Origin of the sequence: Fictibacillus nanhaiensis, from assembly GCF_042686385.1 — a bacterium.
Classification (GTDB): domain Bacteria; phylum Bacillota; class Bacilli; order Bacillales; family Fictibacillaceae; genus Fictibacillus; species Fictibacillus nanhaiensis.
Genome location: NZ_JBHUPF010000006.1, coordinates 978994 through 1901739, shown reverse-complemented (window position 1 = coordinate 1901739; position 922746 = coordinate 978994). Strand labels below are relative to the sequence as shown.

General features: G+C 38.9%; 971 protein-coding genes, 10 tRNA genes, 1 other RNA gene, 6 pseudogenes, 8 riboswitches and 11 other annotated features (1 of these 1007 only partly in view). Of the genes and pseudogenes, 206 read left to right on the top strand and 782 right to left on the bottom strand.

The window, feature by feature from the left end:
• The 3 genes from ACFS5O_RS13445 to ACFS5O_RS13435 form a co-directional block, all read right to left on the bottom strand.
• A protein-coding gene (locus ACFS5O_RS13445) for a malate:quinone oxidoreductase (protein WP_205726421.1) crosses the window boundary here: on the bottom strand, nucleotides 1-574 show its beginning. Its footprint begins 971 nt before the window's first position; only the first 574 of its 1545 coding nucleotides appear in the window; it begins with the start codon at nucleotides 572-574; its stop codon lies off the left edge, out of view.
• A gap of 346 nt (nucleotides 575-920) precedes the next feature.
• Complete coding sequence (locus ACFS5O_RS13440; RefSeq protein WP_205726422.1) at nucleotides 921-1463, bottom strand: competence protein ComK; 543 nt, start codon at nucleotides 1461-1463, stop codon at nucleotides 921-923.
• 202 nt (nucleotides 1464-1665) lie between these two features.
• Nucleotides 1666-4080, bottom strand: coding sequence for an efflux RND transporter permease subunit (locus ACFS5O_RS13435; protein WP_205726423.1), 2415 nt, complete (start codon nucleotides 4078-4080; stop codon nucleotides 1666-1668).
• A gap of 249 nt (nucleotides 4081-4329) precedes the next feature.
• On the opposite strand from ACFS5O_RS13435, the gene ACFS5O_RS13430 reads away from it, so the two are divergent.
• The gene (locus tag ACFS5O_RS13430) at nucleotides 4330-4935 is read left to right on the top strand and encodes a TetR/AcrR family transcriptional regulator (RefSeq protein ID WP_205726424.1); all 606 of its coding nucleotides are present in this window, start codon (nucleotides 4330-4332) and stop codon (nucleotides 4933-4935) included.
• Between the two features lie 281 nt (nucleotides 4936-5216).
• On the opposite strand, the gene ACFS5O_RS13425 is transcribed toward ACFS5O_RS13430, so the two are convergent.
• Complete coding sequence (locus tag ACFS5O_RS13425; RefSeq protein ID WP_205726425.1) at nucleotides 5217-5588, bottom strand: YunG family protein; 372 nt, start codon at nucleotides 5586-5588, stop codon at nucleotides 5217-5219.
• Nucleotides 5589-5687: 99 nt separating this feature from the next.
• Nucleotides 5688-5969 (bottom strand): hypothetical protein, encoded by a 282-nt coding sequence (locus ACFS5O_RS13420; protein WP_205726426.1) that lies wholly within the window; start codon nucleotides 5967-5969, stop codon nucleotides 5688-5690.
• Nucleotides 5970-6246: 277 nt separating this feature from the next.
• Here ACFS5O_RS13420 and ACFS5O_RS13415 point away from each other — a divergent pair, with 277 nt between their 5' ends.
• Entirely contained in the window at nucleotides 6247-6444 is a 198-nt protein-coding gene (locus ACFS5O_RS13415; RefSeq protein ID WP_205726427.1) for a hypothetical protein, read from the top strand.
• Between the two features lie 92 nt (nucleotides 6445-6536).
• Nucleotides 6537-7106, top strand: a complete 570-nt coding sequence (locus ACFS5O_RS13410) for a TVP38/TMEM64 family protein (RefSeq protein WP_318300221.1) — start codon at nucleotides 6537-6539, stop codon at nucleotides 7104-7106.
• A 216-nt stretch (nucleotides 7107-7322) separates the two neighbouring features.
• Here the strand turns inward: ACFS5O_RS13410 and ACFS5O_RS13405 are convergent, their stop codons facing one another.
• Both ACFS5O_RS13405 and ACFS5O_RS13400 read right to left on the bottom strand, forming a co-directional pair.
• A complete protein-coding gene (locus ACFS5O_RS13405) occupies nucleotides 7323-7853 on the bottom strand; it encodes a GNAT family N-acetyltransferase (RefSeq protein WP_205726429.1) in 531 nt (176 codons plus the stop codon).
• 25 nt (nucleotides 7854-7878) lie between these two features.
• Complete coding sequence (locus ACFS5O_RS13400; RefSeq protein WP_205726430.1) at nucleotides 7879-8703, bottom strand: MBL fold metallo-hydrolase; 825 nt, start codon at nucleotides 8701-8703, stop codon at nucleotides 7879-7881.
• Between the two features lie 253 nt (nucleotides 8704-8956).
• Between ACFS5O_RS13400 and ACFS5O_RS13395 the strand changes: the two genes are divergently transcribed.
• Nucleotides 8957-10036 carry a response regulator aspartate phosphatase gene (locus ACFS5O_RS13395; RefSeq protein ID WP_205726431.1) on the top strand — a complete coding sequence of 360 codons (1080 nt, stop codon included), beginning with the start codon at nucleotides 8957-8959 and terminating at the stop codon, nucleotides 10034-10036.
• Nucleotides 10033-10161: a hypothetical protein gene (locus tag ACFS5O_RS13390; protein WP_318300222.1), complete on the top strand. Its 129-nt coding sequence runs from the start codon at nucleotides 10033-10035 to the stop codon at nucleotides 10159-10161. Before ACFS5O_RS13395 ends, ACFS5O_RS13390 begins: the two co-directional genes overlap by 4 nt.
• 256 nt (nucleotides 10162-10417) lie before the next feature.
• Here ACFS5O_RS13390 and ACFS5O_RS13385 read toward each other — a convergent pair whose 3' ends face one another.
• Genes ACFS5O_RS13385 through ACFS5O_RS13375 form a run of 3 tightly spaced genes read right to left on the bottom strand, consistent with a single transcriptional unit; the run spans nucleotide 10418 to nucleotide 11660 of the window.
• A complete protein-coding gene (locus ACFS5O_RS13385; RefSeq protein WP_318300223.1) occupies nucleotides 10418-10732 on the bottom strand; it encodes a DMT family transporter in 315 nt (104 codons plus the stop codon).
• Entirely contained in the window at nucleotides 10732-11073 is a 342-nt protein-coding gene (locus ACFS5O_RS13380) for a DMT family transporter (protein WP_205726432.1), read from the bottom strand. Before ACFS5O_RS13380 ends, ACFS5O_RS13385 begins: the two co-directional genes overlap by 1 nt.
• Entirely contained in the window at nucleotides 11073-11660 is a 588-nt protein-coding gene (locus tag ACFS5O_RS13375; RefSeq protein WP_205726433.1) for a TetR/AcrR family transcriptional regulator, read from the bottom strand. Before ACFS5O_RS13375 ends, ACFS5O_RS13380 begins: the two co-directional genes overlap by 1 nt.
• 154 nt (nucleotides 11661-11814) lie before the next feature.
• Between ACFS5O_RS13375 and ACFS5O_RS13370 the strand changes: the two genes are divergently transcribed.
• Nucleotides 11815-12996 carry an FtsW/RodA/SpoVE family cell cycle protein gene (locus ACFS5O_RS13370; protein ID WP_205726434.1) on the top strand — a complete coding sequence of 394 codons (1182 nt, stop codon included), beginning with the start codon at nucleotides 11815-11817 and terminating at the stop codon, nucleotides 12994-12996.
• A 197-nt stretch (nucleotides 12997-13193) separates the two neighbouring features.
• On the opposite strand, the gene ACFS5O_RS13365 is transcribed toward ACFS5O_RS13370, so the two are convergent.
• The 10 genes from ACFS5O_RS13365 to ACFS5O_RS13320 all read right to left on the bottom strand — a co-directional run bounded on the left by ACFS5O_RS13365 (nucleotide 13194) and on the right by ACFS5O_RS13320 (nucleotide 22420).
• Nucleotides 13194-13343: a hypothetical protein gene (locus ACFS5O_RS13365; protein WP_205726435.1), complete on the bottom strand. Its 150-nt coding sequence runs from the start codon at nucleotides 13341-13343 to the stop codon at nucleotides 13194-13196.
• A 68-nt stretch (nucleotides 13344-13411) separates the two neighbouring features.
• Nucleotides 13412-13549 carry a hypothetical protein gene (locus ACFS5O_RS13360; RefSeq protein WP_205726436.1) on the bottom strand — a complete coding sequence of 46 codons (138 nt, stop codon included), beginning with the start codon at nucleotides 13547-13549 and terminating at the stop codon, nucleotides 13412-13414.
• Entirely contained in the window at nucleotides 13546-15747 is a 2202-nt protein-coding gene (locus ACFS5O_RS13355; protein ID WP_205726437.1) for a sensor histidine kinase, read from the bottom strand. Before ACFS5O_RS13355 ends, ACFS5O_RS13360 begins: the two co-directional genes overlap by 4 nt.
• Nucleotides 15725-16417, bottom strand: coding sequence for a response regulator transcription factor (locus tag ACFS5O_RS13350; RefSeq protein ID WP_205726438.1), 693 nt, complete (start codon nucleotides 16415-16417; stop codon nucleotides 15725-15727). The genes ACFS5O_RS13355 and ACFS5O_RS13350 overlap by 23 nt, the downstream gene beginning before the upstream one ends.
• A 187-nt stretch (nucleotides 16418-16604) precedes the next feature.
• Entirely contained in the window at nucleotides 16605-17033 is a 429-nt protein-coding gene (locus ACFS5O_RS13345) for an SRPBCC family protein (RefSeq protein ID WP_205726439.1), read from the bottom strand.
• A gap of 155 nt (nucleotides 17034-17188) precedes the next feature.
• On the bottom strand, nucleotides 17189-17560 hold the full coding sequence (locus ACFS5O_RS13340) for an iron chaperone (RefSeq protein ID WP_205726440.1): 372 nt from the start codon (nucleotides 17558-17560) through the stop codon (nucleotides 17189-17191).
• 95 nt (nucleotides 17561-17655) lie between these two features.
• Nucleotides 17656-18510 (bottom strand): zinc-ribbon domain-containing protein, encoded by an 855-nt coding sequence (locus tag ACFS5O_RS13335; protein ID WP_318300281.1) that lies wholly within the window; start codon nucleotides 18508-18510, stop codon nucleotides 17656-17658.
• A 267-nt stretch (nucleotides 18511-18777) separates the two neighbouring features.
• Complete coding sequence (locus tag ACFS5O_RS13330) at nucleotides 18778-20814, bottom strand: molybdopterin oxidoreductase family protein (protein ID WP_205726442.1); 2037 nt, start codon at nucleotides 20812-20814, stop codon at nucleotides 18778-18780.
• Between the two features lie 74 nt (nucleotides 20815-20888).
• Nucleotides 20889-21647 (bottom strand): kanamycin nucleotidyltransferase C-terminal domain-containing protein, encoded by a 759-nt coding sequence (locus ACFS5O_RS13325; RefSeq protein WP_205726443.1) that lies wholly within the window; start codon nucleotides 21645-21647, stop codon nucleotides 20889-20891.
• Between the two features lie 26 nt (nucleotides 21648-21673).
• On the bottom strand, nucleotides 21674-22420 hold the full coding sequence (locus ACFS5O_RS13320) for a class I SAM-dependent methyltransferase (protein ID WP_205726444.1): 747 nt from the start codon (nucleotides 22418-22420) through the stop codon (nucleotides 21674-21676).
• Between the two features lie 205 nt (nucleotides 22421-22625).
• On the opposite strand from ACFS5O_RS13320, the gene ACFS5O_RS13315 reads away from it, so the two are divergent.
• On the top strand, nucleotides 22626-23006 hold the full coding sequence (locus ACFS5O_RS13315) for a hypothetical protein (protein ID WP_205726445.1): 381 nt from the start codon (nucleotides 22626-22628) through the stop codon (nucleotides 23004-23006).
• 84 nt (nucleotides 23007-23090) lie between these two features.
• Here the strand turns inward: ACFS5O_RS13315 and ACFS5O_RS13310 are convergent, their stop codons facing one another.
• From ACFS5O_RS13310 to ACFS5O_RS13300, 3 genes are all read right to left on the bottom strand, one after another.
• Nucleotides 23091-23864 (bottom strand): TerC family protein, encoded by a 774-nt coding sequence (locus tag ACFS5O_RS13310; RefSeq protein WP_205726446.1) that lies wholly within the window; start codon nucleotides 23862-23864, stop codon nucleotides 23091-23093.
• Between the two features lie 178 nt (nucleotides 23865-24042).
• Nucleotides 24043-24366 (bottom strand): hypothetical protein, encoded by a 324-nt coding sequence (locus ACFS5O_RS13305; protein ID WP_205726447.1) that lies wholly within the window; start codon nucleotides 24364-24366, stop codon nucleotides 24043-24045.
• A gap of 70 nt (nucleotides 24367-24436) precedes the next feature.
• Nucleotides 24437-24913, bottom strand: coding sequence for a DUF4188 domain-containing protein (locus tag ACFS5O_RS13300; RefSeq protein ID WP_205726448.1), 477 nt, complete (start codon nucleotides 24911-24913; stop codon nucleotides 24437-24439).
• 127 nt (nucleotides 24914-25040) lie between these two features.
• Here ACFS5O_RS13300 and ACFS5O_RS13295 point away from each other — a divergent pair, with 127 nt between their 5' ends.
• The gene (locus tag ACFS5O_RS13295; protein ID WP_318300224.1) at nucleotides 25041-25169 is read left to right on the top strand and encodes a hypothetical protein; all 129 of its coding nucleotides are present in this window, start codon (nucleotides 25041-25043) and stop codon (nucleotides 25167-25169) included.
• 11 nt (nucleotides 25170-25180) lie between these two features.
• Here ACFS5O_RS13295 and ACFS5O_RS13290 read toward each other — a convergent pair whose 3' ends face one another.
• Both ACFS5O_RS13290 and ACFS5O_RS13285 read right to left on the bottom strand, forming a co-directional pair.
• Nucleotides 25181-25519 carry a hypothetical protein gene (locus tag ACFS5O_RS13290; protein WP_205726449.1) on the bottom strand — a complete coding sequence of 113 codons (339 nt, stop codon included), beginning with the start codon at nucleotides 25517-25519 and terminating at the stop codon, nucleotides 25181-25183.
• Between the two features lie 363 nt (nucleotides 25520-25882).
• Nucleotides 25883-25948: pseudogene (locus ACFS5O_RS13285) on the bottom strand (Spo0E family sporulation regulatory protein-aspartic acid phosphatase); the annotation flags it as partial.
• A 326-nt stretch (nucleotides 25949-26274) separates the two neighbouring features.
• Between ACFS5O_RS13285 and ACFS5O_RS13280 the strand changes: the two are divergent.
• The 6 genes from ACFS5O_RS13280 (at nucleotide 26275) to ACFS5O_RS13255 (ending at nucleotide 29757) form a co-directional block, all read left to right on the top strand.
• The gene (locus ACFS5O_RS13280) at nucleotides 26275-26559 is read left to right on the top strand and encodes a hypothetical protein (protein ID WP_205726450.1); all 285 of its coding nucleotides are present in this window, start codon (nucleotides 26275-26277) and stop codon (nucleotides 26557-26559) included.
• Between the two features lie 223 nt (nucleotides 26560-26782).
• A complete protein-coding gene (locus ACFS5O_RS13275) occupies nucleotides 26783-27631 on the top strand; it encodes a mechanosensitive ion channel family protein (protein ID WP_205726451.1) in 849 nt (282 codons plus the stop codon).
• 709 nt (nucleotides 27632-28340) lie between these two features.
• The gene (locus ACFS5O_RS13270; protein WP_205726452.1) at nucleotides 28341-28547 is read left to right on the top strand and encodes a hypothetical protein; all 207 of its coding nucleotides are present in this window, start codon (nucleotides 28341-28343) and stop codon (nucleotides 28545-28547) included.
• Between the two features lie 101 nt (nucleotides 28548-28648).
• Nucleotides 28649-28912 carry a hypothetical protein gene (locus ACFS5O_RS13265; protein WP_205726453.1) on the top strand — a complete coding sequence of 88 codons (264 nt, stop codon included), beginning with the start codon at nucleotides 28649-28651 and terminating at the stop codon, nucleotides 28910-28912.
• 407 nt (nucleotides 28913-29319) lie between these two features.
• Nucleotides 29320-29517 carry a hypothetical protein gene (locus tag ACFS5O_RS13260; protein WP_205726454.1) on the top strand — a complete coding sequence of 66 codons (198 nt, stop codon included), beginning with the start codon at nucleotides 29320-29322 and terminating at the stop codon, nucleotides 29515-29517.
• A 6-nt stretch (nucleotides 29518-29523) separates the two neighbouring features.
• Complete coding sequence (locus ACFS5O_RS13255) at nucleotides 29524-29757, top strand: GNAT family N-acetyltransferase (protein ID WP_205726455.1); 234 nt, start codon at nucleotides 29524-29526, stop codon at nucleotides 29755-29757.
• Between the two features lie 52 nt (nucleotides 29758-29809).
• Here the strand turns inward: ACFS5O_RS13255 and ACFS5O_RS13250 are convergent, their stop codons facing one another.
• The 6 genes from ACFS5O_RS13250 to ACFS5O_RS13225 form a co-directional block, all read right to left on the bottom strand.
• On the bottom strand, nucleotides 29810-30628 hold the full coding sequence (locus tag ACFS5O_RS13250) for an STAS domain-containing protein (RefSeq protein WP_205726456.1): 819 nt from the start codon (nucleotides 30626-30628) through the stop codon (nucleotides 29810-29812).
• Nucleotides 30629-30828: 200 nt separating this feature from the next.
• The gene (locus tag ACFS5O_RS13245) at nucleotides 30829-31575 is read right to left on the bottom strand and encodes a sulfotransferase domain-containing protein (protein ID WP_205726457.1); all 747 of its coding nucleotides are present in this window, start codon (nucleotides 31573-31575) and stop codon (nucleotides 30829-30831) included.
• A 254-nt stretch (nucleotides 31576-31829) separates the two neighbouring features.
• Nucleotides 31830-32798 carry an arsenic resistance protein gene (locus ACFS5O_RS13240; protein ID WP_205726458.1) on the bottom strand — a complete coding sequence of 323 codons (969 nt, stop codon included), beginning with the start codon at nucleotides 32796-32798 and terminating at the stop codon, nucleotides 31830-31832.
• Nucleotides 32799-32924: 126 nt separating this feature from the next.
• Nucleotides 32925-33167: a hypothetical protein gene (locus tag ACFS5O_RS13235; RefSeq protein ID WP_205726459.1), complete on the bottom strand. Its 243-nt coding sequence runs from the start codon at nucleotides 33165-33167 to the stop codon at nucleotides 32925-32927.
• Between the two features lie 55 nt (nucleotides 33168-33222).
• Entirely contained in the window at nucleotides 33223-33864 is a 642-nt protein-coding gene (locus tag ACFS5O_RS13230; RefSeq protein WP_205726460.1) for an HNH endonuclease family protein, read from the bottom strand.
• A 194-nt stretch (nucleotides 33865-34058) separates the two neighbouring features.
• Nucleotides 34059-35255, bottom strand: coding sequence for a metallophosphoesterase (locus ACFS5O_RS13225; RefSeq protein WP_205726461.1), 1197 nt, complete (start codon nucleotides 35253-35255; stop codon nucleotides 34059-34061).
• A 201-nt stretch (nucleotides 35256-35456) separates the two neighbouring features.
• Here ACFS5O_RS13225 and ACFS5O_RS13220 point away from each other — a divergent pair, with 201 nt between their 5' ends.
• From ACFS5O_RS13220 to ACFS5O_RS13195, 6 genes are all read left to right on the top strand, one after another.
• Nucleotides 35457-35615, top strand: a complete 159-nt coding sequence (locus tag ACFS5O_RS13220) for a hypothetical protein (RefSeq protein ID WP_205726462.1) — start codon at nucleotides 35457-35459, stop codon at nucleotides 35613-35615.
• 20 nt (nucleotides 35616-35635) lie between these two features.
• A complete protein-coding gene (locus ACFS5O_RS13215) occupies nucleotides 35636-36226 on the top strand; it encodes a DUF4240 domain-containing protein (protein WP_205726463.1) in 591 nt (196 codons plus the stop codon).
• 495 nt (nucleotides 36227-36721) lie between these two features.
• Entirely contained in the window at nucleotides 36722-37033 is a 312-nt protein-coding gene (locus ACFS5O_RS13210) for a hypothetical protein (protein WP_205726464.1), read from the top strand.
• 330 nt (nucleotides 37034-37363) lie between these two features.
• Complete coding sequence (locus ACFS5O_RS13205; protein ID WP_205726465.1) at nucleotides 37364-39238, top strand: bacteriocin maturation protein; 1875 nt, start codon at nucleotides 37364-37366, stop codon at nucleotides 39236-39238.
• Nucleotides 39235-41175, top strand: a complete 1941-nt coding sequence (locus tag ACFS5O_RS13200; protein WP_205726466.1) for a TOMM precursor leader peptide-binding protein — start codon at nucleotides 39235-39237, stop codon at nucleotides 41173-41175. Before ACFS5O_RS13205 ends, ACFS5O_RS13200 begins: the two co-directional genes overlap by 4 nt.
• Nucleotides 41176-41201: 26 nt before the next feature.
• Complete coding sequence (locus ACFS5O_RS13195; RefSeq protein WP_205726467.1) at nucleotides 41202-42746, top strand: SagB family peptide dehydrogenase; 1545 nt, start codon at nucleotides 41202-41204, stop codon at nucleotides 42744-42746.
• 45 nt (nucleotides 42747-42791) lie between these two features.
• Here the strand turns inward: ACFS5O_RS13195 and ACFS5O_RS13190 are convergent, their stop codons facing one another.
• From ACFS5O_RS13190 to ACFS5O_RS13165, 6 genes are all read right to left on the bottom strand, one after another.
• The gene (locus ACFS5O_RS13190; RefSeq protein WP_205726468.1) at nucleotides 42792-43439 is read right to left on the bottom strand and encodes an SdpI family protein; all 648 of its coding nucleotides are present in this window, start codon (nucleotides 43437-43439) and stop codon (nucleotides 42792-42794) included.
• The gene (locus ACFS5O_RS13185; protein ID WP_205726469.1) at nucleotides 43439-43711 is read right to left on the bottom strand and encodes an autorepressor SdpR family transcription factor; all 273 of its coding nucleotides are present in this window, start codon (nucleotides 43709-43711) and stop codon (nucleotides 43439-43441) included. Before ACFS5O_RS13185 ends, ACFS5O_RS13190 begins: the two co-directional genes overlap by 1 nt.
• 175 nt (nucleotides 43712-43886) lie before the next feature.
• Nucleotides 43887-44354, bottom strand: a complete 468-nt coding sequence (locus ACFS5O_RS13180) for a DinB family protein (protein ID WP_205726470.1) — start codon at nucleotides 44352-44354, stop codon at nucleotides 43887-43889.
• Between the two features lie 73 nt (nucleotides 44355-44427).
• A complete protein-coding gene (locus ACFS5O_RS13175; RefSeq protein WP_205726471.1) occupies nucleotides 44428-44865 on the bottom strand; it encodes a DinB family protein in 438 nt (145 codons plus the stop codon).
• Nucleotides 44866-45042: 177 nt separating this feature from the next.
• Complete coding sequence (locus ACFS5O_RS13170; RefSeq protein ID WP_205726472.1) at nucleotides 45043-46215, bottom strand: aminotransferase; 1173 nt, start codon at nucleotides 46213-46215, stop codon at nucleotides 45043-45045.
• Complete coding sequence (locus tag ACFS5O_RS13165; protein WP_205726473.1) at nucleotides 46212-46706, bottom strand: Lrp/AsnC family transcriptional regulator; 495 nt, start codon at nucleotides 46704-46706, stop codon at nucleotides 46212-46214. Before ACFS5O_RS13165 ends, ACFS5O_RS13170 begins: the two co-directional genes overlap by 4 nt.
• 704 nt (nucleotides 46707-47410) lie before the next feature.
• Between ACFS5O_RS13165 and ACFS5O_RS13160 the strand changes: the two genes are divergently transcribed.
• Entirely contained in the window at nucleotides 47411-48415 is a 1005-nt protein-coding gene (locus ACFS5O_RS13160) for a S66 family peptidase (protein ID WP_205726474.1), read from the top strand.
• Between the two features lie 170 nt (nucleotides 48416-48585).
• Here ACFS5O_RS13160 and ACFS5O_RS13155 read toward each other — a convergent pair whose 3' ends face one another.
• Complete coding sequence (locus ACFS5O_RS13155) at nucleotides 48586-48921, bottom strand: hypothetical protein (protein WP_205726475.1); 336 nt, start codon at nucleotides 48919-48921, stop codon at nucleotides 48586-48588.
• Between the two features lie 291 nt (nucleotides 48922-49212).
• On the opposite strand from ACFS5O_RS13155, the gene ACFS5O_RS13150 reads away from it, so the two are divergent.
• Complete coding sequence (locus ACFS5O_RS13150; RefSeq protein ID WP_205726476.1) at nucleotides 49213-49770, top strand: hypothetical protein; 558 nt, start codon at nucleotides 49213-49215, stop codon at nucleotides 49768-49770.
• A gap of 65 nt (nucleotides 49771-49835) precedes the next feature.
• Here the strand turns inward: ACFS5O_RS13150 and ACFS5O_RS13145 are convergent, their stop codons facing one another.
• Entirely contained in the window at nucleotides 49836-51287 is a 1452-nt protein-coding gene (locus tag ACFS5O_RS13145; protein WP_205726477.1) for a PQQ-dependent sugar dehydrogenase, read from the bottom strand.
• Between the two features lie 317 nt (nucleotides 51288-51604).
• On the bottom strand, nucleotides 51605-52429 hold the full coding sequence (locus tag ACFS5O_RS13140; RefSeq protein ID WP_205726478.1) for an MBL fold metallo-hydrolase: 825 nt from the start codon (nucleotides 52427-52429) through the stop codon (nucleotides 51605-51607).
• 411 nt (nucleotides 52430-52840) lie between these two features.
• On the opposite strand from ACFS5O_RS13140, the gene ACFS5O_RS13135 reads away from it, so the two are divergent.
• Nucleotides 52841-53539 carry a hypothetical protein gene (locus tag ACFS5O_RS13135; protein WP_205726479.1) on the top strand — a complete coding sequence of 233 codons (699 nt, stop codon included), beginning with the start codon at nucleotides 52841-52843 and terminating at the stop codon, nucleotides 53537-53539.
• A 153-nt stretch (nucleotides 53540-53692) separates the two neighbouring features.
• Here ACFS5O_RS13135 and ACFS5O_RS13130 read toward each other — a convergent pair whose 3' ends face one another.
• Together ACFS5O_RS13130 and ACFS5O_RS13125 are read right to left on the bottom strand one after the other, a co-directional pair.
• The gene (locus ACFS5O_RS13130) at nucleotides 53693-54043 is read right to left on the bottom strand and encodes a DUF2178 domain-containing protein (RefSeq protein WP_205726480.1); all 351 of its coding nucleotides are present in this window, start codon (nucleotides 54041-54043) and stop codon (nucleotides 53693-53695) included.
• Nucleotides 54033-54272, bottom strand: coding sequence for a helix-turn-helix transcriptional regulator (locus ACFS5O_RS13125; protein ID WP_205726481.1), 240 nt, complete (start codon nucleotides 54270-54272; stop codon nucleotides 54033-54035). Before ACFS5O_RS13125 ends, ACFS5O_RS13130 begins: the two co-directional genes overlap by 11 nt.
• 399 nt (nucleotides 54273-54671) lie before the next feature.
• Between ACFS5O_RS13125 and ACFS5O_RS13120 the strand changes: the two genes are divergently transcribed.
• Genes ACFS5O_RS13120 through ACFS5O_RS13110 form a run of 3 tightly spaced genes read left to right on the top strand, consistent with a single transcriptional unit; the run spans nucleotide 54672 to nucleotide 57090 of the window.
• Nucleotides 54672-55220, top strand: a complete 549-nt coding sequence (locus tag ACFS5O_RS13120; RefSeq protein ID WP_153237057.1) for a DICT sensory domain-containing protein — start codon at nucleotides 54672-54674, stop codon at nucleotides 55218-55220.
• Between the two features lie 53 nt (nucleotides 55221-55273).
• Nucleotides 55274-55873 carry an ECF transporter S component gene (locus ACFS5O_RS13115; protein ID WP_379839231.1) on the top strand — a complete coding sequence of 200 codons (600 nt, stop codon included), beginning with the start codon at nucleotides 55274-55276 and terminating at the stop codon, nucleotides 55871-55873.
• Nucleotides 55870-57090 (top strand): methyl-accepting chemotaxis protein, encoded by a 1221-nt coding sequence (locus ACFS5O_RS13110; RefSeq protein WP_205726482.1) that lies wholly within the window; start codon nucleotides 55870-55872, stop codon nucleotides 57088-57090. The genes ACFS5O_RS13115 and ACFS5O_RS13110 overlap by 4 nt, the downstream gene beginning before the upstream one ends.
• An 88-nt stretch (nucleotides 57091-57178) precedes the next feature.
• On the opposite strand, the gene ACFS5O_RS13105 is transcribed toward ACFS5O_RS13110, so the two are convergent.
• Together ACFS5O_RS13105 and ACFS5O_RS13100 are read right to left on the bottom strand one after the other, a co-directional pair.
• Complete coding sequence (locus ACFS5O_RS13105) at nucleotides 57179-58144, bottom strand: quinone oxidoreductase family protein (protein WP_205726483.1); 966 nt, start codon at nucleotides 58142-58144, stop codon at nucleotides 57179-57181.
• Between the two features lie 102 nt (nucleotides 58145-58246).
• Nucleotides 58247-58708: a GyrI-like domain-containing protein gene (locus tag ACFS5O_RS13100; protein WP_205726484.1), complete on the bottom strand. Its 462-nt coding sequence runs from the start codon at nucleotides 58706-58708 to the stop codon at nucleotides 58247-58249.
• 129 nt (nucleotides 58709-58837) lie between these two features.
• On the opposite strand from ACFS5O_RS13100, the gene ACFS5O_RS13095 reads away from it, so the two are divergent.
• Nucleotides 58838-59401, top strand: coding sequence for a DUF6434 domain-containing protein (locus tag ACFS5O_RS13095; RefSeq protein ID WP_205726485.1), 564 nt, complete (start codon nucleotides 58838-58840; stop codon nucleotides 59399-59401).
• Between the two features lie 36 nt (nucleotides 59402-59437).
• Nucleotides 59438-59992, top strand: a complete 555-nt coding sequence (locus ACFS5O_RS13090; protein ID WP_205726486.1) for a putative glycolipid-binding domain-containing protein — start codon at nucleotides 59438-59440, stop codon at nucleotides 59990-59992.
• Nucleotides 59993-60101: 109 nt separating this feature from the next.
• On the opposite strand, the gene ACFS5O_RS13085 is transcribed toward ACFS5O_RS13090, so the two are convergent.
• Nucleotides 60102-60971 (bottom strand): GNAT family N-acetyltransferase, encoded by an 870-nt coding sequence (locus ACFS5O_RS13085; RefSeq protein ID WP_205726487.1) that lies wholly within the window; start codon nucleotides 60969-60971, stop codon nucleotides 60102-60104.
• 134 nt (nucleotides 60972-61105) lie between these two features.
• Nucleotides 61106-61471 carry a hypothetical protein gene (locus ACFS5O_RS13080; RefSeq protein ID WP_205726488.1) on the bottom strand — a complete coding sequence of 122 codons (366 nt, stop codon included), beginning with the start codon at nucleotides 61469-61471 and terminating at the stop codon, nucleotides 61106-61108.
• Nucleotides 61472-61586: 115 nt separating this feature from the next.
• Between ACFS5O_RS13080 and ACFS5O_RS13075 the strand changes: the two genes are divergently transcribed.
• Nucleotides 61587-62390 (top strand): helix-turn-helix domain-containing protein, encoded by an 804-nt coding sequence (locus ACFS5O_RS13075; protein WP_205726489.1) that lies wholly within the window; start codon nucleotides 61587-61589, stop codon nucleotides 62388-62390.
• Between the two features lie 121 nt (nucleotides 62391-62511).
• Here ACFS5O_RS13075 and ACFS5O_RS13070 read toward each other — a convergent pair whose 3' ends face one another.
• The 10 genes from ACFS5O_RS13070 to ACFS5O_RS13025 all read right to left on the bottom strand — a co-directional run bounded on the left by ACFS5O_RS13070 (nucleotide 62512) and on the right by ACFS5O_RS13025 (nucleotide 71378).
• Nucleotides 62512-62661, bottom strand: a complete 150-nt coding sequence (locus tag ACFS5O_RS13070) for a hypothetical protein (protein WP_205726490.1) — start codon at nucleotides 62659-62661, stop codon at nucleotides 62512-62514.
• Between the two features lie 163 nt (nucleotides 62662-62824).
• The gene (locus ACFS5O_RS13065; RefSeq protein WP_205726491.1) at nucleotides 62825-63202 is read right to left on the bottom strand and encodes a YciI family protein; all 378 of its coding nucleotides are present in this window, start codon (nucleotides 63200-63202) and stop codon (nucleotides 62825-62827) included.
• Nucleotides 63203-63385: 183 nt separating this feature from the next.
• Entirely contained in the window at nucleotides 63386-64102 is a 717-nt protein-coding gene (locus ACFS5O_RS13060; protein ID WP_205726492.1) for an HAD family hydrolase, read from the bottom strand.
• A 91-nt stretch (nucleotides 64103-64193) separates the two neighbouring features.
• On the bottom strand, nucleotides 64194-65540 hold the full coding sequence (locus ACFS5O_RS13055; protein WP_205726493.1) for a S8 family serine peptidase: 1347 nt from the start codon (nucleotides 65538-65540) through the stop codon (nucleotides 64194-64196).
• A 310-nt stretch (nucleotides 65541-65850) separates the two neighbouring features.
• Nucleotides 65851-66672: a GNAT family N-acetyltransferase gene (locus tag ACFS5O_RS13050; RefSeq protein WP_205726494.1), complete on the bottom strand. Its 822-nt coding sequence runs from the start codon at nucleotides 66670-66672 to the stop codon at nucleotides 65851-65853.
• On the bottom strand, nucleotides 66620-66910 hold the full coding sequence (locus ACFS5O_RS13045) for a GrpB family protein (RefSeq protein ID WP_205726495.1): 291 nt from the start codon (nucleotides 66908-66910) through the stop codon (nucleotides 66620-66622). Before ACFS5O_RS13045 ends, ACFS5O_RS13050 begins: the two co-directional genes overlap by 53 nt.
• A gap of 69 nt (nucleotides 66911-66979) precedes the next feature.
• Complete coding sequence (locus ACFS5O_RS13040; RefSeq protein WP_205726496.1) at nucleotides 66980-67195, bottom strand: hypothetical protein; 216 nt, start codon at nucleotides 67193-67195, stop codon at nucleotides 66980-66982.
• A 121-nt stretch (nucleotides 67196-67316) separates the two neighbouring features.
• On the bottom strand, nucleotides 67317-68855 hold the full coding sequence (locus ACFS5O_RS13035) for a serine hydrolase (RefSeq protein ID WP_205726497.1): 1539 nt from the start codon (nucleotides 68853-68855) through the stop codon (nucleotides 67317-67319).
• A 565-nt stretch (nucleotides 68856-69420) separates the two neighbouring features.
• A complete protein-coding gene (locus tag ACFS5O_RS13030) occupies nucleotides 69421-70065 on the bottom strand; it encodes an NUDIX hydrolase (RefSeq protein ID WP_205726498.1) in 645 nt (214 codons plus the stop codon).
• A 734-nt stretch (nucleotides 70066-70799) separates the two neighbouring features.
• Nucleotides 70800-71378 (bottom strand): LysE family translocator, encoded by a 579-nt coding sequence (locus tag ACFS5O_RS13025; protein WP_205726499.1) that lies wholly within the window; start codon nucleotides 71376-71378, stop codon nucleotides 70800-70802.
• 133 nt (nucleotides 71379-71511) lie between these two features.
• Between ACFS5O_RS13025 and ACFS5O_RS13020 the strand changes: the two genes are divergently transcribed.
• Nucleotides 71512-72420 (top strand): LysR family transcriptional regulator, encoded by a 909-nt coding sequence (locus ACFS5O_RS13020; RefSeq protein WP_205726500.1) that lies wholly within the window; start codon nucleotides 71512-71514, stop codon nucleotides 72418-72420.
• Between the two features lie 294 nt (nucleotides 72421-72714).
• On the opposite strand, the gene ACFS5O_RS13015 is transcribed toward ACFS5O_RS13020, so the two are convergent.
• Nucleotides 72715-73503: a polysaccharide deacetylase family protein gene (locus ACFS5O_RS13015; protein ID WP_205726501.1), complete on the bottom strand. Its 789-nt coding sequence runs from the start codon at nucleotides 73501-73503 to the stop codon at nucleotides 72715-72717.
• Between the two features lie 166 nt (nucleotides 73504-73669).
• On the opposite strand from ACFS5O_RS13015, the gene ACFS5O_RS13010 reads away from it, so the two are divergent.
• Together ACFS5O_RS13010 and ACFS5O_RS13005 are read left to right on the top strand one after the other, a co-directional pair.
• Nucleotides 73670-74173 (top strand): YhcN/YlaJ family sporulation lipoprotein, encoded by a 504-nt coding sequence (locus tag ACFS5O_RS13010; RefSeq protein ID WP_205726502.1) that lies wholly within the window; start codon nucleotides 73670-73672, stop codon nucleotides 74171-74173.
• A gap of 45 nt (nucleotides 74174-74218) precedes the next feature.
• Nucleotides 74219-74926, top strand: a complete 708-nt coding sequence (locus ACFS5O_RS13005) for a DUF421 domain-containing protein (protein ID WP_205726503.1) — start codon at nucleotides 74219-74221, stop codon at nucleotides 74924-74926.
• Between the two features lie 428 nt (nucleotides 74927-75354).
• On the opposite strand, the gene ACFS5O_RS13000 is transcribed toward ACFS5O_RS13005, so the two are convergent.
• From ACFS5O_RS13000 to ACFS5O_RS12980, 5 genes are all read right to left on the bottom strand, one after another.
• On the bottom strand, nucleotides 75355-76089 hold the full coding sequence (locus ACFS5O_RS13000; RefSeq protein ID WP_205726504.1) for a DUF4261 domain-containing protein: 735 nt from the start codon (nucleotides 76087-76089) through the stop codon (nucleotides 75355-75357).
• Between the two features lie 232 nt (nucleotides 76090-76321).
• The gene (locus tag ACFS5O_RS12995) at nucleotides 76322-76837 is read right to left on the bottom strand and encodes a hypothetical protein (RefSeq protein ID WP_205726505.1); all 516 of its coding nucleotides are present in this window, start codon (nucleotides 76835-76837) and stop codon (nucleotides 76322-76324) included.
• Nucleotides 76838-77639: 802 nt separating this feature from the next.
• Nucleotides 77640-78179: a GNAT family N-acetyltransferase gene (locus ACFS5O_RS12990; RefSeq protein ID WP_205726506.1), complete on the bottom strand. Its 540-nt coding sequence runs from the start codon at nucleotides 78177-78179 to the stop codon at nucleotides 77640-77642.
• Nucleotides 78180-78278: 99 nt separating this feature from the next.
• Complete coding sequence (locus tag ACFS5O_RS12985) at nucleotides 78279-79304, bottom strand: HNH endonuclease (protein WP_205726507.1); 1026 nt, start codon at nucleotides 79302-79304, stop codon at nucleotides 78279-78281.
• 152 nt (nucleotides 79305-79456) lie between these two features.
• Nucleotides 79457-79927, bottom strand: a complete 471-nt coding sequence (locus tag ACFS5O_RS12980; RefSeq protein WP_205726508.1) for an SMI1/KNR4 family protein — start codon at nucleotides 79925-79927, stop codon at nucleotides 79457-79459.
• Between the two features lie 424 nt (nucleotides 79928-80351).
• Here ACFS5O_RS12980 and ACFS5O_RS12975 point away from each other — a divergent pair, with 424 nt between their 5' ends.
• Complete coding sequence (locus ACFS5O_RS12975; protein ID WP_205726509.1) at nucleotides 80352-80855, top strand: staygreen family protein; 504 nt, start codon at nucleotides 80352-80354, stop codon at nucleotides 80853-80855.
• A gap of 206 nt (nucleotides 80856-81061) precedes the next feature.
• On the opposite strand, the gene ACFS5O_RS12970 is transcribed toward ACFS5O_RS12975, so the two are convergent.
• Together ACFS5O_RS12970 and ACFS5O_RS12965 are read right to left on the bottom strand one after the other, a co-directional pair.
• Complete coding sequence (locus ACFS5O_RS12970; RefSeq protein ID WP_205726510.1) at nucleotides 81062-81772, bottom strand: ABC transporter permease; 711 nt, start codon at nucleotides 81770-81772, stop codon at nucleotides 81062-81064.
• A 19-nt stretch (nucleotides 81773-81791) separates the two neighbouring features.
• The gene (locus ACFS5O_RS12965) at nucleotides 81792-82676 is read right to left on the bottom strand and encodes an ABC transporter ATP-binding protein (protein WP_205726511.1); all 885 of its coding nucleotides are present in this window, start codon (nucleotides 82674-82676) and stop codon (nucleotides 81792-81794) included.
• A 159-nt stretch (nucleotides 82677-82835) separates the two neighbouring features.
• Between ACFS5O_RS12965 and ACFS5O_RS12960 the strand changes: the two genes are divergently transcribed.
• Nucleotides 82836-83141: a hypothetical protein gene (locus ACFS5O_RS12960; protein ID WP_205726512.1), complete on the top strand. Its 306-nt coding sequence runs from the start codon at nucleotides 82836-82838 to the stop codon at nucleotides 83139-83141.
• 41 nt (nucleotides 83142-83182) lie between these two features.
• On the opposite strand, the gene ACFS5O_RS12955 is transcribed toward ACFS5O_RS12960, so the two are convergent.
• The 24 genes and pseudogenes from ACFS5O_RS12955 to ACFS5O_RS12840 form a co-directional block, all read right to left on the bottom strand.
• Nucleotides 83183-83560, bottom strand: a complete 378-nt coding sequence (locus ACFS5O_RS12955; protein ID WP_205726513.1) for a nuclear transport factor 2 family protein — start codon at nucleotides 83558-83560, stop codon at nucleotides 83183-83185.
• A gap of 626 nt (nucleotides 83561-84186) precedes the next feature.
• Complete coding sequence (locus ACFS5O_RS12950; RefSeq protein WP_205726514.1) at nucleotides 84187-84807, bottom strand: YesL family protein; 621 nt, start codon at nucleotides 84805-84807, stop codon at nucleotides 84187-84189.
• 27 nt (nucleotides 84808-84834) lie between these two features.
• The gene (locus tag ACFS5O_RS12945) at nucleotides 84835-87063 is read right to left on the bottom strand and encodes a GH32 C-terminal domain-containing protein (RefSeq protein ID WP_205726515.1); all 2229 of its coding nucleotides are present in this window, start codon (nucleotides 87061-87063) and stop codon (nucleotides 84835-84837) included.
• Between the two features lies 1 nt (nucleotide 87064).
• A complete protein-coding gene (locus ACFS5O_RS12940; RefSeq protein WP_318300226.1) occupies nucleotides 87065-88561 on the bottom strand; it encodes a glycoside hydrolase family 32 protein in 1497 nt (498 codons plus the stop codon).
• Nucleotides 88558-89544 carry a carbohydrate kinase family protein gene (locus tag ACFS5O_RS12935; RefSeq protein ID WP_205726516.1) on the bottom strand — a complete coding sequence of 329 codons (987 nt, stop codon included), beginning with the start codon at nucleotides 89542-89544 and terminating at the stop codon, nucleotides 88558-88560. Before ACFS5O_RS12935 ends, ACFS5O_RS12940 begins: the two co-directional genes overlap by 4 nt.
• Before the next feature lie 62 nt (nucleotides 89545-89606).
• Nucleotides 89607-91193: an ABC transporter substrate-binding protein gene (locus ACFS5O_RS12930; RefSeq protein WP_205726517.1), complete on the bottom strand. Its 1587-nt coding sequence runs from the start codon at nucleotides 91191-91193 to the stop codon at nucleotides 89607-89609.
• Nucleotides 91194-91264: 71 nt separating this feature from the next.
• Nucleotides 91265-92131, bottom strand: coding sequence for a carbohydrate ABC transporter permease (locus tag ACFS5O_RS12925; protein WP_066400078.1), 867 nt, complete (start codon nucleotides 92129-92131; stop codon nucleotides 91265-91267).
• A gap of 43 nt (nucleotides 92132-92174) precedes the next feature.
• Nucleotides 92175-93128, bottom strand: coding sequence for an ABC transporter permease (locus tag ACFS5O_RS12920; protein WP_205726518.1), 954 nt, complete (start codon nucleotides 93126-93128; stop codon nucleotides 92175-92177).
• 63 nt (nucleotides 93129-93191) lie between these two features.
• Complete coding sequence (locus ACFS5O_RS12915) at nucleotides 93192-94196, bottom strand: LacI family DNA-binding transcriptional regulator (protein ID WP_205726519.1); 1005 nt, start codon at nucleotides 94194-94196, stop codon at nucleotides 93192-93194.
• 530 nt (nucleotides 94197-94726) lie between these two features.
• Nucleotides 94727-95017 (bottom strand): annotated as a pseudogene (locus ACFS5O_RS12910) (proline dehydrogenase family protein); the annotation flags it as partial.
• A gap of 2 nt (nucleotides 95018-95019) precedes the next feature.
• Complete coding sequence (locus tag ACFS5O_RS12905) at nucleotides 95020-95649, bottom strand: type 1 glutamine amidotransferase family protein (protein ID WP_205726520.1); 630 nt, start codon at nucleotides 95647-95649, stop codon at nucleotides 95020-95022.
• Between the two features lie 77 nt (nucleotides 95650-95726).
• Nucleotides 95727-96689: a helix-turn-helix transcriptional regulator gene (locus tag ACFS5O_RS12900; RefSeq protein WP_205726521.1), complete on the bottom strand. Its 963-nt coding sequence runs from the start codon at nucleotides 96687-96689 to the stop codon at nucleotides 95727-95729.
• Nucleotides 96690-96814: 125 nt separating this feature from the next.
• Nucleotides 96815-97381, bottom strand: a complete 567-nt coding sequence (locus tag ACFS5O_RS12895; protein ID WP_205726522.1) for a GNAT family N-acetyltransferase — start codon at nucleotides 97379-97381, stop codon at nucleotides 96815-96817.
• Between the two features lie 69 nt (nucleotides 97382-97450).
• Entirely contained in the window at nucleotides 97451-97612 is a 162-nt protein-coding gene (locus ACFS5O_RS12890) for a hypothetical protein (protein ID WP_205726523.1), read from the bottom strand.
• 18 nt (nucleotides 97613-97630) lie between these two features.
• Nucleotides 97631-98824 (bottom strand): M14 family zinc carboxypeptidase, encoded by a 1194-nt coding sequence (locus ACFS5O_RS12885; RefSeq protein ID WP_205726524.1) that lies wholly within the window; start codon nucleotides 98822-98824, stop codon nucleotides 97631-97633.
• A 316-nt stretch (nucleotides 98825-99140) separates the two neighbouring features.
• Nucleotides 99141-100046, bottom strand: coding sequence for a class A beta-lactamase (gene bla / locus ACFS5O_RS12880; RefSeq protein WP_379839650.1), 906 nt, complete (start codon nucleotides 100044-100046; stop codon nucleotides 99141-99143).
• 340 nt (nucleotides 100047-100386) lie between these two features.
• Nucleotides 100387-100842: a DUF3278 domain-containing protein gene (locus ACFS5O_RS12875; protein ID WP_205726526.1), complete on the bottom strand. Its 456-nt coding sequence runs from the start codon at nucleotides 100840-100842 to the stop codon at nucleotides 100387-100389.
• Nucleotide 100843: 1 nt separating this feature from the next.
• Entirely contained in the window at nucleotides 100844-101038 is a 195-nt protein-coding gene (locus ACFS5O_RS12870) for a helix-turn-helix transcriptional regulator (RefSeq protein WP_205726527.1), read from the bottom strand.
• A 585-nt stretch (nucleotides 101039-101623) separates the two neighbouring features.
• On the bottom strand, nucleotides 101624-102064 hold the full coding sequence (locus ACFS5O_RS12865) for a YybH family protein (RefSeq protein ID WP_205726528.1): 441 nt from the start codon (nucleotides 102062-102064) through the stop codon (nucleotides 101624-101626).
• A gap of 93 nt (nucleotides 102065-102157) precedes the next feature.
• Entirely contained in the window at nucleotides 102158-102532 is a 375-nt protein-coding gene (locus ACFS5O_RS12860) for a YciI family protein (protein WP_205726529.1), read from the bottom strand.
• 458 nt (nucleotides 102533-102990) lie between these two features.
• Entirely contained in the window at nucleotides 102991-103980 is a 990-nt protein-coding gene (locus tag ACFS5O_RS12855; protein ID WP_205726530.1) for a Gfo/Idh/MocA family protein, read from the bottom strand.
• 150 nt (nucleotides 103981-104130) lie between these two features.
• Nucleotides 104131-104574 (bottom strand): GNAT family N-acetyltransferase, encoded by a 444-nt coding sequence (locus ACFS5O_RS12850; RefSeq protein ID WP_205726531.1) that lies wholly within the window; start codon nucleotides 104572-104574, stop codon nucleotides 104131-104133.
• A gap of 82 nt (nucleotides 104575-104656) precedes the next feature.
• Nucleotides 104657-106288 (bottom strand): annotated as a pseudogene (gene metG / locus ACFS5O_RS12845) (methionine--tRNA ligase).
• A gap of 48 nt (nucleotides 106289-106336) precedes the next feature.
• Nucleotides 106337-106602: a binding site (T-box leader), on the bottom strand.
• A gap of 68 nt (nucleotides 106603-106670) precedes the next feature.
• The gene (locus tag ACFS5O_RS12840) at nucleotides 106671-107534 is read right to left on the bottom strand and encodes a phosphotransferase family protein (RefSeq protein ID WP_205726532.1); all 864 of its coding nucleotides are present in this window, start codon (nucleotides 107532-107534) and stop codon (nucleotides 106671-106673) included.
• Between the two features lie 263 nt (nucleotides 107535-107797).
• Between ACFS5O_RS12840 and ACFS5O_RS12835 the strand changes: the two genes are divergently transcribed.
• Nucleotides 107798-108061 (top strand): DUF2651 family protein, encoded by a 264-nt coding sequence (locus tag ACFS5O_RS12835; RefSeq protein ID WP_205726533.1) that lies wholly within the window; start codon nucleotides 107798-107800, stop codon nucleotides 108059-108061.
• 183 nt (nucleotides 108062-108244) lie between these two features.
• Here the strand turns inward: ACFS5O_RS12835 and ACFS5O_RS12830 are convergent, their stop codons facing one another.
• Both ACFS5O_RS12830 and map read right to left on the bottom strand, forming a co-directional pair.
• Nucleotides 108245-108820, bottom strand: a complete 576-nt coding sequence (locus tag ACFS5O_RS12830) for a GNAT family N-acetyltransferase (RefSeq protein WP_205726534.1) — start codon at nucleotides 108818-108820, stop codon at nucleotides 108245-108247.
• A gap of 256 nt (nucleotides 108821-109076) precedes the next feature.
• On the bottom strand, nucleotides 109077-109817 hold the full coding sequence (gene map / locus ACFS5O_RS12825; RefSeq protein ID WP_205726535.1) for a type I methionyl aminopeptidase: 741 nt from the start codon (nucleotides 109815-109817) through the stop codon (nucleotides 109077-109079).
• Nucleotides 109818-110083: 266 nt separating this feature from the next.
• Between map and ACFS5O_RS12820 the strand changes: the two genes are divergently transcribed.
• Both ACFS5O_RS12820 and ACFS5O_RS12815 read left to right on the top strand, forming a co-directional pair.
• Nucleotides 110084-110926: a sialate O-acetylesterase gene (locus tag ACFS5O_RS12820; protein WP_205726536.1), complete on the top strand. Its 843-nt coding sequence runs from the start codon at nucleotides 110084-110086 to the stop codon at nucleotides 110924-110926.
• Nucleotides 110923-111462, top strand: a complete 540-nt coding sequence (locus ACFS5O_RS12815) for a PadR family transcriptional regulator (protein ID WP_205726537.1) — start codon at nucleotides 110923-110925, stop codon at nucleotides 111460-111462. Before ACFS5O_RS12820 ends, ACFS5O_RS12815 begins: the two co-directional genes overlap by 4 nt.
• A gap of 62 nt (nucleotides 111463-111524) precedes the next feature.
• Here the strand turns inward: ACFS5O_RS12815 and ACFS5O_RS12810 are convergent, their stop codons facing one another.
• The 11 genes from ACFS5O_RS12810 to ACFS5O_RS12760 all read right to left on the bottom strand — a co-directional run bounded on the left by ACFS5O_RS12810 (nucleotide 111525) and on the right by ACFS5O_RS12760 (nucleotide 117694).
• Entirely contained in the window at nucleotides 111525-112004 is a 480-nt protein-coding gene (locus ACFS5O_RS12810) for an NUDIX domain-containing protein (RefSeq protein WP_205726538.1), read from the bottom strand.
• Nucleotides 112005-112006: 2 nt separating this feature from the next.
• Nucleotides 112007-112630 (bottom strand): nucleotidyltransferase domain-containing protein, encoded by a 624-nt coding sequence (locus ACFS5O_RS12805; RefSeq protein ID WP_205726539.1) that lies wholly within the window; start codon nucleotides 112628-112630, stop codon nucleotides 112007-112009.
• Nucleotides 112631-112642: 12 nt separating this feature from the next.
• Nucleotides 112643-113140 carry an HIT family protein gene (locus tag ACFS5O_RS12800; protein WP_318300227.1) on the bottom strand — a complete coding sequence of 166 codons (498 nt, stop codon included), beginning with the start codon at nucleotides 113138-113140 and terminating at the stop codon, nucleotides 112643-112645.
• Nucleotides 113141-113150: 10 nt separating this feature from the next.
• A complete protein-coding gene (locus ACFS5O_RS12795) occupies nucleotides 113151-113996 on the bottom strand; it encodes an alpha/beta fold hydrolase (protein WP_205726540.1) in 846 nt (281 codons plus the stop codon).
• A 36-nt stretch (nucleotides 113997-114032) separates the two neighbouring features.
• Nucleotides 114033-114686 (bottom strand): DUF1801 domain-containing protein, encoded by a 654-nt coding sequence (locus ACFS5O_RS12790; RefSeq protein WP_205726541.1) that lies wholly within the window; start codon nucleotides 114684-114686, stop codon nucleotides 114033-114035.
• A 206-nt stretch (nucleotides 114687-114892) separates the two neighbouring features.
• On the bottom strand, nucleotides 114893-115105 hold the full coding sequence (locus ACFS5O_RS12785) for a cyclase (RefSeq protein ID WP_205726542.1): 213 nt from the start codon (nucleotides 115103-115105) through the stop codon (nucleotides 114893-114895).
• Between the two features lie 35 nt (nucleotides 115106-115140).
• Nucleotides 115141-115395 (bottom strand): hypothetical protein, encoded by a 255-nt coding sequence (locus tag ACFS5O_RS12780; RefSeq protein WP_318300228.1) that lies wholly within the window; start codon nucleotides 115393-115395, stop codon nucleotides 115141-115143.
• Nucleotides 115396-115954: 559 nt separating this feature from the next.
• On the bottom strand, nucleotides 115955-116215 hold the full coding sequence (locus ACFS5O_RS12775; protein ID WP_205726543.1) for a hypothetical protein: 261 nt from the start codon (nucleotides 116213-116215) through the stop codon (nucleotides 115955-115957).
• A 14-nt stretch (nucleotides 116216-116229) separates the two neighbouring features.
• Nucleotides 116230-116367: a hypothetical protein gene (locus ACFS5O_RS12770; protein WP_205726544.1), complete on the bottom strand. Its 138-nt coding sequence runs from the start codon at nucleotides 116365-116367 to the stop codon at nucleotides 116230-116232.
• 1 nt (nucleotide 116368) lies between these two features.
• Nucleotides 116369-116845, bottom strand: coding sequence for a hypothetical protein (locus ACFS5O_RS12765; RefSeq protein ID WP_205726545.1), 477 nt, complete (start codon nucleotides 116843-116845; stop codon nucleotides 116369-116371).
• Between the two features lie 81 nt (nucleotides 116846-116926).
• Nucleotides 116927-117694 (bottom strand): slipin family protein, encoded by a 768-nt coding sequence (locus ACFS5O_RS12760; protein ID WP_205726546.1) that lies wholly within the window; start codon nucleotides 117692-117694, stop codon nucleotides 116927-116929.
• Between the two features lie 346 nt (nucleotides 117695-118040).
• On the opposite strand from ACFS5O_RS12760, the gene ACFS5O_RS12755 reads away from it, so the two are divergent.
• A complete protein-coding gene (locus ACFS5O_RS12755; protein WP_066395267.1) occupies nucleotides 118041-118274 on the top strand; it encodes a hypothetical protein in 234 nt (77 codons plus the stop codon).
• Nucleotides 118275-118329: 55 nt separating this feature from the next.
• Here ACFS5O_RS12755 and ACFS5O_RS12750 read toward each other — a convergent pair whose 3' ends face one another.
• From ACFS5O_RS12750 to ACFS5O_RS12720, 7 genes are all read right to left on the bottom strand, one after another.
• On the bottom strand, nucleotides 118330-118947 hold the full coding sequence (locus tag ACFS5O_RS12750) for a hypothetical protein (protein WP_205726547.1): 618 nt from the start codon (nucleotides 118945-118947) through the stop codon (nucleotides 118330-118332).
• 46 nt (nucleotides 118948-118993) lie between these two features.
• Nucleotides 118994-119401: a hypothetical protein gene (locus ACFS5O_RS12745; protein ID WP_205726548.1), complete on the bottom strand. Its 408-nt coding sequence runs from the start codon at nucleotides 119399-119401 to the stop codon at nucleotides 118994-118996.
• 13 nt (nucleotides 119402-119414) lie between these two features.
• A complete protein-coding gene (locus ACFS5O_RS12740; RefSeq protein ID WP_205726549.1) occupies nucleotides 119415-119975 on the bottom strand; it encodes a GNAT family N-acetyltransferase in 561 nt (186 codons plus the stop codon).
• A gap of 259 nt (nucleotides 119976-120234) precedes the next feature.
• Complete coding sequence (locus ACFS5O_RS12735; protein WP_205726550.1) at nucleotides 120235-121503, bottom strand: hypothetical protein; 1269 nt, start codon at nucleotides 121501-121503, stop codon at nucleotides 120235-120237.
• 20 nt (nucleotides 121504-121523) lie between these two features.
• Nucleotides 121524-121727, bottom strand: coding sequence for a hypothetical protein (locus tag ACFS5O_RS12730; protein ID WP_205726551.1), 204 nt, complete (start codon nucleotides 121725-121727; stop codon nucleotides 121524-121526).
• Between the two features lie 21 nt (nucleotides 121728-121748).
• Complete coding sequence (locus ACFS5O_RS12725; protein ID WP_205726552.1) at nucleotides 121749-122057, bottom strand: hypothetical protein; 309 nt, start codon at nucleotides 122055-122057, stop codon at nucleotides 121749-121751.
• Nucleotides 122058-122083: 26 nt separating this feature from the next.
• Complete coding sequence (locus ACFS5O_RS12720) at nucleotides 122084-122914, bottom strand: aminoglycoside adenylyltransferase domain-containing protein (RefSeq protein ID WP_205726553.1); 831 nt, start codon at nucleotides 122912-122914, stop codon at nucleotides 122084-122086.
• 152 nt (nucleotides 122915-123066) lie between these two features.
• On the opposite strand from ACFS5O_RS12720, the gene ACFS5O_RS12715 reads away from it, so the two are divergent.
• A complete protein-coding gene (locus ACFS5O_RS12715; protein ID WP_379839207.1) occupies nucleotides 123067-123486 on the top strand; it encodes an SRPBCC family protein in 420 nt (139 codons plus the stop codon).
• A complete protein-coding gene (locus tag ACFS5O_RS12710) occupies nucleotides 123487-123810 on the top strand; it encodes an ArsR/SmtB family transcription factor (RefSeq protein WP_205726555.1) in 324 nt (107 codons plus the stop codon). It abuts the gene before it with no gap.
• A 44-nt stretch (nucleotides 123811-123854) separates the two neighbouring features.
• Here the strand turns inward: ACFS5O_RS12710 and ACFS5O_RS12705 are convergent, their stop codons facing one another.
• Nucleotides 123855-124622, bottom strand: coding sequence for a DUF695 domain-containing protein (locus tag ACFS5O_RS12705; RefSeq protein WP_205726556.1), 768 nt, complete (start codon nucleotides 124620-124622; stop codon nucleotides 123855-123857).
• A gap of 175 nt (nucleotides 124623-124797) precedes the next feature.
• Here ACFS5O_RS12705 and ACFS5O_RS12700 point away from each other — a divergent pair, with 175 nt between their 5' ends.
• A complete protein-coding gene (locus ACFS5O_RS12700) occupies nucleotides 124798-125262 on the top strand; it encodes a DinB family protein (RefSeq protein WP_205726557.1) in 465 nt (154 codons plus the stop codon).
• A gap of 166 nt (nucleotides 125263-125428) precedes the next feature.
• On the opposite strand, the gene ACFS5O_RS12695 is transcribed toward ACFS5O_RS12700, so the two are convergent.
• From ACFS5O_RS12695 to ACFS5O_RS12680, 4 genes are all read right to left on the bottom strand, one after another.
• Nucleotides 125429-127921 carry a DUF2357 domain-containing protein gene (locus tag ACFS5O_RS12695; RefSeq protein WP_205726558.1) on the bottom strand — a complete coding sequence of 831 codons (2493 nt, stop codon included), beginning with the start codon at nucleotides 127919-127921 and terminating at the stop codon, nucleotides 125429-125431.
• On the bottom strand, nucleotides 127890-130397 hold the full coding sequence (locus ACFS5O_RS12690) for an MrcB family domain-containing protein (protein ID WP_205726559.1): 2508 nt from the start codon (nucleotides 130395-130397) through the stop codon (nucleotides 127890-127892). Before ACFS5O_RS12690 ends, ACFS5O_RS12695 begins: the two co-directional genes overlap by 32 nt.
• Before the next feature lie 155 nt (nucleotides 130398-130552).
• On the bottom strand, nucleotides 130553-130789 hold the full coding sequence (locus tag ACFS5O_RS12685; RefSeq protein WP_205726560.1) for a hypothetical protein: 237 nt from the start codon (nucleotides 130787-130789) through the stop codon (nucleotides 130553-130555).
• A 21-nt stretch (nucleotides 130790-130810) separates the two neighbouring features.
• Nucleotides 130811-132715, bottom strand: a complete 1905-nt coding sequence (locus tag ACFS5O_RS12680) for a 3'-5' exonuclease (protein ID WP_205726561.1) — start codon at nucleotides 132713-132715, stop codon at nucleotides 130811-130813.
• A gap of 163 nt (nucleotides 132716-132878) precedes the next feature.
• Here ACFS5O_RS12680 and ACFS5O_RS12675 point away from each other — a divergent pair, with 163 nt between their 5' ends.
• Nucleotides 132879-133532, top strand: coding sequence for a GIY-YIG nuclease family protein (locus ACFS5O_RS12675; protein WP_205726562.1), 654 nt, complete (start codon nucleotides 132879-132881; stop codon nucleotides 133530-133532).
• A 30-nt stretch (nucleotides 133533-133562) separates the two neighbouring features.
• Here the strand turns inward: ACFS5O_RS12675 and ACFS5O_RS12670 are convergent, their stop codons facing one another.
• Nucleotides 133563-134396, bottom strand: a complete 834-nt coding sequence (locus tag ACFS5O_RS12670; protein ID WP_205726563.1) for an alpha/beta fold hydrolase — start codon at nucleotides 134394-134396, stop codon at nucleotides 133563-133565.
• A gap of 326 nt (nucleotides 134397-134722) precedes the next feature.
• Here ACFS5O_RS12670 and ACFS5O_RS12665 point away from each other — a divergent pair, with 326 nt between their 5' ends.
• On the top strand, nucleotides 134723-134917 hold the full coding sequence (locus ACFS5O_RS12665) for a hypothetical protein (RefSeq protein ID WP_144699609.1): 195 nt from the start codon (nucleotides 134723-134725) through the stop codon (nucleotides 134915-134917).
• A 51-nt stretch (nucleotides 134918-134968) separates the two neighbouring features.
• Here ACFS5O_RS12665 and ACFS5O_RS12660 read toward each other — a convergent pair whose 3' ends face one another.
• From ACFS5O_RS12660 to ACFS5O_RS12625, 8 genes are all read right to left on the bottom strand, one after another.
• Nucleotides 134969-135115 carry a FeoB-associated Cys-rich membrane protein gene (locus ACFS5O_RS12660; RefSeq protein ID WP_205726564.1) on the bottom strand — a complete coding sequence of 49 codons (147 nt, stop codon included), beginning with the start codon at nucleotides 135113-135115 and terminating at the stop codon, nucleotides 134969-134971.
• A 21-nt stretch (nucleotides 135116-135136) separates the two neighbouring features.
• Complete coding sequence (gene feoB, locus ACFS5O_RS12655) at nucleotides 135137-137140, bottom strand: ferrous iron transport protein B (protein WP_205726565.1); 2004 nt, start codon at nucleotides 137138-137140, stop codon at nucleotides 135137-135139.
• Nucleotides 137134-137364 carry a FeoA family protein gene (locus tag ACFS5O_RS12650; protein WP_066395311.1) on the bottom strand — a complete coding sequence of 77 codons (231 nt, stop codon included), beginning with the start codon at nucleotides 137362-137364 and terminating at the stop codon, nucleotides 137134-137136. Before ACFS5O_RS12650 ends, feoB begins: the two co-directional genes overlap by 7 nt.
• Nucleotides 137365-137570: 206 nt before the next feature.
• Entirely contained in the window at nucleotides 137571-137795 is a 225-nt protein-coding gene (locus ACFS5O_RS12645; protein ID WP_205726566.1) for a hypothetical protein, read from the bottom strand.
• A 78-nt stretch (nucleotides 137796-137873) separates the two neighbouring features.
• Complete coding sequence (mutM, locus tag ACFS5O_RS12640; RefSeq protein ID WP_205726567.1) at nucleotides 137874-138677, bottom strand: DNA-formamidopyrimidine glycosylase; 804 nt, start codon at nucleotides 138675-138677, stop codon at nucleotides 137874-137876.
• 304 nt (nucleotides 138678-138981) lie between these two features.
• Nucleotides 138982-140775 carry a Xaa-Pro dipeptidyl-peptidase gene (locus tag ACFS5O_RS12635; RefSeq protein ID WP_318300229.1) on the bottom strand — a complete coding sequence of 598 codons (1794 nt, stop codon included), beginning with the start codon at nucleotides 140773-140775 and terminating at the stop codon, nucleotides 138982-138984.
• Between the two features lie 666 nt (nucleotides 140776-141441).
• Nucleotides 141442-141807 carry a VOC family protein gene (locus ACFS5O_RS12630; protein WP_205726569.1) on the bottom strand — a complete coding sequence of 122 codons (366 nt, stop codon included), beginning with the start codon at nucleotides 141805-141807 and terminating at the stop codon, nucleotides 141442-141444.
• A 201-nt stretch (nucleotides 141808-142008) separates the two neighbouring features.
• Complete coding sequence (locus ACFS5O_RS12625; RefSeq protein ID WP_205726570.1) at nucleotides 142009-142800, bottom strand: phosphotransferase; 792 nt, start codon at nucleotides 142798-142800, stop codon at nucleotides 142009-142011.
• A 401-nt stretch (nucleotides 142801-143201) separates the two neighbouring features.
• Between ACFS5O_RS12625 and ACFS5O_RS12620 the strand changes: the two genes are divergently transcribed.
• Genes ACFS5O_RS12620 through ACFS5O_RS12610 form a run of 3 tightly spaced genes read left to right on the top strand, consistent with a single transcriptional unit; the run spans nucleotide 143202 to nucleotide 146664 of the window.
• On the top strand, nucleotides 143202-144515 hold the full coding sequence (locus tag ACFS5O_RS12620; RefSeq protein ID WP_205726571.1) for a spore germination protein: 1314 nt from the start codon (nucleotides 143202-143204) through the stop codon (nucleotides 144513-144515).
• Nucleotides 144516-145598, top strand: coding sequence for a GerAB/ArcD/ProY family transporter (locus ACFS5O_RS12615; protein ID WP_205726572.1), 1083 nt, complete (start codon nucleotides 144516-144518; stop codon nucleotides 145596-145598).
• A complete protein-coding gene (locus ACFS5O_RS12610) occupies nucleotides 145579-146664 on the top strand; it encodes a Ger(x)C family spore germination protein (protein WP_205726573.1) in 1086 nt (361 codons plus the stop codon). The genes ACFS5O_RS12615 and ACFS5O_RS12610 overlap by 20 nt, the downstream gene beginning before the upstream one ends.
• A gap of 240 nt (nucleotides 146665-146904) precedes the next feature.
• On the opposite strand, the gene ACFS5O_RS12605 is transcribed toward ACFS5O_RS12610, so the two are convergent.
• The 4 genes from ACFS5O_RS12605 to ACFS5O_RS12590 all read right to left on the bottom strand — a co-directional run bounded on the left by ACFS5O_RS12605 (nucleotide 146905) and on the right by ACFS5O_RS12590 (nucleotide 149178).
• Nucleotides 146905-147372, bottom strand: a complete 468-nt coding sequence (locus ACFS5O_RS12605) for a hypothetical protein (RefSeq protein ID WP_318300230.1) — start codon at nucleotides 147370-147372, stop codon at nucleotides 146905-146907.
• Between the two features lie 41 nt (nucleotides 147373-147413).
• Nucleotides 147414-147653, bottom strand: a complete 240-nt coding sequence (locus tag ACFS5O_RS12600; protein ID WP_205726574.1) for a hypothetical protein — start codon at nucleotides 147651-147653, stop codon at nucleotides 147414-147416.
• Between the two features lie 206 nt (nucleotides 147654-147859).
• Nucleotides 147860-148546 carry an HAD family hydrolase gene (locus ACFS5O_RS12595; protein WP_205726575.1) on the bottom strand — a complete coding sequence of 229 codons (687 nt, stop codon included), beginning with the start codon at nucleotides 148544-148546 and terminating at the stop codon, nucleotides 147860-147862.
• Nucleotides 148547-148656: 110 nt separating this feature from the next.
• Nucleotides 148657-149178, bottom strand: a complete 522-nt coding sequence (locus tag ACFS5O_RS12590; RefSeq protein WP_205726576.1) for a DinB family protein — start codon at nucleotides 149176-149178, stop codon at nucleotides 148657-148659.
• A gap of 166 nt (nucleotides 149179-149344) precedes the next feature.
• Between ACFS5O_RS12590 and ACFS5O_RS12585 the strand changes: the two genes are divergently transcribed.
• Nucleotides 149345-149734, top strand: a complete 390-nt coding sequence (locus ACFS5O_RS12585; RefSeq protein ID WP_205726577.1) for a YkvA family protein — start codon at nucleotides 149345-149347, stop codon at nucleotides 149732-149734.
• 56 nt (nucleotides 149735-149790) lie between these two features.
• Here ACFS5O_RS12585 and ACFS5O_RS12580 read toward each other — a convergent pair whose 3' ends face one another.
• Nucleotides 149791-150315: a DUF3189 family protein gene (locus ACFS5O_RS12580; RefSeq protein WP_205726578.1), complete on the bottom strand. Its 525-nt coding sequence runs from the start codon at nucleotides 150313-150315 to the stop codon at nucleotides 149791-149793.
• Nucleotides 150316-150410: 95 nt separating this feature from the next.
• Here ACFS5O_RS12580 and ACFS5O_RS12575 point away from each other — a divergent pair, with 95 nt between their 5' ends.
• A complete protein-coding gene (locus tag ACFS5O_RS12575; protein WP_205726579.1) occupies nucleotides 150411-150623 on the top strand; it encodes a hypothetical protein in 213 nt (70 codons plus the stop codon).
• A gap of 236 nt (nucleotides 150624-150859) precedes the next feature.
• On the opposite strand, the gene ACFS5O_RS12570 is transcribed toward ACFS5O_RS12575, so the two are convergent.
• From ACFS5O_RS12570 to ACFS5O_RS12560, 3 genes are all read right to left on the bottom strand, one after another.
• On the bottom strand, nucleotides 150860-151030 hold the full coding sequence (locus ACFS5O_RS12570; protein WP_205726580.1) for a hypothetical protein: 171 nt from the start codon (nucleotides 151028-151030) through the stop codon (nucleotides 150860-150862).
• Between the two features lie 368 nt (nucleotides 151031-151398).
• Nucleotides 151399-151902 (bottom strand): GNAT family N-acetyltransferase, encoded by a 504-nt coding sequence (locus ACFS5O_RS12565; protein WP_205726581.1) that lies wholly within the window; start codon nucleotides 151900-151902, stop codon nucleotides 151399-151401.
• A 234-nt stretch (nucleotides 151903-152136) separates the two neighbouring features.
• Nucleotides 152137-153048: an SDR family oxidoreductase gene (locus ACFS5O_RS12560; RefSeq protein WP_205726582.1), complete on the bottom strand. Its 912-nt coding sequence runs from the start codon at nucleotides 153046-153048 to the stop codon at nucleotides 152137-152139.
• A gap of 85 nt (nucleotides 153049-153133) precedes the next feature.
• On the opposite strand from ACFS5O_RS12560, the gene ACFS5O_RS12555 reads away from it, so the two are divergent.
• Nucleotides 153134-154090 carry a helix-turn-helix transcriptional regulator gene (locus tag ACFS5O_RS12555; RefSeq protein WP_205726583.1) on the top strand — a complete coding sequence of 319 codons (957 nt, stop codon included), beginning with the start codon at nucleotides 153134-153136 and terminating at the stop codon, nucleotides 154088-154090.
• Nucleotides 154091-154184: 94 nt separating this feature from the next.
• Nucleotides 154185-155012: a CPBP family intramembrane glutamic endopeptidase gene (locus ACFS5O_RS12550; protein ID WP_379839195.1), complete on the top strand. Its 828-nt coding sequence runs from the start codon at nucleotides 154185-154187 to the stop codon at nucleotides 155010-155012.
• 911 nt (nucleotides 155013-155923) lie between these two features.
• Here the strand turns inward: ACFS5O_RS12550 and ACFS5O_RS12545 are convergent.
• From ACFS5O_RS12545 to ACFS5O_RS12495, 11 genes are all read right to left on the bottom strand, one after another.
• Complete coding sequence (locus tag ACFS5O_RS12545) at nucleotides 155924-156319, bottom strand: GNAT family N-acetyltransferase (RefSeq protein ID WP_205726585.1); 396 nt, start codon at nucleotides 156317-156319, stop codon at nucleotides 155924-155926.
• Nucleotides 156320-156631: 312 nt separating this feature from the next.
• Nucleotides 156632-157102 carry a DinB family protein gene (locus ACFS5O_RS12540; RefSeq protein ID WP_205726586.1) on the bottom strand — a complete coding sequence of 157 codons (471 nt, stop codon included), beginning with the start codon at nucleotides 157100-157102 and terminating at the stop codon, nucleotides 156632-156634.
• A 153-nt stretch (nucleotides 157103-157255) separates the two neighbouring features.
• Entirely contained in the window at nucleotides 157256-157693 is a 438-nt protein-coding gene (locus ACFS5O_RS12535; protein WP_379839192.1) for a CPBP family intramembrane glutamic endopeptidase, read from the bottom strand.
• Nucleotides 157585-157896, bottom strand: a complete 312-nt coding sequence (locus tag ACFS5O_RS12530) for a hypothetical protein (protein ID WP_205726588.1) — start codon at nucleotides 157894-157896, stop codon at nucleotides 157585-157587. The genes ACFS5O_RS12535 and ACFS5O_RS12530 overlap by 109 nt, the downstream gene beginning before the upstream one ends.
• Before the next feature lie 311 nt (nucleotides 157897-158207).
• Nucleotides 158208-159098: an alpha/beta fold hydrolase gene (locus ACFS5O_RS12525; protein ID WP_205726589.1), complete on the bottom strand. Its 891-nt coding sequence runs from the start codon at nucleotides 159096-159098 to the stop codon at nucleotides 158208-158210.
• A gap of 389 nt (nucleotides 159099-159487) precedes the next feature.
• Nucleotides 159488-160336: a tryptophan 2,3-dioxygenase gene (kynA, locus tag ACFS5O_RS12520; protein ID WP_066395379.1), complete on the bottom strand. Its 849-nt coding sequence runs from the start codon at nucleotides 160334-160336 to the stop codon at nucleotides 159488-159490.
• Between the two features lie 141 nt (nucleotides 160337-160477).
• Nucleotides 160478-160666 (bottom strand): alpha/beta-type small acid-soluble spore protein, encoded by a 189-nt coding sequence (locus ACFS5O_RS12515; protein WP_066395381.1) that lies wholly within the window; start codon nucleotides 160664-160666, stop codon nucleotides 160478-160480.
• A 128-nt stretch (nucleotides 160667-160794) separates the two neighbouring features.
• Nucleotides 160795-160983: a hypothetical protein gene (locus ACFS5O_RS12510; RefSeq protein ID WP_066395384.1), complete on the bottom strand. Its 189-nt coding sequence runs from the start codon at nucleotides 160981-160983 to the stop codon at nucleotides 160795-160797.
• Between the two features lie 65 nt (nucleotides 160984-161048).
• Nucleotides 161049-161675 carry a phosphatase PAP2 family protein gene (locus ACFS5O_RS12505; protein ID WP_205726590.1) on the bottom strand — a complete coding sequence of 209 codons (627 nt, stop codon included), beginning with the start codon at nucleotides 161673-161675 and terminating at the stop codon, nucleotides 161049-161051.
• Between the two features lie 237 nt (nucleotides 161676-161912).
• Nucleotides 161913-162836 (bottom strand): oxygen-dependent tRNA uridine(34) hydroxylase TrhO, encoded by a 924-nt coding sequence (gene trhO / locus ACFS5O_RS12500; protein ID WP_205726591.1) that lies wholly within the window; start codon nucleotides 162834-162836, stop codon nucleotides 161913-161915.
• A gap of 91 nt (nucleotides 162837-162927) precedes the next feature.
• Nucleotides 162928-163416 carry an ankyrin repeat domain-containing protein gene (locus ACFS5O_RS12495; RefSeq protein WP_205726592.1) on the bottom strand — a complete coding sequence of 163 codons (489 nt, stop codon included), beginning with the start codon at nucleotides 163414-163416 and terminating at the stop codon, nucleotides 162928-162930.
• Nucleotides 163417-163593: 177 nt separating this feature from the next.
• Between ACFS5O_RS12495 and ACFS5O_RS12490 the strand changes: the two genes are divergently transcribed.
• Nucleotides 163594-164373, top strand: coding sequence for a LysM peptidoglycan-binding domain-containing protein (locus ACFS5O_RS12490; protein WP_318300231.1), 780 nt, complete (start codon nucleotides 163594-163596; stop codon nucleotides 164371-164373).
• Nucleotides 164374-164429: 56 nt separating this feature from the next.
• Here the strand turns inward: ACFS5O_RS12490 and ACFS5O_RS12485 are convergent, their stop codons facing one another.
• From ACFS5O_RS12485 to ACFS5O_RS12470, 4 genes are all read right to left on the bottom strand, one after another.
• Nucleotides 164430-164963 (bottom strand): P-loop nucleotide/nucleoside kinase family protein, encoded by a 534-nt coding sequence (locus tag ACFS5O_RS12485; RefSeq protein ID WP_318300283.1) that lies wholly within the window; start codon nucleotides 164961-164963, stop codon nucleotides 164430-164432.
• A 22-nt stretch (nucleotides 164964-164985) separates the two neighbouring features.
• Entirely contained in the window at nucleotides 164986-165258 is a 273-nt protein-coding gene (locus ACFS5O_RS12480) for an AbrB/MazE/SpoVT family DNA-binding domain-containing protein (RefSeq protein WP_205726594.1), read from the bottom strand.
• A 270-nt stretch (nucleotides 165259-165528) separates the two neighbouring features.
• Nucleotides 165529-166239 (bottom strand): class I SAM-dependent methyltransferase, encoded by a 711-nt coding sequence (locus tag ACFS5O_RS12475; protein WP_205727294.1) that lies wholly within the window; start codon nucleotides 166237-166239, stop codon nucleotides 165529-165531.
• Nucleotides 166240-166295: 56 nt separating this feature from the next.
• Complete coding sequence (locus ACFS5O_RS12470; protein WP_205726595.1) at nucleotides 166296-166838, bottom strand: TetR/AcrR family transcriptional regulator; 543 nt, start codon at nucleotides 166836-166838, stop codon at nucleotides 166296-166298.
• 95 nt (nucleotides 166839-166933) lie between these two features.
• Here ACFS5O_RS12470 and ACFS5O_RS12465 point away from each other — a divergent pair, with 95 nt between their 5' ends.
• Complete coding sequence (locus ACFS5O_RS12465) at nucleotides 166934-167377, top strand: hypothetical protein (protein WP_205726596.1); 444 nt, start codon at nucleotides 166934-166936, stop codon at nucleotides 167375-167377.
• A gap of 48 nt (nucleotides 167378-167425) precedes the next feature.
• Here ACFS5O_RS12465 and ACFS5O_RS12460 read toward each other — a convergent pair whose 3' ends face one another.
• Entirely contained in the window at nucleotides 167426-168109 is a 684-nt protein-coding gene (locus tag ACFS5O_RS12460; protein WP_205726597.1) for an N-acetylmuramoyl-L-alanine amidase family protein, read from the bottom strand.
• 488 nt (nucleotides 168110-168597) lie between these two features.
• A complete protein-coding gene (locus tag ACFS5O_RS12455; RefSeq protein WP_205726598.1) occupies nucleotides 168598-169443 on the bottom strand; it encodes an AraC family transcriptional regulator in 846 nt (281 codons plus the stop codon).
• 186 nt (nucleotides 169444-169629) lie between these two features.
• Between ACFS5O_RS12455 and ACFS5O_RS12450 the strand changes: the two genes are divergently transcribed.
• Both ACFS5O_RS12450 and ACFS5O_RS12445 read left to right on the top strand, forming a co-directional pair.
• Nucleotides 169630-170343, top strand: coding sequence for an SGNH/GDSL hydrolase family protein (locus tag ACFS5O_RS12450; protein WP_205726599.1), 714 nt, complete (start codon nucleotides 169630-169632; stop codon nucleotides 170341-170343).
• A gap of 547 nt (nucleotides 170344-170890) precedes the next feature.
• Complete coding sequence (locus ACFS5O_RS12445; RefSeq protein WP_205726600.1) at nucleotides 170891-171544, top strand: M23 family metallopeptidase; 654 nt, start codon at nucleotides 170891-170893, stop codon at nucleotides 171542-171544.
• A gap of 55 nt (nucleotides 171545-171599) precedes the next feature.
• Here ACFS5O_RS12445 and ACFS5O_RS12440 read toward each other — a convergent pair whose 3' ends face one another.
• From ACFS5O_RS12440 to ACFS5O_RS12405, 8 genes are all read right to left on the bottom strand, one after another.
• Nucleotides 171600-172349: an ABC transporter permease gene (locus tag ACFS5O_RS12440; protein ID WP_205726601.1), complete on the bottom strand. Its 750-nt coding sequence runs from the start codon at nucleotides 172347-172349 to the stop codon at nucleotides 171600-171602.
• Entirely contained in the window at nucleotides 172350-173111 is a 762-nt protein-coding gene (locus ACFS5O_RS12435) for an ABC transporter ATP-binding protein (RefSeq protein ID WP_205726602.1), read from the bottom strand.
• Between the two features lie 119 nt (nucleotides 173112-173230).
• Complete coding sequence (locus tag ACFS5O_RS12430; RefSeq protein WP_205726603.1) at nucleotides 173231-173572, bottom strand: DUF1048 domain-containing protein; 342 nt, start codon at nucleotides 173570-173572, stop codon at nucleotides 173231-173233.
• A gap of 58 nt (nucleotides 173573-173630) precedes the next feature.
• Nucleotides 173631-173951, bottom strand: a complete 321-nt coding sequence (locus tag ACFS5O_RS12425; protein ID WP_205727295.1) for a PadR family transcriptional regulator — start codon at nucleotides 173949-173951, stop codon at nucleotides 173631-173633.
• A 243-nt stretch (nucleotides 173952-174194) separates the two neighbouring features.
• Complete coding sequence (locus tag ACFS5O_RS12420; RefSeq protein WP_205726604.1) at nucleotides 174195-174476, bottom strand: hypothetical protein; 282 nt, start codon at nucleotides 174474-174476, stop codon at nucleotides 174195-174197.
• Nucleotides 174477-174542: 66 nt separating this feature from the next.
• Nucleotides 174543-176726, bottom strand: coding sequence for a type IA DNA topoisomerase (locus ACFS5O_RS12415; protein ID WP_205726605.1), 2184 nt, complete (start codon nucleotides 176724-176726; stop codon nucleotides 174543-174545).
• Nucleotides 176727-176795: 69 nt separating this feature from the next.
• Nucleotides 176796-177440, bottom strand: coding sequence for a nucleotidyltransferase domain-containing protein (locus tag ACFS5O_RS12410; RefSeq protein WP_205726606.1), 645 nt, complete (start codon nucleotides 177438-177440; stop codon nucleotides 176796-176798).
• A 7-nt stretch (nucleotides 177441-177447) separates the two neighbouring features.
• Nucleotides 177448-177702, bottom strand: coding sequence for a hypothetical protein (locus tag ACFS5O_RS12405; protein ID WP_205726607.1), 255 nt, complete (start codon nucleotides 177700-177702; stop codon nucleotides 177448-177450).
• Between the two features lie 287 nt (nucleotides 177703-177989).
• Between ACFS5O_RS12405 and ACFS5O_RS12400 the strand changes: the two genes are divergently transcribed.
• Genes ACFS5O_RS12400 through ACFS5O_RS12370 form a run of 7 tightly spaced genes read left to right on the top strand, consistent with a single transcriptional unit; the run spans nucleotide 177990 to nucleotide 184355 of the window.
• A complete protein-coding gene (locus ACFS5O_RS12400; RefSeq protein WP_205726608.1) occupies nucleotides 177990-179084 on the top strand; it encodes an ABC transporter substrate-binding protein in 1095 nt (364 codons plus the stop codon).
• Nucleotides 179074-179898, top strand: coding sequence for an alkaline phosphatase family protein (locus ACFS5O_RS12395; RefSeq protein ID WP_205726609.1), 825 nt, complete (start codon nucleotides 179074-179076; stop codon nucleotides 179896-179898). The genes ACFS5O_RS12400 and ACFS5O_RS12395 overlap by 11 nt, the downstream gene beginning before the upstream one ends.
• A gap of 19 nt (nucleotides 179899-179917) precedes the next feature.
• The gene (locus ACFS5O_RS12390; RefSeq protein WP_205726610.1) at nucleotides 179918-180766 is read left to right on the top strand and encodes an ABC transporter permease; all 849 of its coding nucleotides are present in this window, start codon (nucleotides 179918-179920) and stop codon (nucleotides 180764-180766) included.
• Between the two features lie 8 nt (nucleotides 180767-180774).
• Nucleotides 180775-181566 carry an ABC transporter permease gene (locus ACFS5O_RS12385; protein WP_205727296.1) on the top strand — a complete coding sequence of 264 codons (792 nt, stop codon included), beginning with the start codon at nucleotides 180775-180777 and terminating at the stop codon, nucleotides 181564-181566.
• The gene (locus ACFS5O_RS12380) at nucleotides 181563-182570 is read left to right on the top strand and encodes an ABC transporter ATP-binding protein (RefSeq protein WP_205726611.1); all 1008 of its coding nucleotides are present in this window, start codon (nucleotides 181563-181565) and stop codon (nucleotides 182568-182570) included. Before ACFS5O_RS12385 ends, ACFS5O_RS12380 begins: the two co-directional genes overlap by 4 nt.
• Complete coding sequence (locus ACFS5O_RS12375) at nucleotides 182567-183370, top strand: DeoR/GlpR family DNA-binding transcription regulator (RefSeq protein WP_205726612.1); 804 nt, start codon at nucleotides 182567-182569, stop codon at nucleotides 183368-183370. Before ACFS5O_RS12380 ends, ACFS5O_RS12375 begins: the two co-directional genes overlap by 4 nt.
• Complete coding sequence (locus ACFS5O_RS12370; RefSeq protein WP_205726613.1) at nucleotides 183360-184355, top strand: histidinol phosphate phosphatase domain-containing protein; 996 nt, start codon at nucleotides 183360-183362, stop codon at nucleotides 184353-184355. Before ACFS5O_RS12375 ends, ACFS5O_RS12370 begins: the two co-directional genes overlap by 11 nt.
• Before the next feature lie 117 nt (nucleotides 184356-184472).
• Here ACFS5O_RS12370 and ACFS5O_RS12365 read toward each other — a convergent pair whose 3' ends face one another.
• From ACFS5O_RS12365 to ACFS5O_RS12355, 3 genes are all read right to left on the bottom strand, one after another.
• Nucleotides 184473-185024, bottom strand: coding sequence for a GNAT family N-acetyltransferase (locus ACFS5O_RS12365; RefSeq protein ID WP_205726614.1), 552 nt, complete (start codon nucleotides 185022-185024; stop codon nucleotides 184473-184475).
• A 27-nt stretch (nucleotides 185025-185051) separates the two neighbouring features.
• Nucleotides 185052-185579: a P-loop nucleotide/nucleoside kinase family protein gene (locus ACFS5O_RS12360; protein WP_205726615.1), complete on the bottom strand. Its 528-nt coding sequence runs from the start codon at nucleotides 185577-185579 to the stop codon at nucleotides 185052-185054.
• 189 nt (nucleotides 185580-185768) lie between these two features.
• Nucleotides 185769-186221: a GNAT family N-acetyltransferase gene (locus tag ACFS5O_RS12355; RefSeq protein ID WP_318300233.1), complete on the bottom strand. Its 453-nt coding sequence runs from the start codon at nucleotides 186219-186221 to the stop codon at nucleotides 185769-185771.
• A gap of 401 nt (nucleotides 186222-186622) precedes the next feature.
• Between ACFS5O_RS12355 and ACFS5O_RS12350 the strand changes: the two genes are divergently transcribed.
• On the top strand, nucleotides 186623-187249 hold the full coding sequence (locus tag ACFS5O_RS12350; RefSeq protein ID WP_205726617.1) for a class I SAM-dependent methyltransferase: 627 nt from the start codon (nucleotides 186623-186625) through the stop codon (nucleotides 187247-187249).
• Nucleotides 187250-187334: 85 nt separating this feature from the next.
• Here the strand turns inward: ACFS5O_RS12350 and ACFS5O_RS12345 are convergent, their stop codons facing one another.
• Both ACFS5O_RS12345 and ACFS5O_RS12340 read right to left on the bottom strand, forming a co-directional pair.
• A complete protein-coding gene (locus ACFS5O_RS12345; RefSeq protein WP_205726618.1) occupies nucleotides 187335-187889 on the bottom strand; it encodes an undecaprenyl-diphosphatase in 555 nt (184 codons plus the stop codon).
• Nucleotides 187890-188242: 353 nt separating this feature from the next.
• Nucleotides 188243-188434, bottom strand: coding sequence for a DUF1272 domain-containing protein (locus tag ACFS5O_RS12340; protein WP_205727297.1), 192 nt, complete (start codon nucleotides 188432-188434; stop codon nucleotides 188243-188245).
• Between the two features lie 172 nt (nucleotides 188435-188606).
• Between ACFS5O_RS12340 and ACFS5O_RS12335 the strand changes: the two genes are divergently transcribed.
• Nucleotides 188607-189029, top strand: a complete 423-nt coding sequence (locus ACFS5O_RS12335; RefSeq protein WP_205726619.1) for an Lrp/AsnC family transcriptional regulator — start codon at nucleotides 188607-188609, stop codon at nucleotides 189027-189029.
• A 77-nt stretch (nucleotides 189030-189106) separates the two neighbouring features.
• Here the strand turns inward: ACFS5O_RS12335 and ACFS5O_RS12330 are convergent, their stop codons facing one another.
• The 3 genes from ACFS5O_RS12330 to ACFS5O_RS12320 form a co-directional block, all read right to left on the bottom strand.
• Nucleotides 189107-190363 (bottom strand): DUF445 domain-containing protein, encoded by a 1257-nt coding sequence (locus ACFS5O_RS12330; RefSeq protein ID WP_318300235.1) that lies wholly within the window; start codon nucleotides 190361-190363, stop codon nucleotides 189107-189109.
• Between the two features lie 101 nt (nucleotides 190364-190464).
• Nucleotides 190465-191085, bottom strand: coding sequence for a chloramphenicol phosphotransferase CPT family protein (locus tag ACFS5O_RS12325; RefSeq protein ID WP_205726620.1), 621 nt, complete (start codon nucleotides 191083-191085; stop codon nucleotides 190465-190467).
• 35 nt (nucleotides 191086-191120) lie between these two features.
• Entirely contained in the window at nucleotides 191121-191795 is a 675-nt protein-coding gene (locus ACFS5O_RS12320) for a GntR family transcriptional regulator (RefSeq protein WP_205726621.1), read from the bottom strand.
• 141 nt (nucleotides 191796-191936) lie between these two features.
• Between ACFS5O_RS12320 and ACFS5O_RS12315 the strand changes: the two genes are divergently transcribed.
• Together ACFS5O_RS12315 and ACFS5O_RS12310 are read left to right on the top strand one after the other, a co-directional pair.
• Nucleotides 191937-192770: a YitT family protein gene (locus ACFS5O_RS12315; protein WP_205726622.1), complete on the top strand. Its 834-nt coding sequence runs from the start codon at nucleotides 191937-191939 to the stop codon at nucleotides 192768-192770.
• 226 nt (nucleotides 192771-192996) lie between these two features.
• Entirely contained in the window at nucleotides 192997-193653 is a 657-nt protein-coding gene (locus ACFS5O_RS12310; RefSeq protein ID WP_205726623.1) for a YdcF family protein, read from the top strand.
• 128 nt (nucleotides 193654-193781) lie between these two features.
• Here ACFS5O_RS12310 and ACFS5O_RS12305 read toward each other — a convergent pair whose 3' ends face one another.
• From ACFS5O_RS12305 to ACFS5O_RS12290, 4 genes are all read right to left on the bottom strand, one after another.
• Nucleotides 193782-194261 carry a TVP38/TMEM64 family protein gene (locus ACFS5O_RS12305; protein WP_205726624.1) on the bottom strand — a complete coding sequence of 160 codons (480 nt, stop codon included), beginning with the start codon at nucleotides 194259-194261 and terminating at the stop codon, nucleotides 193782-193784.
• A 435-nt stretch (nucleotides 194262-194696) separates the two neighbouring features.
• The gene (locus ACFS5O_RS12300; protein ID WP_205726625.1) at nucleotides 194697-195779 is read right to left on the bottom strand and encodes a HAMP domain-containing sensor histidine kinase; all 1083 of its coding nucleotides are present in this window, start codon (nucleotides 195777-195779) and stop codon (nucleotides 194697-194699) included.
• On the bottom strand, nucleotides 195776-196462 hold the full coding sequence (locus ACFS5O_RS12295) for a response regulator transcription factor (RefSeq protein WP_066395510.1): 687 nt from the start codon (nucleotides 196460-196462) through the stop codon (nucleotides 195776-195778). Before ACFS5O_RS12295 ends, ACFS5O_RS12300 begins: the two co-directional genes overlap by 4 nt.
• Nucleotides 196452-197042: a class I SAM-dependent methyltransferase gene (locus tag ACFS5O_RS12290; RefSeq protein ID WP_205726626.1), complete on the bottom strand. Its 591-nt coding sequence runs from the start codon at nucleotides 197040-197042 to the stop codon at nucleotides 196452-196454. Before ACFS5O_RS12290 ends, ACFS5O_RS12295 begins: the two co-directional genes overlap by 11 nt.
• Before the next feature lie 478 nt (nucleotides 197043-197520).
• Between ACFS5O_RS12290 and ACFS5O_RS12285 the strand changes: the two genes are divergently transcribed.
• Genes ACFS5O_RS12285 through ACFS5O_RS12270 form a run of 4 tightly spaced genes read left to right on the top strand, consistent with a single transcriptional unit; the run spans nucleotide 197521 to nucleotide 199848 of the window.
• Nucleotides 197521-197838 (top strand): thiamine pyrophosphate-binding protein, encoded by a 318-nt coding sequence (locus tag ACFS5O_RS12285; RefSeq protein WP_379839178.1) that lies wholly within the window; start codon nucleotides 197521-197523, stop codon nucleotides 197836-197838.
• Nucleotides 197839-197886: 48 nt separating this feature from the next.
• On the top strand, nucleotides 197887-199050 hold the full coding sequence (locus ACFS5O_RS12280) for a thiamine pyrophosphate-binding protein (protein ID WP_379839176.1): 1164 nt from the start codon (nucleotides 197887-197889) through the stop codon (nucleotides 199048-199050).
• 17 nt (nucleotides 199051-199067) lie between these two features.
• Nucleotides 199068-199442 (top strand): carboxymuconolactone decarboxylase family protein, encoded by a 375-nt coding sequence (locus ACFS5O_RS12275; protein WP_205726627.1) that lies wholly within the window; start codon nucleotides 199068-199070, stop codon nucleotides 199440-199442.
• Nucleotides 199443-199464: 22 nt separating this feature from the next.
• On the top strand, nucleotides 199465-199848 hold the full coding sequence (locus tag ACFS5O_RS12270; RefSeq protein WP_205726628.1) for a hypothetical protein: 384 nt from the start codon (nucleotides 199465-199467) through the stop codon (nucleotides 199846-199848).
• A 47-nt stretch (nucleotides 199849-199895) separates the two neighbouring features.
• Here the strand turns inward: ACFS5O_RS12270 and ACFS5O_RS12265 are convergent, their stop codons facing one another.
• The gene (locus ACFS5O_RS12265) at nucleotides 199896-200387 is read right to left on the bottom strand and encodes a DinB family protein (RefSeq protein ID WP_205726629.1); all 492 of its coding nucleotides are present in this window, start codon (nucleotides 200385-200387) and stop codon (nucleotides 199896-199898) included.
• Between the two features lie 262 nt (nucleotides 200388-200649).
• Here ACFS5O_RS12265 and ACFS5O_RS12260 point away from each other — a divergent pair, with 262 nt between their 5' ends.
• Nucleotides 200650-200889, top strand: coding sequence for a hypothetical protein (locus ACFS5O_RS12260; protein WP_379839174.1), 240 nt, complete (start codon nucleotides 200650-200652; stop codon nucleotides 200887-200889).
• Between the two features lie 49 nt (nucleotides 200890-200938).
• Here the strand turns inward: ACFS5O_RS12260 and ACFS5O_RS12255 are convergent, their stop codons facing one another.
• On the bottom strand, nucleotides 200939-201694 hold the full coding sequence (locus ACFS5O_RS12255; RefSeq protein WP_205726631.1) for an alpha/beta hydrolase: 756 nt from the start codon (nucleotides 201692-201694) through the stop codon (nucleotides 200939-200941).
• 383 nt (nucleotides 201695-202077) lie between these two features.
• Between ACFS5O_RS12255 and ACFS5O_RS12250 the strand changes: the two genes are divergently transcribed.
• Nucleotides 202078-202884 (top strand): YwqG family protein, encoded by an 807-nt coding sequence (locus tag ACFS5O_RS12250; protein ID WP_205726632.1) that lies wholly within the window; start codon nucleotides 202078-202080, stop codon nucleotides 202882-202884.
• A gap of 57 nt (nucleotides 202885-202941) precedes the next feature.
• Here the strand turns inward: ACFS5O_RS12250 and ACFS5O_RS12245 are convergent, their stop codons facing one another.
• From ACFS5O_RS12245 to ACFS5O_RS12235, 3 genes are read right to left on the bottom strand one after another with little or no spacing between them, the layout of a single operon-like run.
• Nucleotides 202942-203412: a hypothetical protein gene (locus tag ACFS5O_RS12245; RefSeq protein ID WP_205726633.1), complete on the bottom strand. Its 471-nt coding sequence runs from the start codon at nucleotides 203410-203412 to the stop codon at nucleotides 202942-202944.
• A 29-nt stretch (nucleotides 203413-203441) separates the two neighbouring features.
• Complete coding sequence (locus ACFS5O_RS12240) at nucleotides 203442-204065, bottom strand: permease prefix domain 1-containing protein (protein ID WP_205726634.1); 624 nt, start codon at nucleotides 204063-204065, stop codon at nucleotides 203442-203444.
• On the bottom strand, nucleotides 204062-204388 hold the full coding sequence (locus ACFS5O_RS12235; RefSeq protein ID WP_205726635.1) for a PadR family transcriptional regulator: 327 nt from the start codon (nucleotides 204386-204388) through the stop codon (nucleotides 204062-204064). The genes ACFS5O_RS12240 and ACFS5O_RS12235 overlap by 4 nt, the downstream gene beginning before the upstream one ends.
• A 241-nt stretch (nucleotides 204389-204629) precedes the next feature.
• Here ACFS5O_RS12235 and ACFS5O_RS12230 point away from each other — a divergent pair, with 241 nt between their 5' ends.
• Nucleotides 204630-205019, top strand: coding sequence for a hypothetical protein (locus ACFS5O_RS12230; protein WP_205726636.1), 390 nt, complete (start codon nucleotides 204630-204632; stop codon nucleotides 205017-205019).
• Nucleotides 205020-205132: 113 nt separating this feature from the next.
• Here the strand turns inward: ACFS5O_RS12230 and ACFS5O_RS12225 are convergent, their stop codons facing one another.
• The 8 genes from ACFS5O_RS12225 to ACFS5O_RS12190 form a co-directional block, all read right to left on the bottom strand.
• A complete protein-coding gene (locus tag ACFS5O_RS12225; protein WP_205726637.1) occupies nucleotides 205133-206479 on the bottom strand; it encodes an MATE family efflux transporter in 1347 nt (448 codons plus the stop codon).
• Nucleotides 206480-206515: 36 nt separating this feature from the next.
• Entirely contained in the window at nucleotides 206516-207316 is an 801-nt protein-coding gene (locus ACFS5O_RS12220) for an ABC transporter ATP-binding protein (RefSeq protein ID WP_205726638.1), read from the bottom strand.
• Complete coding sequence (locus ACFS5O_RS12215; protein ID WP_205726639.1) at nucleotides 207303-208310, bottom strand: ABC transporter ATP-binding protein; 1008 nt, start codon at nucleotides 208308-208310, stop codon at nucleotides 207303-207305. The genes ACFS5O_RS12220 and ACFS5O_RS12215 overlap by 14 nt, the downstream gene beginning before the upstream one ends.
• 14 nt (nucleotides 208311-208324) lie before the next feature.
• Nucleotides 208325-209182 (bottom strand): nickel transporter permease, encoded by an 858-nt coding sequence (nikC, locus tag ACFS5O_RS12210; RefSeq protein ID WP_205726640.1) that lies wholly within the window; start codon nucleotides 209180-209182, stop codon nucleotides 208325-208327.
• Nucleotides 209179-210120, bottom strand: a complete 942-nt coding sequence (gene nikB / locus ACFS5O_RS12205) for a nickel ABC transporter permease (protein WP_318300236.1) — start codon at nucleotides 210118-210120, stop codon at nucleotides 209179-209181. The genes nikC and nikB overlap by 4 nt, the downstream gene beginning before the upstream one ends.
• Nucleotide 210121: 1 nt before the next feature.
• Nucleotides 210122-211669 (bottom strand): nickel ABC transporter substrate-binding protein, encoded by a 1548-nt coding sequence (gene nikA, locus ACFS5O_RS12200; RefSeq protein WP_205726641.1) that lies wholly within the window; start codon nucleotides 211667-211669, stop codon nucleotides 210122-210124.
• 391 nt (nucleotides 211670-212060) lie between these two features.
• Nucleotides 212061-212603, bottom strand: coding sequence for a hypothetical protein (locus ACFS5O_RS12195; RefSeq protein ID WP_205726642.1), 543 nt, complete (start codon nucleotides 212601-212603; stop codon nucleotides 212061-212063).
• Nucleotides 212604-212684: 81 nt separating this feature from the next.
• Entirely contained in the window at nucleotides 212685-213107 is a 423-nt protein-coding gene (locus ACFS5O_RS12190) for a hypothetical protein (protein ID WP_205726643.1), read from the bottom strand.
• 672 nt (nucleotides 213108-213779) lie between these two features.
• Between ACFS5O_RS12190 and ACFS5O_RS12185 the strand changes: the two genes are divergently transcribed.
• Nucleotides 213780-214433, top strand: a complete 654-nt coding sequence (locus ACFS5O_RS12185) for a cupin domain-containing protein (RefSeq protein ID WP_205726644.1) — start codon at nucleotides 213780-213782, stop codon at nucleotides 214431-214433.
• Nucleotides 214434-214500: 67 nt separating this feature from the next.
• On the opposite strand, the gene ACFS5O_RS12180 is transcribed toward ACFS5O_RS12185, so the two are convergent.
• From ACFS5O_RS12180 to ACFS5O_RS12155, 6 genes are all read right to left on the bottom strand, one after another.
• Nucleotides 214501-214665: a hypothetical protein gene (locus ACFS5O_RS12180; RefSeq protein WP_205726645.1), complete on the bottom strand. Its 165-nt coding sequence runs from the start codon at nucleotides 214663-214665 to the stop codon at nucleotides 214501-214503.
• A 613-nt stretch (nucleotides 214666-215278) separates the two neighbouring features.
• Nucleotides 215279-215575, bottom strand: coding sequence for a YciI family protein (locus tag ACFS5O_RS12175; RefSeq protein ID WP_205726646.1), 297 nt, complete (start codon nucleotides 215573-215575; stop codon nucleotides 215279-215281).
• A 60-nt stretch (nucleotides 215576-215635) separates the two neighbouring features.
• Complete coding sequence (locus tag ACFS5O_RS12170) at nucleotides 215636-216853, bottom strand: DEAD/DEAH box helicase (protein WP_205726647.1); 1218 nt, start codon at nucleotides 216851-216853, stop codon at nucleotides 215636-215638.
• Complete coding sequence (locus ACFS5O_RS12165) at nucleotides 216850-217389, bottom strand: hypothetical protein (protein ID WP_205726648.1); 540 nt, start codon at nucleotides 217387-217389, stop codon at nucleotides 216850-216852. Before ACFS5O_RS12165 ends, ACFS5O_RS12170 begins: the two co-directional genes overlap by 4 nt.
• A gap of 50 nt (nucleotides 217390-217439) precedes the next feature.
• Nucleotides 217440-217808: a YppE family protein gene (locus tag ACFS5O_RS12160; protein WP_205726649.1), complete on the bottom strand. Its 369-nt coding sequence runs from the start codon at nucleotides 217806-217808 to the stop codon at nucleotides 217440-217442.
• 306 nt (nucleotides 217809-218114) lie between these two features.
• Nucleotides 218115-218630, bottom strand: a complete 516-nt coding sequence (locus tag ACFS5O_RS12155; protein WP_205726650.1) for a MerR family transcriptional regulator — start codon at nucleotides 218628-218630, stop codon at nucleotides 218115-218117.
• Nucleotides 218631-218843: 213 nt separating this feature from the next.
• Between ACFS5O_RS12155 and ACFS5O_RS12150 the strand changes: the two genes are divergently transcribed.
• Nucleotides 218844-218984 (top strand): hypothetical protein, encoded by a 141-nt coding sequence (locus ACFS5O_RS12150; RefSeq protein ID WP_186320490.1) that lies wholly within the window; start codon nucleotides 218844-218846, stop codon nucleotides 218982-218984.
• A 34-nt stretch (nucleotides 218985-219018) separates the two neighbouring features.
• On the opposite strand, the gene ACFS5O_RS12145 is transcribed toward ACFS5O_RS12150, so the two are convergent.
• Nucleotides 219019-219975 (bottom strand): DUF2515 family protein, encoded by a 957-nt coding sequence (locus tag ACFS5O_RS12145; RefSeq protein WP_318300237.1) that lies wholly within the window; start codon nucleotides 219973-219975, stop codon nucleotides 219019-219021.
• A 131-nt stretch (nucleotides 219976-220106) separates the two neighbouring features.
• Here ACFS5O_RS12145 and ACFS5O_RS12140 point away from each other — a divergent pair, with 131 nt between their 5' ends.
• The 3 genes from ACFS5O_RS12140 to ACFS5O_RS12130 all read left to right on the top strand — a co-directional run bounded on the left by ACFS5O_RS12140 (nucleotide 220107) and on the right by ACFS5O_RS12130 (nucleotide 223746).
• On the top strand, nucleotides 220107-220352 hold the full coding sequence (locus tag ACFS5O_RS12140) for a glutaredoxin family protein (protein WP_205726651.1): 246 nt from the start codon (nucleotides 220107-220109) through the stop codon (nucleotides 220350-220352).
• A gap of 68 nt (nucleotides 220353-220420) precedes the next feature.
• On the top strand, nucleotides 220421-221026 hold the full coding sequence (gene recU / locus ACFS5O_RS12135) for a Holliday junction resolvase RecU (protein WP_205726652.1): 606 nt from the start codon (nucleotides 220421-220423) through the stop codon (nucleotides 221024-221026).
• A gap of 77 nt (nucleotides 221027-221103) precedes the next feature.
• A complete protein-coding gene (locus ACFS5O_RS12130) occupies nucleotides 221104-223746 on the top strand; it encodes a transglycosylase domain-containing protein (RefSeq protein WP_205726653.1) in 2643 nt (880 codons plus the stop codon).
• A gap of 85 nt (nucleotides 223747-223831) precedes the next feature.
• Here ACFS5O_RS12130 and ACFS5O_RS12125 read toward each other — a convergent pair whose 3' ends face one another.
• From ACFS5O_RS12125 to ACFS5O_RS12015, 23 genes and pseudogenes are all read right to left on the bottom strand, one after another.
• Complete coding sequence (locus ACFS5O_RS12125; RefSeq protein ID WP_205726654.1) at nucleotides 223832-225094, bottom strand: glycosyl hydrolase family 18 protein; 1263 nt, start codon at nucleotides 225092-225094, stop codon at nucleotides 223832-223834.
• Between the two features lie 56 nt (nucleotides 225095-225150).
• Nucleotides 225151-225495, bottom strand: coding sequence for a YpoC family protein (locus tag ACFS5O_RS12120; protein WP_205726655.1), 345 nt, complete (start codon nucleotides 225493-225495; stop codon nucleotides 225151-225153).
• Nucleotides 225496-225574: 79 nt separating this feature from the next.
• The gene (locus ACFS5O_RS12115) at nucleotides 225575-226006 is read right to left on the bottom strand and encodes a peptidoglycan-binding domain-containing protein (protein ID WP_379839646.1); all 432 of its coding nucleotides are present in this window, start codon (nucleotides 226004-226006) and stop codon (nucleotides 225575-225577) included.
• A 111-nt stretch (nucleotides 226007-226117) separates the two neighbouring features.
• Nucleotides 226118-226675, bottom strand: a pseudogene (locus ACFS5O_RS12110) (peptidoglycan recognition protein family protein); the annotation flags it as partial.
• A gap of 336 nt (nucleotides 226676-227011) precedes the next feature.
• Entirely contained in the window at nucleotides 227012-227683 is a 672-nt protein-coding gene (gene nth, locus ACFS5O_RS12105) for an endonuclease III (RefSeq protein WP_205726657.1), read from the bottom strand.
• A gap of 59 nt (nucleotides 227684-227742) precedes the next feature.
• The gene (locus ACFS5O_RS12100) at nucleotides 227743-228456 is read right to left on the bottom strand and encodes a DnaD domain-containing protein (RefSeq protein ID WP_205726658.1); all 714 of its coding nucleotides are present in this window, start codon (nucleotides 228454-228456) and stop codon (nucleotides 227743-227745) included.
• Nucleotides 228457-228786: 330 nt separating this feature from the next.
• Nucleotides 228787-230079 (bottom strand): asparagine--tRNA ligase, encoded by a 1293-nt coding sequence (asnS, locus tag ACFS5O_RS12095; RefSeq protein WP_205726659.1) that lies wholly within the window; start codon nucleotides 230077-230079, stop codon nucleotides 228787-228789.
• A gap of 74 nt (nucleotides 230080-230153) precedes the next feature.
• Nucleotides 230154-231338, bottom strand: coding sequence for a pyridoxal phosphate-dependent aminotransferase (locus tag ACFS5O_RS12090; protein WP_205726660.1), 1185 nt, complete (start codon nucleotides 231336-231338; stop codon nucleotides 230154-230156).
• A gap of 37 nt (nucleotides 231339-231375) precedes the next feature.
• Nucleotides 231376-231861: a cell wall elongation regulator TseB-like domain-containing protein gene (locus ACFS5O_RS12085; protein ID WP_205726661.1), complete on the bottom strand. Its 486-nt coding sequence runs from the start codon at nucleotides 231859-231861 to the stop codon at nucleotides 231376-231378.
• Nucleotides 231862-231873: 12 nt separating this feature from the next.
• Complete coding sequence (locus ACFS5O_RS12080) at nucleotides 231874-232044, bottom strand: YpmA family protein (RefSeq protein ID WP_082861427.1); 171 nt, start codon at nucleotides 232042-232044, stop codon at nucleotides 231874-231876.
• Between the two features lie 153 nt (nucleotides 232045-232197).
• Complete coding sequence (locus ACFS5O_RS12075) at nucleotides 232198-234726, bottom strand: cyanophycinase (RefSeq protein ID WP_205726662.1); 2529 nt, start codon at nucleotides 234724-234726, stop codon at nucleotides 232198-232200.
• A 281-nt stretch (nucleotides 234727-235007) separates the two neighbouring features.
• Complete coding sequence (locus ACFS5O_RS12070) at nucleotides 235008-235436, bottom strand: GNAT family N-acetyltransferase (protein ID WP_205726663.1); 429 nt, start codon at nucleotides 235434-235436, stop codon at nucleotides 235008-235010.
• A 442-nt stretch (nucleotides 235437-235878) separates the two neighbouring features.
• On the bottom strand, nucleotides 235879-238686 hold the full coding sequence (gene dinG / locus ACFS5O_RS12065) for an ATP-dependent DNA helicase DinG (RefSeq protein WP_205726664.1): 2808 nt from the start codon (nucleotides 238684-238686) through the stop codon (nucleotides 235879-235881).
• Between the two features lie 39 nt (nucleotides 238687-238725).
• Nucleotides 238726-239109, bottom strand: a complete 384-nt coding sequence (gene panD, locus ACFS5O_RS12060) for an aspartate 1-decarboxylase (RefSeq protein WP_205726665.1) — start codon at nucleotides 239107-239109, stop codon at nucleotides 238726-238728.
• Nucleotides 239094-239978 (bottom strand): pantoate--beta-alanine ligase, encoded by an 885-nt coding sequence (gene panC, locus ACFS5O_RS12055; protein WP_205726666.1) that lies wholly within the window; start codon nucleotides 239976-239978, stop codon nucleotides 239094-239096. The genes panD and panC overlap by 16 nt, the downstream gene beginning before the upstream one ends.
• Entirely contained in the window at nucleotides 239975-240814 is an 840-nt protein-coding gene (panB, locus tag ACFS5O_RS12050; RefSeq protein ID WP_205726667.1) for a 3-methyl-2-oxobutanoate hydroxymethyltransferase, read from the bottom strand. Before panB ends, panC begins: the two co-directional genes overlap by 4 nt.
• Before the next feature lie 495 nt (nucleotides 240815-241309).
• Nucleotides 241310-242296, bottom strand: a complete 987-nt coding sequence (locus ACFS5O_RS12045) for a biotin--[acetyl-CoA-carboxylase] ligase (protein WP_205726668.1) — start codon at nucleotides 242294-242296, stop codon at nucleotides 241310-241312.
• On the bottom strand, nucleotides 242284-243465 hold the full coding sequence (locus ACFS5O_RS12040) for a CCA tRNA nucleotidyltransferase (RefSeq protein WP_205726669.1): 1182 nt from the start codon (nucleotides 243463-243465) through the stop codon (nucleotides 242284-242286). The genes ACFS5O_RS12045 and ACFS5O_RS12040 overlap by 13 nt, the downstream gene beginning before the upstream one ends.
• Complete coding sequence (gene bshA / locus ACFS5O_RS12035) at nucleotides 243462-244601, bottom strand: N-acetyl-alpha-D-glucosaminyl L-malate synthase BshA (protein WP_205726670.1); 1140 nt, start codon at nucleotides 244599-244601, stop codon at nucleotides 243462-243464. The genes ACFS5O_RS12040 and bshA overlap by 4 nt, the downstream gene beginning before the upstream one ends.
• An 11-nt stretch (nucleotides 244602-244612) precedes the next feature.
• On the bottom strand, nucleotides 244613-245305 hold the full coding sequence (bshB1, locus tag ACFS5O_RS12030; RefSeq protein ID WP_205726671.1) for a bacillithiol biosynthesis deacetylase BshB1: 693 nt from the start codon (nucleotides 245303-245305) through the stop codon (nucleotides 244613-244615).
• Nucleotides 245302-245718 (bottom strand): methylglyoxal synthase, encoded by a 417-nt coding sequence (gene mgsA, locus ACFS5O_RS12025; RefSeq protein WP_205726672.1) that lies wholly within the window; start codon nucleotides 245716-245718, stop codon nucleotides 245302-245304. The genes bshB1 and mgsA overlap by 4 nt, the downstream gene beginning before the upstream one ends.
• An 11-nt stretch (nucleotides 245719-245729) precedes the next feature.
• Nucleotides 245730-246533: a 4-hydroxy-tetrahydrodipicolinate reductase gene (gene dapB / locus ACFS5O_RS12020; RefSeq protein ID WP_205726673.1), complete on the bottom strand. Its 804-nt coding sequence runs from the start codon at nucleotides 246531-246533 to the stop codon at nucleotides 245730-245732.
• Complete coding sequence (locus ACFS5O_RS12015) at nucleotides 246526-246870, bottom strand: nucleotide pyrophosphohydrolase (RefSeq protein WP_066395623.1); 345 nt, start codon at nucleotides 246868-246870, stop codon at nucleotides 246526-246528. Before ACFS5O_RS12015 ends, dapB begins: the two co-directional genes overlap by 8 nt.
• A gap of 143 nt (nucleotides 246871-247013) precedes the next feature.
• On the opposite strand from ACFS5O_RS12015, the gene ACFS5O_RS12010 reads away from it, so the two are divergent.
• Nucleotides 247014-247886 carry a YitT family protein gene (locus tag ACFS5O_RS12010; RefSeq protein ID WP_066395624.1) on the top strand — a complete coding sequence of 291 codons (873 nt, stop codon included), beginning with the start codon at nucleotides 247014-247016 and terminating at the stop codon, nucleotides 247884-247886.
• A 48-nt stretch (nucleotides 247887-247934) separates the two neighbouring features.
• On the opposite strand, the gene ACFS5O_RS12005 is transcribed toward ACFS5O_RS12010, so the two are convergent.
• From ACFS5O_RS12005 to prsW, 43 genes are all read right to left on the bottom strand, one after another.
• Complete coding sequence (locus ACFS5O_RS12005; RefSeq protein WP_205726674.1) at nucleotides 247935-248615, bottom strand: zinc metallopeptidase; 681 nt, start codon at nucleotides 248613-248615, stop codon at nucleotides 247935-247937.
• A 93-nt stretch (nucleotides 248616-248708) separates the two neighbouring features.
• Nucleotides 248709-249503, bottom strand: coding sequence for a sporulation protein YpjB (locus ACFS5O_RS12000; protein ID WP_205726675.1), 795 nt, complete (start codon nucleotides 249501-249503; stop codon nucleotides 248709-248711).
• 84 nt (nucleotides 249504-249587) lie between these two features.
• On the bottom strand, nucleotides 249588-250154 hold the full coding sequence (gene lhaT, locus ACFS5O_RS11995) for a lipoprotein heptaprenylglyceryl N-acetyltransferase LhaT (protein WP_205726676.1): 567 nt from the start codon (nucleotides 250152-250154) through the stop codon (nucleotides 249588-249590).
• 68 nt (nucleotides 250155-250222) lie between these two features.
• The gene (locus ACFS5O_RS11990; RefSeq protein ID WP_066395632.1) at nucleotides 250223-250990 is read right to left on the bottom strand and encodes a menaquinol-cytochrome c reductase cytochrome b/c subunit; all 768 of its coding nucleotides are present in this window, start codon (nucleotides 250988-250990) and stop codon (nucleotides 250223-250225) included.
• 48 nt (nucleotides 250991-251038) lie between these two features.
• Nucleotides 251039-251710 (bottom strand): menaquinol-cytochrome c reductase cytochrome b subunit, encoded by a 672-nt coding sequence (gene qcrB, locus ACFS5O_RS11985; RefSeq protein WP_066395634.1) that lies wholly within the window; start codon nucleotides 251708-251710, stop codon nucleotides 251039-251041.
• Nucleotides 251711-251713: 3 nt separating this feature from the next.
• Complete coding sequence (locus ACFS5O_RS11980; protein ID WP_205726677.1) at nucleotides 251714-252217, bottom strand: Rieske (2Fe-2S) protein; 504 nt, start codon at nucleotides 252215-252217, stop codon at nucleotides 251714-251716.
• A gap of 119 nt (nucleotides 252218-252336) precedes the next feature.
• Nucleotides 252337-252801 (bottom strand): YpiF family protein, encoded by a 465-nt coding sequence (locus tag ACFS5O_RS11975; protein WP_205726678.1) that lies wholly within the window; start codon nucleotides 252799-252801, stop codon nucleotides 252337-252339.
• 329 nt (nucleotides 252802-253130) lie between these two features.
• The gene (locus ACFS5O_RS11970) at nucleotides 253131-253682 is read right to left on the bottom strand and encodes a ReoY family proteolytic degradation factor (protein ID WP_205726679.1); all 552 of its coding nucleotides are present in this window, start codon (nucleotides 253680-253682) and stop codon (nucleotides 253131-253133) included.
• A gap of 90 nt (nucleotides 253683-253772) precedes the next feature.
• Entirely contained in the window at nucleotides 253773-255026 is a 1254-nt protein-coding gene (locus tag ACFS5O_RS11965) for a tetratricopeptide repeat protein (RefSeq protein ID WP_205726680.1), read from the bottom strand.
• Between the two features lie 37 nt (nucleotides 255027-255063).
• Nucleotides 255064-255936, bottom strand: a complete 873-nt coding sequence (locus tag ACFS5O_RS11960; protein ID WP_205726681.1) for a hypothetical protein — start codon at nucleotides 255934-255936, stop codon at nucleotides 255064-255066.
• Nucleotides 255937-256198: 262 nt separating this feature from the next.
• Nucleotides 256199-257305, bottom strand: a complete 1107-nt coding sequence (gene hisC, locus ACFS5O_RS11955) for a histidinol-phosphate transaminase (protein ID WP_205726682.1) — start codon at nucleotides 257303-257305, stop codon at nucleotides 256199-256201.
• A gap of 14 nt (nucleotides 257306-257319) precedes the next feature.
• Nucleotides 257320-258126, bottom strand: a complete 807-nt coding sequence (gene trpA, locus ACFS5O_RS11950) for a tryptophan synthase subunit alpha (RefSeq protein ID WP_205726683.1) — start codon at nucleotides 258124-258126, stop codon at nucleotides 257320-257322.
• 2 nt (nucleotides 258127-258128) lie between these two features.
• Entirely contained in the window at nucleotides 258129-259328 is a 1200-nt protein-coding gene (gene trpB, locus ACFS5O_RS11945) for a tryptophan synthase subunit beta (RefSeq protein ID WP_205726684.1), read from the bottom strand.
• The gene (locus tag ACFS5O_RS11940; RefSeq protein WP_205726685.1) at nucleotides 259325-259957 is read right to left on the bottom strand and encodes a phosphoribosylanthranilate isomerase; all 633 of its coding nucleotides are present in this window, start codon (nucleotides 259955-259957) and stop codon (nucleotides 259325-259327) included. Before ACFS5O_RS11940 ends, trpB begins: the two co-directional genes overlap by 4 nt.
• Nucleotides 259941-260717 carry an indole-3-glycerol phosphate synthase TrpC gene (trpC, locus tag ACFS5O_RS11935; RefSeq protein ID WP_205726686.1) on the bottom strand — a complete coding sequence of 259 codons (777 nt, stop codon included), beginning with the start codon at nucleotides 260715-260717 and terminating at the stop codon, nucleotides 259941-259943. Before trpC ends, ACFS5O_RS11940 begins: the two co-directional genes overlap by 17 nt.
• Nucleotides 260707-261735 (bottom strand): anthranilate phosphoribosyltransferase, encoded by a 1029-nt coding sequence (gene trpD / locus ACFS5O_RS11930; RefSeq protein WP_205726687.1) that lies wholly within the window; start codon nucleotides 261733-261735, stop codon nucleotides 260707-260709. Before trpD ends, trpC begins: the two co-directional genes overlap by 11 nt.
• A 369-nt stretch (nucleotides 261736-262104) precedes the next feature.
• Nucleotides 262105-262884: a CheR family methyltransferase gene (locus ACFS5O_RS11925; RefSeq protein ID WP_205726688.1), complete on the bottom strand. Its 780-nt coding sequence runs from the start codon at nucleotides 262882-262884 to the stop codon at nucleotides 262105-262107.
• Between the two features lie 384 nt (nucleotides 262885-263268).
• On the bottom strand, nucleotides 263269-263712 hold the full coding sequence (gene ndk, locus ACFS5O_RS11920; RefSeq protein WP_205726689.1) for a nucleoside-diphosphate kinase: 444 nt from the start codon (nucleotides 263710-263712) through the stop codon (nucleotides 263269-263271).
• Nucleotides 263713-263796: 84 nt separating this feature from the next.
• Nucleotides 263797-264762 (bottom strand): heptaprenyl diphosphate synthase component II, encoded by a 966-nt coding sequence (hepT, locus tag ACFS5O_RS11915; RefSeq protein WP_205726690.1) that lies wholly within the window; start codon nucleotides 264760-264762, stop codon nucleotides 263797-263799.
• A 22-nt stretch (nucleotides 264763-264784) separates the two neighbouring features.
• Nucleotides 264785-265612, bottom strand: a complete 828-nt coding sequence (locus ACFS5O_RS11910; RefSeq protein ID WP_205726691.1) for a menaquinone biosynthetic enzyme MqnA/MqnD family protein — start codon at nucleotides 265610-265612, stop codon at nucleotides 264785-264787.
• Between the two features lie 6 nt (nucleotides 265613-265618).
• Complete coding sequence (locus ACFS5O_RS11905; protein WP_205726692.1) at nucleotides 265619-266209, bottom strand: UbiX family flavin prenyltransferase; 591 nt, start codon at nucleotides 266207-266209, stop codon at nucleotides 265619-265621.
• Nucleotides 266206-267069 carry a UbiA-like polyprenyltransferase gene (locus ACFS5O_RS11900; protein ID WP_205726693.1) on the bottom strand — a complete coding sequence of 288 codons (864 nt, stop codon included), beginning with the start codon at nucleotides 267067-267069 and terminating at the stop codon, nucleotides 266206-266208. The genes ACFS5O_RS11905 and ACFS5O_RS11900 overlap by 4 nt, the downstream gene beginning before the upstream one ends.
• Before the next feature lie 16 nt (nucleotides 267070-267085).
• The gene (locus tag ACFS5O_RS11895; protein ID WP_205726694.1) at nucleotides 267086-267790 is read right to left on the bottom strand and encodes a demethylmenaquinone methyltransferase; all 705 of its coding nucleotides are present in this window, start codon (nucleotides 267788-267790) and stop codon (nucleotides 267086-267088) included.
• 4 nt (nucleotides 267791-267794) lie between these two features.
• Nucleotides 267795-268508 (bottom strand): heptaprenyl diphosphate synthase component 1, encoded by a 714-nt coding sequence (locus ACFS5O_RS11890; protein ID WP_205726695.1) that lies wholly within the window; start codon nucleotides 268506-268508, stop codon nucleotides 267795-267797.
• A 150-nt stretch (nucleotides 268509-268658) separates the two neighbouring features.
• Nucleotides 268659-268877, bottom strand: coding sequence for a trp RNA-binding attenuation protein MtrB (mtrB, locus tag ACFS5O_RS11885; protein WP_198767636.1), 219 nt, complete (start codon nucleotides 268875-268877; stop codon nucleotides 268659-268661).
• 12 nt (nucleotides 268878-268889) lie between these two features.
• Entirely contained in the window at nucleotides 268890-269456 is a 567-nt protein-coding gene (gene folE, locus ACFS5O_RS11880; RefSeq protein ID WP_066395691.1) for a GTP cyclohydrolase I FolE, read from the bottom strand.
• Between the two features lie 332 nt (nucleotides 269457-269788).
• Nucleotides 269789-270061 carry an HU family DNA-binding protein gene (locus ACFS5O_RS11875; RefSeq protein ID WP_066241877.1) on the bottom strand — a complete coding sequence of 91 codons (273 nt, stop codon included), beginning with the start codon at nucleotides 270059-270061 and terminating at the stop codon, nucleotides 269789-269791.
• A 306-nt stretch (nucleotides 270062-270367) separates the two neighbouring features.
• On the bottom strand, nucleotides 270368-271846 hold the full coding sequence (gene spoIVA / locus ACFS5O_RS11870) for a stage IV sporulation protein A (protein ID WP_137789039.1): 1479 nt from the start codon (nucleotides 271844-271846) through the stop codon (nucleotides 270368-270370).
• A gap of 261 nt (nucleotides 271847-272107) precedes the next feature.
• Nucleotides 272108-272818 (bottom strand): hypothetical protein, encoded by a 711-nt coding sequence (locus tag ACFS5O_RS11865; RefSeq protein WP_205726696.1) that lies wholly within the window; start codon nucleotides 272816-272818, stop codon nucleotides 272108-272110.
• Between the two features lie 14 nt (nucleotides 272819-272832).
• Nucleotides 272833-273033 (bottom strand): DUF2768 domain-containing protein, encoded by a 201-nt coding sequence (locus ACFS5O_RS11860; RefSeq protein WP_066395702.1) that lies wholly within the window; start codon nucleotides 273031-273033, stop codon nucleotides 272833-272835.
• A 258-nt stretch (nucleotides 273034-273291) separates the two neighbouring features.
• On the bottom strand, nucleotides 273292-273552 hold the full coding sequence (locus ACFS5O_RS11855) for a stage VI sporulation protein F (RefSeq protein ID WP_066395705.1): 261 nt from the start codon (nucleotides 273550-273552) through the stop codon (nucleotides 273292-273294).
• A 114-nt stretch (nucleotides 273553-273666) separates the two neighbouring features.
• Nucleotides 273667-274692: an NAD(P)H-dependent glycerol-3-phosphate dehydrogenase gene (locus ACFS5O_RS11850; protein WP_205726697.1), complete on the bottom strand. Its 1026-nt coding sequence runs from the start codon at nucleotides 274690-274692 to the stop codon at nucleotides 273667-273669.
• Nucleotides 274693-274710: 18 nt separating this feature from the next.
• Complete coding sequence (plsY, locus tag ACFS5O_RS11845) at nucleotides 274711-275292, bottom strand: glycerol-3-phosphate 1-O-acyltransferase PlsY (RefSeq protein WP_205726698.1); 582 nt, start codon at nucleotides 275290-275292, stop codon at nucleotides 274711-274713.
• 6 nt (nucleotides 275293-275298) lie between these two features.
• Nucleotides 275299-276612: a ribosome biogenesis GTPase Der gene (der, locus tag ACFS5O_RS11840; protein WP_205726699.1), complete on the bottom strand. Its 1314-nt coding sequence runs from the start codon at nucleotides 276610-276612 to the stop codon at nucleotides 275299-275301.
• Between the two features lie 134 nt (nucleotides 276613-276746).
• Complete coding sequence (locus ACFS5O_RS11835; RefSeq protein ID WP_205726700.1) at nucleotides 276747-277349, bottom strand: YphA family membrane protein; 603 nt, start codon at nucleotides 277347-277349, stop codon at nucleotides 276747-276749.
• Between the two features lie 101 nt (nucleotides 277350-277450).
• Nucleotides 277451-278590, bottom strand: coding sequence for a 30S ribosomal protein S1 (rpsA, locus tag ACFS5O_RS11830; protein ID WP_205726701.1), 1140 nt, complete (start codon nucleotides 278588-278590; stop codon nucleotides 277451-277453).
• A gap of 305 nt (nucleotides 278591-278895) precedes the next feature.
• Nucleotides 278896-279477, bottom strand: a complete 582-nt coding sequence (locus ACFS5O_RS11825) for a lysophospholipid acyltransferase family protein (protein WP_205726702.1) — start codon at nucleotides 279475-279477, stop codon at nucleotides 278896-278898.
• A gap of 1 nt (nucleotide 279478) precedes the next feature.
• Nucleotides 279479-280153 (bottom strand): (d)CMP kinase, encoded by a 675-nt coding sequence (gene cmk / locus ACFS5O_RS11820; RefSeq protein ID WP_153237929.1) that lies wholly within the window; start codon nucleotides 280151-280153, stop codon nucleotides 279479-279481.
• 140 nt (nucleotides 280154-280293) lie between these two features.
• Complete coding sequence (locus tag ACFS5O_RS11815) at nucleotides 280294-280461, bottom strand: DUF5359 family protein (RefSeq protein WP_205726703.1); 168 nt, start codon at nucleotides 280459-280461, stop codon at nucleotides 280294-280296.
• Between the two features lie 58 nt (nucleotides 280462-280519).
• Nucleotides 280520-281185 (bottom strand): flagellar brake protein, encoded by a 666-nt coding sequence (locus ACFS5O_RS11810; RefSeq protein ID WP_205726704.1) that lies wholly within the window; start codon nucleotides 281183-281185, stop codon nucleotides 280520-280522.
• A gap of 319 nt (nucleotides 281186-281504) precedes the next feature.
• A complete protein-coding gene (ypeB, locus tag ACFS5O_RS11805; protein ID WP_205726705.1) occupies nucleotides 281505-282854 on the bottom strand; it encodes a germination protein YpeB in 1350 nt (449 codons plus the stop codon).
• Nucleotides 282855-282871: 17 nt separating this feature from the next.
• Nucleotides 282872-283744, bottom strand: coding sequence for a spore cortex-lytic enzyme (gene sleB, locus ACFS5O_RS11800; protein ID WP_205726706.1), 873 nt, complete (start codon nucleotides 283742-283744; stop codon nucleotides 282872-282874).
• A gap of 243 nt (nucleotides 283745-283987) precedes the next feature.
• Nucleotides 283988-284668 carry a glutamic-type intramembrane protease PrsW gene (prsW, locus tag ACFS5O_RS11795; RefSeq protein WP_205726707.1) on the bottom strand — a complete coding sequence of 227 codons (681 nt, stop codon included), beginning with the start codon at nucleotides 284666-284668 and terminating at the stop codon, nucleotides 283988-283990.
• A 91-nt stretch (nucleotides 284669-284759) separates the two neighbouring features.
• Here prsW and ACFS5O_RS11790 point away from each other — a divergent pair, with 91 nt between their 5' ends.
• Complete coding sequence (locus ACFS5O_RS11790) at nucleotides 284760-285728, top strand: asparaginase (RefSeq protein WP_205726708.1); 969 nt, start codon at nucleotides 284760-284762, stop codon at nucleotides 285726-285728.
• A gap of 235 nt (nucleotides 285729-285963) precedes the next feature.
• Here ACFS5O_RS11790 and ACFS5O_RS11785 read toward each other — a convergent pair whose 3' ends face one another.
• The 7 genes from ACFS5O_RS11785 to ACFS5O_RS11755 form a co-directional block, all read right to left on the bottom strand.
• The gene (locus tag ACFS5O_RS11785) at nucleotides 285964-286998 is read right to left on the bottom strand and encodes a YpdA family putative bacillithiol disulfide reductase (protein ID WP_205726709.1); all 1035 of its coding nucleotides are present in this window, start codon (nucleotides 286996-286998) and stop codon (nucleotides 285964-285966) included.
• A 58-nt stretch (nucleotides 286999-287056) separates the two neighbouring features.
• A complete protein-coding gene (locus tag ACFS5O_RS11780; RefSeq protein WP_066395738.1) occupies nucleotides 287057-288340 on the bottom strand; it encodes a Glu/Leu/Phe/Val family dehydrogenase in 1284 nt (427 codons plus the stop codon).
• Nucleotides 288341-288586: 246 nt separating this feature from the next.
• Entirely contained in the window at nucleotides 288587-289504 is a 918-nt protein-coding gene (locus tag ACFS5O_RS11775) for a D-alanine--D-alanine ligase family protein (RefSeq protein WP_205726710.1), read from the bottom strand.
• A gap of 1 nt (nucleotide 289505) precedes the next feature.
• Nucleotides 289506-289754: a hypothetical protein gene (locus tag ACFS5O_RS11770; RefSeq protein ID WP_205726711.1), complete on the bottom strand. Its 249-nt coding sequence runs from the start codon at nucleotides 289752-289754 to the stop codon at nucleotides 289506-289508.
• Between the two features lie 295 nt (nucleotides 289755-290049).
• A complete protein-coding gene (locus ACFS5O_RS11765) occupies nucleotides 290050-290640 on the bottom strand; it encodes a genetic competence negative regulator (protein ID WP_144699332.1) in 591 nt (196 codons plus the stop codon).
• A 99-nt stretch (nucleotides 290641-290739) separates the two neighbouring features.
• Nucleotides 290740-291651, bottom strand: coding sequence for a MerR family transcriptional regulator (locus ACFS5O_RS11760; RefSeq protein ID WP_205726712.1), 912 nt, complete (start codon nucleotides 291649-291651; stop codon nucleotides 290740-290742).
• 65 nt (nucleotides 291652-291716) lie between these two features.
• Entirely contained in the window at nucleotides 291717-292469 is a 753-nt protein-coding gene (locus ACFS5O_RS11755) for a metallophosphoesterase (RefSeq protein WP_205726713.1), read from the bottom strand.
• A gap of 175 nt (nucleotides 292470-292644) precedes the next feature.
• On the opposite strand from ACFS5O_RS11755, the gene ACFS5O_RS11750 reads away from it, so the two are divergent.
• Nucleotides 292645-292860 carry a hypothetical protein gene (locus ACFS5O_RS11750; RefSeq protein WP_205726714.1) on the top strand — a complete coding sequence of 72 codons (216 nt, stop codon included), beginning with the start codon at nucleotides 292645-292647 and terminating at the stop codon, nucleotides 292858-292860.
• Between the two features lie 4 nt (nucleotides 292861-292864).
• Here ACFS5O_RS11750 and ACFS5O_RS11745 read toward each other — a convergent pair whose 3' ends face one another.
• The 5 genes from ACFS5O_RS11745 to ACFS5O_RS11725 form a co-directional block, all read right to left on the bottom strand.
• A complete protein-coding gene (locus ACFS5O_RS11745) occupies nucleotides 292865-293317 on the bottom strand; it encodes a DUF2663 family protein (protein ID WP_205726715.1) in 453 nt (150 codons plus the stop codon).
• Between the two features lie 195 nt (nucleotides 293318-293512).
• A complete protein-coding gene (locus ACFS5O_RS11740; RefSeq protein WP_205726716.1) occupies nucleotides 293513-293818 on the bottom strand; it encodes a hypothetical protein in 306 nt (101 codons plus the stop codon).
• A complete protein-coding gene (locus ACFS5O_RS11735) occupies nucleotides 293784-294437 on the bottom strand; it encodes a CPBP family intramembrane glutamic endopeptidase (protein ID WP_205726717.1) in 654 nt (217 codons plus the stop codon). The genes ACFS5O_RS11740 and ACFS5O_RS11735 overlap by 35 nt, the downstream gene beginning before the upstream one ends.
• A 3-nt stretch (nucleotides 294438-294440) precedes the next feature.
• Complete coding sequence (locus ACFS5O_RS11730) at nucleotides 294441-295946, bottom strand: RecQ family ATP-dependent DNA helicase (protein ID WP_205726718.1); 1506 nt, start codon at nucleotides 295944-295946, stop codon at nucleotides 294441-294443.
• Nucleotides 295924-296916, bottom strand: a complete 993-nt coding sequence (locus ACFS5O_RS11725) for a YpbB family protein (protein WP_205726719.1) — start codon at nucleotides 296914-296916, stop codon at nucleotides 295924-295926. Before ACFS5O_RS11725 ends, ACFS5O_RS11730 begins: the two co-directional genes overlap by 23 nt.
• Before the next feature lie 305 nt (nucleotides 296917-297221).
• Between ACFS5O_RS11725 and ACFS5O_RS11720 the strand changes: the two genes are divergently transcribed.
• Both ACFS5O_RS11720 and serA read left to right on the top strand, forming a co-directional pair.
• Nucleotides 297222-297470: a ferredoxin gene (locus ACFS5O_RS11720; protein WP_066395765.1), complete on the top strand. Its 249-nt coding sequence runs from the start codon at nucleotides 297222-297224 to the stop codon at nucleotides 297468-297470.
• A gap of 192 nt (nucleotides 297471-297662) precedes the next feature.
• Nucleotides 297663-299237: a phosphoglycerate dehydrogenase gene (gene serA, locus ACFS5O_RS11715; protein ID WP_205726720.1), complete on the top strand. Its 1575-nt coding sequence runs from the start codon at nucleotides 297663-297665 to the stop codon at nucleotides 299235-299237.
• 53 nt (nucleotides 299238-299290) lie between these two features.
• On the opposite strand, the gene ACFS5O_RS11710 is transcribed toward serA, so the two are convergent.
• The 17 genes from ACFS5O_RS11710 to ACFS5O_RS11630 all read right to left on the bottom strand — a co-directional run bounded on the left by ACFS5O_RS11710 (nucleotide 299291) and on the right by ACFS5O_RS11630 (nucleotide 314918).
• Nucleotides 299291-300103, bottom strand: coding sequence for a histidinol-phosphatase (locus ACFS5O_RS11710; protein ID WP_205726721.1), 813 nt, complete (start codon nucleotides 300101-300103; stop codon nucleotides 299291-299293).
• 241 nt (nucleotides 300104-300344) lie between these two features.
• The gene (locus tag ACFS5O_RS11705; protein ID WP_205726722.1) at nucleotides 300345-300875 is read right to left on the bottom strand and encodes an ECF transporter S component; all 531 of its coding nucleotides are present in this window, start codon (nucleotides 300873-300875) and stop codon (nucleotides 300345-300347) included.
• Nucleotides 300868-301269, bottom strand: coding sequence for a DUF4430 domain-containing protein (locus tag ACFS5O_RS11700; protein ID WP_205726723.1), 402 nt, complete (start codon nucleotides 301267-301269; stop codon nucleotides 300868-300870). The genes ACFS5O_RS11705 and ACFS5O_RS11700 overlap by 8 nt, the downstream gene beginning before the upstream one ends.
• Nucleotides 301270-301431: 162 nt before the next feature.
• Nucleotides 301432-301615, bottom strand: a riboswitch (cobalamin riboswitch).
• A gap of 114 nt (nucleotides 301616-301729) precedes the next feature.
• Nucleotides 301730-303529, bottom strand: a complete 1800-nt coding sequence (locus ACFS5O_RS11695) for an ATP-binding protein (protein WP_205726724.1) — start codon at nucleotides 303527-303529, stop codon at nucleotides 301730-301732.
• Entirely contained in the window at nucleotides 303526-304242 is a 717-nt protein-coding gene (locus ACFS5O_RS11690; protein ID WP_066395787.1) for a response regulator transcription factor, read from the bottom strand. Before ACFS5O_RS11690 ends, ACFS5O_RS11695 begins: the two co-directional genes overlap by 4 nt.
• 498 nt (nucleotides 304243-304740) lie before the next feature.
• Nucleotides 304741-305925: a c-type cytochrome biogenesis protein CcsB gene (gene ccsB / locus ACFS5O_RS11685; RefSeq protein WP_205726725.1), complete on the bottom strand. Its 1185-nt coding sequence runs from the start codon at nucleotides 305923-305925 to the stop codon at nucleotides 304741-304743.
• A 25-nt stretch (nucleotides 305926-305950) separates the two neighbouring features.
• Complete coding sequence (gene resB / locus ACFS5O_RS11680; RefSeq protein ID WP_205726726.1) at nucleotides 305951-307555, bottom strand: cytochrome c biogenesis protein ResB; 1605 nt, start codon at nucleotides 307553-307555, stop codon at nucleotides 305951-305953.
• Between the two features lie 12 nt (nucleotides 307556-307567).
• Complete coding sequence (resA, locus tag ACFS5O_RS11675) at nucleotides 307568-308092, bottom strand: thiol-disulfide oxidoreductase ResA (protein ID WP_318300286.1); 525 nt, start codon at nucleotides 308090-308092, stop codon at nucleotides 307568-307570.
• Nucleotides 308093-308146: 54 nt separating this feature from the next.
• Nucleotides 308147-308893 (bottom strand): pseudouridine synthase, encoded by a 747-nt coding sequence (locus tag ACFS5O_RS11670; protein WP_144699303.1) that lies wholly within the window; start codon nucleotides 308891-308893, stop codon nucleotides 308147-308149.
• Between the two features lie 93 nt (nucleotides 308894-308986).
• A complete protein-coding gene (locus ACFS5O_RS11665; RefSeq protein WP_205726728.1) occupies nucleotides 308987-309520 on the bottom strand; it encodes a spore maturation protein in 534 nt (177 codons plus the stop codon).
• A complete protein-coding gene (locus ACFS5O_RS11660; protein ID WP_205726729.1) occupies nucleotides 309521-310114 on the bottom strand; it encodes a nucleoside recognition domain-containing protein in 594 nt (197 codons plus the stop codon). It lies immediately after the preceding gene.
• The gene (locus tag ACFS5O_RS11655) at nucleotides 310108-311283 is read right to left on the bottom strand and encodes a D-alanyl-D-alanine carboxypeptidase family protein (protein ID WP_205726730.1); all 1176 of its coding nucleotides are present in this window, start codon (nucleotides 311281-311283) and stop codon (nucleotides 310108-310110) included. The genes ACFS5O_RS11660 and ACFS5O_RS11655 overlap by 7 nt, the downstream gene beginning before the upstream one ends.
• 79 nt (nucleotides 311284-311362) lie before the next feature.
• Nucleotides 311363-311917: an isoprenylcysteine carboxyl methyltransferase family protein gene (locus ACFS5O_RS11650; protein WP_205726731.1), complete on the bottom strand. Its 555-nt coding sequence runs from the start codon at nucleotides 311915-311917 to the stop codon at nucleotides 311363-311365.
• Nucleotides 311918-312994: a type III polyketide synthase gene (locus ACFS5O_RS11645; protein WP_205726732.1), complete on the bottom strand. Its 1077-nt coding sequence runs from the start codon at nucleotides 312992-312994 to the stop codon at nucleotides 311918-311920.
• 194 nt (nucleotides 312995-313188) lie between these two features.
• Nucleotides 313189-313536 (bottom strand): hypothetical protein, encoded by a 348-nt coding sequence (locus tag ACFS5O_RS11640; RefSeq protein ID WP_205727301.1) that lies wholly within the window; start codon nucleotides 313534-313536, stop codon nucleotides 313189-313191.
• Nucleotides 313537-313577: 41 nt separating this feature from the next.
• Entirely contained in the window at nucleotides 313578-314168 is a 591-nt protein-coding gene (scpB, locus tag ACFS5O_RS11635; protein WP_205726733.1) for an SMC-Scp complex subunit ScpB, read from the bottom strand.
• A gap of 6 nt (nucleotides 314169-314174) precedes the next feature.
• Nucleotides 314175-314918, bottom strand: coding sequence for a segregation/condensation protein A (locus ACFS5O_RS11630; protein ID WP_205726734.1), 744 nt, complete (start codon nucleotides 314916-314918; stop codon nucleotides 314175-314177).
• A 133-nt stretch (nucleotides 314919-315051) separates the two neighbouring features.
• Between ACFS5O_RS11630 and ACFS5O_RS11625 the strand changes: the two genes are divergently transcribed.
• Nucleotides 315052-315564 carry a DUF309 domain-containing protein gene (locus tag ACFS5O_RS11625; protein ID WP_205726735.1) on the top strand — a complete coding sequence of 171 codons (513 nt, stop codon included), beginning with the start codon at nucleotides 315052-315054 and terminating at the stop codon, nucleotides 315562-315564.
• Nucleotides 315565-315619: 55 nt separating this feature from the next.
• Here the strand turns inward: ACFS5O_RS11625 and ACFS5O_RS11620 are convergent, their stop codons facing one another.
• The 13 genes from ACFS5O_RS11620 to ACFS5O_RS11560 form a co-directional block, all read right to left on the bottom strand.
• Nucleotides 315620-316054 carry a peptidylprolyl isomerase gene (locus ACFS5O_RS11620; RefSeq protein WP_198767680.1) on the bottom strand — a complete coding sequence of 145 codons (435 nt, stop codon included), beginning with the start codon at nucleotides 316052-316054 and terminating at the stop codon, nucleotides 315620-315622.
• A 69-nt stretch (nucleotides 316055-316123) separates the two neighbouring features.
• Nucleotides 316124-317446, bottom strand: coding sequence for a diaminopimelate decarboxylase (gene lysA / locus ACFS5O_RS11615; protein ID WP_205726736.1), 1323 nt, complete (start codon nucleotides 317444-317446; stop codon nucleotides 316124-316126).
• Nucleotides 317447-317539: 93 nt separating this feature from the next.
• Nucleotides 317540-317716, bottom strand: a riboswitch (Lysine riboswitch).
• 59 nt (nucleotides 317717-317775) lie between these two features.
• Nucleotides 317776-319251 carry a spore germination protein gene (locus ACFS5O_RS11610; RefSeq protein ID WP_205726737.1) on the bottom strand — a complete coding sequence of 492 codons (1476 nt, stop codon included), beginning with the start codon at nucleotides 319249-319251 and terminating at the stop codon, nucleotides 317776-317778.
• On the bottom strand, nucleotides 319232-319810 hold the full coding sequence (gene spoVAEA, locus ACFS5O_RS11605) for a stage V sporulation protein SpoVABEA (protein WP_205726738.1): 579 nt from the start codon (nucleotides 319808-319810) through the stop codon (nucleotides 319232-319234). The genes ACFS5O_RS11610 and spoVAEA overlap by 20 nt, the downstream gene beginning before the upstream one ends.
• A 4-nt stretch (nucleotides 319811-319814) precedes the next feature.
• The gene (spoVAE, locus tag ACFS5O_RS11600; RefSeq protein ID WP_144699279.1) at nucleotides 319815-320165 is read right to left on the bottom strand and encodes a stage V sporulation protein AE; all 351 of its coding nucleotides are present in this window, start codon (nucleotides 320163-320165) and stop codon (nucleotides 319815-319817) included.
• Between the two features lies 1 nt (nucleotide 320166).
• Nucleotides 320167-321183 carry a stage V sporulation protein AD gene (gene spoVAD / locus ACFS5O_RS11595; protein ID WP_205726739.1) on the bottom strand — a complete coding sequence of 339 codons (1017 nt, stop codon included), beginning with the start codon at nucleotides 321181-321183 and terminating at the stop codon, nucleotides 320167-320169.
• 11 nt (nucleotides 321184-321194) lie between these two features.
• Complete coding sequence (spoVAC, locus tag ACFS5O_RS11590; RefSeq protein ID WP_205726740.1) at nucleotides 321195-321650, bottom strand: stage V sporulation protein AC; 456 nt, start codon at nucleotides 321648-321650, stop codon at nucleotides 321195-321197.
• Nucleotides 321651-321665: 15 nt separating this feature from the next.
• Nucleotides 321666-322088 carry a stage V sporulation protein AB gene (locus tag ACFS5O_RS11585; RefSeq protein WP_205726741.1) on the bottom strand — a complete coding sequence of 141 codons (423 nt, stop codon included), beginning with the start codon at nucleotides 322086-322088 and terminating at the stop codon, nucleotides 321666-321668.
• Complete coding sequence (locus tag ACFS5O_RS11580; RefSeq protein ID WP_205726742.1) at nucleotides 322078-322698, bottom strand: stage V sporulation protein AA; 621 nt, start codon at nucleotides 322696-322698, stop codon at nucleotides 322078-322080. Before ACFS5O_RS11580 ends, ACFS5O_RS11585 begins: the two co-directional genes overlap by 11 nt.
• Nucleotides 322699-323617: 919 nt before the next feature.
• Nucleotides 323618-324376, bottom strand: coding sequence for an RNA polymerase sporulation sigma factor SigF (sigF, locus tag ACFS5O_RS11575; protein WP_205726743.1), 759 nt, complete (start codon nucleotides 324374-324376; stop codon nucleotides 323618-323620).
• A gap of 12 nt (nucleotides 324377-324388) precedes the next feature.
• The gene (gene spoIIAB / locus ACFS5O_RS11570) at nucleotides 324389-324829 is read right to left on the bottom strand and encodes an anti-sigma F factor (RefSeq protein WP_066395840.1); all 441 of its coding nucleotides are present in this window, start codon (nucleotides 324827-324829) and stop codon (nucleotides 324389-324391) included.
• Nucleotide 324830: 1 nt separating this feature from the next.
• On the bottom strand, nucleotides 324831-325181 hold the full coding sequence (gene spoIIAA / locus ACFS5O_RS11565) for an anti-sigma F factor antagonist (RefSeq protein WP_066395843.1): 351 nt from the start codon (nucleotides 325179-325181) through the stop codon (nucleotides 324831-324833).
• 115 nt (nucleotides 325182-325296) lie between these two features.
• Entirely contained in the window at nucleotides 325297-326469 is a 1173-nt protein-coding gene (locus tag ACFS5O_RS11560; RefSeq protein ID WP_205726744.1) for a D-alanyl-D-alanine carboxypeptidase family protein, read from the bottom strand.
• A 240-nt stretch (nucleotides 326470-326709) separates the two neighbouring features.
• On the opposite strand from ACFS5O_RS11560, the gene ACFS5O_RS11555 reads away from it, so the two are divergent.
• Complete coding sequence (locus tag ACFS5O_RS11555; protein WP_205726745.1) at nucleotides 326710-327525, top strand: alpha/beta fold hydrolase; 816 nt, start codon at nucleotides 326710-326712, stop codon at nucleotides 327523-327525.
• A gap of 63 nt (nucleotides 327526-327588) precedes the next feature.
• On the opposite strand, the gene ACFS5O_RS11550 is transcribed toward ACFS5O_RS11555, so the two are convergent.
• The 9 genes from ACFS5O_RS11550 to ACFS5O_RS11510 all read right to left on the bottom strand — a co-directional run bounded on the left by ACFS5O_RS11550 (nucleotide 327589) and on the right by ACFS5O_RS11510 (nucleotide 335480).
• Entirely contained in the window at nucleotides 327589-328893 is a 1305-nt protein-coding gene (locus ACFS5O_RS11550; protein ID WP_205726746.1) for a pyrimidine-nucleoside phosphorylase, read from the bottom strand.
• A gap of 91 nt (nucleotides 328894-328984) precedes the next feature.
• Nucleotides 328985-329794 (bottom strand): purine-nucleoside phosphorylase, encoded by an 810-nt coding sequence (locus ACFS5O_RS11545; protein WP_205726747.1) that lies wholly within the window; start codon nucleotides 329792-329794, stop codon nucleotides 328985-328987.
• A 25-nt stretch (nucleotides 329795-329819) separates the two neighbouring features.
• A complete protein-coding gene (gene deoB, locus ACFS5O_RS11540; protein ID WP_205726748.1) occupies nucleotides 329820-331004 on the bottom strand; it encodes a phosphopentomutase in 1185 nt (394 codons plus the stop codon).
• 113 nt (nucleotides 331005-331117) lie between these two features.
• The gene (gene xerD, locus ACFS5O_RS11535; RefSeq protein ID WP_205726749.1) at nucleotides 331118-332008 is read right to left on the bottom strand and encodes a site-specific tyrosine recombinase XerD; all 891 of its coding nucleotides are present in this window, start codon (nucleotides 332006-332008) and stop codon (nucleotides 331118-331120) included.
• An 11-nt stretch (nucleotides 332009-332019) separates the two neighbouring features.
• The gene (locus tag ACFS5O_RS11530; protein ID WP_318300239.1) at nucleotides 332020-332250 is read right to left on the bottom strand and encodes a YqzK family protein; all 231 of its coding nucleotides are present in this window, start codon (nucleotides 332248-332250) and stop codon (nucleotides 332020-332022) included.
• Between the two features lie 202 nt (nucleotides 332251-332452).
• The gene (gene fur / locus ACFS5O_RS11525; protein ID WP_205726750.1) at nucleotides 332453-332923 is read right to left on the bottom strand and encodes a ferric iron uptake transcriptional regulator; all 471 of its coding nucleotides are present in this window, start codon (nucleotides 332921-332923) and stop codon (nucleotides 332453-332455) included.
• A gap of 121 nt (nucleotides 332924-333044) precedes the next feature.
• Nucleotides 333045-333680, bottom strand: coding sequence for a stage II sporulation protein M (gene spoIIM / locus ACFS5O_RS11520; RefSeq protein WP_066395870.1), 636 nt, complete (start codon nucleotides 333678-333680; stop codon nucleotides 333045-333047).
• Between the two features lie 62 nt (nucleotides 333681-333742).
• A complete protein-coding gene (locus ACFS5O_RS11515) occupies nucleotides 333743-334909 on the bottom strand; it encodes an endonuclease Q family protein (protein WP_205727302.1) in 1167 nt (388 codons plus the stop codon).
• A gap of 22 nt (nucleotides 334910-334931) precedes the next feature.
• Entirely contained in the window at nucleotides 334932-335480 is a 549-nt protein-coding gene (locus tag ACFS5O_RS11510; protein WP_205726751.1) for an NUDIX hydrolase, read from the bottom strand.
• Nucleotides 335481-335578: 98 nt separating this feature from the next.
• Between ACFS5O_RS11510 and mciZ the strand changes: the two genes are divergently transcribed.
• Both mciZ and ACFS5O_RS11500 read left to right on the top strand, forming a co-directional pair.
• Nucleotides 335579-335713: a Z-ring formation inhibitor MciZ gene (mciZ, locus tag ACFS5O_RS11505; RefSeq protein ID WP_066395881.1), complete on the top strand. Its 135-nt coding sequence runs from the start codon at nucleotides 335579-335581 to the stop codon at nucleotides 335711-335713.
• A 127-nt stretch (nucleotides 335714-335840) separates the two neighbouring features.
• Nucleotides 335841-336752, top strand: coding sequence for an aldo/keto reductase (locus ACFS5O_RS11500; RefSeq protein ID WP_205726752.1), 912 nt, complete (start codon nucleotides 335841-335843; stop codon nucleotides 336750-336752).
• A gap of 49 nt (nucleotides 336753-336801) precedes the next feature.
• On the opposite strand, the gene ACFS5O_RS11495 is transcribed toward ACFS5O_RS11500, so the two are convergent.
• The 4 genes from ACFS5O_RS11495 to ACFS5O_RS11480 all read right to left on the bottom strand — a co-directional run bounded on the left by ACFS5O_RS11495 (nucleotide 336802) and on the right by ACFS5O_RS11480 (nucleotide 340667).
• Nucleotides 336802-337971, bottom strand: coding sequence for a thiolase family protein (locus ACFS5O_RS11495; RefSeq protein WP_205726753.1), 1170 nt, complete (start codon nucleotides 337969-337971; stop codon nucleotides 336802-336804).
• A gap of 89 nt (nucleotides 337972-338060) precedes the next feature.
• Nucleotides 338061-338714: a CoA transferase subunit B gene (locus tag ACFS5O_RS11490; protein ID WP_205726754.1), complete on the bottom strand. Its 654-nt coding sequence runs from the start codon at nucleotides 338712-338714 to the stop codon at nucleotides 338061-338063.
• Nucleotides 338715-338730: 16 nt separating this feature from the next.
• The gene (locus ACFS5O_RS11485; protein WP_205726755.1) at nucleotides 338731-339423 is read right to left on the bottom strand and encodes a CoA transferase subunit A; all 693 of its coding nucleotides are present in this window, start codon (nucleotides 339421-339423) and stop codon (nucleotides 338731-338733) included.
• Nucleotides 339424-339470: 47 nt separating this feature from the next.
• A complete protein-coding gene (locus ACFS5O_RS11480; protein ID WP_205726756.1) occupies nucleotides 339471-340667 on the bottom strand; it encodes an acetyl-CoA C-acetyltransferase in 1197 nt (398 codons plus the stop codon).
• 145 nt (nucleotides 340668-340812) lie between these two features.
• Here ACFS5O_RS11480 and ACFS5O_RS11475 point away from each other — a divergent pair, with 145 nt between their 5' ends.
• Entirely contained in the window at nucleotides 340813-341718 is a 906-nt protein-coding gene (locus ACFS5O_RS11475; protein WP_205726757.1) for a hydroxymethylglutaryl-CoA lyase, read from the top strand.
• Between the two features lie 19 nt (nucleotides 341719-341737).
• Here the strand turns inward: ACFS5O_RS11475 and ACFS5O_RS11470 are convergent, their stop codons facing one another.
• Nucleotides 341738-342076, bottom strand: a complete 339-nt coding sequence (locus tag ACFS5O_RS11470) for an iron-sulfur cluster biosynthesis family protein (protein ID WP_205726758.1) — start codon at nucleotides 342074-342076, stop codon at nucleotides 341738-341740.
• Between the two features lie 5 nt (nucleotides 342077-342081).
• On the bottom strand, nucleotides 342082-342627 hold the full coding sequence (locus ACFS5O_RS11465; RefSeq protein ID WP_205726759.1) for a PadR family transcriptional regulator: 546 nt from the start codon (nucleotides 342625-342627) through the stop codon (nucleotides 342082-342084).
• Between the two features lie 163 nt (nucleotides 342628-342790).
• On the opposite strand from ACFS5O_RS11465, the gene ACFS5O_RS11460 reads away from it, so the two are divergent.
• Entirely contained in the window at nucleotides 342791-345958 is a 3168-nt protein-coding gene (locus ACFS5O_RS11460; protein ID WP_205726760.1) for an efflux RND transporter permease subunit, read from the top strand.
• Between the two features lie 46 nt (nucleotides 345959-346004).
• Here ACFS5O_RS11460 and ACFS5O_RS11455 read toward each other — a convergent pair whose 3' ends face one another.
• The gene (locus tag ACFS5O_RS11455; protein WP_205726761.1) at nucleotides 346005-346466 is read right to left on the bottom strand and encodes a hypothetical protein; all 462 of its coding nucleotides are present in this window, start codon (nucleotides 346464-346466) and stop codon (nucleotides 346005-346007) included.
• Nucleotides 346467-346691: 225 nt separating this feature from the next.
• Between ACFS5O_RS11455 and ACFS5O_RS11450 the strand changes: the two genes are divergently transcribed.
• The gene (locus ACFS5O_RS11450; protein ID WP_197130862.1) at nucleotides 346692-346955 is read left to right on the top strand and encodes a hypothetical protein; all 264 of its coding nucleotides are present in this window, start codon (nucleotides 346692-346694) and stop codon (nucleotides 346953-346955) included.
• Nucleotides 346956-346958: 3 nt separating this feature from the next.
• On the opposite strand, the gene ACFS5O_RS11445 is transcribed toward ACFS5O_RS11450, so the two are convergent.
• Nucleotides 346959-347612: a TVP38/TMEM64 family protein gene (locus ACFS5O_RS11445; protein ID WP_205726762.1), complete on the bottom strand. Its 654-nt coding sequence runs from the start codon at nucleotides 347610-347612 to the stop codon at nucleotides 346959-346961.
• 93 nt (nucleotides 347613-347705) lie between these two features.
• Here ACFS5O_RS11445 and ACFS5O_RS11440 point away from each other — a divergent pair, with 93 nt between their 5' ends.
• Complete coding sequence (locus ACFS5O_RS11440) at nucleotides 347706-347954, top strand: HPr family phosphocarrier protein (protein ID WP_205726763.1); 249 nt, start codon at nucleotides 347706-347708, stop codon at nucleotides 347952-347954.
• A 227-nt stretch (nucleotides 347955-348181) separates the two neighbouring features.
• Here ACFS5O_RS11440 and ACFS5O_RS11435 read toward each other — a convergent pair whose 3' ends face one another.
• A complete protein-coding gene (locus ACFS5O_RS11435; protein ID WP_205726764.1) occupies nucleotides 348182-349606 on the bottom strand; it encodes an N-acetylmuramoyl-L-alanine amidase in 1425 nt (474 codons plus the stop codon).
• A gap of 144 nt (nucleotides 349607-349750) precedes the next feature.
• On the opposite strand from ACFS5O_RS11435, the gene ACFS5O_RS11430 reads away from it, so the two are divergent.
• Nucleotides 349751-350482, top strand: a complete 732-nt coding sequence (locus ACFS5O_RS11430) for a ZIP family metal transporter (protein ID WP_205726765.1) — start codon at nucleotides 349751-349753, stop codon at nucleotides 350480-350482.
• Nucleotides 350483-350553: 71 nt separating this feature from the next.
• Here ACFS5O_RS11430 and ACFS5O_RS11425 read toward each other — a convergent pair whose 3' ends face one another.
• Nucleotides 350554-350883, bottom strand: coding sequence for a YolD-like family protein (locus tag ACFS5O_RS11425; RefSeq protein ID WP_205726766.1), 330 nt, complete (start codon nucleotides 350881-350883; stop codon nucleotides 350554-350556).
• Between the two features lie 15 nt (nucleotides 350884-350898).
• Complete coding sequence (locus ACFS5O_RS11420; protein WP_198767707.1) at nucleotides 350899-352155, bottom strand: Y-family DNA polymerase; 1257 nt, start codon at nucleotides 352153-352155, stop codon at nucleotides 350899-350901.
• Between the two features lie 164 nt (nucleotides 352156-352319).
• Here ACFS5O_RS11420 and ACFS5O_RS11415 point away from each other — a divergent pair, with 164 nt between their 5' ends.
• Nucleotides 352320-352520 (top strand): YqzH family protein, encoded by a 201-nt coding sequence (locus tag ACFS5O_RS11415; protein ID WP_205726767.1) that lies wholly within the window; start codon nucleotides 352320-352322, stop codon nucleotides 352518-352520.
• Between the two features lie 326 nt (nucleotides 352521-352846).
• Here the strand turns inward: ACFS5O_RS11415 and ACFS5O_RS11410 are convergent, their stop codons facing one another.
• Together ACFS5O_RS11410 and ACFS5O_RS11405 are read right to left on the bottom strand one after the other, a co-directional pair.
• Nucleotides 352847-353638 (bottom strand): SDR family NAD(P)-dependent oxidoreductase, encoded by a 792-nt coding sequence (locus tag ACFS5O_RS11410; RefSeq protein WP_205726768.1) that lies wholly within the window; start codon nucleotides 353636-353638, stop codon nucleotides 352847-352849.
• 1 nt (nucleotide 353639) lies between these two features.
• The gene (locus ACFS5O_RS11405; protein WP_205726769.1) at nucleotides 353640-354614 is read right to left on the bottom strand and encodes an MBL fold metallo-hydrolase; all 975 of its coding nucleotides are present in this window, start codon (nucleotides 354612-354614) and stop codon (nucleotides 353640-353642) included.
• A gap of 96 nt (nucleotides 354615-354710) precedes the next feature.
• Nucleotides 354711-354920, top strand: a binding site (T-box leader).
• Between the two features lie 47 nt (nucleotides 354921-354967).
• Here ACFS5O_RS11405 and proC point away from each other — a divergent pair.
• Nucleotides 354968-355786: a pyrroline-5-carboxylate reductase gene (proC, locus tag ACFS5O_RS11400; RefSeq protein WP_205726770.1), complete on the top strand. Its 819-nt coding sequence runs from the start codon at nucleotides 354968-354970 to the stop codon at nucleotides 355784-355786.
• 4 nt (nucleotides 355787-355790) lie between these two features.
• Here the strand turns inward: proC and ACFS5O_RS11395 are convergent, their stop codons facing one another.
• The gene (locus ACFS5O_RS11395) at nucleotides 355791-356129 is read right to left on the bottom strand and encodes a DUF3889 domain-containing protein (protein ID WP_205726771.1); all 339 of its coding nucleotides are present in this window, start codon (nucleotides 356127-356129) and stop codon (nucleotides 355791-355793) included.
• A 141-nt stretch (nucleotides 356130-356270) separates the two neighbouring features.
• Between ACFS5O_RS11395 and ACFS5O_RS11390 the strand changes: the two genes are divergently transcribed.
• The 3 genes from ACFS5O_RS11390 to namA all read left to right on the top strand — a co-directional run bounded on the left by ACFS5O_RS11390 (nucleotide 356271) and on the right by namA (nucleotide 358634).
• A complete protein-coding gene (locus ACFS5O_RS11390) occupies nucleotides 356271-356450 on the top strand; it encodes a hypothetical protein (protein WP_144699210.1) in 180 nt (59 codons plus the stop codon).
• A 327-nt stretch (nucleotides 356451-356777) separates the two neighbouring features.
• Nucleotides 356778-357512 (top strand): glycerophosphodiester phosphodiesterase, encoded by a 735-nt coding sequence (locus ACFS5O_RS11385; protein WP_205726772.1) that lies wholly within the window; start codon nucleotides 356778-356780, stop codon nucleotides 357510-357512.
• A 60-nt stretch (nucleotides 357513-357572) separates the two neighbouring features.
• Nucleotides 357573-358634 carry an NADPH dehydrogenase NamA gene (namA, locus tag ACFS5O_RS11380; protein WP_379839642.1) on the top strand — a complete coding sequence of 354 codons (1062 nt, stop codon included), beginning with the start codon at nucleotides 357573-357575 and terminating at the stop codon, nucleotides 358632-358634.
• 44 nt (nucleotides 358635-358678) lie between these two features.
• Here namA and ACFS5O_RS11375 read toward each other — a convergent pair whose 3' ends face one another.
• From ACFS5O_RS11375 to ACFS5O_RS11345, 7 genes are all read right to left on the bottom strand, one after another.
• Nucleotides 358679-359338 (bottom strand): phosphatase PAP2 family protein, encoded by a 660-nt coding sequence (locus ACFS5O_RS11375; RefSeq protein WP_205726773.1) that lies wholly within the window; start codon nucleotides 359336-359338, stop codon nucleotides 358679-358681.
• A gap of 17 nt (nucleotides 359339-359355) precedes the next feature.
• On the bottom strand, nucleotides 359356-360531 hold the full coding sequence (locus ACFS5O_RS11370; protein WP_318300240.1) for a DNA polymerase IV: 1176 nt from the start codon (nucleotides 360529-360531) through the stop codon (nucleotides 359356-359358).
• A gap of 100 nt (nucleotides 360532-360631) precedes the next feature.
• On the bottom strand, nucleotides 360632-361129 hold the full coding sequence (locus ACFS5O_RS11365; protein WP_205726774.1) for a MarR family transcriptional regulator: 498 nt from the start codon (nucleotides 361127-361129) through the stop codon (nucleotides 360632-360634).
• Between the two features lie 195 nt (nucleotides 361130-361324).
• Nucleotides 361325-362455 (bottom strand): M20/M25/M40 family metallo-hydrolase, encoded by a 1131-nt coding sequence (locus ACFS5O_RS11360; RefSeq protein WP_205726775.1) that lies wholly within the window; start codon nucleotides 362453-362455, stop codon nucleotides 361325-361327.
• Nucleotides 362456-362473: 18 nt separating this feature from the next.
• Nucleotides 362474-364021, bottom strand: coding sequence for an acyl-CoA carboxylase subunit beta (locus tag ACFS5O_RS11355; protein ID WP_205726776.1), 1548 nt, complete (start codon nucleotides 364019-364021; stop codon nucleotides 362474-362476).
• Nucleotides 364021-364872 (bottom strand): methylmalonyl-CoA epimerase, encoded by an 852-nt coding sequence (gene mce, locus ACFS5O_RS11350; protein WP_205726777.1) that lies wholly within the window; start codon nucleotides 364870-364872, stop codon nucleotides 364021-364023. Before mce ends, ACFS5O_RS11355 begins: the two co-directional genes overlap by 1 nt.
• Before the next feature lie 23 nt (nucleotides 364873-364895).
• Entirely contained in the window at nucleotides 364896-366536 is a 1641-nt protein-coding gene (locus ACFS5O_RS11345) for an acyl-CoA mutase large subunit family protein (RefSeq protein WP_205726778.1), read from the bottom strand.
• A gap of 185 nt (nucleotides 366537-366721) precedes the next feature.
• On the opposite strand from ACFS5O_RS11345, the gene prli42 reads away from it, so the two are divergent.
• The gene (gene prli42 / locus ACFS5O_RS11340) at nucleotides 366722-366814 is read left to right on the top strand and encodes a stressosome-associated protein Prli42 (protein WP_197130929.1); all 93 of its coding nucleotides are present in this window, start codon (nucleotides 366722-366724) and stop codon (nucleotides 366812-366814) included.
• A 42-nt stretch (nucleotides 366815-366856) separates the two neighbouring features.
• Here prli42 and ACFS5O_RS11335 read toward each other — a convergent pair whose 3' ends face one another.
• From ACFS5O_RS11335 to ACFS5O_RS11315, 5 genes are all read right to left on the bottom strand, one after another.
• A complete protein-coding gene (locus ACFS5O_RS11335; RefSeq protein WP_205726779.1) occupies nucleotides 366857-367348 on the bottom strand; it encodes a L,D-transpeptidase in 492 nt (163 codons plus the stop codon).
• Nucleotides 367349-367659: 311 nt separating this feature from the next.
• Nucleotides 367660-368607, bottom strand: coding sequence for an aromatic acid exporter family protein (locus tag ACFS5O_RS11330; protein ID WP_205726780.1), 948 nt, complete (start codon nucleotides 368605-368607; stop codon nucleotides 367660-367662).
• A gap of 111 nt (nucleotides 368608-368718) precedes the next feature.
• On the bottom strand, nucleotides 368719-369432 hold the full coding sequence (locus ACFS5O_RS11325; RefSeq protein WP_205726781.1) for an amino acid ABC transporter ATP-binding protein: 714 nt from the start codon (nucleotides 369430-369432) through the stop codon (nucleotides 368719-368721).
• Nucleotides 369425-370084 carry an amino acid ABC transporter permease gene (locus ACFS5O_RS11320; RefSeq protein ID WP_198767724.1) on the bottom strand — a complete coding sequence of 220 codons (660 nt, stop codon included), beginning with the start codon at nucleotides 370082-370084 and terminating at the stop codon, nucleotides 369425-369427. The genes ACFS5O_RS11325 and ACFS5O_RS11320 overlap by 8 nt, the downstream gene beginning before the upstream one ends.
• Before the next feature lie 18 nt (nucleotides 370085-370102).
• Nucleotides 370103-370888, bottom strand: a complete 786-nt coding sequence (locus ACFS5O_RS11315) for a transporter substrate-binding domain-containing protein (protein ID WP_205726782.1) — start codon at nucleotides 370886-370888, stop codon at nucleotides 370103-370105.
• A gap of 131 nt (nucleotides 370889-371019) precedes the next feature.
• On the opposite strand from ACFS5O_RS11315, the gene ACFS5O_RS11310 reads away from it, so the two are divergent.
• A complete protein-coding gene (locus tag ACFS5O_RS11310) occupies nucleotides 371020-371445 on the top strand; it encodes an NUDIX domain-containing protein (RefSeq protein WP_205726783.1) in 426 nt (141 codons plus the stop codon).
• 334 nt (nucleotides 371446-371779) lie between these two features.
• On the opposite strand, the gene ACFS5O_RS11305 is transcribed toward ACFS5O_RS11310, so the two are convergent.
• The 9 genes from ACFS5O_RS11305 to ACFS5O_RS11265 all read right to left on the bottom strand — a co-directional run bounded on the left by ACFS5O_RS11305 (nucleotide 371780) and on the right by ACFS5O_RS11265 (nucleotide 382538).
• Complete coding sequence (locus tag ACFS5O_RS11305) at nucleotides 371780-372208, bottom strand: BrxA/BrxB family bacilliredoxin (RefSeq protein WP_205726784.1); 429 nt, start codon at nucleotides 372206-372208, stop codon at nucleotides 371780-371782.
• 166 nt (nucleotides 372209-372374) lie between these two features.
• On the bottom strand, nucleotides 372375-373715 hold the full coding sequence (locus tag ACFS5O_RS11300; protein ID WP_205726785.1) for a dihydrolipoamide acetyltransferase family protein: 1341 nt from the start codon (nucleotides 373713-373715) through the stop codon (nucleotides 372375-372377).
• A gap of 18 nt (nucleotides 373716-373733) precedes the next feature.
• Nucleotides 373734-374717, bottom strand: coding sequence for an alpha-ketoacid dehydrogenase subunit beta (locus tag ACFS5O_RS11295; protein ID WP_066395978.1), 984 nt, complete (start codon nucleotides 374715-374717; stop codon nucleotides 373734-373736).
• Between the two features lie 14 nt (nucleotides 374718-374731).
• Nucleotides 374732-375724 carry a thiamine pyrophosphate-dependent dehydrogenase E1 component subunit alpha gene (locus ACFS5O_RS11290; RefSeq protein ID WP_205726786.1) on the bottom strand — a complete coding sequence of 331 codons (993 nt, stop codon included), beginning with the start codon at nucleotides 375722-375724 and terminating at the stop codon, nucleotides 374732-374734.
• 13 nt (nucleotides 375725-375737) lie between these two features.
• Nucleotides 375738-377159: a dihydrolipoyl dehydrogenase gene (lpdA, locus tag ACFS5O_RS11285; protein WP_205726787.1), complete on the bottom strand. Its 1422-nt coding sequence runs from the start codon at nucleotides 377157-377159 to the stop codon at nucleotides 375738-375740.
• Nucleotides 377160-377184: 25 nt separating this feature from the next.
• Nucleotides 377185-378297: a butyrate kinase gene (gene buk, locus ACFS5O_RS11280; RefSeq protein ID WP_205726788.1), complete on the bottom strand. Its 1113-nt coding sequence runs from the start codon at nucleotides 378295-378297 to the stop codon at nucleotides 377185-377187.
• A 27-nt stretch (nucleotides 378298-378324) separates the two neighbouring features.
• A complete protein-coding gene (bcd, locus tag ACFS5O_RS11275) occupies nucleotides 378325-379425 on the bottom strand; it encodes a Leu/Phe/Val dehydrogenase (protein WP_205726789.1) in 1101 nt (366 codons plus the stop codon).
• A 19-nt stretch (nucleotides 379426-379444) separates the two neighbouring features.
• Nucleotides 379445-380350: a phosphate butyryltransferase gene (gene yqiS, locus ACFS5O_RS11270; protein ID WP_205726790.1), complete on the bottom strand. Its 906-nt coding sequence runs from the start codon at nucleotides 380348-380350 to the stop codon at nucleotides 379445-379447.
• A gap of 130 nt (nucleotides 380351-380480) precedes the next feature.
• Complete coding sequence (locus ACFS5O_RS11265) at nucleotides 380481-382538, bottom strand: sigma 54-interacting transcriptional regulator (RefSeq protein ID WP_318300241.1); 2058 nt, start codon at nucleotides 382536-382538, stop codon at nucleotides 380481-380483.
• A 145-nt stretch (nucleotides 382539-382683) separates the two neighbouring features.
• On the opposite strand from ACFS5O_RS11265, the gene ACFS5O_RS11260 reads away from it, so the two are divergent.
• Complete coding sequence (locus ACFS5O_RS11260) at nucleotides 382684-382920, top strand: DUF2627 domain-containing protein (protein WP_205726791.1); 237 nt, start codon at nucleotides 382684-382686, stop codon at nucleotides 382918-382920.
• Between the two features lie 44 nt (nucleotides 382921-382964).
• Here the strand turns inward: ACFS5O_RS11260 and ACFS5O_RS11255 are convergent.
• From ACFS5O_RS11255 to ACFS5O_RS11240, 4 genes and pseudogenes are all read right to left on the bottom strand, one after another.
• A pseudogene (locus ACFS5O_RS11255) lies at nucleotides 382965-383063 on the bottom strand (sporulation transcription factor Spo0A); the annotation flags it as partial.
• A gap of 194 nt (nucleotides 383064-383257) precedes the next feature.
• Entirely contained in the window at nucleotides 383258-384148 is an 891-nt protein-coding gene (locus ACFS5O_RS11250) for a hypothetical protein (protein WP_205726792.1), read from the bottom strand.
• A 29-nt stretch (nucleotides 384149-384177) separates the two neighbouring features.
• Nucleotides 384178-385026: an FRG domain-containing protein gene (locus ACFS5O_RS11245; RefSeq protein WP_205726793.1), complete on the bottom strand. Its 849-nt coding sequence runs from the start codon at nucleotides 385024-385026 to the stop codon at nucleotides 384178-384180.
• Between the two features lie 29 nt (nucleotides 385027-385055).
• On the bottom strand, nucleotides 385056-386132 hold the full coding sequence (locus ACFS5O_RS11240; protein WP_205726794.1) for an MrcB family domain-containing protein: 1077 nt from the start codon (nucleotides 386130-386132) through the stop codon (nucleotides 385056-385058).
• Nucleotides 386133-386947: 815 nt separating this feature from the next.
• Here ACFS5O_RS11240 and ACFS5O_RS11235 point away from each other — a divergent pair.
• Nucleotides 386948-387694 carry a DUF4145 domain-containing protein gene (locus ACFS5O_RS11235; RefSeq protein ID WP_205726795.1) on the top strand — a complete coding sequence of 249 codons (747 nt, stop codon included), beginning with the start codon at nucleotides 386948-386950 and terminating at the stop codon, nucleotides 387692-387694.
• An 84-nt stretch (nucleotides 387695-387778) separates the two neighbouring features.
• Here ACFS5O_RS11235 and ACFS5O_RS11230 read toward each other — a convergent pair whose 3' ends face one another.
• Together ACFS5O_RS11230 and ACFS5O_RS11225 are read right to left on the bottom strand one after the other, a co-directional pair.
• The gene (locus tag ACFS5O_RS11230; RefSeq protein WP_205726796.1) at nucleotides 387779-388333 is read right to left on the bottom strand and encodes a recombinase family protein; all 555 of its coding nucleotides are present in this window, start codon (nucleotides 388331-388333) and stop codon (nucleotides 387779-387781) included.
• A gap of 343 nt (nucleotides 388334-388676) precedes the next feature.
• Entirely contained in the window at nucleotides 388677-389423 is a 747-nt protein-coding gene (locus ACFS5O_RS11225) for a hypothetical protein (RefSeq protein WP_205726797.1), read from the bottom strand.
• An 893-nt stretch (nucleotides 389424-390316) separates the two neighbouring features.
• Here ACFS5O_RS11225 and ACFS5O_RS11220 point away from each other — a divergent pair.
• From ACFS5O_RS11220 to ACFS5O_RS11200, 5 genes are all read left to right on the top strand, one after another.
• Nucleotides 390317-390592 (top strand): hypothetical protein, encoded by a 276-nt coding sequence (locus ACFS5O_RS11220; protein ID WP_205726798.1) that lies wholly within the window; start codon nucleotides 390317-390319, stop codon nucleotides 390590-390592.
• Nucleotides 390579-390992, top strand: coding sequence for a hypothetical protein (locus ACFS5O_RS11215; RefSeq protein ID WP_205726799.1), 414 nt, complete (start codon nucleotides 390579-390581; stop codon nucleotides 390990-390992). Before ACFS5O_RS11220 ends, ACFS5O_RS11215 begins: the two co-directional genes overlap by 14 nt.
• Entirely contained in the window at nucleotides 390985-391212 is a 228-nt protein-coding gene (locus ACFS5O_RS11210) for a hypothetical protein (protein WP_205726800.1), read from the top strand. The genes ACFS5O_RS11215 and ACFS5O_RS11210 overlap by 8 nt, the downstream gene beginning before the upstream one ends.
• Nucleotides 391213-391216: 4 nt before the next feature.
• Nucleotides 391217-391801: a hypothetical protein gene (locus ACFS5O_RS11205; protein ID WP_205726801.1), complete on the top strand. Its 585-nt coding sequence runs from the start codon at nucleotides 391217-391219 to the stop codon at nucleotides 391799-391801.
• Nucleotides 391802-392448: 647 nt separating this feature from the next.
• The gene (locus ACFS5O_RS11200) at nucleotides 392449-392679 is read left to right on the top strand and encodes a hypothetical protein (protein WP_205726802.1); all 231 of its coding nucleotides are present in this window, start codon (nucleotides 392449-392451) and stop codon (nucleotides 392677-392679) included.
• Nucleotides 392680-392790: 111 nt separating this feature from the next.
• Here ACFS5O_RS11200 and ACFS5O_RS11195 read toward each other — a convergent pair whose 3' ends face one another.
• The 30 genes from ACFS5O_RS11195 to ACFS5O_RS11050 form a co-directional block, all read right to left on the bottom strand.
• Entirely contained in the window at nucleotides 392791-394248 is a 1458-nt protein-coding gene (locus ACFS5O_RS11195; protein ID WP_205726803.1) for an ApeA N-terminal domain 1-containing protein, read from the bottom strand.
• Nucleotides 394249-394978: 730 nt separating this feature from the next.
• Nucleotides 394979-395236, bottom strand: coding sequence for a hypothetical protein (locus ACFS5O_RS11190; RefSeq protein ID WP_205726804.1), 258 nt, complete (start codon nucleotides 395234-395236; stop codon nucleotides 394979-394981).
• 14 nt (nucleotides 395237-395250) lie between these two features.
• Complete coding sequence (locus ACFS5O_RS11185; protein ID WP_205727306.1) at nucleotides 395251-396204, bottom strand: tyrosine-type recombinase/integrase; 954 nt, start codon at nucleotides 396202-396204, stop codon at nucleotides 395251-395253.
• Nucleotides 396205-396400: 196 nt separating this feature from the next.
• Complete coding sequence (gene spo0A, locus ACFS5O_RS11180) at nucleotides 396401-397204, bottom strand: sporulation transcription factor Spo0A (protein ID WP_205726805.1); 804 nt, start codon at nucleotides 397202-397204, stop codon at nucleotides 396401-396403.
• 300 nt (nucleotides 397205-397504) lie between these two features.
• Nucleotides 397505-398791, bottom strand: a complete 1287-nt coding sequence (gene spoIVB / locus ACFS5O_RS11175; RefSeq protein ID WP_205726806.1) for a SpoIVB peptidase — start codon at nucleotides 398789-398791, stop codon at nucleotides 397505-397507.
• Between the two features lie 134 nt (nucleotides 398792-398925).
• The gene (recN, locus tag ACFS5O_RS11170) at nucleotides 398926-400623 is read right to left on the bottom strand and encodes a DNA repair protein RecN (protein WP_205726807.1); all 1698 of its coding nucleotides are present in this window, start codon (nucleotides 400621-400623) and stop codon (nucleotides 398926-398928) included.
• 24 nt (nucleotides 400624-400647) lie between these two features.
• Nucleotides 400648-401097 carry a transcriptional regulator AhrC/ArgR gene (ahrC, locus tag ACFS5O_RS11165; RefSeq protein WP_144699169.1) on the bottom strand — a complete coding sequence of 150 codons (450 nt, stop codon included), beginning with the start codon at nucleotides 401095-401097 and terminating at the stop codon, nucleotides 400648-400650.
• 106 nt (nucleotides 401098-401203) lie between these two features.
• Nucleotides 401204-402022, bottom strand: a complete 819-nt coding sequence (locus tag ACFS5O_RS11160; RefSeq protein WP_205726808.1) for a TlyA family RNA methyltransferase — start codon at nucleotides 402020-402022, stop codon at nucleotides 401204-401206.
• On the bottom strand, nucleotides 402019-403917 hold the full coding sequence (dxs, locus tag ACFS5O_RS11155) for a 1-deoxy-D-xylulose-5-phosphate synthase (RefSeq protein ID WP_205726809.1): 1899 nt from the start codon (nucleotides 403915-403917) through the stop codon (nucleotides 402019-402021). The genes ACFS5O_RS11160 and dxs overlap by 4 nt, the downstream gene beginning before the upstream one ends.
• A gap of 20 nt (nucleotides 403918-403937) precedes the next feature.
• A complete protein-coding gene (locus ACFS5O_RS11150) occupies nucleotides 403938-404534 on the bottom strand; it encodes a hypothetical protein (protein ID WP_066396012.1) in 597 nt (198 codons plus the stop codon).
• Between the two features lie 695 nt (nucleotides 404535-405229).
• The gene (locus ACFS5O_RS11145; RefSeq protein WP_379839639.1) at nucleotides 405230-406108 is read right to left on the bottom strand and encodes a polyprenyl synthetase family protein; all 879 of its coding nucleotides are present in this window, start codon (nucleotides 406106-406108) and stop codon (nucleotides 405230-405232) included.
• Nucleotides 406108-406347, bottom strand: a complete 240-nt coding sequence (locus ACFS5O_RS11140) for an exodeoxyribonuclease VII small subunit (RefSeq protein ID WP_066396014.1) — start codon at nucleotides 406345-406347, stop codon at nucleotides 406108-406110. The genes ACFS5O_RS11145 and ACFS5O_RS11140 overlap by 1 nt, the downstream gene beginning before the upstream one ends.
• Nucleotides 406340-407701, bottom strand: coding sequence for an exodeoxyribonuclease VII large subunit (gene xseA / locus ACFS5O_RS11135; RefSeq protein WP_205726810.1), 1362 nt, complete (start codon nucleotides 407699-407701; stop codon nucleotides 406340-406342). Before xseA ends, ACFS5O_RS11140 begins: the two co-directional genes overlap by 8 nt.
• Entirely contained in the window at nucleotides 407701-408564 is an 864-nt protein-coding gene (gene folD / locus ACFS5O_RS11130) for a bifunctional methylenetetrahydrofolate dehydrogenase/methenyltetrahydrofolate cyclohydrolase FolD (RefSeq protein WP_205726811.1), read from the bottom strand. The genes xseA and folD overlap by 1 nt, the downstream gene beginning before the upstream one ends.
• A 40-nt stretch (nucleotides 408565-408604) precedes the next feature.
• A complete protein-coding gene (nusB, locus tag ACFS5O_RS11125; protein ID WP_205726812.1) occupies nucleotides 408605-409000 on the bottom strand; it encodes a transcription antitermination factor NusB in 396 nt (131 codons plus the stop codon).
• Nucleotides 409001-409616: 616 nt separating this feature from the next.
• Nucleotides 409617-410024, bottom strand: coding sequence for an Asp23/Gls24 family envelope stress response protein (locus tag ACFS5O_RS11120; protein WP_137788933.1), 408 nt, complete (start codon nucleotides 410022-410024; stop codon nucleotides 409617-409619).
• 18 nt (nucleotides 410025-410042) lie between these two features.
• The gene (gene accC / locus ACFS5O_RS11115; RefSeq protein WP_153237866.1) at nucleotides 410043-411401 is read right to left on the bottom strand and encodes an acetyl-CoA carboxylase biotin carboxylase subunit; all 1359 of its coding nucleotides are present in this window, start codon (nucleotides 411399-411401) and stop codon (nucleotides 410043-410045) included.
• 12 nt (nucleotides 411402-411413) lie between these two features.
• The gene (accB, locus tag ACFS5O_RS11110) at nucleotides 411414-411917 is read right to left on the bottom strand and encodes an acetyl-CoA carboxylase biotin carboxyl carrier protein (RefSeq protein ID WP_205726813.1); all 504 of its coding nucleotides are present in this window, start codon (nucleotides 411915-411917) and stop codon (nucleotides 411414-411416) included.
• Between the two features lie 308 nt (nucleotides 411918-412225).
• Nucleotides 412226-412738 carry a SpoIIIAH-like family protein gene (locus ACFS5O_RS11105; protein WP_066396025.1) on the bottom strand — a complete coding sequence of 171 codons (513 nt, stop codon included), beginning with the start codon at nucleotides 412736-412738 and terminating at the stop codon, nucleotides 412226-412228.
• A gap of 4 nt (nucleotides 412739-412742) precedes the next feature.
• The gene (gene spoIIIAG, locus ACFS5O_RS11100; RefSeq protein ID WP_066396026.1) at nucleotides 412743-413384 is read right to left on the bottom strand and encodes a stage III sporulation protein AG; all 642 of its coding nucleotides are present in this window, start codon (nucleotides 413382-413384) and stop codon (nucleotides 412743-412745) included.
• Nucleotides 413381-414007 (bottom strand): stage III sporulation protein AF, encoded by a 627-nt coding sequence (spoIIIAF, locus tag ACFS5O_RS11095; protein ID WP_205726814.1) that lies wholly within the window; start codon nucleotides 414005-414007, stop codon nucleotides 413381-413383. The genes spoIIIAG and spoIIIAF overlap by 4 nt, the downstream gene beginning before the upstream one ends.
• 10 nt (nucleotides 414008-414017) lie before the next feature.
• The gene (spoIIIAE, locus tag ACFS5O_RS11090) at nucleotides 414018-415202 is read right to left on the bottom strand and encodes a stage III sporulation protein AE (protein ID WP_205726815.1); all 1185 of its coding nucleotides are present in this window, start codon (nucleotides 415200-415202) and stop codon (nucleotides 414018-414020) included.
• A gap of 17 nt (nucleotides 415203-415219) precedes the next feature.
• A complete protein-coding gene (spoIIIAD, locus tag ACFS5O_RS11085; RefSeq protein ID WP_066396033.1) occupies nucleotides 415220-415609 on the bottom strand; it encodes a stage III sporulation protein AD in 390 nt (129 codons plus the stop codon).
• 13 nt (nucleotides 415610-415622) lie between these two features.
• The gene (spoIIIAC, locus tag ACFS5O_RS11080) at nucleotides 415623-415829 is read right to left on the bottom strand and encodes a stage III sporulation protein AC (RefSeq protein WP_066290831.1); all 207 of its coding nucleotides are present in this window, start codon (nucleotides 415827-415829) and stop codon (nucleotides 415623-415625) included.
• 16 nt (nucleotides 415830-415845) lie between these two features.
• Complete coding sequence (gene spoIIIAB, locus ACFS5O_RS11075; protein WP_205727308.1) at nucleotides 415846-416358, bottom strand: stage III sporulation protein SpoIIIAB; 513 nt, start codon at nucleotides 416356-416358, stop codon at nucleotides 415846-415848.
• Complete coding sequence (gene spoIIIAA, locus ACFS5O_RS11070) at nucleotides 416358-417287, bottom strand: stage III sporulation protein AA (RefSeq protein WP_205726816.1); 930 nt, start codon at nucleotides 417285-417287, stop codon at nucleotides 416358-416360. Before spoIIIAA ends, spoIIIAB begins: the two co-directional genes overlap by 1 nt.
• 609 nt (nucleotides 417288-417896) lie before the next feature.
• Nucleotides 417897-418454: an elongation factor P gene (gene efp / locus ACFS5O_RS11065; protein ID WP_066396040.1), complete on the bottom strand. Its 558-nt coding sequence runs from the start codon at nucleotides 418452-418454 to the stop codon at nucleotides 417897-417899.
• A 21-nt stretch (nucleotides 418455-418475) separates the two neighbouring features.
• Nucleotides 418476-419549: a M24 family metallopeptidase gene (locus tag ACFS5O_RS11060; RefSeq protein ID WP_205726817.1), complete on the bottom strand. Its 1074-nt coding sequence runs from the start codon at nucleotides 419547-419549 to the stop codon at nucleotides 418476-418478.
• Nucleotides 419546-419998 carry a type II 3-dehydroquinate dehydratase gene (gene aroQ / locus ACFS5O_RS11055; RefSeq protein WP_205726818.1) on the bottom strand — a complete coding sequence of 151 codons (453 nt, stop codon included), beginning with the start codon at nucleotides 419996-419998 and terminating at the stop codon, nucleotides 419546-419548. Before aroQ ends, ACFS5O_RS11060 begins: the two co-directional genes overlap by 4 nt.
• Nucleotides 419999-420075: 77 nt before the next feature.
• Nucleotides 420076-420591, bottom strand: coding sequence for a YqhR family membrane protein (locus tag ACFS5O_RS11050; protein WP_205726819.1), 516 nt, complete (start codon nucleotides 420589-420591; stop codon nucleotides 420076-420078).
• 187 nt (nucleotides 420592-420778) lie between these two features.
• Here ACFS5O_RS11050 and ACFS5O_RS11045 point away from each other — a divergent pair, with 187 nt between their 5' ends.
• Complete coding sequence (locus tag ACFS5O_RS11045) at nucleotides 420779-421723, top strand: DUF1385 domain-containing protein (RefSeq protein WP_144699141.1); 945 nt, start codon at nucleotides 420779-420781, stop codon at nucleotides 421721-421723.
• Nucleotides 421724-421742: 19 nt separating this feature from the next.
• Nucleotides 421743-422117 (top strand): SA1362 family protein, encoded by a 375-nt coding sequence (locus ACFS5O_RS11040; protein ID WP_205726820.1) that lies wholly within the window; start codon nucleotides 421743-421745, stop codon nucleotides 422115-422117.
• Nucleotides 422118-422120: 3 nt separating this feature from the next.
• Here the strand turns inward: ACFS5O_RS11040 and ACFS5O_RS11035 are convergent, their stop codons facing one another.
• The 5 genes from ACFS5O_RS11035 to ACFS5O_RS11015 form a co-directional block, all read right to left on the bottom strand.
• On the bottom strand, nucleotides 422121-423050 hold the full coding sequence (locus tag ACFS5O_RS11035; protein ID WP_205726821.1) for a patatin-like phospholipase family protein: 930 nt from the start codon (nucleotides 423048-423050) through the stop codon (nucleotides 422121-422123).
• Nucleotides 423051-423362: 312 nt separating this feature from the next.
• Nucleotides 423363-423779, bottom strand: a complete 417-nt coding sequence (mntR, locus tag ACFS5O_RS11030) for a transcriptional regulator MntR (RefSeq protein ID WP_066400195.1) — start codon at nucleotides 423777-423779, stop codon at nucleotides 423363-423365.
• 111 nt (nucleotides 423780-423890) lie between these two features.
• Nucleotides 423891-424928 carry a spore photoproduct lyase gene (gene splB / locus ACFS5O_RS11025; protein WP_205726822.1) on the bottom strand — a complete coding sequence of 346 codons (1038 nt, stop codon included), beginning with the start codon at nucleotides 424926-424928 and terminating at the stop codon, nucleotides 423891-423893.
• A 103-nt stretch (nucleotides 424929-425031) separates the two neighbouring features.
• Nucleotides 425032-427593 (bottom strand): vitamin B12-dependent ribonucleotide reductase, encoded by a 2562-nt coding sequence (locus tag ACFS5O_RS11020; protein WP_205726823.1) that lies wholly within the window; start codon nucleotides 427591-427593, stop codon nucleotides 425032-425034.
• Nucleotides 427594-427954: 361 nt separating this feature from the next.
• Nucleotides 427955-428734, bottom strand: coding sequence for a lipoate--protein ligase family protein (locus tag ACFS5O_RS11015; RefSeq protein ID WP_318300287.1), 780 nt, complete (start codon nucleotides 428732-428734; stop codon nucleotides 427955-427957).
• Nucleotides 428735-428943: 209 nt separating this feature from the next.
• Between ACFS5O_RS11015 and ACFS5O_RS11010 the strand changes: the two genes are divergently transcribed.
• Nucleotides 428944-429321 carry a rhodanese-like domain-containing protein gene (locus ACFS5O_RS11010; protein WP_066396077.1) on the top strand — a complete coding sequence of 126 codons (378 nt, stop codon included), beginning with the start codon at nucleotides 428944-428946 and terminating at the stop codon, nucleotides 429319-429321.
• A 45-nt stretch (nucleotides 429322-429366) separates the two neighbouring features.
• Here the strand turns inward: ACFS5O_RS11010 and gcvPB are convergent, their stop codons facing one another.
• From gcvPB to gcvT, 3 genes are read right to left on the bottom strand one after another with little or no spacing between them, the layout of a single operon-like run.
• Nucleotides 429367-430830 (bottom strand): aminomethyl-transferring glycine dehydrogenase subunit GcvPB, encoded by a 1464-nt coding sequence (gcvPB, locus tag ACFS5O_RS11005; protein WP_205726825.1) that lies wholly within the window; start codon nucleotides 430828-430830, stop codon nucleotides 429367-429369.
• Complete coding sequence (gene gcvPA / locus ACFS5O_RS11000) at nucleotides 430806-432170, bottom strand: aminomethyl-transferring glycine dehydrogenase subunit GcvPA (protein ID WP_205726826.1); 1365 nt, start codon at nucleotides 432168-432170, stop codon at nucleotides 430806-430808. Before gcvPA ends, gcvPB begins: the two co-directional genes overlap by 25 nt.
• A gap of 21 nt (nucleotides 432171-432191) precedes the next feature.
• Nucleotides 432192-433292, bottom strand: a complete 1101-nt coding sequence (gene gcvT / locus ACFS5O_RS10995; protein ID WP_205726827.1) for a glycine cleavage system aminomethyltransferase GcvT — start codon at nucleotides 433290-433292, stop codon at nucleotides 432192-432194.
• A 176-nt stretch (nucleotides 433293-433468) separates the two neighbouring features.
• A riboswitch (glycine riboswitch) is annotated at nucleotides 433469-433554 on the bottom strand.
• Between the two features lie 117 nt (nucleotides 433555-433671).
• Here gcvT and ACFS5O_RS10990 point away from each other — a divergent pair.
• The gene (locus ACFS5O_RS10990; RefSeq protein WP_205726828.1) at nucleotides 433672-435369 is read left to right on the top strand and encodes a DEAD/DEAH box helicase; all 1698 of its coding nucleotides are present in this window, start codon (nucleotides 433672-433674) and stop codon (nucleotides 435367-435369) included.
• Nucleotides 435338-436114, top strand: a complete 777-nt coding sequence (locus ACFS5O_RS10985; RefSeq protein ID WP_205726829.1) for a YqhG family protein — start codon at nucleotides 435338-435340, stop codon at nucleotides 436112-436114. The genes ACFS5O_RS10990 and ACFS5O_RS10985 overlap by 32 nt, the downstream gene beginning before the upstream one ends.
• A 46-nt stretch (nucleotides 436115-436160) precedes the next feature.
• Here the strand turns inward: ACFS5O_RS10985 and ACFS5O_RS10980 are convergent, their stop codons facing one another.
• Genes ACFS5O_RS10980 through comGA form a run of 9 tightly spaced genes read right to left on the bottom strand, consistent with a single transcriptional unit; the run spans nucleotide 436161 to nucleotide 440877 of the window.
• The gene (locus ACFS5O_RS10980; RefSeq protein WP_205726830.1) at nucleotides 436161-436349 is read right to left on the bottom strand and encodes a YqzE family protein; all 189 of its coding nucleotides are present in this window, start codon (nucleotides 436347-436349) and stop codon (nucleotides 436161-436163) included.
• A gap of 45 nt (nucleotides 436350-436394) precedes the next feature.
• On the bottom strand, nucleotides 436395-436913 hold the full coding sequence (locus ACFS5O_RS10975; RefSeq protein WP_205726831.1) for a shikimate kinase: 519 nt from the start codon (nucleotides 436911-436913) through the stop codon (nucleotides 436395-436397).
• 2 nt (nucleotides 436914-436915) lie between these two features.
• Nucleotides 436916-437290: a competence type IV pilus minor pilin ComGG gene (locus ACFS5O_RS10970; RefSeq protein WP_205726832.1), complete on the bottom strand. Its 375-nt coding sequence runs from the start codon at nucleotides 437288-437290 to the stop codon at nucleotides 436916-436918.
• Nucleotides 437283-437780 (bottom strand): competence type IV pilus minor pilin ComGF, encoded by a 498-nt coding sequence (gene comGF, locus ACFS5O_RS10965; protein ID WP_205726833.1) that lies wholly within the window; start codon nucleotides 437778-437780, stop codon nucleotides 437283-437285. Before comGF ends, ACFS5O_RS10970 begins: the two co-directional genes overlap by 8 nt.
• A complete protein-coding gene (locus ACFS5O_RS10960) occupies nucleotides 437707-438039 on the bottom strand; it encodes a type II secretion system protein (RefSeq protein WP_205726834.1) in 333 nt (110 codons plus the stop codon). Before ACFS5O_RS10960 ends, comGF begins: the two co-directional genes overlap by 74 nt.
• Nucleotides 438023-438481, bottom strand: coding sequence for a competence type IV pilus minor pilin ComGD (comGD, locus tag ACFS5O_RS10955; RefSeq protein WP_205726835.1), 459 nt, complete (start codon nucleotides 438479-438481; stop codon nucleotides 438023-438025). Before comGD ends, ACFS5O_RS10960 begins: the two co-directional genes overlap by 17 nt.
• Nucleotides 438478-438780 (bottom strand): competence type IV pilus major pilin ComGC, encoded by a 303-nt coding sequence (gene comGC / locus ACFS5O_RS10950; RefSeq protein WP_066396114.1) that lies wholly within the window; start codon nucleotides 438778-438780, stop codon nucleotides 438478-438480. The genes comGD and comGC overlap by 4 nt, the downstream gene beginning before the upstream one ends.
• A gap of 11 nt (nucleotides 438781-438791) precedes the next feature.
• On the bottom strand, nucleotides 438792-439823 hold the full coding sequence (gene comGB, locus ACFS5O_RS10945; protein WP_205726836.1) for a competence type IV pilus assembly protein ComGB: 1032 nt from the start codon (nucleotides 439821-439823) through the stop codon (nucleotides 438792-438794).
• On the bottom strand, nucleotides 439774-440877 hold the full coding sequence (gene comGA, locus ACFS5O_RS10940; protein WP_205726837.1) for a competence type IV pilus ATPase ComGA: 1104 nt from the start codon (nucleotides 440875-440877) through the stop codon (nucleotides 439774-439776). Before comGA ends, comGB begins: the two co-directional genes overlap by 50 nt.
• Nucleotides 440878-441000: 123 nt before the next feature.
• Here comGA and ACFS5O_RS10935 point away from each other — a divergent pair.
• A tRNA-Gln gene (locus ACFS5O_RS10935) sits at nucleotides 441001-441075 on the top strand.
• Nucleotides 441076-441113: 38 nt separating this feature from the next.
• Here the strand turns inward: ACFS5O_RS10935 and ACFS5O_RS10930 are convergent.
• Nucleotides 441114-441503 carry a Spx/MgsR family RNA polymerase-binding regulatory protein gene (locus ACFS5O_RS10930; protein ID WP_205726838.1) on the bottom strand — a complete coding sequence of 130 codons (390 nt, stop codon included), beginning with the start codon at nucleotides 441501-441503 and terminating at the stop codon, nucleotides 441114-441116.
• 185 nt (nucleotides 441504-441688) lie between these two features.
• Here ACFS5O_RS10930 and ACFS5O_RS10925 point away from each other — a divergent pair, with 185 nt between their 5' ends.
• On the top strand, nucleotides 441689-441937 hold the full coding sequence (locus ACFS5O_RS10925; protein ID WP_066242314.1) for a DUF2626 domain-containing protein: 249 nt from the start codon (nucleotides 441689-441691) through the stop codon (nucleotides 441935-441937).
• A gap of 34 nt (nucleotides 441938-441971) precedes the next feature.
• Here the strand turns inward: ACFS5O_RS10925 and ACFS5O_RS10920 are convergent, their stop codons facing one another.
• Together ACFS5O_RS10920 and ACFS5O_RS10915 are read right to left on the bottom strand one after the other, a co-directional pair.
• On the bottom strand, nucleotides 441972-443057 hold the full coding sequence (locus ACFS5O_RS10920; protein ID WP_205726839.1) for an SAM-dependent methyltransferase: 1086 nt from the start codon (nucleotides 443055-443057) through the stop codon (nucleotides 441972-441974).
• A 2-nt stretch (nucleotides 443058-443059) separates the two neighbouring features.
• The gene (locus tag ACFS5O_RS10915; protein WP_205726840.1) at nucleotides 443060-443692 is read right to left on the bottom strand and encodes an MBL fold metallo-hydrolase; all 633 of its coding nucleotides are present in this window, start codon (nucleotides 443690-443692) and stop codon (nucleotides 443060-443062) included.
• A 72-nt stretch (nucleotides 443693-443764) separates the two neighbouring features.
• Here ACFS5O_RS10915 and ACFS5O_RS10910 point away from each other — a divergent pair, with 72 nt between their 5' ends.
• Together ACFS5O_RS10910 and ACFS5O_RS10905 are read left to right on the top strand one after the other, a co-directional pair.
• Entirely contained in the window at nucleotides 443765-444190 is a 426-nt protein-coding gene (locus ACFS5O_RS10910; protein WP_205726841.1) for a hypothetical protein, read from the top strand.
• Between the two features lie 86 nt (nucleotides 444191-444276).
• The gene (locus ACFS5O_RS10905; protein WP_066242324.1) at nucleotides 444277-444462 is read left to right on the top strand and encodes a DUF2759 domain-containing protein; all 186 of its coding nucleotides are present in this window, start codon (nucleotides 444277-444279) and stop codon (nucleotides 444460-444462) included.
• Between the two features lie 84 nt (nucleotides 444463-444546).
• Here the strand turns inward: ACFS5O_RS10905 and ACFS5O_RS10900 are convergent, their stop codons facing one another.
• The 6 genes from ACFS5O_RS10900 to ACFS5O_RS10875 all read right to left on the bottom strand — a co-directional run bounded on the left by ACFS5O_RS10900 (nucleotide 444547) and on the right by ACFS5O_RS10875 (nucleotide 452170).
• Nucleotides 444547-445740, bottom strand: a complete 1194-nt coding sequence (locus tag ACFS5O_RS10900; RefSeq protein WP_205726842.1) for a M14 family metallopeptidase — start codon at nucleotides 445738-445740, stop codon at nucleotides 444547-444549.
• 100 nt (nucleotides 445741-445840) lie between these two features.
• Entirely contained in the window at nucleotides 445841-447754 is a 1914-nt protein-coding gene (locus ACFS5O_RS10895; protein WP_318300242.1) for an LTA synthase family protein, read from the bottom strand.
• 484 nt (nucleotides 447755-448238) lie between these two features.
• Nucleotides 448239-449198 (bottom strand): ROK family glucokinase, encoded by a 960-nt coding sequence (locus tag ACFS5O_RS10890; protein WP_205726843.1) that lies wholly within the window; start codon nucleotides 449196-449198, stop codon nucleotides 448239-448241.
• A 13-nt stretch (nucleotides 449199-449211) separates the two neighbouring features.
• Nucleotides 449212-449403 (bottom strand): YqgQ family protein, encoded by a 192-nt coding sequence (locus tag ACFS5O_RS10885; protein WP_205726844.1) that lies wholly within the window; start codon nucleotides 449401-449403, stop codon nucleotides 449212-449214.
• 106 nt (nucleotides 449404-449509) lie between these two features.
• Nucleotides 449510-450973, bottom strand: coding sequence for a spore germination protein (locus tag ACFS5O_RS10880; protein ID WP_205726845.1), 1464 nt, complete (start codon nucleotides 450971-450973; stop codon nucleotides 449510-449512).
• A 153-nt stretch (nucleotides 450974-451126) separates the two neighbouring features.
• Nucleotides 451127-452170 (bottom strand): M42 family metallopeptidase, encoded by a 1044-nt coding sequence (locus tag ACFS5O_RS10875; protein ID WP_205726846.1) that lies wholly within the window; start codon nucleotides 452168-452170, stop codon nucleotides 451127-451129.
• A 118-nt stretch (nucleotides 452171-452288) separates the two neighbouring features.
• On the opposite strand from ACFS5O_RS10875, the gene ACFS5O_RS10870 reads away from it, so the two are divergent.
• Nucleotides 452289-453152, top strand: a complete 864-nt coding sequence (locus ACFS5O_RS10870) for a hypothetical protein (protein ID WP_205726847.1) — start codon at nucleotides 452289-452291, stop codon at nucleotides 453150-453152.
• Here the strand turns inward: ACFS5O_RS10870 and ACFS5O_RS10865 are convergent.
• From ACFS5O_RS10865 to ACFS5O_RS10820, 10 genes are all read right to left on the bottom strand, one after another.
• A complete protein-coding gene (locus tag ACFS5O_RS10865; RefSeq protein ID WP_318300288.1) occupies nucleotides 453133-453858 on the bottom strand; it encodes an HAD family hydrolase in 726 nt (241 codons plus the stop codon). The genes ACFS5O_RS10870 and ACFS5O_RS10865 overlap by 20 nt on opposite strands.
• A 2-nt stretch (nucleotides 453859-453860) precedes the next feature.
• Complete coding sequence (locus ACFS5O_RS10860; protein WP_205727343.1) at nucleotides 453861-454037, bottom strand: hypothetical protein; 177 nt, start codon at nucleotides 454035-454037, stop codon at nucleotides 453861-453863.
• 43 nt (nucleotides 454038-454080) lie between these two features.
• Nucleotides 454081-454683: a molybdenum cofactor guanylyltransferase gene (locus tag ACFS5O_RS10855; protein ID WP_205726849.1), complete on the bottom strand. Its 603-nt coding sequence runs from the start codon at nucleotides 454681-454683 to the stop codon at nucleotides 454081-454083.
• On the bottom strand, nucleotides 454665-455453 hold the full coding sequence (locus ACFS5O_RS10850; protein WP_205726850.1) for a DUF92 domain-containing protein: 789 nt from the start codon (nucleotides 455451-455453) through the stop codon (nucleotides 454665-454667). The genes ACFS5O_RS10855 and ACFS5O_RS10850 overlap by 19 nt, the downstream gene beginning before the upstream one ends.
• Nucleotides 455454-456011 carry a 5-formyltetrahydrofolate cyclo-ligase gene (locus tag ACFS5O_RS10845; RefSeq protein ID WP_205726851.1) on the bottom strand — a complete coding sequence of 186 codons (558 nt, stop codon included), beginning with the start codon at nucleotides 456009-456011 and terminating at the stop codon, nucleotides 455454-455456.
• Between the two features lie 108 nt (nucleotides 456012-456119).
• Nucleotides 456120-456269 carry a 50S ribosomal protein L33 gene (gene rpmG / locus ACFS5O_RS10840; RefSeq protein ID WP_066242361.1) on the bottom strand — a complete coding sequence of 50 codons (150 nt, stop codon included), beginning with the start codon at nucleotides 456267-456269 and terminating at the stop codon, nucleotides 456120-456122.
• A gap of 99 nt (nucleotides 456270-456368) precedes the next feature.
• Nucleotides 456369-458351, bottom strand: a complete 1983-nt coding sequence (locus tag ACFS5O_RS10835) for a glycoside hydrolase family 15 protein (protein ID WP_205726852.1) — start codon at nucleotides 458349-458351, stop codon at nucleotides 456369-456371.
• A gap of 3 nt (nucleotides 458352-458354) precedes the next feature.
• Complete coding sequence (locus ACFS5O_RS10830) at nucleotides 458355-460766, bottom strand: sugar phosphate nucleotidyltransferase (RefSeq protein WP_205726853.1); 2412 nt, start codon at nucleotides 460764-460766, stop codon at nucleotides 458355-458357.
• Nucleotides 460766-463567 carry a 1,4-alpha-glucan branching protein domain-containing protein gene (locus ACFS5O_RS10825; RefSeq protein WP_205726854.1) on the bottom strand — a complete coding sequence of 934 codons (2802 nt, stop codon included), beginning with the start codon at nucleotides 463565-463567 and terminating at the stop codon, nucleotides 460766-460768. Before ACFS5O_RS10825 ends, ACFS5O_RS10830 begins: the two co-directional genes overlap by 1 nt.
• Nucleotides 463568-463578: 11 nt before the next feature.
• A complete protein-coding gene (locus ACFS5O_RS10820) occupies nucleotides 463579-464226 on the bottom strand; it encodes a DUF4912 domain-containing protein (protein ID WP_205726855.1) in 648 nt (215 codons plus the stop codon).
• A 367-nt stretch (nucleotides 464227-464593) separates the two neighbouring features.
• Between ACFS5O_RS10820 and ACFS5O_RS10815 the strand changes: the two genes are divergently transcribed.
• Together ACFS5O_RS10815 and ACFS5O_RS10810 are read left to right on the top strand one after the other, a co-directional pair.
• Entirely contained in the window at nucleotides 464594-464785 is a 192-nt protein-coding gene (locus ACFS5O_RS10815; RefSeq protein ID WP_066396184.1) for a hypothetical protein, read from the top strand.
• Nucleotides 464786-464804: 19 nt separating this feature from the next.
• Complete coding sequence (locus tag ACFS5O_RS10810; protein ID WP_205726856.1) at nucleotides 464805-465272, top strand: hypothetical protein; 468 nt, start codon at nucleotides 464805-464807, stop codon at nucleotides 465270-465272.
• A gap of 286 nt (nucleotides 465273-465558) precedes the next feature.
• On the opposite strand, the gene phoU is transcribed toward ACFS5O_RS10810, so the two are convergent.
• The 7 genes from phoU to ACFS5O_RS10775 all read right to left on the bottom strand — a co-directional run bounded on the left by phoU (nucleotide 465559) and on the right by ACFS5O_RS10775 (nucleotide 473658).
• Nucleotides 465559-466218: a phosphate signaling complex protein PhoU gene (gene phoU / locus ACFS5O_RS10805; protein WP_205726857.1), complete on the bottom strand. Its 660-nt coding sequence runs from the start codon at nucleotides 466216-466218 to the stop codon at nucleotides 465559-465561.
• 24 nt (nucleotides 466219-466242) lie between these two features.
• A complete protein-coding gene (gene pstB / locus ACFS5O_RS10800; protein ID WP_379839636.1) occupies nucleotides 466243-467028 on the bottom strand; it encodes a phosphate ABC transporter ATP-binding protein PstB in 786 nt (261 codons plus the stop codon).
• A gap of 46 nt (nucleotides 467029-467074) precedes the next feature.
• A complete protein-coding gene (pstA, locus tag ACFS5O_RS10795) occupies nucleotides 467075-467953 on the bottom strand; it encodes a phosphate ABC transporter permease PstA (RefSeq protein WP_205726859.1) in 879 nt (292 codons plus the stop codon).
• Nucleotides 467953-468867: a phosphate ABC transporter permease subunit PstC gene (gene pstC, locus ACFS5O_RS10790; RefSeq protein ID WP_205727310.1), complete on the bottom strand. Its 915-nt coding sequence runs from the start codon at nucleotides 468865-468867 to the stop codon at nucleotides 467953-467955. The genes pstA and pstC overlap by 1 nt, the downstream gene beginning before the upstream one ends.
• 149 nt (nucleotides 468868-469016) lie before the next feature.
• Nucleotides 469017-469976: a PstS family phosphate ABC transporter substrate-binding protein gene (locus ACFS5O_RS10785; RefSeq protein ID WP_205726860.1), complete on the bottom strand. Its 960-nt coding sequence runs from the start codon at nucleotides 469974-469976 to the stop codon at nucleotides 469017-469019.
• Nucleotides 469977-470209: 233 nt separating this feature from the next.
• On the bottom strand, nucleotides 470210-472258 hold the full coding sequence (locus ACFS5O_RS10780; RefSeq protein WP_205726861.1) for a penicillin-binding transpeptidase domain-containing protein: 2049 nt from the start codon (nucleotides 472256-472258) through the stop codon (nucleotides 470210-470212).
• 119 nt (nucleotides 472259-472377) lie between these two features.
• On the bottom strand, nucleotides 472378-473658 hold the full coding sequence (locus ACFS5O_RS10775; protein ID WP_205727311.1) for an MFS transporter: 1281 nt from the start codon (nucleotides 473656-473658) through the stop codon (nucleotides 472378-472380).
• Nucleotides 473659-473881: 223 nt separating this feature from the next.
• On the opposite strand from ACFS5O_RS10775, the gene ACFS5O_RS10770 reads away from it, so the two are divergent.
• Complete coding sequence (locus ACFS5O_RS10770; RefSeq protein ID WP_205726862.1) at nucleotides 473882-474142, top strand: hypothetical protein; 261 nt, start codon at nucleotides 473882-473884, stop codon at nucleotides 474140-474142.
• Between the two features lies 1 nt (nucleotide 474143).
• On the opposite strand, the gene ACFS5O_RS10765 is transcribed toward ACFS5O_RS10770, so the two are convergent.
• The 9 genes from ACFS5O_RS10765 to ACFS5O_RS10725 all read right to left on the bottom strand — a co-directional run bounded on the left by ACFS5O_RS10765 (nucleotide 474144) and on the right by ACFS5O_RS10725 (nucleotide 477959).
• Nucleotides 474144-474755 (bottom strand): superoxide dismutase, encoded by a 612-nt coding sequence (locus tag ACFS5O_RS10765; protein ID WP_205726863.1) that lies wholly within the window; start codon nucleotides 474753-474755, stop codon nucleotides 474144-474146.
• Nucleotides 474756-474970: 215 nt separating this feature from the next.
• Nucleotides 474971-475046: transfer RNA gene (locus tag ACFS5O_RS10760), tRNA-Phe, on the bottom strand.
• A 149-nt stretch (nucleotides 475047-475195) separates the two neighbouring features.
• Nucleotides 475196-475288: transfer RNA gene (locus ACFS5O_RS10755), tRNA-Ser, on the bottom strand.
• A 7-nt stretch (nucleotides 475289-475295) separates the two neighbouring features.
• Nucleotides 475296-475372: transfer RNA gene (locus ACFS5O_RS10750), tRNA-Ile, on the bottom strand.
• A gap of 24 nt (nucleotides 475373-475396) precedes the next feature.
• Nucleotides 475397-475472 (bottom strand) — tRNA-His (locus ACFS5O_RS10745).
• Nucleotides 475473-475494: 22 nt separating this feature from the next.
• Nucleotides 475495-475571 (bottom strand) — tRNA-Met (locus ACFS5O_RS10740).
• 4 nt (nucleotides 475572-475575) lie between these two features.
• A tRNA-Asn gene (locus tag ACFS5O_RS10735) sits at nucleotides 475576-475650 on the bottom strand.
• Between the two features lie 153 nt (nucleotides 475651-475803).
• Nucleotides 475804-476286 carry a DUF456 domain-containing protein gene (locus tag ACFS5O_RS10730; protein ID WP_205726864.1) on the bottom strand — a complete coding sequence of 161 codons (483 nt, stop codon included), beginning with the start codon at nucleotides 476284-476286 and terminating at the stop codon, nucleotides 475804-475806.
• A gap of 68 nt (nucleotides 476287-476354) precedes the next feature.
• A complete protein-coding gene (locus ACFS5O_RS10725; RefSeq protein ID WP_205727312.1) occupies nucleotides 476355-477959 on the bottom strand; it encodes a Na/Pi cotransporter family protein in 1605 nt (534 codons plus the stop codon).
• A 189-nt stretch (nucleotides 477960-478148) separates the two neighbouring features.
• On the opposite strand from ACFS5O_RS10725, the gene ACFS5O_RS10720 reads away from it, so the two are divergent.
• Complete coding sequence (locus ACFS5O_RS10720) at nucleotides 478149-478688, top strand: DUF1189 family protein (RefSeq protein WP_205726865.1); 540 nt, start codon at nucleotides 478149-478151, stop codon at nucleotides 478686-478688.
• Nucleotides 478689-478718: 30 nt separating this feature from the next.
• Here ACFS5O_RS10720 and ACFS5O_RS10715 read toward each other — a convergent pair whose 3' ends face one another.
• Nucleotides 478719-479594, bottom strand: a complete 876-nt coding sequence (locus ACFS5O_RS10715; protein WP_205726866.1) for a DUF1002 domain-containing protein — start codon at nucleotides 479592-479594, stop codon at nucleotides 478719-478721.
• A gap of 169 nt (nucleotides 479595-479763) precedes the next feature.
• On the opposite strand from ACFS5O_RS10715, the gene ACFS5O_RS10710 reads away from it, so the two are divergent.
• Both ACFS5O_RS10710 and ispG read left to right on the top strand, forming a co-directional pair.
• Nucleotides 479764-480084: a LysM peptidoglycan-binding domain-containing protein gene (locus ACFS5O_RS10710; RefSeq protein WP_205726867.1), complete on the top strand. Its 321-nt coding sequence runs from the start codon at nucleotides 479764-479766 to the stop codon at nucleotides 480082-480084.
• Between the two features lie 104 nt (nucleotides 480085-480188).
• Nucleotides 480189-481301, top strand: a complete 1113-nt coding sequence (gene ispG, locus ACFS5O_RS10705) for a flavodoxin-dependent (E)-4-hydroxy-3-methylbut-2-enyl-diphosphate synthase (RefSeq protein ID WP_205726868.1) — start codon at nucleotides 480189-480191, stop codon at nucleotides 481299-481301.
• 484 nt (nucleotides 481302-481785) lie between these two features.
• Here ispG and ACFS5O_RS10700 read toward each other — a convergent pair whose 3' ends face one another.
• The 9 genes from ACFS5O_RS10700 to ACFS5O_RS10660 form a co-directional block, all read right to left on the bottom strand.
• Nucleotides 481786-482169: a DUF4190 domain-containing protein gene (locus ACFS5O_RS10700; protein ID WP_205726869.1), complete on the bottom strand. Its 384-nt coding sequence runs from the start codon at nucleotides 482167-482169 to the stop codon at nucleotides 481786-481788.
• A gap of 115 nt (nucleotides 482170-482284) precedes the next feature.
• On the bottom strand, nucleotides 482285-482497 hold the full coding sequence (locus tag ACFS5O_RS10695; protein ID WP_066396215.1) for a DUF1540 domain-containing protein: 213 nt from the start codon (nucleotides 482495-482497) through the stop codon (nucleotides 482285-482287).
• Between the two features lie 69 nt (nucleotides 482498-482566).
• Entirely contained in the window at nucleotides 482567-482980 is a 414-nt protein-coding gene (locus tag ACFS5O_RS10690) for a Fur family transcriptional regulator (protein ID WP_205727313.1), read from the bottom strand.
• 8 nt (nucleotides 482981-482988) lie between these two features.
• Entirely contained in the window at nucleotides 482989-483837 is an 849-nt protein-coding gene (locus ACFS5O_RS10685; protein WP_153237819.1) for a metal ABC transporter permease, read from the bottom strand.
• A 12-nt stretch (nucleotides 483838-483849) separates the two neighbouring features.
• Nucleotides 483850-484626: a metal ABC transporter ATP-binding protein gene (locus ACFS5O_RS10680; RefSeq protein ID WP_205726870.1), complete on the bottom strand. Its 777-nt coding sequence runs from the start codon at nucleotides 484624-484626 to the stop codon at nucleotides 483850-483852.
• Between the two features lie 120 nt (nucleotides 484627-484746).
• Entirely contained in the window at nucleotides 484747-485400 is a 654-nt protein-coding gene (locus ACFS5O_RS10675; protein WP_205726871.1) for an HAD family hydrolase, read from the bottom strand.
• A gap of 102 nt (nucleotides 485401-485502) precedes the next feature.
• Nucleotides 485503-486423, bottom strand: coding sequence for a metal ABC transporter substrate-binding protein (locus ACFS5O_RS10670; protein WP_066396225.1), 921 nt, complete (start codon nucleotides 486421-486423; stop codon nucleotides 485503-485505).
• 13 nt (nucleotides 486424-486436) lie between these two features.
• Entirely contained in the window at nucleotides 486437-487309 is an 873-nt protein-coding gene (locus ACFS5O_RS10665; protein WP_066396227.1) for a metal ABC transporter permease, read from the bottom strand.
• Nucleotides 487306-488055 carry a metal ABC transporter ATP-binding protein gene (locus ACFS5O_RS10660; RefSeq protein WP_153237814.1) on the bottom strand — a complete coding sequence of 250 codons (750 nt, stop codon included), beginning with the start codon at nucleotides 488053-488055 and terminating at the stop codon, nucleotides 487306-487308. The genes ACFS5O_RS10665 and ACFS5O_RS10660 overlap by 4 nt, the downstream gene beginning before the upstream one ends.
• 290 nt (nucleotides 488056-488345) lie before the next feature.
• Here ACFS5O_RS10660 and ACFS5O_RS10655 point away from each other — a divergent pair, with 290 nt between their 5' ends.
• A complete protein-coding gene (locus ACFS5O_RS10655; protein WP_205726872.1) occupies nucleotides 488346-489605 on the top strand; it encodes an NCS2 family permease in 1260 nt (419 codons plus the stop codon).
• 100 nt (nucleotides 489606-489705) lie between these two features.
• Nucleotides 489706-489966 carry a DUF2624 domain-containing protein gene (locus ACFS5O_RS10650; RefSeq protein ID WP_066396234.1) on the top strand — a complete coding sequence of 87 codons (261 nt, stop codon included), beginning with the start codon at nucleotides 489706-489708 and terminating at the stop codon, nucleotides 489964-489966.
• Between the two features lie 57 nt (nucleotides 489967-490023).
• On the opposite strand, the gene ACFS5O_RS10645 is transcribed toward ACFS5O_RS10650, so the two are convergent.
• Both ACFS5O_RS10645 and ACFS5O_RS10640 read right to left on the bottom strand, forming a co-directional pair.
• Nucleotides 490024-490917 carry a deoxyribonuclease IV gene (locus tag ACFS5O_RS10645; protein ID WP_205726873.1) on the bottom strand — a complete coding sequence of 298 codons (894 nt, stop codon included), beginning with the start codon at nucleotides 490915-490917 and terminating at the stop codon, nucleotides 490024-490026.
• Nucleotides 490918-490940: 23 nt separating this feature from the next.
• Nucleotides 490941-492224, bottom strand: a complete 1284-nt coding sequence (locus ACFS5O_RS10640) for a DEAD/DEAH box helicase (RefSeq protein ID WP_205726874.1) — start codon at nucleotides 492222-492224, stop codon at nucleotides 490941-490943.
• Nucleotides 492225-492399: 175 nt separating this feature from the next.
• On the opposite strand from ACFS5O_RS10640, the gene vrrA reads away from it, so the two are divergent.
• Both vrrA and ACFS5O_RS10630 read left to right on the top strand, forming a co-directional pair.
• Nucleotides 492400-493026: a VrrA/YqfQ family protein gene (gene vrrA, locus ACFS5O_RS10635; RefSeq protein ID WP_205726875.1), complete on the top strand. Its 627-nt coding sequence runs from the start codon at nucleotides 492400-492402 to the stop codon at nucleotides 493024-493026.
• 118 nt (nucleotides 493027-493144) lie between these two features.
• The gene (locus ACFS5O_RS10630; protein ID WP_205726876.1) at nucleotides 493145-494089 is read left to right on the top strand and encodes a 4-hydroxy-3-methylbut-2-enyl diphosphate reductase; all 945 of its coding nucleotides are present in this window, start codon (nucleotides 493145-493147) and stop codon (nucleotides 494087-494089) included.
• Nucleotides 494090-494155: 66 nt separating this feature from the next.
• Here ACFS5O_RS10630 and ACFS5O_RS10625 read toward each other — a convergent pair whose 3' ends face one another.
• From ACFS5O_RS10625 to gpr, 39 genes are all read right to left on the bottom strand, one after another.
• Complete coding sequence (locus ACFS5O_RS10625) at nucleotides 494156-496582, bottom strand: ABC transporter permease subunit (protein ID WP_205726877.1); 2427 nt, start codon at nucleotides 496580-496582, stop codon at nucleotides 494156-494158.
• A 464-nt stretch (nucleotides 496583-497046) separates the two neighbouring features.
• The gene (locus ACFS5O_RS10620) at nucleotides 497047-498168 is read right to left on the bottom strand and encodes a Nif3-like dinuclear metal center hexameric protein (protein WP_205726878.1); all 1122 of its coding nucleotides are present in this window, start codon (nucleotides 498166-498168) and stop codon (nucleotides 497047-497049) included.
• A complete protein-coding gene (locus ACFS5O_RS10615) occupies nucleotides 498165-498866 on the bottom strand; it encodes a tRNA (adenine(22)-N(1))-methyltransferase (RefSeq protein ID WP_205726879.1) in 702 nt (233 codons plus the stop codon). The genes ACFS5O_RS10620 and ACFS5O_RS10615 overlap by 4 nt, the downstream gene beginning before the upstream one ends.
• 107 nt (nucleotides 498867-498973) lie before the next feature.
• Nucleotides 498974-499318 (bottom strand): cytochrome c550, encoded by a 345-nt coding sequence (gene cccA, locus ACFS5O_RS10610; protein WP_205726880.1) that lies wholly within the window; start codon nucleotides 499316-499318, stop codon nucleotides 498974-498976.
• A 239-nt stretch (nucleotides 499319-499557) separates the two neighbouring features.
• The gene (locus ACFS5O_RS10605; protein WP_205726881.1) at nucleotides 499558-501171 is read right to left on the bottom strand and encodes an AMP-binding protein; all 1614 of its coding nucleotides are present in this window, start codon (nucleotides 501169-501171) and stop codon (nucleotides 499558-499560) included.
• Between the two features lie 33 nt (nucleotides 501172-501204).
• Nucleotides 501205-502344 carry an acyl-CoA dehydrogenase family protein gene (locus ACFS5O_RS10600; RefSeq protein WP_205726882.1) on the bottom strand — a complete coding sequence of 380 codons (1140 nt, stop codon included), beginning with the start codon at nucleotides 502342-502344 and terminating at the stop codon, nucleotides 501205-501207.
• A 252-nt stretch (nucleotides 502345-502596) separates the two neighbouring features.
• Nucleotides 502597-503727: an RNA polymerase sigma factor RpoD gene (rpoD, locus tag ACFS5O_RS10595; RefSeq protein ID WP_066396256.1), complete on the bottom strand. Its 1131-nt coding sequence runs from the start codon at nucleotides 503725-503727 to the stop codon at nucleotides 502597-502599.
• Between the two features lie 42 nt (nucleotides 503728-503769).
• The gene (dnaG, locus tag ACFS5O_RS10590) at nucleotides 503770-505578 is read right to left on the bottom strand and encodes a DNA primase (RefSeq protein ID WP_205726883.1); all 1809 of its coding nucleotides are present in this window, start codon (nucleotides 505576-505578) and stop codon (nucleotides 503770-503772) included.
• 59 nt (nucleotides 505579-505637) lie between these two features.
• Nucleotides 505638-506105, bottom strand: a complete 468-nt coding sequence (locus ACFS5O_RS10585; RefSeq protein ID WP_205726884.1) for a YaiI/YqxD family protein — start codon at nucleotides 506103-506105, stop codon at nucleotides 505638-505640.
• A gap of 185 nt (nucleotides 506106-506290) precedes the next feature.
• Entirely contained in the window at nucleotides 506291-507106 is an 816-nt protein-coding gene (locus tag ACFS5O_RS10580) for a pyruvate, water dikinase regulatory protein (protein ID WP_205726885.1), read from the bottom strand.
• Nucleotides 507107-507124: 18 nt separating this feature from the next.
• Nucleotides 507125-507808, bottom strand: coding sequence for a transcriptional regulator CcpN (gene ccpN, locus ACFS5O_RS10575; RefSeq protein WP_231607259.1), 684 nt, complete (start codon nucleotides 507806-507808; stop codon nucleotides 507125-507127).
• 67 nt (nucleotides 507809-507875) lie between these two features.
• Nucleotides 507876-508619 carry a DNA repair protein RecO gene (gene recO, locus ACFS5O_RS10570; RefSeq protein WP_205726886.1) on the bottom strand — a complete coding sequence of 248 codons (744 nt, stop codon included), beginning with the start codon at nucleotides 508617-508619 and terminating at the stop codon, nucleotides 507876-507878.
• Nucleotides 508620-508667: 48 nt separating this feature from the next.
• A complete protein-coding gene (locus ACFS5O_RS10565; protein WP_197133180.1) occupies nucleotides 508668-508811 on the bottom strand; it encodes a YqzL family protein in 144 nt (47 codons plus the stop codon).
• 103 nt (nucleotides 508812-508914) lie between these two features.
• On the bottom strand, nucleotides 508915-509052 hold the full coding sequence (locus ACFS5O_RS10560; RefSeq protein WP_205726887.1) for a hypothetical protein: 138 nt from the start codon (nucleotides 509050-509052) through the stop codon (nucleotides 508915-508917).
• A 63-nt stretch (nucleotides 509053-509115) separates the two neighbouring features.
• The gene (era, locus tag ACFS5O_RS10555; protein WP_205726888.1) at nucleotides 509116-510024 is read right to left on the bottom strand and encodes a GTPase Era; all 909 of its coding nucleotides are present in this window, start codon (nucleotides 510022-510024) and stop codon (nucleotides 509116-509118) included.
• A complete protein-coding gene (locus tag ACFS5O_RS10550) occupies nucleotides 510017-510415 on the bottom strand; it encodes a cytidine deaminase (protein WP_205726889.1) in 399 nt (132 codons plus the stop codon). The genes era and ACFS5O_RS10550 overlap by 8 nt, the downstream gene beginning before the upstream one ends.
• Before the next feature lie 28 nt (nucleotides 510416-510443).
• Entirely contained in the window at nucleotides 510444-510809 is a 366-nt protein-coding gene (locus ACFS5O_RS10545; RefSeq protein WP_205726890.1) for a diacylglycerol kinase family protein, read from the bottom strand.
• Entirely contained in the window at nucleotides 510806-511270 is a 465-nt protein-coding gene (gene ybeY / locus ACFS5O_RS10540) for an rRNA maturation RNase YbeY (protein WP_379839632.1), read from the bottom strand. Before ybeY ends, ACFS5O_RS10545 begins: the two co-directional genes overlap by 4 nt.
• Nucleotides 511271-511272: 2 nt before the next feature.
• Entirely contained in the window at nucleotides 511273-513390 is a 2118-nt protein-coding gene (locus ACFS5O_RS10535) for an HD family phosphohydrolase (protein WP_205726892.1), read from the bottom strand.
• A gap of 190 nt (nucleotides 513391-513580) precedes the next feature.
• Nucleotides 513581-514543: a PhoH family protein gene (locus ACFS5O_RS10530; RefSeq protein ID WP_144698989.1), complete on the bottom strand. Its 963-nt coding sequence runs from the start codon at nucleotides 514541-514543 to the stop codon at nucleotides 513581-513583.
• 5 nt (nucleotides 514544-514548) lie between these two features.
• On the bottom strand, nucleotides 514549-515739 hold the full coding sequence (gene yqfD / locus ACFS5O_RS10525) for a sporulation protein YqfD (RefSeq protein ID WP_205726893.1): 1191 nt from the start codon (nucleotides 515737-515739) through the stop codon (nucleotides 514549-514551).
• A 26-nt stretch (nucleotides 515740-515765) separates the two neighbouring features.
• Nucleotides 515766-516047: a sporulation protein YqfC gene (yqfC, locus tag ACFS5O_RS10520; protein WP_205726894.1), complete on the bottom strand. Its 282-nt coding sequence runs from the start codon at nucleotides 516045-516047 to the stop codon at nucleotides 515766-515768.
• 72 nt (nucleotides 516048-516119) lie between these two features.
• On the bottom strand, nucleotides 516120-516554 hold the full coding sequence (locus ACFS5O_RS10515) for a hypothetical protein (RefSeq protein WP_205726895.1): 435 nt from the start codon (nucleotides 516552-516554) through the stop codon (nucleotides 516120-516122).
• Between the two features lie 2 nt (nucleotides 516555-516556).
• Nucleotides 516557-517564: a flotillin-like protein FloA gene (gene floA, locus ACFS5O_RS10510; RefSeq protein WP_066396287.1), complete on the bottom strand. Its 1008-nt coding sequence runs from the start codon at nucleotides 517562-517564 to the stop codon at nucleotides 516557-516559.
• A 21-nt stretch (nucleotides 517565-517585) separates the two neighbouring features.
• Nucleotides 517586-518914: an NfeD family protein gene (locus ACFS5O_RS10505; RefSeq protein WP_205726896.1), complete on the bottom strand. Its 1329-nt coding sequence runs from the start codon at nucleotides 518912-518914 to the stop codon at nucleotides 517586-517588.
• 101 nt (nucleotides 518915-519015) lie between these two features.
• Nucleotides 519016-519459 (bottom strand): GatB/YqeY domain-containing protein, encoded by a 444-nt coding sequence (locus ACFS5O_RS10500; RefSeq protein WP_205726897.1) that lies wholly within the window; start codon nucleotides 519457-519459, stop codon nucleotides 519016-519018.
• A 20-nt stretch (nucleotides 519460-519479) separates the two neighbouring features.
• Nucleotides 519480-519653: a 30S ribosomal protein S21 gene (gene rpsU, locus ACFS5O_RS10495; RefSeq protein ID WP_066237650.1), complete on the bottom strand. Its 174-nt coding sequence runs from the start codon at nucleotides 519651-519653 to the stop codon at nucleotides 519480-519482.
• Between the two features lie 147 nt (nucleotides 519654-519800).
• Nucleotides 519801-520475, bottom strand: a complete 675-nt coding sequence (deoC, locus tag ACFS5O_RS10490; RefSeq protein ID WP_205726898.1) for a deoxyribose-phosphate aldolase — start codon at nucleotides 520473-520475, stop codon at nucleotides 519801-519803.
• Nucleotides 520476-520638: 163 nt separating this feature from the next.
• The gene (gene mtaB / locus ACFS5O_RS10485) at nucleotides 520639-521991 is read right to left on the bottom strand and encodes a tRNA (N(6)-L-threonylcarbamoyladenosine(37)-C(2))-methylthiotransferase MtaB (RefSeq protein ID WP_205726899.1); all 1353 of its coding nucleotides are present in this window, start codon (nucleotides 521989-521991) and stop codon (nucleotides 520639-520641) included.
• 5 nt (nucleotides 521992-521996) lie between these two features.
• On the bottom strand, nucleotides 521997-522749 hold the full coding sequence (locus ACFS5O_RS10480) for a 16S rRNA (uracil(1498)-N(3))-methyltransferase (RefSeq protein WP_205726900.1): 753 nt from the start codon (nucleotides 522747-522749) through the stop codon (nucleotides 521997-521999).
• A gap of 17 nt (nucleotides 522750-522766) precedes the next feature.
• Nucleotides 522767-523708: a 50S ribosomal protein L11 methyltransferase gene (gene prmA, locus ACFS5O_RS10475; RefSeq protein WP_205726901.1), complete on the bottom strand. Its 942-nt coding sequence runs from the start codon at nucleotides 523706-523708 to the stop codon at nucleotides 522767-522769.
• Between the two features lie 300 nt (nucleotides 523709-524008).
• Complete coding sequence (gene dnaJ, locus ACFS5O_RS10470) at nucleotides 524009-525121, bottom strand: molecular chaperone DnaJ (RefSeq protein WP_205726902.1); 1113 nt, start codon at nucleotides 525119-525121, stop codon at nucleotides 524009-524011.
• Between the two features lie 174 nt (nucleotides 525122-525295).
• Nucleotides 525296-527128: a molecular chaperone DnaK gene (gene dnaK / locus ACFS5O_RS10465; RefSeq protein WP_205726903.1), complete on the bottom strand. Its 1833-nt coding sequence runs from the start codon at nucleotides 527126-527128 to the stop codon at nucleotides 525296-525298.
• Between the two features lie 34 nt (nucleotides 527129-527162).
• Nucleotides 527163-527735, bottom strand: coding sequence for a nucleotide exchange factor GrpE (gene grpE, locus ACFS5O_RS10460; protein WP_205726904.1), 573 nt, complete (start codon nucleotides 527733-527735; stop codon nucleotides 527163-527165).
• 25 nt (nucleotides 527736-527760) lie between these two features.
• Nucleotides 527761-528786, bottom strand: a complete 1026-nt coding sequence (hrcA, locus tag ACFS5O_RS10455; RefSeq protein ID WP_137788831.1) for a heat-inducible transcriptional repressor HrcA — start codon at nucleotides 528784-528786, stop codon at nucleotides 527761-527763.
• 80 nt (nucleotides 528787-528866) lie between these two features.
• A complete protein-coding gene (hemW, locus tag ACFS5O_RS10450) occupies nucleotides 528867-530012 on the bottom strand; it encodes a radical SAM family heme chaperone HemW (protein ID WP_205726905.1) in 1146 nt (381 codons plus the stop codon).
• A gap of 73 nt (nucleotides 530013-530085) precedes the next feature.
• Nucleotides 530086-531924 carry a translation elongation factor 4 gene (gene lepA / locus ACFS5O_RS10445; RefSeq protein WP_066396318.1) on the bottom strand — a complete coding sequence of 613 codons (1839 nt, stop codon included), beginning with the start codon at nucleotides 531922-531924 and terminating at the stop codon, nucleotides 530086-530088.
• 231 nt (nucleotides 531925-532155) lie between these two features.
• Nucleotides 532156-532509, bottom strand: a complete 354-nt coding sequence (locus ACFS5O_RS10440) for a DUF3679 domain-containing protein (protein WP_205726906.1) — start codon at nucleotides 532507-532509, stop codon at nucleotides 532156-532158.
• A gap of 68 nt (nucleotides 532510-532577) precedes the next feature.
• Nucleotides 532578-533687, bottom strand: a complete 1110-nt coding sequence (gene gpr, locus ACFS5O_RS10435; RefSeq protein WP_191753771.1) for a GPR endopeptidase — start codon at nucleotides 533685-533687, stop codon at nucleotides 532578-532580.
• 156 nt (nucleotides 533688-533843) lie between these two features.
• Here gpr and rpsT point away from each other — a divergent pair, with 156 nt between their 5' ends.
• Complete coding sequence (gene rpsT, locus ACFS5O_RS10430) at nucleotides 533844-534110, top strand: 30S ribosomal protein S20 (RefSeq protein WP_066291124.1); 267 nt, start codon at nucleotides 533844-533846, stop codon at nucleotides 534108-534110.
• A 176-nt stretch (nucleotides 534111-534286) separates the two neighbouring features.
• Here the strand turns inward: rpsT and holA are convergent, their stop codons facing one another.
• A complete protein-coding gene (holA, locus tag ACFS5O_RS10425; RefSeq protein ID WP_318300243.1) occupies nucleotides 534287-535321 on the bottom strand; it encodes a DNA polymerase III subunit delta in 1035 nt (344 codons plus the stop codon).
• Nucleotides 535322-535598: 277 nt separating this feature from the next.
• Here holA and ACFS5O_RS10420 point away from each other — a divergent pair, with 277 nt between their 5' ends.
• Nucleotides 535599-535730, top strand: coding sequence for a YqzM family protein (locus ACFS5O_RS10420; protein WP_082820577.1), 132 nt, complete (start codon nucleotides 535599-535601; stop codon nucleotides 535728-535730).
• A 34-nt stretch (nucleotides 535731-535764) separates the two neighbouring features.
• On the opposite strand, the gene ACFS5O_RS10415 is transcribed toward ACFS5O_RS10420, so the two are convergent.
• The 3 genes from ACFS5O_RS10415 to ACFS5O_RS10405 all read right to left on the bottom strand — a co-directional run bounded on the left by ACFS5O_RS10415 (nucleotide 535765) and on the right by ACFS5O_RS10405 (nucleotide 539219).
• On the bottom strand, nucleotides 535765-538053 hold the full coding sequence (locus ACFS5O_RS10415; RefSeq protein WP_318300244.1) for a DNA internalization-related competence protein ComEC/Rec2: 2289 nt from the start codon (nucleotides 538051-538053) through the stop codon (nucleotides 535765-535767).
• On the bottom strand, nucleotides 538050-538511 hold the full coding sequence (locus ACFS5O_RS10410; RefSeq protein WP_066396327.1) for a ComE operon protein 2: 462 nt from the start codon (nucleotides 538509-538511) through the stop codon (nucleotides 538050-538052). The genes ACFS5O_RS10415 and ACFS5O_RS10410 overlap by 4 nt, the downstream gene beginning before the upstream one ends.
• Nucleotides 538512-538580: 69 nt before the next feature.
• Nucleotides 538581-539219 carry a helix-hairpin-helix domain-containing protein gene (locus ACFS5O_RS10405; RefSeq protein WP_379839074.1) on the bottom strand — a complete coding sequence of 213 codons (639 nt, stop codon included), beginning with the start codon at nucleotides 539217-539219 and terminating at the stop codon, nucleotides 538581-538583.
• A gap of 89 nt (nucleotides 539220-539308) precedes the next feature.
• Here ACFS5O_RS10405 and comER point away from each other — a divergent pair, with 89 nt between their 5' ends.
• The gene (gene comER, locus ACFS5O_RS10400) at nucleotides 539309-540145 is read left to right on the top strand and encodes a late competence protein ComER (protein WP_205726909.1); all 837 of its coding nucleotides are present in this window, start codon (nucleotides 539309-539311) and stop codon (nucleotides 540143-540145) included.
• A 59-nt stretch (nucleotides 540146-540204) separates the two neighbouring features.
• On the opposite strand, the gene ACFS5O_RS10395 is transcribed toward comER, so the two are convergent.
• From ACFS5O_RS10395 to ACFS5O_RS10335, 13 genes are all read right to left on the bottom strand, one after another.
• On the bottom strand, nucleotides 540205-541257 hold the full coding sequence (locus ACFS5O_RS10395; protein ID WP_205726910.1) for a ribonucleotide-diphosphate reductase subunit beta: 1053 nt from the start codon (nucleotides 541255-541257) through the stop codon (nucleotides 540205-540207).
• The gene (locus tag ACFS5O_RS10390; protein WP_318300245.1) at nucleotides 541247-543472 is read right to left on the bottom strand and encodes a ribonucleoside-diphosphate reductase subunit alpha; all 2226 of its coding nucleotides are present in this window, start codon (nucleotides 543470-543472) and stop codon (nucleotides 541247-541249) included. The genes ACFS5O_RS10395 and ACFS5O_RS10390 overlap by 11 nt, the downstream gene beginning before the upstream one ends.
• A gap of 133 nt (nucleotides 543473-543605) precedes the next feature.
• Nucleotides 543606-543808: riboswitch (cobalamin riboswitch) on the bottom strand.
• A gap of 57 nt (nucleotides 543809-543865) precedes the next feature.
• Complete coding sequence (locus ACFS5O_RS10385; RefSeq protein ID WP_205726912.1) at nucleotides 543866-544651, bottom strand: 3-hydroxybutyrate dehydrogenase; 786 nt, start codon at nucleotides 544649-544651, stop codon at nucleotides 543866-543868.
• Nucleotides 544652-544681: 30 nt separating this feature from the next.
• Nucleotides 544682-546076 carry a GntP family permease gene (locus ACFS5O_RS10380; protein WP_205726913.1) on the bottom strand — a complete coding sequence of 465 codons (1395 nt, stop codon included), beginning with the start codon at nucleotides 546074-546076 and terminating at the stop codon, nucleotides 544682-544684.
• 314 nt (nucleotides 546077-546390) lie between these two features.
• Nucleotides 546391-547758 (bottom strand): sigma-54 interaction domain-containing protein, encoded by a 1368-nt coding sequence (locus ACFS5O_RS10375; protein ID WP_205726914.1) that lies wholly within the window; start codon nucleotides 547756-547758, stop codon nucleotides 546391-546393.
• A gap of 96 nt (nucleotides 547759-547854) precedes the next feature.
• Entirely contained in the window at nucleotides 547855-548595 is a 741-nt protein-coding gene (locus ACFS5O_RS10370; RefSeq protein WP_205726915.1) for a class I SAM-dependent DNA methyltransferase, read from the bottom strand.
• Entirely contained in the window at nucleotides 548596-548964 is a 369-nt protein-coding gene (gene rsfS / locus ACFS5O_RS10365) for a ribosome silencing factor (RefSeq protein WP_205727315.1), read from the bottom strand.
• Nucleotides 548961-549551 carry a bis(5'-nucleosyl)-tetraphosphatase (symmetrical) YqeK gene (gene yqeK, locus ACFS5O_RS10360; protein ID WP_205726916.1) on the bottom strand — a complete coding sequence of 197 codons (591 nt, stop codon included), beginning with the start codon at nucleotides 549549-549551 and terminating at the stop codon, nucleotides 548961-548963. The genes rsfS and yqeK overlap by 4 nt, the downstream gene beginning before the upstream one ends.
• Complete coding sequence (locus ACFS5O_RS10355; RefSeq protein ID WP_205726917.1) at nucleotides 549538-550122, bottom strand: nicotinate-nucleotide adenylyltransferase; 585 nt, start codon at nucleotides 550120-550122, stop codon at nucleotides 549538-549540. Before ACFS5O_RS10355 ends, yqeK begins: the two co-directional genes overlap by 14 nt.
• A 14-nt stretch (nucleotides 550123-550136) precedes the next feature.
• Nucleotides 550137-550427 (bottom strand): ribosome assembly RNA-binding protein YhbY, encoded by a 291-nt coding sequence (yhbY, locus tag ACFS5O_RS10350; protein ID WP_205726918.1) that lies wholly within the window; start codon nucleotides 550425-550427, stop codon nucleotides 550137-550139.
• Between the two features lie 2 nt (nucleotides 550428-550429).
• Entirely contained in the window at nucleotides 550430-551257 is an 828-nt protein-coding gene (aroE, locus tag ACFS5O_RS10345) for a shikimate dehydrogenase (protein WP_205726919.1), read from the bottom strand.
• Between the two features lie 15 nt (nucleotides 551258-551272).
• Nucleotides 551273-552376 (bottom strand): ribosome biogenesis GTPase YqeH, encoded by a 1104-nt coding sequence (yqeH, locus tag ACFS5O_RS10340; protein ID WP_205727316.1) that lies wholly within the window; start codon nucleotides 552374-552376, stop codon nucleotides 551273-551275.
• Entirely contained in the window at nucleotides 552373-552888 is a 516-nt protein-coding gene (locus ACFS5O_RS10335; protein ID WP_066396361.1) for a YqeG family HAD IIIA-type phosphatase, read from the bottom strand. Before ACFS5O_RS10335 ends, yqeH begins: the two co-directional genes overlap by 4 nt.
• A 495-nt stretch (nucleotides 552889-553383) precedes the next feature.
• Here ACFS5O_RS10335 and sda point away from each other — a divergent pair, with 495 nt between their 5' ends.
• Nucleotides 553384-553527 (top strand): sporulation histidine kinase inhibitor Sda, encoded by a 144-nt coding sequence (sda, locus tag ACFS5O_RS10330; RefSeq protein WP_144703357.1) that lies wholly within the window; start codon nucleotides 553384-553386, stop codon nucleotides 553525-553527.
• A 16-nt stretch (nucleotides 553528-553543) separates the two neighbouring features.
• Here sda and ACFS5O_RS10325 read toward each other — a convergent pair whose 3' ends face one another.
• Nucleotides 553544-553954 carry a hypothetical protein gene (locus ACFS5O_RS10325; RefSeq protein WP_205726920.1) on the bottom strand — a complete coding sequence of 137 codons (411 nt, stop codon included), beginning with the start codon at nucleotides 553952-553954 and terminating at the stop codon, nucleotides 553544-553546.
• A gap of 178 nt (nucleotides 553955-554132) precedes the next feature.
• Here ACFS5O_RS10325 and ACFS5O_RS10320 point away from each other — a divergent pair, with 178 nt between their 5' ends.
• The 7 genes from ACFS5O_RS10320 (at nucleotide 554133) to pssA (ending at nucleotide 560093) form a co-directional block, all read left to right on the top strand.
• Nucleotides 554133-556475 carry a Na+/H+ antiporter subunit A gene (locus ACFS5O_RS10320; protein ID WP_205726921.1) on the top strand — a complete coding sequence of 781 codons (2343 nt, stop codon included), beginning with the start codon at nucleotides 554133-554135 and terminating at the stop codon, nucleotides 556473-556475.
• Nucleotides 556475-556813 carry a Na(+)/H(+) antiporter subunit C gene (locus ACFS5O_RS10315; protein ID WP_066396371.1) on the top strand — a complete coding sequence of 113 codons (339 nt, stop codon included), beginning with the start codon at nucleotides 556475-556477 and terminating at the stop codon, nucleotides 556811-556813. Before ACFS5O_RS10320 ends, ACFS5O_RS10315 begins: the two co-directional genes overlap by 1 nt.
• Nucleotides 556806-558281 carry a Na+/H+ antiporter subunit D gene (locus ACFS5O_RS10310; RefSeq protein ID WP_205726922.1) on the top strand — a complete coding sequence of 492 codons (1476 nt, stop codon included), beginning with the start codon at nucleotides 556806-556808 and terminating at the stop codon, nucleotides 558279-558281. Before ACFS5O_RS10315 ends, ACFS5O_RS10310 begins: the two co-directional genes overlap by 8 nt.
• A 4-nt stretch (nucleotides 558282-558285) precedes the next feature.
• Nucleotides 558286-558762: a Na+/H+ antiporter subunit E gene (locus tag ACFS5O_RS10305; protein WP_066396376.1), complete on the top strand. Its 477-nt coding sequence runs from the start codon at nucleotides 558286-558288 to the stop codon at nucleotides 558760-558762.
• Nucleotides 558759-559049 carry a Na(+)/H(+) antiporter subunit F1 gene (locus ACFS5O_RS10300; protein ID WP_205726923.1) on the top strand — a complete coding sequence of 97 codons (291 nt, stop codon included), beginning with the start codon at nucleotides 558759-558761 and terminating at the stop codon, nucleotides 559047-559049. The genes ACFS5O_RS10305 and ACFS5O_RS10300 overlap by 4 nt, the downstream gene beginning before the upstream one ends.
• The gene (gene mnhG / locus ACFS5O_RS10295; protein ID WP_318300246.1) at nucleotides 559021-559374 is read left to right on the top strand and encodes a monovalent cation/H(+) antiporter subunit G; all 354 of its coding nucleotides are present in this window, start codon (nucleotides 559021-559023) and stop codon (nucleotides 559372-559374) included. The genes ACFS5O_RS10300 and mnhG overlap by 29 nt, the downstream gene beginning before the upstream one ends.
• Nucleotides 559375-559547: 173 nt before the next feature.
• Nucleotides 559548-560093 carry a CDP-diacylglycerol--serine O-phosphatidyltransferase gene (gene pssA / locus ACFS5O_RS10290; protein WP_205726925.1) on the top strand — a complete coding sequence of 182 codons (546 nt, stop codon included), beginning with the start codon at nucleotides 559548-559550 and terminating at the stop codon, nucleotides 560091-560093.
• Between the two features lie 154 nt (nucleotides 560094-560247).
• On the opposite strand, the gene ACFS5O_RS10285 is transcribed toward pssA, so the two are convergent.
• The 4 genes from ACFS5O_RS10285 to sigK form a co-directional block, all read right to left on the bottom strand.
• Nucleotides 560248-562029 (bottom strand): M3 family oligoendopeptidase, encoded by a 1782-nt coding sequence (locus ACFS5O_RS10285; protein ID WP_205726926.1) that lies wholly within the window; start codon nucleotides 562027-562029, stop codon nucleotides 560248-560250.
• A 157-nt stretch (nucleotides 562030-562186) separates the two neighbouring features.
• Nucleotides 562187-562324, bottom strand: a complete 138-nt coding sequence (locus ACFS5O_RS10280; protein ID WP_205726927.1) for a hypothetical protein — start codon at nucleotides 562322-562324, stop codon at nucleotides 562187-562189.
• A 394-nt stretch (nucleotides 562325-562718) separates the two neighbouring features.
• Nucleotides 562719-563000, bottom strand: coding sequence for an alpha/beta-type small acid-soluble spore protein (locus ACFS5O_RS10275; protein ID WP_066396387.1), 282 nt, complete (start codon nucleotides 562998-563000; stop codon nucleotides 562719-562721).
• Nucleotides 563001-563085: 85 nt separating this feature from the next.
• Nucleotides 563086-563793 carry an RNA polymerase sporulation sigma factor SigK gene (gene sigK, locus ACFS5O_RS10270; RefSeq protein WP_066237772.1) on the bottom strand — a complete coding sequence of 236 codons (708 nt, stop codon included), beginning with the start codon at nucleotides 563791-563793 and terminating at the stop codon, nucleotides 563086-563088.
• A 176-nt stretch (nucleotides 563794-563969) separates the two neighbouring features.
• Between sigK and ACFS5O_RS10265 the strand changes: the two genes are divergently transcribed.
• Both ACFS5O_RS10265 and ACFS5O_RS10260 read left to right on the top strand, forming a co-directional pair.
• Complete coding sequence (locus ACFS5O_RS10265; RefSeq protein WP_144698917.1) at nucleotides 563970-564293, top strand: aminotransferase yhxA; 324 nt, start codon at nucleotides 563970-563972, stop codon at nucleotides 564291-564293.
• A gap of 19 nt (nucleotides 564294-564312) precedes the next feature.
• Nucleotides 564313-564711, top strand: a complete 399-nt coding sequence (locus ACFS5O_RS10260) for a DUF350 domain-containing protein (RefSeq protein ID WP_153237773.1) — start codon at nucleotides 564313-564315, stop codon at nucleotides 564709-564711.
• A gap of 241 nt (nucleotides 564712-564952) precedes the next feature.
• On the opposite strand, the gene ACFS5O_RS10255 is transcribed toward ACFS5O_RS10260, so the two are convergent.
• The gene (locus ACFS5O_RS10255) at nucleotides 564953-565399 is read right to left on the bottom strand and encodes an RNA helicase (protein WP_318300247.1); all 447 of its coding nucleotides are present in this window, start codon (nucleotides 565397-565399) and stop codon (nucleotides 564953-564955) included.
• Between the two features lie 82 nt (nucleotides 565400-565481).
• Here ACFS5O_RS10255 and ACFS5O_RS10250 point away from each other — a divergent pair, with 82 nt between their 5' ends.
• Nucleotides 565482-566723, top strand: coding sequence for a glutathionylspermidine synthase family protein (locus tag ACFS5O_RS10250; RefSeq protein WP_205726929.1), 1242 nt, complete (start codon nucleotides 565482-565484; stop codon nucleotides 566721-566723).
• Between the two features lie 35 nt (nucleotides 566724-566758).
• Here ACFS5O_RS10250 and ACFS5O_RS10245 read toward each other — a convergent pair whose 3' ends face one another.
• On the bottom strand, nucleotides 566759-566911 hold the full coding sequence (locus ACFS5O_RS10245) for a YrzI family small protein (RefSeq protein ID WP_198767869.1): 153 nt from the start codon (nucleotides 566909-566911) through the stop codon (nucleotides 566759-566761).
• A gap of 518 nt (nucleotides 566912-567429) precedes the next feature.
• Here ACFS5O_RS10245 and menA point away from each other — a divergent pair.
• Nucleotides 567430-568320 (top strand): 1,4-dihydroxy-2-naphthoate octaprenyltransferase, encoded by an 891-nt coding sequence (gene menA / locus ACFS5O_RS10240; RefSeq protein WP_205726930.1) that lies wholly within the window; start codon nucleotides 567430-567432, stop codon nucleotides 568318-568320.
• A 41-nt stretch (nucleotides 568321-568361) separates the two neighbouring features.
• Here the strand turns inward: menA and ACFS5O_RS10235 are convergent, their stop codons facing one another.
• The 27 genes from ACFS5O_RS10235 to ACFS5O_RS10105 all read right to left on the bottom strand — a co-directional run bounded on the left by ACFS5O_RS10235 (nucleotide 568362) and on the right by ACFS5O_RS10105 (nucleotide 593913).
• Nucleotides 568362-569153 (bottom strand): glucose-1-dehydrogenase, encoded by a 792-nt coding sequence (locus ACFS5O_RS10235; protein WP_066396406.1) that lies wholly within the window; start codon nucleotides 569151-569153, stop codon nucleotides 568362-568364.
• A gap of 14 nt (nucleotides 569154-569167) precedes the next feature.
• Nucleotides 569168-570022 carry a GRP family sugar transporter gene (locus ACFS5O_RS10230; RefSeq protein ID WP_205726931.1) on the bottom strand — a complete coding sequence of 285 codons (855 nt, stop codon included), beginning with the start codon at nucleotides 570020-570022 and terminating at the stop codon, nucleotides 569168-569170.
• 252 nt (nucleotides 570023-570274) lie between these two features.
• Entirely contained in the window at nucleotides 570275-570511 is a 237-nt protein-coding gene (locus ACFS5O_RS10225) for a YrhC family protein (RefSeq protein WP_205726932.1), read from the bottom strand.
• 469 nt (nucleotides 570512-570980) lie between these two features.
• A complete protein-coding gene (locus tag ACFS5O_RS10220) occupies nucleotides 570981-572114 on the bottom strand; it encodes a bifunctional cystathionine gamma-lyase/homocysteine desulfhydrase (protein ID WP_205726933.1) in 1134 nt (377 codons plus the stop codon).
• A 2-nt stretch (nucleotides 572115-572116) separates the two neighbouring features.
• Nucleotides 572117-573040, bottom strand: a complete 924-nt coding sequence (locus ACFS5O_RS10215) for a PLP-dependent cysteine synthase family protein (RefSeq protein WP_205726934.1) — start codon at nucleotides 573038-573040, stop codon at nucleotides 572117-572119.
• A 12-nt stretch (nucleotides 573041-573052) separates the two neighbouring features.
• On the bottom strand, nucleotides 573053-573520 hold the full coding sequence (locus ACFS5O_RS10210; RefSeq protein ID WP_066396416.1) for an S-ribosylhomocysteine lyase: 468 nt from the start codon (nucleotides 573518-573520) through the stop codon (nucleotides 573053-573055).
• Nucleotides 573517-574221, bottom strand: coding sequence for a 5'-methylthioadenosine/S-adenosylhomocysteine nucleosidase (gene mtnN / locus ACFS5O_RS10205; RefSeq protein WP_153237765.1), 705 nt, complete (start codon nucleotides 574219-574221; stop codon nucleotides 573517-573519). The genes ACFS5O_RS10210 and mtnN overlap by 4 nt, the downstream gene beginning before the upstream one ends.
• Nucleotides 574222-574236: 15 nt before the next feature.
• On the bottom strand, nucleotides 574237-574875 hold the full coding sequence (locus ACFS5O_RS10200; protein WP_205726935.1) for a class I SAM-dependent methyltransferase: 639 nt from the start codon (nucleotides 574873-574875) through the stop codon (nucleotides 574237-574239).
• 285 nt (nucleotides 574876-575160) lie between these two features.
• Nucleotides 575161-575787 (bottom strand): YrrS family protein, encoded by a 627-nt coding sequence (locus tag ACFS5O_RS10195; RefSeq protein WP_205726936.1) that lies wholly within the window; start codon nucleotides 575785-575787, stop codon nucleotides 575161-575163.
• Between the two features lie 93 nt (nucleotides 575788-575880).
• Nucleotides 575881-577629, bottom strand: coding sequence for a peptidoglycan D,D-transpeptidase FtsI family protein (locus tag ACFS5O_RS10190; RefSeq protein WP_205726937.1), 1749 nt, complete (start codon nucleotides 577627-577629; stop codon nucleotides 575881-575883).
• A gap of 105 nt (nucleotides 577630-577734) precedes the next feature.
• Complete coding sequence (greA, locus tag ACFS5O_RS10185; RefSeq protein WP_066396425.1) at nucleotides 577735-578211, bottom strand: transcription elongation factor GreA; 477 nt, start codon at nucleotides 578209-578211, stop codon at nucleotides 577735-577737.
• A gap of 148 nt (nucleotides 578212-578359) precedes the next feature.
• On the bottom strand, nucleotides 578360-579001 hold the full coding sequence (gene udk / locus ACFS5O_RS10180) for a uridine kinase (protein ID WP_066396435.1): 642 nt from the start codon (nucleotides 578999-579001) through the stop codon (nucleotides 578360-578362).
• 30 nt (nucleotides 579002-579031) lie between these two features.
• Complete coding sequence (locus ACFS5O_RS10175) at nucleotides 579032-579676, bottom strand: O-methyltransferase (protein ID WP_318300248.1); 645 nt, start codon at nucleotides 579674-579676, stop codon at nucleotides 579032-579034.
• Between the two features lie 187 nt (nucleotides 579677-579863).
• Nucleotides 579864-581003: an endolytic transglycosylase MltG gene (mltG, locus tag ACFS5O_RS10170; RefSeq protein ID WP_205726938.1), complete on the bottom strand. Its 1140-nt coding sequence runs from the start codon at nucleotides 581001-581003 to the stop codon at nucleotides 579864-579866.
• Nucleotides 581004-581126: 123 nt separating this feature from the next.
• Complete coding sequence (locus ACFS5O_RS10165; protein WP_066396438.1) at nucleotides 581127-581426, bottom strand: DUF1292 domain-containing protein; 300 nt, start codon at nucleotides 581424-581426, stop codon at nucleotides 581127-581129.
• Nucleotides 581427-581448: 22 nt separating this feature from the next.
• On the bottom strand, nucleotides 581449-581868 hold the full coding sequence (gene ruvX / locus ACFS5O_RS10160; protein ID WP_205726939.1) for a Holliday junction resolvase RuvX: 420 nt from the start codon (nucleotides 581866-581868) through the stop codon (nucleotides 581449-581451).
• Between the two features lies 1 nt (nucleotide 581869).
• Nucleotides 581870-582145 (bottom strand): IreB family regulatory phosphoprotein, encoded by a 276-nt coding sequence (locus tag ACFS5O_RS10155; RefSeq protein WP_066240205.1) that lies wholly within the window; start codon nucleotides 582143-582145, stop codon nucleotides 581870-581872.
• 78 nt (nucleotides 582146-582223) lie between these two features.
• Nucleotides 582224-584860: an alanine--tRNA ligase gene (alaS, locus tag ACFS5O_RS10150; RefSeq protein ID WP_205726940.1), complete on the bottom strand. Its 2637-nt coding sequence runs from the start codon at nucleotides 584858-584860 to the stop codon at nucleotides 582224-582226.
• A 473-nt stretch (nucleotides 584861-585333) separates the two neighbouring features.
• Nucleotides 585334-585555, bottom strand: a binding site (T-box leader).
• 32 nt (nucleotides 585556-585587) lie between these two features.
• On the bottom strand, nucleotides 585588-586664 hold the full coding sequence (locus ACFS5O_RS10145) for an AI-2E family transporter (protein ID WP_205726941.1): 1077 nt from the start codon (nucleotides 586662-586664) through the stop codon (nucleotides 585588-585590).
• A 55-nt stretch (nucleotides 586665-586719) separates the two neighbouring features.
• Nucleotides 586720-586899, bottom strand: a complete 180-nt coding sequence (locus ACFS5O_RS10140; RefSeq protein WP_066396448.1) for a hypothetical protein — start codon at nucleotides 586897-586899, stop codon at nucleotides 586720-586722.
• 34 nt (nucleotides 586900-586933) lie between these two features.
• Complete coding sequence (locus tag ACFS5O_RS10135) at nucleotides 586934-587131, bottom strand: hypothetical protein (RefSeq protein ID WP_066240196.1); 198 nt, start codon at nucleotides 587129-587131, stop codon at nucleotides 586934-586936.
• Nucleotides 587132-587278: 147 nt separating this feature from the next.
• Complete coding sequence (recD2, locus tag ACFS5O_RS10130) at nucleotides 587279-589609, bottom strand: SF1B family DNA helicase RecD2 (RefSeq protein ID WP_205726942.1); 2331 nt, start codon at nucleotides 589607-589609, stop codon at nucleotides 587279-587281.
• 12 nt (nucleotides 589610-589621) lie between these two features.
• Complete coding sequence (locus tag ACFS5O_RS10125) at nucleotides 589622-590281, bottom strand: tetratricopeptide repeat protein (protein WP_205726943.1); 660 nt, start codon at nucleotides 590279-590281, stop codon at nucleotides 589622-589624.
• A 247-nt stretch (nucleotides 590282-590528) separates the two neighbouring features.
• Nucleotides 590529-591656, bottom strand: coding sequence for a tRNA 2-thiouridine(34) synthase MnmA (gene mnmA / locus ACFS5O_RS10120; protein WP_205726944.1), 1128 nt, complete (start codon nucleotides 591654-591656; stop codon nucleotides 590529-590531).
• A gap of 40 nt (nucleotides 591657-591696) precedes the next feature.
• A complete protein-coding gene (locus ACFS5O_RS10115; RefSeq protein ID WP_205726945.1) occupies nucleotides 591697-592836 on the bottom strand; it encodes a cysteine desulfurase family protein in 1140 nt (379 codons plus the stop codon).
• Between the two features lie 14 nt (nucleotides 592837-592850).
• The gene (gene cymR / locus ACFS5O_RS10110) at nucleotides 592851-593270 is read right to left on the bottom strand and encodes a cysteine metabolism transcriptional regulator CymR (RefSeq protein WP_066396457.1); all 420 of its coding nucleotides are present in this window, start codon (nucleotides 593268-593270) and stop codon (nucleotides 592851-592853) included.
• On the bottom strand, nucleotides 593203-593913 hold the full coding sequence (locus tag ACFS5O_RS10105; protein ID WP_318300249.1) for a YczE/YyaS/YitT family protein: 711 nt from the start codon (nucleotides 593911-593913) through the stop codon (nucleotides 593203-593205). The genes cymR and ACFS5O_RS10105 overlap by 68 nt, the downstream gene beginning before the upstream one ends.
• Nucleotides 593914-594067: 154 nt before the next feature.
• On the opposite strand from ACFS5O_RS10105, the gene ACFS5O_RS10100 reads away from it, so the two are divergent.
• Entirely contained in the window at nucleotides 594068-595402 is a 1335-nt protein-coding gene (locus ACFS5O_RS10100) for an AAA family ATPase (RefSeq protein ID WP_205726947.1), read from the top strand.
• A 124-nt stretch (nucleotides 595403-595526) separates the two neighbouring features.
• Nucleotides 595527-596378, top strand: coding sequence for an RsfA family transcriptional regulator (locus ACFS5O_RS10095; RefSeq protein WP_205726948.1), 852 nt, complete (start codon nucleotides 595527-595529; stop codon nucleotides 596376-596378).
• 102 nt (nucleotides 596379-596480) lie between these two features.
• Here the strand turns inward: ACFS5O_RS10095 and ACFS5O_RS10090 are convergent, their stop codons facing one another.
• The 11 genes and pseudogenes from ACFS5O_RS10090 to ACFS5O_RS10040 all read right to left on the bottom strand — a co-directional run bounded on the left by ACFS5O_RS10090 (nucleotide 596481) and on the right by ACFS5O_RS10040 (nucleotide 610228).
• Nucleotides 596481-597248, bottom strand: a complete 768-nt coding sequence (locus ACFS5O_RS10090) for a tRNA threonylcarbamoyladenosine dehydratase (RefSeq protein WP_205726949.1) — start codon at nucleotides 597246-597248, stop codon at nucleotides 596481-596483.
• 114 nt (nucleotides 597249-597362) lie between these two features.
• A non-coding RNA gene (ssrS, locus tag ACFS5O_RS10085) (6S RNA) lies at nucleotides 597363-597543 on the bottom strand.
• Nucleotides 597544-597634: 91 nt separating this feature from the next.
• The gene (aspS, locus tag ACFS5O_RS10080; protein ID WP_205726950.1) at nucleotides 597635-599413 is read right to left on the bottom strand and encodes an aspartate--tRNA ligase; all 1779 of its coding nucleotides are present in this window, start codon (nucleotides 599411-599413) and stop codon (nucleotides 597635-597637) included.
• A gap of 14 nt (nucleotides 599414-599427) precedes the next feature.
• Nucleotides 599428-600696: a histidine--tRNA ligase gene (hisS, locus tag ACFS5O_RS10075; RefSeq protein WP_205726951.1), complete on the bottom strand. Its 1269-nt coding sequence runs from the start codon at nucleotides 600694-600696 to the stop codon at nucleotides 599428-599430.
• 304 nt (nucleotides 600697-601000) lie between these two features.
• Nucleotides 601001-601230: a binding site (T-box leader), on the bottom strand.
• 44 nt (nucleotides 601231-601274) lie between these two features.
• Nucleotides 601275-601448 (bottom strand): hypothetical protein, encoded by a 174-nt coding sequence (locus tag ACFS5O_RS10070; protein WP_205726952.1) that lies wholly within the window; start codon nucleotides 601446-601448, stop codon nucleotides 601275-601277.
• 62 nt (nucleotides 601449-601510) lie between these two features.
• On the bottom strand, nucleotides 601511-601954 hold the full coding sequence (dtd, locus tag ACFS5O_RS10065; protein WP_205726953.1) for a D-aminoacyl-tRNA deacylase: 444 nt from the start codon (nucleotides 601952-601954) through the stop codon (nucleotides 601511-601513).
• Between the two features lie 22 nt (nucleotides 601955-601976).
• A complete protein-coding gene (locus tag ACFS5O_RS10060; protein ID WP_197131245.1) occupies nucleotides 601977-604160 on the bottom strand; it encodes a RelA/SpoT family protein in 2184 nt (727 codons plus the stop codon).
• 389 nt (nucleotides 604161-604549) lie between these two features.
• Nucleotides 604550-605062: an adenine phosphoribosyltransferase gene (locus ACFS5O_RS10055; RefSeq protein WP_066239566.1), complete on the bottom strand. Its 513-nt coding sequence runs from the start codon at nucleotides 605060-605062 to the stop codon at nucleotides 604550-604552.
• 20 nt (nucleotides 605063-605082) lie between these two features.
• Nucleotides 605083-607434, bottom strand: coding sequence for a single-stranded-DNA-specific exonuclease RecJ (gene recJ / locus ACFS5O_RS10050; protein WP_205726954.1), 2352 nt, complete (start codon nucleotides 607432-607434; stop codon nucleotides 605083-605085).
• A 71-nt stretch (nucleotides 607435-607505) separates the two neighbouring features.
• Nucleotides 607506-609675 (bottom strand): annotated as a pseudogene (gene secDF, locus ACFS5O_RS10045) (protein translocase subunit SecDF).
• A gap of 292 nt (nucleotides 609676-609967) precedes the next feature.
• The gene (locus ACFS5O_RS10040) at nucleotides 609968-610228 is read right to left on the bottom strand and encodes a post-transcriptional regulator (protein ID WP_205726955.1); all 261 of its coding nucleotides are present in this window, start codon (nucleotides 610226-610228) and stop codon (nucleotides 609968-609970) included.
• 99 nt (nucleotides 610229-610327) lie between these two features.
• Here ACFS5O_RS10040 and spoVB point away from each other — a divergent pair, with 99 nt between their 5' ends.
• Nucleotides 610328-611878 carry a stage V sporulation protein B gene (gene spoVB, locus ACFS5O_RS10035; RefSeq protein ID WP_205726956.1) on the top strand — a complete coding sequence of 517 codons (1551 nt, stop codon included), beginning with the start codon at nucleotides 610328-610330 and terminating at the stop codon, nucleotides 611876-611878.
• A 19-nt stretch (nucleotides 611879-611897) separates the two neighbouring features.
• On the opposite strand, the gene ACFS5O_RS10030 is transcribed toward spoVB, so the two are convergent.
• A complete protein-coding gene (locus ACFS5O_RS10030) occupies nucleotides 611898-612557 on the bottom strand; it encodes a DUF421 domain-containing protein (RefSeq protein ID WP_205726957.1) in 660 nt (219 codons plus the stop codon).
• A 194-nt stretch (nucleotides 612558-612751) separates the two neighbouring features.
• On the opposite strand from ACFS5O_RS10030, the gene ACFS5O_RS10025 reads away from it, so the two are divergent.
• A complete protein-coding gene (locus tag ACFS5O_RS10025; RefSeq protein WP_205726958.1) occupies nucleotides 612752-613141 on the top strand; it encodes a TIGR04086 family membrane protein in 390 nt (129 codons plus the stop codon).
• Nucleotides 613142-613165: 24 nt separating this feature from the next.
• On the opposite strand, the gene yajC is transcribed toward ACFS5O_RS10025, so the two are convergent.
• The 12 genes from yajC to nadB all read right to left on the bottom strand — a co-directional run bounded on the left by yajC (nucleotide 613166) and on the right by nadB (nucleotide 624629).
• Nucleotides 613166-613438, bottom strand: coding sequence for a preprotein translocase subunit YajC (gene yajC, locus ACFS5O_RS10020; protein WP_066396495.1), 273 nt, complete (start codon nucleotides 613436-613438; stop codon nucleotides 613166-613168).
• Between the two features lie 49 nt (nucleotides 613439-613487).
• Entirely contained in the window at nucleotides 613488-614630 is a 1143-nt protein-coding gene (tgt, locus tag ACFS5O_RS10015; RefSeq protein ID WP_205726959.1) for a tRNA guanosine(34) transglycosylase Tgt, read from the bottom strand.
• Between the two features lie 17 nt (nucleotides 614631-614647).
• Complete coding sequence (queA, locus tag ACFS5O_RS10010; protein WP_205726960.1) at nucleotides 614648-615676, bottom strand: tRNA preQ1(34) S-adenosylmethionine ribosyltransferase-isomerase QueA; 1029 nt, start codon at nucleotides 615674-615676, stop codon at nucleotides 614648-614650.
• Nucleotides 615677-615694: 18 nt separating this feature from the next.
• Entirely contained in the window at nucleotides 615695-615886 is a 192-nt protein-coding gene (locus ACFS5O_RS10005; RefSeq protein ID WP_205726961.1) for a DUF2905 domain-containing protein, read from the bottom strand.
• Nucleotides 615883-616884, bottom strand: a complete 1002-nt coding sequence (gene ruvB, locus ACFS5O_RS10000) for a Holliday junction branch migration DNA helicase RuvB (RefSeq protein ID WP_153237745.1) — start codon at nucleotides 616882-616884, stop codon at nucleotides 615883-615885. The genes ACFS5O_RS10005 and ruvB overlap by 4 nt, the downstream gene beginning before the upstream one ends.
• Before the next feature lie 14 nt (nucleotides 616885-616898).
• Nucleotides 616899-617492 (bottom strand): Holliday junction branch migration protein RuvA, encoded by a 594-nt coding sequence (gene ruvA / locus ACFS5O_RS09995; protein ID WP_066396504.1) that lies wholly within the window; start codon nucleotides 617490-617492, stop codon nucleotides 616899-616901.
• A gap of 269 nt (nucleotides 617493-617761) precedes the next feature.
• Nucleotides 617762-618349 carry a YhcN/YlaJ family sporulation lipoprotein gene (locus ACFS5O_RS09990; RefSeq protein WP_205726962.1) on the bottom strand — a complete coding sequence of 196 codons (588 nt, stop codon included), beginning with the start codon at nucleotides 618347-618349 and terminating at the stop codon, nucleotides 617762-617764.
• A gap of 72 nt (nucleotides 618350-618421) precedes the next feature.
• Nucleotides 618422-619402, bottom strand: coding sequence for a hypothetical protein (locus ACFS5O_RS09985; protein ID WP_205726963.1), 981 nt, complete (start codon nucleotides 619400-619402; stop codon nucleotides 618422-618424).
• Entirely contained in the window at nucleotides 619395-621026 is a 1632-nt protein-coding gene (locus tag ACFS5O_RS09980) for a LysM peptidoglycan-binding domain-containing protein (protein WP_205726964.1), read from the bottom strand. Before ACFS5O_RS09980 ends, ACFS5O_RS09985 begins: the two co-directional genes overlap by 8 nt.
• Nucleotides 621027-621162: 136 nt before the next feature.
• A complete protein-coding gene (gene nadA, locus ACFS5O_RS09975; protein ID WP_205726965.1) occupies nucleotides 621163-622260 on the bottom strand; it encodes a quinolinate synthase NadA in 1098 nt (365 codons plus the stop codon).
• Nucleotides 622235-623095: a carboxylating nicotinate-nucleotide diphosphorylase gene (gene nadC / locus ACFS5O_RS09970; protein ID WP_205727318.1), complete on the bottom strand. Its 861-nt coding sequence runs from the start codon at nucleotides 623093-623095 to the stop codon at nucleotides 622235-622237. The genes nadA and nadC overlap by 26 nt, the downstream gene beginning before the upstream one ends.
• Nucleotides 623049-624629, bottom strand: a complete 1581-nt coding sequence (gene nadB / locus ACFS5O_RS09965; protein ID WP_205726966.1) for an L-aspartate oxidase — start codon at nucleotides 624627-624629, stop codon at nucleotides 623049-623051. Before nadB ends, nadC begins: the two co-directional genes overlap by 47 nt.
• Before the next feature lie 97 nt (nucleotides 624630-624726).
• On the opposite strand from nadB, the gene ACFS5O_RS09960 reads away from it, so the two are divergent.
• Entirely contained in the window at nucleotides 624727-625878 is a 1152-nt protein-coding gene (locus ACFS5O_RS09960; RefSeq protein WP_205726967.1) for an IscS subfamily cysteine desulfurase, read from the top strand.
• Nucleotides 625875-626402: a transcription repressor NadR gene (locus ACFS5O_RS09955; RefSeq protein ID WP_205726968.1), complete on the top strand. Its 528-nt coding sequence runs from the start codon at nucleotides 625875-625877 to the stop codon at nucleotides 626400-626402. The genes ACFS5O_RS09960 and ACFS5O_RS09955 overlap by 4 nt, the downstream gene beginning before the upstream one ends.
• A 38-nt stretch (nucleotides 626403-626440) precedes the next feature.
• Here the strand turns inward: ACFS5O_RS09955 and ACFS5O_RS09950 are convergent, their stop codons facing one another.
• From ACFS5O_RS09950 to ACFS5O_RS09855, 20 genes are all read right to left on the bottom strand, one after another.
• Nucleotides 626441-626887, bottom strand: a complete 447-nt coding sequence (locus tag ACFS5O_RS09950) for an ACT domain-containing protein (RefSeq protein WP_066396518.1) — start codon at nucleotides 626885-626887, stop codon at nucleotides 626441-626443.
• Between the two features lie 116 nt (nucleotides 626888-627003).
• Nucleotides 627004-628290: a GTPase ObgE gene (obgE, locus tag ACFS5O_RS09945; RefSeq protein ID WP_144698812.1), complete on the bottom strand. Its 1287-nt coding sequence runs from the start codon at nucleotides 628288-628290 to the stop codon at nucleotides 627004-627006.
• 18 nt (nucleotides 628291-628308) lie between these two features.
• Nucleotides 628309-628845: a Spo0B domain-containing protein gene (locus ACFS5O_RS09940; protein WP_066396522.1), complete on the bottom strand. Its 537-nt coding sequence runs from the start codon at nucleotides 628843-628845 to the stop codon at nucleotides 628309-628311.
• Nucleotides 628846-628973: 128 nt separating this feature from the next.
• Nucleotides 628974-629264, bottom strand: a complete 291-nt coding sequence (gene rpmA / locus ACFS5O_RS09935; protein WP_066239506.1) for a 50S ribosomal protein L27 — start codon at nucleotides 629262-629264, stop codon at nucleotides 628974-628976.
• Complete coding sequence (locus tag ACFS5O_RS09930; protein WP_205726969.1) at nucleotides 629257-629610, bottom strand: ribosomal-processing cysteine protease Prp; 354 nt, start codon at nucleotides 629608-629610, stop codon at nucleotides 629257-629259. Before ACFS5O_RS09930 ends, rpmA begins: the two co-directional genes overlap by 8 nt.
• A 5-nt stretch (nucleotides 629611-629615) precedes the next feature.
• Nucleotides 629616-629924, bottom strand: coding sequence for a 50S ribosomal protein L21 (gene rplU, locus ACFS5O_RS09925; RefSeq protein ID WP_066396525.1), 309 nt, complete (start codon nucleotides 629922-629924; stop codon nucleotides 629616-629618).
• Between the two features lie 14 nt (nucleotides 629925-629938).
• Nucleotides 629939-630011: a sequence feature (ribosomal protein L21 leader region), on the bottom strand.
• A 46-nt stretch (nucleotides 630012-630057) separates the two neighbouring features.
• Complete coding sequence (locus ACFS5O_RS09920) at nucleotides 630058-631533, bottom strand: Rne/Rng family ribonuclease (protein WP_205726970.1); 1476 nt, start codon at nucleotides 631531-631533, stop codon at nucleotides 630058-630060.
• A 42-nt stretch (nucleotides 631534-631575) separates the two neighbouring features.
• Nucleotides 631576-632427: a site-2 protease family protein gene (locus ACFS5O_RS09915; protein ID WP_205726971.1), complete on the bottom strand. Its 852-nt coding sequence runs from the start codon at nucleotides 632425-632427 to the stop codon at nucleotides 631576-631578.
• Nucleotides 632420-633151 carry a peptidoglycan DD-metalloendopeptidase family protein gene (locus ACFS5O_RS09910; protein ID WP_205726972.1) on the bottom strand — a complete coding sequence of 244 codons (732 nt, stop codon included), beginning with the start codon at nucleotides 633149-633151 and terminating at the stop codon, nucleotides 632420-632422. Before ACFS5O_RS09910 ends, ACFS5O_RS09915 begins: the two co-directional genes overlap by 8 nt.
• 822 nt (nucleotides 633152-633973) lie before the next feature.
• Nucleotides 633974-634768, bottom strand: coding sequence for a septum site-determining protein MinD (minD, locus tag ACFS5O_RS09905; protein WP_198767918.1), 795 nt, complete (start codon nucleotides 634766-634768; stop codon nucleotides 633974-633976).
• A gap of 15 nt (nucleotides 634769-634783) precedes the next feature.
• Entirely contained in the window at nucleotides 634784-635461 is a 678-nt protein-coding gene (gene minC / locus ACFS5O_RS09900; RefSeq protein ID WP_205726973.1) for a septum site-determining protein MinC, read from the bottom strand.
• A 63-nt stretch (nucleotides 635462-635524) separates the two neighbouring features.
• Nucleotides 635525-636043, bottom strand: coding sequence for a rod shape-determining protein MreD (gene mreD, locus ACFS5O_RS09895; protein WP_205726974.1), 519 nt, complete (start codon nucleotides 636041-636043; stop codon nucleotides 635525-635527).
• Complete coding sequence (gene mreC, locus ACFS5O_RS09890; RefSeq protein WP_066396538.1) at nucleotides 636043-636915, bottom strand: rod shape-determining protein MreC; 873 nt, start codon at nucleotides 636913-636915, stop codon at nucleotides 636043-636045. The genes mreD and mreC overlap by 1 nt, the downstream gene beginning before the upstream one ends.
• Before the next feature lie 14 nt (nucleotides 636916-636929).
• A complete protein-coding gene (locus tag ACFS5O_RS09885; RefSeq protein ID WP_066396540.1) occupies nucleotides 636930-637967 on the bottom strand; it encodes a rod shape-determining protein in 1038 nt (345 codons plus the stop codon).
• Between the two features lie 72 nt (nucleotides 637968-638039).
• Nucleotides 638040-638711 carry a RadC family protein gene (gene radC, locus ACFS5O_RS09880; RefSeq protein WP_153238010.1) on the bottom strand — a complete coding sequence of 224 codons (672 nt, stop codon included), beginning with the start codon at nucleotides 638709-638711 and terminating at the stop codon, nucleotides 638040-638042.
• A 32-nt stretch (nucleotides 638712-638743) separates the two neighbouring features.
• Nucleotides 638744-639334, bottom strand: a complete 591-nt coding sequence (locus ACFS5O_RS09875; RefSeq protein WP_205726975.1) for a Maf family protein — start codon at nucleotides 639332-639334, stop codon at nucleotides 638744-638746.
• Between the two features lie 549 nt (nucleotides 639335-639883).
• The gene (locus ACFS5O_RS09870; protein WP_205726976.1) at nucleotides 639884-640879 is read right to left on the bottom strand and encodes an SPOR domain-containing protein; all 996 of its coding nucleotides are present in this window, start codon (nucleotides 640877-640879) and stop codon (nucleotides 639884-639886) included.
• Between the two features lie 112 nt (nucleotides 640880-640991).
• Nucleotides 640992-642713, bottom strand: coding sequence for a GGDEF domain-containing protein (locus tag ACFS5O_RS09865; protein WP_205726977.1), 1722 nt, complete (start codon nucleotides 642711-642713; stop codon nucleotides 640992-640994).
• Nucleotides 642714-642821: 108 nt separating this feature from the next.
• A complete protein-coding gene (locus tag ACFS5O_RS09860; protein ID WP_205727319.1) occupies nucleotides 642822-644126 on the bottom strand; it encodes a bifunctional folylpolyglutamate synthase/dihydrofolate synthase in 1305 nt (434 codons plus the stop codon).
• Nucleotides 644127-644196: 70 nt separating this feature from the next.
• A complete protein-coding gene (locus tag ACFS5O_RS09855) occupies nucleotides 644197-646845 on the bottom strand; it encodes a valine--tRNA ligase (protein ID WP_205726978.1) in 2649 nt (882 codons plus the stop codon).
• Nucleotides 646846-646891: 46 nt separating this feature from the next.
• Nucleotides 646892-647114 (bottom strand) — a binding site (T-box leader).
• A 168-nt stretch (nucleotides 647115-647282) separates the two neighbouring features.
• On the opposite strand from ACFS5O_RS09855, the gene ACFS5O_RS09850 reads away from it, so the two are divergent.
• Entirely contained in the window at nucleotides 647283-647477 is a 195-nt protein-coding gene (locus ACFS5O_RS09850) for a hypothetical protein (protein WP_197222642.1), read from the top strand.
• Nucleotides 647478-647739: 262 nt separating this feature from the next.
• On the opposite strand, the gene ysxE is transcribed toward ACFS5O_RS09850, so the two are convergent.
• The 9 genes from ysxE to hemA form a co-directional block, all read right to left on the bottom strand.
• Entirely contained in the window at nucleotides 647740-648813 is a 1074-nt protein-coding gene (gene ysxE / locus ACFS5O_RS09845) for a spore coat protein YsxE (RefSeq protein WP_205726979.1), read from the bottom strand.
• A complete protein-coding gene (locus tag ACFS5O_RS09840) occupies nucleotides 648810-649727 on the bottom strand; it encodes a hypothetical protein (RefSeq protein WP_205726980.1) in 918 nt (305 codons plus the stop codon). Before ACFS5O_RS09840 ends, ysxE begins: the two co-directional genes overlap by 4 nt.
• Nucleotides 649728-649741: 14 nt before the next feature.
• Nucleotides 649742-651337, bottom strand: coding sequence for a LysM peptidoglycan-binding domain-containing protein (locus tag ACFS5O_RS09835; RefSeq protein WP_205726981.1), 1596 nt, complete (start codon nucleotides 651335-651337; stop codon nucleotides 649742-649744).
• Between the two features lie 145 nt (nucleotides 651338-651482).
• The gene (gene hemL / locus ACFS5O_RS09830; RefSeq protein ID WP_205726982.1) at nucleotides 651483-652769 is read right to left on the bottom strand and encodes a glutamate-1-semialdehyde 2,1-aminomutase; all 1287 of its coding nucleotides are present in this window, start codon (nucleotides 652767-652769) and stop codon (nucleotides 651483-651485) included.
• Between the two features lie 16 nt (nucleotides 652770-652785).
• Nucleotides 652786-653757, bottom strand: coding sequence for a porphobilinogen synthase (hemB, locus tag ACFS5O_RS09825; protein ID WP_066396564.1), 972 nt, complete (start codon nucleotides 653755-653757; stop codon nucleotides 652786-652788).
• A 1-nt stretch (nucleotide 653758) separates the two neighbouring features.
• Nucleotides 653759-654511: a uroporphyrinogen-III synthase gene (locus ACFS5O_RS09820; RefSeq protein WP_205726983.1), complete on the bottom strand. Its 753-nt coding sequence runs from the start codon at nucleotides 654509-654511 to the stop codon at nucleotides 653759-653761.
• Complete coding sequence (hemC, locus tag ACFS5O_RS09815; protein ID WP_205726984.1) at nucleotides 654511-655443, bottom strand: hydroxymethylbilane synthase; 933 nt, start codon at nucleotides 655441-655443, stop codon at nucleotides 654511-654513. The genes ACFS5O_RS09820 and hemC overlap by 1 nt, the downstream gene beginning before the upstream one ends.
• 19 nt (nucleotides 655444-655462) lie before the next feature.
• Entirely contained in the window at nucleotides 655463-656281 is an 819-nt protein-coding gene (locus ACFS5O_RS09810; protein WP_137788734.1) for a cytochrome C assembly family protein, read from the bottom strand.
• A gap of 39 nt (nucleotides 656282-656320) precedes the next feature.
• Nucleotides 656321-657688, bottom strand: a complete 1368-nt coding sequence (hemA, locus tag ACFS5O_RS09805) for a glutamyl-tRNA reductase (protein WP_205726985.1) — start codon at nucleotides 657686-657688, stop codon at nucleotides 656321-656323.
• 234 nt (nucleotides 657689-657922) lie between these two features.
• Here hemA and ACFS5O_RS09800 point away from each other — a divergent pair, with 234 nt between their 5' ends.
• Nucleotides 657923-658399 carry a LiaI-LiaF-like domain-containing protein gene (locus tag ACFS5O_RS09800; protein ID WP_205726986.1) on the top strand — a complete coding sequence of 159 codons (477 nt, stop codon included), beginning with the start codon at nucleotides 657923-657925 and terminating at the stop codon, nucleotides 658397-658399.
• Between the two features lie 304 nt (nucleotides 658400-658703).
• Here ACFS5O_RS09800 and yihA read toward each other — a convergent pair whose 3' ends face one another.
• The 31 genes from yihA to ACFS5O_RS09645 form a co-directional block, all read right to left on the bottom strand.
• On the bottom strand, nucleotides 658704-659291 hold the full coding sequence (gene yihA / locus ACFS5O_RS09795; protein ID WP_066396586.1) for a ribosome biogenesis GTP-binding protein YihA/YsxC: 588 nt from the start codon (nucleotides 659289-659291) through the stop codon (nucleotides 658704-658706).
• Nucleotides 659288-661606, bottom strand: a complete 2319-nt coding sequence (lon, locus tag ACFS5O_RS09790) for an endopeptidase La (RefSeq protein ID WP_205726987.1) — start codon at nucleotides 661604-661606, stop codon at nucleotides 659288-659290. Before lon ends, yihA begins: the two co-directional genes overlap by 4 nt.
• Before the next feature lie 193 nt (nucleotides 661607-661799).
• Nucleotides 661800-663467 carry an ATP-dependent protease LonB gene (gene lonB, locus ACFS5O_RS09785; protein WP_205726988.1) on the bottom strand — a complete coding sequence of 556 codons (1668 nt, stop codon included), beginning with the start codon at nucleotides 663465-663467 and terminating at the stop codon, nucleotides 661800-661802.
• A gap of 452 nt (nucleotides 663468-663919) precedes the next feature.
• The gene (gene clpX / locus ACFS5O_RS09780) at nucleotides 663920-665194 is read right to left on the bottom strand and encodes an ATP-dependent protease ATP-binding subunit ClpX (protein WP_066396593.1); all 1275 of its coding nucleotides are present in this window, start codon (nucleotides 665192-665194) and stop codon (nucleotides 663920-663922) included.
• Nucleotides 665195-665526: 332 nt separating this feature from the next.
• Nucleotides 665527-666819, bottom strand: coding sequence for a trigger factor (gene tig / locus ACFS5O_RS09775; RefSeq protein ID WP_205726989.1), 1293 nt, complete (start codon nucleotides 666817-666819; stop codon nucleotides 665527-665529).
• Between the two features lie 106 nt (nucleotides 666820-666925).
• Nucleotides 666926-667945, bottom strand: coding sequence for a tetratricopeptide repeat protein (locus tag ACFS5O_RS09770; RefSeq protein WP_205726990.1), 1020 nt, complete (start codon nucleotides 667943-667945; stop codon nucleotides 666926-666928).
• A 160-nt stretch (nucleotides 667946-668105) separates the two neighbouring features.
• Entirely contained in the window at nucleotides 668106-669059 is a 954-nt protein-coding gene (gene ilvA, locus ACFS5O_RS09765; RefSeq protein WP_318300251.1) for a threonine ammonia-lyase, read from the bottom strand.
• A 40-nt stretch (nucleotides 669060-669099) separates the two neighbouring features.
• The gene (leuD, locus tag ACFS5O_RS09760; RefSeq protein WP_205726991.1) at nucleotides 669100-669696 is read right to left on the bottom strand and encodes a 3-isopropylmalate dehydratase small subunit; all 597 of its coding nucleotides are present in this window, start codon (nucleotides 669694-669696) and stop codon (nucleotides 669100-669102) included.
• Nucleotides 669683-671119, bottom strand: a complete 1437-nt coding sequence (gene leuC / locus ACFS5O_RS09755; RefSeq protein WP_205726992.1) for a 3-isopropylmalate dehydratase large subunit — start codon at nucleotides 671117-671119, stop codon at nucleotides 669683-669685. The genes leuD and leuC overlap by 14 nt, the downstream gene beginning before the upstream one ends.
• A gap of 14 nt (nucleotides 671120-671133) precedes the next feature.
• Nucleotides 671134-672228, bottom strand: a complete 1095-nt coding sequence (leuB, locus tag ACFS5O_RS09750) for a 3-isopropylmalate dehydrogenase (protein ID WP_205726993.1) — start codon at nucleotides 672226-672228, stop codon at nucleotides 671134-671136.
• Nucleotides 672229-672246: 18 nt separating this feature from the next.
• Complete coding sequence (locus ACFS5O_RS09745; protein WP_205726994.1) at nucleotides 672247-673788, bottom strand: 2-isopropylmalate synthase; 1542 nt, start codon at nucleotides 673786-673788, stop codon at nucleotides 672247-672249.
• On the bottom strand, nucleotides 673775-674800 hold the full coding sequence (gene ilvC / locus ACFS5O_RS09740; RefSeq protein ID WP_144698753.1) for a ketol-acid reductoisomerase: 1026 nt from the start codon (nucleotides 674798-674800) through the stop codon (nucleotides 673775-673777). The genes ACFS5O_RS09745 and ilvC overlap by 14 nt, the downstream gene beginning before the upstream one ends.
• A gap of 15 nt (nucleotides 674801-674815) precedes the next feature.
• On the bottom strand, nucleotides 674816-675334 hold the full coding sequence (gene ilvN / locus ACFS5O_RS09735; RefSeq protein WP_205726995.1) for an acetolactate synthase small subunit: 519 nt from the start codon (nucleotides 675332-675334) through the stop codon (nucleotides 674816-674818).
• Nucleotides 675331-677049 (bottom strand): acetolactate synthase large subunit, encoded by a 1719-nt coding sequence (gene ilvB / locus ACFS5O_RS09730; protein WP_318300252.1) that lies wholly within the window; start codon nucleotides 677047-677049, stop codon nucleotides 675331-675333. The genes ilvN and ilvB overlap by 4 nt, the downstream gene beginning before the upstream one ends.
• Before the next feature lie 120 nt (nucleotides 677050-677169).
• Nucleotides 677170-677435 (bottom strand) — a binding site (T-box leader).
• A 3-nt stretch (nucleotides 677436-677438) separates the two neighbouring features.
• Complete coding sequence (gene ilvD, locus ACFS5O_RS09725; RefSeq protein WP_205726997.1) at nucleotides 677439-679106, bottom strand: dihydroxy-acid dehydratase; 1668 nt, start codon at nucleotides 679104-679106, stop codon at nucleotides 677439-677441.
• A gap of 24 nt (nucleotides 679107-679130) precedes the next feature.
• Nucleotides 679131-680033, bottom strand: coding sequence for a branched-chain-amino-acid transaminase (ilvE, locus tag ACFS5O_RS09720; protein WP_205726998.1), 903 nt, complete (start codon nucleotides 680031-680033; stop codon nucleotides 679131-679133).
• Nucleotides 680034-680337: 304 nt separating this feature from the next.
• Nucleotides 680338-680414, bottom strand: a tRNA-Arg gene (locus ACFS5O_RS09715).
• 189 nt (nucleotides 680415-680603) lie between these two features.
• Nucleotides 680604-680677 (bottom strand) — tRNA-Gly (locus ACFS5O_RS09710).
• Nucleotides 680678-680758: 81 nt separating this feature from the next.
• Nucleotides 680759-681289 (bottom strand): metallophosphoesterase family protein, encoded by a 531-nt coding sequence (locus tag ACFS5O_RS09705; protein WP_205726999.1) that lies wholly within the window; start codon nucleotides 681287-681289, stop codon nucleotides 680759-680761.
• Nucleotides 681274-681882 (bottom strand): XTP/dITP diphosphatase, encoded by a 609-nt coding sequence (locus tag ACFS5O_RS09700; protein WP_318300253.1) that lies wholly within the window; start codon nucleotides 681880-681882, stop codon nucleotides 681274-681276. The genes ACFS5O_RS09705 and ACFS5O_RS09700 overlap by 16 nt, the downstream gene beginning before the upstream one ends.
• Before the next feature lie 204 nt (nucleotides 681883-682086).
• On the bottom strand, nucleotides 682087-683133 hold the full coding sequence (locus tag ACFS5O_RS09695; RefSeq protein WP_318300254.1) for a GerMN domain-containing protein: 1047 nt from the start codon (nucleotides 683131-683133) through the stop codon (nucleotides 682087-682089).
• Nucleotides 683134-683294: 161 nt separating this feature from the next.
• Nucleotides 683295-684089 (bottom strand): glutamate racemase, encoded by a 795-nt coding sequence (racE, locus tag ACFS5O_RS09690; protein ID WP_318300255.1) that lies wholly within the window; start codon nucleotides 684087-684089, stop codon nucleotides 683295-683297.
• Between the two features lie 238 nt (nucleotides 684090-684327).
• Nucleotides 684328-686040 carry a phosphoenolpyruvate--protein phosphotransferase gene (gene ptsP / locus ACFS5O_RS09685; RefSeq protein ID WP_205727001.1) on the bottom strand — a complete coding sequence of 571 codons (1713 nt, stop codon included), beginning with the start codon at nucleotides 686038-686040 and terminating at the stop codon, nucleotides 684328-684330.
• Nucleotides 686040-686306: a phosphocarrier protein HPr gene (locus tag ACFS5O_RS09680; RefSeq protein WP_066396644.1), complete on the bottom strand. Its 267-nt coding sequence runs from the start codon at nucleotides 686304-686306 to the stop codon at nucleotides 686040-686042. Before ACFS5O_RS09680 ends, ptsP begins: the two co-directional genes overlap by 1 nt.
• 13 nt (nucleotides 686307-686319) lie before the next feature.
• The gene (gene ptsG / locus ACFS5O_RS09675; RefSeq protein WP_205727002.1) at nucleotides 686320-688392 is read right to left on the bottom strand and encodes a glucose-specific PTS transporter subunit IIBC; all 2073 of its coding nucleotides are present in this window, start codon (nucleotides 688390-688392) and stop codon (nucleotides 686320-686322) included.
• Nucleotides 688393-688593: 201 nt separating this feature from the next.
• Entirely contained in the window at nucleotides 688594-689469 is an 876-nt protein-coding gene (glcT, locus tag ACFS5O_RS09670) for a glucose PTS transporter transcription antiterminator GlcT (RefSeq protein WP_379839035.1), read from the bottom strand.
• Between the two features lie 128 nt (nucleotides 689470-689597).
• A complete protein-coding gene (locus tag ACFS5O_RS09665; RefSeq protein WP_066243534.1) occupies nucleotides 689598-689822 on the bottom strand; it encodes a helix-turn-helix domain-containing protein in 225 nt (74 codons plus the stop codon).
• Between the two features lie 155 nt (nucleotides 689823-689977).
• A complete protein-coding gene (locus tag ACFS5O_RS09660) occupies nucleotides 689978-690445 on the bottom strand; it encodes an acyl-CoA thioesterase (RefSeq protein ID WP_318300256.1) in 468 nt (155 codons plus the stop codon).
• A gap of 100 nt (nucleotides 690446-690545) precedes the next feature.
• Complete coding sequence (gene sdhB, locus ACFS5O_RS09655) at nucleotides 690546-691301, bottom strand: succinate dehydrogenase iron-sulfur subunit (RefSeq protein WP_066396653.1); 756 nt, start codon at nucleotides 691299-691301, stop codon at nucleotides 690546-690548.
• Nucleotides 691302-691303: 2 nt separating this feature from the next.
• Entirely contained in the window at nucleotides 691304-693064 is a 1761-nt protein-coding gene (gene sdhA / locus ACFS5O_RS09650) for a succinate dehydrogenase flavoprotein subunit (RefSeq protein ID WP_205727004.1), read from the bottom strand.
• A 15-nt stretch (nucleotides 693065-693079) separates the two neighbouring features.
• Entirely contained in the window at nucleotides 693080-693688 is a 609-nt protein-coding gene (locus tag ACFS5O_RS09645) for a succinate dehydrogenase cytochrome b558 subunit (RefSeq protein WP_066396658.1), read from the bottom strand.
• Nucleotides 693689-693991: 303 nt separating this feature from the next.
• Between ACFS5O_RS09645 and ACFS5O_RS09640 the strand changes: the two genes are divergently transcribed.
• On the top strand, nucleotides 693992-694438 hold the full coding sequence (locus ACFS5O_RS09640; protein WP_137788708.1) for a YslB family protein: 447 nt from the start codon (nucleotides 693992-693994) through the stop codon (nucleotides 694436-694438).
• Between the two features lie 33 nt (nucleotides 694439-694471).
• Here ACFS5O_RS09640 and ACFS5O_RS09635 read toward each other — a convergent pair whose 3' ends face one another.
• The 14 genes from ACFS5O_RS09635 to zapA all read right to left on the bottom strand — a co-directional run bounded on the left by ACFS5O_RS09635 (nucleotide 694472) and on the right by zapA (nucleotide 710616).
• Nucleotides 694472-695710 carry an aspartate kinase gene (locus tag ACFS5O_RS09635; protein ID WP_205727005.1) on the bottom strand — a complete coding sequence of 413 codons (1239 nt, stop codon included), beginning with the start codon at nucleotides 695708-695710 and terminating at the stop codon, nucleotides 694472-694474.
• A 194-nt stretch (nucleotides 695711-695904) separates the two neighbouring features.
• Nucleotides 695905-696093: riboswitch (Lysine riboswitch) on the bottom strand.
• Nucleotides 696094-696158: 65 nt separating this feature from the next.
• Nucleotides 696159-697910, bottom strand: a complete 1752-nt coding sequence (gene uvrC / locus ACFS5O_RS09630) for an excinuclease ABC subunit UvrC (protein ID WP_318300289.1) — start codon at nucleotides 697908-697910, stop codon at nucleotides 696159-696161.
• Between the two features lie 217 nt (nucleotides 697911-698127).
• Nucleotides 698128-698439, bottom strand: coding sequence for a thioredoxin (trxA, locus tag ACFS5O_RS09625; RefSeq protein WP_066396676.1), 312 nt, complete (start codon nucleotides 698437-698439; stop codon nucleotides 698128-698130).
• 114 nt (nucleotides 698440-698553) lie between these two features.
• The gene (locus ACFS5O_RS09620; protein WP_205727007.1) at nucleotides 698554-699147 is read right to left on the bottom strand and encodes a histidine phosphatase family protein; all 594 of its coding nucleotides are present in this window, start codon (nucleotides 699145-699147) and stop codon (nucleotides 698554-698556) included.
• A gap of 72 nt (nucleotides 699148-699219) precedes the next feature.
• Nucleotides 699220-700191, bottom strand: a complete 972-nt coding sequence (locus ACFS5O_RS09615) for an electron transfer flavoprotein subunit alpha/FixB family protein (RefSeq protein WP_066396682.1) — start codon at nucleotides 700189-700191, stop codon at nucleotides 699220-699222.
• A 12-nt stretch (nucleotides 700192-700203) separates the two neighbouring features.
• Complete coding sequence (locus ACFS5O_RS09610; RefSeq protein WP_205727008.1) at nucleotides 700204-700974, bottom strand: electron transfer flavoprotein subunit beta/FixA family protein; 771 nt, start codon at nucleotides 700972-700974, stop codon at nucleotides 700204-700206.
• A 14-nt stretch (nucleotides 700975-700988) separates the two neighbouring features.
• Complete coding sequence (locus tag ACFS5O_RS09605) at nucleotides 700989-701762, bottom strand: enoyl-CoA hydratase (RefSeq protein ID WP_205727009.1); 774 nt, start codon at nucleotides 701760-701762, stop codon at nucleotides 700989-700991.
• 26 nt (nucleotides 701763-701788) lie between these two features.
• Nucleotides 701789-702391 carry a fatty acid metabolism transcriptional regulator FadR gene (fadR, locus tag ACFS5O_RS09600; protein WP_205727010.1) on the bottom strand — a complete coding sequence of 201 codons (603 nt, stop codon included), beginning with the start codon at nucleotides 702389-702391 and terminating at the stop codon, nucleotides 701789-701791.
• A 205-nt stretch (nucleotides 702392-702596) separates the two neighbouring features.
• Nucleotides 702597-704288, bottom strand: a complete 1692-nt coding sequence (locus ACFS5O_RS09595; protein ID WP_205727011.1) for a long-chain-fatty-acid--CoA ligase — start codon at nucleotides 704286-704288, stop codon at nucleotides 702597-702599.
• Nucleotides 704289-704843: 555 nt separating this feature from the next.
• A complete protein-coding gene (locus ACFS5O_RS09590) occupies nucleotides 704844-705248 on the bottom strand; it encodes a DUF350 domain-containing protein (protein WP_066396690.1) in 405 nt (134 codons plus the stop codon).
• A 43-nt stretch (nucleotides 705249-705291) separates the two neighbouring features.
• On the bottom strand, nucleotides 705292-707649 hold the full coding sequence (locus ACFS5O_RS09585) for an endonuclease MutS2 (protein WP_205727012.1): 2358 nt from the start codon (nucleotides 707647-707649) through the stop codon (nucleotides 705292-705294).
• Between the two features lie 37 nt (nucleotides 707650-707686).
• Nucleotides 707687-709399: a DNA polymerase/3'-5' exonuclease PolX gene (polX, locus tag ACFS5O_RS09580; protein ID WP_205727324.1), complete on the bottom strand. Its 1713-nt coding sequence runs from the start codon at nucleotides 709397-709399 to the stop codon at nucleotides 707687-707689.
• A 415-nt stretch (nucleotides 709400-709814) separates the two neighbouring features.
• Entirely contained in the window at nucleotides 709815-710351 is a 537-nt protein-coding gene (locus tag ACFS5O_RS09575) for a CvpA family protein (RefSeq protein WP_205727013.1), read from the bottom strand.
• A gap of 1 nt (nucleotide 710352) precedes the next feature.
• Entirely contained in the window at nucleotides 710353-710616 is a 264-nt protein-coding gene (zapA, locus tag ACFS5O_RS09570) for a cell division protein ZapA (protein WP_144698705.1), read from the bottom strand.
• Nucleotides 710617-710772: 156 nt separating this feature from the next.
• On the opposite strand from zapA, the gene rnhC reads away from it, so the two are divergent.
• Complete coding sequence (gene rnhC / locus ACFS5O_RS09565) at nucleotides 710773-711717, top strand: ribonuclease HIII (protein ID WP_205727014.1); 945 nt, start codon at nucleotides 710773-710775, stop codon at nucleotides 711715-711717.
• 356 nt (nucleotides 711718-712073) lie between these two features.
• On the opposite strand, the gene pheT is transcribed toward rnhC, so the two are convergent.
• The 3 genes from pheT to ACFS5O_RS09550 form a co-directional block, all read right to left on the bottom strand.
• On the bottom strand, nucleotides 712074-714497 hold the full coding sequence (gene pheT, locus ACFS5O_RS09560) for a phenylalanine--tRNA ligase subunit beta (RefSeq protein WP_205727015.1): 2424 nt from the start codon (nucleotides 714495-714497) through the stop codon (nucleotides 712074-712076).
• Nucleotides 714498-714515: 18 nt separating this feature from the next.
• Nucleotides 714516-715550, bottom strand: a complete 1035-nt coding sequence (gene pheS / locus ACFS5O_RS09555) for a phenylalanine--tRNA ligase subunit alpha (protein WP_205727016.1) — start codon at nucleotides 715548-715550, stop codon at nucleotides 714516-714518.
• 43 nt (nucleotides 715551-715593) lie between these two features.
• Nucleotides 715594-715815, bottom strand: a binding site (T-box leader).
• 67 nt (nucleotides 715816-715882) lie between these two features.
• Nucleotides 715883-716650 carry a TrmH family RNA methyltransferase gene (locus ACFS5O_RS09550; protein ID WP_205727017.1) on the bottom strand — a complete coding sequence of 256 codons (768 nt, stop codon included), beginning with the start codon at nucleotides 716648-716650 and terminating at the stop codon, nucleotides 715883-715885.
• Nucleotides 716651-716755: 105 nt separating this feature from the next.
• Here ACFS5O_RS09550 and sspI point away from each other — a divergent pair, with 105 nt between their 5' ends.
• Nucleotides 716756-716962 (top strand): small acid-soluble spore protein SspI, encoded by a 207-nt coding sequence (gene sspI / locus ACFS5O_RS09545; protein ID WP_066396708.1) that lies wholly within the window; start codon nucleotides 716756-716758, stop codon nucleotides 716960-716962.
• A gap of 47 nt (nucleotides 716963-717009) precedes the next feature.
• On the opposite strand, the gene ACFS5O_RS09540 is transcribed toward sspI, so the two are convergent.
• Together ACFS5O_RS09540 and ACFS5O_RS09535 are read right to left on the bottom strand one after the other, a co-directional pair.
• Nucleotides 717010-717510 carry a dUTP diphosphatase gene (locus tag ACFS5O_RS09540; protein WP_318300257.1) on the bottom strand — a complete coding sequence of 167 codons (501 nt, stop codon included), beginning with the start codon at nucleotides 717508-717510 and terminating at the stop codon, nucleotides 717010-717012.
• Nucleotides 717511-717620: 110 nt separating this feature from the next.
• A complete protein-coding gene (locus ACFS5O_RS09535; RefSeq protein WP_205727019.1) occupies nucleotides 717621-718223 on the bottom strand; it encodes a TVP38/TMEM64 family protein in 603 nt (200 codons plus the stop codon).
• 147 nt (nucleotides 718224-718370) lie between these two features.
• Between ACFS5O_RS09535 and ACFS5O_RS09530 the strand changes: the two genes are divergently transcribed.
• Nucleotides 718371-719711: a cytochrome ubiquinol oxidase subunit I gene (locus tag ACFS5O_RS09530; protein ID WP_066396714.1), complete on the top strand. Its 1341-nt coding sequence runs from the start codon at nucleotides 718371-718373 to the stop codon at nucleotides 719709-719711.
• 16 nt (nucleotides 719712-719727) lie between these two features.
• Nucleotides 719728-720753, top strand: a complete 1026-nt coding sequence (locus ACFS5O_RS09525; RefSeq protein WP_205727020.1) for a cytochrome d ubiquinol oxidase subunit II — start codon at nucleotides 719728-719730, stop codon at nucleotides 720751-720753.
• 2 nt (nucleotides 720754-720755) lie between these two features.
• On the opposite strand, the gene ACFS5O_RS09520 is transcribed toward ACFS5O_RS09525, so the two are convergent.
• The 26 genes from ACFS5O_RS09520 to ACFS5O_RS09395 all read right to left on the bottom strand — a co-directional run bounded on the left by ACFS5O_RS09520 (nucleotide 720756) and on the right by ACFS5O_RS09395 (nucleotide 746974).
• A complete protein-coding gene (locus ACFS5O_RS09520; protein ID WP_269148762.1) occupies nucleotides 720756-721007 on the bottom strand; it encodes a DUF1294 domain-containing protein in 252 nt (83 codons plus the stop codon).
• Nucleotides 721008-721078: 71 nt separating this feature from the next.
• Nucleotides 721079-721438, bottom strand: coding sequence for a 50S ribosomal protein L20 (gene rplT / locus ACFS5O_RS09515; RefSeq protein WP_066291543.1), 360 nt, complete (start codon nucleotides 721436-721438; stop codon nucleotides 721079-721081).
• A 38-nt stretch (nucleotides 721439-721476) separates the two neighbouring features.
• On the bottom strand, nucleotides 721477-721680 hold the full coding sequence (rpmI, locus tag ACFS5O_RS09510) for a 50S ribosomal protein L35 (protein ID WP_066243622.1): 204 nt from the start codon (nucleotides 721678-721680) through the stop codon (nucleotides 721477-721479).
• Between the two features lie 24 nt (nucleotides 721681-721704).
• Entirely contained in the window at nucleotides 721705-722208 is a 504-nt protein-coding gene (gene infC, locus ACFS5O_RS09505) for a translation initiation factor IF-3 (protein WP_066396718.1), read from the bottom strand.
• A 523-nt stretch (nucleotides 722209-722731) separates the two neighbouring features.
• Entirely contained in the window at nucleotides 722732-724642 is a 1911-nt protein-coding gene (thrS, locus tag ACFS5O_RS09500; protein ID WP_205727021.1) for a threonine--tRNA ligase, read from the bottom strand.
• Between the two features lie 64 nt (nucleotides 724643-724706).
• Nucleotides 724707-724936 (bottom strand) — a binding site (T-box leader).
• A 64-nt stretch (nucleotides 724937-725000) separates the two neighbouring features.
• Nucleotides 725001-725870, bottom strand: coding sequence for a sporulation protein YtxC (gene ytxC / locus ACFS5O_RS09495; protein ID WP_205727022.1), 870 nt, complete (start codon nucleotides 725868-725870; stop codon nucleotides 725001-725003).
• A gap of 105 nt (nucleotides 725871-725975) precedes the next feature.
• Nucleotides 725976-726629 carry an amino acid ABC transporter permease gene (locus tag ACFS5O_RS09490; protein ID WP_205727023.1) on the bottom strand — a complete coding sequence of 218 codons (654 nt, stop codon included), beginning with the start codon at nucleotides 726627-726629 and terminating at the stop codon, nucleotides 725976-725978.
• A gap of 18 nt (nucleotides 726630-726647) precedes the next feature.
• Complete coding sequence (locus ACFS5O_RS09485) at nucleotides 726648-727418, bottom strand: basic amino acid ABC transporter substrate-binding protein (protein WP_205727325.1); 771 nt, start codon at nucleotides 727416-727418, stop codon at nucleotides 726648-726650.
• A 253-nt stretch (nucleotides 727419-727671) separates the two neighbouring features.
• The gene (gene mqnC / locus ACFS5O_RS09480) at nucleotides 727672-728778 is read right to left on the bottom strand and encodes a cyclic dehypoxanthinyl futalosine synthase (RefSeq protein WP_205727024.1); all 1107 of its coding nucleotides are present in this window, start codon (nucleotides 728776-728778) and stop codon (nucleotides 727672-727674) included.
• Between the two features lie 124 nt (nucleotides 728779-728902).
• Complete coding sequence (dnaI, locus tag ACFS5O_RS09475; protein WP_205727025.1) at nucleotides 728903-729847, bottom strand: primosomal protein DnaI; 945 nt, start codon at nucleotides 729845-729847, stop codon at nucleotides 728903-728905.
• A 14-nt stretch (nucleotides 729848-729861) separates the two neighbouring features.
• Nucleotides 729862-731250, bottom strand: a complete 1389-nt coding sequence (locus ACFS5O_RS09470) for a replication initiation and membrane attachment family protein (protein WP_205727026.1) — start codon at nucleotides 731248-731250, stop codon at nucleotides 729862-729864.
• A 161-nt stretch (nucleotides 731251-731411) separates the two neighbouring features.
• Nucleotides 731412-731873 (bottom strand): transcriptional regulator NrdR, encoded by a 462-nt coding sequence (gene nrdR, locus ACFS5O_RS09465; RefSeq protein WP_066396742.1) that lies wholly within the window; start codon nucleotides 731871-731873, stop codon nucleotides 731412-731414.
• A 72-nt stretch (nucleotides 731874-731945) separates the two neighbouring features.
• Nucleotides 731946-732341 (bottom strand): cytosolic protein, encoded by a 396-nt coding sequence (locus ACFS5O_RS09460; RefSeq protein WP_205727027.1) that lies wholly within the window; start codon nucleotides 732339-732341, stop codon nucleotides 731946-731948.
• Between the two features lie 239 nt (nucleotides 732342-732580).
• The gene (gene speD, locus ACFS5O_RS09455; protein WP_066396744.1) at nucleotides 732581-732964 is read right to left on the bottom strand and encodes an adenosylmethionine decarboxylase; all 384 of its coding nucleotides are present in this window, start codon (nucleotides 732962-732964) and stop codon (nucleotides 732581-732583) included.
• Between the two features lie 320 nt (nucleotides 732965-733284).
• A complete protein-coding gene (locus tag ACFS5O_RS09450; protein ID WP_205727028.1) occupies nucleotides 733285-734325 on the bottom strand; it encodes a glyceraldehyde-3-phosphate dehydrogenase in 1041 nt (346 codons plus the stop codon).
• Between the two features lie 145 nt (nucleotides 734326-734470).
• Nucleotides 734471-735067 carry a dephospho-CoA kinase gene (gene coaE / locus ACFS5O_RS09445; RefSeq protein ID WP_205727029.1) on the bottom strand — a complete coding sequence of 199 codons (597 nt, stop codon included), beginning with the start codon at nucleotides 735065-735067 and terminating at the stop codon, nucleotides 734471-734473.
• A gap of 16 nt (nucleotides 735068-735083) precedes the next feature.
• Nucleotides 735084-735725 (bottom strand): sporulation membrane protein YtaF, encoded by a 642-nt coding sequence (ytaF, locus tag ACFS5O_RS09440; protein WP_066396747.1) that lies wholly within the window; start codon nucleotides 735723-735725, stop codon nucleotides 735084-735086.
• 61 nt (nucleotides 735726-735786) lie between these two features.
• Nucleotides 735787-736608: a DNA-formamidopyrimidine glycosylase gene (gene mutM, locus ACFS5O_RS09435; RefSeq protein WP_205727030.1), complete on the bottom strand. Its 822-nt coding sequence runs from the start codon at nucleotides 736606-736608 to the stop codon at nucleotides 735787-735789.
• Between the two features lie 61 nt (nucleotides 736609-736669).
• On the bottom strand, nucleotides 736670-739312 hold the full coding sequence (gene polA, locus ACFS5O_RS09430; protein WP_205727031.1) for a DNA polymerase I: 2643 nt from the start codon (nucleotides 739310-739312) through the stop codon (nucleotides 736670-736672).
• Between the two features lie 210 nt (nucleotides 739313-739522).
• Nucleotides 739523-741250, bottom strand: coding sequence for a two-component system histidine kinase PnpS (gene pnpS, locus ACFS5O_RS09425; RefSeq protein ID WP_205727032.1), 1728 nt, complete (start codon nucleotides 741248-741250; stop codon nucleotides 739523-739525).
• On the bottom strand, nucleotides 741250-741960 hold the full coding sequence (locus ACFS5O_RS09420; RefSeq protein WP_066396754.1) for a response regulator transcription factor: 711 nt from the start codon (nucleotides 741958-741960) through the stop codon (nucleotides 741250-741252). The genes pnpS and ACFS5O_RS09420 overlap by 1 nt, the downstream gene beginning before the upstream one ends.
• A 230-nt stretch (nucleotides 741961-742190) precedes the next feature.
• Entirely contained in the window at nucleotides 742191-742667 is a 477-nt protein-coding gene (locus ACFS5O_RS09415; protein WP_205727033.1) for a MaoC family dehydratase, read from the bottom strand.
• Between the two features lie 81 nt (nucleotides 742668-742748).
• Complete coding sequence (mdh, locus tag ACFS5O_RS09410; protein WP_205727034.1) at nucleotides 742749-743687, bottom strand: malate dehydrogenase; 939 nt, start codon at nucleotides 743685-743687, stop codon at nucleotides 742749-742751.
• A gap of 75 nt (nucleotides 743688-743762) precedes the next feature.
• The gene (icd, locus tag ACFS5O_RS09405; protein ID WP_066396762.1) at nucleotides 743763-745031 is read right to left on the bottom strand and encodes an NADP-dependent isocitrate dehydrogenase; all 1269 of its coding nucleotides are present in this window, start codon (nucleotides 745029-745031) and stop codon (nucleotides 743763-743765) included.
• Between the two features lie 116 nt (nucleotides 745032-745147).
• Nucleotides 745148-746263: a citrate synthase gene (gene citZ / locus ACFS5O_RS09400; RefSeq protein WP_198767990.1), complete on the bottom strand. Its 1116-nt coding sequence runs from the start codon at nucleotides 746261-746263 to the stop codon at nucleotides 745148-745150.
• A 249-nt stretch (nucleotides 746264-746512) separates the two neighbouring features.
• Nucleotides 746513-746974 carry a DUF441 domain-containing protein gene (locus ACFS5O_RS09395; protein ID WP_205727035.1) on the bottom strand — a complete coding sequence of 154 codons (462 nt, stop codon included), beginning with the start codon at nucleotides 746972-746974 and terminating at the stop codon, nucleotides 746513-746515.
• Nucleotides 746975-747023: 49 nt separating this feature from the next.
• On the opposite strand from ACFS5O_RS09395, the gene ytvI reads away from it, so the two are divergent.
• Nucleotides 747024-748142 carry a sporulation integral membrane protein YtvI gene (gene ytvI / locus ACFS5O_RS09390; protein ID WP_205727036.1) on the top strand — a complete coding sequence of 373 codons (1119 nt, stop codon included), beginning with the start codon at nucleotides 747024-747026 and terminating at the stop codon, nucleotides 748140-748142.
• Nucleotides 748143-748429: 287 nt separating this feature from the next.
• On the opposite strand, the gene ACFS5O_RS09385 is transcribed toward ytvI, so the two are convergent.
• The 8 genes from ACFS5O_RS09385 to dnaE all read right to left on the bottom strand — a co-directional run bounded on the left by ACFS5O_RS09385 (nucleotide 748430) and on the right by dnaE (nucleotide 759131).
• Complete coding sequence (locus ACFS5O_RS09385; protein WP_205727037.1) at nucleotides 748430-748825, bottom strand: FxsA family protein; 396 nt, start codon at nucleotides 748823-748825, stop codon at nucleotides 748430-748432.
• A 99-nt stretch (nucleotides 748826-748924) separates the two neighbouring features.
• Nucleotides 748925-750679 carry a pyruvate kinase gene (gene pyk / locus ACFS5O_RS09380; protein WP_205727326.1) on the bottom strand — a complete coding sequence of 585 codons (1755 nt, stop codon included), beginning with the start codon at nucleotides 750677-750679 and terminating at the stop codon, nucleotides 748925-748927.
• A 91-nt stretch (nucleotides 750680-750770) separates the two neighbouring features.
• A complete protein-coding gene (pfkA, locus tag ACFS5O_RS09375; protein ID WP_144698653.1) occupies nucleotides 750771-751730 on the bottom strand; it encodes a 6-phosphofructokinase in 960 nt (319 codons plus the stop codon).
• 118 nt (nucleotides 751731-751848) lie between these two features.
• On the bottom strand, nucleotides 751849-752826 hold the full coding sequence (accA, locus tag ACFS5O_RS09370) for an acetyl-CoA carboxylase carboxyl transferase subunit alpha (protein WP_205727038.1): 978 nt from the start codon (nucleotides 752824-752826) through the stop codon (nucleotides 751849-751851).
• A 3-nt stretch (nucleotides 752827-752829) separates the two neighbouring features.
• The gene (accD, locus tag ACFS5O_RS09365; protein ID WP_205727039.1) at nucleotides 752830-753684 is read right to left on the bottom strand and encodes an acetyl-CoA carboxylase, carboxyltransferase subunit beta; all 855 of its coding nucleotides are present in this window, start codon (nucleotides 753682-753684) and stop codon (nucleotides 752830-752832) included.
• A 16-nt stretch (nucleotides 753685-753700) separates the two neighbouring features.
• Nucleotides 753701-754351: a FadR/GntR family transcriptional regulator gene (locus tag ACFS5O_RS09360; protein ID WP_205727040.1), complete on the bottom strand. Its 651-nt coding sequence runs from the start codon at nucleotides 754349-754351 to the stop codon at nucleotides 753701-753703.
• 20 nt (nucleotides 754352-754371) lie between these two features.
• Nucleotides 754372-755613 (bottom strand): NADP-dependent malic enzyme, encoded by a 1242-nt coding sequence (gene ystJ, locus ACFS5O_RS09355; protein WP_205727041.1) that lies wholly within the window; start codon nucleotides 755611-755613, stop codon nucleotides 754372-754374.
• 113 nt (nucleotides 755614-755726) lie between these two features.
• Nucleotides 755727-759131, bottom strand: a complete 3405-nt coding sequence (gene dnaE, locus ACFS5O_RS09350) for a DNA polymerase III subunit alpha (RefSeq protein WP_318300258.1) — start codon at nucleotides 759129-759131, stop codon at nucleotides 755727-755729.
• A gap of 140 nt (nucleotides 759132-759271) precedes the next feature.
• On the opposite strand from dnaE, the gene ACFS5O_RS09345 reads away from it, so the two are divergent.
• The 3 genes from ACFS5O_RS09345 to ACFS5O_RS09335 all read left to right on the top strand — a co-directional run bounded on the left by ACFS5O_RS09345 (nucleotide 759272) and on the right by ACFS5O_RS09335 (nucleotide 760431).
• Complete coding sequence (locus tag ACFS5O_RS09345) at nucleotides 759272-759604, top strand: YtrH family sporulation protein (RefSeq protein ID WP_066396792.1); 333 nt, start codon at nucleotides 759272-759274, stop codon at nucleotides 759602-759604.
• A complete protein-coding gene (gene ytrI / locus ACFS5O_RS09340) occupies nucleotides 759604-760116 on the top strand; it encodes a sporulation membrane protein YtrI (protein WP_205727042.1) in 513 nt (170 codons plus the stop codon). Before ACFS5O_RS09345 ends, ytrI begins: the two co-directional genes overlap by 1 nt.
• A gap of 129 nt (nucleotides 760117-760245) precedes the next feature.
• A complete protein-coding gene (locus tag ACFS5O_RS09335) occupies nucleotides 760246-760431 on the top strand; it encodes a YtzJ family protein (RefSeq protein WP_066396796.1) in 186 nt (61 codons plus the stop codon).
• Between the two features lie 47 nt (nucleotides 760432-760478).
• On the opposite strand, the gene ACFS5O_RS09330 is transcribed toward ACFS5O_RS09335, so the two are convergent.
• Nucleotides 760479-761426: a DHH family phosphoesterase gene (locus ACFS5O_RS09330; protein WP_205727043.1), complete on the bottom strand. Its 948-nt coding sequence runs from the start codon at nucleotides 761424-761426 to the stop codon at nucleotides 760479-760481.
• Nucleotides 761427-761511: 85 nt separating this feature from the next.
• Here ACFS5O_RS09330 and ACFS5O_RS09325 point away from each other — a divergent pair, with 85 nt between their 5' ends.
• A complete protein-coding gene (locus ACFS5O_RS09325; protein WP_066396800.1) occupies nucleotides 761512-761808 on the top strand; it encodes a YtpI family protein in 297 nt (98 codons plus the stop codon).
• A gap of 40 nt (nucleotides 761809-761848) precedes the next feature.
• Here the strand turns inward: ACFS5O_RS09325 and ACFS5O_RS09320 are convergent, their stop codons facing one another.
• The 7 genes from ACFS5O_RS09320 to ACFS5O_RS09290 form a co-directional block, all read right to left on the bottom strand.
• The gene (locus ACFS5O_RS09320; RefSeq protein WP_205727328.1) at nucleotides 761849-763165 is read right to left on the bottom strand and encodes a DRTGG domain-containing protein; all 1317 of its coding nucleotides are present in this window, start codon (nucleotides 763163-763165) and stop codon (nucleotides 761849-761851) included.
• 82 nt (nucleotides 763166-763247) lie between these two features.
• On the bottom strand, nucleotides 763248-763490 hold the full coding sequence (locus tag ACFS5O_RS09315) for a hypothetical protein (RefSeq protein WP_205727044.1): 243 nt from the start codon (nucleotides 763488-763490) through the stop codon (nucleotides 763248-763250).
• 54 nt (nucleotides 763491-763544) lie between these two features.
• Nucleotides 763545-764225: a metal-dependent hydrolase gene (locus ACFS5O_RS09310; protein WP_205727045.1), complete on the bottom strand. Its 681-nt coding sequence runs from the start codon at nucleotides 764223-764225 to the stop codon at nucleotides 763545-763547.
• Nucleotides 764226-764348: 123 nt separating this feature from the next.
• The gene (gene ald, locus ACFS5O_RS09305) at nucleotides 764349-765473 is read right to left on the bottom strand and encodes an alanine dehydrogenase (RefSeq protein ID WP_205727046.1); all 1125 of its coding nucleotides are present in this window, start codon (nucleotides 765471-765473) and stop codon (nucleotides 764349-764351) included.
• Between the two features lie 252 nt (nucleotides 765474-765725).
• Nucleotides 765726-765887, bottom strand: a complete 162-nt coding sequence (locus tag ACFS5O_RS09300; protein ID WP_205727047.1) for a hypothetical protein — start codon at nucleotides 765885-765887, stop codon at nucleotides 765726-765728.
• A gap of 69 nt (nucleotides 765888-765956) precedes the next feature.
• Complete coding sequence (argH, locus tag ACFS5O_RS09295) at nucleotides 765957-767342, bottom strand: argininosuccinate lyase (RefSeq protein WP_205727048.1); 1386 nt, start codon at nucleotides 767340-767342, stop codon at nucleotides 765957-765959.
• A complete protein-coding gene (locus ACFS5O_RS09290) occupies nucleotides 767339-768541 on the bottom strand; it encodes an argininosuccinate synthase (protein ID WP_066396811.1) in 1203 nt (400 codons plus the stop codon). Before ACFS5O_RS09290 ends, argH begins: the two co-directional genes overlap by 4 nt.
• A 213-nt stretch (nucleotides 768542-768754) precedes the next feature.
• On the opposite strand from ACFS5O_RS09290, the gene ACFS5O_RS09285 reads away from it, so the two are divergent.
• Entirely contained in the window at nucleotides 768755-769069 is a 315-nt protein-coding gene (locus tag ACFS5O_RS09285) for a hypothetical protein (RefSeq protein ID WP_205727049.1), read from the top strand.
• Between the two features lie 45 nt (nucleotides 769070-769114).
• On the opposite strand, the gene ACFS5O_RS09280 is transcribed toward ACFS5O_RS09285, so the two are convergent.
• The 8 genes from ACFS5O_RS09280 to ACFS5O_RS09245 all read right to left on the bottom strand — a co-directional run bounded on the left by ACFS5O_RS09280 (nucleotide 769115) and on the right by ACFS5O_RS09245 (nucleotide 775619).
• Entirely contained in the window at nucleotides 769115-769621 is a 507-nt protein-coding gene (locus tag ACFS5O_RS09280; protein WP_205727050.1) for a MogA/MoaB family molybdenum cofactor biosynthesis protein, read from the bottom strand.
• A gap of 18 nt (nucleotides 769622-769639) precedes the next feature.
• Nucleotides 769640-770470 (bottom strand): EcsC family protein, encoded by an 831-nt coding sequence (locus tag ACFS5O_RS09275; protein ID WP_205727051.1) that lies wholly within the window; start codon nucleotides 770468-770470, stop codon nucleotides 769640-769642.
• A gap of 75 nt (nucleotides 770471-770545) precedes the next feature.
• A complete protein-coding gene (locus ACFS5O_RS09270; protein WP_205727052.1) occupies nucleotides 770546-771208 on the bottom strand; it encodes a GNAT family N-acetyltransferase in 663 nt (220 codons plus the stop codon).
• A 147-nt stretch (nucleotides 771209-771355) separates the two neighbouring features.
• Nucleotides 771356-772543: an acetate kinase gene (locus ACFS5O_RS09265; RefSeq protein WP_066396819.1), complete on the bottom strand. Its 1188-nt coding sequence runs from the start codon at nucleotides 772541-772543 to the stop codon at nucleotides 771356-771358.
• A gap of 204 nt (nucleotides 772544-772747) precedes the next feature.
• Complete coding sequence (locus tag ACFS5O_RS09260) at nucleotides 772748-773746, bottom strand: class I SAM-dependent methyltransferase (RefSeq protein ID WP_205727053.1); 999 nt, start codon at nucleotides 773744-773746, stop codon at nucleotides 772748-772750.
• 159 nt (nucleotides 773747-773905) lie between these two features.
• Nucleotides 773906-774406, bottom strand: coding sequence for a thiol peroxidase (tpx, locus tag ACFS5O_RS09255; RefSeq protein ID WP_205727329.1), 501 nt, complete (start codon nucleotides 774404-774406; stop codon nucleotides 773906-773908).
• An 88-nt stretch (nucleotides 774407-774494) separates the two neighbouring features.
• Nucleotides 774495-774947, bottom strand: a complete 453-nt coding sequence (gene ytfJ / locus ACFS5O_RS09250) for a GerW family sporulation protein (RefSeq protein WP_153237664.1) — start codon at nucleotides 774945-774947, stop codon at nucleotides 774495-774497.
• A 3-nt stretch (nucleotides 774948-774950) separates the two neighbouring features.
• A complete protein-coding gene (locus ACFS5O_RS09245) occupies nucleotides 774951-775619 on the bottom strand; it encodes a DUF2953 domain-containing protein (RefSeq protein ID WP_205727054.1) in 669 nt (222 codons plus the stop codon).
• 148 nt (nucleotides 775620-775767) lie between these two features.
• On the opposite strand from ACFS5O_RS09245, the gene ACFS5O_RS09240 reads away from it, so the two are divergent.
• The gene (locus tag ACFS5O_RS09240; protein ID WP_205727055.1) at nucleotides 775768-776565 is read left to right on the top strand and encodes an NAD kinase; all 798 of its coding nucleotides are present in this window, start codon (nucleotides 775768-775770) and stop codon (nucleotides 776563-776565) included.
• Nucleotides 776566-776623: 58 nt separating this feature from the next.
• On the opposite strand, the gene ACFS5O_RS09235 is transcribed toward ACFS5O_RS09240, so the two are convergent.
• The 6 genes from ACFS5O_RS09235 to ezrA all read right to left on the bottom strand — a co-directional run bounded on the left by ACFS5O_RS09235 (nucleotide 776624) and on the right by ezrA (nucleotide 785057).
• Complete coding sequence (locus ACFS5O_RS09235; RefSeq protein WP_205727056.1) at nucleotides 776624-778228, bottom strand: amidohydrolase; 1605 nt, start codon at nucleotides 778226-778228, stop codon at nucleotides 776624-776626.
• Nucleotides 778229-778323: 95 nt separating this feature from the next.
• Nucleotides 778324-779898 carry an acyl-CoA synthetase MbcS gene (mbcS, locus tag ACFS5O_RS09230; RefSeq protein WP_205727057.1) on the bottom strand — a complete coding sequence of 525 codons (1575 nt, stop codon included), beginning with the start codon at nucleotides 779896-779898 and terminating at the stop codon, nucleotides 778324-778326.
• A gap of 128 nt (nucleotides 779899-780026) precedes the next feature.
• The gene (locus ACFS5O_RS09225) at nucleotides 780027-780212 is read right to left on the bottom strand and encodes an alpha/beta-type small acid-soluble spore protein (RefSeq protein ID WP_066396835.1); all 186 of its coding nucleotides are present in this window, start codon (nucleotides 780210-780212) and stop codon (nucleotides 780027-780029) included.
• Nucleotides 780213-780847: 635 nt separating this feature from the next.
• Complete coding sequence (gene thiI / locus ACFS5O_RS09220) at nucleotides 780848-782059, bottom strand: tRNA uracil 4-sulfurtransferase ThiI (protein WP_205727058.1); 1212 nt, start codon at nucleotides 782057-782059, stop codon at nucleotides 780848-780850.
• A 5-nt stretch (nucleotides 782060-782064) separates the two neighbouring features.
• Nucleotides 782065-783207, bottom strand: a complete 1143-nt coding sequence (locus ACFS5O_RS09215; protein WP_205727059.1) for a cysteine desulfurase family protein — start codon at nucleotides 783205-783207, stop codon at nucleotides 782065-782067.
• 158 nt (nucleotides 783208-783365) lie between these two features.
• Nucleotides 783366-785057: a septation ring formation regulator EzrA gene (gene ezrA, locus ACFS5O_RS09210; RefSeq protein ID WP_205727060.1), complete on the bottom strand. Its 1692-nt coding sequence runs from the start codon at nucleotides 785055-785057 to the stop codon at nucleotides 783366-783368.
• Between the two features lie 221 nt (nucleotides 785058-785278).
• Here ezrA and hisJ point away from each other — a divergent pair, with 221 nt between their 5' ends.
• A complete protein-coding gene (gene hisJ / locus ACFS5O_RS09205) occupies nucleotides 785279-786112 on the top strand; it encodes a histidinol-phosphatase HisJ (RefSeq protein WP_205727061.1) in 834 nt (277 codons plus the stop codon).
• Here the strand turns inward: hisJ and refZ are convergent.
• Nucleotides 786077-786763 (bottom strand): forespore capture DNA-binding protein RefZ, encoded by a 687-nt coding sequence (refZ, locus tag ACFS5O_RS09200; RefSeq protein ID WP_318300259.1) that lies wholly within the window; start codon nucleotides 786761-786763, stop codon nucleotides 786077-786079. The genes hisJ and refZ overlap by 36 nt on opposite strands.
• Nucleotides 786764-786915: 152 nt before the next feature.
• Between refZ and ACFS5O_RS09195 the strand changes: the two genes are divergently transcribed.
• Entirely contained in the window at nucleotides 786916-787401 is a 486-nt protein-coding gene (locus ACFS5O_RS09195; RefSeq protein WP_205727062.1) for a GAF domain-containing protein, read from the top strand.
• 373 nt (nucleotides 787402-787774) lie between these two features.
• Here ACFS5O_RS09195 and megL read toward each other — a convergent pair whose 3' ends face one another.
• Complete coding sequence (gene megL / locus ACFS5O_RS09190) at nucleotides 787775-788953, bottom strand: methionine gamma-lyase (RefSeq protein ID WP_205727063.1); 1179 nt, start codon at nucleotides 788951-788953, stop codon at nucleotides 787775-787777.
• A gap of 346 nt (nucleotides 788954-789299) precedes the next feature.
• Here megL and rpsD point away from each other — a divergent pair, with 346 nt between their 5' ends.
• Nucleotides 789300-789902 (top strand): 30S ribosomal protein S4, encoded by a 603-nt coding sequence (gene rpsD, locus ACFS5O_RS09185; RefSeq protein ID WP_137788639.1) that lies wholly within the window; start codon nucleotides 789300-789302, stop codon nucleotides 789900-789902.
• Nucleotides 789903-789958: 56 nt separating this feature from the next.
• On the opposite strand, the gene ACFS5O_RS09180 is transcribed toward rpsD, so the two are convergent.
• The 3 genes from ACFS5O_RS09180 to tyrS all read right to left on the bottom strand — a co-directional run bounded on the left by ACFS5O_RS09180 (nucleotide 789959) and on the right by tyrS (nucleotide 793258).
• Nucleotides 789959-790888 (bottom strand): methyl-accepting chemotaxis protein, encoded by a 930-nt coding sequence (locus ACFS5O_RS09180; protein WP_205727064.1) that lies wholly within the window; start codon nucleotides 790886-790888, stop codon nucleotides 789959-789961.
• 147 nt (nucleotides 790889-791035) lie between these two features.
• Nucleotides 791036-791938 carry an aldo/keto reductase gene (locus tag ACFS5O_RS09175; RefSeq protein WP_205727065.1) on the bottom strand — a complete coding sequence of 301 codons (903 nt, stop codon included), beginning with the start codon at nucleotides 791936-791938 and terminating at the stop codon, nucleotides 791036-791038.
• Between the two features lie 60 nt (nucleotides 791939-791998).
• Nucleotides 791999-793258 carry a tyrosine--tRNA ligase gene (tyrS, locus tag ACFS5O_RS09170; RefSeq protein ID WP_205727066.1) on the bottom strand — a complete coding sequence of 420 codons (1260 nt, stop codon included), beginning with the start codon at nucleotides 793256-793258 and terminating at the stop codon, nucleotides 791999-792001.
• Nucleotides 793259-793322: 64 nt separating this feature from the next.
• Nucleotides 793323-793544 (bottom strand) — a binding site (T-box leader).
• Between the two features lie 124 nt (nucleotides 793545-793668).
• Between tyrS and ACFS5O_RS09165 the strand changes: the two genes are divergently transcribed.
• Nucleotides 793669-796545 carry a transglycosylase domain-containing protein gene (locus tag ACFS5O_RS09165; protein WP_205727067.1) on the top strand — a complete coding sequence of 959 codons (2877 nt, stop codon included), beginning with the start codon at nucleotides 793669-793671 and terminating at the stop codon, nucleotides 796543-796545.
• A gap of 26 nt (nucleotides 796546-796571) precedes the next feature.
• Here ACFS5O_RS09165 and acsA read toward each other — a convergent pair whose 3' ends face one another.
• Nucleotides 796572-798287 carry an acetate--CoA ligase gene (acsA, locus tag ACFS5O_RS09160; protein ID WP_205727068.1) on the bottom strand — a complete coding sequence of 572 codons (1716 nt, stop codon included), beginning with the start codon at nucleotides 798285-798287 and terminating at the stop codon, nucleotides 796572-796574.
• Nucleotides 798288-798447: 160 nt separating this feature from the next.
• Between acsA and ACFS5O_RS09155 the strand changes: the two genes are divergently transcribed.
• Genes ACFS5O_RS09155 through ACFS5O_RS09145 form a run of 3 tightly spaced genes read left to right on the top strand, consistent with a single transcriptional unit; the run spans nucleotide 798448 to nucleotide 800919 of the window.
• On the top strand, nucleotides 798448-799080 hold the full coding sequence (locus ACFS5O_RS09155) for a GNAT family N-acetyltransferase (protein WP_205727069.1): 633 nt from the start codon (nucleotides 798448-798450) through the stop codon (nucleotides 799078-799080).
• Nucleotides 799081-799124: 44 nt separating this feature from the next.
• Nucleotides 799125-799775 carry an acetoin utilization AcuB family protein gene (locus ACFS5O_RS09150; RefSeq protein ID WP_205727070.1) on the top strand — a complete coding sequence of 217 codons (651 nt, stop codon included), beginning with the start codon at nucleotides 799125-799127 and terminating at the stop codon, nucleotides 799773-799775.
• Entirely contained in the window at nucleotides 799765-800919 is a 1155-nt protein-coding gene (locus ACFS5O_RS09145) for an acetoin utilization protein AcuC (protein ID WP_205727071.1), read from the top strand. The genes ACFS5O_RS09150 and ACFS5O_RS09145 overlap by 11 nt, the downstream gene beginning before the upstream one ends.
• Nucleotides 800920-801178: 259 nt before the next feature.
• On the opposite strand, the gene ACFS5O_RS09140 is transcribed toward ACFS5O_RS09145, so the two are convergent.
• From ACFS5O_RS09140 to ACFS5O_RS09130, 3 genes are all read right to left on the bottom strand, one after another.
• Nucleotides 801179-801880: a 5'-methylthioadenosine/adenosylhomocysteine nucleosidase gene (locus ACFS5O_RS09140; RefSeq protein WP_205727072.1), complete on the bottom strand. Its 702-nt coding sequence runs from the start codon at nucleotides 801878-801880 to the stop codon at nucleotides 801179-801181.
• A 21-nt stretch (nucleotides 801881-801901) separates the two neighbouring features.
• Nucleotides 801902-802903 (bottom strand): catabolite control protein A, encoded by a 1002-nt coding sequence (gene ccpA / locus ACFS5O_RS09135; RefSeq protein WP_205727073.1) that lies wholly within the window; start codon nucleotides 802901-802903, stop codon nucleotides 801902-801904.
• Nucleotides 802904-803155: 252 nt separating this feature from the next.
• Nucleotides 803156-804244, bottom strand: coding sequence for a bifunctional 3-deoxy-7-phosphoheptulonate synthase/chorismate mutase (locus ACFS5O_RS09130; protein ID WP_205727074.1), 1089 nt, complete (start codon nucleotides 804242-804244; stop codon nucleotides 803156-803158).
• A gap of 109 nt (nucleotides 804245-804353) precedes the next feature.
• Here ACFS5O_RS09130 and ACFS5O_RS09125 point away from each other — a divergent pair, with 109 nt between their 5' ends.
• Nucleotides 804354-806507: a cell division protein FtsA gene (locus tag ACFS5O_RS09125; protein ID WP_318300260.1), complete on the top strand. Its 2154-nt coding sequence runs from the start codon at nucleotides 804354-804356 to the stop codon at nucleotides 806505-806507.
• Nucleotides 806508-806535: 28 nt separating this feature from the next.
• On the opposite strand, the gene ytxJ is transcribed toward ACFS5O_RS09125, so the two are convergent.
• From ytxJ to ACFS5O_RS09110, 3 genes are all read right to left on the bottom strand, one after another.
• Nucleotides 806536-806874 carry a bacillithiol system redox-active protein YtxJ gene (ytxJ, locus tag ACFS5O_RS09120; RefSeq protein WP_066396868.1) on the bottom strand — a complete coding sequence of 113 codons (339 nt, stop codon included), beginning with the start codon at nucleotides 806872-806874 and terminating at the stop codon, nucleotides 806536-806538.
• An 82-nt stretch (nucleotides 806875-806956) separates the two neighbouring features.
• On the bottom strand, nucleotides 806957-807373 hold the full coding sequence (locus tag ACFS5O_RS09115; RefSeq protein WP_205727075.1) for a YtxH domain-containing protein: 417 nt from the start codon (nucleotides 807371-807373) through the stop codon (nucleotides 806957-806959).
• Nucleotides 807374-807829, bottom strand: coding sequence for a DUF948 domain-containing protein (locus tag ACFS5O_RS09110; protein WP_066396872.1), 456 nt, complete (start codon nucleotides 807827-807829; stop codon nucleotides 807374-807376).
• Between the two features lie 177 nt (nucleotides 807830-808006).
• On the opposite strand from ACFS5O_RS09110, the gene ACFS5O_RS09105 reads away from it, so the two are divergent.
• On the top strand, nucleotides 808007-809119 hold the full coding sequence (locus tag ACFS5O_RS09105) for an aminopeptidase (protein ID WP_137788625.1): 1113 nt from the start codon (nucleotides 808007-808009) through the stop codon (nucleotides 809117-809119).
• A gap of 250 nt (nucleotides 809120-809369) precedes the next feature.
• On the opposite strand, the gene murC is transcribed toward ACFS5O_RS09105, so the two are convergent.
• The 7 genes from murC to ACFS5O_RS09070 all read right to left on the bottom strand — a co-directional run bounded on the left by murC (nucleotide 809370) and on the right by ACFS5O_RS09070 (nucleotide 817843).
• Complete coding sequence (murC, locus tag ACFS5O_RS09100; protein WP_205727076.1) at nucleotides 809370-810677, bottom strand: UDP-N-acetylmuramate--L-alanine ligase; 1308 nt, start codon at nucleotides 810675-810677, stop codon at nucleotides 809370-809372.
• Nucleotides 810678-810895: 218 nt separating this feature from the next.
• Nucleotides 810896-811993, bottom strand: a complete 1098-nt coding sequence (locus ACFS5O_RS09095) for a nicotinate phosphoribosyltransferase (RefSeq protein WP_205727077.1) — start codon at nucleotides 811991-811993, stop codon at nucleotides 810896-810898.
• A gap of 299 nt (nucleotides 811994-812292) precedes the next feature.
• A complete protein-coding gene (locus ACFS5O_RS09090) occupies nucleotides 812293-814983 on the bottom strand; it encodes a DNA translocase FtsK (RefSeq protein ID WP_205727078.1) in 2691 nt (896 codons plus the stop codon).
• A gap of 138 nt (nucleotides 814984-815121) precedes the next feature.
• Entirely contained in the window at nucleotides 815122-815937 is an 816-nt protein-coding gene (locus ACFS5O_RS09085) for a DUF1444 family protein (RefSeq protein ID WP_205727079.1), read from the bottom strand.
• 72 nt (nucleotides 815938-816009) lie between these two features.
• Complete coding sequence (gene queF, locus ACFS5O_RS09080; RefSeq protein ID WP_066396893.1) at nucleotides 816010-816435, bottom strand: preQ(1) synthase; 426 nt, start codon at nucleotides 816433-816435, stop codon at nucleotides 816010-816012.
• A 15-nt stretch (nucleotides 816436-816450) separates the two neighbouring features.
• Nucleotides 816451-816822, bottom strand: a complete 372-nt coding sequence (locus ACFS5O_RS09075; RefSeq protein WP_205727080.1) for a thioredoxin family protein — start codon at nucleotides 816820-816822, stop codon at nucleotides 816451-816453.
• Nucleotides 816823-816835: 13 nt separating this feature from the next.
• Nucleotides 816836-817843 carry a PTS sugar transporter subunit IIC gene (locus ACFS5O_RS09070; protein WP_205727081.1) on the bottom strand — a complete coding sequence of 336 codons (1008 nt, stop codon included), beginning with the start codon at nucleotides 817841-817843 and terminating at the stop codon, nucleotides 816836-816838.
• 171 nt (nucleotides 817844-818014) lie between these two features.
• Here ACFS5O_RS09070 and ACFS5O_RS09065 point away from each other — a divergent pair, with 171 nt between their 5' ends.
• Entirely contained in the window at nucleotides 818015-820204 is a 2190-nt protein-coding gene (locus tag ACFS5O_RS09065) for a methyl-accepting chemotaxis protein (protein ID WP_205727082.1), read from the top strand.
• Nucleotides 820205-820234: 30 nt separating this feature from the next.
• On the opposite strand, the gene mltG (ACFS5O_RS09060) is transcribed toward ACFS5O_RS09065, so the two are convergent.
• The 6 genes from mltG (ACFS5O_RS09060) to queD form a co-directional block, all read right to left on the bottom strand.
• Nucleotides 820235-821260 (bottom strand): endolytic transglycosylase MltG, encoded by a 1026-nt coding sequence (gene mltG / locus ACFS5O_RS09060; protein ID WP_205727083.1) that lies wholly within the window; start codon nucleotides 821258-821260, stop codon nucleotides 820235-820237.
• Between the two features lie 144 nt (nucleotides 821261-821404).
• Entirely contained in the window at nucleotides 821405-821917 is a 513-nt protein-coding gene (locus tag ACFS5O_RS09055) for a DUF84 family protein (RefSeq protein ID WP_205727084.1), read from the bottom strand.
• 13 nt (nucleotides 821918-821930) lie between these two features.
• On the bottom strand, nucleotides 821931-823001 hold the full coding sequence (locus ACFS5O_RS09050) for a M42 family metallopeptidase (RefSeq protein WP_205727085.1): 1071 nt from the start codon (nucleotides 822999-823001) through the stop codon (nucleotides 821931-821933).
• Between the two features lie 84 nt (nucleotides 823002-823085).
• Nucleotides 823086-823757: a 7-cyano-7-deazaguanine synthase QueC gene (gene queC, locus ACFS5O_RS09045; protein ID WP_205727086.1), complete on the bottom strand. Its 672-nt coding sequence runs from the start codon at nucleotides 823755-823757 to the stop codon at nucleotides 823086-823088.
• A 2-nt stretch (nucleotides 823758-823759) separates the two neighbouring features.
• Entirely contained in the window at nucleotides 823760-824482 is a 723-nt protein-coding gene (locus ACFS5O_RS09040) for a 7-carboxy-7-deazaguanine synthase QueE (protein ID WP_205727087.1), read from the bottom strand.
• Nucleotides 824475-824954 (bottom strand): 6-carboxytetrahydropterin synthase QueD, encoded by a 480-nt coding sequence (gene queD, locus ACFS5O_RS09035; protein ID WP_205727088.1) that lies wholly within the window; start codon nucleotides 824952-824954, stop codon nucleotides 824475-824477. Before queD ends, ACFS5O_RS09040 begins: the two co-directional genes overlap by 8 nt.
• Before the next feature lie 244 nt (nucleotides 824955-825198).
• Between queD and ACFS5O_RS09030 the strand changes: the two genes are divergently transcribed.
• A complete protein-coding gene (locus ACFS5O_RS09030; protein ID WP_205727089.1) occupies nucleotides 825199-825507 on the top strand; it encodes a PepSY domain-containing protein in 309 nt (102 codons plus the stop codon).
• Nucleotides 825508-825711: 204 nt separating this feature from the next.
• Here ACFS5O_RS09030 and ACFS5O_RS09025 read toward each other — a convergent pair whose 3' ends face one another.
• The 3 genes from ACFS5O_RS09025 to trmB form a co-directional block, all read right to left on the bottom strand.
• Complete coding sequence (locus tag ACFS5O_RS09025; RefSeq protein ID WP_066396923.1) at nucleotides 825712-826248, bottom strand: hypothetical protein; 537 nt, start codon at nucleotides 826246-826248, stop codon at nucleotides 825712-825714.
• A 135-nt stretch (nucleotides 826249-826383) separates the two neighbouring features.
• Nucleotides 826384-827226 carry a YtnP family quorum-quenching lactonase gene (locus ACFS5O_RS09020; RefSeq protein WP_205727090.1) on the bottom strand — a complete coding sequence of 281 codons (843 nt, stop codon included), beginning with the start codon at nucleotides 827224-827226 and terminating at the stop codon, nucleotides 826384-826386.
• A 94-nt stretch (nucleotides 827227-827320) separates the two neighbouring features.
• Complete coding sequence (gene trmB / locus ACFS5O_RS09015; protein WP_205727091.1) at nucleotides 827321-827962, bottom strand: tRNA (guanosine(46)-N7)-methyltransferase TrmB; 642 nt, start codon at nucleotides 827960-827962, stop codon at nucleotides 827321-827323.
• A 121-nt stretch (nucleotides 827963-828083) separates the two neighbouring features.
• Between trmB and ACFS5O_RS09010 the strand changes: the two genes are divergently transcribed.
• Nucleotides 828084-828368, top strand: coding sequence for a YtzH-like family protein (locus ACFS5O_RS09010; RefSeq protein ID WP_186320458.1), 285 nt, complete (start codon nucleotides 828084-828086; stop codon nucleotides 828366-828368).
• 50 nt (nucleotides 828369-828418) lie between these two features.
• On the opposite strand, the gene ACFS5O_RS09005 is transcribed toward ACFS5O_RS09010, so the two are convergent.
• The 6 genes from ACFS5O_RS09005 to thpR all read right to left on the bottom strand — a co-directional run bounded on the left by ACFS5O_RS09005 (nucleotide 828419) and on the right by thpR (nucleotide 834209).
• Nucleotides 828419-829201, bottom strand: coding sequence for a phosphotransferase family protein (locus ACFS5O_RS09005; RefSeq protein WP_066396930.1), 783 nt, complete (start codon nucleotides 829199-829201; stop codon nucleotides 828419-828421).
• Between the two features lie 154 nt (nucleotides 829202-829355).
• Nucleotides 829356-831494: a type I pullulanase gene (pulA, locus tag ACFS5O_RS09000; protein WP_205727092.1), complete on the bottom strand. Its 2139-nt coding sequence runs from the start codon at nucleotides 831492-831494 to the stop codon at nucleotides 829356-829358.
• 150 nt (nucleotides 831495-831644) lie between these two features.
• A complete protein-coding gene (locus ACFS5O_RS08995) occupies nucleotides 831645-831848 on the bottom strand; it encodes a hypothetical protein (protein ID WP_144698528.1) in 204 nt (67 codons plus the stop codon).
• 27 nt (nucleotides 831849-831875) lie between these two features.
• Nucleotides 831876-832799 (bottom strand): diacylglycerol/lipid kinase family protein, encoded by a 924-nt coding sequence (locus tag ACFS5O_RS08990; protein WP_205727093.1) that lies wholly within the window; start codon nucleotides 832797-832799, stop codon nucleotides 831876-831878.
• 48 nt (nucleotides 832800-832847) lie between these two features.
• Nucleotides 832848-833630, bottom strand: coding sequence for a hypothetical protein (locus tag ACFS5O_RS08985; RefSeq protein WP_205727094.1), 783 nt, complete (start codon nucleotides 833628-833630; stop codon nucleotides 832848-832850).
• Nucleotides 833631-833648: 18 nt separating this feature from the next.
• Nucleotides 833649-834209, bottom strand: coding sequence for an RNA 2',3'-cyclic phosphodiesterase (gene thpR / locus ACFS5O_RS08980; RefSeq protein ID WP_205727095.1), 561 nt, complete (start codon nucleotides 834207-834209; stop codon nucleotides 833649-833651).
• A gap of 111 nt (nucleotides 834210-834320) precedes the next feature.
• Between thpR and cysK the strand changes: the two genes are divergently transcribed.
• Nucleotides 834321-835253, top strand: a complete 933-nt coding sequence (gene cysK, locus ACFS5O_RS08975; RefSeq protein ID WP_205727096.1) for a cysteine synthase A — start codon at nucleotides 834321-834323, stop codon at nucleotides 835251-835253.
• 47 nt (nucleotides 835254-835300) lie between these two features.
• Here cysK and ACFS5O_RS08970 read toward each other — a convergent pair whose 3' ends face one another.
• The 3 genes from ACFS5O_RS08970 to ACFS5O_RS08960 are packed head-to-tail and all read right to left on the bottom strand — an operon-like array spanning nucleotide 835301 to nucleotide 838962.
• Nucleotides 835301-836482 carry an MFS transporter gene (locus ACFS5O_RS08970; RefSeq protein WP_205727097.1) on the bottom strand — a complete coding sequence of 394 codons (1182 nt, stop codon included), beginning with the start codon at nucleotides 836480-836482 and terminating at the stop codon, nucleotides 835301-835303.
• Nucleotides 836483-836500: 18 nt separating this feature from the next.
• Nucleotides 836501-837907 carry a dipeptidase PepV gene (gene pepV, locus ACFS5O_RS08965; RefSeq protein WP_205727098.1) on the bottom strand — a complete coding sequence of 469 codons (1407 nt, stop codon included), beginning with the start codon at nucleotides 837905-837907 and terminating at the stop codon, nucleotides 836501-836503.
• A 47-nt stretch (nucleotides 837908-837954) separates the two neighbouring features.
• Entirely contained in the window at nucleotides 837955-838962 is a 1008-nt protein-coding gene (locus ACFS5O_RS08960; RefSeq protein ID WP_205727099.1) for an ion channel, read from the bottom strand.
• Between the two features lie 427 nt (nucleotides 838963-839389).
• On the opposite strand from ACFS5O_RS08960, the gene ACFS5O_RS08955 reads away from it, so the two are divergent.
• Nucleotides 839390-839608 carry a DeoR family transcriptional regulator gene (locus ACFS5O_RS08955; RefSeq protein WP_066243921.1) on the top strand — a complete coding sequence of 73 codons (219 nt, stop codon included), beginning with the start codon at nucleotides 839390-839392 and terminating at the stop codon, nucleotides 839606-839608.
• A gap of 88 nt (nucleotides 839609-839696) precedes the next feature.
• On the opposite strand, the gene ACFS5O_RS08950 is transcribed toward ACFS5O_RS08955, so the two are convergent.
• Entirely contained in the window at nucleotides 839697-840332 is a 636-nt protein-coding gene (locus tag ACFS5O_RS08950) for a PRC-barrel domain-containing protein (RefSeq protein WP_205727100.1), read from the bottom strand.
• 41 nt (nucleotides 840333-840373) lie between these two features.
• Nucleotides 840374-841102 carry a pseudouridine synthase gene (locus ACFS5O_RS08945; protein WP_205727101.1) on the bottom strand — a complete coding sequence of 243 codons (729 nt, stop codon included), beginning with the start codon at nucleotides 841100-841102 and terminating at the stop codon, nucleotides 840374-840376.
• Between the two features lie 102 nt (nucleotides 841103-841204).
• Here ACFS5O_RS08945 and ACFS5O_RS08940 point away from each other — a divergent pair, with 102 nt between their 5' ends.
• A complete protein-coding gene (locus ACFS5O_RS08940; protein WP_205727102.1) occupies nucleotides 841205-841639 on the top strand; it encodes a DUF6884 domain-containing protein in 435 nt (144 codons plus the stop codon).
• A gap of 52 nt (nucleotides 841640-841691) precedes the next feature.
• Here ACFS5O_RS08940 and ACFS5O_RS08935 read toward each other — a convergent pair whose 3' ends face one another.
• Entirely contained in the window at nucleotides 841692-843296 is a 1605-nt protein-coding gene (locus ACFS5O_RS08935) for a putative polysaccharide biosynthesis protein (protein ID WP_205727103.1), read from the bottom strand.
• 184 nt (nucleotides 843297-843480) lie between these two features.
• On the opposite strand from ACFS5O_RS08935, the gene ACFS5O_RS08930 reads away from it, so the two are divergent.
• Entirely contained in the window at nucleotides 843481-844743 is a 1263-nt protein-coding gene (locus ACFS5O_RS08930; RefSeq protein WP_205727104.1) for a BaiN/RdsA family NAD(P)/FAD-dependent oxidoreductase, read from the top strand.
• Nucleotides 844744-844792: 49 nt separating this feature from the next.
• On the opposite strand, the gene ACFS5O_RS08925 is transcribed toward ACFS5O_RS08930, so the two are convergent.
• The 5 genes from ACFS5O_RS08925 to leuS all read right to left on the bottom strand — a co-directional run bounded on the left by ACFS5O_RS08925 (nucleotide 844793) and on the right by leuS (nucleotide 850671).
• A complete protein-coding gene (locus tag ACFS5O_RS08925; RefSeq protein ID WP_205727105.1) occupies nucleotides 844793-844996 on the bottom strand; it encodes a sporulation protein Cse60 in 204 nt (67 codons plus the stop codon).
• A 90-nt stretch (nucleotides 844997-845086) separates the two neighbouring features.
• Complete coding sequence (locus tag ACFS5O_RS08920; protein ID WP_205727106.1) at nucleotides 845087-845722, bottom strand: SDR family oxidoreductase; 636 nt, start codon at nucleotides 845720-845722, stop codon at nucleotides 845087-845089.
• Nucleotides 845723-845885: 163 nt separating this feature from the next.
• Nucleotides 845886-847805 carry a putative bifunctional diguanylate cyclase/phosphodiesterase gene (locus ACFS5O_RS08915; RefSeq protein ID WP_205727107.1) on the bottom strand — a complete coding sequence of 640 codons (1920 nt, stop codon included), beginning with the start codon at nucleotides 847803-847805 and terminating at the stop codon, nucleotides 845886-845888.
• A 130-nt stretch (nucleotides 847806-847935) separates the two neighbouring features.
• Nucleotides 847936-848235 carry a rhodanese-like domain-containing protein gene (locus tag ACFS5O_RS08910; RefSeq protein WP_205727108.1) on the bottom strand — a complete coding sequence of 100 codons (300 nt, stop codon included), beginning with the start codon at nucleotides 848233-848235 and terminating at the stop codon, nucleotides 847936-847938.
• Between the two features lie 15 nt (nucleotides 848236-848250).
• Nucleotides 848251-850671 carry a leucine--tRNA ligase gene (leuS, locus tag ACFS5O_RS08905; RefSeq protein WP_205727109.1) on the bottom strand — a complete coding sequence of 807 codons (2421 nt, stop codon included), beginning with the start codon at nucleotides 850669-850671 and terminating at the stop codon, nucleotides 848251-848253.
• A 61-nt stretch (nucleotides 850672-850732) separates the two neighbouring features.
• Nucleotides 850733-850962 (bottom strand) — a binding site (T-box leader).
• A gap of 201 nt (nucleotides 850963-851163) precedes the next feature.
• Here leuS and ACFS5O_RS08900 point away from each other — a divergent pair.
• Nucleotides 851164-851733, top strand: coding sequence for a biotin transporter BioY (locus tag ACFS5O_RS08900; RefSeq protein WP_205727110.1), 570 nt, complete (start codon nucleotides 851164-851166; stop codon nucleotides 851731-851733).
• 67 nt (nucleotides 851734-851800) lie between these two features.
• Here the strand turns inward: ACFS5O_RS08900 and ACFS5O_RS08895 are convergent, their stop codons facing one another.
• A complete protein-coding gene (locus ACFS5O_RS08895) occupies nucleotides 851801-852997 on the bottom strand; it encodes an MDR family MFS transporter (protein ID WP_205727111.1) in 1197 nt (398 codons plus the stop codon).
• 165 nt (nucleotides 852998-853162) lie between these two features.
• On the opposite strand from ACFS5O_RS08895, the gene mnmL reads away from it, so the two are divergent.
• Nucleotides 853163-854128 carry a tRNA modification radical SAM protein MnmL/YtqA gene (gene mnmL / locus ACFS5O_RS08890; RefSeq protein WP_205727112.1) on the top strand — a complete coding sequence of 322 codons (966 nt, stop codon included), beginning with the start codon at nucleotides 853163-853165 and terminating at the stop codon, nucleotides 854126-854128.
• Nucleotides 854125-854700 carry a tRNA 5-(aminomethyl)-2-thiouridylate-methyltransferase MnmM gene (mnmM, locus tag ACFS5O_RS08885; RefSeq protein ID WP_205727113.1) on the top strand — a complete coding sequence of 192 codons (576 nt, stop codon included), beginning with the start codon at nucleotides 854125-854127 and terminating at the stop codon, nucleotides 854698-854700. The genes mnmL and mnmM overlap by 4 nt, the downstream gene beginning before the upstream one ends.
• A 282-nt stretch (nucleotides 854701-854982) precedes the next feature.
• Here the strand turns inward: mnmM and ACFS5O_RS08880 are convergent, their stop codons facing one another.
• Entirely contained in the window at nucleotides 854983-856053 is a 1071-nt protein-coding gene (locus ACFS5O_RS08880) for a tetraprenyl-beta-curcumene synthase family protein (RefSeq protein ID WP_205727114.1), read from the bottom strand.
• Nucleotides 856054-856093: 40 nt separating this feature from the next.
• Nucleotides 856094-856882, bottom strand: a complete 789-nt coding sequence (locus tag ACFS5O_RS08875) for an alpha/beta hydrolase (protein ID WP_205727115.1) — start codon at nucleotides 856880-856882, stop codon at nucleotides 856094-856096.
• A gap of 82 nt (nucleotides 856883-856964) precedes the next feature.
• Here ACFS5O_RS08875 and ACFS5O_RS08870 point away from each other — a divergent pair, with 82 nt between their 5' ends.
• Nucleotides 856965-857483: a gamma carbonic anhydrase gene (locus ACFS5O_RS08870; protein ID WP_153237613.1), complete on the top strand. Its 519-nt coding sequence runs from the start codon at nucleotides 856965-856967 to the stop codon at nucleotides 857481-857483.
• Here the strand turns inward: ACFS5O_RS08870 and ACFS5O_RS08865 are convergent.
• Nucleotides 857473-857844, bottom strand: coding sequence for a VOC family protein (locus tag ACFS5O_RS08865; protein WP_205727116.1), 372 nt, complete (start codon nucleotides 857842-857844; stop codon nucleotides 857473-857475). The genes ACFS5O_RS08870 and ACFS5O_RS08865 overlap by 11 nt on opposite strands.
• 136 nt (nucleotides 857845-857980) lie before the next feature.
• On the opposite strand from ACFS5O_RS08865, the gene ACFS5O_RS08860 reads away from it, so the two are divergent.
• The 5 genes from ACFS5O_RS08860 (at nucleotide 857981) to ACFS5O_RS08840 (ending at nucleotide 860903) form a co-directional block, all read left to right on the top strand.
• Nucleotides 857981-858199 (top strand): spore coat associated protein CotJA, encoded by a 219-nt coding sequence (locus tag ACFS5O_RS08860; protein ID WP_066397007.1) that lies wholly within the window; start codon nucleotides 857981-857983, stop codon nucleotides 858197-858199.
• 41 nt (nucleotides 858200-858240) lie between these two features.
• A complete protein-coding gene (locus ACFS5O_RS08855) occupies nucleotides 858241-858468 on the top strand; it encodes a spore coat protein CotJB (RefSeq protein WP_205727332.1) in 228 nt (75 codons plus the stop codon).
• Between the two features lie 22 nt (nucleotides 858469-858490).
• The gene (gene cotJC, locus ACFS5O_RS08850; protein WP_066243979.1) at nucleotides 858491-859060 is read left to right on the top strand and encodes a spore coat protein CotJC; all 570 of its coding nucleotides are present in this window, start codon (nucleotides 858491-858493) and stop codon (nucleotides 859058-859060) included.
• Nucleotides 859061-859178: 118 nt separating this feature from the next.
• On the top strand, nucleotides 859179-859730 hold the full coding sequence (locus tag ACFS5O_RS08845; RefSeq protein WP_205727117.1) for a phosphatase PAP2 family protein: 552 nt from the start codon (nucleotides 859179-859181) through the stop codon (nucleotides 859728-859730).
• 15 nt (nucleotides 859731-859745) lie between these two features.
• A complete protein-coding gene (locus ACFS5O_RS08840; RefSeq protein WP_205727118.1) occupies nucleotides 859746-860903 on the top strand; it encodes a glycosyltransferase family 4 protein in 1158 nt (385 codons plus the stop codon).
• Nucleotides 860904-861137: 234 nt separating this feature from the next.
• On the opposite strand, the gene metK is transcribed toward ACFS5O_RS08840, so the two are convergent.
• Nucleotides 861138-862343 (bottom strand): methionine adenosyltransferase, encoded by a 1206-nt coding sequence (gene metK, locus ACFS5O_RS08835; protein ID WP_205727119.1) that lies wholly within the window; start codon nucleotides 862341-862343, stop codon nucleotides 861138-861140.
• 163 nt (nucleotides 862344-862506) lie between these two features.
• A riboswitch (SAM riboswitch) is annotated at nucleotides 862507-862637 on the bottom strand.
• A gap of 261 nt (nucleotides 862638-862898) precedes the next feature.
• Here metK and pckA point away from each other — a divergent pair.
• Nucleotides 862899-864482, top strand: a complete 1584-nt coding sequence (gene pckA / locus ACFS5O_RS08830; RefSeq protein ID WP_205727120.1) for a phosphoenolpyruvate carboxykinase (ATP) — start codon at nucleotides 862899-862901, stop codon at nucleotides 864480-864482.
• Nucleotides 864483-864603: 121 nt separating this feature from the next.
• Here the strand turns inward: pckA and ACFS5O_RS08825 are convergent, their stop codons facing one another.
• Nucleotides 864604-865401 (bottom strand): alpha/beta hydrolase family protein, encoded by a 798-nt coding sequence (locus ACFS5O_RS08825; RefSeq protein ID WP_205727121.1) that lies wholly within the window; start codon nucleotides 865399-865401, stop codon nucleotides 864604-864606.
• A 160-nt stretch (nucleotides 865402-865561) separates the two neighbouring features.
• Between ACFS5O_RS08825 and ACFS5O_RS08820 the strand changes: the two genes are divergently transcribed.
• The 3 genes from ACFS5O_RS08820 (at nucleotide 865562) to ACFS5O_RS08810 (ending at nucleotide 868192) form a co-directional block, all read left to right on the top strand.
• Nucleotides 865562-866509 (top strand): ABC transporter substrate-binding protein, encoded by a 948-nt coding sequence (locus tag ACFS5O_RS08820; protein ID WP_318300291.1) that lies wholly within the window; start codon nucleotides 865562-865564, stop codon nucleotides 866507-866509.
• Nucleotides 866510-866628: 119 nt separating this feature from the next.
• A complete protein-coding gene (locus ACFS5O_RS08815; protein ID WP_205727123.1) occupies nucleotides 866629-867408 on the top strand; it encodes an ABC transporter ATP-binding protein in 780 nt (259 codons plus the stop codon).
• Nucleotides 867386-868192, top strand: coding sequence for an ABC transporter permease (locus ACFS5O_RS08810; protein ID WP_205727124.1), 807 nt, complete (start codon nucleotides 867386-867388; stop codon nucleotides 868190-868192). Before ACFS5O_RS08815 ends, ACFS5O_RS08810 begins: the two co-directional genes overlap by 23 nt.
• 6 nt (nucleotides 868193-868198) lie before the next feature.
• Here ACFS5O_RS08810 and ytkD read toward each other — a convergent pair whose 3' ends face one another.
• From ytkD to ACFS5O_RS08795, 3 genes are all read right to left on the bottom strand, one after another.
• The gene (gene ytkD, locus ACFS5O_RS08805; RefSeq protein ID WP_379838987.1) at nucleotides 868199-868678 is read right to left on the bottom strand and encodes an RNA deprotection pyrophosphohydrolase; all 480 of its coding nucleotides are present in this window, start codon (nucleotides 868676-868678) and stop codon (nucleotides 868199-868201) included.
• 184 nt (nucleotides 868679-868862) lie between these two features.
• Entirely contained in the window at nucleotides 868863-869402 is a 540-nt protein-coding gene (locus ACFS5O_RS08800; RefSeq protein ID WP_205727125.1) for a hypothetical protein, read from the bottom strand.
• Between the two features lie 115 nt (nucleotides 869403-869517).
• A complete protein-coding gene (locus ACFS5O_RS08795; protein WP_205727126.1) occupies nucleotides 869518-869781 on the bottom strand; it encodes a holin in 264 nt (87 codons plus the stop codon).
• A 216-nt stretch (nucleotides 869782-869997) separates the two neighbouring features.
• Between ACFS5O_RS08795 and ACFS5O_RS08790 the strand changes: the two genes are divergently transcribed.
• Nucleotides 869998-870210 (top strand): hypothetical protein, encoded by a 213-nt coding sequence (locus tag ACFS5O_RS08790; protein ID WP_137788569.1) that lies wholly within the window; start codon nucleotides 869998-870000, stop codon nucleotides 870208-870210.
• A gap of 51 nt (nucleotides 870211-870261) precedes the next feature.
• Here ACFS5O_RS08790 and abbA read toward each other — a convergent pair whose 3' ends face one another.
• From abbA to ACFS5O_RS08770, 4 genes are all read right to left on the bottom strand, one after another.
• Nucleotides 870262-870450, bottom strand: a complete 189-nt coding sequence (abbA, locus tag ACFS5O_RS08785; protein ID WP_205727127.1) for an antirepressor AbbA — start codon at nucleotides 870448-870450, stop codon at nucleotides 870262-870264.
• Nucleotides 870451-870542: 92 nt separating this feature from the next.
• Nucleotides 870543-870728 carry a hypothetical protein gene (locus tag ACFS5O_RS08780; protein ID WP_205727128.1) on the bottom strand — a complete coding sequence of 62 codons (186 nt, stop codon included), beginning with the start codon at nucleotides 870726-870728 and terminating at the stop codon, nucleotides 870543-870545.
• A 44-nt stretch (nucleotides 870729-870772) separates the two neighbouring features.
• Nucleotides 870773-870853: riboswitch (cyclic di-GMP riboswitch) on the bottom strand.
• Nucleotides 870854-870976: 123 nt separating this feature from the next.
• Nucleotides 870977-871165, bottom strand: a complete 189-nt coding sequence (locus ACFS5O_RS08775) for a Fur-regulated basic protein FbpA (RefSeq protein WP_205727129.1) — start codon at nucleotides 871163-871165, stop codon at nucleotides 870977-870979.
• A gap of 118 nt (nucleotides 871166-871283) precedes the next feature.
• Nucleotides 871284-871448 (bottom strand): hypothetical protein, encoded by a 165-nt coding sequence (locus tag ACFS5O_RS08770; protein WP_153237601.1) that lies wholly within the window; start codon nucleotides 871446-871448, stop codon nucleotides 871284-871286.
• A 165-nt stretch (nucleotides 871449-871613) separates the two neighbouring features.
• Here ACFS5O_RS08770 and ACFS5O_RS08765 point away from each other — a divergent pair, with 165 nt between their 5' ends.
• Nucleotides 871614-872189 carry a DNA-3-methyladenine glycosylase gene (locus ACFS5O_RS08765; protein ID WP_205727130.1) on the top strand — a complete coding sequence of 192 codons (576 nt, stop codon included), beginning with the start codon at nucleotides 871614-871616 and terminating at the stop codon, nucleotides 872187-872189.
• Here the strand turns inward: ACFS5O_RS08765 and ACFS5O_RS08760 are convergent.
• Nucleotides 872186-872875: a hypothetical protein gene (locus tag ACFS5O_RS08760; protein WP_205727131.1), complete on the bottom strand. Its 690-nt coding sequence runs from the start codon at nucleotides 872873-872875 to the stop codon at nucleotides 872186-872188. The genes ACFS5O_RS08765 and ACFS5O_RS08760 overlap by 4 nt on opposite strands.
• A 155-nt stretch (nucleotides 872876-873030) precedes the next feature.
• Nucleotides 873031-874266: a dicarboxylate/amino acid:cation symporter gene (locus tag ACFS5O_RS08755; protein WP_205727132.1), complete on the bottom strand. Its 1236-nt coding sequence runs from the start codon at nucleotides 874264-874266 to the stop codon at nucleotides 873031-873033.
• Between the two features lie 169 nt (nucleotides 874267-874435).
• Nucleotides 874436-874601: riboswitch (cyclic di-AMP (ydaO/yuaA leader) on the bottom strand.
• 179 nt (nucleotides 874602-874780) lie between these two features.
• On the opposite strand from ACFS5O_RS08755, the gene ACFS5O_RS08750 reads away from it, so the two are divergent.
• Nucleotides 874781-874975: a hypothetical protein gene (locus ACFS5O_RS08750; protein ID WP_066291922.1), complete on the top strand. Its 195-nt coding sequence runs from the start codon at nucleotides 874781-874783 to the stop codon at nucleotides 874973-874975.
• Between the two features lie 24 nt (nucleotides 874976-874999).
• Here the strand turns inward: ACFS5O_RS08750 and ACFS5O_RS08745 are convergent, their stop codons facing one another.
• The 5 genes from ACFS5O_RS08745 to ACFS5O_RS08725 form a co-directional block, all read right to left on the bottom strand.
• Complete coding sequence (locus tag ACFS5O_RS08745; RefSeq protein WP_205727133.1) at nucleotides 875000-875713, bottom strand: ABC transporter ATP-binding protein; 714 nt, start codon at nucleotides 875711-875713, stop codon at nucleotides 875000-875002.
• Nucleotides 875713-877335 carry an ABC transporter permease gene (locus ACFS5O_RS08740; RefSeq protein WP_156499259.1) on the bottom strand — a complete coding sequence of 541 codons (1623 nt, stop codon included), beginning with the start codon at nucleotides 877333-877335 and terminating at the stop codon, nucleotides 875713-875715. Before ACFS5O_RS08740 ends, ACFS5O_RS08745 begins: the two co-directional genes overlap by 1 nt.
• A 115-nt stretch (nucleotides 877336-877450) precedes the next feature.
• Nucleotides 877451-878518 (bottom strand): Fe(3+) ABC transporter substrate-binding protein, encoded by a 1068-nt coding sequence (locus ACFS5O_RS08735; RefSeq protein WP_205727134.1) that lies wholly within the window; start codon nucleotides 878516-878518, stop codon nucleotides 877451-877453.
• A gap of 521 nt (nucleotides 878519-879039) precedes the next feature.
• Complete coding sequence (locus ACFS5O_RS08730; protein WP_153237596.1) at nucleotides 879040-879780, bottom strand: GDSL-type esterase/lipase family protein; 741 nt, start codon at nucleotides 879778-879780, stop codon at nucleotides 879040-879042.
• A gap of 74 nt (nucleotides 879781-879854) precedes the next feature.
• Entirely contained in the window at nucleotides 879855-880013 is a 159-nt protein-coding gene (locus ACFS5O_RS08725; RefSeq protein WP_205727135.1) for a hypothetical protein, read from the bottom strand.
• A gap of 132 nt (nucleotides 880014-880145) precedes the next feature.
• On the opposite strand from ACFS5O_RS08725, the gene ACFS5O_RS08720 reads away from it, so the two are divergent.
• Nucleotides 880146-880853 carry a TrkA C-terminal domain-containing protein gene (locus tag ACFS5O_RS08720; RefSeq protein ID WP_205727136.1) on the top strand — a complete coding sequence of 236 codons (708 nt, stop codon included), beginning with the start codon at nucleotides 880146-880148 and terminating at the stop codon, nucleotides 880851-880853.
• Nucleotides 880854-880955: 102 nt separating this feature from the next.
• Here the strand turns inward: ACFS5O_RS08720 and ACFS5O_RS08715 are convergent, their stop codons facing one another.
• Together ACFS5O_RS08715 and ACFS5O_RS08710 are read right to left on the bottom strand one after the other, a co-directional pair.
• Entirely contained in the window at nucleotides 880956-881183 is a 228-nt protein-coding gene (locus ACFS5O_RS08715; protein WP_153237594.1) for a hypothetical protein, read from the bottom strand.
• 220 nt (nucleotides 881184-881403) lie between these two features.
• On the bottom strand, nucleotides 881404-882054 hold the full coding sequence (locus ACFS5O_RS08710) for a 3'-5' exonuclease (protein WP_379838981.1): 651 nt from the start codon (nucleotides 882052-882054) through the stop codon (nucleotides 881404-881406).
• Nucleotides 882055-882434: 380 nt separating this feature from the next.
• Here ACFS5O_RS08710 and ACFS5O_RS08705 point away from each other — a divergent pair, with 380 nt between their 5' ends.
• A complete protein-coding gene (locus ACFS5O_RS08705; protein ID WP_205727138.1) occupies nucleotides 882435-883100 on the top strand; it encodes a hypothetical protein in 666 nt (221 codons plus the stop codon).
• Nucleotides 883101-883220: 120 nt separating this feature from the next.
• Nucleotides 883221-883391 (top strand): YjcZ family sporulation protein, encoded by a 171-nt coding sequence (locus ACFS5O_RS08700; RefSeq protein WP_205727139.1) that lies wholly within the window; start codon nucleotides 883221-883223, stop codon nucleotides 883389-883391.
• A gap of 52 nt (nucleotides 883392-883443) precedes the next feature.
• On the opposite strand, the gene nagE is transcribed toward ACFS5O_RS08700, so the two are convergent.
• From nagE to nagZ, 9 genes are all read right to left on the bottom strand, one after another.
• Entirely contained in the window at nucleotides 883444-884850 is a 1407-nt protein-coding gene (gene nagE, locus ACFS5O_RS08695) for an N-acetylglucosamine-specific PTS transporter subunit IIBC (protein ID WP_205727140.1), read from the bottom strand.
• 14 nt (nucleotides 884851-884864) lie between these two features.
• Nucleotides 884865-885770 carry an N-acetylmuramic acid 6-phosphate etherase gene (gene murQ / locus ACFS5O_RS08690; RefSeq protein ID WP_205727141.1) on the bottom strand — a complete coding sequence of 302 codons (906 nt, stop codon included), beginning with the start codon at nucleotides 885768-885770 and terminating at the stop codon, nucleotides 884865-884867.
• A gap of 26 nt (nucleotides 885771-885796) precedes the next feature.
• Nucleotides 885797-886855 carry a DUF871 domain-containing protein gene (locus ACFS5O_RS08685; RefSeq protein ID WP_205727142.1) on the bottom strand — a complete coding sequence of 353 codons (1059 nt, stop codon included), beginning with the start codon at nucleotides 886853-886855 and terminating at the stop codon, nucleotides 885797-885799.
• Nucleotides 886856-886875: 20 nt separating this feature from the next.
• Entirely contained in the window at nucleotides 886876-888249 is a 1374-nt protein-coding gene (locus ACFS5O_RS08680) for a PTS transporter subunit EIIC (RefSeq protein WP_205727143.1), read from the bottom strand.
• A 54-nt stretch (nucleotides 888250-888303) separates the two neighbouring features.
• Nucleotides 888304-889023, bottom strand: coding sequence for a GntR family transcriptional regulator (locus ACFS5O_RS08675; protein ID WP_205727144.1), 720 nt, complete (start codon nucleotides 889021-889023; stop codon nucleotides 888304-888306).
• Between the two features lie 8 nt (nucleotides 889024-889031).
• Nucleotides 889032-889751 carry a glucosamine-6-phosphate deaminase gene (gene nagB / locus ACFS5O_RS08670; protein WP_318300261.1) on the bottom strand — a complete coding sequence of 240 codons (720 nt, stop codon included), beginning with the start codon at nucleotides 889749-889751 and terminating at the stop codon, nucleotides 889032-889034.
• The gene (nagA, locus tag ACFS5O_RS08665; RefSeq protein WP_205727145.1) at nucleotides 889748-890935 is read right to left on the bottom strand and encodes an N-acetylglucosamine-6-phosphate deacetylase; all 1188 of its coding nucleotides are present in this window, start codon (nucleotides 890933-890935) and stop codon (nucleotides 889748-889750) included. Before nagA ends, nagB begins: the two co-directional genes overlap by 4 nt.
• A 121-nt stretch (nucleotides 890936-891056) precedes the next feature.
• Nucleotides 891057-892307, bottom strand: coding sequence for an exo-beta-N-acetylmuramidase NamZ family protein (locus tag ACFS5O_RS08660; protein ID WP_205727146.1), 1251 nt, complete (start codon nucleotides 892305-892307; stop codon nucleotides 891057-891059).
• 14 nt (nucleotides 892308-892321) lie between these two features.
• Nucleotides 892322-894343 carry a beta-N-acetylhexosaminidase gene (nagZ, locus tag ACFS5O_RS08655; protein WP_205727335.1) on the bottom strand — a complete coding sequence of 674 codons (2022 nt, stop codon included), beginning with the start codon at nucleotides 894341-894343 and terminating at the stop codon, nucleotides 892322-892324.
• A 363-nt stretch (nucleotides 894344-894706) separates the two neighbouring features.
• Here nagZ and ACFS5O_RS08650 point away from each other — a divergent pair.
• Nucleotides 894707-894782 (top strand) — tRNA-Ala (locus ACFS5O_RS08650).
• Between the two features lie 93 nt (nucleotides 894783-894875).
• Here ACFS5O_RS08650 and ACFS5O_RS08645 read toward each other — a convergent pair.
• The 3 genes from ACFS5O_RS08645 to ACFS5O_RS08635 all read right to left on the bottom strand — a co-directional run bounded on the left by ACFS5O_RS08645 (nucleotide 894876) and on the right by ACFS5O_RS08635 (nucleotide 897134).
• Nucleotides 894876-895331 carry a YndM family protein gene (locus ACFS5O_RS08645; protein WP_205727147.1) on the bottom strand — a complete coding sequence of 152 codons (456 nt, stop codon included), beginning with the start codon at nucleotides 895329-895331 and terminating at the stop codon, nucleotides 894876-894878.
• Nucleotides 895332-895419: 88 nt separating this feature from the next.
• Entirely contained in the window at nucleotides 895420-897018 is a 1599-nt protein-coding gene (locus ACFS5O_RS08640; RefSeq protein ID WP_205727148.1) for a sodium:solute symporter family protein, read from the bottom strand.
• The gene (locus tag ACFS5O_RS08635; RefSeq protein WP_379838975.1) at nucleotides 897015-897134 is read right to left on the bottom strand and encodes a symporter small accessory protein; all 120 of its coding nucleotides are present in this window, start codon (nucleotides 897132-897134) and stop codon (nucleotides 897015-897017) included. Before ACFS5O_RS08635 ends, ACFS5O_RS08640 begins: the two co-directional genes overlap by 4 nt.
• A gap of 257 nt (nucleotides 897135-897391) precedes the next feature.
• On the opposite strand from ACFS5O_RS08635, the gene ACFS5O_RS08630 reads away from it, so the two are divergent.
• Nucleotides 897392-898156: a hypothetical protein gene (locus ACFS5O_RS08630; RefSeq protein ID WP_205727149.1), complete on the top strand. Its 765-nt coding sequence runs from the start codon at nucleotides 897392-897394 to the stop codon at nucleotides 898154-898156.
• Nucleotides 898157-898187: 31 nt separating this feature from the next.
• Here the strand turns inward: ACFS5O_RS08630 and ACFS5O_RS08625 are convergent, their stop codons facing one another.
• Entirely contained in the window at nucleotides 898188-898601 is a 414-nt protein-coding gene (locus ACFS5O_RS08625; RefSeq protein WP_205727150.1) for a hypothetical protein, read from the bottom strand.
• Between the two features lie 173 nt (nucleotides 898602-898774).
• On the opposite strand from ACFS5O_RS08625, the gene ACFS5O_RS08620 reads away from it, so the two are divergent.
• Complete coding sequence (locus ACFS5O_RS08620; RefSeq protein WP_205727151.1) at nucleotides 898775-900082, top strand: alkaline phosphatase family protein; 1308 nt, start codon at nucleotides 898775-898777, stop codon at nucleotides 900080-900082.
• A gap of 36 nt (nucleotides 900083-900118) precedes the next feature.
• Entirely contained in the window at nucleotides 900119-901390 is a 1272-nt protein-coding gene (locus tag ACFS5O_RS08615; protein WP_205727152.1) for an MFS transporter, read from the top strand.
• 47 nt (nucleotides 901391-901437) lie between these two features.
• Here ACFS5O_RS08615 and ACFS5O_RS08610 read toward each other — a convergent pair whose 3' ends face one another.
• A complete protein-coding gene (locus ACFS5O_RS08610; RefSeq protein WP_205727153.1) occupies nucleotides 901438-902628 on the bottom strand; it encodes a M14 family metallopeptidase in 1191 nt (396 codons plus the stop codon).
• A gap of 262 nt (nucleotides 902629-902890) precedes the next feature.
• Here ACFS5O_RS08610 and ACFS5O_RS08605 point away from each other — a divergent pair, with 262 nt between their 5' ends.
• Together ACFS5O_RS08605 and ACFS5O_RS08600 are read left to right on the top strand one after the other, a co-directional pair.
• On the top strand, nucleotides 902891-903787 hold the full coding sequence (locus ACFS5O_RS08605; RefSeq protein WP_318300262.1) for a formate/nitrite transporter family protein: 897 nt from the start codon (nucleotides 902891-902893) through the stop codon (nucleotides 903785-903787).
• Nucleotides 903788-903886: 99 nt separating this feature from the next.
• Nucleotides 903887-904795, top strand: coding sequence for a DMT family transporter (locus ACFS5O_RS08600; RefSeq protein WP_205727155.1), 909 nt, complete (start codon nucleotides 903887-903889; stop codon nucleotides 904793-904795).
• 45 nt (nucleotides 904796-904840) lie between these two features.
• Here the strand turns inward: ACFS5O_RS08600 and ACFS5O_RS08595 are convergent, their stop codons facing one another.
• The 5 genes from ACFS5O_RS08595 to ACFS5O_RS08575 all read right to left on the bottom strand — a co-directional run bounded on the left by ACFS5O_RS08595 (nucleotide 904841) and on the right by ACFS5O_RS08575 (nucleotide 909904).
• Complete coding sequence (locus tag ACFS5O_RS08595; RefSeq protein WP_318300263.1) at nucleotides 904841-905575, bottom strand: amino acid ABC transporter ATP-binding protein; 735 nt, start codon at nucleotides 905573-905575, stop codon at nucleotides 904841-904843.
• Between the two features lie 13 nt (nucleotides 905576-905588).
• A complete protein-coding gene (locus tag ACFS5O_RS08590) occupies nucleotides 905589-906248 on the bottom strand; it encodes an amino acid ABC transporter permease (RefSeq protein ID WP_205727156.1) in 660 nt (219 codons plus the stop codon).
• A gap of 102 nt (nucleotides 906249-906350) precedes the next feature.
• A complete protein-coding gene (locus ACFS5O_RS08585) occupies nucleotides 906351-907136 on the bottom strand; it encodes a transporter substrate-binding domain-containing protein (RefSeq protein ID WP_205727157.1) in 786 nt (261 codons plus the stop codon).
• A gap of 179 nt (nucleotides 907137-907315) precedes the next feature.
• Nucleotides 907316-909139, bottom strand: coding sequence for a PAS domain S-box protein (locus ACFS5O_RS08580; RefSeq protein ID WP_205727158.1), 1824 nt, complete (start codon nucleotides 909137-909139; stop codon nucleotides 907316-907318).
• Nucleotides 909140-909358: 219 nt separating this feature from the next.
• Nucleotides 909359-909904 (bottom strand): flavodoxin family protein, encoded by a 546-nt coding sequence (locus ACFS5O_RS08575; protein WP_205727337.1) that lies wholly within the window; start codon nucleotides 909902-909904, stop codon nucleotides 909359-909361.
• 125 nt (nucleotides 909905-910029) lie between these two features.
• On the opposite strand from ACFS5O_RS08575, the gene ACFS5O_RS08570 reads away from it, so the two are divergent.
• Nucleotides 910030-910380: a hypothetical protein gene (locus ACFS5O_RS08570; protein WP_205727159.1), complete on the top strand. Its 351-nt coding sequence runs from the start codon at nucleotides 910030-910032 to the stop codon at nucleotides 910378-910380.
• Between the two features lie 110 nt (nucleotides 910381-910490).
• On the opposite strand, the gene ACFS5O_RS08565 is transcribed toward ACFS5O_RS08570, so the two are convergent.
• Nucleotides 910491-910751 (bottom strand): hypothetical protein, encoded by a 261-nt coding sequence (locus ACFS5O_RS08565; protein ID WP_318300264.1) that lies wholly within the window; start codon nucleotides 910749-910751, stop codon nucleotides 910491-910493.
• A 171-nt stretch (nucleotides 910752-910922) separates the two neighbouring features.
• Between ACFS5O_RS08565 and ACFS5O_RS08560 the strand changes: the two genes are divergently transcribed.
• The 3 genes from ACFS5O_RS08560 (at nucleotide 910923) to ACFS5O_RS08550 (ending at nucleotide 913823) form a co-directional block, all read left to right on the top strand.
• Complete coding sequence (locus ACFS5O_RS08560; protein WP_205727161.1) at nucleotides 910923-911354, top strand: hypothetical protein; 432 nt, start codon at nucleotides 910923-910925, stop codon at nucleotides 911352-911354.
• Nucleotides 911355-912950 carry an anti-sigma factor domain-containing protein gene (locus ACFS5O_RS08555; protein ID WP_205727162.1) on the top strand — a complete coding sequence of 532 codons (1596 nt, stop codon included), beginning with the start codon at nucleotides 911355-911357 and terminating at the stop codon, nucleotides 912948-912950.
• A 105-nt stretch (nucleotides 912951-913055) separates the two neighbouring features.
• Complete coding sequence (locus ACFS5O_RS08550; RefSeq protein WP_205727163.1) at nucleotides 913056-913823, top strand: potassium channel family protein; 768 nt, start codon at nucleotides 913056-913058, stop codon at nucleotides 913821-913823.
• Between the two features lie 33 nt (nucleotides 913824-913856).
• Here ACFS5O_RS08550 and ACFS5O_RS08545 read toward each other — a convergent pair whose 3' ends face one another.
• The 3 genes from ACFS5O_RS08545 to ACFS5O_RS08535 form a co-directional block, all read right to left on the bottom strand.
• On the bottom strand, nucleotides 913857-914261 hold the full coding sequence (locus tag ACFS5O_RS08545) for a YugN-like family protein (protein ID WP_205727164.1): 405 nt from the start codon (nucleotides 914259-914261) through the stop codon (nucleotides 913857-913859).
• A 120-nt stretch (nucleotides 914262-914381) separates the two neighbouring features.
• Nucleotides 914382-915731: a glucose-6-phosphate isomerase gene (locus ACFS5O_RS08540; RefSeq protein WP_205727165.1), complete on the bottom strand. Its 1350-nt coding sequence runs from the start codon at nucleotides 915729-915731 to the stop codon at nucleotides 914382-914384.
• A 401-nt stretch (nucleotides 915732-916132) separates the two neighbouring features.
• Nucleotides 916133-917296 (bottom strand): iron-containing alcohol dehydrogenase, encoded by a 1164-nt coding sequence (locus ACFS5O_RS08535; RefSeq protein WP_205727166.1) that lies wholly within the window; start codon nucleotides 917294-917296, stop codon nucleotides 916133-916135.
• Nucleotides 917297-917492: 196 nt separating this feature from the next.
• On the opposite strand from ACFS5O_RS08535, the gene ACFS5O_RS08530 reads away from it, so the two are divergent.
• On the top strand, nucleotides 917493-917729 hold the full coding sequence (locus tag ACFS5O_RS08530) for a DUF378 domain-containing protein (protein WP_205727167.1): 237 nt from the start codon (nucleotides 917493-917495) through the stop codon (nucleotides 917727-917729).
• Between the two features lie 40 nt (nucleotides 917730-917769).
• On the opposite strand, the gene yugI is transcribed toward ACFS5O_RS08530, so the two are convergent.
• The 4 genes from yugI to ACFS5O_RS08510 form a co-directional block, all read right to left on the bottom strand.
• Entirely contained in the window at nucleotides 917770-918189 is a 420-nt protein-coding gene (gene yugI, locus ACFS5O_RS08525; RefSeq protein WP_066397183.1) for a S1 domain-containing post-transcriptional regulator GSP13, read from the bottom strand.
• 80 nt (nucleotides 918190-918269) lie between these two features.
• Nucleotides 918270-920186, bottom strand: a complete 1917-nt coding sequence (asnB, locus tag ACFS5O_RS08520; RefSeq protein WP_205727168.1) for an asparagine synthase (glutamine-hydrolyzing) — start codon at nucleotides 920184-920186, stop codon at nucleotides 918270-918272.
• A 232-nt stretch (nucleotides 920187-920418) separates the two neighbouring features.
• Entirely contained in the window at nucleotides 920419-921801 is a 1383-nt protein-coding gene (locus ACFS5O_RS08515) for a class II fumarate hydratase (RefSeq protein WP_318300265.1), read from the bottom strand.
• Between the two features lie 479 nt (nucleotides 921802-922280).
• Nucleotides 922281-922436 (bottom strand): sporulation protein YjcZ, encoded by a 156-nt coding sequence (locus ACFS5O_RS08510; protein WP_205727169.1) that lies wholly within the window; start codon nucleotides 922434-922436, stop codon nucleotides 922281-922283.
• Between the last annotated feature and the right edge of the window lie 310 nt (nucleotides 922437-922746).

Below are 922746 nucleotides of genomic sequence, written 5' to 3'. Positions count from 1 at the left end.
ATAACATACGAGTGAGTGAACCAAAATTAACATCTGTTCCTGAATCAATCTTGGTAGCAGCGATGCTCTCATCTAAAGAACGGCCTTCCATAATTAACGGAATCCATTCCATCAATTTCTCTGGAGAATCTGAGAATTCCATCCCTTTAAAAAGAGGATTCTCTGTTAGCGCTTCCATACGTTTCTTTAAAAACTGAACATTGCTTTCTCCTTGAACCATACTCATATGTGGCAATGGCATGATGAAATCTTCTGGATTACGAATCAACTTTTGTTCAACAAGGTAAGACCAGAACTGCATCGATACTTGAAACTGTTCATTGATTTCTATGGCTTTCGAGATATCGATCGATCCATCTGGTTTTTCCGATGTGTAATTTAGTTCACAAAGTGCAGCATGCCCAGTTCCCGCATTGTTCCACTCATTAGAACTTTCCTCTCCTGCTTTATCAAGTTTTTCAAATACCTTAATTTTCATTTCTGGAGCTATTTCTTTTAAGATCGTTCCTAATGTAGCACTCATGATTCCAGCGCCAATTAAAAGGACGTCTGTGTTCGTTTCTCTGTTGCTCATCATTATCAACCTTTTCACCTAAAATTTACAGAAAAAAGCCATCGTCTCACATATAAGAAGAGACAATTGGTTACAGCTTTTCCTGTCCATGAAAACCATATCAACTAGTATTGCTAACATTTAAGTCTTTAATATCTTTATTATATGATAATTATAAATTATTTGAAAGCCGATAAATAGTGATAATTATATGAATTGTGTGCCGAAACTCTTTCGACATCAGTATTTATAAAGGTTTTCAGGAAGGTTTTTAACAGAAGACCACATACTAATATATGTAACTTTTACTTTTTCGCATATCAAAAACGCCTGAGATTCATCATCAGGCGCTCACGTTCACAATTATTTACGTTAAGATCAAATCACTGTTCTTCAAATCTTTTTCTCTATCCTTTTCTAGACTTCGATTTGTTCGATTAATTAGTACATTTCTATAATGAGCTGCTCGATGGAGTTTTGCTTTAAGGGCACGAGAGGTACTTTCAATAGGTAGATCCATTCCGTTTAAGAAAAGCACTCTAACTTTTTTACGGTCAATGGATTCAATATCATCGATGTGTGGCTGTGAGAGCCAGATACAGGAGTCTTTTCGTGGTGATTTCGTGGGAAAGAAGAATATATCAAGTTTCGTGTCAATCATGATAGGAGGAAAACACATCCTCCCTAATATAATCTGTGCTGCATCTTTCTTTCCATCATATGTACTTCCATAATAAGGACAAGAATCTTTGATAATTCGAAAAGGTTTCTTCTCAACAAGGAAGACGGCATCTTCTTCATAAATTTCTGCGCAAACCCTTCCCCATTGATTAATAAATGGATGAATAGCAATGGTCCTATTCGTAATTAAATACTTTTCCACTTTCTCGTGCACAATTCTTCGCTTCATTCATAACCTCCTAAAATAATTTTTAATTCCCCAATAACCTAAACCCTCCATAGTACAAATTTCCCCAAAATTCATACTATATAGTAATATTTTACCATTTAATAAATCACACATCTACATATTTCGCTAATAATTTTCAAAATATTTCGTTTATTAATAAGTTAAGCGGGTGAAGATTCGTTTCTTCACCCACACCCTTTACTTATTTTGTCATTTCAGACCCGCTCTTACGTTTATCAATCAAAATTATTATCGCAGGAAGAATGAACAATGAGCTGATTAGACATAAGAAAGTATCAAACACGGTCGTGATTCCGAAGGATCGCAGCATCACAAATTCAGAAAAGATAAGTGTACTAAACCCTGCCATAACCGTTAAGCCCGATGCCGTAATCGCCCTTCCTATTTTAGAAATCGATTTGATTAGCGCTTCGTCACGTGATAGACCGTTCTCAAGCTCTTCCTGATAGCGTTCCATGATAAGAATGGTAAATTCACTTCCAATTCCAAGGACAAGTGACCCAAGTACAGCTGTTAATGGATTAATTTCAATATCTAACAAGAACATCATAAGAGAAGACCAACCTACAACAAGCACAATCGGCAAAACCGGATACATCGCCATTTTCCATCTTCGGTAAGCCATTAAGAGTCCAGCGATAATTGCCATTACTCCAATACCTGCAGATAAGTGACGGTTTTCAGTCATCGATCCCACTGATTTGATGTTAATGACATTTGAGCCTGCTGGCTTCATTTCCACTCCAGATGGAGGATTGATCTCTTTCTCGATCTGATTCAGCAGATCCGCTTGCTCCTTCATGCCGATATTTCCAATCGTAAAAGAAACAGCTGCAGATTCTTTATCTTTTGATAAAATATTGCTTTTTAATTCATCTGGGACTTGTGCCAAAATGCTTTCAATCTTAGCTTTTGTTTCTGGGACTTCCCCCTTGTTTGCTTGTTTCATAATGGATGCGATACTTGTTGTTGTCTCAATTTCCGGATGAGTTTTCCGCTGTTGTTCCTCATAATCTGCGATCCATTTAACCACTCTTGGATCGGTTACATCATCGGATTTAAGAATAAAAGATATTTCGTTAGTCGAACCAATAATCTTACGTAGTTCATTCAACTCTTTTAACTCTGGGGCTTCTTGTGGCATCAATTTTTCAATATTCGTTTCAATCTTAAGTGAGTGGTCTATATAAAATCCACCAGCTGAGAGCAGCACACCCATTGCTAAAAGAAGTAGAGGTTTCTTCACTGTTAATGTAGCTATTCTTTCCATGAAACCTTCCATTTTACTTGGAGTTGAAACGGTTTGTTGTGTAACTACCCGATCACGCAACATGAATACGGCATACATCAACAACAAGCTAACGATGTAGGAAACGATAACACCTACAGAAAGCATAATTCCGAAATGCTGAATCATTGGGACTTTTGAAATGAGTAATGTTATGAATCCAAGCGTCATCGCAAACACAGCAATTCCGACAGCGGGACCCATTTTTTTAATGGATTGCAGAATAGATTCTTTTACAGGCTTACCAGCTTTTAATTCCTCGTCATAACGGTTGTGAAATTGGATGGCAAAATCCGTCCCAAGGCCAATCAAAATCGGCATAATCGCCATAGTTACCATACTCATCGGAACACCAATGTAGCCCATGATTCCAATCGTCCAGAATAAAGACAAAAGCACGACCGGAAGCGCTAATAGTCTCCATTTAACAGGAAAAACGATAAAGAGAATGGCTGCCATCAACACGAGTGAAAGGCCAAGCATGATTGACATATCTTTCATCATGCTATTGTAGATTGCTCCATAAATCTTTGGTGTTCCGGATATCTTCGTATCGAGATTCGAGAATCCTGCTTCTTTCGTCATGTTACTTACTTCTTCTGTTAAATCAGAGAGTTCGTTATAAGGAATTCCCCCTTTTACTTTCATGACAATTAAGGCGTGCTTTCCGTTTTGGGGCATAAACGTTTTGAACATTTCGTTTACATTTCCGTCTTTGTCTAATACAAGCCCTTTTACAAACTTCTCATTTTGAAGAGATGGTGCTCCTGCTGCTTGTAAGGAGGTGAGATCTGCTCCTGACTGTTCGGTTACCTTCTTCATAAATGCAATTTGCGCTTTCTGAGCTGCATCTTGTAGCTGTGCAGGAGTTGCACCACTTGCTGCAGCTTCCTGAACGGCTTTTTCAACCGCCTCTTGCAGCTGATTTTTCATGTTCATCTGTATTTTTGTTGCTTGATCTGTCCCGTTTTCAATTAAGTTGTAATAGCTGAATGCAGATTGAATTTCCTTCTTCTTCACTAATTCATTCTGAAGCTTGTTAATGGCTGAGAGATTATCTGGTGATAACAAATCACCTTGCTTACCTGAAAGCAGGATGAACAGGGTATCGCTACCAAATTCATCATGATATTCTTCTGTAGCTTTATAGATGGGATCCTTATGAGAAATCATCGTCCCCTGTCCAAGATCAACTTGAACTTTCGTCACACCAAACCCAATTACCAATGTGAAAAGTAATAAAAGGACAATAATCTTTTTGGGGCTTTGCGTAATTTTTTTCGCTAAAAAGCTGAATCCTTTACTCATCTTTTATTCCTCCATTTATTAAAACTGAACAAACTGTCCATTATCAAACAGTTTGTTTAAGGAAATAATAGGAGATAATATAGTTTTACTCAATGTTCAATTAATGTTGGAGTGTATGATACAGTACAAATGAAGTTCATTTGTAACACTTTTATATAATTTTGGACAATATGAAGCTATTTGTTCATTGGATTTTATTAAACATTCTGTCTAACAATGTGATACATTTTAGATGAGGAGGGATCGAGCATGTCCGAAAAACATGATCTTCGTGTTATAAGAACAAAGAAGTTAATTAAGGATGCTTTCCTAGAACTAATCAGTCAAAAGGGATTTACTTCGATAACGGTTCAAGATATCGCAGGTACAGCAACGATTGGCAGAGGTACCTTTTATCTTCATTACAAAGATAAATACGATTTACTCGATCAATTGACAGATCAAGCTCTTGCTAAGCTCTCAGAACTTATCCAGCCATCTTTTCATCTTCGTGATAACAAACTGAATCTTGAAGAACTGAAACAGATGCTTATTCATGTGTTTGATGCGATACGTTCAGAAAAAACATTTTTTAAAACCATGCTTTCGAGTCATGACACACCGAACTTCACTCAACAATTGACGCAATTTTTCTTTAACAAATTTACAGCAGAGTATGAAAATCTGAACCTTTCTCAAAAAAAGGAAGTACCTAAAGGAATTCTTATCAGTTACTTATCTTCAGCTATACTTGGTGTAATCATTTGGTGGCTGCAAAACGATATGATGTATGCTTCAGAGTACATGGCAGAGCAAATTACAAATCTTCTAATTAACGGTCCAGCCTCCATATTTGATGTTGAATACGAAATTTAAAAAAGCCAGTGATTGATTTTCATTCACTGACTTCCAACATTTCTGCATTACGATCTGAATAATAAGGTTCATCGATCTTGATAAGTTGATGCGCAAAGCATAAACCAATTGCAATAAATGCAACATAACAATTAGAGTGGTTATGCCCGGATCCTCATTAACCGTTTGCCATAAAGTGCATGTTTCCAGTTCGTTATAGAATCAAGTTCACGTCTTTCTTTTCATCCCTACACTTACAATACTTTCCTTTAATATAAAATCTTTCCATAAAAAAAGAGGCACTACCCTTGAGTTGGGCTGCCATCCTTTTTTATCAAAGCACTGAGACTTTGTTTTAAATGATTGTATTGTAAGGTATTCGTATCACTGAAGGCTTCTTCCCTGGTGGATGGGAGATTTTCATAGTGAATGGGCGATTCAAACTGTGAATCTGTAAAATCATATCTACTTCCCTCAATAACATTGTAGAAATGCCACCCTTCTGTTAGTGGTGTTTTTACAATATCTCCATTTAGCAGATCTTGAACCACAAGCGCTGTTACCCCGCATTGTCCTCTAGCTGGATTCTCTTTCGTCCATTTGGAGCTTGTCTTGATGGACCATGCTTTATGCATTTGATCTTTTAACGTTTGAATCCTTTCGTCTAGCAACATTTATTCCTCCAAACGAAATACACTTTTTTGACATTATCAAAAGACTCTTCTACCACTTCCAAGAGCACCTAAGGTTACAGAAAAAGCCTATTTTTATTATTAAACCGCCAAAATCACTTTCTCTTCAGCATGTACGATGTATATGCTATAAATTTTATGTTTCAACTTTTGTCTCAGTTCCAAAGGAATCGTTAATGCACCTCTTTTACTGATTTTCTGAGTAAATTCCCTCGTCATATTTTTATCTATGATAATGACATCATCTTCACAATCAATGCCTACGATTGATCCATTGCTAATCGCAAACTCTTCTCTCCAGCGAATTGGTATGTAAATATAACCTCTATCGTTGTCATAATACTTATCTTCCAGCTTATACATAATTCACCTGCTCTTCAAGAATCGGGAAACTTTATTTTACTATAATGTGATGAAGTGGTGAAGTCTCAACAATAAACGATATGTAAAATTTACAATCCTTTTCATTCTTTGCCAAAAGAAAAAGCCAATGAATGACGCTCTTTCACTCGCTTTCATAATGCTGTTTTACACTTTAATACATCTCAAGTCTTATTCAAATTACAACTGGAGAAACTGTCTGCGTCTTCATTTTATGTCTAAACTAATACTATAAAGACATTACGAACGGAGATAAGTTATGACAGACACTTTTACCAGAAAACAACTTACACTTGAACTTTTGCTGCATATCACACTAACGTTATTAATCCTTGTAACCCTGATCATGCTGCTACCGACCATTCAGCCAATCTTTAAGTTGATCGGCATCGGGCTTGCGATCGGTATCGTAACTTTTGACTTACTCTTTTTATGTAAAGTAATCTGCAATCCTTAAAAATCACTCGCCTGATCGCGCTCTATTTCTTTGCCGTCAGCATGTTCGTGTTTGCTATCTTTTACGTGACAAAACTGTTAGTGCTAACAGACATGTACGGATTTGAAAACTTATTAAAGTTACATGAGTCCGCTGCCAAATTCATCTACTTAGCCATTTGTTTCGCACAGCCAATCATCTTGCCTCTGCCTGAAGTCGTAACGGTTGCTGCGGCTAGTGCTGTATTTGGACCGTTCACAGCGATTTCCGTAGGATTTCTCGGAACACTAGCTGGAATCATCGTGATGTATTTCATCGCAAGATTTGGTGGACAGCGCATTGTTTCAAGGTTTGTAAAAGAAGAACACCTCACAAAGTACCAAACATATGTACAGAGAAATGAAGTCCTCTTTTTAGCTATTATGTTTATCATTCCAATTTTACCGGACGAAATCATTTGTATTGGAGCAGGACTTGGCGGGGTTACGTTTCGACGGTTCTTTATTATTGCAGCACTATCGAAGCTGTTCACCTCTACAATCTTTGCTTACTCCGTGGAACTAGCGAAAATCTTCTCTTTAACAACGACTGAATTGATGGTGTATGCTTCAATCATTGCGGGAGTTGCATTTATCGTGACAACGTTGATTAAGAAGAATGTGAGGCAGAAGGAAAAGACTTAATACGAAAAGCTGCTCCCAAAGAACATATCGTTCTAAAGGAAGCAGCATTTTTATTCAAATTCGTTAAGAGTTAATGCGTACCAAGTTAATATCGGTTGGATCGAAGGTGGTGAATCTTCTTATGGTTTCACCATGCTCTACTCCAGTCATGTTCAGCAAAACACCACAAGTAAAGTTTGCGAAAGCTGTTTTTGCGCTATTTCTTGGATCGTCCGATCACTTAACTAACTTATACATCAACACATCATCCACATATTCGCGGTTGCCAAACTTGAACTCTCTTACTTTTCGCCCTTCCTCTATGAATCCTAGTTTTTTATACAATTCAATTGCTCTAGTATTAGTTGAAAACGTTCCTAACGTAACCTTTTCAATGACCGGATGCTTTTCAGCCCAAGATAATAGTTCTTGAATCATTAACTTCCCGATTCCTCTATTTCTCCATTCTTTTTGTAACATAATAGCAAACGAACCGATATGGTGCATTCTCATTCTTTCTTGTGACAAAAAAACAATCCATCCCACTACATTGTTTTCGTATTCTGCTACAAGCATGGTCTCTCGTTCATTGTTCAGAATGTTTGATACCCATTCTTGATGATCTTCTATCGTCTTTTTAAATTCAGTGGGTAGTGCAATAAAATAATCGTGTTCAGAAATCACTTCACGATGAATATGAAGAACAGCTTCAGCATCCTCAACACGAACGGTACGAATCGTTATTTTTTTCTCTAGTTTCGTCGGCATTGCCTTACCTCTTTTTCTAAATGAATTATGTGTGTATACCATGATTTTCGTTTATGATTGAATGAACAATATGAATAGAATCCCATTCACCTCTTGAAAATTTGATAATCGGAAATTTTCTCGGAAAGAGCTTCTGACAAATGACTTCTGGTGGATCACCGTGGTTTTGTAAAGTTAATACTTCATGCTGAATTCCTAGAAGGTATTGAAGTTTTCGTTCAAGTGCCTTCCTTCCATCTCGAACAAACCCAGCATGATTGCAAAACACATCCTGAAAATCATACGTTAGAACCCGCTTTAATGATTGAATGATAGTAGGAATACTCTCTTCCTCGAGAACCACTTTCGTCCTTTCCATTACATACAGATCACCAGTGAACAACTGACCCGTTTCTCGATTTAGAAATGCATGGTGATCTAGTGCATGACCTGGTGTAGGTATAGCATCCCACATTGCGTTTCTAGATTGAAGTTCAGTTTTCATTTTTTCTGCATGAAATGGTTTTCTTCTTCCCCAGAAGAACTGTCTATACAATGGATAGCTGGCCCGTTTCCTGCAATAATCCATTGTTTTTTCATCTAAATAAATGGGAACTTTTTTTGTTTTTTCGATATAACTCGCACACCCTGTATGGTCTTCATGAAAATGAGTAATAAATACTTGATCAAAATCAGCTGAATCAATAAAGGGTTTGAAATGCTTATGTAAAGACTGCGCACCGGTATCAATCAATACACCATCTACGAGATAACTATAAACATTTAAGGAAACACCTTGAAAAGTGACTTTCCCATTCAAGTAACAAACATGATGTTTTTCTCCATATTGAGATGTTTTTTTAAAAAACACAGCTTTCTCACCCCTGCTATTCTATTTGTCCTTATAAACTTTAATTCAATAAAAGGTGTTATAGTCCTTCCACCCTCATAATCTCGTATTCAAGTATCGAAACAATAAGATATCCTCCACAGTGTCAGATTATTGGGAAAATTGATAAGAATCATGTCACATTATGCTACCCTCTAGCATTTAATTTTCCCAAGTTTTATTTTTCCATTTTATGTTAGATTTAAATTACAAGTCTTATAGAAAGGAGTTTTCCATGAACGTCGGAACTAGAGAGCCCCTTACACAGTCACTCGAGCGGTGGCATATAGCCATCCGGACAAATCACATACAACAATCCGAAAGCATACATAACGAGATTAAAAGTGAGATCACACAGATCAAAGACCCCACTACACAGTTGTATTATCAACTGTTAAACAGCCGTTACTTAATATTGAAGAAAGAACTCGCTTCTGCTCATGCCATACTCGATACCTTAAACGATGTTCATTTGAATCGAACAGACATTTTTGGATACTATATGAACTTAATTACCGGCATGCTATTAACCGCTGAAGGGAATTACGAAGTAGCAGAATTACGTTTCATCCGAGCGTTTAACTTATTAAACGTATTGAACAGCATGACGGATGAAATCGTGCGAGCAGATTTCTATCATAAAGCTGCCGTTTTGTACTATCACATCCGCCAACCACTCACGGCTTTGGATTATGCAAACGAAGCTTTGAAAACATTATCTGAAGCAGAAGATTTTGAACTGCTTCAATCCGGTTGTGAAAATATATTAGGACTTGCTTCTCTATCATTGAAACAATATGGAAAAGCAGAAGAACATTTCCTCTGTGCTCTTGATCTCGCAAAGCGTATTGATCAGTCATATACTTCTCTGATCAAATACAACATAGGTTATCTGTATGCTGAACAAAACATGTCCGAACTGGCAGTACGCTATTTGTTAGAGGTATTTGAAGAAGAAGAAGCCTTTTATAAGACCCACTTCTTATTGTCTCGAGAATATTATCGATTGAATAACGAAGAAAAAGCAATACCTTTCTATGAAAAAGGAATCGAGCTCGCGAATGAAGAATATCTTCATCACTTCAAAATCCTGAACGCCTTAAATCAGGCAACAGATATTAATGAGCTTGAACGTATTGTTAAAGAAGGAAACGACTATTTTAAACAACACGAACTCTTTGGTTTCGTAGAAGATTATGCTGGAGAACTTGCACAGGTCTTCTTCACCAAAGAGAACCACAATAAAGCTAGTTATTATTTTAAAGAGTCTTACGAAGCAAAACGCGCTTTACAAAAAAAGGAGGCACTAAAATGAAAAAATTCGCTGCAGGCATCATCATCGCTTCACTTGCAATAACGGCTGTATTTGTTGGAGTTTCCACAAAATCAGTTGAACAAGCCGAGCATGGCAGAACGTTCTCTGTTTCTCAAAAATTATAAAACTATTATTTGCACAAAAAACGATCAGAAGTTTTCTGATCGTTTTTTGTGCTTTAATTTATAGATGACTTTATGCTTCTCCAATATTCATCGCAAGCAGCAAAAAGAAAAAGAATACAAATGTTTGCTATTTATCGTAATACCTAAAACTATATTGGTCCACTTTTTTGACAATATGGCGAAAATGACACCTGATAAGGTTAAAAACTTAAAGTGTATAACCAGGGTATTCTACTAACTTCTATAGAATTCCCTCTTAGCTGATCAGTTTAAGTCCAACTGCGGCACTGAGCACCATTGCCATAAAAAGTATTCGTAGCCTACTTTTTGATTCACCATAAAACAAGATTCCGACGATTCCGGAACCCACTGTACCAATTCCCGTCCAAATCGCATAAGCCGTTCCCATAGGTAAAGATCGCATAGCGAGACTCAACAAAAGAAAACTGCTGCTAAATCCTACAACAAGAACAAGAAAAGATATAACGCTCCTCTTCTTAGCAACAAGGTTCATACCTGTTACACCTACTACTTCAAAAAGACCTGCAAACACCAGAAAGATCCAGCCCATTATTGAACCCCTCCTTCTGATTTTGGTTTTCCTGTTACTAATTTTAGTCCCATAACTCCAACAAGAAGGACGAGAATCAGTAAAATTTTTAGCATTCTAAAGGGTTCTCCAAAAACAAGCATCTCCATCAACACGGTCCCACTTGCACCTAAGCCAGTAAATACAGCATATACGGTACCTACAGGTAGGTGTTTCGTGGCCAAGATAAGCAGTGTAAAAGAGAAGATGATCGCGATTGTTGTACCCGTCCAAGTTAACATAGTGTTAGAGTGCTTTAGACCGATCACCCAACACACTTCAAATACTGATCCTAAAAGAACATAACCCCATGAACGATTCATTACAATTCACCACTTTCACAACTAATTCCCCGCCAGAAAACGGACCATGACTGTTTAGACCTTTTTTGCAGACGTTCTGGAATTCCATAGATTAGCTCTACAAGAAGTCCATCTAACATGGTCAAAAATGCAAGAGCTGCTGTTTCTGGTGTAATATTCGTTTTTAGTTCATCCGAATTTTGTTCGAAAAGCTCAATAAACAAAGTCTCCAAACAATCAACAAACTTATTACTTTCAACTTTAATCACTTCTTCATGCTTAACAGGCGGGTAAAAAATTGTACGCATAAAAAATTTCATATTATTGTTCTGCTCGAATCGTTCTAAATACTCTGTTAAAAATGTAAATAAAGCATCTTTTAGCTCATTAGAGTGTTGATCTTTAATAAATTGTTGTACAAAATCGATTTCACAATCTGTTGCATCATGAAATGTTTGTATGTAGAGATCATCTTTACTCTTAAAATGAGTATAGATCGATTGTTTTTTTATGCCTACCTCATTTGCGATTACCGACAAAGAAGCACCTTCATAACCAAGTTGTGCAAATTGAATGAGTGCATTTTGTTTTAATTGATCGTAAGTCATTTCACAGTCCACCTTCCGAACGGTCGTAAGTTAATCTTATCACACTATTTTATCAAGTCAACATATTGAAATCGCTTAAATTTACATCATTCTAGTCAAATTGTGGTATCATTATTTTTGGTAAAATAATGAAAAAAAGGAAGACGTGCGTTACATGAATACTCCAGATAATAAAACATTTATAGATAAGTTAGATTACGGAATTCTATTTATACTCTTCTTATTGTCAATTATTAGCTTGATGTTTATATATAGCGGCCAACAGTCTGGTCAATATAATGATAATTTTGTTCCGAAGCAGATTTTTTGGTACACACTTAGTACGATTTTGATGCTCGCTATTGCACGCTTAGATTTTGAGCAGCTTAAAAGAATGTCTTGGTATTTTTATGGGATTGTTTTATTTTTTATTGTGATGTTAATTTTTGCACCAGAAAGTATTGCAAAGCCGATCAACGGTTCAAAAGCGTGGTATCAATTACCTTTCCTTGGCTCTTTTCAGCCTTCTGAATTTATGAAGATCGCTTTGATCTTAGTTCTCAGTAATATCGTTGAATCTCACAATTACCAATATATTCAGCGAACGATAAAATCGGATCTATATCTAATTTACAAAATGGGACTAGCAAGTTTAGCTCCTATTATCTTTGTCGCCATCCAGCCAGATTCAGGAATGATCATGCTCTACCTTTCCATCATTCTATCCATCATATTCATATCAGGTGTAAGCTGGAAGATCATTTTGGCGGTTATCTCATTGCCATCTATCGTCTTGACAGCATTAATCGTCATCTATTTTAAATTCAATGACTTTTTTCAGACGAAACTGCTCGTCTTACTTCTTCCTCACCAACGAAGTAGGATAAACGGCTGGTTAAATCCGTTTGAATACACCGACCAAGGATACCAAACGAAACAAGCGATTACAGCGATCGGTTCAGGTTGGTATTCCGGTAAGGGATGGATGGAAGGAATCATGTATGTACCTGAAGCCCACACAGACTTTATCTTTTCCATCATTGGGGAAGACACTGGTTTTCTTGGGACATCCATAGTGGTCAGTTTGTTCTTTTTGTTGATCTATAAAATTGTGATTTTAGGTGTGAAGTCGAACTACTCTTTCGGCGGATATATGTGTTCCGGGATTATAGGACTTCTCTCGTTCCAAATCTTTCAGAATATCGGTATGAATATTGGGCTGTTGCCGGTAACTGGGGTTACTCTTCCGTTCCTAAGTTATGGAGGCAGTTCACTTTTGTCCAACATGATGTTAATGGGGATTGTACTCGGAGTGAGTGTGCAGACGAATCGTTATATGTTTGAGATTCAACAATAAATTGAGTGTAGTTTCACCTGAAAATGGGACAACGACCAGATAACTTCTGGTCGTTGTTTGTTTTCGTGGGATTTTTGCAAGTCGTTGATCTCCGTTCCAGGTGCTTCGCTTTCCGCAGGGCAGGCGGTGAGCCACATTCTTAACGTTTCACTTTTAAGTGTCTCACCTGCCCACCTGTCCCGCAGGAGTCTCGCACCTTACACTCCAATCAACTTATATGGGAGCTTTCTGCTAATCTGTCCGATTGAAAGGATAATCTGTCCATTCTTGAATGAAATCTGTCCGATTAGGTATTTTATCTGTCCAATTCCGTTCTTAATCTGTCCATTTCCAATTACAAGTAACAATTCCCCCTCACTTCAACATGCCAACAAATGAAAAGCACTCCTTCGACTAGAAGAAGTGCTTTCAAAACTTATTCACTTGTTGGAAGGATCTCAGTAACATGAACCGATTCCTTCATATTAGGACTACCTGCATTATCTGCAAAACCGAAAATACTTAACACCACAATGGTCACACCAAGTAAGAATTTTTTGTTCACTTTCATCATTTCACCGCGTCCAATTCAATCGTCGCCTTAAACAGATCACCGTCAACGTCGATATCCAGGCTACCTTCGTGAAGATCTACGATAGATTTTGCAATAGCTAACCCTAAACCTGAACCGTCCGTATGACGTGATGTGTCTCCGCGTTTGAATCGCTCAAATAATTCTTCAAAGTTTCCGCCTAGTTCATATTTCGAGACATTTTTAAATGAAACGACAATCTTTTGATTTTCCTCTGAAACGGACACGTATACTCTAGTATTCTCCATAGAGTACTTTAGTGCGTTGCCTATTAGGTTATCGAAGACACGCCACATTTTTTGTCCATCCACATGAGCAAATATTGGAACACTAGGTGTTGCTAGTCTAAAAGTTAATGATGATTCCTTAATGGTTTCGTTGTATTCGGCCATGGACTGCTGAAGCAACTGGACGATATCCACCTTATGTTTAACCAATTCCAGATTCCCGCTTGCCATCTTAGAAACTTCGAACAGATCGTCAATTAAGATTTTCAGACGTTTTGACTTACGATCTATGATTTCTAGATATGCATTCTGATCTTCTGTTGTTACTTCTTGTGATTTTAAGAGTTCCGTATATGTGATGATGGATGTTAACGGAGTCCTTAAATCATGACTAACATTCGTAATCAGCTCCGTTTTAAGCCTTTCACTTTTAGCTTCAGCCCGTTTAGATGTTTTCACACCATACTTGAGTAGGTTAAGGTTACCTGCAAGCATTGCTAATGCCGATTTTCCCTTATGAGGCAGATCTTGTTCCATCTGTCCTGCCGCAAGTTCTTTCGAATGCTGAATGATTCGATTAAAATACCCTATCCTTTTAAAAAGGTAGATGAGTACGGGTAAGGTGAAGAGCAAAAAAAGAATGCAATAAACGACAAATGCCATAGGTTGATAGAATACAACGGCTGCACCGAAACCTGACAAAAAGATGACAAGGAGAAGCAACATAATTTGAATTCCAACGCTTCGGTTGTAAAAGGCATCAGAAACTAATCGATAAACCCATCTTGGTGACTTAATAATGAACGCATCTCGATACAACGGTTTGTTATTAACATCACGGTAGATCCATACCCCTTGAACTAATGTGATACCTACCACAAACGCTGTAATCAGAAATTCAAATAGACCATCACTATACATGATTGAAAATGCAAGATGATCGTAGTTTTGGGCATTCATGACGATTGTCATATATGCAAAAAACATACTGATCAGTAAGCTTCCTAAACGAATATCAATCGGCACTTTTCGATAAATGTTCTTTTTATCCGAAGATATAATCATCTTTAGTGGATGAAGTCTTCTTCCCCATATGATTACCGTGATAAGTAGTAGAATACTTGCAACTGAAATCCCATAAAAGAAAGATTGTCTCTTCTCAAAATCATCTACTTGCTTTTGTAACCAGCTGCCTTCTTTAGGAAGAGTGATGATACCCTGAAGGTTCTTTGTATTTTGTGTCAAATATTCGTTATAGTCGTAATCAGAAAAGAAATCTTGTTCGTTTATGACCAGATTGCCATCTTCAGATGAAGAGGAATATTCTTTCGTGAATAGATTGGATTTTCCTTTAAGTTCCGCTGGACGATCTATTGTCCGTACATTTGTATACACATCTTTTGTATTTAAATCTACTAAATAGTAGTTGAAACCTAGTCGGTTAGGATCATAGTCTGAGATAAAACGTTGCCTTTCTTTTACAAAGTCATTTATTTCTTTTTCCTTTTCCTTCACAATCTTTGCTTCGATGTGTTCGTCACTTTTAAAGTTTTCCATGATATCTTTTATTTTTGCATCTCTTTGTTGTTCATAAAGCTTCACAATATCTTCGTCTTTTGCAGCCTTAGCTTCATCAATCTGATATTCATATTGGTTTTTGATATCCGCTACTTGCTCTGACAAACTTCCATAGCGAGTACGATGCTCTTCAATTTCTTCTTTTGAAACTTTAATATTGTTCTTTAGCTCGTCTTTAGATAGATAATTGACTTCAGATATACTCAAAAAATTAATAAACTCTTCAAACTCTGCGTTAAATTCTTCTGTATGAAAGTAATCCTTCTTAAAATACCAGTGTCCGTTCTCAAGTATTGAAACGATCCCACTTAACCCAAAGGTCAACAATACTACCCAAACAAAGAATTTGGTTCTATTTTTCCATTTTATATCCAATTCCCCATACCACCTTTAAATATCTAGGATTTTTCGGATCAATCTCGATTTTTTCTCTGATCTTGCGAATATGTACCGCAACCGTGTTCTCGGCATTATAACTAGGTTCCTTCCAAACCCGTTCATAAATATCATTAATGGAAAAAACTCTTCCAGGGTATGACATAAGCAACTCCACAATCTTGTATTCGATAGGAGTTAGTTTTACAGAGTCACCGTTTATAGCAACTTCCTTTGCTTCTTTATCGAGAGTTAGGCCGTTCAGATCGATGAAATTCCTTTTGCCTTCATATGTACCCAAAGTTATGTAACGCCTTAGCTGAGATTTAACACGAGCGATCAGCTCCAGAGGATTGAATGGTTTTGTCACATAATCATCGGCACCAATCTGCAGTCCTAGTACTTTGTCGGTGTCTTCACTCTTTGCACTTAAGATAATGATGGGTATGTTTTTTTGTTCTCGTATTTTAAAGGTGGTTGAGATCCCATCTAACTTTGGCATCATAATGTCCATCACAATAAGATGGATAGGCTGTTCATCTAATTTCTCTAAAGCCTCAATTCCATCTCTAGCCTGAACAACGGTTATTCCTTCATTTTTTAAATAGATCTCGATTGCATCACGAATTTCCTTTTCATCATCTACAACTAACACATTAAAATCATTCATTTCCTCACACTCCCTTCTGCATTATAGCATGGCATATATTTGAAATTATCTTTATTCTACACAGCAATCCTTTATATTTAGTTAGCAAAAATCTTAAGACTTTCTTAAGTTCCGCGAGCTCAAAATATAGGCAAACAAAAAAGCACATTTCTATTTAAAGAAATGCACTCTCTCTTATAAAACAGTATTAGTTTTGAGCTTCACTATATCTTTTAAAATTGTCCATAAATGCTTGCCAACCGGCTTCTTGCATTTCAACCGGATTCGACGCTTCTGCTTCAAACGTTTCAACAATTCTCGTGTCATTTTCCAAACCGACAAAAGTAATGGTTACTTTTCTTCCATCATCTAACGTATAAGCAATGAATTCATTTGTTTTCACTTCATCGTATGCTCCGCTAAAATCAAACCCAAAGCTGCCATCTTTTGCTTCCATTCTCGTAAGGAACCTTCCGCCTTCTCTTAGGTCATTCTCTGCTTTAGGTGCGTGCCATTCATCAGACGCAAAACTCCAACCTGTAATATGCTGAGGCTCTGTCCAGTATTTCCAAACTTCTGCAATCGGTTTATGTACGGTCGTTTCCACTGTAATCATAACTTTGTTAGATGTCTCCATTATTCCAACCACCTTTTAAATAGGATATTAGATCGTTGACCTACCATTTTAACAAAGTAACTCTTCGATTTCATTTAGGTAAGACACCGTTAATTATTCAATAAAAAATACATTTCTCCTGCTTTGAAAAATAATTTTTAAAATTTAACTTTATATTATTCACGCCAAAATTTTGTGTAATGAGCTTTATCCTCTATATTAAATGAAATTATTTTTTCAAGCAGTTCATAATTCACTTCATCTTTCCAGCGAATGCGGAACAACCCTTTTGTAAACGTATAACCAGCCTTCTTAATATCGTCTGCAAACTTCACCATCGTTACTTCTTCAGGTGCTAAACTAATGTGCTGTTTAGCCATAGAGATTCCAATAATAAATGTTCCATGATCGGTATACATCGGAGTATTCCACTTGAATTGTGGTTCTAAAGAAGGGAACTTTTTTGCAACCCACTTCAAAACTTCTTCCATTCGATTTCGTTGATCAGGGTCATTAATACTTGCTAAATAATCTATAAAAACTTCCATAATTTCCTCCTTTAACGATCTAAACTTCGGACTATCTTCTGCTTTTTAGTGTAAGTATTTTTCAAGTTTATAGCAAATGGATAACTGATTGTTTTTTACTTGTTTGAACAAGTTTGACACCCGACTCCTTTTACACGGTCTTTCACTCTAGCTGTGTATTCATCACCACAATTTTTGCAGAGCCACCAAACGTTATTGTATGAAGTAACGGAAACATCTTTAGCTGTTTTATGTACACCAAACAATGTACCATTGCGATCAGGATGCCATTCAGCTGCAATCTCTGGATACATCATAAAAAGAGAATTCTCTATTTTTATACATTCTGGACAACGGGACTTATTCTTAATTCTTTTTCGAATTTTTTCCCGCCAAACATGTCCTTTTTCACATACCCACGCTACTTCCTCATTTGAATTGTACACTACCTCCTGTGGAGTTATCCCATTGTTAATGGTAGACCATTCTTTTATTAGCTCGGGATGAACGGTTGCCAAACAGTTCTTTTCGTAAGCCTTTTTATCTGAGCAATAGACACACACACTTTTTGGGTTGTGAACACGATCTTTCACCGTTTCTTCCCACTCATGTCCTCTTTTACACACCCACCATCTCTGCGGCCAAACCTCCTTGCTATCTACATCTCCAGAAGTAAGATTTAGGTTACGTGTTGGATGCCATTGTTGACAGAGTTCAGGATCGGCCTCCGCTAATGTCTCACGTTTAACCTCTCCAAACTGATACGATCGCTTTAACGCCCTTTCTTCTCTGACACAATCGGAACATTCCAAGTTCTTTTTATATCGCTCACGAATGGTCGCTCCCCATTCATGTCCTTTTGAACAAACCCACCATATGTATTCATAACTGCCAAAACTCGTTTGGCACGGTTCTATACCTTTATTTTTTGTAGGATGCCATTGTAATAATAATTTACTCGGTAATAACATCTGCTTCAAATTCTCAACCCTTTCTCATTCAAACAGCACGCATAATAAAAAAGAACTACACAAAAGACCTCTGTGTAGTTAATTATACCTATAAACCTATGAAAAGAACTTGGGAAAATTATAGTTAAATAGACCTTATAAACATAGGTATGTATTTGGTTTTTTCCCAACTTTGTACGTTTAGAAATTTTGCATTAGTCTCTAACATGTTAATAAAGAAGCTCTCCTTCATAAAAGAAGGAGAGCTTCTTTAGATTATATTGATTTCTAATACTTACTGATACTCACTTTTCCAGAAAAGAACGTTGCTCCACCACCCATATCTGCTATACGATCAGGCGTTAGTGAATTGACTAGATGCTTCGTGTCTTGATCTGCTCCCCATAACCCCTGGGTAACCGCTACACCACGGAGAACATTCTCACCAACACTGGCTATTAGTATACATTCTCCTTGTTCATTCCACACGCGTACCCTATCTCCGTCTTTAACTCCTGCTTGATCTGCATCAAACTGATTCAAGACAATCTCAGGTTCTTTTTCTAACCGTGTATGTTTGTCCTGGTTGGCAAACGTAGAGTTAAGGAAGTTATGATTCGGCCCTGCAATAAATTGTAGTGGATGATCAGAATCGTTAACTAAAGGAATATAAGTAGGTAGTGCAGGATAGCCGTCCTGCTTCATTTTCTCAGAATATAATTCTATTTTTCCGCTCGGGGTTGGGAGCTCTGTTGGAAATTCCACCTTTGCCTTGACGTATTGTTTTTTACTCAGTACCTCAAAGTCTATTTGCTCAATACTCGGATTTGAACGTAAATCTAAGGCTTGATCTATCAGTTCTGCTTCTGTTTCTTCAAATGCTTTTTCTGTAAAATCCATGCCTTTAGCAAGGAGACGGAACACCTCTACATTAGACTTTGATTCCCCGTAAGATTCGATCACAGGCTGTTGAAGCTGAATGTAATGATGCCAGTATGACGTGTAAAAATCTGTGTTCTCAAACGAAGACGTAGCAGGTAAAACGATGTCAGCATATTTTGCGGTCTCCGTTAAAAATAAATCATGAACCACTGTAAACAGGTCTTCTCGTTCCAAGCCTTTTCGAACCTTATTCCCCGCAGGTGCTACAACAGCCGGATTCGTCCCATATACAAAAAGTGATTTTATAGGAGGATCTAAAGTGAGCAAGGCTTCTCCAAGCAGATTCATGTTGATCACACGTGTGTTTTTATTTGCCTGCAGATCTGGCCGTTGTAGATTAGCAGTGTTAAACGCAAGATAAGCTGAATTCCCTTTTATCGCTCCTCCACCTTTTACAAGCCATTGACCTGTTAAAGCCGGCAAACAAGAGACTGTTCTCACAAACATTCCACCATTATCATGATGTTGTGGTCCGTTTCCAATGCGTAGAAACGCAGGAGATGTTTGACCGTACATCCGAGCAAGTTTCAAAATATCCTCTACAGGTACACCCGTGATGCTTGAAACCGTAATCGGATCATACTGCTCAACATGTTTTCGTAACTCTTCATGTCCAACAGTGTATTGGTCCATAAACGGTTCATCCACCATATCTTCAGCAAAGAGAATATGCATCAATCCCAATGCGAGAGCCGTATCTGTTCCTGGTAAGATGGGGATGAACCAGTCTGCAAATCTAGCAGTCTGATTTTTATGAACATCAATGACGACAATCTTTGCTCCATTTTGTTTACGTGCTTGTTGGGCAAGTGAAACTTGATGCATATTCGTACTAACAGCGTTAATCCCCCAGAAAATGAACAGTTTGGAGTGAATGGTATCCTCAGGGTCAATACCGAAACTCGCACCCATCGTATATTTGTAGCCCGCTGCACCTGCTGAATTACAGATGCTTCGATCTAGTTTTGAAGCTCCTAGTCTATGAAAAAAACGGCGGTCCATTCCTTCAGCTGCAAGATTACCCATATTTCCATAAAAGCTGTATGGCAGAATGCTCTCAGCACCCTCGGTTTGAAGCAAATCCTTCCATTTCGCAGTGATGGTGTTAATCGCTTCATCCCAGCTTATTGGTTCAAAATGTCCTTCACCTTTCGCTCCAATACGCTTCATCGGATATTTTAACCGCTTTTCATCATATAGGCGTTCAGTCATGTTTCGAACTTTATTACAAATAAAGCCCTTCGTGACCGGATGATCCGGATCACCTTCAACTTTTACAATTTTTCCGTTTTCTTTATGGAGGAGCAACCCACATTGATCGGGACAGTCTAAAGAACAAACCGATGGAAAAACACCGTTTGGGCTATCTACAAAACTGGTCATATGCATTCTCCTTTCCAAGATGTAAGGTTCATACCTTTTTGTTGTTTTTCAATTTTAAGTAGTACTTGCAGTACTTACAAAAAGGATAAATAATCCTCTTCAAGGCGAATACCGTGTATTCTTGCCCAATCTGAAGTGGTACTCCATAGATCGCCTACAAAGCGTTTTAATTTTTCTACATCTGTATGTAACGATAGTACTTCTTTGATGTTTGTTTCAAAATGGTCTGGCAAAGATTGAAAGCTAAAAGCTTCTTCATACATGGATCTACTTGATAAGAATTTGTGCCGATTTTTTAACCCAACTAACATAGTAGTCCAATATGCTACTTGCCGTGACTCATGTGCAGCTACAATCGAGTCTGAATCTTTCAATGTGAATATTTTATAAACATGTTCATACATGTCTGCAAGAGCATCTTTCATTAAGATGTTGAAATTTGTTTGTGACTCCGTTTCCAATGCTATTTCTTTTAGAGTCTCATATAAGTTTGTTGGATCATAAAGTATCTTACTCGTAAAAAACACATCTCCCTTAACACACCATTCATAATCCATGCTTCTTGCTTTCGAATGAATCTTCTCAACTGTATTAAAACTAATCCCTACGAACATTTCTTTATAAAAGAAAGCATACCATTCACTCTCTCTTCCATCCACTACTACACGCAACTCCAAATCTGACTCGGGACGATCCATTCCTTTAGCAGTTGACCCTTCAATGGCTACGGAAATTAAACGTTCTTCATACTTCCTTAAAAGGGTCTCAAATATCTCATGTGCAACATATAATCTGTCATCTGTAGTAAATTCTTGAGGTTTCCATCTATTCATCGGTGAGCTCCTTTTAAAGCAGCAATCTACTTTTTAGACGCTTTTATTATAAATGTAGCGGGAACAAGGTTTGCTTTTTGAGTAGAATACCATCTGGAAGGATCCTTAGAATGCTCAACTGGTAAGCAAACATCATCTATTACTTTTTCTAACACAAAGCCAGCATCAATCATAGCATTTATATATGTGCTTAACTTTCTATGATGAATGACAGCTAGATTATGCCAACCTTCATTATATTCCGGTCCTTCAATCACATAAGATTTGTTAAAGGTGAACGAAGATTCCTCGTACTTCAATCGATCGTGAAGCGGATGTTCCCAACTGAAGACAAACGTACCACCAGGTTTTAAATAGTCGTATATATGAGAAAAAGTTCGACTTAAATCTGTTGTCCAGCCTAAAGCGTAGATCGAATAAACCATATCAAAATATCCGATCGGTAACCCTGGGTTTTCTTCCATAGGAGATTCTATTAATTTCACCTCTGCTTGTTGGTTTTTTAGCACCGATTTCGCAGTCTCGATCTGTTTTGTGCACAGATCTAATCCCCATAATTCTTTAGCCCCTTCTTTCCCCATATATTGCAAAGAATGACCACTACCACAACCAATGTCCAAAACCTTTTTACCGCATATCGAACCAAATAACTGAAGTTCTAGTTCACTTAATGTAAATGGGCCGTATTCTGGAAGTGCTGTTCGACCGAAAAAGCGTTCGGCTGATACCTCCCACCTTTGCTTATTCATTTTTAATATTTCCGTTGCTTCCACAAATGCCACGTCCTTTATATCGTATTAATGCAGATTAGTATCCTGATTCATGAGAATAAAAACTTCCATATAAAATCATGGTAATCCTTCTTGGCTTAAAGAAATTTAAACGAGTAAGTATACAACGTACACATAAATAATTTACTTTCATAACGAAATTTAACATATAATGGAATAAAGTGGTTATATGAAAGGAGAGTTATTGATGAACTTAGCAAATAGAGGAGCCATATGGGGATTAACCATTTTAGCTTTCTTTACAATCGTTTTTACTTTCGTTGAATTAAATCAACCTTATGAATCACCTGAAGACGCTCAATCTCGATTTGAACTCCATATCCCGCCCTTATATACAATTTTAATGGTTAGTGCTACATATATCGTTTTTAAATGGAACAAAAAGTTGCATCTTTTTGCTGGACCCTTATTTATATTATTAGGGGGGTTTTGGTATCTTTGGATTTTCAGAACCTTTACAACAGGATGGGTTATGATGCAAGGTTTAGTTGGACTCTTAATTAGCATAATCATTTGCTTTATCCTAATGATATTTCATCTGTTTACAATTCGGAAAAGAACAAGATAAGCCCTCCATTTTATTTTCATATAAGAAAATCATGGGAAATGAAAAAAGTCAGCAGATTATTCCGCTGACTTTCTTGTTGTTTTTTTATAAAGATGTTTCGGTTTTCTTCGATTTAGCCGGTGCAAACCATCCTATTAGTGCGATACCCACTAATACACCGTAGAAGATGACAGTCCAAACTGTACTGTGTGGAAAATCGTGATTTAATACCCCGATATCTTTGTGAGCAAGTGTAATTACAGCTAGCTTTACTCCAACCCAAGCAACAATTGCATAGGCTGTTGTTTCAAGTGCAGGACGTTTATCAAGTAATTGAACAAACCATGTTGCTGCAAACTTGATAAGAATCAGACCCGCAACTCCTCCAAGAACAACTACGATGAATTGTCCTGCATCCATTCCACCAAAGTCACCAAGTGGGGAATCTGGGAGTCCTAGCGCTAAAGCTACTGCAGCAAGAATCGAATCGATCGCAAATGCTAAGTCAGCGATCGCGATCTTACCAACTGTCGGCCAGAATCCTTTTCCTTTTGCTTCTTCCTCTACTTCTTCTTGAATCTTTTCGTTCTGTTTACCGAATTTAGCTTGAATCACATGTTTTAATCCAAGGTATAACAGATAAGCTGCTCCAATCGCTTGGATCTGCCAAACGTTCGCGATGAACGAAATTGCAAAAAGTGCACCAAATCGGAAAACGAATGCCATAATAATCCCATAACTAATCGCTCGTTTTTTCTGATCCTCAGGTAAATGTTTTGCGATAACCGCTAGTACAAGGGCATTGTCAGCAGATAACAGACCTTCAAGACCAATTAGAATCAATAATGCCCATCCGTACTCTAACCAAATTGAATCCATCCATGAATCTCCTTTCAAATCGTAAAAATAATATGTAATATCCATAGAATGACCATTTTAGTCGCAAGATACTCTTCTAAAAGTTACCTGCACTATGATGAACAACTCTATACTAAAAAGATTATATATTATTTTTTAAGTTTTTACCTTATTTAATCAAATTTAAAACTTAACAAAGTTAGATGTTTAAAGGGTTTAGAGAGTTTTTTTCTGATTCACCATCAAATGTTTCTGCTCTTTTTTCATCCAGCCTTCTACTGATATTTTGAACATTTAAACAACCGGGATCCTCATTAATAAACCGATTTAATTGTCCAATAAGAGCTATCCATTCCAAAGTTTCTGGATGGTCACTAGTCATGTTTGGGACCTTCTTCCAAAGCTTTAATTCTCTTTCTTCAAATAATGATTTTCTATATCTTTCTTGAAGTTCTTTATCATTATTAGCTAATTGCATGACTTTTTGGATGGCGATTTCATTACTCTCATCTTCCATCGCCATTCCGTGAATCAATTCTTCGGTTTCAAGTGTTTATTAGAAAAATAACAAAGATCTATCATAGGAGGATAGATCAACTGCTATCACTTTTCATTCTTTCTCTAGCACTTTGAGTGTGTTTCGTTACGGAGGCTAACGAAAAAGCTTTTCCAAGTCCAATTCTTGGCATATTGTTATAAATGGCTTCTGCACTCCGTTTTTCAATTTTGTAGCTTTCATGAAAGATACCTACACTACCATCGTCACCTATTTTTTTGTTGAATGCTTTCCAAGCTACTGAGTGAGTTTTACCGTGTGCATAAGTTTCGAGTTGATCAAAGCTTTTCCAATATTGAATCAGTGTTACTCTTCTCCAACTAAAATGAAATTCTGCATGTAAAAAACCGATGTCAGGGTTGTGATAAAGTTCTCTTATCATAGGACCCATGGCTTTAAATACAGGTATCCACTTAGAAAATGAAAGCAGCTTATTCACTCGCATACCAATTACAAAAACAACAAAGTCTCCCTCCACCGCTGCTACATGTCTTCCCTTATGAATATTCTTCATATTCCCCTCTCCTTTATCGGTTGGAAGTTTTTATAGATCCTACTCTAAATTAACATTAATTGGTATTAGTTAGGAAAATAAATGTAAAAAAACTAACAAACCGATGCATTTACGAGAGGATGGTTCAGTGAACAACTTACAACGTTGTATAACAGGTGAAACGTTTGGTGCAGCATTTATAAGAGGAGATTTTCCATTTATCTATGATCAAACATCAAGTAATTTCAAAAAAGTTGTTTCGGTTCCAACTATGTAAGAGAAAAAGAATTAGCTCAGCTTACTTCTAATCAATTTCTCTAAGCTTGCCACTTTGTTTTGAAGATCATCGATTTCTTTCTGCATTTTATCTTTTTCTTGGTCTGATTGAAAATCATCTACTTGTGACTCAAAATCACTCGCCACATCAGAATTAAGCTGTATAATTGCTCCTATTGTCGTCACTGCATCGCCTACAGTAGTAATAACTCCTCCTATAATACCTAGTATATTTCCTGCATTATTCGGTGGGTTATATTGAAACGTATTCGAGCTATTGTTATTGCCATTATCATTGTTATCTGGAGGTGGATCTGCAGGATATACAAACGGATAACGCTTCTTGCTCATAAGACTCACTCCAAGGGCAGAAATAGTATTGACCTCTTATTTTTATGCGTTTTGTTTATAAAATGTACATTGTACAAAGATAAGTATGAATTCTTTTTCCTCATTAATACTAAGAACATTGAAGAAGTCTTTGAAAGTGCGATTCTTATGTTCGGCAATGATGGTTTAGAACTTGGTTTTCCTGTTAAATCAAAATATCCTGAAGTTTGGAACAAAATGGACTGAAACAAGGATTGCCCTACGATACCAATTGATGTTGATATTAAATCAACAATCATAGACAACAGAATCATTAACTAATAATAAAAGTCAGGAAATAAGTGTTACAGCTTATCTTCCTGACTTGTTTTTTAAGTTATTCTCTTAAATGGTAGATAAAACTTGATCAAGTTCTTGACTCTTTTTTACAACATCCGGATTTGTAAGACTTCCTTTTCATTAGCTACCTGACTGAATTCTTGGTTTTAATTGTAATTCCTTTTCTTCAAGTGACTTATCTTTATACAACTCATACTCCCATTCTTTCTTTCTGAAATTGTTCTTACCTATACTCATCGTTCACAAGAATATGATCAAATCTTCTTATCTCGATTTACGTTATAGAGATTGGAAAGTTCCTGAATTCCAAAGGGTATTACTGTTAAGATAAAACCAAAAATCATTGAACAATTCAGAAATCTTATGGTAACATTTATAAAAATAAACAAATTAGTATAAGTATACATATTTTGGAATTCATTTGATGGGGTGACACTATGTCAGTTGTATTAAATAAATTTTACGACAACAAGAAAGGATATTTTCACATCCCTGTTGTATGGCGAGAAGAATTTCAGTTTCAAATTGGAGAAAAAGTAGGCGTTGATGTTAAAGATGGAATCATCATCATTGATAAGATGAACGAAAGACGATTTACCCCGATAATAGGTGTAAAAGGAAGACTCACTATCCCCATAGAAATCAGACAACAATTAAAAAGCCATACCTATCAATTAATTGCGGTCCAAGAAACCGAACAGTTTATTTTAACGCCTGCTTAAGTAAGAGTTTAAAAGGCTTCTTTATTTGAAGACATTTTTATACACAAATTTAAATTTTCCTTATCACACAAGTCACAATACCAACATTTTATAATAAAATGAGAAATTTCATGTTTCCTTGATTGACCTTTCTCCCAATATCTTTTAAAATCCATTGGAATTAGAAAATAATTTTGCTTATTTTCCGCATTCTATTGGTATAGTGAGAGTGGGAGTTGAAAGAATGTTTAACTTAGAATGGTTTAATAAATTGCCTGTAAAAATTTTAATTGTGGCTTTTGTTATCGTAATCACCGCATACTTTATAAGAAAATCAGTTCGAATATTCTTTGATAAAACAAGTTTTCTAGATGAAAACCGTGAAGAAACGTTGATGCACTTTACAGATCAAGTGATCAAGGTGCTTGGATTGGTGTTCTTCTTCATTTATGTTTTTAGTCATTTCTTCGATCTAGCGAGACTTGTAACAGGTTCTGTCGTTGTCGCCGGTGCTCTCGCATTGATTTTTCAACATATTATACGAGATTACATTATGGGGCTAGCCTACTTGTTTGAAAGACAGATCAACCTTGGTGATTATGTGATCATCAACGGTAACAAACAAGGCAAAATCGAGGAAATTAGCATGCGCCACTTGAAGATTCGTCAATACGACGGATATTTATACACCGTTTCCTATGGAAGTATCAACGAGCTTCAAAACGGAAACCGCGGGATGCGGCGAGTAAACGAAAGCCTTATCCTCAACTACAGACAAAATCCAGACGAGGCGTTTAAGGTCATGGAAGAAGTGGCGAGAATCTGCAACGAGAAATATAGCGATTACCTCTTAACAGATCTGGACGGTAAACCTGTAGAGAAATTTAAATTCAACCAAATTACCGAATTGAACGTCGATTATAAAGGACACCGTTATTCTCTCTCTGGCATTGTAAAAGAAGCTTATTTTGTAGATGCAAGCAAACGTGTAAGGTATGAATTAGCGCTCGCGGCATATGTAAACAACTTAATGATGGCTGAAAACGGAGAACTAGAATTGAATAAACGTCCCGGTTCTCAATCTTCTGTCTAAGAAACATTAGGATCAAGCAGGCTGTAAATCGCAGCCTGCTTTTCTACAAGCTAGATGTCAAAAATCATCTTCATTAAGAAATGGCAAGAACTTGATCATCCTCCCTCTTGCCATTGATTTTCACATTTTTCTTTGAAATTCCTTTTTTGTGAAATCCAGCTTTCAACAATATCTTAAGAGAACCTATATGATGATGCATAACTTCTGCTTCTATTCGATGAAGTTAAGATCATTGAACGCAAAATCCATAAGGATCGGAAGTGCTTGGGTCATATACCCTTTACTGTTATGTACTTTATCAGGAGAATACCCTATCATCCCTTTCTATCTTGAAGGAAGATGCCAAACGAGTACCCTAACCCTTTCTCTTTTCGCTCTTCCATCTCTTTTAATCTCCTAGCTTGACCATCTAAAGAATAAAAATCTGACTCTCTCTCTGGTGCATATGGCTGAAAAAACTCTCTGTTTCTTGTTGCATTATAAATAACGCTTGCAGATCATTGATTGTTAAAAGTTTAATAGAAATGTTCTTCTTCATCTATGTCCTCCATACTCATTAACTACCTTAATAATCATTCAACTGAGTAAGGTGAAATCCTCTACTCTCATCATTGATCAAATCGTTGTTTAACATATGTACAAAATATGTAGAAGTTTGTTTAAAGTAATGATATATTATAAACAGATAGACTTTATGGGAGAGAAAAAAATGAATACAAAATTAAATACGTGGATTAAAAAACACAATTTAGACCTACAATGGCTGCAAGAAGCCGGAAAGTTCCCTTCCAATCAAGTACAGAAACTGTTAAACGATCCTACCTACAGACCTGACGGAACTACAATGAGAATTGTACTAAGTATTGTTAAAAAGAAAGAAGACACATCAAAATTAAGTGATTTTTGGGATGTTTAAAAATAGGACTTTCCCTTATAATTGATAAAAATAGTGACTTGTCTAGATCAATTTACCCTCCAACTGCATCTACTAAAGTATGAAATGTAGGAGGTGCTATCTTGGGTAAAGACAAGCATTGTAAAAAAGAAAAGAAAAAGGTAATCTGTTGTGATCCTATTTATATCATTGAGGATTCATATACAGAGAAAGAAGTCACTTTCGTTCATCCGATCATTCGTGTAAAACGTGAACACATTAAATATGTTCGCCGTGACGTTTATAAGGAGAAAGTCATTAAAGAAGTGATTGATCCTGGTTCTCCAACAAAATGCGATTGTAATAAAAAGCACAAAAAATGTAAGAAAAAAAGCAAAAAGAAGTAATTTTAAAGGATAATTACTCTTTCTGAATGGAACCCCCGACCGTCGTGATCGGGGGTTTTGCTATGCTTTGAATTAAAATTGTGTATGTACGGAACGTGTTTTTATATTTCTTACACGTTCACCGCTAAATGGATGATTTTCACCTGTAAAGTTATGTTTACCACCAACGTTTTACGAATCTTCACCTGTAAATGAGGTTGAACACCTAGGATTTGAAACTGACCACCTATAAACGTTCATTTTACTCAAAATGATCATGAATATGTCTAACTTTACTATATACTGTCCTAGCTGATCTCCACTCCCATTTCAAATATCAACTCAACCAAGTGATTTAACCATTTGATATACTGTTTACATACAAAACGTTCATTTTTAATCTAACTATTGAGGAGTTGAGTAAACAAATGAAAGATCATTACAAGGTGTTAGTTGGTGAAGGAAATGCTGATTTAGATCAGCGACTTTCTGATGAATTAGACAAAGTGAACGCCGCTTCAACGATCGGAACTCCTGCTGCTCGAGAACTGACGATACAAATTATAGATAATCATGGTGAACTTGCAGCAGGCATAAGTGGCTGGACTTGGGGAGTTGCCGCTTGAATATCTATGACATGGGTGCTGGAAGATGTTCGTAAGGATGGGCTTGGTACAAAATTACTTCACGATTTTGAACAAGAAGCTATAGCACGTGGTAGCACACACGTCTTCACGACTTCCTTCACCTTTCAAGCACCGGGATTCTATGAGCGTCATGGCTATCAAGAACTGTTTCGTTGGGAAGGATTACCTACTCCAGGAGCGGCGGACATACATTTTAGAAAAGAATTAGTAGATCTATAAAATAAAAATGGTGTATACCCATTATTGAGGTGTACACCATTTACAACTATAACTATCTAAAGAAATCCTCTAAAGCTTGCTGAAGTGTAGCTTTTGTCTGAGCTTTGCTTTCAAAAGACAATCCGATAGTTGTTATTTTGCGTACAATTTCGGGACGTAAACCAGTAATTACACACTCACACCCCATCAAGTTCGCACCTTCCATTACTTTCATGATGCGCGCAATCGCTTCTGTCTCCATTTGAGCGATACCCGATAAATCAATAACTAAAGTACCCATGCGAAGTCTGCTGATTTCTAAAAGAACCTTTTCTTCAATTGAGTCTGTTCGATATGTATCAATATTTCCAACTAGCGGAAGCACACAAACCTTAGATGTGATCGGTATAATTGGAACAGAAAGGTTTTCAACAAGTGTATTTTTAGACTCGATTAGCTTATCTTTGTATTCTGAATAACTTAAAAAAAATTCATTCAAAAATTTATCAATGCAATCATTAATTTGTCTCTCTGTGATAAAAAAACTCTCTGCTTCTACTTCAATATCGTTCAATTTATTATATTCCTGCAAGTATTTCCAAACAGTTCTTCGAATGGCATGAACCCATTCAAGTTTGAATGCTAGCGTAAGGCTATGAGATGCCCACGAAACACCTTCAATTTTTGCAAATTCTTCTAATTCACGGTCTTTCCCTTGGATGGTGTACATTACAAGTTTATGAGCATTAGACAATAAATCGATATTACCAACCAACATTATTTCTTCAATTTTTCCACGAACATTTCGGGCTTCACTTAATAAAGATTCTTGGAACTCTTCTCTGTTATTAGTAAAGTATTCGATATAATCCTTTTCCAAGACTAAACCCATTGTGCGCACTCCTTTTTGAAAATTTCACCTACTTTTGTACTATTGTACCACTTTCAAAAAAGATGAAAGTAAAAATTTTGTATTTAAAACTGTTTTATCCGTTATGTCATTATTCTCACATATTTTAATAAAAAAACCGCAACAAATTTCGTTACGATTCTTCAAGGTAGATAAGTATTCTTCATTCAGGATTTAGTTGTTTACCAAAGTAAATCCTTTTCATATCCTAACTCAATGAGCAAATGACCAGCTGTCTTCTTGAAGGCATCAGAAATCTCTTCATCAAACTCTTCTTTCCAGTTACCGATTGTTCCTTTTCTGAACGTAGCAGAGTCTTGAGTTGAAATGTTTTCTTTCGCACGCTGGATAACGGTGTGATCGAGGTTTTCAAGTTCTTCTTCCATAATAAATTTTACGATTTTCTGAACGGATTGGTCTAGCGAATCTTCACTTCTCAATAGTTCTTCAAACTTTATAGAAAGCACGTTAGGTGCCGTTAACCATCCTTTAAATTCCGAAAACCAATCATGAATATCTTGATGACCTACTTCAGGAATTCCTCTTATGATTAATAACATTCGTTCGCTTTTAGAGAGTTCTTTTTGCTGAAAGTATTGATGAAGAGGAGCATCTATCTTCTCAATATAATAATTATAAGAGACAACAACATCACGCAAGTCTCGATAGAGAAAGATTTGCTTCATATCGAGATCTTGAAGAATCTTCTCCCAAGGTGTGGAATAATAAATGTGCCCAGACAAAAATTCGTTCTCTTTTAGTTTCTCTAACTCGCGCTGATGTTCAGCTAATTGAGCTGAGATCCCTTCATAGAGATGTAGATTTTGATCAAATGTTAGGGAACGAATTCCTGTTAGTATTTGAAACATAAGATGTGTCCCGCTCTTTGGAAACGAATTAAAGAAAAAAGGACTTATTGCTTTACTCATTTTTAACGATCACCTTTTCTATTTACATGACTTGCCTTTCATATTTTATTCACTTTATTTTAATTCGCTTGTACAACCGCCTGTTCATATAATTTTCCACTAACACAAAAAGAATTTTGAGATACATCCACTTTTATCATTCAACGTGCGAAACCTATAAAGTAAGACCTTAACCCCTAATTGTTAGCAAGATGAAACCGAAAAAAGGCAGGGATGCACTGATGCACTCCTTGCCTTTTGTCGTAGAATTCGTTTTAATTAGGATCAGGTAAAACCCATTTCGGTACTGCTTTTATATAGAATAACTCACCGATTAGCTCAACAATTGTTTGCGTTACGATTACCGCTGCAGCTATTGTACGCCAAGAATCTGGTAATGCAAGGGCTAATGGGAGAACGACCAGGGAATTTCTTGTTCCCATGCTAAAGATCAATGCTCTTCCTGCACCTACATCTAAAGAAAATATCCGTGCAATCAAGCGAGACACGAACGGCATGATGATTAAAAATAAAATGTAGATCGGTACAACGTTTATGATGATATTAAAATCACTGTAGACTTTTCCAATTTGTGAAGCTACGACTACGATCAAGACGAAAGCCATGAACGGAACAGGTAACCAAGCAGTAAATTCCAAGGCATTTTTACCTAGTGTTTGTTTTTTTGCCCACAACTGTGTAAGGACTGCTAGTAATAATGGGATTACAATGAGTAAGAAAAATGCTTCTAAAAAAGGCTGAATCTGCACCACAGTTATCATCTCTTCCCCTATGTATAACCACAAATAAAGAGGAAGTAAGACCATTTGAACAACAAACAAAAGTGGTGTTGCCGCAAGCATCAATTTTTCGTTTCCTTTTCCCAACTGAGTAAAGACAATTACATAATCAATACACGGCGTAAGAAGAACTAAGCAAATCCCTAATAGTATTGGTGGGGACTGCGGAAAAATAGAAGTAAGAATCCATACAACGATGGGTACACATACAAAATTCCCGATTAATAAAGCGAGCATGAATCTGATGTTTGAAGCAGCTTCTCTGAGTTTTAAAAAAGGAATTTGTGCAAACATCCCATACAGAAGGATAGCGATTAGCGGAGAAGTCATCCATTGAAGTATAGCTCCTAAACTCCCAAACACGAGGCCGATAAAGCCACCTACTAGTAAAGAGATACCGTAAATCCATATTTGTTGATTTTCAAGCCCTTCCCTCGTGACCATCTCTAACCTCCCTCTATTTAATCTTTACTTACCTAATATTACTTTACAAAATATTAATATACCATTCTCGCTAACAATAAAAAAGAACCGCCTGTTTTCAGACGGTCCACTCTTGTATTAAATGTGTTAAGCGCGTTCCAATACTTTGGCCAGCATATGGTGAATAACCTCGTGATCGCGTGGATCGTGCAATCGATATTCTTCACCCGGAAGTGTATACCACTCTGCCGCTCCCGCATATGTGATGGCAAGCTTCAAAATACCTTCTTCATTACAACTTGTCTTAAGCTCGAGCTCCCCGCTGATCACGCCGACCTCTTTAGTCATTACACCATGAGTTGCCGTAAAAACCGTTGATTTCTCTTCCATTGGAACAGCTCCCCTCTTTTAAACAAGTTCATACCATGTTTATACTCTAATTCTATTAATACGTGCAAGTGTTAAGCATGCTTTGAAGTTGTGTTTTTTCCGCTGATTGAAGATTTAAACCCCAGTTGTACTTTGTTTGAATCCACCATTTTGCATAGCCACAATTAGCTGCAGTACGAGTAGGCTTCCAAGTTGATGGATCTTGGTCCCCCTTTGATCGATTTGAACTTGCCGTTACGGCAATAAGTTGTGGTCCTGTAAGGTCGTTTGCAAAAGCCTCACGCTTTGTAGTCGTCCAACTGCTTGCTCCAGAACGCCAAGCTTCAGCTAATGGTACAATATGATCAATATCGAGATCAGATGGATTCTTAACCGTTACACCGTCATAATAGCTGTACCAGCTTCCCGATGTAACAGGACAGTCTCCGCTAAATGAGTCAGCATCACGCTTAAGAACAACTTGACGTGTATCACATCCTCCACCTTGACTCGACCAGTGTGGAAAAAGATCGCGAGAATAGCCTGTCATTGAACCTTCTGTCTTAACCACTAATGCATTCAACTGAGATTGTGCAGCAGATTTAGTAGGTGTTCCTGGCGGTAGCGCCCATGCCCTCTGTTGATCATCAGATGAAACAAACACAAAAGCCATTACCAGTGTAAAAACAAATGAACACAACATCGATTTCTTCAACATGCTTAAATCCTCCATTATGTAGTTTTTTTGAATCGTTATCATTTTATAACATGTCTTTACGGATTGGCATTACGAATTTAGCAATTAAACATAATCTAGACCATCGATATAGTTGAATAGTCTAGTTTTTTAAGGCTAAAATCCTTCTCGAAAACCATTATAGTACAATATGATTATTTGTTTTTGTGACTACACTATTGCATCGCAGGCTGTTTTTCTCCTGGGAGAGGAGCAGGATTTATGCTTTGATCGTTTGGAGATAGGTCAATGCCATAATCTTTCGCAAACACCATGTGAGTTTCTTTTAAAACATTCTCGTGGTTTAGGTCCAAGTTAAAAACACGAGCTCCGCGAAGTCGATTCTTCTCGTCACCAGGAAGTCCGTACGCTCCAAATCCAGTACTTCCCCCATATCCGAGCATAATGCCATAATAGTTTCCAGCGTATGTGTTGATATGATCATGTCCACAGAAGACTCCCTTTACATCGCCTCGATGCTGCATCGCTGAGAATAAGCCAGAATTGATCGGACCCGGACATTCATCTTCGTTTCTCTCACCTGTTATCTGATGCTTGTTTTTAGCACGTGCATGATCAGTTTCTGTTCGGCCATCTACACTCGAATACCACATATAACGGTGCTCCCATAACGGGATGTGTATAAACATGAGAGAAGGCACCTTAAATCCAAAATGGTTTTCGATCTTTTGAGACGTTTCATTGTACCAGCTGACTTGATCAAAACGAACCCAGTCCCATGTTGGATAACCCTCAAAATCTTGACCCGCAATCTCTTTTGGTGCGTAACGTCCACTATCCATCAACCAGAAATTAAAAGCAGGCTTCTTGCCTTTTGCGTCCCACACGAGTAGACTCATGTTCCCGGTTCCTGTGATGTGTTTTGCACCATTATCGTTCACATTGTGTTTGTAAGATTGGTAGAATGCTAGCATCTTACTCTCATCCACACCGCTTTTTGGGGTAGAATCTTCATCATGATTTCCAAATGTAACCGCCCACTTGATTCCTCTCTTTTCCATCGGCCCGGCAACATTGTTCATCGCCTGTTTCATTTCGAGGTCAGTATCACATCCGCCGGTGATATTATCCCCGTTCAGTACAACAAAATCAGGTTTCTCGGCATCTAACACTTTTTCCATCAATTCAATCGTTCGGCGATCAATGCGTTCATCGTCTTGTGTATCATTAAACTGAACGACCTTGAACTTTCCATTCGAATGAAACTTCAGTACTTTTTCTTCTTTTCGATCAGCATGGACTTTCTCGGTGAATAAGTTAGAAGTATCACCTAGCGAACCAAGTGTTAACGCTAATGTGCTCGCTCCTCCGATCTTAATAAAATCGCGACGATTCACTTGTTTAGAAGTCATTTTGCTACCCCTCCGTGATTATGTATGTTGATTTGTTACAAGATTAAGAGTAGCAATGCTATTTTTAGGAAGTGTTTGATTGGTGTAAATGTTGTGTGAGAGTAGTGATTGTGAGATTTTACAAATTGGTGCCCCCACAAAGTTGAAGAAATGGATATATAATAGGCTTAACCATAAAATGTGTTTCATTTGGAGGTTTGTATGTTTAAATCTAATAATGTTCCGATCTCTGTGGGCAATGTGTATGCCGTCAAGTTACCTGATGGCCGCTATGGAGCAATCAGAATTGTTGATAAACATAATCGATCTACAACTCTCGTAACCACTCCCTTGTTGATGGTAAAGCACCTAAAGAATTAATTTTCATTGGTAATATTCAGATGAAAGAAGAACGCCGCTTTCCCGGTTATAGTGGCGATTGGGATAAAGACACGGGAATAGAAGCTTATTATGAATGGCGTTGGGAACATGATCGAGAGAACTTTGAAATAGAAATGCGACAAGATGAGGAAAGAATGGCTAGAGAATCACTTGCTGAAGTTCAAGCACCTAAGAAAATGATGAGTGAAGAAATGTTTTGGTCTTTCATCTCTTTAGTAGATGATGAAGATACGGAAGCTGCTATTCAGAAGTTAGCAGGACTAGGTGTACGGGATATTAAGCAGTTTGAAGAAACCTTGTCTTATAAACTCTTTCAATTAGATACAGAAGAACACGCACGCAATATTGGAGTTTATTCCTACAAGGACGAAAATGAGCATTTTTTATATTTTCGATGCGCTGTCATTACCAAAGGTAGAGATTTTTATGAATTGGTATTACAAAACCCCATACATATGCCTGAAAACGATACGTGTGAGCCCCTACTCGATCTAGCTTCTGAAGCGTATGAGCTTCGCACCGGTAAAATTTTCGAATATGATACTGGTTGTGATTATGAAACTTTCTCCAATCACAAAGGTTGGGAATAGCGTGACTAAGTGCTTTAGCTAAGGGTATAACCCATGCAAAATTTGTCGATATTTAGCAACTCGTCGATAAATGATTGAAACTTGTGGAATTATTATTCAAACTCGTGGAATTATTGAGAAAATTTATGGATTTACGCTATAAACTTTTTGAATAACGTGGTTGAATACCCTATATGGTATATATTGTGGATAAGAACAAGCCGCTAAAATGGAGCATAATTACAGATTTTCTCCTAGTTACAACTCACTGTTCTCTTAAAAAGCAAGAAAGTGATTTCAAGCAACTTTTTTTCCTCAGAAATAACCATTCACCATCACTTTATGATCATTTTGATTTACTCCTAGCCTATGTTTAACCTCAAACACAGGCTGGTTCTTTTTCAACCACCCAATCCTGTAACGGTGGACAGACTGTATCCATATTTTATTAGGAGGAATTTGAGCAGAGACTCTCTACTCGTTCTAGATCTGACAAAAAACAAGGAGGTGTTTGTATTGGATAATAAACACCAATGGAATTTGGATGGATTAAGTACTGGAGACTTTCAAGTTAGTGGCGGTCAGCCACATCATCCCCAAGAACAGCAAGCACAAGACCCTCGTCTTATCATTCCTGGCTGTGTAATCGGAATCTGTTTTAATTTTTGTGGAGGTTGCGCAGTTTGTGGCGGATGCGGCGGTTGTGCTGGTCGTTGTGGAGGCTGTGGCGGTTGTGGGGGATGCGCTGGTCGTTGTGGTGGTTGCGGTGGTTGCGGTGGACGCTGTGGAGGCTGTGGCGGATGCGGCGGACGTTGCGGAGGACATTAATCAGATAAATGCTGAAGAAGAAGTAACAGGGGGCTTTGCTCAAGTTTTTGAGCATCAGTCCTCTATTTTATTTTTCATTCGCTACAGGCATGGTTTCGTCTCCCTGTAGCGGACAATTTCTACAAATGTATTTTTAGAATTACAAACATAAATATATTCGCGGTAATCCATATAATTTCACGATAATCCGCGATATATTCACGTTATAAATTTTTTATTCACGATAATCGCTTTATATTCACGTTACTCAATTGCCTCATAACAAACTGACATAACGGACAAGCAGAATCCATACAAATAGATGATGAGCATTAGGTTAGGAGGGGTATCATGCCAGGCGTCACTCTCTCAATGTGTTTAAAAATAAACCGAGACACGTTCATCTATCCACAGCATAACGGCGGCGTTTATCTCCGAAATAACGTGACTTCTATACAAATGGAAGGAAATACAATTGAGCAATGGGTGCAAAAATTAGTTCCCATGCTAGATGGCAGCCGTTCTATAGAAGAAATTACAGACGGTCTGCCTGATCCTTATAAAGAGCAAGTCTTTAAGATCGCTGAAGTGTTATACAAAAATGGTTTTGTTCGCGATACGAGTCAGGACCTTCCACATCAGCTTTCCCCTGCACTTTTGGAAAAATATGCATCACAGATTGAGTTTATTGATCATCTCAGCCACTCTGGCGCGCATCGTTTTCAAAAGTATCGCGAGTCCAAAATCGCAGTAATAGGCTGTGGTCCACTTCTCTCATCTCTCACAGCTTCCCTTTTGCAATCAGGACTTCCGGCATTCACCATTTTCCACACGAACACGAAACAAAATGAAACAAATAATCTAAAAGAATTAATGAAATCTGCTACAAAAACAGAGCCTGAATCTTCCTTTACACTTCTTCCTTTTAATGAAAACAGTTGTACAGAAGATCTAGCAAACATTGAATATGTACTCTATGCAAATGAGGTTGAAAATACAGATCAACTCTCCATAATTCAAAAAGTATGCAGAGATCAATCAAAATTATTTTTACCCGTTACGTTACAAAACCATCAAGCTTTTGTCGGTCCTCTTCAATTAACGGATTCTGCTGCATGCTGGAAAACAGCTTCTTTACGTTTGGGTAAAAAAGATAACAAAAAGACTAAATTCAAATCTTCACGCACTGCTTCTAACTTGCTTGCGAACGTCACTGTATTTATGCTGTTCAAAGTAATTACAGGAGTACAGGAAAATCCCGAAAATGTCATCTACCAACTGAACGTGGAAACATTAGAAGGAAAATGGCATCCGGTTTTCCCTCACCCGCTCGTGACTAACAATATTAAAATTGAAGCGATTGAGGATCCTCTTTTGTTTATAAAGAAAGCGCCTACCCGAGAAGTTGATCTTCACTCATTGTTTTATCAAATTACATCAAGTGACACTGGAATATTCCAAAAGTTTGAGGAAGAGGATTTAAGCCAGCTACCCTTGTCACAGTGCAACGTACAAGTAGCTGATCCTTTTGGTGAAAGTGAGCCAGAAGTGATCACAGCAGCAGACAGAACACATGAGGATGCCCGGTTAGAAGCAGGTTTATCTGGAATTGAAACATACGTTAAGAAGTTATTTAAGAATTCACCGGAAGTTATGAGTGTTGGAATCGGGCGGTCTGCAGCAGAAGGAATGTGTAGAGCACTGCAAAACAGCCTGCAAGAAATCTTCACGAAGTCTCATAACAGAATTCAAGTTTCTGCAGAAGTTGATCCAATTTCCATTCAAGACGCATATTCCACCTTTTTAATTCAAGCATTATCAACGCTTGATGAAGAAATCAAACTTTTTTTAGGAACTAAAATCCATGGTTTTCCTGTAGTATGGGTTCAGCAGGATCGTAATTATTTCGGCTCTATCGGTCTAGATGAGAACCGTGCTTTACAAAATGCACTACAAGGAGCACTTATGTACCGGCAAAATAAAGAAACAATCCATATCAAGAATTGCATAAAGTCATCAGCTACCATTTCAACCACCGGACTTCAAACGATTACCCTTTCAGAATCAAAAGAAGAAACACTAACATACACATTGACATCAGCTCTACAAACGTTAAAAAATACCAACTGTAAAGCAACGTTATACACGCTGCATGCAGAAACCATTCTAAATGAAAATACCTCTGGCATTTTTGGAATCACACTCTCTTCGGAGGTACAATCATGACTCAAAAAATTATAATGATCGGAAATGGTAGTATTGCAAACGACGTCTACCAACAACTACATGCAACCTACCACATCTCTCGTTTTAAAAAGGTTGAAGATGCGGAAATCAATCATGAAAAGTTAGCGTTAGTTCTTCATGATAGTTGGAATCCAGCTCAGCATTTAAAGGCAGAGAAATTGTTTAGAAACAACAACATGCCATGGCTGCGCGGCTTTGTTTTCTTTGGTGAAGCACACGTTGGTCCACTTGTTCATCCAAACCAACCAGGCTGCTCACAATGTGCAGATCTTCGCTTTTTCATGACTGGCCAAGACCGTAGAGAACATTTTCAAATGAAAGAATACCTATTTTCAAACGAAGATTTACCACGTGATGTTTGGGCTACTAATCTAGCACTCAATCAGACAGCTGCCCTTATTTGTAATGAAGTTGATCGTTTTATGCATGATGATACTCCGCACACTCATGAAAACATATATCTGATGACCCTACAAACGTTCAAACTTACCAAACATTTCTTTTTACCAGATCCGTATTGTGAGACATGCGGTAACATACCACTTGATACCGATGATATTGCCAAGATTGCACTTCAATCTAGTCCTAAAATTTCAACAGACGTCTATCGTTCCCGTTCAATAGATGAGCTACAAAACGTTTTAAGCCGAGATTATTTAGATAATCGTACTGGTCTTCTTAATTTTAAACGATATGACTTGATCTCTCCTTTTGCGGACACTGTAGTTAATCTACCTTTGCTCACTGGTAACGAACTGAACGCTGGTCGGACACATTCGTATCTTCATAGTGAGCAAGCGGGCATTTTGGAGGGACTTGAGCGGTATTGTGGTTATGCGCCACGTGGAAAACGAACAATCGTTTATGAACCTTACAACAAAGTGAAAAATGTAGCTATGAATCCTCTATCAATCGGAACTCATTCACAGAAACAGTACAGTCAGCCGCATTATCCATTTAAACCGTTCGATTCAGACCGTCCGATCCACTGGGTGTGGGGATATTCGTTATCCGAGGACCGGCCTACATTGGTACCAGAAACGTTCGCCTATTACAGCATGGGTGGTGGAGAAGGATTCGTTTATGAAACATCAAACGGCTGTGCAGTCGGTGGTAGTTTAGAAGAAGCTATTCTGTATGGAATCTTCGAGATCGTAGAACGTGACGCGTTTCTTATGACTTGGTACGGCGAACTGCCTATTCCACGTCTGGACATGAAATCAATCAACGATTCAGAGCTTCAGCTCATGGTTCAGCGTATCCTCCATGTGACAGGATTTGAGATTCAACTATTTAATGCCACGACAGAAAACGGAATTCCAAGTATTTGGGCGATGGCAAAAAATACGAAGAACGATGGCTTGAATCTGCTTTGCGCAGCAGGCGCTCATCTTGATCCATTGAGAGCAGCCAAAGGTGCCGTTCAAGAACTTTCAGGCATGCTGCTTAATATGGAAGAAAGCTTTGTAAAGGACCGCAAGAAATATGAGAAGATGTTTCGAGATTCTAGTCTTGTTCGTCATATGGAAGATCACTCGATGGTTTACGGCTTAAAAGATGCAGAGAAACGCTTTTATTTTTTGCTGGATAAGCGGAAAGTGCGTGATTTTGAAGAAGAGTTTAAACCGGCTCGTCAAACTGACGATCTTTTAGAGGACCTAAATAGTGTGCTGAAAATCTTCAAAAAACTAAATCTTGACGTAATCGTTGTGGATCAAACCGGACCAGAATTAAAACGGAACGGTCTACATTGTGTAAAAGTGATCATACCTGGCATGCTGCCGATGACGTTCGGTCATCATCTCACTCGATTACAAGGATTGGATCGTGTCCTCACGGTACCAATGAAGCTCGGATATGTGAAACAACCATTATCACTGGATGAGTTAAACCCACATCCTCACCCATTTCCGTAAAATTGTATAAGAAAGGGGCATTGTACATGAACCTCGATGAGTTTATTTACAAACTTCATTACGAGACCGCTAAGATTACGCCGTCTGATTGGGAGGTGAACTGGGAAGATGCCCCGCTTCCCTATAAATTGTACACAACAGATCTACCTAAATTTGAATTATCCATAAATCACTCTGACACCTTATCACCTAGTACTCACGCAACTCTAGACGACCTCAGTCAATTTCTTATGTACTCCTATGGGATTACACAGTTGAGTGAGTCGTTTCTTTCCCTAGATTCAGAGGATACGTGGATGACGTATCGCCGCTATGTTCCCTCAGGCGGTGCACTCTATCCGAGTGAGGTTTATCTGTATCTGAAGCTCGTTGAACTACCCAATGGCATCTATCATTATGATGCAGCACATCATTCGTTGATTTGTCTGCGTGAAGGCAATTTTGATAATTATTTGAATCAAGCATTAGGAAATCGCTGCAATGTCTCAAAATGTTTTGCAACTGTTTTTGTATCCACTTTTTTCTGGAAGAACTTCTTTAAGTATCACAACTTCTCTTACCGTCTCCAAGGACTGGATGCTGGCTTTTTGATCGGCCAGATGCTAGAGGTTGGAAAACGCAAGAAGTTTGAGACTGGTGTTTATTATCAATTTTTAGATGAGGCAATCAACCACCTACTTGGGGTTCATGAAGATGAAGAAAGTGTGTATGCCGTTCTCTTTCTTTCTATAGATAACGAAATGGAATGGTTTAAAGATACAAAAGAAGTTGAGATTACCGCAAAAAAGCTAAGTGAAGAGTTTGATCCTATACATCATCAACATTACATGAAGTCAAGTGTTATTCGCCCTTATCCTATGTTGCGTAAAATGAATCATGCATGTAAGTTGCATTCTTTTTCTTATAAAAAGCGTTCTAAAGATATTGAACCTCATACTATAAAACTACCAACACAACCTAAAGATACTGCGGTTTCTTTTTCAAAAGCATGCCGAGATCGATATTCTCCTGGACAAGATTTTGTAATAAAACCACTATCAATAGAAACTCTTTCCAGTCTGTTAAAAGATTTAAGTTCCATGTGTCACTATCGAAACGATATCGATCAAGATTTATCACTCTTAACTTCCCGTGTTTCCCTTCGATTTACCGCTTATGGTGTAGAAGGGCTTTCTAATGGCTTGTATGAAGTCAATGATTCTACTCAGGAGTTCAAGCTGATTTCGCATGGAGATTATCGAACGGCTCAACAAGATGGTCTGCTTTCCGATTTTGTGAACATGGCACAGATTCCCCTTTCTTTTAATTTTAGCGGTAGCAACAACCACTATCACGAACTTCATGGTTATCGAGGGCATCGGATTCAGCATATGGAAGTGGGCATACTAGCTCATAAATTACTTATCGCTGCCTCTGCACGAAATATGAATGGTCATCCTGTCCTAGGATATGATGTACCATGGTACGATGGGCTGTTTAAAATAGTAAAGTTTAAAAGAACGAGTTTGCTTCAGATTCCAGTTGGTTACCACCGGCCACCGGCAAGATTACGAAGTCAATTGAATATGTAAAAACCTGTGGCTAAGATGCCACAGGCTTTTTTGTGTGTAGAGCATTTAGTTGCTGTTTGCATTCTTGTAACGATTGAAATAAACATAAGATGCAATCGTTGTGATGAGAACAGTTGCAAGAACTACAACAAGCATGCCCGCAAATTGATACACGGCTGGTAAAAAAGAGATAACGACAAGCAGAAGTCCTGCAACAACAAAAAGCTTCCCGCTTAATTGATGCGTCTTTCTCCATGTCTTTTCGTTAGCAAGTGTCCACGGTGTACGGACTCCGATAAAATAGTTGTGTTTGATTCGCGGCATGTAGTTTCCGAGTACGATAAAAAGTAAGCCGATCCCTAAATTTATGACTAGAGAGATATCTATATTAACTCCTAAACCATAGCTAATGATTATGGATTGAAGAAGTAAGAAGAACATATTCATAATCGTAATAAAAATCGTATAACTTCCAGAAAATTTCTTGTAGTTCTCTTTCTTCGGATCGATTCTTGGCATGAAGATAAACAACGCCATCAAAACAATCATTAACACTGGTGGAAAGAAAGCTGCATATTGTTTATCCCAATACCCATCCACTTTACCGTGTATGTTCCAATGCATCGGCATTTGATCAGGCAGGTAAGGATAAGCGATAGCACCGATCAGTACACTAAGTGCAATTAAAAGGTAACTCCATCCATACTTTTTCATCATTTTTCCTCCTTCGTTGTAAACGTGAAATACCAGCTCATTAATTCATGAAACACCGTTGTGTTTAAAGAATAATAAATATGCTGTCCTCTTCTCTCATCATCAATTAGTGAAGCATTCTTTAAGATTTTCAGATGATGAGACACGCTCGGCTTTTGCATGTCAAAATGTGAAGCGATCTCTCCCGCTGTTAGTTCATCTTCTTTTAACAACGTTAAGATCTGTCTTCGAGTCGGATCAGATAATGCTTTAAACGCTTCATTAAGAGACATTTTGTCACCTCAGGATGATTTCCATTATTAGATATTTAGATAAATGTCTAACTATCTAATTACATAGTATGTTTATTTTCCATTTGTGTCAATCATTTTAGAAAAATTGGTTATATAAAAATAAGCACATTTATTAGTAAATAAATGTGCCTACTTCAAAGAATATTCTTCTGAATTAGCGATGAGATGGCCACGATCCCTGCATTTTTCTTAGCAGCATGATCTGACCAGTATGATAAGCATCATGAAGCAAGATATCTATGAGATCACTTTCTAATCCACTTTCTTTTATATTTTCAGAACTCATCTGACTGAGTAACTCTTTTAATTTGTTGTGTACGTTTTCTGCCCGATTGATGGTAAGATTCCAGTCATTATTGTCTTCTGTTTGTTTAATGATAAAAAAGGTGTCGTTCCCATCCATCCGCGTCCACTCTCGTCCTTCCAACGTAGCAACAAGTCTTTCTTTGTAATAAATGAGATGATTGACGTTCTCCCAAATGGATTTCGTTGCTTCCCCAGGTGGTCTCCAGCTCGCTTGCTTCGCCGTTAAACCTTCCATAGCTGATTTCAGCGGCGCGTACCAGTTCTCCTTATCAAACGTGGAGTCTAACACATCTACTAAAAATTCTGCTCGGCTCATGTTACTAATCCTCCTAACGGTTTGACGGATTTTTTATCATCGGCTCAACGAGGTCTGTATCTGGCGGTGCGTATCATAGTTGTCTTCCGATCTTTACAATTTGTCCCTTGTGATGGAATTCATGTGTCAATGTGTGCGTAAATAACCACAATGCCGTAAAATCTGCTTGACTTCCATTTCTAAACGTCACTTCCACGGTTTGATCCCAATTGTCATCAAATTTGTCGAGAAATTCATAAACCATTTCATCTGTTTTTCTAAAAAGCTCACGCATCTCTTGTACGTTATGTATGGACTCAGGCGAAATATCTGGAAGAGACTTTCCAAGTGCACGAGCACCTAGCCATACTTGGTAACAACCCGCTACATGAGCATGTAAGCTCAGGATAGATTCATTGCTGAATCCTTCCAGTTTCTTTTCATAATCAGATGCAGGTAATGTCTCGCAATATTGAAAAAGAGTTTCTCTCGTTAAACGTACCCAGTCATATTGAGTTTTGAACAAATTCATACTCTCACTCTCCTTTTTCAGCTCACGAATACTTCCCTGTCTGTAAGTATATTTCCTTCTTGTATGGTCAAAGAATATAACATTCATAATGATTCACATTAGAAAAAGATGCATTCTTTTGATAGGAATGCATCTTTTGTGAATTCTTTTAAATGGTTATATCGATAAAAGAGATCTTTATAACGTTTGTAAAAACCGATCAATTCTGCGCATCGCTTCTTCGAGTTTTTGAACGGATGTCGCATAAGAGCAACGAACATGCCCCTCTCCACTTTTGCCAAAAACACTACCAGGCACAACCGCAACCTGTTCTTTCATCAAGAGTTGCTCTGCAAACTCTTCCGAAGACAGTCCTGTCTTTTCAATCGAGGGAAATACATAAAAAGCGCCACCTGGAACATGGCACGATAAACCCATCTCTTCTAGAGCATGAATGACTAAACTACGGCGCTGCCGATAGCTTTCCTTCATTTTCACTACATCCTTCTGCCCGTTAACAAGTGCTTCAAGGGCAGCATGCTGAGCCATCGTAGGAGCGCACATCATCGTATATTGATGTATTTTTAGCATGGCTTGCAAAATGGCTTTTGGTCCACAAGCAAAGCCTAAGCGCCAGCCAGTCATGGCAAATGCTTTTGAAAATCCAGAAATCAAGATCGTGCGGTCACGCATATTCTTCACTGCAGGAAAACTCGTATACGGTTCATCATATGTTAGTTCAGCATAGATTTCATCTGAAATCACGAGCAAGTCATGCTTCTCTACTACCTCCGCTATACGTTCCAAATCGCCTTTTGACAGTACTGTACCTGTTGGATTATTTGGACTGCATAACATAAGCACTTTCGTTTTGTCAGTGATAGCCGCTTCTATTTGTTCAGGCTGAAGCTTGAAATCATCCTCGCTATACGTATTTACGGGCACAGGAATACCACCTGCGAGTGTAACTGTTGGTGCGTAGGAGACAAAGCTTGGTTCAACAACAATAACTTCCTCTCCAGGGTTAAGGACCGCCCGCAAAGCGATATCAATCGCCTGTGAAGCACCGACTGTAACCACCATTTCATCTTCAGCACTATACGTAACACCAAACCGTCTTTTCATATAACGAGAGATCTCTTTCCGGAGCTCAAATAAACCGGCATTGGCGGTATAAGCCGTATAGCCTTGTTCCAATGAATGATAACTTGCTTCAATTACGTTCCAAGGTGTAACGAAATCTGGCTCACCAACGCCCAGTGAAATCACGTTTTCCATAGAAGAAGCAAGGTCAAAAAAACGACGGATACCAGATGGCTGAATGGATTGCACCGTATTTGATAAATATTTTGAAGTGGGTTCTGTAATCATGGCGACACCACAATTCGTTTATCCTCATCATTATCACTAAATACGAGGCCGTCATGTTTGTATTTTTTTAAGATGAAATGAGTAGTTGTTGATATAACTGAATCGATGGTTGAGAGTTTCTCTGATACAAAACGCCCGACTTCTGCCATCGTTTTACCTTCGATCGACACCGATAGATCGTAAACGCCAGACATGAGATATACTGCTTTCACTTCTGGGAACCGGTAAATTCGCTCTGCCACTTTATCAAAGCCAACACCTCGTTTTGGTGTAACTTTTACATCGATCATGGCTGTTACAGCCCCTTCTTCAGTCCCTTTCGTCCAGTCAATAATGGCAGAATAGCCAAGTATGACTTTTTCTTTTTCTAGCTTCTCTAATATTTGTTTTGTTTCATCCTCTGTAATTCCCATTAACTTGGCAATCGTACCTGTTGCAAGACGTCCGTTTTTTTCAATGAGTTGTAATAATTCGCGTTCTGTAGAATCCAAATCAATCACTCGCTTTTAGTAGATTATGCTGACCATTATAACAAACCCTTTACGTTAAGCCACTTATATTTAAAATCACGCCATTTTTAACCCATAAGAAATGCTAATTTAATAGAAAATATCTTTTCATAAAAAAGTTACGCTAGCTAAATAAGAGATCCATTCTTTCTCTATTTAATAAGAAGCCCGCTGAAAATGTAACTATGATTATGAATAGGAAGTGAATTTTTTTGATTTTCGTTTTTTTCCATACACATACGTTTGTAAGAACAATGATTGAAAAGTAAATGATGCTTATCACTATTGTTAAAAAGAGGACTGGTATTAATAAACCTTCTTCTAATGTTGGATCTAGGCTCCATCCGAGAGCTTCTGCAATGTATAGGTAAAGTAACACAAATAAAATGAACAAATAATGAAATAGGTAGCCAAAGATAAGATTGAAAACGATTGTAAAAAATAATCTAAAGATTTGATTCACCTTCCAGGAGAGTAGCTATCATAAATAAAACTACTCAATGGTTTATTAAATTCTATACGATCATGATGAGCATAACGCACAACTTAAATAATCCATATCCATTTACGTTCAAAAAACAAATGGATTCATCACTAATTTATGGTATTATTTGGGCAGTTTACAAAATATAAACCTACTAATATCTCATTTCAAAATATGAAACAATGAAAGGTAGTTGTTTTATTTGTTAATACCAAAAGCACTAAAAAAAGGGGATACCATCGGAATTATTACCCCCTCCTCACCCGCACCAGTATTGTTTAAAGCGAGATACGAAAGAGGATTATCTCAGTTAGCAACAATGGGATTTAAAATCAAAGAAGGAAAATGCTCCAAACAAACACAATCCTATCGGTCAGCATCCATCCAAGAAAGATCCGAAGAGATTAACGACTTCATTCATGATAAAGAGGTGCGTGGAATAATAAGTACCATCGGTGGATTGAATTCAAATTCGCTTTTGCCTTATTTGGATTATGCTCACTTAAAAAAGCATCCCAAGGTGATCATGGGCTACAGTGATGTTACCGCACTTTTGCTTGGTATCTATGCGAAGACAGGGTTAACAACGTTTTATGGTCCAGCTGTTGTTCCCTCCTTTGGTGAGTATCCTGAAATGTTACCAAAAGGAAGAGATTATTTTGAGGATGTTGTTCAATTAAGAAAGAAAGCTCCATATGTACTCGATGTCCCACAAGAATGGACAGAAGAAATGCTTGATTGGAGAACACAAGATCGACAAAAACAAATGGTTAAGAATACGGGTTGGAAAACATTACGTGAAGGTTCTGCCACAGGGAAATTGATTGGCGGTAATTTAAACACAATGTCCGGATTTATGAGTTCAGCGTTTTTCCCTGATTTAGAAGGTGCCATTCTATTTCTTGAAGACTCTTTTAAAGATATAGCTACACAAGAACGCTCGCTTAGTATGTTAAAAATTTCAGGTGTTTTCGATAAGATTGCTGGACTCATCATCGGTAAACACGAACATTTTAATCATTTAAATGCTCCATTTTCAATAGAAGACCTGTTATTCGAAATCATGGGAGACACTAACATACCTGTTCTCACGAATGTAGATATCGGCCACACGTTCCCTTCGCACGTTTTTCCGATTGGAATAAAGGTTAAATTAGATGCAAATCAAGGTACCATTGAATTTCTTGAAGATGGCGTGTCTGAATAATCACTGCATTTTCTAATAAAAACCAACTTGAATCAATAGGGACATGTGTATGACTTTACCCTGTTACCTAGTAAAAAGATAGAACTAAACCATAGAAATATAGAAAGCGTATTTGGTTTAGTCCTATCTTCTTTCTTTAAAAAATCCAGTTTTACATTTTTTAATATCGGTTACCTTTTAACTTTTATAACGATAAAAACGATTACAAATACTCCTAATGTAAAAATGAATAAAACATTTACCGCTTTATCCGCAAACTTCCCCTCATTTATATTTCCATTTGAATGGTCTGCAAATATATATTCACTCTCTCGTACCGCTTTTTTATATTTCCCACTTCCAACTTCAACTGCAATGTAATCATTTTTATTTATGCCTTTAATGGAATAGTATTTCGTTCCTTTTTTATAGACATTCGAGAAGTTTCCAGCATACTGTTCCATATCTGAATACTTCGTAACCTGCCCAATTTCTTCATCGATCTCCTTCACATACTCATCTTTCACTACGTAAACATATCCATCCCAAACTACAAACTGATGTACCCATTTTGTTGCGAATGATGGAGTTGGGGATATGAAAGAACATAAAAAAATAAATAATAGCAAGAAAAAAAGAATATGCTTTATTTTTATATAAACTCCCCCTTTATAAATAAGACGAAATAAACCATGTAATGTTTCAAGAAAAATGCGGCAATATCAGTGAATGCCTCAAGAGTTTTCTTAAAAGAGTTCCATTTCGAATACTTGGTTAATATATTGCATTAATAAAATCATTTTGATGGAGGTGTGCCAATGTCTGCTAATTGGTTTTCAGAGGATATTCGCTCTATGCAATTACAATTTCAAAAACAACCAAAAGTAAAATGGCTGGTTTTAGGTTCTTATCTCTCTTGTATCGCTGCTTTACTTCAAGCAACAGGAGGTCTTTTACCTGTTGTCGGTTTTTTCATCAGCCCCTTCGCTACCTTACCGATTTTTATTGGCACTATGTTCTTTCTACAAATAGGCGTGATTTCTTATTTTCTTAGCATTTCTTTGTTATTCATTCTGTTTCCTAGCGAACTTATCGTTTTTCCATTTACAACTGGAATCTTAGGTCTTGGTATTGGCGTTGGTTTTTATTTCTTCAAAGAAAAATGGAATATCATTAGTCTAGGTGCTATTCTTTTAGCACTAGGGATTATCTGTCTGTTATATATTCTCCAATTTCCCGTTCTTGGTCCAATCGTCTCCCACTCTTTTTCTTTCCTAACAGTAGGTTGTATATTTCTATTTTCATTTTTTTATAGCTGGTTATGGGTTGAGATGGCACCTTTCTTTTTTAAAAAATTCAAGCCATTTCTTGACTAAAAAACAGGCGAGATAAACATTGCTGCTCACTCGCCACTTCTTATTCGTTCATTTCTTTACTGAAATTAAGGGACAATTTCAAAAATAGTTCCTTGATTATAATCATTCACCTTATTAGAAGCATACACTCCTAAATAGAGTCTAGTTTGATTTAGGTTTGCTCCTAAACTAACGTAAAACGATGATTCAGAACCGAAATCATAATCGGTCTCAATGATATCGTAATCATTTAGTTTACCGTCTGTTCTTATTTTAGTATAAGCTAAAGTTCCTCTATTCGGAGGTGGTGAATCTTCTACCGCAAAATCGGTAAAAACAACGCTTCCTTTTAAATGTGGAATCCCACTCCCCATATAAGATTGAACAGCTGTTAGAGCACTTCCTCCAAACTTACCAGGGCGGGGGTCTTGATGATAATAACAAGTGAGTGGCTGAATGCGCTGAACGGAAGTTTTTAACGCATCTTTGTAATAAGCGAATGTTTGCTTTTCTAAAGAAGAATCTGGAGAACATTCTTTTATAATAGTAGTAGGAAATGTACCTTCCCAACCTCGCCAACCGAAATTAATAAATCCATCTTCTTGTAATCTAGTATTCATGAGATAAGCTTTAACAAGCTGCATCACTGGCAACGGCTTATAATGTACAAATGAAAAAACGGACTCTACCAAATCCTGTCCGACGTTCCCTACATATTTAATATAATGATTATCGTGTCTTTGAAATGAAATACCTGGAAGGTTGCGTCCCCCTTTTGCAATCACAGTAAGTATTCCTTGAATACTTACAGGAAGTTCATGAAAACGTGACACTACGGGTGGATTTATACCAAATGTGTTTTTCTCTACATCGATTTCAATGATTTTACCAGCGATCTCCATATCATCTTGACTTAAATTGAACGGATCATAGCCTGACCCACCATCTCCAGTTGTTAAAATAAGTCTTCCTGTTTCAGGTGAAAAAGTTAAGCTATTAACACCATTATGATTAAAAAAGGGCCTTCTTATGTTAAGTAACGTTCTACGCTTTTCAGGTTGGCCATTTGCTTGTAAAGTCCATTCCTCAACGGTATCAATATGATCATATCTTGCTTCTCTGTTTGTCCACCTTAAATTTAAAGTTTTAGGTTTACAAGGATCTGGTTTGAAAAATTTTGGAAGAGCATCTCGATTCTGTGTAGGATCTTCTGAATTAGAGAAAGCACCAGGGCCTTGTGATCCAGCTAATGAATAATGAAGATAAAACAGACCGTTATAATAAAATTGAGGATGAAACGCTAGACCGAGCAATCCCCTTTCATCATAACCACCGCCAGAAACACCTAACTTTATGATACGTGAGCGAATATCTAAAAAAGTCCGAATCCCTTCATTTCCTATACAAAAAATCTCTCCTACCTGGGTTGCGATAAATAATCTTTCCATTGAGTCACCTGGTAGAATGGTTGTTTTAATTACAATGGGTAAATTTATGTTACGAATAATGGGGCGTAAACGCACTTTCACTTTTTCCACTTCACGTTCCCCTCCTTCTTATCATTTTCTTTAATAAGAATATTGTTTGGGTCGTTATATTAGTACAAAAAGGTCATGCCTGAGTACTCCGTCTGTTCTAATATAAATCTTGTCTTCTTCAACCGCCTCAAGAACATCTAAACTTGAGTTATATTTTTAACAATCGTTCTGTTGATCATCATAAGAAACAGCCTCGTGGACTTAAAATAGACTACTTTTTTACGAGAGAACGACCGGTCAGTTCTAACGAAAAAAGAGAAACGGAACTACCAAGATAGCTCCGTTTCTCTTTTTATTGCTTATACCAAAATAATATATTATGTATGAAACAACACTCCGTTCAGCGCATCAACATATCTCTTTGCTGATCGTTGAACCGCTTCTCCAGCATCTTCTTTAATCACTCGGTTAAATGCATCATAGATACGAGTGAAGGTTAATTCTTTCATCTGATGAGCAATCCTCTCTACCGTAGCACTCGGTAAAGGAATAAAGTTAGGATAACTGTACATGAAACTGACCCATTCCCGGTCTGCTACGATACGTACAATATCGCCACAAAGAAGAACACCTTGATGGTGGTTCCCTTGTTTCCATTCAAGGATGGTACCTCCTTTAAAATGGCCACCGATTCTGTGAAGGATAATTCCTTCACTAAGTTCTAGCTTGTCTCCCGACCAGAAAACGATCTTGTCACTTGTTCTCGTTACCCACATCTTATCATCTTCATGTATGTAGAGTGGAGCATCAAATGTCTCAGCCCATTCCACTTGAGTCGAATAATAATGAGGATGTGATAGCGCAATTGCATCGATGCCACCCAGTTGCCGAATTTCTTTAATGGTATCTTCATCTATGTAACTCACACAATCCCATAACATATTATATCCATTTCCTTTTACGAGATATGCCGTTTGGCCGATCCCAAAACTCGGGCTCGTCTGAACACGATAAAGATTCTCCTCTTCGACACTAACTTCCGTTTTATAATTACCACTCTCAACCATCGCTTCAAGTGTAGTCCACGATTGTCCTTTTGAACTCACATACTGTCTTTCTTCTTCACAGATCATACAGGAATGTGGTTCATGTACAGAACCCTCATATTGAACCCCACATGTCTCACAAATATAGTTTTGCATATTACTTCCCCCTTCTATTTCTCTAACTCAGATTATAATGCCAGAAGGGAATTTATAGAAATTTTATGCTTGTATGTTTTAGAAACCCTATAAATTACTTAAACCGCAATATTGATCTCCCAAAAGGACGCCTTTCTATTATAGTACCGCCAATTAATGCTGAAAACATGGGCTGCTTCCTCAGAACAGAGGTGGTCTTGTGTACCTTGAACGATTAAAAGGTACTTGAATTTTATCAAAATCAAATATTGGAGAATTTCTAATGTACTGCTCTTTATTTTCCCATAAAGTGGTTCCCATGTTTGCTTGTCTAACTTCAACCAATCAGATTACGGAAAATTTGAAAGAAAATAAAAAATGTAACAATTTATGTTATATGTTCGACATATCAGTATAAGAATTGAGGAGGAATTGAAACTGAGAAGATTATATCGTTTAGTATTGATTCTATTTTTATTAACAGGCTGTAATTATGGAGGACAAATTGAAATTGATTGGGTTGATTTTATTAAATGGAATAATAAAGAATACCACGGGGTGTACACAGGATTTATTTCAGATCCTTCTTTAATTGGAGAAAAGATTGGGAAAACTACATTTAAGGTATCAGATAGCATAAATGATCCAGAGTATAAAACAAAGAACGGAGATGCTGCTTTCTTACCAAAAGGTACAACTCTGTTTGAAGTAAAAGGGAGACCTGGATTTATTGCAGTTAAAGATAAATATGAAATCAATGGGTATAAACTATATGTTGAATACAATAGTAAGCATGACCGTTTCTGGTTTAAACATATCCCAATTGACCAAGTAACAAAAATTGAAACGTATGCTATAGACCCACACAATGATGTAGACCGTACTTTAAAACAAACCTTATCTGGAAAAGAAGAAATTGATCATATTCTATTCTTATTAACAACTAGCAAAGAAAAACCAAGTTACCAACCTGATATGAAAGACGGAGATCCTCTCATGTATGAAATGACGTTCTACACAGGAGAGCCAATAGCTTATAAACTCTCCGTTCACTATGATAAGATAAACTATTATTTTCATCCTGATGATACAAATCTCATTGATGATAAAATAGCCTTGTTTTTCAGATAAGTCTTCGCCCTTCAAGAGAAAATTACAAAGATAAAAAGGTTTTAAACCCCATTTGATCAGTATTATGGGTCTAAAACCTTTTTGTTTGTTATCTGAAGAAACGCACCGTATAGTTAGGCGTTGTTATTTTTAGGAAGTTTTAACTTTCAAATATTACGTAAAATCTCTTTTATATTGAATGGCTAAATAAATACCACATGCTAAAATGGCTAGCGCGTATTTAAATAGAAAGAAAATGTTCGCCATATACTCATTAGGAAAAACGATATCACATAGAATGATCGTCATCAGCATAAAGTAGCTACTCTTTAAATAAATATTTGTTGTCCGTTCATCTTCATTCCCCATCTTCTTATAGAATACATATGCCAATACGATACTTACCATCAACAATAAAAATCCAATTCCAATCAACATGTTCCAATTATCAGTAGACTGTTCCGCCCATGATTTCAAAGGATAAAAAGCTGCACCTGGGATATCTGAGATCGACTTAATTTCCATTTTCATCATTTCCTTTCATATAAGTAAATACATCGTTTACATTCACATTAAAAAATTCAGCAATTCGAAATGCCAACAATAGAGTGGGTACATAGTTACCCTTTTCCATGACAAATATGGTTTGTTTGGAGACCCCGACTTTTTCTGCTAATTCTTGCTGTGACAATCTGGCAAGTACACGATATTCATAAACCTTATTAGAAATGGAATCACCAAAATCTTTCTTCACGACATCACCTCTTGAAACTAATTGTAAATTATATTTTACAAAAAGTAAAGTAAACTTATACTTTTAATTATTTTACTTATAATATAACTTGGCTCCCTTTAAAAAATTTGAATAATTACAATAACTGTATAAAGAAGATTCCGCCATATTATTTTATCAATTTGAAATTTATCCAATTAACTTTTTTATTTAATTTTGGAAAAAGATGTTTCAAATTGTTTTAACAGTGGTATATAAACTTTGGTACTTTACTAAGGTAACGAATAAAAACATGTAGACATCGTATGATTAGCGTAAATACACTTTAAAACAGCCTCAACATACAGGGCTGTATATTTTTACCTTACTACTAGTACTTTTATACTATATCAAGATAATGAAAAACAGGGGGCAATTGCTATGGAATTAAAAAAATTATCACTGTTCAACGAATGTTTTGGTCAGGTAGAAGGAAATGTTCAAAAGTTGGATAATTCGCCATTGAGTCAGCTAAATGCACAATCTTTAAAATATGAGACGAAGGTTCCTCAACTAGAGTACATGTGTCTCATGATGGAAAATATCGTGTTAACAAAGAAGCTTAAAGGTAATGTCTATGCAGGTTTTCAAAAGTTTTCTCGTGCGAAGAACGTACTCGACCGATTCCAAGCTATGACGGAGTATTCAAACGTTCATATCTTTGGTGAAAATGATGCTGTGATGGATTCGACAGATGGAATCAATTACATCGAACTGCCACCTAACAGCGAGTTGATGCGTGAATGGTTTCTGATCATTGATAGTCCTACGTTTAAATCCATGATGGTTGCTTATGATATGGAGGGGTTCGGTGTACACGAAGTTGAAGAAGGTCGTAAGTTTAAAGGCGTCAAAACTTCAAGCCCACGGGTGATCGAGCATGCTACTAATCTATTAGCACCATACATAAAAGTCACGGTAAAGGGTTAGTTCCTAGGGTAGCCATAGGCTACCCTTTCATTTTGAATGTAAAGGAGAAATACATGATGTCACGAGTTCAAAAAATGACTTCGATCGCTATCTTAACTGCGTTTAGCCTAGTCTTATATCTGTTCAAGGTACCACTTCCCTTTTTTCCGGTCTTCCTCACGCTTGATGTCAGTGATATCCCTGCACTAGTCGGAGCAATTATGATAGGACCTGTTGCGGGTGTTCTTATTCAATTCTTCAAAAATGGTCTTGAATATTTGTCACACGGAAGCTATGTTGGCCTACCCATCAACCAGATAGCCAACTTCTTTTCTGGTGCACTTATCGTTGGACTAATCGGCATTTTCTATCAATACCAAAAGAAATTAAACTGGATCAGCTTTGTTGTTTCAATCAGTGTATTTTTAATTGCCATGTTTGCACTTAACTACTACTTCATTCTGCCTACCATCATGAAACTTTTAGGACTAAATATGGATCAATATCTGAGTGCCTTCAAAAGTTCAAATCAACTTGTAAAAGACTTTGAATCTGCGGTCTTACTCATTATTGTACCGTTTAATCTCATAAAGATTATGATGGTGTATGCGATTGGGCTACCGTTTGCTTTTAAACTGCAACGCATCCTGCAAAAAAGGAGCATGGCAATATGAAAGAGATGATGAATAATAAGAAGAATCTGATGTTAATCATTTCAGCTTTAGGAGTATCTGTACTTCTTGCTTTCTATCATTATTACGTAAATTCTTTTATTCTTTCTTTTATAGGAACCCTTGTTGTGGTTTCAGTTGCTGTAGGGTTTTTAGTCATTAAGAACAATAAGAGCACTGTTCTTTATGCGGAGAGACAAAAAGAAGACACTACTCCTTCTTCAACAATTATTGAATCACTAGAAGAACTTCGTCACTTGGAAGCGCACAGTGAACATTTGAATGCGATAAATGGTCAAGTAAATGGATCTTCAGAGATGGTAAGCAGCCAGTTAATAGAAATGGTAGGAGATATACAAAAACAACATGAACTTATCACATATTTTGGCGACCAACTCGGAAGGATCAATGGGATGATTCAAAATCTTGATGCAATCATTGAGGTTACCAATGTCACAACCAAAGATGTAACTGAGCTTTCCAACGAAGGTAAACAAAAGGTAGATGATTTTAGCGTCGTTTTCTCCAAGATCATCACCATCACGAAAGAATTTGGAGACTATAACCAAGAACTGCTTCAAAAGATGAAAAAAGTCACAGAGGCTCTAAGCGCGATTGAGTACATCTCCACTCAAACAAACCTCCTTGCACTAAATGCTTCCATTGAAGCAGCACGAGCGGGGGTTCATGGCGCGGGCTTCGGAGTGGTTGCAGATGAAATTCGGAAACTATCTGTACAAGTTAAAGAGAGTGCAGAAACGATTAACACCATCATTAGAGCTGTAAACGGTAGTATTAAGGTGCAAGAACAATCGCATGAAAACAATGTTTCTGTCATAGAAGATGGACAAACGAAAAGTCTGCATATGATTGATATTTTCGATGGGGTGATCTCCAGTATCAACACCCTCTCTCGACAGTCAGAAGAGCTTAAACAAAATTCAACCGAAGTGGAAGTTGAAAACCAACGTCTGATCGAAAGTATGCAGCACGTATTGAACCTTACTGAACAATTAAGCATAAAAACAGAAGGATCGTCAGAGATGACGATGGAACAACAAAACCATCTGATGGAACTTGAAATGACAGTGATGACAATGGTCGAACATATAAAATCGATTCAAGACAACTTGAAGAGTGATATTGAACTCGATGGAAATGTGACATGGATTCGACCTGGCGAATTAAAACAGAGACAAGAGATGAAGCTTGCTGAATAAGAAGCTAATCTCTAAATAAAAAGAAGTAACCACCCTGGTCCAAGCTGGGGTGGTTACTTACTCGTTTTGCAGAGGTAAGCCAATCTAATCAAATCTTAATCAAAACTTTCCCTTCGTAATTACGGCTTTCTATTAATCTATGAGCTTGGACTACATCACTTAAATCGAAAACATTTACTACAGGAAGAGTGATCTTGTTAGAATCAAACAAGTCTAACACGATTTCAGCGATAGGTGCTAATCGCGCCGGATCATGTTTTCTTGTTGTACCTAAACTAAAGCCTTTTACATTCCTGCAGCTACTATGAACGTCACTTGTTTTGAAACTCCCCGTTTTCCCACTGCTATTTCCAAATTGAACGAGCGTGCCATATAGAGCTAAACAATCTAAACTCCTACTCGTTACTTCTCCAGCTACTGAATCAAAGATAACATTAGCGCCTAGATTTGCTGTTTGTGATAAAACTTCCTCTGCAAATGTTTCGTACGTACAGACCACATCAGCACCCAGTCTTTTTACATAGTTCTCTTTATTTAGATTCCCGACGGTACCAATAATTTTCTGAACTCCTGCTAATTTTGCTAACTGGAGAAGCATCGAGCCCACACCACCAGCAGCACTATGGATAACAATCGTATCCGTTTTCTTAACTTGTCCAATCTCATGAAGAAGGATATAGCTTAGAATAGACACAGTTGGCATAGTTGCTGCCTTATCCAAAGGTAAAGTATCTGGAATCTTATAAACGAGTTGTTCGTTAGCTACTACAAATTCCGCATAGGAACCACCTTTTGGAAAAGCGATCACACGGTCTCCTTTTGAAAAGATGGAATTCTTAGGAGCCTCTTCAATCGTACCTGCAGCATCTAATCCAAGCGTTAAAGGAAATGCACCTTTCCCTTTGTTTCCTATTCGTTTTTTTATATCTGCATAATTGACGCTCGTGTAAGCAACCTTTATTAAGACTTCATGTTTACCAATCTTCGGTACTTCAACATCTTCATATTTAAGTACACATGGATCACCAAATTCTGTTTGTATGACTGCTTTCATTTGTATCCTCCACAATTTCATTCGTTGTAATCGTAAGTTACCTATATATAAATAGGACAAGAAGAGTGAAAATTCCTCCTTGTCCCTTTGGTCGATGTCACTTTATTCAACAGGTATCCAGATTTCCATCTCATATTCATTACTCTCTTCTTTACCAAATAAATCTGTTCTAACACTTTCGATCTCAGGCATGCCCGCTTTTATTCTATACCCTTTCCTATCAAATTCTCTCCATATCTTACCATAGGTAGCAGGTATTTGGTCGGTATTTCCTCTATGCGTAAACACCACATACTTCTGTTCCGGAAACGTATGGAGAACCATATCTTCTTCTATCTTATTAAAGTCGACTGAATCCAACTCGATACCACAAATATAGAAATAATGATCACTTCTTGGCGGTAGACAAACGCCTACGATTTTGTCTACCCCCTCTTCACCAATAAACGAAGCAGCCCGGTCCCACAAACTAGGGATTGGATAGACCCAATCCCCTTCCCATTTTCCTGCTGCACCATATCCAATTAATACGAATGATTTCTTTACCACTTCTTGATATTCCATATTTGATCCCACCTTTTTTATGTATTTTTATCTTAGCGAGATGTGGTTTTAAAAACTTAACATTTCTTGCTAACTTCTGGAAATTAAAGAACGAACGTTCTATAATTATGATAAAAGGAGGCTAACCGTTTGAGACCGGACCTAACAAAACAGATTAGTATTAAGAGTTTTAAAGAATATTATTGGTTGAAAGAAGAACTTCAGACGTTCTGTAGGACTGAAGGATTAAGTACTGCAGGACCAAAGGTTGAGATCAGTAATAGAGTAGAGACGTACCTGGAAACAGGAGAAATCTTACAACCAACAAGGAAAACAAAAGTTAAAAACGAGTCGTGTATAGAACTCAGCTTGGATACCGTTATAACTGCTAATCATCGGTGCAGTCAAGAAGTTAGAAGTTTTTTTAAAACCATCATCCCAAACTTCCATTTTTCTACGTATATTCAAAACTTTTTTAAAGCGAATGTTGGCAGGACATATCGTGATGTAGAGAAGGCTTGGCATGATGAAGAAGTACGAAGAAAAGACCCTACATATAAAAAAGAAATCGGATCTCAATTTGAATACAACCGGTTCACACGTGATTTTTTCGCTGATCCATGCAATAAAGGAAAAACGCGAGAAGATGCGATTCACGCTTGGAATACCATTAAAAGTCTTCCAGGGAGTAACACGTATACACCTACTACGTAAAAACTCTTATTCTAGCCACTAACGGAGGCAATCCATATGTCTAAACAAGTTATGTTCTGGGAAAAGCAAGAAACTTCAGGAACCGAATATCTCGAATTAACGTATGTCGATCATACTCTCCGAGCAGAAAGCACGGTTCTTTTTATAGAGGAAGGTGTTCCACAAAAAGTTACTTACCGTGTCAAGTTTGATCCAAATTGGGTGGTTAAGGATCTATACATCAAGAACCACACTCTCGATAAAACTTTATCCCTTTCTTCCAAAGAAGGTGGATGTTGGTTTGATAACAATGGTGTGGAGATTCATAGTTTAAGAGGTGCGATTGATATTGATATCTCTTGTACCCCTTTTACAAATTCCTTGCCCATTAATCGTTTGACATGGAGATCAGGTAAACCTGAAGTATTACAGATGGTATATGTATCCGCAAATGATCTATCTTTCAAAAAGGTCAAACAAGTGTATACCCTAATCCATGACGAGGAGACTCGGACGTTTCACTATAGTAGTCGTAGCTTTGAGTCTCCCATTATCGTCGATAAGAATGGTTTTGTTATAGAATACCCTGAACTCTTTAAGCGAAAATCATAGCATTTATCGTCTTTTTCGTTTTACACATTTTTATGCTTTTTATCTTTTTTTCTATTATTAAATAAATAGCATTGCGAATTTTTATACGAATTATCAAGGATATACTGGTTCATCCAAAAACTTGAGCAGCAATCCCATACAATTCTTGATTTCTACTAGGCATTTTGGCTGAATTCTTCAACATGATAGGAGGCTCATTCACTTTTTCAAACCCACATTGATTTAAGAGTGTCATAAAATTAGGATGACTTGACGGTACATCAATTCTAAGATTCCCTTTGTGATTAAAAGCTAACGCCTTTACTAAAGTAGCGGCTATTTTATGATCGGGTGCAACAATCGGCCCTATTATGAGATTCATTAAACCTTGTATTGACAGGCCAAAACCCACAATATCGTTATACTGATTTTTTATAACCATACATTGTTTTGATTGTTTAATCCGGTTGCGCAGAAATGTACTTCTTTGATCACCAAAAGAAGCTGCGTCTAGTTCCCTCACCTTTTGAAAATCATCAGTTTGAAAATGTTCTAACGCAAATTCAGCAGTACGATCAAATGGGTTATGTTTAAAATTCTCACATAAAAACTTATGTACTACATCTACCGTTCTAAAGCCTAACTTCTCATACAAGGGTTTTCCTTCTTTTGTTGAAATCAGCATAATAGATGTGTTTTTTGAAACACGATCCATACAAGTTTTAGTAACTTGTTTACCTAACCCGAGACCTCTATATTCTGGATGTACGATCACCATTCCTATTGATGCTAGGTTCGTATCATAGGGTATGATGGCTGCACTTGAAACGATTTTTCCTTTAGGGTTTTTATGGCCATAGATATTGCCTGATAACAGGATCGTATTGATTTCTCCTTCATCGTAGTCCCATCCAACTGATGAAGAGAGCTCAATTAATCCTGAGACGTCATTATGATCAAACCGCTCTACTTTTAATGCGGCAGCGTCTTTAGTAATCATGGAATATCCCCCTTAGGTATATGTACTTTTATTATAAATCATCATTGTTAATAGAACTAATAAACTGAATAATACTATTGTGAAGTACATAACGAACAAACAGAGCAAGTTGTAACATGCTCTGTTTGTTCAACCTATTCTTCGCTCTCTAACTGATAATCCATCTTCACATCCCGGTAGGATAATAAAGTGTATTGAGTTTGATAGATAAACTTATCTGTATTCGTACTGTGTGTGAGAGGATGATAACGTACCGTCCATCCCTTCAGATGTGAATCTTCAGATAACGGTTCACTACGAAGTGCGTCCAGTTCACGCTGTTCATTCACCTCAAATACCGCGAAGCCACCTAATGGCTTGGTTGCAAAATGTTCGTGGTAGATGATCTTACCTAACTTCTTATTACTAATCCAATTGTTTAAGGATGTATTGGCTTCGATCGCTCTTGTTCCTCTTGGCGCAAATCCATATACTAAGTAACACCTTGATTTAAAACTCATAAAAATCCCTCCTCTATCCTTTATTATGAATAGAAGTAGAACCACATTCATTGCATTTTGTGCTCTTTCTTACCGCAACTTTTGATAGTATAGAGAAAGGAAGGAAGTGGAGTCGTTGGGGTTTCATCTTAAGCTCGATCATATCAAGATTCTATACATAGAGGGCACACATTGGGGAGATAAGCCCCATTCTCATGATGATGTGTACCAGATCTCCGTGCCGCTTACAGGACAGATGATTACAGACCTTAATCAACAAACGTTAACTTTACATGAAGGCGAAGCACTGATAACGAATCCTTTGTCTCGTCATGCTCATCAGTTCGATCGTCCTTCTTCGATGTTCTTGATTGGATTAGAACGTGAGTCTTTAAACGCATGGCATAACGAAAATTTAAACGAAGAGATCTCATTTTCTGAGCAACAGACAATCTCTTCAGTAGCAATAAAAAAGCAGGTGAAACACTGGTTCGACCGTTACCTCTTTCATAGCCATGAAGATTCCGTAGTGAAGGACATTGAAAACGAGGCTTTTCAGTTTTTTACATCGATATTTAGAGGAAGTCATTCGGCTGAATATAAACATCATTTACCCACTATTTCTCATCATTCAATCTTACATGTACTGGAGTATATACATACGAACTATCATGAATCCATTTCTGTAGATACACTTGCAGCGATCGTGAAGCAAAGTAAGTATCACTTTATAAGGAGTTTCAAAAGCTATACCAATTTTTCTCCTCACCAATATGTGATACGCACAAGGATCGAGAGAGCTAAAGAACTACTTACCAACACCAATCGCTCTCTTTGGGACATCACTTATGAAGTGGGGTTTAACAATCCTAGTCAGTTTCATCGGAATTTTGTGGCTGTGGTAGGTTGTACACCGCTTCAGTATAAAATGAATCTGTAAACAGTCGTATATTACTTGGCTGTTTGCATCTTATTTTATTTTTCACACTGTATATCAAACATGGGTTTTCAGTCGAAAAAAAAAACATAGGAAGCATTTCATCTTCCTATGTTTTTATCCATTATTTATCTGTTTGTTTTTGCTTCTTTTTCAAAAACTCCGCGCGTAGTTTTTCAAGATGCTCCTTTTTATCAAATCGGGCAGGCGTCTGTTTTTCGTGAAACTTTGATACAGCTACCTTGCTTTTGTTATCTAATTGATATTTTCCCACTATGTTCACCTACTTTTGTTATCTAACGAAATTCTTTTCAACCTATATACTATACCTTAGTTAGCTAAAATAAACTTTATTAATATTTGTTGCACGCTTCCTATCTCAACTACCAAAATTCCTTCCTCATCTAAAATAGCTTAACTTCATGTAGAATACAACCTCATTTGAATTCGTTCTTCAAGTAATGCACAGGACGAACTTCTATGCGCCAACCAAACTCTTCGCCTCTGTTAACTTGTGTAGTTGGATGTAAAGAAGCAAGTTTGATCGCCTCATCCATGTTTTCTGCTTCAAACATAAAAATGCTTCCTATCAGTTCTTTTGTTTCTGTAAATGGCCCATCTGTTACCATTACCCTACCGTCAGCACGGTGTAAGCTTTTGCTTTCTGTCTCAAGACCTGCATCAAGCAAAACCTCACCGCTATTATAAAAATTCTCAATGTGCGGCTGACATTCACTCATAATGGCTTCAATCTCCACTTTTGGGCGAGCATCCATTTTTTCTGGGTTATAATAACCCATACATAAAAATATCATCGTCATCTCTCCTCGATTACTCAAATTTTTTGAATACACTCATACGACGATTCAGAATCTGTATAATCGACGAAATGTAAATATTTTTTTCTGTAAATCTTTAATCTTTTTTCATAGGACCTAAGATCTCAAATTCTTTGCTTAATAATTCAATAAATATTTAATTGTTGCCCTTATCTCCGTTTAAACTGATTTACCTAACAAAACATTTCGAATTTCCGTGAAGTCCGATACGATCGCAAATGGCTTATGTGCGGTTGGAGGCAATACATTATTACCATTTACCCATATGGCTTCCATACCGACTTCCATCGGAGCGATTACGTCATGTGTCCATGAATCCCCAATAAATAAAGTCTCACTCGGTTCTCTATCAAAATATTCCAGCGCTTTGTAATAGATTCGAGGGTTTGGCTTTCTATAACCTAATTGCTCTGCGTGAAAAACGTTGTTGTCACTAAATATTTTTCCTAATCCCATATTGTTCAACTTTTGTTTTGGATCATATAGACCATTTGTTACAATACCTAGCTCAAAATTTCTACTCAAATCAATTACTAAACTCGTTATTGCATCGTCAACAGTTATAAAATCCATGCTCGTTCTGTAAAAAAGATTGTCCAAACTATCTAATGCTTCCATATCCATTGATAAGTTAACATGCTTCAGTACATATTCCCATCTTGCTCGCTTAAATGCTGACGGACTGTACTCATTAGAGATCAACTTTTCTATTAAATATCTTGGTGGTTGTTTAAATAATTCTAAGAGCGCCGACCCATTTAAATGTTTTGTAAGTGGATGATTCGCTATGAAATGAGTGAATCCATCATCAAACCATGAAGCATTTTTTAACAAAGTGTCATCTAAATCAAGTAACAACAAACTGAACGTTTTCATCTTTACCTCAATTCACAGACTCGTTATTTTTTCCTCAACAAAAAGAAAAACGGAACTATCGGGATAGCTCCATTTTTCATAAATCTATTTTTTATTTCAACGCATTAACCGCATTAATCAAACCAAATCCTGCTTCACCATCATAACCACGTTTAAAAATATCGTCAGAAGAAGATTGGATAATGTGTTTGACTTGTGATGGCGAAAGGTTATCTTTACCGTGTTGTGCAATAATAACTCCTGCAAGAGCTGCAGTTTTTGGAGCTGCCATTGATGTACCCGCTTTATAACCATATCCACCAGGAACAGTAGCTAAGCAGAGATACGTATTGTCTCGACCCGTCCCAGTTGTTGGGTCATAGTTTGGACCAAGGTCACCACCTGGCGCTATTACATCAATCTTCCCTACTCCATAGTTAGAGTAGAATGCTAGATTCTTCAGTTGTCCACCAGCAGAAACTCTTATCATTGATTGGCTGCTAGGACTACGGTGAGTTGCACCATTATCATCTCCTGATAATTTTCCTGGAGAGCTAATATCTAGTGCATTGTTTCCAGCAGATCCTACTACTGTTACACCTTTGTTGATTGCATATTGAATGGCCCGGTTAAACAAACGAACATCCGCTACCGTATCTTTTGTTGCATAATCAGGATTTTGGAACCAATCATAGCCGCCAAGAGACATGTTTACAACATCCACATTGTCGTCTGCTGCTGTCATTAATGCTTCCGCGATATGAGACGTTTCCGCTCCGCCTGTAGGACCGAATACGCGGTAAGCTGCTACCTTCAAATCTGGACCTACACCCATCGTACGACCTTTAGCTGCAATTGATCCTGCAACGTGTGTACCGTGAGAGTTCTGGTCCATCGCATCAGGATATCCTGGTACAAATGATTTGCCGTAAGCGTAGTTATCTTTTAAATCAGGATGTGTATAATCGATACCTGTATCAATAACTCCCACTACGATGTCATTTCCGTCGACTGACTTTCCAGTGCCTCCAGTGAGGTTCCAAGACGCTCCGTTATTTGTTACTTGCTTAATGTCCCATTGTAAACTATTGTACAAATCAGCAGAAGGACCTGCATTGGTTACGAGTGCCTCAGCTTCGATTGCAGCTGTATCAGGCTGCACAATGTTTTGGATTCCTGCATCTAGAACGGTGCTCGATTTTTTAATTTGAGATAGGAAGTTTGGATTAGTAGAAACGACCTCAACCGCACCTAACTTGTCCAGTTTTGCTTCAATTTGACCACCAGCTTTTGAAATTTCAATACCGAAATCTGTTGGCAACTTTGCTTGGTCCTTGAAAATAACGATGTATTTATTTTCTTTACCAACTTCCGCCTTAGCAGAAAGCGGGCTACCACTTAATACGACAGATGCTCCAAGTGTTAGGGCAAGAGCACTCGCCATAATTTTACTTTTCATGAAGATCATTCCTCTCATCTATTCTATATTTGATTATAGTTACTTTAAATAGAATTTCAATTAATTTTCAGAATATTTTTTATATTATGTTAATAATGATTCTTAATACCTGCTACGAAAGTCTTGATTTAGTAAATAAAGTAAATTATTCTTTAACCTTATCAATTTTATCTATTATTGATTTTTTAGCATAATAAAAACAACCTTCTCTCGGGCGAAGGTTGTTTGTTAGTAAAAGTACATGAGGATATGTTATTCGCAATTTTTCAGGGAAAAAGTCACGGTACGCTTACCTATTTTAACTATGTATTTAAAGTAGATATGTGTAATAATCCTGTGAATGTACTACTTTAAATCCTACTGCTTTATACAATCCAAGCGCTTGGTCATTTTTGGTTTCAACCTCAAGATGTACCGAAAATCCAGCTGAACTTTGCTCTTTAATAACTTGACGCAACACTTTCCTACCAATGCCTTTACCTTGATGCTCTGGCAAGATGGAAAAGCCATAAATCCACGCTTCCCCTTCCTTTCGTGAAACACGAATTTCCCCTACTGTTTCTTCGTTCACATCAATCATTAACATATCCGTTGGTCTTTCTTTATGAAACGAACGTTCCATAGAAGTAGCATCTTCTCGTGTCATTCCGAATGCCTCAATAGATATACGAATAGACATGTCTAAATCATCTACTTTTGCTTGTCGAAGTGTTATACCTTCTACTGGTTCGACTAAACTTTTTTTCCAAACCATTTGCTGCTCTGAAAATGAATAATTAGCTCCTATCTTAAACAAAAACTCTTTTGCTCCACTTGATGCAGCTGGAGTATTTAACAAGATTTTTTTGTATTGGCATTGCTTTGCTACTACCATTCCTTCTTGAAACAAACGTTGAAAATGCCCCTTACGTCGTTCAGTTGGTTTCACCATGCCACAAACTTCCACTGTAGAACCAAAAGGATACAAGCCTAAAAACGCTATGAGTTTATTATTTTCATAGTAAAGTAGGTCTAGTTGATCAGATTCACGATTCTCTAGCATACTCCAGTTCAGTTTAAGTTGAATATCGTCATGAACCTCACACTCTATTTGTAATTTTTTTATATCTTGAAGTTGTTGTTTTGTTAACATAGTGTTCTCCTTTATTACAGGTTAATTCCATGTCTAATATCGGTTTTGCTGCTAATCCCTTAACCGCTGTACTTCCTATGTGTTCAATCCCTAATACTATGTCATTTAAAGAATGCAGAATTACTTGTTTTATTGCCATAAATTCATTTTGCCATCTATCATCATATTGTTGAAGCTCAATACCCAACTTCAAAAGAAAAAGCACTTTGAAAAAGTACTTTAAAAACTTCACAATCATACTTAGCACTCATAAAAATCTTCCTAAAAAATAGCCCCCAATAACGGAAGACTTGAATTCGTCATACCCTCAATTTGTATATTTTGAACTTTTCTTATTAAAGAAATTTGATGTAATTACCATTAATAATCCTATTACTATCATAGGGATTGATGCAGACTCTAATAAATTTGGCATATCATCAATATCAATAATAATCTCACTAAATGCAAATCCAACAGCAAAAATCCATAAACCTAAGTAAGCAAGCAATTTTCCTGCTGTGGTTTTCCCCTTTGAAAGCATCCACTTTCTCCTCTCTCAGCCACTGCTATTTTAAAATTAAAAAAGGGACCTTCTTCAACCATCCTGCTACGTTTGTTCAATAATTAATGAGGAAGAGGGTAATGTAGGCTACATTGAAGTACTAACCATTAGAATTGAGATTATATTTACCAGAGCTTTCCCAAATTAATGCGGTATGTTTTTTGGTGAGAATAAGCAATACCCCATATACATAGAAAATAATGCTTGTGGCTATAAAACCATAAAATAATACTGTTATAGAAACTGGTCCCCATATCTGTATGAATGTCCACGTAAATCCTAATAAGATTTTTGGAATTAAAATTACTAAAATCAAAATTGCAGAGACTATCAACGTATGTATGGTTAACATCAAGATCCTCTTACCTTTTAATGCTCTTCTCTCTCGTTGTTTTCTAACCAACTGTCTTATTGTTCGTAGTAATAATAGGATAAAAATAACATCAAGAACAGTGATTAAACTAAGGAGAACGGTCGCTATTTTGTCCAGCTTTTGATAACTGTCAGTTTGGTTGGTTGAAACACTTTTACCTTCCCATATATCCATAACGCTTTTTCCTATCGATGTCGTAAAACTTGAATTCATGTTAGAAAGGATTGCTACACCTAATTCTTTATCTGGCTGCATAATGATAAACGATGAATATGTTGGGTTCTGCCCCTCATGCTGAATATATTGTTTTGCTTCCTTTTTTACTACTTCCCATCCGCTAGCATAGTAAGAATTCTTATCAAAAGCAGCCACCGATCGATCAGGATGGTGCGATTCTTTAATCAGTTGCTGATTAAACTCGTTAATCGAATTATATCCTAACTGTAAATTCATCCATTTCGCAATGTCAGTAGTGTTGCTGATGATATATCCAGCAGGTATGTTCCCACGATAAATAGGTGGTGTGTATTTCTGCTCTTTCAAAAATCCTATCTTGTAGCCTTGTGCGACCATAGATGACTGAAGTTGGTGGTGACCAACGAAAGAATCTTTCATCCCAATAGGTTTTAGTACCTGATTTTGTATGTAAAGATCATAGGGTTGTTTCGTTACATTTTCAATAACGAGTCCTAGAACATCGTAATTAATTGTTGCATATTCAAAAGTGCTTCCTGGCTTTCGATTCAATTCTTGATTCAATAATGTCTTTACGTTCAACTCTAGTGCGTTTGAATCAGTACTTTCAGGAATTTGCGCTATAGAGTTCGAGGCGATTCCGCTTGAATGATAGAGTAACTGATTCAGCGTAATGGTTTGAAGTTCTCCCTGATATTTAAGCTTCAACCATGGAATATACTTTTGAACACTATCAGAACGTTTTAACTTTCCTTCCTTCTCCAAACGAAGAATGGCCAAACCGGTAAATGCCTTAGTAGTTGATCCAATCTCAAATAATGTACTGGACGTAACAGGTGTTTTCTCTTTAACGTTTTTGTAGCCGAAATTCCTTTGATAAACTGTTTCACCCTTTTCCACGATAACTAGTGATATACCAGGGATTTTACTAATATGTCTTTGTTGTTCAACCAGCTTTTCGATTTTCTCCGTTTTTTCACTTGATTTAGCACTAACTAAAGGAGCCGCGAGCCCCGTCAATCCTAGAATCAATGTAACTAAAAAGCTGATTATTCTTACTAATTGTTTCATAACTTTTCTCCTTGATGGTATTTCCTTATGAATAATAGAAGCATAAACCACCCTATATTTTACAGTTAAACCCAATTATTTAATACTAAATTCGATCTATTTTTTCCATAAATTAGTTTATAGTGTTATACCTCATAATTTTCCATAAAAAAGCACTGTTAATATCATTTCGAATAACAGTGCTACTAAATTAAAGCTTATCAAGTTTTTTGTTATTTACATGTGAAAGGAAGCTATTTTGCAGTCGTATTCCGGAAGATATGCACCCATTTGTGGAGTCATTGTTCACTCTCTGAAAAAGAATATATTATGGCATAGAACTTGTTATATAGAATGTTGCGGCTGTTAATGCGCCTAATAATAACATTATGTAATTTGATAACCTTACAAAATTCTTAAGGTTATCAAAATTACTTAACTTTTTATAAATAACAAAACCTAAAAGTATACTTAATATCCAAAACGTTATACCCAAGAATGAAAACAAATATTGTGAATTCATAATCCAAAGAATTAATATTAAAAAATATAATAATAAAATTAGCATACCAAGCATTCTAATTTTTTACTCCTGCAATGTTGTATTTTCATTATTTAGTATTGATTGTATGGACTTTATTACACTCTCATAATAGGGTGCTGGATGTTTAACAAATTTGTCTTTACTAGCTGTTTGATTGATTATGTTTTTCGATCCTTCATCAATTTCAAAGCCACTAATTCTAATTTCTTTTTTGTCTCCCAGCCATAGATCATGAAAGTCATCGAACTTTATTCTGACTATACCTGACACCTCTTCTTGTTGAAGGATATAGTCGTCCAACGTGTAATTACTCTTGTATAAAAACACATGTGCAAACTCATTATCTATATATTCTTCTTTGACTGTACAATAGTTTATAACACCTAGAGGCAACAACTCGTCAAAAGTAACATCAACCCCTATTTCTTCTTTAATTTCTCTTATTCCATCACTTATTGTTTCGTGTGATAATAGATGACCAGCAGCTGTAATATCCAAAAGGTACGGGTTTTCTTTTTTGGTTTTGCTTCTTAATTGAAGATCTATGTAATTTATATCATTCATTTTACTTATAAACCAGCAATGGAATGCCTCATGCCAATAACCATTCTTATGAACTTCAACACGTGAAGCAACTCCTAATCTTTTTCCATCCTTACTAAATATTTTTAGATTTTCGCTGTCCATGACAACTCTCCCAATGTTATTTTTTTCTAATTATAACAAATGATTGATTATTCTTGATGAAGTATTTTTAAACACTTAAGCAACAATCTGACCAATTCACAAAGAAAAGGAACATTTCAAATTACAAAAACGCAGCCGATTGTGGAGCAAAGTATAGTTGTATCTAAGCTGTGGAATAACACACCAAGTCTCTTCCAGTGATGAGCCACTTTGCGTTACATTGTTGTTTGCATCTAATACAGGGGACTTTATAAACATCGTCCATATCAAAATAATACCTATTTCCAGTGGAAGTAGTGAATATATTAGTTCATGAAAATTTGCTTCTCCATGGTATCCTTTTTAAAAGTTGTCGTTATAAAGATTTTTCATCCCCAACCTATTTCTGTTTTCGTCAAAGGAAGCCACCATAATTAAGTTAAATACAAAAAGGGAGACTCGTCCTAAAATAAGGACGAGTCTCCCCTGGTTTGCCACCTTTATTCATTTACAAAGTATACCCACTTATTCGTACGGAAACATAAAACTGTTTCGATACCTAGTCTCTTTTAACGGTAAGACTTTCTGACAAACTAGCGTTTGTTTTAGTTCTAGTGGCTCATTCCATACTGGTTTTCACCACCCACCAGCTTTCTGAAGTGTTCATATATCCTACTCTTTTTTCTTCAGCGTTCTATAATAAACCTAAGTCAGAATAAACAGCCACCATAACCGGTTATATATTCCCTCTTTCTTTAAATGAATATAGATATTGCAGAATAAACCAGTAATAAACTCATAATTGCTCTAAATGACTTGTCATGATTAGCAAAAAATATCTTAAAGACTGAGCCAAAACCTGACCACAAAAGTAATGCCAACCATCCCAAAAAAATTGCCAAAGCTAAATAAAGAATGATCGAGTTAATACCTTGATTATACGGTAAAATAAATGCACTCATTACTGTAATAAAGAACAAAATGCTTTTGACATTTATGATTTGAAAAATAAATCCAGATAAAAAAGAAGATCGCATTTTACTAGATTTTACATCTGAACCCTTGTGCAAAGCAACTTGCCAAGCTAAATAGAGAAGATATACTGCTCCAGCTATTTTAAAATATGGCTCAACAATAGGAATAAAATTATACAAACCTGTTGTAAATACTCCACTCATAATGCCAAGCATTGCAAACCCAGCCAAGATACCACTACTAAATTGCCAAGAACCCACAAAACCAAATCTCCGAGCTTCATTCATCATCAAGATGTTACTAGGACCTGGTGTAATGGAGGTAACAATAACATACGAAAGAAACGCTACTATACTCACATAAATCACCTGCATTTACTATTTTACTATTCGATATCCTTATTGTAAGATAATCATAACTATAAATAAAATTGAAATTTAAAAAATCATTATCATTTTTTTCGATACATCAGGCGAATTAAGGAGAATTTTTATGGAAATTAGACATCTTATAACGTTTCAAACCATTGTAGAAGCAGGAAGTTATACAAGAGCTGCTTTGAAGTTAGGTTATACTCAATCGACTATTACTTCACACATACAGGCGCTTGAACATGAAATCGGTGGGGAGCTTTTTAGTTATGTAAAAAGAAAATTAAAGCTCACTCATTTGGGAAGAGAATTAATTCCTTTAGCGGAAGATTTGCTTTCTACCCATGATCAGATTAAGAATATGCGAAGCTCCCAAGAAGTTAAGGGAGTATTAAGAGTGGCTGCACCAGAATCGTTAACTATTTCAAGATTAAGTCCAATAATAAGAGAATATTCTTTAAAATATCCTGATGTGAAATTGATATTAACTAACGGTACTTGTGGTCAAAACCAAGTTGATTTAATTAGTGGACGAGTAGATGTTGCTTTAATGGTTTACCCAGAATTAAAGCTTGAAAAATGCACTCATTATGTTTTATCTGAGGAGAAGATCGTCTTAGTAAGTAGTAATGATGGTCCCGATCATTTTGATGAGAATAAAATTGATACCACCAATCAATTTTTCATAACAAATGAAGAGGGCTGTAGTTATAGGACAATGTTTGAAAAGCATCTCATAAAACATGGTATTCATCACTTTCAAACGATGGAGTTGTGGAGTATAGAAGCCATTAAACAGACTGTCATGAGCGGAATTGGATTTTCAGTTTTACCATATATTACAGTAAAAGAAGAAGTAGAAAATGGAAAGCTAAAAATATTAGGTCATTCTGAAACGTTAGATCCAATCTATTCTCATTTGCTAGTAAAGAAGAAAAAATGGATGACACCATCAGTAGCAGTTTTTGTTGAACTTGTTTTAAATTCGTTTAGTGAAAATGCATATTTAAATACTAAATCCCTTAAGTAAGGAGTTTGGCTTTCTATTTGTTTTAACAAAGGTTTCTTCACAATGGATACACTAGTTTCATTAAATAACCTCCTACAGTATTACGTCATTTTTTTAACTTGATGACTTGTATATACCTAATTAAATGATTAAGTTATAGAGATAACCGTGAGTCAAATGCTCATCCTTAAACTTTACCATATTCTGTATTATGATAGTCACAAAAAACAACATTAACATATATGTCAATGTTGTTTTTTCATTTCTTACTTAAATTATGGATGGAAGCTAAAATTCAACCATATCTTATTAAAATCAATTTTTATTAATATTAAACATTGGATGTATTTTAATTTCATCTAGGAATTGATCGTATTTAGGATGGGATTTTAGTATTTCATCTACTTTGACTATTTCATATCCATTCTCTTTTAACTTTGGAAGGATGGTCTTAAGTGCTTCGACTGTTTGTTGGCGATTTCCACCAGAATCATGTAACAAGATTATATCTCCACACTTAATATGATTTAACACGTGATTTACAATATAACCAACTCCTGGATTTGTCCAATCGCGGGAATCTTGATGCCACGACCACAAGATGATTTTGTAGCCTTCTTTTTTAAGAACATTTATTGTATTGATCGTAACGGTTCCACCTGGTGGTCGGAATAGTTTAATGTAGTTCTTATGCATGTGAGGGTCTATCAGTGTTTCAGTTTTAGTTACCTCATTTAGTACTCGTTCACTGGAGATATTGTGAAAACTTGGATGATTATATGTGTGATTTGCTATCTCATGCCCTTCGGTTAGTTCTCTTTCTACAATTTCGGGATATTGTTTCATACGTTTTCCTGTTAAGAAGAAGGTAGCATGAACACCATTCTCTTTTAAAACATCTAAAATCTGAGGAGTATACAGAGGATCCGGTCCGTCATCAAAAGTAATAGCTACTTGCTTATTTTGATTAGGAACCTCCCATATAACATCGCCTCTATCTTCAATTTGAAATCGATTAATGATTTCTGCATGCGTTACATTTGAAAAAAATAAACATCCTATTAACAAAAATAAAAAAGATAAACGTATTTCTTTAGATATCATCCTATACCTCAATTTCTAATTAGTCATTCTTTTAGTATATTGAAAATCATTTATAATAAGTCAATGTTTTTAAATGTCTGCCTAGCAATGTATACCAGGATAATTTTAATTTATTCATGCATACTATATAAGCCAGTAATCATTACAAATTAAGAGGAAGTTAAGAATGAAAACGATATTAAAACTACTTGCTTATATTTTGATAATAAATTTAGTAGCATGTAGCACATCGCAAAGTAGCAGAAGCTCTAAAGAAGGTACCTTTCAAAATCTCAACTACTCAGAAAACGGCATAAGAGAGTTAGGTTATGACAAAAGCTATGATAGTGGACTTTCTTCAATAATAAAAACAAGAGTTAATCATATAAAACATATCCATGAATCAACAGTTGTTTTAGCTAATAATTTAATTCTAATAGGAATCAAACCAGACAAAAAAGCCCAAAAAAAAGTGCTTTATAAAAGAATAAATAGTGAGGTTAGAAAAATATCATCTGAGAAAAATATTCAAGTGATAACAGATAAAAAAATTTTTAATCGTATTCAATCTATTGATAGCTATCTTAAAGCTGGTAGACCTTACTCCAAAGTCAAGACTGATGTAGATGATTTATTAATTGATATCGAGATAAAAGCTCATGATTTAAGCGGCATTTTTCATTACTCATAATTTAAACATTAAAATAGAAAAAAATATTATTTTGCGAGGAACAAGATGGACTTTCTAACCCATAATATACTGATTTTTGTATCTGGATTTTTGTTTTTAAAATTTACCGGAAAAAAAGCAATCTCGCAGATGCATACTTTTGACCTGCTATTTATCATCGTTATTGGTAACTCGATCAGCCAACCATTGCAGAAAAGTAATGTGTGGGTGGCCATTCTTTATACGCTGATTTTTGTTCTTCTCTACAAATTCTTTATGTATATTTCTTTAAATAACAAATTGAGATGGATTCTATATGAAAGCCCTACTGTATTGATTCGAAATGGGGATATAGATAGGAAGGGACTAAAAAAAGTCAGGCTGCCCGTCGATGAACTTCTCGCACAGCTTCGTGAGAAAGGTTATAGTGATACAAAAAATATTGCCATCGCACTCCTGGAGGATTCTGGAAAAATAAGTGTAATACCAAAAGAGAAATATCGTCCTGTACAACCAAATGACTTAAAGCTAAAGGTTCAAAAAGAATATATCCCAATTCCTGTTGTCATGGATGGTCAAATTTTAGATCATAATCTCAAATATTTAAACTTGAATCGAGACTGGCTGAACAAAAAAATCCATAATAAAAATGCAGACTTAAAAGACATCATTTTAGCAACAGTTTCCCCGTCAGGAACACTCTTTATAGACACAAACAATCCTCATAATGAAGATAAAGGATTTTATTCATATAAACCAGGAGAAGATAATTAAATTATTTCCGATTATAATTATAGAAAAAATTGCAATTTACACACAAAAAAAGAACACCAGGAATCGGAGAGAAAACTAGTGTTCTAACAGCTCTAAGTAGATAGAGCTATGTTTTCTCTTTCACCCTTTTAAAAATCCACTCAGCTTTATTTGTTATTGTATCTCATTTTAGTTTATTTTTACGAACGCCAAAAAATCAAAAGCTAATTGCTGATTGTATAGGTGGATTATGAATTGTGCTTTTGTTAATATTGTTGCTTTTTACGGGTCGTGTTAGCGGAGATCTCGTTTCTGGATGTTTAGGAGAAAACAAGACGAACCACATCACACTATGATAAGTCTTTCATGCTCGTGTATGTACTTATCACTTGCCCAATCGGTTGGTAAGATCTTTTAAAATCTTATCATTCGGCAAAAGTGTAATTTTACTAAATGGTCTTTTCTAGTGGGGACAGGTTGAACATGCCATAAGGATTAAAGAACATGTCATCTTCTTCATATCTATTATCTTCAATGTAGCGAATCATATATCGTGGAGAGTCCTCTTCCAAACTGAAAGTTTCCCCATCTTTAAAAGTTGATCGATCTACTAATTGATAAAGATTAAAATCATTTAATAAATCTGCAGCATCATCTGCCGGTATTACAGAAGGTACTGCAACGTCAGGTAATCCGAACGACTTCATTCCACACGAATAGAAAATTTCTTCATCGCCAATGAGAGTAACAAAATGAGAATATATCGGAAATACATCTTGATCGTTGAACAGTTGAAACCAAGCTTCTTTCGTATGTGCTATACCTGATGTCTCAATTTTCACAGCTAATCCCCCTGCTTTTAACAAAGCCGTTCCGACATCTATGAGTTCGTTTAAGCCATCAAGGCTGTTCTTATTTGCAAAAACATATACGATGAAGGTATGCTTATCAATTTCTTCTAAAAGAGTCTCTGCAAAGGTATTTCCACCCGCATAGATAAAAGCTTCTTTTAGATTTGAATCTTGTTCATAAACTTCTACCTCAAAACCTATGTTTTTATCACCATTATGAATAATGGAACCCGCTAATAAATATCCTTCACCCTTAGATGCTACAGCCTGTATTAATTCGGTTCTACTTTTCCATTGGCCTGGTATACCAATAACAACTTCTGCTTCATTCATTTGAACACTTCCTTTAAATTTATTTCTAATGTCTAATAACAACTATGTTTTCCAATGATACATTAAAAAGAGCACTACTCCTTACTGGAGAAATGCACCCGTTCGTAATATAAGGTTAGCCAGAATTTCTGGTTGACCTTTTTGTGGAATAACACAAAAACTGCCATATAAACTAGTTAAAAAGGTTTGATAAACAAATCAGAAAAACAAAATACCAAAAGTATCAATTCAATTATTCTTCCGTTATTAATCCATCATCAAAAGGAATATTTTGAAACACGGATTGACCAAATTTATTATAGGTAATCCTTATTGAACTGATATCACTATTCCATTCATAATCGTTTAGTTCTACTCTTAATACTAATGAAAATTCTTCGTCTGGTTTGAAACCCTTCACAGGAAGTAATGTTTTAACTATCCCTTCTTTAATTGCATCTTCCTCATGATATGTTCCACAATCAATCTTACTGATATATGGTTTAATTAAAATTTGATTATCCACTTTTGCAATCATTGTTCCATCTTTTTTTATAAATTCTACTTTTTCAAGTGAAGGATTACCAATGCCTTCCCACCTAAAACGATAACATAAATAAACAACTTTTCTTTCGTTAAGAAGTTCTTTTCCAACTGTTACGTGAGTTAACTTCTCAAATTCACCATTATTACTTACGTAATGATATGTCCAAATAATACTAATAATAAATAAAAATATGATGACCCACATTATAAGATTTTTCTTCATTTAACCTTCCCTCTGATGGTTTCAATTAGATAATTGATCAGCCTTTTTACAACTTTATTACCTAGTTCAACAATCCTGCCATTTAGTAGCAAAGAGCGATCACCCTTAACTTTCGATATAACAAGATACACAATAATTGGCATTACATTGCTCAGGGCTTAAAAGGTTTAAGTGTATATAATGCATTGGCTTAATGAACAAACGTCACGTTAATCACTTATATATTGTCAGGATGGATAGAAAAATACTTATAACGGCTGAAGTAAATAAGACGACAGAAGTTAAAAGATTTCTCCTAAATTTAATAGCATATGCACAAAAAAAGATTGCCGCAGCTAATTTGGAGCAGCTTTGGAAATAAGCATACTTAGAAAAAAATGAACTGCTAAAAATAATTGAAATAAGTAATGTTACAGAAATTAGTATTTTAAACCACAAAGGCTCTTTTAGGAATTGTTTAACCATAAATTTTATCCTCTGCATAACGGTATAACTCCCTTCAAAGCACTTTCGTTTCTAATTAAAAATATGATGTATTTTTGAAAAGTAATACATACTTCCTAATCTTAGAGTGAATTTATTTATTCCCTCATAAACATCACCCACACTTAAGAGGTGTATGTCCACCAATTAGAAATTATTTATCCTTCTTCATCAATCCTGCTCGTTTGTTCAATAAGTTCCATAATAAAGGCGTTAATCCTTCTTGGATTAACGCACCCGATTGTGGAAGATCATTATTGAAAGAAAACATCCTTTAGTTCAAAGGATACTAAAATCAAAGAGTAAGATCCGTAGCCTGTCAATGTCTTAAGGCATCATAAATCGAATAATCCACTTCACCTGAGATATTTGCCATACCATATTCACACAACTCCATAGCCATCAAATTCTCCTCAGAAGGCGGAAGATTTTTCTTGGAGGCATATATTCCGAATTCAGTTGATGTTTTAAATCCAAAGCGTTGATAGTAACGATAATCTCCTTCAACAATTATTCCCTTAAATCCCATTTTAGCAGCCAATTTAATCCCTTCCTCCAACATATACTTACCAACACCCTGACGTTGATGATTAATTGCTACTGAAACTGGTGATAACATCAATATCTCATTTTCATACTTATTACTAATTGGAAGTTTTGAAAGGATGAAGTGTCCTATAATCACACCTTCTTCCTCAACAACTAAATCAAGCTGGGGAATGTAATAGTGTTTTTCTCGGATCTCTCTTACTAAAGCTTTTTCAACTACTCCGTCCGTAAAATTGGTATTTTTGAATATCTCATATACAAAGTCTTCAATTAAACTATATTCTTCTTTATTAACTAATCTCATTTTCATTAATACACCTCCAATGTTACTAATAAAAAGCACAACTTTTGCTGCAGAATCGCACCCGTTTGTTGAACAAGAAAATGAATTATTCTTCTTTGAATACTTTTAACAAAGGCTAGTATTTAAAATACGTTCTTTTAATTGTTCAATTGTTAAATACTCTCCATTTTCTTTACGGTGAAGCATCGCATGGCAGTTTGGACAAATAGGGATTAGATCTTTTACGGGATCAACAATGTAGCCCTGCTGTATTTCGTGAAGTGGCTTAATGTGATGGACATGAATGAAATCTTTTCCTACATCACCATATGTCGTTTCAAAGTTTAAATCACATACCTGACATTGAACTCCATAATGCTCCATACATTTCTTGCGGGCAATAGGGTTACGTTCATATCCATTGACTGTTATAGTTTTACATTGTCCTTCTTCTAACGTTTCAGCATCTTCTTCCGGATAATAACCTTTAGTTAAATCTTTTTCAAAGAAGGACATGATATAATCCCGTAGTTCACCTGTAAGTTTCATTGAACCTTGAATATTGCCCTTTAAACCATGATTACGTAATTTCTCAAGAGATAACCCAGTAGTATCTGCCTCATCTATAAAGCGAATTCGAGTCCAATTCCATTTTTTAGAATCCTCAAATTTCTCTTTATCTAACCAAAACATTTTATTGTAGTAAACATCGCTACGTCGAACTGTACCCTCTATTACTTCAACTTTATAACGTACTTTACGAACATTACCCGATACATACAAAAATAATAAATCTCCATTTTCATAATTAAAAGAGCGTTTCCAATCCAATATTTCATATTGACTAAATGCACCTTCTAGGTCATATTCGCTTGGATTAGCAGGCACCAACCAAATACGACGAGCATTGTGATGATCTCTTTCTTCAAGTTCTACACGACGCTTGGATGCCATTGCAATAGGTGCAACAAATCGATATTCGTCTTCCTCTTTAGTGTATGGAATGTTATATACATAGCCACGTTCAATGGGGTCATAGCACTTAGATATTGTTGTGTTCATTTGCTCTGCTAGGAATCTAGCTGCTTCTTGAATATTTGTTGCTTCAAACAAAACCTTATCATTTTTAAAAATAGTAATAGGAGTTGCCATATATTTACCTCTTTCTTATGTACTTTTAATTGAAATTTTTTAGTTGTTTATTCGAATCTTCTTCAACAATTGCTACTTTATTTCAATAAAAAAGAGCATTTCTCCTTCTTGAAGAAATGCACCCGATTGCTGAATAATGATCCAGCTATTAATTATGATTTCTCCATTGACTCTTGCAATGTATTTAATAAAAATTCTCCAAAGCTTCCTGCTTCAACTTCAAAATTTTGTTCTTTAATCGGTAATCCACTAACAAAAGAAACAACCTCAGCATTATCATCATATTGATTCTGTACTTTGGAACAATCTAAACATAAATACACCCCATCATACCCTGTGAAGTAAAAGCAAATTAAATGATTTGGTAAGCCTTCCTCTCGTCTAAAGTGTTTTGTAATCCATGTCATACTTGGAACTCCATTTTCTTCAATTCCCAAACCGTAAATTTCTTCTCCAAAAATATCTCCAAGACCATACTTCTTCAAAAAAAGTCTATAACTCATCGGGAATTTTACATTTAATGCTGCTTCAGCAGAATCAATTATTTGTTCTTTAATTTCTCCAATAAAATCTGCATCATCTGAGTGATCCTCGATTATTTCAAACGCTTTATTTATTATCATTAATTTCTCTCCCTCTAAAGTTATGTGCTTTGTATTTCAGTTTTTATAACTAGACATTTTTTACACAAATAATAGTAAATGTTCATCTCACCGATTTGAAAATCGACAACTGAAATAAGCAATAAAGACCAAATGATAAATTGGGTCTTTTTTCGTTTTCAAATTGTTTAAGTTTCTTATTCAACAATCCTGCTCGTTTGTTCAATAAGTTCGATAATAAAGGCGTTAATCCTTCTTGGATCAACGCACCCGTTTGTTGATGATCTTATTCAACTCAAGCCCCGTTCCTACAATAAGACACAAGATTTTTACATACTTAACGGGCACCATCAGTCATTTAGTTATACACACACACATAATGTAATACATATAAATATTTGTTTTATACCGACTCAAGCAGATTCATCTTAAAAAGGGGGATTATATGTCCGCTTTTAATCCACAGAAATTATCCATAAAACTTATTCCACCTACTACTTTCATTCAACCTGTTGAAGGAAGGAAATATACTCTCACGCATTCAGATATTACAGCAGAATTATTTTTGGCTATAGGATATGTGTACAACTATAAATCAATTAACCCCGTAATGCGTGACGAAGTATTAGCAGAATGGAAAAAAGATTTACATGGACGTTTTAATTTAGTCGGAAAAGCGTATGTAGATGGTGGGGAGTTCAGTCAAAAAGTTGCAGAAATTCGTTTTAAGACTTTCAAAAAACAAATGACTCTTGCACTTAGTGGAATTGTCTATGGTGACCGTCCATTCTACACAAACTATCCCGCTCTCGTTGATGCACCCATTTTTATTCATTACTTATCCACTTACCCAGAATATAGGCAGGTCGCATTTTATGGTACACCTCGTCAATATCTGAACCCATCTATCCATTCTCCTGACCTTCCCAATCATCTAAATTCACCTTAGCCATGCTTTCTCATTTCCATTTAAAATTTCTGTGATCTGGCCTTTTGTTGAATATAAGATATAAAAAAATGTACTGCTAATTAACAGTATGTTTTTTTATACCCCTAGTTTTATTCCAAAGTTTGTTCAGTTAATTTTTAAAGTCTATCAAATGCCGTTCTGCACATCTATAAATGACTATTTATTTCCACAAAAAAGTTATCGATTTAAAGCGCCTTTCTTTTTTCCATAACAGCTATAAAAATTGTAATTACGATTAAACTGTAGATGAATATCCAGGCAAACTGTCCGTATACCTTAACGGGGAAGGAAATACTTTGATCGTCTACACTCATGATTTCCATGCTGTAACGAAGAGGTGGTAAAACCCAGTTTATAAGTTTTATTTTTAGAACCTCTACTTTCTCCACTGATATAACCAAGGAACCAATAAGAATACTAATTACACCCCACCACGAATTGACATTGTTCTTCACAAGCCCTCTCGTGAAAAAGGATGACAAGGCAATGGATAGTACGGCAAGACTAAAATGCGCTAAGAACCCCATTACAAGATGGATTGAATGTAATCCAGGTGTAAACGCATTAAAAACAACTGGATACGCTACAGCCACAATACACAGAACGAGAGCCGTTAAGGTGCAATTTAATATAAGGGAGATATAATACACTTTCTTATTTTTCGCATGCATAATGGTAATTTGTTTTTGTCCTTCGTCTTCTGCATGGAAAATTGTAATGGTGAACCACCCCATTATAAAAAAGAGCATAATCGACGTGTACGAATAACTGTCTAAGATAGGGTTCGGTACGTATGTATAATTGATCACCAGCATCATGATAAACACAGAAAACGGGGGAACGTACTTATATGTCCTAAAATATGTGGTAAAGTGATAGTGAACTAACCCTTTCATGGTTCTGTTCTCCTCCTCCTTAGAACTGATTGAGAAATTCTGTTTCTTTCTTATGTAGAGGTTCTAATAGCTTAATGGAGGCACCTCGGTCCAAAAACTCACTAACAATTTTGTTTGTATGTTCTTCACTAACATTCAATTCTATCATTTTCTTATGAAAACCCATCTCTTTCTCTTGCTTAATGATTACATTTTGTTGTTTTATAGAATCGATTGAAACAGTCTTTGTCAGTTCAAAGATCAATCTGTTCATAGACTTTTCTTGGGCTTGGTGATTTTCCGTTTGGATGATGTTGCATTGGTCGATTACAATAATTTGATCTACTACTCTTTGTAGTAGTTTGGTCTCATGACAGGTTAAAACAACACTAATGTTTCTTTCTTTTAAAGAGATTAGTAGTTCTTCCATTTCCGTTTGTGCTTCTAAGTCAAGGCCAGAAAGCGGTTCGTCCATAATTAACAAATCTGTTTCTTCCAGCATCGCCTGCATAATCGTAACCTTTTGTTTCATCCCTTTTGAAAAATGAACGATTCGATTGTTCCCATTATCTTTCATATGAAATATCTCCAACAACGTATGAATACGCTGTTGAAGCCATTTGTTTTGTAATCCCCGGATTGTCCCCATATGAGTAAGATACTCAATTGGTGTAAAAGGAATATACGTAGGAGTTACCTCAGGCACATAACCAAAACGAACAGGTTCCCCGTTTCTATACAGGATTTCACCACGATCTGCTTTAATTAGGCCTCCAATCAGTTTCAGTAAGGTGCTTTTTCCCGAACCATTTTTTCCAACGATAGCTGTAACTTGGTTGGTTGGAATAGAGAGAGAGACAGCATCCAAGACTAATTTGTCTCTGTAAGATTTAGTTACATTCTGTAAATCGACGATTGGGTTCAACTTTACACATCCTTAACCGTGTTAATTCATGATAAAGACTGATATTATAGAGCAAAAAAAATCTGATTCAACTGCATTTACATACCAGTTCAATACAGACAGAAATCAAACGATATTGGTATTATATAGGGTATATACTATATTTTAGGAGTAAGGCTTATGTATACAGTACTTTTTCTTATTTCAATCTTAATTTTAGGGTTTCTCATTTTCAAGCGAACAACGAGATACAAATGGGTAGTACTAAGCATCTTCCCGTTTTTTCCTTCTCTTACCTTTGTAGTAACAGAGATCAAGCAGAACGCTTTCTGGTTACGCTTCTTAGAGACGGGATTTTTTGTACTTTCCATCATTTCTCTTCCCGTTATTCTGTATATAATGTTAGGCTTCTTCTTTATCTACACCGTATGTTTTTTATGTCTGTACGGGCAATATATGGCTTTAAACAAAACAAAGGATCGTTGATTTACGCGACTGTACCAATAGTTAGATGGATCTAAGAGATACTACCTCTCTAGCTCGATGTACTCTCTTAACAATTTCCACTTGTCCTCTTCATTCCTCCAAACAAACATACACTGAGCGGTAAATGGTTTCCCGTTCATAGTGTTCGTCTCTTTACCGACAACGATTACTTCTCTTCCTTCGTTCCGCTCGGATAAAGTACAAACGTCAAACGTCTTTTCAGCATGGTCCATTTGTTTTAATACTAAGTTAAGATCATAGTCATAGAAGTAAGGATCCGGTTCAGTAACTCCTGAATGAGCCCAGTATCCTACAAAATCTTTAGACATGAAACGTCTGATGTGATCTCCTTCTTTACTTATGAACCCTTCGTTCCACGCTTGAAAATAATCACTAAGGACGTCACGTATGGCTTTCATTGCTCCTAACTCCTTTTATTTAAATTATCCTACACATTAGCGTTGGATGGATTCAGTACTTCCCACTCACTAAGATATATGTGGTTAGATATTTTCTTGGGGTTTTCTAGTTTACAGATAAATTCTAAAGAGTAATCTTCTGTCGGTTCAAATCCATATGCCGCCCTCGGCGTGTACCCTCTGTCAGTCAACCACGTCAGCGAACTCTTAAAGCTTTCAAGCGACACGTGAAATGCGATATGTCAGATAGAAGGATCGTAGTCAAGAATTACCTTATCCGTCTGCTATAATCCTAACCAACTCTCCTCTTGAACGATCCACAAAAACGCATTCTTATCTCAAAAATATGATCTAGTTGAATGCCAAGACCTCTGTAGAACTCGATCGACTTACATCACTCATCGGTAGATGTGCTTCATATAATGCTTTTATCATGTTAATACTCTCCAGTTGATTTCAAGATTCCTTTTGTGCTTCTCTAACAATTTTACCAAACCTTGGTATTTATAGTGTATCATTTATTTATGTGGCCTTTTAAACTATAAGACTGATCGATTTCCACGTATTAATCTATAGACTACATTTGATTTTATCCTTACAACACCAAACAACAAGAGGCAGCCTTCTTAGGCTGCCTCTAACTTATTTTCATTTCGATTAAAAACGGATATTGCACTCTTACTGAGGACATAAGCATATACGCTTACTCCAAAAAATGGGATAAGGATCGGTAGCGTTGAAAACACGTAATACAAAACCCCTCCCGCAAAAAGCATCATGAGCGTAGAGAAAGGGTATAAGATCCCTAACAGTACAGACGTTTTTATTCCACGAGCGAGAGGTATCTCGTAATGAGCCAATAGGCTGAAGAGATAAATAATCACCATACTACTGACCAGTAGCAAACCTAGCAAGAGCACGTATCCTATTAAAGAATAAGGAGAATTTAGTGACTGCACGAGTTTCCAATCGATATAAAAGAAATAAGCAAAGAATATAAAAATACATCCAAAAATGTTCGACCGTATAAAATCTTTTTTATAAAAGAACCAATAATCTTTTAACAACCCTGATTCTGACCTAGAGCGGAGAGTCTTTCTAATTACCGCAAACAGAGCCGCGGTCGAAGGAAACAAACCAAAAGCGATCAACCCTAAAGTGGTGAAGAGCAACCAAAGTCCGTTTAGAATCACTAGATTTCCTATAAGTTGTAACATAGAGGTTATGGATATTAATAATCTTTTCATCTTGACTCCCTTTATAGAGAATTCTATCTATTCATATGCTCCGTTCATGGACCATACCTTAAGAGACACTACGCTTGTTCTTCCCAAGACTCGAACTTCTAATCCGAGTGCATCTTCTTTAGTTGGATATGAGCGGGTGGTTAAACTTTTTCGTTCGTTCACATAAACCTCGATCATGGATTTATCTAAGAAGAGGTGCAGACTCAGAAGATCCTCTTGGATCTCAAGCTTTCCTTCTTGTATCCCTTTGGTTCTTGCCAAAGGGTTTAAGGTCGTCTTCTCCCGGTTCACTCCCAAGATGCTTCTAGATGTATTGTAGTACAAATAGGTCTCTTCTTCTCTGTCAGGTGACATTTTAACGGCTATGCCAGCTTCCTCGATCTCTTCTAATTTTAACACTAACTCTATCTCCAGTGAATCCGACTGAATCTTTGCAAGCCCTCTGTTAGCTTCAGTCAAATTTACATGTTCTAAATCTAAGAGTAGTTCGGAACGAAGGGATGATAACTCATCGATCGGTCTTACTCCAAGACCACCATCATGTCTTAAGAACAACTCTACGGGAAGCCCACCGTTATGTGCCCATCCGGCATTGTACTCTTCTTGAAGTGTACGTTGCCCTTGCGTGATCGTAAACACGATAGCTCTTCCTTTAGGATCAATAAAGCCACTCGGTCCTGTAAAGTGGAAGTCACCCACATCGATTAGTTGAGGATCTTCTTGATCAGGAACAAAGCGATGATGCTTCTTATCCCAGCTTCCGATCCAATAGAACACTTCCACATCCGCTCCCTCTCCAACAGGAGAGATCAAAAAAACATATTTTCTGTTGCCATCCACATCCTCACCGATCGGTAAGAACACAGGTAGTTCCCAGATGGGGCCGAGAAACGGAAATTTGTCATGGTCAGCTTTATAAAAAAGATTCTGATACTCCCAGTCTAGTAGATTAGAGGATGTGTATAGGGCAGCTGTTCCACCTCCGTCTTCATGAGAGGTTCCAACAAGCTGGTACCATAATTCATCTTCTTTCCATACAAATGGATCTCGAAAATCACCCATCTTCATGCCGAGACCTTCTGTTTGAACGGTTACAGGCTTTTTAACCTTTTTCCACTTTGTAAGAAGTATGTCGCCATCCTCTCTATACGTACTTCTCGCGAGCCCCGTCATCTGGTTAGGAAATACTGCATCGTTTCCAGCTGTAAAGAAGAGGGCTGGAATACCTTGCTCATCTAAACATGCACTTCCCGACCAGACACCGTCTGGATCAACTTCTCCCGCTTCTGGAGTAAGGGCAATCGGTAAGTCCCTCCAATGAACGAGATCATCACTCACAAGATGCCCCCAATGAATATAGTGCCAGTAAGGGCCTTTTGGATTATGTTGATAGAATATATGGTACTTACCTTGAAAGTATATTGGTGCATGTGGTTCGTTCATCCAGTGTCCGGGTGGGATCAGATGATACCTCGGCCTGTGACGGTCTCCTTCATACACTTCTCTTTGAAGCGCAAGATCACCGTAAGGAATCTCTGGAATCTCGTTTTTTATTACCTTGACTCTAGCATAATGGTTTAAGAGTTTGATAGAGGATAAAGCGGTATCATAGATCTTTATCTCATCTAACAACCCGTTGTACATATTTAAAGAGAAGACATCCTCGATCATAAATGGCTCGTTATGCATTCCGATCACTAATTGTTTTTGACTTACGATCACATTAGACCCTTTTACGCTTCTTGTTGCAATCTGTTGTCCGTTTAAATACAAACTCATACAGTGATGTTGTGCACTATAAACGGCTGCAATGTGTGACCATTTATGTAGGGGAAGAGGATGGCCTTCGTCCCAGACCTCAAGCCACTCCTCCCCCGTACCTACTTGAAACGACCACGAACCATGTCGGTACAGACCTAAGAGAAACCCTGTCTTCTCTTCTCTATCGTGTTGATTGATGATTGCTGAAAGCTTGTTGTCTGCGCCATATTCAAACGAACGAGGAGCGATCCATGCTTCGATCGTCATCTCTGATAACGTATTTTGAGCAAGACCTTCACAAGTAACCGATGTCGAATAACCATCAAAGAGTAGACAGTTCCCTTTGATGCCTTGTCTCCAAAGAGGATCACTGGGTGGTTTATCCGTGGCATCGTTGAACACATAGTTGATATCATGCCATTGTTCGTTAATCTGTTCTTTCGTCGCCTTTCCCATACCTTCATCAAATGCCCAATGAGCGATTAACTGAGACATTTCAACTTTCTCCTTTCGTCCATATGGAATGATAGTTGAATACATCCAGTGAATGAAGGTCTACGACACCCTGATCTAAAAAGAGTTCTATTCCATCACTTTCCTCTTTCGGAAAGATCAAAGAAGTTAACACTTGTTTTCCTTCGTTCACAAACACTTCCACAGAAGACTTATCCACGAAGATGTGTAGAGATACATGCTCTTTCTCCAAAACAGCCATTTCTTGAACACATGAAAAAGCGTCATGAAATCCCAAGTCTCCAGATTTTCTTCTGTCTACGTATAAAACAGAACGTTGAGAATTAAAACCAATGATCGTTTCTTCTTCATTTGATTGATGCACTTTAAGTCCAAAGACAGCTGCTTCTTTGATCGTAAACGAAGCTTTAAGTTCAAAGGTTTTACTCTTGATATCTTTTAAAAGGTTCTCATCCGGTACAAGCGTTATCGTTCGCTTGATAGAAGTTACCGGCTCCCTAAGAACAGATACTTCATGCACTGGTTTCTGGACAAGTCGGGTTCCCTCACTTGTCGATGTTAATGATAAAGACCTTGGTAAAGTCATCGCACTTCTCCATGTACTTGTTGGTACATGGTTTGCGTACTTCCAATTGCTCATCCAACCGATAAACAAACGACGACCATCTTCTTTCGGTACGTCACTCCATGTCACACCCGCATAGTTGTCTCTTCCGAAATCTAACCATAGCACCACATCCGGATCGTTATCGTTCATGAATGTCTTACCATTAAAATCACCTACAAAATATTGGGTTCGTGAGCCCTCATGGTATGCTGGATCATCTCCGATACTGACGATCAGTACCCATCTGTGAACACCATCAATGGGTAAGGAAAACAAATCTGGGCATTCCCACACGCCTTGATGCGAACCTTCCGTTTTTCCGAACGCGCTCTCAAAGTCCCATGATTTCATATCATTTGATGAATAGAAGCGAACGTGGTTCCCAGCAGCTAGCACCATGATCCATTTCCTTTCTTCCTCGTACCAAATGACTTTAGGGTCTCGAAAATCAGCGATGGCTGGCTCTTCAAGAACGGGATTTCCTTCATATTTCGTCCACGTTCTTCCTTTGTCTTTACTATAAGCTAGGCTTTGGACCTGTCGTGGTTTTCGAGTAACAGGATGTTCGCCAGCATGCGTGAATATGGCAACCAATCCCTCTCCCCCATTAAAGAATCCTGTCGAATCGCAAGGATCTACGACAACGCTACCTGAAAAGATAAATCCGATCTCATCAGGAAAAAGAGCGATGGGGAGATGTTCCCAGTGAATCATATCGGAACTTACCGCGTGACCCCAGTGCATCGGACCCCAAACGGTACTCTCTGGGTGATATTGATAGAACAAGTGATATTCACCTTGAAAATACACCATTCCGTTCGGATCATTCATCCAATTCTTCATCGGTGTAAAGTGATATTGCGGACGATACTTTTCGTTAAAAAAGTTCGTCGGACTCATCTTCATACTCATGTTTTATCCTCCATGTGTGTTCGGTGTTGGCGTAAAAAAAGATCGATCTCATCTATAGTCGGAATCGAGGGGATCGCTCCTTTTTTTAAAGTAGTTAAAGCCCCTACAGCATTCGCTGTTTGAAGTATTTGTACAATGTCAGTTTCTTGTAACTCAAGAAGTTTTGCGCGTCCCAAAAGTTGGTGTAGGACACTTCCCCAAAAAACATCACCAGCTCCTGTCGAATCAAGAGCTATTACTTTGTATCCTGGAATGAACCCCACTTTCCCGTTACATATATAGGAAGAACCCTCAGCACCTAACGTAACGATAAGTAAGGAAATTGAATACGTTTCTGAAAGTAATGTCATTGCTTTTTCTAGCATATCCTCCCCTGTAAGAAAATGAAGTTCCTCTTCTGACACCTTCACGAGGTCGGCTACCGAGAGTCCTCTTATAATCTGTTCCTTCATCTCATCATGATCTTCCCATAGTAGTTCACGAACGTTAGGATCGAACGATATGATTTTCGAGTTTTCTATCGCCCGTTCTACCGCATGCCATGTCGCTTCTCGAGATGGTTCACCGGTTAAAGACACAGAACCGAAGTGAAATATCTTACAACGCTGAATACCCGTTTTCTCTATATTGTCTTTATGCAACATAAGGTCTGCCCCAGGTTTACGATAGAAACGAAACGACCGGTTGCCATTATCATCTAGATTTACAAATGCTAGAGTGGTAGGGATTTTTGTGTCTTTTGTGATTAAGCTGCAATCGACATGATGCTCTTTTAGTGTAGAGATTAAGTCCTCTCCAAAGAAATCTTCCCCAACCCTTGCAATCATGGAAGTAGCTCTTCCCCATTTTCCCAGTGCCGCCACAACGTTTGCAGGCGCCCCACCTGGGTTTTGTTCAAAGGTTGGTCTATTGTTGAGTGAAGGCCCAGCTGGAGTAAAGTCGATCAAGAGCTCTCCAATTGCCACTACATCTATCTCTTTCATGTTCATCACCACGATTTTAAAAAGCCGGAAAACAAATATGTGTTCCGGCCTTCCTAGATTTTTTATTTATTAAATCGATCTAGTCCGTCTTGATAGATTTTCATCATATCTTCGACTCCCATTTCTTCTAAAGCTTTAACGTAGGCTTTCCAATCTTTATCACTAAACCCTTCAACGATAAACTTCGCACGAGTCTGATTCACAAGTTCTTTGACATCCGTTTCTATCGTGTTGACCTTATCTAACTCTTCAGGTTTGAAGAAGATTGTTGGATACTTTTCTTTTTCCATGAAAGGACGATAGATGTTATCTAGATCCTTAATTCGTTGCTTAGCACGTGGTTCCATCTCAACAATCGTACCAAAATCTTCTTTTAAAATAACACCTGCGCCATTTGGTGCTACTTTTTGACGATATTCTCCCATCGCTACACCCTCAGGCAGTTCTTTGTTCACAAGTTTTCCGTTCTCGTCTTCTTCATAGACGATTCCGATCGGACCCCAATGAATCTGTGCAGCCATCTTTGGTTCATACTGCTCATCAATCCAGCGCATCGTAATCTCAGGGTTCTTGTTAGCATTCGTAATAACAAACGCGTTTCTAGCAAACTCTGAACCATTCGATCGACCGACTAACTTCTCTCCCGTTGGTCCTTCTAGAGGAGGCATTAGAACGTAATCACCTGCTCGCTCAGGTCCCACTACTTCTTCGGTTTCCCACCAGATGTAAGATCCGAGTGTTTCATCCTTTGTTTTACCTTTTGCTAAATACTGAGCAGCATCTTGGGTAAAAGATTCAGGATCGATCAATCCTTCTTTATACCATTGATGGAAGTATTGAAGAGCTTCTTTGTATTCTTGTTTGTCTGCTGTAAAGATCACTTTTCCATCTCGTACGATACGATGATCGAGGTTATCCGGTTGACCAAAAGCAGCGAAGAAATCACCAATATCCGCACACCACCAGAGATGCATAAAACTCAATGGAATCTCATCTTTTTTTCCGTTTCCGTTTGGATCTTGTGTTTTAAACGCACGAAGTACTTCTGTATATTCATCAAGTGTTGTAGGCATTTGAAGTCCTAAGTTATCTAACCATTTTTTATTGATTGACGGAAAGAACGGTGTATCGCCGATTCCCATCTCTTCTGCAGTAGGTAGTGAATAGATGTGACCATCAGGAGCTGTAATCCCTCTTTCTATCTCAGGTCGTTTCTTAAAGACTTCTTTTAAGTTTGGTGCATATTCATCAATTAGGTCTTCAAGCGGAATGAGTGTACCGTTCTGTCCGTAAGTCACAAGGTCATAGTCGGTAAATTGAGCGCCGTAAAAAGCATCTGGTAGATCACCACTCGCTAATAATAGATTCTTCTTTTCCTGATAATCGGTATCAGGTATGTTCTTCCACTTGATTGCTACGTTCGTCGATTTTTCCAGCCTTTTAAAGATTTCCATCTCAGAATAATCTGGTGCGAGTGGTGCTTTTGGTGCTACAATATTAAGTGAAACTTTTTCTTTCACGATTGGCAGGCCTGTTTTCTCAAAAGTCGCTTTATCCTTTGGCTCGGATTCTTCTTTTGAGTTACAGCCTGCTAATACAAGACTAGCACTTAAGAAAACCGTTGTTCCTACTGAAAATACCTTCTTCATGTTATCCCCCCTAATGTTTTTGCTGGCACTAATGAACCCGTTTAAGTCCTGATCACCTCCTAAAGAATGATTTAACCTTTTATAGATCCAATCATGACACCTTTCACAAAATAACGTTGCAAGAAAGGATAGAGAATCAATAATGGGAATGTTGAAACGATGATCATGCCATACTTGATGAGTTCAGCTACTCGCTGCTTGGCTGCATATGATTCTACATCCATCATCATCGCCGCAGAGTTTGATACTTGGTTCTCTACTAAAATATTTCTTAAGATTAGTTGTAGCGGATACTTCGATTCATCATTTAAATAGATCAGGGCATCAAAGAATCCATTCCAATGTCCAACTACATGAAACAGCACCATGACAGCGATGATCGGTTTGGATAGAGGTAAGACAATCTTAAAGAAAAATCGTGTGTTGGAACATCCATCTATAAACGCTGCTTCCCTAAGCTCCCCTGGAATGGAAGTTTCAAAGAATGTCTTTGCGATGATAATATTCCACACACCAACGGCGTTTGGAATCACCATTGCCCAGATGGTATCGACCATCCCAAGGTCTTTAACTAGCAGATAGGTTGGAATGAGCCCTCCGCTAAAGAACATCGTAAAAACGAACACGAGCATGATGAGATTCCTTCCGTAAAAATCAGGTCTTGATAGTGGATAAGCTGCGGTTAGCGTTAACATGATTGATATCGCTGTCCCGACCGCTGCATATAGTATCGTGTTACCATACCCGACCCAGATCAACGTATCGCTGAAGATCCGTTCATATCCTTCAAGCGTAATATCCTTCGGCCAAAGCCAAACTTCCCCTGCAAAAACAGCGTTCGGATCACTGATGGAACTGATCGAAATAAAGTACAGCGGATATAATACCATCAAGGCATATAAAGTCATCAACCCGTAGTTCACCACGTCAAACGTCATATCCCCTTTGGTTCTTCTGAATGCTCTCAATGATCTCCTCTCCTTACCATAAGCTGTTACCCCCAAGCTTTCTCACGATTCTGTTTACCAGTAAGAGCATAATTAAATTGATAACAGAGTTAAAAAGTCCGATGGCGGCTGCAAAACTATATTGAGCACGTTGAAGACCAATCTCATACACATAAGTTGGAATGATGGCTGAGGCAGATTTATTCAAATCTGTCTGCATCAAATATGCTTTTTCAAATCCAATGTTCATGATGTTTCCAATCGCAAGAATTAACAGGATCACAATTGTCGGTCGTATGCCTGGGATATCAACATGCCAAATTCGCTGCCACTTATTCGCCCCATCCATAATTGCGGCTTCATGGAGTGCTGGTGAAACACCCGCTAGAGCTGCTAGATAGATAATGGTCGCCCATCCTGTCTCTTGCCAAAGTCCGGATATCACATAAAGTGGTTTGAACCATTCTGGTCTCGCCATGAATAATATAGGTTCTCCACCGAACAAGACGATCAGATGGTTCACGATTCCACTTGTGGGAGATAAGAACACGAACAGAATTCCGACTAAAACAACAGTTGAGATAAAGTGCGGTGCATAGATGACCGTTTGAACAAACTTCTTGTAGCGTTCACTCGTCAGTTGATTTAACAAAAGAGCGACGATGATCGGAACCGGAAACGTAAAGATGAAAGCCCAAAGACTTAAGCTGAGCGTATTCTTAATGAGCGTCCAGAACTGATAAGATTCGAAGAACCTCGTAAAATGCTGGAAGCCAATCCAAGGGCTTCCCCAAATTCCTTCTGTAGGTATGTACTGTTTGAATGCCAGCTGGATACCATACATCGGAACATACTTAAACACGATGAACCATAACAAGCACGGAAGAACAAACAGATACAACTCCCAATTGCGCATGATTTTTTTCCGTCTTGTTGTCTTTCTTGGAACAACAACGACTTGTTTTTCTTTGTTTAATAACAATTCCATTTCATCACCTCCACGTAATCGATTACGTAATAATGAAGCGCTTACAAATGCGCTTTTAAAATATCAACAGCTATCCCGTTGTATGATTTCAGTTTGTAGCCTCATCTCAATAAAATCAGCTTCCGGGTTTTCAATCCTTCTGAGTATGGCCTCTGCGGCTTTGACTCCTAGTTCAAATGAGGGTTGTTTGATCATTGTGAGCGAGGGTGTGGTGATTTTTGCCCACTCGTAATCGTCAAATCCGATAACCGCTACATCGTTCGGGATCACTTTTTTGTGGTCTTGAAGACACTTTACTACTCCCATCGTCATCACGTTATTGGCAGTAAGTACAGCAGAAATCTCTGATGAAGATAATAACTCTTTTGTCAGGTTGTATCCGTTCTCAAGTGTAGGGACAGCCTCTTTGATCAATGTGTCGTCTAACTTCATTCCCTCTTCTAATAGAGCCTGCTTATACCCTTCTAACCGCTCATCACTCGTTGAGATCCCGAGTGGTCCTGTAATGAATGCGATTTTTTTATGACCTTTTGATAACAAGAGTTTGATGGCTTCATATGTGCCCTTTTTCCCATCACTTAAAATAAAGTCTCCCTTATCGTAGCCTTCTGGTTTACGATCGATAAAGACGACAGGATAATCTCCGTTCAACTCTTGATGTAGAAACTCATGACTCTGAGAAGTAGGTGCCATGATAAGACCGTCAATAAACTGATCGTTGAACATCGTGATCTGTTCTCTCTCCATGTTCAGTTCTTCATTCGTGTTACTCACGATCAGTTGGTACCCGTACCTCTTTAGTACGCTTCCAATTCCATGAGCAATGGACATGAAGAAAAAGTTGGATGTATCGTCGGATTGAACCGGAATGATAAGTCCGATGATGTTCGATTTACGACTTCTTAAGTTTCTCGCGACTGGGTTCGGACGGTAATTGAGTTCCTTCATAGCTTGAAATACTTTTTGTTTCGTCTCTTCAGCAACATACCGCGTTTCATTGATCACGTGGGACACGGTGGCTGTGGAAACATTCGCTTTTAAAGCAACTTCTTTCATGTTCACTGCCATTCCTATTACTCCTCAAAAAAACTGACGTAATCGATTACGTAATCGATTACTTATAGAATAGTTCACCTTCCATTATTTAGTCAACACATTTATTTTTAAATTTTCAGTTTTTTAATAGGATAAAACAATAAATAAAACTTGAATCAATCACTCAAGTTTTAACACTTATTTATTCTCTAAGGTTTAAAATCTTCTTCATCCTCAATTAAAGATAGAGGTTTGAGTTCCGGTCGTATACATCTTTTAGGTCCAGTAGTGCTTTGAATGGCTTCTATTCCTTGGGCTCCAATAAGACCTACTATCGAATGATGATTCATTGTGAATTCCATCTCTATAAGGAAGTAAAACGCAAACTTGTTGTTCTATTCTTTACTTTTATCGAATGTGGGGATAAATCCCATTATCTCAAACCGTTTAAGGCAAAATAAAAGGAATGATCTCAGTCTAATACCAAGATCATTCCTCTAGCGCGATCTGAATTTTTATGATCTAACTTTTTGTATGATTATCTCGTAATACTGTGTTTTTTTCTAATAAGATGAATGATTGTTTCCTGGAAATTCGATAACGTCAGTAATTGCTGTATAAATATTTGGTGGATACTCTGCGATACGGTGTGCTAAATATAGATACCACTCTGTACCATAAGTTATATAAACTCTTGCTCTGTGTCCTTCGTTTTTAACTCTTTTAATCAGATCAGGTCTAACTCCATCTAGCATTTCAACTTCGACTGTTGAGTGGTTAAGATAATCTCGTTCAACGATTCTTTGTAACAATTCTTCATCATGAGTCGCAATAGAGACAGGATGTTCAAACTCATCTATTCCAAAGAGCTCATTAACTGAAAGAAGTATTCAGGCTCTTGAGTCTTATTGAGCTTATACCATGAATGTAAGGTATCCGGTGCAAATACATCTAATCTTTTAATCACTTCTCTCGCAAATTCGAGAGGAGCAAAGCCTGATGCCGTAACCAAATTCTCATCAGTTACCGCAGGTCCCACCTCATATAATTGTTCTCCTTCATAATTTGAACAGACCATTTTCAAGTAGTCTAAGTTATTACTCGTATGTTTTCTCGTATCGAGGTACCCCATATTCGCAAGTGCTATTGTTGCACCACAAATCGCCGCAACAATCGTACCCTGCTGTATAGCGTCGCCTGTTTTTTTCAAGATGGGTTGATGAACAACTTCTCCCCATGTATTTCCTCCAGGTAAAATTAAAAGATCCGTACTCGTTAAGCTGAACTCCTCTATTGATATATCTGGCTGAATACTTAGTCCACCCATTGTAGTAACCATTGCTTTATCAGCTCCCACAGTTACTACTTTTAAAGGTGCTATATCTTTTTTAAAGTACCTCCCTGTATGTAGCTCAGCAATCAAATAACCATACTCCCAGTCTGACATTGTATTAAATACATATAGATACACTCTTCTTGTTTCCATCCCAATAACACTCCTCATCACATGTAATATAGACAATTATAAAATAACTTCCCTGACAGTTAACGTCAGGGAAGTTATCATATTTGATGAAAGTTTATTAGATCTGACAGAACCTCAATAATCCTTTTCTTAAGACTTATAGGCTCAATCACTTGAATAGATGTACCGTATGGTAAAAGTATGTGAGGAACATATGTATGTAAGATATCTTTTTCCAGAAGAAATGTTGCTTGATTTGATGATTGACTCTGTAAATAATGTCCTAGAAACCAATGTTGGCAGATATCTCCCAAAGCTGTTGTACTCCCATTAATAACTAAAGTGGTGCTCTTATCTTTATCTTCAAGAGTTGGCAGTAGGTTTTTCATAAAAAAGTCAGAAGCTGAAAAATCATCTGGCCGAATAAACGTGTCTTCGGTTTGAATTATCCTTTCGATTCGATCTATTCTAAAACTACGGACTTGCTTCCTAAGGTGACAAAAGCCAATCACATACCATTTCCTATTCCAATAGATGATTCTGTACGGATCGATCAATCTATAACTTGATTGGTTCTCTTTACTATTTTGGTAGGTAATCTTTACGGAGTACTCATCAGCTACGGCCGTCTCCATCTCCTTTAAAGTAGATTCTGCAGAGAACGAACTTAAATGACTGATTACTTCTAGACTTGATAAATGTTGGTTTCTTTTTGTTTCCTGCTCTGGATTTGAGTATCTACCTAGTTTGGATAACGCCCTATTTAGTGTTTCACCTCCATAATAGCCTGCTTCACTTGCAAAAACAGCTGCGTGAAACAGTGACGTTTGCTCTTCAATATCAAAGAAAAGAGGAGCCTCTATAAAATGGTTCAATAGAGAGTATCCACCGTTATGTCCAGCATCTGATATGATAGGTACACCACTTGTTGAAAGGGTATCAATGTATCGATACACCGTTCTTATATTTAGCTCTAACTTCTCTGAGATTTGTTTGGCAGTAACTTTTTCACCTGACCGAAGCATCCATAAAACGGCTAGCATGTTGTCGATTTTAGGCATAAAAAAACTCCACTTCTATTTAGCTGATTTTCAATATATCCAATTCCTAGTATAGCTCATCACAAAAGGAAATAAAAAAGTGCAGATCTCCTTTATGAAGAAATGCACCTGCTTGCTAAGCAATGTTAACTTATTCTAGAATATATACAAGTATCAGTCAGCTTGCTGCCGTCTGCGGATAGATCATCATTCCTTAAAGTACCCTCAAATGTAAATCCAAGTTTTTCAGGTATAAAGCGACTTTTTAGGTTTTTTGATTCACATCTTATTTCCATTCGCTTCAATGCAAGGTGATTTAATCCAAAGTCGACTAACTCCTTTACGGCTTCCATCATATATCCATTACCGCTAAACTTTGTATTCACCCAGTATCCTATTTCACATTTTGGAATGTTCCAGTCAATCCCGTGAAGGCTCGCTGTTCCAATAAAGTCCTTGCTTCCATCTTTTTTAAAGATAAGGAAACGGAAACTTTCTCTTTTTAAAAAATTGATGTGAGCATTTTTTAATAAAATATGTGTTTCTTCAAGAGTAGGAATTTCTTGAAAAAGTGATAGCCACGCTTTTAACTCATTAAACGAATCTTTGATGGCTTTAAACACAATTTCTTCATCCCCAGATTGAAGAGGTGCTCGAAGAATTAACCTTTCCGTATTCATTTGCAAAGGAATATCTAATAACAATGGATTCATAGGATTCTCTCTCCTTGATCAAGCTAGATTAATAAATGAACAGCAGGTAGAGTAGCCACAATAGCTCCATTAATGTTTAATATTTTGTTCAGCAACTCTTCTACATTTATTCAATAGCTTCGTTAAAAAGCGCGTTAATCCTTCTTGGATCAACGCACCCATTTGTGGAATATATACTTTAAACGTCGTGGATTGACGATACAGCTCAATGAATAAAGGGAACTTCTTCAAGGAAGTTCCCCTTATTTCTTACTGTCTTCCTTTTGTTAATGGAATAGATTCATATTTTTCAGGATCGATGGTATAAACAGAACCATCAGTAACGCCATCAATGACTCCGTATAGTCCGCGTTCGACGGCTTTAACAAGCTGGCCTTTTTTCTTTTGACCAAACGATTGTGTTTGACCTCGAACTTCAAAGAGCACCGTTCCACTGCCGTTCAGTGCGAAGGATCCAAGTGCTGTCCCAGGCAAGTTCTGATTCTGTGGATACAATGAGATGTTTCCGAATGGGGAATTACCTTGCTGCTGCATCGCATTATACACTGCAACGTTCAGCTGTCTGGAGTAATCATAGTCATATTTATCAGCATATTGCGCATAGGCTGCACCATCAGTCGTTTTTGGATTAGGTACGAACTGCGCGGAGATGGAGAACGTTACAAGATCATCCGTACCATCCACCTCGTAGTAAGGTGCTTGGTGATGGAGGTCAATGAACGCTTCGACCTTTCCAAATTCCTTTACAAGTTGTTTATACACATCACGTACCGTTTGTGATTCTGGCGTGATGTACCATCCTGCAGTAGAGGATTTACCAGGGAAATCAGATGCTTTGGGTACATAGCTAAGATCTGGGTTAAAGTCACGGTTCACATCAAATCCTGGTTTAGACGCATAATCGTATGTTTCATTTTTGTATGTATAATAGTTCCACGATGGTTTTGCGGTTGTTAATTGCGGGAATTTGCTCACAACTTCGTTCCAGTTCATGTCGTTTCCGCGGCGATCCAATTCAGATGCATCTGGGTTTATCATCGGAAGGGCAACGAGGGTAATCTCACTGCGGATTTTCTCTGCATCAGGAGAATTAGATCCTAAGAACTGAAGGATATTTATAATGGCATTGGTACCTGTTTTCTCATTCCCATGGATTTCACTTTGAATCATTACCACTTTTTTACCTGTACCAACTGTCGCTTTGTAGATTTCGCGGTTACGGTTAGAGTGTCCGACTGTTTCAACCTTTACTTTTCCTTGAGAGCTTGTTGAGATTTGCTGCAGCTTGTGGGTAAGTTCTGCATGATTGATGAATCCTTCTACAGAGAACGTTTGTTGATCAGGTGTTCCGGGAGAAGTGTTTGCCGAGGCAAAAGTAGGTGCTGTAAGGCTTGCAGATAGGACCAATGCGCCGAGTGTGTATACCATTCTTCGTTTGAACATGTGGATTCTGTCACTCCCTTAATTTGTTGTACAAGCCCTATACTAATACACTAAAATAAGGAATACAATTAATAATCAGATAATTCATACAATTTACCTATCATAAGATAAATCTAAGTCATTGGCTCTATGCTCTTTGGATACTGTGAAAGTAACCAGGTTTGAGTGAAGCGTTGCTCGTTTGTTTAAGAATCAATATACTTCCAACCAAAAAACCCCCACCCTATAATAGTGGAGGTTGCTTAACTAAGTATACATCAAAGTTGTATTTTTCAGATCTAAGTTGTACGATTAACGTCGAATTTTTTAAAGAAAATTACTTGATAGCATTGAGTGCAACCTTTGCAGCTTTTGCTATAAGTTCATTCTCATAGGTGGCATTCTGAGTATCACGGCTGGATAGGATGGCAATGATAATGGGATCTCTATTCGGCGGCCAAACGATAGCGATATCGTTTCGCGTCCCATAGTCTCCTGCTCCGGTTTTATCGCCTACCTCCCACCCCTTAGGTACAGCCGCACGGATCAGTTCGTCTCCCGTAGTATTTCCCTCCAGCCAATCTGTTAAGATTGTACGTTTATCATTCGGTAGAACGTCATCTACTGTGAAAGCCTTCAGGTTAATGGCCAGTGCTCTCGCTGTACTTGTATCACGGATATCTCCTGGGATGGCACTGTTCAAATCCGTCTCGTAACGATCAGCCTCGGTAACATTATCACCCATCTCCCTCAGTGCTTTTTCGAAGCCATTGGGTCCGCCTAGTTCCTTCAATAGAAGGTTTCCAGCTGTATTATCGCTGTATCGTATAGCCGCATCACAGATCTCTCTAAGGGTCATTCCGGTATCAACATGTTGCTCGGTGATTGGTGAATAAGTAACTAAGTCATCTTTTGTGTAGGTGATAACCTTATTAAGTTCGTCAATCGAGTTTTGCTGTAGAATTAGCCCTGAGGCCAGAGCCTTAAAGGTAGATGTGTAAGCGAACCGTTCATCAGGTCTATAGGTCACTGTTCGGTTTGTATGGGTGTCGATGGCATATATGCCGAGTCGAGCATCGAACTTTTTCTCAAGCTGCATGAACTTTTTTTCAGTCTTAAGACTTGAACTTTTTGTTTGCTCTACTTTTTCTTTTGCTTCAGCCGGTTTTAATCGGTCTCCAAAGACGCTTAAACTAATAAGACACAAACTTAATAGTCCTACACTCATCCATATTTTGAGCATGCCTACACTTTTCAAGATCATCAATCCTCTCATCTCAAATTTTTGATGTTAATTAATTCACGAACTTTATCGATTTACATTCTGATTCTATCAACCTTCTTGCATAATAAACACGGTAGAATGATGTAATTCACATTATATATTTATGTTAAAATTCATAATATTCAGAAATAGTTAAATTCCTCTTATAAACTAAAACATTCTAATTTTCGATATTCAAAAAGCACGCCAGGAGCGTGCTTTTTATTTATTACATTTAAACACTTGTTATACAACAATAGAAAAAAACAATCTCATTTATGTATTTAGATTCACTCCTAATGTGAGTACATGATGAAATTTACAAAAGTTCCTTATTTTTTTGATAGGATCGCTTTAAGGAAACATAAGTGGATAAAAACTTCACTATGCTTACACTTATCAGTAGCCCCCCTATTTCAAACCATTGGTTTAAACTTGTTGGTGCACCCATAAGTAATAGATAGACTGTTAAAAAGATAACAACAAATCCAATCACCTTAATAATTGTCGCTTTTAACTCTTTTCTGTAAGCTCTCTCGGTTGAAATGTCTGTATATTCAATACCAGATATGATATATCTGCCTGACACATACAAAAGGAAGATTCCTATAGCTACCAATAAGATCGTTTCTGTACCAAATTGAAAAGACTTGTTTCCGATAAGCATGACAACTAGGGACAGGAAAAGAAGGATTGCACCCTCTGAGAAAAAATATAACATCTTAATATTTTTATATTCATCATCCGGTAACAAAAAAGATATCCAAGATTTCATTTCAATCGACCTCCCAAAATAATTCATCCAACGTTCGATTAAGTTCCTTAGCTATTGCTACACACAACTGAAGACTGGGGTTATATTCGCCCTTTTCAATAAGACCGATCGTTTGTCTTGTCACACCAACTTTCCTCGCCAACTGTTCTTGAGTAATGGAGGCTTTAATTCTAGTTATTTTTACGTTATTTTTCATTTAGTCCCCCACCTAATGTAAGATATAGTTTACATATGCAATTTATATATTACATCGCTTGGAAAAGATAGTCAAATATTACATTCATTCACATTAGACTACACGTGTCCGAGTTTTAGGAGATGTTTTATGTAGGAACTTGGTGTCAGTACCTTAAAAATTCCAGAAGCCTATTGGCATACGGCGAATGACACAATAAATAGATCGTTTACTTTTAACCTTTCAATGTAGAATATCGAATTAAAAAGGATACCGAAAGACTTTAAAAAATAAAATGAAAAAGCGCTTTTGATTAGGGCTTTTTTTCATCCAATTTTATTATGTACGGAACAACACTCCGTTTAGTGCATCTACCTATCTCATCACTGTGATGGGATAAATTTAGGATAACTATACATGAACTGACCCAATCCCGTTCTGCTACGATTCGTACGATATCACCAGAAAGAAGGACACCTAGTTGGTGGTTTCGTCTTTCCATTGTAAGAGATTCATAGCTGAAACGCTAAAAGTACGAGTACCTTTTTCTTGATGGATTTTCCTATTATGCATCCAATATTGGGATTAGATAAAAGAATTGTTATCTTATTTCAGGTCGAACACACCTTTTCCCGTATGCATATCTATTGGCAAAGATGAATGTTCGTGTGTAATGACCCAAGACTCATTTACTTTCTTTAGGCCAAATGTAAAACGATTTGTCATTTGACGAAGTTTCTCACCAGATTCTTCACTATGTGCAACGAATGAAACAGCACAATGCACAAATGCAACATTCGTATTTTCCTCAATGGTTACATCATCAAAAATTACTTTTAATATATTCCTATCTTCACTCAAGCTATTAAACCACATTACCACATTCTCTCTCCATGAAGAAATACCTTTACACTCCCAGTTTCCCCAGCAATCAAAGATATGTACATCCGCAGCACAAGTCGATAGAAATTGATCAACATCTTTTTCATAAACCGAAGATTTGTAATTTTCGAGAACGTCCTGAACACTACTTACTCCAATCATCATAAAAAAGCATCTCCTTCGTAAAAGTTCGGTCTTCGTCGTTCCAAGTTCTTTTGTATTATTAAGCCTAGTTGATCTCTAAACCTACTAAATAATTCATTGATCATTCTTAAAAAAATGAACAGGACGAACCTCAATACGCCATCCAAACTCTTCCGCTCTGCTTATTTGGGTTGTGGGATGAAGGGAAGCTAACTGAATCGCCTCATCCATGTTTTCTGCTTCAAATATGAATACGCTGCCAACGAGCTCCTTCGTCTCTGTAAACGGACCATCTGTTACGACTATCTCATCGTTTACTCGACGCAAGCTTTTGACCTCTGATTCTAAACCAGCATCGAGCAGCACCTTTCCACTCTTATAAAAAGTCTCAACAACAGGTTGGCATTCATTCATAACTGCTTCAATCTCTGCCCTCGGGCGTGCATCCATTTTTTCAGGACTAAAATATCCCATACATAAAAATATCATTTTCATTTCTCCTTCATCTTTGAGATTTTTATCTATAAATACAAATATCAATAAATCCATAACGCTCATTCTTCTAAACTTTTTTTATCATTTCAATAAACAGTTACCATACTCCTTTAGGGAAATATGCTATCTTAAGTTTTAATTCTTTTTACCTAGAGTATGAATTGAAATATAGTTTCAATTAAACATGTTTTATTTCCTTAGATCATTTAACCCATTGTTAAAAGTGAAATCTATCTTTAATTAATACCGTCCCTCCTTCTCTAGACATATAGACGATATCATTACTGTTTGTTTTATATTCCTTAAAAATATTATAAAAAAGAAAAGTACTGGCAGATGCCGATACTTTTCTTAGAAATGTAATATTGAACTTTCTCTTCTTTATAAACAACGTCTTGTTGGACCTTTAGAGTCTCCTACCCTTGCTTCTACCTCATTGACTTTCTTTCAGCCTAATCCAGTTCAGCTAGTATATGATCACAGAGTCGCATCGTACGAACATTATCACGTCCACTCGAAGATGCTTCTCTATCATTTTTACAACACTCTATAAAATGAGCCATTTCTCCAACAAAACCACGCAAATAAAGATCCCTGTAACCTCCAGACATGGGAGATGCAGAAGGTGTAAATACGGTATCGTTCTCTGCAAGTGATTTCCAAGGTAGTTGGTCAAAGTTCTGAGATTTATGCACAGTAAGTGTATGAACTTCATCTGCAATCGCAAATCCATTATCGAATGTTACTGCCACATTTTCACTTTCCCTTGACCAAGCTGTCATTCCAGTAAAATAAAGGCTACCCACGACTCCATTTTCAAATTTTAATGAAATACTCTGAGAGATAAATTCCCTGTTACTGTTTTTAAAACCGGATATTTGAACAACTTCACCAAACAAAAAGCGAACTAGATCAACAATATGTATAGCAGCGAGCTTCATAAACTGCTCATCGTCTTTACAAAAAGGGGTGCTGTCTACAGCAAATCTTGCTTGAAAAGAGCGAGCTTGTCCAAGGTTACCACTATTGATTAATTCTTTTAACTTCTGATAACAGGGCGCATAGCGTTTCATAAATCCTACCATTAACATGACCCCTGCTTCCTTAGCAGCATTCGCGATTTCCTCAGCATCAGCATTCATTCCAAGAGGTTTATCTACATAAACATTTTTCCCCGCTCTAATACAGTCCATGACTAAAGAGATATGATCTTCAGGTTGAGCGACTACTACAACGCCATCACACTCTTCAGAATTAAGCATGGCTTTATAATCATCATACGGTGTTCCATTGCTTCCGAAGCGCCGAAGTGCATCTTTCGACCGATTAAGATCTCTTGTAGAAATGGCTTGGATTTCCGCTCCAGCTTCAAGAGCAGAAGGGTAAATATTTGTGGATGCATGGAACCCAGCACCTATAAAACAAAGGTTAGCTTTCTTCACTTTTCTTACTCCTCTTTATTCAAATTTATATGAAGTGTGATCTTACCATATAGAATTATTCAGCATAAAGCAGGCTGTGCTCATGGGAATTATATGAAATAAAAAACAATAAACTAACTATTTGTGAAGTATACAGATATCGTAAACAAATTATAAATTCTTCTTTATAACGACCCTATTCTCATTTATGGTGTAGTTATTTTTGAGATAGAACGCTTCTGCAATCCCTCCGTTAGCTGTTAATAAATATAGACTTGAAATGTCTCTTTTCTTTAATTCACCTTCTAAATACAGAAGCAATTTCGAACCGTAACCTTTTCCTTGAATTTGAGTACCAATACAAAATTCCGCCAAATAAAAAGTGAATCCTGCATACGATTGTTTACTATTTCCGGCAATGAATCCAATTAAAGCATCGTTTTCATATAGTAAATAACCATGAAATTTAGGTGTATGCATTAAATCCGTTAGTCTTTCTTTAGCATCTCGATCTGTCCAGGTCTCATTCCATGGTTCTTTGTTAAAAACATTAATATATAATTCAACACATTGTCCTATTTTATCAAATGTCATTGGTACAATTGTTTCAGCCATCATATTCTCCCCTATTTGTCTAAATGTTCATTTCATAACCAATCTGTGTGTAAAGAATACTTTGTCCTTTTTAACTAACATTTTAAATTCCTTCATTTAATCTATTTATTTCTTCTTGAATGTTTTTTACATCGATTCTACTAAAGAGTGGTTGAATGTCTTTAAGTGAAATGGAAGATATGTTAATCTCCTTCCATGTAAATTCATTTAATCCCAACATTCCTTTAACCTTTTCACTTGAAAAAGGAAGAAAAGGATGAAGCAATTGTGCAAGATTCGAAATGATATAGATACAATTTGCCATTGTATCATCGCATAAAGATCGCTCTTCGTTTATTTGAATCCAAGGTTTCTGCTCATCAAAATATTTATTCGCAAATCTTACAAAGTCAAAAATATTCTCTATAGTTTTTTTAAATTGTCCGTCGGTAATCAACAAAGCCGCTTCATTATAGAGTCTATTTACTCTTCCTTGTAGTTCTATATTTATCTTACCACTCGGTGTTTTTCCATCATATGACTTTTGGATAAATTTTAATGTACGATTAACAAAGTTCCCATAGGCACCAAGTAATTCGCTGTTATGACTATATACAAATTCACGCCACGAAAAATTTGTATCTCGGTTTTCAGGTGCATTGATTGTTAGAAAATAGCGTATAGAATCAGTGTCATATCTCTCTAACATGTAAGGAGCCCATACTGCCCAATTTTGACTAGTGGAAAGTTTACGGTTTTCAAGCGTTAAATACTCATTTGAAATGATACGTGTGGGTAAAGAAGAATTACCAATACCCATTAGAATTGACGGCCAAACGATCGTATGAAAGGGGATATTATCCTTTCCGTGAACATAATAAGAGATAGTGTCACCGTTCCACCAATCTTCAAGATCCTCATTTGTTTAATTAGCCCATTCCTTACTTGCCGTTAGATAACCAGCAACGGCTTCAATCCATACATAAATTTTTTTACCTTCATATCCCGCTAGAGGAACATCTACGCCATTTGGCAGATCCCGTGTGACGGCTCGGTCAGGAACACCCTCTTTTAAATATCTAGTGGTTAAAGAGATCGCGTTTTTACGCCATCGATTTTCCTTCTGCGCTTTTATTACCCATGATTCTAATTTCACCTGAAACTGACTAAACGAGAAATAAAAATGCTCTGTTTCTTTAATGGTAGGCTTATTCCCACAGATCTTACAACGCTTATCGATTAAGTCAAGTGGATCTAAAATAGCGGAACAATGATCACATTGATCTCCCCTTGCTTTACCGCCACAATTCGGACATGTTCCCTCTACAAAACGATCAGGTAGAAATTGATAATCTGTTTCACAAAAAGCTTGCTCACTCGTCTTTTTATACAGATAGCCATTTTCAAGTAGTTTTAAAAATATGGCCTGTACAGACTTGTGATGATGTTCAGCATCTGTACGTGTATACGAATCGTATGAGAAACCCAGCTTTTCAAAACATGCAACAAATTCTTCGTGATAACGATTTGCTATTGCTTCAATGGTTGACTTTTCTTGATTTGCACGAATCGATATGGGTGTCCCATTACAATCACTTCCTGAAACATAAAGTACTTTTTCCCCTTTTTGTCTGTAAAACCTTGCTAAAATATCTCCTGGTAATAAAGCTGCAATATGGCCTAAGTGAAGTGATCCATTAGCATATGGCCATGCGCCTCCAATAAAAACGGTCATAATTATTCCTCCTTATATTAAAAAAAACCTCGTCCATAGACATATTTGTCTAAGGACGAGGTTTATCTCGTGTTACCACCTTATTTTACCAATAACTCACATTATTAGCCTCAAAAAGTACGGAGTAAATGAAACACTCTTATACTTTGACATTTATAACGAGTGCCAAATCTCGTCAAAGTCTAAATCATTATTGAAGTCGACTTTGCTGCTCAAAGACCATTTTCAATCAACTATTTTCTGCTTCTTTTCAGCTAACGAAGCTCTCTGTAAGAAAATGAGGGTTGACTTACTTTCCTTATCATCGCGTTTAGTAATTCTTTTTACTAATTATTACATATGTTAAATGAATTGAAAAGCGATTTAATTTCAACAGTGTTTTTTATCGATACTCTTTTATCCCGTTTTCAAATGCAACATTATCGTTGTTTATTAAACCATGCAATGCTTCTTGTAAAGCAAATGTACGCTTATAAAATGTAACACGCTTAGCTATTTCTGAACCGTTTGGATAAAGATTGATACACTTGTTATAGAAATCCATACCATAACTTGATAGTATTCCTGCAAAATCATAGGCGGGATCACCTATACCCGAACCACCAAAGTCTATTATTCCTGAAATTTCACAGCTTTTAGGGTCCCATAAGATATTCGATGCTCCAAAATCTCCGTGTATAAGGGTTGTTTTTAAGGGTTCTTTATGAGTAAGAAAAGCCTCAAATGAAAAAGTAATCTCACTTTGAGATTTCTTATTGATAAAATGAAAAAGCTTGTCCTGTATAGAATAAAATAGTTCTTTCATGTCTTCATATGGGTTACTATCTATTAAGTTTAGAGACGTAACCAACGTTTTTTTCGATACGGAATGAATCTCAATTAGAAAGGTTACAAGTTGTTTTGCAAGTTTCATTGAATCCACATGATTCACTTTTATTAAATGTTCATTCCAGAAAGGGACACCTTCAATTAAATGATATCCAGTAAATACTTTACCAGGTTCATTTAGCTCGAATGACTCATATTCTGGATATGGAATTTGGATTGATATTATATCCCTGATATGATCTAAGATTTGAGCTTCTTCTTTTAATCTTACAATTCCTTTTTCGTACTTTGGAAATCTGAATACAAGAGAATGGTTTATGATTAATACATCGTTATTCTGGCCAATATCATTAGCAAGAACATTCTCAATGATAAGTTCTGGATAGACTTCTTTAATCCGTTCAATATAATGATTCATTCTTTTTCTCCTAGATCATAATTATATTTAGGAACTTATTTATTATTGGAGTTAGTTATTTTCCCTTTAATAAATTTCCTATTATTCTATATAACTACTTAGGTTGGTTATGAATTCTTAAGCTACTACTACTTTCCAAACAACTCCCTTATACAGCAATCGCACCCGATCGGAAGAAAGAATAAAATTGTAAATATTAGTAAAGGTAATCATACTTTTATTAGCGAATATAATATCAAGAAAATAATTAATGAGGTGGTTATATGATTGGGATTGTATTCTTATTGATTTTTATTTTTATACCATTAACTACAATCGTTGTGTCTATCGTCGGTACACTAATTACTAAAAATATGTTTGTAACACCAATCTTATTTGGATTAACGTTAATTTTACTAAACTTCCTCAATATATTTGAGGTTGGCTTATTTCCTATTTTAATTTATACTGCATTATCATTTAGCACTTCGTATATTACTTCAATTATAAAAAATAGAAGAAGCAGCATCCAAACGAAAACACTATAAATCATAAAGACCAAGTAATAAATTTGGTGTTATTTAGTTATAAGATTGCTTATATTTCTTCTTCAACAATCCTGCTTCGTTTGTTCAATAAGTTCAATAAAAAAGTGCAGATCTCCTTCTCAGAGAAAAGCACCCGTTAATTGCATAAATAAATTCATAATAAAACAATTCTATTAATTAAAACTACTTATCTGTCAACATTTCAAGATAATCTTCTTGAAGAAGACCAAAGACAGCACAATCCTTATAATGATTCTTGGCATTGCGAATCATATGTTTAATCGTTCCTTCTTGCTTCATTCCAACTTTCTCCATAATTTTTCCTGAGGCTGGGTTGTCAGTATTATGAGCTGCAGAAATTTTGTGGATATTCATATCCCTAAAACCAAATTCAATAACAGCTTTCAATGCTTCAGTTCCATACCCTTTGTTCCACCATTGATAGCCCATTAAATAACCCACTTCACAATTTTCAGTTAACGGATCAAAATTGAATAGATCAATGGCTCCGATCAACTTACCGTTTTCTTTCAGTTCCATACCCCAATAACAAAATTCTTGAGAATCATAGTTACTTACGACTTCTTTTACTCTCTCGACTGTTTCAGATAGAGACTTGTGTGCTCCTTTTATTAAATTATCCATTACTCGATCGTCTGAAAGCCAATGGTTAAAAATACTTTCCGCATCTTCAAGTACGATTCTTCTTAGAAATAATCGATCCGTTTCTATTGTTGGTGTTCCCAAAAAATGTATCACTTTCTCACCTTACCTAATCCTATCTATTTTCTCATACAATTGCTGAATAACTTAATTCAAGATGGGCATATTCAAATCCTTTCTTATTCCACGAACTGGCTCAAAAATGAGAAAGTTTACCCTTCTCCATAAAAAAACACACTGTTTATTTGAGAATAACAGTGTGTTGATTCATACATTTTTAGTTGTAAGCTAATATTTTTCCTGCAAACGAAAGTCTAAATAATCAATTACATTAAGAACTTCATTGCTTGAATTAAAGAGTGATAATAATCGGGCCTTCTTTAGTAAGGATAATTGTATGTTCTACTTGAGCTACATAACTTTCTTCGGTAGCATAGGTCCAACCGTCTTCTTTTTGGAAAACTTCTTCTTCCAAAGTAGATATGAATGGTTCGAATGCAATAACCATCCCATCCTTCAATAATTCATGATCCCATGGATCATTGTAGTTTAAAATATGGTCTGGTTCTTCGTGTATTTTACGTCCCACACCGTGTCCTGTAAGGTTTTTTATAACCGTGAATCCATGCTGTTTTGCTGTTTCATAAACTGCTTTTCCGATTCTGCTTTTTTTGGAACCGGGTTTAGCTTTCTTCAGACCTGCTTCAAATGCCATTTTCGCAACGTCGCATAATCTAGTTAATACTTCTTCTCCTTGTCCTACTACAAATGAGATTCCAGTATCAGCAAAATAACCGTTCTTTGAAGCAGATACATCGATATTTACAAGATCCCCTTCTTCAATAACCCGAGGACCGGGAATACCATGAGCCACTTCATCATTAATACTGATACACGTAAACCCTGGAAAATCATATTCACCTTTAGGAGCTGAAACTGCACCAGCTTTTTCTAAAAGTTCTCCGGCTAGATCATCAAGTTCTTTGGTCGTTATGCCCGGAATTGTTCTTTGTACTAATTCATCTCTAATTGATGCTATAATTTTGCCAATTTCCTTCAAACCACTAAAATCTTCTTCTGTTTTTGCAATCATTTTTATCCTACCTCTTTATTTTTTATCATCATTCACTACATATTATTTATAGTACCTCTACTTTCTCAAAAAATTATACGCATGTAAATTAATTGCTACTAGCTGATACGGTTAATAACCAAAAATACCTACTCATACACATGGATATACTTGCTGAAAGTTTCTATATTAAAAATAATGGCAGTAGCAAGTTGACGATAGTCTAATTAGACTTTATTATAATATTCAAGTCTAATTAGACTATTATGCAAAGGAATGAAAATGAAATGATTAAATCTTTTTTAATGTTGGGCCAATCAAACATGGCAGGTCGCGGGTTCTTGCATGAGGTAGAACCGATCTATAATGAAAAAATAAAAATGCTGCGCAACGGACAGTGGCAAATGATGACAGAACCCATTAATTATGACCGTCCTGTTGCTGGTGTAAGTCTAGCTGCATCCTTTGCAGAGGCGTTTGCAAAAGCCAACCAGGATGATGAGATTGGTTTGATACCTTGTGCGGAAGGTGGCAGTTCCTTGGACGATTGGCATCCACAAGGCACTCTTTTTCAACATGCTTTGTCAGAAGCTCGATTTGCTCTTGAAAGCAGTCAAATTTGTGGCATACTTTGGCATCAAGGAGAAAGTGATAGCCATCATTCTCTACATGAAACGTACTACGAAAAGCTATCTCTGATCATTGAAACTTTACGTAAAGAATTAAATCTTCAACAAGTTCCATTAATGATTGGTGAGCTTGGCGATTTCTTAGGAAAAACAGGTTTTGGAAAGTACTCATCAGAGTTTCAGGAGATCAACAAACAATTACGACGATTTGCTCATGAGCAGCAAAATTGTTATTTTGTATCGGCAGAAGGTTTAACTTCCAATCCGGATGGTATTCATTTAAATGCTGTTTCCCAACGGAAATTTGGTTTTCGTTATTTTGAAGCATTTTCGAAAAAGTGTCATATCTTGGAGCCCCTAAAGGATGAGGATCAATCCCTAAAAATAAACAATAACTATTCGAAAACCGAACAAATTTATATTCACAGTATGAATTTAGCTCTGGGGAAAATCTCATACGCTGAATTTGAAGCCCAAATGGCGAAGGTGATGCAATCTTGATTCCCTTACTAATTCTTGGCTTACTTATACAAAACCCTGGCGCTCATGGATACGAACTATTAAGTTTAATGGAAAAACGACATTATCAATATATCGTTAACTTTACAAAAGGATCATTTTATTACAATTTGCAGCAACTTGAAGAAAAAGGTTGGATTGAACAAACACATCAAACACAATCGAACAACGGTCGTGAAGTTCACACCTTTAAAATCACGTCTTTAGGCTTAGAAGAATTTGATCATTTAATGACCAAATATGGAACGAAATCTGAATATGTAAAATTACCAATCTATGGGACGTTACTATTTGCAGATGTATTTGATACAAATAAATTATTGGAATGTATCCAATCCCAGATAGATCAAACTGAAACCAGAATTGCTCTTCTTGATGAATACTTAGCGAATCATAAGGAATCACCTGGCAAGATTGATTATTTTCGACGTATGAACGAAAATTCTCGTTCTCACCATTTAGTAAACTTAAAATGGTTTCAAGAAATAAAGTCAGACATAGAAAAAGCTACTGTCTAAAGTAAAACGAAAATCACCTATCCATTCTTCTTAACAAAGATGGATAGGTGATTTTTAGTAGTCTAGCTATGAGTTGAGGTCCCAGTCATACACTCTAATATTTTAAGGTCTAGTGCATCCACTCTACCAATCTGTTCTTCCAAATCCCAAAGCATGATCATTGTGTTTTCAGCATTCTCTACAAACCGCTGCAGCTGTGCGACTTCAGAAAAATAAACAGGGTTTCGTTTAATAGATCCATTCCCTATATGTTTTGAAACGACTAAACCTACTAAACTCAGTTCTGTAACCCTTTGTCCTGTTTCCTCCAATAGCTCTCTAACTGCACATTCCTTTGGTGTTTCACCCGCTTCTCTCTTTCCTGCAGGCAACTCCCACTGTCGTCGTAAAGAGTTAAAGCCCATAAGGAATTTACCCTCACATTTGATGACAGCAAAGGAGCCAGCAAGTGGACCGAAATTCTCAAGCTTTTCTTCGGTCACGTAAATAAAATCAACAAAATTATACCCGTTAGTATTTCTAAACTCGTAATCTTCTCTCACTTTTACAACTCACAAAGATAATTAATTAATTCTTTAGAACTTTTATCCTTTGCATTCGTTGATAGTGCACGGTTAAAAAGATCAAAAGCTTTAGGATCATTCTCTTTCAACCATTGAAATGACACTTTGGGACCTAAAAACCACTCACCTTTCAATTCAAAATAGATCTCTAAACTGTCTTTTAACATCCAATGAAAGCGATAGTTTCCTTCTAAATCGTTTTTAGCAGATCTCACATGCATCTTTTTAAGCCAACTTTTCAAGAAGTCTTTTTCCTCATGAGTTAATTTTTTCGGACCTTGCTCAACAGTTTTTTGAATGCCAACTAAAAAGGCTTCTGCTAGCCCTTTCTTGTTGATCCAAATTTCTCCCCCATGTACACGCAGAAACGGTTCAGAGAGCTTCATTTTTTCAGTAGGATAAATCCACGCATCTAACTGCTTTCCTTCAATAAATTCCACCTCATTCGTATCCTCGATAACGGAATCTGAAAAGCAGATAAGATCTACATCGCTTTCTTCTGTATAATCTCCACGACTATAAGATCCGTACAAAATGATGGTGTGGCAATCGTATTTCTTTAATAGATAAGCTTCAATTTCTTTTAAGTTGTTATGTGTATTCATGAATGACATCCTTTATATACTTTGTTTGATGTATGTGTTGTGTGCTTGAAACCAAGCTCTAAGTTTTGCAGCATAACCTGCACGTTCCTCTGGATCGCTAAGACTACCATGGGTGAGATATAGATTGTCGTTAAAATACCGCGGGTACACATGAAGGTGATAATGCCATACATCCTGGCTCCCACCTGGTTCGTTATGCTGCCTTGTAGAGATGCCATCGCACGTGTAGCAATCTTTCAGAGCAAAAGACACTTGCTGAGCCACTCTATGAATGTGAGCGGCGATGTCGAGTGGCAGATCAAAGATATTTTCATAATGACGATTAGGGATGATGATCACATGACCTTTGTTATTCGGCCACCATAACGTTGCGATGAGCGCCGTTACATACTCATCCTGATAAACAATATCCTGTTGCTTGCTCTGAACCAGTTTATTGTTGTGGTCCTCAACCCCTTGTACGACTAAACAAAAGGGACATGTGTAGTTCGGTGGCATATGTATGTACATATCTACTCTCCTAAACTTTATACATAAATTTCTGAACTTCTTTTTTAAACGAATGTGCTTGTTCTAGAAATGGATAGTGATTACTTTCATTAAAACGAACAAAAGTAGAATGTGAGATCTCTTCATTCATTTCTTCTGAAAAAGATATCGGACACTGAACGTCATGCACTCCGCCCATTATCAAGGTAGGCATCGTTATGTTTTGTAGTTGCCTCGTCACATCGAATATCATTTCTTCTCTAATAAAAAAATTCATGCGAGTTGCCGACATTTTCTTCGTAATCGGTAAGGAGAAATACTCTTCATATTTCTCTGGTTTATATAGAGAAAGTTTTGTTCTTTCTTTTGAAACGCTTGCCCTCTCGACTGGCGACAAATCAGGATTCTTAAGTGTTTCAATCAGTTCCTGCATGAAACCGAATTTCGGGTGCTCCTCATGATAAATACAAGCTGGAGAAGAATTCGCATATTTTCTAGCTGCTGATGCGACAATAATCAGAGAAGATAGGGACGAAGAAAAGTGGATGCCGTATAACAATCCGATCATGCCTCCTGTAGAGTGTCCCGCATACGTCCATACAGAAAAACCCAATTTCTCTCTAATTGCTTCTAAATCATACACCGCGTCAAACATGCTCAACTCGTGAGGTTCATTTGCCTTAGACGTATTCCCTGCTTCTTTCAGATTAACAAGATACACCTGAAAATGATCAGTAAACGAGTCCGCAAAGTAATCACCAGAATCATTAAACTCTGAGTAGTGATGAGTCACGCAGATCGGTTGCCCTTTACCTTTTATGAATACTTCAAATGTTCCTCTTGTTGTGGATATTAATCTTGTCTTCCACTTACACATTTTAGTCTCCTTCACATCTTATACTCCATTGCCTTGTTATCGGATACTTTTATGTGAACCATCGCAGTTCGGCATTCGTTTGGATAACCCGCACGTGCAATCATTCAACCCTTTACCATCAAGGATTTGGTCCATATACTTTTCAATACGTGATTCTCGCGTTTTAGATTGTTTTGCTTCTGCAAAATAGCGGATATACGCTTTTTGCCGACCAGGTGTTAAGGCTTCAAACGCCTCTTTTAATTCTATAATATCTTCCATCTTGTTCTGGAATTCAACGGGTATAGAGTAATCAGCCGTTTTCTTTAATTGCACCGTGATTCCTGATTTTTCAACTTCGATCGCTTCATGAATATACGCTTTAAGCGTGCTTTCCCTATCTAAAATGTCTTGAACATTCGTAAAACGAATTTGGCGGGCTGATTGTACGTTCTCTGTTTGTTGAATCAGAATCTTCTTTTCGTCCTTCAACAACACACCTTTATGAAACAATAGAGCGCAATATTCTTTGAACCCATGAATTAAAACCACATTCTTACCATTTAACGTATAACACGGATGCATCCATTTGAAATCTTCCGTGAGGCCACAGTCTAAGGCGATCCGTCGTAACTGCTCAAACTCTTCTTTCCACGATTTCGCTCCTTTTAGAAACTCATCTACTTTTGGATTCAATATACTCTTTGACATGACGCAGCCCCCTCATCCTTCTTTTCATGAATCAACTTATATCATTTCTATGAAAACAGATTAATTCCTTTTAAAAAAGCTAACTTCATGAAATAGTTTTCGGGTCGTCTCTAGTTGCAATCATGCTGTTTATGATTCAGAGGGATAAGGCTACAATAGAAAAGGTGTCCAATCTGTTGTACAGTAATGGACACCCTTTTTCTCAATCACAATTTCCGTTTATGCTTCTCCTCAATGATTTTCTTGTTAAGAATTCTGACTTCCCCAACCATCAGCAGCCTCATGTCCTCAACAATATACTTCGCTAGCTCTTCATCAGAAATATCATCACCGTGAAGATCCAGACGGAATTCTTGACCCTGCAATCCTCCACCATTCGAAAAATCGATCTCAAAGTCAAATTGAACACGTTTATCCAAAATGAGAACACCTCACCATAGTTTTTAAATATGATTTATTTAAACAGGGTTAAAAGTAGAACCATAATCATCCCCACACCCATCGTTCCAAGGAAAAAGTACCCTAGAATACGGATAGGCAACGGAAAGCCTTGTATGTTCACTTTGGACAGGTTCTGAGTAGGATAACCTTCGATCTTTCCATAATGATCCATGGCGTCGTTAAAAGGAGGGTTCGTTTGATTCTGTTCATCGTATTCTTCTAACCGTTTATCAATACGCTGTTTCACTTTACGAAGATTTTCATCCATAGAGAGCACCTCCACTTATTAACAAAAGCATATAGCACTACTTTCTATAGACATTGAAATAATCCTTCTACAGTCATATTTACAAGTATCATTATAAATGTCCATACCAATCAGACAAGCTTTCATAAGATATAGAGAATAGGGATTGTTGAGATCCTTATTCTTTTCTCAACATGAGATAGATGGGGGTGTCTTCTTTGAGTAGTTTCATTAAAGTATTAGATGGATTATTGGCTTGCAAGAAAGCACGTAAGAGCAAGAAAAACAAAAAGAGAATCGGTTAAGAAAAAAGCTGCCTTTCTGGGCAGCTTTTCATATTTAAGATACCTACATACACGTTTAACAGGTCGATCTACAGGGGAAATATAGGATTATCATTCTTCTAGGGGGTTTGCTAAATGAAAGAACAAATCAAAAAAGTGCTCAGCAATCCGAAAGTACAACAAGGAATTAAAGACAAAGTTGTTCCTTTGGTTAAAAAGGAAATGGAAAAACGGAAGAAAAAATAATGATAAGAAACATACAGGTAACCCATCTGACGAAACGTTGATGGGTTACTTTATTGTTGTACTCTAGCCGTTCTAGAATCTGATTGACCTTTTTTCCACACTCTAACTTCTTCTAATACTTTTATAGGTTTGCGATTATACGATATGGCAATGTTTTCACCCGGTGAAACGGTAATCGCTTTTATCTCATTCATCATAAAAGGTTCAGCGTAATCTACACATTCACCACTTAAAAATCCATCCCAACAATAACTGCTTTGCTTAACAGGAATGCCTAAACGATAGATTTCAGCTTGAACTTTAATCTCCATAATAAACTTCAAAATCACTTCATATTTTCATTGATTTCTTTCAACAACTCTATGATTTCTTCATTTTGTTTATTGTTCTTTCTAAGTTGCACATCAATGCCTAGCAAAGTAAAAATCACGATAACTATGATTACGATTACGGTGATATACATTTTATTTCACCTGATCTTTCATCGTTTTTAACATCTGTTGAATCGCGCCAAGGTGATATGCAGAATGTGCCAACGAACCTACTAATTCATTTGCCAAGTCGTCAGTCCATTGTATATGATCAATCTTTTTTAAAAGACGGTGGTATTCATTCTTCAATCCTTCTTGAATGGAAAGCCACTCATCCTCGCTAACTCTTTGAATTCCCCAGCTTTTGTTCCAATCCATTGTAGGAAATGTTCCTTCATACAACCATTCATTGGTTCCCCACATATGATATCGGACATGATCGGTATGAGCTGCGAGTGATGTACCATAGATTTGTTTGGATGCATCAGCAGCAGTTAGATGCGACAAACCTCCAAAAATGCCTGAGTCTGATTTTGTATTCGTAAAATAGCTTACAGTCACTGGCTTTGGTGGTCCTTCAAATGCTTCTTGTAAGATTCTTTTCAATCCCGCTTCTAACGGATGATTCATATTAACCACTCCTCACATCATCTACTAACTCTTTCCATAAAAAAGTGCACTTCTCCTTCTAGAAGAAATGCACGTTCTTTGTTACTCGTTGGATTGCTCTTTAATGCTATGTGTACTATTTGCCATATCCACTACAAACGTATTGCCTTTCGAGTTTTCAATCGTGTTCAATAGGCGAAGCTTTGCTAGCTCTGGGTTGTTCTCCAGCATTTTAGCTGTATTCGCTAAACTTCTTAGTGTTGCTGCTTCTCCTCTTGCTCTTTCTAATGAAGACTGAGCTTCTTTTTTCGCTTTAATTACTTCAAGGAATGCCTTTTTTAATTCCGCAGATAACATAATATCTTTTATGTCTACTGAGAGGATGGATAATCCAGCAAACGTATTTTCAACAAGAAGTTGTTGAAGCGAATCATTTACTTCATTCCGCTTCCATAACAGATCATCTAATTGTAACGAAGAAACAACATCACGCAGTTTGAGCTGCACGTTCATGTACACATGCTCTTCATAATCTTCATATTCAGAGATCAGAATTTGTGGATCTGTAATCTGATATTTTACCGCGACACTAATCTTTACACTAAGTTGATCAGCCGTTAGTAATTCTTGCCCGTTCAACTGCAGAATTGTCGGCCGCATGTCAAAAACCATGATCTCTGTAGAAGCTGGAGAATATTTATGTTTGCCTGAGCCTATAATCTCTTGAAAGGCCCCATGTTTAAACTTCACACCACGTTCATACTCGTACACCGTAACCGAAGCAAAGAATTTCTTTCCAACCGCTAGAACAGCAAAAACAACAATAAACACAAATCCCATTACGACAAGAGATTCTAAAAATGAGATCATACAGTTCTCTCCTTCTTATAAAACTATGAAACCACCCAACAGACATGGAAAGAACAATGGAGGTCTTCCCTACAGAATTGTTCTTTCCTCAAGCCTTTGAGTGGCTTCATTTAGGGGTTGAACCCAGAACTGGCCCCTTACAGGTAAACCAGTTTCCACAAGATGAGAAAGCCGATCAGCAACACCGTTTAAAGATTTTAAACGAAGGCTTTGCATTTCTCTAAGAACTAAATTATATCAAGATAGTTAGGAAAAAAATACATCATTTAGAAAAGATTGTTCTTTAAAATCAACATATAAAAGCTTAAAGTTAAAATATGGAATTTTGGTTAGAGGAGAAATAGAAATGGACAACTGGGTGTTTGTGTTCATGGCAAATATTTTCGGAGGAATTATCGTATTTTTTGCTCTCATGTTTTTGTTAAGTTTAGGAGGAGGATCAATGGATACCGCCTTCTTCATCGGAATTTTTCTATTTGTTCAACTCAGTTTTATTACGACGATTCTATTTCAAGTGCTCCACAGAGTTAAGAAGTTGGAGAAGCAACAGACGATACAGAGTGAACAACAAAAAAGCTGATTATAATTCATAATCAGCTTCAGCCTCTTCCTATTCTCATAAAAGTCTGTCTTTTTTATTTTTGAACATCATAGGTTGAATGATACTTTTTCCTTTTTGAGACAAATAGCCATAATGATAAAATAATCATCATACAAAAGGTAAGGTTTTGAGCAATGCCTACAACATTACTCCAACTTCTTAAACCGTGTAAGTATAGTTGTAGCGTCAATCCCAAAGGTAAAACTAGTAAAACATACGGTGTCTTCTTGACTAAGAATCCTGCAGCTCCACCGATACAGCCCCCTATGATTGACGCTCCATACCACGTGATAAATACAGTAATTATCTCTTTAGAAGACAAGGCCATCGTTGTTTCTTCATAAATGCTACCCAAAATAAAATAAAAGGTTATCGCTATTGTCGTGTAGATAGCGCCGAATAAAATGCCTTCTATAAGGTTACTTCCATACAAATAACCTACAATCATTGCAATGATAAACCACATCGGTAAAGAATTGATCATGCTTGCTAGATAAGACATGATCGTTTCAGTTGCAGAAACGTTGGAACCCTCTCCAAAGTACGGAGAGTGATCAGACACAACTGAAAAGAAACCAACAATTAACCCAACCACAACCGAAAATAGGATAAAACTCTTCCAGCGTTTGGCGTTATTCTGTTTGTCACTCAAGTATTTCCCTCCAAACACGTTTGAAGATTAACTACAAATGTGGTCATTATATGATGGATAGCCCTAAGATTTGGTCAGTAAACAAGATCATTTCGTCTAACTCTCTCTTTTGATCTGGATTGATAATTGGACTAATAGTTACATCTTTCAGATGAAGTGGTGCCGTTAGATTCAGAGCGGTCATCGTTTCTGGCAAGCTTTCAAGTCTGCTCCCCAGTTCTGTTAATCCCTCTGAAAAGAAGTACTTATTGTTTTCTTCCTCTTCATGAGTAAAGTGATTAATCTTACCTTGGATATAAGCATTTTGCGTGATTATTAATAGTTGGCTATGGGGACCAATCGTCTTTATCGAACCACTATTATCTCGAGTGAATTTATGTAATACATCATCTATTGTCGTAGTGATAGCTTTTTTGTAATCAAAAACATGATTTAATTCTTTTACATTAACCATATTTATCCTCCTCTTATATGAGATAATCTTCTCGAAGAATTCCATACACCGAACAGTCCTTATACTGATTCTTCGCATTGCGAATCATGTGACGGATTACGCCTTCTTGTTTCATTCCAACTTTGGCCATTATCCTTCCAGAAGCAGGATTGTCGGTGTTATGTGCAGCAGAGACCTTATGGATGTTCATCTGTCGAAAGCCAAACTCTACTACAGCTTGTAGCGCCTCGGTTCCATATCCATGATTCCACCACTTGAATCCAAGCGAATAGCTTACCTCACAGTTATCTGTCGAGCAATCAAAATCGTACAGATCGATTTCTCCAATCAGTTCACCTGTTTCTTTCAACTCAATGCCCCAATAACAAAATTCCTGATCTTCATACTGACTGACGATCTTTTTTAGCCGCTCTTCTGTTTGAGCAACACTCGTGTGAGCAGCGTTCACTCGATTGTCTGCTACCCGTTCGTCTGAAAGCCAATTGTCAAATATGCTTTGAGTTTCGGATTGTTTCAAAGGACGAAGAAGTAATCGGTCTGTTTCTAAAACGGGAGTTCCGGAAAACTTGATCATTTACACACCTCATCCACAGCGATAGACTGCTATTTTGTCCCGTACCAATATACGAACAACCCTATGGCGATTAATGCCAAGCCAATAGAGACCAAATATCTTTTCATGTTAGAAACTCCTTCATAATTTAACTGTGATTGTTCTCGCAGATATTATTTTATCAGCCACTTCTCATTCGAATATTCAATATCATTTCTGAATTATTCCAGTTTATATAACGTCCACTTCAATCTCATCTCCAATGATTGACGCGAATATCTTATCTTAGATCATCCAACAAAACCACTTCACCAGTCTCAGCGTTCACTCCATGATGACAGTCCAATTTCCCGCATAGAATATACTGCTTCTCTTCATCGTCATACACATAAAATGGCTGGAGCTCAAACAAACCTTTCAATTTTTCATACGCTTCGTCTTGTGTGACCGTTACACCATCAGATGCTTCAAAGGAATCATACATCTCTAACATGAACTGGTTATCGATGTAGTTCACAACGTCCATGGTATCGGGATTAAGGAATACCGAAAGTTTTCTTTCAAAGACTCGTGTTTCATGTTGATTCGTTCTGAGTGTCGCAACTAGAAACTTTTTGTCTCGATGTAGAGTTGTCACACGCCATATCCCAGAGTCTTCCGGGTATTCCTGCCGCAAAAATCGTTCTACTGCTTCCACACACTTCTTCTCATCTTCCTCCGTAATAGGTCGCGTGGTTGGAGAAGGTGTGCAGGAAAAGGCTTCATCTAAGGTAATCTCTTCTTGCAAATCGATTTCTTTACGCTCAAAAGCTCCAGAAATTGGCTCGTTCCACTGCAATATGTGATTCACTTTTTTAGAAGTCCCACCATCTTGAAGCATTTCAAACGGTTTGGTCATCTGATCTTTGTTTCTTATGTAGATCTCTTCCACCGCATACACGGCAAATAATTTCTTATATTCAAAGGACGGAAATTCTAGTCTTTTCACTTGTTCCTTAGCAATGTGTTCCGCTTCCTCTAATGAAAGAATATAGGTTTCACGTATTACCTGATCACCTGTCGGAAACTCTCCATGAACCGAAAAGAAAGTCAGCTGTTGCTTTGCATTCCATTTCACTTCAATGTTGGCAGATGGCGAAACTGGAATTCCGTCTATAATAGCGCTACATTCTATTTCATCTTCTGTTTCTTTATGTAGTTGGAACTGCTCGTTATATGTTAATCCGGTTTCTTGTTCGATCCACTTAATGACTTCCTCCGTTCCACCATTAAACGTGATCCCATCTTGTGCATAAGTCTCACCCATAACAAAGATCGCATTCTTTAATTTTCCGGTGTTTACGTTGTATTCAATGACCGCTGTACCTTCTGGGTTCGAACCATCTTCATCGGACTCCGTTCCATTCGGAAACCACTCCAAACAAAGTGTGTAACTCGTTTCGTTGAAGTAGTTCACGTCCCGCCATAGACTATGATGATGTAAATAGTAGTTTTCTAGTCCGAACGTTGTTTTGGCTTGATCGACGAATGCTTGTATCCTGCTATCCACTACACTTGCTCCTTTGGTAATTATTTCTGAAGTTCTTCCATGACTTTGAGCAAGATCCAGATTCCGAGCACGACTACAACACCGTAACCTATATAAAACAATATGGTATTGATAAAATATATCAGATCACGAAACGGACCAAATCGCTCAACATCTACTAATCCCAGTGCTAGAAACACAATACCTACAATAAATCCATAAAGCAGATGCTGCAGTCTTTTCATTGAAACCCCTCCTCTTTCACCTTACTTCTTTTCTAAATAGATGTACTCATCTACTGTGTTTAAAGCGGAAGAGGCTTTCAAGATCTTCATGCCCTTCAATCGGCTTCCACACTGAAAATGAACGGTGTCATCTGCACCAATCTGAATCTTATGAGTAGCACTCTCTACCCAGTCGATCTGCATCTTCACGATATACTCGCCAGGTGCTACGTCCAGTTGTTTCGTTTCTCCGTCCTTGATCTGTTCTGTCTTGCTCTCGTTCAAGTAGATATCAAACTTTCTCATCTTGTTCATAAACTGACTGTCTCTCTTAAACACTAATTTCGCCATTCTCGTCCCATCCTTTTCTATGAATCTTACAAGTTATTACATTCTTTAATTATATACTTCATATAGCTTAGTGCATCATTTCTTCTCTTTCTCATCGAGCCGTAACGCGAGAACTTATTGCCGTTTCGGATGCGCAGTGCTTCTTGGATAATTTGATGATAATTTTCAGGAACCGTTCGGAGTGCGTATTCACCTGCTCCCGCTTTTGATGTAATGTCGTCTTCTCTTATCGAATAATAAAGACGTGTCACACCAAGTACTCCCCACTCAATCATGTTCGCACTCATGTATAATCCTATATATTGAAGAGACGGAAAACGCTCACAATTTCTCACCCAGTTCAGCCAATAACCGTTAATGTTCTCGACCAAGTTTGATTTCAATTCTGTCCAATCAACAGATAGATTGTATGTTTCAATCGGCAGTCCTTTAACGACGATGCCATATGTCTGAAGTTGATACGCGTCGATCCAATTACGGTGAAAAGGTCGATAACTTTGAAGCTTTCCTTCATTAAAATACGGACAAGAAGAATTACCGTTATTCTCACTCTCTAAATCTTCTCGCGTCAGATACATGCCATCTAAGCTCGACTTCGGATACTCTTTTCTCATCTCATGGTGAATCTCTTTTAATTTCTCAACATCTGATTGTGTTAGCTTCTCTTTTGATACAGCGTAAAAGTCGATGTCACTTAATCCTTCTTGGTAAGCTCCAATGGAAACAGAGCCGAATAGGTAAAATGACTCTAACTTATTTGGCAGCTTCTTCTCTATTTTTTCAAAGTAAGAATTCAATACTTCCTTTACTTCTTCAGATATACGGTTTGGTTCATTTCTTGTTTGCGTTTGGGTCATACCTTTAGCCTCTTTTCATGAACACGTTGTATTCCTATATTTTAGCATATTTATCCAATCGACTCAGAATGAATTGACATACAACCAAAAGGTGTTATATTCTAAACGTACAACCAAATGGTTACATATTCAGACTTAGGAGATGAATGCTTGTGTCAACACTACCAGATATTAAACAAACCGCAACCTTTAACGCACCGATTCAAAAAGTGTGGGATTCTGTATCAACAGCGGAAGGCATGTCATCTTGGTTCATGCCGAATGACTTTAAAGCAGAAGAAGGACATAAGTTTCATATCCAGTCCCCTTTTGGTCCTTCACCGTGTAAGGTGCTTGTGATCGATGAACCGCATAAGCTATCCTTTGCATGGGACACGGACGGCTGGGTCGTGACGTTTTTGTTAGAGGAAAAAGGAGATCAGACAGAATTCACACTGATTCATAGCGGCTGGAAAGAAGAAGACGCGATCGTTGGAAAAGTGAATCAAAAAGCGCAAGATGTGCGTGACCGCATGAACGGCGGATGGGTTGGTATTGTGAATGAAAGATTGAAAAAGGTCGTTGAGGGTTAAGTGGTAGCATCTGCAGAAAAACACGATGTTTTTAAAGCCATTGCTGATTCGACAAGACGTGAAGTACTAAGGTTGCTTTCTGAAAATGAGCGACCAATCTCAGAGATTGCTGATCACTTTGACATGAGCCGAACAGCTGTGACAAAGCATCTGCAGATATTAACGGAGGCTGAACTCATTTCAGGTCGAAAAGAAGGCAGGGAAAAGATTTATCAGATCCATCCAGAGCCTTTAACTGAAGTGAAGCAGTGGTTAGCTTATTATGAGAAGTTTTGGGGTAACAAACTCTCCATGTTGAAACACCTTGTTGAAAAGGAAGAATAGAAGAAGGAAAAAGCCAACTCATCATATAAATGGGTTGGCTTCTTTTATAGGATGTTTTTTTTTAGAACCACAGGTGACTCCCACCCATCATAGATTCCGTTATGCTCTTGTGCGACAGACATGATCGTATCGGTCACCCCATCAATGATGTGATAATCCACACCATCTACACGAGAGATGGTGATGCTGTATGTATCTTCCTCGTTTCTTTCCTTTTCGTAGCTTTCAATGATAAAGCCTTCTTTTTGTATCTCTTGTTTGAACGCTTTTAAATTATCCAACGTTTCAAATTCAATCCAATGTTCAACCTTACGAGGTTCTTCCAGATCATCGTTCTCGTTTTCAAGCAGTTCTATTAATTCGCGGTTAGACATCTGCTGGAATTGATACTCGTCGGGATATAGAAATTCAGCGTAGAACGACCAAGGTTCCTCTTCTTCAATCACGGTAATCTCGGTTTCATACCCATTCTTATCAAAGATAGCTAAAGCATGTTTATCAATGATACTACCGTGCTTTTCTTTTTTTGCATAATAAAAGAATTCTCGTGTGCCGTTGGTCGTAAGCCTGCCTACTTGAATAATATCTTCATCATTCAACTTTTCCATCAAATCGTATTCCCACTCACCAATTTTCTCATCTTCTTGTTCGCCGGGATTTCCGATCTCTGTTGGATGTTGAATCGTAATCTTCACTGAGAATAACCATTTGTATTTTTTTATGTTCACTTCTTCAGTTACGTCCAAATCTATAACGATGGATGCTAAGTAATCATCCAATACGTCCATATAAAAGTTCCAGTTATCTGACATGTCTTCTCCTCCTTCCCTCTTAGTATAGTGACGTCTGATTGATCAGGCTATATTCTTTTCTTCCTATCTTTTTAAACATGGTCTTAAAGCTAAAACATTTCTCACAAATTTGAGAGGAATGTTATCCATTGTAGTTGAATGATATAGCGATGAAAATGAAAAGGAGTGTTGAACGATGTTCTTAACAAAGCAAGGTTTCTTCGAGATCCTTGAAGGCAACAGAAGATTGACGATCAGAGTGATCGAGGCGTTTTCGGAAGAACAATTATTTAACTTCACACCAGATGAAAAGCTTCGGCCATTTGCAGAAATGGTAAAAGAAATAGTAAATATTGAATACGGCTACATGCAAGGGATTGCGCGTGACAAATGGGAATACAAAGATGTGTTCGAAGGCACCTCTACAAAAGAGGAATTGATTAGAATCAGTAACAACATTCGTGAAGAAACGAGAAACATGTGGGCAGAGATGAACGAAGAGAAGTTAAGTATTGTGATGAAAGACGAATTCTTCGGACCGGAACAAAGTCATTTCGATCGCCTGCAATACGCACTTGAAAATGAGATCCACCATCGAGGACAAGGGTATACGTATCTACGTTTACTTGGAATAGAACCACCTGAGTTTTATGTGAGATGATAGATAAAGGAAAAGAAGCTTATGGGAATAATCTCCCTTAAGCTTCATTTTTTCACACTACTAATGAGGTTTTCAGAAGTTTTCCGCACCAAAATTACTACATAATTAATTACAAATTTTTGAATGAATCGATATACTTACGATTAAATTTTTCATTAGGTTAAAACTAAATGTTTTGTTCCATATTAAGCATATTAACTACTTTTTTAAATAACCGGTTCGGATTTTTAAAAAATTCTTCTCTATCTATTGATTCAAACTGTAAACTACCTACACGCTTAACCTGCATCTCATATTTACCAACAGAAACAGATATTTCCCCCGATTGTATTTGAACAATCTCTGATGCTTGATCAATGTTCATATGATTTAAGTTAATCTTAGGATTGTTTGATAACCTCCGCATTGTTTTCCATACAGCTAACTCATCGTTACTATTCATATATAATTCAGGTAATTCTCTTGCTTCCTTCAAAGCAATTAGTGTAGTTAACATATATGAAGATATACCATAACCAACGGGTTTAATTACTTTCATCAATGCTTCCCAAACATTCACGGTAAATGTAACGAGTTGCTCATTATTTTCCAGCGAACTGAACTTAATATCATCAATCTTCCCGTAATACTTTACTCCATTATTATTCGAAACTTTACTAGATAGGTAAAGGGCAACATGCTTTGCCTCTTGCCACCCTTTTTTCAAGTCCTTCACAGCTATTTTAAACGTTTTTTGTAGGATACAATCCTTAAAAACTTCCTCATCACTTACTAAGCCAACCAGAACGGTTTCGTCTAATGAAGACTGCCAGCGAGCTAAAGTACCTCTTGGTAATATACCTTCTTCCTGAATCTCTTCAGGACTTTTTTCAATGAGGTGTTCCACAAACTGCTCTACTAATCTCGTTGCATTTGGCAAGAAAGGTAATCCACCAATATTAACGGTCTCAATGCTTTTATAAAATGCATGCTGCTCATACAGTTCTTCTTCGAACCACGGAAATAATACATATGCCCCAAATGCCGTTCGTTCATATGGCCCTTCATGTTGAACAACTAAGGCATCTCGGTATCGATGCATTGTGTTTATGTCATCCTCCATCGGACCAGGGCTCTTATAACGTTTTCCGTAATAACTATCTTCTACTGCAAAATCAATACGATATTTGGCATCGAAGATATAGTTGTAGCTGTAGTCCTTACCTTTCTTCTGTATGCTCAGCATCGTATCTGGTTTCTGTGTGATCGTAGGGAGATGCCTTTCTTCCTTTTGATATTGAAGAATAATCTTCTCTCCTGTATGTGGGTGTTGATATACACGTTTGGCAGAATTACTACCATCAAGGTTTACAAACAAACCTTCTCGATTCACCTTCACCACATCTTGAGATAAGAGTACATATTTCTTATCCAGAAGAGCACCCAGCTTAAGGTATGTCCAATACTCATAAAGCTGAGCTACATCTTTAACTGACATTTTATAGATTTGACCATGTAGTTCCAATCCACGGGAAAGTAAAACATAGATTTGAAAAGCTTCTCTATACCCTGGTGCCATCTGAATGACTAAACTCATTACTGAACGATCTAACTTACTAATGGTCTTCCAAAATGGATTTTTAATTCTTTGTTGCAGAAGCTTCTGCATATCATTGATAGCTTTAACCACTTCTTGATCTGGTTCTGTTTTGTATCTTCCACTTGGAGCTTCTACCTTTTTATGCAGATCCTTAAGCTTATCTTTAATTCGAATCATCAACCACTTGATTAGACGGTTTTCCATCGTATCAAATGAGTGCTCTTTTTTAACCTGACAACCCTCAATAGGCATAAGTTGTTTGTTTTCAAACTGAATACCATTTGGAACCTCTTGAAACAATGAAGCTTTTTTTCTAAGCTGATTTCGTCCATAAGAGTCCATTTTCTTTAGTTGATCACCTCTCACCTTTTGATGAGTGGTAATCAGTTGATGATGTGGTTGGTGTTCAATTCTTTTGATCGCCTGTAGAAAGGACCTAAGATGATGTTGAATTAATCGATAAAATTCAGCAGCACTGGCTTCTCCCTCTACCCTAGTCCTCGCACCAAGATACGTTTTCCGTAAAAAGTGAAACGCTAAATTATAGATTTCTTCATTCACTTCATCTAGGAGCTTTCGATAATCTTCTTTATAATCAAGCTTTGAAGGAAAGATTTCAAAAGTCACAGACAATATGGTTTTTCCTTGCGTACGAATTTCAAAAGACGACAAACCGACTTCATTTTGAAATTGTAGACTTCCCATTAGAACCTGCTTAGGACCTACTGGAACACTGCTAACTGCATTTCGTAAAAGATGATGTTCATGATAAAATTCTAACTTTGCATCTATTTTAGATGTAACGATAATTTGATAGATTCCATTTTCAAAAAAGATAGGTCTAAAAGTTGATCCGTCTGTTAGCTTTTGATTATCTACATCGAAAACTTTAACTGACTGAATCGACCTTCCCTCAGCCTTAAACTCCATCGTTTCATTCTGAAGTTTCTTCTTATATTGAGACAACCCTTCAAAACGGTGATGATAAGGTTTTCCTTTCATAAACAGAGTAAATTCATCCGTTTCAATTAATACAAGTTCAACATCCTCACGAACCAATCCAGAAGGAAGTGAAGCCATCTAGCTGATACCTCCTAATCATATCTACAATCTTTTGTGCAGACTTAGGATATATCACTTTATCGAATTCAGGTAGCACATCGAAATCATAGACCTGATTCGTGCAAATTTCATAAAGCCCTTTAAGTGTATCCCATACACGCTCATCACTCCCTGAAATACGCGGAAGTATCTTCTGAAGAATTGATTGATCCATAGCTGCTTCAAATGTCAGTAAGTTTTCTTTCTCGCTATAAATCACATAAAAACAAATTTCATCTCGTACTCGATAACCGACCTGTGCACCAATACCTTCAAGTTGCAGGTTAATATCGACTAACACTTCTGTTACCTTTTTGATTAACGCCATGTTATCCCGGTAAGCATCTTTTAAATGCAAGAAGTCCCCCGCTAAAGACTGATTTTCGATAGACAAAGGTTCTTGTTCTTCAAGATCTTCTAAAAAAGCAAAGTGATCCAATTGAACTCTATTAAACTCAATGGTATTCGAACGGTCCAACACCTTTTTGCTAAAAGGATGTGTCGTTTCGTCCATGTTTACCGTTCCAACAATATAAACATTTGAAGGAAGAATAATGTCTCTGCCATCCACCTCAAAAGGTAATACCGGTGTCGTTATCATCTCTCCATTTTCCCGTCGCCGACTTTCCATTACACTTAATAGATCACTGAAGTAATATTCAACTCGAGCTAAGTTCATTTCATCAAGTAATACAAAAAAAGGTTTGCTAGGATTATCCATTGCTCTTTCCAGAACAGAAGTTAATGGACCTTGATTAAAGTCACCTTTAATATCTAAATAGCCTAATAGATCAGAACCATCACTCCAATCAGGACGTACTGGGATTAAAGTGAATTGACCATTTTTTTCAGTAGCTCCTAAGCTTTCAGCAACCCACTGAACCATTTTTGTTTTACCTGTACCAGATATTCCGGAGAGTATGACAAAAGGTTTTGTTTTTAAAGATAAGTAGAGATTGATGACTTCTTCTTTTTTATAGTAGAAACCTTTGCTTTGTATGTAGGAGTGAATATGATCGGTTATCTCTTTCTCATTTACATGTGGTATAACAATCATTTCTTCTTCCCGTCTTTCTTTTTTATAATCTATGAACCTCTCATAATAAGAGATCATTTTTTCTAAATCATTTACAAGTTGATTTTCAGAAGGCATGTTATCTAAAGAGTATTTTATGTAAGCTGCTGTACTTTCAACATATCCTATTGCTTTTGCACTTTCACCAAGATAGTAATTATTGCTTTTTATAACTCCATCCATTCCAATGTTTGTTCTGATTTCCTCGTTTAGTTGTAACATTTCATCCCTGGAAGTCTCTGTAATACCTTGTGCAAATGTTAAATAAAGCTCTTTCATATTCTCGCTAAATAAATACACAATATAATATCCACGTTGAGTAGAAGGAGTAACATTCTTATTTAAGATAGCCAACCAAGGAACTGTTGCCCAATTCCCTTGTCCGATAGACCCTTTAACTAAATATGTATTTGAATCAATGAAAGGTAAACGACAAATTGCATCAGGCAGCTCATTCCGTACTAATTTTCCCATGGGATGATTAGTCAGCCGCTCCGTTCTAGCAGTTAAATAATTTTGCATTGTTTTAATTAGTAAGGGACGAATGCTTTCTTCCATGATTGGGTTCAACTCCTCATCAAGTAAATCTACTTCTTGCATCCAAGAAAGCATATATCTTGTCCGAGCATCTGCAACAGAATCTCGCATTAAATTATCACCAGCAGAATTCTTTACAATTAACATTCCGAGTTCTTTTATAGCTTGAAACTTATAAACCTTTTCTAAATCGGAGAATTTTGAAAGAAGTTCATAGACAATAGAGAAATACGTATGTTTTATCATTTGTTTTTTAAGAATAACTGATCGAACTTTACTTGATCTATATTCTTCAATTAAACCCACATTTATTACATATTGACTATCAATGAAACCCAATAATTTTAATCCTTGTCGGGCACGAGATTTTAATCTATAAACATTGTCTTCTGGATAGCGTTGTTTGAGAGATTTAAGATCTAGTCCCTTTGCAATAACTTCTTCTAATAATTCTAATACTTGATTTAAGTTTATTTCTGGTAATTGATCTGTAAAGAATTGATTTAGTATTATAGCTTTCTTTCCATTTTTTTGTGTTACTGATACAAATGGAAGTTGAGAAAACAATGCCATAATAAAAGATGAGCGACCTTTAGCTTTAACAAAATCTGAAGAATTAGCTAGTCTAATACTTGAAAATTCGTTCCATGCATCATATAAAAATTGAAATGAAATTAACTCCCAAGAACTGTCTTTTCCACCTACTACAAACTTTCTTTTGGACGTATCCGTTTCAACATATAACCCTTTATCATTTAACTTAATAGAATTGTTTTCCATAGAACTCAAAGTCTGGATATCTTTTAAATGCCCTAAATAGTTAATAATTAATTTTTCAAGCATGTTATCAACTGCCCTCTAGTATTATTAAATAGACTTGTTTCTTAAATCATATCAATTATGGTGTATCACTTAAATAGATAAAAAACACTTGAAATAAATCAAGTGTTCTCCATTTATTCACATCGGATATAGCATGGCTAGTTGTTTCTTTTTTTCTACAAATACTCTTTTGATAGAATATCAATCAATTTTCTAGCTGCTTTTTCATCAAGTTGAATAGACTGACTTGTTACTCCCTTAACTTTTCTTTCCTCAGATCCATATGTATTTAATTGAAAATATTTATTGTTGTAATTATCTTTAAAAATCGAATATGTAGCTTGAACCTCTTGGTGCACACTGTTTCTATTTTTATCGAGTTTCTTTAATGATTCTTCTTTTACTAATGCCATTCCCATCATCCTTAGTCTAGTTTATTTAACTTCTTTTAATGTGCTTTTTAATTCATCTTTAGATTTCGCAAAATATTTAGTAAACTCCGATTCCCCAGAATAAGAAATACAAAGGTAGTTTTGTGCTCTTGTCATAGCGATATAAAGCAACGACACTTCTTTTTCTTTACTATCTTCTAAAGGGAAAGGCATGCTGTCGGTATTCACTACGAATACGGATTGAAAGTCTAACCCTTTACTGCTTTCAATTGTACTAATCTTTACTGATTCTTCTTCTTTTACAAAGTTCCGCTTGGAACCTTCATGTTCGGTTATCCAATAGTAAGGGATATTATGCTTTTTAAACGTGCGAATGATTGTATCGGTTACAGCGATCTTTTTTGTCTTTCTAACTCGATAAAGAATCAGCATTTCTGAATAAGGCACTTTACGAATTTCATGAAGTTTCTTTATGGTTCGTGCTACTTTTTCCATTTCATCCGTAAAGTTAGTAGCTTCCAATACAAATGGTTCTGGCCCCTTACGTTTCGTTCCTTGAGGGTGAATAATTTCAATTCCTTCAGTCTGACCCTGTATCACTTTTGTATTTAACTGAGAATGCTCGCGGTAAAAATCCCAGGCAAACTTTACAATTTGAGCTGAATTTCTATAGTTAATATTCAGGATTTTAGATCGACCTTGGAAACTCAATCCTGTGTCTTGGACATAGCTTGTTTTTCTTTTATAAATGTTTTGTGCTCGATCTTCTACTATTAACAAAGACTGTGTATCCGGATTTAACAAACGACTTACCAGCCCTAGCCATGCTGGTTCAAAGTCTTGTCCTTCATCTATTAACACCGCATCATATTTGGGTAAAATGGCTTCGTTTTGATCAATCTTTTCTAGTATGGTTGGGATTTGGTATTCATTAATCTTCAAATCTTGCTTCAACCATTGATGGAAATTACGAATCATAATGTTGTCATTGACTTTCTTTTTTTCTGGCTTCTGTACAAAATCAAAAAGATCCTCAGGCTCTGATAGTTTAGCATGAACCATTTGACGAATGCTTTGAGCGAGTGAAATGTTATAGCACAGAATCAATACTTTCCAGTCAGGGTGTTCTTTTATAATCATCTTCGCTCTTGAAGCTAGGATTAAGGTCTTCCCGCTACCCGCCACCCCTCGAATGAGCCGGTTCTTATCTCCTAATTGTTTAGCAAGATTCTCTTGATGCAGATCCATGACTTTAATATCTTTTAAAGACAACAATAGCTGATCTTGATAAGGAACGGCTTGTTTAAATTCCGCGCTAATTCTAACCTCAGGAAACAAATGATAACGTATGGCTGCGATCTCTTCATTTGTTAACGGTTCTTTTAGCCGGTAAGGCACGATAAACATATCAAGGATTTTCTCCATTAATAACTCTTCTGAGAAGTGTTCATTTTCTGGATCAATTTCGTCTCTTGCCAACGTCAAGTTCGGTTCAAGTATGGAATATAAGTTATCTCTCACCATATCTTTTTGATAGAGACGGGTGAAAACAACGCCATAACCAAAAGGAAACTTGAGCTGAAATTGATACTTTCCTTCTGTTTGAATGAGGCTTTTATCTTTTTTCAATACATTACTTATATGAAATGCGTATTCTCTAGCTTGCTTTAATGGGTTCTTCACAGTTGCGTGTGTTCCATTCGCAGCTGAAATAACCCAGTCATCAGAATTAAGTTGATATAAAGTGTTCCTTGTATAATCTTTCACTTCTAACACTATTAACCCTAAATCAGGTCCTAAGATAACAAAGTCTGGACGTCTGCCTTGGATTTCTGGCTCATAGTACACGATATATTCATCAGGAAAGTAGTTTTTAAGTGTATGGAATAATAGTCTTTCGCCAGCAGTGGCAGAAGATCGTATTGTAAGTGGAACCATGTATGCCATGACATTCACCTATCTCATTTTTATTCAAAAATATTTTTACAATATTAGACATCTTTCTATCATTCTCTTAAAAAAACTAGTAAAAATCAACTATTGTTTGTAAACTTTACCAAATTTTATTATGCTATACCTATACATATCTCGTAAAAACGGAGTGACGACTGTGATTAAATACCTGGTTTCCCTATTTAAGAGTGGCACTAAAACACCTAGTACTGGATCTCTTCATCTCTATCAACAAAATCAATCTGAGTTGCAAAAAATAATAAATACCCCTTATCCAAGAGGTCAGGCGATAGGTTATGTATTCTTCGTACAGGATCACCAAACTGGTAATTTCCAGATTGGAAAGACCACACAATTAGATAAACGAAACAATAGGTTCACTGTTAACTTACCTTTCAAAAATGAGCTGATTTATCTTGTAAAGTCAGGCAACCATCATCAAACAGAAGCTGCTTTTCATGATTACTTCACTAACAAACGGGTACATGGAGAATGGTATACCCTTAGTTCAGAGGATCTTACATGGTTAAGAACCGGAAATTATTCAAGATTCATTGAGGATACAATTAACCATAAAGGAATAATTAAAGAAGCAATTGACTCACGTAGAGTTCCCCTTACGCCGAAGCAAGAAGAATACGCGAAATCTCTTATACATAAGTTAGAGCATTATGAAATGGTATCTGATGAAATAGAATTATCTAAAAAAGACCTGGATCGACTCATTATGTACTTTAAGTTCAAAAATAAAGGAACGATTGTAAATATGGTTAAGGAAGGGATATTGAAGGAGAAAAGCTATATGAAGTAAACAAGCTGCCTTTTGGGCAGCTTTATTTTTTTATAACACTACTTTATTATGAATAGACACTTCAACTCGATTTAACCATTCTATTATGTGTTGGTTTAATAATTCTGGTTGCTCAATCTGCAAATTATGCCCCGCAACATCCAACACCGAAAACGTAGCCCTCGGATACATATCAAGTATGTCAAATACATCTTTATAACCCGTAACATGGTCCTGCCTACCTGTTATAAACACACAAGGTTTCTCAAACAATTCCTGGTCGATCGAAAACGTATACCCATATGCTCCTGAGATCTTCTCTAGAAACGCTAAATCAGCGATTTCCAATCCAACGACCACTTCCTCCCTGTACCTTTTCCACGTGTATTCATTTAACTTCACATGAATGCCTTTGAAATCTTCTCTTTCTTCTTCTGTTAGTGTAGCTAGGAATTCATAATCAACCTCGATATTCGTTTGTTCTGGCAATGTTCGTTCACTGTGGTTGGGTAGGATCATCGGACAGATGAATGCTGCACCTAGTACTCGCTCTGGAATTTTTGCGATAATGCCTCTTATGATATACCCACCGTATGATTGACCAGCTAGTAAGAAGGATTGGTCTGGTAATAACGTATCGATGAACTGAATAACCGACTCTAGCATTTCATCCGAGTTTTGAATGGATCCATAGTCTTTCGTCTGCCCCATTCCTGGCAGGTCGATATATATGCGTCTGTAACCTTCCCTCTCTTGAAAGATCGGTTCCATGCAGCCTTTCATCAGGCGGTGATCAGGTGAGAACCCGTGAATCATCACGATCGGTGTTCCACTTCCGTATTCTTCATAATAGATGCTTGCTTTCTGTACTTGGCAATACGACATATTTCAACACTCCTTCTCTATAAAGGGGGTTCTCTGTCATTGAAGAAATTCCTTCTATTTCGGATATAAACGAATATCATAACGGTGTTGTGTTAAAATGGAAAAAGAAAATGACGGGAAGGGCTATCTCTGAAGAACTATTTGATTCGATTGTTATTTGGAGTATTGACTGGCTTTGTTACGTATGGAATTCTAGAATTGTTTGATTTAAATAACGGTGAAAGTTCAACCTAATCATCATTCTCTTAGGAATAGCTGGTGGATGGTTTGGATTGGACCTCTAAGAAACATAAAATGTAAGTAAGAATCGAAGGAGCGTTTTTCTATTGAAAGCCTATTTTATCCGGTTAGCGTTTAGCATCATGTCGATGGTCATCATTTATGGGATATTCTTTTTATTAGGATGGCACACGAAGAACTTTGCACCTTTCATCATCCTGCCACTCGGTTTAGCAGGTGGTTACGGTGCACTATATGTGTATAAAATGATTCAAGAAGCAAAAGCGAAGGAACAACTGTAAAGAAATAGGACAGGTGTGAAGTCATCGTCACTTCTAACCTGTCCTTTTCTATTAAGAAACGGAATCGCATTTCGTTTCACAGTTTTTTGCGAGTGAGCAAGCAGCACATTTGCCTTGCTTGCTTTTTTTGATGTGACGAAAAACGGCCCAGCCTGCATATCCAAATATAAGAGCCCCGGAGACAATATTGAAGATCATAAGTTCGTCCTCCCTCTCTTGTTAGTATCCTAAAAGTTTCCCGCCTTGATAGATGACGAGTGATAATACGTACGCGATCACGAGTGCATACACGACAGAGAACCATGTCCATTTTACAGATCCCGCTTCTTTTCGAATCGTCGCAACCGTCGCTAGACACGGCACATACAACAACACGAATACCATGAAGCTGAACGCGGATAGCGCAGAGAACTCATTAGACAGTAATCCTTGTAACGAGTCAGCGTTCGGCACGTGGTAGATAATATTCATCGCAGAAACGACGACTTCTTTAGCAAGGAATCCTGTGATAAGAGATGCCCCTGCTTGCCATGTACCGAATCCGAGTGGTGCTAAGATCGGCGCTAACACGTTTCCGATCATAGCAAGGAAACTGTCATCCATCGGTACATCGAATCCTGCTGGTCCTGAATAAGACAATAACCAAATCAAGACTGATCCACCAAAGATAAACGTTCCTGCTTTTTTGATGAAACCTTTTCCTTTGTCCCACGTACTACGTAGTAACGCCTTTCCTTGAGGCATGCGGTACGGCGGCAATTCCACAATGAACATCGAGAACTCTCCTTTTAAGATCGTAGAAGAGAAGATTTTCGCGAGTGTGAGTGCCACGACAATTCCGAGTACATAGAGTGAGAACACGACAAGTGCTTGATATTTCGCAAAGAACGCGCCAACGAAGAGCGCGTATACCGGAAGTCTTGCGGAACAAGACATGAGCGGTGTTAAGAGAATGGTTAACATGCGTTCTCTTGGCGTTTCGATCGTTCTCGCTGCCATGACGCCTGGTACGTTACAGCCGAATCCGATGATCATCGGAATAAACGCTTTTCCGTTCAGACCGACCATCTCCATCGTACGGTCCATCACGAGTGCCGCGCGAGCCATGTAGCCAGAGTCTTCTAAGAACGAGATTAATAGAAACAGAATAAAGATCTGCGGTACGAACACAAGAACGCCGCCGACTCCAGCAACAATTCCGTCAAGCACAACCGCTTTAATAAAATCAGATGCGCCGGCTGTGTTCAGACCGTTCGTGAGCCATGTCGTAAGTGACCCTGAAATGAATCCATCCAAAATGTCCGATAAAGGAATGCCTAGCCAATCGAACGTGAGCTTGAACATCAAGAACATCGTGGCTAGAAAGATCGGAATCCCTAGAAACGGATGCGTCGCAATCTTATCAATTTTGTCTGTAAGTGACTTGTTCTCTGACTCTTCTGTCACAACAGATGATTGTATCAACTCTTCTATGAACGCTTTACGCACCGAGTAAATCCACTTCGATGTGTTCGATGCTGCTGTTTCGTCTGCAATTTGCTCGTTTGTCGCTTGAATGATGGAATCGATTCCTGCACCATCTCCAAGAGATCTGATATATTTTCTTACTTCCGCATTTCCCTCTAACAGCTGAATCGCTGTCCATCGCTTCGGAATAGAAAGGTTTGCTGGAAGTAGATGTATGATTTGATTGATGCTCTCTTCAATGATTGGTCCGTACTTCAACGTGAATGATGCATCCACTTTTAAATCATCGGTTAGTAAATCATTAATGGTCGCTGTTCCTTTACCAGAACGTGCGATGACCGGAACGACCGGTACCCCCAATTTTTCTGATAGCAGCTGTTCATTGATTGTAATACCACGGCGCTTTGCAACGTCTGTCATGTTCAGTCCGATAATAACCGGCTTCTCGAACTCTAACAGTTGAAGTGTGAGCAACAGGTTACGCTCAATCTGTGACGCGTCCACGATATTAATCATGCCATCAAACGTTTCAGTCACAAAGAAATTAGAAACGACCGCTTCATCTTTTGATAACGGGCTCAGTGAATACACACCCGGCAGATCGATCAGATTCCCTTTTTTGTTCTTGATGATTCCTACCTTCTTCTCAACGGTTACACCGCTCCAGTTCCCCACATACTGATAAGTCCCTGTCAGGTTGTTGAAAAGTGAAGTCTTTCCTGTATTCGGATTACCGATTAAAGCAATGTTTAGCATTTTTTCTCAACCTTTATGTAAGATGCGTCTTGTAGTCTGATTCCTAGTGATTGGCCGCAGTTCTCAACCATGCATGGCCCTTTGAATGGAAGTTTGCATTGCAAGCATACTTGCGAACCTTCCGAGATGCCTAAGTCCAATAAGCGTCTTCTTACGCTTTCGTTTACTAATGATAAATCAATGATCGTCGCTCTTTCGCCTTTATTTAACTGAGTTAATAACATTGTTGTATCCCCCTATGGATCATAAGCATCTTTCTCACTATCATCCTAACATATCTAAAAGAGAATGATAACCACTATCAATTAAGTTTATTTTACAAGATTAACTATAAAGTTGCTATAGTTTTTTTCATACATAATTCAACACAGAAAAAGCGCTGCAAGATGCAGCGCTAAACAAGTAAATTGAATAATTAAAGAAACTTAATTTATAGAACAAATAATACAATACAAACGATTATTCCTAAAAATGCAGAAATGATCTTAATCCACCATTTCTCTTTAACGATTAAGAAAATTATAGAAACTGTTATAATAAAAATCCATTTTGAAATTCGTTCGTTGAAGTCAAAATAATCGGGTAGAACGATCGTTGATACAAAGAGCATGAATGATACGACGAAAGAATACAAAATAATTCGTATAGATAACAAGTGATTACAACCTCTATTCCTATTGTTTCAGTAGTTGTATTCTCGAATCATCCTAAACAATCCTGCTCTTCGACATATTTACTTCTGGCAGTTCGGACAATAAAACGACTTATGTGAAGAATGATCCACTCTCTCAATCGTCCCTCCACATCTCGGACAGTTCTCACCTTCTCGCTCATAAACATATGTATTCTCGTTATACTTCCCTGTCTGCTTATCACCTTCATACATCGGAAAATCCATATACCCACCAAATTGTACGGCTCTTGAAAGAACAGGTTTGAAGCTATCATACAAATGGTTTTTCTCCTCATCAGAAAGGTCGCTCGCTTTTCGTAACGGATGTAACCTCGCTTGAAAGCATATTTCATCAGAATAACAGTTTCCGATTCCAGCAATAAAGGATTGATCGACTAATAATGGTTTGAGTGCCCCTTTTTTCCGTTTTAATCTATTTATGAACTCATCCCGCTGCAATTCAAATGGTTCTGGACCAAGATCGCTGAGCTTTTCATCTAGTTCTGATTGACTCAGTAGATGTAGATATCCGAGTCGAAGACCAATAAAATTCAGTTGCAGCTCTCCAAACGACAAAATAATTTGTTTGGTTCGATCTGGACTGTTTTTTGAAGTTCCAAGAAACATCAGTCCTCCAAGCATCAAATGAAGCAATAGATACTGTCCTGAACTTAGCTCAAAGATCAGATGTTTTGCTCTTCTTTTAACGAAGGTGATATTTGATCCTTTTATCGCATCAATAAAGGTTTGAACCCCTGTGTTGAGAGACTTCTCTTTGTTGATCTCTACATGCGTAATCGGCTTATTTAAGATATTATGATTTAAAAACTCACGATACGTTTCCATCTCCGGTAACTCAGGCAATGGTTCCAACTCCTTCAATTCTGGTCTCTCTTGTTAGTATTGAATGGGTTGGATAAATTATGTAAATAAAAATAGCTTATCAATATGACTAACGTGTTTTCTTTTGGAGTACTTAGAGAATCGCATATAAATTAACAAACGAAAAAGCACTGCAAATCGCAGTTATTGATTGCAATTGCACAAAGCTTTATTCCGTAATCGCACCCGATTTTTGAATAGACCGTCTTAGAGCCAAAAATACGCAAAAAAAGCTGGCTCAAATTTGATGTCTATCAAATCAATTGAGCCCGCTAGTTATTTTCTTTTAAAACGCACCTTCTCCACCCACGATTGGCAGAATCACATTGCTTTTTTTAGGATCCATCGTGATGATGGTTCCTGCTTTTGGTCTTATGGAATAATCGTAATCGCTGGAGATAAGCACGATGCCGAGCTTGTGTCCACTCTCAAATACGTAATCGTCTGGCTGCATCGTCCAAGTGAAGGTGTACTCTTTTCCTGGAGTGAGCGATTTGGATCGTAAATCGGACTTCAGATTTTGTGGGTCAGTCCAGCCTCTCGTTACGATTTTCGCCTGATTATCTGGGCCGTAATCAACGAGAAGTGCTGTCAGGTTGGCCACTGGCTTACTTAAGGACGCCCGGATGCTGACTTCTGGTGTTCCGCTCATGCGCAGCGGTTTTTTCAGTTCACCCGTTACATAGGCAAGTCTGTTTTCGTTTTGTTCAGATGGATTCACCACAAGGCTTTCCGCCTTTTTCATTGCATCATCGACAATGGTCTGCGTTTCTTTTTTTCCTTCATAACGGTCGAGACTGATTGTTCCCCCCCTTTGCCCCGAGTTCAGATGCAGCTTCGTGTCCAATGCATCAGTTGCCGGCCAGTTTGATTCGGTGTGCCATGTTCGGTCTTCCCGCTGGATATCTACCACCGGCTGTTCCATGACATCATTTTCAATATTGTACAGCCAATGATCAAACCATTTATTGAGGGTCTCGAGCCAAACGTCTCTTCTGAAACCATACGGACTGGAATGACCGCCCTGGTGTAGCCAGAGTTTTCTTGGCACATCCTTTTTACCGAGAACCTCCCACCACTGAGCAAATTGCTGTGTTTTTACATTCCAGTCGTTGAGTCCATGCACCATCAGGACACTTGCTTCGACTTTATCGGCATTTTTCGTATAGTCACGCGCTTCCCAGAAGGCATTATAATCTCCGTTTTCACGGTCCTGCCCGTCTGTTAGCTCTTCAATGACAGGGGCGCACACTTCCGGATTTTCTCTTGTTAAAATGGCCTCGGCCATGTTGTCTGTGTCTTCCCCCTGATAACCGCCGGGAGCCGTAACTGCCCCGTTGCTGCGGTAATAATCATACCAACTGGAGATCGCGGAAATTGGCACAATCGTCTTCAGTCCTTCCACGCCAGTACCGGCAACCGCATTCGGTAATGTTCCGTTGTAAGAAACCCCTACCATACCAACGTTCCCCGTTGTCCAATCTGCTTTGATCTCGTTTCCTTGTGCATCATACGCCTTTGTTCTTCCGTTCAGCCAGTCAATAACCGCCTTCGTCCCAAGGATTTCCCGGTAATCTCCCGTTGTCGGGCAGCCGGTAGAATCGCCTGTCCCAATACTTTCAGCTAAAACTACAGCGTAGCCCCGTGGAACAAAATAATTATCATAATATCCCGGCAGGTCTGCTGCTTTCGGTGACTGTACTTGAGTGCTTTTCCCTTTTCCTTTGACCGTATTCAACTCATGATCCACATCATAAACGGGAACGTTTTTTATTCCCGAGCGATAAGGACTCATTTCATAGATGACAGGTACTTTCAAGCCTTCTTCCGTTTCCTTTGGCCGGATGATATCGGCATGCACTCGGTCCAGCTTGCCGTCAGCATCACTATCAAGCGGCACCTCAACATAGACAGTCTCAGTAATCGCTTCTCCTAATGAATAGACAGGCTGGGTCATGCCATTTTTGACCAAGATGTTCTGAAAGTTGTTTTCCTCCGCCGTTATGGGTAATGGACCTGCACCCAGCAGCAAAGAAACGGTAAGAACTGAGCTTACGAGCAAACTGCGCTTTGTCTTCAATTGCCATTCGCCTCCATGATTATAAAAGTTCACTGCTTCACTACCTGTCTATTATTCTATGAAAAATTTGTATGACCCTTCCGAATGTAATAAGACACAACCAAAGTAATGGTTTATATTTCCACAAAAAGCGATGGATAGGTACATAGCCCTTCTTAAAAAACTTAAGATGTCTTTATAGATGTCTTTACATCTGGTTATTCTCCTGTGAAATTAGATTGGGTTTTGATTATTGGGGTGATTTTTTTTAATTCTGCAGAATGGAAGTGGGGGCTTTTAACCTTTGGGGCTGGCATCAGGTATCTGGGGTATAGTTGTATCCTCCTTTCTTTTCATCGTTGTTAGTTTCATGACTTCGGTACCTGAGAAAAAAGCCAATGAATTCCTGACCTATTTAATACAGAATTAAGGAAATTCAGAACATCAAAAGAGATGTAAATAGAGGCTGGGACAAAACCCGACCTCTGTAATAAAGTAATATCTTCGCTTATTCCACAATCCTGCTCGTTTGTGGAATAACCCATTATAGGAATGTTCAATAAGTTCCATAAAAAAGTGCACTTCTCCTTCTTGAAGAAATGCACCCTATTCTTGAACAAACATTGATTAACTAAAGCACGAGAAGTTTCATTCTGTTCACGCTCGTTTTATTCTTTTGTCTGGTCCTTATATCTCCAACAATTCTATGGAATTACCATCTGGGTCTAATATTCCTACTGAGGATCGACTCTCCTCTCTATTAATTCCCTGAATTTGTTTACCACCACACTGAGAAGCTTTAGAAAGTATTTCTTCCAAGTTTGATACTTGTACAGTAAATTGGATATTATTTTTTTCAGCTTTTATACCCAGCATTTCATTCGGACAAAATAATAAACCAATTTCCCCAATCTTTCCTTTATAAAAACGAAAGTCCCCCACCTTGAAAGGACTCAATTCGGCGTTTAAAAGTTGATTATAAAAATCAACCATCTCGTCCTCTTGGTTATAAGCAATTGTAATTTGTGAGATTGCAAAAGATATTCCATTCATAACTAACACCTCCATCTCTTATTCAGCAATACTGCTCGGATTGTTGAATAAGAACAACATATTTTTAATTTAATTATATATTCAATTTAACCATATGCTAATCCTTTTCAGCTAATATTTGTAAGCCTTTTTCAAGTGATTCGCTTATGTACTCCAAAAGAAAACCCGTTACAAAATGACCATCTTTGTTATGTGCATCTACTATGTCCAATCATTTCTGTGACTACGAATAAAATCAATGTCCTCTAGATAATGGTCCAGATGCCCTTCGTCTATCATTTTTTGAAAAGCTAAGTCACCTTCACTCGCTTTTCTTTCAATAGTTCTGCACAACCCTTTTAACCTGAGCAGCACCATCTCCAAGAAATCAGGATCCACTTCCTCACCATACCCCTCAAAAAACAATCGAACTCTTTCTTTCATTCTTTCTGCATGCTGGCTACGATTGTAATTTATGGTTGCACCTGTTGCATCTAAATACAATCTGCTTAAAGGCACGCACGTGTAGAGAGTATAGGCAATGTCCCAAAGTCTCGGCCCAGGAGCCGCTACATCAAAATCAATGATTCCAACAGGTCGTTTTTGATCAAAGATAATGTTATAAATGGCAAAATCATTATGGCAAAGCACCTCAAAAGGCTCTGGAGTGTGATCGATCGGTTGCCAACCTTTTTCTATAGGGAAGTCTGTTACAGCATCGTGATAGCATCGAAGCATTTTGGCTGTCTCCATTAGTACATCATCTGACCACATGTACTTTTTTAACGGGTAATGACCAGCTTCACCTTCAATAAAGGACAGGATCTCTCTACCTTTTCCATCAATGCCTAGAAATTTAGGAGCATAACTAAAACCTTTGTATTCTAGATGCTTTAATAGCTTGTGAATCTTGGCGCTATCGAGTTTCAGTTCTCGTCGGACCGAATTCCCTACACGATATACGGTTGAGACATTTCCTCCAGTTAGTAACTCTTCGTTTTCGTGGTTTGACATTAAACTTAAACCTTCTTTCAAAACTTTTACTATAATCCCCTATGGTTGGATGATTTTTTTCACAATGATATATACATACGTACAATACATACTATTCCTTTATAGAATTAGGTCCTGTTTATATACTATTCCATGCTCTAAATAGACTTTCAATATTGTTAAAGCTTGTCCCCACCCAACTGCACATCCGATACAGATACTTAAGTCTTTTTCTGAAGCCGTATAGCCAGATTCAGTAAATACTTTTCTATTGGTCCTCTAATATAGGTTCTATGATTTATTTCTGGCATGATTACTAACCTCCGTATCATTAGTGATTTTGAATGTTTCTCCTTACATAATTATTAATATTTAATACCAAACTAAACTATTGAAATTTCTTTTTTGGAGAAGGGAAAAAAATGGACGATGTTTTGCTTAATCAGTTAGAAAAACTAAAACAGTATGAAGATTTTTACTCTGAAGAGCTATTGTTATTAAAAAATCCCTGTATTTTAGCCGGTTTTCGAACGCTGTTTGATGTGAACAGAACTAAACTTGCTGTTTATCAACTTATAACTGGATTGCCGTTAAAAACAAAGCTCAACGATGTATTTATGTACTTTGGAAAAGTGATTGATTTTAGTAAATTAAATGAGAGCGTGTTTGCAGGAAAAGCTATTCTTTTCCTTACAAAGGAACGCTTACTTATAGAAATAGATCCTGTATCCTTAAATTTAAATCGTCCTATTCACGAACCTATAAATGAAAGTTCTATTCAAACACCACTTGATTCATTTGTTGAGGATCTTTCTATTAATATTGGGCTCATTCGAAAACGCACGAAATCTAGAGAGTTAAAACATGAATCTTTTAATATGGGTGAGTCTAAAGATAAGAAAGTAGCATTGCTTTATTACGAAAACAAAGCTGATAATCATTTTGTCAAACAAGTAACAAAACATTTGGAAACCAACTCCTCGGAAAGAATTTCTAATCTTCAAGAGTTATCACAAGTACTAGGATTTAATAAGGGCTTGATTTTCCCTATGATGTATCAAACAGAACTGTCCTTCCAGGCTATTGATTATTTAGAAAAAGGAAGGTTGCTTGTGTTTATCGATGGTCAGCCTGCAGCGTATGTGATTCCTGTTTACTTTTGGGATACGATTCTTGCTGCTAGCGATAAAAGTTATCCTTTTGTTCTAGGAGTAATTATTCGAGCAGTCCGTGTGATTGGAATTCTTTTAACCCTTATCTTACCAGCGTTATATGTAGCTCTTGTAGCGGTTAACCCAGAGGTGTTACGGATTGAACTAGCACTTTCTGTCGCTCAAAGCAGAGAAGGCGTACCTTACCCTGCCTTTGTAGAAATGATTATCATGTCAATTCTAATAGAACTTATATTAGAAGCCAGTGTTCGATTGCCTAAAAGTATTGGACCAGCCATAACCATGGTTGGCGGTATCATATTGAGTACAGCGATCGTAGAAGCTAAGCTTGTAAGTAATCTACTTATCATCATAATTGCTGCCACAACTATCTCAAATTCAGCGATTCTTGGTTTTCAAAATATGTTATCGATCAGAGTGTTTAAGTACATATTAATCATTCTAGCAGGAATTTTTGGCGTTTTTGGGATAATGACTGGCCTTGTGTTTACATTTGCATATCTAGCCGGATTGCAGACCTATGGTGTTTCCTATTTAGATGTTAGTTCGAAGAAGGCGAGATAAATGAAAAAATCTAATTTAGTAGTCATTTTATTTTTAATCGCACATATCGGGGTTATCTTCTATATCTATCCGTTGAAAATTATGTCAAGCATTGGTTACGGTCACTGGCTTCCTGTTTTAATTACAGTTAGTTTTCAACTTGTTTTTTTGTTTGTTTATTTAAAAGGGCTTTCGTACTTTCCGAATCAAGATTTAATTTCGATTTTTTCGTTAGAACGAAAGCTTTTAGCCCGTGTCTTAATGTTCCCATTCATGATTTATCTGTTCAATAGCCTTCTTGTCGTTACACGAGCGTATGCAGAGATCATTACCATCATCTTTTTACAAAACACACCTATTTGGGCAATTGATCTACTGATCATTTTTATTGCTGGGTACATCGCCATAAAAGGATTTAATACTATCCTTTATACAGCGCTAGCGGTCTTTTTTTTATTTATTCCTATTATATTTTTCGCTGTCGTTACTTCCTTTCAAAATGCACAACTATTAAATATCTTTCCGATTACACCGGAGAATCTTACTTTCATATATAATGATCAGTTTTTAATTAGTTTTTTTGCAGTCTCACCCTTCTTATTCTTAGGGTTTATTCCATCTCGTATTGATTATGAACCGAAGAAAATTATGACTGCAGCTATCTGCTTATCTCCCGTTTACTTACTTTCTGTTTATGTACCCATTTTAACATTCGGTCCCCACACGGCTTCAACATTCTTGTTGCCGTTTAGTACAACTATGGACACTATCTCTATTCGATGGTTAGTATTTGATCGAATTACCATCTTTTATATGCTTTCCATTGTTACCTTTTCTTTAATATTTGGGGCACTTTTAATTTGGATGCTTTCACTGATTATCCATCGTCTATATCTCCCTTCTTTAAGAAAGGATTGGACGGGGATATTAATAGGGGCCCTGGCTTTCGCCTGTGGTCTTATATTGCAAGGATTCGATGAGATAGATGCAGTCTATAAATTTGATTTACCTTTAAGAGTTTATAGTTTAGCTTGTATACCTGTTATCTTATTGATATTTGGACTTAAGAAAGGGAGAAAAAGACATGAACAGGACTCCATTTAAAAGTAGATGGTACTTGCCTATTTTTTGTTTATTTCTTTTGACCGGTTGCTGGGATAACAAGGATATTAATCATCGAGTACTCCCACTCGTTGTTGGTGTAAAAAAAATAGAGGACGATCGTTATAAGATTATTCTAGAAATTCCTACTACCAATCCTAATGGAATACAAACTGAGATTGTAACTGGTACAGGAGACACCATTAATGAAGCGATTGAACAGATTAAAACAAATCTAGAGAGCCAGGTCGATTTGCTTCATCTTCGTTTAATTGTTCTCGATAAAGAATACGCTAATAGTGGAACCGAGGAATTAATTGAAGCCATTATGAGAACACGTGAAATTTCCCCAAAAGCCATGGTTGCTGTTTGTTCCAATGATTCTCTTGAGGACTTTTTTTCAGGTGTGAATGAAAAAGTGCAGACGTCAAACATATCCATGCTGGATTTCTTTGATAAGACTGCAGGTTGGACACCACAAATCGTTACCGCGAACACATGGGAGATGTATAGAGGGATCCACTCTCCTACACAAGATGTAACACTACCAGTCATTGATAAGGGAAAAGACACAACCTTAGTTTATAAAGGGTCAGCCATTTTCCATAAAGGCGCTATGAAAGGAAAAATCACTGGAGATGATTCGTTTTTAATAAACGCGTATAAAGGTAACGAAACTTATGGAAAAATCGAAGTATTAAATAAAGCGAGTGTGATGGTAGTTTCTAATCGTATTCAGAATTATGCTGAAATAAAGGGGGATCTTCCCTTTCTGACCATAAAGATGAATCTAAACGTCGTTGTGTTAGAAACAGTTGGTAACCCTAGTGTAAATGATGTAAAAAAACAATTAGATGACTTAATCACTACTCGCTTTCAAAACGTGATTCAAAAGAGCCAAAGTGAACAATCGGATACGTTTGGGTTTGGACAACATTTCCGCTCTCTCCTACCTCCAAATCAATTAACTACCTGGAAAACCGATTATTACCCTCGACTTAAAGTCAAAGTTGATGTAAAGGTAGACATAAGAAATAAAGGAAATTTAAAATCGATGAAAGGAAATTAATTTTTAGAATGATACTTCCTTTCTTCAAGAAATGCACTGTACTTATATTAATCCTGTGCCCAACTGAACGTTGACCTTCTATGAATTTTACGCAACCATTTACTGCCGATTATACTGTTTCCAAGTACTAGTACGAGGGAGGTAAACCATTTTTAATCTTTTGAATGAACACACTTTATTGATACTTTAACTTTTGATTTATCTTTGCAACACGTTTCATTGTTGAACAACTGCACCCGACTACTGATTATAATCATTCAGTAAATGGTCGGCAATATAGTCTTTTAATTCTTCCTTAACTTCGTCTAGCGTTTCATCTAATAATTCCCCAACAATTTTACTGCCTGGAATCCTTTTTGAAATGGGCATTCCTAAGAAAGATCGATAGCATTCCCATATTTTTATTGTGTGCAGATCTATTAATTCTTCCTTTTCTTCTGAGATACCAATCGAAATGGAGGAAACGTATTGGGGAGTAAATGGATGGTCACCTTGTATGTGAAACTCTCCATCAAAAACCAAGTTCTTCGTATTAAAAATAGGTTTATACTTTAAAAGTAAGGAATTAATATTGTCTTTTAACGTTGTTTCAATATTCCTAATTTCTTTTAACAGCTCGTCTGAAAACTCTTTTTGATCATATTTCATCTCTTTATCACTTCTCTTCTCAATTCTGTAACCTTGATTTACTTCGATAAAAAAGAGCATTCATCCTTCTTGGATAAATGCTCCCATTTCATAACTACGCTTCACTTAAAATAAGAAATGGCAAAAACCATCGAAAACGTTAAGAAGAAAGCAATCATAAATCCCAGTCTTAGGTTTCTTTTCGTCTTAGGTATTATGAGTCCAAGTGTAAAAAAGAAGCCGATACCTGAAACTATAAATGCAAATTGCGATTGAGAGCTTGGAAAGTAAAAGAATCCAATTACTAACGTGATCAAGATGATGAATAGATTATAAATCAGTCGTAATCTTAATCGCTTCAAATACTCACCTCCTGATTGTTATCTACATTCTTTCTCCTTAGTCTCATAGAAAAGAACTCGTCATTTGAATAAGAGTTGATCATTTGATCACTCTAATTCATGGTATTCTCCATCAGTTAGATATTACCTAAGCTTCCAATTAGAATTTCCTTTAGAAGCGATGTAAGTAGAAAGGGTTTCCCATAAATAGAACAGAGCTCTCCCCTTTATTTTAAAATTCCCACAGCCTTTTCATGGGTTTCTAGGATTAGCTTAAGCTCTGACAGATCTCTTATTGTATAATCGGCGGCCTCCGCTTTTTTCCAGTGAGGGCTCATTTTCCATACGGCAACCATTCCGACGTTTCTAGCAGCTTCCACGTCATTTTTTGGGTGGTCGCCCACAAACATGCATTCTTCCGTCTTAACATTTAATCTTTCTGCCGCTCTCTGGAAAACTAGGGGATCAGGCTTTCTCAGTCCTTCCATCTCAGATATAAGGATCGTGTCGAAATACTCTTTTATTTCTAGTGCTTGAATCGTATCATATTGAAACACACCGAAACCGTTCGTGACTAAACCGAGGCGATATCCTTTTTTCTTCAGCTCCTCCAGCATGCTAATAAGATTAGGAAACGGGGTGCAATGGTACTTGAACTGTGTTAAATAATCATCGAGTAATTCTCCTGGCGGCATTCTTCTAACTGCCAGCTCCTCGGCTAGCTTTTGGTACACTTTGTCCTTCCACACATATCCGTTTTCTTCTAACTCAATAAATCGTTTCGCAAACAATTGTTTGGGTATATGGGACAGTACGGATGAAAGCCGAGTATGTTGGTCCTCTACGAACTTTTTAACCGATGTGTCGCGATTCAATAGGGTTCCGTCCAAATCAAACAGTACAGCTTTTATCAAAGTAACTCTCTCCTATCCTTGCATTCTGTATATGAAGGTATTTACCCGTAATCATGATTTTGCACGCATTACCTTATATACTACAAAGCATAGCTTATGAAATAAACGAACTAATCCCTAGACAAAACTCCTATCTTTTCAAGTCTCTGATCTAGCTCATACTTCTGCCGAAGATGATGACGAAAATGCATAGCTACTAGAGCTAACCACTCTTGAGCATTCAGCCATCCAAAGCCACCATGCTTCATTTTATATTGGGGATTTATCTTTTCTACTCGTGTTTCTAATTCTCTCATTCTATTCATTAGCTGATCGATCTCTTCTATTATCTTTTCTTTCGATTTTGAATTGTCCGGTGGGGCATCTAGTTCTTCCGGCAATTTAATTTTAATAGGAGGAAAGCAACCAATGTTAAATAAATATTCTCCGAACTCGCTCTTTCCTTGATGTTCCTCATCATCAGCTTTCTCACAATCTTCTACACAATCGAGATATTCATGGGCTACAACAATCAAATGGTCATACATTTGTCCAACCGACCAAACCCCTTGTTCAGGTATATACCTTAATTGTTCTTGTGAATAGTTTTGCAGAAAGCTTTTGTAGGTTTCTATTAACTTCAAGTCACTCATGTTAAGAACCTCCGTTTCATCTTTAGATGGTACAACTTTGAATTCAATACAAAGCACACATCTCCTTCTTAAAGAAGATAGCTTTAAGATCACGGCTAATTTGTAATCGAACAACTTGTACCGTAGTAGTAGTGAATCTATAATAAGAAGAAAATGGTGGTTTCTAATGAGCACATTGAATCAATTAAGAAACTATGCACAGAAACTAAAAAAAGATATTTTTGTTCTTTACCTTTCTTACAAAGATTCTCGAACTCCTTTAGTAGCTAAAATCGTAGCCATTTGTGTGGTTGCTTATGCTTTTAGTCCGATCGACTTAATCCCAGATTTCATTCCGATTTTAGGATATCTCGATGATCTAATCCTTGTTCCGCTTGGAATCTCTCTTGCTTTAAAACTCATACCCGATTACATCATTGACGAGAATCGAACAATGGCTGAACATATCCAGAAAAACGGTAAACCTAAGAATTGGTTTGTTGGTATTCTTTTTATTATAATCTGGATACTTTTTGCTGTTTGGATTGGTAAGCTATTGTTTCCCTTATTTTCTTAATTCACATCACTAAAAAGACACCTAACTTATCAGGTGTCTTTAGAGAGATACAAAAATTAAGATGAACTGGCGTTTAGCAACTTCTTCTCGTTATCTATGATCAGGACTTGTTCTGTCGTGTTTTTTGCCATCTCTTTCGTATGCTCAACCAGATATTCAATTTGAGCAGAAGCTTGTTTTGCACCTTTTACAAGTAAAGGAACTCCTATAAAATCAATGCCTAACCTTCTTGAGAACAATCCTCCAAAGGTCATGGATAGTGGAACAGTAGGTGATGTATTTGAGAAGATGAGTTTCTCCTCTGTTCCATTTTTCTTTTGTAAGATATCGAACAGTTCTTTTAAACCAGGTACGAAGATTTTAGAGTTTCCACGTCCTACTGTGTAAACAGAATGGCCATCCTCATCCTCACCATGAAAAATCATCTTCCCCATATCTGATGTTTTCAGTTTGTTGAAATAGGGTACATGTAAGATCTGTTTCTTTGTAAGCTTCGTATGTGAAGGTAACTTTTTCAAATGGTAAGCGGCTGCTAATGATGTAGTATGTGTTCCGCCATAATCATTATAAATATATATCAAGATATACAACTCCTATTTGCTCATTCTTCCACATTATCGCCTTACAAAAGTTTGGTATACTTACTTATTCAAGAAATTTGAAGGGGTGAATACCTATGGAGATTACACGAACGAACTTAGTTGAAGCTAAACGACAACTTGACTCAACCATTCATAAACTAAAAGAAACCGTTAAAACACTGAAGGGTAAAGAAAATCCAAACCGGTATAAATCTCAGATCACCTTAGCGCAAAGACGTATAGAAGCATTTGAACTATCCGTGTTTCTGATTGAAAGAGAAATTTGTGACCTAAGCGAGAATAGCTAAGCATCTTCCGCAACAAAAAAGGACCTTAGTGATAAGGTCCACTTCTTGTTACATCAGTGTTTGTTCGTTTTCTTTTTTAATTTTTGCTATTATTGACCATTTCCATTGCCTAATCGATTGCGCAAAGCACAGTATGGAGCATCTGAAACCACTCGAACACTTTCTACTCTGTTTCTACAAAGTCTTCTCCAAGCATCATCATTTCTATATTGAGCCCAATTGCATCTGCTACACATTTATCTTCTTAACTGACCTTCAGTCTGACGAAGTTTTACTTTTTTGTGACAGCCACATTCATGATGTTCACGTTCAACATGCTTGTTACATGCACATTCATGTCGCTCACGTTCAACGCGCTGGTTACACCCACAAGAATGATGACCTGAATTATTTCCAATCCAACCCATAACTAATCCCCCCTTAGTTCCCGAAGGTAATACCTTCGATTCATATATTCTATGAAATCAAGTAGAAAGTGCTTGTACACCTATCACACTGCCCATTCAATCCTGCTAGATATTAATGCAAAAAAGGCGTTAATCCCCTTTGGATTAACGCCGCTCTATCTAATGGTCAGGATATCTGCTCATCAGGTCCTTCAAAAATCTATATGTTCTTTAGGAATTTAAATAGAGCTGGGTATTGATGCTCTGGAATGTACTGATTAAAAAAATGTGTGGCAACCAAAACTAATATTATTGTAAGAACGCTAAACAAAGTAACTTCTTTCATCCCATTATATAACCAATAATTTTACCCCTCAAAGAACTATGAATTAAGCATACCTCCAAAGAAACAATTCTCCTGTTTCTTGATAAAGTTCTGCACCTGTTTTTTCTAATACTCTATGCGACGCAATATTGTCTTTTTCTGTATCAGCAATCACATAACGAACATTTGTCTGATTCAACAACCAGTCTTTCATACCATGAATGGCTTCAGTCATGTAACCATATCCTTGATGTTCAGGGTGCGTATAATACCCTATCACTACTTCACCCTCATCATTTGGAGTCCCTTTAAGCATAATGCCTCCGATGATTTCATTCATGTTTTTAGATACCATAATCCAGTTTGTATACCAAATATAATTCTGTTCATCTAATAAAGCCTTTGAAAATCTAACTTCCATTGCTTTCTTCAATTCTTGACTTAGATTACTTTTCGATTTCTGAAGTGATAAGTTTATTTCCAATTGGTTTTGATCATTAGTTAGTAATCTCAAGTGATCTGTGGACAAAGGAATCATCCGTAATCTTTCTGTACGTATTTCAATCATACCAACACTCCTATCTGAATTTGAGAGCCGATGAATCGACTATAACAAAATAAAAATAGGATTTCTTAATGGCAACTACTCCTGCATCATGTACTCTTCTAAAAAACAGCATGAATCGTGTTTTTGGGAAGGTTCTTCAAGTGTATCATTCCATATTTATCCTGTATATGGTTTCATTGGTGCTGAATTGCGAAATAGAAAAGCTATTCTCCTTTTGGAAGAATAGCTCGGTTCTTACTTATATCCCTCTACATCCGCTGGCTTACCTGCCTCGACGACTTCCACCAAATATCGGAAACAATCAGGCTGTGAGCCATCTAAATCATAAAAGTCATATTTCTTAGCCAGGTCTCCGCTAGAGAAAGATTGTCCATTTAGTTCATGTCGGTTATCATCCATCGCTAATGCTGCTACGGCTCTTCCAACATAACGAGGCGTTTCAGATATGGCAAAGTTCGGATCTTTCTTAATGCCATCTTGCCAATTTTCTTCTGTCACCCCGAATACTTCAAGCATGATTTCTGAACGCATCCAGCCGGGTGACACGGAAACCGCTGTACTCTTATACGGTGATAGTTCATGTGACAAAGCTTTGGCCATACGAATAACAGACGTTTTGGCTAAATCATAAAACATGGACACTCTATAATTGTTCTCATTGTATTCTTTTGTCCCATCTGTCATTTCGATCACGAGTCCGCCTTCGTTCTTTATCAACAAGGGAAGCGCGTAATGACTTGTAATGAGATGAGTATCAACAGCTAGACGTAGCATGCGCAATCCTTTTTCAAGGGAATGTTCCCACACAGGTGTACTCCATTCAATGATATTCTCTCCGCCCCAAATATCGTTCACTAGAATATCTAGTCTACCTTGTTCCTTTTCAATACGTTTTACTAAAGCTTCAACTTGTTCTGCTACAAGATGATCGACTTGAACTGGGATTCCAATGCCACCTAGTTCGTTTACTAATTCTGCTGTTTCCTCAATGGTTTCTGGGCGGTTGTATTCAGATACCGAGTTACGTGTCGTTCTGCCCGTGATATAGACAGTCGCTCCTGCTGCTCCCAACTCCATCGCAATCCCGCGTCCTGCTCCACGAGTTCCTCCGGCTACTAGTGCAATTTTTCCTTCTAAAGGTTTCATTTGCATTCACTCCTTTTTTGATCTATCTTTAGTTTAACCTTAAAAGGTGACATCCAATGTCATATTAAAAATTAGGAGTAAATAGATGAGAGCAGACCGATTAATCAGCATCTTATTGTTGTTACAGAATCATGGAAAAATGACAACAAAGGCATTAGCCAACGAATTAGAAGTAACAGAGCGAACGATCCACCGTGACATGGAAGCGTTAAGTGTTGCAGGAATTCCTGTACTAGCTGATCGAGGCAAACACGGTGGATGGCGGCTTGTGGATCAGTACAGAACACGCTTAACTGGATTGAAAGACAGCGAATTAAAAACGTTGTTTCTTTCCCCTTCTTTTCAGCTTCTAAGTGATCTTGGCTATACAAAAGACTGGAAAGAAGCACGGCAAAAGCTGTTAGCCGCTCTTCCAAACACACTACAATCACAAGCGGATAACTTATGGAACAGAATCCATATTGATATAGATCCTTGGAAACAATCCAAGCACGAATCGATTGCACTTAATCAGCTACAGCAAGCACTATGGGAAGATCGTAAAATACGTATTGCTTACGAAAAAGCAAACAAGGATTCATCAGAGAGAATCGTAGAACCATTAGGGCTCGTCGCAAAAGGACGTACATGGTACCTGATTGCGGTATCGAATCAAGAGATCAAAAATTTTAGAGTATCTCGAATAAAGTCAGCTGTGTTGTTGAATGAAACATTCATCAGACCAGCTGATTTTCAACTTGCTGATTTCTGGGCTGAATCGAAACAGAATTTTGTTCGAAATTTACCTGTTTTCGAAGTTGAAGTGGAAGCATCTCCATCAATTATAGAACGCTTATCCTTTAGCGGTCGCTTTGCACAAGTTGTGAGTATGGATTCACCGAATGAAAACGGATGGTTTCCCGTAAAACTGACCTTTGATACAAAGCAAGAAGCTGCATCTTATATCATTGGGTTTGGAAATCAGATGAAAATTATTTCTCCTTCCTCATTGATAGAATCGGTAAAAGTAATTGGAGAGTCTGTACTATCGCTTTATAAATAGACCTTTAAGATCCATCGACACGCTAAGAAAAAAGTTGATAAGTAACTGAAGTGTTAAATTTAGGAAGGTTTTTTGTAAAAAAATGTAGAAATATATGTACTTGAAGATTTTGTTTGTATTGATAAAGGAGAGATCCGTTATACAACTCGTGAAAAATAATTATGCACTCATTTCTTTAACATGCTTATTTTTTCTAGGCATACTCTTTTTTTCGTACAGGATGTTCAGTTTAGGTATGCTCTCAGTATTATCTTTGTTTGTACTCTATAGAATTAACTTTAAACATCGACCTACCGTATCCCTCTTCGTCTTCTTTTTGTCTGGGTTTGTATTATTCATTTTAGGAAATGACGTAATCGCTCAGTTTAGGATTTCTAAAGAAGCAAAGATTGTGCTAAATCGGAGCCTCTTATTCGTTCTAATACTAGGAACAGTTATCTCTATTAGAAGGACTAAAGAAGTAGTAAAACTTTATACGGTGATGCCAAACTGGAATAGTCGAATCGATTTTCCTAATCATACCATTAAGACTTTAACCTTTTTAGGGTTTGGTTTATTAGGATCAATGACCATATTCTTCCCCCTCCTTTTTATGGAGAGTAAAAGTTTTTCGCAATCTCTTCTTATCTTTGCACTGGTCTTTTCTCTGATTAATGCTGTACTGGAGGAATTACTTTGGAGAGGGCTATTGTTATCATCTTTAAAAAACTACGTTTCAACCTTTTATGCCGTTACCGTTACTAGCATCGGGTTTGGGCTGTTACACCTATCCATCGGCATTCCTTTTTTAATGAGTTTATCCTTTTCATTTGGAGGGCTATTTTATGCTTTGGTGGTGTTAAAGACAAAGAGTATATATCCCGCGATCCTGTTTCATTTTGTCATAAACATAGGGATGGTTCTTAACGGGTGGATTTTGTAATTCTCAAAAATTTTATAAAGAGTACCCAGCTTGCGGTACTCTTCTCATTAGTTATTTACCTGTTTCCTTGAATGCGTATTTATAGAGGGTTCTGAAATAGACGAAGAGAAAGATCAAAACCACTAATGAAGCAAATATGAATTCATCATTGGAATGAATTCGCATGTATATTCGCATGTATTTCTCTTTCGAAACCATTAACATGAAGCCCATCGTATAGAGAAGGTCAAATACAAAGAAAATTCTCCAAAAGCTCTTTCGAAAGATTTCTTTTTTGTAAACATATCCGTAGATACCTAAAAGACCTATCACAGTTATGATAAGATTCATTAACTCACGGAAATTGCTCATATCAATCCACAGAAAATTATAGGTGGAAATCAACAAGAAAAACCAAAAGTATATCTTCAAACATGCACCTCTTTCTTCAGGTTCTAGAGAGATTATCCATCATATACTTTTTGCGGCGTTTTGGTTCATGTGTTTAAATAATTGGATGTTTTATTGATACATCAATAAAACGAAATAAAAAAATACATCCTCTTTACTTGTAAGGTTCTCTTTTTGAGGTGAAAATCGTACTTAGTAAGCCCATTTGCAGATGAAATAAATAGTTTGTCTGGTCATTTAGATTTTTTCAATATTCATTTAAAGAAAAATAGCCCAATAAATTTTCATCATTAAAAACTAAGAATCTAAAATGAGGCAATTGCTTAGAATAAATACTTTCCTTTGTCCCAAATCTCTTAGGTTTATATTCAGTTTTTGATGAGTGGCTAAAAACGCACCGTTGAATCTTTAACTTTATTACCTCTATGTATTATTATTTTCAAGTCTACGCTTTATCGTTCATTAGAAAGGTACATCTCTTCCTAAAGAGATGCACCCGATTTGTTGATGACCATACATTTTTATTTCTTGTGCATCACAAATTGAGATTTACTATATTTGAAGTTATTCTTTTCATAAAACGGAATTAAATTTTCTTCACAAAACAAGCTAATAACGTCAATGTGTGAAAGTTCATTTAACAACTTTGATACAAGTTTTGTTCCGATCCCTGATTTTTGAAAATCCTTATGTATCACAAAATCTTCTATGTAAGCTCTAAATTTATCATCTGATACAGCTCTTGCAAAACCTATAAGAATGTTATTTCTCCAAGCACCAACTGAGATTACTTGTTTTAACATTATTTCTATATCTTCTTCATTTCTTTCTTCCCACCAACCAGCATTACTATAAAGAGTAATAAGCTCAGTAGCTTTTATTGGTTTTTCCGAAAAACTGACTACTTCAACTTTCATTTAAATAACCTCTATTCTACTTTCTTAGTATTATACCTACTTTATCCTGCACGTTTGTGGAATAAAGACAGTACGTTTTAACTTTATTATGTATTCAATTTAACCGCCGTTTAATCTTTTTGCTAAAAGTGTGCGAAATGAGGTGCTGATCGAGGTGATAAAGTGATGTTTTTTTATCAAAACCCTTAAAGACCAAGAAAAAACCACAACGCATTCAGTTGCGATTTATAGTGCTAATTGATAGGCGATTTAGCTTGTTTTTTCTTGTTTTCTCACTCAAATGAGAACCCGTTACCCTTTATCCCTCTATCTTCAATCCCATACTCTTATTCGAGGGACATTTGCTGACCTTAAGTAATCCAATAATTGCCCAGTATGAACAGACTCATGATAAGCAATCCTTAGCAGCATATCTCCTAGATCTCGTATGTAGCCTGATTCTGAACGATCGATTTTTATCTCTGATAAATCTTCTTCAGAAAATGACTGTATAGTATGTATAAAATCATTTCGGTATGGTTCGGCAAATATCAATTCGTTTTTCACAGTGGTATATGGTTTGTTTTCAAAGGGAGATTCAAAGCTTTCTAAACTACCTCTATTCTTAATGGCCAAGTGATAATAATGCTCACTTTCTAAGACATGACGTATCATTTCTAAACAACTCATTGCATCAGAGTCGGGTCTCCAATGAAGCTTTTCTTGAGGAATAGATGTCCAAACTTTAATACTCCTTCTTCTTACTTCATTCAAATTTAAGATAAGTAGATTGATAGAATTCATTAAAGTTCCTCCTATGTAAAGTGGTATAACAATTATAAACGTTTAGTTCGTTTTGCCATGTAGTTGAAACGTCAATTTTAACCGTAATGAACCATTATGTCTGTTTATGTTCAGTTAGTAAATTGAACGATTATTCCATTAATTATTATCTTTCTAAAATATAAAAAAAGATATGAGTATTATACTAAACACATTTGCTATAAAATGTGAAATTGCACTAATCCAAGCATTGTTCGTTTTATAAAAAATAACGCCATAAATGACACTGTTGATGAAAATGAAGAAAATATCATAACTGACCACAACAGCATTACCAACTGCGAAATGGCCGAGCGAGAATATAATTGAAGTCAAAATGATCGTGGGAATGATAGGTATATACTTACTTAATTGATTTTGGAAAAACGCACGCCATGCAATTTCTTCCCCTAATGCTAAAACTGCAAGTTGTAAGACGAGCAACAATAATTTATCAAAAGAGATTACAAACTGTGTTCTATTATGAATATGGTCAATGAATTCTGGTAAGAAAGAGCTGCTAAAGCAAAGCAAATGATGTTCATCACTAAAGGTAAAGCAATCCAAAACCATATTGCTTTCTGTTTTAAATATGTACGTATCGCTTTAATGTCTAACCCATCTGTATCTCTCTTACCAAATCTTCTATGGATAAAGAAAAACGTAATACCCAAAATTACTGATAACCCTGCAATATTAACCCCAACAAGATTAGAAAATGAAACAATCGTCATTAGGATTAATCCCACAACAACCATACTTCTGTTTGAATTCAAATTTTTGCTCTCCTATCCCTTACATCCTTTATGTACAAACTATCTTTTGAAATGGACTACATAAATGGAAAAATTTTGATGATATGAGCGTAACATAGTTAGCATTCATCGTGAACGAATAACCTTCAATATCACTTACATGGCCGGTTCTTAAAGATAACTTCAATATTGGTATTTACGTTAACCTAGCCAGTTATTGTTATAAGCAATAACCCCTAGAATGGCACCTATACATCCTCCAAAAATGGCCGCTACTATCTGCTTTTTCAAGTAGTTTCCCCCAATCTACTCATGTCTATCGTTAAAGCCTGTTAGGACTTAAAAACGGATTCTTTAAAGCTAGTTAAAATGGACTTCCAAACTTCGTCACTTTCAGTTAAAAAATGTCCAGCCTCTTCTAGATAATGGGTTTCTACTTGAGGAATCATGTTAGCCATGTTTCTAACCTCAATGAAAGATGAAAATGTATCTTTCTCACCGTGCCAAACGATCACAGGTCTTGTTAACTCCTCTACTTTAAATCCCCAGTCTTTCGTTAATAATTTGCTCTCATCGATTACTCCATCTACTCCTTGTAGGTAAGCTTCCTTAGAATGGAGCACTCCATTTTCAAGAACTTCATCCCTTTGAAGCATATTGTTGTCCCAATCTGAGAGATAAGAACCACCTTTTTTCAAATTTTTTATGTACAACTCTGGCTTCTGATCGATCAATTTTTTCTTTGATTTTTCTAATTGCTTAAGTAACCACGGACAGTACTTCGTCATATAAAAACCGATTCGATTCTCTTTTGACATCGTTGTTGGAGGTTTTCCATTTTCAAATGGTGTTGCCGTACCAACCAACATACACACCTCAACTTGGTTGGGAAGTTTATACGTAACAGCTGCAGCAAATGCTCCACCTCCTGAAACACCTAATACGGAGAAATTTTCTAACTCTAGATGCTTTGCTAGTTCTTCCATATCTTGAGCATAATCAAGTAGTTTAAAATGATGTTTCTTATCTGAAAGACCGTACCCAGGACGATCAGTAGCAATTAAAAAAATTCCTAATTCTTTAGCGATTGAATCATCTTCTGTAAACCACACTCTTGACCCTGGCGTTCCATGAAATAAGAATAATGGAATACCTTTTAGGTCTCCATATAGGGAATATCCTAATTGTCTTCCGTCAGATAAAACCATGATGTTTTCATTCATAGAGAATCTCCCTTATCATGAGGTATTTTAGAAGTTTGAAAATAAGAGAACATAGTCTTCTATGTCTTAAGTTTAACATTGCATTTTGTAAGTTTAATCCATTTTTGTGTCTTTTTATATAATTTTGTATTACATTTTATGTTAAAGGTTTATACAAAAAGGAACGGAGGGGAATTGTTATAAAATTGGTGATGCACTCATTACTAACTTTCGTAATCGTATTTCTAATAAATTGGTTCTGGGCTGAGCAAAGTTTTATCTTAAAACCACTTGTTATAGGCGTGGTTTGTGGTGGAATTTTTTATAGCATTGAAAAGATATTTAAAAAGGATAAATACAATAAAGAAAAGAAGCGTACTGTATGAACAGCACGCTTTTTTCGAAAATGGTTAAATACTCGTACGAAGATCCCAAAGCTCAGGGAAGAAGCGTTGATCTAATACTTTCTTAAGATAGTTCACGCCTGAAGATCCGCCTGTTCCAACTTTGAAACCTATGATGCGTTCTACGGTCTTCATATGTCGGAAACGCCACTGCTGCAACCAATCTTCAATATCTACAAGCTTTTCAGCTAATTCATACAGATCCCAATACTTCTCTACATTTCGGTACACTTCTAGCCAAGCTGCTTCTACCGATGCGTTATATTCATAACGCTTCGTCACATCACGGTTCAGTACTTCGTCGTCGATGTGTAGTCCGGCTTTCGCGAGTGCCTGAATGGAAACGTCGTACAAACTTGGTGTGTGAAGTGCAGCTGTTAGCTGTTCGTGAAGGTCAGCGTCTTTTTTGTAAATTTCTAAAATGTGCGGTGTCTTATAACCGAGTGCAAATTCAATCATGCGATATTGATACGATTGAAAGCCTGATGCTTGTCCAAGCTTATCGCGAAACTCCATATATTCTGCTGGCGTCAAAGTAGAAAGTACATCCCATGATTCGATGATCTGGGACTGAATCTTAGAAACTCGCGCAAGCATTTTAAACGCTGAATGAAGGTTTCCATCTTCAATGGAAGAAATTGCTGAACGCGTTTCGTGAAGAATGAGCTTCATCCAAAGCTCTGACACTTGGTGGATAATAATAAACAACATTTCATCATGATGACCGGATAGCCGTTTCTGACCCGACAAGATCTTATCTAGGTTCAGGTACTCACCATACGTCATTGAATTGATAAAGTCCGTGTGAAGTCCCTTTTCTGTTTCTTTGCTGTCCAATTTTTTCTGCTCTGTCATTGAAATCCACTCCCCCGACAAAATACTAGTATGTCACCGCTTTCATTATACATGATTCATGAGGAAGTATCGGGTTATATTTGGACAAAAAAATAAAACCCGGAACGAATTCCGGGTTTCTTCTTACAAGGAGGTTACTGATTAACGAAGTCCGCCTAGCGCTTGAGCTACAAGACGCTTAGTGATTTCGCCACCTACAGATCCGTTTGCACGAGAAGTTGTGTCTGGTCCAAGATGTACTCCGAACTCAGCAGCGATCTCTTGTTTCATTGCGTCAAGAGCTCCTTGTGCTCCAGGAACCACGATTTGGTTGCTGTTATTACGTGCCATGCGATTTCCCTCCTTTGGGATAATATGTACGAAAAACTGATTTGTTTTCCGTTAAATGTAGTATGGGTTAATTCTGAAAACCTATTCATAGAAATATAATTTTTTTTTCAAAAAAAAACAAGAACTCGTTATAAGTCCTTGTTCTTCAGCTCTTGGCTTAACAAATCTTCTTCTATTAATTGTGCTCTCTTTAACTCTTTTGCAGAATGTTTTTTAAAAAAGACTACCGTTCTCCAAGCAAAAATCGTAAAGAGGGCAAGCGTAATCAAAGCCGGTATGTACTCAAGTTTGTTCTCTGGAAATACGATTGGTAACATATCTTTGCACCCTTTCGGTAAACAATTCCGTCTTATTATACCAAATACGAACAATAATTGATATGTTATACAGTGGTATTTGTGTTGTTTCTGTTAACGCTTTCTACTTGTTTCGCACGTTTGTCTGTGAGTTTGCTAAGTGCGATAACCATTACAATACCGAGCGCAAAGCCTGCTAAGATATCTGATGGATAATGAACACCGACATAAACACGGCTTAAACCGAGTAAGAAAGGAAGGATAACACCTACAACTAAGATCCAGGGCTTTTGAAACCTTTGGTAGAGAAGAACCGCTGCAAACAAATAAAACGTTGTTCCTACCATGGCATTTCCGCTTGGAAAACTATATCCGTCTTCTTCTAGCAAGCGGAAGTCTTGTGGCCTTTCCCGTTGAAACATGGACTTCACTAGCAAGTTCAGACCATAAGAAACCAGAATACTTCCGATCAGTAACAAGCTGTTTCTCCATTTTTTCATTATGAAAAGAACAATTGCACCTAGTAAACAGAGTCCAGCGAGCACTTTTACATCCCCTACGTGAGTGAAGGCTAGAACGATTTCATTTAACCAATCTCTTCGGAAATTTAAAACAAGCTCTCTTAAACTCGAATCGAACGTTGTTATGAAACTTGAGCTGTAAAACGAAAGACTGACAAAGATTAAAATACATAAACTCAAAGTTTTTTTCATTATTATTCCCCCTACATCTCATATTACTTCACGTCATCCAATATTAGGAATAACAATTCGGGGGATTACGGATAAAAATTAATTTACTACGTAATTAATTCATATTACCTCGTATAAAAATCCGATTACTACGTAATTCTTTATCTCTGTTTCCCTGAAAAGTACATATCAACCATTATCCTCCTGGAGAGTACACTCATAATTTATCAACTCACTCTTCAAAAAGAAAAAGTCCTCCTACAAAGGAGAACTTTCGCTTTCTGCTTCACATTCTTTGATATAACGGTTCCACGGATGTTCTCTGCATTCTGTGCTGCACGAGCGTTTATGTTCATGCTCACACTCTTCACACATCAACAGATGCGCGTTGCATTCTGGATTTCCGCATTTCACATAACGTTCTTCAGGGTTTCCGCAGTGATAACACTTACCTACTACAACCTCTTCCCCTGTTCGGTTAACCGGTACGGAAATCCGCTCATCAAACACATAACACTTTCCGTCCCATAGCTTACCTTTGGCTTCTTCATCATAGCCGTAGGATATGATTCCGCCTTCAAGCTGAGATACGTCCTTGAATCCTTCTTTGACCAAGAAACCTGAGAACTTTTCACAACGAATACCGCCTGTACAGTAAGTAAGAACTTTTTTATCTTTAAACTGACTAAAGTTCTCTCTCACCCATTGTGGCAGCTCGCGGAATGTTTCTACGTCCGGTCTGATCGCATTTTTAAAATGGCCGAGGTCGTATTCGTATGTGTTACGGGCATCCAAAATCACGACATCTTCTGATTCCATTGCTTCGAGCCATTCTTTTGGAGATAGATGTTTACCCGTAAGTTCGTTTGGATTCACATCATCTTCCAAACTTAAATGAACGAGCTCTGGACGTACGCGAACCTTCATCTTTTTGAAGGCATGTTCGTTCGATTTCTCTATTTTAAAAACCGTATCCGCAAACAGAGGATCATTTTTCATGACCTGCATGTATGATTCGGTTTGCTCTACCGTTCCTGACACGGTTCCGTTGATCCCTTCATTCGCCACAAGGATTCTGCCCTTTAACCCGATCTCCTTACAAAGAGCGAGATGTTCTTCTTTAAATGATTCAGGGTCTTCGATTGTTACGTATTTATAATACAATAATACTTGAAAGTCCATGATTACCACCTACTTATACTTCTTAAAAAAACTACCTTACCTATAATAACAAATTATGAGAAAAAGAAAAATACAGGACGCGTCCTGTATTTTAGATTTTATTTAGTGTACTGTTTCTCAAAATTTCAGCTGCCTCATGCGCTTCTTCATCTTCAGCCAATTCAAGGGCTGTTTTTCCATCTTCTTTGGCGAGGTAAGGGTCTGCTCCTTTTTCGATAAAGTAAGCGATCATCTCAGGATCGTTATGCTGAGCGGCTTGATGGAGAATGGTCCATCCTCCGCTCTGCTTTTCGTTAATATCCGCTCCGTGCGAAAGAAGAAGACTCATCATCTCTTGTCGATTCTTCATATTTGCTGCCGCTGCATGAAGCGGAGTGTTAGCCATATTATTACCGGATTTCACTTGAACATCCGCTCCGTGATCAAGCAACAGTCTCACAATCTCCAAATGACCAAAATGCGCTGCTAGATGAAGAGGCGACCACCCTTCACTGAGTCCGTTTATGTTTGTTTCTTCGTTTTTCAAAAGTTCTTCAACTACTGTTATATTTCCATCCATTGCTGCTTGGTGCAGATTCATAATATCCACCCTTTCTGAATGTTGTTAGACGACTACTTCGACTTCCTGACACAAAAACCCTTTCCTATACAATTATTTACAAAATTTTTCTCTCATTACCAGTTGTTTCGTGGTCAAAATTATGTGAACATTTAAATAGGGAAAGTCGTTGGAGGAATTGGATATACGGGGGATATTATGCGTTTAAAAATATTATCTATTTCATTGGCTGCTTTTCTCGCTATGACAACAGCAGCACATGCTTCAACACCATATACGGTTCAACAAAATGACACACTGTGGAAGATCGCACAGCACCAAAATGTAAGCGTATCAAATGTAATCGGAATGAATCAGTTGAGTAGCCATAACATCTATCCTGGTCAAACACTATACATTCCATCCTCTTCAAATCTCCACAAAGTAGTACTTGGAGAGACACTTAACAAAATCGCTTCGGCGTCAAATGTTAGTTTATGGGCAATTCAACAGGCAAACCCACAGATCAAAGAGATCAACTGGGTTTACCCTGGTCAAGTGATCGAGCTGCCAGCTTCTGTTGCTAAACAACAGTCAGCACCTAAATCCGCAGCACCTGCACAACCTTCTGTCGGTTCTACTGCTAGACAAGTTTCACTGCTTGTAAATGCAGAGCGTCAAAAAGCCGGCCTTGCCCCATTAACACTTGATGCTGAACTCAGCAATGTAGCTTTAGCAAAAGCTAAAGACATGATTCAGAATAACTATTTTGATCACAACTCACCGACTTACGGATCACCGTTTGACATGATGCGCAGCTTTGGAATCAATTACACAGCTGCAGGTGAGAACATTGCAAAAGGACAAACTTCACCACAAGCTGTTATGACAGACTGGATGAACAGTCCTGGTCACCGCCAAAACATTTTAAGCTCTAACTACGACTCTATCGGAGTTGGTTATTTTGAGGGAGCTTGGGTACAATTATTTAAAAAATAAGGATCTTCCGCACGACTTTCCACAACTAACATGCAGCTTTTCTGGCCGCATGTTTTTTATATGTAAATAAACCGGTTATCTGACTGTATTTCAAGAACGACATCCTGTATATCTTGAGGAGTAAGAAGACTTGTATGTAGAAGATGCTTGTGATTAAGTTCAGACTGTAAGAACTCATCAAAAAGAATCAAACATCTTTCGCCCATTCGTTCTTCTTCATTTCGCAGGGCGTCCCTTTTAACCAACGTTTCTTTATCTGCCCAAAGAACTACGTATCTAATCGTAACTCCTGGATCTCTTAGCTGGTTTCTTAACCATTCAGCATCCTTTGGAAAGATGATGTAATCGATAACGACGTCACTTCCATATCGTACAAAGTTTCTTGTAAGGTGAAGAATGTTATTCCATATTAAATCATGCTCCTGTTCACTTTCCCAAGGTTTCTCTCTACCGTTTCTGTGCATATGACTGATATCATCGCCTGATAGATAGGCACTATGAGTTAAACGATTTACCAGTTCCGTTGATGTTGTTGATTTGCCGACTCCTGCCGGCCCTGATAGGAGATAAACGGTTCTTCCATTTTCCATTGTCACTGGTGTTCCTCCACACTTAAAACTTCAATTCTAATTCTTCTAAAAGTGCTTTTGCTCCTTTTGGACTGAGCACAAACTTCCCTCCAGCATAAGCTGTATTGTCATCAGTAACTTCTCCTGTAATCACACAAGAATTATTCGGTATGTATTTCTTTAAAATAATGCGGTCGTCTTCTACAAAGATTTCAATGCCATCTCTAATATCTAAATCCATCATACGACGCAATTCAATTGGAATCACAATTCTTCCTAACTCATCCACTTTTCTCACAATCCCCGTGCTTTTCATTTGTTTTACCTTCCCTTTCATTCCAAGCGGAGTATTACATTCTGTTTTGAGGTTGCACCACTTGGTAAATAATGTTTTTTATGACTGAATTAATCATCTCAAAAACTTCTAAAAATAGGAAGGGGATTTGGGTTGGGTTAATTTATTGAGTAAATAGAACTAATTTAAAAGAACAAAATGCAAAAATACGATTTTTTGTATTTGTCATGAGGCAAGAATCTTATAACTTTTTTCCAAAATAAAAGCTTGCAGGAAAATTTCCTGCAAGCTTTAAACAGATTTTTTCATTACGACATAGGTTATGGCATTAGTCGTAAGAAGGACAGGTCTTAGATTACGTACGATTTTAAAACTTAACGGATTTATGACTGCTTTTAAAATTTCCCAGTTAGGATAGGAATCCTTAAGCAATTTGCTCATATCATTCGTATTCATGTTAATTTCAATAAGAGCTTCTAGTGGTGTTTGAGTTTCTAGATCAGTCTCTGTGACTTCGGAGTTTACAATCAAGCAATTTACACCACCGTTACGAGTTCCTCTTTCCATTCGTTGAAGAACCGATCTTAAAGATTCAACAGAATCAGCATGTTCTAGACTTGAAACAGCTACGATAAAATCATATGCATCTTCTTTGATTTCATATGTGCTTATGTCTGCATTTATAGGCTTGATATGATCCAATACTTCAAACTCTTTGCTATATTGTTCTAGTTTTTCAAGTGCGGAGTCTAGGAAGTCGACGCAATCAATGGCAACACCTTGGCTTTTATATGCTTGAGCTAATGGGATACTATTTCTCCCCACACCAGAGCCTAAATCTAATATTCGAACATCTTTTAATTTACTTAATAAAGGTACTATCTCCATCACTGTTCTGACAGGTTTGTTAAGCCATGAACCTTTTTCAAACAGCTTATAATTATCATAACAATAATCATGGTATTCTTTTTCTTCTTGACGAATTCTCTCTAATTTATTCAAGCTCAAGAATCCTCCATTCACTAAACAGGAATCAATTACACTCACTTCACGGACAACTATTTTTGAAAATCAGAAAATCCTTCTAATGCTTTATTAATATTAGGCTCAAAATCAATCGCATCAAGCATAGCAATTCCTTCTACTATAATGAACGTTAAAGGTGCTAGTTTCTCTTTTTCTTCATCGTCAGCTTGAATGAGTTCAGAACAGTATTGGATAAAACTATTCCCGATCTGTTTTGCAATTGAATAATAAGGCTCTTCTTTTTTGGAAGCTCGTGCAATTAACTCGAGCCAGAGCTGAATGTAGGGTTTCACGACAGGGTTTTTGATCAATTGGTAAAGATGCGGTACTAATTGATTAAATGGAATCGGAACTGTTCGCGCCTGTTCAAGAATAGTAATCAGGTTATCAGATATCTGGGTTAACACTTCTGTCATTAGCTCTTCTTTGTCTTGATAATAATGAAGCAGCATTCTGTCACTGGTCCCTGCAGCCTGTGCTAAACTTCTTAAGCTTCCTGACTGAAGACCGTTTGTGAGAATATGTTTCGCCATTTTTTCTTGAATCTCTTGTTTTCGTAATTCGCCTTTTTTCATCACATTTTCCTCGTTGCATTTTTTATGTAGTATATGCTACATTTTAATTATGTAGCAAGTGCTACATTTTTGTGAAAATGGGAGGGATATAATAAATGAAGAACAGTGAAGTTGCAGAAGTTAGCGGTTTAGAATCACCACGTTTTTTCAGTAAGAAACAAACAGGAATTTTAATCGCATTTGGAATTGTTTTTTGGTTTTGTGGAGCGATGGCTGTTAAATTCGGGTATGCCATTGGTTTATTTGGCCATACGGGCAGTCTGATTTCTTTCGCTCTTGCTTTACCAGTATCTTGGCTTTCTGTTTTACTTATCGTGAAAGGTGCAGATCTTAAGCCCCTACAAATTGTTCCTGGAATCGGTTTAGGTCTTGCAACAGCTACATTCTTTGATGGAATTGTTCTAACTTGGGGAACTTGGGTTTATGGTACGAATTCAGATCAGATCAGTTTTGGTGCAGCATGGATCTTATGGGGTGCCTTTACGTTTTTGGCATTCGCATTTTTGGAAGCTTACCGAAAAGGAATAAAATTGGCATAAAGCGTTCAAAAAAATACCAAGTACACTTCAAAAGCGGTGTACTTGGTATTACTTTACTCTTAAGATTTGACCTGGAAATATGCTGTAGTTACTATCTAGATTGTTCCAGCTTTTGATCTGTTGAACCGTGCTTCCGTATTGTTGGCTAAGAGAATAAACCGTATCTCCACTCACCACTGTATGATAAGTTGCTTTTTTAGGAAGATTGAAGCTCTTCACAATCCCATTTACATGTCCTCGCGCAATACTCTCAATAAATGATGTTGTTTTCAACTTATTTGCATCATTTACATTATCTATGAAACCATTCTCTGTTAATAGAGCAGGCATATTCGATTCACGCAATACATGAAAATCTGCTGTCTTTTGTCCACGATCACTGAAATTTACAACTTTCAAAATTTCCGCATGTAAATGATCTTGATACGTTGTTGTAGGTGCTATAGAACCTGGATAGATGTAATCTTCATATCCTGTTCCACCGCCTGCATTCGTGTGAACCGATATGAAAAAATCAGCTCCCCAAGCGTTTGCAGCATAGGTTCGTTCTGTTAATGACTTTGTTACATCTGACGTCCTGCTCATCAAAACGGAAACATTGCTATATTCAGCAAGTAAAATATCTCTTATACGAAGTCCAATTTTTAAAGTAATTGCCTTTTCTGTGAGGTTATTTGCAACCCCTCCAGGATCAGTTCCTCCATGGCCTGGATCGATAAAGATTTTCACCATTTTCATCACCCCTATTATTCATCATATGTGGAATCTATGAAATGGTTTGTATATTTACTAGAGTCTTCTAAAAAATTTTATAGAAAGGTAACACGCAAACGCCTTATGTTCCATAGTGTCCAATCAAATAGAGTACTTCACTCATAATCTACTATATAGAGAGCAAAACTTCTCTATATCATGCATTACAAGGATATGGGGTGTCTTTTATGCGTAATTTCTTAAGTCTATTAGACGGATTATTTGCTGACAAAAAAATCCGCAAGACTCCACAAGACAAAAAAAGAATTGGCTAAAAATGAATAGCCTAACTTCAGTTGAAGTTAGGCTTTACGTACATAACTTTTCATTTTTTTGCCTACTAGTCGGATTTTCATTTTGAACAAAGTGTCCTGACACGATTATATAGAAAGATAAAGATTATCATATGAAAGAATCTATAATAAGGTGAATGATTTTACTCAAAGAACTAAACCATGAACTCGTTCTTACTTTTTCTCGACTGGGATCCATATTTCCGTTCTGTTCCCCCTCGGTTTTGAGAGATCTTGAGCATACATTTCGATTTCTGGCAAACCGGCATGCTGATAATCTGTTGCCGGAAACCATTCATGATACACTTGATGAAACCCTTTTTGTACTGCCTCCGGAATTGTTCCGTAACATGAAAATACTGCCCAAGTAGCAGAAGGAATTTCTATCCTAGTCCAATGCTCAGTTGTTTGTACTGCTTCACTTTTTTTCCCAATCATATAGGTGAATTCCTCATCAAAATTACATGTTATACCCAGTAAGGTGTGACTATTAGAATCTTGAGTGATTTCATCAATGGTTCCGTCTCGCATACATTCTCCCCAAAAATCTTGCCGTGTTCTCCCTTCATTTCCACAAGTTAACGTCGTTGTTTTACCACAAATCATAAACGAGTCTTTTTCATCAATTATGTATTCTAGTTCACGATCGCCAGAGATCGTCAGTTGGAATGATATCCGTGGGAATGCTTTTAATGAAACGCCAGATCGACGAGCTTCTGATGGTGGGATTCCATGAATCTTACGAAATGCCTTGGAAAAGGATTCTGGTGTTTTGTATCCATATTTCATTGCAACATTTATTACTTTTGAAGAAGAGATGGCTAGTTCTTGAGCAGCTAAAGTCAGCTTGCGTTTACGAACATACTCAGCTACTGTCATTCCCGTAATCATATAAAACATTCTTTGAAAATGGAACGGTGAAGAATATGCTATCTTTGCGATTTCTACGATGTTTAAGGGTTCTTCCATCTTGCTCTCCATGTAGTCCAAAGCTTCTTCCATTCGATTTAGCCACTCCATACTGAACCACCTCTGTCACTCTACTAGAATAGATCGATAAACTAATACTTCGCTCTTGTTATCAGTAAACCTCCTATCATCTCAATTCATACCCGTTCATTAAAAGCACAGAATGACAGGAAAACCTCATTAACTACTCCTAAAATGAAAGGGTAACCATTAAATCATTGAAAAGAGGGATCGGGTTTGAAGATAAGAGTAGCAAGTTTGATCACAATCGGAATGTTATTCTCAAACAGTCCAGCTGCATGGGCTCAACCTTCTCAACAGAAATACGTAGAATATGTTGCGTTGGGTGATTCCATAGCGGCAGGAATGACGCCTTATGGTGACTATGATGTTAGCTATCCAGATATGCTGAAAGATATGTTTAAGCGCAAAAATACCACAATGAAAGACTATGATAATTTCGCTATCTCGGGTTATACCTCTGAACAACTGAAGCAGGATGTTCAAAACAACTCTGTTGTGCGTAAAGAGCTCCGTGAAGCTACTCATATTACAATCACAATAGGAGCAAACGACCTCTTTCAAAGACTTCTAGCCGATCCATCAACTGTACAACAAGGCATTAATACAGCGAGTACGAATTTAGATGTAATTCTTGAAACGATCGACGAACTAAATTCCCATGCCAAAGTGTATATTATGGGCTATTACAATCCTTTTTCTTATTACCCAGATGAAGTTCAAAATTTCCTTGTTCCTCTTTCAGATTCTTTAAATCATGAGATCGAATCTAGAGCTATTGAAAACGGTAATCGATACGTGGCCACAGCTCAAGCAATTGATTCTAAATTTGAGAAGTATATGCCTAATCCTGAGGATAACCATTTGAATGTAAAAGGATATGAGGCGATTGCTAAAGAGTTTTGGAAGATAATAAAGAAAGATGATTAAAAAAAGACTCGTCGATGACGAGTCTTTTCAAAGTTATTTAAGTTTTCAGTACCCATCCTATCCCCTGTCGCATATAGCAAGCAGTATTTAGTCCCCTATGGAATACTTTATCATCCGTTTCCATGCGATAATCACCAGGATGGGAACCACTTAACAACCAATTATTTCCTTTCGTTATTTGGCTTCGTTCTTATGATAGACCCTTATTTTACCATATCTTATCTATTTATGGTTTATATCTATTTGACTAGTCATCTTACCTATTCTTTCTGCCAATTCTAAAATAATCCCCTCTGGCCAACGAACATAGCAGAGACTTCTCTCTTTCCTTGTCTGTTTAAATAAATCCCCTTTTATATCATAGTTGCCTAACTATTTTAATATACTTAGGTAGTTACATAGATTCATACTAAAACTACTAAAGATGAATCATTCGAAACTACCTCTATAGTAAGACATTATCATTTTTCTTCATTGTCTATTGATTTTATATACACCTTTCCTTTTCTGTATTATATTGGAACACATTAAGAGGAGGAGAGTTATTATGAAAAAGTTTCTAAGTCTAGCAACATTGTTTGTTTTCTCACTCATGCTCGTTGCTCCATCGTTTGCGTCTGCAGCTCAAAAGTTGATTCAACCAATCAATAACGCGTATATTACGGCCGGCTATTTGAACGCTAACTATCAGCAGAAATTTGGCTTCAAACATTATGGATGGGATTTAACTTCTTCTAACAGCAGCAGAGCGGTTTGGGCAAGTGGATCTGGGAAAGTATTAGCTACAGGTTACGATAACGTTTTAGGAAACACCGTCATTGTGAAATATCCTGCAGCATACATCCATTCAACAGGAGCAACAAAAGATCTTGTGTTCCGTTATAATCATTTAGCTTCAATTGCTGTGTCTAAAGGACAAAGTGTTACAAAAGATACACGATTAGGTAACTATGGAAATACAGGTTTGTATTCAACGGGGCCGCACCTTCACTTTGAAATCGATACAGACACGACTTATTATCAATACTCTCCAACATTAGGATCGAGTTCTAATGTTATAAAAGCGGGTACAGCCAGCACAGTATTATCTCCGAAGAATGTTTTATATACCAAAGTTTCTGCTCCAGATAACCAAAGCATCTATATCATTGGAGATGGCTATCAATCTTACTCTGAAGATGACCTTCCTTTTAAAAACTAATAACAAAAGAGACAGAGCAACTCTCGCTTTGTCTCTTTTTAATCCTTCACTTTTTTTACCCCAATTGCCTTTTAAACTTTTTACTAGCAAAGAAGTAAGCAATCCCCATGATTCCGATACACCAAGCAAGCGCAATCCAGATATCATTTCCAACTGCTCCCTCATACAAAAGAGCACGAATCGCGTTCACAATAGATGTTACTGGTTGATTTTCCGCAAAGATACGCACGATCTTTGGCATTGTTTCAGTAGGAACGAATGCTGAACTGATAAAGGGTAGGAATACGAGCGGGTACGAATAAGCGGTAGCTCCTTCCATTGAACTTGCTGTTAAACCAGGTATGACAGCGAGCCATGTAAGCGCTAGTGTAAATAGACCAAGTATCCCCGCTACAGAAAGCCAATCTAGAAGTCCTGCGTTAGAACGAAAACCCATCAGCAAGGCGACTAAAATAACAATCAAGATCGTAAGTGCATTTGAAACAAGTGAAGTTAAAACATGTGCCCACAATACGGATGATCGTTTGATTGGCATGGTTATAAAACGAGCCATTAATCCACTCTTCACATCTGTAAACAGTCGAACAGACGTATAAGCCACGCCTGATGCGATCGCCATCAGCAAAATTCCCGGTAATAAGTAATTCACATAGTTGTCTGTCCCAGTCTCAATGGCACCGCCGAATACATAAACAAACAATAACATCATCATAATCGGCGTAATAGCCACCGTGATAATCGTATCCGGACTTCGCATGATATTACGCATTAAACGCCCTATTAAAGTTCCTGTTATCCTTTTCATCTACACACTCTCCTTTTTACCGATGATGTTGAGGAAAATATCCTCGAGCGATGGCTGCTTTTCAACGTACTCCACTATAGCTTTAGGAAACATCTCTTTCAGTTCTTGCAGCGTGCCGGTCTTAATGATTACTCCACCATGTAATATCGCGATACGGTCCGCGAGCTGCTCGGCTTCTTCCAAGTATTGTGTGGTCAATAATATGGTCGTACCACCATTCGCAAGTTCTTTTACAGTGTTCCAAACTTCAATACGTGCTTCAGGATCAAGTCCAGTTGTTGGTTCGTCGAGAAAAATCACTTCTGGTGTTCCAATAAGACTCATGGCAATATCCAGCCTTCGTTTCATACCACCCGAATATTGATCTGCTCGTTTGTTCGCAGCTTCCGTCAAACTGAATCTAGCGAGTAATCTGTCTGCGACTTGAGCTGGGTTGTGAACACCTCTCAATTTAGCGATCATCATGAGGTTTTCACGCCCTGTAAGCATTCCATCTAAAGCTGCGAACTGCCCTGTTAAGCTGATACTCTGACGAACTCCATCGGGTTGACGATCGACATCGATTCCGCAGATCAGAGCTTCCCCATCATCCGCTTTCATCAATGTGGAGAGAATGTTGACAACCGTCGTCTTTCCCGCCCCATTTGATCCTAACAATGCGAAGATTTCTCCCCGCTGCACCTCAAAATCTACTCCTTTTAAAACTTCCTTTTCATTGAAAGACTTTTTCAAGCGTTTTATAGAAATCGCTGTTTGATTCATGTTTTTCCTCCTAATAAAATATGATATCCACTATTCAGTATCACTGATAATAAGTATTACTTAGTACTGTGTAAAAAATAACTGAATAGTTACCTCTACATTCTATTCAGCCCTAAATGTTACTCTTTTCCTAATTCATTTTTAATACTTTGGTTCAGGTCTTCACGATATTTAGCAAAATAAGTTTTGGCGTTTGCTACGAGTTCATCTGCGAAAGATGCCACGTCTTCCCCTGTAATGTCTAGCACCGGTCTCCCTTCAGCTGCTCCTGCTTCAAACAAATCAATCAACTCATACTGGATGTGTAGCATATCCATCCCGTTTCCAGATGAAAAGTTCCACATATACGTTTGAATCTTTTTAAATACAAACTGATAATCCTCAGGAAGAGCTTCAACACGCGCCATCATCATTTTGTATTCTTTCTTATCACCGATCATCTTTTTAATCCATTCCAACATATTTCTTTCCTCCTTTTTATCCCTTCCATTCATAATGCCACCGAAACACTTTATGAGCTTATTGTGATTTCAATCCATTAATCTTTGAAGATACGAAATCCCATTTTCGCCAAAATGATTCAAGTTCATGTCTGCCAGCTTCATTAAGCGTGTAAAACTTTCGAGGTGGTCCCATATCTGATGGCTTCTTGACGATGTCTACTAATTTCTTTTTTTCTAACCGTACGAGGATCGTGTATACCGTACCCTCCACCACTTCTGTAAATCCTAGATCGTTTAAGCGTCGTGTAATTTCATAGCCATAGGTTTCATGACGGCTGATAATTTCCAACACACAGCCCTCAAGTGAACCTTTAAGCATTTCTGTTAAATTTTCGATGACAGGAGCCTCCTTTATTTCATATGACCTATAATAAGTATGACTTAGTACCGTTTTAAAAAAATAGAGTCAAAGTCACGATTACTATTTAGTATTACTTATTACCTCTACATTGTATGACTGAGTACCAGAAATGTCAACTGTTTTCCAAAAAAATATTTAATTTACGAAAAATCGGCTTTAAATAGTAAAAGACTCTCCAAGATAGGACGAGTCTTTTCGTATTTGCTCATTAAACTACATTCAAGAACGACGGGCACGAATTAGCTTTATCATGGCTACCAAGAGGATAATACCTGTAATACCCCATGTAAGAAGAAAGGCAAGACCAAGTCCGATATTCGCTCCTATATATTCGTTCTTGTAATCATCATAAAGCGCATAAGCCAGTGGAAACGCAGCAACAAACATACCGATTAGCAATAGTAGATTATTCTTTTTACTTTTGTGTTTAACAGAAAGATACATAACGATAAAAGAAAGAAGGAGTATAACAAACGTTAAAATCGTCACCCATGTTCCCATTATTTACTCATACCCCCTTTAATTCACTAATACTAAATTATAATATTCTCATACAAATCATACCTTTTATTTTTTCACGAATGAGTGATTAGCAAACTCAAAACCTATCGTGAAATCTTCCTTTAGAATGAGCATCGCACTAAACTTTTTCTTTTCTTTCGCTTTTGGTTTAAAACCTTTAATAAGACTAGTTTTACCCTTCGTACACAGATCTTTCACTTGTTTTTCGGTAATCGTCTTACCCAGTAATTTCCCTGGAAAAGTTTGTTTGCAGCCATTTTCCTGTTCTGAGCAGCGATAGTAGGAACGACTTACGCTAATTTTCCCCTTTTTACAACGAGGACAAATAGCAATCGGTTTCTTGCTCACATTCTTCACTCCATCAATGCTCTGCTGGATAGGTGCAGCATTCAATTGTCCAGGTACTTCTTCAATCAATTTATTGAGAAACTTTGCGATACTTCCCAAAAAAGCTTGAGGTGTCCCATCTCCGTTTCCGATTTTCTTCAAATAGGTTTCCCATTTGGCCGTCATGGAAGGACTCGATAGCAGATTGCCTTCTATCGACTGACACAGAATCTTTCCTTTCTCGGTTATGTGTACAATGTTTCTCTTCACTTCAATGTATTGGTGCTTTTTAATGGTTTCAATGATTCCACTTCGCGTTGCCTCAGTACCTAAACCTTCTACTTCTTTCAAAATTTCCATTTCTTCTTCATTCTCGACCGACTTACCACACGTTTTCATCATCGAGATGAGTTGACCTTCTGTATAAGGTTTCGGTGGTGTAGTCATTCCTTCTTTCATTTTGACGATACTCTCCACTTGCTCACCTTTTTCAAGTATAGGAAGAGCTTGTGCTGCGTTTTCATCTTTCTTAGCATTTGGGTTTTCTTTGTCCTTTGAACCATAGTTAAAAAGTTCTTTCCATCCTTTGTTGATCTCTGTTTTTCCTACTGATTCAAAGTCTAGTCCATTCACGCTCGTTATTACTTTTGTTTCTTCATACACGTAATCGTGATGAAACATCGCAAGCGTCGTATTCAATACTTCAAAGTAAATGTTCTTTTCTTCTATCAATAATCCTTGAATCTTCGCAGAAGTTGGTACCTGTTTTGTTGGAATGATCGCATAGTGTTCCTGAACCTTTGATCCGTCTACATATCTCTTACTAGGTCGTTTAGAAGCTGCTGCAAAACGGTTCTCTAGAAGATTCTGATAAGATTCAAGGTTCGCTGATAGGTACGCAAATTCATTCTCTGTAATGTATTGTGTGTCTGTTCTTGGATACGATAGAATTTTCTTATCATACAATTTTTGAACCGTATCGAGAACCTTCTTCGGACTATACTTCCATCTTCTGTTCGCTGTTGCCTGCAACGTAGAGAGCGCGTGCAACTTTGGAGATTTGATTCGCATCTCCTTTTTGAGCACGGATTTTATGACTCCCGTATCTTTACCCGTAATGTTGTGTTTATCTAACAGCTGTTGGACCTCTTCTTGTTTTTCACTTTTTATTTTTGCTTTACCCCGATATTTTCCATTTGCTGCAGCAAAGTTTCCTTCAATCTCATAAAAAGGTTTCGCAACGAAATTCTCGATCTCAAGGTGTCTCTGGTAGATCAAGTACGTTGTTGGCGACTGCACCCTACCGATGCTCAAACTATCTGCAAATCCTTTTTGCTGTAAAAGCAGCGTATAAAGCCGACTTCCGTTCATGCCAACGAGCCAATCCGAGATCTGACGAGTTTTGGCTTCAGCATAAAGCAATAGATCTTTCTCGTTATTATGAAGGTTAGAAAATCCTTTACGAACCTCATCCACTTCTAGAGAGTTAATCCACAGTCGTTTGATGGTTTTCCCTCTCACACCTGTCATATGGTAGATGGAATAAAAAATGTTCGAACCTTCACGATCCACATCACATCCGTTAATGATGATGTCCGCTTCTTTAAATAAGCGTTTTACTGCATTAAACTGTTCATACTTTCCCGTTGCGACCTTGAATTCATAGCGTTCAGGTAAGATCGGTAAAGAAGACAAGCGCCACGTTCCCCACTCTGATTTATATTCTTTAGGTTGTTTCAGTTCAACTAAATGCCCGATACCCCATGTAATCGTTGCGCCATTTGGAAAGATGCTGCATGGGTTTAATTCGATGAACGTTTTATCTTTCTTTTTTATTGTAAAGGCATCTGAATAAGCCTTAGCTTGGGATGGCTTTTCTGCTAAAATGACGATTTTACTCATAAGACTTCACCTTTTTACTGATAAATTTTATTACTAGAAAAAGAAAATAAGGGAAGCGATACACCACCCTTACTCTCGTTTCCTATTTTGCGAGCTATCTCTGAACGCATTTATTCGTTCGATCCATTGATGTCCGTTTGGGTATTGAATCATTAATGATTTTGTTAACCAATCTCGACTTGTATCATCTAAGAGAGGCAAGACATTTTCTAAGTCTACCATGTCTTTTTCTCGGATCACCGAACTTCCACCCTTATATAAAAGCTGAATTTCTGGTTTTATGTATGGAACTCCCTCAGAAGTTTTCAAGTCGATATCCGTTAGCTTCCTTCTTATTGTACCATTTCGTTTGTAAATCCAATAATCATTCTCTGAATCTAGGATCATCACTTGAAAAGCCCAGCTAGACTCTCCGTTTTTCTTAAACCAGAGATTATCAAAATGAGCTTCTAGCTTTTCGTTCTTCTTCCAGGGCAATAATTTTCCTTTAAATGCTTTGTACCCTACCCAGTCACTTTCCAAATATCTTTGTAAAAGTAGGTGTTGCGATCTTAAAATAACAACATCGATATCATCATGTTCTCGTGTAATTCTATCGAGATACAAATCCAATGCCCAGCCACCAGCAATCCACCATTGGATAGGAATCGGGCTGAATATTTCTTGGATTTTGTCGACCGAAAGTGGTTTCCAGTGTTCTTTGTTTTCGCTCATTTTAACCTCAATGTCTCTTTTTATTTTTATACATTGATTTCAACTTCATATATATCCCTATTAACAAAATGGTAATTAGAGCACTTTCGAACGCTTTTACTAATAATACAAAAAGTAGTCGCCCGATGTCTTCCATTTCAGATAATCCATAGTATTGAAGTTCTTGTCCATATAAAACTTCATTACTAACCATCAAGATCATGACACTCGGGTATAGATACCAATAGTATTTCTTAAGACGCTCTGTTAGTGAAAGCTCCATACTATTCCTCCAGTCAATATAAATTAACTGATCATTTCTTATATCAACTATAAACCATCATTGGATTCCAATCATTTCAAATTTATTAGTATTCCTTAATCATTATTCATTGTTCACAACATATTTCTTCAAATTTTATTACATACTATCCATTACATTTACAATTCTGATATACAAATTTACAAAATCGTTACTTCTCATTAATTTTGTTTTTACGTTTGTTTTGTAGAATCAAATTGTCAAATGCAACATCATTCAAACACAAAAACAACACGGAGGGTTTCAAAATGAAACTGAACAACTTTGCAAAAACATCGATTGCAAGTTTGCTTTCCATTTCACTCTTAGCAGGCTGCGGTCAGAGTAATGATAATCAAGACAAGACGCAAGAAAATCAAAATTTAAGTCTAGATCAGATCACAAAAAAGGCGAAAGAAGAAGGTCAAGTGGACAGTGTAGGTATGCCTGATTCATGGGCAAACTGGATTGAAACGTGGAAAGACATCAAAACAAAATACGGAATTAATCATAAGGACACCGACATGTCTAGTGCTGAGGAGTTAGCAAAATTTGAATCAGCTGGCCCAGGTGGTCCGGATATAGGAGACGTTGGTTTATCGTTCGGACCTCTTGCAAAAGAAAAAGGATTGACACAACCCTATAAGACCGAAAATTGGGATGACATCCCGAAATGGGCAAAAGATAAAGAAGGTCATTGGGCTGCAAGTTACCAGGGTACCATCTCATTTATTACTGATAAAGACCGTGTTAAGAATCCCCCTAAGTCATGGGCTGACTTAGAAAAAGGAAACTATAAAGTCGCGGTTGGAGACGTCATGAAGGCAAATCAAGCACAATTTGCTGTTCTAGCGGCTGCTATGGCAAATGGCGGAGATGAAACAGATATTAAACCTGGAATTAAGTATTTCGCTAAACTTGCGAAAGATAACAGACTCTCCGTTTCTGATGTTACGGTTGCAAACTTAGAAAAAGGTGAAGTAGACGTCGCGATCTTATGGGATTTCAATTCTCTAGGTTATCGCGATCAAATTGATAAAAACCGTTTTGAAGTAACAATTCCGAACGATGTTTCTGTTGTAAGTGGTTATACAACCATTATCAATAAGGACGCAAAACATCCTAATGCTGCTAAGTTAACAAGAGAATTTATTCTCTCTGACGAAGGACAAGCCAACCTGGCACGAGGATATGCACGTCCGATACGTGAAAACGTAGAAATTCCAGCAGATGCTAAAAGCAAGTTACTTCCAGAAGATATGTACAAAAATGCAAAGCCCGTTAAAGATATGAAAAAGTGGGATGAAACGATGAAATCACTACCACAAATGTGGCAAGAGAAGGTTCTCATCAATGTCAAATAAACTAGCGTTTATCATGTTAGATGGCCTTCAATATCAAACAGCCGTTGAACAGATGGGCTATCTAGGTCACTTAGTCGAACAGAAAATAGCTGCTCGTTATCTTGTTAAATCTGAAGTGCCAAGTATGTCGAGACCTCTATATGAGGTCTTGCTTACTGGTACTTTACCTCATAAAAATGGCATATTAACGAATCAGACGGTTCGTTTATCAAAAGAAGAAAGTTTGTTTCATCTAACAAAAAAGAACGGATTAACAAACGCAACAGCTTCCTACTATTGGGTAAGCGAACTATACAACAAAGCACCATTTGTACAGTTAACCGACCGTTTTCAAAATGACGAAGATAGAGCCATTCAACATGGTATTTTTTATTCAGAAGATCACTATCCTGACTCTCATTTATTTGCAGATGCACACCATCTAATGGAAACGTATCAACCTGATTTTTTATATGTGCACTCTATGAACATTGATGATACGGGACATAAATATACAGCAGATTCTAAAGAGTACAGAGGATCGGCCATTCGTGCGGACATTATATTGGCTAATATCTTGCCTCAGTGGATAGACAATGGTTATCAGATTATCATTACAGCCGATCATGGCATGAACGATGACGGTGACCATGGTGGAACACTGAATGATGTGAGAGATGTTCCTCTTCTCGTGATATCCGATAAAGTACGACCTGATGATTATGATCAGGTGGTCAGACAGTTGAATTTGGCACCACTAGCTTGTCACTTGTTAGGGATATCTCCTTCTAAAGAGATGATAAAAGTTGAACTTCCTGGTTTATTGAATCAGTAACGTAAGGTGGTTATAACAGATGAAGAAAAAAACAAATGGATTTCTATGGCTAACCGCAACACCCTTTTTTGTTTTAATTATTGGTTTCTTATTTCTTCCGTTCATTGCGATGATCATCTCAAGCTTTAAAAAAAATGGTGAAGCCGGTTTTTCTCTATTCAACTACACTGAAGTTTTTACAAATAAGTTTTATCTTCAAGCAATAGGAAATTCGGTATTGATTTCTTTCACAGCCAGTCTTATTGGCATACTTGTAGCCGTCTTCGTTGCTTATTCGTTTACAAAGTTTTCACCAAAAGTGCAAGAACGTTTGTTGTTACTCGCAAATATGACTTCAAACTTCGCTGGTGTCCCTCTCGCATTTGCTTATATTGTCTTACTTGGGACAAGCGGATTGTTTACGATATTGTTTAACGAGCTGAGCATCGGTTTTCTTCAAGGATTTAATCTATACTCTTGGTTTGGACTAGTCATTATTTATATCTATTTTCAAATTCCGCTTGCTATCATGCTCTTGTACCCGATCTACCTTGGGATCGAAAAAAGGTGGAAAGAAGCAGCTACTTTATTAGGTGCTTCTCCCCTGCAGTTTTGGTTGAAGATTGGGATTCCTTTCATCTTACCAGGGATCGCAGGAACCTTTAGTATCCTTTTTGCAAACGCGATGGGAGCTTATGCAACGGCCTATGCGCTTGTTGGGAGTAATTTCAACCTCCTTCCGATAAGGATCGGAGCTTTGATATCAGGTGATATTTTCGCACAACCTGAATTAGGTAGTGCGCTTGCGGTATTCTTAGGAGTTTCCATGATCATCGCTCTTCTGATCAATGAATGGCTGATGCGCCTTGTTAGGAGGGACCTAGCGTGAAGGAAAACATGCGTACCCATAAAATCATTGTAACGATAACATTTTTGTATCTATTTATTCCATTATTAGCGACTTTTCTTTATTCCTTATCTACAACGTGGAACAAGACGATTCTTCCAGAAGGATTAACACTAAAATGGTTTGTAGACCTATATAACGATCCACGTTTTATTGACGCACTATGGCGAACGATCCAGCTTACAGGAGGAACGATGATCGTTTCTATTTTAATCATGGTACCTGCTATATTCGCCATTACGGTTTATGCTCCTAAATATGAAAAGTGGCTACAGACCATCGTTCTTTTTCCATATGCAATGCCAGGAGTAGTAGCCGCAGTCGGGTTATTAAGTATTTATTCAAAGAGTGGTATACCAATGGTCATTGTTCTTGCAGGTTCTTATTTTGTTCTTATCCTTCCCTTTATGTATCAAGGTGTACGAAATAGTTTAAGAACGGTAAACGCAAAAACACTTGTAGAGGCAGCTGAACTGTTAGGTGCTTCTCGAAGTACAGCTTTTTGGAAAGTGATTGTACCGAACATAACACCTGGAATTATGGTAAGTTCACTCTTATCATTTTCTGTATTGTTCGGTGAGTTTGTTCTTGCAAATATTCTAGTAGGCGGAAGTTTTGAAACGATTCAGATCTATTTGTACCGTCGCTTGAGAGAATCTGGCCACCTATCCAGTGCTATCGTCGTCTCATATTTCTTATTGTTACTCGTACTAAGTTGGATTATGGTTAGGTTTAGTCGTAGAGGAACCTTGAAATTAAAGAAAAAGGAGCCGATCGTATGAGTTTTTTAACAATCAACAACCTTTCTTTAGCCTTTGGTGAAGTAAACGTATTAAAAGAACTCTCTTTATCCATTGAAGAAGGTGAACTCGTCACCCTCCTCGGCCCGAGTGGTTGCGGAAAGTCAACCCTCCTCCGCTCCATTGCAGGGTTAGTGGATCCCGACAACGGATCAATTGTGATTGATGATAAAGAGGTCATATCGATGAATCCAAAGGACCGAGAAGTAGGAATGGTCTTTCAATCATACGCTCTTTTTCCGAACTTAACCGTAGAAGATAATATTGCTTTTGGTTTGAGAATGAAAAAGTTGAATAAAACTGAGATTGAAAAGAAAGTGAAAAGTATGATAGACCTTGTCGGCTTAAATGGGAAGGAACGTTCCTATCCACGTGAGTTATCTGGAGGACAGCAACAACGGGCAGCATTGGCTAGAGCACTAGTTGTAGAACCAAAAGTTCTTCTTTTAGATGAACCCTTGAGTGCTTTAGATGCTCAGATCCGTGCTAGACTTCAAAATCAGATCAGAGACATCCAACAAAAACTAGGGATTACAATGGTTTTCGTTACCCATGATCAGGAAGAAGCAATGGCGATTTCTGATCGTATATTCTTGATGAACAATGGTGAAATCGCACAGAGTGGCTCTCCTGTCGAGATATATACACGTCCAAATAGTGAATTTGTCGCAAGATTCATGGGTCATTATAACGTGTTACATGCGGATGAACTTCAACAAATTGTAGGTTTCGATGCTGGGTTCCAGGGAAGTTTATTTGGTATCCGCCCTGAAGCTTTTACTGAAACGAACATTCACGGTGATGGAATCGAGGTTACAGGTGAAGTACAAAAAGTTTCGTTACTCGGTAATGTTGTTCGATATCAGTTAAAAACGGGAACTCAACACTTTTCGGCAGAACATCTGCATAGAAGTCAAGAATATACGAAGAGCGGTGATGTTAAAACCCTTTATCTATCAAAAGAGGATGTGATTCCACTAACATGAACATCGTTTCCGAAAAAAGACGGATTGAGATCATGAATCAACTTGAGACGAATAGTAAGGTTTTTGTTACTCAATTAGCGGATCAGTTTGGAGTAACACCAGAGACCATCAGAAGAGATTTAGATGAATTAGAGCAACAAGGTATCTTAAAACGCGTGCATGGAGGAGCGGTTAAATCATCTAGCATGCACTATGAACCACCTTTTACAAAAAGACAGAACACCAGCGCTTATGAAAAAAAACAGATCGGGCAAAAAGCAGCTACAACTATTAAAGATGGCGAAACCATCGTCCTTGATGGTGGAACTACTACGCTTGAACTCGCAAAAGCCATTGAGGGTGTGAAACAACTTACCGTATTAACCAACTCGATTGCAGCTGCTAACGTCTTGAATACCTCCCTCTTCACTAGAAGATTTGAAGGTAGCGTAATTTTAATTGGTGGAACATTAAATGCAGCTCAACAATCGGTTTCAGGTTCTATGGCTATTGATTTTCTAGGACAATATAGGGTCGATAAGGCTTACATTTCATGTGGTGGAGTTTCTATGGATGTTGTGACTGATTACGATAACGAAGAAGCTCTGATTTCAAAGAAGATGATTGAAATTGCTCAAAACAATTATTTGTTAGCTGATCACTCAAAGTTTGATAGCCATTCCTTTTCTGTGATTGCACCACTTGAGCGGTTTCATCATATAATCACGGATATTCCTTCCATTGAAGGCTGGCATCAGTGCATAGAAGATACAGGGATAGATTGGATTGTAGCAAAGGAGGCGGTATCCATTGAAAGTTGATTATCATTTACACCTAGAAGAAGGGCCGTATTCCTTTCGATGGTTAGACCGTACTAACCTAGCATTAGATCATTTTCATCCCATACAAGAAAAACCACATACGATTGAATGGATAAAAAAAGCGGAAACCAGAATAAATAATAGATTAAACAAAGGATGTTATTCAGAAGAATGGCTCGATCTCTATTTAGAAGAAGCACTAAATAAGGGGATTAATGAGGTCGGGATCGTCGACCATCTTTACCGATTCCGTGAAACACGGTCTTATTACGAAAAATATATGGATGTTACATCTCCTGAAATTGGACCGCTTCAACAAAAGTGGCTTGACCAGGTCATGACAGAATCCATCTACGAGTTTGTTACAGCTATTAATCAGGCAAAGAAACGTTGGGAACAAAAAGGCGTTATCCTACGATTGGGTATAGAAAGTGATTTTTTCCCGGGATGTGAGGATGAGCTCAGAGAACTTTTATCTCTGGTAGAGTGGGATTATGTGATCGGTTCGGTCCATTTCTTGAATGGTTGGGGTTTTGATAACCCAGAGACACAAGACCGATTTAAGAGTATAGATCTACTCAAAACGTATGAAGAGTTCTTTGGAGTAGTTGAAATGGCGATAAGGAGTAACCTTTTTGACTTTGTAGCGCATCTTGATAATCTTAAGGTCTTTAATCATCGGCCTGAAGAAGAAAAGCTTCTCCCTTTCTATAATAGAATCGCAGATGCCTTAGTTGAAACAGACACGGCAACTGAGATCAATGCAGGTCTCTTCTATCGCTATCCTGTAAAAGAGATGTGTCCAAGTCCATCTTTTCTTTCAGTACTTTTTAATAAAGGGGTTGTTTTCACTTTATCCTCTGATGCCCATTTTCCAGACGATCTAGGGAAACACGTTTCTGACAATTTGCAGACCTTAAAGGATTCAGGTTATTCTGAGATTGTGACTTTTGATAAAAGAAAAAGAATAATGAAACCTTTATAAGATTTTATTTTAAGATTTTTGGACAAGGTGAGAGAAATTTCTTCCTTGTCCTTTAAAACTTTTCACAATATTATTAATTTTCACTAGGTAGCTCAAGACGATAAATTGTAATATGTATTAGACAAATAGAGCCATCATGATTAAATCTTGATATCGACCGTCCATTTTAACAGCTTTTGCTTTCCTTCCTTCTTCCACAAAGTTCAGTGATTTATATAATTGTATGGCCCCATGGTTGTCTTCCATAACTTCCAAACAAATCTTTTCGATCGTTTTGCTGTTCTTTCCCCAAGAGATCAATGATTCCAGGAGTGCTCTTCCAACTCCTAGATTTCGAAAGTGAGGTAACACGGTCATCGCTAAAGAACCTTGATGTGCAATTTTTTCTTTGTTTCCGTTTCTAAAATCAATCACACCCACAATCTCGTTTTCATATTCAGCCACGAGTTTAAGATAATTTGCATTTGCCGCGTAATATTCTAACTCCCTTTTGATATCTTCGAGGCTTAATTTTTCAAGATCCTCAACAGTAGTTAACATGTAAGGAGCGTCCACTAATGCTTTTGGAGCTGCCTTTAACATCCTTTCAGCATCCTGTAGGCAAGCCTCCCTTATTGTTACTTTTCTTTCAGTTTTGGTTTTATAGGTATAACTGTGAGTTGATAACATACGAACTTTCCCTTCCAAATGTATCAATTAATTTTCTACTACGATTTCTCCTTCACCCATAGGAACTTCAAAGCCAGTTAGATAAGATACTAATAGTTCCTCTGAGATTGGGAAAGAATTCGCATCAAAACGTTCGTTTCGTAACTTTAGTCGCTTTCGTAACTCATCTGGGTGGACTTTTAAATAGATAAGCTTCCATTTACCGCCAGCTTCTTCAATAAGCTTTTTATATTCAATCCTCCTTGAACGATTCCAGAAACTAAAGTCAATGACTACTTGTTGTTTTTCGTGAATGTAATGAATTAGCCGCTGTCGTAATTTACTTTCAGCTTCTTTTCTGTATTCCTCAAATTTCTCCATAGGAAAGTCGATTCCCCAACGACCCTGTGTAGACCATATTTCTTCATCAATGGAAAGCCGAACAAATCCCTTCTTCTCTAACTGTTGTGAGAATGTCGTTTTCCCAGAACCCGCTACTCCACACATCATCACGACTAAGGGTGTTAAACCATTCTGTTCATCGTAAATGAGATCATAACAATTTTTTTCGAACATATCCTTATCTCCTTAAACGCTAAACATGAGTATATTGTTTAATTCTGAACCTCAAACACTTATCCCTTCTTTTCCATTTAAACAAAAAAACGTGCAACTTTTTTAAAAGCGCACGTTTTCCTATACTAGCTTTGTAGGGTTATTTTAAACATAATCAGAACCACTTCTTAATACATTTTCCTTACACATTTATTTTTTTGCTTTCCACTCGTACTGAAGATCGGGTAAATTCTCTTCGTTCTCATGTCCGTTCCCAATTACCTTAAATCCGTTCTTCTCGTAAAATCGTTGTGCTTTTTTGTTCACTTCAAATGTGAACAACGTTAGACTCCCATTAGAACGTTCCTTTGCTCGTTGAAGCAATGTATAACCTATTCCCGCGTTTTGAAAATCATTATGTACATATAGCTGGCTTATTTCTGAATCATGATAAGCAATTATCCCAACAACCCTTTCATTAACAATCGCTAGCTCAACAATAAACTCTTTTGTTAAGATGTTGTTCAAAAAATAGATATGACTTTCAAAACTATGAGTCTCTTTTACTCCAATTACTTCGAACTTACTATCGCGCCACATTCTAACGGTTTGTTCTGCGAATTCAGGTAAATAAGGTATGATTGTAACTTGTTTTTTATCCAATACTCTCAATCCTTTCAAGTACATCTAAAGTCAAGGGACAAAGCATCACAATTTTTCATCGTACAACATATTATATCTTAACCATAGTTTGTTGAAGGTAAAAAAATTAACTCAAATTGTGTATGCAATACATATCGTTGTTTACGTACTGATACATTTCTTCAGGTTTTATACTAAAAGATGCTTCAGAGCTCTTTCATATATTCTTGTTTGATTTTGATCGGCTTACTATATAAATGTAATTAGCACACCAGGTACCCGTCCTTACTATGTTTGAATTGTCTCCTGGTAATTCACTTTTTTATCGTTAATCCTTGCTATTTTTATATCTTCTTTTACAGGGGTATTTTAGAATAAGACGAATAAGTTAAGTACAAGCTTTTATATCAAAGGAGAAAACAATGAAATTACTTCATTCTATAAAAGAGTATGTAGATCAGAACTACCAAACGCCAAAAGGATTAATTGGTACATATATTGTTGAAAAGATGGTCAGACAACATAAACCAGAAACAGAGTGGACAATAAAACTATTAGGGCTACAAAATCAAGATTGTGTCTTAGAACTTGGTTGTGGTGCTGGCTATGCCATACAAATGATTTCAGAAAAATATCAGGTTCAGGAAATTGTAGGTATCGATCTTTCTGCGACAGCCATTCGGTCGGCTACTGCTCGCAATAAAAAGTCGATTAACAATCAAAAAGCTAAACTGCTAGAAGCAAATTTTAACAATCTTCCGTTTCAAGACAATATGTTCACCAAGTTGTACAGTATTCAAACCATTTATTTTTGGAATGAGATAGATTCAATCGTTTCAGAAATCTATCGAGTTCTAAAGCCTGGCGGAATTGTGGTTATTACTTTTTCCAATGGTAAAGATAATGAAACGTGGAAAAGTGTAAAGGAAGTTTCAGAAAATCAAGTGATGCCATTTATGATGAATAATGGATTTAAGGATGTTTCGTTAGTAAGAGGTCCTGATTCTAGGGGTTTTCATACAGTTTCTATTAAAGGAACAAAGGAATGATTTATTCATAGAACAAAAGTTTATAACAAAGGCTAACTTATTATCTTAGCCTCTGTTATTCTTTTTTTGTAGAAGATATAAATCATTAAGAATGAAAGATAGGTCTTCTAAGAAAATCAGCTATTGTTTTCTGTTTAATAAGAAGAAAATGGGTAACAAGTGCAATAAGGATCCCGTTCAACGCACCAGCTATCACATCCAATGGGTAATGAACCCCAACCCATATTCGTGAAAATGTGATCAAGATAGCGATCATACACCATAAATACCTAAATCTTATTGTTACTAATATGAGTGTGACAGCAATGGAGATTGCAGATGATGCGTGATCACTAGGGAAAGACGAGTTCGCAGTATGCTCTACCAATTGTACGATGTCATGAGTGATAAAAGGCCGCTCTCGATAAATGAACAACTCAATCAGTCGATTCACTGAGTATGATAATGAGAATGCAAACAAGGCTTGAAATACAATTACCCTATCATTCTTTTTATTTCTCCACCACAGCATGATCAATAATAAAACAAATGCATATTGAACGTATTCGGCAAAGAAAATCATTAAATGATCTATTAGCGGATAAGTTGAAACACGTTCATTAATAAACATAAACCACTTAACATCTGTATCTAGAATCATATTACCTCCTCATATCTTAACTTTATTTTTCATGTTACTTAAAGAGGTAAGGCTTTCCAATGATTCTTCTCTAACAGTTTTATGGAAATTTTTTTTGTAAAACAAAAAAACAGCCTTAAAGGCTGCCATTCGTTATTTCTTCTCTGAAGGTGTAGATATTAATTGAGATATGTAACCATTCAAATCAAAATCCTTGTTTCCTGCATATTCACTCAAGTTTACAGTTGTCGTTAGCATTTTAGTTCCTCCTAAAATGAGTTTATTGTTATTAATAGTATTACCAAACTCGTAACCTATTAAACCCATTCTATTAATATTCGGAATAAAAAAGCTAAAATGCGACTTCCCCTATCTTATTTACTTATTGAACAACTTAGGATTTGAGCACCTGCTTTTGGGCGCCTAACCAGTTCTCCGTTACAATTCATGCAGACATGATTCATTTCTGATGTGCAAGTTGAACAGTACGTACATTCATGAACACATATGTAAGCATCCGACTTTTCATGAAGCTCTACAGAACATTTTTCACATTGCATTCTCATCTCTAACATATTGTTTTAAACCCCTTTTTGTTGTAATTACTTCCTACATATATTATATTTTTTCCAGATATGCTTTTACATGGAATAATTACGCTATTTCCAATGAATTTCATTAAAACTCTCGGAAAAAGATGAATTATACCTGAATATTTAAAGTCGAGGAGAAATAAGTATGGACGAAATAGATAAAGAGATCCTTTTACATTTGCAGCAAGATGCTCGCATTTCCATAACGGCATTAGGTAAGAAAATTGGTCTTTCGAATCCTGCCGTTCACGAACGCGTAAAAAAGCTTGAGGATAAACAAATTATTGAAGGTTATAAGGCGATTATTAATCCTGAAAAAATGAATAAACCGATTATGGCGTTTATTCTGTACGACAATACAAAATGTAAGCCTTTTGTTGAATTCTGCAAAGACCATCCTGATGTAATCGAATGCCACCGCCTAGCTGGACAATATAACTACCTTATTAAAATCGTGACCCAGTCCGTAGAATCTTTAGAACGTTTTATAGATGATTCCATGACATTTGGACAACCTTCCACGTTAATCAGGCTTTCTTCACCCGTATCGGATAAATCTTTAAGTTAAATGCACGTAAGCATAAAAAGACCGAACCAATAGTTACAAAAATAACCTTGGTTCGGTCTTCTTCATATGTTGAAAAGTTAAACGACCATCTTAAAAGTAGTTAAAACTATTCCGATTAAGAATCCACAGATTGCCCCGTTTACCCTGATCCATTGCAGATCTTTTCCAACATTATTTTCAATAATGTTTATCAGAGTCTCATTATCTAATTTTTCAAGATTCTCTTTTACAAGTTGGCCAATCTTCGCATGATACTTCTCAACCATGAGCGATAGTTGGTTTTGAATCCAGCCTTCAATTTTCATCATTTTGATAGAATCTTCTTTAAGCGCTTGAATTTGGTTTTTGATCATTGTGATTATATGACGCTTAATCCATTCTTCATCTTCTGCCAGTTGAATAAATTTTACTTTCGTTTTTACTAGTAAAGAACTTAACTGATCTGTCGGATTCCACTCTGCTACAATAGTGTTCTTCCACTCTCCAAGTTCTGCTAGAAGTTCACTTCGCTCATTTACATTCTTAATTTCATTGTGTATTTTATCAAGAACCGCTTTTCGATACGGATTATTTGGCTCTTGAAGAAGTACAATTCTTTTAAGGAAGAAAGGTTGCAACATGTTCCCTAACTTCTCTGCATTGATCATTTGACTAAAAGATTGAATAGCCATCTTCATGAAGCCGTCTGCCTTCGTGTTATCAAGCAATTGTTTGGCTAGTGTTCCTATCTTGTTTTTGGTATCTTCTTTCTTCAACCATTTTTCAGTTTCAACCAACACATAATCCAATGCTTTTGCATCCAGCTCTCTTTTAAGTACTTCGTTCACCATCTTGTCTAGTACAGGCTTAATGTCTACACCATGCAAATGGTCTTTTAACTCTTTTTCTAAAACGGGTGTAAGTTTTTCAGGATCAATTTCATTTATGAGATGAATAACCAAAGACTGTACCCCTTTATGAAAGGAAGGTGATTCTAACCTTTGCTCTAATTCGTGTACTGCCTTATCCGCTATATTCATATCTTTTATTTTATTTTGGATACTCTCTTTTGTTAGCCAGTCGTTCTCAAGCATATTAATGATCGCTTTAAGCATGCGATCACGATTTTTAGGAAGTAACGCAGTATGAGGTATTGGAAGACCTAGAGGATGACGAAAAAGTGCCGTAACGGCAAACCAATCTGCCAAGCCACCTACTAATCCTGCTTCAAATCCTCCCTGAAGGACTTGACCTGCTATAGAATCCTGAAATGGAAACGTGGCAAGAAAACCTCCACCCATGACTCCTAATGAAATTTTCGCGTAATATTTGGACTTGTTATCTTTTATTTTCAATTGTACATCCCTCAGATTTTACAAGATATTATGAAGACTATTATAAATCATGTGTTTGAAAATCAAAAATGATTAACTATTTTTAAGCTTGTTTCGTATTCTTAAGTGAGATTCTGTACGATTTCGAGCGCTTTAGGTTTAGATCCTCCATACACTATTTCATGAATTTGCTCTGCACATTCTTCTGAAGTAAGTATAGAGGTGTCCACTTCTAAATCATATATACCCGGTTCATGAACAAGTTGCTGCCATAGTGCAACAGGTGTTGGAACCTCGCCTTCTGGAGTATAGCCTAATTTCCAACTCTCTATCCTCCGATTCATGACGGTTTCAATCGGACACCGCACACCAATCAACCATGCTGGCGTACAGTTAAGAATATGAGAAGCTTGTTGAAGAATTTTACGCTTTACCGAATACCCTTCATGGTGACCCACATCAACTACAACATTCAAACCCTCACGACAGAAAGCAACAATTGATTTGTACATGGCAAGATACACCTTTTGTATGAAGGGCTCTAAATCTGGCCGCTCGCCTCCTGGTCGTAAACCTATACTTGGTTGAAACCTCTCTGGTGTCATATCCATAATCCGGTCTACTCCAATGTTCATCCATACTCCTTCAAAATTGTTTTGAATGACAGAGGCGATGCTTGATTTGCCCGATCGAGGTGTACCATTAAGGATAATAATTTTTCCCTGTGATTCTGTTTGATCCATACAAAATCTCCTTTATTCTTTGGAAGCAGACTGAACTAAAACAAAGTTGTTAGAGACTGATAATTTAATTTATCCTGTTGAAGCTTCGTTAAACTATGATCTAGGTGTTGGAGAAGTAAGTTTTTTACTTTTTCCTTTTCTCCGTTCTCAATGTAAAGAATCATCTGCTCGTGTTCAAGAATGTCTAGCTCTTCATTGTTGGAATCTCCATTAAAAACATCATAAAGAACCATATATGTTGTAATCTGACTCAAAATCTTCTTCATAAATTCGATTAAATAGCTGTTTCCACTAGCTTTAGCTATTATGAGATGAAATTCATTATTCTTTTCTTGGTAAGGTACGATACTGCGATTCTTATAAGCGCTCTTCATTTCATTCAAAAGTTGCTTGAGTTGTTTGACTTCATCCGCTGCAAGATTGGAGAAACCTTTTCTGATGGCCATTTCCTCTAACGTCTTTCTCATCTCAAAGGCTTGTACCATCTCTTCAATCGTAGGCTGAACGATGAATGCTCCTTTATTCGGAATTACATTCACTAGGCCTTCTGATTCTAGCTTCATGATTGCACTTCGAATGGGTGTTCTGCTCGCATTCACCTTCTGTGCAATGGCACTTTCAAACAGCTGGTTACCTGGTGCAATTTGTCTATTTAAAATGGCGTTTTTTATTAGATGATATACTTTTTGTTCAACTGTCTCTTTACGCATGTTCAACTACCTGCCTAATTGTTCTTTTCCCTTATTCTAACATAGTTCATATTGGTTTGAACAAAATTGTAGAACAATCTTGTTCAAACTAATTGTCTGTGATATATTATCCTAGGTATTTAGCTTGAACGGAGTGATAAGATGAACCACACAAGAAAAGAAATTACTTTGATTATCATTGGATCCCTGTTCTTCGCCCTTGGAGTAAATTGGTTCGCCATTCCAAACGAACTTGGTGAAGGCGGCGTTACCGGGATTTCAATGACTCTTTATTATGTACTAGGTTGGTCACCGGGACTAACAAACTTTATTATGAACGGTTTACTTCTAGCCATTGGTTATAAAGTATTAAATAAACGAGTGACGTGGTATACGATGATTGCTATCTTCTTTACCTCTCTCTTTATACATTTAACAGAAGGTCTCGGAAAACCAGTTGATATTATGCTTGGTACTGTTTTCGCAGGGGTTTTCATCGGTATCGGATTAGGCCTTGTCTTACGATCAGGTGGTACAACTGGAGGCTCAACCATTATTGCTCGGATGCTAAATCAGCATTTTGGCTGGGGCGTGAGTACGACGATGTTTGTTTTCGATATTCTTGTCGTTGGAGGATCCGCCTTTGTTATTGGGATTGAAAACACGATGTACACGGGAATATCCATTTATATTAGCACTAAGATCTTGGATTACCTGATTGACGGGTTCGATACAAGAAAAGCTGTTACGATCATATCGAATAATACTGACGAAATCGCAAAAAAAGTAAGCGATGAGATGGACCGCGGCGTTACCCTTATTAATGCAAGAGGACATTATTCGAAGGAAGCAAAAGATATCTTATACGTCGTGATCAACAAACAAGAGCTATTCTTATTAAAGAAGATGATTCAACGCGTTGATGAAAAAGCATTTGTTGTGGTTCATGATGTAAGAGATGTGTTTGGTGAAGGGTTTACATTTCCTAAAACGTAAGATGCACTCATATAAGTTTACAAAACGACCCATTCAATTTACTTGAATCGGTCGTTTTATTTTTAAATAGTTCTCTTTCGATTTCCCTACATTCTCTATCTTAAATCAAAAAACAAGCACAAAAGAGCAAAAACAAGATAAAAACAGAAAAAAATCTTGCAAAAAGCATTATATGTAATATATTGTTAATTATAGAATTAAAACCTAATTCGAAGGAGTTTCTATTATGATACCAAAAGAACCAGTTATTCCAGATTTAACTGAAAGTGACGTAGAGTTATTAATTGTTATTACCTTTGAAAGAGAGATACGACCTCAAAAATGTGATGCACTATTTGTATTTAGTGGCACTCATAGTGGCCATTGGGAAAAAGTCATTGAAGCTTATAATCTTAACTACATAGAAACAATTATTGTTACTGGAGGAAGAAGCTTAACAGGTCTCCCTCATCCCGATTGGGACGGCAATACAGATCGTGAGGTATCTGAAGCACGAGTAATTGTGTCCTATTTAGAAAGTGCAGGAATTCCTTTAAAGAACATTTTCATTGAAGAAAAATCTACTAATTCACTTGAAAACGTAACCTGTGCTAAAGAAATTTTTGACTTTACGAAGATACATACTTTAATGGTTGTTTGTAAGAGTCATGCTACAGGAAGACAAATAAGAACCCTCAAAAAGCATTTGCCAAGTCTAATTAAGTACATTCCTTTTACATTTAATACTGTTTACAACGGAACCGAAGTGAACAGAAACAATTGGGCGGAAACAGAAGTAGGAAGAAAACGCGTGTGGGGGGAATATTTGAGAATTAAGCATTATGGAAGTAAAGGAGATATTCTTCCATTGGATGTAATGTCTGATAGATTAAAGCTATTTTGATACGTAATAGGAATAAAGCTCGGTTTATACGAGCTTTATTACTAATTAAATGATGGCTGACTCCATTTGAAAGGTTACTATTATACCTAGCTCACTTTTATACGAGCAGGTAATGACCACATACCTTTTTAAAATATATCCGTCAATCGTAAAGAATAAGCCAATGAGAATGTAGTAAGAAGTTTTGCGAGAACTGCTATGAGCACAAAGCGTTTCACTTTAACACCACTCACTCCTGCTCCAACACAAATGATTTCATCTGGCAACACAGGAACAATGAACAACAAAATCAAGATCCATGTTTCATTCTTCTTAACAAAACGATGATATTGATCTAATTGTTTTTCATTAACTAATCGATGCACCATCTTCATTCCAAAAATTCGAGATAAATAAAACATCGTGAAAATTCCTAATACAGCTCCCATGAAGCCTAATATAAAAGCGGTGAACGGACCTAAAGCAGCACTTCCAGCAACGACAGTTACGATTTCTGGAACGGGCAAGATAATGGGTTGAGCATAACACACAGAAAAATAAATAAGCTTGGCAAGCTCCATTTTCTCGTTTAAGATCGTCTCTAACCCTTTGTTATCAATGGTAACCATTATTCGACTCATACTATATGTGAGAAAAATAGCAGCCATTATTATGCTATACACGATAGAAATCGTCTTCATTTTTTCGAAAAATGTTTCCCGCTTCAATATATAAGATGTAATTAAAAGGATAATAACACTATACCCAGTGATTAATAAAATTGTCCTATACACGGGTTCAAATGTAGCTAGCGATTGAGAGAGAAGATATATGGAAACGAACAGTATTCCTAAATGTGTTATAAAGTAATACCTATCTGGATTAAAGATTTTATATACAAACGTACTTCGTTGCATTTTTAAATTCAATGAACATCCAACCCCTTTTCTTTCTGTTACATTTATTATGTAAAACAAATCTTAAGAAAAGCTTAGGAATATTCTTAACGATTCTTAACTTTTCCCAACTAAAAAAACTTATGAAGCATGCTTCATAAGCTTTGATCAAATTGGAAGTTTGATAATAATCGTGAGCCAGCCATCCATATACTCCGCTCGTATATGACCTCCATGTAGTTCTACAATCCTTTTTGAAATAGCAAGTCCAAGTCCCGTTCCTTCACGCTCGCTTCGAGCTTTGTCTCCTACTAGAAAACGTTCAAATAATTGATTAATATCTTGTACTTCTGGTCTTTCTGTTTGATTGGACAGCCTAAATTCAGCATAATTGGATTGTATGTCAAAGGTAGCTTTGACAATAGAAGGTTTCGTGCTGTACTTAATAGCATTCATAAAAAGATTGTCAAAAACACGGACCATTTTTTCAATATCCATAGAAGTTAGAACTTCATCTTCTGGTATTTTCTTTACAACAGTTAGGTCTTCCTTTTCAAAGATCGGAACGTATTCCCCGATCAATTGTTCTAATAAACCCGTCATGTCTACATCTTTAATGTCTAATTTTACATCTGGACTTGTCAAACGAGTATATTCAAAAAGCTCATTGATTAGAGCTTCAAGCTGCTTTGATTTTGAGTAAGTCGTATCATGATATTCTCTTAGTTGATCTTGGCCCAAATAATTCCCCTTTCTCAGCAAGTCCAAATACCCTATGATGGATGTTAAAGGGGAACGCAAATCATGGGATATATTTGTAATCAATTCATTTTTCGCTATCTCAAGTTGTCTTTCATATTCAAACTTACTTGATAATTCCTTTGACATACTATTAACATCTTCGGCAAGCTTGCTTAATTCATCGTTTCCTTCCATTTCAATCGTCAATCCCAATTTTCCGTTGGCGATTTCATTAATACTTTCTGTAATACGCTTTATATAAAGTATTTTGTTTCGTATCAATGCTAAGAAGGTAACAATAAAAGAAAAAATAACAAAAGTAAAAATCAGAAAAACGATAACATTATAGGTAGTTGCACCAATATCTTCAATCGTAAGATATTGAAGATTAAAGAAATGCAAAATAATTTGAGAGATAATAATCATAACCACAGTCGATACAAAAAAGCTAACAGCAACTGCTGCAAGAAGTTTTACAAGTAATGATATTTTAATCCGCTTTATTCTCATATTTTATAGCCGACTCCCCAAACCGTTTTAATATAGATGGGTCTCTTCGGATCTTCTTCGAGTTTTTCTCTTATCTTTGTTATATGAACCATGACAGTACTGTCTGACTTATAGAATTCTTCTTGCCACACCGCTTCATATATCTTCTCAATGCTCATAACGATGCCTTTATTGAGGGCAAGCAGCTCTAAAATAGAGAACTCTTTCGGTGTGAGTCTGACATCTTTCCCTCTCACCCATACTTGACGGGTTTCTGTATTGATCTTCAGATCTCCAATCTCAATGAACTCCCTACTTGAATCAGTATCCTGGTTGTATTTTCGATATCTTCTGAGCTGGGATTTCACACGTGCCATTAACTCCAAAGGATTAAACGGTTTTGATAAGTAATCATCTGCACCTGCAGCAAGACCTTGAATCTTGTCCATATCTTCAGACTTGGCAGAGAGCATAATAATCGGCATATTTCTCTCCTGCCTTATTCTCATACACGCTTGGATCCCATCCATCTTTGGCATCATGATATCTAATATGATAAGATCAAAATCCTTCTTCTCCAATTGTGCTAACGCATCTATTGCATTTTCGGACTGAACCGTATACATTCCTTCATTTTCTAAATAAACGGAAATCAAATTCCGAATATCACTATCATCATCAACGATTAAGACTCTAGATTGCATAAGTCCCCTCCATCTTTTCTTCTTCTAATGAACAACATAATACCATAGCAGGTGGAACATTTCTGATCTCGATACTTACGTCCACTTTTGAAAAGAACTGTTCAATATATGCTTTCATTACGTTTGAATATTGAAACGTAACAAACTTTCCATTCTTTCTTAATACTTTTGAAGTTTTAAACAAGATTCTATGTGAAACAGCCTTTGGTAAGCTGGCAAAGGGAAGTCCTGATATCACGTAATCTACATAGGGAATGCCACATTTTTCAAGGTACCAGTCAACCTTTTCAGCTGATCCATTATGTATGAAGAGATTATCCACCTCTTTGTATTTCTGTACAAGTATTTTGTAGAATTCCTCATTGCTTTCAATTAAGATAATAGCCGTGTTAGGATTTCGATTCTGAAGCAGCTTTTCTGTGAAAACACCAGTTCCCGGTCCGTATTCTAGAATGTATCTTGCCTGCTCAAAATTGATACTCTTTACCATTTTATCAGCTAGATAACTTGAACTTGGAAGAATGGCCCCTACTGAACGGGGATTACTTATATACTGTGCTAAAAAAGACAAAAATTTCACGATTATTCACTCCGATTGTTTGAATGTATAGTCATTCTATAATTCAAACCTAAAGAATTAAGAGGAATAATCCTTAAGAATTCTTAAGAATGTTTATCATAACTAACTCCATTGTAGATTTTTATTTTTACCACTTTATCGTTGGCATATATTGTAGATTTACGAGACATGTTTTTCAAAAATATCTTTTCTCCTTTCTTTCAGAGGATTTTTCTAAAGATAGAAATGACCACTTAAACTTCTTAATATTTTCTTCAATTAATAACTTAACAAATGTTTATTTCTTACCGATAAATTACTTGTGATACTAGTATATCTACTGTTAATAAAAATTGAATGGCTTACCCGTTAAAAAACGGGGACCGAAAGCCAACAAATATGTTGTAGATCCTATAACAGCTGGGTTGCAAAACGTATAGAAAATGATCTATTTGGACGATTCAATAGATCGTTTTTTTAATGACGAAGGAGATAATGAATGAAAAGAATTGTAGACGTCCTTGCCATGAATTTAAAACAATTGGGCGTGAAACACACCTTTGGTATACCAGGTAAAGCTGTCGTACCGATTCTACTTGAACTTGATCGACAAGGTATTCCATTTAACCTAGCAAGACATGAAGGTGGAGCTGGATATATAGCATCTGGTTACTCACTTATGAATCAAACAATCGGTGTTACGATTGGAACTTCAGGACCTGGAGGGACGAATCTATTAACAGCTGCTGCTCAAGCCAAAGCTTGGCATCTACCCGTATTGTTTATAACCGGACAACCTTCTGCAAAAGACATCTGAAAACCATTCGGGCAAGACTCCACCTCTTTTGGTACGGACCTTGTTGGGATGTTTGATCCTGTCACAAAATTTAGCGCTAGGGTTGATCGTGCAGAATCGTTTCAGAACTACTTTACTCATGCCATTGAAAAAGCGCTTCACGGGGTAAAAGGACCGGTTCATCTCTCTATTCCGATGGATGTATTACTAGAAGAGATAGAACCATTTGTTTTGCAACCGAAAATAGCGCCACACATGGTAGCGACGAAAGAGGTTCTCCATCATGCGTTATCTAGTATTCAAGACGCTAAACGTCCAGTGATGATCTTAGGAAAAGGTGTCCACGCTTCGCAAGCATACGAAGAAGTCATACAGTTTGCAGAGGCTTTCAACATTCCTGTTATGACGACACCTGGTGGAAAAGGCACGTTTCCTACTACTCACGAGCTTTCACTTGATGGCTTTGGCCTTGGGGGTTCTGATCGAGCAGCAGACTATCTGACTCAAAAAAGTGACCTTGTAATCGTCATAGGTTCTAAGTTATCGGACATGTCAATCGTAGGTTTAGATCCATCCCGTTATCCTGAGACTATCATTCATTTCGACTATGATCATACCTTCATTGGTAAGTCGATTCCAGCAGAAACACATCACATCCTTGGAGATGCAGCAAGTAACATTAAAAACTTGTTAGATCTATGGGATGGAGAAACATTACCGATTGAAACGGTTTTCTTTGGTGACGACGGTAGCCATTCGTTTTATGCCATCAAACACCTCTCTCTTCCTGTGCCTGGAACATTTTACTTTGATGATGTATTTGGAGCGATGGGACATGCGATCGGTTATAGTATCGGAGCGAAAGTGAGTAAACCTGAAAAATCCATTGTTTGTTTAGCAGGTGATGGCTGCTTCTTTATGCATGGTAATGAGATATCCACTGCTGTTGATCTTGGAGCAGCTACTTTGTTTGTGATCTTTAATAACGGACGACTGGACATGGTTGATAAAGGGATGTCTAAAAACGTTGGGAAAGCCGAAGGAACGCGTTTCAAACAAGAACTTGATGTCCAGAAGTTCAGTGAAGCTATGGGAGCTAATGCATACAAATGTTGGACACTAGAAGAATTAAAGACTGCTATAAAAGATGGATTGAACCATCATGATGGTCCCACTGTCATTGAAGTGATGGTAGATCAAGAAGAAATTCCCCCTACTTTACAAAGAGGTTAACCGAGGAGGTGAATGAAGTGTTCATAAAAATAGATGAAATGAAAAGCCTTGAAAACCTTTCAGGTCAAAGTGGTGTAACGATCATGAAGGATCTACAACAAGTCTTCCCTGATCTAGGAAATCTCGCAACAAAGCTTCATAAAGAGATATACGAAAGAGACGTACTTGACCTTAAACAACAAGAAATCATCACGCTTTCCATACTGATCGCTCAAGGAAATACAGAATCTGCACTTAAATTTCACATCAATGCAGCTTTACATGCTGGCCTGACAAAAGAAGAAATCTTTGAAATCATTCTACACGCGGCACCGTATACAGGTTTCCCGCGAGCAATTAATGCGGTTTATGCTGCACATGATATCTTTATTGAAAACGGGTTAGTAAAATAAAAATATATTGGAGGAATGTAGTATGAACGCAACTAAAGCCGTAACAAAGGTACAGAATGGAGTTTTTTATTGGAGAGCTACTACAACAATGATCTCGATCGAAGAAGCTACAGAGATCGCAGAGAAAGTTAAAAAAGAAGTAAGCAGCCCAAGCATTAAGTACTTTATCGTTGATAATCGAGAACTGATTGGTCCATACAAACCAGACGTCCAACAGGTTTGGTCTGATTTGATGAACGTTGTCGCTCAAAACGTTGAGAAAAACGTAGTAATCTGTAAAGATATCATCCAACAGATGCAGATCAACCGCATCTCCAAGAACACAGGAACACAAGATAAGGTAAAAGCATTTATGGATGAAAAAGAAGCACTAGCATTCATTAACCTTACAAGTTTCCCATTTTAATCACCCAAAAGCCCTCCTGTGTTTAGGAGGGCTTTTATGCTCTTTATTTATGCTTTCACTGCTTCCCTTTTCCAACTTTTCTGCAGCTTTCGAATCATAATGATCTGTCCAATGTGGTACGCATTATGTGTTGCAGCATTCCCAATGAGTTCCCACCATTTTGCCGGTACAGGAAAACCATTCACTTCACTTTCTACTCTCTCTTCAGATAGTAACGTCTGCCATCGCAAAAGAACATCTAAGAGCTGTTCTTTTAACTGTGAGAAACTTTGATGTTCTGGTATCACAAAACTTTTTTCATTATTACCAATAGAAGGTACCGCTTGTACATGAGACTCCATGTAACGGGTTTGCCACGTCTTATTCCAATACAGAAGATGCTGAACAATTGCAGCGATACTGTGACAATGATCGTTTGGTCTCCAAAAGGCTTCTTCCTCTGTTAAATTTTCGACTGATTCATTAAAAGGCAGATACCAGCTTGCGTCGTTGGCATTGGCTAACAGTTGATCGGCTAAAAGATGTTTCACATGCACCATACATTTCACTCTCCTGCTTTTTTATTTACTTCCTGTTTTGAACTTTATACATTTAGACTCCTATTATCCATTCTCGTTTCTTTGTTTCTTTCCTTTCTTATTCCTAGAGATTATTATGTAAAAGGAACTTTATAACAAGATCGTTAAATGGAGTGTGGTGCATATGTTGTGTTGTTCTAAAAATGAAATGAAATTAGAAGCTGATGTTGATACCGACCCAATCTGGTGTAATCAGTGTAACTGTAATTTAGAGTTAGATAACATGCCACTTTCATTAGAACTTAAAGAGGAAGTGCAGAATTGGGCGATGCAATATGGTAAATGGATAGATTGGCACAATGATAGATTATGTGAAAATGGTTTAGAGCTTGAGGCTGAGCATAATCAATTCGGTCAAACTCTTTCCGATAAATTACAAAGAGAGCTTGGAGATGCGTACAAAGTACACTTCTCTCCTTCCCTTTCTGCTAGTCATTATATGAATGAAAATTCTCGGTTCTAAGCACGAAAAAAACCCGAATCTCTGATTAGATTCGGGTTTTCACATGGCATTATGCGTTTACTTTATTAAGTATTTTGTCTATGAACTTCAGTGTTTCATCAATGATTAGTTGTTGGTCGTTGTCGAGTGTGGCCACATGGTAGCTGTTCTTTAACTGTATGATCTGTTTGTCTCGTGATGAAATGGAATCATAAATAATTTGAGAGTTGTCGGGTGGAACGACATGATCTTCTGTTGAAACAAAGATGAGTGCTGGACATGTGACAGTATGAAGATTTTCTTTTACTTTTTTCATCAGTAACACAATTTCTTTTAAGGATTGAACCGGAGTTTTGTCATAGGCAAGTTCTTTCACATCCGAATTCTTTAAGTCTGAACCTATGGCGTCTAGAAATCGTTCGTTGGAATGTTGCATGTTTTCCATGTCTTGGATGTCGATTGCTGCATTGATTGGAATGATCGCTTTAATATCTGGATATGTTTCTGCAACGTATAACGTAAGTGTTCCTCCCATAGAAAGACCAGTTACAAAAATGGTGTCACAACGTTCATTGAGCCATTGGTATCCTTCTTCAATGGATGCAATCCAATCATGATATGTAGTCTTTTCCATATCCTCATAGTGTGTACCATGCCCTTTCAGTCTCGGACCACAAACTGTATATCCCGCTTCCGCGTAAGCTTCTCCTAAAGGCCGCATACTTTGTGTAGAACCTGTGAAGCCATGAGAAATTAATATGCCCACACTGCTTCCTTCAAAGTAAAAAGGTTGAGCTTCCGTCATTACAGAATGCTTCTCTGTCATTGAAATCCCTCCAATATGAATAACTTACTTCATACATTCAAGAAATTCGTAACATTACCTGCAATAAAATATCTTACTTGATACTTTAGCTCTTATTTTCCTTATTTTTAGGGTTTGACCACTCTAGTATCAAAATGACCAACACATAAAGAGAAGGTATAATTAAATTTTCTAATAACTGTAGACTTTTATACTTGAAAAAGTCGAACGCAATAAGGGTTAAATAAATAGATATAAAATAATAGAAACATTTTCTGGTCATCCCCATTTTCACACCTCAATTATACATATGAAAGCTCTATATTAAGTTAATTCAGTGTATTTTGATATTGTAATACCATTACAGGAAACTTACACTTAAAAGAAAAGGAGATTCATATACTATGACTTTATCATTACCAAAAGCATTGGAACCATATAGGAACGAGATTGAGAAAACCGTTGTTCCTTTTGTTTCTATTCAAGCAACCCGTCAGCCCACAGCCATTAAGGATAGCAAAATTGGAGGATTTCCTTACTTGCCTGAAGGATTTTCTTATCCGTTAGATTCTTCTGGAAAACCAATGGCTCTTCTTTGCCAACTTAATTTTGAAGAAATTCCTCACCTCGAACACTTCCCAACGTCAGGTATATTACAATTTTATCTCTCTAGAAATGATGATGTGATGGGAATGGATTTTGATACCCCTACAAATCAAAGTAACTTCCGTGTGGTTTATCATGAGAACATTGAGCAGCTCCACACAACTGAATCTTTTGTTCCTGAAGATAATGAAGAAGAACACTTACCTTTTCATGGTGAATACCGTTTATCTTTTGAGTTATCAAAAGAAGCTCTTGGTGTCAGTGATTTTCAGTTTGGAGAACGTTATAAATCTATTGATATGGATCAGGCTACAGGTGAAGAGAACATGTGGGGTGAAGAAACGCTATATGACCTTTTCTGTGAACATGTTGAGAACATGGGGCATAAAATAGGGGGTTACGCATATTTTACACAAACAGATCCACGTGATTATGAAACGCAATTTGATGATTACCGCATTACTTTGCTTCAGATCGATACAGATGATGAAGGTGAAAACGACATCATGTGGGGAGATGCTGGAATAGGTAACTTTTTTATTACGAAAGAAGATTTAAGAAACAAAGATTTTTCTAGCGTTTTATTTAACTGGGATTGTCATTAATAGACGTGAAGGGGCAGCTTTGCGGCTGCCCCTTTTGATTGAAAAGCTCATATCAAGTTATTTCAGTATGATATTCCCTACATATTGTGAATAACCTTTACTGGTTGCAAAATCAATCTCTAAAATATATTGACCCGGTTCGCTTGGAAAAGAAAAGGAGTAATCACTTGATGATTTCGTCGTTAACTTTAACTCTTCATTCCCCTTCCATAGAGATACCCTCATCGTCTCGTTTGTGTATTCTCCGCCATCTTCTTTATTTTCAAGTAAGATTAATTCTGCTGATTGATTAGGTGAAAGCTTGATTTCCTCTTGTTCACTTGCTAGCGTTAAAAAGTTGTCTACTTTATTCTTAAATTCCTTTTCTTCTGTTTTCCAGTCAACATTTGCTTCTTTTAAAGCAAATAGATCTTCTTTGACACTAAGTCTTAATTCTGGCGGTCCAGCGTCATAGTCTTCGGCTATACAAGCGGTTAATAAAAGCATAAATAAGAATCCTGCTATCACATGTAGACATTGTTTTATCATGTTGCACCTACTCCTCTCCCATTCACCGTTTAGATTGAACGTTTAAAACATTGATTGAATATTTGTCTCGCTATCACGTAGAAAAAGGCACCAATTGGAACAACCAACAGATCAATCCATAATCCATTTTGATAGTTTTCTGGTTGGTGAAAGTATGTAATAAACATTAAACTTCCTATTACAAATGAAGGAACGATAAAGAATATCCAAGGATTTGTTATGTATTTCATTTTCACCGAACTTAATTGAATGGCTTCATATACTAGTTCAGCCATCCCGCAAATAAAAGCAACGATAAAAAATAATCCTATTACACTGGAAAGAGGCGCTATGTTATCCGCTCCGGGATTGTAATGCTCCATGATATAGAAAGAGAGCACACAAAAAACGAGGGTAACGAATACGGTATTCCATAGAAAACGCGTAATCTTATAAAAGGGATAGACTACTTTTTTCATTTCCCAATTCATCTTTTTCTCGTTTCCGAATGCCTTTAAAGCGATCTGTAACGCTTCTTTCTCAGAGTAACCTTTAATCAACAGCTCATTCAAATGATCATTGATGTGCTGAGTCAACTCTTCTCGTATGTCCTCTTTTTCTTTAAGCGGTAGACCCGCTACGATTACATCAATGTATTGATCAACATCCTTCATAACAACCCCTCCAACGTTTTATCCATCAGGTCATTAATTTGTTTCCAATCTCTTCGCTTTTCTGATAATATTTTTCGGCCAGTTGTTGTTAAAGAATAATATTTACGACGGCTTCCGTCAGGTCCATGTTCCCAATACGAAGTCACACACTCTTTTTTCTCTAGGCGTTTCAAAGCTGGATAAAGGGTTCCTTCATTCATAGAGAATTCTTCGTTACTTAAAATTCGTAGCTTCCTTGTCATTTCGTAGCCATAACTATCCCCATCCACTAAAAGTGAAAGAAGCAAGATTTCAATGCTTCCCTTCAATAGTTCTTTATCCATGTTCACCCTCCAATATTTTCTAATTGTATTGTAATACGATGTACATCGTATTACAAGGGTGTGTTGTATTTTTTTCCAGCTAATGATAAAAAACAATGTTATTAATTGCTCTATTCTGTGCCGAAGTGGTTTCTAAAATATTCGATCTCTTTGGTATGCTGCTATCGAGTGCAATTCGGTGTTGATAATTTTATTAAAGATTGAATATAAGTTTAAGAAGAAATAAGTGAGGAGGGAAAGAATGGCCACAGAGTTTGTTTATTTCTCTTCAATTATTGTTGCCATTATGTTTGTGTCCATCTCGGTCTTCCAGATATTACTTTCGCTCGGTTATCCATTAGGTGAATTTGCGATGGGAGGTTTTTATAAGGTTCTACCGAAAAAATTACGTATTATGAGTATGATTAATGCTATCATTCTATTATTTATGGGCATTGTATTTCTTAAACATACGGATGTCTTATATGGTTTTAATTTTTTACCTACGAACACTTTAGTTTGGATTATTACGATATTTCTCGGTACAAATACAATAACAAACCTTCTATCTCAGAGTAAGAAAGAAAGGCGTATGATGACACCATTTTCAAGTATCGCTTTTCTTTTATGTTTATTTATAACTTTATCTTAAGAAAAGATATCACTTTAACAGGTTAACTGCCCCCAATTGTTAGAAACAACTAACAATTGGAGGTGAAGTTTTTTTATGACTTCAATACCTGTTAACATCACTTCTGCTTTTTACTAATTATTGAATACCTTATTGTCTCCATCATAACGAACTTCATGAAATCCTAGTGTTCGTGATAATTTAGGCACATGCAGGATTAGGAACAACGATCGGGCGGTACTGAAAAGAATAAATGCTAACCATAACCCATGGTTACCTAGACCTGGTGTTGCTAAATAAAGAGAAACCAAGAAAACAATTAAAGCTAGAATCATAGAGTTACGTAGTGAAGACGCTTCAGTTGCTCCTACAAAAATACCGTGAAGGACGACACCAAAGCTGGATACGATCGGGAAGATGATAATCCACGCTTCATACGTTCCTACTACATTCAACACTTCAGGTAAAGAGGTGAACAATAGGTGTATCCGGTCTTTAAATACAAAATAAACACTCGAGATGCTTAGTGAGGAGATAATTGCCCATTGAAAACTACGTTTAATCGTTGATCGATAGAGTGCCTTATCGTTAGAACCTATTGCTCTTCCAGTTAATATACTCGAAGCATTGGCGAATCCATCATACATATAAGCCATGATGTAGTGGATCTGAATCAAGATGGCGTTTGCCGCAAGAATCTCTGTACCGAAAGTGCCTCCTTTTGCCGTAAAAACATTAAACACAATTAATAAGCATAATGTTCGAATGAATAGATCTCTGTTCATCCTCATCATTTTTTTATAAGAAGACAGGTCGATTGATTTTATCTGGAAAATTTTCTTACGTTGGTTAGCGGGAATCGCTTTCCACACGATAAAAAGACCGATTACAAAAGTGGAAACCTCCGAAATCAATGTAGCCGCTGCAACCCCTGCTACACCCCATGAAAAGACTTTAACAAATAGAATATCAAGTACAATGTTCGTTACGTTCATATACATTTGAAGAAACAAAGTCTTCTTAATCATTGCAAGTCCCATCATCCAACCTATGATTACATAGTTGAGCAGTCCAAATGGTACACCCCATATACGAATTGCAAAGTATTCTATGGCTAGAGACTTAACGGCTGGATCTGAAGTAAGAAGTGGCAAAAACTGTTCTTTGATCGGATATTGAAGCGCTACTAAACAAGCACTTATGCCGAGTGCTAAGAGCAATGGTCTACTTAGTGAACGTAAGAGATCGTCCTCATTTTTTGTTCCATGTGCTTGTGCAGCAAATCCAGATGTACTCACCCTCAAGAATCCAAACAGCCAATACATCGTATTAAAAATAATCGTGCCCACCGCTACACCAGCTATGTAAGAGGAATCATCTAACTGTCCCACAACAGCCGTATCTACTGCACCAAGAAGAGGAGTCGTTATGGTTGTAAGAATCAGCGGTAGTGCCAATCCAAGATATCTTGAATGATTCAAATACGTTCATCCTCCCAAAATAAATAAACCAGCACTTCACGTGTAAAAGTGTTGGTTCTCTTCTATTTTATTCTCTTGTTCCATACTCATCTCTACCAATAGTTTAGTATAGGGATGACGAGACTGTGAAAAAAGATCCTCCGTTAAAAATGAGTCAACTGCGAGTCCTTCTTTTAATACTACAATTCGTTCACACATGAATTGGACAGCGGCGATATCATGCGAGATGAAAAGAAAAGAAAGGTTCAAGTCCTTCTGCAACTTCTTTAACAGGTTGAGGACTTGTGCTTGTACAGAAACATCCAGACTTGAAGTAGGTTCATCGCAAACGAGCAGATCTGGTTCTAAGGTAATTCCCCTCGCTACGGCTATTCTTTGTTTTTGTCCACCACTTAGTTGGTGTGGATATCTCTCCAGAAGTTCAGGTGACAAGCCCACTTTTTGAAACAAGACTTCGGCCATCTTCTTACGATTATGTCTTACTTCTTTTAAAAATGAAGGGATAACATCTGGATAATTTTCTAACGGTTCAACCACAGACTTCCACACAGGAAGTTTGGGGTTTAATGACCCGGCAGAATCTTGAAACACGATTTGAAGTTGACGCCTGAGTTTTTTCAAAGCTTTTCCGTTTAACGTGTGAAGGTTATTACCTCTAAAATGGACTTCTCCTTGATCAGGCTTATCTAGCCCTAATATGATCTTGCCAAGAGTACTTTTACCGCTACCACTCTCTCCAATAATTCCTATACTTTCACCATGTTGAACGGTAAGTGAAATATCATTTAAAGCTGGTTTTGAGTGATACGTCTTCGAGATTGAATTAACGTGTAACATATCGTTCTTCCCTTTCTGCTTTCACCAGATGACAAGCGGCGGAATGGTGTGTTCCTAAGCTACTCATTGGGACTTTGTTGCTGCAGGATTCCCTAACACTCGGACACCTTTTAGAAAAAGGACACCCCTCCTCAGCTATTAATCCAGGTTCACCTAGCATAGTCGGCAACTCATGTTGGATATGCTTGTTCAATCTTAGCCTCGACTGTAGTAATAGATCCGTATAAGGGTGGATAGGATTCGCCAATACAGCACTGGTTTTTCCTATTTCTACAATTCGACCGCCGTACATAACGCCTACTGTTCGTGTTCGATTAATAATATGTTTTAAGTCGTGCGAGATTAGAAGAATAGAGCAATTCAACTCTTCTTTAAGCTCAGACAGGAGATCTAGAATTCTTTCTCCGGTTAACACGTCTAGAGCAGTCGTTGGTTCATCTGCAATGATCAGTTTCGGCCGAAACATAATGGCTGATGCGATTGCTGCTCTCTGCAATTGTCCGCCACTAAGTTCGTCGGAAAAACTGTTAAATACACGTTCCGCAGGTAAGTGAACTTTGTTCAGCCAATGAATAGCCACTTTCCTTGCTTCTTTTCTACTCATGTCAGTGTGACATCTTATAATCTCAATAAACTGCTTTCCAACTTTTATAAATGGAGTGAAGAAGCTTTGATAGTTTTGTGAGAGGTAAGCAATCTCTTTACCTCGAATATTTCTTAACTCTCTTTCACTTAACGATGTGATCTCTGATTGACCGAGTTTAACAGATCCGCTTGTAACTTCTAGAGACTTAGAAAGCATTCCCAAAATCACGGTGGCCGTCAAACTTTTTCCGCTGCCGCTCTCTCCGACTAAGCCAAAAATTTCACCTTGAGGAATAGAAAAATGCAGATTACGAATTAACTTTTCCCGGCTGTTACGGACAGTCACTGAAAGGTTTTCCACTACAAGTAGATTATTTTCAGAAGTTGCTGTCGTTTTGTTCTCAATCATTGCAAACCTCCTCTCTATCGACTTTTAACATCCCATTTGTCACGCAATCCTTCACCCATTAAGTTAAATGCTAATACCACAAAAAAAATAGCTAAACCCGGGTATATCATTAATTCTGGCGCACTCTGAAAATAAGGTCTTCCATCATTCAACATCGCTCCCCATTCTGGAGCAGGTGGCTGTGCACCTAATCCAAGGTAAGATAAGGAAGAGATTGTAAGAATCACTTTTCCGATATCCAAGGTAGCTAGAACAAGGACAGGCGAAACAATTTGCGGAAACATATGTCTTCTTATAATCTTCCAGTTGGAGCTTCCCCCAACTTTTGCAGCTTGGACATAATCTTTGTTTCGTTCAGTGATTACAATACTTCTTACGACCCTTGTATAAGCAATCCACTTAACAAAAACAATCGATATCATGAGATTCGTCAAACTTGGTCCTAAGAATCCAGCAATCGCAATCGCTAGAATAAATTCGGGAAGAGCAAGAATACCATCTGCTACACGCATAAACACTGTATCCAATCGACCACCAATGTAACCGATCACGAGACCAATCGGAATCCCGATAAGTGCAACAGTCGCAACAACGAGTGCCGTTATTCCAAGTGTGGACTGAGCACCGACTATGAGTCTTGAAAATATACATCTTCCCATATGGTCAGTTCCTAGAGGATATGCTGAACTAGGTGGGGCAAGTCGTTCAGACATATTCGCTGTAAGGGGATCATTCGGAACGATAAACGGCCCAATTAATGTTGTCAAAGTGATGATAATAAAAAATATGATCCCGCACTGAATCAGTAAGTTTTGATTTTTAAAGAAAAATGGAACTCGGTTTATTCTAGGCATCTGAATATTCATCTTCATAATGCCTCCTCTTTTCGTTTCATTCTTGGATCGATCACATAATAAGATAAATCAACTAAGAGATTTGTTAGTACAACAAATACTCCCGTTAATAAAACATATCCTTGGATAACCGGATAGTCTCGGTTAAATATAGCGTCAACGGCAAGACTTCCTAATCCTGGCCAAGAAAATAATATTTCCACTACTACTGCTCCACCTAAGAAACTACCTAAACTTAAACCGAAAATGGTCAGAACAGGGAGAACAGCGGTTCTAAACGCATGCAACCATAGAATCCTCCACTCTTTGACACCTCTTGCTCTTGCTGCATAAATATAGTCCTCAGACAAACTTTGCAAAAGACCAGCTCGAAGCAGCCTTGCGTAAACTACTGCAAATGTAAAACCTAATGTAAAGGCAGGTAAGATGATTTGAGAATAGGACCCTATTCCTGACGAAGGTAGAACACCTAATTTAAACGCAAAGAGATAGATTAAGATGAGCCCGAGCCAAAAGTTAGGTATCGATGCTCCGATTAATGCTAAAAAACGACTGAATTGGTCGGGCCATTTGTTAACATATTTTGCAGACCACACCCCAAGTGGAACGGTAATGCATAGCATGATAGTCATCGCAAAAAATGTAAGTTCCGCCGTAATGGGGATGCGTGTTAACAGTTCTTCAATAACTGGTTTCCCAGACATGTATGATTTTCCTAGATCAAGCTGCATGAGGTTGAACATCCATTTTCCATACTGTACATACAGAGGCTGATCAAAGCCAAGCTTATTTCTAAGCTCAGCTTGATCTTCTTCTGTTACGACCATCTCATCGGCATTTAGAATGGTAAGAACCGGATCACCTGGTGCCATCTTCATTAATGTGAACGTAAATAGGGATAGAATGAATAAAACAACAACAAGCTGAGTAACCCTATTCTTTATAATCGTAAGCACATTATTTCACATCCATATTGTGTGTTAGAATATAATACTCCTCTGCTGTAGGCTCCCAGTTCACAATGCTTTTGTTCTTTCCAATAATGATATTTGGATAAACGGCATAGCTATGGGCAACTTCTTTGTTGATTACCCTAGACGCATCTTGTGTCAAATTTGTACGCTCGTCTAAATTTGTCGTTCTGTTTAACTTTTCAATTAAAGTGTTAAGTTCAGGAATGTTGATCTTCCCAACATTTAAAGCTCCTGTTTCTGTGAAAGCCGTGTTAAAGAAGTAGCTTCCGTCTCCTCTTGGAGAGGTATTGTTACTATAAGTCGCTAGATCCCAATCCTTGTTCTCAACTAGATGCGTATCTGCATTTTCAACTGTTTTTATATCAATTTGAATCCCTGCTTTACCTGCATCAGATTGAAGTAACTGTGCGATAAGAGGTAGTTCTGGACGAGCTTTATATGTAACTAGTTCAAGAGTTAGCGGTTTACCGTTTTTCACCATTAAACCCTCTGCATTCTCTTTGTAGCCCGCTTGAGTTAAAAGCCTTTTAGCTTTTTTCACGTTCAATTCTGAAACTTCTTCATCTAGTCCAAACGGCAATGTACTGTTAAATGGACCGTTAGCTTCAAGACCGTGTCCTAGCATGATGTCATTTACAACACTCTTGCGATCGATCAAGAGGTCTAGAGCTTGTCTAACCTTTAAATCTTTAACATTTTTACTTTGACTGTTATATAGAACAAAATGAGCTCGAAGTCCAGGAATGGATTCAACTCTCAATTTATTATCCTTTTCTATCGTATCTAGACTTTCGGCAGGGAGATTGTACACAACATCAGCTTCTTTTGACTGCAGGGCAAGTGCTCTTACGTTAGCGTCTTCATTAAACTTTATTTTTGCTGAGTCCAGTTTCGGTTCTCCAGCCCAATAGGCTTCGTTTTTTTCAACTTCAACAAATTGATTAGATTTAAATTCTTTTACTTTAAATGGACCTGTACCGATTGGGTTATTTCTAAACGCTTCTTCTCCATCCTTCTTGGCTGCTTCCATGTTTACAATGGATGTATAAGGATTTACAAGTTCCGATGGAAGTGCAGGATAGGGCTCTGTCGTATGGATCGTAAGTGCTTGTCCATCTGCTTCCATTGATTTAATCTTGAGAGAATCACCTAACGATTCGTTCGCTTCGATACTTCTTTCTAAGGATTGTTTGACAGATTCAGCATCAAGTTTTTTACCATCTTGAAATTTTACGTCATCTCGAATTTCAAATACCCACTTCTCGTTATCTGTTGTTTCCCATTTTTCAGCTAGCCAGCCTTTTATATTCGATTTATCATCCAGTTTTAATAACGTTTCAGTAAGTCCAGCACGAATAGGAATAAAGCCAGTATGCGGATCTAAGTTTGCTGCTTTAAAACTGAAAATCATATTAACGTTCTTTTCTTTTGCTTCTTGTTTCTCTGAGCTATTTTGTATAGTTGAACAGCCAGCGATGAATACAAGAACCAAACATAACATTCCTACTAAAATATTCTTATAATTTCTCATTCATTTACCTTCCTTGCCTATTGGTTTATAATCGTAATCATTACGTTTTGAATATCAAAAAAAATTTAATGCTTGAAGTTTATTGAAAGATGGAGAAATAATACCTATGTATCAAGTAATCATGAACACTAAAAAGCAAAGTGATCTTATGATCTACGACACCTTTGTACAAGGTGTTCTTTATGCTCGCCCTTCTGGTTCTTGTTAAAGTGCTGCCCTCCTCACTTTCGCTTTAAGCGTAATCATTACGATTTACATTTCGAATTCTATCATCTAATAAAATTACCGTCAATCACTGAACGAAGTAAAACTATAAAAAACCCATCAATGATGGGTTTAAGAGATTTGTATAAGTATGAGATTACAAAGTGAGTAAAGTGAGTATGACATTTTAAGATCCAGACGACTTACTTCCTGATCCAAAGCCTGAACCTGTTGATGAAGGAGTTGTTGTCACGTTCGTACTCGGCTTTGTTGCTGGTTTAACTGTGGAAGGAGCAGTTGTAGCTGGTTTCGTAAAGTTAACTTTACCTGTAGGTTTCGTTTTGGTTGTATTTGCTAACAAGAATATCCACCACGGAAACGAGCTTTCATTGGCATAATAGTTGGAATCCAGAGTAGATTCCCCGTTTTCATAGACATCATCTAAGAACGTGATAAGCTCATCCTCTTGAAATTCCAGTCCGTTTTCTTCTATATAATTCTCCATTGCTTCTAAATCCATATCTGGATATTGAGATTGCAAATGATCTAGGTCAATCTCCTCTTCAACAGCTACATCGTAGGTTGGCTCTTCTGAATAAGACGTTGAGTAGGTTTCATCTTCAGTGTAAGTTGATTCATCTTGAACAGCTATATCTTCTCTAGAACTGCAGGCACTTAAAGCAACAGCTGCCGATAATATGCCTCCAATTAGCTTTTTTGTCTTTGTCATTGTGACTATCCCCTTTTTCACATGGTCCTTTAGGAGTGTATCCTTGTTTGAAGTAAAAGCGCACGATTTGGATCCCTTCATTTATAACCTCAACTCACCAATTCTAGTCAACTTCTCTTTAAACCATATCACTATGGCTTTTCTCTTTAACACTTCGTCAATCATCCAAAAGAATAGAGAGCAAAGTATTGTTTGCATGAAAATTATATTCCATACTATGTTTTCCAGATCATAATACCCTTGTTCACGTATCAAAATAGAAATTAAAAATATTAAACCAAAGAGAATATGAATAACACCTGATAATAAAAGCTTAAAAGATGAATGTACCCACTTGATCATGTAATCAGACAACATGGACGAAAAAGATCCATATAAGATGACGAATGGAACTAAATAAAACGCTATAAAAATACTGAACTCTAAACCGAGAAGCGCAATATTTATCAAGGTCATAATGAAGCTAGTAACAATAGCAGCTATCCCTTTTCTTATAAGTATCATTACTCCTCCTTAATTAAAAATATTGGTTATCTAATTCTTATTTGTTTTTATGACAAATGACCCTTCTTAAACTATTATTATTTAAATACTAAAATTTTACAATTATTATTTCCAATATATGCTATAATGCTGGATGGAAAAAGCTTGAAAAACTTTCTGAATCGAGGGGATTTTTTTGGATTTAATTTTTATCCTACTTATGCTTTTAGGTTTATAAATAGGTATTTTTGCGTGGTATAGGGATAGAAGTGAGAAGAATAAACGTTTATCTTGGTTGAGTTATGCTTCTTTATTGGTTCCACTATTATTAATTCTGACCATGTATAGTACAAGAGGCAACTTTCTGATCTATACAGTTGCTATTGGTTCTCCTCTGTCATTAATGCTTTGTGGCTACACATTATTTAAAAGAAGAGAGAAAAAGATTCTGGCTATTATTGGTCTAATCCTTTCACTGATCTCCAATGGCATTGTGTTTATTATTGGGACCTTCGTAATCACAAACACTTAATGTTATTTTCGTTAGATAAAGGGAGCTTCAAAGAGATCTCTTGTTTCCGCTGTTTAGTCATCATATGTATTACAATTCCTCATTAAAAAACACCCAATTATTTGTGTTTGCATACCATACATACAAAGTTGGCAAACGCCTAAGAAGAGGTGAAGCACCTTATGGTTGCATATATGGATTATACATCTCCCTCTACTCAATTTACGTTTGATATAAATACGAGTCCACTGTTCAAGAAAGACAGCCAAAATTATATCAATGTATTGGGTATCAACCAGTTGAATACTTTAGAGGACGTATCATTATTAGACATCTTTATGAGTACGAGCAATGTAGTGGAGCCTCATTATCATCAGAATGCAGCTGAACTTGTCTACTGTATCTCAGGTTCTGTTCTTGTATCGATCCTGAATCCATTTACCAAACAGTTATTGAACTTCAAGATCACACCAGGCCAAGTCGCAAACGTTCCTCAAGGCTGGTGGCATTATGAAATCGCTTTAGAAGATAACACTCATATTCTAGCAATTTTCAATGCACCCACTCCACAAGTTATTCTTGGTTCAGATATACTTAGATTCACCCCTGCCAATGTTATGGCGCATACCTATTGTCTTGACGAGAATCAATGGAAAGAAACCGTTGCACCTGTCCAACCTTCTACTTATATAGGACCATACACGAACTGTCAGAGAAGCGCTGATTATACCTATCCTCCGAGTTATCACCAAGCGTATCAGCAGTTGCAGTATGTTCAACAATATCCAGATACTCCGTACGTTCAGCCATATCGGACTGTTTGGTGGAGGGGATAAAAGGACTGCAAACCGACCCGTATGGAACTGGTCGGTTTGCAGTGTTTTCATAGGTATTCGTTAAAATCTATTTTGTTGAGCGACTGCTTTCTGGAGGCTCTTGCATGCATAAATATTTAATATCGCTATGCTTTACTTTTGTTTTCAAATCCTTCTTTTTATTTTGTTTATCAACGAAAACAGCTAAAACAATGATAATCGTCAACGGAATTAAAAAGTATAACCAAAACATGAGTCCACTTCCTTTCTCTATTTCCTCTCAGATTACAAAGACTAATAAAATGATGTAAGATTAATTATCTTTCGCACGTATAACAATATTGCCGTACCTCACAAATCGTTTTAAAGAATTTTCTTTGGAAGGTTTTGCTTGGTCTAAATAAAATTCACGTCGTCCATTAAGAACTAAACACAATATGAATAAAAGTATGATAACCATCCCCGAGAAAAACCAAAGCATAACATTCCACCTTTCTTACATATAAAAATAGTCATTGTCAGAAGATGATAGTATAATTATATTCAAATTTACTGAATTTTACAATTATTAATGGTAAAATAAGGTTGTTTTTCTTAGCGAATATATGTAGGAGTACCTAATCTTATCTTAATATCTCCCATTAAAGTTATTGATCGGCAAGTAGTGCAGATTTATCAACGTAGATTAAGGTATGTATATTATGAGAAGAAAAGTAAACAAGAAATAGGAAATCTAGATTGATTTCCCATTCCTAGCTTTAGACTAATTTAGAATCGTTTAACGAACTGTATGCTCTCGTTAAAAACGAAAACCTCTTGAAATAAAAAACACTGTAACCAATCGAGGGTTACAGTGCTAAGATGTGCTATTTCTTTATTAATGAAACGCGAAAAGGATATAGTTTGCCAGTCATGATCTTCCCCTCAACTGCTGGATCATTTTTCATGATTTCTTGTGCTTCTTCTTCATTTGTATTTTGAAGAATCACAACACCGAACGATGCATCCAGACATGGTCCTGCCAATACCAATTTCCCCTTCTCTAACAGATTTTGAAGGTACTGAAAATGAGATTGTAGCATTTCCTGTTCCTCTAGTGTTTGATTCTCCATGAAATCTGATCTTACAGGTTTAATCTGATATAAATATTCAGTGACTTCCATATGTCTCTCTCCTTTAGAGAAAGAATTCTATCGTTTTATGAAAAATCCTTTAACCTCTCATTATCTTCTCTTTTTAAATCCTTCAGACTTTCTCTGCGTTTTCTTTTCGTTTGTTGGAGCAGTGCGTTTAGTAGATGGTCCTCTACTAACACCCTCTTCTACGATAACTTGCCCTCTTTCAAGCAGCTGCTTTTGAAGAGGTACATTCATCTTCGCTGTCCATTTTTTCACAGAAGTTAATTCTGCTTTTGTTACTAATGAAACGACAGTACCTTCTTTCCCCATACGTCCGGTTCTTCCAGATCGGTGGACGTATTGTTTCACGTCTTCCGGCATTTCAAAATGGACTACGTGTGTAACGTCAGGAATATCTAATCCACGTGTCGCGACATCTGTTGTTAAAAGAACAGGTATCTTTCCATTCTTAAAGTCGTTGATCACTCTTTGACGATCTTGTTTAGTGGAATTACCCGCTAATACGCCAAGCTTAATTTTCTTGTACTCAAGTTTCGTTGCGAACTCATCCATCTTCATCGAGCTATTAATGAAGACCATCGCTTTGATGCCAGGTGTGTGACGAATCAATTTACGCAAGTTTTCTACTTTGTCACGGTAATCAGACACCATGTACGTATGCGTGACTTCATTTTTCACCAAGTCTTTTTCTACTTTCACGATGACTGGTGCTACAGCTAATTTCTTTGACCAATCTTCTGTCTTGTTATTGATCGTAGCAGATACGAAAACAAGCTGACGGTCTTTTAACGTAGCTGCGATCACTTGTTCAACATCTCCGTTAAATCCCGCTTCAATAATATGATCAGCTTCATCGATTACAATGGTTTTCACTTCATGCACTTTTAATTTTTTGTTCTGAATTAATTCTTTTACTCGCCCAGGTGTACCTACGATAAATTGTGGCTTTTTTTTCAATTTATCCAATTGACGCTGCATGTTAGCACCACCGATAAGGGATGCCCCGCTTAGTCCGCTATTTTCAGTGAACTTTTGACAAACATCGTATATCTGCATCGCTAGTTCTCGCGTTGGTGCTAAAAAGAGAACTTGAGCATTCTTCACTTCTGGGTTTAACTTCGAAATTGCTGGTAATGCATAGGCAAGAGTCTTTCCTGTACCTGTTGGAGATTCGATGATCAAATCTTTGTTTTCTAACTGTTCAGGTATTGCTCTTTCTTGAATGTCTGTAAAAGCGGAAAAGCCGCTTTTGTTCCACGCGTTTTGGATGAATTCTGGAAAACTTTGTAGCGATTGTGTCATTTTTTATACCCCTTAAAATATTCATTCATTTCTTTCATTGACCCTACTAATTCTTCAAGCACCAATGAGATTTGCTCTGGTTCTTCTTCAGAAACGGGTTTTTGCAGCTGTATAGAGATGGTGTTAGTAAATACGTGTCGTGGTTGGCCATATATATAAGTAAGTTTTTGCTGAATGTCAGCTTTTAAATCTCCACTTCCCCATTTTTTGAGAATGGATTGAAGCTGTTTGCAATCTGTTTCTATCTCGTAAACCGGAGTCTCAATCACAACAGATAGTTTACTGCCTGCTCCTTCAGGATTATCGTTCAACTTTTCCATAGCCAAATCTTCTAGATTTGAAGTTAAGGCAATGGCCCCTCTCATCGCTTCCCCGATTGAGGAAATCACAAAATCAATATGATAATTTCTTTCAATAATAGCCTGATCCATTATGTCTTTACGATTAATGATTTCGATTTCTCCTGAAAAATCAAGATCATACACAGCTCCTTCGAGCACAACCTTTAGATTATCATAAACAGATGGATGATACATCTTGTTCTCTCCCTATTTTTAAAAACAATATTTAAGTACGGTACGTGAAATTATTTGTTTTCGTCTTCCGCCATTTGATTCTTTAACTGATTCAATACATAGAGAACAGATTTCACCATTTCTGTGATACGTTTGTCCTTCATTTTCTTTTGAAAGACATAAACGCCAAGATAGCCGATGTTTTCAGCAGCGGTCTTGATCTGAATCGGGTAAAGATATTTGGGCTTGTTGGCAATCACCCAATCCCTCGCGAGCGGCTCCCAATCGTTTACACGAAAATGGATGCGATCGGCGAATGGTTTCACCTCTGTGAAAAAGTCCGCTTCGGTTTCTCTCGTTTTGGTCTCTGTCTTATAAATATGAAACGCTTCATCTATATCAGCGATTAGTTTTGTCGTTAATGTATATAAATGGTCCATTAAAAAAGTCCCCCCATTCTTTATATCCTACCAAAGAATGAAGAGACTTACACTTTTTGATTTTAATTAGCTGTATTCTGATATTCTCTGGAGTGTTTGAAAGTAGCTGATTTCCGTTTCAGATACTCGCTTTCCGCGGGGCGACCGGTGAGCCACTTGCCGCTTTGCGCCTCTAAGTGTCTCACCAGACCGCTCGTCCCGCAGGAGTCTAAGTATCTTCCACTTCAATCAACTAGTCAATGTAGAAAGAATAAAATCAATAAAGAAGCAACCGCTTAGCTATGAAAGATGGTTTTATAAAAGCATTTATAGAGTAAACAAACTGACGAACCAGTTCTTTCTTGGTTTCTCTTTTACATATAGTCGCTCTTCTGGATAATCCTGCTTCAAAAGTGCCACTTCAAGATCTTGCAGTCGAGCTTCCATGTTCTCCATCTTTTTGATCAGTTCTTCAAGCTCTGTCGCGTGCTGTAGCATTTGATAGGATACGACACCATCTGCTTTTTCCTCCACTTTCTTTTCTAGTGCTTCTATCGCTCTATTCAAACGATCGAACTTATCTTCAAATTGGGTTGGTAGTTCCACTGATTGCTCTGTGGACTGCATCGACTGAACTTGTATATCACTCATCAAAAGTCCGTTGTCTAGCTGTGCCTTAATCTCTCTTAACTGATCGATATCATCTTGTTTGAACAGATAATGACCGTGCTCATTCTTGTCACATTGAATGTTAAAATGTCTGACCCAACGCTGAACTGTTGTTGGATTCACCCCAAGTTCCTCAGAGACCGTTTTGGTTTTCATCAACACCATTTCCATCATGAATCCCTCCCCGTTTTCTTGTGAGTACTATTTTCGAGCATCATCTTCCCTTCCCCTTCATACCTGACAAAACTAGTTTTCATTCGGCAAAGAAAGTGGAATACAACGGAATCACTACAAATTCGACACTCCATTTGTTGATTGTTTGTATATTCAGTCGCAACAACTCCAAAACTAAGAGCAGTTCAGGTGATACAAAAAGGAGGTGCCAACATGAACCAAGACAGCAAACAGCAAAAACAACAGGATCAGTATACATCCCAAGAAGAAACAGGTACTCAAAAAAGAGAACAAAAGAATAGCACAGGCTATGGTGACAAAAAGCTTAACGGCCCAGATATCCCTAGCACATAAGGAAGTAAAGACGGCTCAAAAAAAGCCGTCTTTTTTATGCATGCATCATCCATTCCTTTAAGAGGATTCCTATTTTTAGCTGCCTTTGCTTTTGTTTATACCAATCGGTTAACACGATCCCTTGCAATGGTTCAATCGGTTCATAAAACGTTTCAGTGTTTACTTTTTTTTGATACCAGTCTTTTGTGTTAGACCTATGGTGTTCGATGATCGGAAACGCGATTCGTAAAAAAGGAGTCTCTCTTTTTTTACCGGGATAGATATAGGTTTCAAAATCATGTCTTGATCCTGTATGAGTCACTTTATCTGCAAAAGAAAGAATCTCTTCACTCCATTCTGACTCAAACAAGATGATATACAGCTTCTTACCTGTTTCGATTCTATTTTTCGTTTTTTTAAAGCCATGGACGGATATTCCGATCACTTCCCCTCTCTCGATCGGAAAGAGTACAGTGCTAAAATGCATATAATCTTGTAAGAGAAACGGTACCTTTGAAAAGATTCTCTTTTTGTAAAACCCATCCTTTATAACCGGCTTTTCGATCACGTGTTGTTCATTAATGATTAAAGAGGTACATATTCTCTTCAGATCTTTCTCTATCCAAAACCGTTCCCACTCCGTCACCATAAATGTAGAAACACCAAAGTTTTTAAGAAGATAAAAATGGGGCTTACCTTGTTTTTTGGAATACTCATAGATCAAAAGCTGTGGATACGCATCCTGAAAGATCAGCCAGTTTGCTCGTTCATACGTTAAGAATAGATGCTTTCTAGTATCTTTAGACAGCAGCCTAGGCAACCAGTCCCCTTTTAAGTCACACATGCTGTACCCTGCATTTCTTGAAACGAGACTTGCGAGCATCGCCCACCTGATCTCAGGGTTATTTTTATAAAAAGTAGCATAGCTTACGGTACGTGAAATATTATCACGATTTTGTGAATTCGTGAGTTTCCGAATGTATTGAATGATTTCCTCCATGTGCTGTGCCACGCTCTTCCTCCATGCTTTTTGTCCTATTTTCTATCGTTCGCTTTCATGTTATAAAATATTTGTGTCATATAAGAAAAAAGAGTAAACTAATGGTTATGAAAGATGTATTTGGAAAAAGGAGGCATAGACCTTTGGCGAAGACAGTGATCATATACACACAAGAAACGTGCCCTCCATGCTTTGCAGAAAAAGAGTGGCTAAAAGCAAACGAGATTCCTTTTGAAGAACGAGATATCCGTAAATCGCAAGCCTATATGAAAGAAGTGATCGACCTCGGCGCTTCTGCAACTCCTGTAACCGTTATTGAAACGGAGGAAACAAAAGAAGTTGTCATGGGTTTTGTAGAAGAAGAACTTTCTCGACTACTAAAAAAGTAAACATCCAACGGCTATGTGTATCGTTTTTCCATGCGCATAGCCATCTTTCGTTGTAAAGGAGATGAATCATGGGTACCTTTCATTATCCGAACGGTAAGAAAGTGACTTCTATCGTGAAAAAACAATCTTCATCTTCTACCAAAAAAGAGATTTCGTACAGCAACAGGGGAATGTCGTTAGAAGATGATATCAATCAGAGCAACGAATATTATCTTTTAACCAATCAAGCGATCATCCATAAGAAACCTACTCCGGTTCAGATCGTAAATGTAGAATATCCAAAGCGATCTGCCGCTGTCATTCGTGAAGCTTACTTCAAACTCGCTTCTACAACTGACTACAATGGGGTGTATAAAGGAAGATACATTGACTTTGAGGCAAAAGAAACAAAGAATAAGACGAGCTTCCCATTAAAGAACTTTCATGAACATCAGTTACTTCACATGCAGCACATCTTAGATCATGGTGGGATCTCGTTCGTCATCCTTCGTTTCTCTCAAACAGATGAGAGCTATTTATTCGATAGTTCTCACTTGATCTCGTTTTGGAACGAACAGAGAGAAGGCAGAAAATCGATTCCTAAGGGTGAAATCGAGGAAAAAGGACATTCTATTACTATCGGGTATCAACCTCGGCTTAATTACTTACAGGTGGTAGATTCTGTCTATTTTTAGTCGTTCATAAATTGTCAAATGCCGTCGAATAATTGAACGAGTTCATTTTTTTATGAAGTTGAAAGGTTGGTAAAACAATGTCAAAAGATTACCGAAGCCGTATGGAGCGCAGACAAACGAGTGATAGTTCCAAGCCGGCAAATCAATCAAAAACAAAAAAACCGAGACGAGGACGCAATTGGAAGAAGACGCTGTTGATCCTTGCTCTTATATTAGGTGTTTTAGGACTATTAACAGTCGGTGTGATTGCCGCGACTTCTCCTAAATTAGATCCTAAGAAACTTGAAACACCGGTATCCTCTAAGATTATGGATATGAACGACGAAGAAGCAGCACTCGTCGCAGGTGATGAAAAACGGATTCGTGTTAAAATCAACGAAATTCCAGAGCATGTACAAAATGCTTTTATCGCAACAGAAGATGTTCGTTTCCGTGAACATAGCGGTATAGATGTACGACGAATTGCTGGTGCAGCCTTTGCTAACGTAAGAGAAGGATTTGGAGCTGAAGGTGCGAGTACGATCTCTCAACAGGTTATCAAGAATACGGTATTAACGAATGAAAAATCTCTTACGCGTAAGATTCGTGAAGCATACCTTTCTGTTCAACTAGAACAGAAGTATTCTAAAGATCAGATTCTAGAGATGTATCTGAACAAAATCTTTTTTGGAAATCGAGCATTCGGTATTGCTACAGCAGCAAAGGTTTATTTCAATAAAGATGTTTCTGAATTAGAAGTTCAAGAAGCTGCTCTTTTAGCTGGACTACCAAAAGCGCCTAGTTACTACAACCCGCTTGTAAATCCGAAAGAAGCTGAACATCGCCGTAACGTTGTTTTGAATTTGATGGCTCAGCATAAATTCATTACAAAAGAAGAAGCGGAAAAAGCAAAGAGTATTCCAGTAAAAGACATGATCGATGAAGGAAGCTTAAAAACCGAAACACGTCCTTATGATGCTTATATCAAACAAGTAATCGATGATTTAAAAGATATTGAAGGACTTGAAGAAGCAGATATCTACTCATCTGGACTTAAGATCTATACGAACTTAGATCCAAAAGCACAGCAAACGACTGAGGACGTATTAAGAGCTAAATTAGAAAACGAAAACAAGGTTCTTCAATCAGGTGTTGCATTACTTGATACGAAGACTGGCGCCATTCGTGCAGTAGGAAGTGGGCGCGGAGATGAATTGAGTAACTATTTCTCTTCTAAGATCAAGCGTCAGCCTGGTTCTACGATTAAGCCGATCTTAGACTATGGTCCTGCCATTGAGAACAAAAAGTGGAACACAGGTTACATCTTGAAAGATGAACCAGTTGAACTGAAAGACATTACGATCAACAACTTTAACGACCGTAACGTTGGCGATATCTCGATGCGTCAAGCGCTCGTTGAATCCAAGAACACGACTGCTGTTCGTGCGTTCCAAGAAGTTGGTGCTGAAGAAGCAACTGATTTTGCTAACAAGTTAGGTTTTGATCTAGATCCTGACACTACGTATCCATCTTATGCGATTGGTGGTTTCGAGAAAGGAATCTCCCCTCTTACACTGGCTGGTGCTTATACATCGTTCGGTAACGGAGGAATCTATTCAAAACCGACAACGATCCGTAAAGTCGAATTCCCTGATGGTCGCGTGATCGAAGTGGATTCAGAACCAAAAGCGGCTATGAAGGATTATACCGCTTATATGATTACAGATATGCTGAAAGATGTTATGGATAGAGGTACTGGTCGTGAAGCGAACGTTAGCGGACTTAACTTAGCTGGTAAGACCGGTACGACAAACTACTCTAAAGACGACCGAGATAAATACGGCATCCCTGATGGTGCAACGAAAGATGCTTGGATGGCTGGCTATACACCTAGCTATACAGCTGCTGTATGGACAGGCTATGCTGATATGAAAAAAGGTCTCTACCTAAGCGACAATGAAGCAGATTATTCGAAGCAGATCTTCCGTGATATCATGAGTGAGTTGGATCATAAGAACACCGACTTTAAGAAGCCGAAATCCGTAACAGAAGTTGCGATGGAAAAAGGAACAGGTAAACGTGCAAGTGAGTTCACACCTGATTCTGAGAAGATCATCGAGCTTTTCATTAAAGGAACGGACCTTCCTGGTATCAGTGATAGCTATGAAAAGCCTTCTTCGATCGAAGGGCTTGAAGCGAAGTACAAGGAAGATAAGAATGAGATCGAAGTAAAATGGAAATATGGTAAGAAAAAGGGTGTAACCTTTAGAGTTCTCGCAAGCTATAACGACGGACCGATGCAGGAACGCGCAACGATCAACGATACGAAATTCGTTGTTCCATCACCTGCTCCTGGTAAATATTCGTTCCAAGTCATAGCGATCGACAGTGAGAACAACACAGAAAGTGAACCTGCAGGAACATCGATTACGATCGAAGGCCCTCAAGGTGAAGAACCGCCACCTACAGAAGGTGAAGGCGAACAACCAGGTACTCCTCCAGGTCAAGAACCTGGAACTGAGCCACCTGCAGAAGGTGAACCGGGTACTCCTCCAGATCAAGGAGGCGGTGAAGGCCAACCAGGTACTCCTCCGGGTCAAGAGCCTGGTACTGGCACAGAACCACCTACACAAGGTGAGCCGGGTACAACTACACCTACACCTCCTGGACAAAACGGAGGCAGACAACAAAATGGTGGAAACGGTGGAGGTGGCGGCCTCGTCCCTCCTCTCAATCCATAAAGATAAAAAGCTCCGTCAGCAAATATTTGCTGACGGAGCTTTTTTGTTCTTTCATAATTAAATGAACGGCAATTCAAAAGTTCACCTATTTTATGTTGTACCGATCAAGCAGATAGTTCCAAAATACAGGATATCCAAATGATAGATTCCAAAAGCTTACACCGGCAAAGCCGTATTGATCGACCACATCAAATTTTGCTCTCATACTTCGCAGATCTTCAAACCATACGACGTGCTCTCTCTTCTGTTTATCCCAATAACGGTAATACGGAGCTTCATCTTTTCTTGAGTACTTAATGGCTGCTTGCCGCTTTCCTGCTAGCTGAGTCGCCTGAACCGGATTCAATGCTTTCGCAAACTCACCACCCGGTTTATAAGGCAACGTCCAATCATAGCCATATAGATTGATGCCCATCAAGATTTTCTTCGGATCGATCACACTCACCGCATAGTCGAGCACTTTTTTTACAGAAGGTAGTGGACTAACAGCCATCGGAGGTCCTCCGCTATATCCCCACTCATATGTCATCAGGATCACATAATCGACGATCTCACCGTGTGCTTTATAGTCATGCGATTCGTACCATTCGCCTTGTTGTGTGCCCGAGATCTTGGGTGCTACAGCAGTCATGACAACATAATTTTCTTGATGCATCTTCTTTGTGAGCGTTCTTAAGAACTGATTGTAAGCTTCTTTGTTTTGTTTACCTAAGTACTCAAAGTCCACCGAGATCCCTTCATATCCCTTTTGTTTCATGATACGTAAGGACTCGTTTATCACTTTATCGGTGATCTCTTTATTCGTAAGGATCGCTGTTCCCACTTCTTCACTGAACTCCCCGTCTTTTATATTCGTGATGGCCATGATGGGACGAACGTTTCTATTCTTTGCATCTTTTAAGAACTCAGAGTCATTCAGTGGTTTGAAGATGCCTTTCTCATTCACTTCATAGCTAAAAAGTGTGATGTACGTAAGGGCTCTTGCTGCCGCATCAAAATTGGCTTGAGCTTTTGGGTTAGGCTCTGCAAACGCGTTCGTTACGATCGTTCTCTTCGCACGCTCTGGAACGTTCAGTTGTGTTCCTGGCCGTAGGTTGCTGTCTGTTAAACCGGGATTCGCTTGTTGCAACTGTGCGACAGATACACCGATTCGGTTTCCGATCTCTTCTAATGAATCACCAGGCTGAACGGTATACGTAAAAGGTGTTGGAATAAAAAGTGTCTGTCCTACTGTTAACACGTCTTTTTCTGACAGTCGATTAACCGTTGCGAGCTCCTGCCACGGCAATTTATAGTACTGCGATAACCTCCAAAGAGAATCGCCTCGTTTCACCACATGAATCTGCATGATACCCCTCCTAAAAAACGTCTCATGTCATCATCATATGTCCAAGTGTCTTGTCCTTATGTACCGCGCTTTTTTAGTATGACACTTTTCTTTTCCCATTCCGAAAATAACTCACTGAGCTGTATATACGATTGATAGTGATCGGGCTGATCTTCAATGAACGAAAGCCGCTCGATCGCGTTTACAGGTAGATGCTTGAATGCCTTAAGATCACTTTTGTAATCTGTAGCATCACTGGGTTGCATGCCATTTACCAGATAGATCGTTTTCAAAAACTGTTGAAAGAAATATACCATCGGTTCTTTCGCACTTTTTCTATCCCGATTTTTAAAATGATGTGCGATTTCCTCCGATTTTCTTTTCCACTCTATAAAAATGTTCTCTGCTGTATTCTCACTCATGTATTTTAGCCTCCATTCGTAGACAACAAAAAAAGAGCTTATCCAAAGATAATCTCTTATCTACCGTTATTGTACCTCTTTAAAAGAGAGTATTCCAAGTGGCTTGTCCAACGATTCCGTCCACAGCGAGTCCTTTTCTTTTCTGATAAGCTTTTACCGCTGATTCTGTTTGAGGACCAAAGTTGCCATCTGCTGGAACATTTAATGCGCGCTGTATTCTGCTAACGTTTGCCCTGTCCGTTGAACCTCTCTTAATCACATAGCCTGGGTAAGGAACGACAGCACTTCCGTTGGAGTTACTTGATTTTGGCGGTGCAGGTTGAGTGGGTTTTGTTGGCTGCTTCAACACAGCATCTAATTTATTTTGTGTGGTTGGTCCTGCAATTCCATCAACCGTCAGATTATATTTTCTTTGAAATGATCTAACGGCGTTCTCTGTATTCGCACCGAAAACACCATCTGCTACTAGAGAGTAACCTGCTCGTTTTAGTTTGTTCTGCAGATCTCTCACTCTTTGACCTGTGTCTCCATTTTTCAAGATACTATTATTAGTCCCTTGTGTTGGTTTAGGTGAAGGTTTCGGTGCTGGTGTTGGAATTGTTTGATTGGATATAGAATTCTCCACATCTTTTAGGAACTGATTAAAGGTGATTCCATAACGATTCAATGCGTTATCTGGATCTGTTCTTCGCCCTGGATCTAATTGTTTGTGGCTCGCGATCTTTTCTTGCGGTCTCCAGTTGTATCTTTTACAAAGAAAACCCCAGAACCAGACGTAACGCTTATACGCTTCTTGAAAATTGATTCCGCCTCCCCAGCAGAGTTCCACGCCGATCGCTGCATCATTCGATTCTCTGCCAAAACGCACGTTGTCCAACTGTGTTCCATACTGAACATGATACGCTTTTTCATCGAGCGGAATGATCACAAGGATCTCTTTATCATCTATAAAAACATGAGCACTCGCACTCGGTTGTTGGTTGTTAAAATAGTTTCGGTTGCTTCGGGCGGAAGTCCCTGGATTCCCTGTATCGTGAGCGACTCCGAAGAATGGCCCGTCCAGCTTCGTACCAGGTCTTGCATTACCTAACTTAATATAGTCATATGTGATTGAATATGACACTAAAACATCACTCTCCTTTGTATATGGTATGTAGAAGGAGAGTGATTGCTTGTACATATGGGGTTTTTGTGCAGATTTTGAAAGGTTTTATTGCTATTTGAGGGTGAATTTCGGCTGTTTAGTCCTTGTAATGTAGTTTTGAAGGTTTCTTTTGTCTACCCCTACCGGTTTTTGTGAGGGGCATTGAAGAAATTACTTCAATAATCCCTGAAATTTCGTACATATTCCCGGGAGTTTGGACGATAATTCCGCGAGTTTTAATCATTTATCAGCGAGTTGACAAATTACGACAACCTCACCTCACTAAAATACCCCCTACGCTAGCCGTCCTTCAACCTCTTCCAATCTTTAAGACAAAGAAAAAACCGTAACTCCATCAGTTACGGTTCTTAGCTATCTTTTTTGAGTCAGCTTCTTCTCTTTTTGGTTCATCCGCTTCTTCCCTTCTCGGCAGATCGATAGAAGTGGACACTCTGGGCAGTTTGGATTTTGTGCTTTGCAGTGATATCTTCCAAAAAAGATCAAACGGTGATGAGTTGCCCCCCAAAGTGATTTTGGAATCTTCTTCATCAATGTTTCTTCTACCTGCAGAACAGAGTCTTTCCATTTACAGATGCCTAGCCTTTTTGAAACTCGTTCAACGTGCGTGTCGACCGCAATCGCAGGAACATCATAAGCAACAGATACGACAACGTTTGCTGTTTTTCGTCCTACACCTGGCAGTTTCGTCAGTTCATCTCGATCTTTCGGGATCTCGCCTCCGTATTCGTTGATAACGAGCTCACTCAGCTTTTGAATGTTCTTTGCCTTGTTTCGGTATAAGCCGATCGACCGGATATCGTCCTGCAGTTCTTCGATCGTTACATCTAGATAATCTTGTGGTGTTTTATATTTTTCAAAAAGCCTTGGTGTGACTTTGTTAACGAGCGCATCTGTACATTGTGCAGACAGAAGCACCGCGATCGTCAGCTCGAACGGGTTCGAGTGGTGAAGTTCGCAATGAGCATCTGGAAACATATCCTCGATCTGTTCTAAACAAAATTGAATCTGTGCTTTGTTTAACACGTTTAGGTTACCTCCTGTTATAAAAAAGAAAGACCTTAGTTTTTAAGGTCATTTTTGTTTTAGGATTCAAGCCAGTTATACTGCGGACGCTTAATACCTGAGTCGTTCCTTGGTTGCTCTTGCTTCCCCGTTCTTTGCAGCTGTCTCACTCTGAATTTCTCGCCATACGTTTTAGCCGCTTCTGGACTTGTAATGCCGTTTTTCTTCCACTCGAATAAAATACGATCAATATAACGGAAGTTCAGCTTTCCAGATAAAACAGACTCTTTTAACGCAGAGAGTATCAACTCTGGAGACTGGTGATCCTCGTCCATCCAAATCTTAAGCGTTTCAAGCTCCATCGGTGACAACGGGCGACCAAACTCTTTTTCGAATCGAACAAACACGTTCTGTTCTTGGTGCTCCTTATGTACCACTTTTTTGGTTTGTTCTTCTTCTTTTAAACTTTGAAGAAGTCTGTTCCAAAGAGGCTGAAGCGTATATGCCTCAAAGTAGACACCTTTTTCCTTGTCTTCGAACTGATCCATACCGAGTACACCTCTGCCGATTAACGTCCTGAGCATAGCGGACACTTCATCACTCGACGCAGACATTCGTTCGGATAGCTCGACAGGTGTCGGAAAGTAGTTTCCTGATTCTATAAAAACATGAAGCTGTATAAACAACATGCATTCATTGTCTGTTAGACCGATCTGTTTGTACGTTTTGATTAACATATTAGGGATGCTGACTGATCCTTCAGCCATCCATCGTTCAAATAAATTACCGTTCATCACTAAAACACCTCTTGAAACATTATAGCATATAAAACTAGCTTTTTTATTCTCACTGCACTGGTGAATGTTGAGAAAAAAAGTAGGTTTGAACGTTATGAGCGGTTGGTGCAACTTGTCGAAATTTGCTGAACGGCCTATATTTTCATTTTTCGACTTAATTGGGTACGATTTTAACTTAATTTTTTCATTTTGGACTTAATTGCCTTCTAAACCGACTTAATTCTTCCTTAAAACGACTTAATAGCACTTTCTCCCAGGAAAAAACACTGAAACAAAGGCTTATAACACAAAAAATCTCCCCTGCAAAAGGGAGATTTTTAAAATTAATTAAGGATATAGACGGTTCAATAGACGTGGGAATGGAATCGTTTCACGAACGTGCTCTGCTCCAGAGATCCATGCTACTGTACGCTCTAATCCAAGACCGAATCCTGAATGAGGAACGCTTCCGTATTTTCTAAGTTCTAGGTACCATTTGTAAGCATCGTCTGTTAATCCGTGCTCTTCATAACGCTGTTCCATAAGGGCAAGGTCATCGATACGCTGACTTCCACCGATGATCTCTCCGTATCCTTCTGGAGCGATAAGGTCTGCACACAGTACAACATCTTCACGGTTCGGGTCTGGCTTCATGTAGAAAGCTTTGATGTCTTTCGGATAGTTCGTGATGAAGACGGGCTTGTCGAAGCTTTCCGCGATCGCTGTTTCGTGCGGCGCACCGAAGTCGTCTCCCCACTCAATATCGTCAAACCCTTTTTCTTTTAGCATCTTGATCGCATCGTCATAAGAAACACGAGGGAAAGGCGCTTTTACGTTCTCTAACTTAGAGATATCGCGTCCAAGTGTCTTCAGCTCATTTTCACAGCGTGTGATCACAGATTGAACGATGTGTGAGATGAACTGTTCTTGAATTTCAAGAGATTCTTCGTGTTCCACGAATGCCATCTCAGGTTCGATCATCCAGAACTCGATCAAGTGACGACGAGTCTTTGATTTTTCTGCACGGAACGTCGGACCGAACGAGTATACTTTTCCAAGTGCCATCGCTGCCGCTTCCATGTAGAGTTGTCCACTTTGAGAAAGATACGCATCTTCTTCAAAATACTTCGTGTGGAACAATGAAGTTGTCCCTTCAGCAGAGCTTCCAGTAAGGATTGGAGGATCCACTTTTGCAAAGTCGTTGTTGTAGAAGAACTCGTTCACAGCGTGAATGATCTCGTTACGGATCTTTAGGATCGCGTGCTGACGCTTAGAACGTATCCAAAGGTGACGGTGGTCCATCAAGAACTCTGTTCCGTGTTCTTTCGGTGTGATCGGGTAGTCAACTGCTTGATGAAGTACTTCAACATCTGTTACTTCAAGTTCTACGCCTAGAGCTGAACGCTCGTCCTCTTTAACCGTACCCGTTACGTAAAGACTAGATTCTTGCGTAAGACCTTTTGCTTTAGCAAAGATCTCATCTCCAACTTCACTCTTTACGACAACACCTTGTACGAATCCAGATCCATCACGAAGCTGTAAGAAAGCGATCTTACCTGAAGAACGCTTATTAGAGAGCCAAGCACCGATCTTTACGGTCTTGCCTACGTGTTCACTAAGCTTATTAATCGTTGTTTTCACTACATGTACCTCCACTGTACGTTATCAATATCTACCAAAAAAATTATGAAGGAGAACTTTCTAAAAATCAATCATTACTTGCGTTTTGAGTTGATAAAACGTTCGATGCGATCTAAAGCTTCCATGATCGTATCAAGGCTCGTTGCATAAGAAAGTCTCACGTTATCAGGCGCACCAAATCCTGAACCTGGTACTAAAGCTACTTTTTCTTCTTCTAAAAGAGCTTCTACCCACTCATCAACAGAGTTAAATCCTGTCATACTTACCGCTTCTGTTGCGTTCGGGAAGAGATAGAACGCTCCGTTCGGTTTAACACATGTGATACCAGGAATCGTGATCAGACGGTCGTACACTTTGTTCATACGTTCTTCAAACGCTTGACGCATCTCTTCAACAGGTTCTTGAGTCCCGTTGTATGCTGCAAGTGCACCATATTGAGAGGTTGTTGTCGGGTTCGATGTACTATGGCTGTCTAAGTTCGTCATCGCTTTAATAATCTTAGCATCACCTGCTGCAAAACCGATTCTCCAACCTGTCATCGCATGAGATTTGGATAGACCGTTGATGATGATCGTCTGTTTCTTCAGTTCAGGTGATAGTTCAGCAATCGACGTGTGTTTTACTCCGCCATAAACTAGCTTTTCATAGATTTCATCAGACACGATCAACACATCATGTTCTAAGCATACTTCTCCGATCGCACGCAGTTCCTCAGCTGAATAAAGTGACCCAGTCGGATTGCTTGGAGAGTTCAATACAAGTGCTTTCGTTTGTTTGGTGATCGCTTTTTTCAGATCTTCTGCCGTGATCTTGAATTGATTCTCTTCTTTTCCTTCCAAGTAAACTGGCGTACCGTCAGCTAGTTTCACTTGTTCAGGATAGCTCACCCAATATGGTATCGGGATGATCACTTCGTCTCCTTCATCAAGGATTGCTTGAAACAGAGAGTACAACGAATGTTTCGCTCCTGTACTTACAATGATCTCAGACGGTTCGTACGTTAACCCTTGATCTTGCTTCAGCTTGTTCACGATCGCTTTTTTTAGTGACAAAAGACCGCCAGAAGCTGTATATTTCGTGTGTCCTTCTTTCATAGACTCATAAGCCGCTTCAATAATATGTATCGGTGTATTAAAGTCAGGTTCACCTGCACCAAGTGCGATTACATCGTGCCCGTCTGCCTTTAATTGGTTTGCCTTTGCTGTGATTGCGAGAGTTGTTGAAGGAGTTAATGCCTCCACACGTTTTGCAAGCTTCATACTACTAAATCCCTCCACTTTTTTATTCATCTGATTTCTATTGATCTGATTCTTTCAGACGATAGATCTCGTATCGCTCACCACTTTCAAAATACCCATAAAAGTAGGTGTAACGGTCCTTCGTGTCATAATAGACCACTTCCCATAATGGAATGCCATCTTCCATACCGAGACGGCTGTCGACGATCGTCTTCGCATCGTGGTTCTGTTTCACATAATTCAAGATCTGTTTTTCTGTAAGTCCTTCTTTCGCGTTCAAAGAGGTGACCTTTTTGTCTTTATCGACCCAAACGATCTTGTTTGTGCCTTTTTTGTTCTTACCTTCTACTACATAATACGTCTCATTCTTATAAAAGTGATCCACATTCGTAATAGAAACGAGGTCCTCTTCTTTCTTAGCGATCTCAACCGCTTCTGCTTCTTTCTTAGCGGGCTTTGCTTGAACACCATTAAACAGATAATAAGCTTGCCAGCTTGCTAAGATTAGAATGCCAATAACAACAAGTATCCACTTTTTCCCCATATTTAAGCCTTCCTATGTGCGATAGATCGTAAAAATCATCTTATTTTTATTATCGTCATCTAACGCGAGCCCAAACATTAAATCTTGATGCTTTAATGTTTTGTTCAGTTCAGATACTACTTTATACAAGTCACTCGACTTGTCCACCTTTAGCGTCGAAAGAACTTCAATTTTGCTTTCCACGGTTCTTCCTCCTCTTACATCAATCTTTTCCTTGTTTACTATAGCAGAAAATCGGTGAAAAAGGTACTTTAGAATCCGTGAAAAAGGCCGAAACAAGATCAAACCGACCAGATTTTTGCCTGATCGGTTTTAAAAGGTAATGACAGGATTCAATTAATCGATCTTTACATGTACAGGCGTTATGTCAAGAGATACATCTACAAAAGAGTAATCATCCTTTTGACCGTCCGTATATCCCCAATATCCTTCTGTTTCAGCTGTTTTTCTAAAGTTCAACTCAAAACCTTTGTTATCGCTGAAGCTGTAACTTTTCACACTCGCCGCTTCAGCATTATCAACTAGATTGTAAGAAATGAATCTGTTTAGAACGCCATGAGCACTTAAGACGCCTGAATGTGGCGGCACTTTGTGCTCATAATACTCATAACCTGTTGTACTGTCTTTTTTCTCGTTAATTGAAATCTCTTTTGTTGTAAGATCGAGCACATCTCCTTGATTGATCCAGGATAGCTTAATATTCTTGAACTGACTTTGACCGAGTTCCGGACTCTTTACCTGTTTTGATAGATCAACTAAGGTTACCCCTCCTCTACCTACAACTTCTGCCTTTTTCTGATTATTGTAGACGACGAGAGCTGTATCTTCATCAATACCATAAGAAAGATTATTGTGATTTCCTTTTTCATTAGAGACAGCAATCAATCTTCCAAGACGTGCTTTATTATCAAAGTGCTGATCCACGATTCCATACTCAAAGAAACCAAGCCCACGTTCTAAATACCCTGGACCCCCTTCTTGCTGAAGCATTCCGTCATACGTTTCTGTAAAACCAGAAGCAAGTGTATCGTAGCTTCCACCTCCCGCGATCATGACATCACTCATAATCGCTGCACCTGCACTTGTTCCACCAAGTACTGCTCCATTTCTATACGTTTCCCAGATGGCATCTAAGACTTTAGAATTTGATCCGTCTTCGTTCAGCAGTGAATCTGTAATCTTGGTTTGATCACCACCTACAAACCAAACGGCATCCAATTGCTCTACTTTTTGGGCAAGATCTTCGTTATTCTTATTTACTTCCGCCCATTTGGACTCATCCTCAGGTGTTTTTTTGTCATTCGTTACAGAGAGAGGTAGAATTTCGATGTGCGCTGCTGACATTCCGTAGCGAACGAGATCTTCTTTAAACGTTACGGATGAAGTCAAGCTAGAGCTTGCAGCCGGTATGATTCCCACTTTAGAATTCTCTTTATGTTTGGTTAGATCAATGAACTTTTTATAAACGTCTGCATTCGTGCTTCCTAATGAACCTCCTGCGATCAACAGGCTCCCTTTGACCGGTCTTGAACGGTCGATGACGGGAGCTTTAAACGTAGAATGCTTGTACTCAGAGAATGCATCCTTATTTTCTGTAAAACTCACTTTCTTGGGCTCTACATCAAATGCGACATTTGTAAACGAATAATCGTCTTTTTGTCCATCTTTATAACCCCAATAGCCTTTCGTGTTCTCTGTTTTTCTAAACTGAAGCTGAAAGCCGTTGCCTAGAGAATCGTATAAGTAACTCTTTACAGCATCAGTTGTCGAATTATCGATCAAAGAATACGAGAGATATTCTTTCATCCTTCCGTAAGAAGTAAATAAGCCTGTTGCATCGAGCGGCTTAAATTCATAGTATTCATATCCATTCGTTTCATCTTTATGATCGCTTATGAAAAACTCTTTCGTAGAAACATTTAAGGAGTCACCTGAAACGAGGTGACTGATATAAACATCTTTAAAATGAGCTTTATCAAGGTCTGTGACCTTTGCTTTACTAACATCAACAACAGAAACGCCACTTCTTCCGACTATCTTAACTGTTTGCTGTTTGTTGTTCACGATAAGCGCCGTATCTTCATCTATACCGTAAGCAAATTGATTCTTCGTTTTTTCATTTAGAGCGGTCATCACCAATCTCCCCAGACGTGCCCGTTCATCGAAATGCTGATCGACAATGCCATACTTGAAAAATCCGAGCCCTTCTTCAAGATGCAATGGTTCGTATTCTTTATTTGAATTAGGATTACTCTTCATAGCAACCTTATTGTTTAGCGCACCTAAGCTGTCACCACCTGTAATCATCACATCACTCATGATGGCCGCACCAGCGCTAGTTCCTCCTATGACACCGCCTTCCCTATACATCTTCCAAATAGCATCTAACGCTTTTGTCCGATGCCCGTTCGGTTTTACTAATGTATCTGTAATCCGAAGTTGATCTCCACCAACAAACCAGATCGCACTAAAATTCTCAATCTTATTTGCTATTCGTTTGCTGTGTGCGTTTTTTCTCCATTTTGATTCATCTTCAGGTGTGCCGCTGAAATCTTGATTCGCTAGAGGAACGATCTCGATCTGATGTTCACTTAGACCATATGTAATGAGATCTTTTTTAAAGCTTTGTGACGATTTTAAAGAACTGCTTGCTGCGGGTATGATACCGATCTTTGCCTTTTTCCTACCTCCTGCTAAACTGATAAATTCGTTATAAACATCCTTATTGCTACTACCTAAAGCTCCTCCAGCAATCACGAGGTTTCCTTTCAAATCTTCCTTTTTCTTTGCGAAACTAATCGATGAGGTAGTTAGAGATAAACCAAGTGTCAAAGCCAACGTTACAGACATCCATTTTTTGTTCAAGGATTATTTCTCCTCCATTCATAGAGATCTCTCTTCAAAAAAGCTACTTCTACAAGAGAATCTATAATAATTTTTGAAAATTCATTATATTTATTGCAAGATACATGCCAAATGGGGATAGCTTGTTTTTCAACAAAAAAGCAATGCACCAAGTTTGTTTGGTTATTATTAGGAACATATAAAGAGCCAAAAAACGCCTCAAAAAACCAAAAACGTATCTATTTGGTTTCAAAAAGAAAATCATCTCTGGTAGAAAGAGATGATTGTTCTAAAGTTCATGCCTACAAATATTTTTTAAAGCCTCTACTAACCGATCCATCAAAGCCTTCTCGTTCAAAGAACTGATGAGCTCTGTCTCGCTTTGAACTACTCAAAAGCATGATTCTGTGACAGTCGATTGAAAGGCAGTACTTTTCTGCATGTTGTAATAGTTTTTTGCCTATATTTCGACCACGAAAACCTTCACGTACGATAATATTTTCAATGACTCCGTAAGGTTGATAACCATGCAATGCTTGCAGGCATATGTTTAGTGTCAATGTCCCTATCAGTTCTCCATCTTCCTCATAAACAAATAAAAAATTGTTACGATCACGCCTGATTGTCTCGATCTGTTCTTCTCTAACATTCATCTTCTTACTATTCGGCACTAACATCCGGTAAAGTTCAATCAATTTATCTTTATCCCTTTTTTCAGCTTCACGAATCATACAGAAAACTCCTTCTAAATATTTTATGATGTATTTGATTCGTTAAAGGGAGAAAGAGTCCTCCTTCCCCACTTTTCTGCATGAAACATGAGATAAGGGCAAAAAAAGGCTGTTTTCTAAAAGATTGTTGCTTTTGAGTTATTTTTCTTCCTTCTTTGACTTTTTGATTGTAGTGGAAGGTGCGTGCCTACCACATGAGACACTTCTTGCAAGGCATGCGACGAGGAAGCTTACTACGTAGTATTAACTTGTAGACGCAGGAGCAAGAAACCTCTAAAGGTGGGCAGGTGAGACACTTATACGGAAACGTACGAATGTGGCTCACCGCCTGCCCCGCGGAAAGCGAGCATCTGCAACGGAAATCAACTACTTTCAAAAACAACAATGAATACGAAATCAGCCAAAAAAAAGAAGAAGCAAAAAATCTGCTTCTTCTTTCCTCCTATTCCATCCAATCATCCAGTTCTGCCACGAGTTCATCGATCGGTTTGATCGATACTGGCAGCTTTGGCAGTGATTGAATGAAGGATTTTCCGTATCTCGTCTCGATCATTCTTCGGTCGAACACGAACACGGCTCCTTTATCTCGGCTGCTTCTCACTAATCTGCCGAAGCCTTGCTTAAAGCGTATGATCGCTTGCGGAAGGGAAAGATCGTAGAACGGATTTCCCCCTTCTGCTTTTAACTTCTCACTTTTCGCGGCCATCACTGGTTGATCAGGTGGTGTGAACGGCAATCGGATGATCACGAGACAAGAAAGATCGTCACCCGGGATATCGATTCCCTCCCAAAAACTGTTCGTCCCAAACAGGATGCTGTTATCAAATCGTTGGAAGTTCTTTGTAAGACGCGCCCGGCTTCCAGAATCAACGCCTTGTGCGATCAATACGAACTCTTCGGCATCCATCAAGCTTTTAAACGCTCCGTGTGTCTCTCTCAACATCTCGTAGGAGGTGAACAGAACGAGCATGCGTCCTTTCGTTACTTTTGCGATCTCGTACAGAGAGGACGAGATTTTTTTAACGAACGTTTTCTGATCCACTTCATTAATGAGCGGAATGTCTGTAGGCACCATCAGCTTCGCTTGTTGTTCATATTGAAACGGTGAAGGCAGCTGTGCGCTGATCGGACCGAAGTCTAAAAGTCCAAGTCTCTCACTCAAATACCGGAAACTGTTCTTTACACTCATCGTCGCAGAAGTGAGCACGACCGAGCTCTTCTTACCAAAGAACTTATCCGCTAGAATCTGATCGATCTCAACCGGCTTCGCGTAGAGTGTAACCGCGTGTCTCGGGCCTTTTGACTCTGCTTCCATCCAGTACACTTCTTCCGATAACGGGCAAGACAACAAGTGATGAAGATCTGTCATCTCATCCTGAAGATCGTTTAAGATGCCTTCTAGATCGACTAAGAAACCTTTTTGCTGGACTGTTAAATGTTCTTCATATTGATCAAAGCTCTTTAACACACGTTTTACAGGCTTCACAAGATCACCCATAAACTGACGTGCTCGTGCTTCCATCTCAAGGACTGGTTCCCAAGCGGCTGCTTCGATATCTTCTTTCGTATAACGAAGCGTTAATTTCGTTAACTCTGTAGATCGAGATGATTTAGCTTTTTTTAGACAGATTGTCTTGATCTGCTTGAAGATCTCATCAAGCTCATTCTTCACATCAGAAAATAACGAATCCCAATTAGCGAGATGATGTTCGTATTTTGGGACCTCAAGAAGATCACAGATCTCCCTAAACGTATTCATCATTCCGTCGCCATCCGTCTGAGATAGACGGTCTAGGAGCTTAACGAATGAAAAATAATCGGTTTCTTTTCCAAAATGATCGCTCACGACTTCTTCTACATGATGCGCCTCATCTAAGACGACTTCTTTATATGCTGGCAACAGTTGATTATCAGACTTTAAGTCGGTAAACAACAATGCATGGTTCGTGATCACAAGATCTGATTCATGCGCGGCTCTCCGCTGCTTGTGATAATAACATCTAGAGAACCAAGGACATCTATGGTTCAAGCAAGAATTGGCATCACTTTTAACCGTGTTCCAAAACAGCTTTCCGCCTGATGCCATCGACAGTTCTTCTACGTCGCCTGTCTCCGTTTCTGTAAGCCATACGATAAGTTGCGCTTTTGTGAAGTTCATATCGTAGTTGTCATCGTGATGATCCATTAGCGTATGTTCAAATTTTCTTAAACATAGATAATGATTTCTTCCTTTAAGAAGAGTCGCTGTAAAATCAAACGGCATGATCCTCTTTAAGAGAGGAACATCGCGTTCTAACAGCTGTTGCTGCAGTTGGACTGTGTGTGTGGAAACGACAAGTGGGCGGTCTTTTTCCTTCGCATGTCGTATACCCGGTATGAGATAACCGAGTGATTTTCCTACACCGGTTCCCGCCTCAATCACAAGGTGCTGATTCGTATGAAGCGCCTCGTCCACGAGTTCTACCATTCTCTGCTGACTTTTTCGCACTTCATAATGCTGCATATGCTGCTGAAGCTGATCATGAACTTCTTCATCTTTAATCTCTGTAAAATCATCATCTGAAGATTGTTCAAAATCCGGTCTCTTTTTAAGAGCGAGCTTACGATAAAAATCATATGTCTCTTCATCTGCTAAAAAAGCTGATTTCTCCGCAATCATATCCCCTACGATGCTTTCTAAAGAACTTTGAAGTTTCTTTAGAAAAGGGGTAAGCCTTTCAAGTGTTGCGAGCGGAAGATTTTCTAGCTTTTCTAATAGATGAATCAAGAGTTTCGCTGTTACTTCTGCATCACTGTCAGCTTGATGCGGATTAAGGTGCTCTAACCCTAAATAATCAGCAAGCATCCCTAGCTGGTAGCCGTCTGCTCCTAACAAAAGCAGTCTTGACATCTCAACCGTATCGATCAGCGGCATGGATAGCCGCGAATAGCCAGCATGGTCGAGTTCACCTTGCAGAAACGAATAATCAAACATCACATTATGGGCAACAAAATAAGCTCCCTCTAACATCTGAAGGAGCTTTGGTGCCACTTCTTCAAACAACGGGGCATCTTTCACCATTTCATCGTTGATGCCCGTCAATTGCTCAATAAATGGGGGGATGGGAACGCCTGGCTGGATGAACGTTGAGAATCTGTCCGTTATCTGTCCTGCCTCAACGGCGACCGCACCAATCTGGATAATTCGGTCTCCTTTTGCTGCTGAATTTCCTGTTGTTTCAAAATCGATAACGACAAATCGCCGTGTCATAGCCTTCACCTCATTCCCCTGTGGCTCGTTTATATCGAATTAATAAATAGTAGCCTCAGGTTCAACTCCGAGCATCTCTTGTACACGATTGTTCTTATCCATAATCGCAACTTTCGGTACATGATGTCTTGCTTCGGTCTCATCATACATTCCGTAGGAAATAACAATAACAACATCCCCTTCTTGCACGAGACGTGCTGCAGCGCCATTTAGACACATCACACCAGATCCTCGTTTTCCAGGGATAATATACGTTTGAAAACGCGCACCATTATTGTTATTTACAATCTGAACTTTTTCGTTCGGAATCATATCAACAGCATCTAAAATATCTTCATCGATCGTGATGCTGCCTACATAGTTTAAATTGGATTCAGTCACCGTAGCACGGTGGATCTTGCCTTTCATTAACGTACGGAACATGTTTCTTCCTCGCTTTCTTCTCTACTTAAAATGTTGTCTAAGAGGACATTATCAATCAAACGCGCTTTGCTGAATTTTACAGCTACAGCTATGATCAACTTTTTCGATTGGGGTGTAGGAGGAAGAAGTTCAGGATACGAAAGAATCTTGCAATAATCAACAACACCACTCGTATGTTCCTCCAAGTATTTTATCATCTTTTGTTCGGTCTCACCACTATCACCCTCTAAAAGCCATTTTTTCGCTTTTATAAGAGATTTACTAAGATGTACCGCTTCTTGTCTTTCCTTATCAGACAAATAAACGTTTCTAGAACTCATCGCAAGACCGTCAGCCTCACGCTTCGTCTCACACCCGATCACGTTTATCGGGAAGTTAAAGTCTTCAACAAGCCCTTCGATCACAGCCACTTGCTGTGCATCTTTCAATCCAAAATAAGCGTAGTCGGGGGAAACGATATGAAACAGTTTCGTTAGTACTGTCGCCACACCGTCGAAGTGACCTTCTCGACTTTCCCCGCATAACACATCTACTCGTTTGTTAACAGAAACCGTAACCACTGATTCTTGAGGGTACATCTCTTTCGTATCTGGGAAAAATAGCACATCTGCTCCCGCTTTTAATGCCAACTTCTGATCACGCTCAAGGTCACGAGGGTATCTGTCAAAATCTTCGTTCGGTCCGAATTGCAACGGATTAACAAAGATGCTGACAACGATCACATCAGATTCTTTCTTCGCACGTTCGATCAAGGATAGGTGGCCGTCATGCAGATACCCCATCGTAGGTACGAATCCGATTACTTTTCCCGCTCTTTTTTCTTCAGCGATCAGTTTTTGCATGTCTTTGATAGAATTGATCTGTTTCACGATTGTACTCCTCCGTATAGCGAATCAAGCGTTTCAGTTTTCATGTTAAAGCTGTGACGTTCTTCTGGAAACTGCTCTGTTCTTACGTCTTCTTTATATTTTAAAAGCCCTTCGACCATGACATCCTTCACATTTCCGTAGGTTTTCACAAATTTCGGTACGTGGTGGAAACCGTAACCGATCATATCATGGTAGACAAGGACCTGCCCGTCGGTTTGTTTACCTGCACCGATTCCGATAACAGGAATTCTTAGTTTTTTTGTTACGATCTCTGCCAGTTGCTGCGGAACGCATTCTAAAACGATCGCGAAAGCACCAGCTTTTTCAAGTAACAGACTCTCTTCGATCAGTCGCTCTGCATCTCTTTCTTCTTTTCCTTGAACACCATAACCACCCATCACACCTACCATCTGAGGTGTGAGACCAAGGTGTCCCATGACTGGAACGCCGGCATCCGTCAATCGTTCAACGGTCTGAACAATCTGCTTTCCACCTTCTACTTTGACTGCAGAAGCACCGCTTTCTTGTAGGATTCTTCGTGCGTTGTTGAGCGTCTCATCGATCGAACCGTGATACGTCATGAACGGCATATCCGTCACGATAAATGTATTTGGCGCGCCGCGCTTTACCGCTTTCGTATGATGGATCATATCTTCCATCGTCACGGGAATCGTTGAATCATACCCTAGCACGACCATGCCAAGAGAATCTCCGACTAACAAAAGATCCATCTCCGCTTTTTCACAGATCACCGCAGTCGGATAATCATAAGCCGTTACCATCGTGATCTTTTCGCCATCTCTCTTCATCTTAAGAAAACTTTTCGTCGTTTTCATCATAAAGCCTCCCTGTTTTTGGTTTGACTTTTTCCATAGCATACAATGTTGTTTTCGATGTCTTTTGATAGGTTCTTTCTCAATGGTTATTGCTTTATGAACCTAACCTAAGTCATCACAGCAAGTTGATTGAAGCGCAAGGTGCGAGACTCCTGCGGGACGAGCGGTCAGGTGAGACCCTTAATGGCGCGAAGCGGCAAGGGGCTCACCGGTCGCCCCGCGGAAAGCGAGCAACCTGGAGCGAAAATCAACATCTCTCAAAAGCAACATTGCATAACAGAAAAATGCCTCTAACAGGGCCAGAAGTGCAAAAAACCTTCTTTCCAATAGAGGAAGAAGGCATAGGAAAAAATCCTAGACTTTTAGTGTTTGCTCCCTCTGTCCCGGTCCGAAATTTGGATCTAGGCAGATATAAGGTTTGTGGTCAAAACTAGACAAGATTAGTGCAGTTCCACACGGATACCGCCTACAACTTTATTTTATCACGGACTTTCCTTAAGTAGAAGGAAATTCGATATCAGCTGAATAGATGGAATGTACGACGCCATGATCGTCTTCTAAAAGCAGCACACCTTCTTCAGTGATTCCTTTTGCATAACCTGTGATGGCTCCTGTTATCGACCTTGCTGTAATTCGTTTTCCTAAACTGAACGCACGAGATTCCCATAACAGCTTGATCACACCAAACCCGTTCTCCAAATATTGATTGTATAGGGTTTCGATCTCTTGAAGAAGCACACCCACCACTTCAGCTCGCTTGTATGTTTGTCCGCCTTCAATGGCTAGACTTGTAGCGATCTCTCTGATCTCATCCGAAAAGTGGTTTCGTTCTTGATTCACGTTGATCCCGATGCCGACGATGACCGAATGAATGGAATCCGCTTCCGCTTGAAGTTCTGTTAAAATTCCAGCTGCCTTTTTTCCGCTGATCAAGATGTCGTTCGGCCATTTGATCGCTGCTTCGATGCCTGACACTTTTTCAATGGCCTTTGAAACGGCTACCGCGATAAGCAATGTCAGCTGAGGTGCTTTTTGAAGAGGTATATTAGGCTTTAAAATCAAGCTCATCCAAACTCCTGTCCCCCTAGGAGACTGCCACGCTCTTCCTAATCTTCCTCTGCCACCCGTCTGTTCGTCTGCGAGTACGATGCTTCCTTCGACCGCACCATCTCGAGCAAGAGCATGAGCGATCTCTTGGGTGCTATTTAAAGATTCTCTGTATGTGATCTTCTTTCCGAACGTTCCGTTACCTGTATATAACGAAACCTCTTCTGCGGTTACCGCATCTGGTGACGTGACCAATCGGTATCCTCTCTTTTGAACCGCTTCAATCGTATAGCCACTCTTACGAAGTTCCGAAATGTGTTTCCAGATCGCTGTTCTTGAACAATCCAGTCTGTTTGAGATCTCTTGACCCGAAACAAACTTTCCTTCTTGCTCTGTAAGCATGTGCAACAATGCTTCTTTCATCATGGCTCCCACCTTTTTACCCAATCCTTTAGTGCGGCTGTGTCGAGTGATAGTTCACCCTCAACGATTTCTTTCTCCATCTCTTCTAGGAGCTTACCTAACCAGACACCTGGCTCACGTTGAGTGATCTTTAACAAATCCTCGCCATCTAGCGGAATATCTTTTCTTGAGATGATCGGAATCTCGCTATTTAGCTGATGAAGTCGTTCCTTCAGATGAGCATAATCTTTCTTTTCCATCGCACTTTTTAACGTTATGCTTGATAATGCGACCTCTAAGCCATAGCGGTATAAATCCAACTTGCTCCAAGAATCGATTTCAAAAGCTGCCTTCAACTCGGCAACTTTTTTAATCATGTGATTAGGAAGTTTCCAACTTTTCAAGAATGATCTAACATCACTCACATCAGATAATAACAAGATCGCTGTCCATCGTTGGTCATCGGATTTTAACCTGTTCCACTCGAATTCTTGATAGCTATCGTTCTGTTTTTCCTGCAGCTCAGTAGGCAAGTGATTTAAAACAGAGGTTTTCTTCATATATTCGAGAACATTACCCGCTTGTTCCCCTTGAAGCAGTTTGATGAATTCGATCGCAATTCGTTCTGTAGAGATACGCTTCAGCAGATGAGCTTTATCTTTGATCGCATCGATGGTCTTTCTTTCGATCGTCATGTCAAATACACTCATAAACCGCCACGCTCTCATGATCCGAAGTGGATCTTCAGAAAAACGGAGATTCGGATCGCCAACCGTTCGGATCTGCTTGTGCTCAAGATCATCTCGTCCTCCAAAGTGATCGATCACCTGAAAAGAAGTATCCATCGCCATCGCATTAAAGGTGAAATCTCTTCTAGAAAGATCTTCTTTCAGGTCATCTACAAACCACACTTTTGAAGGTCTTCTGTAATCTTTGTATTCATCTTCTTTTCTAAACGTTGTAACTTCATAAGACACAGAGTCGTGTCTCACGATAACTGTTCCATGTTCAATACCGACCGGAATCGTCTTTGGAAAAATCCTCTGGACGTCTTCTGGTCTAGCGGAACTCGCAATATCGATATCTTTGATGTGACGCTGAAGTAAGAGGTCACGTATACAACCGCCAACAAAATAAGCGCTGTAGCCTTCTTCTTCTAACCTCTTTAATACCGGCAGAGCGTTTTCGAACATCTGGTTCATACCGAACGATCCTCTAACAATGAATAATAGATATCTTCATAGATGGAGACGATTTTGTCAGATAAGAAGTTTTCTTTTACATGTCTTACTGAATTTTCTCTAAACGTCATTAATTTTTCTTCATCCTTTAACAGAGCGATCGCTTTTTCTGCTACCGACTCTGGACGCCCTAACTCGACCATAAACCCTGTCTCACCATCAACGATGACTTCTGGAATTCCACCGATCTTCGTCCCGATTACAGGTACACCGCATGCCATCGCTTCTAACAGAACGAGTCCAAAGCTTTCTTTTTCAGACAAAAGGAGCTTCAAATCACAGATCGAGAACAATTCGCCGACATTCTCTTGTTTACCTAAGAACAGTACATCATCTTCAATATCCAGCTCACGCACGAGTTCACATGCCGTCGTTAGTTCTGGACCGTTTCCGATCAACAACAGCTTTGAAGTAAGCTCTTTTCGGATTAAGGCGAACGACTTAATCACATCTTCTAACCTTTTAACTTTTCTAAAATTGGAGATATGAACGATGACTTTTTCGTTTTCATCGATTCCATATGTTTCTCTTAGTTCAGCATTATTACTTCTTCTGTAATACACTCTTTCGTCTACAAAGTTATGTACAGGGATAATCTCTTTGTCGATATTCAACAACTCTAACGTATCTGCTTTTAATTGATGAGAAACCGAAGTGACTACATCTGATTTCTCGATGCCGAACTTAATCATTTCACTTAGTGAAGGATCGTAGCCGAGGACCGTAATATCTGTTCCATGCAAGGTAGTGACGATCTTCATCTCATCGTTTAGCATCTGTTTCGCTAATACCGCACATACCGCATGAGGTACTGCATAATGAACATGAAGAAGATCAAGTTTTTCACGTTTTGCTACTTCCGCCATCTTGCTCGCTAAAGCCAGGTCATAAGGCGGGTATTTGAACACAGAATAATGGTTCACTTCCACTTCATGAAAGAAGATGTTCGGATAGAATTTTCCTAGACGAAAAGGAACACTAGATGTAATAAAATGGATCTCATGTCCTTTTTCAGCTAATAGTTTTCCTAGTTCTGTCGCAACCACCCCTGATCCGCCTACGGTCGGATAACAGGTGATGCCGATTTTTAACGTCATAGACTTTCTCCTTATAGATGGTTAGTGATATACGTTTGTTCTGGTATGAACCCTTCTGCATAACTGACACCTGCTTCAAGACCAAACAGTTTGTCACGGGATTCGACTCGTTCGATATAACCGTTCGTGAGTGGTGTATCGATACTTTCTAACGTTTTTACAAATTGTGATGGATAAGCTTTCAGTGCTTCGATCTTCGCGCTATAAGAATCGGTAACGTCTACAAACAACTGCGGTCTTTCTGCACTATTGATGAAGTAATAAAATATGTTATTTACCTTGTGCGCTAAAAGGCGTTTCGGGTCTTGAATATTTTTAATACCGGCAGAAAAGACCGCTTCTTTTACGAGACGTGCACAGTTTCCGTGATCTGGATGACGATCCACCCAATAGGGAGCGAACACATATTGTGGTTTATGCTCACGAATGACGGAAACCAGCTTTAAAATATTTTCTTCTTTCATATATAATCCACGGTCAGGCAACTGAAGATTACTTCTTGTTGTAACTCCTAAAATCCCAGCTGCTCTTTCTGCTTCTTTTTTTCGTATGTCTACGGTGCCGTTTGATGATAGTTCTGCTTCTGTTAAGTCGCAGATGATCACGTCACGGCCTCTATCTGTTTCTGCTTTAATCGTAGCTCCCATACCGATCTCAACATCATCGGAATGAGCGCCAAAAGCAAGCCAGCTTTCAACGTTCATTTTTTCTCTGACTCTCTTTCATCTATTATTTTTCTCCAATCCAGATCTCCTCGTTCAAGTGAACGAATAAAAAGTTCTGCTGAAGCCACGTTGGTTGCGAGCGGAATCTGATACACATCACATAAACGCATCAATGCTGAAACATCTGGCTCATGAGGCTGTGCGGTCAACGGATCTCTGAAAAACAAGACAAGATCAAGATCGTTTTCTGCGATCATAGCCCCTATCTGTTGATCGCCACCTAAAGGGCCGGATTTGAAACGTTTAATATCAAGCCCCGTCGCTTCATTTATTTTAAATCCTGTCGTTCCTGTCGCAAACAAGGTATGATCTTTAAGGATCGGTGCATATGCGACGGTAAAATTAATCATATCGTTCTTTTTCTTATCGTGCGCAATAAGAGCTATCTTCATAGTATCCCCTCTTATTCCATAATATTTTCAAGGCCGTATACAAGACCTTCAATGTTCATTACACTTTCTACCGCAAGTCGAACACCAGGCATGAAGGACGTTCTGTTCATAGAATCGTGACGGATCGTTAATACTTGACCTTCACCTCCGAAAATAACTTCTTGGTGAGCGACCAGTCCTGGTAATCTTACACTATGAATACGGATCCCTTCTAGTTCAGCGCCTCGAGCTCCTTTCAGATCTTCTTGTTCATCGGGATGACCTTGTTTCTTTTCTTCTCTCACTTCTGTGATCAGTTGTGCGGTTTTTAATGCCGTTCCTGACGGTGCATCCAGCTTTTGATCATGATGCTTTTCAATGATCTCGATATCAGGAAGATATTTCGCTGCCATTTGGGAAAATTTCATCATTAAAATTGCACCGATCGCAAAGTTTGGCGCGATGATAGCTCCTGTTTGTTTATCTTCAGCGAGAGCTTTTAGACGCTCTAGGTCTTCGTTTGAAAAACCAGTTGTTCCGATCACCGTGCGCAGACCTTTGTTAAGGGCTAACTCAAGGTGTTTTTTGCCGATATCTGGACGAGTAAGATCGACAACGACATCTGCTTCAATAGAAGCAAGACAGTTTTCCATATCATCGTATACAGGTGCTTCTAAAGACTGAGGTGCACCTAAAAGATCTTTTACTTGAAGTCCGTCATTTTTTGAATCTACCGCTGCCACAAGTTCAAAATGAGGAGTTTCTGCGATCATCTTCAACGCTTCTTGCCCCATCTTTCCTCGTGGTCCCGCAAGTATGATACGAATATTATTCATGTGTCGTCTCTCCTTCTTTTTTTGTCCATCTGTCTTTGTCGCGAGTTTCAAACTTATTCATAACGGTTTTTAACGCATCATCCAGATCTATATTCAATGAATTCGCCAGACAGATCAAAACGAAGAACATATCTCCAAGTTCTTCTTCTACTGTCTTCTTATCCTCTGTTGATTTCTTCGGTTTCTCACCATAGTGGTGGTTCACTTCACGAGCAAGTTCACCTAGTTCTTCAGTTAATCGTGCAAGCATAGCTAAAGGACTGAAATAGCCTTCTTTGAACTGTGATATGTATTGATCTACAACGTCCTGACTCTCTTTTAATGTACGATTGGCCATGATGTTGACACTCCTCATTCAATATTAGTCTTCTATATGTTATCGGTATTTTTTCTGTTTGACAAATTTCATGAAATTTCGCTTATAATAGGAAGGCATGACTAAAAACAACTGGAGTATTTTTTTAGAAAGTAGGCCTCCTTATGACTTATCCAATCAAACTAAAAAATATTTTGTTCATCTTACTTGGCGCAGCCATCTTTTCATTCGGAATCGTTCATTTTAACATGACGAACAATTTGGCAGAAGGTGGTTTTACAGGGATTACGCTTATTCTCTATTTTCTTTTCTCGATCGATCCTTCTTATTCTAACCTTGCGCTCAACATTCCATTGTTCTTTGTCGGATGGAAATTGCTAGGAAGAAACGCCTTTATCTATACAATTATCGGAACCGTAGCCGTGTCTGTGTTTTTGTTTATCTTTCAGCGCTTCTCATTCGTTACGATCAATCTGAGGGAAGATATGACACTTGCCGCTTTGTTTGCTGGTGTATTTATCGGAGTCGGACTTGGCATCATCTTCCGTTTTGGTGGGACGACTGGCGGAGTGGATATCATCGCAAGACTCGGACATAAATTTTTAGGCTGGAGCATGGGTAAGACGATGTTCATCTTTGATTTCGTTGTTATCGCGATCTCTCTCGTATACTTAGACTATAAAGAAGCGATGTACACACTTGTTGCTGTATTCATCGGTGCACGTGTGATCGATTTTATGCAAGAAGGCGCATATGCTGGTAAAGCGGTCATGATTTTTTCAGATAAAAATACCGAGATCGCAGCAGATATTATTAAAGAACTAGACCGTGGAGCGACGATCTTAAACGGTAAAGGTTCATTTACAGGGAATATTCGTGAAGTGCTGTACTGCGTAATCGCTAAGAACGAGATCGTCCGCATCAAGCAAGTGATCGAACGTATCGATCCGCATGCTTTCGTTACCGTAAATGATGTTCATGAAGTCATCGGCGAAGGTTTTACACTAGATGCCGATAAGAATCCGATAGGTAGATAGAAAAAAAGCTCCCGATTACGTATCGGGAGCTTTACTGTTAGTTTAGAATTAGTCGTCTTGGTTCATCCCTAAGAACATGAAGATGAATCGTGCTAGTTCTAGCAACGCCACAAGAGCACCAGCTACATAAGTTAATGCAGCAGCATTTAGTACTTTACGTGCTCCTCGCTCTTCATTGTTGCGGATCAGACCTGTTGAAACGATCTGGTCCATCGCACGAGAGCTTGCATTAAACTCAACCGGAAGTGTAACGAACTGAAACAATACAGCTACTGACATGAAGATGATCCCAAGAAGGAACAGGTTCATTGAGCTTAAAAGCATACCACCAAGAATCAATAGAAACGAAAAGTTAGATCCGATGTTAGCTACAGGAACCAACGCATGTCTGAAGCGTAAGAACGCATACCCTTCAGCATCTTGAATCGCATGCCCTACTTCGTGGGCTGCAACGGCTGCACCTGCAATCGAACTTCCGTAATAGTTATCTTCAGATAAACGAACCACTTTACTACGAGGGTCATAATGATCGGATAACATCCCTCTCACTGGCTCAACTTGAACGTTGTAGAGTCCGTTTTGGTCTAAAATCTCTCTTGCTACTTCAGCACCCGTCTTACCTGTGCTGTTACTCACTTTTGAATACTTTTTGTACGTGCTTTTCACTCGCATCTGTGCCCAGATTGGAACGATAAGCAAAATTGCGAAGTAGATTAAAAATCCACCCATCGTTGGCATTCCTCCATATAAAAAGCTTTTGATAGTCACATTTTACGTTTTCAGCTCACAGTTTGTCAAAGAATACGCATGACTCATGACCCATTATCTTTTATCCGGTACTCTTAAGCCATCTTGCTGATCACCTTTGTATTTTCTCCATCCAACGTAAGCTAGTGTTGATGATATGATGCCACCGATTGAAAATATTAGCCAAAAAAGCGATGGCTCCGAGTTGTCTTTTTTTGCAAAGAACAGTGCTTCAAAGTCTGCAGCAGCAGTTTCAAGCTGTTTTTGATGATCGGCATTCGATAGAATCTGACTGCGGTTCGTATCAACGTAAGAAACGTGTTCATCGAGCTTTTCTAGATCTTCATCTTTCAGGTCGACCATGAGTGCAGGTCTGACCGTTTCGTACCGTTCTAGTAAGAGGTTTGCCGCCTGATGAAACGCCACAGAATCGTCCTCGCTGATTCCTTTTTCCATCGTGATAAACGGCTCGAGCATCATCAGACCTGTTTTCTTCCATAACGGTTCATAGTCGGTCTGAAGGGCATCTACTAATAAACGAACCTCTGTAAGCTTGTTTAGCTTTTTTTCCTTCGACCATTCGGGATTCTGAAGAGAAGACACGGCATCTCTAAACGTATACTCAACGAGACGCTTCTGTTCTGGCCTCAAGGACAAGACATCTTCTATATGAATGATGTTGGCTGAAGTAAACTGTAACACTCCCGCAGCTTCTTCATACCGTTCTATCTTACCAAGCTCCCAGATCTCACTCGTTAGCTCATTGATTTCAGACCATTCTTTTGTTTTTGTATGATTTGATGCAAATGCTGGCATAGCAAGTCCGAAAACCATACAAAGAACCATCAATGCCCATCCAAACCTTCTCATCCGTTGTCCCTCCTGTACCCTTATACTTAAAACGTATGAGAGCTAGGACAAGGATAGACCTAGAATTACGGATTTAGAGCGTACTCACGCTTTTCTCATCTTCCAAACAATGAAGATCGACAGCGCAGATAACCAGAAGGTCAAGTATCCGATCAGATCTTGATAAGGATCTAGAATGTCATACCTCGGCATCATATCAAACACATAGTCGATGATCTCGTTATGAAATAGGATGAGTGCTGCGATGGTTACGTGCCAACCCTTGATCTTATAAAACGGCGCATATAATATTCCTTGAACTGCCATACCGAGGTGTGAAAAGATAAGCATATAATTGATAAGATCAAGAGGCGTCCCAACAAGAGCACCGCCAAGATTCATCCCTACTGCCCATATACCATACTTAAAAAGTGATGCCACCGCTAATGCCTCGATTAACCCGTGTTGCTTATCTCTCAAAAAGCCGATGATGACAAAAACAAAAAACAAAGATGCTGTCGGACTGTCTGGCACGAAAGGTAAAAAGTACCAAGGTGTATCTTGAAGCTGATAAAGGTACCAATAATAACCGTAGATCGTGCCAAGTATGTTGATCAGAAGTAATATTAATAAAAACATTCGATCCATGATGATCGTTCGAATCCAGGACATAATCACATGCTCCTTTTATTACGATGTTCAGAAAAGAAGCCGACCCATACTGAGCCGGCTTCTATCTATTATTTCTTTTCAAGTTTTGAGATAAACTCAGCTAATTGTTTTAGCTCTTTATCTGAACCTTTAAACGCATTCGGAGGCATAGCTGGTGGCTTACCTTCTTTTGCGATCTTCATGATCTCTTCAGGCTTTAATCCTGTACCGACCAACGATGGTCCTGAAGCTCCACCTGACAACGTGTTACCATGACAGCCTACACAGCTCTGTTTTTGGTAGATCTTGTATCCAGGATCGTTTTCATCAAAACTAACATCGACGATCTTACCTTGAGTCTTCGCTTTTTCCCAATCGTGTGTCACAACAGATTCCCATGTTAGATATGTAACAGAGATCAAACCTAATAACATTAATCCAGTTGCGATCGGACGTTTAGAAGGACGTCGCTCCAACCCTTTGTCTAAGAATGGTGCAAGCATTAAAGCACCAAACGCTAGACCCGGTATAATAACAGTACCGATAAGAACATAATCCCCTGCCGCATACTTGTACTTCAGAAGCTGGTATAGAAATAGGAAGTACCAGTCTGGTAGAGGAATATATCCAGCATCGGTAGGATCTGCTTTTTTCTCCAAAGGAGATTCATGGACGATTGTTAGGATGAGGTATCCGATTAAGAATACGGCTCCTACCATCCATTCTTTTAAAAGAAAGTTTGGCCAGAACGCTTCCGTTTTTCCTGGAAACTCCGAATAGTCTTTAGGAATATTCGGCTTGCGTTCAGCAGGGACACGAGAGTCACCGACAAACTTCATTCCTTTACCGCGATGCATATATTTCCCTCCTTTGCTCTTATGAAACTTTTAATCTTATGTTTGTTCTTACAACGGTCCGGAAATACCTTGTTTACGGATCATTAAGAAATGGGCACCCATCAAGCCTAACAATGCTGCAGGAAGGAAGAATACGTGAATCGCAAAGAAACGCGTGAGCGTCTGTGCTCCAATAATCTCTCCGCCGGCAAGGAATGTTTTTGCAATCGGACCAATAACAGGAATCGTCATAGCGATCTCAATTCCTACCTTAGTCGCAAATAGCGCTTTCATATCCCAAGGCAATAGATAACCTGTAAAACCTAAACCTAACATAACAAAGAAAATAAGTACTCCAACAACCCAGTTTAATTCTCTAGGCTTCTTATAAGCTCCCTGGAAAAATACGCGCAATGTATGTAGAAACATCATTACGATAACAAGGCTCGCGCCCCAGTGGTGCATTCCGCGTACGATTACTCCAAATGCCACTTCATTTTGCAGGTAATATACGGATTCCCAAGCATTCACGATATCAGGCACATAGTACATCGTTAAGAACATACCTGAAAGAATTTGGATAACCGTGATGAAGAAAGTTAATCCACCGAAACAGTAAACGAACGCAGAAAAATGATGTGCGGGGTTTACGTGTTCAGGTACTTCATGGTCTGCAACATCTCTCCAAAGCGGCGTAATATCCAGGCGCTCATCTACCCAGTCATAAATCTTTTGTAGCATTCATTACGCCCCCTTTCTTGGTTTTGCCTTTCCTAAATAAAGCTTTCCATCTTTCACCTGGCTGTCATATACATCAAGCGGTGCAAGAGGTGCAGTTCCCTTAACATTCGTTCCATCCTTCGTATAACGGCCTAAGTGGCAAGGACAGAAGAACTGGTTAGGGTGCGATGGATCTGTATTCCAGTCTACCGTACAACCTAGATGTTTACAGATTGGAGAAAGTGCGATAATATCACCATTCTTCGCTTTATAAACCCAGGCAGATTGAGTGACATCAGACTCGTACCAGCCATCTTTTTGTTTGATTTTAAAATCGAAACGCTTTGGTTCATTCCCGATCTCATCCATGCTCGTAACCGCTACCAATTCTTGATCTGTTCCCTCTTTCAAAATCGGATCAAGGGCGAAACGGACCATTGGCATAAGCATGCCGGCAGCCATAAATCCGCCAACGCCAGTTAATGTGTAGTTTAAGAACTGACGTCTTGAAATATCTTCCTTTGACATTGTTTTCCCCCCCTTATGCTGTAAATGACGGTCCATCCGGACTTTTACACACATATTACTAGGACATAAACATGATAGCTTATGTTGTCTTTTAATGTCAATATGACATGTGGTAAATATTACGAATTTATACTCCTCTGCCAATCGTTGAAAATTAGCTGAAACAACGGTTTTACCTGCTCTTTTATCACTTCAAGTTTATACTTCTCGTCCATTGTCTCAAGCGGCAGAGCGGGTACCCAAAACAATTGACCTGAGAGTTGCTGTTCGAACTCCTTCCAATACACATCACTTGTCATCAGAAAAATATGTTTAAAATGTCCCGAGTTTTTTACGTGCTCTAAGAAACTAGTTAATCGTTCAAGAGCTCCTTCATTCTTAACATATGTAAAATTAGGTGATAAAAACAACCTGCCATGAAGCTGACGCTCGATCTCTGACGTTAACAGCTCCGTATACTCAGACATCGTCACACTCGATTTGAACTCATGAGAGAAACTAACTGGTGTTAACGGAATTAGTATCGAGTCCACATACTCACCAGATTTTAAGAATACGTCTGCATCTTGTGTTTTCCATTTCATAAAAAAATCTCCTTACTTGGTATGTACTGCTTCCTATCGTACCACATTTGTTTAGCTGGCAAGGTGTTTCGTCTAGAAAATAGGTAGATTTATAGATGTCGAAATAAGTCTAGGAATGTCGACTCGCGGATTAAAGCGAAAAACTCGTGGATAAAGTGACCAAACTTTAGGATTGCAGGCTAAAACTCGTGGATTCAAAGCCTAAATTTTTGGATTGGGTGCAATATTTCTATGGTCAAGATCGACAATATCGTAGGTGCAAGCGTTAGCACAGAAGCCGCATAACCCACAAAAAAGACGACCCTATCAAAAGAGTCGCCTTCACACAACTAGGATGGCTGTTTTTCTAAATTTTTTAGTTCATTGGTCCATTTTGTAAAGCTGTCATAATCCTTTTGGTCTAGTGCAGCATCGATCTTCGCCATAATATCGTTCTTGCGATAGGTTTCAATCGATTTTTCTAATACCATTTCCGCCCATATGCCGTATTTTTTGTCCATCGACATATTTTGGGGCAAATGCGGGTTTTCTTCTAATACAGAAGCGTATTCGGGCGTCAGACGTGATGCGTTAAAATTAAGTTCAAGGTAGATCTCTTCTTCTTGGTTCAAGCGGATGTCATGAAATGATTTTTCGGCATCAGTCGTTAGAACATTTTGTTTGTAAAAACGGAACGGAACGCCGTCTGTGCACTGAGCTGACATGATTATGGCCTTTGGACAATATTCAGCTTTCTCGACAAAATGTACCTTCTCCATCAGTTGGTCATCACTAACTAAATAGTTTAATAACCAAACACATTCGCGCTTCTTTAACTGATAATGATTAAGGAACCATTTGATAAAATCCTTTTTTTCAAGGACCGAAACGGTGCTGCTCATTGCAATCCCCCCATCATTCAAAAACACGTCATCTTGATACTAAATATATTCTCTCACTGCTCGTAAAATCCTTCTTCACTTGTGAAAGTTTTAAAATTCTTCCAGTCTGTTTAAAACATCCTCGATATCATCTCGTTCAGGGCTTTGATTTAAAAGGTTCTGCAGAATGGTCTTCGCTTTCTTCTGCTCTCCTTCCTCGATGAGGAAATACGCATACTCTTCTAAGAACACCGGGTCCTCAGTAAACAACTGAGATGCTTTATCAAACCATTTTGCAGCCTCGCTATACTCTTCCGTTTCTTTATTAGCTGTAGCTAGATGCCAGTACATGAGAGGAATCTCTTCTTTCGTTTCTGCAAGTGACTTGTAGAGACTAAGTATATCTTCATATCTTTCTTCACGAATGTACTGATCTCCTAACCGTAGTAGTGGCTCGATCAGAGTCGGATTGAGTTCTAGTGCTTGTTTTACCCACTGTTCACCTTGATCAGGATTGTGCAGTTTATAAGCTAGCCTTGCAGCCTGCAGATAGATGTTTTCGTTATGTTCATCTCTTTTTAATCCTTCAGTGATTACGTCATATGCCTCTGTTAAAGCCCCTTCTTCTTCATAGGATTCAGATAGTACACTATAGAGGGTCGTATAATCAGGATCCATGTCTTTTAGTTCTTCAAGGCTTGCGATCGCTTCTTTAAACTCACCTGCTTTGAAAGCAGTTACCCCGTGACCAAATAAACTGTATAGATCTTTATGGTGATCCAGACCTTTTCTGTAGTATGGAAGTGATTCTTCAAACTTACCAGCTCTGCTTAGTGCTTCGGCATATCTTAATGTTACATCTTCAATTTCAGCTTTTTCGTCGATCGCTACTTTTAATAGTGGCAAACTTGAATCAAATTTACCTTGTCTTAAATAAAAGTCACCTAAAGCATAAGCGAGTACAGGATGCTTCTGGTCCTTTTGATGCGCTTCTAGAAGCTTACGTTCTGCCACTTCTGTTAGTCCAAGACTTTCATACAGATCTGCTTGAAGAATAAGTGCTCTTAAATATTCATCATCTTCTTCACTTACTTGATCTAAATACTCAATCGCTTTTTCATCCATTCCTTCATCTAAACAGCACTCTGCCATGGATACGAGCAGTTCTCCGTCTTCAGGGTACTTTTCAAGCAACTCATTAAAAAGGTTCATTGCTTCTGATGTGTGGCCCCAGTTCAAATAGACTTCTGCGATCTCAAACTTTTCTGGGTCTTGAGCCGTTTGTTTTATTTTATCTAATAGCGACATTCCTTTTTCTACGTCACCATGTTCAACAAGCCTGATTGCATCTTGAATTTCGTTCACTGATAAAACTCCCTTATCCCTTGTATTCTTGTGCCTATTATACACGAGATACGAGAGATTCTCCAAAACGACGGGGCTTTACTACGATAATTTCTTTTCCGTACCCTTGATGTTTTTCTCTATCATGATGAGTAAAGACGATTCTGCCTCTAACGATTACCGCTTGTAAAACATCACGCAGTCCATCTGTACGGTAGATGCAATAATCCGCATCGCTTCCTGGAAAAAGACCGCCTTTTACAGGATATAGACCGAGCATTTTTAAACTAGGTAACGAGATGGGTGCGAATTCACAAAAATCATGAAAAAGTGTTGGAATCTGACGTTTGATCGATAGCTCGTTCCATTTTTTGTGCCACGTATTTTTCAACTTTTGATCTACGCTCGATGGGAAGGTTGGAAAGATTATGGTACCATAACTGAAATTGGCTTCACTTATTCTCTCCCAGATCACATGTTTTAACTGAGCAAAATCTTTACAGATCAACTGGATGAACGGAATTTTCTGTTTTCGGCAAAAACTCATCATCTGTGGTGTGATCTTTTCTGGAGACATGCTTAGACCGATGCAATAGTCTATTGAACTTGATATTAAGAGATGCCTCGTTCGCTTTAATTCTGTTTCGGCTTCATGTAAATAGTTGATCTCAGCAGATGTTAACAGCGTAGTAGTGCCATTTCTAACTCTCTCACTTAGATTCTGTCGTACCTTTTCGATAGGCAATCTATTTAATGACATTAGAGGACTGATATGCCCAGGAATCATCTTTACACCTTGCATACACATCTTCATCACATTCATTCTAAGAGGGCCCTGTGAGACATAGGAGATTTTTTGAGAGTCTACTAGATAAGATAGAACAGTGTCTGTACCGAGCGATTGCAGCGGGCGCTCAATGATATATCGCATAGCTCGCCTCCTTTTTTCTCTATAAGACAAGTTATGATAGAGATGAGGCTTTTATGATAGAAAAATTTCAGAGAAAATAAAAATGAGGACAAAAAAAGTCCTGACATGTAAGCGCTGTCAGGAAAGTATAATATGGATAGGAGTGGAGAGAAACCATATTACATTCATTATAAATAGAGCTTATTTAAAATGCAACACTTTTTTGAAAATTATGAAAATAGCCCGATATCATAAAAATAATCGGGCTATTGTTGATGGTATTTTATTTATTCACTTTCTCTACTACAGAATCAATGTACGCCCCTAGGTGTTCGATGATCTCTTTGTTCTGTTCTTCTTCACCGATCGTAACACGAATCATAGTAGGAAAGCCTAATGCACTTCCCGACCGGACAATATATCCCTTACGAAGAAGATAATCAAACGCTTGGTCAGCATCTGATTTAACGTCTAGCAAGATAAAGTTTGCTTCAGAAGGATAGTACAACAGTTCTTTTTCATCACAGAATGCATAAAACATTTCAAGACCTTTTCTGTTCTTCTCTTTGCATTCTGTAATAAACGTATCATCTTCCAATGCTCCGATCGCTGCAGCTTGAGCGATTCGGGAAGTGTTGAAAGGCTCTCTAGCAGGTTCGATAGATTGGATGATAGAAGACTGAGCTACTCCATAACCAATCCGAAGCGCAGCTAGTCCATGAGCTTTTGAGAACGTTCTTAAGATCACTAGATTCGGATACTTATCCAAGTAATCTAATGTGTTTGGATAATCAGCAGCTGATACATATTCATAATAAGCTTCGTCACTCACTACGACTACATCAGACGGAACTTTTTCCATAAAGTTTACAAACTCCGACTCTGGAATATAGTTTCCAGTCGGGTTGTTCGGGTTGCAGAGCCAGACGATTCTCGTATCTTGGTCGATCACCTCGAGCATAGCATCTAGATCGTGATTGCCGTCGACCAGCTGAACCTCTCTGACTTCAGCTCCTTCAATGACAGCGTTATGCCTGTATTGTGGAAAAGTAGGAGCTGCCATCACGGTATTGGTTTCAGGTGAAAGATAAGCTCGACAAAGAATTTGTACGACTTCATCGGATCCGTTTCCGAAAATAATCTGTTCTTGATTCACTTGAAGTTGGTTGGAGAGTTTCTCTCTAAGTTCAGCTGAATAGCCGTCTGGATATACGTGAAGCTGTGATAACTCCTCATTTATTTTCTCTTTTGCAAGCTCAGAACATCCGTAAGGGTTCTCGTTTGAAGCGAGTTTTACGATTTTCTCTAGACCTAGTTCACGCTTCACTTCTTCTACTGGTTTACCTGGTTTGTAAGGTTTTAAAGATAACAACTGCTGTTTCGGCTGCATTTTCCCACTCCTTTTTAACGACTATAGACAGGCAGTAATGACTCAATATACGATTTAAACGTTTTGATCGCTTCCTCTCTGTTCGTTAGCAGGTCACTCTCTAGTTCCTCAATCTTTTTAACGATCGCACTGCCTACGATAAACCCATCGCTGCTGCCATCAAACTGCTGGATCTGTTCACGTGTAGACAGTCCGAACCCTACTAAGACAGGAACGCGACAGTTTTGTTTCGCGGCTTTTAGAAAATCGTCCAAACCTGCTCGAAACTCACTTCTGATGCCTGTTACACCTAACGATGAGATGCAATATAAAAAGCCTTCTGCCTCACTACTGAGTCTTACAAGCTTTTCTTCACGTGTTGTAGGTGAAACGAGCGAGATAAGAGCTAGGTTGTGCTCTGAACACATCTTTTGTAGATATCCGCTTTCTTCATACGGTAGATCAGGGACTAAAACCCCGTCAACCCCGCTATCCTCTGCTAACTTCAGGAAACGATTTTCTCCTAATTGTAACAAAAGATTATAATAAGTAAAGATAATTACCGGAATCTTCAATCCTCTTTCTCGAAGCTTTGAAACGAGCTTTACGGTTTTCTCAAGATTCATGTTTTGTGCCAAACCTCTCATACCTGCCCGTTGAATAACAGGTCCATCAGCTAAAGGGTCTGAGTATGGAACACCCAGCTCGAGGGCGTGTGCTCCACACTGTTCAAGAGCGAGTGACAGTTCGATCGTTGCTTCTTCACATGGATCACCAGCCATGATATACGGAGTGAAACGATAATCTGAAGAATGTTGAAAGACTTCCCATCTCTTATTCATCTTTACTCGCCCCCCTCTTCAAATTCCATCAGTGTATGAACATCTTTGTCGCCTCTTCCAGATAAACAGACGACGATATGTTGATCTTTTTGCATTTCTTTAGCAAGCTTCAGACTATAAGCTACGGCATGTGCACTCTCTAACGCACATAGAATACCTTCGTTCTCACATAAAAGCTTCAATGCATGTAATGCTTCTTCATCTGTTACGGCTTCATATGTTACTCTTTTTGTTTCATGAAGGTAGGCATGTTCCGGTCCTATTCCTGGATAATCGAGTCCTGCTGAGATCGAGTATGGTTCTGTAATCTGTCCTTCGCTCGTTTGAAGAAGCTTTGTCAACGAACCGTGAATCACACCATTCGAACCTTTAGATAACGTTGCCGCATGATGAGCTGTCTCTACACCCATACCTGCTGCCTCTACCCCGTACAGTGGTACATCTTTTTCAATAAACGGTGCGAACATGCCAATGGCATTACTGCCACCACCAACACAAGCCACAACAGCATCTGGAAGCTTTCCTTTTTGAATCTCTTTAAACTGACTCTCTGTTTCATAACCGATCACCTGCTGAAATTGTTTGACCATCTTCGGGTATGGATAAGGTCCTACAGCTGATCCGATGAGATAGAACGTGTCTTCGACCGCAGCAACCCATTCCCGGATCGCTTCATTCGTAGCATCTTTTAACGTTTGGCTGCCACTAGTTACCTCTATCACTTCTGCTCCTAACAGTTTCATGCGAAAAACATTTAAAGCTTGTCTTCTTATATCTTCTTTTCCCATATATACCTTACAAGACAGTCCATACTTCGCTGCTACAGTCGCTGCTGCTACACCATGCTGCCCTGCTCCGGTCTCTGCGATGATCTTCTTCTTGCCCATCCTCACAGCTAAAAGTGCTTGACCGATGGCATTGTTGATCTTATGTGCCCCTGTGTGGTTCAAATCTTCCCTTTTTAAATAGATGGATGCTCCACCATTCGACTCACTCAATCGATCTGCTTTCGTTAATGGAGTAGGACGACCAGAATAAATGGCTAGTTCACGTTGAAACAGCTCATTGAATTCTCGATCTTGGATCGCTTCATCAAAAGCCGTCTCAAGCTCTTCGAGTGCGAACATGATCGTTTCTGGAACGTATTTTCCGCCGAACACTCCATATCTTCCTCTATTATCAGGTACTGTAGCTGTAGTCATCTCATGATCATCCTTTCAAGCGTTTCTATTTTTTGTACACTTTTTTTGCCGTTTTCTTCGATACCACCACTTAAGTCGATTCCATGTGGATGCAGTCTCATTAGTTCTGAAACATTATCTGGTTTGATTCCGCCAGCTATGAAACACGTAATCCCTATCTGTTCTGCCTTTCTCATCATATTCGGAACTTCTTTCCACGAAAACGGAATCCCCGTTCCACCAAATTGCCCTTGAGATACAGAGTCAATGATAAGGGCATCTGATACTTTGCCGTATGTCGCTATTTCTTTAATAATGTTTTCACTAAATGGAAGTGCTTTATAGATTTTTTTGTTGCAGTGATCTCTTATTTCCTTAAGCTGATGAATTGATTCAGTTCCGTGACACTGGATGATATCAATGGGTACTGTGTTAACAACTTCCTTGATTTTTTCTAGAGTTGCATTTTGAAATACACCTACTAACTTTTTTGGTTTTCCGTATTTCTCGATCCAGCGGTTGACATTCTTAGGATCAACTTCTCTTCTACTTTCCGCAAAGATAAAACCGATCAGGTCTGCTTTTGTTTCGATGAGCAGTTTGTAGTCTTCTTCGGACTGACAACCACAATATTTAATTTGAACAGTCATGATAAAGCTCTCTGATTTTCTTTTCGATAGAGTCCGCTCGCATCAATGTTTCTCCGATCAACATGCCGTTCACATGATGATCGAACAGACTCTTAACATCTGATGCTGTTTTGATACCACTCTCACTGATAACAAGTGTTTCGTTTTTAATAGATGGAAGAAGAGAAAACGTATGCTCGATATCTGTTGTGAACGATTTAAGGTCACGGTTGTTTATCCCGATCATAGATGGATTGCAAACGTCGTAAACTTGCTTAATCTCTTGTTCTGAATGAACTTCGACCAAGCACTCTAAACCACAGTCCGTTGCTAGTGTATGAAGCTTCTCTAATCGTTCACTTGTTAAGCAAGCTGCAATGAGTAGAATCGCATCCGCTCCGTTCTCAACGCTCTCAATGATCTGCTTTTCATCTATGATGAAATCCTTCCTTAAAAGAGGCAGCGAGACATGATTGCGAATATCTTTTAAATATTGAAGGTCTCCTTGAAAGAACTCGGTGTCCGTTAAGACGGATAAGCAAGATGCGCCAGCTTTTTCATACTCAACAGCGATCTCTACAGGATTGAAATTTTCTTTGATGATTCCTTTTGATGGTGAAGCTTTTTTCACTTCAGCGATCAACGCTGGTCTTTTAATAGAGTTTGCAAGTTTATAAGCAAAAGGTCGATGATCTTTATCGGTAAAGTCCAGCTCACCTTTATTGAATGAAGGGAGAACGGCTATTTCTTTTTCTTTTTGTTTTAATATTTTAGTTAACATGTGCACTCGCCTCTTCTTTCGTCATTTCTTCAAGATGATAATATGCGGATTTCGATTGTAGACACTGTTTGATGATCTCCACGCCGTCTCGAATACTTGAGACCCTTTTTGACGCAAACAGAGCTGCAGCTGCATTTAGGATGACGATGTTGCGAGCTGATTCATTTCCTGCACCTTGTAGGATGGAACATATGAGTTCAGCACTTTCTTGTTTGTTCTTTACAGTTAACTCACTTAGATTTCCTCGGTTTAATCCTGCTTCCTCAGGTGTGTAGGTAAACGATACAACCGTGTTGTTCTCAACTAAAAACATCCGTGTATCACTTGTGATCGAACATTCATCCAGGCCATCTTTACCCGTAACAATCAATGCTCGTTTGATCCCGAGCTTCTTAATCACTTCAGCGAGCTTTTCAGCAACTTCCTCATTGCTTGCTCCGATCAACTGATACGTCGGAGCCATGGGATTTAACAAAGGCCCGATACAATTGAAGATCGTTCGAAAAGGGAGTTGCCTCCTCAACGAAGCAACCTTTTTTAGTGCCGGATGAAAAAATGGTGCGTGCAAGAATGCTATGTCATGTTTATTCAGTTGCGAATTGGCTTCAAAGTGGTTACTTGACGCTTGAATACCTAGAGCTTCTAGCACATCAGAGCTTCCACTTTTTGAAGTGACTGCTTTGTTGCCGTGTTTGGCTACCTTAACTCCTAAAGAAGCGAGTATGATACTAACCGCTGTAGAGATGTTAAAAGTCGATGCTCCATCACCACCGGTACCGCAAGTATCCATCAGATCATGGTGTTGTGAAGATTCAGCATTTCTTGATAGCTTTCTGATCGCTTTAACAAAACCAACAATCTCATCTACCGTCTCACCCCGAAAGCTCATGATACTTAAAACAGAACTTGCTTGAGCATCTGTGACATCACCACTGGCTAATTTCTCCATAAAATAAAAAGCTTCATTTTCTGTTAATGTTTCGTGTTTCATTATTTTTTGAATAATATTTGAAATCATATGAACACCCCTTAATCGTTTTGGTTGTTTTGTCTACAATCAAAAACGTTCAAGGCGGTATCGGATGGGATAGGATCATATCTGCACCTCCGCTTTATACGGAGAATGAGGGGGATATAAGAGGTCGATCTATAAGGGAACATGTACATACTTCTTTACGAAGCATACAAAAAAGCCATGCAGAAATAACCCGCATGGCATATGTACATATCCATTCTCGGCTCTGCTCCACTCAAACTCTCTCAACTTGTCTCAACTATGCTCTAAACTCTAAACTAATTTGCACCATTTCATGTGCTCTAAACTTATCAGTTACATTAAACTATTGTTGTGAATCTGTCAACATCTTTAATGGTCAGATCTACCTTTTTACCGAATTTTACGATAAAAGAATGGTTCTACCGATTCTAAGTTGTATAACCCAGGATTAAAGATCTGTTCAGTGCTTCCCACGAACAGAACACCACCTATTCGAAGCGCTTTGCTAAACTTTTGATAGAGGACTGTCTTTGCTTCCTCCGTAAAATAGATCATCACATTTCGGCAGACGATCAGATCAAAATCGGATTCAAAACGATCAGAAAGCAAGTTTTGCTTTTTAAAGGTCACGTGCTTTTTAACAGAATCTGAAACTCTTATACCAAGTTCCTCTTTTGTTGTATGTCGTGCTTTCTTATCATTGGGAACATCTTTGATTGCTTTTTCGAAATAAAACCCTTTTTTAGCTTGCTCTAACACTTGTTGATCTAAGTCTGTTGCGAGTATCGAAAATTTTGATAGCCCTTTTTTGTAATCTGATAACAACATCGATAGGCTGTAAGGCTCTTCTCCTGTGGAGCAGGCCGCACTCCATACTTTTAATGATGACCTGTCTTCAACTAACAGAGGAATGATCTTTCTCTCAAGCACATCCCATCGTGCAGGATTTCGGTAAAATTCAGAAACGTTAATTGTCATGCGGTCTAAAAACTCAAGAAGCATTTCTGGATTCTTTGTGAGTGCACGAAAATAGTCTGCAAACGTGCCGTACGCTCGTTTGTCCCTAAGTGCAACGAGTCTGCGCTTCATTTGTGCTTCTTTATATAATGAAAGATCTATTCCTGTTTGATCATAAATGCTCTGTTTAAAGCTTTCGTAGTCCCGGTCCAAATGTCTCTCTCCAATTCCTCTGTTTAAGCAAATTTAGTCTATGTATGTATAATATCGGATCGGAATTAAAATTGTTGCGTTATCGGAGCAACATTATTAAGATGTCGACTCGCTGATATAAGGCGAAAACTCGCCGGATTATCCTTAAAACTCGTGGGATTACTTTAGAAATCTCCGTGAGAGTGGTTGGTAAATGTATTATAGACCCCTAATTTTGATACTTAAATTAAGATTTTTAACGTACTGCCCCAATATCCGATGCTCCCCTTCTGAACGATTAGATCCATTATCATCAACTCTTTCTTCGCAATCTCATTCACTTGCTTCTTAAAAACAAAAAACCGGCGCGGCGGCCGGTTAAAACGCTTTCATTTCCATGTAAAATTAAATCCAAACCGCTACTGCTTTATCATAAGAAACAAGTTCTTCTTCTTTGAAGAAAAGACCGATCTCACGGACAGCGCTTTCAGCAGAGTCAGAACCGTGGATGATATTGTTGCTTACTTGTACAGCATAGTCTCCACGGATTGAACCAGGAGCAGCTTCAGCTGGGTTTGTTTTGCCCATCATGTTACGAGCTGTAAGAATAACGTCCTTACCTTCCCAAACCATAGCAAATACTGGTCCAGATGTAATGAAATCAACAAGTTCGCCGAAGAACGGGCGCTCTTTGTGCTCACCATAATGTTCTTTAGCCAGATCCTCAGAAATGTTCATCAGTTTAGCACCAACAAGTTGAAAACCTTTCTTTTCAAAACGGGATACGATTTCTCCGATTAACGCACGTTGGACACCATCAGGTTTTACCATTAAAAACGTTCTTTCCATGCATTCCCTCTCCTATCATCTATGTATATGTGGGACAAGTTCCCCAGAGAAATCGTACCAAAAATTTTAAAAATTAGCAATCACTCAAAATTTTCGACCAGCGATATAGTCTGCTACTTTTAACAAACTATCTCTGGCATCCGTTTCTGGCAAAGACTCGGCAGCTCGTTTAGCGCGCTTCAAATATTTATCAGATATCTTCGTAGCGTATTCAATTCCGCCTAACTCTTTGATATCTTTTAACAGTTCTGCAAGTTGTGCAGGCTCTTTTGACTCATAATAAGCATCCAGTTTCTCTTTCATCTCTGGATACTGATAGATCGTGTAAAGCACAGGCAATGTTAAGTTTCCTTGCTTCAGGTCACTTCCAGCTGGTTTTCCGAGCTGTTTTTCAGAAGCGGTAAAGTCTAAGATATCATCAGTAATCTGAAAAGCCATTCCAACTGAGAAACCAAAATCATATAACTTCTTTTGAAGAGAAACATCTGCTTTTGACGTGATTGCTCCAAGCTGACAGCTCAACGCGATTAAAAGTGCGGTTTTTCGTTTGATTCGTTTAAAGTATTTTCGAATGTTTTGATCTGTGTCGTACTGTTCGTTGATCTGTTCAATCTCCCCAAGACACATCTCTTTCATGCCCTGTGCCAAAATCTGATGCGCACGCGGAATTTCGATCTCAGACATTAGTTTTAAGGCGGATGCGAAAATAAAATCGCCTGTATACATGGCAATCTTGTTATCGTATTTAGCTTTTACGGTTTTTCTGCCGCGTCTCATATCCGCATCATCCACTACATCATCATGAACGAGTGAGGCCATATGGATCAGTTCAAGAGCTGCAGCCGGCTTTTTGACTTGTTGAATGTTATATGTACCGAACTGAGCGGAAAGCAGAACAAACACAGGGCGGATTCTCTTTCCCCCTGCTTTTAAAAGTTCAGCTCCTGCCGTATGAATCTGTTTCTGATCGGAACGAACGGATTCTACGAGCTGATCTTCAATCTGCTGCAAATCTTTTTTTAGAAATGAGTATAAGTCCTTTAACTTCACTTTTGTTTCACCCTATCGCCCGTTACTTATACGAATATTTAATGATAGAGGGCATTGTTTTTAACAATCCACACTCTACAGCTAGCTGAAAATATAGGTTGAGTCCCTTTTCATGTTCGCCACTAAATTGATAATTTAATCCATTAAAATAAGAATTCCAGAACTGAAAAGTGCCCCCATGTTCTGTTATTACTCGCTCGATGACTGGAACAAAATTTTCTCTTTGACATCTCTCTTTGCTCTCTATCATACTTCTTCCTACATAAGACAACAACGCACCCTGCTCGGTCTCCAGTTCATTTCGATACGCCATCACAGCAAAAATCATCGGTAGCCCTGTCTGTTGATACCAGATCTCGCCCAGGTCATATACATGATAAGAGCCTCGTTTTCGGTATGCGTTTATCGCATCGTCTCCGATCAGGAGGCATGCATCATATGCGTTTAACATAGCTTCAAAATCGGGTGTTTCTGTCTTGTACGTAACCTCTACACCATAAAAACGATCTAAGATGATCTTCAATAGAGCGACCGATGTTTCTGAGCTAGAAGTTAATGCGATTTTTTTACCGTCCAATTCTTCGATCTTAAACTTTGAAAACAAAAAGATAGAGTTTACTTTTCCGAACGAAGAAACGGACAGGTCTGGAACTAAGCTGTAATTCTCAGCGTTCTTTCCGTATGAAAACGAAGAGATCCCTCCAATATCGACTAGCTGTTTCTCCATTAATGCGTTTACCCGTGATGGAACCGCTTGTGTGATCGTCGCACCTTGATCCATCAGTCTTTCTCTATCTAAATAAAAATAAAGGGGTATGATGTTCGTGTAGCTGATTTCCCCGATGTTCATAATCTATCAGTCTCCCCAGCGTGTAAACAATTCGTGATGTACACCTAAGTTATCTAACACTTTACCTACCAAGAAGTTCACAAGATCGTCCATTGATTTTGGCAGGTGATAAAAACCAGGCATCGCAGGGACAATCTTTCCTCCTGCTTCAGTTACTTTTAACATGTTCTCAAGATGAATCTTATGAAGTGGTGTTTCTCTTGGTACTAAGATTAGTTTTCTGCTTTCTTTCAGCATAACATCTGCTGTACGTTCTAACAGGTTTCCTGAAGCACCATGCGCAATCCCAGAAAGGGTTCCCATTGAACAAGGAATAATGACCATTCCGTCGTTCTGATACGACCCGCTTGCGATCGGTGCATTGAAATCACGAAGCGTGTGATAATGAAAACGATCTTTACCGAATGAAGCAAAGTTCTCTTCTATACAGCGTTCACGGTCCTCTGTATTCCACAATAATTCTTCTCTGAACACTTGCCAACCTGCTTCTGTTACAACAAGATGTAGTTTGTGTCCACTTTTTAAGATCTCTTGAGCAAGTCTTACGCCGTAAACAGCTCCACTCGCTCCTGTTATTCCGATTGTAAAAGTTTTCATATCAACAAATCTCCTACTGAAAAGATAAACATGACCACACTCAAAACACCGTTCATCGTAAAGAAGGCCACATCCAGTTTAGACAGATCATGAGGCTTAACAAGTGAATGCTCATAGACCATGATCGCACCAGATATGAACACACCTAAATAATAGATCCAGCCCATTCCTGATACAACGCCAAGCGAGACAAAAGCTATGAAACTAGCAACATGCAGCCATCTAGCAGTCATCAATCCGTTTGCGATACCAAATGAAGATGGAATAGAGTACAGACCATGTGACTTATCATATTCAGCATCTTGTGTTGCATAGATCACATCAAAACCTGCTGTCCAAAACAAAACACCAATAAATAGCAAAAAGGCTTCAGAACTTAATGTTCCGGTCGCTCCAACCCAACCGCCGAGTGGTGCGATGGCAATCGTCACCCCTAAGACGATATGACACAAATACGTAAAACGCTTCGTATAAGAATAGATAACAAGAAAAAAGACCGCAAGCGGCAAAAGCTTTACGGAAAGTGCATTTAGTTGGTAAGCACTAACGAACAATAAAGCTAGTGAGACGAGAATAAAAAGGTATACTTCGCCCATTTTTAAAAGCTTAGCTGGTATCGCTCTTGTTTTCGTTCTAGGATTTCTTCCATCAATCTCTGAATCTATCGCACGGTTTAAGGCCATAGCAGAACTTCGTGCGCCTACCATAGCGAGTGTGATCCAAATCCATTCCATTAAGGATGGAACTGTCCCCTCTTCCACGAGGTTTCCCATGATCGCTCCAAGAAATGCAAAGGGTAGAGCAAAGATGGTATGTTCAAACTTTATCATTTCTAAAATTATTTTAATTTTATTCCACACACTGCAACGCTCTCTTCTATTGCTGTTTTTTCCCTGTATGCATGGCCGCAGCACCTAAAGCATACGATTTAACTTCAACGTTAGACAAACCTGCTTGTTTGAAAAGTTCTTTCAGTTCTTCTTTTGTTAAAAAAGCTTCTGTTGATTCTTGAAGCCATGCGTATTCTTGGTAACTTTTTGCGAATAATTTACCGAATACTGGCATGATATACGTAAAATAAAACTTAAAGAGCTGCTTGAACACCGGAACCGTAGGATGCGAAGTCTCTAGACACACGACTCTACCACCTGGCTTCACAACGCGTGCCATCTCTTTCAGCGTCTGAAGATAATCGGGAACGTTTCTAAGCCCAAAACCGATCGTAACGAAATCAAAACTGTTATCTTCGAACGGAAGTTCCATCGCGTTGCCATGGATGAAGGTGACTCCAGGAGTTCGGCGTTTTTTTAGCTTTTCGATCCCAACATTAAGCATGTTCTGGCTAAAATCTAGGCCGACTACTTTTCCTTCAGTACCAACTTCTTCAGCAAGAGCGAACGTCCATTCACCTGTTCCACAACAAACATCTAAACATTGATTTCCAGGTTGTACTTTCATTCTTTTCATCGTATCTTTACGCCATTTACTATGCTGTTTAAATGAGATCAGATCGTTCATGTAATCATACTGATCTGAAATCTTTTCAAATACAGAGTGAACCCGTTCTTCTTTACTCAACATCGGATTAACCCTCTCCTAACATTAAGTCATTTTTGTTAGCATCTACCATATTGTATCCTTCTCTATGAAACAACAATGGCATTTCAACTTCTTTGTTCTTAAGTTCCGTCTCGCAAGTCTTGAGGTAGTTCAACTGTTCTTCACTTAATCGTCTTCTCGTATCAAGACTATGATACCTTGACACAAGTAGGTATCTCTCAATAAACGGAATATATGTATAGAGACCAAACGATTCAGCAGCTTTTGTTAATAATAAACTATCTATCTTTTGCACGGCTTTTAAATATTCCACGTTCGTGGTTGAAAACTTGTCCTTATTCTGACTATGTAGATCTGCCTTCAATTCGTTAATTTCCTGAACCGCACTCGATAACTTTGAGACCAGATCTAGATTTTCACAGTGAGATAAAAGTAAGTAGTACAGACTGCTAAAATAATCGCCTGACAATACGACAAGCTGACGGTTCTTTTTGTTCTCGTTAATTCGCTCTTCTAGAATGTCATCATGACGGTCCAATGCAGACTGAATGAGCGTAATCGAACTAAAATACTCGGCTTCTACAGCTTCATCTAATTCAAGTTCACGCAGCAGACAATACGTGATGAATACTTTGGATTCATTAAAGATTGGAGGTTGAAGAAATCGATCCACATAACCGTGCTGCATCAATAAAAGTGTATGCTGTTTTAAACGTTGAATTTGTTCCATGGTGTTCATCAAATCCCTCCAATGACACAGCAAAATTGTGCTTTCTTATTATAACATAGTCGCCAAAATTATTAGGATTCAACCTCTTTTAAAGACATAAAGAAAACTAGGCTTATCTTTAGCCCAGCTTTTTGGCACGTGTACCGCCGAAAGTTATCTTTATGATTCTGTATCTACTTCTCCGTGTTTCGTGTAGATCACTGCTTTTCCTCTAACTTTTACAGCTGAAGTATGCTCAGTGAACTGAGCGATCATCACTTCACCTTTATCAAGCTTTTCAGAATGGTGAAATCTTGTTTCAGTTCCACGCGTTAAGCCGATCACGTTTACACCGTTCTCTTTCGCTTTGATCACGAAAAAATCTAATTCTGATTTCATGAAGTTACCTCCTTAGTTTTTGATTAAACTTAGTACTTCTGCACGAGCCGCAGGATCTTTTTCAAAAACGCCACGAACTGCTGAAGTAACCGTCATAGAGCCCGGTTTTTTCACACCACGCATCGTCATGCACATATGCTCTGCTTCGATCACAACGATTACACCATGAGGTTCGAGAGTCTCTAGCAAGCTGTTCGCAATCGTTGAAGTGATTCTTTCTTGAAGTTGAGGTCGTTTTGTAACAGCTTCCACAGCTCTCGCAAGCTTGCTTAATCCTGTTACTTTCCCACCTTTAGGTATGTATCCGATATGCGCTTTTCCGAAGAAAGGTACGAGATGATGCTCACACATTGAATAGAAAGGAATGTCTTTTACAAGCACTAACTCTTCATGATCTTCTCCAAAAATAGTAGCAAAGTGCTCTTTCGGATCTTGGTTTAATCCTTGGAATACTTCTTCATACATTTTTGCAACTCGTTTTGGTGTATCTATTAAACCCTCTCGTTCAGGGTCTTCACCTATCGCTTCTAATATCATTTTTACAGCTAACTCAATTTTTTCTTTTTGAACTTCTGCCACGCCGGTTGTCCTCCAATTCCATTCACACAATAGAAAAATTTTAGCATAATGAAGAGAGAATAGCAAAAAGAGAAAACCCTTACGCCGTGTGAGGAGTGGATGTAGCGAGTATTTACATGAGTTGAGTTGCCGATAAAATCGGATTTTTGCCGATATATTTTGATTGTTGCCGATATATTCAAATTCTTGCCGATAAAATTAAAATCTTGCCGATATAATCTCATTCTTGCCGATATAATCTCATTCTTGCCGATATATCGTTTCCATCTTCAATTTCATATAAAAAAGACCGTGAAAAATTCACGGTCTTTTTAAGTTGCCCTATGTATCATTTATTTAACAGCGTCCTTAAGGGCTTTCCCTGGTTTGAAAGCAGGAACTTTGCTAGCAGAGATTTCGATCTCTTGACCAGTTTGCGGGTTGCGGCCTTTACGAGCTGCACGCTCACGAACCTCAAAGTTACCAAATCCGATAAGTTGAACCTTATCACCGCTTTGTAGTGTACCAGTGATTGCTTCGAAAACAGCGTCAACTGCTTTAGATGCATCTTTCTTAGAAAGCTCAGCTTGCTCAGATACTGCATTGATTAGATCAGTCTTGTTCATTCCATTCACCTCCTCTCAAGGTACTATTCTATTCACCTTACATCAGCTTTTGAATCATGTTTTGTTCATTTATGTAATATACAAGATTTTACTAATTATATCTGTGACAAGCCTTATATTATACGATTACATTGAGAAATTCAATCTTTTTTAGGCGTTTTTCGCTATTCAACCCTTAAAATTCCTTATTTTTTGACCTTTTTTTACAAAAAATCTTCCTCCTCGAGGTAATAAAGTCACTCCCTTAACACAGGTCATTTGTTCTAGTAAAAAAAAAAAAGACTCCTGTTTATAGGAGTCCCTAAGTTATAAAATAATGGCAATCAAACCGCCTGAACCTTCATTTATAATACGTTCTAATGTCTCTTTTAATTTATATCTTGCATTCTCTGGCATCAATGAAATCTTTCCTTGGATACCTTCTCTTACGATAGAGTTTAGCGATCTTCCAAAGATATCAGAATTCCAGATTGATAGCGGATCTTCTTCAAAGTCTTGCATCAAGTACCTTAACATCTCTTCACTTTGTTTCTCCGTACCGATAATCGGAGCAAACTCTGATTCTACATCGACTTTAATCATATGAATGGAAGGTGCGATCGCCTTCAGTCTTACACCGAATCGAGATCCTTGACGGATGATCTCTGGCTCATCCAGGCTCATATCGGTAATGGCTGGTGCAGCGATTCCATAACCCGTTTGCTTCACCATTCGAAGAGCGTCTGCCACTTGATCATATTCCGTCTTAGCGTAAGCAAATTCTTGCATCAGCTGAAGCAAGTGGTCCTTTCCTCGAATCTCTACGCCCACCACTTCTTTTAGGATCTGATCATACAAGTAATCTGGTGCGAACAAATCGATCTCAGCGATCCCTTGCCCCATTTCAATTCCTGCGAGTCTTGCGTCATCGATAAAATCATAATCCGCGAAGAACCCTACAACTTTATCCACATCACGTAAACGTTTGATGTCTTGAACCGTTTCTCTTACTGCTTCTTCATAGCTTTCACGCAGCCAATGGTTCTCACGAAGGACCATCACCCAGCTAGGAAGGTTTACATTAACCTCAAGCACCGGAAACTCGTATAACGCTTCTCTTAACACGTTGTTAATGTCATGCTCCGTCATCGCTTCAACACTCATCGCGAGTACAGGGATATCGTATTTTTCACAAAGCTCATTGCGAAGTCTTTGCGTATCTGGGTGGTGCGGCTGCGTAGAGTTGATCAGCATGATAAACGGCTTTCCAACTTCTTTCAGCTCTTCAACCACTCGTTCTTCAGATTCCACATAATCGTATCTAGGAATCTCACCGATCGTTCCATCCGTCGTTACGACTACACCAAGTGTGGAGTGTTCTTGAATCACTTTACGAGTACCGATCTCAGCCGCCTCATGAAACGGAATCGGCTCATCATACCATGGCGTGTGAATCATTCTCGGGCCGTTTTCATCTTCGTACCCTTTTGCACTCGGCACCGCATAACCGACTGAATCAACGAGACGTATGTTAACATCTAGCCCATCACCTACATTGATCTTCACCGCATTGTTTGGAACAAATTTGGGCTCAGTGGTCATAATGGTGCGTCCAGCTGCACTCTGCGGTAATTCATCTTGAGCACGTTGGCGTTCTGCTTCATTATCAATGTTCGGCAGCACCACAAGCTCCATAAATTTCTTAATAAATGTGGACTTCCCTGTTCTTACTGCTCCTACTACACCCAAGTAGATATCTCCGCCTGTCCGTTCGGCGATATCTTTGAAAATATCGATTTTCTCCATTCGTTTCCCTCCCGATCCAAATAAAGTTCCGGATGCTAGTCTTGGACAATACATCGTATGATTTTGTCCAATCGATTATGACAAAGGAACGGAAATTTTTATTGGATCCTCGCTTTTCTCGGTTGTATAGTTCCATAAAAACGGGAGGGCGCACTAGAGTGCCTACCGATGAAACTATAAAGCTTGTTTCGTTAAAAGGATTTCCAAAAAAAATCTCTCCGCCTTTTCTATGAATGTATTAGAAAAAGGGAGAGTTCATGCCTATTTTATTAAAAAAATAGGTTTATTATTTTCAACTGTATAAGGAACGGAATAGACAGGCACAAAAAACGAATGAAGCGCTAACAAGTGGCGTATGTCTTCGTGTTTATCTAATTCGTCCTGGTAGCTTGTGATCGCTGCATTTAGATCCTTTCTGTAATCTATAAAAATCTTTGCATCACCATTGACCATCAACGGCAGTTTCTTGCCTGTAAAAGGACTTGTGACGTACGGATCTTCTTTAAAACCTAACTTCTTAAAATCAAGGCTATGCCTGCCTTGTGCTTCTATCTTTTTAAATGGCGGGTAGTCGTTCTCTGCCATATAGATATTTAAAGCAACCTGTATATCCTGAACCTTGTCCGTTAAAACCAGGTCTGCAAGCTTTACAGTCGGCTTTGTCTCTACATCGATCAATACGTATTGAAAGGTTCCACCCTTTTCAAAAGCATTACCTGGAGGTTCTTGCATATATTTTGGAACTAGTTTACTAAAATCGATCAAGTATTTTTGATAGATATCTGTATCTGCCTCTTTTGTTTTGATGGGCAGAACACCCGTATCTTTTTGAAAGCTCTCAACGGCTTGCTGAACCGCAGTAATCTGGTCTTGATACGGAACTCGATTCTGTGTTTTTCTTTCTTCCGGATACAAACATCCTGAAAGTGTAAATAAAAGTAAACATAAAGGAATCCACCATTTTTTAGACATATAGAGTTCCTCCTTTACCCTTGCACAGGTCCGCTGAACACAACGATAACGATTAGAATACCTGCAACGATCATGCAGATCCAGGCGAACAGTGAAACGATCGTCTGAAAAATACCAGATAATTTCGCTCGACTAAACATGATAGAGAAAACAGCAACAAACATTAAACCGATGGCTGATAATGCCACCCACATTTTTAACAAACCTTCACTCATATGTATCCTCCTTGTCCACAGCGTACATTATAGCATAATTCTTGGTATTTCCTTTATTTTTTCGGAATTAGGAATGTTGTATGATTATAAACTTTTTTAAGAAGAAGGAAACATGAATGACATCTTCACGACTTATTAAAAACCAAACAAAAAAACACCCGGGCATGACCGGGTGTTCGACTAAATACTTCCTGTACTCAAGGAACACTTCCATGATTTAGGTGCTTTATCCACTTTAATCAATTTTATAAAATGAGCCTACTTACCTTCAAACATTTTAGATAATGTTGCTAAGTCAAGAGGGATGTTATTGTTAAGAACAGCTTGAACGATCTGATCTTCTTTTTGCTTTGAAACTGCTACTCCCGCCATTGAAGATACTTGGGAAATCAGCATACGAATCGTGCGCTCGTCACGAAGATTTGACCCGCTTACGGATTGAGCAAGTTTAAAAATATCATCTTTTTTTACACTTGTTTTCTTCTCGATCTTATCAAAAAAGTGTTGTTCACGTTCCACCTGAAGTCCTCCTCCCACTTCCTTTTCACCTTATCGTATGCAGGGAGATTGGAAGCGTGAAAGAAAAAAAGGCGATTGCCTAATTTTTTTTAGACATTCGCCTATGTGTGTTTACTAACTTTTTAAAGAAGATACATCTTCCACTTCATGTGTACGAGAACGCTGCATCAGATCGTCAACAGCTTGTTTTGCACCCTTGCCATTGAACAATACATCATATAACACTTGTGTGATCGGCATTTCCACTTCTTCTCGTTTACTCAATTCGTACGCTGCTTGAGTCGTTCTGACCCCTTCAACGACCATGCCCATATTCTCAAGAACATCTTCAAGTTTCATGCCTTTACCAAGCATGTTACCAGCGCGCCAGTTACGGCTATGAACACTCGTACATGTTACGATTAAATCCCCAATTCCAGTCAGACCAGAGAAAGTTAATGGGTTCGCGCCCATATGTGTACCAAGTCGAGCGATCTCAGCGAGACCTCTTGTTATTAAGGCTGCCTTCGCGTTATCTCCATAGCCTAGTCCATCAGAAAGTCCAGCGCCTAGTGCGATGATGTTTTTTAATGCACCACCAAGCTCAACTCCGACAACATCAGGATTCGTGTAGACACGGAAATTTTGGTTTATAAAAAGATCTTGTACGTTTTCAGCAGCCTTCATATTTACAGAAGAAACCGTAACGGTTGTGGGCTGTCTTAAAGACACCTCTTCCGCATGACTTGGTCCTGAGAGCACAACCACAGAATCCAGAACAGTCTCAGGAAGTTCTTCTTCAATGATTTCAGAAATGCGTTTATATGTACCAGGTTCGATGCCTTTAGAAGCATGAACGATTGTAACAGGAGCGTTCAATTCGTTCTTTACTTGTCCGAGTACTTCTCTCATCGCTTTTGTAGGGGTGACGAGCACGATCGTTTCCGCTTCTTTCACACATTCGCTCAACTGAGTTGTTGCTTGTATGTTTGCAGGGAGTTCAACGCCAGGCAAATATTTTTCATTCTTATGATGGTTGTTGATCTCATTGACCTGATCCTCTCTACGACCCCACAAGGAAACGTGATGACCGTTATCAGCCAAAACGATGGCAAGAGCAGTACCCCAGCTTCCAGCACCTAAAACAGCAACTTTATCCATACATGTCACACTCCACTATTAAATTTTACGTTCATTCCCACTCCAGATCCTTGCTATATTTCCACGATGCTTCCAAATTGAAACCATTGAAAGAAGAAAGCTTGCTGATACTGCTTCTAGTGACAGATTAAATTGGTACAACATGAAAAACGGAGTAAGAATTAAAAAAACAATAGAACCTAATGAAACAAATCTGGATACCCATATGGTTATGATTGCGATAACACCTGCTATGAGTGAGGGTAAAAAAGCACTCGCAGCAAAAACACCGATCGCTGTAGCAACACCTTTCCCGCCTTTGAATCCATAAAAGACTGGATAGTTGTGCCCGATTACGGCAATCAGACCACACAGTACTGCGATAAAGGGAGAATTCGTGATCCATAAAGCTATCCAAACAACGAAGATCCCCTTAAAACAGTCTAAGAGCAGTACGGCGATTGCCGGTTTTTTTCCTAACACTCTTAGCGTATTCGTAGCACCGGCGTTACCACTTCCATGATTTCTTATGTCTTCATTTCTCAATACTTTAGTCAGCAGATAACTGAAACTAATACTTCCGATCAAGTAAGAAATAACGAAGAGTACAATCGTCTTCATGGAAGATTAGTCGTTTTTCTTTCTAGCAAAGATCTTAATAGGCGTCCCAACAAATCCAAACGTTTCACGAATACGGTTCTCCAGAAAACGTTTATAAGAGAAGTGGAAAAGCTCAGGATCATTCACAAAGATTACGAACGTTGGTGGCTTTGAAGCCACTTGCGTCGCATAGTTGATCTTCAGTCTCTTTCCGTTATCCATTGGTGCTGGGTTCATCGCAACAGCATCCATGATCACTTCATTCAAGATGTTTGTTTGAACGCGAAGTGAATGGTTCTCAGCCACTTGATTGATAACTGGATACAACTGATGAAGACGCTGTTTCGTTTTTGCTGATACGAAAACGATCGGTGCATAAGAAAGATACAAGAAATGATCACGAATCTTCTGTTCAAACTTTTGCATCGTCTTATCATCTTTTTCAACAGCATCCCATTTGTTTACGACGATGACTACCGCTTTACCAGCTTCGTGTGCAAAACCAGCGACTTTCTTATCTTGTTCGATGATTCCTTCTTCAGCGTCGATGACCATAAGGACAACGTCGGAGCGTTCGATCGCTTTCATCGCACGCATTACGCTATATTTCTCAGTCGTCTCATATACTTTTCCGCGCTTTCTCATACCAGCCGTATCAATGATCACATACTTCTGATCTTCACGCTCAAAACTGGAATCGATCGCATCTCTCGTTGTTCCAGCAATATTGCTTACAATAACTCGTTTTTTACCTAAGATGGCATTTACAAGAGAAGATTTTCCTACGTTCGGTCGTCCGATCAAAGAGAAGTAGATCGTATCGTCTTCTTTCTCCTCAACGACTGTTTCAGGGAAATGGCTTACTACTTGATCTAAAAGATCTCCAAGACCGATTCCATGTGTACCTGATACACCGATCGGCTCTCCCATTCCTAAGCTGTAGAACTCATATAACAACTCTTTACGTTCCGGATTATCGATCTTGTTTACACCTAAAACGACGGGTTTTTTAGATCGGAACAGCATCTTTGCTACTTCTTCATCAGCGGCTGTAATCCCATTCATTCCGTCTACGAGGAATAGGATAACATCCGCTTCTTCAATCGCAAGTTCTGCTTGTTCTTTCATCTGACTCATAAATGGTGCATCACTGATCTCGATACCACCCGTGTCGATCAAGTTGAATTCTGTGTTCAACCACTCAGCAGAGCTATAGATACGGTCACGCGTTACACCTGGCATATCTTCTACGATCGAGATACGATCTCCGGCAATTCTGTTAAAAATAGTAGATTTTCCTACGTTCGGTCTTCCTACTATGGCTAAAACTGGTTTCGTCATGCAGACACTTCCCTTTTTTCCTGATCAAGTCAATCATCAAATTTTCTTTTTTTATATGTTCTATCATTTTCTTGTAATTAGACAAGTCCACTTATTTTAGCAAATTACTTATGGTTTAGACAACTGATTCTCTACTAAATCTGTTTTGCTGAAGTAACCCTTTTTAAAGTCGTTCGTCTTATTTTTTTGAACATATCTACCAATACTACCATAAATAAGAGCATCATAGAAGTTGCCGCAAACAAATCCATCACATATAGAGACCCTATCTCAATTCGGCCAACGAGTCTAAGAATGATGAACTGATAAGCCACATCGCCAATAAAAAGACCGATGGCGATCAAACTGAAGAGATCTTTTTTACTTCTTGCTAACGTAATGGCCAAAATAGTCAGGATTACGAGAATCATGATCTTCTTGTTCACAAACAATTTTACGGGATCGTATAGAGCAAATAGTTCGATCGATACATAAGAGGTTGCCACTATAAAACTGCTAGTAACGAAAAAAAAGAGCTGATGACTATTTTTGATCACATGAATGAAACCCATCAATAAGAAGAACACACATGCAGCATTCATGATTCCTATTGAAAGTTTGATGTTGACACCAGACAATATAATTCCTATAAGCATCATAAAAACACATTGATTTCTGAATTGTCCCTTTTTCATAAGAAAGGTTGAAACAATCCAGCCCATCCACATGAACCAATAAAAAAGTATGCCATCGTTCATCTTTAGTCACCTCGATAGCATTATTGCCACATGATGACCTCTTCTAACCGCAAGAAAAAAAGCTCTCGATGAAATCATCAAGAGCTGCAATAAGTCGAATATTATTTATAACCTTTTAGTTGATCACCAATCATATCAGCTAATGAGAAGCCTTTTTCTTCCTTAGGAAGGTTCTCTTTCAGGTTCGCTTTTTCCTTTTCATCTTGAACTGCTTTCATGCTCAAGCTCATACGCTTATCTTGACTGTTCACTTCAAGAACTTTAACAGAAACTTGCTGACCTTCTTTTACAACCTCACTCGGGTTTCCGATATGGCGGTTCGCTAACTCAGAAATGTGAACTAAGCCTTCGATCCCTGGTGCAACTTCTACAAATGCACCGAACGTTACGATACGCTTCACCGTACCTTCAATGACACTTCCAGCTTGAATGGAAGAACTCGCTTCTTCCCAAGGTCCTGGTTGTGTTTCTTTGATCGACAAGGAAATTCTGTCATTATCGCGATCAACCGATAAAACTTTTACTTTTACTGTCTGACCTTCACTAAGGACCTCTGAAGGATTATCCACACGATTATGTGAAAGCTGAGAAACATGGACTAATCCATCCACACCACCGATATCTACAAAAGCACCAAAGTCTGTTAAACGCTGTACTTTCCCTTCAATGATCTCGCCTGGTGCTAGACGATCTAAGATCTCTTGTTTCTTTGCTACCGCAGCTTCTTCTGTCACTGCACGGTGGGATAAGATAACGCGACCTTTCTCTGCATCTAGCTCTACGATTTTAACAGAAAGTGATTTTCCTTTATAATCAGAAAAATCTTCAACAAAGTGAGACTCGACCATAGAAGCTGGAATGAACGCTCGAACGCCTAGGTCTACCACTAGTCCACCTTTTACAACATCGTGAACCACGACTTCAAACGTTTCTTTAGAATCGAATTTTTCTTCTAGTTCGCTCCATGATTTTTCAGTGTCTACGGCTTTTTTAGAAACAAGAAGCTTGTCCTCTGTATGAGAAAGTACTTTTACCGTGATCTGATCGCCTTCATTCAACACGTCACTTACCTTTTCAATGAAAAGACTTGAAACTTCATTAATCGGTAAAAACGCGTCTTGCTTAGCGCTGATATCCACTAACGCGTGCTTGTCTTCCACTTTTAGTACAGTACCTTTAACGATTTCACCTTTTTCAGCCATAGAAGCATTTGTTAAACTTGTGCTCATTTCGTCTGTCATGTTCGTGACCTCCTCAAAAATTAGAAAAGTAATTTATTGAACTTTCGGTATGAAAGAACATTAACATCGATCATGGAGTTGTTTTTGCAAAGATGCAAACCTTTGAATGTAATTGATTTGCGCTACAGGATGCTCGCTTTCCGCGGGGTGTGCGGTGAGCCTCTTAGCGCTATGCGCTGTTAAGAGTCTCACCTGTCCCACTGATCCCGCAGGAGTCTCGCACCTTACGCTCCAATCAATTTATCAATGATGCCTTTGAAAAAAACAACTCAAAAGTAAATCTTTAAAGATGAAAAATAGTAAGTTTATTCATGCTCTTTTTTTAACTGAGCTATATGTTTCATTATAAGCTCTGTCGCTTCTTTTGCGGAAGCTTTTTGCTCCCGAAAATGTGTAAAGTCGATTGGTTTGCCGAATACAACTTTTAGTTTTTTTCCTTTTTGGTACTCTCCAACGATTGCACAAGGAACGATATGTGCATCAGATTTAAGGGCAAAGAAGCCTGCTCCTGCTAGGCCTTCTCCGATCTCTCCCGTTTTTGAGCGGGTCCCTTCCGGAAACAATCCTACAACTTTTCCCGCTTTCAAAAGATTCATTCCCGTTTTTAGTGCCGTTTTGTCACTCATCCCACGTTTTACAGGGAATGCGTTAATCTTTGGGAGGATATGTTTTAAAACAGGTACGGAAAAGAGCTCGGCTTTCGCCATAAAATGTACGTCTCGTGGAGATGCGACCCCAACAAGAGGTGGATCGTAGTTGTGGATATGATTGGAACATAGAAGTACGCCACCTGTTTTAGGCATATTTTCTGCTCCAACGATTTCTGGCTTATACGTTCCTTTGAAATATGTTCCACAAAGCCATTTTCCGAAAGAATAAAGCATCATTTTACAAAGCCCTTTCTTTTGCATAATGAAGAATGCTTGAAACTACCTCTTCGATCGTCATACTTGTTGTGTCCAGTTCGATAGCATCTTCTGCTTTTCTTAGTGGAGCTACTTCTCTTTCACTGTCGCGTTTATCTCTAAGTGCAATCTCACTTTTTAAAAGTTCGAAATCCGCTTCGAACCCTTTTGTTATGTTTTCTTCATAACGTCTGCGAGCTCTTTCTTCTACAGAAGCAATCAAGAAAATTTTCAACTCTGCGTTCGGCATGACATGTGTTCCGATATCACGGCCATCCATGACCACTCCGCCAGACTCAGCTAAGAGCTGCTGCCTTTTTACCATTTCGGTACGCACTTCTTGCTGTCTTGCAACAAAAGATACATTATTCGTTACTTCACTTGTTCTGATCTCTTCGGATACGTCTTTTCCGTCAAGAAGAACAGCTTGTCCACCATCGGTGATCACTAATTTGATATCTGTATCGTTCAAAACGATTTCTAGTTCTCGTCCATCATTAAGATCTGCTCCCTTAAGAAGAGCTTTATACGTTAATGCTCTATACATGGCACCCGTGTCAATGTAAATGAAAGAAAGACGTTCAGCTACTTGCTTGGCTACCGTGCTTTTTCCAGCTCCAGCCGGGCCATCAATGGCAATTGATAATAATTTTTTCATGTTTCCTCCTACCCCATACCTATGACTATGCATACATAGCAATAAAAAGCAGGTGAGTATCCCCTGCTTTTTTCAGTGTGTAAATCTGAATTTATCAGACTTAATCTATATGTATATTACCATACATGATGTTTAACGGTCTATGGTTTCCAAAGTGGGCTGTTGGTCGTTCTGATGACTCCTTCGTAATAGATGCTCTTGTTTGTATATAATTTAAAGGAAGGAATCTCAAGCAAAAATTGTGCGGCAACTAGTAAAATAAAGTGAACTAAGGCAAGCTGGATCAATATTCGTTCAAATCGTTTCATCAGTACGTCACCTTCTTTTCGGAAGTATTTTTCCCAAAAAGAAATACTCTATACACTTCTATAGACTCACGCTCTCTTTTTTCTTCTTAAGAAGCTGCTGTTCGAAGCAGAATCGGATAATATGTTGACGATCTTTTTGTGTAATCTTCTCAAATTGCAGGGATGCTTTCTCTCGTCCACCTGCTCCCCCATCAAATACTCTTAACACTGTACAATCTAGATCGAGATATAATTTTTCGCCAGATTGCATAGGAAAAACGACTAGACAGTTCAATCGATCCTCGCTCTTGACGCTATGTACAACCGGAAGAGATAGAAGCATCCCTCCTGCACTCAGATCGAGAATAACAGAGTTAAATGGTGGATAAGCATCATCTTGGTTAACAACAGATGTGTCGATCATCGTCTCTACCCTTACGTATTCTCTTCGCTGAATCTTATGTATCTCTTCTTCTTTTGGAGAAGTGATCATCAATACTGGTATATTTTCGATCTTTCTACCTAGAAGTTCTGTTCGAAACGTATAGACGTTCCTCTCTTTATCTACAAAAGAAGCTTTAAACTGTGTTCCATCAAAAAAGTATTCTGTGCGATTTGTTTTCTCGTTACTGGGATAATCAATATAAAGATGATCGTCTTTCACGTCGAACACTTTGCAGCGATATTTATCTTTTTTGTCGGAAAACAACGGTTCCAAATATAACGGTTCACCCACTTTTATCATCAAACTTCCCCCATACATTGCTTACTTATCTTTCTACCTTATTATGACAGTTTCAAAATAAAAGAAAAAGCAAAATTTCAAGTTACGAAATTTTGCTTTTAAAAAAATTTGATCAATCTGTAATAGTAGTAAGTAGTTGATTTCCACTCCAGGCTGCTCGCTTTCCGGGGGGCGTGCGGTGAGCCTCCTCGGCGCTCTGCACCCTTAGGGGACTCACCTGTCCCGCTGATCCCCCAGGAGTCTCGCACCTTCCGTTCCAATCAACTTGTCAATGAAGCAATTAATCCAAACCTTTTTTCACGATAACCATAATTCCCTTTTAAATATCGTTGTAAGATGGCTCTGCTTCTTTAAGCTTTCTTACTTCTTCTTCATTTCCGTTCTCTGCGTTAATGAAGACGCGGAATGTATCATTCCCTAGGATTCCTAGGAATTCGTAACAATACACTTCTTCGTTAATATCGTTTCGAATCAACGCTTTGCTTGTTTCTTTTACCTGGAACTTCGGATTAAGATTTTTTCTTGCTTCTTGTTCAGAAATCTTAAACGTAGGCGTTCTCTTGTCGACGTGAGCAAGAAGGAAGTCTGTGCCTTCATACCCCATGATGTCGCCGTTATCTAACGCTACTTTAACAGATACCGTTTCAGGATAAATTCTTACCCCATTATCGAGTCGAGCATAAGTGAACACTCCGATATTATCGTATTGATCACTCGTTACCATCTCCATTTTACTTTCCATGTGCTTTTTCAAGAAGTCCTCAGCTTGAAGCATCGCTTCATTCAGTGAGATTTTCGCTTTTCCAACATTACGATCATATAAGACATACAGTGGATATCCACCTTTTTTCGTAAGATCCATGTAAGTAGTACCCTTTGTATCTGGGTTATATAACGTTAGTGAATAAGCGTCATATTTAGCATCTTTACCTGTACTTTCTACTGTGATCTTGACGTTTTTCTTTAATTGGAAAAAGTCGATCGCAATCTTCTTTGCTTCTTCTTTTGTAATCTTTTTACCTTTTAATTGGCTAAGATCACGGTCTTTCATTTTCTCCATGTTGGATACTTCAGTTCCAAAGTCAACGTCTGAATACCCTTCCACAGACTTATCAACCGTCTTAAATCCATCAATGATCGTGTTGTCTTCTGGCTGTTTATTTGTTGCTAATGCCATCTCGACATCCATCCAACGCAAATTGTTCTTCTGAGCGAGCGATTCTGTTTTTCTTAACTCGTTTTGAATCTCAGTTGAGTTTGCATACAATTCTTTTAACGTATTATATTCTTTATCACTGAGTGGATTCTTATCTAGATCACGTACTGCTGCTCGATAACTGAATTCACCCATCTTTGTTAAAAATTCCTCCGTCTTATTAAATGGTAATAGCGCTAAAGGCAGTTGACCTACATCATTATGAGCTTCTGATGTTAGTCTCCACACTTGTGCTAAAGCTGGAGATAGCTGATTTCGTGTATTCATAGCGATTGTTTCGCCAATCTTGTCATGAAGTGAATCCATATGGAAGTTCAGATCATGAAAAGCACGTTGATAATTGTTTTCTGCTTGAAGAAGTACAGCATTCTTTTCTTGATGTTCACTGTAGCCCCAATAGCCTGTTCCTGCTACAGCAACGAACAACAGTACAATTAGGATTGTGCGTATCATATCAGTTCACCCCTTTATTAGTTACAGAAAATGTGCTTTCCGATTTTTTTGATTTGAGGACGAGTCCATATCCAGCCTGATGTAGCTGTATCAGGGTTAAAATAGTATTCTGCTTCACCTGTTGGATCCCAACCGTTTAATGCATCCAATACCGCTTTTTTCGCTTGCGCATTTGGCGTCAGATAGATCTGACCATCAGCAACTGCTGTAAATGCTCCTGGTTCGAAGATTACACCAGAAACGGTGTTAGGAAACGAAGCACTATTCACTCGGTTGATGATTACTGCTGCTACTGCCACTTGACCGATATAAGGCTCACCACGAGCTTCACCATATACAGCATTAGCCATCAGATTCACATCGTTCTGCGAATAACCATTAGGAATGTTCTTTGCTGGTTTAACTTGAGCAGGCTTCGCTTTAGGTTTCCCTGCTCCTTTTGCAGTTCCAGCTTTTGGAGTGCCGCTTTTTGCAGTGCCGCCTTTAGCTGCTCCACTTTTTGCGCTTCTTTTCTCACCGCCGTAATATGAGAACTTCTTACCTGTATCAATCTGTCTATTTACCCAAGCTTTATCGTACTTAGAAGCTTTTGCTAACTTGTTCTTTGTTGTTCCACCTGCTAATCCATCGATCGGTAGACCGAACTCATATTGGAAGTTTCGTAATGCCCAATAGGTTCTCCATCCAAAAACGCCATCGATGTTCCCCGTGTAGAATCCTAGATATTGAAGCCTCGACTGAAGTTCAACCACATCTTCACCCGTAGCACCCACTTGAACGACTTGGTTTGAAAATGCTTGTGCATTGTTCTGACCAAATCCAGCTAAAAGCCCAAAACAAAGGGCGATTGCAAAAAATGCTCCCTTTATGTAAGCTGAATTTCTTTTCATGAGAAAGTAAGCCTCCTGTAATTTAATCTCCATTTTTCGTGTTATACAGATATCATTTGTAATCTGTTTTTTTTTATTCAGCTTTCAAAGACTCATGGTTCACAATAAAGAAAACTTGGCTGACGCCAAGCTCTTCAGGTCTGCCTTAGTTGCGCTTATACTATCTACCTTAACTTGTTGCCACGTCGAATGACATTGTGCTAACAAGTTATACTTTCTGATAGTGAAATAAAAAAAGACCGGTTAAATTCCGGTCTTCGCATCTGGATTTGAATATGGAGTTATAGCAGTATTAGCAATTCTTACCTTCCGAAGAGCAAACCACCATAAGAAGATCATAAACGGGAACATATAGAAGAAAATATACTTCGTGCTGGATAGTAACAAGAAGTTAAACATACCGTGTAGCAAAATCGGTAACAAGAGTGAGAGTGTAAGGTAGATCTTCTTCTTTCTGCCTGTTGAGAATTTCCCTTTGCCTAAATAGAAGCCCATGATCACTCCAAACAAAGCATGACCACTTACAGGGAGAAGTGCTCGGACTAATGCTTCTTCAATTCCAAACGTATAGAGGTAAAAGATGTTTTCTAAAGACGCAAATCCTAAAGACAGCGCAGTTGCATAAACGATTCCATCATATGGTTCGTTGAACTCTTCATGAAGATATGCCCCATAGAACACTAAAAACCATTTGAAGAACTCTTCAAGTGTGCCACTAACAAAAAAGGCCTCAACAAAGGAAGGTACGTTCATCTCTTCGGTAATTCCAAACTGAATAACCATGATTGGAAAGACGAGTAGAACGCCAAATATATATACTTTGACCACCAATGATAATGGTTCGGTCTCATATTTATCTTTTAGATAAAAAAAGGATAATAGAGCAATAGCCGGAGCCACCGCTGCAGAAATTACAGCTAGCATGTCCTGCCTCTTTTCTACTGTTTTTTTATATCGTAACATGATATTTTAAGAAGTGGAATAGCGAACACCAAGAATAAGGAGGGCGGTCATCTTGAAAAAGATATTATTAATCCATACTGGCGGCACGATCGCTATGGAAGAAAACAAATCCACAGGCGGCGTTAATACGAAAGAGACTCATCCACTCGAGGCAACCCTCAGAGAACTGTCTGACATAGCAGAAATATCGGTGAAAAATTATGTGAATCTGCCATCTCCTCACATTACTCCTTCCCATATGCTGGAGTTAGCGCAATTTATTACTTCACAAACGAATTCCGAAAAGTTCGATGGAATTGTCATCACTCACGGAACAGACACGCTTGAAGAAACAGCTTATGTATTAGATCTTGTACTGCAAACATCAATCCCCGTGATTGTTACAGGAGCAATGCGATCAAGTAACGAGCACGGTTCAGATGGACCATACAATCTGATCTCATCTGTAAGAGTCGCGTGCGAAGAACAATCATTAGGCAAAGGCATTCTTGTTGTATTTAACGATGAGATTCACGCTGCTAAAAATGTAACGAAAACGCACACGAGTAACATCGCAACATTCCAAAGTCCTCAATATGGACCAATTGGTATCGTAACTAAACGAGGAGTTCTTTTCCATCACACACCTATTCGTTCCAGCTTCTTTCATGTGAAGAACTTTTCTAAGAACGTCGTTTTACTTAAAGCATATGCAGGCATGGACGGTAATTTGATTCAAGCTGCAACGAACAAAGCAGATGGGGTTGTAATCGAAGCATTAGGTCAGGGCAACTTGCCTCCAGCAACAGTACCTGCCTTAAAAGAACTCATTTCTAATGGCATCCCTGTCGTACTCGTATCAAGATGCTTTAACGGAATCGCTCAAGACATTTACTCTTATGAAGGTGGAGGAAAGCACTTAAAAGAAATTGGCGCCATTTTCTCAAACGGACTAAACGGTCAAAAAGCACGATTAAAACTTATGATCGCCTTAGAAAATACGAGTGAACCCGATCAGTTGCAACGACTATTTCTTCAATAACAGATTAATTTTGGATATCAGAAGATACCAAGCAGGGTATAAAACTGAATAATTGCTGACTTATTCAAATTTATTTCAAGAAATTTTGAGCGTAATCCCGCGAGATTTTGCATTAATCCCGCGAGTTTCATCCTTATATCAGCGAGTCGACAATAAATGACAGGTTTAACCTGAACAATACTTTCCATCGTGGCACACAACAGCTAACAAACAAAAAACCGATAACATACAATTGTTATCGGTTTTTATCTCTTTTCTCTATCGTTTCAGCGATTACTTTCCCGTGAAACCTTCCATTCTCAATAAATATCTCATTTGCATTGTTACCAGCAGCAATGACTCCTGCGATAAATAGTCCTTCAACGTTCGTTTCCATCGTATCTTCAGAAAAAGATGGTCGTCCCGTTTCTTTATCGATGTCTACACCCATCTTGGATAGAAATGAATGATCAGGGTGATAACCGATCATGGCAAACACAGCATGAAACGGATGATACGTTTCAGATCCATTATCTCCTTGTGTCACATACATGCCGTCTTCGGTTATCTTATTTACGCATGCATCGAAAGTCATCTGAATACTACCTGCTTTTACGCATGCTTCAAATTCCGGAAGTACCCATGGTTTTATACTCGGTGAGTAATGACTTCCTCTGTAGAAGACGTGAGGACGTGCACCTGCTTTTTGTAGTTCTAACGCTGCATCGATGGCAGAATTTTTTCCACCGATCACAGCTACATCAAGATCATAATAAGGATGGCCTTCTTTAAAATAATGATGAACATGTGGAAGGTTTTCTCCTTCGATGTTCAGTTGATTTGGGTTATCATAATACCCTGTTGCGATGATGACAAATTTGGCATCGTAACTCATCGTTTCATCTTTACGATTGGTTGTTTCAATTTTGAACGTTCCATCAGATTGTTTGGTCACAGATTTTGCTTTTTCAAATGTTCGAACTTGAAGGTTATTCCTTTTAACTACTTCACGATAGTACGTTAGCGCATGAATTCTTTTGGGCTTTCGTTGTTCGTGAACGAAAGGAAAGTTGCCGATCTCAAGTTTTTCACTCGAGCTAAAAAATGTTTGATGGGTTGGATATTGATAGATGGTGTTGACTACGTTTCCTTTTTCAATCACACAATACGAGATTCCTTTGTTCTGTAGTGCAAGAGCTGCAGCCAATCCGCACGGCCCTCCACCAATAATACAAACGTCTATATTCACTTTTTCATCACTCCAAAAAACACTGTTATTCTTACTTAGCATGCCAAAAAAAATCTCCTATCATCATATGATAGGAGATTTAGTATGAGTTTGCAAAAATTTAAATCCAGCCTCTGAAACGTGATGCTTCAGCCATCTTACGAACACCAACCATATAAGCGGCTAGTCTCATGTTCACTTTTCTGTTCATAGCTGTTGTATAAACGGTCTCGAACGATTTTACCATCACTCGTTCAAGCTTCTCTTCTACTTCTTCTTCTGTCCAGTAATAACCTTGATTGTTCTGTACCCATTCAAAGTAAGAAACGGTTACCCCACCTGCACTTGCTAAAACGTCTGGCACTAAAAGAATTCCTCTTTCAGATAAGATTCTTGTCGCTTCAAGTGTCGTTGGCCCGTTCGCTGCTTCAACTACGATCGAAGCTTTGATCTGGTTTGCATTCTTTTCGGTGATTTGGTTCTCAATCGCTGCAGGTACTAAAATATCACAATCAAGCTCTAACAGTTCCTGATTTGTTATCGTATCTTTGAACAGCTTTGTAACAGTTCCAAAGCTATCACGGCGTTCAAGCAGATAATCGATATCTAACCCCTCTGGGTCATATAGACCACCGTACGCATCCGAGATCGCGATAACTTTTGCACCAGCATCATGCATGAATTTAGCAAGGAAGCTTCCCGCGTTACCGAATCCTTGTACGACTACACGAGCACCTTCAAGCTGGATACCTTTTTTCACTGCTGCTTCACGGATACAGATTGTAACACCTTTAGCTGTAGCTGTTTCACGGCCATGGGATCCACCAAGTACAAGTGGTTTCCCTGTAATAAATCCAGGAGAATCAAACTCTCTGATTCTGCTGTATTCATCCATCATCCAAGCCATGATCTGTGAGTTTGTAAATACGTCTGGAGCCGGAATATCTTTCGTCGGTCCTACTAACTGACTGATCGCTCTTACATAGCCGCGGCTTAATCTTTCAAGTTCTCTAAATGACATTGTACGCGGATCACAAATGATTCCGCCTTTACCTCCACCGTATGGCAAATCAACAATACCAGCTTTTAAGCTCATCCAGATTGATAGCGCTTTTACTTCTGTTTCTGATACATTCGGATGAAAACGAACGCCGCCCTTGGTTGGACCAACAGCATCATTATGCTGGGCACGATATCCTGTAAAAATCTTTGTACTTCCATCATCCATCTTGACCGGAATTCGAACGGTCAACATACGAATCGGTTCTTTTAATAACTCATAAACTTCGGAAGAGTATCCTAATTTATCGAGCGCATCCGCGATTACGGATTGCGTGGATTGGAGTACATTGTCATTTTCATGATGATTGTCGGATTTTTGGTCTGTGTTATTTTGGGCTGTCATTTGTTTACCTCCCATATTCGTCACCTCTAGAGTTTAGTCAAGCTTCATCGTCAGTATACACCTTTGTATAAGCAAAGAGAAGAGAAAATTAGTGATTTTCGCCTAAAAAGTAAACGCTTTCTTAAGTCACGGACTGTTGAGAAAATAGCTAATTTTCTGCCAATATACCTATGTGGCATGTCCACTGCTTTCTATTATGTAATCTCCACCCCGAACGGAAGGTGGAGATTATATTATTGTTCCATGTTACTTTTTTAAAGATAGCTCGATTAATTTTTCAATCATTGAAGGATAATCCATTCCGACCTCTTTCGCTGCATCTGGAAAAAGGCTAGTCGGCGTCATGCCTGGTAACGTATTGACTTCTAAGATAACAGGTTCTGAACCGTCATGAGGTACGATAAAATCAACACGTGAATACACTTCACACCCTAAGACTTCATGTGCACGTACTGCTTGTTCTTGTAGTTTAGCTGTTGTATTCTCGTCTAGTCGTGCAGGAACATAATGGATACTACCACCTTCTGCATACTTAGACTCATAGTCATAAAAAGCATTCTTTGGTTCGATCTCGACAACAGGAAGTGCCTTATAGTTGTCATGTTCCCCCATAACAGCTACGGTAACCTCTTTCCCGCTTACGAATTGTTCAACGAGAATCGTATCATCATGCAAAAAGGCTTCAGCGATTCCTTTTAAAAGTTCATCATGATTTTGTGCGATAGTTAGACCAATTGTTGATCCTTCTCTGTTCGGTTTTACTACTGCAGGAAAATCGAAAGAAAGTTCTAACTGCTTTTCATCATATGATTTTCGATAGAGCACTTTTTCTTTTGCGATATTAATGCCAGCATCTTTAAAGAACTGTTTAGATTTCGCCTTATCCATAGCGATTCCTGATGCTAGAGCACCTGAACCTACGTAAGGAATTTCCATCATATCTAAAAGACCTTGTAACCTTCCATCTTCTCCATACTTTCCATGAAGTCCTAAAAATACAACGTCAGCTTCAAGTTCTAACAATTCTTTAAGTCGTGAAGGGTGAAAGTCAATTCCTGTTACTTCATGACCTTTGCTTTCAAGCGCAGAGATGATCTGTTTTCCTGTTGATAAGGATACTTCTCTTTCTGCAGAAACACCGCCATATAATACTGCTATTTTCATCTTAATGGTCACTCCTAGCCCAAAAGTTTATGTATATATTATATTCCCTGCCGTCATATCGGTTCAGGTTGTAAAAAATATTAATAATCATAACATGTTTTGTCTCTAAATTCACAATGATATCTACATGACATTTTCTTTTATGTTCAATCTTTTTCTTATAAAGTGTTGCACCGCCAGAGTAGTTGATTGCCGTTCCAGGCGCACGCTTTCCGTGGGGCAGGCGGTGAGCCACGTTGGTAAGCTTCACTTTTTAGTGTCTCACCTTTCTAGTTACAGTGGCTAGCCCCTCGAGGTCAAAAGCTAAATGATCCAGAAGGCAAAGTGCGCCTTCCTTGCTCATTCACCTTTTGCTTGTCGGGGCTGAACGACCCACTTCCATTTCTCAAACTGCCCGCCTGTCCCACAGGAGTCTCCCACCTTGCACTACTATCAACTTTCAAGGGAGACAAGCATTTAAAAGAAACAATCTCTAAATAATCGCTTAGAAAAGAGTCTTTTCCAAATAAATAAGGACGCAAAAATTTGCGCCCCTCTCTTAACACTTACTTAAAATAACGATACAGCTCACTTATTGCATCAGATTTCATTAGCTCTTTTCCATACTCAATGACTCGATAACTTGTAATCGTTGAGGAGCTTCCGAACTCAGCAAGAAGAGCTATGAATAGATCAAGGTCAACTGGCTGGACCTCGTCTTCTTCAAACTTTAAGTAGAAATGGTTATTAAAGGAATATAGAGTGCCACCTTTGATCTCTAGAGAATGTAGGCGTTTGGCAAGTAAAATAACGTCTTCGAAAGATGAAAACTCATAGAATATCTCATCGTTCTCATCTAACGTGACTTGCATCTCTATATAATCTTCATCATATTCTTCTTCAAGTTCATACTCGTTGATTCCTTTTGTTACAATTACGACCATACCTTGAGCTGGAAGTGAAAAAACTTCAACCGCAATAGGACCATCAGCTTTAAACCCTACTTCATCATCAGCTTCAGTCATCATGTCTCGAAAAAGCTGATGTACTTTAGGAATATCCTGCCATATTTCTTCCTTCGAAATACCACGTTCGTTTAAATCATCAAAAGTTAGGAAGATTTTTATTTTGTTATAGGTTAACCGTTCTACCCGCATCTCTGGTCCCCCTTACGATCGGCGCTATTATGTCTTAATATCAATATATGAGTTTTCAAAAAGTTGGTGATAAACATCCAACAAAATTTAAAACCTAACCTATTGATTCTTCAGCTTCTGTGCAATCCAGTCGTCCCACTCTAGCTTCGTATTTCCGATTAAGAATGATTTGTACTTCTCTTGCGTTTCTGAAGAGATATGATTGATCGCTGCACCTCCGACACCAATAGCGGTATTCGGAAACTCCTTTTTCAGGCTGTTCGCCCATTCCAAGGTTTTCTTGGAATTTTCAGCGATCGTACATGAGAAAAATACCATCTTTGGTTCTACTTCTTTCATTACAACCTCAAAGTCTCTTTTTGGTATTCCATGTCCTAAGTATATAACTTCAAAACCTTTTCTTCTTAAGAACAATGTAAACATTAGAAGCCCTAGTTCATGCTCTTCATCCACACCACACGCAGCAATAACCTTTGGTAAATATGGATCAGATGGAAGCCATTGAATAAGTTGTCCAATCTTACTACGTAAAAAGGATGAAGTAAAATGTTCGTGCGCAACAGTAATTTTTTGTTCTTCCCAAAGGTGTCCTACGCGTACTAATAATGTACCCAAAATATCAATAATGACTTTTTCCAAATTATACATACTGAAAGCTTGGCTCAAAAGGTCGTTAGCTTTCTTCTCCTGAAAGGATAAAAGTGCCTCTAATATCAGATTACCCATTTCAGCAGCCCGATCCGTATTTTCGATCGAAAAAGGAGCTACTTCTTTATAAAGTTCCCCATTTTGGGCAACGTCAACCGCTTGACTGATCGTAAAACCTTGATTTACTTTACTCACTAGCCACTTTAATATGTAAACTTGCTCGTCGGTGTATAGTCGATGGCCAGCCTCATTTCGGTTCGGCTTTACGATTGAATAGCGTCTTTCCCAAGCTCTTAATGTTCCTGCTTGAATGCCGAGCATCTTCGAAACCGCTTTAATGTTATATTTCCCTTCACTAGGCATCCGTTCTTCCTCCAATAAATAGGTTAAGAAGAGTATATCGAAAAAAACGCTGTAATGTAAACTTTTTACCGTGTTAAGGTTATCAAATGTGTTTGACTAGGGGCTCCTAACCTTAAAGGTAGATGTGTTGCTCCATAGCCGTTACTCACTAATAGTGTATGTGTCATCTCATCGTACCAGCCGCCTCTTTTCGCAATTCCGAGCGGTCCAAAACGTATTTGTCCCCCATGCGTGTGCCCCGTTAATACAAGCTGGATGTTATCTTCACTGCTGAGCCCTTTTGATATATCAGGATTATGACTGATCAATATTCTGCAAGTAGATTGACATTCTTTAAGGGCATCCTCTAGAGAGGCAAATCCTAACGAGGTATCATTTACTCCAACTAAATCAATGACTTCATCATTTCTTTTTATAGAGAATGCCGTATTGTCTAAGATTGTTGCACCTTCATTTTCAATCGTGGAAGTCAACTGTTTCGTATCCACATCGTAATCATTGTTTCCCCATACAAAGAATACAGGTCCAATGGTTGCAAGGCGCTTGATGTTATCTTCTACCTTCTCCATGGAAACTCCTTTTTCCACAAGGTCTCCGCCGATTACAACAAGATCCGCTTTTCCTGAATCTTTAATAATCTTTTCTGACACTACCCGCTTATGAACATCTGAAATAAAAAAGATCTTAAAGTTTTGAAAAGGCTTTGGCAGTTCTGTAATCTTGATTGAATCATATATGACACGATTTCGATGCGCTTCAATATACATATAGAGTAAAAGAGATATACCTGCTAAGAGGAATAAATATAAAAAGATCATTGTGCCCTCCTGATATGAATTTAAATGATCATATCATATTTTTATTTACGCGTACTATGCAGACCTATACGCTGCTAATTTTTTGAATATTTAAAAAGATCTGTTGAAAAAAATGTAAATTTCACGTATGATTAATTTACATGATTAACCAAAATAAGAGGAGAGGAAAAACATCATGACATTAACGAAATTGAAGAATAAATCTCTCGTGACCGACCCGGAGCTGTCTTATAGCATGCGACTCGGCCTTCCGATTGAAGTGTATTGTACGGAAAAGCACGAAACGCTAGCATTCGGTAGAATCGATCATTTTTGTGAGTTAACAGTCGTTATTCAAGGTCAGCGCCACGATCGAAATTCTTGTTTATTTTTTGGTTGCCCTTGCCAGTAAATCTTTATTTGTGAAGAATATTAATGTTGTATTCATGTTTCATAAATTCAAAAACAACATGCCTCTGGTTCCATTGTTCCTCATCACTCCACCATTCTTCGTTACGATCGATAAAATCTTTTCGAATCGCTTCAAAATCATCATCAGCTTTTTTGTATTTCTTTTTCATCCAAATCATATAAAAGCTTGCAAAAATAATAAATCCTGTACAGATCCATACCATCTCATCACTGAATAACAACGTGAGTGGATTTGAAAATCTCGAGGCTGTTGGCACCTTATAGTAGTAAAGGTAGACGAAGGTTGCTAGTACAACAAAAATCATGGATAATCCCCATTGGTTGATGGCTTTTTTCCATCTGTCTTTTTCAGCTTTTTTATCAACAAGCTGGGCTAAAACAATACTTGTCAATTCATTAACAAAGGGCTTTATCTTCCAGTGATTCAGTGCATTCATACGCATAACCTCCTGTACACATAACTATGCCTATACAAGCAGATTCATGCTTTTTAAAAATAGCTATTCGACTTAACCTCACTTTAAGATCCATTCCTGTAGAAACCGATCAAAAAATACCAACGATCGTTTCGAAAAATCGTAAATAAACTTAACAAAATAAAGACCGTTTGGAATATCTTCTCCAGACGGTCTTTATTCTTCGATTTCTACTTGTTCAACACCTTTTCGATCTTCGCTTTGTACAGGTATATAAAGATCTTTAGCCCACAATTTATAGGTAACCGTAATTCCAATCAAAAGAATAAAAGCAGCTAAGAGTATGCGTGTCACTAAAAAAGTGGTATTCCTCTTTACTTTTTTAGCGTTTTTTTGCTTTCTTTCATTTTCTCTCTTTTTCCCGTGAACTTCTGTTCTCGAAGGCAAAGAATGAACATGTTGTACAGCCGCCGGATGGTCTACTGTTTTATTTCTCAAACTCTCCGCTTGATCGTTCTTCATCCTGATCCACACTCCCACTCTCGCTGTTCGTAATATTGTTGTTGCTATTGTTTTGTTTCGCTATCCAGCATCCTGAAATAAAATCAATCAGGAAATGAGCGATGAAAGGCACCCAAATGTTATCCGTCATCTCATAGATCAGACCCAGCCAAAAACTTAAACCACATACAATACTAAAAAGAACAGGTTTTTTTATATAACGAACATGCAGGACAGCGAAGATCATACTCGTTATAAACAGACCCAATAAAGATTGTAAGACTCCTCGGAATAACCACTCTTCAGCAAAAGCAATTACTCCCGTGAGGAAAAAGATATGCCTGTAAGAGAGAGATCCAAATATCTTTTCATTGATTCCACCATCATCTAACCATTCTTCAGGCAACCATTTTTTTAACTGAATGGATAAAAAAGGTAGGAACAACCCTGTACTTATTCCAACCAACCATTCGTACCCAGTCAGATCTAGGTCATTCAGCTTCCATGGAAAAGAAACGTTAAAGAAGAAGGCTAGAGCAAACGCGGCTACGATAAACAAACTTTGTGAAAAATAGACGTTTAACAAAAGTTCTCTTGGTGTAATCTGGTCGATCCAGTTGTTTTTTTCAGAATTCCTCATCCTCTAGTAGTACACTTCCTGTCTTAAAAGTCGTCTTAGTTCCTCTTCCCATAATCCATAAGATGTGTTAAATGACGCTTGTTTTCCATAAAAGTGCGAAAGGTCTGTACCACAGTAACCACAGCAAAGTGTATCAGGTTTAGGTTTAGGTTCAGGTTCTCCAAAATATTTCAGCAGCCCACTTCTTTTACACGCATGACTCGTTGCCCACTTTTCTATCGCCTTTAATGATTCTATTTTATCAGCTTTTCTAGTCTCAATCGTAGATTTTATTTTTGAGATCAACGCATTTTTTTCATGAACCTCTAGATTTCTTTTATCAAGAACACCCGCTTTTTTTAAGTGATATTCCATGAACCGTTGACCTGTTTCGGATAATCCAACAAGTTTCAGTTTTTCTCTGTACGTATGTTCTTTTACTTGTTCGTGGTCAGAAAACAAATAATCGATTTGTATGAGATCAGGCAGTTCTTGATCAATAAAATGATAAGGTATCTCAAGATCTGCCCGATGATACAGCAGGACGGCGACAGAAGATTTCGAGTCTCTACCCGCTCTCCCGATCTCCTGAAGATACCCTTCGATCGTAGAAGGTGTTTGAAAATGGATTACAAATCTGATGTCCGATTTATTAATTCCCATTCCAAACGCATTTGTACAAACAATAATGTTCAGTTGTGATTCAAGAAACTGTTTTTGAACAAGAAGTCGTTCATTCGCGTTCATACCACCATGATAAAAAGCGACGCCTTCTATTTCATGATCTTGAAATTGTTTAACGAGAGCTTCTGCCCCCATCCTCGTATTCGTATAAATGATGCCTGGGCCTTCGAGCTGCTGAACAAGCTTGATCGCTCGTTCCACTTTTTCATCATGCTCATCAAAGTGTTCAACAAAGATAGATATGTTCGGACGGTTCACACTATGAATATGTACTTCTGCGTTTTTCATGTCGAGATGATGAAGGATGTCATCTTGTACTTTCTTTGTTGCAGTCGCTGTTAATGCGAGACAAAGCGGATTTCCCATCGCTTTTTTCATATCTGATAGCTCTAGATAAAAGGGACGAAACTCATGACCCCATTGTGAGATGCAATGGGCTTCATCCACAACAAATAAAGACCATCTAACTGACAGTAGGATAGAACGGATGTAAGAATTTTGAAGAATTTCAGGACTCACGAACACAAACTGATAATCTTGTATCCTCTTTAAGATGTTTTGTTTCTCACCCTGGTCTAAAAAGCTGTTTAGAGCGATGGTTCTCTTAAACCCAGCTTGTTTGAACTGATCTACTTGATCTTCCATCAATGAAACCAACGGAGAAATGATAAGAGCTCTTCCTTTTAGAAGATGTGCTGTCATCTGGTAGATGAGTGTTTTCCCCGTTCCAGTCGGCAGCATTCCTAACACATCATTCCCTTTAAGCAGGTCTTCCACAATCTCTTTTTGTCCAGATCTAAACGTTGAAAATCCGTATAATTCTTTAAGCGCCGCTTCCAGTTGCATGTTTACCACCTTCTTTTGCGAGTACTAACCTGATTTGAAAATAAGACAGATGTGGAAAGGCGTCTTTAAATGGACGAAGTTTCGTTTCATTTGTTTTGCTGTAGAAGTGTTTCAATTTCAAAACTTCTTGTTCATCGATGTAAGGTATTATTGAAAAGTCAGGCACTTCTCTTGCGATTTCGACAAGATGATCTTCCAGTGTACTCATCTTAAGATTTCGAACACTCATGATTTCTTCTATAGATTTATTACTTCTTAACATTTTAAAAGTTAGCGATGCTGAATTCGTTAACGCGGGAGCCTGTGTATAGGTACCTATTAAAGAGTGAAGCATGGGGAAATTCTCCTTTTCATAAACAATTTTGTGTATGAGAGAATGCAAGACCGCCCGGAAACGTAGGACTGTCTCTTCCTGACTCAAGTCTTCAACACGTGATAACTGCTCAAAAGTACTGCCGATTCTATGATAGCCAGATAGTTTCTTTACAAATAGATCAGCTGATTTAGGTCCATGTTCTAACAGTATTCGAGATACCTCCCGATAAACTTTTTCCGCATGAATCTTTCTCTCTGACTCAGACTTAGGAAATATAGATTTTACTTTATGGATCACAGCGTAATCTCTGACTACCGGTGAATAATTAAAATGACCGTAAAGTGAATTAGAAAGAGCTTGTACATATAACGTGATTACTTGCCAACATGAAGTCTCAATTGAAGCATATTTCAGTCCGTTTAAATGTTTTAAGTAGGATAATCTATCATTCTCATACTTAAGTAACTCTTCACCTTTTTCAGTAAGAACGTAAACATGATTCTCTAAAGTTTTTATATATTTTTCTTTTATCAAGCTATGGATGGACTCAGTAAAAGTATCATGTGCCATGCCCTTAAAAGCAGCATAATATCGTTCAATGCCAAACCATTGACTGTCAGACAAGGATTGCGCTGTTTTCTTTCCTGTAACCATATAATAGACGCCCGAGCTTTTTCTACTTCCGTTTACTTTTTGAAAAATATCTAATAAAACAACATGACAAATATCTATAATAAATCACCACACTTTATCATATAATCTATCTTATCAGATTTAAGGAAATTTAAGAGTAAAAGTGTTATATTAAGAGGAAGATTGGGAATAAAAGATATGACGAGGTCCTAATTTTCTATTGAAATGTAGAGGGATACTTATTACAATATGATTAGTAGACCCTTAATTTAAAATGGTTAAATATGTAAGCGGGTATTTTTTCAATTCCTTAGGAGGTATTCATTATGCCAAAGTATACGATTGTTGACAAAGAAACTTGTATCGCATGTGGAGCATGCGGAGCTGCAGCACCAGACATTTACGATTATGACGACGAAGGAATTGCGTTTGTAACTCTTGACGATAACCAAGGAATCGTTGAAATTCCAGATGTATTGTTAGAAGATATGCAAGATGCATTCGAAGGCTGTCCTACAGACTCCATCAAAGTATCTGATGAGTCATTCGATGGTGATGCATTAAAATTTGAATAGTTTTATTCATACCAGAACCCTCTTTTATTAGAGGGTTTTTTATTTATTTTATTAAGGATGATTCTCATTGTCAATTCGTTTTCTTATATTTTGAAACCGCTATCTTAAAAATCATAGTTGTACCTATCGTCAGAATGTGATAAATTATCAAAATATTGATGCTATTCATAAAGATAGACAAGGGGTGGAACTGTGACAGCAACCGTATTAGTCTGTGATGGAATAACGAGTGAAGGTGTTGAACCGTTAGTAAAACTTGAAGGCGTTGAGCTGATTTTCGGAAAACTAGATGAACTTACTCAACCCGAAAACATTCAAGGTATTATGGTAAGAAGTGCAACAAAGATTACTGAAGATGTACTGAATCAACTGCCAGCGCTTCAGATCATCGCACGAGCTGGTGTTGGTGTAGATAATATCGATCTGAACGCAGCAACAAAAAGAGGTGTGCTCGTCGTAAATGCACCTGAAGGAAACACCATTTCAACAGCAGAACATACTTGGGCCATGATGATGGCATTAGTCCGTAACATTCCACAAGCAAATCAATCTGTCAAACAAGGTGAGTGGAACCGCAAAAAGTATACGGGCCAAGAACTCTACCAGAAAACACTCGGTATAGTCGGCATGGGAAGAATTGGCTCAGAGCTTGCAAAGCGCGCGAAGAGTTTCTCCATGAACGTACTTGTATTCGACCCTTATTTTCCGAAAGAAAAACAAAAAGAACTATCTGTTACTTCTGTTGATCTTGATACGTTAATCCAACAGAGTGACGTTATCACCGTTCATACCCCGCTTACAAAAGATACCCATAAACTATTAAATCTTGATAACTTAAAATACGCTAAAAAAGGTGCGTTCATCTTAAACTGTGCTCGTGGAGGCATCATCGATGAGGAAGCCCTTCTTCACTACTTAGATATTGAACATCTAGCTGGATGTGCTCTTGATGTCTTTGAACAAGAACCACCCGTCAGCCGCTCTTTAGTCGATCATCCTAAAGTAATCGTAACACCTCATATTGCTGCATCAACGGTACAAGCGCAAAAGAATGTTGCTTACATGGCAAGCGATGAGATTCGATCTCATTTCTTACACCAACCATTAAAACACGCGGTGAACTTCCCTTCACTTTCAAAAGATACGTATGAGAAACTGATTGCTTATTATGATTTCTCACATCTTCTTGGTTCTTTTACGACGCAGTTCTTTAAAGAACCCGTTTCAGAGATTTCGATCGGATATGGTGGATCCTTATCTGAAACTGATACTTCTTCCCTTACACGCAGTTTTTTGTGTGGCTTTTTAAAAACGAGACTAGACCGCCCTGTTAACGATGTAAACAGTATGGTGGCCGCCAAGGAACAAGGAATTGTTGTCGGTGAAAAGCATGGGACAGATGATCACGGTTATCCGAATATCATCCATGTAAAAGTCACAGGTCTGAATACAACATTTACACTTTCGGCAACACTTGTTAAAGGCTTTGGAGGCCGAATTATCAAGTTGAACGGGTATACGGTTGACTTTGTACCACAAGGATCTCTTCTTTACATCGAGCATCGTGACACTCCAGGAATCATCGGAAAAGTAGGAGCATTTTTAGGAGAACGAAACATCAATATCGCAACGATGCACGTCGGGCGTAAATCAGCAGGTGGTGAGGCGATGATGGTCCTTACCTTTGACACGCAGCTTCCGGAATCTACTCAGAAGGATCTCGTGAGCATTGAAGATCTTCTTGTTTGCAAACCTTTAGATCTATAGGATAGAAATAACAAAAAGCTCTGCATGAATTTTGCAGAGCTTTTTCTTCGTGATTAACCTAATTCAACTTCTTTTCTTTCTCCATTCTGAAAAGTCATCAACTTTGTATAACCGATCTCTTTTGCGAGCTTAATCGTCGACTCATAGTTCTCTCCCACCTGGTGAGGTTCATGAGCATCTGAAGAGAGGACGATCGGTATTCCTTTTTTATAGCAAAGGGATAAAAGTTCTGGCTCTGGATAGATTCGTCCGACCGGTTTTCTTAGACCAGCAGATGAGATCTCTACACATGTTTTTGAATTTTTTAACGCATCCGTGATGCGCTCATACTGTTCAAAAAGAAATTCTTGATCAGTTGGGACATATTTAAAGATCTTGACTAGATCAATATGTCCAACGATATCAAATAGGTTTGATTCTGCGAGTGTTACGATTTGATCATAGTAGGAACGATATGTTTCATAAAGATCACGACGATCCCATTCTTTGCGATATTCTGCAAGGTCTATTCCGAAATCATCGACCCAATGCACAGATCCAATCACATAATCGAATGGATACGTTTTTATAAAAGTCTCCATCTCATCATGTCTTCCTGGCGTATAATCCATTTCAATCGACATGCGGACGTCCAATTCCAACTGATCTGCTCTTTTAAAGAGATTCACATAATCATCCATCTTGTAATAGCGTCTTTCTTCCATCCATGGTTTAGATACGATGTTTTTTGTTTCATAAAAGTGATAAGCGTGTTCAGAGATCCCAAACTCTTGTATTCCCTTCTCTTTTGCCGTGTCTACAAACTGTTTTAGATAATCGATCGTCAATGTCCCTTTTTCGAGATGAGAATGGTAATCTGTTAGCATATTAATCTCCTTTTTAAAACGTTTTACCATATGTACCATGAAATCATTGAACGTTCAAGTGTTTATGCTCCCAATTTACCTCCGATAAATAAGACGCTTAAGCACATCATTAAAAAAATCACAGCAAAAAAACGGTTCAGATAATCTCGCATTTTGCCCTCCTAGGTAAAAGTAAAATCAACTTTATCATCCTATTCAGCTTTTCAACTTTTTGAACCGGTTTTTAAAGAAAAAAAGCTCCCTATTCAAAGGCAGCTTTTTGGCTAACATCCTTATTTATATAATTTTCCATTACATAAAGAAGTGGTTTGTAAAGAACGATAAAGAACACTACGTTGCCGATCGCATGATTTAGATCAAAAGGAAGACTCGCTAAGTAATATGGCCAGAATTTCTGCATGATGATTCCGCCAAAGAGAACGGACATGATAAAACCAAACAAAAAGCCACAAAACCCAGCATAGATAGGCAGCAACAACCAAGGAATCTTATGTCTATATCTGCCTAAGTATGCGCTCATAACGGCAATCAGCCCCCATGCAAACATCTGACCGAACGTCCACAAGCCATGTCCTAAAAATAGATTGGTTGTGATCGTACTTAGTATCGCAAGTAAGAGCCCTTGAGCTGGACCGAGTACGAATGAAGCAAGAATCAGTATCGTCGTATTCGGCTGAACATTCGGTATCATAGCAAAGGCGATTCTACCCACTGTTAATATCGCAGCTAGTAATGCGATGATCGTTATTCTTTTTACCGTAAGCTTATTCATACTTGTGAAGATCAAATTCTACGACATCGCCAGGTTTTAACGTGATTTCTTTAGCACCCTTCATCGCTTCTTCACCGTTTACAGAGAAGAACCATGATGTTTTGTCCTGTTCGCTCCCCGCCACTCCTTCGATACTGCTTATAAATGCTCCATCGTACTGTGTTTCAATCTTAAAATTATCTTGCATCACGTCCATGATCGTCGCATCTTTTGCAATCTCAATTTTCTTTTCTGTAACCTTTTCTTTTCCGTTATCTTTTGTGATTTGAACCGTTACTTGCTCTTTTTTCGTTTCTTCTTGTTTAGGCTGATCAGCCGTTTCCTTCGTTTCAGTCGTTCCACAGCCCACCAACATCATCATCATTGTTGCTAATACTAAAAGTAATTTTTTCATGATTTACCTCTTTCTGTTATAAAAACGCTTTGTTTGGTACTACACAATTTACTTTACGCAACTAAAAAAATCCCCTTCGGCTACGAAGGAGATTAATAGTATACAGGCAGAAAACAGCAACCGGCCCCGGTACTGTTAAACACCCCCCTATCCTCGTAGGTCATGTCATGTAACAAACAGGCAGGTCTCCTGGCTCTTGATCATCGTCTCCTAACGCCTTCCCGTTTTCACAGTGGCGATACTCTAGGATTCTCACAATTACAGTGGCGGGACCGCAACGGCATCTAACCGTTTTCCCTATTAAGCTCGTCCAATAAAGGACTGCACCTGTTTAACACGTATGAAATTTTTATGAAATCACAATTCCTATTATAAACATATTGGAGAAATTTGTGAAATCCTTTTTTAAAAACGGCTTTTGTTCCTTATGAAACAAGATTAATCGGGACGTATTGCTAATTTATTTCAACGTTCGCGGAACAACGAAAGAAAATGTCGTACCTTCATTATTCTTACTATGAACGCTGATCTGACCACCATGTGCTTCCACAATGTTTCTTGCAATGGCAAGACCAAGACCCGTTCCACCAGATTTTCCTCTTGTTCTTGCTTTGTCCCCTTTATAAAAGCGTTCGAAAACAAATGGCAGGTCTTCTTCTTTTATGCCCGTTCCATTGTCTTTAACGAAAAACTTCACGTTCTGATCGCTAACTTCGACAGTTAGGTTTACAAACCCGCCTTGAGAAGTATGACGAATGGCATTATCAATCAAATTGGTTAAGACTTGCTCAATTCGATCTGGGTCGATATCCATCTCCTCTTGCAAGGTTTTGAGATTCTTTTTAAATTCTAGATTTAATTGAATCTCTCGGTCTTTAGCAGGACCTTGAAATTTCCGAACGATTCTTTCTGCAAAAGGAATGATCGGAAGAGAGCTGTAGTGAAGCTTCATATGTCCCGCTTCTAATCTTGCAAGGTCGAGGAGTTCGTTAACAAGTCTTCCCATCCGTTTCGATTCGTCTAAGATGATTCCAGCTAATTCTTTCTTCTCTTCTTCAGATTCTGCGATATCATCGACGATCGCTTCACTATATCCTTGAAGCATCGCGATCGGTGTCTTCAATTCGTGTGAAACATTCGCTACAAAATCTTCTCTAAGCTTGTCCATACGACGTTCTTCTGTCATATCTCGAAGGACAGCGACTGCTCCTCGTATCATAGATTGGTCATACAATGGCGTCATGACAACTACCCATGAGCGGCCTTGTATCGCGATCTCTGTCATCTGTTCACTCTCTAGAGCAACAACCTGTCCAAAGAGCTGTTTGACCGTCTCAGGAACGTTTCCGTTGACCTCTGTCTTCATGCCTGATTCATAATAGAATGCCTGTAGGAAACGATCAGCAGGAGGATTCGTAACAAGGATGTTCATTTTTCTATCAAAAGTGATCACACCATCTGCCATCGAACTCAAAACACTCGTTAGCTGCTCTTTTTCTTGATTCAACGCAGTAATGTTGTTTTTTAATTGTCTGCCCATCCGGTTAAACGTCATGCCAAGTTCACCGATCTCATCATGTGTTAAAATCGGTACTTTCATATCAAACTCACCTTTAGCAACAGATGTCGCCGCTTCTCTCATCCTTCTTAGTGGTGCGGTAATACGCGTAGATAAGAAGAACGCAAAAATCGTAGTTAAGATGATTGCGATCCCTGCTGCTAAAAAGATGAGATACTTTGTATGATTCGTTGTCTTTTCTACATTCTCGATGGATTGATAGACGTAAACGGCTCCTGCATCTTCCCCTGATCCATATGGTTCACCGTAGATAATCATTGTTTGCATCGTCTCATCATTTTTATTCAGAACGGGAAAATCTCCGTTTACATAGATCTTTTTTCCATTCTCTGCGACAGTTGATAACTGATCGTTCTCTTTGAAAACAGAGACAGGGATATATGGTGCATCATCGTAAGTATTCTCAGACATAAAGGATTCCTGATTTTCATCTATGATCATGATAGACATGGAATATGCTTCGGCCATTTCACTAGTGACTCTGATAGCTTCTTCCTTGTTTTCATCGCTTTCCATAATTAAGACGAGTCGATCAGCCATCTTTGTCAATTGATCTTCTGCCTGATTATCATAAAAGTTCTCAAAAAACTGCGTAAGAAGAATGGTCAGAAGAGTTAAAACAACTGAAACTAATAAAAGTATCGTGATCCAAAGTTTACCAACTACACTTCTCCAGATCATTCATTCCCAACCTCAAATTTGTACCCTACTCCCCAAACGGTTGCAATCATGGATGCTGCATCAGGTGAGACTTTGTTAAGCTTCTCTCTAAGTCTTTTCACATGTGTATCTACCGTTCTTAGATCACCAAAAAATTCATAGTTCCATACATCTTTTAGGAGTTGTTCGCGCGCATAGACTTTATCTGGTGTCTTCGCTAGATAGTACAACAACTCATATTCTTTTGGTGTTAAGTTAACTTCTTTTCCGCCAGCTGTTACACGGTGAGCATCGTGATCGATCGTAAGGTGTTTAAATACAACTACGTTTTTTGCAACCGTCTCCGTTTGAAGGAACTTTGTAGGAGAAGACCTTCTTAACAGTGCTTTTACACGCAGAATAACTTCTCTTGGGCTGAAAGGCTTTGCAATATAATCGTCCGTACCTGCTTCAAATCCTTCTATACGATTGAGCTCTTCTCCTTTAGCGGTTAACATGATCACAGGAGTTGCTTTCTTCTCTCTTAATTTTTCACAAACCTCAATGCCATCCATTCCTGGAAGCATAAGGTCGAGCAAGATCAGATCAAAATTGATAGATACTGCCATCTGTAATGCATCCTCACCGTTTTCTGCTTCATGAACTTCGTAATTCTCTCGCTCAAGATACATCGTTAATAGTTTTCGAATTCTTTCTTCATCATCAACAACTAGAATTTTAGCTTCTGTATCCATATTCAATCCTCCACTTAAAATCTGTTAAACAAGATTTTTTCCTGTCTCTATCATACATGAAACCAACTACACTAAACAAACCGGACATGCTGTAAGTCTGTTTTCTTTTGATTTAGGGATGGTTTTGAATAAAACTTATTCAGTAGTTGATTTCCGTTACAGATGCTCGCTTTCCACGGGGCGAACGGTGAGCCTTCTGTCTAGTTGCAGTGACTATCCCCTCGAGGTCAAAAGGTAAACGGTCAAGAAGTCAAAGTGCGCTGTCCTCGCCCATTTCCCTTTTGCTTGTCGGGGCTGAACGAGTCACTTCCACTTTTCGGACTGCCGCTACGCGCTGGCCGCTCGTCCCGTAGGAGTCTCGCATCTTCCACTACAATAAACTTATCAATGTAGTAAAAAAAATGATTAAAACAACAATTCTTAAAGGTCATTATGTAGTTGATCATGTTCGTCTACTTTAAAAAAGTCTCTCTAATGAAAGAGAGACTTTTTAAATCTTTAAGCGTATGAATGCAATCCTACAAGAACAAGGTTTACAGCGATTAAGTTAAATGTGATGATCCAGAACCCTAACACACAAAGCCAAGCAGACCTTTCTCCGTGCCAGCCTCTTGATAATCGGAGATGAAGAAAAGCGGCATAAAACAAGAACGTGATAAGAGCCCATACTTCTTTTGGATCCCATCCCCAGAATCTTGACCAAGCTTGCTGAGCCCAAATCATAGCAAAGATAAGTGCTCCTAGCGTAAAGATAGGAAAACCGATCGCAACTGCTCGATAGCTGATCTCATCGAGAAGATCTGGTTTCATTCTAACTTTTGTCTGTAGAGCTGCCGCTATTCGTTTTCTTAATATCAAACGAAGCAAGCCGTAAAGTACAGCTCCTGCGAGTAATGACCAGATGAACGTGTTTAATTTTATAGAAGCATCAACACCGTTCATCCAAGATGGAGTGGAGAATAAAGGACCAAATGAATCATCCAGTTGCTCTCCATTACTTGGACCAGCAATAGCAGGCATATCATATACCACTTTTACCGCCTGGTTATTATCGTTCATCACTTCAAACGTTGTTTCATATCCAGCAGCTTTAAATCCGATGGAAACAAAGATGAATCCAACAACTGCAATCAGGCTATAAAGAATGACCTCTAACCATAAAGTCTTTTTCGACGATACTGTCTGATCAACGGTACGGATCAAGTAAATCAGTCCTGATACGAAAGAGATCGCAAGGATTCCCTCTCCTAAGGCTGCTGTCGTCACATGAATTTTCAGCCAATCACTTTGTAGTGCAGGGATCAGTGGAGAGATATCTCTCGGAAACATGCTCGCGTACGCGATGACCAAAACGGCGATCGGCATCGCAAACACGCCTAGACCGTTCGTTCGATAGATGATGTACAAAATAATAAATGCGAGTACCATCATCATCCCAAAAAACGTAGTGAACTCAAACAAGTTACTTACAGGAGCATGTCCACTTGCCATCCACCTCGTAATAAAATAGCCTAATTGAGCGGCAAAACCGACACACGAACTAATGAACCCTATTTTCCCCCATTTTTTTGTATGAGCCGCATCTTTTCCCTTTTTATCAGATATAGACATTGCAAAAAATAGAGTAGAGAACAAGTAAATAATAAATGCACTGTATAAAAGTGTACTGCTGATTTCAGCCATCATTAACCCTCCCGCTTGAACAGCTTTACTTTGAAGCTGTTTCTTTTTCTTCTAAAGGTGTGAGATTGGTCTTATCAGACAGAAATTCCACATCTTTTTTCAAGCCATACCAGTTCTTATTCGTATGAGCAGCGGCCCATACTTCACCTGCGTTTTGTTTGATCCATATTCTTCTATAGTTCCAATACAACCCTTGCGTAACACCAATCATAAAGATGATTCCGCCAAGAGCGATGATCCAAAGCGTATGGTCTTTTCGTACTGTAAGCGCCGTTAAGTCTTTCGTTTCAATACCAGCGAAAGACATTTTAAACAGATTCTCACCAGAATCTATGTTTTTCTGAATGCCTACAAATGCTTTTTCTCCTTCTGGTGTTTTAGGAGAATACATAGAGAATACAAACGCTGGATTATCTGGCAAATTATTTACGGTTGATGGCTGATTCTGTTCGTTTAGGACGAAGTTCGGAAAATATTCTTCGATCTTAACTTTATAGCCGTTCCCAAGATCATACTCTTTTTTAGGATCATGAAGATCAACGGTTAACTTACCAAACTTATTACCTGTTGCTTTTTCTTCGAGTTCAAAACTCATCTTGTAAAACTCATTAAGTTTAAAGTCCGTTTGATATAGAGCAAACGAGTCGAACTTAAACGGTTCGTTCACTCGAATCTCACCGCTTTTCACTTTTTCGAGCTCTGGCTCTGCTCCAATCGTATGGTTCTCTTTTGTTTTGTAGAGTGTCACGTTACTTTGATAGTTCTTTGCCACTTCTCCATCTACAGAGCTTAGTGCACTATTAAACTTCTTTTCTTCCTTATCATACATCTCAAGTATGAAATCGTTGTTTTCTAGATAATATTGTCCTTGTTCGCTTGAAGTGCCCGGAATCGAAGCTTTCTCTCCTTCACGAACCCACAAGATATCGTCAACATACATTCCCGGAAAGAATCGAAGCATCGCTCCTGTTAAAAAGATAATGAGTCCAACATGGTTGACATAAGCACCCCATCTTGAAAAGCGTCCCTTCTCTGCAAAAAGGTTTCCATTTTCTTCTCGAACTTTATAACGAAGAGATTCTAGTGTGTACTTGATCTCATCAAGTTCCACATCACTGCTTTTTGAGAACAAGCGCTGATTCTTCATGAATTGATCATGTCTTGTTACTCTTTGGGTCTTTAAAGCTTTATAAAGCGGTATACCCCGATCTAGGCTGGCAATAATGATAGAGAGTCCTAACATACCTAGCAAAAGGATAAACCACCATGAACCATATAGGTTATGAAAGCCTAACAAATAATAGATGAGTCCGAGCGTACCGTATTCGCTTTCATAATGAGTCGCAGGATCAACATTTGGAGGTATGAACGTCTCTTGTGGAAAAATGGTACCGATCGCTGCTGCTACTAAAATAATAACAATAAGCCAAACTCCAACTTTAACAGAAGAAAAGAAATTCCAAATCTTATCCACAAACGTCTGTTTATAGGTCTGAGATCGTCTTGCGCTTCCTTCATATCTCATGCTTGATAGTATCTCAACATCTTGCGTCAACGGTTTACCGCAAGCTTGACAAAGGCTTGTTCCGTATGGGTTAGAGTGGCCGCATTCACATGTTATCGTTTGCATCATTTCACCCCGTTACGGCTTTATTTTTTCCATAAAGGAAATAATTTTTTTCTCTGATAATGATTCACTCGTCCGTTCTACTACTTTTCCGTTCTTATCGATCAAGATCGTAGTAGGAATCGGCCCAATACCGTAAGCTTTTGTTACTTCTCTTTGCTTGTCCATAGGGATAGGAAAGCTCATGCGATAGCGATCAGCAAAATTTTTAACGGATACATTCGTTTCGCTGACATTCACAGCAAGTATTTCTATACCTTGATCTTTGTACTTCTCATATTGTCTTTGCATATAGGGCATCTCTCGTTCACACGGTTTACACCACGTACCCCAGAAATTCAAGAAAACACCTTTACCACGGTAATCTTCAAACTCTACTTGTTTGCCATTCAAATCGGTTAGTACAAAATTGGGAGCCGTATCGCCTTTACTTATGTATGTACCTGACTCTTCATTCATACTGTTGTAGATCGTATAACCGACCGCAACAACTAAAATGGCAAGCAGAGCAGAGCGAAACCACAACCTATTTTTTTTCAACATCCATCCGCTCCTTTAAGCCGCTTCCATTTTACTATAACTTGAAAAAAAAGCCTATCTACGGCTTTTTTTTGACGTTTGTGTGACAGCCAGATTTCTTAGCTGTTTGATTTCATGTGGAGTAAGTTCTCTAAACTCACCTGGGTTAAGACCTTTAAGATCTAAATAGCCGTATCTTTCACGCTTTAATTTCATAACTGGAGTTCCAATCGCTTCTAGCATACGCTTAACTTGACGGTTCTTTCCTTCATGAATCGTAAGTTCGATGATCGCCGTTCCCTTTTTCTTATCGATCGAGGTTACCTTTACTTTAGCAGGCGCAGTCATTCCGTCCTCTAAGCGAATTCCTCTTTCAAGCTGCTTGATTCTTTCTCTTGAAGGAATTCCTTTTACTTTAGCAATGTACACTTTATCAAGTTGATAACGTGGATGCATAAGTACGTTCGCAAACTCACCATCGTTCGTCATAATGATGGCTCCGGTCGTATCATAATCCAATCTTCCAACAGGGAACACACGCTGTTCAATAATGTCCTTAAAGTAGTCAGCTACTACTTTTCTTCCCTTATCATCCGACACCGCCGTTATCACACCAGAAGGTTTATACATCAAAAAATAAACGGGTTGTTCCCGTTGAATTTGAATCTCATTCACTTCAATCTTATCTTTTGTACCTACTTTTGTGCCGAGTTCGGTCACTACATTTCCGTTCACTTTCACTTTGCCTTCACGAATTAACTCCTCTGCTTTTCTTCTGGAAGTTACGCCGCTCTGTGCAATTACTTTTTGCAATCGTTCCATGATTTCACCTCATGTCTCATCATACCTTCATTATTCGTAATTCTCAACCTCAGTAAACGTAAAAAAGAGCCATATCGGCTCTTTTTTGTCGAATTATGAGTAAAACAATAGAGAGATCACTGCTATAGATGCTAAAAAGCCGATCAGATCAGCTAATAACCCTACTTTTAACGCGTATTTCATCTTTTTAATACCCACCGCTCCAAAATAGACGGTCAATACATAAAACGTTGTATCCGTACTTCCTTGTATCGTAGAAGCGAGTCTTCCAATAAACGAATCAGGACCGTATGTTGCGATTAAATCTGAAGTCATCCCGAGAGCGCCGGTCCCTGAGATCGTCCTCATCAGACCAAGCGGTACAACTTCTGCTGGAATATGAAACAATGAAAATAGCGGACGCATCGCCATCATGATATAATCCAAAGCTCCTGATGCTCGAAAAACCGAAATGGCAACAAGCATACCGACTAAAAAAGGGATGATATTAATCGCGATCGAAAAACCTTCTTTTCCCCCTTCTACAAAAGTCTCATAGGTCGGCACTTTTTTGTAGGTACCATATAAAAGGATAAAACCGATCAAAAAAGGAATAAACCATATGGAAAAGGATTGGACGATCGACATCTATTTCCCTCCCTTTGGCAAAGAACGGTAATAATAATATCGATCTATCAATATAGCTCCTACTGTTGAAATGGCTGTCGCAATCAATGTTGGTGCGACAATATCAGTCGGTGATTGAGAGTTATAGCTCATCCTGATGGCGATGATCGTCGTTGGAATAAGTGTAATACTCGATGTGTTGATCGCAAGAAGTGTGATCATCGAACGACTGGCTTCATTTTTGCCGCCATTTAGTATCTTAAGCTGTTCCATCGCTTTAATCCCCATAGGTGTTGCAGCGTTTCCGAGCCCTAGTAAGTTAGCTGCCATATTTGAAAGAATATACCCTTGAGCAGGGTGATCCTTCGGAATATCTGGGAAGAGTCGTTTAACGATCGGACGAAACATGACGGCTAATACTTCTAATAAGCCACCTTTTTCTGCGATTTTCATGATTCCTAACCAGAATACTAATATGCTAATCATGCCAAAACTTAACGTTACCGCTTCTTTTGCACTTGTAAAAATCGCTTCGTTCACTTTATCCATCGTGCCGTTTATTCCTGCCACAATAAAGCCGATTATCATCATTCCGACCCAGATGTAATTTACCATAGGCGATTATCTTCCTTAGCTACAAAAAACAATCTGTTGAATATCTTCTTAAATGACGACCAAAGACCTCCCTGATCAGGTTTGATCAATGCTTTGCCATCATAATAAAGTGGAAGATCAGCGATTCTCGTTTCCTTTAAATCTATGAAATACCTACCGACAGGTTTAGGCACTTTATCTTTTTCCCACTTGCCCGACTTCGGAAGTTCATACAACTGGATGGAAGAAGAGATCTGATCGATCTCTTCTTTTTGCAAAGGGTAAGTAAATGTTCGAGCAGCCTCTACCTTCCCTTTATATCCTTTATCTTTGATACCGGAGATTTCGCCTTCTTTGATCAGTTCTGTCATTTTAAACGAGTGAAATCCCCATTCAAACAAATTGCAATGATCGTCCCAGTCATTAGGATCGTTTAGTGTGACAGCAATCAATTCCATTCCGTCTTTTTCAGCTGTGGATACTAATGTTCGTTTTGCACGTTTAGTATATCCTGTTTTGCCACCAGTGGAATATTCATACAGCTTCAACATCTTATTCTTGTTCCGCCACACTCTATCCCATTTCTCTCCAGTTTGTTCTGATCGATAGACCTTTGTGGATGACACATCTTTAAACGTATCATTATTCATCGCATACCTTGTTAGTACAGCCATATCATAAGCAGTTGAATAATGATCTTCATGCGTGTCGAGTCCATGCGGATTTCTAAAACGTGTATGTTTCATCCCGATCTCTTCCGCTTTTTGATTCATTAAATAAGAAAAGCCATCTAAGCTTCCTCCAACATGCTCAGCGATCGCAACGGCTGAATCATTTCCAGATCGAAGCATCAAGCCATACACTAAATCTTTTAAGGGTATCTTTTCACCTGGCTTTAAGTATAGAGATGACCCTTCTGTTCTCGATGCAGCTTCCGTTATGGTAACCGTATCGTTCATCTTTCCTGACTCTATTGCAAGGATCGCGGTCATGATCTTTGTGATACTTGCTATTCTCATCGGACGATGTTCATTTCGCCCAAATAATACTCTTCCTGATGATTGCTCCATCAACACAGCAGCACTTGCTGATACACCGGGTTCAGCTTTTGCTTCTTGCGGGAATGCAGCAAGGATAAGCATACCGATCAAAACGAGCAGCAATGGTTTTCGTTTTAAGGTTCGTTTCATTCATAATCCCGCCCTTTAGGTGTTTTGTAAAAGTTTATGCAAACAAGGACGAGTTATGAATGGGATTTACTTCCGCAAATTATTGAGAAGGAAAAAAACGTTGCTTTTCACCATGGCTTTTTTCGTAATCTGTCAGTTCCATGAGCGCTTTTTCTTCAGCAGGAATCCGCACACTTAACATGAATATATTTAAAATGGTGAAAAGAATTGCTGTAAAATAGGCACCAAAAATGAGGGGCATCACTAAAAGTTCTAACGAGACGATCGTGTAGTTAGGATGTCTCATAAAACGATACGGACCTTTTGCTACGACATTCGCACCAGGTAATAGAATGATCTTCGTATTCCAAAACTCACCTAATGACGAAATTGCCCATACTCGAATCACTTGAGCCATTAGGAACAATACAAACGGAACGATCCACCAACTAGGTGGCTGTGCATTAAAAACAAAGACTTCTAAAAAGAAAACAACAAAGAACGCTACGTGCATCGAGACCATCCACTTATAGTGATCTTTTCCCGCTTCAACGGCACCTTTGCTCAACAGCTTCTTTTCGTTAGATTTAGCAATCCTTACTTCTGCTAATCTTTGTACGATAAGAAAACACCAAAACAGAAGAAACCAATTCATCTACTTCCTCCATTCCACTAAAAGAAGTTCAGAAGAAAAACCTGGTCCTAAAGCAGCCATCACACCAAGATCTCCCTCATCTTTTTTTGTTTGCATGAAATTTTTTAAGACATAGAAAACAGTCGCAGAGGACATATTTCCGTTTTCCCTCAAAACGTCTCTTGAGATATCAGTCTTTGTTAGCGGAATTCCCAGCGCATCAACATAAGCTTGTAAAACTTTCTTACCTCCAGGGTGTGCGATAAAGTGTTTGATCTGTTCTCCAACTAGCTGATTACGGTTTAAGAACTCATCGACGTTCGGTTTGAGCCACGTTCGGATGACGTTTGGGATATCTCTTGAGAAGACAACATACAAACCAGTGTCCTTTACTTCCCATCCCATCACGTCTTCAGAATGTGGTTTCAATGTGGACATCGTATCTTTTATGTATGGCGATATTTCTCCTGTTTTGGCCGTGACGGATTCATCTCCGCAGATTAACGCACAAGCCACTCCATCAGCAAACAATGAGGTACCTACTAAATTGCTCTTTGAAAGATCTTCGTGCTGAAATGTGAGTGAACAAAGTTCTACACTTAATACGAGCACATTTGATCTTGGATAGGCTTTACAATAGTCGTAAGCCCTTGAAAAGCCCGAAGCACCACCCGCACACCCTAAACCCCAGATCGGAATCCGCTTCGTATGTGATGAGAATGGAAGAATATTCATAATTCTAGCTTCAATACTCGGAGTGGACAGACCAGAACTCGAGATGTAGAAAATAGCATCTATATCTTCATATGATACTTTTAGGCTTTGATCAGACATCACTTTTTCGATACATTCTGCTCCTAAATTTGTCGCAAAGTCTATGTATAAATCATTTTTCTCTTGAAAACTTCTTTTTTCCTTAAACCAATCTATAGGCATCGCAAAATAGCGTGATTCGATCTCACCATTCTGAAATACTTTGAGCAAACGCTCAATATCGGAGAACGCGTCTTGAAATAGGTTTCTTGCAAAATCCATTGTTTGATTTTGAGAAAGTTTATGAGGCGGATGTATCGTTTCTACTGCTGCTATTCTTGGCAATTGATCTCTCTCCTTCTGCTGCATATCCTTTTTTAATAATTTACCCTTAAACTGCCTTTTAAAACGAAGAGTAAAAAGATTTGTATGCTTTTAAGTAAAACCTCGCAATAGTTGGAAGTCATTGATCTCCGCTACAAATAACTTGTGTAGTAAGACAAAAACAAAAAAAACAGCCCTCATACATATAAGGCTGTTTACTTTGTTATTTGTTTTAAGGTATTAAGTTGTGAACGTAGCAACTCTTCGTTCGGTTGATTGAATAGCTCTTTAAATTCATCGTAACTGTTGATATAGACTCGTTTGCGCTTTAGATAGGCTGGTTCTTTAAGCAGTGCTGTAAGCGCTGCAATTTCTGTTATCTTATAGAAGCTCAAGTATTCTCTCCAAAAGGCATGCTGCGTTAATTCTTCTTGAAGTTTCTCTTCAAAATAACGTACATAAAGTAGATGAAAAGTTTGTGTTTTTCCGTTCCACTCATAAGTCACTTCTGAACGGTTAAAAAAGTCCTCCGATGTATTCGGCTTTTCTTTTTCTAACTCCATTCCATCAATATGCTGAATCAACAATGCATGACTCCCCCTTGCTATTCATCGGTAGATAGTGATTCTTGAAACTTAGAAAAAAACAGATCTGCTTCTTGTTCTACATTTTCTTCCTGAATGTTCTCTGGAAGTGGAGGCAACTCTTTTACGCTTTGCAGACCAAAATGTTCTAAGAACGCTTTTGTTGTACCATAAAGAATAGCCCGTCCCGTTCCCTCTGCTCGTCCCACTTCTTTTACCAAACCTTTTGCAGATAGTGTCTGCAACGGTTTCTCCGTTTTCACACCTCTAACTTCTTCGATCTCTGACCTTGTAATGGGCTGTTTATAGGCGATGATCGCAAGTGTTTCAAGGGCCGCTTGAGAAAGTGTAGCATGACCAGGTGTTTCTACAAGGCGTTCATAAAAGGCAGCGTGTTCAGGTTTCGTTACAAATTGAAGAGATCCCGCGTATTCGACAATAGACATCCCTCTATCTGATGACGCATAACTTTGTTTTAACTCTTCTATGACGGGATCCAGTTCTTTGCTATCGATCTCTAGTACTTGAGAGATCTGTTTCCTGTCGATTCCTTCATCTCCGCTGACAAAAAGTAAACCCTCGATAACCGCTTTATATTCATTTCGTTCCAAATCGTATTACTCCTCTAACATCGTTATATAAATTTCGCTAAAATGATCTTGTTGTTCGCAATTAATTGATTTTACTTTCATAAGCTCTAATATAGCAAGAAACGTCACAACGACATGTTCTTTCGTACTCTTATCAAAAAGATCTGTAAACTTTTTTCTTCCGCCTACCGAAAGAAGAGAGGATTTTATTTGTTCCATCCTTTTTTCAATCGGAATCTCTTGCCGTTCAATGGTCGTTTGCTTAGGTGCCCGCGTTACCTTTTCTTGAAAGACTTTCTGCATCGCCTGCAACATATCATAAAGGGTTACGTTGGTCACTTGTTTTGCTGACTCTTCTTTTTCAAACTGAGAGAGATCAGCTGGCTGACGGGTGTATATTAAACTTCTTGCTGATTCTCTTTCTTTCAGTTCATCAGCAGCGTGCTTGTACTTTCTATATTCAACGAGTCTTCTTACTAAATCATCTCTTGGATCTTCTTCCATCTCAAGTTCCATTTGATTCTCAAACAGCTCTTCTTCATGCTTTGGTAGCAGCATCTTGCTCTTAATGGCAAGAAGTGTAGCTGCCATGACTAAAAATTCACTTGCTACATCAAGTTTAAGTTCTTTCATCGTATGTATATATTGAAGGTATTGCTCAGTTATGATGGCTACCGGAATATCATAGATATCCACTTCGTAGGTTTGTATCAAATGAAGCAGTAAGTCTAGCGGACCTTCAAATCCATCAAGCTTCACACTATATTGCATAACATTTCCCCAGTTTTTAGCGATTTTGTATTATAAAATTATATCATATTTTGTACGTCTCGCGGCTTGTTTTTATTCATGCTGTGTATATGGTAAACTTAGAGTCGAGCTTATTAAGGGGCGTGAACGATCAGTGACTTATCCAAAACCATGGATACAATACTTGGTGCATTTTCATAGAGATCAAGATTACTTTGAATGTCATGAAGTGCTTGAGGAGCATTGGAAGGACGAGGGAATGAAAGGAGATCTGTGGCCTGGATTGATCCAGCTTGCAGTAGCCCAATATCATCATCGGCGCGGAAACTACAATGGAGCTAGACGAATGATCTTGAGTTGTAAAGTGAAGCTGCAAAAAGAGGAATCGGCACTGAAAGAACTCGGGATAGAAGCTGAACCATTTTTTGAACTACTCGATAGAATTACACAAAAAGTTGAGCAACAGCAACCTTTTGAGTCGATAGCACTTTCACTTTCAACTGACCTTATGCGCGTATGTTTAGTAAAAGCTGGTGTGACGGAAGAAGAGTGGTCTTTATCAACCGTAGTGGATGAAAACATCGTAAATAAACACTTTTTAAGAGACCGTTCCACTGTTATTGATGAACGAAATAGACAAAAACTTATGAAAAACAGAAATTTATAATTGCCTAAAGCATAAAAAAGCTCCGGAAAAATCCGGAGCTTTTCTTATTTGGAAATTATTCTTCCCAAACTTTAACTTCTTTCATTACATCGCCTTGTTTAATACGAAGGACCGTTTCCATACCTTCTGTAACTTGTCCAAAAACAGTATGAACACCGTTCAAGTGCGGCTGTGGCTCGTGTACGATAAAGAATTGGCTTCCACCTGTATCGCGACCAGCATGCGCCATTGAAAGAGAACCTGCTACGTGCTTGTGTGGGTTTCCTTCTGTTTCACAAGGAATAGAATAACCAGGGCCGCCAGCTCCAGTTCCTGTTGGATCTCCACCTTGAGCTACAAATCCAGGGATAACACGGTGGAATGTAACACCGTTGTAAAAGCCTTCGTTTGCAAGTTTTTCAAAGTTTTCTACTGTTCCAGGTGCTTCTTCCTGATACAGATCAAATACAATTTTTTCGCCGTTTTCAAATTCAATTGAACCTTTTTTCATAAAAAACAGGCCTCCTTCTACTTCATTCAACTACCATTGTACGGCTAAAAAGCTGCTCCGTAAACTAATTTACACAAAAACATTCGATTTTAGCGGAACATCGTTCTTGATGAGGTCTTCATATGTTTCCCTCTTAACTACTAGCTGTTCTTCTCCGTTTTCTACAAATACAACTGCTGGCCGCTGAATTCGATTATAGTTGCTTGCCATACTATAACCGTAAGCACCCGTACAGGAAACAGCCAAGAAGTCGCGATCACATACTTCAGGAAGGTCAATATCCCAAATTAACATATCGCCGCTCTCACAGCACTTCCCTGCGATCGATACCGTTTTTGTGGCTTGTTCGTTCATCTTATTCGCTACAAAAGCTTCATATTTCGCTTGGTAGAGTGCAGGACGAATGTTATCTGTCATCCCGCCATCAATGGAAACATAGTGTCTAACTCCCTCGATTTCTTTTTGAGAGCCAATCGAGTAGATCGTCGTACCCGCATCCCCTACAAGGGAACGGCCTGGTTCAATCCAAAGTTCAGGAAGATCTTGACCTTCAAATTGAATCATCTGTTTCTTCACTTCTACGATCATGGCTGAAACGTACTGTTCGGGAGATAGAGGTGTATCCTCTGTTGTATATTGGATACCGAATCCGCCTCCAAGATTTACGACACTTGGAAAATAACTAAAATTTTCTTCCCACTTCTTAAAATGATTAAACAGTTTTTCAATCGCCAGGGTGAACCCTTCTGTTTCAAAAATTTGAGAGCCAATATGACAATGAATCCCTAGAACACGAAAGCCTTCAAATGCAATTACTTCTTGAAGTGCTTTGTCTCCTTGACCATTTCCTAGGTCAAATCCAAACTTAGAATCTTCCTGTCCAGTAATGATGTAATCATGGGTATGTGCTTCAATCCCTGGAGTTAAACGAAGAAGAATGTTTACTTTTTTGTTTAGCTTACTGCTCAACATCTTTAATAATGAGATCTCATGAAAATTATCTACTACAATACAGCCAACTCCAGCTGTAAGTGCAAATTCTAATTCTGCTAAGCTCTTGTTGTTTCCATGAAAGTGAATTCTCTCAGGTGGAAATTCAGCTTGAAGTGCTGTATAAAGTTCTCCGCCTGAAACCACATCGAGACTTAATCCTTCTTGCTCGATAAGCTGAAACATGGCGATCGAGGAAAAGGCTTTTGAGGCATAAGCGACTTGATACCCTACCCCGCTTTCCTCGAACGCATTTTTGAAACCTCTTGCTCTATTTTTAATTAAGGATAGATCATACAGATAAAGCGGTGTTCCATATTTTTTCGCAAGCTCTATCGTATCTATACCACCGATCCAAAGATGCTGATTATCTCCAATTCTTGATGTTCCGTGTAAATTCACAAAAAATCCCCTCTCGTTGTTGATAGAGAATTCAATCCCGACAAATACAAAAAACAGCCGCAACTAAGGCAGGCTGTCAAAACCGTACCCTCATGTCGGAATAGCTCTCCACTACAGATGTAGTGACAGTCCGTTGCTTATTCAGCAGCGGCCCAGCATAAAAAGCGATGGAACCCTTCTTACACTTCGGCAAATTGACCTTTCAACATATTTCATCGTCATCCATGAACTCCATATGCTACTCATTCGTTTTGCGCCTCTACCTCATATGAGGCATATTTATTTAGTTATGAATTTAACATAATTTTCAACAATCAGCAAGGGACAGATTAATTAGTTGGCTGTTTTTTGGTGTTCTGCGGATGTACGATACTCGGCCGAACTTTAGAAACCGGAACGGCTATCCGAACAACGATCTGCAGGAATGCTTTAGGATTAAAAGGAATGAACGGCCATAGGTATGGTGTGTTCAGATTCTTAATCGTTGCCATATACAAGATCATGATGGTAAAACCAACGATAAACCCAGGGACTTTAAAGAGCATGACCATAATAATCAGAAAAAGACGCAAAACCCTGTTGGCGATACTCAGCTCATAACTAGGTGTAGAGAACGCCCCAATGGCAGCAATTGCAACATAAAGAATAACTTCTGGAACGAATAACCCCACATCAATCGCTATCTGACCGATCAATACAGCCGCGATCAGACCCATGGCGGTTGATAGAGCACTCGGTGTATGGATGGCCGCAAGTCTTAAAATATCGATCCCCATCTCTGCAAAAATAATTTGAAGAAACAAAGGGATGTTCGTGTGTTTATTCGGACCTATAAAATCAATGAAAGGCGGCAGCAATTGCTCTTCCATCGAGAACAATAGCCACATCGGTACTAAGAATACCGATGCCAGCATACCTGTAAAACGGGTCCATCTTAAAAATGCACCTATGAATGGTGTCTGCCTAAACTCTTCTGCATGTTGTACGTGATGAAAAAGTGTTGTAGGTGTAATGATGACACTTGGTGATGTATCTGTGATGATTAATACATGACCTTCCATCAAGTGTTGAGCTGCAACATCAGGTCTTTCTGTGTAACGTACTAAAGGAAACGGGTTCCAGCCTTGTTTTACTACAAATTCTTCTATCGTCTTATCGGCCATGGGTATTCCGTCGATCTCAATCGAGTTAAGCTCTTTTCTAATGAGGTCAACGAGTCCAGGATCTGCTACATCTTGGATATAAGACAAACACACGTCCGTCTTGGAACGTTCACCGACTTGAAGAATTTCGTGTCGTAATCGTTCATCTCTAATGCGCCTTCTTGTAAGAGCAGTATTAATGATAATGTTTTCTGTGTATCCATCACGCGCTCCCCTTACCACTTTCTCAATGTCAGGTTCTTCTGGAGATCTTCCTGGATAACTTCTTACATCCACAACGAATGCTTCTTCTTCACCGTCAATGAATATAACGATCAAACCTGAGAGCATACGGTCTACAGCTTCATCCAAAGACTTTGTAAGTTCTACTTGCTGATGGGCGAGGTGGTTATGTACAAGATCTTTTACTTTACTTGGTGCCCGATGACCATGATCCATATCCATTAGTTCGCGATAGATCATGATGATGAACTCACTGTCGCAAAGTCCTGTACAATAATACAGCTGAAGTTCCTTTTTTAAAACAAAGATCTTTCTGACACCAACATCAAAACTGACACCAATACCGAGTCGTTCTTTTAAGAACCTTTCTGTATCTTGAATGTTTTTACTGATTGGTGTTTTATTTTTTTCGGTTGCCAATTGATTCGCTCCTTTCTAAAATGAGTTGAATCGCTTTTACAGTGATTGGAGCTCCTTTTTCTATTGCATCAAAGCCTGCCATTTTTCCGATGTCCCCAACACCTACTACGAAAGGAAGGTTTAATTCATCGAGGATATAGACGGTATCCCCGTTTATTCTTCCTGTTTCCAGGTCCGGAATCCCACTCTTATCAATACCGAACTCTGTTAGTTCTCCGTATCGATCCATCGAACAGTGAACTTTTGTCCATTCTGTAAAATGCGTTTTTGAAGCTACAGCTACTGCACCAATAACCTCTATATCTTTCTGTTGATGAATGTATCTCATCGCATGTTCTCCCGGACCTTCTCCTTTAAATCCACAGTCATCAAACATCACAAGTACAGGGTCATGAGGTGTTTTTCGGATCATCTCTACCAGTTCGTTACCGCTTTTTCTAGTTGGATTTCCCCAAGATTGTGAAATACAGCGTCCTCCAACTTGTTTAGCGGCATGCTCAACCACTCGCAAAGCATACAAATCTCCATCCGTTATGAAAATGACCCGTTTTTTCACCATGTGATCACCCCTTTGGTTCAAAGATGACTGCCACTAAAAACCCAAACAGAACAGCAGATGATATTCCTGCAGATGTTAACTCAAAGATTCCCATAGCGATTCCGATAAAGCCATGTTCTTCAGCTGAAGCCATCGCTCCATGCAGAAGGGAGTGACCAAAGCTTGTAATGGGAACGGTAGCACCTGCACCTGCAAATTTAATCAGGTTATCATAGATCCCAAAAGCATCAAGAAGTGCACCAATCACTACGAAGGAAGTCGTAACATGAGCCGGAGTCAGCTTCATGACATCCATCATCAGCTGGCCGACAACACAAATGGCTCCCCCTACTACAAAAGCCCAAAAAAATTCCATCTTATTGCCCCCCTTCCGCTCGCTCTAGAACCACGCCGTGAGCAACCGTTGGAATACTCTCTTTTTGTTGAACCATTACCGGATTCAATAATGCGCCCGTTGCGACCATTAAGACTTTCTTCAGGTTGCCTTTTCGAATCTCGTCTAAGATATATCCGTACGTAACGACTGCCGAACACGCACAGCCACTTCCTCCTGCAAAAACCTGTTGTCCGCTTCGATAGATCATCAATCCACAATCTCTATGATTGTCTGACACATCATAACCTTGCTCTTTTAATAACATCTTAACGATCGGTGCACCGACTCCAGATAGATCCCCTGTAGCGATTAAATCGTACTCATCAGGCTGAACATCCATCTCTTTAAAATGTGCCGCGATCGTGTCTGCAGCTGCAGGAGCCATCGCTGATCCCATATCAAAAGGATCTTTGATTCCTAAGTCCACTACTTTTCCAACAGTTGCCGATGTGATTTTTATATCTGATACCTCTTTGCTCACAAGGGCAGCACCTGCACCTGTTACGGTAAACGTAGCTGTATCTGGCTTTTGTCCGCCGTATTCAGTAGGATATCTAAACTGCCTTTCAGCTGTAGCATTGTGGGAGCTTACTGCGGCAACAATTCGATTTGCATACCCCCCATCCACTAAAGCTGCCCCTAACGCTAAAGACTCCATCGATGTAGAACATGCTCCGAATACACCTAAAAAAGGGATTCCGTTTCCTCTAGCCGTGTAGTTTGACGAAACAATTTGGTTTAACAAGTCACCTGCCAACAAAAAGTTGATATCTTCTGGCTTCATCTTTACTTTGTGCAAACAAGCATTGATTGCATCTTCCATCAACTGGCGTTCAGCAAGTTCCCAATTCTTTTGTCCGCAGTGAAGGTTGTTATATGTTTTATCAAAATATTTGCCTAAAGGTCCTTCGCTTTCCATCGGACCTACTGCTGTTCCGGCCGCGTTTAAGTAAATGTTATTTGCAAATTTCCATGTTTGTCTTCCTAATAAATTCATGCCTTCACTCCTTATGTCAAATGCTGAAAGATGTAGCGGATCATACCGAAAATGTAGGCTGAAACCGCTCCGAATACGATAACAGCTCCAGCTAATTTGAAGAGATTTGTAGCGACTCCTAGTACTAGACCTTCACTTTTATGTTCTAATGCCGCACTGGTAACGGCGTTAGCGAATCCTGTTACTGGAACGACAGAACCTGCACCGGCAAACTGACCGATCTTATCGTATACCCCGAGCCCAGTTAAGAGTGCTGCGATTAGAATGAGTGTAGCAACCGTAGGATTTCCCGCAGTTTCTTGCGTAAAATTAAAGTAAGTCATATAAAACATTTGTATCGCTTGACCGATCGTGCAGATGATTCCACCTACTAAAAAAGCTTTTATACAATTTAAAACATACGGAGGTTTCGGCTGTATCGACTTAATTTTTTCGGCATATGCCTGTTGTTCTTCTTTTGTTGCCATCGTACAATCACATCCTTAATGATTAATGTAGTACATCCAATGAAACAAAGATCCTGAGATTTTACCTAGTACAATCGCCATTAATATAATGATAATTTTCTCTCCAAATCCTACTCTTTTCGCAAGAATCGGGAGTACGTTTAATACTTCTGTTAAAGCTGCAGCTAACATTCCGACAAATATTCCTGTAAACAGACCAATCGGAACAAGAAAGAAGGCTGGAAACCCAATCGAAGCGTTTCTAAGATTCATCCAACCACCGATCACAGCTCCTAATATGATGCTCATTTCATATCCTCTAATGTATCGATACGTCTTAGAGAGCTGCATCAGTCTAGGTACAATTCCAAGAACCGTTATGAGAGCAACAAGTCCAGAGCCTACTGTGATTCCACCGCCAAAACCGATAAAAGCAACGAGCAACACTTTAATTCCCATTGATCTTCTTCTCTGTTTCTTTGTTTTCATGAACGATCACATACTGATCGAGGTCTTGCTGATAATTAAACATCTCAACCTCCAACGGGCTCGGTTCTTCGTTAAGTCTTTTTCGGAAAAGATGGTTAAAGAATAGGATCATGCCAAGACCAAGACCGAACGAATAGGGAATCTGGAGTAATAGAGGCTGCTCTTTATAATGCCCCGTTATCATAAAATAGATTTTCTGGTGAACAAGCTGCATGCTAACATCTTCATGAAAATTCATGATCGCAAGAGCCGAGCCTGTAAAAAGCAGAAGCCACACCAAAACAAAATACACGGGTGCCAGCTTTTTTTGGTGCATCTGAATCTCCAGAATCGATTGTGCCGGTCCGATGGTTTGGACATCTAAGCCTGGCTTTTTCTTTTGAATCGTAGCGATCACACGCATGACATCGATCACAATCAAATGCTTATCTTCAGGGGTTACTTCGTGGATGATATATCCTTTGATGGTTTCTTCTAATTCATCAGATGCTACGATCTGTGCAACTTCACCAATCGTGACTTTCTGATGCTGAATGACCTGTACACGTTGACGCATACGCAGGTATACCGTTTTATCCAATTTTCACTTCACCTCTTTCTAAGCGCATTTGTGTTTAGTATGCGATTATGGAATTCTTATCATGCTTCACATATAACAGCATCCAAAAACTACCACTAAAACGTTTTGGGGTTCATTGATGTATTTGAAAGTGGTTTATTTCCGTTTCAGGTGCTCCCTTTCCGCGGGGCGACCGGTGAGCCACTTGCCGCTTTGCGCCTCTAAGTGTCTCACCTGACCGCTCGTCCCGCAGGAGTCTCGCACCCTACACTACAATCAACCGAATCAACGAAGTTTAGGTAACACTAAGGATGTTGGAACTTTAGTTTGAAAGTCATAACTTAAGTACAAAAGACTCTTGGTGAAATTTGCGTAAACAAAAGGCTTTTAAAACAATTTGCTTTTAGAATTTTTCTTTTTCACTTCCTTTACAAGTTGATTGGATGTTTTCTGCAAGGCAAGTGTGACGAGGATGCTCCTCACTTCGGAAGGATTACCTTTTTAGAGTGAGGAACAAGAATAATTGAAGCGGACAAGACAGTCAAAAAAGTAAAAGTGGCTCCATAAGAACCGACATGCAAAATTGGCCGGGAATATGAATGCGCAGTTTGCCTTCTTAACTGTTCACCTTTAATCACGAAAGAGCTAAGACTGGTGGAGACTGTTAGGACGGATAGCGGTTTGAACGAAGCCTCTTGATGTAACGCCGGAATAAAATGCTTATTCTAAGCGTTTTGTTTTTAGATGCTTTTTTCTACTTCATTGAAAGCTGATTGGAGCGGAAGGTTGCCGACTCCTATGGGACGAGCGGTCAGGTGAGACTCCTAAGGGCGCAAAGCGGCAGGAGGCTCACCGTTCGCCCCATGGAAAGCGTGCAACCTGGAGCGGAGATCAACTCTCTTACAAGTTCTTGAAAAAAGCAAAAAACCAGATAGGACGTTTAAGTCTCCATCTGGTTTTTCATAAACAATAATATTTTCTTTTCGAGTCGGGATACCTGTACTTGAGAAATAGCCAGCCGGTCGGCAACTTCGGATTGCGTTTGATCTTTAAAATACCTTAAATACACGATCAACCGCTCTCTCTCGTCAAGCTTATCCATAATATCTTTTAATGCGATCTTATCAAACCACTTGTTTTCTGAGTGATCGGAGATTTGGTCGAGCAGCGTAATGGGATCACCATCGTTCTCATAAACAGTTTCATGAATCGACTGTGGTGCTCGTACGGCATCCTGCGCCATAATCACATCTTCCACCGCAATTTCTAGAAATTCTGCTACTTCCGAAATAGTTGGTGTTCTTCCAAGCTTTTTAGATAGTTCATCCTTTGCTTTACGCACTTTGTTACCAGTCTCTTTTAATGATCTGCTGACTTTCACTGTTCCATCATCTCTGATGAAGCGCTGTATCTCACCGATGATCATGGGCACTGCATAGGTGGAGAACCTCACATCATAAGAAAGATCAAATTTATCAACAGATTTTAATAGCCCGATAGAGCCGATTTGAAAGAGGTCGTCTGCCTCATAACCTCTGTTTAAAAAGCGCTGAACCACAGACCAGACAAGCCGCATGTTCTTTTCAACAATCGTATCACGTGCTGACTGATCTCCATCCTGACTCTGTTTGATCAATAACTTAATCTCTTCATCCTTAAGAAACGGTTCACTTTTGCTGCCTTTCACCTCGACATCCATAGACATACTCCCTTAATTACACATAGCTTTATTTTTGGTTAAGTATTTTGTCAAATGAATCGTTGTTCCGTAAGACGGTTCTGAGATGACTTCTACACTGTCCATAAAATTCTCCATGATCGTAAAACCCATACCTGAGCGCTCTAACTCGGGCTTAGACGTATAAAGGGGCTGTCTTGCTTGATCAAGATCACGAATCCCTAATCCTTCGTCTCGAATCGTAAGGTGGATCGTATCTTCTTCAATGGCGGCTTCAATATAAACCATGCCTGTAGCTTTGTTCTCGTATCCGTGAATGATCGCATTTGTCACCGCTTCAGATACAACTGTTTTGATCTCTGTTAGTTCATCGACAGTAGGATCGATCTGTGCGATAAATGCTGCAACCGTTACACGAGCGAAGGACTCATTCTGACTTAACGCTGAAAACTGAATCTTCATCTCATTTCTCATTTTAAGCCACCCCCAAAGCCTGAAGGGCAAGCTCTTCATCTTCTTCAAGCTTGATAATCTTAAATAGTCCTGACATCTCAAAAAGACGTTTAACTGCTGGAGATATGGCGCATACCACCATCTCACCATTCTGGCTCTTGATCTGTTTATAGCGCCCTAAAATAACGCCTAACCCTGAACTATCCATGAAACTCAAACCTTCTAAATTTAAAACAATATGGTTTACCGTATGCTTCCTCAAATATTCTTCAACTTGTGAACGAAGCATGTCTGCAGTATGGTGATCAAGTTCTCCGTCTAAGCGGATGCATAATACGGTGTGTTTAAGTTCCAAATTGACAGCTAATCCCACGCTATCCTCTCCTTCTTTTTTGGATAACGTGAATTTTCTATACAAAGAGACGAATTCCTTCACTCTTGACAAAACTAGTGGGAATTCGCCTATAACTGTCAAGAAATCTTGTAAGTTATGAGGATTTTGACATTTGTCCTGCTGTTCGTTTAAAAAGTTTCCACCAAGATGCTTTTTTCACAGTCTCTGATGCCAAAACTGGACTCTCTGTAATCAGCTTGTTCCCGTTATAAATTTTTAAAGAACCAATCTGCTGTCCTTTTTTGACGGGTAGTTTCAAATCTTTCTCCACGTTTACTTCTGTTTTTACTTTTTTTGCTGTCTCCCCTTTTTTCAGTAAAAGAGAAATATGCTCAGAAGTAACGACAGGAAGCTTAGATTTTTCTGCTTTTTGCACTTTAACTTCTTTTACTATCTCGTGTCTGGCATAGAGTTTTTTCGTTGAAAACTGCGTAAAGGCATAGTCAAGCATGGAAGTGACTTGTGCGTTTCGGTCTTTAGGAGAAGGTGCTCCCATCACGACTGCGATTACTCTCATCCCGTTCTTGTTCGCTGTAGCTGTCAAACAATATTTTGCTTCATTTGTAAAACCTGTTTTCAATCCATCAACACCAGGATAAAATTTAACAAGTCTGTTTGTATTAACAAGCCAAAATTTCTTTTCTGTTTCTTCTCTTAAATAATCTTCATAAAGTCCTGTAAATTTTGTAACTTCTTCATGCTTAAGAAGCTCTTTTCCCATGATCGCCATATCATGAGCAGACGAATAATGACCTGCTGCAGGAAGCCCTGTAGGATTTTTAAAGAACGTATCGTTTAAACCGAGTTCTTTCGCTTTATCGTTCATACGATTTACGAAAGAATCAACAGAACCAGCAATATGTTCAGCCATAGCGACAGAAGCATCATTTGCGCTTCCAATAGCTATACCTTTTACCATGTCTTCTACGCGCATCTCTTCACCAGGTTCAAGGAAGATTTGAGATCCGCCCATACTTGCCGCATATTCACTTACACGAATCTTATCGTTCCAGCTGATCTTACCTTTATCGATAGCTTCCATGATCAATATCATCGTCATAATTTTTGTCATGCTCGCTGGTGGTAGTTTCTCATGGCTATTCTTATCGAACAGCACGCTTCCACTATCTTGTTCCATTAAAATGGCTGAGTGACTCTGTTCTGCAAGCTTTATCTTTTCTTTTGGTTTTTCTGCTGCATCTGCCTTTGGAATTGCAAAAGAAGCCAGCAAACAAATACTTAGTAGACCTGAAATAACGCCTTTCATACAGTTCCCTCCATTCATATAGTCTTATTTTTTCCATAATTTTTCACTTTATACCGGATCTTCCACCTAAATCATTTAGAAAAATTCTTACTATATCCCATTTTCCGTTTGGAATTTTATAGTTGCAAATTGCACAGAAATCTTAACATGTAGACTTCATTCAATAAATTTGATAATTTTATTATAAATATGGATATATATGTTAACTGACTTTTAAAAGCAACAGGGGGATGTACGGTAATGCCTACTTTAGAAATGGATAATGTCGTGCTAAATTATGAGGTAAGAGGTAGTGGTAAACCCATCGTGTTCTTACATGGGTTAGGAGCAAGCTGGAAGATGTGGGAGCCTCAAATCGAAGCTTTTTCTAAAAAGTATCAGATGATTATGGTTGATTTAAGAGGTCATGGAGGATCGACTAAATCGTTTCCTAATCATCAATTTTCTGCAAAAGTTATGGCAGAAGATATTAAACAATTCTTAGATAAGATGAATATAGAAAAAACGTATATGGTCGGATTATCTTACGGTTCTGTTGTCGCGCAATTATTTGCTTGCAAGTATTCAATATACCTTGAAAAATTAATCTTATCTAATGGGTATAGTGAAATTCCTACCAAAGTCTCTGGTTGGGTTTTGAGCCTATCCAATTTTATATTTAAAAGGCTGTCTTATAAAACAATTATCAACCTTCTTTTAAAGACATATAAAAAGGATGAGTATACCAAGAAGGTCTTACGGGATTCTTTTACATTCGACAAGGACATGTTTATTTTTGCGAAAAGTTCTGATTTCCCAACCCATACCGATAAGCTACATGGTATAAGCGTACCTACATTAGTGATGGGAGGCGATAAAAAAGTCATGGGAGTAGACGAACGTAAAGCTTCAGAAATTCTTTTCAATCATATTCCTTTCTCAACTCTAGCTCTATTTAAAAATGCATTTGATCCTCTTAGCACAATGAAAGTACACGAATTTAATGAAATGATCCAATATTTTTTAGAAGATAAAAATTTCAGAGATTATGATGATATTTTGATCTACACAAAGTAATATTACACACAGCATCAAACGAAAAAAGATGCCTCAAAAAAATTTGAGGCATCTTTCGTTATATTATTTTTTAATTTCTTTGTATACAAGCGGTGGAGCTTCTACAGCTTCTTTTGAGATTGTATAAGCATCACGGATCTTCTTCTTTACATCTTCTACATTCTCTGTGTTGCTGTAGATCGTAACGAGTGAATCACCTTTTGAAACTTGATCTCCAACTTTTTTGTTTAGCATCAAACCAACAGCTAGATCGATTTCAGATTCTTTTGTTGCGCGTCCTGCACCTAAGATCATTGCTGCAGTACCAATCTCATCTGCAACAATTTCAGAAACAAATCCATCTTCGTTTGCAGTTAATTCAAAAGTATGTGCAGCTTGTGGCATTCTTTCAGGATGATCTACTACTGATTCATCTCCACCTTGTGCTTTTAAGAATACTTTTAACGTTTCAAGCGCTTTTCCAGAAACGATTACTTCTTTTAACATCTCACGTGCTTGTTCTAAAGAATCTGCTTTTTTCGCCAGATATACCATGTGAGAACCTAATGTTAAGCAAAGTTCTTCAAGATCTTTCGGTCCCTTGCCACTCAGTGTATCGATCGCTTCTTTGATCTCTAAAGCATTTCCGATCGCTAGTCCTAGAGGTTGGCTCATATCAGAGATAACAGCCATCGTGTTACGCCCTACTGCATTTCCAATCTTAACCATCGCGTTAGCTAGTTCTTCTGCTTCTTCTGGTGTTTTCATGAATGCTCCTGCACCTGTTTTAACATCAAGTACGATTGCATCTGCGCCAGCTGCGATCTTTTTACTCATGATCGAGCTCGCGATCAACGGGATAGAGTTAACCGTTGCCGTTACGTCACGAAGACCATATAACTTTTTATCAGCAGGTGTAAGGTTTCCGCTTTGTCCGATAACAGCTAGTTTATTTTTATTAACAAGGTCAATGAATTCTTGGTTATCGATCTCAACATGGAATCCAGGAACAGCTTCCAATTTATCGATCGTTCCACCTGTGTGGCCAAGTCCTCTACCGGACATCTTTGCTACAGGCACACCAAGAGCAGCAACTAGAGGAGCTAGTACAAGTGTCGTAGTATCACCAACACCGCCTGTTGAGTGCTTGTCTACTTTAATTCCTTCGATCGCAGAAAGATCAATCTGATCACCTGACTCAACCATCGCCATTGTTAAATGAGCACGTTCTTCAGTAGTCATATCTTTAAAGTATACAGCCATGGCAAATGCAGACATCTGATAGTCAGGAATATCACCGTTTGTATAGTTTTGAATAATAAAATCGATCTCAGCTTTTGTTAGTTCTTTTCCATCACGCTTTTTTTGAATCAAATCAACCATTCTCATGTTAATAGCACCACTTTCTTATTACTTTACATATGAAGATATTTTTTAAAAAGTTAATTAAAATACTTTGGAATCTATACTACGCAAATTGTTAGATTTCTTTAACGATTCCTTTAACTAGGGAAAGGAAATTGGATTTAACCATCTCTGTTGTTTCCATTACTTCATCATGTGTTAACGGTTGATCTAAGATCCCTGCAGCCATATTTGAAATACAAGAGATACCCAGAACTTTCATTCCAGCATGACGAGCGATGATGACTTCTGGAACCGTAGACATGCCAACTGCATCTGCTCCCCATACACGAAGCATTCTTACTTCCGCTGGTGTTTCGTATGAAGGGCCAGTGTTTCCAGCGTAAACACCTTCTTTTAATGAGATGTTTAATTCTTTTGCTACACTGCGTGCCACATCTTGTAGAGACAACGTATAAGCTTCACTCATATCTGGAAAACGAACACCAAACGAATCATCATTCGCACCGATTAACGGATTGTTACCAAAGTTATTGATGTGATCAGTGATCAACATTAGATCTCCAGCTTCAAATTCTTTGTTCACCCCGCCTGCAGCGTTCGTTACAACGATTGTTTCTACCCCGATCAATTTCATTACTCGAACAGGGAACGTTACCTTTTCCATTGAGTACCCTTCGTAATAATGAAAACGCCCTTGCATCGCCACTACTTGTTTACCTGCTAGTTCACCAATAACAAGTTGTCCAGCGTGACCTTCTACAGTTGACACAGGAAACTCAGGAATATCTGAGTAGGGAATAATAACCGAATTTTGAATCTCTTCAGCAAGAATTCCTAGACCTGAACCTAAGATCAAACCTATTTTTGGAGCAGAAGTAAGTTTTGATTGAATAAAATCAGCAGACGTTTGTATTTTTGACATGTTTCGTTTCCCCCTTAACTTAACCTTAAAGTTGATTTAAAAAGCTTTGTCCGATACTAGGTTTTTTCACATCATAGATCTCTGCGATCGTTGCACCAATATCAGCAAACGTATTACCTACGGAAAGTTCTTTACCTTCATTAATACCTTTGTAATACACCATCAATGGAACAAATTCACGTGTATGATCTGTTCCGTGATGAACAGGATCGTTTCCATGGTCGGCTGTGATGATAAGCAGATCATCTTCTTTTAGCTTTTCTAGAACTTCTGGCAATCGAGCATCAAATTCTTCTAATGCTTGACCGTATCCTTTAGGGTCTCTTCTATGTCCGAACAAGGCATCAAAGTCGACCAAGTTCAAAAAGTTAAGACCTGTAAAGTCTTCATCCATGGATTCCACAAGCTTGTCCATCCCATCCATGTTTGATTTCGTGCGAATAGCTTTTGTCACACCTTCACCGTCAAAGATATCAGAGATCTTACCTAGTGCGATGCTGTCGTAACCTGCGTCTTCTAACTCGTTCATAACCGTTCTTCCGAAAGGTTTTAATGCATAGTCGTGACGGTTAGACGTTCTTTCAAATGCTCCTGGTTCCCCTTTAAACGGACGAGCTATGATTCTTCCCAACATATACTTGCCGTCACGTGTCATCTCTCTTGCTGTTTCACAGATCTCATATAGTTCTTCTAATGGAACAACATCTTCATGAGCGGCAATCTGAAGCACAGAATCAGCAGACGTGTATACGATCAGCTTACCAGTCTTCACATGTTCTTCTCCTAGTTCAGTAATGATTTCTGTACCTGAAGCTGCCTTGTTACCAAGGATTCCTCTTCCCCATTTTTCTGTAAGCATATCGATCAATTCATCAGGAAATCCTTCCGGGAACGTTTGGAAAGGTTCCTTGATATGAAGTCCCATGATCTCCCAATGCCCCGTCATCGTATCTTTACCATTTGATAGTTCAGGTAGTTTCGCGTAATGACCGATTGGATTCGCTGCTTTCTCAATACCCTCCATGTTCGAATCAATATTTCCAAGACCTAGCTTCTCCATGTTTGGAACGTTGAGGCCGTTCATCTCACGTGCAATATGCCCTAGTGTGTGAGCTCCTTTATCACCAAATTTTTCTGCGTCTGGTGCTTCACCGATTCCTACAGAATCCATTACGACTAAAAAAGTTCTTTTAAAACGTGATTGTTTCATCTTGTCCTCCTGAAATTCGTGCATTCACTTTATTTACTATTTCCTTATAGCAGAAACAACAAACAAATCCTCGATGATGTCAGAAGTCTGACATCTTATTGAAAAAAGAAAGCTCACGCCCTCGGATGGAAGGCGGAGTATACATCCTTTAATCTTGTTTTCGTGACATGGGTATATATTTGAGTTGTAGAAATATCAGCATGTCCTAGCATCTCTTGCACGGCACGAAGATCCGCACCGTTTTCCAATAGGTGAGTAGCAAACGAATGGCGAAGTGTATGCGGTGTGAGTTCCTTCTCAATATGAGCTTTTCTTGCTAGTTGCTTTAAAATCTTCCAAAATCCCTGTCGAGATAAACGATTCCCGTGATGGTTCAAAAAGAGTGCATCTGTTTTCTTACTTTTTAACAGGATTAAACGTCCATCCTGTAAATAGCGTTCGATCGCTGCTTGGGCCAACTTTCCAAGAGGAATGATTCTTTCTTTGTTCCCCTTACCTATACAACGGATGAAACCCATATCAAGATGAACATCCCCTATATTAAGCTGAACAAGCTCTGAAACTCGAATTCCGGTTGCATATAATAACTCGAGCATGCCCTTGTCTCTTTGAGAAAAAGGATCGTTTGCTGAAGGTGTGTCTAATAGAGCTTCGACCTCTTCTGTGGATAATACTTTTGGAAGCTTCCGCTCTGTCTTGGGTGTTTCAATATGTACAGAAGGGTCTTGACTCGACACCTTTTCTCTTAGAAGAAACTGGTGAAAAGACCGAATAGACGCAATGTTTCGCGCTAGCGTCGTGGAAGCCTTACCATTCTCTTTTAAAAATAAAAGATATCCCATGATATGATTACGGTCAATCTCATGAATGGTTTCAAGAGATTCGACTTTTTCGAGATATCGTACATATTGAGTTAAATCTCTCTTATAGGAGTCGATTGTGTTCTTTGAGAGGGCTCGTTCTACAATGATGTATTGAAGAAAATCCTGAACATGTTCGTTCACTCTACCCCTCCTTACTCACCCGTCTGATAAAAGTAAAAAAGCCTTTTTACTGCGTTTGAATCTTTGTCAGAACTCAGGTTAAAAACTTTAACAGCTTTCCCTTTAGGCTCGTCATATCTATGATAATTTTCATATTCTTGATTGATCCAAAGCAGACCGAAATAAAACACGAGCGTGCAAATTGAAAAAGCAAAGAACACTTTAGTTGTATTCCAAACAATTTTCATCCAGGAAATCATCATGTCCACCCCTGTCCTTATATAGTACAGGTTATGCCCACATGATCCCCGAATATACATAAAACTTAAATCTACACCTCATACGTTACCCGATTCTTGGGACTTTGTAAATATTCTTTGCCTAATATCTTCTAACTGTGTATGAAATCTCTATAGAAATACCTAGCCATCTTGATAAGATTGAGCAAAAAACAAAAAGGAAGCGTTACTCTCCGCTTCCTTCGCCTGCATTATTATCCTTAGGATGACATCTGTGACAGATTCCATGAAATGTCAGTCTGTGATCTTTAATTTTAAAATTCCAGCCTTCTTCAACCACTTTTTCCACATCGCCAAGAAGGTCTTCTTGTATTTCATCCACCGCTCCACATTCGATACAAACGAGATGATGATGAAAATGATCAGCACCCTCTGTTCTAAGATCGTAACGGGAAACCCCATCACCAAAGTTAATCTTATCTACTACTTTAAGCTCGGTTAAGAGTTCCAGAGTACGGTAAACGGTCGCCAAACCAATTTCTGGCGCCTTTTCTTTAACGAGCAGATAAACATCTTCCGCACTTAAGTGATCTTCTTCGTTTTCGAGGAGGACTCTAACTGTCGCCTCACGCTGTGGAGTCAGCTTATAGCTTTGTGAATGCAGCTGTTTTTTGATACGGTCGATTCTGCTTTCCATACCCTTTTCCTCCTTATGTACGCACAAGATAATTATAAGCATGGAGAAAAAAGTTGTCAATTTAAACTCATTTTAATTAACGATTTAAACTTATTATAAACAAAGAATGATTATCTTTATGCTAAATGGACCATTTGATAACTTGCTCCATCAGGGCTGGAGTAAAGAACGCTTCCATCGTTGAGGCAAGCAGTACCATCACTCCTACACCGGCAACCAAGAGTGTATATCTTAATAGCTGTGGTAAAAATGGCATATGGTGCCTCTTAAAAGCCAGTTGACGAATCATCTTAAAAGAAAAAGCTACTGCTGCTACTGTTACGATGATGAAAGCTGGAATTAATAATACGTTCTGAGGCAGAACTGATACAAAAGATAATAAAAATCCGTACCATCCCATTTGATTCACCAAGAAACCTACAGTAAAGCCGATCACAACTCCTTTTAAGAACAGCATGACTAAGATAACAGGCAGACCGATCACGGATAATCCTAGAATCCACATCAGACCCATATATTTGAGATAATGGCCAAAACTTTGAAAGAACATATCCGTTTTGCTTGTAAAACCACCTTCTGCCGCTTGAACAAAAAAACGTGATAAGTAAGTGTATAGATCTTGTTTTTGATTCAGACTCAACGAATTTACGATAATTGCTCCAAAAATAACACCCATTAAAAAGAGAACACCAACAAACGCATACAAGGTCTTATTCTCTTCTAGATGCCGCTGCATGTAATAGCGCGCACTCTCCATATGTAAGCCTCCTCCACCGAATCTCTTAATCCTATTCTATGAATCAGGGGAGAAGGTATGTCTTATTTTTTTGTTTTACTAGGATGGTTTGAAATTACTTTCCCATAAGATCCACCACCACCTATTTGAACAGAGAGCTCTCCGTTTCTAGCAGATAGAACCTGTTTGGCTATTGTGGGCTTAACAATTTCTTTTAATTGTTCTTCTGTAGAAGAATGTATGATATCCATGTCTGTCCCAATCGCTTCACGCAGTTTCGATAGCGATTTCGGACCTAATCCTGGTATGAACTCCAGCGGTATCTGATGAATGTAAGGGGGTCTGTTTACGTTACTTGTCTTTGTACCTTGTAGTTCTTTGATCCGGTCGTTGACTCCCTTTACAAACTTCTTACTTCCACATTTATTGCAGCTCTCACTGTTCGGAAGAAAAACTTCTAAACATGTTTCACAGACCGAATTATAATATTTTCCGAGATAAGGATTCAGGCCATAATTTGCAATAATCTCTCTACCATTCTCTCCTTGAAGAGCCATTTTGAATTCTTTAAAAGTCGGTTCTTTTAACGAAAGCATCTGATATTCACGTGCGATCTTCTCTAATGAATGTGCATCTGAATTCGTTAGAAAGGTGTATGAAGAAAGCTCTTCTAGTCGGGATGCCATGTCTGTATTCGAACTTAAGCCTAATTCAACACCATCTATCATAGACGGATCTAACACTTCCGTTAGAGAAGAATTTACTCCTTTTCCGTATAAACTTTTAAATGGAGTAAAAATATGAGCAGGGATAAATAATCCACCTGAATTCTTCACGAACTGTTGAAGTTCATAGGCACTGCCATACATCCGCTGTGAGCTTAAATGAATATTCTTCATTCGAGACGATAGCCAATGACTTAAGTTCTCCATCGCGGCAAGGCTAGGCATATATACAAGAACGTGGATCGGCCCCTTACATTGTTCATCGTTAATCTCTATCTCGGCTCCAGGTATCAGTGTTAATCCATCAACAGATAAGCCGCCTTCTTCTAGCTCTCTCAAGTAACCATCCTGTTCAAGTTCTTTTAATTCCTGAAGTACTTCAGGAGAATGACAATCGATGATTCCTATAACATCCATCCCTTTTACATGTTTAGCTACGTGTAAAATATTGCGAAGTGTCAGAGATCTTGAACCTGTAATCTTGATCGCTTTTCCTGTTTGAGATGCTCCGATGTGTATATGCATATCAGCAAAGAACGGTAGAAGTTTATTTTTTGAGTGCACGTGTTAACTCCATATACATGACACTGTATGCTGTTTTTGCATCATGAATTTGTTCTTCTCTCATTAAAGCCTTGGCTTCATCTACGCTTAATTCTAGTACATTCAAGAATTCATCTTCATCTGTCATTTGATCCCCTTGTTTTATAAGAGTGTTCGTATAGTAAAGGTGAATCAGTTCGTCTGCAAATCCTGGTGAGGTGTAGAAAGAACCGATGGATTCCATAGATTCGCAAGCAAAACCCGTTTCTTCTAACAACTCACGCTTGGCACATTCCAAGGGATCTTCTCCTTTTTCAAGCTTACCTGCCGGAATTTCAATGATCGTCTTTTCAAGTGGTTTACGGAACTGCTCTACCATTAACATCTTACCTTCATTTGTTACTGCTAGTACGGCAACTGCTCCAGGATGTTTAACAACCTCACGTTTCGCTATCTTCTGATTCGGCAGTTCAACTTCTTCTATATAAAGGTCAATAACTTTACCGCTGTATATCTGTTCTTTGCTGATCGTTTTTTCGTATAAGTTTTCCATTTTCCACACTCCAATGGTCTATTTATCTTCTTTTCTACATAAAGTCTATCATACTTTGGAATACTGCATTTAATAGGACATTGAAGGAGGATTAGCAGATGAAGATCTATCTTCAGCCAAAAGGAATCACGCTTGTGGGTAAGGCATGGCAGATCAAATATATGCTACAAAATTATAGTAAGCAGCATGAACTTGTTCAAGACTGGATCAACGCGACTTCTCCAAAAAAATAAACGCACCTTAACGGCTGACGATGTGAATTTTTATTCGCATCTTTTTTTGTGCGGACTTTTTTCTTTTTTTTAATCATTATGATAGGTTTAAAGCAGAAACAAATCGAATGAAGTTGAGGTGATTAGAATGGAGAAAAGAAGACTTGGTTCTTCTGATCTGTATGTGAGTGAATTGAGTTTAGGATGTATGTCCCTTGCTCCTGAACTCGGAAAAGAGAACGAGAAAATCGTCAAAACAGCACTCGATCATGGTATAAATTATTTTGACACTGCCGATTTATATGGCTTCGGGTGGAATGAGGAGTTTATTGGAAAAGCACTAAAAGACGTTAGACAAGACATCATTCTTGCTACAAAAGGTGGAAACGATTGGAGTCAACCTGGAGACGGTTGGAAGTGGAATCCTTCGAAAACTTATATTAAATCTGCGTTAAAGGATAGCCTGAAACGTCTACAAACCGACTACATCGATCTCTACCAGCTTCACGGAGGGACGATTGATGATCCGCTAGATGAAACGATCGAAGCTTTTGATGAGCTCGTGTCTGAAGGTTATATCCGTTATTATGGAATTTCATCAATACGGCCCAACACGATTAAATATTTTGCAGAGCACTCTAATATTCAAAGTATCATGATGCAATACAGTTTATTGGATAGACGTCCTGAAGAACTGTTTCCTTTTCTCGCGTCAAAGGATATAAGCGTTATTGCAAGAGGTCCTGTTGCAAAAGGATGGTTGAGTGAAAAAGCATTTCAAAAGAGTGCTGATGGCAAGTTTCTTCATTACACCGGCGCTGACATACAAAAAAAGATCAATAAGTCTAAAGATGTTTTAGGTGATAAAAACATCACACATGCAGCTTTGCAATATGTGTTGCAACAAAAGCCGGTGGCAACTGCAGCTGCTGGTGCAAGCTCTGTTGAACAACTTTTAGAAAATATTAAAACCTTTGAATCTCGACCTTTAAGTGAAATGGAGTCAGAGTCATTACGTTCTCTTTTCCCTGCTGAAATCTACGAAACGCACCGAGCATAATTCAATAGAAAAAGTCCCGCTAAAGCGATATCGCTTCACGGGACTTTTTTTATACTCGTTTGAGTAACATCGCAATTCCTTGCCCACCACCGATACAGAGGCTCGCTATTCCGTACTTTTCTTGGCGCTGTTCCATTTCATAACTTAGAGTGAGCAGCAACCTAGCACCACTCGCACCTACAGGATGGCCTAGCGCAATCGCTCCTCCGTTTACATTCGTTCTTTCGCGGTCTAATTTTAGTTCCTTTTCTACAGCTAAATATTGAGAACTAAACGCTTCGTTAATTTCAAACAACCCAATGTCATCGATGGAAAGACCTGTTTTTTGCAGGAGTTTTTGAATCGCAGGTACAGGACCAATTCCCATCACCGATGGATCGACGCCGGTTACTGCCCAAGAAACAATCTCTACGAGCGGTTTTAACCTTTTCTCTTTAACCGATTTTTCGTGAGCAAGAATAAGTGACACGGCCCCATCGTTAATAGAAGAAGAATTTCCTGCTGTAACTGTTCCGTCTTTTTGAAAAGATGGCCTCAACTCTCCAAGCAAAGAAACAGATGTTTCAGGCTTGATCCCTTCATCCTCTGTAAAGAGAGCTCCGTTTTTTAAAGGTACTGTAACGATCTCTTTTGTAAATCTTCCACTCTCTCTTGCTTCAGCCGCTTTTCTATGACTAAGACTTGCATACTCATCTTGCTCTCCTCTTGTAATGGAATATTGATCAGCTAAATTTTCAGCTGTAATACCCATACCACACCCGATGTATTCATCACTTAACGTCTGAAGAAGCATATCATCAAACGTGATCGGGCCAAACTTTTGATTATGAAACCGGTGGTGAAAAGAAACGTGTGGCGACTGTGACATATTTTCTATGCCTCCACAAAGCGCGATTCCTTCTTCCTGATCACGTAGGTTCTGCATGGCTGAAACCACTGCTTGCATGCCAGAACCACATAAGCGGTTGACGAGCATGGCAGGAACGTCTGATGGCACTCCTGCTTTTAATGCAGTATGTCGCGCTACATATGCGGCATTCTTACTCGAATGAATAACATTACCATAAACGACATCCGTTATATCTGCTGGAGAAATATGGGCACGTTTCATCGCCTCTACCGCAGATATCTCACCCAGGTCTGTCGGACTCACACCTGTCAAGGATTTTCCATATGATCCAAACGGCGTTCTAGCCCCATCTATGATATAGATAGCCATGTGATTGCACCTCTTTAATTAAAAGATAAGAACCTAGTATCGATCATGAATCTTCTTCGCGAATTAAATATTTTTCAAAAGGACTTACCTTAATAAGCGTTCAACTTCACATTCTCTGCAACAGATAGTTTTGCTTCGGTGGAATTCACTACATCTTCAACGGAATATCCTTCTGCTACTTCTCTTAACACGAGACCTTGATCAGAAACGTCCATAACAGCACGATCGGTAATGATGCGTTCTACGACTCCTTTACCAGTTAGGGGAAGCTGACATTGCTTTAAGATTTTACTCTCTCCTGCTTTGTTCACATGTTCCATGATGACGATGATCTTCTTCGCTCCGTGCACAAGATCCATCGCCCCGCCCATTCCTTTGATCATCTTTCCTGGAATCATCCAGTTGGCCAGATCTCCGTTCTCTGAAACTTCCATTCCACCTAGGATCGCGATATCGATGTGACCGCCGCGGATCATCGCAAACGATTCAGAACTGTCAAAGTAAGAAGCCCCTTTAATCGCCGTTACCGTTTCTTTTCCTGCATTGATCAGATCTGGATCAACTTCACTTTCAAGCGGATAAGGTCCGATGCCTAAAAGTCCGTTCTCTGATTGTAAGACAACCTCTTTATTATCGGAAATAAAATTGGCAACCATCGTTGGCATTCCGATTCCTAAATTTACGTAGAATCCCGATTCGATCTCTTTTTCCGCTCTTTTTGCAATTCTTTCTCTAATGTTCATAATGGTCTCCCTCCTCTTACCCTTTTTTTACAGTTAATCGTTCTATACGTTTTTCTTGAGTTCCGACAATCATTTTTTGAACATAAACACCTGGTGTATGTATGTAATCCGGATACAGATCACCAATCTCAACAATCTCTTCCACTTCAGCAATCGTCACTTTCCCTGCTGCTGCGATCATCGGATTAAAATTACGAGCCGTTTTGTTATAGATGAGATTTCCTGCTTTATCTCCTTTTGCAGCACGAATCAAACTAAAGTCAGCTACGATTCCTTCTTCAAGCAGATATTCTTTATCGTTAAACGTACGAGTTTCTTTTCCTTCAGCAATCGGTGTTCCTACCCCCGCTGGTGTGTAGAACGCTGGAATACCTGCACCGCCTGCCCTAATTCTTTCAGCAAGTGTACCTTGTGGGATCAAATCTACTTCAATCTCACCTGATAACACTTGTCTTTCAAACTCTTTATTCTCCCCCACGTAAGAACCTACCATCTTTTTGATCTGTTTGTTCTTCAATAGAAGTCCAAGACCCCAGTCGTCCACTCCACAGTTGTTTGAGATAACGGTAAGGTCTTTCGTTCCTTTTTCTACTAGAGCTAGAATTAAGTTTTCAGGTATTCCGACAAGCCCGAAACCTCCAACTAAAAGAGTAGATCCATCTTTTATTTCCGCTACAGCTTCAAGTGCTGAGTTGAATATAGGTTTCATTTTTCTCTCTCCTTTTCATCCGATCATTGTCCTTTGACAGTCATTTATTATGCTTCGTTCTCAAAAACTGACGCAACCCCTTGACCACCACCGATGCAGAGCGTTGCCAAACCTCGTTTTACATTTCTGCGTTTCATCTCATGAAGTAATGTCACGACGATTCTTGCACCACTTGCTCCGATCGGATGACCTAGTGCAATCGCTCCACCGTTTACGTTCAATTTTTCTTTGTCAAATTCAAGATCTTTGCCAACCGCTAGAGATTGACTTGCAAATGCTTCATTTGCTTCAACTAAGTCAAAGTCATTCATGCTCAACTCTGTCTTCTTCAATACTTTTTTAACGGCTTCTACTGGTCCGATTCCCATCACTTCTGGCGCAACACCAGCGCTCGCATTCGCTTTTACAACGGCGATTGGTTTTATTCCTAGTTCTTCTGCTTTCTTTCTGCTCATGACAACAAGCGCTGCAGCACCGTCGTTGATGCCTGACGCGTTACCCGCTGTTACCATGCCATCTTTCTTAAATGCCGGGCGAAGTTTTCCTAGCTTTTCAGCCGTTGAACCAGGTTTTGGGTATTCATCTGTATCCACAATAATCGGATCACCTTTGCGTTGAGGAATCTCTACGGGTGTGATCTCGTCATTAAATTTTCCTTGTTCCTGCGCTTGTGCACATTTTCTTTGGCTTTCTGCTGCAAACTCATCCAGTTCCTCGCGGGACAATGAATGTGTTTCACATAAGTTTTCCGCAGTGATTCCCATGTGATAATCACCAAATACACACCATAATCCATCTTGAATCATGGAATCTACCATAGGAGCGTTACCCATTCGAAGGCCATCTCTCGCACCGTTCAAAAGATAAGGAGCTTGGCTCATGTTTTCCATTCCACCGCAAACGATAATATCTGCTTCTTCCAGCCAGATTGATTGGCACGCGAGATGGATTGCCTTGAGACCTGAGCCGCAAACTTTATTAATCGTCATACTGGATACTTCATTCGGCAATCCAGCTTTAATAGCGGCTTGTCGGGCTGGGTTCTGTCCTAGTCCTGCTTGCAGAACATTTCCCATGATTACTTCATCTACTGAATCATGCGGGACACCGGCTTTTTTTAATGCATCTTTGATCGCGATTGCTCCTAAATCTGTTGCCGCAACCGTTTTAAAGCTTCCCATAAAGCTTCCGATCGGCGTTCTGACAGCGCTTACAATTACAGCATCTCTCTCCCTTGAAACCATTACTAGTCTCCTCCTTGTAGATCTCTTTTAAATTTCTGAAAATTCCTTTTTATCATACCATAACAATTTAAATGTGTTGCAACAGACGATTTTTTTTAGTTAAAATAACAATAGGAAAACGTTTTCGAGAAAGGGGTTTACAATCGTGGACTTGCCTGAAAGGGTTACGCTTATAGAAGTTGGACCGAGAGATGGTCTTCAAAATGAGAAGAATTTAATACCTGCAAAGAATAAGATAGAATTTATTTCTCTATTAAAAAATGCCGGATTTCAAGAGATGGAGCTCACCTCCTTCGTTTCACCGAAATGGGTTCCTCAAATGCAAGATGCCTCTGTTATTATTGATAATTGCCTAGACGATCAACGAAACTTTGTCCTTGCTCCAAACCAAAAAGGAATTGATCTAGCTGTTGAATCTGGAGTGAAGCATATTGCTGTATTCGTAGGTGTCAGCAATACGTTCAATAAGAAGAATATAAACAAATCAACAGAAGATAGCATGAATGAACTCAGACCTCTGATCGAAGATTTAAAGCGCAGAGGATTTTTCGTGAGGGCTTGTATCTCTACTAGCTTTTATTGTCCATTCGAAGGAAAGATCGATGAACAGGACGTGTTAAAAATTTGCCTGGATTTTGAAGAGATGGGTGTGGATGAACTGAGTGTGGCAGACACGATCGGTATGGCAAATCCAGCAGAGTGTTTTGAACTGTTTACACTATTAAAACATCATCTGCGTGGAACAACACTTTTAACCGCTCATTTTCATGATACGAGAGGAATGGCTCTTGCTAACATTTTTGCGAGTCTTCAAGCGGGCATCGATCGTTTTGATACATCTGCTGGAGGGCTTGGCGGATGTCCGTTCGCACCTGGAGCTTCAGGCAACGTTGCTTCTGAAGATGTCGTACACATGCTTTCTCAAATGGGAATTTCAACAGGTATTCATCTCGATAAACTGCTTGAAGCAGCAGCCTACATATCCCCTCTTCTCTCTAAACCTGTCTCAAGCAAGCAGTTTCAACTTCTAAAAAATGTTCCTCAGCCTTAACAAACAAAACACGGGCATTTTATAAGCCCGTGTTTTGTTCCGTTCTATCATAGTATTTCATTGAAGGATTCAGCATTTCACCAGGGCTTTTTAATGAAAAGTGGTTGCCTGCCGGTGCATCGATCGTCATATTCTCAGCAAAGAAAACAGCCGTATTGTATTCCATGTATAGATCTGGTCCATTCGTTTCAATTTTTGTATCATTGTCCTCTATCTGATCCACGAGGACAAGAGCAGCTACACCACTTACTACGCAGCCGCAGCCTTCTGTATCATGTTTGAGTTTTAAGTAACCCGCTTTTCCCTGTACCTTCTTTTCCAATCGGGTTAATGCTGCATCAGTAAAAATAATTTCCATACTGCTTATGACTCACCTTTCTTCTTTAGAACTTTAATCGCCCAGTTACACCATGATAACCAGCTTTCCATATATCGAATGCCGTATTCACTTGTTAAGAACTCTCCAAGTTCGTTTTTTCCGTAAGTTCCTTTTGGAAAGTGCTCTTCTTGCCATTTTTTCGTCATCATCAGCCCCATCTTATGGTGCTCTTTACTCTTTTCTAAAAAAGCAATCGCTTTGTCTATCGGGATAAAATGAAACATGGATACCCTTAATAACAAATCGTCTTTCAGCTTTGGTTCATTTACAGGTTTATTCAGCATCCATTCAAGCAGCTGTTCGAAACCTTTGTCCGTGATTGCATATATCTTCTTATCAGGATAATCAGTCTGCTGAACGGTCTTAGATTGTGTGAGTCCTTCTTCTTCCATCTTTAAGAGTTCTCTATAGATCTGCGTGTGATGGGCTGTCCAAAAATGAATAACTGTTTCTTTAAATTGCTGTGTTAGCTCGTAACCGGTTGCTTCATTTTTCGCCAATAAACCTAACAGCGCATACCTTAACGCCATTTGATACCCTTCTTTCTTTCTGTTCTGTTTTGCATTGTAACACATTTTTCACAAAAATTTTATTCTTAATACTTGATATAAATCTTATACAGCTATTATATTATAGATAAACATATGTGAAAATACACATATAAAACAAAAAACAAAAATAGGAGAGAAAACAATGAACTGGTTAACACGATTTAGTTTAAAAAATCCAGTAGCAATATTCATCTTTTCATTTTTACTCATTGTTGGTGGAGTCTTCTCATTCACGAACTTAAAAGTGGATTTGCTCCCAAACGTTGAGTTTCCACAGCTTACCGTTCAAACTGTCTATCCAGGAGCATCTCCTGAAGATGTGAACGAGCAAGTCACGGACAAACTTGAAACGCAATTGAAGCAAGTTGAGGATGTAAAAACCATTAAGAGTTCTTCAAACGAAAGCATCTCTATCATTAGTATGGATTTTCCTTTCACCGCAAATATGGATGAGGTAGAAGATCAAGTCAAATCCATCATTTCAGAAACGGATCTTCCTGAAGATGTAGAACCAGAAGTTAGCCGTTTCTCCTTTGGAACGATTCCTATCTACAATATCTCTTTATTCCCTGAAAAAGAAGGAGAAAACATTCAAGCATTCGTTAATGACGAATTGGTTCCAGAACTTAAAAAGATTCAAGGTGTGAACAACGTATCTGTTGGTGGTACTAAAGAAACGTTTGTCTCCATCACATTGGATAAAGAAAAAGCAAAAGAAGCCGGCATCACCTTAAACGCTGTTAAAGAAGCAATCAACAGCCGTGACCTCTCTTTCCCTGCTGGTACCGTAACGGATGACTCGATTACAGTTCCAGTTCGTGTGGAAGAAGTGGTCGATACAGTAGCCGAGCTTAAAGAGATCACCATCTCATCAAGTCAAGGCGCACCAGCACAGTCTCCGGGTGGACCTGGCGGAGGAGCACCTGGTGAAGCAGCTCAACCAGGAGCTGGAGGCGGAGCGCCTGGCGGACAAAGCGCACCTGGTGGCGCAGGAGCAGGACCTCAAGCACCAGAAAGCTTAAAGCTTGGTGATCTAGCGGAAGTTAAAGAAACAGATGATGTTAGTGAGATTACAAGATATAATCAAAAAGACTCACTCTCTATGGCCGTAACTAAGAAACAAGATGCCAATACGGTCGAAGTGGCTGACAAAGTTCTAGAAGTGCTGAACAAAAATAAATACGATGATAAGTTAGACTATGCGGTTGGTTTCGGCCAAGCAGAAGGCATTAAAGACTCTGTAAACACGCTAGTTAAAGAAGGATTATTCGGAGCGTTATTCGCCTCCTTAGCCGTACTGATATTCCTTCGCAACTTCAGAGCAACTATCATTGCCATCATCTCAATCCCGCTTTCACTGCTCGTGTCAGCCATATTCCTAGACCGTCTTGATATTACTTTAAACATCATGACACTTGGCGGAATGGCAGTAGCAGTCGGACGTGTGGTAGATGATAGTATCGTAGTTATCGAGAATATTTTTAGAAGAATCCGTAAAACAGAAGGTGACTACGATCGTGATGAGTTGATCATCGATTCTACACGCGAAATTTTAAAAGCGATTGTATCTTCAACGATCACAACTGTTGTAGTATTCTTGCCACTTGGTCTTGTCGGCGGTATCACAGGTGAATTCTTCTTACCGTTTGCATTAACGGTTGTGTTCGCCTTATTAGCTTCACTGATCGTTGCTGTTACGATCGTACCGATCTTAGCAAAATATGCATTTAAAACCGTAAAACCAGAAAAGAACGATGGTCCTTTGCAGCGTGGTTATGAAAAACTGATCAAAGCATCATTGAACCATAAAATTCTAGTTCTAGTCACTTCATTCATTCTCTTAGGTGGATCTTTCTTCCTTGCAACAAAACTTGGAATGGTGTTCCTACCGAATGAAGAGCAGAAAACATTAACGATCAACGTTGAATTACCTGCAAGTACAAATGTAACAAAGACGAACGAAGTGTCTTTAGAAGTGGAAGACTATCTCTCTAAACGCGGTACGATTGAAGATGTAACAGCTGGTATCGGATCTCGTGATTTCCAAACCGGTCTTAAGCGTCAAAATGTGGCTAACTATTTTGTTAACCTCAAAAAAGATGCAAACATTGACACAGAATTAAAAGAATTAGAAAAAGATATTAAGAAAATCACAGACGAAAAAGCAGAAGGAACCGTAATCAGCTTGCAGGAAGTTTCGAGCGGCGGACCACCAGCTAACAACGAAGTGAATATTGATCTATATTCAAACAACTTAGAAGATCTGCAAAAAGCAGCAAGTGAAGTTGAAACGTACATGAAGACGATCGATTCGATCAAGTATGTATCCAACAACTTCAAAGATACACAAAAACAATGGGCTGTTGAAATTGATACCGAAAAAGCAGCTGAAAAAGGCGTATCAGGCTTCGCTATCCTAGGAGCAGTCTCAGATGTAACGAAACCTGTTGAAGTAGGAGAACTTACATTAGACGGCGATCAAAAGAATGTGAAAGTTGAATATGACGAAGCAGTTAAATCCCTAGAAGAGATCAAGGACCTGACTGTATTCGGTTCATCTGGTCCGGTTAAGATCTCAGACGTTGCAGATGTAACAGAAAAAGACACCGTTACTGGAATCCAAAAGCTTGATGGTAAGATTTATGCACAAGTCTCTGCACAAGTAAAAGGAGACAACGTTCAAAAAGTAACACAAGACGTTATTAAAGGCGTTGAAGATAATGTAGAGCTTCCTTCTTCTGTATCAACAGAAGGCGGCGGCGGAAGCGAAGAAACGATGGATACGTTTAAAGACCTAGGTCTTGCGATGCTAGTTGCGATCGGTCTCGTTTACTTAACGATGTTGATCACATTTGGTCGAGCACGTATTCCGTTCATCATCCTTTCTTCCCTCATATTCGTTCCGGTTGGAGCAATCGGAGGATTATATTTAATCAACGAACCATTGTCTGTTAGTGCGATGATCGGAATACTCATGCTGATCGGTATCGTTACAACGAATGCGATCGTATTGGTTGACCGCATCGGACAAAACCGTGAACTTAAGGGTATGCCGGTTCGTGAAGCGTTATTAGAAGCTGGTAAAACCCGTTTACGCCCGATATTAATGACAGCATTTGCGACGATTGCAGCATTAATTCCACTTGCATTAACAACATCGTCAGGAACGCTGATCTCTAAAGGATTGGCGATCGTTGTAATCGGTGGTCTAACGACTTCTACCCTATTAACGTTGATCATCGTACCTGTCCTATATGAATTATTCTTCAGAAGACAGGCGAAACGTGAAAAAGCAAAATTAAATTCATAAAAAAAGAGTACAGCCCGGTTTTACATGCCGGCTGTACTCTTTTTTGCTATGTAAGAACTGCAAAATAATATTTGGCATCCCATTGAGCTGCTACAAAAAATTCGTAAGCCCTATAACACTTGTATATGGCATATATAGCGAACAGCGCAACGATCGCCATGAGTTCTTCCCTTTTTTTCGCACACTTTTTATACAGGATATACCCTATAATTCCAATAAGGATCAGATACAAAATATAGATAATTAAGGAGAATTTTTGTACGCTCATCTCATTAACTGCTTCCCTAAATCGATCGAGCTCCCTCTGATTCTTTTTACCTTCTTGGATCTCACTCTGTTTTTTACCGTCTCCAATACTCCAAGTTAAGAATTCTCCATCTGCTATTATGCTATAGTGAAAGCTCCCTGCCTTTTTCTCAGCAACAGTCTGTGAAGAGGCAAACACATAAGTTTGTAACAGATTAAAAAGTAAAACAGTCATGATGAAAAGTTGAAATGAAATTCGCAATCAAACTCCCCCTATTTATTGGTTCGTTTCCCTTTTCTTCTCCTTCTCTCTATGGCAACTCTTTACATTAAGCCGAATCTATCGTTTTTATATGTACCCTTCTTTATTCTAAAGCACTACATACTTTTTCCATCATTTTGCACATCGGGACTATAGACCTTGTTTCGGCCTCTCTACTTATGGGAAATATATCAGCAATCATCTCATAAAGGAGGCTTTTAGATTATGAAACAAATCTGCTCTCAAAAAGTGATCGTTACTGCTAAATATACAGTGAGTAAAGCCATTGAGATTATGCATTCTGCTAAGAGACTTAACAGCCAGCTATTTTTAAGTAAAGATGGTATTACCATTCATGCCACAGGGTTATCACAGCTCGTAGCATTCTTTTTAACGTTAAAAGAAGGAGATTCTTTTCTTTATATCGTTGAAGGAGCTGATGCTGAGTCAGCGATGAGTCTAATCTTACCTCCAGAGCAACCTTCTTAATACCTACAACCCTACCTTTGCCTTCATCTTCTTCTTAAATATCATCGGTAGACCGACAAGGACAAATAAAAGAGTAGTGCCGATCCAAACGACTTTTTTACTTCCAGACGTCATGGATGTACCTAAATACGTATAAGCGATTGTTCCCGGAATGATACCTATTGCAGTAGCGATCGCATAGTCTTTAAACCTTACCTTTGTTAAAGACGTTAAATAACTCACGAGATCGAAATTCAATACCGGAAGCAACCTTAATAATAGAACGAAACGAACTCCTTCTCTTTCGATCTTGTTACGTACTTTTTCGTATTTTTCGTTTTTCCATTGTTTATTTTTCTTAAAGCGGCCAAGGCGGTTGATCGCGAAATACGTAAGGAGTCCTCCTCCTAGCGATCCGAGATATGTATACAGACATCCCCAATAAAAACCAAACGACAAACCGCTTGTAATGGCAAATATGGAAGATGGAAATAACACAAAAGGCCTCAATGTATAGAGAACAACAAAGATAAAAGGTGCGATCCATCCCCACTGTACGATCCAATTTCTAAATTCTTCAGGACTAAATCCCTTATAATTTTTTTGCAGCCAGAGAAATAAAATAATCAAACCCGCAACTAATAACATTAGATATAGCCACTTTTTTGTAAGTTTCATGTTTCCTCCATGTGAAAGTTTCATTTAGTAAGCATTTTTCCTTCTTATGCACATATCCATACATAGTGTGATTGGCAAAGGAGGTTATTGATTATGATCGTAAAAGCAACTCGACCTATTTATGCAGAACGTGCTGCCAAACTTGTTGAACTTACAGGCAGCTTTACAGAATCCATCTATCTGCAAAAAGGAGATCGAACAGCTGACGGAAAGAGCTTTCTCGGTATCATCGCATTGTCTATCTATCCTGATGACTGCATCGAAATTATATGCGATCCGCCTAATACAGAATTAAAAGAAAAAATACTTTCGTCCGGACTTTTCGCAAGCTGTAAATCTTAATCTATTGTTCTTATTTTATCTTATTACAGATCACTCGTTTTTGGCTAAGTTCTTCTTAACTTTAGCCAATTCAGTTTGATGCTATGTAAAATTTTCGCTCTTTTTAGCTAAAAATCTTCCATACGAAAAAATGATCAAAAATAAGGACTTCGCATGAAAACGAACCATATGCGAAGCCTTATTTTTTCCTGTTTTTATGAAGAAACACGTGAAAGATCCAACGTTTTTTATAGTTCGTTCAACATTGCATTTAATGAATTTATTCGTGTTTGCAACGGGATTTTCGCTTCATGTAGCATTTTTTTGTAAATATCCAATATCATAGTACTGTATGTCGTTCCTGGAATGGCCCATTTTCCGTTCAGCTGCCCCCATGTCACAGCACTGCCTCTTTGGACATATTGGAACCTAGGATCAACGAGAGGATATTGGGAAGGTAGAGGCTGTGTTGAAGCATAAGCAAACAAGTGCTGGATGTGTGCTAAAACGCCTTCTTGAGGAGTTTTAAACACGGCTGATTCGTTCTTTCCTGTTGCACCGATTCCTGCATAATTATTTTGTGATGCCTTAACATTTCCTTCAAAGCGGAAGTACCCGGTTTCTTGAACAGCCTGAGCAAATGCCACATCTCCTCTGATTCCGTACACTTGTCCGAACTGAAGGTAAAGAGCAGCTACAGATGGCGCATTCGGATTTACTTTCCTAACAAATCGATCCATCTCATCCGCAGTTAGTAACGTTGAACCTCCAATCGTCAGTCCCTTGGGAGACTCTGGGTTTGGCGGTTCTGGGTTCGTTTTAGGTGGTTGTGGATTGGGTTTTGCTGGTTCTCGGACTGGAGGTGGTTCATTTGTATTTTTCTCTATCACATAAGCATCCGCTACACCTTCTGAACGGAGCTTCTTAGCGAAATTCTCTGCGTATTCTCGATTCTGAAAAGCTCCAGCTTGAACTCTGTAATACGTTTTGTTTCCGCTTTTTATTTCGTCAATAAAGGCTGTAATGTTTTGTTTAGCTAGAAGTGAAACACGAGTTATCGCGTTCTCTTTTTGTTCAAATGCACCTGCGATCACATTGAAAATTTGTGTTTGTGTAATCTGTACTTGTTTTTTTGGAAGAGAAAGACTTTGTGCGATTCCTTTTGCAATGGCTGTAGACACGTCATTTTGAAAATCTTCTCTTTTTAAAAGAGCCAAGTTTTTCTCGTTATCCATGAATAGTACTTCTAGTAAGATTGCAGACACTTTTGTTTCACGAAGTACGTGAAAATCAGCCTGTTTTTGTCCTCTGTCTCGCGCACCGTACTTACTCATAACAGCTGCGACCGAAGCATGTAAAACACCTTGTATTCTTTTCGTTTCAGCACCCGCTCGCTGGTGCACATAGCTTTCAAATCCTTCTCCTCCACCGATGTTCTGGTGGATAGACACAAACAGCTCAGCATTCTTGCTGTTTGCTACATTTGATCTTTCGTCTAATGATACGGTTGTATCACCCGTTCGAGTCATGATGACCGTTACTTCATAGTTGTTTTGAAGATTAGTTTGTATCTTTTTGGCGATTGCCAGATTATATACTTTTTCAAATTGCTCTTTGTTTACCGCTCCTGGATCATTCCCTCCATGGCCCGGGTCAATGATTATGACTTTCAAATTGTCACCTTCTTATTTTCCGATAAAAGCGCTTTATAAAATGAAAATGGCGCTTACTTCTATTAAAAAGGATTTGGCGGTATACTAAAAGAGCCATATGACTATTTTTATAAAATTGGATATTTGACTAAGGTGGGTAACAGAATGGAAGCTGCTTTATTTGGAAGTGTTTTATCTGCATTAGCAACCGGTTTTGGCGCACTGCCTGTTCTCTTCTGGTCTCAGGTAACACACCGGTTCCGCGACATATTGCTTGCTCTTACCGCAGGTATCATGGTCGCTGCTTCAACGTTCAGCTTGATTCCTCAAGCTCTTGAACTATCAAACTTAACGGTCCTTACGATCGGTATGACACTTGGTACCCTAACTCTTTTACTTTTAGAAAGGTTCGTTCCGCACGTTGATCTTGATCATTCTAAGATTTTTAAGGGCATCGATGCTAAAGCTTTCCTTGTCATTGCTGCGATCACCTTGCACAATTTGCCTGAAGGTCTTTCTGTTGGGGTCAGTTATGCTAGTGAAAATACAGGACTTGGCGGATTGATCGCATTTGCGATCGGACTTCAGAACGCACCAGAAGGTCTGTTAGTAGCCCTTTTTCTCATTCACCAAAATATGAATCGATTTAAGGCATTCCTTATTGCCACATTAACGGGTGCTGTTGAAATCGTTACAGCTTTGCTTGGATATGTGCTCACTTCCTATGTAGAGAATCTTGTACCGTATGGACTTTCTTTTGCAGCTGGTGCTATGCTCTTTATTGTTTATAAAGAACTCATTCCTGAAAGCCATGGTGATGGTCACGCTCGATCTGCTACATTATCATTCATTGCTGGGCTCTTAATCATGATCTACTTAACTCAAATCTTTGGATAATAAGAAACAGCAAAAACTATCTTTTAGCGTTAGTTTTTGCTGTTTTTTTTTACGCCTATATTTTTTATTGTCTATGCGTATTCAACGTCCATAATGTCAGTCACTTTTAAGATATGCATCCTTTTTTCTTCATCGAGCACCCTTAACTCTTTTTTGTATTCGTCTATATAGTGCACATGGGCTATAAGCACGAGCGCCCTGCCTTTTTCGAAATACGTAAACTTCAGCGCTTGGTTCTCTCCCATCGCAACACAGATTGTCTCATTGAATTCTTCGTACTTTTGTTCATCTAATTCTGGCTTTCTTCCATAGTCCAGACCGTCCTGATGCTCTCTTAGCATTTTCACGTGCTCCGGCAGCATCATCGCCGTCCACTTAATCGTTCCTCTGTCACGAATCACCGTTCTTCCGCCCCCTTATGCCTTATGTCCACCTAAAAGTCGGCTTCTGTATAATGCTGTTCCTCCTTTTGTATAAGAAACAGCTCGCAGAAGAGAGTTGGATCCGTATTTTTGCCGAATATCATCCATAACGTAGCCGATCTTTCTTTTCTTTGGGTGGTCTAAAGAAAACAAAGTAAGCTGTGTTTCTGTATCTTCGCAAACATTAGAAAGGGCGATTGAAATCTTACGCACCGTCTCTCCCCGATAAAAGGTTTGAAGAAGCTCTAGACACACTTCATACAGCTCCATCGTAATATTAGATGGCTGATCGATTGATTTAGAACGATGAAAGCCACCACCACCTTCATCTTTGCTGTACCCTAGCCCAAAACTGATCGTCCTGCCTGCTTTTCTTGCCCTTCTCGCACGCCTTGCTACCTCTTCACACATCTCCAAAATGACATGTTTGATCTCCGTTATATCCGTATAGTCACGAAGTAAAATCTGGCTTTTTCCGTAGCTGACCTGACCTTGCATGATGGGCGCACCGATTTCAGACAGATCGATGCCCCATGCATGGTGATAGAGCTGATTTCCCATGATCCCGAATTTTTTCTCTAAAAGTTCAAGAGGATAATGCGCGAGGTCACCCACTGTTACAATACCCATCCTGTTTAAAGTCCGCTCTACTCTCGATCCGATTCCCCACATCTGGCTTAGTGGAGATAGATGCCATAGTTTCTTCTCTACATCTTCATACCCCCACTGCGCCACGCCTTTTTTCTTCGCTTCAAGATCGAGACAAAGCTTTGACATGAGCATGTTCGGGCCGATTCCGATCGCACACGGCAATCCAAACTCTCGCCAGATGTCACGGCGGATCCTCTCAGCAAGTTCTTGTGCACTTCCCCATAACCTTTCTGTTCCGTCAGCTTGAAGAAAACTTTCATCCACGCTATATGTGTGGATCGACTCTGGTGGAACATACCGGTGCAGCATCTTCGTAATCTCCATCGATCTTTCTAGGAAATAAGCCATCTGCGCGTTTACAACGATAATGTTTTTATTCTTTGGAATCTCAAACAGCCGGTTGCCTGTGCGAATACCAAAATCAGCCTTCAGTCTCGGTGACGCTGCAAGCACCACGCTTCCTTGTCTCTCCGTATCCCCTACTACTGCCAAATGACATGTCAGCGGATTTAACCCTAAGCGAACAGCAGCACAGCTTGCATAAAAACTTTTCATATCCATACATAAGATCGTACGCTTAGGCATTTCATCATAGTTCATTCGACACACCCCTTTCGTTGATTTACGAACATCTGTTCTTTATATGTATACCCATTTTAACCGAATGTATGTTCTTATAACAATGGTAATTTTTTCAGCAAATTTTGCAGATTGACGTTTTTGAGCCAAAAGTCTAGGATTTATAAGGAAAGATAGGTGAAGAAATGAATCGTTTATTAATAAGAAAAATGATCCAACATTCGTTGAAGGATTATTTTTGGGAAGAAGAAAATTGTATATTAACGGAGAAAGAATGGGCCAATCTCGAAGAGAAAGTTTTGCGCGAGATACATGAGGAAGACCAAAATGAGGCTGTTTACAGCATCATTCAGGACGTTGTATATGCCTATCTTACAAATAAATAAGCAGGTTCCGTTTTTGAAGAGGGGGAACCTGCTTATTTTTGTGCTGTTGTGAGAGGTTTGGACTGTGATCGATGAGATTTTAAGCGGCAATCCACGAGTTTTTGGCTGTGATCCACAAGTTTTGGGCGGCAATCCACGAGTTTCGGACTCCAATCCACAAGTTTCGAGCTCCAATCCACGAGTTTCGAGCTCCAATCCACGAGTTTCGAGCTCCAATCCACGAGTTTCGAGCTCCAATCCACAAGTTTCGAGCTCCAATCCACGAGTTTTATCACCAACTCCAAAGTCTTCCAAACCTTTAGTTTACATAATATAATTATTGCAATCTACTTCTGTCTAAACGATTTTCCACCTAGTGTTTCGATCAATTTTGGCATGACTTGATACATCGTACTTCCAACGTTCATCCACCATGGAAGGTTGATCTCACGAACGGGACGCTCCATCGCTCTGACGATTTTTTCTGAAACATGCGAAGGCTGAAGCATCAGTTTTTGAACGTTTTTAACGTAATTGCCAGACTGATCAGCAAGTGTAAAGAAGTTTGTCGCGATCGGTCCAGGGTTGATGGTTGTCACATCTACCCCTTTATGTGCGACTTCTAAGCGTAACCCGTTTGAGAATCCTAACACAGCATGTTTTGTTGCTGCGTATACGCTCGATTTTGGTGTTGAGATCTTACCTGCTTGAGACGCAATATTCACGATATGACCGCTTCCTCTTTGAAGCATGTGCGGCAGTACTGCTCTCGTACACGCCATAAGCCCAAGAACGTTCGTTGAAAACATTCCTTCGATATTTTTCCATGGCGAATCCACAAACTCTTCAAAAATGCCATAACCCGCGTTGTTCACTAAAATATGTATGTTTTGATGTTCACTTAGGATCGTTGAAAGAACTTCCTCAACGCTGTCTGTGTTCGAAACATCTAAAAGATAGTAAGGGGCCGTTACATTCGTAGCTTTTAAGATCGCTTCCTGTACCACTTTTAGTTGATCTTCTCTTCTTGCAGCAAGGATGGGGGTTGCTCCCTTTTTAGCAACATCCATAGCGAGGTGAGCCCCGAGTCCCCCAGATGCTCCTGTTATCAAGACCACTTTGTTTTTTAATGTACTCATCTTATAACTCCTGTTCTCTCCGATAATATGATATCTTGTTCTCTTCCTCTACACGTACTCGTCCTTCTGACTGAAGCAGATCGAGATGACCTACAACTTCGGAAACTACTAAACCGAGTTGCTTTTCATATAGTTTTGGAAACAGGCGTCTGCACAGCTCAAAAACGGTTAATGGCCCATCGCTCAACAGATGTTCAAGCGTCTTTGCACGCTCAGTGTGATCGTGAAGTCGTTTTGTGATCAGCTGTTCTGCATTTGTAAAAGGCTCTCCGTGTCCAGGGTATATCGTTTTTAAGTTCAGCGTCATTAGATATTGCAACGTCTCACGGTATTGAAGCATTGTTCTTGGTCGCTCTGTTTCGTTTACAGCCGGTGGTTCTAATAGTGCATTGGACGAGATATGAGGCAGCAGCACATCCCCACCGATCAAGATACCGTCTTCTTCATGATAAAGAGAAAGATGATCAGGGGCATGGCCGGGCGTCTTTAAAAAGATAAAACCTTCGTGACCTTGAACTTGATCACCCGGTAAAGGCAAAGTGTCTGGAACAAACGAGCTTGAGAACGTACGATATTTCCGCAGCTTTAATAGTTCTAATCTTCCAAGAGCATCGGGCACTCCAAAAGAATGATAGAGATTGGTATAAAACGCTTCTCCCTGTTCCATAAAATGAGGGTCGTTACTCACATAAGGAACAGCTTCTTTAAGCATAAAAGTCTGAACACCATTGTCTTGTATCTCTTTTGATAGACCCGCATGATCAGGATGGTAGTGTGTGCAGATGTAATGGTCTAAATCTTTAAATGTGAGTCCGTGATCCTTGAGAGCAGAGATAAGCATTTGTTTGCTTTCTTCGGTTTTTGCTCCGGAATCAACGAGCGTAACCGCATCACTTTTTAGGAGGACACAGTTTACAGGACCCACATCAAACGGTGTAGGAAGAGTAATCGGGATAATAGCTGTTTTTTGAGTCATCTTTTCCTCCAAATAAAATAACTAGTTGACATACATATAGAAATCATAGCATAATGTTTTTTAAAATATAAAAGAAATGCCAAATATGGCCAATAAATAAATGCGTTGAAAGGGATTAGTACGTAATCTCCTCCGTTTAGAGAGTGGAATCCATAGGCTGCAAGATTTCACCGTAAAGGAATTACCGAACCTGCCCTGGAGCAGTCTGGAGAAATCTGGCGCAGTTCTGCGATAAAGACATCTTGAGCGGGCAAGCAATCATGCCAACAAAGGTGGTACCACGGATCACTCCCATCCGTCCTTTATATAGGACTGGGAGTTTTTTTATACTCAAAATTCTGGAGGGATTACCCGTGGGAACAGAAAAAATTACATTTATAGGTGCCGGATCGATGGCTGAGGCTATTATGGAGGGACTCATCAAAAAAGAAAAATGGCAAGCTGATCTGATCACAATAAAGAATCGAAGCAATACACAACGAGTGGATGAACTACGTGTTAAGTATGGTGTCGTGCCTGCGTCCACGATAGAAGAAGCTGTCGTTGGTGCTGATATCATCATTCTTGCGGTAAAGCCAAAAGATGCGCACGATGCCGTAAATAATATCAAACCATTTGTTAAGAGTCATCAGCTGATCCTTTCCGTTATGGCCGGCATCTCGACTGAAACGTTAACAGATTGGCTTCACCTTCAAAATCCCATCATGAGAGCGATGCCGAATACATCTGCATCGATCGGACATTCTGCTACTGCACTCTCCTCAGGAAAGTCTGCCATGCGATCGCATATTGAAAAATCTCTTGAGCTGTTTGAGACGATCGGAACGGTTACACTTGTACCGGAAGAAAAACTTCATATTGTTACAGGCCTCTCTGGAAGCGGCCCTGCCTATGTTTACTATATCGCAGAAGCCATGCAAAAAGCGGCTGAAGAACTAAATCTTTCCGAAGAAGAAGCAAAGTCTTTAATCTCTCAAACGCTTTTAGGTGCCTCTCTTATGCTCAAACAAACAACAGATTCCCCGATTGAGCTTAGAAGAAAAGTAACCAGTCCAGGCGGCACGACAGAGGCAGGGATTGGCAAGCTTGATCAATTCGGAGTTCAAGATGCGTTTTTAGCTTGCATCAAAAGAGCGGTGAAACGGTCGGAAGAGTTAGGAAGAATGAACTGAGCTTTTAACGAACTGTTTCTTGAAAGGAAATATTCTTAAATGCACCACTTGGAGTTAACATGATTGTAATAACAACTCCTTTTTCTGTAGCACCTTTCCTGATCCAAAGTTTAAATCTTTCGACATTATCTCCATTTTGAAGTGTCGTTCGTCCAACATATAAATAATCTATTATATCATAGTCGGGGTAGCGCTTGCCTGTCTCGAAAACAGCGAGCCTTCCCCATTTTGCATAAGCAGGTTCTTGTACTCTTGGATTTTCTGCAGAAATCTTAACCGGAAGTGAGCTACACACTAGAAAAACGGCCACCATGAAGCAAAATAACTTGTTCAAAATCTTCATACTACCAACTCCTTTTCCTTATTTTGCACCAATTCTCTCGTTTTCTCTGCAGAAATTGACGATTAGAAAAAATTGACAAGCCCTTCACTTACTCTTTATCATCTAAGTAGAAGCTAGAGCTAGATTTAGGGAGGGATTTATGTGACCGAAGTAGAAATTTCCCAAAGATACCTTGAATTGCGCGTTCAGTTTGAAAAGTTCACGAAACGATCTCTTACTGACAAAGAGCTTGTTTTTATCCACTGGCTGACAGAAAAAGGAGCCACTGTTGAAGAACACAACAGAGAAGAAAAAAAGAAGCGTTCTAGACGCAGAAAATAACTCACCCTTCCTCTACAACCAGGAAGGGTTTCTTTCATTCTGGCTGTGTTTTAGTATGTTGGTCTAAATTAGAAATGCTTTTAGATTTTTGTCTCCTTTGAATGTTGATTGGAGTGGAAGGTGCGAGACTCCTGCGGGACGAGCGGTCAGGTGAGACACTTAGAGCCGCAAAGCGGCAAGTGGCTCACCGGTCGCCACGCGGAAAGGGAGCACCTGAAACGGAAATCAACCACTTTCATAAGTTTACTATGAAGCCTTTCATTTCATCTCCGTTTTCATTTATCTTATACTATCAATAATCTTTTTTTATGAAGGGAGCTTACATTCTTGACCTATATATTTGCTCACAGAGGATCTAGTAAGGATTGTCCAGAAAACACGATGGCTGCATTCCAAAAAGCATTTAAAGATGGCGCTGATGGGATCGAGCTTGATGTACAGCTTTCTAAAGATGGTGTACCGGTCATTATTCATGATGAGAAGGTAGATCGAACGACTAACGGAAAAGGTTATGTCGTGGATTTTACCCAAGAAGAATTAACACAGCTAGATGCAGGCAGCTGGTTTTCGAAAAAGTTCGGCAAGGAATCTATCCCTTCTCTTCAACAATTTTTAGAATGGATAGCACCGATACCGATGTTGCTTAATATTGAATTAAAAAACAATATCGTCGAATATAACGGACTCGAAGAAAAGGTTCTTCAATTGTTGCATCACTATGGGATGATGGATCGAACCGTGATCTCATCGTTCAATCATTATAGTTTAGTTAAGGTCAGAAGATTGAATAGTTATGTTCAAACGGCACCTCTTTACTCTTCGGGATTGTTTGAGCCGTGGGAGTATGTGAAAGCCTTTTATTCACAAAGTGCGCATCCGAACTATAAATCTCTCCACCCTTACATCATGAAAGGCTTTAAAAGAAATAATATTTCTGTTCGTCCCTATACGGTTAACAGTCAGAAGTGGATGAAGTATTTTTTTGAGTGGAATACGGAAGCAATCATAACTGACTATCCGATTCTAGCAAGGGAAGTGTTGAACAGCCTTCCACCACATTAAAAGAGCAGATTTCTTCAAAAATAGTAATCAAACGTACTACAATGAGAAAGAAAAGTTATGATGCTAAAAAAAAGCTTGTTCTCAAAGAAAAAGGAGTTGTTTCATATTCAACCGTTATTGTTTCAACCATTGACCATCCGTGACGTAACGTTAAAGAATCGGATCGTCATGTCACCTATGTGTATGTATTCTTGTTATGAACAAGATGGAATTGTGACCCCTTGGCATATGACTCATTACACGTCTCGAGCAATGGGTCAGACGGGACTGATCATGACAGAAGCAGCAGCTGTAAGCCCACAAGGAAGAATAAGTGCTGAAGACTTAGGAATCTGGGATGACAGCCATGTAGAAGGGTTATCTAAACTGGTTTCATCCATTCAAGAAAACGGCTCCAAAGCAGCGATACAAATCGCCCATGCAGGACGTAAGGCTATGATAGATGGACCGATCATCGCTCCATCTGCTATCGCTTTTTCTGAAAAGATGAAGACGCCAGAAGAAATGTCACTTCAGCAGATCGAAGAGACAGTGAGTCAATTTCGAAGTGCAGCAAAAAGAGCAAAAATAGCTGGATTTGACGTTATTGAGATTCATGGAGCGCATGGATATTTGATCAATGAATTCCTCTCTCCTCTGTCTAACAGAAGAACTGATTCTTATGGAGGCAGCCAAGAAAATCGCTACCGATTCTTACAAGAGATCATTGCTGCTGTCAGACTAGAATGGGAAGGTCCTCTGTTTGTTCGTGTCTCAGCGAACGATTATCACCCAGAAGGAAATACACCAGAAGATTTTGTAACCTATTCGAAATGGATGAAAGAAGATGGGGTCGATCTTATCGACTGCAGTTCGGGTGCTGTTGTACCTGCGAAGATCCCGACGTTCCCTGGTTATCAAGTTTCTTTTGCAGACAAGATTAAAAACGAAGCTGAAATTGCAACGGCAGCTGTTGGCTTGATCACAACAGGCAAGCAAGCGGAAGAAATTTTACAAAACAAACGAGCTGACCTTATTTTTATCGGTCGAGAGTTTTTGAAAGATCCGTATTGGCCGCGATCAGCAGCACAAGATCTCGGAACAGAGATCGAAAGTCCCAAACAATATGAACGTGGTTGGTAAGAATGAAAAAAGCTGGCTCTTTTAAAAGAGTCAGCTTTTTCTATTCATAATGACACATTCCTCTTGAGAAAATGGTTCAGTCCTTTATACAATAAAACGCAGATTAAAAGCCAGGTTCCTCCAGCCGCAAACCCACCTAAAACATCTGTAGGATAATGAACACCTAAATATACTCGACTAAAACCGACTGATCCAATAAAAAGTGCCGTAACGCCATACATGAACTTTCGATATCTGTACAACAACGAATAGTTATGTACGAGAAGATAGGTAAGCAAACCAAAAAAAGCGATGGAGATCATAGCATGCCCACTCGGAAAACTATACCCAGTAATCTCAATGACTCGATCATACATCGGTCTATCTCTTTCAAACCATTCTTTAAACCATTGATTTTCAAAACGAATGCCGATGAGACAAACGCCTAACACGAACGGTTCTATCCACTTTCTTTCGCCGATCAGCCAGATTACAGCAAAAAAGATAAAGATGGCATATTGATACGGCCGAGAAGCCATATTTGTCAGGAATGTAAAGCTATCATTTAGAGCAGGCTGGTGGATGACAGACACATTTTTCATCGCCCACACATCAAGAACTTCTACTCTTGATTGTTCGTAGATAGAAGCAAACAGAATAAAGAGCCCGAGGCAAAGAGCAGTTAACACTACTGTTCTAATTACGCTGTTCTTAAAGATCATCATGAAACGATCAGCTCCTGTTACTTTTTCCCCTTTTTTATGATACCTTCTCCATGCTTTCTCTCGATCGATGACAATACATCGTGAAGCAGAGCATCTTTTTCGTTCTTTTCGACAGAGAACAGATCAAGCTGATAAGTCGCTAGTTCTTTTTCCACTACTTCTGTAGCGGTAATTCCTAATAATAGAACAGGTTCTTGATTCCAATGTCGGCGAAAGAGTTGAACGGCAGTTTTTTGAATATCTATTGCCTGCTGTGTTCCGTTTGGAAGCATCTTACTCCTCGTAATCGTTTTACGATCGCTATAACGAATGGTGATCGCAAGAGTTAGTGCTACATACCCTTTTGCTTTCAGCCGAGACGACACTTTATCCGCTAGCTTTTTAAAAACAGTTTCAGATTCCGTAACAGAGATAAGATCTTCACTTAATGTCGTAGAATTGCCGATCGACCGATAATCACTTGCAGCACTTGGATCGACTGGGCGCGTATCAATGCCGTTAGCTCTTTCTTTCATCTTTATACCATTGATGCCAAAACGATGTTTCAGTTCATAATCTACAGCATCAGCCAGATCTTTAATTGTTATGATGCCATACTTGTTTAACTTTTCTTCGGTTTTTTTACCGATTCCGTGCATCTCCCCGACTTTAAGTGGCCAAAGCTTTTCTCTGAGATCTCTCTTTCGAAGAACCGTGATTCCGAGCGGTTTCTTCATATCTGAGGCTGTTTTAGCTAAAAATTTATTAGGTCCGATCCCGATAGATGATGGCAGATTCAGCTCATTCAACAGTCTTGCTTGAATCTCTTTTGCCATTTCGAGTGGCTCTTGACAGTCTGTCACATCCATGTAGCCTTCATCAATGGAAACAGGCTCTACCTTTTCTGTATATTCCTGCAGAAGCTGAAACATGCGTGATGAATACATTTTGTATGTTTCAAAGTCTGGGGGTACAACAACAAGATTGGGACAAACTTTTCTAGCTTGCCAAAGTGGCATTGTGGTTCTTACGCCTTTTTCCCTCGCTTCATAACTACAAGTTACGATGATTCCTTTTCGCTCTTCTACATTTCCTGCTACCGCAACCGGCTTTCCTCGAAGATCAGGGTTTTCAGCCATCTCTACTGAAGCATAGAAGCTGTTCATGTCCACATGAAATATGATTCTTCTTTTAGACCCAGGAGACTGATACACATGAACACTCCCTTTATTAAAACTTATCTATTAGTATATGTTAGAACAGTGTTTAAAAACATAAGGAAAGACTGCTACACAAAAGAAAAAGACAAGGTATCTACCTTGTCTTGTGAAGCCGCTTTCCAGTATCTTCTACCCATTCAACAAATTCTTCACCATGAAAATGCTTGTTTAAATCCTTATGTAATGTAATAAGATCTCGATAGAAGTCCTTTTTACTTTCATCTTCCATCCATTTTTGAAGAAAGCCATAGATCTGGCAGTTGAAGCTCGTAGACTCCTTATGTTTCACCAATCCTTCATCTGTTAAATAAACATAAGATATTCGGCGGTCATCGTTCTTTTTCTCTAATCTTACGTAGCCTTTATCTTTTAGACGTTTGATCACTTGCATAACTGTAGATACATCCCACAATCCGTAATAAGCGATCTTAGAGATCGTAATGTCTTCTTCTAGTGAAACGATCCATAAAATATGTTGCTCCGCCTGAGTTAATCCAATGGCTTTCGCAGCTTTCTGCCAATCTTCTTCTAAGACTTTATACACGCCACGCATATAATTCACCATCATGTGCATGTCAGATAGTTGACTCATCCCATTTCCTCCCCCGAAATAAGATTTTTTAAAATTACCAATATTTTCATTTACATGATAAAAATATCTTACATAAATCTTAAAGTGACTGTCAACTTTTTGCGACATTTTGTTTTAAAGTGCAACAAAAACAGGCAACAAGGCCTATTAAACACTAAAAACTTGGCGAAAATCCGCCAAGTTTCGTCATTTTTCTTATTCGCCTGCTGTTATTCCGATGACCGCAAGTACCATTTCTGCCGTTTTCGTCAATTCCTCAATCGGCATTCTTTCATTCGTTGTGTGGATCTCTTCGTAACCTACAGCTAGATTTACAGTTGGAATACCGTGACCTGCGATAATGTTCGCATCACTTCCACCACCACTATGAAGAAGCCTATGTGGGCGTCCGATCTTCTCAGCTGCTTTTTTGGCCACTTCTACAACATGATCGCCTTCACCAAACTTGAATCCAGGGTACATCACTTCGATCTCAACTTCTGCACGCCCACCTAATTCTGCAGCAGCTGATTCGTAAGCTTCTTTCATTTTTGCTGTTTGAACTTCCATTTTCTCGTTGATCAATGAACGTGCCTCAGCAAGAACAAAAACTGTGTCACAAACGATATTTGTTTGCTCCCCAGTGCCTCCACCGTGGAAATGACCGATGTTAGCTGTCGTTTCTTCATCAATTCTGCCAAGTGGCATGCGAGCGATCGCTTTAGCTGCAATCGTGATAGCTGAAACTCCTTTTTCTGGAGCTACACCAGCATGTGCAGATTTCCCATAGATTTTTGCTCGTACTTTTGCCTGGGTAGGAGCAGCAACGATAATATCCCCAACAGGACCATCACTGTCTAAGGCAAAACCATATTTTGCTGTGATTTTTGACGCATCCATTGCCTTTGCGCCCACTAATCCAGATTCCTCTCCTACTGTAATAATAAATTGAATATCACCGTGAGAGATGTTTTTTTCTTTTAAGACTTTAATCGCTTCAAACATCGCAGCAAGACCTGCTTTGTCATCCGCTCCAAGAATCGTAGTACCATCTGTTACTACATAGCCATTTTTTATAGAGGGTTTGATCCCGTTACCAGGAGTAACTGTATCCATATGAGAAGTGAAATAGATCGTGTCCACGCCTTCTTTATTTCCCTTTAACGTACAGATTAAATTTCCTGCTGCGTGCTCTGTCGTGGATTCAGCATCATCTTCATAAACTTCAACACCAAGCTCTTCAAACTTCTTTTTAAGCACGATCGAGATCTCTTTTTCATGTCTAGTCTCTGAGTCAATCTGCACAAGCTCTAAAAATTCGTTTAACAAACGGTCTGCATTTACCATTTATGTATCCCTCGCTTTTTATAGTGGTATGTTTCCATGCTTTTTGTAAGGTCTGTTTTCACTCTTGTTGCGCAGCATGTCAAGCGCTTGAATACACTTGATTCTTGTGTCTCTCGGATCAATAACATCATCCACCATCCCGTTTGCAGCAGCGATGTAAGGATTAGCAAATTTCGTACGATACTCTTCAATCTTCAGGGCCCTCGTCGCTTCAGGATCTTCGCTTCGTTCGATTTCTTTGGCAAAGATGATATTCGCAGCTCCCTGTGGCCCCATAACAGCAATCTCTGCATTCGGCCATGCGAATACTAAATCTGCTCCGATAGATTTACTGTTTAAAGCTACGTATGCACCGCCATATGCTTTTCGAAGGATAATCGTTATCTTTGGAACTGTTGCCTCTGAGTAAGCATAAAGAATCTTCGCTCCATGACGGATAATGCCGCCATGCTCTTGTTTTACTCCTGGAAAGAATCCTGTTACATCCTCAAACGTGATGATTGGAATGTTGAAAGAGTCACATAAACGGATAAATCGCGATGCTTTATCTGAAGAATCAATGTCTAGTCCTCCAGCCATGACTTTTGGCTGATTACATACTAATCCTATCACTTCACCCTTTATCCTTGCAAAACCTACAACTATATTTCTTGCAAATTGAGCATGAACTTCCATGAATGAATCTTTATCTACCACTTCTTGAATAACGTTTCTTACATCGTATGGCCTTGTTGAATCAAAAGGGATGATATCCGTAAGATCTGGACGATAGTCTTCCTCGTCTCCCCATGGCAATACCGGCGTTCTCTCTTTATTATTCTGCGGAAGGTATGAGATTAAACGTCTAACATCTTCTAACACTTCCGATTCAGTTGGTGCTGTAAAATGTGCGTTCCCACTCTTAGAGCCGTGTACTTCCGCTCCACCCAAATCTTCGGATGAGATCTTCTCCCCAGTTACCGTCTCAATTACTTTCGGTCCTGTGATAAACATCTGGCTTGTTTTTTCCACCATAAACACAAAGTCAGTGATCGCCGGAGAATAGACCGCTCCTCCCGCACAAGGACCCATGATCACAGATATTTGAGGAATCACGCCCGAATAGATGCTGTTTCGATAAAAGATATGACCATAGCCATCAAGTGACATAACGCCTTCTTGGATGCGAGCTCCTCCTGAATCGTTCAACCCGATAAAAGGAGTTCCGTTCTTAGCCGCAAGATCCATCACTGCTGCGATTTTTTTCGCGTGCATCTCTCCAAGAGCTCCGCCAAATACCGTGAAATCTTGAGCGAACAAATAAATGGGACGACCATGAATCTTTCCGTAGCCAGTTACCACACCTTCTCCCGGCGCTTTCATTCCAGAAAGGCCAAAGTCATGTGAACGGTGCTCCATGAAAGGGTTTAGTTCAACAAACGTACCTTCATCAAGTAAAAGATCGATGCGTTCTCGTGCCGTTAACTTTCCCCGTTCATGCTGCTTATCAATGCGGTCATCACCGCCGCCTAATTCAATCTCTGTCTTCTTTTCATAAAGTTCATTGATCTTGTCATAGATGTCCATTATTTTGCTTCCTCCTTACTTTTCGTCTTCTCACAAAGCTCAAACAACACCTTATGTGTGGAAGAAGGGTGCATGAAAGCAACGGATGCACCACCTGCGCCAGGAACAGCAGCATCATGGATCATCTTGATGCCGTTTGATTTCATCTCATCTATGCGATCTTGTATGTTTGTAACACCAAGAGCGACGTGATGGACGCCTTGACCGCGCTTTTCAATAAACTGTGCGACAGGACTTTCTGCAGTTAGGGCTTCAAGCAGTTCTAGCCTCGTCTCACCGATTTTTATAAAAGCCACTTTCACTTTTTGTGAAGGAACTTCCTCGATCGCTTCGAGTGTTAACCCCAGAACATTCACATAGAACGGGAGCGCTTCATCTAAAGATTTTACAGCGATTCCAATATGATCGATTCTTTCAGGCGCCACTCCTGAAAACACATTTTCTGTAATCCCATCACGCTTATATACCGCTTGTTCGATAAATTTAGCTGTTTCGATCGTTGGTGTTCCTGGGGTGAATACTTTTTGGATCCCTTTAGACTCTAAGAAGGGAATGTCTTCCCATGGAATTACCCCTCCACCGACAACTATGATATCGTCTGCTCCTTTTTCATGAAGAAGTCTCATCACTTCTGGAAAAAGTTCGTTGTGCGCGCCTGACAGACATGATAAACCGATCGCATCCACGTCCTCTTGAACAGCAGCTGCTGCGATCTGTTCTGGTGCTTGTCTTAATCCCGTATAAATGACTTCCATTCCATAATCTCTTAACGCTTGAGAAACAACAAGAGCTCCTCGGTCATGACCGTCGAGTCCTGGTTTTGCAATTAAAACACGAATTGTTTTCTTCATCGTTTCTCCACTCCTCTCTATTTTTAGACCCCTGTGTACTCTCCAAATTCTTCTCGAAGCACGCCGCATATTTCTCCGATCGTACAATATGATTTTACACATTCAACGATGATTGGCATTAAGTTATCCTTACCTTTAGCAGCAGCACGTAACGATTCCAACTGAGCGCTCACTCGGTTTTGATCTCTCTTTGCTTTCAATGCTTGCAGCTTTTCTTTCTGTTTCTCTCCTAGAGTCGGATCAACTCTTAACAATTCAGGCTGTGGTTCGTTCTCAATCGTAAATTTGTTCATCCCTACGATGATCTCTTGGCCACTCTCGATCTTTTTCTGTGTTTCATATGACGTATGGTGGATCTCACGCTGCATATATCCTTGTTCGACGGCGGCAACTGCACCACCCATCACATTGATCTTCTCGATGTATTCGTTTGCTTTTCGTTCCAGTTCATCTGTTAAATGTTCTACGTAATACGAACCTGCAAGTGGATCTACAGTATCAGCCACACCTGTTTCATGCGCTAAGATCTGCTGAGTACGAAGCGCGATTCGAGCCGAATCTTCTGTCGGAAGAGCAAGGGCTTCGTCTCTTGAGTTCGTATGAAGACTCTGCGTTCCACCTAGGACGGCTGAAAGTGCTTGGGTCGTAACACGTACGATATTGTTATCAGGCTGCTGTGCTGTTAGGGTTGATCCTCCTGTTTGCGTATGAAAACGAAGCTGCCAAGACTTTGGATTCTTAGCTCCATAGTGTTCTTTCATAAGTTTCGCCCACATTCTACGTGCTGCTCTGAACTTCGCAACTTCCTCAAAGAACTGATTATGAGCATTGAAGAAAAAAGCTAACCGCGGAGCAAAGTCATCAATATTTAGTCCGGCTTCTATGGCAGCATCCACATAGGCAAGTCCATTCGCGATCGTAAAAGCAAGTTCTTGTGCAGCATTCGCCCCAGCTTCTCGGATGTGATAGCCAGAGATGCTGATGGTATTCCACTTTGGCACATTTTCCTGACAATAGCCGAAGATATCTGTGATCAGTCGCATGGAAGGCTTAGGCGGAAAAATATATGTACCACGCGCGATATATTCTTTTAGAATATCATTCTGTATCGTTCCTGAAAGCTTTTCAGTAGCCACTCCCTGTTTCTCAGCAACAGCGATATACATAGCGAGCAGGACAGAGGCAGGTGCGTTAATCGTCATGGAAGTACTCACCTTATCGAGTGGAATGTCCTTTAAAAGTGCTTCCATGTCTTCGATCGAGTCAATCGCTACTCCTACTTTCCCTACTTCACCGCGTGACATCGAGTGATCTGAGTCATACCCGATCTGGGTAGGAAGGTCGAATGCTACAGAAAGCCCGGTCTGCCCTTGATCAAGCAAATAGCGAAAACGTTTATTCGTTTCTTCTGCAGAGCCAAAACCTGCATATTGCCTCATCGTCCAAAATCTTGCGCGATACATCGTGGATTGAGAGCCACGTGTGTATGGATATTCTCCCGGAAGCCCGAGGAATTCCATCGGATAATGCTCTTCCTCTGTACCATACAGCCTTTCAACCTCTATATCTGATGAAGTATGAAACCTCTCTTTTCGTTCTGGAAATCTATTCATTGATCGTGCGGTTTTTTCTTGCCATTCTTTTATACGCTGTTGTTTATCCATTAGAAGCCTCCTGTTTAACAAAGAAAATAGTCTCAACATAACATCTTTCGTTTTGTAAGCGCTTTTTCCTGCTTGAAACCGCAAATTTTCGACTGAATTTGCAATTTGGTCTTTTAGGATTTCTTGTTTCTGCTTTCCAAACACGGTACAATTAAGTTGGAAATGTTTATAGGAGGGTTATGGCTTTGAATCAAAAACTAATAAAAACGATTGTGTACGTTATGATCATCTGTCTTGTTCTAAGCAGTCTTTTAACAGGAGTCGCTTTTTTCTTATAAAAATAATTAACCCCCAGTCCTCGTTGGACTGGGGGTTTTACGTTACTGTTTTATGATATCATCAAAGCTTTTTTGGGAGTGGACAACTTTTATCTTTGTGCCTATCTTTAGTTTGCTATAAAGTTTCTGAACATCTTTTTCATACATTCTTATGCAACCGGCCGTGACATGTCTTCCGATGGCTGATGGATTATTATTTCCGTGTATGCCGAAGGTGCGACCGTCCGTTCCGTTTGCGTCAAAACCGATCCAACGTGTGCCGAGCGGATTCGTTTTATCGCCACCTGGTATATCCTTCTTTCGATAATAAGGATCTACAGCTTTTACCGTTATGGTAAATTCGCCTTCTGGTGTTAGTTCTTTCGACTTTCCGGTTGCGACCTTATAGATTTCTTTAATCGTCCCCTCTTCAACGTATGCAAGTCTGTTGGATGTCTTATTAACGATCACATAAGGGTCTCCTAAAGCATGTGCGTCGCCGAACGGCCAAATTGGTGAAAATAACAAGATAAAAGCTAACTTGAGTTTTCCCATTTTTATCACCCTGTCATTTTTTACTTAGTATTTGTAAATGAAGGGGAAGTCATGAGTGGCTTTTTTTAGTTTTTTCTTAGCTGCATTTGAAAGGAGTTGATTTCCGTTCCAGGTGCCCGCTTTCCGCGGGGCAGGCGGTGAGCCCCTTGCCGCTTTGCGCCATTAAGGGTCTCACCTGACCGCTTGTCCCGCAGGAGTCTCGCACCTTCCTCTCCAATCAACTTATTCAATGAAGACAAGTAATAAAATGAAACAACCTTTTTTAAAAGTCATGCCAATCTGTAAAAAATATGAAAATGAAAATATAATTTCTACTTCTTAAATTTACTTTTGATGATCAAGTAATCCTCGATGTCTTGGAGTAACTGGTAGAGCTTTGAGCGTGTTTCGAATTCGTCTCTGTCTTTTGGCAAATGCATCTCCCGGAATTCTTGTCTCATGTTTTCTAGATCATCTAAGAACAAAACCGCTGTATTTCCTGGGTGAACGGCTGCGCTTAGGCGTTCGAAGAAGCTTCCCAATTTTTCACACTGAATATATGTCTTATCGATGGATGAAATGATCGGAAGCATTCGTTGAATGATCTCAAACTGTTTTTCTCTCATCTTAAAATAGTGGTAATACTGGTTTTCGTAACGAAGAAAATGATTTTCAATGTCTCGAAAGGCAATACTTTTCGCGTTCGAGATAAGATCTGCGCATTCTGTAATCTCTTTTCCGTCCCATTCGTGTTTATCATGAGCCAAATACAGATGAAATTCGTGAAAGATCACTTTGTATCTTTTTTCGAGTTCCCTTTGCATGTTTAACAGTATTTTTTCTACCGAAGGCATGTAGAGATTCATGATTAATCCCATCCCTATACCGATTACGATAATGCTAAATTCATTTAACACGATTTCCCAAGTAATCTTTTGAAGGGTATATAGATGAAGGATGATGACAGACGATGTGATGATGCCTTCTTTCAGGTTAAGGGATACGAGTGTTGGGATGAACAGAATTAAAAGAATGGTCAGCGCATAAGGATGATAGCCGACCAGCGAGAAGATCGCACTCGCAAATCCTATTCCGAGTATACAAGCTGCAAACCTCTCCCACGAAGAGATGATTGATTTCTTTTTCGTTATCTTTATACAGAGGATGGTTAGAATACCTGCTGACGTGTAAAAATCTAACCCTAGCCATTCTGCTAGGGCGATAGCAAGGCCAGCTCCGATTGCAGTCTTTAATGTTCGATAGCCAATTGTAAATTTCATCAAATGCATGCCTTCTTTCCGATCTCGTTCTGCACCTTGTACCATTATTCCATAATTCAAGGATAATTAGAAACGAAAAAGGACTTCAGCTAAGAAGTCCTTTTTTAAGCATTATAGCACTTTTTCCAAGAAAGCTTTAGCTCGATCTGTACTCGGATTTTCAAAGAAAATAGCGGGTTCTTGATCTTCGACTAATTTTCCATCATCCATAAAAAGAACACGATCAGCAACTTCTTTTGCAAAGCCCATCTCATGTGTCACGATAACCATCGTCATGCCGAGCTTGACGAGGTTCTTCATCACTTGCAGCACCTCTTTTACCATCTCTGGATCTAGAGCGGAAGTCGGTTCATCAAAGAGCATAACTTCAGGCTTCATAGCGAGTGCTCTCGCTATCGCCACACGCTGCTTTTGACCACCTGAAAGGTTAGAAGGATAGCTGTTCGCTTTATCACTCAGCCCTACGGTTTTAAGCAGGTCCAAAGCAACAGTTTCCGCTTCATTTCTCGACGTTTTTAATACTTGCTGCGGCGCAAAAGTAACATTTTCTAAAACAGTCAGATGAGGAAAAAGATTGAAGTGCTGAAATACCATCCCTATCTTTTTACGAAGATGAAGTTCCATCTCGTTTATATCCTTACCTTCTAGTAAAATCGATCCTTCATCGTGAGTTTCTAACAGGTTTAAACAACGGAGAAATGTAGACTTACCTGATCCTGAAGGCCCGATCACAGCGATAACTTCACCTTTCTTTATCGAAGTTGATATCCCTTTTAACACTTCATTATTTCCGAATCTTTTTTTCAAACCTTGAACATCAATCACTCTTAGCGAGCCTCCTCTCCATAACTCGACCAGCCAACGTTAGCATCATGACTAATAAATAATAAACAAGACCCGCTAATAACAACGGTTCAAAAAAGCGATAGTTACTTGCGCCAACGATTTGAGCTCGTCTCATAATATCAAGTGCTCCGATAACAGAGACGATTGCTGATTCTTTTGTTAGTGTAATAAATTCGTTCATCAATGCCGGTAGTATATTCTTAAAGGCTTGAGGTAGAATGATCTTCAGCATCATCGTGCGATATGGAACACCTAAAGCCATAGCAGCTTCTTTCTGCCCTTTGTCGACTGCATTAATACCAGCACGGATAATTTCTGATATATAAGCAGCCGAATTCAGAGCAAAAGTTAAAACACCTGCTGAAAATGCACCAATATCGACTCCGGTCAGCTGAGGTACAGCGTAATAGATCAATAACATCTGTAGAATTAACGGCGTTCCTCTGAAGACCGAAGTATATGCATCTGCAAACCATCTTAAGATTGTAATCTTACCTATTTTGAAAAGGGAAAGTACGGTTCCCCATAAAAATCCTAGTACTAACGATACCGCCACGAACTGCAACGTAACCCATATTCCGTATAGAATATACGGAATAGAAGGCACGAGCTGGGCAAAATCCAAGTTCATGCCTACCACTCTCTTTCTCTATTTTTTAACACCGAACCACTTTTCAACTAGCTCGTCCAATGTACCGTCTTCTTTCATCTTATTAAGTTCCTCATTAAACTCTTTTGTTAGTTTACTATCCTTAGGAAAAGCGATAGCCGATCCTGCTGCGTCAGTGTTTGGAAGTGCGAAAGAGGAAAGGTCTTTATTTTTCTTCAAAAACTCGTATGCTACTGCATCTTCAATAATCGCTGCATCTACACGGTTTGATTTCATCTCTTGAACCAATTCTGTTACTTTGTTACGCTGTACAACTTCAAACTTATGATCCTTTAATAATTTTTCTGCTTCTTTTTCTTGAATGGAAGCCAACTGAACGCCTATTGTTTTGCCTTCAAGATTCTCCACACTTTTAATCGTTTTGTCTTTTGTAACGATCAATTGTTGAGCTGCATAATATTCATCTGAAAAATCTACAGTTTTTCTTCGTTCTTCATTCGGTGTCATACCAGCTATTACAAAGTCAGCTTTTCCGCTGTCTAGTGCAGGAATCAACCCGTTAAAGTCCATGTCCTTTATCTCAACCTTATATCCTAGTTTTTTAGCGATATGATTCGCTACATCAATATCAAAACCTACGATCTCTCCACCTTTTGCTGTTTCCACATATTCATAAGGAGGATAATCAGCTGAAGTTGCCATCACTAACGTCTTCTCTGACGAGTCGCTCCCTGTATTAGAAGCACTCTTTTCTTCTACTGCGCCACAACCCGCTAAGAATGCAAGTACTATGATAAAATAGATGCTAAAAAGATTTTTTTTCATATGTTGTTCCCCCTGTATAAAATATTTATATTTATTCGTTAAAATGAATATTAACACACAATTACGCAAAACTAAGTATTTTAATAATTCTGAATGTATTTATATGCATTTTGACAAGGTGGTTGGTTACTTTGCAATTTGGTGAAAAGATGAAGGATGTTAGTTATCGTAGACGAGAAGCTGTGTATGCCATAGTCTTGGATGATAATAGGAATATTGCCGTTATGGTTCAGAATGGCAAAGGATTCTTACCGGGAGGCGGTATAGAAACTGGAGAAAATCATATAGCCTGTTTGAAAAGAGAATGTATCGAGGAGACAGGCTATACATTTAAGATGGAGCACTTTTTGGGAAATGCAAAGCAATATTTTAGAACGAGACAAGGCGAACACCTAATGAATGATGGGTATTTTTATACAGGTTCCTTTGGAGAGTATGCAAATGAGCCATTAGATCAGGATCATGAGTTAGTATGGATGAATGTTGATCAAGCTGAGGAGCTATTATTTCATTCGTCTCATGTGTGGGCTGTGAAAAAGGGGCTTGGGCTCGACTAAGTGAAAGTCATTGTGAGAGGTGAGTGTTCATTCAATGATCGATCATAAATCTCTGGAATCGATCATAAAAGTCTAGAATCGATCATAAATCTCTGGGATCGATCATAAATCTCTGGAATCGATCATAAAAGTCTAGAATCGATCATAAATCTCTGGGATCGATCATAAAAGTCTGGGATCGATCATAAATCTCTGGGATCGATCATAAATCTCTGGGATCGATCATAAATCCCAAGAATCGCATTTAACCTCTTACTGCTCCTTCATTTTATGAGGAACTAAAAAAAGCTAGCTCGAAATCGAGCTAGCTTTCGTCCATTCATACTTCTTATCCCTACTTACAATAGGTTTCAAAAGCACTTCTCAGCTTGTTTACAACTTCCATCGGTTCGTGGCCTTCAATCTCATGACGTTCGACCATCATTTGAATCTCTCCATCTTTTAATAGAGCAAATGAAGGGGATGACGGTGGATAGCCTGTAAAATAAGAACGCGCTGTCTCTGTTGCTTCTTTATCTTGGCCGGCAAATACCGTAACAAGATGGTCCGGGCGAACGTCTTGCTTTACCGAATATGAAGCCGAAGGGCGTGCGATTCCTCCAGCACAGCCACAAACGGAATTAATCATAACAAGTGTTGTACCTTCTTTTTTAAAAGCTTCTTCAACATCTTCTGGTTTGAATAGCTGTATATAGCCAGCCTCTACCATTTCTTTACGAGCCGTTTCTACTACATCATTAAAAAGATTAAATTGAAAGTTCATTCGTATTCAGCTCCTTTCTTTCTTATTGTACTCAATTATCGCGATATAAAAAAGAAAAATGCCGTAACATATACGGCATTTTTCTTAGGGGGTTATGGGGTTTGGAGGTGTTGATAGTTATCTCTACCCGCAATAAAACCTCCATAAACCTGAAAAACACATTTTTTTAATAAATGGATGTATTTTCTTTTGTCATGCTCTCTAATCGTGCTTTTACTGCAGCTAAGAAGCGTCCGCATACGAGGCCATCAAGAACTCGATGGTCAAGAGAAAGACAAAGGTTAACCATATCTCGTACAGCGATCATGCCATTGTTCATCACGACTGGACGCTTAACGATCGATTCTACAGAAAGGATAGCCGCTTGCGGATAGTTGATGATCGGCGTAGACATCACAGATCCGAAAGAACCCGTGTTATTTACGGTGAACGTTCCGCCTTTCATGTCATCACCAGCCAGTTTATTCGTTCTTACTTTGTCAGCTAGTTCTTTTACATCGCGTGCGATTCCTTTAATAGACTTTTCATCCGCGTGTTTGATGACTGGAACATACAGTGCATCATCAGTTGCGACAGCGATTGAGATGTTGATGTCCTTTTTCTGAATGATCTTATCTCCTGCCCACATGGAGTTGATCTGTGGGTATTCTTTTAGTGATTCTACAACAGCTTTGATAAAGAAAGGCAAGAACGTAAGGTTATATCCTTCTTTTGTTTTAAAATCACCTTTTACCGAGTTACGATATTCTACTAAGTTCGTTACATCCACTTCTACCATTGTCCACGCATGAGGTGCTTCGTGCTTTGAACGGACCATGTTTTGAGCGATCGCCTTACGAATACCCGATACTGGAATTTCAATATCCCCAGGCATAGTGTCAATCGCAACAGGCTTTAATGCTGGTGCAGATTGTTGTTGCGGTGGAGCCGTTTCTTGAGAACGAGATGAAACAGGTGCTGCAGAAGAAACCTCTTCTGTAGCTGGCTTGTTATCTTTCGTAGGAATCTGGCCGGAATCGATGATTTTCTGTAGATCCTTCCGAGTGATTCTTCCGCTTTGTCCGGATCCCTCTACTTGGTCTAGATCGATTCCATGCTCAGATGCCATTCTCACTACTGCAGGTGAAAAACGTCCTCTCGCAGCTCGATCGACATTTGTTGCCGACTTGGCAACACTCGCACTAGGAGATGCTGAAGGTGTAGTTACCGTTTCAGCAGGCTTTTCTTCAGTTGAAGTTGAAGATGCTGCACTTCCTCCACCTTCTCCTTCTGTTTCGATGTAGCAGATCAGTTCACCTACAGAAAGAGTATCTCCTTCACCTGCAACGAGTTCTTTAATTGTTCCAGAAAAAGATGATGGAACTTCTGCGTTTACTTTATCTGTCATCACTTCCGCTAGTGGATCGTATTTCTTAACCGTATCACCCGGCTGAACGAGCCATTTACTGATCGTACCCTCTGTTACACTTTCCCCTAATTGGGGCATTGTAATTTTTTCAGTAGCCATTAAAGTCCCCTCCTATTGTTAAAATGCCGCAAGATCTCTCATGGCTTTTTCTACTTTATCAGGATTCACCATAAAGTGCTTTTCCATCGTTGGTGCATAAGGCATTGCAGGCACATCTGGACCAGCTAGACGTTGGACAGGTGCATCCAGTTCGAACAAGCAATTTTCAGCGATGATTGCTGAAACTTCGCTCATGATACTTCCTTCTTTATTGTCCTCAGTAACGAGTAGCACTTTACCTGTTTTAGAAGCTGCTTCGATAATTGCTTCTTTATCCAATGGGTAAACGGTACGAAGATCGAGAATATGAGCTGAGATTCCGTCTTTTTCTAACTTCTCAGCCGCTTGAAGAGCAAAGTGTACACAAAGTCCGTATGTAATAACGGTAATATCTTCACCTTCACGCTTCACGTCCGCTTTTCCGATCGGCAATGTATATTCTTCACTCGGTACTTCACCTTTAATCAGTCGGTAAGCACGTTTATGTTCAAAGAAAAGAACAGGATCTTCGTCACGGATTGCAGATTTCAAAAGACCTTTCACATCATAAGGCGTAGAAGGCATTACAATCTTTAAGCCTGGTACGTTAGCGAATAGCGCCTCAACAGATTGAGAGTGATAAAGTGCACCATGAACACCACCGCCATATGGAGCACGAATCGTAATCGGGCACGTCCAATCATTGTTTGAACGATAGCGGATCTTAGCCGCTTCAGAAACGATCTGGTTAACGGCTGGCATGATAAAGTCAGCGAACTGCATCTCTGCGATCGGGCGCATTCCATACATGGCAGCACCGATCCCTACTCCTGCAATAGCAGATTCTGCAAGTGGAGCATCGATCACTCTTTCTTCACCAAACTCTTCAATCAACCCAGTTGTTGCACGGAAAACTCCTCCGCGTACACCAACATCTTCCCCTACTACAAATACTCGCTTATCGCGTTGCATCTCTTCGCGAATCGCTTGTGTTACAGCATCAATATATGAAATTACCGGCATCTCGTTTTCCCCCTTTACTCTGCGTAAACATGAAGAAGTGCGCTTTCAGGATCTGCATATTTTGCGTTCTCTGCATATTCTGTAGCTTCATCCACTTCTTTTTGGATTTCGTCAGTGATCTGTTTTTCTAATTCTTCTGTTAAGATACCATTCTCTTTTAAGTAAGCAGCAAATGTATGAATCGGGTCTTTTGCTTTTGCTTCTTCAACCTCTTCACGCGTTCTGTACGCACGATCATCATCATCAGAAGAGTGAGGCGTTAAACGATAAGCAACTGTTTCCACTAAAGTCGGGCCTTCGCCACGTCGTCCACGATCAGCAGCTTCTTTTACAGCTTCATAAACAGCGAGTGGATCATTCCCATCTACCGTTACACCAGGCATGCCATAACCGATCGCACGATCAGAAACGTTCACACAAGCTAGTTGTTTTGAAATAGGAACAGAGATCGCGTATTTATTGTTCTCACACATAAAGATAACAGGCAGTTTATGAACAGAAGCAAAGTTTGCTCCTTCATGGAAATCTCCTTGGTTTGATGATCCCTCACCAAACGTCGTGAACGTGACAAGGTCTTTCCCTTCCATTCTGCCGCCAAGCGCGATTCCTACAGCATGAGGAACTTGAGTTGTAACAGGTGAAGAACCTGTTACAATACGAAGCTTTTTAGAACCAAAGTGCCCTGGCATCTGGCGACCGCCGCTGTTAGGATCTTCTGCTTTTGCAAAGCCAGAAAGCATAAGGTCTTTCGCAGTCATACCAAACTGTAAAACTACACCCATATCGCGATAATATGGCAACACATAATCTTTCTCATTATCTAAAGCCATTGCTGCACCAACTTGAGCCGCTTCTTGTCCTTGACAAGAGATAACGAAAGGAATCTTTCCTGCGCGGTTCAATAGCCACATACGCTCGTCAATTTTTCTTGCTAATAACATCGTTCTATACATATGGATGACATCTTCATTTGTTAAGCCTAATTGTTCATGACGTAATTTTGCCATTTGTTTTACCTCCTTAGAAATGGATCGCTTTTCCTTCAACAGCTAACGCTGCTTCCCCAAATACTTCTGATAGAGATGGATGTGGGTGAATCGAATGAGCCATCTCCCACGGTGTTGCGTCTAAAACTTTTGCTAGACCTGCTTCAGAGATCATATCCGTTACGTGAGGTCCGATCATATGAACGCCTAATAGGTCATCAGTGTCTTTATTTGCAACGATCTTAACAAACCCATCACTTTCACCATAAACAAGTGCTTTTCCGATCGCTTTAAAAGGAAACTTACCGACTTTTACGTTAAAGCCTTGATCTTTTGCTTGTTTCTCCGTAAGACCGACACTAGCCATCTCTGGACTTGAGTAGATACATTTCGAAATGTTATCGTAGTTGATCGGTTCAGGTTTCAGGTTGGAAAGGTGTTCTACTGCCGTGATTCCCTCATGCGATGCAACATGCGCAAGCTGAAGTCCTCCGATTACATCTCCAATCGCATAGATGTGGCTTTCTCCGGTTTGGAAGTATTCATTCGTCTCAATGTATCCGTTTTCAACTTTTATGATGGTGTTCTCTAGACCGATTCCTTCTGTGTTTGCCATGCGTCCTACAGAAACGAGCATCTTTTCCGCACTAAATTGTTTTGTCTCACCTTTAAGTTCAGCAGATATCATAACGCCTTCGTCTTTTTCTAACGTATCAGGAAGGACTTTTGCACTCGTTACGAGTTTGATGCCTTTTTTCTTTAGAACACGTGCTGCTTCTTTCGAAATCTCTTCGTCTTCTGTTGGTACGATTCTGTCAGCGTATTCAAGAACCGTTACTTCAACTCCAAGATCATTAAGCATAGATGCCCATTCAATCCCGATCACTCCACCACCGACAATGATGATTGATGCTGGCAACGACTCCATCTCTAGCGCTTCATCACTAGACATAACTAACTTACCGTCGATCTCTAATCCTGGTAACGACCGAGGTCTAGACCCTGTTGCAATGATGACGTTCTGTGGGATTAGAATCTCATTTTCTGTACCATCATTAAACTCAACAGATATCGTACCTGGCATCGGTGAAAAGATAGAAGGTCCAAGAATACGTCCTATTCCTTCATAGACTTCAATCTTTCCTTTTTTCATCAAACTTTGTACACCCATGTGTAGTTGATTGACGATGGATTGCTTACGCTCTTGCATCTTGGAAAAGTTCAAGCCAAGCCCTTCGATCTCAACACCAAAGTCTGCAGCTTTTTTTGCTGTTTTGTATACCTCAGCACTTCTTAATAAAGCTTTACTTGGTATACATCCTCTATGTAAGCAAGTACCGCCAAGCTTTCCTTTTTCAACGACTGCAACGGTTTTTCCTAATTGAGCAGCGCGGATGGCAGCTACATAGCCGCCAGTCCCTCCGCCCAATATGACCAAATCAAAGTCTTTTGACATCGCTCATATCTCCTTTTGCTGCTAGTTAATCCAGTGACACTCTAGCAATCGTTTTTCCTCCAGGATAAACCTTTGCTGTTTCTTCTTCTCTTAGTACGCGAAGGCCACCTTCTGCTAACGCTTGAAGCTCATTCTCTCCCGGTTGAATGATACAATCAGAAATCCATTCAACTCGGTCAGTTATCTTCTTGACAAATTCTTTTCCGAAAGCGAGACCACCTGTTAGGATGATCGCATCGACTTGTCCATAAAGAACCGTACTTGCAGAACCGATCTCTTTAGCCACTTGATAAGCCATAGCATCATAGATAAGCTCTGCTTTTTTGTCACCATTTTCGATTCTTTCTTCAACGGTTCTTGCATCGTTTGTTCCAAGATACGCAACAAGACCACCTTGTCCTACAAGCTTCTTCATCACTTCTTCTGCGTAAAATTCACCAGAGAAGCAGAGTGAAACCAAGTCACCAATCGGAACAGTCCCCGCACGTTCTGGAGAGAAAGGTCCCTCTCCATGCAGTCCGTTGTTTACATCGATCACTCTTCCGTCCTTGTGGACACCTACTGTGATTCCTCCGCCCATATGAACGACAATGAGGCGAAGAGCTTCATAGGATTTATTCAACTGTTTCGCTACCCGTCGGGCAACAGCCTTTTGATTCAACGCGTGAAAAATACTCTTTCTTTCCATTTCGGGTACACCCGAAATTCTCGCGATCTCATCCATCTCATCAACAACTACTGGATCCACGATAAAAGAGGGGATATTCAAACCTTCTGCTATTTCGAATGCCAGAATTCCACCTAGATTCGAAGCATGTTCACCAGCGTATCCATTTTTCAAATCTCGAAGCATGGGTTCATTCACACTGTATGTTCCACCTTCAATCGGTCTTAACAAACCGCCTCGACCGACCACACAACTAAGCTTTGAAATATTGATACCTTCGTGGTCTAAAGCTTCTAAGATCGTCTCTTTTCTAAAAGCGTACTGATCGATGACAGAATCAAACGAATGGATGGTTTCTGTATCATGGCGGATCGTTTTTTCAAATACTGGCCGTTCGTTATCGAAAATACCAATCTTAGTAGAGGTTGACCCCGGATTGATCACTAGTATGCGAAATTCTTTTTGATGCACGTTTCAAACCTCCATTGATACGAACTCTTAACGAGATCGGTTAGACAGGATATGTCTTTCGTTTAATAAGAACTGACTTCTAGACTTTCTCATACGTTCGATACGCTCTTCTGCAAGACGATCTGCTGCAAGATACGTTGGAATGTTATCACGTTTTGAAATTTCAATTACACTTGCGATGTTGTCATAGATCGTTTCAACTTTTTTCATAGCACGATCACGGTTATAGCCGTTAAGCTCGTCAGCTACATTGATAACTCCACCAGCATTAATCACATAATCCGGTGCATAAACGATGCCCATCTCATGAATCGCATCCCCGTGACGCGTTTCTTTTAATTGGTTATTAGCAGCTCCTGCAATAACTTTGGCTTTGATCTGCGGAATCGTATCGTCGTTAATAATCGCTCCTAATGCACATGGTGCGAAGATATCACAATCCACACTGTAAATTTCATCAATTTCAACTGCCTTAGCTCCAAAATCTGTAACTGCTCGTTGCACAGCTTCTTTATTTATATCTGTAACGATCAATGATGCGCCTTCTTCGTGAAGGTGTTTACATAGTGTGTAAGCAACATGTCCAACACCCTGGACAGCAATCACTTTTCCTTCTAAAGAATCTGTACCAAACGCTTCCATTGCTGCTGCTTTCATACCACGGTATACGCCGTAAGCTGTCACTGGAGATGGATTACCGCTTGAACCGAAAGCAGGTGATACACCTGTTACAAATTGTGTTTCTTGGTAGATCAGGTCCATGTCTTCAACTGTCGTACCTACATCTTCTGCTGTAATATAACGTCCGTTAAGTCCTTGGATATAACGACCGAACGCACGGAACATTTCTTCGTTCTTATCTTTCTTAGGGTCACCGATAATTACGGTTTTTCCGCCACCAAGATTCAATCCTGCTGCAGCGTTCTTATAAGTCATCCCTTTAGCAAGTCTGAGTGCATCTTCAATCGCTGCATCTTCTGTTTCATACGTCCACATTCTTGTTCCACCTAGAGCAGGTCCAAGTGTTGTATCGTGAATACAGATAATTGCTTTTAATCCAGATTGTTTATCTTGGCAGATCACCATTTGTTCATAATCGTAAGTTTCCATATATTTAAAGATTTCCATTGTGTTTTCCTCCTAAGTTTTAATAGTCAGTGATAACTGAGTTTACCGCTAAAGCGATCGAATAATATTTACTTTCCGCTGAATCTGCTCTTGATGTTAGTACAATCGGTGCTTTAGCACCACATATTACTGCTCCAACTTTTGCTCGAGCAAAATAGATCAGCGATTTATACAATACATTTCCTGTTTCAATATTAGGAACAAGAAGAATATCAGCATTTCCTGCCACATTGCCTGTAATTCCTTTGTGAGCTGCAGCTTCCCTCGATATGGCATTATCTAAAGCCAAAGGACCTTCTACAATACCATCTTGAATCTGATTTCTTAGGTTCATAACCGTTAGACTTGCTGCATCCAATGTTGCTTGCATAGCAGGATTGACATTCTCTACAGCAGCAAGCACAGCAACTTTTGGAACATCTACACCGGTACGTATCGCAAAATCAATAGCATTCTGAGCAATCTGCACTTTTTGATTAAGGTCCGGCTCTATGTTCATGGCAGCATCCGTAATAAAGATCAATTTTTCAAATCCTTCGACTTCGAATGCAGCAACATGAGACAGCACTTTGCCTGTACGGAGACCGAATTCTTTATTTAGGACTGCTTTTAAAAGAGCAGAAGTTGAGATAAGCCCTTTCATCAAAATATCAGCGTCTCCATCATGAACAGCTTTTACCGCCTTTAACGCAGCCGAAGCTGTGTCGGTAGGTACAACTTTTATTCCATCCAACGGCACATCTGCATTTCTGTCTAACCAATCAGAAATTTTGTCATCGTTTCCAAATAGAATAAAATGAGCGAGCCCCTCTTTATATGATTTCAGTATGCTTTCCAAAACCTCTTGATCCCCAGCTTCTGCCACTGCGATGACTGGTTTCTCTTGTTGATTTTTGGCTTGGCTCACCAAGTTTTGCAAACGCATGCTATCCCCCCTTGTTAACCGCTATAGTAACAATGCAATTTTCGTGCCAACTTTAAAATGAAGGATAAAGTGAATTCATAGATACGAATGTGCAATTATTTGCAAATGTATTGCAAGTTATTGCATGAAATTATTTGCGCACTTTTTCATCAAGGTTGTATTTTTCTAATTTATAATAAAAATTCCGGAGTGAGATACCTAGTGATTTAGCTGTTTTTGTCTTGTTGCCACGAAATCTCTCTATAGCTTCTGTTAAAATACGTTTTTCAAACGCATCAATTTGTTCAGCTAAAGTCTTCTCATCCTCATTCGTTTCGGTCATATCTTGCAGATGGACGTCTGCTTTTTTTGATGGTTCTATAGATAACAGAGAAATATGACTTCGGTCGATCTGTGAATCCGTATGACTCATGTGTATGATCGCTCTGCCTAATACGTTTTCAAGCTCTCTAACATTTCCCGGCCAATGATAGGCTAATAAAAACTCTTCTGCATCCTTACTAATAAAATCAATGTTTCTTCCATAGTCTTGATTTAACTTTTGCAGCAGGTGGTACGCTAAGAGCAAAATATCGTTGTTTCTTGCTCTTAGTGGTGGAATATAGATCGGCATCCTGTTGAGCCGGTAGTACAAATCCTGCCTGAACGTACCATCTGCGATCATTTTTTCAAGATTTACATTCGTTGCGGCGATAACACGAACGTTTATCGGTATGGATTTTGTCCCACCAACACGTCTGATTTCATTCTCTTGTAGAACACGCAATAGTTTGGCTTGTGTGTTCTGGGACAACTCTCCCACCTCATCTAAAAAGATGCTTCCGCCGTTCGACTCTTCAAAAAGGCCTCTTTTTCCTCCTCTTAACGCACCAGAAAAAGCTCCTTCTTCATAACCAAACAGCTCGCTCTCTAATAACGATTCAGACAGCGCTGCACAGTTAACACGTATAAACTTGTTAAACTTCCGGCTGCTTGCATTATGTATCGCATGTGCAAAAAGTTCTTTTCCCGTTCCAGATTCTCCGCGAAGCAGAACGGTAGCTGGTGTAGAAGCAGCTAACTTTGCCTGATCAAGCGCAAAACTCATCTCTTCTGAAGAACCGATAATATCTTCAAACGAATATTTCGCTTCAAGCGTCCGAATGATCTGTCTTGCCCGGTTCAGTTCTTCAGTAAGTCCTTTTATCTCAGATACATCGTGAATTACACCTACACTGCCTTTTAATAAGCCATCCACGATAACAGGTGCAACGTTAACGATCACATCTTTCCGATTTGGTCCGACTCGTAGCCGAGCACCTCTTACAGGTTTTCTTGTTTTAAGTACCTGCATGTGAATACTTTCACCTTCAGAGATATCAGTTGTAGCCGGCTTTCCAATCACTTGCTCGGCTGTGTATCCTGTGAGCTTCGTATAAGCAGGATTGATCATTATCCCTTTTCCTTCTTCATCAACTACAGATATTGCTTCCTCAGAGGATTGGATGATTGATCTTAACATCGTTTGGATGCTTTTTAGGTTCGTTACTTCTTCTGCCAGATCCACGATTTCCGTAATGTCTTTAAAGACTGCAAAAGCACCAAGCTTTCGACCTTCTTGGTTCAGAATAGGCGTTCGAGTTGTATAAATTTTTGTACCATTCGCTAAGATTTGTTCTTGATTTACTTCTTCTATGCCTGAGTCCATAACTCTTGGTAGCTGACTATTAGGCATTACTTCTAATATGGATTTTCCTAAAACTTGCTCTTTTGATAAACCTGTCATCTTCTCGGCACTCTTATTAAATATCGTGATCGTTAAATCCTGATCGATCACAATCATGCCGTCGTGTGTATTGTCTAAAATGGTTTTGAGTTGCTGCAGATGGCTGATGTCTTTTTTGTTTTCCGTTTGATTTGATAAGGTTAACAAAAATCTAAACTGAGTGGTATTCAGTCTTCCTGACGATGCATACTTTTTTTTGCAAATCCAATCTGCTGTTTCTTTAAGAGAATCTGAATAAACAATAATATCTACTCCTTCAACCGGTGCCGACGAATATGTAAAAACCGGGGTGTTATCCAATCTGATCGGCAACGATTGGAGAGGTTCTTGTAAGATAGCTGCAAGTTCAAAAAGTTTCGATTGATTGATCTCATGAACCAAATCCATCTCTTCTTGCGCTGCCAACAATACGATCCTTTGCAATAATTAGCCCACCCTTTTATTATAGCATGCAATATTTTTCACAACTTTATCATAGCTCACCATGAAAGGGTTTGCAAACTTATTTTACATCGACATTAATTTTAACTTTATGTACAATAAGACGAGTAGAGGAGTGGGATTCTTCATGAGCAGATATGTAGCATTGCTGATTGTGTTAATACCTGGGATCATGGCGGTGATGGGCATAAAATGGATGAGGGACACATTATTTGGCGTTTTACAGTTCCCGTTTCCATACTTATGGTTGCAGTTCATCGCAGGACTATTAAGTTTTTTAGCAGGTTTAGCTTTTGTTGGCGGATTCATCTTTTATAGAGACCGTAAAAGAAATAAAGTTCAGTTAAAATACAGAAAAAAATAACCATCTCAGTAAAAGAGAGATGGTTATTTTTTGTGGGTAAGTAATTATGCCATAACTTTATGTTCGATTCGAAGTTTATCCGCGACCATCGCGATAAATTCAGAATTCGTAGGTTTTGCTTTTGACATGGATACTGTATAGCCGTTAATATATCAAGGTTTAGAAGTGTTCGTTTGTTTGTTAACATCATTAATTTATTGGTATGTATTTATGTTTGTTAGTTGGTAAATAGTCACTAACTATATCAAGTATAATACTGCTGTTTTTACACGTCAATCTATCTTATAAATAATTGAAAAGTTGAAAACTATTTTAGATAATGTACTAGGTCTGGAACCTAGTCTTGTATCCCTCTATATTGTTTATAAGAACTTTCATGAATGAAATGTTTCTTAGACAATCTAAAGTCCTTTTTAATTAAACCATTTAGTACCTGTTGCACAAATAAATATGTATTAGTTACTGATCTAACTATATCTTTATAATTGTACTCAATTGGAAATGATTCTATATAATCTACTTGTTCAAATACTTTTTTTTCTATATGAAAAGGGATCATCCTTCCGTCTGCTGTATAATGAGGTCGAAATCCTAAGTCATTGTAATGTATTATTATATCTCGCGGTACAACAATGTCTCTGATCCAAAGGTGATACTCATCATTAATGTACTTCAATACAGGACATTGTTCTTTCATCTTAAAAACTGTCCCCATTAGACCACTTGTTTTTCCTGTAACAGGATCAATACGACCGAAAGTAGTTTCTAAAGAGAAGCCAGAGTAAAAAAAAGACATTATAGCAACTAATCTATCCAACAATCCTTTAATGGAAGAAAAAATAGATTGAATCTCGATGTTAAATTTAACAATGAGTGTATCAACATCCTCTAAATTTTCTTTATTTAGGCTTCTAACATTATATTCATTCAAATGTTCTAAGTAATTATTCAAATGATATGCTGGTGCTAAAAATGAATTAGTTGAACTCTCTAAAAAATATGAGAGTGGCGAGTGCAATTCGGACCAAAGTACATCAAGTCCTTCAGCTTTTTCCTTTGTATAAAATTCATTTGAAATTGTCTCAAGATTACTTAACATCTTTTCAAGATCTATTCTTAAATCCAAAAATAGATTTATCTTTTCTACTTTTAATTCTCCTGATCTTATTGCTTGACCAATTTGATCTAATTCATTATAAATTTGTAAAAAACTTTTACTTTCTTCCATTTTAACTTTCTCCTTTTAATAATTTTTTATTACCATCTCCACATATCTGATGTATTTACCTTATAACTATTTGAGATAGCAAAACCATCTAGATCAGGTAGAATGGTTTCTGTTCTTATATCAAATGATTCTATTAATATTTGCCTCATTATCTTTTTCAATTTTGGCGAAATTGCGATGAATAAACTCTTGTCTTTCCCTGTAGGGATTTTCAAACTTCCAGTAGATTCTGAAGTAATTTCACTATACAGAAATACGGCGTGTTGTGCTGCAATTCTCGGAGATACTACAGGTGGTTCAATAACAAAAGGATGATTATAGTTTGTTATATTTCCAATAAAACTCGAATAATCCTTTTTTATTTCTCCCCAAATTTTCCCTTCATTTCCACCTACAAATGATGAATGAATGCCAATCAAAAGTCCGGTTTTATCTGGATTAGAAGTAATACAAAACCACAAGGCAATTAAACAATTTTTCGAAAAATCTACAAGTCTAGTCGCTGCACCATGATGTTGCAATCTTGCAAGCAACTCAAAATCACTTAGCTTTTTACCTTCTAAAAAGTCTAATCCTCTGTGAGAAGCCCTTAAAAGCAGTGACTTTTCATAGTTTTTAATATCACTTTCTCTTATTTCGCTGTTTCCTGAATTCTCTAATCTTCTATAGGCACCGCTATGGATTGGCCATCTTATATCTCCTTGTCCTCTCCAAAATTTCACATTGCATCCAACTTGGTTCATTTCAATTGTTATAAGTTCCATTAATTCATAAAAGTTTTCAGGTTCTCTAATCTTTCCAAATATTTCACTTTCAAAATACTTCATTTCATCCCCCATCCATTTCCTTTCGTCTAACCATGATTTAGATTGTGTCATAATTATACCCCCTTCTTAACTCTTCTCATTTAATACATATTTTTCAATTCAAATAATGAGATGTTAAGTCCATAATCATTTAAAATTTCACTTTTTAAGTAATAAAGTCTTTCAAGTAAATCATTAATATCTGCTTTTCTTGCATGATGAATTTGTCTATGACAATTTGGACAAAGTGAAACAATATTCCCAGGTACATCAAGACTCCATTTAAAATGCTTTTGTAAGTTTATTGGAATTAAATGATGTCCCTCTACAAAGTTTTCACCTGAGATATTAGAAACGAATGTTTGATGAGTCGGATTAATTTCACAAACATACTTTGCATTTACTATAGCTTCTTTTGCGATTGCTGCATTCCTTTTCCACTTATTACTACCATTTGAGGTTTGCATACTAGGTATCGAAATTGGTCTTCTTGGAGTACTTGATGGTGGACTCAGTAAAATATCCGTTTGAAATTGGGTATCTTCAAGTACTTCTTTATTTAAAAGGTAATCAATTATTTCATCCGTTGTTCTATTTCCCATCTGTATCTTTAGTTGTTTATAGATTTGAAGTAAGGAATGCAAATCTGAAATTAACTCACTTTCGTTTGGAATATCATTTGCCGGATAGTATTTTCCGCAAATATGGGCTGTTTCATAGTTTTTGCTATTGGGAGTATTAGAAGCTAAATGAATATCTTCAGTTGGAAAATCCGCACTAGAATAATTAAGAGTTTCCCTAACCTTGTTTGCAATTTCCGTCATTTTCCCCCGTGGTTTGCGATTCTTATATTTGGTACTAATATAGGTAGTACCTTGATTAAGAGAAAGATACACTCCTTTAAGGTCTCTTCGAAATAGATAAACAATATAAAATCCTTTCATTGCTGATTCAGTAATTTCCCTATCAAAAATACTCACCCAAGGTGTTCCGGTCCATTTTCCTGCACCAACAGATGCCTCAACTTTATATTCATTTATGTTTAATTGTAAGTCACTGGCTATTATCTCTGGTATTGATCTTGTAATATAGTTTGATAGATCATAACTTGTTGGCTTAAAAGAAAGTTTTGTTAGATCAGAATAACCTTCTAATATATTTAAAATCCAATCTCTCATTAAATTAATCCCCTTACTTAAAGGTATTTTTTTACAACCCATTTTGATTTTAGCACTACTTTCTTAAAATGGTTGAATAATACAAAAAATGATACGAATTTTTTAGAAACTTCTTTTGTAGGGACCAGGTAGAATCACACAGCGATTATTCAATAGTTTAATTCAAATTCATGTTTTTTCTTTAAGGCAACTCTGTTTTTAATCACCACAGATTATATACGGAATAGATCTACAAAACAGACCAATCCGGACCGAGATTTAAAAAATTATTAAAAATTTTTGGCAGACCTCTTTTGCCGGGTCCTGTCCCCCCGGGTCCCCCGGGTCCCCCGTGTGCCGGGTATGGGTAGGCTGCTGATCTTTGCCTGTTTTGGGTGTGTTGGTGGGTGTGTTGGTGGTGCTGCTGCCTGGCGGCTGCTTGCTGCTTGGCCTTGCCTGGCTGCCTTGCCTGTGCCTGCTGCTTCGCCTGGCTGCTGCTTGGCCTTGTGCTTGGCCTTCGCCTGTGCTGCATGGCTGCGTGTGCTGCTGTGCCTGGCTGTGTGGCCTGGCCTGTGGCTGCTGCTGTGCTTGGTGCTGTGGGTGCTGTGCTATGGGGTGCTATATAAGTTTTATTGGTATTCAGGGATGAGGTTTAAGATAAAAGAAGTCTAAACTTTATAAGGCTAGACAAATCCTTGGTTAATTTATAATCAAGCACGAGAAAAAAGGGATTTAACATAGAATTTAATCCATAACCACCGTTTTTTGGGGAATAAGAGGAAAATAATTCTTTTTGTCGAAATTTATCATTAGATTATTGTGAGGTGAATGAAGTTATGGAAAAACAACAATATAGAACTAGGGTTTATTGTAGAAAATGTAAAAATGAAAATAAACATTATATCTTGGCAAAACATACAATCGGAGAGGAAGATTCTGAATGGAATTATTATTGGACAGAAGATTATATGATAGTTGAATGTATGGGGTGTGAAACGGTTACCTTCATAAAAGAATATGACGATCCATCTTTACACTTCTTTCACCCTGAGGAAGACGTACATATTGATATAGATGACATTACAATTTATCCACCTAAACCATTAACTAATAAAGATAACCACTATGATATTATAGATTTCCAACATTTGCCTGAATTATTAAAGGAATTATATAGACAAGTAATAGCTAATTATCAAATGAAATATTATTTAATGGCTGCAGCTGGTCTAAGAATGATAATTGAAGGTATTTGCAATGATTTGTCTATAAAGGATGGTTATGTAACAGATGAAGAAACTGGAAAGGTATTATTAACAAAAGATAATAAACAAGTTAGAAGTGGAAACTTAAATGGTAGAATAAATGGTCTTGCTGAAAATGGAATACTTGCTGAAAGACAAACAGTTATTTTACATATCATTAGAAAGTTGGGTAACCAAACAGTACATAAGTTAAATAATCCTAGCGGTAAGATAATAGTTGAAGGATTAGAGATTGTTGAACATACTTTTAGAAACATTTATGAATTAAAGAAGTATGATACATTAAAGGATAAATATTTAAAAAACACAAAAAAATGATCATTAGAATGAAATTAAAAATCATTTGAGAATGATTTGTTAGAAATATGCTTAGCTGCCCTAAATAAAAGGCTTACACTATAACTACTGTGTAGCCTTTTTATTTGCACGTATTAAAGTGCTTTTACTAATGCCAGTCATGTTTTCAACTTCTTTATAACTATTTGTTTCTAAAAGCTTTAAAGCATGATTTATTTGTTTTATACTGAACTTTTTTGGCCGGCCCTCTTTAAAATCCTTTCGTAGTTTAGCTATAGCTTTACCTTCCTGAGTACGTTCTACAATCAAGTTTCTTTCCATTTCAGCCACAGCTAACAAAGTTGTTAAAAAGAACCTCCCCATAGTTGTGTCTTCTAAAAGTCCCACATTTAAAACGTGAACCCTAACACCTTTGGAAAATAGGTTTCTTACTATCTCAATTCCTTCTACAGTATTCCTAGCTAGTCTATCCAATTTAGTAACAACCAGCGTGTCACCTTCTTCTAATAGTGTTAAAACTACTTTAAGTTGTGGTCTATCAGATTTAGTACCTGTAAACTTTTCAGAGTAAATCTGGTCACAGTTTTCTTTTTGTAACGCTGATAATTGTACTTTTAATTCTTGTGAAACAGTGCTTACTCGTGCGTACCCGAATTTCATATGTATTAGCCTCAATTCCACTCATTATTTATGACTATAAGTTATGACACCTTCTCAAGTCTTGATTTTACAGTGTATTAAATTCGGTGTCAATACTATTGAGTTATGACACTATTTTTGAATTTTTAAAAAGCAGATCCAGACTGCTGCTTGTCATTACATGACATTTACAAGATGCAAAACCATGATTGAAGTAGGGAACAGATCCCCTAACAATTTATTAGGATGACAATTCTTCCGTAATTTTTGTATGTAACCTTATAGATTGTCTTTACTTTTTCAAGGAGTATAAACAAACACCGGCCCTATTACTGTATACTTTAGTACCCAACTAGAGAGTGGTTTATATGAATGGATTGTATTTTGTCAACCTTTTCTGAATGGATAAAAACAATCGCCTGACTTTTTCCGGGTGATTTATCCCCAACTCTTTACCCCATTCCCTATAGCTTCTGCTTGGATAGTCATATATAAGATACAATAGCTTTCTTTCCTGTTCATTCAATTCAACAGCTGCAAGCATCTCGGCTACTGTTTGCTTATATAGAAGTTGTTTTTCAATTTCAAGATTATTATCCGGCCAAACACTCTCGAAATCCTCAGAGAGTGAAGCAGATTTATACCAATCACCATGTTTAATTGTATATAAGCAACTTTTAATAAAGTCAATCATGCGAGTTTTCCAATAAAGTTCTAAAGTTTCAACCAGGGTAAACTCCGTGTCATCTACCCATATTTCATAATAATCAATAGCGTCATAGGTTATCTTCCAAAGTTCAGCTTCAAAATCATGAAATGATAGTCTTACATATTTATATTTTTTTTCTAGCCAGTTTGCCTTTTTTTCAATAGTAAATTCTAAAGCACTATATAACTTACTATGGTCATATTCATAGTACCCGTTTGGTAACTTTACAAGTTCTGAATTTCTGAATAAATCCTGTATTTTCCATATCCATTTTACTTTTGAAGACGAATATTTTCCATTTATTCTTTTCCTTATTTTAATCTGCAGTTCTTGATATGAATCTGCCTTTAAAATATTTGATCTGATAATTTCGCCGCCAATTTTATACAGTCTTTTTTCCATTGTATTCTCCTTCGTATTTATATGAAGGACAAATAGAATGTATATAGTGTTATACCTATAGGTGTTCCACCTACCCTATACATGTTTATATTCGATATATATTTCAATTTGTCACTTCATTTGAGTAACGTTATAAAACTTTTTTTCAGACAAAAAATTGATGGCACTATGAATGTTGTAAGAATAAAAGGATATTGTCTGTTTTTCAAACCCCTTACGTTATTGACAGTGAGATGGTAACAGAAAAGCATTTGGAACTACTGCAACCTTCAAAAAAATTATGAGGTGATTAATTTGGTAACAACAAAGCTAAAAGGAATATCAGCATTGGAAAGGTCCTTCAATAAGCAAATGGCTAAGGAAATGGAGGAATTGTGAATTAAATATATTATTGAATTCAACGAAGAGGGTAATGAAAATTTTGTTATGTTTAGGCTTGTTTAAAGTGTTGGGTTTACTAAGGTATTTAGAGAAATTGTAGCTGGGAATGCAAAAGATGATTTCACTGTAATAAATGAAGCTAAGTCTATAGCATTATTCGATAACTTCTTGGAAATTATCAGAAACTACTCTTGGCCCAGTAGAGTTTGCCTTTTTGATTTGTTAAGTATTTTATATGGACCGAAACATGAAAGTCGCAAAACTAAAAGTGATAACCAATTTTTATGGAATAGATTTATCGATAAATATCCAAGAGATTTCCCTCTAATATTACAGTTTAATAACAAAAAAGAGTTCTAATAGAACTTTCACCTATCTAAGCGTAATAGGGATTGTAAAGGCGAGTTTAAACAAGTCTTTCAACAAGTTAAAGCCATACCTTAATTGTCTAATATAAAGCCTGAAAAAATCAGACTTATATTAAGCTTTTTAGGTACCAAAGGAGATCATGGATGAACAATTATAGTAAACACACCATTTTGGAACTTTTAGACCCAGTCACTATTAAGGCTGTTACAGCACTTTATCAGCTTCGTTTAAAACATATTGGCTACAGACTAAATTGCACACCCCAAGCCGTTAAATATAATCTCGACAATGATAGTTTTAAACAGTGGCAAAAAGAGAAAATTCTTGATCTATTTATGGATCACGGCATAGAAGTGGCTGAATTAATACTAATAAACTCAATGGCCATTAAGAAAGGGAAAAATTATGAAATACATTGAAGCAATCCTGAAAGAATTGAAGGAATATGCTGCCGAATTTACGGGAGAGGTAATTAGTAAAGAGGAATTCAACTTAAAAATGGATCTGCTGATCAGAAAGATTGATCGTATTGAAATCAACTTTATTGATACTAAATTAGGTTTGCAGCCAAATATCTTTAATCAACTTCTATTCCAACGAAAATTCAAAGCGACTGAAGCTTTAAGAGATCTGCAGCAGCAGGATCGAAAACGAGTTTTCAATGCTAAAACAAGAAAGATTCTGGCAAATAAGCTATATTTTCTTTCCCTGTACCACACGCTAAAACACAATATCAGCAAATATCAATTCAGGGAAGGTAAATCGGATATAGATCTTAACATTCAAATACTTATAGAAGGAGATCAGGACCATGAATGAACGACTACAATACATTCGAGACTATTTTAAAAATCAAAGAATTAAGGTTGAAATAAAGGCTTTCTATTCAAAAAATCTTAAAGGACATACACGCATTTATCGTTTTACGGGAACACGTGCAGGCATTAAATTTAAAGATGGTTTAGCGGAGATTGATCGCAACGATCTGCCGAAACTGGTAGAACTATACCCGGAACTAATCATACATGAAAAGGAGTAAGATTATGACTGTTAAAAAGAAAGTGGCTGCATTTATCGCCAAGTATAACGAAAAAACAAAATCTATAAATGACCAGATCCAGGAAACATCCAAACGCCTTGAGGATCTATCATTAGAAATTCAATTCATTAAAGAAAAAGAGATCCCTGAAGCTGTTCAAAGACGAGTTTTCACAGGTGATCGTTCCCAGGAAGCAAAGATCAGGAAAACACTTGAAAAGCTGCAAGTTGAATATCAGGAGAAAAGTGAAGATTTAATCGTTATTCAAAACTTGCTTTTACTATATAAGCAGCAAGCAGCTGACGAGATCAGGCCTCTACAAAAGTTATTTTTTGAAGAAAACAACATGGTCTGCGATGAAGCTTATGAACGAATGGTGAAAGCTAGAAAAGTTTATACTTTAGCTGTTCTTAAAGAAACTGAGATCCTACACGATTATAGGGATATTAATCGACAAATCCAAGAGATAGAAGTCATTGCTGGCCGCCGTCAATATGCAGAAACAGTATTCCCAATTGATTCGTTAAAGTTAAAGGATTTATCTATAGATCTTGATGAAATAACAAGGATTGCTAAAAGGTTTAGGTAATGTAAGGTGCTACACTAAAAAAGGCCCACCTAATTTGGCAAAACTTACGCCTCTTAGGATGGGACCTTTTTTAAAGTAACGTGTCTTTAAATAGCCAAATAATTAAACCGACTACTACCTTTGAAACTACATCAGCCCAAAATCTTTTGCTGATAAAGTTTCGTTTAAAACGAGTGAAGAATGGTTTCATACTTAATTACCCTCCGAGTCTTATTCGGCGTAGTTGGGTAAGGGAAAAACAGCCTATCTTGTTTTGATTTAAAGTTAGCCTATTTGTTTTTACCACTCTTCACTATTTTTTACCTATCAATTTTTATTGTCCGCCCCTACTTTTTTCTTCTCATTTGGGCTTTTTTGGTTATAGGATTTGTTTTATTTTTATCAGTGGATTTTTGTTTGAGTTAACGGCTTGTAAATGGTTTATTTTTATTTTTAGACTTGATATAAACCCCGTGTCTTCCACACCGTACTTTTATTATATTTTAAATCTAAAGAACTTGTCTACTAAAAAGTTCCATTTTTTTTAATTCCATGTGATCTAATACACATTCTTTAAAAATCTAAACTTTCTAATGTCTGAAATAGTGCCTTGTTTCGTTACTAATTTGGAAAGATGTTTTCCACTAAAAAACAAGGAGGATTTTTTAATGTTAAGTAGATACGAAAAGGAAACAATAATTATCTTTAATGAGGCTGAAGAAGAAGCGATAATATCCACCTTATCAAATGGTGTGGTAGATCGATTTATAAAAGCTGGTTACGAACCTGAAAAACTTGATAAAGATAGCTATAGGTTTAGGGTTTCTAAGGAAAGTATCAAAGTATTAATTCTAGGTGATAAAAGGAAAGGATTCTATCCCTCTGGCAAGAACATTTAAAGTTTATTTTAAGCTGTTCTACCCTTCTTTCCCAATAGGGTAAAATGGCTTTTCTTTTTTTCAGATACTTGTACCCTTCCATGGTTGATCACTTCATTAAATTCTACTATCTCAGTTCAACAGTTTTTTTGCTTCTTTCAAACCATAAGAGTACTGTTTACTTTTACAAATCTTATCCACCATAAACGATTCATCAAGTCCTACTTCTTTAAATAGAATTAGCGTTGCAATTGCCCGTAATCTTTGAATCGCAAAATACTTATCATAAGGTTCTGTTAGTAGATGTTTTTTCTTATCGGAATCATAATGTGTTAAGTAGTTCCTGGTTTCAACCATTTGCCTTACAAATTTATCAACATCTTCTTCAGTTCCAACTAGCATGGTTCTAGTGCTTTCTTCAAAGTTGTTAATTAACTCTTTAATTCTCTGTGCAAGGGAATATTCATTACCATAGTTAACTTTATCACTGATAATCTTTGTGAAATCTTCAGGAAAGTTTTCTTTTAAATGTTGTTTTAATTCTTTGATTAGTGCACGGTATTCTTTCTTATCGTATACTTTACCATCGTACATATTTCTGTGATATATTTCTAAAACCTGTATTGTATTTAAAAATGTAGTATTGATGTAAATATCCTTGTAAAATTCATCAAAGTGCAAGTCATATACTACTTCTAATTTGTCGTGCTTTTCAAACCAATGGTTTAAAATATTTGATAAATGGTGTTCAACATCATTAAAGTTCACTATAACATCTGACCAATTAAATTTCTTTTTAAGCTTTGATTTGTCTTGACCAAAAAAATAAAAATATTGTTTTCTTACATAATCATCAGAATTTCTAAGTTTTTCTTTTTCACCATAAAAAACAAGACTGTCAAAGTATAATGGATGTCCAATAAACAGGTGGAATAAATTCTTTAATAAATACATGTTTGTTCGATACCATTGCAAATTTTGGTTTTCATCGGGGATAATTTTAATCCCACTTTTATTAGTCCATAATATTCTTTCAGATAAATCAGGGATAAAGTTTAAATAATGTGTTTCTTCAATGGTAGCACTAATACTATCTACATAATGTTTGAATGTATCTACACCACTGTATTTAACTTCTTGTTCAGCCAATATTGAAGTTTCTTGTTCGTAGGTTGATTTATATTTAAATATAGGTCTGCTTAGCCATTGGGTAAAATAAGAAGTGTTAACTTTCAATCCATAAAAATGCATTTCCTCTTCTGAATTAAAATAACCACCGACTAAAAACGACTGAATTGAAAATGTCTGTGTTTTAAATCCTGGAATGCTTGATTGTGAGTTCTTTACAGTAACATTTAAAAGGGTAAACTCTTCTCCTTTATCTGAAAAGCCATGAATCACATCGTACTTTTCATCAAGTAATGAAAATGCATCCGAACTAAAAGAACCAATTAACTCTAAATGTATACCTCGTTCTTTATAAAACAATATACCTGCAGTGTCATACTTTTTTCCCCCTGGTATCCACCAATACCCTTTAATTTCAAATTCATCAAACATAGTTTGCTTCTTTGCTTTTGTGCCAGCCATTTTATCCCCCATTCCTTCTTAATTCCTTAACATGCATAGTGTATTCAATTATATCTCATAAACCGAGTTAATTGGTATAATTTAACTGTTGTTCAGATTAGCAAAATCATCATTTTCTGTACCTGAAAACAATAAAAGGTATTGCTTTTTCTTTTGCTTTTTACCTGAATTTTTTGGATGGGTGGAAAACGGCTGGACTCAAAAACGTCTACCTTTTAGCTAACAGATAATAAAAATTCTGAAAGCTTAAAGCAGACGTCCATGAACTACTGAATTTCCCTTCAGGGATTGTATCCGTTTGTTCACCCCTATTTAAACGCTAGTTTTCACCACAATGAACTTTTTACATACAAAGCTTGTCCTGCATGCTGATCTTCTTTGTTCATCACTACCTGCACCTTAATGCACCAAGCAACCACCCGAACCGATTATGTGCGTTCTCCACAAAGACTTTCCAAGCAGAAACAGGGAACTGCTTTTAATGGAAACGCTGAACATTCTGCATTTGCTTCAGCTAACATATCAAGGTTAGTTTTACTTGCTATTATTAGGCATTCCAGCAAGTGAACTACCATCAAACCTTTTTTCAAAAAAGGCAATACTTAAGACGCCTTGCATCATCAAAATTTTTTCGATAAAATGAAGGTAATTAAAGCTGATAGTGTTCAGCTATTCAGTTTTATAAGCTTGTTTTACTTGGTCACGTGCGGGAACACGTGGCTTTTTTACATTAATCTTTAATCGAGTGACATAGGTGTAATAATGCCAAAGCTATTGCTTCTGCATCCCTCACACCAATTGAAATTACCACAATCTTCTTCTTTAATTTTTCATTTGTAACTTCCAATAGAATTGAATCGTCTTTACACTTATTGTCTAGTGAGTTTCGGTAAACTTCTTTTGCATCTGAAATCTTAAAATAATTACTATCCACTGATACATATACGCCTTTTTCTTTTGTGTTGTATGCCTTATAATTTGGAACCATGGTTCTTCCCCCTTCTAGATCTTTAAATTATTTAAAGGTGAATGTTTTTGATACTTCTGACCAATTTCTTTATCTGTAAAATCTAAATATGCTTTTTGTGTAACTTCCACACTGGAATGTCCTAAAATACGTGATAAAGATACCCAATCACCTCCGTTTAGCAAATAGTACTTTGCAAAATTGTTTCTTAACTGGTGCGGATGAATTGGTACTGCTACCCTCTTACCCGCATCCCTTAGTGACTTCTCGAAATTCCTAACTTCTAATTCAGTCCCACGTATTGTAGGAAACATAAAATCACTATTTGAATAGCGGTCATGGTACAATAACCATCTTTTTAGATCACTGGACATCTTAAACGAGAAATACACATAACGCTGCTGCCGATTTTTAGGATTATCAATCAAAATCGCTTTGTTTTTAAAATCAAGATTATCTGCTTTAAGTGATAAACATTCTGATATTCTCATGCCGGTATCTAGCAGTAATCGTGTTACAATCCAGTTCCTATAGCCGTGAAAGGTTGTTGTATCAAACTGCCTTAACACCTTTACTATTTCTTCACTGGTCAATAATGCTTTTTGTTTTCGTAAAGGTTTTATATTCTGTATGTTTTCGACCGGATTTACCTTTATTTCTCTTTCTACGCTATACAAATAGTTAAAAAACACTTTTATATTACGAAGGTAATTAGCAACTGTTGTGTCGCTAATCGGTTTGTTAAAATCGTTCCTATGATCAGGATGATTTACCTTTGTAGAAGCATTATTTGAAACCACGGTATACTTCCCACGTTCTCTTAAGTATTTAATGTAATGTCTAATATGTGCAGATTTCACTTTACCTACTTCATTGATTTGAAATTGTTCTTCCATGTACAGAACAAATAAACGTAAGGTCTGTTCATAACTACTTAATGTTTTTTTAGACAAATTCTTACTTGAACAGTACAACATGAAATTGTCCATTTGCAGTTCAATATCAGATAACAACAAAAAAAGACACCATCCTTTACTGGTAAATTTACATACCAATAAAAAATGATGTCTTTCGGTAAACAAACGTTTTATTTATAGGTTCAAAAAGAAGTTTATCGGTCAAATTGCATTGAATAACAATTATTGGATAAGTCCTTTAAAACCAGTATTATCAACGGGTAAGTATTTATGCCATAACTTTATGTTCGATTCGAAGTTTATCCGCGACCATCGCGATGAACTCTGAATTCGTAGGTTTTGCTTTTGACATGGATACTGTATAGCCAAACAATGATGAAATGCTATCGATGTTTCCACGACTCCATGCTACTTCAATCGCATGACGTATAGCACGTTCAACACGGCTAGAGGTTGTATTGAATTTTTTCGCGATATCTGGATAAAGGACCTTCGTGATTGATCCTAATAGTTCAATATCATTGTATACCATAGAGATCGCTTCTCTTAAGTACATGTATCCTTTAATATGAGCGGGAACCCCGATTTCATGAATGATACTTGTGATGCTCGCATCCAGATTGCGCGGTTTATTGTTAATTGTAGATTGAAAGTTATTTCGACTGTTTCCGGACGCACGCTGAACAGTTGATTTCTCTGCTCCACAGATCTGACGGATCTGACTTGCCAGATTGTCCATATCGAATGGCTTTAGAATAAAGTATGATGCACCTAAGTCTACGGCTTTTTTCGTTACATCTTCCTGACCAAACGCCGTTAACATGATAACATTCGGCTGTGGTAGATCATCGCTAGATCTGATCTTCTCAAGCACAGCTAATCCATCTAAATGAGGCATGATAATATCAAGAACTAATACATCAGGATCTTTATTCTCTAAAACGGACAAACATTCTTGACCGTTGTAAGCTACCCCGATTACCTCCATATCATCTTGACTTGAAAGATACTCCCTCAAAAGACTAATCAGTTCACGATTATCATCAGCTAGACAAACTTTAATTTTTTGCACCATTATTTCCTCCCCATCCAACAATTTCTTGTTTTTCCCAATGTAACATTTCAACAATAAATCTTAAATCCCTTTATTTTGTTTTAAATTTTTTAAAATTATTTTGTTTTTGCAGCAGATAGAGCTATTTTCTTCAATTTACTTTGAATTTCGACAGTTATTATATTTACGGAAGTTCTTTTGTCGAATTTTCTTTATATCCCTCATTATACAAAATTTTCATAGGATTGTCTAAATTATCTAAAAAGTAAAAGAAAATCATCAAAAAAAAACCGGTAAAGTTCAACCGGTTTCGTTCATTTAACTCGCTTGTTTTGCATCTTTATAGATGTCTACTCCTGCTTCATCAAGCATCCACTCGATATGAACCCCGTAACCTGATGTTGGGTCATTTACAAATACGTGCGTAACTGCTCCAATAATCCTACCGTTCTGAATGATCGGGCTTCCACTCATTCCTTGAACGATCCCACCGGTAATTTTTAAAAGCTCGGGATCTGTAATTTTAATGACCATTCCTTTTGTAGCGGGAAACTTTTGCGGCACAGAGCTTACGACATCAACATCGAATTCTCTAACCTTCGACCCGTTAACTACAGTCAGAATCTTTGCCGGACCTTCTTTTACCTGATGAGATAGGGCGATTGGCAATGGTTTATTCCAGTCCCCATTCGATAAACTGTCGTTTAACTTTCCAAAAATTCCAAAAGGGCTGTTTTTTGAAATATCCCCTAAAACTCTTTGGTCATTGGAAAAACGCGCAAGCTTTTCTCCTGGATGGCCGTTCGAACCTTTTTCTATGGAAGTCACGGTAGACCCTAGGATTTCTCCGTTGTTTACCTTAATTGGCTTTTTCGTATCCATATCTGAAATAACATGACCAAGTGCTCCATATTTAAATGATGCTGGATCAAAAAACGTAAGTGTTCCCACCCCAGCTGCTGAATCGCGAATATATAGTCCTATGCGATATGACTGATCATTCTTGTCTTGCAGAGGAGTAAGTGTTTTATGAAACGTTTTACCATCTCGAATGATGGTTACATCTAAAGGACTTCGAGTTTCCCCAGATTGTTTAACAAATGGACTTACATCTCCCATTTTTTTAATATTTTTTCCGTTGATTTTGGTAATAATATCTCCTACTTGAATATCGGCAATTTCACCCGGAGATTGTTTTCCAGCTGTTGTATTTACAAGGTGATGTCCCACAATCAGAACCCCTAGAGTATTTAGCTTCACTCCTATTGATTGTCCACCTGGTACTACCTTTAGATCGGATAAAACTTTTACATTCATCTTTTTTATGGGAAAACTTGCTGCTTCGAGAGTTGCCATGCTATCACCGTTTGTTTTGGCTTGTATCGAAACTTTATGTTCGCTTTCCATTGCGGTCGTATAAATATTTGCTTCTTCCTGTTTCATGTTTGTGCCAACAGGAAGGGCTTGTAAGACATGCTGTCCTTCAAAAAAGGTAATCGATTCAGGCAATGCTACATATTCACGCACAGGAGTCAAAAAACCGATTCCCACTAAACTTCCAAGGAGAATAACGCCGATCATTCGCCGAAGTAAATCCTTATACATCATACACTCTCCTCGCTCCTAGCTCACACCCTCACCATGGCTGTACCTTTAATTTAGCCTATGGACCATGAGTTTATAACCAAGAAAAAAGAAAAAGCTATTCCTTAAATGGATAGCTTTTTCATGAATAAAGTTTATGATGTCTTTTTGATGGAAGCTGCAAGCTCTAATAATTCTTGAGCATGTTGCCTTGTAAGATCAGTAATCTCAACACCTGAGATCATTCTGCCTATTTCATTCACTTTTTCATCCGTTTTTAGTGTGAGAACTTTTGTAACCGTTCTTCCTTGAAGCGTATCCTTTGAGATGTGAAGATGTGTGTCTGACATCGCTGCAACTTGTGGTAGATGAGAAATACAAAGAACTTGTGAACCTATAGAAACTTTGTAGATCTTTTCCGCGATCGCTTGAGCAACTCGTCCAGAAACCCCAGTATCCACTTCATCAAAGATAATCGCGGTAATCCCTTGATTCTCAGAGAAAATAGTTTTCAATGCTAAGATGATCCTTGAGAGCTCGCCACCTGATGCTACTTTTGATAGTGGTTTGAGCGGCTCGCCAGGATTCGGAGAGATGTAAAATTCTACAGAATCCAATCCAGTCCTCAAAAATTGATCATCTTCAATCCGCTTCATCACAACTTCGAACTTTGTTTTTTCCATATAAAGTTCTTTTAGCTGTTGCTGGATGCTGTTTTTTAAGACTTTAGCTGTCTCTGCTCTTCTCTTAGTCAGTTTTTTCCCTGATACCTCAAGTTTAGCTATAAGCTTTTCCTGCTTCTTCTTGAGTTCTTCAATATGATTATCCTTGTTTTGAATGAGTTCTAACTCTTTTTTGATCTTTTCACTATAATCGATCATTTCTTTAACTGAAGAACCATATTTACGTTTAAGCTTACTCAGTTCATCAAGACGTGATTCGATGCTGTTAAGCCTTTCCGGGTTGTATTCTAAGGAATCAAACATGTCCCGAATCTTATATGTAAGCTCTTCAAGGACATAAAAGCTGTTTCCAAATTGTTCTTCGTCAGCTTTTAAAGACTCATCTAGTGCTGCAACTTGCGAAAAATCAGCAAGTGCACTAGAAACGAGTTCAAGCGCCTTTCCTTCTCCATAAAGATTATGGTATGCATCCTGAAGAGAGCCGTGTATTCTTTCAAAATTTGAAAGCATTCGTTTTTCTTCCTCAAGCTTAACATCTTCATCAGGAATAAGATTGCTACCTGCTATTTCTTGATATTGATATTCGAGCAAATCAATTCTCTGAGCGATCTCTTGTTCATTTCTAGAGAGCTCAGATAGCTGTTTGTTGATTTCTTTATAGTCCTTGAATGTTGATTCGTACGATACCAACTCTTGTTTAAAATCCTTATCACCAAAGCTATCGAGTAAAAAAAGATGCTTATCAGGCTGCATTAAATATTGCGTTTCATGCTGCCCATGTATGTCTACTAATGCCTGTCCGATCTCTTTAAGAACAGACAATGTAACAAGCTTTCCATTTACTCTGCAAATGCTTTTACCGTTCTCTGTAATATCTCTTTTAAGTACAACCATCTCATCTTCATCCGAAATCGTAATTCCAAATTCCTCACATTTATCATACACACGATGACCTGGATGAATATGAAACAAACCTTCTATCTCAGCTTTTTGAGTACCATAGCGTACAAATTCTGTAGAGCCTCTGCCACCGATCAAAAGACCGATCGCATCGATGATGATGGACTTCCCTGCTCCTGTTTCACCTGTTAATACGGTTAATCCTTTACTAAAAGAAACACTCAAAGAATCAATAATAGCAAAATTACGAATACTTAATTCTGCCAGCAATTACATCACACCTTATTTAAAAAATTACAGCATATCTAAAAAGCGCTGCGAAACATCTGAACTAACTTCTTTAGAACGACAAATAATCAAGATTGTATCATCGCCACAGATCGTTCCCATTAAATCTTCCCAATCTAGCTTATCAATTAACGCCCCAATGGCATTTGCATTACCCGGAAGTGTCTTCATAATGATTAGATGATCTGCATAATCAATACTGATAAAGCTGTCAGTCAGCGTTCTTTTTAATTTTTGCAGTGGGTTAAACCTTTGGTCAGCCGGAAGACTGTATTTGTAGCGACCATCGTTCATCGGCACTTTCACAAGATGCAGTTCTTTGATATCTCGGGAAACCGTTGCTTGCGTTACATTAAAGTTTGCTTTCTTGAGCAGTTCCACTAAGTCGTCTTGTGTCTCAATATCATGGTTGCTGATCATTTCACGTATTTTAATATGTCGTTGTCCTTTATTCACTTGTGATTCCACCTCAATTTACACTGTCACATTCTGCCTTTATCTTATACTATTGTGCATAGGATGTAAATTTTTCATTAACAGAATAAAAAAAAGAGCGAGAAATTTATTCCCGCTCTTTCTTTAATGTTTCATGAGCTGACTTAACAACTTCTTCAATATCTTCTAAAGTTATTGTTCGAGAGTCCTCATTATTTACTTTCCCATGCATTAAAAACTCAATGTTGCCATCCCCACCAGTTATAGGTGAAAAAGACAATGCAACAGGATTAATCCCTGTTTTGTGGGCAAAGTCTGTTATCTCTTCGATCACACGTTTATGAACTTTTAGATCTCTAACGATTCCTTTCTTGCCAACTTCTTCACGTCCTGCTTCAAACTGAGGCTTGATCAAAGCGATCACATCACCAGTTGGCATGAGCTGAGTTAGTACAGGAAGAATGATTCGTAGAGAAATGAATGAAACATCTATCGTTGCAAAATGGGGTATCCCCTTTTGAAGCTGATCAGGTGTTACATATCTAAAGTTCGTTCTTTCCATAACAGCTACTCTTGAATCGTTTCTGAGTTTCCAAGCAAGTTGATTGTAGCCAACATCGATCGCATAGATATAGGAAGCACCGTTTTGAAGCGCACAATCCGTAAATCCACCAGTTGAAGCTCCAATATCCATTCCAATCTTTTCTTTGACATCAAAATCAAAGATCTTAAGAGCCTTTTCAAGTTTCAGTCCACCTCTTCCTACATAAGGAATAACATCTCCTTTAACATGAAGAGGCGCATCTTGTTCTATTTTTTCACCTGGCTTATCCATTCGGTTCGTTCCTGAATACACGAGTCCAGCCATAACCGATCGTTTAGCTTTTTCTCGCGTTTCACAAAGTCCGCGATTGACAAGCAGTACATCTACCCGTTCTTTTTTCATGTAAGAAGACCCTTTTCTGCCTTTCGTTTTACAAGTGCTTTCACACGCTCAACAAGATCAGGGGTTGTAATTCCGATCTCTTCTAATAATTTTGTTACACTTCCATGCTCGATAAAGCAATCAGGAATTCCCATACGATCAATAATTACATTTGCTTGATGATCAGCCGCATGCTCTAAAACCGCACTTCCGAAACCACCCTGAAGAACAGCCTCTTCTAACGTTAGAATTGGCATGTTTTCAAAATAGAGCTCTTTTAACATCTTTGAGTCAAGCGGTTTGATGAAACGAGCATTGATCACGCGTGCTGAGACACCTGATTTCGCAAGGATCTCCCACGCTTCAAGCGCCATTGGAATCGTAGTTCCAAATGTTAGAATCGCAACGTCATCTCCATCTTTCAGCACTTCCCAAGTACCAATTGGAATGTTCTCAAACTCTTCATCCATTGGAACTCCGGAACCGTTTCCTCTAGGGAATCTGATCGCAATCGGACCATCTTCATATTTTAGAGCAGAGTATACCATGTGCTGAAGTTCGTTCTCGTCTTTCCCCATCATCAACACCATATTTGGAATATGACGCAAGAAGGCAATATCAAATACACCTTGGTGCGTTTCTCCATCAGCACCAACGAGACCAGATCTGTCAATTGTAAAAACAACATTCAAGTTCTGTCTAGCTACATCATGAACCACTTGATCGTAACCTCGCTGCAAGAACGTAGAATAGATCGATAGGACAGGTTTCATATTCTGCGTTGCAAGTCCAGCTGCCATCGTTGTAGCATGTTGTTCTGCGATACCAACGTCAAACAAACGATCAGGAAACGCTTTTCCGTAATCAGTTAACTTTGAGCCGATCGTCATGGCTGGTGTTATCACGGCAATACGATCATCTTTATGTGAAAGTGTCTCAAGAGTCTTACTGACAACACCGCTATAAGATGGTCCAATTTGCTGTGGTTTGATCTGCTGACCTGATTCAATCTTATATGGACCTACACCATGCCAGCTATCTTTCTTATCACTCTCAGCCGGTTCATATCCTTTTCCTTTTTTTGTAAGAACGTGGATGATTACCGGACCTTTCGTCTTTTTGGCATATGTTAGATTCTCGATCAAGTCATCTACATCATGACCATCGACTGGCCCTAAGTAGGTGTAACCTAGCTCCTCAAAAAACATCCCTGATACTAATAGGTACTTTAAGCTATCTTTTACACGTTCTGCTGTAGCAGCTAATTTACCGCCAAACGCAGGAATTTTACGGATTAAAGACTCTAGTTCATCTTTGGCTTTATTATATTTTCTAGCTGTTCTCATGCGTCCTAAAACGTTATGAAGAGCTCCCACATTCGGAGCGATCGACATCTCATTGTCGTTAAGCACAACGATCAAGTCTTTCTTTTCATGTCCGATATGGTTGAGCGCTTCTAAAGCCATCCCGCCTGTTAGAGCACCATCACCAATGACAGCAACAACTTTGTCATCTGTTTTTTTCAGGTCTCTTGCGATCGCCATACCCATCGCAGCAGAAAGTGACGTAGAACTGTGTCCCGTTTCCCATACATCATGTTCGCTTTCAATACGTTTTGGAAATCCACATAGTCCCTTGTACTGACGAAGTGTATCGAACTGAGATGCTCTTCCGGTAAGAATCTTGTGGACATAGGCTTGATGACCTACATCCCAAATAAACTTGTCTTTCGGACTGTCAAAGACTTTGTGCATGGCAAGCGTTAATTCTACAACGCCGAGGTTAGGACCTAGGTGCCCTCCTCTAACTGAAAGTTTTTCAATTAGAAAAGAACGGATTTCGGCCGCTAATTTATTTAATTGTTCAGTTTCGTACGTTTTCAAAAACTGAGGATCTTGGATTTCTTCCAGGTTCATGGAATATGCCTCTCTTTCCATTAACGCCTTTTCTTCTCTCTTTTAGCAGGCGATAGCAGTTTAATTCTTAATTTTTCCTCTAAAAAATATAATAAACGCCCAACCTGAAAAATTATAAAGGTTGAGTGGTTGATCGCATATGACTTTCCTAACGCTTTGCCTCCTACAGTAAGTGCAGCAACTACACTAGTGAAGACGATCGAGATCAAATATTCAGAGTTTGATCCAGACCTATTCCCCATAGAGAGTGTAAGTTCTACAACAACTGCAGCAGATGCTGTTCCGCTAACGATTCCAGAGATATCACCAATAACATCGTTACAAAAATTCGCCACACGATCTGCGTTTCTTGTAATGATTATAGCATGTCTTGCTCCAGGAACCTTCTCAGAAGCCATCGCGTGAAATGGAACTTCTTTCGCAGCGGTTGATGCTACTCCCACTATGTCAAACAGAACCCCGGTTAAGACGATTAGAAAGACGATTCCCATCCCTATCGCCCACGAAACTCCATTTAACAAAAAAGAGGATACAACTGTAAAAATAGCCGCTAACACAAGAGTGATAACGGCAATGCTTGTACTCCATTTGAGTGTTTTAGTAAAGGAATGCTTCATGCATAACTCCTCACTTTTTGGTCACTTTATGTAATAGGGAGTGGTCACCTTATTAAGTAAAGACTGCGGCTTAGGTCCAGTAGGTTTTCCCAGAAGAGTACGAAATGTCGCCATATTCGCGGTTTCCCTTTACTCTCTTCTTAACGCTGTCGCCAAACGTTAGACTAGATTACCACTTAGTCCGCACTATAATCCCTAAAAGGTGTCAGGGCAGAACAGTCTAGGAGTTTTCCTCAACAGCCTCGCGCACATTCCCTAGCCTCTTTTGCAGAGAAGATTTCATATGGTATAAAGCTCATAATCAGCGGCCAACCGATACAGGCTTTTCACACCATAATCCCCTCAAGCTCCACTCAAGGCAGGCTACGCTGCTCGCCTTCTTTTCCTGTTAACAAGAAAAAAAGCTAAGCAGGTTCAAACCCCATTTCGCAGTAAGGTCTTTTGAACACAAACCGCAAATATGGGGGCCTCCGCGGAAGAAGGGTCCTCGCCCACATGCCATTGTGGATCGCCCTTCAACCTTAACTCCCAGCGATGACCCAAGGCTGGGCGCCTCAAGCCAATACAAGGAACTTCATCGATGTGCCCTTTGGCGGATTTTTAGGCCCGCCTTCAGGAATGGGGGGCTGACTAGAATACTGCACCACTCCAAAGCAAATAATATCATATCATACTTCCAATTATGCAACAATCTCTTAGTGGTTTCTTTTAATAATGTAGTCAGCAATGGACGCTAATATGCCTGTATTCCCTTTGATCTTGTTTAAGTGTTCTAAAGAAATATGTATATGGTTTTCCATTTCTTTCTTTGCTCCATCAAGACCAAGAATCTTCGGATAAGTGGTTTTCAGATTCGCTTCATCACTTCCAACAGGTTTACCTATTTCTTCCTGTTTGCCAATTACATCAAGTATGTCATCTTGAATCTGAAAGGCAATCCCGATATGTCGTGCATAGTTCGTCAAATGCAAAAGATCTTCATCAGAAGCTCCCGCTGCTATACCCCCAACGATCACCGAACATTCGAGCATCTTGCCCGTCTTTTTTTCATGAATGCTTTCTAATTCCGTTAACGAGAGCTCTCTGTTCTCTCCCTCTATGTCTTCGACTTGACCACCAACCATTCCTGTTGAACCTGCAGCTTTAGATAAAACAGAAATTATTTGAACCTTTTGGTCCGATGTTAAATAGGAGTTGTTCGTGATCAAGCTGAAGCTCTCTGTCAATAATGCATCTCCAGCTAAGATCGCTTGTGCTTCTCCAAAAACTTTATGGTTCGTGAGTTTCCCTCTTCTATAATCATCATTATCCATAGAAGGAAGATCATCATGAATTAAAGAATACGTATGAACAAATTCGATTGAACAAACCACGTCTACTACTTCTTCTGTGTTCTTTTCAAAGGCTTCCAAGACTGCGAGTGCTAAGATCGGGCGTATCCGCTTCCCACCTGCGGAAATGGAATATAGCATCGACTTTTTCAATGTCTCTGGAGCATCCAAGTTTTCTAAATAAGCAACCATCTTTTCTTCAACCAATGTTTTTTTATCTCGAAGATATTGTTCAAACGCTATCAATGATCTTCCTCCTGAATCGCGAATGGTTCTTCTTTTCCGTCTTCATGCAGAATCGTATCCATCTTCTTCTCAACGTTCTGTAGTTTCGTATGACATAACTTGGATAGTTTCATTCCTTGTTGATACAGATCGATACTCTCTTCCAAAGGAACATCTCCCTGTTCAAGCTTTTCAACGATTTCTTCAAGTTGTATCATCGCTTCTTCAAATGTAAGTTTGCTTGTTTTTTCAGTCATTTGTAAAAGACGCCTCCGTTCCAGTGATGTGACAATCTACCTGTCCATCTTTTAACTTTATCGTTAATGCATCTCCAACCTTTACCTGTGATACGGATTTGACCAATTCGTCTTTACCTTGTTTATAGGTCAAGCTGTACCCGCGATCCATTACAGCTAGAGGATTAAGGGAAGAGAGCCTAGAAATCTTGTTCGAAAAATCCCTCTGGTGTTGCCTTACGTGACGATTTGTTTCTTTTAACAATGTTTTATGCAGAGAAACGACTCTTTCGTTTGCCTTCTGAAGCTGACCTCTTGGCGAAAAAAGCAATAATTGACGCTTGACTTGAGAGAGTTGATTCTGATGCTGATCAACAAAACTGCCTACCGTACGTTTTAATTGATCCATACACCTATCCAGTTCTTGTTCTTTTTGTTTGATCAATTGAGTTGGGTATTTAAAGGCATACGATTTTTGTAGTCGTGATAAATGCTGTTGATGACCTGCTACAAACTCATTCATCACTCGTTTCAGACGAACATTTCTTTGGAATAAACGATCTTTTAGTTCATCTAGATGGGGCACTGCCATCTCAGCAGCAGCTGTTGGTGTTGGAGCTCGTAGATCTGCCACAAAATCTGAAATCGTAAAATCCGTTTCATGTCCTACAGCAGAAATGATGGGCAGTTGTGATTGAAAGATCGCTCTGGCAACACTTTCCTCGTTAAACGCCCACAGTTCTTCTATCGATCCTCCACCTCGTCCCACGATGAGAACATCTGATTCATTCAAAGCATTCGCTTGTTCAATCGCCCGAACGATGGACGGGGCAGCTCCAGGTCCTTGAACGAGGACTGGATATACAGTGACAGCAGCTAGCGGAAACCTCCGCTTTATGGTAGTCACGATATCCCTTACAGCAGCTCCTGTAGGTGAAGTGATCACACCAATCGTTGAAGGGAATTTAGGCAGCGGCTTTTTATGTATCGGATCAAAAAGACCTTGTTGATCTAACATACTCTTTAAATTTTCGTATGCTAGAAACAAGTTACCAACACCGTCTTGCTGCATCGTTCTGACATAGAGCTGGTATTGCCCTTGAGGTTCGTAAACAGAGAATGAACCTTGAATCAAAACATTCATTCCTTCTTCAGGTTTGAAGTTTAGATGTCTGTTGTTTCCTGCAAACATAACAGCAGAAACTCTGCTGTTGGCATCTTTTAACGTAAAATACAGATGGCCCCTACTATGGAGCTTAACATTGGATAGTTCACCTTTTACCCAAACGTCTTGTAAGTTACCGTCATTTTCAAATAGCCTCTTAATATACCGGGTTACAGCCGATATTGGAACATACCGATTGTTGTTTTGCATTAATGTACTTCCTTTAACTGCTTTCTCCATTTTGAAGCAAGAACCGTATTATTCATTAACATCGTGATGGTCATAGGGCCAACGCCACCTGGAACAGGAGTGATATGTTTTGCTTTCGGTTTAATAGCCTCATAGTCTACATCCCCACAAAGCTTTCCATCCTCCTTACGGTTAACCCCAACATCAATAACAACGGCACCTGCTTTTACCATATCTTCTGTAATAAGGTTCGGTTTTCCTACCGCTGCAATTAAAATATCCGCTTGTAAGGTTTGTTCACAAAGGTTCTTTGTTCTTGAGTGACAGAACGTGACCGTCGCATTTTCTTGCAAGAAAAGTTGGCCTACTGGCTTTCCTACAAGGTTGCTTCTGCCTACAACGACAACATGTTTTCCAGAAATATCTTCACCGGTTTGTTTAACCATCTCTAAAATACCCAGTGGTGTACATGGTATAAAAGCTTGCTCATCTCCTGCATGCATGCGTCCGATATTAATCGGATGAAAACCGTCTACATCTTTTTCAGGCAGAATGGTTTCAATTACTTTTGATTCACTAATATGTGAAGGAAGGGGAAGTTGTACGAGTATCCCATCGATTTGTTCGTCATTGTTGAATGCTTGAATGTATTGTAACAATTCATTCTCAGAAATAGATTCAGGAAGCTCAGTCAATACGGAATGCATTCCGAGCTCTTTACATGTTCTTTCTTTTGCTAATACATATGAACGAGACGCTGGGTGATCGCCTACTAGAATAACAGCTAAACCTGGAACAATTCCTTCTTGTTTAAGGTCTTGGATCTCTGTTGCAAGTTTTTCTCTAATCTCTCTCGCAATTTGTTTTCCGTCTAAAACAGCCATTCTAAAGTCCCCCTCAAAAGTAGTTGGTTTTTTTATTCAATTAATTATTGTTAATATCTTTGATTATTTTTCCTAGGACTCCATTTACGAAACGTCCTGCTTCTTCACCGCCAAAGATTTTTGCTGTTTCAATCGCTTCGTTCAAGGTTACGTTCTTTGGAACCTCTTTCATGAACAGCCATTCGTAGGCAGCCATCTGAAGAACGACACGTTCAACGTTTGCTAGTCTTGAAAAGCTCCATTTCTCTAAATAAGGCGTTAAAAAACGCTCGATTTCTTCTTTCTTTTCAACCGTACCATGAACCATACTTGTTAAAAATTCGTCTGATGGCTCTCCTTCCAATACATGCTCCATCGCTTCACTAGCGGAGATGTCACTTACTTCAATTTGAAAAAGCGATTGAAATGCCTTTTCTCTGGCAAGTCTGCGTTTCATAATCCGACTTCCTTTCTATTTGCGAACAATTTCTATCTAGCATAATACCATATTGTGAGGACTCGTTACAATCCGAACAATGGACTTACTAACCCTTCCGAACATTCAGTTTTTTTCAATCTGTTAAGGGTCAAATAGTTAAAAAAGTAAATACTGATGTATTATAATTCATTGTTGCTTTGAAGGGAGTTGATTTCCTTTCCAGATGCTCGCTTTCCGCGGGGCAGACGGTGAGTCACATTTGTACGTTTCCGTATAAGTGTCTCACCTGCCCGCCTGTCCTAGCCTAGAGTCTCGCATCTTCCACTCCAATCAACAGTCAAAGAAGAAAAAGATAAAAAGATTCCCACTCAATACCAAGTGGGGTATCTAAGCTGTTTATTCAGTAATTTGAAGAGATAATTCTAGCAATTCCGGGCTTAATCCGACAGTTTGAACAATAATTCGCGAGATTTCCCCATATAGCAGCGAGTCGACATCACTCGACTAAAATTGCGCTACATATACCCCACCCCATAACATCAACGAGTTAACTCAACTTCATCAAACTATTCACTCGTAATATAAAACAAGAAAAAAGACCAAAGGGCAAGTAGAACCTCACCCTTTGATCTTTTTAATAATCTACTTCTGGTGCTTCATTCTGTTTTTCTTTTGAATCAAATTGAACACCAACTACGAATACGTTAATATCCGTTGCTTCTAGTGCTGTCATGTCTAAAAGCGCTTGTCTGATGTAATCTTGAATTTTTTGAGCTACATCTGGAATCGCAACTCCATATTTCATAGATACGTATACATCGATTGAAATACCTGCTTCAGAGAGTTCAACTTTAACGCCTTTGCCATGCGTTTTCTTTCCAAGTCGCTCTACTACACCACTTGCAAAGCTGCCTCTCATGGAAGCCACACCTTCTACATCTGAAGCTGCAATACTTGCAATAACTTCGATAACTTCAGGTGAGATCTCCACTTTCCCTAATTCTGATGAGTAACTTTCCATTTCAAATGATAGTTCATTCATCAATTAACACCTCCGTACTTATTCGCTTTTTGAAGTTAAATCATGATTTTCTAAAAACTTTGTATTAAAGTCACCATTCACAAAAGTCTCATGGTTTAACAGACGCAGGTGGAACGGAATGGTCGTATGAATTCCTTCGATCACAAACTCACTAAGCGCTCGCTTCATACGATCGATCGCTTCTTGTCTAGTATTTCCGTAAGTAATAACTTTAGCAATCATAGAATCATAAAATGGTGGAATCGTATAGCCAGGATAAACCGCAGAATCTACTCGAACACCTAGACCGCCTGGAGGAAGGTACATTTCAATCTTCCCAGCAGATGGCATAAAGTTTTTCTCAGGATTCTCTGCATTTATTCTGCATTCGATCGACCAACCATCAAACTCGATATCTTCTTGTTTGTATCGTAATCTTTCGCCTGAAGCAACTTTAATCTGTTCCTTGATTAGATCGATTCCAGTTACCATCTCAGTTACAGGATGTTCTACTTGGATGCGAGTATTCATTTCCATGAAATAGAAGTCACCCGTATTATGATCAAAGATAAATTCTACCGTACCAGCACCAGAATATTGAACAGCTTCAGCTGCTTTTACTGCCGCTTCTCCCATCTCTTGGCGTTTAGATGGCGAGATAGCAGGAGAAGGCGTCTCTTCTAAAAGCTTTTGAAGGCGTCTTTGGATACTGCAGTCTCGTTCTCCTAAATGGATCACATTCCCATGGTTATCTGCAAGCACCTGTATTTCAACATGTCGGAAATCTTCAATATATTTTTCAATATACACACCTGGATTACCAAAAGCGGTTGCTGCTTCTTGCTGAGTAATCGCAATGCCTTTTAAGAGTTCCGTTTCGTTCTTAGCTACGCGGATCCCTTTACCCCCACCGCCTGCTGTTGCTTTAATAATTACAGGATACCCAATTTTGTTGCTGAGTTCAATGGCTTCTTCCTTGTCCCTAATAATCCCCTCAGAACCAGGTACGATTGGAACTCCGGCATCTGCCATCGTTGCTCTTGCAACATCTTTAATCCCCATTTTGTTGATCGCTTCAGCACTTGGACCGACAAACGTTACATTGCATTCATTGCAAAGTTCTGCAAAGTCCGCGTTCTCTGCCAAAAATCCATATCCAGGATGAATGGCTTCTGAACCAGTTAGTGTCGCAACGCTCATGATGTTCGTGAAGTTTAAATAACTATCTTTTGAAGCAGTTGGTCCGATACAATAAGCCTCATCTGCCAGCCGGACATGCAAGGCATCTTTATCGGCTTCTGAATAAACGGCTACTGTTTCAACACCAAGTTCTTTGCATGCTCGAATAATCCTTACAGCAATCTCACCACGGTTTGCTACTAATAGCTTTTTAATCATAGACATACCCTCCTATTCTGCTTTCACAAGGAACAGAGGTTGTCCGTATTCTACTAATTGTCCGTTCTCAACTAATACTTTTACGATCTCACCATTGACTTCAGATTCGATCTCATTGAATAATTTCATCGCCTCGATTATACATACGATGCTATCTTTTGAAACTTTATCTCCTGGCTTTACGAATGCATCCACATCTGGAGATGAAGCAGCATAGAACGTTCCTACCATAGGTGATACTACTTTATGTAAGTTAGCGTCTTCGTCTGCCTTCTTCGTTTCTTGTTTAACTTCGGTATTTTCCTTTACTGTTTCAGCTGCTGGAGCTTGTTCTTTTACTGGTGGTGCTTGAGTGACTACAGGCTGGGAAACTACTTCTTCAGCTCCGTATGAAACTACTGATCCACTATCCTTTTTAAGAACAATCTTAGAACCGTCATTTTCGTATTTGAATTCGTTGATGCTTGATTTGTCAATAAGTTTAATCAATTCACGGATTTCTTGTATTTTTAACATGCTCTCTACTCCTTTTTACAATCCTATACAGTTTAGGTTTTTTATTTAGCACCTTCTATTGTGACTAGGTCTTAACACATGTAAATATACCACATTTCTCTTGTCGTGGATACATTAGAATCATGTTCAAGTTAATAGTACACGATAACGCCTTACATTGTAAGCGTTTACGAATACTCTTCACATCTTTCTATCATTTCCCTTCACTAAGAAATGCAAACTATTAATGACACTATAAGTTTCTATCCAATATATCATGAAAACGCAAAAAGAAAAAAGCCGGAAATCACGGCTTTCAACCTCTTCGTTTATTTTGATGCATGATATTCAACGGCTACCGTTTTATTGCTGCCAAGATGCTCATTGGCAACGTTCATGATCTCAACTACTTCTTTTTTCGATAGTTTATCCGCTTTTACGATGACTTTGATCTCATTGTTCATCGTGCTTACTAAAGCGTCATTGAACCCCATCGATTTGATCAATGTTTCAACTGTTGATTCTTGCATCGTAAGTGACTGAAGTTCTGTCATCTTCGCCCAAGCATCAGCTTGAACTTCAGCAGAAGCGTCCTCAGATCCAGCAACTGCTACATAATCAGCACTCATCTCATCACGCACTTCATCTCGCTCAAGGCGAAGTGCTGTAAACACATCATCGTTTGCAACACCTGAAACTGTTGCTTCTTTACCAGACTTCTTTCCTGCCTCCAAGTATGCAAGATCATCGGTCCCACCAGGTGCTGTAATGTAATACACCGACAACACAATGATTAAGCTGAGCATAGTTAGAAGCCAAACGGTTTGTTTTTTCAATAACATTTGATTATTCCCCCTCAGGATTTTTTGGTCCTACGAAAATCTGGTCACTACCTATATCAAAAACCTTTTTAACGAGCTCTATGATCATAGACTTTGTCTGGATGTTCTCTGCACCTTGTGCCAACACAGCTACACCTTTAATCTTTGGTTTTTCTGTTGTAACGATGATCGGCTCTTCTCTGCCATCATTAGAGATGATGACTACTTTTTCATCTATCTTTTGATCTTCTATCGTTCTCTTGCCACCATTTTTATCATTTTCAGAAGTTGTTTGACTCTGTGTGCTATCATCTGTAACGAACTCTTTTTTTTCTGTTGTGGAGAGTTCTACCCAGACTGACACTTTGCCTACGCCTTGCATTTGCTCTAATAGATCTTTTAATTCGTTCGAGTAACGATCTTCATAGGTTTTAATATTCTTGTCTGTGACTTCTTTCGCTTGTTTAAAAACCGCCTCGGATTTCACCTTTGTTTCTGGCACTAGCCCGTTTAATGAACTTTTTTGAGCAGGGGAGTCTATCATCTTGCTAATAAACATAAGAGAAATTCCCAATAGGAGTAAGACAAGTAAGTACTTTTGTTTATTCCCTGCTTTATCACTCAGCTGCAGCCGTTTTTTTATCTGTTCCCAAAATGAACGTTTCATTGGGATGACTCCTCTCCCCCTTCCAAATGTACATCAATTTGTTTGGCATCCAGCTGCCATTGATCTGCTAGGAACTGGATGACTTCGCTTGAAACCGGTGGTTCGAGAGATTCTTTTCTCTCTTGACCAGAAACGCTTACATCTACTTCTGATACTTCAGAGATTCTTGCTTGATCGTGAAACTTGGCTAGTACCACTTTGGCACCCCTAATATCTTCAGGTTCCAACGGCTTTTTACCGATTTCCGTTTGAATTTGAAGATCAACAATCTCTAACTCATAAGTCTGTTTCAACTCCTCTTGAACTTGTTTTTTCATTGGGACAGCCATTTGCTCTAATATATATGCACGTTGAGCGGATTGTATTTCACTTTTATTCTCTTCTATCGAATTTTTTATTTCGTCTTCTTTCGCAGCGGCTGGCAGATCCATAGCAAGAAACACTTGATCTAAATCTGAGTTTATTAGTTTGAACAGTGGTGAGAGCATGGCAAGCAGGATGAGCAAACCTACAACCATCTTGATATAATTTTGAAATTGATTGCCTGGTAACAACAACTCGATGACTCCTGCTAATAGTACAAGAATAATAATATTGGTTATCCATTCCGTTAAGAATGCCATGACTCACCTCCTATCGAACCATCAGCGTAACGTTGCCGGCTGCAATTATAATCGTTATAGCTAAGAAGAACATGATGGACACTGTCATAAGGGCCGCAAAGATAAACATGACACTCTTACCGATGATGCCTAATGATTCAACGATCGGCCCACCGCCTAAAGGCTGCAGAAGGGCTGCCGCCATGCTATAGATAAAAGCTAGGATTAGTACTTTGATAGCTGGAAAGATCGCGAGTAGAAGTAATAATAGAGCTCCTATTATGCCTACAGAATTTTTTAGTAAGATCGAAGCGCTCATGACGGTATCTGTTGCATCTGTAAACATGCGGCCGACGACCGGAATAAAATTTCCTGTTATGAACTTTGCCGTCTTGATCGTAATACCATCTGCCACTGCTGCTGTTGCACCTTGTACGCTCATGACACCGAGGAATACTGTAAAGAAAAAGGCGAGAGCTCCCATGCTGATATTACGCAACAGCTTGGCTAACTGAGTTACCTTGTGATGTTCTGACATCGTAGAAACGATGCTTAATAGGGCAGATAGAAAAAGAAGTGGCAATACAAAATTCTTGATTAATAGACCGCTTGTATTTACTAAAAACAAGATAACGGGATGAAAAAAAGCGACTGAAGCGATGCTTCCAACTGTTGCCATCAAGGCAAGAAGAAGAGGAATAAGTGCGATCATGAAACTCAACATATTATCGATCGCTTCTGTCGCATAAGAGATGGCAACGTGAAAACTATTTAAAGCTAAGATGATCAAGACCATATAGATAATGCCATACGCCACTTTTGAAATGGCTGATCGATCGAATGCATTCTGGATGGATTGAAGAAGCATGCTAAAAACGGTGAGCAGAATTAATGTTCCAAGTAGTTTACCGTGAACAGCAAGTTCATGAAACATGAACTTCAAAAGACCAAGCATGTAACCTTTTATAGAAAAATCTTTTTCTCCTTTTACAAATTCAAGAAAGGTCCCTTTCTGACTTTCTGGCAAGAATCCGCCATATTCTCGGGAGATGCTATCCCAATATTGTTTGATCTCATCTAACTGCATGGAGGAGATTTGTTGATCTACCATTTTTGAAGTGATCGAACTCGCTGATGCAGATTCTATGGGACCAAATAGGATGAAGGAAAAGAATATGAACAGAAGAATACTTGTCCGCATCATCACTTTCTGCATCTTTACAACCCGCTTTCTTATTTCGGAATAAGCGTCAGCACGGTTTCGATAATGACCGTTAAGATCGGTATCGCCATTACAAGGATCAGTATCTTGCCACCAAGCTCGATCTTAGAAGCTATTGCTCCCTGACCAGCATCTCGTGTGATCTGTGCTCCGAACTCTGCAATATAAGCAATACCGATTATTTTTAACAACGTTTCAACATAGACCATATTTACGTTTGCATTGATGGCAAGTCGTTGAAGCATCGTGAGAATCTGTCCGATCTTATCGATCAGAAACAAAAAGATTCCCGCTCCAACCATGAGTGTGACCAAAAAAGCAAAATTGGCTTTTTGTTCTTTAAGGACTAAGGCTAAAAATGCAGCAACAAGCCCAAAACCCACAATCTGGATAATTTCCATTCTGGCCGCCTCCTTAATTCTGAAACAAAAAGACGCCTTTTACCTTTTGAAACAAATCATCTAATAGGGTGATCACCATAAAAAGAGCAACAACAAAACCTAATAGAGTGACCCAATGGGCATAATCCTCTTTCCCGATCATCTTTAAAACGGTATGAAGCATCGCGACAATAATCCCAAGCCCAGCGATCTGAAACACGGCGTTTACATCTAATCCCATCGGTGGTACCTCCTTGTTACATTAAGAGAATAACGATTAAGAGTCCCATTAGAACTCCTAGACTTTTACACATATTTTCATAACGTTCTTGTATGTCCCTTGCTTCTTTTTCTTCGCGATTGAGGTGAGCGAGCGTCAGTTGAATCTGCTTCTGCTGATGTTCTTTATCATGTCTGCCAAGCGTTGACCCAAACTGACGAAGCACCTCGATCTCACCCATCTTAAAAGAGGTCTCTTTAGCCAGAATAGGAAGCTGAATTTCCCATGCATCTTGCACCGAAAGTTCTCCTTGTACCAATCGATCTGAAATGGTAAGAAAGAACGTGGATAACGGCTCTTTTAAAGGGCTTCCGATATGCAAAAATGCCTCATGAAGCGGAGTAGATCCATACATGATCTCAGCCTCCAAGGCTTGAAGGGTCACTTTTAGTTCTCTCAACTTCTTAGGTCGCTCTCTTACTCGTTTTGCCCACTCAAAACCAAAGATCGTAGTGGCTGAAAGGATCGCGATCGCACCTATCCAACTCATCATGCTGCACCACCCGATGATCGGTAGATCTCATTCAATGCTCCATCATAGATTCTTTGAATCGTTCCAGGCCCTTTATCACGGCTCAAGATTACATACCTTTCAAATAGTGAAAGGTCTCCCAAAGGTTTCATCACTGGTCGTTTTAATGCATCTTCTACAGAGTTGCCATGTGCGGTAAAAATCATTTGAACCCCTGCATGCATCGCTTCTAATATCGCTTCACCATCTTCTTTTCGACCGATTTCATCGACGATCATCACTTGAGGACTCATCGAACGAATGAGCATCATCATCCCTTCCGCTTTCGGACATGCATCGAGAACATCAACACGTCGACCGAGGGTATGTTGAGGAACACCTTTTATGCTGCCCGCTATTTCAGAACGCTCATCTACGATTCCTACTTTAAAAGAAGGGATGTTTCTGTGCTGAACACCACAACTAACTAGCCTTGCGATATCTCTTAATAATGTGGTTTTCCCCGTTTGCGGTGGACCGATCAACAATGTATTTAGCCATTTTTTTTGATAAAGATAAGAGATTAACGGTTCAGCGATGCCGATTTTCTCTCTCGCTATCCTTACGTTAAACGAACTGATATCTTTAATGGCTTTTACGAATCCATGTTCAGTGATCACTTTACCTGCTAGTCCTACACGATGTCCTCCTGAGATGGTGATATAGCCCCTTTTTAGTTCCTCTTCAAGGGCGTATAGAGAGTGCTGACTCAATCGATTAAGTAATACTTGTGATTCTTCAGCTGAGATTGACTCCTCAGTCGGGTAAAGGGGTTTGCCCGAACAAAGAATTTCCATCGGCTGTCCAATCCTAATTCTGATCTCTTCTACAGATCGAAGAGCAGATGGTGGCAAATTTCTTAAGGTATGCTGAATCTTATCTGGAAAAAGCCTAAAGATCGTTTCCATGACCGGTTTCTCCTTTAAGAGGCTAGTACTATAAACGTATGGGAAAGGGAGAAGGTTTATGCCAATAAAGGTAGATTTTAAGTTAGGAGAGAAGATAGAGGGGGTTTTTGATAGATTGTTCATAAAAACATTCACGAAAGAATCTGTCTTGATGGTAGGGCTTCTCATATGGTAGGAAGCTATATTAGTATCAGTCGATTGAAAGAATAGGAAGGAAGCCACTGTAATAGCAAAAAAGCTCAGATTGTTTATATTTTTATACTTATGTAAAGTTTATTTACCAATTTCAATCGGATATAAGTGAATTTTCTATGGAAGATAAACAAAATAGTGATCAAAGGTTCTAAACACTGTATGTGGAACTATACGTAGTGGGGTATTTTAGGTATTAATCCCTGAAATCCTTATAAACATTCAAGAAATTTCGGACTTATTTCCGCGAGTTTTTGCCTTATATCCGCGAGTCTACAAGAATCGACAATCAGCAGGCATCAGATACCTTACTTCAAACAAACACGCATCCATTTGCTTCCTATTGAAAGCGTGCTACATCATTACTTCATAAAAAAAACCTCACTCCAAAAATGGAATGAGGTTCAATACTACAGACTATGCACGAGAAACGTAAGCTGCATTTCTTGTATCGATAATCAGCTTGTCCCCTTGGTTTACGAAGAAAGGAACTTGTACGATCAAGCCTGTTTCAAGCGTTGCTGGTTTCGTTCCACCAGAAGCTGTGTCCCCTTTAATACCAGGCTCAGTCTCTGCCACAACTAACTCAACTGTGTTTGGAAGTTCAACACCGATCGTTTCACCTTGATACGTCATGATGTGAACCGTCATGTTTTCAAGCAAATACTTCAACTCGTACTCGATTTGTGAAGCTTGAAGTTCAATTTGCTCATATGATTCGTTATCCATGAACGTGTGTGTATCTCCAGATGCATATAGGTATTGCATCTTACGGTTCTCGATATGTGCTTTAGCTACTTTTTCCCCACCGCGGAACGTTTTTTCCTGGATACCACCTGTGCGAAGATTACGAAGTTTAGAGCGAACAAATGCCGCACCTTTTCCTGGCTTTACGTGTTGGAACTCAAGAACTTGCCAGATCCCATTGTCAACCTCAATCGTTAATCCTGTTTTAAAATCGTTTACTGAAATCATGTTTTTATCCTCCTGAATACCTTAACTTAACGTTAAGAGGGTTTTAGTAGCGTGCGTTAGTGATTCATTGCCATCTTTTGTGATGAGTGCATCGTCTTCGATCCGAACTCCGCCTAGACCTGAGATATAAATACCTGGTTCGACTGTCACAAGCATTCCTGGTTCGAGAATCGTGTCAGACTTCATAGATAGAGCTGGCGCTTCATGAACATCTAAACCAATTCCATGTCCTGTAGAATGTCCAAAGTAATCACCATAACCTTTTGAAGCGATGTAATCACGAGTTAACGCATCTGCATCCTTACCTGTCATTCCTGGTTTGATGCCTTTCATTCCTAGCATCTGTGCATCATATACGACCTGATAGATCTCTTTCAGCTCATCTGAAACATTTCCGATGGCTACCGTACGAGTGATATCCGAGCAATAACCTTTGTAGTATGCTCCAAAATCCAAGGTTACTAATTCACCCGTTTCAATTTTCTTATCCGATGCAACACCGTGTGGAAGTGCTGATCGGTAGCCTGAAGCTACAATAATATCAAACGATGAAGAGATAGCTCCATTTTTTCTCATGAAGAATTCTAGTTCATTGGATACTTCCCTCTCAGTAAGCCCTGGGCGAATATAATCGATGATATGTGAAAAAGCGGCATCGGCGATAGATGCTGCATCCTTTACTATCTTAATCTCTGATTCATCCTTAATCAAGCGCAACTTTTCCACTATGCCGGATACAGCAACAAGTTCAGTGTTAATGTCATCTAAATGTGTCTCATATGTACGATAGGTAGAGTATGTAACATGGTCTTGCTCAAAACCAAGTTTACGAACAGAAAGCTCCTTCGTTAACTTTGCAACTTCTTGCGGAATCGGATCCGTGTGCATCACAACACGATAACCTTCTGCTTGTTCAGCTGCTTGCGTCTTATATCTGAAATCAGTTATTAAAACGGCTTCGTCTTTCGTGATCAAAAGTACTCCTGAACTTCCTTTAAACCCGCTTAGATAAAATCGATTCGAAGAAGATGTAATTAAAAGTGCATCAATATCAAAAGTATCAAATAATTGTCTTGCCCGTTCTACACGATTCATAACGTATCCCCTTTAAGTTGATTATGAAAAACTTGAAGAGCTAATTTATAACTATCAAAACCAAATCCTGAGATCTGCCCGATGGTAACTGGAGCAATAACAGATTCACGTCGGAATTCTTCTCTCGCATGCACATTTGATAAATGGACTTCAATCACGGGGACATCCACACTGGCAATCGCGTCTCTGATCGCATAACTATAATGAGTATAGGCACCTGCGTTTAGAACAATACCACGAAACTTATTTTCGGCTCCATGAATGAGATCGATGAGATCACCTTCATTATTACTCTGTTCAAATGAAAGATCCATGAATCGCTCTCTTGAAAAAGAAACGAGTTCTGTTTGAAGATCTTCCAATGTTTGCGCACCATATATGCCAGGCTCACGTTTACCTAACCGGTTTAAGTTCGGTCCGTTTATTACAAGAAATTTTCTGTTATTCACATGAAACACCTAGCCTTCGCATAAAAAAATAGAATGTTCATAAAACATTCTATCATAGCGTCTGTTCTTTTGAATAGTTACGAACTCTGTGTAGATTCCTTGTTTCCTTGGGACTGGCCATGACGTTCACTGTATTCAAAAGAGATCGAATAACCTACAAAAACACCATATAAGATATAGATACAAAGCGTCGTTGTAATGGTATTTTTACCTATCGTATTCATAGGTTCCAACCCTGGAAAGATCGGATGAAGCAAGAAAAATACGATTCCCCAAAGTGCTACACCAAAAATGATGCCTGCCCACATGGATTTGATCTTAGCAAATGCATAGCGATAAGCAATGGCGACTAAGATCGAAAGCAGAGCAATGATCAAAATGCTGATCAGTTGTCCAATCCACTCGGATTTCCACTTTCCAAGTGCCCATGGCGCCAACACAAGTGCCGGACCTACCTTTGAAAAATTTAAATAGTAGGCAATAAATCCGAAACAAGCCCAGATCAAGCCTCCAAAGAAGCCGACACCTATGACCCTGCTCATGAATGAAGACTGAGATTCCTGTTTATTTTGTTCTAGTTTTGAATCGCTCATTAACGACCACCTCCAACACTACTAGTATGTCCACAAAACCATTGCCCAAACTTCTCACGCTCCAACCAATCATATTCTGTGTAAAACATGTATAAAATGGGAAAAATACAATCATCCTTTGTGGAGGAATATCCGGCTTTCCTGTAGAATAGAAAGTACCTACAAAACTTTAGGCTGGGGGTTCAACATGACAAAAGAGAAAAAGCCCGCTTACGGCGGCCAGGCCGTATTAGAAGGGGTTATGTTTGCCGGTAAACACACATATGTAACGGCAATACGCAGAAATGATGATACGATCGAGTACTTCGAACTTAAGAAGAAACCATCTCCTGTCCTTTCAAAATTAAAGAAGATTCCTTTCTTGAGAGGATTTATTGCCATAATCGAAGCAAGTATGAACGGTACGCAGCATTTAAATTTTTCAGCTGAACGATTTGGTGTTAACCCAGGAGAAGAAGAAAAAGAGGAAGAAGAAAAACCATCTAAATTTGCCTTTTTCTTTTCTCTAGCCATTATTGGCGTCTTATCTTTTCTTTTCGGAAAATTTGTTTTTACCCTCGTACCCGTTTTTTTAGCAGAAGCATTTCGTTTTATCGTACCTGGGCATTTAGGACAGAATTTATTAGAAGGTTTGTTCAAGTTTATCTTTTTACTAAGCTATATCTATTTTGTTTCTTTAACACCCGCGATCAAGAGGGTATTCATGTATCACGGAGCTGAACACAAAGTAATCAACACGTATGAAGCAGGAGACGAGCTGACCGTCGAAAACGTAAAGAAGCATTCAAGGCTTCATTATCGTTGTGGTAGCAGTTTTATTCTATTTACTGTAATCGTCGGCATGTTTATCTATTATTTCTTTCCATCAGATCCGTTATGGTTAAGAATTTTATGCAGACTTGCGCTTATTCCTGTGGTTTTAGGGGTATCTTTTGAAGTATTACAGTTAACAAATAAACTAAGAGATGTTCCGGTTCTTCGTTACCTAGGTTATCCAGGTTTATGGCTTCAACTTTTAACAACGAAAGAGCCTGATGAAAAACAAATAGAAGTTTCTATCATTTCTTTTAATGAAATGTTACGTCGTGACGCATCCTATGAAAGTGAACTCAACGCAAGCAAAATCGTTTAATCATAAGGAGGTGAACCTGTTGCAACAGAATCATAGAAGATTGCATCCTATCATTTGGTTAGTTATAACACTGGCGGTTGTCGGTATTCTTTATCAACTAGTCACTTCACCTCGCGATTTATTTACGACCATTCTGATCGGTGCAGCAGTGGTCGCCGTGTTTTACTTTATCTTCCGCAGAACATCATCGGGTGTAAACGGCAAGTATAGAAAAGCAGTCAAACAATCACAAAAACGCTATGGCACAAACCAAAAGCCGGCTAAAGCTGCCTCTCCGTTGTTTCCGAGCAAAAAGACTGCAAAGAGTTCCGCTCAGAGAAAGAAAACACGTGAACATCACTTAACCGTGATCGAAGGAAAAAAGAACAAGAAAAAAAATCGAGCCTCCTTTTAAGGATTAGGCTCGATTTTTATATGCTGGATTCGGATACCTCTTACTTGTTATCCAACCCTGCAAAAATTGCTCCGCTCGATCATGGCCAAACGTATACAGTTCATTCTTCGCTTCTGATGACAGTTGGAAATCGATGACAGATACATGCTTTACAGGCATAAAAATAATATCTCTTGCATCGTGCGAATCGATGTACCGGTTATCATGCGCCTGCATCATCGTTTCAAACAAAGCTTTAAATAGCTGAACCGCGTTCTTCACATTGTGAGTTGGAATATGGTCGTTGATGTACGAACTCAATTGAAAACCTAGCACCGGCCGAACCGGCACCCTGTCTTTTCTTTGAAAAAGCCACATCGGAAAATTACTTAAAACACCTCCATCCACAATCAAACTTTTTTGTCCGACCCGATTAAAAAGTTTGATGGGATAAAAGAAATAAGGAAGACTGCAGCTCATCCTAACTGCTCGTGCTACTGGAAAACGCTCTGGTAACAATCCATATTCTTCGAGATCATCCGGCAAAACGATCAGCCTTCCTCGAGAAATATCAGACGCAATAATCTTAAGACTGCCGTAGGGAATATCAGCAAATGTAACGATTCCACGTGCCGCTAGAAGAGAAGCTACCCAGTTCTCCAGATAATCCCCCTTAAACAGACCAAGTTTCCAATAAAGCTTCAACCAGTTCATAAAAGGTACAGGCACGATTGTTTTACTTGTATCAAGAAATTTTCTAAAATCTAATTTATCAATAATTTCTTTCATTTCACCCGCTGTATACCCTGCTTTGATTAAAGCAGCCATCAATGCCCCCGCACTTGTCCCAGCTACCCTCTCAAAACTGAGGCCCCGATTCTCAGCTGCTTCAACAGCACCAATCAACGAAAGCGCCTTGATGCCCCCACCCGAAAAAACTCCATCAATTCGCATAAACATCTCCTCCACTACTATCCTAATCAGCAGAAGATGTCCTTTATAACCGATTCTTCAAAAATAAAGTCATTTGTGTCTTTAAAAGGTTTGGGGTGTTCATGATGTAATGGTCGGTGTAGTGTAAAAGATTAGGTTTACAGTCCACTTTTACAAGAATACTGTCCGGTTTCCTCAATTTACTGTCCACTTTCAGAAAAATACTGTCTACTTTTCATTTTTTACTGTCCACTTCTTACAAAACACTGTCCACTTATTTTTCCATACACCATAGCATACAAAAAAATCCAAAATAAAAAACAACCATAAAATTTATGATTGTTCTTGTTCTTCATTCTTTGCTTGAACTTCTCTTAATGATTTTATCCTATTTTCATCTTCCTCAAAAAACTGAACAAGATCTCCAATTCGATCAATAGCGTTCCAACTTAAATGATGTTCGATACCTTCAACATCTTGGTAGATGTTCTCTTGGTCGACCCCAATAACTTTTAAGAATTCTTCAAGTAACTCGTGTCTGTAAACTAAACGTTTTCCTAGTTTTTTTCCGTTCGGTGTTAGAACGAAACCTCTGTATTTTTCATAAACGACATACTTGCCTTTGTCGAGCTTTTGAATCATCTTGGTTACTGAAGAGGGATGCACTTCTAGGTTCTCAGCAAGATCTGATACCCTGGCATAGCCTTTCTCTTCAATTAGGGCATAGATGCGTTCTATATAGTCTTCCATACTTGGGGTTGGTGGCAAATTGTTCACTCCCTATACTAAACCAGCTTGGTCTCTATAAAAAGGATACTATAGAATGGTAAGCGTGACAAGGGAAGGTGTCTTGGCTTTTTATCAAGTAAAATATTCAATCTTAGCTTGTGGAAACATCGTATGAATATAATTTTCTACCGTTTCACGCAGTCTAGTCGCCTGATCATCTTGATAAACATATTTTCCGATTCCATATCTTCCCCACTTATATTTACGCTCTTCTTCATTCATCTCAAGCTTCGACTTTGGATAGTTTTTTTCGATAACCCGTTTTGCAGGCTTAGTAAAACGATGCTGAATTAACTCAAACGTCAGATCATTCGTTAAATGCTTTGGAATTTTCGCTTCTAAGATATCAAAAAGTTCCTTATAGCCTTCTTCCCAATCTTTATGAAGATAAAGAGGTGCCACGATAAAACCTAATGGATACCCTGCTTCAGCAACTTTTATGGCAGCATTAATACGCTCCTCAAGCGGACTTGTTCCAAGTTCGAAGTTCTTTATCACATATTGTGAATTAACGCTAAATCGAAAACGCGTTCTTCCTTGGTGTTTGGCATCAAGTAGATGATCGACATGATGATACTTCGTCGTAAATCTAAGTCTTCCTAAGTCTGTTGCACCAAAAAACTCAATCGCTCTTTTCAGATTATGAGTAAGATGATCGATGCCGACAATATCCGATGTACATGAAGCTTCGAATCGTGTGATCTCAGGCGCTCTTTCCTGCATATACTTTTCGGCTTGTGCAAAAATCTCATCTGTATTCACATAGGTTCGTAAATACGGCTTGCTGCCGAGTGTCGTCTGTAGATAACAATAGTGACAATGCCCCATGCATCCTGTTGCAAGAGGAATCGCGTATTCTGCCGATGGTTTTGATGTATCAAATTTCAGTGTCTTTCTGATACCGACTACAAGCGTGGATTTAGCTGTTCTATACTTTTGAAAATCATTATCTCCTGGCAGATCGCGAATTTGGTTATGTGAAGTAGTCTCTCTGATCTCAACTTCTAACTTGCTAAAACGGTCAAACAGTTCTTTTCCTAATGGATACTCTAGTGCACGCGGTTCGAAATAGATCAACTGCGGCATAAAAGGTTTATTGGCACCAGCCATAATCATACACCCCACAATTTTTATTACAAATGATGGAGTTAGTATGTGCTAATATCGACAAAAGAAAAGGGAAGGAACTTTTCCAGTTCCTTCCCTTGCTTTCTTATAATCCGCATTTTAATTGAGCGTTACAATTCGTACACGTGTTACAGCCACCGATTTCTTTCACTTTCCCTTTTCGGCATACCGGGCAAGTGTTACCAACTTCGTTACCAATGGTTACATCTGTAGAACGAAGATCCGTAATCGTATCTAAAATAACAACTTTACTTTTTTCTTCCTCCATACCAAGATCGATCTCAGTCTGTTCAAAAGTCTCTTCTGCTTTAAGTGTAAGAACTTGTGAGTCACGGCTTCCATCAACGTATACCGTTCCACCTTTTGCTCCACCCTTATAAAGGCGTTCGTAAACTTTTTGAACTTGATCCACTGTATAACCTTTAGGAGCGTTTACCGTTTTTGAGATCGAACTATCTACCCAACGCTGGATGACACATTGTGTATCTGCATGCGCTTCTGGTGCAAGCTCCATCGCAGCAACAAACCATTCAGGCAGCTCATTTTCGTTCGCTTCAGGATTGCTGTCTAAATATTCCTTAACGATATCAGCTTTCACTTCAATGAATTTCCCAAGACGGCCACTGCGGAAGTATGAGAAAGAGAAGTAAGGCTCTAATCCTGTGGAGACTCCAACCATGGTTCCTGTGGATCCAGTTGGAGCAACAGTCAACAAGTGAGAGTTACGAATCCCAAATTCTAAAATATCTTCGCGTAAATCTTCAGGAAGCTTTTTCATATAACCAGTTTCAGTAAATCGTCTACGCAACTCTGTAGTAGTCTCTTCTGTCTCGCCTTCTAAGAACGGAAAGCTTCCCTTCTCTTTAGCAAGTTCAATTGAAGTGCGATAAGCTGTAACGGCAATCGTCTCAAAGATTTGATCAACAAGCTTGTTTCCTTCTTCAGATCCGTAAACGGTCTCGCAATAGATAAGAAGGTCATGTAATCCCATAACTCCTAACCCTACACGACGTTCCCCCAATGCTTGGACTCGGTTTGGTTCTAAGAAGTATGGTGTTGCATCAATTACGTTGTCCTGCATACGAACGCCAACTTCGACCGTTTGTTTTAGCTTTTCAAAGTCCACCGTTTTGTTTTCTTTGTCAGCCATGTTTCCAAGGTTAACTGCAGCGAGGTTGCAGACACTGTATGGTGCAAGTGGTTGTTCTCCACATGGGTTCGTTGCTACAACTTTTTGTCCATATGCTGTAGCGTTCGTCATGTCATTTGCATTATCGATAAAGAAAATACCTGGCTCAGCAGAGTATGTTGCGCAAATGTTGATCAGGTTCCACAGTTCGCGTGCTTGAATTCGTTTGTATACGCGAATACCATAGCCTTTCTCTTCCCAAACACGAACATCTCCTACTTCATGCCACTCGTTGTTGTAAGCTTCCATCTCATCAGGCGAGTAAGCCTCGACACTTGGAAAACGTAACAAATACTCAGAGTCATTTTCTACGGCTTCCATAAATTCCTTCGTGATCGTAACAGAGATGTTCGCACCTGTTAAGAACTCAGAATTATGAACGCTGTACGTTCCTCCATCGCGAAGCATTGTCTCAGCATCGCGTAGAACGTCTGAATCAAATCCGCCTGTCCCTGGAATATCCTTATAGCGAAGAATCCCTTCGTACATTGCTTTTTGAGCTGGTGTCAGCGGTGTGAATTTTAATTTATCTTGTGCGACTTGCTTAATCTTCTCGTCGTTCGTATTTTCAATCAAGTAACGTAGAATTCGAGGATTCTGCATTTTAGAAATAATGAAATCAATAATGTCAGGATGCCAGTCGGCCAGCATGATCATCTGCGCCCCCCTGCGACTTCCTCCCTGCTCAACCAAATGCGTCAACTTCGCGATGTCATCCAACCAGGATACAGAGCCAGATGATTTTCCGTTTACGCCTCGAGCGAGTGCGTTCTTCGGTCGAAGCGTAGATCCGTTCGTTCCAACTCCGCCTCCGCGGCTCATGATCTCCATCACTTGCTTACGGTGATCTGAGATGCCTTCACGCGAATCTTTTACATACGGCATCACGTAACAGTTGAAATACGTTACGTCTGTTTCTGCGCCTGCCCCATATAAAACGCGGCCAGCGGGAACAAAGTTCATCTCTGAAAGTTCTTTGTAGAACTTTTGGAATGATTCTTGGCGCTTCTCTTCCGTCGTTTCAACAGATGCTAAGCCTGTCGCATTTCTTAGTGCGATCTGCTCGTAATAAACTTCTAATGGCTTGTCCATCACATCAAGTGAACGTGTGATCAAACCAGATTCCGCTTCTTCCGGCTTCTCTAGTACAGCTTTGAACTCATCTTCAACCAATACGACTGCGTTTTTATCGTCCCAGTTAACAGATTGGATATAGCCTAGCCCTCTTGCTGGAAATTTTGGATCCTCTTTTACTGTTAGTACAACAAAATCCCCTGGTTTTAACGTTTTCTTTTCTGTGTCTTTAAAGCTGTATCGGTCGAGCATCACGAGCCTAGAGACACCTTTATGTGTTGTTTTCATCGTAGAAGTAACGGGGTGCACTTGTGGAAATTGAGCTATATCACTGTTGAGAGCGTCAATATTGATACCCTTTTTAACAGTTGCGACTGTGTCCATATTTCTCCTCCTCTATTTAAATCACATACGGATGCATATCTATATCTTGTATGTATAAGTTCTACCCTTATACTATATATACGTAAACCTCATGTCAAAGAAAAAATATTGTCAAACTTAAAATCATGAGTATTTTACAGCAATTCCATGAATCTTGTATATTTATGATGATTTTATTAATGAATTGGCTTTATTCTAGATTTGTATAATTTGGTAGTTTTGAAAAGCCGTACAAACACGTGGTTTTCAAAAATTCCTGCTTTTTTCCAAAAAAAATTAATATCTTGACATCTTTTTTCTGATCTTTATAGAGCAAAAATAAAAAATCGAGATCTCTTTTTGAGATTTCGATTTTTTTCTATTAACGCCTGAACGTCCAATCGTCGTTGCGATAACGAGTCTCGGCTATATGTTCGACCTCTGCCCACTGATCTTCTGTAAGTGTATATGGTAAAAGATTAACGTTCAAACCGTCCTCAAATCCTTTTTTAAAGGCAGTCTTCGCGTCATCGATCGTAACAGGAACATCTAGTAATGCGTTCACTGCTACAGCTTTTTTCTTAAATGCAGTTTGCATTCTTTCTCGTAATCTGTCGCTAGAATACTTAAACAGATCAAACAGTTTGTCTTCATCTAAGTCCAGAAGAATAGAACCGTGTTGAAGAATAACACCCTTCTGCCTTGTTTGAGCACTTCCTGCTACTTTTCTTCCTTCTACGACTAATTCATACCACGATGGAGCGTCAAAACAAACTGCTGATCGAGGATTCTTCAATCCTTCACGCTCTTCTTCTGTTTTCGGAACAGCAAAGTATGCATCGAGGCCTAAGCCTTGAAATCCTTCTTTAATCCCTTCAGAGATCACCCGATACGCTTCTGTCACGCTTTGTGGCATATCTTTGTGTGATTCCGATACGATGACGCTATACGTGAGTTCTTGATCATGAAGAACTCCGCGCCCTCCCGTTGGACGTCTTACGAAACCTAGTCCGTATTTCTTTACGGCATCAAGGTTAATCTCTTTCTCTACTTTTTGAAAGTAGCCAATCGATAAGGTTGCTGGATTCCATCCGTAAAAGCGAATAACAGGTGGAATCTTTCCTTCACTGTGCCAAGTTAGCAATGCTTCGTCCATTGCCATATTAATTGCAGGTTCGCAATTTCCAGAATCGATATAATACCAGTTTTCTTTTTTTTCCACGTTTTTCGTCTCCCTGCCATTCATTCGTAACTAGTGTACCAAATTCGGCGAGTGTGTCAAAACAATCGCTCAAAGTCAGATTTTTCTTTTGCCTATAGAGCCGCGCACCGCTATAATTGGGGTAGATTGTTTAAAGGAGTGCAAGCGTTATGGGATGGATAGTTTTAGCAGGTATTGTAGTAGCATTATTGGCGTATGTAATCGGTATGGGGCTTTATCAGAAGAGATTTCTAACGACGTTAAACGAGGAAGAGTTTAAAGCAGGATATCGAAAAGCTCAATTGATCGATGTTCGTGAACCTGAAGAGTTTAAAAAGGGACATATCTTAGGAGCACGTAATATCCCTCTTTCTCAAATGAGACAGAGATTAAAAGAAGTGCGCAGCGATCAGCCTGTTTATCTATATTGTGAGAGTGGATTCAGAAGTGCTCGTGCAGCCAATTTTCTAAAGAAGAAAAAATATGGTCAACTTCATCACCTAAATGGCGGCTTCCGCAAATGGACAGGCCGTGTAAAATCAAACTAACATTCAAAAGCAGCTCAGGAGAATTTTCCTGAGCTGCTTTTTTGTTTAAACTTGTTTTGTATATTTTAAGATGGGCTTTCTTGCAGCTGTCGCTTCATCCAGTCGTTTAACAACGGTAGTATGAGGAGCTTCTTGTACCAATTCAGGTGTTTCTTCAGCTTCCTTTGAAATCTGAATCATCTTCTCGATAAATTCATCCAGTGTTTCTTTTGATTCCGTTTCTGTCGGCTCGATCATGATCGCTTCTTCGACACTTAACGGGAAGTAGATCGTTGGCGGGTGATAGCCAAAGTCTAGGAGACGTTTTGCGATATCAAGTGTTCTCACGCCAAGTTTCTTTTGACGACGTCCTGATAATACGAACTCATGTTTACAGTGTTGTGTAAACGGAAGATCGAAATGAGGCTCAAGTCGGCGCATCATGTAGTTCGCGTTTAATACGGCGTTCTCTGATACCTGGTGCAAGCCGTCTGGACCCATCGTCATGATATACGTAAAGGCACGTACGTTAATGCCGAAGTTACCATAAAAAGGCTTCACGCGTCCGATCGATTGCGGGCGATCGTATTCGAATTTATAAAGATCATCTTCTTTAACAAGAACTGGTTTTGGCAAGAATGGAATCAGATCTGCCTTAACCCCAACTGGTCCTGATCCTGGTCCACCACCACCGTGTGGCCCTGTGAACGTTTTATGAAGATTCAAGTGAACGACGTCAAAGCCCATGTCTCCAGGTCTAGCAAAGCCTAATATCGCATTTGCGTTCGCTCCGTCATAGTACAGCTTTCCGCCAGCTTCATGGACGATTTTTGCCATTTCTAATATATGCTCTTCAAAAAGACCAAGCGTATTTGGATTTGTAAGCATAAGAGCGGCCACATCTTGATCGACTACTCGTTTCAAATCTTCTAGATCAACTAGACCGCGCTCATCAGATTTCACTGTGATCGATTCAAAACCTGCAACCGTTGCAGACGCAGGATTGGTTCCGTGTGCTGAATCAGGAACGATTACTTTTGTACGATTAAAGTCACCATTTGCTTCATGGTAAGCACGAATCATCATAAGTCCTGTCCATTCACCATGTGCACCCGCAGCTGGTTGAAGCGTAACTTCATCCATACCTGTGATCTCAGCAAGTGATGTTTGCAAGCGGTACATCATCTCCATCGCACCTTGAACCGTATCTTCATCTTGAAGAGGGTGGATGTGTGCAAACCCAGGGAAACGTGCTACATCTTCATTAATCTTCGGATTGTATTTCATCGTACATGATCCGAGTGGATAGAAACCAGAATCCACACCATGGTTACGATTGGATAAGGCTGTGTAATGACGAACGATCTGAAGCTCTGACACTTCAGGAAGATCCGCTTCTTCTGTACGCAAATAATCGGAAGGGATGATAGATTCTACGTTAATCTCTGGAACGTCAAGTTCAGGGATGCTGTACCCTACTCGACCTGGTTTAGACAATTCAAAAATTAATGACTGATGTTCTGTACGCATGCTAATCCCTCCAATACATTTGCAAGCTGATCGATTTCTTCTTTTGTTCTCATTTCCGTAACCGCTAAAAGCATATGGTTCTTAAGTTCTGAATACGAAAGACCTAAATCATAACCGCCGATGATGCCAGATTCTAATAGTTTTCTGTTCACTTCTTTAGCTGTACACTTTAACTCGATAACAAACTCGTTAAAGAAAGGTCCAGTGAATGCTATCTTGAATCCTTTCTCTTCAAGAACTTTTTTCGCATAATGCGCTTTTTGTATGTTTTGGTGTGCTACTTCTTTCACACCTTGTTTTCCGAGTGCTGTCATGGCAATGGAAGCTGCAAGTGCGTTAAGGGCTTGGTTCGAACAGATGTTACTCGTCGCTTTATCACGTCTGATATGCTGCTCTCTTGCTTGGAGGGTAAGAACGAATCCGCGTTTTCCGTCTTCATCAACGGTTTGACCTACTAAACGGCCCGGAACTTTACGCATCAATTTTGTTGTTACGGCAAAATATCCACAGTGTGGTCCGCCAAATCCTTGTGCGATCCCGAACGGCTGTGCATCACCGACTACAATATCGGCACCAAACTTGCCAGGAGGCGTCAGTGCGCCAAGTGCTAAAGGATTCGAAGAAACAACGAACATTCCTTTAACGTTATGCACGATCTCTTCTATTTCTTTTAAAGGTTCGATCTGACCGAAGAAGTTAGGATATTGAACGATCACACAAGCTGTCTCTTCATCCACTTCAGCACGCAATGAATCCACGGATGTCATACCGTTATCCGTGTCTACTTCAACTACTTCAAGATGCTGTCCTTTAGCATAAGTGTGTAGAACAGCACGAGATTCTGGGTGTACGGACTTTGATACAACGATTTTCTTTCTTCGCGTTTGAGCTGCTGATAATAATCCAGCTTCAGCAAGTGCTGTTCCACCATCGTACATAGAAGAGTTCGCAACATCCATACCGGTAAGCTCACAGATCATCGTTTGGAACTCAAAGATCGCTTGAAGTTCACCTTGAGAGATCTCAGGCTGATATGGCGTATAAGCGGTGTAGAACTCTGAACGAAGTAGCATATGATTGACGATCGATGGTGTGTAGTGATCGTAAACACCCGCTCCTAAGAAGGACGCATGATCTTTTGTATTTTTGTTTAATGCTGCTAAGCGGCCCATCTCTTTAACTAGTTGAGGTTCTGACAAAGCTTCCTCGATCTGTAAGCGTCCTTTAAACCGAACTTCTTCAGGAATATCCTGAAAAAGATCTTCTGTCGTTTCGATTCCAATCGTTTCAAGCATTTCCTTTTTGTCTTGATCAGTCATCGGCAAATAGCGGAACGTCATGGTTTCTCCCCCTTAAATGTCTTATTTTCCTCGTTTATAAAATGGTGAAGCAACTACTTTTGCTTTTAATCGTTTTTGACGAATCTGTACTTCTACCTCTGTTCCAAGCTCCGTGAAATCCTTTTCGAGTAGAGCAAGACCTAGGTTCTTCTTCAAAGTTGGTGATTGTGTTCCCGTAGTAACTTCTCCGATCTTCACTTCACCTTTAAACACCTCGTAATGGGACCGTGGAATTCCTTTATCGATCATCTCGATACCAACTAGTTTACGTGGTGCGCCATTCTTCTTTTGATCAGCTAATATTTCTTTCCCAATAAAATCTGCTTCTTTATCTGTTTTTACAGCGAATCCAATCCCCGCTTCTATCGGCGTAATTTCTTTTGTAAGTTCTTGACCATATAGAGCAAGCTTCGCTTCAAAGCGTAACGTGTCACGCGCTCCAAGTCCTGCAGGAAGCAATCCATCTTCTTGGCCTGCTTCTAGAACAGATCTCCACAGTTTTTCAGCATGTTCCGTCTTTAAGTAAATCTCAAAACCATCTTCTCCTGTGTAGCCTGTTCGGGACACAAGAGCGGATATGCCAGCTAGAGAAACATCTTCTTTAAAACGGAAGAATCCGATCTCAGAAAGATTGGTATCTGTAAGCTTTTGTAAGATCGATTCTGCTTTTGGTCCTTGAATCGCAAGCTGTGCATATTCAGGAGACACATTCACAAGTTCTACACCTTCAGGCTTCTTGCTCATCAGCCATTCGAAATCTTTTTCAATATTTGAGGCATTCACAACAAGTAAGTAATCGTTTTCATCTCTTTTATAGATTAAAAGATCATCTACTGTACCACCGTTTTCATAGCACATAGCCGTATATTGCGCTTGGCCGTTCTGAAGTTTCGAAACATCATTAGTCATTGTATATTGTAGAAACGATAGGGCATTTGGTCCTCGAACATCAAATTCTCCCATGTGAGAGACATCGAATAGACCGGCTTTCGTTCTAACCGCTTCGTGTTCCTCTTTAATACTTGAGAACTGAACAGGCAACTCCCAACCACCAAAATCAATTACTTTTCCACCATGTTCTTTGTATGTCTCAAATAACGGTGTTCGTAACAATGTAGCCATGTGAATTCCTCCTTTTTCATACTTAAAAATTTTCGGACTTTTTTGGACAAAAAAAAGACAGAAAGACCCCTTAAAAATGGGATCCTCTGTCCTGCAACCTGTAAGTTTCTCAAGTGAATAGACTTGAGTTTCTTCGTTGGTGGCTTTCATCTATTAAAAAGCACTCTCCAGAGATGCGTCTAGCAAGAGTCTTTTTGCCTGAGAGTTTCACAATTGTTTGCTCCTTCGGCGCCGCTAACGCAGTCTCTCCTCTTACTTTCATTCGCGAGTATGTTATTGTCCAAGGTCGCACATACTATTACTATGTTTACTACATTATTATCCTATCATTTTTACAAAAGGAATGGCAACGAACTTTTTTAAAGAAAGGAAATCCGTTATGAAAATCGACGTTCAGTTTCAGCGAGAATGGCATGATGACTTTTTAAAGCGTGTGGAAGAAGATGGACCTTGGGCCAATTGGGAATTATATAACTTAGCTCTTGAAGCCGAACACCACTTAGCAATTCCTGATTTTCTCGGTCTTCAAGCTCCAGATCACCTTCCACAGATGACTTTTTTGCCTCATCAGCTGGACGTTGCGACTACCGTTATTGAACAGATGAACGGAAAAGCAATCTTGGCAGATGAAGTAGGGCTTGGAAAAACGATCGAAGCTGGATTGATCCTAAAAGAGTACATGATACGCCGACTCGCTAAGAAGATATTGATCCTTGTTCCTGCTTCACTCGTTATTCAATGGACGAACGAGTTGAATCAAAAGTTCTTTATTCCAGCAATCGCTCAGAAAAAAGCCTATGTTTGGGAACAATGCGATGTAGTCGTATCCTCTATTGATACAGCAAAACGAGCACCTCATCGCGACATCGTTCTTAATCAAGACTATGATCTTGTGATTATCGATGAAGCGCACAAACTAAAGAATAAGAAAACAAAAAACTATGAATTTGTACAGTTATTAAAAAAGAAGTTCTGCTTACTTTTAACTGCTACTCCGGTTCAAAACAGAGTTGAGGAGATTTTTAATCTTGTATCTCTATTAAAGCCCGGCCATCTAGGTAACCGAGAGAACTTTGACAAAGATTATAAAGAAGATAAGTATTCCCTTAAAAATGAAGAAAAGCTTAAGCAGCTCGTAAATAAGGTGATGGTTCGTAATCGACGAGAAGAGACTGGTCTAAAATGGCCGAAACGCCTTGTTCAGACCATTCCTATCACATTATCAAAAACAGAACGTGACCTATATGATGAAATCTCTCAACTAAAAAAAGACTCTTATTTTGACCGAAGCAAATTTTCAATCGTCACCCTGCAGCGAGAAGCTTGCAGTTCGCGTGAAGCCGTTTTTCTAACATTAAAGAATATGCTTCAAAAAGATGTATCAAACTCTTTAATGGAACAACGAGTCTTAGAATTGATGAAAAAAATTGAACTCGTCGATCAAAATTCTAAAGCATTAAAAGCGTTAGAGCTGATTCAATCCATTGATTCCAAGGTCATCATTTTCACAGAATACCGCGCGACTCAACTGTATCTGCAATGGTTTTTACAACAACATGGCATCTCTTCTGTACCGTTCAGAGGGGGATTCAAGCGAAGCAAGAAGGACTGGATGACTCACCTCTTTCGAACACGAGCACAAGTGTTGATCGCAACAGAAGCTGGTGGTGAAGGAATAAACCTGCAGTTCTGTCAGCATATCATCAATTATGATCTCCCATGGAACCCGATGAGGATCGAGCAGCGGATCGGACGTATCCACCGCATCGGTCAGCAAGGTGACGTTCATATCTATAACTTCGCCACTCAGAATACGATTGAAGAGCACATCTTAAACTTGCTGTATAACAAGATCAACCTATTTGAGAGTGTCATTGGGGAACTCGATGAAATCTTAACGAAATTTGAAATCAAGAACATTGAACGCCACATCGCGGACATCATGAATACCTCTGAGAGTGAGGGTGAGATCCGGGTAAAGATGGATAATCTAGCTTCCTTGATCAATCTTGATGGCGGTATCAAGCAGAAAGGGTGGGAAGAGCATGCAGCAGCACGAGATTCATCGCTTTCTTGAGCGCTATTTTGATGCAAACGAATGTAGAATTCAAGAGAAAAACTTTAGTTATATGAAAGTTCAACTGACTACTGAACTCGATAAAGTTTTAATGAATCGTCCGTTCTACTGGCACTATCTCGAAAAAACGGGAGGAACCCCGAATCCGATGACGTTGACTTTAGTAACGGGGCAACAACAAGCTCCTGATGGAAAAGGTGAATTTATCCACTTTGGTTCACCACGGCTTCATCAGATCTTCGGGTCGACCAAGATGCTTGCCTCTTTCATTCGACTGTATGAATCAGTTCCACAGCAAGGAGCCCAAGTACCGCTGCAGCCTTGGCTTTGTTTAAATGTTAAAGTCACGTATCAGTGTGATCAAAAGAAAGATCAAGTCCTTTCATATGGGATACAACTGATCAACGGGACGATTGAAGATCAATTTCATCAACGTCTTCAAAAGATGCTGTTAACGAAGAGAATACCTGATTTTTGTTACACCCTCTCTCCTTTTATTAAGCCTCAGAGTGCGATAAAAAGATTGGAAAATAAAATACAGGAAGTCATCGATAGAGACGATCACACGTGGGCCGAGGATGCTAAAAAAAGATGGAATGAAGATCTTGAGTTATTAGAGAGTTTTTATGAAGATTCCCTTACGAAACCTGAAGCTTATCACATTGAAAAAGAAGCACTTCGTACTCAATATGAACCACAGATTATTGTAGAGATCATAAATGGAGGGCTCTTCTATCTGGCATAAAAAATAAGAGCTGGGAACTGTATCCCGGCCCTTCCTTTTTCCAGCCTTATTTCTTTCTCTTTCTTCGGAACATTAGACCGAGTCCCATCGGAACAACTCCAAATAGATAAGTAAGTAAAGGCTCTCGCTCATTCTTTTTTGTGATACGCCTTTCCTTTCTTACTGATTTTGGCTCATCCAAATATTTAACGACTCTCTGTGTGAGAAACTTAATAACATCTGATCCTGCGGCCATTGGCAAAACTCCTTTTAAAAGCAATCACTTTTTAGTTTTGGCCAATTATCCTTTGTTTAAACGGCTTAACTCATCTAAAATTTGGACGCATACTTCTTCAGTCGTTAATTGATCTGTGACGATCTCAATGTCACTTTTTTCATAATATGAACTTCTCTCGTTAAAGAGTTTCTGAACTTCTTCTTTTGAGGATGTTAACAGGATCGGCCTCTTGTTTCTCTCTTCTTCTTTCATCAGCCTCTTCCATAAAACCCGAAAGCTCGTCTTTAAATAGATGACAATGCCATTGTTCTTCATATACGTTAAGTTTTCTTCTCTTACGACCGCACCGCCCCCCGTCATCACAACAGCATGTTGTACGGGCAGCTGTCGAATGGCAAGAGACTCGTAATTACGAAACGCCTCTTCTCCTTCATTTTTAAATATTTCTTTTATGGTTTGTCCTCGTTCTTTTTCAACTGTTGAATCAACATCATATGGAGGAACCTCTAAACGTTTTGAGAGCTCTCTTCCTACAGATGTTTTACCACAACCCATGAAACCGACTAAATATATGGTGTTCAATTTTAACCCTCCACCCATTTTGTAACGCTTTTCTGGGTTACATTATAATACACTTTTACCTTTTTTGTAGACTGTCGAGTAGTAACAACTTCAATCGTAAACATCACTTCGTCACCAGATATTTTCGTAAATACGACCTTTAGTATTCCTTCTCTAACGTTTACTCTTCGTTCTGCCGGATAAACGGAGAGATCTTCTACCCAAACAAGAGCTCGATCTACACCTTGCTGAATCAATCGAACTTGCCTAAGTTGTTCTTCTTGCATAAAAACAAACTGTCGTTCAGATGCTACTTTTTCTGTTAGAAAACTAAAGAAGATCAAAGTGATAAAGCAAAGCGATAGGATGAGGGGATAGACCATTCCTCTCTCATTCATGATGAATCCTCCTATAACTACGACGAGCTTTTTTACCATCCTGATCCGTCAGCGTGACATAAACATAATTATTCTCAATTTCTTCTATTTTCATATCTTGAATATTTTGAACCCATACTTCATGACCTAATCCATTAACTTGTTTTCGTATCAGAGAATGATAACGTGTGAAACTGACCAATTCACCGGTAGATAATGTAATGAATAAAGCGTTGTTTCTTACCTCAACAGTCGCTGCTTCTCTTATTTCTTTTCCAATCATAGAAAAAAACAATGCTGTTTCTTCCGACTGAACGGATTGTGGTTGTTTTTGTAGATGCGTAAACAATAGTGTGATCACGAACGACGTTACAATCAATACACCAAGAGCAATCATTGATTCAACGAGCGTGTACCCATTATTTTTGAAGGTGACTCTAGAACGAACTCGCACATGTTGTATACTCTTTTTGGTTAGAACCCCTGAACGATATACAAGTTTCGTATTCATCCGTCCCACCTTTTCTTGTCAATAGCTGATACTTTATACCGTCATCTATCCACTCCCGCTCATCTGGCATTAGCTTTGACATATTTCTCATTCGAGCTGCATGGTCTGCTTCTGTCATCGCATATAGAAGTTGTTCTGAAGTTCTTTGTTCTTGATAGGAGATATAGATAAAAGGTAAACAGACTGAAAGTATAATTGAGATCAACAAAACACCGAACATTGCCTCTAACAGTAAGTAGCCATTATTGTTTTGTAACATAAAATTTACCTTTACCAAGTTGAAACACCATCTTATACGAAGCAGTAGAAGAGTGAATATAAAGAGTCCCTGCACGGCTAATATTACCATTCTGATTAAATTGAACAGATAATAACATCGAATAGCTCTCAAACCAGATATGCTTTGGGAAACTCTTTTTTACAGGTTCTTTATTGCCGTTCCCTCGCACTTCGTATAAATGTCCTTCATTATCAATCGATAAGTTATAGATCCGGTTCTCATTCACTGCTTTATGCTGCATGTGAACGATGTCTTTTTGAAATGTCCGAATAAAATATTCAGTCTCTCGATTCTTTCTAAAACGATCATACGAAGGGTACGCAACAGCACTGATCGTGGCAATGATCAAAAGTACAATCAACATCTCGATCAAACTAAACCCTGATTGCTGTTTCTTTATATCCTCTAACTCTTCATTCACTCGTCATCGCTCACAGAAACGACTCCTTTACTATCGATCAGCAAAGGCTTTTTGTCAGGACATGTTACCGTATCAATATATCCGCCATCTTTCAGTTCTTCTATCGTAGGAAGCGTGTTTTTTTCTGCCTCATATGCTCCCACTTGTCCCTGCACAAGATCAATAGTCGCTTCACAGCCTAACGATTTTACAAGACTATTGTTCTTCGTCATACTCGGCAGGGCGATAAGCATCAACACTGAGATGATCAAAAGAACGATCATCATTTCAATCAATGTGAATCCTTTTTCATTTTTCATATCCTTCCTCCTTATAGAGCCTCCATAAGTTTAAACATAGGCAATAACATAGAGGCAAACATTAATAATACAAACAGTCCTATTCCTGCAAAAAGGATGGGTTGAATTTTTTGCAGAGATGAATAGATTTTTTCTTCTAATTCCTTAAAGATCCACTCACCATAAGAAATTAACTCTCTGCCGAGTTCTCCATGCGCTAAACCAAAGCGAACAATCTCAGCTAATTCAGTGGTGAAATATGATCTTGCTAATAAAAGGTCAGTTAGTTCGTCTCCATTTAAAAGACCTTTCTGAAGCCTCTGACTTTCCTCCTTATAAAAACCTTTGTTTAAATGTTTTTCCATAACAAGGAGTGCATCCGATAAAGATAAACCGCTTTGCAGCATCGAGCCGAAATTTACACTAAAGAAGTGCGTGTTCATCAACACAAGAAATTGTTTTAAGATGGGGATTCTCATGAGTAGGTCCATCTGAGTAGAAGGCTTAGCTTTCTTTTTCATAATGATTACAACAATCCATAATGTGATGCCCAAAGTGAGAAAGCACCCCCCAATAAGTGGCATGATTCCTAAACATGTAAGCATCCATGTTGTAAACAAAGGGGTTTTGACATCCAATGATGAAAATAGGATAAAAAACTGAGGAAATAAGAATTGATAAAATACGATCCCGATCCAAATAGTGAGGAATAGCAAGAAAAGAGGATATCTTATGGCTTTATTCAAACGTGCACGCCAATCCGCTTTTTTCTTCATAAAAATTCCGTTCTCCATAAGACTTTTTGTCAAGTTGCCATTCGCACTGTTTATTGATAAAGAACTTACTATTTCATTTGGCAATTGTAATGGGGAAAAGATCTCGATAACAGAATGACCTGAAGCTAGGATCTCAAGCATGTTATCTGCTACTTCTCGCCGTTTTTCTGGAAGCTGTGATCGGACTAGTTCAATGCTCTTGTTTATGGTATAGCCTTGATCTAACAAAAAACCAAGCTTATAAAGAAATGTCCCTTGAGAAGCCCGTTTCCAGCCCCTTCTTCTCACTTTTTGTTTCTCCTCCCATCCATCTCTCATAGCTCTCTTTTGTTACATATCCTGCTGCAAAGGCATGATTAAAGTAAAATGAGAGATTCTTGTAATTATACTTGTACGGAACTTTACTTAGAGAAGATAATAATTCTTGATTACAAAGCATCTCATAGATCCCTGCTCTTCTATACGTTCTGAACTTAAAACAAAAATCGACGCATTCGTCTCCACAAAAAGGACATGGTATGGAGATCAGACGCTGAGATACGATGCCCATCAATGTTTGTTGCAGTTCTGTTTCTTGAATGCCAAATTCTTTGAGACGTTCGATACATCCGATACAATCTGCAGCATGCATCGTAGATAACACCAGGTGTCCTGTCAATGATGCTCGAATAACGAGCCTCGCTGTTGATTCGTCTCTGATCTCACCAATCATGATGACATCAGGGTCATGCCGCAAGAGTGATTTAAAACCCTCACCGTATGTGAGACCTGCTTTTTCATTGATCTCCATCTGCAGAAAGGAGTCTACTTTACGTTCTACGGGATCTTCCAGTGTGACAACTTGTCGTTTATAGTTTTTTTGCAGGTGATGAAGCAGAGAGTATAAGATGGTCGTTTTTCCCGATCCGGTCGGACCAGAGAACAATAAGAGACCACTGGATCGTTTAATAAGAGATAGAAGTTTCTGGAACATGTGAGGAAAAAGGGATAGTTCATGGAGAGTTAATGTTTCTTGCTGAGGAAGTAATCGAATAACGAGTGATTCATTAAAGGCGGATGGTATGGATGAAAAACGAAGATGTACATTTACATTATTGATCATAACGTCCATTGAACCGCTCTGCGGCTTTCGATGTTCGCCTATGTCCATTCTTGCGGAATATTTAAAATGAGCGAGCACCCTGATGTACTCTTCTTGAGATAGAGTTCGGTGTTCAATCAGCCGGTCATCTATACGAAATTGAACGATCCCCCCTTTTTTTATCGGTATAAAATGAATGTCTGATGCTTTTTGGACTGATGCTTCATGAAGGATTGAATTGCCTAACAACTTAATCGGCAAGTACTATCATCTCCCTTTTATTTGATTGTTTAATCATTTCTCTCATAAAACGACAATTCCTGCATTTTTTCGAAAAAGTTATGTATATAAATTTCGACAGAGCTCATACTAGTATTGTTACATTGGGCTATAGCCAAGCGGTAAGGCAACGGACTTTGACTCCGTCATGCGTTGGTTCGAATCCAGCTAGCCCAGCCAAAAAAAATAACACTCTTTAGAAGTAAAGAGTGCTATGTTCAGGACACATGACTAGAAATGTGTTCTTTTTCTTTTGTTGTACATAATTTTTTCATATCGCCAGGACTATAACCGGCTATAAGCTGTTTACCATCTGTCACTAATGGACGTTTCAACAATTTTGGGTTTTTAGTCAATAACTCTAATAACTCGTTCGTAGAAAGATCATAAATATCTACATCAAGGGACTTGAATGACTGACTTCTTTTAGCCAAGATATCTTCTGTTCCATACTTTGTAAGTTTCAATAATTCTCTAAGTTCTTCAACTGATGGCGTATCTTTGAATAGGTGTCTTTCATCAAATGATACTTTATTTTGCTTAAGCCACATTTTTGCCTTACGACACGAAGTGCAGCTTGGGTATGTGTAAAATGTTATTGAACTCATAAGACTCACTCCTTTTGGTTTACATTACCTTTAAAACAGGCATAATAAACCAAAAAACAACTAATTATCATGAATTATCTTTTATTTGTGTATTTATCCGCTTACAATTGGCATTTACAAGTGAGTGGAAACTCATATATAATACTAAAGGATACAAGAATTGGCGAAAAAAGGAGGGGATACATATGTCAAGAATGTATAAGGTTTTAGGCTTTTGGACTGGAATCATCGGAGTCATGGCTTATCTAGGTGATATGCAAGACATGGCATTATTGTTCTTAGGACAAACGATCATGTTCGTTTCTTTAGGGTATTTGAACTTATCTGAGCGTATGTATATTTATATCTTTGGTGCTTATTTAACTGTTTTCTTTGTTGGTTTTACATACTGGTCAACGTTTATGATGACTCCTGGCGCTGGTGGAGGACACTAATAAGTTCTTCGAAGCATCACGAAAAAGCAGGCCGTTACAATACGGTCTGCTTTTTTTGTTGTATGACTTGAAATCCATTTGCTAAACTGTAATCGAGTAGAAATGAACGAATGGCTCGGTTTCTTTTATGTTCTTTTGAGAACGGATCGAGACTCTGTGTATCCTGTAACCATGATAATAGTCCTTCTTCTAATAAGAAATCTCCTTGATTTTTTACGTGAATTGTAGAAACATTTGAGTCCTTTGCTACGCTTATTACTTGTTCCCAATCAATGTGGTACGTAATATCCATCATCCCGGGAAATGTTAATGGATTATTTTGTATCTGATGACGATAATAGCCCCTAATACTACCTTCTTTTAAACGTACAGTGTTCCACTCTTCGCCCATTAATCCGTAATCGACAAAAAATAAGCAAGAATCTTTTTGAATCCATTCATAAATGGTTTTTAGCCAAGTGAGCATGGAAAAGGACACTTCAAGATCATTTGTTTTATCTCTAGAAAGAAAAATTTCATCTAACATCTTTTGTAAAGAAATATTCTCTACTTTCTTATAAAGAAAACAAAGATCTTTAGTCTTTTTTTGAAGAGAGACTCCTTTTTCATACCATCCATCATTTTTTTGTTGGAAAATACGAAGCGGAAACGCATCAAGTACTTCATTTGCAAAGACAATTCCTTTGAATGATGGGTATTGCTCAATGAGTTCATCCAATGAACCTAAAATGCTAATAGGATACAAAGCCAACTTTGCCACTAATAAACATCTATGATAAGGACTAGGTTCTACAATGACATATGATATATGTTCGACTGATTGCGAAGACCAACTCTCTAGAATTTGCTGAGAAAAGTGACCGCTTCCTCCTCCAAACTCCACAACGATTGGCTGAAGGTTCTGATCCGCTATCGTTCTTATGAATAAGTCAGCCCACACCTTAGCAAATACATCTGACACAAAGCTAGCTGTATAAAAATCACCGTTCTTTCCGATTTTCGTGTTCTCTTTCATGTAATAGCCCTCTATCGGATGATACAGAGCATGCTCCATGTACTCTTCCATCGTTAGCCATTTACTCTGTGCCAATTTCTTTTGTAGCAAACTCGTGTTAGACACGATTAGAACCCGCTTAAGAATGGATTCGAGTCCATTTCCATTCCAATAGTTGTCTCAGGCCCATGACCTGATAACACCATCGTTTCTTCTGGTAGGTTAAGTAGTTTTTCATGAATACTATTGATCAATACACCTTGATCCCCACCATGCAGGTCTGTTCTTCCAATGCTGCCTGCAAATAAAGCATCACCTGAAAAAACTGCTCCACTACTTTTTAAATAATAAGAGACACTTCCCGGAGAATGACCAGGAGTTGTTAAGACCTCAAATGAAAAATTGCCGATCTTCAAGGTATGATCTGCATTCGTTAAAATATGAGTTGCTGGCTTTGCCGTAATGCTTTGTCCAAAATATTTTGATCCATTCTTTTTTGTGTCACTCAGCCAATCCGCTTCTTTTTTATGTACATATAACGGAATGTTATATCTTTCACGTACATCATCTACAGCTCCGATATGATCAAAATGAGTATGCGTTAATAATACGGCTAAAGGGGTCACTTTTAAAGATTTTATGGTTTGTATGATTCTTTTTCCTTCACTGCCAGGATCGATGACTATAGCTTCATTATGATTATTATAGATAATATATGTATTCTCTTGTACAGGTCCCACCGTTAACTTTTTCCATTTCATAGTATAAGCCTCCAATTGCAAGTTATTACTTTCTATCTTACACTAAAAACATTAACATTTCGGAGGAAACACATGAAAGTATTTTTCGGTTTCGAAAATATGGAAATGCCCATCCCCATCTGTGTGCATGATCAACAAGAAGATTTGATGATTACACCTAAGCGTGAAAATTTTCTTGAAGCCATCCCCTTACTTTCCATCCTACCTTTAAGAAAGACGCTTTTATTTGAGGATTATGGATTTACATCGGACTCAGATCAAACTTATCTTTACCTTGATATGATATGTGTCTTTTATATCAAAGAAGGAAATGAGCAAGAAAAAAATATGTTTTTGCTTCAGGCAGAAGAAGAATTAATTGCTGAATTCATAGAGAAAGAACAACGTTTTTTGGTCGTTGGAAATCAGCATAGACCCCTTGTTAAAAAGTGGGCTTCTGCCTATAAACTAACAATTGAGTTCATTTTGTTCCAATGTGCACTCGACAAACCAGAATAAAACAAGTAAAATAATACAAGGTTATACCTGTGTGAAAGCGTTATACATAGGATTGGTATTACTCCAGAGCAAGGGGGCACAGAATAATGGGATTAGCCATTATATTCGGCTTAGTAGCTATTTTAGCTGCATTGGGATTATTGCGTTCGTTAAAAATTAAAAATTTAATGGCAGCAGGTTTTGCCTTTTTAACGTTTGCAGTTTTTGGCTGGTTTACAGTCATGACTGTTCTGGACGTTTTAGTAGGCAGCGGCGGCTCTACAGGCCATTAAAAAGCTCTAAAAACCATCAGAATTCCATTTCTGATGGTTTTTTCTTTCTTTAGAACAACCTAACATGTTAAGTGTTCTGATCCATTACATATATAGAGACGCTAACAGAATTCCTCTTGTATCTTCATAGATCGTATCGAACTGTTTTAGTGGAAGCGGGTTCACTCCTATTCCGAGCTCGATCGTGAATCCTGGTCTCCTGTATTCTTGAATGAACCAATCTTTGTAGCCCGCATAACTATCCACATACCTGATCGCTTTATATCCGCTCACCCTCGCAAATTCATCAGCGATCTCTCCTGATATCGGCATAGGTTCTTCTCCTTCGAAACCCCAGTATAATTCTTTACCCTGTGTATGAAGAGCTACCACTCGGTCGAATTGGTGCTTTTCTGTAATCTCTGCCATCACTCTTGCTTCAGGTTCACTTAATGGAGCGGTGCCAGGGTAATCTCTAGGAGCAGGAGATGTTGGTTTTCTTACTTGCTCAAGCTCCCATCTTGCAGGAAACTGATTATTAAGGTCTACCCCTCGAATATTCGCTTTCCATCCTGAGAAATCTTTGCTTCCTTTATTTAATTTTAAGACAAGCTCTTTCCACTCAGAATTTTCTGGAGGACCATTCAAAACGAGATCGACTCCATCTGGATCGACCATTGGTACGGCGTAAAGTGTAGTATCCCTATATAGGTCCGCAGCTTTATATCCATTCACAACTTTATCTGCTGAAAGTGCAGCTGCATACTCATTAATAAACTTCATCAGGATTCCTGAAGTAATCCATTCGTTTCCATGAAACGACCCATTGATGTGCACTTTCTTTTTTCCATTTCCTATTATAAGCATATCTATAGGTTTGCCGAGAACAGATTTACCGATCTCCTGTTTTTTTATGAATGGATAGACATGAAGAAGTTTATCCACATCATGATTGAGTGCAGCCGTATTGTACTTTCTCTGACATTTGATCGATGGATAGGGCAACTCTCTAGGAATATTGATGATGTCCTTCGTAAATATTTCCTTCGGTTTTATTGTAGGGTTAACTAGATATAAGGCATCAAGAGGAATATCAAATTTATCTGCTATTGAAAAAAACGTGTCACCATTTTTGATCTTATATTTTTCTAACGACATTCCGGGGATCTTAACGCTCTCCCCTGCAAGCATGTTCGTTGCTGTTACGTTAGGATTTGAGTCCTTAATCAACACGTAAGGGATAGATAATAGACGTGAGTAATACCAGAACGAATCGCCGTTACGCATGACAATTTCCAAACAGAGCCCTCCCTTTAAACCTTCCTCTTAAAGATGTATGTTTGCACAAAGCAGTTATGCAGAAAAAAAGCACTCAACCGAAGTTGAGTGCTTTTTGAGCTTACTGTTTTTGTTTTTCTTCTTGCTTAACAGCTTTATCTTTTGCTTTATCTTTATCGTAGAATCTTAATAAGTCTCCATAAATGATTCTGTCAGACATATCAAGCTCAGTCTTAGCGCGTTCACTGTATGGCTCACAAGCATTGTTTTCACCTTCAACAGGTTTACCCGTTGCTTTGTCATAACATTTGCCATCTGTGAACACATTGTCTTTTGTGATATAAGAATTATCACGAAGGACAGCGAAATCTTCTCTGTCTTTTGAAAACAAGTCGGAGCCAAGCTGAATGTCACCCTTCGTATCAATACCTAATAAGTGAAGAATGGTTGGTTTCAAGTCGATCTGTCCACCAACGGTTTCTATCGTCTTGCCTTTTTCACCTGGCATGTGAATGATCAAAGGTACTTTTTGCAATTGAGTAGATTCAAAAGGAGTGATCTCTTTTCCTAAGAATTGACCCATCGCATCGTTATGGTTTTCAGAAATACCATAATGGTCACCATACATGATAAAGATTGAATCTTCATATAGACCCGCTTCTTTAACATCTGCAAAAAACTCTTTTAATGCTTCGTCTGTATAACGAACGGTTGTAAAGTAACGGTTCACTGTTCCATCGCTCGATGTCCACTCTGGAATCATTTCATCTTCCTCTTCTAGAGTGAAAGGAAAGTGGTTCGTTAACGTGATATATTTCGTATAGAACGGCTTGTTCATCGCTTGCATCTCTTTTAGATGTGGAATGGATTGTTTAAAGAATTCTTTATCCTTTAAGCCCCATCCGATCGAATTCTCAGGCGTTACCTCAAAATCTTTTAATGAGTAATAACGGTCGTAACCAAAATTATCATACATAATATCGCGGTTCCAGAAACTTTTGTTGTTCGCATGCTGTACGGATGAATAGTAACCTTGCTCTTTCAAAATTTCTGGTGTTGCATTGTATTGGTTCTGTGAATGAGTAAAGAAAACCGCTCCACTAGGAAGTGGGTATAGAGAATTATCTAATAAGAACTCTGAATCCGACGTTTTACCTTGCCCTGTTTGGTGATAGAAGTTCGGGAAGTAATAACTGTCTTTGATCAGATCATTCATAAACGGTGTGATCTCTTTTCCGTTCACGGACTCGTTAATTACAAAGTTCTGTGTGGATTCGACTGAAATAACGAAAACATTCTTACCTTTTGCTTTACCAAACATTTCAGGGTTGGGTTCTTTATAGTTTGCACGTGAATAGTTCTCAATATCTGTAATCTCACTTCCATCGGCAAATGCACGCTGTGCTTTTGCTTTGGATTGAATGATGGAATCATAAATGTGATAATTATATGAACCGATGTTTTTAATCAACATCTCACGGTCAAAAGTACGTGTTAACAATTGTGGTCTCTCAGTTTCTGCGATACCAACATTGACGATGAATAGAACAATGGCAGCAGCAAAAGTAATCGTGATCTGCTTGCGTGAAGCACGTGCAGGTCGGTAATCAGCTCGTCTCATAAAATAAGCCAAAATGACAATGTCAATGAATACTAATAAATCTGTAGGTTGAATCAATTCAAATACACTATTACCTAAGTCTCCCATGTTGCTTGTTTGAAACAAGACAGGAATGGTAATGAAGTCATTAAAGAAACGATAGAAAACCATATTAGCATACATAACAAAACTCATGATGGCACTGACAGCCACGATCATCCTTCTATGCGTTCTTCCCTTAAAATAAAGGGTTATACCTAAGAAAAGAACAATAGAACTGATCGGGTTGATAAACAGAATCAACTCTTGAACTTTGTTGTCCATCGGCAGTTCAAATGCAGTTTTATAAATGATAAATGTCTTAATCCATAATAAAGCGATTGCTATAAAGAAAAATCTATACTCAGCAAAAGCTTGTTTCATTTTTTCTTTCATATGTTCTCTGACCTCCTCAATCAAAAAGAACTCTCATTTTCATTTTTAACCTTATAACAAGTCTCTCTTTGCATCCGGTAAGCATTGATCAAGTTTGTAAATTCATCTTTTACATATTTACAAAACCTTAACCAAAGGATTACATAAAGAGTATATTAAATGGTTTCAAACAAGAATTCAATACCCTAACGTACTATTTCAAGATTCTGACAAATAGGACAACAAAACTATATTAGTTTTACCCCTTTTTTTAATCCATAAACCATTAGACGAACTTAATCCGTAAAAGTTTCAAAAAAATGAAAACGAACCGCCGTACAGCGGTTCGCCCCTTCTATCTCTTTTTTAAAGAATTTCCCTTTACATGCCGTATAATCAATTTTTAAATGAGGTTCTGCGAAAAAAGTTCCTTCAAATTACCTATAAGAGCTTCGTTTACATGCTGTCTTATTTTTGAACCTCTTAAAAAGAGTATAACAATGGATTAGCGATTGTGTTTCGCTAACCACGCTCCTCCGATTACACCAGCGTCGTTTCCTAACGTAGCTACTTTCATTTCAGCACCTTCAGCAACTCTTGGGAGTGCAAAGTGCTTAAATTTCTGCTCTAAACGTTCCATTAGTGTGTGACCTGCTTTAGAGACTCCTCCACCAATAACTATCTTACCTGGATTAATGCTATTAGCAAGGTTTGCTATGACTAATCCTAAATGAAAGGTTACTTCATCCAACGTGTCAATAGCCACTTGATCTCCTTTTTCAGCAGCTGTCACAACATCTTTAGCTTTTATCTCACCATTCTCTTGCAATAGGTTATACAGAGACGATGATGAATCTTTAAGAGCTTTTTCTTTTGAAATTCGCGAGATTCCTGTTGCTGAAGCTATCGTTTCAATACAGCCAGTACGCCCACAGTTACATGAAGCACCACCATCTGGTATTGCTGTAATATGACCGATCTCACCAGCCATACCATTCGTTCCATGCATGATATGTCCATTAACGATAATTCCGCCACCTACTCCAGTACCTAATGTAACCATCAGCAGGTTACCTTCACCATCACCTGCACCACGCCACATTTCGCCGATCGCAGCGATGTTAGCATCGTTATCCACAATGACTGAAAGACCTGTTGCTTTTTCAAGCTCTTCTTTTAATGGATAATCTCTCCATCCGATATTAACCGCGTGATAGATGAATCCTGTTTTCATATCAATGAAACCTGGAGCTCCCATACCGATTGCTTCGAGCTTTTCCTTTGGTTCTGATAAGTCTTTTAGCTTTGTATGGATGGATTCCGTTATATCTGTAATGATATGCTTTCCATCTTCACTAATATTTGTAGGGATTTCCCACTTCTCTACAATATGACCATCTAATGTTACAAAAGCAATTTTAATTGTCGTTCCACCTAAATCAACACCAACTAACCATTTCTCCATCTTGTCTCATCCTCTATTGTAATTTATTGTGAGCTGCTCTAATAATGATGATCGCATCCTTGAATTCGTTTACATCAATGAGTTTTTGTTCATATAATTCTCTTACTTCTTCTTGGATCAATTCTAAATCAGCGATCTTGTTCCCTGTATATATAATGGTTCCAAACCTTTTTAATAGCTGTTGTACATCATACATTGTTTTCATCATAATCACCTATGTCATTATAACAAATACTATAGGGAAGAATGCAAGCCTTTGCACAGATTTACATACAAAAAAGACAGCTAACTTAAGTCAGCTGTCAAAACATTTATCGATCGGGGTCTTTCGGGTGTAAGACGATCGGCCTTCTGTTCTTTAGAGGCATAGGTATCCTTAAGACTACGTCTCGTATTGCTTTTGGATTAAAAGGAATAAAGGGCCAGAGGTAGGGGATATGAAAGGATTTGAACGAAACAAAGAATAATACAGCTACTGTAAAGCCCACTATATACCCTGGAACACCTAACAATGCGGTTAATCCTAATAAAGAAAGTCTCAATAAACGGTTGGCTAAACTAAGCTCATACGTCGGAGTAGCAAATGTTCCAATTGCAGCAATTGCGATATACAGCACGACTTCATTTACGAACAGACCTGCTTCGATCGCTACTTGGCCGACTACAATCGCTGAGACTAATCCTAGTCCTGTGGAAACCGAAGTAGGTGTATGAATGGTAGCCATCCTAAGCATATCCATACCCAATTCAATGATCACAAACTGTAAAAACAAAGGGACGACACCAATTTCTTCTGGTCCTATGAAGGAAAGATTTACAGGTAATAGTTCTTTCTGTACGGAAAACAAGTACCATAAAGGTAATAAAAAGATAGAAATCCACACAGCTAAAAAACGTACGAACCTTAAATAAGCTCCAACTACTGGTTTCTGCCTGTATTCTTCTGCATGCTGCAGATGATGCCAAAACGTTGTTGGTGTGATTAAAACCGATGGAGATCCATCTACAAAAACTAACACATGTCCTTCAAATAGATGTACCGCTGCTGTATCTGGACGTTCTGTATACCTCACTAACGGATACGGATTGAGGTGCCGACCACAAATAAATTCTTCGACTGTTTTCTCACCCATCGGAAGTCCGTCTGTATCAATTTTTTTCAAGGATTCTTTAATCCGTTCAACGATATGGGGATCGGCTATATCTTCAATATACGAAATACATACATCGGTTTTAGATCGTCTGCCAATACTCATATATTCCATTCGAAGCGAACGATCACGAACTCTTCTTCTCGTCAGTGCCGTATTGAAAACGATGGTTTCCACGAAACCATCTCTTGCACCTCTCACAACGCGCTCAACATCCGGTTCTTCTGGTCCTCGAACCGGATATGTTCTAGCATCGATCTGCAAGATTTCAGAAACTCCCTCAACGATCAGAACGGTGGGGCCACTCAATACCCAATCGATTCCTTGGTTCAGATCGTCTGACGTAGAGATTTCTATATAAGGCAGGTAGGTCTTCATAAGCTTAACAAGGGGGTCCGGATCTAATTGACCGGGCTCGAGATCAGCTAGTAACTTCATTAAATAGTGAAGAATATCATCTTTAACGAAACCATCCACCATGAATAAAGCCATTCTTCTTCCGGCATACTCTAAGTCAAGATGAATACAATCAAAGCTGATGTCAACCCCTAGTTGATTTTTCATATACTGGACGTTTTCATCAAAATTTGTTGAAAGAGGTTGTTTTTTTGGCAGATATGACATTTTTTCATCACTCCTCTGCCTATCATCCTTCACTTTCTTTTCATGTTTCATACCTTGGTTATCAACGAATCCCCCTAAACTTCTTCCGATATTTGTAAAACGCATATGTTTACAAAAAAGAAAACTCCTTAGCTATGGCTAAGGAGTGTTAGATCAAGCTAGGGGAGACATCAAATACTTATGAATAAGCTCCGCTGTATTTTTTAAAGACTTGATATGCGTACGTTCAAATGCATGTGATGCATCGATGCCAGGTCCGATCAGACCGTGCACGATATCTGCACCAGCACGAATAGCAGCAGTTGCATCTGAACCATAGTAAGGATAGATATCTACTTTATATCCGATACCATGTTTTTCAGCGAGATTAACAAGGTGTTTTCTTAATCCAAAATGGTACGGTCCTCCAGAGTCTTTTGCACAGATACTTACAGTAAACTCATCTGTTGCTTGACCATCGCCGATCGCACCCATATCTACCGCTAAGTACTCAATCGTTTCAGTTGGGATATTCGAATTTCCACCATATCCAATCTCCTCATTATTACTGATCAAAAAGTGAGTCGTGTAAGGAAGCTTGATTGAATGAGTCTTAATTTGTTTGATCACATGCATGAGAATCGCAACACTAGCTTTGTCATCTAAATGACGTGACTTCACAAATCCACTATCTGATTGTTCGAATCTAGGATGGAAAGAGACAAAATCTCCTACTGAGATTCCTGCTTTTTCAACATCTTTTTTAGAATGAAACTCTTCATCTACACGAACAACCATGTTCTTCTCATCACGCTTTAGTTCATTCATTCCTTTGTATACATGAGCAGCTGTTTGGTGCATCATGATCGTGCCGCTATACGCTTTTCCTGAATTCGTATGTATAGAACAATATTCTCCCTCTATCGTATTCCAATAGAATCCGCCGATTAAGTCTAATTTTAGACGGCCATCGCTTTTGATCTCTTTTACCATAGCACCTAACGTATCTACATGAGCAGTCAACAGGCGGTGTTTCGATTCATCCTCACCAGGAATCGTCGCAATAACAGCACCTTTGTTGGTTTTTTTGAATGACACCTGATTCTCTTCTAAGAATGATGTCATAAACTTCATTGCTGCTTCTGTATTCCCGGATGGGCTTGGGATATGTACGAGCTCTTTAATAAAACTCACGATCTCTTTTGTTTCAACTTGCATTACTCTAACCCCTCTCACTTAACCCCTCCATACGTTTTCTTCAACTTTAGCCTTCTAATTTAGACAAGATTGCATAGAATTTAGGAACAAGAGTTGTCCGATAGGGAGGCTGATTTGTATGAAGTGGAGAATTTCAATTTATCTGTTAATTATTATACTTGTAATAGGTATCATCTACCAGCCGTTTGTAAAAAAAGAAGCACGAGAGAGCATTACATTCTTCCCGATAGATAATAATTTTTCTTTTACGGAAGCTGAAACAAATCTTTCCTTCCGAAATGGGAACCCATCAGATTATGACTTACTTTGGAAAGTGCGCTCAGTGACTTCAAAACGTGTTTACCTAAGACAAGATATTGCTATGATATTTGAGAACGGAAGACTTAATAATAAGATGACAGAGTGGAAAACCTCTGCAGATGAAATTGACCTTGAAAAAGATGTAGTAAGTTCAGTTCCAGCGCTATGGGAGGCCATTTCCTATCATCAAGGAGAGATCCATCTTACCGAGGAGAAGTATCGTTCTGTACAAAGAATGAGTAATAATTATTTATATGCGGCAAAACTCAGTCGATCGTTCTCAGGCTTTAAGACCCCTAAGGATAAAACTGAACGAAAAGCTAAGAATGACCTGGATGAAAAAACAAATAAATATCTGCAGCAAACACTGACACAAACAACAAACTTCTATCAGATTGACCTCAATGAATATAACGTGATCTCTTTAGAGTCATTAACTGATTATAACAACAAACCGCTATCTGGATTCTCTCTATCTAAAAGTCAGGAAATCATCGGAAAGCTATGGGAAGGTTTATATAAAAATTACTTTTTAGGAATCACTCTAAAGAATGGACAGAGAATCAGTCCGATTGGAAGTTCCATGCCCTTCATCTTAATCAGCAAAGATAAAAAATATCTATTCGTTCTTTTTCAAACAACGAATGGGGAGAACATCCAACTCATTCAATACATTTCGTGATGGTCTCAATCAATTCATCACTTGAAGTACAATAATGATAAGGAACTTTGTCATGTGTTACAGAAAGCATCGAAGGATTCCACCATATTGCCGTCCACTCTGCTTGGACCGCTGGAATTATATCTAACGAATAGGAATCACCGACATAGTAAAAGGCACTTGCTTCCACTCTTTTGCTCACAACACGGAAGATTTCGGGACTAGGTTTAGCCACTTTAATTTCCGATGAAATATAGATGTGTTTTTCAGGAATATCAAAAGGCAGATGTTTTATTTTGTTTCTCTGAACGGCAGCTTCTCCATTAGAAATGATTCCGTACGTGATTTTTTTACGGTTTAAAAGTTGAATGATTTCCTTTATCCACGGATAGGGCTCTACAAAATAATGGATATTTTCTTCAAAATATTGTTGATATTGCTGGATCTCTTTGTCACTAAAATTATTTATTCCTACTGCATGTAAGGATGAGGATAGTCTTTTCCTTTGATATTCTTTACGGGTGATCCATGCTCTTTCATAAGCATACCAATAGAGATCACAGTATGATTTATAATGAGGGAACCATTTTTCTTCTAACTTCTTATTTTTCTCACCTATAGAAAAGATGCAACGAAATGCAAATAAAGAAGCCTTCTTAAAGGAGGCTTCATAATCAAACAGCGTATTATCTAAGTCAAAGAAGACTGCTGCTTTTTTTGATCGCATGGTCAAATGATTTCATCCATCATTTTTGATCGCAACCCTGGAAATGACATGGCACTTCCCACTAAGAAACGACGAATTAAGGGATTACCAAGAGCGCTATTCATCAATCGGTATCTCATTCTGTAGCCGAGCGCAATAGCGAGGAATACCAAAAAGCTTTTAATCACGAATCCTTTCATGTGAAAACCTCCTTGCTACTACTTTCTGTTTGGAATCCACTTTTTATTCGTTCCCGAGATTTAAAAGATCTTCTTGCGTGTTCACATTTTCAAAAAAGTAAGCCTCTTCTTTTTGTACCTCTATATATTTTGTGTTTTTTTGTTTCAATAAGGATAAGACCTTTAAGTTTTCGTTATCTAAGTTCTCTTTGATTTCAGAAAGACAAGATCGTTTGTACACACCGTTTAAAGGATATACTTTCCCGTTCAATATTGGGATAACTGCGTCATACTCTGGTTGCTGAAGTGCAATGTCTAACCATTTTCCATACATCTCACTGCTCATCCTAGGCATATCACAAGGCGTGATCAAATAATATTGCCCACTTACTTCCATCATCGCACTGTATATTCCAGCTAAAGGACCTTTACCCTTAAAAGCCTCAACATCAGAAATTAGTTCTACAGAATGGGAATGGTATTGTTCTAATTTCTCTATCTCTTCATTACGGACAACAGCTACAAGTGCGTCTGAATATGGAGCGATCGTCTTCAGTGCTTTTTCAAAAAAGGTAGCATCCCCCCATTTAGTGAACAATTTAGGACTTCCAAACCTTCTAGACTGACCACCCGCAAGAACAACACCTATCACCAACTTTTGATCCATATGTATAAACCTCCAGCAATCAAGCCTCCAATAATAGTCGAGGAAAAATTCACAACATTGTTTGTGAAAAAAGGATTCCCAAATATTTTTATTGTCTTAACCCCACAATGAACGTGACTCTCTGTTTCTCTTTTACAAATGGAACAAACATATTTTTGTTCAAACCAAGCTCCAAAAATGGTATCAGCTATGTTTCCTAAGAAACCAGATAAAGCAATACACAACCCGATCGCAATTGATGAATCATAGAGCATATAAAAGCTGAAGCCTATAAACGTTGCTCCGAACGCTGCTGCAACTGTACCTATACTTGAAATGGCACCTGATAGACCAGGATCGACTCTTCTCCATTCTTTAATATGAAAAGGTCTCTTTTTTGAAAGAACACCGATCTCTGAAGCCCACGTATCAGCTGTAGCTGTCGCAAAGGTAGCTGCGAACACAATCATCCATATAGGATCTGAAATCGTAACGTAACCTACTGCCGCCAGCAGAGCTGCTCCACCATTGGCAAGCACTTGACCAGCTGTTCTTCCTTTTTTGTCTTCTGTATGACTTGCGTCGTTACCCAGCTTTTTGTCTTTCTTCCATTTCGTCAAAAGTGTAGAAGTTATGAAGAATAGACCAAGTAGAATCAAACCTTGCCAACCAAAAGCTTTGTAAATAATTACTCCCAATACAAAAGCTGTTACACTTCCTGCGACGGTTAGCCATTTTAGCAGAACTGAAGCTATGGAAAGAAGAGCGATACCAACTATAATGATTATCATCTACTTAAACCGGCCATCTTCTGTAATAATGATATCTACCGGTATATCGTAGTTTTCATGTGGAAGAGATCTAGTTGTCTGCAACATGTATGCTAGTGAAATTTTAGATCCGTCATAAGTTTGTAAGTAACGATCGAAATAGCCACCTCCATAACCGATCCTATATCCCTCTCTATCAAAGACAAGACCTGGAACGACGATCACGTTCATCTGTGACGGCTCTATGCACGAAGTAACCTCTACTTTAGGTTCGTATAGATCCATATATACATTTTCTAATTCTTCATACGTACAGATTTCTCTGAACTCCATCTGTTTATGTTTAGAGTAGCACTTGGGTACAGCGACAGTCTTTCCTTCTCTCCATGCTTGATCTATGATGTACGATGTATCTAGCTCAAACACTCGTGAGACTGTGATCCCGATACAATCTGCTGTTTTCCATTCGTCTGTTTGAAATAAGAGATTTGATATCACTTCGCTTTTTGCTATTCTTTCCTCTTTTTCGATTGAGAGCAACACATTTTTTAGCTCTTTTCGCCATTGTGATTTATCCATGGATTAAACACCTCTATAACGTGATGTATCTATCATATCATGAGTTTGATTGCATGAAAAAACGCCTGATCCCTCATTAGCATGGGTCTCAGGCGCTTCTACGTGAAATTACTTTGTTTCACGGTGAACTGTGTATTTCTTTAAACGCGGGCTGTATTTTTTAAGCTCTAAACGGTCTGGATTCGTACGCTTGTTTTTTGTAGTGATGTAGTTACGATCACCAGTTTCAGTACAAGCTAAAGTAATGTTTACACGCATTGTTGTTTCCCTCCACATCTTTACCAAAGTACATTATCATGGTTACTAACAGTCATATTCTCTATTAAACCATACCATAACATGATAACAAATTCTTTTCTAACGAGCAAGTGAGTTTTGTGAAAGTTTCTCATAGACTTTTGTATATTCTTTTAGAACATCAACAAAAGTGGCATGTGACCAAGTGAGAGGGGCAACGGACAAAGCCTCTCCTGTAAACGGATGAAGCTGCTCTGGTAGGACACCTGTAGAAAAGCTATGCTCGTGAATCCAGCGTAATATTTCATGCGGACGCTCCAGGTCCTGAAGTGATTTCGCGCATTGAACATACCATTTAGCAAGCCATAACGTACAGATCAACCAAGGATTCCCAGGAGCTCTTGTCATGTCATGCGTTTGCTGAAAATAATAATCATTGGTATATCTGGCAATCCCGCCTACACCTGACTTAATGCTCAACTCTTCGTTCATCTGCTGCATCGTTCGGACAATCCGTTCATCATCGGCAGGATAAACACCGAAGGCAAAGAGAGCATACATACTGGATTCCATCGTGAAGTCTTTTTTATAAGCGTTATCATCCAGCAAGTAGATGCCTCTTAAAAACCTCCCTGAATCTTCATCATACAAATGCTTTTCCATTCCTGCTTTTATTCGGTCAGCACCCTTCTTGTACCTGTCTGCCCGATCGTCCTCACCGAAGAGTGTCGCGAAAGAATAAGCCGCCATAAGTCCACCGTAAACTGAGCTTGCTGTAAAGGTAAAGATTCCTCTTCTTTCTTCCCAAAGATCATAAGAAGGCAACGGAAGGTCTAGCTCTTCTTGCATATATTGAAGTAAGAATCTCGCACTCGGACGCACTAATGACCGATAGAGAGATTGAGCAAACTCAATATCCCCTGTTTCTTTATAATGTTCCCAAAATGCCCATAGGACGAGCGCCGTTTCATCTTCTTGTATCGGCAGTTGGCTAGAACCTTCTTTATCAATCATAGGATGCCACGATGATCCGATCGAACCGTCGGGGTTATACTTATGATGAAGATAACCCTCTTTGGTTAAAACATCCGCACATCTCCGATAGAAGTTCTTTACCATTCCATGAAAGCCCGCTTTTGCAACGGCAGCAGCGATTAACGCGCCATCCCTCGGCCACATGTAGCTGTAGTGGTCACGGTTATAATGCTGTATATCAGAATCGTTCGCTGCTATGATATACCCGTTTTCATTGGTTTGTGTACGAATGATCAACAAACTTCTGTTATACAGATCGAGAAGTTCATCAGAAAGATTGCAAGGATTGATCTTTGTTTTGTTCACCCATCTCCTCCAGTATACATCGATCTTATCGAGCGTTAACGATGGACCGATCTCCATCAGATAATCATAGAGTGAAAATACTTCTTCTCTACTTTTTCCTACTGTCAGAGCATAGTTAACGTCTCCTTTTCCATGTGGCGGAACAATGCCTTGTACGGAAAAAGTACTATCAACAGACCCCTGTGCGATCGGATTCACATGAAGATGACCATCTTCAGCATCTCTCCAAGTTCCTTCAGCACTTAAGAAACGTTTGACTCCTGTTGTGTATTGATCGATTCCCTTTTGATCGAATGACCCTGTAAACAAAAAGTAACGATTTTTCTTATAGTGGATGATGACCGATTTTTCAGGATCAAAGTATGCCGTGTCTCCAACTTCATTCTCATAGATAGAAAGGTCTTGATGAAAGAAAATTTTAATTCTTTTTTCTTCATGTGATTCGTTTAAAACGGTGATTCTTCGCATAAACATATTCTCTCTTTGATGAACAGCGTCTTCAATCTTCAGTGTTATGCCTTCTTTTACGTTTTTGGCGTATGAAAGTGTAACAAGCGAGTCTAAATGGTAACCAGGCTCAATCACCCATTCCTTTGAAGAAAGCCAAGAAAAGGAGCCATTGATACTGGCTCCTAGACGGTTAACATGTCCTTGGACATGATTTTGCTGACCGACGTAAGGAAAATAGATGTCTCTGATCTGCAAATATTCATCTAAATTAATTAATAGTTTTCCGTTTCCTAAAACCAAATGTCTTGGCATCTGTTACACCTGCTGATATAACTGGATTTTTTCAATATATTGAGATGCCGCTTGTTTTGCTTGTTCAGGGTCCGTATTCTGAGAATATACGGTAAATACAGGCTGTTCTACGTCTGGAAGAATAAGTGTCCAGCCCCCTTCAGGATGAAAGACTTTAATCCCATCAAGCAATTCTACATTGTTGTCACGAATATCCTCCATCAGTCTACGCATTACTCTCCCTTTCTTATCTTTTGGACAAGGTACATATTCTCGTAGCATATGCACGTCAGGAAGCATCTCAACGAGTTCAGATAATGTGATCTTCTGCATCGCCATGATCTCTAAGATATGAACAAACGCATATTGAGCATCGTATTGATAATTCAGAACGCCATCTCCTACTTCCATGATAGAACGCGGATTAGCTTTCGTACGAATCAGCTTACCTTTTAAACGTTCAGCAATGGAATCAAGAGCAGAGGATCCATATACAGGGATAGCCATCTCCTTTTGCTTACCTTGAGAAAATGCTGTGAAAACGTATAGAGCAAGCATCGTCTCTTCATCCAATACTTCACCAGTCTCTGTGATGAGACGCAGTGTTTCACCCGCTTCTCCAATCAAAACACCGATATTGGCATTTGTAACTCTCACAAAGGATGCCATCTCCTCTGGCTTTGTCTGATATGGGGCGGTGAGAATCTCACAGTTCAATCGATTATATAGATTAGGGATAAAGTTCAGGTACGGCTGGTGATTGTAATTTACCACTACTCTAAACTTAGCTTCTTGAATTCCCTTTTCCTGTATTTCTTCCAACAGAGCGGAAATATAGTCTTCATGTTTATTTGCCTGAACAACACCTTTTCCGATACGATCAAATGATGCACGTCTATAATCTTCCTGCCAATATGCATTCTCGATTTTTCTTTCAAGATCTGAATGAATCGGAAGTCCTTTGTTATCATAGAATTCGATCATCAGTTGCTTCTCTCCCGTAGGATTAGAGAACCTTACGTAAACACCGCCCTCTAAACGTTCTTCTTCGATAGAGAAACGGACGACTGGTGCAACTGTAGGACTGATATCAACCGTATGAACTCCAGAAGAATGAAGTCCTTGAATAAAAGATTGCTTGATCATCACTGAAAAGTCATGCGAGTCACTTGCGATGATGATCTGTGACCCATAAGGAAGAACAGCTCCATAAGCTGATGCCAGCCTTGCGATATAATCGGGTGTGATCTCAACATTAGCGATCCCAGATACTCCTCTAGATCCAAACAAAGATTTTGTAGCTTTTTTACCCCACACGATTGAGGTGTGAACAAGAGCTTCTTCGAAGATCTCTTTTTCTGGCCAGATCTTAACATCTGGCTTTAGCGTCGCGTTTTTACCAATCGTACAATGGTTACCGACTACCGCATGTTCAAAGATAGACGCGTCTTTTTCTACTTTTGTACCGTTCGCGATCGTTGCTCCACGTAATTCACACTGATCGCCTACAAAAACATCGTTCCATAAAACCGTTTTCTTTAAAGAACTTCCTGAGCTTACTACGCTATTCTTTCCGACAACAGATAGTTTGCCAATATGAGAGCCTTTACGGATAACTGCACCATCAGCAATGCTTACAGGTGCTTCGATCACAGCACCATCTTCAATAAAAACATTTTCACCGATCCAAACACCAGGCTCTTTTTCCTCTCCTGCAAAAGGTAGATTCACTAAACCGTTCAACATATCATAATGTGATTGACGATACTGCTGAAGGCTCCCGATATCAGACCAATATCCTTCTGCTTGATAGCCGAACAAATTTTTATCTTCTTTCATAAGCAGCGGAAACAAATCTTTACTAAAATCGACAGGAACATCTTTTTCAATATAGTTAAACACTTCTGGTTCAAGTACATAGATGCCTGTGTTCACTGTATCACTAAAGACTTCATTCCAGCTTGGCTTCTCAAGAAAACGAATGATCTTACCCTCTTGGTTGGTCATGATTACACCATATTCTAGGGGTGAATCTACTTGTTTCATAAAAATTGTAGCTAGAGACTCTTTATCTTCATGAAATTGAATTCCCTTTTCAAGGTTGAAATCTGTTAATGCATCACCCGAAATCACAATAAAACGCTCATCCAAAAATTCTTCAGCATTCTTAATAGAGCCTGCTGTTCCAAGGGGAGAATCTTCAACAAAATAATGAAGGTTAACACCAAAGTCGCGACCATCACCAAAATAGTTTTTAATTGCATCTGGTAAGTAATGAACGGTAACGGCGATATCAGTGATACCAAATTTCTTAAGAAGTTCGATACCATACTCCATAACAGGTTTATGAAGCATCGGCACCATTGGTTTTGGCATATTGCATGTAAGAGGTCTTAATCGTGTTCCTTTTCCACCAGCCATAATTACACCCTTCATTAAACGATACCTCCCACTTTTGATGTTTTATTTTGTTCTGTCTTATAGAGTTCTGCAGTCTTTTCAGCAATAGAATCCCAGCTGAAAACGGTTCTTGCTGTTTCCTCACCGTTTTTGGCCATTTCTTGGCAGCGTTCACGATTGCTAAGGATATATTCTACAGCCCATACAATACTGCCTGGATCGTTCGGATATACTTTCAATCCTGTTTTTTCATGATCCACAATTTCTCTTAACCCACCCGTATCAGAAACAATGGTAAGTTTTCCTGAAGCCATCCCTTCTAAAGCAACAATGCCAAACGGTTCATAATGACTTGGAAAGATGGCAGCGTCCGCTTTTGCAAACCATTCATTTCTCTCCTCATCACTAACGAATCCTGTAAGATGAACATATTCTTCTAGATTCCTCTGTCTGATCATTTCTTTCAGTTCATCCATTAACGGACCTTTTCCAGCAATTACAAACCTGACGTGTTTACCAGAATTTCTTAATAGATCTGCAGCCTCTATAATTGTTTGGAATCCTTTTTCTTTTACAAGTCTTCCAACTGAAAAAAGAAGAAGTTCATGATCGTTTTTCGTATCCTTTAAAGAGGTACCTTGTTCGAATGTAATCTGTTCTGGATCTATACCATTTGGTAGAATCGTGATCTTTTCCTCTGGAATGCTAAAGACCTCTGTACATTCATTTTTCATATAGTCACTGCAGACGATCAGACTGTCTGATCCATCCATAAGCTCCCATTCTTTCTGATTGATCTCGTATTGAAGAGGTGATGTTATCCCGTTGTTTCTTCCATGTTCTGTTGCATGAATCGTGGTGATCAACGGAATGTTCAATTCTTTCTTGATGGCTAGTGCCGAGACAGAAACAAGCCAATCATGAGCATGAATACAATCAAAATCAAACTTACTTGCTAATGCTAAAGCTTGTTCAGTGATGGCCAAATTCAAACTTCCTGTCCAGTGAAAAAACGATTCGAAATTCGGCTGTTTACCAGCAACACGGTACACATGGACACCATTATTCACTTCATGTTCGGGGTATCCCGGAACCGAAGAAGTAATCACATATACTTCTGTTCCTTGCTCGACCAATTTTCTTGAAAGATCGAACACATGCCGTGCTAACCCGCCTACTACCATAGGAGGGAACTCCCATGAAAGCATCAATATCTTCTTTTTACCTTTAGCATTTTGTTCGTTATAGTGAGACATCACATACTCATCATGTTTATTCTTAAAGTAGTGCCACAGACCGGTTGTAAGCATGAAAGGATATTTGTTTTCATAGTCTGCTATCTCATTTGGATGATACGTTTTATTCTCAATCGATCGATTCAGTTCATGAAACCTTTCGATATGTTCTTGAAATCTTGACTTCGCATATTCAGTAGCACTGTTACCTTCTATTATAAAAGCCCAATCAGAACTAGCAGCCAGCATCCATTCCCGAACCATCTGATCTGCATATCGTTCCACAACGATGTTTGGTTCGTTATGTGAAAGACGTGCTGCGAGTTGAACCAGCTTTCTTTCACAGTGATGCAAGTGTCGGTACATCCAAGCGTTGGACTCATTCAGCCATACTTCGCCTGTTTGATTTCTTCCCCATGTTGAAAAGCATGGTCTTACAGTTTCTAAATCCTGATAATGTCTTGTTAAAAATTCTTGAGGTGTGATCCACGTGATGTTTTGTTCTGTTGAAACGTTCATGGATTGAAGTAAAAATTCTGGTCCTTCAAACCACCAGTGTCCAAATAGCTCAGCATCAAACGGCGCAGTTATTAGTTGAGGAGGGTAAGATTGTTCGTTGGTATGTAGATATTCATTGATACGGTAACAAAAGTCAGAAGCATGTTCCTTTACTTTATTTATAGCCCAGTCTCTTTGGTACCAGTCTTTGTTCTCTGTTTTTCCTGTTATTCGCCAGTACTTTAAGCCTGTATCAATTCGAATCCCTTCTGGATGAATGAAGCTCTTTATATAATCGTTCTCTCGCTCATAAGCGACATCTCGATAAAATTCTCGGTAATCAAAATCCCCTGGATATCCAACAGAAGAATTCCAAATCGTTTCTGAGATGCATTGATTTCGCGGGAACAACGCCACACCATGTGGAGAATACACAGGAGCTCCAATTCCTTTTGATGGTACAGGCTTACTTCTAAGTAAAGTCTCTTCATCTACGAAAGTGAATCGAATGCCTGCATCAGCTAACGCTTTATCTACTCCGGGCGAATAAGCACATTCTGGCAGCCAGAATCCTTTAGGTTTTTCACCAAAAAACTTTTCAAATGCTTGAACACCTGCAAAGATTTGAGCTTTAACGCCTTGCTCTGTTTGAATATAGGGAAGGAATGCGTGGGTTGCAGAGGAAGTGATGCAATGAACCTTCCCAAGATCCATATAACGTTTATAAGCATCTGTAACTTTACAATCAAACTTTTGATAGGTTTCCATAATTCTTTTGTAGCGCTCTTCGTAAAAAGCAATAATCTTTTGTTCTTCCTTATTTGTAGAATGCTTTTTTTCTTTTTTAACAAGTTTTATCGTAAGGTCTAAATGTTCTAGATAACGTTTTTGAATGACTGGATCGTTTAATAACTCCAACAAAGGAGGTGAAAATGATAAGGTCCAAGACAAGTTTTCAGGCTGATCTTCGAGTACCCATAACAACGGGATATATGTCTCAGTGAGTGCCTCAAATACCCATCTTTCCTCTAATCGATTTGCTTCTTTATGCCTCACATAAGGAAGGTGAGCGTGCAAGACTAATGAAAAATACCCGTTAGACATGTTTTACTCTCCTATCTAATTTTTTGATAATAAGAATAGGTCGAAAAATTTTCAAGCCATTCCGGTTGTTCAACCCTTTGGTGTTTCCATCTGTCGATTTTTTCATCGTGAAGACTATTATATAAAGAAGGGCTAGTCTCTGCAGGATTTGATCGTAATAGAGTAAAAAAACTGCCATCGAACGTACGCGTACCAATATCAACGACATACGTTCGCCCAGGTTCTAAAAATTGCAGGAACCAGTTGTTTGTCATCGGCGGAAGCTCTACTTCAAACGTCCGATGAGCATTATGTCCATAGAAATCAATATCCGTAACGTCATAGATCTTTAATATCGATGGAAGGTCTTCCCATTTCGTGCGAAAGTGATGTTCTGCCATCTGCTTTGTTGATTCTGAAAAACTCCAATAAGCATACAAACTATCTTGGCTCCTTGGCATTAAATGAACAGTAGCCTCTTCATATTCGAAAGGCATCGACCACTTCTCTACTTTAAGAACCTGTTGAGATGAAAGTTCTTGAGTCGTTGGTGCTTGTTGCTGCCGGTATTTATTCCAGCGATACTGAACCTTTCCTAAAGACATGTTCATTCTTTGTGCGATCTCTTGAAGAGTTAACCCATTCTCCTTTAATTTCACAATATCTTCGATCAAGTTCATCACCTCATCCTAATCAATTATTCTAATAAACGTTTATTAATACCATATTTTTTATAATCGTATCACTGGACATTTTTATATACAATGTGTCAAAAAAGTCGAAAAATGACGCTTCCTTATCCCACTTGAGATTTCCGTATATGTAAAGTTTTTGTAACCGGTTAATCTCTCAGATTATTCTGTCAAATTGACAAAGTAAGACAAAAACCGTCGCTTTTATTACATTCTTTCCTGCTTTTTATTGGAGAGAAATGAGAAAATAGTCGAATTGTAGTAATTTGTGTAAACTTTTGCGAAAAAGCCTATACCACAGCAAAATACTATGTTATAAAAGTAAAGGGTATAGCTTTATATTAGGGAGGATATTATGGAGTTTGCTATTTTTGGATTGTTACTAGTAGGTGTTATTCTTTTGATTCTTTCCTTTAGAAAAAATAAGGAAGCTTCAGTTGAAACACAGCTCGAGAACTTTACTATTCAGTTAATGAAAGAAATCTATCAAATAAAGAAGAAACTAAAAGTTCTTGAAGATGAAATGATGATTAATGATAAGAACTAATTTGTGAGGGGTAATGAGTATGACAAGCAAAAACCTTCGCGGATTTTCAGCAGGTATTATCCTTTCAACAGGAATTTTGGCTGGTTTTTATTATACAGCCGATACTGATAAAACTTCTGTACTAACAGATGAATCGGTAGCTGAATATCTTTCTGAAAAAGGCGAGTTAGCAATTTCAGAGGAAGAGTATACTTCACTTAAAGACACGGATGATAAAGTTGCTGCTCCGGTTGCAAAAGAAGAACCTAAAGCTGTTCCTCCAAAAGAGGAAGAAAAAGTGTATCAGATGACTTTAACGATTACTCAAGGAATGAGTACTGGAGAAGTATGTGATCTTCTGCAAAAAGAGAACATCATTAAAAATAGCGATGAATTCTTAAAATATCTTCGCTCGAACAACTTAGAAGGCGCAGTTAGAGCTGAATCGCATCAAGTTAACAGCAAGATGAGTTTTGACGAGATCGCAAAAGAAATAACAAGTTCATAATTCTACATAATAAAATAAAGGCTGTTTTCGTAAACTTTGTTGCTTTTGAAAGTGTTGATTTCCGTTCCAGGCTGCTCGCTTTCCACGGGGCAGGCGGTGAGCCACATTCGTACGTTTCACTCTTAAGTGTCTCACCTGCCCGCCTGTCCCGTAAGAGTCTCGCACCTTCCACTACAATCAATTGTCAAAGGTGATAAGGAGTTCAAAGCAACAATCTTTTAGTAGAAAAGAGCGATAATAAAAGAAGCGACCACTGAAATAATCAGTGCTCGCTTCTTTTGTTTGTTTAATCGTTTAAACCATATCTCTTCCCTTTTACAAGAAAGATGATGCTTTCTGCAATGTTCGTTGCGTGGTCCGCTGTACGCTCGATATATCTGCATACAAACAGGAGCTGACTAATCTGAGAAAGATGTTCAGGATTTTTAGTCATGAGCTCTAATAGCTCTTTTATAATCTTTCCGTATGTTTCATCTACTTCATCATCTAGTTCTGCTAATTGCTTCGCTAGGGCAACATCTTCTTCTACATATGCTTTAGTAGCAGTTGTAAGCATAGAGATCGCATGATGTGCCATCTTAGGGAGCTCTTCTAGTGGCTTAATAAGCTCTTGCTTTCCAATCCGTATCGTTGACTTTGCTATATTAACCGCAAAGTCAGCCATTCGTTCAATATCGGACGAAATTTTGATCGCAGCAATAATTCGTCTAAGATCAGATGCTACAGGGGCTTGTTTAGCGATTAAGAGAATGGCCATGTCGTTGATTTCATCTTCAAGGACATTGATACGATTATCATTTTCAATAATCTGTAAGGCTTTATCGAGATCTTGATTCTTTAATGCTTCGACAGAGAGCTCTAATGCTTCCTCTGCCAATTTAGAAATCTGAACGATCGCTTGTTTCATCTCTTCTAACTGAAGCTGAAAATTTTCACGAACAACCATTTATCTCACTCCTATTTTCTTTGTTTAACCAAATCGTCCTGTAATATAATCTTCTGTTCGCTTATCTGATGGATTCGAGAACAGTGTGCTTGTATCTGTATATTCCACAACTTCTCCATTTAAGAAGAATGCCGTGCGATCTGAAATACGAGCAGCTTGTTGCATATTATGTGTCACGATAACGATGCTATAGTCTTTCTTAAGTTCTTGCACCAGTTCTTCAACTTTTAAAGTTGAAATCGGGTCTAAAGCAGAAGTAGGTTCATCCATAAGAATGACATCTGGTTCGATCGCCAAACATCTTGCAATACATAAACGCTGCTGTTGTCCACCAGATAAGCCGTAGGCATTCTCATGAAGTCGGTCTTTCACTTCGTCCCAGATTGCTGCACCTCTTAAGCTTTTCTCTACTACTTCATCTAAGACTTTTTTGTTCTTGATCCCATGAATACGAGGGCCGTAAGCTACATTCTCATAAATAGACTTAGGAAACGGATTTGGTTTTTGAAACACCATACCAACTTGTGTACGAAGTTCTTCCACACCGTATTTGGGATCAAAAATATTCTTTTCTCGATACACAATTTCCCCAGACATACGAACGATTGGAACCATTTCTACCATTCTGTTTAACGTTTTAATAAACGTTGATTTACCGCAACCTGATGGTCCGATGATTGCCGTAACCTGCTTTTCTGGAATATCAAATTTAATATCTTTTAAGGCATGATCTTGTCCATACCATAAGTTTAGATTATTAATCTTAAAAACAGGTGTAAAATCCTTTTCTTTCTCATTTTTTTGAACCATTTGTTTGTTGATTGTAATATCCATTCTCTCGTCCTCCTACTCTCTATTAGAAGCGTTTATGAAACTTATTTCGGATTAATACTGCGATTGAATTCATGATCAGCAAGATAATTAATAAAATGATAATCCCACTTGCTGCAATCATATGAAACTCTTCTTGCGGTCTACTCGTCCAGTTGTAAAGCTGAATCGGTAATACAGTGAACTGCGAGAAAATGTTTTCTGGAACAAATGCTACATACGCCAATGCACCTAATACTAATAGTGGTGCAGTCTCACCTACAGCACGTGATAAAGCAAGTATCGTTCCTGTTAAGATTCCAGGAAGCGCTGCAGGAAACACGATTCTTCTGATCGTCTGCCATTTTGTAGCTCCCATTCCGAAAGAGGCTTCTCGAATTTCTCTTGGCACCGTTCGGATTGCCTCTTGTGAAGCGACTACGATAACAGGAAGGATTAATAGACTCATCGTCAGACCACCTGCCAGTACGCTTGATCCTAATCCAAGTAGACGAACGAAGATCGTTAGACCTAAAAGTCCGAATACGATCGATGGAACGCCAGCTAAATTCGAGATATTAATTTGTACGAACTTTGTAAATGCATTCTTTTTCGCATATTCTTCTAAATAGATCGCGGTTCCAACACCAAGTATGAATGAAACCGGTGCAGTGACAGCCATCACCCAAATGGTACCGAGTAGCGCAGCCCATATACCTGCACGTTCAGGCATTCGAGATGCAAAATTTGTAATGAAGTCTAAACTTAAATAAGGTAAACCTTCTGATAATATTCGGTAGATCAAAACTCCTAGTACGAGTAAGGAAAACAATGTTGCAAGAATAAATAGGAACTTAGCAACACCGTTCGCTGCTAATCGGGTACCCATTCTTTTTTTAACAGATTCTTTATTGATTAATGCCATTAATATTCCTCCCTAAACTTGCGGGAAATGAATTGAGCAAGTAAATTCATGATTAATGTGAATACGAACAAAGTCATACCTACAGCATATATACTGTAATAGATCGTAGTACCATAGCCCGTGTCACCTTGGCTGACCTGAACGATATAAGCTGTCATCGTTTGGATAGACTCTGTTAAATTGATATCTGCAGTTGGTCTAGAACCACCTGCAATGGTAACGATCATCGTTTCACCGATTGCTCTGGATATTCCTAGTACGAAAGATGCAATCACTCCTGAGAGTGCTGCTGGAAGTACTACTTTCATCGCTACTTCAAAACGTGTTGCACCGAGAGCCAATGCACCTTCTCTCATAGAGTTTGGTACGGCATTCATCGCATCTTCAGATAATGAAGCGATCATCGGAATGATCATGATCCCTACTACGATCCCGGGACTTAGTGCGTTAAAGATTGAAATTCCGCCCGGGATTATTTTATCTAATAAAGGTGTAACGAACGTGAGTGCAAAGAATCCATAAACAATCGTAGGAATCCCAGCTAACACTTCTAAGATCGGCTTAATTACTTTTCTCGTTTTTGCAGATGCATATTCACTTAAATAGATAGCAGCAGCTAGACCGATTGGAATCGCTACAACCATCGCAATAGCAGTAACAGTCAATGTACCCATGATAAGAGCAATAATCCCAAAGTCTGCATGTTTGTCAGCTGCAAAAGGGAACCATCTTGTGTTCGTGAAAAATTCAACTATTGAGATTCGATTAAAAAAAGTAAAAGTTTCTGTTAACAATGTAAAGACAATACCTATTGTTGTAAAGATAGATATGATTGCACAGATTAAAAAGAGTTTTGGAACTACCTTTTCCATTACCGCCGATTGACTTCTTGAAGACTTATTCTCCTGAATCATAGAGCGGATTGATTTTTGGTTTGATTTATCTCTGGACACCAATAAGACCTCCTATAATTCGACAATACTAAACAGGTGAAAAGGTGAGGAGCTTTCCCACTCCTCACCCTGTTATATGATTCTTATTCCTTTACTTCAATAAAGGACAATTATTTACCTGCTAGCTCATCTAGCTTTTTCATTTGCTCTTCGTATTTTTCCTTCGGAAGAGAAACGTATCCGATCGTATCAGAAGAAGCAAGCTCACCTGAGTTTTCAAGAGCAAACTTCACATATTCATACACTGCTTCGTTATCTTTTAATGATTTGTTATTTACATATGTGAACAACGGGCGAGAAAGTGGTGCATATTCTCCAGATTCAATTGTCTTTGGCGTTGGTTCAACTGGACCGTTACCACCATCGATTGGAACAGCTTTTAATTTATCTTTGTTTGCTTGGTAGTATGCATATCCAAAGAATCCAATTGCATCTTTAGAACCTGTAACACCTTGTACTAGAACGTTATCATCTTCAGAAAGCTGTGCGTCACGACGCATTGGTTTTTCTTCAAGGATTACTTCATCGAAGTAGTCATACGTTCCAGAGTCCGTTCCTGGAGAGAAGACTTCGATTTTTTCCTTTGGCCATCCTTCACGAACATCAGCCCATGTTTTAGCAGGGTTTTCTTCTAAGAAAATCTTTTTTAGTTCATCAAGTGTAAGGTGATCAATAAAGTCGTTATCTTTTGAAACAACTACTGAAAGACCATCTTTCGCAAGTTCAAATTCCGTATATTCAATACCTTTATCTTCAGCTGCTTTTTTCTCTTCGTCTTTGATCGGACGAGAAGCGTTAGCAAGATCTAATTCTCCACGAACGAATTTTTCAAAACCTCCACCAGTTCCAGATACTCCTACTGGTGCTTGTACTTCAGGATTTGTTGCTTGGAATTCTTCAGAAACAGCTTCCATGATTGGGAATACTGTGGAAGATCCATCAATTTTAATCTTTCCGCTAAGATCCCCGCCGCCTGCAGCTCCATCTTCACTCTTATTTCCACATGCTGCTGCGAAAACTAGGATTAGCGACATTACTGCTAAAAGGTACACAGACTTCATTTTCTTCATCTTGATAGGTCCCCCTAAATTATGATTATTTCGTCTTATCATGTTAGAGAAGTTCTTCTCAGGTCATGATCCCTTTTTTAAAGCTCGTTTCTTTCTTACATGTTCTACAATAAACCTTGAATGTGAACTACGTTTTAATGAATTGTAAAGGTATTGTTAAGACTGGTTTATCCATGAATATGTTCTTATTCTTTGCAATCCTAATTTATCTATACAAAAAAGAACCGCACTTATTAGCGCGGTTCCTCAGTATTTTCTTCATTTGATTCAGGCTTTGTTGGTACACCTTCTTTTTTCATAGAAAAGTATGCATCCAACGCACCTTCAGCAATCTCACTATTTGTATTCCCTTCTTTAATATCTGGAACTACAACAGCAAATGCTACTTCTGGATTTTCGTAAGGTGCATATCCGATCAATGTTTTGTTTACGATTCCGGTAGCTTTATCAATCTCAGCAGTACCTGTCTTTCCTGCTGGATTATAGTCTTTGTTCTTAAACTTCCACGCAGCGGTACCGTTATTACCATGCATCACTTCATAAAATCCTTTTTGTACAACCTTTATTTGACTAGGTGACATCTCAATCTTATTTAAGACGTTTGGCTCAAAACGGTATTGAAGCTTTCCTAATTTATTTGGATCTACAGATGGCTCTCTCACTTCTTTCAAGAGATGCGGCTGCATCCTTAATCCGCCATTGGCAATAGTTGAAACATATTGTGCCATCTGCATCGGTGTATACGTATCAAATTGACCGATAGAGAAGAACATGGCTTGTGATAGTTCACGGCTCATTCCGGTATTATACCCAGTAGCTTCTGAAGGAAGATCTATTCCAGTTGGTACACCAAGCCCGAACTGACTGTATGAGTTCCTTAAAATTTCGAACGCTTCTTGTACTTTATTCTCTTTAAACCGTTTATTCGAATAATCGTATCCCGCAAGTTTCATGGCAATATGCCACATATAAACGTTTGATGAACGCTCCAGCGCTTCGACAGCATCAACCGGTCCCATGCTTTCATGAGATTTCAAAGATCTTCCATCTCCAAATGTAAGTGGTGCATCGTATATCACTGTATTTGGTGATACCACACCTTGTTGTAAACCAGTGAGCACGGTAGCTCCTTTAACGGTTGACCCCATCGCATAGGAATGATAAACGTTACCAAACGGGATGTCGATAAATTTTCCGGTTTTCCGATCATACTCCTTAGCAGCCATAGAGAGGATTGCACCCGTATTCGGATCCATCATCACAACATACGCACTATCTAACTTACTGTTTGCATATGCATTTTTCCCTCGTATAGCGTCTTTTAATTTTTCTTCGATGACTTTTTCGACCTCTTGTTGAAGACTCATATCTACTGTTAGTACAAGATCGCTGCCTCTCGCTCCTTCTTCTTCAACAGGATCTCCTACTGGATTTCCTTTTTTGTCTGTCACATATTTAATCTTTGTTTTTGTGCCGCGAAGGAGTGATTCGTATTGTTCTTCCAGAAAACTCGTTCCAACCATATCATTACGATCGTTGCCTCGAGAAGTATAATAGTCCATTCTCGATTTTGGAATTTGTTTTACTTGGCCGAATATATCACGGAATGATTCTTTAAACGGATAAGATCGTTCAGCATCCGGCTTAATATCCACGCCTTCTAACTCGGGTAGATGCTCACTGATCATCGCGATCTCTTTTTCGGTCGCTCCAATCTTTATACGTTGTGGTGACAAGGTGTAGCCTCGGTCCATCTCACTTTTTATCGCCAATACTTCAAGTTCTTTTTCCGAAAATGAGTTAATATCCTTTTCTGTTACTTTCTCTAGCATAAGATCATAAAGTTCTTCTGGAGGTGTGTCCTTTTTTTCCTCTTTAGAGATCCTTGACTCTACTTGCTTTTCATTTAGAAAAATAAAGTAATCTTTTTTATCTCGCTCGGTTAGTTCATCTGTTGGTTTTTCGATAAGATCTGCAAGTTTCAATGCCAACTGATGTCTTTCCTTTGCATCAGCTTCTTGTGTTCTCGTATATGTAATAGAGAAAACAGGTTCGTTGTCTACCACTACGCGGTAGTTTGCATCGAGCATCTTCCCTCGTGGAGCATCAAGCTTTGTTGTAACATTTTCCGTTAAATATGCCGTCCGCTGATATTCCTCTCCTTTTACGATCTGCACATAGCCAAGGCGGAGAACCAGAACAGAAAAGAGAAAAAATACAGAGATGAATAAGGCATTGATACGAATAGGTACATGATTCTTCTTCTTATCTTTTGTTTTCATAATATTGTAAATCTCCCTTTAAAACAGCACAGACACCCTAAAAAAGGTGTCTAAAGCGAACCGGTAATTATATCTACATAATATAGTATCCTTACCAAGGTTATTATGTCAAAAGATAATCATTGTTTATTTGCATTGTTCCCATCTTGTTGAGTTTCAGCAATCTCAATCGTTTCTGAAGAGTTATGGGGAGAGACCGCAACTTTTCTTAAACAGAAATAAATAAAAAAGTGACCAGCACCTAGAATAGGAAGTAATATAGGAATACCTTTTTCTTCTGATAAAAGATGTACTACGATGATAAACGTAAGAATGGAAACGATTCTTCCTGCATTTAAATACATCTCGCGTACCACAATATACTCTATCCTTTTTTCATGAATACCACGACATTTCCCGATAATATCATAAGTCAATGACACATAGGGAACTAACAATAATGGGTAAGCGATCGATACTGATACTCCGTAAATAATCAGAAGTGTAAATGAAACAGGGAATAATAACATAAATGGAGACACGAATAACAGCAGTCCGCCCCCAAATATGGCCTTCATACGATTTTTAGGATGTAAATAGTGTGACACACAATAATATCCGATAAAAGAAACAAAAGACTGGACGAATCCATACGTTCCGAGTGCAAATTCACTTTTAGAAGCGGTATATACCCAAATCACGATCAAAAATATAAACGTTCCTTCACGGAATCCTTGAAAAAAGTGTGCTCTCAATAGTTGCAGCCAAGCTTTATCTCGCTTACGTTCTTGTAAAACCTTTCTAATACCGTACAGACCATCTGCTTTTCTCCTTTTTAAAAAAAAACTGATGACCACGGCTATCAAAAATAAAACCATTGAAATACTGAATATGGTTTCATACCCCAAATGTTTGTCCATCCTAGTAATGATATAACCTGCGCTCAGCGGTCCGATCATACCTGATATCGAATTTAAAACACCCAAATATCCGTTAAAAAAGTCTCTTGTCTCAGGTTCAGTAACTTCAAGAGTTAAAACATTAAATGCTAGCCAGTAAAATCCCAACCCAAACCCTAACATGGCTCCTAATAGGATTAGGTAATTACTCGCCATCGAACCCATAAAAAGGACTCCGATATAAAACATTGCAAGGATGAAAACTCCAATCCTTAATACGATGACGCGATCGATCTTTTTCGCAAACCAACCAGCAAAGTAGAACGCTATTGGCTGCATAACAACAATTGATAAGTTATAACACGCAATATCCGTGATCTTACCCGATTGCTTCCAAAGAAATATGTTAACAAATGTATTAGATAGAGCTGTACTTAACGTAAACAATCCACCTACAAATAACAACAAATACAAATCTTTAGGGTATTGGTCGGTATCCATGATTTTTTTGATTCTCATGATTTCGCCCCCTTACATTTCGTCGTTAGTGTCTTTCAAGACGATAGGAGCTATTCACTTTTAAGAAAATTGGATTTTTTTGCAAGGTTGGCTTCAATAAAGCTCTATAGAAGTAACCCTCTTACAATCTTGTGCTTTATCAACTTGAATAAGAAAAGAAATTATAATGAACGAATCAAAAAGCATGTGTAAAGTACAATATTTTACAAAGAAGGAGGGAACGAATTTGTTTCAGTATTGGATATTTGATCTTGTTGATCAACAACTCTTGTTTCAATCCTTACAGCGTTCTAAGAAAAATACTACAGACCATCGACTCCTTTGGTTTTTTCAGGCTAAAAACGTATTTGTTGTTCAGTCCACTGTTTCCTTTGGTGATGGCAACTTTACGTTAGATGAATTACTTGTAACATTATCTGATCATTATGAAATTCATGATAAAGGCATAATAAAAAGCCACTGGCATGCCAGCGGCTTAGTGACTTAGATTATTTAGCTTCGTTATAACGCTTTTTAACTTCATCCCAGTTTACAACGTTCCAGAATGCTGAAATATAATCAGGACGTTTGTTTTGGTACTTCAGATAGTAAGCGTGCTCCCAAACATCAAGTCCTAGGATAGGTGTTTTTCCTTCCATAACCGGAGTATCTTGGTTTGGAGTGCTCGTTACTTCTAGTTCACCATTGTTTACTACTAACCAAGCCCAACCAGAACCGAATCTTGTTTTCCCTGCGTTCGCAAACTCTTCTTTAAATGCATCAAGACTTCCAAATTTGTTGTTGATCTTTTCAGCAAGTTCTCCAGAAGGTGTGTTCGCTCCACCTGGTGCGATCACTTCCCAGAATAAGCTGTGGTTAGCATGTCCACCACCATTGTTTCTAACAGCGGTTTGGATGCTTTGTGGAAGAGCATCTAAATTCGTAAGAAGATCTTCTAAGCTTTTGTTTTCAAACTCAGCTTGACCTTCAAGAGCAGCGTTCAAGTTATCAACGTATGTTTTGTGGTGGCGACCGTGGTGGATCTCCATTGTTTCTTTGTCAATATGCGGTTCAAGAGCACTTGTTTCATAAGGTAATGCAGGCAGTTCAAATTTAGCCATGTTCATTTCCTCCTCATAATATGTAATAATTTATGTTCATTTTCAAGATTACTTGAAAAGTGAAACCATTTAATCAACTTACTTGTTTAGAAAGTATTCAACATGTTTACCTTATCAAATTTATAATGAACTTTCAATTCTTAAACACTCTACCCTTTTTAAACATAAAAAAACCTTACGACATGCATGTCGTAAGGTTTGATGTTATGTATGTATGGTGGCTCGAGACGGAATCGAACCGCCGACACGAGGATTTTCAGTCCTCTGCTCTACCGACTGAGCTATCGAGCCAAAAATTTTAAGAACCAAAATTCATTGGTTTTTATTCAATTACTGTGTCTCTTCCTCTACACGCTCACCCTGGGGTGTATACGTCGAGACAACTCGTAGCATACTCGTGCTGTAAAGCTCGTAGCTATCGAGCCAAAATAAATATGTAATGGAGGAGGTAGAGGGATTCGAACCCCCGCGGGTCGTTAAACCCCTGTCGGTTTTCAAGACCGATCCCTTCAGCCGGACTTGGGTATACCTCCTCGATTATGGTGGACCCTGTAGGACTCGAACCTACGACCAATCGGTTATGAGCCGACCGCTCTGACCAACTGAGCTAAGGGTCCAATGAAGTACTTATGTAAATGTTATGGGGCGGACGAGGGGAATCGAACCCCCGAATGTCGGAACCACAATCCGATGCGTTAACCACTTCGCCACGACCGCCATCGTGAGTAAAAAAACATTTTGGTAGCGGCGGAGGGAGTCGAACCCACGACCTCACGGGTATGAACCGTACGCTCTAGCCAGCTGAGCTACACCGCCAAAATGGCTCCACAGGTAGGACTCGAACCTACGACCGATCGGTTAACAGCCGATAGCTCTACCACTGAGCTACTGTGGAATAACGTCTTAACGTTTGTTAAGGACAAGAACTACTATAGCACGATGTCGCATTTAAAGTCAATAACATTTTAGAAATTAATCTAAACGAACACATGTGCTTTTTCAGAACAAAAATAATATAGCATGGTGGTCCATAATTAGCAAGCGAGTTTTATAGGACTTGGAAATAAAAATAACCAATCATGATGGCTTGTGTAAGCACTTTTATTAGTGTGGTGCCTATAAAGGCTAGAACTGTCCCTATGCCTATCGATACAGCAAGTTTGAGTCCTTTCCTCTGAAAAATCATTTCTGCTACTACAGCACCTATAAACGGGCCAAGCAAGATTCCTGCAACTGGAATAACAAATGGTCCCGCGATCAAACCGATCGTACTTCCCCATAGGGCAGCCTTCGATCCACCTTTCTTCTTTACGGCATATGCATTCCCTACATAGTCCACGATGAATAAACTGATAAATAATAGGACCTGTACAATAATGAAGAATGGTGTGAACGGTTCAAATGAAAAAGCAAGTCCATAAATAACAAAACCTGCGGCAAGAAATAATACACCCGGCAAGATCGGATAGATTAAAGCTATAAAGCTAACTAGAAAGGTTATACCTATAATGATCCAATATAAGATATCCATATGTAATTCTCCTTCATAAACAGTAGAACTAAAAAAACCAAGAGACTATCCTGCCTCTTGGTTTCATTCTACTTCTCTAATACAGCTTCTGCAATATTTACAGCGTGATCCCCTATTCTTTCGAGGTTACTGATGATATCAACAAACACGATACCAGCATTTCCGTCACACTGACCCTCATTCATCCGCATGATATGTTGCTTACGAAGCGTACGCTCCATCTTATCAATTTTGTCTTCTAAGCCTAAGACTTCAGTTGCTAGTTCTGCATTACCTTCTTCAAGTGCTTTAACTGCTTTATCTACCGTAGAGACAGTTAACGTGAACATTTCATCAAGGTCTTGTTTTGCCGTATCTGTTAAACGCACATTGTTACGTAATTGATAGTCCACGAGCTCAATAATATTTTCCATATGATCTCCAATACGCTCTATATCACGAGACGTATCCAATAGCATAGAGTGTTCGTTTGATTCGTGAGGAGTCAACGGATGAGCAGACAATTTGACCAAATATGCTGTAATTTGACGATCTAAGTTGTTAATCGCTTCTTCATATTGTAGGGCAAGGTCTGCATTCTTCTTGTCTTTTTCGTTCAGATAAGTAATCGCTTCTTTTAATCCGCTCTGCGAATAATTAGCCATTCGAATAATCTCTTGTTTTGCTTGTCTAATAGCTAATGACGGTGCTGTTTCCAATACAATTTCATCAAGGTGTTTAGCTTTGTATTCAATAAGAACATCTTCACCTTTAATTAACTTTGTTACGACGTATGCTAGTGCACCAATAAACCAGAATTGGATAAAAACGTTCGTTACATTAAAAGTTCCATGCGCAAAGGCAATCTGCATAGCAGGTTCTAAATCTAATTTTGTTGTTAAGAATTCAATATAGTGTCTAAAAGGAACAAGTATGATCAAGAAGATAAGCGTTCCAATTAGATTAAAGATAACGTGAGTAAGTGCAGCACGTCTTGCTGCAACAGTTGTTCCGATCGCTGCAAGAATAGCTGTGATCGTCGTTCCGATATTATCACCGAACAACACAGGAAGTGCAGCTTTTAAATCGATCATGTTTTGTGAATAAAGCTCTTGTAAGATTCCGATCGTTGCACTTGAAGACTGAACGATTACCGTAAATAACGTTCCGATTACTACACCAAGAATCGGATTATCACTCATAGAAACGGTTAAATCTTGAAACGATTGAAGACTGCGTAGTGGCTTCATACCGTCTCCCATTAGTTCAAGACCTAGGAATAGTGCACCAAAACCGAATGTAATCTGTCCAAAATAATTGTATTTAGGATTCTTAAAGAAGAAAATTAAGATCGAACCAACTGCAATGATCGGCAGTGCGTATTCTCCTACATCAATACCGATGATAAATGATGTAATCGTAGTACCGATATTGGCACCCATGATTACACCAATAGCTTGGCGTAATGTTAAGAAACCAGCATTCACTAGTCCGACAGTAAGAACAGTCGTGCCCGAACTACTTTGAATTAATACTGTTACAAATATCCCTGCTAAAACTCCCATAAAAGGATTTGTTGTTAATTTATCAAGTATTTCTCGTAATCGGTCTCCTGCAGAATTTTGAAGGCCATCTCCCATGTACTTAATACCAAACAAGAAGATCCCCAGTCCTCCGATAAATTGAAATAACATTTCTTGATAATTCAATGTTTACAGCTCCTTATAACTATCTTTTATCAACCTCCGCCATTATCTCCATTTGTGTTGTTTGTGTAAATAAAAATAGAGGATTTGTAACATTACCTTTACAAATGAAGGATATTGTCGAAAGCTATCCATTCATGTACACTAATGATGCTAACAATAAAAGGAGCTTTTCACATGAAATTACATATTCGTTTTGTCAAAAGTTTATGGTCGTTTAAATCTATCGCATCTTTTCGTTTCTTAGGGGTCGGCAGTACTATCATGTATGTATTATTGTTAACACTATTATGTATGATACCTGTATTCAGCTTATTTTTAGTTGGTCTTTTATCTAAAAATCAACCTCTAAACAATTTTGAGAGTTTTGGATTAAATGCTAATCAAATGCAAAACTTCGCTTCCACATTAGATGGCATCTTCCCTATCATTATTGCGGTAATATATGTCGTGATGTATGTAATCTTTTCAGGTATCTTGTTTTCTGGCGCTTCTATTCTAGCTGCCGTAATCATTCCAGTTGCACAACTTCTTAAAAGAAAACAATCTTACAGACACCTATGGGTATTATCTTGCTACTCCATCACCATTCCATCCGTGTTACTAACAGTACTATTCTTTTTTAATATCCATATCCCATATTCTTTCTTTTGGTTTTGGTTATTTGCTTTTCTCATATGTGTTCTCTCTATTACCAAGATACCTAGAAAAAAATAAAAAAGCGGCTAAAGGCCGCTTTTTTGAATTCTATTTAAATAATGATTTAATCGCTTCAATGATGGCCATAAAGAAATCGATAATCTTTTGGAAGAAAGACTGTGTTTCCTCGTCTTTTAAGAAATCACCAAGATTATTACTTATGTCTTTTAAGCCATTTTGAACTTGATCCCAATCGATATTAAGTTCTTTCATTTTATTGAACAACGCAAGCAATCCATTTAGTTCTTCTTGTGTTAATTCAATCCCCATATCTTTTGCAACTTTTTCTATTAAAGCTCGCAGATCTTCTTCTGATTGTACCGGATTTTTTGCTATTTCTTCTTTAACACGTGTCATCAACTCAGTGGCTTCTTTCGTTCCGATTCTTTCTCCCAGTTCGGCAGTCTTTACCATCTCTTCATTTGCCACTTGTTTTTGAGCTTCTGGAATCTCAATCTGTGCAGTAGACTCGTATGCTTTTATGATACCTGTTAAAGCTGCTGTTCCTGAAACTTCGAAGGGAGCTGTGACATAGATCTCTGCATCAGTCACACCAGCAGTCGTCAAAGCATTCATGTACATTTCTTCTGTTACCCAATTAATATTATTCGTCTTGACCGACAATCCTTGGTCTTTATCTCCAATTGTAATCTTTGTTGACGAGATCGCTTTTGAGCCGATTTGCGCTTTTGAAATATAGTTGCCTAAATATTGATGTTCTTCTTCGTTTGTTACAACTACAGATTCCACATCAGCAGGAACGTCCATTTCTTTTAAGAGTTCACTTTTTTGTTGTTCTGTTAAGTTCTCACCCAACGTTACAATAATGTCGCCAGGTGCAGCATCAGCGTACATTTTTAAAGGAGCAATAAATAGCGCTGCAACCATTATAGACAACAGAGCAAGTACTTTTGCTTTTTTCATTACATTCACCTCTCCAATCGGTACAACTACAAAGTTACGCAGAAATTTATTTTTTTCTGTCCTTCCTGCCTTTCCATTTTACACCATGCCAAAGAAAGAAGTCACTTTAAACTTGTCATAAAGAAAATGGACAAGCATATAGTAACATATGCGAAAGGAGAGGGAATATATGAAACGATTCATTAGAGTTTGTGTAATCATGCTTATCTTATATGTGGTAGCCTATGATTTAAAAATCGGGACACTCCCTCAGTCTAGTCCTGCCAACGCAGAAATACATAAAGAAAAGAAAAAAGAGAAGAATAAACAAAACTTTAAAACCTATGAAGTAACACCGGGAGATACTTTAATATCAGTTGTAGAGAAACTGAATTCAAATAACAATTATTCTATAGTCTCTATGCTAAAAGACTTTAAATCATTAAACCCTGAGGCGAATCCAGAGAATATACAAATAGGTAAATCCTACAAATTCCCTTTATATCATTAGTAAGTGAGGTAACATTACTTGTCAAAACAAAATGTTCCCTGCTAAAATGAACTGATGATAGGACAGAATAATACTGTCAATTTGAAAAAAGGAGCGATTCACCAATGAGTGAAATCACCCACCGTTCTAAAACAAGACCTGTAAAAGTAGGAAACTTAACAATAGGTGGAACGAATCAGGTTATTGTACAAAGTATGACAACAACAAAGACACACGATGTTGAGGCTACAGTAGCTGAAATCTTACGATTGGAAGAAGCGGGATGCCAAATCGTACGTGTTGCTTGTCCTGATATGCGTGCTGCAGAAGCGATCGCAGACATAAAGAAAAGAATTAATATTCCACTAGTTGTAGACATTCACTTTGATTATAAGCTTGCGTTAAAAGCAATCGAAGGTGGAGCAGACAAGATTAGAATCAATCCTGGTAACATCGGTCGTCGTGAAAAGGTTGAAGCTGTGGTAAAAGCTGCAAAAGAAAAAGGGATTCCGATTCGAATCGGTGTTAACGCAGGTTCTCTTGAGAAGAAATATCTTGAGAAGTACGGTTACCCTACAGCAGATGGTATGGTCGAGAGTGCTCTTCACCATATAAAAATTTTAGAAGATCTTGATTTTCATGATATTATCGTTTCTATGAAAGCATCTGATGTCAACCTTGCGATCGAAGCTTATGAAAAAGCTGCAAAAGCTTTTGATTATCCATTACACCTTGGGATCACAGAATCAGGTACACTTTTTGCAGGTACCGTTAAAAGTGCTGCTGGATTAGGTGCTATCCTTCATAAAGGGATCGGTAACACCGTTCGTATCTCACTGAGTGCAGACCCTGTTGAAGAAGTTAAGGTTGCACGTGAACTATTGAAATCATTCGGACTTCTTTCCGATGCTGCGACACTGATTTCTTGTCCGACTTGTGGGCGTATTGAGATCGATCTCATTTCAATCGCAAATGAAGTGGAAGAATATATTTCAAACGTACGTGCTCCAATCAAAGTTGCTGTACTTGGTTGTGCTGTTAATGGACCTGGAGAAGCACGTGAGGCGGATATCGGGATAGCTGGTGCCCGTGGTGAAGGATTGTTATTCCGTCACGGAGAAATCGTAAGGAAGATTCCAGAAGATCAACTATTAGATGAACTTAAAAAAGAAGTAGACATTTTAGCAAAAGCACATGAAGAAAAATTAAAAGCTGAAGCTGCGGCTCAGCAGGTATAAATTTGAAAAGCTCCCATCTTCGGGAGCTTTTTCTAGTTGCGCCATTAAGAGTCTCCATCTGACCGCGTCAAGGTTTCCTCTTTGCTCCTTCGTCTTCAAGTTTATGCTAACGAAGTGAACTTCCTCGTCGTATGCCTAGCAAGAAGCTTCTCATGTGGCAGATAGACAACTTAATGCTACAATCAACTTGCTATAGAAAGTAATAAGAAAACGTCTTAAAAGTAACTATCGTTTGTATTTATCTCTTTCCCTGTTGATTGAAGTGTAAGATGAGAGTTCCTTCACTAGGACAGGTGGACAGATGAGACACTTAGTAGTGAAACGTCCAAATGTGGCTCACCCCCTGCCCCGCGGAAATCGAGCAGCTGAAACGGAAATCAATTGCTTCCACCAGCTACAAAGCCTTCGAAAACTGCCTTTTTAAAAACAGCCTAATTCCATAAAAAAGAAGAAGCGGTAAGCTTCTCCTTTGCTCCTTTTTCCTTTAAAAGAATGGTGCAAAAAACAACGAAATGATAATGGATACGACACCTATGCCGATCGCCCAATTACCAAGCGAATGTGCACCTTGTCTTCTGGCAATGAATCCGACAATAATACCTGCTGCCCCAAACAACACAGGAAGGATGAACAAAGATAGTACAGACAAGATGATCGCGATGATCCCTGTCGCTTTACCTCCTGCTCTTTCCCGTGAATCTTCATGTTCGTGTTTGTGATGATCGTCATGATTTGAATAACGAGGTCTCTCGTTCTCAGGTAACGTCATCTCACTTCTTACAGGAACTGGTACAGCTTCTGCAGCCATCTCTTCACGAAATACCGCTTCGTTATTATTAATTGTACGGTCATCTCTCTCGTATGCCATGATGATTCCCCCTCTTATCGTGTTAAGGAGCGTTCTTATTATGGCATTAAAGTGACTTTTTCATAGATGTTAGTTTATGGGCATTGAAAAAGAGGCCTGTAATTGGCCTCTTTGCTTAATGTTTAGCTCTAAACGTATGACAACATGTTTCAGCTGTATCGTGGGCAGCATCTTTATGAGCCGCATCACCATGGAGGCTCCCATCTGCACTCATGTCAACAGACATATTTGCATGCTTGTCGATCTCTACAAGAATGGCATCAGCTACACAGTTGTTGCCTTCCCCCCAGTACGTACAATTCGATACATTACATTTAACTTCAGGCATAAAAAAACCTCCTTTCACTTTAGCTTGGCTAAATGAAAGGAGATACATACTCCATTCGTTGTAAAAAGTTTATTTTTTACAGGCTTCACAATATCCATAGATCTCAAATTTATGCCCTGTTACATTAAAACCGTTCAGTTCATTATCTAACACTTCCATCGGGCACGTATGAATGGACTTCGTACTTCCACAAGTCAGGCAGATCAGGTGATGATGATGTTCATTATGTGAACACGTGAACCGAAACTTTTTCTCGCCTTCCCATTCTGTTTCTTCAAGTAATTCTAGATCAACAAAAGTGGTTAAATTTCGATAGATCGTATCAAAACTAAGTCCAGGATACTTATCTTTGAGTGATTCTTGAACTTCTCTAGCCGTAAGATATCTCTTTTCACGAGCAAATAAGGAAAGAAGATCTTTTCTTTTTTCCGTATACTTATAGCCCTTTTCTTTAAGAAGGTCCATTGCCTGTTCGATCGTCATCGCAAATTTCACAAGTGACCCACCTTTCTGGAACCTGTAAATTTTTTATAAAAAATACTTAAGAATAATATAACAACCAAGCATAAAACAATCGTACCGCCTGATGCAAGATCAAGGTAATAAGATAAAAACATACCTGCAATGACTGAGATTTCCCCAAAAAGAACAGAGAGCCAAATTGCCTGTTTAAATCCTTTAGCGATTCGGATACTAGCCGCAACAGGCAACGTCATCAGCGCTGATACTAAGAGAATGCCAACAATTTTCATCGAAGCAGCAATGACTAGAGCCGTTATCGCCATAAAAGCAACCAAGATCCAGTTACTTCGAATACCAGATAACTTTCCTTGCTCCTCATCGAAAGATAAGACAAATAATTCTTTGTACATAAAAAATACAAATAAAAGAACAACAATAAGAATGGCAAAAACAGTCCAAACATCCGAACGCTTAACCGCAATGATACTTCCGAATAAATAGTTGAACAGATCTGTGTTGAAACCGTCTGCCATTGAGATAAAGATAACACTAAGTCCTATTCCAGCCGACATAATAATGGGTATAGCAAGCTCCTCATAGTGTTTGTACACTTTTCTTAGCTGTTCAATAAAAATAGCTCCGCCAACGGAGAAAGCCATCCCCATGTAGATGGGATTCGCGGCAGCAAAGAAGGAAGACCATTTTCCCAAAAGCAGATTAGCAGCAATACCTGCTAATGTGATATGAGACAATGCATCTGCAATTAACGCTTGCCTTCTTACCACAATAAAAACCCCTAATACAGGAGCAAGCAAACCAACCATAATTCCTGTCAAGAAGGCATTTTGTAAGAATTCATATTTTAAAAACGGTAACATGTGTTCCTCCCCTTACTCGTGACCATGATCATGGTGAAGAACATGAACATGATGACCATAAAAAGCAGATATATTTTCAGACGAACTTTCTTCAAACTCCTTCGTGTTTCCATGAAAATGTATCTGTTTGTTCAAACAAGCAACATCGGTTACATAATTCGTCATCACACCGACATCATGAGTCACTAAAACAAGTGTCATATGATTCTCACGGTGCAGTTCTTTGAGCATCTTATAAAAAGACTCTGATGACTCTGTGTCAACCCCCACTGTAGGTTCATCTAATATTAATAGTTCGGGATCACTGACAAGAGCTCGAGCTATAAAAATTCTTTGTTGCTGCCCCCCAGATAACTCCCCAATGTTCTGGTGTGCATATTGGTCCATTCCTACTGATTTTAATGCATCCCAAACTTTCTTCTTATCTGATGTTTTTAAGAATCTAAACAATCCTACTTTACCAAAAAGACCCATCGATACAACTTCGAAGGCTGTTGCAGGAAAGGCGGTGTTAAAGCTATTTGCTTTTTGTGAAACATACCCTACCTTGTCCCAGTCATTAAATTTATTTACTTTTTCCCCAAAAAGATACACGTTTCCTTCTTGAGGCTTTTGAAGGCCTAATATACATTTAATCAGTGTAGATTTACCTGAACCGTTCGGACCAACTAGTCCAAGAAAAGATCCTTTCTTAATCTCCATCGTTACATGTTGGAGAACATTTTTATCGCCATAATGAAACGATAAGTCATCTACACGAATGGCTATCGACCCTATATTGTTATTCATGATTAACCTCCGTGAGAAATTCAAAATAAGTAGTAATGAGTACGATTTAAACTGTCTCATAGTATACACGAATTATGAACAAAGTAAAACAACATGCTCTATGAGCATGTTTCAATTAATTTAAGTCATTCCTTTTACAAGACTCTTTACATGATATTGCAGGTCTTTTGGGCTGATGATCTTATCTGCTTCTCTCAAATATTCTTTGTCCAGAGTCGTTTCAACAGCTAAGCAAAAAGCTCCTGCTCGTTTAGCAGATTGTATACCAAGTGGAGCGTTTTCAACAACTAGCCACTCTGATGGCTGAAACGGATGTCCATCCATTGCTATTAGGTAAGGTTCAGGCGATGGCTTCCCTTCTTTGACATCATCTCCAGTAACAATTATATCAAAGGTAACAGGCAGTTTACTTAAAACTTCAGAAACAAATTCTCTTCTACTTCCTGTAACGACTGCAATAGGAATGTCCTCTTCACTCAAGGCCTTTAGTGTAGATACCGTTTCTTCTATAAAATCATATTGGGCGTGTTTCTTAAAATAATTTCTTTTTTGTACATATATACTTTCAATCAGCTCTTCGTTAACAACGACATTAGAATGGTTAAAAACATCTTTAATCGTTTTTTTACCAGGCATCCCTTCTCTTAAGTAGAAGATGAGCTCTTCATGGTCATATCCTTTTTCACCAAATGCATGACGCCAAGCCTCAACATGGTGACGCATCGTATCAACAATCACACCATCCATATCAAAACAAACTGCTTTAATACTCATACCTTTTCCACCTTTACCGCAAACTTCACTCTATGTATTATAATGCATGCACGATTAAAAACAAAAAGAAGCTGCGACGTTTATCAGCTTCTTTTTTTCCTCTTATTTTAATCCCTCTATAATGGTTTCTGTGTTCCATTCCATCATTTTCTTGTATGTGTCTCCATCCTTACCAGGCTTTCCTAAAGAATCCGTAAAGACCTTTCCTTTTATCGGAACACCTGTCTCTTTTGACACTGTTTCCATACTTCTTGGATCAACACTCGTTTCTACAAAAAGACCAGGAACATTTGTCTTCTTAATATAATCAACTAAGTTTTTGACTTGTTGAGGAGAACCTTGATTTTCAGAATTAATCTCCCACACATATGCTGTATCTATGTTATAGGCTTCTCCAAAATATTTAAATGCTCCTTCACTCGTAATTAAAACTCGTTTCTCTTTTGGAATGTTATTCAACTCTGCAATCGTCTTATCATGAAGTGTCTTTAATTCACCCATATATTTTTCAGCATTCTTTTTATAGTAGTCTTTGTTTTCAGGATCCTCTTTCATGAGTGCATCACGAATGTTCTCAACATACTTGATTCCATTCTCAATATTCAGCCATGCATGGGGGTCATATTGTTTTTCGAGACCTTTCGATTCGAGGTGGATCGCCTCCACACCTTCACTTACACGGTAAACCGGTGCATCTTTTCCATCTTTATCAGCCGTCTTCAGCAATTTATTAAACCACGAATTTCCTTCTTCAAGATTTAAGCCATTATAGAAAATGGCATCAGCATCCGTTGTTTTCAGTACATCTTCAGGAAGTGGATCATACTCATGTGGATTCGACCCGATCGGTGCTAAGCTATGAACTTCGACCTTGTCTCCTCCAACATTCTTAACTAAGTCATAGATAATAGAATAAGTAGCTACCACTTGAACCTTTTCTGAATCTTTTTCACCAGCACTGCATCCAGCTGCAGCGGCTAATAATGCCCCTGTTAAAACGAGCTTTGCTATTCTTTTAAACATACGTCTATCCTCCCTATTTCTCTAAAAGTTCCAGTCTGTTTTTTCTAGATTTGTACGCTTTCCAAACGATTCCTTGTGATGGGGAAAAGAAGAATGCGAGTGCAAACAGAAATGCTGAAACTAATACGATCGTTGCACCTGATGCCAAGTTATACGTAAAGCTAAAATACAACCCAAAGACAGATGATATTACTCCGATTGTTGCAGACAAATAGATCATGACCGACAATCGGTTCGTTAGGAGATACGCAGTTGCTGCCGGTGTGATCAGCATCGCAACTACTAAAACGATTCCTACCGTCTGCAGAGATGCAACCGTGACCATCGTTAATACGGCCATCAAACAATAATGAATCCATTTGTTTGGCAATCCATAGCTTTGTGCCATGGTTGGATCAAATGTTGAAACGAGAAGTTCTTTATAGAACAAAACAACCAGCCCTATCACTAATACACCAATTCCAAGTGTGATCCACATATCACTCATCCGTACCGCAAGAACATTACCAAAGAGAATGTGATACAGATCGGCAGAACTTTTCATCATCGTTATGATCACGATTCCTACAGCAAACATACTCGTAAACATGATACCTATGGCCATATCATGTTTGATCCTGCTGTTCTGACTTACATATCCGATCCCAATCGCAGTAAGGACTCCTGTTATCACAGCTCCAAAGAAAAAATTAATTCCTAGCATGTAGCTGATCGCAACACCAGGCAACACGGCATGAGAGATCGCATCTCCCATTAAGGCCATTCCTCTTAAGATGATGAAACACCCTACGATTCCACAAATGATTCCTACTATTACAGAAGTAAAAAGTGCTTTTTGTAAGAATTCGTATTGAAACAACGCTTGAAAAAATTCAAAGATACTCATGATGTTACGTTCACTCCTTTAGGCTGAAGAAATGAAAACTGATTAGCGTAAGCTTTTGTGATCACCTCAGGCTGAAGAACTTCTTCAGAAGCACCATAATGAATCATATTTTTATTTAGTAGCAGCAAATGATCGAAGTAAGATTCTGCTTTGCTTAGATCATGGTGTACGACCAGAATGGTTTTTCCTTCTTTTTTTAATTCTCGCAAAATATGAATAATCGTTTCTTCACTTGCCACATCAATTCCTACAAAAGGTTCATCGAGAAAGAATAACTCTGCTTTTTGAGCCAGTGCTCGAGCAAGGAATACCCTTTGCTGCTGTCCACCTGAGAGTTCGCCGATCTGTCGGTTACTGAATGTTTCCATACCTACTGTTTTCAAACATTCATAAGCCCATTCTCTATCACTTTTAGTAGGACGTTTAAACAATCCTAGTTTCGGATACGTTCCAAGAAGAACTACGTCAAATACTGTGATTGGAAAATCCCAGTCGATATCTGAACGCTGTGGAACATAAGCGATTTTTTTTCTCCATTTTTTGAGCGACTCTCCGAATATTTGAACCTCACCTTTGTCTTTCGGTATTAAGTGTAAAGCGGCTTTCATCATAGTTGATTTACCTGCACCGTTCGGTCCGATGATTCCAACTAAACTACTTTTATCCACTGAGAATGAAATATCTTTTACTACTTGATTTCCTAAGTAAGATACATATAAGTGATCGATCTTTAATGCTTCATCCATTGAAAAAGACCTCCTTTTTCGTTCAGTAACTTTTTTTGCTCAAGCGCAACTTTTAATTAAAAAAATAATCCCTTCACAATTGTATGAAAAGAATAGAAGGAAAGTGAATAATTTTAAAGAAGAAAATGTTTCCTTTAGGCAACTTTTTTACTTAAGTCAAATTATATAGTGTGGACACAAGATTGTAAACGATTTTCTCTAGCCATATTTCTACATTTGCTATATAATCAACTCTGGCAGGAAACTGCTGGGTGGGAGAGGGATGTTTTTAAGATTTAAGGAAGGAAAAAATGGAACAAAATCAAGTTTCACTAAAGAAAGAAGTACTTGCAGGGATCACCTCATTTTTCACCATCGCTTATATTATTGTCGTTAATCCGCTAATATTAGCAGATGCTGGGATGCCCTATGAGGGGGTAGTTCTCGCTACGATCCTTACTTCTGTAGTTGGTTGTCTGATCATGGGGCTGTATGCAAAGGCTCCGATCGTATTAACGCCGGGCATGGGGGTAAACGCGTTCTTTACTTACACCATCGTGCAAGGTATGAATTTAAGCTGGCAAGAAGCTCTTGCAGCTGTCGTGATGTCTGGGATATTCTTTTTAATCGCAGCTTCGACACCTTTAAAGGATATACTTTCCAAAAGTATTCCTCAATCATTGAAACATAGCATTACAGTAGGTATTGGCTTGTTCTTAACGTTTATTGGGTTACAAAAGGGCGGAATCATAGAAGCGAGCTCTGCGACTTTTGTAAAGTTAGGACATTTAGATCGTCCCGACGCTATCCTGACGGTAATCGGCCTTTCGGTAACACTGGCTCTGTTTTTAAAGAACGTAAAAGGTAGTTTCTTAATCGGGATTGCTCTAACAACTCTTATCGGGTTTTTTATGGGTCATACTCAAGAAGTGAAAGGCATGTCTGATGGTTTCTCTTTTAAGCCGTTTGGAGAATTGTTTTTTGCCTTTGATTTTTCAGGAATAACAGAGCTTTCCTTCTGGATTGCAACGTTCTCATTAACTATGATTATCACATTCGAGAACATGGGATTGTTATACGGTCTATTGCCTGATCAAGAGAAGTTTCCAAAAGCTTTTCAAGCAAACGCAGCTTCATCTATCGTTTCCGGATTATTTGGAACAAGTCCAACGATCTCAACCGTAGAGAGTGCGTCTGGTATTCAAGAAGGCGGCAGAACAGGAATCACAAGTATAACAGTTGCTGTGTTGTTCTTCTTATCCATGTTTGCAGCACCTTTCATTGCCTATATTCCTGATGGGGCTATTGCTCCTATCTTAATTATCATTGGCGGGCTGATGGTTCAGCAGATTCAGCATATTCCTTTTGCTGATTTTACAGAGATGTTTCCAGCATTTCTTATCATTGCGTTAATACCTTTAACATACAGCATCGTGGATGGACTTGCATTTGGATTTATCGCATATCCACTTGTTAAATGGATGTCAGGTCAGAAGAAACAGGTGACAGCACCCATGTATGTAATCGCCTTTTTATTCTTTATGAATTTTATTCTTCATACAATTGTATAAAAATATAAACAAAAAGACTTTGGACAATATTCCAAAGTCTTTTTTTAGCACTTTCTTCACTTCTTCCTCATACAATGAGAAAGTCGGGAGGGATTTCTAAATGAATCCAATCATTGTTCATTTTGTAAATCAGAAACTTAATTCGATCAGTCCGAACGAGCTGATCTCACTTGCCGCGCAATATCAGCTTCCCATTTCACAAAAAGAAGCCGTACAGATCGTAAACATATTGCGAAGGCAGACGATTGATATCAAAAATCTATCACAGCGTAAGATGATCATTGCTACCATCGCAAAAGAAGTTAGCCCTGAAAAAGCGAACTATATCCAATACTTAATTCAAACGTATATTGATCGGTAAAACAAAAAGCCGCACAGATGTGTGGCTTTTTCATTTTAACTTCTTTTAGTGAAGAAGTTATGCTTGTAATAACTTGTTCTGAAGTTCTGGATCGAACGTTTTAGATTTGATCATTTCGATCTCTAATTGATATGGAGGTCTTTTGTTATTTTTATCTGTACCTACATAAGGTGTTTCAAGAATTTTAGGGATATCCTTAAATTGTTCGTGATGAACGATGTAATTTAAGGCATCAAAGCCGATATGTCCAAAGCCGATGTTTTCGTGTCTATCTTTGGCAGCACCCGTTACATTTTTGCTGTCATTGATGTGGAAAACTTTAATACGATCGATTCCGATCAACTTATCAAACTGGTTCATTACTCCATCAAAATCATTAACGATATCATAACCAGCATCGTGTGTATGACATGTATCAAAACAAACAGAAAGTTTTTCGTTTAACGTTACACCATCAATGATCTGAGCAAGTTCTTCGAATGTTTTACCACATTCAGATCCTTTACCTGCCATTGTCTCTAGTGCGATTTGAACATTCTGCTCTTTTGTTAAAACTTCGTTAAGTCCTTCGATAATTTTCTTGATTCCAATCTCAGAACCTTCACCAACATGTGCCCCCGGATGAAGGACGATCTGTTTTGCTCCTAGTGCGTCCGTTCGTTCGATCTCTCTTCTTAAGAAATCGACTCCCAGCTCGAATGTTTCAGGTTTCACAGCATTTCCGATGTTGATGATATACGGTGCATGAACAACGATATCAACGATACCATTCTCGATCATGTGTTTCGTTCCTGCTTCGATATTAAGGTCTTCAATTTTTTTTCGTCTCGTGTTTTGGGGTGCACCTGTATAGATCATAAAAGTGTTGGCACCATATGAAACAGCTTCTTCACTCGCAGCGAGAAGCATTTTTTTACCGCTCATTGAAACGTGAGATCCTAGTTTAATCATATTTTCCCCTCTTCCCTAACCTACTATCGGATGTTTCTTCTTTTCTTCTTCATTAGTTTCTTTTTCTGTTCGTCCATCTTTTTCTTATAACCAGGCTTTACTTTGCGCGGTTTTGGTACATAAACGCCATCTTGCTCTTTTGCACCCGTACTTTTCTTGCTCGGTTTTACAGGTACCCATTCACCGTTCTTATATTGTTCGATGTGGAAAATGATTTTTTTCTCTTTTAACTTTTGAACAGAATGCTGATCTGTCTGCTCGTAAAGAGATGCACAGATTCCTGACATTCCTGCACGACCTGTTCTGCCTGCTCTATGCACATAAAAATCGAGGTCCTTTGGAAACTCATAGTTGATGATGTGGCTGACACCTTTGATGTCAATTCCACGAGCTGCCAGGTCAGTTGCTACAAGGAACTGAAACTCAGCTTTTTGAACGCGTTTCATGATGTTCTTTCTTGTACGTGGTGGAATGTCACCATGAAGACGTTCAACACTCATCCCTTCCGCACTCATAGCATCTGCGATCTCATCGACTGCTTTTTTTGTATTAGCAAATATAATCGCAAAATATGGATTATAGTTTCTTGCTGTTTTGATCAGCGTAGGAAGTTTGTCATTGTGTTTTGTTTGTATGAGAACATGCTTGATATCTTTTGCAGTAATATGCTGAGGTTCAACGTGAACGTGTTTAGGATTCTGCATATATTTTTTCAAGAACGGCTGCAGCTTTTCTGGAACTGTCGCAGAGAACACCATCATCTGAAGTTCGTTCGCCATACGAGAAGCGATTAGATCTACATCTTCGATAAAGCCCATATCGAGCATCTGGTCAGCTTCATCTACTACGAGCATGTTCGCTGTAAAGACAACTAGCTCTTGAGCATTTACCAAATCTTTAATACGACCTGGTGTCCCGATCACTAATTGAGGGACTGTTTTTAGTTTTTCTGCCATACGCTTTCTATCCGTTCCACCAACGATTGATTTTGCACGGATTTGCTTATCTTCTGGCATATGCTCAGAAATCTTTAAAAACTCATTGTAGATCTGCTGTGCTAATTCACGAGTAGGAGCTGTGATCACAGCTTGAACCTCGTCTTTTGTGATATCTATTCTATGCATTAGTGGCAACAGGAACGCAAATGTCTTTCCTGAACCTGTTTGCGATTGTCCGATCATGTCTTGTCCGTTAATAATTCCAGGAATAACACGCTCTTGAATATCAGTTGGTCTTTCAAATCCAATACCACTTAAAGCGGTCTGGAGCGATTCGTTTATTTTTAACCGTTCGAACGGAGATTTCATACGCTCACCTTTTCTTTTCAAATATAAATTCTTCACTTTTAGTATTATAGAGTAAGTTTTGCATTTAAGCCAACCATCCTGAAGATTAATAAGAAAACAGGGATAAATATCACACATGTTTTTCTAATTTCATATTCTATATATGAGCGTATTATTTTGGAAAGGAGGGGGAATTATGCAGCCTTTTTATAGATATCCAAATCAACCTCAGCATCCTATGCAACCCTTTCAAGTAAATCCTTATCTTCAAAATATGAATGGGATGAATGGTATGCCGCGTCAGATGGGTTCTGTTGACAGATTCTTGGGGACGATTGGCAGCGGTGGAAGTATAACAGGTGGAACAAGTGTGTTTACGATGTTGAACAACGTACAAAAGGTCTTAAAAGTCGCTGAGACGATGGGACCTATGATCAAACAATATGGTCCCGCAATGAGAAATCTGCCTTCCATCATGACAGCTCTTAAAGATTTCCAAAGCGGTTCGAGCTCAAAGGCAGAGAAAGATTCTGAGGCAGATACCTCCGAAAAACCGGAAAACACAGATCAAGCCACTGAAACGAATGAAAATGATGATGCTAAAAAAACCGTTGTAAAGAAAAATGAAAAGAAAGAAAAAAAGAAAAAAGAAGCAGAAGAAAAGGTGGTTGTGGCTGGACCAAAATCTACAACAACAGCCACAGAGCCCGAGGCGATACCATTGATCAAAAAAACGCCAAACGCAACAAAAGCTGTACCGTCAACACCTAAAACAAACGTACCTAAAGGCTACCACCTATCGGGGCCTAAACTATATGTATGAGTATAGTGTTTGAGTTCTTATGGTCTCTCCTTTATAATAAACACATACAGAAGTAAATCTCCCAAGACAGCATAGATCTCTGTGCTGTCTTTTATATGAAATAAAGGAGAGATCCAATATGGAAATCGTTAAAATATCTCCACGAGGATATTGTTATGGCGTAGTGGACGCAATGGTCATGGCTCGCCAAGCCGCTAATGATCCGACATTACCAAGACCCATCTATATACTTGGCATGATTGTTCACAATAAACATGTGACAGATGCATTCGAAGATGAAGGGATCATTACCCTCGACGGTGCGAACAGACTTGATATTATTAAAAACATTGAATCAGGCACAGTTATCTATACGGCTCATGGTGTTTCACCAGAAGTGAGACGCATTGCTCATGAAAAAGGCTTATATGAGATTGATGCTACATGTCCTGATGTAACAAAAACACACGATCTTATTCGTGAAAAAGAAAAAGAAGGCTATGAGATCATTTATATTGGGAAAAAAGGACATCCTGAGCCAGAAGGCGCGATTGGGATCGCCCCTCATATCGTACATCTTGTAGAAAACACAGATGATTTGGAGTCGCTAGATGTTCAAAGTAAAAAGATCCTGATTACAAATCAAACAACGATGAGTCAATGGGATGTAGCTGAACTTATTAAGCTTTTACTCATGAGATACCCTTCTGCAGAGGTTCATAAAGAAATTTGTTTAGCTACTCAAGTGAGACAAGAAGCTGTAGCAAATCAAGCCGGCGATTGTGATCTAGTACTTGTAGTAGGCGATCCTAGAAGCAATAACTCAAATCGCTTGGCGCAAGTTTCAGAAGAAATTGCTGGTACGACAGCTTACCGAATTTCTGACGTTTCAGAAATCGATCTTGCATGGTTAGAAGGGGTTAAAAAGGTTGGAATTACTTCTGGTGCTTCTACCCCAACTCCTATCACAAAAGAAGTAATCGATTTTCTCAAAAATTACGATGAACAAAATGAAGAAACATGGAAAAAAGAACGTAAAGTCACATTAAATCGTATTCTTCCAAAAGTAAAAGAGAAAAAATAAATTCAAATGAAACAGAGCACTCTTCAGCCAGAGTGCTCTTTCTTTTAGGCGTTTTCGTATTTTTTGTCACACTGCTTCTTGCTTTATTTGAAGAGTAGCCCACCATAGATCGTCTCCTTGACGGGAAAATGTAATTTGATATTTTCCGCTATGGAAGGTTAAAAACTGGCGGTCGCTGCTTTTATCAACGGGTTGTTGGTTCATGTTCTTCATAATGTTATCTCGATTTGTAGACAACTCTATGCTGATTGAATCTACCACGTTATCTTGAGAGATGCCTACTCTTACATCTATTCCTTCATATTGATAAGTGTGGATGGTAACACCATCTTCGTAGGTTTTTGTGGATAAAGGTTTGCCTGTTTTCCTTTCGTCCACCTTCTCCCCGATTATGAATGGTAAAGGGCCTACTGCTCCTCGTTCAAAACTCGATACCAGCTCTGCATTCAAAACTACATATTTCTTCTCTATTTTTTCTGCTTCTGCTTCTGTTTCCTTTTCCGCATCATTTATCACTTGATTGTCCACTGCGATACTCTCTGGCGCAAACTCTTTATGAAATTTGTTGATCACTGTTATGTTCAGAATCAGAAATAGGATGATAACCACTAAAGAAGTACCTATTTTTGTTTTTTCATACTTGTTAGTCATGATGTTTAAACTTGTTGAAGTTTTCAAACCCTTCAGCATAAATTGAGCCGCGATTAAACATAAACAGAAGAATAGAACTGGAATGAGTATCAAATATGGTCGAATTAAAATTTGATTGTAATAGGCACCGATCATGCCTGACCATTCGTTTGAAACGGAGGTAGGTATGAAATCTCCAATACCTATTGTATATTCTCGTAAAACGGTTCCTCCAAAAAACATCCTCAACATGCCTAAATGCGAAAAGAGAATTAACACAAACATCAGTTGCGAGATAAAGATGTAGGTAAGTTTTGGTGTAAGGTGTGGTCGAATATGTCTATAAAACACATGAAATCGATTTCCTCCCAAAACTCTTGCACCTGTAATGAATTCCTGTTTATTGATTTCTTTTATCTCAGAAGAAAACATGACGGACGTAACCGGAACAGCTAAAATTGTCATGATGATGATTTGATAAATGCCTTTTTCCCAAAAAGTTAACGAGCTTGATACGGATATCGGATAAAGAATAAAAAAACAGAGCAACGCGACTGGAACATATTGAAGAGCTTCAGAGAGTCCAACAAATCCATTTCGAATCCGGTTCGGTGCTAGATAAAGAAGAAAACCTCCTATATACGAAAGGATCAGCCTCAACAAACTTATGAATAAAGCAAGGCCAAGTGTATATTTTGCTCCAGCAATGATTCGGTAGAACGTATCAAATCCAAATTGATCGGTCCCAAACCAAAAACGAGATGAAGGATCAAATGATGCTTTATCAATAGGCGTTTTTCCATCTTCATCATAAATTACTTCCGTTTGTGGTATGAGCCCATCAAATTGAAAATGATGATAAAAGCTTAAGAAAAGCAAAGAGATCAAAAAGCAAAATCCAATCGCAAATAATGGTTCTTTCATTGGCTTTGTAAACTTTCTTACCGAGAATGCCGCTTTTTTACACACATAGAGCCACTTTTTCATGCTCATAAGAAGAGAATCTAAAGAGAATTCTTGTTTCTCTGTCTCTATTTTTCGGGATAGCCATTCACCTATACAAATAAAAATGAATAGAGGAACAAAGATTAGAATACAGAACAATGAAAATAAAACAGGAGTCCCATAAGTGAAAATAAAATTAGTAATCCCAAAAATGTTAAACAATAATTCTACGACTAAAAGGTTGGATACCATAAACCAAATAATGACTTTTGATTGAAAGAATAGACTCTTAAACGCCCTAGGCAGAATATGATAAAAGAGAATATGAACTCTAGTCAATCCTTTCCCTTTCACGGTCAGGATATAGTTTTCTTCCCATTCTTGTTCAATATGAAAGAGAATCGTTCGGAACATAACAACCAAAGGTAATATCGTTAAGCACAAAATGGGAATGAAGTAAGGCTGCTCTAGCGATGAGGAAGCGACAGGAAAGAGCAAAGTATGGGTTTGTTTAAAATACCAAATCACTAAAAACTGAATGGCTACTCCAACCATCACATCCGGGATTGATTCAATTACAAACAACACGGACTTTATTGTTTTGTATAGAAGCTCTGGAAGCAAGGAAACGATGAAACTAAGCACAACGGAAATAAATAATGCGATAAAAAAGGCTGAAAACAGGAGAGCCATCGAATATAAATACGGATCCCAAACGTAAGGAAAAACCATACGTTCAGTCGTTTCAACAATATACGTCATGTTCATAGGATGTAATAGATCGTTGAAAATGGTTGTTAATCCTTCTATGTATTTTGATAGTTGGAATGAAGCTCCAATAAATGCAAATGGTACAGCACTTATGAGGATAATGCCCACCAGTGAAAGAATACCCTTCACAAAAAATGAACGTAACATAATTTCCCCTTTCTTACGTCATGATTTATTTTGTTGTAAATATATTACATTTTATTACAATTATTACATAATGCATTGACCTTGCCTAGTAATAAATTTTATGTATTTTCGTTTGAGAGCAAGCAACCTCGAACGAAAATCATTTCCTTTTAAAAGCAAAGAAGTTCGCGAAAACAGCTTCTAGAAAAGAGCATAAAAAAAGTAAAGCTGCTAAAAAACAGCTTTACTTGTTATGTTTTTATTTTAAGCTCTTTCTAAAAGATTGTTACTATTGCGTACTGTCTCCTATGCTCGATGATTGGAGTGCAAGGTGTGAGACTCCTGTGGGACAGGCGGGCAGGTGAGATATTTAAACGTAAAACGTTCAAATGTGGCTCACCGCCTGCCCACGGAAAGCGAGCAACCTGGAACAGAAATCATTCACTTTCAAAAGCAACAAAGTTTGCGAAAACAACCTTAATTTATTACATATAGGTAAATGGGTCAGTCGCTAATTGAGATTCAACTACAAGAGTATCGTAATTTTTGGTCTTGAGTTCATGAGCCATTCTTTTTTTGAGTTCTCGTTTCATGATCTGCTCGATATGATGGCCTGCATCAACGATTGTAAGGCCATCTTCTTGTGCATCGTGTGCGTTATGGTAATAGATATCTCCCGTAACTAACACGTCAGCACCCTTTCGAAGAGAGGGAAAGATGTATTTGTTACCGTCTCCTCCAACAACTGCTACTTTTTTTATGGTCGTCTTTTTTCCTTTAATAACCCGGAGACCTTCTATATCAAATACTTTTTTTACATGAGTAACAAACTCTTCGATACTCATCTCTTTAGACAACTTTCCGATCTTCCCAATTCCAAGTTCGTTTCCATTATTCAATAGAGGATAAAGATCATAGGCTACCTCTTCGTACGGATGTGCTTTTTTCATCGCAGCTACAACCGTTTGTTGAAGAGATTGGGGCATAATGGATTCAATTCTCACTTCTTCAACCTTTTCTAACTGTCCTTCTGTTCCTATAAAAGGCGTCGTACCTTCTAATGGGATAAAAGTTCCCGTTCCCTCACTTGTAAATGTACAATGACTATAATTCCCGACATGACCCGCTCCAGCATTTCCGATTGCCTGTTTTACTTGCTCTTGATGGGTACGTGGTACAAACACAGAAAGCTTGACAAGTTTATCTTCATAAGTCGGTGAGAGTACTTCACTGTCCTGTAGCTGAAGCTGATCAGCAAGCCAATCATTTACACCTGATGCAGCTACGTCGAGATTGGTATGAGCGGCATAAACTGCGATATCATGTTTAACCAGCTTTTCAATCACTCTTCCTTTTGAAGTGCTTGTGTCAATTCTTTTTAAAGGACGATAGATCAATGGATGATGTGCAATGATCAGATCTACATTCCCTTCTACTGCTTCATCTACAACTCGTTCTAATACATCAAGGGCAATCATCACCTTTTTTACAGGCTTATTTAGTGTACCGACCTGTAATCCAATAGGATCACCTTCCATTGCCAGCTTTTTTGGAGCAAAACTTTCCAAAAGAGAAATGATATATTGTCCGCTTGCTGCTTTACTCAAATGATCCACTCCTCTAGTAACCTAAGGTTTCTTTCTAATTCTTTTCGTTTCTGTTCTGCAGCTAAACCTTGACTGTTTTCCATCTGACTCAAAATTGTTTTCCATTGTTTGGCTTCCCGAACCCATTTTTCTTTAAACGCTTCGTTCTGTTTTTTTAATAAAAAAGGACCGAATAAAATCTCAGCTTCCTTATTTTTAGTGTAAGGTTGATTCCCTGTTCGATCAGCAACAAGAATTTCATAAATCTTTCCATCTTCTTGTATGATCTCTTCTTCTACCAACACCCAATCTTCTTTTAACAACCAGTTTCTAACGTTACGCGCTCCGATATTCGGCTGAAGAATGAGTCGCTCAGCACTCCCTAACTTTTCTTTTCCTTTTTCAAGAATGGAAGTAATGAGAGAACCTCCCATCCCACATATGGTTACCACTTCTGCTTCATTCGAATGCAATACTGACAGACCATCACCTTTTCTTACTTCAATCATGTCGTTTAATCCGTCTAATTCTACCTGTTCTTTAGCCGATAGGTAAGGACCATCCGTAATTTCTCCCGCAATGCCTTTTTTAATCACTTTTCTTAGCCCCAAAAAGCAAGGCAAATAAGCATGGTCAGATCCAATATCTGCCAAGATCGTATCGTTTGGTACATAGGAAGCCACTCTTTCCAAGCGCATTGATAATTTTTCAGAATTCATGTTTATCACCGTTTCATTAGTTTGTTTCACTCTTAGTATTCGTTAGATACTTTATTTTTTTGCAAAGAAAAAAGCCTCTTGTCAAAATAACAAGAAGCTCTTCTATTTTATTTTTTTTCTGCTAACCAATCAACTAGTATTTTAGCTTCTTCACCTTTTACTACACCAGCTGGCATTCCACCTGGTTTACCGTTTTTGATAATATCAGCAATTTCTTCAGGCTTATACTTGCCACCAATCTTATCAAGTGCTGGTCCTGTTCCACCTTCAAGATTTTGTCCATGACAAGAAGAACAGTTTTGTTTAAAAATAGCTTCCGGATCCATAGCAGCCTTTTCTTTATTTTCACTAGCCGTATGAATTTTGTTGATACCATATCCGCCCATTGTAAGCATAAGAACAATTCCAATAACTCCAATAATGGCAAAAGGAATGAGTGGATTACGTTTCATGCGAATTCCTCCTTCGTCTGTACACTACATGTGTTGTGATCTTGATAAACTTAATATGTATAGTAAACAATCCATAACCTATTGTACTGTAAAAGCGTTTACTTGGGAAGTACAAACTCTATTTTTCCCAGTTTTGTCACAGCATTAACTTTTTAAACTTTTTTACCTAACTTATGTAGATTCAGTCATTTGTTCCTGAGAGGAAATACAAAAAAACAAAAAAGCCACACTACTGGTGGCTATTCGTGTATAACTGAAAGTGTCTCAATCGCTTGTTCTCGAAGCTTAAATTTTTGTACTTTACCAGAGGCCGTCATCGGATATTGGTCTAGAAAAAGATAGTATTCTGGAATCTTAAATTGCGAGATTTTCCCTTTGCAATATGCCTTCAGTTCATTTTCAGAAAGTGTTTGACCTTCTTTTAACTGAATGCATGCTGCTACTTTTTCTCCAAATTTCTTATCGGGCACACCGATCACTTGTACATCAAGGATAGATGGATGAGAGTAAAGAAATTCTTCTACTTCTCTCGGATATACGTTCTCACCACCACGTATGATCATATCTTTTAAGCGCCCTGTGATTTTAAAATAGCCTTCACGATCAACAGTGGCAAGGTCGCCCGTATGGAGCCATCCATCCACATCGATCGCTTCTGATGTCGCTTCAGGCATCTTGTAATAACCCTTCATGACATGGTACCCTCGTGTACAAAGTTCTCCTTGTTCATCAGGACCCACTTCTTTATTTGTTATCGGATCGACTACTTTTGCTTCTACTTGAGAATGCTTTTTCCCAACCGTTTCAACTCTGCGTTCGATCGGATCATCTGTTCTTGTCTGAGTGATAACAGGAGAAGATTCTGTCTGTCCATAAGCGATCGTAATCTCTGACATTCCCATCTTTTCAATCACTTTTTTCATTACTTCTATCGGACAAGGTGACCCTGCCATGATCCCTGTACGAAGTGTTCCTAGATTATATGAATCAAAATCGGGAAGATTCAATTCCGCGATGAACATGGTCGGAACTCCATGTAACCCTGTACACTTTTCATTTTGAACGGTCTCTAATACTTCCTGAGGATCGAATTGGACAATAGGTACCATCGTAGCTCCTACTGAAACGGCAGCAAGGGTTCCTAACACACAGCCGAAACAGTGAAAGAAAGGAACAGGAATGCACAATCGGTCTGCACTGCTTAAATTCATGCTATCCGCTATTTGTCTCGCGTTATTTACAATATTGTAATGCGTCAACATGACCCCTTTTGGAAACCCTGTCGTTCCAGACGTGTACTGCATGTTGATTACATCATCACAATGAAGAGATGATTCTCTTCTTTGAAGATCTTCATCAGATACGACATTCCCAGCTTCCAACATATCTGAGAAAGTCTCATAAGATGAAGATTCAGCATCCAGTTGAATAAAATGTTTCAACACAGGAAATTCCGCTAATCGATCTTTAACGGAATCTACCATATCTTTGTAAGAAGTAGTACGAAATTGTTCAATAAAGAACAACGCTTTTGCATCAGACTGCTTCAATAAATAATCTAATTCTGACGATTGATAATTCGTATTGACCGTGACTAAAACAGCACCAGCTCTGGCTGATCCGAATTGAAGAAGCAGCCATTCGGGTACATTTGTAGCCCAAACAGCTATATGATCCCCTTTTTCAATTCCCATTGCCATCAGACCCTTGGCAACTTTAGTCGTTAACTCATAAAATTCTTGATAGGTGTAGCGAATTCCTAGTTTGCTGTAAACCATAGCTTCTTGATCCTTAAGTTTCAACGCTTGCTTCCTTAAACAATCCCCTACAGTTACTTTCATTAGTTCAGCCATAATCCACCCCATCACTTGGTCTTTTAACGATTGTTAGCAGCCGATCTCTCTTGCAATTACGATACGCTGGATCTCTGATGTACCTTCTCCGATCTCGAGAAGTTTTGCGTCTCTAAAATAGCGTTCCACATGATAATCTCTCATATAGCCGTTACCACCATGAATTTGAACGGATTCAGAACAAATCTGCATACATGCTTCAGAAGCATATAATTTTGCCATCGAAGCTTCTTTTGAGAATTTCTTACCTTGATCTTTTAGCCATGCCGCTTTATAAACCATTAATCTCGCCAATTCGATCTTCATCGCCATATCAGCAAGCTTAAATTGAATCGCTTGGAATTTAGAAATGGATCTTCCGAATTGTTTCCGCTCTTTCGCATAGGTTAGAGCTTTCTCATAGGCCGCCTGGGCAATTCCTACTGCCATCGCACCAATACCTATTCTTCCTCCATCCAAAGTCACCAAGAACTGTTTAAAGCCGTCTCCGCGCTTACCTAAAAGATTTTCTTCTGGCACTCTAACGTCTTCCATAAAAAGTTCAGTGGTATTAGAAGAATGAAGACCCATCTTCTCGTAGTTATCGATAACACGGAATCCTTTAGCATCGGTCGGTACGATGATCGCTGAGATTTCTTTATCGTTACCACTTCTATTAGTAATCGCGGTTAATGCTAAGTGCTTGGCATAGCTCGCATTCGTGATATAACATTTTGAGCCGTTAATCACCCATTCCCCGTTATCCGTTTTCGCAGTTGTTTCCGTACCACCTGCATCAGATCCAGCATTTGGTTCTGTTAATCCGAATGCCCCGAGAGAATCACCTGTACAGATTGGTGTTAAATATTTTTCTTTTTGTTCGTGCGTACCAAATAGATTCAAGGGAGCTCCACCTAAAGATACATGTGCAGAATATGTAATTCCAGTAGATCCACAAGCGCGGCTCAGTTCTTCTACAGCAATGGCAAAACTAACCGTATCAGCCCCACCTCCACCGTATTCTTCTGGAAAAGGCAGACCCATCATTCCTAATTTAGAAAGCTTTTGAAAAATTTCTACCGGGAATTCTTTATTTTTATCTCTTGCTTCAGCTCCCGGTGCTACCACTTCATCTGCAAATTCTCTCATCATTTTTTGAATCATCAACTGCTCTTCTGTTAATGTAAAATTCATGGTTGCATCCCACCCTTTAATAATTTTACGCCTTTTTTGTATGCGCTTACATATTTATTATAGATATAAAGGCTGAATTTTTACAAGATTTAAAGAATTTTTAATTTAATATATAGAAGAATAAGCAAGCAACAAAAAGAATTTCGTAGAAAAAGCAATGGCAAAATGAGTTTTTGAGGAGTTTGCATTGAGGTGGAATAATAAGTAAAATAAAAGAAATAAAAAAAGCTTGCCCAGAATCGGGCAAACTTTCTATTCTAAAAAGTCTTTTAATCGTTTACTTCTGCTTGGATGGCGGAGTTTACGGAGTGCTTTCGCTTCAATCTGACGAATACGTTCGCGCGTTACGCCGAACACTTTACCAACTTCTTCAAGGGTACGAGTACGTCCATCATCAAGTCCGAAACGGAGACGTAGAACGTTTTCTTCACGATCTGTCAGCGTATCTAGAACATCTTCAAGCTGTTCTTTCAATAGCTCATAGGCCGCAGCTTCTGATGGAGCTAATGCATCTTGATCTTCAATAAAATCACCTAAATGGGAATCGTCTTCTTCACCAATTGGCGTTTCTAATGAAACTGGTTCCTGTGCGATCTTCAAAATCTCACGAACCTTCTCAGGTGTTAGTTCCATCTCAGCACCAATTTCTTCAGGGGACGGTTCACGCCCAAGATCTTGAAGTAGCTGACGTTGAACACGAATCAGTTTATTAATCGTCTCAACCATATGCACCGGGATACGAATCGTACGAGCTTGGTCAGCAATCGCACGCGTGATCGCCTGACGAATCCACCATGTTGCATACGTACTAAATTTAAATCCTTTGTCATAGTCGAACTTTTCAACAGCTTTGATCAATCCCATGTTACCTTCTTGGATAAGATCAAGGAACAGCATTCCACGACCTACATAACGTTTAGCGATACTTACAACGAGTCGTAAGTTAGCTTCTGCGAGACGGCGTTTCGCTTCTTCATCACCGTTCTCAATTCGTTTTGCTAGTTCGATCTCTTCATCTGCCGAAAGTAAGTCTACACGTCCGATCTCTTTTAAGTACATACGAACTGGATCGTTTATCTTAACTCCTGGTGGTACGCTTAAGTCATTAAGATCAAACTCTTCTTCCTCTTTTTCCATTTCGAACTTAGGATCTTCTTCGTCTTCTGCATCTTCAGACGCTTCAGCAACTTCAACACCTTGCTCTTCAAGGTATGAATAGAACTCGTCCATTTGATCAGAATCTTGTTCAAAAGGTGCTAGCTTACTTGTGATCTCAGTATATGTTAGCCGTCCTCGCTTTTTACCGGCCTCAACTAATTGTTCTTTAACTTGATCGATGGTTAATTCGCCTTCCGTTCCTTGACGGTTTGGTTTCTCAGCCATTCGATCCCCTCCTTCCAAAACTTCAACCATCCTACATCCCGATTATTTAAGAGATCTTTTCATTCTCATAATTTCTTGGGCAATTTGGGCTGCCAGTTTTATTTCATTCCTTCTTATTGCGTCTTCTTGCTGCTTTTCTTTTTCTTGTATCTCCCGCAATAAAGGATAGCTAGAAATAATACGAATATAATCCGCGAGCTCTATTTCATTCAGCTCTTCACTGATTGTAAGCATCGCTAATTCTGAAGCTAACTTTCTTAATTTGTCATCATCGATACGCTGCATGAACAACCCTACATTGGGTTTATTTCCTTCTTCATAAAAGGCATATAAGTATGCAGCAATCGCATTATGTTCTTCAACATTAAAGCCTGATTCCAACTTTTCTTGAATGAGAAAAGCGGCTTCCTCACTTTTTAACATATGAGCAAGAACAATACGCTCAGCATTCAGATTTCTCGGCAACAATGACTTTTGCAAAAGTGTTTGTATTCTAAAATTATTATCCCGCTTTTTTGGGCCGTTATCCTTAGACCTTTGCAGTTGCTTGTAAGTCTGTGTTTGCTGTTGTTTAAGAGCATCTAATGACAGATTAAATTCAGAAGCGATTTGGCGGAGATAATGATCTCGTTCAACCGCTTTTGGCAGACGCGCAATTTCTTGGATAATCTCTTCGATATAGATCATCCGTTCTCCTTCATCTCGAAGGTTTTTACCGCGTCTGTAATATTGTATTTTAAATGCCATCACAGTTAGGCTAGCCCCTATTATATCTTTTAAAAACGAATCGCTTCCAAATTGCGAAATATAGTCATCGGGGTCCATTCCGTCAGGCATCTGTGAAATTTTCACGGTACAACCTTGTTTTGTTAAAATTTCTGAAGCTCGAAACGCAGCTTCAACACCTGCTCGGTCAGAGTCATAGCAGATTGTGACAGATTGAACATTTCGTTTCAAAATGGCTGCATGATCTTCCGTTAACGAAGTACCTAATGAAGCAACACCATTTGTAACTCCTGCTCGATAGGCTGCAATGGTATCTACATACCCTTCAAAGATAACAGCATGTTGTTTCTGCCTCATCTCTGCACGTGCAAGGTTTAAACCATAAAGCGTTCTTCCCTTTTGGAAGATCTTTGACTCTGGACTGTTAAGGTACTTCGGCTCGTCCTTGCCGTCTAAAACCCGGCCACCAAAAGCGACCACTGCACCTGTACGATCCCAAATGGGAAACATGACTCTATTTCTAAATCGATCATATGGTTTCCCATCAGACTGTCTCTTGCCGATCAATCCAACCTTTTCAGCGATGTGTAGATCCATTCCTCGCTTTTGAAGAAATTGAGATGCTGTCTCCCATGAATCAGGCGCAAAACCAATTTGGAATCGCTCGATGGATTCCCTTGTGAATCCTCTCTTCTCCAAATATTCTAAAGCCGGTCTACCTTGTTTTGTGTGAAGTAAGCAGTGATGATACAATTTAGCCAACAACTCATGAATCTCAGTCATCGCTTTTTTCTCGTCAGAGCTTTTCTCTGAGAAGTTTTGTTGATGAATTTGAGGAAGTTCTATGTCACTTTTTTTTCCAAGCTGCGTTACAGCTTCAATAAAAGAGTACCCTTCAATGTTCATCAAAAAAGAAAAAACATTGCCTCCTGCTCCACAACCGAAACAATGGTAAATCTGTTTTTCAGGTGAGACAGAAAAGGATGGTGACTTTTCCCCATGAAAAGGACATAGACCAAAATAATTTCTGCCTTGTTTCTTTAGAGGAACATAATCGCTAATCACGTCAACAATTTCACTTGATGACCTGACCTTTTCTATTAAATCCTCAGGTATTCGTTCCATATAACCACCACAGAATCTCTGTTTCTATTAGACACTAGATATATATTCGTGGCACAATTCTATTTTCCTTCAACATTCGACAGGATTTCGCAAAAAACTGTGCAGAATCTTTCTGTGTCCTCTTTTTTAAATTTAGCAGGTCCTTTTGAATGCTTCCCAGAGCGTCTAGCTTTTGCAGACATATATCGTTCATGGAGAACTTGTTCCATTTCATTCTCTTGGAATTGTTTCCCTCTTGGGGTAATAACGTAAACCCCTTTTGAAAGAAGAAGGCTTGCGAGGGCATGATCTTGAGTTACAACAAGATCATTTCTTCTAGAATGATTATGTATGTAAAGATCAACTTCTTCCGGACTCGCATCGACCAATATCCAACGACCAGGCTGGTCTGTGTTACTAGCATGAGCGTAAGATGTAACGAATATGGGTTCGAAATCAAACATTTTGGAGAACTTGAATATTTCTTCCTTTATCACAACAGGACAAGCATCTGCATCTACAAATACATTACCAATTAATTTTTCCATATTCTTATGTTCTACTTTGACAGTGATTCTCCTTCATATGAGAGTATTTACCTTGAATAAGTATACTCAATTTATCACTATTTTGGACAAACTAATAAAATTTAATCACAATGTAATATTATAATAAAACTCTTCTCTTTTTACCAGTAAAAAGATGAAAATAAAAAAGCGCAATCATTTGCGCTTTATTTATATGACTTTCCTTGGAACAAGTTATAGATCACATTAGCAGATTCTTCGACAGCCTTATTAGAGACCTCTACAACTCTGCATCCAATCTGATCAACAATCTTGTTAAAGTAGACTAGCTCGTGCTTGATTCTCTCCATGTTTGCATAGTTTGCTTCTGAGTTCAAGCCAAGCGCTTTTAAACGTTCTCTTCGAATATCGTTTAATTTCTCAGGAGTTATCTTAAGGCCGAAGCATTTGTTTGGTGAAACTTTAAATAATTCTTCCGGCGGTTCTACTTCTGGAACAATGGGTACATTCGCAACCTTTAACCGTTTATGTGCTAAGTATTGTGAAAGTGGTGTTTTTGAAGTTCTTGAAACACCGATTAAAACAACATCTGCTTTTAATATGCCTCTAGGATCTCTGCCATCGTCATATTTAACAGCAAACTCAATGGCTTCTACTTTTCGAAAGTAATCATCATCGAGTTTATGCACGACTCCTGGTTCATATCTTGGAACTTGATTCAGCCTCGATTGCAGCTGATTCATAATAGGTCCCATGATGTCTACTGTAGGAATGTTGTGCAACGCAGCCTGCTTCGTAACGTACTCACTTATTTCAGGCACGACAAGTGTATATGCAATAATTCCGTTGTGATCCTTCGCTAGAGAGATGACTTCATCAATTGTCTCTTTATCTTCCACATAGGGAACTCTCTTAATCTCTATTCCATTTGAATTAAATTGGCTCGCCGCCGCTTTAACAACCAACTCTGCCGTTTCTCCGACTGAATCCGAAACGACATATACGATAGGACGTCCTGTCATGTTGGCCTCCCCATTCAATTATAGTAATTCGTCATGTGCTAATTCTACAAATGCTTTTGTAATATTCGTCTTTGTAATCCTTCCAACTACATCAAATCCACTCTCATCGTCCGAGCGTTTAACGACTGGAAGACAATCAATTTGTTTTCTGATCAAGATGTGTGCGATATCTAAAAGATAATCCTCTTTAAAACAATATGTGATATTAGGCATTCTTGTCATAATAATGTTTATCGGGATACTGTTAATCTCTTGTTTCCCCATACTTGCTCTTAATAAATCTTTTCGTGAAGCCACACCAGCAAGATGTCCGTTCTTATTAATGATAAATAAAGTGCCAACATCCTCCAAGAACATCGTACAAATCGCTTCATAGACCGTCGCTGAATCTTGAACGACGACAGGCATCGACGTAAATTCAGCAACTTTAATTTTTTTTATTTTTTCCGTTAAGAGCTGAGAACCGGTTTTCCCGGTATAAAAATAACCGACTCTTGGCCGTGCATCTAAATACCCTGCCATCGTTAGAATGGCAAGATCGGGTCTTAGTGTTGCTCTTGTGAGGTCTAGTTGGTCTGCAATTTGTTCTCCTGTAATCGGCCCGTTATCTTTAACAATTTCAATGATTTTTTGCTGCCTCTTGTTAAGTTCGATCGTGTACACCACCTTTTGCCGCATCCAATGTGTTATACTTATTCTCATTATTATAACCTATTTATCAGAGAAAGCGAACTAAAAAAACTGTAAAGGATGAAAGCTTCACAGTTTTTTACGATAAATCATCTAATTGTTTTAAAAACTTTTTTGATTTTAAAAATACACCTGAATATTCGTCCATGTATGCATCAAACAACATTCTGAGCTCTCTCTTCGTTTCTTTTTTTAATGAAACGTTTCCGAGCCTGGCAAGATCGAGGTGATAGAACATATGAAGAAGTTTTACTGCTCCCTGTGAAATCCGCATTCTGTATGGATCTTTGTATGAACACCGCTCACAAAGAAAGCCTCCTTCTCTGATAGAGAAAGAAAAATCGCCTTCTGTAGAGTGACATGAAACACATTTACTCAGTTCAGGTACGATTCCGGACGTTTTCATTATTTTCATTTCAAACAAAAAGGTGATAACCTCGGGATCTATCCCATGATTGATATATTCTAAGGATTGTTTGATCCATCCGAAAAGGTCTGGTTTCAGATCATCTTCAGATGTATTTCTATCTAAAAGTTCTGCTAGATAAGCTGCATACGCTGTTTTAACAAGGTCTTCTCTTATTTTTCTAAAAGAAGAAAGCGCCTCTCCCTGCTGTAAAGTTCCAAGCCCTCTGCCTTTTTGAAAAACAAAAATTCCGTATGTAAAAAGTTGCGTAATGGAAGTAAAGCGGCTTTTGGGCTTTTTGGCTCCTCTTGCCATTACGCCGACTTTCCCAAATTCTTTTGTATACAAAGTGATGATCGTATTGGATTCACCATACGGAACGGTTTTAATAACAATTCCTTCCACTTTATAAAGCAAGGTAAATCACCACCCTCTCAAATCTAAGAAGGCACCGTAGTTACTTAATTAATGAAATGGAGGTTCCTCAAGAGACTCTTCATAAGGAATAACTGCTGATAGTGCTGTTATTTCAAGGTCTAGCTCTTTGTATAACAAATAGGTATCAATACTGCCCGTCTCACAGAATACTTTCCAAGTAAATTCTTTCATGTTTGGACACACCTTTCTATTTGTTTCTCTCCTGTAATAACTAGGTTCACCTTAATTGTTTATTTCATGTCAAGGAAATTTTAACAGTTTTTTACTTTAGCTATTAAAGTATGTTAGGTCCTTCTTGTAAGTGGTTGATCTCCGTTCCACGTGCTCGCTTTCCGTGGGGCGAGCGGTGAGCCCCTTGCCGCTTTGCGCCATTAAGGGTCTCACCTGCCCGCTCGTCCCACAGGAGTCTCACATCTTGCACTCCAATCAACTTTTCAATGATGAAATACAAAATACTTTTAAAGTAAATTTTCTCTTAATACTCATCCTCGTTAAAACCGAACTCAGTTAGCTGCTTTTGGCGGTTTCTCCAGTCGGTTTGTACTTTTACGTACAATTCTAAAAAGACACGCGAGCCTAAGAGAGTTTCAATGTCTGCTCTTGCTCGTTTTCCGATCTCTTTTAACATCTTTCCTTGTTTACCGATAATGATTCCTTTTTGAGACGATCGTTCTACGATGATTGTTGCGTTTACAAACACGACGTTCTTCTCTTCCCGCACTTTCATCTCTTCAATAACTACGGCTACGGAATGAGGAATTTCTTCGCGAGTAAGATGTAGAACTTTCTCACGGATTAATTCTGCCGTAATAAAGCGTTCCGGATGATCGGTTACTTGGTCTTCAGGGTAAAATTGTGGCCCTTCTTCCATGTAGGAAACGATCTGTTCCAGAAGTGTGTCCACGTTGTTTCCGTTAAGGGCGGAAATGGGTACAACTTCAGCAACGTCTATCTTATTTCTATACATATCGATCAACGGCAAGAGTTGATCAGGATGCACTTTATCGATTTTATTTATGACTAAGAAGACAGGGTTTTTCACGTTTTGAAGTCTATCGATGATAAACTGATCACCACGTCCATATCCTTCTTCTGCATTAATAACGAATAGGATAAGATCGACTTCGTTTAACGTCTGCTGTGCTGTTCTCGTCATAAAATCGCCTAGCTTATGCTTCGGTTTATGAATACCAGGTGTATCAATAAAGATAACTTGGGATTCATCCGTCGTATAAACCGCTTGTATCTTATTTCTTGTTGTTTGAGGCTTGTCGCTCATTATGGCGATTTTTTGTCCGATCACTTTGTTTAAAAGAGTGGATTTACCTACGTTAGGTCTGCCGATAATCGTTACAAAACCTGATTTATAGCCTTCTTTAGTCATTTAAATCCTCCGGTGAAAATGCTCCAGGCAATAGATCTTTTACTAAGATCTCCTGTACATCACCTTTAAGGTTCGTTAGATAAACAGGCATTTCTGGCGGACATAATTCAGAAATAACTTGTCGGCATGCCCCACAAGGAGGTACAGGTCGCTTCGTATCTGCTACAACAGCGATTGCACTGAACTTCGTGTCACCTTCTGTATACGCTTTAAATAATGCCGTACGTTCTGCACAACACGTTAAACTGTAGGCAGCGTTCTCAATATTCGCTCCGTTATATACTTTACCATCAGCCGTTAGAAGAGCTGCACCTACTTTAAACTTAGAATAAGGTACGTAAGCCTTTTCACGTGCGAGTTTCGCTTGTTCCATCAATTGTTCTTTATTCATTACTCTTTCACCTTCTTAACAAAAATAACTACATACTATCTATCAGCGGTTCAATAAATAGCAGTATACCGATTATAACAGCAAATATTGAAAAAACCAAAACTGCACCTGCAGCAGCATCTTTTGCCTTCTTTGCTAGTGGGTGTTGCCTCTCTGTTATGAGATCGATCGAGCTCTCGATCGCCGTGTTCACTAGTTCAAGCGACAGTACGATTCCGATCACAATAAATAAAAGGACAAATCTTTCTTTAGAAAAATCAAGTGCAACCGCGACGATGATCACGATTACACTTATAAAGGTGTGAATCTTAAAGTTTTGTTCCGATTTAAAGGTTGAGATAATTCCTGTAAAAGCAAAGCCAAAACTTGAGAACAACTTTTTCCAATCAATCATCTTCTCAGACCATATTGCTCCAGGATCTCTTCTTGTCTTCCAAACATTCTTTTTTCATCTTCTTCGTTCATATGGTCATAACCTAACAAATGCAAAAAGCCGTGAACCGCAAGAAAACCCATCTCTCTGTCTAGAGAGTGTCCGTATTCTTCCGCTTGTTCTTTCGCAACATCTAGACAGATGATGATATCTCCTAAGAACCTTGTCTCTTCACCACCAATGATCTCTGTCTCGTCTTCACCCATTTCTTCCATAGCAAAAGAAATAACATCCGTCACACTATCTTTTTGTCTATATTCCTTGTTTATCTCCTGAATTCGCTCTTTTGTCACGATCGTTATGGATACTTCTGCTTGACCTGTTTCTTCCATCTCTGCTGCTTTCTCAAGAACATTGCTTAATAACTCTTGGAATTCAGTGCTGTTTTCATCGATCTCGTTCAAATACTCTACATGTAGCATCATTATTTTTCCACCTTTTTTGTTTCTTCTGGATACTCAATTCTGGAATGAAAAATCCCTTTTAACGTTTCAGTAAGTGTTTTTGCAACTATGTCTAATTCTTTAAGTGTGATATCACACTCATCGAACTGACCATCTTCTAGCCTATCATTTATAATTTTTCGAATGATCCCATCAATCTTAACTGGTGTAGGTTTCGAAAGCGATCGAACGGCCGCTTCTACAGCATCAGAAATCCCGATGATCGCAACTTCTTTCGTTTGAGCTTTTGGCCCTGGATATCGGAAGTCTGATTCTGCTACTTCCTTATCAGTGAGTTGAGCTGCTTTATGATAGAAAAATTTTAAAAGTGTCGTTCCGTGGTGCTGTTCAGCGATATCAATGATCTCTTTTGGAATCTTTTCTGCCCTGAGCATGTCCGCTCCATCATATGGGTGTGCTGTTATGATGGTCTTACTTAGCTGTGGTGCTATCTTATCATGCGGATTATCCATATTCATCTGATTTTCAATAAAAAAATGCGGTCTTTTTGTTTTTCCAACATCGTGGTAATACGATCCTACTCTGGCTAATAAGCCATTCGCTCCAATAGATTCACATGCCGCTTCTGAAAGATTGGCGACCATGATGCTATGGTGATATGTACCTGGAGCTTCCATGAGAACCTTTCTTAGGATAGGGTGATTCGGATTTGAAAGCTCGATCAACTTCGTCACAGATAGAATGTTAAATGATGATTCAATAACGGGTAGAAGCCCTAATGTTAATACAGCTGAAATAAAACCTGATATGGCCGCACAACCAAGATCCAAACCAATCTGCAGAGATGTAAATTTTCCGTTCTGCAATAACAGCACACTCGCTACGGTTAGGATGGCTATAAAAGAAACGAAAAATCCAGCTTGCAAGATCTTCGAACGTTGTTGCGTTTTCCCTAAGAACACGATTCCTGAGATACCGTTAAACAAGACATACATACTCATGATAAAGTTAAAATTTCCTGCTGTTTGTTCATTAAAGATCAGTGCAGCACTTATTGCAAAGATAATCGTAGACACGACTGCAAGCTCTTCGTTGAACAACAACTTGATCATCATCGCACCTGCTGCAACAGGAACAGCATACATGAGGCTCATGAGACCGAGTTCCGTACTGACACTCAACACTTTCATCACAACAAGTGTTAAAGTAAACAATAGCGCATAGATGGTTACATATTTTCGAAAATGCTCTTTTTCACGCTCTTCTTTCATAAAATAATATAAACCAGCCATTACGATCAATACAAAAAGGAATAATCCGTAATACGGATACGTTTTCATTTCTTGATCTAATAATCCAACCTTTTTAAGCCGATCAAAAATCTCAGGCGTGATCACTGCACCGCTTTTTACAAGAACTTCCCCTTCTCTGATCACTACTTCTTCTACTTTGTCACTCGCTTCTTTACGTTTTTGACGTGTTTTCTCTGTATCTAACGTTCGGTTGGCGATAATAAAGCTTCGTGTGATCTCTTCTGTTGCATTTCGAAGTGAATAAGGTAGATTGTTATCACGTATTAACTGAATAGCCTCACTTCGCGCTTCTTCAACTTCTTCGACCATGATAGGCTCTGATAAAACTCTGTTCACTACATCAGGAGCTAAATTCTTTACATTAGTTAATTCTGTTTTACTTGCTTCAGCAAGTGCGATATACGTTTCATCAGATATATCTGATTTATTGATTGAGTCTTTTAATTGAGTCACTTTTTGATCTAAAGTAAGAGTAGTCTCGTCTTCTTTTTTCTTCTTTTCTTCAGATTCTGTGATCGTTATGACGATATCTAATAAATCTTTTAAGCCTTCTGCTTGTACTAGGGCGAGATCTTTATTAAATGTATACTCGTTCTTAACACTTTCTTCCGCTAGCTTCTTTCTTGCTTCAGTCTGATCTTCCAGTGGGATCGTGATTGGTGATTGAATGTCGCGTGGAGAACGCTCATAAACATTAACATCCACTACATTAGGAGTTACGTTGCTGACTAACAGGGAAAACAGAATGATTCCCATAACGATAAAGGATACTGTTGCTACACTCAAACGAAAGTAATTAGACAAAAGATGCCTGAAATTGGCCAAACGCTACCACTCCTTAAACTGTACATCCTATTCTAATCTTAGCAAAAGTTGGTCAATTATGGTACTTCTCAAAAAGAAAAGCTTAGTTAATTGGTATATGTATTCAATTTTCCACTAAATCCCTTCGTGCATACAGAAAGACTATAATGATCCATTCAGAATAAAAAAAGACCCCAAACGGATGGAGTCCTTAATCTTCGTATGTTTCATATGCCTCAATAATTCGCTGAACAAGTGGATGGCGAACTACATCCAGTTGTTTTAAGTATATAAAATCGATGCCTTTAACGCTTTCGAGCCTTTTTTCGGTTACTTTTAATCCTGATTCTTTACCACGAGGAAGATCAATCTGTGTAAGATCACCTGTGATGACCATCTTTGATCCAAAACCAAGACGCGTTATAAACATCTTCATCTGTTCTGGTGTAGTATTTTGAGCCTCATCTAAAATGACAAAGCTTTCATCGAGCGTACGCCCTCTCATGTACGCCAACGGGGCAATTTCAATCGTCCCACGCTCGATTAGCCTCTCGGTATGTTCTGCCCCTAGAAGGTCATGCAGAGCATCGTAGAGGGGACGCAGATATGGATCTACTTTTTCTTTTAGATCACCCGGGAGAAAGCCTAAGCTCTCACCTGCTTCGACCGCAGGACGGGTAAGCACGATCTTTTTCATCTTACCTTCTTTTAACGCGTTGACTGCCATCACCACTGCAAGATAGGTTTTTCCTGTACCAGCAGGACCGATACCAAAAACAAGGTCGCGCTTTCTCATGGACTGCACATAATGACGTTGTCCTAGTGTTTTTACACGAATTGGTTTTCCTTTTGCAGTAACAGCAATATCTTCTTCATAAAGTTCACTTAATTCATCGAGCATATTTTTTTCTGCAAGCTGAACAGCATAAACAATGTCTCTTTCTGAGATCTTAATACCTTTACGCACCAATTTCAGCAAGACAAACAAAGTCTCTTCAACCATTTCTGCTTTATTCAGTTCACCGGATACTAAAATGTCTTCTCCTCTGGTGACGATACTTACATTAAGCTTGTCTTCAATCACCTTCAAAAAAGCATCGTTAGGACCAAAGAGTGAAGCTGCTTCTGTCGTATTTTCGAGTTGTAATGAATTAAGTCTTTTCGTTTCTGACAAACTACTCATTCTCCTTGTTGGATAGGTATAGGTTGTGCAGATGCAATATTTTCAATTACTTGGTAGAGCATCGTTAGTTTAACTTTACCATTCGAGACGTTTTGTTGCCAAACTTTTTCACCATTAATTTTTGCATCATCCGGTAATTTTTTTGAAAGTTCTTTTTTTGCCATCTTTTTTCCTACTTCGATTGCCTCGGCTTTACTATAAGAACGTTTTACTCCGTCGGTTTCCCTGATCTCTTTCTTTATATAAGAAAACGGCATTTTCCATTTAGCTAGATAAAGAGGTGATTCATTTAGTGTTTCCGTTTTATCCTTAAATTCTCCTTCTGAAAATCCATAAACGGGAACATTCAATCCGAAAAGTGAAACATAATGCCTGTTTTTATACTTACCTGTGTATGTTTGAAAGGAAGTGTTTAACGGGACTTCGACCTCTGTCTGATACCAGACTTCTCCCCAAATCTTACCTTTCGCACTTACAAGTTGCGGTTTTTTTTCTTTTCCGATCAAACCTGAGACCAACAATGATCCTTTTTTAACATAGTCGTTAACCCCTACAATAGGTTGTCCCTTTTCGACGAATACAGAGTGAATAACAGCTTCCTTCGTAGCAACAAGATGTCTCGGTCCTGTCATTTGCTTCGCTTCTGGAATCTCCTTTTCGACCACTTCAAATCGGTATGATGTACCTCGTTGAGTTACACCGATCCACGTAACATTATCCATCTTCTCTGTCAGATCCCGCTGTATCTCTCTAACGTTCGGTAATAAAAAAATAAATTTCCCTTTTGTTACTCCAAGTTCTACAGCAGCTTTTCTTAACTCGTATTCAGTCTTAGGATTTGCCCCCGTAACATTTATATTCCAAATCATATTAGATAATAAAAATAAAAGACAAATAAACGAGAGCATGCCAAGGATAAACCCGTTCCTCTTCCACATTCTCTTCAGAAGAAACGGCGTTCCCTTTTTTTCTTTTATCCTGATCTTTAATTTGTTCTCTTTTAATATACCTCTTGCTTTTTGCACATCTGAAACAGATATGGAGATGAGTGCGCGGTTCTGATCAAGAGGCTGTATATCCCATATTCCAATACCAGATTGTATGCACGTATTGATAAACGAACTAGAATCTTGTCCAATAATTTCTACCCTCACATACCCTTTCAAATGGTTCCATTTGGTTTTCATCTTGTCCCTCCCTGTTATGAAGATGATTATTCGTTTTCGAAATCAACTGAAGAGATCGTACCTTCTAACAAAATTTCTTCAGGTAAGATCGTTTTAATAACAAACTCACTTCCTTTTATATGAATCACGCCTTGGTTTAGTTTGAGTGTGAGCTGTTCATTCGAGAAGGCCTTAACTCCTCTATGGTTTTCAATATAGATGTGCAGTTGTCCAATCATCGTGATCCGGGGTAAATCCATCACTACGTCTGCTGGTAGTTCTAGGTTTTGCATCATCCATTTGTTTACTTGCTGCCGCAATTTGCCCATAAAAAAACCCCCTCTCTCCATTTTTATGAGAGAAGGGGTGAAACTATCACTCTTATTACAAGTTACCTTTTGTTAAGAACGCTTTTGCAATGCCTTAGGCTTAGAAAGAATCTCTGACCATATGATCGCTTTTTGTAACTCTTGTTGATCTACTTTAAAATCGTTCATAATTTTATCTTCTTTATCTTGATATCGGTTAGAGACTTTTTCTGATCGTGCCTTATTCACTTCACGTTTAGATGCAGATTGGTGAAAAACTTTTTGATCGACTGTATCCTTTTGGGTTTCGATCGCTTCTTTAACTTTTTTAACTCGAGGTTCAGCAGGCAGACCAAAAGGTGAAACGGTTTGTTTAGGCGCTTCTGTTCGTTGGCGATTAGGTTCTGGACGTTTCGTTTCCTTCATTTCTTTTTGACGTTTAAAGACACTATAAATTCCGCCTGCGATCAGAATAACAAAAGCGATATTAGCAAAAAGAATTTCAATAATCGCTTCTATAATATTCATACTTACAACTTCCGTCCTTTATCATCATTCTCTTTATCAGGGTTTGATGACTTGCTGATCGATTCACGCATCGTAGTGTCTGCCATGATGTTCTTCATGTTCATATAATCCATAAAACCCATGTTACCTGAACGAAGCGCTTCTGCTAATGCCATTGGCACCTCTGCTTCTGCTTCTACAACTTTTGCTCTCATCTCTTGAACTCTAGCTTTCATCTCTTGTTCTTTCGCTACGGCCATCGCACGTCTTTCTTCTGCTTTCGCCTGAGCGATATTCTTATCGGCCATCGCCTGATCGGTTTGAAGTTCCGCTCCAATGTTCTTGCCGATATCGATGTCTGCAATATCTATGGACAGAATCTCAAAAGCCGTACCAGCATCTAGCCCTTTTGATAGTACCGTCTGTGAGATTAAATCTGGGTTCTCAAGCACTTTCTTATGTGTTGCCGAAGAACCAATCGTACTAACGATTCCTTCCCCAACACGGGCGATTATCGTTTCTTCACCAGCTCCACCTACTAGACGATCTATGTTTGCACGAACAGTAATTCTTGCTTTTGCTTTTACTTCAATCCCGTCTAATGCTACACCGGCGATAAAAGGTGTTTCTATTACTTTAGGGTTTACACTCATCTGAACAGCTTCGAGTACATCACGTCCCGCTAGATCAATCGCTGCTGCACGTTCAAAGCTTAGTTCAATATTCGCACGGTGTGCTGCAATCAACGCATTTACTACTCTGTCAACGTTCCCCCCAGCTAGATAGTGACTTTCGAGCTGGTTCGTACTTAAATCAAGTCCCGCTTTTACAGCTTTAATCAGCGGATTAATTACACGGTTCGGGATTACTCTTCTTAATCTCATCCCAACCAATGTAAAGATTCCCACTCTTACCCCTGCTGCTAATGCAGAAATCCATAACATGACGGGTACAAACGTAAATAACACAGCTAGAGCGATTACAATCAATCCGATGACCACTATGCTGGCGATCGATCCGAATTCTAACATCTACACACTCTCCATTCTTTTTTATTCATTATTTTCTATTTCTCTCACTACAACACGTCCACCTGAGGCTTTAATAATTTTTACAGGTGTACCTTTTTCAATATACGATCCTTCTGTTACTACATCTATGAACTCATCATCAAGTCTTAAACTTCCAGAAGGTCGCAGTGTTGTAGCGGTGACGCCGATCTTGCCTGTTAGATCTTTCCGCTCATTATGAGATAGATAACCCTTTTCAGAGCTTGTTGAATCAAATAGGACGAGTTTCTTTAATGAACCGTTATAACCAAATGATCGTAAAAAGAAATACGATCCGATAATCGTAACAACAATGGCAATTGCAATGGCGATCAATATTCCTGTTAAAGATCCACCTGCCATGATCAATCCTGTTAACACTGCCAACACCCCCAGTATACCAATTATACCACCAGGCAAAAACAACTCTAAAATAAGCAAAATCAGACCAACACCAAATAAGATGATTGCTTCCCATCCGGCTAGACCGGCTATCATATGACCGTAAAAAAACAGCAGTAAGGATAAAGCTCCGATAGAACCTGCAATTCCAAATCCAGGTGTATAAAGCTCTAATACAAGACCTAAGCTGCCTAATGATAAAAGAATAGGCACGACGACAGGGTTAGTAACAAAGCGTGCTATCTTATCAGCAAAAGTAGGATTAGATTCTAAAACTTTTGCATCTTCTAGATTTAGATAAGCTAGAAGTTCTTGACGATCTTCTGCGATTTTTTCTGCATAGCCTACCTTTAATGCTTCACTGGCTGTTAACGTAAGTAGTTCACCTTTTTCTAAACCAAGTTCAGGAATCTCAACGTCTGGGTCTACCATCGCCTCAGCGTATACGGGAGTTCTTTCATTCAGCTCTGCTGCTGCTAGCATTTCGGCTTTCCATGCAGACTCAGCTTTTTGTCCAGCGGTATTTCCTTGACTGTCGATCACAGCGGCAGATCCAATCGTTGTTGATGGCTTCATAACAATCTGGTCTGCATTTAAAGCGATATACGCTCCTGCTGAGAAAGCGTTTTTCACCACATAGGCTGTAATTGGAATTTCTGTATCTCTCATGACTTTTGCGATATGTAGTGCAGCATCTACTCTGCCTCCAGGAGTATAAATCTCTAGAACGATATGATCCGTTCCATCTTTCTCTGCCTTTTGAATACTCCGATCTAAAAAAGCTTCAAGGCCTCTTTCAACTTCATGTTCTACAGGTATGAACGTAACTGTCTTACCTTTACCTACTGCAAATACTTGTGAAGTTGAGAGTACACCATAAATTCCCCAAATCAGACAAAGTAAATAGATGAACAATCGAACCCTTTTCACAAACTAACACCCCCTTCACTCTATTTTACGTTAATTTGTGGAAAAAAGTTTCAAAAAATAAGAAAACGCCCTGTATAAATACAGAGCGTTTGTCATTTCAATTATGATAATTGTTGCTGAACAATACGGTTAACGAGTCCACCATCGGCTTTCCCTTTAACTTTAGGCATAAGAGCCCCCATAACTTTACCCATATCAGCTTTAGAAGTGGCACCAATTTCAGAAATCGTTTGAGCAACAATTTCTTGTAGTTCTTCTTCAGTCAGCTGTTTTGGTAAGTATGGCGTAAGAACAGCGATTTCATCTTGAAGTCCAGCGACTAGATCATCGCGGCCAGCTTTTTCGAATTCTTGGAGGGAGTCTTTTCTTTGTTTCATTTCGCGTACAAGAACGGTAAGCTCTTCTTCCTCGTTTAATTCACGCCCTTGCTTGATAGCTTCATTTTGAAGTGATGCCTTAAGCATGCGAATTACAGAAAGCTTTTGCTTGTTCTTGTCCTTCATCGCTTGTTTCATATCTTGGTTTAATTCATTAAGAAGACTCATTTTACTAACTTACACCCCGCTTAGAACTTACGCTTTCTTGCTGCCTCAGCCTTCTTCTTACGCTTTACGCTTGGCTTTTCATAATGCTTGCGCTTTTTAACTTCAGCCAATGTTCCATCTTTGGAAACGGATCTTTTAAAACGACGAAGAGCATCATCAATGGATTCATTCTTGCGAATACGTGTTTCTGCCATTTGTATTTCCCTCCCTCCAGACCACCCTTACATAAAGTAAAGATGCGTCACATATCTTTTGCCATTATAATATATCCTTGCATTACGGTCAACTTAATTTAAACAAGTTGGTCTTAGGAGATAAGGTAAATGACTTAAAAGTAAAAATTAATAATCGGAAGTGGATGTTCCGCCTTCTACAATCGCGATTCCAGCGCTTGCACCGATACGTGTAGCACCAGCTTCGATCATAGCCAAAGCCGTATCGCGGTCACGTACAGCACCAGAAGCTTTCACACCGATGTTCGGACCAACTGTCTCACGCATCAATTTAATGTCTTCTACTGTTGCTCCACCTGTGGAGAACCCTGTTGATGTTTTTACAAAATCGATACCTGCTTTAACCGCAATCTCACATGCTTTTACTTTTTCTTCGTTTGTAAGAAGAGAAGTTTCAATGATCGCTTTTGTTAAAGCTTTACCTTTAGCAGCTTCAACAACTGCACGAACATCTTTTTCGACTAACTCGTAGTTGCCATCTTTCAATGCACCGATGTTGATAACCATATCTACTTCAGTTGCACCGTTTTCAATTGCATTCTTCGTTTCGAACGCTTTAACTTCTGGAGTGTTTGCACCTAGTGGAAAACCAATTACCGTACAAACTGCTACGTCAGAATCTTTTAATTGTTCGAATGCTGTGTAAACCCAAGTCGGATTAACACAAACAGAAAAGAAATTATATTTTTTAGCTTCCTCACAAAGAGTTAAGATTTCTTTCTTTGAAGTTTCAGCTTTTAATGCTGTATGGTCGATCATTCTTGCAACGTTTAAATTGCTCATTTCAACAAACCCTTTCTAAATAAAAAAATTAAACACCGTTAGTATCATAACAAATTTTTCGACATAAATCGAGCATGACAAAAATATTTACAGTGAAGGACAACTAACACTTTGAACCCTCAAGATTGATTAAAAAAACATCCTGGGCTTGAACTCCAGGATGTTAGCTTGAAACAGCTTGCTTTAGGATGTCTTCCATTTCTTGTTTTACAAATATACCTTTATTGTAAGGATACCCTGCTTCAGTGATTTTCACTTTAACCAATTTACCAATCATCTCTTCGTTTCCTTCAAATAAAACTTTAAGATAATTCGGAGTGTATCCTACGTATAGTTTGCTCGTAGGATCTTCTTTAAATGCTTCTTCAGGAATTACTTCTACAACTGTATCTTCATAGTTGGATGCATATTCTTTTGCTAGTTGATCAGATAGAGAAATCAACTTGTGTACACGTTCGTTTTTTATATCTTCTGGAACTTGATCCTCCATCTTTGCAGCTGGAGTTCCCGTACGTTTTGAGTAAGGGAATACGTGTAGTTCCATAAATTTATGTTTCTCGATAAAACGATACGTTTCCATAAACTCTTCTTCTGTCTCTCCTGGAAAACCAACGATTACATCTGATGTAATTGCAAGTCCTGGAAGAGCTTCTTTTAAACGGCCTAACCTTTCACCGAACATCTCCATCGAATATTTTCGTCTCATTCGTTGAAGCACAGTGTTTGACCCTGATTGTAGGGGTATGTGCAGATGAGGAACTACTTTATCTGACCTACCCATAACTTCAATCACTTCATCAGAGATCTGACTAGCTTCAATGGATGAGATACGGATACGTTTTAATCCTGAGATGTTCTTATCAAGATCATCCAACAACTTCGCAAAAGAATAATCCTTCATATCTTCTCCGTATCCAGCAGTATGAATGCCGGTAAGAACGATCTCTTTATAACCAGAGTCTACAAGCTGCTGAGCCTGAGAAAGTACATCTTCCGGTTTCCGGGAACGAAGAAGACCTCTTGCCCAAGGAATAATACAGAACGTACAGAAGTTATTACATCCTTCTTGTATCTTGAGCGATGCTCGTGTTCGATCAGTAAATGCAGGAACATCTAGTTCCTCATACACACGTGCTTTCATGATGTTAGACACACCATTAATAGGCATACGTTCTTCTTTATACTGTTGAATGTAAGTAAGCATTTTAGAACGGTCTTGTGTACCGACTACAACGTCTACCCCTGGAATCGCCATAATTTCTGCAGGTGATGTTTGAGCATAGCAACCTGTTACACAAATAACAGCGTCCGGGTTTTTCCGGATAGCTCTTCGTATTACTTGTCTGCTCTTTTTATCACCCGTGTTCGTTACGGTACATGTATTGATAACATAGACATCTGCCGTACTATCAAAATCAGTACGTTCATATCCTTCAGCTTGGAAAAGCTGCCAGATCGCTTCAGTCTCATAATGATTTACTTTACAACCTAATGTATGAAATGCTACGGATGGCATAATGATCACCCCTTTAATTCAAAATGATAAGAAATAGCTGATAACAAGTACAATGGTGCTGTTTCGGTCCTTAAAATCCTCGGACCCAGTCCGCACAATAAAAAACCATGATCATTAAGCAAGGCTGCTTCTTTTTCACTGATGCCACCTTCCGGACCGATCACACATAGGATTGAATCTCCTACTTCAGCTGTACGTAAAGCAGAAGCAAAATGAGAGATTTCATTCTGTTTTGCTTCTTCCTCAAACGCAACGATTTTTATCTTATACTGTTCTGTCATTTTTAGCAAATCAGAAAAAGAACCAGGATTCAAGATGTCTGGAACCCGGTTTCTATGTGATTGCTCTGCTGCTTCTTTTGCAATTTTTTCAAGTCTTTCTTTTTTCTTAACCGCTTTTTTGTCATCCCATTTTACAACAGAACGGTCTGCTGAAAATGGAAAAAAGGAAAAAGCCCCAAGTTCGGTACCTTTTTGGATGATATATTCTAACTTATCCCCTTTTGGCAGTCCTTGAGCAATGGTAACAGAGACAGGAAGCTCAGCCTTTTTCTCGATATCATTCACAATCTTCGTCTCTACTTCGTTACCGTCAACCTCTATGATTTCACACAAAGATGTACGACCTTTGTTATCACAGCAGATGAAATTGTCTCCTACTTGCATTCTCATCACCTTTAAGATGTGCTTAGCATCATCCCCTGTAATCGTAACAGAGTCATCTTTCCAGTTTTCTGATGGAACAAAGTACCTTTGCATGAAATGCACGTCCTATCCTATTCCTTATTTTGAGCAACGATCGCAACCCAATCTTCCATCTCTAATACTTCTACGATCTTAAATCCATGCTCTTCCAATTTCGCTCTAACGTCACGCTTCTTACCTTGGATGATTCCAGACGTAATAAAATACCCACCTGGCTTTAATACTTTAGCTGTATCTTCAACAAACAAGAGTATGATTTCTGCTAAGAGATTTCCTACTACAAGATCAACTGGACCTTCAATCCCCTTTAAGAGATCATTCTGATCAACATGCACTTTTTGGTTCACTTTGTTCAGCTTTACATTAAGTCGTGCAGAATTCACTGCCACTTCATCCAGGTCATACGCCTCAACTTTATTGGCACCTAACATAGCTGATGCAATGCTCAATACACCAGATCCCGTTCCTACATCAATGACAGAATCCCCTTCAGCTATATATTTTTCGATAGCTTGCAAACTCATGACTGTTGTTGGGTGTGTTCCTGTACCAAACGCCATACCTGGATCAAGCTCAATAATAAGTTCATCAGAATGTACGGGTTTATAATCTTCCCATGTAGGGGTGATCGTGATGCGTTTTGAAATTTTTACGGGTTTGTAATACTTTTTCCAAGCGGTCGCCCATTCTTCCTCGTTCACTTCTGAAATGGAAATCGTGTTAGCTCCAATATCAATGTCATATTTAACCAGGTTCGTAATCGCTTGTTTGATTTCTTCAACCGTTTCACCTAAAAAACTGTTAACGGGTAAATAAGCTTTTAAAATGACACCTTCAGAAGGATAGTCAGAAGGGTTCAGCTGATAAATTTCACCAAATACGGATTGACGCTCTTTAGAGAGGTCATCTACATCCTCAATCACAACTCCACTAGCTCCCGCCTCATGTAAAATATTCGATACTGGTTCAACAGCTTCCTGAGTAGTGTGGATGCTAATCTCTGACCATTTCATCTTATCAACTCCGTTTGTTAGTTTGGCTATTAAAATTTTCAAGCTATTCCTTTGGCACTATTGAGGGTGGTTGATTTCCACTCCAGGTTGCTCGCTTTCCGCGGGGCGTGCGGTGAGCCCCCTTGCCGCTCTGCGCCATAAGGGGGTCTCACCTGGCCGCTCCTCCCGCAGGAGTCTCGCACCTTGCGTTCTAATCAACTTGTCAATGATGTTTATACACAAAGCAACAATCTTTTTAGAAATAAAACTTAAAGATCCCTTAATGCATGTAGGAATATATTTAGGTATTTCATGTGGGTTTTACTCGCCTTTAAATGCGCGTTTGACTTTGTCGAAGAATCCATCTTGTTGTTCGTCTGGCATGCTTCCGCTGATTTCTGAGAAGTCGCGTAGAAGCTGTTTTTGTTTTTCTGTTAGGTTTTTCGGTGTGATTACCTTGACTTGGATATGCTGGTCACCTTGACCTCTTCCGTGAACGTTTTTAACACCTTTTCCTCTTAAACGGAAATGAGTTCCGGTTTGTGTACCTGCTGGAATCTTCAGCTTCACTTTACCGTATAATGTTGGAACTTCAATCTCATCACCTAGCGCTGCTTGAGAGAACGTTAACGGCATCTCGCAAAGGATATCATCTCCATCACGCTCGAAGAACTCATGATCAGCAACTTGGAAGACCACGTAAAGATCACCTGCAGGACCGCCGTTTACCCCAGCTTCACCATGTCCAGACATACGGATCTGCTGGCCGTTATCTACACCAGCTGGCACTTTGACAGAAATTTTCTTGTTCTTGCGTACTTTTCCATTTCCATGACACGTCTTACATTTTTCTTTTATGATCTTACCTTTTCCACTACAGTGGTTACATACTCGACGATTAACAATACGGCCAAACGGTGTATTCTGTTCAACATTCAGCTGACCGCTTCCATTACAATGTGAACATGTTTCAGGCTTTGTTCCTGGTTTAGCTCCTGAACCATGACATGTGTCACAAGTTTCTTCTGTAGGAATTTGAATTTCAGTTTCTTTACCAAACACAGCTTCTTCAAAAGACAATCTAAGTCCGTACTGAAGATCGTTTCCTTGTCGAGGACCGTTTGGGTTTCTACGACCGCCGCCCCCACCGAAGAACATATCAAAAATATCACCAAAGCCATCAAAACCAGCTCCGCCGCCACCGAATCCTTGGTTCGGATCGGTATGGCCGAATTGATCATAATGCGCTTTCTTTTGAGGATCACTTAATGTTTCATATGCATCTTTAACTTCTTTAAATTTATTTTCCGCATCTGCCTCTTTATTAACATCTGGGTGATACTTTCTGGCAAGTTTACGGTATGCTTTTTTCACCTCATCGTTTGAGGCATTTTTATCTAATCCAAGTACTTCGTAATAATCTCGTTTACTCATATAGGACACTCCCGAATTCTCACATAAAAGTTATCTTACCATTGAATACCACCTGACTCAAGACGAAAACTGCAAAGGTTTTGTTACAGCCTTAAGTCCATTATTGTCATCAATACAACTCAGAAAAAAAGTCAAAGTCAAGATGACCTGACTTTGACTTTTATCTGCTAAGTGTTACTTTTTGTCGTCGTTTACTTCTTCATAATCAGCGTCAACGATGTTGTCATCGTTCTTCGTTGATTGACCTTCTGCATCACCTTGCTGAGCTTGAGCTTGTTGAGCTGCTTGCTCATAAAGTTTTACAGAAAGTTGTTGAACGATCTCGCTTAGAGCTTCTTTTTCTTTCTTGATCGCTTCGATATCGTCACCCTCAAGAGCTTTTTTCAAGCTCTCTTTCGCTTCTTCAGCTTTTTTCACTTCAGCTTCGTCTACTTTGCCTTCAAGGTCTTTCAACGTTTTATCAACTGTGAACACAAGCTGATCCGCTTCGTTTCTAGTGTCGATCTCTTCACGTTTCTTCTTATCTGCTTCCGCATTTTCTTCAGCGTCTTTTACCATGCGATCGATCTCTTCATCAGAAAGACCTGTAGAAGATTTAATCGTAATGGATTGCTCTTTGTTCGTTCCTAGATCTTTAGCACGTACATTTACAATACCGTTCGCATCAATGTCAAAGCTCACTTCGATTTGAGGTACTCCACGTGGTGCTGGTGGGATCTCAGATAATTGGAATCTTCCAAGCGTTTTATTGTGCGCTGCCATCTCACGCTCTCCTTGAAGAACATGGATATCAACAGATGTTTGGTTATCAGCAGCTGTTGAGAATACTTGAGATTTTGAAGTTGGAATCGTCGTGTTACGATCGATCAATCGAGTAAACACGCCACCCATCGTTTCAATACCTAATGAAAGTGGTGTTACATCAAGAAGAACAACATCTTTCACATCTCCAGCAAGTACTCCACCTTGAATAGCAGCACCAAGAGCAACAACTTCGTCAGGATTTACTCCTTTATGCGGCTCTTTACCAGTAAACTTCTTGATTGCTTCTTGTACAGCTGGGATACGAGTAGATCCACCAACAAGAATTACTTTATCAAGGTCAGAAGGTGACATTCCAGCGTCAGTAAGTGCTCGGCGAGTAGGTCCCATCGTGCGCTCAACTAATTCTGAAGAAAGATCTTCAAATTTTGCACGTGATAAGTTTAACTCCAAGTGTTTAGGTCCAGAAGCATCAGCTGTGATGAACGGTAATGAAATTTGTGTAGATGTTACACCTGAAAGGTCTTTCTTTGCTTTCTCTGCAGCATCTTTTAAACGTTGTAGTGCCATCTTGTCTTGAGAAAGATCGATACCGTTCTCTTTTTTGAATTCGCTAACTAAGTGGTCGATGATCACTTGGTCAAAATCATCTCCACCAAGCTTGTTATCTCCAGAAGTAGCTTTTACTTCAAAGAATCCATCGCCTAGTTCAAGAATTGATACGTCAAACGTACCACCACCAAGGTCAAATACTAGGATTGTTTGATCTTCGTCTTTTTCAAGACCATAAGCTAAAGCTGCTGCTGTAGGCTCGTTTACGATACGCTCAACTTGAAGTCCAGCAATCTGTCCAGCATCCTTTGTAGCTTGACGTTGTGCATCATTGAAATAAGCAGGTACAGTAATTACCGCTCTTTCAACTTTTTCTCCAAGATAGTCTTCAGCATGAGACTTTAATTTTTGCAAGATGATCGCAGAGATCTCTTGTGGCGTATAGTCTTTCCCTTCAACTGTTTCTTTGTAATCTGTTCCCATGTAACGTTTGATCGACATGATCGTGTTAGGGTTCGTTACAGCTTGGCGTTTAGCTACTTCTCCAACTGAACGGTCTCCATCTTTGAACGCTACAACAGATGGTGTCGTACGGTTACCTTCCGGGTTCGGAATAACTACCGCTTCTCCACCTTCCATAACAGCTACACAAGAGTTTGTTGTACCTAAGTCAATACCGATGATTTTACTCATGTTTTTTCCCTCCATCATTCATATGTAGTTTTATCTACGCGTTTACTTTAACCATAGCAGGTCGAATAACTCGATCTTTTAACATATAACCTTTTTGCAGTTCCTCAATAACTGTATTGGACTCTGTTTCAGAATCCTCCACTTGCATAACGGCTTGATGCAGGTTGGGGTCAAACATTTGACCTACTGAAGGAATTTCTGTCAGACCTTCTTGTTTCAATGCATCTGCTAGTTGACGATAAACCATTTCCATACCTTGAATAAGGGTTTTGGTCTGATCGTTTGTAGCTTCAGTCTTCAAAGCACGCTCAAAGTTATCAAGTGCAGGTAATAACTGTTCAAGAAGACTTTGAGATTTATATTTAAGGCTCGCTGCCTGCTCTTCTCTCGTTCTGCGGCGGAAATTATCATAATCCGCTTGAAGGCGAAGATTTTTTTGGCTTGCTTCCTCAAGCTTTGTTTCTAGCTCTGAAATGCGTTGTTGCTCTTCAGTAAGCGTTTCTTCTGTAGCAGATTCTACTTCTTCAACAACAACTTCTTCTGTTTCTGTTACTTCTTCATTCACATCAGTTTGAGTTTGATCTTGAGTGATGTCCTCTTTGTTCATGCTTTCACCTCCCTAAAATAATCCACTAATTTGAAAAATCGTTTAATCGGTTCGTCATTTCCTTCGATAATGAATCAAGTAATGAAATGACTTTCTGATATTCCATTCTGGTTGGGCCGATTAATGAGATCGTACCTATATGTTTACCATGCATCGTATAAGAGGCATTGATCACACTGCAGTTTTTCATCGCTTCGTGTTCATTCTCTGTACCGATTCTTATGGTCAGCCCTTTTTCTGTCGATGACACGAGCTTTTCCATTAAATCGCGCGTTTCTAAAAAATCAAGAAGCGGTCTAACTTTATCTAAATCTCTAAATTCAGGCTGAGAAAGCATATTTGTTTTCCCGCCATAAAATAGCTTTTCCTTCTTGCTCCAGAGAAGAAGCTGATCTAAGAATACCCCCATGTTTTGATAATCCTTAAGGTGCTTTTTAAACACCGCTGAAAGTTCTTTCTGTATCCGAGTGTTCAATTCTATCAATCGAACGCCAGCAAGCCTTTCGTTAAGAATGTTCACGAGCTTTTCTAGTTCTGAAGGTTCAATCGTATCGGGTAGCACGATCTGTCTGTTCTCTACGTGTCCTGTGTTCGTCACAAAAATTGCAACTGCCACTTGGGAAGAGATCGGAATGATCTGCATATGCTTCAACTTCATATCTAATGCGTTAGGTCCTAACACAACAGATGTATAGTTTGTCAGATCTGATAGAATCTTAGCTGATTGATCGAATAACGCCTCTGCTTCTTGAACTTTTTCCGTAAATAAGAGTTCTGAATGGCCGATCTCACTTTCTTTCATAGATAGAGAAGGAAGTAAGTGGTCCACGTAAAATCGATATCCTTTTTCAGATGGTATTCTACCAGATGATGTATGGGTTTTCTCTAGAAAGCCAAGATCCTCCAAGTCCGCAAGTTCGTTTCGAATCGTTGCTGGACTGTAGGTAATGTCCTCTCGTTTAGAGATCGTACGGGAACCTACAGGCTCAACATGCTTAATATAGTCATCTATTAAAACACGAAGAATAAAGAGTTGTCGTTCCGTTAACATACCATCACCCCACTTGTTAGCACTCTTAAACAGCGAGTGCTAAATCTATAATATAAGTTACCAAAAGGTACTCTGCATTGTCAATCTAAAACTACACCAATAAATTCTTGAAAGACCTCGTTACCTAAAGGTCTTCCATCCTTTGTTAAAAGAAGAGTGTCTTCTCTCTGTTCAAGCCAACCTTTTTGAATGAGTCTTTGAATAGGTTCTCTATAGATATCAAACATGGATCGGCCATAACGATCTATAAACGTCTTATCAGAAACACCTTCTTGTTTACGCAGACCCATGAACATTTCTTCTTCCATCTTTTCAGATAGTGGAACCTGATGTTCTTCGATATATGGAAAACCATTTTCCTCGATCAAGTTCATATATTGTTTTAAGGGACCTGCATTTCTTCTTCTTGTTCCTTCTACGTAACTATGAGCGCCAGCACCTATGCCAAAATATTCGTTATTGTTCCAGTATTGGAGATTATGCTTACTCTCAAACCCTGGAATTGCAAAATTGCTGATCTCATATTGTTTGAATCCTTTTTTATCAAGAGCCTCGATTAAATAATCATACATCGCAGCTTCAAGCTCTTGTTCCGGAAGAATCAACTTGCCTTTTTGAGCCAAGTTATAAAAAACAGTTTTCTTTTCGATCTGCAGCGAATAGGACGAAATGTGAGGAATATCTAATGCTAATGCTTCATCTACCGATTCCTTAAACATATCCATCGTTTGGCCTGGCAGCCCAAACATGAGATCGATCGACATGTTATCAATGCCAGCTTTTTTTGCCTCTGCAACCGTAGAATAGATATCTTCTTTGGTATGTGTTCTTCCTAACTTTTTTAGCAAAGAAGACTGAAAAGCCTGAACGCCAACACTTAGCCGGTTAACTCCATTCGCTTTTAAAACTGATATCTTTTCTTTTGTTGTCTGCTCTGGGTTCGCTTCAACCGTGAATTCTTTTAAAGATCTGCTACCTAGCACTTCATTCACATCACTTAAAAACGTTTGCAGCTGTTGTTCGCTCAAAGCGGTTGGTGTTCCACCACCTACGAAGATGGTTTCCATCTCATAATTCTTGAACCTCGTCGTAGTATGAATCATTTCTTTTTTCATAGATTGTAGATACTCATCCACTGGCTGCTGATGAATAAATATCTTGTTAAAATCACAATAATGACAAATTTGGACACAGAATGGGATATGCAGATATGCAGCTTTAAGCAAGATGTTCACCGCCTTTTTGTCTCATAAATTAGGAAAGACCGCTAGAATTGCCTTCGCGGTCTTAAGTTGCTTTTTATTTGTTGTTATTATTTGTATCATCCATACGAAGAACCGCCATAAACGCTTCTTGAGGAACGTCTACTCGACCGATCGTCTTCATACGCTTCTTACCTTCTTTTTGCTTATCTAAAAGCTTACGCTTACGGGAGATGTCTCCACCGTAACATTTTGCCAATACGTTCTTACGCAATGCTTTAATGTTTGAACGTGCCACGATTTTTTGTCCGATTGCCGCTTGGATCGGTACTTCAAACTGTTGACGCGGGATAAGCTCTTTAAGCTTCTCAACAACTACCTTTCCTCGCTCATAGGCAAAATCTTTATGAACGATTACCGATAATGCGTCGATCTTCTCATTGTTCAATAATATTTCCATTTTTACCAGTTTAGATGGCTTATAACCGATCAATTCATAGTCTAGAGATGCGTATCCCTTCGTGCTTGATTTTAATTGATCAAAGAAATCATACACGATCTCAGAAAGAGGGATTTCATAGAGAACATTCACACGGTTGTTTTCTAAATAATCCATCGTCATGAAGATACCACGTTTCTTCTGACAGATCTCCATAATCGTACCAACATAATCGTTCGGTGTCATGATAGATGCTTTAACATACGGTTCTTCGACAACAGAGATCTTTTGAGCCTCTGGCATGTTCGCCGGGTTATCAACAATGATTTTTTCTCCATCTGTCATCGTAACATTGTAGATAACACTCGGAGCTGTCGCGATCAAGTCGATGTTAAACTCTCGCTCGATACGTTCTTGAATGATTTCCATGTGAAGCAATCCTAAAAATCCGCAACGGAAACCAAATCCAAGAGCTTGAGAGGTTTCAGGCTCATATTGAAGAGCAGAATCATTTAGCACTAGTCGTTCTAAAGCTTCACGAAGATCGTTATATTTCGCTGTGTCTACTGGATATAAACCACAGTATACCATCGGGTTCATCTTTCTATAACCAGGTAGGGGCTCTGATGCACCTTTAACTGCGCTCGTGATCGTATCCCCGACTTGTGTGTCTCCAACATTTTTGATCGAAGCTGTTAAGAAACCAACGTCTCCAACCGTTAAGAAGTCTTTTTGTACCGCTTTTGGCGTAAACACTCCAAGTTCCAACACTTCAAACTCTTTGCCTGTCGCCATCATCTTAATCTTATCGCCAACTTTAACCGTTCCTTCTGCCACACGAATATACGTAACGACGCCTCTATAAGGATCATAAAGAGAGTCGAAGATTAGCGCTTTTAGAGGCCCTTCAGGATCCCCAGGTGGTGCTGGAACTTTTGCTACGATCTGTTCTAGAATATCTTGAATACCAATACCTGCTTTTGCTGAAGCAAGTACTGCCTCTGAAGCATCCAAACCGATAACATCCTCGATTTCTTGACGCACTCGTTCAGGCTCTGCACTCGGAAGATCAATCTTGTTGATAACCGGTAGGATCTCTAGATCATTCTCAAGAGCCAAGTAAACGTTCGCTAACGTCTGTGCTTCGATTCCTTGAGCAGCATCTACGATAAGTAAGGCTCCCTCGCAGGCCGCTAAGCTTCTAGACACTTCGTATGTAAAGTCTACGTGTCCTGGGGTATCAATTAAGTGGAACGTATAAATCTCACCGTCTTTTGCTTTATATTGCAGCTGTACAGCATTTAATTTAATCGTTATTCCACGTTCACGTTCAAGATCCATTGAGTCTAACAGCTGCTCTTTCATCTCACGCTGTGTTAGTGCACTCGTTTCTTCCAAAATTCTGTCCGCTAAAGTAGATTTCCCATGGTCAATATGAGCAATTATGGAGAAATTCCTGATCTTAGCTTGTCTTTTTAATTTTTCTTCTCTGTTCATTATACGTTCACTCCTACAATTTTAGGAAAAGTCACTAGCTTTGATTATAGCAATACAAAGTATCCGTTTCAATCACAACCTAAAAAATAGGGTGAAGCTATTGTCTAAGTTCATAGTAACCCTATACAAAAATCTTTGTTCTGTTCAGTTTACGTTTTAACAAATTTAGAGTGTTATTTGAAGATCACCCCAAAATAAAAAGAACCGATAAAGGAAATATCCTTTATGGTTCTATGGTGAAAATACAGCTAGCATCTCACTAATAATAACACCAAATATAGAGATCATGACACCAAAAGCAGAAGAAATCAACGATGTTAGTCTTTGCCCAAGTGCTGAAAAAACATTGAACGAATCTATTTCACTTAATGTTTCTTGTTTTGTTTTAATATCATGACTTGTTATGGAAGCAGGGTTTTGTTTCGTTTCTTTTTGCTCGTTAGAAGGAGTCGAGTTCGATTCAACACTTTTTAGAGAAGATCCTTTAAGCTCATCCATTTCGAAATGCGCTTTTTGAATACCGAACAGAACCCCAAATAAAAGAATAGTAACCAGTCCGAAACACTTTAACATAAATTTTGTCATGATCATTCCTCCACATGGGGATATACGATTATAATTTATGCACAAGCTTGTCCAAACATGCCTACATTTTAATGTGTATAAGAAGAAGTATTTCCTTGATCGATGCCACCATGAAGTGCCGTGTTCAGACCATTCGCTAATACATTGGCCATGTCTTCAATGAACACATCCACCTCTTTCGGTGTAACCATCAAATTATGCCCGATCGGCGCAAGCACTTCACGAATCAATCGAAGCTTTTCATCTTCTTCTAAGACACCGACAATTCCTAAGAACGATTTACGATGATCTTCCTCAGGCAAATCGTCGTCTGTTAGTACTTTCTTTTCCCCAAACGTCATACCCGCTGGTAAAAGGGATTTTGAGGGTTTATCCTTTTCATTCATCTCACGACCAAAGTGTTTCAAGATAAAATCAATCGTATCACTAGTGATCGTAGCCGCATCAACTACCGTAGGAATTCCAATAGAGATAACCGGTATCCCTAGTGTTTCTTTGCTAAGTTCTTTACGCTTGTTTCCCACACCTGACCCCGGATGGATACCAGTATTTGAAACTTGTATCGTGGCGTTCACCCGTTCGATCGAACGGGATGCTAGCGCATCGATCGCGATTACAAAATCAGGATTTGCTTTTTTAACGATACCATCGATGATATCACTCGTCTCTATACCTGTAATGCCCATGACTCCTGGTGATATCGCACAGACTGGACGAAATCCTTCTTCAACGTTTTCAGGAGCTAACTCGAACAGATGCTTTGTGATGGTCAGATTTTCAACAACCAATGGACCAAGAGAATCAGGAGTTACATTCCAATTCCCCAAACCTACAACGAGACAAGTATCATCCTGCTTGATACCTTGTTCTTTTAAGAAACGATTAAAATCATGTGCAAAAACTTCTTGCACGCGTTCTTGAAGCTTTGAATCTTTTTCACGAATTCCTTGAACCTCAAAAGTGACGTACACCCCTGCTTTTTTCCCGGTAGTCTCCGCTCCCTTTTCGTCGATCTCAACTCTAACGATCTTGATACCATCTCTATCTTTTTCATGTATGATGACACCTTCAAGTGTGCTTTTATTGACGACTTCATCTTCTTTTAGTAGCATGTCGTGCGCTTCTATCGCCAGATCTGTTCGCACTGAATAAGCTGACAGGTCCAAATCCTTACCCATAATCTACCACCTTCCTTTGTATTATTTTTGCCGCAACTCTTCCTTTTCATTCTTGTATTGCATTTAGAAGGCGATTTTGATAGAATACTTTGTGTCCTATTTTTTGCAACGGAAAGTAATTTTGTTGCTCATGGTTCATTTAGGGAGGTGAATGGATTGGCTAATATTAAATCAGCGATTAAACGTGTAAAAACTAACGAAAAGCGTCGTGCACACAACGCTTCACTAAAGTCTGGCATGCGTACTGCTATCAAAAACTTTGAAGCACTTGCAGCTTCAAACAATGCAGAAGGTGCTCAAGCAGCTTTTGTTACTGCTTCTAAGAAGATTGACAAAGCAGCAAACAAAGGACTTATCCACAAAAATGCAGCTTCTCGCCAAAAGTCTCGTCTTGCTAAGGCTTTAAACGGTGTTAACGCATAAATTGAAGGATGAAACCCGAAAAACGGCCTTACACCAATAGGTCGTTTTTTTATTTGTACAAAATGTTAAAAATCCAGCTCATCTTTTAAAGATGAGCTGGATTTTTTGATTTCTGCACATTATGTCGATACTCTCACTTTTTTGATACTTGAGTTGGATCAAAGTATGTTCCGCCTCTATGAGCCTTGTGAGAGCTTAACGATCTCTAATTCTAGTAAGAGTGTTTTGTCCATCTGTCCCGTTTTTAATTTATAATCCGTTTCAGCAAATTCATTCAGACATTCCCTAAGAAAAACTTCTTGAAATCGATTCGCATGTTTTGCCGCAAGCTTTACTGCGTAAGGATGCAGTTTTAGAGAAGAAGCAATTTGCTTTTCTCCATATCCTTTCTTTTGCAGTTCTTTGACGCCATTTATCATGCGAAATTGCCTTGTGATCAAAGCATGAATCTGTATCGGCTCCTGATTTTGTTTCATAAGATCATAAAAACTTCTTAGCGCTTGTTCTGTTCGTTTATGCACCACATGATCGACTAATGCAAAAACATCATCTTCTAGAGTTCTTGCTACTAATGTATCCACAGTTTCCTTCGTAATTACACCATTCACACCTACAAAGAGCGCCATTTTTTCCATTTCTTTTGCCAATACTGCCATGCGCGTTCCTAGTCTTGAAAGAAGTAATTGAACCGCTTCTCCATCAATGGATACCTCTAAATTTGAAGCTTCCTTATGTAGCCACTTTTCTGCCGTATCGTTACTAAGTTCGGAAACCTGAATCATTTCAGATTGTGCTTTTACCAATTTTACTATTTTCTTGCGTTCATCAAGTTTTTCATGGGGAACTACGATGACTAACGTCGTAAATTCTGCAGGGTTTTGTATGTACTTTTCAAATACTTTGAAGTCGTGTTCGATCTTAGATTTATCTTTTGCAGCCGTTAAGAAGTTTGCGTTTTTTATTACGACGACCCGGCGATCTCCTAAGAAAGGCATCGTTTCTGCGTCTTCAATGATCTCTTGTACAGAGATTTCATCCAGATTATGTACACTTAAGTTAAAGTCCTTTTCGTCGGGAGACAAAAGGCCTGTTATGGTTTGTATCGCTTCTTCTGCTAAATAAATTTCGGTTCCCCAAATCAGATAGACCGAGGATGATTCATTATTTTTAATTTTCTTTTTTAACGTTTCTACACTAAGCACCTTTTTCACCTCTACCTCTTATCCTATGAGGAACGAAGTGCATTTGCAAGCAAAAGAAGGAACAGCGCATATGTCTGTTCCTTCATTTATGATAAACACTAACACCAAAACGATATAATCGTTTAAGGCTAGCTTTAATAGGATATCCTATGCATTTTAAAAATATTGGTGACAACGAATCTCATCTTTGGTAAGTTTTAGATAAAACACGCAAAAGAAAGCATTTTCAGTATGGATTTTTTAAAATTGATAACGTATACTAAGGATGGATTAGGAGGGTTGTCACATGAACCATTTCGAAAAAGATGTACAGAGTAAGCGTAACGACCTTATTGATTCCGGTATGGGTTTTGTCGTATCATTTGGATTCTTTACGGTAATCTTCGCCATCGGAGTCATTCTAAAAGCAATTGCATAGTACATAAAAAAGACCGAATTATTTCGGTCCTTTTTTATTGTGCAGTGTTAACTTTCAACCTCTTTTTGTTTACATTAATTGAAATATCCCCATGCTCATCTGTCCGATAAATGGTAACCTCTCTCTCTCTTAACCTTTTCAAAACTTCTAGTGCTGGATGGCCATATAAATTATTTTCCCCCGCTGAAATAATTCCAAATCGAGGAGAGACCTTATCTAAAAAAGATGCCGTTGAAGAAGTTACACTTCCGTGGTGACCGACCTTAAGTACGTCCGCTTTTATTTTTGGAAAACTATTCATGACTTCCCTTTCAGCTTCCGCCTCCATATCACCTGTTAATAAAAAGGTATGATTATAGACCTTAAGCCAAAGAACGATGGAGTTATTATTTGAAGTACTTTCTTTAGATCCTGGATGCAAAACGAAAAAGGAGGAATGAGCTGATTCCCAATGCTTCCCTTTACCTAACTTCACCACATTGATGTTATTTGCGGCTGATGTAGTTTCGATGAGGGTCTCAAGTTTATTGTTCTCTCTTTTAAATGGCAAAAAAACATTGCTCACTTTAATAGTTTCAAGTAAAAACTCACCACCCCCAGCATGATCCATATCTCCATGAGTGATGATCAACCCATCTAAATGCCGAATTCCTTTAGCTTTTAAGAAAGGATATACGACTTCCTTAGTAACGTCATATTCTTCCTCTCTTTTTTCCCAATCCTCTTGATCAAAAGAGATCGAACCGCCAGTATCTATCAAATAGACGGCTTTTCTATAGGGTAATTCCACGAGGATGCTATCGCCTTGTCCTACATTAATAAATGATATTGTTGCTTTTGGGTTCACATAAGGTATTCCCCAATGAATGAAGGAGACGAATAAGAAAGGTACAGCAACCAATATGTGAATGCGTTTTGTAACCTCCCATCGATAGAGAAAATAAAAAATCGCAACAAAATAAAGACCGAATATCCATTCTGCTGGCCGGCCAAAAACAACAGCCATTTTGAGGAATTGAGCCTTTTCCATAAACCATACAGAGAAATTAAACAAATATTCAATAATCTCGTTAACGATCGGAATGGTTCTTGGTGCAAAAATAGAAAGAAGTAGAATAAAAAAAGAAATGGGAAACAAGACAATGGAAACGAATGGGATATATAACACATTAAAGGGAATCGATAATAAGGAAAATTCAAAGAAATGATACAAAATGATTGGGAAGGAAAATAAAGAACAGATGAATGAAGTTAAAATCAACAACTTAAGAGGGAACGCATCTTTGAGTACATAAATTGAAGTGATCAATACGAATGTCATCAAAAATGAAAGTTGAAACCCAAGATCAAAAGCAAACGAAGGATTAAAGCTCAGCATCCCTATGCATACCGTTGACAACAGGGTCACTGGGTGCATTTTTCTTCTGAACATCATGAAACATATTACAATCATGCCCATCATACCCGCTCTTATGATTGAACTCTCCGCTCCCGTTAGAACAATATAAACCGGTAAGAAAATTAAGATCACTCCATAAGCGATCTCCTTAACCACACCTAACCGAACGAGAATTAAGTATAAAAAGTAAGTAACAATTCCAACATTAAATCCGGATACCGCCAATAGGTGGGTCAATCCTAAACCTTGATAGTAATGAAGTGTTTCTGCCTCAATTCCATTTCTGTAACCAAAAAGCAGAGCATTCATCAAACCCGCTGTGTTATTGGAAAAATGACTTTCTAATTCTTTAATATTCTTGCTTCTCCAACTCTTGATGTGTTCATGAACACTTAAGTCTTTTGTCTTCACACATTGGTCCACACCAAACTCAACCGTTTTTAGACTCCAATAAATCTTGTTGTTCTTTAAATACTCACGATAATCCATTCCAAAAAAATGGCTTTTTTTTCGTGGTTCTTCAAGCTTTCCTTTTATAACGCATGACAAATTGATACTTAGTTTTTTTAGCTGTTCTTTTTCAACTGCTGATTTTATTTTATGGGAAACAACAACCGTTTCATTATTCGTTATAAGTTCAAACCTTAATAGGTTTCCGTCTATTTTGGGGATTGATCTTATCTTACCTGAAAACATCATCTGCTCCGCTGGAAGCTTTGAGAAACTAGTAGTGTTATCGTAATGAGAGTAAATAAAAAAGATAGGTAGAAAAACGAGGATATATACAGATTTTTGTCCAATTTGTATAAAAATAACGATAACCAGGAAAGCCAGTAAAACGATCCCGGTTACCGAAAAATGCTTTGAAAGCCAAATCCCATAAAATGCAGAGCTAGCACTTAAGACGGTATATCTTGGATTCATGCTTTATGCGTAAGAAATGTAGAAGGCAAGAAGTTCATTTCAACTTTTTCAACGATTACTCCTGCTTCTTTAAACTGTTCGATGCTATAAGGATGATTTTTATAGTCCTGACCATAATAGATCTTTTTGATACCACTCTGTATAATCGATCGACAACAATGCAGACAAGGGAAGTGGGTTACGTACATTTCGGCACCTTCTGTCGGTACACCGAACTTTGCGCATTGCAATAGGGCGTTCATCTCAGCATGAATCGTTCTCACACAATGACCATCAATAACATAACAGCCTTCGTCAATACAATGAACACCACCTGAGATCGAGCCATTATAACCTCCAGCAATAATTCGTTTATCTCTCACTATTGTTGCTCCAACTGCTAATCTAGTACATGTACTTCTTAATGCAAGCAATTGGCTTTGTGCCATATAATATTCGTTCCACGATATTCGCTGCAACGCTAACCGCCTCCTCTGTTTCTATAACCTTAGTGTAGTATTCGACATTTAAAGAAGCAATAAAAACCCTTACTCGAAGCTAATTTGATCTTTCCACTGTTCGATTGTCTTTTCTCCGATTCCCCTAACTTCTAATAACTGTTCTAAAGAAGTGAAAGGACCGTTCTCCTCTCTATAGGAGATAATGCTTTGTGCCTTCGCGGGACCCACACCGTTTAGCGTTTGGAGCACTGTTTCATCCGCAGAGTTGATGTTTACCACCACGCCATTTTCGTCCATCGGTTTACTGGATGCTGTTTGCAACTCATACTTTTCCCCTTTCTCAGCTACATACACGATCATCTCATCGGTTATTTTTAACGCTTGATTAACGGAACGAATTTCTGCACTTTCCATAAAACCACCGGCCATTTGTATGGCATGCATCACACGGTCTCCCTCTTTTAACTCGTAAACTCCTGGACGCTTAACACTTCCTTGCACATCGACCATAAGCTTGGTCTTTCTTTCGTTGTTATCCCTACTCTTTCCGTTAGGCTTATCAGTTGAAATTGGCGATTCCGGTTCCATTTGTTGAGGTATTTGTGAGGTGACAGGCATATTTGGTTCACTTTGGAAATAATTCATTAGAGATACAATAATGGCAAGGATCAATAATATGCCACCGCCAATAAACCAGCTCATATGCTGCTTGTATTTTTCCATCATTTCACCTTCTTAATTAGGCTTGAACTTCTAAAAAACATATTTGATTCACAACGTGCATAAATTTGAACGTAGAGGAAGGAGGTTCAGATATGAAGGTTGGAATTATCGGAACCGGAAATATGGGAAGCGTTCTTGCTTCTTCTTTTATCGAATCTTCAGCCATTCAGCCATCAAGGCTCATGGTCACTAATCGTACACTGTTAAAAGCGGAGAGGCTGCAGAATGCCTATCCAAAGTTGAAGGTCGGAAATACCGCCGAAGAAGTTTTTCGATTCGCTGAGATTGTGTTTATATGTGTGAAGCCACACGAGTTTTATTCATTGCTTTCTAGCAATAAGAATTCTATCTCAAAACATCAACTGCTCGTTTCCATTACGAGTCCTATTTCATGTGAACAGCTGGAAGATCTGCTAGATTGCAATATCGCAAGAGCTATCCCAAGCATTAATAACCGGGCACTAGCTGGTTCATCTCTTGTTTCGTTCGGAAAAAGGTGTCACCCTGATTACAAAGAGAAACTTCTATCTTTAATGAGCAATATTTCTACACCACTCGTTATCGATGAAAATATCACTCGGATCTCTTCAGATATCGCAAGTTGCGGGCCGGCGTTTATCGGTTATGTTCTGCAATGCTTTATTAATTCAGCTGTCGACCAAACTGACATCACAAAAGCACAGGCAACTCAACTGGCAAGTGATATGATTATCGGAATGGGAAAACTACTCGAGAAAGATATCTATACTTTACCAACACTCATTCAAAAGGTATGCGTAAAGGGTGGTATCACAGGAGAAGGAATTAAGATCCTGAGCAATGAGGTCGATGAAGTATTCGACCATGTCATTAAGCGTACACACGAAAAATATCATGAAGAATGCGACAAAGTGAGTCAACAGTTTGAAGTGAAAGAAGAGCTCAAGTAATTTCTATCGTCATTATAAAACAGCTAAAAAAAGAAAGCCGGGATCTAAATCCCGGCTTTCTATAGTTCATCGAACCCGTTTTCATCAGAAACTTTCGTGTATTGTCTCGATTTCTGCTCAAAAAAATCACTTTTTCCAGCATTTACATCAGAATATGCCTTTATCCAAGGAAGTGGATTTTTATTGTATTCTGGGTATAGCTTGTTAAAGCCTAATTCGTTCAATCGTTTATTTGCCATGAACTTGATATAAGCTTCTAAATCAGATTCATGAATCCCTTCAAATGAATCTCCGATTATATACTTACTCCATTTAATCTCAAGCTCAGCTGCCCGATGAAACGTGTTTCTCGCAAACATCTCCAACTCTTGATCTCTTAATTTCGGATCTTCTTCTAAAACAGCTTTAAAAATTTGAGTAAAAAGATAAACATGTAGCTGCTCATCTCTATTAATATAGTTGATCATCGTTGAAGTCGAGACCATCTTTTGATTCCTGGCTAAATTATAAAAGAAGCTGAATCCAGAATAAAAATTCAATCCCTCAAGAATCACGTCGTAAATAATAGACTTCAAAAAGGTACGAGGCGTAGGGGTTTGTAGAAACTCCTCATACCCTTCAACAATGAAATCATTCCTCTCTCTTAGCACTTCATCTGTTTTCCAGTATTCAAATATATCATCTTGCTTTGACTTCGGTACTAAAGAGGACAACACGTACGAATAGGACTGATTATGAACAACTTCTTGAAACGATAGTGTAGCCATTAGCGCAGCAAGACTTGAATCGGTTAAATACGCTGCAACCTTGCTCGAATAATCTGTTTGTACACTATCTAAGAACGCCAATAAGCCAATAATTTTATTAAAAGTATCTTGCTCTTTTTCACTCAAATTAACATATTGCTTACTATCACTAGACATATTGATCTCGAACGGCGTCCAAAAGTTAGCCAACATGTTTTTGTATAAAGGATAAGCCCACTTATATCTAACATCGTCCCAGTTTAATATATTTGAACTCTTACCGTTGATAATTCCTGTAGATCGATTAGGAGCTTCCACATCATAGATTTTTCTCTCTTTGAGTTGTTCAACCTCTTTAACTTTCACAGCTTTCACATCCTTCTAACTCAATTGATGTAGACCTAGTATAATAAGTGGTCTTTAATCCCTTTTTAAAGCTTAATAAATGAAGGTGTAACAGATCTTTTGCCTTGATGTTGTGATTAACATAAAGATTAAACGAAATTGATTGATCGACGTGTCTTTGTCTAGCAGCATTCTGTTCGATACTCCAAGTTTGATCAATCAAGAACGCTGATTTATAGAACCATGTTGTTTCTGCATTCAAATCAGGTGCTGTTACAGGGATTTTGTAATTCTTTTTTTCTTCTGAATAGAATTTTTTAAATATCGGATCCACACTCGGTGTTGAATTTGCGATGATTGAAGTCGATGAATTCGGTGCGACTGCAATGAGGTATCCATTCCTTAGACCGTGTTTGTTAACTCTTTCTTTTAAACTCTGCCACTCTTTAGAGAAATAGTTGCGTTTCGAAAAATAGTTTCCCGTTTCCCAATCCGAGCCCAAAAACGCGGGATATCTCCCCTTTTCTTTCGCAAGCTCACAACTAGCATTTATCACATAATAGTTGATGGTCTCATAAAGATGATCAGCATACGTAACCGCTTCTTCACTTTCCCACTTTATCCCCTCTTTGGCTAAAAGATGGTGCCATCCAAACGTACCTACACCGACCGCACGATATTTCTTATTTGTCAGTTCCGCTTGAGGTACATCTATACGATTAAGATCAATAACGTTATCAAGCATTCGGATCTGGATATCAATAACTCTTTTTAATACGTTATCATTGATCACTTTAGCAAGAGAAAGAGATGATAGATTACATACAACAAAATCTCCTGGCGTTTTTCTGATGACGATTTCTCCGTTCTCTGCTTCCTCTGACGTGACAACTGTTGCAGACATGTTTTGCATGATCTCTGTACATAGGTTAGAAGCATAGACCATCCCTTTATGAGCGTTCGGATTCAATCGGTTGACAGTATCTCGATAAAACATGAAGGGTGTTCCGGTTTCAAGTTGCGATTTCATGATCCGTTTCATGATCTCAATAGCGGGAATACACTTTTTTGAAAGTCTCTCATCTTCTAAACAATCAGCATATCTCTCTCTAAAGCTTCCTGACCCAACCGTTTCATCATAGAAATCTTCTAACGAATACCCTTTGATCTTTTTTACCTCATGAGGATCGAACAGATACCAATTCTCACGTTTTTCCACGCATTCCATGAAAAGGTCCGGGAGACACACACCTGTAAATAGGTCATGCGTTCTCATTCGTTCATCACCATTATTTAATTTTGCATCTAAAAACTCCAGGATGTCTTTATGCCAAATGTCTAAGTAGACGGCAATCGCACCCTGCCTTTGGCCAAGCTGATCGACCGATACCGCCGTGTTGTTTAACTGCTTCATCCACGGTATTACACCAGATGAATTTCCTTTAAATCCTCTAATATCCGAACCTCTAGCCCTAATTTTCCCAAGATAGATTCCGAGTCCACCGCCACCTTTTGAAACAGTTGCAGCATCTGTATTAGAATCAAATATCCCTCTTAAGCTATCGTCGATCGTATCAATAAAACAAGAGCTAAGCTGCCCATAGCTCTTACCTGCGTTCGCTAATGTCGGGGTAGCAACCGTCATATATAGATTGGAGAGAGCCCAGTATGCTTCTTCGACTAATTGAAGCCTATTCGTTTTGTTCTCGTCTCTCATTAAAAACAAGGAGATCAACATCCAGCGTTCTTGTGGTAATTCATAGATTTCATGATTGAATCCTTTTGCCAAGTACCGATCCGCTAGCGTTTTAAGTCCAATGTATGTAAAAAGCTTATCTCTAGATGGCTCGATCATTTTTTCAGCTTTCTCCAAGTCTTCCTTAGAGTATGATGAGAGAATGGTATCATCATAGATATCCATCCCTACTAACTTTGTGATCAACCCATAGAGGTTCGTATATGGTTTATGTCTTGTCTCCTCTCGATTCTTCATTACTTCTTCATATAACTGCCTTAAATAGATCTGTGATGCTACAAACGTCCACTCTGGGTTCTCTGCATCTAATCCATTTAACGCTTCCATGATTAACTGTCTATAAAGTGAGCTTGATTCCTGTGTATGACTTTCTAATTTCTCCGCATTTTTTAGAAAGTTGTCCGCTTGTATGTTCGGGTAATTTTCGACACAACTCTTTAACCACTCCCCGAGCAAAGAGTTTTCAGTTGTCATTTTCATAGTTAAAACACTCCTTAGGTCATAATAAAAACCCTCTTCCATCAGGAAGAGGGTTTAAAGAATTACATGTATTTTGCTAGACGATCGTCAGCATAAAACAGCGGCAGTTCTTTCTCCCAATCCCCGAGGAAAAGAAAATAGGAGTCTTCAGGCAGGTCTACTGGCTTTTGCTTCTTCCTACTTTGGGCCTTCCCATACAGCAGCCATTTTTTAATAACTGACCTGTACAGTGGCTATTCCATTTCGTCCACAATTACAGTTGCGGGGACAGCTTCGGCATTGAACCGAATTCCCTTTTAAGCCGGATATTCCGGCGCCTGAATTCTCCATATATAGTTTTGTATTATCTACTTTGACACTAAATATAGTGAATGTCAATAACTTCTCCATTCTTTATTGCGCGACATAGCCACCGTCGATCACAATCGCTTGCCCTGTAACGCCCTTTGCATTCTCACTAGAAAGAAAGAGTGTGTAATCTGCTATTTCTTGAACATCTAACAATCTTTTTTGAGGAACTAGTGGATAGATCACTTCTTCCAGAACCTTCTCTAACTCAACATTTCTCGTTTTGGCCAGATCTTCTAATTGTCCTCTTACAAGAGGTGTATCAACATAACCAGGGCAAACCGCATTTACCGTTATTCCATGTGGAGCACCTTCTAAAGCAGCCACTTTCGTTAGACCAATAACGCCATGCTTTGCACTATTGTATGCGGATTTTCCGGCAAAACCTACAAGCCCATTGATGGAAGCCATATTTACGATACGTCCGAACCCTTGTTTTTTCATGATTGGAAAGACATGTTTTGTCGCTATGAATGGAGCTGTCAGCATAACATTGATCAACTGTTGAAACTTCTCCGTTGGAAACTCTTCAAGTGGCGACACGAACTGCAATCCTGCATTGTTGATCAGCACATCGATACGACCATAGTGCTTCAGTGTTTCATCCAATGCTTCTGTTATCTCTTTTTCTTGTGTCACATTACAGCCGATTCCGATCGCATTTTGGCCAGCTTGCACGAGCGCTTGTGCAGAATCCTTCGCACGCTCACGATCTAGATCACTGATTGCGACTTTAGCTCCTTGTTCTGCGAATGCTTTTGCTAACTGCAAGCCGATTCCACTTGCTGCTCCTGTAATAAAAACAACTTTCCCCTCAACGAACGCTCTCATGAAATGATTACTCCTCTCTATGAAATTGGTTTATACGATACCAAGTCCGTAATAAAGACCAATAATAACAAATACGGCAATCGTTTTAATGATCGTCATCGCGAAAATGTCAATATACGCTTGTTTATGAGTTAATCCTGTTACAGCTAACAACGTAATAACAGCACCGTTGTGAGGAAGTGTGTCCATTCCACCACTCGCCATAGAAGCAACACGGTGAAGAACTTCTGGATCGATTCCTAGTTTGTCAGCCTGTGCGATATACGTTTCACTCATCGTTGCGAGTGCGATACTCATTCCACCAGAAGCTGATCCTGTAATACCCGCTAATGTTGTAGTCGTAACCGCTTCATTGATCAACGGATCTTTAATCGTATTCGACATCGCGGAATTTACAGCAGTAAAACCTGGAAGTGCTGCGATAACACCACCAAATCCATACTCAGATGCTGTATTTAGTGTTGCAAGCAACGCTCCACCGATTGATAGATTAATCCCCTTATTAAAGTTGTTTTTAATTCTCTTGAACGAGAACAAAAGAACGGTAACGATACCTATGATCAAAGCACCTTCGACTGCCCATACTGCAGCTAATGAGGGAATTTGAATCTCAGGCACGTTCTTCATTCCAATCGCAGAAAAATCGAACGTCTTTCCGTAATACTTTGGAATCAAAACAGTGAACCATTTATTGAACACTCCAACCAAAATAAGAGGAAGAATCGCTATAAAGGCATTAGGCAGATTTTCAGAATCCATTTTCTCAGGTTCGTTGCTATGTCCTGTTCCGTAACCTTCACCTTTTGCAGCCGCTTGTCTACGTCTCCACTCCAGATAGATCATACCTATGGTGAAAACAAACATTCCTCCGATAAACCCGAGCCAAGGTGCAGCCCACGTTGTTGTCCCAAAGAAAGAGGTTGGGATAATATTTTGTATCTGTGGACTTCCAGGAAAAGCATCCATCGTAAACGTAAAAGCACCTAGTGCGATCGTTCCTGGGATAAGTCTTTTAGGAATATCCGCAAGTTTAAAAAGTTCTGATGCAAATGGATAGAGTGCAAAAGCAACAACAAACAATGATACTCCACCATAAGTCAATATCGCTCCAACGAGTACGATAGCAAGCATCGCTCTTGCAGGTCCGATCAGTTTGATAACAAACTGAGTGATCGATTTTGCAAAGCCTGACATTTCAATCACTTTTCCGAAGATGGCTCCTAGTAAGAAGACCGGAAAATAAAGTTTGATAAAGCCAACCATCTTCTCCATAAATACGCCTGAGAAGAAAGGAAGTACGTGACCCGGTTCAGTAAGCAATACCGCAAACAATGCAGCGATGGGTGCAAATAGAATAACGCTGAATCCTCTGTAAGCTACAAACATTAAAAAGAATAATGCTAATAAAATAATAATAATGTCCATTTCAATTCCCCCATTCTATCAATTTAACATTTTTAAAGCGCTTTCATTTTTTTAGCATCATCACCTTTCCAAATCGGTTACACCCTGTAATTTATTTGCAAGTTTCATGCCAACATCAGAAGGCATAAAGAAGTGAGCAAGGAAATTCAGCTCTTCCGGAAAAACGGAAATTAGAAAACTGTTACATAAACTATGTGACTTATGAACGATCACATTAAGCTAATTTGACTTGGTAAATCAAAATGTAATAACAAAAGGAAACATTCCGAAAAAACGGAAGCCCTTTCCGCTTTTTCGGAAAAACTCAGAATACCTTATCTAATGTTATATTTTTTTATCTTATCATAGAGGTTCGTCTTTCCAATGCCTAGATGTTTAGCGACACGCATTATATCGCCGTTCATCGTCTCCAAGTAGTAAGCGATCACATTTTTCTCCGTTTCTTGAACGTGTTCTTTTAGTGTCAGTTGCTTTTTATTGACCCCGAGTTTTTCTTTTAAAAAATCAGGAAAAACATCTAACGTTAATCGGTCACTATGTGTAAGCTGGATGGCTGCTTCTACGAAGTTTTTAAGCTCTCTCGCATTTCCTGGCCAGTTGTAGGCTAAGAATGCTTCTTTTACATCGTCATCAATACTTAGTATCCGTTTACCAGTTTCAGCGCAGTTCAATCGGATAAAATTCTCAGCCAGTGGCCAGATATCTTCTTTTCTCTCACGAAGTGGTGGGATTTGAATTTGAAGAACATTTATTCGATAGAACAAGTCTTCACGAAACTTATTTTCAATGATCAATCTCTCTAATGGGCGATTTGTAGCAGCGATCACCCGAACATTTACTTTTTGTGTATGTACTGAACCTACTGGCTCTACTTCTTTTTCTTGAAGAACACGCAACAGTTTTATTTGCATGCTTTGAGGAAGATCCCCGATCTCATCTAAGAATAAAGTTCCACCGTCTGCAAGCTGAAACTTACCTGGTTTCCCACCTTTTTTTGCCCCTGTAAATGCCCCTTCAGAGTACCCGAAGAGTTCAGATTCAAACAGATGCTCAGGTACTGCTCCACAATTTAATTTGATGAAGGGTTTTCCACTTCTTTCACTTAATTGATGGATACTATGCGCTAGCAACTCTTTTCCTGTACCACTCTCCCCCCTGATCAATACTGTTAGATCTCCACTGGCAATATTCTTCACATGCTTCTTTACTTTTTGCACTTCTGTTGAAGTACCGGCAAAGTCGTTCAATGTATAAGAAGCTCCATTAATTTCTTCCCACTCTTTTTTATAGAAATTGAGTTCATGAAGGAGCGCTTTTATGTGAGAGTTCATCTTTTTCCATTGTTCTGTGTCTCTAAATATTACAGTTCCAACAGCTCCAATTACTTTTCCATCATTTAGAATCGGTATACGGTTTGCTATCATGTAGTTGCCTCTAATGAATTGAAGATCTGCAATCTCAACTTTTCCTTGTAAAACGTCTTTGTGCATTTTTGTATTTTCAATAACCTTAGTAACATGCTTTCCTATTACTTCTTTAGGATTTTCACCTAGAAACTCGCAGTACGTTTTATTCATGTATCGGACGATTCCTTCGTGATCAACAACGACTATCCACTCGTAAGCACTATCGATGATCGTCTCTAGAATGTTTTTTTTAAATAGTGGATCTTGATCAAACATGTATATCACCTAATTCTCTAGAAAAATAATCATTCTTATGTGTAATTGTAACGCTTCCTAATAAAAAAGACAGCACATAGGCTGCCTTCCCATCATTTATTTTTTTCTCGCGACAAATAAGATTCGTTCACTTTCTTCCGTAGGCTCTGTTCCTTTAAAATCGGCTGAGACCTCTAAGTGTTCAAATCCACACTCTCTTAACCAATTACAATAGTCCTCGATGGCGAATGTTCTTTGTGTATGCAGTTCATCATATCGATCGTAGCGATCTCCGTTTTGCATGAAGAAGGATAGATCGTGTTCCACACTGTTTTCAAGCTCACCTTGATAGCATTGCCATATGTAAGATAGCTTTTCATCATTACTTCCAAATGTTTGTCCGATAAAGATTTCATTGATCTTATGTATGGAATGAACATCGAAAAGAAGTAATCCTCCTGTTTTCAGGTGGTTACCTGCTGAAAGAAAAGTACGTTTTACATCTTCTTCCGTCAAGATATAATTCAGCGAGTCACATAATATCGTTACACAATCAAAAACACCTAGTCCTTCTAACTCTCGCATATCTTGTTGAAAAAGGTTCAGATTTACTTTTTCGAGTTCGGCTTTCTCTTTCGCGACCATCAACATGTCTGTTGAAAGATCAACCCCGGTTACATCAAAGCCTTCTTTCGCGAGTAGAATCGTCATTGATCCCGTCCCACAACCAACATCTAAAAACCGCTTACCATCTTCTAAATGATTAAAAGCGGATGTTTTCACAAAGTTCAGCCATTCAGCGTAGGGAGCATCCTCCATCAACTCATCATATAGATAGGCAAATTGCTGGTAGCTCATCTATAAGTTCTGTTGCGGGGTAATAATAGCATCTACATCAATCTTATTGGCATCTCCCCATAATTTCTCAAGATTATAATAACTACGGTCATCGCGATGGAATACATGAACAACGATGTTTGCCAGATCGATTAAAACCCACCTTGCATGGTCAAACCCTTCCATTCTGCGAATCTGAATATCATTCTCTAAGGCCACATCTTTTAGTTCTCTTGCAATCGCTTGAACTTGTTTCTCAGAATTACCATGACAGATAACAAAGTAATCCGCAACAAGCGAAATTCCTTCCATGTCTAAAACGGCAATATTTTCTGCTCTTTTATCATCAGCGGTCTTCACGACCAATTCCATAAGCTCTTTTATGTTCATCCAGTGCACTCCTTCTCTTTTTTTAGTTTAATCTCTTGAAGCAATCCATTGTACGCTTCAAACGTGAGTGGATAGATTTTTTGGTTCTGTTTCATTAAAAAAGTTATCGTGTTCTTCACGGCCATCAAACAAGCTTGATCAAGATCATGCTCTGCTATCTCTCTAACACTTTCCACACCTGGGAAATTACGGTTCGGTTCTATGTAATCTGCTAAGAATATTACCTTTTCAAGCAGAGTCATCGCCCCGTTACCCGTTGTATGATAATAGATCGCACGTAGTATGTCTTCATCCGTTATTCCGACTTCTTTTTTAACTAAGTATGCTCCGACCGGCGCATGCAATACCTCATTACCATAGAATAATAAGTCTTGTGAGAGTCTCTCGCTTCGTACGATCTCTCTCATCTCTTCTTTTGGTCGAAATTTGGCATAATCATGAAATATGGCAGCAATCTCGGCTTTTTTTGAATCTGCTCCATATTTTCTAGCTAGAGCAACACTCGTCTCTTCCACTCCTAAAGTATGAATATAACGGTGCTCTGTAAGTTGCTTTTTCACAATCTCCAGTGCTTTAGTACGTTCCATAAAGGCCGTTCTCCTTTATATGTTTCCAGACATCATCTGAAACATAGTAACGAATATTCTGACCAGCACGTGATCGATTACGTATAAACGATGACGAGATCTCAATAATAGGTACTTCTACATGTTTTACCCGATACCTCTCCCAATGATGGTCAACAGCATACCCACTACGACCAACACCTGCAAAATCAACAAGGTCCTTTAACTCATCGATTTTGTGCCAGTCGCTTAAGGAATGAACCATGTCTCCCCCCACGATAAAAGTGAAGTTTATAGAGGGATATTTTTCTTTTAGAAGTCGTATCGTATCAATAGTATATGAAGGTCCACTTCTCTCAAACTCAAGCAAAGAAAGGGAAAACTGCTCATTGTTACCAATTGCTTTTCTAACCATTTCTATGCGCTGTTCATCTGAGATTTCGATGTCTTTCTCTTTATGAGGAGGTGTAGAGGAGGGCATCCACCACACTTCATCTAGATGCATTTGGGTTAACGCTTCTTGAGCAATCAGCATATGCCCGATATGTGGCGGATTAAAGGTACCTCCAAAAAGTCCTATTTGTTTATTCATTACGATGTCACTCCTTATGGGAGTTGGATGCGTTTTTGATTGACCGATTCTTTGTAAAGTACGATCGTGCTTCCGATTACTTGAACCAACTCTGCTTTTGATCCAGAAGAAAGCTGTGACGCTACCGTATCCTTATCATCTTCACAGTTTTGAAGCACGCTAACTTTTATTAGCTCTCTAGCTTCTAGTGCTTCATCAACCTGTTTGACCAAATTTGAATTCACCCCACCTTTACCTACCTGAAAAATAGGATGAATGTGATGTGCCTTTGATCGTAAAAAACGTTTTTGTTTACCTGTAAGCATAGTTACCTCCTAAGTTGTTCCATAACGACTTGTTTCATATTATTTGTATCAGGAAAAGTTCCTGTCCATTTTTCAAATGCCATAGCTCCTTGCATGACAAGCATAGATACACCATTATCTGTTGTTGCGCCTTTTCCCTTTGCATCCTTCAGCCATCTTGTGGTCAAAGGATTATATACGATATCACTTACCACTGCATCCTTCTTCAGCAAGTTAAGTTTCAGTGGAATAGAATCGGTATTTGGATGCATACCCGCGTTGGTCGTGTTGATCAATACATCAAAACGAGCAAGTTCTCCTTCGGCTTTTTGTAAAGACAAACCTTCAATACGTTCATCATTCAAATCTTTTAATAAAGAATAAAGTCTTTCTTCTGAACGATTCGCTATCGCCATGTATTTAGGCGTTTCCTTGCTAAGGGCATAAGCAATAGCTCGAGCAGCTCCGCCAGCTCCTATCAATAGAACGTTCAACTCAGACAATGGCTTATTGATCTTTTCTTTTAATCCTAATAAGAATCCTTTACCGTCTGTGTTATAACCGATCAGCCTTCCATCTTTATTCACGACTGTGTTAACAGCGCCTATCTCTTTTGCTTCGTCGTCAATCTCGTCTAGAAGCGGAAGAATCGCCACTTTGTGAGGGATGGTAATGTTAATTCCTGCATAGTTGCTATCTTTCAAAAAGGTAACGAATTCCTCTAATTGATCAGAAGAAACACGTTTTTTTTCGTACGTTCCAGAAATGCCAGTTTGGTTAAAGGCTGCCGTATGCATGACAGGTGACAAAGAATGATCAATTGGATCTCCGATAACAACTGCTTTGATCATGAAAAGAATCTCTCCTTATATTAAGGATTTTCGAACGGTAACGGCTACACCCTCTGGTGCATAAAAGGCGACCTTCGCACCTGCTTCAGGGAAGGTTACCCATCCTAATCCAGAGATTACAACATCTGTTTTACTTTCCTTTATAACAAATTCATAACGTTTAAGCTTTGGAAAGTTCTCTGTATCTTCTGGAGGGGCTAACATGTCACCTAGATGTTTCTCATAAAGTTCGTCTGCTTTGTCGGTCTTTGTTCGATGTATGTTTAAATGGTTTGAAAAATGGCAGACGAACGACTGTCTTCCACCTTTTAAATAATCCATTCTGGCAAGTCCGCCAAAATACAGCGTCTGTAACTCATTCAGTTGAAACACCATTGGTTTTATTTCTTTTTTCGGCATGATAATATTTAATTCTTTCTTAGAAACAAAATGTGCCATCTGATGATGATTAATGATGCCTGGAGTATCATACATATGACTTCTTCCATCGAGTGGAATGTCAATTAGATCTAATGTTGTTCCAGGAAAATGAGAAGTTGTAATCAGATCAGATGCTTCCTCACCAAATTGTTTGATCAAACGGTTTATGAAAGTAGATTTCCCTGTGTTCGTACAGCCTACAACATATACATCTTTTCCTTGACGATAATGATCGATAGACTCTGCCAATTCCTCAATACCATAACCTTTGTCAGCAGAGATCAATTTTACATCAATCGGTTTCAAGCCTAATTCTTTTGCTTCCTTCTTCATCCAATGAATCACCTTGTTCGGATTCACTGATTTTGGAAGCAGGTCAAGCTTGTTACCGACAAGAAGAATCGGATTGTTCCCCGCATATCGGTGAAGTCCAGGTAGCCAACTTCCATTAAAATCGAAAATATCAACGATCTTAACAACTAACGCATCTTCGTCTCCAATGCTTGAGACGATCTTACGATAATCATCGTCTGTTAAACTTACATCATGAATTTCATTATAGTGTTTTAAACGAAAACAGCGCTGGCAAATTGGCAGCTCTTTCGTCAGTGCCGAAAGAGGTGCGTATCCAAGCGCTTCTTTGTCTTCTGTTTGTATGGAAACTCCACAACCCACACATTTAACTTGTTCCAAACCTATTCCTCCCAATGCAGCATGCCTTTTCTTTTCATCCAAGACAAAATGATGCGTTCGATTTTTCTGTTAAACCTTGTCCAAAAACCATCACTGCTAGCCACTGGTACAACGAGTATAGTATGCAAACCTAATCGATTTCCACCAAGTACGTCAGTAAGAAGTTGATCTCCAATGACAACAACTTGTTCATTTTTCAACTTCATATCTTTTAAAGCACGTTTGAAAGCTTTGGTCATTGGTTTTCTAGCACTATAGATAAAAGGGATACCCACAGGATCTGAGAAGCTCTTTACTCTATGTTGAGTATTGTTTGAAACAATTGTGATCAAAATACCTTTTTCTTTAATAGAAGTAAACCACTCTATCAATTCTGGAGTCGCTTCAGGTCGGTCCCATTCCACAAGCGTATTATCTAAATCTGTAATAATACCTTTTACTCCACGCTCAACTAACATTTCCGGTGTGATGTCCAATATATTCTGAACATGTTGATCCGGCAAAAAATGTTTTAACATTCTAGCACCTCTTCACGTTTCCTTTTCAACGTATCTATTTTACCAGTAATGAAAGGAAGTACAAACGATTTTTATGCAATACCTGTCTTTATCTAAAAAATTTCAAGAGCAACCCATAAGGTTTTTCTTCTAAATCTTAATTTTTACAATACCTCATTATGAACATGGTAAAAATAGTTTGATATAGAAAAACAAAAAGTTTTCGACAATTTGTTCCCCTATTCAAAATGTGGATAATCTTATTCACATTATTCCCCTAAGTATGAGTTATCTTTCTAAAAGATGTTAACACTTTACCCACAACTTATCCACCAAACACTGTGGATAAACGAACGGTTGTTCCTTTTTACAATACATGGTAAGCTTCAAAGTACATAAAGCAAGTACATAAATCATGAACTTATCATCGTATTCATTCTATATGAATGTAGAATACTTTTTTATTATTTTTATTACATGCAGGAGGTGACCATGCCGCTTCTAAAGGGCTATATTATGGAAAAACTTTCAGACGACCTGTTAATTGAATCTTATTTAAAGGCTAGAGAACTGAAACTTAGCAATGACTTTATTTTACTTATTAAAAAAGAAATCGATAGAAGATCTCTTCATGCTAGATTACAGCAAGTTTTAATGTAGAGCGTAACTATGCGCTCTATTTTTTTGTGGCAAACTCTTTTTCAACTTTACGATATTCTTCTGGATTGAATGTTATTTCAATTGGTATTTTCCACTTTTCTTCCCAGGCTAGCTTATACTTCTTACTTAATAAGTCTGCCTTTTTATAATGATAAGACTTCATCTGTATCGCTACTACGTATTTCCCTTCTTTCTTTACAACCACTGCACGTTTAATAAATTTATTTTTCTTAATTTCACGTTTCATCTCTTCAGCAAGTGAAGATGCTGTTGAAACCCCGGCTTCTGAAAAACTAATATGCTTTCGATAATATTCTCTTGGTTGAAACTCTGGGCTCGTCTCATCTTTTTTGTAAATAGAATCATTCAAACAGCCAGTTAGTTGAAACAAAATCAATAGTAATCCGTATGTATGTAGTAGTCTCATTTTCAATCACCTCTCAAATAGGGTAGGTATTTTTTGGGAAGGATATTCAAGAGATGCAAAATCAATCTAATTCGAGAGTTTCTGTTTGGTAAAGTATTTGCTAAAAAGGAAAGGTTTTGCTTACAATGTAATGGACTATGACGATTATTTTGGGTTTTAAGGAGGTTTACCGGTACTCATGTTGCACATCTACATACTATTACCTTTTTTAGCAGCATTATTAATTGGACTTGCCGCTAAGAAAGTAGACCGGATACATACTGGTTGGTTTGTGCTGCCTGTTCCAGCAGTGCTTTTTATCCTGTTCATTTCAAAGCTGCCCATATTGGCAGAAGGAAAAATCGTACAAAGCATCGCGAATTGGATTCCATCTCTCGATATCCAATTAAGTTTTTATTTGGATGGACTTAGCATGCTTTTTTCACTTTTAATAACAGGGATCGGATCACTAGTCGTTCTTTATTCGATCTTTTATTTATCGAAAAAAGAACAACTCGTTCATTTCTATGTTTATTTACTATTATTTATGGGATCGATGCTCGGCGTCGTTCTATCTGACAACGTATTCGTGCTCTATACGTTTTGGGAGTTCACAAGTATTTCATCCTTTTTATTGATTGGATTTTGGTTTTATCGTGAACGTTCCACATACGGTGCACAAAAGTCGATGCTTGTAACGGTTTTTGGTGGTCTAGCTATGCTAGGGGCTCTTATCTTGCTATCGATTACAGCCGAAACAAATAGCATACGAGAGATGATCGCTAATCGGTCTGACATTATGGAGAGTGACTTGTTCATACCAATATTACTGTTGTTACTGATTGGTGCCTTTACAAAATCAGCACAGTTTCCTTTTCACAGCTGGCTTCCTGATGCGATGGAAGCACCCACTCCAGTCAGTGCATACCTTCACTCTGCAACGATGGTTAAAGCAGGAATCTATCTTGTCGCGAGGTTCTCTCTCATCTTTAGTGGAACAGATGTATTTTTTATCATTGTTTCGGGAGTGGGGCTGATTACACTTTGTTTAGGATCTATTCTCGCGTCTCGCCAAACTGATCTGAAGGGTATCTTAGCTTATTCAACGATCAGTCAACTTGGGATGATCATGACGATGCTTGGATTTGGAACGGGTATCGCTACACTCGCGGCGATCTTCCACATCTTTAATCATGCTACCTTTAAAGGCAGCTTGTTTATGATAGCGGGTATTGTTGACCACGAGACAGGAACGAGGGATATCAGAAGACTTGGCGGGCTCTATACCTTTATGCCGATCTCAGCCACTCTAGCATTCTTTGGAGCCTTCTCCATGGCCGGCATTCCGCTTCCGATCTTCAATGGATTTTTAAGTAAAGAAATGTTCTTTGATTCTTCATTAAAATTAGAACAAACAAGTGGTTTTGCTGGAACGTTTGCAGAGTGGATTCCGTTGCTAGCCGTAATCGGAAGTATCTTTACATTCGTTTACTCTATGTATTTAGTATTTGGCACATTTACAGGGAAAGCCAAGTTAGATCAACTTGAGAAAAAACCTCACGAAGCGCCAATCGGTATGCTGATTTCTCCGATTATCCTTATTGGGTTTGTCGTTTTGATCGGACTATTGCCAAATTTAATCAATGAATCGATACTTGCACCCGCAGTTGTGTCAGTTACGGGAGATTACGCACAGATTCATCTTAAATTTTGGCACGGATTAAACGGACCGCTTTATATGTCTCTTATAGTAGTAGCCATTGGAACCATCCTCGCTTTGACACTAAAAAGATGGCAGCCGATCTATAATAGAGTACCTGGAAAGTTTTCAACGGATCGTATATATCAGTCTATCGTAAACGGCCTATTGAGTTTCTCGAGTAAATTTACGAAGTTTTATATGACGGGTTCATTGCGATTATATACTTCCATTATTCTTGTATTCTTGGTCCTGGCTACCTCGATCTTTATATATGTTACGGATGGGTTTAAAATAGCTTTTGATGATTTAGCACCCGTTACTTGGCCAGAGGTGTTAGTCGGTTTTGTTATGGCTGTTGCTGCCATTGCGACGATCTGGATGACACAGAGAATAGCTGCGATCATTGTAATCGGAGTTGTTGGATATGGTCTTTCCTTATTGTTCGTTTTTTTCCGAGCACCAGACCTCGCATTAACACAGCTTATCGTTGAAACCATTACGGTCGCTCTCTTCTTGCTATGTTTTGCTCATCTTCCTAAGCTGAAAAAATCAGACAAGAAACCTTCTGAAAAACTTGTTGATTTTGTTATTGCAGCTTCAACAGGAGCACTTTTAACTATAGTAGCGATCTCTGCTCATAGCTCTAAATTTTTTGAAAGCATCTCGAAATATTTTGTAGATAACTCTTATAAGCTTGGCGGTGGAGACAATATCGTCAACGTTATCCTTGTTGACTTTCGTGGACTAGATACTTTATTTGAGATTGCAGTACTTGGTCTAGCTGCTCTAGGCATTTATGCCATGATAAAATACCGGGATAAAGGAGACATGAACCCCTAATGGAAATTCTTATGTCTATACTTGCCGGAACGTTATTTGCAGCCGGCGTTTATCTTATTCTTCAAAAACAGTTATTAAAAATTGTACTTGGTACAGCGCTTTTATCACATGGGGCTCATCTGTTTATCTTAACGATGGGTAAATTAAACCGTGGTAAACCTCCTATTTTAATAGAGGGAGTCAAGAACTATACAGACCCTCTCCCTCAAGCGCTAATACTGACATCTATTGTTATTAGTTTTGGGGTTACGAGCTTTCTACTTGTGTTAGCTTATCGAACCTATCAAAGCAACAAGACAGATATGATGGATCAGCTAAGGGGAACAGATGATGAGTAATATAGTATTCTTGCCAATATTTATACCTTTATTTTTCGGAGCTTTGCTTGTTTTCTTTAATAAGAAACAAAAGATAACGGTTAACCTTTCATTTCTAGTGGTCTTGTTAAGTTTCGGTGTATCGATCTACTTAAGTTATCATGTATTTTCCAACGGGCCTTTAATCTTAGAAACCGGTGGTTGGAAAGCACCGTACGGAATCATTCTTGTTGCTGATAAGCTATCCGTCATCATGATACTCGCTGTAAATGTGATCGCTTTTACTGCCGCGATATTTGCAATATCTTCCGTTACAGAGAAAATGGTAGAGCATTATTTTTACCCTTTGTTCTTCTTATTGATCGCAGGGGTGAGTGGTGCATTCTTAACAGGAGATCTATTTAACCTTTTCGTGTTCTTTGAAGTCTTGTTAATGGCATCCTACGGATTGATCATTATTGGAGGTTCCAAGCATCAGTTTCGGGAATCTGTAAAGTACATCTTACTTAATTTGTTTTCGTCTATTCTATTCGTTACAACGGTAGCCTTCCTCTACTCAGTTACGGGCACAGTAAATATGGCCCAACTTGGAGAACGTGTTGCCCAAGTTGAGCAACAAGGCATCTTGACCGGAATCGGGATATTACTATTTATAGTTTTCGCGACAAAAGGTGCTCTATTTCCATTGTATTTTTGGCTTCCTAAATCGTATATCGTACCGTCACCTATCGTTTCTGCATTGTTCGGCGCATTGTTAACTAAAGTTGGTGTTTACTCAATGCTTAGAGTCTTCACACTCATTTTTTCACACAAACTTGAGCTGACACATACTTTTTTCATTTGGGTCGCTACGATTACGATGATTATCGGAGTCATTGGTGCGCTTTCTACATCCAACGTAAAATTGATCATCGCTTATAATATTATGCCAGCCATCGGTTTTATGCTTTTGGGTATTGGAACGTTCTCAGAAGAATCACTAGCAGGTACGATCTACTATCTTATTCATGATATGGCGATTAAAGCCGCATTATTTTTCATTGCTGGCCTACTCGTGTGGCATGCAGGAACGTCGAACCTAAAAAAGATGGGTGGATATATAAAAACAGCGCCGATCATGGGCTGGATGTTTTTTATCGCATCTCTCATATTAGCCGGAATCCCCCCTTTTAGTGGCTTTATCGGGAAATACCTTCTTTTAAGAGGTGCGATGGATGAAGGGCATTATGTTGCTGCTGGGATCGGATTATTATCAAGTCTGTTAATTTTATTTTCTGTGATTCGAATCTTTATTGGGGCTTTCTGGGGTGAGCTAAAGGAAGAACCGAAACAACCTGTGCGAACTTCAGGATTAGCAGCATCTGCGGTACTGATAGCGATCTCGATCTTGCTTGGTGTGGGAGCAGAATGGTTCTATCCGTATGTTCAGGCAGCAGCAGACAGTCTGATCGATCCGCAAATCTATATCGATTATGTATTAAAGGAGTAATTCCATGACATTTCAACTTATTCTAAATTTGCTGATCGGCGTTATTTGGATGTTTTTATCTGAGAGCTATTCTTTCGCAAGTTTTATAGTTGGATTTGTGATTGGAGCAGCACTTCTCTTCTTGCTGAATCGTTTCATTCCTGATTCGTACTATTTTAAACATGTGAGAGCGATCCTATATCTGATCTTTTTATTCATAAGGGAACTTCTTCTAGCAAATATTGAAGTTCTAAAATGGGTTTATAAACCTAAGCTTGATTTTCAGCCAGGTATACTCGCACTTCCGATTGACGTGAAGAAAAATTGGGAGATTACCTTACTTGCTAACTTGATCACCTTAACTCCTGGAACGCTGTCCGTAGATGTCTCTCGAGACCAACGATATATTTATATCCATGCGCTCGATCTTCCAGATGTTAATGAAACGATTGTAAGCATTAAGGAATCTTTTGAAAAAGCAATAAGGGAGGTAACACGATGACAGATTGGTTCTCCGTTGTTGTCCATGTTTGTTTATTTGTAATAACCATTTCGATTCTGCTACTTCTCTATCGAGCGATAAAGGGTCCATCAAATCCAGATCGTGTGGTAGCACTCGATACAATCGGAATTAACTTGATCGCGATCACTGGTATTATGGCGATCATTCTAGATACCGTTCAATTGAACGACATTATCTTATTGATCGGCATATTGACGTTTATTGCAACTGTCTCTGTTGCAAAATTTTTAGAAAAGGGTGTTATCATTGATCAAGATCGTGATTAGCTTCTTCCTCATCGCTGGCACCTTTTTTATTTTCTCAGGAACACTTGGTGTACTCCGCTTTCCTGACGTTTATTCAAGGCTTCATGCTGCCAGTAAGGCTTCAACATTAGGAGTATCTGGAATTCTTATTGGAGCCTTTATCTATGTGTTATCTGAAATGCATGTGTTCAGCGGTAAATTGATTCTTGGTATCCTCTTTGTTCTGTTAACTGCTCCAGTAGCAGGGCATATGATTTCGAGAGCAGCATACAGAACGGGAGTGCCTCTCTCAGAAAAAACGGTATTTAATGAACTTGAAAAGAAAGAGAGCTCTAATACTCCATAAATAATAGCTACTATTCATCACTTACTCGTTGTCATATAATGATTAGAATGGGTATATAATTTTAAGCAACGAACATGTATACGTTCACTTAAAAAGACAACATTTTTCTACTCTTTTTTTAAGTGTTTACATATACTGCGTTCTAGCCGGTTACCCGTTTGAGGAGTGATTGTATGTTCATGCTCGAAAGAGAGCGAATTGATTCAACGTTTAAGAAAGTGAAGGGACAAACCGCTAACTTCTTAACATTGATCAATTTATCACTAGGAACTTTAGCTTTATTATTTATGATCTCAGGAGATTTGAAGTTAGGATTCATCTTAATCTTCTTAGCTGGTCTGTTTGATCGGTTTGATGGTATGGTAGCAAGAAAGTTAAACATCGAGTCCGAATTTGGAAAACAATTAGACTCTCTTTGTGACTTGATATCATTTGGAATCGCACCTGCGTTTTTAATCTATCAAGTCGCCCTTCATCAGTTTGGTGTTCCTGGCATAATTTTCACCATTATCTTTATAGTTTGTGGTGCGATTCGGTTGGCTCGTTTTAACATTACAGAGTTTACTGGTTCATTTGTTGGAGTGCCGATCACTCTAGCTGGGTGTTTGATGGCTGCAGGTTATCTGACGGTTGATCTAGTACCTGGATATCTTTATATGTTTTTAACTTTTGGATTATCTGTCCTTATGATTAGTACCATTACGATTGAAAAAAGATAAAGGGTAAGTCATGAAGAAAAGCTTGGCATTACATTTGCCAAGCTTTTTGCTTTTTGCATTTGTCGGTTTTCTTTTCTTTCATACCTGAATAGAGGCAATACCTCTAAAGAGTAAAAAAACGGTGACTCCAATAAAGGAACCACCGTAATTTCGTTTATTCTTCTGTTAAAGCTAAGAACTCTTCTACGTCAGCTGCAGCAAGCTCGATTCCTTTTAACCAGAAGTCTTGCTTTGTAACATCTATCCCTAGATGTTTTTGTGCGAGCTCTTCCACTTCCATCTTTCCTGTATCTTGAAGAAGTGCAATATATTTCTCTTCAAATGAAGGACCTTCTTCTTTTGCTTTTGCATAAATTCCCGCCGAGAACAGATAACCGAATGTATACGGGAAGTTATAGAACGGAACGTCTGTAATATAGAAATGAAGCTTAGATGCCCAGAAGTATGGGTGATACTCATCGAGTGCACCGTTAAAGGCTTCTTTCTGTGCTTCTTCCATCAGTTCACATAAACGTTCTACGGAAAGTTGACCGGATTTTCTTTCTTCATACATTCTTGTTTCAAAAAGAAAACGAGCATGTATGTTCATGAAGAATGCTACAGAACGTTGAGCCTTATCTTCTAAAAGAGCAATTTTCTCTTCTTTCGTTTTTGCGTTCGAAACTGCTGCATCAGCAACGATCATCTCCGCAAAAGTTGAAGCTGTTTCAGCTACGTTCATGGCATAATTGGTCGCGTAGTACGGCATCTCTTTTAAAACATCCGTATGAAACGCATGACCAAGCTCATGAGCTAACGTTGAAACGTTGCTCGGTGTTCCAGAGAACGTCATAAAGATTCTTGTTTCTTTCTTAGTTGGGAACCCTGTACAGAACCCTCCAGGTCTTTTCCCTGAACGATCTTCGGCTTCAATCCAACCGTCCAAGAATGCCTTTTCAGAGAAATCAGCCATCTTAGGTGCGAGCGTACGGAAATGCTCTACGATAAATTGTGCCGCTTCGTCATAGCTCATCTTGCTGTTTGCAGAAGATAGAGGTGCATCAACGTCGTACCAGCTTAATTTATCTAGACCTAGGAGTTTCGCTTTTCGATCTAAGTATTTTACGAAGATTTCTTTTTGGGAAGTGATCGCCTCCCACATTGCTGAGAGCGTCTCTTCTTTCATGCGATTGATCGCTAGTGGTTCTTTTAATGTCTCTTCCCAGCCTCTATGCTTGTAGATCTCGTTTCTAAATCCTGCGATATGATTTAGTGAAGCAGCACAGAATTCACCTTCATGATCCCAAGCTTGCACAAACTTTTCAAATGTATCCTTTCTTACGTTACGGTCTGGACTTGAAAATTTATTCTCCGCTTGCCCAACTGAGAGTTCTTCTTCTTTTCCATCGATCTCAACTTTAATCGAAATTCTACCTACCACTAGATCGTACAACGTTGACCAAGCATGATAGCCGTCTACAGCGAGATCATTGATCAATGATTCTTCAGAGATACCAAGCTTCTCTTTTGCATTCACTCTTCTCTCGTTCAAAGAGAACGCGATATGTTCGTACTCAGGAAGACTCATTAAATCTTTCCACGCATCTTCGGAAATATCCATTAATTTTTGGTCGATAACTGAACCAACGTTAGAGAATGCTGCATATACCGATTCTAATCGTCCGCGAAGAGCCATCGCCTTCTTGTCTTTTACATCTTGAGCGATCAAACAGCCTATGAAAGCTCCTGCAGTTGATAATCTTTCAGAAAAACTTTGAAGTTCGTTAATAAGTGATAAGAAGTTTTCGTTTGAAAACGTGAAAGAATCCGCTTTTTTTGCTAATTCTTTCGCTTCGTTCTCTGTCCAATTTATTTCAGCTAGTAATTCTTTAGAATCACTACCACCAGGAAAAACGGAATCAAGTTCCCATGTTTGTCTTAAATCTTGTAATAACATTATTTCTCCCCCATATGTACATATTTCCACTCTTTTCTTATTATAAAAAATATTCAAACAAAAATCGACTATGAAGTTTATTTTTTTGATTTATTTTTTATGGAAAGGATAATTCATTTAAACAAAAAGCTCTTTTCTAAAGATTTGCTTAAGAGTATTATCTTCTATGCTCAATTATTTTAAGTTTTACGGTACGTGTTTTTATATTTATTACACGTTCACCGATAAAAGAGCTGTGACCACCTGATAAGTGCTCGCGACCACCTGAGATGCATAACTTTTCGCCTATGATCATGCGTTTTCCACCTGAGAAACCCTAATTTTCACCACTTATGTCACTGATCATCACTACATTTTTGCTCCTACTCTACAATCCCGAACCCCGAAACAAAAAAGCCAACATATCATGCAAGAGCCACGATTTTTAGGCTCCGCTTGCCACATTAACTAATTCCCTTCTACATGCTTGCTGATTTACTTTATATTAGTAACAGGCAAAGACTTTCTGAAAACAGTCAAAAAAAAAGCTCTCCATCTGAAGGAGAGCTCGACATTTATTCAGCGATTGAAACATAGACAAAATAGGCCAGCATCACTACGAATGATCCATAAAGTACTGCATCTTGCATAAGAACCCCTCCTGGTTTTTTACCTATTCTATTCCCTGTTTTGTATATCTAAACCCCAACTTATCGAACTTGTTTTCCTAAATTGGCTTTTGCCTGCTGAATAAGTTCTTTTACCATTCTTCCGCCAATCTGACCGCCAACTTTTCCAGCGTCTTTTGACGTAATCGTACCGTTATATCCTTTTTCAAGGTTCACACCCATATCTCTCGCCACCTCATACTTAACATCATCTGGTGACTGATCTGATACGTTATAACCCGCTTCTCTCATCACTTTTGCTTTTAACCGATCAAGCCCTTCTCTTGCTTCGGGGACGATGGGTTGACGCTTTCTTCTTGCCATATATAAAAACTCCTTTTTTTCTTTAGTTTGTCCGAATAAAAAAATAAAAAGACTGTAATTGTTACCAGTCTTCTTAAGGAAGGATTTATCGTTCTGATTGCTGGCGGCTTCGGTAAAATTCATGAAACAGCTTCATAAGCGCTCGCTTCTCGATCCTTGAAACATAACTTCTCGATATCCCTAGCTGTTTTGCGATCTCACGCTGTGTTTTTTCTTTTTGAAGATCGAGTCCGAACCGTCCGACGATCACTTCTTTTTCACGGTCATCCAACACATGAATATAATCGTATATCTTCTTCTTTTGCATCTTTAATTGGATGGCATCCACAACATCTTCTGTTTCCGCTTTCAACACATCGATCAATGTAATCTCATTTCCTTCTTTGTCCGTTCCGATCGGGTCATGAAGGGAAACATCTTTCTTTGTTTTCTTTAGAGCGCGTAGATGCATCAATATTTCGTTTTCTATACATCGAGCAGCATACGTTGCAAGCTTCGTTCCCTTACCTCTCGAGTAACTTTCAATGGCTTTTATCAGTCCGATCGTGCCAATTGATATTAAGTCCTCCGTATCTTCACCGGTGTTTTCAAATTTTTTCACGATATGCGCAACAAGCCTTAAGTTATGTTCGATCAACATGGCTCTTGCATGTTCGTTTCCTTCGGCCATCTCTTTTAAGTACTGCTTTTCTTCATTTTCAGACAGGGGCTGGGGAAACGCGTTGTTTTTAACATATGATACAAAGAGCATAACTTCCTTGAAAAAGTAAGCCAACACACCTACTAATGACATGACAGCACCTCCAAGACGATTCTCTATTCCCTTATCTTTATGCTGTGCTGGGCTTGGGTGTGTCTGTACATCTTTAAAAACCAGGGAACCTTTTTATTTTTACAATCGTACTAGAAATAAATGGTTCAAATACAGAGTGATCCATACTATAATTGAGCATGGAATGAGGTGAAGATGTGAATAAAACAAAAAAACTTATCGCAGGTGTTTCCTCTGCTTCTGTTGCAGTTATGCTCTCTGGCTGTAACGACCAAGCGCAAGATATTCCACCAGAGCCAACTGATACGGAATGCCAGGATTGGGAATGGGATGAAGATGACGGGGTATATGAATGTGATGACACCGGTTCTCGTTATTTCGGTCACTATTACCACGGTGGAAGCTACTACAAAGGAAAGAGCAGCTTATTAAAAAGCTCTGCTTATAAATCCTACAAGAGTAGTTCGAGTTTCAAAGGCGGTGGATCTGGCTTCGGAGGAAGCAAAGGATTTGGCGGATAAATCATGAGGAGTTGTGAAGATGGATAACTTATTTCTTAATTTTGCCCTTTATGCAGCTACAGGGCTTGGTTTACTTTTTGTCGGCTTCATTATATTTGAACTAACAACAAAAACGAAAGAACTTCAATTAATTAGTAAGGGAAACTGTGCAGCGGCATTGTCACTTGGCGGAAGACTTTTTGGTCTTGCTTTCGTCATTGGATCTTCAATCGCAAATTCTTTGAGCATCGTTGATTTGCTGATTTGGGGATCTGTCGGGATTGTTGCACAAATCGTAGCTCTATTCGTAGCAGAACACCTAGCGATTCGTTCGAGCATCTCAAAAGCAATCGATGCAGATAACAAAGCCGTTGGACTTCTTGTTATGTTTTTGAGTGTTTCCGTTGGTTGGGTTATCGCTCAGTGTCTTACATATTAATAAATAAGGCTGTTTTCGTAAACTTTGATGCTTTTGGAAGTGTTGATTTCCGTTCCAGGCTGCTCGCTTTCCACGGGGCAAGCGCTGAGCCACATTCGTACGTTTCACTCTTAAGTGTCTCAGCTGCCCGCCTGTCCCGTAGGAGTCTCGCACCTTCCACTCCAATCAATTGTCCAAGGAGTTCAAAGCAACAATCTTTTAGAAAAGAGCGATAAAAAAGCATGTGGCAATGGCCACATGCTTAAATTTTATCCCCGACATACATCACATAAACAGCACGGTCTTCATCTATTTCAGCTGAATCACGTAAAAACTGTCCTTTACCAGGTATATCTACTACGTCTTTTAATAAATAACGGATAACATCCCAATGGCTGTTTAAAGCTTGGGTATGAAGTACAGGCATATCTCCTGAAGCGTTATAAGAGCGGAATTCTAAAAATATCCCTCTTCCTTTGTAACTCGTTTCCTCCGTAAATCTTCGAGCTTCTCCTATTTCTTTTACGATTAAAATTTCCTCGCTACCTTTCATTTCATTCGATTGCAGCTCGTACTCTTTACCACCTGTTACAAAAAATTCACAGAGCTGTCGAGCATATTTTTCATCGTTATGCATGTTTTTTGGAATCTTATACGTTAAGAAAGCTTCATATTCGTTATCTCTTTCGATAAAATAAGTAAGTTCCATTATTTTCATCCTCTTTATAATTTGTTATGTTTATCATACCAGTTTATTGTTGTATCCGTATGTTTTGGAGGTAATTAAACGCATGACCTATATAGATAATAGACAAAAATTTTATAATCAGCTACCTGAGTTCTGGGCCGATATGTATGGTCAAGAATATGCTTTATATGAACCTGCTGAAATCTCAGAAGACGCTGTAAAAGATGCGAGGCTTCTTGGTGAAAGAGCTGGCCATATTTTGTTTAAGACGGCCTCTCTCCTACAGTCTGAAAATATTGAAGATGATACTTTGCAGCTTCTAGGTTTTCCATCAGCTCTAAATTCTTTTCTTCGGCATCAGACCCCATTAACTAAAACCGTTATCGGAAGGATCGACTCAATCGAAACATCTGAAGGTCATAAAATCATGGAGTTTAACAGTGATACACCCACTTTTATTTACGAATGCTTCAAGGTGAACGGATTGATCTGTAAGCATCACGGATATAGAGATCCGAACGAAGAAAAAGAAAAACAATTACAGAACGCTGTACGCTCCTCCATCTTGAGTGCATATCGACACTTACAGACGGAGCATGCCCCTCACATCGTTTTCACAGCTCATGAAGAGAACATTGAAGATAAGCAGACTGTTCTATATTTAAAAGAGCTTTCTGGATTTCCTTCTGAGTTTGTACCTTTAGAAGAATTGGTCATACGAAAAGGAATCGGCTTGTTCGATCAAAAAGGGAAGAAAATCGATGTTTTATATAGACAAACTTTTCCGATCGAGCTTCTTATACAAGATGTAGACAAAGTGACGAACGAAGATATCGGATTACAGCTTACAGAGCTTGTCGTTCAAAATAAATTGGCAATCATTAATCCACCATCAGCCTTTTTACTACAGAGCAAAGCCATTCTAGCCGTCATTTGGGGGTTACACGAAGAACGCTCTCCTTACTTTTCAAGTGAAGAACACGCATGGATCGAACGCTATTTCTTACCTACCTACCTTGAACCAGACACGTTTTTAAAGAACAAAGAAAAGTATGTGCAAAAACCTGTTTTTGGTAGAGAAGGAGATACAGTTCGTATTTTTGATGGTAACGGCTACTTAATAGATCAAGACAAACACCATAGTTATGACAACTATGTAAGTGTATATCAAAAGTATGTATCGCTTCCAAAAATGACATTTCAATCTCAAAGAGGAGCTCAAGAAGGCTACAGAATGACAGGAACATTTATCATTAACGGAAAACCAAGTGCTTTTGGTTTTCGTATTGGAAACGCAATAACCGATAACCTATCTTATTTCTTGCCTTCTTGTATAAAAAAGTAGCGCATGCCGAATCGGCACACGCTACTTTTATTTTTTTACAGCCATGATGACAAATTATAAGATGCCTTTTCTTTAGCACGATCATAAAGTGTTTTTACTTCCAGATCACGTGCGTAAAGTTCATCAGAACGATTATTTCTTTTAATAGAAAAGGTTATCGTTACAAAAAACAAGTGTAATGTAAACATAAATTTATTAGCTCCTTCGTTTCAATCGTATTTTTTCCCTCAGGTTGAATCTTTCTCCGTTAAAAGCCAAGTTAGCAGTGTAATTCCAATCATTATCATTTGCTTCTCCTCCTTTAAAGATTTATAAAAAAACACCGCAGAATAACTCCTGCAGTGTTAAAAAAGCACATAAAAAACCGCAGGTATTCGACCTGCGGTGTCTTTTAAATAAAGTTAAATAGACATACTGCTCTGATTGGCGGTCGAACGTAAAGATTTATTCAGTTGGTAAATCGTTTTAATGTACATCATCATTTTGTTCAACCTCCTTTTTATAATTTACTTTACTTAGAAAACCTTACACTATTTACCAAGAAGTGTAAAGAGTTTTTTATCCTAAATAAGTATATGCATCTGAAATTGAAAGTTTACAAAAAAAGGTGAGGTTTTCTATAAATAGGCAGTACCTTTACAAGATAATTATGTGTACACTTTCACAAACTTTTACTATAATGATGAGTGTAAAGGGGGAAACACAAATGATACATCCTAAGGTCATATTTGCTTCAACCCGGCCTTTTTCATTAACAGCTTCAGTCATTCCTGTCATATTCGGGACAATTCTTGCGTTGCAGTGGACAAGCGTTCATTGGACTACTTTCTTTCTAACACTTATTGGTGCTGTTTTTCTTCAGTGCGGAACAAACTTAGTGAACGACTATTTTGATCATGTAAAAGGTGCGGATATTCCAGGGTCGTTAAGCCCATCAGGCGTCATCGACCGAAAAGAGATGACTCCTCGCCAAGTATATATCACAGGACTTATTTTCTTTGGTCTAAGTATTATCGTGGGACTTATTTTAACCGCACTTACCGGCCCTGTAGTACTTTATTTCGGGATTCCGTCACTTCTTGTAGGCTATTTTTACACCGCTACTCGTTATGCACTTGCTTACAATGGACTAGGTGAGATCGCATCTGGAAGTACGCTAGGTATCCTCGCAGTTGTTGGTTCTTTCTACACACAAACATTAACGTTAAACACAGAGATCTTTTTAGCTGCTATCCCGAACGCTCTTCTAGTGATGGCTATCTTACATGCCAATAACTTGCGCGACTTCGATACAGATAAACAGATTGGTAAAACAACCGTTGCCGGTTTGATCGGAAGAAAAGCATCGCGATTAGAATATTATGTCTTAATGCTTGGTGCATATGTAAGTTTATTAGCTCTTATATTCTTAGATATCTTACCGCTTTGGAGCCTTATTGCTGCGATCACTCTTCCTATAGCATTAAAAGGGTTGAAGATTGCGATTTCCACGTGGGATGCCAAAGAATTAAACAAAGCACTTGGTTTAACTGCACTACTTCATATGGCTTTTGGTATCCTACTTTGTGTTGGTACATTAACGGGAATCCTTTTATAAGCACACAAAAAAGTCCACTTGTAGAAAGTGGACTTTTTCTTTTACCCTTTTCCAGCTTGAAAGCCTGGATATAACGTCATACCGCCGTCAGCGATCAATGTTAATCCTGTAACATAACTAGCTTGATTGGAGGCTAACCAGACCGCGGTCGCCGCAATTTCCTCAGGCTCACCGATATACCCCATAGGAATTAACTTTAAAACGCCTTCTTTTTGTTTTGGATCAGAAAACTTTTCTGCATTGATTGGTGTATTGATCGCACCAGGGGCAATGCTGTTGATTCTGATTCGTTTAGGAGCATATTCAAGTGCGAGCGTTTGTGTCATCAGCTTAATTCCGCCTTTACTTGCTGCGTAATGCACAAAATGCGGCCATGGAATGATCTCATGCACACTCGACATGTTAATGACAGCTCCTTGGATATCATGCTCTAAGAAGTAATCGATCGCTTCTCTGCAACCTAGAAACTGGCCGGTTAAATTTGTAGATATAACTTTGTTCCAATCGTCTAATGTGAGCTCATGGGATGGCACTTCATTTTCAATACCTGCGTTGTTAATCATGATGTCTAGCGATCCAAACTCACTAATTGTTTTTTCAATAAGTTGTTTGATGTCACCTTCTTTTGTTACATCCCCTTGTACAGCAATTGCGTTTCCGCCGCTATTCTTAATTTCCTTAATCATTTCTTCTGTTTCTTTCACTTGTTTATCTGAATGAAAATTGATCACAACATTCGCTTGTTCTTGTCCGAATCTTAATGCACAAGCCTTACCGATACCCGTGGCCGCACCTGTGATAATAACCGTTTTTCCTTTTAAATCTGGATACATACTGTTCATCTCCTCTATGATTTTGTGAATCCTAACATGACGCCACCTGCTATGATGAGAACACATCCTGAGATCACCCAAATGATTTCTTTCTTGCTTCTTTTTTCACCTAATAAGAAGATTCCTCCGAGTGTTGATATGATAATACCCGTCTGTGAAAGGGAGAAGCTTGTCGCGATTCCGATAAGAGGCAATGACAGCAGCAGTGTCAAATTACCTGTGCTCCAAATCAATCCTGTTAAAATATTGCGAACAGAGTACTTATTGAAAGGTTTATGTTTAAAAGATAAAACGAGCGCACCTATAAACATCCCTACCGCCTGAGGTAGAATCGCCTGCCAACCATTTACTTCGAACCATCTGATAATAACGACGTATGTAACATATCCAATTGTTGAAATGAGGAGAATGGTAAGTCCCTTCTTAAAGTTTTGTTTGTCCTTTTCGTCTCCTTGCTCACTTCTTCTAGATGTTAATAAAGCTCCCGCTATAATTGCACAGATTGCAATAATTCCGATGATGATCTCGGTAGTTGTTTTCCATTCATGAAAAACGATTACACCGAACAACGTCGTTCCGAACAACTGCAACCCAGTTGAGAGAGGAACAATCTTAGAGACCCCCAAATAATCAACACTAGCAAATTGGTTCCGCTGTCCGATCACCCAAAAGATCCCTGATACAATACCGATCGCAAAAACTGTGATATTAAAATCAGGTTGCACGATAAAGAATGCAACAATCGAAAACAACAGAGCTCCGAGTGTCATTCCAAATGTTTGACTGTGAAAATCTCCACCGAGTTTTTCGCTCACTAATACGATACTACCCCAGCAGACTGCTGTAATAAGTGCCCAGATGATACCCACTAACTCCACTTCTTTCTTAAAATAGATTGTTAAAACTTAGTATGACCTTCATCAGCCGTTCTGTATCCATACCCGATTGTTCTATCTCAATAAACTATCTAATTTGAACTTATGAAAGTCTGGAAAATTAAGCTTTTAAGTCATATCACTTGTGAAGTTTTGCGGAGACGCTTTCTTATCTATTCCGTTTTGAGAACATAAAAAAATACCGCCCCTACTGAAGGGACGGTACGTGAAATTATCTATATCGTTTTACTCACTTAATTCTTGTAATTGAGTTTTACATTTTCTCACTACTCTATACATAAGTGCAGTGAACCCTAAGCACGTTGTAGATGCAATACCTAGTGTGATGGATTGAACAAAGTTTTTGTCTTCGACAGGAAGTACCAGTCCTAAATAAAAGAACGTGCTAACAGCCAATAAAATAAAACCGAAGCGCTGGTAGTCAGCGATTTTCTTTTGAATTAATTCAGCATTGTTTTTCATAACGGTGTCTACCTCCTACTCCTAATCTCTATATAAAGGATAACATAGGGAAGATAGCAACCTACCAAGCAGATTTTGACAAAAGCGTGAAGTAATTTTGTCTAAATTGTGATCAAAAATTAGCATCGTACGATTTAATTTGAAGGTGAATTTATCTTGTATTAATTAGAGCCAAAAAAGATTCATTGTGTGTTTTGAAAATGTTAGCAGATTATACCTTACGGGGTATCCAAAGAGGTAATTCAGGAAATTTTGGAATTAATCCGGCGAGTTATGACTTTAATCCAGCGAGTTTTACTTCTAAACCGGCGAGTTTACAAATTTCGACAATCTAAACGTGTCTTATACCCCTCACCTTTTTAATTTTTCAGGCTCACATTTTGCCCTCGTTTTATTGACATACTAAGGCAGCAGAAATAAAAGAACAAGTGCCTGTTAAAGCACTTGTTCTTTTATTTGTGTTCTTCATTTAACTTAAAGCATTCTTCAGATCATCGATCAGATCGTCAGCATCTTCAATACCAACTGAGATTCGAACCAATCCATCAGTTATTCCTAACTCTGCTCTTCGTTCTGCAGGTATAGAAGCATGTGTCATTCGAGCAGGAACCGAGATCAAACTCTCAACTGCGCCTAAGCTTTCTGCAAGTGTGAAATATTTTACCTTTTTCAAAAGTGCATCAGCATTCGCTTGTGAACCAACATCAAACGATACCATACCACCAAAGCCGCCAGATTGCTTTTTAGCTATCTCGTGCTGAGGATGATCTTCTAGTCCTGGGTAATAAATTTTTTCTACAGCTGAATGAGATTTTAAAAATTCAACGATTTTCGTCGTATTGCTTTCATGAGCTTCCATACGCAACCCAAGCGTTTTAATCCCACGAATGAGCAACCAAGAATCTTGAGGCCCTAGAACGCCGCCTGTTGAGTTTTGGACGAAATGCAGATCTTCTCCAAGCTTATCGTCGTTAACCACGACAAGACCTGCTACAACGTCACTATGGCCACCAATATATTTCGTAGCAGAGTGAAGAACAATATCTGCTCCTAATTCGATCGGATTCTGCCAATATGGTGTGTTAAACGTGTTATCTACCATGAACAGAAGGTTTTTCGCTTTTGCCCATGATGCAACAGCTTCGATATCTGTAACCTTTAATAATGGATTTGTTGGTGTTTCTACATAGACCGCCTTCGTGTTCGGTTTTAAAGCCGCTTCAATCTGTTCGATGTCTGTAGTATCTACAAACGTTGAATCGATACCGAGACGGTTTAGGACCTTTGTCATCACACGATACGTACCACCGTATACATCATCTGTTAGAATAACGTGATCACCAGAATCAAATAACATCATAACAGCAGTAATGGCAGCCATTCCTGAGCCAAACGCAAATCCGCGTTTGCCTCCTTCTAGATCTTTGATCAGTTCTTCTAACGCATGTCGAGTTGGGTTCCCAGTACGAGAATATTCAAATCCGCTATGAACCCCCACATCTTCTTGCTTGTATGTGCTTACTTGGTAGATCGGAAATGACACAGCCCCTGTTGTTTTATCAGAAGGAATGCCTCCGTGGATCAGTTTTGTTTTACGTTTCATTATCAGATGCCTCCTTCATAAATTTTCTTGCTTAAATATCGCTCTGAACTATCTGCAAATATCGTGACAATGTTTTGTCCTGGTTGCGCGGTTTGTGCCTCAATGAGTGCAGCGTGTAAAGCAGCTCCTGAGGAGCTTCCAACAAGGAGCCCCTCTTTTTTGGCTAATTCAGCGACTCTTTGGAATGCATCAACATCCATTACCGTATGGATGCTGTTAAAATACGAGGAATCCATATATCCAGGAAGAAATTCCATACCGATTCCTTCTGTTTTATGAGGTCCGGATTCTCCACCATTAAGAATAGAGCCTTCAGGTTCAACAATAACGGTCTTCACGTTTTTGTTCTTTTCTTTTAAGTAACGAGCTGTACCCATAAACGTACCACCTGTACCCGCTCCTGCTACAAAAACATCAACATTGCCATCAAGCTCATCCCAGATTTCTGGACCTAATGTTTTGTAGTACGTGTTAGGGTTATCTGGGTTAGAAAATTGAGATGGAGAGAAAGAATTCGGAATCTCATTCAATAATTCTTTCGTTTTTTGAATCGCTCCCTTTATTCCATCGGCAGTAGGGGTATGAACGATGGTGGCACCCAACGCCTTCATAAGCTCTTGTTTTTCTATACTAAACTTTTCTGGAATAACAAAGATTACGTTTATCCCCTTATTGATCGCAGCAAGAGCAAGACCGATCCCTGTGTTTCCTGCTGTAGGTTCGATGATCGTACCACCTTGCACAAGATCCCCCTTAGATAGAGCTGCATCCAACAGCTCCAAACCTAGACGGTCTTTTACACTTCCTCCTGGATTCATGAACTCCAGTTTTGCAAATAAACGAACACCTTCCGGAAGTGAAAATTGAGTGATCTCCATAAGAGGTGTGTTACCGATCAACTCATGTACGTTTTTAAAATATTTCATTGGAATCGTCCTCTATTCTCCGAAAACAATATGCCACTCATCTTTTTTAGCAAGCATCTTGCGCGCGATCTCTTTCGCTCCTTCAAGACTGTGGTTAGCTGCCCATCCACATTGAACTTCATTACATGCAGGTACTTCAGTTGCTTCTAAAACATCGTTCAACGTTTTCTCGAGAACTTCTAAAATTTCATCGTAGTTATCATGGTTGATCACAGATAGATAAAAACCAGTCTGACAGCCCATAGGACTGATGTCCACTACAGTAGAATGGTGATTTCGAATATTTTCCGCCATCAGATGTTCGATGGAATGAAGTCCTTCCATCGGCATATGATCTTTGTTCGGCTGACAAAAGCGGATGTCATACTTATGGATGATATCTCCGTTCGCTCCTGTAGTCGTCCCTGCTAAACGGATATAAGGTGCAACTACTTTCGTATGATCAAGGTTAAAGCTTTCAACGTTCATTTTCTTTGTCATTTTGATTTCAGCTCCTCAACGATTTTTTGTACTAGTTCTGCTGAGTTCTTAGATGCTGTTTGTAGGAATTGGTCATAAGAAACTCGTGCATCTTTTCCTGCGATATCAGATAAAGAACGGATGATCACAAAAGGAACTTTGAATTGATAACACGTTTGAGCGATAGCAGCAGCTTCCATCTCAGCAGCATATAGAGTCGGAAACTTGCCTCTGATATCTTCTACCCTAGCATGATCACTCATAAACGAATCGCCTGAAGCGATCAAACCTTTTGCTACTTGGATGTTTTCTACTCTCGCACCAGCTCGTTCGGCTGCATTTACAAGTTTTTCGTCAGGAAGATAGTTAGGCGGCATCTGTGGCACTTGACCGTGCTCATAACCAAAGATCGTTGCATCTACATCATGATGACGAACATCGGTCGAAATGACTACATCCCCGACGTTCAGATCTGAATGAAATCCACCAGCAGATCCAGTATTCAAAATAACATCTGGTCCATAAAGCTGAATCATCAACGTAGTCCCGATCGCTGCGTTTACTTTCCCGATTCCTGATTTTAATAACACGACTTCTTGGCCGTCCAGTAATCCTTTGTAAAATTCACAACCCGCAAGCTTATTTTCTTCTAGATCTACTAGTTGCTCTCTTAAAAGAACTACTTCCTCTTCCATTGCACCAATAATTCCAATTCTTTTCATAAGATTCTCCAATGTCTATTTTTTTACCGCTTCCATCAGCCAGACGTATTCGTTAAGTTTTTTGAACGAGACCTCAAAATCATGTTTCTTAAACAGATCTTCTAGTACTCCAAGCGTCGTATAATACTCGGTCTGAAGATCTTTTAACAAGTTTAAAAAACCTTGTGATCTTACTTTTTCATGACGCTCTTTTTTATCGTCTTCATTTAGATAAGCGGTATCTGCAAAAACAATTTTACCATTCTTTTTAAGCAGCTGGCTATACTGTCCGATCGCTCGATCTTTCTCTTCATCGGTTAAGTGGTGGAACGCATAAGTACTTACAATTGTATCAATCTCTTGATCGAGTTTTGGAAAAGACAAAAAGTCACCATCATGAAGCCTTAGATCTGGATGACGCTCAGAGGCTTTCTCACGCATCCCCTTTGAAGGCTCAATACCAATCACTTGTTTCCCGCCTCTAAGAAGTTTTTCGCTCAAGTTACCAGTTCCAACTCCGAACTCTAAGACAAAACTTCCGGAACGCTGAACGACTGTTTCTAAAATTTCATCATAATTATGAAAAACTTCCTTATATTCCTGATCATTTCCAGAAACTGTTTCATCATAAGAAGAAGACCACTCATCAAAAAGATCAATAAATTCTCGTCCCATTTTTCACACTCACCTTTTAATTTATATAATTCCTATCAATATACTATGAATTAAAATCTTACAGGTTCCAAATTATCATAATTACTAAAGATTTTCAAATGAAATATCTTTTTCTGTTGGCAATTATTAAAGTTTGTTGTATACATTTAAAAACTTTCTTTATAGTGATATATAGACTATTATTCCTCATCGTTTTTTGTACCTGATTCTTTGTATCTTGCTTGCTGAAGATTTAGAAACACAAAAAAACAACCTGCTACATTTAACAGGTTGTTTTTCTTCATTTTATTGAATAGGTGTCACGCTAGTCGGCTGCCATCCTTTTTCAGGCACCCACTGAAGCATAACATCATATTTTTTACCGTCGGCTTTCGATTGTACGGTACCCTTTGAAAGATCAGGTCCTCCACCATTTCCTAACCAAAAGATGGTCATTTGATCTTGTGGAATGCTTGTCGCATATGAAAGTGCCTGGACCATCTCGTTCCAGTCTTGTGAGCCATCGTCATATGTCTTAGTATGAGGCTCGGTTTGCGAAGTTCCGATCGGTTGCCAAGGACCTTCAGGACCTCCACCTTCAGGCGCATCTGATTCCGTTTTTTCTTCTTCTGTTGCTTCTTCAGCTGTTTTGTCTTGTGATTCTTCTTTATCCTGAGACTCAGAATCATCGTTATCAGGTTTTGACTTTGAATCATCCGTTTCCATCTCAATTGAACTGTTATTAGATTCGTTGTTTTCAGTAGTTTGTTCAGAATTAGATTTGTTCGTTGAAGCTGTTTCGTTATCATCACCTGAGAAAAGATTAAATGCAACAACAACAATCAGTAAAACAACTAACCCGATTGCTATGTTTAAAAAACGATTTTGTTTTCGTTTTTCTAGTCTTGATTCATAACGCTGGTTTCGTTTCATAATATCCTCCTCAGTAAAATACTTTTTTTATTTTACCACGAGGAAGTGGTATAGGAACACTATTTCCTATTACACTTTTTCAGATTGCCTCTATCAGGAATCGGTTTCTCTCATTATTTCGGTAGAAATGTCCCTAAATACAGGAATCGTGCGGTTTACCGTATCGTGTTTCAAGTCAACGATCACGAGAGCAAAACGAGGCTTTTCAGCTGGAAAATATCCTGCAAACCATTTATTGTTGAAACGAAGGTCTCCTCCTTTTTGTGCCGTTCCAGATTTTCCTGCAACTTGAAAAGGCAGAGCTTGTAAAGCGTGTGCTGTACCTTTTTCATCCTTGACGACGTTCATTAGAAGGGATTGAAGTCTCATGACCGTATAAGGAGAGAGCTTTTCACCTTCTTTTTCATGATCTTCAAATTTAATCAGTTCGGTACCATTAGCAAAGTTCACACTTTTAGCTGACTTTACTTCATAACTGACCCCACCCCTAGCAATCGTCGCCATCATGTTGGCAACAGCAAGTGGTGTAACCTTCACATCGAGCTGACCGATCGCTGTTTGTGAGGTCGCTAATGAACTTTTGTAATCGGAACTTTTCTTTTTGGAGCTGTAGATCTGCCCCACTTCTTCTTTATACAGATGAGAGAATGATTCTAGATGATAGACTTTTCCTTGCCATCCATTGTGCGTTAATAGACCTAACTTTTCTGCATATTTTTCCATATATCCTAAGTCTGTTTTTTGTAGTTCATTAGCTAGATCTCCAAATGCTTTATTGCAGCTTTGTGTAAAGCTGTTCTCTACATTCAACATTCCAAGTTGCCTCTCGTCTTTTTCACCGTATATATTTAAGTTACAATCATACAACTTATCGTTCTGTATCTTATTTTCTTCGATAGCAGCAGCTGCTGTTACAATTTTAAATACAGAACCAGGAATTTGTTGAGACGTCATATGATCAACATGTTTATAGATCGTTTTACTCGAGAACAATGGCCTGCTTGACATTGCCAGCAGTTCGTTCGTTTCTATATCAATCAATACCGCTCCACCTTCAGCTACACCGTGCGCATCCAGAGTTTTTTCCACCGCTTCCTGCATGTTCTTATCTAGCGTCGTTTTCACGTGAAGTGGATATAAGGGATTCGATTGTGAACGGAATTTTACATCAAGGCCAAACAACGGTTGTCCTTGACGATCCACATGATAGATATACTCTGTTTCTCCTTCGGATATTAAAAAAGGATCGAATGTATATTGCATGCCGTTCTTACCAGTTTTTGTTCTAACCGTAACCGTGCCTTTTTTTAGTTTATCTTCATACTTTCTTTTGATCTGATCTGGATCTTGTCCCACTGCTCCAAGGATATGATTCGCAAACGGAGTTGGATTTCGTTTTGTAACAAGCTGAGCGTAGAGCCCGGGAATCTCTAATTTATTGATCTCATTCATCTGCTCTATACTGATTTCTTTTGATAGAGAGAGTGCTGATGGTTTCTGTAGTTCACTTACTTTTTTTGTAAAGATACCTCTTGTTATATCAAGTATGTTAGCAACCTGATCAATCGGCCATCTTTTTGAGTAAAGATTCGGAAAGACGATTACTTGAGCACTTACATCTGTTGAGAGCAGTTCACCATTTCGATCAAGAAAGTATCCCCTACCATCGTTGATCGTAAATCGGTGGGTACGCTGATCCACACTTTCTTGTATGAGGTTGATATTATTTTTCGAGAAGGAAGTAGTAGAGATCAACTGTATATCTGCTAACCGATACGTGAGAAAAAAGATAAGAAAAAGGAAAAAAAGTGCCACTATCATCGTTCTTTTCTTTGATAACACGTGCTCACCACCTTACTCCTATTCTCACCCACTGGTTTTGTTCCTAAACGGTTGCATAAAAAAGAAGACTTGCAGCTAAATGCAAGTCTTCTAATCATAATTTGTTTATTTTACTTCTAGGATGACAACGCTGATTTCGCCACCAGGCGTTTGAACAGAAACTTTATCTCCAGGCTTTTTACCTAAAAGACTTTTCGCCATTGGTGAATCGTTAGAAATTTTCCCTTCAAACGGGTCTGCTTCTGCACTACCTACGATGATGTATGTTTCTTCGTCACCATCTGGAAGCTCTTTAAACTTGACTGTTTTCCCGATGGAAACGTTATCAGATTGGTCTTTATTATCTTCAATAATAACAGAATCACGGATCATTTTTTCTAATTGAACGATACGAGCTTCTACGAATGCCTGCTCGTCCTTTGCTGCATCGTACTCAGAGTTCTCCGAAAGATCTCCAAAACTACGCGCTACTTTAATTCGTTCCACTACTTCTTTTCTACGTTCTGTTTTTAAAAACTCAAGTTCGTTCTCTAGCTTCTGTTTACCTTCTAAGGTCATATAGTGTTTTTTCTCGTCTGCCATTGTTTTCACTCCTTAAATAATCAGTACCCTTGTTACGTTATATGATAATTCGGCTAGGGTATGTATAAAAAATGGGTCAATAGTTGATTGCCAAATGGCTTAAAGCTCAAATTGTCCGTGTATACCGAAAAAATGAGGATAATCTTCCTCATTTTTTCAATAATGCTTTGTCTTCCAAAATCGTCTTGATTTTTGTTACCATTAAGTCGATCGCAACGAGGTTCTGGCCGCCTTCTGGAATAATAATATCTGCATAACGCTTCGTTGGTTCTATAAATTGATTATGCATCGGCCTTACTACAGATGTATATTGATCGATTACAGATTCAAGTGTTCTTCCACGGTCACGAATATCTCGAACCATTCTTCTAATAATACGCACATCTGCATCCGTGTCTACAAACAGCTTAATGTCCATCAAATCACGTAGTCGTTCGTCTTCAAGGATCAAGATACCTTCCAGTATAATGACATCTTTAGCATCAACTGGGATAATTTTATCACTTCTTGTATGTGCTGTATAGTCGTACACTGGTTTTTCGATGGAATCGTATTTTAGAAGTGAAGAAATATGTTGAATTAACAAATCATTATCAAAAGCAAGAGGATGATCATAATTCGTGTCCAATCGTTCTTCCATCGATTTTTCTGATTGATCTCTATAATACGCATCTTGCTCTATGATTAAGATGGATTGGTTAGCAAATTGCCTGTAAATTTCTTTTGCTACCGTTGTCTTACCAGATCCAGATCCACCTGCAACCCCAATTACAATTGGTTTTTGTGCCATTTTGATTACTCCTCCAAACTGCATGTCCCATTAAGAATTTCTAATACTCACCATCATGCCATCCCCAACCGGTAAGATTGAAGACTGATAGTCAGGATGCTGCATCATGTATTCGTTAAAACTTCTAATTTTTTTTACTAGAGAACGAAGTCTTCTACTCTCTAAGCCGCTTTCATCAGCGACGTACCCTCTAAAGAGAACATTATCTGTGACGATGATGCCATCAGGTGACAGCATGGAGGAATAATGATCAAAAAAGTTTTGATATTGTCCTTTTGCTGCATCTATAAAAATAAAGTCATATGGGGCATAGTTTTCTACTTGGCTCTGCAATTCATTCGCATCTCCAAATAGCAACGTAATTCTGCTCTCTAGATGAAACGATGTAACATTATCTTTTGCTATATTGTACCGTTCTTCATCTCTTTCAATACTAATAATTTCAGCATTCTCATATGCAAGAGCCATTCGGATGGCGGAATATCCAATCGCTGTTCCTACTTCTAATATACGTTTCGGTTTTTTCAATCTAACATAAGACAAAAGGGTCTCCATCCCTGTTAAATCCATGATCGGCACATTATGCTCTTTTGCGTATTGCTCCATTTTTAGTACTTGCTCAGAGCGCGTTGGGATAATTTTTTCGATATATTGGTTCAATTCATTTGAGACCAAAGTAACACGCCTCCTTCACACTAACCGGTATATTGTAACATAATCTTTATTTGAAGGCGAGAGTCCTATTCTTTTATGGCTGTTTTATACATGTCTTAGAGGTTAAAACTTTCTTTTAAATTCTATGAAAAGGTTGATGGTAGAGCATAAAAAAAGAGAATACCAACTAGTATCCTCTATAACATGTTTAATTATCGTCTTTTTCTTGCCAAACTTTCCATTCATCTCTGTATTTTTTATATACTGCATTATGTTCGCTTAAGGTTTTCGTGTAGATGACTTCACCGTTTGGTCTCGCATAAAAGAACAGCTCGTCCATCTTTACTGGTTGGAGGGCAGCTTCAATCGCTCTTTCACCTGGTGAAGTGATAGGTCCGATCGGAATCCCTTTATAAAGGTACGTGTTGTACTTTGAATCATACTTAAGGTGTTCGTATAACACTTGAACATCAAAATTCTTTCGAGCATATTTAACAGTTGGATCAGAATCGAGTTTCATATCTTTGCTCAAGCGATTATAAAAAACACCTGCAATCTTTTTTCGATCTTCTTCACGCTGCGATTCTTCTTCTATAAGAGAGGATAACGTGATGATCTGAAAGAGTGAATAACCGCTATTCTTGATATCATTTTCATGTTTGGTCAGGACAACAGAAGATTGTTCGACCATCTTGCCGATCACATCTGTTAACTCGGGTTTCTTTACATCAAAATCATAAGTAGCAGGGAACAAAAATCCTTCTAGTGGGTAGTACAGCCCTGCTTTCATGATATCATCTGGTAAGATCGGATACTTATCTTGAAGTTGTTTCAAATATGCTTTATCAGCCATCTTCTTAATGATATCTGCCTCACTATAACCCGTTTTCTGACTGATCAATTTTGCAATCTGCGGGACATTATAGCCTTCAGGAATCGTTAAGGTTAATGCCGGCTTCTTAAACATCTTTCCGTCTTTAAGTGCTGAGATGATCTCGTTTAGATTCATAGAAGGAGTAAGTTCGTAAATACCAGCTTGAAAGTTACCTTCACCTTTAACTCTTGTATAGAGTCTGAAAAAATCCCCACTGTTGATCAATCCCTTTTCTTCAAGCTCATTTCCGATTTTTGAAGAGGAAGAACCAATAGGAATCTCCACTGTGATTTTCTTATGATCATTTGAGTCGATCGATCCAATATTTTTATTGTAATAATAATAAGCACCTATAGCAGCACCGATGATTAAAGCAACAATTAGAAGCAATATAGACAGAACAATTGTTTTAGCACGACGTTTTTTACTTTTATTTTCATTTATGTAATTCCCAGATGACTGGAGATGTAACATGTTTATTCCCCCTTCCCACCTGTTTCATTATACGTTTACTAGCAGAAATTGTCGAGATTGGCCGTAATTTGGAATAAAAAAAGGAAGTTGGTTAGAATACCAACTTCCTTTTTACTTCATCAATTATTCTGTTTCGTACTCGTCATCTTGAAATGTGTTTAACATTTCTTCGATCATGTCCCATTCTTCATCTGTCTCAAGTGGGAATAAAGCAAGATCGTCTTCTTCTTCTCCCTTTTCTTCATAACGGAAAGGGAAAACCTCAACTTCATCTGTATCATCATCTTCTGAATCAGCTACAGGAATCGTTACCATGTATGATTTTCCAGTTTGATCTACATCAAATTTGAATAAAACTTCAAATAGATTCTCGTCACCGTTCTCGTCTGGAATAATAATGCGTTCGCGTTCTTCTTTTGCCATAATTGGCTCACCTCTACTTTTCTTATTGTTGGCTGTCCAAATAACCTTGGAGGATGATCGATGCTGCCAGCTTATCGATCACCTGTTTGCGTTTCTTTCGACTCACATCAGCTGAAATTAATGTTCTTTCAGCTGCCATCGTGGTCAGCCTCTCATCCCATAGGATAACCGAAAGGCCTGTCAGACTTTCAATATCTTTAGCAAAGTTTTGACAAGCTTCTCCGCTGGGACCTATTGTACCATTCATGTTCTTCGGAAGACCAACTACGACCTTACTGATATCATGTAACTGAATCAGCTCTTGGATCCTCGCATAATCTTCTTCTGGCTTATTAGGACGGCGTCGGATCGTTTCGACTCCTTGTGCTGTCCATCCCAGTGCATCTGAGACGGCAACACCGATCGTCTTCGTTCCAACATCCAGTCCGAGTGTTTTTGTCAAATTAACGACTTCCTTCTTTTTGAGTGGATAGATATGATTTTACAAGCTCTTCAATAAGCTCATCTCGCTCCAGTTTTCTAATCATGCTTCTCGCATCATTGTGACGAGGTATATAAGCCGGATCTCCTGAGAGCAGATAACCTACAATCTGATTGATAGGATTATATCCTTTATCCTGCAGGGCGTCATAAACAGAAAACAGGACAGTTTCAACATTCGTCTTATAAGCATCATCTTCGTTGAAGTTAAACTTCATCGTTTTGTCCATTGAACTCACTGGCGAACACCTCTTTCTGAAGATCTCCCTTAAGGGACAAATTAGTTCTTGTCTCTATTGTACATGAAAGATGAAAGCTTAGGAAACGGTTTTGATCAATTCAACTGCAGAATCTATTCCTTCTTGCAGCTTCTCAGGATCTTTTCCTCCAGCTTGAGCCATATCTGGACGGCCTCCACCGCCTCCGCCACAACGGACAGCCACTTCTTTTACTAGGTTACCCGCATGATAGCCTTTTGTCACTAAATCTTTTGTTACTCCAGCCACGATATTTACTTTTCCACCATTTTCAGCTCCAAGAATAACAACTCCACTTTGAAGCTTATTCTTTAAGTCATCCACGATCGAACGCAAACCGTTCATATCCACGCCGCTCACTTTTTTAGCGATAACAGATACACCGTTGATCGTTTGCACCTCATCGACCAAGCTGCCTGCTTCCATATTTCCAATTTTAGCTGCAAGAGATTCTTTCTCTTTTTGCAACTCGCGAATTTGATCATTTAATGCATCGATACGCTGAGGCACGTCCTTAAGATTTGTTTTTAACTTAGCTGCCGTGTCTTTTAAAAGTTGTACTTGTCCGTTCATCAAACGGTACGCGTTCTCACCTGTTACAGCTTCGATCCTGCGTGTCCCTGCCCCGATTCCGGATTCTGAAACGATCTTAAACAAACCGATCTCTGACGTATTATTCACGTGACACCCACCGCAAAGTTCAAGACTATAGTCTCCTACTTTTACAACGCGTACGGTTTCACCATACTTTTCACCGAAAAGAGCCATAGCTCCCATCGCTTTTGCTTCGTTAATATTCTTAACCATCTTTTCAACAGGAATGTTGCCCCATACTTTTTCGTTTACGATCTCTTCGATCTTTTCAAGCTCTTCTGATGAGATGCTTCCGAAATGTGTGAAGTCAAAACGCAAACGACCTTCTTGAACGAGAGAACCAGCCTGATTCACATGTGTTCCAAGAACATCTTTTAATGCTTGATGAAGAAGATGAGTAGCCGTATGGTTCTTCACTACTTTTGCACGAATCTCAGGGTCAACCTTGACAGAAACTTCGATATTGTTTTCGAGAACACCTTTTTCAACAACAACTGTGTGTAGGTTTTGTCCGTTTGGCGCTTTTTGAACATCTTTCACTTTTAGTGCCAGTTCTTTACCTGTAATGGTACCTTGGTCAGCAATCTGACCACCGCTTTCTGCATAAAAAGGCGTAACATCCAAGATAACTTGAGCTTCTTCACCTGCGGCTACCATCGCAACACGCTCACCGTTTTGAAGAACTTCAAGTATTTGAGCTTCTCCTGATAGGTGGTCATAACCAGAGAATTCACTCTTTACGGTAATGTCAGAAAGAACGCCGCCTTGCACTTGCATGCTGTCCACTTCTTGTCTTGCTGCACGTGCGCGTTCACGTTGAGCCTTCATCTCGTTTTCAAAGCCTTCTAGATCAACATCCATTCCATTTTCAGCCGCATATTCTTGGGTAAGCTCGAACGGGAATCCAAACGTATCATAAAGCTTGAATGCGTCTTTTCCAGAGATAATGTTTCTTCCTTCTTCTTTTTCTTTTGCCATAACATCTTCTAAGATAGCAAGCCCTTCGTTGATCGTCTCATGGAAACGCTCTTCTTCTGTCTTAATAACTTTTTGAATGAATGGGACTTTTTCTTTTACTTCTGGATAAAAGTCAACCATGATGTCTGCAACTGTTGGAACTAGTTCATACATGAAAGGCTTGTTGATATTGATCTTTTTCGCAAAACGAATCGCTCTTCTGATCAAACGACGAAGGATATATCCTCTTCCTTCATTCGATGGTAGAGCACTGTCACCAATCGCGAAGCTTACCGTACGAATGTGATCAGCGATTACTTTAAACGCAGTGTCAGTTTCTGTACTTAAGCCATAAGAAGTGTCAGAAAGCTTTTCTGTTTCTTTGATGATCGGCATGAATAGATCGGTTTCAAAGTTAGTCTTCGTATCTTGAATCACACAAACCATTCTCTCAAGTCCCATACCTGTATCGATATTCTTCTTAGGAAGCGGCGTATATGTTCCGTCTGGATTATGGTTGAACTGTGAGAACACCAGGTTCCAGACCTCAAGGTATCTATCGTTCTCTCCACCTGGATATAGCTCTGGATCAGACAGATCACTGCCAAAAGATTCACCGCGGTCATAGAAGATCTCAGTATTTGGTCCACTCGGTCCCTCACCAATATCCCAGAAGTTGCCTTCCAAACGAATGATACGCTCTTCAGGTAATCCTACTTGCTTTGTCCAAATATCAAATGCTTCATCATCTTCCGGATGGATGGTCACAGAGAGTTTTTCAGGATCAAAGCCGATCCATTTTTCACTCGTTAAGAACTCCCAAGCCCAAAGAATAGCTTCCACTTTGAAGTAATCGCCGATCGAGAAGTTTCCTAACATCTCAAAGAACGTATGGTGTCGAGTTGTAATCCCAACATTTTCGATATCGTTCGTACGGATCGATTTTTGTGCATTCGTGATACGAGGGTTCTCAGGAATCACGCGTCCATCAAAATATTTTTTTAGTGTAGCCACTCCACTATTGATCCATAGAAGTGTAGGATCTTCATGTGGAACTAAGGATGCACTAGGTTCTACACCATGGCCTTTTTCTTGGAAAAAATCAAGGAACATCTGTCTTACTTGAGCTGAAGTCAAATTTCTCATCGTTTTCATTCTCCTTTTTTTAGATAAATATAAAGACTGATTTCGTATTCATGTTGCTATGAAAGCTAGTTGAATTCCGCACCAGGTCGCTCGCTTTCCATGGGGCGTGCGGTGAGCCTCCTGCCGCTATGCGCCATTAGGAGTCTCCACCTGTCTAGTTGCAGTGGCTAGCCCCTCGAGGTCAAAAGTTAAACGGTCAAGAAGGCAAAATACGCCTTCATAAACCATTCAACTTTTGCTAGTCGGGGCTGAACGAGCCACTTCCACTTTTCGGACTGAACGCTCGTCCCATAGGAGTCTCGCCACCTTCCGCTGCAATCAACTTGCATAAGAAGAGAAAAGATACAAAGCAACAATCTTTTAGAAAGAGCCTAGTTAAAAAATGTAAATGATTGAATTGCTAATTTAGGTACAAAATCAATTCTAAAGCTACAAACTTATGCAAAATAAAAAACTCCCATCCCTATAAAAAATACAGGGACGAGAGTTTGAATTCACGCGGTACCACCCTGGTTATATGCTTATATTCAAGCATATCACCTTGATTAAAGCCTTAACGCGGCATAACGGCAGATTTTTCTTCTGCACTCCAGAGTAGCTTTCTGTTTCGCTTCTTCCTAAAACATCTTTCAGCCGATGGATGCTTCTCTCTTTTGGAAGGACTGAAACGTACTTATCTCTTTCAGCGTTTTTTGATCTTCTAGCGATAGTATACGTTTATTCAATATTACTTGTCAATCGATGATTGAAGTCGGTGTTCTCTAATGTGAATAATAATGACCTTAATCACACTGAAGATCGGAACAGCTAAGATCATTCCTGGCACACCAGCCAGTTCTCCACCTAGTAGTAGGGAAAAAATAATAAAGACTGGATGGATATGCAGGTTCTTTCCGACGATAAACGGACCAAGGATATTGCCTTCTATGAACTGTAGAACGAGCATAATCCCTACCGTAATCCACACCATCTTCCAAGAAATCGTGAGTGCGATCAATACGACAGGTATCGCCCCTAATATCGGACCAAAGTATGGAATGATGTCCGTTATCGCGATCACAAGACCTAAAAGTATAGGATATGGCATCCCAACAATCCATAGAGCAATCATGGCCGCTGCGCCTAGTATAGCACCTACAAACAACTGTCCTCTAATGTACCCTCCAAGTGATTGGTCGATATCTCTTATTAAATGCTTTCCTTCATATCGATATTTTCTCGGTGTTAGGTACCAAAGTGCTTTCTTCAGCTTCTCAAAATCGTTAAGAAAATAAAAGACTAAAAATGGGACAACGATGATAACAAAGAAGTAGTCTACAATCTTTCTTAATGAAAAGATCGCATTGGTCAATAGATCCTGTGCGTTACTTTCCATTTTAACGATATAATTTTCTATTTTAGAATGAACCGAATACGGAAGTGCAGATGTACCTCGATCTACTTGGTACAATAAATCCTTATAATCCTCAGCAAGTACAGGCACATTCACTAACAACTGCTTCATCTGTACGACGAAATACGGAAATCCTTTTACTGCCGCAAATCCAAGACCACCAAAGAAAAGGATGTATATGCTTAAGATCGCAACAAAGCGAGGTAATCCTTTTTCATGAACGTATTCAACGACGGGATGGAGTAGATATGTAATTAAAGCTGCAAGGAAAAATGGCAGAATGACCCCCTTGATCGCACGCCATAGTGGTTCATAAAGTGGGTAAAGTTTCATTAAAAGAAACAAACACAAAAACAATAGTAAAGAAAGGGTTAACCTGTAAGCCCACTTCATTCGAATGTCTTTTGTCATCTCTTCACCCTTTTCTTAAAAAACCCCGTCTTTTACGAGACGGGGTTTGCTATCTTTAATAAATGGCTTTTGCGACTTTTTTACGAATCTTTTTAACACGTCGTGATGTCCAAAGATCACTAAGATCTGAAAGATTATAGTTCATCTTAGACATTCTTGACATCCTCTTATTTCTCATCGCATATGTTGCCGCTCCAATACCAAGTGCGAAAAGAGAACTCATCGTCCTGCTCATGCTAAATCACCTCGACATCAGAGATTTTTTTCTTTTATGATGTGCTTTCTCTATAAGTCAGATCTTGATCTTCAAATAAATCATCGAGTGATGTTAGAGAGCCGTCTTCTTCCACTTGATGAAGGGACAGTCTTCCTTTAACAATGGAAAGCTCAATAAAACAGTTCCAGCAATAATACTGGTTCACCCCGATTTTCCCGATATCTTTTCTACTGCAGTTCGGACATTCCACTTGCTCTCTCTCCTTTAAATTTTACTTTTACAAGGGTGTCCTGAATTTGTAGAAAATATACAGAAAATAACATTTGAAAATCATAACTTTTAGAAAGACAAAAAAGAAATGTCCGACAAGATGACATCTTACATCTCTCGAACATTTCTAGTTTGTTTCGTTTATAAGGGTATCATTCATTAAATCTTTTTCCAGTATAGTCTCTTGAAGACGTGAAGTAAGACCCGAGTATCGTTCTGTTTCATCTGAACGTTCAACAGCCCAAGTAAACGCTTCTTGTTCTCCACACAGGATCAGATATTCTTTACTTCTCGTTATTGCTGTATATAATAAATTCCGTTTTAACATTCGGTAGTAGCTTTTTAAGACAGGTAGAACGACGATCGGATACTCACTGCCCTGCGATTTATGGATCGAACAGCAGAAAGCGTGAGTAAAATGATGAAATTCACTTCTTTTATATGTAACCTCAATCTCATCAAAACTAATGACGATCTGATCTTCTTTATCCGTGTTCTCTCTTGCATAGATAACAGCAACGATCTCACCGATATCTCCGTTGAACACTTGATCTTCAGGTTGATTGACGAGCTGAAGCACTTTATCTCCTTTTCGATAAAACACATTTGCGACCTGTAACTGACGCTGTTTTTGTTTCTCAGGATTAAACAGACGCTGAAGTTCCATATTTAATCGATCAATTCCAACAGGCCCTTTGTACATAGGTGCTAACACTTGGATATCTCGAGAACTGTATCCTTTTTTAATCGCATTTTCACAAACTTGAAGGATAGCCTGAAACACTTGTTCACCGGAACATGCAAAAAAACGTCTGTCGTTCTGTGGGACAAGCAGATCTTGCGGCACGTTTCCGTTCTTCATCTCATGAGCTAACCGAATGATGGAAGAACCCTCTGCTTGTCTATAAATATCCACTAAACGAGACTGAGGTACATGCTGAGCTTGTAAAAGGTCTTTTAATACTTGACCAGGACCTACAGAAGGTAGCTGATCTTCATCACCAACAAAAATGATCTGGATCTGTGGTGGCAAAGCTTTGGCTAGAGAATGAGCAAGCCATATATCCACCATTGACATTTCATCGACGATCAAAAGTTTTCCGTCAATGGGTTCATCTTCATTTTTTTCAAAAGTACCTCCACCTTTCCATCCTAACAAGCGATGAATCGTGTGAGCGGGTATTCCTGTAGACTCAGTCATACGCTTTGCAGCTCGACCTGTTGGAGCAACGAGTAAAACTGGAAACGACTCTTTTTTTCCTCGGTAATCATCAGGGTTCAAACTTACACCATGAATCTCACTATAAAGTTCGACGATTCCTTTAATCACGGTCGTTTTCCCTGTTCCAGGTCCTCCCGTAAGAACCATTAAAGAAGAGGTCAACGCCTTCTTAATAGCCTCTTTTTGACTTTTCGCATATTTCATGTTGAGTCTTTTTTCAAGAGCTGTTAGCTCAGATTCCAATTTTGAATCCTCAATGTGATAATCATTTTTCTGACTATGTAATAATTGATTCATTTTTTGAGCAAATCCACGCTCAGCGAAATAAAGGGATGGCAGATATACAACGTTCTCTCTTACGATCAATCGTTGCTCAGTTTCCATATCTTGAATCTCACGAAAAATACTCATCTCATCTACCGTATTCTTTCCATCTGCTAAAAGCTTTCTTACACCTTCTAACAGTTCATCCATCGGTAGGTAGGAGTGTCCAAGATCTGTTCCTTGATCACGAAGTACAAACTGACAAGCAGCTTGAATTCGTTTTGGATGATTCACTTGCATCCCATTTCCTTTTGCAATTTCATCAGCTCGGTGGAACCCAATTCCAGAAACGTCTTCAATCAGTCGATACGGCTCGTCTTTAATGATCTTTACAGCATCATCCTGATATGTTTGAAAAATTTTCATCGCAATCTGCGGCCCGATCCCATAGGGTTGCACGACCATCATCACTTGATCTAATCCTCGATTCTGCATGAGGGACCTTTGCAAACTTTGAGCTTGTTCTTCTGTTAGCTTTGGAATCTGACTAATATATTCCGGTGATTCTAAGAGCTTTGTGATCGCATCGTTTCCCATGACTTCTACAATATGCTCGGCAGTCTTCTTACCGATCCCTTTAAATAAATCACTCGAAAGATACTGAATCATAGCTTCCTTAGATTGAGGCATCTCTTTTTGGAACAGTTCAACTTCGTATTGCTTACCATATTTCGGATGATCTTTAAATTTCCCATAAAACAAATAAAGCTCATCTTCTCTTAATGGAGGAAGGATTCCTGTAATCATAACTTCTTTTTCGTTGTAATTTTCGTTCGTCTCTTTTACCCGTATTCTGGCGACTGTATAGAGACTCTCTGTTTGATGATAAATTGTAGAGATTAACGTACCTTTTATATACTTTTTTATTTCAGTCGAATCATCTTCTAAATGAAAAGAAGGCTGCTGTGCCATAAAGCACCCCCTTTAATGGTTAGTTTTTTTACTTTCGATGTTTCGTTTTCCATTCCCTGCAAGATAATGGTCGGGCTGGATGTCTAACGCTCTTTGAAAAGCTTTTAGAGCATCTGCGTTTTTATCAAAATAACTATATGTTACGCCTAGGTTGTACCAAGCATCGGCATGCGTTTCATCGCGTTCAACAACTTTTTCAAAAGTTGTTGATGCAGACTCAATATCCCCTGTTCGGGCTTGGCAGAGACCGAATTGAAACAAAGCTTCATGATCTTGTGTGTTGAGCTCAGTTGCTCTCATTAAGTAAGGAAATGCAAGCTTATGTTCACCGAGTGAAACGAACGACATGCCTGTCATAAAGTGAGTGTCACCATCTTGCAGCCCGCCTTTGATGGCTTCTTGAAAAAGTTTTGCGCTCTTAGAGAATTCTTCAAGGTGGTAGCAGGCAATACCCGCGCCATAGTATGCAGCAACAGCATTTTCATCGAGCGATAGAGCTTTATCAAAGAATTGAATCGCTTTTTCGTGTTCATGAACAGCAGAAAGTAAATTTCCAAAATTAATATAATGCACTGGATTTTCAGGATCGGTCTCAATCATTGATTCCAAACTTTTTGCTGCTTCTTCAAACTTTCCTTTTTGTAAATATTCAAGACCTTTTGAAGATTCCATCTTCATTACCCCCACTTTTAATTTCCTTCAAAAGTATAACAAATGAAGGTAGCTGGCGCATAATTTTTTGTAGGTTCCTCTTGTGAATAGAGCGTTCGTGCTTTCTGGAATCGCTCATAAATCTCTGGAATCGCTCGTGCAGCGAGCATAGAATGCCGCTGCACGAGCACCTTATTTCATTATCGCAAAAAAAACTGGCTTACTAGATCATTTCTTGTCCTAGTAAGCCAGTTTTTTCCACATTCTTTTATAGATAAGTGATCGCTTCGTCGTTTTTGTATACCGTATCGATCGTTGCTCCGCCTAGACAAACATCTCCATCGTAAAACACGACTGCTTGTCCAGGTGTGATCGCACGTTGTGCTTCATCAAAGACCACGTGTAGCGTTTCGTCCTCCATCACATGGACGGTTACACCCATGTCAGGCTGACGGTATCTGAATTTCGCTGTACACTTAAAAGTAGCAGGGAGCGGTCTATCAGAAACAAATCCTGCCTTTACTGCTTTTAGGCTGTCAGAATAAAGCTTTTCGTTATGAAATCCTTGTTCGACATACAATATGTTGTCTTTTAAATTCTTACCGACAACAAACCAAGGATCTCCGCTTCCACCGATTCCAAGACCGTGACGCTGCCCGATCGTATGGTACATCAATCCATCATGCTTGCCCTTAACTTCGCCTTCAAACGTTTGCATCTCACCAGGCTTTGCAGGAAGATACTGACTCAAGAATTCTTTAAAGTCTCTTTCTCCAATAAAACAGATTCCTGTTGAGTCTTTCTTCTTTGCAGTAGCAAGTCCTGCGGCTTCAGCAATCTTACGGATTTCAGGCTTCTTCAACTCACCAATCGGAAACAATACACGACGTAATTGTTCTTGAGAAAGCTGGTTAAGGAAATACGTTTGATCCTTATTTTCATCAACGCCTCGAAGCATCTTAACTTCTCCATCTATTTCAGCCACACGTGCATAATGGCCAGTAGCTACATAATCTGCACCTAAGTTCATGGCGTGCTCAAGGAAAGCTTTGAATTTGATCTCCTTGTTGCACATCACATCAGGATTAGGTGTTCTTCCTGCTTTATATTCTTCCAAAAAGTACGTGAATACTTTGTCCCAGTATTCTTTTTCAAAATTCACCGCGTAATATGGAATGCCGATCTGGTTGCAGACCGCAATCACATCGTTGTAATCTTCTGTTGCTGTGCATACGCCATTCTCATCGGTATCATCCCAGTTTTTCATAAAGATCCCGATCACATCATAGCCTTGCTCTTTCAGTAAAAGTGCGGCAACGGAAGAATCCACCCCACCGCTCATTCCAATAACTACTCGTGTATCTTGAGGTGCCTTTTTGTTTGATTCTGTTTGCATCGTGTCCACCTCATTTCATTCATATGACAAACATTGTAACTTATTTTGCTAATCGTTTCACGATTTTTGCTGTCTCACGAGCAGCGTATTCAATATCTTCCAATTTATTGCCTAGACCAAAGCTAAAACGAACAGAAGATTTCGTACGAACATCATTACCAAACATCGCTTTCAAAACGTGTGAAGGTTCATGTGAGCCAGCCGTACAGGCTGATCCGCTTGATGCTGCGATACCAGCAAGATCTAGGTTGACTAAGAGGACTTCTGTCTTCACACCTGGAAAACTCACATTAAGGATATGGGGAAGAAAATGATCAGGACTTCCATTCTCTAGAAAAGAGACCTCTTCTTCTTGCCATATTTTCTTCATCGTATCTCTAAATGTTTTATATTGACTAAAGCGTTCTTCTCTTTCTTTTTCTGCGATGGATGCCGCTTTTCGTAAAGCAGCGATTCCTGCGACATTTTCTGTTCCAGCTCGGCGCTTACGCTCTTGCTCGCCACCGAACCCTTGAGGAAGAAAAGGAGTTCCTTCTTTCACAAATAGAAATCCTGTTCCTTTTGGGCTGTTGATCTTATGACCAGAAGCACTTAACAGATCAATGTTCAGTTCATTCACATCGATTGAGATCAAGCCATACGCTTGCACCGCATCGGTATGAAACAAGATCTCTTTTTCCTTTAACATACTTCCGATCTCTTTTATGTCTTGTGTTGTCCCTGTTTCATTGTTGCAATACATGATCGAAACGAAAATCGTGTCTTCTCTTAAAGATCTTTTCAGTTCGTCTAATGAAATTCTGCCTTCCTTATCAACGGACAAGTAAGTTACATCGTACCCTCTCTTTTCAAGCTCATGAAAGGTATGAAGTACAGCATGATGTTCTACTTCTGTCGTAATCACATGCTTTCCTTTATTCTCTAGAGCAGAGACTGTGCCAAGAATAGCAAGGTTATCACTTTCAGTACCCCCGCTTGTGAAAATGATCTCATTACGTGAAGCACCTATAGAAGTTGCAATCATGGTTCTCGCATCATCAAGAGCTTTACGAGTCTGTCTTCCGTATTGATGGATGCTAGAAGGATTCCCAAAATGTTCAGTTAGAAAAGGAATCATTTCTTCTATGACTTCAGGATGAACAGGAGAGGTTGCAGCGTGATCTAAATAAACGTTTTTCATTGCTCATTTCCTTCCTATATATAAAACATGTAAGCGTCCTGTGCGCCCTCATCTTCATAGTTTGCCAAATCTTCAAGTGTAGTAGAATCTAACACATCTTTTACCGCATCTCTAATTTTAACCCAAAGATTTCGTTTAGCAGGTTCTTCGTCATCCATCACTTCAACGGGAGAAATGGGTCCTTCAAGCACACGGATGATATCTCCAGCAGTAATTGTGGATGCCTCTTTTGCCAACATATATCCACCATATGCTCCGCGAATACTCTTAACAAGTCCTGCATTTCTTAGCGGGGCTATAAGCTGCTCTAAATAATGTTCAGATAGACTATATTCTTTTGCGATTAATTTCAATGCGATCGGACCTTCACCGGATCTCTTTGCTAATGCCATCATGATGGTTAATCCGTACCGACCTTTTGTTGATATCTTCATACTTTTCACTCCGTTCTAAAACAAACTTCACTAATTTTTGGCAATATGGAAGGGTCCTGCCCACAATTGCTCCTATCGTTACACAAAAAAGGATCGTTCCAAACGAAACGGGTCCTTTTAACATCCAACCAAAAAACAGAACGACTAATTCCATTAAAAGTCGGATATTTGAAACTTTCATCCCTGATTTTTCTGTAAGAGCAAGCATCAGACTATCTCTTGGGCCTGCACCGCAGTCTGATGAAATATATAGCCCGATTCCAAATCCTAAGATTAAGATCCCGATGATTAAGAACATCCATTTCCCAAAACCTGTTACAGGATCATGAAAAAAAGGAAGCCATAAATAAAAGTCAATAAACAAACCGACAGACACCATATTTAAGAAGGCACCTGATTGAGGCTTCTCTTTTGTTAATAAGGACGTAGCTAGGATGACGAAGAATCCCATTATAATCGACCATGTTCCAATCGATAATCCGAACTGCGCAAACAGTCCGATATGAAGAACATCCCACGGAGCACTTCCGAGGTCAGCCTTAATCATAAGCGCGATTCCGAAAGCCATAATAAATAATCCAATAAAAAATACAGACCACTGAAACAAAAATTTGTTCCATCTTGAATGCTTTTGGTCTTTCACTGAGCAAAATCCTTCCCTATTAAGTTGTCTCAATTCGATTAATTCCATAAATCTAAAGCTTATTATAGCATGAAATCATTTCAACTTGCATGATGGACTATTGTATAGTATTGTCATATGACGATTAGAACAAGTGTACGGAAGGATGATTGTAATGGACTTGTTTTCTTATAAAGACGAAAGCTCCCATTCTTTAAAAAGACCTCTTGCCAACCGCATGCGCCCGAGAAAAATCACAGAATTTATCGGTCAAGAGCATATCGCTGGTGAGGGTAAGCTTTTAAGACGAGCGATCGAAGCCGATCAACTCACACCGATGATCTTTTTTGGACCTCCCGGAACGGGCAAAACGACTTTAGCAAAAATTATAGCGAATTCTACATCTGCATGGTTTGAACAACTGAATGCGGTTACGTCCGGAGTGGCTGATCTTAAGGTCATCATGGGCGCTGCTAGAGAACGCCTATTATTAGAAGAAAAAAAGACGGTGCTCTTTATCGACGAGATCCATCGTTTTAACAAAAGTCAGCAAGACGCTCTCCTTCCATACGTGGAAGACGGATCGGTTATCTTAATCGGTGCAACAACAGAGAGCCCGATGTTTGAGATCAACCCCGCCCTCTTATCTAGATCTCGGTTATTTCGTTTTGAACCCCTAACAGATGAGCATATTGCAAAAGTCATCCAGCAAGCTCTTTCTGATAAAGATAGAGGATATGGCAAGCATCCAATCACTATGGAAAAAGAAGCAATCGATCATATCGTCTCTATTGCGAACGGAGACGCGAGAACAGCACTCAACGCGGTTGAACTCGCTGTGTTAACGACGAAACCAGATAAAGATGGAAACATCACCATCACACTGGAAATCGCTGAAGAATCAATTCAGCAAAGAGTCCTTCAATATGATAAAAAAGGAGATAATCATTACGATACAGTCTCCGCTTTTATTAAAAGCATCCGTGGTTCAGATCCAGATGCCGCTCTATATTGGCTTGCGAAAATGATCTATGCCGGCGAAGATCCTCGCTTTATTGCTCGCCGATTGCTCGTTCATGCAGCAGAAGACGTCGGTCTCGCTGATCCGAACGCGTTGCTTGTTGCACATGCTGCTAGTTATGCTGCTGATTTTATCGGTATGCCTGAAGCTCGTATTCCGTTGGCAGAAGCTACGCTTTACTTAGCAACGGCTCCTAAAAGCAACAAAGTAATAACAGGAATTGATAAAGCACTTGATGCAGTCAAAAAAGAAAAAACAGGTCTCGTTCCAATCCATCTTCGGGATGCACATTATAAAGGAGCAAAACAGCTTCAACATGGAGAAGACTATAAATATCCTCATAATTTTGAAGATGGGTATGTGCCACAAGAATATTTACCGAAGCATCTACAGGGGAAGACTTTTTATGAACCGACTGAACGTGGCTTTGAAAAGAATATAAAGAAGCGTCTCGACTATTTTAATGATCGTAAGAAAAAAGGAAAGTAAATCTATGAGACTTGATAACTTAGCAAACTAGCAAGTGTTCTTCAAATGTGTGTATAGGATTCTCTCTGATTGGTAAACATGAAAATATCAAATGAATATTTTTGTAGCTAAGGAGAGGATTACCGTGTCAAAACTCAGACAGGACGCCTGGTCAGAAGAAGACGATCTATTGCTTGCTGAAACAGTCTTACGCCATGTGCGTGAAGGAAGCACACAGTTGCATGCTTTTGAAGAGGTTGGAGATAAATTAGAACGTACGAGTGCAGCAGTTGGTTTTAGATGGAATGCCATCGTAAGAAAAAAATACGAACAAGCTTTAAAGATTGCTAAAAAGCAAAGAAAAGAACGTCAACGTGCGTTAGCCAGGTCACAACAGCAACAACAGCCTAAGCCTGTAGCTAAACCTGTACAAACGATAAATAATACTCCACAGATGCATGATGATGAAACTTATCATCCTGAAGAGTTCTTTAAAACACCTTTCTCGTATGAAAGAAACACAGCAGCACAAGCTCCTGTTGCTTCGTCACCTACGGTTCAAGAACAACCGAGATATGTTCAGCAAACTGAAGCGGAAGCACCAGAAGTTACGAGCTTACAAGGATCACAACACCCTTCAACAACGGCCGCTTATCGTCAAGCTTCACAAGCTAGTAATGAACATAGTCTTACACTTGATGAAGTCATAGATTTTCTGAGTGGTTTAAAACGAAACGGCACGTCGAGCGGCAAGCTCGTTCAAGAAAACATGGAACTTCGTCTACAGATGAATGAATTAATGCAACAGAACAAAGTGATGAAAGATCAGCTAGCTGTTCTTGAGAAAGAGCATCAAACGGTTCAGGAAGATTACCAAGCATTGATCCAGATCATGGACCGTGCAAGAAAAATGGTATTGTTCCAAGACGAAGATACGAATCCTAACGTTACCTTCCGCATGGATAAGAACGGAAACTTAGAGAAACTAGCAAAATAAATTAGATGACTCATAGGGTTCTTTTACTCATATGGGTCATTTTTATGTTAGTTCATAACAGAAAAAAGTTCTGACTCACGTCCAGTCAGAACTTTTCTCATGTTATCGTATTCTTTCGATCTTAATATTGTTATCTTCAATGATTTTGTTGATTACGTAACCCGCCATAAATAGTCCTGAAACAGATGGTACAAAAGCGTTTGAAGATGGCGGCATCTTTGCTTTTCGAATGCCAGGAGCGTTCTCTGGAACAATTTCTTTTCGAATCTCTTCGCGGATCTGAATTGGTTTCTCATCTGAGAAAACGACCGGAATTCCTTTTGTGATTCCTTCTTTTCTTAGACGCTGACGAATGACCTTAGCGATCGGGTCATAGCTCGTCTTAGAAATATCAACGATCTGAAGGCGCGTTGGATCCAGTTTGTTCGCAACTCCCATACTCGAGATGATTGGTATTTTGCGGTTTAAACATTCTTTCATGAGGTGGATCTTATAGGAGATTGTATCAGATGCATCCACTACAAAATCAAGACCATATTCAAAAATTTGCTCGTATGTTTCTTCAGTATAAAACATCTTAAGAGCGATGACTTCACACTCTGGATTGATAAGCGCGATTCTTTCTTTCATAAGATCTACTTTTGGCTGTCCAACGGTATTCACAAGTGCATGTATTTGACGGTTCACATTTGTGATATCAACGTCATCTTTATCGATAAGGATTAAACGGCCGACTCCTGAACGCGCAAGAGCTTCAGCAGAAAAAGAACCTACCCCGCCGATTCCCAGCACAGCAACAGTTGAGTTTTTCAGAACGTCGATTCCATCTTTTCCGATCGCAAGTTCATTTCTTGAAAATTGATAAAGCATACTAACGAAATCTCCTTTCAGTGTGCACATATATAAAGAAAATGCATCCTTATCAGCATATCCACTTTTGAAAACAAAATCAATATGCTTACTTGGTTTTTTTCGCACAAAAAAATGAGCCCCAAAAATGCCGTCTTCCCTTAGTTTTGAACCTGCTCTCGCAGGTGGGTGCCCTGTTTCGCATTTTGTCCGTCCCCTATCTCTCAGGGCATGGACGCTGTGAGAAAACACAGACTCCCTAGTACTTAATGTTGGCTCAAAACTTTCGGGTTGTTGACGGTCACCATAGGACCCATCGCTTAAATTCATACTATCATACGAAGATGTTAAATACAAGACAAAATGTGTCTCTGTAGAAAACAATTCGTATTTTTCTAAATATTCATTTACTTACTCTCTTGTTTCATTTTAACAGCCAAGTGAAGTTCATCTAATTGCTTTTCATTCACCTGTGATGGTGCATTTGTCAGCAAGCATGAAGCGGAAGCCGTTTTCGGGAATGCGATCGTATCTCTTAAGTTGGTTCTGCCAGCTAATAGCATTACCATACGATCCAGCCCTAGTGCAATTCCGCCATGAGGTGGTGTTCCATACTCAAATGCTTCTAAAAGGAAACCAAACTCTTCACGGGCTGCTTCCTCAGTGAATCCTAATGTTTTAAACATTTTTTCTTGAACGTCACGCTGGTAGATACGCTGTGATCCGCCGCCTAACTCGTATCCGTTAAGAACTAAATCGTATGCTTGAGCTCTTACTTCAGCAGGATTTGAATCCATTAGATGAAGATCTTCTGTCTTTGGCATTGTAAATGGATGGTGAAGTGCTACAAAGCGATCTGCATCTTCATCGTATTCCACAAGCGGGAAATCCACGACCCATAAGAAATTGAATTTTGTTTGATCAATCAGATCAAGATCCTTCCCTAATTTTTGTCTGAGAGCACCTAAGCTGTCCGCGACCACTGAAGGCTTATCTGCTACAAATAGAAGTAGATCCCCTTCTTCTGCTTTAAGAGCGCTTGTAAGGTTTGCTGCATCTTCTTCGTTAAAGAATTTGGAGATCGGCCCTTTTAAGCCTTCTGCCTCAACTTTCATCCAAGCAAGACCTTTTGCTCCGTATCGTGCTGTGAATTCAGTAAGTCCATCGATATCTTTTCTGGAATAGCTGGCTGCTTTTCCTTTAACGTTGATCGCTTTAACTTGACCGCCGTTTTCAACTGCCGCAGCAAATACTTTAAAGCCGGATTCCTTCACAATTTCAGAAACGTCAATGAGCTCTAGGCCAAAACGAATGTCAGGTTTATCTGATCCATAGCGGTCCATAGCTTCTTTGTATGTCATTCTTGGAAATGGCTTTGGGATCTCAACACCTTTTACCTTTTTCAGTAGCCCTGTCATCATCTCTTCCATCATGGCTAAAAGAGGTTCTTGACCCATAAAAGAAGTTTCGATATCGACTTGTGTAAATTCAGGCTGACGGTCTGCACGCAAGTCCTCATCTCTAAAACAGCGAACAATTTGATAGTATTTTTCAAACCCAGAGACCATTAAAAGCTGCTTAAATAATTGCGGAGATTGTGGGAGCGCATAAAATTCTCCTGGATGCACGCGGCTCGGCACTAAGTAATCACGTGCTCCTTCAGGAGTGCTCTTCGTAAGCATCGGTGTTTCCATTTCCATAAATTCATCATTCTCAAGGAAGTTACGGATATAGCGAGTTACTTCGTGTCTCATCTTCATCGTTTCTTGCATAACCGGACGACGCAAGTCTAAGTAACGGTATTTCAAACGAATGTCTTCTGTAATATCCATGTCTTCGCTGATGGAGAAAGGTGGTGTTTTTGCGCTGTTTAAAATCTTAACTTCTTCTCCTGAAATTTCAATCTTCCCCGTATTCATTGCAGGGTTTACCGTGCTTGGGTCGCGCTCAAGAACATTTCCTGTAATAGTTAATACATATTCACTTCTTACTTTTTCAGCTGTTTCTAGAGCTTCTGCTGATACTTCAGGTGAAAAGACAATCTGTACAACTCCAGAACGGTCACGAAGATCAATGAAGATCAACCCTCCTAAGTCACGTCTTTTTTGTACCCAGCCAGTGATTGTTACTTTTTCACCGATAAATTGTTCAGTAATCTTTCCGCATTGATGTGTGCGATAGTCCATAAGATGTGTCCTCCTTATTTCCCTTGCTTGATAAATGTGCTCAATTCTTCGATCACTACTTCTTGTTGATCGCCAGAATCCATATTTTTAACGTTGATGATTCCTTTTGTCAGCTCTTCTTCACCCAATATGGCAACATATTTTGCCTTCAATCGATCAGCGGCTTTAAACTGTGCTTTCATCTTTTTATCTAAGTAGTCTTTGTCACTCTTGATTCCGTTCTGACGAAGCTGGCTTAAGATTGAAACAGATTTTTGTTTTGCTTCATCACCAAGCGCAACAACATAACAATCCAGCTCTTCTTCTGTTTCTAGTGTGACACCTTCTGCTTCAAGTGCTAGCAAAAGTCGCTCTAAGCTCATCGCAAAACCGATACTTGGAGTAGCAGGACCGCCAAGATCTTCAACTAGACCGTTGTATCTGCCGCCGCCGCTAAGGGTCGTGATCGCACCAAAACCTTCTGCCTCACTCATGATTTCAAATGCGGTGTGGTTGTAATAATCAAGTCCCCGTACGAGTGTAGGATCGATCACATAATCGATGTTCATCGCATCCAAGCTAGTTTTCACGTCTTCAAAATACGTTTTTGATTCTTCGTTTAAGTGCTCAAGAATTGAAGGAGCACTTTTCATGAGTTCATGATCTCGGTCTTTTTTACAATCGAGAATTCTTAAAGGATTCTTTAATAATCGATTCTGACAATCTGAACAGAACTCATCAATTCTAGGTTCAAAGTGTGCGATTAAAGCTTCCTTATGTGATTTACGGCTTTGGGCATCACCTAGTGTATTCAAAACAAGACGAAGCTTTTTCAAGCCAAGCTCTCTGTATACCGTCATCGCAAGTGAGATTACTTCTGCATCAATAGCAGGATCTGCTGAGCCCATCGCTTCGATGCCAAACTGTACAAATTGACGATATCGACCAGCTTGTGGTCTTTCATAACGGAACATAGGCTGGATGTAAAATAGTTTTACAGGCTGGCCTGGCAATCCAAACATTTTATTTTCAACATAAGAGCGAGTTACTGGTGCCGTGCCTTCTGGACGAAGGGTTAAGCTGCGGTCACCGCGATCATTGAATGTGTACATTTCTTTTTGTACGATATCTGTTGAGTCACCGACACCTCGCTGGAATAGATCAGTATGCTCAAAGATCGGTGTGCGGATCTCTTTATAGTTAAAACGAGCTGATACTTCTTTTGCTTTTTGTTCGATCAGCTGCCACTTTTCTACTTCTCCTGGGAGTATATCTTTTGTTCCCCTTGGAATGTTAATACTCATTTTCTTTCATCCTCCCGTTTTTTCATGTTCGATAAAATCAAAGGCAGTTTTCGTGTATTTTGTTGCTCTTTTGAAAGTGGTTGATTTCCGCTCCAGGTGCTCGCTTTCCGCGGGGTGTGCGGTGAGCCTCCTAGCGCTATGCACTGTTAGGAGTCTCACCTGTCCCACTCATTCCACAGGAGTCTAACACCTTGCACCCCAATCAACTTTTCAAGATGAGACTCGAACACAATGCCTTTAAGGCACAATATGTTAGAAAACAACCAAATAAAAAAATCCCGTCCCTTATGAAATTTGCAATTTCATAAGGGACGGGATTTTCCCGCGGTGCCACCCTGCTTCGAAGCTAAAAAGCTTCCTCATTATGCAAGTAACGATTGCCCACGTGTAACTCTACTGAGGTTGATAATAACCGTTCGAATTAAAACCTATGAAGTGTCTTTCGCTTTATCATCAGGGAGAAATACTTCCAGCCACGGTATTTCCTCTCTAACCCTGTGGGGTAAAGGTACTTTTCTTCGTCATCAGTTTTACATTTTGGAATTGTAGACTATCATACTTTTCATTAGGGTATGATGTCAATAGTTTTCGCGTTTTATTTTTTTCTTTAACTGATTCACTTGATATAGATTCATTCCAAACTCTTCAGCAAGCTCCATCGTATTTGCTGATTTTTCAAGAGAAAGAAAATCATGAAAGCTCAGTTGCTTCCATTGAGGTACCCCTTCCAAGCCTTTCCGGTTCTGCCTCATGAACAAACCTCCACCTTTTTGACTTAGTCTTTCCATCAAGGCGGAGGTTTCATTCATGATTATTAACTTTTAGAGTCCATGATTAAGGTTACAGGTCCATCATTCGTAAACGAGACATCCATCATTGCACCAAAAACACCTGTTTCCACATGTACACCTAAACTTTTAAGCTTGTCATTAAAATAGTCATACATCGTGATCGCATGATCTGGTTTAGCAGCATCCATGAAGTTTGGACGTCTTCCTTTTTTCGTGTCACCGTATAGAGTAAACTGTGAAATAGAAAGGATGCTTCCTTCTGTGTCTTTTAAAGAAAGATTCATTTTTTCATTTTCATCTTCAAATATACGAAGGTTTACGATCTTTTCGGCTAAATAATCCGCATCTTTCTCTCTATCTTCATGTGTAACACCAACTAAAAGGACAAGGCCTTTATCTATTCTGCCCTTTACCTCAGAATCCACTAGGACCTTCGCCTCTTTAGAACGCTGTAAAACTACTTTCATTGCAGAACCACTTCCTTAACTCTTATTGCATCAATCTTCTAACCGCATAAATGTCAGGAATTCGTTTAATTCGTTCGACCACTTTTTGAAGGTGGCTGACGTTGTGGATCGAGATCGACATACTGATCGTTGCCATCTTGTTGCGATCTGATTTGCCGCTTACGGCTGTGATATTCGTCTTTGTTTCTGCTACAGCATGCAGAACCTCATTCAGAAGACCTCGACGGTCAAAACCATTGATCTCGATATCAACGTTATAGTTTTTCGGTTGTTCTAGATTACCTTCCCATTCAACCGGTAAAAGTCGTACTTGTGCATCTTCGTTGTGTACGTTGACACAATCCTCACGGTGAACAGAAACACCACGACCTTTTGTGATATAACCAACAATGTCATCTCCAGGAACTGGATTACAACATTTAGATAATCGAATCAGCATGTTATCGATGCCTTTAACCACGATACCAGAATCCGTTCTTCGTTTTGGTTCCGGTTTTTCAGCAGAGTCTCTTATCGCATCAAGTAGCTCGGAATTATCTGGATCCTGCTCTTTTTTACGGCGGACTTTATCCGTTAATCGAGTGGCGATCTGTGCAGCCGTTATGCCGTTGTAACCTACGGCAGCGTACATATCTTCTTCGCCTGCAAAGTTATACTTTTGAGCGACATATTGAATGTTGTCGTTCGTAAAGATGTCTTTCAGATCGTATCCACGATTCTTTATCTCTTTTTCAACAAGCTCTTTGCCTTTTGCGACGTTCTCTTCTCTTCTCTCGCGCTTAAACCATTGACGAATCTTGTTTTTCGCATGTGAACTCTGTGTGATCTTCAGCCAATCCTGACTCGGCCCGTAAGAATGTTTGCTCGTTAAGATCTCGATAATATCTCCCGTTTTCAAACGATAATCTAACGTGACCATCTTCCCGTTTACTTTTGCACCGATACATCTGTTACCAATCTCGGTATGAATGCGGTATGCAAAATCAATAGGAACCGATCCTGACGGAAGCTCGTATACATCACCCTTTGGAGTGAACACGAACACCATATCAGAAAAAAGATCGACCTTAAGAGATTCCATAAATTCCTCAGCATCAACAACATCGTTTTGCCATTCAAGAATTTCACGGAACCATGTTAATTTATTTTCAAATGAGCTGACAGGAGCTTTCGTAGCACCCTCTTTATATGCCCAGTGTGCAGCGATCCCGTATTCAGCTACGCGGTGCATATCTGACGTTCTGATCTGGACTTCAAGTGGGTCACCTTTTGGTCCGATTACCGTTGTATGCAAAGACTGGTACATATTCGCTTTAGGCATCGCGATATAATCTTTAAAACGACCAGGCATCGGTTTGTAAGCCGTATGAATGATACCAAGCGCTGCATAACAATCTTTAATATTCTGAACGATAATACGAACAGCTAAAAGGTCATAGATCTCATTGAACTGCTTACCTTGTTTAGCCATTTTTCGATAGATGCTATAGATATGTTTCGGTCTTCCAGAGATATCTACTTGAATGTTAACTTCTTTAAGCTTGCTCTTCATCTCATCCATCACTTGATGAACATACTCTTCCCGTTCTGCACGCTTTTGCTGCATCAAGTTAACGATTCTGTAGTATTGCTGTGGATTCAGGTATCTTAAAGAAACATCTTCAAGCTCCCACTTTATCGTCGAAATCCCAAGGCGATGTGCAAGCGGAGCGAAGATCTCAAGTGTCTCATTCGCTTTTTGGATCTGTTTTTCTTTTGGCATATGCTTTAACGTACGCATATTATGAAGTCGGTCAGCCAGCTTGATCAAGATACAACGAATATCTTGTGCCATAGCGACGAACATCTTCCGGTGATTTTCAGCCTGCTGCTCTTCTTTTGATTTGAACTTGATCTTCTTCAGCTTCGTAACACCATCAACAAGCATCGCCACTTCTTCATTGAATTGAGTGGAAATATCTTTGAGTGTGATTGGTGTGTCTTCAACTACATCATGAAGAAACCCTGCTGCTACAGTCACAGGATCCATCTGCAGATTCACCAATATCGCTGCTACTTCAACAGGATGATGAATATAGGGCTCTCCCGATTTACGGAATTGTCCCTCGTGTGCATTTCTTGCGTATTCATAAGCCTTCGTGATGAAGCTTAAATCGTCTTTAGAAAGATAGCTCTCCGCTTTTTGCAATACTTCCTCAATCGTCATGGAATCACCTTACGTTGTCATTGTATATTGCTTCTATTATCGTTAAATTGGTCCTTCATGTAAAGCGAAAAACGAAATTTGTCGAATGATTGGGCAGATTTTGTGACAGGATTGTAAAAAATGTCTGGTTTTCACTTGGTGTTTTGAAAGTAGTTGATTTCCGTTTCAGGTGCTTCGCTTTCCGCGGGGCAGGCGGTGAGCCACATTCGTACGTTTCACTCTTTAGTGTCTCACCTGCCCGCCTGTCCTAGCCTAGAGTCTCACACCTTACACTGCAACCAACTGTTCAAAGAAGATAGTAAAAATAAAAATAAGAAACAACAATCCTAGAACTATGTTTGAAGGAATAGTAAAAAAAGAGCCCCTTTAAAAGGAACTCTTTCATCGTTTTAGTATTGAGTTAATGTGAAGATATCATAACCTGAAAGTTTTTTACGGCCATCTAGGTAAGTAAGTTCGATCATGAATGCAATACCTACAACTACTCCTCCAAGCTCTTCTACAAGCTTGATCGTTGCTTCGATCGTTCCGCCTGTTGCGAGTAGATCGTCAGTGATCAAGACTCTTTGTCCTGGTTTGATCGCGTCTTTATGCATCGTTAGAACATCTTTACCATACTCAAGACCGTAATCAACTTTAATAACTTCACGAGGAAGTTTACCTTCTTTACGCACAGGGACGAATCCTAATCCTAACGTGTAAGCGACAGGGCAACCTACGATAAATCCACGTGCTTCAGGTCCGACGATCACATCTACCTGTTTTTCTTTTGCATATACAGCAATATCGTCCATTGCTTGCTTATATACTGCACCATCAGACATAAGTGAAGTAATATCTTTAAAACGAATGCCTTCGATTGGGAAATTCTCTACTACTGAAATAAACGGCTTATAATCCATGAATCTTTGCCTCCTGAAAATTACAAACTGGCTTTTGGCCGTGTTTGTTCTGTAAACCAGCTTTTTAAAGAATGATAAGAAGAGTAAACGAGCTGATTTTCAATGTCTGCTTGTTCAAACTTTTTCTGATAGGTTTCAGAGCTTTCTAATTCTCGTTTGCTAGGTTCTTTATTAATGAAAATAACACCATCGTCTATTGTAACAAAATCCAGCTCAAAAAACACCTTTGACATGAAATCTATTGTTTCTTTTGACCAGCCTTTCCATTTCGCTAGTTCTGCACCATCTCTCTTCACATTAAAGGTTTTCCTCTTTGCAAGAAATCCATAAAACCATTTGAAGTGCTCTCTCGTTGGTAGAGTCGTGAAAAAATGTTCTGTGCTCTGGTGAAACACCGCATAGATCCTTGAAGGTTCTCCGATGGTTTCCAACCATTCAGAAAAACGAGTTAAAGAGGGAGGAACATCTAAGAACACTAAATTCTTTTCTTTAAAATAATCCTCGGGTAGAGTCAATAACTCATCTTCACCTATGACTTGGTCAGACAGCGCTTCAAAGTCTTTATGCTTTACTGTTTCTTCTTCAAACGCGATAAAACATGTTTTAGAGTAAGGCAGTCCGATTAACCGTTTTGCAGCATCTTTAAGACCTCGATAATCAAACAACTGAAAATGATTGACAGAAAGATCTTCAAGAAGAAGCTGAGGTTTTCTATAGCCGTTCCATTCGTTCAGTTGGATCTGGCCCACGATTGAAATCAAGGAATATGGAGTCATCTCTTCTAACAAGCTACCTTTTTGAAAACCGATGCAATCTAAAACCGATAACTCACCGTTACCCACCTGCAATTTAAGGTGATTGGATTGACTTCCTATCTTTTTCATCTCGCGTATCGGAACTTCTTCAACCATTACGCGAGGAGATAGATTTCCGACTCCAAAAGGAGCTAACGTACTTAATAGTTCAACCGTTTCTAGAGAAATCTCATTTAAACGAGCTGTAAGATCGATCGTTGTAACAGGTTGATAATCTTCTGATTTTAAACATTCCTTAGCTTGCTGGATAAGCCTTCTTCTTAATTCATCAACATCATGCATAGAAAGTGTCATTCCTGCTGCCATCGGATGTCCACCGAAATGAGGAAGAATGTCCCTAGATGCTGAAAGGTTCTCGAACATATCGAATCCTTTGATGCTTCGTGCTGATCCTTTTGCCGTACCCTTTTCAGGATCCAAGCATAGCACGATCGTTGGACGATAAAATTTTTCAACCAATCGTGATGCTACGATTCCAATAACTCCCGGATTCCAACCCTCTTTGGCAAGAACGAGTACTTCATTCTCATCAGGAGGATAACTTTCTTCCACCATCGCAATCGCTTCTTTTGTGATCTCGTTTACGATTCCTTGACGTTCCTTATTTACCGAATCGATTTCTTGTGACAACATGGCTGATTCGTCTCGATCACTTGAAGTAAACAGCTCAACTACCGGCATCGCTGAACCAAGTCTTCCTGCTGCATTCACTCGGGGTCCAATCGCGAACCCTACATCTTCAGCTGTCAGTTCTTTTTCATAAAGACCCGCTACTTTTAACAGTTCTTGCAAACCGATCTTATCAGTTTTGGATAGTGCTTCTATACCTAATTTCGCGATCACTCGATTTTCATCAACAAGCGGTACAAGATCCGCTATGGTACCAATGCATGCGTAATCAAGTAAATGTAACGGCGGTTTACCATGAAGGGCATGTGCTACTTTAAATGCTACACCAACGCCTGCAAGACCAGAGAATGGGTAGGTGCAACCAGGTTTCTTAGGATTGATAATGCTATAAGCATCTGGCAATATAGGAGGCGCTTCATGGTGGTCCGTAATAATGAAGTCTAGCCCGATCTCTTTTGCGATATTCGCTTCGTGTACAGCTGAGATTCCTGTATCAACCGTTACCACAAGTGAATAACCGTCCTCTTTCGCTTTTCTTAATGCAGGCTCATTCGGACCATAGCCTTCTGTAAAGCGGTTCGGAATGTAATAGTCAAACTCTGCGCCGAGTTCTTTTAGTGCATAATACATGACTGTTGTACTGCTTACACCATCTGCGTCATAATCGCCAAAAATTAAAATCTTTTCCTTAGATTCTACAGCTTTATGTATCCGCTCAACGCTTTCTTTCATTCCATCCATCAAGAATGGATCGTGAAATTGACTGATATCTATGTTTAAAAATGCTTCTGCTTTCTCTATCGTTTCAATTCCTCTGACAACTAAAAGATTAGCGATCAGAAGAGGGATATCTAATTCTTGTGACAACCATTTTGCCTTGTCTTCTGATGGTTCTTGAATCTCCCACCTAGTTCTAGGCTCCAACATAAAAATCACCTCTTAACCTATTCATTATACAAAACAGGATAAGAGGTGACAATTTATGAATGATATTTACCTTAAATTTCTGGCTCGACTTCAACTGGTCGTGTTTTTTTTGATTTCATTTGTCTTGATTTCATAACATACCACAATTGAGAAGCGATAAAGATGGAAGAATACGCACCAAAAGCAAGACCGATCAACAAGGCAATCGAGAAGTTTCTGATCGAATCAGCTCCAAAGATCAATAGCGCAACAGCTGCGATAATAACCGTTAGAACGGTATTGATCGAACGACCCAACGTTTCAAAAATACTTCTGTTTACGATTTCAGCCAGCTTTTCTTGTGTTCTTACTTTTTCAAGCTTCATATTCTCACGGATCCGGTCGAATGTAACAATCGTATCATTGATGGAATAACCCACAATCGTAAGAACAGCCGCAATGAAAGGAAGATCTACTTCAATTCTAAATATACTAAAGATCGCTACGATCATAAAAGCATCATGCAATAATGCGACAACTGCTGCAACAGCCATGCTCCATTCAAAACGGAACGCTACATAGATAATGATACCGACAGAAGCAATAAGTACGGCATAAAAAGCGTTCTGTGCAAGCTCACGACCAACCGTAGGCGTAACTGTACTGATACTTGGTGATTCACCGTATTTATCTTCAAAGTGAGTGTTAATCTTCGCTACTTCGTCTTTTGACAAAGCACCTTTAAAGGAAACGTTCGCCTGATCATTTTTCCCTGCAAGAACGACTGCTTCAGGTTCAAGCCCAAGTGACTTAAACTCTTCTTCTACACCTTCATTTGTAAGTGTTTGATTCGCTTGAATATTTACACGCGATCCACTATCAAAATCAATCCCAAGCTTCAATCCAGCTGTAAGCAAGAATACAATTCCGATAACTGTAAGGAGAGTCGAGATGATGAAGTAAAGGTTTCTGTTTTTTACAAAGTCGTATTTAAAGCTCACGGATGTCACGCTCCTTTACACCAAACAAGCCTGGCTTCTTGTCCATAACACGAGACTGTACCCATAAACCTAGGAAAAGTCTTGTTCCAAAAACGGCCGTGATGAAACTTGCCAGAACTGAAATAATTAGTACTAACGCGAAGCCTTTAACAGAGCTTGTTCCGTAAGCGAACAAAACAGCCGCTGCAAGGATCGTCGTAATATTGGCATCAAAGATGGTTGTAAATGATCGACGATTTCCCGCTTTAAACGCACTTAACACCGATTTCCCGCTTCTAAGTTCCTCTTTGATCCGTTCATATGTGATGATGTTGGCATCAACTGCCATACCTACTCCTAGAATAAGAGCTGCAATACCCGGAAGCGTTAGTACACCGTTCATCAGATAGAAGATGGCTAGAATCAACCAAATATAGATAGATAGCGTAATGACTGCAATGATTCCCGGTACACGATAAAAGATCAGCATGAATAAAAAGATCACAGCAATTCCGATAAAGCCAGCGAATACCGTTTCATTTAATGCCTTTTCTCCGAACTTTGCTCCAACTGATGTTGAATACACTTCATCTAGTTTAACGGGTAGAGCACCGGCGTTTAAGATTTTTGCTAAACTCTGTGCTTCTTCTACAGAGAACTGTCCTGTGATGGTTACATCTTTTTGCGTAAGTTTTTCGTTTACATATGGAGCAGAAATATACTTTGGCTGTTTTCCAGCAAGTTCTTTCTTCTGTTCTTCTTTAAAAGAGTCACCTTTTTCATAATCTAACCAAATAACCATGATGTTTTCACCTTGTGGCTGACGCTGAAGAACTTCTTCTGTAATTTTTGCAAATTTATCTGCGTCTTTAAGCTTCAGTGAAACAATCGGTTTATTATTTTGAGATTCAAACGTTTGCTTTGCACCATTTCCTTCTAAATCCGATCCATCTAATAGCACTTTATCGTCCACATCGCGGAATGTTAACTCAGCTTGTGTTGATAATAGTTCACGCGCTTTGTTTTGATCGGTTACACCAGCAAGCTGAACACGGATCCTGTTATCTCCTTCGATCTGAATCTCAGGCTCAGAGACACCAAGCACGTTAATTCGACTGTTCAATGCTTCAACGGTACTCTTTAATGTTTCCTGTGTAATCTTTTGACCTTTTTTCACAGGTTTTACATCGTAAAGTACTTCAAATCCGCCTTGGAGATCTAGTCCAAGCTTTGTACCTTTTACGATCTTTTCTGTTGTCAGCCCAATTAGTGCTGCGAACATGATGAGCACAACAAAAAAGATGACGATCTTACTCCTTTTTACCACTTCAAGAAACCTCCTTCATGCTGTATCAAAAAACAACACTATGTATAAGTACGAATACTAACCCTTCCCATTATAGCGATTGTTGTTTTTTTCTGTCAATTTGTCCTGTGAATGTTCATAAATAAAACATAATAAATAACGAATTTTTCTATTACCTTGTTGCGGGAAGTGATCAATTCCTTTTCAGGCTGTTCACTTTCCTAAGTACGGACCTTATAAATAGAACGAGGCTGCCCAAAAGTACGTTCTACTCTTGAGTCAGCCCTTCTTCTTTATATGAGCGTATTGTGAGCCACGTCATAAAATCATTTAGTGATAGAGCTAAAATGGCATCAACCAATGCGTAGAGACGAGGCTCAACTTTCTTTTTCTTTAATTTCGATTGAACACATTCCCATATTTCCTCTTCTGTTACACTTTCATACCCCAAATAATGAAATTCTTCTTTCTTGCTTTTTACTGCTGGCTTAACTTCATTCTTCCATTCTGAGAAATGTGTATTCTCCATCTGACTCTCTCTCCTTTCGAGATGAAACAAGCTGTCATGACTGTTCACTGTACCTGCATATAGTGATATATAAGAGTGTCCAAGAAAGGACAGGTTAAGATGACAAAACAAACACTCGTGCAAGGAACGCTCCTGCTCATAATAGCAGGACTTGTAACCAAAATTCTCGGTTTCGTTAATCGAATCGTCATGGCTCGTGTCATGGGTCATGAAGGTGTTGGCCTCTACATGATGGCAGTCCCCACATTCTTATTAGCCGTAACATTAACAAGGCTTGGTCTGCCGATCGCCATATCAAAACTTGTTGCAGAAGCAGATGCGACAGGAGATCGTTCAAAAGTAAGAAAAATCTTGATCGTCTCTTTAGCCATAACAGGTATTTTAAGCATTGTGATCACGATTGCTTTGTTTATTGCTGCTCCGTTATTAGCAGAATACTTCTTTACAGACGATCGTACGATTTGGCCATTGCTCGCCATCGCACCTGTAGTTCCTGTCATCGCAGTCTCCTCCGTTTTGAGAGGGTACTTTCAAGGTCTGCAGAACATGAGACCGTCTGCTTACTCCCAGGTCATCGAACAGGTGGTCAGAATTGCTCTTGTCGCATTATTAACAGGTCTATTTTTGCCTTATGGCGTAGAATACGCTGCAGCTGGCGCGATGATCTCTGTTATTATCGGTGAACTCGCATCACTTCTTTATATGTTTTCCATGTTCAAAGTGAAAAAGAAGATGCGTATCCGAAAAGGTTTTTTCAAGCAGTTGAAGCAAGGTCATGAAACCATGAAAGATCTTCTGAATATCGCACTACCTACTACGGGAAGTCAATTGATTGGTTCTGTTTCCTACTTTTTTGAACCAATCGTTGTGGCAAACAGTTTAGCGATCGCTGGTATCACTACAGCTGTTGCCACCGCGCAATACGGAGAACTTGCAGGATATGTAATTCCACTCTTGTTTCTCCCAACGTTCATTACGTATTCTCTCTCTATCTCTTTAGTACCTGCTATTAGTGAAGCGAATGCACAAAAAAAATACCACTTGATCGAGCATCGCTTGAATCAAGCGCTCAGGCTCTCGATGTTATCTGGTGGTATTGCGGCTGTTATTATGTATGTATACGCGGTTCCCATCATGGACTTAATGTATGATTCACCTACATCCGCATCATATGTAAAAATAATGACACCTTTTTTCTTTTTCCTTTACTTCCAAGGTCCATTGCAAGCTGTGCTTCAAGCATTAAATCTGGCACGCTCAGCGATGATCAACAGTCTTATTGGCGCCCTTGTTAAGTTAACTGCCATTTTTGCTCTAGCCACTCGACCCGAGTTTGGCATAATGGGTGCAGCACTCGGAATCGTGATTAGTATCGTAGTCGTTACACTGCTCCATTTTGCCACCGTCATTAAAGCAATCAGTTATACGATCGTGGTGAAGGATTTTGTTTTGTGCTTGCTTTCCATTCTCATTACAGGAGGTGGCGCCGTCTATTTGTATCAGTACATGATGCCTCAATTTTCTCCAGTGCAGGGTTTAACGATATGTGTGTCGGCAACATGTGCGATCTATTTGTTTGTTCTCATCTTCTTTAAGCTCTTAAGTAAAGAAGACCTTAAACATATACCATTTATAAAAAGGTGGATCTAAAACAGCCGATTCGGCTGTTTTATTTTTTACTGTTCAATTCATCGACATACAACGTCCCATCTTCATTCAACGTGCAGAATGATATGTTTTTTATCTCTTTAAACCCAACTTTCTTTAACTCTTGTCTTAACCAAAAAGACGTTTTATCCATCTTTTCAAGATTATCTTCTAATATCTTTCCGTCCAAAATTAGGGGCATAATCATTTGAATCGGTGTATTTTCGGATTCTTCATCCTTTTTTATAATGGAAAGCTTTCCCGTTGTTTCTAAAATTCCAAATTCAACTTCGTTCAAACTTCTAATATTATTCTCACGTAATTGTGTTAAAAGATCATCAAAATTGTATCGTTGCTTTTTCATTTCATGTTCATCCACCTGTCCTTCTTTAATGATCAAAGAAGGTTTACCGTCTACAATCTCTCTCATTCTTCTGCTCTTTAAAGAGATGAGTGCCAATATGAGCTGAATGCTCAGCAAAACAAAGATGGATACGAGGGAGTTCAACATTGGAATCGTAGGATCTTCGATTGAGATTACAGCTAACTCTGCAATCATGATTGAGACCACAAAGTCGATGATAGATAACTTTCCCATCTCACGCTTACCCATCATTCGAAAAATGATCATGATTAAAAAGTAAATAAAAAGCGTTCTAAATATAACCGTATACAGTTCCATGATTCCCCTCCTTCCATAGGACGTTCTAAGTTCATTCCATTAGTTAGTGTGGCACAGATATGAAAAAACATGATACGCAGGTTTTGCCAAATAAACCAATGGAAACGAAAGGGAAAATACTTGCTTGTACTTCTAATTTTTACGGTATCTGAATAAAGTATATAGAAAGCTTCTAGGGATAAGGAGGATTAAAGATGGGGATTAAACATATGGCCACTTCTATGGGACGGGGTCTGATTGCTGTACTTTTAATGATCATGCTTTGCAGTTTAGTGCTCTCACTTTTGCTGCGTTTTACTGGACTAACAGAAGCATCGTTGAAATGGGTAACAGTGGGTCTTTCTTTTTTATCATTATTTATAGGTGGATTGATTTCGGGTAAGAAAGGTCAGAGTAAAGGTTGGCTGTTAGGTGGCGGTACAAGTCTTTTGTTTTCTTTTCTCGTTTTTCTTATTCAATACTTGGGTTATCAGAGTACGTTCAACTCTTCTCAGTATATGTATCACGCTCTTTTTCTTTTATTAGCAATCATCGGTGGAATCATGGGTGTTAACTTAAGCAGTCATAAACAAACATATAAATAAGACCCGTATGAACGGGTCTTTTTGTTATAGTACCGCTTCTTCTTTTACTTCACGGATCGCGTTACGATCAAATGTTAACTTTGCGCCATCGTTCGAACGAATTACAGCGATGTTATCATCGATGCTATCTAGTGTTCCGTGTAATCCACCGATTGTTACAACTTTGTCGCCCTTTTTAAGGTTAGACTGCATCTCACGAACCGCTTTTTGTCTCTTTTGCTGCGGTCGGATTAACAGAAAATAAAAAATTGCAAACATCAAAATAATCGGCAATATTCCTCCAAGACTTCCACCCATACTATTTCACCCCTTTCTATAAGTTAACTATTTGTTGTGGTGTTTTTGTTTAGAAGTTACGCGCGTTCGGTTTATTGAATCCATACATTTCAAAGAATTCATTTCTAAAATCAAGAAGTCTGTCTTCCATGATCGCTTGTCTTACTTGCTTCATTAAGTTTACCAAAAAATACAGGTTATGGTAACTTGTTAATCGGAAACCGAATGTTTCGTTCGCTTTTACAAGGTGACGAATATAAGCTCTAGAGTAAGTTCGGCATACATGGCAATCGCACTTTTCATCAATCGGACGGAAATCTCTTGCATACTTCGCGTTACGAACCACAAGCCTTCCTTCACTCGTCATACATGTCCCGTTTCTAGCGATTCGAGTAGGCAGTACACAGTCAAACATGTCAATTCCACGAATCGCCCCATCGATGAGTGAATCAGGAGACCCTACTCCCATCAAATAACGTGGTTTGTTTTCTGGAAGATGTGGCGTTGTGAAATCTAATACACGGTTCATCACATCTTTCGGTTCACCCACTGAAAGACCACCAACTGCATAACCTGGGAAATCAAGCGATACAAGATCTCGCGCACTCTGTTTTCGAAGTTCTTCATATTCTCCACCTTGTACGATACCAAAAAGAGCTTGATCTTGAGGTCTAGCATGTCCTTTTAAACAGCGCTCAGCCCAACGACTTGTACGTTCAACAGAAGCTTTCATATAATCATATTCCGCTGGATACGGCGGACACTCATCAAACGCCATCATAATATCAGAACCTAGTGCGTTTTGAATCTCCATTGCACCTTCAGGACTTAAGAAAAGCTTTTCACCGTTCAGATGATTTCTGAAGTGAACACCCTCTTCTTTGATCTCTCTTAGGTCACTTAAAGAGAAGACTTGAAAGCCGCCTGAATCCGTAAGAATCGGACGATCCCAGTTCATAAATTTATGAAGCCCACCAGCTTCTTTCACGATATCATGTCCTGGGCGTAACCAAAGGTGATACGTATTGCTCAGAATGATTTCTGCGCCAAGCTCTTTAAGTTCTTCTGGACTCATTGTTTTTACTGTTGCTAATGTACCCACCGGCATAAAGATAGGCGTTTCAAATGTTCCATGCGGAGTATGGACTTTCCCTAATCGTGCACCTGATTGTTTGCACGTTTTTATTAATTCATACGTTACTGCTGGTTTCATCTTAAAATATATCCCCCTTAAAGTATAAGCATCGCGTCACCGAAACTGAAAAAGCGATACTTTTCTTCGACGGCTTCATGATATGCTCTTAAAACGAAATCTTTGGAAGCTAATGCGCTCACCAACATGATTAATGTTGATTTTGGAAGATGGAAGTTCGTAATCAGTCCATCGATCGCTTTAAACGAATAACCTGGATAGATAAAGATATCTGTCCATCCAGAATCCTCTTCAAACTTGCCATCAAATTTATTAGCTACCGTTTCAAGTGTTCGTGTACTAGTCGTTCCAACGGTAATAATTCTTCCGCCAGCCTCTTTAACCCCATTTAAAAGTTCAGCTGTTCCTTTTGTTACTTGATAAAATTCTGCATGCATGTCATGTTCCAGAACATTTTCTACACTAACAGGACGAAACGTACCTAAACCGACGTGAAGAGTAATAAACGTAACATGTACACCCATAGATTTAATCTCTTCAATTAATTCTGTCGTAAAATGCAACCCAGCGGTCGGAGCGGCTGCAGAACCTTGATGTACCGCGTAAACAGTCTGGTAACGGTCCTTTTCCTCTAACTGTTCTTTAATATAGGGCGGAAGTGGCATCTGACCCAGATCATCAAGAAGTTCGTAGAAAATGCCATCATAAATAAACTTAAGCTGTCTGCCACCATGGTCACTCTCACCCGTGCAAACTGCTTTTAATCTGCCATCTCCAAAAGAGATTTCTGTACCGGGTTTAATTCTTTTTGCTGGTTTTACAAGTGTTTCCCATGTGTCGTTTCCTTCTTCTTTTAAAAGAAGTACCTCCACTTTTCCACCTGTATCCGATTTCTGTCCAAAAAGTCTTGCTGGGAGTACGCGAGTATCGTTTAAGACAAGGCAGTCTCCTGCTTTAAGGTAGTTTTTCAAATCATAAAAATGCTTATGTTCGATTGTTTCTTGTGAGCGATCTAAAACCATCAACCTTGAAGAAGTGCGGTTCTCAAGAGGTGTTTGCGCAATTAATTCCTCAGGTAGATGAAAATCAAAATCATTTACGTTCATGTAATCTATTCCTGCTTTCTATTTAAATCGACCTATGATCATGAAGATCAAGGAAAGTACCACACTGATGATAATAGAAGTCACGATCGGAAAATAGACAGTTGTGTTTCCTTTTTTCCAAACCATATCACCAGGAAGTTTACCTATATACGTCCCTACTAATCCTATAATAATTAGAACGATTCCTGCAACGATTAACAGTCGGTTCAATCCGCGGACGCCTCCAGTCCAAAGTATTGATAGGCCTGTTCTGTAACCATACGTCCACGTGGAGTACGTTGTAAAAAACCAATCTGAAGAAGATAAGGCTCATAAACATCTTCAATGGTCATCGATTCTTCACCAATTGTAGCCGAAATGGTCTCTAGACCTACAGGACCGCCTTTATACGTGTGAATGATCCCTAGTAATAATTTATGGTCAATATGGTCTAAACCTAAACGGTCTACTTGCAGAAGCTCTAAAGCTTTCTGACAGATCGGCAAAGAAATCGTATCCTTGCCTTCAACCTGAACAAAATCCCTTACTCGGCGTAACAACCGGTTAGCAATCCTCGGAGTACCTCTTGATCTTCTCGCAATCTCTTCTGCTGATAGATCATCTACTCTTACCCCAAATACGTCCCCAGTCCGTCTTACGATCTCACCAAGCTCATCTGGCTTATAATATTCCAGCCTTGCGAGCACACCAAAACGATCACGAAGAGGAGCTGATAAAGATCCCGCTCTTGTGGTAGCACCAATCAAAGTGAAAGGAGGCAAATCTAATCTCACAGACCTGGCAACCTCTCCTTTTCCAATCACGATATCTAAACAAAAATCTTCCATTGCAGAATATAGAATCTCTTCAATCGCACGGGATAATCGGTGGATTTCATCAATAAATAAAACATCACCTGGCTCTAAAGAGGTCAATATGGCTGCTAAATCACCTGGACGTTCAATAGCTGGTCCACTTGTTGTCCTCAAGTTAACTTCCATCTCGTTTGCAATGATCGATGCCAACGTTGTCTTCCCTAGACCTGGAGGCCCGTACAGCAATACATGATCAAGAGGTTCATTGCGAAGCTTTGCAGCTTTAATAAAGATCCGCAAATTGTCCTTTACAGAGGTTTGTCCAATATACTCGTCTAAAAGTTCAGGGCGCAGGCTTAACTCGATATTTGCTTCATCTTGACGTTCTTCTGAAGAAACAATTCTCTCTTCCATACATCCTCACGTCCTTATGAATTCATTAACTTCTTCAATGCAGCTTTAACATATTCGTTGGCTGACATCTTCTCTTTTTTAAGTTCCGGCAGAATTTTTTGAATCTCTTTTCTGCCATAACCTAAGACAGCAAGAGCCTCAAGTGCTTCATCAAGTTCATCACTCTCAGGTTCAACATCTGCAAATAGTCCATCGGTAAATTCAGCATCTGCGAAGATGGAGATCTTGCCTTTCAGATCTAAGATCATCTGACGAGCTGTCTTCTTTCCTACACCTGGAAACTTCGTTAGGAACTTTTCATCTTCTTGCTCGATCGCATTGACCACTTGTTCTGGCTGACCGAAGGCAACGATCGCTAATGCTCCTTTTGGGCCAATTCCTGACACGTTCAATAGTTTTAAAAACAAGTCACGTTCTTTTCTGTTCTTGAAACCGTAAAGAGCAAGTATATCCTCACGAACATATTGATACGTATATACCGTCTTCTGATCGTTCAATTTATAGATAAAAGGATTGGGACATAAAATTTTATATCCGATTCCATTGTTGTTAATCACAATATATTCTGCGGTTATGTAATCTACATTTCCAGAAATACTTTCAATCAAATTCTTCTCTCCCTAACGCTAAACACGAGCGTATGTTTCTATTGCTTATTGTATCATAGGCTCCCCCTTAATTCCTTATAAAAAGCGAATTTGATTTCTTTATAAGGATCTTATGCGCTACCTTTTTGCAAGTAGTTAATTCCCGCTCTAGGTTACTCGCTTTTTAGGGGACAAGCGGTGAACCACTTTCATACACTCATCTTAAGTAATTAAATTCACAAAAAAAGAACTGCACAAAAGTTGTTTTAACTTTTGACAGTTCTTTTATACTAGCGGTTGTTTTCGAAAGGACGTTTTATCGCATTTCCAAGGTCACTGCCGGCATTTACGATATCGTTGCTAATTCCGCGAACATCTGATTCAACTTCCGTGTAAGCACGGCCATCTCGCAGATTGTTATCAACGTTCTCAATGCGGTTAACCATATCTCGATCAGCTACGATCTTCACATCACGATTTGGTGCCAATTTTGAAGTGATCTCTCTAACTTTGTTAGTTAGTTCGGTCTTCTTCTTATTATCCGTGTCTATTCCTACAATGACGTTGTTATCCTCAAGAATAACGTGAGCATCGTCTACACCCCGGATGTCATTGACATTTTTCGCAATTCGTTCAGCAAGTTTACCATCATAATCTTCATGGTATGTGGCAGTATGATCATTTACATCTCGATCAGTCATATCAGTTATGAATCCATTACCCCGGTCAAGATCACCACGATTATCTCCCTCGTTAGAGTAGTATCCAATCGGTCGAACATCGTTGTCATTCTTATCCTGAGATTCATTTACACCGTTACAGCCTACGAGACCTACAGCTAGGATTGTTACGGTAAGTGATTTCCCTAAAAAGTTCAATGGAAAAACCTCCTTTCACCATTAGCTTGGCAGAAGAAGGCTCTAAATAATCTGTTAAATGTAGGATGATTGTTAACTCATTCTCTTTATTATCTTTTCGATAAACTTTTTTCTGTGAGAAAAATCACGCAAAGTAAATCTCGTTACGGCATTGATCATTTCTTTGTCCCCTGTTTTAAGGGCCCTGTTCCATTCTCGATAGAGATCCGTGGGAAATACCAGACTTATTACGAACCATCTTTTTGTAAACCATTTTAAGAAAACTTCATTCCCTATCTCTTCCATCTTTTCATACGACCAATGCCAAAATGGTAAGATACGATTCGCATACTGTAACCAATCAAATGCTTGAGGAACTGCTGCAAAAAGATCAAAATCAATCAGATACGTATCTTTTTCTTTATATTTCACAAAATTATGTGGAGCAACATCTCCATGTGTGATCTCTTTTTTCTTGTACGCTTTATTCTCTAGCTTTTCAACAGCTTCATGATCAAAGTGGTTTAAACTCCATTCTCCCCACATGATGATTTCTGAAATTAAAGGACGCATCTGATGATTCCAATTTGCTGATCTTGCATGAAATTTAAAAGCGTCCAGTCTGTCACTCCACTTTTTAAATAAAGAGTACGAGGACAATTGTTCATAAAGGGGTAGCGGTATGTTTTTTGAAAAAGAATGAAAACGGGTGATTGCCTCTACTCCAGCTTTGACATCGTCCTTATTGCCAAAATGAAGACCTTCTCCCTTATAAAATGGCATGATTGCCCAAATGTATTTTCCGAATTGAACCGTTTTTTTCTGGTTTGGATATGACGTATACGTTCCCATTATCCTCGGTTTTTGGCCATGATATAGTTTAGAGAGCTTTAATTGCTTATTGCATGTTTCTGACCTGCTAAACCCTTTTAAAACAAACTTTCCTTGCTTGGTTTTAATCCAGATAACGTTCTCTCGAAAAAAACCAAAGTCAATCACTTCAAGACCCAGTTCATTCATCTTTTTTAAAAAAAGACGATCCCCTTGGAAATCGTCCCTTACGACCCTATTCATCTTCTTCCGTTTCTTCCATAAAGTTCTCATCTATCTCACGAGATTGCGCTTGTGAATATGGGTTTGGCATACCTTGTTGCATCTGTTGAGGCATACTAGGCATTCCTCCACCCTGCGGCATCATACCCATCTGACTCATTCCTGGCATTCCACCACCTTGTGGCATCATCCCCATCTGACTCATCCCTGGCATTCCTCCACCTTGTGGCATCATACCCATCTGACCCATCCCTGGCATTCCTCCACCTTGTGGCATCATACCCATCTGACCCATCCCTGGCATCCCTGGCATTCCTGGCATTCCTCCACCTTGTGGCATCATACCCATCTGACCCATCCCTGGCATTCCTGGCATTCCTCCACCTTGTGGCATCATACCCATCTGACCCATCCCTGGCATTCCTGGCATTCCGCCTCCTTGTGGCATCATACCCATTTGACCCATCTGTGGCATTCCTGGCATTCCGCCTCCTTGTGGCATCATACCCATCCCCATTTGACCCATCTGTGGCATTCCACTAAATCCTTGAGGCATACCCATAGGCATCATACCCATCGATCCTGGCTGTTGCATGCCCATTTGCATATCCAGCATTTGTTGCCCACCAGGTGTGTATTCTCCTGAAGGCATTTGATCCATATCTGAATCAGGATATTCTCCAAAAGGCATAGAACCTCCTTGTTGCATGCCACCTCCACCTTGTGGATATCCACTACCATAGAGTTGTGGCATTCCACTGAAACCTTGTGGAGGCATCATTCCATAGCCTTGTGGCATTTGAGAATACGTTTGAGGTTTTGGAAACATTGGAGGCATCGAACCATACATGTTCTGCATCATTCCAGATGACTCTTCCATTAAAAATGGATGTTTATTCGGGGCATACCCGTCTTTTCCTGCATAGATTCCATGCTTGCTCGCCACATTTGGCTGGTTTGCCATATTCGGCTCGTTCGCTATGTTTGGTTGGTTTGCCATATTCGGCATGTTCGCTATGTTTGGCTGATTAGCCATATTCGGCATATTTGCTATGTTTGGCTGTTGATTCGGATATCCCATCGGTACATAGTGCCCTAGATTTGAAGATTCCACCATTCCAGCAAAGTCCTTATCATGAATAGGTGCCATAGGCTGCTTCATCGGTGCTTTCATCGGTTGATCTTTTAAAATTGGAACATCTTTTTTCATGGGCACGTCTTTTTTCATAGGCACATCTTTTTTCATCGGAACATCTTTTTTCATCGGTACATCTTTCTTTTCCATCTTTGTTGGTGCAGGCTTCATTGGTGCTGGTTTCATTGGCGCTGGTTTCATTGGCGCTGGTTTCATTGGCGCTGGTTTCATTTCTTGTTTTATTGGAGCTGGTTTCTTTGGAGCAGGCTTAACCGGTGCTGGCTTTGGAACCTCCTGAACAGGTGCTACCGGTTTTTCTTTAACCGGTACAATAGGTTGTTCTTTCTTCATACCAGGCATCTTGATCGGGATTTTAATCTTTTCCCCCCGTTCGATAACATCTGTTTTAGAGAAACCCGGATTTGCTTTTCTTAGTTCATTTACTGGCACATCGTATTTTTCAGCGATTTTGTCGAGTGTGTCCCCTTTTTGCACAATGTGTATTCTCACGCTGCAAAACTCCCTCCTGCCAAATTTCCTTACAGTATATGAACATTTGGGCATATTGCTACATCGTATTAGAAGTGACATTATTCCTTTATCAATTTATGCCTCATAAAAGGAGGTTATGACAGGAGGAGAAACACTACATCATTCGGTTCAATGCTGTGATTGCATATTTTTTTGTTTCTTCATCTACTTTAATTACGTTTTCTACATTCCCGTCTATAATATTTTCAAGTGACCATAACAAGTGTGCTAGATCTATACGATTCATCGTAAGGCATGGGCAGAGATTTGGGTTTAGTGAGACGATTTTCTTGTCACTGAACTGTTGAGCCAATCTGTTTACAAGATTCATCTCTGTTCCGACAGCCCAGCTTGTTCCTGGTTCGGCATGTTTGATCGTCTCAATAATAAAATGAGTAGATCCATTCAGATCACTAGCTCTTACAACCTCATGCGTACATTCTGGATGAACAATAATCTGAAACTCTGAATGATTCTCTCTAAAATCTGCAATCTGACCCACGGTAAACTTCTCATGAACAGAACAATGACCTTTCCATAGAATCACTTTGACTTGTTCAAGGTTCTTACCGTCAAAGATTAATTGGTTAGAAATCGGATCCCAAATCGCCATATCTTCAAGTGGTACCCCTAGATCATATGCAGTATTTCTCCCTAGATGCTGATCGGGAAGAAAAAGCAATCTTTCTTTTTGTTCAAAAGCCCAGCTTACCATCTCTTTTGCGTTTGAAGAAGTAACAGTAGCCCCGCCATTCTTCCCACAAAATGCTTTTATCTCAGCAGTTGAGTTCACATAAGTAAGTGGCAGGATCGTATTACCAAAGAGTTTTTGAAGTTCGATCCAAGCTCTCTCCGTTTGATGAATATTCGCCATATCCGCCATCGAACAGCCCGCTTTCAAATCTGGAAGAATCACAGTCTGATTGTCAGTGCTCAGCATGTCAGCTGTTTCGGCCATAAAATGGACGCCACAGAATACGATAAAGTCAGCATCTTTATTCTCTGCTGAAATTTTGGCAAGTTGTAGAGAGTCACCTGTAACATCGGCAAATTGAACAACTTCATCTTTTTGATAATGATGAGCTGGAAGGAACAAACGTGTTCCTAAACGGTTCTTGATCTCATGAATCCTAGCCTCCATCTCTTCCACTGACATTTTGCTATATCTTTCTGGTAAGGTATTTGTTTTAGAAAACGTTTTTAGTAACGTCATGTTTTACAACTCCTTTAACATTCATACTAATATCCAACGCTTTATAAGAGTGAGTTAAGTAACCGAGAGAAATATAATCAACACCGGTTTCACTATATTTCTTGATCTCTTCTAGAGTAATCCCGCCAGAAGCTTCCGTGATAATATGTGAAGGCACATGTGTAAGTCTTTGTTTGATCTCTTCTGGAGTACAGTTATCAAACATGATAATATCCGCACCAGCTAATACCGCTTCAATCACTTGTTCTTCCGTCTCTGTTTCGACTTCTACCTTCACGGTGTGTCCACACTTTTCACGCGCTGTTTCAACTGCATCACGGATAGAAGGAAATCCCGCTAAGTGATTATCCTTCAGCATGACGGTGTCGTAGAGTCCGAACCTGTGGTTGAATCCTCCTCCACATCGAACCGCATACTTTTCAAACATCCTTAATCCTGGTGTCGTCTTTCTCGTATCACAAATTCGAGTTTCACCTTCGCAAGAAGACACCGCTTTTGCAGTTAGCGTCGCTATACCAGACAGACGTTGTAAAAGGTTCAGTATGACTCTTTCTCCAGACAAGACACTTTGTCTTCTACCTGTTATCTCAGCTAACACTGTTCCTGCATTAAACATTTCTCCATCATTAACAAAGATACTCGTTTGTACCGTGTGATCGATCAGTTCATATCCGATAGACAAAATTTGCCCACCAGCCATTACTCCATTTTCTTTTGCTATAATGGTTGCGGTTACTTCTGTATGATCTTCAAAAAGAGACGCTGACAAGTCTCCTGATCCGATATCTTCAATTAAAAATTCCTGCAGCTGTTTTTTCAGCAATAATGGATTCATCATGCCACAAACTCCTTGTTATTTTTTTTGAGTTCCAATCATTCTTTTGAGATGGAAAATCTTTTCGATAATGACTGCCTCTGCTTTCTTCTCGCTTCAGACAACTTGTAACCGTCAACCATGCGATAGTTTGCATATTGAACCTCTTGATCACAGAGAGGGGCTGTTTGATCAGATCGGGTTTCCACGAGCACAGGTCTAATTTCTTTGCAGCTATTTCCAATTCTTCCTTGTTTCTGACGATTCCCGCATATTTATCCATGAGACGTTGAATATCTTTTTCTTCTAGAAGACCCTTGAGCTGAATCGCTTTCTTATCCTTCATCTTCTTTCTTTTCGATAACAGCGGTTGACTATCCGATTTCTCACATGAAAGAATACTAGTTGCCGCTGCTTTTGCAAAAACAGCTCCTTCAAGGAGAGAGTTACTCGCTAACCGATTGGCACCATGCACACCCGTATTCGCACACTCTCCTATCGCATATAACCCTCTCAAGGAGGTTTTACCCGAGAGATCTGTAACGATTCCACCCATCGTAAAATGAGCACCAGGAGATACAGGGATCAACCCTTTATTCAAATCGATATCAGCATTCTCACAAAGCATGGTTACTCCAGGAAATTTAGTTCTAAAACCTTTAATTGAAGAAATATCTAAGTAAACTTTCTCGCCGTGTTCATGAATCTCTTGAAATAGCCTCTTAGATACGATATCTCGTGGTGCAAGATCTTTTAATGGATGAACGTCTTGCATAAAAGGAACTCCACTTGAGTTGACCAATATTCCACCTTGACCACGAACCGCTTCAGTAATCAAGCCCGCTGGTACTCTTCCTGATAAAAGGGTTGGATGGAACTGAACAAACTCCAAGTCCGAAAGTTCTAAGCCAGCCCGGTAAGCCATGCCTAGAACGCTCCCGTCTGATCCATATGCATTAGAAGTCGTTCCATAGATCCCTGCATAACCTCCACCTGCTAATAATGTAGTTTTGGCTTGAAAGATAGTTGTTCGGTTTTTATCATCCTTACCATACACACCGATACATCTATGATCTTGGATGATTAAGTCAACTGCGTACTGATGACTAACAACCTTAACCTTGCTCTTGACTCGTGAAATTAAAGCTTCAATCACTTTCTTGCCGGTTTGATCCCCTCCAGCATGAACGATTCGATTGCGATGGTGCCCACCTTCTTTACCTAACATAAAAGAACCGTTCTCATGTCTGTCAAAGCATACTCCCCACTCAGTAAGTGTGCGAACGACACTTTCACCTTCTTTCACAAGCTGTTTGACAGCTTCTTGATCATTATGATGATGACCGGCTTTGAGCGTATCTAAAAAATGCTCCGTCCAAGAGTCTTCTCTATCTATTGCTGCAGAAATTCCGCCTTGAGCTAAGAAAGAATTTGATTTCTCTGCAGAAAACTTTGTGATAACTATCACATTCTTATGCGAACTTAAATATTCAGCAGCCATCAAACCAGCGATTCCTCCACCGATGATCAATACATCTGCTTCCATCTCTTTCATAAAAACAAAACACCTCAACTTTACACGTGTCTTGACACCTATATTTACATAGATTTAAACTAGATACAACTATTTTATTAAAACTGAGGTGGAAACCTTGATATATCTTGATAATGCCGCTACTACACCACTGTCAGATTCTGCACTTAACGCTTTCGCTCAAACTTCAAAAACGTATTTTCAAAATACGGAGAGTCTTCACGAAGGTGGTCTTGCAGCACGCGATCTATTAGAACATGCTCGTCGTTCTTTAGCTGAATCGTTAGGAAAAGAAAGTGAAGGAATCTATTTTACAGGCGGGGGTTCGGATGGTAATTTTCTAGCTATTACTTCGTTAGCACATGGAGCAAACGATAAAGGAAAACATATTATCTCATCAAATATCGAACATCCTTCTGTTGATTACGCCCTTAGATTTTTAGAGAACAATGGGTATGAGATAACAAGAATACCCGTACAAAAAAACGGAAAGGTCTCGATTAACACGCTGCTGTCCTCTATTCGACCAGATACCACTCTGGTCACCATTCAGCATGTGAACAGTGAGACGGGAATCGTACAGAATATTAAAGAGATCAGTGAACGATTAAAAGAACATGATGTTTTGTTTCATAGTGATTGTGTTCAATCATTCGGAAAATGGGATAATCGTTATTTTCGTTCTATGTCTATTGATGCTTTCACAATGTCTGCTCACAAGATACACGGCCCAAAAGGAACGGGTGCCGTGTATATCTCGCCATCTGTTCATATAGCACCTCTTCTCTCTGAAGTCACACATGAACGTGGATTTCGAGCTGGAACCGTTGATCTGCCCTCAATAGTAGCTTTTGTTACAGCAGCCGAAGAGGCATTTCATCTACAGCATAAACATTATCAACATGCTGTCGACATGCGAAAACAATTCATTTCGTCTATACTTACAGATAAGAGCATAGTGTTTGAAGGGCATGATGACAGCTCTCCTTTTATTATTCCAATCCGTGTTAAAGGGATGGAAGGTCAAATTGTGATGCAAGAACTTGATCGTCTAAAAATCGCTGTTTCAACAGGATCAGCTTGCAAAAACGGACAACAAGCACCTTCTAAAACTTTACTTGCCCTTGGGAGAACAGAGAGTGAAGCTCATGAATTAGTTCGAATATCGACCAGTCATCAAACAACTTCTAAAGAAATCGTTTTACTGGGCAAAGCACTTATTAAAATAACAAATATATTTAGATCCGTTAGTGAGGGAATAACAAGATGAGTAACGAGAAATTAAAAGGGGATGAGAGACGTTCGCAGCTGATAGATTGGCTGATGAGCGCCAACAAGCCACTTAGTGGTTCGATTCTCGCCACGAAAACGAATGTTAGCAGACAGGTCATCGTACAAGACATGTCACTTTTAAAAGCAAGCGGTGAGCCGATTATGGCAACAGCTCAAGGTTATATCTACCTAAAGAACGACTCAAACAAACGATACTCTCGCGTGATTGCTGCCAATCATCCACCAGAAGAAACAACAAACGAACTCATAACAATCGTGGATTACGGAGTTACAGTTGAAGATGTGACCGTTGAACACCCTGTCTATGGGGATATTAAAGCTTCACTCAAACTCTCCACTCGTAAGGATGTTGAGGATTTGATCAGACGCCTAAGAGAAACAAATGCCAGCCTTTTGAGTGAATTAACAGAAGGCATTCACATGCACACTCTCTCATCAGATTCTGAAGAGAAACTCGATAAGGTATGTAGTGCCTTGAAGGAAAAAGGTTTCTTATTATAAGCTAAAAAAATCCCTAGCTGCATCAGCCAGGGATTTTTTCATGCGCCAGTTCCTACTACTTCGACTCGTTCAACGGTTTCCATCCGGTTCAAAGTGCTCAACAAGTCCTTCATATCTCCTTGAAGCATGTTCGTTTCAATCGTCAATGTAATATGAGCACGACCCTGCAGGGGAATCGTCTGATTAATCGTTAATACGTTACATCCTTGCGAAGCAACTACTGTTAACAAGCTTGACAGGGCACCGGATCTGTCTTCGAGGTGGAGCGAAAGTGTAATAATTTTTTCTTTTACCATCGTATGAAATGGAAAGATGCCATCACGGTATTTATAGAATGCACTTCTGCTCAAACCCACTTTTTCTGCAGCTTCTGCTACTGTCTTTACTTTTCCTCGTTCTAAAAGAGATTTTGCTTCCAACGCTTTTTGCATAGATTCTGACAAAACATCTTCTCTTACCATATAGTATTGCTGATCATTTTTCATTTAGCTTTCCTCCGGTGACTTTCTTTCCCCTATTATAATAGGATTAGTTCTCTACGTCTATCTCACGCGGACATTTGTATACAAAAAAGACAGCCTGCACGCTAGGCTGTCCTCTTTTAGTCGATAAATTCGAACTCATATTTTAGGATTCGAACAACATCGCCATGCTCTGCTCCACGATCACGTAACGCTTGGTCTACACCAAGAGTACGCATCTGTCTTGCAAAACGCTTTGTTGCTTCTTCTCGAGAAAAGTCTGTCATCTTAAACAGCTTTTCAATCTTCGGACCATTGATAACAAAAATACCTGCAGGGTCACGAGTGATATAGAAGCCAGCATCTTCTTTTTCATGCTTGTATAGAACTCTTTGCTGTTCTCCACCATCATCATGAATTAGTGGGAACTCAGGCGTTACCTCAAGAGTATCTGCTGTTGTAAAAAGAACTTCTCTGATACCTTGACGTGAAATCGCAGAAATCGGGAATACTTTAACATCTTCTCCCACTTTTTCTTTAAAGATCTCAAGGTTTTCCTCAGCACCTGGAATGTCCATTTTGTTTGCTAGAACAATCTGCGGACGTTCCATCAAACGCATGTTGTACTGATTAAGTTCATCGTTAATTTTCACGAAATCATCATAAGGATCTCGTCCTTCCATTCCAGACATGTCGATGACGTGTAGAATAACACGTGTTCGTTCAATATGTCTTAAGAATTGATGACCAAGTCCAATACCTTCGTGAGCACCTTCGATCAAACCTGGAAGGTCAGCCATTACAAAGCTTCTTCCATCTTCAACAGCAACAACTCCTAAGTTAGGAGTGATCGTAGTAAAATGATACTCGGCAATTTTCGGCTTCGCAGCTGAAACAATGGATAAGAAAGTTGATTTCCCAACGCTTGGGAATCCTACTAATCCTACGTCAGCTAAAACTTTTAATTCTAATGTTACTTCTCGTTCTTCACCTGGTTCACCGTTCTCAGCAATTTCTGGAGCCGGATTTGCAGGAGTAGCAAAACGAGTGTTTCCACGGCCGCCTCTACCGCCTTTAGCGATGATCGCTTGTTGCTGATGATGTACAAGGTCAGCAATGGTCTCTCCTGTGTTAGCATCTGTCACGACAGTGCCCGGAGGGACTTTAACAATCATATCGTTCGCTTTTTTTCCATGCATGCCCTTAGACATACCATGTTCACCTCGAGGGGCTTTAAAATGACGGTTGTAACGAAAATCCATTAGCGTACGTAATCCTTCTTCTACTTCAAAGATTACGTTTGCTCCTTTTCCTCCGTCACCACCTGCAGGACCACCGTCTGGAACGTATTTTTCACGGCGAAATGCAACCATTCCGTTTCCGCCGTCACCTGCTTTTAAATAAATCTTGACCTGATCGACAAACATTTCATTCTCCTCCTTCCATTAGGAAGTTAACTGAATATCAAAATAACACTTATTTTCCTGATTATAGCTTTCGATGAGTAACATGCTTTTATGTGTTGAAAAAATATTTCTCAATACTTCATACGTATCCTTTTCATCTGTTAGAGCTCCTTGAAAAGCATAACAGACTCGAAGAGCTGCAGGATCAAAAGTAACAGTAAGTGAGTATTCATCATAACCCGAAATGGAATTATTCAATACATCGCATACTTCTTTCGTCGTATGTAACAATTCCTCTTCAAATAAGCTAAAATCCCCGCTTTCACCATTTACTTTTCCATACAATTTCACCGGATGCTTCAACCAATTATATGTTAATAAGTACTCCGATAAATTCGGGGTTTTCAGGTTAGAGATTCTTGATTCTTCCCGTGATAGTTCAATTACTTCATTCATAATCTCTTTTGCCCGCTCTGTGCGGCCAAGTGATAGGTTTGCTTTAATAAGCTGTAGCTGGTTTAGCCAGTCATGCCTGGCGTGGCGCAAAAGATCGACAGTTGTCCATTTGTTTGACATCATCGCACTCCTAGCCTTTCCTTTTAATAGGGCTATACCTTACACCAACAAATTTAGCGCAGTACTTAATACTCTCACAAAGCAAAGAAAAAACTCTAACCAATCTGGTTAGAGTTTTCATCTCCCTCTTACGCTTCTTGCGCGATTGGGTAAACACTTACCTTTTTGCGGTCACGGCCATAACGTTCGAAACGTACAACTCCGTCTACCTTAGCAAATAGTGTGTCATCTCCGCCTTTACCTACGTTTGTACCAGGATAGATCTTAGTACCACGTTGACGGTAAAGAATTGAACCACCAGAAACGAATTGTCCATCAGCACGCTTAGCGCCTAGACGCTTAGACTGTGAGTCACGACCATTCTTTGTGCTACCTACCCCTTTTTTAGAGGCAAAGTATTGAAGGTTTAATTTAAGCATTCGTTGCACCTCCTTCATGTTCAGTCAATTTTATATACTCGCTGTATCCTTCTTCAATCGAAGCAAGTGATACAATCATGCCTTCCAAAAGCCACTGTGTTTTCTGATGTATAGAATCATTAAGATTATTCGGTACACTTAACGTTAGAAGACCACCATCTTCATGAGTAGTTACTTCTGGCTCATAGCCACAAAGCTTTTCTATCGCATTGATCGTACCAAACGACACCGCTGTAGCTGCTGCACAAACCAAATCTTGGCCATGTGGAGCGAAGTCAGCATGTCCTTCCATCGTAAACGAAAGTATGTCTTGATCTTTGTTCCTGTATATAGAAACTAGAATCATAAGAATTACCCGTTAATTTTTTCAATCACAACTTTTGTGTATGGTTGACGGTGTCCTTGCTTACGACGGTAGTTCTTCTTCGCCTTAAACTTGTAGACAACCACTTTTTCGCCACGGCCATGTTTTTCAACTGTTGCCGTAACTGTAGCACCTTCAACTAAAGGAGCTCCTACTTTCAAGCTATCTCCACCTACCATCAATACATCCTCGAATGTTACTGACGCTCCAGCTTCAACATCTAGTTTTTCAACATAGATCGCTTGACCTTCTTCAACTCGAACTTGCTTACCACCAGTTTGAATAATTGCGTACATCAACGTGCACCTCCTCTTATACTCAGACTCGCCATCCCAGGTGTATATAAAATACTTAAAACCTGGTCTGTGCGGTTGGAGCGGGTGCTCCAAACACTAACGAAAAAAGGATACCATGTTTGGCACCCTTGTGTCAATGTGAATCTTTTAACATCCTGCTTCTTATTTCATCTATTTTCCCTGCTTGTCTCACTGTCATCTCCCGGTTAAACGAACTCGGAGATACAATCACAGAAATACCATGCTGATTCTCTAAAAACTTCAGCTTGTCAGGATTCTTTTTCAGCCAATCAGAATAATGGCCTGGCACCTCAATCCATATAGCCTCGTCATCTTCGTATGTGTATTCTTTCAGGATTCGTTCCATCCTATAATAGAAGGTTTCCGGGCGAAGGATATATCCATCCATCATATGGCGATCGTACTTTGTTGCAAGAGTCTCAAGTAATGGAGGTCTTTCTTTTTTTCTCGTCATCTCAAACAAACCCATCTTCGTAAAGCCGTGTAAAATCATGGTAGTCGGATCGTTCTTTAATGCCTCTCGCAAAACTTTGTTGATCTGTTCTTTGTCTTCATTTGATTGCATCGTAATAAAATCAATGACAATCATTCCCGCAATGTTACGTAATCGAAGCTGTTTCATGATTTCTTTTGCAGCGATCTTATTCGTTTCAACCACAGTCTTGGAGCGATCTTTTTTTCCAGTGAATTTTCCGGTATTTACATCGATCACAGTTAGAGCTTCTGTCACATTAAAGTACAGAGAAGACCCGTTTTTTAACCATACGAGCGGTGAAAGCGTTTTTTCGATATCTGTTTCAATTCCTAATTTACTAAAAAGGGGTTCTTTTTCGTTGTACAACTTAACTTTGAATGGATTTTGAAAAGAAGCCGCATACTCTTTGACTTGGTGATAAGTCTCATAGTCATCCACTATAATTTCTTCCACGTCATGATTGAGCCATCTCTCTAAAAGTGGGTAGAAAAAATAAGGTTGTACAAGAAGAGCTGGTGCCTTTTTCGCATCAAAGCTTTTAAGTACTTCATCTAACTGTCTTCTCAGGTTTTCGAGCTCTTGATTCATTTCTACTTCAGGAAACTCTTCGCAACCCGTTCGAATAATCAATCCTTCGTTATCCCCCATAATAGAATCTCCCCAATCTTGAAGCCGTGTACGTTGAGATTCTTTAATTTTTTTTGAAATTCCAATGTGTGGTGTGAACGGAAAGTAAACCAACAGATGACCCGTAAACGAGATGAGTGCTGTTAGTTTAACGCCTTTATCCCCTGTCTCTTCTTTGACGACTTGAACAAGGATTGATTCTCCTTCTTTAATCAGGTTTGAGATGGATACTTTCTTTTGCTCTTCACCAGAAAGCTGTTGATAGGCTGGGAGATCGTCCTTATGAAGAAAACCGTTCTTGCTTGTTCCAATATCTACAAACACAGCTTGCATACCCGGTAAGACTTTTTGTACTTTTCCTTTATAGATGTTTCCTGTTAACGGACTTTTGGTTGGTCTATGAACGGCACATTCAATCAGCTTTTCGTTCTCCAATAAAGCTGTTCGTTTTTCCATTCCTATTGCATTGATAACTACACGCTGCATCGTTCCATTCACATCTCCCTGTTTTTTGCTCTGTCTCTTATTCTAACGAAAAACTTTTCCGATTGCACACTCAGGAGAGTGATTATAAAAATAAGCTTCTAAAAGTTGTTTTTCATTGATCGTCGTAGGACTAAAATTCTTAATGACGATTGAATGCGTAACTCCCTTTACCAAATGATGAGTGACTTTTGAAAGTGACCATGTTGGAGGTACGATAATCGTACGGACATCCTTAATGTTTGATTGTTGTAATCTGTTCAGCAAGAAACGCATGAATACAAAATGTCTGCTGCGCCATTCAAGAATATGAGCCAACCCTAAGAAAAGACAGATTACCCAAAGGTTCAAGTGTGATGGCTGTAATGAAAGCTGCCATGAACTACCTAGTACCAAGAAAACACCGGATCCTATTAAAAATTTCTGTTGTGCTTCTCTGTATGGAATCCATTTCGATACTAGAGCAAATACCACTTTACCACCATCAAGTGGCCATATCGGAAGAAGATTAAATAAGAAAAGAGTTAAATTTAACAGAAAGAACCAATAAAAATCATCAGCAGAGATGATGTTAGTCTGACTTAAGACATAAGCGACACCCGTAAGCCAAATGTGCTGTAGCGGCCCAAGAACAGCTACCCACACCTCCTCATGAAACGGACGTGTACCATGTTCTTCAACAACAGCAGCCCCTCCAAACGGAAGAAGGTCTATTCTTGAAACTCTCCAATTAAAAAGACGGGCACCAGCAAAATGACCCATCTCATGAATTAGAACTACGAAAAACCAAACGATGATCTCCCTAAAATGCCCTGTATAGACTGCACCAAAAATGACAACCCAAAAGGCGGGATTGATCTTTATTTTTCGTATGAATTCGATTATTAATTTAATCAATATCGATCACCTTGCTAGGATCAATAAAGCTCTTGTCTTTTTTTATCGCAAAGTAAAATTTACCCGACTTCCCATCCTTGCTCTGTGTTACCTTTCCCAATCGTGTTCCGCTTTCCACGTAATTGTATAGTTTTATGGACTTATCGATTTCCTTAAGATCTCCGTACCACGATTCTTGTTCATCTGAATGTTGAATAATGACCGTATATCCGTGGTCTTCCTTCTTTCCAGCATAAACAATGTAACCACTCTTCGCTGTTTCAACATCTTCTTCTTTACCCGTTTCAATCACGATTCCTTTGCCGTTCGTACTGAACGTCTCGTACACTTTACCATTTGCAGGAACAGCAAATACTTCACTGACTTCTTCTGTTTTCTTTTCACTCTGTAACTTATCCTTTGGAAACAAAGCTAGTGGTTTTCCAAATTTATCTTCATACCAATCTTTTGCTGCCGCAAACTGAAACTCATCTTGATAGACGTGTTTGATAAATTTTTGTGCCTGTACGGTATGGTCATTATTATTCTTAAATGCGATACCTACGATTAAGAATAAGATAATAGAAAACATGATCTGCATTAACATAGCATGACGGTTGAATAGAGGATGAGATTTCTCCGGTTCGTCCCTGGATGAGGTAACCGAGCTATTACTTTCTTTCGAACTGCCGTTCTTAGAAATATTACCGTACTTCTTTCGGATTTCATCTGCTCTATTTTTCATAACCGTTCCTCCATTTTTCTCATATATGTACATCCTATGACTTGTCCGTTGGAGATATGAGTAAATGGTCTAGAAGATTACCGCTTTCAGATAAATCGTTATTGAGAGTAAGTTGATTTCCGCTCCAGGTTGCGCGCTTTCCATGGGGCGACCGGTGAGCCTCCTGCCGCTTCGCGCCGTTAGGAGTCTCCACCTGTCTTGCTGCAGTGGCTAGCCCCTCGAGGTCAAAAGATGAAAGGTCCTAGAAGGCAAAGTGCACCTTCATAGCCCATTCATCTTTTGCTGGTCGGGGCTGAACGAGCCACTTTCACTTTTCGAACTGAGCGCTCGTCCCATAGGAGTCGGCAACCTTCCGCTCCAATCAACTTGCAAATGTAGCAAAAAAAACAAAACTTCTTGAGTCAACTTGAATGGACGATATGTAGTGCAACACCACTTTTCTAGCTTCTCATAGGGTATGCGAAAAGAAAGCTCTCTCTTGTGGGTTTGTTTGACAACAAGGGAGCACAGATGCTTCTTCCACACCTAAATCCGAGATGGCTCAAGGTTTAAAAACAAGCATCCTGAAAAGTAAATCAGCATTTAGAAACAACAAAGCATGTGTTAAAAAGTTTTAAAAAACATCATTGACTAGTTGATTGGAGTGTAAGGTGCGAGACTCCTGCGGGACGAGCGGTCAGGTGAGACACTTAGAGGCGCAAAGCGGCAAGTGGCTCACCGATCGCCCCGCGGAAAGCGAGCATCCTGGAACGGAAATCAACTACTTTCAAATTTTACAGAGAAATAAGCCCAATAAAAAAAGCATCAGCGAAAGCCGATGCTTTATTTCATACCTAATAATGTTTTGATCTTCCCAAAGAAACCTTTGTCTTCTTCTAAAGATAGAAGCGGAACAGACTCACCTAATATTCTTCTTGCGATATTTCGATAAGCGATTGAGGCTTTCGAGTCAGGCTGTAACGCAACGGGTTCACCTTTGTTCGCTGCTTTGATCACGCTCTCATCGTCGATCACGACTCCAAGGAGTTCGATTGAAAGTACCGAAACGATCTCGTCCACATCTAACATATCACCATTCTTAGCAAGATGATTACGCAGACGATTCACGATGAGTTTTGGTGGTTCCATATCCTCTTGTTCTAAAAGCCCGATAATACGGTCAGCGTCGCGCATAGAAGCAGTTTCAGGGTTTGTTACAACGATTGATTTATCAGCACCTGCAATGGCATTTTTAAAGCCTTGCTCAATACCGGCAGGACAGTCAATAATGACATAATCGTAATCTTGTTTTAATTCCTGAACGATCTTTTTCACTTGTTCAGGGGTAATGGAAGATTTATCTTTTGTTTGAGCTGCTGGGAGCAGGTACAAACACTCAAAGCGCTTATCTTTTATTAATGCTTGTTTAAGCTTGCAGCGTTCTTCTGCAACATCAACAAGATCATAGATGATGCGATTCTCAAGTCCCATCAATACATCCAAGTTTCTCAACCCGATATCTGTATCTACAAGACATACTTTTTTCCCAGAAAGAGCTAGAGCAGTCCCTAAATTGGCAGAAGTCGTCGTTTTACCGACTCCACCTTTCCCAGACGTTATGACTATCGCTTCTCCCATGCTTCATTCCCCTTTCTATAGCAAACTGTTCAGTTTCGGTCTTAGTCGATGAACAGCACTGATTCGATCAATACGAATCTGTTTTTCTTCATTGGATATGTAAGCAAATTCCATCTCGTTTCCTAGTTCGGGATAAGAGTCTGGTGCTCTATTAATATGATGAGCGATCCTGAGTTGAGAAGGCTTCATTACGGATGCTGCAATGATTGCTTCTTCGTTCCCTTTCGTGCCGCAGTGAGCAATTCCTTTTAGCGAACCAAGAATATAAATATTTCCTGTCGCCATAACTGTTGCTCCAGGATTTACATCGCCGATCAGAAGCAGGTCTCCTTGAATATCAAGCACCTGACCTGATCTGACGACTTTCGAAACGGTTACTACTTGAGCATCTTTTCTCATCTCTTCGGCTTCAGCTTTTGTGATAACCTCTGACTCAATGTGATCTAGGATAAGATTTTCTTTTTGTTTAAGAACTTCTATTAATTTCTCTTCTTGTTCAGCAGTCAAATAACGATTCCCTGCTTTTACTTTAACGGAAATCACAGGTCCGTTTAACATTTGGCTGCTTCCGGCGGTTAATTTATCATTAAGTTCTTCGACTAATAGATCGAAGGAACACTTATCATCCAACAATAAAACGAGGCCGTCTTTTGTTCCTTTAATTGTTACGTTGTGCTGGAGTTTTTGTACCATTGCCATTGTTCACCTCAACGTACTAACATTCGACAGCTAGGTCTAAATTCCTCTTAGCAGAAGTTAGTTTTCTTTTAGAGTATCTTTTATTTGGTTCAACTGCTTTACAAACGGATAATAAATGAGTATCGCAAAGAAACCGTTTAAGATGAGGGTAGGCAACAATCTTTTATAAAGGAATACATCTAACATTTGAGTACTGATTCCTATGAGACTGTTCAAACCATATACAAAAAACTCTAAAATGGAAACCCCTGCTACCGACAGAAGCAATGTCACGATTAAGTTTCCAAATAAATATCTTGAAAAGATAGATGTAATGTATGCCGTAGCAGCCATTGAAAATAAATAAACACCAATAATGTCCGTATACAGAAGATCTGTGAGCAGTCCAAAAGCCAGCCCATACAAAAGTCCGTATGTCGTGTTTACATACATGGCAACAAACAGGATTAATACCATTGAAAAACGGGGAACCAGTTGCCAATCCATACTGTTATCCTGAGGTAAGAAAGCTTGTACTAAAGAACTTTCACTAATAAAAGCTAGATAGATAAGAAAAGGAAGAAAGATTTTTTTCATCATTCTTCCTCCTTTTCTCTTAAACTTTCATCCACTGCAGGCATTTCGCGTTCAAGCACCATCACATGATCAATATCATAAAGATCTGCTGAAGGCTTAAGATAAGCAGTTTGCGTCAAACCCACTTCATCTGGTTCAATGTCAATAACTTCTCCGATAAGCAGGTTGGGTGGAAAAACATCTCCAAGACCAGATGTGATGACCTTTTGACCTTTCTTAATCTTTGCATCTACAGGAATCTTCTTAAACACTAACGCTTGTTTTTTAGCATCATAACCTTCGATCGTTCCAAAGATGTTCTTCTCACCTTGGACGATGGCTGAAAAACGATTCGTACGGTCATTATCACTGATCAACTGAACCGTTGATTGGAACAAGGAGACGTTGGTTACTTTCCCAATAAACCCTTGTGGTGAAATGACTGCCATCTTTGGTTTGATACCATCTTTTTCCCCTTTATTAATGTAGATAAATTGATTCCATTGGTCAGGGGAGCGACCGATCACTGTAGCTTCTCTCACTTTAAAATCGGTGAGATCTTCTTCTTTGTCTAATTGGGCTTTTAGTGTTTCGTTTGTTTTTTTAGCTTCCTCATACTGTACATAAAGTTTTGCGTACTCATCTAACCTAGCTTTTAACATCTGATTCTCTTTGTATAGCTGTTTCATTTCAGCTAAATTCTCAAAGAAACCCGCTAGTGTATTAGCGGGTTTATAGAAAATCGTTTGTGTTAGTCCTGCAGAATCTTTTAAAAACTGTTCAGGTAAGGTTAGGCTTTCCCTTTTTTTCATCGAAAAACCGATCAGAGCTACTAGAATGATAATACTAACTAGCAGAATGATAAGGCGTTTATTCGAAAAAAAATGTGGCATGAAAATACACCTACTTACTTGGATTTAGATCTAGAAGTTATACCAGCCTTGGATTTAAACAGGTGCAGATTTTCAAGCGCACGGCCAGTTCCAACTGCTACACAATCCAACGCGTTCTCAGCCACGATAACAGGCATCTTCGTCTCTTCACTGATTACTTTATCCAAGTTTCTTAATAAAGCACCTCCACCAGTTAGAACGATACCACGATCCATAATGTCAGCAGCAAGTTCTGGTGGTGTTTTCTCAAGAGTTACTTTTACCGCATCCATGATGCTGTTTACAGTATCACGCAACGCACTGGAAACTTCTTCCGCCGTAATCGTAATCGTTTTTGGAAGACCTGTCAACAAATCTCTACCGCGGATGTCCATATCCTCGATACCTTCGGGTGCACCAGCTGAACCGACTTCTAGTTTAAGTGTTTCAGCAGTCCTCTCACCGATCATAAGATTATAAGTCTTCTTAATGTAAGCGATGATCGCATCGTCCATTTCATCTCCAGCAATACGGATAGACTGACTTGTCACAATTCCTCCTAAAGAGATGATCGCAACTTCAGTTGTTCCACCACCAATATCAACCACCATACTGCCTGTTGGCTCCCATACAGGTAGGTCTGCACCGATTGCAGCTGCAAACGGTTCTTCAATCGTGTAAGCTTCACGAGCTCCCGCTTGTTTCGTCGCATCTTCTACAGCACGTTTTTCAACTGCAGTAATCCCAGATGGCACACATACCATCACATAAGGTTTACGAGCAAAAACTGATCGGTTCTTTTGGGCTTGCTGAATAAAGTATTTCATCATTGTAGCTGTTGTTTCAAAATCAGCAATAACTCCATCTTTCATAGGTCGCACGGCAACGATGTTACCAGGAGTACGTCCAATCATATTCTTAGCAGCATTACCTACTGCTTCAATTGAACCTGTGTCAGTACGCAAAGCAACAACGGAAGGTTCACGCACAACAACACCCTTGCCCTTCACGTAAACAAGTGTGTTTGCAGTTCCTAAATCAATTCCTAAATCTCTTGAAAATCCACCAAACATTTATGTAGACTCCTTTCATCAAGCAAAACTCATAAGTTTGATTATACGCTAAAAAAGAAACAAAAGACAATGTTAAACATATCCTTTTTCTTTTAAACTTACGTATCTTTGATCACCGATTATGATGTGATCCAACACTTCAATCCCTAACATCTTTCCGCACTCTACTAATCTTTTTGTCACTTCAATATCTTCCCTGCTCGGAGCAGGGTCACCACTTGGATGATTATGAAAACAAATAATTGATGCACTAGAGCGTTTAAAGCCTTCTTTAAATACTTCTCGTGGATGTACGATTGACGTATTCAGACTTCCGATAAATACCGTTTTTTTATGAAGCACCTGATTTTTAGTGTTTAAATATAAACAAACGAAGTGTTCTTGCTGTAAAAAACGCAATTCATCCATTAGATACCTAGCTCCATCTTCCGGAGAACGTATCGTATACCTTTCTTCAAACTGAAGGCGGCTGATGCGTTTGCCAATTTCAATGGCAGCCATCAGTTCCACAGCTTTTGCGGATCCTATACCGTTGATTTCTTTCAGTTCACCGATTGTTGCTTCTTTAAGATGCCTCAATCCTTCAAATTGCTGAATGATATGATGGGCAAGCTGAATCGCTGACATTTGCTTCGTACCTGTTCTTAAAAGGATAGCTAACAATTCATAGTTAGAGAGTGCTTCAGGACCTTCATTTAAAAGTCTTTCTCGCGGCCTCTCCTGTAATGGGTAATCTTTTATCATAAGCGGCTTCGTTACCACTTACGTCCCCCCTATTATTCAGTCTTCGTGACTGACTCGGTGAAAGAAAATCCAAATTCTTTTAGTGAACGTACCACCTTTGAAATCGGTAAACCTACAACATTGAAGTAATCACCTTGGATGTGATCAACTAATAGCGATCCCGATCCTTGAATCCCATAGCTTCCAGCTTTATCAAATGGTTCACCTGTGTTTAAGTACCAATCAATTGTATTTTCATCTAAAGTGTAAAAAGTAACACTAGTCTTAACAGAGAAAATCTCTTTTTTTGTTTGGTCTAATAAGCAGACTCCCGTATAAACTTCATGTGTTTGACCTGAGAGCATCCTTAACATCTCGGCAGCTTCAATACGATCCTTCGGTTTACCAAGACGTTTGTTCTGATAAGAAACAATCGTATCAGCACCAAGGACGACACAATCGGGTTTCTGGTTATAAATATCTGTAGCTTTCTGCTCAGCAAGTGATTCGACTAATCGACTTGGAGTAAGGGATAGATCCATTTTTTCTTCAAGAGTACTCGGATACGTTTCAAATGGAAGAAGCGTTAAAGACAGAAGTTCATATCTTCGAGGTGAAGCAGAGGCTAATATGAGGCGTTTCATGTAATCACCTTTCATCTAATTCATTGTAGTATAGTTACGTACAGATTTACAATAGCAAACTTGTTAAAATTAGACAAATTACGCCGAAAAACATACTTCTATTAGTTTTTCGGTTCTTTGCAGCATTTTATGTGGGCAAATGATGAAATTCATTGACGAATTCCGACAAAATTCTTAAAAACTATCAATCTAGACATTTTGTTTTTCGCTATCACACTCAATCTTGTTGGACACTAAAAAAGTATGACTCAAGAATCGAGCCATACCTAAGTTTCTTTACCTCTATAGCTAGGCAGTCCTAAAAGTGGAAGTTGCTCGTCCCGACCCGACAAGCAAAAGGTGAATGGAAAAGGAAGGCGCTCTTTGACGTCATGGATTATTTAACATTTGACCTCGAAGGGCTAGCCAATGCAACTAGACAGGGGTGAGACACTTACACTTAAGAGTGAAACATTCGAATGTAGCTCAACACCTGCCCCACGGAAAGCGAGCATCTGGAATAGAAATTAACTACTTCCAAAAGCAACAAAGTTTAGGAAAACAGTCTATTTATTTTAATGTTGCAAGCAGCTTCGTATATGACTGCAGACTATCCATTACTTTTTGCTGAAAAGCCCAGTTTAGTTCTCCCTTTTTTGAATCCTTTAGAGCCAAAAAAGCACCTTCTAGCTGCTTTTCAAAATCAGTTGCTGCTTTTGTCGTACTTTCACTCCACTTACCTTTTTGTCCTTTTCCATACTCTTTCCACTTATTAAAATCGCTAAGTGTCCGATCAAGACCAGATCCACTCGCTTCTGGCATCTGTGAAAGAGTGAGCGTATTTTGAAGAAGAATCTGGCCATTCGTGAAATATGTTTCGTCTAACTTTGATGGAGTCTTCAGTTGATCGAACGAGAACGTCAAAGATTTAAATAATGGCTTATCCATTTCTTTTTGATAGGCTTCATTGAATTTTTCTAACTGATGTTTCTCATTCCCAATGCCTACAATTACAGAATATTTCTCTTCTTCAGCTTTAAATATAACTGCTGAAAACCCTTTTTCTTCGATCGATTTCACAACTCCTTCAGCTCGTTCCTTTGAAGAGAATACACCTGCTTGCAGTGCAGAGAAATCTAGATTGATCGGCCTGATCGGAACAGTTTTACCAGTTTCTGCTACTTTTTCTGTAGGAACAGCTGAAGCTTCTGTTACTTTATCTCCAGCTTCCGTAATATCAGAAGAAAATACCGTTAAGACTAATACACCTAAAATCGTTCCCGTAACGATAGCTCCTATGATTGCTGCAACAATCTGCTTTGGAAAACCTTTTCCATTATTCGGAACAAGGATGCTTGTCTTCTTGTTTAACACATGTCCGTTCTTCCTTTTAAAAAAGTTTTCACGTTTCTTGAGAGAAGTTGCCAGAATCGTATATCCCCCTCTATTCACTTCCTCGATGGCAGCGGCTACCTCATTATGAACAGGCTGCTCTGTAACTGATGTTGGATCTTCACTATAGTTCTTTTCTTTACCATTGATTAAGATGGATATCTCTTGTTTCATATCATCCGCTCCTCTCTATCATCTACTAAAACATATGCTTTTTTCGTTTTAATAGAACAAGAAAAAGATAGAAACATAAAAAAATCCAGGGTGCGAAACTCCCCCAGATTTATTATCCGATATAAGCGGCAACTTTATTTCTCCCTTGTTGTTTTGCGCCTGTATACATGGCACGATCTGCGTTACGAACTAATGTAAGTGCATCTTCTCCTTGGTGAGGAGCTGTTGCCACACCGATACTAGCCGTTATGTAGATCGTATGTCTGCATTGATCAGTAAGGTCGTTATGTATATCAAATCCTTGATCAGAAATAACAGAACGAAGCTGTTCGGCTAATTGGATACCTGCTCTGTCTCCTGATTCTGGCAGCAAGATAATAAATTCTTCACCACCATATCTTGCGACAGTCCCCCGCTCACCAATAAATTCTTCTAACCTTCTAGCTAAGAGGATCAATACTTCATTTCCACTTTGATGACCATATGTATCATTTACTTTCTTAAAGTGATCAATGTCTAATAAGATGATGGAGAACTGCTTTCTAAAATATTCATAGTTTTGGTACATCTCAGTTAGAATGCTCTCAAAATATCGGTAATTATACAGACCCGTTAACGGACATTGTTCACTTTTTAACTTAGTGGATTCGTAATTTCTTGCATTATCGATCGCAACTGCCAAATAGTTTGCTAAGATTTCAAGGATAATCAAGTGATGCTTTTGGAAAGCGTGTTTTTCTTTTGAAGCAAACGTAATGATCCCCACGATTTTTTGATTTCTAATCATCGGCACTGAAAGGACAGATTGTGCTTTTCCTTGAAAGAATACTTCAGATATCTTTCGCCATTGTTTCAATTTGCTATAACGGATACTCTTACCTGTCGACCACACTCTTCCACTGATGGCTTCATGTTTTTTAATAGGTACTGTGTTGAGAATCCCTTCTTCACTTTCATACTGACGAATGATTTTTAGATGTTCACCCGCATCAGCGTCATAAATGAAAGCAAAATCAACATTCATAAAACCGATCAGTTTTTCGATAAAAATATCCAAAATATGGTTTACTTTTAAATGTTCAGAGAGCTGTTGGCCAATCTCACTCGCTTTTTGAAGAGCATCGTTAATCTGTTGACTGACATGATACAGATTAATAATGATAGACAATGATAGAAAAGGTAGACCCACATAAAAGATTCCTGGACGCCCAAGCTGAGAGTATAGAACATATAACATGAGACCCACTGGAATAGCTAGAACTTCAGATACAAAGTCCCATACTGCATCATGCTCAAAAAAAGCAACATCTTCTTCGTATAGTACTTTAACAATAAAATAAAGACCTACGTGATTTAGTACTAACCCCGTTAAAACATAAGCGATTACTGGAATCAGATTAATAGATTCGTCTACTGCAAACGGTCCCACTTCACCTCCTAAAAGATGAAAGACCGTGCTTTCACAGATGATTAGCCACGAAAACATCAGGGTGTTTGCCATATATCTGTAATATTCTTTTAGAACATGAACTTTTAATGAGATGAACATCGCGATTAAAGCTAAAAGTGTTACATATAAGGCAACGGTTAACCCGTAATATAAGAACACGGCTAAATTGATACCTGACATGAAAGAGATGTTCGTATTCATCACTTTGATCGGGAAACAGGAAACAACGATCGCTAAAAAGCTTATAATACCAAGATCAATTACATTGATATCCGGCTGATTACTCGTCATTTGAAAAGCTGTCCAGATCGCGAGCGGAAATAAGAAAATCCACGTTACGGTAAGAATCATACGTTTTTTTCTATTTGCCATACGAGTCGCCATTACCTTGTCCCCCTTTCAAATAATAGATTGTTAAAATACACATCTTTTTTACTAGGACAAATTCATTATCTTTTATTTTATCAAAAGTTCTAAAAATTACAATAAATGTTATTCCAAATTTTGAAATGTTTTTCTAATTTCTGAAATAAAGTACAGAGATCCTGTAATGATGAGAACATCATCTTGCTGTAATTGGTCTTTTAAATGTTGTAACGCTTCACTCCATGAAGAGATGCTATATGAGTTTTCAAGTGGACTTTCTTTCAACAATTGTTCCGCAGATGCTGCTCTTGGAAAGTCAAAGGTAGTAAAACATGCTTCGTAAACAACGCTGACCAAATCTTTCATCATCGTTGCATACGCCTTATCTTCTAATGCTGCAAACAAAAGAAAGATTCGCTTTGAACCATAATGATTGATCAGCGTCTCTTTAAGAGCTGCGACCCCTTGTTCGTTATGAGCTCCGTCTATTATTATATCGGGTGAGTGTGAAACTTTTTCAAATCTCCCCGCCCAATTTGCCTTACGAAGTCCATCCCCTAATGTAGAAAGCGGAATTTCAAAACCATGAGATCTTGTTAAATACTTAACAGCCGCCACCGCTAATCCAGCGTTCTTAATCTGATGCGTTCCCATCATTGCAATTTCAAAGTTTATCTCTTTTTTGTCTTCAATATCTGTATAGAAAAATCTTTCACCACTAGGCGTACTCTCCATATGCACGACAGAAAAATCACGATCAAGGAAGTAGTTTTCTGCATCCATTTCTCTCGCTTTATGTTCTATTACTTCACGAGCTTCCTTTTGATCTGCTGTTGTAATTACAGGAACATCCTTCTTGATGATCCCCGCCTTTTGAAACGCAATCTCTTTAAGTGTGTCACCGAGTATGCCCATATGATCAAACCCTATGTTAGTAATGAGGCTTAAAATAGGCGTGATCACGTTAGTAGAATCGTAAAGACCTCCTAGTCCTGTTTCATATACAACGATATCAGGTTGTTTGTCAGCAAAATAAAGAAGTGAGATGACGGTTATCACTTCAAACTCAGTAGGACTTCCTAGCTCCGTTAAAGAAACTTCTTCAACATGTGGCCGAACGATTCTTGCATAATGAAGAATTTCATCATCAGAAATAGGAATTCTGTTCAGCGACACTCTCTCGTTGAAGGAAATAAGATAAGGTGATGTAAACGTACCTACCGAATAACCTGCTTCATTCAAGATGCTTCTTATGAACTCTACAGTTGATCCCTTACCGTTTGTTCCCGCAATATGTATACACGTTATCTTTTTTTCAGGGTTACCCGTTCGTTCTAAAAGCCATTCCACTCTTTTCAGTCCTGGTTTTATACCAAATTTCAATAAGCTATGAATCCACTCTAATGCTTCTCGATAAGTATTCAAATTAATACCGCCTTTCTCTAATCAAAAAGAAGGCGAATCCCTGCTGAAATAAGGATTCGCCTCGTATAATTGATAGTTAGCTTTGAAGTTCTTTTATACGCGCCAATACGTTATCAAGTTTCTCTTGATAATCCGCTTCTTTAGCACGCTCTTCTTCTATTACCTTTTCAGGCGCCTTCTTCATAAATCCTTCATTGCTTAATTTTTTCTGTACGCGTTCTACTTCTTTCGCGTATTTTTCTGCTTCTTTTTCAAGTCTCTTGATTTCTTCATCAATATTTAACAACCCTTCAAGTGGAAGGTACATTTCTAAACCTGTTAAAATTGTGCTCATGCTCTTCTCAGGTGCTGAGATCTCATCTGAGATGATGAGTTCTCCTGGGTTACAGAAACGAACTAAATACTGACGATTTGATTCAAGAGCTTTAAGGATTTCTTTATTTTTTGGTTTGATCTGCAGCTCGATCGGCTTACTCGGTGCAACGTTCATTTCAGAACGAATGTTACGAACGGAACGGATCACTTCAGTAATAAGCGCAAACTCTTTAGCTGCTTCAGGGAAATGAAGGTCTTCACGTTTTTCTGGCCAAGCAGCAATCGTGATCGATTCACCTTTATGAGGCAAGTGCTGCCAGATCTCTTCTGTAATAAATGGCATGAAAGGATGAAGCAATCTTAACGTTTGGTCTAACACGTAAGCTAGAACGGAACGAGTTGTTTTCTTCGCTTCTTCATCTTCCCCATAAAGTGGAAGTTTCGCCATTTCAATGTACCAATCACAAAGGTCATCCCAGATAAAGTTATAGAGCAGACGTCCCACTTCTCCAAACTCGTAAGCATCGATCAGACGAGTGATGTCTTCTGATGTTTCGTTCAATCGCGTTAAGATCCATTGATCAGCGAGTGATTTCTTTCCGCTTAAATCGATCTCTTCATACTGCATACCATCCATGTTCATTAAAGCAAAACGAGAGGCGTTCCAGATTTTATTGGCAAAGTTCCATGTAGATTCTACCTTTTCCCAATAAAAACGAAGGTCGTTTCCAGGTGAACTTCCTGTAGATAAGAAGAAACGCAATGCATCCGCGCCATACTTCTCGATAACATCCATCGGGTCAACACCATTGCCGAGTGATTTACTCATCTTTCTTCCTTCGGAGTCACGAACGAGACCGTGAATCAGTACATCATTAAACGGCTTTTGTTCCGTAAACTCGATCGATTGGAAGACCATTCTTGAAACCCAGAACGTAATGATATCGTAACCTGTAACGAGTACGTTTCCTGGGAAGTAACGTTTGTAGTCAGCCGATTCTTCATCAGGCCACCCCATCGTTGAGAACGGCCATAGAGCAGACGAGAACCACGTGTCTAGTACATCTGTATCCTGCTCCCAGTTTTCAGGGTCTTTTGGTTCTGTCTTACCAACATAGATCTCTCCTGTTTCTTTATGGAACCATGCAGGGATTCGGTGACCCCACCAAAGTTGGCGAGAGATACACCAATCACGAATGTTTTCGATCCAACGCATATACGTGTTCTCGAAACGATCAGGAACAAAGTTAATCTTATCTTCACCTTTTTGAAGCTTGATCGCTTCATCTGCTAACGGCTGCATCTTAACAAACCACTGTGTTGAAAGATATGGTTCAACGACTGCTCCACTTCGCTCAGAGTGCCCAACAGAATGAATATGCTCTTCAATCTTGAACAATACACCTTGCTCTTGAAGATCTTTAACGATCTGCTTCCGACACTCAAATCGGTCTAGTCCTTGATAAGCTCCAGCATTGTCATTCATCTGACCGCCTTCATCCATGACAAGGATACGCTCAAGGTTATGTCTGTTCCCGATCTCAAAATCATTCGGATCATGCGCAGGCGTAATTTTTACAGCACCTGATCCAAATTCCATATCAACATAATCATCTCCAACAATTTCGATCTCGCGTCCCACGATTGGCAGAATCGCTTTTTTGCCGATTAAATGTTGATAACGCTCATCTTTCGGGTGTACAGCGATCGCTGTATCACCAAGCATCGTCTCAGGACGAGTTGTAGCTACTTCGATATGTCCAGATCCATCAGCTAGTGGATACTTCATGTGGTAGAACGCACCTTGAACATCTTGGTGGATAACTTCAATATCAGAAAGAGCAGTTTTTGTCTTTGGATCCCAGTTGATAATATACTCACCACGGTAGATCAAGCCTTTTTCATAAAGAGTAACGAAAACTTCTTTTACGGCTTCAGACAATCCCTCATCTAATGTAAAGCGTTCACGAGAGTAATCTAGACCGAGCCCTAGTTTTGCCCATTGCTTACGAATGAACTCTGCATACTCTTCTTTCCATTCCCATGACTTCTCTAGAAATTTTTCACGACCTAAGTCATATCGCGAGATTCCTTCTTCACGAAGTTTTCCTTCTACTTTCGCTTGGGTCGCAATACCCGCATGGTCCATCCCAGGCAACCATAGAACATCGTATCCTTGCATACGTTTTGTTCGCGTTAAGATATCTTGAAGCGTTGTATCCCATGCATGGCCGAGGTGTAGTTTCCCTGTTACGTTAGGAGGTGGAATTACAATCGTATACGGCTGTTCCCCTTCCTCACTCTTTGCTTCAAAAAATTTCCCTTTCAACCAAAAATCATAACGATTTTCTTCTGTAGCCTTCGGATCATACTTCGTTGGCATCGTTAGCTCTTTCTGTTCTTTCGTCATTCTATTCTCCTCCTTTATTTCTAAAAAACAAAAAAGCCCTCTCGTCAAAAAGGACGAAAGGACTCCGCGGTACCACCTTTATTTACAGCAAGTCTAAATAAACTTGCTGTACACTCATGAATAACGGATGGACCGTCTTCTCCTACTTCAAGTTTCAGAGAAGATGCTCAAGGGCGACTTCCAACGAACTTTCCTTAAGGATTCTTTCAGCTGATGAATCCTCTCTCTAAAAGGTGTTCTGTTGTACTATTCCCTGTCTACGCGACAATATAGAATCTGAATATATTTTATACAACTTATCTGTTTTTAGTCAATAGTATTGCCGTAACTTGTAAAAGTTATTCTATGCTTTTGACCCTTCTTTCGTGACAGCTTGTCTTTCACATTAATCATATTGATGCATAAATTATAAAAAATGGGCGATTGGAGGGCTTGTCTTGTCTAGAAAATATTTTCGAAAAACACGTTTTCCTGGGTGGTTTATCACACTTAAACAAACGATCGGACAATTGACTGCGCCACTTATTGTCTTTCAGCTTTTAAGGACGATACTATTTCCATCTGCTGTTGATTTTATCATCCTTTTAACCTTAGTGATCCTCCATGTATGTTTCGCTTATGATGTGCTTTAACATGTGTTTTTTTCTTATAGGCTGTTTTCTTATAGATTGTTACTTTCAAATTCTTTTCTACTTTGAGTGTTGATTGGAGTGGAAGGTGTGAGACTCTAGGCTAGGACAGGCGGACAGGTGAGACACTTAAAAGTGACACGTACGAATGTGGCTCACCGTCTGCCCCGAGGAAAGTGAGCAGCCTGGAACGGAAATCAACTACTTTCAAAAGCTGTATAGGTTATGAAAACAGCCTAAAACAAAAAAAGATCACATATAGCCGTTATATGTGATCTCCATCATCATTTATGTGAATTTTTGTTGGAATTGAATCTGTCGGTTCGATTAGCGCAGGTGGTGGAGCCATCATAATCGCATCACAGAAATTTCGGATTTTTTTCATTGCTCTTATTCTGCTCTCCAGCCTATGCACCATTTCAATTTGAGAGTAATCATTGCGTTTCATACAATAGAGATCCACTGCATTAAACACAGGTTCAGGATAAGATAAATAACTAATTAATAATCCTCTTTCTTCGTTTAACAACGGAACGTGTTTTTCATACAGATCTAATAAAGATTTTCCTTCTTCGGGAGTCCATTCTTTTTGATGTGCCGCTCTTCTAAAATAAACCGCTAAATCTCTGATCGGCGTATCTAGAACGGCTTTTTCAAAATTGAGTAGATGACCTTCCCCAGTTGGATTAAAGATCAAATGATTTCTTGAAACCTTTCCATGACAAAGTACGCTCCGATAACGTTTTTCTCTTTGACACGTTTCATACCACTCTTTTAATCTTCTTTTTGCTTCTTCTGTCATTCTCATAATTTGATGAAAATGACTGAGATAGGTTAGCTCGAAGGGAGACATATACGTTTTCTGTTCTGCTTCTTCCGTAAATCTCTCCATCTCATATTGCCTATTTTCCCACCTGTTCATGAGATACTGATACGAATGTTCGACCACTTCATTTGAAAAGTCTTGCTCTTTCAGTGTTAAGGCATGGATCTTTCCTAAGTGATCGATAAGAACCTCGTCTTTCGCTCTCTCGTTTCTTTCATCAGACGCAAACCATGGCATTAAATAATACGTTCTAGATCCTAACTGAACTGTATAATCACCAAACTTTGTTGGATATAGAGGAACGACCTGATGAAAACCAATTTCAGATAGACGCTGAATCACATGCGTAAACCAGCTTCTTTCGTCTTCTGTCATTTCTGCTTCTTTCAGTGCAAATGTACCCCTTTTCGTTATGACCTTCTTTACTTTCCCATGCTGCTCTATCTTCTCGGGAAATAGATCATAATGAAAAAGGACGGGCCCGTAATTTAATGTTTCTCTTTCCGTTGTCATAGGGCCACCTTCCTTCTTTTTTCATCAAACCATTCGGTTACCGTTTTGACCAGTATTCGATTACTTTCCCAGCAATCTTCATACTTCTTCAAACCGTCTATCATTCTTTCTAAGGAGCTGTTATCCAATTGATCTAAACAATCATATAGTTCCCAAGGCGTAACGACCTCAGCTAAAAGCAATAACCCTTGTTCACGGTCCAAAGAAAAATGCTTATTCACCTCCGTTAACAGAAGTTTTAACGAAGAAGGTGAGGTTTGTTCCAGCCACTCAACTAAAAACTTACGAAGTGGCAGATACCCCTTTATTGGTAAAGATTCACCGCCCTGATAAAATAAGAAATGAAAAATCTTCCTACCATTTTTTACGCTTAGCTCTTTATCAAGAACAGGTAATGCATGATTTCTTAATTTATTTTTAATAGCATGAGAAAAATCCAATCGTTGCTTACTCTCTTTTATACTTGTAACCATACATTGAAAGTTCGCTTCTAAATACTTTTCTGCCAGCGTGATACAAGATTTTAGATCAAAAACAGGATGTCTGGTTTGTTTCACGAAAACATCTTGTTTATCCGAAGACATTGCCGTATTTAGTAATGTTCCAATGAATTGTCCCCAGCGTTCTACGTCTTCACATCCATACCATTCTTCTGCATGATCGTGAACCGTTAGCCACTTGTTACCATATTTTATGGCAGGTTCACCGCTTTTAGTACGAATCATACGATCTGGCACGGCGCCAGAGCCTTTTGAAGACTCATCGCGCCATCTTATGTGCCAATGTAAATTTTCTTTTTCACTCCAATAACGGATACGTTTCTCTCCATAATCAGTCATGATCAGATGGGGTCTTTCTTTCCACCGTATCCCATAAAGTTCATATTCTTTTTCTAAGGTGTTGATCAGCTCCATAATAGCACCTCAACTTAACGTGAACTTACTGGGATATATATGATCTGCCCTTCGGATACTTCACCTTGCTGCAGTTGATTCATACGCATGAGTGTATTCAATGAGATATCATATCTTTCACAGATACGTTCTAAAGAATCTCCGCGTTGAAGAATATACATTTTCATTTTAGAAAAACGGTCTTCTTTAGCAGAAAGCATCTTTGTTAAATAAAGGGCATTTTCGTCTCTAGGTTCCTCACGCTCTTTTTTCATTTCAATCGATTCTGCTTCAGTCTCATATTCTTCATAACTCGTATCGTAGGATTCATAAGTGGTTTCTTGATCTTCTTCAGCTTCGTTGTAACTTACATTCTCGTATTCTTGCTCATCTTCATATGATTGTTCACCATACTCGTATGAAGGACGTTGAGCAGCATCTTGCTGATATTGGTAATTTCCGTACTGATTGGATGGTTGCTGATAAGCATCTTCCTGTTGATATGCTTCTTGTTGCTGATAAGCGTCTTGCTGTTGATATGCTTCTTGCTGCTGGTATTCATCATCCTGCTGATACCCGCCTTGATTCTGATACGAAGTTTGTTGCTGGTAAGCTTCGTGTTGCTGATATGGATTGTAGGTGTAAGGTCGATTCGTATCTTGATAAGTTTGACCGTATTGAGGAGAGTTTGATTGTGAATCATCCGTTTCTTCTTGATAAGAAGCATCATAGCTCTCATAATCACCTTCTACGTAATCATAAGCTTCTGTATCAATCGTTTCTTCCATCTCTTCTACCTCTCCATAAAACTGTGAAGGCTCTTCATCTGAATCTGCAGTTTCATCTAATGCTGAAGGTTCATTGTTTCTTGTGTCATCCATGGAGAACGCAATAGCTTTTAACGAATCAAATGTAGCTTCCATCGTCCGATCATCTTGTGCCTCAAAGTGCGGTTTAAATTCAAACGGTGTTGTCTTTTCTGAACGAACGTCAGCTTCTTTCTCATCAAATCTAGCTGCAAATTCATTAAGATGTGTAGACTGTGAAGGAACACCACCACTTTGACGTGCTTCAAACTGAAAAGGAGTGAAAATATCTTGTTTTTCTTCTTTATGAGAAGATCTTTCTTCTACGGCACTCGTTCGAACCGCTTCTTGAGGAAGGTCGTATGATTGAATTTCTTGACGCTGCTTCTCATCTTTAATCCCGTAAATACAGATCGAAGCAGAAAGTTCAAAGCAAGTTGAGTTTGGAAGCTCATATTCAAATGATTCGACTTCCACTTTTACCTCATTTGAATCATCTACCCGATACGACGGGATGGTGATATCCACTGGAAAACGATGCACAAGATCTATCATCCCATCTTCTGCTACGTTCAGTTGAGTAAGAGAGCGGTAAGACATACTCTCAGAGAACGAACTCTGATCGGTTACACCTTCATTCTGCTCTTGCTTTTCACACCGGTATCTGCCATTTAATATAAGGGCTCCCTTGATATAAACCTGTCCGGCTTCCTCGGTGATACGAATCTCAGGATTTAGTGACATCGACAAAACTTCAGCTACTTCCTGTCCTTTCTTTAGCCAAACAGACTCCTCAATGGAGAAACGCAGCTTCGATTGACTCATGCCCTTCTCCTCCTTTCAGGTTGCATATAGTTATACAATATAGGTGTATGAGTGAACAGGGCGAAATATGATTTTTATTCGATGTAAGGTTCTTAAAAAACAAGAATAGCGTCCGCTAAAAGTAAGCGGACGCTACGAAACATGACTATTTTAATTGAGAAAATGCTTTTCTAAACGCTGCAATTGTTTTATTAATATCGTCTTCTGTATGAGCTGTAGACAAGAATAACCCTTCAAATTGTGAAGGAGGCAATGAGATTCCTTCTTGAATCATCGTTTTAAAGCAAGCATTAAAGTGATCTAAATTGGATTGCTTAGCCGTTTCATAATTAATAACATCTTGATTTGTGAAGAAGAAGCCAATCATGCTTCCTGCACGGTTGATCGTATGTGCGACACCATAATGCTCGGCAGCTTCAGAGATACCTGAAGCTAGTTGATCTCCAAGTTTTTGAAAGTAGGTGTAACTTTCTTTTGTAAGTTGTGAAAGTGTAGCATAACCCGCAGCCATAGCAAGAGGGTTCCCTGATAACGTCCCTGCTTGGTAGATCGGTCCGCTTGGTGCGATCTGTTCCATGATCTCTCGTTTCCCACCATAAGCACCAACAGGTAGGCCACCACCAATGACTTTACCTAAACACGTTAGGTCAGGTGTTACTCCAAAATAACCTTGTGCACATTCATAATCAACTCGGAAGCCTGTCATTACTTCGTCAAAGATCAATAGAGAGCCATGTTGTTCAGTCATTTTACGTACGCCTTCTAAGAACCCTTTTTGTGGTGGAACAACACCCATGTTACCTGCGACTGGCTCAACAATCACACAAGCGATATCTTCTCCAAATTGATCAAACGCTACTTGTAAGCTCTCAAGATCATTGTATGGAACGGTGATCGTGTTCTGTGCGATACCTTCTGGAACTCCTGGTGAATCCGGAAGTCCGAGCGTTGCAACACCAGAGCCTGCTTTAATCAATAAGGAGTCACCGTGTCCATGGTAACAACCTTCAAATTTAACAATTTTGCTTCGACCTGTGTATCCACGAGCTAGACGAAGTGCACTCATCGTAGCTTCTGTACCCGAGTTAACCATACGTACAACTTCGATTGAAGGAACACGGTCGATCACAAGCTTTGCAAGCTTTGTTTCCATTTCATTAGGTGCACCAAAACTTGTTCCCAGTTCAGCCGTTCGCTTAAGTGCCTCTACTACTTGGTCGTCAGCATGTCCAAGAATTAAAGGTCCCCAAGACAATACATAATCGATATATTCATTGCCGTCGATGTCATAAATCTTAGATCCTTTTCCGCGTTCCATAAATACAGGATCCATCTTTACAGATTTAAAGGCACGTACAGGACTGTTAACTCCTCCAGGCATGACTTCTTTCGCTTCTTGAAAAGCAGCAATCGATTTTTCAAAGCTTCTCATACCAACACCTCTTTCCTTATTTTTCATTCAGCCATCTTGCAGCATCTTTCGCAAAATACGTAATAATCAAGTCTGCTCCTGCTCGTTTCATAGAGATCAGTTTTTCAAGTACGATGCTCTTTTCATCTACCCATCCGTTCATAGCAGCTGCTTTAATCATGGAATACTCTCCACTCACGTTGTAAGCCACTAGTGGAAGAGGATATCTGTCTTTTAATTCTCTTAAAATATCTAAGTAAGAAAGAGCTGGCTTTACCATTAAGAAATCAGCACCTTCAGCAACGTCTGATTCTGCCTCCCGAAGGGCTTCAAGTCGATTAGCGGGATCCATCTGATACGTTTTTCTATCCCCAAACTGAGGCGTACTGTGTGCTGCATCACGGAACGGACCATAGAACGATGATGCATATTTAACAGCATAAGACATAATCGGAACATCATAGAAACCAGCTTCATCAAGTCCTTGTCTGATCGCTGCAACAAAACCATCCATCATGTTTGAAGGTGCGATAATATCCGCTCCAGCTTTAGCTTGTGATACAGCAGTTTTTGCAAGCAACGTCAAAGTTTCATCATTTAAAACTTCGCCATTTTCGATCACACCACAATGTCCATGATCTGTAAATTGACATAAACAAGTGTCTGCAATGACAGTTAACGAAGGAGCAACTTCTTTAATTTGTGCGATTGCTTTTTGTACGATTCCATTATGGTCATAAGCAGAACTTCCGCAATCGTCTTTTTCAGCTGGCACACCAAAAACGATAATAGACTGAATGCCTAGACTTTCAATTTCTTTTACCTCTTCTTGAAGAAGATCTAACGATAGATGATACACACCTGGCATAGAAGGGACTTCTTTTTTTATGTTTTCTCCTTCAACAAAAAACAATGGATAGATAAAGTCTGAAACATGAAGATGCGTTTCACGCACTAGGGAACGCATTGATGCTGATTTTCTTAAACGACGATGACGTTGAAAATTCATATTAACTTCCTCCTTGAAAATAAGAGATGGCACAGTTCACCATATCTTCTGCGGTAAATTGTTTCGGCATTAACACATGATAATATCCGCATTCTTCTGCAGCTTTTTTCGTTGTTGGACCCACACAGATCACTGGCTTTTTGTAGACTTCCTCTGTTTGCAACCCCCTACTCATGAAGGTTACGGCAGATGGGCTCATAAAAAACAGGCAATCTGCTTGATGTACGAGCGACCAATCTAAATGGTCTTCTGATTCCGTTTTGTAGACGACTAACTCTTCTACCCATGCTTTTTCCTTGAACTCCTCTTTAATAAAAGAAGGAGCTAGATTCCCTTTTGGAAATAAAATTTTTTCATGAGATAAAACGTGTTTTTTTAGCGTCTTTACTAAGCTTTCGGCATGGTACTGATCGGGCACAAGAATAGATGTGATCCCTCTCTTTCTTAATGATTCGGCTGTTTTCTCTCCAACTGCGGCAAACTTAACATTTCCCAAAGTGAGATTACAATCAGAAATCAGTTGAAAAAAGTGATCCACTCCATTCTTGCTCGTAAAAATGATCCATTGGTAAGACGATAGATTGTTTAACAAGGATTGCGATTCTTCGTTCTTAACCCCTTTTATAGAGACAATAGGAAAAGAAAGAGGGATGCCACCGTTCTTTTGTATGAGTGAAATCAATGGCACTGCCTGCTCTTTCGGCCGTGTAACAAGTATTCTCTTACCTGCTAGTGGTCCTATAGAAGTATTCATTATGCATTTAAATCCTTTTTCACTGAATCGAGTATGATCTTTGCACCTAATGTTTTTAATTCTTCAGCTAACTCTACACCTACACGATGCGGATCTTTGCCTGACTTCATTTCTTTTAACACGGTCTTTCCTTCCGGATCTGCAACAAGTCCTGTTAAAGAGACCTCGTGGTTGTCGTCCATCGTTGCAAAAGCTGCGATTGGAACTTGGCAGCCTCCTTCTAACGTGTTTAAGAAAGAGCGTTCTGCTTTAACGGTATCAAATGTATAAGCGTCATTCAGTGTAGCTAACAATTCTTTCACTTCTACATCTTCACTTCTGCATTCAATAGCTAATGAACCTTGACCTACAGCAGGAAGACACAAGTCTATGTCTAAGTATTCGGTAACAACATCCGTAGACCAGCCCATTCTTTCAAGACCTGCAGCTGCTAGAATGATTGCATCAAACTCACCAGACTTTAACTTGTTAAGGCGAGTATCAATATTACCTCGAATAGATTTAATCTCTAGATCCGGACGTCGGTTCAGAATCTGTGCTGCTCTTCTAAGTGAGCTCGTCCCGATTATAGCACCAGCAGGAAGTTCTCTTAATGAAGAATACTTTTCAGAAATTAGTGCATCCCTTGGATCTACGCGTTTAGGCGTACAGCCGATCTCGAGCCCCTCAGGCAGTTCAGAAGGCATATCCTTCATGCTGTGTACGGCAATATCGATCTCCTTATCTAACATCGCTTGTTCGATCTCTTTAACGAACAAGCCTTTTCCGCCTACTTTTGAGAGGGTAACATCAAGAATGATATCACCTTTTGTTACGATCTCTTTCACTTCAAATTCAAAAGGCATTCCTGACTTTTTTAATTGCTCGATCACCCAGTTTGTCTGTGTGATCGCTAATTTACTTCTTCTTGAACCTACTATAATTTTTCTCATGATATGAATCTCCTATTCTTTACTTATACCAAAGGTGAAATTCAGTGAACGTTGACGCTAAAAAGTAGTTGATCAAAACGACTAAGAATGCCGCAGTGTTCCAAAGCGCTAACGTTTTACCTTGTACACCTCTTCCAACCTTTTGATAGAGGTAAGTACTGTAAACCAAAAGGACAATAAATGACGAGATGACCTTGGCATCAAGAAGTGTAAAATCACTTATTTTCCAGAATGCCCATACGACTCCCAATATTAGACTTAACAAGAGCAACGGCACCCCGATCGTATTCAATCGAAAAGAAAGCTTCTCTAAGTATGATAAACTACCGAAGCGTTGCAGCCTTTTGCTCCATTTTTTTCGTTTCAACATGCCATGCTGTAACAGGTACATGAAGGAGAATATAAAAGACAGTGAAAAAGCTCCGTACGAGATGAATGCCATCGTAATATGAATGATTAATAGTTCTGAGATCAGCTGTTTCTCAAGCACAGCGCTCGCTTGCCCTGTTGGAGCAAACAAGTGGATAGAAACGAGCAAGAAACCTAAAATGTTCGTAAAAAAAACTAGAAAATCAACCCGGAAAAATCTGCTCATGACTACCGAGAACGTCACGAGGATCCATGCATAAAAAAACAGGCCTTCAGAGGGTGTTAAAATAGGAAACCGTTGATCTTTCAACATCCTTAACACGAAAAAGACCGTTTGAAGTACCCAGACAATAGAAAGCAACCAGAAAGCAAATCGGTTTGCTTTCCGGTTGTTTTGAAGAAAATCTATAAAATAGCCTATGATGCTAAGTGCATATAGAACGATAGTCAGATCATATATCCAATTCATTTTTTGCTCACACTCCATGAGCTCGAGGGAAACGAGAGCTTAAGTTCTTACCACAGTCGAAGGAACCAGTTCATCTGTTAGTGAAGACTTCTCTTCGACGTTTGCAGTAAATGCTGTTTCCAACTGCTTCTGTTTATCCAAATAATCTTGTAGTCCGAAAATTTCCGTAAATAATTGTAACTGTTCTTCAGCTCCTGGTTCACCCGCCATCTCCTTGGCTCTTGTCACAGGATCTCGAAGCAATTGATTCACGATACTTTTCGTATGCTTACTTAAAATTTTTCTTTCTCGATCTGTAAGATCCGGAAGCTTACGCTCGATGCTTTGCATGGTTTCTGCTTGTATATTCAATGCCTTTTCACGTAATGCAGAAATTAACGGCACTACACCAAGCATCGAAATCCAAGATTGGAAAGCCACAATTTCAGCTTCGATCATGATTTCAATCTTTTCCGCTTCTTTCATTCGTTCAGCAAGATTCGACTCTACGATACCTTCTAAGTCATCAATATCATATAGAAAAACGCTGTCTAAATCATGAAGCTCAGGATCGAGGTCACGAGGTACTGCAATATCTACCATGAACAATGGAAGACCTTTACGTTTCTTAATAGCTGGTGCAGCCGTTTTCTTTGTAATAACAAATTCACTAGCACCTGTAGAAGAAATCACGATATCCGCTTTTACGAGCAAACTTTCAAGGTCTTCAAAAGGATGTGCTATTCCATGAAACTTTTCAGCTACCTCTTGCGCTTTTTCAAAAGTTCGGTTGATTACAAGAACTTCGTTTCCACCACTCGCATGCAGATGCTTCGCTGTAAGCTCACCCATCTTACCTGCACCTACGATTAAAATCGTTTTATTTTGCAGACCACCGAAGATTTTTTTCGCTAGTTCGACCGCTGCATAACTAACCGATACGGCATTTTCACCGATATCTGTTTCTGAATGACATCTCTTAGCAAATGTGATCGCTTGTTTCATGAGTTTATTAAATATAGTTCCTGTCGCATCAAGTTTCTGTGATTCTAAGAATCCATCTCTTACTTGACCAAGGATTTGAGTTTCACCAATCACCATAGAGTCCAAGCCTGCAGCTACACGGAATAGATGTTCTACAGCTGCTTCTCCGTCTCTAATACTCAAGAATGGTGAAAGTTCTTCTTTATCAATTGAAAACCAGTCCGCCAAAAAAGATTTGATGTAGTATCTTCCGGTATGAAGCTGATCGGCAACAGCATAGATCTCAGTACGGTTGCACGTTGAAACAATTACACATTCAAGTATACTTTTTTGTTTTCGGAGTGTAGAGATCGCATCCGTTAATTCAGCGGGCTGAAAAGAAACTTTTTCCCGAATTTCTACGGGTGCCGTTTTGTAATTAAGTCCAACCACTAGAATATGCATGCGCTCACCTCCCTTAATTATGTATGTTCTATATTAATTATAACATGTCCCAAATTACGGAATATCCAATAATGTGAACAGAATTTAAACGTTTATGCTATGATGTATTTAAATTCTTTTTGGTGCGTGTATAGCAGTTTTAGGATAACCATAATTACTAAAACTTAGCACCAATATTAAAAATAACAAAAATCGACCAATTTAGCAAAGGTTTACGTTTAAGATGGAGGCATTATGAAACAAAGAAACACATTCAGCGGCATCATTTTACTCGGAATTGGATTATTCTATTTTGCTAATAGAATGAACATCGAATTGCTCCAACCCTATTTGACTTGGCCAAGCATACTAATCATCATTGGTATTGCTCTTGTATTCCAATCTGGTTCTGGAAAGGATTCTTCAAGTATTTTCTCAGGTGTATTCTTGACTGGACTAGGCTTGCATTTTCATGCTGCAGCAAAAGTGGCGACATGGCCAGAGCCACTTCAAGTTATCGTTTTACTTGCAGGTCTATCTTTTCTGATTCAGTATCGAAAAACAAAAGAGGGACTCATCCCTGGGGTATTGTTATCGCTTTTAGCCCTATGGCTACTCTTCTTTAAGAGTAATACCCCTTCTGTAGAAAATATATTTGTGAAAGCTGAAGATTTTTGGCCGATTATTCTAATGGTCATCGGGGCTTACCTTATGTTCTTTAAAAAGAAATAGAAACACAAAACCCTCTATGTTTATAAAAAACATAGAGGGTTTTTAAGTTAAGGCTGTTTCCGCAACAATGATGCTTTCCTGAAGTAGTTGATTTCCGCTCCAGGTTGCACGCTTTCCATGGGGCGAACGGTGAGCCTCCTGCCGCTTCGCGCCCTTAGGAGTCTCCACCTGACCGCTCGTCCCATAGGAGTCGGCAAACTTACGCTACAATTAACTTGCATAGGAGAGGAAAAGAAAACCATTTAAGCAACTAAAAATGAAAACCTTTTATTATTGCAGTCTTATGCTAAAAGGTTAAAAGACATTATTTAGTAAGATAAGAATTTAGTACGCCCCATGCTTCATCTTTTCCGTGTCCTGTTTCAGATGAGAAGAGAACGATCTTATCGCTCTTGTCCATGTTTAATGTTTCCTTGACTACTTTTTTATGCTTGTCCCATTTTCCTTTTGGAATCTTGTCACTCTTTGTTGCCACTACGATAACAGGAAGCTCATGATATTTTAACCAATCGTACATTAAAACATCGTCTTTTGATGGAGCATGTCTCAGGTCAACAAGTTGAACAACTGCTTTTAACTGATCGCGTTCAACGAGATACTGTTCGATCATCTTTCCCCAAGCTTCTCGTTCTGTTTTTGATACTTTAGCAAAGCCGTAACCAGGCACATCCACAAAATAAAAACTTTCATTTAAGATATAGAAGTTTAACGTTTGGGTTTTTCCTGGTTTTGAAGATGTACGAGCTAAATTTTTACGATGAATCATCTTGTTGATAAAAGACGATTTTCCTACATTCGAGCGGCCGGCAAGAGCAATCTCCGGAAGATTACCTTCCGGATATTGCTTCGGTCCGACTGCTGAAATTACGATTTCTGCTGTATTTACTTTCACTTTCCATCACCTGCTAATGCAACTTTTAATACCTCATCTAAATGAGATACGGTTATAAAAGATAATCCCTCTTTTACTGATTGTGGAATATCCTCAATGTCTTTTTCATTTTCTTTCGGAAGAATGATTGTTTTGATCCCTGCTCTGTGCGCACTTAATGATTTTTCTTTCAAACCACCAATAGGCAACACACGTCCACGTAACGTGATCTCACCGGTCATCCCTACATCTTTTCTAACTGGCTTTTTCGTTAGTGCTGATACTAAAGCAGTAGCGATCGTTATTCCTGCTGAAGGACCATCCTTTGGTGTCGCACCTTCAGGAACATGTATATGAATATCCGTTTTCTCATAGAAATCATGATCGATTCCTAACTCTTCCACCTTGGTTCGAACGTAACTTAATGCAGCTTGAGCAGATTCCTTCATCACATCACCTAACTTTCCGGTTAAGATCAGTTTACCCTTACCAGGTGATAATGCCACCTCAATAGAAAGAGTGTCTCCCCCAGCTGTCGTATAAGCTAACCCTGTCGCTGCACCGATTTGGTCTTCAAGTTCTGCTTGACCATAACGGAAACGAGGCTTACCTAAGTAATCTTCAAGGTTTTTAGCAGAAAGTACAACCTTTTTCTTTTCAGCTGAAACAATCTGTTTGGCAGCTTTTCTGCATAATCCTGCAATTTGACGCTCAAGATTACGCACACCCGCTTCACGTGTATAATTGCGGACGAGCTTTAGGATGGAATCATCTTTAAACTGAATTTGGCTTTTCTTTAATCCATGTTCTTTCAGTTGTTTTGGAATCAAATGATTCTTAGAGATATGGAGCTTTTCAACCTCTGTATATCCTGCGATCGAAATAACTTCCATTCTATCTAATAACGGACCTGGGATTGTCGAAAGAGAATTGGCTGTTGTTACAAACATGACTTTCGATAGATCATATGGCTCTTCGATATAGTGATCGCTAAACGTGCTGTTCTGTTCGGGATCAAGCACTTCAAGCATCGCAGAAGAAGGATCACCTCTAAAATCACTAGACATCTTATCGATCTCATCAAGTAAGAACACAGGATTAATCGTCCCTGCTTTCTTCATCCCTTGAATCAAACGACCTGGCATTGCTCCCACATACGTTCTTCGATGTCCTCTGATCTCAGCCTCATCTCTTACACCACCAAGAGAGATGCGTACAAAATTTCTACCGATAGCACGTGCGATCGATCTTGCTAATGATGTTTTACCAACACCCGGTGGTCCAACTAAACAAAGAATCGGTCCTTTTAGTGAATTTGTCAGCTTTTGAACGGCCAGGTATTCTAAAACTCTGTCCTTCACTTTTTCAAGGCCGTAATGATCCTCATTAAGGACCGTCTCTGCATGAGGAATATCTAAGTTATCAATCGTCTCTTGTTTCCATGGAAGATTAACAAGCCACTCGATATATGTTCTAATAACAGAACTCTCAGCTGAAGAGTTCGGCATCTTTTCATAGCGGTCGAGTTCTTTTTTTGCAAGCTCCATGACCGACTCAGGCATGTCAGATGATTCAATACGTTCTTTGAGCGTACTCACTTCACCAACTTTGCCTTCTTTATCACCAAGCTCTTTTTGGATGGCTTTCATTTGTTCGCGCAGATAATATTCTTTCTGCGTTTTCTCCATCGCTTTTTTTACGCGTTGGCCAATTTTCTTTTCAAGACCTAGCACTTCTTTTTCATTGTTTAAAAGGTCCAGCAAGTATTCAAGTCTTTCTTTAACATCAAAGATCTCAAGGATCTTTTGTTTTTCTTTAATCTTCAGAGAAAGATGTGAAGAAATAACATCAGCCAAACGGCCTGGTTCAGTAATATCTTGAACAGAAGCAAGCGTTTCAGGTGTTACTTTTTTGGATAGGTTTATGTATTGTTCGAATTGAGCCAGAACTGCTCTCATGAGAGCTACTGTTTCAGCTTCTTTCACTTCAATATCATCCGTTAGTTCCACTTCTACTTCCACATGGGTTTTTTCATCCATGAAAGAAGTAATCTTACCGCGTTTAATTCCTTCTACGAGTACTCTTATCGTGCCATTCGGCAGCTTGAGCATCTGATTTACTTTTGACAACGTTCCTACATGATAAATTTCCTCTTGTCCTGGATCTTCAATAGAAACCTCTTTTTGTGTAGATAGAAAGATCATCTGATCATCAAGCATCACTTTTTCAAGTGCCTGAATTGATTTTTCTCTTCCTACATCTAAATGAAGTACCATTGTTGGATAAACCAACAATCCGCGAAGAGGGAGGAGCGGAAGAACTCGTTTTTCCCCCATTAAAAACACCTCCGAAAACTGCTATGTAATCATTAATTATATGCTTAGTCTTTGTACAATTCTACCGATAATGCTCAACTTTGTCTAATGTAAGCTTCGGATTGTAAGAAAACGCCTATTAATACGTTCTTCATTGCTAAATAAACACGCAATACACACAATAATGGAACAAAAAGAAACTCCCTACTTCTCCTTATACAGAAGAAGGAGGGGAGTTTAAGGCTGTAGATGCAGGGATCGATTGCTCTTCAGCGTTATCTAAAAACGCGTGTTGAAACACTTCTGAAAGTTTTTTTACAGGAATGATCTCTACGTCTTCGATCGTATCAAAAATCTTTTGGTTGTTCTCAAACGGGATAAGCACACGTTTCGCACCAGCATCTTTTGCAGCTAGTATCTTCGCCATCACACCACCGACAGGTTTCACTTTTCCATGGATGCTGATTTCTCCAGTCATTGCAATTTCGTGGTCTATTTTAATGTTGTGAATAGCTGAGTAGATAGAGGAAGCGATCGCGATACCCGCTGATGGACCATCCACTGGACCACCACCTGGAAAGTTCACGTGGATATCATACATAGACGCATCTACACCCATGTATCGAAGCACGGTTATCACGTTTTCCACTGAACCTTTTGCCATACTTTTTCTTCGTATCGACTTAGATTGATTCCCGATACTCTCTTCTTCAGCTATACCCGTTATCGTAATAGAACCTTGTTTCTTTGCGGGTAATACGGTCGTTTCAATCTCTAACAGAGCTCCGCTTGTTGGACCATATACAGCCAGACCATTCACGAGGCCGACCTTTGGTTTGAAACCAATTTTCCTCTCAGGTCTTGGAGCCATCCTGCTTGAGTGAGTAACCCATTCCACATCACTCTTTGTAATGTTCTTACGTTGTTCAGTGATGGCAAGACCCGCTGCGATTTGGATCATATTTACGGCTTCACGACCATTTCGAGCATACTGAGCCATATATTTTAACGATTCTTCATCGATTCCTAACTGAATTTTATCAGCTGCTCTCTTAGCGATCTGTTCGATTTCAGCTGGCTGTAACTCTCTAAAGAACACCTCTAAACATCTAGAACGTATAGCAGGAGGTATCTCTTCTGGCATACGAGTAGTGGCTCCGATCATACGGAAATCTGCAGGCAGACCGTTTTGGAATATATCATGAATATGATGCGGTATGTTTGTGTTCTCTTCGGAATAATACGCACTTTCTAAAAAAACCTTTCGATCTTCTAATACTTTTAACAATTTGTTCATCTGAATAGGATGGAGTTCACCGATCTCATCAATAAAAAGAACGCCGCCATGTGCATTCGTAACAGCCCCTTGCTTTGGCTGAGGAATGCCTGCTTGCCCCATAGCTCCAGCACCTTGGTAGATTGGATCATGTACTGAACCAATCAATGGATCGGCGATTCCTCGTTCATCAAAACGAGCTGTCGTAGCATCGAGTTCTACAAAAACAGCTGTCGAACGGAAAGGAGATGTTTGATTCCGCTTCGCTTCTTCTAATACTAATCGAGCTGCAGCTGTTTTCCCGACTCCTGGAGGACCGTAGACGATAACATGTTGTGGATTTGGTCCACACAACGCAGCTTTTAATGCTTTTATACCATCTTCTTGTCCGATGATATCTTCAAATTTCCCAGGTCTTACACGTTCAGAAAGAGGTTCTGATAATGAGATCGAACGCATTCTTCTTAATTGTTCCATCTCTTTTCTTGATTCTTTATCCACACTCACTTTTTGAGAACGTTGGTTACGTAGTAAGTTCCAAAAATATAGCCCAATAATAATCCCAAAGAATAATTGAATAAGTAATGCTATGCCAGTCCAGTTCATTGTTTTTCCTCCCGGTACCTATGTAGTGATAATCATAGTATCTCCGAGGAGGTGATGAACTAAACGGTCAACCTTTTAAAAAGACAATTTCACATACTACGGTAATTTGAAAGTAGTTGATTTCCACTCCAGGTCGCTCGCGTTCCATGGGGCGTGCGGTGAGCCTCCTGCCACTTTGTGCCGTTAGGAGTCTCCACCTGACCGCTTCAATGAAGTATTCTTGCTCCTGCGTCTAAAAGTAAACTCTACCCTGCCAGTTTCCTCGTCGCATGCCTAGCGAGCAGCTGCTCAAGTGGTAGGCACGCACCTTGCTCTTCAATCAACCTGTAAGTAAGCAAAAATATCCAAAAGCAAAAAACTTATAGAAAACAGTCTAGTAAAAGCCTTCAACACAAACTTTTCCTGACTTGGTTTAGCCCAAACAAAAAGACCAGCATACGCTGGTCTCAAAATTAAGCACTCTCTTTTGGAGTTTCTTTTGATTGTTCGATAACCGTACCATCTTCTAACTCAAGAGTTGGTGGTACTTTGTCAGAGATCGTTTCTTTCGTTACGATACATTTAACAACATCTTCACGAGAAGGCAGCTCAAACATTACGTCAAGCATAACTCCTTCGATGATCGAACGAAGTCCACGTGCACCTGTTTTACGTTCGATAGCTTGAGCAGAAATTTCCCGAAGAGCTTCGTCCGTAAATTCTAGTTCGACACCGTCAATATCCAATAACTTTTGATATTGTTTTACAAGTGCGTTCTTAGGTTTTGTTAAGATTTCGATCAACGCTTCCTCATCAAGAGGATTCAGGTTTGAAATAACCGGCAAACGACCGATAAATTCAGGAATCAAACCAAAGCGAAGTAAATCTTCAGGAAGAACTTTAGATAAGTATTCTCCCGCTTTTAAGTCAGCTTGTTTCGTTTCAGAACTGAACCCAATCACTTTCTTACCAAGTCGGCGTTTGATGATTTGTTCAATACCATCAAATGCTCCACCACAAATGAACAGAATGTTTGTCGTGTCGATTTGGATGAACTCTTGGTGAGGATGCTTTCTTCCTCCTTGTGGCGGCACGCTAGCTACTGTACCCTCAAGGATTTTTAGAAGAGCCTGCTGAACGCCTTCACCAGAAACATCTCTTGTGATAGAAGGGTTTTCGGATTTACGTGCAATCTTATCGATCTCATCGATATAGATGATACCCTTTTCTGCTTTCTCAACATCATAATCTGCAGACTGAATCAATTTAAGGAGAATGTTCTCTACATCCTCACCTACGTATCCAGCTTCAGTTAAAGATGTAGCATCAGCAATAGCAAACGGTACGTTTAAGATACGAGCCAACGTTTGAGCAAGGAGCGTCTTACCACTACCTGTTGGTCCGATCATTGCAATGTTACTTTTCGCTAGTTCAACTTCATCCGATTTTTGAGTTGAATTTATACGTTTGTAGTGATTGTAAACGGCTACAGAAAGTGATTTCTTAGCCTGAGCTTGACCGATAACATATTCGTCAAGAATTTTACGAATTTCTACTGGTTTTGGTACTTCTTTTAGTTCTACATCCTCTTCTGTACCTAATTCTTCTTCTACGATTTCAGTACAAAGTTCGATACATTCATCACAAATATATACACCTGGTCCAGCAACCAGTTTTCTTACTTGATCTTGTGTTTTACCACAGAAAGAACATTTCAATTGCCCTTTTTCATCATTAAATTTAAACAATGATATCACCCCTAAAACGAGAATATGGATGAAACGCTTGACTAAAATTCAGATAAATTCTGAAGGAAAGTCTGATTATCTTTTCTACTACTTTAAGCATTCCGTTGATTATAATGGATTGTATCACACTTCCATAATAAAACGGAAATAATAACGCTTAATAAATATGTATGGTAATGCTCTATATAAGTATGAACAATACCGGAAGATTTAAAACCTATATTTCAGATAGGATGTGTATTTTAAATAGAAATTTTATATGTATGGCAAAACAAGGCACGATACATAAGGATCGCGCCTTGTTTTAATTTATGAACTTATTTAATTATTGATTAAACAGTTTTGCTGTTTTCCACAAGAAAGTCGATTGCTTTACGTACTTTCAAGTCAGCTGCTACTGCATCATTTCCGCCTTGCATAGCAAGCATCTGTTTGATTTGTTCTACTTCCATTTGGTACATTTCAGCCATCTTGCTAAGTTCAGCATCGATTTCTTCTTCAGAAACTTCAATGTTTTCAGCTTCAACGATCGCTTCAAGTACTAGGTTAGTACGAACGCGTTTTCCAGCATCTTCTTTCATTTGCTCACGAAGTGCTTCTTCGCTTGTACCAGAGAACTGGTAGTATAGATCAAGGTTCATACCTTGCATTTGAAGACGTTGGCCAAATTCTTGAACCATGCGGTCAAGCTCTGTGTTTACCATTGCTTCAGGAATGTCGATTTCTGCATTCTCAGATGCTTTTTCGATTACTGTTTCACGAGTTTTGTTTTCAGCTTCTTGCTTTTTGCTCTCTTCAAGCTTTGTGCGAAGTTCTTTTTTCAGATCTTCTAATGTTTCAGCATCGCCTTCAGCTTCTTTAGCGAACTCGTCATTAAGTTCTGGAAGTTGTTTAGCTTTGATGTCGTGGATGCTTACTTTGAAAACAGCAGGCTTACCAGCTAGTTCTTCAGCATGGTACTCTTCAGGGAAGTTAACGTTAACTTCTTTTTCAGCGCCAGCTTTTTCACCAACTAATTGCTCCTCAAAACCTGGGATGAAAGATCCAGATCCGATTTCAAGAGAATAATTCTCAGCTTTTCCACCTTCGAAAGCTTCGCCATCAACGAATCCTTCGAAATCGATGTTTACAGTATCGCCGTTCTCAACAGTACCCTCTTCTTTAACTACAAGCTCAGCTTGTTGTTCTTGAAGAGAAGTAAGTTCGTTTTGAACATCTTCGTCTGTAACTTCAGTTTCAGTCTTCTCAACTTCAAGACCTTTGTAATCACCAAGTTTAACTTCTGGCTTAACGATTACTTTAGCTGTGAAAACAAGGTTGCTTCCTTGTTCCATTTTTTCGATGTCAACTTCTGGACGATCAACTGGCTCGATACCAGCTTCTTGTACAGCGTCTCCATATGCTTTAGGCAATAGGATATCTAGAGCGTCTTGGTAAAGAGACTCTACTCCAAAACGTTGTTCAAAAAGTCTACGAGGCATTTTCCCTTTACGGAATCCTGGTACGTTTACTTGTTTTACAACTTTTTTGAACGCTTGGTCAAGCGCTGTATCTACTTCAGTTGCCTCAACTTCTACCGTTAAGACACCTTGATTACCTTCTAACTTTTCCCATTTAGCAGTCATTAAATGTTCCCTCCAACATCGGTATTTCCATAACTATCATATAGATTACAACCATTCCATTATAGCATAGACGTTTTGTATTTCAACAAGTTACATCACTTTCTCATTAAGTCTGCATATAAAATCTTTCCAATTCGACGAGAACCTTTACTGCTTTCTGTAATTCATCATCTTCTTGATCCATTTCTTCTTCCATTCCACAGAGAATATTTGCAGCCATAACAGTTGCCTCAAACCATAGGATCTTATTTTCGGGAGTCGGAGAGAAAGGATATAGCGCGAGTGAATAATCCTTCCACACGGCGAGTGCGATCTCGAGTAGTGATGGGTTCTCTTGCTCAAGTTCGTCTTTGATCAAAGATCTTACTTCATTATAAAAGTGATTCTCATTTAAATCCGTTAGGTTTGCGATGTCCACTTCAGTGAGTTGTCCGTATTTCTCTATCTTTACGATTTTATCTACTTGGTTTTCTTTTAGGTATTGCAGGATTAAGCTTTTTACAGCCGGATGTTTTTTTTCATCTATTAAAAAAGACTCAAACATCGGGATGACCATATCGGGTCCGAGGCGCTTCAACTGTTGTACAGCCATCCACTGCGAGTCTGCCTGATCGCTAGCAAGCATCTCTTTTAACGCTTGAAAATCAGGACTAGCTGGAGGTGTTGTTGGAAGTTCTGGATCTTTCTTCACTTCAGGAACACCTTCCTGCTCAATTACTTTACGGCTGAACTGGAGAAGCTGATAAAACGTTTCGGCTTTGTCTGCAGGAATCTTTTGCTCTTCAAGAACAGCTTCGATCACGGAAACAACGGCTATGTATTCTGATAACTGAACTAATATACTTAAATAAATTTGAAGTACGTCGTAATATTCTCCGATCCCTTCTTTAAGCATACGGTCGCATCTTTGTTTGGCTTCGTGTAAGCGTCCTAATTCAACCAAACTTAAAACAAGCCCAAGGTTGCCTTGTGCATGCATTGGATCTGCATGAAGCAGTTGTTCAAAACACGATAAAGATTCGTCGTATTTTTTACTTTTTAAAGAATCCATTCCTTTTTCTAAAAGACGTCCATTTAAGTTAGGAAACCGAACGATATTGTTTTTGTTGTTCTTTTCGTTAGTCATCACAACTCTCCGCTTCCATTAATATTTGACTAAAGAATAGCAGTTTCGCCAGATGAACTCAAGATAACTAAGAAGTTATAACTCAGAATTCGTTAACACGCTGTTCAAAAAAACAAAAAGGCTCACTCAAAAGATTTCTCTTCTGAGCAAGCCCCAATTATTAACTAATTCTTTTTAAGTTCACTTTATCGGCCATCCCTTTATATAATGACCATTTAATAGGATCTACATTACCACCACTAATGATAAGACCTACTTGTTGATCGAGCGCAAGACGACTATGGAACATTACGGCGGCTAAACTAGCAGCACCCGCTCCCTCTACGACCACCTTTTCACGCTCAAGCATAAACATCATCGCATATGCGATCTGTTCTTCTGTCACAGTGACCATTTCATCCACATATTTTGAAATCACAGGAACAGTGATCTCTCCAGGCTTAACTACAGCGATTCCATCCGCGATCGAGGTACAGCGAGTTAACGTTTTTCTTGTAGATCCTGTGTAGGCTTGATAGACAGCACTAGCATTCACCGATTGCACACCTACAACTCGCACATCAGGTCTGATGTACTTTACCGCTAGTGCAATACCAGCCAACAGACCTCCCCCTCCTACAGGTACAACAATCGTTTTTAATTCAGGTTTTTGCTGCAACATCTCAAGAGCAACGGTGCTTTGTCCCGCGATCACATCGTAATCATCAAAGGGATGAACAAAGACGCCTCCGCTTTTTTCTTCTTCTCTTTTGGCTGCTTCATAAGCTGCTTGATAGTTGTCGCCTTCTAAAACGATATCCGCTCCATAAGATCTTACAGCGTCTACCTTGGAAAGAGGTGCATTTTCCGGCATGAAGATTTTAGAATTTATTCCACGAAGTGAACAGGAGAGTGCCAGTCCTTGTGCATGGTTTCCAGCTGACGCAGCGATCACACCTCTCGCGCTGTCTAGTTCGTTTAATGTAGAAACTTTGTAATAAGCACCTCGTAATTTAAACGAACCCGTTTTCTGTAGATTCTCAAGCTTCATATACACCTTTCCACCGGTCCACTTGTTAAGAGTTGTTGATTGTTTAAGAGGCGTACGGTGTGCGATTTTTGAAACTTCTTCCAAAGCGTGAAATAAACGTTCTGCTGTGATCGTTAAATCCCCATTATCCGTTCACAATCCTTTCATCTTCATATTTTTTAATGGAAGCTTCTTGTTGAAGTGTAATTGATATTTCATCCCATCCGTTAAGAAGCATCTTTTTCCAGTACGGATCAAATTCAAAGTGAAATACCTCTCCTTTTTCGTTCTCTACCTGTTGTTGATCAAGATCGACTCTCAACGTTCGTATGAGCTTTCCAGACATCTCTTTTTGTAGGGTTTTAATCTCATCCTTCGAGAGACGGATCGGTAAGATGCCATTTTTCACACAGTTGTTAAAGAAGATATCCGCAAAGCTTTCAGCGATAATCACTTGAAACCCGTAATCTTTTAAGGCCCAAGGCGCATGCTCTCTGGAAGACCCACAACCAAAATTTTTCCCTGTAACTAATATTGAAGCTTCTTTCGTTTCTGGCGAATTCAGTTCAAAATTTTCGTTTTCCTCTCCATTAGAATGATATCTCCAATCAAAGAACAAAAACTCACCGTACCCTGCTTTATCAATCTTTTTCAGAAATTGCTTTGGAATGATCTGATCTGTATCCACATGATCTCTGTCTAAGACTGCAGCACTGCCTGAATGTGTTTTAAACCCCGGCATAACGATCTACCTCCTGTTCTTTTTTAGGAAGTATAGAACGAACATCAGTGAATTTACCCTCTAAAGCTGCAGCTGCAGCCATGATCGGACTAACTAGGTGTGTCCTCGCACCTTTTCCTTGCCTGCCAGCAAAGTTACGGTTTGAGGTAGAAGCACATCTTTCGCCCTCTGGAACAATGTCATCATTCATCCCCAAACACATCGAACATCCCGATTCACGCCATTCGAACCCTGCATCTATAAACATCTGATGCAACCCAAGGTTCTCTGCTTCTTTTTTTACAGCTTGTGATCCTGGAACTATGATTGCACGGACTTCCGGATGTACCTTTTTGCCTTCAACAACTTTAGAAGCTTGGAGTAGGTCACTAAGTCTTGAATTTGTGCAAGATCCAATAAACACGTGCTGAACAGGGATATCTTCTATTTTTTCATTTCCATTAAAACCCATGTATTGAAGTGCGTTTTTCAACGATTGCTTCTCTTCGGCAGAGGGAGAACTATCCTCTGCAGGAATCACTCCACTGATCGGCAAACACATGGACGGGGTCGTTCCCCATGTAACCATTGGTTCGATCTCGGACGCATCAATCTCAATCGTTTGATCAAATGTAGCATTCTCATCACTTCTAAGCTCTCTCCATCTCTTACAACTTTCCAGAAATTCTTGATCCTTTGGAGCATAGCGCTTACCTGATATATAGGAAAAGGTAACATCATCAGGAGAAACGACCGATGCTTTCGCTCCAGCCTCTATAGACATGTTACAAAGCGTCATTCGTTCTTCCATCGAAAATTTTCTAACCGTGCTACCAGAAAACTCAATAATATAACCTGTACCAACATTCGTTCCAAATTTCGCTATAAACCATAAGATGACGTCTTTCGCTGTAACACCAAATCCTAACTCACCATCAATCTTAACGTTCATCTGTTTTGGTTTATTCTGCCACAGCGTTTGTGTAGCAAGAACGTGTTCAACCTCGCTTGTTCCGATCCCAAAAGAGAGGGCGCCGAAAGCGCCATGCGTGGAGGTGTGACTATCTCCACAGACGATCGTTTTGCCTGGCAGTGTCAACCCAAGTTCCGGTCCAATAACGTGAACGATTCCTTGTTGTCCGGAGTTCAATCCCTCAAGTTGGATACCGAATTCCTCGCAGTTTTTTTCAAGCGTTTGAACTTGTAAACGTGACGTTTCGTCTTTAATATTGAACCGATTGATCGTCGGAATGTTATGATCCATCGTGGCAAAACATAGATCCGGTCGTCTGACGGTTCTATTTTTTTCTCTTAGCCCAGCAAACGCTTGTGGTGATGTCACTTCATGAATGAGGTGCAGATCAATGTAGAGAAGATCTGGTTTATTTTCTTCTTTTACGACAATATGACGATCCCAAAGTTTATCAATTATTGTTTTACTCACAGAAATCTACCTCCCTACACATAAACCTCTAGAAGAGTCGCACTTGTTGAATCTTCCAACATTCTAAAATGAATTTGATTGACCATTTCTTTCGTAGATACTAAAGTACCACTATCACCATATATATCTCCTGTACGATAACCTGCCTGCAGCGTTTCAAAAACGGCAAGTTCAACGGCCACGGCTTCTTTTTCAAGTTGGAAGGAATGACGAAGCATCATCGCGACACTGAGGATCATCCCGATCGGATTCGCTTTACCGCTTCCAGCGATATCAGGTGCTGATCCATGTATAGGCTCATATAGACCAGGACCGTTTTCACTAAGTGATGCAGAAGGCATCATCCCTAACGAACCCGTAAGAACAGAAGCTTCATCAGACAATATATCTCCAAACATATTTTCAGTAACGACCACATCAAAACTTGTAGGATTACTGATCATCCTCATGGCAGCATAATCTACAAGCAAGTTCTCCGTTTCAACGTTTGGATATTTTTTAGCTACGTCCTCTACGATTTCTCTCCACAATTTGCTCGTTTCAAGAACGTTTGCCTTATCAACGGAGGTTACTTTTCTTCTTCGAGAAGAAGCTAACTCGAACGCTTTTTCAACGATTCTCGTTATCTCCTCGCGCGTATACGACAATGTATCTACCGCACAATTTTCATTCCGTTCTTTCGGCTCTGAAAAATAGATCCCACCGGTCAGTTCGCGAACAAATACAAAGTCAGCACCTTTTACCTTGTTTGATTTAAGAGGTGATAGATGTTCTAGACCAGGATAAACATGAACAGGTCTTACGTTCGCAAACACGTTCATCTCTTTTCGTAAAGCGAGTAACCCTTGTTCAGGTCGAACATCTCCTTTATCCCATTTTGGTCCACCAACCGCTCCGAGCAGAACAGCATCGCTGTCCTTGCAAGTTTTTAGCGTGGCATCTGGGATAGGAGTACCTTCCTGGTCAATAGCAGCACCTCCAAATACTTGTTCAATCGTCTCAAATTCATGACCAAACCGCGTTGCTACACCGTCTAACACTTGTAGAGCACCCTTGATCACTTCCGGACCGATCCCATCTCCAGGCAAAACTGCTATTCTCTTTTTCATCTAACATCCCTCCTAAATTTAGATACTCATTGCTTCATAGCTCTTCTTTTCATCATGAAGCTGAAGCTTATTATAGGCGTGCACATAAGCTTTAGCTGACGCTTCCAAAACATCTTGAGCTGTTCCGCTTCCGTTGATCTCATGGCCATCACTATCGATTCGAACAAACACTTGAGCGAGAGCATCACGCCCAGCTCCCACTGATTGAATTCGATAATCATTCAGCTTGATCGAAGAAGGAAGCATCTTTCCAAGCGTATTGTAGATCGCTTCGACACTACCTGAACCAGTTGCAGCATCTTGAATCAGCTTTCCGCCTGGAGTTAATAATCTTAACGTGGCAGTAGGAATCTGATTCGTACCATAGTTCACTTGAATATCTTTCAATTGATACAACGGCACTTCAGGTTGTATTTTATGGTCGATGAGTAGAGCGAAGATATCTTCTTCTGTCATCTCTTTTTTCTTATCAGCCAGTTGTTTAAAATCTTCAAAAAGTGCCTTGATTTTGTTTTCATCTGGATGTAAACCTAACTTATGCAAGTAATCTTTAAACGCGTGACCCCCAGAATGCTTGCCGAGCACGAGTTGGTTAGAAGGAACCCCTACAAGTTCAGGTGTAATGATCTCGTATGTCGATTTTTCTTTTAAAACACCGTCTTGATGTATTCCTGACTCATGTGCAAAAGCATTTTTCCCTACAACAGCCTTATTTGGGGGAACAGCAATTCCCGTTAGCCTGCTAACAAGCTGACTCGTACGACTGATTTCATTTAGCTTTAATCGTGTTTTCGCTTGATAAAAATCTTCACGGATCGCTAAAGCTACGGCTATCTCTTCTAACGATGCATTTCCCGCCCTTTCGCCGATTCCGTTGATCGTACATTCAACTTGGTTCGCTCCATGCTCGATCGCTGATAAAGAATTAGCAACAGCCATTCCTAAATCATCGTGGCAGTGAGCAGAAAGAATAGCTTTTTCGATGTTAGGTACATGGTTTAATAGATAACGAAAGATTCTGCCGTATTCCTCAGGATTCGTAAAACCAACCGTGTCTGGTATATTAATGACCGTTGCTCCAGCATCGATTACTTTCTCAACAATGCGTGATAAAAAGTTAAGGTCTGACCGGCATGCATCTTCTGCAGACCATTGCACGACAGGAAATTTTTGTCGTGCATATTTGACTGCACCAACCGCTGCCTCAACGACTTGGTCTGGTGTTTTCTTTAACTTGTATGTCATGTGGATGGGGGATGTTGCTAGAAAGACATGCAGCCTTGGCTCAGCAGAATCTTTCAAAGCTTCCCACGCATAATCGATATCTGATGTATTTGAACGAGCCAAAGCGGTAACGGTTGAATTTTTTACGATCGACGCTACTTTTTTCACAGCTTCAAGATCACCTTTGGATGCAGCCGGAAATCCCGCTTCCATGACATCGACCCCAAGCATTTCTAGTCTTTTAGCAATCTCAATTTTTTCTGCTGTGTTTAGATTGACCCCTGCTGTTTGTTCTCCATCACGCAAAGTCGTGTCAAAGATTTCAATTTTTCGCACTAGCAACGGCCTCCTTTTTTTGTTTTGATTTTACGAATGGCATCATTGCTCGAAGTTCCCTCCCTACTTTTTCAATCGGATGGTTCTTCTCTTGGTTGTTCACCACATGGAATACAGGTCGATTCGCTTGATTCTCTAAAATCCAACCCTTAGCAAACTCTCCCGATTGAACATCTTTCAGAACGGATTTCATTGATTCTTTCACTCTTTCATCGATTACGCGCGGTCCCGATTGGAAGTCTCCCCATTGAGCCGTATCTGAGATTGAATATCTCATTCCCTCTAGACCACCTTCATACATGAGGTCAACAATTAATTTTAATTCGTGCAAACATTCAAAATAAGCAACTTCCGGTTGATATCCTGCTTCTGTTAGTGTTTCAAATCCGGCTTTTACAAGTGACGACAGTCCACCACATAACACCGCCTGTTCACCAAAAAGGTCTGTTTCCGTTTCTTCTTGGAAAGTCGTTTCAAGCACTCCAGCTCTAGCAGAACCAATTCCTTTAGCATAGCTAAGCGCCGTTTCTCTAGCAGTGCCTGTAGCATCTTGGTATACCGCGAAAAGTGCTGGTACTCCTTCACCTGATTCAAATGTACGACGAACAAGATGACCTGGACCTTTAGGAGCGACTAAGAATACATCCACATCTTGAGGTGGTACCACTTGATGATAGTGAACGTTGAACCCATGAGCAAAAACGAGTGCATTGCCCGGAGAAAGTTCAGGTAGAATTTCATTTCTGTAAACTTCAGGCTGCCTCTCATCTGGTAATAGGACCATTACCACTTCCGCAAGTCTAGCCGCTTCACGAACAGGATAGACTTCAAATCCATCTTTAACTGCTTCGTCAAAAGAACGTCCCTCTCGAACACCAACTACAACATCATAGCCGCTATCCTTTAGATTTAAAGCATGAGCATGCCCTTGAGAACCATAACCTACTACCGCAACCTTCTTATTCTTTAATACATCGTTAGAAAGATCGTTTTCGTAATATACTTTTGCCATGTTCATCATTCTCCTTTACATAATAGAATAGGGGTGAAACTCAAGTACTTTCTTTTGTGTTCCGCGAGGGATAGCGGTAACACCTGTCCTTGAAATTTCTTTAATACCATATGGACGGAGCAGTTCGATCAACGCATCGATCTTTTCACCGTCTCCCGTTACTTCAAGCGTTACGTTTTCGAGCGAAACATCAAGCACGGTCGCTCGAAATGGCTCGATCAGCATTTTAATCTCGCTTCGCGTATCAGGTGTTGTAAGAACTTTGATGAGAGCAAGTTCTCTAGAGACAAGAGACATGTTTGTCAGATCCCGAACTTTTAGGATATTAATCTGTTTATGAAGCTGTTTTACAAGTTGTTCAGCTTTACGATCATCTTCTACCCAAACGGTTAGTGTTACTTTAGAAACGGCTGGATCTTCTGTATGTCCGACCGTAATGTTCTCTATATTGAATTGGCGTTTTGTCAGCAATCCGGTCAAACGATTCAATACGCCACTTTCGTTTAGAACCGTCGCTGAAATGATCCGTCTCATCCCCTCACTCCAATCATTTCATGTAGTCCTTTTCCTGGAGCAATCATCGGATAGACATTCTCATCAGCTGTAACTACACAATCGAGAACAAATGGTTTTTTCGACGCAAGAGCTAGTGTCAGAGCTTCTCTTACATCACTTTCTGTTTCAGCGCGTTTCCCATCAATTCCGTATGCGGATGCTAGCTTGATAAAATCAGGTTGGATATCAAGTAGCGAGTGTGAGAATCGCTTTTCATAGAATATTTCTTGCCACTGTCTTACCATCCCAAGAGATTTATTGTTCACAATGACTACGATGACAGGTAGCTCCCAATCTTGGAGAACTCCAAGTTCTTGAAGCGTCATCTGAAACCCGCCATCTCCAACAACTGCTATTACCGGAAGCTCCGGCTTTCCAACTTTCGCTCCGATTGCTGCAGGAAATCCAAATCCCATCGTTCCAAGTCCTCCAGACGTTATCCATCTGTTTGGTTCTAAAAATGTATAATATTGAGCTGCCCACATTTGATGCTGTCCTACATCAGTTGAAACGATGGCTTCTCCTTTCGTAACATCATGAAGAATCTGCATTAATTTTTGCGGCTTCAATTCTGATACATCTGTCTTATACGTAAGAGGAAACTCACTCTTAAACTGCGTCAGTTGACTGATCCAATCGCTATAGTCCCCTTTATCACCTCTTGTTTGATTGAGTGCAGATAGGGTCTCTTTCGCACACCCCACGATAGGAATCTCAGTAGGAACATTTTTTCCGATCTCAGCTGGATCAATATCGATATGCGCAACCACTGCTCTTTTAGCAAAATGATCTAGGTTACCTGTTAACCTGTCATCAAACCTAGCTCCAACGCCTATTAAAAGATCGCAGTCATATAGAGCCATATTGCTTGCATAAGTTCCATGCATTCCTGCCATTCCCAAGCAAAGCGGGTGTTCAGCAGGAAATCCACCAAGACCTAAAAGGGTTTGAGCAACCGGTATCTGGTGATATTCCGCGAATACGAGTAACTCCTTTTCAGCACTTGCTGCCAATACCCCAGCACCTGTTAAGAGAACAGGTCTTTTCGCTTGCAACAAAGCTTCATTCAATCTTTTCACTTGAAGGATATTAGGTTTTAAAGTTGGTTGGTAACCTGGAAGGTAAATAGCCGAAACCTCTTTAACTTCAGCAGTTCTAACGGCAACATCTTTCGGTATATCGATTAGAACCGGACCTTTCCTTCCGGTGTTTGCTATATGAAAAGCTTCTTTCATGATTCTCGGCAGGTCTTCTGCCCGCTGGACTTGATAATTATGTTTCGTGATCGGCATGGTGATCCCGACGATGTCTGCTTCTTGAAAAGCATCCGTTCCGATTACTGTCGTCGCTACCTGCCCGGTGAAGATTACAAGAGGAATAGAATCGATCATCGCATCCGCGATACCTGTAACAAGGTTAGTAGCACCTGGTCCTGATGTAGCTAACACTACACCTGGTTTGCCAGTTACCCTTGCATAACCTTGTGCAGCATGAATGGCTCCTTGTTCATGTCTCGTTAGAACATGTTTCATCTCTGATTTGTAAAGGGCATCATAGATTGGAAGTACAGCACCTCCGGGATAACCAAACAAAACTTCAACATTCTCATTCTGCAACCCTTGAATAAATAGTTCAGCACCAGAGACTAATGAAGTTTCGACTGATTTATTCTCAGCCACCCAACTGGCCTTCATTTTCATTCCTCCTTTTACTTCGAACCTTTATTTGGAAAAAGATTATTCACACATCTGTTGTTGCTCTTGCAAAACCAATAAAAAAAACTCCTCCACCCAAATGGACAGGTCAATCCTATCCAAAGGGGTGAAAAAGTTCATTTTTTCCACGGTACCACCCTTATTCACAGTACTTGCTGACACACGCAAGAACTGCCTCAAGACGAAATTATCGTCATTTGATAACAAGCGACAAATAATGGTCTTACCGCTTGGCCCTTCCTACTAAGAAACGTTCAAAAGGACACTCAGGAGGGATGTCCTGGTATTAGGGATAACCGGTTCACAGCAACCACCGGCTCTCTGTGTATCCCACATCTACCATTGTTCTCCGTCATCGTTTTATTGTTTTAAATTTTTAAGATTCCTCCAGTATTTGCTGATGTTACGAGTGCTGCATAGCGTGCGAGGTAACCTTTTTTAATCTTTGGTTCGGGTTTCACCCAGCCTTCTTTTCTTTCTTTTAAGTCTTCTTCTGTTAATAAAACATGAATCGTTCTATTTACTAGATCTATTAAGATTGGATCACCATTGTTTACGAACGCGATCGGTCCGCCCTGTGCCGCTTCTGGCGAGATGTGACCGATTGAGATACCTCGGGAAGCACCTGAAAATCTCCCATCCGTTATCAGCGCTACTTTTGTGCTCAATCCCCTTCCAGCGATAGCTGAAGTTGGGGAGAGCATCTCCGGCATACCTGGCCCACCCTTCGGTCCTTCATATCGAATGACAACGACATGCCCTTCTCTTACTTCACCGTTATTTATGCCTTCAATCGCTTCTTCTTGGGATTCGTAGACGATTGCTTCGCCTTGAAATGTTTTAATTGAAGGATCAACTGCACCTACTTTAATCACACAACCATCCGGTGCAATGTTTCCATAAAGAATGGATAGACCTCCTACTGGTGAATAAGCCTTATCTCTTCTACGGATAACATCATCATCTAAAATTTCAGCGTGACGCACTCGTTCTTCGAGGGTTTTTCCAGTTATCGTTAACCGGTCGTTATGGATCGCCCCTTCCATTTTGCAAAGTTCATTGATAATCGCACTAACACCACCCGCTCTGTGAACATCTTGCATAGAATAATCCGAAGCAGGACTGATCTTTGATAAATACGGAATGCGTTCTGCGATCTCGTTGATTGATGATAAGTCATAATCAATCTCAGCTTCATTTGCGATGGCAAGCATATGAAGTACGGTATTCGTTGAGCCGCCCATCGCCATGTCTAACGCAAAAGCGTCATCAATTGCTTCTTTCGTGATAATATCTCTAGGTTTTATATCGTTTTTCACAAGATCCATAAGTGATGTCGCAGCCTCTTTGATCAGTTCTTTTCTTTCGTCTGAGGTAGCTACGATCGTACCATTACCCGGTAATGTAATTCCTAGCATCTCCATGATGGAATTCATGCTGTTGGCTGTAAACATACCAGAACAGGATCCACAAGTTGGACAAGCACTCGTTTCAAGTTCTAATAGTTCTTCTCTCGTCATCTTTCCCGCTAAGTGAGAACCTACTCCTTCAAATACCGAGGCAAGGGATAGGGATTTTCCTGCCATAGACTTCCCTGCTTCCATCGGACCACCTGAAACAAACACTGCTGGAACATTCGTCCTTACAGCAGCCATCAACATACCAGGGGTGATTTTGTCACAGTTTGGTATGTAGAAAACCCCGTCGAACCAATGGGCGTTAATCACCGTTTCGGCTGCATCTGCAATGACTTCTCGACTCGGAAGTGAATACCTCATGCCGATATGTCCCATTGCAATACCATCGTCTACACCGATCGTATTAAACTCAAATGGAATTCCACCAGCTTCTCGAATGGCTTCTTTTACCCATTCCCCTACTTTGTTTAGATGCATATGCCCCGGAATAATATCAACATAGGAATTACAAACGCCGATAAAGGGTTTATCCATATCCTCTGGTGCAACTCCCGCTGCGTGGAGAAGACTTCTGTGCGGGGCTCTATCGATTCCTTGTTTGATCATATTACTGCGCATATCTGTAACACTCCTATACTTCTTTTATCCCGCTTGAACGGCTTGATTTGGATATACCTTAACTCCTTCTTCAACTACTTTCTCTCTGAAGGATTTTAAAAGTTTGTTCGTATGTTCACCTGGTGCTCCGTTTCCAATCACTCTTCCATCTACTTTTACTACTGCAATAACTTCAGCAGCAGTTCCAGTAAGGAATACTTCATCTGCTACATAAACATCATGTCTCGTGAATGGTTCTTCAACCATTTTGTAGCCCTGTGCTCGCGCAATTTCAACAATCGCATTTCGAGTAATTCCTTCTAAAGCCCCTAAGTATCCTGGTGGTGTTTTAATGGTGTTCCCTTTGATGATGAACACATTATCCGCAGAACCTTCCGCGACATACCCTTGATCGTTTAGCATCAATGCTTCACTTACACCAGCAAGGCTAGCCTCAATCTTGACTAAGATATTGTTTAGGTAGTTTAGCGATTTAACCTTAGGACTTAATACATCCGGGCGGTTTCTTCTGCTTGCCACCGTTATGATTTCTAAACCTGTTTCATAAAGTTTTTTAGGAAATAGTGCAAGCTGTTCCGCAATGACAATGACTCCAGGTTGGCCGCATGTAAAAGGGTCCAATCCTAAATTTCCTTTTCCTCGTGAAATAACTAATCGAATATAAGCATCACGATATTTATTTTTCTGGAGCGTTTGAACAATGATGTCTGTTAGTTCTTCTTTAGTGTGTGGAATTGTCAGCATAATGGATTGAGCTGATTCGTATAAACGTTGAAGATGTTCTTCTAATCGGTACACATTTCCGTTATAGACTCGAATACCTTCAAACACCCCATCTCCATATAAAAATCCATGATCATAAACTGAGACTTTGGCGTCTTCCTTTAATACGTGCTCACCATTAACATAAACCCATTGCTCCTGCATCGTGATCCTCCTTTACTTGTCCATTTGAATTATTTGAATTTTTTAAAAATAATTTAATAATTGTTGACAATATTACGCCCATCTTATTAAAGAATCAACCACGAATTTTGTATTTTTTAATGAATTCTGACTTTTCAGTTATTTTGCACACGCTTTCATCCCTATGCCCATAAGGTTTTGAAGCTTTAACGCGTCACATTGTAAACATTTTTAAAGCGCTTTCAATAGAAATGAAAAAAACACGCTTGATTTCCTTTAATAGAGGATATCAAGCGTGTCGAAAAGTTGTTTTATGTAAGTATTATGGCGTCCCAGGAGAGATTCGAACTCCCGACCGTACGCTTAGAAGGCGTATGCTCTATCCGGCTGAGCTACTGGGACATATGTATTGGAGCCCCTTTCGCATAGCAATGGCGCTTTCCGCAATTACCATGCGCTGCGGGCACACAGTGATTTGTTCCACCCGTCGACTGTGGATACAAATATATTTTTTATCATGCATTTTAATTGTAAGATCTGTTAACTTTAGATGTAACTTTTCATGGACCATTTGAACGTGAGAAAAACAAATGGAGCGGGTGATGAGAATCGAACTCACGACCAGAGCTTGGAAGGCTCTTGTTTTACCACTAAACTACACCCGCAGACAATTTAGACCTTGTCGCGACGACATAACTAAATATACATGATATCTAAATTATAGTCAACCCATTTTCTCAACTTTTTTATTTTCTTACTGGTTTTTTTTCGAAAGTCTTACTTAACTGATCGATACGTTTACCATCGAATGAATAAAAACTAACTGAAATGCTTCTATCTTCAATTTCTAATAATGCATAACTCTTCTCAAACGAACCTCTAGGCAGCCTGATACTTCCTGGATTGATAAAGATCATTCCCTCACGTTCAAAAGCTTCAGCTATATGTGAATGCCCAAAACAAGCAATGGTTGCTCCTGTCTCCTCTGCTCTGTACGCAAGTGAAAGATAAGACATCTTCACATCGTATAGATGACCATGCGTTATATATATACATGTATCTTCTAACAGTTCAATGGCTTCGTTAGGAAAATCATCCCCTAAATAATCCATATTTCCTTTAACGGTTATAAAACCAGACATCTCTTTCGATGATGTCGAAAGTTCTGAATCGCCACAATGTATCATTAGATCTACATCGTCTTGATAACGTCTCTTCAATGTTTCTAACTCATCTGTTAAACCATGACTATCGCTAACAATTAAGGCTTTTCCCATAAGAGATCCTCCTCATTGATCAGTTTTTTAAGTTTTTCTAAAGCTACAGCTCTATGACTAATTTTATTTTTTTCTTCTTTCGTTAATTCTGCCATGGAACGATTTAATTGAGGAAGAAAGAAGATCGGGTCATACCCAAAACCTTCGGTACCCCGTTTTTCTCTTAAAATCTGACCTTTACATTCTCCCTTTACAACCAGCGTTTCTTTTTGAGGTCTGGCAAAAGCCAAAGCACATACAAACTGAGCATCTCTATGGCTATCTTCAACATCTTGTAGTTCTTCTAGTACTTTTTTCATGTTATCTTCATCACTTTTATGTATTCCTGCATACCTAGCCGAATAAACGCCAGGTCTTCCTTCTAGGGCATTGATTTCTAATCCAGAGTCATCAGCAATAACAGGAATATTCATCTGATTAGAGATGGTTTCTGCCTTTAAAATTGCGTTCTCTTCAAATGTAACGCCTGTTTCTTCAACATCAGGACTTCCTTCAATGTCGTTTAAAGAGAGGATCTCAACTCCAAGGTTTTCAAACATCGATTTGAATTCTTTTGCTTTACCCTTATTTTTCGTAGCAACTAAAATTTTCATTAGGTACGCCTCCGTTTTGTAAAAAGCTTTTCTATAGGTTTTTGATATTACGGTCATTTGGTGAAACGGCTTCAACAATCAAGTTTCCCGCATGCCCCGCCGAAGTCGAAGCACCTGAAACGGAAATGAACTACTTTCAAAACAACAGAGCATTAAAAAAGAGACGAATATTCGCCTCTTTACTGTATCACAACCTATTTGATTTTAAAATTCACCTGTATTCACTTCTTTAGGTCTTGAAACTGGGGCTGTGAGTTCTTTCCCTTTTTCATTAAATATTTTAGACTTTCCATCCACTTTAATCGCTACTTTTTTCACTTCAGAAAGTTCTGTAAGAGAAAGTACAATGGAATTTAACACTTCATCTGCAATCATACTTTCTTCTTTATTATCTAACAAAGCTCCATTAAAATTAAGCGTAACAACACCATCTTTGACGACAGGTGTACTTAACAATTTCACATCTGTTCTAAAGTCTGTTAAAAGGCTGCTTTCTGCAGAAGGCCCATCAATTAGGTGCTTAATCGTTGCGGTTACCTTATCTGTTCCTTCTTTTGCAACTCGGCGTGTTACAGGTACATAATACGTTTGATCCTGTGTCTGTGCCAAGAAATAGAGTGTTACAAGTTCACTGTTTGTGATATCTGCGACACTGCCATTTTCAAGATTTATACCGTCCACTCGGCTCACACCATCACCTACTGGTGTATTGTTAACAGGCATTGAATTTTGGTTCTTTCCTGCGATCTGAATTTTAACCTTCTTTATGTTATCAAACTGAGTAAGTGTAAAAGTAATAGCTTGCAAGATCTTCATTTCATCTGCTGCGTTATACTCCGTAAATTCTTTTGAAAAATTCGCTGTAGCTGTTCCCTTTTTAATATTTACCGACAACACTTCTGTATCTGCCGGCAGAACAGCTTGAAAACCGTTAGGAAGCATATTGCTTACAGGACCATCCTTAACCAGGTACTGCAGTACTTGTTTCGCTGTTTCATCGTTCTTTGGAAGAGCAAGGACTTGCGGTACAACCATGCCATTACTGTCGAATAAAAACAGCTGACGTTTATTCGTTTGTTCTGCACTCGCTGCTTTATCCTTCTTATCAAGCGACTGACCCTCTTTCACATAATTCACTTTAGGGGGATCAAGCTCATTTCCTGCTTTCTCTCCCCATAGTCCGCAACCTGATACCAGCAATGAAGCTGATAATATAATAAGCGGTGCTCCTGACTTCATCATTTTGCGCATACTTTCCCTCCTCAAGTGGTTTGTACTATTATGTATACGAGCTATCTTCTTCCGATAGACCACTTGTACAAAAAATAAAAAGAGCAGAACCCTAAATGGATTCTACTCTTTTTACTACAATATTATCTTCAAGAGATTACCAAAATCTAGTGCTATGGAAACTACAACTGAATACATTCTACTTTTTCAATCTTACGGTCTAACCAGTGGTTAGCAATTTGCAGAAAATGATTGCTCTCTGCTGTAGCTAAAAACCGATGAACGGGTTTAGCATCTGCTGTATTTAAAAGTCTGCTATGATCAAGGATGACAGAAACCTCACGTGCAGTTTCTGCACCAGAACAGATCAACGTGATGTGTTCTCCCATCACTTGCTGAATAATCGGTCTTAATAGCGGATAATGAGTACATCCCAGAATTAACGTATCGATTGATACATCCTTTAGCGGATATAAGGTTTCAGAAACCGCACTTAATGTCTCTTCACCTGATAACTTTCCTTGTTCAACAAGCGGAACGAACAACGGACATGCTAAACTTTCTACGATTACATCGTTACGAATCTGCGTTAGTGCCTGTTTATAAGCACCGCTGTTGATCGTTCCGACTGTGCCTATGACACCAACGTGATTATTTTTCGTCGCTTTTAAAGCAGAACGGGCACCCGGATGGATAACCCCTAAGACCGGAATGTCTAACTTTCTCTTCGCTTCTTCTAATACTGCTGCAGTAGCCGTATTACAAGCAATGACAAGCATCTTAATTTTCTGTTCTAAAAGATAGTCGATCATCTCCCATGTATAAGTCCTAACCTCTTCAAATGGCCTTGGACCATACGGACACCTTTTCGTGTCACCTAAGTAAATAATTTCTTCTTTCGGTAGCTGCTTCATGATCTCTCTTGCTACCGTTAAGCCTCCCACTCCTGAATCAATGACTCCAATGGGTCTATTCAAAAAACATCGCCTCATCTCTCTATACATACTGGCGTTAAATCACTGTTTTCTATTCTGCTAATATTTTTATGAAATTGCAATACCATTCGTTAATGTAATGTTTTAAAGTTTGTGAACTGCATAAGGCTCACCGCACGCCCCATGGAAAGCGAGCAACCTGGAGCGGAAATCAACCACTCCCGTGTTTAACATCTATAGAAAAAGACTATGGATATTTCCCCATAGTCTTTTTTCTACTTTAGAAATTTTCTTCTGCAAACTTCACAACGTCTTCCATTGTTTCCATTTGAAGAATTTCATCCATGTGTGCACTGATCTTTTCTTTAGAAAGACTTAAAATCTGACTACGAGCAGGAAGTACAGATGTAGCACTCATTGAAAATTCATCGAGGCCTAGGCCAAGAAGAATTGGAATTGCGATTGGATCGCCTGCCATCTCTCCACACATACCAGCCCATTTGCCTTCTTTATGAGCTGCATCGATAACCATTTTTACTAATCTTAAAATCGCTGGATTGTACGGCTGATACAAGTAAGAAACTTGTTCGTTCATACGATCAGCAGCCATCGTATATTGAATCAGATCGTTGGTACCGATACTGAAGAAGTCAACTTCTTTAGCAAATGTATCTGCCATTACAGCTGTTGATGGAATTTCCACCATGATACCAACTTCAATGGATTCAGATACTTCTATACCCTCTGAAACGAGCTTTTCTTTTTCTTCTAATAAAATCCCTTTAGCAGCACGGAATTCTCCAAGTGTAGCAATCATCGGGAACATGATCTTCAAATTCCCATATTGGCTAGCACGAAGAAGCGCTCTAAGTTGCGTACGGAATATTTCTTGCTCTTCTAAGCAGAGGCGTATCGCACGGAATCCTAAGAAAGGATTTAACTCTTTCGGAAGATTTAAATAAGGAAGCTCTTTATCTCCACCGATATCAAGTGTACGGATAACCACCGGTTTGCCTTCCATCTTTTGAAGCACTTCACTATATGCCTTGAACTGCTCTTCTTCAGTAGGAAGTTGGTCTCGGCCCATGTAAAGGAATTCTGTACGGTATAAGCCAACGCCTTCTGCACCGTTTTCTAATACACCTTTAACGTCAGCTGGTGTTCCAATATTAGCCGCAAGCTCAACTTGAACAGAATCGCTTGAGAATGTTTTTTCATTCACTAGCTTTGCCCATTCCGCTTTTTGCTTTTGATATTGTTTTTGTTTCTCTTCATACGTTGCGATTTCATCTTCAGTCGGATTCACGATTACGTGTCCATCTAAACCGTCGATGATTACCATTACGCCGTTCTCAACGTTTTCCGTAATGGTTTTCGTTCCTACTACTGCAGGAATTTCCATTGAACGAGACATGATTGCTGAGTGAGAAGTTCTCCCGCCAATGTCAGTTGCAAATCCTTTAACAAAATTACGGTTTAATTGAGCCGTGTCAGAAGGAGTTAAATCTTCAGCTAGGATGACAACCTCTTCAGTGATGCTTGCAGGTGTTGTAAACGTCACATTTAACAGATGTGCCAACACTCGTTTCGAAACGTCACGAATATCTGCAGCACGCTCTTTCATGTATTCGTTATCCATCGACTCAAACATATTGATGAACATGGATGAAACATCGTCCATTGCCGCTTCTGCGTTTACTTTTTCATTCTCGATCTTTTGTTTTACAGCATCAACTAGTTCTGGATCGCTCAAAACAAGAAGATGGGCAGCAAAAATCGCTGCCTTATCTTCGCCTAACTCTTTGTTCGCTTTTTCTTTAATAACAGAAAGTTCCTCTTTCGAAACCTTTAGCGCTGCTTCAAAACGCTCGATCTCACTCGCTGAATCGGAAATCGATTTTCTTTCGATCTTTAATTCAGGGTTTTGAAGAACAAACGCTTTTGCGATTGCGATGCCGGCTGATGCTGCAATACCTGAAATTTTTTCAGACATTACTCACCAAGCCCTTCCTTTTTCATTACATTTTCTAATGCTGCGATTGCTTCATCTGCATCTGAACCTTCTGCTTTGATCACGATTGAAGATCCTTGTTGAATTCCAAGACTCATTACGCCCATGATTGATTTTAAGTTAACGCTTTTTCCGTTGTAGTCAAGTGTAATATCTGAGCTGAACTGACCTGCTTGGTTAACTAAAGTTGTTGCTGGACGTGCGTGAATTCCTGATTCGCTAGTTACTTTAAATGTTTTTTCTGCCATGATAATTACCCCTTTATTTTTTGAATGTAATAATATTTTCTTCCTCTATAGCCACAGTTCCTGTTTTTTCGACGGAAACTGTTTCATCCGATAAATTTGTGAAAACAATCGGTGTGATTACGGATGGTGCATTTTCCTTAACAAAGTTCAGGTCAACCTTTAAAATCTTTTGGCCGATCTTAACTCTGTCTCCTTCAGAAACAAAGCTCTCAAAACCTTCACCTTTAAGTTTCACTGTATCGATACCAAAGTGAATGAGAATTTCTTTACCTGAATCTGACTCAATACCTATGGCATGTTTTGTCGGGAAGATATTCATTATCTTACCATTAACAGGTGAAACCACCAAACCTTCTGCTGGTTCGATCGCAAATCCATCACCCATCATTTTTCCTGAGAAAACTTGGTCAGGAACTTCTGTGATTGGAAGTATTTTCCCTTTAATCGGGGAAACAAAACGATCATCATCTGTAGAAATCGATGAAGTTGGTGTAGCACCTTCATTGTTTGTTTCTAAAACTTTTCCTTGTTCAGGTGTTTTCTCTGCGTTCTTAGGTTTTGCTACAGTCTTACCATTGATAATATCTTGTATTTCACTCTTGATTGTATCTGATCGTGTACCGAATATTGCTTGAATGTTATTACCCATTTCAAGAACGCCGGATGCTCCGAGTTTTTTCAATCGATCCTTGTCTACTTCTTTCGGATCATTTACAGAAACTCTTAATCGAGTGATACAAGCGTCAAGGTTAGAGATATTGGACTCTCCGCCTAATCCCTCTAAAATATTCGCTGCTAATGAATCTTTATTGGACGGTCCAACATTTGTTTCAACTTCATCATCCACGATTTCTCGACCTGGTGTCTTAAGATTCCATTTTCGAATCGCAAAACGGAAACCAAAGTAATAGATCACTGCAAATACTAGACCTACAGGAATGACAAGCCACCAATCAGTACGGTTAGGAAGCACTCCGAACAATAAGTAGTCAATTACACCACCAGAGAAAGTCATACCTATTTTAACATTTAACAGATGCATAACCATAAAAGAAAGCCCTGCGAAAATAGCATGAATTCCAAATAATACTGGAGCAACGAATAAGAATGTGAACTCAAGTGGTTCCGTGATTCCCGTTAAGAAAGAAGTTAACGCTGCAGAACCCATGATACCCGCAACGATCTTCTTTTGTTCAGGTCTCGCTTCATGATACATCGCTAATGCCGCAGCTGGAAGTCCAAACATCATGAACGGGAATTTACCAGTCATAAATGTACCCGCTGTTAGTTCAACGTTATCTTTTAATTGTGCAAAGAAGATCGCTTGGTCACCACGAACAAGTCCTTCTGCTGCAGATTTATAAGAGCCGAACTCAAACCAGAACGGCGAGTAGAATATGTGATGAAGTCCAAAAGGAATCAATGAACGTTCAATCACTCCGAAGATAAACGCTGCGACCGTCAAGTTCGAATTAATCATGCTTTCAGAGAACGTATTAAGTCCATGCTGAACAGGTGGCCAGATGAACGTCATTACAATACCTAGTACTAAGGCAGATACTGCTGTAATAATCGGTACAAAACGTTTTCCGGCAAAGAACCCTAAGTATTGAGGAAGTTCAATGTTATAGAACCTCTTATATAGATAGGAGGCTAAAATACCGACGATGATACCGCCAAACACTCCCGTTTGAAGTGTTGGAATTCCGAGTACGTTCGCAAAAGAAGGATCTTTTCCGATCATATCAGGAGTTACACCTTCAATAACGCTCATGGTTACGTTCATAATCAAGTAACCAATTATAGCAGCTAATCCTGCTACACCTTCACCGCCTGCTAATCCTACAGCAACACCTACAGCAAACAGTAACGATAAGTTAGCAAAAACAATGTCTCCCGATTTCTCCATTACGTCTGCAACAAGTTGGAACCAGGCTGCATCTAATGCAGGTATTCTCTCGATCAACGCTGGGTTTTTGAACGCATTACCAAAGGCAAGCAACAGACCTGCTGCTGGCAAAATAGCAACCGGCAACATAAGTGCTTTACCTACGCGTTGAAGAACACCAAATAATTTTTTCCACATAGGAAGTCCTCCTTTTAAATATGATAACCCTTCCATTTACTTTCGCATGCATCAAACAAAAAAAGACATAAATAAGAAACATGAGCAAATTCCTAATCAGAATTAATATATCCTAATTAAGCATCTACTACACTTTTGTTTCTTACTTATGCCTGATCGAATCAGTAACACGTAAAAACGAGTTGTTCTATATTCTTTTTATCATTTGTCGTCATTGTCATAACGCGAAAGCCTTTGCAAATGCATAGTTAAATATACTGCCTCTGCATGCGGCACGGGTTTTTGTAAGGTATTTTGCATAACCTTAATCAACTTCCACGCCAAATTGTAGCATAAAGGATATTCTTCTTTCAACACATTTGCTAACTTTTCTTGTTCTTCCATGATGTCGCCCATAGAAACACGTTCAATCGCATGTCTTAAATGTCGGACAAGACGTAAATAATTAATGCTTTTCGTATCTAATGAAAGTTCAAAAGAATCTTGTATCATCTGCATTAAAGTGTTGATAAGCTCTGAGTGCTTCTTAATATCGGTTACACTTTTATTCGTTATAGCGCTATGAATATGTAGTGCAACAAAACCAATCTCACCCTCAGGGAGATGAATACCCAGCGATTTATTAATAATTTCGATCGCCTCTTCAGCGACCGTATATTCTTTTGGATATAACGTTTGCGTTTCAGTTAGAAATGGATTTTTGATATCCATACTCTGTTCAAGTCGTTTAATCGCAAATGTAATATGGTCGGTTAACGCAACATGGATATGCTCGTTTAACTCATTCTTAAAACGAGTTCGTATATGAACAATGACATCATTGATCAATTCTACAATCTTTTCATCTATTGAATTTAGTAGCGTTTTGTATTGTTCTTGTTCGTTTTCGTCTCTCAACACAAATAACTTGTCTACTTGCTTAGGAAAAATTTCTTCACCTTGTTTCTTTCCAAACCCTATTCCTTTTCCTATAACAATTCTTTCCTCACCGGAAGAATTAATTGCGACCACTACATTATTATTCAAAACTTTTTTTACTTGCAGGCTTTTGTTCATGAAATTTTTCACCTTTTTCATTTAGGTCCATAAACCACTAACATCATAGCATACATCATAGCGGAAAACGGTGAGAAAAATCAATTACACTTTTTGCCTGCTGCATACCCAAACTGAAAACGGCTTTCACAATGAAAGCCGCTTTCTGACTAAATCTCGAGTTCTCCAAGCCTCAATAACTCTACAACGGCTTGAGAGCGTCCTTTAACCCCAAGCTTTTGCATGGTATTTGAAATATGGTTACGAACTGTTTTCTCACTAATAAATAATTGTTCCGCAATTTCTTTTGTGGTCTTATCTTGAACTAGTAGTTCGAAAACTTCTCTCTCTCTTTTTGTAAGTAGAGGCTTCGGTCGGTAGTGTTTATCTTTCAATGAATTCACCCCTCCTTGCTAGGGTTTAGGAACCGCCAACGAATATTGGAAGTATTTAGTCAACATATAGTATGTAAGGAGTCAGATGAGAGTGACTTGGTTCATTTAAAAAGTATGAAGAATATTACAGATACACATTAAAAAAAAGCCCATTTTTATACATGGGCTTCTTTAGAAAAACGTTTTAATTGTTTCTTTAGCTCATCACTCCACTTAACGGGTCGTCCATTCTTCCTAGAAATCTGTACGATCGCACCTCTTCCTGTAAATACAGGATTATGCTTCTCGTTGATTCCTAAGTAATGGATGTCAATGGAAGAGGAACCTACTTCATTTATCTTCACATATACTCTTAATCTTTCATCGTACATAATCTGTGCTAAATAATCACATTGAAGGTCTGCCACGACCGGGATCTCTACTGAATCAGGAGCTCCCCAGTCATTCATCAAACCCAATTCCTTAAACATGGCGATGCGTGATTCTTCCATATAAGTAAAGATATTCGTATTATTCACGTGGCCAAATCCGTCGATCTCACCAAAACGTACTTGTAACTCATGAAAAAAAGAAAATTCATTTCTCCACTCATCCATATTTGATATGTAATCTTGTCTAGCCAAATTCTTTACCGCCTTTCCTTACAGATTTTTATGAATCGCTATTCAGTTATTTGGTTTTAAAAAAAGCTTCTCCCTGATGAGAGAAGCTCTGTATGATACTTTAACGGTCACTACCAAAGAAGTTCTTGAATGCTTGGAAGCTTGTATCACGGTTAAGTGCAGCGATTGATGTTGTTAAAGGAATTCCTTTCGGGCAAGACTGTACACAGTTTTGCGAGTTCCCACACTCTGCAAGCCCTCCGTCATCCATGATCGCGTTTAAACGTTCTTCTTTATTCATTTCACCAGTTGGGTGAGCGTTAAATAGACGAACTTGTGATAAAGGTGCAGGTCCAATAAAGTCTGAGTTTGTATTCACGTTCGGACATGCCTCTAAACATACACCACAAGTCATACATTTTGAAAGTTCATATGCCCATTGACGCTTTGTCTCAGGCATACGAGGACCTGGTCCAAGATCGTACGTACCATCGATTGGAATCCATGCTTTAACTCGTTTAAGTGCATCAAACATTCTACTTCTATCGATCGCCAAATCACGGACAACCGGGAATGTTTTCATTGGTTCAAGACGAATCGGCTGTTCCAATTGATCAACAAGAGCCGTACAAGATTGTCTCGGCTTTCCGTTGATCACCATCGAACATGCTCCACAAACTTCTTCTAAACAACCCATCTCCCAAGTAACGGGAGTCGTAGCTTCCCCTTTTGCGTTAACAGGGTTTCTACGAATTTCCATAAGAGCAGATATTACGTTCATATTTGGACGATGCGGAATCTCAAACTCTTCTAAATATGGGGCAGTTTCTGGGTTGTCCTGTCTTGAGATGATGAATTTCACCATTTTTGTGCTCATGCTTACACCCCTGCCTTCTTCTTAGAATAGTCACGTTTACGTGGCTGGATAAGCGAAACATCTACTTCTTCATACTCAAATTCTGGTCCGTTCGTTGTTGGATTAAATTTCGCTTTTGTTGTTTTTAACCATTGTTCATCATTACGTTCAGGGAAGTCTGGTTTGTAATGTGCTCCACGGCTCTCATCACGGTTAAGTGCACCTAGCGTAATTACACGAGCCAGTTGCAACATGTGCCATAGCTGACGCGTAAATGATGCACCTTGATTGCTCCATTTGGATGTATCATTAATATTGATGTTCTTGTAACGTTGCATCAATTCTTGGATCTTTTCATCCGTTTGTTTCAATTTATCGTTGTATCGTACAACCGTTACGTTGTCTGTCATCCATTCTCCAAGCTCTTTATGGATCACATAAGCATTTTCAGTTCCATCCATTGATAGAATGTTGTTGTATACTTCTTGATCTTTTTTCACTTGGTTATCAAATACAGTAGAAGATACATCTTCAACTGTTTTTTCTAATCCTCTAATATATCGAACAGCTGACGGGCCAGCTTCCATACCACCGAAGATAGCTGAAAGTAGCGAGTTCGCTCCTAATCTATTAGCTCCATGATATTGATACTCACACTCACCAGCTGCAAAGAGACCAGGAATGTTCGTCATCTGATCATAATCAACCCACATTCCACCCATAGAATAGTGAACCGCAGGGAAGATCTTCATTGGAACTTTGCGAGGGTCATCTCCCATGAACTTCTCATAGATCTCGATGATTCCACCAAGCTTGATATCTAGTTCTTTAGGATCTTTGTGTGATAGATCAAGGTATACCATGTTCTCACCATTGATTCCTAGCTTCAAATCCACACACACATGGAAAATTTCACGTGTAGCGATATCACGAGGAACAAGGTTTCCGTATGCTGGATACTTCTCTTCAAGGAAGTACCAAGGTTTTCCGTCTTTATACGTCCAAACACGTCCACCTTCACCACGTGCTGATTCACTCATCAATCGAAGCTTATCATCTCCAGGGATAGCAGTCGGGTGAATTTGAATGAACTCACCGTTCGCATAATATACCCCTTGCTGATAAAGAGCTGAAGCCGCTCCACCTGTGTTGATAACAGAGTTCGTAGATTTACCGAAAATGATTCCAGGTCCACCTGTCGCCATAATAACGGCATCAGCAGGGAAACTTACGATCTCCATCGTTTTCAAGTTTTGAGCAGTAATCCCTCGGCATTGACCTTCGTCATCGATTACAGCTGATAAGAACTCCCAACCTTCATATTTCGTTACAAGACCTGCTACCTCGTGGCGACGAACTTGCTCATCAAGTGCGTACAATAACTGCTGACCTGTTGTGGCACCAGCAAATGCAGTACGATGATGCTGAGTTCCTCCAAAACGACGGAAGTCAAGTAATCCTTCGGGTGTTCTGTTAAACATTACACCCATACGGTCCATTAGATGAATGATTCCTGGAGCCGCGTCACACATTGCTTTTACAGGAGGTTGGTTCGCCAAGAAGTCCCCACCATATACAGAGTCATCAAAGTGCTCCCACGGGGAATCTCCTTCACCTTTCGTATTTACAGCACCGTTTATACCACCTTGAGCACAAACAGAATGCGAACGTTTTACTGGAACAACTGAAAAGAGGTCAACGTTAACACCAGCTTCAGCTGCTTTTATTGTAGCCATCAAACCGGCGAGACCTCCGCCAACAACAATTATTTTCTGATTACTCAATTTGTCTCACCCCTTTTAAATGAATGCAAAGATTGTTCTTACGCTAACAATTGCAAGTGCAACAAATACACCCATTGTTACGTATGTTGATATTTTCTGTGAACGAGGCGAAACTGTAAGGCCCCAGCTGACAAAGAACGACCATAATCCGTTTGCAAAATGGAATACTGCTGATAAAACACCTACAAGATAGAAGGCAACCATGAACGGAGAACTTAAGATGTCTGCCATCATATCAAAGTTCACTTCTTGTCCAAAAGCAGCCTGTACACGTGTTTCCCACACATGCCAAGCGATAAAAATTAATGTGATCACGCCTGTTACACGCTGAACGAGGAACATCATGTTGCGGAAGTAGCCATAGCGGGTAACATTGTTTTTTGCTTGAAACGTAATGTAAAGTCCATATACGGCATGAAACAAAATTGGTAAGTAGATCACAAACGTTTCTAGGAAAATACGAAAAGGTAAACTTTCCATAAAATGAGCCGCTTTGTTAAATGCTTCAGCATCCCTCGTTGCAAAATGGTTCACAACTAAATGCTGCACGAGAAAGATCCCGATCGGAATTACTCCTAATAATGAATGAATTCTTCTGTTAATAAAATCTCTACTGCCAGCCATTCTCTTGCCCCCTTCAAATTTAGCCTCTCTCTGGCTGCTAATCTTTGTTCCTCTCCACATGTAAGCGTTTTAAGTTTCCTCTTTTAGAGGATGAGTGTTAAACAATTAGCTTAATTAACTAGCAACATGTTCATTTTACTCCCATCGTTTGACACCGTCAAGAAAACGCTAACAACTAAATGCGTAAATTTTCTTGATACACCAACGCTTTTGGACGTTCAAGATTTTCGACAAATACTGATAGTTGCTATAGAGTTTAAACCGCTTTCCCGTTATAATAAAATTAGAAAGAAGGGATGCAGAATGTTTAAACAAAAGACAAAGGATGAAAACACCCCTGTAGAACAGCTTTCTGTTTCAGCTTTTGGGTATGAGATCCTTCGCAGCGACTTATTGCCTGAACTTCTTGGCAAACAAGAACGAAATATTCTCTATTGGGCAGGAAGACACTTAGCTAGAAAATATCCTTTACATACGATGGAAGAAGTTCACGCTTTTTTTGTTGAAGCTGGCTGGGGTACTCTTGAAATGATCGAAGCTTCAAAAACAGAGATGAATTTCTCTTTAAACTCTCAATTGATCATGCAACGCATGGAAAACTTCAATCATCAAACATTCAGCCTAGAAGCAGGCTTCCTCGCTGAACAAGTTCAGCTGCAAAAAAAATGTACGACAGAAGCTTTAGAATCTACAAAACGAAACAAGGTTTTTATCACTGTTCAATGGGACAAAAAAGATACGATTGAATAACAAAAGCCGGCGGATTGCCGGCTTTTTCAATGTTTACGTGTTCTGAACGGGAACACGAGCATCTAACTCAAACACATCATGCAGCGTTTCAATCGACTTGATCATATCCTCTTGTTTTACAACAGTTGATACCTTAATCTCAGAAGTACTCACCATCTTGATCATAATCTCTTCGTCTGACAGAGCTTTAAACATTTTAGCGGCTACTCCAGGATTCGAGATCATGCCTGAACCAACGATGGACACCTTTGCTAGACCTTGTTCATAACTGATTGATTCAAATCCTAATTTTCCTTGATGCGCGGCAAGCACTTCTTGTGTAGCAGACAATGAATTTGATTCGATCGAGAAAGAAATATTCGTTTTTTCTTCATTTAATACATTTTGAATGATGATGTCTACGTTTATACCGTTCGAAGCCAAAATCGTAAACAGTTCGGCTAAAGCATGCATTTCATTAGGTACTGAAGAAACCGTAATTTTTGTTATATTTCCTTCGAATGCTAGACCTCTAACCATTAAATTTTGTTCCATCGATACTTCCTCCTCTACTAATGTTCCACGTTCTTCGCTCATACTAGATCTTACTTCTAAAGTAATATTATAATTTTTAGCAAACTCAACCGCTCTTGGATGTAGAACCCCTGCACCAAGGTTAGCCATCTCTAACATCTCATCATAAGAGATCGAAGGTAGTTTTCTAGCTGAGTTCACTACCCGCGGATCTGTCGTATAAACGCCTGTTACATCGGTATAGATGTCACATCGTTCTGCTTTTAAAGCTGCAGCTAGAGCAACCGCTGTAGTATCTGATCCACCTCTACCAAGAGTGGCAATATCCTTTGTTTCAGGAATTAGTCCTTGAAAACCAGCAACTACCACGATATGACCTTCTTCTAAAAGCGAAGAGATGCGCTTTGAATCGATGTCTAATATTCTAGCATTTGAAAAGGCATCTTCCGTTTGAATGCCCGCTTGCCATCCTGTTAATGATTGAGCTTTGTAACCCTCTTGATGCAGCGCCATCGTCAATAGGGCGATCGTAATTTGCTCTCCTGTCGTAAGCAGCATATCCATCTCTCGTTTAGAAGGGTTCCCACTGATCTCTGTTGCGAGTTTGACAAGTTCATCCGTAGTTTTACCCATCGCTGAAACAACAACTACTACTTCATTTCCTGCATCCACTTCATGGATAATTCGTTTTGCAACATTTTGTATACGCTCAACAGAGCCAACACTAGTTCCACCGAATTTTTGAACGATTCTCCCCATCTACTCCAAATCCTTTCTAGTTGTAAGATTCTATCTCTTTTAATTAGAAGACTTTGTTGACGCGAAAGTGACCACGTCACTTAGTTTGCACGTATACTTTTCGGACGAAAACTGAAAAGTAAATACAAAAAAGCAACAATAAGGAAAAACCCTATTGTTGCTATAATCCGTAGCAAGCCAAGTTTGTTCCCCCCTCGTGAGATAGTCCTCCACACAAATCCTGGGGGGACTTGTGTGACAGCTCTGTATTTATTCAATACAGGTCCAGCATAAAAGGCTAGAAGTCCTTTTACACTTCGGCAAGAATCCCCTTTCCACCATCATCACCAGAGCTTCTTCTCTTCAGATGGGTTACTATTGGTTCCTGCTCCTCTACCATCACTTCATACGAAGCATGGCATATTTATAAAGTTGCATTCATTTTAACAAAGTTACTCAATGGCTGCAACTACTCATTTGATAAAAATGCTTTTTCGATCAGCTCTGCTACTGGTTTAGGTACACCTGCTGCTTGAATCTCATCAACGGAAGCTTCTTTTAACTTCTTTAATGATCCAAAATGGCGAAGAAGCATCTTCTTCCGTTTGTCACCGATGCCAGCAATGCTGTCTAATGTTGACTCAAACATACTTTTGGAGCGAACTTTTCGGTGGAAAGAGATCGCAAACCTATGAACTTCATCTTGAATTCGTTGCAACAGATAGAATTCCTGACTGTTTCGAGCCAAGTGTATCATCTCTGGAGGATCACCGATCCATAGCTGTGACGTTCTATGTTTTTCATCTTTCGATAGACCTGCCACAGGAATAAATAAGTTAAGCTCGTTTTCTAACACATCTTGAGCCGCTGATATCTGGCCTTTTCCCCCATCGATCAAAATAAGATTAGGAAGCTCTCCTTCTTCTCTTAACACTCTCGTATACCTGCGGCGAACAACTTCTTTCATGGAAGCATAATCATCTGGTCCTTCTACCGATTTAATTTTGTATTTTCGATAATCCTTTTTATACGGTTTACCATCAACAAAAACAACCATCGCAGAAACAGGATCTGTTCCATGTATATTCGAGTTATCGAACGCTTCGATACGATAAGGAGCAGCAATTCCGATTCTTTCGCCAAGGTTCTCAACGGCTTTAATCGTTCTCGCTTCATCTTGCTCGATTAGGGCAAATTTTTCGTGAAGAGCTAATGACGCGTTCTTAGTGGCTAATTCTACCAGCTCCTTCTTTTGTCCTTTTTTCGGTTGCAATACTTTCACTTGAAGAAGTTCCGATATAAGATTAGCATCCACTTCTTGAGGAAGCAGAATCTCTTTAGGAAGAAGGTGATTCTTTTGCAGATAGAACTGACCAATAAAAGTGAGGAGATCTTCATTCGCCTCTCCATAAAACGGAAAGACAGAAATATCTCGGGCGATCACTTTACCTTGTCGGATAAAGAAGACTTGTACACACATCCAACCTTTATCAAAATGGTAGCCAAACACGTCTCGATCGACTAGATCTGCTGTCATCATCTTTTGCTTTTCCATAACAGCTTCAATGTGCTGGATCTGATCTCGAAGCTCTTTTGCGCGTTCAAAGTTCAATGCTTCAGAAGCTTCAAGCATCTTTTCCGATAACTCATTTTTAACGTCCTGATAACCGCCGTTAAGAAATTTCACGATGCCGTCAACCATTTTCTTGTTTTCTTGTTCGGTTACATCATATACGCAAGGACCTAAACATTGACCGATATGATAATACAGACATACACGTTTAGGCATCGTGTCACACTTTCGAAGTGGAAAAATGCGATCTAACAGTTTTTTCGTTTCTTGGGCAGCATAAGCGTTCACGAACGGACCAAAATATTTTCCGCCGTCTTTTTTGATCTTCCGTATATATAGAAGTCGCGGCTGTTTTTCAGCGGTGATCTTTAAGTATGGATAGCTCTTGTCATCTTTAAGCATCACGTTATAACGAGGGTCATGCTTTTTTATTAAATTCATCTCTAAGACTAATGCTTCCATCTCGGTAGAAGTTACAATATATTCAAAATCTCTGATCTCACTTACGAGTCTCTGTGTTTTGCCATCATGTGTCCCAGAAAAATAAGACTTAACACGATTCTTTAACACTTTCGCCTTCCCTACATAGATGACTTTCCCGAACTCATTCTTCATGAGATAGCAACCTGGTTGGTCTGGAAGTAACATTAACTTTTGTTTTACAGAAATAGAGGTCAATTTCATCCCCCCTCCGCTCTCAGCAGTCTTTACTACTATCATACCATGTATCAACGTGTTCATAATACTATCGTGAATTCTATACCACATATTCTCATTTATCGACAATATTTCCTAGAAAATATTGAGGCGTTTGTAAAAAAGCGCAAAAAAAAAAGCCCTATCAACCGGGCTTTTCGTGCTAAGCTTATTTATGTTTGTTTAAAAGTTCCACTAAAGCTTCTTTTGGTTGGAAACCTACTACTTGATCGACCACTTGACCGTCTTTGAATACAAGTAGAGTAGGAATACTCATAACACCGTATTTACCAGCTGTTTCTTGGTTTTCATCAACATCAAGCTTAACTACTTTTACTTCTTCCATTTCTTGATCTACTTCTTCAAGAACAGGAGCGATCATTTTACAAGGTCCGCACCATGGTGCCCAAAAGTCAGCAAGTACTAAACCTTCGTTCGTTTCTGTATTAAATGTTTGATCTGATGCATTAACAATAGCCATTTATTTGGCCCTCCTTTTAAATATCAAAGTGTAAACAAAGTATATCCCACAAATGTTACAGTTGCTAATAGTTTGCTCACGTTTATGGTACCCAAGTTTTCAATTCGACAAACGTTATACCTTAGCACTCGTTTCAAGATGTTTCTGACAGTTAAATAATGCACAAGTCCAATCGTTTTCTGCTTTTAGATTAAAGACCGAAAAAGACGTATTATTTAGACCGTACCAGCGATCCGTATCGTCTTGTAAAAGTTCTTTAAAGATCCTTACGAGTAAAGCCCCATGGCTAATGATCAATACCTTTTCATCCTTATGCTTTTGGATAATGTCTTGTAATGCTGCTTTCCATCGAAGATCTGCTTCCTCATTTGTTTCCCTGCCTAAGTCAAGCTCCATCCAATTTTCTCCCCAGCGTTCGACTCGTTCGATCTCAGTAGTACCTTCTGTCTCACCGAAAGAGATTTCGCGGAGTCTTTCGTCAGCGATCACGTCTAACCCTGTTACCCCGCTGATAGCTTCTGCTGTTTTATACGCTCTAAGAAGTGGACTAGCATATATAGCATCCCATTTCTCATCTGTAAATCTTTCTGCTAAACGTTCTGCTTGGTACTTTCCATTGTCATTAAGCGGGATATCCTTACAGCCTTGAGCTCTTCTTTCAGTATTCCAATCAGTTTCACCGTGACGAATAAATGCTATTGTAGTCATCAAAACACCTTCCTCGCTCCATAATTGAAAAAAACGCCCAGAAAAGCGGACGTTTTCATTCATTACATTCTATTATACTAACACTTTTTTAAACTCTTCTGTTAATAATGGTACGACTTCGAACAGGTCACCAACAATTCCGTAATCTGCTACTGAGAAGATGCTAGCTTCTGGATCTTTGTTGATCGCGACGATAACTTTAGAGTTGGACATCCCAGCTAGATGCTGAATGGCTCCAGAGATCCCGCAAGCGATATACAGATCAGGTGTTACAACTTTACCTGTTTGACCGATCTGTAATGAATAATCACAATAATCGGCATCACAAGCACCACGAGAAGCTCCTACAGCTGCACCCAGTACATCTGCAAGTTCTTGAAGAGGTTTGAAGCCATCTTCAGATTTCACGCCTCGACCGCCGGCAACGATGATCTTTGCTTCTGCTAGATCTACGCCCGTAGATGCTTTACGTACCACTTCTTTAACAATCGTTCTTAAGTCTTTAATATCAACAGAAACAGATGTTACATCACCAGAACGAGATTCATCCTTCTCTAATGGTGCGATGTTATTCGGACGAATCGTAACGAATACTAGACCATCTGAGATTAGTTTCTTTTCAAAAGCTTTTCCTGAATATACAGGACGAGTAAACACCGTGTTCTCACCAGCTTGTTCAAGTCCTGTAACATCTGAGATCAGTCCAGATTCTAGACGAGCTGCAAGTCTTGGTGAAAGGTCTTTCCCTAATGATGTGTGTCCGAAAACGATAGCCTCAGGGCTTTCATCATCGATGATCTGCTTTAATGTCTGAAAATATCCATCTGGTGTATAGTTTGCTAGTTTTTCATTCTCCGCTGTAAGTACACGATCAGCTCCATAGTGGATCAATTCAGTTGCTAACGACTGAACAGAGTCACCGCATAATACTGCGAACACTTCTCCGCCGCCAGAGATTTCTTTTGCTGCTGCAATTGCTTCAAATGAAACATTACGTAACGCACCGTCACGGGATTCTGCAAGTACTAATACTTTTTTTGCCATGATGACTCCTCCTTATATTACCTTCGCTTCGTTTCTTAACAGAGATACAAGTTCTTTTACTTGGTCTGGAGTTTCACCTGATAGGATTTTTCCAGCTTCCTTTTTAGGAGGAAGATAAACTTCTATTGTTTTTGTTTTCGCTTCAACATCATCTTCATCAATTTCAAGATCATCTAACTCCAACGTTTCAAGAGGCTTCTTCTTTGCCTTCATGATTCCTGGTAACGAAGGATAACGAGGCTCATTCAACCCTTGTTGTGCTGTAACCAATAATGGAAGTGATGTTTCAATCTTTTCAAGATCTCCTTCTACATCACGTTCAATGTTTACAGTCGTCCCGTTTATTTCAATCTTTGTAATTGTTGTTACATGTGGAATATCTAGTAATTCTGCTAGACGCGGCCCAACTTGACCCGTTCCGTTATCAATCGCAACGTTTCCGCCTAGAATGATGTCGTATTCTTTATCTTTAAAGTAAGCTGCCAAAACAGAAGAAGTCGTGAATTGATCTTGGCTGTTCAAGTCTTCATTCGAGATAAGAACTGCTTGATCTGCTCCCATAGCAAGTGCTGTACGAAGCTCTTTTTCAGAATCTTCATCTCCAACCGTGACCACCGTAACAGTACCACCGTGTGCATCTTTTAATGTGATCGCTTCTTCAATCGCATATTCGTCATATGGATTAATAATGAATTCTGCACTGTCTTCAGAGATCTTATTGTTTGAAACAGAAATTTTTTCCTCTGTATCAAAAGTACGTTTTAAAATAACAAAAATGTTCATCGTTACCCTCCTAGTTATCGGTCCTGAAATTCAGGCTTTCTTTTTTCAATAAATGCTGAGATTCCTTCTTGTCCATCAAAACTTTTAAAAGCTTTCCCAAACAGTTCTTGCTCTTTTTCTGCACCTTTTTCATAGAGGCCATTTCTCGCATAATGCAACAACTCTAGCGTGTACTTTATGGAGACCGCACTTTTCATGGAAAACTCTTCAGCCATTTTGTAAGCCTTTTCAAAAAGTTCTTCTGTTGGATAAGAGTTGTTTGCTAAACCGAACGTGACAGCATCTTTGCCTGAGATCGGCTTACTTGAAAGGAGCATCTCACAAGCTTTAGGTACACCTACAAGTTGTGGTAACCTTTGAGTTCCTGCAAATCCCGGAACCAGTCCTAGTGTGAGCTCGGGTAGACCGAGTTTTGCGTCATCGGCCACAAGTCTTACGTGGCAGCTCATCGCTAGTTCAAGACCGCCACCTAGTGCTGCTCCATGAATGGCAGCGATTACTGGTTTTGAGAACTGTTCGATTCGGTTAAAAACATCTTGTCCTTTTTTCCCAAGCTCTGCAAAACCCTTTTCATCAGGAACTTCTGTAAACTCTTTGATATCAGCTCCTGCTGAAAAGAAGCGTCCTTCTCCTAAAATAACAATCGCTTTAACAGAGTTATCGTTTTCAATCTGATCGAGTGCTTTGTCGATTTCTTCAATAACTCCAGTTGATAAAGCATTGGCTGGCGCACGGTTAAGTTTAATCGTTGCCACTTTATTTTGTTTTTCGATTTGTAAGAATTCCAACTTCATATTCCCTCCTTTATTAGAAATCAATCATCTAGATTTACAGACCGAACGGACAGGCCGTTTACAAGCATCTGATGTACGGGACCAGCAAGCGCAGGTAGATCATATCGATGATCGTTCATTACCCAGTTTGTTGCTGTTTCGTCAATCGTTCCGAAGATCATCTGACGAGCCAATCTGTAATCCATGTTCTTAACAAAAACACCTTCTTGCATTCCATCCTTTAAGATAGAGTCGATTAAATCTAAGTATCTCTTTAATACTTCACCAATCTTTGCACGAAGTTGTCTGTTTGTCTGCCGAAGTTCTAGCTGTGTTACGATTGATAGTTCAAAATCAGCAGTCAGTTGCTTAAAGTGCATCTCAACAAGAATTCTAAGCTTCTGAATGGCTGAATCGTTACTTTTTAACTCGTTTTCTGTTTTTTCAATAAAGGTCCCCATCTTCTCATTAAAAACAGAAACAAGCAGATCTTCTTTATTTTTAAAATATAGATAGATGGTGCCATCAGCGACACCTGCTTCTTTCGCTATCTTTGATACCTGGGATTGATGGTAGCCATGTTCTGCAATCACATTTACAGCTGCATCAATTATTTTTTCGTATTTTGGACCTTTACGTTTCATTTCTATCGCCTCTTTTTGTATAACACAATCATCTTTTCAAAAATGAATGATTGTTCATTCATAATTGTAAAACAAATCTTTCTTTTCTGTCAATTTCATTATGTCATTTTTTCTATACATTTTACAAGTTTAACTTGAAGGTAACGTTTTTCATTTCACAATGAGTGATCGTTTAACAATAGAAAAAGCCGCCAAGTGGCAGCTTTCACGAACTTTGTTTGGCTTTTTCACGTTCTTCTTCCAAAAGAACTCTTCTTAAAATCTTTCCTACCATGGTCTTAGGCAGCTCTTGTCTGAACTCATAAAGCCTAGGTACTTTAAAGGAAGCAAGATGCTCTCGGCAGAATTTGTTAAGTTCTTCTTCCGTACATTCTGTTCCTTCCTTTAACACCACAAAAGCTTTAACCGTTTCTCCTCTGTATGCATCAGGCACACCGACTACTACAGCTTCTTTTACTTTTTCGTGTTCATATAAAACCTCTTCTACTTCACGAGGATAAATATTGAATCCTCCTGCGATGATCAAGTCTTTCTTACGGTCCACGATGTAAAAGTAACCTTTTTCATCCATATAGCCCATATCCCCTGTAATCAACCAATCTTCTCTGAATACAGATGCGGTTTCTTCGGGTTGGTTCCAATACCCTTTCATAACCTGAGGTCCTCTTACAGCTAATTCTCCAATCTCACCTGGCTCTGCCCATTCGCCTGTCTCAGCTGAGATGATTGCTGCTTCCGTGTTCGGCCAAGGTAAACCAATACTACCTCTTATCTGATCACCATATATGAGATTTGCATGTGTAACAGGTGAAGCCTCTGTTAGTCCATACCCCTCTACTAACGAACCTGAAATAACAGCCTGGAATTTTTGTTGCACTTCAAGCGGCAGGGCAGCCGACCCGCTTATACATGCTTGAATGGATGAAAGATCATATTTGTTTAAATCTGGATGATTCAGAAGTGCGATATACATAGTCGGAGCGCCTGGAAATAAAGTTGGTCGTTCCTTATGAATCGTCTTCAAAACTTGCACTGGATCAAACCGCGGCAGGATGATCATCTCTGCTTTTGTTATGATGCCAAGGTTCATCACACACGTCATACCATATACATGAAAAAAAGGCAGAGCTCCAAGAATCTTTTCTTTTCCCTCTCTGTTTTTATACATCCATGTATTGCACTGTAACGCATTCGTGACTAGGTTTTTGTGAGTCAGCATCACACCTTTTGCTGGACCTGTTGTACCTCCAGTGTACTGCAACAACGCAAGATCCTCATTAGGATCAACCTTTACTTGAGGCTTGATTGGTTGAGAACGTTTCAGCAGATCTTTAAACGAATGAACTTCATGATTGTAGGTAATATCAACGACTACCGTTGGATTCTGCCTCTTTTGAATAAATGGATAGATCAAATTCTTAGGAAAAGGCAGATAATCCTTCACAGATGTCATAATGATGTGTTCAATGTTCGTATCTCCTCGAACGGCTGATATTCTTCCAAACAAAAGATCCAATCCTACAATGACTTTTGCCCCGCTGTCAGATAACTGATGACGTAACTCTCTCTCCGTGTAAAGAGGATTCGTCTGTACGACAATTCCGCCTATAAAAAGCGTGCCGTAATAGGCGATAACTGCCTGCGGGCAGTTGGGCAGCATGATGGCAACACGATCACCTTTTTTTACACCAAGCGTTGTTAGAGCATGTGCGAAGCGCAAACTGCATTCTTGAAGTTCGCCGAATGTTAATGTCTTACCTAAAAAATGTACAGCAGTTTTATCTTTTTTTTCTTCTGCTGCTGATTCTAAATACGCGAATAAAGGTTTGCTGTCGTAATCAAGATGTCCCGGAATTTCACTAGGGTAACTGTTGAGCCACCGTCTTTCCACTTGCATCTCCTCCTTTAATTCACGCCTTCCTTCAAAATTTCTATATCTTTATTCCTATTATATTGAAAACGTATACAATTTTATATACTTTTTTAAAAATTATAAATAATTCAATAATACGGTTCTAGAAACTGGTTTTGAGCATAAGCAAAAAATCTTTTTGTTGCGAATTCACCGTAGGGTTTGAAAGGAGTTGATTTCCGCTCCACGTTGCTCGCTTTCCGCGGGGCAGGCGGTGAGCCACATTCGTACGTTTCACTTTTAAGTGTCTCACCTGCCCGCCTGTCCCGCAGGAGTCGGCAACCTTGCGCTCCAATCAACTTGCATGAAGAAAGATTCATAAGATCAACATTCCTATAGAGTATTGATAAGTAACAAGCAAACCAACAGTAGCGATCTTTCTTTTAAAGAATATCAGGCAAGAAAAAACCAGTTCTCCGAATTGAGAACTGGTTTTGAGACTTACGCAAAGAAGAATAAGTAGATAAGTCCGGCAGCGATGAATACTCCGCTTAATACAAACAACACTTTAAATAACGTTTCCATATTTTTTCCCTTCAGCTATTCGATTCCTTCACCGATTACAAATGATAAACCGATCGAGATGATCATCGATATGAAACCAACTGCTCGGTTATCGTTCTCGATTTCTTTATCGATCTGAAACTTTGGGGTTAAGAATTCAAAGATAAAATAACCGATCAAGAGTAGGATAAATCCATAGGCACTCCACGTTATCATCATCAGTATGGAATCATTTTGAGCGATCGAATAACGAAAGATGTTCGCGATTCCGAAAATCTTTCCGCCCGTAGCCATAGCGACGGATAAGTTCCCTTTCTTGATCTCGACCCAATTTTTATAACGCGTAACCAGTTCAAACACAGCCAAAAAGACGACTAGACATAGCACGACAACGCTATAGTTAGCTGCTGTTTTAATAAAAGCGTTACTCATAAAATCCATTCAACAATACCCCTTTGTAAACGGCTTGGTTTAAATCCCTCTTCTACTTCAATACAGCGACTGTTACTCCGCCTCCGCCTTCACCAGCTGCACCCATTCTAGTGGATTTAACATTTCGATGCGTTTTCAACAGCTCTTGAACACCTTTTCTTAGTGCACCTGTCCCTTTACCATGGATGATATATACTTGGTTGAAACCAGCTAGAAGCGCTTCATCTAGATATCGATCCACCTCTAACATAGCATCTTCATATCTTTTCCCTCTTAAGTCAAGTTCTGGGCGAGAAGAATCTGAGCTTCCTGATACTTTTACGAATGAACGCGGTTCAGGTTTCGGTTTACTTTGTTTTACCCACTCTAAATCTTTTTCAGATACATTCATCTTTAGAATCCCTATCTGAACTTGGTATTCGTTGTTACTTACTTTTTCCACGATATGTCCTTTTTGACCTACAGTAAGTACTCGCACTTCGTCACCGGGAACATATTCTTGTTTTGTAGATACAGGTTTTAACTTCTTGTTTTTAGCTTTTGATTTGGGAACAGCTTCTTCCAATCTCTTTTTTGCTTCGATCAATTTATGTTCTTTAATCTGTCCACCCGATTTTTGAAGTTCACGAATTTCATGAATGATCTCTTCTGCTGTTTCACGTGCTTTTTCGATCGCTTTTTCTGCTTCCTGCTTTGCTTTTTCATACAGACGATCTTTTTCATTCTGAAACAGTTCGAGTTCTTTCTCTAGATCACTCTTAATAGACTCTGCTTCTTTTCTTCTATCCTCTGCTTCTTCCATCTCTTTTTCTGCTTTCTTACGATTATCCTCTAATGACTTTATCATATTATCAATCTTGTTCTCGTCTTCACTGATCTGAGAGCGAGCTGAATCAATGATATCCTGACGTAGACCGAGTCTTTTAGAGATCTCAAACGCGTTACTTCGTCCTGGCACTCCTACTAATAAACGATAAGTAGGTCTTAACGTCTGCACATTAAATTCTACAGAAGCGTTCATAACACCAGGACGGTTATAAGCATATGCTTTTAGCTCACTATAATGGGTAGTGGCAACAACACGTGCTCCTCGGGCAAACACGAAGTCTAGAATCGAAATAGCTAGGGCTGCCCCTTCTTGAGGATCTGTCCCAGCTCCTAGTTCATCAAAGAGTACGAGTGATTCATAGTCGATCTTGTTTAAGATGTCTACGATGTTAACCATATGTGAAGAAAATGTACTCAGTGATTGTTCAATAGACTGTTCATCACCTATGTCAGCATATATGTTCTTGAAAACAGCCATTTCTGATTGTTCTCCAGCAGGTATCTGAAGGCCACATTGTGCCATAAGAGTAAGAAGTCCGATGGTTTTTAGGGTAACTGTTTTACCACCTGTATTCGGACCTGTAATGACGAGTGATTGATACTCGCCTCCTAACATCACACTCGTTGGAACAACCGTTTCCTGATCGAGCAGAGGATGGCGGCCACTGTTCAGGGATATAAATCCTTTGTCATTCATAATCGGACGCGTACATTTTAGCTCATTGGCAAATCTTGCTTTTGCTAAAATAAAATCCATCTCTGCTAAAATATCTACGTTCAGCAGAATATCATCAGCATGTTCTGCTACTCCAGCAGTCAGTTCTCTTAAAATCTTCTCGATCTCACGAGCTTCTTTCGCTTTAGCTTCTTTCACTTGATTGTTAACTGTCATAACAGATTGAGGTTCAATGAACAAAGTTGCTCCACTCGCTGATTGATCATGGACCATTCCGCCAAAATTACCTCTGTACTCTTGTTTAACAGGAATAACGAATCGGTCGTTACGAATCGTGATGATCGAGTCAGACAACATTTTTTGATAGCTGGACGATCTAACGATTGATTCCAGTTTTTCTCTTACGCGCGTTTCATACGTACGCAACTGCTGACGAATCGCACGAAGTTCAGGACTAGCGCTATCCATCATATGTCCGTTGTCATCGATACAACTTTTAATTTCTTGTTCTAGCTCATGAAGAGGAATGATGTTTTCCGCTGCATTCTTAAGAATGCGCAGTTCAATTCCATCCTCAACCAAGCCCTCGATAAAACGCTTAAAGCGTCTACCACCATATAGAGTTGAAGCGATGTCCATTAAATCTTCTTCATTTAGCAGACTACCAATCTTTGATCGCTTAACATTTGAAGAAACATCAAAGATTCCGCCGAATGGAACTTGTCCTTTTAAACGGAGAATCTTTACTCCTTCGTCTGTGGCATCTTGTGCCTCGTTTACTTCTTCAAGTGTTGTAAACGGCATTAAAGAATTAATCTTATTTAGTCCAAGTGAGCAGCTTGCATGCTTTTTTAGACGATCGATCACTTTTCTTAGTTCTAAAACACGCAGCATTTTTTCTTGCATATATTCTTCCTCCTGATCCCAGGACCTAGAGCTATTTTTAACGGTTTAAATAAGTTTTTAGTTCGTTTAATGTCATTGTGTTTAACACATTGCTTTTTCGAACAAAACCTTTTCGAGCAACCGCTGCTCCAATCTCCATATGTTTCATCGTGTCTTTATAATGTGCATCTGTATTGATCGCAATCTTTACTCCAAGTTCCTGAGCTTTCTTTAACCACTGGGGCGCAAGGTCAAGACGATTGGGATTCGCATTCAACTCAACAGCGGTACCTGTTTCATAAGCAAGCTGCAGCAGGGTATCTACATCCACGTCGTATCCTTCTCTACGTCCAATCAGACGCCCCGTTGGGTGAGCGATCAGATTCACTTTTTTGTGTTTTAACGCCGTCTTCAAACGATCCATGATCTTGCTTTGATCTTGAGAGAACGCAGAATGGATGCTAGCAATAACAAAATCCATCTCATCTAACAATTCATCATCATAATCAAGTGTACCATCTGGTAGAATATCCATCTCGATTCCAGCTAGTATCTTAAAATCGGTATACTTTTTATTTAACTTATTAATCTCTTGTCGTTGCATGCGCACTCTCTCAGGAGTTAGCCCGTTTGCTACTCGTAAATATTGAGAATGATCTGTAATCGCCATATACTCATAGCCTTTACTTCGTGCTTCTTCAGCCATTTCTTCGATCGAGAACGCCCCATCACTCCAAGTAGAATGCAGATGAAGATCTCCTTTTATGTCGGATAATTGAATCAGATCATGACCATCCTTAAATAGCTCTATTTCTTCACCAGATTCTCTCGCTTCAGGAGGAATCCAATTCAATGAAAAATGAGCATAGAAATCCTCTTCCGTTTCAAATGTAAGAATTTCACCAGTTTCTATATTTTCTACTCCATATTCACTGATCTTTTCGCCTCTAGCTTTTGCAAGCTGACGCATTTTAACGTTATGCTCCATAGATCCCGTAAAATGATGAAGTGTCGTAGCAAACTGATGGGGTTGTACGATACGAAAGTCAACGGATACAGAAAGCTTTTCATCGAGTACGAGGGAAACCTTTGTATCTCCGCTTGCTATCACATCAATGACTCCATCTAGTTTCAAGAGTTGCTCTTTTACTTCACCCGGATGTTCACTTGAAATAATAAAATCCAAGTCTTTGATCGTTTCTCGGTACCGTCTGAGACTTCCTGCTCTAGAGTATTTCTCAATATTTTTCATTCTTTTTAACTGAGATTCTATTTTCTCTGCAATGGGCAGCATATAGGCAATTGGAAGCCTTTCCGGTCTTTTCCCTAGATCCTTTAAGGATGCTAAAATCTTCTCTTCCGTTTTAGCACCAAACCCTGCCAATGCCCTTACTTTACCATTTTCACATGCTTCTTTTAGAGATTCAATATTCGTTATGCCTAACTCGGAATAAAGTTTAGCGATTTTCTTACCTCCGAGATTTGGAACTTGTAGCAGTGTAATCAATTCAGACGGTACTTTTTCCTGAAGTTCTACCAAAAGTTCTGACTTGCCTTTTTCTAATATTTCTATGATTACAGAAGCTGTACCTTTGCCGATACCTTTCAGTTTTGAAACATCGCCGATCTCGTCCATCGTTCGCTCATCACTCTCAAGAGCGTTCGCTGCTTTACGATATGCGGAAACTTTAAACGAATTCTCTCCTAAGATCTCAAGGTACAAAGCAATCTGTTCAAGTGCACGTACTACCTCTTTTTTATTTACCATAATAAGCTCACCTCTATTATAATTGTATGGCTAGAAAGACAAAGGCTATTTTCTACGAGTTTGGTACTTATGAAGTATTTGACACGTTGAACTAATGACACATCCCTGAAAGCGAGCAAGTGTGTGCGAAACTCAAGTACTTCTTTGATTTCTTTTAACAAAGTGTGCAAAATAAACTTCTAAAAAATGGTTTATTTGTGTTGTTTTTTTATTAACTTCTTTGACAAGTTGATTGGAGCAGAAGGATGCGAGACTCTAGGCTAGGACAAGCGGTCAGGTGAGACCCTTAACGGCGCAAAGCGGCAAGGGGCTCACCGCCTGCCCCGCGGAAAGCGAGCAGCCTGAAGCGGAAATCACTACATTCAAGAACAACTGAGTATAAACAACAAAGAAAAAAACTTCTCCGCGCTGGGAGAAGTTATGCCATATGTTTCATCCACATTTCCTTTACGGACTCAGAAAATACGGGGGTGTTTTTGACCATTCCCTGTGCGATCCATGAATTTTCATAATGAGCTTGAAAGGCTTCTATCGGAACTAATGTTGCGATATACAATAAAATAAACACGATTAAATAGACTTCTACAAAACCTAGTAAACCACCGAGCCATCTATTGAACGTATGAAGAATCGGTAAGTTTGCAAGAAAATCAAGCATAGACCCAAGAATCTGCAAGATGATCTTGGTGGCGAAGAACAATATCGCAAAGGCTATCGCATTATAATAAGCTTGTTCAAGTGAAATGCTGTTCATTAAGAAGGATACAGAACTATCATTTGAAGAAGGATATGGAATCCACAACTCTAACTTAGGCGCAAGATCGTCATAATACAGATAAGCAACGATATAGGCTGCTATGAATCCGACCAAATGAACGAGCTGCATGATGAAACCTCGTTTTAACCCGATTAAAAATCCACCTGCTAATATAATAATTAAAATCAAATCCAACATACTAACTTTCCTCTTTTCCAATTCGCTGTTGCAATTTTTTCAGCTCTTCTTTAATCTTTAAATATTCGTTCATTGTATTTACTGCTGTAAGTACAGCAAGTTGTTTCGTGTCGAGAAACCGGTTATGAGATTGTATCTCTCTCATTTTCAAGTCTACTTTATCAGCTACTAAATGAATGTGGCTGGAGGATTCGGTCCCTGCAATTACATATCGTTGTCCATAGATTTCGACCGTCGTACGGTTTTTCTTTTTCTCTTCCGCCACAAAATAACCTCCTTAACATACAAAGGATCATTCATTTAATGAATACTCTAATCTTTATCTTATCAAATATCGTTCATAGTTGAAAATATTTCTGTTCTATTGTAGCGTTTTTTTGATATATTTGGAAATCTCTTCATTTTTAGGAGGATCACTATTATGTCTCACGTTGTTAAAAAGATGACAAATTCAGAAATACTTCAAATGAAAAAAGAACTCTCATCCGTTCTATCCGCTAAAACGCCACCTGGAGCAGTTTTTTCAGCCAAACTCACCGATTGCACCGTTACAGCATACCAGTCGGGCAAAGTCCTTTTCCAAGGTAAGGGAGCTGAAGCTGCTTCTCAAAAATACTCAGGTGAAGTTTCCGTCCCTAAAGAGAAAAGTAAAACGGTGAAACCGCCTCATCAGTATGCACCACCACAGAACGCATCAGAATTATCGATGATCGGAAGTGACGAAGTTGGAACAGGAGATTACTTTGGACCCATGACTGTTGCCGCCGCATACGTTTCTAGAGCTAATCTTGAACTCGTAAAAGAACTAGGTGTAAAAGATTCCAAGCACTTAAATGACAAACAGATCATTCAGATCGCAAAAGAACTCATCCATACCGTCCCATACTCTCTTCTCGTCCTGAATAATGAGAAGTATAACGAACTTCAGCAAAAAGGGATGACGCAAGGAAAGATTAAGGCGATCCTTCATAACCGAGCTCTCCAAAACGTTAAAGCAAAAATTGAAGGTGAAGAGATCGAAGGTATACTAGTCGATCAGTTCTGTGAACCTGGTGTTTACTTTAACTACTTAACAAGAGAGAAGAACCTCTTAAAAGAAGGGCTTTATTTTGCCACAAAAGGCGAATCGATTCATCTTTCTGTTGCTGCAGCTTCAATCTTAGCCAGATATAGCTTTTTAAAAGAAATGGATAAGCTAGGGCACCGTTTTAATACCGTTATTCCAAAAGGGGCAGGTCCACACGTGGATGTAAAGGCGGCTGAGCTCGTTGAAAAATATGGAGATACTGTTTTTGATACGGCAACAAAGAAGCATTTTGCAAATACGCAAAAAGCCTTGAAGCTGTTACGCAAAAAACGAAGCTAGTAGAAGTAGATGATAGGAATAGGCTGTTTCTGATTTTGGGAGTGTTGATTTCCGTTCCAGGATGCTCGCTTTCCACGGGGCAGGCGGTGAGCCACATTGGTACGTTTCACTTTTAAGTGTCTCACCTGAGCCGTTTCATAGAAATATTCTTGCTCCTGCGTCTACAAGTTAATGCTACCGCAGTTAGCTTCCTCGTCGCATGCCTTGCGAGAAGCATCTCAAGTAGTTGGCACGCACCTTCCACTCCAATCAACAGTCAAAGAAGTTAAAAAAAGATTTAAAGCAACAATCTTTTAGAAAACAGCCTATTAAAAAAACCGGTTCATCCATTATGGATGAACCGGTTTTTGTGTGGTTTATTTTCTTAGCTGAGCGCCAAAGCGTTCTTCTAAGCTCTTTAATACGCGGTCATGCGCCGTTACGACTTCTTCATCTGTTAACGTGCGTTCTGGATCGAAATATTTCAGTGAGAAGGCAAGTGATTTCTTACCAGCTTCCATCTTATCACCTTCATACAAATCAAAAAGATTTACTTCTTTTAACAATGCTCCACCTGCAGCCTGGATAACAGTTGTCAGATCTCCTGCTGGAAGTTCTTGATCAACTACAAGAGCGATATCACGTGTAATGGAAGGATAACGCGGCAATGTTTGATAGATTATCTGATCTGTTTCTTTCTCTAATAGACTAGTTGCGTTCAACTCGAACACATACGTATCTTTTACATCCAAGTCTTTTTGAAGAGCCGGATGAAGCTGACCAACAAATCCTACAGAAATACCATCAAGTTTCACGATTGCCGTTCTTCCTGGATGCATGTTTTCAATTTCTCCAGCTTCATATGTGATGCGTTCAGAAAGGTTCAATTCACCCATGAGACCTTCTAAGATCCCTTTTAACACATAAAAATCAACAGTCTTTCTTTCTCCTTGCCAAAGATGCTCGTTAAATACACCTGTAACAGCTCCTGAAACGAACACATACTCTTCTGGAAGGTCCTTCAGTACCTCTTGTCTATTGATGAAGACTGATCCCATCTCATAGATAGCGAGGTCTTCCATCGAACGATTTCTGTTGTATTGAAGCACTTCTAGAAGCTGTGGCAATAAACTCATTCTTAAAGTACTGCGCTCTTCACTCATCGGATGCGCAACTGAGATCGGATATACCTTCTCGTCACTAAATGAGAAATGAGTAGACTTTGCAGGAGTAGTCAAGGCGTATGTTACAGCTTGATATAGCCCCGCACCTTCTAGATACGTTCTGATATTACGTCGTTGTGCCTGATTCTTCGTTAGGCCACCCGGACGCGCTTCTGATAAAAGGTACGTAGTCGGGATACGATCATATCCATAGATACGTCCTACTTCTTCAATCAAATCCGCTTCGATCGTTATGTCTGGTCTGCGGGAAGGTACGTTTACTTCGAACTGTCCGTTAGATTCTTTATAACCAAAACCTAAACGCTTAAAGATAGATGCAGTCTGTTCAGATGTAATCTCAGTTCCCAAGAGGTTGTTCATTCTTGAAACATCCATCTTCACACTGTATGTGTTAACTTCTCGTTTACCCGCTTCAACGATTCCTTCAGCCACTTTGCCTCCAGCAAGTTCCGCCATAAGGCTAGCAGCTCTCATTGCTGCAGCATATACTCGGTTACGATCGATGCCTTTTTCATATCTTGAACTCGCTTCACTACGTAAGCCAAGATCTTTAGAAGCTGCTCTTACACGACCTGAAGCAAAATAGGCTGCTTCTAAAAGTACGTTTGTTGTGTCAGATTGAACTTCACTCGTTGCGCCACCCATAACCCCAGCTACTGCAATCGGATCTTTACCATTTGTAATCACCAAGTGAGTATCTTTAAGTTTACGATCCTGATCATCAAGCGTTTGAATGTGCTCACCTTCTGTAGCACGTCGGATGACAATCTCTTTAGAACCTAATCGGTTATAGTCAAAAGCGTGTAGTGGCTGACCATATTCAAGAAGTACATAGTTTGTGATATCAACAATGTTATTGATCGGACGAATGCCTGATGCCATTAATCGGTTCTGCATCCAAAGTGGTGAAGGACCAATCTTAACATCGCGGATAATCATCGCACCGTAATAAGGGTTATCTTCAAGTGATTCGATCTGAACGGAAATAAAATCTTCTGCTTTTTCTTCTGATGTATTGATCGATGTGTTTGGAAGTTTCACTTCTTGTTTTAAAATTGCTGCTACTTCATTTGCAACACCGATTACGTTCAGGCAATCAGCTCGGTTTGGCGTAAGTCCAAGTTCCAGTACATGATCATTCAGATTTAAGTATTCTAAAGCATCACTTCCAGGCTCTGCGTCAGATGGCATCACAAAGATTCCTGTTGCATATTCTTTTGGAACTAATTTTGTATCAACACCTAACTCTGTAAGCGAACAAATCATTCCGTGAGATTCTTCACCGCGAAGTTTTGCTTTTTTAATTTTAAAGTTACCCGGAAGAACGGCACCAGGTACAGCCACAGCCACTTTTTGGCCTTGAGCTACATTCGGTGCACCACAAACAATCTGTGAGACTTCACCTTGACCAACATCTACTTTACAAACTCTTAGCTTGTCAGCGTTCGGATGCTGAATACATTCTTCCACATACCCAACAACTACTCCACTGATTCCTTTGTTTAATGACTCGACCATCTCGACTTCAATACCGCTTTTTGTAATCTTATCTGCGAGTTCAGACGGTGAGATTTCTATATTTACATATTCTTTTAGCCAGTTATAAGAGATTAGCATATATTTCCCCTCCTCAAGTTATGCATTTTTGAATTGTTTTAAAAACCGGATATCGTTCGCATAGAAATGACGGATATCATCAATTCCATATTTGAGCATCGCGATACGTTCAGGTCCCATACCAAATGCAAAACCTGTGTATTTCTTTGAATCGAATCCAGCCATCTCAAGTACGTTCGGATGAACCATACCTGCTCCTAAGATCTCAATCCAGCCTGTTTGTTTACAGATCGAACAGCCTTTTCCACTACACTTAAAACAAGAGATGTCCATTTCAACAGATGGTTCTGTAAAAGGGAAGAAACTTGGACGAAGACGAATTTTACGATCTTCACCGAACATTTTCTTCGCGAACGTTTCAAGAACACCTTTTAAATCACTTAAACGAACGTTTTGGTCTACAACGAGTCCTTCGATCTGCATGAACTGATGAGAGTGTGTTGCATCATCGTTATCTCTTCGGTAAACCTTACCTGGAGAAATGATTTTCACAGGTCCTTCACCTTCATGCTTTTCCATCGTACGTGCTTGAACAGGTGACGTTTGTGTACGAAGAAGGATATCCTCTGTAATAAAGAATGAGTCCTGCATATCACGCGCAGGGTGCCCTTTTGGCAAGTTTAGCGCTTCAAAATTGTAATAATCTGTTTCTACTTCTGGACCTTCTGCGATCGTGAAGCCCATGCTCAAGAACAGATCTTCAATCTCCGTAACAACTGCTGTTAACGGGTGAGGATTTCCTTTCTTTACAGGTCTTCCTGGTAATGAAACATCGATCGTTTCTTTTGAAAGCTTTTCCGCGATTGCTGCATCCTCAAGCGCGCTTTGTTTTTTATCTAGTTCCTGTTGGATGCTGTCACGAACTTCGTTGGCATAAGCACCAATAACAGGTCTTTCTTCAGCAGAGAGTTTCCCCATCCCTTTTAATACTTCTGTAATGGGTCCTTTCTTTCCTAAATAAGCTACCTTAACAGCTTGCAGATCTTTTAAATCTTGGGCTTCTTTGATCTGGCCGATCGCTTCTACTTTTAAAGCTTCTAAACGGTCTTTCACCGTGCAACCCCTCCTAAAAAAATATAAAAAAACTCCTCATCCAGTAAGGGACGAGGAGTTCGCGGTACCACCCAATTTAACAATGAAAAATACACTGTTCACTTCATTTTAATAACGGCTCTTCACCGGTCAGCCCTACTTAACGTTTCAGGTGACAACTCCGGAGTGAATTCAATAACACCTACCAAAGAAATGCTCACAGTCTAAGACATTTCCTCCCTTTTTGGCGGAATCATTATCTACTTTTCTCCATCTTCGTTTTTTAATGCTATTCCATTCATCTTTTTCATTATATATGAAAAAATTCTATAATTGCAACGCTATGTCACAAATTACGTACGATTTCGCTGTAATTCATACAAAAGAATGCCCGTTGCTACAGAAACGTTTAGGGACTCTGCACTGCCGAAGATCGGAATCTTCACATTCAACGTTGATTCTTGTTGAAGAATCTCCTGTACACCAGCGCCTTCATTGCCCATGATCAAAGCAAACCCATCTACATCAGGCGTCTCTCGCATATCCACAGAGTTTTGAAGGGAAGTCGATATTACCGGCAGTTCATGCGCTTTACAACGTTCAATAATCTCTATCAAGTTCGCTTTTACGATAGGCAGATGAAACAATGATCCTTGCGTTGATCGTACGGTTTTACCATTATAAAGATCCGCTGTACCTTCGCCTAAGAATACGCCGTCTAGACCCGCGCTATCAGCTGTTCGAATAATCGTTCCAAGGTTTCCTGGGTCTTGAACGCCATCGATTAGAAGGTAACGACCTCCTTTTTTGATGAGCTCTTCAGATTGATCCAACATTTCACAAACGGCAATGATCCCTTGTGGTTTTTCTGTTTCAGAAAGCTGTTTCATTAATTTAGCCGGAACAGACCATAGGCTGAATTTTTCCTTTAACCAAGTCTCGTTGATTTCAAAATTCTCTTCCACGATTACATGTTGAAGTTTTGCTCCAGAAGCAATAGCTTCTTCTATAAGATGCGGACCTTCAAGCAAGAACGTCCCAGATTTTTCACGTTCTTTTTTTGTATGAAGTTTTTTCCATTGCTTCAAGGAAGCGTTGGACTCTGATTCAATGTGCTTCATTTTCAGGTGTTCTCCTTTAAATCATAAATATTTTACTTTTTTCTCATAAAACATGCTCAGAACGTACACAATAAAAAAAGAAAAAATCAATAGAGGTGCATATCCATGAATCTTGATCTTAGAAAAGCTGTATTGCATAACGTTACCGGCAACAATAAAGAGCAATTACAAGATACGATTGTAGATGCCATCGAGAGTGGAGAAGAGAAAATGCTTCCTGGTCTTGGCGTTCTCTTTGAAGTGATCTGGAAAAACTCTGATCAACAAAAGAAAGAAGAAATTTTAAACACACTTTCAGACGGCTTGAAGTAAAACCCGGAATTTCCGGGTTTTTTGTTTATCATTTGAGGCTAGAAGAATTAATACCCCGTATCTTGACGCTCATGATTCACTCTATTCTTTTCAAAATAAGCTCCTTCAATCTCTTCAAATGAGAACCCGAGCTTCACGCCTAACCCTAAGAAAGTATCAAAAAATGATTGAAACTCTTTACTCGATAGAGATTTAGCCCCCGCATGATAGAGCGTTAAAAATAATGTATTAATATCTATCTTGTCCATTTTCTCACTATGATCAACCTCATTCGTCATATCGACCTCAGCAATTCCTAAATCTAAGCCGATTGACAAAACAAAATGTAGTCCATCTACATATTCTTCTAAGATTACTTCTTTAGCAGAAGCTGGACGTTTACTCCAATATTTAAAGCATCTTGTTTCGTTAGCCAATTCGCCAAGCTCAACTAGAAATGCTAATCTTCTCTGTTCAAATAATGATGAATTATCAAGATTATGTTCTTCCACAATACGCATGTTCAATTCGCGCTGCATGGAAAAGAGTTCTTTAATTTTCACGTTCATCCCTGCCTTTCATTCCTAAGCTATTATAACGTTATCTAGCCCTACATTCGAGGGTGAATTTAGTTGTTCTTCATACCAAGCTAAAAAAATTCTAACAAAAAAAGCACACCTTATGCAGGCATGCGTTGTTTATGGTGTTCTTCTTTCTCTTCCTCAAAGAACTCACTCCATTTCATCACCCATTCTTTTCTTCTCAATAAGTAAAACAATACAGATAATCCAACAAGAATAGCTGCAGAAGTAACGAGCGAGAGTGAAAATAATACCGAGCCGAACGAAGAGTAAAGAATAGCGATCGGAACGTTTGATATGATACTAGCTTTTGTATACTCTTTAAAATTTGACGAGATCTCGATCAGGCATAGACTCAGTAGATGAAAATGCATAAAGGGTATCATTTTTAAAATAGCAATCTGACCTACCGAAAACGGCATTCGTTTCCCAATCCACTTTTTTTGTAGTTTTTTTACTTTTTTCATCAGTTTCGGCATGCTCTTCATTCCCCAATAAAACAGAACACTCGAGAGCGTGATTCCGATGACTGAATAGAACGCTCCTGCCACTGCACCAAATAAGATGCCGCCTGTAAGACAGATCAGGCCCACCGGAAGAAAAAAGAACTGTCGAAACGCTTGAAGAAGAATGAACAATAAAGGGGCAAATATCCCACTAAACTTGAGCACCTCGATGAACACACTATCATTGTCTAACATGCACTCACCCCCTTTTAGTCAGCATATGACAGAAGACGAGCTCTGTATGACAGAATGTTCGTATGCATAAACTCTACTTCTTTTTGACACCTTAACTATAGATTGTTTACTTACATAGTTCTTAGTTTCTTAGGAGGAGTCCGAATCATGGATACAGTTGTACTCGCGAGAGCGTTCTTTGGTACATCACTAGGTTTTCATATTATATTTGCAACACTTGGTGTGGGTCTTCCTTTGATGATCGTTATCGCCGAAATCATACATCAAGTAAAAGGGGACAACGATTACGCTATCATGGCTAAGCGCTGGACAAAGGCGTTCGCCGTTTTGTTAGGGGTTGCTATTCCATCCGGGACGATTGTCGGCGTACAATTATCCCTATTGTGGCCAGGGTTTATGGAGATTGTAGGAAAGGTCATCTCACTGCCCTTTCAAATTGAGATCTTTGCTTTTTTCTTAGAAGCATTATTCATGTCGATCTACGTATATGCTGCTGACAGATTGCCGAGATATTTCCGTTTGATATCTGTATTTTTTGTAGCACTTGGAGCAGTTGCGTCTGCTATCTTAATTTCTGCGGTTAATACTTGGATGAATACTCCAGATGGATTTAAGATCAAACCGGATGGGACGATCTATGATGTTTCTCCGTGGGATGCTTTCTTCAATCCTAGCTTTCTATCCTCATCTTTCCATGTTGCCATTACAGCTTATATGACAGGAGCGTTCGCCGTTGCTTCGGTAGCTGCTTTCAAACTGTTAAAGAAGCGTCCTGAACGCGAACGCGCTTACCACCTAAAAGGATTGTTCATGTCTCTTACCGTCGCTCTTTTGATGAGCTTTGTCTCTGCTGTTTCAGGTCATCATTCTGCTCAGATCTTGCATCAGCATTCTCCTGAAAAACTAGCAGCAGCTGAAGGGCTTTTCGAGACTCAAAGATATGCACCACTCGCAATTGGAGGATATACAGATCCTAAGACTGAGGAAGTGAAGTACGGAATCGAGATCCCTTGGGCACTCAGCTGGCTTGCTGCTGGAAAATTCGATACCGAGGTAAAAGGATTGTACGAGTTTCCTCGGGAAACGTGGCCGCCTTTTTATGTACACACGCTCTTTAACCTAATGGTCGGGATTGGGACACTTTTATTAGGACTTGCTGCAGTAGCTTTAGCCTACTGGTGGTTCTTTGTAAAAAGAAAAGGAAAACCATTTCCAAAGTGGCTTTTATGGTCGCTTGTTTTATCAGGCCCACTCTCTATGCTCGGCATTGAGTTCGGCTGGGTATTCAGCTGTAGCGGCAGACAGCCCTGGACCATCTATCGCGTTCAGACGACGGCAGAAGCTGCGACTAAGAATGAAGATCTTGGTATGCTCTTTCTGTTGTTCTTAGGCTTATATGCGCTACTCAGCGTATTAACCGTTTTGATTTTAACAGCTTATTTCAAACGAAATCCTGTTTCAAAAGATATGGAAAAACTTCAGAGTTAGAAAGGAGGAATGCAGGATGAGCGAAGAAGTTTTAGCGATTCTGATGATGTGGACCTTTATATTTATCTATAGCATATTCGGTTCCATCGATTTTGGAGCTGGATTCTGGGCAATGATCTACAACAACCATAAAACGATGGCAGGAAGAATCGCAAATCGTTTTCTGTCTCCTACTTGGGAGATCACAAACACGTTCTTAGTTCTTTTAGTGGTTGCGTTTGTTGGCTTCTTTCCTAAAGGAGCATACACGCTCGGAACGGTTATGCTCGTTCCAGTTTCTTTGATTCTCTTCTTACTTGCTATTCGAAGTGCATTTATGGTGTTCTCGTATTCCGTTCAAGGATATCGTAGAACGATGTTTATTATCTCTGGCATCTCTGGCCTGCTTATTCCATCTCTGCTAATTGCCGTGCTTCCTATCTCACAAGGTGGATTTATCGCTGTTGATGGAGATACACAGAGCTTATTGCTCTCAAAGCTGCTCACAAGCCCAACACTCTATTTGTACGTGCTATTCGGCCTTACATCTGAGTTGTATCTTTCATCACTGTTTTTAGCAGATTACGCAAGAGTCTCTAAAAAAGAGGATGCATATAGGTTATATCGGAGCAATGCGATTCTGTTAGGACCACTGACCCTGCTCGCCGCGCTTTTCACATTACTATTCATAACACCAGAATCGAGCTGGCTCATCGATAATCTAAAGGATCAAAAAATCTGGTTTATTCTCTCTTTGATTGCGTTTTTTATTGCATATGCCTCTCTTTGGTGGCCAAAACAAAACCGTCCAGGAATTGGACGGCCGCGTCTTACACTATTAGCAACTGTTTTACAATATGGTCTTGCAAGCGTAGGTTATGGATTAGCACATCTGCCTTACATCGTTTATCCTGATCTAACGATTTATGAGGCGTTTACTGCACCAGAAACATTTTATTCCTTAATGATTATGTACATCGTGGGTCTCGCCATCTTGGCACCAGGTTTCTATATTTTCTGGAGATTGTTCTTAAAAGACAAACGATATCTTCAACAGGAATAGTTCTAGATAAACCAGCCTGCTAAAACCGTTATAAACATACTTAAAAGAGGCAGCCCGTAACGAAATGAAGGATGCTTAGTCTTATGACGCAACTTTTTCATAGCAAGCCACATACCGGGTGCTCCACCAATAATAGCGATCAACCAAAGTCTCGCTTCAGGTGTACGCCATTCGCCCTTTTTAGCAGATAACTTGTCTCTTTTCATAACATAATAAGCGGCTACGTTTAAAATGATTAGATATATGATTAACACCTTGTTGTTTCCCTTCAGAATGAAAAAAGATCATCTCCATCAAATGAGGAAATGATCTTTTCTTTTTTTACTTAAGCTTTTAGGCTGTCTTTTGCTTTTGAAGCTAATTCAGCGAAAGCTTTTTCATCTGTGATAGCAATTTCAGAAAGCATCTTACGGTTGATGTCGATACCCGCAAGTTTAAGTCCGTGCATTAAACGGCTGTAAGAAAGACCGTTTGTACGAGCAGCAGCGTTGATACGAGTGATCCAAAGCTTACGGAAGTCACGCTTCTTTTGACGACGGTCACGGTAAGCGTACATAAGTGATTTGAATACTTGTTGTTGTGCTACTTTAAATAATTTATGTTTGGAACCGAAATAGCCTTTAGCTAGTTTAAGAACTTTCTTACGACGACGACGTGTTACATAGCCACCTTTTACTCTTGGCATATTAAAAACCTCCTATTTTTAAATCGATTGATGAACGATTAACGTTTTTTGTAAGTTAACAATGTGCGGATGCGCTTGTAGTCACCGCTGTGAACAAGTTTCGCTTTACGAAGCTTACGCTTAGCTTTAGTTGACTTGTTAGCAAACAAGTGACTAGTATAAGCGCGAGCACGCTTTAATTTACCTGATCCAGTTTTTCTAAAGCGCTTCGCAGCACCTTTATGAGTTTTCATTTTAGGCATAATGGTTATCCTCCCTGGTAAAAATTATTTTTCGGCTTTAGGCGCAAGGATAAGGAACATGCTACGACCTTCCATTTTCGGTTTCGTTTCAACCGTAGAAAGATCTTCACATTCTTTCGCTAACTTTTCCAATACCGTTTTTCCGATTTGAGAATGAGTGATTGCACGTCCACGGAAACGAATACTTGCTTTTACTTTGTCGCCTTTTTCAAGGAACTTACGGGCATTTCTAAGCTTTGTATTAAAGTCGTTTTCCTCAATCGTTGGACTTAGACGAATCTCTTTAGTCGTAATGACCTTTTGATTTTTTCGTGCTTCACGATCTTTACGTTGTTGCTCGTATTTAAACTTACCGTAGTCCATGATACGACATACTGGCGGTTTAGCAGTTGCAGCAACGAGTACAAGGTCAAGATTTGCGTTTGTAGCAAGATCCAAAGCTTCTTGTCTAGATTTAATGCCAAGCTGGCTTCCATCAGGACCGATTAAGCGAACCTCACGAGCACGAATACCTTCATTGACAGACATGTCCTTACTAATAGTAAGTCACCTCCAAATTTTTTCAGTGAGTGCTTTAAAACACTCAGCTTGTTATTTCTGCAAATAAAAAAAGCGTCGGCGCAACGATCACCCACACATAGTAAACCGGCTATGTACACTTTGACATGCCTGAATATCCATCTACCCATCAACAGCCTTTGTTGGCGTCGAGTCAGGTGAGAAGCGGGTGCTTCTGCTTGTTTGATGCTTTTGCTTATTTTATTAACCTTACATACTATAACACAATGGAGATATGCGTGTCAAACAACGAATGTAATAACAGCAACGAAATTAATTTTACTTCGTTTACGAAAGGAATGCAAGAGTTTTTTTATTCATCGGTTTGGTTTTGTTGTTTTACTGTCCACTCTTGCGTATTTACTGTCCACTTTTCTTGATTTACTGTCTACTTTGGGCATTTTACTGTCCACTTTCAATAAAATACTGTCCACTTTTCATTTCCCAACAAAAAAAGACGGCCAACTCAACATTGGCCGCTCTCTCAATATCCTTATCTCTTTTCATTAATTTGAGCTAAAATCTTATCTCGGAAATCTTCGTAAGAAACAGTCTCTGACTTTTGCTCACCATATTTACGAACGTTAACGGCATTGTCTTCGATCTCCTTATCACCTAGAACAAGCATGTAAGGAATCTTCTTCATTTGAGCTTCACGAATCTTGTAACCCATCTTTTCATTTCTAGTATCAATCTCAACACGTACAGCATGCTGCTTCAAATCTTCTTGAAGCTTATACGCGTATTCATTATGAACATCTGATACTGGAATCAGTTTCACTTGTACTGGTGCGAGCCATGTAGGGAACGCCCCAGCAAAGTGCTCAACTAAAATCCCTAAGAAACGGTCGATCGAACCATAGATCGCACGGTGGATAACGACCGGACGAACCTTTTGGTTGTTTTCATCTACGTACGTTAGATCGAACTTTTCTGGCATCTGGAAGTCCAACTGAATCGTTGCACACTGATGACTTCTCTTAAGAGCATCTTTAATATGGAAGTCGATCTTTGGACCGTAGAACGCTCCATCTCCCTCGTTCAGGTGATAGTTCATCCCTAGATCTTCTAGAACGTTTTTCAATGCGCCCTCAGCTTGATCCCATAAACGATCATCACCCATAGAATCTTCTGGACGAGTTGAGAGTTCTACCGAATATTCGAATCCAAACGTGCTGTAGATTTTATCCACTAACTTAAATACGTTTTTAATTTCACTTTCGATCTGCTGTGGTGTAACAAAGATATGCGCATCATCTTGACAGAACGTACGAACACGGATCATACCGTTCAGTGCGCCGCTATATTCGTGACGATGCACTTGACCGAATTCAGCCATACGTACAGGAAGATCTCTATAAGAATGAAGTTTGTTCTTAAAGATCAACATGTGACCTGGGCAGTTCATCGGCTTCATCGCAAATTTTGTATCATCTACTTCAGAGAAGTACATGTTTTCATGATAGTGATCCCAGTGACCTGATTGTTCCCATAGACGCTGATTCATCATAAACGGCGTACGTACTTCATCGTAATCCACTTGGCGTTGAAGTTCACGAGAGAAATTCTCAAGCTCAGTACGGATTGTCTGGCCGTTAGGAAGATAGAACGGCATTCCTGGTGCTTCTTCTGAGAACATGAATAACTCTAATTCTTTTCCTAGTTTACGGTGATCACGTTTTTGAGCTTCCTCAATAAAGTGAAGATACTCGTCAAGGTCTTTTTGGCTTAAGAACGCTGAACCATAAATACGTTGAAGCATTTGATTGTCGCTATCTCCACGCCAGTAAGCACCAGAGATGCTCATTAATTTATACGCTTTGATCTTTCCAGTCGATGGAACGTGTGGTCCGCGGCAAAGGTCGAAGAACTCACCTTGTTCATAGATTGTGATCTTCTCACCTTCTGGAAGGTCACGGATCAGCTCAAGCTTTAAATGATCGTTCAATTTTTCGTAAATCTCAAGAGCTTCTTCACGACTCACTTCTTTACGTACGATCGGAAGATTTTCATTAACGATCTTCTTCATTTCCTTTTCGATCGCAGGCAGATCTTCTGGTGTTAAGTTATGAGACATGTCTACATCATAGTAAAACCCGTTATCGATAACTGGTCCAATACCAAGCTTCACGTCTGGGTAAAGACGCTTAAGCGCTTGAGCAAGCAAATGGGCATTTGAGTGTCTTGTCATTTCAAGACCTTCTTTAGAATCCTGCATCACGATCTCGATCGATGCATCTTCTTTGATAGGACGTGAAAAATCATATAATTGTCCATTTACTTTCCCAGCAACTGCTTTTTTCTTTAAACTTGGGCTGATACTCTCTGCTACTTGTTCTGAAGTAACGCCTTTAGGAAATTCCTTGACTGAACCGTCAGGGAACTTGATTGAAATTGACGACATATAAAACATCTCCTTTTTATCTTAGAATCTTATCTGATTGAAAACAAAAAACACCCGTCCCTATAGAAGGGACGAGTGATGATCTCGTGGTTCCACCCTTGTTCCGACAACTTTAAACAAGCCAATCGGCACTCGGACAGTGTAACGGACTGCGACCGTCAGCGATTACTAAAGATGTTCACCGCTGAAGTTCCAAGGTGGTAAAGCCATTTTCCGTGTTAGGAAGCTTCCAGCCAAGACTTCCCTCTCTATGAACCGTAAAAATATGCTTCATGTCCTTATCAATACAGATTGAATGATAAAATTATACACCTATTATATGCAGTCGTTTTTCAAAAAGCAAGAGGACTCTGTAAGTTTATGACTCTTTTTTTCGAAAGAATCGATGTTCCTTGTAGGACATCCTTTCAATCGGTGTGATCGTGACCTTTTCCTGAAAGATGTTCTTTACCGTTTGAAGCAATGGATGGTCCATATCATATGCATAGATCCTAGTGGCATTTGGAGAGATTCCAACTAAAGGCCCTAAAAGTCTTTCGTCTAAATTCGCCACATTCGTTAGGCGTAGTGCTTTTTCATGAAACATCGTCAATTCAGTATGCGTTAGCTGATTTTGATGTTCATCAAAAAGAAGAATCTGCTCTTGTTCAAAAATAACGACGATATCAGCTGAAGTAAAAGACCTTTGTTTCGTTAAGCATGTTCTTAACTGCTCTACGAACATTTGGTACTCAAGTTCTAACTTGTACTCATCAATCGCACATTCAACAATCTTCAGTAAAGTTGCTAAATACTCTTTCAACCTAAACTTAATGAACGATTCAAATTCTAAGAAATCTGTTTTAGCGTCAATAATAGATTCCCATTGCCTTCTGATCAGTTCATTTAAGCTTGGCAGGTGTTTAACATCAGGTATCCCTTCAATCTCACCAAGCATGATACTTTTTGTGATAGATAAGATCTCTTTTTGCTCTGCTGAATCGCTGTAACAAAATGCTTGTTCAATCATTTCCTTTAAACAAATATCCTCTACTTTGTTTCGAGTAAATTCTGTTAACACATCCAATATGATCGTTTTTCTCTCCTGTATGTGCAATTCAAGAATTTTAGAAGAAGCTTCAGATAATTTGGCAAAGGAAGGGTTTATTTTATGCTCAGCTGCTATTCGAATCATTCTCTTCAAAACAGCTATACCATCTGATGGGTGTGAAAAAGCAATCGCGACCAAATAAGTCCCCCCCATATAAAATCCTCAATAATACACTATATGGGACGAGGTCCTAAAACATGTTACTTACAAAAGAAAAAACAACCCTGTGGGGTAGGGTTGTTCTTAATAAACAAATTTACGCTCGATTCTTGATAAGATAAACGCCATGCCAAGCGTTAGAATTAAGTACATTAAAGCGGCAGTCATGTATGGTTCCCACGGTCGGTAGTATTGGCCCATCATCGCTCTAGCGTAATACATCAATTCTGGGGTAGCAATGATGGAAACTAAGGATGAATCCTTAATAAGTACAATAAACTCGTTACCTAGCGGCGGAATCATTCTTCGAGATGCTTGCGGCAGAATAACATGTTTCATAGCTTGTACATGATTCATACCGAGCGACCGCGCTGCTTCCATCTGCCCTTTATCGATCGATTGTATCCCTGCTCTAAATATCTCTGCAATATAAGCAGCCGCATTAAGCGAAAGAGCTAGAACGCTTGAAATGAACACGTTAGGCGGCTTCATGAACAGTGGCATGAGCGCTGAATGGATCAAAAGGATCTGAACCAGTAACGGTGTACCTCGAAAAAAACTGATATACCACATGCACGGAAGATGAATAAAAGGGTTCTTCACCATTTTGCCGAGCCCGATGAATAATCCTAAAATCGTACCGAATAGAATCGCCAAAAATGATAACTGAACGGTTACCCATGTTCCTTTTAAAAATAAGGGCATATAATCACTAATAATCTGTAAAGAGTAATCCATGAAGACCTCCTGAGAATGTTATTGTTTCAGCACATCTACATTTGGTTCTTCACCAAACCATTTTTTATAGATTTCAGTATATTTTCCATCATCAATAATTTTCTTCATCGCTTTGTTAATCTCTTCTTGATGTTCACCATCTTTAGGGAAGATGATTCCATAAAATTCACTCTCGAAATTTTCTTTATCGCTGATTGTTACTAGTTTTTTATCCGGGTTATTCTTTTCATATTCTTGTACTACCGCGTTATCCGCTACTACCGCTTCTACTTCACCGTTTAATAGTGCTTGTATCGCTAATACATTGTTTTCATATTTCTTTATGTTTTCACTTTTACCAAACATCTTTTCAAGTGCTGCTTGTCCAGTCGTTCCGTTCTGCACACTTACCTTCATTCCTTCTAAGTCCTTTGCACTCTTAATCGATGTTCCTTCTTTTGCTAAAATCATGTTGATCGATTCAAAGTATGGCGAAGAAAAGTCATAACTTTTCTTACGATCGTCATTGATCGTAATAGCAGAGATCCCTGCATCAACTTCTTCATTCTGAAGAGCAATAAATAACGGGTCCCACCCCTTATTTTTTAATTCATAATCCAATCCTGCTTCCTTCATCACCGCATCGAGTAGATCAACGTCGAATCCTACAATTTTATCACCGTCTAAGGATTCAAAGGGGGCATATGCCGCATCTGTTCCCACCGTCAACTTATCACCAGAACCAGACGAGCACGCTACTAGAAACGCAGCAGATAAACCTATTAGTCCCATTTTAAATTTTCGTTTCATTTCCATTCTGATATTTCCCCCTTTATTCTAAATATTCTTATATTATACACAAAATTTTAAATATAAGGAAAATTACGATAATTATTTTTAATACGAAAGTCACTTATTAAAATATTTGATATCAAAAAAAACACCTTCTCAGAGCCTTACAGTGCATCTTTATTATGAAACTTTAAATCTGTTCTTTAACCTATACATTATTAAATAAAAAAAAGCACCTGACATAAAAAATGCCAAGTGCTTCGCTCTTAAGTTAGTTTTGCATCACAAAATCTTTTTCAGCTTTTTCTTCATCTTCAAACACACGAAGTGTTTCGTATTTTGTATTTCGTTGTGCAGGGATCTTACCTGCTTCACGAATCAATCGCAATGTTAAGTTCGTATTTACTTTGTGTGTCGTTCCAGCAGCTGAAACAACGTTTTCTTCCATCATCGTGCTACCAAAATCGTTGCAGCCGTAGTGAAGAGATTTTTTACCTACTTCAGGTCCCATCGTAACCCAAGATGACTGGAAGTTAGGTATGTTATCTAAGAAGATTCGAGAGATCGCAACATTCTTCAGATATTCTCTCGGAGTTGTCTTTTCAGCCTTCATGTTCGTGTTATCCGGTTGGAACGTCCAAGAGATGAAAGCTAAGAAACAATCTGTCTCGTCTTGTGCATCACGAACACGCTGTAGATGAAGTGCGCGTTCTTCGAATGTTTCACCAAATCCAATAACCATCGTAGCAGTAGAATGCAGTCCAACTTTTTTAGCTGTTTTCATACAGTCGATCCACTCTGTCCAAGAGCCTTTAAGCCTGCTGATCTTCTTACGGGTGCGGTCATCTAAAATTTCTGCTCCGCCTCCTGGAAGAGAATCAAGCCCGGCTGCTTTCAGTTCACGGAGCACTTCCTCTAGTGATAGACCAGACACTTCAACCATCTTCCATACTTCTGCTGGAGAAAAGGAATGCATCGTGATATCAAAGCGCTTTTTGATCTCTCTTAACAAGTCCGTATAGTAGCTGAATGGCAAGTTAGGATTTGTTCCACCTTGCATAAGAATTTCTGTACCACCTACATCAACGGTCTCTTGTATCTTTTGAAAGATTACTTCATCATCCAACACATAACCTTCACTGCTTCCTGGCGCTCTATAGAACGCGCAGAATCTGCAATATGTATCACAAAAATTTGTATAGTTTACGTTACGGCCAATTACGAATGTGGTAATCGGTTCAGGATGCCACCTTTTCATAATAATATCCGCAACTTCTCCCATGCGTTCTACTTCATCACTTTCATAAAGTTTAACGGCATCTTCTACCGATAAACGTTCACCTTCTAAAGCTTTTTGTAAAATAGATTCTATACTCATCGGTAACCTCCGAATACAATGTCTTAAGATCTTGTCTGTTCTTATCCTATCATATTTTAGTTGAAGAGACAGCTTTGTGTTTTCAAGAAAAAAGCTCCTGCCCTTTAAAAGAGCAGAAACTATATTAATAATCTTCTCTGAAATTTTTATTTCCGCCCATAAAGATAGGAGTACTTAAGTGTTTGATCCGCTCCATGATTCTAAGAGCTTTCAGTTCATCAAGTCCACCTTTTTGAGAATACGATAGATGCTGCTGCAGCATATCATAATCACAATTGGATGTGTAGAGAGTAGGCAGTTTTTCCATCATTCGATATTGAAGAATAACGCCAATAATTTCATCTCTGACCCAGTTCGTCATATTCTCAGCACCAAGGTCATCAAGCATCAATACGGGCACAGTCTTTAACAGTTCCATCTTCGAATCAAATGTACCGTCTGAAAGTGAAGATTTCATTTCACGAAGAAACTCCGGTGTATGAATGATCAGAGAGTGTACACCTTTCTCGGCTAAACCATTTGCGATCGCACCTAGAAGATACGTTTTACCAACGCCAAACTTTCCGTAGAAGTAGATCCCTTTTGCTTGATGACCCGAACCTGCCATCTGGACAAATTCATAAGCCTTCGAGATCGCATTACGTCTTGTTTCATCAATACTATGCTTGTACAAACGATCAAATCTCGCTTCGAGGATCTCTTTTGGTATAAAGTAACTCTTAATCAATGAAGTCATGGATTTCTTTTGTTCATCGATGACTTTTAGTTCACATGGTTTGTATCTTAGTTCTACTGTCTGTCTCACTTTCGTTAGTTCAGAACGATACCCTTGCATGAGGTTGGGACAATTCTCTAAACCCGGACAATTGCGGCAAGCATGCTGTTCGTTCTTAAAGGTGTAAAAACTGGACAATAATTTTTCCGCATGGACATCTGATATGTCAGGGTTCTCTCTCAGAAAACGCATGACCCCTGGGTCTGTAAGTACTTGTTGCTTCATTTGCTCAAATCTTTCTTGAAACTTATCAAACCCCGGCATATTTTTAACAGATTCCTGTATGGATTCCATATTATTTCCCCCCTTTATTTCGAACTATTCAACAAACTCTCAAGCCATTTACGGTTCTCATCCTCTGTAGCATCAGTGCTTGAATCATCAGTCTGACTCGTAGACACCTTATCCTGTTTCAGCCAGTCAGGAACCGTTACGTTACTCTTTTTATTTCCTTTATTATAAGAACCCGAATTGACCTTTTTATCTTGCCATTCTTTATATTTTCTTTTTTCATCGCGTGCTAAGGTCATTGCCTCTATTACCGTTTGTGCTTTTTTGCGAGCCCAATGTGAGGCAATTCGTTCGATCAACCCTTTTGCTAGCTTCATATCATTCTCAGATAGTACGTAATCTAAAAGAACATTCGTAACGCCTGGCGTTAGATTCTGATCGATCATACAATAGGCAACGAGTTTTAAATCTACTTCTGAAGGAGTGGTACCTGAGTAATCTTCTAACAAACGATAAGGTGACACTTCTTCAAAATATTTGATAAGTTCTTCTTCTTTTGATTGAGGCTGCATGCCATGAAGAGCCTTTAATGGAACTGGCTGCGTTTTTAAAGATAGAACCGGCAGACCTTCTTCATGTTCGAAGCGATACCATTTCTGAATTTCTTTCCTTAAGTTCTCTGCAGAAATTTCGCCCGTCGAGTAATATACGTTCTGAATCTGCTTGCTCATATCCATCGGTTGTAACTGATAAATATATGCCAACTTATAGATGGCTTCCTTTAATTTTGGAGTGATTACCTCTTTAGGCACGATAAAAGATGAGATCTGATTCACCATCGCTTCAAAATCAAAGGTAGACTCACTTAGTACAACTTTCCCATGAATGCCTTTTTCATGTAAAGAGACATCTTTTGGAAGAACGTTTTCGTTAATTTCTGCATAACTCTTTGAGGACATTTCAGAAGGGTGCAAAGAAGTAAACACATCACTGAATGAAGCGGTCACATCTTTATAATCCGACACATCCGTTTGAGCGATATAAAAGGACTCTCTTACTTCATTAAATTTTGCTTTTCCTAAACGATTAAAGAGATATATGCTTAAAAAGCCATCTGTAAAAAAAGCATTTGGCGAAAGTGGGAGCTGAAGCTCATAAATGTACTCCCTGGAACTATCGCCGTCTTTCTTGAACGTCTTCAAGAGACCAATCGCTTCTAGTTTCTTTCTTCCCGATAAAATATCTTTTAACGAGAACTGAGTTACGTTCATGAGGTGCTGATGTTTTTGTGTCTGCCGATCCATATTTACTTCGCACCATAATGTCATGTATAAACTATGTGCAAATGCGCCAACCAACGGCTGATATAGCATGGTAAGAACTTTATGATCGATTTCATGCAACATACCCTTGCACTGGACGGAATACGTATCAACGGGCACAACTTCCTGAAAATGTACCGTCATCGTTTTCACCCTTTTTTAAAAAGTCTTTAAAGTAAGCTGGCCGACGGATGTTAGTATCGTCAGCCAGAGTAGTTTGTTCATTATTTTAGCCGTTTTCTAACAAAGTAGAATTCGGTTTGATAGTGGAATAAAAAGAGCGTTACAGCAGTCTAAGATACGCTTTAACGCTCCTCCTTGTTAATTAGTTCTTTCAATTCCTGTATAAAAACATTGATATCCTTAAATTGACGGTATACAGAGGCAAATCTTACATAAGCAACCTCATCCGTTTTAGACAGATGTTCCATCACCTGTTCACCAACGGCTGTACTTGAAACTTCAGATGCACCTGAGTTTCTCAATTCTTTTTCAATGCTGTCTACTATATTTTCAAGCGTTTCCAAGGGGACTGGCCTTTTTTCACAAGCTTTAATAAGCCCTCTAAGGATCTTTTCACGGCTGAACTCTTCTCGTTCCCCGCCCTTTTTAACAATGATAAGCGGTGTTTGTTCTACCGTTTCAAATGTAGTAAATCTATAGCTGCAAGATTCACATTCCCTTCTGCGGCGAATGGATCTTCCGCTATGTACAGGTCTTGAATCAAGCACTTTTGTTCCGTTGTGCTGGCAAGTAGGACACCTCATTGTAATCATCCCCAAAAAATTTTCTATTCTCTATCTATCTTAAAGAAAAGGGAGGAATGTGACAAGCTATTCCTACAATTTTTCAGCCATTGACGTCCCAACAAACGTTAGTTTTCCTTTTAAGATCTCATAAATGTTAACGATTAGTCTTTGGTTGTTGCCAAAATTAAAAGGTAGAGCAGATTCTGTTGAAACGTTCAAATCTACAGCAGTTCGGTTCGCTTTAACTGTTACTATACTAATAACGACAAACGCACTCTTAGGCTGTCTAACTTCAAACGTTACCTCTCCCCTTTCTTCTGAAAAACCGAGCTCATGAAAATTTGTGTCTTCATCTAGGATTTGTTTGATCACTTTCATAACTTCTGGTTTATTAGCTTTAAAATAATGGGTTCTAAGTCTTTCGTCCACATGCTGTTCACTCGTTTCCGCATGATTTTCCATGAGATTTTGAAGTTTTCTAAACATAGTAGTCCTCCAAAGCAATATAATTTGTACCCTATTATTCCCTATTATGAGTGAAATAAAAAGGCTGTTTTCCTAAACATTGTTGCTCTTGGAAGTGTTGATTTTCGTTCCAGGCTGCTCGCTTTCCACTCCAATCAACTGTCAAAGGTGACAAGGAGTTAAAAGCAACAATCTTTTTAGAAAAGAGCGAATAAAAAAGAGGTGTGATTTCTCACACCTCACGTACATTCTGTTTTAAATTATTGAGCAGTAACTTTTGATTTGGCAACAGAAATTGGACCCATTCCACGAGGAACTTCCAAGTTTTCGCGCTTTTTAGCGCCAAGTGCCTCCGAAATGTAATCAGCAGCTACGTTAGGATCGATTCGATCTCCACACGTATATACATCAATACTTGCATAACCATGCTCAGGAAAACTGTGAATAGTTAGATGAGATTCAGAGATAATAACAACTCCACTTACACCGTGTGGAGCAAATTTATGAAAAGCAACCTCACGAATTTCTGCACCTGCTTTCAATGCAGCGTCAACGAATGTCTCTTCAATAAATTTCATGTCATTTAGTTTTTCAGAATCACAACCCCATAACTCAGCAATTACGTGTCTTCCCATTGTATCCATTAGCATAGTCCCCCTTTTAAAAATAATCATGCCTTCAAGCATGCGGTATCGAACATCTACCACGGGGGCAAGTTAGTCCAAAGAGGTCCTAACCCTTTAAGTAGCATTCAATGCCTTTGTTTGCTTTATTTGAAGTTCACGAATCATAGTATACTTCTTTTAAAATTTATTTGCAATAACTATGGGCAAATTTTTTTACATCAAATTTTTATTGTTTTTTAAGGATAAAGATCAATCGAAATATACTGGTTCGTTGAAGCGAAAAAAAGAGCTGATGTGTAATCCAGCCCTTACTCATTTATCTATTTTTACTAACGTTTTTATGATACAGAAACATTTTTTTCTTGTACTGGCATATTTAAAGCAACACTTACATGTTTCGCTAGATCTACTACTCTGCATGAATAACCCCATTCATTGTCGTACCAAGCAAGGACCTTCACTTTGTTTCCGTCCATTACCATCGTAGATAAGCCATCTACGATTGAAGAATTTTCATTTCCGTTATAATCAATCGAAACGAGTGGAAGATCGCTGTAACCTAAGATCCCACGCATCGAACCTTCAGAAGCAGATTGGAAAGCGTGATTCACTTGGTCTTTCGATACAGGAGTCTTCAATTCCACAACAACATCCACCAAAGAAACATTAGGTGTTGGAACACGGAGTGCCATACCATTCAATTTACCTTCTAAGTGAGGCAAGACTTTTGAAATGGCTTTTGCAGCACCTGTAGAGGTTGGAATGATTGATGTTCCACATGCACGTGCACGTCTTAAGTCTTTGTGAGGATTATCAATATTCTTTTGATCGTTCGTATAAGCATGTACAGTTGTCATCATGCCAGATTGTACCCCGAACTGATCATCTAGCACTTTAATCACAGGTGCTAAACAGTTGGTTGTGCACGATGCATTAGAAATAATATGATGTTTAGATGAAATGTAATCGCTATCATTTACTCCCATAACAATTGTAATGTCTTCGTCTTTCCCTGGAGCAGTGATAATTACTTTCTTAGCACCCGCTTCGATATGAAGACCAGCAGATTCTTGTGAAACAAATTTCCCCGTTGCTTCTATAACAATATCAACGCCTAACGTTCCCCAAGGTAATTCACGAGGATCGCGAGAGTTAACTAATTGGACTTTTTTTCCATTAACAAAAAGGGCATCTTCTCCAGCAACAACATCTCCAGAATACGTTCCATGTATAGAATCGTACTTAACCATATGAGCAAGAGTTTCAGCTGGATAGCTGGCATTAACAGCTACAACCTCAAATTCATCGTTCTCCATCATTTTGCGGAAGACCATTCTTCCGATTCTCCCCAAGCCATTAATTGCAATTTTTGCTTTCATGAAGCTGCTCCTTCCAATGTGTTATACTCTAACTTGTATCTATCTATAATTAGTATATCATATTGACACTTGAAAAGAACATACTTTTATTTGAATTAGGCTAAAAAAGGGCTTATATACAAAAAAAACAGACCTGAAAAGAAAATCAGGTCTGTTTTTTTGTTTGTTTAAGTAATAAAAGAACATCATTTTCTAATTCTGACAGAGAACCATTATTCATGATAACAACATCTGCCAGTTCCTTTTTCTCAGTGATCGGCATCTGCGAGTGAATTCTAGACAATGCTTGCTTTTCTGAAAACTGATCACGTTTGATCAATCGTTGAAGCTGCACTTCTGGTGCAGCATAGACTAACCACGTTCGATCAACCATATGTGTTAACTTACTCTCAAATAAAAGTGGTATATCCATCACCACTAAAGACTCACTAGAGCGTTGATAAGCATCTGCTTGCCGTCTCATTTCTTTTCTTACAGCAGGATGAACAATCTCGTTCAACATCGTTCTTTTTTCTGAATCGTTGAAGATGATTTCTCCCAATCCTGCTCTGTTTATCGTCTTGTCATCATTTAATATTTGGTCGCCAAAACAGGCTACAATCTTCTCATACGCTTCTTTCTCTGGCATAACAACTTCTCTTGAAATAATATCGGCATCCACAACCGGAATTCCTTGACTCTTGATGATGTTACTGACTGTTGACTTTCCTGTAGCGATGCCTCCTGTTAATCCAATAATCACAAGTTATCCTCCACGGTTACATTTTTAATAATCCCATTACGATCAGTAAAACTCCTGGCAGAACGGACAGACCCTTCATCCAGTTTGTTTTGTTGAAAAGATATAATCCTAGTATCATACCACCCCATAAGAATAAAGCACTCATCAACGCAATGGTAATGGTTGTTAATGAAGGTGACAGGTCGATGAGTGCGGCGCCTATTCCTGCTCCAAATGCATCAAGCGATAATGCTATTCCAAGCAATACGGCTTCTAAGCCCGTAATGGATCCAGACTTATCAATATCAGCCATAACTGGTTTCTTTAGAATGTGTATGACGATTCCTAACGATTTGATTTCAAATAGCACAATGTTCTTAGGTTCTTTTTCCAAGCACTCAACGTTCTCTTTCTCTGGTAAGAAAACCTGCCATAGAGAGTAGATTCCGATTCCTAGAAGAATCACGCCTCCCAATATTTCACCTGTCTTAGGTGAAATAAATTGTTCTAACGTAAATCCAAGCAACATCGAAAGTAAAAAGGTAACAGCTGAACATATTGCGATGATGATAATGGAGCGAAAAGGAATTTTAATGGATTTCATTCCATACGTTAATCCGGCTCCAAAACTGTCCAGGCTGACGGCTAATGCCAACAAAACAAAAGAGTAAGCCACCATTGTTCCTGTACTCCTTTCAGTTAACGGTAAACGTAGTATATGAAAGGAGCACAGAAATGGTTTATTTTTGACAAGTCTTACAAATATGAGTGCCTCTACCCGCTACAACTAATCGTTCAATCTCACTACCACATACGCGACATGCTTCATTTTTTCTACCGTAAACAAATAGTTTCAGCTGAAATCCACCCGTCTCTCCAACTGCGTTCGTGTACGAGCGGATCGAGCTTCCTCCGTGCTTCACAGACTCAGAAAGAATTTCTGTTATCGCGGTTTTTAATTTTTTTAACCGGGGCAGCGTTAATTTATTCGCTTGGGTCTCTGGATGGATTCCAGCCTGAAATAATACTTCATCGACATAAATGTTGCCTAAACCAGCAATAAGAGTCTGATCTAACAATACCGATTTTATATTACGTTTTCGATTAGCAAACAGCTTTTTTAAGAGTGCAGCTGTTAATGAATCTGACAATGGTTCAATACCTAAAGTTTTCAATGGCGCATGACTTTCTTCTGTTCCTTTTGGATACAGATGCATCGTCCCAAACTTTCTCACATCTCGATATCTTAGTTCGGTTCCATCAGAGAACTGAAAAATAACATGCGTATGTTTATCAGCTGGTTCCTCGCTTTGAGATAACCCATATTTCCCTTCCATCCTTAGGTGAGAAACTAACACATCCTCATCAAGATGAAAAATTAAAAACTTACCTCTTCGATACACGGTTTGAAAAGTTTGACCTTTTAGCTTCAAAATGAATTCTTCTGTTCCAGGATGTTTAATAATATTTTCCCAATGTATTTTCACATCTGTAATCATCTTTCCTGGAAGAAATTGATTCAATGTGTTTTTGACATTTTCGACCTCAGGTAACTCAGGCATCTCTTCACCAACCTTATTAGAAAAAACAGCACCCTGAATCTAGAGGATGCTGTTTTTATTACTATTTTGCTTCAAACCAGGAATCTCCCCAATTTACATCTACCTTTAGTGGTACATCAAGTTCTACTGCTGATTCCATCACTTCGCAAACGACCTCTTCAAGTTTTTGCAGTTCATTTTCTGGCACTTCAAAAATAAGTTCATCATGCACAGTAAGCAGCATTTTCGCTTCAAGTTTCTCATCTATTAAACGTTGATCCATATCGACCATCGCTTTTTTTATGATGTCTGCAGCTGTTCCTTGAATCGGTGTGTTCATTGCTGTTCTTTCTGCAAAACTACGAAGGTTAAAGTTTCGGCTATTAATTTCAGGCAGATAACGGCGTCTATGAAGCAGCGTTGAAACAAAGCCATTTTGTTTGGCTTCAGAAACACTGTCCTTCATGTACTGCTGAACACCAGGGAAACTATCCAAATAAGATGCAATAAATTCTCCAGCTTCTTTTCTCGTAATCCCTAAGCTTTGTGATAAACCATAATCACTGATTCCGTATACGATTCCAAAGTTAACGGCTTTAGCGTGTCTTCTCATCTCAGACGTAACTTCGCTTTCTTCTACATGAAAGACGTCCATGGCCGTTTTCGTATGAACATCCATCTCTGTTTTAAATGCTTCCATCAAGTTTTCATCTTGAGAGATATGAGCCAATACACGAAGCTCGATCTGTGAATAGTCTGCCGCAAGAATTTTCCAACCAGGCTGTGAGGCAACAAAGGCATGTCTGATCTTTCTTCCTGCTTCTAAACGGATCGGAATGTTTTGAAGGTTCGGATCGATAGAACTCAGTCTTCCCGTTTGCGCGAGAACCTGATTGAACCGTGTATGAATCTTACCCGTATCTTCTTTTACCACTTTTAGCAGACCTTCAATATAAGTAGATCTTAACTTTCCGAGCTGACGATAGATAAGGATCTTATTAATGATCTCATGCTTGCCTTCTAACTTCTCTAATACATCAACAGAAGTTGAGTATCCCGTTTTAGTTTTCTTAACAGGAGGCAAGTTCAGCTTCTCAAATAATATTTCACCCAATTGTTTAGGTGAGTTTATATTAAATGATACTCCAGCAAGTTCGTGTATATCTTTTTCTAATGCTGTTAACTGAATATCTAAGTCAGCACCCATCTTTTGGAGGGTATCTGATTTTACCTTTACGCCAAATTCTTCCATCTTGGCTAATACAAGAGCTAATGGCATCTCTAGCTGATAGAATAGATCACTCTGTTCATTTTCTTTTAATTTCTCATCCAGAAGATCACTCAACTGAAAGACCGTATGCGCTTTTCTGCAGAGGTGCTCGGCAAGTACCGCTTCATCTTCTGGCAGCTTTTTCTTAGCACCTTTTCCATACACAGCTTCATTCACGTCTACGTTAGACTTCCCATACTGCTTCGCAACATCTGCCACTTCATCTAAAGTTTCGGAAGGATTAAGCAGATAGGACGCGAGCTGGATATCAAAATCAATACCATTCAAGACGATCCCTTGCCCATGTAAGGCTACGTGTGCTCTCTTAGCATCAAACATTCTCTTCTTTTGGTTCTGATCTTGCAGCCATTCATGAAATTCTTCTGATTGATCAGCAAGACTTGCTGGAATATAAAATGTCCCGGCATCATTACTTACAGCAAAACCATGAATTTTTGCTTTATGATAATCTTCAGTTAACGTTTCTACGATTAGGGATGAAGGAGTTTTTAACATGTCAGCTTCAATTTTCGAAACCGTTTTAAAGCTAAGCTCTTCTTTTTCCTCATCTTGAAGAATTTCTTCATCTCCGCCTAATCGTTCAAGCAATGAATTAAATCCTAACTCTTTGAAAAGAGGGAATACTGAGGACGTTTCATAACCGTCGTAATTGGTTTCATCTAGTCCGATTTCAATAGGAGCTTCTTTCGTTATCGTAGCAAGCTCTTTACTCATGATGGCTTGTTCTTTATTCTCTGTTAATCGCTCTTTAAGCTTAGCACCTGAAATCTCATCTATTGAATCAAGAACTTTTTCAATCGTTCCATATTGTTTGATCAATTTGATCGCAGTCTTTTCACCAACTCCAGGTACTCCTGGAATATTGTCGGAAGGGTCTCCCATTAGGCCCTTCATATCTATGATTTGATGAGGTGTAATTCCGTACCGCTCGTTCACTTGTTCTACGGTGTATGCCTCCACCTCAGTGATTCCTTTTCGAGTTAACACGACTTCAACATCAGGCGTAACGAGTTGAAGTAAATCTTTATCTCCTGTAAACACTTTCACATCCCAGTTTCCATCAGCAGCATAAGAAGCAAGGGTTCCAATGATGTCATCTGCTTCGTAATTTTCAAGCTCATAGCGTTTGATTTTAAATGCATCTAATAATTGTCTGATAAACGGAAACTGTTCAGATAATTCCGGCGGGGTTTTCTGACGCCCGCCTTTATATTCACCAAATGTCTTATGGCGGAATGTTGTTTTCCCGGCATCAAAAGCAACAAGGATATGTGTAGGCTTCTCGTCTTCTAAAATCTTTAAAAGCATCTGTGTGAAACCATACACAGCGTTTGTATAAACACCTTTGTCGTTGTTTAAAAGAGGTAGAGCAAAAAAAGCTCTGTATGCAATACTATTTCCATCAATAAGTACTAATTTATTTGTTTTCGCCAAGTCCGTAACCTCCTGAGGACATTTCTTCTATCATCTATTGTATCACGATGACAACCAGAAACAAAAAAGTAGGAACAGAATAGCTCTTGGCCATAAAAAAGGCGAGAATCCATGATGGACTCTCGCTAAGGGGGTACTGAAAAAGGATACTTTAATCATAAGATTAAACTGTTAACTAAAGAAAACAAATGTGTAAAAGAATTGTAAATCTTACAACTCAAATTTCTTCGGAAACAGAATTGTAAACTGTGACCCTTCTCCTGGCTTACTCTGAACTTCTATTGTTCCGTGATGAGCTTCTACCAGATGCTTGACGATTGCAAGCCCTAATCCAGTACCTCCTGAATTTCTACTTCTAGCTTTATCTACACGGTAGAACCTTTCGAATATACGAGGAATCTCACTTTCCTTGATACCGATTCCTGTGTCTGTGATCAATAACTTTACATGGTCTTTTAGTTCTTCCACTATTACATTTACACGGCCACCAGCAGGCGTGTAAGTTAAACTGTTCGAAACAAGATTAATGATGATTTGTTTCAATCGAGGCGAATCTCCATCCATAACCGTTTTACCAGAAATATCTACCGATAGAACAATACCTTTCTTTTCAGCTTTAGGCTGAAGAATCTCAAAGGTATCGTTTACTAAAGCACCAAGATCAACAGATTGAGTTTCCAGGTGAAAACCTTGTTCACTTTTAGAAAGATCTAACAAGTCTTGTATTAGCGCCTGTAGCCGATCACTTTCATTTAACATGATCGTTAAAAACTTGTTACGATATTCTTTATTCTCACCAGCACCATCTAATAAAGTCTCAGCAAAACCTTTCAATGATGTGATCGGCGTTTTAAGTTCATGTGAGACGTTAGCAACGAAATCTTTTCTTACTTGCTCAAGTTTCTTAAGCTCTGTAATATCGTGAAAAACCAGCACGATTCCTTTAAGCTTACCTCTAGCGTTCATGACAGGCGCACTATAGACATCAAAATGTTTTGTATCGATGTGAATAGGAATCACAGTATTTCTTCTCACTTTTTTTTCAGTTAAATATGTTTCTTTTACAATTTCCTTGATGGATGTGTAAGGAAATACTTCATAGAAGAGATGACCCGTCCAATAATCTGTATGTTCTTTAAAGAGTTCTTTGAACGTTTTGTTTACTAAGTTGATATAGCCGTTTTTATCAATAAGAATAAGTCCGCTTCCCATATTCTCTATTAATGTGATCAAGCGATCATGCTGAGATTCTTGGGATTTTGTCATCTTCTCTAAGTTCCGTGCTAATACGTTTAATGAGTAGTTCAACTCTCCGATATCTTCTCCAAAATACTCATACGTTCTCGCTTTAAAATTACCTTTTGCAAGCTCTTTCGCAGTCTGTGTCGCCTCTTCTACAGGTCTGACGATCTTATGAATCACTTTAAGCGACACGTATAGAATGATGATAAAACAGATCAGGAAACCAATTGACATCATGATCCAAATCGATCTTTCTTCTGATTCTGCAGCATCTTCTGGTATAACGACCTGAATATATCCCGTCTCGTCTCTCTTTTTTAACGTATAGTATAATTTGCCGTTCTCATTCTTTTGAGCTAGTTTTTCACTATTCGGCACATTTTCTTTTTTGAACAAAGACATGTTTCTAGGACTATTTGTGTCCGATGAATATTTCACGTTCCAATCTGAATCGACGACATAAATCTCACCATCAAGATCTTTAGAAGCCGTTCTTAAAAGATTCATGATGACTAGCTTCGACTCTTCAGTCTTGAGAACCTGTTCGATCAAACTTAATTCACCTTTATAAAAAGCCATCCTCTTATCTTTCACACTATGGTGAACAATGTTCCCCATGATTAGAGCTAATAGAATAAAAACCAATAAAATACCGAGCAGGAAAAAGGTAAGTACTCGGTTCTTAAAATCATGCATTATTGAGGCTCCTCTAGCTTATAACCTAATCCCCTTATGGTTTTAATATAAATTGGCTTACGTGTATTAGTCTCGATTTTCTCCCTTAAATGACTGATATGAACATCCACAATTCGTGTGTCACCTACAAAATCATAATTCCAAACTGCAGAAAGCAGCTGTTCCCTTGAAAGCACACGACTCTTGTGTCTAGCAAGATAGACGAGTAGTTCAAATTCTTTTGGTGTAAGTTCTAGTGCTTTTTCCTTGAAATATGCTTCATAGTTTTCTGGATAAATATCAACCTCACCAATTTTAAGATGTTCTACTTCTTCTTTTTTCTTTTCTGATTCTGTATTGACTGATGTTGACCTGCGGAGGATTGCCTTTACCCTTGCAACCACTTCTCTTGGGCTGAACGGTTTTGTCATATAATCGTCCGCACCTAACTCTAGGCCCAACACTTTATCAAACTCATCATCCTTAGCCGTTAACATGAGAATAGGAATATTTAGTTTTCTTAGACGGAGTTCTTTACATACTTCTATTCCATCCATTTCCGGCAGCATAAGGTCTAATATGATTAGATTAGGTTCTTCGCTTTCCGCTTTTTCTAATCCACTCTTGCCATCCATTGCCGTAACTACTTGAAATCCTGCTTGTTCTAAGTTAAATTGCAACAATGTTGAGATCGAAATTTCATCTTCTACTACGAGTAACTTTTGGCTCATCATATTCCCACCTTTTTACGACTTGTACAAATTCATCATACTATTTTTTTTATAGTGTGTACAAAAAACGCAAAATTTTCATAGTGGCTTTACATATACTTAACATTTCCTTTACATTAAAGGCGTTTTATTCTTATATTTCCTTCTATTCTACGGATTTAATCGTAATTACTACATATAAAACTGCTTCAGAAAAATGAACGTAAAAATAAACCTTTCATAAGAAAGGTTTAGAAATTTTCCATCGTATTAGATGTAATTGATTTTGGAGCATATGGGGGACAAACTTGCAAGGTACTCTTCAGCACTTCGATTCCTTCCTCATTTTCAGCTCTAACGTTCATATTAACAATATGCTTATCTCTGTTAACTTCCGTAATTTCAAATAAAAAAGTTAATTTCGAATAATGATAAACGGGTTTAATAAATGTAAAACTGGATTCTACGATGGAACTACCAGGACCCGGTAAATATTTTGATACCGCTGATGTCACCATTCCCATTAACATAACCTGAGGGACGACTGGCTTTTTATAAGGTGTTAGTGTTGCATAATCGTGTTGGATAAATAATGGGTTATTGTCGTTCGTTAAGCCTAAATACAAAAGAAGATCTTTATCTTCTATCGTTTCTTGCATCTCTAATTTTTCTCCAGCTTGGATCTCATCTATTTTCCGTCCAAGTTTTCGTTTTTTTCCGATCAGCATTTAATGACCCCCTCATTATGATAACGCTTTCATTTTTAACAGGAGAAAAGATTCGGGAGTTAACCCGAATCTCTCACACGCTTATGCTAATACTTTCATAACTGATTTAACAGATTCAGCCGATTGATCAAGCGCTGCTTTCTCTTCTGCAGTCAGCTCAAGTTCGATGATCTCTTCAAGACCACCACCCCCAAGAATCGTTGGAACGCCAAGACAGATACCATCGTAACCATACTCCCCTTCTAAGAAAGCGATAGATGGAAGCACTCTACGCTGATCTTTAACAATCGCTTCTACCATCTCAACTAAAGAAGCTGCTGGAGCATAATAAGCAGATCCGTTACCTAAGAGATTAACGATCTCTCCTCCACCTTTACGTGTGCGCTCAACAATTGCATCTAGACGTTCTTTAGAGATTAATTTCTCTAACGGAATTCCACCTGCATAAGAGTAGCGTACGAGTGGCACCATATCGTCTCCGTGACCACCAAGAACAAAACCAGTAACATCTTTTACAGAAACGTTAAGCTCCATAGCAACAAACGTACGGAAACGTGCTGTATCTAGTATTCCAGATTGTCCGATTACACGGCTTTTAGGGAAACCAGACTCTTTTAATACCGTGTAAGTCATCGCATCAACTGGATTTGTTAAAACGATAATCGTGCAATCAGGAGAATGTTTAACGATTTCTTTCGTTACACTTTTCATGATCCCAGCGTTTGTGTTCACGAGGTCATCACGGCTCATCCCAGGTTTACGAGCAATTCCCGCTGTTATAACGACAACATCGGATTCAGCTGTATCTGCATAATCGCTAGTACCTGTAATTAACGCATCAAAACCTTGAACAGGACTTGCTTCCATCATGTCGAGCGCTTTACCTTTTGTAGGGTTTTCCATTTGAGGAATATCAACTAATACTACATCCCCAACTTCTTTTTGTCCTAAGATAAAAGCCGTTGTTGCTCCTGTAAATCCTCCACCAATAACCGAAATCTTTTTTCGTTTGTTAGCCATGTTTTCCCCTCCAGGAACAGTTTTAAAAGTATAAATGATGTTGAGAAAACCCCTTATAAAAAGGGGTCGTTTAGATTACATGTTTTTAATTAGTTCGTCAGCAAACTCAGAACATTTAACTTCTGTAGCGCCGTCCATCAAACGTGCAAAATCGTAAGTAACAACTTTACTTGCGATTGTGTTTTCCATAGAAGAAAGTACTAATTTAGCAGCTTCTCCCCATCCTAGATGTTCAAGCATCAACACACCTGAAAGAATTACAGATGATGGGTTTACTTTATCAAGACCAGCATACTTCGGTGCAGTACCATGAGTTGCTTCAAAGATAGCATGTCCTGTCTCGTAGTTGATGTTAGCACCTGGTGCGATACCGATACCACCAACTTGTGCTGCAAGAGCATCAGAGATGTAATCTCCATTTAAGTTCATTGTTGCAACTACATCAAACTCAGCTGGACGAGTTAAGATCTGTTGTAAGAAGATATCAGCGATAGAGTCTTTAACAATGATCTTTCCTGCAGCTTCAGCATCTGCTTGTGCTTTGTTTGCAGCATCTTTTCCGCTTTCTTCAACGATGCGGTCATACTGAGCCCATGTGAATACTTTGTCACCAAACTCAGCTTCTGCTAACTCATATCCCCAGTTCTTGAAAGCACCCTCTGTATACTTCATGATGTTTCCTTTATGAACTAATGTTACACTCTTACGTCCTTCATTGATCGCATACTGAATAGCTGCGCGAACAAGACGTTGAGTACCTTCTGAAGAAACAGGTTTGATACCAATACCAGAAGTTTCAGGGAAACGAATTTTGTTAGCACCCATTTCATCTTGTAGGAATTGAATCAACTTTTTAACTTCATCAGATCCACTTGCATATTCGATACCTGCATAAATATCTTCTGTATTCTCACGGAAGATAACCATGTTTGTGTCTTCAGGACGTTTAACTGGTGAAGGAACACCTTTAAAGTATTGAACAGGACGTAGACAAGTAAATAGATCCAACTCTTGTCTTAAAGCAACGTTTAAAGAACGGATTCCTCCGCCTACTGGCGTTGTTAATGGTCCTTTAATCGCAATTATGTAATCGCGAATCACATCAAGAGTTTCAGCAGGAAGCCATTCACCTGTTTGGTTAAATGCTTTTTCTCCTGCTAGTACTTCTTTCCAAACGATCTTTTTTTCACCATTATATGCTTTTTCAACAGCAGCTTCTAATACACGTGAAGCAGCAGCCCAAATATCAGGACCTGTACCGTCACCTTCGATAAAAGGGATCACCGGTTGATTTGGTACGTTTAATACACCATTGTCGACTGTAATACGTTCTCCGTTAGACATTTCTAAATTCCTCCTAATTCTTGTATTGCATGTACTTTACTAGTCTACTAAAAAACATAGGTAAAAGAGAAGAAGAATCCCTTCTCTTTTTTGTGGTATAGCCTATTGTTTTTATCTTATCTTTGTTCTAGAGCAACATATTGCTGCATATCAGGTCCGATATATTCAGCACGAGGGCGGATCAAACGGTTGTTTTCGTATTGCTCTAAGATATGTGCAATCCATCCGGAAACACGGCTGATCGCAAAGATCGGCGTGAATAGATCATGATCGATGCCTAAGCTGTGATATACACTAGCAGAATAGAAGTCTACGTTTGGCAACAATCCTTTTTTCTGCTTAAGCGTCTCATCAATCTTAACGCTCATCGTGTACCATTTCTCTTCACCTGTGATAGATGTTAGCTGTTTAGACATTTCACGTAAGTGTTTTGCACGTGGATCGCCGTTCTTATAAACACGGTGACCGAAGCCCATAATCTTTTGCTTGTTTTCAATCGCGTTATCCAAGTAAGATTCTACGTTTGCTTCCTCACCGATTTCAGAAAGCATCTTCATTACCTGTTCGTTCGCTCCACCATGAAGTGGTCCTTTTAGTGCACCGATTGCTGCTGTTATTCCTGAATAGATATCAGAAAGTGTAGCCACACATACACGCGCTGTGAACGTGGATGCATTAAGTTCATGGTCAGCATGTAATACTAATGCTTTGTTAAAAGCTGTTTCAGAAATTTCATCAGGCTCTTTGCCTGTTAGCATATATAGGAAGTTAGCAGCATAGCTAAGTTCTTTTTTAGGAGCAATAGGATCTTTTCCTTCCCTAATACGTGCAAATGCCGTTACAAGTGATGACATCTGAGCTTGAAGACGGATGGCCTTTTTGTAGTTACCATCTGTAGACATATCCTCTGCTTCTGGATCATACATCGCTAATGTCGACACGATTGTACGCAGAACAGTCATAGGATGTGTGTTCTTCAAAGGAAGCGATTTCATTTGTTCCAACAATTCTGCAGGCAGCTCACTAGCCTCAGCAAGTTCTGACTTAAATGATTCTAGTTCAGATTGGGAAGGCAGTTTACCATTCCATAGCAAGTATACAACTTCCTCAAAAGTTGCATGTTCAGCTAAGTCATCAATGCTATATCCTCTATAGGTTAATACATCGTCAATGATAGAGCTGACAGAAGATGTCGTTGCAACAATTCCTTCTAATCCTCTTGTAGCTGTCATGGCTATCTCTCCTTTTTTTCTGTTATTCTCTCTTCTCCTTTAATTGTTTCACTTTTTAAAAAATAGAAAGAGCTTACATTCTTCTTTTAATAAAAAAGCTGGATTCAAGGTTACATTCCCAACTTTTTTAATCTCGAAACTGAGACTTGAAAAATGAAAGACTATTTAAAGGAAATGGGACATACACATCAATTATAAACAATAATCTGATATTTGTGAACGGATATCACTTAATTCGTGCTGAAAGCGTCATAAACCTGAAAACATTCCTACTACTTTCATAGCCATATAAGCGATTCCTGCCCCGATCAACGGTCCAACTGCCACTCCTTGAAAAAGTGCCACGGCAAGGATCGTCCCGAAGACTAAAGCTGCCGTGATATGAGGATCATTCTGAAGCAGGTGAAGTCCTTTACTTGCGATCACTGCAACAAAAATGCCAGATAATAGAGCAACCCACGCATAATAAGAACGCAATGAGTCAGTCAACTGTTTAAATCCGATTTCACCAGATGCTATCGGAACTAAGACGGCAATTGTTATGATCGTCACACCCCAATTGATTCCTTTTTGCTGAATAGCAGGAAACCATTTGTCTCCCAAACCGGTAAATTTTAACACCAACAAAAATGCCACTGCGACAATCAACGATTGATTTTTTGCAAGTAGGCCAATAACCAATAAACCCAATAAAAAAAGTAATGGACCCATTGTTTTCATTCCTTTCTAAAAGATTTGTACGAAAAGGCAGGCGAACAATATGTATGCTGAACTAACTCATCGTTTGTTACGCATAGGATTTATTATATTCCTTGGAATCATCCTTATTTTTTCAGGCTATTATGTTTCAGCTATTCTTTATCCTTTTATAGCTGGCGCGATCATAGCCCTGATGATCAACCCATTTGTAGGCTTTATCGTGAATCGATTTAAAGTGAATCGAGCTCTTGCCGTCGTTCTTTCAATATTAGGCCTTTTAGGTGTAATTGTCTTGTTAATGACCTTGCTCATTCAAGAAATGATGACTGGTTTTGCCTATATCGCACATGAATTGCCTGCTTATATCCAAGAGTTGGTCTTTTATTTTGAAAGGTCATTTAAAACAAACGTACTTCCTTTATATCAAGATCTGCTCTCTATCTACAGCAAGTTAGGAACCAATCAGCAAGAAACGGTTATGGATAATATCGAGAAAATTGGAACCGGAATCACAACAAATGCGTCCAGTATGACACAAGCTTTGATTAATAGTGTCTCTCTAATGATCGTAAGTCTTCCAACTTTTTTAACAGTTTTTATATTTTCACTGCTCGCTGCCTTTTTTATTAGTAAGGATTGGTATCGTCTTACAGGCTTTCTTAACACAATCTTCCCTGAAAAGTTAATCAACACTGTCAAAACGGTATATGTAGAACTCAGAAAAGCTTTATTTGGTTTTTTAAAAGCACAGTTAACCTTGATCTCCATAACAGCATGTATCGTATTAGTCGGCCTCTTGTTGTTGCGGATTGATTATGCAGTTACCATATCTGTACTGATCGGAGCGATTGATCTGCTACCCTACCTTGGGACTGGCGCTGTTTTTCTACCATGGATCGCTTACTGCTTCTTAACAGGAAATTACACACTCACGATTGGTCTATCGATCTTGTATGGTGTTGTTGTGATACAACGACAGATCATGGAACCAAAGCTCCTATCACAAACGATCGGACTTGATCCTTTAGCTACTTTAGTTTCTCTATTTGCTGGGTTCCAGCTTCTAGGGTTTATCGGCCTTATCGTAGGACCTGTTATCTTAGTTGTGATTCGTGCCCTATATGAAGCGAAATTCTTTCATGAGATCTATCAATTTGTTATGAAGCCTATACACAAATAAAAAGAACGGATGCTAAAAGTAAGCATCGTTCTTTTTGTTATGTTTTCGTATGCATTGGTGCTTCTGAAAGTAGTTGATTTCCATTACAGGTTGCTCGCTTTCCGCGGGGCAGGCGGTGAGCCCCTTGCCGCTTTGCGCCCTTAAGTGTCTCACCTGACCGCTTGTCCCGCAGGAGTCTCACACCTTACATTCCAATCAACAATCATAGATGGAAGTTAAAAGACTTATGAGTAACAATCTTTGATAAAACAACCTTATATGATTTGCTCTGTCAGTAACTAGTGACTCTACCTTCTTTTACTGAAATAAAACTGTCCTGATTGCATCTTTTGGAAGAGTTTTGCTTTCATCCACAACTTCACTGGTTTTCTTAGTGGAGGGATAAGTAAGAAGAAACCTAGAATGTCAGTTAGAAATCCAGGAGCTAAGAGGAATGCACCACCGACTAGAATACATGCGCCATCAAGAACTGCCTCTCCTGGCATCTGACCGCTCTCAAGCTGCATCTTCACACGTTGTAGCGTCTGTAGTCCCTCTTTTTTTGCTAGATAAGCACCTAATATACCCGTGAAAAATATTCCAGCAATCGTTGCAGGAATGCCTATATATTGTCCAGCCAATATAAAGAGTCCTACTTCAATGGCAGGAATAAGAATAAAGATCGGTAATAGCTTACGGAACAATTAAACCACCGCTTTCGTTAAACATGTAATAAGGATCAAGCCTATTCCATTTTTTACGAATCAAAAAAGAGAAGGTTTCACCCTTCTCTTTTCGTATCATTAGATAACGTTCTTTCTTCCATCATAGATATATCCAACAGAAGCATCGATCGTGATTTCTTGTCCATCTTTAAAGATCTCAGTTGCATTTTGTAAACCAACGATAACCGGAATACTTAGTGATACTCCACACACAGCAGCATGGCTTGTTAATCCGCCTTCTTCTGTAATAACAGCAGATGCTTTTTCAAATGCACCAATCATATCACGGTCCGTTCCTACTGTTACAAGAATTGCACCTTCAGTCATCTTATCCATCGCTTCTTGAGCTGTTTTAGCTACAACAACTTTTCCTGAAGCAGAAGATTGTCCGATTCCTTGAGCTTTAGCAAGCACATCACCAATGATGTGGACCTTCATTAAGTTAGTAGATCCTGATTCACCAACTGGTACACCTGCTGTGATCACAACAAGGTTTCCGTGTTGAACAGCTTCTGCTTTAAGCGCTGAATCAATTGCAATTTGGAACATTTCATCTGTTGTTCCAGCTTTTTCACCTTTAACTGGTGTTACTCCCCAAACAAGTGCAAGCTTACGACAAACATCTTCGTTGCTTGTTACCGCGATAATAGGAGCTTTTGGACGATATTTTGAAATCATGCGAGCTGTTTGGCCTTTTTCAGTCGCTGTAATAACTGCATCTGCATCAAGGTTAAGAGCTGTAAAGGAAACAGATTGAGAAATCGCATCTGTAATCGTCGTTTTGCTTTCTTTGCTTCTTGAAGATAATAATGTCTTATAGTTCAATGAGCTTTCCGCACGACTTGCAATCTTATGCATGGTAAGAACCGCTTCAACTGGATAGTTACCAGCAGCTGTTTCACCTGATAGCATGATTGCATCAGTTCCGTCGAAGATCGCGTTTGCTACGTCACTCGCTTCAGCACGCGTTGGGCGCGGGTTACGTTGCATAGAATCTAACATTTGAGTCGCTGTAATGACTGGCTTTCCAAGCTCGTTACACTTCTTGATCAGCATCTTTTGTACAAGAGGTACTTCTTCAGCCGGGATTTCAACACCAAGGTCACCACGCGCTACCATCAGACCGTCAGAAACAGCAAGGATCTCATCGATATTGTCTACACCTTCTTGGTTCTCAATTTTCGGGATAATTTGAATATGATTTGCATTGTGTCGATCTAAGATCTCACGAATTTCAAGAACATCTGTTGCACGACGTACGAATGAAGCTGCAATAAAATCTACACCTTGTTCAATACCAAACTCGATATCTTTTGCATCTTTGTCTGTGATACCAGGAAGTTTCACGCTTACGTTAGGTACGTTAACACCTTTTTTGTTCTTTAATGTACCAGAGTTTAAGATTTTTGTAGTCAATTCTTTTTCGCCGATCGCTGTTACTTCAAGTTCGATCAGTCCGTCATCAAGAAGGATTCTTGATCCCACATGTACGTCTTCAACAAGACCTGGATAGGTTACAGAGATCTTTTTGTCGTTACCCACTACTTCTTCCATAGAAACGATCAATTCGTTTCCAGCTACAAGTTCTGCAACTCCACCTTCTAATGTTTGAGTGCGGATTTCAGGTCCTTTCGTATCTAAAAGGATTGCAACTGTTTTTCCAAGCTCTTTCGATGCTTTACGAATGTTGATGATTCGTTGACCATGCTCATCAAAATCACCGTGGGAGAAATTAAGGCGGGAAACGTTCATCCCAGCATTCATTAGTTCTTTTAACTTATCAATACTTTCGCTTGCCGGTCCTATCGTACAAACGATTTTTGTTTTGCGCATCATGTAAATGGCCTCCTGGTTTTCTTTTTTCGCAGAAAGGCATCGTAAGGTATCTGCAGTCAAACTGCAGCCGTACGATGCATTAAGCAGATTATATGGATAATTCTTGTGATAATTTATACATTTGCTTATCTATTGAATGTTTTCTAGATAAAACTTCTGTAATGTCATAATCAACAAGTTTGTTATTTTCAATACCTACTGTACGTCCAGCTTTACCTTCTAATAAGAGTTCAACCGCTTGCGCACCAAGACGGCTTGCTAGTACACGGTCAAAAGCTGTAGGGGAACCACCACGTTGAATGTGACCCAAAACCGTAACCCTTGTTTCGAAGTCTGTAAGCCTTTCGATCTCTTTAGCAACATCAACGCCGCTTCCACAACCTTCAGCTACAATTATGATACTGTGTTTCTTACCACGCTCGTGTCCTCGCTGAAGCTTTTGTACGACTTGATCCATCTTGTGGTCTTCTTCTGGAATAAGAATCGTCTCAGCACCATCTGCAAGTCCAGCCCATAGAGCTAAATCACCAGCGTCACGTCCCATTACTTCAATGATATAAGTTCGCTCATGTGAGGTAGCAGTGTCACGGATCTTATCGATTGCATCGATAATCGTATTTAATGCTGTATCAAAACCAATCGTGAAGTCTGTACCCGGAATGTCATTGTCGATTGTTCCAGGAACACCAATCGTTGGATAACCTTGTTCAGATAATTTCTTAGCACCTTGGAAAGAACCGTCTCCACCAATAACGACTAATCCTTCAATACCAAATTTCTTTAACTGTTCAATACCTTTTTGTTGGCCTTCTGGTGTTTTGAACTCTAAACAACGTGCTGAATGAAGCATTGTGCCTCCACGATGTATAATATCTCCAACAGATCCTAATTCTAGTTTTTTAATATTCCCCGAAATTAGTCCTGCATAACCATTGTATATCCCATAAACTTCTAAGTCATGGTAGATTCCTTTTCGAACAACCGCCCGAATCGCAGCGTTCATGCCTGGTGAATCGCCACCACTTGTTAGAACTCCTATCCGCTTCATGAAACCTTTCACCTCTCTAGTTCTCTCGTCTTATTAAAATATCATGTTCAAATGTTGAACACAATAGACAACAATAGGCAAAAAAATGCGCCTTTCTACAAGAAGAAAGGCACATTCCCTATTTAACAACAATGGAATCGTTTACAAACCCAAATTGTCCGATTTTTTTATATTTTTCATAGCGTTGATTTATGAGCTCTTCTTCAGACATCGAGAGTAAAGAATTTAAAGAAGTTTCCAAAACCTGGTCGATTAATTCCGCTTGATGCTTCGGGTCTTTATGTGCTCCGCCCTTCACTTCTTCAATAATCTCATCAATAATCCCTAACTCTTTTAAGTCTGGAGCAGTAATTCTCATAGATTCTGCTGCTTTTTTTGCCATAGAAGCATCTTTCCAAAGAATGGCAGCTGCTCCTTCTGGAGAAATGACGGAATACGTGGAATTCTCGAGCATGTGTACGTAATTTCCTACACCTAAAGCTAATGCTCCACCGCTTCCACCTTCTCCGATCACAACACAAATAACAGGAACTGTTAAACCAGCCATCTCAACTAGGTTACGAGCGATCGCCTCACTCTGTCCTCTTTCTTCAGCTGCTTTTCCTGGATATGCTCCCTTTGTATCAATAAAGCAGATAATAGGTCTATTAAATTTCTCTGCTTGTTTCATAAGACGTAGTGCCTTGCGATAGCCTTCTGGATGAGGCATACCGAAGTTGCGACGAAGATTTTCTTTCGTATCCTTTCCTCTTTGGTGTCCGATAATCGTAATAGGGAGGTCCTTATAAAAAGCGACTCCTCCAACGATTGCTTCATCGTCACCAAAAAGACGGTCTCCATGTAATTCAATGAAATCCGTAAAAAGGTAGTTAATATAATCAAGGGTAGTTGGGCGTTCAGCATGTCTGGCAATCTGAACACGATCCCACGGCTTCATCTCTGAGTACGTACTGTTTTCAAGGTTAGACAATTTATCTTCTAGCCTCTTGATCTCGTCTGTTAAGTCAATATCTTTTTCATCCATAAAAGACTTAAGCTCTGCGATCTTTTTCTCTAGTTCGTGTATCGGTCTTTCAAATTCTAGTTCTGCTGCCATGCTTTACACCCTCCCTTCTGTATGCATCTTTACTAATGTACTCAATGTTTTCTTCATTTCACTTCTATGAACCACTTTATCTAACTGTCCATGTTTTAATAGAAACTCTGCCGTTTGAAAATCTTCGGGTAACTCTTGGCGAATCGTTTGTTCTATGATTCTTCTACCGGCAAACCCAATCAATGCTTTTGGCTCAGCAAAATTGTAATCACCTACAGATGCGAAACTTGCAGAAACGCCACCTGTCGTTGGGTGTGTCATGATAGAGATAAACAACAATCCTTTGTCACTCAGTCGTTTGAGAGCTACACTCGTTTTAGCCATCTGCATCAAGCTTAATACACCTTCTTGCATTCTAGCTCCACCTGATGCTGTAAAGATAATAAACGGTGTTTCTTTATCGATCGCGTGCTCGATCGCTCGTGTGATCTTCTCACCTACAACAGAACCCATACTCCCCATTCTAAAGCGAGAATCCATAACAGCTAGTGTTACATCACGGCCATCTATCTGACCAGCACCCGTAACAACAGCTTCATTTATTTTAGTTTTCTTTCGGTCACCCTCAAGCTTTTCAACATAATCAGGAAACTCTAGTGGATTTCCAGAAATCATATCTGCATCATATTCTGTAAAGGTTCCTTCATCAATCAGAGCCGCTATTCGTTCTTGTGATGACATGGGATAATGGTATTGACAGCCTTGACAGACAAGTAAGTTCTTTCTTAGCTCTTTTGTTACCATGATGTGCTTGCACTCAGGACATTTACTCATAATTCCTTCTGGAACGTCTTGTTTTACTTTACCAGTTGGTATCGTGGCATATTTTTTCTTTTTTACAAACAATCCTTTAATCATAAATGAATAACACCACCTATTCGATTGCGTTTAGAACATCGTTTTGTTTTGATAACAAACTCGTCAGCTTCACAGCATCTTTTTGTTGAAGAAGTGACAAAACTTCCTCACAAAATGCTTGTGACCAATACGAATTTGCTCGTTGCAATGAAGACCCATAACCTGTTAGTTCTACATATAAACGATAAAGAAGATGATTGCCGCATGCTTGTATTACAATTTTTTCAAATTGTTTGCAAGCTCTATGAACTTGCTCTTGTTCGTCCGTATCCATCTGTTTAATAAGACTTGTTAGTTTAGAGATAGTAGCAGATTCAGCTCTACGTACAGCAAGCTCCACACAGTCTTTAATAACAATATGTCTTGTTTCCTGAAGATCGTTTCTAGCTTTATTATCATTTAAGATGAACGAAGCTAGCACTTCAACGAGCCGGTGTCCTGTTGCTTCACGAATAAAGGTCCCTTCGCCTCTCCTTGTCTCAATCAGACCTAGAAGTTCAAGAGATCGCAGTGCTTCACGGACAGATGATCTTCCAACCTTCAGGCGGTCACTCAGCTCCCTTTCAGAGGGAAGCTTATCACCCGCTTGAAGACCGTCCTCCACGATAATAGCTTTGATTTGTTTAAGAATTTCTATATATACTTTTTCGGTAGGCTGGACAGACATTCCTCTCTCCTCTACCGGTTTCATTCATCTTTTCCGATAATAGCTAATTTCTTAGTCTTTTCAGCGATGTCTTCAGGATTCACACGAAGTCTTGCAACGCCTGTTTCCATAGCGGCAGTCGCTACAGCTGCAGCAACAGCAGGTGCTACACGCGGATCGAATGGTGCAGGAATTACATAATCCGCTGTCAATTCAACTGGGTTCACAAGGTTTGCGATCGCATGTACCGCTGCGATCTTCATTTCCTCATTGATGTGTGTTGCACGAACATCAAGAGCACCACGGAAAATACCTGGAAAAGCTAACACGTTATTTACTTGGTTAGGGAAATCAGAACGTCCTGTTCCAATGACCATTGCACCTGCTTCACGCGCTTCATGAGGCATGATCTCTGGGTTCGGGTTAGCCATAGCAAAGATGATCGGTTCAGGATTCATGGACTCTACCATTGATTTTGTTAAAGAACCTTCTACTGAAACGCCTACAAAAACATCAGAACCACTGATTACGTCAGCGAGTGTTCCTTCTTGTTTCGTACGGTTCGTAAAGTTTGCAACTTCTTTTTTCACAGAGTTCATTCCGAATGGACGACCTTCATAGATCGCACCTTTCGTGTCGCACATGATGATATCTTTCACACCAAAACGGTCTAGCAATTTAATGATCGCGATTCCAGCTGCTCCAGCTCCGTTAACAACGACCTTAATCTTAGACATCTCACGGCCTGTTAATTTCAGCGCATTCACAAGACCTGCTAGCGTCACAATAGCTGTACCATGCTGATCATCATGGAAGATCGGAATATTCGTTTCTTTCTTTAAACGCTCTTCGACTACGAAACAATTTGGTGCAGCAATATCCTCTAAGTTCACACCACCAAATGTAGGTTCAAGCAATTTCACCGTTTCGACGATCTTGTCCACATCTGTCGTATTCAAGCAGATCGGGAACGCATCAACTCCAGCAAAACTCTTAAATAGTACTGCCTTTCCTTCCATGACTGGAAGTGCAGCTTCTGGCCCAATATTCCCCAGACCCAATACAGCTGTTCCATCAGAAACAACAGCTACTGTGTTACCCTTCATCGTATAATCATAGACTTTCGTTTTGTCATCATAAATATCTTTACACGGCTCTGCCACACCAGGAGAATACGCTAAGCTTAAATCTTTCGCGTTACGTACAGGTACCTTTGATTTTGATTCTAATTTCCCTTGATGTGTGCGGTGCATGTGTAGTGCTTCTTCTCTTAATGTAGACATTTTTTCATCTCCTAATGATTTTAAATTTAAGGTTGATGAGCCAATTAGGAGGTGGTCAGACCACTGTTATTGACTCATTCATTATAACAAAAGTTAACAAGCTGTAAAGGTTTTTAATTTCTTCTAAATACGACATTACCCTCACCAATAACAGATTGCAATTCTAATAACAAGTTTTCAGAAACATTTACTTTTTGTGAAATCTGGACCTTTTGTCTATTCTCTTCATAGATCAAAACAACAGATGTAGATCCTTTTGAATCGTCAAAAATGGTCTTCAGCGCATCCAGATGCTGAGGTGATTGATGATCTTTATCTATTTTAATAAAAAGAGTGGGGTGCTCATTTGACTTTAAGTCTTGAAGCAGTCTGCATTTATTCACAAGAATCTGCAGAGTCTCGTTACGATGCTCCACACTTCCCTCAATAAACAATTGTTGTCCTTTCTGAAGAAGAGAATGGTTCGCTTCATAAACTTTCGGAAAAGCCACAGCTTCTATCTCACCACTTTCATCACTGATCGTCAGAAACGCCATGAGTTCTCCTTTTTTTGTTTTTATCGCTCGTACTTTGTCCACTAAAACCCCTAAACGGACAGATGATTTTTTTTCTTTTAACTCATCGATGTGAACCGCTTTCCAGCTGCTTAAGGTCGTTCGATATCGTTGCAGAGGATGTGAAGAAAAGAAAAAACCAAGAGCTTCTTTTTCAAACTTAAGTTTTTCGCTTTCTTGAAAAGGTTGAACAGAAACATAGGAAGGTTTAGGTAGATTAATATCATCATCAAAAAGATACATTTGATTCTTTCGTGAGATTTCCTGAAACTCTTCTCCATACTCAATCGCAGTTTCTAATGAAGCTAGCAACACCGCTCTATCTTGTCCCAATTCATCCAAAGCCCCTGCAAATATTAATGATTCGAGTGTTCGTTTGTTCACAACTTTCTGAGGACAGCGTGAACAGATATCGAACAGATCGAGAAATGTTTCTTTTTCGTTCTCTGTCATTAACATCCTTATTGCATTGTAGCCTACGTTTTTTATTGCCAATAAACCAAATGTGATAGTAGATCCGTTTGAAATAAAAATTTCGCTGCCCTTTTTTATGGATGGTGGAAGGACTGGGATTCCTCTTTGCTCTGATTCTTTTATATATTGATTCACTTTATCATGATTGCCAATAACGCTCGAAAGTAGAGCCGCCATAAAGTAGGCAGGATAGTTCGCCTTTAAAAAGGCAAGTTGATAAGCGATCACACTGTATGCAACAGCATGGCTTCTCGGGAATCCATAATCGGCAAAACGCACGATCAAATCGTATAACGCATCAGCAGATTTTTCATCATATCCCTGCTTTAAACACCCAGCAACAAAATGTTGTCGCTCACGTAACAGAATATCCCTTTTCTTCTTTCCTACTGCTCTTCTCAGCAAATCTGCCTCTCCTAGGGTGAAACCAGCGGCTTTTGTTGCAATCTGCATGATCTGTTCTTGATAGACGATCACACCGTAAGTTGATTGTAAAATCGGTTCCAAGTCAGGGTGCATGTAGTGCACAGTCTTCTCGCGGTGTTTGCCTGCGATATAATCAGGAATATTCTGCATCGGGCCTGGTCGATATAGCGCATTGACAGCTACAATATCTTCAAACTCCGTTGGTTTAAGCTGCTGAAGAACTTTTCTCATCCCGTCAGACTCAAGCTGAAACACCCCAGTCGTATCTCCTTTTGCAAGAAGCTCAAATGTTTTGGCGTCGTTGAATGGAATATCATTCAGACTAATCTTCACATTTTCATGTTCTTCAATCGCCCATAAGATGTTTTCAATAAGCGATAGGTTTCGCAAGCCCAAAAAGTCCATCTTCAACAGTCCTGCAGCTTCAAGCCACTCCATACTATATTGTGTAAGAGGTATGCCGTCATGCCCCGTCTGTAACGGTACTTTTTGAACAAGTGGTGCTCCCGACAAGACTACCCCTGCGGCATGGGTCGATGCGTGCCTCGGTAAACCCTCAAGTGTCATCGCGATCTCAACGAGCTTTCTCACATCAGATTCTGTTTTGTACGCCTGTTGGAGGCCAGCTGATTCTTTCAATGCAGTTTCCAACGTGATTCCGGGTCTAGATGGAACATTCTTTGCAGTAAGATCAATAAGTGCTGGAGCAAAATCCATTACTCTACCCGCATCCCTTATCGCTGCTCTTGCAGCTAATGTCCCAAATGTTATGATCTGTGCGACATAATCTGTACCATACTTACGCGCTACATAACTTAGCACTTCGTCACGACGGTTATCTGGAAAGTCAATATCAATATCCGGCATCGTGATCCGTTCAGGGTTTAAGAAGCGCTCAAAGATCAATTGATGGTGAATAGGATCAACATTCGTAATCTTTAAGACATAAGCGACTAGTGAACCTGCTGCAGAACCTCTTCCTGGTCCTGTAATCATCTTTTCGTCGTGTGCAAATTTCATAAAATCCCAAACGATCAAGAAATAATCTTCAAAGTTCATGTTCTTAATAATGTTAAGTTCATAGGTTAATCGTTCTTTAATTTCAGGTGTTATTGTTTCGTACCGTTTCAAAAGTCCATCATTGCAAAGCTCAGTCAAATATTCATAGCTGTTCTTATTGTCAGGCACAGGATATTTGGGCAGAGCAATGTTACCAAGATCAAGCTGTAGTGAACACCTTTCTGCCAGTTTGGTTGTTTCATCTAATGCATCTTTCGCATGGGAAAATTGACGTTCTATTTCTGATGGGGATTTAAAATAATACTCATCGGTCTGCAGTTTAAATCGATCACGATTATTTTTCTTCTCACCTTGCTTGATGCAAAGCAGGATATCATGTGCGTCTGCATCCTCTCTTTTCATATAATACGTTTCATGCATACAAACGAGAGGGATGAGATATTTCCTTGAAAGGTTGTGCAATTGGAGATTTACCGTTTTCTCTATACCTGTTTCGTGATCTTCTAATCCAAGGTAAAAGCGATTTTTGAAGCACTTTTTATAGAATTGAAGCAATCGATCTAATGTTTGGTCATCAAGGTTTTCACGTGTAAGAAACTGCTGAATCTCACCCTCTATTCCTGACGAAACAGCTATAAGGCCGTCAGCATGATTTGAGATTTCTTCATAAGAAAGAGATGAAACTTCTCCGTCTAGCTTTGTTTGCATAAGCGTCGTTAGTTTCAATAAATTTTCATAGCCTTCTACGTTCATTGCATATAAAAGAAGTTTATGGTTTGAACTGATCTTCTCTTTTGTATCTGTTTGATTTCTTCCAACTTCTGCTTCCAGACCAATGATAGGTTTGATGCCAGCTTTTACACATGTTGTATAAAATTTAAGTGCACCATACATATTTGATTTATCTGTTAATGCTAACGAAGTATATCCAAGCTCTTTTGCATATTGAACAAGCTCTTCGATTCGACAAGAGCTTTCAAGAAGCGAGTATTCACTATGTATATGCAAGGGGACAAATCCCATACCGTCACTTCCTTTACGCACCTGTTTGCCTTCCATTATAGTACAAAAGTTCGCATGTGTTAATGAAACAGTTATGAATAACGAGCGATTATTCATTTTTTCTCAAATAAGCATACACCCCACGTATTTTCCATACATTGATTAAGAGGGGAGGTTGTCTCATGGTACGTGAATTTTTTGCGAATATTATATTGGATTTTGCTATAGCTTTCGGTGTATTGTTAGGCGGTGCTTTAATTGGCGGTCTTGCCGCTTTTCTCGTAGGAAAAGCACCAATCTTAGAGATGATGGAACTTGCAAAAAGGCTTAAAATATGGGCAATCGTCGCTGCGATCGGCGGTACGTTCGATACGATCACAAATTTTGAGCGAAGTTTTGAAAACGGCGCTACTATAGAGATATTTAAACAATTAACGTATATTTTTGTTGCGATTGCTGGTGCTAATTCTGCTATGCAGCTGATTCAATGGCTTAGCCAGGAGAACATCAACTGATGAGGATCCCACCGCTATATCAACGAAAAGGCTACCAGCGTTTTTTTGCTGGGATAGCGATTGGATTTATTATCGGCTGGGCTTTTTTTTTAATACAAGGCGGCTTGGCTCACGAAAGGCTTGTTGTTAAAATTAAGAAACAACAAGTCCAAATAAATGATCTAAAAAAAAAGAACGAGATCTTAACCTCGGATGATGAAAAAACAAACAAAGAACTTGCTAAGAAGTTTAAACTTCATGAAGTGAATGCTAGGTTTACAAACCAAGATTCTTCAAAATTATCAAACTTAACCAGATTGCACTTAGCAAAAGCAGTCGAAGACGACCTAGAGCATCTTATAGGAGAAGATACAGAAACACTTGCTAAGAGCCATTCCCTACTTGTACAAGCTATTGAAAATAAAACGTACCGACTCGATGACGATGAGCAAACTTATGAAGTAAAGATCGATCATTTGTATTTATATACGGGAGTTCTTCGAATCTATATCTCAGCAAAGATCAGTGAATGATTATGCATGAATAATGGTCGAAATATTACGTTTTTATGAATCTTTGGGCAAAGAAATGGCAATCCCTCCTTCATTTGTATAAAATATGTGTAAAGAATAATTCAAGAGTGATTATTGGGGGGAAACTACATGATTATTAATCGAAAAGAACTTGCCCGTGAAAAGGTAAAGGAATTACAGAATGGATTTTCTGCTTTTGCAGAAACGAAAGAAGTAGCAGATCTAATCAAGAGAGAGCTTGCAAAACTAAACTTAAAAGTGCATGAAGATGTAACCGATGTTGGCTCTTGGTTTATCCCTGAAAAAGCTAACTAAATACATTTCATGCTAAAGCATAAAAAGGCCCCCCGATGAGGCCTTTTTTATTTGGATTTATATTCTTTACAGAGGTTCCGAAGTTCAGCTAGCACAGACTTCGTTTCATCTTTCGAATATACTGTTGCACCTGATGCTCTCGGATGGCCGCCTCCGTTAAATTTGGCTGCGATCTTATTGACAACAGGACCTTTCGAACGTAATCTCACTCTGATTTGATCTGGTTCATCCACAAAAAACACCCACGCCAATAAGCCCTCAACATGTGAAAAAGAATTTACTAAAAGTGATGCTTCACCAGGAGTTGTCCCGAACTCTTTTAAGGTATCTTTCGTTAAATGGATATATCCTACACAATTGTCTACAATCGAAAAGTTTTGAAGAACGTATCCGTTCAACCTAACAAGCTTCTCAGATATCTTATATAGATTTTCATGAATTTCTGATGGTGAGAATCCTGTCTCTAATAACGCTGCTGTATAATGATGTGTTTTTTGGGTCGTGTTTGAAAATAAAAAGCGACCCGTGTCACCAATAATACCCGCATAGATCAGTCTTGCTGCCTGTTTATCAAGTTTTAGTCCAGACGTTGATCCGAAAAGATAAAGATCCATAATCATCTCCGAAGTTGAACTTGCTTCCGTATCCACCCAGATTAAATCTCCATAAGGATCTTCATTAGGATGATGATCGATTTTAATAACAAAATCTCCTAGTGAATACCGATGATCACTGATTCGAGGTGAGTTTGCAGTATCGCAAATGATAACTAAAGCCCCTTTGTAAACATCATCTTCTATAACATCCATTGTGTTCAGAAAAGTGAGACCCGCTTCCTCTTCTCCTACAACATAAACCTTTTTTTGAGGATAGCTTGCCTTGATGATCGCAGAAAGCCCACCTTGTGATCCAAGTGCATCCGGGTCTGGTCTGACATGTCGATGAATAATTATCTTTTCATACTGTTCAATTCTTTGTAAGATTTGTTCTTTCATAGCAGACTCCTTTTAGATGTCGTTGTGGCAATTATAGTTTTAAACGTTTACAATATAGTGGAGTAAATACGTGGGGGAATTTTCAATGCCTATTTTTATTATCCTAATTATACTTTCTTTTGCTCTTTATGTGTTCTATAAAGTCTCTGAAGTGCGGGCAAAAGAACCATTCTTAAAGCGCTGGACAGGCACAAAAGCAAAAATGGCACTCGGTTCATTCTTAGCTTCTTTCGGTCTGAACGAACTCACTGCTGTTGAAGGACGCGTTCAGCTTTGGGTCGCACTTATCTTTTTAATCTATGGAATTGTTCTGTTAATCATGAATTATAAGATGTACAAGCATTTTCTAACACTTGCACGTGAAGAAGCACAGAAAAATTAAATACGTATGGATAAAAAGTCCCTGCAGGAGGGACTTTTTTTTATGAACGATGATCAAGAAGCTGTGCCATCATCATAGCTTTTCCAACAATCTTTCCATCATGATGGATCTCCACATCTACTTTTCCAAATTTACGGCTCACTTCAAGCACTCTTGGGATCAGTTCGATATCACTATCAATCTGTACAGGCTTAATATAATAAAACGTAACATTTTCCACAACGAGGTCACCTTTTTTAATTTTTCTTAGTGCTTTTCGCGCAGTTTCTGTCACGAGCGTCATTAAGACACCGTATGAAACGGTTCCAAGATGATTCGTCATCTGTGGCGTAATCTTACAAAAGTACGTCGTCTCATTATCTACCTTTTGCTCTTTTAACTCTGTTGTTATAAGATCATCAAATGTAGCACCCACTTGAGGCTGCTTTTGCATCATCTGCATCGCTTTTAACACATCTTGTCTTGTTAAAATTCCGATCAGTTTATGAGAAGTTCCGATAACAGGAAGTAGTTCGATCCCTTCCCAGATCATCATATGAGCACATGCTGCAACAGATGTTTTTTCCGTAACGGTTAAAGGTGCACGAGTCATCACCTTTTCAACCTGCATGGAAACAGGAACCCCTATAATATCTTTAGAAGTGACTACACCAGTGACGCGATTACCTTGATCTACTACCGGATAACGACTATGCATGGTTTGTTGATTCAATTCGTGCCAACGCTGCACTTTATCATGTTGATAAAGATAATGTGTCTCGTCGATCGGTATTAAAATATCGGATGCTAAAACGATATCTTTCTTGATCAGACGGTCATGAATCGCTTTATTAATCATTGTAGCAACAGTAAAGGTATCGTAGCTTGTCGAGATAACAGGAAGTTCAAGCTCGTCAGCGAGTCGCTTCACTTCTTCCTCTGTATCAAAGCCACCTGTCACTAAGATTGCACTTCCTGCTTTAAGACCAAGTTCATGGGCGTTCACACGGTTACCAACAATCAATAGACTTCCTGCATCAACATAACGCATCATCGCTTCTAGTTTCATGGCTCCGATGACAAATTTGTGCAATGTTTTATGAAGACCAGCGCGCCCGCCAAGTACTTGTCCTTCAACAATATTAACTACTTCAGCAAACGTTAACTTTTCAATGTTACTCTTTGCTTGCCTCTCAATACGTATCGTACCAACACGTTCGATCGTGCTTACGATTCCTTGATTTTCAGCTTCTTTTATCGCTCGATAAGCTGTTCCTTCACTAACGGTCAGATCTTTTGCTATTTGCCGAACGGAGATTTTTGATCCGACATCAAGGTCCAAAATATGCTGCAGTATTTGTTCATGCTTCGTTAGCATTACATTCACCGTTCCTTCTACCTGTATCTATCTGTTTTATAACTTTGACTAATACAGATTATACAGGCATTAGAACAGAAACTCAACTTTCCATGTGTATCCTTTTTTTCATTTTTGAATCTGGTGTCACATTCTGCTTTTTGACAGCCCTTTTCTCTGCCGTATCTTTCTTAAACAATAGGCTTACTAAAAGCATACCTGCAAAACCCAGCCACGCTGCTGAGAAAAGTTGTTGCAGCAATGGACCTTCAAACGATAGTACAGGTATGGCTACATAGAAAAGTACCATCAACATTAATACTTTTGCCATTCTTTCTTGTCTCATAAAAACAACCTCCCTTACTATCATCAATATGCATAGAAAGGGAGGTTAGAATCATTATACGCTTATACTTTCGCCGCTTTTAAGCACTTTTCCTTTGTTTCCAAGTTTGGATGTGAACGAGGTTTCTGGATCCTGTTCGATCACAGGAAACGTATTGTAATGGATTGGAACGGTTACCTTAGCACCAACCCACTCTGCTGCGATTAATGCATCTTCAGGTCCCATTGTAAAATTATCACCAATAGGCAAGAAAGCAATATCTGGTTTCGCAAACTCTCCAATTAATTTCATATCTGAGAATAGAGCTGTATCTCCTGCATGGTATAGTGTTTTCCCACTTTGTGAGAACAAGATTCCTGCTGGCATTCCGGTATATACAACAGTTCCATCTTCTTGTGAATAACTTGATCCATGAAAGGCTTGAGTGAATTTTACTTTTCCAAAATCAAATGTGCGGCTACCTCCTATATGCATAGGATGTGCCTCTACTCCGAGTGTTTGTAAGTATTCCGCAAGTTCAAATGGCGCTACGACCAAGCTGTTATTTGCCTTTGCAATCTCAACCGTGTCTCCTACGTGGTCATTATGACCGTGTGTTAATAGAATCACATCGGCTTTTACGTCCTTAACATCGATCTTAGCTTGTCCATTTCCGTTAATAAAAGGGTCAATCCAAATGGAATGTTGCTCTGTTTGAATTTCAAGTACAGAATGTCCGTGGTATGTCACTTTCATAATTGCATGTTCCCTCCTCAGATTAAACGCTGAAATACCTTACTAATGTTACATACCCTATTATAGAACAGAAAAAAAGTCCGATTCCAGAGAAAAGGAATGCGAACTTTTTCTTAGTATGATCTATTTGTTTGATTTTAGGATGGATACGGCATCTTTATAGTCTAGTTGATGCGATTCAGCTACCGCTTTGTATGTTACGAAACCATCTAATGTATTGATCCCTTTTAGTAGAGCTTCATTATCTAAACACGCTTGAACATAACCTTTGTTGGCGATTTGAAGAGCATAAGGTACCGTTACGTTAGTCAGGCCGATCGTTGAAGTTCTCGGAACAGCGCCTGGCATGTTAGCTACTGCATAATGAAGTACACCATGCTTTTCGTATGTTGGATTATCATGAGTCGTGATGCGGTCAACCGTTTCAAAGATTCCACCTTGATCAATAGCAACATCCACGATGACAGAGCCTGGCTGCATGCCTTTAATCATTTCTTCGGTCACAAGCTTAGGTGCCCTTGCCCCCGGAATTAAAACAGCTCCAATAACTAATGCTGATTCTTGAACGGCAAGAGCGATATTGAGTGGATTCGATATGAGGGTGTTGATCTCAACGCCGAAGATATCATCAAGCTGACGAAGACGTTCTGGATTTAAATCAATAATCGTGACATCTGCTCCAAGACCCATAGCGATTTTAGCGGCATTCGTCCCAACTACTCCGCCTCCGATAACCGTTACTTTCCCACGTCTTACACCAGGTATTCCACTTAAGAGGATGCCAAGACCGCCTTTTGGCTTTTCTAAAAATTGAGCACCGATCTGCGCCGACATTCTTCCTGCCACTTCACTCATCGGTGTAAGTAGTGGAAGTGTACCGTTCGGCAACTGAACCGTTTCGTAAGCAATTCCAACTACTTTATTATCAGTTAATGCTTTCGTAAGTTCGGGCTCGGGTGCAAGATGTAAATAAGTGAACAGAATTAAGCCTTCTCGGAAAAAACAGTACTCCTCAGGTAGCGGTTCTTTTACTTTCATGACCATCTCCATCGACCATGCCTGAGTTGGTGTTTCTACGATCACACCACCAGCACTTTCGTATTCTTCATCTGTAAATCCTGATCCGATTCCAGCACCTTTTTGGATAAAGACTTCATGACCAGATGCCACTAGATTCAATACGCCTGCTGGTGTCATCGCTACACGATTTTCATTATTTTTTATTTCAGTTGGTACTCCTATTTTCATGTTGTACCCTCCCTTAATTCACATGGAAATTTTTTCATGATTCTATAGTTAACATACCACCAAAAATTCAAAATAAAAAGTTGAATTTCATTAGAATATGAATATAGTCAAGACAGCTTTAAGTTGCCCTAAAAGGAAAAGGAACATTCTAATTTTTGGACTTATGAAAAATACTGCCTATGTTCGCAATTGTAATAACTTTTTTAGAACAAAAAAGGATAGCCTCTGTAATAGAGCTACCCTAATCTTGTGTCATGAAAGACTTTCTTCTTCATCAAGTTTTGTTCTTTGCTGTCCTTGATCTACTTTATCAACAATACCGCTTTGATACGATTCTGTTATTTGCTGATGAACAGTCATCTCACCTTCAGCATCATATTCAAGCTGCTGATTGGGACGCTTTTCTTTTTCCATCTTTACTTTCCTCCTTCAAATGCAAGACTTTAACCATAGTTTTTGTCTCACAAGGAAAGTTCATTTGAGCTAATTATTGGAAACAGCCATTTTTGATTGTGCTGCATCAATCTGTTGACGAACCGCTTCAAAGCCCGTTCCACCTTCAGAATTTCGTCTTTCTACTGCTGTTTTTGGAGATAGCGCGTCAAATAGATCCTGTTCAACGAGCGGACACCATTCCTGATATTCATCCAGAGACACATCAAGAAGGTAGCAGCCTTTTTGAATGCATTGAAGAACCATCTGACCCACTAATTCATGTGCTTCTCGAAACGGGATTCCTTTTTTTGCTAGGTAATCTGCAAGCTCTGTAGCATTAGAAAAGTCTTGATGAACGGCCTTATTCATCTTATCCACATGAATTTTCACTTCGTTCATCATACCTGTCATGATGCTTAAACATCCTTTAACCGTTTTTACTGTATCAAAAACGGGTTCTTTGTCTTCCTGCATGTCTTTGTTGTATGCAAGTGGCAACCCCTTCATTAAGGTAAGCAGGGAGATCAAAGAGCCATATACTCTCCCGCTTTTCCCTCGAATTAGTTCAGCCATATCAGGGTTCTTTTTTTGCGGCATCATAGAGCTGCCTGTAGTGAAGCTATCACTGATCTCAATAAACCCGAATTCTTCAGAAGACCAAAGAATCAGTTCTTCACAAAAACGAGACAGGTGCATCATGATCATAGAAGCATTGCTACAGCATTCAATTGCAAAATCTCGATCACTTACAGCGTCTAAGCTGTTGAGATACTTATTTGCGAATCCAAGCTCGTTCATCGTGATGTTACGGTCGATATCAAACGTCGTTCCCGCTAGAGCTCCAGCACCAAGAGGCATGATATCACTGCGCTTTAGACTATCTTGAAGTCTTCCTTTGTCACGATCCAGCATCCAAAAATAGGCCAAAAGATGATGAGCAAATGAAACGGGCTGAGCACGCTGAAGATGCGTATACCCAGGGATGATCGTTTCTACATGTTCTTCAGCAAGATTCAACAATGATTTTTGCAATTCTTCAATATGAGCAATGATCAATAATGTCTCTTCTTTCACATAAAGATGAAAATCTGTTGCCACTTGATCATTTCGACTTCTTGCTGTATGAAGCTTTCCGCCGTCCGGTCCAATTTTGTCTGTTAATAATTTCTCAAGGTTCAGATGAATATCTTCGTATTTAACGGAATACGTAAGTTCCCCTTCTTCCACTTCTGAATGAAGTGAAAGTAAACCATTCTTAATGTTTTCGTAGGAACTCTCGTCAATTATCTTACATTGAAATAACATCTTGGCATGAGCCAAACTTCCTTTAATGTCTTGACTGGCCAACTGCTGATCAAAAGAGATGGATGCTCCAAACTCATCTACCCATTCTTCAGGCTGTTTTGAGAAACGTCCTCCCCATAACTTTTTCACACTTTCACCTCATTTTTTTGAACCATGCTGCTAACTTTTGTAGGAAGTCCCCACAATGAGATGAATCCTTTCGCAGCTGTATGATCAAAAGCATCATCTGCTGTATAAGTGGCTAGTTTCTCGTCATAAAGGGAGAATGGTGATTTTCTTCCTTCAACGATCGCATGACCTTTAAAGAATTTAACACGTACTGTTCCTGTTACATGTTTTTGCGTTTCATCTAAAAAGGCTTTTAATGATGCCTGTAGCGGTGAGAACCATAAACCTTCATAAATCAGTTCAGTCATCTTCTTCTCAATGATCGGTTTAAAGTGAGCGACTTCTTTAACCAATGTAAGATCTTCAAGTTCTTTATGTGCTTTAATAAGCGTTGTTGCGGCTGGACACTCGTATACTTCACGGGATTTTATTCCTACTAATCTATTTTCAACATGGTCGATTCGTCCAACACCATGTGCGCCTCCCCATTCGTTCAACTGATTAATCAGAACATCTAGAGAAACATACTGACCATTCAGTGATACCGGGATGCCTTGTTCGAATCCGATTTCTACGATCTGGGGTTCATTTGGCGTATCCTCAAGAGCAACAGTCATTTCATATGCTTCTTCTGGTGGTGCAGCCCAAGGATCTTCCAAGATGCCACATTCATTGCTTCTTCCCCATAAATTTTGATCGATAGAGAACGGGTTTTCCTTTTTAATGGGAACAGGAATATCATGTTCTTTCGCATACTGAATCTCTTCTTCACGTGACCAGCTCCATTCACGAACAGGTGCTAGAACTTCAAGTTCAGGAGCGAGTGCCGCAACTGAAACTTCAAAACGAACCTGGTCGTTCCCTTTTCCTGTGCAGCCATGAGCAACCGCTGTAGCTCCAACTTTTTTAGCAGTTTCTACTAATTTTTTTGCGATCAATGGTCTACTTAATGCAGAGATGAGTGGATATTTCCCTTCATACAATGCATGTGATTGTAACGCTACTAATGCATATTCATCAGCGTATTCCTTTTGAACATCAAGTACGATCGATTCAGATGCTCCGATTGATAACGCCTTTGATTGTATAAAAGGAAGGTCCTTTCCTTCACCTACATCCAAGCATAATGCAATAACTTCGTATCCTTTATCCGCTAGCCACGGAATCGCAACAGACGTATCTAATCCTCCAGAATAAGCTAAAACGACCTTTTTCCCCATATGAAATCTCTCCTTTTGTTATAGCCAAAAATGAATATTTACTTATTTTTATACATTTTTGTTTATAAAAATACCATTTATGATAGTTCATACTATAACAAAAACTTTAACGGAATTGCAAGGTTATTCTTTAAAATGAATAAAAATAACATTGAACTTTTATCTACCATCCCACTCCACCCTTTTGTACAATAGAGTTAGAGGTGATTTCAATTGCAGGATGACTTTGTTTGGGATGAAAGACTCGGAATATTAGTTCCTAATTTATATAAATCGTGGGAAAAGTACGATACATCCACGCAAGAAGCGATTATGTTGCATTGGGAAAAGATTAGAGGAAGAATTCCAGATCGAATCGGAGAGATCGAAGAGACCATTAACGAGTTGCAAGACCAACTATCAACGGAAGAACGTTTTGAGGTCTCTTGCGAACTGAACAACAAAATCGCGAGCCTCGCTTCTGTCATCAATGATCTTTGGCTATGGTACAGATTAAACCAAAGTATTACATCCAAGGCTCATGATTAATTGGGAGTCTTCACATAAAAATAAAGAGGATGCAAATGCATCCTCTTATTTTTTCAACTGTTGAACAACATGTGACAGCTCGGGTATGATCAATTTTTCCATGCCCAGTTTTACAGCACCTGAAGAACCAGGAAGCGCAAATATCGCTGTCCTATTCTTAACCCCAGCAGCTGCTCTGCTCAGCATCGCACCAGAGCCGATGTCTTCTGTATAACTTAACATGCGAAATAGTTCACCAAAACCAGAGATCTCTTTATCAAACAGAGGCATTAATGCTTCTATTGTTACATCCCTAGAAGCGATTCCTGTCCCTCCGTTAAAAAGGACCACATCAATGTCTTCATTCTGTATGCCATATTGCATAGCCTCTTGTATGGATTTAATCTCATCTTTAACTATTTTGTACATAACAACTTTATGATTATTCTTTTCTAAGAAAGCATGTATCAACTTGCCGCTTTTATCTGTTTCTTCATTACGCGTATCACTAACGGTTACAATCATGCATCTAACGACTTGTGGTGCTTGAGCTTTATGTTCTTTTACACTCATGGAAGTAACACCTTTTTCTTAATATTTTTCGAAAAGATATCTTTTTTGATAAAACTTGTGTGCAATCTCTGTTATTTTTCTCGATTGTTGATAGTTCATGAAAGCACCGAGTGCCATTCCGAAAATCGGCAATCCTTGAGTTAGTTTCTTACGAAGAAGAAGAATCGCCATCATCTTCACAGCTTGCTGTATCGGATGTGACATCCATGACACATCTGCGATCACATCTTTTCCCGCATAAAAAATCGGATCTTCTTCCTCCCTGATCTCAACCATCAGCTCGTCCCATTTTTCCTGTTGAAACCGCTTCGGCATCGTTGCTGCATGATACACCTTTAATGACCGCATCATCTCTGCAGGTCTTTGGATATCATAGCCATAGTGCATCGCGATAGATTGCACAGAACGGATTCCAAGAGCAACCATTGCAGGCAGGTCTGTTCCTAAGAAGAGAAGTCCTCCTGTCCCTGCAAGGCCACCTTGCGAAAAAGACAAGAGCCTGTTTCTTGCGATCTGCTGGTCTGCCATATACGATAACTGATCGATCGAGCACTTTTTTAAATCTTCAATTTCATAGATATCGTCTCTAAAAACTCTTGCTTCAGACAATAATCGTTGCTTCGTGTCCATTTGAAATTGTGAATTTTGTATAAGAGCATGAATGTGAAACAGAGCAGAATCCACATATTCACCGACTGTCTCTTGTACCTCTTTCGGGAGGAGGTCCATCTGCCTTGTTGCCCACCTTTCATAAGTACGTCCAAAGTCTGTTGGTTCATATGTAAAAAAATCTTCTTCCCACGCCATAATCTCTTGCCAGATCTGTTCCTCACGCGCTGTTAATGCCATACATATCCTCCTTAAAACCTTTTAAATAGTGTAGTATAAATCACTTCTAAAGTAAAAATTCTATAATGAGCAAACTTATCGAAATGGATTTCTCCATTCCATCAGTAACGCATAGTTAGACGATTCTTCGTCCTCTATATAATTCGGGATAAGTATCAGCGGATTTCTTCCACACCGCAAAAGAAAGGAGATGACAGGATCATATAGCTCTCCGCTAATCACTTTGTCAGCATACTCTTCGGGAGTAAGATCATGTGAATGCTTTGAAAATCCCGGCATCCTACCTCCACCTAACAATCTTTGCAAATTAAGGTGGATGACTGTTTCGTACAAAGATTGCATAAGAAGCTTGCCTAAATTTAATTTTCGATATGATGGTCTTATACAAATATCTACAACATACAGTGTATTTCCGTTTTTATCATGATTGGTGATGTAGCCGTTACTCGTTATTTCTTCCCACGTATGTTGCGGATATTCCCTATCATCATCCACGAGTAAACTTGTTATCGATCCAGCTATGACTCCATCGATTTCTACACAGAGAGCTCCATCTGGAAAAAGCGTGATATGGTTGAGTAACTGTTTTTCATTCCATAATAATTCTGACGGAAACGGAGGAGGAAAGCTTTCTTTTTGAATGGATTGGAGTTCAGCAAAATCGTTTTTTTCATAATTTCGAACGACAGCATTTACATTTTGATTCTTCATGTAAAGATATTGTTCTTTTATGTACATGTTTCGGCCTCCATCTTTAAAAAGGTGATCGCTAATTTTTTACTCATAAGATGGTTTACGCTAAACACCTCCATATTCCTCCTTTCAACTGCATATCTAAACATAAAAAAACAGCCTTTTCCAAAAGGAAAAGACTGCCTTTATCATTTACATCGCATAGCGCATTGTATCACGCGCGATCATCACTTCTTCATTTGTAGGAATGACGATTACTTTTACAGGAGAGTGAGGATAGCTAATGAATGCCTCTTTACCACGAACTTGGTTTAGAGCAGGATCCCAATATACTCCCATGAACTCTAAACCACGAAGTACGCGCTCACGAACAGCCGTACTGTTCTCACCGATACCAGCAGTAAAGATGATCGCGTCGATGCCAGCCATTCTCGCTGCATAAGATCCAATGTATTTATGGATACGGCTAGCAAAAACTTCTAAAGCAAGTTCAGCACGTTCATTCCCTTTTTCTGCTTCACTTTCAATATCGCGAAGGTCAGAAGAGAATCCTGAAACACCAAGCATTCCACTCTTATTGTTCAATACATTGATTACTTCTTCAGCACTTTGACCTGTCTTTTGCATGATGTAAGGAATGAGAGACGGGTCAATGTTACCAGAACGCGTTCCCATTGTAACACCTGCTAAAGGTGTGAATCCCATAGAAGTATCAATTGATTTTCCGCCTTCGATCGCTGCAATACTTGCACCGTTACCTAAGTGGCATGATAAAAGACGAAGCTGTTCAACCGGACGTCCAAGAAGCTCGGCAGCTCTCTCTGAAACATACTTATGACTTGTTCCGTGGAAACCGTATTTACGAATGCCGTACTCTTCATAATACTCGTAAGGAAGGCTGTATAAGAATGATTTTTCAGGCATGGACTGGTGGAAAGCAGTATCAAAAACAGCAACTGCAGGTACGTTAGGCAGTACATTTTTGAAGGCTTTGATTCCAACAACATTTGCTGGGTTGTGTAATGGCGCAAGATAAGAAATCTCTTCAATTTCATGTAGAATCTCATCTGTGATTAAAACTGAGTCGTTAAACTTTTCTCCACCATGCACAACACGATGACCGATTCCCTCGATCTCTTCTAGAGAAGAAATGATGTTGTGTTTTACTAATTTATCTAAAAGCATAGATACTGCTTCTGAATGATCTTGAATATCTTTAATTTCTTTTACTTTTTCACCATCAACTTCGATCGTGAAAACTGAGTCATTTAATCCGATACGTTCTACAAGTCCTTTAGTCAGTACTACTTCTTCAGGCATTTGAAGCAACTGAAATTTCAAGGACGAGCTTCCGGCGTTAATTGCAATAATTTTAGCCAAAATAGCCATCTCCTTCATATTCAATGAAATTATAGGATATGAACTCCCACTTCCATCTCACTTGAAACTTAATCCTTCCTTATTTAAACATTGACCTTTATTAATATCAAGGTTGTAAAACGCTTACACCTTATATTCATGCAATTCAGACTTGAATCCGTTTGCAATACCATGAAAAAAACAGCATAGGATAGACCCACGCTGTTATTTTTCACGTTCCCACTCTGTTTTAAACCATTCATTAATCTGTTCCATCACATTTCCTAATCCATTTTTATTTGAGAAAGATGGAAGCTGAGCTAGCATCGCTTGTTTAGGCTTTATTGCACCTTCACCATTCTTTTGAAGAATCAAGATGCTCTTTGCATGGACGGAGGATTTGAATAATGATTCAGGTAACTGAAGAAGACCCAGAACAGTTACTGTTTCCTTCATCCAGCTTTTGAACAAATCCGCTTGTTCACTTTCAAATAGATTGTTCGGTACGATAAAGATCCCGATGCCTGATTCTTTCAAATGATTGACTCCTTGCTCGATGATTAAATGATGAGCATAAGTATGTCCTTCTTTTTCATAAACTTTAAAGGCTTTAGCGGTTTCATCATCTGGATAATATCCTACTGGCAAATCGGCTACAACCACATCAACAGGATCTGCATAAAGTGGTTTGATCACATCTTGGTGAAAGAGCTCTACTTTATGTTTTTGGATATTAGCATTGACCCACGATAAACGTAAAAGCGTTTCGTCTACTTCTACACCGAATGAGACACACTCTTTGTCCTTTAACTGGTTCATAACAGCTGTTAGCAAGTTTCCTGAACCGACTACAGGATCTAACAACGTAAGATTTTCGGATTTTTTCATGAATTTTTGAACGAGGTATCCAGCAAATAGTGCAACCGCATCAGGTGTCATCGCATGATGGGGCTGAACAGCTTCTTTCATGCCTTTTAAAACGGCTAACTGAAAAGCTTTGCGCGTTTCTTCTGTACCAAATTCTGTAACGTTCACTTTTTTGTATTCATCTGTTAATACAGCTGTTAATTCTTTCGGGTATTCTTTTGGTATCTCTTGAAAGAACAGGTTTTCTCCTGATTCTACAAGAGCGTCTAAATAAGGCAGTTCAAGTTTATCCTTAATTGCCGTCGCTGTGTTGTCAAGTACAACAAACAGCTTTTCTACATCTTTAAAAGAACTCATATTTAGCTTCCTCCTAAGTTTTCACAGGAAACATTTTAGCAAATTACGTACAGCTTATACAATCATTAACTTCTTTTGCTAGTAAAATGAAGAAGTCCATAGTATTAAGAACAAAAAAATCTCCGGTAGATGAAAGCTTTACCGGAGATGTCTGATTGCTTATTTCGCTGCTTTAGCTGCTTCGATCGCCGCTTCGTAATTCGGGTGGCTCGTAACTTCATCTACATATTCTACATACGTAACTTTATCAGAGCTATCAATGACAAATACAGAGCGCGCTAGAAGACGAAGTTCCTCGATCGCAACCCCATATGCTTTACCGAACGAAAGATCACGGTGATCGGATAGAGTTTGAACGTTTTCAATTCCTGCTGCAGCACACCATCTTTTTTGTGCAAAAGGCAAGTCCACTGAAACCGTTAAGACTTTAACGTTATCAAGCTTAGACGCCTCTTCATTAAAACGACGTACTTCCGCATCACATACGCCTGTGTCTACTGAAGGAACAGCAGCGATCAAACGTACACTTCCTTTTGAATCTGCAAGACTTACTTCAGACATGTCGTTTGCCAACACTCTAAAATCTGGAGCTTGGTCCCCTACCTTTACTTCATTTCCTAGCAATGTGACTGGTTTTTCTTTAAATGTTACAGCCATGATCATACTCCTCCTTTAAGAAATAAATTATGTACTTTCCCTTTCATCTTAAAGCAACCCAGAAAAAAAAGCTAACGAGATGTTAGCTTTTTTAAAACTCATGGGTTTGAGTGCTTGATGGTCCATGATTCTGTTTGTTCTTATTCATGAGATGTTGTAGCTTGTCTATCACACCAGGTGCTAAGTCTAAGATTCTTTCGTAAAGGTGCGTACTGTTGTCGAGGTGGATCGTCTTAATTCCTGTATTACTTACGACTAGGAACGCAATCGGAGTGATTGAAACTCCTCCTCCACTACCTCCACCAAAAGGCATTTCCTTTGATTGACTTGAAGACCCTTGTTGTGTAGATGAATTACGCGATTCTTCTTGGCCTCCGAACTCACTTCCACCTGCAGCAAAACCGAATCCTACTTTTGATACAGTAAGAATAACACTGCCATCTGGCGTCTCTACAGGATCACCAATAATCGTATTTACATCGATCATTTCTTTTAAGTTTTCCATCGCGGTTTTCATTAAACCCTGGATTGGATGTTCACTCATTTTTTACATGCCTCCAGTCATATATTCAGAATTCACCTTAGTCGAACGACTTACCATTCGCCAGGACTTTAAGATTTTTAACATAACGACAATAGCATGCCCGATTTTAAATGAAATCATACAAGAAAACCGTGTTTCACTATGCATACCTTGAAATACGGGGACAACGGTTATATTCGGTGATTCTTCGAGTTTGAAAAACGTATTCAGCACTTGTATGGCTATGCCTTTAAACCCCCAAACCGTACCAGCAGCTATGGCTGATGAAGAAGCTTCACCAAGTCCGATCGCACTATGCCATTCTACTTTTTTCACTCTCATCTTCTTCAAAAATGCAGCGATTATCTGGTAAAAATGGTTGATATGCTTAAGCATCTGATTAAAAGATCGATATTGTTTTTTTATTTGTGAGAACGTGATTTTCTTCTTTTCTTTCTTCTGTCCGAGCGTCGATTGTTTTTCTTCCCTGATCTTTACGGAATGATCTTCAGCATCTACCATGATCAGAGGCACATTCAGTTTATATGTTAAGAAACGATACATCTTAAAATTCACTTGAATGTTACTATTATCATTTCGATGAACGAAATAAATGGAGATGTGAATCGTTGAAATACTTACTACGATTAATAAAATTAGTAAAAATCCAAATAAAATTGCAATCCAAACCATACATGCTCTTCCCTTCTGTTATCTCTTCATTATGGGCAGAGGTCATACAATCTAAACGTTATGAAGTCTGTTACAATAGAATCAAGAATTCGATTGCATGACTCAGAACAAAATAGTGAAGCAGATAAATTTAAGGGAGGAAGACAATATGGCTGTTCGCAATAAAATTTTCTTTTTTTACAAAAAGGAAGAACGTACTCTAGAGAAGATCCACTCATTACTTTCCTTGGCCAAAACAGAGGGATTCGAAATAGTCGAAGATGAGAAAGAAGCTAATATCATAGCTAGTATCGGTGGTGACGGTACCTTCTTACAAGCAGTCCGAAAAACAGGCTTTAGAGATGATTGTTTGTATGTCGGAGTTAGTACACTCGAGAATGAATTTTATTGTGATTTTCATATTGATGATCAAGCCGGTATGATTGAAGCAATGAAAAACGAACAAGTTGAAGTTAGAAAGTATCCTGCTCTATCGGTAAACATTGATGGACAAGGGTCATTTTTTTGCTTAAACGAATGTTCTCTTCGTTCTTCTATTATCCGAACTCTTGAGATTGATGTCTTCATTGATGATTTGTATTTCGAAACCTTTCGTGGTGACGGAATGATCATTTCGACTCCTACAGGCAGTACGGCTTATAATAAATCAGTTAACGGTGCAGTCGTTGACCCGATGCTTGCCTGCTATCAAATCAGTGAGCTCGCCTCATTAAATAACAATCATTATCGCACGCTAGGTTCATCGTTTATTCTCAGTGATAACCGTAAGATGACCTTAAAGATCAAGCATGATAACAGCCATTATCCGATTATTGGTATGGACAACGAGGCAATGAGCATTAAACATTGTGAAACCTTACATTTTGAGCTCACGAGTAAAAGGATCAAGACAGTAAAATTAAAAGACAATTCTTTCTGGCATAAAGTAAAAAGAAGCTTTTTATAAGGCATAAGTCATAAAAGAAAACAGCTTGCATCCTTTATGCAAGCTGTTTTTCTTCTATTTATGCTAGGTTATTCTCACGTTTGTTCTCATAGACGATATCACCATCAACAATCGTGAATACCACCTTAGACTCTAAGATCTCATCTTCTGAAACCTTAAAAAGATCCCGGTCTAAGACAGTAAAATCAGCGAAGTATCCTTCTTTAATAATCCCTTTAACATCCTCTTGCATGATCGCAGAAGCACTTCCGATTGTATATAACGTTATCGCTTCAAACATCGTTAATTTTTGTTCTGGAACATATCCTTCATGATGCTCTCCTGGTTTTCTTCGGGTAACCGCTGCAAATATACCCAGAAGCGGGTTCACCGGTTCGATTGGAGCGTCAGAGCCTCCTGCACAAATCAATTGTTCATCAAGCAATCTTTTGAAAGGGAACGCATTTGAAATTCGATCTGTACCGAGCCGTTCGATCAACCAGGGAAAATCTGATGCTACAAAGCCCGGTTGTAAATCTAATATGACAGGTAGTTGCTTCATGTCAGCAATCAAATCATCATCCACTAGTCCAACATGAATAAGACGATCTCTACCTTCTTTTGCCGGGTTGTTCTTTATCGCTTCAATCGTTTGCCTCAAAGCCATATCACCAATCGTATGGACAGCTACATTCATATGGTGGTCTCTCGCTTTTTGAACAAGTTTGGCAAGTTTTTTATCAGTATGAATCGATACACCTGATGTTTCAGGAGCATCATTATAAGGCTGAGAGAGCCAAGCGGTCCGCCCTCCAAAAGCTCCATCTGCAAATATTTTTAGTGCGCCATACTCTACAAAAGGCAACTCATATTCCTTTTTTACATTTATGAAGTCCTCAAAAGCTTCATGATGTACTAAAAGGTGGGCACGAAACTTAATTTCTTCTCCATCGATGACAGATTTATAAGCACTCAACGGTCTTTCAACATACCCGTAATAACTTAAGTCTTCTGAATGACCTCCTGTTAATCCTAGTGAAAGCAAATCTTTGATAGAGGTCCTTAAGGCAGTATTTAAATAGTTCTGTGAACCTTCTGGCACAACTTTCTTCACAAGTTCTGCTGCACTATCATGTAGAAGCCCTGTTGCTTCTCCATCAGTATCTCTTACGATAATTCCACCTGGAGGATCAATCGTATCCTTTGTAATACCAGCCAATTCTAAAGCTTTCGTGTTTGCTAAAAATGCATGACGACACACTCTGGATAAAAGGACAGGCCGTCCTCCTGAAATATCATCTAGTTCTTGCCTATGAAAAATCTTACGGTCGATAAAATTGTTCTCGTTCCAGCCTTCTCCGAGCAACCATTCATCGGATGTAAGAGTACTTGCTTTCTCTCGCAAAGCATGCTCCATCTCTTCAGCAGAATTCATTTCTGAAAGATTAAGTTTTATCAATTTTTCACCGTGACCGAGCAAATGCAGATGACTGTCTACAAAACCTGGATACATAACATATCCTTTTAGATCGACTTTTTTTGTAATATGCTCGCTAAACGTTTTTGATAAATCTTTTTCCGCGCCAGTTTTAATAATTTTGCCGTTTTCTACGTAAACAGCTTCAATATGCTCACCTTCATTAACCATCGTATAGATTTTTCCGTTAAAAAAGAGCGTCCCCAATTGATTTGACCACCTTTACCAATCATCTTTTTACAGTAGTATAACGTAAATACCAAACAAAAAAGCAGATAAAGTATCTGCTTTTCTTTAAAACATCATCTAGTCTTAGATGCTTCTAACTGACGCAGCTCGATACGTCTGATCTTTCCTGAGGTTGTCTTAGGAAGATCATCAACATATTCTATCGATCTTGGGTATTTATACGGAGCCGTAAGTTCTTTTACGTGTTCTTGAAGCTCTTTTGTTAGAGCATCGTTATTTGCCGTTTGATCTCGTAAAACAACAAACGCTTTAACAATATGACCCCGTATTTCATCTGGGCTTGCTACTACCGCACATTCTTTAACAGCAGGATGCTTTACAAGGGCGTCCTCAACTTCAAAAGGACCGATCGTATAGCCTGATGAGATGATAATATCGTCACCTCTGCCTTCAAACCAAAAATAACCTTCAGCATCTTTCTTTGCTTTATCACCCGTAACATAATAGTCGCCACGGAAAGCCATCATCGTTCGATCTCGGTCTTTGTAATATTCTTTAAAGAGAGCAGGACAATTTTTATGAACAGCAATATCTCCAACTTCTCCAGCAGTAACAGGTTTTCCGTTCTCATCAATCACGTCAACATCGTTTCCAGGCGTTGGTTTACCCATCGAACCTGGCTTGATTTCCATACCTTCCATCGTACCGACTAATAACGTATTCTCTGTTTGCCCATAACCATCACGGACTTTGATGTGGAAGTACTTTTCGAATGTATCGATTACTTCTCGGTTTAACGGTTCGCCAGCTGATACAGCGCTCCTTAGTTGTGGTAACTTATATTGATTCAAATTATCTACTTTTGCCATTAAACGATACTCTGTTGGTGTACAACATAATACAGAGATCTGCTGATCTTGCAAAAGCGTTAAATATTTTTTCGGATCGAACTTCCCTTGATAGACAAATCCGGTTGAACCTGTGCCTAATGTTGATAAGAATGGACTCCAAATCCACTTCTGCCAACCAGGTCCTGCAGTTGCCCAAACCTTGTCATCTTCTGAAATATTGAGCCAGCTTTTAGCAGCTGTACGAATATGAGCATAGGCCCATCCGTGTGTATGTACAACACCTTTAGGCTGGCCTGTTGTACCAGAAGTATAAGACAAAAAAGCCATATCATCTTTTGCTGTTTCAGGAGACTTGTAGGAAACGCTTACATTATTCGTGATCGCTTGTAAGCTTAACCAATTTTCTGTCTCCCCGTTCGCACTGATCTTATATGTAAGAGTAGGTAAGTCGTCTTTGATCTCATTAACTTGCTCTGTAAAGCGGTAATCAGCAATGATTGCTTTAGCTTCACTATGTTGGACACGGTAGCTCAGATCCTTAGCTCGTAACATTTCTGAACATGGTATAACAGATATTCCAGCTTTCAAACAAGCGATATACACCGCATATGTTTCGATCAATCTCGGCATGATGATCAGAACTCGATCACCTTTAGCCAATCCTAGTTCTTCTAAAGAGTTCGCAATCTGATTCGCTCTGTCTAGGAGGTTCTTATAGGTGATCTCCTCTGTAACGCCTTGTTCATCCATCCAGATTAAAGCTTTTTTTTCAGGGTTTAAAGCATACTTTTCCATTTCTTCTGTTAAATTATAAATGCTAGGAGCTATCAAATTCATTTCTTTCACCCTTTCAATTCATGTTGTTCTTTACCATTATAATATATTTTAGAAAATTTTTAAAATTTAGTCATATATGAACAAAAATAAAAGGAGCGGGGACAACCCGCTCCGTTAGCCATTACTATTTATTTAGAGTATCCACCTAGAGCTTGAGCTACTAGACGCTTAGTGATTTCTCCACCTACAGATCCGTTAGCACGTGCAGTTGAATCTGGTCCAAGGTTTACACCGAATTCAGAAGCGATTTCATACTTCATTTGGTCTACAGCTTGTTGTGCACCTGGTACTACTAATTGGTTTTGGTTTGCCATGTTGTTTCACCTCCTTTGTACTAATAAGATGTGTCTAAATGGCCGATTCAATTCTTGGAAATTGTTGTGTGTGTTGCCATTTAGGATATTAGTTAAAAGAATATTTTTGAATGCAGTTGATTTCTTCTCACACTTGCTCGCTTTCCATAGGGCGAACGATGAGCCTCCTGCTGCTTTGCACCATTAGGATTAACAGTCTCCACCTGATTGCTCGTCCGATAGGAGTCGGGAATCTTACACTTCAATCAACCTGCAAAGAAGAAACAATGGAAATGCAAAAGCTACAGCTCTTATAATAAAAAAGCCCGCACAATGTGCAGACTTTTTCACTTGGTTTGTATCTTGTTGCTATAATTTTTTCAGAATTGAAGCGTGCCTGAATCAAACCGCTACATGTTATCAGGTGTTTAAAAATTTCTTTATTAAGGTGTTTCTTACTATTCTGTTTCTTCCTCATTGACAAGTTGATTGGAGTGTAAGGTGCGAGACTCCTGCGGGACAAGCGGTCAGGTGAGACCCTTAAGGGCGCAAAGCGGCAAGGGGCTCACCGCCTGCCCCGCGGAAAGCGAGCAACCTGAAACGGAGATCAACTGCTTTCAAGAACTAACACCATGCCTTACTACTAAAAGTTCCTTTTAGAGCAAATCATCAAACGTTTCGTCCGCTGATTTCCCTTCTTCAAGAATCAGCGTCTCAACTTCATTAACCGCTTCTTCAATCAACTCTTCAAGGTTCTCAATATTTTTCTCGTACCGAATCGCTTTCTCACGTTTCGGCTTAGTCTTTGGTGCAGATGGCAAGAAAATCGTACAGCAATCTTCATAAGGACGAATTGAGATCTCGTATGTTCCAATTTTATGCGACAAATTCATGATCTCTAGCTTATCCATTGTAATAACAGGACGAAGAATAGGCATGTTCGTTACTTCATTAATTGCATACATGCTGTGCATCGTTTGACTTGCAACTTGACCGAGGTTCTCTCCGTTTGCGATAGCCATCGCATGGTTGTTCTCTGCTAATCGTTCAGTAATTCTTAGCATGACTCTTCTCATAATCGTCATGCTATAACTAGAAGGAATCTTATCTTTAATGGTTTGTTGGATTTTTGTAAATGGAACAACATGAAGCTTAATCTTGCCTCCGCTGTAGCGAGTAAGTTCTTGCGTCAGATCAACTACTTTTTGCTTTGCTCGTTCACTTGTGAAAGGCGGACTATGGAAATGAACCCCTTCAATTCGAACGCCGCGTTTCATCGTTAGATAACCAGCTACTGGACTGTCGATTCCTCCTGAAAGCATAAGCATCGCCTTACCGCCAACACCGATCGGAAGACCGCCAGCACCTTCAAACGATTTTGAGCTGATGTAAGTTCCTGTATCTTTTACTTCGACTTTTACATTTACATCCGGATTATGAACATCTACCGTTAAGCCTTCTGTGTTCCTTAATAGGTATCCACCAACTTCTTGGTTAAGCTGCATGGAGTTAACTGGGAAGGACTTTAATGAGCGTTTACCTGTAACTTTAAAGGTCTTTTTCCCTTCAATCGCTTCATTAAGAGCGATTAACGCTGCTTTTTGAATGGCTTCTAAGTCATTTTCAGATCTTACTGCTAAACTGATCGAGTGGATACCAAAAATATCTTGTAAAGATTTTACGATTGGTTCATAAGATTGACCGTTTAATTCAATAACAATTCGGTCAAAATGTTTTGAAATATTCAGCCCTTGAAATGGTCGCAGTTTTCTTTTTACCGTTTCAAAGAGCTGTGATTCGAAATGTCTTCTGTTTTTCCCTTTCAATGATAACTCACCATAACGTACGACTAAATGATCATATATCATCTTTATTACCTCATTACCTTTTTAATATTTAATAGTTCTTCTTTAAGAACCTTTAAAGCCTTTTCTGCTTCTTTCAATGTATTTCCATAGGAGGTACTCAATCGAATAGCTGTTGAAGCACGATTTTCTCCTAATCCCATCTCTAGAAGGATACGGCTAGCTCCCCCTTGTTTTGAAGAGCATGCAGATCGAGTAGATACATACACATCTCTCTTATCAAGGGAATGGATCAGCACTTCTGGTTTGATACCCTTCACTGAAAAATTAATAATATGAGGAGCTGAGTACTTCATAGAAGTATTGATGTCTATTCCATCTATGGACCGTAACTCTTCGATTAAGAACTGCTTGATCTCAAATAAACTTTCTTTCTTTTCCTTACTCTCTTGAAGAATTAACCTTAACGCTTTTGCCATAGCTACAATACCTGCAACATTTTCAGTTCCGGCTCTTTTCTTTAATTCTTGTTCTCCACCAGTGAATAAAGAAGAGATACTCACTCCGTTCTTGACGAATAGAATACCATTTCCTTTTAGACCGTGAATTTTATGTGCAGATATGGTGCATAGATCAATTCCCCACTCTCTAAGTGGAAGATCAACCTTACCGACACCTTGAACATTGTCGACATGGAAAAAAATCTTCGGGTGCTCTTTCAAGATTTCACCTATCTCTTGAATAGGTTGAATCGTTCCTGTTTCATTATTGACATGAATAAGTGAAACAAGTATCGTATCCGGCCGGATCGAACGCTCAAGATCTTCTAATGAGATCAAACCGTCTTGGTCCACGGGGAGATATGTTATTTCAAAACCTTGTGATTCTAGATATTGAAAGGACTCATGACTCGATGCATGCTCAACAGAAGATGTTATAAGGTGTTTACCTCGATTTTGATGTTGAAAAGCTATACCCTTAATCGCTATATTATTGCCTTCTGTACCACCAGAGGTAAAAACCACTTCAGATGGAGCAACCTCCAATAACTGAGCAATTGACTTTCTTGCTTGCCCTAGCAACTTTTCCGCTTCTCCTCCCTTTGAGTGAAGGGAAGATGGATTGGCAAAATACTTTTCTGACACCGTTACGAACGTATCCAAAACTTCCTTATAAGGTTTTGTTGTTGCACTATTATCCAAATAAATCATTGTTGAATCCTCCAATTTTCCATTCCAAACCGTTCTAAAACACACATTTCATTATCATACCATAATTTAGCTATCGTGCACATCATCACATAGCTCCTAGTTTTTGTTAATTTCTTTTAAACAGCAAAAAAACTGCAGGAAATGAATCCATACAGTTTTTATACATGTGACTTTAAGTTAATTTCCATCTCTTTAAGAATTCCAGGTCTAACACTTTCTATAGCAGAAGCTGCGATCTCAAGAGCATCTTCATATTGATAATTTCGAAAAGCGATCTCAGCTTCAATCAATCGAACAGAAACAGTTTGATAAGAGCTTCTAAACCTATTTCCGTATTGGATGAGCTTCTCAGCTAAAAAAGCATTCTCGATCATCTTAGACGTTTCATCATAGCCTTCGTTCACTGCTTCATGAGCTTTGTTGAGTACGTAAGAGACATCTGACATTTCCAGAGGTTTCTCATCCAGTTTTTTAGAAACTTCAATGATATATTCTTCGGCTTTTCCGATGGTGATTAAGTAATGTTCCGGTAGTCCTGGAAGGTTACTCTTTTGTACCATCCTTCTCGCTTCAAGAAGTTTCTTTCTGAGTTCTCTTAAGCTTTGTTTTGTCTCAAGCTCATCTTTTCTTAAGTTATGAAGCATTTCTTCATATACTTTTTGTGAACGCTGCAGCTCTTCCATCTGCTTTTGCATCTCTTCCATCATCTCACGAATAACAGAATAAGATTCTCTTTTTTCTTCAATTGAATCTTCAATAATTAAGAAACGGCTTTGTAGTTTATGAAAGAGTTTTTCTATCTTCTTTTGCATCTCTGCTTCGTTTTGTTCAATCAAGTAAGTAGAAGAAACAATTTGAGTTTCTTGCTTTAAGTTCTCGATTCTATCATGAAGATCTTGAATATTAGAATCAAAGACTTCTCTTTCACTCATTACAAATTGTTTGGAGTGCACTTCGTTCTCAAGCATTTCATATAACTGATCCATTTTTTGAATCGTTTCATCCATATCTTTTTGAGCACTTTCAAGCTCTAGTTCAAGGACTTTGTTCAGGGCTTTATCGGTAAGATCTTTTAAAGAACTAATCTCTTTCTCAATGCCAATATGGTGAAGAACATAACCTTGCTGTTCCATCTCTGTAAAACCTGAACTTAATTCTTTAAGTGAATTAGGGATATCAGATTGAAGGATCACCAGAAGTTCAGGAACACCTTGCATCTTCGTCCTACAATCAGAGATACGATTCAAACTCTCTACAAGTCTTTGTCTAGCTTCTAGATGGCTTCCTTGGACAGTTAATGATTCAAAGGTTTCAAACAAAGCTTTTATCTCGTCGAGTTCTTTATCAAAGATGGGTGCTGTCTGACCTAACGCACGGATATGTGTTAAATAGTACTTCTTTGTTTCTTGAAGCTTTTCTTTCGCTTCAACAATCTCTTCCCGATTAAGTTCCTCGCTCGTAACTAACTCATTGATCTCAGAAGTAATCTCTTTAATCCTCATATCCATCTTTTCTAATGACTGACTAACACCAGCCAAAATGGATTTAGCTTTTTTAAAACGATACTTATCGGTATATTCTTCGGCATCAAACAAGTCTTCTTCTAAATTAGGAAGTTGAGTCGTTACCATCTCATCCCATTCTTGACGCCACATTTCAAACTTCTCTTCCGTTTCACCAATCATCGCCATACCCTTAACTTTTGAGATCTCTTCTGTTAATGGGCGATTCATAATTTGCATCTTCCATGCTTCAAGTCGGTCTATTTCTTTATACACCCTTCGTCGTGACATGGCACCGTACAGGATCAATGCTAGGAATGTAACGATGGCAATGACTATGTATATCATCAGAGGCACCCTTTCTATCTGTTCAAATTTCTATATTGTCTTTATTATGTATTCGTATGTTTAAATCGCTTTAACGATCTAATTTAGTTTTTATTCTATAAAATTGCAGTTTAATGCTTTTATGATAACATGTAAACAAACATTTGACGCAAAAAAATTGCATAATCTGATAATTTTTTTCCAATTTAATGAAGAATTTGTCGAAAGGAGGAGTAAGAAAGATGTACTTTGATGGACATGTTCACACGCCCTTTTGTCCTCATGGGTCTACAGACACGTTTGAAATGTATATCGAAAGAGCTATCTCTTTAGGTATGAAAGGTATGACCTTTACAGAGCATGCCCCGCTCCCTCAAACATTTGTTGATCCTGCTCCCACGAAAGACAGCAGCATGACACATGAACAATTAGGAAAATACTTCGATACTTTGAGGGAACTTAAGAAGTTTTATAGAAGTAAAATTGAGATTTTTACGGGTTTAGAGATCGATTTTATTGATGGCTATGAAGAGGAGACGAATACTTTTTTGAAAGAAGTTTGGCCTGAGCTCGATGATGCCATTCTCTCTGTACATTTTCTAAAGGTTAAAAATAAGTACTTCTGCATGGATTATGATGAGAACGTATTTAGAGATTTGATCGAGCAATCCGGCAGCCTCTCTACAGTCTACTCGCTATACTTTCAGACGGTAAAAAATTCAATCAGTCACTCATTTGGAAAGCACCAGCCAAGAAGGATTGGACATATGACATTAGCGAAGAAATTCCAGACTCTTTTTCCTACAGATTTTTCCTATGAAAACGAAGTAGAAGGGATCTTAACGGTATTGTCTGAACGTAACATGTATCTGGATTATAATGGAGCAGGTGCTGTTAAGCCATACTGTTTGGAGCCATATCCATCTAATTGGATTATAAAAGAGGCACAAAAAAGAAAAATCCCTCTTGTCTATGGGTCTGATGCCCACAGCGCTAAGGGACTCGGTCAAGGATTGGATCAATTCGTATCAACAGCAACATTAACTTCCCCACTTCTCCTGAATAGAGCCGAATAAGGGTTTTTGAACAGCAGACAGCAGGGGATTTTTTCTTTCTGAGATGCAAACACATTTATCAAACCAGTTCATCATCCACTTTTTATATGGCTGGATGAACGTTTCTGTCTCTGCATTTATCTGATACACCTCAGCTAAATAAAGAGGGTGTAAAAAAGGAAGCATCATCATATCTTTGAACTGAATGGTTAAAAAGTCCACAGGCTGCCTTCTGAACTCTTTTTTCTTTATTCCTTTTTCGAACAAGGTTTGTAAAAAGTATTTTTCCTTAACTAAGTAAGTAGACATGAGTTCACGTACCAATGTTGAATCAAGCGTCATCTCCCGATATACAAAACGCGCAAGAGGAAGGTTTCGTTGTTGATAGATCAATAACGCTTCTACTACTTCAATGAAGCTTCCTTTAACCGTTGGAGAGCTGGATGTGTGATAGATGATTTCAATCCTTCTAATATAACCTTCAAAAAATGAAGTGATCAACTCTTCTAGAAGACCTTTCTTTCCTCCAAAATGGTACGAAATTAAAGCGATGTTCACACCTGCTTTTTTTGCTATCTGTCTAACAGTCGTTCCTTTAAACCCTTGGCTTGTAAAAAGAGCAATCGCTGCCTCTGCTATTTTCAGTTTCGTTTCCATTGGATCTGTCTTCATTTTCTTCCACCGTCCTTCCCTCTTGTATAAAATTCTTGGGCGAGAGACATAAACCTTTATTAATCGCTCGACAAATAAGGGCTTTTGAGTGTATAGTTCAACATTTTTTGATAGGATAGAGTAAACAATTTATCAGGTTTGGAGGAATCTTGATGTTTTCCGTTCAGCAATATAGTACAGACAGAAATGAAGCTTATTCTCTTCTATTTAAACAACTCTCAGCTTTATTAGAAGGTGAAACAAATGCGACTGCAAACCTTGCAAACGCATCTGCTCTTTTGAATCAATTTTTAGACAGAGTAAACTGGGTTGGTTTTTATACACTTGAAGAAGAGACGAACCAATTAGTTCTGGGACCCTTTCAAGGGCTTCCAGCTTGTGTAAGAATTCCACTTGGAAGAGGAGTTTGCGGAACTTCCGCTCAAAATCAAGAAACGTTAGTCGTAAAAGATGTTCATGAGTTCCCTGGTCATATTGCTTGTGATGCAGCTTCTCAATCCGAGATCGTTGTTCCGTTAGTGAAAGACGGAAAGCTGCTAGGAGTTTTAGATATCGATAGTCCAGAGAAAGCACGATTTGATGAGATCGATCAAGAGAACATAGAAAAATTCTGTGAGGTTTTACTTCGTTATATCTAGTTTTCCTTACTATTAAACAAGCCCCGCGCTATTGAGCGCAGGGCTTCTTTTGTTTAATATTGCTTTCAAATCTCCCTTGACAGTTGATTGGAGTGGAAGGAGCGAGACTCCTGCGGGACAGGCGGGCATTCCTAAAAGTGGAAGTGGCTCGTTCAGCCCCGACAAGCAAAAGGTTAATGGACAAGGAAGGCGTTCCTTGCCTTCATGGTCGATTTAACTTTTGACCTCGAGGGGCTAGCCACTGCAACTAGAAAGGTGAGACACTTTACGTGAAACGTACGAATGTGGCTCACCGTCTGCCCCGCGGAAAGCGAGCACCTTGGAACGGAAATCAACTACTTCCAAAAGCAACAAAGTTTACGAAAACAGCCTTTTATAAAGAATCTAAACTTTGTTTAATGTCATCCCAGATATCTTCCCATGCTTCTAAACCAACCGATAAGCGTAGAAGCTGATCACTGATACCCATCTGAATTCGATTCTCCTCAGGAACGACAGCATGTGTCATGGTAGCAGGATGTTGAATAAGTGTTTCAGCATCACCAAGACTAACGGCGATCTTAATGAGTTCTAAATGGTTCATAAACTTTTGAGCGATTGCTTTATCTCCTTTAATCTCAAAACTGATGAGACCTCCAGCGTTCAACATCTGTTTATTCGCAAGCTCATATTGAGGGAAATCAGGGTCACCCGGATACAGAACTCGATTTATGCTAGGATGTTTCTTTAACAAGTCTGCAAGTTTCTTCGCATTCTCACAATGACGGTCCATTCGAACAGGAAGTGTCTTGATACCTCTTAAAAGCAGCCAAGCATCAAAAGGAGACATGACTCCACCAATATCCTTTTGAGTGGTCATAGCAAGATGGCTCATCAGTTCTTGCTTTCCAACCGCTAGACCTCCTATTACATCCCCATGACCACATAAATACTTCGTGGCACTGTGCAGAACTATATCACAGCCTAAATCAAGGGGACGCTGTAGATAAGGAGATGAAAACGTATTATCTACAACAACTGGAATATTAAATTCTTTTGCAATTCTTGCCACCATACTTAGATCTACAAGTTTCATTGTCGGGTTTATCGGAGATTCAATATATATGACTGTTGTATGATCGGTAATCGCTGACCGTATCGATTCCTCATCGTTCATCGAATGAAAGTTGTGTGTAATATGATATTTTTCTTCCATAAGCTGAAGCAGACCAAAGGTACAACCATAAACTCCTTCTGAACAGAGGATATGATCACCTGTTCTCGTTAATCCGAGAAGTATAGCGGACACCGCAGCCATGCCGGAACCAAATGCTAGACCTTTCTCCCCTTTCTCCATCGCTGCAATTCGTTCTTCTAACATCGCGACGGTAGGATTGCTAAGTCTAGAATAGATATATCCTTCCTGCTCACCTGCAAATCGTGCAGCACCCGTTTCAGCGCTATCAAAAACAAAAGTTGAAGTTTGAAAAATAGGAGGAGCTAGACTTCCATTATGTTGTTCAGCATTATACCCCTTATGAATCACATCAGTTTCAAAGCGTTTTGTATCCATTTTTACTTCTCCTTTAAAGGCTATATAAAATGTAAGCGCTTTCTTACTCATATCATATATGAATGTTAACACTTTTACAATTTGTCCCTAAAAATATTTTATCCATATTGGTATCAGGTTGACATCGAATAGCAAAAAAGCTTATACTATTCTTTGTGTAAAATAAGCGGCACTGTGTCCATCATCAGTCTTTATTTTGTACCCAGGTTTTTGTTAATCTGGGAACATCGCGTAGCTTCATAGGCTGCTGAAGTGAAGATGTTTTTCATACAAAATATGCTCATGAAAAGGCCATAGTCACTGTTGTTGTTTTAACACAAACAAACATGTGAAGGAGGAGTCAATTATGGCTCGATATACAGGTTCAACATGGAAAGTTTCTCGTCGTCTTGGAATTTCTCTAAGCGGAACTGGGAAAGAACTTTCTAAGCGTCCATACGCACCAGGACAACATGGTCCAACTCAACGTAAAAAAATCTCTGAATACGGTTTACAATTACAAGAGAAGCAAAAGCTTCGCTACATGTATGGTGTAAACGAGCGTCAATTCCGCCGCATTTTTGATGATGCTGGTAAAATGACTGGTATCCACGGTGAAAACTTCATGATTCTTTTAGAATCTCGTCTAGACAACGTAGTTTACCGTCTTGGTCTTGCTCGTACGCGTCGTGCAGCTCGTCAATTAGTTAACCACGGTCACATCACAGTAAACGGCAAGCGTGTTGATATCGCTTCTTACCGTCTATCTGCTGGCGATGTAATCGGTGTTCGTGAAAAATCTCGCAATTCATCTGCTATTAAAGAAGCGATCGAAGTAAACAACTTCGTACCTGATTTCTTAACATTCGATGAAAACAAATTGGAAGGTACTTTCACTCGCTTACCAGAGCGTTCTGAACTTCCTGCTGAGATCACAGAACAACTTATCGTTGAATTCTACTCTCGTTAATAAGAGTAAAGAAACCCCTAACACCTTTTTTAAAGGCGTTAGGGGTTTTCTTATTCTTATAAAAGTTCCTTAAACTTACTTGACTGTGACTCTAATTGTCGAGCAGATTTTTCAATTCCTAAAAATTCTTCCATCGCTTGTTCGATCAATTTCTTGTTATTCGTTATTCCTTCTTGTGATCGGTGAGTCACATCATTGATCTTGTTGATCTCGCCTGTAATTCCTGAAATATGTGCGTTCACTTCTTGAATAGAATCTTGAACGCGATTCGCCAATTTTCTAACTTCCACAGCTACAACATTAAATCCTCTTCCATGATCACCAGCCCGAGCCGCTTCTATAGCTGCGTTTAAAGCTAACAAATTGGTTTGTGCCGCAATCTCACGAATCGTTTTTACGATATCCTCAATAGAAGTAGCTTGTTTTTTCAGAGATTCTAATATCAATATGTTTTGTTGGGATTCTGAAACTAATTTTTCAGTTGATAGAGAGATCTCATTACTTTTCTTCAATCCTTCTTCCGCTCGTGTCAGTAATTCTAAGGACATATGTTGAAGATCAGAAGCAACCGTAATCGTATTATTTTCTCTATTCGTAATATCTGTAGCGATCTTAACCACAGCTGTGACTTTATGATTTTCGTCGAGGACAGGTGTATACGTGGCTTCTAGCCAAATAAGTCGCTTTGATTTTGTAACACGTTGAATCTTCTCTTGAAAGGTTTTACCTTCTCTTAAACTTTTCCAAAAACGATCATATTCACCACTTCGCAAGAAATCTTCAGTGCAGAATTGTTTATGTATCAATAATGGCATCTCATCAACATGATACTCCATCGTATTAGCAAAGTTTTTGTTTGCCCATAGTACTTTTCCATGTGGATCAAATTCAATCATAGCTACAGAACGATCGATCGCCGAGAGTACAGCGCTTTCATTTAAAACTTGTGAACTCTTCGTAGAACTGGTATTGCTTAACGTTATCATTGTTGCATCCCCATCTTTTAGTATTTATTTCTAATATTATACTACTAAGGAACTAATTACTAATAGATTGTTCTACAAATATAATAAAAAAATCCACACAGCATGCTGCATGGATTTTGAGCTTATTTAGGAGTGAATAAGTATGAATTAATCTACTTCTTTCCCCATACTTTCTTGTAAGATATAGAACCACTGCTCGCGCGTTAATGGTAAGTTTGCTGCGTTTACAGCCGCTTCAATACGGTTCATTTTTCCGCTTCCTACGATCGGCATGATCTGTGATGGGTGCTTTAACAGCCACGCATATGCGACTTCATCTATGGAAGAAGCTTCTGTTTCACTAGCTACTCTTTCTAATGCTTTTTTCACGCGTACTGCTTTTTCATCGCTTCCTTTAAACAATCTTCCCCCAGCAAGCGGAGACCACGCCATTGGTTTTACTTTTTCTTTTTGAAGGTGATTGATCGTACCGTCAAAAAACGACTGTTCATGAAGAACAGATAACTCGATCTGATTCGTTACAAGCGGGCCATCATACTCACTCTGCAGCATTTCCATTTGTTTAGGTGTAAAGTTAGAAACTCCAAAATGCTTAACTTTCCCCTCTTTTCTTAAGATATGGAAAGCCTCTGCTGTTTCAGCCGGGTCCATAAAAGGATCTGGGCGATGAATCAACAAAACATCTACATAATCAGTATTCATTTTTTGCAATGAATTTTCTGCAGAAGAGATGATATGTTCTTTACTCGTATCATAGGATTTTATCGTATGTTGAGGACGATTTTCAGATACGAGTTTAATGCCACACTTCGTCACGATTTGAATGTCTTCTCTTAGAGAAGGTTTGAGAGCTAGTGCTTGTCCAAAGAGTTCTTCACACATGTAGTTCCCATAAATATCAGCATGATCAAACGTTGTAATTCCTGCTTCAATACATCGTTCCATAAGTGAAAGTAGCTCTTCAGGAGATAGATTCCATTCAGCTAAACGCCAATGACCGTGAACGATCTGTGAAAATTGAAGGTCTTCTGCTAGTTTAATTTTCTTCAAAACAAACACTTCCTTTAATAAAGTTAGAGAGGAACCCTTCGTACAGGGTTCCTACTTTTTTTAGTATCTGATCAACGTATACTTTTTCTTACCGCGTCGGATGATGACAAACTTGTTTTCAATGCGGTCGTTTTCACCAACCATATAAGCTGTATCTTGAATCTTTTGGCCGTTGATTGATACAGCTCCATTCGTTACATCTTCTCTTGCCTGTCTTTTAGATGGAGAAATCTTCGCATCAACTAGTAAATCTACAATGTTTAAGTCCTCTGTATTTGAAGCCAGGAATGAAGGAACATCCTTAAATCCTTGTTCGATCTCAGCAGCCGTTAAGTCAGAAAGATTTCCACTGAATAGTGCTTCTGTGATCTTTACCGCTTGCTTGTAAGCTGCTTCTCCGTGAACAAGCGTCGTTACTTCTCGACCTAATGCTTTTTGAGCTTCACGTTTTTCTGGTGCTTCAGCTAATGATTTTTCCAAAACTTCGATTTCTTCTTTAGATAAGAACGTAAAGTATTTAAGCCAGTTGATGACATCTGCATCAGCTGCATTTACCCAGAACTGATAGAACTCGTATGGGGTCGTTTTTTCTGCATCTAACCAGATCGTTCCTGATGCTGTTTTACCAAACTTTGTTCCATCCGCTTTTGTGATTAACGGAATCGTTAGTCCGAATGCTTTCTCTTCTTCACCGGATCGACGAATCAATTCCATACCAGCCGTAATATTCCCCCACTGATCACTTCCACCTATTTGGAGTTTTACGTTTTCTTTTTGAAAAAGATTAAGAAAATCATACGATTGTAAGATCATGTATGAGAACTCAGTAAAAGAGATCCCCGCCTCCAAACGAGAGTCAACGGAATCTTTAGCAAGCATGTAATTAACTGAGAAATTCTTTCCAACGTCACGAAGAAATTCAATCATCGTAAGCTGACTTAACCACTCATAGTTATTCACAGTTTTAGCAGGGTTCGTTTCTCTTTCAAAATCAAGCAGTCTTGATAGCTGATTTTTAATCTTGTCTGTCCATTGAACAACAATCTCAGCTTCGTTCAATGTTCTTTCCGTTTGTCTACCACTTGGATCCCCGATCAAACCCGTTCCACCGCCAACTAGTGCAAACGGCTGGTGTCCCGCTTCTTGAAATCGTTTGAGTGTAAGAATCGGTAACAGGTTTCCAATGTGAAGGCTGTCTGCAGTTGGATCAAATCCGCAATAAAGCTTTACGATTCCTTTATCAAGTTCTTTTTGTAGTCCCTCTTGATCCGTTACTTGATTAAGAAGACCTCTAAATTCTAAATCTTGCAGAATATTCATTTCGATCTTTCCTTCCGTAATTTGATGATGTTTAATGACAATAAAAAAAGTCCCTCTCCAGTTGGAAAGGGACGTGATGACAATCTCGCGGTACCACCCTAATTAAAAGCCACAATAATGGCTTTTCACTTCATTTCGTAACGGTTTTATCCGTTCTCTGCTACTTAACGTTCACAGAGACAGCTCCAGGAGGTAATTCACAGCATGCCTTTGCACTGGTTCGCATCAACCACCAGCTTTCTGAAACAGGGAGACACCTGCTACTCATTCCTATCTTCGCTTTCAACATATAATAATCTTCATTTATTTTTACCACACAGATGAATTTCATGTCAATCTTCATCTCCAAAAACGGTGTTCTATCATAAATCGACCTTATGTTATAATACACGAGGGGGAGGGATTACCAAATGATGTCTCGTTTTGATGAATTGAAGCAAAACTGGGAGAAATTTGTCCACTTATTGAAGGAAAAAGGAATTATTCGAACAGCACGAATTACATATAACGTCACATGGAACATGTTCTTGATCGTAACTGTACTACTTATCCTAGGTGGGGTTTTCGCTGCAGGTGTTGGAGCTGGTTTCTTCGCTTCACTCGTAAAAGACGAACCTGTACGAGCACACACTTCTATGAAAGAAGATATTTATAATTATGAAGAAACGAGTACCGCCTATTTCGCTAACAAAACGTATCTAGGAAAGCTTCAATCTGATCTTGATAGACAAGAGATTAGTTTAAAAGAAGTTTCTCCTTATGTATTAAAAGCCGTTATATCAACAGAAGATCAATATTTTTATGAACATGATGGTGTTGTGCCAAAAGCCATATTCCGCGCCATGTTCCAAGAGTTTTCTGGTGCTTCTGTTGTTACAGGTGGTAGTACACTAACTCAACAGCTTATTAAAAATCAAATACTAACGAATGAAGTGTCTTTTGATCGAAAAGCAAAAGAAATTTTACTAGCGATGAGACTTGAGAAAGTACTCAAGAAGGATGAGATTCTAGAAGCTTACTTAAACATCGTACCTTACGGAAGAAACTCATCCGGTCGAAATGTCGCCGGCATACAAGCCGCTGCAGAAGGGGTTTTTGGAGTCCCTGCATCTAAGCTTAATCTTGCTCAATCTGCTTACCTATCTGGCCTTCCAAAGAACCCTTTCGTTTATACCCCTTTTAACAAAGGTGGAGAACAAAAGGAAGACATGACAGCAGGAATTAAGCGTATGCAAACTGTTCTTAGCCGGATGTTATCTGCTGGGTCCATAACACAAGCTGAATATGATGAAGCTATGAAATATGATATTAAGAAGAATCTTACAACGAAAAAGCAGTCTTCTTTTGAAAGATATCCGTACTTAACAGTCGAAATTCAAAGACGCACAGTAGAATTGCTTACAAAGCTGAACGCTGAAAAAGATGGAAAGAAACTAAGTGATTTAAGTGCTGAGGAATTAAAAGAGTATGAGGATAATGCACGTACTCAAGTTAGACAAAAGGGCATTAAGATTTTTACCACCATAGATCAAAAGATATACGATGATATGCAACAGGTAGTGAAGAATGATAATTTATTCGGACCTGCTAACCAATACGTGTATAACAGCAGAGGACAAAGAATCAAACTTGATAAGCCAGAACCTGAAGAAGTTGGTGCAACGCTAATAGAAAATAAGACAGGAAAAATTATCAGTTTTGTTGGTGGACGTGATTTTAACCGCGAACAAACCAACCATGCGATGAGAGCGCCTCGTCAAAACGGATCAACAATGAAACCCTTACTTGCTTATTCCTACGCATTGGAAACTGGTAAAGTTCAACCAGGCTCAATCGTTCCTGATACACCGATCGCATTAGGAACATGGAAGCCAAATAACTATGATATGGATTTTGATGGTCTCGTTTCAGTTCGACACTCTTTGAAAAAATCAAGGAACATACCAGCTATTAAATCTTATCAGCGTGTTGATCATATGAAGGCTACCGAGAAACTGATGCAGATGGGTGTAACGAGCCTTACGCAAGGTGATCGTACACAACCATCTATGGCACTAGGAGCATTGGGAGTCGGAATTACTGTTGAAGAAAACGTCAATGCTTTCTCTACCTTCGCAAACGGAGGAAACTTTGTTGATGCCTATATGATTGAGCGCATTGAGTCTAATGATGGTGAAGTCATCTACCAACATAAGAGTGAAGCAAAACCCGTTTACAGTCCTCAAACATCCTATCTGTTAATTGATATGATGAGAGATGTTCTGTCTTCTGGAACGGCTTCAGGTGTTCCTCGCAAACTAGCTTTCCAATCGGATTGGGCTGGTAAGACAGGTACAACAAATGGTGATAAAGACTCTTGGTTTGTTGCATCAAATCCTAACGTAACGTTCGGTGTTTGGATCGGTTATGATACCCCAGCTGACCTAGCAGGCAACACTGGACAAAGAAATCAAACGATTTGGGCACAACTTATAAATGCTGCATACAAAAATTCACCACAACTTGTGGATCCCGACAAGCAATTCGCAATGCCTTCAGGAATCGTGCGTCGTGAGATCTGTGGAATTTCTGGCAAGCTGCCTTCTGATCTATGCCGAAGTGCTGGACTTGTTACGACAGATTTATTTAACGCTAAGTTTACGCCTAACGAAGTAGACGATACACTAACCAAAGGTCGGTATGTGCTTGTAGGAGATGCGAAGTATAAAGCACTTCCTTCAACACCACAAGAGTTCACGAAAGATGGTGTATTGATCAAGGAAGAGTTCTTGCGTGAACTTGGATTAGAAGCACTCAACAAATTAACGAACACAACGAATCTATTGAACAACATTGTTCCGGAAAAAGAATTAAAAGAGAACGGCAAAGTTCCTTCTCCAGTTGCAGGCGCAAAAATGTCAGATGGCTTACTCTCATGGGCATCTCATGGAGAGAATGATGTAATTGGTTACCGCATCTATCACTCTTCAGATGGCACATCATTTAAGAAGATCGGCTCTGTGACTGCGGATAAAACTTCAGCCAAAGTACCTGCTGGAGTCGTTTATGTGACTGCAGTGGATATTGCAGGTAAGGAATCTCCTGCACAAACAAAAGTTCAAGTTGGTGAAAAGAAACCGCCAGCTGAACCACCTACTCCACCAACAGATGGAAATGGAGATGGAGGTAAGCCTGACAAACCACAAGATCCACCACCGCCACCAACTGAACCTTCTGATCCTGGCACAGGCGATCCGCCTCCAGCAACAACACAAAACAAGAATAAGAAAAAACCCTCGAATGGATAATTCGAGGGTTTTTCATCGTGTTTACATTAGTCTTCCATCGTAGAGAGATCACCCGTTGGTAGATCAAGTTCCCAAGCTTTAAGTACACGACGCATAATCTTACCGCTTCTTGTCTTTGGAAGCTTATCACGGAACTCAATTTCACGCGGTGCTGCATGCGCAGCAAGTCCTGCTTTTACAAAACCACGGATTTCCTCGATCAGTTCATCGCTCGCTTCATAACCAGAGCGAAGGGCGATGAATGCTTTAATAATCTCGCCTCGAACAGGATCAGGTTTTCCTATTACACCTGCTTCTGCAACAGCTGGGTGTTCGACGAGCTTACTTTCCACTTCAAACGGCCCTACTCGTTCGCCTGAGGTCATGATCACATCATCAATTCTACCTTGGAACCAGAAATACCCATCTTCATCCATATAAGCAGAATCTCCGGAAACATACCAGCCACCTGGCGTAAAATAAGAATCATATTTTTCAGGATTGTTCCAGATTGCACGCATCATGGACGGCCAGCCTTTTTTGATGGCAAGGTTGCCCATTCGATACGGAGGTAGGATGTTATCTTGGTCGTCAATGATCGCTGCTTCTACTCCTGGAAACGGTTTACCCATTGAACCAGGTTTGATCTCCATCGCTGGGTAGTTACTGATCAGCTGGCCACCTGTTTCCGTCATCCACCAGTTGTCATGTATGCGTAAGTTAAACACCTTCATTCCCCATCTCACAACCTCAGGGTTAAGAGGTTCACCTACACTTAATATATGACGGAGTGAGGACATATCAAATTTCTTTACTACTTCGTCTCCAGCACCCATCAACATACGAAAAGCAGTTGGAGCACTGTACCAAACCGTTACACCATAGTTTTCAATCGTTCCATACCAATCTTCAGGTGAGAAACGTCCACCACGAATCACACTTGATGCGCCGTTCAACCATGGACCGAATATGCCATAAGAAGTTCCAGTTACCCAACCAGGATCGGCCGTGCACCAGTATACATCGTCTTCTTTTAGATCGAGTACCCATTTTGAAGTCTGGAAATGCTGAAGCATCGCATTATGAACATGAAGGACACCTTTTGGTTTACCGGTCGATCCAGATGTGTAGTGTAGGATTAATCCGTCTTCACGATCTACCCATTCAATATCTAGATCTTTTGATGCATTATTCATACGATCGAAATAATTTACATACGGTCCCTCTTCTTTAACATCTTCTCCAACCAAAATAACATTCTTCAATTTCGGCAGTTGATCGACTGGGACACGCTCTAAGAGTGCTGGCGTAGTAACAAGCACTTTTGCCTCACTATCTTCAAGTCTGTCTCTTACTGCTCCCTCCATGAATGCTTCAAACAGCGGACCAACAATTGCTCCAAGTTTGATTGCACCAAGAAACGTAAAGTAAAGTTCAGGGGAACGCGGCATAAAGATGAAGACACGATCTCCTTTTTCAACACCAATTTGGCGTAACATATTACCTGCTTTGTTAGACATCTCTTTCATGTCTTTAAACGTATACTTCTCATCTCTGTTTTGATCTGAGAAATAAAGAGCTACCTTGTTTTTTCGATGGGATGCTGCATGACGGTCTATAGCTTCATATGCCATATTGACTCGTCCTGTCTTGTGCCAGGAGAATTCTTTTTCAATGTCTTTCCAATCAAATGCTCCGTATGTAGCCTCATAATCTTGTAGATTAAAATCACCTTTTATAATCGGAAGCGCTTCCAGTTTCATTGCTAAATCTCCCTTCCCTTATGAATATCTCTTTAATTATATCATATTATCTAAATTTTTTAACTTATTAGAACTATCTATAAAAACGGTCATGTAAACCCTTACAACAACCTTTAATGATGTATAATAGAAGTTGGAAACCAACCTAGGTGGTGTAAAAATGAAACATACCAAAACATACAACTGTGTAGCACTAAAGACGAGTCATGGGACGATTACAGTCGAAGGACCCGTATCAGCCCAAACATTAGAAGGTCTTTATTTTCATGAAGATTTAAAAGCATTTAGGCCGGCAAATGAACAAAAGAAAGCTGTAACTGAAATTGCTAGACTACCAGAAGGAAGAATCATAATCGCCAAAAATAAAGATACCGTTATCGGTTATGTTACATACGTCTATCCAGATCCGCTTGAACGTTGGTCTGAAGGAAACATGGACAATCTATTAGAATTAGGTGCGATTGAAGTCATACCTGAATATCGGAACTTTAAAGTTGGAAAAACACTTTTAAAAGTATCCATGATGGATGATGCCATGGAAGACTATATCATTATCACAACAGAATACTATTGGCACTGGGATTTAAAAGGAACGAAACTATCCGTTTGGGATTACCGAAAAGTCATGGAAAAAATGATGAATGCAGGCGACCTGGAATATATGGCAACAGATGATCCTGAGATCAGTTCGCACCCGGCTAATTGTTTAATGGTCCGCATCGGAAAAAGAATTGACTTAGACACGATCCAGCAGTTTGACCGATTACGTTTTAAAAATCGTTTTATGTATTAATTCAATCAGTAGACGAGAGAGAAAACAAATGGGAGTGTTACGATATGATCGTTCAAAATATGATGCAAAAGAATGTTGTAACGATTCATGAAAACGAAACGATCGGTACAGCCATTCAGTTAATGCTTGAGAAAGATATTCGAAACTTGCCGGTGATTGACAAAAATGGAGACTTTCTCGGCCTTGTTACAGATCGTGAAGTAAAAGATGCGAGTCCTTCTATCTTTCATCAAAATGAGCACCCAGAAGATTTTGAGAAACCGGTTTCCAGCATAATGAAACAAGCTATCTTTTCCGCTCATCCTTATGACATTGCAGAAGAACTTTCCACGATCTTTTATGAACATAATGTTAGCTGTATACCAGTGTTGGAAGAGACGAAGTTAGTTGGATTAATTACCGAACGTGAGATGCTACATGCCTTTATCCTTTTAACAGGTACTCATCAACCAGGATCTCATCTAGAAGTTGTGGTACCGAACGAAGCTGGTGAATTGGCAAAGGTAGCGAGTGTCTTGAAGGATTTCCACTTGAACATCAGCTCGGTCCTCGTCTATCCTTCTCATAATGAGAGAGAAAAGATTATTGTATTTCGCGTAGGAACGATGAACCCGCTTCCAGTCATCGAACACTTAATTGACAACGGCTATGAAGTCAAATGGCCACCTGTACCGGGTGAACACGATGAAAAATGATTCTGTTTTTGTTTATTCATCAGACCTTTTAGGATATAAGTTCAGTGAGACGCATCCATTCAACCAGCTTAGAGTACAGCTAGCTTATGAGCTGTTAAGAGATTCAGGTTGTTTGGAGGACGAACAGATTATTAAACCTAGACAAGCAACAGATGAGGAGATCATGTTGATTCATGATCCAGGGTATGTGGAAGCTGTAAAGCAGGCTGGAAAAGGACAGCTTAATCGAGAGATCGCTCTAAATTATGGACTCGGTACAGAGGATACACCCATTTTCCCAAACATGCATGAAGCGAGCAGTTGGATTGTCGGTGCCACTCTTACAGCTGTAGATCACGTAATGGAAGGAAAATCAAAGCATGCTCTTAGTCTAAGTGGAGGGCTTCATCATGGGTTTAGAGGAAAAGCTTCTGGGTTCTGTATCTACAATGACAGCTCCATTGCGATTGAATACATGAAACGTAAATATAAAGCGCGTGTATTGTATGTTGATACAGATGCTCATCATGGTGATGGTGTACAATGGGCTTTCTATGATGATCCAGATGTTTGTACCCTTTCCATCCACGAAACAGGGCGCTACTTGTTTCCTGGAACAGGATCGATTCATGAAAAAGGAGCGGGAAAAGGATATGGCTTTTCTTTTAATGTTCCAGTCGATGCCTTTACTGAAGATGAATCCTTCTTAGAGTGCTATGAAAAGAGCTTGTGGGAAGTTGCAGAATTTTTCAAACCGGACGTTATCATTACCCAAAATGGTGTTGATGCTCATTACTACGATCCTTTAACGCATTTATCTGTAACGATGAAAACGTATACAGAAATTCCAAGGATCGCAAAGAAAGTCGCTGAAAAATATTGCGGAGGCCGCTGGATTGCAACAGGCGGTGGCGGTTACGATATTTGGCGTGTCGTTCCGAGAGCGTGGTCCTATTTATGGTGTGTCATGAATGATCAAGCACCTTCCGGACAAATCGCAGAGAACTGGCTAAAGCGTTGGACGAGTGAAGCGAAGCACCCTCTTCCTCCTACATGGGAAGATGAATCCGGAATCTATAAACCGATTCCAAGAAAAGAAGAGATCACATCAAAAAACAGAGCAACATTGGAAAAGTGCTTGTATTCCATTAAAAAGAGTTCATAAAGAGAAGAGGACTTTATCGTTTAGTCCTCTTTTTCTATGTTTTTAAGCCTGAAAATAGCTGTAGAAGACAAGCATTTTAATGTTTATGTTCATAATTTCACGGTAATCGAAAATATATCCACGGTAAATCGAATTAATTTCACGGTAATGTAAAATAATTTCGCGGATAAAAACTTTTAACCACTTTTCGACAAAACCATTAGACCCACAACAAAAAAACCGACCCATCCATTGACGGGTCAGTTCCTCTAAGTTACATCTATAAGGATTCGATAATGGTCTCTACCATGTCCGACGAACGGCGCGCCGCTAAAGCGGTAAATTCGGCAAAGCTAGCTGGTGCTTCACCATTTGCTTTATCAGAGATCGAACGGATGATCACGAATGGTACTTCATTTAAAAATGAAGCTTGTGCCACTGCTGATCCCTCCATCTCGATACAAGTTCCATTAAAGAGAGCAGAATATACTTCAACCAGTTCACGATCAGCGATAAACTGATCACCGCTTAGTACTTTTCCGATTCTCACTTGAGGTCCTTGTAACCGTTCTGCAGCAGCTTCTGCCAACTTTACTAACTGAGCATCAGCTTTAAATTCAGAATCAAACGCAAACATTGGGATTGTTCCTTTTGGAAAATCAGGGCTTAATGCAGAAGCATCCATATCATGCTGCATCGCACTAGATGAAATGACAATGTCTCCTACTTCCAGTTCAGGATCAAGTGCACCTGCTACTCCTGTGAAAAGAACATGAGTGACTTGAAAGCGATCGATAAGAATCTGAGTGGTAATCGCTGCGTTAACTTTCCCTACGCCAGACTTACATAGAACGATCTCTTTGTTGTGATGTGTGCCTTCATAAAACTTATTTTGAGCAAAAACGCTTTCCCCATAGATATCCAGTGCTTCTTTCATATAAACGATTTCCTCGTCCATCGCACCGATGATGCCAATTCTCACTTCGCCCACCTCAACACTTCGTTATTGTTTTGTAGAATCTCTGAATTGAATACGATGAGGCAATACTACCGTATGTTCTTCAACCGTTTCTTTGTTCATCAATTTTGTTAACAAGCGCATCGCTACTGCTCCGATATCATACATCGGTTGAACGACTGTTGATAATGTTGGACGAACCATCGTAGCCAGTCTTGTGTTATCGAATCCAATTACTTCAAGATCTTCCGGCACGCTCAAACCTCTGTCTTGTGCACCGTGAATTACTCCTAATGCCATTTCATCCGTACCTACAAAAACAGCTGAAGGTTTGTTTTCACTCTCTAGAAAGCTTTCGATCGCTTCCATTCCAGAATCATATGTGTATTCACCAACGAATACTTGACTCTCATCAACCTTCTTACCATGTTCTTCTAACGCTTTACGGTAACCATTGAACTTATAATAGCCGTTGATTGGGTCTTCTAGTGGTCCTGTTACCATCGCTACAGAAGAATGACCTTTTTCAAGCAAGTGAGAGACCGCTTCATATACCGCATTTTGATAATCAATGTTTACAGATGGGACTTCTTCGTTCATATCCACTGTAGCTGCCATAACGATTGGAACAGCTGCACGCTTGAATTCTTCTACATGCTCTTCAGTAATTTTTCCGCCCATGAATACAATTCCATCCACCTGCTTACCTAATAAGGTGTTTAAAAGATGGATTTCTTTTTCCTTGTTTTGATCAGAGTTACAAAGGATGATGTTGTATTTGTACATGGTTGCAATATCTTCAATCCCACGAGCTAATTCTGCAAAGAAGATGCTAGAGATATCTGGGATGATAACACCGACCGTTGTTGTTTTCTTGCTTGCCAGTCCTCGTGCTACTGCATTCGGGCGGTAACCTAACCTTTCGATCGCTTCTAGTACTTTCTTTCTAGTAGATGGCTTAACGTTTGGGTTTCCGTTAACAACACGAGAAACCGTTGCCATTGAGACACCTGCCTCACGAGCTACATCATAAATTGTTGTATTCAAAAAAAATCCTCCTTATATACTGCATATCCGACAGCTATGTAATGCTATTATCATACGATAAAGTAGTAAAGTAGGCAACGAATAGAGACATGTTTCACTATTTATTCATACATTAAAAAAAGAATAAAATAAAATGCACCTATTTTACTTATTTTTGGCGAAAATAGGCAGAATCATACACTTTTTCAGAGTGGTTAGTGATATTAAAAAAACCGGCAGCATCTATTCCAAAAGCTGACCGGTTCTTTATTCTTACACCATCTGATTCAGTTTAAGAAAACGAGAAGAAACCAGTTCTTCGACAAATTCTTGAAATTCTTCGATGTTCATCTGCTGTGCAGCATCCGATAAAGCTACGGCTGGGTCTGGATGCACTTCTGCCATAACTCCATCCGCTCCGATGGCAAAAGCAGCCTTTGCAGCAGGAAGAAGCAAATCTTTTCTTCCGGTTGAATGTGTGACATCTACAAATACAGGCAGATGTGTTTCTTGTTTTAATATAGGAACAGCCGTAATATCCAATGTGTTTCGTGTTGCTCGTTCATACGTTCTGATGCCTCTTTCACAAAGGATAATCTGTCCGTTTCCTTGGGACATGATATATTCAGCGGAGTTAATGAACTCATCGAGTGTTGCAGCAAGACCCCTTTTTAATAGGACAGGCTTATTGAGCTTTCCAGCTGCTTTTAACAGCTCATAGTTCTGCATGTTTCTAGCCCCAATTTGAATGATGTCCAAATAGTCACAGGCCATTTCCAGATCTTGTGGATGCACAATTTCACTGATGACAGCACAATTGTATTCATCTGCTACTCTTTTGAGAATCTGTAATCCTTCTACACCCAAACCTTGGAAATCATAAGGGGACGTTCGGGGTTTGAACGCTCCACCTCGTAACAGCCTTATGCCATTCTTCGTTACAGCATCGGCTACTAAAGCGGTTTGTTCATAACTCTCTACAGCACATGGTCCAGCAATTAACAGTGGATTTCCGTTTCCAATCTCCTGGCCTTTAATAGAAATCACCGTGTCTTCAGGCCTTTTTTTTCTCGATACAAGGAGTTCTTTTTTGTGATTCACTTCTTGTAGTTCGAGACCTGCTTTAAATATCTCTTTAAACAGATGGTGAAGCGTACTCGTTTCAAAGGGCCCTTCGTTCTCTGAAGAAACGAGATCTAACATATGTCTTTCTCTTACAGGATCGTACTTCTTCATACCTTGATCGGATTTGATCTTACCGATTCGCTGAACAAGTTCACCTCGTTTGTTGATCAACGCTAACAATTCTTTATTTACTTCATCGAGCTCGGTTCGTAACGTGTTTAACTCTAGATGATTCATATAAGAGCACCTCAGTATTTATATAATGTAAGAAATATGATACATTTCTAATAATTAGGACGTTTATAAGACTACCTATACATCTATCGTAACAAAAAGAGGTGCCTTCGTGGACAAAAATCTTTTATTCGCACTAGATATCGGGACACGTTCCGTTGTTGGTATGATTTTAAAGCAACATGAAAACGGAAAGTATGAGATTTTACATAAAAAAATGATCGAACATGAAGAGCGTTCTATGCTTGATGGTCAGATTCACCATATCCCAGCTGTTGCCAGAGTGATCCGAACGATAAAGAATGAGCTCGAACTTGAAGTCGGCCCACTTACAAAAGTTTGCGTTGCAGCTGCAGGACGAGCTCTTAAGACCGTAAAAGGTCGTTCTGAAAAAGACCTTTCACTTGGTGATATCTCTTCACAGGAAGAAGTAATCCATATGGAACTTGCAGCTGTTCAACAAGCTCAATATCAGTTAGCCAGCTTATTAGATGAGAACTCAAATCTACTCTACGATTGTGTTGGATATTCTGTCCTTCACTACTATCTAGATGAGCATGAGATCGGGAGCTTTATCGGTCAGCAAGGTAACAGAGCTAGTGTGGAAGTAATCGCTACTTTCTTACCAAGAGTCGTCGTTGATTCTTTAATGAAAGCTCTAGACGAAGCAGGACTTGAGATGGAAGCACTAACGCTAGAACCAATCGCAGCCATCAATGTACTGATTCCGTCTTCTATGAGGAAGTTAAATGTAGCTCTTGTAGATATAGGAGCTGGTACTTCAGATATAGCGATTACCGCACAAGGAACAGTTATTGCTTATGGGATGGTTCCGATTGCAGGTGATGAAATTACAGAAGCCGTCAGTTCTGCCCTTTTGCTAGATTTTCCTGTAGCTGAACAGCTTAAACGTTCGTTAACAGAAAAGACGGTTGTAACGTATACAGATATCTTAGGGTTTCCATCCCAAAAAGACACATCTGAAGTGATCTTGACGATCGAGCATTCGATAGAAAGTTTAGCAGATGGGATTACACAAGAAATTCTTCGGTTGAACGCCAAAGCACCACAGGCGATCATGCTCGTGGGAGGCGGCAGTCTAACCCCTCAATTACGGGAGAAAGTGGCCGAAAAACTAAGTTTGCCTATTGAACGCGTAGCGATACGCGGCCTTAACGCAATCCAATCCTTGATCCCTTCATTAAAAGAAGAAGGTCCTGAACTCGTAACGCCTGTAGGAATTGGGATTGCTGCTAAAGAAAATCCCGTTAAATATGTAACGGTTTCTGTGAACGGAAAAACAATACGCTTATTTCAGGTGAAAAAACTAACGATCGGTGATGCATTGATTGCCGGAGGAGCTGACCTTTCAAAACTTTACGGTAAACCAGGAATGGGATTGATGGTCCGATTGAATGGTGAAGTGAAGATGTTTAAAGGAAAGATTGGTTCAGCCCCATCTATTGAAATGAATGGTGTTCCATGTACGCTGTCAGACGAAGTCTTAGAGGGAGCTACCATTCATTATGAAGCAGGGCATAACGGGGAGGACGCTGAGATCTCGATTCGGGAGGCTTTTGATGATCATTCTGTAAAAACGTTATGGGTTAACGGCGAAGAGGAGACGTTTGAAACTCATTATTATATAAATGAACAACGTGTAGGCCTAAATACGTTCATACGTGATAGAGATGATTGTTATTATCGCTTCCCTTCAACCCTTTCGGATATCTTCGATCTAAAAGGATGGAATACAGAAACGAAACGTTCTCATTTTACTATTTTTGTAGATGGTAAGCCTCTTACCCTTCCAACAAAGCTCACTGATTCGGTTCATCTGAACGATCAAAGTGTTCATCACCATACATCATGGAACGATGGTGACCGATTGGTATATCAACGCGTAGAAGAAGAACAAGTAACTTTAAAACATATAACAGATGCTCTTTACCTAAATCTGCATCAGTCATGTACGGTTATTTTTAACGAAGAAGAACTAACTCTTGTCCGGCCACTCTATAGCTTTTACCGAGAAGAAGAGAAGCTTCGTATGGATACTGTTCTTCATGCTCAGGAACGGCTAGTGATGAAGAAAACCGATCAACAACCGTTTATTTTTCAGGATGTTTTTACAAAAGTAGAACTTACACTTCAACCAAAGCCTGGCGAAAGCTTGATTCTTTTAAAGAATGGTGAAAAGGCAGGCTTTCAAACCGAGATTCAAACAGGTGATGAACTTCTTTTAAAATTTGAAGTACTTGTTTAGAAACGAAGAAAAAAAGCGTAGCCATTGGCTACGCTTTTGTTTTTTCATTCGCTTGTGCAAGCTTTTTATTTGTGATGTTCCAATGTGAATCGTGCCAAACCACGTTATTCCCATCGAAGATTAAGACTTGGGGTGATTCGTGCTTCACTCCTGTTTGCTCTGCAATCGCATTGCTCAGTGATCTTGCATCTTGAACGTTCAAATAATATAACGTTTCGTTCTCGTTATCCGCTGCAAACTTTTGAAATTCTTTAAAAGCTTCATGACTCACAGGGCATGTTGTGCTGTTCTTCATGAGAATAATACGATTTCTTTGCTCTTTTACTAGATTCCAATCTTGTTCGTTTTGTAGTTGGATAAGTGACATATCGATTTCTACCTCCATTATAAAAAGAAAAGAAAAAGAAACAAGTTCTTTTTCTTATCTTTTCATATTCATACAATACTTATCAATATTTTTGCTCTACTAATTCCTGTTCATTTGCAGGATCATAATCCAAATGACCTTCTTCTTGAATATCATCAGTAATTTCGCCATACAGCTCAGACGCATTTTCTTCTTCTTTCGCGCGCCACTTATCGATATCTTTGCGAAGGTTTGAAGTAAGATCTTTTACCTTTGTCGCAACTTGATTCGATTGCTCAGACACTGTCTTCACAATGTTTGAGGATTTTTCTCGAGCCAAATGAGAGAATTCGTTACTTTTATCCTTTAAATAAACGGCTTGTTCATTCAGATCGCTTCGCAATTCTTTCCCTGCTTTCGGCGCTAATAATAACGCTGCAGCAGCTCCTAACATACCACCAACAAGAGCACCGATAATAAAATCTTTGCTATCAATGTTTTGATTGTTGTTGTTGCTCATTTACACTCCTCCTCTAGAATATTGTCTTTGTGTTGTTTCAACATTGGATTTTTTGAGTTTGTATTTTTCCCATAAATTCAATGCTGCATTTCCCCATTGAACCGCTTGCGATATTTGTTTAGACTGTCGCTCTGTTTCAACCGTAATCTGGTCTGTTACTTTGCGAACAGATTGGTTCACCTTTTGAACGGATTGACCGAAATCTTGAACGGCAGAGAACACGTTGTTAAGTGAATCTGATTTCTTTTGAACATCCTCGGCTAACTGGTTTGTTTTATGTAGCAAATCGGTTGTCTCGCGCGTTACGCCATCTAATTGCTTCTCTAGACTTTCTAGCGTTACCGCGACATGATTGAGGGTGATTTGTAAAGATTTCAAAGCCCCTGATAAAAAATAAACGAGTACGACAAATGCAACTGCGACTAGTGCTACACTGATTGAGATAATGATATCCATTATTCGAGACACCTCCTGAAAGTATATTATTGCTTTTTCCCGAGTTTTAATCAAAGAAAACGTGTTTTTTAATAGTATTCTTTGCCACTTCATTAAAATCCTTTTCTAGAACATTACAAATTGTTTAAATTAAGTTAAAATAAAGAAGATATCAAATATATAGGGGGCTTCTTCAACATGAGAGATCCAAGAATTCAACAACTGGCAAAAAACTTGATTACATATTCCGTTAATCTGCAAAAAGGTGAAAAAGTATTAATTGAAAACTTTGGGCTACAAAAAGAACTTGTAAACGCACTTGTTCAAGAAGCATATGCTGCTGGCGGTTTTCCATTCGTATTACTTAAAGATCATTCGGTTATGCGCGCACAATACACTCAAGCAACAGAAGAACAGATGGAGATGATCGCGAAGCACGAAGGTGATCTGATGAACCAGATGGATGCTTATATCGGTCTTCGTTCTGGTGATAACATCAACGAAATGTCTGATGTTCCATCTGAAAAGATGGCGCTTTATGAAAAAACGATCTTTGCGATGCACCGTAAGATTCGTATCAAAAAGACAAAATGGTGTGTGCTTCGCTATCCAAACGCTTCTATGGCACAATCTGCGAGCATGAGTACAGAAGCGTTCGAAGACTTTTACTTTGAAGTATGTAACCTTGATTATGGAAAAATGGATGACGCGATGACTGCGCTAAAAGATCTTATGGATAAGACGGATAAAGTTCGCATCACTGGTCCTGGAACAGATCTATCGTTTTCGATCAAAGATATTCCATCCATTAAATGTTCAGGACAAAACAACATACCTGATGGTGAAGTGTTTACAGCTCCCGTGAAAGACTCCGTAAACGGAACGATCTCGTATAACACGCCATCTCCATATAACGGCTTTACGTTCGAAAATGTGCAGTTAACGTTTGAGAACGGTAAGATCGTAAAAGCGACAGCAAACGATTCTGAGCGTATCAACAAGATTTTTGATACAGATGAAGGTTCTCGTTATGTAGGCGAGTTTGCGATTGGTGTTAACCCGTTCATCAAGCATCCGATGAAAGATATTCTTTTCGATGAAAAGATCGACGGCAGCTTCCACTTTACGCCTGGTCAAGCTTATGAAGAGGCTTATAACGGTAACGAATCAAACATCCATTGGGATATGGTCATGATTCAACGTCCTGATTACGGTGGCGGAGAGATTTTCTTTGATGACGTGTTGATCCGTAAAGATGGTGTTTTCGTTCTTCCTGAATTAGAGCAATTGAACCCTGAGAATTTAAAGTAATACTTGTAGAAAAGCTCATGTAAGTAGTTGATTTCCGTTCCAGGATGCTCGCTTTCCGGGGGGCGTGCGGTGAGCCTCCTAGCGCTCTGCGCTGTTAGGAGTCTCACCTGTCCCGCTGATCCCCCAGGAGTCTCCCACCTTGCACTACAATCAACTTATCAATGAAGCATAAGCCTTCGCAGGTATAAACTTTCACGAATTAATCAAAAGAAAATACAAAAAAAGACTTGCCGTCCGGCAAGTCTTTTTCTTATGGTTTTGCAGTCAGTGTTTCTTCATATGCTCTTTGGAACTTTTGAATATCTCCAGCACCCATGAACAATAAAACACCATCTTTGTATTTTTTTAGTACATCCACTTTATCTTCTGTAATCAATTGTGCGTTAGGGATTTTTTCTATCAAATTTTCGATTGAAAGATTCCCAGCATTCTCTCTTGCAGAACCAAAAATATCACACAGGTAAACATGGTCTGCTTCACTTAGGCTTGCTGCAAATTCATCTAAGAACGTCTTTGTTCGTGTAAAAGTATGTGGTTGGAAGATCGCTACCACTTCACGATTTTTATACTTATACTTTGTCGCTTCAATCGTTACTTTAATCTCTGTCGGGTGATGAGCATAGTCATCGATCAAGATTTGATTCCCAACTGATTTTTCAGAGAAACGTCGTTTAACGCCCGTAAAGCTTTTCAATTGCTCTTTAATGATATCCATAGGTAATGTTTCATAATGACAGATCGCAATGACTGCCAGTGCGTTCAATACGTTATGTGTACCGTACCCTGGAATCTGGAATGTCCCATAGAACGTGTTGCGTACGAATACATCAAATGTCGTACCTTCATCACCACGGTTCACATTCTTAGCTTGAAAATCATTATGATCACCAAAGCCATAGAATACAACGGGCACTTGTGCATGAATCTCTTGAAGATTTGCATCATCACCACATGCGATAATCGCCTTTTTCACTTGCATCGCCATCGATTGGAATGCACTGATTACATCTTTTAAATCTGAAAAATAATCAGGATGATCAAAATCAATGTTTGTGATAATCGCGTAATCCGGGTTGTACGATAAGAAATGTCTGCGATATTCACATGCTTCAAACACAAAGTATTCGCTGCCTTTGCTTCCTTTACCTGTTCCATCACCGATCAGATAAGAAGTAGGCTTTGCTGCACCGACTACATGTGCTAATAAACCTGTTGTTGACGTTTTTCCGTGAGATCCTGTAACTGCAATTGATGTAAAGTTAGATAGATACTCTCCAAGAAAATGGTGATATCTATGAATAGGTATATTTTTTTCATTCGCCTCTTGAATCTCTTCATGTTGTTCGCCAAAAGCATTACCTGCGATAATCGTTTGACCTTCTTTAACGTTGTTCTTGTCAAACGGTAACACCGGGATGTTTTTTTCTTCAAGTGCTGTCTGAGTAAAAATAAATTGTTCAATATCTGAACCTTGAACATCATGACCATTGTCATGAAGAATTTGTGCCAACGGGCTCATTCCTGTCCCTTTAATTCCAATAAAATGGTATTTTGTCATGTATAGCCCTCCACAAAAAGAACACCTTCTAAAAGGCCTATTTGTATTATTATATGCCTGCTGTCTGAAACGGTTATTTATGCACATTCAGGCTTGATTCGGAATACTTGAACCATTATAGCAAAGTTATTGTCCAATCACCATGATAGACAAATGATAAAAGTCTAATAGAGCTTTTTATCTATTTTAACCAAACTTCTCCAAAAAATAGATAGCTGTTATTCCACTAGCTCTAATCTTGGGTTATGGCGATAGATCCTTCCTGCTTTTGCTTGATGTTGTTCGTTCATCATCACATTATCACCAGTAAATCCAATATTGATCTTTAGTAGATTACTACCTACCCCATAAATATCTACAGGTACTTTTTGTTCTTCAAACTGCTCAATTCTCTCTTTCGTAAATCCACCGCTAACAACAATTTTAACATGATGGAAACCTTCTTCATCTAAAGCTTTTCGAAGTGCAAAGATCAGTTCTGGATTCACACCTCTTGGATCAAACGACCCTAGTACATCAGGGTTTCTAAAGAAATATTGATCGACCATCGTTCGTGAAGTATCAACCCTTACCCCTTTTAACGTTTCTCCAAACTCTCTCGCTACTTTTAAAGCATCTGTTATCACGTCATTGTTATAGTCAACGAGTGAGATCAGGTCGTCTTCAGGGTATTTCGCGTGATAAGCTTTCGTAGCTTCCACAATGTCACCATTAAAGATTTGAATGAGAGCGTGTGGCATCGTACCCATACCTTGTTTGCCCCACCATTCATTCATCGCATGTGTAGCCTGAGCGGTTGAACCACCAATATAAGATGCATAACCATCTCCAGCTTGTTGTGCAAAATGATCATCTCGGTCGCCCATAAAGATGACCGGCTTCTGTACGCCTGATTTACTAGCAGCTTTTACAACATTATAAACATTCGTAGCTACCGATGTTCTTCTGGCTAGAATTCCATCGATCATTCCTTCTAAGAAACCAAAGTTTTGATACGGCCCCTTAATCGTTAACACCGTTTCAAAAGGAGAGATTTTGTCTCCATCTTTTAAAGAATGAATCTCAAGAGAGTCAACATCCTTAGCAAATGTTTTAATAAGTGCGATCGCTTCATCTGAACCGCAAAAGACAGCGTCACTTTTTTGAAAGAACTGCATCGTTACGATATTCTCAGGTTTAAATGATTCTACAATCTCACATGTTTTAAGAAAATAAACAGCAGAGAACCAACCTTCTCTGATCCGTTCGTCAAATTTAAATGTTTTATTCGTGAGCCGCTTGATTTTTCCTTGCAGCTTTAATTCTATTTCTTTCATTACTTTACTCCTCATGACTTTTTCCAAGGTAAAAAGAAGGGAACTATTCCCCACACTATAATAGCGAACAAGGCACAATAACTCAAGAAAATCATTTAACAGATACCTTTTGGCCTTATCAAGACAGTGTAAAATCGGAAATTTGCCGATAAAAAGTTATATTCCCCGTTATAATCTTTTTCTTGCCGATATCATTTTATTTTTGCCGGCATCCTAAAATTCTAATAATGCAGGATTTCTATACATCACCAAAAAAAGAGCCGTTGCAGGGCGTCCCCTGCAACAAGCTCTTTCTCACCTTACTCTACACCACTATATAAACGATTTTCTAGTTCTTCTTGTGTAAGAAGAACATGTCTTGGTTTACTTCCCATCGTTTCAGAGACAAGGCCGAAACTTTCCATCATGTCTACCAATCTTGCTGCTCGGTTATAACCGATTCTAAATCTACGCTGCAAGCTAGAAGAGGATGCTGCCCCTACTTCGATAACGTAGTAACACGCTTCTTCAAACAGTTCGTCTTCTACTTCTGTGGTTTGCTGATGCTGAATCAGTTCTTCACGAGTGAAAAGATATTCTGTCTGATACTCTTCTTTTACGTAACGTGTCACTTCTTCAATTTCTTCATCAGACACGTACGTTCCTTGAATACGAACCGCTTTGTTCGATCCATTCTCCATAAAGAGCATATCGCCTCGTCCTAATAACCGTTCTGCCCCACTCATATCTAAAATGGTTCGTGAATCAATCGCGGACGAAACGGCGAATGCTGTACGAGTCGGCACATTAGCTTTAATCAGTCCCGTGATAACATCTACTGATGGACGCTGTGTTGCAAGAAGAAGATGAATACCGCATGCTCTTGCTTTCTGAGCGATTCGGCATATTGCTTCTTCTACTTCTTGCGGTGATACCATCATAAGGTCAGCCAACTCATCAATAACTACAACAATGTACGGCATCTTGTTTTTATAATGTTGCTCTTCTTCCATCTTTTGATTGTAACGCTTTATCTCTCGTACACCTGTTTTTGCAAACTCTTCATAACGACGCTCCATTTCCTCCACTGCCCATTTTAAAGCAGCTGTTGCTTCTTTTGCGTCTGTGATAACAGGTGTTACTAGGTGCGGAATATGATTGTATGGTGCGAGTTCGACCATCTTAGGATCGACGAGCAACAATCTCACATCTTCCGGCTTTGCTTTATACAGCAAGCTTACAAGTATAGAGTTGATACAAACGCTCTTTCCAGATCCCGTCGCTCCTGCAATTAGGCCGTGCGGCATCTTTTGAAGATCAGTCACTACCGGTGCTCCTGAAATGTCTAACCCGAGAGCAACGGTCAGAGAGGATGCTGAATCCTTAAATACATCATCTTCAATGATCTCACGTAAATAAACAGCTCTACTATGCTGGTTCGGCACTTCTATACCGATTGCGTTCTTTCCTGGAATCGGCGCTTCGATTCTTATGTCACGAGCAGCCAGGCTAAGTTTTATGTCATCTGTTAGGTTTGTGATCTTGTTTACCTTTACACCTGGTGCAGGCTGAACTTCAAAACGTGTAACTGCAGGACCTTTTGTCATGTGAACCACTTTTGCATTCACATTAAAGTTATCCAGTGTTGACTGAAGGGTTTGCTTTTGTTCGTTTAACCAAAGATCATCATCTTCGAGTGAAATCTTTGCTTTATTCAATAGAGACAAAGGTACGTATAACTGATTTTGGACAGCTTCAGCGCGTTGATGAATATTGAATTCGGTTCTTGGTGTTTGACTGCTTTCTGATTTTTGAATTTCTGGTTTTGAAACAGGACGTGTTAATGACTTCCTGTCTTTTTTTAGCATCAACACATTGAAAGGAACGAATTGACCGCCACTTTTTGGAACTTCCTTCTTTGGCTGTGTTTCTTCAGTAACTACATTTTCTTGTACTTGCGTTTCTTCTACAATACTAGGAGCTATTTCTTGAACAGGTTGCATTTTAGGTCTTTCGGTGCGTTTCTCAGCCACTTCAGATCCTTCAACAGGTTCAATCATTTGATTCTCTTTCTCAACATTTAAAGAGTGATCCTCATGATTTTCTTCTTCTGACACATACACGTCTTCGGATTCAACAATCATTTCAAGGGACTCACTATGCCCCTCTTCTTCCACTATATCTCGATTATCTTTTACAGGTATTTCCTTTTGATCAACTAAACGATGGTTTGATTCCTGCAAAATACTATTCTCACTTACGATCTCTTGTGAAACTATCACGTTTTCTGTGGTTGGGGCAGGAAGAACTTCTTCAACATTCTTTAAAAGTTCTTCTGTCACAGAGTCCTTTTCTGGGATATCTCTACCGATAAACAGGATACCTTCTGGCTTTCTCTTTCCATATCCGTATACAGGGGAAGGAACGTCTGTAGGTGTAAACCTCGATTTCACTTCAAGAGATGTTTCCTTTTGTTCAGGATTACTTTTCACATCATTTTTATTTCTTCTCTCGTATCCGTAAACAGGTGAAGGAACATTTGATGCTTTGAATGCTTGTCGTTTTGGTTCTTGGTTAAAGCCAGATGTTGTACCTTTAGATCTTCGACTCTCATTTTGAATCGTACGTTGCTCTCGAACAGGACGTGCTTCTTGGTATGATTTCTCTTCTCTACTGGAATCTTTATACGGGTGTGTCTCATTCTGCGGATATGTATGTCGTTGTGCAACTGGTTTTGCAATCTTTTCATCTGGAATCACAGGAAAACGAAATGGTGCATTCTCTGGATACTTATGCAGCATTTTTGCAGGATGCTGTATATTTGATTGAGACGGTTTCCTTCCATTGCTTGCAAAAGGAGCTGGCTTCGTCTTCTGAGTATTCTCCATTCTTTCAGGAGATTGCTGTTTTTTTACAGATTCCTGACTTCGGGTTCTTTCTTCCTCATAGTAGGAATCATCTTCATTTTCATCGTCAAAAAACGTGTTCATCAATTTTTTTATCCAACTCATCTTCTCACCTATTTCTGTTGGTTGTTTCTTTATTGTAGCGAAAATAGAAGAGAAACAATAGTCTAAATATTCATCTGTAGCACATGCACGGAAAAGATAAGAAATAAAAACCACTAGATGATCTAGCGGCTTTTATTATCAATCTGTTGTTTCTTCATCTATTGGTTTATTCTTGGCTAAAATAAAGACTGGTTCTAACTCTTTGTTGTCATACATAAACGGTAAAGCTGTAATCGGAACTCGTCCGTTCATAAAAAATTGCATCGCCATCTGAGCCAAGATATCGTATCCTTGCTTATTCTTAATATCTGCAACGATCAGCACATCCTGATGTGGTATAGCTACTGCCATTTCTCCGGAGATATTCTTCTTCATCTCTTCTAAGAAAGCAATGTTTAAGATTCTACTCGCATCGTATCCATCATTATGGTTTAAAAAGAAGAAGGTATTTCCTGCAACTTGGTCTTCTTTATGATCTGTTGATAAACGCTTTACATTGAACTTTGCCGCATCAAGTAATTGAGACTTTTCAACCTTTAACTCCTTCATCTTATTATTCGTAAGAAGTTTGTAGGTTTTGCCTAGGTCTAAAGCATAATATATCCTAGTCTCTGCTGTATGCTCTTGATAAAAAAGCTCTTCTCCTTCTGGCGTTTCCATTGGAAAGGATGCAGAGCGAATGACTGGAAAGATGCGTGATAGAGTATTCGAATCTTCACGTTCAGGTGAAACGGCGTTCAATCCTTCTTCTACGTAATACACGAGTTTATCTATAAGCTCATCTTTTTCTTTTGACCAGCGAGCACTAAGCCCTCCAAGAGATAAGGTTACACCTTTACCTGTTACCTTATTTGTGATTCGAAGCGTTTCCTCTTCTCTATCGTATGCAAATTCACGTGTTGGGCTCATCAATTTCTCTTGTAGTGTTTTCTTTAATTTGATGGAACTACTCATCTATGAATCCCCCTTTCTTAAACAACGGTTATACGTAACGTGAAAAACCTCCTAATGGAGGTTTTTGTTCACTTACTTGCTGTTCTCTTCTTTATATTCTACAACTACTTCTGTTCCTAGTCCGCCGCGCGCATTCCAGTTTCCAACTACTTTAATGTACTTCGGCTTAAGTAGTTTTACTAGATCTTCCAAAATACGGTTTGTAGCATGCTCTTGGTAGATTCCAACGTTACGATATGAAGTTAGATAATACTTCAATGACTTCATCTCTACTAGATCTTCATTAGGAATATAGCTGATGATAATATCAGCAAAGTCAGGAAGACCTGACCAAGGACATACAGATGTAAATTCAGTTGTAGGAATCGTTACCATCGTATCTTTTCCTACATATTCATAAGGAATAGTTTCTAATATATCAACGAGGATTACGTTCTCATCTTGAATGTCAAAACGAATCCCTTCATATTTGCTGTGATTTACTTCAACTTTAGCCATCAAAAAAACTTCCCTTCACATAAAAAAATCATTTTTTGTTATTATAGCATACTCTTTTGACCTATTTGAAGGAATGTTAAGCTCTTCTAAAAAAGCAACAATCTGCTCTTTTGTCTTTCTCTCTTTATTTACATATCTTCCGATTTCTTCACCGTCTTTGAATGCTAAGAAGCTAGGGATTCCAAAAATATCAAGCTCCTGACAAAGTTCAATCAGTTCGTCACGATCTACATAAACAAATTGATAGTTCGCATATTCTTCTTCGATTTCAGGCAGGATCGGTTTGATTACCACACAATCTGGGCACCAGTCTGCAGAAAAAACAGCTATTGTAACATCCTTTTTAATGACCTCTTTAAATTGTTCGATCGATTTTATGTTTTCCATTATCTTCGTCTCCTTATTGATTCAGCTTCATATCGCCAAATTTAATGTATCCTTTTTTTCTTAACCACTCTGAAAGTATCAGACTAATAAGGATCGGTCCAATAAAATGCAAAATAAATATAGCAAGAAACGTTTCAAAGGTAAAGCCCATCGTCCTGAGCGTCATAATTTGTCCGACGAGACCACTCGTCCCCATCCCTGCTCCAGCTGGTATGTTCTCCATCTTAAAATAAAGTGTTCCAACGGGTGCTAATAGAATTCCAGCAACCGTTGGCGGTATTAAGATATATGGATTTTTCACTACATTCGGAAACTGTAATTTAGAAGTACCGATTCCTTGAGTCAAAAAGCCTCCAAAACCATTTTCCCGATAGGAGCTTGTAGCAAACCCGATCATCTGAGCCGCACAGCCTATCGTTGCTGCGCCAGCGGCTAGCCCTTCTAGCCCAAGCATCATCGCTATCGCTGCAGATGAAATTGGTCCAGTTAATGCAAATCCTAGCAAGATTGCTACTAAAATCCCCATGATTAGTGGTCTCTGATCAGTTGACCACATGACAAGTTGTCCAAATGCCTTCATGAATTGATCGATTCCCGGTCCGATAAATGTGGCAATCGTAAAACCTGTAAAAATCGTAACGGCAGGTGTGATTAAAATATCAAATTTTGTTTCTTCAGATACTAGCTTTCCAACTTCAACCGCAATTAATGCTGCCACATAACAACCTGCCACACTACCAAGATCCGCTCCGGCTGCACCCGCTATACCTGCAGAAAAAACAACGAGTGGAGGTGCTTTTAACCCGTACGCTACAGCTGTACCAATCACAGGACCCATCAAAGTCATCGCTAATTGTCCCATCTCTGTAAAAAAAGGAAGAGATAATTGCTCACCGATCGTCTTTAGAATTAGTCCTACGATAAGCGATGCCATCAATCCTAGTGCAAAATATTGAAACCCCGTAATGAAATACGTTTTGGGTGATAAACTTACCCCTTTTTTATTAAGAAAATCCCTCATCTATAATGACTCCTTTAGCTGTTCTTTTAAACATGTCCCTCAAACATTATAACTTGTTTCAGACTCATGTAAAGACAGGTGTAAAGTTGAATGGTTTTACATACAATTCTTTTTACTTTGAAACTTAAAATAATTCAAAAAAGACCGATAAAATGGCAGGGGGGAATTCATATGAACTTGTCAATACGAAGAAGAGTGCGACTGATGCTTTTCATCAGTTTAGCCGGAATGGTACTATTACTTGCATTTATCGGATTATTTTTATGGCAGAACACCCAAATGGAAGAAGAAAGAGATTCCGTACAACTAACATTACGTGCTAGTAATGATATTCAAAGTACGTTTAACGAAGTGCGTAAACTTGAACAGGAGTATTTAAGAGACCCTAGTACAGAGTCTAAAGAAAAGGTGCTAACCTCTTTAAATGCCTTAAAAAAGGAAACAAGTAAAGTAGCAAAAGAAACGAACAGTTCTTCATTAAAAGGTATTGAAAAAGACTTGTCTGCTTATCAAACATCATTTAATTCTGCCACTAGTCTTACTACTCAACTTAATGCATTAAAGCAGATGATGACAGAAACATCTAATACTTTTTATGCTTCTGTAAAAGCAATGAACGACCAAGCTTTATTGATCACTCTCTTGCAGATGCAGACGTATGAAAAAGAAGTTCATATTCAATATGACACCACAACCGTTAAGAACTTTAAAGAAAGTGCTCAAACGTTTGATCGAATGTTAGATGAAAAAAATCTACCCGCTGATCAGTTGTCTACCTTTAAATCAAATTTATTAAAATATACAACTTCTGCAGATACGATCCAATCGATCACAAAGAAAATTGAAGATGATATTTCAACTTTTGAAAAGATTGCAAATGTTGTTGATCAATCAACAAAAGATGCAGAGAGTAATTTGCAGAAAGAAAATGCCGAACTAATGAAAAACCAAAAATCAGTTAAGTTTTGGCTGACGATCAGTTTAATAGGATTGAGTATCGTGATCCTATCCATATTAAGTGTGATTGGTGTTTGGCTATTACGCTCTATCCAATCTTCTATCTCCATTCTAAAAGAAGGTGCCTCCATCATTGGTGATGGTGACCTCTCTTACCGTGTAGAGACAAATTCTAAGGATGAAATGGGAGAACTGGCTCAAACCTTCAATCGCATGGCCGAAAAAATGCAAAAATCCATGATCGAAGTGAAAGATGCGGCTGAGAAACTTACGAGTTCCTCTCAAAACTTAGCAGCTGTATCAGAAGAAACGACTGCTCAAAGTGATGAAGTAACAGAAGCCATCTCTCAAGTAGCAACAGGAGCTCAGAGTCAGGCTGATCACCTGCAAGAATGTACACTTCTTCTTTCGGATGTGACCGGATATATTAAAGAAACAGCTTCGATCAGTGATGAGATCGCTTCAGATGCTATTCAAGCTGAAAACGATGGAAAAGCGGGATCAAGTATCGTTCATCAACTAAATACACATTCTGAGAACTTTTTAGAATTAGCTCAAAGCTTGATCTCAGAGATTCAAGATGCGAGTAAACAGTCCAAGCAGATCAATTCTATTGTTGAAACGATTCAAGAGATAGCTGGCAGTACAGATCTTCTTGCATTAAATGCGGCTATAGAATCAGCAAGAGCTGGCGAAGCAGGTAGAGGTTTTTCAGTTGTGGCCAGTGAAGTCAGAAAGCTTGCAGAGCGTTCTAAGAATGAAGCGCTAAGAATTCAACAGCTTGTGAAATCGATGACGAATCAGATGGAATTGTTATCAAAAGAAACGGTACGATTTGAACAATATCGTGTGGATCAAGTTGAATCTGTGCAACAGACAGAAAAAGCGTTTTCGAGCATCATTCAAAATGTATCTCAGATTAACGGAAGAATTTCTCAAGTTAAAAGTGCGATTGGGCGAGTTGAATCTGCTAATGAAAACTTATCTGAAAAGCTCTTTGAAGTAAGTGCGATCTCTGAAGAATCTGTTGCTACAAGTGAACAAGTTAGCGCTTCAAGCATTCATCAAAAAGAAGCCATACACCAAGTAAACGTTGCCGCGACAGAACTGCAAGAAATAGCGCTTACCTTGCAAGAAGAGGTAGATCAATTTTCTTTAGGAGAGAGAGAATCATTCGTTCCTCATGAAGAAATAGACTTAAGTGATACTTATCAAGAAGTTGCAGCTACTAGAGATGAAAGTGATATGGAAGAGTTTGAATATCATGTTGATGAAAATCGTGATGGAGAAAATCTTGAAACTGAGACAGCTTCAACTTCTGAATCCCATGTTCACCAAGAGGAACTAGCGAATGACACAGAGTCTGTTCAATCTGTTGATGATGAACTTAAAAAGGAAAATTAATTCTAAAACCCGGTGAACAATCACCGGGTTTTAATAATTCCCACTCAATTGCGTGTACTTTCTATGTTCTTTATACGTTTTCGAAAAAAAGTGGCTCCACGTTCCATCCTGTTTTGCAACAAAGTAATAATAATCATGCTTTTCTGGATTTGCTGCTGCTTTTATTGAGGGGAGATCGGGATTTGAGATGGGTCCCGGTGGTAACCCCTTGTTAAGATACGTATTGTACGGACTTTTGATTTTGAGGTCTTTTCTTCTTAACGTTGCTTTTGGTCTTTCAAGTAAGTACTGAACGGTGGAGCATGACTGTAGTTTCTTACCTTCTTTTAACCTATTCTCAAAAACACCAGCTATTTTTCGCTTCTCTTCATTCAAGAGAGCCTCTTTCTCGATAATAGACGCTAATGTAAGCATTTCATAAGGCGTTTGATCCGTTCTAATTGTTATTCTTGATGTTTCATGAAGAAGTCTTTCCGTCATTTGATGAATAACTTCATCAGCTTTCATATTCTTTTCAAAATAATAGGTGTCTGGAAAAAGAAGTCCTTCCACAGCGAACTTTGTATTTGATTTTCTTACTTCTTTATCTACTCCTAATTCTTCTTGCTGTTTCTCAGTCAGCGTAGCCCACGATTTTGCTGCATGAAGAAATTGCTTTCTATTCACAATTCCCGACTTGTTCAATCGATCGGCTATCTCTAAAACAGTCAGTCCCTCTGGAACGATCACTTCTATAGCTTCTGTTTCATTTTCTAATGTAGATAGATCTTGAAGAATCTCTTTATATCCTTTTCCCTGTTTGATCGTGTGTTCTCCTCGGACCATCTTGCTTTTCTTTCCTGTAACAGTTGCATAAACTGAAAACAAAAAAGGACTTTTAATAAATTCTTCATCTTTTAAATCATTGGATATCGTCTTTAAGTTACTGTTTTCCCTTATTACAAAGACCTTTTCCGCAGTGCCTTCCGGTGGTGACGTTTGATAAACGGCCCACACAACAGACATTGTGATAAGGATAACAAAAACGATCCACACTCTTTTGATATTTAAATTCAAAGTTGAATCCGCCTTACGTTTTTGTTTCTAATTTTCCCTGATTACTTTTATTCATACAAAAAGGCTGTTAGGTAAGGTATAAAAAACCTTTCTAACAACCTGTAATATTAAAAGATACTTTTGCAAGGGCATCGCTCACATGTACTATTTTTTCGCGTTGTAGACGTATTGCCCTAAAAGAATGGTTGAAATATGCAAGAACATCTCACTCCGAGACAGCATACCGCTAGTGAAAACACCAATCGCCCCATCTTTTTTTCTAATCTCAGGATCTTTTGTCCATTCACCCATCAATGTGCCTAATTCCTTACCCTGCTTAAGACCTGTTACGATCAGTGACGGCAGCAAGATACGAGCTCCTGCAGCTGAATAGACGTTCCCATCATGATCCGCGACTGCTCCCCAGTTGCACAGATACGTGCCATCTTCCATCTCCATGACTCCACCTTCAAAGCCAATGCCGATCTCTGCCCCTTGCTTCACACAATCTTTTGCCCGGTTGATAGCCCCAATCTTGGTTTCTTCATCAGAAAAAGGCTGGGCAGAAACTAATGAATCAGAAGAATAAGATACGAGTTCTGCTTCTTCAAAATACTTACTAAAAGGCTGAGCTGCTTTAATCTTTGCAGGGTTATGTGATCCGATTCCAATTATCATTCCGCGTTCATCCTCAGCTATTTTCTAAGATTGTTTTTAATGTGGATTCGTCTGCTGTTTTAACAAGTTTGATAAGCAATTCTTTTGCAGCAGCATAATCATCTACATGTATCATAGAAGCATGTGTGTGAATATATCGTGAACAGATCCCGATCACAGCTGAAGGGACGCCGTTTCCAGAGATGTGTACACTTCCTGCATCTGTACCACCTTGCGAGATGAAGTATTGATAGGGAATTTTATGCGTTTCAGCTGTGTCTAGGATGTATTCTCTCATCCCACGATGAGTTACCATCGTTCTATCTAGAATTCTTAACAACGCACCTTTTCCAAGTTGTCCGAACTCACTCTTATCCCCCATCATGTCATTCGCTGGACTTGCATCTAATGCGAAGAATAGATCAGGTTTAATCAAGTTCGCAGCTGTTTTTGAACCTCTCAGCCCAACTTCTTCTTGAACGGTAGCACCGCTATACAATTCGTTTGGCAACGTTTCATCCTTTAATTCTTTTAATAGTTCGATCGCTAATCCGACACCATATCGATTATCCCATGCTTTTGCCATGATTTTCTTCGGATTAGCCATCGGAGTAAACGGGCAAATCGGAACGATTTGCTGCCCCGGTCTTACACCCAGATGATGAACTTCTTGATCGTTATCCGCACCAATATCTATGTACATATTCTTAATACCCATCGGTCTGTTACGCTGATCTTCGGAAAGAAGATGAGGTGGAGTTGAGCCGATAATACCAGTAATAACATCCCCTTTATCTGTATAAATATTTACACGTTGAGCTAATAGAACTTGGCTCCACCAGCCACCCAACTCTTGAAATTTTAGCATACCGTTTTTCGTAACCTTCGTAACCATGAAACCAACTTCATCCATGTGCCCCGCTACCATAATCTTTGGACCATTCCCTTTTTTGACACCAAAGATGCTGCCAAGACCATCTTGAATAATTTCATCTGATACAGGTTCGATCTCTTTACGAACAAACTTACGAACATCTCTTTCAAAGCCTGGCGCCCCTGGCAATTCAGTCAATGTTTTAAACAAGTCGAGTGTTTCTTTATTCATATAAAAACAACCCCTTCAAATTAGTCACATGTACATTTTTATTGTACACCTAATAAGAAGGGGTTTTCTATACCTATGAATGTTCTAGATTTCGTAAGCGATCGGATCAACTGCTCCAGCTTCTTTAAAACCTTTTAAACGTAATACACAGCTGTCACATTGCCCACATGCAGCTTCTTTTCCATTGTAGCAAGATGTTGTTAAATCATACGGTACTTTAAGAGAAAGACCTTTTTCAATCGTCTCCTTTTTAGATAAAGAGATCAATGGTGTTTCAACTGAGATGTTTTTTCCTGTTACACCTGCTTTTGTTGCTAGGTTGATTGTCTCTTCCATACTCTGAATGAATTCTGGACGGCAATCTGGATAACCGCTATAGTCGACTGCTGAAACACCTGTATAAACAGCGGTAGCTCCGATTACTTCAGCATAAGCGCTTGCGAGTGATAAGAAAATCATGTTTCTAGCAGGTACATACGTTACAGGGATTCCTTCTTCTGCCTCAGTTGGAACTTCTACCTTTTCATCGGTTAGGGCACTTCCACCAATATCTTTTAAGAAGGTAAGATCGACAATTCTATGATCTGTTACACCATAATACTTACCGACTTCAATCGCTTGTTCGACTTCTCGATTATGACGTTGTCCATAGTGAAAAGTAATCGGGTACAGGTCATATCCTTCCGCTTTCGCGATCCCCATACAAGTTGTGCTATCAAGTCCTCCGCTTAAAACAATAACCGCTTTTTTGTTCATGGTTAAACCCCTCTCTCTTCTGGATGCCAGATCACTTTATGAAGTTGAAGACTGAGCTTTGCATTCGGTAATGGATTCTCTAATAAGAGTTCAACAAGACGTCTCGGAGGCATGCTTTCCCATACAGGACTTACAGAGATCTGACCGTTTCTATAATGTTCAGACACTACTTGTTTCGTTATCTCAAAATCGTTCTCTGAGCCCACAACGAATTTGATCTCATCTTGGTGCTGAAGCTCTTTGAAATTATCCATGTGCATTCTGTCCATCTCGCCAGAGGCTGGGAGCTTGTAGTCCATTACGAATCTCATCTTTTTTTGTAAATCATGGTGAGAGTTGCGTAATTGCTCAAATGGCTGAATATCGATAGCACCATTCGTTTCAATGTGGATATCTACAATATGATCCAAGTCAGCCATCGCTAGCAGCAAGGCAGCTGATTTTTCTCGATGAATTAAAGGCTCACCCCCTGTAAAACAGATACGTTGTGATCGAAACGACTTAATCGTATTCACGATCTCTTCTATCGTTGCTTCAAACTCTGGCTTGGCAGGTGCATAACTGTATGTTGTATCACACCACGAGCAGCGAAGATTGCAATGAAATACACGTACAAAAACCGTTGGATACCCAGCTTGAAGTCCTTCACCTTCAACCGTTTCAAAGATCTCAACCATAGGAACTTTCCAGTGTTTCCAAACGTCTTTAGATGGCAGATCAAACATCTCTTTCCACCATCCATTCTCTTTTCATTACAGCATAGCTAGTAGGTGTCTCATACAGTTTAAGCTCTTCTAACCTGTGCCCTTGTTCACTTAGTCCTCTATTGTTAAGTTCAAGATCAATTTGCTCCCAAATCCAAACGACCATATTCTCAGCGGTCGTATTCATCGGAGGAAGAACTTCGTTTAAATATTGATGATCTAATTTGCTGTCAATTGCTGATTTGAAAATTTCTTTTATCTCTCCAAAGTCAACGGCAATGCCAATTGCATTCACAAAACCGCTCATCGTGATCACTAGTTTGTATGTGTGACCGTGGAGATTTTTGCATTTCCCATCATAGCAATGCAGATGATGAGCCGCATCAAAGGTAAACTCTTTGCAAACAGCAACTCTCTTATTATGGTACTTTAATTGTTCGCTCTTAATATCACGACCAAGTATTTGAACATCTGTCGGAATTTTATAAGTCATTCCTGTTCATCCTTTCGAGTGGAGCACGAAAACAAAAAAACTCTGCTAAAAACGCAGAGAGTGTAAATGTTCATTCTTCACGCTCCCTAGTTTTGTTTTAAGAGGGGTGGGAATTTCGAACCCTCCATCTTTATCAAATGTATCTTATCAAAAAAGCCCAAGAAAAAGAAGGCTTTTCTTTGTTATACTGGTTAAGAAGAACCTATATGATTTGAAATTGAACTTACATAAGGTGGGAATACGAATGAATTGGAGAAACCTGATTCTAGCAGGCCTTACAGGCGCTGCAATCGGTTATGTTGTTACAAAAAAGCAGACAGAGACCATCACACCCGAAAAAGCATTAAAACAATTGAAAGAAAAAGCAAGTGAGCATTACAAAATCTCTGGAGCTTGGATCATGGTTAAAGCAGAGGAAAAGAACGTGCATGGCCTCCCATACTCTGTTTATAAAGGTGGTTTTTCAAACTCATCACCTGGAACAGAAGCTTCTCATTTCGAATTTTTATTAGATGCTTCAACTGGAAGTCTGCTGCAGCTTATTCAAAAATAAAGGCTGTTTTCTTAGACTTTGTTGCTTGTGAAAGTGTTGATTTCCGTTTCTGAATGCTCGCTTTGCACTCCAATCAACTTTCAAAGATGACAAGGAGTGACAAGCAACAATCTTTTTGAATAGAAGCGTTTTAGAAGAGAAACAAACATATAAGTAAAATCAAAAAGCCCTTAGGTCACTTTTCCTAAGGGCTTTCTTATAAAATTAACGATATAGTTTAGTTTGATCGTAAAGGTTGTTGTCGATCTTGAATTTCGTAGTAAGATACTGACGCTTTTCCCAAACCGTTAAGATGAATAATGGAACGATGATCAAAACGAATAATAACGCCGTTACAACGATCCAGTCCATATGTGTTCCAAGATCAGACTCATGTGCTTTTTTGTAATCTTTAATTTGAGAATTTGCTTTAGCTACAGCAGCTTCAGCTAAAAGCTCATTTTTGTCAGCATCATAGAACACAACTTCTGTGTGATCGAAGTAAAAGATGTTATCTCTAACTGTATCGTAGTTAGCAATGGCAACCGTAACTTCAGATGCATCTAATTTAGAATCTTGGTTTGGATACGTTTCAATATCTGTTAATGTGAGTGAACCCTTTTTTAAATCCTTATGCTTACTTTCAATTCCCTTTTCAATGGTCTTTTTCATTTCATCTGTAGCTTGCTCTGCAGATGCAAAAGTACCAATGGACAAAAACAGTGCTAGAACGGTAAAAATGGCAACTAACTGTTTTTTCATTTTAAATCCCCTCTCATTTTTCACCCTTAAGTGTTTAAGAAATAAATAAAGTTCATCATTACATGCCTCTCATATTTTAACATATACTGTCGATTTCGACATTCACTTGAAAATGGAAAATATGTGACGGTTTTTCTACATTTTTGGTGAGCGTGGTACTCTCTCTAGCCATTCACCGTTCTTATCCCACTTAACAGCACGATAAATACAATCATGATAGAAGAAATACCATGTGTCAGGCTTAATCCATTTTTGTTTTTGAAAGATAGAAGTCATAGGATAATCATCATAAGCTAGCACCCACAATGGGTTATGATGGGCGTGAGTAGGCATGATATCACCGATGTGATAAATTTTTTCACCATTCTCTATTGTTAGTTCGATCAGTGAATGGCCATCACTGTGTCCACCTGTATGAACCATTCTGATCCCTTTTATAACCTCGATCTCTTCTTTAAACGTCTTTACTTGTTCTTGAATAGGTTCCCAATTTTCTTTCCAATATGTATTCTGAGATCTGATATTTGGATTCTTAAGCTCATTCCATTCTGTTTCAGAAGTGTAAATAACAGCGTTTTCAAAAACAGGTACTAACTGATCATCTTCCCATCTCGTTAAGCCAGAGGCATGATCAAAATGCATATGAGTCATTAGAATGATATCAATATCAGCTGTTGTTAAACCTTCTTTTTCTAAACTCTTTTCAATAAAAGACTCTTCTGTTACTCCATAATTTCTCTTTTGTTTTTCTGTTAATTTACCAAAACCGATTCCAGACTCGATCAATATGTTCTTTCCTTCATACCCTTGAACAAGAATAGGCTCTGTTCTCAGTTCGATCTGATTCTTCTCGTTAACAGGGTATTTTCTTTCCCACAAAGGCTTTGGAACAACTCCAAACATAGCTCCACCATCCATATGTGTAACCCCGCCGTCCAACCAGGTTAGGGTCTTCGTTCCGATTTTCCACTGATCCATATTTTTTCTCCTTTCTATTTCGAGCTCCCTACAAGTGTATCATAAGAAACAGAGATCGGATGAAAAGAAAAAACCCAAGCATATGCTTGGGTCTTTAAGAACGGAATTGTGCTTCCATACGGTAAATTCGATATCCTTTTTCAGAGAATTTCTCTTCATATTCTGTCATGATGTTATCTTCCATATCACTTTTATGAAGATCAAGACTTACTTGGTTAAAAAACATACCATAGGTAGACATACTATGAAGTGAATATTCGAACAACCCTTGATTATCAGTCTTGAAATGAATTTCACCTGGCTTTTTTAATACCGTCTCATATCTCTTAAGAAAACTTTCATGTGTTAATCTTCTTTTTGCATGCTTGGATTTTGGCCAAGGATCTGAAAAATTGAGGTAAACACGCTCAATTTCACCCGGCTCAAAGTAATCCAGCAAGTGTGATGCATCTGCTCTAATCAGTTTTACGTTTGGTTTTTCGTCTTCTAAAATACGGTCCAGCGCAGTAATGATAATGCTATCATAAAGCTCCATACCTAAATAATTTATTGAAGGATTTTGTTTACCCATCCCATTAATAAATTGTCCTTTGCCTGTTCCGACTTCAATATGAATCGGGTTATCATTGCCAAAAAAAGTATGCCACTTCCCTTTCATCTTTTCAGGTTCAACTGAAACATATTTAGGGTTTTCAATTAATTTTTCTTTAGCCCAAGGCTTAAATCGTTGACGCATATTTTCTCCCCACTTTTCACACTTTTATAAACGAGTTTATTTACTTTCATATAAGTTTTGAACGAAGGATATTTTTATAACAGAATCCATAAGCTATGCAATGAAAGGATGTGCAGCGAAAATGCCATTAAATCACAACGATCAATTGCATATTATTAGAGATCTTCTTCAAGACCATTATACCGATTGTGCTGGTTCACCATCCGAATGTGCTCAATTAGAACGTCTTGCTGCACATTTATTGGAGAACGGTGCTGTTCATGAAGAAGTTCGAAACATCTTGTCCAACATTAATGAATATAGCCATACTGGGTTTTCACATCAGCATCTAGAAGAACATATTACGAATCATCGCCCACACTTAGAATCATGGATCAACACGATTCAAACGCATCATCCATATTAAGACACTATTCCCTAGGAAATAGTGTCAGATGATCATATATCTTGTCAGAGTTAGATGGAACCCGCAAGTTTCTTAATACTTTCTGCAAAATGGGCAGTCTCTTTAGACTGTCCTTTCTCTTTATACCAGAAAAAAGAACTTATTGTTTGTGCCAAAACATACCAATGCATTCTTCTTTCTAAATCATCATTAAGTGTTTCTCCATAGATTTCGAGCCATTCTTCCCATTTCTCATACGGGATATAACTATAGAGAAGCATTCCCAAATCCAGAGCTGGATCAGCGATCATTGCCCCGTCCCAGTCGATTAAGTATAATTCATCCGATTCACTTAGTAGCCAATTGTTATGATTAACATCACAATGACATACGACTAAATTATCGACCTCAACCTCAGAGGCGGTCTCCATTAGATAAGCGAAGGAATCATTGATGATTTCTAAGTAATCTTTTTCTTTACGCATCTGCAATTGTATATCGTTTAAAAGGTCAACTGGTGTTAATCTTTTCTTCTCAAGGCGATTCATCATGCCAAGCAGTTCTTGAGATCGGTGGATTTTTGACAGAAGTTCTGCTACATTCTCACTTTTCATATCTGCTGCTTTCAGTTCACGTCCGTTTAGCCATTGTTGAGCTGTGATTACATCTCCATTACCTAACCTTTTTGTCCATAAAAGTTTCGGTACAATTCCTTCTGCAGAAAGAACAGCTAAAAACGGAGAGGAATTACGCTTTAAAAACAGTTTTTGGTTCCCATATTCAGCTATATATGCTTCTCCCGTTGCTCCGCCAGCAGGGGAAACCTGCCAATCTTCTCCCAAAATCTGTTCCAAAATGTTCACCTTCTTGTCTAGTTAAGAAATCCGTTTTTTATTAGTTGTTCGTTCAAAAAATAATAGCATTTCCGTATCAAATTAAATTACTGCGAAGTCATTATTTTAACACAAAAAATCAAGAAAAGCACTTGATTCTTCATTCTTTACAATCCTATACAGAATATAACAAAGAAAAAGATAAAGGTTCTAATCTATACTGTTCTTCATTTAGTACTCGATGACTGGTTTTTTCATCCTCTATCGCTATCATCCATCGCTTCTCTTCAAAAGGGATAAAAATCTGTTTAGTGGTTTGGTTAAAAAGCAATAAAGCATTACTCCAATAGGAATCATTCTCTTTTATATCGGAAATCGGGAGGTGTAAATTAAACCCTAGACCGCCTTCTGGTAGTTTCCATTCCGAAAGCACTGCTGAACTTTCATGAAAGAGAGGCTGTGTTTTCCTTATTCTAATCAGCTGTTTGAAATAATCAACTTCTTTATAAAAAGACTCACATCGCTTCCAGTCAAACGCATTGATGCTGTCTGGAAGATTATAACTGTTCTCCTCGCCATACTTTGTTCTAAAACATTCTTGCCCCGCATGAATGAATGGAACACCTTGTGCAAAGAGCGTAAACGCTAGAGCAAGCTGTTGTCTTTTTCTTCGCATGAATTCATCTTCAAAGGGATGTCGAATTGACAATAGATCAAACAATGTATGATTATCGTGACATTCTGAATAATTAATGCTTTGCTCAGCTTTTAAAAAGGTATCATGTTGACCTGCATAACCTCTCATCACTTGCTTCATATGACCTTTGATTCGGGCATCCTGATTACCATTAATAAACCCGCTCTGACCATCAGGAAAGATACTCCCTTTAACATGATCCCGAAATGCATCATTAAAAAAAGAATAGGATGGCAACTTCTTAGCAGATGATAGAGTAGCTTTTTTCTCTGGTTCTAAATTCGTATTTAAGTCCCAACCTTCTCCGAGCAAGAATACGCCAGGATTCAAAGATTTTAATTTTTCAGCTGCCAGGTTCATCGTTTCAACATCATGAATCCCCATCAGGTCGAATCGAAACCCATCCACTTTATATTCACTCATCCAATACGTTAACGCATCTAAGATGAACTTGCGCATCATTTTCCTTTCCGATGCTGTATCATTTCCTACACCCGTTCCATTAACCGGTTTTCCGCCTTCATCGTAACGAAAGTAATAGCCAGGAACGAGCTTTTCAAATGGTGATTCTTCTCTCTTATATACATGGTTGTAAACTACATCTAATATAACAGAGAGCCCATTTTGTTGAAGAGTGTGAATCAATGTTTTTAATTCTTTTATTCTACAGATCGGATCATGAGGATCTGATGCATACGAGCCTTCAGGTGAAAAGAAATGAACCGGATCATATCCCCAGTTGTACCCTGAATCAGGTTTTGTCTCATCAACGCTTCCAAAGTCTGCAATGGGCAACAATTGCACATGAGTGATTCCGAGTCTTTTTAAGTAATCCAATCCGGTATGAAACCCATTGGTTGTTTTTGTTCCTCGTTCTGTTAATCCTAAATATTTCCCTTTATTCATGACGCCACTATCAGAATGAATCGTTAAATCCCGAACATGAAGTTCGTAAATAATACTGTCTGTTTTTGAACGAAGATTTATCTTTTTTTCTGATCGATTCCATCCTTCAGGATCTGTTTCAGGAAGATGGATGACCACCGAATGTATACCATTTGCAGTAACAGACTTAGCATATGGGTCTGTTGTTTCAATCCATTCATGATTTACGTTTACAACAAACAGATATTCTGTAAGATGATGATCTCCTTCAAGCGTAACTTGCCAAACACCATTTTCAGTCCGCGACATTTTTTGTTCTATAAAGGAGTCAGATTGTCGAGGTTTATACTTTACTATCATTGCAAAGGCTACAGGAGACCAAACTTTAAACGTTGTACTTTCAGGAGTGTAAATTGCTCCAAGACTTGTATCATCATAATAGAGGCTATCGAATTTTGCTGTACGCACGATGCTACCGATCATCAAAGGAATCCTTGATTCGTTAAAAGTAACCCAATATCGGTTTTTTAGGTCAATCGGTATTCTCGTTCTGCATTTATAGATCACTACCTCATCATAATATTCTTGTTTATCAATAGTTAATGGCTGGGATACCTTCTTATCATCTACCAATGAAAGTGACGGAATGATCGGAAAGGGCTTATTCACTACAATCGTTATCATAGAAAAATCATCAATATATGCAGAAATCGAAATATGATCAACTTTCATTGAGTTCACCCCTTTTTATCGCTATTACATCATATTGAACGTAAAATGAATTTGTTATTCGTTTATATAAAAAAGAGGCCCTTCCTAAATTAAATTTCCTTTAGGCAGCCTCACACGCTTGGCAAAGATAACTAAAAAATCTATTTATCTTCACTCTGCATTTAAATACTTATTCTTCATTATTCTCCCTGCAATAACGATCGCTGCATAAAAGACGATCGGCACTATAATGCCAATCATTAGCTGTTCATTGGTTACATCTAAAATCCATTTCTTTAAACCAGACTTCTTTTCGATCAACATCACCCAAAGGAATGCGAAGAGTGCAATATTAAAAAAATCTGTCCATTTCATTTTTTATTCCCCACTCATTTTATGAATTTATATCTTCACTGAAACTGACCCCGGTTGAACGTTAATACACACCGGAGTGGTACCTTTATATTCACCATCAGCATGAATCGCTACTGAGCGCCGTGTGGTAACCTCAATCTCTTTCCCTTTAAACTGTGAGACTCCTTGAACGTTAACGTGGCCACCCCAAAATACAGAAACAAAAAGCAACAATAGCTTAAAAAGGGAAAGATCATGTACTACGCAAACATCTAGGATTCCATCGTTACACTTAGCCGATGGACAAATTTTCATACCCCCTCCATAATAGGGCATGTTACCAACTGCTACAAGCCAGACATCGTTAAACACATGTTCTTGTCCATCGATTTTAACCTTCATTGAATCAGGTACATAAAACTTTAAAACCTTAAACAATGTAAAAACATACGCAAGTGATCCTAGTTTAAGCTTATGTAAATATTTTTTATAGGTCGATTCATTTGTAAACTTTGCAACTTCACCATCTAAACCAATACCAACCGCACTAATAAAAGAACGGATTTTATTGCTTCTTCCTATCAATTGAATGTTACCAGAATCAGTCTTGGCCATTCGATTGCGCTTCAAATAGAGAAGTTGTTTCTTTAGCCCTTTAACATCTTTTGTTAAGACCCGAACAATATCGTTACCAGAGCCTCCTGATATAAACCCTAAAGGGATACTAGGGTTATCTCTCATCCCGTTTAAAACCTCGTGGATCGTACCGTCTCCACCTACTGCTATAACAGCTTTAATATCCTCTTTGTTTATGTATGTAATCTTCTTCGCAATTTCAGTAGCATGACCGCTAAACTCTGTGTAAAACGTTCTATAGCTTATCTTTTCCTCGTCCATTGCCTTTTTTAATTGATCAAATGTATGAATCGCTTTTGTGTTGTTTGCGTTGATGATGAAGAAATATTTTTTCATTCAGTGCGTCCTCGATTATTATTTTTAAAAGTAATTCGACAAAATCTCTCAAATACCTTCAAAATAAGATTCAGACTCACTCGTTAACGGATCTTTTCTGTATAGAGAGTTGGTCACACCTAATTTCAGAAGATCTGACACAAACTTTAATTGCTGACCTTTTATGGGTGCTGGATTTTGTTGTAGAAGTGTATGCCACTCTTTAAAATTACGTTTATCTATGTAGCTTACCTTTCTCCAGTCACTCGTAAAATCTATGAATGCATGGGGTGCAACGATGCATGGTTTTAAAGACATCTGTTTTTGATAGGGTTCCCAAGCTTCACGTAATAAAGATTGCATACGTTCAAGCCTGATAAAAGGACTCAAGATGGTTCCTTTTTGTTCAGGTCCGACGTTGCTCCAAAAACGTTTGTTATCAGCTTCTTGCCAAATGCCCTCTCCGTTCATCCAGACGATCATCCACACTTCAGTAGGACCAACTAAAATGATATTTAGTTCCACCCCTGTATTTTTTACTTGTAAGACAGGTTCATAGAACAAAAAATAGTTATCTGGAATTTCTTGAATGAGTACCTTTAGAATCTCATCGTGCAAATATTTTTTATCCCAGTTCGAGATTTCTTTTACAGTCGATGTCGCCCAGTTCATCTGATGATGAGATAATTTTTCGCGAAATTCTCGATACAAGCGATTGCGATTATCTGTTTGGTTTTGTTGTTGAAATGCTTTCCATCGATTCTCTTTAATTCGCATAAATAATGATTGATAATGATACAAGTTGTTTTCATATCTTGATACATAATCAAGCAATTTTACAAGCTGCGCCATCAGATCCCCTCTCTCTTTTTATATGGAATAAGAGTGTATGATATGGTATTTCGGCTGTTTCTCTACATGTGTTTCATAGAGAACCACTTCATCTGCTTTAAATAGAATGTTTTCCCCATATCGTTTCCACCACGCTTTAGAATCTACCGGATTATGACCTGACTCTATATGTTTACGTGCAAGCGTTATATGCGGTGAGTATGGTCTTTTTTCGAGTTGAAAACCTACCTTTTCACATACATAAGCCACTTGTTTTTGCAGAGTATATAAACAGTGCTCTTCTTCAACACCTGCCCAAAAAATTCTTGGTTGATGTTCGTTTCCGAAAAAACCAAAGTGGCTTACTGATAGAGAAAAAGGGCTCTCTGTTTTACTCATCATTTTTTCGTTAAGTAACTCATGAAGGGTTTCAATCTTCTCTGATGAAGCAGCACCTAGAAAAGCTAAAGTGATGTGATAGTCATCAGGATGTACCCATGTTTTAAAATGATGTTCGTCTTTTAACGTATTACAGATGTTTGCAAGCTTTGTTTTCGTCTCATCAGGAAGCTTGACTGCCAAAAAATAATGTCTTTGCATCTTTTTCACACACCTTCATTTATTTTATCAAAGAATCGATGAATTCATCTGCTTTTTTCATACGTGATTTATTTGTTATAATTGGTACAGCAAGAAAAAGGAGTGCAATTTATGAGAGTTGTTACGAATATCGCAGATTTAATCGGTGACACACCTATCGTAAAGTTAAACCGCCTTCCTCATCAAGAGGGAGCCGATGTATATGTGAAACTAGAGTATTACAATCCTAGTCGAAGCCTGAAGGACCGTGCTGCTTATAATATGATAATTGACGCAGAACAAAAAGGGCTATTAAAAGAAGGTTCTACCATTATCGAACCTACTTCTGGAAATACCGGGATCGGACTCGCTATGAATGCGGCCGCTAGAGGTTATTCTTCCATAATTGTGATGCCTGATACGATGACAGAAGAAAGAATTAATCTATTAAAAGCGTATGGAGCAAAAGTAGTACTGACTCCCGGTGATGAAAAGATGCCTGGAGCGATTAAAAAGGCACGAGAACTTGCGGAAGAAATTCCAAACAGCTATATGCCTATGCAGTTTGAAAATCCTTCAAATCCCGATGCACACAGAGGAACTACAGCGATTGAGATTAAAGAAGCCATCGAAGAGTTGAACAAGCCCTTTACCGCTTTTGTCGCACCTGCTGGTACAGGAGGAACAATTACGGGAACGGGTGAACAGCTGAAAACGTTTTTCCCGGATTTAACTGTACATGTTGTCGAACCTAAAGGGTCCCCTGTTCTTTCCGGGGGTAAGCCTGGGAAACATAAGCTTGTAGGAACGAGTCCTGGGTTCATCCCACCCATCTTAAATCAACAGGTTTATGATGAGATTGTTCAAGTGAACGATGAGGACGCATATACGATCACGAGACGTCTTGCATCCGAAGAAGGCATCTTGGTCGGTCCATCATCAGGAGCTGCTGTGTATGCGGCTTTAAAAATTGCGGAGAAGCGCAAAAAAGGTGAAGTTGTAATCTGTATGACGTGTGATTCAGGAGAACGTTATTTATCCAGTGATCTGTTTCAATTTGAATAAAGACAAAGCATCCCAAAGTATTGGGATGCTTTTTTATAATTAGAATTTTACAGAGATCGTTGAATCAGTATTCGACCTTGCACTTCCATCTTTGTAAGGATTAAGACCATAATCAGTCCTATAAATGTTAGCACACCAAAAAATAAATATGTGTAAAAGATGGTGTATGTATCAAAGATCACACCACCAACAAACGTACAAAACCATGAGCCTAAACCGTTTCCTACAGCTGTATATAAGGAAACAGCTGTGGCTCGTACTTCAACGGGTGTATACGTTCTCACATATTCCATAGCTGCTGGGATAAACAGACCAACTGAAAATCCTTGGACAACGGTTGTCATAAGTACGATTTGATACGATGGCTCAAAGAAATAAAAGGTCCATCGAACAGCAGATACAGTCGCCGCAAAGACCATAATAGGCATCATTCCCCACCTTTTTATAGTGAGTCCTGCAAACTTCATAAATGGTGCTTCACTTCCTGCTGCGATCAAGAAAGCAAGTCCAACCCCGAATAAAGTCCCTCCTGCTTCTTGAATGTAAAAGCCAAAATAAAAATTATTAGCAAAAATCGGACCAAACACCAAGAAAGTAGCAGAAAGAAAAACGAGATATGAAGGCATCCTAACTAATTGCCCAATCCCTTTTCTAAGATCTGTTCGGAGCGATTGATTATCTTTTGGCATCTTAATAACAAAGAACATACAAAGAAGAAGAACAGAGGTAAACATATAGAAAATCACTTGAGTCCCTATAGAATCCGCAAGCCTTCCTGCTATAAATACGGCTATAGCAAATCCAATTGCTCCAAAAAGCCTATAATTTCCGTATTGCTTGTTCTCTATTTGTACGTAATTTATAAGAATGCTGTCTGAGACCGGAACTAAGGCACTCTGCATGAACGAAAAAGCAATAAGTATTCCGATCAACCATAAATAAGACTCAAAAAGATAGATGGTAAATCCTAAGCTCGCTGTTAGAAGTAATGAAAGAACTAAAACAGCCCTTGGCCGTCTCGAGTAATCGGTAACTACACCCCATAGAGGCTGAGCAAAGATCATGACGACCGGACTGATAGACATTAAAGTACCGATCTCTGTTCCACTGAGACCTACTGAATCTTTAAAATAAACACCTAATAACGGAAACAAACTCCCTAGGCCAAAAAAACTTAATAGATAAAAGCCTTTTAGACTGAAAGAGGTTTGATCGAATGATTTATTCATGATGTACCCTCTCTAATGCTATTTAGCTAACTCGTAAATGGCTTGTGCATATATGGAAGAAGCGAGAAGTAAATCTTCTACAAACATATGTTCATCTTTTTGGTGAGCAACATCTTCTCTTCCTGGGAACAGTGCACCGAAAGCAACTCCTGTTTCCAACGACCTTGCATAAGTTCCTCCACCAATAGCCATCAATTCACCTTTTTTGCCTGTTTGGTCTTCGTAAACTTTTTGAAGCGTTTTAATCAATGGGTGATTTTCTTCTACATAATTTGGTGGATTGTTTTCGATGATTCTCATCGACCAATTATCTGATTTCGCTCTTGTTGATAATGTATGTTCGATTTTTTTGCTATCATGTGTCACCGGATAGCGTATATTCAATCCTACTTTTGCCCCTTCTGTACCGTTATACGACAGGATTCCAGCATTAACTGTTAGCTTACCGCTTGCCTCATCTTCTGCAGCGATCTTTAGTTTATCACCTGTATACTCACCCGTAAGCTCGTCCAACAACCTGAGAAACGATTTGGCGTTTCCATTGAACGATAGAGTGTTCAAATATTCACCTAACGTAAGTCCAGCATTTTTACCCATTTCAGGTGTACTTCCGTGTGCTGATTTCCCTTTAACTTTTAGGGTTAGAACATCATTTTCGATTTGAGCACCGTATTCTACTTCAGATTTCTGTCCGAATGCTTCAAAAGATCGTTGTATTTCCTCTAAAGCGGTTCCTTGGATTTTGGCTTCAGCATAATCTGGAACCATGTTCAAACGTTGACCCGATGTAAAGGAAAGTAATTGAAGGTTATCTCCTTCTTCCCCTTGATCGTTTTCGAGACGAAACTCCACATCAAAGATTCCTTTTTCTGCAGAGATGATAGGGAAATCTGCATCAGGAGCAAATCCGATCGCCGGCATTTCTTCTTTCGTAAAATAATGTCTCACACATTGCCAGTTGCTCTCTTCATCACAACCAATGATCATGCGTACCCTTTTGGATAACGGCAGCTTCAATTCTTGGATAATCTTCATTCCATAAAAAGCTGCCATTGTAGGTCCTTTATCATCAATCGCGCCACGCGCGAAAATTTTTCCGTCTTTAACTTCGGCTCCAAAAGGATCAAATGACCAACCATCACCAGGAGGAACAACATCAACATGGCAAAGGACACCTACGATATCGTCTCCGTTTCCAATTTCGATGTGTCCTGCATATCCGTCTACATTTTTGACGGTCATTCCACTGTCTTTTCCAAGGTCTAACATATAAGATAAAGCTTTTGCTATCTCGGGGCCAAAGGGAGCTCCTTCTTTTGCGTTTCCTTCATCAAGTAAACTAGGAATGCGTAATAACCCTTTCGTATCATCCAACAGCTGTTTCTTTCTCATTTCAACTTGTTCTTTCCAATTGATCTGATTCATTACTTACTTCCTTTCTAAGTTATCTTCGCTTATCATACCCATCTCAGTTATATGATTGACTCGTATACATCTTTGCTACAGATGATATAGAGGCGGGCATCATCAGGAATCGATTCGTTTAATTTCTTGTTTATTGAAAGATCGTTGCCGTCAGCTATTAGTGTAGCACCTTGTTGCAACAAACTGTCAAAAGCATCTTTATATGTTACCCATTCCGCTCTTTTACGAACTTCAAATAAATTTTCTCCTTCTTTATGAGAAAGAAGCTGTGTATAGATCTCTGTAATTCCTTTAGAAAACGCAGATCGTACAGCCATACGTGAAACTGTTTCATGACTTAAGACGAACTCATCTACTTTAGCATGCCTAAAGTTTTTTATATGCTCCTCTTTTTTAATCTCAACCGTACTATGTATATGAGGAGTTAAACGTTCAACAGAAGTCACGATCAACAGTGTCTTTCCATCAGCAAGTGCTGAATCATGGATCGAATCATCTGAGAACACCAGTACAGATTTTGCTTCTTTTAAATTTGCCTGCATGAGCGTTTCTTCAATCGATGGATCTCCTTGAATATAGTGAACATTTTGGTGTGTGATTGGTGTAACAGGTAGATTATCAATAAGCACGACTTCTAGTTTAGGGTGTGTTTCGATAATCTCACTAACAGCATATTTAGCCTTTTCAGACCACCCTATAATAACGAAATGATTTTTACCTTTAAAAGTCAATCTTCCTTCCTCCTTTCGTTTACGATGTGCTCCTAATGCTTCTACCAGTTTCCCAATAGCCAGACCCGCAATACCAATACCGATCAAAAAGATGAAGATCGCATAGATTCTTCCTGCTGTAGACACTGGATAGTAATCGCCATAACCTACCGTTGTAACAGTGGTCATAACATACCATAAGGCGTCAAACCAGTTAGGGAATGTCTTTGGCTCTAAAAGATGCATAACGACTGACGAAAAAATGACAATAAAAAAGGCGAAAGAAAAAATCCCAAACTTATTTAAGACGATAAGTCTATTCATCAGTTTTTGTAAAATATACACCTCATCGCTCCTAACGTATTTTTTTAATAACCCTATTATTGTACCTTATTCCCATGTAAATGGTTAGATGATTTCGCTTTCTCAGGAACTATGGAATATTGACAAATATAGATTTTAGTGTATAATGGTGCCAAATAGGAGGTGTAGTGTTGGGTTAACTGACAATTTTCCTCTATATCTTTATATTTAGGATCATATGTTCGTTATGAGGTTTTGCTGCCTAGCCGCACAGACATCTTTTTGAACGTTTTTATCACATCTAATGGCTGACGCAGCGAAGAACCAATATGGATTCTTCGCTTTTTTTTATAAAAAAGGATGGGTCTTATGAATTAAAAAGAATGTAATACAACATTCATATTTCATTAACTTTAGACTGGTATCATATAGTGTGTTAACAACTATCTAAATAACAAGGAGTGGTTTTTTGAGTCCTTCAACTGACAGAATGTTGAATCGTGTGAAAGCCCTGTATTTGTTTATTCGCAAGAAAGGTACTGTAACAACACGAGAACTAGTTGAAGAATTTGGAACTACGCAGCGCACCATTCAGAGAGATCTTAACGTCCTCTCTTATAACAATTTAGTAACAAGTCCTGCCCGCGGTATGTGGGAAACAACAGGCAAAAAAGTAAAAGTATCTTAAAAACATATTATATTTTGGATAAGCAAATGTACATGAATAATCCCCGCTAAAAATATTAGCGGGGACTTTTTTTGTTTTAAAAGAAGATTTAAAGTTCATCTTTATTGTCTTTCAAGAGCAGATCAGGTGTTCTTTCAATATTCCACTCGCGACTCTCCCAATTTGGAGTTCCGGAAACAGGCATATATTTATCATCCTGACCGAATAGGTTCTTCCAAAATCCTTCTGCTAAAGAAAAGCCAATCACTTGCTGACGGTCTGTATCAATGATAAGATCTTTTATCTTTCCGATCTTTTCACCATCCTGATCAATGACATCCCAATCTTTTATGGACATATACGAATAACATTCTTTAGGTTCATCTCTTTGTAGTTCATTTCCAGAAAACACGAGTTTCTCTTCATCAAATTCTTTCACCTGATGCCACGGGATAAAAAAGGTTTCTTTTCCATAGTTCTGATTAGCAGCAAGGTGAGAGCTTCCTGTGAACGGAGTATGTTGTGTACCAATACCCGAAGTGGCGGCAACAACTGTTTCCATATGCTTATCTGAGGGAATCTCTTCACGTTGGTTGATTCCGTTGTCAACGGTGTACGTAAAATAACATAAACGGTGATCGTACCTATTAAATAGAATATCGTTGATTTTATGCTGTGTTTCTTCAGTCGAAATCGTCTGATTTTCAGCTTTAGCACCCATTAACTTTTCTGCAGATAATTTCATTGGTATGCAACTCCTTTTTATTGGAAGATACCCCTTATAAATTATTCAAAAACATCTCCTTTTAAAGAAAGTAAGGATAGTTCTTCTTCTGCAAGCTCTCGATACATTCCTAACTCAAGAGATTCATCAAGCCTTAATTGTCCCATCTGAATTCGTTTTAAGAAGATGACCTTTCTACCGATAGCCTCGAACATTCTTTTTACTTGATGAAACTTTCCTTCAGTGATGGTTAACTCGATCTCTGATTCATCGTTATCATTTGTCAATATTTTTAGGAAGGCAGGTTTTGTTTTATACCCATCATCCAAGATGACCCCCTCTTTAAAACTTTCAAATGCATCTTCTGGAATCGATCCATTTATTTTTGCGTAATAAGTCTTTGGTACATGTTTTTTTGGGGATAGCAATGAGTGTGACAACTGCCCATCATTTGTCAAGATCAACAATCCTTCTGTATCGATGTCTAGTCTGCCTACAGGAAAAGGTTCGAAATTCTGATCTTCCATATAAAGTAGATCGATTACCGTCTCATGCCTAGAGTCTTCAGTCGCTGAGATTACTCCTTGAGGCTTGTTCATCATAAGATAGACAAACTCCTTATAAACTGCTTCTTCTCCATGAACCATAACGTTGTCCTGATCAGGATTTGCTTGTGTCTTAGCATCTTTAACAACCTCACCGTTCAACGTAACAGCACCTGATTTTAATAATTGTTTCACTTCTTTTCTACTTCCATAGCCTGTGTTTGATAGCCATTTATCAATTCTCATATGAAACCTCCTGATTTAATGATCATTTTTTCCTATATTATTGTAAAAAATTGATTGATTTTTGAAGAAACAGGGTAATTTAGTACTATAGGAGGAATTGGAATGAAAAGGAAAATAGGTCTTCTAGCAACTGCACGAAAAAAAGCTTCTACCCCTTCTGCAGCTATAGATTTATACATAAGTCCCTTATTCGTTAAGTCTGTTCAATACGCACAAAACCATTATGATGATTTTTTCTTTTTTAGTGCAAAAGAAGGACTCGTAACGAAAGACCAATACATTGAACCGTATAATGTTTCTATCAAAAATTTTACGACATCTGAAAAACGGGAATGGGCCCATCATGTCATACAAGACTTAGAACAAAACATCAAGCCTTCTCAATGTAAGATTTACATTCACGGCGGATGGGTATACCGAGAATTTTTACAGCCCGCCCTTGAAAGAGCTGGATTTCAATTTGAAGTTCCGCTCGAAGGATACAGCATTGGTAATCAGCTAAAATGGTATGATGAACAGAATCAAGCCAAAAAATGAAGAATACCGCAGAAAAAGAAGGCTTTTTACCAGCCTTCTTTTTTTCTTATGCTTATTTTCTGCGTTTCAAGAAAGGAATGCGATCACCTAATATGATATTTAATAAGCCTGATCGGTGACTTAAGAACACATACACCGCTCCCCCAGTGAGAATACCGATCGTTAATTTAATGATCGTATCAAGCCTTGTTTCTGACTCTCCTAAAAGTGAAGATACGATCATAACCGTTACAGCCATCGCTGCACAAAATAACGTGATCAGAACCGTTCTTCGATATACCCATTTAAATGAGAAACCACTGTATTTTTTAATGATATACAGATTGAACAAAATTGAAAGGGTATATCCGATGTCTGTCGCAATAACAGAACCGGTCCCACCAAACACTAACAATAAAGGTTTGTTTAGTATCAACTTTGCTAAAAAACCAGCTGATAGACTGATAAACGCATAACGTTGCTGGTTAAGTCCCTGTAAGATCGCTGCCGTAACGGTAAACATCGCAAACCATAATGCAGTCGGCGCGTACCATTGAAGATAATAGCCACCTGTGTCCATCGATGATAATCCAAAGAGTGCACCATATGCAGGGTATGCAAGAACCGTTAGCCCGATCGCTGCTGGTGCAGTTAAGAACAGCACCATCTGAAACGTTTGCGTGATCTGCTTATGAAGAATCTCATCATCGTTTTGGGTGAACGACTTCGTTATGACAGGTATCAAGGTTAGTGCAAGAGCAGTTGCTAATGATACTGGAATCATAACAAGCTTATGCGCGATCTGTGTGATGATAGCGAATACAGACTCCGCTTCTTTCAGCGTATAATCCATTTTCTTAAGTGTGTTCACAATCGTAAACTGATCTACCATCTGATAGAGCGGAATCGCTAGACCGACAGCTACAAAAGGGATCGCATACTTGATCGTTTCCTTATAAATATCTTTTAATGAAATATCTGCAACAGGTTTACTTTCTTTATACATCTTTTCCAGATGCGGTTTTCTTTTGATCCAATACCAGATGAGAACGGCCAAGCCAGCGATTGCACCTAGAGTAGCTGCAAATGTAGAAAGCGCTACGGCTGTCGTAATCTCACCATTCATTAAATTGATAACCACATAACTTCCAACAAGAATGAACACAATACGAACGATCTGTTCAACGACTTGCGACACCGCTGTTGGTCCCATAGATTGAAAGCCTTGGAAATACCCTCGAATCAAACTCATGGAAGGTACTACGATCAGAGCCGTACTTACCATTCGGATAACTAATGTAATATCTTCAATACTGTTGCCTTGTCCACCTTTTTCATCAATGATCTGATGAGCAAGTATTGGCGCCAACATATACAGTATGACAAAAGCTAATGTTCCAGTCAGTGTCATAACGAGGAGACCCGACTTCAGTAATTTTCTCCCTGCTGCATAATCTCCTAAAGCATTATATTTAGAAACAAATTTAGAAACAGCAAGAGGCACTCCCATTGTGGAAATACTAAGTAATATGGTATATGGAATATAAGCATAGCCGTATAGAGCCATACCTTGTTCATCTACTAGATTGGTAAATGGAATGACAAAGATCAATCCGATAAATTTTGAGAAAAACGTTGCAGCGGATAAGATCAATGTTCCACGAAGTAATCGAGACAACTATTTTCAGCTCCTACTAATCATCCTAAAAAACATTATTGATATTGTATCACATTAAAAGCGGATGTAACCTACTTTAACTTTTTGCAAAAAAGTAAGGATTATGAAACTTATAGTCTTTTTGCTGAACCTATGCTATTGTATGAAATGATTTTTACTGATCGTATAAGAAAGTTGGGATTGTATGACTTATGATTGTATAGTGATCGGTGGTGGACCTTCTGGCCTGATGGCGAGTGTTGGTGCCGCTACCAATGGTGCACGTGTACTATTAATCGATAAAGGAGAAAAACTAGGTCGTAAACTTGCTATTTCAGGTGGCGGGCGTTGTAACGTCACAAACCGTCTGCCTGTTGAAGAAATTATCAAACATATTCCAGGTAACGGCCGTTTTTTGTACAGTGCCTTTTCTGTTTTTAACAACGAAGACATCATTCAATTCTTTGAAGGACTAGGAATTCAATTAAAAGAAGAAGACCATGGACGAATGTTCCCTGTTACCAATAAAGCGACTGATGTTGTGGCTGCTCTTCTGCAGAAAATAAAGGAGCTTGGTGTTACGATCCGAACGAACACCCCTGTAAAAACGATACAATATGGAGAAGAGGTTCATGAGATCATTCTGCATAACGGAGAAGCTATTCAAACGAAGTCGATCGTAATCGCCGTAGGCGGTAAATCTGTTCCGCATACGGGTTCCACTGGTGATGGTTATGCATGGGCAAAAAAGGCAGGGCACACGATCACAGAGCTCTATCCAACTGAGGTTCCCATCACTTCTAATGAACTCTTCATCAAACATAAAACATTGCAGGGCATATCTTTAAGAAACGTTGCACTCTCTGTATGGAATCCAAAAGGTAAATTGATTAAAGCCCATCAGATGGACATGATATTTACTCATTTTGGGGTATCCGGACCTGCTGCTTTAAGATGCAGCCAATATGTAGTTAAAGCATTGAAAAAATTCGAAGTACCATCGATCGAGATGAGAATTGATTCTTTTCCAGATGAAAATGAAGAGACCTTGCTTACTTCTTTACAGAAAAGAATTGATTCTGAACCTAAAAAAGCTTTTAAAAATGTACTAAAAGGATTACTTCCAGAAAAGTTTCTTCATTTCTTAATCGAACGTGCAGAGATTGATGGTGACTCGATCGCTGATCAAGTTTCCAAACAAGCCCTTCGTCAGCTTGTTACACAAATGAAGAGTTTCTCATTTTCTGTTAATGGTACCTTATCTATCGAAAAAGCTTTCGTTACAGGAGGCGGCGTCTCAGTTAAAGAGATCGCACCTCAAACTATGGCATCTAAGAAACAAGAAGGCTTATTCTTCTGTGGTGAAATCTTAGATCTGCACGGATACACGGGTGGTTATAATATTACTGTTGCTTTTGTAACAGGGAATATTGCCGGAACTAACGCAGCTTACCATGCACTAGGCTAACCCTATGAAACAAGAAGAGTGGCGACCACTAAGCGGTTGCCACTCTTCTTTATTTTAGCGATCCGTTTTTTTTAAAGATAATCATCGCTGAAAAAGAAAACATCGTATCGTCCTCTGAGTGCACATTATCACATACGGCAATCTGATACTTAATATCCACAACATTTTCAGGAGGAATGATGCTCAAAAACTCATTTATAGCGATCTCTAAATCCTCTTCATGATCTTCATCAAAGATTTTTACTTGAATCATTCAATAAGCATCCCCTTTCAGCCAAAAGTTTTGGTATTCTTTCGGCCTTCGGAGATGCTTATCCTTTGTTAGGTTTTGACTAGTTTTGTCTTACAGATTTTCAAGAGCCGTTTGAATAGGTACTTCTCCCTCAATCAACTCGAAGACTTTGTGGTTAACTTTTTCATTTCCAAGGCATGCAGCAAGTGTTCTTGCTACATCCGCTCGAGGGATAGAACCACGCTCGTTTAATTTTTCTTTGGCTTGAATCATGCCCATACCATCATCATCCGTCAGCGCACCTGGACGCAAGATCGTATAATTCAATGTGCTGTTTATCAGTTCTTGATCTGCTTTTCCTTTTGCCTCAAGGTAATGTTGAAGTCCTTCTGGTCCTTTTTCAGGAGTATCTGCACCTATCGAACTTACCAGAATGAATTGTTTCACCTTATGTTTTTGCGCTAACTTTATAGACTTTACCGCTCCTTCATAATCTACAGCGTCTGTTTTCTCTGGTCCTGTATGACCACCAGAACCAGCTGTGAAGATAACAGCTTCGATTCCATCATAAACATGTTCAAAGTCCTGTTCCAAATCACCTAAAACGGCATGAATGTTCTCATGCTGAAAATGATCTTGCTGTTCTTTCTTTCTGACCATCGCTTTTACTGAGTGTTCTTGATCAGCAAGTATATTACATGTCATTTTTCCAATATTACCGTTTGCTCCGATTACTAATACATTCATTACATATCCACTCCTTCTATTTGTCTACTTAAGTAGTGTTTCACGAAATGAAGGTTATAAAACATTTTGTTGTGTAAACGTACATTATGGAAGATCTACAAATTAACTAAAAATGATTAAAAGAGCCTAAAACACCGTATATTCAGGGTGTTTTAGGCTTCTCTTAGCTCATTACCACATTCTTATGTAACTGTCTTTGGAGTTCATCAGCATGAAGCGGTTTGTACAGGTTATAGCCTTGACCGTATATACAACCTTGTTCTACTAAGAAATTGATCTGCTCACCGGTTTCGATACCTTCTGCAATAACGGAAAAATCAAGATTGTGTCCCATATCAATAATTGTTTTTACAATGGCTCCTGCTTTTGAATCTGTCAATATATCATCGATAAACATCTTATCAATCTTGAGTGTATCAACAGGCAAGTGTCTCAGATATGTTAATGAGGAATAACCAGTACCAAAGTCATCGACTGATATGCGAATTCCTTTTGCTCTTAAAGCATTCAAAATCGGAAGAGCTTCCTCCATGTTTTGCATCGTCGTACTTTCTGTGATCTCCAGCTCTAGTGAAGTAGGTGGAAACTCAGTCTCTGAAAGAATACTTTCTATTCTTTCGATAAAAGATTCTTCTAATAGCTGTCTGACCGATATGTTAACAGAAATCAAGAGGTCACTAAAGCCCTGTTCACGCCAACTTAACCCTTGCAGGCACGCTTCTCTTAACACCCATTCTCCGATTGGGAGAATCATCCCGGTTTCTTCAGCTATCGGAATAAATTCAGCGGGAGATATCATTCCTTCATCTTCCTTTTTCCACCGCAATAACGCTTCAACCCCTAGAATCTTCTTATTACCGATATGTACTAAAGGCTGATAAACAAGGAAGAACTCGTTGTTCGTTAAAGCTTTTCTTAAACCATGCTCGAGAGTTAACCTTCTTTCCATCTTGCTATCACGCTGCTCTGTAAAAAACTGATAAGTGTTTCGTCCTTTCTCCTTTGCCTGGTACAGAGCGGAGTCAGCACGCTTTAAGAGCGTTTCGCTGTCTGAACCATTTCCGGGATATGTACTGATCCCAATGCTTGGTGTTGTAAATACTTCTTGCCCACTCAGTTTAAAAGGTTTTGTAAAAGCTTGAATGATCTGCTCTGCTTTTTGTTTGATCTCACTGATTTCTTTAAAGTTTAACAATATCAGAAATTCATCACCGCTTCTCCTAAACACAGTTCCGTAATATCCAACCGTAACCTTTAAAAGTTCAGCTACCTTCTGCAGCAGAAGATCACCAAAGCTATGGCCAAGCGTATCGTTCAGAACGTTAAACCGATCCAGATTTACATACATAAGGGCCAAATTTCGATTTTGAAGATCCGCTTCTTTGATTTGTTTTTCTATCATCTGCATAAAGCCATTTCGATTTGGCAGGCCGGTTAATTCATCATAATAAGCCATATGCTCAATGGTGATCTCCGCTCTTTTTCTTTCTGTAATATCAATAAGAATAGAATTGAAGTCTACCAGTTCGTTATCGGCATCTAAAAAAGGAATTCCTCGGTCTTGTATCCATCGTATCTCGCCGTTCGGCTTCATGATTCGATACTCACTTGTCGTGATCTGTCCGTTCTGTATCGCTATCCCTCTGTTCATGATGATCTCGTCATCATCAGGATGAATGACCTTTTTCCATAATTCTGCGTCTTCATAAAAAGCTTGCAGGGGATAACCATATAATTTCTCTATCCCCGATGTAATCAAAAGTTTATTCGTCTTTAAGTTGTGTGACCAAATCGCAACATCGATACTATCAAAGATATTTTGTAGTTTTATTCGATTTGCTTCTAATTCAGCATACGTTTCTTGATGATTTAAGATCTCCTGTTCTAAGTTAATAGCATAACTATCTTTTACGATCAGCATCTTGTAAATCAAAATGGCGAAAAGAACGACAATTCCTAGATCTATTCCATACATGAAATAACTTTGATTGTACATTAACCCAACTGTGCTTACAGTATGTAACGTGAACAAAACAGCTAAAATACAGGTCCATTTTTTTGTTTTTGCGTGTTTTAATGGCATTTGTAAGCCTCCAAGGCTAATAAGTATACCCTTTCTATCGGCTATTTCTTGGAAATTTAAACATTGTTTAATAAACTAAACATACGCATTAAAAAACTCTCTGCTCAAGTGTTGAGCAGAGAGTTACATTTTAATTCTTATTATATTCCAACATACCGCCAGTCATATTTTTGACCTTATATCCATGATCTTGCAGGAAATAAGCTACATTCTCACTACGTCGTCCTGAACGGCAGACGATGATGTGTTCTTCATCTTTATTGATTTCATCTAAACGCATAGGAATCTCACCCATTTTGATATGCGCTGCTTCCGGGATTTTCCCTTCAGATACTTCTTCATCTTCACGTACATCAATCAGAGAAATTTTTTTACCCTCTTGGAGCAATTGTTTTACTTCTGATGGTGAAATTTCTTTTAATTCTTCCATGAGCATATGCCTCCTTTAATTCGCTACGATATTCACAAGCTTACCTGGAACGGTAATGACTTTGCGGATCGTCTTTCCTTCTATGCTTTGTTGAACAGATTCATCTTTTAGAGCCGCTTCTTCCATATCGGAACCACTGATGTTTGCAGCGATCGTCATCTTTGCTTTAAGTTTGCCGTTCACTTGAACAACGATTTCAACTTCATTTTCTACTAGTTGGGCTTCGTCCCAAACTGGCCAAGAAGCATAAGCGATGCTGCCTTCTCCACCTAGCATTTCCCAAAGCTCTTCACAAATATGCGGAGCGATCGGGGAAAGCATCTTAACAAACCCTTGTATGAAGTCTTTTGGAAGAACATCTTGCTTGTTTGCTTCATTTACAAAAACCATCAATTGTGAAATGGCGGTATTAAAGCGAAGTCCTTCATAATCTTCTGTTACCTTTTTAACTGTCATATGGTAGAGACGATTGAAAGCGTCTGTTCCCTTTGTATCTTGAATAGCAGGATTCAACTTCTCTCCATCTTCAGCTAGAAGTAATCTCCATACACGATCCAAGAATCTGCGAGCTCCATCTAGACCCGTTGTACTCCATGCGATGGATGCATCAAGTGGTCCCATGAACATCTCATACAAACGCAGTGTATCTGCACCATGACTCGATACAATCTCATCAGGGTTAACCACGTTTCCTTTCGATTTACTCATCTTTTCATTATTTTCTCCAAGAATCATTCCTTGGTTGAAAAGTTTTTGGAAAGGCTCTTTTGTCGGAACGATACCAAGATCATACATAACCTTGTGCCAGAAACGAGCATAAAGTAGGTGCAACACAGCGTGCTCCGCTCCACCAATATAAATATCAACCGGAAGCCAATGCTTCAACTTTTCAGGAGATGCTAATTGCTCCTCGTTTTTCGGATCGATATAACGAAGATAGTACCAGCAGCTTCCTGCCCATTGAGGCATCGTATTCGTTTCACGACGTCCTTTCTTTCCTGTTTCAGGATCTACAACGTTTACCCACTCTTCTACGTTGGCAAGTGGAGATTCCCCTGTGCCAGAAGGTTTGATCTCTTTAACGACTGGTAGAAGAAGAGGAAGTTGATCTTCTGAAACCGTAGACATCGTGCCATCTTCCCAGTGAATAACCGGGATTGGTTCGCCCCAATAACGCTGACGTGAGAACAACCAGTCACGTAGACGGTATGTGATCTTCTTTTCACCTTTTTTGTTCTCAGAAAGCCACTCGTTCATGGCAGCAATCGCTTCCTCTTTTTGCATGCCATTTAGGAAATCTGAATTAACATGTTCGCCATCACCCGTGTAAGCTTCTTCTGCTACATTTCCGCCGGCAACTACTTCAGCGATCGGAAGTTCAAACTTAACTGCGAACTCGTGATCACGTTCATCGTGTGCAGGGACTGCCATGATCGCACCCGTTCCATAGCTTGCAAGTACATAGTCTGCAATCCAGATCGGAAGTTTTGCACCTGTTACAGGATGAATCGCATAAGCCCCTGTAAACACACCAGACTTTTCTTTTGCAAGTTCTGTACGTTCAAGGTCAGACTTTGTTTCTACTTGTCTTTGATAAGCCGTAACTGACTCTTTTTGGTCTTCTGTTACAATATCGTTTACTAGTTTATTTTCAGGAGCTAGCACTAAGTATGTTGCACCGAATAGTGTATCTGGTCGTGTTGTAAACACTGTGATCTTAGAAGAATGTCCATCAACATCAAAGTGTACTTCAGCGCCTTCCGAACGGCCGATCCAATTACGCTGCATGTCTTTCAAGCTTTCAGGCCAGTCTAGTTCATCTAGATCCTCTAACAGTCTGTCAGCGTATGCTGTAATTTTAAGCATCCATTGTCTCATAGGTTTACGAACAACAGGATGACCTCCGCGTTCACTCTTTCCATCAATAACTTCTTCGTTCGCAAGTACTGTTCCAAGCGCTTCACACCAGTTCACAGGCACTTCATCGACATACGCAAGACCTTTTTTATAAAGTTGGATAAAAATCCATTGTGTCCACTTGTAATAAGAAGGATCTGTTGTGTTTACTTCACGGTCCCAGTCATAAGAGAAACCAAGCTCTTTAATCTGTCTGCGGAACGTGTTGATGTTGGTTTCTGTAAATTCTGCTGGATCGTTTCCTGTATCAAGCGCATACTGTTCTGCTGGAAGACCAAATGCATCCCATCCCATCGGATGTAGTACATTGTATCCTTGCATACGCTTCATTCTAGAGAGAATATCTGTCGCCGTGTATCCTTCTGGGTGACCTACATGAAGGCCAGCTCCGGATGGGTATGGAAACATGTCTAGCGCGTAAAATTTCTTTTTATCATATTCTTCTTTTGTTTGGAACGTTTTGTTCTCATCCCAAAACGTCTGCCACTTTTTCTCAATTGTTTTGTGGTTATAATACATAACCGATCCTCCTTAAAAAACTGTACTTTAAAATACAAAAAACCTCCCGTCCCTAATAAACATTAGGGACGAAAGGTTAGTTAACAATTTAAACCTGCCGCGGTACCACCCTGATTAATGCAAAAATCGCATTCACTCGGAAACATACCTTAACGCGGCGAACGGCAAGCATTACTGGATTCACACTTGCAACTAAAGGGCGAGTTCAAAAAAGTCCGGGTTGACTTGCACCAGCCGTCAACTCTCTATCATTTCCATTCTTTTTTTACTATTCCCTATCATCGTTATTAAAAATTTAGATGCTAATTTGTATTTTATGAATAACTTCCTAAATTGTCAAGGTTGTTTAGAAGTATAATAGCCTATTTTTACCACTTTTAATCACGGGATATTTCGCTGTAAGCGGTATCTTGACAAACACCATGTCGCTGTTTAATGTAATGTTAACTGTTATTTTTTTTACGTTAACATTAAAAAAGGGGTGCAACAAACATGCATGAAAGTAACCAAAAACTGAAGATGTCACTCTACGCAGCGCTGATGGCAGGGATTACAGCGATTCTCGCCCAGCTGACGATTCCTCTCCCGTTAGTTCCGATCACAGGACAAACTTTAGCGATCGGGCTTTGCGCAACCATTCTTGGGCGTAAGTATGGTACTCTCGCTGTTATGATCTATGTCGCTATGGGAGCAATCGGTCTTCCTGTTTTCTCTGAGGCTAAAGGTGGATTCATGGTACTGATCGGTCCAACAGGAGGTTATATCGTTGGCTTTATCATCGCTGCTTATGTAACTGGTCTTATTCTAGAAAAGACAAGTTTTACTCTTCTGCCCGCTGTTGTTGCAAACATTGCGGGTATGGTGATCACACTTGTGTTCGGTGCCGTTCAATTAAAGTTCATTGCAGGCCTTAGCTGGGAACAAGCGATGAGTGGTGGTGTTATTCCTTTTTTACTTGTAGGGGTAATTAAAGCCATCTTAGCCGCAGTCCTTGGTGTTACGATCAGAAGAAGATTAATGTCGGCAAAACTGCTTCCAAAAGAAGAAACAAGAGCCGCTTAATTCATCAAAATATAAACAAAGAGACCGTGTTTATTTCATCACGGTCTTTTTGTTTTTCATCTAGACATTAAGATGCTTGTCGAGGAGCTTCAGTTTGCTGTATCGCATGGCGGCTCTTGCTGTATATGATTGTCAATATGAAAGCAAGTACCATCAGGCCAATAATCGTTTGAAACAATACAGAAATGTTAAAAATATCTGCGATCATTCCTCCAAACAATGGACCAAGCATCCTTCCGCCTGTGGCCGTTGAGTTTACGACCCCTTGATAGAATCCAGCTCTTCCTTCAGGAGCGAGTTCTGCAGCGATGGATGGAACACCTGGCCATACGAGCATCTCGCCTATGGTAAGAACGATCATCGCTACCATAAACCCACTAAAGTCTTTGGCATTTCCCACCATTACAAATGAAATAACAAATATACAATATCCGACCAAAATTTGAGATGTTGTAGAGTGCAGCCATTTTTTCAAGAAAAGGTTGACTACCGGCTGACCGAGAACGATTAACACACCATTAACGGTCCAAAGCAAACTGTACATTTTTAACGTTACTCCTAGTGATTGTGTATAAGCGGCGATCGTGGACTGCCATTGAACATAACCAATCCATGCCAACAGATACCCTCCACATAAAATCAATAATGCGATAAACGCTTCTTTGTTATGAATTCTTTTACGTTGAGAAAAAATGGTTTGCACAGAGGCTTCTTCTTTTTCATCTATGTCTTTGAAGCCGAACAACACGATAAGAAAAAATACGAAAGACAGAGTAGAACAACTGATGAAAGATAGTGTAAATGAATAGGAAGCTGCAAATCCACCAAGAGCAGCCCCGAGCGCCACTCCTACATTCTGTGCAATATAGATTCGGTTAAATGCCTTCCTTCCACCCTCTTTCCACATCGTACCTGCTAAAGCATACATAGATGGAAAAACGATTCCCATTCCAAATCCCATAAAAACAAGAAGTACACTGTACATCCAAAAATCATGAAACCAGATTAATAAGAAGGAAGTCGTAAATGAAATGGAGACTCCAAGCATTATCGTCTTGTAGCCTCCTAATTTATCAAACAGCAATCCTCCCGTTAAGTTGCCGATAATTCCAGCACCGGAATTCAACAGAAGAACAATTCCCGCTACGGTAAGTGACTTACCAAGGTGTTCATGTATAAAAATCGTATTGATCGGCCACAAAAAACTTGAGCCCGTCACATTAAGTGCCATTCCAATAATAAGCAGCCATACTTTCCCTGGCATAAATATCCCCCACTTGCTAACTAAGATGTCATAAACCACTCTGTATTTTATTCCTTTTTCCTGCACTTTACAATTTGAAAGTACTGACAACTCCCTTTGCCGCTCAACGTGCGAACATGCTACAATGTCATATGGTGCTCATCACCGTATGAAGGAGTGAGAAAGATGACACACCTTATGGAAAGACCAGATTATTTTGGAGAAAAAAGATATTACACATGGAATCAGCATTTAAAGTCCCATTTTGGAGAAAAAATTATTAAAGTGCCACTAGATGGAGGATTCGATTGTCCAAATCGTGATGGAAAAGCGGCATTCGGAGGATGTACCTTCTGCTCTCAAAGTGGCTCAGGAGATTTTGCAGGAAACCGCCGTGACGATATCATCACACAATTTCACACCGTAAAAGAACAAATGCATTCAAAGTGGAAAAAAGGAAAGTATATCGCCTATTTCCAAGCTTTTACGAACACTTATGCTCCTGTTGAGCAACTAAAAGAGCTGTATGAAACGGTACTTGAACAAGAAGGTGTCGTTGGACTTTCCATTGCTACGAGACCTGACTGTTTACCAGATGATGTGGTCGAATATCTTGCTGACTTAAATCAACGAACGTACCTTTGGGTCGAGTTAGGACTTCAGACTGTGCATGAACGAACAGCTCTGCTCATTAACAGAGCCCATGATTACCCAACATATGTAGAAGGGGTAGAAAAACTTCGGAAACATAACATTAGAGTGTGTTCACACATCATTAACGGATTACCGTTAGAAACTCCTGAGATGATGATGGAAACAGCAAGAGAAGTTGCAAAGCTAGATGTTCAAGGTATAAAAATCCACTTGCTTCATCTTCTAAAAAAGACACCTATGGTCAAACAATATGAACAAGGTATGTTAGAGTTTCTTGATTTTGAAACATATGTGAAATTAGTTTGTGACCAACTAGAGATTCTTCCTCCACAAATGATGATTCATCGACTAACTGGAGACGGACCATCTGATCTTTTAGTCGGGCCGATGTGGAGTTTAAATAAATGGAAAGTATTAAATGCGATTGAAAGTGAACTTAAAAACAGAAATAGTTATCAAGGTAAATTTTTTAATACGTCAGAGGTGAAGACACGATGAAATTAGAAGGCGTATTGCCATTTGCCAGAACGCTTCTTCGTTCTTTTTGTGAAGAAGGTGATATCGTAATCGACGCCACATGCGGAAACGGAAACGACACGTTGTATCTCTCCAAACTTGTTGGTAAAAATGGTCATGTCTTTGCTTTTGACGTACAAGAACAAGCCATTGCCAACTCAAAACAGCGCTTGATCGATCAACAAGCTGATGGAAACGTTACTTTTTATCATGCCTCGCATGATACCGTACTGACAAAGTTACCAAGTGAATTTAAGTCAAAGATCTCTGCTGCCATATTCAACTTAGGATATCTTCCTGGCAGCGATAAGTCCATCACTACAACAGGAGAGTCTACGATCAATGCGATCGAACAGCTTCTTCAGTTATTGAAACCAGAAGGTGTTATCATACTGGTGATTTATCATGGACATGAAGAAGGTAAGCTTGAAAAGGAAAGTGTAATGAACTATGTTACACAGCTGGATCAAAAACAGGCTCATGTTTTACAATATGAATTTATCAATCAAAAAAACGACCCGCCTTTTATAGTCGCAATCGAAAAAAGAGGCTGAATCCAACTAATGAAAGTTGATTCAGCCTTTTTTTAGGATACAGATATGGTCGTTACATATACACGCCGGGGTATTATGTTAATCAATCCAGAAATTTGAGCACGCAATCCAAAAATTTGGGCTGTTTATCCACGAGATTTGCCTCTCAATCCAAAAGTTTTTGTCTTTTATCCACGAGTTTACATTCCTCGACAAATTGCGCACTCGCTACTACCTTCACATACCCCTCTCCTTAAAGCGAAGCATCCTGAAACGGCAATCAACCTCTTCCAAGTGCAACAACTATGAGAGAGAAGGTTTTAATCTTTGATATAATTTACGGTTCACATAAAAGAAATAACTCGTCGCGCCTCCCACTTTAACGAGCTTTGCAGCCATCTTTTTAATTCCAGGGCTCTCAGACACTTTTCGATCTGCAAGATAGATCCCTAAAAGACCTCTTTGGATCAAGCGGTGAAACCTTGAGTTAGGCAGATTGTCACAGCTTTTCTCTGCTCTTTCTGCAAAGTATACCATTCGTTCAAGCATGTGCTGATCATTCTTATAATACGTACAAAAGTTTAGATCGCCCTCCAACTTGTCCTCATTTTGATCAATAAAATAATCTAAAAGAATATGAAGACCTTGCAGCCATGGAAAGTATCCCTTCTTTATCGTTTCAGCAGATTCTTTCGTGAAATTCCCTTGAAATGCGTAGCTGACTAAACAAAAGATACCAAGTGTTGAACCTGCACAAGCTGAGAATTCGTACCAGGTAATATCTGGTAGAACGGATTGATACTCTCCGAACCAACTGATTAACCGAGGCTCTCTCTCTTGAACAATGACATGTTTATGTACCTGTAGGTCACCATAAATCGAAGCTAGTCCGATGAGTTCACTTGCGATATTTGGATAAGCTTTCATCTCAGATAATACGTTTTGACATGTGTAGACAAGTTCGTTTAAATAACCACCATCGTCCTGCTCTTCCCTATAACGATAATAATTGGTTGGGACAGCACCAGGAGACAGAGCATGAAACATACTTTCATGAAGGGCTCGGAAATCTTTTTCATTCAGTGACGTGCTTCTGTCACAAAGATTATCTAAATAGTCGCTGATCGTTTGGTACGCCACCACAAACTCGATGGCTTTTTTTCGATGATTACCAGCTAGCAGTGTTAGGATCGCTCCTCCTTCACAATGAAACATCTTATCAGAAATGCTGCTAACTGCCTGTTTTCTCAATTCTGGGTTAGGAATCTTTTCAGCTCTATCATGCCAGTCCTTAAGAAGATGACTGACAGCCGGAAAAATATGCGTATAAACGGAATACATCAATCCCCACGGGTGAACCGGAACTTTGTTCATAAGATGGCTCCTTTTGTTTATTTCTTCCTTACCTTTTTCCTTAATGTACTTCACTATGCAAAAATAAAAATTTTTTCACATAATTAAATACATGATCTCTTTCAGGCTCGTTTAATACTTCATGATAAAGTGACGGGAATTCTTTATACCATTTTTCTTCAATCCCTATAGTGTTAAACCATTGTTTCACTTTTAATTTGTCTACGATTCGGTCATCACCTGCTTGCACGACCATTAAAGGTACATTTGGAAAATCATGATGATGATCAAAAGCAAGCTTAATCGAACCGATCAACTCGCGGTACCACCTGACAGAAACTTTTTTAACGATTAACTTATCCTCTCGGTCACGAATGCGAATCTCTTCGTTCCTAGTAGCACTTCCTTCAGGTATGTTAGTTGCTAACCTTACACTCGGAGCGAGTTTGTTTAAAAGGACAGAAACCGCTTCTTTGCCTTTTGATGGGTATTGGACTAATCCTAAACAAGGAGAAGATAAGATAACCGCTTTTATGTTAAGTTGTTTTTCCATTAACGTTCTTATCACAGCTAATCCACCCATGCTATGCCCTAAGATAAATACAGGAAAACCTAGTTTTTCTGCTTCTAGGTACCATTGTTCGATCGTTAATATATAATCATCGAACGCTTCTATATGTCCTCTTCTTCTTGTTGACGTGCCTTGACCTGGTAGATCACCTGAAACACAATGATAGCCGGCTTCATTTAATTGCTTGATCACCCAATCATACCTGCCGTGATGTTCATTTGCTCCATGCACAACAACGACCGTTCCAATCGCATTTCTTTTCGTTTTCCACGTCCACATTTCTCCACCTTCTCTATTCATAAGACTTGGTGATTTGCTACACTGTAGTTAGATAAATAATTGATAATAGGAGTGTGTAACCATGATCTACCCATTTGGAGACAAACAACCTAAAATTTCAGAAACTGCCTTTATTGCAGATTATGTTACCATTACGGGTGACGTTCAGATTGGTGAATATTCTTCCATCTGGTTTAATTCATCCATACGCGGAGATGTTTCGCCCACGATTATCGGAAACTATGTAAATGTTCAAGATAATTCGGTTCTTCATCAGAGTCCAAACCGCCCTCTGCATTTAAAAGACGGCGTTACTATTGGTCATAGTGTTATTTTACATAGTTGTATCATTGAAGAGAACGCATTGATCGGCATGGGTTCTCTTATATTAGATGGAGCTCACATCGGAGAGGGAGCTTTTATAGGTGCAGGAAGTCTTGTTCCTCCTGGAAAAAAGATACCACCTAACACCTTAGCTTTCGGTCGACCAGCTAAGGTAATCAGAGAGTTAACAGAAGAAGATATTACGGACATGAACCGAATCCGCCGTGAATATTACGAGAAAGGACAGTATTATAAATCTCTACAACCTAAACGTTAAATTCGATTAGGTTACCATCAGGATCACTCACAAAAACTTGGTGCCACTCTGTTTTGTTAGTTGGCTTGTTCACATAAGGGATGTTATGTACGTCTAATATTTTTAATAATTTGTCCATATCCTTAACCCTTACGGCAAAATGACCATCTCTGCTATCGATCTCAGTAGTATTTCGCCTAGCCTTACCATCCGGATGAACGATTAAATGAAGCTGCGTGTCACCAATATCATACCAAACGCCCGGAAAATCAAATTGCGGGCGTTTTTTATTTTGTTTGAAACCAAGAATTCCCTCATAAAAATACAATGACTCTTTTAAATTGGTTACGAGTAAGGATACATGATGTATGCCTGCATACATGTATGTCCACCTCTTTCTCTTTATGTTTGCCCATAATTTTATCATAGAAATAAATAATTGGAGACGAAATCGTACTGAAACTCCTCCCCTTTTGAATACTAATAATAAAAGTTAACCAATGAAAGGAAGTTGTATCATGAGTTCTTCTAATCAAAAGTCTTATGTTCCTTATCATAGCCCTTACGATCCGTGTCCTCCGATCGGAAAGAAATATTACTCTACTCCTCCAAATCTATATATGGGATTTCAACCTTATAATCTTCCACAATACTCACCAAAAGAAGCCCTACAAAAAGGTACACTATGGCCCGCATTCTATGATTATTATGAAAATCCTTATGAAAGAAGGAGGTAATTCTCGTGCCATCAACCTTACCTGAAGAATTCTATCAGTGGATGGAAGAGCTTCAAGCAGTTGATTTTGTTCTTGTGGAACTTACTTTATATCTTGACACACACCCACAGGATCAATCTGCAGTCCAACAATTTAATCAGTTTGCAAAACAAAGAAAACAAATCAAGAGAGCCATTGAGTCAAAATACGGCCCACTCCAGCAATACGGAAACAGTTATTCAGGCATGCCATGGAACTGGAGTGATGGACCATGGCCATGGCAGGTATAAAGAGAAAGGAGGTTCATTTTAAATGTGGGTATATGAAAAAAAACTGCAATATCCAGTGAAAGTAACGTCCTGTAATCCTACACTCGCTAAATATTTAATCGAACAATACGGAGGTGCTGATGGAGAACTCGCAGCAGCTCTTCGGTATTTAAATCAGCGTTATACGATTCCAGATAAAGTGATAGGTCTACTTACGGATATAGGTACAGAAGAATTCGCTCATCTTGAGATGATCGCAACCATGATCTACAAGCTGACAAAAGACGCCACACCCGAGCAATTAAAAGCTGCTGGCATCGCAGATCATTATGTCAACCACGATAGCGCCTTATTCTACCATAATGCAGCCGGTGTACCGTTTACTGCAAGCTACATAGCTGCAAAAGGTGATCCGATCGCTGATTTATATGAAGATATCGCAGCGGAAGAAAAAGCACGTGCAACTTACCAGTGGATTATTAATATGTCAGACGATCCTGATCTTAATGACTCTCTCCGTTTCCTAAGAGAAAGAGAGATTATTCATTCTCAAAGATTCCGGGAGGCAGTTGAAATCTTAAAAGAAGAACGTGATAGAAAAATATTTTTCTAGCCATTCTGCTCTTGCAGGATGGTTTTTTTATAATAATTTCATACTGTCTTCATGTTCTCCTTACAATTGTATTTTATTATGATAATAACCAATAAAAAGCATGATAAGGGGGATATTCATGGCAAAAGTAATGAATTGGCTTTATGAAAAAGAGTGTACATTCTTCAGGCTTATTAATGGAAGACTGCACAGGAACTCAATGGATCATTTCTTTCACTTGTGGACACATCTTGGTGGTGCAACAGCTACCATCTCAACGAGTATTCTGCTGCTGTTGTTTCTCCCTATGCACTTAAAGTCTTGGGGGATCGTTTGTATGCTGTCCTTATTGATCAGCCACATTCCTGTTGCGATCTCTAAAAAAATGTATCCAAGAAAGAGACCTTATTTAAGTCTTCCAGACACGAACATCGGCGATAACCCGCTAAAAGATCATTCATTTCCGTCGGGTCATACAACAGCTGTATTTTCAATCGTCACACCGTTGATACTATTGAATCCCTTTATAGGTATATTTTTATTGATTGCTGCCCTTTTAGTAGCCATATCTCGAATGTATTTAGGTCTTCACTATCCATCTGATGTACTTGCAGGGATGATTCTCGGCATCAGTTCCAGCTTCTTTTCTTTATTTTTAGTAAAAAGCTTTATCTTGCCTTACTTTTTTTAAAAAGGAGATGAAGAAATGAAGCTTGCTCTTTTTTCTGATACGTTCCATCCACAAATTAACGGAGTTGCTCGTACGTTAAAAAGATATACGAGTTACCTAGAAACCAATGGAGTTGAATATAAAGTTATCATGCCTTCTTTTGAAGAGCATCAAGAAACAGAATGCAAACAATATTATGCGATGAAAAGCCTGCCACTCTTTCTATATCCAGAGTGCAGGCTTGCCATACCGCAATTTAAAGCCTTGAACGAAGAACTCAGTAAATTCAACCCTGACCTCCTTCATATAGCTACCCCTTTTAATATTGGCTTGTTTGGGATGCGATACGGTAAAAAGGAAAACATTCCTATGGTCGGCTCCTATCATACACATTTTGACCGCTACCTTGCTTACTACCATCTAGATTTCTTATCCCCCTTGCTCTGGCGTTATCTGCAATGGTTTCATAAACCTTTTGAAAAAATCTTTGTCCCAAGTGAAGAAACACGGAAGATTTTGTACACAAAAAACTTTAATAATATTGAAATATGGTCTAGAGGAGTTGACTGTATGATGTTTACACCTCAAAAGCGTGATTACTATGTCCGTGAAAAATATAATATTACACAGAAGTATACCTTCTTGTTCGTGGGAAGATTAGCACCTGAAAAGGACCTAAACATCCTTAAAGAAGTGATAGATCAAATGCCACGTTCTTTCAGCGAGAACGTTCATTGGCTGATTGTGGGTGATGGACCAAGTCGACGTGATGTTGAACAGTGGGAATCAGAATATAACAATGTCACCTGTGCAGGTTATCTTTCTGGAGAGGACTTAGCGCGAGTTTATGCTTCATCAGATCTATTCGTTTTCCCTTCTTCTACAGAGACGTTCGGCAATGTTGTTCTAGAAGCCTCTGCATCTGGGTTGCCTGCTATCGTGTCTGATTCTGGCGGAGTAGCTGAAATTGTTCAAGACGGTGTAACGGGTAGAATCTGTAAAGCTAGAGAAGCTGACTCATTCATACAAAATATCGTTTCTATTATGGAAGATCCTATGCTCTTAAGTTCTATGAAACGAAAAGCAAGAAATTATGCGATGACTCAATCATGGTCAGCTATCTTTGGGAAGCTTTTAATGCAGTATGAAGAAGTTATTTATATGAAAAGTAAAAATAAAACGATCATTGCCTAATTTTTGGATCCCTCTGTTGAACATTCTCGTTTCAGATGTTTACCAGAGGGATGCACAAGCATTTTATACGAGGTAATCACAATTTTATCCGTAGATAATGTACATTTATCCGTAAAACTAACGATTAATTCCGTAGATAAAATTTTTTATCCGATTTTCGACAATCTATCCCTTAAACTAATAGAACACTAAAAAAACCAGACTCCCAAAAAGGAAGTCTGGCTTAACATATCATTAAATGTTGGCTTGTTTCTTAAGGTCTGCAGCTTTATCAGTATTCTCCCAAGGAAGGTTGATGTCTGTACGTCCGAAGTGGCCGTAAGCAGCAGTTTGCTTGTAGATCGGACGGCGAAGATCAAGCATCTTGATGATTCCAGCCGGACGAAGGTCGAAGTTATTGCGAACTAGTTCTACAAGAACTTCTTCAGAAACTTTACCTGTTTCAAACGTATTTACAGCGATTGATACCGGTTGAGCAACACCGATTGCATATGCAAGCTGAACTTCAACTTTGTCAGCAAGACCAGATGCTACGATGTTCTTCGCAACATAACGAGCAGCGTATGCAGCAGAACGGTCAACTTTTGTAGCATCCTTACCAGAGAATGCACCGCCACCGTGACGAGCATATCCACCGTAAGTATCAACGATGATTTTACGACCAGTAAGACCAGCATCCCCTTGAGGTCCACCAATTACGAAACGGCCCGTTGGGTTGATGAAGTATTTTGTGTTCTCGTCGATCAATTCAGCAGGAACAACAGGCTTGATTACTTTTTCTTTAACATCTTTTTGAATTTCTTCAAGCGTGTTCTCAGGATGATGTTGAGTAGAAATTACGATTGTGTCGATGCGAACAGGCTTATCGTTCTCATCGTATTCAACCGTTACTTGAGTCTTTCCATCTGGACGTAAGTATGGAATCTCTTCAGTCTTACGAACCTCTGTAAGACGACGAGATAATTTATGAGCGAGTGAGATTGGAAGAGGCATAAGCTCTTCAGTTTCGTTACAAGCAAATCCGAACATTAGACCTTGGTCACCTGCACCGATCGCTTCAATTTCAGCATCTGTCATAGAACCTTCTCTTGCTTCAAGAGCTTGGTCAACACCCATCGCAATATCAGCAGATTGCTCATCGATAGAAGTTAATACTGCACATGTTTCTGAATCAAAACCATATTTTGCACGGTCATAACCGATTTCTTTAATTGTCTCACGAACAACTTTTGGGATATCTACATAAGTAGAAGTTGTGATCTCACCTGCAACAAGTACAAGACCTGTAGTAACAGAAGTTTCACAAGCTACACGAGCATTTGCATCATGTGTTAGGATTTCATCTAGAATCGCATCTGAGATTTGGTCACAGATTTTATCTGGATGGCCTTCTGTAACGGATTCTGATGTAAATAAACGACGACTAACTTTTTTGGACAAGTTAATATCCTCCCTTTAACTGCTTTCAGTATGATACGGTACTTTATTCTTATCTATTTTACACAGTTTATGTTCTTAACCTGAAAAAGGCATAAAAAAAGCCCTTCCCTGTTTCACATACATTCACGAGGGAAAAGGTTTCTAAAACCATAATGCCTTCAACCTCTTATTGTCCAAGGTTATTTTCACCTTGCAGGTTAGCACCTTTTCATTTCCAGTGACGTTATGTTTGCCACTTTCATGTCGGTTGCTGGGTTTCATAGGGCCTGTCCCTCCACCTACTCAGAATAAGAGTAGCCGTTCTCGAAATATGATAGCGTAATGATCACTCTCTGTCAATAGAAAACCCTATGAATAGCCATAAGTTTGGAGTATTATATTCTATAGAATGAAAGCGTTTTAAATAAGATGGATAATTTATATAATTTTGTACTTTTTTTAGGAAGTAAGAACTTTTTTGATACACTTTCATAAAATAGTATACATTATTTAATTAAATGTGTTATACTAATTTTCGAATATATCACTCTAGGATAAAGGATGGTACTGTCTCATATGAATACTTTGGAATTTACGACAACCTTAAACGATCTTGTGACCCGTGAAACAACTCACCAGAACTTACCTGTTCCGGTTTTAGTAGAAAAATCTCTTCAGCGCAACGAGGGCATCCTTACATCCACAGGAGCACTTCAAGCTACAACGGGGAAATATACAGGCCGTTCCCCTGAGGATAAATTTATCGTTGAAGATGCTTCTATTAAAGATTCAATCGATTGGGGAAAGGTAAATAAGCCATTTTCACCCGAAAACTTTGATAAATTATACAAAAAAGTCCTTCAATACTTAGGGAATAAAGAAGAATTATTCGTATTTAAAGGGTTTGCTGGAGCAGACCGCGAGTATCGCCTTCCTATCCAAGTCGTTAATGAGTATGCATGGCATAACCTTTTTGCTCACCAAATGTTTGTGCGCCCGAACCACGATGAGCTAGTTTCTCATGATTCTCAATTCACAGTGATTTCAGCACCAGGATTCCAAGCTAATCCTGCTGAAGATGGAACAAACTCTGAAACGTTTATTATCGTTTCTTTTGAAAAGAAAATTGTTCTGATCGGTGGTACTGAATATGCAGGTGAAATAAAAAAATCTGTATTCTCTGTCATGAACTACGTTCTTCCTGAAAAAGGCATTCTATCTATGCACTGTTCAGCAAATGTAGGGAGTGAAGGAGATGTTGCCTTATTCTTTGGGTTATCTGGGACTGGAAAAACGACTTTATCAGCTGATGCAAATCGTCGTTTGATCGGTGATGATGAGCATGGTTGGGCTAATACAGGAGTCTTCAACATTGAAGGCGGATGTTATGCAAAAACAATCGATCTTTCGAAAGAAAAAGAACCACAAATCTGGAACGCAATCCGTTTTGGAAGCGTTCTAGAGAACGTCATGATTGATCCAGTTACTAGAGAAGCAGATTACAAAGATTCTTCACTCACAGAAAACACACGTGCTGCTTATCCAGTTGATGCTATTCCAAATATTATTCAACCAAGTGTAGCAGGACATCCGAACACAATCATCTTCTTAACAGCTGATGCATTCGGTGTTCTGCCTCCAATCAGCAAACTGACTAAAGAACAAGCGATGTACCATTTCTTATCAGGATACACAAGCAAACTTGCAGGAACAGAAAGAGGCGTAACATCACCACAGGCTACGTTCTCAACTTGTTTCGGTGCACCATTCTTGCCACTACCTGCTACCGTTTATGCTGAGATGCTTGGAAAGAAAATCGATCAGCACAACGTTCAGGTTTATCTTGTTAATACAGGATGGTCTGGTGGAGAATATGGCATCGGAAGTCGTATGAATCTAGGTCACACTCGCGCTATGGTGCAAGCTGCTCTAGAAGGTGAACTGGCTTCTGTTGAAACAGTCGTAGATCCTATATTTGGACTTCATATTCCAACACACTGCCCTGGTGTACCAGATCAAGTGCTTCAACCGAAGAAAACGTGGCATGATCAAGACGCTTATGACGTTAAAGCAAAAGAGCTTGCTGGCCAATTTAAAGCAAACTTTGAAAAATTCAAATCTGTTTCAACTGAGATCTCTCAAGCTGGACCCCTTGTTTAATACTCTACTTAAAACCCTTCCATTCTAGCAATGGAAGGGTTTTTGGTTTTGTCGAAATCTTACTATCACAACTAGCTAACATGTTTGGTGTTAAAACGAAAATATAAAAGGAGCTGAAATCTTACTCAGCTCCTTTTCCATGTCCTTTCATCCATTCACACAAAGCATATGTAATCTTTCGGTTCTCTTTTGGCGGAAAATAATGTGTGTATTCTGGATAGATCCATGTTTCACAAGGTTTTCCGAGCTCCTTTAGTCTTGATTCAATCTTAAGTGTATGCTCTACACTTACATTTTCATCCTTCATGCCATGAATGCAAAGTAATGGTGTATCTAATTCCTCACAATAATTAAGCGGGGATCTCCATTCAAATTCTTCAGGATATTTCTCTGGAGTTCCTCCGATTACTCTCTTCATCATCCTCCGCAGATCTTCTCTCTCATCATACGTGATCGCCATGTCAGTCACACCACCCCATGTTACGACAGAACGAATTTCGGGATATTTCATAGCTGTAAATAATGCCATCGGACCACCACGAGAAAAACCAAATACATGAATGTCTTCTGGATCCACTTTAGGAAACTGCTTCAATACCTCAAAAGCAGCAAAAGCATCTGTTCGATCCTCTCCAGCAAAATCTTCGTTGCCCTCTCCCCCCTGATTTCCACGATAATAGGGAGCCATCACAACAAAACCTTGTGAAGCAAACTGAATGATCCTAGCAATTCTCACCATTCCAACAGACTTGATCCCGCCTCTAAGATAAAGAAAACCTGGAAAAGGTCCTTTTCCTTCTGGTAAAGCGGCTAGTCCTTTTATTTTTAATCCATCATTTAAATACGTGACCACATACAAGCGAATGGTAGGATGCGGAGAAGGAAATCGCTGCCACTCTATCATCTTTGCTTTTTTCATTCCTACACTCCTTTATTTTTGTGGGCAAACACACATTTGCACCAATCACATACATTATTACATAAAAGTCATGACTTCATCCCTATGTGCAGGAGGATCCAATATGAAATATTTCAAAAGAAAACTAATGATACTTTTCACTTGTTTACTAGCTTTCTCCATGCTTTTGGCAGGGTGCAATACCTCTAGCCCTAAAAAAGAAAAAGTCAGAATTGCTGAAGTAACACGATCTATTTTTTACGCTCCACAATATGTTGCCATAGAGAAAGGCTTTTTTAAAGAAGAAGGTTTAGATGTTGAGCTGACTACCACCTGGGGCGGCGATAAAACGATGACAGCTTTGTTGTCTGATGGCGCAGAAGTAGCACTTGTTGGTTCAGAAACAACCATCTATGTACATGCACAAGAGTCAACAGATCCTGTTATTAACTTTGCACAGCTTACACAGACAGATGGTACTTTCTTAGTGGCAAGAAAAAAGCCGGAATTCTTTTCATGGGATCAGCTTAAAGGCAGTACTTTCTTAGGCCAGCGTAAAGGCGGTATGCCGCAAATGGCAGGTGAGTTTGGCATAAAGAAACACGGAATTGATCCTAAGAACGATCTAACGATGATTCAAAACATTGATTTCGCAAACATTGCAAATGCGTTTGCATCTGGAACAGGAGATTATGTTCAATTATTCGAGCCTCAAGCAAGTCTATTTGAACAAGAAGGAATCGGACACATTGTTGCTTCTTTCGGAACTGAGTCTGGGAAGATTCCTTATACGACCTTTATGGCGAAACAGAGCTATATAAAAGAAAACAAAGAAACATTAGACAAATTTACAAGAGGCTTATACAAAGCGCAGTTATGGGTGGAGAACCACTCTGCAAAAGAGATCGCAAAAGTTATCGCACCTTATTTTGAAGATACCCCTGTAGAACTTATTGAAACCGTTGTAGATCGTTACAAAAGTCAACACAGTTTCGCTCTTAACCCAATTCTAGATGAAGAAGAGTGGAACAACTTACAAACGATTATGGACGAAGCGGGCGAACTCCCGAAGAAAGTGGATTATCATATTCTTGTTAATACTTCAATAGCAAAGAAAGCCATTAAGTAAAAGCAAAGCCTCTATTTACAGAATCAGCTATCAAAATGAGCTTCTTGTTTCCTTTATTACACAAGAAGCTTTACCGCTGGTTTGTTGGAAGTCTAAATACAAAGTCAGGAGGGATCGTCGTGGCTTTATTACAACTAAAATCTGTCGGGCAAACTTACTTTTCAAGAACATCTGCCACAACGGCCTTAGAAGATATCTCGCTTTCTGTACAAGAAGGCGAGTTTATATCCTTACTAGGACCAAGCGGGTGTGGTAAATCTACACTTCTATCTATGATCGCTGGTCTACTCACTCCAACGGTCGGATCAGTTACGGTAAATAATCAACCGGTTACTTCTCCGCATCCAAAGATCGGTTACATGCTCCAGCAAGACTACCTGTTTCCTTGGAAAACGATTCAAGAAAATATCACGCTTGGTTTGAAACTGAGAAATCAACATTCATTTGAGAACGTTCAAGCAGCAGTAAAACTTCTCAAAGAGATCGGATTAGATCAAACATTAACAAAATATCCTTCAGAGCTTTCTGGAGGAATGAGACAGAGAGTGGCGCTCGTTCGAACACTCGCCACACAGCCTAAGATTCTCTTACTCGATGAACCTTTCTCAGCACTTGATTACCAAACGAAGCTTAAGCTTGAAGATCTCGTATCCTCTACTCTAAAAGAACATGGTAAAACAGCTATCTTAGTTACACATGATATTGGTGAGGCCATCGCGATGAGCGATACCGTTATCTTGCTATCAACAAATCCCGGACGTATTTTCAGGACATTTAAGATGCCAGAATCATTAAGGACACTCCCTCCCTTTGAAGCTCGGCAGCATCCAGACTTTTCTGCAACCTTTCAGCAAATATGGGAGGAGTTGGAGCACATTGAACAAAACGATAAAGAGTAAGATACACCAAGAGTATCTGGAATCGATAAAAAAAGAGAATCGAAATATCCGCCTTGTTCAACTTTTTATCTTTATCAGCTTTTTCTTGCTATGGGAAATTTCATCTTTACGAGGATGGATCAACCCTTTACTTTTTAGTTCACCAACGAAGATTGGGTCTCTTTTTATTGAAAAGATTGGTGATGGCTCACTTTATATTCATGTTATTTTCACTCTAGGTGAGACTGTATTAGGCTTTATCTTAGGTACGGTGCTAGGCACTTTACTCGCTGCTCTGCTTTGGTGGTCACCTTTTTTATCTAAAGTTCTCGATCCCTATCTTGTTGTTCTAAACGCCATGCCTAAAGTAGCGTTAGGGCCAATCTTAATCGTGGCAATTGGGCCGAACTTTGGTTCGATCATTGCTATGGGGATTCTAATATCGATCATCATTACGACCCTTGTGGTGTATACGGCGTTTAAAAATGTGGATGTCAACTATATCAAAGTAGTTCGATCTTTTGGAGGAAATAAAAAACAGTGCTTTAAGGAGGTTATCCTTCCAGCCTGTTTTCCGAATATCATCTCGTCTTTAAAAGTAAATGTGGGGTTGTCATGGGTAGGTGTCATCGTAGGCGAGTTCCTTGTTTCCAAACAAGGATTAGGGTACATGATCATCTACGGATTTCAAGTCTTCAACTTCACACTCGTGCTTATGAGCCTCTTGATCATAGCGGTTATGGCTACCGTCATGTATCAAGGAGTCGAATGGCTAGAAAGAAAACTTATTAAACACCGTATATGAATTAATCTAGGCCAGGGAATGCTTAAGGGCGTATTTCATACTCTCTTTTAGCACCTGGTCTTTCATCATAAAGCTGAACGCCTTATCCGTGGATACATCTTCAGGCAACTCACTCATTAAGACAGGTCCATTCGTTTCAAAATAACGATGCTTTAAAAGGATCTTATCCACAGTAGCTACATAAATATTCTTAATAATCTTTCCGCCTTTTCCATCGACGAAGTATTGACCAATATATTTTAAATCTGATACTCTTCCACCCGTTTCTTCAAAAACTTCACGAATGGCTGCTTCATCTGCTGTTTCTCCTGGTTCTACCTTTCCACCAGGAAATTCAATGCCACGTCTCGGGTGTTCTGTCAGCAACCATTGATCTTTAAATTTACACAAACACCACACATGTTTAGGTGTATCCGAAAAGGGGTGTTCTGAAAATGACAATTGTACAGTGTTGTTATAAAAATCTTTAAACGTAATTATATCCATCACACTACTCCATCTCGACTGTTTCCTTTATTGTAAAGTTCACAACATTTAAAGTCCATTTGTTTTAATTGCAACTCTCTAACATACGCTCTCTTTAGAGCGATCAACTCATCTCTATTTATTATGTAACAACCCTCGTCTATTCAATCTAATCGTAAAAAAACATGGGTGGTGAAACCCATGTTTAATCAACAGATGCAAATGTAATAATCCATTTTCCATTAAGGTATTCATATCCAAGAGTAATCTTATAGGAGCCATAAAGATCAGACTCGTTTTTTTGATGAACTCTATAAGAATGATCTGAAAGCTGTTTGATAATAACAGGTTCGCTTTCTTCTAACCATGGTGGAAGCTCAGTTGGGATGATATATAGGGAACTTTCTCGTTCCTCAAACAAACCATCTGTATAATAAGCAGCTAGATTTTTAGACACAAATTTCGTTAAGTATGTCATATATTCTTCTTTATTAGAATAATTTAAAACCCTATAGTTTTCATCCGTTTCTTGCTTTAGTGCTTCAATAAAAAGATTCGCCTGTTTCTTCGCGAGATCCTCCGTAAATTCAGGTACAGCTTGCTTTTCTTTCTTTTCTTCAGCCGTCACTGGCTGAGTGATGATCTTGTCCGAGGCTCCGGACTTCTCTTTAACGTTTTCTGGAATGTTAGGGACAATGATGAATGATAGCATAACAGCCAAACATAGTGCTAGAAAAGCTTTCATGACATTTCACCGCCTGACATTGTTTTCTTACTATAATCTATTCACTGATTTCTAAATTCTAAACCCTTTTTAATGAAACGACGAAAGGGCTTCCACTAGTTACATATTCTTCAGCTTAACTTGCTCTTTTGTATTTTTTACCTTTCTTGCCGATCTCATACAATCCTGTTGCGGCTAAGCCAGCTATTCCTCCAGACCATAAACGTAGTTCTACATTCATCTCCGTAACAGGAGCAGCTAACCATCCAATGATCAATCCCATAAAAAAACTAATAATGGGTATATATTTTTTCGGAATCGGGAAAGTACGTTTTAAGAGCTCCATCATCGCTGTTACCAAAGGAGCTAATAGTGATGAAAACATGAGTACTTGCTCCAACAGGACCACCCCCCCTTTTTTCATAAGCACGACCTTCCTTTAGTAAATTAAAGATTCAAGCTTCATAACTTATTTCCTGCCAAAATAAAAAATTACTTTTTGTCCCATGCGTCATATATCAGATTGCATAAAATAAAGTGCCATGATTTTTTTCGGTTATTTTATTGAAATGAGTCAATACTATTGGTAATGAAAGGCAAGACAGGAGTGAGTTTTATGGTAAAAGGTGACGATCTTTTTTTAATACGCTTAGAAGCAAACGAAATTTCCTGGTGGGAGTATGCTAGAAATGTTTCACCAGTTTCCAGACCAAAGCAATATCTAACATATTGGTCATTTTTAAAAAATAGAGGTAAGTTACCTAGGCGGTTAGTTAAAGAAGCAGAATGGCGTATGGAAGCTAGAAGAAAAGGCTTGTTAGATACATGATACTTAACGTAAAAAGCAAAAGACCCTGAGAAAGGGCCTTTTGCTTTATTTTTAATTATGTAATTTTTTTAAAAGGCTGTTCAATCTTCTTACTTTTGATTCTTGATCTGGCTTGAGCTCGTACTCTAAGTCCTTTAGCTCAGAATCAACAACTTCATATGCGTAGCCTTGACTAAGTAATGCTTCAATTAACAATTCTTTCTCTTCATCAGTAAGATTTACTTTCGCGTTAGAATTCAATTGTTAATCCCCCTCTCGTGTATGCATCCATTATAACGTGAGGGTTTTAAGATTATCCTTACTAAAAAATTGGAAATTTTAAATTTCCATACTTAACTTGTAATAAACACCCAGGCAATTGCACCTAAAATAATTAAAATATTTGTAAATACATCTACGATTCTGCTATCTTTCTTCAGCTTGTTTCCAGTGAAAAACAGTAAAAGCCCGATAAAAAAAATCGTTGCTAAATAAAATCCAATCGCTGACCATGAAAAAAATAATAAGTGCTGATCCAATGATATCCCCCCTAAATGATTTCATAAATCGAAGGATAATTTCGTAAGGTAGCTGGCTGGCATAAATAAATGAAGCCCCTATAGCTTTGCGTCCTCACTTTTCAATGAGTTTGCCTTTATCAAACGATTTATGGCAGTCTGTCTTCACGATTGTATATTAAAATTACGAGACGTTCTTCCTATTTTCTAGGTATATTATATCAGAAAATAGTTAAGGAGGCTTATTATTTTTTTACTATTTAAAAGATTTAACTTATATGATTTTCTTGATCGATAAATTGAGCATTCTTCCACTCTAACTCTAGTTCGCTTAATGTAAAATCGATTAGGTGCCTATGGTCTTCATACCCATATAAACCTCTATGGATAAGATGTTGTATGAGTCGCTGTTTACGTCCTTCAACCGCTCTTCGCAGTTGTCCTTTATGGGAATCCATGATATCTTCTCCTTTAGATCATTATTGCTATCTATTGTAACCACATCAAAGAAGATTCAAGCATGAAGACAAACAAAAAAGCTCCCTTATCATAAAGGAACTTTTAACGAGATTCGTTCTAGTGTAAGACAGATTTACTCCATTGTTCATAAACTGAATTAGGGGCATTCCAACATAGCCAGGAAACCATGGTTTTAATCCCATGTTGACTTACTTCCCAATACTCCCAGCGCCGTTTGGAGAGATTTTCATAAATTCCTGTTTCATTCACCCAACCGTCCATATCAAACGCCTCCTATTCATCTACTTTATAAAAAGTTCTTTTTTGTTCGTTTATTTCCTCTTTTTTAGGGTTTGTAAAACTTCGACAAAAGGAAACATAATTTTACAAGACGTTGTTATTGTACGAATAAACCAGACATGTCATACATAACCAGGGAGAATAAAAATGAAATTATGGAATTTACCAACTCTTGACTTAGCAAAAAAACTTCTCGGTATGAAATTGATTCATGTCGATGATAACGGAATAACATCTGGATACATCGTGGAAACAGAAGCCTATCTCGGACCTGAAGATCGTGCTGCTCATTCGTATAACAATCGCAGAACTGCTAGAACAGAAGTGATGTATGGTGAAGCAGGTATGATTTATACCTATTTTATTTATGGAATGCATGTGTGTTTTAATATCGTTTCGGGCCCTTTACATAAACCTGAAGCTATTCTCATTAGAGCACTTCAACCGATTGAGGGAATTGAAAAAATGAAGAAAAGAAGAGCGAGTGCAAAGAATGAGATTCAACTTACAAACGGTCCTGGTAAACTAAGTAAAGCAATGGGGTTTACACTAAGTGATAATGGCAAGAAATTGAATGAGGAAAATATACGAATAGAAGAAGGAATGAATATCGTACCAGATGAAATTATCTCTGGCCCTCGTATAGGAATACAATATGCCGAAGAGGCCGTTCATTACCCTTATCGGTTCTGGATAAAAAACAACCCTTACGTATCACGTTAATACGCAGGGTTGTTTTCTTTGTTTGTTGAAATTGTAACATCCTCTTCCTGCATGTAATCAACCGTTGTCGTACGGTTAGTATCTTGCATCCATGCTAGATGATAGTACGTTTGTTTTTTCATAGCAACATATTTAGCTTGCATGATCAACAGCCAGGAAAGAATAAACAGAGTTGTTTTTAATACGTTTTCTGCATTTACTTCAGCTGCCTCGATCGGTAGTACATTCACTGAAATGCTTGAAAGCAATCCTATTATCACAGCACCTAGTATGAACAACGGCTGGTTCGCACGTAAAAAACGTAACCGATGCTGTAAATAGTTTTGTAGTGACAAACGTTCTTGTGCATTGAATTGAAGGTATCTGCTCTTAGCCGATTTGGCATTGGCCAATAATCCTTTAGATCGATCTTTTTTCCAAAGTGACTTCATAAATAGAGCAAATTCAATATCGTTAACGGGTTCGTTATTCATTTTTCTGTGAATAAAGTTATGAGCTTGATAGAAGGTAATTGCGTTCTGTACAAGCATAAGCAATACGTATCCTGCGATGATCGTAAGTGAAAAGACAAACCAAAAAGAGTTCATCGCACTCTCTATTAACTCGATGATAGGATGAATGACGGTTTGAATCTGTACCCATATGATCTTTGCAGCAAGCGTTAGTATCTCTAGCCATTTTTCCAAGAAGATCACTCCGAAATCTCATTATGTATCTTCTTATTTTAACATGATTTTTCCTCTGTGCTTACATTTATTTACTCAACCTTAACAAACTAATGATATCCGCATATAAAAAAGGCCACAGTAGGTATATTCACTGTGACCTTTTAAAGCATTATTTAAGCACTCACTTCATGTTCACGAGTTCCAAGATGTTTATCTTCCCCTTTATCAACGATTACCGCACAAGCAGCATCACCTGTGATGTTAACAGCTGTTCTAAGCATATCAAGAAGTCTATCAACACCTAGGATTAGAGCAATCCCCTCGACAGGTAATCCTACAGAGTTCAATACCATCGCTAACATGATCAATCCAACTCCAGGAACACCTGCTGTACCGATACTTGCAAGTACCGCTGTTAAGATAACGGTAAGCATTTCTGTGATACCCAAATTAACATCGTAAACTTGCGCGATAAAGATTGTCGCAACACCTTGCATGATGGCTGTTCCATCCATGTTGATCGTTGCGCCAAGCGGTTGGACAAATCCACTGATTGATTTTCGAACACCCAGATTCTCTTGAGCTGTTTTCATTGAGATCGGAAGTGTTGCATTTGAACTTGATGTACTGAATGCTACTGACATTGCTGGTGCAAAGCCTTTAAAGAACCAAATCGGACTCTTCTTTGCAAATAGTGCGATCGAACCTCCATAGGCTACAACAGAGTGAATGAATAAAGCTAAAATAACTACACTCATGTATAATCCCATCGCTTTAATCGCATCCATACCTTGACTTCCAACTGCTGATGCAATTAAAGCAAAAGCACCATATGGAGCAAATTTCATGATCAGGTTTACGAGGTACATCATAATATCGTTACCTTGCTCGATTAAATCCATCACACCTTTAGTCTTGCTACCTAACATGGTTAAAGCGAATCCTACAAATACAGAGAATGCAATAATTTGAAGCATGTTTCCTTCAGCCATTGCTTGAATAGGGTTAGTAGGAATGATATTCAGTAGCGTATCTGTTACTGCCGGTGCTTCTTGTTGCTCGAACTTGGCACCTTCTGTTTTAAAATCCCCTACACCAGGTTTAAAGACAAGTGCTAAAGCCATAGCAATAATAATAGCAATCGTTGTAGTTCCTAAGAAATAACCAACTGTTTTTGCCCCAACTCTTCCAAGTTTCTTTGGATCACCTAAACCTGCAGTTCCTAATACGATTGAGAAGAAGACGATTGGGACAACCAACATTTTAATAAGGTTTAAGAACAATGTCCCAACTGGTTTCAAAACATATTTATCCAGAGTTGAGAATGCATCAGGCACAGCTAGATTAAGAATAAGACCTGCAACTACACCAAGTGCTAGAGCAATTAAAATTTTTGTAGATAATTTCATAATAAAAGTACCCCCTTTGTTATAATTTTCTTACTATTTTACGTGCAATACCCTTGAAGAAATTTATACTTATACATGCCCTATTTGTTGCATATAAAAACCCACCGAAAATAGAGAGGATTTTCCGTGGGAATACACCGCAACACATAGACTTAGCCCATGTATAGAGTTCTCTCTCCAAAAACGCTTACGAGGTTAGCTGTCGGATTAGGAAATTGAGAGTTGTCCCTTTTGTGCAAGCACAAATTCATCCCAAGGCTTAAAAGCCGAATTGTGGTTCCCCCGCCTCTAAATATTCTGTCGAATAGAACATTAGAATTCAGCGAATCATATATAATATGCTCTAATTTTATCAACATACATAAATTTTTGTCAAGAAAACGCGCCATACTTATTTATTCCAATTAATTGTTTCACAATGAATGTTTTTCCATATTCTCACTTCTACCCCATAAGCATGTGAAAAAAAAACGAATGATGTAGAAGGTTCTATTTTTCAGGGAGGTATTTATAAATGAAAATTGTATTTTATGAAAAAGGTGACTTAAGTATTATCGTTGGAGCATCGAAGCTAAAAGGTGAACTGACGATTGAACAAATAAAGAACGAAAGCGAAAAAAAGGCAAAAGAACTAGGTGAATTATTAGGCCGTGAAATCGGATTTTTAATCGACATGAACGGAAAATTAGATACTCAATTCAAAAAATAAAAACCGGGATATCCCGGTTTTTTTTTATACATATGCTAATGATAACTTTTCTTTACTCTTCTGTAATACCATTTCCGGCCGACCTTCATCTTGAATCTTTCCATTGTTCATTAGTATAATACGATCCCCAATAGCACGAGCATCCTCTTCATCGTGAGTAACAAATATAGAAGTGATTCCAGTACGTTTGAGGATTTCTTGTAACTCATCACGAATCTGTAATTGCAGCTTAGAGTCAAGATTACTAAAAGGTTCATCAAACATGATCAAAGATGGATTTGGAGCCATAGCTCTTGCTAATGCTACACGCTGCTGTTGACCACCGCTCAATTCATAAGGATAACGGGAAGCATAGTCCTCCATACCTACAATAGTCAATAATTCTTCCATTCTTGCTTGTTTCTGTTTACGATTCATTTTTGTTAAGCCAAATTTTATGTTCTTTTCAACTGTCATATGAGGAAACAAAGCATAATCTTGAAAAACCAAACCAACGCCACGTTTTTCTGGCTGGACAAAACGGAATGTATCATTCATGACTGCCTGATCGATCAGAATTGATCCTTTCGATGGCACTTCTAGCCCTGCTATAAGACGAAGTAACGTACTTTTCCCACTGCCGCTTTCTCCTAAGATTACTGAAACTTCTCCCTGTTTAAAGCTTAGAGACAGGTTTTCGAACAGAGGTTTTTGCGAATTTTTGTAACGAAACGTTAAGTCTTTGATTTGAACAAACATTATTTTGGCTCCTTTTCTAAAACTCTGTGTAAAAAGAAGATCGAAAGTGCACTTATACAAATAATCACCATGGATGAAACAGAGGCTTCGTGAATACGTTCATCGCTTGCATATTGAAATGTTTTTGTAGCCAACGTATAGAAGTTAAAAGGCTGCAGGATAAGAGTGAGAGGCAGCTCTTTTAAAATATCTACGAAAACTAGAATGAAACCACCAGCAATCGCACCTTTGATCATTTTGATATCTACTTTAAAGAATGTCTTTGTCACTGACATCCCTAATGTTCTTGAAGCTTCTGTAAAAACGGTTCCTACTTTATCAAAACCTGATTCGATCGAGTTAAAACCAACGGCAAGAAAGCGAACAACATAAGCAAAGATCAGCATACTAATACTGAGGCTTAGTACAAGTGTTGGCTCTAACCCAAGCCATTCGTATAACGATATGACCTTTTGATCTAGGAAGAGAAATAAAGTAAGGACGCCTATAGCAATTACAGCTCCCGGGATTGAATAGCCTAGAACCGTAATTTTTGAAAAAAACTTTCCGGTCCAACCTTTTGAAAGACGACTAAAGTTAGCGATGATTAAAGCCACCATTATGATAAGAAGTGAACCTACAGCAGCAACAAAAACTGAATTCCAGATCAAATCTGCAAATGCAGCACTTAAAATCACGTCATAAGTCATATACACCCAATGTAAAAGCTGTATAAAAGGAATGGCGAAAGCTAGAGCAAATAAAGAAAGAAAAAAAGATAGCACAGCAAACTTTTTCCAACCTTTAAGTTCTTTAGGTTGTAACGGGCGGACTTTTGAAGTGGAATAACTATACTGTTTTCTGCCTCTTATTACTTTTTCTAAGATCAAGATCAAAACTACGATAAACATCAAAGTACCCGCTAACTTGATAGCTGAATAGATATCCCCCATCCCAAACCACGCTTGAAATATGGCTGTACTAAAGGTTTGAATACCGAAATACTTTACTACCCCGTAATCATTGAAGACTTCAAGAATGACTAAGCTAACACCACCTACAATCGCTGCACGTGATACAGGAAGGACGACTTGTATAAATGTCATGAACGATCCTTTGCCTAGCAACCGTGCATTCTCAATCAGTGATGATGACTGATTTTCTAAGAAACTTTTTGTGATGATATATACATATGGATACAGGAACATCGTAAAGATAAAAACAGCACCGGGAATGTTCATGATGTCAAAGAACTTTTGGTCCACTTTTATACCAAACTGGTTCCTTAATGACGTTTGAATGACACCTGTATAATTTAAAATGCCATGGTACGTATAAGCCCCAATGTAAGGTGGAATCGCAAGCGGGAGGATAAGACCCCACTTAAAGAACCGATGCATCGGAACTTTATATGCGGAAACTAGCCATGCCGCACTTACCCCGATTAACACTGTGAAAAGACCAGTAAAACTAACGAGTGTTACGGAATTTACGATATAATTTTTCAACATATACTCTTTAATGTGTTCCCAATTCTCATTACTCTCAGCGAATAACTGAACCATGATGAGCAAAGCCGGTAAAAGGATTAAAATAGAAAAAATCACACTAAGCAAAGCCCAACTATTAAACTGTGATCTCATTTTTCGAATGTAATACAATATTTTCACCTTCTTTACTCATCAGCATTGTTCTTGTTGTTTGTTTTTACATGGAATTAGCCGTATCACAAATCGTGATACGGCAAAATATTTAAGTTTATTTCCAGCTAACTTCATTCATAATTTTAACAGCATCTGCATTGTTTTCACCTAACTCAGAAAGGTTAAGATCTTGTTCTTTAAACGGACCCCAAGACTTTAAAAGCTCTGAAGGTTCTACTTCTTTATTAACCGGATACTCGTAATTGGCTTCAGCAAATACTTCTTGAACTTTTGGACTAGACAGATATTCCATTAATTTTATAGCATTCTCTTTGTTGTTAGCGTGTTTCGTAACACCTATACCACTAATATTGATGTGCGTTCCTGTTGTTTCTTGATTAGGGAAGAACACACTTAGCTGTTTAGCAACTTTCACTTCTTCAGGATCTTCTGAGTTCAACATCTGACCAAAATAGTATGAGTTCATGATGGCAACATCACCTTCACCAGCAGCGATACCTTTCGCTTGGTCTTTGTCACCACCTTGTGGATCACGAGCCATGTTTTTAACGATCCCTTCTGCCCACTTCTTCGCTTCATCTTTTCCGTTTAATGAAATAAAGGATGATACTAATGATTGATTGTAAATATTTTCTGATGAACGAATCAGTACTTTACCTTTCCATTTGTCTTCAGTTAACGCTTCATAAGTAGATAGTTCTGATTTGTCTACTTTTTTCTGATCATATACGATAACACGTGCACGTTTTGTTAGACCGAACCATTGATTGTCTTTATCTCTTAAATTATCAGGAATATTTTTATTTAATGTCTCACTTTCAACACTCTGTAAGAGGTCTTTATCTTTTGCCCAGTGTAAACGTCCAGCATCAGATGTGAAGAAAAGGTCTCCTTTTGTTGCTTTCCCTTCTCTTGTAAGACGCTCGATCAACTCATCTTCTTTACCTTTAATAAGGTTGACTTTAATTCCTGTCTCTTTTGTGAAATCAGCAAAGATTTTATCATCAACTTCATAGTGACGACTTGTATATAGGTTTACTTCTTCTTTTTTTGTATCATTATTATTCGAACTTGCACCCTCGTTTGATTTACCACAGCCTGCTAAGACTAAAGCAGCTAGTAGGACCATTGTAACAACCGTAAAAAGATTCTTTTTAAACATATGTCAGTTACTCCTTCTATGTATAAGTAATTGAAAACGATTATCAACTTCACTTCTAATTATAATGATAATCATTCTCAAGTCAACCGTTTTTTTAAATGTTTTTCTCTAATGAATTGTGCCTATCGATTCCTTACTTCCATTGACAATTGATTGGAATGGAATGTTCGCGACTCCTCGCCTGCCCCAAGGGAAACCGAGCAACTGAAATAAGCTTCTTCCAAAGAGCAAGCAAGATTACGACAACAGCGTTTTATACCGCTCTTATCTTATAAGATTGTTGCTTTGAACTCTTTGTCACCTTTGAAAATTGATTGTAGAGGAAGGTGCGAGACTCCTAAGGGACAGGCGGGCAGCTGAGACACTTAAGAGTGAAACGTACGAATGTGGCTCAGCGCCTGCCCCGTGGAAAGCGAGCAGCCTGGAACGGAGATCAACACTTCCAAAAGCAACAAAGTTTACGACAACAACCTTCTAATAAGAAATAAAAAAATCTCTTAGAAGTATCAGCTTCTAAGAGATCATTCCTGGTTTAAAGGCTTCCACTGGTTATAAACCCAGTTTCCTAATCTGTTATATCCTCTTCTATTGGGATGGATAGAATCAGAAAAATACAGTTTTTTCTCAACGTTTTCATAAAGTTCAAAGGTTGAGATGTATTTTGTAAGCGTGCTTGCCTGACTCGCTTCTACGATTGCTTCATTCCAAGATTTAATACTCTCTGCAGCTGCAGGATCGTATTCTTTTCCGAAATAAGGATTATAAAGACCTAATACATAGATAGGTGCAAAGGAATTGTTCTCCCTCACGACTGTAAGTGTTTTACTTAAGTTGTTTCTTAGCTTTTCTTTTCCAAGTACTAATTTCTGCTGTGGCAACTGACGGAAGTTCCAGCCGGCAGCCTTACGAAAATCATTAGTTCCGATAAAAACAAAGATATGATCCGCTTGTCTTAATGACTTGATCACGACTCCATTATCCAATTGTCTTAACAATTGGTCAGAACGCTGTCCAGAGATTCCAAAATTATTGATGATTACATTTCGTCCTGTTTGCTGCTGAATATTTCTTTTTACGATTCCAATATAACCTGTCTTGGATGGGTCACCCACTCCGTATGTTAAGGAATCTCCTAGTGCCACAACCTTCAAGGTTTGTGTTTCACTTGCTCCTTCAGTTTCTCCATAAAATTGAAAGACCAGGAATAGTATGAGGGCTAATCCTGCACCACCAATTAACCATTTCTTTGATACTTTCCTCACATCAAGTCCTCGATTCTAGTTATTGTTATCTTACTTTTTACCATAACGAGGGAAAATATCAAGTAATGAATGTGTTATTTCAAACGATAATCTTCCGATGTAAGCGATGTATCTTCCCAAAGATTCTCTTGATCATAATAATAAGAATCTTTTTTCACGAATGTATGAATCAACATAGCAACTCCTCCACACAATAGGCTTGCCGGCACTAAGGCAATCAGAAAACCAGTCATCTACATCCCTCCTGTACAAAACTATATGAGGGGCCATAAATGTTTATGAAACGAATAAAATGTTTTATTTCCTCTATATAAATAGAAAATAAGGGTATACAGGTAAAGAAGAATTTTAACGGAGGTGACTTTGTGGGTTTTTTATTTACTTTGCTTTATTTTGCAATCATAGGAATCGTTATTGAAATTAATGTTCTCCTGTTCACGTTAACAGGCTTAAAAAAAGAAATCGCTCGGTTTCAAGTCATCTCTATGTTTACGGCTACAGGTTTTACAACCGGAGAATCCGAATTAATTCTGGAGCATCCAGTACGCAGGCGTTTAAGCACGTTTCTTATATTGTTCGGAGTCTTTTCTTTAGCTGTTATCATTTCATCCATAAGCAACATCTTATCAGATGAATTTCGTTCGATCGAACTCGGGATCATTATCTTAGTACTCATCAGTTTATATCTAATCTTAAGCATTCCGAAACTAAAGAAATATATGAAACAATCTTTTGAGAGTCATATGGAAAAAAATTACAACCTCTCAGATCTTCCGTTAAGAGATGTTATGTATTTTGAAGAAGATGATGTTGTTGTGGAACTTCCCATTCATAAAGGTTCAAAGTTCATGGGTAAACAATTAAAAGATGTGATTCAAGTAGAGGACGATTTACTTGTATTGTTTATAAAGCGGGGAGATGTAACGGTTAGGAGAGATAGTTACACAACAGAGATACAAGAGGGAGACATGTTATTTTTATATGGTCACCAAAAATCTCTTGAAGAAAGATTTAGTGATGAAATGAAAGAATTGAAATCAAAGAAAGACGTTGAGAATTCGAATGAGAAGTGATTTTATCACTTCTTTTTTTACTCCACCCCCATGAAAACAAATAGTAAGTGCGAATTAAACTTTAGATATTAAAAAAGAACCTCTTTTTGAAGAGATTCTTAATTAACCAACTTCTCTAACTGTATCTGGTACGAATGATAACAATAAAGAAATAATATTATTAATTTGCTCTGGTGTTATATGTATACCATCATTTGCTAACAGTTCTTCTTTAAGTTTGATTATCGAATCTACTTCCTCAAGTCTTGCATCCGTCAAGCAATGGTCAATCGTGTTCAATAGTTCCAACAACTGATTGTTTTTATTGGTTATGTAATAAGTAGTATCCACCAACAAACACCCCCTACTAACTATTATTATCGAAACTAAGGTCATTTTCCTACAAAAACAATTCGTCAAATGACGACATATCTTACTTTTTATGGATTTTACCCTATAATACCTACACATTTCTGTCGAATGAAGTCGAAGGAAAAGGAAATAAGTCCTATCTTGGTCTTGGAAATTATCCATTTGTATTGAAAAGTTTATTTTTAAAACTAAAATTATTTTAGTTGAATAACTTTGAAAGAGAAGCGAATGGAGATTCATTCACCTCTGACTTTGTTTTATACACTAATTTCTCAGGTTCAAAGAGCTTTGATTCTAAGAAAGAAGTGGGGTTTTTAACAAACTTGATCTTTCTATAAATCTTAGCTAGTATTCTGGCTGTGTTAATGGCATCATCAAGTGCTCTATGTTTAGAACCTTCATAAACTAGCTCCATCGTCTGAAGCGCACGTGACAAGCCATATCGAAACCCCTTTTCACTATCATGAAGGATACTGAAATGAAATTGTATATCATTATGATTAATAATCCAGTCCGTTTCAGCTTTATGAAATGTTGAATCTGTAATGAGCGCCCATTTATCTTCTGGTCCCCAAGAGCAAAGATAATAGTCGTCTACTCCGATCCAAGACCTAAAATTTTCAATTGCCTCTGTATAAACGGGAGCAGAGATTAAATCTTTTTTTGTAATTCCCGTTAGATTTGTAATCCGTGTATTTAATTTATCCATTTTAGGTTGTACGAACGATTGAAACGTATCCAATATTTTAAGTTCACCATCAACTTCAATCATTCGTATGGCACCTATCTCAATAATCTCCGAGAGCCGGTTTGTCATCTCTAAATCATACACAATATATTGCATCCTCATACACCTGCCCTTCCGCATTACTGCTTTCAAATGGATGTCTACCATATATTGTAGTTGATTTGTTAACAAAATGAAATATTACAATAAGCATTCAATTCCTAGTCAGTCTTAGAAAAGCCTTAGAATCTATTTTTGTACGTCCATGATTAAAGCCAGTTACGAAGACAAAGGCCATTGTCATAAATCACCATTGAATTGTCAATCACTAGCTTTTCATGTATATCCTTATTTTATGAAAATGATGTAATTAAATGTCACTCTATTCAGAAACGGTTATAAGTTTATTCATCTGCCAAACTTTTCATTTTCAATTTTTGTACTCTTTTGTTACCATTGAAAGTGTCTGTTTAACAATATGAATTACATAATGAGGGTGTATCATGAAAAAACTTACAACATTATTTCTTATAATTGGATTACTTTTTGTAACAGCTTGTTCAAAGGATACGAAACAAAATGAACAAGAAACTGCCGAAACAAAGGCTGATAAACAAGATCCCACTGACAGTTCTTCTTCTGATTCAGAAAAAGAAGACTCGGAAGCAACAGAGACAACAACTACCGAGGAAGAAAATACTACTGCTGAAGGTGAAGCAGAAAATGATGCTAGCGAACAAAAAGACTATCTTACTAGCGAGCATCAATTTGTAGCTAGTGAACTAACAAACTCTTCTGAAAAACAGATCAGCGAAAGATGGGGTAAACCGAACCGATCTGAAAAGATTAAGTTTCGTTACTCAGGCACCACAGACTTCGTTCCCGCTATCGTTAACTACTATCAGAATGATAAATATGAAGTAACGTTTGTAGAAGGAAAAGCAGCTCGTCTCGTTTATTCTGTAATAGATGAAGAGATCATGTTTAGTGAAGAAGAAATGACTAGAGCACTTGAACTAGCCGGTCTTCCTGTAGATGTTGAAGCAACAACGGACACAGATACAGCTTATGTATACAACGACCTTGGTGATGTGTATGAAGTGACGATGTTCTCAAAAGGTGAATTCGTCGATTACTTATACATTATTTTAGATGAGGCTTACAAATAGATTTCTATTCTGACAACAACTCTCTTAAAATGAGGCATTTATCTCCGTTTCTATGCTCATTCTACTTGCATAAAATGAGTTGAGGAGAGAAATCGGCTTCTCACGAAGAGGAGTGAAAATATGTCGTCGAGAAAGTACTGTTCTGATAGCTTTACGCTTTACGTGGTACTATTCGTGCTGCTCATTATTGTCGGAGCCGTCTCGTATAATGGAAACTGCTGTGTTTATGCTTACCCATGTTCTTATGGTTACGCAGCGAACGTACCAGTAAGTGGTTATTGGAACGTGTAAAAAAGAAGTGACCGCCATTTTCATAGAGAAGATGGCGGTCTTTTTTTTAGCTTTAGAGCTTATCTCTCATACAATCTGCGATCGGTTCAACCTCAGACCCTACAACAACCTGTATATTTTGATTATTAAGCTTGATCAGACCTTTTGATCCTGCTTTTTTAAGTGCTTCTTCATCAACTTCTGACAAGTCTTTAATCTGAACCCGCAATCTAGTAATACAGTTTTCTAGCAGCACGATATTGTCTTTTCCACCTAGTGCGTTTAAATATGCTGTTGCTGCCGTTTCGTACTTTTCACTCGCTGTAGAAGTTGCTGCAGCTTCTGATACTAGAGTTTCTTCATCTTCTCGGCCTGGTGTTTTCAAGTTCAGTTTTACAATTAGATAACGGAATAGACCATAGTATAGTACAAAATAAACCGCACCCATCGGAAGTAACAACCAACCATTCTTCGAGATTCCTATGTTTAAGAAATAGTCAATCGCTCCAGCAGAAAACGTGAATCCATGATGGATATCTAGTAATACTGCGACCGACATCGAAACAGCCGTTAGTACAGCATGAATCACATATAGTAAAGGAGATAGGAACATGAACGCAAATTCGATTGGTTCTGTGATACCTGTAACAAACGAAGTTAGAGCAAGACTTCCTAGCATTCCTGCAACTGCCTTCTTTCGGTGTTTTTTTGCTGTATGAATCATGGCTAAACAAGCAGCAGGTAGCCCAAACATCATTACCGGGAAGAATCCAGCCATATAGAAGCCTGCCTTAGGATCTCCAGCAAAGAATCTCCATAGATCACCTGTAACGACCTTCCCATTTTCACCTGTAAATTCACCAAATACAAACCATAAGAAGCTGTTGAGTACATGATGAAGTCCAAGTGGAATCAATAAACGGTTAAAGAATCCGAATACACCTGCACCTATCGCACCGGCACTTGTAATCCAAGTAGCAACGTTTTCTAGTCCCATCTGAAGGTATGGCCATATAAATCCAAAAACAAGCGCTAGGAGTACCATCGTTCCAGCCGTTACGATCGGAACAAATCGTTTACCTCCAAAGAAAGAAAGCCATTCTGGCAGTTTCGTATTATAAAATTTATTATATAAAAGTCCGGCTACGACCCCTGCTAGGATACCTCCTAAGACAGACATATCAAATTTCCCGTCATAATTCAGGTTTACTTCTGCAAACGTTTTGGCTCCTTCTGTTAGTACGAAGTAACCGATTGCTCCTGCAAGTCCAGCAGCTCCACTCCCATCTCTAGAGAGTCCTACTGCAACACCTATCGCAAACAAAAGCGCTAAATGACCAAAGATTGCGTTACCTGATGCAACTAAAAAAGGTATGTTTAATAAATCCTCTTGACCAAAACGTAACAAAAGTCCAGCTGCAGGAAGAACTGCGATCGGAAGCATGAGTGCCCGACCGATCCGTTGTAAGAAACCTAACATAATACCTACCCCTCTCACGTTTGAGTGAATTTACGTATCGCTTCTTTTAACTTTCCATTATGCTGATCTAGTTGCAGCTTGGCTTCATGTGGAGCGACGCCTGTAACAAGCTGAAAAATAGCAGCTTTTGTGTTGCCGCCTTGATCTTGTAAAGCTGATTCCGCTTCTTCTTCTGTTGCACCAGAAGCTTCCATAATAATATTTTTAGCACGTTGAACTAGTTTCTCATTTGTTGGTTGAACATCGACCATGAGATTGCTGTACACTTTCCCCCATCTCACCATGCTCGCTGTACTGATCATGTTCAAAACAAGTTTTTGAGCGGTACCTGCTTTCATTCTAGTAGAGCCTGTGACCACTTCTGGCCCCGTAATAACAGGAATACTAATATCAGCAAGCTTTTCCATCGGTGAATCTGAAGAACACACAAGTGCAGCTGTTAGTGCTCCTTTTGTTTTGGCATACTTTATCGCCCCTAAGCAATAGGGCGTTCTGCCAGAAGCAGCAATAGCTACAACAACATCTCTTTCTGTTATTTCTAAAGCTTTAAGGTCGGATTGGCCTAACTCTGCATCATCTTCCGCTCCTTCGATCGCATGCTGAAGGGCATATTCACCGCCCGCGATGACACCTACTACTAAATGTGGATCTGTGCCGTAAGTAGGAGGACATTCTGATGCATCCAACACACCTAACCGTCCACTTGTTCCTGCACCGATATAAATCAATCGACCACGATTTTCAAAAGCTGTGACTACTTTTTCAACAACAGAACTGATTTCTTTTAAAACAGGAGTAATACAACTGGCTACTCCCAGATCGGCTTCGTGTATTTTTTGAATCACTTCTAAAGTTGTAAGTTCATCAATGGTTAACGTGTCAGGATTTCTTCTTTCTGTAGCCAATTTGGTTAAGTCCATCTTGATCTCCTTTAAATGAATGTTATTTACTTCACTGAAGAAGTCAGCAACACAAATTTCTTCCCACTTCCTACCTTCTTCATCAGTGACAAGCTCTCTTGTTTGATACGACCAGCTACATTCGTTTTCGTATCAGCGGGAATAGCTTCTAAACAAATCTGTAGTTCCCCCGCATATCTACCATACTTCTCGTTTTCAACCGTAATCGTTCCTTCATTAAATATCTTTAATTCATGAGCTTCTTTTTGATAGTTTGAGGGCATTTGTCGTGATTCAACTGAACGGATGACATACTCAGCAGCATCCATTCTATTTGAATGAACCATGTTGCTGAATTGCTCATACCCTTTATACAAGTCGGCATAAAGAGGGACTGTACCTTCCATTACAAACTTTAATTCTTGCAAAGTTTTGTTCGTAAGGTTTAAATCTCCAACGCAGATTTTGTCTGTATTCATTTCTTGAAGTTCCAATGCAGCAAGTGTTGGTGAAACATGTCTGTGATTCTCAATCGTAGGGAGTCCCAGATGTAATGGTCCACGTAATTGATCATCACCATGAATAAATGCCATCGTTTTGATTCCATATCGATGAAACAGAGCATTTCTCTCATAAAGAGATTGCTTTGATATACCGGTATACGGTTTTGGATAAAAGTTGTGCCAAGCCTCTGTTTGATATGGTTGAAGCCCCTCATCCATTAGATTCTTAAGCTGGTCTTCGTCTATAGTACTTGCGTTCAGACCCACTTTAAGATGATGAGACAGCCAAGCGATCTGCTTGGCTGTAAACCCATAATCCATCCTGATTCCCGAAATGCCCCAGTCTATTATGGAAGGCAGTTCATTAAATGATAAACCTAACCGCTCAAGAGAAGCTGGTGATACATCAGCCATTACTTCCAGATGAAACTGTTGAGCGGTTTTTCCTAACCATTTTACTTGTTTCACATAATCCACATCTTTTTCTTCAGGAATATGAAGTGAAGTAAAGATGTAATGAAATCCGTTCTTAGCGGCTTTCTCCATCCAGTTTTTATTAAATGTGTCTGATTCGCTCAGATAGATTGAAATCCCATAACACAAAACATTCACTCCTAAATTCGTTAGATGTCTTTTGCCATACTCTCTTTAAATCCAAACGTCCATGTGAATAAGAATCCGAAGAAATAAGCAATAACTAATCCTACTAGATAGAGAACCATTTCGTTTGCGTTGACAAGGAACACGAGTGGTATGCCTGATACACCAATGGCAATCGTAGCGACTTCATAAAACGCTTGGAACGCTCCCCCGACTGCTGCTCCAAGACAAGCTGTTAAGAATGGTCGCCCGAGTGGGAGAGTAACACCAAAGATTAACGGCTCTCCAATCCCGAGCATACCTACAGGTAATCCACCTTTAATTACTTTACGAAGACGTTGGTTCTTCGTCTTAAAGTAGATCGCAAATGCAGCACCTACTTGCCCTGCTCCACCCATCGCTAAAATAGGTAATAATGGATCATCACCAATCGTATTAATAAGTTCCATGTGTACTGGTGTTAATCCTTGATGCAATCCTGTTACAACCAATGGAAGGAATGTTCCTGCTAAGATAAGTCCAGAGAAAATACCGCCAATATCAATTAAATTTAACAAACCTTTTGTAATTAGATCTGACAAAAATCCGCCTACTGGCTGAAGAACAAATAGCGTAGCAAACCCTGTAATTAGTAATGCTAATGTTGGTGTAACAATAATGTCGATGGAAGGGTGTACAAATTTTCTAATACGCTTTTCCAAAAAGGCGATTAGAACAGCGGCAAGCATTACACCAATCAATCCACCACGCCCTACCACAAGTGGATCTCCAAAGAGGGTGATATTCGCAAGACCCGGGTTAATCAGCAAAATACCTGCTGCTCCACCTAATGCTGGAGTTCCACCAAATTCTTTGGCTGTATTGATACCGACAAACACAGCTAGATAACTAAATACACCCCAACCGATTAAGCTCAGCATCTGTATAATTGAAGATTCTGGGTCAGCATCCATTCTTATCGCAACGTTTGTTATTCCAGCAATTAAACCTGAAGCAACAATAGCAGGAATTAACGGAATAAAAATGCTAGCGATCTTACGAAGAAACTGTTTGAATGGTGTTGCATTCTTCTTGTTGATGGCATCCTTATTCATTCTTGCCATCTGTTCAAGGTCCATGGGATCTGTCTCATCTAGAGATTGAATGTTCATACCCGTTTCTTCACTCATCGCAAGTGTGACACGATTAACGATGCCGGGCCCAACAATGATTTGTAACGTATCATCTTCCACGACACCTAACACACCATCTACTTCTTTAAGACCTTTGAGATCCGCCTTTGACGGGTCGTGTAAAGTAACCCTAATTCTTGTCATACAGTGCATCAACGATTGGATGTTTGAAGAACCTCCAAGCTTTTCAATGATGCCATGAGCCATTTGCTGCTCTTTCCCCATGCTTCTTCCCCCTTTTGGTAAACGCTTTCATTTTTTTATATAAAACGCTATTTGTCAGCGTTTCATATCGATCATAAATTTGTAGCGATCGCCTCGATACACCGATTGAACAAGTTCAAGAGGCCTTCCAGTCGTTAAATATGTTTGTCTCTTAATAAGAAGAACTGCTGCACCTTTTGTAATTTCAAGTATCTCGCTTTCTGCTTCACGCGAAATGGAAGCTTCTAAACTCTGTGTTGCATAATCTATAACAAAGCCTGCATTCTCAACTTCAGAATACAAAGACCCTTGTTTTATGTGTGATTCGTTTAATTCAAGAAGATCACTCGGAACATATGTCGTCTCGAATGCCATCGGAATATCATTCGCGAGGCGAACACGTTTAATCTCATAAATTATCTGGTCCTCTTTAATCTCAAGTGCTTTTGCTACTCTATTTTCAGCAGTCGTTTTTTGGAAAGATATGAGTCTGGATGCTGGTCTCAAGCCTCGAGATTTCATGTCTTCAGTAAAACTTGTAAGACCTAAAAGCTTCTGTTCAATTTTTTTTGCAGAAACAAACGTTCCTTTACCTTTCTGACGAGTTAAGTAGCCATCATTCACAAGATTATTGATTGCTTGCCGGACTGTCATACGGCTTACTTCATAGTTCTCAGCAAACTCTCTTTCAGAAGGTATCATCGTTTCTGATTCCCATTCACCCTTATCAATCTTTTGTTTGATCGCTTCTTCAATCTGAAAGTAAAGTGGCATCGGTGATGTTTTATCGATCATAAAAATACTTAACTCTCCTCTTCTAAAAGACTCCTCGCACCTCGATCAGCTATAACCGTAACGTTAGGATGGTGATTCAGCACCGTAGCAGGTATATTTTCATTCAGAGATCCTTTAAAAAGCTCTCTTACTGCATGAGCCTTTTTCAAGCCTGCTGCAAGAAGCAGGATTTCTTTGCTCTCGAGTATCGTTCCAATTCCCATCGTGATTGCTTTTCGGGGCTGTTTCTCTCTTGTAAAATATTTAGCGTTTGCACTTAATGTAGACTCTGTTAACTCGACTACATGGGTTCGCGAACTAAAATCAGTACCGGGTTCATTAAAACCGATGTGTCCGTTCTCTCCTATTCCCAGCACTTGTAGATCAATTCCACCGAGCTGTTGAATTACTGCTTCGTACCGCATGCATTCTTTTTCAAGATCTACAGCGTATCCATCTGGAATATGAGTTTGATGGTTAGGTATTCCGATTGGGTCGAACACGTTTTGATGCATGTAAGCATGATAAGCTTTAGAACCGACATACTCATCCAGATTTACGGTGTGTACATGAGATAAAGAAAGCTTATATTCTTTACTATATTTTGAAAGGTGTCGGTACATGCCTAAAGGTGTCCTACCTGTTGCAAGTCCGAGCACAACGCGATCAGCATTCTTTATTTTGGAAAATACATATTCTGCTGCCATTCTACTAAGCTCTTCTTCGCCGGAAACCTTAATTAATTTCAAACTCGTTCCCCCTTTCGGTGATACACAAGCTCTCCTCGACAAAATGTCATAAGTACATCGCAGTCCTCCGTCAACACCGTAATATCGGCATCTTTACCGACAGAAAGACTTCCTTTCCGTTCAAAAATCTGCAGTTCTTTTGCCGCATTCTCACTCGACATTTTCGCAATATCTGACCAAGAGCATTGCGTATAATCCATCATATTTTTAACAGCTATATTCATGGGTAAGATACTTCCTGCTAGCGTTCCATCAATCAATCTAGCTTCATTCCCAGTTACTGTTACTTGCTGTCCGCCAAGTGTATAGGTCCCTTCTCCAAGACCTTTTGCTCTCATTGAATCGGTAATTAAGATCGTGCGTTCTGGACCAGTAGAATGATAGGCTAGTCGTATCATCTCAGGGCTGGCATGAACGCCATCTACGATCATCTCAACCATCAACTCTTGCTGTAAGAGAGCAGCACCTGCAACACCTGGATCTCGGTGATGCATTCCACGCATACCGTTAAATAAATGGGTAACGTGAGAAATGCCGGATTCAATTCCAACTTTAACTTCTACAAAAGAACTGTCACTGTGACCAATCGATGCGATTATACCTTGTGAAGATAAGTACTTTGTAAGCTCTAATCCACCTTCCATCTCAGGCGCTAACGTAACTAGTTTTATTTGGTTATCAGCACTTTTTTGAAACTCGTTAAATTGGCTAACATCAGGTTGCTGAATAAAAGATGTAGGCTGCGCTCCCGCTCGTTTTGGAGAAATAAATGGCCCTTCAAGATGAATACCGAGCAACTCAGCGGCGGAACTTTGAGATTCTAACATAAAGTTAGAAGCGGTATTCAGTGCCCTATTAATTACTGATATTTCTTCAGTCATCGTTGTTGCTAAAAAGGATGTTGTTCCTTCTGCTGGGAGAACTTTTGAGATCGTCTCTAATGCCTCTTTTGTTCCGTCCATAAAATCTGCTCCATCAGCACCATGAATATGAATATCGATCATGCCAGGAATGATAATACTTCCCTGCGGCATGTTATACCTGATAACATCTTCATCTATTAAAGGGGAATCTGATGTGCCAACATGAAAAATCTTATCGTTCTTCATCCATACATATCCATTATTAACGAGCTGTCCTTCTTCGTTAATTAAATCTCCAACTAGTAAAATATTAGGTTTCATGTCCACCCCCCCTTATCACTTTATGCCTAGCCTAACATTCTTATAACTAGTTGTCTATACCAGTCAGAAAATTCAAATAAAAAGCCAGGGCTAAATAAACCGCCTTAGCTCTTTCTTACTTTTAATACAATAAATATTTTTTTCTTACATTTTTAAAGTTCTCAAGTTCTTGATCGTATCGAGAGACGATTTCATCAACTGTACGTCCTGTTTCAATATACTCTCGGACCCATCCATTCCCTGCTAATAAGTCGAAGAAAGAAATCCCTCTACTATCCTCTGCCCTAAATGCAAAGTCATTTGGATAAAGATCATGAATCGCTTTCACAAGCGTGATTCCTGTAAGAACAGGCTGAAACAATTTTTCATCTTTCACGTGAATTTCCACACCGTGAGATAGCTTACCTGCATGTTTTGATGAAGCCGGAGTAAACGAGGCTGCTCTAAATGAAACACCAGGCAAAGCTTCTTTATTTAATTTCTCAGCTAATTGATCTCCGTTAATAAATGGAGCACCGATTAACTCAAACGGCTTAGTCGTTCCCCGACCTTCTGAAACATTCGTTCCTTCAATCAGTGCACTTCCTGGATAAACAAGTGCCGTTTGCTTAGTTGGCATGTTAGGAGAAGGCAACACCCATTCAAGCCCACTGTCTTCATAGCTCCACGATCTCTTCCATCCTTTCATTTCTACCACTTTTAAATCCGCATCAATATCAAACTCTTGGTTAAATAATTTTGCCAGTTCTCCTACAGTCATACCGTGCCTTAACGGAATAGGGTACAGTCCTACAAAAGAGGAATACGCAGGATCTAATACTGGCCCTTCTACTTCTTTACCACCAAGTGGATTCGGACGATCTAGTACGACAAATGGTATATTGTTCTCTTTTGCAGCTTCCATCGCATAAGCCATCGTGTAAATATACGTATAGAAACGAGTACCTACATCTTGAATATCAAAAACCAAAACATCGATTCCTTCAAGCATCTCAGGAGTTGGTTTTTTCGTTGCTCCATACAAGCTATAGACCGGAAGACCTGTTTTTGGATCATTGTAGAACTCTACATATTCTCCAGCTTGAGCACTCCCACGCACTCCATGTTCAGGTCCGTACAAAGCTTTGAGCTCTATATCGGGATGGTTGTATAAAACATCCACGATGCTGTTCAAGTTGCGATCTACACCAGTCGGATTTGTGATTAACCCGACCTTTTTACCTTTTAATACCTTCATTTCATGATTAAGCAGCTGCTCTAACCCTGTCTTAAATCGTTTATTATGTTCTACATCTCTTTGCGTAGCCTGTGCATTAGGCAATATAGAAGAAAACAGCATCAATATTGTAAAAAGAATTCCCCATTTTTTCATTAGATCCCCTCCTATTAGTAGCTTTTACCATGACCGAACGGATAGAGAATTTGTTCTAAACCATTTTCATAGATCGTAACAGGCAACTTCCCTGAAGGGTTGTTTATTCCAAAAATAGTTTCTGCCGCTGCCCTAAAGCTAGCATCTCTGAAGCTATATTGTGCAAGATAAGCTGAAACTTCAGGAAACGCCATAATGTCATAAGGATTTCTAATTCCTACAGCTACTGTTTTATCCGGTGCTGCTTCAATAACTTGGTTGACCATCTGCATCTGAGGAGACGACGGTAGTCGTCCAGATACGGTAGACGTATGAGTACCAAGCACAACAAGATCTGCATCCTTTACTTTTTGCAGTTGTTCACCATTTAAAGGTTTATCTGCTTTGATCAACTCAACAGATGAGTGGTGAGCAGCTAATGCTCGTTGAAGGTTTTCGATATAGGTATTACCAATAACAACTACAGAATCGATTTCGTTTTTGTTAACAGGTAAAAGGTTATCGTTCTTCACAAGTGTTATTGATTTTCTTGCTACCTCATTCTCTAAATTCTTATGCTCTTGGTTTCCAACCACTTCTTCAGCATGTCCAATTTTTTCTTCGATTGGTGTCTCGCTTACTTGTTTGTAAATCCCACGATTCGCTTTTAATGTTAATAGACGTTCAACCGATTGATTCAATCTTGTTTCTGTAACTTCGCCATTTTCAACTGCCTCATAAAGTCCATTTGCTACTTCTTCTAATCCTACTGGCATTAACACGATATCTGTACCAGCATTCACTGCACGAATAGCCGTATCAACTGGTCCAAAGTGATCTACAATGGCTTTCATATTAAGAGCATCTGTTGAGATAACACCTTTAAAGCCCATTTCTTTTCTCACCAAATTGGTTAATACTTCATAAGACAATGTGGCTGGAAGATTGATTTCCGTTCCATCTTTTTTAGAAATAACAGTCGTTGGATCAATTTTAGGGAATGTTACATGAGCGGTTAATATAGCATCAATATTATTATTGATCGCTTGCTGGAAAGGATATAACTCAACTTCTAGAAGCCTCTCCTTTTCATGAGGAACAGAAGGTAGACCAAGATGAGAATCTACTGCTGTGTCTCCATGCCCTGGAAAGTGCTTAGCCGTTGCAGCCATACCTGAGTTTTGCAAGCCCTTAATATAAGCAGTTCCTAAATCAGCAACTAACTGTGGATCTTCACCAAATGAACGGACACCAATGACAGGGTTGTCAGGATTGTTATTTACATCCAAAGCAGGTGCTAAGTTCATATTAATGCCTAGTGAATGGAGTTCTGAACCGATAGCATGTCCGACAGATTCCGCCATCTCCGTTGATCTTGTGGCACCAAGCGCCATATTTCCTGGGAAATCGGTACCGCTCTGCAAACGTGTCACAATTCCACCTTCTTGGTCGATTGAAACCAATAATCCATAATCTTCATTTGCTTTTTTATACTCATCGACTAATCGTACGGTCTGCTCTGTCGTGACTACATTTTCTCTAAATAGAATAACCCCACCAAGGTGATACTTTTTTACAAGTTCTCTAATCTCGTCGTTCATTTCCGTTACAGGTTTCCCTTTCCAATTACGGAAATCTGGCATCAGCATTTGACCAACCTTTTCTTGAACTGTCATAGATTTAATCGCTTTTGAAATTACGTCATATTTTGGATTTTTTTGTTTGAGGAACTCAGCCTTTCCGTGTTTCACATGTATTCCAATCTTGTCGAATGACTTACCATCCGTGACTATGATCATTGTTGTACCGTTTTTACCGTTTAAACGTACAAGTCCATCATTGTTTACTGTGGCAATTTTTTTGTTCAGTGATTTCCATATTAGATGATTTGCCACTTCGACATATGTTCCATCTTTACTTGTTAATAATGCGGCTAGATCTACGGTTTCACCATTAATATCTTTACTAAATTGCGGCATATTTTGAGCGATGATTAAGCCAGGGGTGCCTGTATGTTGAGTTGAAATACCTTCAGCCTTCCCCACCCCTGCAAACATAGGAACGATTAAAAGGGTAATTAAAAGCACGAAACGAATGTTTATTGATGCTTTCACTTTACTAACCTCCTTAAATTTTGGTAGCGCTTTCTTTGTCACTTTTCGGTAAAAAAAAAGCGGTTCCTGTCGCAAGAAGACAAAACAGAACTTAAGTCCCTTAGCATACTAGGACTAGTTGTCTATACCAGTATTACAGATTATACTTTTGAGGTAAAAAAGACTTATAACATTTAGAAATCGCTAGTGAGCGAGTATTTTTCGAGAAAAATTATGTAAGTTATTATGAGCCAAACACAGATTTATCCAAAAAGGACTTGCTCCGTTTTCAGAATAATTATATACTTTTCTATGTTAGTAATAACTGGGGGCTTAGCTCAGCTGGGAGAGCGTTTGGCTGGCAGCCAAAAGGTCAGCGGTTCGATCCCGCTAGTCTCCACCATACAAAAATTTTTTAATCCCTTGAGAATGGTTCAAGGGATTTTTTTGAAAATAAAAAAGTATCATGCTTATCCATCATGATACTTTCATCGAACTATTCTTCTCTATTTTTATTCCGCGGATCTTGTTCTTCAGCAAATTCAGTTGCATATCTGAAACCTGGTCTAAATCTTCGTTGGTGCCTTCCAGTTCTATCTCTATTTATCGAAGTCATGTGCTTTAGTAAGTACTGATGGACAAAAACTTCTGTAGCGGTGATTATACCAGCTGCGATCACACTTCCCCATGCAATCTGCATATACCCATTCAACAGGATCGATCCGAAAATCCAAACCACTATATACGCTAGAATAAACTCTGCCATCAACGTGTTGTTCTTCCCTATTCTCGGTAAGAGGATACGATCTGCCACGACGTAAGTGATAACTGTTGTTGTAACCGCAAAAGAGACAATATCACTGATCGAAGCGTCAAAGAAGAGATCGAGTCCGATCCAAAATGCGATTATGCATACAATTAATTTCATCATAATGACTTTTACTTGTTCCATAAAAAAACCTCCTTAATCTGTTCATAGTTTGTAACAAATATCGGAGGTTCATACTTCTTCCTATCGTTTGATTTCTAAAACATGCTCTTTATTCAGAAACGGCTTGGGGAATGAACTCCTTTTCATTGTTCTGCTTCATATTTGTACTTTTATCGAGCAAACTAACCATAACGAATACGACGGTAGATAATGGTAACGCGTAGAATAGAGGATCGATATGAGTCCATGGATAAGGAAGTATAGCCTCTTTTCCAAACCATGCTTGTGATAAACCAATAGCTGCAGATTCTTTAAGGTGTAAGAATAAGAATCCGATAATACTCACGGAAAAACCAACGATCATACTTGCTATGGCAGCGGACTTCGTAGCTTTTTTCCAATATAGGGCTCCTATCAATGCTGGCATAAATCCAGCAGCACAAATACCAAACCAAAAAGCAGTGGCTTGGGCGATGATTCCAGCTGGAAGGAGATAGGCTAATATGACAGCAGCTATTACTCCAATGAGCACGCCGATTCGTGAAGGGTTGAGCTTCGATCCAAATAAGGATTGAACACCAAGAGTTTTTAAAATATCTTGGCCAAAAGCTGTGGCTTGAACATGAATGAGTGAACTTATCGTAGAGATTGTGGCGGATAATAATGTGAGTGTAAACAGATAGATAAACCATTCCGGCATGATTTGGTTTATAAAGATAGGAATGATAAGATCAACGTTTCCTTTTGCGGCTGTTAACGCGATTTGACCTGTTTTTTCATAAAAATAAAGATTACTTAACGGTCCGATCACAAATGCCGCACCTGTCATAAAAAAGATAAAAATTCCACCGACTAAGACAGATCGGTAAAGTGCTCGATCATCTTTTACAGTCATGCATCTCATTGCGAGTTGAGGCTGCGCCAGTACTCCTATTCCAACCCCCATGATTATAGTACTTACAATGGTCCACCAAAGCGGCGATCCAAATTCAGGCATGCTTGTCCAGCCTTGATGACCTTGATCGACAAGAGCTTGAGGTACAAGATCTTTCATTGCTGTTAATCCGTTATGCCCTTCCATAATGCCACCTACTGCTTGATAAGTAACAAATAAAAAGATAGCCATTCCGACCAACATGACAACCGCACCAAAAGCATCGGTATACATAACTGCCTTAATTCCACCTGTTACTACATAGATGCCAATGATTGCAGCCAGTAAGATAAGAGCAAGATTAAAGTTCATCGAAAGTGATTCTTGAAGAAATCTTCCCCCACCGATCAAAACGATGCTAGTATAAGCTGGCATCAAAATAAAGATCATTGCTCCTGAAAAAACCGTGATGAATTTTGAATCATACCTTTTTCCTAACAGAGTAGGAAACGTAGTGGCGTTAAGGTCTAGTGAAAGCTTTCTGATCTTCGTTCCAAAAATCGCAAATGCCACAAATATACCTAGTACGATATTAAGAAAGGCAAGCCATAACAAGCTGAATCCATGAGCTGCTGACACCCCACCAAAACCAACAATGGCTGACGTACTAATAAAAGTTGCACCATAAGATAGTGCCATGATCGCAGGATGAATATTTCTTCCACCCACTAAATAATCTGATTCTGTTACCGTTTTTTTATATCCATAATAAGCCAACCAAGACATGATACCCATATATATGATTAGAATCGGAATGAGGACGGCAAAATTCATTTTGAGTCATCACCTCCTTTGTTCCACATGATTCCACCAAAAACCACGCATCCTAATGCCGAAACAACCGTAGCAACCCATACAAATGCGATAAGTCCATCTTCCATTCCTAGCATAAAGCCACTCCCTTTTAAAAAAGATTTTTAATGAATACGCTTTCGTAGATGTTCAAAAATTTTTTTCTTTATCATTCCTCCCTAATATTTCCTTAATAAAGGTCTTCTTTTTGACTGATGAATCCCCTTTAAAGTTCATAAGTTTTTATAGAAAATAGTCTTTTGTAACATTATTGAAATATTTCTGTAATATTAGTGAAACCATAACTGCGCTTCTCTCGTCTAATAAATAACAAGACATTGAGGAGGATTTAACATTGAAATTCAAAAAACGCACGGTTATTTTTACTGCAACTGCATTCCTTACAATCGGGGTATTAAACAATAATGATTTTGAGAGCAAGGTAAGAGCGACAGAACAAAAATCTCCACTTAAACAGGAGGTAGTTACTTCTAAGCGATCAAATGAAGTTCTTACTCTAAATCAAAATGATGGAGAAGAAAATGAAAAACTAATAGCAGCATCGAAGGTGAAGGTACCTGTTCAACCTCAAAAAGAAGAAACCGTTCCAAAACCAGTTGAAAAAGAAAAAGTAGAACAACCGCAGATTTCAGAAAAACCTAAAGTCACTCAAATTCAAACAACAAAACCTGAACCAAAGCCTGCTGTTGAGCTACAGACAAAAACCGTTGAAGCAAAACCTAAAGCAGAAGAGCAAACACAAACGAAAACTAAAATCATCGACGGTTACACATATGTTAGCCTAATGGATGACACACATGAAAACTTAAAACATCTAGTAGCCATCGCAAAGAAACATAACGCCAGCCTTTATGCGATTGAAAATAGTGATTGTTTTCTGATGTATGATAATGCTACTGATCAAATGATTATGGGTTTTAGTACGGGGATTAATACCGTTTCGATCGAGAACGTAGAAGTTCTATACGATATGCATCCTACGATTAAAGAACAGATTCAAGAAGTCATCAAAACGGGTGAAGCCATTCAAGTCAAGCAAGGCGAAAATCAAGGCTACTATATTTCAAAAGTAGATGGAAAGATCAGAGTATCTTTTTAAAAACACAAAAAAGCCCTACGTAGGGGCTTTTTTATTTTTTCTTTATTTCTTTTAAGGCAACTACCTTGAGTGCCATCAGCTCATCATCTGTCACTTTTTCGAGCAGCTTCTCATATACCGCTAGCTTTTCCTCTTCGTTCAAACCTTTACTTACTTTTTCTCTAATCCCTGCTAATTCTTGAACGGAGTATCTTTCAGAGATGAATTGAACAGCATCGTTTTTAGTTGTGAAAGATAATTTCTGTTTAGGCGCTTTGCCTGTTTCTATGTACTTCCTAATCTCTGGATCTTCTAAAAGTTTTGAGATCTCATCTTCGTTCGACTTTAATTCTTTCGTAATTTCTGTCATCGCTTTTTCAGAAGCGTAATCCATCGTAAAGACGTACAGAATGACACCAGTTGTAATAAAAAACATCAATACAACACCTAACCACCACTTGATCACTTCATCACCCACTATACAAAGAGATAATCCATTCATAACATAATTTACAAAGTTTGGAAAGAAAATGGTATGATTCTTTTATAATTCACACATACACTTTACACGCGTTAGATTCCCATATGCTATCATTTAATTTAGAATGGTTAATCTTAGCAATTTTTTGGAGGAGTGTTATGTCACGTCTAACCGATCATTTAGTGGTCATCTCATTTGACTGTCTTTCTTCTCTTGATTTTCCTTTGTTAGAACAACTTCCGCATTTTAAAAAAATTTTAAATCAAGGCTCATTTTGTAAAAACGTAGAGACGATCTACCCTTCTGTAACATATCCTTGTCATACTTCAATCGTTACAGGACGGTATCCAAAAAATCACGGCATCGTAAACAACACGTTGGTACAGCCGGGCAAACCTTCACCCGATTGGTATTGGCACAGAAAGCATATAAAAGGGACCACATTATATGATGAAGCAAAAAAAGCAGGTATGACAACAGGTGCTCTTCTTTGGCCAGTAACGGCAAGAGCGAATATCGATTACAACATGCCTGAAATTTTTGCGAACCGGAAGTGGCATCACCAGATTCCTGTTTCTCTCTTAAACGGAAGTAAAAGATATCAACTTGACCTGAACCGTCGTTTCGGACATCTGCGTAATGGGTTGAATCAGCCTGAGCTTGATGATTTTGTTTTAGAATCCACAATACATACGATTAAAACGAAAAAACCACAATTACTGCTAGTCCATTTTGTGGATCTGGATTCACAGCGGCACTATCATGGCTTTTCTTCTGATGAAGCAATGGATGCGATAAAAAGACATGACAACAGACTCGGACGAATTGTTGAATCCTTACAGGAAGCCGGTATCTATGAAGAGACGACCATCGCCGTATTAGGAGATCATAGTGCATTAGATGAAAGTAAAGCGATTAAACTGAATGTGTTATTGAAAGAACAACAATTCATAGATACGGATTCAAAAGGCTCTATACAAAATTGGAAAGCCTATTGCAAAAGTTGTGATGGTTCAGCATATATTTACCTAAAAGATTCATCTGATATACAAACAAAGGAGGTCGTTCACAAACTTCTGAAACACTTACAAGTTGATGAAAAGAATGGTATTGAAAAGATCTACAGTCAAGAAGAAGCGGCAGCAACTGGGGCTGATGATCGTTGTGTGTTCATGGTAGAAGCCAGACGCGATTTTTATTTTAACGAAGATCATGAAGGTTCTTATCTAAATGATATTACTGATCAAGATGTGAGAACAAAACGATATACACATGCGTGTCATGGGTATTCCCCTAAAAAAGAAGACTACACGACTATTCTAATATTAGCAGGTAAAGGAATTAAAAGAAATGTCGTTGTTTCTTCTATGCATTTAATCGATGAAGGGCCAACGTTTGCTAAACTATTAGGTCTAGATTTAGGAAAAACAGATGGTAAAGTTGTACAAGATTTTTTAACCAGCTAGTTTTTAATAAATTCTAGTAGAGAGAGGACAAAACCTATGAAACGGTTTACGAAAGAAGAGAATAGCTGGATGTACTATGATTGGGCAAACTCAGCTTATTCCATTATTATCTCAACAGCTGTATTTCCTTTGTTCTTTAAAGCAGCTGCAACAAACGCAGGAATTAGTCCATCGAATTCAACCGCTTATTTGGGGTATACGATCGCGATTGCTACGTTCATATTAGCGATGCTGAGCCCCATACTCGGAACCATTGCAGATTATAAAGGTTTAAAGAAACGATTCTTCACATTCTTTTTTGCACTCGGCCTTATTTCTACCGCAGCATTAGCTTTTATTCCAAGTGATCAATGGCTCTTATTATTAATTTTTTATACACTAACTGCGATCGGTTCTAGCGGATCTAACGTCTTTTATGATGCTTTTATTACCGATGTAACGACAGAAGATAGAATGAACAGAGTTTCTTCAAGAGGCTTCGGATTAGGATATATCGGAAGTACGATTCCTTTTTTAATCAGTATCGCCATTATTGTATTGGCACAAAATGAAGTTCTGCCGATTTCAACTACGATAGCAAGTAAAATTGCCTTTTTAATCACTGCGATTTGGTGGGGAGTTTTTACGATTCCTATGTTGAAGAACGTTTACCAGAAGTATGGCATCGAGCGAGAGCAAAAACCTTTGATCAACAGCTTTAAACGCTTAGGGAAAACCATGAAAGAAATACGAAAGTACCGAGCTCTGTTTTTATTTCTGCTCGCCTATTTCTTTTATATCGATGGAGTTGGAACGATCATCACGATGTCCACCGCCTATGGATCAGATCTTGGCATCAGTTCTACTAATCTATTAATCATCCTTTTTGTCACACAAGTGGTCGCTGCTCCTTTTGCCATTCTTTACGGAAGATTAGCAGAGAAATTTACTGGAAAGAAGATGCTTTACGTTGGTATTGGAGTTTATATTATCGTTTGTATTTATGCGTATTTCTTAAAAACAACAATGGATTTTTGGATTTTAGCGATGCTAGTTGCGACTTCCCAAGGTGGAATTCAAGCGCTAAGCCGTGCTTATTTCGCTAAACTTGTACCAAAAGAAAACTCAAACGAATTCTTTGGCTTCTATAATATTTTCGGTAAGTTCGCTTCCATTATGGGCCCGTTGTTAATCGCAGTAACCGCTCAAGTGACTGGAAACTCTGCTAGTGCTGTTTTCAGCCTTGTGGTTCTGTTCATCATTGGCATTACGATTCTTATGTTTGTTCCAGAACCGAAAGTAGATTCATCTCATACGATTAGTGCGTAAAAAAGACTGCTCTCTAGAACAAAATCTAGAGAGCAGTTTTTTATGATTTATTTAACGATCCATTTTGGTCCAAGGATGGTTTGAATTCGATAAAAGTTACCATATGATGCATTTGTTTTATAAGTGCCTGGATAAAGACTCGCTGCTGCCATTTTTTGATTGACATTTGGGCGATCATAAAGCGGTATTTTTTGAGTTAGCGTAATGGTTTTCGTTAATGGTGTTATACGTTTCTCCCAACGCTTATCCCCTTCCACCGCTATATAAAGTCCTGCTTTTTTATTCCTGGTCCATTCTTCATTAATGATTGTGATCGGCGGATTCGTCTCGCCAGCATATGGAGCTAGTTCAAACGTGAAGCCAGGGCGTTTGAAGGTTTGAATGAACCAGTCTTTGTAGCCTCCACCACTTGATAGCTGAGTATCAGGAGGTATGAGTCGGTAACCTGTCATATTAGCCAGGGTTGTACCAAGCGTTTTGTCCCCCTCAAAAGTATTTGTCCCATAATTAAAATGGTAGTATAGTATTCTTCCAGCTGTGTGATAAGAATTTGTAATTTCAGGATCTACAAGATTCGTCAGAGCAGTCATCGCTTTTGCTTCTTTCGTCACTAGTGGAGCACTACCCTTGTAGTCTTTATAAGAAGGAGCTTTCGCATTATTTGCAATCTGTTCCCAACGTGCAGGATATTGTCTGTTCAGATCAACCCCTTGGGCATTGGACTTCCATCTTTTAAAATCCTTGCTTCCCCCATTCATCTTGATGAGGTTAGCATGAGCGGTTGTAGGAAAAGCAGACAGACCTTTTTGCTGAAGAGTGACACCGTCGGGGTTTGTCATCGGTACAAACCAGATCGAAGTATTATTTAATACGTTCGCCACATTGTAACCATCCATCGTACTGTTCGTTACATAACGTTCACTGTACTGATCAATCATCTCCATCACGATGTTCGTCGTCATCCATTCTCTAGCATGATGAGATGCATTGTACAGGACTGTCGCATCACCTCTACCAAGCTTCACTGCCCATATATCTCTACCATAAGGTGTTTTCCCAATTGAACGATATTGGACTAATCCAGGATATTTTTGAGCGAGTGTTTTGATATTACTCGTCATCGTTTCATATGTATACGTTTGATTCGGATTTACATAGCTTGCTGCTTCTCCCTTGTAACTCCAAAATGGTAAGCTACCAAGCAATATCCCCACAAACAACACTAAACCTTTTTTCAAAGCTCTCTCTCCTATCAAAGAAACCTATTATTATTTGAATATATTAATAGTATAGATAACGAGAAGTATGGCTTCGCATGAGAATAGTCGCCTTTAATGTTTCAATTTTATTACCACAATTAAGTCAAATCACATATAAATTTGGCATTTAAAAGTAAATAACACGTTTATTATATAAATTTATTCATATTTGGTTTTGCTTGCTTCAGATTATGGGAAGAGTAGTAGGACGAGGATGACATAATAAGAGGGAATGCAGAACATGAAAGAGAATCAAGAAAATAATAATAGCAAAAAAGCAGCTGTCCCAGATCGGCAATACTTTTTTCCCGTTCAAATTATTGAATATTTTATTGAAGAAGGTAAAGCGTCTTTACAAGTTTCAAACTTAGCACAATTCATTTTATCTTTTATGGCAGGTGCTTTTATTGCATTTGGCGCACTAGGTTCCGTTTTATTGTCCATGGGGGTCGAGACTTCTGGTCCCTTTAACCTTTTATCAGGTGTTGGATTCGCTATCGGGTATACGATGATCTTTCTATCAGGATCGATTCTTTTTACAGAGATTAATGTCTTACTACCTAGCTATATTTTACAAACCAAATATTGGATCAGTAAAAGGGTACTTCGATTTTGGGGGATCTGTTATATCGGAAACTTCTTAGGAGCATTATTTGTTGGGTTTTTACTTAATATGTCAGGTTCATTAGACAAAGAATTTTATGAGGTACTTTTAAAGTTCATGGAAAAAAAGATGGAATTTACTGAACGTGGGACATGGGGTTGGTTTCAAGTATTATTCTCTGGTATTCTTGCAAACTGGCTTATCGGAATTGCAGCCGTTCTTGCTACAGCGGCACGAGATGTAATGGGTAAGATCTTTGGAATTCTTTTACCTGTAATTATCTTTGAAGCAGGAAATTTTCAACATGCCGTGGCAAACATGGGGTATTTCAGTATTACCGTTTTAGAAGGTTTTGAATATAGTTGGTATGAATTTATTCTTCTTAATTTAATTCCTGCAACGATTGGCAACTTGATTGGTGGGGGTATATTAGTTTCATTATTACTTTCTTTTGCATTTAAAGAAGACATTGATGATGATATCGTAAAAGAGGAAGAAGAAGAAGTAGAAAAGCTAAAACATAAGATGGAGTAATCATTCATATGTGAAACACCTTTATTGTCATATACAGTAAAGGTGTTTTTTGTTAGAGTTTCAGTAGGATTATATATTTTCTTTAGGGGATGAACCTATTTGCCTTATCAAACAAAACTTGCTTTTTTATATGTAGCAATCGGTGCATCTCTATGGGGAATCATCGGTTCCTTTGTTAAAGAGCTGACGCTCGCCGGTTTCACCTCATTGCAAATTGTCTTTTTAAGAGCTGCTAGTGCATTTCTATTATTCCTTGCATGGATTGTTGTAAAGAATCCTGGTCTACTAAGGATCCATTTAAAAGATATATGGTATTTCTTAGGTACGGGGGTTTTAAGTGTTTCCTTTTTTAATTGGTGTTATTTTACTACCATACAAACATCATCACTTGCCATTGCTGCTATTCTTTTGTATACCGCTCCCGCTTTTGTACTTGTGATATCGGCACTTGTATTTAAAGAACCGTTGACCCGACAGAAGCTGGTTGCTCTCGCTTCTACCTTCTTTGGCTGTACACTCGTCTCAGGTCTGTTCTCAGCTCAAATAGAACTCTCCATGTTAAGTCTTTTGATCGGATTAGGGGCAGGTTTTGGCTATTCTCTATACAGTATTTTTGGTAAGTTAGCTAGTCGAAAATATGAAACATTAACCATCAGCATCTACACTTTTTTCTTTGCCATGCTTGCTCTATTTCCTATCAGTGGTATAACTTCTACTGATATCCAAGTTTTCAGTCCATCCGTTGTCATGAATGTAATCGGTCTCGGTCTTTTTCCAACCGTATTCGCCTATTGGTTCTATACACAAGGTTTACAACAGATCGATGCAAGCAAAGCCTCCATTGTGTCTACTATCGAACCGGTTGTAGCTACCTTGATGGGAGTGATCCTTTTCAAAGAATCCATCTCTTTTGTCCAAGGTATAGGTATTCTATTTGTATTGGGTTCCGTTCTTCTGATACAAGAACGAACAGGAAAGTCTGTTCAAACTTCTAACGCTCAAAAATAACCGTTAGAAAAGGTGCAGCATAATCGCTGCACCTTTTTGAATCCTTTATAAGATAGAGCTTAAGAAATTTTTCGTACGTTCTTCTTTAGGAGCATTGAAAAGCTCTTCTGGCTTCCCTCTTTCCCAGATCTGTCCATCGTGCATGTAAACGACCTCATCTGCTACCTCTTTCGCAAAGCCCATCTCATGGGTTACGACGACCATCGTCATGCCCTCTTGCGCAAGTTCTTTCATCGTGGCTAGCACTTCTCCTACTAGCTCTGGATCTAGAGCTGATGTAGGTTCATCAAACAGCATTATATCGGGTTTCATCGCAAGGGCTCTTGCAATCGCTACACGCTGCTTCTGCCCACCGGATAACTTAGCCGGATAAACATCTGCTTTATCAGAAAGACCCACTTTTCCAAGTAAAGCTTTTGCTTCTTGTTCTGCTTCTGATTTATTTTGGTTTTTTACTTTAAGAGGAGCTTCCATCACATTTTCCAATACCGTTTTGTGAGGAAACAAGTTAAAGTGCTGAAAAACCATCCCTACTCTTTGGCGTACTTCATTTAAGTTATGAGTTTTCGGTTCAATTTCCTCTCCTTCAATGACAATTCTTCCACCGTTTTTAATTTCAAGGAAGTTGATGCATCTGAGAAGAGTACTTTTTCCAGAACCACTGGCACCAATTAAGACTACAACTTCGCTCTCTTGTACGTTTAGATTCACTTCTTTTAATACTTCTAAATCTCCAAAACTCTTCTTTAAGTTTTCAATACGTATCATCTCTTTTTTCATAGCAAAGCACCTCCTATTCTCCAGCGGATAGTTTCCTTTCTAACAGATTAACGAGTAAAGTGAAAAGAAGAACGAGGATTAGATAGTATAGACCAACAATAATTAGGTACGTCATCTCATCAAATGTTCTAGATCCTTGTGTCGTTGCAATACTGAACAACTCATTAAGGGCAATAAAGGATGCTAGTGATGAATCCTTCAGACCAATAATAAATTGATTACCTAAAGGAGGTAACGCACGTTTAAAGGCTTGCGGCAGTATGATCCTTCTCATCGCTAAACCATACGTCATACCTAATGAACGTCCTGCCTCCATCTGCCCTTTATCTACCGACTGAATGGAACCTCTGAAGATCTCTGCAATATAAGCACCATTATGCATGGCAAGTCCAAATGCTGCCGACCAGAAGGCAGAAATCCCCAACTCCGCTAAACCAAAATAAAAGATAAATATCTGTACGATTAACGGTGTACCACGAATGAGTGCAATATAAATATTCGCGATCCAATTTAGGACTTTGATTCCAGAGATTTTAAATAATGCAAATATAAGTCCAATTCCCGTACCGATTAAGATAGATACAAAGGTAAGTTGAAGCGTGATCCAAAGCCCCTTCATGAAGAGTGGATAACTTTCTACTAATACGTCTAAAATGTGTGCGAGATCAAACATTCCATTGTCCTCCCCATTTCATTCTCTTTGTGAATGGTATATAGATATGTATGTATAAAAGAAAGCCACCCTGCACGTAACTTCATGAGGGCGGCTCCACCATTATTCAGGCTTCTTCGTGATATCAGCACCGACGTATTCTTCACTAAGCTTCGCGAGCTCACCGTTATCCTTCATTTTCTTTAATGCTTTATTTACCGCTTTTAACAATTCTTTATCATCTTTTTTAATGGCGATCGCTTGTTCACTCGTACCGAGCTGCTCTTGTTCAACAATCTTAAATCCTTTTTCAATCGCTTGTTTACCCGTGATGGCGTCAGTAATAACTGCATCGTGTTTGCCTTCACTCAACGCACGCAATGCTGTTGCATCACTGTCATAGTTTTTAATTTGATCCGTAAAATCTTGTGCAGATTTTTCATAGGTAGAACCTTTTGAAACAGCAACTTCTTTTCCTTTTAAATCTTCTTTCGTTTTAATATCACTGTCTGGTCTTGTAAAGATTACCGGACCTGAGTAATAATAGGGCTCGCTGAAATTCACTGCTTTCTTTCGGTCTTCAGTGATTGTATGGCTTGCCACTGCTGCGTCAAAACGATCTGCCTTAATAGCGGATACAGCACCGTGGAATTTAAACTTTTCTGGAACAGGCTTCAGACCAAGTTCTTTTGCAATCGCCTTACCAACTGCAACATCAAATCCTGTTAGTTCCCCACCCTTATCAACTGAACTGAATGGCGGGAACTCTCCTGATACGATGAAGTTAAATTCTCCTTCGTTCTTTAATTCCAGACCTCCGTCACTTGACTCACTGCTGCCACATGCCGCTAGTACAAACATTGAAAAAACGACAGCTAAAATACAAATCTTCTTTTTGAAATCTTTCATTCTTATCCTCCTTGAATATCCCTTTTTGTAGATCCCCCTACTAGACAAGACCTGTCAAAAATATCAGATTTTTCATGCATCTTTTATATGGTTACCCTTTACAAAAAACTCGTAAACACTTATTTATCAAGCAAAAAAGCGCCTTTCAGATAAACTGAAATGCGCTTTTTAAATTTCTGTTAGGGTAATAGCTTTGTAGGCAACAATATTGTGACCGTGGTCCCAATATCTAACATACTTTCAAATGTAATATTTCCATGATGATTTTCAATGATCTTCAGTGATACCATCAATCCTAAGCCAATGCCTTTTTCTTTATTAGAATAGAAGGGTTCTCCAAGTCTTGCAAGCCGTTCCTCACTAATCCCCACTCCTTGGTCAGTAACTTTAATAAAGACATAGCCTTCATCATGTGCTCCTGTTTCTACAAAAATGGTACCTCCATTGTTCATAGATTCAATCGCATTCTTGATCACGTTTATGATCACTTGTTTAATCTGATTTCCTTCACAAAGAATTTGAGGAACATCCATTAAATGCGTCTCAAATTGAACGTTTTTAAGGTTCGCTTCTGAATCTAAAAGTGTGATCGTCTGTTTAATAAAGTCGTTTACATTTCTTTGCTGAAAAAAAGTTTCTTGATGAGGTTTAGCCAATACTAAGAATTCAGTAATGATGGATTCAATCCGATCCATCTCTGATAAGATGATCTCACTATGAAGATCTTCCATATCTGCTTTCATGAGTTGGACGAATCCTTTAATACTCGTGAGCGGATTACGAATCTCGTGAGCGATTCCTGCAGCAAGTTCACCAACGACTGTGAGTTTATCAGATTTTCTGAGCAATTCTTCTTTTTCTTTTAAATCTGTAATATCTTCTGAAATCCCAGCGATTCGATAGATCTCTTCCTCGTCATTGGTGATTGGAAATGCTCTTGTTCGGATCCAGCGGACTCTGTTATTTTTTCCATGTATGCGGTACTCAATCTGTGATTCACCTTGTGCGATTGATTTTATGAACGCTGAGACTGCTTCTTGATCTTCCGTATGAACGTCAGTAAAAACTGATTCGAATCGATCGGTCTCTTCAGTGTCCCAAATCTCCTTATATGCCTTTGATATGTAAAGAAGCTGGTTCGTATTATAATTTTGCATCCAAAAAATATCTTTTGCATTCTCGGCAAACTGGCGGAATCTCTCCTCACTCTCGCGAAGGCCTAGTTCCATTCGCTTGCTTTGGGTAATATCTCTTGAAACGCCAACTATCCCTTCTACTTGACCTTGATCATTTTTTATAGGAGACAGGATAGCCTGATAATAGAGTCGTTCACCATTACGGACATTACTCCATTCATAAAACTGGGATTTACCTTGCAAAACAAGCTGACATGCCTTTTCTTGTCCTTCCGCAATCTCCGCTCCAAACACTTCTCGAACGGTCTTACCCAAGAAGTAAGAAGGTTTCACACGATGTTTTTCCATCCATCTTCCATAGATACCTGTATGTACAAAATTAGTGTCTAGTGTAAAGACCGTGTCTTCCATTGAATTTACTAATGAGTAAAAACGTTGCTGACTGTGATTCAACTTTTTCTCCGTACGTTTTAACTGTTGATTATCTATTAGAGTGATTACAGATAGATCGCTCCAATCTTTGTTAAAAGGAATGATAGAAACGGACAATGAAGACGAAAAGCCTGTATGATTACAGATTAAATCTACTTCGACCTGAAATTCTCGTGTTTTGTTTTTTATAACTTGAAGATAAGCTTCTTTCAGTGACCATTTTTCTTTATTGAGATCCGTTATAAAGAATGGGAGTTCATATAGAAATGCGCCTTCTACATCAGAATCTGACAACCTTAACATGTCACACGCTTTTGTATTGGCATAAAGAATAGTGCCACATGGTTCTAAAACGATAATCCCGTTATTTACCGCTTCATAGAACGTGTGCATCATTTGTTTTGTGTTTTGTAATTCAAACGAAGTGTCTCGCATGTTCTACATCCTTGTTGAATTATTTTTAAAGGATTTACAAGAAATGCCTTTTCTCTATTTTTCTATTAAATACAAAAAAACACAAGTGTTATTTTCCTCTTTTTGGATTCGCATGAGAGTAAATTCATAAAGTTTCAGGATAGAACAGCACGTTAACTCTTCTATGAACATTATATTTTTCCGTTCGTTTCAGATCGTACTATAAAAAAACACACTGAATTATTTTTCAGTGTGTTTCAATAAAGCTTTATTAAACGTCAGAGCATTTTCTAAGCTCATAGTGTCGGATAATATCTCCTGTGGTGCATTTGCATCTCCTATTAAATAGCCGGCAAATTCAGTACCTAAAAAGTCGAATATATATTGAAATTGCTGGATCAGGGGTAGTGCTTTTGTTCGTGGATGATCTCCACCCACTGTAATAACATATGCTTTTTTATCGCTCATGCTTTTCTTAAAATTCAATGCTTCCTCTCTTAAACTCTGTGAGAATCTATCTACAAAGTTCTTCATAGCACCGCTCATTCCATACCAATAAATAGGTGTTGCAAAGATAAGAACGTCATACTGTAAGACCTGTCTGATTAATTCTTCATAATCGTCATAAACTTTATCAAACCCTCCTGCAACATGGCGTTGATCATCAATAGGATTTATTTTGTAGTTTTTGAGGTAAAAAGAAGTATACGGAATCCCGTCTAACGCCTTTTGTGTCAATGCGTCTGTATTTCCGTTTTCTCTAGAACTGCCGTTAATTACTGCGATTTTCATGCGTATCACCTTTCGAGTATGCGTATTATTAATGCTAGCATTCATTTGATTTCATAGTAAATTTCATAAAAAATAAAAATAAAGAATAGAGTTAAAGATAAAAGGTTAGGAGGTCTACAATGATCGTATTCACCATCATCTGCATGATTTCTTTCTATCTTTTTACGATACATGATTCTAAGAAGGTGAAACAAGTAATCTGGCCTTTATATGGCATAGTAGGTATCGTGTGCCTCATCTCTTTGTTCTCTTTAACACCTGATACCGTGACTTATGTATATTGGGTAAGATTATTCTTTCTAGTCTTGACTATACCTGTATTTATCCTTGTTGTTCGTAAGGTTTGGCAGCTCAGTTCAGATACGACAAGGTGGATACAGTATACAGTCTCTATTCCTATCTCCATTCTATTTATCTTTACGCTATGGTTATGTTGGAACATGTTCCCGATCTTCATGTATGTTTTATAAGAAGCATCCTATTATTTTATTCAACCAAACACCCGCCTTCAGGATACAACTGAAGGCGGGTGTTTCGTGTTGGAGGTTAAGGTTGTCCTCTTTAGATGGACAAAGAAGCGCTATTTGTCTTTGTCGGGGGTCTGACCCCCTTGCATTAGCGAAAGCACTTCTTTAACGATCGTGTTTATCTTTTGGTTTATAAATTCATCTCCAAAGCTTTCTTTAGCTTGCTTGATTGCCGCTATTACTTCTTCATCATATTGAATGAACTCTTCATCATCTTCTGCTTCATTGTATAGATCGATCATGCTGTCTAAACCCTCTTGCATGCGATCTATCGCTTCACTATATTTTTCTCGATCTTCCTTATTATATTTCAACTTCATCACCCATTCTCAGCTTTTCCATCTATTCGTGCTATCAAACTTCATAAACAATTACTCTTGTGACTTTCTTCCCTATTTTTTCATAGGAAAGTATACTATAATAATTTGGTTATTATTATCTTGAAATATATTATTTTACATATTCATCGGAAGGAGGGGGCACAATTGATCCGCCGTTGGTTTACGAAAAAAAATAAATTATTGCAGCCTGCATTTGAAACACCGTCATCACATTCATCGTTGAGTCTATGCACGAATGCTACAGATGAACCAGATCCTGCAAAAGAAATATCGCATTTTAAAATGCGGCTAAAAGAATTTGGAATAGAGTTTAGTCACTTAGTCTCCAGCACTCCTAAGGATGTTGAAAACAGACAACAAGCCATAAGAGTTGCTGAAGAAATCTCGAAAGATCCTGAGATGCGTAATTATTTTCTAACGTGGAAACGGTTGCCCCTTCTTCATCATGAAAGTACACAGCATCAAAAGCACACCATGAAAAAACAGCGAGAATACATAACCGCTCTTACCCTTATTTTTATAGAAAATTATCAAGTGTTGCTGCAATATGTTCCTGGCACAGGAGGAAAACACTAAATGAACAAAGCGATTATTGTAGAAGTTAACAAACGTCATGTCATCGTTCTTGCTGAGGGCGGAGAATTTAAAAAAATAAAAAATACCAATGCCGCCTATACAGTCGGCCAAGAAATCCGTCTCCCTGTAAGACAAGAGAACAAAAAAACTGCTTTCTCTATCTTTAATTGGAAAACCGGAACGGCTGTAGCATTAACGATTTTTCTCCTGTTCTTCCAAGTTCTCGCACCGGTTTCTGGACCTGGTGCATATGCATATGTCGGTATAAACATGGACCCCAGTCTAGAATTAAAGATTGATGAGGAAATGAAAGTGCTTGATATCTATGCTTACAATCAGCAAGGACATATGGTTCTTGATCGGTTGGAAGATTGGAAGAATGAAGAAATTGAAATGGTAACTGATCTTATTTTTGAGACGTGTGAAGAACTAGGCTATTTAAAGTCAAAAGAAGAAGTATTAATTACTACAACCCTCTCAGAGGAAGTACCTTCTGACAAGGAAAAAGAAATCAAACAACAAGTGAATAAAGTCATGACTGAAAAAGCTAAAAAGAAATCCATTGAAATGACTACAATTGTCATGAGTAGTGAAGAACGAGAACAATCTAAAAAGATGAAAATGTCACCTGGTCATTATGCAATTTATAAAGCTGCTAAGAAGTCTGGTAAGAAGATCACAAAGAATGAGATTTCAAATCTTACAATTAAAGAAATTTCCGAAAAAGTGGGACCGATTAAAGAGCTACTTAAAGAGGAGATCGAAACAGTTGATGTAACTGAAAACAAAAAAGAGGAACTAGTATATGAACCACCTCTTCCTATCTTGGATGTAAAAGATTCGAGAAACGAGGTAAAAATAGAAAAAGAAATTATACCTGTTCAAGAAAAAGTACAAGAACCACAAAAAAAGAAAACCCTTGAGTTGCCTGTCACTCACGCTGAGATTCCTGCATCACCAAAAAAGGAAGAAATGCAACCAGATAAACCCGTAAAAGTTGAACAAGAGAAGCATGTAAATCCTCCTGCCCCTTCTGTAGTTGAGCAGGACAAGAACACGCACAAGGCACCTACGAAGAGTACGCCTGTTGTGACTACACCAAAGGAAGAGAAACCTAAGCAGGAAAAGCCTGCAGAGGACAGACCAAAACAGGAATTACCTAAAGAGGAAAAGCCTAAGCCAGAAGTACCGAAAGAAAACATTCCTAAAGAAGCTCCAAAGGAAGAGATTCCTAAGGAAGAAGAACCTAAAGTGGAAACTCCTAAAGAAGAGATTCCCAAAGTAGAAACGCCTAAAGAGGACACGAAGCCAGAACCAAAAGAGCATTGGATTTATATTGAGATTATCATGGATGGGATCAAGATTGAAGTACGCATTAAGGTTACAACAAATGTTTCGGATGCTGAGTTGAAACAAAAAGCCTTAGCTTCTTATCAACAACAAAATTCTCAAAAACATTCATGCCCTATATCAACTTCAGCCATTTCACAAGAAATGAAACAAGCTGAACCTAATAAAGAGCTACAACAAGACACAGAAAATGAAGAGGTAACAGAATCAGTCACTGAAAAACCTATTTTAGAACAAGCTTCATAATGATCAAACCCCAGGACTTAAAAAATAGTCCTGGGGTTTTTGTTTTCACTTCGTATAGATACTTAACTTTTATGGCAATAGTGAGAATAGGAGGAGAGTGTTTGTATGCGGTCTATTTATTATGCTTATCTAAGAATGCCGATGTTGATTCGACTTGCCATCATTCTTTTTAGCATCCTATTCTCAAGTGCTGTATTAGCTCACCTCTTGGAAACAAAAACATTTCCAACAATATTTGAAGGGTTTTATTGGGCAGTTATTACAGCGGGAACGGTTGGATATGGAGACTTTACACCAGAAACAACTCGCGTCAGGTTATTAGCTATTTTCCTTGTATTCATCGGGGCATCTTTTTTTGCCTTTTTGACTGTTCACTTGGCAAGTTCTGTTGTTAAAAGTGAAAATCGATTTTTTGAGGGGAAAAGTATGTATAAAAACAAAGATCACTTTATCATTGTGGGTTGGAACGAAAGAGCTAGACATACTATTCAAGCTCTTAAAGATAAACTCAAATCGAACCATATTGTTCTGATCGATGAATCTTTAAAAGTAAACCCTTTATATGTTGAAGGCATTCATTTTATTCATGCAAAACCTAGTGAAGATCACACATGGTTGATGGCGCATATCCAACAGGCACACACCATCCTCATTACAGCTGACGCCAACTTAAAGGAAAATGAAGCGGATACGAATACGATCCTTTCTATCCTAACAGCTAGAGGACTGAATCCAACCGTATCTATCCATGCAGAAGTGTTAACAACAGAGCAAACGACAAACGCCAAACGAGCTGGTGCAGATTATATTATCCACACATCGAACTTGGCTTCGCATGCAATGGTTTCTAACCTTGAGAAAGAGCTCCTATAGGAAAAACAGATAGCTTTTTAGTCTATCTGTTTTTTAATTTAATAAAGCGGTTTCTGTCTTTTTTACTAATTCTTTTGCGATGCTAATCCACTTTTGATCCACTGTTGCATCAGGATCTTGTGGTTCTGAGAACTGATTAAAACTTCCTGAGATGTTCCCTGTTTCAGCGTTATCATCAAGCCCTACTTGGTATTTGTGAGCCAACAAAAAGGGTTCACCAAATTGAATCGTCGTATCTTTCTTATCTAATTGACCATCAATCGCTTGAAAAGGAATTCTTAAAAACGTGTATCCAACTTCATCGTCCAGTTTATAATCAAAGTATCCGTGATCATAATCCCAGTTTCCTCCATATGAAAAGCCCATTCCTTTCAATACTTCTTCCGCTTCATTCAGTGGACAACACTCGTTTTCGAGGCTGCTTTTTATCGGTTTCAAAATCGTCACCCCTTTATGAACTTTTTCTTATCGTTTCCAAAATAAGCGAGATTATTTGCGTCTTCTATAAGAAAAATATAAAAAAGCCCAACTCAGCGGCCGAGTTAGGCTTTTATAGGATTAAAGACGTTTTTCTAATTCTTCTTTTTCTTTTTCAAATCCTGGTTTACCTAATAAAGCAAACATGTTCTTCTTGTAAGCTTCTACTCCTGGTTGATCAAATGGATTTACACCTAACAAGTATCCACTTACCGCACATGCTTTTTCAAAGAAATACACGAGATAGCCAAAATGATAAGGCGTCATTTCAGGAATACTTACGACTAAGTTAGGAACGCCACCATCTGTATGAGCAAGCATCGTACCTTGGAATGCCTTCTTGTTAACAAAGTCCATCGTTTGCCCTGCTAAGAAATTTAGTTTATCCAAGTTCTGACCATCTTCTTCAATCGTGATCTCTTCTCGAGCATGATCAACATATAACACAGTTTCAAATAGATCACGACGTCCTTCTTGTACATACTGTCCCATAGAGTGAAGATCTGTAGTGAAGTCGACGGATGCAGGATAGATTCCTTTGTAGTCTTTCCCTTCACTTTCACCGTAAAGTTGTTTCCACCATTCAGATACATAGTGAAGACCTGGCTCGTAGTTTACCATTAACTCAATGGTTTTGCCTTTATTATAAAGAGCATTACGAACTGCAGCATATTGGTACGCTTGGTTCTCAGCAAGGTTTGAATTGTTGAAGTCAGCGGCAGCTTCCTTCGCACCGTTCATCATCTCTTCAATGTTTACTCCACTTACTGCGATCGGTAAAAGGCCAACAGCCGTTAACACCGAATAACGTCCACCAACGTCATCAGGAATGATAAAGGATTCATAACCCTCTTCGTTCGCTAAAGTTTTTAATGCCCCTTGAGCTTTGTCAGTCGTTGCATAAATACGTTTACGAGCCTCGTCTTTTCCGTATTTTTCTTCTAAGAACTTTCTAAAGATACGGAACGCGATTGCAGGCTCAGTAGTAGTGCCAGATTTAGAGATCACATTTACAGAAACATCTTTATCTTTTAATACATCAAAAAGTTCTTTAACATAAGTTGAAGAGATGTTCTGTCCAGCAAAGAATACTTGAGGCGTCTTGCGGTCTTCTTTTGCTAAAAGGTTATAGAAAGAATGGTTTAACATTTCGATCGCTGCACGTGCTCCTAGGTAAGAACCACCAATTCCAACCACGATCAATACATCAGAATCACTTTTGATTTTTTCCGCACTTTTTACGATTCGGCTAAACTCTTCACGGTCGTAGTTTTCAGGCAGATCCACCCAGCCAAGGAAGTCATTCCCCGCTCCTGTTTTTTCATGAATCGCTTCATGAGCCGTTTTCACAGCACCTGTTAGATAATCTACTTCATGCTGACCAATAAAAGAAAGTGCCTTGCTATAATCAAAACTTAGCTTTTTTGTCATATGTAAACCTCCTAGAACATCATTATTCTTTCACTTTATACAAGTACAACGACCAAATCAAGAAACCAGACAAATGTAATCGTTTTCTTAACAAAAGACGAAATATTCAAAAAGCAACCATATAAAAAGAAGGATCATTCCCCTCGTTTTATATGGCTCACTTGTTTCTCTCACCTTTCACATTGTTACAGATAGTACAAGTAAAAGGTGTCACTATAATTTGTTCCAAACACTTATTTTATAATCCTAAAGATAAAGTTGATTGTATTGGAGAGTGCGACACTCCTGGAGGATCAGCGTGACAGGTGAGACAGCTAACCGTGCATAGTACTAGCTGGTCACCTGACGGCCCTCGGAAAGCGAGTATCCCGCAACGGAAATCAACCAATTTCATGAAACTTTTATAAAGACATTCTTAAAATGTTAAGTACATCTTCTTTATTCTGTTTCTTAAAGTTCCCAAATTCTCCTCTGGCCATCGCTTTTTCTGCAATAAGGTCAAGTTTTGAATCATCAATGTCATAGTCTTTAAGAGCATTTGGCGCCCCAAGTGACGTCCAGAAAGCAGATAGACGATCAATACCTTCAAGAGCTACTTCTTTATCTGATTTTCCTTCTGTTTCAACGTTAAACACGCGAACGGCAAGTTGCTTAAAGCGAGCCACATTCGTATCCACGTTATGTCTCATCCAGTTAGGGAAAAGAATAGCTAAGCCGCCAGCATGCGGAATATCATAAACAGCTGAAACAGCATGTTCAATGTTATGACTTCCCCAGTCACCTCGAACACCCATTTGAAGTGTCCCGTTTAATGCCATCGTACCGTTATATAGGATTGTTTCACGCAACTCATAATTCTCAAGATCATCTAAAAGCTTAGGTGCCGTTTCCATTACTGTTAATAGAATGGATTCTGCAAAGCGGTCTTGTAGAGGTGTATTTGTCGCGTTATGGAAATATTGTTCAAATACATGCGACATCATATCTACTATTCCATAGATCGTTTGGTCTTTAGGTACTGAGAACGTATAAGTTGGATCTAAAATCGAAAATTTAGGGAATACAAGCGGACTTCCCCAACCATATTTCTCTTGCGTTTCCCAGTTCGTGATAACAGAACCTGAATTCATTTCAGATCCTGTTGCAGCTAGTGTAAGAACTGTTCCAAAAGGAAGTGCATCTTCTACTTGAGCTTTTAGCGTAATGATGTCCCATACATCTCCATCATACTTTGCTCCAGCTGCAATAGCCTTTGTACAGTCAATAACACTTCCACCACCAACAGCTAATAGAACATCGATGCCTTTTTCTTTACAAATCTCTACCCCTTTACGGACAGTAGATACTCTCGGATTTGGTTCTACACCTGAAAGCTCACTAACCTCAGCATCCATCTTCTTCAGCTCGTTCATGACTTCATCAAACAAACCGTTTCTTTTGATGCTTCCTCCGCCATATACAACGAGGACTTTCTTTCCGAATTTCCCTAGTTCATCTTTTAGCGTTTGAATTTGGTTTTTACCAAAAACTAATCGAGTTGGATTGTAATATATATATTCGTTCATCAAAATCTCTCCTTCTTACATGGTTTAACCCGTATTATGTGGCACATGAATTGTAATGTAAAGTAATTAGCTTATCGAATACTAGCATGTGTTTTATTCCTTTGTTTCATGCTACAGAATTAGGGAATGCATAAATATGTACAATAATTGACATCCTAAAGAAGCTATTCTATTCATACAAAAAGGAGGAAATGACATGAGTGGATTACAGCGCTTCGCACTTGCTTTGGTTATAATCGGAGCTATTAATTGGGGTCTGATTGGATTCTTTCAGTTCGATCTAGTGGCCGCTATTTTTGGAGGTCAAGACGCTGCTCTTGCCCGAATCGTTTATGGTCTAGTAGGTCTTTCAGGTCTATATTGTTTAACGTTATTGTTTAAACCTTCTGAGGAACTTAGTCGTGAAGGCCATGCAGAACATAATCGTGTATAATTTCATATAAAAAAACCTCTCAATTGAGAGGTTTTTTTTATTACTTTTTAAGGCGCTTGTTTAGTTGAGCCTGACGATCTGTAGACTCTTTCAACCAATCTTTAAGTTTTGCTTCAAGAGTGTTGAAACCTTTGTTAGCGTCTTGATTGTTTGTGTTGCTCTTTTTGTTATTGTTGTTGAATCCACCAGGACGGCGTTCTTTTTTAGGTGCAGGAGCTGGAGCTTCCTGTGTTTGTCGGATGGACAGTGAAATTTTCTTGCTGTCTTCGTCAACAGAAAGAACCTTTACTGACACAACGTCACCAACACTCAATGCATCGTTAATATCTTTAACGAAACCATGTGAAACTTCAGAGATGTGTACAAGACCTTGTACATTATCATTTAATGCAACGAACGCACCAAAAGGCTTAATGCCTGTAACTTTACCTTCAACAATGCTACCTACTTCAAAATTCATGAAAACACTCCTAACTATTTTTTAACCTGTTAAGTATAACATAACTAAATCGTACAAGCAAAACTAATAAAGAGAGTGTTTTATTGACTTGAGACCGTCATTTCAAGAACTTGATCATGCTTTGCTGAAAGGTCTTTACCAAAGTTGTATGTTTTCTCAATATTTATTTGATGCCACAACATGAACATGAGCACCGTCCATATTTTTCTGCTATAATCGCCTCTGCCACTGCGATGTCCTTCTAACAGGTCCAGTACGACTTCTTTATTCAAGTATTGATCTGTATGGCTCGTTTGGATGAGTTGTTTAGCCCAATCGTACATCTCATTCTTTAACCAATGTCGAATTGGAACAGGGAATCCTAATTTACGACGATGCAGCACAGAATCGGGAACGATTCCGTTCATCGCTTCTCTTAATGCGTATTTTGTTGTTCCATTCGTTACGGTTAGATTAGGGTGCAATCTGGAAGCAACATCAAATACTTCTTTATCCAGGAAAGGGACTCTCAGCTCTAGCGAATGAGCCATCGTCATCTTATCAGCTTTAACAAGGATATCGCCTCTCATCCAAGTGTGGAGGTCAATATATTGCATCTTATGAACATCGTGAAATGCACTCGCTTGATCGTACAAAGGTTTTGTTACATTTTTATAGTTATATGCAGGACGATATTCTTTCAGGAGCTTACTTTTTTCATTCTCTGAGAACATTTTCGCATTACCAATATATCGTTCTTCAATGGTCATGCTTCCACGCTGCATGAAACTTTTACCTTTAACACCTTCAGGCAAGATGCTAGCAATAGCGGCTAGACCTTTTGCAACACCTATTGGCAATGAAGAAAGATGTCTTAATGAATGAGGCTCATGGTAGATGTTGTACCCTCCAAACAACTCATCCGCACCTTCACCTGATAGAACAACCGTCACGTGTTTGGCAGCTTCACGCGCCACAAAATACAAGGGAACAGCTGCTGGATCGGCAACAGGATCATCCATATGCCAAATGATCTTAGGAAGTTCTTTAATAAATTCTTCAGGTTTAACAAGATAGTGGATATTCTCAACATTTAATGCTGCCGCAGTTTGTACAGCTACATCTATTTCACTGAATCCTTCTCTTTCAAATCCGACCGTAAACGTTTTTAGCGATGGATGTAGCTCACTTGCTAAAGCGACGATGGCACTCGAATCTATTCCGCCAGACAAGAATGCTCCTACCGGAACGTCAGAACGCATATGAACTTTTACTGAATCCCGCATAACAGAACGAATTTCTTTTTTTGCTTCTTCAAGCGTCATGTTGCTAGGTTTAAAACTAGGCTTCCAATAGGATTGAATAGAAAGAGGTCTGCCTGCTTTTTTTACAAAATAATGCCCCGGTTCAAGCTTTTTAATTCCTTTTGTCAAAGTCATTGGCTCTGGCACGAATTGATACGTCAGATAGTGATGAAGAGCTTCAGCATCTACTTCCTGTTTTTCCTTAACCACAGTAATACTTTTCTTTTCAGACGCACAGTATAACCCTTCTTCATCTTCAAGATAAAAGAAAGGTTTGATCCCAAAACGGTCTCGTGCTCCATAAAGCTCTTTCTTTTCCTTATCCCATATTAAAAATCCAAACATCCCTCGAAGTTCTGTAAAAGCCTTCTCTCTTCTATCGCTAAAAAGAGCAAGAATAACTTCAGTATCTGAGTGTGTTTTAAATCGATAGCCTTTTTCTTCTAGTTCTTTTCTTATTTCAACATAATTATATATTTCACCGTTGAAGATTATCCAATAACGGTCATCTTCGTATGAAAGGGGTTGTTTCCCACTTTCAATATCAATGATGCTCAAACGGCGGAAACCGAAACGAACATATTGGTCTACAAAATGACCACTATCATCTGGACCTCGATGAGTAATGATATTTGTCATATTGATTAATTGTTCCGTTTCTTTTTGTTCTACCGTTTCAGGCGTGTTTAACATATATCCAATAAAACCGCACATTTTCAAGTTCCTCCTCAAAAAACAGCTCAAGTGTCCACTTTCCATTTATTAAACCAAGTTAACTAATTGGTTTTCCAGAATATTAATTAAATCCCTTTATATGTGAATGAACTTCTCTATTATAACTCCGTAAAATCCATTCTTCACTACTTTTTTTTGTTAAAAAAATGAAAAACAAGGAATCTGTACTATATTTGTCGAGAAAAGCGATTTAAAAGTTACAAAACTATTTTTAAATCATTGAATTGGGATCTAAGATTCGGTCTATTTCTTCTCTTGATAAGATTTTTTTAGACTCCAGTACTTCCTTTAACGTCTTTCCTGTCTCGAAACTTTCTTTTGCTACAGCTGCTGCTTTTTCATATCCGATGTGAGGGTTCAAGGCTGTAACAAGTGAGAGACTCTGCTCGAGCCACTTTTGTATATTCTCTTCATTAGCTGTTATGTCTTTTAAGCATTTTTCTGTAAAAATTGTGATACCATTACTTAAGATCGTTATTGATTGAAGGACATTAAAGCCGATCACAGGCATCATTGCGTTAATCTCTAGCTGGCTTCCGATCGCAGCTGTCGATACACACGTGTCATTACCTATCACTTGTGAACAGATCATGTACAAGTTTTCTAAAATAACTGGGTTGATCTTACCTGGCATGATTGATGATCCTGGCTGAACAGCGGGAAGCATGATTTCGGCAAATCCCGTTCGGGGACCACTGCTTAACAATCTAAGGTCGCTTGATATCTTTATCAGATGTATAGCTAGTTCTTTTAAGTGGCCGCTTACACGTATAGCTGCATTCGTATTTTGCATGAATGCATATGTATTCTCACTCTGTGTAAACGGTAGGTCTGTCTTTTGAGCGATCTGATTTATCGCGAGTTCTGCATAATCGGGGTGAGCATTGATCCCCGTTCCTACTGCATTTCCTCCCAATCCTAATTCATATAAAAAGGTTTCGGAGTGTTTCAACGTACGCTCTACCGATTCTAACGTGCCTCTATAACCTTTGAACTCACTTCCTAAACGGATAGGAACAGCATCCTGCAAGTGTGTTCTTCCTGCCTTTACAATCTCATGGAATTGTGTCTCCTTTTTCTTTAGAACTTGAATCAAGCGACGAAGTGCAGGATAAAGCGTTGCATGGAGTTCGGATGCAACAGAAATCTGAATGGCAGTTGGAATCGTATCGTTGGTCGATTGTGACATATTTACATCGTCGTTTGGATGAACGAGTGAATAATCTCCTTTCTCTCCGCCTAATAACTCAGAAGCACGTGAAGCAAGAACCTCATTCATGTTCATATTTTGAGAAGTTCCAGCACCTGCTTGGTAGGCATCTACAACAAATTGATCTCTCATTTCGCCGTTTATAATTTCATCAGCTGCAGACATTATGGCATTTGCTTTTCTATCACTTAAAGCCTTACATTCTTTATTCGCGAAGGCTGCACTTCTTTTAATAATGGCTTGTGCTTTAATAAAAGCGAACGGTAACCGAATACCGCTAATCGGAAAATTTTCAACCGCACGTTGAGTTTGAGCTCCGTAATAAGCATCTTTAGGGACTTTAACTTCTCCCAATGTATCTTTGGCCATTCGAAAGTTATCCAAAGTCTCTACCTCCTTTTTTCCATATTTCTTGTATCCCCTTCTTTAAAAAATGTAACCCTTTTCCAAACAAATGCTTACGACTTTTTAAAGCAACAATGAATACAAAAACAACCTAACAAAAAAACCGTCCATTTAGACGGTTTTTGCTTTGTGCAGTGAAACCACCACAGCAGGCTCTTTTTTTATGAACTTATGTTCAGTTTGATATCCTGCTTTCTTCTGCTTGAGAAAGGTCTTCTCAGATATTGGACGGGGCCTTGACCAGGAAAGGGAGTCAAGATTTTTCCAATTATCATGTGTAATGATTTCACTTTTGTAATAATAACAGTTGCCGCTCACGTATTCTTCGCAAATATAGCGGACTGTTTGTCGACTATGCATAACATCTCTCCATTTTTTCTTTCATTATCCCCGCATAACCGTTCATCCATACTTAAGCAAAAAAAGGCCTGAAGACCCTACCTCCAAGCCTTAATCTGTTAATCTCTAGTGTTCCACCACCACCAGCCACCAAATATCAAGATGAGAATAAACACTATAATTACTACAGCCCAGACCCAACCGTAACCATAGCCGCCATAACCGTAACCTCCGTAAGCATACGGGTAATAGTAAGGATAATATGGAAATGCCATCCTGCTACCTCCTCTTATTTCTTTATGCGTTCTTACTCCTTATTAAAATATGTACGAAGTGGGTAAAGAGGAATAGAGGCAAACGCACAAATTTTAGCAGTCCATTACTTTTTTAAGTGATAAAAGGCTTTTTCGCATAAATTGTTGCGTCTAGAAAGTTGTTGATTTCCGCTCCAGGTTGCGCGCTTTCCATGGGGCGAACGGTGAGCCTCCTGCCGCTTTGCGCCATTTAGGAGTCTCCACCTGTCTAGTTGCAGTGGCTAGCCCCTCGAGGTCAAAAGTTGAATGGCCAAGAAGGCAAAGTGCGCCT

Excerpts from the sequence above, each read along its gene's own strand:
- ACFS5O_RS13440 (WP_205726422.1), bottom strand. The coding sequence starts at position 1,463 with ATGAAGCGAAGAATTGTGCACGAGAAAGTGGAAAAGTATTTAATTACG.
- ACFS5O_RS13435 (WP_205726423.1), bottom strand. The coding sequence starts at position 4,080 with ATGAGTAAAGGATTCAGCTTTTTAGCGAAAAAAATTACGCAAAGCCCC.
- ACFS5O_RS13430 (WP_205726424.1), top strand. The coding sequence starts at position 4,330 with ATGTCCGAAAAACATGATCTTCGTGTTATAAGAACAAAGAAGTTAATT.
- ACFS5O_RS13425 (WP_205726425.1), bottom strand. The coding sequence starts at position 5,588 with ATGTTGCTAGACGAAAGGATTCAAACGTTAAAAGATCAAATGCATAAA.
- ACFS5O_RS13420 (WP_205726426.1), bottom strand. The coding sequence starts at position 5,969 with ATGTATAAGCTGGAAGATAAGTATTATGACAACGATAGAGGTTATATT.
- ACFS5O_RS13415 (WP_205726427.1), top strand. The coding sequence starts at position 6,247 with ATGACAGACACTTTTACCAGAAAACAACTTACACTTGAACTTTTGCTG.
- ACFS5O_RS13410 (WP_318300221.1), top strand. The coding sequence starts at position 6,537 with ATGTACGGATTTGAAAACTTATTAAAGTTACATGAGTCCGCTGCCAAA.
- ACFS5O_RS13405 (WP_205726429.1), bottom strand. The coding sequence starts at position 7,853 with ATGCCGACGAAACTAGAGAAAAAAATAACGATTCGTACCGTTCGTGTT.
- ACFS5O_RS13395 (WP_205726431.1), top strand. The coding sequence starts at position 8,957 with ATGAACGTCGGAACTAGAGAGCCCCTTACACAGTCACTCGAGCGGTGG.
- ACFS5O_RS13390 (WP_318300222.1), top strand. The coding sequence starts at position 10,033 with ATGAAAAAATTCGCTGCAGGCATCATCATCGCTTCACTTGCAATAACG.
- ACFS5O_RS13385 (WP_318300223.1), bottom strand. The coding sequence starts at position 10,732 with ATGGGCTGGATCTTTCTGGTGTTTGCAGGTCTTTTTGAAGTAGTAGGT.
- ACFS5O_RS13380 (WP_205726432.1), bottom strand. The coding sequence starts at position 11,073 with ATGAATCGTTCATGGGGTTATGTTCTTTTAGGATCAGTATTTGAAGTG.
- ACFS5O_RS13375 (WP_205726433.1), bottom strand. The coding sequence starts at position 11,660 with ATGACTTACGATCAATTAAAACAAAATGCACTCATTCAATTTGCACAA.
- ACFS5O_RS13370 (WP_205726434.1), top strand. The coding sequence starts at position 11,815 with ATGAATACTCCAGATAATAAAACATTTATAGATAAGTTAGATTACGGA.
- ACFS5O_RS13360 (WP_205726436.1), bottom strand. The coding sequence starts at position 13,549 with ATGATGAAAGTGAACAAAAAATTCTTACTTGGTGTGACCATTGTGGTG.
- ACFS5O_RS13350 (WP_205726438.1), bottom strand. The coding sequence starts at position 16,417 with ATGAATGATTTTAATGTGTTAGTTGTAGATGATGAAAAGGAAATTCGT.
- ACFS5O_RS13345 (WP_205726439.1), bottom strand. The coding sequence starts at position 17,033 with ATGGAGACATCTAACAAAGTTATGATTACAGTGGAAACGACCGTACAT.
- ACFS5O_RS13340 (WP_205726440.1), bottom strand. The coding sequence starts at position 17,560 with ATGGAAGTTTTTATAGATTATTTAGCAAGTATTAATGACCCTGATCAA.
- ACFS5O_RS13335 (WP_318300281.1), bottom strand. The coding sequence starts at position 18,510 with ATGTTATTACCGAGTAAATTATTATTACAATGGCATCCTACAAAAAAT.
- ACFS5O_RS13330 (WP_205726442.1), bottom strand. The coding sequence starts at position 20,814 with ATGACCAGTTTTGTAGATAGCCCAAACGGTGTTTTTCCATCGGTTTGT.
- ACFS5O_RS13325 (WP_205726443.1), bottom strand. The coding sequence starts at position 21,647 with ATGAATAGATGGAAACCTCAAGAATTTACTACAGATGACAGATTATAT.
- ACFS5O_RS13315 (WP_205726445.1), top strand. The coding sequence starts at position 22,626 with ATGAACTTAGCAAATAGAGGAGCCATATGGGGATTAACCATTTTAGCT.
- ACFS5O_RS13310 (WP_205726446.1), bottom strand. The coding sequence starts at position 23,864 with ATGGATTCAATTTGGTTAGAGTACGGATGGGCATTATTGATTCTAATT.
- ACFS5O_RS13305 (WP_205726447.1), bottom strand. The coding sequence starts at position 24,366 with ATGGCGATGGAAGATGAGAGTAATGAAATCGCCATCCAAAAAGTCATG.
- ACFS5O_RS13300 (WP_205726448.1), bottom strand. The coding sequence starts at position 24,913 with ATGAAGAATATTCATAAGGGAAGACATGTAGCAGCGGTGGAGGGAGAC.
- ACFS5O_RS13290 (WP_205726449.1), bottom strand. The coding sequence starts at position 25,519 with ATGAGCAAGAAGCGTTATCCGTTTGTATATCCTGCAGATCCACCTCCA.
- ACFS5O_RS13280 (WP_205726450.1), top strand. The coding sequence starts at position 26,275 with ATGTCAGTTGTATTAAATAAATTTTACGACAACAAGAAAGGATATTTT.
- ACFS5O_RS13275 (WP_205726451.1), top strand. The coding sequence starts at position 26,783 with ATGTTTAACTTAGAATGGTTTAATAAATTGCCTGTAAAAATTTTAATT.
- ACFS5O_RS13270 (WP_205726452.1), top strand. The coding sequence starts at position 28,341 with ATGAATACAAAATTAAATACGTGGATTAAAAAACACAATTTAGACCTA.
- ACFS5O_RS13260 (WP_205726454.1), top strand. The coding sequence starts at position 29,320 with ATGAAAGATCATTACAAGGTGTTAGTTGGTGAAGGAAATGCTGATTTA.
- ACFS5O_RS13255 (WP_205726455.1), top strand. The coding sequence starts at position 29,524 with ATGACATGGGTGCTGGAAGATGTTCGTAAGGATGGGCTTGGTACAAAA.
- ACFS5O_RS13250 (WP_205726456.1), bottom strand. The coding sequence starts at position 30,628 with ATGGGTTTAGTCTTGGAAAAGGATTATATCGAATACTTTACTAATAAC.
- ACFS5O_RS13245 (WP_205726457.1), bottom strand. The coding sequence starts at position 31,575 with ATGAGTAAAGCAATAAGTCCTTTTTTCTTTAATTCGTTTCCAAAGAGC.
- ACFS5O_RS13240 (WP_205726458.1), bottom strand. The coding sequence starts at position 32,798 with ATGGTCACGAGGGAAGGGCTTGAAAATCAACAAATATGGATTTACGGT.
- ACFS5O_RS13235 (WP_205726459.1), bottom strand. The coding sequence starts at position 33,167 with ATGGAAGAGAAATCAACGGTTTTTACGGCAACTCATGGTGTAATGACT.
- ACFS5O_RS13230 (WP_205726460.1), bottom strand. The coding sequence starts at position 33,864 with ATGTTGAAGAAATCGATGTTGTGTTCATTTGTTTTTACACTGGTAATG.
- ACFS5O_RS13225 (WP_205726461.1), bottom strand. The coding sequence starts at position 35,255 with ATGACTTCTAAACAAGTGAATCGTCGCGATTTTATTAAGATCGGAGGA.
- ACFS5O_RS13220 (WP_205726462.1), top strand. The coding sequence starts at position 35,457 with ATGTTTAAATCTAATAATGTTCCGATCTCTGTGGGCAATGTGTATGCC.
- ACFS5O_RS13215 (WP_205726463.1), top strand. The coding sequence starts at position 35,636 with ATGAAAGAAGAACGCCGCTTTCCCGGTTATAGTGGCGATTGGGATAAA.
- ACFS5O_RS13205 (WP_205726465.1), top strand. The coding sequence starts at position 37,364 with ATGCCAGGCGTCACTCTCTCAATGTGTTTAAAAATAAACCGAGACACG.
- ACFS5O_RS13200 (WP_205726466.1), top strand. The coding sequence starts at position 39,235 with ATGACTCAAAAAATTATAATGATCGGAAATGGTAGTATTGCAAACGAC.
- ACFS5O_RS13195 (WP_205726467.1), top strand. The coding sequence starts at position 41,202 with ATGAACCTCGATGAGTTTATTTACAAACTTCATTACGAGACCGCTAAG.
- ACFS5O_RS13190 (WP_205726468.1), bottom strand. The coding sequence starts at position 43,439 with ATGAAAAAGTATGGATGGAGTTACCTTTTAATTGCACTTAGTGTACTG.
- ACFS5O_RS13185 (WP_205726469.1), bottom strand. The coding sequence starts at position 43,711 with ATGTCTCTTAATGAAGCGTTTAAAGCATTATCTGATCCGACTCGAAGA.
- ACFS5O_RS13180 (WP_205726470.1), bottom strand. The coding sequence starts at position 44,354 with ATGAGCCGAGCAGAATTTTTAGTAGATGTGTTAGACTCCACGTTTGAT.
- ACFS5O_RS13175 (WP_205726471.1), bottom strand. The coding sequence starts at position 44,865 with ATGAATTTGTTCAAAACTCAATATGACTGGGTACGTTTAACGAGAGAA.
- ACFS5O_RS13170 (WP_205726472.1), bottom strand. The coding sequence starts at position 46,215 with ATGATTACAGAACCCACTTCAAAATATTTATCAAATACGGTGCAATCC.
- ACFS5O_RS13150 (WP_205726476.1), top strand. The coding sequence starts at position 49,213 with ATGTCTGCTAATTGGTTTTCAGAGGATATTCGCTCTATGCAATTACAA.
- ACFS5O_RS13140 (WP_205726478.1), bottom strand. The coding sequence starts at position 52,429 with ATGCAAAACTATATTTGTGAGACATGTGGGGTTCAATATGAGGGTTCT.
- ACFS5O_RS13130 (WP_205726480.1), bottom strand. The coding sequence starts at position 54,043 with ATGGAAATTAAGTCGATCTCAGATATCCCAGGTGCAGCTTTTTATCCT.
- ACFS5O_RS13120 (WP_153237057.1), top strand. The coding sequence starts at position 54,672 with ATGGAATTAAAAAAATTATCACTGTTCAACGAATGTTTTGGTCAGGTA.
- ACFS5O_RS13115 (WP_379839231.1), top strand. The coding sequence starts at position 55,274 with ATGATGTCACGAGTTCAAAAAATGACTTCGATCGCTATCTTAACTGCG.
- ACFS5O_RS13110 (WP_205726482.1), top strand. The coding sequence starts at position 55,870 with ATGAAAGAGATGATGAATAATAAGAAGAATCTGATGTTAATCATTTCA.
- ACFS5O_RS13105 (WP_205726483.1), bottom strand. The coding sequence starts at position 58,144 with ATGAAAGCAGTCATACAAACAGAATTTGGTGATCCATGTGTACTTAAA.
- ACFS5O_RS13100 (WP_205726484.1), bottom strand. The coding sequence starts at position 58,708 with ATGGAATATCAAGAAGTGGTAAAGAAATCATTCGTATTAATTGGATAT.
- ACFS5O_RS13090 (WP_205726486.1), top strand. The coding sequence starts at position 59,438 with ATGTCTAAACAAGTTATGTTCTGGGAAAAGCAAGAAACTTCAGGAACC.
- ACFS5O_RS13085 (WP_205726487.1), bottom strand. The coding sequence starts at position 60,971 with ATGATTACTAAAGACGCTGCCGCATTAAAAGTAGAGCGGTTTGATCAT.
- ACFS5O_RS13080 (WP_205726488.1), bottom strand. The coding sequence starts at position 61,471 with ATGAGTTTTAAATCAAGGTGTTACTTAGTATATGGATTTGCGCCAAGA.
- ACFS5O_RS13065 (WP_205726491.1), bottom strand. The coding sequence starts at position 63,202 with ATGATATTTTTATGTATGGGTTATTATAACCCAGAAAAAATGGATGCT.
- ACFS5O_RS13060 (WP_205726492.1), bottom strand. The coding sequence starts at position 64,102 with ATGAAAACGTTCAGTTTGTTGTTACTTGATTTAGATGACACTTTGTTA.
- ACFS5O_RS13055 (WP_205726493.1), bottom strand. The coding sequence starts at position 65,540 with ATGAAAAGTAAAATTATGGCGAGTGCTCTTGCCCTAACACTTGGAGCA.
- ACFS5O_RS13050 (WP_205726494.1), bottom strand. The coding sequence starts at position 66,672 with ATGTTAACAAAACAACAACTTCAAGATATAAAAAAATTACAAATAGAG.
- ACFS5O_RS13045 (WP_205726495.1), bottom strand. The coding sequence starts at position 66,910 with ATGATTGTGAAGTTTTTAAAGTACTTTTTCAAAGTGCTTTTTCTTTTG.
- ACFS5O_RS13040 (WP_205726496.1), bottom strand. The coding sequence starts at position 67,195 with ATGCTTTCAAAGGGGAAAACCACAGCAGGAAAATTGCTTGCTTACTTA.
- ACFS5O_RS13035 (WP_205726497.1), bottom strand. The coding sequence starts at position 68,855 with ATGAAACAATTAGTAAGAATAATCAGCTTTTTAGTTACATTGATTCTA.
- ACFS5O_RS13030 (WP_205726498.1), bottom strand. The coding sequence starts at position 70,065 with ATGGACAGCGAAAATCTAAAAATATTTAGTAAGGATGGAAAAAGATTA.
- ACFS5O_RS13020 (WP_205726500.1), top strand. The coding sequence starts at position 71,512 with ATGGAAATTAGACATCTTATAACGTTTCAAACCATTGTAGAAGCAGGA.
- ACFS5O_RS13015 (WP_205726501.1), bottom strand. The coding sequence starts at position 73,503 with ATGATATCTAAAGAAATACGTTTATCTTTTTTATTTTTGTTAATAGGA.
- ACFS5O_RS13010 (WP_205726502.1), top strand. The coding sequence starts at position 73,670 with ATGAAAACGATATTAAAACTACTTGCTTATATTTTGATAATAAATTTA.
- ACFS5O_RS13005 (WP_205726503.1), top strand. The coding sequence starts at position 74,219 with ATGGACTTTCTAACCCATAATATACTGATTTTTGTATCTGGATTTTTG.
- ACFS5O_RS13000 (WP_205726504.1), bottom strand. The coding sequence starts at position 76,089 with ATGAATGAAGCAGAAGTTGTTATTGGTATACCAGGCCAATGGAAAAGT.
- ACFS5O_RS12995 (WP_205726505.1), bottom strand. The coding sequence starts at position 76,837 with ATGAAGAAAAATCTTATAATGTGGGTCATCATATTTTTATTTATTATT.
- ACFS5O_RS12990 (WP_205726506.1), bottom strand. The coding sequence starts at position 78,179 with ATGAAAATGAGATTAGTTAATAAAGAAGAATATAGTTTAATTGAAGAC.
- ACFS5O_RS12985 (WP_205726507.1), bottom strand. The coding sequence starts at position 79,304 with ATGGCAACTCCTATTACTATTTTTAAAAATGATAAGGTTTTGTTTGAA.
- ACFS5O_RS12980 (WP_205726508.1), bottom strand. The coding sequence starts at position 79,927 with ATGATAATAAATAAAGCGTTTGAAATAATCGAGGATCACTCAGATGAT.
- ACFS5O_RS12975 (WP_205726509.1), top strand. The coding sequence starts at position 80,352 with ATGTCCGCTTTTAATCCACAGAAATTATCCATAAAACTTATTCCACCT.
- ACFS5O_RS12970 (WP_205726510.1), bottom strand. The coding sequence starts at position 81,772 with ATGAAAGGGTTAGTTCACTATCACTTTACCACATATTTTAGGACATAT.
- ACFS5O_RS12960 (WP_205726512.1), top strand. The coding sequence starts at position 82,836 with ATGTATACAGTACTTTTTCTTATTTCAATCTTAATTTTAGGGTTTCTC.
- ACFS5O_RS12955 (WP_205726513.1), bottom strand. The coding sequence starts at position 83,560 with ATGAAAGCCATACGTGACGTCCTTAGTGATTATTTTCAAGCGTGGAAC.
- ACFS5O_RS12950 (WP_205726514.1), bottom strand. The coding sequence starts at position 84,807 with ATGAAAAGATTATTAATATCCATAACCTCTATGTTACAACTTATAGGA.
- ACFS5O_RS12945 (WP_205726515.1), bottom strand. The coding sequence starts at position 87,063 with ATGTCTCAGTTAATCGCTCATTGGGCATTTGATGAAGGTATGGGAAAG.
- ACFS5O_RS12940 (WP_318300226.1), bottom strand. The coding sequence starts at position 88,561 with ATGAGTATGAAGATGAGTCCGACGAACTTTTTTAACGAAAAGTATCGT.
- ACFS5O_RS12935 (WP_205726516.1), bottom strand. The coding sequence starts at position 89,544 with ATGAAAGAGATAGATGTAGTGGCAATTGGAGAGCTCTTGATCGACTTT.
- ACFS5O_RS12930 (WP_205726517.1), bottom strand. The coding sequence starts at position 91,193 with ATGAAGAAGGTATTTTCAGTAGGAACAACGGTTTTCTTAAGTGCTAGT.
- ACFS5O_RS12925 (WP_066400078.1), bottom strand. The coding sequence starts at position 92,131 with ATGACGTTTGACGTGGTGAACTACGGGTTGATGACTTTATATGCCTTG.
- ACFS5O_RS12920 (WP_205726518.1), bottom strand. The coding sequence starts at position 93,128 with ATGGAATTGTTATTAAACAAAGAAAAACAAGTCGTTGTTGTTCCAAGA.
- ACFS5O_RS12915 (WP_205726519.1), bottom strand. The coding sequence starts at position 94,196 with ATGGCAGTGAACATGAAAGAAGTTGCTTTAAAAGCGAATGTTTCCACA.
- ACFS5O_RS12905 (WP_205726520.1), bottom strand. The coding sequence starts at position 95,649 with ATGGAAACAAGAAGAGTGTATCTATATGTATTTAATACAATGTCAGAC.
- ACFS5O_RS12900 (WP_205726521.1), bottom strand. The coding sequence starts at position 96,689 with ATGCCTAAAATCGACAACATGCTAGCCGTTTTATGGATGCTTCGGTCA.
- ACFS5O_RS12895 (WP_205726522.1), bottom strand. The coding sequence starts at position 97,381 with ATGAATCCATTGTTATTAGATATTCCTTTGCAAATGAATACGGAAAGG.
- ACFS5O_RS12885 (WP_205726524.1), bottom strand. The coding sequence starts at position 98,824 with ATGTTCAAACGAAGAATGGTATACACACTCGGCGCATTGGTCCTATCT.
- bla (WP_379839650.1), bottom strand. The coding sequence starts at position 100,046 with ATGCTCAAAATATGGATGAGTGTAGGACTATTAAGTTTGTGTCTTATT.
- ACFS5O_RS12875 (WP_205726526.1), bottom strand. The coding sequence starts at position 100,842 with ATGAAATCTTGGATATCTTTTTTGTTACCGGATGATGAATATAAAAAT.
- ACFS5O_RS12870 (WP_205726527.1), bottom strand. The coding sequence starts at position 101,038 with ATGAAAAATAACGTAAAAATAACTAGAATTAAAGCCTCCATTACTCAA.
- ACFS5O_RS12865 (WP_205726528.1), bottom strand. The coding sequence starts at position 102,064 with ATGATGATTGGAGTAAGTAGTGTTCAGGACGTTCTCGAAAATTACAAA.
- ACFS5O_RS12860 (WP_205726529.1), bottom strand. The coding sequence starts at position 102,532 with ATGATATTTTTATGTATGGGATATTTTAGTCCTGAAAAAATGGATGCA.
- ACFS5O_RS12850 (WP_205726531.1), bottom strand. The coding sequence starts at position 104,574 with ATGGCTGAAACAATTGTACCAATGACATTTGATAAAATAGGACAATGT.
- ACFS5O_RS12840 (WP_205726532.1), bottom strand. The coding sequence starts at position 107,534 with ATGAATCATTATATTGAACGGATTAAAGAAGTCTATCCAGAACTTATC.
- ACFS5O_RS12835 (WP_205726533.1), top strand. The coding sequence starts at position 107,798 with ATGATTGGGATTGTATTCTTATTGATTTTTATTTTTATACCATTAACT.
- map (WP_205726535.1), bottom strand. The coding sequence starts at position 109,817 with ATGATTGCAAAAACAGAAGAAGATTTTAGTGGTTTGAAGGAAATTGGC.
- ACFS5O_RS12820 (WP_205726536.1), top strand. The coding sequence starts at position 110,084 with ATGATTAAATCTTTTTTAATGTTGGGCCAATCAAACATGGCAGGTCGC.
- ACFS5O_RS12805 (WP_205726539.1), bottom strand. The coding sequence starts at position 112,630 with ATGAATACACATAACAACTTAAAAGAAATTGAAGCTTATCTATTAAAG.
- ACFS5O_RS12800 (WP_318300227.1), bottom strand. The coding sequence starts at position 113,140 with ATGTACATACATATGCCACCGAACTACACATGTCCCTTTTGTTTAGTC.
- ACFS5O_RS12795 (WP_205726540.1), bottom strand. The coding sequence starts at position 113,996 with ATGTGTAAGTGGAAGACAAGATTAATATCCACAACAAGAGGAACATTT.
- ACFS5O_RS12790 (WP_205726541.1), bottom strand. The coding sequence starts at position 114,686 with ATGTCAAAGAGTATATTGAATCCAAAAGTAGATGAGTTTCTAAAAGGA.
- ACFS5O_RS12780 (WP_318300228.1), bottom strand. The coding sequence starts at position 115,395 with ATGGATGAAAATCTTCGTAAAGTGAAACAGCGTATTGATAAACGGTTA.
- ACFS5O_RS12775 (WP_205726543.1), bottom strand. The coding sequence starts at position 116,215 with ATGGAGATTAAAGTTCAAGCTGAAATCTATCGTTTAGGCATTCCTGTT.
- ACFS5O_RS12770 (WP_205726544.1), bottom strand. The coding sequence starts at position 116,367 with ATGTATATCACCGTAATCGTAATCATAGTTATCGTGATTTTTACTTTG.
- ACFS5O_RS12765 (WP_205726545.1), bottom strand. The coding sequence starts at position 116,845 with ATGAATCATCCGTTAGAAGCGGGATTGAAAAGAATCTTACAAGAAGCA.
- ACFS5O_RS12760 (WP_205726546.1), bottom strand. The coding sequence starts at position 117,694 with ATGATCTCATTTTTAGAATCTCTTGTCGTAATGGGATTTGTGTTTATT.
- ACFS5O_RS12755 (WP_066395267.1), top strand. The coding sequence starts at position 118,041 with ATGGACAACTGGGTGTTTGTGTTCATGGCAAATATTTTCGGAGGAATT.
- ACFS5O_RS12745 (WP_205726548.1), bottom strand. The coding sequence starts at position 119,401 with ATGGTTAATGTAAAAGAATTAAATCATGTTTTTGATTACAAAAAAGCT.
- ACFS5O_RS12740 (WP_205726549.1), bottom strand. The coding sequence starts at position 119,975 with ATGATCAAGTTTTCCGGAACTCCCGTTTTAGAAACAGACCGATTACTT.
- ACFS5O_RS12730 (WP_205726551.1), bottom strand. The coding sequence starts at position 121,727 with ATGAAAAGACTGCAGCATCTGCTTTATGGATTTATTGTAGGTATTGTG.
- ACFS5O_RS12725 (WP_205726552.1), bottom strand. The coding sequence starts at position 122,057 with ATGGCGAAATTAGTGTTTAAGAGAGACAGTCAGTTTATGAACAAGATG.
- ACFS5O_RS12720 (WP_205726553.1), bottom strand. The coding sequence starts at position 122,914 with ATGACCCAAACGCAAACAAGAAATGAACCAAACCGTATATCTGAAGAA.
- ACFS5O_RS12705 (WP_205726556.1), bottom strand. The coding sequence starts at position 124,622 with ATGTCAGATAACTGGAACTTTTATATGGACGTATTGGATGATTACTTA.
- ACFS5O_RS12700 (WP_205726557.1), top strand. The coding sequence starts at position 124,798 with ATGTTCTTAACAAAGCAAGGTTTCTTCGAGATCCTTGAAGGCAACAGA.
- ACFS5O_RS12695 (WP_205726558.1), bottom strand. The coding sequence starts at position 127,921 with ATGGCTTCACTTCCTTCTGGATTGGTTCGTGAGGATGTTGAACTTGTA.
- ACFS5O_RS12690 (WP_205726559.1), bottom strand. The coding sequence starts at position 130,397 with ATGCTTGAAAAATTAATTATTAACTATTTAGGGCATTTAAAAGATATC.
- ACFS5O_RS12685 (WP_205726560.1), bottom strand. The coding sequence starts at position 130,789 with ATGGCATTAGTAAAAGAAGAATCATTAAAGAAACTCGATAAAAATAGA.
- ACFS5O_RS12680 (WP_205726561.1), bottom strand. The coding sequence starts at position 132,715 with ATGGCATACATGGTTCCACTTACAATACGATCTTCTGCCACTGCTGGC.
- ACFS5O_RS12670 (WP_205726563.1), bottom strand. The coding sequence starts at position 134,396 with ATGTCGTATTGCCAAGTACAGAAAGCAAGCATCTATTATGAAGAATAC.
- ACFS5O_RS12660 (WP_205726564.1), bottom strand. The coding sequence starts at position 135,115 with ATGATCTTCAATATTGTCTCCGGGGCTCTTATATTTGGATATGCAGGC.
- feoB (WP_205726565.1), bottom strand. The coding sequence starts at position 137,140 with ATGCTAAACATTGCTTTAATCGGTAATCCGAATACAGGAAAGACTTCA.
- ACFS5O_RS12650 (WP_066395311.1), bottom strand. The coding sequence starts at position 137,364 with ATGTTATTAACTCAGTTAAATAAAGGCGAAAGAGCGACGATCATTGAT.
- ACFS5O_RS12630 (WP_205726569.1), bottom strand. The coding sequence starts at position 141,807 with ATGAATGGAATATCTTTTGCAATCTCACAAATTACAATTGCTTATAAC.
- ACFS5O_RS12625 (WP_205726570.1), bottom strand. The coding sequence starts at position 142,800 with ATGTCAAACCACGAAAACGAAGAGTTACTAACTGGAGGAAATGTCTCA.
- ACFS5O_RS12620 (WP_205726571.1), top strand. The coding sequence starts at position 143,202 with ATGGACGATGTTTTGCTTAATCAGTTAGAAAAACTAAAACAGTATGAA.
- ACFS5O_RS12615 (WP_205726572.1), top strand. The coding sequence starts at position 144,516 with ATGAAAAAATCTAATTTAGTAGTCATTTTATTTTTAATCGCACATATC.
- ACFS5O_RS12610 (WP_205726573.1), top strand. The coding sequence starts at position 145,579 with ATGAACAGGACTCCATTTAAAAGTAGATGGTACTTGCCTATTTTTTGT.
- ACFS5O_RS12605 (WP_318300230.1), bottom strand. The coding sequence starts at position 147,372 with ATGCTCTTTTTTATCGAAGTAAATCAAGGTTACAGAATTGAGAAGAGA.
- ACFS5O_RS12590 (WP_205726576.1), bottom strand. The coding sequence starts at position 149,178 with ATGAGTGACTTGAAGTTAATAGAAACCTACAAAAGCTTTCTGCAAAAC.
- ACFS5O_RS12585 (WP_205726577.1), top strand. The coding sequence starts at position 149,345 with ATGAGCACATTGAATCAATTAAGAAACTATGCACAGAAACTAAAAAAA.
- ACFS5O_RS12575 (WP_205726579.1), top strand. The coding sequence starts at position 150,411 with ATGGAGATTACACGAACGAACTTAGTTGAAGCTAAACGACAACTTGAC.
- ACFS5O_RS12570 (WP_205726580.1), bottom strand. The coding sequence starts at position 151,030 with ATGGGTTGGATTGGAAATAATTCAGGTCATCATTCTTGTGGGTGTAAC.
- ACFS5O_RS12565 (WP_205726581.1), bottom strand. The coding sequence starts at position 151,902 with ATGATTGAAATACGTACAGAAAGATTACGGATGATTCCTTTGTCCACA.
- ACFS5O_RS12560 (WP_205726582.1), bottom strand. The coding sequence starts at position 153,048 with ATGAAACCTTTAGAAGGAAAAATTGCACTAGTAGCCGGAGGAACTCGT.
- ACFS5O_RS12555 (WP_205726583.1), top strand. The coding sequence starts at position 153,134 with ATGAGAGCAGACCGATTAATCAGCATCTTATTGTTGTTACAGAATCAT.
- ACFS5O_RS12550 (WP_379839195.1), top strand. The coding sequence starts at position 154,185 with ATGTACTTGAAGATTTTGTTTGTATTGATAAAGGAGAGATCCGTTATA.
- ACFS5O_RS12545 (WP_205726585.1), bottom strand. The coding sequence starts at position 156,319 with ATGAAAGTTGAAGTAGTCAGTTTTTCGGAAAAACCAATAAAAGCTACT.
- ACFS5O_RS12540 (WP_205726586.1), bottom strand. The coding sequence starts at position 157,102 with ATGAATTCTATCAATCTACTTATCTTAAATTTGAATGAAGTAAGAAGA.
- ACFS5O_RS12535 (WP_379839192.1), bottom strand. The coding sequence starts at position 157,693 with ATGGTTTTGGATTGCTTTACCTTTAGTGATGAACATCATTTGCTTTGC.
- ACFS5O_RS12525 (WP_205726589.1), bottom strand. The coding sequence starts at position 159,098 with ATGAATGAAAACATCATGGTTTTATCTGACGGAAGACAATTAGGATAT.
- kynA (WP_066395379.1), bottom strand. The coding sequence starts at position 160,336 with ATGACAGAGCAGAAAAAATTGGACAGCAAAGAAACAGAAAAGGGACTT.
- ACFS5O_RS12515 (WP_066395381.1), bottom strand. The coding sequence starts at position 160,666 with ATGGCACGTAATAACAGCAACCAAATCGTGGTTCCTGGAGCACAAGGA.
- ACFS5O_RS12510 (WP_066395384.1), bottom strand. The coding sequence starts at position 160,983 with ATGTTACCAATCGTATTTCCAGAGAACAAACTTGAGTACATACCGGCT.
- ACFS5O_RS12505 (WP_205726590.1), bottom strand. The coding sequence starts at position 161,675 with ATGAAAAAAACTTTGAGTTTATGTATTTTAATCTTTGTCAGTCTTTCG.
- trhO (WP_205726591.1), bottom strand. The coding sequence starts at position 162,836 with ATGGACTTTCAAGTATTATTGTATTATAAATACGTAACAATCGAAGAC.
- ACFS5O_RS12495 (WP_205726592.1), bottom strand. The coding sequence starts at position 163,416 with ATGAATCTGCACCAAGCAGCAATGGATGGAAATATAACAGTAGTTGAA.
- ACFS5O_RS12490 (WP_318300231.1), top strand. The coding sequence starts at position 163,594 with ATGCGTTTAAAAATATTATCTATTTCATTGGCTGCTTTTCTCGCTATG.
- ACFS5O_RS12485 (WP_318300283.1), bottom strand. The coding sequence starts at position 164,963 with ATGGAAAATGGAAGAACCGTTTATCTCCTATCAGGGCCGGCAGGAGTC.
- ACFS5O_RS12480 (WP_205726594.1), bottom strand. The coding sequence starts at position 165,258 with ATGAAAAGCACGGGGATTGTGAGAAAAGTGGATGAGTTAGGAAGAATT.
- ACFS5O_RS12470 (WP_205726595.1), bottom strand. The coding sequence starts at position 166,838 with ATGAAAAAAGGCGAATTACGAAAACAAGAGATTCAAGAAAAAATGGCG.
- ACFS5O_RS12465 (WP_205726596.1), top strand. The coding sequence starts at position 166,934 with ATGAAGAACAGTGAAGTTGCAGAAGTTAGCGGTTTAGAATCACCACGT.
- ACFS5O_RS12460 (WP_205726597.1), bottom strand. The coding sequence starts at position 168,109 with ATGGTGAAAATCTTTATCGATCCAGGCCATGGAGGAACTGATCCTGGA.
- ACFS5O_RS12455 (WP_205726598.1), bottom strand. The coding sequence starts at position 169,443 with ATGGAGTGGCTAAATCGAATGGAAGAAGCTTTGGACTACATGGAGAGC.
- ACFS5O_RS12445 (WP_205726600.1), top strand. The coding sequence starts at position 170,891 with ATGAAAAAGTTTCTAAGTCTAGCAACATTGTTTGTTTTCTCACTCATG.
- ACFS5O_RS12440 (WP_205726601.1), bottom strand. The coding sequence starts at position 172,349 with ATGAAAAGGATAACAGGAACTTTAATAGGGCGTTTAATGCGTAATATC.
- ACFS5O_RS12435 (WP_205726602.1), bottom strand. The coding sequence starts at position 173,111 with ATGAATCAAACAGCGATTTCTATAAAACGCTTGAAAAAGTCTTTCAAT.
- ACFS5O_RS12430 (WP_205726603.1), bottom strand. The coding sequence starts at position 173,572 with ATGTTGGAATGGATTAAAAAGATGATCGGTGATAAGAAAGAATACAAA.
- ACFS5O_RS12420 (WP_205726604.1), bottom strand. The coding sequence starts at position 174,476 with ATGGGAACATGGGTGACGATTTTAACGTTTGTTATACTCCTTCTTTCT.
- ACFS5O_RS12415 (WP_205726605.1), bottom strand. The coding sequence starts at position 176,726 with ATGAGTAAAATCGTCATTTTAGCAGAAAAGCCATCCCAAGCTAAGGCT.
- ACFS5O_RS12410 (WP_205726606.1), bottom strand. The coding sequence starts at position 177,440 with ATGAGCGAAAACAAAGAACACTGGAAACCACTTTCGGTCGACAAAATC.
- ACFS5O_RS12405 (WP_205726607.1), bottom strand. The coding sequence starts at position 177,702 with ATGGAGCTTTCACTAACAGAGCGTCTTAAGAAATACTATTGGTATCTA.
- ACFS5O_RS12400 (WP_205726608.1), top strand. The coding sequence starts at position 177,990 with ATGAAACTGAACAACTTTGCAAAAACATCGATTGCAAGTTTGCTTTCC.
- ACFS5O_RS12395 (WP_205726609.1), top strand. The coding sequence starts at position 179,074 with ATGTCAAATAAACTAGCGTTTATCATGTTAGATGGCCTTCAATATCAA.
- ACFS5O_RS12390 (WP_205726610.1), top strand. The coding sequence starts at position 179,918 with ATGAAGAAAAAAACAAATGGATTTCTATGGCTAACCGCAACACCCTTT.
- ACFS5O_RS12385 (WP_205727296.1), top strand. The coding sequence starts at position 180,775 with ATGCGTACCCATAAAATCATTGTAACGATAACATTTTTGTATCTATTT.
- ACFS5O_RS12380 (WP_205726611.1), top strand. The coding sequence starts at position 181,563 with ATGAGTTTTTTAACAATCAACAACCTTTCTTTAGCCTTTGGTGAAGTA.
- ACFS5O_RS12375 (WP_205726612.1), top strand. The coding sequence starts at position 182,567 with ATGAACATCGTTTCCGAAAAAAGACGGATTGAGATCATGAATCAACTT.
- ACFS5O_RS12365 (WP_205726614.1), bottom strand. The coding sequence starts at position 185,024 with ATGTTATCAACTCACAGTTATACCTATAAAACCAAAACTGAAAGAAAA.
- ACFS5O_RS12360 (WP_205726615.1), bottom strand. The coding sequence starts at position 185,579 with ATGTTCGAAAAAAATTGTTATGATCTCATTTACGATGAACAGAATGGT.
- ACFS5O_RS12350 (WP_205726617.1), top strand. The coding sequence starts at position 186,623 with ATGAAATTACTTCATTCTATAAAAGAGTATGTAGATCAGAACTACCAA.
- ACFS5O_RS12345 (WP_205726618.1), bottom strand. The coding sequence starts at position 187,889 with ATGATTCTAGATACAGATGTTAAGTGGTTTATGTTTATTAATGAACGT.
- ACFS5O_RS12340 (WP_205727297.1), bottom strand. The coding sequence starts at position 188,434 with ATGAGAATGCAATGTGAAAAATGTTCTGTAGAGCTTCATGAAAAGTCG.
- ACFS5O_RS12335 (WP_205726619.1), top strand. The coding sequence starts at position 188,607 with ATGGACGAAATAGATAAAGAGATCCTTTTACATTTGCAGCAAGATGCT.
- ACFS5O_RS12325 (WP_205726620.1), bottom strand. The coding sequence starts at position 191,085 with ATGGATCAAACAGAATCACAGGGAAAAATTATTATCCTTAATGGTACA.
- ACFS5O_RS12320 (WP_205726621.1), bottom strand. The coding sequence starts at position 191,795 with ATGCGTAAAGAGACAGTTGAACAAAAAGTATATCATCTAATAAAAAAC.
- ACFS5O_RS12315 (WP_205726622.1), top strand. The coding sequence starts at position 191,937 with ATGAACCACACAAGAAAAGAAATTACTTTGATTATCATTGGATCCCTG.
- ACFS5O_RS12310 (WP_205726623.1), top strand. The coding sequence starts at position 192,997 with ATGATACCAAAAGAACCAGTTATTCCAGATTTAACTGAAAGTGACGTA.
- ACFS5O_RS12305 (WP_205726624.1), bottom strand. The coding sequence starts at position 194,261 with ATGGTTACCATTGATAACAAAGGGTTAGAGACGATCTTAAACGAGAAA.
- ACFS5O_RS12300 (WP_205726625.1), bottom strand. The coding sequence starts at position 195,779 with ATGAGAATAAAGCGGATTAAAATATCATTACTTGTAAAACTTCTTGCA.
- ACFS5O_RS12295 (WP_066395510.1), bottom strand. The coding sequence starts at position 196,462 with ATGCAATCTAGAGTCTTAATCGTTGATGATGATAGTGATATTCGGAAT.
- ACFS5O_RS12285 (WP_379839178.1), top strand. The coding sequence starts at position 197,521 with ATGAAAAGAATTGTAGACGTCCTTGCCATGAATTTAAAACAATTGGGC.
- ACFS5O_RS12280 (WP_379839176.1), top strand. The coding sequence starts at position 197,887 with ATGTTTGATCCTGTCACAAAATTTAGCGCTAGGGTTGATCGTGCAGAA.
- ACFS5O_RS12270 (WP_205726628.1), top strand. The coding sequence starts at position 199,465 with ATGAACGCAACTAAAGCCGTAACAAAGGTACAGAATGGAGTTTTTTAT.
- ACFS5O_RS12265 (WP_205726629.1), bottom strand. The coding sequence starts at position 200,387 with ATGGTGCATGTGAAACATCTTTTAGCCGATCAACTGTTAGCCAATGCC.
- ACFS5O_RS12260 (WP_379839174.1), top strand. The coding sequence starts at position 200,650 with ATGCCACTTTCATTAGAACTTAAAGAGGAAGTGCAGAATTGGGCGATG.
- ACFS5O_RS12255 (WP_205726631.1), bottom strand. The coding sequence starts at position 201,694 with ATGACAGAGAAGCATTCTGTAATGACGGAAGCTCAACCTTTTTACTTT.
- ACFS5O_RS12250 (WP_205726632.1), top strand. The coding sequence starts at position 202,078 with ATGACTTTATCATTACCAAAAGCATTGGAACCATATAGGAACGAGATT.
- ACFS5O_RS12245 (WP_205726633.1), bottom strand. The coding sequence starts at position 203,412 with ATGATAAAACAATGTCTACATGTGATAGCAGGATTCTTATTTATGCTT.
- ACFS5O_RS12240 (WP_205726634.1), bottom strand. The coding sequence starts at position 204,065 with ATGAAGGATGTTGATCAATACATTGATGTAATCGTAGCGGGTCTACCG.
- ACFS5O_RS12235 (WP_205726635.1), bottom strand. The coding sequence starts at position 204,388 with ATGGATAAAGAACTATTGAAGGGAAGCATTGAAATCTTGCTTCTTTCA.
- ACFS5O_RS12230 (WP_205726636.1), top strand. The coding sequence starts at position 204,630 with ATGGCCACAGAGTTTGTTTATTTCTCTTCAATTATTGTTGCCATTATG.
- ACFS5O_RS12220 (WP_205726638.1), bottom strand. The coding sequence starts at position 207,316 with ATGTTACACGTTAATTCAATCTCGAAGACGTATCACTCAAAACCAGCT.
- ACFS5O_RS12215 (WP_205726639.1), bottom strand. The coding sequence starts at position 208,310 with ATGATTGAGAACAAAACGACAGCAACTTCTGAAAATAATCTACTTGTA.
- nikC (WP_205726640.1), bottom strand. The coding sequence starts at position 209,182 with ATGAAGATGAATATTCAGATGCCTAGAATAAACCGAGTTCCATTTTTC.
- nikA (WP_205726641.1), bottom strand. The coding sequence starts at position 211,669 with ATGAGAAATTATAAGAATATTTTAGTAGGAATGTTATGTTTGGTTCTT.
- ACFS5O_RS12195 (WP_205726642.1), bottom strand. The coding sequence starts at position 212,603 with ATGACAAAGACAAAAAAGCTAATTGGAGGCATATTATCGGCAGCTGTT.
- ACFS5O_RS12190 (WP_205726643.1), bottom strand. The coding sequence starts at position 213,107 with ATGATACTTATAAGAAAAGGGATAGCTGCTATTGTTACTAGCTTCATT.
- ACFS5O_RS12185 (WP_205726644.1), top strand. The coding sequence starts at position 213,780 with ATGGTTGCATATATGGATTATACATCTCCCTCTACTCAATTTACGTTT.
- ACFS5O_RS12180 (WP_205726645.1), bottom strand. The coding sequence starts at position 214,665 with ATGTTTTGGTTATACTTTTTAATTCCGTTGACGATTATCATTGTTTTA.
- ACFS5O_RS12175 (WP_205726646.1), bottom strand. The coding sequence starts at position 215,575 with ATGGAAGTCACTGAATATTTATATCAGATTAAACCTGTAAGATCAGAT.
- ACFS5O_RS12170 (WP_205726647.1), bottom strand. The coding sequence starts at position 216,853 with ATGACACAATCGCTACAAAGTTTTCCAGAATTCATCCAAAACGCGTGG.
- ACFS5O_RS12165 (WP_205726648.1), bottom strand. The coding sequence starts at position 217,389 with ATGTATCATCCATCTGTTTATGATAATCTAAAGGTTGTGCTCGAAGGA.
- ACFS5O_RS12160 (WP_205726649.1), bottom strand. The coding sequence starts at position 217,808 with ATGGACCATTTATATACATTAACGACAAAACTAATCGCTGATATAGAT.
- ACFS5O_RS12155 (WP_205726650.1), bottom strand. The coding sequence starts at position 218,630 with ATGATGGAAATGGTGTTGATGAAAACCAAAACGGTCTCTGAGGAACTT.
- ACFS5O_RS12150 (WP_186320490.1), top strand. The coding sequence starts at position 218,844 with ATGAACCAAGACAGCAAACAGCAAAAACAACAGGATCAGTATACATCC.
- recU (WP_205726652.1), top strand. The coding sequence starts at position 220,421 with ATGGGTACCTTTCATTATCCGAACGGTAAGAAAGTGACTTCTATCGTG.
- ACFS5O_RS12130 (WP_205726653.1), top strand. The coding sequence starts at position 221,104 with ATGTCAAAAGATTACCGAAGCCGTATGGAGCGCAGACAAACGAGTGAT.
- ACFS5O_RS12125 (WP_205726654.1), bottom strand. The coding sequence starts at position 225,094 with ATGCAGATTCATGTGGTGAAACGAGGCGATTCTCTTTGGAGGTTATCG.
- ACFS5O_RS12120 (WP_205726655.1), bottom strand. The coding sequence starts at position 225,495 with ATGAGTGAGAATACAGCAGAGAACATTTTTATAGAGTGGAAAAGAAAA.
- ACFS5O_RS12100 (WP_205726658.1), bottom strand. The coding sequence starts at position 228,456 with ATGAACGGTAATTTATTTGAACGATGGATGGCTGAAGGATCAGTCAGC.
- ACFS5O_RS12090 (WP_205726660.1), bottom strand. The coding sequence starts at position 231,338 with ATGAAGCTTGCAAAACGTGTGGAGGCATTAACTCCTTCAACAACTCTC.
- ACFS5O_RS12085 (WP_205726661.1), bottom strand. The coding sequence starts at position 231,861 with ATGGGGAAAAAGTGGATACTTGTTGTTATTGGCATTCTAATCTTAGCA.
- ACFS5O_RS12070 (WP_205726663.1), bottom strand. The coding sequence starts at position 235,436 with ATGATTCGTGAAGCTGAAAAAAGGGATAAAGATAAATTGATTGAACTT.
- dinG (WP_205726664.1), bottom strand. The coding sequence starts at position 238,686 with ATGACACGGCGATTTGTCGTTATCGATTTTGAAACAACAGGAAATTCA.
- panD (WP_205726665.1), bottom strand. The coding sequence starts at position 239,109 with ATGTTCCGTACGTTAATGAAAGGCAAGATCCACCGTGCTACGGTGACT.
- panB (WP_205726667.1), bottom strand. The coding sequence starts at position 240,814 with ATGAAAACGACGAAAAGTTTTCTTAAGATGAAGAGAGATGGCGAAAAG.
- ACFS5O_RS12040 (WP_205726669.1), bottom strand. The coding sequence starts at position 243,465 with ATGAACCAGATGTTCGAAAACGCTCTGCCGGTATTAAAGAGGTTAGAA.
- bshA (WP_205726670.1), bottom strand. The coding sequence starts at position 244,601 with ATGACGTTAAAAATCGGCATCACCTGTTATCCGACCGTAGGCGGATCA.
- bshB1 (WP_205726671.1), bottom strand. The coding sequence starts at position 245,305 with ATGAACGTTGAAAGCTGGCTTGCTTTTGGCGCTCATTCCGATGATGTT.
- mgsA (WP_205726672.1), bottom strand. The coding sequence starts at position 245,718 with ATGAAGATAGCTCTTATTGCGCACGATAAGAAAAAGAACGATATGATT.
- dapB (WP_205726673.1), bottom strand. The coding sequence starts at position 246,533 with ATGAATAATATTCGTATCATACTTGCGGGACCACGAGGAAAGATGGGG.
- ACFS5O_RS12015 (WP_066395623.1), bottom strand. The coding sequence starts at position 246,870 with ATGGCCAATCGTACATTAAAAGAGAGTCAGGACGTTGTAGATCAATAC.
- ACFS5O_RS12010 (WP_066395624.1), top strand. The coding sequence starts at position 247,014 with ATGACTTATCCAATCAAACTAAAAAATATTTTGTTCATCTTACTTGGC.
- ACFS5O_RS12005 (WP_205726674.1), bottom strand. The coding sequence starts at position 248,615 with ATGGGTGGATTTTTAATCTACTTCGCAATTTTGCTTATCGTTCCAATC.
- ACFS5O_RS12000 (WP_205726675.1), bottom strand. The coding sequence starts at position 249,503 with ATGAGAAGGTTTGGATGGGCATTGATGGTTCTTTGTATGGTTTTCGGA.
- lhaT (WP_205726676.1), bottom strand. The coding sequence starts at position 250,154 with ATGTCCTGGATTCGAACGATCATCATGGATCGAATGTTTTTATTAATA.
- ACFS5O_RS11990 (WP_066395632.1), bottom strand. The coding sequence starts at position 250,990 with ATGCATCGCGGTAAAGGAATGAAGTTTGTCGGTGACTCTCGTGTCCCT.
- qcrB (WP_066395634.1), bottom strand. The coding sequence starts at position 251,710 with ATGCTACAAAAGATTTATGACTGGGTAGATGAGCGCCTGGATATTACG.
- ACFS5O_RS11980 (WP_205726677.1), bottom strand. The coding sequence starts at position 252,217 with ATGTCAAAGGAAGATATTTCAAGACGTCAGTTCTTAAACTACACATTA.
- ACFS5O_RS11975 (WP_205726678.1), bottom strand. The coding sequence starts at position 252,801 with ATGAAATGGAAAACACAAGATGCAGACGTATTCTTAAAATCTGGTGAG.
- ACFS5O_RS11970 (WP_205726679.1), bottom strand. The coding sequence starts at position 253,682 with ATGAGCAGCACCGTTTCGGTCCTTGAAAAAAAGGATTTTATCAAATGG.
- ACFS5O_RS11960 (WP_205726681.1), bottom strand. The coding sequence starts at position 255,936 with ATGCGATATATCATTGAGCGCCCGCTGCAATCGCTCGGTACAGACACT.
- hisC (WP_205726682.1), bottom strand. The coding sequence starts at position 257,305 with ATGCAGCCGAAACAGCAGTTGTTATCTTTAAAACCTTACAAACCAGGT.
- trpA (WP_205726683.1), bottom strand. The coding sequence starts at position 258,126 with ATGAATAAGAGATGGGAAGTCTTTCAACATTCTTCAGATTATCGTTTC.
- trpB (WP_205726684.1), bottom strand. The coding sequence starts at position 259,328 with ATGACTACAGCTACAGTACCTGATAATAGAGGAAGATATGGAGTGTTC.
- ACFS5O_RS11940 (WP_205726685.1), bottom strand. The coding sequence starts at position 259,957 with ATGACTGTTCAAATTAAATATTGTGGTTGTCAGTCCGAAGAAGACTAC.
- trpC (WP_205726686.1), bottom strand. The coding sequence starts at position 260,717 with ATGTTAACTAAAATATTAAAACAAAAAGAAAAAGAAATAGCCGTTCTC.
- trpD (WP_205726687.1), bottom strand. The coding sequence starts at position 261,735 with ATGATTTCAAATATTATTCAAAAAATAATGAAACACGAAACATTAACA.
- ndk (WP_205726689.1), bottom strand. The coding sequence starts at position 263,712 with ATGGAAAGAACGTTTTTAATGGTAAAACCTGATGGTGTCCAACGTGCG.
- ACFS5O_RS11910 (WP_205726691.1), bottom strand. The coding sequence starts at position 265,612 with ATGAACATCGGGGAAATCAGCTACACGAACATCATACCCCTTTATTTT.
- ACFS5O_RS11905 (WP_205726692.1), bottom strand. The coding sequence starts at position 266,209 with ATGAAAACTTTTACAATCGGAATAACAGGAGCGAGTGGAGCTGTTTAC.
- ACFS5O_RS11895 (WP_205726694.1), bottom strand. The coding sequence starts at position 267,790 with ATGTTGAGTAAAGAAGAACGGGTTCACTCTGTATTTGAAAAGATTTCA.
- ACFS5O_RS11890 (WP_205726695.1), bottom strand. The coding sequence starts at position 268,508 with ATGAACACCATGGAACAAATTCAACGTTTAAAACAGCATACACTTTTA.
- mtrB (WP_198767636.1), bottom strand. The coding sequence starts at position 268,877 with ATGAAATCAGAATTAGATTTTTTCGTGATCAAAGCGAAAGAGAACGGT.
- ACFS5O_RS11875 (WP_066241877.1), bottom strand. The coding sequence starts at position 270,061 with ATGAACAAGACTGATCTAATCAATGCAGTATCTGAGCAAGCTGAGCTT.
- spoIVA (WP_137789039.1), bottom strand. The coding sequence starts at position 271,846 with ATGGAGAAAATCGATATTTTCAAAGATATCGCCGAACGGACAGGCGGA.
- ACFS5O_RS11865 (WP_205726696.1), bottom strand. The coding sequence starts at position 272,818 with ATGTCTAAAAAATGGTGGATTCCTTTATGTTTACTTTTATTTACACTT.
- ACFS5O_RS11860 (WP_066395702.1), bottom strand. The coding sequence starts at position 273,033 with ATGAGTGAAGGTTTGTTAAAAATGTGGGTGGCATTATCAGCCATCGGT.
- ACFS5O_RS11850 (WP_205726697.1), bottom strand. The coding sequence starts at position 274,692 with ATGGATAAAGTTGCTGTTTTAGGTGCTGGAAGCTGGGGTACTGCTCTT.
- plsY (WP_205726698.1), bottom strand. The coding sequence starts at position 275,292 with ATGAAGACGATTGTACTCTTCGTTATTTCTTACTTGATCGGAAGTATT.
- der (WP_205726699.1), bottom strand. The coding sequence starts at position 276,612 with ATGACGAAACCAGTTTTAGCCATAGTAGGAAGACCGAACGTAGGAAAA.
- ACFS5O_RS11835 (WP_205726700.1), bottom strand. The coding sequence starts at position 277,349 with ATGAACGATGGCATACTTTTTTATTGGTTCATGTGGATGGGCTGGATT.
- rpsA (WP_205726701.1), bottom strand. The coding sequence starts at position 278,590 with ATGACAGACGAAATGAGCACAAGTTTAACAAATGCTTCTATGGCTGAA.
- ACFS5O_RS11825 (WP_205726702.1), bottom strand. The coding sequence starts at position 279,477 with ATGATGCTTTATTCTTTCGGAAAATGGCTTTGTGGAACATATTTCAAA.
- cmk (WP_153237929.1), bottom strand. The coding sequence starts at position 280,153 with ATGAAAAAATTATTATCAATTGCCATTGATGGCCCGGCTGGAGCTGGA.
- ACFS5O_RS11815 (WP_205726703.1), bottom strand. The coding sequence starts at position 280,461 with ATGAAACGATTTGAACGAATATTGATCCAGCTTGCCTTAGTTCACTTT.
- ACFS5O_RS11810 (WP_205726704.1), bottom strand. The coding sequence starts at position 281,185 with ATGATAAAAGTGGGTGAACCGTTATATTTGGAACCGTTGTTTTCCGAC.
- ypeB (WP_205726705.1), bottom strand. The coding sequence starts at position 282,854 with ATGATACGCACAATCCTAATTGTACTGTTGTTCGTTGCTGTAGCAGGA.
- sleB (WP_205726706.1), bottom strand. The coding sequence starts at position 283,744 with ATGAAAAGAAATTCAGCTTACATAAAGGGAGCATTTTTTGCAATCGCC.
- prsW (WP_205726707.1), bottom strand. The coding sequence starts at position 284,668 with ATGCTAGCTGTAATTTCTGCAGCGGTGGCTCCGGCTATTGCTCTATTA.
- ACFS5O_RS11785 (WP_205726709.1), bottom strand. The coding sequence starts at position 286,998 with ATGCTAAGTAAGAATAACAGTGTTTTTTGGAGTGATGAAAAAGTGAAT.
- ACFS5O_RS11780 (WP_066395738.1), bottom strand. The coding sequence starts at position 288,340 with ATGACAGCCCAAAATAACACAGACCAAAAATCCGACAATCATCATGAA.
- ACFS5O_RS11775 (WP_205726710.1), bottom strand. The coding sequence starts at position 289,504 with ATGAAAATAGCAGTATTATATGGCGGTGTTTCTGCAGAAAGAGAAGTA.
- ACFS5O_RS11765 (WP_144699332.1), bottom strand. The coding sequence starts at position 290,640 with ATGCGGGTAGAACGGTTAACCTATAACAAAATAAAAATCTTCCTAACT.
- ACFS5O_RS11760 (WP_205726712.1), bottom strand. The coding sequence starts at position 291,651 with ATGCCTAGTGAAGGGAAATATAACATTAAAGCGGTTTCGAAGATGCTC.
- ACFS5O_RS11755 (WP_205726713.1), bottom strand. The coding sequence starts at position 292,469 with ATGATCTTTTTATATTTATTCCTCTTAGCAGGTATATCTCTTTTACTC.
- ACFS5O_RS11750 (WP_205726714.1), top strand. The coding sequence starts at position 292,645 with ATGACATTAACGAAATTGAAGAATAAATCTCTCGTGACCGACCCGGAG.
- ACFS5O_RS11745 (WP_205726715.1), bottom strand. The coding sequence starts at position 293,317 with ATGAATGCACTGAATCACTGGAAGATAAAGCCCTTTGTTAATGAATTG.
- ACFS5O_RS11740 (WP_205726716.1), bottom strand. The coding sequence starts at position 293,818 with ATGAAGAACGATCAAGCGGAGAGTTTGAGAAATAAAACAGTAGACCAT.
- ACFS5O_RS11735 (WP_205726717.1), bottom strand. The coding sequence starts at position 294,437 with ATGAGGAATTCTGAAAAAAACAACTGGATCGACCAGATTACACCAAGA.
- ACFS5O_RS11730 (WP_205726718.1), bottom strand. The coding sequence starts at position 295,946 with ATGCAACTGGAAGCGGCGCTTAAAGAATTATACGGATTTTCAACGTTT.
- ACFS5O_RS11725 (WP_205726719.1), bottom strand. The coding sequence starts at position 296,916 with ATGGTTACAGGAAAGAAAACAGCGCAATCCTTGTCTGACAGTCAATGG.
- ACFS5O_RS11720 (WP_066395765.1), top strand. The coding sequence starts at position 297,222 with ATGCCAAAGTATACGATTGTTGACAAAGAAACTTGTATCGCATGTGGA.
- ACFS5O_RS11710 (WP_205726721.1), bottom strand. The coding sequence starts at position 300,103 with ATGCTAACAGATTACCATTCTCATCTCGAAAAAGGGACATTGACGATC.
- ACFS5O_RS11705 (WP_205726722.1), bottom strand. The coding sequence starts at position 300,875 with ATGAATAAGCTTACGGTAAAAAGAATAACGATCATCGCATTACTAGCT.
- ACFS5O_RS11700 (WP_205726723.1), bottom strand. The coding sequence starts at position 301,269 with ATGAAAAAATTACTTTTAGTATTAGCAACAATGATGATGATGTTGGTG.
- ACFS5O_RS11695 (WP_205726724.1), bottom strand. The coding sequence starts at position 303,529 with ATGATCTGGAGAAGTGTAGTTGGTAAACTTTGGATCACGATACTTTTA.
- ACFS5O_RS11690 (WP_066395787.1), bottom strand. The coding sequence starts at position 304,242 with ATGGATACAGAAGCTAAAATTCTAGTTGTTGATGATGAAGAAAGAATT.
- ccsB (WP_205726725.1), bottom strand. The coding sequence starts at position 305,925 with ATGGCTGAAATCAGCAGTACACTTTTATACAGTGCATTTATTATTTAC.
- resB (WP_205726726.1), bottom strand. The coding sequence starts at position 307,555 with ATGCAAACGATAACATGTGAATGCGGCCACTCTAACCCATACGGAACA.
- ACFS5O_RS11670 (WP_144699303.1), bottom strand. The coding sequence starts at position 308,893 with ATGGAACGATTGCAAAAAGTAATTGCACAGAGCGGCGTAACTTCCAGA.
- ACFS5O_RS11665 (WP_205726728.1), bottom strand. The coding sequence starts at position 309,520 with ATGTCGATCGTCCAATCCTTTTCCATATGGTTTATTCCTTTTTTGATC.
- ACFS5O_RS11660 (WP_205726729.1), bottom strand. The coding sequence starts at position 310,114 with ATGGTAAATTACATCTGGGTCGGAATGATGATAATCGGCTTTATTGTG.
- ACFS5O_RS11655 (WP_205726730.1), bottom strand. The coding sequence starts at position 311,283 with ATGAAACGAACCTTAAAACGAAAACCATTGCTGCTCGTTTTGATCGGT.
- ACFS5O_RS11650 (WP_205726731.1), bottom strand. The coding sequence starts at position 311,917 with ATGAATTGGTTTCTTCTGTTTTGGTGTTTTCTTATCGTACAAAGATTA.
- ACFS5O_RS11640 (WP_205727301.1), bottom strand. The coding sequence starts at position 313,536 with ATGGAGTTAGAAAAAGAAAAGCCGAATACATCGGAGGACTTTTTTAAC.
- ACFS5O_RS11630 (WP_205726734.1), bottom strand. The coding sequence starts at position 314,918 with ATGCAATATAGTGTGAAGCTTGATGGATTTGAAGGTCCGCTAGACTTA.
- ACFS5O_RS11620 (WP_198767680.1), bottom strand. The coding sequence starts at position 316,054 with ATGAAAAAAGGTTCAATTGAATTTGAAAACGGCGAAAAAATTGTATTT.
- spoVAEA (WP_205726738.1), bottom strand. The coding sequence starts at position 319,810 with ATGGTGAAAAAACGGGTCATTTTCATAACGGATGGAGATTTGTATGCT.
- spoVAE (WP_144699279.1), bottom strand. The coding sequence starts at position 320,165 with ATGGAATTTTTTTGGGCTTTTGTAGTAGGGGGAGCCATTTGTGTTGTC.
- spoVAD (WP_205726739.1), bottom strand. The coding sequence starts at position 321,183 with ATGAATTTATTAGGAAGACAAACATGGAAATTTGCAAATAACATTTAC.
- spoVAC (WP_205726740.1), bottom strand. The coding sequence starts at position 321,650 with ATGGCAACAAAAGAAGAACAACAGGCATATGCCGAAAAAATTAAGTCG.
- ACFS5O_RS11585 (WP_205726741.1), bottom strand. The coding sequence starts at position 322,088 with ATGGGAATTAAAGTGTTGCTCGTTGCTTTTATCGGTTTTGGCGGTGGA.
- sigF (WP_205726743.1), bottom strand. The coding sequence starts at position 324,376 with ATGGATGTCGAGGTGAAAGGCAGCAAAAGTGAACCGTTTCTTAAGGAT.
- spoIIAB (WP_066395840.1), bottom strand. The coding sequence starts at position 324,829 with ATGAGAAATGAGATGAAGATTCAGTTTTCAGCGTTAAGTCAGAATGAG.
- ACFS5O_RS11560 (WP_205726744.1), bottom strand. The coding sequence starts at position 326,469 with ATGAAAGGCGTTATTTCAGGTCTACTAAGTATTTGTTTGCTGGCTTCT.
- ACFS5O_RS11555 (WP_205726745.1), top strand. The coding sequence starts at position 326,710 with ATGCCTACTTTAGAAATGGATAATGTCGTGCTAAATTATGAGGTAAGA.
- ACFS5O_RS11550 (WP_205726746.1), bottom strand. The coding sequence starts at position 328,893 with ATGAGAATGGTTGATTTGATTCAAAAAAAGCGTGATGGAAAAGAACTA.
- ACFS5O_RS11545 (WP_205726747.1), bottom strand. The coding sequence starts at position 329,794 with ATGTCAAAAATACAAACGTCTGCTGATTTTATTCAATCAAAACTTACT.
- deoB (WP_205726748.1), bottom strand. The coding sequence starts at position 331,004 with ATGAAACAATCACGTTTTAAAAGAACTTTTTTAGTCGTAATGGATTCT.
- ACFS5O_RS11530 (WP_318300239.1), bottom strand. The coding sequence starts at position 332,250 with ATGATGATTTCCTGGATGAAAATTGTTTGGAATACAACTAAAGTGTTC.
- fur (WP_205726750.1), bottom strand. The coding sequence starts at position 332,923 with ATGGAAAGCAGAATCGACCGTATCAAAAAACAGCTGCATTCACAAAGC.
- spoIIM (WP_066395870.1), bottom strand. The coding sequence starts at position 333,680 with ATGGAGAGTGCGCGCTATTACATGCAGCGGCATCTAGAAGAGAATAAG.
- ACFS5O_RS11515 (WP_205727302.1), bottom strand. The coding sequence starts at position 334,909 with ATGCATATACACATCGGAGCATCTCAAACAGGAAAAGCGATCAAGATT.
- ACFS5O_RS11510 (WP_205726751.1), bottom strand. The coding sequence starts at position 335,480 with ATGGAAAACTTATACGAAAAAACGATCAGCAAAGAACAGATATACAGC.
- mciZ (WP_066395881.1), top strand. The coding sequence starts at position 335,579 with ATGAAGATCTATCTTCAGCCAAAAGGAATCACGCTTGTGGGTAAGGCA.
- ACFS5O_RS11500 (WP_205726752.1), top strand. The coding sequence starts at position 335,841 with ATGGAGAAAAGAAGACTTGGTTCTTCTGATCTGTATGTGAGTGAATTG.
- ACFS5O_RS11495 (WP_205726753.1), bottom strand. The coding sequence starts at position 337,971 with ATGGCTATCTATATCATAGATGGGGCTAGAACGCCGTTTGGATCATAT.
- ACFS5O_RS11490 (WP_205726754.1), bottom strand. The coding sequence starts at position 338,714 with ATGAACATTAGAGAAAGAATTGCAAAAAGAGCGGAAAAAGAGATCGAA.
- ACFS5O_RS11485 (WP_205726755.1), bottom strand. The coding sequence starts at position 339,423 with ATGAAACCTATATTCAACTCAGCACTTGAAGCTGTAGCGGAAATAAAA.
- ACFS5O_RS11480 (WP_205726756.1), bottom strand. The coding sequence starts at position 340,667 with ATGGTTTCAAGGGAGAGAGATGCTGTAATTGTAAGCGCTGTCAGAACG.
- ACFS5O_RS11470 (WP_205726758.1), bottom strand. The coding sequence starts at position 342,076 with ATGGAAATTATTTTTACTGATGCAGCATTAACCCGATTGGAAAAGAAG.
- ACFS5O_RS11465 (WP_205726759.1), bottom strand. The coding sequence starts at position 342,627 with ATGGCGTTAAGGTATGCGCTGTTAGGTTTATTGGCGAAAAATGAAGCA.
- ACFS5O_RS11460 (WP_205726760.1), top strand. The coding sequence starts at position 342,791 with ATGAACTGGTTAACACGATTTAGTTTAAAAAATCCAGTAGCAATATTC.
- ACFS5O_RS11450 (WP_197130862.1), top strand. The coding sequence starts at position 346,692 with ATGAAACAAATCTGCTCTCAAAAAGTGATCGTTACTGCTAAATATACA.
- ACFS5O_RS11445 (WP_205726762.1), bottom strand. The coding sequence starts at position 347,612 with ATGAAACTTACAAAAAAGTGGCTATATCTAATGTTATTAGTTGCGGGT.
- ACFS5O_RS11440 (WP_205726763.1), top strand. The coding sequence starts at position 347,706 with ATGATCGTAAAAGCAACTCGACCTATTTATGCAGAACGTGCTGCCAAA.
- ACFS5O_RS11430 (WP_205726765.1), top strand. The coding sequence starts at position 349,751 with ATGGAAGCTGCTTTATTTGGAAGTGTTTTATCTGCATTAGCAACCGGT.
- ACFS5O_RS11420 (WP_198767707.1), bottom strand. The coding sequence starts at position 352,155 with ATGAACTATGATGAAATGCCTAAGCGTACGATCTTATGTATGGATATG.
- ACFS5O_RS11415 (WP_205726767.1), top strand. The coding sequence starts at position 352,320 with ATGAATCGTTTATTAATAAGAAAAATGATCCAACATTCGTTGAAGGAT.
- ACFS5O_RS11410 (WP_205726768.1), bottom strand. The coding sequence starts at position 353,638 with ATGAGTACATTAAAAAACAAAGTGGTCTTGATAACAGGAGCATCTGGG.
- ACFS5O_RS11405 (WP_205726769.1), bottom strand. The coding sequence starts at position 354,614 with ATGACTCAAAAAACAGCTATTATCCCGATTACTCTTCCTACACCGTTT.
- ACFS5O_RS11395 (WP_205726771.1), bottom strand. The coding sequence starts at position 356,129 with ATGAAGATTTTGAACAAGTTATTTTGCTTCATGGTGGCCGTTTTTCTA.
- namA (WP_379839642.1), top strand. The coding sequence starts at position 357,573 with ATGCTAAAAAAAAGCTTGTTCTCAAAGAAAAAGGAGTTGTTTCATATT.
- ACFS5O_RS11375 (WP_205726773.1), bottom strand. The coding sequence starts at position 359,338 with ATGATGATCTTTAAGAACAGCGTAATTAGAACAGTAGTGTTAACTGCT.
- ACFS5O_RS11365 (WP_205726774.1), bottom strand. The coding sequence starts at position 361,129 with ATGAGTCAACTATCTGACATGCACATGATGGTGAATTATATGCGTGGC.
- ACFS5O_RS11360 (WP_205726775.1), bottom strand. The coding sequence starts at position 362,455 with ATGGTAAATGCAGACCGTTTGTTAAACGAATTTTTAGAGCTTGTGCAG.
- ACFS5O_RS11355 (WP_205726776.1), bottom strand. The coding sequence starts at position 364,021 with ATGGACATCTATGACAAGATCAATGAACTTTATGAAAAGAAGACAGAG.
- mce (WP_205726777.1), bottom strand. The coding sequence starts at position 364,872 with ATGAAGAAAACAATTCGTGTTTTAATTGCAAAACCAGGACTCGACGGT.
- ACFS5O_RS11345 (WP_205726778.1), bottom strand. The coding sequence starts at position 366,536 with ATGGATAAACAACAGCGTATAAAAGAATGGCAAGAAAAAACCGCACGA.
- ACFS5O_RS11335 (WP_205726779.1), bottom strand. The coding sequence starts at position 367,348 with ATGGGAAAACTCAAGTTAGCTTTTATCTTGTTATTTTCACCAATTTGG.
- ACFS5O_RS11330 (WP_205726780.1), bottom strand. The coding sequence starts at position 368,607 with ATGAAATTTACAATTGGCTATCGAACATTAAAGACTGCAATCGGAGCT.
- ACFS5O_RS11320 (WP_198767724.1), bottom strand. The coding sequence starts at position 370,084 with ATGAACTTGGATTTTGCCCAGCTCGTGCCTTCTATTCCGTATATTCTA.
- ACFS5O_RS11315 (WP_205726782.1), bottom strand. The coding sequence starts at position 370,888 with ATGAAAAAAAATCTTTTTAGCATCTATTTTATCATAGTACTTGCATTC.
- ACFS5O_RS11305 (WP_205726784.1), bottom strand. The coding sequence starts at position 372,208 with ATGAACTTTCAATTTAATCTTTTTAATGATGTAGTAGAAACGGCTCGT.
- ACFS5O_RS11300 (WP_205726785.1), bottom strand. The coding sequence starts at position 373,715 with ATGGCTACTGAAAAAATTACAATGCCCCAATTAGGGGAAAGTGTAACA.
- ACFS5O_RS11295 (WP_066395978.1), bottom strand. The coding sequence starts at position 374,717 with ATGCCGGTAATTTCATATATTGATGCTGTAACACAAGCGATTCGCGAA.
- ACFS5O_RS11290 (WP_205726786.1), bottom strand. The coding sequence starts at position 375,724 with ATGGCAAAATTACGTCATGAACAATTAGGCTTAACAAATGAAGATGTC.
- lpdA (WP_205726787.1), bottom strand. The coding sequence starts at position 377,159 with ATGTCAAAAGACTTTGATTTGGTCATATTGGGCGGAGGGACTGGCGGC.
- bcd (WP_205726789.1), bottom strand. The coding sequence starts at position 379,425 with ATGGAAATCTTTAAATATATGGAAACTTACGATTATGAACAAATGGTG.
- yqiS (WP_205726790.1), bottom strand. The coding sequence starts at position 380,350 with ATGCGTTTGCAAAACTTGGTGAGCCAAGCCAAAAATCAACAAGAGAAA.
- ACFS5O_RS11260 (WP_205726791.1), top strand. The coding sequence starts at position 382,684 with ATGAGCAGATATGTAGCATTGCTGATTGTGTTAATACCTGGGATCATG.
- ACFS5O_RS11250 (WP_205726792.1), bottom strand. The coding sequence starts at position 384,148 with ATGGAAGAAAGTAAAAGTTTTTTACAAATTTATAATGAATTAGATCAA.
- ACFS5O_RS11245 (WP_205726793.1), bottom strand. The coding sequence starts at position 385,026 with ATGACACAATCTAAATCATGGTTAGACGAAAGGAAATGGATGGGGGAT.
- ACFS5O_RS11240 (WP_205726794.1), bottom strand. The coding sequence starts at position 386,132 with ATGAGAGATTGGATTTTAAATATATTAGAAGGTTATTCTGATCTAACA.
- ACFS5O_RS11235 (WP_205726795.1), top strand. The coding sequence starts at position 386,948 with ATGGAAAAACAACAATATAGAACTAGGGTTTATTGTAGAAAATGTAAA.
- ACFS5O_RS11230 (WP_205726796.1), bottom strand. The coding sequence starts at position 388,333 with ATGAAATTCGGGTACGCACGAGTAAGCACTGTTTCACAAGAATTAAAA.
- ACFS5O_RS11225 (WP_205726797.1), bottom strand. The coding sequence starts at position 389,423 with ATGGAAAAAAGACTGTATAAAATTGGCGGCGAAATTATCAGATCAAAT.
- ACFS5O_RS11220 (WP_205726798.1), top strand. The coding sequence starts at position 390,317 with ATGAACAATTATAGTAAACACACCATTTTGGAACTTTTAGACCCAGTC.
- ACFS5O_RS11215 (WP_205726799.1), top strand. The coding sequence starts at position 390,579 with ATGAAATACATTGAAGCAATCCTGAAAGAATTGAAGGAATATGCTGCC.
- ACFS5O_RS11210 (WP_205726800.1), top strand. The coding sequence starts at position 390,985 with ATGAATGAACGACTACAATACATTCGAGACTATTTTAAAAATCAAAGA.
- ACFS5O_RS11205 (WP_205726801.1), top strand. The coding sequence starts at position 391,217 with ATGACTGTTAAAAAGAAAGTGGCTGCATTTATCGCCAAGTATAACGAA.
- ACFS5O_RS11200 (WP_205726802.1), top strand. The coding sequence starts at position 392,449 with ATGTTAAGTAGATACGAAAAGGAAACAATAATTATCTTTAATGAGGCT.
- ACFS5O_RS11195 (WP_205726803.1), bottom strand. The coding sequence starts at position 394,248 with ATGGCTGGCACAAAAGCAAAGAAGCAAACTATGTTTGATGAATTTGAA.
- ACFS5O_RS11190 (WP_205726804.1), bottom strand. The coding sequence starts at position 395,236 with ATGGTTCCAAATTATAAGGCATACAACACAAAAGAAAAAGGCGTATAT.
- ACFS5O_RS11185 (WP_205727306.1), bottom strand. The coding sequence starts at position 396,204 with ATGGACAATTTCATGTTGTACTGTTCAAGTAAGAATTTGTCTAAAAAA.
- spoIVB (WP_205726806.1), bottom strand. The coding sequence starts at position 398,791 with ATGTATAAGGATTTACTTCGGCGAATGATCGGCGTTATTCTCCTTGGA.
- ACFS5O_RS11160 (WP_205726808.1), bottom strand. The coding sequence starts at position 402,022 with ATGAAAAAAGAACGGGTAGATGTACTGCTTGTCAATCGCGGACTTTGT.
- dxs (WP_205726809.1), bottom strand. The coding sequence starts at position 403,917 with ATGAACCTGGAAGAAATCCAAGATCCTCAGTTTTTGAAAACGTACGAA.
- ACFS5O_RS11150 (WP_066396012.1), bottom strand. The coding sequence starts at position 404,534 with ATGAAGCATTCCTTTACTAAAACACTCAAATGGAGTACAAGCATTGCC.
- ACFS5O_RS11140 (WP_066396014.1), bottom strand. The coding sequence starts at position 406,347 with ATGACTGAAAAAACAAGCAAACTTACATTTGAAGAAGCGATGATACAA.
- xseA (WP_205726810.1), bottom strand. The coding sequence starts at position 407,701 with ATGCAAAACAACAATCGGTATGTTCCAATATCGGCTGTAACCCGGTAT.
- folD (WP_205726811.1), bottom strand. The coding sequence starts at position 408,564 with ATGGCTGTTTTAGACGGAAAACAAATTGCGAGAGAGATTAGAGAAAAA.
- nusB (WP_205726812.1), bottom strand. The coding sequence starts at position 409,000 with ATGAAACGCAGACTTGCCAGAGAAAAGGCATTTCAATCGCTTTTTCAA.
- ACFS5O_RS11120 (WP_137788933.1), bottom strand. The coding sequence starts at position 410,024 with ATGAATGAACTATCATTTGAAATGGAAAGTTACTCATCAGAATTAGGG.
- accC (WP_153237866.1), bottom strand. The coding sequence starts at position 411,401 with ATGATTAAAAAGCTATTAGTAGCAAACCGTGGTGAGATTGCTGTAAGG.
- accB (WP_205726813.1), bottom strand. The coding sequence starts at position 411,917 with ATGTTAAAAATACAAGAAATCCGTGAATTGATTAAACTTATTGACAAA.
- ACFS5O_RS11105 (WP_066396025.1), bottom strand. The coding sequence starts at position 412,738 with ATGTTATTGAAAAAACAAACCGTTTGGCTTCTAACTATGCTCAGCTTA.
- spoIIIAG (WP_066396026.1), bottom strand. The coding sequence starts at position 413,384 with ATGAAACGTTCATTTTGGGAACAGATAAAAAAACGGCTGCAGCTGAGT.
- spoIIIAF (WP_205726814.1), bottom strand. The coding sequence starts at position 414,007 with ATGGCATTCTTAACGGAATGGATAACCAATATTATTATTCTTGTACTA.
- spoIIIAE (WP_205726815.1), bottom strand. The coding sequence starts at position 415,202 with ATGCAGAAAGTGATGATGCGGACAAGTATTCTTCTGTTCATATTCTTT.
- spoIIIAD (WP_066396033.1), bottom strand. The coding sequence starts at position 415,609 with ATGGAAATTATCCAGATTGTGGGTTTTGGGCTTGTTGCTGCATTTTTA.
- spoIIIAC (WP_066290831.1), bottom strand. The coding sequence starts at position 415,829 with ATGGGATTAGATGTAAACGCCGTGTTTCAGATCGCTGGGCTTGGGATT.
- spoIIIAB (WP_205727308.1), bottom strand. The coding sequence starts at position 416,358 with ATGAGTTGGATAGGTGCGATCGCGATCCTTTCAGCCACTACGATCTTT.
- spoIIIAA (WP_205726816.1), bottom strand. The coding sequence starts at position 417,287 with ATGGAAACGATCTTTAGGCTTTTTCCAGATAAGATTCAGCATACCTTA.
- efp (WP_066396040.1), bottom strand. The coding sequence starts at position 418,454 with ATGATTTCAGTAAACGATTTTAAAACAGGATTAACGATTGAGGTTGAC.
- ACFS5O_RS11060 (WP_205726817.1), bottom strand. The coding sequence starts at position 419,549 with ATGAATCGTGTAGAACGGGCAAGACAATTATTTGATACTTTTGATATT.
- ACFS5O_RS11050 (WP_205726819.1), bottom strand. The coding sequence starts at position 420,591 with ATGAGCGATTCAAAACTAGAACAAAATAAACAGGAATCTCAGTCTTCA.
- ACFS5O_RS11045 (WP_144699141.1), top strand. The coding sequence starts at position 420,779 with ATGACAAAAGAGAAAAAGCCCGCTTACGGCGGCCAGGCCGTATTAGAA.
- ACFS5O_RS11035 (WP_205726821.1), bottom strand. The coding sequence starts at position 423,050 with ATGCGAATTGATGGAGTTTTTTCGGGTGGGGGCATCAAGGCGCTTTCG.
- mntR (WP_066400195.1), bottom strand. The coding sequence starts at position 423,779 with ATGGAAGACTATATAGAACGCATCTATGCCCTAATTGAAGAGAAAGGC.
- splB (WP_205726822.1), bottom strand. The coding sequence starts at position 424,928 with ATGGCTGGTGCCAATAAACCTTTTATGCCGCAGTTGATCTATTTCGAA.
- ACFS5O_RS11020 (WP_205726823.1), bottom strand. The coding sequence starts at position 427,593 with ATGGACACAGTCGCAACTGTTAAAAAGGGTATCAATATTGACGCTCTC.
- ACFS5O_RS11015 (WP_318300287.1), bottom strand. The coding sequence starts at position 428,734 with ATGGCAATGGACGAAGCATTGCTAACTTGGCACAGTGAAGGAAAGATT.
- ACFS5O_RS11010 (WP_066396077.1), top strand. The coding sequence starts at position 428,944 with ATGGGATGGATAGTTTTAGCAGGTATTGTAGTAGCATTATTGGCGTAT.
- gcvPB (WP_205726825.1), bottom strand. The coding sequence starts at position 430,830 with ATGCGTACAGAACATCAGTCATTAATTTTTGAATTGTCTAAACCAGGT.
- gcvPA (WP_205726826.1), bottom strand. The coding sequence starts at position 432,170 with ATGACGTTCCGCTATTTGCCGATGACTGATCAAGACAAAAAGGAAATG.
- gcvT (WP_205726827.1), bottom strand. The coding sequence starts at position 433,292 with ATGGCTACATTGTTACGAACACCGTTATTTGAGACATACAAAGAACAT.
- ACFS5O_RS10990 (WP_205726828.1), top strand. The coding sequence starts at position 433,672 with ATGAAAATCGACGTTCAGTTTCAGCGAGAATGGCATGATGACTTTTTA.
- ACFS5O_RS10985 (WP_205726829.1), top strand. The coding sequence starts at position 435,338 with ATGCAGCAGCACGAGATTCATCGCTTTCTTGAGCGCTATTTTGATGCA.
- ACFS5O_RS10980 (WP_205726830.1), bottom strand. The coding sequence starts at position 436,349 with ATGGCCGCAGGATCAGATGTTATTAAGTTTCTCACACAGAGAGTCGTT.
- ACFS5O_RS10970 (WP_205726832.1), bottom strand. The coding sequence starts at position 437,290 with ATGAATGAGAGAGGAATGGTCTATCCCCTCATCCTATCGCTTTGCTTT.
- comGF (WP_205726833.1), bottom strand. The coding sequence starts at position 437,780 with ATGAATACGAAACTTGTATATCGTTCAGGGGTTCTAACCAAAAAGAGT.
- ACFS5O_RS10960 (WP_205726834.1), bottom strand. The coding sequence starts at position 438,039 with ATGTTACAAAACAATAATGGCTACTTACTGTTAGAGGCAATGTTCGGT.
- comGC (WP_066396114.1), bottom strand. The coding sequence starts at position 438,780 with ATGAAAAATGAAAAAGGATTCACATTGATTGAAATGATGATCGTTCTT.
- ACFS5O_RS10930 (WP_205726838.1), bottom strand. The coding sequence starts at position 441,503 with ATGAGTTCAATAACATTTTACACATACCCAAGCTGCACTTCGTGTCGT.
- ACFS5O_RS10925 (WP_066242314.1), top strand. The coding sequence starts at position 441,689 with ATGTCAAGAATGTATAAGGTTTTAGGCTTTTGGACTGGAATCATCGGA.
- ACFS5O_RS10915 (WP_205726840.1), bottom strand. The coding sequence starts at position 443,692 with ATGAAATGGAAAAAGTTAACGGTGGGACCTGTACAAGAGAATACATAT.
- ACFS5O_RS10910 (WP_205726841.1), top strand. The coding sequence starts at position 443,765 with ATGAAAGTATTTTTCGGTTTCGAAAATATGGAAATGCCCATCCCCATC.
- ACFS5O_RS10905 (WP_066242324.1), top strand. The coding sequence starts at position 444,277 with ATGGGATTAGCCATTATATTCGGCTTAGTAGCTATTTTAGCTGCATTG.
- ACFS5O_RS10895 (WP_318300242.1), bottom strand. The coding sequence starts at position 447,754 with ATGAAAGAAAAAATGAAACAAGCTTTTGCTGAGTATAGATTTTTCTTT.
- ACFS5O_RS10890 (WP_205726843.1), bottom strand. The coding sequence starts at position 449,198 with ATGGAGAAATGGTTAGTTGGTGTTGATTTAGGTGGAACGACAATTAAA.
- ACFS5O_RS10885 (WP_205726844.1), bottom strand. The coding sequence starts at position 449,403 with ATGAAAACAATGTATGATGTACAACAGCTATTAAAAAGGTTTGGAACC.
- ACFS5O_RS10880 (WP_205726845.1), bottom strand. The coding sequence starts at position 450,973 with ATGTCATATCTGCCAAAAAAACAACCTCTTTCAACAAATTTTGATGAA.
- ACFS5O_RS10875 (WP_205726846.1), bottom strand. The coding sequence starts at position 452,170 with ATGCAAGTTGAAACAAAAGAGATCGTGAGTTTTATTAAAGAGCTCGTA.
- ACFS5O_RS10870 (WP_205726847.1), top strand. The coding sequence starts at position 452,289 with ATGAAGTGGAGAATTTCAATTTATCTGTTAATTATTATACTTGTAATA.
- ACFS5O_RS10865 (WP_318300288.1), bottom strand. The coding sequence starts at position 453,858 with ATGCGATCAAAAAAAGCAGCAGTCTTCTTTGACTTAGATAATACGCTG.
- ACFS5O_RS10860 (WP_205727343.1), bottom strand. The coding sequence starts at position 454,037 with ATGAAAGGATTCGTGATTAAAAGCTTTTTGGTATTCCTCGCTATTGCG.
- ACFS5O_RS10855 (WP_205726849.1), bottom strand. The coding sequence starts at position 454,683 with ATGGATCAAAAGTTGGTGATAGGTGTTGTTCTTGCGGGTGGTCAGTCT.
- ACFS5O_RS10850 (WP_205726850.1), bottom strand. The coding sequence starts at position 455,453 with ATGATAATCATTATAGTTGGTATCGCTCTTCTTTCCATAGCTTCAGTT.
- ACFS5O_RS10845 (WP_205726851.1), bottom strand. The coding sequence starts at position 456,011 with ATGGATAAATCACAATGGCGAAAAGAGCTAAAAAATGTGTTGCTCTCA.
- rpmG (WP_066242361.1), bottom strand. The coding sequence starts at position 456,269 with ATGCGTGTAAACATTACTTTAGCTTGTACTGAAACTGGTGATCGTAAC.
- ACFS5O_RS10835 (WP_205726852.1), bottom strand. The coding sequence starts at position 458,351 with ATGCCAAGACATTTGGTTTTAGGAAACGGAAAACTATTAATTAATTTA.
- ACFS5O_RS10830 (WP_205726853.1), bottom strand. The coding sequence starts at position 460,766 with ATGAAGGGTGTAATTATGGCTGGTGGAAAAGGAACACGATTAAGACCT.
- ACFS5O_RS10825 (WP_205726854.1), bottom strand. The coding sequence starts at position 463,567 with ATGTCTAACGGGTATTTTTCATTAGTCTTGCACGCTCACCTTCCTTAT.
- ACFS5O_RS10820 (WP_205726855.1), bottom strand. The coding sequence starts at position 464,226 with ATGAACTTGATCGAAGATATTGTGAAATTAAAGGAGAATGGGTTAACT.
- ACFS5O_RS10815 (WP_066396184.1), top strand. The coding sequence starts at position 464,594 with ATGGAGTTTGCTATTTTTGGATTGTTACTAGTAGGTGTTATTCTTTTG.
- ACFS5O_RS10810 (WP_205726856.1), top strand. The coding sequence starts at position 464,805 with ATGACAAGCAAAAACCTTCGCGGATTTTCAGCAGGTATTATCCTTTCA.
- phoU (WP_205726857.1), bottom strand. The coding sequence starts at position 466,218 with ATGGTTGTTCGTGAAAATTTTCAGCTTCAGTTAGAAGAGATGAAACAA.
- pstB (WP_379839636.1), bottom strand. The coding sequence starts at position 467,028 with ATGGTTCAAAAAAATGAGAAAGAAAAGGATTTTACACCTGTTTTTAAG.
- pstA (WP_205726859.1), bottom strand. The coding sequence starts at position 467,953 with ATGGCATTAATCAATAAAGAATCTGTTAAAAAAAGAATGGGTACCCGA.
- pstC (WP_205727310.1), bottom strand. The coding sequence starts at position 468,867 with ATGATTCAGGAGAATAAGTCTTCAAGAAGTCAATCGGCGGTAATGGAA.
- ACFS5O_RS10785 (WP_205726860.1), bottom strand. The coding sequence starts at position 469,976 with ATGAAGAAAATGAAGTCTGTGTACCTTTTAGCAGTAATGTCGCTAATC.
- ACFS5O_RS10780 (WP_205726861.1), bottom strand. The coding sequence starts at position 472,258 with ATGAAAACAAAAGATAAGAAGAAGAATCATGTACCTATTCGTATCAAT.
- ACFS5O_RS10765 (WP_205726863.1), bottom strand. The coding sequence starts at position 474,755 with ATGGCTAAATTTGAACTGCCTGCATTACCTTATGAAACAAGTGCTCTT.
- ACFS5O_RS10730 (WP_205726864.1), bottom strand. The coding sequence starts at position 476,286 with ATGGATATCTTATATTGGATCATTATAGGTATAACCTTTCTAGTTAGC.
- ACFS5O_RS10725 (WP_205727312.1), bottom strand. The coding sequence starts at position 477,959 with ATGTTATTTCAATTTATCGGAGGACTGGGGATCTTCTTGTTTGGTATT.
- ACFS5O_RS10720 (WP_205726865.1), top strand. The coding sequence starts at position 478,149 with ATGAAATTACATATTCGTTTTGTCAAAAGTTTATGGTCGTTTAAATCT.
- ACFS5O_RS10715 (WP_205726866.1), bottom strand. The coding sequence starts at position 479,594 with ATGAAAAAAGCAAAAGTACTTGCTCTGTTGTCTATAATGGTTGCAGCG.
- ACFS5O_RS10710 (WP_205726867.1), top strand. The coding sequence starts at position 479,764 with ATGAAACGATTCATTAGAGTTTGTGTAATCATGCTTATCTTATATGTG.
- ispG (WP_205726868.1), top strand. The coding sequence starts at position 480,189 with ATGAGTGAAATCACCCACCGTTCTAAAACAAGACCTGTAAAAGTAGGA.
- ACFS5O_RS10700 (WP_205726869.1), bottom strand. The coding sequence starts at position 482,169 with ATGGCATACGAGAGAGATGACCGTACAATTAATAATAACGAAGCGGTA.
- ACFS5O_RS10695 (WP_066396215.1), bottom strand. The coding sequence starts at position 482,497 with ATGCCTGAAGTTAAATGTAATGTATCGAATTGTACGTACTGGGGGGAA.
- ACFS5O_RS10690 (WP_205727313.1), bottom strand. The coding sequence starts at position 482,980 with ATGACGATCGAACAGGCAATGGACCTTCTTAAAGAAAAGGGCTATAAG.
- ACFS5O_RS10685 (WP_153237819.1), bottom strand. The coding sequence starts at position 483,837 with ATGTTACCGTTTTTAAAATATGAATTCTTACAAAATGCCTTCTTGACA.
- ACFS5O_RS10680 (WP_205726870.1), bottom strand. The coding sequence starts at position 484,626 with ATGAATAACAATATAGGGTCGATAGCCATTCGTGTAGATGACTTATCG.
- ACFS5O_RS10675 (WP_205726871.1), bottom strand. The coding sequence starts at position 485,400 with ATGAGTATTAAAGCAGTTTGTTTTGATATGGATGGTGTGATTGTTGAT.
- ACFS5O_RS10670 (WP_066396225.1), bottom strand. The coding sequence starts at position 486,423 with ATGTTTAAAAGAATAGCAAAGCTCGTTTTAACAGGGGCATTATTAGCC.
- ACFS5O_RS10665 (WP_066396227.1), bottom strand. The coding sequence starts at position 487,309 with ATGAGTATCTTTGAATTTTTTCAAGCGTTGTTTCAATACGAATTCTTA.
- ACFS5O_RS10660 (WP_153237814.1), bottom strand. The coding sequence starts at position 488,055 with ATGGATGAAGCATTAAAGATCGATCACTTATATGTATCTTACTTAGGA.
- ACFS5O_RS10655 (WP_205726872.1), top strand. The coding sequence starts at position 488,346 with ATGGAACAAAATCAAGTTTCACTAAAGAAAGAAGTACTTGCAGGGATC.
- ACFS5O_RS10650 (WP_066396234.1), top strand. The coding sequence starts at position 489,706 with ATGAATCCAATCATTGTTCATTTTGTAAATCAGAAACTTAATTCGATC.
- ACFS5O_RS10645 (WP_205726873.1), bottom strand. The coding sequence starts at position 490,917 with ATGATTAAACTAGGATCTCACGTTTCAATGAGCGGTAAAAAAATGCTT.
- ACFS5O_RS10640 (WP_205726874.1), bottom strand. The coding sequence starts at position 492,224 with ATGAAATCTCCGTTCGAACGGTTAAAAATAAACGAATCGCTCCAGACC.
- vrrA (WP_205726875.1), top strand. The coding sequence starts at position 492,400 with ATGCAGCCTTTTTATAGATATCCAAATCAACCTCAGCATCCTATGCAA.
- ACFS5O_RS10630 (WP_205726876.1), top strand. The coding sequence starts at position 493,145 with ATGGAAATCGTTAAAATATCTCCACGAGGATATTGTTATGGCGTAGTG.
- ACFS5O_RS10625 (WP_205726877.1), bottom strand. The coding sequence starts at position 496,582 with ATGTTACGTTCATTTTTTGTGAAGGGTATTCTTTCACTGGTGGGCATT.
- ACFS5O_RS10615 (WP_205726879.1), bottom strand. The coding sequence starts at position 498,866 with ATGAATTCTGAAAAATTATCAATGCGCTTGGAAAGAGTGGCTTCCTAT.
- cccA (WP_205726880.1), bottom strand. The coding sequence starts at position 499,318 with ATGAAACGTAATCCACTCATTCCTTTTGCCATTATTGGAGTTATTGGA.
- ACFS5O_RS10605 (WP_205726881.1), bottom strand. The coding sequence starts at position 501,171 with ATGGCTGAACTAATGAAAGTAACTGTAGGGGATTGTTTAAGGAAGCAA.
- ACFS5O_RS10600 (WP_205726882.1), bottom strand. The coding sequence starts at position 502,344 with ATGAATTTTACATTAACAGAAGAGCAGTTGATGATTCAAAAAATGATG.
- rpoD (WP_066396256.1), bottom strand. The coding sequence starts at position 503,727 with ATGGCTGAGAAACCAAACCGTCAAGGAACGGAAGGCGAATTAACCATC.
- dnaG (WP_205726883.1), bottom strand. The coding sequence starts at position 505,578 with ATGGAACGAATACCTGAGGATTTAATAGAAAAGGTCAGGTCATCAAGT.
- ACFS5O_RS10585 (WP_205726884.1), bottom strand. The coding sequence starts at position 506,105 with ATGGAAAAATTAATTGGTAATGTATTTGTAGATGCAGATGCTTGTCCT.
- ACFS5O_RS10580 (WP_205726885.1), bottom strand. The coding sequence starts at position 507,106 with ATGACAGGACGTCCTATCGTATATGTCGTTTCGGATTCAGTCGGAGAA.
- ccpN (WP_231607259.1), bottom strand. The coding sequence starts at position 507,808 with ATGAGAATAAGTATAACACATTGGATGCGGCAAAAGGTGGTGTACACG.
- ACFS5O_RS10565 (WP_197133180.1), bottom strand. The coding sequence starts at position 508,811 with ATGAAAGAATTTACTTGGAAAGTATTCTGTGAGACGGGCAGTATTGAT.
- era (WP_205726888.1), bottom strand. The coding sequence starts at position 510,024 with ATGACTAAAGAAGGCTATAAATCAGGTTTTGTAACGATTATCGGCAGA.
- ACFS5O_RS10550 (WP_205726889.1), bottom strand. The coding sequence starts at position 510,415 with ATGAATAAAGAACAATTGATGGAACAAGCGAAACTCGCACGTGAAAAG.
- ACFS5O_RS10545 (WP_205726890.1), bottom strand. The coding sequence starts at position 510,809 with ATGATTGATTGGAAAAAGTTGTTCTCAAGTTTTGGCTTTGCTTTTACA.
- ybeY (WP_379839632.1), bottom strand. The coding sequence starts at position 511,270 with ATGCTACATGTAGAGTATTTGAACGAGATCGATGAAAACAGCACTGAA.
- yqfD (WP_205726893.1), bottom strand. The coding sequence starts at position 515,739 with ATGAAAACCAAATGGAACCATTTGAAAGGGTATGTGAGGGTAGAAATT.
- yqfC (WP_205726894.1), bottom strand. The coding sequence starts at position 516,047 with ATGGGCAAATTGCGGCAGCAAGTAAACAAATGGATGATGCAAAACCTA.
- ACFS5O_RS10515 (WP_205726895.1), bottom strand. The coding sequence starts at position 516,554 with ATGAATATTATAGAAGCGATTATTGAAATTCTTTTTGCTAATATCGCT.
- floA (WP_066396287.1), bottom strand. The coding sequence starts at position 517,564 with ATGTTAGAATTCGGATCGATCGCCAGCATAGTGGTCATCGGATTGATT.
- ACFS5O_RS10500 (WP_205726897.1), bottom strand. The coding sequence starts at position 519,459 with ATGAGTCTTCTTAATGAATTAAACCAAGATATGAAACAAGCGATGAAG.
- rpsU (WP_066237650.1), bottom strand. The coding sequence starts at position 519,653 with ATGGCAGAAACACGTATTCGCAAGAATGAATCCATTGATGATGCTCTT.
- deoC (WP_205726898.1), bottom strand. The coding sequence starts at position 520,475 with ATGAGCAATTTAAACGTTGCAAGAATGATCGACCATACAGCATTAAAA.
- mtaB (WP_205726899.1), bottom strand. The coding sequence starts at position 521,991 with ATGCCATCCGTAGCATTTCATACATTAGGTTGTAAAGTAAATCATTAT.
- ACFS5O_RS10480 (WP_205726900.1), bottom strand. The coding sequence starts at position 522,749 with ATGCAAAGGTACTTTGTTCCATCAGAAAACTGGAAAGATGACTCTGTT.
- prmA (WP_205726901.1), bottom strand. The coding sequence starts at position 523,708 with ATGAAATGGTCAGAGATTAGCATCCACACTACTCAGGAAGCTGTTGAA.
- dnaJ (WP_205726902.1), bottom strand. The coding sequence starts at position 525,121 with ATGAGTAAACGAGATTATTACGAAGTACTTGGATTAGATAAAAATGCC.
- dnaK (WP_205726903.1), bottom strand. The coding sequence starts at position 527,128 with ATGAGTAAAATCATCGGTATTGACTTAGGTACAACAAACTCTTGTGTA.
- grpE (WP_205726904.1), bottom strand. The coding sequence starts at position 527,735 with ATGAACAAAGAGGACATCACTCAAGATCAAACTCAAACTGATGTGAAT.
- hrcA (WP_137788831.1), bottom strand. The coding sequence starts at position 528,786 with ATGTTAACGGAACGACAACTCTTTATTCTTCGTGTTTTAATAGATGAC.
- lepA (WP_066396318.1), bottom strand. The coding sequence starts at position 531,924 with ATGAACAGAGAAGAAAAATTAAAAAGACAAGCTAAGATCAGGAATTTC.
- ACFS5O_RS10440 (WP_205726906.1), bottom strand. The coding sequence starts at position 532,509 with ATGACAAAATTTATGTTAAAGTGTTTCGGACTGGTTACTATTCTTTTA.
- gpr (WP_191753771.1), bottom strand. The coding sequence starts at position 533,687 with ATGGGTAAGGATTTGGACCTGTCAGCTTATTCAGTGCGAACAGATCTG.
- ACFS5O_RS10420 (WP_082820577.1), top strand. The coding sequence starts at position 535,599 with ATGAACCATTTCGAAAAAGATGTACAGAGTAAGCGTAACGACCTTATT.
- ACFS5O_RS10415 (WP_318300244.1), bottom strand. The coding sequence starts at position 538,053 with ATGAATCCAAGATATACCGTCTTAAGTGCTAGCTCTGCATTTTATGGG.
- ACFS5O_RS10405 (WP_379839074.1), bottom strand. The coding sequence starts at position 539,219 with ATGATGGAAAAATACAAGCAGCATATGAGCTGGTTTATTGGCGGTGGC.
- comER (WP_205726909.1), top strand. The coding sequence starts at position 539,309 with ATGAAGGTTGGAATTATCGGAACCGGAAATATGGGAAGCGTTCTTGCT.
- ACFS5O_RS10390 (WP_318300245.1), bottom strand. The coding sequence starts at position 543,472 with ATGAAAATGACAACTGAAAACTCTTTGCTCGGGGAGTGGTTAAAGAGT.
- ACFS5O_RS10385 (WP_205726912.1), bottom strand. The coding sequence starts at position 544,651 with ATGAGAGCGTTCGTTGAGGGGAAAGTTGTTTTTATTACAGGAGCAGCA.
- ACFS5O_RS10380 (WP_205726913.1), bottom strand. The coding sequence starts at position 546,076 with ATGGACATTATTATTATTTTATTAGCATTATTCTTTTTAATGTTTGTA.
- ACFS5O_RS10375 (WP_205726914.1), bottom strand. The coding sequence starts at position 547,758 with ATGTTTGATCAAGATCCACTATTTAAAAAAAACATTCTAGAGACGATC.
- ACFS5O_RS10370 (WP_205726915.1), bottom strand. The coding sequence starts at position 548,595 with ATGAGCTACCAGCAATTTGCCTATCTATATGATGAGTTGATGGAGGAT.
- rsfS (WP_205727315.1), bottom strand. The coding sequence starts at position 548,964 with ATGAACATAAAAGAGCTTATGGAATTGGTCGTGAAGACCGCTGATGAT.
- yqeK (WP_205726916.1), bottom strand. The coding sequence starts at position 549,551 with ATGGAACGTACTAAAGCACTGGAGATTGTGAAAAAGCAACTTACAGAG.
- ACFS5O_RS10355 (WP_205726917.1), bottom strand. The coding sequence starts at position 550,122 with ATGAATAAACAAATAGGACTTTTTGGAGGTACCTTTAATCCGCCACAT.
- yhbY (WP_205726918.1), bottom strand. The coding sequence starts at position 550,427 with ATGCTTACAGGTAAACAAAAACGTTTTTTACGATCAAAGGCACATCAC.
- aroE (WP_205726919.1), bottom strand. The coding sequence starts at position 551,257 with ATGATCAAAGCAGTTGTTATCGGAGATCCAATTGATCATTCTTTGTCA.
- ACFS5O_RS10335 (WP_066396361.1), bottom strand. The coding sequence starts at position 552,888 with ATGTTAAAACATTTTTTGCCGGATCAACATGTTCAGAATATATTGGAC.
- sda (WP_144703357.1), top strand. The coding sequence starts at position 553,384 with ATGGAAAAACTTTCAGACGACCTGTTAATTGAATCTTATTTAAAGGCT.
- ACFS5O_RS10325 (WP_205726920.1), bottom strand. The coding sequence starts at position 553,954 with ATGAGACTACTACATACATACGGATTACTATTGATTTTGTTTCAACTA.
- ACFS5O_RS10320 (WP_205726921.1), top strand. The coding sequence starts at position 554,133 with ATGTTGCACATCTACATACTATTACCTTTTTTAGCAGCATTATTAATT.
- ACFS5O_RS10315 (WP_066396371.1), top strand. The coding sequence starts at position 556,475 with ATGGAAATTCTTATGTCTATACTTGCCGGAACGTTATTTGCAGCCGGC.
- ACFS5O_RS10310 (WP_205726922.1), top strand. The coding sequence starts at position 556,806 with ATGAGTAATATAGTATTCTTGCCAATATTTATACCTTTATTTTTCGGA.
- ACFS5O_RS10305 (WP_066396376.1), top strand. The coding sequence starts at position 558,286 with ATGACATTTCAACTTATTCTAAATTTGCTGATCGGCGTTATTTGGATG.
- ACFS5O_RS10300 (WP_205726923.1), top strand. The coding sequence starts at position 558,759 with ATGACAGATTGGTTCTCCGTTGTTGTCCATGTTTGTTTATTTGTAATA.
- pssA (WP_205726925.1), top strand. The coding sequence starts at position 559,548 with ATGTTCATGCTCGAAAGAGAGCGAATTGATTCAACGTTTAAGAAAGTG.
- ACFS5O_RS10285 (WP_205726926.1), bottom strand. The coding sequence starts at position 562,029 with ATGTTATTACAAGATTTAAGACAAACATGGGAACTTGATTCCGTTTTT.
- ACFS5O_RS10280 (WP_205726927.1), bottom strand. The coding sequence starts at position 562,324 with ATGATCATAGGCGAAAAGTTATGCATCTCAGGTGGTCGCGAGCACTTA.
- ACFS5O_RS10275 (WP_066396387.1), bottom strand. The coding sequence starts at position 563,000 with ATGGCAAGAAGAAAGCGTCAACCCATCGTCCCCGAAGCAAGAGAAGGG.
- sigK (WP_066237772.1), bottom strand. The coding sequence starts at position 563,793 with ATGTCATTAGTAGGTGTGTTGGCTTACTTTTTCAAGGAAGTTATGCTC.
- ACFS5O_RS10260 (WP_153237773.1), top strand. The coding sequence starts at position 564,313 with ATGGATAACTTATTTCTTAATTTTGCCCTTTATGCAGCTACAGGGCTT.
- ACFS5O_RS10255 (WP_318300247.1), bottom strand. The coding sequence starts at position 565,399 with ATGGAACTTACTTATTTTATCGAAAGAGATAACGAATATGAAGCTTTC.
- ACFS5O_RS10250 (WP_205726929.1), top strand. The coding sequence starts at position 565,482 with ATGACCTATATAGATAATAGACAAAAATTTTATAATCAGCTACCTGAG.
- ACFS5O_RS10245 (WP_198767869.1), bottom strand. The coding sequence starts at position 566,911 with ATGTTTACATTACACTTGTTTTTTGTAACGATAACCTTTTCTATTAAA.
- menA (WP_205726930.1), top strand. The coding sequence starts at position 567,430 with ATGATACATCCTAAGGTCATATTTGCTTCAACCCGGCCTTTTTCATTA.
- ACFS5O_RS10235 (WP_066396406.1), bottom strand. The coding sequence starts at position 569,153 with ATGTATCCAGATTTAAAAGGAAAAACGGTTATTATCACAGGTGCGGCC.
- ACFS5O_RS10225 (WP_205726932.1), bottom strand. The coding sequence starts at position 570,511 with ATGAAAAACAATGCTGAATTAATTCAAAAGAAAATCGCTGACTACCAG.
- ACFS5O_RS10220 (WP_205726933.1), bottom strand. The coding sequence starts at position 572,114 with ATGAAACGTAAAACAAAACTGATCCACGGAGGCATTCCTTCTGATAAA.
- ACFS5O_RS10215 (WP_205726934.1), bottom strand. The coding sequence starts at position 573,040 with ATGAAATATTTTAAAAACGTACATGAGTTGATCGGTAACACACCTCTT.
- ACFS5O_RS10210 (WP_066396416.1), bottom strand. The coding sequence starts at position 573,520 with ATGACAAAGAAAATGAACGTTGAAAGCTTTAACCTTGATCATACGAAA.
- mtnN (WP_153237765.1), bottom strand. The coding sequence starts at position 574,221 with ATGAAAAGAATTGGAATTATTGGTGCAATGGAAGAGGAAGTAGTTCTT.
- ACFS5O_RS10200 (WP_205726935.1), bottom strand. The coding sequence starts at position 574,875 with ATGGGACGAGAATTTATTGATCTTTTTGATGAGTGGTCTTCTTCTTAT.
- ACFS5O_RS10195 (WP_205726936.1), bottom strand. The coding sequence starts at position 575,787 with ATGAAACGAAACCAGCGTTATGAATCAAGACTAGAAAAACGAAAACAA.
- greA (WP_066396425.1), bottom strand. The coding sequence starts at position 578,211 with ATGGCAGACGAGAAAAAACACTATATGACCTTAGAAGGTAAACAGAAG.
- udk (WP_066396435.1), bottom strand. The coding sequence starts at position 579,001 with ATGGCACAAAAACCAATTGTAATTGGGGTTGCAGGTGGATCTGGATCT.
- mltG (WP_205726938.1), bottom strand. The coding sequence starts at position 581,003 with ATGTTACATCTCCAGTCATCTGGGAATTACATAAATGAAAATAAAAGT.
- ACFS5O_RS10165 (WP_066396438.1), bottom strand. The coding sequence starts at position 581,426 with ATGGCAAAAGAAGAACGCGAACGCATTATTATTCCAGACGAGAACGGT.
- alaS (WP_205726940.1), bottom strand. The coding sequence starts at position 584,860 with ATGAGAAATTTGACTTCAGCTCAAGTAAGACAGATGTTCCTTGATTTT.
- ACFS5O_RS10145 (WP_205726941.1), bottom strand. The coding sequence starts at position 586,664 with ATGACAAAAGACATTCGAATGAAGTGGGCTTACAGGTTAACCCTTTCT.
- ACFS5O_RS10140 (WP_066396448.1), bottom strand. The coding sequence starts at position 586,899 with ATGAGCAGGACGATGAGTTCTCTTTTCGCACTTGGTATTGGAGCGGCA.
- recD2 (WP_205726942.1), bottom strand. The coding sequence starts at position 589,609 with ATGGCACAGCAGCCTTCTTTTCATTTAGAAGATGATTCGACTGAAATA.
- ACFS5O_RS10125 (WP_205726943.1), bottom strand. The coding sequence starts at position 590,281 with ATGGAATCTTCAAAAGGTCTTGAATATTTACAAAAAGGAAAGTTTGAA.
- mnmA (WP_205726944.1), bottom strand. The coding sequence starts at position 591,656 with ATGCAAACAGAATCAAACAAAAAGGCACCTCAAGATACACGAGTAGTT.
- ACFS5O_RS10115 (WP_205726945.1), bottom strand. The coding sequence starts at position 592,836 with ATGAAAAACGTTTATTTAGATCACGCTGCAACCTCTCCTGTTCATCCT.
- cymR (WP_066396457.1), bottom strand. The coding sequence starts at position 593,270 with ATGAAGATATCAACAAAAGGTCGGTACGGATTAACCATCATGATGGCA.
- ACFS5O_RS10100 (WP_205726947.1), top strand. The coding sequence starts at position 594,068 with ATGGACTTGTTTTCTTATAAAGACGAAAGCTCCCATTCTTTAAAAAGA.
- ACFS5O_RS10090 (WP_205726949.1), bottom strand. The coding sequence starts at position 597,248 with ATGCTTTATCAATTTTCAAGAAATGAACTTGCGATCGGAAAAGATGGA.
- aspS (WP_205726950.1), bottom strand. The coding sequence starts at position 599,413 with ATGGACTATCGCACACATCAATGCGGAAAGATTACTGAACAATTTATC.
- hisS (WP_205726951.1), bottom strand. The coding sequence starts at position 600,696 with ATGAGTATTAACATTCCAAGGGGAACAAAAGATATACTCCCAGGAGAA.
- ACFS5O_RS10070 (WP_205726952.1), bottom strand. The coding sequence starts at position 601,448 with ATGAGGCAGAACCGGAAAGGCTTGGAAGGGGTACCTCAATGGAAGCAA.
- dtd (WP_205726953.1), bottom strand. The coding sequence starts at position 601,954 with ATGAAAGTAGTTTTACAGCGTTCTAAAGAGGCGAAGGTCCTAGTGGAT.
- ACFS5O_RS10060 (WP_197131245.1), bottom strand. The coding sequence starts at position 604,160 with ATGACGATTGAGGAAGTATTGCAAAAAGCGGAGAGCTATCTTTCTAAA.
- ACFS5O_RS10055 (WP_066239566.1), bottom strand. The coding sequence starts at position 605,062 with ATGGATTATAAGCCGTTTATTTCAGTAGTAGAGAATTTCCCAATCGAA.
- recJ (WP_205726954.1), bottom strand. The coding sequence starts at position 607,434 with ATGTTGGAGCCTAGAACTAGGTGGGAGATTCAAGAACCATCAGAAGAC.
- ACFS5O_RS10040 (WP_205726955.1), bottom strand. The coding sequence starts at position 610,228 with ATGGAGAATACACATTTCTCAGAATGGAAGAATGAAGTTAAGCCAGCA.
- spoVB (WP_205726956.1), top strand. The coding sequence starts at position 610,328 with ATGACAAAACAAACACTCGTGCAAGGAACGCTCCTGCTCATAATAGCA.
- ACFS5O_RS10030 (WP_205726957.1), bottom strand. The coding sequence starts at position 612,557 with ATGGAACTGTATACGGTTATATTTAGAACGCTTTTTATTTACTTTTTA.
- ACFS5O_RS10025 (WP_205726958.1), top strand. The coding sequence starts at position 612,752 with ATGGGGATTAAACATATGGCCACTTCTATGGGACGGGGTCTGATTGCT.
- yajC (WP_066396495.1), bottom strand. The coding sequence starts at position 613,438 with ATGGGTGGAAGTCTTGGAGGAATATTGCCGATTATTTTGATGTTTGCA.
- tgt (WP_205726959.1), bottom strand. The coding sequence starts at position 614,630 with ATGAAACCAGCAGTAACGTATGAATTAATAAAAACGTGCAAACAATCA.
- queA (WP_205726960.1), bottom strand. The coding sequence starts at position 615,676 with ATGAACGTAAATGATTTTGATTTTCATCTACCTGAGGAATTAATTGCG.
- ruvB (WP_153237745.1), bottom strand. The coding sequence starts at position 616,884 with ATGGAAGAGAGAATTGTTTCTTCAGAAGAACGTCAAGATGAAGCAAAT.
- ACFS5O_RS09985 (WP_205726963.1), bottom strand. The coding sequence starts at position 619,402 with ATGAATAGGGTCGTAAGGGACGATTTCCAAGGGGATCGTCTTTTTTTA.
- nadA (WP_205726965.1), bottom strand. The coding sequence starts at position 622,260 with ATGACGTTACTAAAAACGTTTTCTAAAACAAATACCTTACCAGAAAGA.
- nadC (WP_205727318.1), bottom strand. The coding sequence starts at position 623,095 with ATGAATCCATTATTGCTGAAAAAACAGCTGCAGGAATTTTTAATTGAA.
- nadB (WP_205726966.1), bottom strand. The coding sequence starts at position 624,629 with ATGAAAGAGATGGAAGCAGATGTATTGATCATCGGTGGAGGAATCGCT.
- ACFS5O_RS09955 (WP_205726968.1), top strand. The coding sequence starts at position 625,875 with ATGAGTAACGAGAAATTAAAAGGGGATGAGAGACGTTCGCAGCTGATA.
- ACFS5O_RS09950 (WP_066396518.1), bottom strand. The coding sequence starts at position 626,887 with ATGAAAAATGATCAGCAATACTATATGGTAAGAGAAGATGTTTTGTCA.
- obgE (WP_144698812.1), bottom strand. The coding sequence starts at position 628,290 with ATGTTTGTCGATCAGGTCAAGATTTATTTAAAAGCAGGTGACGGCGGA.
- ACFS5O_RS09940 (WP_066396522.1), bottom strand. The coding sequence starts at position 628,845 with ATGTCAAACAAATGGACAACTGTCGATCTTTTGCGCCACGCCAGGCAT.
- rpmA (WP_066239506.1), bottom strand. The coding sequence starts at position 629,264 with ATGCTTAAATTAAACCTTCAATACTTTGCCTCTAAAAAAGGGGTAGGT.
- ACFS5O_RS09930 (WP_205726969.1), bottom strand. The coding sequence starts at position 629,610 with ATGATTCTAGTTTCTATATACAGGAACAAAGATCAAGACATACTTTCG.
- rplU (WP_066396525.1), bottom strand. The coding sequence starts at position 629,924 with ATGTACGCAATTATTCAAACTGGTGGTAAGCAAGTTCGAGTTGAAGAA.
- ACFS5O_RS09920 (WP_205726970.1), bottom strand. The coding sequence starts at position 631,533 with ATGCAGCGTGTAGTTATCAATGCAATAGGAATGGAAAAACGAACAGCT.
- ACFS5O_RS09910 (WP_205726972.1), bottom strand. The coding sequence starts at position 633,151 with ATGAAAAATAGAGCAGATGAAATCCGAAAGAAGTACGGTAATATTTCT.
- minD (WP_198767918.1), bottom strand. The coding sequence starts at position 634,768 with ATGGGAGAAGCGATAGTCATAACGTCTGGGAAAGGTGGAGTCGGTAAA.
- minC (WP_205726973.1), bottom strand. The coding sequence starts at position 635,461 with ATGGTACAAAAACTCCAGCACAACGTAACAATTAAAGGAACAAAAGAC.
- mreD (WP_205726974.1), bottom strand. The coding sequence starts at position 636,043 with ATGAAAAAAATCTTTCTTCCTTTTCTTATCTATCTAGCTTTTATTAGT.
- mreC (WP_066396538.1), bottom strand. The coding sequence starts at position 636,915 with ATGCCACATTTTTTTTCGAATAAACGCCTTATCATTCTGCTAGTTAGT.
- ACFS5O_RS09885 (WP_066396540.1), bottom strand. The coding sequence starts at position 637,967 with ATGTTTGGTGGATTTTCAAGAGATTTAGGAATTGATTTAGGAACTGCA.
- radC (WP_153238010.1), bottom strand. The coding sequence starts at position 638,711 with ATGATAAAAGATTACCCATTACAGGAGAGGCCGCGAGAAAGACTTTTA.
- ACFS5O_RS09875 (WP_205726975.1), bottom strand. The coding sequence starts at position 639,334 with ATGAAACGCCTCATATTAGCCTCTGCTTCACCTCGAAGATATGAACTT.
- ACFS5O_RS09870 (WP_205726976.1), bottom strand. The coding sequence starts at position 640,879 with ATGAAACAAGAGATATCCATCTTAATCAATGGTAAAGAAAAGAACTAT.
- ACFS5O_RS09865 (WP_205726977.1), bottom strand. The coding sequence starts at position 642,713 with ATGGCGACTCGTATGGCAAATAGAAAAAAACGTATGATTCTTACCGTA.
- ACFS5O_RS09855 (WP_205726978.1), bottom strand. The coding sequence starts at position 646,845 with ATGACGAAAGAACAGAAAGAGCTAACGATGCCAACGAAGTATGATCCG.
- ysxE (WP_205726979.1), bottom strand. The coding sequence starts at position 648,813 with ATGACAACGGAAAGAGAAACATTAAATTACGGGCCCGTCCTTTTTCAT.
- ACFS5O_RS09840 (WP_205726980.1), bottom strand. The coding sequence starts at position 649,727 with ATGGAGCTGATCAACACCTTAGAAAAAGAATATGAACTTTATGGGATA.
- ACFS5O_RS09835 (WP_205726981.1), bottom strand. The coding sequence starts at position 651,337 with ATGAGTCAATCGAAGCTGCGTTTCTCCATTGAGGAGTCTGTTTGGCTA.
- hemL (WP_205726982.1), bottom strand. The coding sequence starts at position 652,769 with ATGAGAAGCTTTGAAAAATCGATTGCTGCTTTTCAAGAAGCGAAAGAA.
- hemB (WP_066396564.1), bottom strand. The coding sequence starts at position 653,757 with ATGAATTTTCAACGTCATCGTCGTTTAAGAAAATCAGCATCAATGCGT.
- ACFS5O_RS09820 (WP_205726983.1), bottom strand. The coding sequence starts at position 654,511 with ATGAATACTTCTATAGGACCACTAGCAGGTAAGAGAATACTTGTTACA.
- hemC (WP_205726984.1), bottom strand. The coding sequence starts at position 655,443 with ATGAGAAAAATTATAGTAGGTTCAAGAAGAAGTAAATTAGCGATCACA.
- ACFS5O_RS09810 (WP_137788734.1), bottom strand. The coding sequence starts at position 656,281 with ATGAATTGGATATATGATCTGACTATCGTTCTATATGCACTTAGCATC.
- hemA (WP_205726985.1), bottom strand. The coding sequence starts at position 657,688 with ATGCATATTCTAGTGGTTGGACTTAATTACAAAACGGCACCCGTAGAA.
- ACFS5O_RS09800 (WP_205726986.1), top strand. The coding sequence starts at position 657,923 with ATGAAACAAAGAAACACATTCAGCGGCATCATTTTACTCGGAATTGGA.
- lon (WP_205726987.1), bottom strand. The coding sequence starts at position 661,606 with ATGGGGGAAAAACGAGTTCTTCCGCTCCTCCCTCTTCGCGGATTGTTG.
- lonB (WP_205726988.1), bottom strand. The coding sequence starts at position 663,467 with ATGAACTGGACTGGCATAGCATTACTTATTCAATTATTCTTTGGGATT.
- tig (WP_205726989.1), bottom strand. The coding sequence starts at position 666,819 with ATGACTGCTAAATGGGAAAAGTTAGAAGGTAATCAAGGTGTCTTAACG.
- ACFS5O_RS09770 (WP_205726990.1), bottom strand. The coding sequence starts at position 667,945 with ATGACTAACGAAAAGAACAACAAAAACAATATCGTTCGGTTTCCTAAC.
- leuD (WP_205726991.1), bottom strand. The coding sequence starts at position 669,696 with ATGCCGGGGTTTAAAACACATTCAGGCAGTGCTGCAGTCTTAGACAGA.
- leuB (WP_205726993.1), bottom strand. The coding sequence starts at position 672,228 with ATGAAAAAGAGAATAGCAGTTTTGCCTGGAGATGGGATCGGTCCGGAA.
- ilvC (WP_144698753.1), bottom strand. The coding sequence starts at position 674,800 with ATGGCAAAAGTATATTACGAAAACGATCTTTCTAACGATGTATTAAAG.
- ilvN (WP_205726995.1), bottom strand. The coding sequence starts at position 675,334 with ATGAGACGGATCATTTCAGCGACGGTTCTAAACGAAAGTGGCGTATTG.
- ilvB (WP_318300252.1), bottom strand. The coding sequence starts at position 677,049 with ATGAAGGCCAGTTGGGTGGCTGAGAATAAATCAGTCGAAACTTCATTA.
- ilvD (WP_205726997.1), bottom strand. The coding sequence starts at position 679,106 with ATGCGCAGTAATATGATCAAACAAGGAATCGATAGAGCCCCGCACAGA.
- ilvE (WP_205726998.1), bottom strand. The coding sequence starts at position 680,033 with ATGCAGGAGCAATGGGTTTATGTTAATGGTGAGCACGTATTAAAGGAA.
- ACFS5O_RS09705 (WP_205726999.1), bottom strand. The coding sequence starts at position 681,289 with ATGGGAAAAGCCTTAATTGTTAGCGATAGTCATGGTTTAACAGATGAG.
- ACFS5O_RS09700 (WP_318300253.1), bottom strand. The coding sequence starts at position 681,882 with ATGAAAATTTTAGTTGCTACGAAAAATAAGGGTAAAGCAAAAGAATTC.
- ACFS5O_RS09695 (WP_318300254.1), bottom strand. The coding sequence starts at position 683,133 with ATGCGCAAAATGATGAAGTCAGGAGCACCGCTTATTATATTATCAGCT.
- ptsP (WP_205727001.1), bottom strand. The coding sequence starts at position 686,040 with ATGTCTGAAAAAATTTCAGGTATTGCAGCATCAGCCGGCATCGCAATC.
- ACFS5O_RS09680 (WP_066396644.1), bottom strand. The coding sequence starts at position 686,306 with ATGGCAGAAAAAACATTTAAAGTAACTAGCGAATCAGGAATTCACGCA.
- ptsG (WP_205727002.1), bottom strand. The coding sequence starts at position 688,392 with ATGTGGAAAAAATTATTTGGTGTTCTTCAACGCGTAGGTAAAGCACTT.
- glcT (WP_379839035.1), bottom strand. The coding sequence starts at position 689,469 with ATGAAAAAGGTGAAAAATTTCATGAACAAAAGCCTGCAAGTAAAAAAA.
- sdhB (WP_066396653.1), bottom strand. The coding sequence starts at position 691,301 with ATGAGCACAAAAATGGTGAAATTCATCATCTCAAGACAGGACAACCCA.
- ACFS5O_RS09645 (WP_066396658.1), bottom strand. The coding sequence starts at position 693,688 with ATGGCTGGCAGTAGAGATTTTATTAACAGAAGAATTCATTCATTATTA.
- ACFS5O_RS09640 (WP_137788708.1), top strand. The coding sequence starts at position 693,992 with ATGTTTAAACAAAAGACAAAGGATGAAAACACCCCTGTAGAACAGCTT.
- ACFS5O_RS09635 (WP_205727005.1), bottom strand. The coding sequence starts at position 695,710 with ATGGGGAGAATCGTTCAAAAATTCGGTGGAACTAGTGTTGGCTCTGTT.
- uvrC (WP_318300289.1), bottom strand. The coding sequence starts at position 697,910 with ATGTTACTTCCAGACCAACCAGGTTGCTATCTCATGAAGAATGAGTTC.
- trxA (WP_066396676.1), bottom strand. The coding sequence starts at position 698,439 with ATGGCTATTGTTAATGCATCAGATCAAACATTTAATACAGAAACGAAC.
- ACFS5O_RS09620 (WP_205727007.1), bottom strand. The coding sequence starts at position 699,147 with ATGACTACAATAGCATTTATTCGTCACGGTGAAACTGATTGGAATACT.
- ACFS5O_RS09615 (WP_066396682.1), bottom strand. The coding sequence starts at position 700,191 with ATGGCAAAAAAAGTATTAGTACTTGCAGAATCCCGTGACGGTGCGTTA.
- ACFS5O_RS09610 (WP_205727008.1), bottom strand. The coding sequence starts at position 700,974 with ATGAACATTTTTGTTATTTTAAAACGTACTTTTGATACAGAGGAAAAA.
- fadR (WP_205727010.1), bottom strand. The coding sequence starts at position 702,391 with ATGAAACGTAAAGGTCCAAAATACGAAAAAATAATTGATGCAGCTGTA.
- ACFS5O_RS09595 (WP_205727011.1), bottom strand. The coding sequence starts at position 704,288 with ATGCAAGTGGAAAGACGGTGGCTCAACAGTTACCCTAGTGAAATTCCG.
- ACFS5O_RS09590 (WP_066396690.1), bottom strand. The coding sequence starts at position 705,248 with ATGGATTTTATGAGTAACGCTTTTATTAAAACAGCAGCTAACTATAGC.
- ACFS5O_RS09585 (WP_205727012.1), bottom strand. The coding sequence starts at position 707,649 with ATGCAAGAAAAAATGCTGCGTGTTTTAGAACTAAGAAAAGTGATCGAT.
- ACFS5O_RS09575 (WP_205727013.1), bottom strand. The coding sequence starts at position 710,351 with ATGTTGGATTTGATTTTAATTATTATATTAGCAGGTGGATTTTTAATC.
- rnhC (WP_205727014.1), top strand. The coding sequence starts at position 710,773 with ATGTCTCACGTTGTTAAAAAGATGACAAATTCAGAAATACTTCAAATG.
- pheT (WP_205727015.1), bottom strand. The coding sequence starts at position 714,497 with ATGCTAATCTCTTATAACTGGCTAAAAGAATATGTAAATATAGAAATC.
- ACFS5O_RS09550 (WP_205727017.1), bottom strand. The coding sequence starts at position 716,650 with ATGAAGCACATTGAATCAGAGTCCAACGCTTCCTTGAAGCAATGGAAA.
- sspI (WP_066396708.1), top strand. The coding sequence starts at position 716,756 with ATGAATCTTGATCTTAGAAAAGCTGTATTGCATAACGTTACCGGCAAC.
- ACFS5O_RS09540 (WP_318300257.1), bottom strand. The coding sequence starts at position 717,510 with ATGAACGTGAAAATTAAAGAACTCTTTTCCATGCAGCGCGAATTGAAC.
- ACFS5O_RS09535 (WP_205727019.1), bottom strand. The coding sequence starts at position 718,223 with ATGTTAGACAATGATAGTGTGTTCATCGAGGTGCTCAAGTTTAGTGGG.
- ACFS5O_RS09530 (WP_066396714.1), top strand. The coding sequence starts at position 718,371 with ATGGATACAGTTGTACTCGCGAGAGCGTTCTTTGGTACATCACTAGGT.
- ACFS5O_RS09525 (WP_205727020.1), top strand. The coding sequence starts at position 719,728 with ATGAGCGAAGAAGTTTTAGCGATTCTGATGATGTGGACCTTTATATTT.
- rplT (WP_066291543.1), bottom strand. The coding sequence starts at position 721,438 with ATGCCAAGAGTAAAAGGTGGCTATGTAACACGTCGTCGTCGTAAGAAA.
- rpmI (WP_066243622.1), bottom strand. The coding sequence starts at position 721,680 with ATGCCTAAAATGAAAACTCATAAAGGTGCTGCGAAGCGCTTTAGAAAA.
- infC (WP_066396718.1), bottom strand. The coding sequence starts at position 722,208 with ATGTCTGTCAATGAAGGTATTCGTGCTCGTGAGGTTCGCTTAATCGGT.
- thrS (WP_205727021.1), bottom strand. The coding sequence starts at position 724,642 with ATGTCGTCAATTTCAATCAAGTTCCCTGACGGTTCAGTCAAGGAATTT.
- ACFS5O_RS09490 (WP_205727023.1), bottom strand. The coding sequence starts at position 726,629 with ATGGATTACTCTTTACAGATTATTAGTGATTATATGCCCTTATTTTTA.
- ACFS5O_RS09485 (WP_205727325.1), bottom strand. The coding sequence starts at position 727,418 with ATGAAACGAAAATTTAAAATGGGACTAATAGGTTTATCTGCTGCGTTT.
- mqnC (WP_205727024.1), bottom strand. The coding sequence starts at position 728,778 with ATGAGTATAGAATCTATTTTACAAAAAGCTTTAGAAGGTGAACGTTTA.
- dnaI (WP_205727025.1), bottom strand. The coding sequence starts at position 729,847 with ATGGAATCCATACAGGAATCTGTTAAAAATATGCCGGGGTTTGATAAG.
- ACFS5O_RS09470 (WP_205727026.1), bottom strand. The coding sequence starts at position 731,250 with ATGACGGTACATTTTCAGGAAGTTGTGCCCGTTGATACGTATTCCGTC.
- nrdR (WP_066396742.1), bottom strand. The coding sequence starts at position 731,873 with ATGAGGTGTCCTACTTGCCAGCACAACGGAACAAAAGTGCTTGATTCA.
- ACFS5O_RS09460 (WP_205727027.1), bottom strand. The coding sequence starts at position 732,341 with ATGTTTAGAAAACTTCAAAATCTCATGGAAAATCATGCGGAAACGAGT.
- speD (WP_066396744.1), bottom strand. The coding sequence starts at position 732,964 with ATGGATACAATGGGAAGACACGTAATTGCTGAGTTATGGGGTTGTGAT.
- ACFS5O_RS09450 (WP_205727028.1), bottom strand. The coding sequence starts at position 734,325 with ATGAAAGCAAAAATTGCAATTAATGGCTTGGGGAGAATCGGAAGAATG.
- ytaF (WP_066396747.1), bottom strand. The coding sequence starts at position 735,725 with ATGGTGGCTTACTCTTTTGTTTTGTTGGCATTAGCCGTCAGCCTGGAC.
- mutM (WP_205727030.1), bottom strand. The coding sequence starts at position 736,608 with ATGCCTGAGTTACCTGAGGTCGAAAATGTCAAAAACACATTGAATCAA.
- pnpS (WP_205727032.1), bottom strand. The coding sequence starts at position 741,250 with ATGCATGATTTTAAGAACCGAGTACTTACCTTTTTCCTGCTCGGTATT.
- ACFS5O_RS09420 (WP_066396754.1), bottom strand. The coding sequence starts at position 741,960 with ATGAGCCAAAAGTTACTCGTAGTAGAAGATGAAATTTCGATCTCAACA.
- ACFS5O_RS09415 (WP_205727033.1), bottom strand. The coding sequence starts at position 742,667 with ATGCTGATCGGAAAAAAACGAAAACTTGGACGGAAAATAGATGAGATC.
- mdh (WP_205727034.1), bottom strand. The coding sequence starts at position 743,687 with ATGGCTAACAAACGAAAAAAGATTTCGGTTATTGGTGGAGGATTTACA.
- icd (WP_066396762.1), bottom strand. The coding sequence starts at position 745,031 with ATGTCTAACGGAGAACGTATTACAGTCGACAATGGTGTATTAAACGTA.
- citZ (WP_198767990.1), bottom strand. The coding sequence starts at position 746,263 with ATGACAGCTACAAGAGGATTAGAAGGAATTGTTGCAACGACATCTTCT.
- ACFS5O_RS09395 (WP_205727035.1), bottom strand. The coding sequence starts at position 746,974 with ATGGGTCCATTACTTTTTTTATTGGGTTTATTGGTTATTGGCCTACTT.
- ytvI (WP_205727036.1), top strand. The coding sequence starts at position 747,024 with ATGTATGCTGAACTAACTCATCGTTTGTTACGCATAGGATTTATTATA.
- pyk (WP_205727326.1), bottom strand. The coding sequence starts at position 750,679 with ATGCGCAAAACAAAAATCGTTTGTACGATAGGACCGGCAAGCGAAAGT.
- pfkA (WP_144698653.1), bottom strand. The coding sequence starts at position 751,730 with ATGAAGCGGATAGGAGTTCTAACAAGTGGTGGCGATTCACCAGGCATG.
- accA (WP_205727038.1), bottom strand. The coding sequence starts at position 752,826 with ATGGCAGCAGAACTAGAATTTGAAAGACCGATACACGAACTAGAGAAA.
- accD (WP_205727039.1), bottom strand. The coding sequence starts at position 753,684 with ATGATTAAAGGATTGTTTGTAAAAAAGAAAAAATATGCCACGATACCA.
- ACFS5O_RS09360 (WP_205727040.1), bottom strand. The coding sequence starts at position 754,351 with ATGTCTGTCCAGCCTACCGAAAAAGTATATATAGAAATTCTTAAACAA.
- ystJ (WP_205727041.1), bottom strand. The coding sequence starts at position 755,613 with ATGTCTACATTAAGAGAAGAAGCACTACACATGCACCGCACACATCAA.
- ACFS5O_RS09345 (WP_066396792.1), top strand. The coding sequence starts at position 759,272 with ATGGTACGTGAATTTTTTGCGAATATTATATTGGATTTTGCTATAGCT.
- ytrI (WP_205727042.1), top strand. The coding sequence starts at position 759,604 with ATGAGGATCCCACCGCTATATCAACGAAAAGGCTACCAGCGTTTTTTT.
- ACFS5O_RS09335 (WP_066396796.1), top strand. The coding sequence starts at position 760,246 with ATGATTATTAATCGAAAAGAACTTGCCCGTGAAAAGGTAAAGGAATTA.
- ACFS5O_RS09330 (WP_205727043.1), bottom strand. The coding sequence starts at position 761,426 with ATGAAAGAACAAATCTTACAAAGAATTGAACAGTATGAAAAGATAATT.
- ACFS5O_RS09325 (WP_066396800.1), top strand. The coding sequence starts at position 761,512 with ATGCCTATTTTTATTATCCTAATTATACTTTCTTTTGCTCTTTATGTG.
- ACFS5O_RS09320 (WP_205727328.1), bottom strand. The coding sequence starts at position 763,165 with ATGCTAACGAAGCATGAACAAATACTGCAGCATATTTTGGACCTTGAT.
- ACFS5O_RS09315 (WP_205727044.1), bottom strand. The coding sequence starts at position 763,490 with ATGAGACAAGAAAGAATGGCAAAAGTATTAATGTTGATGGTACTTTTC.
- ACFS5O_RS09310 (WP_205727045.1), bottom strand. The coding sequence starts at position 764,225 with ATGAAAGTGACATACCACGGACATTCTGTACTTGAAATTCAAACAGAG.
- ald (WP_205727046.1), bottom strand. The coding sequence starts at position 765,473 with ATGAAAATAGGAGTACCAACTGAAATAAAAAATAATGAAAATCGTGTA.
- ACFS5O_RS09300 (WP_205727047.1), bottom strand. The coding sequence starts at position 765,887 with ATGGAAAAAGAAAAGCGTCCCAATCAGCAGCTTGAATATGATGCTGAA.
- ACFS5O_RS09290 (WP_066396811.1), bottom strand. The coding sequence starts at position 768,541 with ATGGGGAAAAAGGTCGTTTTAGCTTATTCTGGAGGATTAGATACGTCT.
- ACFS5O_RS09280 (WP_205727050.1), bottom strand. The coding sequence starts at position 769,621 with ATGAGTGTAAAAGAACATAAAGCTCAAGCACCACAAGTCGTTAGATGC.
- ACFS5O_RS09275 (WP_205727051.1), bottom strand. The coding sequence starts at position 770,470 with ATGGCATTAACAGCGCGTGAGGAACAGATCTGGCAAGAGATTATGGCG.
- ACFS5O_RS09270 (WP_205727052.1), bottom strand. The coding sequence starts at position 771,208 with ATGTACATAAAAGAACAATATCTTTACATGAAGAATCAAAATGTAAAT.
- ACFS5O_RS09260 (WP_205727053.1), bottom strand. The coding sequence starts at position 773,746 with ATGAGTTCTTTTAAAGATGTAGAAAAGCTGTTTGTTGTACTTGACAAC.
- ytfJ (WP_153237664.1), bottom strand. The coding sequence starts at position 774,947 with ATGAGTGAACATCCAATCCAGGGTTTAATGAAAACCGCGATGGAAAAC.
- ACFS5O_RS09245 (WP_205727054.1), bottom strand. The coding sequence starts at position 775,619 with ATGGTTTGGATTGCAATTTTATTTGGATTTTTACTAATTTTATTAATC.
- ACFS5O_RS09240 (WP_205727055.1), top strand. The coding sequence starts at position 775,768 with ATGGCTGTTCGCAATAAAATTTTCTTTTTTTACAAAAAGGAAGAACGT.
- mbcS (WP_205727057.1), bottom strand. The coding sequence starts at position 779,898 with ATGAATTTGATAGCTCCTAGCATTTATAATTTAACAGAAGAAATGGAA.
- ACFS5O_RS09225 (WP_066396835.1), bottom strand. The coding sequence starts at position 780,212 with ATGGCAAACCAAAACCAATTAGTAGTACCAGGTGCACAACAAGCTGTA.
- thiI (WP_205727058.1), bottom strand. The coding sequence starts at position 782,059 with ATGATATATGATCATTTAGTCGTACGTTATGGTGAGTTATCATTGAAA.
- ACFS5O_RS09215 (WP_205727059.1), bottom strand. The coding sequence starts at position 783,207 with ATGATTTATTTGGATAATAGTGCAACAACAAAACCTTATAAGGAAGTT.
- ezrA (WP_205727060.1), bottom strand. The coding sequence starts at position 785,057 with ATGATATACATAGTCATTGCCATCGTTACATTCCTAGCATTGATCCTG.
- hisJ (WP_205727061.1), top strand. The coding sequence starts at position 785,279 with ATGTACTTTGATGGACATGTTCACACGCCCTTTTGTCCTCATGGGTCT.
- refZ (WP_318300259.1), bottom strand. The coding sequence starts at position 786,763 with ATGAAGACAGATCCAATGGAAACGAAACTGAAAATAGCAGAGGCAGCG.
- ACFS5O_RS09195 (WP_205727062.1), top strand. The coding sequence starts at position 786,916 with ATGTTTTCCGTTCAGCAATATAGTACAGACAGAAATGAAGCTTATTCT.
- megL (WP_205727063.1), bottom strand. The coding sequence starts at position 788,953 with ATGGATACAAAACGCTTTGAAACTGATGTGATTCATAAGGGGTATAAT.
- rpsD (WP_137788639.1), top strand. The coding sequence starts at position 789,300 with ATGGCTCGATATACAGGTTCAACATGGAAAGTTTCTCGTCGTCTTGGA.
- ACFS5O_RS09180 (WP_205727064.1), bottom strand. The coding sequence starts at position 790,888 with ATGATAACGTTAAGCAATACCAGTTCTACGAAGAGTTCACAAGTTTTA.
- tyrS (WP_205727066.1), bottom strand. The coding sequence starts at position 793,258 with ATGAATATTCTGCAAGATTTAGAATTTAGAGGTCTTCTTAATCAAGTA.
- ACFS5O_RS09165 (WP_205727067.1), top strand. The coding sequence starts at position 793,669 with ATGATGTCTCGTTTTGATGAATTGAAGCAAAACTGGGAGAAATTTGTC.
- acsA (WP_205727068.1), bottom strand. The coding sequence starts at position 798,287 with ATGAAACTGGAAGCGCTTCCGATTATAAAAGGTGATTTTAATCTACAA.
- ACFS5O_RS09155 (WP_205727069.1), top strand. The coding sequence starts at position 798,448 with ATGAAACATACCAAAACATACAACTGTGTAGCACTAAAGACGAGTCAT.
- ACFS5O_RS09150 (WP_205727070.1), top strand. The coding sequence starts at position 799,125 with ATGATCGTTCAAAATATGATGCAAAAGAATGTTGTAACGATTCATGAA.
- ACFS5O_RS09145 (WP_205727071.1), top strand. The coding sequence starts at position 799,765 with ATGAAAAATGATTCTGTTTTTGTTTATTCATCAGACCTTTTAGGATAT.
- ACFS5O_RS09130 (WP_205727074.1), bottom strand. The coding sequence starts at position 804,244 with ATGAATCATCTAGAGTTAAACACGTTACGAACCGAGCTCGATGAAGTA.
- ytxJ (WP_066396868.1), bottom strand. The coding sequence starts at position 806,874 with ATGTCACTTATCCAACTACAAAACGAACAAGATTGGAATCTAGTAAAA.
- ACFS5O_RS09115 (WP_205727075.1), bottom strand. The coding sequence starts at position 807,373 with ATGAGCAACAACAACAATCAAAACATTGATAGCAAAGATTTTATTATC.
- ACFS5O_RS09110 (WP_066396872.1), bottom strand. The coding sequence starts at position 807,829 with ATGGATATCATTATCTCAATCAGTGTAGCACTAGTCGCAGTTGCATTT.
- ACFS5O_RS09105 (WP_137788625.1), top strand. The coding sequence starts at position 808,007 with ATGAGAGATCCAAGAATTCAACAACTGGCAAAAAACTTGATTACATAT.
- murC (WP_205727076.1), bottom strand. The coding sequence starts at position 810,677 with ATGACAAAATACCATTTTATTGGAATTAAAGGGACAGGAATGAGCCCG.
- ACFS5O_RS09095 (WP_205727077.1), bottom strand. The coding sequence starts at position 811,993 with ATGAAAGAAATAGAATTAAAGCTGCAAGGAAAAATCAAGCGGCTCACG.
- ACFS5O_RS09090 (WP_205727078.1), bottom strand. The coding sequence starts at position 814,983 with ATGAGTTGGATAAAAAAATTGATGAACACGTTTTTTGACGATGAAAAT.
- ACFS5O_RS09085 (WP_205727079.1), bottom strand. The coding sequence starts at position 815,937 with ATGAGTAGTTCCATCAAATTAAAGAAAACACTACAAGAGAAATTGATG.
- queF (WP_066396893.1), bottom strand. The coding sequence starts at position 816,435 with ATGGCTAAAGTTGAAGTAAATCACAGCAAATATGAAGGGATTCGTTTT.
- ACFS5O_RS09075 (WP_205727080.1), bottom strand. The coding sequence starts at position 816,822 with ATGGAAAACATAAAATCGATCGAACAATTTAAAGAGGTCATTAAAAAG.
- ACFS5O_RS09070 (WP_205727081.1), bottom strand. The coding sequence starts at position 817,843 with ATGAGGGATTTTCTTAATAAAAAAGGGGTAAGTTTATCACCCAAAACG.
- ACFS5O_RS09065 (WP_205727082.1), top strand. The coding sequence starts at position 818,015 with ATGAACTTGTCAATACGAAGAAGAGTGCGACTGATGCTTTTCATCAGT.
- ACFS5O_RS09055 (WP_205727084.1), bottom strand. The coding sequence starts at position 821,917 with ATGATAATTGGAATCGGATCACATAACCCTGCAAAGATTAAAGCAGCT.
- ACFS5O_RS09050 (WP_205727085.1), bottom strand. The coding sequence starts at position 823,001 with ATGAATAAAGAAACACTCGACTTGTTTAAAACATTGACTGAATTGCCA.
- queC (WP_205727086.1), bottom strand. The coding sequence starts at position 823,757 with ATGAACAAAAAAGCGGTTATTGTTTTAAGCGGAGGACTTGATAGCACA.
- ACFS5O_RS09040 (WP_205727087.1), bottom strand. The coding sequence starts at position 824,482 with ATGTTTGATCTGCCATCTAAAGACGTTTGGAAACACTGGAAAGTTCCT.
- queD (WP_205727088.1), bottom strand. The coding sequence starts at position 824,954 with ATGACTTATAAAATTCCGACAGATGTTCAAATACTTGGTCGTGATATT.
- ACFS5O_RS09030 (WP_205727089.1), top strand. The coding sequence starts at position 825,199 with ATGAATTGGAGAAACCTGATTCTAGCAGGCCTTACAGGCGCTGCAATC.
- ACFS5O_RS09025 (WP_066396923.1), bottom strand. The coding sequence starts at position 826,248 with ATGAAAAAACAGTTAGTTGCCATTTTTACCGTTCTAGCACTGTTTTTG.
- ACFS5O_RS09020 (WP_205727090.1), bottom strand. The coding sequence starts at position 827,226 with ATGGATCAGTGGAAAATCGGAACGAAGACCCTAACCTGGTTGGACGGC.
- trmB (WP_205727091.1), bottom strand. The coding sequence starts at position 827,962 with ATGCGTCAACGATTTAAGCCTTGGGCTAAAGAAAAATTAATTGAAAAC.
- ACFS5O_RS09010 (WP_186320458.1), top strand. The coding sequence starts at position 828,084 with ATGCCATTAAATCACAACGATCAATTGCATATTATTAGAGATCTTCTT.
- pulA (WP_205727092.1), bottom strand. The coding sequence starts at position 831,494 with ATGAAAGTTGATCATATTTCGATTTCTGCATATATTGATGATTTTTCT.
- ACFS5O_RS08995 (WP_144698528.1), bottom strand. The coding sequence starts at position 831,848 with ATGAAATGGACAGATTTTTTTAATATTGCACTCTTCGCATTCCTTTGG.
- ACFS5O_RS08990 (WP_205727093.1), bottom strand. The coding sequence starts at position 832,799 with ATGAAAAAATATTTCTTCATCATCAACGCAAACAACACAAAAGCGATT.
- ACFS5O_RS08985 (WP_205727094.1), bottom strand. The coding sequence starts at position 833,630 with ATGGCGCAGCTTGTAAAATTGCTTGATTATGTATCAAGATATGAAAAC.
- thpR (WP_205727095.1), bottom strand. The coding sequence starts at position 834,209 with ATGCAAAGACATTATTTTTTGGCAGTCAAGCTTCCTGATGAGACGAAA.
- cysK (WP_205727096.1), top strand. The coding sequence starts at position 834,321 with ATGAGAGTTGTTACGAATATCGCAGATTTAATCGGTGACACACCTATC.
- ACFS5O_RS08970 (WP_205727097.1), bottom strand. The coding sequence starts at position 836,482 with ATGAATAAATCATTCGATCAAACCTCTTTCAGTCTAAAAGGCTTTTAT.
- pepV (WP_205727098.1), bottom strand. The coding sequence starts at position 837,907 with ATGAATCAGATCAATTGGAAAGAACAAGTTGAAATGAGAAAGAAACAG.
- ACFS5O_RS08950 (WP_205727100.1), bottom strand. The coding sequence starts at position 840,332 with ATGAAATTATCTGCAGAAAAGTTAATGGGTGCTAAAGCTGAAAATCAG.
- ACFS5O_RS08945 (WP_205727101.1), bottom strand. The coding sequence starts at position 841,102 with ATGAGAATTGATAAATGGCTATCAAACACAGGCTATGGAAGTAGAAAA.
- ACFS5O_RS08940 (WP_205727102.1), top strand. The coding sequence starts at position 841,205 with ATGAAAAGGAAAATAGGTCTTCTAGCAACTGCACGAAAAAAAGCTTCT.
- ACFS5O_RS08930 (WP_205727104.1), top strand. The coding sequence starts at position 843,481 with ATGACTTATGATTGTATAGTGATCGGTGGTGGACCTTCTGGCCTGATG.
- ACFS5O_RS08925 (WP_205727105.1), bottom strand. The coding sequence starts at position 844,996 with ATGATTCAAGTAAAAATCTTTGATGAAGATCATGAAGAGGATTTAGAG.
- ACFS5O_RS08920 (WP_205727106.1), bottom strand. The coding sequence starts at position 845,722 with ATGAATGTATTAGTAATCGGAGCAAACGGTAATATTGGAAAAATGACA.
- ACFS5O_RS08915 (WP_205727107.1), bottom strand. The coding sequence starts at position 847,805 with ATGCCATTAAAACACGCAAAAACAAAAAAATGGACCTGTATTTTAGCT.
- ACFS5O_RS08910 (WP_205727108.1), bottom strand. The coding sequence starts at position 848,235 with ATGGAAGAATTAAAAGAAATTTCACCATCAGAAGTAAAACAATTGCTC.
- leuS (WP_205727109.1), bottom strand. The coding sequence starts at position 850,671 with ATGTATTATAACCACAAAACAATTGAGAAAAAGTGGCAGACGTTTTGG.
- ACFS5O_RS08900 (WP_205727110.1), top strand. The coding sequence starts at position 851,164 with ATGCATGAAAGTAACCAAAAACTGAAGATGTCACTCTACGCAGCGCTG.
- ACFS5O_RS08895 (WP_205727111.1), bottom strand. The coding sequence starts at position 852,997 with ATGCCAGGGAAAGTATGGCTGCTTATTATTGGAATGGCACTTAATGTG.
- mnmL (WP_205727112.1), top strand. The coding sequence starts at position 853,163 with ATGACACACCTTATGGAAAGACCAGATTATTTTGGAGAAAAAAGATAT.
- mnmM (WP_205727113.1), top strand. The coding sequence starts at position 854,125 with ATGAAATTAGAAGGCGTATTGCCATTTGCCAGAACGCTTCTTCGTTCT.
- ACFS5O_RS08880 (WP_205727114.1), bottom strand. The coding sequence starts at position 856,053 with ATGAACAAAGTTCCGGTTCACCCGTGGGGATTGATGTATTCCGTTTAT.
- ACFS5O_RS08875 (WP_205727115.1), bottom strand. The coding sequence starts at position 856,882 with ATGTGGACGTGGAAAACGAAAAGAAATGCGATTGGAACGGTCGTTGTT.
- ACFS5O_RS08870 (WP_153237613.1), top strand. The coding sequence starts at position 856,965 with ATGATCTACCCATTTGGAGACAAACAACCTAAAATTTCAGAAACTGCC.
- ACFS5O_RS08865 (WP_205727116.1), bottom strand. The coding sequence starts at position 857,844 with ATGTATGCAGGCATACATCATGTATCCTTACTCGTAACCAATTTAAAA.
- ACFS5O_RS08860 (WP_066397007.1), top strand. The coding sequence starts at position 857,981 with ATGAGTTCTTCTAATCAAAAGTCTTATGTTCCTTATCATAGCCCTTAC.
- ACFS5O_RS08855 (WP_205727332.1), top strand. The coding sequence starts at position 858,241 with ATGGAAGAGCTTCAAGCAGTTGATTTTGTTCTTGTGGAACTTACTTTA.
- cotJC (WP_066243979.1), top strand. The coding sequence starts at position 858,491 with ATGTGGGTATATGAAAAAAAACTGCAATATCCAGTGAAAGTAACGTCC.
- ACFS5O_RS08845 (WP_205727117.1), top strand. The coding sequence starts at position 859,179 with ATGGCAAAAGTAATGAATTGGCTTTATGAAAAAGAGTGTACATTCTTC.
- ACFS5O_RS08840 (WP_205727118.1), top strand. The coding sequence starts at position 859,746 with ATGAAGCTTGCTCTTTTTTCTGATACGTTCCATCCACAAATTAACGGA.
- pckA (WP_205727120.1), top strand. The coding sequence starts at position 862,899 with ATGAATACTTTGGAATTTACGACAACCTTAAACGATCTTGTGACCCGT.
- ACFS5O_RS08825 (WP_205727121.1), bottom strand. The coding sequence starts at position 865,401 with ATGAAAAAAGCAAAGATGATAGAGTGGCAGCGATTTCCTTCTCCGCAT.
- ACFS5O_RS08820 (WP_318300291.1), top strand. The coding sequence starts at position 865,562 with ATGCTTTTGGCAGGGTGCAATACCTCTAGCCCTAAAAAAGAAAAAGTC.
- ytkD (WP_379838987.1), bottom strand. The coding sequence starts at position 868,678 with ATGGATATAATTACGTTTAAAGATTTTTATAACAACACTGTACAATTG.
- ACFS5O_RS08800 (WP_205727125.1), bottom strand. The coding sequence starts at position 869,402 with ATGAAAGCTTTTCTAGCACTATGTTTGGCTGTTATGCTATCATTCATC.
- ACFS5O_RS08790 (WP_137788569.1), top strand. The coding sequence starts at position 869,998 with ATGGTAAAAGGTGACGATCTTTTTTTAATACGCTTAGAAGCAAACGAA.
- ACFS5O_RS08775 (WP_205727129.1), bottom strand. The coding sequence starts at position 871,165 with ATGGATTCCCATAAAGGACAACTGCGAAGAGCGGTTGAAGGACGTAAA.
- ACFS5O_RS08770 (WP_153237601.1), bottom strand. The coding sequence starts at position 871,448 with ATGGACGGTTGGGTGAATGAAACAGGAATTTATGAAAATCTCTCCAAA.
- ACFS5O_RS08765 (WP_205727130.1), top strand. The coding sequence starts at position 871,614 with ATGAAATTATGGAATTTACCAACTCTTGACTTAGCAAAAAAACTTCTC.
- ACFS5O_RS08755 (WP_205727132.1), bottom strand. The coding sequence starts at position 874,266 with ATGAAATTATCTACAAAAATTTTAATTGCTCTAGCACTTGGTGTAGTT.
- ACFS5O_RS08750 (WP_066291922.1), top strand. The coding sequence starts at position 874,781 with ATGAAAATTGTATTTTATGAAAAAGGTGACTTAAGTATTATCGTTGGA.
- ACFS5O_RS08745 (WP_205727133.1), bottom strand. The coding sequence starts at position 875,713 with ATGTTTGTTCAAATCAAAGACTTAACGTTTCGTTACAAAAATTCGCAA.
- ACFS5O_RS08740 (WP_156499259.1), bottom strand. The coding sequence starts at position 877,335 with ATGAGATCACAGTTTAATAGTTGGGCTTTGCTTAGTGTGATTTTTTCT.
- ACFS5O_RS08735 (WP_205727134.1), bottom strand. The coding sequence starts at position 878,518 with ATGTTTAAAAAGAATCTTTTTACGGTTGTTACAATGGTCCTACTAGCT.
- ACFS5O_RS08725 (WP_205727135.1), bottom strand. The coding sequence starts at position 880,013 with ATGACTGGTTTTCTGATTGCCTTAGTGCCGGCAAGCCTATTGTGTGGA.
- ACFS5O_RS08710 (WP_379838981.1), bottom strand. The coding sequence starts at position 882,054 with ATGAGGATGCAATATATTGTGTATGATTTAGAGATGACAAACCGGCTC.
- ACFS5O_RS08705 (WP_205727138.1), top strand. The coding sequence starts at position 882,435 with ATGAAAAAACTTACAACATTATTTCTTATAATTGGATTACTTTTTGTA.
- ACFS5O_RS08700 (WP_205727139.1), top strand. The coding sequence starts at position 883,221 with ATGTCGTCGAGAAAGTACTGTTCTGATAGCTTTACGCTTTACGTGGTA.
- nagE (WP_205727140.1), bottom strand. The coding sequence starts at position 884,850 with ATGTTAGGTTTCTTACAACGGATCGGTCGGGCACTCATGCTTCCGATC.
- murQ (WP_205727141.1), bottom strand. The coding sequence starts at position 885,770 with ATGGACTTAACCAAATTGGCTACAGAAAGAAGAAATCCTGACACGTTA.
- ACFS5O_RS08680 (WP_205727143.1), bottom strand. The coding sequence starts at position 888,249 with ATGGGGAAAGAGCAGCAAATGGCTCATGGCATCATTGAAAAGCTTGGA.
- ACFS5O_RS08675 (WP_205727144.1), bottom strand. The coding sequence starts at position 889,023 with ATGATCGATAAAACATCACCGATGCCACTTTACTTTCAGATTGAAGAA.
- nagA (WP_205727145.1), bottom strand. The coding sequence starts at position 890,935 with ATGAAACCTAATATTTTACTAGTTGGAGATTTAATTAACGAAGAAGGA.
- ACFS5O_RS08660 (WP_205727146.1), bottom strand. The coding sequence starts at position 892,307 with ATGAAAAAATGGGGAATTCTTTTTACAATATTGATGCTGTTTTCTTCT.
- nagZ (WP_205727335.1), bottom strand. The coding sequence starts at position 894,343 with ATGTTTGCAGGGGTGGGGAAGGCTGAAGGTATTTCAACTCAACATACA.
- ACFS5O_RS08645 (WP_205727147.1), bottom strand. The coding sequence starts at position 895,331 with ATGGAACAAGTAAAAGTCATTATGATGAAATTAATTGTATGCATAATC.
- ACFS5O_RS08640 (WP_205727148.1), bottom strand. The coding sequence starts at position 897,018 with ATGAATTTTGCCGTCCTCATTCCGATTCTAATCATATATATGGGTATC.
- ACFS5O_RS08635 (WP_379838975.1), bottom strand. The coding sequence starts at position 897,134 with ATGCTAGGAATGGAAGATGGACTTATCGCATTTGTATGGGTTGCTACG.
- ACFS5O_RS08620 (WP_205727151.1), top strand. The coding sequence starts at position 898,775 with ATGTCACGTCTAACCGATCATTTAGTGGTCATCTCATTTGACTGTCTT.
- ACFS5O_RS08615 (WP_205727152.1), top strand. The coding sequence starts at position 900,119 with ATGAAACGGTTTACGAAAGAAGAGAATAGCTGGATGTACTATGATTGG.
- ACFS5O_RS08605 (WP_318300262.1), top strand. The coding sequence starts at position 902,891 with ATGAAAGAGAATCAAGAAAATAATAATAGCAAAAAAGCAGCTGTCCCA.
- ACFS5O_RS08595 (WP_318300263.1), bottom strand. The coding sequence starts at position 905,575 with ATGAAAAAAGAGATGATACGTATTGAAAACTTAAAGAAGAGTTTTGGA.
- ACFS5O_RS08590 (WP_205727156.1), bottom strand. The coding sequence starts at position 906,248 with ATGTTTGATCTCGCACACATTTTAGACGTATTAGTAGAAAGTTATCCA.
- ACFS5O_RS08585 (WP_205727157.1), bottom strand. The coding sequence starts at position 907,136 with ATGAAAGATTTCAAAAAGAAGATTTGTATTTTAGCTGTCGTTTTTTCA.
- ACFS5O_RS08580 (WP_205727158.1), bottom strand. The coding sequence starts at position 909,139 with ATGCGAGACACTTCGTTTGAATTACAAAACACAAAACAAATGATGCAC.
- ACFS5O_RS08570 (WP_205727159.1), top strand. The coding sequence starts at position 910,030 with ATGATCGTATTCACCATCATCTGCATGATTTCTTTCTATCTTTTTACG.
- ACFS5O_RS08555 (WP_205727162.1), top strand. The coding sequence starts at position 911,355 with ATGAACAAAGCGATTATTGTAGAAGTTAACAAACGTCATGTCATCGTT.
- ACFS5O_RS08550 (WP_205727163.1), top strand. The coding sequence starts at position 913,056 with ATGCGGTCTATTTATTATGCTTATCTAAGAATGCCGATGTTGATTCGA.
- ACFS5O_RS08540 (WP_205727165.1), bottom strand. The coding sequence starts at position 915,731 with ATGACAAAAAAGCTAAGTTTTGATTATAGCAAGGCACTTTCTTTTATT.
- ACFS5O_RS08535 (WP_205727166.1), bottom strand. The coding sequence starts at position 917,296 with ATGAACGAATATATATATTACAATCCAACTCGATTAGTTTTTGGTAAA.
- ACFS5O_RS08530 (WP_205727167.1), top strand. The coding sequence starts at position 917,493 with ATGAGTGGATTACAGCGCTTCGCACTTGCTTTGGTTATAATCGGAGCT.
- yugI (WP_066397183.1), bottom strand. The coding sequence starts at position 918,189 with ATGAATTTTGAAGTAGGTAGCATTGTTGAAGGTAAAGTTACAGGCATT.
- asnB (WP_205727168.1), bottom strand. The coding sequence starts at position 920,186 with ATGTGCGGTTTTATTGGATATATGTTAAACACGCCTGAAACGGTAGAA.
- ACFS5O_RS08510 (WP_205727169.1), bottom strand. The coding sequence starts at position 922,436 with ATGGCATTTCCATATTATCCTTACTATTACCCGTATGCTTACGGAGGT.